We start from the raw sequence: 922,746 nt of genomic DNA, 5'->3' as shown, positions 1-922,746 counted from the left end.
GTCGAAGGGCGCGTTGAAAGATCATTCGGAGTTTATAATTCGGGTCAGTTAGTTGAGTAACACGTTACTAGTAAATGAAAACGGAGAACCAAATGGACTTTAGCATAAAAGCATTCGATACCAAGAGCACCCTCGGCACGGCCAAAAGCGGATGCATCGCGGTTGCGGTATTCGAAAACAAAAAACTGTCGCCAGCGGCAAAATCGCTGGACAGCAAGGGTGCGATTTCGGCTGCGCTGAAGTCCGGCGACATCAGCGGCAAGCCTGGCAGCACCTTGCTGCTGCGCGCAGTCGATGGCGTCGCCGCCGAACGTGTTCTGCTGGTAGGCATGGGCAGCGATGATACTGTCAGCGAAAAAAGCTTCACAACCGGCGTACAAGCCGCACTGAAGGCCTTCGGCTCGCTGGGCACTGCGGACGCCATTATCGCATTACCGCTGGCTGAAGTGAAAGAGCGCGACGTAAATTGGGCAATCCGTTGCGTGGTGCAAGCCGCCCACGACAGCGAATACCGCTGCGACTCGCAAAAAAGCAAAAAAGATCCGGCGCCAGCAGGCGTGCGCAAGATCGTCCTGGCCGCTCCCGCAACGGCAGCGACGCGCGGCGCGCTGGCGCAAGCCATCGCCATCGCCAACGGTTCCGACCTGACGCGCAACTTGGGCGACCTGCCGGCGAACATCGCCAACCCGACCTACCTGGCCAACACGGCCAAGCAGTTGGCCAAGGATTACAAGTTCGAAGTCGAAGTGCTGGACCGCAAACAGCTCGAAGCGCTGAAAATGGGCAGCTTCCTGTCCGTCACCAACGGCAGCGAACAGCCGCCGAAATTCATCGTCCTGAAGCACATGGGCGGCAAGGCCAAGGATGCGCCAGTGGTCCTGGTCGGCAAAGGCATCACCTTCGACACGGGCGGCATTTCGATCAAGGCCGGTCCTGGCATGGATGAAATGAAGTACGACATGTGCGGCGCCGCTTCGGTGCTGGGCACCTTCCGCGCCATCGGCGAAATGAACCTGAAGCTGAACGTCATCGGCGTCATCGCCGCGTGCGAAAACATGCCGTCGGGCCGCGCCACCAAGCCGGGCGACATCGTCACCTCCATGAACGGCCTGACCATCGAAGTGCTGAACACGGACGCCGAAGGCCGTCTGGTGCTGTGCGACGCGCTGACCTACGCCGAACGCTTCAAGCCGGCAGCCGTCGTCGATATCGCCACCCTGACGGGCGCTTGCGTCGTGGCCCTGGGCCACCACAACAGCGGCCTGTTTACGCGCAGCGATGCGGCGCATGACCAGCTGGCCAATGAATTGCTGGCAGCGGGCAAGCAGTCGAGCGACACGGCATGGCGCATGCCGATCGAAGAGGCGTACAACGAGCAGCTGAAGTCGAACTTCGCCGACTTGGCCAACATCGGCACGCCAGGCGGCGGTTCGGTGACGGCAGCGGCCTTCCTGGAAAACTTCACCAAGAAGTACACCTGGGCGCATCTGGACATCGCCGGCACGGCGTGGAAATCGGGCGGCGCAAAAGGCGCGACCGGCCGTCCAGTTCCACTCTTGACGACGTTCCTGATCAACCGCGTGTAAGTTGACGCCTTGCCGGCAGCGCCCTGCGCTACCGGCGTCGCGAAGCAGCCGCCATGGTCACTGACCCTGGCGGCTTTTTTTCGTGTGTATGAATCAGTAGACGACGGGATTGGGCAACGGCGATGGCGCCACCTTGGGCTGCACCACCGTTTCCGGCACGGCGGGCGGCGGCTTCACGGCGACGGGCGCGGGCGGCGGTGCCAGGCGCGCGGGGTCTTGCATGACGATGGTCAGAATCGACGGGTAGTCGAAGCCGGCGCCCGTGTTGCGGTCGACGAAATAGCCGACGCCCAGGGTCAGGATGACATTGCCCCAGACGCTGCCATTGAGCTTGGGGTCAATGTGGTCATCCGTCGCGATGGCGGGCGAACCGTGCTTGCGGCAATCGACCTTCAACGGTTCCTGGCTCTTGCGGATGGTGATGCGTCCGGGCGTGGTGACGAACCACTTGCCCACGTCGTTGCTGAGGATGCAGCCGGCGCCCGTCAGCTCGCGGTTGTCCTGGATGGTTTGCACCAGCACCATCTGCTCGGTGTTGCCCGTCAACGTGGCGCAGCCGCCCAGGCCAAACAGCAGCAGCGTCCTGGCGGCAAGGGCTGCAGACGATGGGACGCGCATGGGTAGCTCGCTTAACGGATGGGAATCGGCAGGTCGCCGGGCACGGCGACGGCGGTGACGCTGTTTTTCGGACTGCCCTCGATCAGGCGGTCGGAATACACGAGGTAGACGAGCGCATTGCGCTTGCTGTCGACCATGCGCACGACGCGCACGTGCTTGAAGAAGATCGAGGCACGCTCGGTAAACACTTCTTCCTGGCGCGGCAGCTTGCCCTTGAATTGCAGCGGCCCCACCTGGCGGCAAGCCACGGACGCATCGGCCTTGTCTTCGGCCAGGCCGACGGCACCCTTCAGCCCCCCGGTCCTGGCGCGCGACAGATAGCAGCTGACGCCGGCAACGCGCGGATCGTCATACGCTTCGACGACGATCTTGTGGTCAGGGCCGATCAGCTTGAACACCGTGTCGACCGAACCGATGGTTTCGGCATGTGCCGCGGCGCAGGCAAAGCCCAGCACCAAAGCGGCAGGCAGCAATTTACGCATGAAGAAAATCCCGGGCACGCACGCGGGCGGCCATCAGTTGATGGGAGCGAAACGCTGAACCATGACGCCTTCGACTTCGATCAGTTGAAAGAACACGTCTTTCGGCCGGGTCCAGATGGAACCATCCTCGGCGCGATAGACGATCATCGGCGTCAGATCCGCTTCCAGCGTGGCTTCGCACACCAGTTCGTAAATGCCGCCCTTGTAGTGCCGATAACGCATCGCCGTCCCCTCAAGCCGTTGAATCTTCGCTCTTGTCGTCGGCCAGCGCCTTCTGCTTCTGCTTCAGGCCCTGGATCACTTTCAGTATGCCTTCCATACCGGCCGCGCCATCGGCGCCGCTGAAGGCATCGAGCACCTCATTGAGCACCTTGTTGCGCACGGTCGCTTCATCGGAGGACATTTCCAGCGCGCGCTGGGCTTTCGCCGCCTTTTCGGCCGCGCTCACGCGCGGCTTGGCAGCCGTCTTGCCATGCGTCAGAGCGGCCTGCCAGATAACCCAGCGGCGCTGGGTCTCGAAAATCAGGTACTCATCCGGTTTGTCTTCTCTTCGCCGCACAATGTGGCCGTCACGCTGCGCCCACGCTTCAAATGCAGTTCGCATTTTCTTCCTTTGCAAATGCTACGCGCAAGTCTCACTATTAAAACTGCAACATTTCAAAATAGTACCATCTATTGATGTCGCAAAACAGTCTCATAGATACAGTACTGCAATTTATATAACAAGTCTGGCGGCGCCAGGGATGGAATTGACACTCCGTCCCCGGCACAGTGGTCATGTAATCGGAATAGCAATTACAACTAATTACAACTGCTTCCTGTTCGGTTCTTAACTGGGCTGTAACAAAGCCGTATGACACAGTTGTTACATTGTGCCATTTTAGTAGTTTTTATTGCGTTTTAGCGAGAAACTTTACACCTTTGTCGCGCTAAACAGCGAGACGCAGCCTGCCACGCCAGCCACTTATGCCAAATCAAACATAGGGGTTGATCAATGATACACAAAAACATAATATTCATGCGCCACGATTGGTTAAATACAAATACTTTATTGGCACCCCTTTTTTCCTGCTAGTAAATAAAGCCCATGCCCGGTAAGCCGGGCAGGACGCCATCGACACGCATGCGGTAAGATTCGCGCCTATCGCCACCTATTCAAGCAAGGATTTTTCCCATGAAACTCGCCACCTGGAACGTCAACTCGCTCAAAGTGCGCCTGCCGCAAGTGCTGCAATGGCTGACCGACAACCCGGTCGACATACTGTGCTTGCAAGAAACCAAGCTCACGGATGACAAGTTCCCCGTCGCCGATATCGAGGCGGCCGGCTACCAGGTGGTCTTCAGCGGCCAGAAAACCTACAACGGCGTGGCCATCCTGTCGAAGCTGCCGATCACCGACGTGGTCAAGAACAATCCCCGCTATGAAGATGCGCAGCAGCGCATCCTGGCCGCCACCATCGGCGGGGTGCGCGTCGTTTGCGCCTACGTGCCGAACGGCCAGAGCGTCGACTCGGACAAATACGAATACAAGCTGGGCTGGCTGTCCGCCCTGCACGACTGGCTGGCCGAAGAAGCGCTGCAGCACCCGCAGCTGGCCGTCGTCGGCGACTACAATATCGCGCCCGACGACCGCGACGTGCACGACCCTGTCGCCTGGGCTGGCCAGGTACTGGTCTCGGACAAGGAACGCGCCGCCCTGCAGCGTCTGTTCGACATCGGCCTGACGGACGCCTTCCGCCTGTTCGAACAGGCGGACAAATCGTTCAGCTGGTGGGATTACCGCCAGCTGGGCTTCCGCCTGAACAAGGGCCTGCGCATCGACCATATTTTGCTCTCGCCCGCCCTGGCTGGCCGCTGCAAGGCTTGCGTGATCGACCGCGTGCCCCGCAAATGGGAACAGCCGTCCGACCATGCGCCAGTCGTTGCCACTATCGACTGACCGATACGGGCATCATCGACAGGGGACCACTTGCAACTGGCAACAGCCGTCCGACCATACACCCGTCATCGCGACGATCGACTAAGCAGGAAGACGTTCCAGCAGCGATTGCGCATTGGCAGCTGGAACCGGCGCGGAAAACAGATAGCCCTGCGCATAGCGGCAGCCGTTCGCCTGCAGCAGCGCGAACTGTTCTTCCGTTTCCACCCCTTCGGCCACGGCCGACAATTGCAGGCTGTCGGCCAGCGCGATGATGGCCGCCACGATGGCGCGGTCTTCCGCGCTGTGCTCGAGGTCCTTGATGAAGGCGCGGTCGATCTTGACCTTCTTCACGGGGAAGCGCTTCAGGTAAGCGAGGCTGGAATAGCCGGTGCCGAAATCGTCGATCGACAGGCGCAGGCCCATGCCATTGATCTGCCGCAGAATCTCCAGCGTATGCTCGCCGTGCTGCATCAGCGCCGTCTCGGTGATCTCGAATTCCAGCAGCGCCGGATCGATGCCCGTTTCCCGCACCACGGCGCCAATCGCCGCCACCAGGCCCTTGTGCATGAACTGGCGCGGCGACAGGTTCACCGCCAGCGGCACGGGCTGCAAGCCCATGCGCTGCCAGGCCATGCTTTGCTCGCATGCCTGGCGCATCACCCACTCGCCCACGGGCACGATCAAGCCGTTTTCCTCCATGATGGGAATGAAGCGGTCCGGCAGCACCAGGCCGTGGCCGGGACGACGCCAGCGCAGCAGCACTTCCATGCCGTGCAGGCGGCGCGTGGCGATATCGATGATCGGCTGGTAAACCAGCTCGAACTGCCGCAGCGCCAGCGCCGTGCGCAAGCTGCTTTCCAGATCAAAATGCAGGGCCGCCGCCTGGTTCATCGTCTGCGTGAAGAACTGGTAGTTGTTGCGGCCATTGCCCTTGGCGTGATACATGGCCGCATCGGCATGGCGCATCAGGGCGTCGACATCGCCGCCATCGTCCGGATACACGCAGATGCCGATCGACGGCGTCACGTGCAGCACATGGCCGTCGAGCGGAAAGGCGGGCGTGAGCGCTTCGATGATTTTCTCGGCCACGCGCGCCGCTTCGTCGCCGCTGCGGATGCCCGGCACCAGCACGACGAATTCGTCGCCGCCCAGGCGCGCCACCGTGTCGCTGGCGCGCACGGCGCCGCACAGCCGGGCGGCCACTTCCTTGAGCAGCAAGTCGCCCGTCATGTGACCGAGCGAATCGTTGATCGTCTTGAAGCGATCGAGGTCGATGAACATCACGGCCAGCTTGCGCCCCGAGCGCTGCGAGGCCAGCATGGACCGTTCCAGCCGGTCCGACAGCAGCGCGCGGTTCGGCAAGCCCGTCAGGTTGTCATGGTAGGCCATGTGGTGCACGCGCGCCTCGGCCTGGCGCCGCTCGGCGATCTCGCCTTGCAGCAGCAGGTTGGCGCCGGCCAGTTCGGCCGTGCGTTCCTGCACGCGTAATTCCAGTTCGTCGCGCGCGCGGCGCACCGCCTCGGCCGCCTCGCGGCGCGCCGTCACGTCGTCGACCAGCCACACGGAACGGCCATGCGCATGCGCCAGGTCGAACGGCCGGCCGGACAGGCGCGCCCAGAAGCGGCTGCCATCCTTGCGCACCAGCTGGTATTCCGACATGTGGACCCTGCCCGCCTCGAAATCGCGCGCCGTCTCGCCGCGCGCCACCTTCCACGCGGCCACGTCCGGATACAGGGCCTGCACCGACAGGCCGTTGATCTCGCCCGGGCCATAGCCGAACAGCTCTTCCATCTTGCTGTTGGCGCGCAAATTGTAGCCGCCCTCTATCACCGAGATGCCCAGCACGGCGCTGTCGAGGATGGCCTGGTTTTCCAGCAGCGCGTTGCGCAGGGATTCTTCGGCGCGCTTGGCTTCCGTGCGGTCCTCGATGATCCAGATGGTGCCGGCGGCCGGGTCGTCCGGATTGACGACATAGGCGATCAGCTGCGCCCACAGAGTGCTGCCGTCGCGGCGCATCATCTCCACTTCCGTCTGGAACGGCTTGCCGATAGACAGGAAGGGAAACGCGGCCGCGCCCAGCAAATCGTACGATTGCTGCGACACGTACAGCGCGCGCCCGGGCAAGCCCAGCGCCTCGTCGCCGCTGTAGCCGAACATCGCGGCAAAGCCCAGGTTATAGCGCGTGATCTGGCGGTTCTTCGTGTACAGGATGCTGACCGAGGCATTCGTCATGATGGCCGCCACTTCCATCTGCGCCTGGCGGCTGGCCGTGATGTCTTCGAGGATCCAGATGGCGCCCTGCTCGCTGTGCGTCTGGTCGACGGCCTTGGCGCGGATGCGGCACCAGAACAGGCTGCCGTCGCGGCGGCGGAACAGCGATTCGTCCTGCTCGTAAGGCAAGCCCTGTCCCAGCAGCGGCGTGGCTTGCACGCCGAATGCCTCGTAGGCGGCGGGCGAGGGAAACAGCTCGGCGGCGGGCAGGCCGATCATCTCATCCTGCGTGTAGCCGAACATTTCGGCGAAGCGGGGATTGCAGCGCAGGATCAGGCGCGAACGCGAAAACAGGATGCCGACGGAGGCATTGTCGAGGATGGCCTGCTGCTCGAGCATCAGCTGGCGCGTCGCCTCCTCGGCCGCCTTCTGCGCGCTGCGGTCATCGAACAGCCAGATCGTGTCGCGCAGCGCGCGGTCGGACTGGTTTTCCGGATTCAGCACATAGCCGTAGGCCAGCGCCCAGAACGTGGAACCGTCGCGGCGGCGCATTTCCATCTCGCCCTGGAACGGCAGGCCGCGCCGCAGCAGGGGCGCGGCCTGCCGCACGACGCTCTCGTACGCCGCGCGCGACGGATACAGGTCGGCGACGGCCAGGCCTACGCCGCTGTCGCCATCGAAGCCGAAGCATTCGGCGAAGCGCCGGTTGTAGCGCAGCACGCCCTTGTCACGCTGGAAGCCGATGGCCAGCGGCGCGTTGTCCATCACGGCCTGCATTTCCAGCATGGCGCGGCGCAGCTGGTCTTCATCGCGCCGGTGGTCGCTGATATCTTCGATGATCCAGACCGTGCCGTCATGCGTATTGAGGGGATCGACGGCGCGCCCGTGCAAACGGCTCCAGAACAAGCTGCCGTCCTGGCGCCGCAATTCCAGCTCCGTGCGGTATGGCTTGCCCTTCGAGAGCAGCGGCGCCGCTTCCAGTCCCAGGGCGCGGCAATGCTCGGCGGAGCGGTACAGCACCGCGCCCGGCATGCCCGTCAGCTGGTGGCGCGCATAGCCGAGCATCTCGGCGGCGCGGATATTGCACTCCTCGATGAAGCCGCCCTTGGAAAAGATGATGCCGACGGCCGCGCTTTCCAGGATGGCCTGCTGCTCGAGCATGGACTTGCGCAAGGCTTGCTGGTCGCGCTGCTGCACGCGGATGTCGGCAAACACGAGGGTCGCGCCCGGCAAGCCGTCGTCCACCAGCAGCGGCCTCGACCAGACCTGCACGGCGATGGCGCCCGACACCCCTTGCAGGCTGCTGTCCCACTGCCGCTCGCGCCCGGCCGCACCGAGCGCGCCGCGCAGCATGCTCGTGCTCGATGCACGGTAGGCGTCCGTAAAACAGTCGGCCAGCAGCCGGCCCGCTATATCCGTGCCCAGCAAGGATTGCAACGCGCCATTCGCCGCCACCACCATGCCGCAGGCATCGCAGGCGCAGGCCGGCAAGGCGATCAACTGCAAGGCATCGGCGATGAAATCGGGACTGGTCGGTACGCGGTTCATGGACACCATGGGACGGTTAAGGACGAGATAAACATGTGCCTGGGCAAAAATTCTCACAAGCATCATGGTGCTGTCAGATCATAAACCAGTTTCCCGGGGTTTTTTCATATTCCTCATTGGCAATATCTGAAACGCCACAGACCACTTGCAACACGATTGTTGCAACCGCGTTGCATGGCAAGAAAATGAAACAAATCGTTTAGAATAAAGCATGCGCCGCCCTCCCCAACCTCCGCTCGATCACCGCGACAAACCCGTCATCTGGACCGTCTCCGTCTCGCGGCTGTTCGACCTGTTCCGCGACATCACGCTCGAGTACGATGACCTGGCGACGATCGAACCGATCAACCTGGGCTTCGACGACGCCGTGCGCCATATCCGCGAACGCATGGCCACCGAGCGCTGCGACGCCGTCATCGCGGCCGGCTCGAACGGCGCCTACCTGAAAGGCCGGCTGTCGGTACCCGTCATCATCGCCAAGGCCAGCGGCTACGACGTGATGCAGGCGCTGGCGCGCGCGCGGCGCATCTCGCCGCACATCGGCGTCGTCACCTACCAGGACCCGATGCCGGAACTGGCCGAATTCGCCGCCACCTTCGGCTTCCAGATCGCGCAGCGCACCTACGCCACCGAGGAAGACGCGCGCGCGCAGATCAATGAACTGAAGGCGGCCGGCGTGAAAGCCGTCGTCGGCGCGGGCCTCGTCACCGACCTGGCCGAAGAGGCCGGGCTGGCCGCCGTCTTCGTGTATTCGGCCACGGCCATCCGGCGCGCCTTCGACGATGCGCTGGAGCTGGCGCGCCTGACGCAGATCGAATCGACGCGGGGACGCCGCGCGGTGGTGGCCGACACCCTGCGCGCACGGCACGGCCTGCACGATCTGCGCGGCGAATCGGAAGCGATGGAAGCGCTGCGCCAGTCGGTGGTGCTGTATGCGCGCTCGCCGGCGACGGTGCTGATCCAGGGCGAGACGGGCAGCGGCAAGGAACTGGTGGCACAGGCGATCCACCGCGAAAGCCCGCGCAGCCTGGGCGCTAACCGGCCTTTCATCGCCATCAATTGCGGCGCCATCGCCGAGTCCTTGCTGGAATCAGAACTGTTCGGCCACGAGGACGGCGCCTTCACGGGCGCGCGCCGGGGCGGCCATGCGGGCCTGTTCGAAGCGGCCAACCACGGCACCCTGTTCCTCGACGAAATCGGCGAAATGCCGCTGGCCCTGCAAACGCGCCTGCTGCGCGTGCTGGAAGAGCGCGAAGTGGTGCGCGTGGGCGGCACGCGGCCCATCGCCATCAATGTGCGCATCATCAGCGCCACGCACTGCGACCTGGAACAGCGCATCCGCGAAGGACGCTTCCGCGCCGACCTGTTCTACCGCCTGGCCGTGCTGCGCCTGCATTTGCCCGCCTTGCGCGAACGCGCCAGCGATATTCCCGGCCTGGCCGAATGGTCGCTGAAAAATGCGCTGGCCGCGCTGGGCGCGCGTCCGCACCCCAACCTGCACGCGGAAATCCAGGCTTGCGCGCCGCTGCTGCGCCGCTACGGCTGGCCCGGCAACGTGCGCGAACTGCGCAACCTGGCCGAGCGCCTGGCCCTGTTCCTGGCCGCCGAACCGCTGCAGGCGCTCACGCCCGCCTTCGTGCTGGGCGTGGCGCCGGAACTGGCCAACGCTGCCGGCACGCCGGCGCTGCCGCCGCAGCCTGCCGCCACCGCACCGCGCCTGGAAGTCGAAAGCGCCAGCGCCGTGCTGGCGCGCTTCGGCGGGCGCCGCGACGCCGCCGCCCACTACCTCGGCATCAGCCGCACCACGCTGTGGCGCCGCCTGCGCGCCGGCTGATTTTTCAACCATTCCCTACTCACCATGGACGACTGGCCTCACCTGCTCGAATTATGGCAACGCTGCACGGGACATGGTGGCGCGAGCGGCAACCAGGGGCTGGCGCGCGACCACCGCGACATCAAGGCGCTGTACGCGCGCGGCATTTCGATGGAAGACGCCATGCAGTTCCTGTTCCAGCAACGCCCTACCCTGGAAGCCTTTCAGGCGTGGCTGGCTGGTCGCACGCGCATCCGTCCGACGCACGCCGCCAGCCCTCACCAGGACGTGCTGTCCGCCGCAGAGCTGCGCCATTTCGACGAGCACGGCTATCTGGTACTGCGCGGCGCCGTACCGCGCACGCAGTGCGCAGCTGCCCGGGCGGCCATCTGGGACTACCTGGGCGCCAGCCCCGATGATCCGGCATCGTGGTACCAGCCGCACCCGGGCAAGCGGGGCCTGATGCTGCAGTTTTCCGACCATCGGGCCCTCGAGGAAAACCGCCACAGCGCGCACATCCGCCACGCCTTCCAGCAACTGTACGGCACCGGCACCGGCATCTACGCCAGCATCGACAAGGTCAGTTTCAATCCGCCGGAAACACCGCAGCACCGCTTCCTTGGAAGCGCCCTGCACTGGGACGTCAGCCTGCAACAGCCGGTTCCCTTCAAGCTGCAAGGCATGCTGTACCTGAGCGACTGTCCCGCGCAGCACGGCGCATTCCATTGCGTGCCCGGCTTCCAGCACCGCATGGCCGACTGGCTGCGGCAAGTGCCGCCGGGCCGCCAGCCGCGCGAATGGGCGATCGACAACTTGCGGCCCGTGCCCGTCGACGGCATGGCCGGCGATTTCATCATCTGGCACCAGGCCCTGCCCCATTGCGCCACGCCCAACCGCGGCCCGGCGCCGCGCATGGTGCAGTACCTGACCTACCTTCCCGACCATTGCCAGGACCAGGATGTGTGGATATGAACCGCTCATCCCGCCCTGCCGCCGCTCATCCCGCGGCGCTGGCTGCCGGCCCCCTGCGCCGCTAGCATGGTCGTCAAGGAGGAGTACCCAATGAAACGAACACTGCAAACTTGTATCCTGCTCGCCGGCGTGCTGCTGGCGGGTGCCAGCCAGGCCGCCGCGCCTGCGGCCTTCACGGTCGACGTCACGGGCCAGGGCCGCCCGCTGATCCTGATTCCCGGCCTGGCGTCATCGGGCGAAGTCTGGCAAGGCACGGTGGCGCGCCTGTGCGGCCCGCAAGCCGCGCGCCAATGCCACGTGCTGACACTGGCCGGCTTTGCCGGCGCGGCGCCCATCGAAGGCGACCTGCTGGCGCAGGCGGAACAACAGCTGGCCGATTACATCGTGGCGAAAAAACTGGGCCAGCCGGCCATCATCGGGCATAGCCTGGGCGGCTTCCTGGCCCTGAAAATGGCCATCGACCATCCGGCGCAAACGGGCAAGCTGGTGATCGTCGACTCGCTGCCGGCGCTGGGCGCGACGCAGCTGCCATCGAGCACGCCGGAACAGCTGCAAGCCATGGCGACGCAGATGCAATCGGCCATGCGCGCGCAGGATGGCGCCACCTACGCCGCCAGCCAGCGCCGCGCCGTGACCAGCATGGCCAGCGCGCCGGCCGACGTGGAGCGCATCATCGGCTGGGGCCAGCGCTCGGACCGCGAGACGGTGATCAAGGCCATGGGCACCCTGATGGCCAGCGACCTGCGCCAGGATGTGGCGAAAGTGCGCTCGCCGACCCTGGTGCTGGGTACCTGGATCGCCTACAAGGACTTTGCGCCGCGCGCCGCCATCGAAGCGACCTTCCAGCGGCAGTATGCACAACTGCCCGGCGTGCAGATCGCGCTGGCCGACACGGCGCGCCACTTCATCATGTACGACCAGCCGGACTGGATGGTTGCGCGCATCGAACAGTTCCTGGACTAGGCGGTGAACGCACCCTTGCACCGGCCGCCGCTGCTGGCCAGGATCAACTGGTACTGGACCTTCCAGCTGGCCGGCTGGGGTGCGCTCGCCCTGTTCAACAGCGTGTATGGCGGCGCCTCGCAGCTGCGCATCGTCGTGACGATTGCCTGCTGGGGTTCGCTGGGCGGGCTGCTGCTGTCGCACCTGTGGCATGGCGTCCTGCTCCGGCGCGGCTGGGTGGCGAGCGGCATGCGCTGGACACGCGTGCTGCCATCATTATTGCTGTTGGCCGCCATCCAGACGGCCAGCGTGACGGCCGCCTTCCACGTCATGTATCTACCCGATGTGCTGCGCGGCCTGGCCTGGCTGCCCGGTGCGCTGCTGTTCTGGTTCGGGGTATTTTTGACCTGGACGGTGTTTTACTTTACCGCGCTGTCGCTGCGGCGCGCCGCCCACCTGGAAGCGGAAACCCTGCGCCTGCAGCTGCATGGGCGGGAAGCGGAACTGCGCGCCCTGCAGGCGCAAGTCAATCCGCATTTCTTCTTCAACAGCCTCAATAGCGTGCGCGCGCTGATCTTCGAAGACCGCGACGCGGCCGCGCACATGATCGACCAGCTGGCCAAGCTGATGCGCCACGCGCTGCAGTCGGGCCAGCACGCCACCGTGCCGCTGGCGGCCGAACTGGACGCGGTGCGCGCTTACCTGGCCATCGAGCAGATACGCTTCGAGGAACGCCTGCGCGTCAGCTTCGCGATCGAGATCAGCGCGCCCGCGCTGGAACACGTGCGCGTGCCGCCCATGGCCGTGCAAACGCTGGTGGAAAACGCCGTCAAATATGGCGTCGAAGCGAGCGCCGATGGCGGCGACATCCGCATTGCCGCGCAGCGCGGCACCGGCGTGGACATGCTGCGGATCGAGGTGGCCAACACGGGCGAACTGCGCGGCGCGTCCGGCTCCACCGGCATCGGCTTGCGCAATGCGCGCCAGCGCTTGCAGCTGGCCTGCGGCGAGCGCGCCAGCCTGGCCTTGCGCCAAGAGGCGGGCTGGATCTACGCCACCATCGACCTGCCGGAGCCGCCATGAATGGACCGCCGCTCAAGGTCATGCTGGTCGATGACGAGCGCCTGGCGCGCGCCGAGCTGCGCCGGCTACTGGCACCGCATGTGCAGCAAGGCGCCGTGGAGATCGTGGGCGAGGCGGCCAGCGCGGCCGATGCCGTCGCGCAGATCGGCAAGCTGCGCCCCGACCTGCTGCTGCTCGACGTGCAGATGCCGGGCGGCTCCGGCTTCGACCTGCTGGCCGCGCTCGATGAGGCGCCCGACGTCATCTTTTGCACGGCCTTCGACCAGTACGCGCTGCAGGCGTTCGAGGTGAGCGCCCTCGACTACCTGCAAAAACCCGTGCAGGCGGCGCGCCTGGCCACGGCCCTGGCGCGCGCCGGCGCGCGGGCGCAAGCCGTGCCGCCGCCCGCGCCGCGCAAGGTCTTCATCAAGGATGGGGAACGCTGCTGGTTCGTCGCGTTTGACGATATCCGCCTGCTGGAATCGGAAGGCAATTACACGCGCGTGCATTTCGGCGCACAGCGACCGCTGATGCTGCGCACCCTGAACCAGCTGGAAGAAAAGCTCGATCCGGCCCTGTTCCTGCGCGCCAACCGGCGCCAGATCGTCAACCTGGCGCAGGTGGCGCGGCTGGCGCCGAACGCCGCCGATGGCCTAGCCCTGCACCTGCAGGACGGCAGCGTGGTCGAGGTGTCGCGCCGCCGCGCGCAGCAGTTCAAGGCCGCCTGCGGCCTGTAGCGGGACTACCTGAGCGCGGGGATCGGCTGCGCCTGGAAGGCGGGGCGCGGCTGCTCCTTGAGCTTTTTCGCCAGCATGTCGAGCGCCACTTCCAGCTGGCGGTCGGCGCCATTGAAGGTGGCGTGCGGCGGGTTTTCCACCTCCACGTCCGGCACCACGCCCACGCCTTCGATCAGCCACTGGCCGTCGATGCCGAACTGGCCGTTTTCCGCCACACGCGCCATGCCGTTATCGGCCAGGCGCGTATTGTCGCTGAGCCAGACGCCGGCGCCGGCCGTACGCTTGCCCACCAGCGGCGCCAGTTTCAATGCCTTGATGCCGGCCGCGAAGGTCTCGCCATCGGAATATGTGAGCTCATCGACCAGCACCACCAGGTGGCCGCGGAAGGTGTTCTGCATGTTCGACGACGGCTGCACACCTGGCGGCGCCCAGTAAGCCCAGGCCTTGCGCAGCAGTTTTTCGATGATCCAGCTGTCGATATTGCCGCCGTTATTGCGCCGCACGTCGATGATCAAGCCTTCGCGGTTGATATTCGCGTAAAAATCGCGCGCGAACGAGGCGATGTCATTGGCGCCCATGGCGCGCAGGTGCAGGTAGCCGATGCGCCCCTGCGAGGCGGCAGCCACCTGCTCGGCGCGGCTCAATTCCCAGTCGCCATAGCGCAGCGCCGTCTGTTTCGCCATGTTGACGGGCGTGACGATGACGGCGCGCGGCGCGCCCTTGCTCCGTTTGATTTGCAGCAGCACCTGCTTGTCGGCCTGGTTCAACAGCAGATCGCTGATGTCGCGCGCGGCCAGCACGTCCTTGCCGTTGACGGCCGTGATCACGTCGCCCGCCTTCACATCGACTTCGGGGCGCGACAGCGGTGCGCGCGCCGACGGCAATTCCGCTTCGCTGCGGTAGACATGCTCGACCCGGTAGCCCTCGCTGGTGCGCGCCAGCACGGCGCCCAGGCCCGCCGGCGTGCCTTCCTGCTCCGTGCGGCGCAATTCGCCGGGACGGATCTGCGAATGCAGGGCGCCCACTTCGGCCACCATCATGCCCAGCACGTCATTGAGTTCGGCGCGGTCCGTGACCCGCTCGACCAGCGGCGCATATTTGTCGCGCGCCGCCTTCCAGTTCACGCCCCGCATCTTCGCGTCGTACAGGAAGTCGCGGTGCAGGCGCCAGGCATCGTTGAACATCTGCTTCCATTCCAGGCGCGGATTCGACACAAACGTCCAGTCGTCGACCTTGACCTTGGATTTCGACAGGTCGGTCGGCAGCTTGGCGCCCGCCTCGATCACCAGCATCTCGCCCGGGCCGGTGGCTGCCGCCGTCCTGTAGTACAAATGCTTTTTATCTTGCGCCAGGTCGAATTCGCGCACATTGGCCACAAGCAGTTCCGGCTTGGAGCCGGTATTGCCAATCGCTAAGGTCTTCAGGCTGGACTTGTTCTCGCCGCTGTCGCGCTCGAGGAAATACAGGCGTTTGTCGTCGGCGGCCAGCGCGCTGTAGTTGCCCGCCGCCAGCGGCACTTCATACAAACGCTCGGCCAGGCCCTGGCTGACGATGGCCGGCAAGGCGGCCGGCGCCTTTTTCACGGCCGACTTGCCGCCGGCCTTTTCCAATGCCTTTTCCGCCGCCTGTTCGGCCACCTTTTCATCGTCCGTCTCGGGCGGCTTGACGCCAGGACGGCTCAGCTCATCGTCGGGCTGGAACGGGAAACGGTTGCCCGGCTGCAGCGCCAGCGCATACACGCCGACGCGCTTGTCGAACACGGGACCCATGTTGCGGTCGCCCCACGGCGAGCCATTGGCCAGCTGGAAATTGCGCGCCGACAGGAAGTACAACCACTTGCCGTCGGGCGAAAACACGGGCGAACCGGACGTGTAGCGGTCGCTGGTGACGAACTGCAGCTGTTTCGATGCGAGGTTATACAGGCCGATCTGCTCGCGCTGCTCGTTGCTGGCCACGCGCACGATGGCCAGGTTGCGGCTGTCGGGCGACCATTGCACTTCGTCGTGCTTGTCCACGCCCGCCTTGCCCGCGTCGTCGATCAACTGGTTGCCCCTGGTCGCCAGGTCCAGCAGCCAGAAACGGCCCTTTTTATCCGTGTGGGCCAGCCAGCGCCCGTCCGGCGACGGATACAGTTTCCAGCGGTGGTTATTGCCCTGCGTCGTCAGCTGCTCGCCCTTGCCCGAGCCATCGGCGGCGTATTTCCAGATTTCATTTTCTCCGCTCGTGTCGACGATGGCGAAGACGGATTTCTCGTCGCTGGAAAAGACGGCGTCGCGCGCCCTTGCCCCGTCGGGAATGGCGATGTCGACTCGGCGCAGGCTGCCCGTGCCGGCGATGCTGACCTTGCCGCGCGCCGTGAGGATGATGCGCTCATCCTTGCCCGATAGCTGCACGTTGGAGAGGGTGTCGAGCGGCGAACGGATCTGGCGTGCGCGCTGCTGGTCGAAGTCGGACACGAGGCTGATCGGCAATGGCGGCGAGTCCGTCCCTGCCACCAGGTCCAGCACGTGCAAATCAGCGCTCAATTGATACACGATCTTGCCATCGCCAAGCTGGGCATTGCGCACGTCCCACTGCGTATGGGTCGTCAAGGCGCGGCGGTCGGAGCCGTCGGGCAGCATGCTCCACAGATTGTCGCTGCCGCCCTCGTCGCTGATGTAATAGACGCGGCCCTGCCACCACATGGGGCGCTTGTTGTTGCCAGCCAACACGGCAGGCTCCGTATGCATGCGCACGGCCTCGCCCTTGCCATCGAGGTCAAAGCGCCACAGGGTGGCATGCGCGCCGCCCCGGTAGTTGCGCACATTGTCGTTGGTCATGGCCAGGCCAAAGCGTGTGAAGTACAGCGTCTTGCCAGAGTCGTCGAGCACGGCGTCGTTGGCGTCGGCCACGGGAAATACGCGCCGCGTCTGTTTCACGGGATCGATGGCGGCGACGATGCGGCGCGAGGCGGGGCCGTCCGTATTTTGCGTGCTGACCAGCACCTCGCCCTGCGCCGTCCAGCCCAGCACCAGCACGCCGCCATTGTCATACGAAATGCGGCGCGGCAAGCCGCCCGCCAGCGGCATCACATACGCTTCCTGCGCCCCTTCGTAAGCGGCGGAAAACGCCAGCCACTGGCCGTCGCGCGAAATCGCCGCGTTCGTTTCATAGCCGGGATGCGTCGTCAGGCGCTGCGCCGCGCCGCCGCGCAGATTGCTTTTCCACAAATCGCCTTCGGCCGTGAAGACGACGGTGTCGCCGCGCACGGCGGGAAAACGGAAATAGCTGCCGGCAGGCGCGGCGGCAGCGTCAGCCAGCAGGCCGGCGGACAACAGGAGCAAGGCAAGAGTGCGGGAAATTTTCATGTGGGCATCCAGATAGCGGTCAGGGCGATGAGGCGGCATGGACATCATGTCGATACCGGATAGCAATTCTGGCATAACTATGGCCAAAGAAAACCTTCTTTATTGCCCACAAAAACGTAAAAAAACCCGCGCCACTTGCGTGGGCGGGTTTCTGGATCGCACTTGGCGAAGGAGCCGATTACTCCACTTCCACCGTTTCCGGCGCAGCCGTCGGCGCCGCGTCTGGCGGTTCCGGGAATTCCAGCAAGACCTGGTCCTTGTCGTCGAGGTCGACCGTGACACGTCCACCGGTGACCAGGCGGCCGAACAACAGCTCGTCGGCCAGGGCCTTGCGGATCATGTCCTGGATCAAGCGCGCCATCGGCCGCGCGCCCATCAGCGGATCGAAACCTTTCTTGCCGAGGAAAGCACGCAGCTTCTCGGTAAACACGGCTTCGACCTTTTTCTCGTGCAACTGCTCTTCCAGCTGCATGAGGAACTTGTCGACCACGCGCAGGATGATTTCCTGGTCCAGCGCACGGAAACTGATGGTCGCGTCGATACGGTTGCGGAACTCCGGCGTAAACATGCGCTTGATGTCGGCCATCTCGTCGCCAGCCTGCTTCGAATTCGTGAAACCGATCGACGTCTTTTGCAAGCTTTCCGCGCCCGCATTGGTCGTCATGATGATGATCACATTGCGGAAGTCGGCTTTGCGGCCGTTGTTGTCCGTCAAGGTACCGTGATCCATCACTTGCAGCAGGATATTGAAAATGTCCGGATGGGCTTTTTCAATTTCATCGAGCAGCAAGACTGCATGCGGCTTCTTGGTGATCGCTTCCGTCAGCAGGCCGCCCTGGTCGAAACCAACGTAGCCCGGCGGCGCGCCGATCAAACGGCTGACGGCGTGGCGTTCCATGTATTCCGACATGTCGAAACGGATCAGCTCGATTCCGAGGATAAACGCCAATTGCTTGGCCACCTCGGTCTTGCCGACGCCGGTCGGACCGGAGAACAGGAAGGAGCCGATCGGCTTGTCCGTCTTGCCCAGGCCTGCACGGGCCATCTTGATGGCCGAAGCCAGCGCATCGATGGCGGGATCTTGCCCGAACACGACATTGCGCAAGTCGCGGTCAATCGTCTGCAGCTTGCTGCGGTCGTCCTGGTTGACCGTTTGCGGCGGAATGCGCGCGATCTTGGCGATGATGTCCTCGATCTCGGCCTTGCCGATGGTTTTCTTTTGCTTCGACTTCGGCAAGATGCGCTGCGCCGCGCCCGCTTCATCGATGACGTCGATCGCCTTGTCGGGCAGATGGCGGTCGTTGATGAAGCGCGCCGCCAGTTCAGCCGCCGTCGACAGGGCCGAGGCCGAGTATTTCACGCCATGGTGCTCTTCGAAGCGCGATTTGAGGCCGCGCAAGATTTGCACGGTTTGCTCGACGGTCGGCTCGTTGACGTCCACTTTCTGGAAGCGGCGGGAGAGCGCATGGTCTTTCTCGAACACGCCGCGGAATTCCGTGTACGTGGTCGCGCCGATGCACTTCAGTTGGCCATTCGCCAGCGCCGGTTTCAGCAGGTTGGACGCGTCCAGGGTGCCGCCCGACGCCGAGCCCGCACCGATGATGGTGTGGATCTCGTCGATGAACAGGATGCCGTTCGGATTGTCCTTCAATTGTTTCAGCACGGCTTTCAGGCGCTGTTCGAAGTCACCGCGGTATTTGGTACCGGCCAGCAAGGCGCCCATGTCCAGTGAATACACGACGGCATTCTGCAGGATTTCCGGCACGTCGCTTTGCGTGATGCGGTAGGCCAGGCCTTCGGCGATGGCCGTCTTGCCCACGCCCGCCTCGCCGACGAGCAGCGGATTGTTCTTGCGGCGGCGGCACAGGATCTGGATCACGCGGTCGACTTCTTCCTCGCGGCCGATCAGCGGGTCGATCTTGCCTTCGGCAGCGGCCTTGTTCAGGTTTTGCGTGAACTGGTCGAGCGGGCTTTCCTTCGGCTGGCCATCGACAGGCGCTTCTTCCACGCCTTCGGACGCTTTCGCGCTTTCCGTCGACTGGTCCTTGCGCACGCCGTGCGAGATGAAATTGACCACGTCCAGACGCGTCACGCCCTGCTGGTGCAGGTAGTAAACAGCATGCGAATCCTTTTCGCCGAAGATGGCCACGAGCACATTGGCGCCCGTAACTTCCTTCTTGCCGTTCGAGGCGGACTGGACGTGCATGATGGCGCGCTGAATCACGCGCTGGAAACCAAGCGTCGGCTGGGTGTCGACTTCGCCCGTGCCAGGCACGGTCGGCGTGTTATCGCCGATGAAATTGGTGAGGGTCTTGCGCAGGTCTTCTATATTGACCGCGCAGGCACGCAACACCTCGGCAGCGGAGGGATTGTCCAGCAGTGCCAGCAGTAAATGCTCAACCGTGATGAATTCGTGCCGTGCCTGCCGAGCTTCGACAAACGCCATGTGCAAACTTACTTCTAATTCCTGCGCAATCATACTTCCTCCATCACGCACTGCAGGGGATGCCCCGCCTTGCGCGCATGCGTTAAAACGAACTCCACTTTGGTACACGCTATATCTTTAGAGAACACGCCGCACACTCCTTTGCCGTAGCGATGAACACTGAGCATGATTTGCGTCGCCGTTTCACGGTCCTTGTTGAAATACTCCTGAATGATGGCCACCACGAATTCCATCGGGGTGTAGTCGTCATTGAGCAAGGCCACCTGGTAGAGCGGTGGCGGCTTCAGCACTTGCCGCTCCAGCAGGGTTTCTGTGTCGTGCTTGGTTGCCATACGCTTATTCTAATGCTTTCACAGTGGTTGTCATGCGCAATATCTACGCCTTTCCAATTGTTTTCAATCTTACGCGTTTTCTTAATAGTGCGCAGATGGCGACCTTGCCGTCAAAATCAAGAGTTGCTTTTTTGGTTGTCGTGAAGAATTTGGCAATATCGATGGAAAAGCGCTTGACTTCATTATTTATTCCGCCAACAATGCTGTATCGACTGTTGCAGTAATGTACAGCTTGATAAGAAGTGAGACGTCGAGGAGGGGGCAAGAAGCTTCTTGCTTTTATGGCTCGTGTGATTTGTTTTAATTTTGAAAGTTCTTTTTATGGCAACAGGTACAGTTAAGTGGTTCAATGATTCCAAAGGTTTTGGCTTCATCACTCCAGATGATGGCGGCGAAGATTTGTTTGCTCATTTCTCCGCAATCAACATGAACGGTTTCAAGACCCTCAAAGAAGGTCAAAAAGTTCAATTCGAAGTCACGCAAGGCCCTAAAGGCAAGCAAGCTTCCAACATCCAAGCAGCCTAAGCATCGCCGGCCCTCAGATGTGAAAAACCCCGTTTTCGAACGGGGTTTTTTTTCGTCCGCAGGGCGCACGGCGCCCTGCCCCTCTATTACATGTGCTCGATCATCACCTCGCCGAAACCGGAGCACGACACTTGCGTGGCGCCTTCCATCAGGCGGGCGAAATCATAGGTGACGCGCTTCGAGGCGATCGATTTTTGCATCGAGGAAATGACCAGATCGGCCGCTTCCAGCCAGCCCATGTGGCGCAGCATCATTTCCGCCGACAAGATCAAGGAACCGGGGTTGACGTAGTCCTTGCCCGCGTACTTGGGCGCCGTGCCGTGCGTCGCCTCGAACATGGCGACGGAGTCGGACAGGTTGGCGCCTGGCGCGATGCCGATGCCGCCCACTTGCGCCGCCAGCGCATCGGAAATGTAATCGCCGTTCAAATTCAGGGTGGCGATGACGCTGTATTCGGCCGGACGCAGCAGAATCTGTTGCAGGAACGCGTCAGCGATGGAATCCTTGACGATGATGTCGCGGCCCGTCTTCGGATTCTTGAACTTGCACCATGGACCGCCATCGATCAGTTCGGCGCCAAATTCCTTTTGCGCCAGCGCATATGCCCAGTCGCGGAAGCCGCCTTCCGTATACTTCATGATATTACCTTTGTGCACGATCGTCACGGATGGCTTGTCATTGTCGATCGCGTACTGGATGGCCTTGCGCACGAGGCGCTCCGTGCCTTCGATGGACACGGGCTTGATGCCCAGGCCCGACGTGGCCGGGAAGCGGATCTTCGTCACGCCCATTTCATTGACGAGGAAATCCATCAATTTCTTGGCTTCGGGCGAGCCTTGCTGGTATTCGATGCCGGCATAGATATCTTCCGAGTTTTCGCGGAAAATCACCATGTCCGTCTTTTCCGGCTCTTTCACGGGCGACGGCACGCCCGTGAAGTAGCGCACGGGGCGCAGGCAGACGTACAGGTCGAGCTGCTGGCGCAGGGCCACGTTCAGCGAACGGATGCCGCCGCCGACAGGCGTCGTCAGCGGGCCCTTGATGGACACCACGTAATCTTTGAGTACTTCCAGTGTTTCTTCCGGCAGCCACACATCGGGGCCGTACACATTCGTCGATTTTTCGCCTGCGTAGATTTCCATCCAGATGATCTTGCGCGCGCCGCCGTAGGCCTTGGCCACGGCAGCGTCGATCACCTTGATCATGACCGGGCTGATATCGATGCCCGTGCCATCGCCTTCAATGAAGGGAACGATGGGATTATCTGGTACATTCAGCGAAAAATCGGCGTTGACGGTGATTTTTTGGCCGTCAGCAGGTACAGTGATATGTTGATACATCGTGATCTCCGAAGTGGGACACACCGCTGGCGGGCAACACAGGCCGGCGACGCGCTCTGCGGTTGCAGAGTTTACAAAAACAAGTCCGAACAGGGCGGCAACAACGCACTTTAGCAGGGAAAGAACACCCGGGCCATCCGCATCGCCAAAGAAGCGCATCGCCATAGTCTTCTATAAGACATAAGACTAACGTTTCACATTATGCACCAGTATCTTACAGGGCGCCACGCTTTTGCGGCGCCGACCAGCAGCCACCATCGTTTGCATCCATTTATCCAGCATGCCACTCATTCTCTTCAATAAACCATTCCAAGTCCTGTGCCAGTTTTCGCCGCAGGACGGCCGCACCACCCTGGCCGACCATCTCACCATCCCCGGCATCTATCCGGCCGGCCGGCTCGACGCCGACAGCGAAGGCTTGCTGCTGCTGACGGACGACGGCCGCCTGCAGCATGAAATCAGCCACCCGGACCGCAAGGAAGCAAAAACCTATCTGGTACAAGTTGACGGCGTGCCCGATGCGGCCAGCCTGGCGCGCCTGCAAGCGCCGCTGGACCTGGGCGACTTCATCACCAAGCCGTGCAAGGCCGTGCGCATCGCCGAACCGGACTGGCTGTGGCCCCGCAATCCACCGATACGCGCGCGCGCCGACAAGCCAACCTCGTGGCTGGCGATCACCTTGAAAGAAGGAAAAAACCGCCAAGTGCGGCGCATGACGGCGGCCGTCGGCCTGCCCACCCTGCGCCTGGTGCGCAGCGCCATCGGCCCGTTCTCGCTGGCCAGCCATCCATTGATGCCCGGCGAATGGTGCGAAGTGCCAGCCGAAAACATTGGCAAGGCCTAAGCAGCACAAGAAAGAGCGGCGACGGTAGCGAATTTCCCAATAAACACTATTTATTTTTAGATAATGCATTAAAATCATCCGACCTCAACATGACGGAAAAGGAAAGATGATGAAAAAAGTAATACTGACCCTGGCCACTTCCCTGCTTGCCGGCGCCGCACTGGCCCAGTCGGGCGCCCAGGTGCACGCATCCGCCGCGACCGATGCCGTCAAGCCGCCACCCGCATCGGCAGCCAGCCACGCCTCGGCCGCCACCGACGCCAGCAAGCCCGTGCCGCCGGCGTCCGCCTCCGTCAACGCATCGGCCGCAACCGATGCGCCGCGCCTGATTCCCCAGGCGCGCAAGACGAAGCAGCCGGCCGCTGAAGCAGGCAAGCCCGTGAAATAAGCGCAGTCCCGGGCTGACGACGGCGAGCATGTTGCTGTAACCCCACGCTTTCGATGCGGCCGGGCAGCATGCTTGACCAGCCGGCCGCCAGCGTGGCTTAATCGCCGCTTCGCAGCCACCGTCCCGCCCCATGAAAAATTCCCTTTGCCGTCTCAGCCTGTCCATCGCCCTGCTGTCTTGCGCCAGCATGGCCCAGGCGCAAACCAGGAGCTTGCAACTGTCGGCCGGCATGCATTTGATCCAGGCGGAAGTGGCCGCCACGGAAGAGCAGCGCGAACAGGGCTTGATGTACCGCGAAAAGATGCCGGCCAATGCAGGCATGCTGTTTGTCTTTGGCAACCCATCCACGCAATGCATGTGGATGAAAAACACGCCGCTGCCCCTGTCGGTGGCCTTTATCGATGCCAGCGGCAAGATCGTCAACATCGAAGACATGCAGCCGCATACGCTCGACAGCCATTGCTCCACGAAGACCGTGCCCGTGCGCTATGCGCTGGAAATGCATCTGGGCTGGTTCAAGCAAAAGAACATTAAACCGGGCATGAGCATCGGCAACTTGCCGGCGGCGCGCTAGGCCATGGCGGCGGGCCGCTAGCGAATGCGGCCTTAAAAATCAGAATAAAAACGCGAAAAAACCCGCCAGAACGAATCTGCGGGTTTTTGCTTTTCAACCAGTGCCAGCGTACCGGCACAGGCAAGGCCACCGTGGTGGCTTGCCTGCTGGCGAATATTAAGCGGACAGTGCTTTCAAAGCAGCTGCCAGACGGCTCTTATGGCGAGCTGCCTTGTTTTTGTGGATGATCTTCTTGTCAGCGATACGGTCGATGGTCGACACGGATGCTTGGAAGATTGCAGCAGCAGCTGCCTTGTCGCCGCCCTGGATCGCTTTGCGAGCAGCTTTGATAGCCGTGCGCAAGGTCGAACGTTGGGACGAATTGTGTGCGTTTTGCTTAACTGCTTGACGAGCGCGTTTGCGCGCTTGTGCGGTATTTGCCATGGAATTTCCTAAAACAGGGTCAAAGTGCGTTTGCAAACATTAGTGTTTGCCAACCGGTGCGTTCTGTGCGTCTGCCGAACCATGTGTGCCAAACCAGTGCCTGTCAAACATTAGTGTCTGCGTAACAGAATTCTGTACAGCCTTCGATTATAGCGATATTTTCAAGCGGGGGCAAATCAAAAAACCGTGTGTCACGCCAAAAACACGTGAAAATGGGGCTGGCAAGGGCGAATCGGCGGCAATTGTTACCATATTTTAACCGTTTAACGGTACCGCGCCCGGCTATAATCTGGCCCCATGAACTTGCTTAAAACCCTCGCCGCCATCTCCAGCATGACCATGCTGTCCCGTGTAACCGGATTATTGCGCGAAAGCCTGTTCGCGCGCGCCTTTGGCGCCGGCGCCTACACGGACGCATTCATTGTTGCCTTCCGCATCCCCAACCTGTTGCGCCGCTTGTTTGCCGAGGGGGCGTTCTCGCAAGCCTTCGTGCCGATCTTGTCTGAATACAAGAACCAGCACGGCCAGGAAGCGAGCAAGCAGCTGGCCGACCACGTGGCCACCACGCTCGTCTGGGCCACTCTGCTCGTGTCCGCCATCGGCATCATCGGCGCGCCCTGGTTCGTGTATGTGATCGCCACGGGCCTGACCAAGGATGCGGGCGCTTTTGACGCGGCCGTGTGGATGACGCGCTTGATGTTCCCTTATATTACTTGCATGTCCTTCGTGGCCCTGGCTGGCGGCATCTTGAATACCTGGCGCGAATTCAAGATTCCCGCATTCACGCCGGTGCTGCTGAACCTGTCGTTCATCGCCGCCTCGCTGTTCCTCGCGCCCTATTTGAAGCAGCCGATCTACGCCATGGCCATTGCCGTGTTCGCCGGCGGCCTGCTGCAGGTGGCGATCCAGATTCCCGCGCTGATCAAGATCGGCATGCTGCCGCGCCTGTCGATCAATCCCGCCATCGGCCTGTCCGACGGCGGCGTGCGCCGCGTGCTGAAGAAGATGGGACCGGCCGTGTTCGCCGTCTCGGCGGCGCAGATCAGCCTGATGATCAATACGAGCATCGCGTCGCGCCTGGCCGAGGGCAGCATTTCCTGGCTGTCGTATGCGGACCGCCTGATGGAGTTCCCCACCGCCATGCTGGGCGTGGCCCTGGGTACCATCTTGCTGCCCAGCCTGTCGAAGGCGAACGTGGATGGCGACAAGACGGAATACTCGGCCCTGCTGGACTGGGGCTTGCGCCTGACCTTTTTGCTGGCCCTGCCCGCCGCCGTCGGCATGGCGACCCTGGCCACGCCGCTGATCGCCACCCTCTTCCACTACGGCAAGTTCACGGCCGAATCCGTGATCATGTCGACACAGCCGCTCGTGGCCTACAGCCTGGGCCTGATCGGCATCATCCTCGTCAAGACCCTGGCGCCCGCGTTCTATGCGCGCCAGGACATCCGTACGCCCGTGAAGATCGCCATCGGCGTGCTGATCGCCACGCAGCTGATGAATCTGCTGTTCGTGCCCTACATCGCCGTGGCCGGCCTGGCCCTGTCGATCGGCCTGGGCGCCTGCCTGAACGCCAGCTTCCTGTACTGGGGCTTGCGCAGGCGCGGCATCTACCAGCCGAAACCGGGCTGGGCCAAGTTCTTCCTGCGCCTGCTGCCGGCACTCATCGTGATGGGTGGCGTGGCGTATGCGGGCGCCGTGCGCATCGACTGGATCGCCATGCAAGCCCATCCGCTGCTGCGGGCCGGCGCGCTGGCCCTGGTGGTGGCCCTGTGCGGCGTGGCGTACTTTGCCACCTTATTTGCCGTAGGCTTCCGCTTCCGCGATTTCAAGCGCCACGCGTGATTGCGCAGGACGCTGTTGCCGGCGTCTTGCATCAAGCAGCTGATCCAGACGAAAAAAAACCCGCCGAAGCGGGTTTTTTTCATTGCAGCGTAAGCTTAAGCAGCTTTCTTGGCGCGGCGGCGGGCCACAGCACCAACCAGCGCCAGGCCGCCCAGCAGCATGCCATAGGTTTCTGGTTCTGGTACTGGCAGGGCCGAAACCGTGCCTACGTACTGAACATTTTTCACCAGGGTCAGGCCCGTGACTTGCACCGTGTAGGTGCCTGCAGCCAATTGACCTGCCCAGCTCAGATTCTGGATGCCGCTAGCCGTGCTCTTGGTCAGGTCGCCATAGCCGACCAGAGTAGCAGCAAAATCCTTGATCGCGCCGTTAGCAACGGAGAACGTTTGCAATGCACCGAACGAGGTCGACGATGGGGCCAGCAACTGGAAAGTCCACGAATCATTGATATCCGAATTGATGGCGAACTTGGTCGTGAAAGCCGACAGGGTATCGGAACCGGTTGGATCCAGGATGCCCAGGTCATAGGTTGCTGCCGATGCGCTGAACGATGCTGCTGCCATGATACCTGCAGCGATAAATTTCAATTTCATAGTTTATCCCTTAAAAAGTAATTTATGGCTGCAATGCGCAGGCCACCAATAGTTTTAGTACCGGAAGTACTGAACAGAATGGTAGCATAATCACATCAAATTACTTATAAATATTTTATCGAAGTTTCATCTTAGATAAGTATTTTCGAAATGAACTATTTGCCGCTATCTATTAATTTCCACACAAGAATAGTTACCGGCGCATACATTTATTTTTGTTACGTTTTGAGGTAAAAACGCCTACTCGGCAGTGTTTTCATCTGAATTTTGCGGTTCAGGCTGCTCAATTGGCGCTGATGGCGATTGTTCTTGCGGTGGAGTAACAGGGCGAGAAAACAACGGTGGCACCGGCAAGGCAGGCGCGATGCCCGCCTCATCACTCGCCGGCACGGCTGCCGGTCCCGCGGACGGCATGGAAGACACCCGGGCATCGACCATGAAGCGCCATTCCGAGAAATGCGCCTTGCCTTCGAAGCCAGCGAACCGGGCCTCGAAATTGCCGACCTTTAATGGCGCCGCCTGCGACAGGCTGTGCACGCCAATGATGCCGTTGCTGCCGGGCTGGTACAGCAAGCCCCACTCGGCGCGGCCCGTGATGGGGTCGACAAACAGCTTGCGCAGATGCCGACGCAACTGGGGCGTACGGGGATCGCGCAGCAAGGCGGCAAGGCTGGGCGGCTGTTGCGGCTGGCCCGGCGGCGTGGCGGTCGCATAGCTGTAGAGGGCATCCGAAAACTGCGCGCCAATGTCGAGCAATTCCTGCTCGGCCGTCTGACGCTGCAGCAAGGAACCCATCTTCAGCCCGGCCGCCCCTACCAAGCCCAGGATGGCCACCAGAATGATCAGGCCCAGATACGTAAAACCGCGCTGGCGGCGCGCAGAACGGTGCATGGCCGCTACCAGTCGGCAAACGGCGTGCCGCTGCGGTCCTTGCCGGGCGCGCCGCTTTTCACGTCATACACCTGGCCCGGCGTATCGTCGGGCGGCGGTACGATGAGCCAGCTGCTGTCGCTCTCCGTGATGGGATCGATGGGCATGGCGCGCAGGTATTTCTTTTCCACCAGTTGCTCCAGCGAATCGGGATAGCGCCCCGTATCGCCGTGGAACTGGTCGATGGTCGTGCGCAGATTGCGCAAATTGTCCGCCAGCACGGTTTCCTTTGCCTTGTCGAGGCTGGGAAAGTAGCGGGGCACGGCCAGGGTCAGCAGCAACGCCACGATGCCGAGCACCACCAGCAATTCGATCAGGGTAAAGCCGCGCGTGCGGACTCGGGGGTTTTCAGCGGCCATGGTTCACCATAGACGGTAAGGCACGTTGTTCAAGCCGGTCTTGCCGGACGTGGAGTACACATCGTAGACATCGTCGCCCTCGCGCGGTTCGGCCGCCTCGCTGGCGTAGCTGCGCTTACCCCACGTTTGCGCATCACTGAGGCCAGCATCCCCATTGAACGGGTCGCGCGGCACGCGGCGCAAAAAGAACATCTTGCTGCGCTTCGGGTTGCGCTGGTCCGCCACGCCCTCGACCAGCAGTTCCAGGCTTTTCGGATAACCGCTGGCGTCTGTCGCGCGCACAATGCGACCTTCGTCGCCAGCCCGTTTATACGCATCGATCCCCTGGCGGATCTCGCGCAGCGCGCGCCGCAATTCCTGCTCCTGGCGCCGCTGCACCGTCACCTGCGTAACGGGAATGACCAGGGTGGCCAGCACGCCCAGGATGGCCAGGGTCACCAGCAGTTCGATCAGGGTAAAGCCTCCCTGCCCCCTCTGCGCATGCGCCAGTCTCATTTGGCAGGCGGTGGCGGTGGGCTCACCGGTACCGGCTGGCTCGACGACAGCGGTAAGGGCGCCGCCTGCAGCGGTACGGGCTGGCCCGACGATATCGGCAAGGGAGAGGCGGCCGGCTCGGGCGACGGCGCCACTTCCGGCGCCGGCACCGTCTGCGGCAGCGGCGCTGGCAAAGCGCCCGGCGTCATCATCGGCTGCGCCGGCGCCGGCTGCATGCCGACGGCCGACGGGCCGGAACGCACGATCACCGTGCCCGGCATCTGCGTGGGCGCCTTGGCCGCCATGTCGGGACGGCGGCGGAAGCTGCCTTCCGTGCCGGCCGAGAATTCCGACTCCTTCGCTTCCGGACGCTGCACCGTGCGCACCAGGTGCGGCGTGATCGACAGCACGATTTCCGTCTTCTGGCTGTCGTCCTTGCTGCTGCCGAACAGCCGCCCCAGCACGGGGATGTCGCCCAGACCCGGCACCTTGTTGCCCGAGCTGCGCTCTTCATTGTTGATCAGGCCCGCCAGCACCTGGTTTTCGCCATCCTTCAGCTGCAGCATGGTCGACGCCTGGCGCGTGCCGATCTGGTACAGGGTCGAGCCGCTGCGGGTGGTGGTGGCCGCGCCCAGGTTGCTCACCTCGAGCGAGATGCGGATGCCCACCTCGTTGTTCAAATAGATGGTCGGCTCGGCGTTTACCGTCAGGCCCACGTCCAGGTAGCTGATCGACTCGGAAGCGAAGCCGCCCGTGCCCGGCGAAATCGTGGTGGTCACCACGGGCACCCTGTCGCCGATGACGAACTTCGCCTTTTCCCTGTTGCGCACGCGGATGCGTGGGTTGGCCAGGATATTCGCGTCGCCGTCCGTCTTGTTGGCGTTGGCCGTCACGGACAGGTCGCTCACGCCGATGGTGCGCTGGTTCAGCTTGTTCAGGTCGCTGATGGTCAGGCCGATTCCGCCCGAGGTGGAAAGCGGCGTCAGGGTCAGGCTCGATGGCCAGGCCACGCCCAGTTCCATCAGGCGGCTGCGCTTGACTTCGAGGATTTCCAGTTCCAGCACCACTTCCGCCTCGGGCACGTCCTGCAGCGCGATCAGGCGCTCGGCCAGGCGGATCGCCTCGGGCGTATCGCGCACGATGACGAGGTTGAGCTTTTCATCAGCCACCACGTCGCGCGTCTTCAAAATGGTCTTGAGCGTGTTGGCCACCTGCTTGGCGTCCGCATTCGCCAAGAAGAAGGTCTTCACCAGCACTTCCTGGTACTCCTTTAATTTCGCCGCCACGTTCGGATAGATCAGGATCGTGTTCGCATCCATCACCTGCTGCTCCAGCTGGTTCGTCACCAGCAGGAAGTAGACGGCCGATTCCACCGTGCTGTTTTTCAGGAAGATCGAGGTTTTCGCGTCCGCCTTGACGTCCTTGTCGAAGACGAAATTGAGGCCAGAACGGCGCGCGATCAGCTCGAACACCTGTTTTAACGGCGCGTCGCGAAACTCGATCGTGATCGGCTGCTTGTACGACTTGGCCAAGCCCGACTCGACCACGGGCGGCGCCGTTTTGTCGTCGACCTCGCGCAGCAGCGTGCGCGCGCCCGCATGGTTCGGCTGCTCGGTCAGGATGGCGTTCAGGCGCTGGCGCGCGGGGTCGTAGCGCTTGGCCTCGATATCCTTCTGCGCTTCGGCCAGCAGCTTGCCCTGGCGCTGCTCGCGTTCGAGCGCGCGCAAGCCGCTGTTGGCCCGCTCGTTCTGCGCATCGATTTCCAGCACGCTCATGAAGGAGGCGCGCGCCAGCTCGCCCTGCCCCGCCTGCGCCTGGCGCTCGGCCTGCTGCAAGCGGCTGCCGGTCGCCCGTTCGCGCGCCTGCAGATAGGCGCTGCGGTATTGCGCGTTGCCGGGGTCTTGCTGCAACGCTTCCTGCAGCTTTTGCAGGCCGGCCGGCACCTGGTCTTGCGCGATCAGCTCGCGCCCGTCGCGGTAGGCTTGCTGCCCCGCGCAGCCGGACAGCAACAAGAGCAGCAGCGCCGATGAAAAGGAACGAGACATCACTCGGAAACTCCAATGTTGAGCTGCTGAACCTGGTTCAACGGCAGATAAGTGAGCGTCATGACGGGCGGCGCGATCGTCACGACCTTGTAGGCGCCATCGATGACGGTATTGGCGCGCACGATATACGTCTTGTCGGCGCGCGACAGAAACACTTCCCAGGCGCCGTCGGCGGCCGCCTTGCCCAGGTAGACGAAGGGCAGCGGCGGCGCCATTGGGGGCGGTGGCGGCGGCGCGGCCGTCACCGCCATTTTCGGCGGCGGCGGATTCCAGTTCTGGCTCTGGAAGACAGCGCCGGCGCCGCCAAAGGTATCGCCATCCTCGCCCGCCACTTCGCTGCGCGGCAGCAGGGCCAGGATGGCCGGCTGCGCAGCTGGCGCCTTGGCCGCCGCATGGCGCGCGGGCGCGACGGCCCGCTCCACCGCCTCGGCCACGTCGGCCACGGGCTGACGCTCGCCGAACAGCAGCAAGGCGCCCGCGCCCAGCACGCCGGCCAGCATGAGACTATGGCGCGGGGTCATGGCGCCACTCCCGCATCGCCCGGTGTATCGGTCAGATAAAACGTCAGGCGCAAGCGCGCTTCGAGATCCGTATCGGCGATCTGCTCGCGGCGAAAACTCAGTTCGTCGAGCGAGGCGAAAGGGACGGCGCGCAGCGCTTGCAGCGCGAACTGCGACACGGCCGCATAACTGCCCTTCAGCGGCAAGGTCACCTGGTAGGTGGCGACACGGCTGGCCTTGTCGTAGCCGCTCTTGTATTCGCCCTGCGCCAGCAGCAAGCCGTTTTTCGCGGCCAGGTCGAACAGCTGCTTGACTTGCTGCTCGGCATGGCGCTGCTGTCCCAGCGCGGCATAAAAGCGCGCCAGGTTTTCGCTGGCTGTCGCCGGCGGCGCGGCGGCCACCACGGCCAGCGCTGGCTGCGGCAAGGGCCGCGCTTCCAGCTGCACCGCCACGGCGCGCTGCTGCCAGGCCCAGACCCAGGCTGCCACGCCCAGCGCGAGCAAAGCCACTGCCAGGCAGGCGGGCGCGCCCAGCCGGCGCAGCAGCAGTTGCGCGCGCAGGCGCAAGCTATTGATGTCGATGGCCATCATGGCGTGCCCCAGCGCGCTTCGAGCTGGAAGCGCAACGGTTTGTTCGGATCGAGCGCGTTGATTTCATGGCGCAGCAGCTGCACGCGCGTGCCGAACAACTCCTGCTGCTTCAGTTGCGCCACATACGCCACCATGGCATCGCTGCTGGTCGTTTCCGCCGTGATCTTCAGCACGCGCTTGCGCGCGTCCGGCTCCAGCGCCAGCAGCGCGACTGCCGGTGGCGTGGCGCTGGCCAGCGCATCCTGCAAGTCGCGCCACGGCAGGTTCAATTGCAGGATGGCCGCATTCACGGCCGCCGCCTGCGCGGGCGCGATCGGCGTGAACACCACCGGCGCCGGTCCCTGCGTGGCGGCCAGCACGCGCTGCTGCGCGCGCTGCAACTGTCCTTCACGCAGTTGCTGGCGCTGCAGCGCGGCGCTGCCGCTGTACGCCGCCGTGACGGCCAGCGCCACACCCAGCGCGCCGACGCACCACGCCCACACGGGCACGCGGTGCAGGCTGCGGCGCCAGTTTGGCGGCGCGAAATCGATATCGAGGCGCGTCATGCCACGCCTCCGCTATGCGCCAGCCGGGCGGCCGGCGACAAGCCGTTTTCGCCATCCGGCGTGGAAAAAACCTGGCAGCGGAACTCTTTCGCCGGCGTCAGCCAGCCCGCTGGCGGCGCGCCGCACAGCTGCAGCAGTGCCGGTGCGCATACGCCTTGCAGCAGCGCCTCGCGCGCCAAGGTCTGCACCAGCCAGTCCCTGCCAGCGCCAGGCGGCACGGGCAGCGCGCGCACGGCGCGCAAACGCCCTTCGTGCCGCACGCCCAGGGTCAGGGCGCTCTCCTGCAATTGGCCAAACCAAGCGCCCGGTTTCAAGGCGCCGTGCCAGCGGTTCCAGTGGCGCGCGAATTGCGGCGTAATGAAAATCAGGGCCAGCTTGCGTGCTTCGGCCACGCGCGTCAGCTGCGCCAGCAAGGCACGGGGCACGGCGCAAAAGAACGGCGCGCGCGCATCCCAGGCGCTGCTGCCGTGCCACAGGCCCGGTGCATCGCCATACAGCGATTGGAAGCGCAGCGCGGCGGCCGCCTCGATGTCGGCCAGGCGCGCGGCGCCCTGCGGCATGTCCACTTGCCACAGGCGCGCCAGTCCATCGTCGAGCACCACGGACAAGGGCCAGCCCGCGTATTGCCCCGCTGGCAGAATCTGTTCCAGCGCCTGGCCCAGGGCGGAAAAGTTGCCATGCAACGCGTCGTCCGGCGCATACGCGGCTTCGCCCAGCGAGGTCCATGCGGGCGGGCGCCAGCGGCTGCTGCGCCACAGGCTCACCTTGCCCGCCGCCACGCCCAGGCGCAATCCTTGTCCAAGACCTCTACGCATGCAGGGTGACCCTCTTGATTTCCGTGATGGTGGTGGCGCCCCGCTTGACCAGTTCCAGCGCCGCCAGGCGCAGGCTGCGCGTGCCGTTCGCATACGCGGCCGCCTTGATCTGGCGGATCGGTTTTTTATCGACGATCAATTCGCGGATTTCATCGGTCAGCACGAGGATTTCGGCGATAGAACGCCGCCCCTTGTAGCCCGTGCCGCGGCAGTCGCCGCAGCCCTTGCCCTGCTTGAATTGATAGTCGGCCGCGTCGGCGCGCGCCAGGCCCACGCTGGCCAGCTCGGCATCGTCGGGCGTGTACTCGGTGGCGCAATGGGGGCAGTTGGTGCGGATCAGACGCTGCGCCCAGATGCCGTTCAGGGCCGAGACGAACGCATACGGATCGATGCCCATGTGGGTAAAACGGCCGAACACGTCGAACACATTATTCGCGTGCACGGTGGTGAGCACCAGGTGGCCCGTGAGCGCCGACTGCACGGCGATTTCCGCCGTCTCGCGGTCGCGGATCTCGCCCACCATGATCTTGTCGGGGTCGTGGCGCAGGATCGAACGCAAGCCCTTGGCAAAGGTCAGCCCCTTCTTTTCATTGACGGGGATTTGCAAAATGCCGGGCAGCTGGTATTCGACGGGATCTTCGATGGTGATGATCTTTTCGCGCCCGTTATGGATTTCCGTCAGCGCCGCATACAGGGTCGTCGTCTTGCCCGAGCCGGTCGGTCCCGTCACGAGCAGCATGCCGTAGGCTTCCTGCGCCAGCGCGCGCAGGGCGACCAGCGATGGCGAGTCAAAGCCCAGCGCTTCGAGCGTCAGCGCGCCATACGCCTCGATCATGGCGCGCTTGTCGAGGATACGGATGACGGCGTCCTCGCCATGGATGCTGGGCATGATGGAGACGCGCAAATCGATTTCGCGCCCGCCCGACTCGACACGGAAGCTGCCGTCCTGCGGCACGCGGCGCTCGGCGATATCGAGTTCGGCCAGCACTTTCAGGCGCGAGATGATGTGCTCGGCCACTTCGATGCCGTTGACGGACGTGGCGTGATCGAGCACGCCGTCGACCCTGTACTTGACGGCCAGGCCGCCCGCCGTGCTTTCCAGATGGATGTCCGAGGCGCCCGCCTTCAGCGCGTCATACAGGGTCGAGTTGACCAGCTTGACGGCAGGGCTGGCCGCTTCCGAGACGCTGGCAAACGACAGCACGGCGGCCGTCTTGCCATCGCGCCGCGCGTCACTGGCGGCGCCGGGCAGCAGGCTGTCGACGGCGCGCGCCGATTCTTCCTGTTTCGACAAGTAGGCGCCGATGTCGGCCTGCAGCGCCAGACGCACGTCCAAGACGCCCTGCCCGGCGCGCGCACTCAGCCAGGTTTGCAGGTCGAGGTCGAACGGGTCGGCGATCACGCCCACCAGTTGGCCGCCGGCGGCGCGCAGCAGCACGCTGTGACGCGCCAGCGCCTGCGACAGGGGCAGCACATCGAAGGCGGGAGACAAGGCCAGCATGTCGGCCGTTTCCAGCACGTCCAGGCCGAACGGGCGCGCCAGTTCGCGCACCACGGCGCGCGCCTCGATGCCGCTCAGCTCCTGCAATTCCTCGACCAGGCTGCGCTTCGATTGCCGGCTCAGGATGCGCGCGCGCTGCAGCAGCGCGGGGTCGATGGCGGCGGGAACGGAAGAAATCTGGTTCATGAAATATCGCCAGCAAGGTCAAAGATGGGCATGTACAGCAGGATCACGATGGCGCCCACGACGAGGCCGATGGCAGCCATCAGCAAGGGTTCGAAGGTGCGCGTAAAACGGTCGATCCAGCGGCTGATTTCACCGTCATAAAAGGCGGCCGACTGCGTCAGCATGGGGCCCATGTCGCCCGTGCGCTCGCCCACGCGCAGCATGCGCAGGGAAATCGGTGTCGTCAATTGATGCTGCTCAAACGCCGACGACAGCGGCTGGCCCGCCTCGATGGCGCCGCGCGCGCCCTGCAACGATGCCTGCATGCCCGGCGAGACCATCGCCTGCACGGTGGCAATCGCCTGCACGATGGTGATGCCGCCCTCGGCCAGCATGCCCAGGGTCAGGTACAGGCGCGACAGTTCATAGATGCGCACGCGCTCGCCGATGCCGGGCAGTTTCGCCAGCAGGCGCGCCACGCCGCCGTTGCGCAGCACGCGCCGCACGGCAGTGAACACGATGCTGCCGACGAGTGCCAACCCCAGCAACAGCAGCACGCCATGCTGCGTGACGAACTGGCCCCAGCTGAGCATCACTTGCGACATCCATGGCAGGTTGCGTCCCGCGCCCTGGTAGACCTCGGCGAAACGAGGCACCACATAGCTGATCAGGAAGGCGCTGACGCCGCCGCCCACGGCCAGCAGGATGGCGGGATAGATGGCGGCGCTGACGATTTTGGACCGCACCGCATCGATGCGCTGCTGGTAGTCGATGTAGCGCGACAGCGCGCGCGGCAAGTCGCTCGTGCCCTCGGCCGCCTTGACGATGCCGATATACAAGGGGGGAAACAGTTCAGATTGCTCGCCCAGCACGGCGGAAAAGCGCTTGCCTTCGCGCAAGCCTTCGAGCAGACGCGTGAGCACGCTGCGCGTGGCCGGCGAGGCCTCCTTTTCCAGCAAGGCTTCCAGCGCTTCGACGATGCCCAGGCCCGCTTGCAGCAGCGCCAGCAATTCCTGGCTGAACAGCAGCAGGGGCAAGGCCCGCGCGCGCTGGCGCCCGGCCGCACTGAACGGCGTGGCCCGCACGGGGCGGATGGCGCTGACAAACAGGCCGCGCGCTTCGGCCTGGCGGCGCGCGTCGGCTTCGTCGCGGCCGTCGATCACGCACGTCTGCAAGGTAGTTACGGCCTGGTCCGTGGAAAGCGCGCGTACTTCGAACTGCATGATGGCTTGTCCGTAGGAAAAAGAATGGCGCTGGCGCTATTGCGAGCTGATGTCGGCGTTCTCGCCGCTGCCGCCCGGCTGGCCATCCTTGCCCATCGAGACGATGTCATATTCGCCCTTGCTGCCTGGCGCGCGGTATTGATAGGCATGGCCCCACGGGTCGAGCGGCACGGCCTTTTTCAGGTAGGGACCATTCCAGCGCGTGCCGGCGGCGGGCGGCGCCACCAGCAGCGCGGCCAGGCCTTCTTCCGTGGTGGGATAGCGCCCCACGTCGAGGCGGTAGGTGTCGAGCGATTTTTCAAACGCCTCGATCTGCGCCTTGGCCACCGTCACTTCGGATTTGCCCAGCTGGGCGAAATACTTGGGGCCGACATACGCCGCCAGCAAGCCGATGATCACGATGACGACCAGCAATTCGAGCAAGGTAAAGCCGCGCGCATGGCGCGTTGCCGCAAGGTTCTGCCTGTGTGCTGCATGCATCCGGTAACTCCTTATTGCCTACCTTCAATACATTGCGTCGCTGCGCGCGGCGGATGGCCATGCACGGGCGACACGCGCTTGCCTGATGCTTATCAGCCTACCATGCCGGTTATGGTTAATACAATCTTTTCTTTGCTCTGTGAACAACAAATTCCTGCGGAAACCATCCAGTGTGCGCGAAACCGCCACGGCGCCGCGCGCGCTTGCCTGGCTGCTTGATGATTCAACTATTTTCAATGCAGAAACTATCTACTCCTGGTTACCAAATCATAGTAAGTGATGAATTTTATTCATTCATTATTTGTAACTTTCAAATTAAATTTGCAAGAATATCAAACAATGAAATTGCCTCTTTTGCTATAGTAAAAGTCAATTTTCTACGTATTGGTCTTATCCGTCCACGCAGAAAAGAGCATCCCAGACGCAAAACATATTGCATCCTACATAATCACCAAGGGAAAATTCATGACTCGTATTGTGCATTCGAAGGCAACTGCCGCAGCAAGTCCTTTCTCGGCCAAGCAGTGGACCGGCGCCGCCATCCTGGCCCTGTCCGCCGCCTGGGCTCCCGCCGCCATCGCGGACGTGATCAACTTTGACAATGTCGACAGCCAGTTCGTCGGCCATGGCGACTCCCTGGAATTCGGCAAATTCCTGCTGACGGGCGCCTCGAATGCCGCCGGTGCCAGTTATGGCGACCTGGTCGGCGCCGTATTCGACGGCACGGATCCGGCCGCCTGCGGCATGGCGTGCCCGACCAACAATACGAGCAATTACTATGCATCCCTCAACGACGGCATCGTCTACCTCGATCCGCTGACGACGGGCGGCAGCGTCAGCCTGCAGGGCTTCGACGCCAGCTTCATCGGCTACGCCCAGGGCGTCACCTATCCGGCCGTAGCGGGTCTGTTGCGCGTGCAAGGCTTCTACGCCAACGGTTCTTCCATCTATGAAACCTATCAGCTAGGCGGCCCCATCGGCGGCAACTTCCAGTTCCAGCGCTACAACACCAGCGCCAACTTCGGCAGCCAGCAATTCGCCTCGCTGGCCTTCTTCGGATTCACTTGCAACACGGCCGGCAATTGCAACGCCTTCACGAGCAACAAGGGCCAGTTTGCACTCGACAATATCGTCGCCTCGGTACCGGAGCCATCGACCTACGCGATGCTGCTGCTGGGCCTGGCCGGTGTCGGATTCGCTGCGCGCCGCCGCAAGCAAGCCTGATCTCCCCTTTCGATTCCCGCCACCGTCACCAGGAAACCCTACATGACATTCCGTCCCGCCTTGCGTCCCATTTCGCTCGCCGTGCTGAGCCTGTTTGCCAGCCTCAGCTTCCAGGCCCACGCCGACGACCTGCGCCGCCCTTACATCGTGCAACTGACCGACAAACCGATCGCTTCCTACACCGGCTCGGTGGAAGGCCTGGGCGCCACCCAGCCTGCCGCCGGCGGCCGCCTCGACCTGGCCAGCACGCAAGTGCAGCTGTACGGCGACTACCTTGAACAGAAACAGGCCCGGGTACAAGCGCTCATCGCCGCCGCGCCCGTGCAATACCAGTACAAGATCGTCCTCAACGGTTTTTCCGCCCTGCTGACCGACGCCGAAGTGCGCCAGCTGCAAGCGAGCGGCGAAGTGGCCAGCATCGCCCCCGACGAACCGCGCGCCCTGCAAACGAACTACACGCCCACTTTCCTGGGCCTGGACCAGCCGGGCGGCCTGTGGAGCCAGCTGGGCGGCAAGCAGCATGCGGGCGAAGACATCATCATCGGCATCGTCGATGGCGGCGTGTGGCCGGAAAACCTGTCGTATGCGGACAAGGTCGACGCCAACGGCGCCCCGACCTTCGACCCGAACGCCACCCTGGCCTACGGCGCGCCGCCGGCCGCCTGGAAAGGCAGCTGCCAGGCAGGCGAAGGCTTTACGTCCGACCACTGCAATAACAAATTGCTGGGCGCGCAATATTTCAACGCCGTGCGCCTGACCGAGACGGACAAGATCCAGCACTGGAGCGAATTCACCTCGCCGCGCGATTCCATCGGCGACCCGAATGGCGAAGGCGGCCACGGCACGCACACCTCGTCCACCGCGGGCGGCAATGCGGGCGTGCCCGTGACCGTGAACGGCTCGCCGCTGGGCGCCATTTCCGGCGTGGCGCCGCGCGCCCGCCTGTCCGTCTACAAGGTATGCTGGTCGTACAACCTGGCCACCCAGCCGACCGGTGCGAAGAACGGCTGCTACGGCGGCGACAGCGTGGCGGCGATTGAAAAAGCCGTGCAGGATGGCGTCCACGTGATCAACTACTCGATCAGCGGCGGCGGCACCGTCAACGACCCGGTCGAGCAAGCTTTCCTGCACGCGTCGAATGCGGGCGTCTTCGTTGCCGCTTCGGCCGGCAATGCGGGACCGGCGAACACGGTGGCGCACGTCAGCCCATGGATCACCACCGTGGCCGCCTCGACGCACAACCGCGCCAACCAGGCCAAGGTGACCTTGAGCAACGGCGCCAGCTACACGGGCGCCTCGCTCAACTACAACCCGCTGCCGGCCACCACCCTGATCCGCGCGCAAGACGCGGGCTTGCCCGGCGCCGATGCACAAAAACTGGCCCTGTGCTACCGCGCCGGAGACAACGGCGGCGTGGCCCTGCTGGACCCGGCCAAGGTCGCCGGCAAGGTCGTCAGCTGCCTGCGCGGCACCACGGCGCGTACCGACAAGGGCGTCGCCGTGCTCGAAGCGGGCGGCGCCGGCATGGTGCTGGTCGACACGGGCGTGGGCCTGGTGTCCGACCCGCACGTGCTGCCGGCCGTGCACGTGAGCGCCGCCGATGGCGCGCTGATCAACGCCCAGGCGCAAACGGGCGCGGCCACGGCCGCCATCTCGCGCTTCGTCACCAACGGCAACGGCCCCGCCGCCCCCGTGGTGGCCGACTTCTCGTCGCGCGGCCCGAACCTGTACGACGCCAACCTGCTCAAGCCGGACGTCACCGCGCCCGGCGTGGACATCCTGGCCGGCGGCACGCCTGCCCTGTCGCGCGCCCAGCGCGACGCCGTGCAGGATGGCAGCCTGGCACCGGCGCAAGCCTACATCTTCCTGCAAGGCACCTCGATGGCCAGCCCGCACGTGGCCGGCCTGGCCGCCCTGCTGCGCCAGCAGCATCCGGACTGGAGCCCGGCCGCCATCAAGTCGGCCCTGATGACGACCGGCAGCGCCACCTTGCCCGACATCCAGGCAGGCGACGCGCGCGGCATCCTGCCATGGGGCCAGGGCGCCGGCCACGTGACGCCGAACAAGGCAACCGATCCCGGCCTCGTGTATGACGCCAGCCTGGCCGACTACAAGAAATACATGTGCGGCGTCGGCATGACGGCCGAATGCGCGGGCGGCACCCTGGCCGGCTACAATCTGAACATGCCGTCCATCACCATCGGTAACGTGCTGGGCACGCAAACGGTGACGCGCCGCGTCACCAACGTGGGCAGCAGCAGCGCCACCTACACGGCCAGCGCCTCGCTCAGCGGTTACAGCGTGACGGTGGCGCCTGCCACCCTGGCACTGGCGCCCGGCGAAACCAAGTCCTTCACCGTGACCTTGGCGCGCACGACGGCGCCGGACAATGCCTGGCAGTATGGCGCCCTCGTGTGGAGCGATGGCGTGCACACGGTGCGCAGCCCCGTCACGGCCCGCTCGGGCCGCGCGGTGCAGTCGCCCGCATTGCTGCAAGCCGACAAGGTCAGCGGCCTGCGTTCGCTGACCCTGTCCACCGGCTTTGCCGGCAAGGTCGGCGCGGCGACGGGCGGCCTGAAGGAAGTGGCGCGCAGCGAGCAAACCATCAACCAGGCCGCGCCGGGCAGCGTGGAAACGCTGGCGCAGATGGCCGACGCGTGCAAGGCGGGCGGCAGCGGCGTGCGCGCGGTCAATGTCAGCATTCCCGCCAGCACCGTCGTGGCGCGCTTCGAAATCTTCGACCGCGACACCACGGAAGGCGCGGGCAACGACCTCGACATGCTGCTGCTCAACAGCGCCGGCGCGACCGTCGCCACCTCGGCCACGGCCGGCTCGAACGAAGCCATCACTGTGACCACCCCGGCGGCAGGCAGCTACAAGGTCTGCGTGATCGGCTATGAACTGGCAAATGGCGTCTCGACCGGCTTCGGCCTGTCGTCGGCCGTCGTCACGACAGCCGACAAGGGCGGCAACCTGAAAGCCACCCTGCCTACCAAGGTATATGTGGGCGGCAGCGCCACGGCTGGCGTCAGCTGGTCGGGACTGGAAACGGGCAAGCGCTACCTGGGCGGCGTAGTCTTCCTTGATGGCAACAGCGCGGCAGCGTCCACCACCGTACTGTCGGTGGAGACCAACAACCCGTTGCCGCTGGCCGTCCCCAGCCAGCGCAACGTGAGGGCGGACGCCAAGCTGTAACGGTATCGCTCCAGGCAGTAACACAACGCGCCCTGCGGGGCGCGTTTTTTATGCGCGACGCGCGTACAATCGGCGCATGTCCACCTTTCGCCTCTGCATTGCCATCCTGGCCGGCATGGCCAGCATCCATGCCCTGCCTGTCGCGGCGCAGGCCGCTGCGGCGCGGCAGTCCTATCTGGTGCAATTGCGCGCCCCGCCGCTGGCCTCGCAAGCGGACGGCGTGCATGGGCTAGATACCCACAGCGATGCGGCGCGGCGCTACACGGCCCAGCTGGAAGCGCAGCAGCGCGCCGTGCTGGCGCTGGTGCCAGATGCCCCCGTGCAATACCGCTACACGACGGCCTTCAACGGCTTTGCCGCCATGCTGACACCGGCCGAAGTGACGCGCCTGCAAGCGAGCCCGGACGTGGCGCGGGTATCGCCCGGCAGCATCGAACACACGCAAGACGGCGGTAATGAAAAGAGTCGGGCCCGGCCGCGGGACCAGCGCTAGTGGCTGAGCAAGCGCAGCGCGATGCCGCGCGACACGGCTTGCATGCGGTTGCTTACTCCCAATAATTTATAGATGCGCTGCAAATGGCTTTTCACGGTGGTGCCGCTGATGCCGAGAATTTGCCCCACTTCGTCATTGCTTTTCCCCTCGCGCACCCAATGCAGCACTTCCAGCTCGCGCGCACTGGCCGCGCGCGCGGCAGCCGGGCCCGTCACGGATGCACGCTGGCTACCTGGCAGCGCCAGCCAGTGCACGTGCAGATAGGGCAGCAGCAACTCCAGCGCATACGCCTGGCGCGCCGCGTCCGCCGGCTTCACGGCGTACAAGGCAAAAAAGCTGCCGCCGGCGTCGCCCACGCTGCCATGCACCAGCACGCCGTCGATGACGCCCGCCCTATGGCCACCCGCGCGCCAGGCCAGCGCAAGGTGCGCCAGCTGGGCCTGGCGCTCGCGCAGCTGCGCGTGATCTGGCGCGGCGCTGTGCCAGGCTTCGCTGCGCAGCACGGCCCCGCCCACATCCAGTTGCGCGCACATCAATATATCGTGCGGCAACAGCGTTTGCAGCGGCCCCTGGCTCCACAGAAAGAAATCGCCGGGCACGGCGATGCCATGCGCGCCAAGGATGGCGTGCAGCAGGTATTCCTGCTCCCGCCCCGTCAGCAGCATCATGCGCACACGGCCGCATCGGCGGTATCAAACGCCAGATAGCGGTAGCCGCTGCCCCGCACGGTTTCGATGCGGTGGCCGCAACCGCCCGGCTGCAAGGCGTGACGCAAGCGTCCCACGTGGGCGTCGACCGTGCGCTCGTCGAGATAGGCGGCATGGCCCCACACCTGATCCAGCAGTTGCGCGCGGCTATGCACCCTGCCCGGATGGTCCATGAGGAAATGCAGCAGTTTGAATTCCACGCGGCCAAGGTGGATGGGCACCTTACCCGCCGTCACGCGCAGGGTGTGCGGGTCGAGCCGCAAGGCGGCAGCCCCGGCCGTGCCTGCGCCTGTGCGCAAGGCCGATGGCGCGCGCCGGCGCAGCAGCGCATGCACACGGGCCAGCATTTCACGGGGACCGAAAGGCTTGCACAGATAATCGTCGGCGCCGCTTTCCAGCGCCAGCACCTTGTCCTGTTCGCTGTCGCGCGTGCTGATCATGATGATGGGCAAGTCGCACAGCACGCCATCCTGGCGCACCTGGCGCAGCAGCGCGATGCCGGACGCATCGGGCAGTTCCCATTCCAGCAACAGCACGTCGGGCGGATCGCCCGCCATCAGCGCCAGCGCGCCGCGCGCATCCAGGGCGCAGCTGACCCGGTAGCCGGCACCCGCGAGGTTATGCGCCAGCAGCGCCTGCATGGCAGGCGCAGGGTCCAGCACCAGGATATGGCCAGGCATCGATGCATCTCCCGAAAAAAGTTGGCAGCAGTCATGAAAATACTAGACTGCCCGACAAGTTTTTTACTATGCATCAAGCGTAAAACGGTGACTAATACAATTTAGTTTCCTGATTTATAGCTATTGCGAATAAATAGACGAAAAAAAACACAGCGGCCCGCAGGCGCGCTGTGTTTAGTCTGGGAAGATTAGGCGCGTGCGACAGGCTGGCGGCGGCGCAGGGCAAAACCGATCAGCGCCAGGCCGCCCGTCAGCATCATCCATTCCGACGCTTCCGGCACGGCCGAGATCGACGCGATGCTCGCATACGTGCTGCCGGCGATGCTGGCGGGCAAGCCACCAGTCATCGGCGTCAGCTCGAACTGCACCAGGTTGCCATTGACGTTGCCCAGGTAAGCCATGCCTGTGGTGTCGAGCAAGCCCACGCCAAACGTCGTGCCCGCGTTGCCGGCCGTGTTCAGGAAGTCGCCGCCAAAGACGATATTGAAACCGAACTTGCCGCCCAAGGTCACGTTGTGGAACCAGTCGTTGTAGGCGCCGCTATTGCCGAAGGTCAAGGTGCCGGGCAAGCTGCCGCTGACATTGCCTTCCATCGATTCCAGTGCGCCAAAGGCGCCCGAGAAATTGCTGAGCACGGCGCTGGCGCCCGGTGCCGGGCTGTTACCGGCGATAAAGGCGAAGTCGAGGAAACCGGCACCCGAGAACTGGCTCGTGTCGATTTCCACGTGGTAGCCGAGCGGACCCGCCAACGCCAGGCTGGAGCTGGCGGCCAGCACGGCAGCCAGGACGGCGCGGCGCAGGGTGAGGTTGAATGTCGTTGTCAACATGATGGTGTCCTTAGAAGTTGCCGGCGAAAATGCTGGCCGAGTAATTGATCGTCACTTTCGACGGATTGGTGAAACTGACGGCAAACGAAGCCGTCGCGCCCGGCGCCAGGCTGGCCGCGTTGACGGTGACGTAGGCGGCGCCCGCATGGCTGCCCGTGGCATTGGCCAGGCTGACGCCGGCAGGCAAGCCGCCGAACACCACCTGGAACGGGCCGTTCAAAACGCTCGTGCCCGTGTTGGTGAACGAGAACGTGCCCGTGTATTTTTGCGTCGCGCGGTTGTAGGCCAGGCCCGAGCTCGCTTGCGCCACGCCGGCCGTGATGTCGCGGTAGGCGGGCTGCAAGTCCATGCTGACGACGACGGGATCATGGTCCGAAGCGCGGTACGGCAAGGCGTTGTACAGGTCTTGCGGCTTGGCCGAGTCGATGTTGTAGTCGATCACTTCCGGCTCATCCGCATTCAGATGCCATTCGGCCACGCCGGCCACTTGCGGGCTCAGCGAGGCGCTGGCCAGCGCATGGTCGAGGTAGCCGCTCTGGCCGCCGAATACGTACGAATACGGCATGCCGGACGGCCGCACGAAACGCTCGAGTTCATTGACGAAGCCGGCACCCGTGATGACCTGGATCGGGTCTTCCGCGCCATAGGAATTGAGGTCGCCGATGACCAGCACGTCCGCGTCGCCGGCAGCGGCCGCCACCTGCGGTACGAAGCTGCCGATCAGGCGCTGGGCTTGCTGCACGCGGGTGGCGTTCCAGCAGCTCTGGCTATCGTTCTGGTCCGCGTCCAGCCCGCTCGAAGGGCAGCTGCCCTTCGACTTCAGGTGGTTGACGATCAACGAGAATTTCTCGCCATTGCCGGCACGGAAAGTTTGCGCCATCGGTGGACGGTTGTTGATGGCGTTGGCGTCCGACAAGGCACCGCCCACCAGGCCCAGCTTGGCGGGCTTGTAGATCATGGCCACGCGGATGGCGTCCGTGCCCGTGGCGGCCGGCTTCGGCACCACGGCATACGTGACGCCGCCGATGGCCGCGTTCAGTTGCTCGACCAGGTAGGTGACGGCCGTCTCGCCATTGTTCTGGATTTCCATCAAGCCGACCACGTCCGCATCGATGGCTTTCAGCTCGGCGACGATCTTGTCGCGCTGGCGTACGAACTCGGCCAGATTGTCGGCGCCGCGGCAATTGCTCTTCGTGGTCGAGGTGCCCACGGTGCAGCCTTGCCCCGTCTGCCCAAAGATATTGTTGCCATTCGTAAAGGTCGTAAAGAAATTCAGCACGTTGGCGCTGGCCACCTTGACGTTGCCGGACGGCAGTTCCGGGCTGCCCGTGCGCGGGTTGTCGCGCGAGAATTGCGGCGTCTGTGTCGGCTGTAATTTGTAGGCGGCGCCGCCACCGCCGATGGCGCCAAAGTCCACCACGCCCGTCAGGTCGGCCACCGTGTCGCCGCTGCGCACGGTGTTGTCCTGGCCGATATATGGTATCGTTGGCGGCGCCACGAAAATGCCGTCATCGAGCACGATCAGATTGTTCGCATTGGCGGCGATCAAGGCTTGCGCCTCGGCGGAGCCGGCCGGGTAGCGATTGGTCGGCACTTCGCGCCGTCCCGCCGACAGGCTCAATTCGCCGCGCGCGCCCAGATAGGCGTTTTGCGACACGGTCAACGGTTGCGTGAAGCGCACCAGCATGCCTTCCACGGCAGCCAGATTGTCGTTCGGCAAGCTCACATTCGCCGGCACGACGCTGTGGCCCGCGCTTTGCGTGAGGATGGCCGTCACGTCCTTGAATTCCGTATAGGAATTTTTCGCGCCCGATGGCGTGTATTCGACCACCGTGCCCGTCACGCGCACCAGTTCGCCCGGCTGCACGGTGGTAGCCGTCGCGCCCGTGTACACGAAGATGCCGTCCGACGTCGACGGGTCGCCATCGCCGGCCGCATCCTGGATGAAGAAGCCGGTGCCCACTTTCAAGGTCACCACGCCTTCGGTCGTCTGCACGGAATTGGCGTAGGGGCTGCTGGCGCCGCTGCCCTGGATTTGCGGGATCGTGTGGCTGATGGCGGCCAGGCCTTGCACGGCCACGTCGACCTTGCACGACGCCGTCTGCTGCTGGTCGTTGCTGAAATTCACGATGACCGGGTAATTTCCCACCGGCACGCCAGCGGCCACCAGCAGGTTCACGCTGGCGCTCTCGCCCGCCACGCCGGCCGCGCTGAAATTGGCCAGGCTGATGCCGGCCACGGCGGGCGAGCTCAGGGTGGCCGCATTCACGACGCCATCGACGTCGGACGCGCGCAGCACGGCGCTGCCGCCATTGCCCACAGCCAAGGCCAGATTAGCCGGGCAGCTGGTAATAATCTGATGCACGACGGGACCGCCGCACACATTCAGCGGCGAAGCCGTATTGCGCGGCGTCACGCTGCCGGTGGCGAAGTCCGCGCTATTGTCGTCCGTGTCGCCGCAGCCGCCATTCGCGCGCGCAATCGACAGGGTATTCGATGGTGCGGGCGCCACGGCGCCTTCAAAACCGTTGGCCGTGCCGAAACCGACCAGGTCGACGATGGCGGCGCCCGTGGGGCTGGCGCCCGTCTGGGCTGTCTTGCTATTGCTCAGCAACACCTTGCCCGCCGTGCCGGACATGGCCAGGCTGCCCGTGGCGTCCGGCGTGGGCAAGTCCTGCGTGCCGCCCGCGCCCTTGGCTTGCTGGACCAGCAAATACTGGCCTGGTTGCAAATCGATAGCCGGCAAGGCCGTCACGGACCAGCTCGTGCCAGCGGCGGACGCGTATTGCACGCTCCAGTTGCCCAGGTTCACGGGGCTGGCGCCGCGGTTGAAAACTTCGATGAAATCATTGCGGTACAGCGCCCCCGTATTGCCGCCACCGCCATACACCTGGCTGATGACGATATCGGAAGCGGCCAGGGCTGGCACGGACAGGCTGGCCAGCACGGCGGCCATGACGGTCAGGCGCAGCGGCGTGCGCAAGGGGGAAAACGAGGTGTGCATGAGGATCCCGGTCGGTAAATAAATGACGCCGGCCCCACATGATCGGCCGGCGCGCCACAATTAACAAAAGTATTTCAGACTTGTTATTTGCATATTAAAGGCCTGGGATGACGACTTGATGACATTTGATTAAGCCGAATGGAGTAAAAGTCCAGCCGCCCATCCTTCATCCAAGTAGCTAGGCAACAACATTTGACCGTCAGACTTCAGCAAGCACAGCAAATTGCTCAAAAATATGATATATTTCTATTAAATAAGTTTTATTCCTTGCAAGTTTATAAAGCTTGCCCAGTCAGTAGCAACACGCCAGTAAATAGATATGCAAAGGGCCCAGTCCACGCCCTGCGCCACGCACAATCGATGCGCTATTTGAATGTACTGCTAATTTTATTGCGTCGAGATCATGGAGCGCGCAGCGCCCTGTCGGCATGAAAACCCTAGCGAGATCAAATCATGAAAAAATTCACCCCCGTCGTCCACCTATCCCTGCTGACAATTGCCGCCACCCTGGCATTGAGCGCAGGTTACGCGACAGCGCAAACAGCGGCACCAGCCGCTGCGGACAATAAACGCTGCGAAGCAAACAATGCCGGCACCAACGGCAACGCCAGCGAGGCAGACATGAACAGCACATATAGCGCGTGCCGTTTGGCAAATGGTGCCATTGGCATGGGTTGGCGCACCAACGACGGCAAAGGATCCACGCCCGAATTCGGTGGCGAAGAATCTTCGCAAGTATTGCGCAAGCCGCATTTCGACAGTCGCGGCCATGATCTGAGCCAGTTCGATACGGACGCCAGTACGCGCGCCAAGGGTTTGGGAAGAGGCATCAAGCAAGATGGTTTTGACTATAGTTCGGGTACACGCGATTTTGTTGCGCAGGAAAGACTGGAACCGTTTAGCGGCAGCGAAGGCTACCGTGGTGTGGGACGGGCGATGCCGGAACAGTATGCGTCTCTGCTGACGTCCTCCGACACACCCACTCCCGCGGCAGCCGGCGGCGGTGGCGGTGGCGTTGGCTCCGGTGGTGCTGGCGGCGGCATCGAAGGCCGCGGTGTTACTCCCAACACCATATTGCCGCCGGTACTGGCCGTTCCTGAGCCGGAAACGTATGCCATGCTGCTGGCCGGCCTGGGGCTGGTGGCCTTCATGGGACGCCGAAAACGCACGGCTAAAACCTAATCAAAAAGGCTCGCAAGAGCCTTTTTTTTATTTATCTGGCAGCAACGCAAGCGAGCGCTGTTAACGTCGGAATGCCCTGTAGGGGGCCGCCAGTGGATCGCCGATGAACAATCCTTGTGCCGGCCACGCCACACTTCCCCAGTACGCTTCCAACGCCGTCATACCCGTCAGGTAGCGCCGCAACAAGACTGTCGAATTCGGGAATTTCTGCCAATAGTTACACGGTTCACTGACGGTACCGTAGCTAGCTGTCGCGCCCGCCTCCAGCCAGCGCTGGCTGCTCATTTGCGCCGTCCCCTGCAGATCGCCACCGAACGAAGTCAGGTGATCCGCCAGGGCGCCTGGCAGAAAGCGCAAGGTATCGAGCTTGGCGACCTTGGCCATGCCGGTCTGGTAGACCATGATGTCCTGTGCACCGTCGAGCACATCAGCCTTCAGATTCTTGACCGTCAGCTTGCGCTGGCGAACGATCCCGGCAGGCGGGAAAAAAGCGGCACGACTGTTGCGCGCATTTTCGCTGGTGGTCAGATAATACGCGCTGGCGGCGGGCACGGAAAAACCGCTGACCGTCCCGCGATCCACCACAGCCTTGGCCTCTTCCACAAAATCGATGGGCAGCAACATGGACAGGCGCATGCCCATCTGCGTAAATGGCTGCGGCACATTGCTGTTGAAATACGTGCTGGGCTTGCCGGCGTCACACGTCTTGGCGCATTGCCCCGCATCGTAGCCCAGGGTATAGGCGGAAGTGATGGAATTGCATTCGACCGCGTAAGGCGCGCTCCACACCATCAGCACGGCCTGGATATGGGGCTTCAATTGCGCGTCAATGCGCTCCTTCAATTGCGCGAACTGATCCATGCTGAGCTTGCGCGGGCGATTCGGGATATTCACGTGCACAACGTTCGCAGGCGGGATGCCATGCGCCTGGCGGTAATATTCACCCACCACGATACTGTTTGGTTCGGCATCATTGATCACGACTGCCAATTGCAGCGCATTCAATCCTGGCGGCATGGATGGTGCATCGGCATGGGCGATGCCGGCAGCCAGCGCCAGCGAAAGGAAGAGAGATTTATGCAAGGTCAATATCGCCGTTGAAGAAGATCGAAGCCGCCATGTGGCGGCCGCCAGCTATGCCCGATGATTATAGCGCCCAGCAATCGACAGGCGAAAAAAATGGAGGCCGCAGCCTCCATTTCATCAATGCAACAGACGCGCTCAGGCTTGCAGCTTGCGGCGGCGCGCCGCGAAGCCGACCAGGCCCAGGCCGGCCAGCAGCATGCCGTAGGTTTCCGGTTCCGGCACCGGCGTTACCGCCAGGTTGCCGCTATAGCTGCCACCAGCGGACGAGGCCACATAGCCGTCGATCTGCAGGAAGTAATTGCCGGTCGCCAGCGGCGTGCCGCCCGATACCAAACTCCAGGCCTGGTCCTGCGCCGTATAGTTGATCAGATCGAGCGTACCCTGAAACAGTACGCCGCCGGCATTGCGCAGGCTGAAGCCGGTCAAGGTCAGGCCGGAATTGGCGCTGGGCTTGAGCGAGGTTGCCAGTGCGCTCAGGTCATTGAAACCCGTTACGCTAAAGGTATATTTGTCGCTGAAAAAGTTATTTTGCGCGCCAGCCAACTGGCCTGCCGCCAGCGAGAAAGAACCCAGCAACTCAGCGCTCGAGTAATCGAGCAAGTCTTGCGTCAGATCTACCGGTGCATGGCTGATATCGACCGGAGCGGCGTGGGCCGCCAGGCTGCTGCCGGCAAACATGGCTGCCACGAACAGGGATTGAAGAAATTTTTTCATACTTTTCACCAAGAGTGCTGCGGCCAGCTCAGGCTGGCCGCGGGATAAAATGCGAATGGAGGGGCAAACGGACGCCGTTCGCCGTGCTCAGCCGGCGTTCTGGCGACGGCGCGCCATGAAGCCCAGCAGACCCAGGCCAGCGAGCAGCATGGCATACGTGCCAGGCTCAGGCACGGCCGACACCAGGCTGCCGTTGGCACTGAAAGCGGCGCCCGTGTTCGACACGACATTGCCGCTGACTTTCAGGTAGTAGGAACCGGCTGCCAGATTCGCGTACGACAAGGTCCACTTGTCGTCGATGCCGCTCAGCAGTTGATCGCCTCCCAGCAATTGCGCATTGTTGACGCTGCTGTACAAGCCAAAACCCGTCAGGTTCAGGCCATTCAAGGCGCTGCTGCTGCGCGACGTCAAGACCAGGCTCAGATCGCTGGCGTGCGCCAAGTCAAACGTAAACAAATCATTGAAGAAATTGTTTTTCTGATTATTCTTGAACTTGTCGCTGAACGTCAATGAACCACCCGTGGACAGCTTCACGGCACCTGGCAGCGAACTGATGTCCACCGGCGCGGCAAAAGCTGCCTGCGAGAATACAGCTGAACCGGCAAACGCCAGCGTTGCGAGCACCGAGCAAATATTTTTCTTCATGCGATTCCACCAACGTAACTGCGGGTAGCGTTGCACCCGCATGTATTTATCTAATCAAACCAGGCAGAATCATAGCATAAAGCAATGTTTTATGTTAACTATTGTTTAATGAAAAGTTACTTTATAGCATCATTCTTAAAGACAATAGTTTCACGGTGCAGATATCTTAAAAACCGCGCATCAGGCGCGCTGGTAGACATCCTCCAGCCGCACGATGTCGTCTTCGCCCAGATAGCTGCCCGATTGCACTTCGATCAGGTGCAGCGGTAATTTACCCGGGTTTTCCAGCCGGTGCGTCATACCGATGGGAATGTACGTCGATTCGTTTTCCGTCAGCAAAGTCACCTTCTCGCCGCAGGTGACGCTGGCCGTGCCGCTGACGACCACCCAGTGCTCGGCGCGGTGATGGTGCATCTGCAAGGACAGCTTGCCGCCCGGATTGACCGTGATGCGCTTGACCTGGAAGCGCTCGCCGATATCGATGCCTTCATAGCTGCCCCATGGGCGGTACACCTTGCGGTGCTGCACGTGTTCGCTGCGCCCCGCCTGCTTCAAGTGATCGACCACCTGTTTCACGCGCTGCACCTGGTCCTTGTGTGCCACCAGGATGGCGTCGTCCGTTTCCACCACGATCAAGTCCTGCACGCCCAGCACGGCCACCATGCGGCGCTCGGCGCGCACCAGGCAATTGCTCACGCCGTCGAGATACACGTCGCCGCGCACCACGTTGCCGTTGGCATCACCGTGCTGCACTTCCCACAGGGCCGACCAGGAACCGACATCGCTCCAGCCGATGGCGGCCGGCAGCACCACCGCATGCGCCGTATACTCCATGACGGCATAGTCGATCGAATCGGACGGGCAGGCGGCGAAGGCCTTCTCTTCCAGGCGGCAGAAATCGAGGTCGCGGTAGCCGTCGCGCACAGCTGCCTCACAGGCGGCCAGCATGGCGGGCTGAAATTGCCCCAGTTCGCCCAGATAACGTTCGGCGCGGAACATGAACATGCCGCTGTTCCAGAAATAATTGCCGACAGCCAGGAACGACTGCGCCGTGGCCAGGTCCGGCTTTTCCACGAAACGCTCGACCTTGCAACCGATGGCGCCAGGGCTCACGGGCGTGCCGCTGCGGATATAGCCATAGCCCGTCTCCGGCGCCGTCGGCACGATGCCGAAGGTGGCCAGCGCGCCGTCGGCCGCCAGCAGCGCCGCCTCGGCGATGGACTGGTGAAACGCGGCCACGTCAGTGATGACATGGTCGGCAGGCAAGACCAGCATCAGCGCCTGCGGGTCGATGGCCAGCAGGTATTGCGCGGCCACGGCCACGGCCGGCGCCGTGTTGCGCCCTACCGGTTCGAGCAAGATACCCAGCGGCGGCAAGCCGATCTCGCGCAGCTGCTCGGCCACCATGAAGCGGTGCTCATTGCCGCACACCACCAGCGGAGGCATGACTTCAAACTCGGCCAGCGCGCTGTCGCCGGCACGGCGGTTCGACAGGCTGCTCACACGCAGCGCCGTTTCCTGCAACATGGTCTTGTCCGTTACCAGCGGCAACAGTTGCTTGGGCAGCACGGCGCGCGACAGCGGCCACAAACGGGTGCCCGAACCGCCGGACAGGATGACTGGGTAAATTTTCATGGTTTCATTTCAAAAGCAGTTTATTGAGGAGCATGCACGCTCGACACTATAATCGTTCAGGCGATCAGCATGCCACCCAGCACGCCGCGCGCGGCGCTTTTGTCCGGCGCTATCAGCCGCCATCCTTGCTCAAGGTCACGGGAACGGCGGGCGCGGCGGCGGGAAACAGGCGCGCATACGCGGCCAGCAGCTTGGGCGCTTCATATTCCCACTCCAGCTCGTTGATCACGCGATGGCGGCCAAACGCGCCCATCTGCTCGCGGCGGGTCGGGTCGTCGAGCAATTCGACGATCTTGCGCGCCATGTCGATAGGGTCGTTCTTCAAGGCATACAGCGACGCCTGCTGCGCCGACACCTTGCCTTCGACCAGGTCGAATTGCACGATCGGCTTGCCCAATGCCATGTATTCCATGATCTTGTTCATGGTCGACTTGTCGTTCATGTCGTTGGCCACGTCCGGGTTCACGCATACGTCGGACGTATTGAGCATTTCCAGCAATTGCTGGTCCGGCACGCGTCCCGTGAACGTCACGTAGTCGGCGATGCCCATGTCCTGCGCCATCTGCTTCATCTGTTCCAGCGACGTGCCGCCGCCGACCAGGCCGAAGTGCACATCCTCGCGCTTCAAGGTCTGCACGATGTATTGCGCCGCCTGCAGCAGCAGATCGATGCCTTCCTGCGCCCCCATCACACCGACATAGCCGACCAGATAGGTGCGGCCCTTCTTGAGCTCCGGCACGGGCGGCAGCACGCGCAAGCGGTCCAGCTTGGGTCCGCTGCGCACCACGTAGACATCCTCGGGCTTCATGCCGCCCCGCTCGATGGCGATCTTCTTGTACGACTCGTTGGTGGCGATCGACACGTCGGCGCTCTGGAACGACCAGCGCTCGAACAGCACCATCAGTTTATAAAAGAAATCGCGCCGGCCGAACTTGGCTTCGTACAGCTCCGGATTGATGTCGTGGTGGTCGAACAGGAAACGCTTGCCCATCGTCAACTTGAAGAAGCCGCCGATGAGGAACAGCAGGTCGGGCGGATTGCAGGCGTGGATGACGTCGAAGCCGCGCGCGAAGTGCACTTTCCACGCCAGGCGGAAAGTGTGGAACAGCGCCAGCGAATATTCGACCAGGTACCCCTTCGCCCCTTCCGCTTCCAGCGGCAGGTTGTAGCGGTAGATATGGATGCCGTCGATGGCTTCGTAGCGCGACTCGTAGCCCTTGCCCGTCGGGCAGATGATCGACACTTCGTAGCCATTCGCATGCAGGGTGGTCGCTTCCTGCCACACGCGCCGGTCGAATGGCGACGGCAGGTTTTCCACCAGGATCAGCACACGGCGCGGCTGCCCTGCCACGTGATTACCAGCAGATGCCGTCATATTGTTCTCCACTTTGATCCTTGCTGATGCGCACCAGGTCGACGATGTGCTGGTGCGGCTTGAGGCTGCCAGGCACGGTCTTGAACTCGGCCGCGCCATTGCCGATGACGATGGTGTCGGCAAAATCGAGCACGTCCTGCATATTCGTCACCATCAGCTTGGAAATGTGCGGGATGTGGTTGAGGATGTAATCCTGGTTGGCGCCCGTCAAGGCGGCCAGGTTGACGTTCTTGTCGTACAGCTTCAGCTCGTAGCCCTTGCCCAGCAAGTATTCGATGACGTCGACCAGCGGCGACTCGCGCAAGTCGTCCGTGCCGGCCTTGAACGAAAAGCCCAGGATGCCCACCTTGCGCGCGCCCTTGTCGACGATCATCTTGATGCCTTTTTCCACTTGCCGCTGGTTCGACGGCAGGATGGAATTGAGCAGAGGCAAATCGAGGTCCAGGCTGCGCGCCTTGTAGGTCAGCGCGCGCACGTCTTTCGGCAGGCAGGAGCCGCCGAAGGCGAAGCCCGGCTTCATGTAGTACGGCGACAGGTTCAGCTTGGTGTCCTGGCAGAAGATTTCCATCACCTTGTGGCCATCGATGCCGACGGCCTTGCAGATGTTGCCGATTTCATTGGCGAACGCCACCTTGACGGCATGCCAGGTATTGTCCGTGTACTTGACCATCTCGGCCGTTTCCACGTCCGTGCGCACCAGCGGCGCATCCATCTTTTCATACAGCTGCACCAGCAGCGCGCCAGCCTTTTCATCGGACTCGCCAATCACCGTCTTCGGCGGATTGTAGTAATCGTAGACAGCCGTGCCTTCGCGCAAGAATTCCGGGTTGTTGCACACGCCGAAATCGACGCCGGCCACCTTGCCCGAGGCCGCTTCCAGGGTAGGAATGACGAGCGAACGCATGGAGCCTGGCAGCATGGTCGAGCGCGCCACGACGACGTGGAAACTGTCTTTTTCGCGGATAGCGGCGCCGATCTCCTGGCACACCTTGCGCACGTGGCTCAGGTCCAGGTTGCCATTGAGCTGCGAAGGCGTACCCACGCAGATGAGCGACATGTCCGAGCTGAAGACGGCGTCGCGCACGTCGAACGTGGCGCGCAAGTGGCCGCTTTTCACGGTGGCGGCGATCATCTCGCCGATGTCTTTTTCGATGATGGGCGTGGTGCCCTGGTTAATCAGCTCCACCTTGGTCCTGTTCGGATCGACGCCGATCACTTCATGCCCATCCGTTGCCAGGCAACCGGCAGAGACCGCACCCACGTAGCCGAGGCCAAAAATACTGATTTTCAAAATATGCTCCCTTAATAATTAGCCGGCGAATCAGCCGGCGACGCCTGCGGCATCAGCTCGATGTGCGTCACGATTTCAGTTGTTCCCTGCACCCTCATGCGCCAGGCGGCACTGGCAATCGGTGATTTCTCGTCGAAGCGGCGCGATATCCAGCCGCCAGGCGGTGTATCGCTACCGCGCAATACGTCCAGCGTTCCATGCGAACAGCGCATGCGCAATCCGGACCGCAATCCCTGTACCCGCAATTGCCCCTCGTCAACGGTCACCACGCAGTGGTCGCCGAACTGCCAATGCACGGAAATATCATGTACATTTGTACATTGTAATATGTCTTTTACAACAATGCATTTATTATTAAAGTTGAACTCGATACGACGCCGGTGCAGCACGGGATCGGCCAGGCGGCCGTAGCCATCGTGTTCGCCCTCGAAAACTTGCACTTCGGAATCCGTTTCATGAGCAATCATGCGCGCATTGGCTTTTTTCAGCCACATGAAATTGCCGCCGATTTCAGACTGGTCCAGGCCGTCGACGGCTACCGTGTTATGCGCGGGTGTGCTGCGGAAGTAATCGCGCCATTTTTTTTGCGTGTGATAGGCGTAGGTGCCTGGATCGGTGAGCAACTCTTCCCCGCTCACGGAGAGGGTAAATGCCAGCGCATCGGCATGCCCATGCGCGGCAATGGACAGATAGCCGAGCGGTGCGCAATCGGCCACCAGGCGCACCTCATCGGGCGTGCCGAAATGGCTGCCAAGCAGGAAATAGCCGCCTTCGGGAAACGCCATGACGGGCGCTTCGGCCCCGCTGGCGTCGAGCGCCTGCCATTGTCGCAAACCCGCCACACCGAACAGCCAGCGGTTCTTGTCGTCAAAATGGCCGGCCTTGCGTTTGAAGTCGGCGCGGCCAAACAACACGGCACAGCTGGCCAGCAGCGAACGGTAGCGATGCCAGCCATCGTCGTGCGCCAGGCGCACCATCTGCGCATCGTCGGCATCGCCCGTCATCGGCACGTTGCCGTCCACGTCCATCAACGCGGCGATGAAATCGGCCAGGCGCTCCAGGCGCTGCAAGTACGCCGCGGAAAAGCCCGCGCCGTTGGCCTGCCCGATCCTCTGGCACAGCAGCATCATGTCCATCACTTCGTGCTGATAATAGACGGCTTGCTCGCGGTTCACGCCATCGGGCGTATTTTGCTTGAGCGCTTCCTCTTCCAGCCCCTTGCGCGCCAGCGCCTGCCATTTCGCACTTTCCGGCCAGCAAGGCCATACGCTACTGGCCACAAACAAACCCATGTATTCGCCGAACAGATGGTTGTTCGCCGACGAGTGGCGCGAAAAATAACCGGCGATGAAGTGCGCATGCTGGTAGATCGCCGCAAGCCACTGTTGCAGGAAACGCTGGCCCGCCTCGCCCTGGAACAGCGGCGACGCCAGGCCGCCCAGCAATTCCCAGGCGCAGGCCCAGTTCAGCAGGCGCAGCGCCAGCTCAAGCGAACTGGTCCAGTGCACGCCCATGGGATACGGGCATTGCTCGAACCACGACTGCAGCAAGCTACGCGCGCCATCGGCATAGCGCGGCTCGCCCGTCACTTTCCATGCCTGCGCCAGCGCCACCAGTTCCAGGTGCCGGTTCGGTTCCCACAAGTATTTGATATCGCCGACCACTTTTTCGTTGCGGTAATCGATCTGCTTGCCCAGGGTCAGCGGCGCCACCGTACCCGTCTTCGGGTCGCGGTTCCATTGCGGTGGGAAACCCAGTGCCGCGCCACGCAGGGCAAACACATTCCAGCGGCCCGCCAGCACGGCATCGGCCGCGGCGCGCAAGGCGGCGCTATCGATATCGCGGCCATCGCCAGCCAGGAATGGCAGGCCCATACGTTTCAATTGCGGTGCCGGCACGCTGCGCAGCAAGCCGATGCCAAACTTGCTGGCCTTCTTTTGCAGCAATTGCTGCACGCGCCAGGCAATTTCGGGGGCGCCCATCAATTTCAAACGGTTGATTTTCCATGCTAACGATGTCATACGGCATTCAACCCCAAGTCGGTATACATTTGTTCCAGGCGCGGCAAGACCGCCGCCGTGGAAAACTGACGTTCCACCTTGCTGCGTCCCGCAGCGCCCATTCTTTGCGCCAGCGCATCGTCTTCCAGCAAGCGTGCGATCCGCTCGGCAAGTCCCTTGACGTCGCCGGGCGCGAGCAGGTATCCCTCCACCCCATCTTGTATTGCCTCGGGAATGCCGCCGATCGCCGTGGCAATCACGGGCACGCCGCAGGCCATCGCCTCCAAAATGCTCATCGGCAAGCCTTCAAAATACGAAGGCAAGACGTAGATGCGGCAACTATTGAGCAGGCGCGTCTTTTGCTCGCCCTGTACCCAGCCCAGCAAGTCGACGTGCGGCGCCACCCCCAGCGCATCGGCCTGTTGCTGCACGGCACTACGATCGCCATCGCCGCCTAAGGCCAGGTGCAGCGATGGACAACGCTGAGTCAATTCGGCGCATGCCTGCAGCAGGTCATCTACCCCCTTGGCCTGGCCTAGTTTACCCAGGAACAACACGCTTCCCGCTTGCCGCGCAGACCATGGCGCGGCAATGGGCGGCAAGGACACGGGATTGAACATGATCTCGACATGCGGATTGCGGCTCATGCCGCGCACCCAGGCCTGCCAGCCGCTCGACAATACCAGCACGCGCGACGCATGATTGAAAATGTAGCGGATATAGGCGCGCCGCAAGGGACCGCACTGCCGCTCGTAAAAAGCGGCAAAGCCGCCGCCATGCAAGTGCACAATGCTGGGCACGCGGCACAGGAAGGCCAGCAGGAAAAATCCCGACTTGCGCCAGAAGCTCGCGTGCGAGGCGACATGCACGTGGATCAGGCCCACCTGTCCGCTCAGCAGCATACCCAGGAAGCGCGCATAGGCCCAGAGCATGATGCGCAGTTTGGCCATGGGTCCGCCATCGCAATGCGTGGCCAGGTAATGCACACGATAGCGCTCGAACAGGCCGGCGCCCTCGTACACGCGCGCCACGGCGGCAATGCCGCCCATGGTGCTCAGGCTGGTGCCGACCATCAGAATTTTTTTCATGTCGAATCCGGTAATTTTGTCATTTTCCGCCAGCCGGCGGGGCGCTAGCCATTTGCCCGGGCACTCGTCTCATTGACCACCCAACGGAATTTCCCCGCCGCCGTATTGGGCAAGTCCACCTTCAGTACCACATCCACGCTGACGCCGGAATCGACCATGGTATGGATATTGTCGAGCAGCTTGCGCTTGTCGCTGTCGGAAAAGGCGGGGCCGGGCAGCAGGCGCACTTCCCAGCGCGCAGCACCCACTTGCGCCACTTGCGACTTGAGGATGTTGTCGACGCCCTTGAAGGCAAACGTCAGGACCGATGGGCTGATCACCGCACCGCCGCTGCCGGTGATGCTGTCCTCAAATTTGCCGGTAACGGGCTCGATCATGGGAAAGGGCCTGCCGCAATCGCAGCGGCCGGGCTTCCAGCGGGTCCGGTCGCTGAGCCGGTAACGCAGCAGCGGCATGGCCAGATTATGATAAGTCGTTCCCACCACGAAGCCTTCTCCGTCCGTTGCCTCGCCATGCTCGTCCAGGATTTCAACATGCGAATAATCACTGTTCAAATGCATGTTTCCATGTTCGCATTCGGTAGCGAACGCCACGCGCTCCGCCATGCCATACATATCCATGATGGTGGCGCCCAGGCGCTCGACGATCAATGCACGCTGATGCGGATACAGCGGTTCCGATGCCGTAAAGACATACGGAATGGATAGCCGGCGTCCTCGCCGCTGCAAGAAGCCGGCCAGCGTGTAGGCAGTCGATGGATAGGCTTGCAACATGGCAGGCGCCGCCTGTTCCAGGCGATCGATGATCGCATCGGCATGCGCCTCGGTCAGGTGCCGCGACGACAGCAACAACTGGCGGTTATAGCGGTTCCAGAACCAGAATGGCGGACTGGTCTGGTTGATGCCGGCCACCATGTCGCCACGCAGGGTGGCGCGCGTCACCTGGGGCGTGTAGCCGGACCAGCTCCAGTGGCGCTGGATGAAGGCATTTTCCATCAGCACCGACTGCATGCTGCGAAAAATCGTCAGCGGCGTGCCGGTCGTGCCACTGGTCTGGCCAGCCGCCTGCCACGGCCGTTTGCGGCCCAGATGCGGGTACAGCGCGGCGCGGTGCGCCAGCAGGGTCGCCTTCTCGATCACGGGAAAATGCTCGCGCAATACCTGTGCCGCCTGGGCTGGCGTAAAACCGGTCGGCATGGCCGCGTAATGCGGCAGCGTTCGTATGGCGTGCCGCATGCTCGCATGCAGGCGCAGCTGGGAATAGTGCGACAGCTCGTCGACGCTCATGCGCTCATGTACAGCGAGGCGGTCCATGGCACGCCGCAACAAAAAATTATCGCGCAACATGGCTCGCATGCCGAAGCGCAGTTCGTTCTTGATTGAAGACATAGTCACAATGGCTCCCGCAACGGGGTATCCGATAGGAGTGGAATGGAAGGCATCAGCTCAGCAGGAAACGATGTATTTCTTCACCTGGACTGCCGACCTTGGCCAGGCGGGATTCAGCTTGCATGATCGCATCGCTCAATGCTTTCCGGAATGTGGCGTCCTCGACGGCACGCTCGAGGGTCGCGCGCATGGCCTCGACATCGTCATGCGGGACGAAGCCCGGATAATCGCTGCCCAGATAAGCCTCGATCGCCTCATGGCGCGTCGCCACCAGCGGTTTGCGGTTGCGTAACACCCGCAACAGCACGCTTTGCCCGCAGGCCTCGCCCTGGCTTTTCAAGGGCATGGCAACCACGCGGCTGGCGGCAAGCAGGCTCTCGAACTGCGCCTCCGGCAAATCGAGGTGCAGGGTCATGCGCGACTGCGCCGGCACGGAGACATGATTGCGTTCCGCAGCCACCACCACCAGCGGGGCGCTGACGCCCGCCATGGCCTGCAACAGCAAGTCATAGTCGCGGTTGGAATAACCGCCGGCGAACACATAGTCGCCCTCGACCGCTGCCGCAGCGCCGCCAAAACCATAGAGTTCCTGCCGCCACAGGTGAAAATACACGTCTTGCGGCGCCATGCCGACGGCCTGGATCAAATTATCCCCCTCCCCTTTCGAGAAGGCGATAAAGCCCATTCCGGGGAAGCGCAGTGCGCGCCAGAGCAGGTTGAGACCACGGCGCGCCCGCACCGAATGGACGAAACACGCCATCACCAGCAGTTTGCGCGGGCGCTTCACCAGGCCGCAGCGTATCATCGCCAGGATGGGTAGCGCCTGCCAACCGATCAGCAGCACGATATCATCGCTGCCCCACAGCTTGCGCACGCCCCACAGCTTGGGCGACACCATGGCTGCCAGGATCGACAGTTTTCCGCGAAACGACGAGCCACGGCCACGTTCCGGCCCCATGTTACTGACGTGGGCCCCCTGCTGCTGCAGATAGGCGACAACGTCCTGGTAGCCGCCAGCTTGAGAAAGGATTATTTGAATCATCAGAAAACATTTTCAAAAAAACATTATCACATAGCATAGCGACATCGCCTAGCATTTTGCTGCAGTGCACAGAATTGTTACAATATTATGGCTTTTGAGCAACGCCTTCTTTGTACACGGCGGCGAGGCGGCTGGCCAGAACCCGGTAGCTGCGCTGTTCGTCAATAAAGGCCGGGCCAGCGGCCGCAAGCAGACGGGCGGCAGGCAGGTCGGCAAAAATGACGCCGATCTGCTCCGCCATCGCCTCGGCGGTGCTGGCCGCCAGGTAGCCGGCACCGCTGGCGCGCAACACATTTTCCTGATCCGGACTGTCATTGCCCACGCAAGGCATGCCCAGCGCAAGGTACTCGAGCAGCTTGGTTGGCGAACTGTAATCGAACAGCGCGCCGCGCGGCACATAGGAAAGCGCCACGTCGGCGCCACGCAGCAGGGCCAGCGCCTGCAGCGACGGCAGCCAGCCCGTCACATGAATGGCATCGGCAATACCAAGGCGCGCCGCGTAAGCCATCAAGGCGGGCACATCGGATGCCGTCGGCGAATCGCCGATGAATAGCAAGCGTGCCGATGGCTGGCGGCGGCGCAGAAGCAGCAGCGCATCGAGCAGCACAGTCAGCTCGCGCGAACTGTCCAGCGTGCCGAGATAAGCGAGCACGGGAACGTCTTCCCAGCCGGCCAGGCGGCGTGGCGCCAATGCATCCGCATGCAGCATTTCCATGTCGACACCCATCGGTACGGCCGTGATCTTATCTATAGCAATACCTCGTTCCACCATCAATTGCTTCATCGCTTCACTTTGCACAAAAACATGGTCTGCCCATTTCAGCACAAATTTGTACAGCAGAAAGCGTTCAACCAGCCCCTTCAGCAACACGATGTAGTAGCGCTTGCCCCTGCCAGCGGCAATTGAGGATCGGGCACGCGCGATGCGTCCTTCACTCATCAGAAATGATACCCAATATGCAAACCGGATACCCTTGCAACGGGCCATAAGCATCGTCAGCAGACCGATGGAGACCATATCTCGCACCTGGATCAAGTCACACTGCTTTTTACTGGTCGCCAATACACGGCCGAGGCACAGCTTGAAAAATGCCCACTCCCGGCGCAAGCGACCGGAATATTCGGCGGGGCGCACCTGTGTCATATAAGCACCTTCCACCAGCTCCCCCTTGCCAGCCCGCCCAACAATGTCACATATCACGCCATGAAGCGGCAGGTATTTACCGAAAAGGGTGGCCACATCGACACGGAAGGTTGGCAAGGGTTCAGGTACAAGTTGTAATAATCGAAATACTTTGTGTGATTTCAAGGCAAACATCCCATATAAGCCCGTCAATGAAAGACGCTGAAGAAAGATCGATGGCAGCTACGCGGCCATCGATCTCAAAGAACAGGCATATCATACCCGCGCCAAGGTAAATAATTAACAAAAAAGTTAGTTTCATTGACAAAAAAATCTCGCCTCTTCCCCACTTTCGCTTGCATTACCATTCCTCATTCGCACATAAAAAAAAACCTGCCGCAGCAGGTTTTTTTACAACGAATAAAGGATCTTTGGCCTATAACCGGGACTTCTTAGTTCGTAATCATGATCGTCTGTCCTCCAACCACCAACTGCTTGCCAGTGGCCGTGGTGGTTAAAGTAGTCTTCGGACGCTTGCAGCCGACATCGAGCAAAACAATGAATTCGCCAGTCTGCGCAACACCCGTTTTCACAAAGGCACCATGATCTTCGATTTTACCTGGGGCTGGCGGTGGCCCCGAGCGTGGCTGGTAGCTATTGGCCTCGCCGCCCAATGAAGTAATGCACAGGGTACGATCAACTTTGGTAATCTTCACGGCGGTTGCACTCTCCTTGGCGATCGGTCCGCCCGCATGCAGATTCCATTCGAAGGACAACGCTGTTGGCGCGGATAGCTTGTCCACCACCACCACCGCGTCTTGTCCACGCAAATACCATACCTTGCGCACCGCCGAAGTCAACGCTCCACCATAAGCTGGTGTCGCATCACCGGCTGCATAATCCAACGTCGGGGTCGTCGAAAATGCCGTGATCTTGCCATTTCGGCTCAGGTTATTGACGTTATCGTTGATTAGCTGGCCTACGCCATTATTGAACGTAATGGCATTATGCGATTTGGTCTGGCGATACCAAGACATGACCAGCGGCGAATAATAAAAGTCCTCATATCCGGACTCAATCAGCAGACGGCGCCCGCCACTATCGATCACCAGCGAGTTCTGATCGCCATGGCCATGATTATAGGAACCATAGGGACTGGATTTGAAGTACACGGACGTACGAGCACGGTCCGCCAGATTACTATGCATGGCTACCCAACCGATAGTTGGATACAGGGCAGCATTGGGTGGCGGCACAGGCGCCTCAGTCACTGTTTCAACAGGCAGAGGATAAGGCGCCTGAAACAAAGTCAGATCGGCCTCTTCGCCAACGATATTCTTGACATACCAGGCAGCCTGAGGTGTCTTGAAGCGCGATGCAAAACCCTTCAATACAAAATTATAGATATCACCCTCATGCTGATCGCCAAATACCTGTCCTGGCGCACCTGGCGGCAGGAAATGCATCAGATAACGCGCAAAACCATTACTCCACGGCTTGGTGAAAATATTCACTCCAGTCGCTTCAGCCATCGGCTGCCATAACTGCAGGGCATACTCAGTATTAAACATTGCGTAGGAGGTACCATTGGCATAGCCGCCCTCGGGACCACTCCAGGCATACACCGCGTTGACATAGGAACGGAAAGAGAAATCAAACCAGGTAGTTGCAGCAGGGATATCACCCATCGTGAGCGTGGAAATCACTGCCAGATAGCCGAGCGCTATCACGCCATGAGCATCGAAGGGGGTTTGATCTAATCTGTAATTATTTTTGATCAGATCAGCATACATGGGAGTGACCCGCGCAGTAATGGCCGCCATCCAGAGTGCTTTACGCTGCGGATCCTTGTTCAGCTCGACCGATAGCAAGTCCGCGGACTTAGCCAATGTCAACATGATGCTGCGTGTCGCCATATCATGATTGACATAACTGGTCATGCCCGCAGGATCAAGTACTGCCAACTGATCACCACGTGTCAGTGCTTCCTGCAGATACTTGTTTTCACCTGTCAGTTGATACAACAGTGCCGCACCCAACATTTGGTTGGTTGCGCTACCTATGGCTTGAGAAACCTGAGTGACATACGCCGTGCGCGCCGCGGATGGCGTGCTTGTCGTCACTGGCCAAAGTGAATCCGATGGCGCGGCCAGCGCACGGGTGCCACCCGGCATGAGACTGTTGACCTGTGCCGTAAGCCGAGTCAGGGCAGCCCCGCGCGCTGTGCGCATGGCCGGCGTCCATGCACTCAACGGCAGGAAATCTGCGCGCTGCTGGCGAGGGCGAGGATGCGCCAGCACTTTGCTCCTGATTAACTCGTTGTCAGGTACTTCGAACGTTTGTGAAGTGCTATCAATCGAAAAGGTGCGTGGCGTCGACCAATCGGTATTGGTACTGGGACGCACGCGCCAGCTGTACTGGCCGGCACCAAATGCCGTCGTCGGCAGGTAAAAGGTACGCTTGGTCGTGTAAGTGGCAAACACGACACCACTCTTTTGAACTTCAACAACATAGGACGGGGGCGCAGTTGTACCCGGATATTGTGCCCACGCAAACGCAGGCGGGTTTTGCGCCTGTATCTGCCGATCGACAGGCGCAGGCCGGACAATGAACACCTCTTTCGACTCGGCCCAATCAGCCTGGCTGGATCCAGCCATCACACTCAGCGCCAGCCCAAGGCCAACCGAAAAAAATAACTTATGATTAACCATTATTGGCTCCTACAAAAAACAATCGGATGCTACAGGAAGCGATATCGCCGCATCGGGCCTGTCAGGCTGCCGCATAAAATACAAACCGCATAATCTTCATGCATTAGCATCTAAGCGCTATTTCACCTGCTTCTTAATCGCCCAACTATACACCGGATATAAGATTATGGCGTTGTCCGAAGCCAACAATAGTCATAACAAGGGATAAAATAAAAAACTTCAGCACAACAATTGCAACAAACAAAACATTATAAGAAAATTTTATTTCTGATGAAATATTTCAAGATAAATTAAATGCGGCGAATGGAAAATGATAACTTAATGAAAATGTTTACATATTTCACCACATATTCCACAGCGACTAACCACATACTCTGAGAGCATAAAATATGAAAAGAGCACATATCCAATCTTAGGCAACGCGCGGGGTTATCAGTTTTGCAAACACAAACCGTCTCACCGCAGCCGTGTGCCGCTCGGTTAGGGCCCATAGGAGAATCGATGCACCATTAATGGCTAACAGATACAGCGTGAAACGCAGCACCGTATCGTAGCGAATAGGCTGTGGCAACGCCAGCTGAGGATCGAAACTCATGAGGCAAAAAGTCAATGGCAGGTGTAGTGCATACAAAGAAAAGCTGTAGCCGGAAAAAAAATCGGATATTCTTTTCAGATAATTTGCAGGAATATCCTTTGATATCATAACAAGGAAAACCGTAAAAAAACCAAGCGCGAAATCATAACCAAGGGCGTCTGGGTAAATACGTTTAAAAACAATAAACATAAAAAATGCGACAACAAGAAAAAAAGCCGCGAGGTAACGCCGCCGTATATTTTCGTAAAAACAATAAGCAGCCGCCCCCATCATCCAAATTACAAACATCATAAAATAGGTCAACGGCCTCCCCTCATCATTTGGTTTTGCCGAATAAATAAAAAGAAAACCGATAAAAAGAGTCAAAAGCACGCATAAAACTTTTATATTTCTCTTGAAAACAAATATACCGAAGACCGCCGGCAATAAGAGGTAATACCAGAATTCATTGGAAATACTCCATAGCGAAAGATTCGTCCCATACTGAAAACCGATAATCATTTGCATGAAGAATGCATTTAGTACAAATGTCTTGATAGAATCCGGTTCCAAGCTGCTCCACCACTCAGGAAAAAATGGAGTGCGGCTGGCCAGCAAAGCTTCTCCTCCACCGTAGCTGAAGGCCAGTCCATCGAGCAAGGCTGTCATTAATAAGGCGGGAAGGATCACTATCCACAATCGGGTCAATCTATCGATGAAATACTTGAACGAATCGAAGCGTTGTGATCGCATTGCCTCGATGACTGGCCCGCCAATCAGGAAACCACTCATGACAAAAAACATGATGACCGCTTTGTGGGCTCCGGAACTGCACAGGCCCACCAGCCATGCAAGCGCACCACCTGTGCCTTCCGCGTGGTCAAAGAAGAGGTAATTGGCATGCCCGATAACAACAGCTTGGGCAGCCAACGCACGCATTACGTTGAGCCAAATTGACGTATTCGAAGGAATTCTCTGCATAGACTAGCTCGACTAACGAAGGTTAAAAAAATTCGCCTCTCAAGCTGCAGGCATTCCGAGCCTTGCAAGCAGGGACATCGGCAACGATACGTTGGCCATCAGGGCGGCACGCCACCCACTATCGGCCAACTGCTTTGTCCAAGACGGGTCAAACGCGATTCAATTGGTAGCGGGCGTCGGCCGTACTTTTGCGGTAAGCGCCTCAGACACTTGATTTGGCATGACGGGATACCCGGCGAAAATATGCTGCTACTGCATTGACGTGTCGCATACCCGGCTGCTCGATGAGTTTAAATGTCATGAAGCAAATACATATCAGTAACGGAGTCAACAACAAGATGACCGACCAATGCAACAAGGGAGAAAATGTCATGGCATGTTCGCGACCGATTACAAAATGAAACGTCACGAACAGCAACAAACCATGCAGCAAGTAAATGCTATATGCGAATTCACCGAAAGTGCGTGATACTGCAGTATGCAGCGTGCCAAATATGCTGGTCCCGCCCGCAATCATGGCAAAGGCGATGGATAGAAGCAATAATGATCCAATTTCATGCGCGGAAGCAAAGGCCAGGCAAGCGGTTCCGATACATACAACGGTGAGAATGCTTGCAAGCCGGCTTGCACAAAATCGGCAAAAGGTAGGTAAAAGAACTAACACGGCAGCAATCATTCCCGCCAAGAATGCCAAAAAGTGATGTACAGGGGCCTGCCTTATTATCGCAGCTGCCAGCACAGTCAAAAATACCAAGATACTTGCTAGCAAATACGGCCACGGCGGCATGATGCGCAGGGGTAAGGCCAATAATGGTAACAGAAGATAAAACAGCCATTCGTATGGCAGCGACCATGTGACGCCGGCCATAATATGAGTGGTATTTTTAATACCGTTCAGGTCTGGCGCCTCCAGCGCGGTAAACATCAACCATTGTGCGGCATGCTTCAATAACGTGGGCAATGTTTCCTGCATGCGAAAACCAGAAAGACAAGCGACCGTTATAAACAAGAGCACCATGGCAAACAGATACAGCGGTGTCAGGCGCAAAATCCGGGAAATATACAGTTTCCCCCAGTCTACTCCCCGACCACGTGCAGCGAGTAGTTTTGCATAAAACAAGAAACCAGTAATCATGAAAAACATGGCAACGCTGGCATGTCCAAAATTTGTATAGAGCGGTGATGGCGGTACGTTCCATGCACCGTAGCGCACATAAAAGTACCATATGCAAGCATGGTGCAGGAAGACAAAAAATGCCAGGTAACCACGCAAGCCATCGATCGCTCCATAGCGTCCGGCAAGTGGTGGTGCCCCCCATTTTTTAACAATGAGAGCACAACAAAATAATGCCAGCAGCAGACTCGCCACGGCAGGCAAAAAACTTACAACGTCCATTATTACTTTCAGAACAAATATAGAAATATGGCCTAGTGTCGTTAAGCTGTATGAGTAATACTGTTTACGTGGTCAAATGGCTTAAAGGAAATATCCCAACGACGCTGCAGCGCCATGCGTTTGACTATCTTGAAGATCAGCCGTTTAACGCGGCTGTCCACCCACGATGCTTTCAAACCATAGTGATGGATGCCAATAGTCTGAGCGGTAATATCGCTGTACATCAACTGCATGGCGTTCTGCGAATTACTGCGATCATATGGATTAAACGGATAAAAAGTAACTGGATCCAATTGCGTGCTATTCCCGCCGAGATCAAGCTCCACCGCTTTTTTCAGCACCACCGGTGATGTGGCAAAGAGCCGCTGTTTTATCAATTCACCCAAAATCAGTTCACGGGCAGTCATCATCACAGGATTGCCGGCTTCGCATGCGAGAAACCCGGTACCATAACCCGCCCCCACGTCCTTGCAGGTTTCGCGGGCCATCAGGCATCCATGCAAGTTCAGCACAAGATCGAGTGAAGTAATCAACTCCAGATCCGTATCGAGGTAGATACCACCATATTTGGACAATACGTCAAAACGTACCCAATCGGCAACGAAAGCCCATTTTTTTTGAATGATGGCCTCTCGACAATAATCATTGTCGATATTGGCATTGTCCTCATTCCATAATTTCAACTCATATTCTGGACAATATTTTTTCCATGACTCAACACAGCGACGGTGCAGTACACTCATCTCACCACGGCCAAACCAACAGTAATGTATAACTTTAGGAATCATTGATTTCTCAGAGCAATTTTTCGTAGCAAGATAATTTTGATTGCAGCGACGAATGTGACGTGAATCAGAAAGGAAAGTACCGCACCAAACAGGCCAAAATACATCGTCAATATTGACAACTCCAACAAATATAGAAGATTTGTGCCTACTGAGATAATCGTCGATTGGCGCAGCTTTCCCAACGCCCAGTAAAACGAATGCGTTGTCACGAAAGTGCCAGCCATCACAGCCGTCAAGAGAACCACTGCGAACTCCAGCACATAATCTTGCAGTACAGGAAAGACCAATGGCATCCAGATAAATTTACTCAAATAACAGATGGCACCAGCAGAAGCAGTTACCACAAACAGCATCTTCATCGTCTTGATCCACAATTCGAACGCCCCCTTCAGATCGCCTGCATTGGCACTGGCAGCAAACTCGGGAATCGATGTCGAATAAAATGGCGCCGTGGCCATATTGACCAGCGAATAGATACGCTTCAAGATACTGAAAACGCCCAGGTTGTAACCCGGCAGTGTCAATCCAATGATGATACGGTCGAGTTGCGCCACAGGTAAATCACAGATCGCCTGCAAGGTACCCCATTTCCCCGCCTCGATCAGGCGTGCCGGGCGCAAATCAGTGCAGGGCAAGGCACCGTCAATGCCGCTACGATTGCGAAAAATCAGCACAAACAACACCACACACCGAATGACCTCCGGTAGTGTATAGGCCAGCACCATACTCGACAGCGTGGGCTGATACCGGGACACTACGACCAATACAAGTAGCTTGAGTAAATTGGCCAGGAAACCCGCATACATCAACACCTTGTATTGATTGACCAACCGGAAGTATGCGGTATGGGTACCAATGACGGGAAAAACCGCAGCCAGGGATAGTAACAATAAATTTACAGTGGAAAACTCTTTCAATTGGGGCAAGGAAAACAGAGTCAGCCCCGCCACCACCAGTATTACAGCAGCCATCGCGAGCATTTCATAGCGTAGGCTTCTTACAACGGCAACACGCAAGGTGGCGGCATCAATTTTATGCCCCGGCATGGCTACCAGCATGCCTTGCCAGTACTGAAATCCGCAGACGGTAAATACCGCCAGAGCGATCGATTGCACAAGTACCAAATGACCATATGACTCCACGCCCACAATGGCAAGCATGACAGGAATGGTAATAACGCTCACTCCGGCTCCAGCTACATTCAGCAAGAACATCATGGAGCTATTTTTGACCAGGTTATTAAATACCTTGCTCGATACAGTCATGCCAGAACGCCATGCGGGGTGTGGCCCGGGGTGCGCTGGGGAGGCAGCTTCGCCGAATCAGCTGCAGGCTTGCCATACCGAGAAAATTGAACGATACAGCCTAGCGAAAAATAGCACAGCAACTGTATGGAGGGTTCATCAATCATGGTCCGATTGTAGATCAGCGTACTGACAAGCAATATCAGGGTCACAGTACTGGCATCAGCCATCGCCAGGCGCTCGGGACCGGCTTGGCTGTGCGCCACATACCGTGCGCCTTGCCGTATCCCCAATATGAAAATGGAAAGATAGACCAAAGTTCCCAGTATGCCCACATCCCAAAGCAAGCTCGCCAGTCCAGTTGCGCCAATTTGCAAATTACGATAACGTGCCGCGACATAGCCACGCCCAACGTTCTGACTCGTTGAGCTTGCGCTGGGGCCATAACCAATCAAGCGTTCCTGAATAGTCGGAACCGGATCCTGATACCACAGCGCCAATGACGCGCCGCGACTAATTTCCCCTGTAACATAATTGATGCCATTGGGATCCACCACATAGCCACCGACACTGTTGACCTTTTCTTCCATGGTGTCGGTTTTCGTATGGCTCCCCCAGTACAAGGCGTGATAAGCCATGAAGATGCCAGAGCTAATACTGCACATCAACGCCACGAACATAACGAAAACCAGGATATTTTTCAAAACCTTACGCCGCACCACCCAGAACACGCCAAGGGGCAACCAAATAAAGACCGCCTTCACTTCGCCCAGCAGAATAATAGCCAGGCCAATGATGAACATGCCAACCACATGCGAAACCGGAGTGATGCCTTGTACCCACCGCGCTAGCACGTAGAGCATCGCCACAACTGTAAACAGCACCAGTACTGGGCTCATGTTGCCACCGAAAGAACCCACTACGCTATCCCAGCCCATGGACGCTATATTAAAAAAATGCTGGTACAGAGCCAATGGCAACTGTGCCACCGCAATCACCACGATCCCTCCCCACAGTACAAGCAAACGCCGATCAGACCATTGAAACCAGTACATGGCAAAAAGAACGCCAAACATGGGCAAACAAAAGCGTAGGACGGAAATTAACTGAACGGTGGACGCATGGCCCATAAAAATACTAAACGCATAGAACGCCAGATAAATCCAGGCTGCGGCAACAATACGCGTGGCGCCGGCAAAACTGTCACCGAACTGATCCTTGACCAAATGATTGGCCAGTGTTTTTTCCAGAATCGTCCGGGCGAAGAAGAGCGCAGCCAAGCCACTGGCCATCCAGGTCGCCAGACGCAGATTGAAAAAATATTGTGCCGTGCCAGAGACAAAGAACACAACTATAAACAATAGCGGCAATAGTTTTTTAGTATCGACAAACAGCAGGATCGGTATAAAAATTAGCAAGCCAGCCAACATGATAGTTAGCTGAATCGCTCCCAAGGCGATGACCATTCCAAGCAAAAGCGCCGTCGCTAATCCAGCCAGGGCCAACAGGACAGCAGTAAAGACAGGCATGCCCTGCCTGGCCTTGCGACGCTGGGACTGCGCATTCCGCGCATTACCTGTCCTCAACCCCAGTTTATGGATAGAAAAACTCATATGTGTTCCATACACAGCGCGTACGCTGGACTCAATAATGTGAACCGTTAGAAGTACTGTCTGCTGTAGCGACTAGCTATGCCAGCCAATCGCGTACAGCGTCTATGCCAGGATTACCTTAGTGCGAGGTACCAGAAAAATGGCCGCGCAAGTCGGGGGGCATGGATTGCAACAATTGATCTATAAATGATTGCTGCAGTTGATAGCCTTGTTCGATATCCTCGCCGATACTCGACACGCGCATCAATGTCGCATCAGGAATCATGCCCTGCAATGCGTAAGCGAGTTTGACTTTTTTGACTTCCCACGAATTGGGCACGGCCTTGTCGCCAACGACAACCCAATATGTAATAGGTTCGACGCGGGAATTAAGCGTTGCCACTGTACGCGACGTCGCAATACCTCCTGCGACCGTCGGCAAGACGACTTGACTGGTTTGGCCGACTGCAAAGCCCTGGCCGCCATAACAACCTTCTGGAAAATGTACGGACAAATTATCGCGCTGGTCGGTGCCATAAGCAATCGACAACATGATGCGATTACCTTGCCGATTAACATAAGTGCGCGACAACGTTTCAGCGTAGATTTTATTAAGTTCAGCCACGGTGGTGGGATTGACCACTGCCGCGACCTGACTTGCATCTTCCTGCCAATCGCCAAACTTCGTTGGAATCGCCGTGCCGAGAATGATTTTTGGACGGGTATCGGACAGACGCAATGTTGGCGTGACCGCCTTGGTGCACAAGGCAGCGATCAGCATCAGGCCACCCATGGTAAGACCAATTATCGAACGCTTCTTCATAATGCCACCTTTCGGGCGTTCCACTGCCGCGCTATCCATTGCAGTAAAGAATCAAGGCTCAATATCAGCACCAAGGCGCTCACAAACAGCACCATGCCCGCGAAACCATGCAGGAAACCCTGCCCTGCCGCATCGCCAAAATAATAAGTGATCAACGTCAATGCTATGACGCGCATGACATTGGCCGTAAAGGAAATAGGGATAATCAGGATCGCCAGACCGATATTGCGGATAGCCGAGGTATGGCGCACGAGGTTCAAGTAAAACAACCCCAAGGCTTCGAGCGTGAGCAAGGTTTGTAGTCCAGCGCAAGCATCGGCGACCAACAGCTGATACTGGCCAATTTGCAGGATCACACCTGTACGTGCTATCGGATAGCCGGCCCAAAACAGGATATGCTCGCACACATACGACACGGCCATCTTCATTGGCAACGTCAAGGTACTGACGACCGAGCTTGGCAACGGAATCATGAACAGCATGAAGAAGAATGGGAACCAAGCGGCGCGTAGCGCGCCCACTCCCAGCTTGAGCACCAGGATGGATGCCGTGAGCATGACGAATGAGCCAATCTCGAAGGCAAGAATCTGCTGCGAGCGACCGGCGATATAAATCAGCAGCGCGGCGATAAAAAGCAGCCAGCCGGCTACAGGTGCACGGTCATGCTCGGCAGCAGCCAATATCTGCTCGCGTTGGCGCCAGATGAGCCAAACCGACAGTACCAGGATAATGGGACCATGCGCCTGCTCTTCGGTCATCCAGATACCAGTAAACAAGGTATAAAATGATGGGATATACAGCGCCGCAAAACCAATAACAATAGGCAACCATTCCAGCAACTGGTCGCGCCGCGGCAAGGCAGATGCCAGGTTCAGCCGAGTGCTGGTATTCATCAGAAATCGACCAGTACCGAGCCGATCACCTGTGCACCGCTGTGCAGCATCTGCTCGGTCATGGCGTTGATGTCGCCGACAGGCGTGTGATTTTTGCGTGCCACCAGCAGGACGCCGCCCGTCCGGGCGGCAAGCGCCAGAGCGTCGGAGCCCAGCGAAAATGCCGCCGAGTCATACAGCACCACGTCATATGACGACTCAAGTTCCGTGCGCAAGGAAGAAAACGCTGGACGGCTCAACAGTTCCTGGGGATTCGGCGGCAAGGTGCCGGCGCCCAGCACGGACAGGTCGACGAACGATTCAATGCGCGTAATCACATCGCGCTCGGCACGTCCAGCCAGGATATCCGACAAGCCCTGGCGTCCCGCAAGGCCAAAGATCTCGTGCTGGCTCGGGTTGCGCAGATTCGCGTCGACCAGCAAAGTCTGTTCGCCCAATTGGGAAAACACCACGGCCAGGTTGGCCGCGAACAGGCTGGTGCCGTCACCATCGTTGACGCCAACCACCACCAGCGATTTGCGGCCCAACGCCATCCAGCGCAGCATCAGCTGGCTGCGGATGGCGCGCAGCGTTTCCACTTGCGGGCTGAACGGCTGATAAGCAGCGATCAGCTTGTCGGAATACTTGCCCTCCCCCTGTTGCAGATAGGGATAGTCGAACTGGCGCGCGAGGACTTGCTGGATATCCGCCTCCGTCACCAGACCGAGGCGCTGGGCAGCTTCGCCAAAACGGATGCCCAATTCCTTTTGCATGCGCAGAACACGTTCGGCACTTTCCGGCGTGATCTTACCTGATGCGAGCAAAAGCCCACCGATGCTGGAATCGGCTGTCCGCGGCGCCGCGGCTACTAGCGGTTGCAATGCTGGATTCATATTATTTCCAATACTTAATTAAGACGCAAGCTGCGAGGCAACAACGATTTGAAGCGGTTCAAGCGCGGGCGCGTCGGCGCGCTCCAGTCGATAGAGCCGAGTACAGGCAATTGCAACAAATCGCTCAAATCGGTTTCTGAACGTACGCGACGGTCCAGCATCTCGGCCAGCAAGGAAAACCCCACGCCCAGCAAGCCGCCCAGGAACAAGGCCAACAGCGTGTTCAACATCACTTTCGGGCCGGCCGGCCTGATCGGCGCCACGGCAGGATTGAGCAGGGAGATATCCGATTGCTCCGATTGCCCCTCAATACGGGTTTGCGAGAAGCGTTGCGAGGCGATATCGAAGGCGCGCTGCGCGCTTTCCACATCTTTTTGCAAGACGCCCATTTCGTCGCGGGTACGGTTCAATTCCAGAACCTTGTCCTTTTGCGCCGCCAGCGCCGCACGCACGGCACCTTCGCGCTGTTGCAGGATCCCGGCATTCTTGCTGACCGAATTGGACGTCACGCGCGTGCCATCCGCCAGTTCCCGGCGCATGCGCTCGACTTCGGCGTTCAGGCTTTCATATTGGGGATGATTGCGCCCCAAGCGCTGCGCCATCTCGGCCAGCTTCGATTCGGCCGTTGCCAAACTCAGCTTCAGATTCTGCACCAACGGGTTCGACGCCACGTCCGGCGAATCGGAACCGGCATTGCCCTCGGCCATGCGCTGACGCGAGGATGCTTCCATCGCCTGGCCTTGTGCAGCCACGAGCTGTGCCGACAGGTCATTCAAGCGGTTCGATTCGACGTCAAGACGGTTATCGACGCTGACGATGCCATGTTCCTGCTGGTACTTCGATAAGCGGCTTTGCGCCACTTCGAGACTGTCGCGCAGCAGCTTCGTTTGCTCATTGAAATACACAGCCACCTTTTTCAAGGGATCGACTTTCAGCTGAATGCTGGTTTTCTGGTATTCATCGGCAAATGCATTCGCAATAACGGCGACAAACTGCGGATCGTTACCCTTGAAACTGATATCGACCACGCTGCTTTCGCGCGACGGCACGATTTCGAGCTTCGCCAGCAGCAGATCCGCCAGCCAATCGCGCACGGTACCTTTACCTTGCGTGGCTTCATTAAACTGGGCAACGACCGCAGGATTTTCCGCCAGACGCAGATTATCCACTACCTTCAGCGCCACATTCTTGCTGCTGATAATATCGATTTGTGTCGCCATATAACCTGGTAACAACTGCATCGGCAATGCCAGACCCGTGACGGGATCGACGCCCTTGTAGTTGATCAGCAGGGATGCCGTGCCTTTATACGTCTTGGGCAACAACAGGCTCACCACCATCGTCGCCCCGACTGTGATAAGCAAAGTGAATAGTAAAATCCGTTTGCGGGCAAGCAAGACGAGTAGAAACTGGTGGAAATTCATGGTCAACTCTCATATTAATAAACAAAGCCAGCCTGGCCATAGCGCCGGCACCACTCAACTTAGAACCAGCTTTCTTTGACATACACCACGTCATCGATTTGGATGATGTCGTCATGCTTGGCGTCGAGTATTTGCATGACACCTGCCGCATCACGGCGCTTGATGCGTACGCCACGTTCGGTACCGCGCTGCGTCAAACCACCACCAACGGACAGAGCCTGCAAGACCGTCATCGAACGTTCCAGGCGAAATGCCCCGGGACGCTGTACTTCGCCGTAAATGTAGAAACGCGGTGCGCGTTCGACGTACAGCACATCGTTGCCGGTCAGGTCGAAGTCGCGGGCCAGATCGGCACTGCGCATCATGTCGACGATATCAATGGTTTCCTTGGTGGTTGTGCCGCCGCGCTTGCGGATCAGGCTAACGACATCACCTCCATCCGTGTTCTGGCCGCCAGCCATGGCGAGGATATCGAGCAGGCTGCGCTTGCCTTCAATCGGATAACGGCCCGGGCGATTTACTTGCCCCAGCACGGAAACTTGCTGACTTTGCAAGGCAGTGACAATGATATTGACCTGCGCCTTGCGCAGGAAACCACCGCTCTCCAGTGCCTGCCCCAGTTTCTTTTCTGCAGCGGCAACGGACAAGCCCCCTACAGCGACACTGCCAACGAGCGGGAAGGTAATGCTGCCGGCCTCGCTGACACGCGTCTCCAAACCCAGGTCAGGACTGCCATACACGGAAATTTTCAATACATCGCCAGCGCCGAGCAACACTTCGGCGGCCCCTGCCACACCAACACTGCAAGCCATCAGTACGGCGGCTGCCCACATCGCAAGTCGTTTCATGATTTGCTCTATCCTTTTAAAAACTTCTATTAATCCGAAAGATCCCTGCCCGCTCTTATTTCAGGCCTGCCACGCCGCGCGCATTCACGTCGCTACTGTCGGCCGCTGGTGCCGTTGGCGCCGCCACCGCTGGCGCCGAAGCGGCAACAGCGGCTGAGGCGGACGCCGCAGCCGGCTTGTCCGTCTTGTTCAGATACTCGATCTTGGCGCTGGCGCGCAAACGCTTCAACTCGGCGTCCGCTGCTTCCTTGTTCTTCTTATTGAAAAGGAACTGCTCGATCTGTGGCGCCGCTTGCGCCAGCGTCACCGGGTTATCCTTGATGTCGGCCAGGGAAATCAGCAGGGTGCGATCACCTTCGCGGATAATGAACAACTGGCCTTTTGGCATCCCGGCCAGTTTGCTGCTCAATTCAGGAGCGAGATCAGCACTGGTGCGAGACAGTTGCGTACGGGCATATTTGACCTTGTTGGCATCTAGCCATACCGCAACCTCTTCCAGCGTTTTCGCCGCATCCATCGCTTTTTTCAAGTCGTCGTTCATGTCGGCCGAGGCAATAATCAGTTCACGCATGTCGAACTGCTTGCGCTGGGTAAAGTACTGTGGATTCTTGTTAAAGTAATCTTCCACTTCCGCCGGCGAGGGCTTGTTGATGGTGCCTATACGTTTTTGCATATAGGCTTGGGCAACGATCAACGCCTTGGCCCGCTCAACGGCTTGCACGACCTTCGGATCGCGGTCGACCTTGTCCTTGATCGCCTCGTTCTGCAATAATTGGCGGTCGATCAACGATTCCAGCAATTGCTTGCTTGCCGCTTCCTGCTGTACCGCAGGAACATTGGCACGCTGCAATTCTTCATTCAATTGCAGCACTGTGATTTCCTCGCCGTTGACGCTCGCCAATGCCTGACCGGCCTTTTTTTCCTTACCTCCGCAAGCGGACAATCCGGCAGCAGCAAAAAGGACCAGCACCGCGCACAACAATCGGGTGTTGGCAGCCGGTTTGGGCATGGTCAAACGATAGTTGCGAAAATGATTCAAGATTACTCCTTCGGATTGATTATTTAAAATGCAATTTACTGCAACGCAGCGCGATGGTAAAAAAGATATTTTTTACCAAAATGACACAAGCCACCAGCGACTAGCAAGCCATGCAAACAATTATTAATATTGTAAATATGATACACAAGATGCAAGCCAAAATGGAAACAATTTGCTTAAAAATCTATTAAGAAGCTTTTAATACAACTATTTCCATTGTCGACTAGAAAATAAGTTGCACTAAGAAAATGTTCTTCAATGTGGATCGTTTAAGAGCGATAGCGCCTTGGCCTTCGTAATATATCTTGGTGACAAGCGGCTGAGCTTACGGCCGCTAACAGTGTATGACGGCGAGGATGAGGCCGATTAAAGAGCCCAACAGGTCGCAAACAACGTCCGCTGAGCAACAGTGATGGGGCAGGTTGCCCGCCAATGGGTAGCCATAGCTGCCAGGAGCATGCATCGCCAGCGCACTCTGCCGTGTACGGTTTGCGTATCACCGAGCTTCCTTCCACCTGGGTTATACCTGACTGCGCCCAACGCTACCTATTACACATATTTTATCGCGTATTGATTGAGCGCAAACTAAATTGCAGATCATTTTCCCTCCGCCTGTCGCTCAATGCGCATTGTCACGCTTCAGCACGACTTTCACCGTTCGCATGATGATCCACAAATCGAGCCACAGCGACCAGTTACGCAGGTAATCGAGGTCAAAATGGATGCGTGCTTCCATTTTGTCCAGGGTCTCCGTCTCGCCGCGCAAACCGTTGACCTGGGCCCAGCCCGTAATGCCGGGCTTGACCTTGTGGCGCAGCATGTAGCCCTTGATTAACTTGCGGTACTGCTCGTTGTGCGCCACGGCATGCGGACGGGGCCCGACAATACTCATGCGTCCCTGCAAAACATTAATGAACTGTGGCAATTCATCGAGCGAGCTACGGCGCAGAAAAGCGCCAATGCGCGTCACACGCTGATCATTCTTGGTTGCCTGCACCACCTTGTCGCCGTCTTCGCTGACCGTCATCGAGCGGAATTTATAGACGATAATTTCTTCGCCATACAGGCCATAGCGCCGTTGACGGAAAATCACCGGCCCCTTCGACGTTACCTTGACGGCGATGGCGATGAGCAGCATTACTGGCAGCAGCATGATCTGGATCAACAAGCCCAACACAATGTCGCTGCCCCGCTTGACCATGCTGTTAAAACCGGTAAACGGCGACTCGCGGATGGCGATTACCGGCATGCCGCCCACATTGTCGAAGCGCGCCTGCATCAAATCGAAGATATAAATATCCGGCAAGAAATACACGGATGCCGTCGTATCCTGCAGTTCATCGAGCATCTTGCGGATGCGCGGCTGGGCTGAAATAGGCTGGCTGATGAATATCATCTTGATATTGTGTTCGCGCACATAGGCAGCGATATCGGCCATCCTGCCCAGCATGGGCTCGCGCATCGTCTCGGGCCAGCGGTCATCGGTGCGGTCGTCAAAAAAACCGCGCACGCTCATGAACAGGTTCGGATTACGCTCGACGGTAGCGGCAAACTTCAGGCTGGCGTCATTGGCGCCGATGATGACGACGGAGCGCACTTCGCTGTCGCGCCCGGGATCGGCCACCATGCGCCGCGCGGCCAGATGGCTGAGCAGCAATATGAACGGCGTCAACAGGAACCAGGCCAGTACCAGCTCGCGGTCAAAATGAAACGCCAGTCCTGTCGCCGAGCCCAGGAATACCAGGATCAGGGCCGTGATGCCCCAGCTGACAAAAATATCGCGGGCATAGGCCAGCATGCGACCGCTGCGCCAGGTACGATAGGGATCGACATACTGGAATACGGATGATGAAATAAAGAATGCAAGGATCATCAATACCAGCGAGTAACCGGTAAATGGCGAACCTGACAAGGCGGCCAGCAGATACAGCGTGCCCATGATGATCAATGGGTCGAGTATGCGCTGGAAAAACGAAATCAAGGGTATATCATTAACCGTCATGATGCTCTTCAGAACTGGGCACTGGCATTGAAGGAAATGCCGTTGGCGTGATAACTGCTGGTATTGATGAGCGGAGCGCCTCTGCGTGCATCGCGGAAGGCGTTGACGCCCAGCTGGATATTCGGCCGTGGCGCATAAGTCAGGCCCACGGTCGCGGTCCGTGTCGTATCGCTGACATCGATAGGCAAGGACAGGCCGCTTGCGGCGGAAAAATCGCGCTTCTCGCGCCGCACCTGGGCATCCATCCTGACCTTCGCGGAAATGTCCCAGGCCGCCGCCAGGCTGGCGCCGTTATTCAAGCTGCTGGTAATCAATGAATTTTCCACAGCGGCAAACTCATGCCACAAGCTGCCAGTAAACCGCACTTTTCCAAGCGGCGCCCAATACACGATCACGCGTCCATTGGCGCCACTGGAATCGCGCCCGCTGAACAGCTGGTTCTTGCGCTTCACCCAGCCGCCGAGCAACTGCACTTGCGTAATGCCGCTGAAGCGCCAATAGATATTGGCCTTGACCTCATCCTGTTCATACCCTTGCTCCACCCCAAAGGCTGCCAGGCTGGCCCGGTTTGGATATGTGCCTTTGAGATGGCGCAACTGGACCCCGATGCGGCTCTCGCTGGCCGGCAGGTAATCAAGGCCGAGCTCGTACGCATCTTCCTGGCGCTCCGAAATTTTCTGCGCGATGGAATCGTAGGTATATTTATCACGCGAAAAACCGCCGCGCACGCGCCAGCTGGGATGGAAGCGCCAGCCGCCATTGACATATTCACGGCGTATCGTGCGCAGGTTACGCTCCGTGCTTTGCAAGTCGCTGAACGGCGTCAAGGTCTGCGAATAACTGCCGCCGACATGGCCTTCGAGATGGTTGGCGATATGCCATTCCAGATCGGCGAGATAATCTTTGCCCGTATAGTCGAGCTGATCAAAGTGATCGAAATAGACGCGCGACCACTTTACCTGGCCCGTCAACAGTTGCCGCCCGATCGGCCGCCTAACCAGAAATCCCGCTTGCACCTGGCGCGAAGTATCGGAACGCGTACCGTCGAAACCGGCAGCACTGTCGTCCAGCCGGAACAAGTTATTATCATATGAATAAGTTGTCGCAATGAAGGGGGAAATCGTGTCGCTGATCGCCGCCCACGCCGGTACGCTGCAGGTCGCGCCGCCAAGCAGCATCAGCGAGGTGGGCAAGATGCGCACCATGGCCAGGGCCAATCGGTTGCGTTGCATTCTGGGTTGCCCGGCAGACGCTGGGCTATGAGGCAAGGAATTCAACATGGGTATTGTCTTTGAAAGAGCAAACAGTTAGTTGGTAATATTACCAGTAAGTCCAGTGTCCACCGGAAACAATCCAGAGGCCCAGCACGCCATTCGTCACGCCATGGGCGAGGATGGGCGACCATAGCGATTGGCTGCGCATGTACAGCAAGCTATAGGCGGCGCCCGCAACGATACCGGCCAGCCACAAATTGTGTTCGAAGCCAAACAGTACCACGGTGATAACAAAGGCCTTCGCACTCGCCAGGCGCGGGTTGAACCGCAGAAAGTCAGGGGCATCGATCCAGCGCAACAGGAAGGAGCGCCAGAACAGCTCTTCCATCACGGGCACCACGAGCGCCGCGCCGGCGATGCGCAGCACCACCAGCGTCCACTCGATGCGGCCGTCATCGCGGGGATCGAAGCCGTCGGCGCTGCCGATCGTCATCCAGCCTGCGTCCAGGTTGATCCACAGCAGAAAAACAACAATGCCGGTCGCCAGCGCCACGGCGAGCGCGCGCGCACCCAATGGCACCCAGGCCAGTTCCGTATAGCTGCGGCGCCAGTACAACAGCATACCCAGCACGACGCCGATCTTGACGGCATACAGCCAGCGCAAATCGTGCGCGGCATAGCCCGCCCGGCCCAGCATGTCGGCGATAAAGATAAAGGAGAGGTAGGCCAGGAACGGCGCTACGCGGGGCAAGGCGGCGCGGTCAAACATGCTGATGCGCACCGGAGGTGGAACCACGCGCCGGACGCAGTGGTCCGGAGCACGTGTTTTTGATAACAAACATGCATCCTCCGATGTAAAAAATATAATTATATAATTATATCAAGCGGAACCGTTGCCGTGGCAAGTAATCCTAACTTAAATTACAACAGAGGATGCAAGAAACTAATCAGGCATTGCTGCGCGCCTCGATCTGCTCCCACTTTTCCAACGCTTCCAGCAGCTCACCTTCGATCTCGGCCACGCGCGCGTTCAGGCGCTTGCCTTCGGCCGGCGTCTTCTTGTAGAAGTCCGGATGCGACAGTTCGGCGGCCAGCACCGATTGCTCGTCTTCCAGCTTGGCGATCAGTTTCGGCAACTCTTCCAGCTCGCGCTGTTCCTTGTAGCTGAGCTTTTTCTGCTTGGCGGCCGGCGCGGCGGCTTCGACCTTCACGGCCGGCTTGCTGGCGGGCGCCGTGGCGATCGGCAAGGTGCGCACGCGCTCCCAATCCGTGTAGCCACCGACGAATTCGCGCCATTTGCCCTCGCCTTCGGCGACGATCACTTGCGTGACAACGTTGTCGAGGAAGGTACGGTCATGGCTGACGAGGAAGACGGTGCCGGTGTATTCTTCCAGCAACTCTTCCAGCAATTCCAGGGTATCGATATCCAAGTCATTGGTCGGCTCATCGAGCACCAGCACGTTGGCCGGCTTGGCGAACAGACGGGCCAGCAGCAAGCGGTTGCGCTCGCCACCAGACAGCGACTTGACGGGCGAGCGGGCACGTTCCGGCGCGAACAGGAAGTCGTTCAGATACGTCATCACGTGGCGGCGCTGGCCATTGATCTCGACCCAGTCGCTGCCTGGCGCGATGGTTTCCATCAGGTTCGCCTCTTCGTTCAGCTGCGTGCGCATCTGGTCGAAATACGCGACCTGCAGCTTGGTACCCAGGCGGATGGTGCCCGTGTCCGACTCTTCCTGGCCCAGGATCATCTTCAGCAAGGTGGTCTTGCCGGCGCCGTTGGCGCCGATCAGGCCGACCTTGTCGCCACGCAGGATGGTGGCGCTGAAATCCTTGACGATGACCTTGTCGCCATAGATCTTCGAGACGTTTTCCAGGTCCGCCACGATCTTGCCCGAGCGTTCGCCGGCCGATACGTCCAGTTTCACTTGCCCCTGCTGTTCGCGGCGCGCATTGCGCGTCAGGCGCAGCGCTTCCAGGCGGCGCACGCGGCCTTCGTCGCGCACGCGGCGGGCCTTGACGCCCTTGCGTATCCACACTTCTTCCTGCGCCAGGAACTTGTCGAACTTGGCGTTTTCCACTTCCTCGATTTCCAGCTGCTCCGCCTTGCGAGTCTGGTAAGCCGTGAAGTTGCCCGGATACGACAGCAAACGGCCGCGGTCGAGTTCGATGATGCGCGTGGCGACGTTGTCGAGGAAGGAGCGGTCATGGGTAATGAACAGCACGCTGCCCTTGAAGTCGCGCAACAAGCCTTCCAGCCACAGGATGGAGCTGAAGTCCAGATGGTTGGTCGGTTCATCGAGCAGCAGCACGTCGGGCGCCGACACCAGCGCACGCGCCAGGGCCACGCGCTTTTGCATCCCGCCGGACAGGGTTTTCATCAGCATGTCGCCCGTCAGGTTCAAACGGTCGAGCACAGTTTCCACCTTGTTCGGCAAGCTCCACGCATCGGCCGCATCGAGTTTGACCTGGATGTCGTGCATGCGTTCCATCAGTTCGTCGTCATTGCCCTGGCCAAACTGACCGGTCAGCGCATCGTACTCCTTCAGCCATGCCTGCGATTCGCCCATGCCGGAAGCGACGGCGTCGAACACGGACATCTCCGGGTCGAATTGCGGTTCCTGCTCCACATACGCGATCTTGATGCCTTGCTGCATCACCAACAAACCGTCATCGAGCTTGAACTTGCCCGAAATAACCTTCAACAGCGACGATTTACCCGTGCCGTTGCGGCCGATCAAGCCGACCCGTTCCGAGGTTTCCAGTGAAAATTCCGCGTGATCGAGCAGCGCGACGTGACCGAACGCAAGTTGCGCCGATGAAAGAGAAATGACAGCCATAATGAGTAAGAGTGCTCGGGCGCCGTCTCGCGCACACCGCGTGGTGTGCAAAACAGCCGCCGATTGGATGAATGAAGCACGCATTGTACCGATAACTGGGACTTCAATCGCCATCGATCAGTAAATTGCTACCCGTATGGACCCGGGCCGCCGACGCGCGCTGCGTGGAATGTGGTGTCGCCAGCAGGAATCGAACCTGCATTTAAGTCTTAGGAGGACCTTGTACTATCCATTGTACGATGGCGACACGCGAAGCGGGATTATACAGGCTCGCGCGTTCCATGAACAACCTGGCAAACGCGACATGAAATCTGCGCTACTGCCCCGCTCAGCTGGCCGCAGTCGCCTTGCGCCGACGCAGCAGCGCCAGCAGCCCCACGCCCGCCAGCAGCATTCCATAGGTGGCAGGTTCAGGCACAGCACTGATCGTGAATATCTGAATCGCACCAAAGGTCACGTCGTTAGCTTGCCAGGTAGAGCCATCGAGCAAACTGATACCTGTCGATGGCTGCCCGCGAAAGTTATAGGTATATAGGAAAGAGCCGCCGCCGTGCGTCAGATCCGGCGGCACATACAGGTCGTGGCCATAGCCGAAGGTCGGGCCATAATTGATATTGTTATAGGTTTGATCCTTGCCGATTTCATCGCCGTTGAAATACTGCTTCAATTGCGGCAGCATCAAGCCTGACGTCAGGTTGAACAGGAATCCCGTCCGCGCACTGTCCGCCATCGTCACATGCATACCGTCCGTGGAACTCCAGCTTTGCGGATTGTAGCCGCCCACCAGCCAGGTCTGCCCCGCTGCATTGCTTGCTTCCATGACGGAAAAAGTACGGCCCTTACCGTCGGACGCCTTGTGAAAATCAAGCGACGTATCGCCTGCCGACTTGGTATAGATCGCATCGAGCTTCAAGTGCCCTTCGCCCAGCCAGGTTTCCAGCTGTCCCTGATAGGTAGGAGACAGCAGCGAAGGCCCAGAGGCGGCCTGCGCACTCAAGCAGAAACCCGCGCCAGCCACTGCCAGCAGGAAGGCACTTGCCGTTCTGAATTTGTTTTGCATCTGCTACCTCGACTGTCAGTATTTGGAACCGGTGTATTTTCCGGTTGCTAAATATAACATAACAGATAATGTTTTTATATTCCTTATTTTATCGCAAAAAGTGCAATATTAACAAAAAAAATTCAACCAGGCAACACCGCCGTCACCTCGATCTCAACTCTCGCTCTGTCCTCGATCAGTCCCGCCACCTGCACGGCAGTCATGGCCGGAAAATGCTTGCCGATGATTTCCCTGTAGGCAACGCCAATTTGTGGATATGCCGCCACATATTCCTTCTTGTCCAGTACATACCAGTTCATGCGCACGATGTGTTCGGGCAAGGCGCCCGCCTCGGCCAGCACGGCGACGATATTTTGCAAGGCCTGGCGCACCTGCCCCGCAAAATCGTCCGTGTGGAATTGCCCCTGCGCATCCCAGCCTATCATGCCGCTGACGTACACCGTGCGCCCGCTGGCGGCGATGCCGTTCGCATAGCCGCGCGGTCTGGCCCAGCCCGCTGGTTGTAACACTTGCATATTGTTTTCCTCGTTGTTCATGCGCTTCAGGCTGCTCATGCGTTTCCCGCCTCGCGCAGCAGTTCGCGCGCAATAATCAATTGCTGTACTTCGCTGGCGCCCTCGTAGATGCGCAAAGCGCGAATTTCGCGGTACAGGCGCTCGACCGGATGCCCGGTGACGACGCCCATGCCGCCAAACAGTTGCACGGCCGCATCGATCACCTGCTGCGCCGTTTCCGTGGCCGTCAGCTTGGCCATCGCCGCTTCCTTCGTCACCTTGCGGCCCTGGTCGCGCTGCCAGGCGGCGCGGTAGGTGAGCAAGGCGGCAGAGTCGATGCCGGTGGCCATCTGCGCCAGTTTTGCCTGCGTCAGCTGGAAGTCCGCCAGGGTCTGGCCGAACATCTGGCGCGACGTCGCGTGGCGCAGCGCTTCGTCAAACGCGCGCCGCGCAAAGCCCAGGGCGGCGGCGGCCACCGATGTGCGGAACACGTCGAGTGTCGCCATCGCCACCTTGAAGCCCTGCCCCGCTTCGCCCAGGCGCTGCGACGCGGGCACGCGGCAATTGGCAAAGCGCAGGCGCGCCAGCGGATGCGGCGCGATCACGGCGATGCGTTCGGCGATTTCCAGGCCGGGATTGTCGGCGTCGACGATGAAGGCGCTGATGCCGCGCGCGCCGGGCGCCTCGCCCGTGCGGGCAAACACCACGTAAAAGTCGGCGATACCGCCGTTCGAGATCCACGTCTTTTCGCCGTCGAGCACGTAGTCGTCGCCGTCGCGGCGCGCCGCGCACGCCATGGCCGCCACGTCGGACCCGGCCTGCGGCTCGGACAGGGCAAAGGCGGCGATGCGCTTGCCGCTGGCTACGTCCGGCAAATAGCGCGCCTTGTTGTCCAAGCTGCCGAACAGGCCGATGGCGCCCGAACCGAGTCCCTGCATGGCAAAGGCGAAATCGGCCAGGCCATCGTGGCGCGCCAGGGTTTCGCGGATCAGGCAAATGGCACGCGTATCGATCTTGCCATCGGCGCTTGTGGCATGCGCGAGCCAGCCTCCCTGCCCCAGTTGCGCCACCAGCGCGCGGCAGGCCGCATCGACGTCGGCATCATGGGCGTCGTCCAGGTGCTGCGTCGCCCAGGCATCGAGCTCGCGTTCAAGTTCGGCATGATGCGCTTCGAAAAATGGCCAGTCCAGATAGCTCATGTCACGCATGTCAGTTACCCTCGAATTGTGGTTTTTCCTTCGCCACGAAAGCGTGATAGGCGCGGTGGAAATCGTTGGTGGCCATGCAAATGGCCTGCGCCTGCGCTTCCGCCTCGATCGCTTCATCGACGCCCATGTTCCACTCCTGCTGCAGCATTTTTTTCGTCATGCCGTGCGCGAACGTGGGGCCGCTGGCCAGGCCGGCGGCGAACAGCTGCGCCGCCTCCGCCAATTCTTCCGGTTCGACGAGGCGGTTGAGCCAGCCCCAGCGCTCGGCCTCGGCGCCGGCCAGGGAACGTCCCGTGTACAGCAGCTCGGCGGCGCGGCCCTGGCCAATCACGCGCGGCAGCAAGGCACAGGCGCCCATGTCGCACCCGGCCAGGCCCACGCGGGTAAACAAAAATGCCGTCTTGCTGCGCGCCGTGCCGATGCGGATATCGGAAGCCAGCGCCAGCATGGCGCCGGCGCCCGCGCATATGCCGTCGATGGCGGCGATGATGGGCTGCGGGCAGGCGCGCATGGCCTTTACCACGTCGCCCGTCATGCGGGTAAACGCCAGCAGGCCGGGCATGTCGAGTTTTGTCAGCGGGCCGATGATGTCGTGCACGTCGCCGCCCGAACAGAAATTGTCGCCACTGCCCGTGATCACGACGGCCTTGACGTCGTCCGCATGGGCCAGCGCGCGGAACAGCTCGCGCAATTCCGCATACGAGTCAAAAGTGAGCGGATTCTTGCGCTCAGGGCGGTGCAGGGTCAGTGTGGCAACGCCTGCGTCGACGGCAAACAGAAAATGCCGCGCCGCGTAATGGGCCAGGCTGGCACGGTTGCCTGGCAGGTCTTGCGGCTGGCCGGGGAGGTGGCGCATGGTCAGTCCTTTATCGAGGTGTCATTCAGTTGCTGCTTCATGTGCGACAGCAGGTCGATCAACTGGGTTTTGTCGTCGGGCGTCACGCCGTGCAGCAGTTCGGCGATCCAGCCTTCGTGCACGCGCGCCATCTCGTCGAAGGCGCGCCGGCCCGCTGGCGTCAGCTTGACGCTGTACGAACGGCGGTCCTTCGGATCGACCACGCGCACCACGAGTTTTTCCTGCTCCAGCTGGTCGGTGATGCCCGTGATATTGCCGCCCGTGACCATCATGCGCTTGGACAGTTCGCCCATGCGCAAACCATCGGGAAAGCGCTCGAGCTGCGCCATCAAGTCGAAGCGGGGCAAGGTGATGCCGAAGGTGGCGCGCAAGCGCGTGCGCACCTCATTTTCAATCTTCACCGTGCACGAGAGCATGCGCAGCCACAATTTCAGCGACTGGTGATGGTCCTGCGTCAGCCGGCTGGCCAGGTCCAGCACGGGTTCGTCGTGCAGATTTTCGGGTTCTTTATCCATGGTCTTCATTCATTTACATGACTTCGCCGCCGGCGACGGCGATCGATTGTCCATTCATGGCGGACGACGCGGGCAGGCAGAGCCACGCCACCGCATCGGCCACTTCCTGCGGCTGCACCAGCCGCTGCTGCGGATTGGACGCCGCCAGTTCCGCACGCGCCGCGTCTTCGCCACGCCCCGTCTTGCGCACGATGTTTTGCACGGCCTGCACCACCATGTCCGTTTCCGTGTAGCCGGGACAGACGGCGTTGACGGTGACGCCGCGCGGCGCCACTTCCAGCGCCAGCGCGCGCGTCAGGCCGATCACGCCATGCTTGGCCGCGACATAGGCGCTGACATAGCGATACCCCTTCAAGCCCGCCGTCGACGCCACGTTGACGATGCGCCCCCAGCCCGCTTCCAGCATGGCCGGCATGGCCGCCTGGCAGCAGTGGTACACACCCGTCAGGTTCACGGCCAGCATCTGCTGCCAGATGGCGGCATCCGTCTTGCCGAAAGGCGCCGCATGCGCCTGGCCCGCGTTATTGACCAGAATATCGACGCGGCCGAAATGCGCGGCCGCCTGCGCAAACCCTGCCTGCACGGACGCTTCCACGGCCACGTCGAGCACGCAGATGGCCACCCTGCCCGCGTGGCCCGCCTCTTCCAGCTGCATGCGCGCGCGCGCCAGCCGCGCGCCATCGCGCCCGGCCAGGGTAACCCTGGCGCCCGCGTCCAGCAAGGCGCCCGCGCAAGCGAGGCCGATGCCGCTGCCGGCGCCCGTCACCAGCGCATGTTTGTCGGCCAATGCGCCATCAAGTTGTTCCTTGCTCATGTCATCCTTCCAGCAGCCGCGCGGCCACCTGTTGCGGGGTCAGGCCCGTATTGGCGGCGGCCAGCTGGCGTTCGCGCTGCAGATTGCGTTCCAGCTGCTGCTGGCCCGGACGGTACTGTTTCGGCCACGCGGCACCGGTGCCGCTGTGGCCGATGCGCGCCGTTTCCGTCAAGGTCCAGGCGGGGTTGGCAAGGTGCGGCCGGCCCACGGCGCACAGGTCGGCGCGCCCGGCGGCGATGATGCTGTTGGCGTGGTCGGCTTCGAAGATCGAGCCGACGGCCATGCTGGCGATGCCCGCCTCGTTGCGCACGCGGTCGGCGAACGGCGCCTGGAACATGCGTCCGTACACGGGCTGTTCGAGTTTGCTGACCTGGCCCGAGGAACAGTCGATCAGGTCGGCGCCGGCCTGCTTGAACAGGCGCGCGATGACGACTGCATCGTCGGGCGTGATGCCGCCTTCGACCCAGTCGTGGGCCGAGATGCGCACGCTCATCGGCTTGTCCTGCGGCCAGGCCGCGCGCATGGCGCGGAATACGCGCAGCGGATAGCGGCAGCGGTTTTCCAGGCTGCCGCCATATTCGTCCGTGCGGCGATTGGTCAGCGGCGAGATAAAACTCGACAGCAGGTAGCCGTGCGCGCAATGCAGTTCCAGCCAGTCGAAACCGGCGACGGCCGCCGCCAACGTGGCGCGCACGAAGTCCTGTTCGATGCGCGCCAGGTCGCTTTCCGTGGCCGCGCGCGCCACCTGCGACACACCGGCCAGGTATTGCTGTTCCGAGGCCGAGATCAAGGGCCAGTTGCCCTCGCTGAGCGGCAGGTCGATGCCGTCCCACATGGGCCGCGTCGAGCCTTTCGCGCCCGCGTGGCCCAGCTGCAGGGCGATCTTCGCATCGCTGTTCGCATGCACGAAATCGACGATGCGGCGCCAGGCCTGCGTGTGCGCTTCGCTGTACATGCCGGGACAGGCTGGCGTGATGCGCGCATCGGCCGACACGCATGTCATCTCGGCAAACACGAGTCCCGCGCCGCCCGTGGCGCGCGCACCCAGGTGCATCAAATGGTAGTCGCCCGCCACGCCATCGACGGCGCTGTACTGCGCCATCGGCGAGACGGCGATGCGGTTTTTCAGCAGCACGCCGCGCAGCCGGAACGGCGTGAGCATGGGCGGCAATGGCTCTTGCGACAGCGTCACGCCAGCCTGCTCGCCCGCGCGCCGCGCCAGCCACTGTTCATAATCGGCCACATACGCAGGGTCGCGCAGACGCAGGTTTTCATGCGAAATGCGCTGGCTGCGCGTGAGCATGGAATAGGCGAACTGCGGCGCTTCCATGGCGCTGTAACGCTCGACGTTTTCAAACCACTCCATGGAATTGCGCGCCGCGCTCTGGATTTTCAGCACTTCGATGGCGCGCAGCTGCTGGTAGGCGGCTAGCGCAGTGTCGCTATCCCCATGCTGGCCGAAGCAGCGCGCCAGCTCGATCGCGTCTTCCAGCGCCAGCTTGGTGCCGGAGCCGATCGAATAATGGGCCGTGTGGGCAGCGTCGCCCATCAGCACGACGGGTACGCCATCCTGCCGGTGCACCCATTGCCGGCAGACGATGCGCGGGAAGGTGATCCACTGCGCCGAGCCGCGCAAGTGCGGCGAATTGCTCAGCAAACCGTGGCCGTCGAGTTCCTCGGCAAACAGGGCTTCGCAAAAGGCGATGCCTGCTTCCTGGCTCATGCTGTCCAAGCCCGCGGCGCGCCACACGTGTTCGGGCGTCTCGACGATGAAGGTGGAAGTGTCGCCATCGTATTGATAGATATGCGCCTGGAACCAGCCGTGCGGCGTCTGGCGGAAGGCAAACGTGAACGCCTCGAATTTCTTGCGCGTGCCCAGCCAGATAAAGCGGCAATGGCGCTGGTCGATCTCGGGCTGGTAGCTGGCCGCATAGCGCGTGCGGATGCGGCTGTTCAAGCCATCGCTGGCGATCACCAGGTCGGCGCCGTACTGCTTCGCGATGGCCTGATCGTCCTGCACTTCCGTCTCGAACACCAGCTGTACGCCAAGCTCCTCGCAGCGCGCCTGCAGGATGTTGAGCAGGCGCTTGCGGCCGATGCCGCAAAAGCCATGGCCGCCCGAGCGCACGGTCTCGCCCTTGAAGTGGATTTCGATATCGTCCCAGTGGTTGAACGCCTGCAGGATGGCGCGCGCCGTCGGCTCGTCCGCGTTGGCCAGGTTGCCCAGGGTCTGGTCGGAAAACACGACGCCCCAGCCAAACGTGTCATACGGGCGGTTGCGTTCGATGACAGTGATGCGGTGATCCGGGTTCTGCTTTTTCATGAGCAGGCTGAAATACAGGCCGGCGGGGCCGCCGCCGATGCAGACAATATTCATGGGGTGTCCGTGCGAAGTTTGAAGCGCTGCAGCTTGCCCGTTTCCGTGCGCGGCAGCGAAGGCAGGAAGCGGATGGCGCGCGGATATTTATACGGGGCGATCTGCTGGCGCACGAAGTCCTGCAGTTCGGCAGCCAGCGCCTCGCTGGCCTGGCTGCCGTCTTTCAGCACCACGTGCGCCTCGACGATCTGGCCACGCTCGGCATCGGCGCGCCCGACCACGCCGCATTCGGCCACGGCCGGGTGGCGCAGCAGCGCCTCTTCCACTTCCGGGCCGGCGATGTTGTAGCCGGCCGAGACGATCATGTCGTCGCTGCGCGAGCGGTAATAAAAATAGCCGTCGGCATCCATCTCGAAGGTGTCGCCCGTCAGGTTCCAGCCATTCTGCACGTAATCGCGCTGGCGCGGGTCGGACAGGTAGCGGCAACCGGTAGGGCCTTTTACGGCCAGGCGGCCCGTCACGCCGGGCGGCTGCGGCACGCCCGCATCGTCGACGATGCACGCTTGGTAGCCGGGAATGGCCTTGCCGATGGCGCCGCGGCGGATGCCCTCGCCCGTGGCGGAAATGAAGATGTGCAGCATCTCGGTGGCGCCGATGCCGTCCGTCATGGCCAGCCCGGTGGCCGCCTGCCAGGCGTCGCGCGTGGCCAGCGGCAGCGCTTCGCCGGCCGACACGGACAAGCGCAGGCTGCGCAAGTCGTGCTGCGCGGCCAGGGGCGCCATCTGACGGTAAAAGGTGGGCGCCGTGAAGCAGATCGTGGCTTGATAGGCGCCGATGGCGCGCAGCAGGCCGTCGGGCGTGAGTTTTTCCAGCAGCACGGTGGCCGCGCCAAAGCGCAGGGGGAACAGCAGCAAGCCACCGAGGCCGAAGGTGAACGCCAGCGGCGGCGTGCCGATGAAGATATCGTCGGCGCGCACCTGCAGCATGGAGCGGGGAAAACAGTCGCAGATGGCCAGCAGGTCGCGGTGTATGTGCATGGTGCCTTTGGGGACGCCCGTAGTGCCCGAGGTAAAGCTGATCAGACAGACGTCGTCAGCCGCCGTGTCGCATGCGGAAAATGGCGCAGCGTGGGCCGCCATGCGCCGCTCCAGTTCCGCGTCGGCGGCGCCAAAGCACAGCATGGGCGGCAAGCCGGGCACGCCATCGAGTTCCGCGCGCAAGCTCTGCGCGCACAGCACGGCATTCACTTCAGCTTTGGCCAGGATGGTGGACAGTTCGCGTGTGCGCAGCAGCGGCATGGTGGGCACGGCGATGCAGCCGGCTTTCAGCACGGCGAGCAGGCAGGCGGCCATCATGGGCGTATTCGCGCCGCGCAGCAGCACGCGGTTGCCGGGGATCAGGCATAAATCGCTGCGCAGCACGTGGGCGATGCGGTCGACTTGCCGCGCCAGCTCGGCGTAGCTCCAGCGCTGGCCGTCGGCAAGGATGGCGGTACGCTCGCCGCCGTTGACCACGGCCGCATCGAGCAGCGCGGCGACGCAATTGAGGCGCGCCGGATACTGGAGCTCGGGCAAATCAAGGCACAGCTGCGGCCAGAGTGCGCGCGGCGGCAAATGCGTGCGCGCAAAGTCGTCCTGGGGAGATGCTGTGGTAGGCGAAGGGTCGCTGCTCATGCTCATCCTGGCGGGTAGCGGGCGCGTGCACAAGGCCCGGAAGCAGATACTTTAAACCTAAAGTATTTTTCCGGCAAGCGAAAAACAGCAGATTCAGTCGTCTCTGTCCTGTTGCTGCAGCAAACGCGCCTGCTGTGCCACGCTGCGCGCCAGCGCGGCCAGGGCCGTTTGCATCTGGCCGCCGTCAAGCACCGCCGATTGCAGCAGCGCGCTCATGCCCGCTTCCGCGCCATGCAGCCCGAGGGTGCGGCAACCGAGGTGCAGCCGTTCCAGCTGCTGGCGCGCCTGGGCCGGTTCGCCGCGTGCCAGCAAGGCGTCGACCTGTTCGCTGGCGGCGCCGATCTGTCCCTGAAAGCCCGTCAAGTAGGCCAGCAGGCGTTCGCCGTCGATGCCCAGCCGCTGCAAGGTATCGCGCGGCGCCTCGGCCGGCAAGGCGGAAACGTCGAAGCAGGCGTCGATATGCTGGCGCACCTGCTCCGGCTGGAAGGGTTTCACGATGTAGCCGGCGGCGCCGGCCTGCACGGCGTCGCGCACCGTGTCCTGGTCATTGGCCGACGAGACGAGCACCAGCGGCATGGCGTCGAGCGCGCTGTCGGAGCGGATTTTCTGCAGCAGCTCCATGCCGGACAGGCGCGGCATGCGCAAGTCGCAAAAGCACAGCGAGGGACGCAAGCCGCCTTCGAGCTGCTCCCACGCCGCCGCGCCATCTTCGGCTTCCACGATATCGTGCACGCCGCAGCTGTCGATCAAATGCATCAATACCATGCGCGACACGACATCATCGTCAACCACCAGTACTTTCATTGCTTTCTCCATTGGCGGCAGCGTCAAGGTGCCTGGCCGTATTCTACCCAGTTTCGCCGCGCGCCCGAAGGCCGGCATTGCCTATTTTACATTTCTTGACCCGAAACGGCTATTTGCGCCAACAGTGCGCGCAATTGCGGCAAATGCAGGGCCACCTGCGTCCAGCGCCCGCCATCCGCCGCCTCTTCCATTTCCGTGCACAGCATGTGCAGCTGCGTTTCATCGAGATAGGCGGCGCTGCCCTTCAAGCCGTGCAGCAGGCGCCCGGCGTTATCGCGGTCCTGCGCCGCCAGGGCGGCGTCGAGTTCGCGCAAACGCCCTTCCAGGTCGGCGACGAAGGCGACGCGGATACGCCGTTGCAGCTCGCCGCTGCGGACCGACTGGGAAGGCGCCGGAACAGGAACTGCCGGCGCGATGCCGAACAGGGCATCGAGTTCGGCCTGCCCCCGCGCGGCGCCGCGCGGCGCGTTCGACGGCATGCGCGGCAGCATGAAACCGCGCTGCAGCTGGCGCTCGATGGCGCGCGCCAGCAAGCCATGCAGCGCCGCCTCGTCCACCGGCTTGCTGAGGAAATCATCCATGCCGACGCCAAGATAGCGGCTGCGGTCTTCTTCACTGGCGTTCGCCGTCAGGGCCACGATCATCAGCTCCTGGTCGCGCACGGGCTGGTCCGGCCAGCCGCCCACGCGGATCAACCGCGTCGCCGTGGCGCCGTCCATCTCCGGCATGCGCCCGTCCATCAGGATCAGGTCATAGCGCGTATGCACGCAGGCCGCCACCGCCAGCACGCCGTTGGCGACCACGTCGACCCGGTGTCCCAGTTCCTCGAGCATCACGCGGATGATGATCTGGTTGGTGGGGAAGTCTTCCGCGCACAGCACGCGCAGCTGGTGGCTGTGCGGCGCCAGCGCCACCTGCGGCACCAGCGGCGGCGCCACGCCATCGGCCAGGGGCAAGGTGAAGGCAAACGTGCTGCCCTGCCCCGGCGTGCTGGCCACCTCGATCTCGCCATCCATCAGTTCGACCAGCTGGCGGCAGATGGCCAGGCCCAGGCCCGTGCCGCCGTAGCGCCGCGTGGTGCTGGCGTCGGCCTGCTCGAACTTCTGGAACAGGCGCGCCATCGCATCGGCATCGATGCCGATGCCGCTGTCGCTGACGGTAAAGCGGATCAGGTTGACACGGCGCCCGCCCCTGCCGCTGGCCACGCCGGCCCGCTCGACGCAGACGCTGACGCCGCCGCGCTGGGTGAACTTGAAGGCGTTGCCGACCAGGTTGACCAGCACCTGGCGCAAGCGGGTCGGGTCGCCCACGACGAAGGGCGGCAGGTCGGGCGCGAAATCGATGGAGAAACCGATGCTGCGCGCGGCCGCCTGCTCTTCGAACAGGGTCACCACCGTCTCGATCGCCGCGCCGAGCGCGAAGTCGATGTTTTCGATACTCAGCTTGCCCGCCTCGATCTTCGAGAAATCGAGCAAGTCGTTGATGATCACCAGCAGCGACTGGGCATTGGCCTGGCCGCGCAGGATCTGTTCGCGCGTGGCGTCGTGCAGCTGCTCGTCGCGCAGGGCAAAGCCCAGCATGCCGATCACGCCGGCCAGCGGCGTGCGCATCTCGTGGCTCATGTTGGCCAAAAATTCCGATTTCTGGCGCGTCGCATCCTCGGCCTTACGCTTTGCCTGGCGCAGGCTTTCCTCGTTTTTCGTCAGGCTGCTGTTCACCTGCGCCAGCTTTTCCGACTGGGCCAACACTTCGATTTCCTTGCTCTGCAACTCGGCCGTGCGTTCGCCGACCAGTTTTTCCAGCTCGTTCTGCTGGCGCCGCAGCGTGCGCACGCGCTGGCGGTAGGCGCCATACACGGCGCCCAGCAGCAGCGCCGCCATCAGGGTGCGGAACCACCAGGTTTTCCAGAACGGCGGCAAAATCGTGATGGCCAGGGTGGCGCCGCTCTCGTTCCACACGCCGTCCTTGTTGGCCGCCTTGACGCGAAACACATAGTTGCCCGCATCGAGGTTGGTGTAGGTGGCAAAGCGCCGGCCCGCATCGGTCATGACCCAGTCCTGGTCGAAGCCTTCGAGCCGGTAGGCGAACATATTGCGCTGGGGCGCGGCGAAATGCAGGGCCGCGAATTCCAGCGAAAAGACGCTTTCGCGGCTGGTCAGCACCAGCTCGCGCGTATGGTCGATGGCCGTCTTGAGCACATGCGCGAACTCGCCGCGGCCAATGCCCACCGGCTTGTTGAAGATCTGCAGTTCCGTGACGGCCACCAGCGGCGGCACGCGGTTGTCGTGGATATCCTGCGGCATGAACGCCGTCATGCCGTTGAAGCCGCCGAAATACATGGTGCCGTCCGACGCGCGCAGGGCCGCGCCATCGAAGTACGAGCCTTCCACCGTGCCGTCGGCGCTGTCGTAGTTGCGAAACAGGCCGCTGCGCATGTCGAGCCGCGTGATGCCGCTATTCGTGCTCAGCCACAGCTGCTCGTTGTCGTCGCCGAGGATGCTGGCGACGGCATCGTCGGCCATGCCATCCTTGCGCAGGAAACGGCGGAAACGGATCTCGCCCTTGGCGTCGATGTCCATGCGGTTCAGGCCATTGGCCGTGCCCACCCACAGCACGCCGCGCTTGTCCTCGTGCAGGAAATGCACTTCGTCGTGGCTCAGGCTCTGCGGGTTTTGCGGGTCGTGGCGGAAATGGCGGAAGCGGCCGCTGGCGCGGTCCAGCAAGTCCAGGCCGTGGAAGGAACCTATCCACAGCCGCCCCTTGCCGTCTTCCAGCACGGGCCGCACCATGTTGTCGGACAGGCTGTTCGGGTCGGCCGGGTCGTGGCGGTACGTGGTAAAACGCTTGCTGGCCGGGTCGAAGCGGTGCACGCCGCCCCGCGTCGAGACCCACAGCATGCCGCTGCGGTCGCTGACGATATTGCGGATAGTGTCGCTGTTCGGGTCGCCGGCGGCAAAGCGCATGGTGAAGAAACGCCCCAAGGCGGGATCAAAGCGGTGCAAGCCCGTCGAGCCGCCCACCCACAGCACGCCGTCCGGCGCCTTGTACAGGGTCGTGACCTGCTCGTCGCGCGACATGCCGGGTGCGCTGCGCAGGTCGAACAGGCGTGAGCTGCCGTCGCGCGTGTCGTACAGTTTCAGGCCGCCCTTGGTGGCCAGCCACAGCTTGCCGTTGCCCGCGTCGGCCACGGCGCGCACTTTCTTGTCCGCCAGCGCGCCCACGTCGCCGGGCGCGCGCGCCATGCGCGAAAAGCCGCCGCTGCCCAGGTCGACCCGGCTCACGCCGTTGTACCAGGAGCCGACCCAGAAGGTGCCGGCGCGGTCGCGGTACAACGACGACAGCTGGTTGTCGGCCACGCTGAACTTGTCGCCCGTCTGGTGGCGGTATTGCAGGAAGGTGTCGCTTTCGGGCAGCCAGCGGAACAGGCCATCGGCATTGCTGCCCAGCCAGACGGTGGCGTCGACATCCTGGTACAGGCTGGCCACGCGGATGGCGGAGAAGCCATGTTTCTCGCCCAAGCGCACTCTCGATTGCGGCGACTGGCCGGCCGCGCCCAGGCGCCAGCGCTCGGCACCGGCCATGGTGCCGATCCACAGGTTCTGCTGGCGGTCGATCAGCAGCGACTGGATCACGTTGTACTTCGAGCCGGGCGTCGCATCGACGGCGAAATGCTCGAAGCGCTCGCTGCCCGGCGCCAGCATGTCCAGGCCCGTCACCGTGCCTATCCACAGGCGCTGCTGCGCATCCAGCGCCAGCGCCTTGATTTCATTGTCGCCCAGGCTGTGCGGGTTGCCCTCTTCATGGTGCCAGGTGCGGAAGCGGCCCGTGGCGGGGTCGAAATGCTGCAAGCCGTCCGAGGTGGCGATCCAGAAGCCGCGCGCGCCATCGTCGAGAATGGCGTGGATATGCCGGTTGCCGTTGCCGCGCTTGCTCTTTTCGGCCGGGCCGTAATGGATGAAGGTCTGGCTGGCGGCGTCGAAGCGGTCCAGGCCATTGTCCGTGCCCACCCACAGCTGGCCCTGGCTATCGACGTGCAGCTCGCCGACCCAGTTATCGGCCAAGCTGGTCTTGTCGCCCTCGATATTCTTGTAGACGACCATGCGGTAGCCGTCGTAGCGGCTCAAGCCGGACTGGCTGCCGAACCACATATAGCCTTGCCGGTCCTGGGCGATGGCCAGCACCGATTCCTGCGCCAGGCCCTGGTCGACGCTGAGCTGGTCGAAACGCAGGGTGGGCGCAGGCGCCGCCACGGCCCATCCGCCCGCCATCAAAATTAACAGTAAGGCAACATCGCAAACACGTCGAAATACCCGCACAATCGTCCTGTCAAAAAAAACGCGAAAAACCCGCACGCCGCTCCAAGGGCCGTCTCAAGAACCAAAAAACGCCAGTACATCGTCCTTGCGGGCTTGCGTATCGCGCTGTCCAAGACGGATCAGCTCGTTAGTATACGTCGATTCGAACAATAAATACGATGCCAGCGCCGCGCCGCGCGCTTCGGCCGCGCCGATGCCCGACAACATGGTGCGGATGGGACGCGGCAAACTGCCGATATGCCGGCTGGCAATGGCGTCGAGCCGTTCGGACGGCGCGATGACCAGCAATTCCACCGGCCGCAAGGCCGTCTTGCCCAGCAATTCAGGCGGCAGCATCGAGAGGGTCAGGTTGATGCGGTTCAGGCGCTCGATGTCGACGGCCAGACCGTCGAGGAAGATCGACGAGAGCGCGTGGCCGGCGATCTGCGCCAGGCTCGGGTAGCGCGCCGCTTCGGACGCGGCGGGCGCCGGTTCCGTCATGCGCCCCGCGCCCACCACCAACACCTTGTTCGCGCCCAGGTGAATCGCCGGCGAGATCGGCGCCAACTGGCGCATGGAACCGTCACCGCAGTATTCGCGCTGGCCGCCCACGTACAGGGGCACGGCAGGGAAGATGAAGGGGATGGCGGCCGATGCCAGCAAATGCTCCACGCCGATCTGGTCCGGCAGGGCCAGGCGCTGCGTGCGCACCCACGGCGCGATATCCTCGGCCGTCTGGTAAAACGTCATGTGGCGGCTGCCCGAATACGAGGACGCAGTCACGGCCAGCGCATGCAGCAAGCCGTCGGCCAGTGCCGCGTCCAGGCGCGGCAAGTCGAGCATGCGGTGCAGCAAGCTGACCAGCGGAGTATTGTCGAGCAGGGAACTGGGCGGCGACGCATGCCACTGGCGCAGCAGCCAGCCGAACGACAGCAGGGACAGCCAGCGCGCGCCCGAGCGGATCACACCCAGCGAATCGGCGCGGTACACTTGCTCGACTTCGATGTGCTGCCACACGTCGAGCAGCTTTTGCACGCCTTCGCCGAAGTTATCGGCGCGGCAGGCCAGCGCCGTGGCGTTGATGGCACCGGCCGAAGTGCCGCAGATGATGTCGAACGGGTTGCGCGCCGGCGCCCAGCCCGCTTCCCACAGTATCGCCGAAATCGCCTGCAGCACGCCCACCTGGTAGGCGGCACGGGCGCCTCCTCCCGTGAGTATCAAGCCTGTTTTATTTTGCATTCCCATGCCGGCAGATTAGCAGGGTCTGGATGCTTTGTGGAAAAGATTAGGGGGTGATTAATCTCCGCGAACCATCCCTTCTCTTCTCGGATCTGCCCCCCCAAACCAGAAATCCTTGCCATGCGCATTCAGGCGCATGATGCCCTGCAAGCCCGAGTTCTGCTCGATCACGCGCACCTCGTGGCCCATCGCCTGCAGCGCCTCGACTTGCGCTGCCGGCGCACGGCCCTTTTCCAGTTCCGTCGGGCCGTTGCGGCTGCCGAAGTTCGGCAGACTGATCGCCTGCTGCACGTTCAAGCCCCAGTCCATGGTGCCGACCAGCACCTTGGCCACATAATTGATGATGGACGAGCCGCCGGGCGAACCCGTGGCCAGCACCAGCTTGTGCGTGCCCTTCTCGAACACGAGGGTGGGCGACATGGCGCTGCGCGGCCGCTTGCCCGCTTCGACCCGGTTGGCGATCGGGCCGTCCGCATCGCGCGAATCGAACGAGAAATCCGTCAGCTGGTTATTGAGCAAAAAGCCGTCGACCATCTGGCGCGAACCGAACGCGTCTTCCACGCTGGTGGTCATCGACAGGCCGCCGCCAAAAGCGTCGACGGCCACCAGGTGCGAGGTCGACGGGCGCTGCAAGGCGTTGTCCATGCCCCACGCCACCTGCATGCCGGGCGGCGTGCCAGGTTTGGCCTTGCCCATGGATTTTTCACCGATCAGCGCGGCGCGCTGGGCAAGGTAGGTTTTATCGAGCATCGAGGCGACGCCATTGCCCGGCAGCGGCACGAAGTCCGTGTCGGCCACGTAGCGGTTGCGGTCCGCGTAGGCCAGGCGCCCCGCTTCCGAGAACAGGTGGATCGCTTGCGCATCGAGCACGCCGTCGACGGGTGCATACGGCCGGATGTCTTTGACCTCCAGGATGCCCAACATCTGCGCGATGGCGATGCCGCCCGACGATGGCGGCGGCATGCCGCACACGGTCCAGGCCTTGTAATCGCTGCAGACGGGCTCGCGCACCTTGGCCTTGTAGCCGGCGATGTCGGTCGCCGTAAGCTTGCCCGGGTTGGTCGGGTGAGACGCCACCTTGGCGGCGATGTCGCGCGCGATGCGGCCGTTGTAAAAAGCGTCGGCGCCGCCGCGGGCGATCTCGCGCAGGGTGCGCGCCAGTTCGGGATTCTTCAGCACGTGGCCGACGGGCCATGCCTTGCCCTCATTATCATAGAAATACGCGGCGGCGACAGGGTCGCGCTTCAAGGCCTGGTCCCAGTTCAGCAAGCCGTTGAGGCGCTGGCTGACGGGAAAGCCGCCGTGCGCCAGCTTGATGGCGGGGCCGAACAGGGTCGCCCACGGCAGCTTGCCATGTTCCTTGTGCGCCAGTTCCAGCATGCGCAGCACGCCCGGCGCGCCCACGGAACGTCCGCCCACCACGCCCGTGGCGCGCGAGACGGGGCTGCCGTCCGGATTCTGGAACAGGTGTTCATCGGCGGCGGCCGGCGCCGTTTCGCGCCCGTCGAACGCCTGCACGCCCTTGGCCGTGGAGTACAGCAAAAAGGCGCCGCCGCCGATGCCCGACGATTGCGGTTCGACCAGGGTCAGTACCAGCTGCGTGGCGATGGCCGCGTCGATGGCGCTGCCGCCCTTTTTCAGCATCTGGTAGCCCGCATCGGCAGCCAGCGGATTGGCGGCGGCGACCATGAATTTCTGCGCCGCCCAACCCGATTTTTCCGCATACGCGGTGGCGACTTCCGGCGCCTTTTGCGGCACCTCGGCAAATACGGGACTGGCAGCGAGTGCTCCCAGCAAGGTCAGGCTCAGCGCCAGCGGCTTCAATGTGATCATGCTTACTCCGGTAAAGATACCCGGGTATGCTACCTCAAATGCCGGCCACGGCGCTGCACCCTCGACGAGGGCTTACTTCGGCTGCATGCGGATCGCACCGTCGAGACGAATCGTTTCGCCATTGAGCATGACGTTTTCCACGATGGCTTTCACCAGTTGCGCGTATTCGCCGGGCTTGCCCAGGCGCGATGGGAACGGCACCATCTTGCCCAGCGCATCCTGCACTTCGGCCGGCATGCCCAGCAGCATCGGCGTTTCGAAAATGCCGGGCGCCACCGTCATCACGCGGATGCCGTTGCGCGACAAATCACGCGCCATCGGCAGGGTCAGTCCCACCACGGCCGCCTTCGACGAGGCGTAGGCTGCCTGGCCGATCTGGCCATCGTAGGCCGCCACGGACGCCGTGTTGATGATGATGCCGCGCTCGCCTTCAGCGGTGGCATCCTGCTTGGCCATGGCGTCGGCCGCCAGGCGGCACATATTGAAGGTGCCCACCAGGTTGATGTTGACGACTTTCTGGAACAGGGCCAGCGGGTGCGGGCCATCCTTGCCCACGGTTTTCACGGCCGGCGCCACACCAGCGCAGTTGACGAGGCCACGCAAGGTACCGAGTTTGGTAGCGGCCGCCACCACGGCCAGGCCGTCTTCTTCCGACGTCACGTCGCACTGCACAAACACGCCATCGAGTTCCGCGGCCAGCGCCTGGCCCGCTTCCGTCTGCACGTCGGCCAGCACGACCTTGCCGCCGGCCGCCGTCAGCATGCGCGCCGTGGCCGCGCCCAGGCCCGATGCGCCGCCCGTGATGATGAATACATTGTCTTGAATCTGCATGAAATCTCCTGAGTGATAAGGGCCGTGTTCCCGGCGCCTGATGGTTACATGGTGCCATAGTTACGTTTACGTAAACGTAATGTCGGCGACAATTGTAGCCATTTTTGAGCGCACCGCGCGAAAACTTGCAGGACCAGCCTATGGCAGGACTAAAAACACTGGATGAACGCCCCATTGCGGTGGCAGATGCGCCCGTTGGCATCGAGCGTGGCGTTGCCCGCGCCGTTGTAGCGCGCGCCGGCCGCATCGCGGCAACCGCCCGTGTCGCAGGCGCCGATCGGCTGCGGCGCACGGGGCATGGGCACGGCCGGGCTGGGCGGCAGGGGCGCCATGGGCACGACGGGAGGCGCGGGCTGCGCCGGCATGCGGCCGATCACTTGCGGCACGGAACGGCGCGGCTGCACGGGCGGCGCCGGGCGGCAAGGTTCGACGGCCAGCTTGCCGCTGTCGCGCGGATCGAGCTGGCACACGGGCAAATCATCGGAAACGGCCTGCTCCTGGGCGCCTGCATGGCCGCCAACGAGCAGCAGGGCGCAGGCCAGCGCCGGTATGGTTTTGATCATCGTCTTCATGCCACCTCCCCATGCATCGATCATACCGCTTTCATTATTGGCACACGCGGCGCCAGATGCCATGCATATGCTGCAACGGTGTTTTATTTCCTTTCATCACTTTCCTTCTTGCCAGGATAGCATTACAATAAGAACGATTCTTATTCTCATTAGCAGAATGGGAGCGCAGTTTATTGCATTTTCAATCATTCATACCCGAGCCACCCGGAAGGCAGCCAGGAAAAAACAACATCCGGAAAGTTCACCATGACCAAGCGCAGTCCCGCCTTCACATCCTTCGCAGTCCCCGCCGCCACTCCCGCCCGTCCCCGCCATTGCGCCACCCTGCTCCTGCCCTGCCTGCTGTCTTTGGCCGTCAGCAGCGCCTGGGCCGAAGGCAATGTGGCCGCCGACCCGACCATGAACACCGTGGTCGTTACCGCGTCGGGCACGGCCATCGACATCAAGGATGCGCCGGCCAGCATCAGCGTCATCACGCGCGAGGAAATCGAGCGCCAGCCCGTGTACGACCTCAATACCCTGCTGCGCCGCATCCCCGGCGTGACGGGCGGCACCAGCCCCGTGGGCGAAGAATCGAAGATCAAGCTGCGCGGCCTGCCCGACAAATACACCCTGATCCTCGTCGACGGCAAGCGCGTGGGCAGCTCGGCCGACACGGCTTACCGCCCGGACCTGGGCCGCCAAGACTTGAACTGGATCTCGCCCGACATGATCGAGCGCATCGAAGTGGTGCGCGGCCCCATGTCCTCGCTGTACGGCTCGGACGCCATGGGCGGCGTGATCAACATCATCACGCGCAAGGTGCCGGGCAAGTGGAACGGTTCGGCCACGGCCAACTACACGCAGCCGCAGGACAGCGGCCGCGGCACGGCGCACCAGCTGGGCGTGAACCTGGCAGGTCCCCTGTCGGACACGGTCGGCATGCGCCTGGGCGTGGGCCAGACGCGCCAGAATCCCGATGAAAAAGCCATCGGCAAATCGGGCGGCATCGGCGGCGAACGCAACCAGACTGTCACGGGCCAGCTGAGCTGGGCGCTGGACAAGAAGCAGAACGTGACGCTGGACGCCAGCTACGGCAAGCAGCAATCGACGGATTCGACCACGCTCGACGCGGACGGCTACCCGCTGTTCGGCGCCTGGGGCGCCAGCAAGCTGATACGCAAGAGCGCCAGCATCGGCTATGAAGGCCGCTGGGACTTCGGCAAGGCCATGGTCAACCTGTACCACAACGATTTCGACAACGAAGTCGTCGGCACGGTGGCGAAATCCAAGGACAGCACCCTCGACGCCAGCCTGGAAAAACGCGTCGGCTGGGGCGGCATCGAGCAGATGCTGGTGATGGGCGGCCAGTGGAAGCACCAGGAACTGACGAACACGGACACCATCGGCACCATCCCTACCGACTACCTGGGCAACCCCGTCAGCGGCGCCACCCTGTCCGGCACCACGTCGGCCCTGTTTGCGGAAGACCAGCTGTTCCTGCGCGACAACCTGACGGCCACGGCCGGCCTGCGCCTCGACCACCACAGCAAGTTCGGCAACCATTACAGCCCGCGCCTGTACCTGGTGTACCACCCTGCCCCCGCCTGGACCATCAAGGGCGGCGTGTCGCAAGGCTTCCGCGCCCCGAGCCTGAAGGAAAACTCGCCGGCGGCGGCCACGCAGTCGGGCGGACGCGGTTGCGGCAGCCTCAAACCCCTGGGCTACATCACGGGCGGCTGCTACATGGCCGGCAATGCGGACTTGAAGCCGGAAACGAGCACGGCCGGCGAGATCGGCGTGGCGTGGGAACAGAATGGCTGGGACGTGGGCGTGACCTACTTCCACACGGATTTCAAGAACAAGATCGACTACGCGCCGCTGGGCTTTTACCAGAAGCAGTGGTGGACCAAGATGACGAATATCCAGAAAGCGCGCACCAGCGGCGTGGAAGCGACGGCCACCATCCCGCTGACGAAAAACCTGAACTGGCGTAACAACGTGACCTACATGGCGGAAGCGAAAAACCTGACGACGGGCGCCAACCTGCTGTCGACGCCGAAGCTGTCGTGGTACTCGGCCTTGGGCTGGCAAGTCAACGACCAGCTGTTCGGCGAAGTGTCGGCTCAGTACACGGGCAAGGAACTCGATGCGGGCCAGGCGGCCAACAAGGCTTACACCATCGTTGACACGGTCGTGTCGTACAAGGTCACGCCACAATGGACCGTGCGCGGCGGCGTGGAAAACCTGTTCAAGAAGGGCCCGCTGGCCGATGGACTGGTCGATTATTATGTGCCGGGACGGCGCATGTTCGTCGGTTTGACGTCGCGCTTCTAATAGCGGGGCGGCGGCGTATTTGGCGGCGGCGTGGCGGCATTGGCCGGCACGCTGCTCAGCATCTGCCCGGCCACGGGCACCTTGTGGCCGCTCGCATACATGCATTGCTGGTAGGCGTAATCGTAGCGGCGCTGCATGCCATACACCGAACTGTCGGCCGCGTCCGTGCCCGCCAGCGCGCCAAAGACCAGCCCTGTACCGGCACCCACGCCGGCGCCATGGCCGCCATCGATGGCGGCGCCGGCCACCGCACCGAGCACCGTGCCCAGGGCCGCACTGCGCACGCCGCTGTCGGCCGCGGCCTGCTGCGCCGAACCGCCGCCCAGCTGCGCCTGCGCATACCCGCGGCAGTGGGCGTCATCTCCCTGGAATTGCGCGAAACTTTTGCCCGTGCCGGGCAACACCATGGCCGACGGCCCTTGCGGCATCACCGTGCATGCCGCCAGCACAAGGGGCGCCAGCACGCCCCCACACACTGCGCCTGTTTTCCCGTTCATGTCGCACCTCGCTTTCAGCGCACACTGCCCGGCGCCACGGCGCGCCACGGCAATGTACAACTTGTCACGTAGGGATAATAGCCTTGCGGCTGACGGCAGTAGTACCACATCGGCGCCGTCGGCACCCCGCCCTGCTCGACATACACGGGCGGCGCGACGGGCAGCGGCTGTACCACCACCGTGCGTCCGTACGGATGGCGGTACCACGGGTCGCCGTACCACCCCGGCCCGTAGCCCCAGCTAGAACCCAGCCACACGCCGACATGCGAGCGGCCACGGAAATGGCCGTGTCCGTGATGACCATGATGGCCGTGGAAGCCGTGTCCACCGTGCCGGCCATGCCTGCCCGGATCGGCCCAGGCGCTGCCGGCCAGCGCCAGCCCCACCGCCACGGCCAGCCCCCGCATCAGCCAGCGCCGTTTGTCTGCCTTGTCCATGATGCCTCCTGCCTTCTGCTGCCTGAAGTGACTCCCTCATTATTGGCAGACGGCCGGCGCAGGCAAGGCGCTGTAACATTTGCTCACTTTTGATACGCGCAAGATATGGAAATCAGGAAATTTTGACATGCCCGACGTAAAAACAGCCCCTGGGAACGGGGCTGTTTGACGTGGGATTTATTGCGCCGGCAAGCTTTGCACGGGTGTGGCCGGCGCCAGGATGGGCGGCACGGGCGCGTGTATCGGTGCCGGCGCCTTGACCGCCAGCCAGCCCGTGGCCGGCAGCAGCGGCACCAGCAGCAGGGCCACGATATTGATGATCTTGATCAGGGGGTTTACCGCCGGACCGGCCGTGTCCTTGTACGGGTCGCCCACCGTGTCGCCCGTGACGGCCGCCTTGTGCGCATCGGAACCCTTGCCGCCGAAATGGCCATCCTCGATGTATTTCTTCGCATTGTCCCAAGCGCCGCCGCCCGTGGTCATGGAAATGGCCACGAACAGGCCCGTGACGATGGTCCCCATCAAGAGGCCGCCCAGCGCCGCTGGCCCCAGCAGCATGCCCACGACGATGGGCACCACCACGGGCAGCAAGGAGGGCACGATCATTTCGCGGATGGCCGACGCCGTCAGCATGTCGACGGCCTTGTCGTATTCGGGCCGCGCCGTGCCTTCCATGATGCCCTTGATGTCGCGGAACTGCCGGCGCACCTCGACCACCACGGCGCCGGCCGCACGGCCCACGGCTTCCATCGCCATGGCGCCGAACAAATACGGTATCAGCCCGCCGATGAACAGGCCGACGATGACCATGGGGTTCGACAGATCAAACGTGATGTGCTGGCCCACGGATTCGAGCGCATGCGTGTAGTCGGCGAACAGCACCAGCGCGGCCAGGCCGGCCGAGCCGATGGCATAGCCCTTGGTGACGGCCTTGGTCGTGTTGCCGACGGCGTCCAGGGGGTCGGTAATGGCGCGCACGGAGTCGGGCAGGCCCGACATTTCCGCGATGCCGCCCGCGTTGTCCGTGATGGGACCATACGCGTCGAGCGCGACGATGATGCCGGCCATCGACAGCATCGACGTGGCGGCAATGGCGATGCCGTACAGGCCCGCCAGTTGATACGAGACGAGGATGGCGACGCAGACGGCCAGCACCGGATACGCGGTGGACTTCATCGACACGCCCAGGCCGGCGATGATGTTGGTGCCGTGGCCCGTCGTCGACGCTTCGGCGATGTGGCGCACGGGCTTGAAATCCGTGCCCGTGTAGTATTCGGTGATGTACACCATCAGGCCCGTGAGGACGATGCCGACGACGGTGGCGCCCAGCATCTTGTAGCGCATGGCGTCGTCGGGCCACAGCAGCCACGTCACCACGGCGAAGCCGGCCAGGGACAGGCCGGCCGCCCACCACAAGCCCGTGTACAGGGCCGACATGATCTTCGCACCCGGCTTGGTCTTGACCATCGAGCAGCCGACGATGGAAGCGAGGATGGACACGGCACCCAGCAGCAGCGGGTAGATGATGGCCGTGCCGCTCGCTTCTGCCATCAGCAGTGCGCCCAGCAGCATGGTGGCGATCAGGGTCACGACATAGGTTTCGAACAGGTCGGCCGCCATGCCGGCGCAGTCGCCCACGTTGTCGCCCACGTTGTCGGCGATGACGGCCGGGTTGCGCGGATCGTCTTCGGGTATGCCCGCCTCCACCTTGCCCACCAGGTCCGCACCCACGTCGGCGCCCTTGGTGAAGATGCCGCCGCCCAGCCGCGCGAAGATGGAAATGAGCGAAGCGCCGAAGGCCAGGCCGATCAGCGGCTTGATCAAATCATGCTGGGTCAGGCCCGGCGCGCCCGTCGTCACCAGCAGCCAGTAGAACAGGGTCACGCCCAGCAGGCCCAGTCCGACGACCAGCATGCCCGTGATCGCCCCGCCCTTGAAAGCCACGTTCAGCGCCTGGTTGATGCCCAGGGTGGCCGCCTGCGCCGTGCGCACATTGGCCCGCACGGAGACATTCATGCCGATGAAGCCGCAGGCGCCTGACAGCACGGCGCCGATCAGGAAGCCCAGCGCCGTGTGCAGGCCAAGCAGCAGATAGATGGCGATCAGGAGCACCACGCCGACGATGGCGATGGTGCGGTACTGGCGCGCCAGGTAGGCGGCCGCGCCCTGCTGGATGGCCAGCGCGATTTCCTGCATGCGCGCGTTGCCGGGATCCTGCCTCAGGATCCAGCTGCGCGACACCAAACCATAAATGACTGCGACCACGCCGCAGGCTACCGCAAACCACAAACTGGCTGCCATATCGTCCCCTTCTGTTTTTATCCGACGTCATTGCCAACAGCTGCAGACCGCACCGGGTAGGCACGCGCAGCCAGGAAAACACGACCTGCAAAAAAACTGAACCACGAAAACGATACGGCGCCCGCCTGAAGCGCGGGCACAAAAAAAGCGGACACTCAGGTCCGCTTTTCAAACACTGCTTATTCCGCCAGGGCGGCAAATGCGCTGTCGCGGATTTGCTCGACCGGACCGACGCCGGCGATGCGGCGGTATTTCGGCGCGCCTGGCAGGCCGGACTTGGCCCAGTCATTGTAGTAGTTGAGCAAAACCTTGGTCTGGTTGTGGTACACGTCCAGGCGCTTCTTGACGGTTTCCGCCTTGTCGTCGTCGCGCTGGATCAGCGGCTCGCCCGTGATGTCGTCGACGCCGTCGACTTTTGGCGGATTGAATTTGACGTGGTACACGCGGCCCGAACCCGGGTGGCTGCGGCGGCCGTCCATGCGCTCGATGATCGAAGCGTCAGGCACGTCGATTTCCAGCACATAGTCCACATTGATGCCGGCATCTTTCATGGCGTCCGCTTGCGCGATGGTGCGCGGGAAGCCGTCGAACAGATAGCCATTGGCGCAATCGGCTTCCTGCAGGCGGTTCTTAACCAGGCCGATCATGATGTCGTCCGACACGAGGCCGCCCGCATCCATGACTTTTTTCGCTGCCAGGCCCAGTTCCGTGCCTTCCTTGATCGCCGCGCGCAGCATGTCGCCCGTGGAGATTTGTGGAATATTGTATTTTTCTTTGATGAAGTTAGCTTGGGTGCCCTTGCCGGCACCGGGTGCTCCTAAAAGTATCAGACGCATTGAAAAGTTCCTAAAAAACAGATTTTGGATGGTGGTATGTGTAATTATTTTTAGATGATGTTGCTATGGCTATCTTTCCCTACGAAACTTACCACAAAAAATCCCCGGAACGCCAGTTTGCTGTCGAATTGCTATGCCCTGATTGATCAAAGCCAGCAATTAGCGAAGCAGACGTTTCAAAATGTGGTTTTTGCTGCAGGCGCACAAAATTATATTTGCACGCCTGCCGTTTTGCGGGTAACGCGCTTACTGGGCGCGATAGTGGGCTTGCACCCTGGCAAGATCTTCCGGTGTGTCGACACCGGCGGCCGGGGCCGAGTCCGTGACATGCACGGCGATGGCAACACCGTGCCACAGCACGCGCAACTGCTCGAGCGCCTCGATCGCTTCCAGCGGCGACGCGGACAATTGCGGATACTCTTGCAGGAATGCATTGCTGTAGGCATACAGGCCGATATGGCGCAGCGGCACATAGCCGGTCGGCAGGCTGTCTTTCGACTGCGCGAAGCCGTCGCGGTGCCACGGAATCGTCGAGCGCGAGAAATACAAGGCGCGGCCATTCTTGTCCAGCACGACCTTGACCACGTTCGGGTTGAACGCATCGGCCACATCGTGCAGCGGATGGGCGCACGTGGCCATGGGGACGGCGGCGCTGATCTGCGCCGCGCAGGCGGCCAGCAAGGCCGGATCGATCAACGGTTCGTCGCCCTGCAGGTTGACGACGACGGCATCGAGCGGCAGCTCGAGCGTGCGCGCCACTTCGGCGATGCGGTCCGTGCCCGACGGATGGTCGCTGCGCGTCATGCACACTTCCACGCCATGCGCGGCGCAGGCGGCGCGGATGGATTCGTGGTCGGTGGCGACGATGACGCGCGCGGCGCCCGACAGGGCTGCCTGCTCGGCCACGCGCACCACCATGGGTTTGCCGCCCAGGTCAGCCAGCGGCTTGCCCGGCAGGCGCGTCGAGGCCAGGCGGGCCGGGATGATGACGATGAACGCCATCGTTATTCCACTGCGTCTTGCAGGGTGCGCGCTTCGTCCGCCCACATGATGGGAATGCCATCGCGGATCGGATAGGCGAGGCGGTCGGCGCGGCAAATCAGTTCCTGCGCCTTCTTATCGTGTTCAAGCGGACCCTTGCAAACAGGGCAGACCAGGATATCAAGCAGTCGAGCGTCCACGACATTTCTCCACAATTTGTTGGGCCAGCGCGCTATCGATGCGCGCACTGACGGGGACGACCCACAGTCTCGGGTCATCTTTGAGATATTCAATTTGCGCACATTTTACTGCATCCTTCTCGGTGATCAAGATCACATCCGTGTCGAGTGTCGCAAATGGCTGGTCGAGGAAGTCGTGATGGTCGGGCAAGGGCAGTTCCGTGAAATCCAATCCGGCGCCGCGCAGCATGGCAAAGAAGCGCTGCGGGTTGCCGATGCCGGCCGCCGCCACGATGCGCTGGCCGCTGGCCGCCAGGGTTGCAAGCGCCACGCTTTCACTGCGGTTCACCATGCGTTCGGCCACGCCGCCGGCCAGCAGCATCTGCACCACCAGCCCGCCCTGCGGCGCGACCTTGTCCACCAGTGCCGGCGCCAGCTCGGGCGCATTGATCACCGTCACGTCGCGCCGGCGGCGCGGCGATTCACGCAAAGGCCCCGCCGGCAGCAGCCAGCCATTGCCCGCGCCGCGGCCGTCGAACAGCACGATTTCCACGTCACGCCGCAAGGCGTAATGCTGCAAGCCGTCGTCCGTCACCAGCACGTCGACGTCCGGGTGCGCGGCCAGCAGCGCCCTGCCCGCTTGCGCGCGGTCGCGTCCCACCATCACGGGGCAGCCACCGCGCTGGAAGATCAGCAGCGGCTCGTCGCCCACCTGCTGCGGCGTGGAAGCAGCGGTGACGGCGCGCGGCGAACGGTCGGCGCTGCCATGACCACGCGAAATGACGCCAGGGCGCATGCCCGCGTCGCGCAAGGCTTGCACCAGCCAGATCGTCAGCGGCGTCTTGCCCGTGCCACCGATAAAAATGTTGCCGACGACGACGACGGGCACGGGCAGTCGCGCGGATGTCAGGATATTTGCCCGGTACAGGCCTCGCCGCACGGCGCTCAGGGCGCCGAACAGCAGGGAGACGGGCCACAGCGCGCACGCCAGCGGGCCGCGCGTCAGCCAGGCGCGGGTCAGTGTGGTTTCAAGCTTGGCGGGGGAGGATGTGGGCATGGGGGGAGGAGTAAAGGGCTGGGGTCTGACCCGGCGGGTCAGACCCCAATTTTGTTGCCGGTAACGGTCAAAGCTTACTTGCCCCCAGCTTGCGCCGCGAACGTCAGCTTTTCATAGCCGGCCAGGCGGGCCGCTTCCATGACGTGGATGACCATCTGGTGCATGGCGAACTGGTCGGCGTTGACCACGACCACGGGCGTCTGCGCCGGGACCTTGCCGCCATTGGCTGCCTTTGCCGCGTTCTGCAGGGCGTCGGCCAGGCCGGCCACGTCGCGGAACGAGACGGGCTCGCGGTTGACCGTGTAGTTGCCCTTGGCGTCGATGGTGACGTCGATCTGCTGCGGCTTCTCTTTCGCCTGCTCGGCGTCGGCCGTCGGCAAGGTGATCTGCAGCTCCGTAAACTTGCTGTAGGTGGTGCTGACCATGAGGAAGATCAGGATCACCAGCAGCACGTCAATGAACGGGATCAGGTTGATTTCGGGGTCTTCACGCCCCTTGCCTTTGCGGAAATTCATTTGCGGCCACTGTGGACGATGTCGACGAACTTGACGGCTTGCTGCTCCATGTCAATGACGAAGCTGTCGACGAGGGCGCGGAAGTGGCGGTAGAAGACGAGGGTCGGCATGGCGATGGCCAGGCCGAAACCCGTGTTATACAGGGCCACCGAGATACCGTGCGCCAATTGTGCGGGATTCGAGCCGCTGGCGTTTTGCGAACCGAAGATTTCAATCATGCCCACCACCGTGCCGAACAGGCCCATCAGCGGCGCCAGGGTGGCGATCGTGCCCAGAGTCGTCAGGAAACGTTCCAGCGTGTGGGCCACGCCGCTGCCCGCCTCTTCGATCGATTCCTTCATCACCTCGCGCGGCGCGTCGACATTGCGCAAGGCGGCGGCCAGCACCACGCCCAGCGGCGAATTGCTTTCCAGCTTGGCCACCGTGTCCGGCGTGATTTTGCCGCTGCGATACACCTGCACCACTTCATCGAACAGCTTGCGAGGCAGTATCTTGGCGCGGCGCAAATACAGCAGGCGCTCGATGATCAGGGCCAGGGCAACGATGGAAGCGATCAACAACAGCCAGATGGGCCAGCCAGCGGCTTGAAATATAGCGAGCAAAAGAAACTCCTGGTAAAGGGAAGGCGATGAATCGCCCGAACAGCCTGTATTGTACCGAGCGCCGAAGACCGATTGTACGTGCGCGCAGGAATGGCGCAATGTAGCGCGTTGCCGCGCCGGCGGCAAGTGGCGCCTGCATGGTACCTGTCCCCAGCGCGCTGGCGGGAGCCCAGTTTTGCACACTTTGTGTGGATAAGATTGTGAGCAAGCATGAAGTACAGCATGCAAGTCATTGATTTACATGGGAATTATCGTGCTGCGCAAAATACAGGCATAGCAGCTTATCGACAGTAGTCAATGTCAATAAGTTAATGTTTAAAGAGTTCTGCACATTTACTGTGGACAAGATTGTGCGCAAAGCCGAGGAATTTAATCAAGTCATTGATTTTAAAGGAAATTAAATCAATGCGTAAAAAAGTGGCAGCAAGCGCGCAATCGGCGCCAGACAGGCCCTCAAAGTTCTGCACACAATCTGTGGACAAGATTGTGCGCAAGCGTACGGATACGCGCCAAGTACATTGATTTATATCGTTTTTATTGCCATGCATAAAAATGTGGCATTGGCTGAAAAGCGTGTTTTTCACGGCCCGATTCCACTTCAAAACAGCAGTTTTCCACCGCCAGCGCAGTTCCACACATAAAGTGTGGATAAGATTGTGAGCAAGCCGATTGACTCCATGCAAGAGCATTGATTTTAAAGGGATTTTTTTCTCTGCTGAAAAATAAGGCAGCAATTCAACATGCTCACACGGTGGAAAACCCGGATAAACCACGAAACGGTTTATGCAGTTTTGCACACATTCTGTGGATAAGATTGTGAGCAAGGCGTACGGTGCGATGCTACACCCTTGATTTATATGGCTATTTTTATGCTGCGCAAAATTAAGGCAAGCCATGCCATAGGCCTTCCCGTGGATAAATCCGGTGCCGCGCCAGAGTTCTGCACATTTTTTGTGGATAAGATTGTGCGCAAGGCCATGCATGGCATACTAAGCGCTTGATTCATAGGCACTTTATTTCCGTGCGCAAAAATGTAGCAAGGCACTTTTATCGCTCGGACAAGGCCAGCCCAGCCATGTTTGTCCAAGGCAAAAAGTTCCGCACACTTTCTGTGGATAACTTTGTGCGTAAGTGGCAGGGGCTACACTGATGTGCTTGATATTAAAGGATTTTTTCCCTGTGCACGCAAATCAGGCATACGGGAATTCGTCATGAAATCAATTACTTAGAAATAGAACTTGTTGTTTTGCGCGATATATGACATAAGCATGACCTCGCCGATAATATGTGGACAGTTCCCTTCCCGCTCCCAGCTTTATGATGACCGACAACCCGACTGACAGCGGTTTTGCCGCCCCGCCCGTGCTGACCGTCAGCGCCCTGAACCAGGCCGTCGCGCGCCTGCTCGAGCGCTCGTTCCCCCTGACCTGGATCGCCGGCGAGATTTCCAACTTCACGCGCGCCGCTTCCGGCCACTGGTACTTCACCTTGAAGGACGATGGCGCCCAGGTCCGTGCCGTGATGTTCCGCGGCCGCGCCCAGTACGCGGGCTTCACGCCGCGCGAAGGCGACAAGGTCGAAGTGCGCGCCCTCGTCACCCTGTATGGCGCGCGCGGCGATTACCAGATCAATGTGGAAGCCATCCGCCGCGCCGGCGTGGGCGCCCTGTACGAAGCGTTCCAGCGCCTGAAGGAAAAGCTGGCAGCGCAAGGCCTGTTCGACCAGGAACGCAAGCGCGCCATCCCCATGTTCGCGCGCAGCATCGGCATCGTCACCAGCCCGCAGGCGGCCGCCCTGCGCGACGTGCTGATCGCGCTCAAGCGCCGCGCGCCGCACGTCAACATCATTCTGTACCCGACGCCCGTGCAGGGACAGCAGGCGCCGGAAAAGATCGCGCACGCCATCCGCACGGCATCGACAAGGGCCGAGTGCGACGTGCTGCTCGTGTGCCGTGGCGGCGGCAGCATCGAGGATTTATGGTCGTTCAACGATGAAGCCGTGGCCCATGCGATTGCCGATTGCTCCATGCCCGTGATCAGCGGCGTGGGACACGAGACGGATTTCACCATCGCCGACTTCGCGGCCGACCTGCGCGCGGCCACGCCGACGGCGGCGGCCGAACTGGCGGCCACGCCGCGCGCCGACTGGATGGCATCCCTGCGCGCCGACGCGACGGACCTGCGCCGCGCCATGCGCCGCAGCCTCGATGACGCGGCGCAAACCTTGGACCGCCACAGCCGCCGCCTGCTCAACCCGAAGGCGCAGCTGCAGCAGCAGCGATTGCAGCTGCTGGCCCTGTCGACGGCCATGACGCATGCGGCGCGCGCGCCCGTGAACCAGTCGCGGTACGCGCTCGAACGCCTGCGCTCGCGCTGGGCCAACCTGCGGCCCGACGTCACGGCATCGCGCACGCGGCTGGTGGAAGCCCAGCGGCGCAGCGGCGCGGCCATGGCGCAGCAGCTGGGCCAGCGGCGCCACCGCCTCGACGGCCTGGCGGCGCAGCTGGAACTGCTCAATCCCCAGCGCACCCTGGAGCGCGGCTACGCGATACTGCGCGATGAAAAAGGGAATATCGTGCGCTCGCCGGCGCAGCTGCAGGCGCGCCAGAACGTCAACGTGCGCCTGGCCGAAGGCAGCGCGCAGGTCGGCATCGCCAGCGTGCAAGCCAGCCTGGAATAAGCGTTGGAATAAAAAAGGCCGGGGAAGAACCCCGGCCCAACACCTTCCCTACTGAGTGGACTGCTACCGCAACTGCTCTTTCACACTACCTGACTTAGAACTTCATCGACACGCGCGCGCCAAACGTGCGCGGCGCGTTGTAGAAGGCGCCGTAGATCTGCTGCGTCGGCTGGCATGGCATGCCCACGTCCGTGCAGATTTCATTGACGTCCAGCTTGACCGCCTTGTCCGTGGCGTTCTGCACGAACGCTTCCACCGTGTAGGCCTTGTTGGCCGGCTGGAAGCGCAGGCTCAGGTCCAGGGTCGTGTAGGCTTCCTGGCGCTTGACGCCGGCATGGCCCGGCACGTCGCCGTTGAACGCCCCCGCCCCCACGTACGACATGGTTTCATAGTGCACCGAAGCGCGCGGCGTGATCTGGCCGCCGGCGACATTGAAATCATGCTCGTACTGGACGGTCGTGGAAAACTTCGGCGCATGCTTCATGGTGCTGCCGCCCACGTTCACCAGTGGCGCCGTCGAACCGCAGGACTGGCCATTCGCGCGCGCCGCATCGACGTCGCAGGACATGAAGTCGTCATACACGGCTTTGAGCCAGGTGGCGTTGCCCGTCAGGCGGTCGACCTTCGTTGGCCGCCACACCCACTCCGCTTCCAGGCCCTTGACGGTGGCGCCGGCCGCGTTGAAGTTGGCCAGCACGCTGTTGACCACCTGCGACTCGAGCTTGTCCTTGTACTTCATCAGGAAGGCGTCGAGGTTCAGGGTCAGTTCGCGGTTCAGCAAGTCCGACTTGAAGCCGATTTCATAGCTGGTCAGCTTTTCCGGCTTGGTGGTGGCGCCGCCGTCGCCGATGGCCGGCGAATGGAAGCCCGTCGTCACGGAACCGAACAGCAGAATGTCCGGGCGCAGCTTGTACTCGATGCGGCCCAGCCAGGTGGCCTGGCCGTATTTCAGGTCGGCCGTATTGTCGCCTGGCGTATTGCCGCAGGTGGCGGCCGTGATGGCGCCGCCCGGGCCGATATTGTGCGTGTTGGCCAGGCCCGTGCCCGGCGTGACGAGTTGGCGCAGCTGGTCGGCAGTGAGGACCGTGGTGCCCAGCGGGGTATTGGCCGGCCAGTTCGGGCATGCCCAGTTCTTGCCGCCGATGTCGAATTTATGGTCTTTCGTGTAGCGCGCGCCGGCCGTCAGCTTGATCTGGTCCGTCACTTGCTGGCTGACCTGGCCGAACACGGCTTTCGATTTGAGCTGGCGGTCGCCCTGGATGAAGGACATCGACGAGGCGTACTGGCCCACGGTCGGCTGCACGAAGATCACGGCGCCATTGGCGATATCCTGCTGCACGGCAGCCTGCGAAATCTGGCTGCGGTCGATATCGAAGCGCACCTTGTTCTTTTCATTGAACAGGAACAGGCCGGCCACCCACTGGAACGGCGCGTCGTCGTCCGAGCGCGCCTGCAGCTCGTGCGAATAGCTGTCGAACTGCGCCCAGTCCGTGCGGTTTTCCGACTTGAAGCCGGGGAACAGGCCCGCATCGGAGTCGTTGCTGTTCTGGCGCTTGTAGCGGCTCCAGCTGCCCAGGTACGTGAAGTCCAGCGCGTCCGTCGGCTTGTAATTGAGCTTGCCCTTGTAGGTCAGAATCGACTGGTCCAGGGTGCCCGGCGTGTCGATCAGGGCCGAACGCAGCTTCTCGCCCCGTTTCGGTTCAGCCGCCAGGTAGACGTTGCCGGCGCCCTGGTCGAGGAAGTAGTCGGCGATGAAGGTACCGCGCAGCTGCGGCGTGAACTTCCACAGCAGCGAGGCGCGCACGCCCATCTGGTCGCCGGCGCCATACTTGGCCGTGCCCGGCATGACGTTCGAGCCGCGGCGGAAGTCCACCGTGCCGTCGTGGCTATCCTTGATGGCGGCGATGCGCAGCGCCACGTCGTCGGAAAACGGGATATTGATCATGCCCTGCGTCTGCAGATGGCGCTTGTCGCCCACCGTGATGCCGGCCGAACCCATGAACTTGGCCGTGCTAGGCGCGGCCGACACGAGGTTGACGGCGCCGGCCGTGGAATTGCGGCCGTTCAGCGTGCCCTGCGGTCCGCGCGCCACCTCGACGTGCGACAGGTCGTACATCAGCGCCGTGGCGCCCTGGGGACGCGGCGAATACACGCCATCGACATAAAAGGCGACGGCCGGGTCACCCAGCTCCGTGTGGTTGGCCGAACCGACGCCGCGCATGTAGACGTGCACGCCGCCCGAGTCGCCATGCTGCTCGACGACGAGGCTCGGCACCATGGTGGCCAGCGAGGCCAGATCCTTGACCTGGTTGTTTTGCAGGGTGTCCTGGTTGAAGGCGGTGACGGCCAGCGGCGTCTCCTGCACGAAGGTATTGCGGCGCGTGGCCGTGACGACGATGCGGTCCATCTGTTCGGCTGCCGGCTTTGCCGCGTCGGTGGCTGCAGCCTCCTGGGCCATGGCGGCGCCGCTGCCCAGCAAGATGAACTGGGCGAAGGTCGCATGCGCCAGGCTGAGGGCGATGGTATTGCGTTTGAGCTGTTGCATTGTTGTTGTCTCCTGTACCGCTGGTTGATTGATGATCACATAGCTCTTTGGCTATTGCTGCACATTTTTTGGGTGTCAATCTGAAGTCATGTCGCCTCCGTGCGGGGTCAATGGGTAGCCACGGCGCGCCCGGCCGTGTCGAATAGAAAGGCATGGCCCTCTTCCGGCGCAAAGCCGATGGCGCTGCCCTGCGCCAGACTGTGGCGCGCCTCGCCATGCAGCTTGATGGCCACCGCGTGCGAACTGCCGTCGAGCGTCGCGTGGATGATCTGCGCATCGCCCAGCTGCTCGATCAGGGTCACCGTGGCGCCGTAGCCTTCGTGGCGCGGCACCAGGCGCAGGTGTTCGGGGCGTATGCCAACCAGCATGCCCGCCTCGCAGCCAAGCTGGCTGGCCAGCGCGGGGACGGCGGCGCACGGCAAGAAATTCATGCGCAGCGCGCCGATGAAGCCGGCCACGAACTGGCTGGCCGGCTGGCGGTACAGGTCCAGCGGCGCACCCACCTGCTCCAGGTGGCCGCCGTGGAAGACGGCGACCCGGTCACCGAGAGTCATGGCTTCGACCTGGTCGTGCGTCACGTAGATCATGGTGGTACCCAGTTCCTGGTGCAGCTTGGCCAGTTCGATGCGCGTCTGCACGCGCAAGGACGCGTCGAGGTTGGACAGCGGCTCGTCAAACAAGAACACCTTGGGCTGGCGCACGATGGAGCGGCCGATGGCCACGCGCTGGCGCTCACCGCCCGACAAGGCCTTGGGCTTGCGGTCGAGCAGGTGCGTGATCTGCAAGATCTCGGCCACCTTGCCGACGGCCGCGCGCACTTCCGCTTCCGGCTTGCCCGCCAGTTTCAAGGCAAAGCCCATGTTGTCGCGCGCCGTCATGTGCGGGTACAGCGCATAGCTCTGAAAGACCATGGCGATGCCCCGCTCGGCCGGCGCCACGTCGTTGGCCAGCAGGTCGCCGATGCGCAGCTGGCCCGCGCTGATGTCTTCCAGTCCCGCGATCATGCGCAGCAGGGTCGACTTGCCGCAGCCGGATGGCCCGACAAAGACCATGAATTCGCCGTCGTGGATATCGAGGTCCAGGCCCTTGACGATTTCCGGGCCGTCGCCATAGGTCTTGCGGATGCCGCGCAGGGAAATGGCGGCCATGTCAGTGCTCCTCGGCCAGCACGGCGGCGTGGGACGCGCGCTGCGCGGCGATGAAATCGCGGTACCACAGGGCGCTGTCCTTGAAGCTGCGCTGCTGCGTGGCGTAATCGACGTAGACCATGCCGAAGCGCTTGGCGTAACCCGAGTTCCACTCGAAGTTGTCCATCAGGCTCCAGTAGAAATAGCCGCGCACGTCGATGCCCTGCGCGATCACGGCGCGCAAGGCGTCCAGGTGCAGCTGCACGTACTCGATGCGCGGCGCGTCGTGGATCTTGCCGTCGACGGGCTTGTCGGCCACGGCCATGCCGTTTTCCGTGATGTAGACGGGCGGCAGCCGGTATTCGCGGTGCAGGCCGACGAGCAGTTCCGTCAAGCCCTGCGGATAGGTTTCCCAGCCCATGTCGTTGACACCGAGCTTGCATTCGGGCTTGCGCGGCGGCGTCTCGGCGCTCATGAAAGCGCGCGTGTAATAGTTCACGCCAAGGAAATCGATGGGTTGCTTGATATCTATGAAATCGTTTTCAAAGATGGATAAAGCAGAAGCGTCGATGTGTTTCAGGGCCAGCGCCGGGTAACGGCCCTTGAAGATGGCGTCCATATACCACTGCACCGAGCGCGCATATTCGAGTTCGGCCAGCTCGCGGTCCTGGGCGCTGTCGGTGGCCGGCGTGGCCGTCCATTGATTGAGCACGATGCCCAGTTTCGCGGGCGGATTGACGGCGCGCATCGCCTGCATGGCCAGGCCGTGCGACAGCAGCAGATGGTGCGACACTTGCACGGCGGCGGCCGGGTCGGCCATGCCGGGGGCGAACTGGCCCGTGCCGTGGCCCAGCACGGCCGTGCACCACGGTTCGTTATGGGTGGCGATGCTGGCGACCTTGTGGCCGAAGCGGCGCGCCACTTCGGCCGCATAGGCGGCAAAGTGGTAGCAGGTGGCGCGATTGAGCCAGCCGCCCTCGTCCTGCAAGGCTTGCGGCAAGTCCCAGTGGTACAGGGTCAGGTGCGCGTCAAGCCCCTTGGCGGCCAGGGCGTCGAGCAGGCGCCCATAGAAATCGAAGCCGGCCTCGTTCCAGGCGCCGGAACCCGTGGGCTGCACGCGCGACCAGGACATGGAAAAGCGGTAGGCGTTCACGCCCAGGCTGGCGATCAGCTCCACGTCCTCCGCGTAGCGGTGATAGTGGTCGCAGGCCACGTCGCCATTGCTGCCGTCGATGATCTTGCCATCCGTGTGGCTGAAGGTATCCCAGATGGATGGGCCGCGGCCGTCGATGGCGGCGGCGCCCTCGATCTGGTAGGCGCTGGTGGCCACGCCCCAGGTGAAGGTGGCGGGAAAGTTGGTGTCAATATCGTCGTTATGCATGGTGGTCATGTCAGTGTGAGTGGATGAAAAAAAGTGCTAGCCTTTGACGGCGCCCTGGGTCAGTCCTTCAATTAAACGCTTCGAGGCGACAAAAAACATCAGCAGCAGCGGCAGCACGGCGATGGCGGCGCCCGTCATCAGCGCGCCCCACTCCGTGTTGTTCGGCGCCTGCATGCTGCGCAGGGCCAGCGGGATCGTGTAGTTCTCGACCGAGCGCATGACGACCAGCGGCGTGATGAAGTTGTTCCACGAGTTGATGAAGGTGATCAGGCCCAGGGTGCCCATGGCGGGACCGATCAGCGGCAGCACGACTCTCCAGTAGATGGCGAATTCGCCGCAGCCGTCGATGCGCGCCGCCTCGATCAGATCCTTCGGAATCGCCGTGCCGATGTACTGGCGCATGAGGAAAATCCCCAATGCGCCGGCCGCGCCAGGCACGTACAGGGCGCGCGGCTGGTCCAGCCATCCGAGGAAATCCATCAGCATGAACGTGGGAATCATGTTCATGAACGAGGGGATGATCATCGACGCCATCACCAGGGTGAACAGGGGCCGCTTGAAGCGGAACTCGTACATGGCGAACGCATAGCCGCCCAGCGAGCAAAAGAACAAGGTCAGCGCCGTCGTCATCAGGGCCACGTACAGGCTGATGCCGATATTGCGCCAGAACGGCAGGCGCTCCTGCAGCAATTCCAGGTTGTTGAGCAGGGCCGTGCCGAACCAGCGCGGCGGCGGCAGGCTGTAAATCTCGGCGCTCGTGTGCGTGGCGAAGACGAACATGAAGTAGAACGGCGCGACCATGATCAGGGCGCCGATGGCCACCATGGCGTAGGCCGTCCAGCGGGTGGTTTTCATCGGACCTCCTTGCGCTCATTGCGCTCATTGCGTTCGTTGCGGCTGAAAATGCGGTTGTTGACCCAGGTGGTGCTGGCGATGATCAGGAACAGCAGCCAGGAAATGGCCGACGCCGTGCCGAAGTCGCCCGAGGAAAACGCCGTCTTGTAGACGAAGATGGCCGTCGTCATCACGGACTGGCTTACGCCGCTCGATTCGGCCACCAGCACGAACGGTTCCTCGAACAGCTGCAGGTTGCCCATGATGGTGAGTGTGACGGCCAGGTAGATCATGGGGCGCAGCTGCGGCAAGGTGATGTACCAGAATTGCTGGCGTTTCGACGCGCCGTCGATGGTGGCCGCTTCATACAAATCCTTGGGGATCACCTGCAGCGCGGACAGATACAGCACCAGGTTCCAGCCCAGGTAGCGCCAGAAAATCACGAAGGCGACGGCCGGCTTGATGAACAGCGAGCTGCCCAGCCAGTCGATCGATTCCGCCGGAAACAGGCCGCCGACGAGCGGCAGGCTGGCGCACCATTGGATCAGCACATTGATCTGGCCATAGTCGCGCGAGAACAGGGTATTGAAGACCATGGCGATGGCCACGCTGGACGTGATGAACGGTAAAAAGTAAATGCCGATCACCAGGTTGCGCGAGCGCTTGAAGCTGTTGTGGATGAACGCTGCCAGTGGAATGGCGACCAGGTGCTGCGGCACGCCCGAGGCCAGCGCCAGCCAGACGGTATTGCCCAGCGAGCGCAGAAACCACGGGTCGCTCAAGGCATACTTGTAGTTGTCCAGGCCCACCCACTGCATGGCTTCCACGCCGCTGGCCGCTTCCCACTGGTTGAACGACAGATAGATGGAAAACAGCAGCGGGAACAGGCTGAAGACGGCGAACAGGATGAAGAAGGGACTGATGAAAATATATGGCGCCCACTTCTTCATGTTGAAGCGTTTCCTGGCGGGCCGCGCTGCAGCTGCAGCGGGCGCGCCATCGGTACAAGGCATGGAAGTAGTCATGCTGCTCCTAGCGCCGCGCGCGGTGGGTGATCAGGGCCTTGGCGTCGGCCAGGGCCGTCTTGATATCCTTGTTTTGCGCCAGCACGCTTTCCAGTTCCATGTTGACGATGTCGCGCGCCACGGCGTCGAATTTGTCGACGCGGATGACGGGGATTTTCGCCGCCGTGTCGCGCGCCAGCAGGCGCGTCTTCTGGCCGCCGAAATACGGCTGCGGCTCGTCCATCATCGGGTCCGCATACGCGGCCTTGAGGGCCGGGAAGGCGCCGATCTCTTTGAGCGAGTGCAGCTGGATATCCTTGTTGACGGTCATGAACTTGATGAATTCCCAGGCCTGGGTTTTATTCGCCGCCTTTTTCGGAATGCCATAGAACGAGCCGCCGTACGACGCCAGCGCGCCGGCCGGCAGGTTCGCCGCGCGCCACTGGCCCTTGGAATCGGGCGCCAGCCACTTGGCCAGGTGGCCGCTCAACCACGAACCCATCATCTGGCTGGCCACCTTGTCGCGCTTGAAGCCTTCGGCCCACTCGCCCGTCCAGGCCACGGTGCGCGCATCGATGCCGGCGACCCGCGCCGCCTTGGCCAGTTCGAACGCCTTGACGAAGCGGGGCGAGTCGACCAGCACCTGGCCCTTGTCGCCAAAATAGATGCCTTCGCCATCTTTCAAATTGGCGCGGATATAGATATCGGCCAGGTCGCTGGCGCCGGCCAGCAGATAGGTGCCGGTGGCGGCCTTGAGCTTCTTGCCGGCGGCGATATATGACTCCCACGATTGCGTCAGATCGGTTTCCTTGATGCCCGCCTTGTCCATCAAGTCCTTGCGGTAGAACAGCGTGCCCGGTCCCAGGTCGGCCGGCATGGCGCCCAGGGTGCCGCGCGAACTGGTTGCCTGCACGAACGTGAACGGCACGAACTGGGCGCGGTACTGCCCTGCCCCGTATGGCGGCTGCAGCAAATCTTCCATGCCCTTCGATTCGGCGAAGCTGCCGACGTAGCGGAAGTCGATGGCCATCACGTCAGGCAGGCGCGCGCCGGCCGCCAGCGCCGTCGTCATCGAGTTATGGTGGTCGTCGATCTGCAGGCTGACCAGCTTGACCTTCACTTGCGGATACAGCTTTTCCCACAGGGGCAAGGCCGTTTTCACGGCGCGGTCCAGGTCGGGGAACGAGGCGACGGTAATCGTGGCCGGGGCCAGCGCCGGCAGGGCGACGGCCGGCGGAACGGCTGCGGGCGCGGCGGCCACACCGGCGGCCAGAGTCAGCGCCGCCAGAGGGGCGGCGCCAAGGATGCTTGACTTCATTATTTCATCTCCGTTTATTGAGCGTCTTCTATCTTGAAAACGTTTTCACAACATGTGTCCATTTAACACCGCAAAGAAAATCAAGTCAATCGAAAAAGTTGTCATTTTTATTGAGGGCAGCGTGGCGAGATGCATGCCATGACGCGTGTTCTCCTATGAAAAGACACAAAAATCCGCCATTTTGAGATGCTGTTGTTTTTCGTGAAAACGTTTTCAAGGGTAGGTCGGGTTAGCGCGCAAGCGCGTAACCCGACAACACCGTTGGCGGCAAAGGCATGGTTCCTGCGCATTGTTGGCTACGCTGTGTCGGCTTACGCCCTGCGGGCTAACCCGACCTACCCCGAGCGACGGTCCCCTGTGGGCATTTATGGTAATCTTTCGATGAAAAGGTTTTCAGAGCACTGAGAACCAGCCATCTTGATATCCAGGAATCACCTTGAACGATAGCGCCCACGCTGCTCCCCCTTCCACCCTGCTCGACGTGGCCCGCCAGGCCGGCGTGTCGCCCAGCACCGTTTCGCGCATCCTCAATGGCACGGCCAGGGTCTCCGACGACAAGCGCGACGCCGTGCTGGCGGCCATTGCGCACATGAAATTCGCGCCGAACCAGATGGCGCAAGGTCTGAAGAAGGGCCGCTCGATGACCATCGGCATCGTGGTGCAAGATATTTCCAGCCCCTTCTTCGACGAAAGCCTGCGCGGCGTGGACGACGGCTTGAAGGACACGGGCTACGCGTCCGTCATCGTCAGCGGGCACTGGAATGCGCAGGAAGAGGCGGACCGCATCCGCTTGCTGCTGGCGCGGAAGGTCGACGGGATCATCCTGCTGTCGGGGCGCATCTCGGACGAGAGCGTGCTCGATTTCTCGCAGCAGCGGCCCATCGTCTCGACGGGCCGCCTGCTGGCCACGAAAAGCGCCATCGGCTTCAAGCTCGACAACGAATACGGCGCCTACCTGGCCGTGCGCCACCTGGTGGAACTGGGCCACCGCCGCATCGCCTTCGTGGCCGGCCCCGCCAACAACACGGATGCGGCCGAGCGCCTGACGGGCTACCAGCGCGCGCTGCGCGAAGCGGACATCGCCATCGACCCGAAGCTGATGGTGGAAGGCGATTTCCACGAGGCAAGCGGGATGCTGGCCATGAACCATTTGTTCGATACGCAGCAGCAATTCAGCGCCGTCTTCGCCGCCAACGACCTGTCCGCCTACGGCGTGCGCCTGTGCCTGTACCGCAAGGGCATCCGCGTGCCCGACGATATCTCGCTCGTCGGTTTCGATGACTTGCCCGGCTCGTCCTACACGACACCGCCGCTGACGACCATCCACCAGCCCCTGTACGACATCGGCCGCATCGCCACGGAAGCGCTGCTGGGACTGATCAATGGCGAGGCCGTGCAGGCGGCCATTCCACCGTTGGAACTGATCGTTCGCGAGACCACCCGGCGCATCCGTTGAGGCTTGCGGCTGGGAACTTTTCCGCCCGATTCAGGCTGAACGAGAATCACTACGCGACCGGCACCAGCAACGCGTGCCGGAATCTGCAGCAATGGCGCATCCGCTTTACAATAGTGGCTCGTTCAGCAAGAATGCCTGCTTCAAGCAAGCTTGGCTCAACCCTCCGGCCACAGGCTGGAAGACTCCGAACACTCACCATAAAGGGACATCACATGGAACATACTCTGCCACCACTGCCATATGAAATGGACGCTCTGGCGCCGCATATTTCGAAAGAAACCCTGGAATACCACTATGCCAAGCATCACCAGGCGTATGTCACCAACTTGAACAACCTGATCAAGGGTACCGAGTTCGAGAACATGTCGCTGGAAGAAATCATCAAGAAATCGTCGGGCGGCATCTTCAACAATGCAGCCCAGGTATGGAACCACACCTTCTACTGGAACGGCATGAAGCCGGCCGGCGGCGGCGCGCCTGCGGGTGCCGTAGCTGACGCGATCAACGCCAAATGGTCGTCGTTCGACAAGTTCAAGGAAGAATTCACCAAGTCGTGCGTGGGCAACTTCGGTTCGGGCTGGACCTGGCTGGTGCAAAAAGCCGACGGTTCCGTCGACATCGTCAATACGTCGAACGCCGGCTGCCCGCTGACCACCGGCGACAAGCCGCTGCTGACCTGCGACGTCTGGGAACATGCCTACTACATCGACTACCGCAACCTGCGCGCCAAGTACGTGGAAACGTTCTGGGGCCTGGTCAACTGGGACTTCGTTGCCAAGAACTTCGCGTAAGCGCGGAACCTTGTCAACGTAGGGCGAAAAGAAGCCTGCGCCATCCCGCGCAGGCTTTTTTTTGCCTGCTGAAAGGCACGGCGCTGCGCTACAATCACTGCCCCGCCACCGCTATCTCCCTCTGCCACGATGTCCGCTCGCCTGCTGCGCCGCCTGTTGATCCTGCCCCTGCTGGCGTGCCACCTGCACGCGTGCGCGGCCGCCCCATCGCCCCTGCTGTCCGACTACACGCACAATGCCTGGGGCGCCCTGCAAGGCGCGCCCGTCGATGTGCTGAAATTCGCCCAGGGCAAGGATGGCTGGCTGTGGATCGCCACGGCCACCGGCTTGTACCGCTACGACGGCGTGCGCTTCGACAGGGTCGACAGCGTGTACGGCCACCGCCTGCCGTCGAGCAATGTGCTGGGCCTGGCCACGCCGGCAGACGGCGCCGTGTGGGTCGGCTACCGCCTCGGCGGCGTCAGCGTCTTTCGCAAGGATGGCACACGCACCTACCGCGAGGCGGACGGCTTGCCGCCGGGTGCCGTGTTCCATATCGAGGTAGCGCCCGACGGCGCCATCTGGGTCGGCACGCGCGATGGCGCGGCGCGCCTGGCGCCGGGCGCCGACCGTTTCGTTGCGCAGGCAGCCAACGTGGGCCTGCCCGACAAGCGCGTCTACCAGATCCTGTTCGCCCGCGACGGCACGCAGTGGATGGGCACCATGCATGGCGCCTATTTCCGCAGGCCGGGCGAGACGCGCTTTTCCCATGCCTGGCCGCGCACCATCCTCACCGGCATGGATGAAGCGCCAGATGGCGCCATCTGGGCCGTCGATGCGCAAAGCAATTACTACCGCGTGCGCACCAGCGCGCCGCGCGGCGGTGCGCCCATCCGGCCCGACGCCAGCGGCAACAGCATCCGCTTCGACAGCGCCGGCACCATGTGGCTGATGCAGCCCGATGGCATCGAACGCAAGTTCGACCCTTCCGGCCCCAGCCTGCCGGCCCAGCGCCTGACGCGCCAGAACGGCATCAGCGGCCCGCTGCCGCAGACCTCGTTCCAGGACCGCGAAGGCAATCTGTGGTTCGGCACCTCGACGGGCCTGGACCGGCTGCGGCCGAACCGCCTGAAGACCTTGGCCGTGGCCGTGCCCTTCGACCATCCCGGCATGCTGCCGGGGCCCGACGGCGATGTGTGGATCGGCGACTACGTCAGCGACGTGCGCAGCTTTACGGCCGACGGCATGAAAAAAGTGATCCTGAAAGGGGCGCTGGCGGCCAGCCACTGGGCGCCCGACGGCACGCTGTGGCTGGGCAACGAGCAGGAACTCCACCATCGCGCGCGCAACGGCGCCATGACGCGCGTGGCGACGCCCGTGCAGGGACTCGATCCGCAAGCGCTGCAGCAAGACCGCTCGGGCGCCCTGTGGGCCTCGTTTTCCGGCGGCGGCCTGTTTCGCCGGAGCGAAGGAAAATGGATCGCCAACGGCGGCCTCTCGGGCTTGCCGACGGTGCTGACGACGGCCATGGCGATGGATGGCGCCGGCACCGTCTGGCTGGGCCATGCCGACAATACCATCAGCCTGGTGGCCGACGGCCAGCGCGCGGGCGCCGTCAAACGGCTCGGCGCGCCCGAGGGCCTGCAAATGGGCACCGTGCTGCAGCTGTACCGCGATGGCGACGCGATGTGGGCCGGCGGCGAAAACGGCGTGGCCCTGTACCGCGCCGGCCGCTTCCACACCTTGCGCGGCGCGCGCGGCACGGTGTTTCGCGGCGTGTCGGGCATCGTGCGCCTGCCGGACGGCGACCTGTGGCTGCATGGCGCGGACGGCATAGCCCATATCGGCGCCGCCAGCCTGGCCGCGTGGATGCGCGACGGCAGCGCCGTCGCCTCCGAACGCTTCGACGCGCTCGACGGCTTGCAGGGCCATGCCTCGCAGCTGCGCCCCGTGCCGTCGCTGATCCATGCGCCCGATGGCAAGCTGTGGTTTTCCACCTCGGCCACCATCGGCATGCTCGACCCGCTGCATATCCGCCGCAACGCCCTGGCGCCGCCCGTGCAGATCCACAGCCTGCTGGCCAATGGCGTGCGTTACACGCTGGACGATGGCAAGCCGCAGCACCTGCCGCAAGGCAGCAAGACCCTGCAGATCGGCTTCACGGCCCTGAGCCTGTCGATGCCGGAACGCGTGCGCCTGCGCTACAAACTGACGGGCGTGGACGCCGGCTGGCAAGAAGCGGTCGGACGCCGCGAAGCCTACTATACCAACCTCGCGCCCGGCAGCTACCGCTTCGAGGTCACGGCCGCCAACGAAGACGGCGTGTGGAACACGCAAGGGACAGGGCTAGCCATCGTCATCGCGCCCGCCTTCGTGCAAACGCCGTGGTTCATCGTGCTGCTGGCGCTGGGCGCCGCGCTGCTGCTGTATGGCGGCTACGTGCTGCGCATCCGCCACCTGACGCGCGACATGCAGGAGCGGCTGCAGGAACGCTTGCAGGAACGCCTGGCCGAACGTTCGCGCATCGCCCGTTCGCTGCACGACACCCTGCTGCAAAGCGTGCAGGGCCTGATCCTGTCATTCCACGCGCATGCGGACATGCTGCCCAAGGGCACGCGCGAACGGGCGCGCCTCGACGGCACCCTCAACCTGGCCGACCAGCTGCTGATCGAAGGCCGCGACCAGATCATGGACTTGCGCGCCTCGGCCGAACCGGACGAACTGCGCCTGGCGCTGCAGCAATTCGGCAAGGGCCTGGCCGAGCACCGCGCGCACGCGTTCACCGTGCATGTGAGCGGCACCTGCCGGCGCCTGCAGCCGCGCGTGCATGACGAGATCTATGCGATCGCGCGCGAAGCGCTGTTCAACGCCTCACGCTATGCCGAAGCGGCCAACATCGTGCTGGAACTCGACTATGCGGAGCAGGCATTCACCCTGCGCGTGCGCGACGACGGCTGCGGCCTCGATGACGCCGTGGCGCAAACGGGCCAGCGGCCCGGCCACTGGGGCCTGGTCGGCATGCGCGAGCGCGCCGCCGGCATCGCGGCCAGCCTGCGCATCGACAGCCGGCCAGGCGCCGGCACGCAGATCGAAGTAAGCGTGCCGGGCCGCCTCGCTTACTGAGGGCGCGCTGGCCGCCGGGCTTGTTCTATGTGAACCGCGATCGCGCCACACCGTGAACTGCATCTGCGCCAGCGCAAACGGGAGCGGGTGGCAAGCACCCATACTGGCCGCTCCGATGTCTTACCCGTTTGTGCCATGAGCAAACTCATCGATATTTCCCTGGACCGGTGGGACGCCAGCGGCAGCACCGCGCAGCAGGCGGCGGCGCAGCAGGCACTCGAAGATGGGCAGGTGCTGCTGCTGCCCGCGCTGGGCTTTCCCCTGCGGCAGGAAGAGCATGCGCTGCTGAACGGCGCCATGGGTAGCGCCAGCAGCGCCAAGAACATCAGCTGGGAGCCGGTGCGCGGCGTGCGCGGCCATGGCGACGCCTACGATGCGACCCTGCTGGCCGCGCTGATGCAGCGCTATGCGCGGCACACGCAGCGCCTGCTGGCCGGCTTGCTGCCTGGCTATTGCCTCCATCTGCAGCAAGGCAAAGGCAGCTTTCGTCCCGTGGAAATCGCCGGCCGCGTAACTTCCTGGCGCAAGGACGATACGCGCCTGCACGTCGACAGCTTTCCCTCCTCGCCCACGCAGGGCCGGCGCATCCTGCGCGTGTTCACCAACATCCATCCGCGCGACGCACCCCGCGTGTGGAAACTGGGCGCGCCATTCGAGCAGGTCGCGCAGCATTTCCTGCCTGTCGCGAAACGTCCGCAACCGGTGCTGGCGGCCCTGCTGCAATGGCTGCGCGTCACCAAGTCGCGGCGCACGGCCTACGATCACTACATGCTGCAGCTGCACGACGCCATGAAGGCCGACCTCGGCTACCAGGCGCAGGTGGAACAGCACACGCATGCGTTTGCGCCGGGCCAGACGTGGATCGTCTTCAGCGACGCCGTATCGCACGCGGCCCTGCGGGGACAGCATGCGCTGGAGCAAACCTGGCTGCTGCCCGTGCGCGCCATGGCCGCTCCGCACAAGTCGCCGCTGGCCATCCTCGAGCGCCAGTTGCAACGTCCGCTGGCCTAGCCGGGGCTCAGGCCGGCAAGCGGACCGCCTTGAAGCGCCGCCAGGCCTTGTGCATACGGCCATCGCTGCCTTGCGCCTGCGCGCGCGCCGCCAGATAGCCGCGCACGAAGGCAGCATGCAGCCGCAACCGGTCCTGGGCCGACTGGTCAGTCTGGCCGGTCTGGCCAGCCGGAACTTCGGGCAATTCCTGCAGCAGCCGGTCGGCCACCTGCACGTCGTTGAGCCAGCCCAGTTCATCCTGCAAGGCCGACAGCCGCCCCACATACGGATGCACGGCCCGACCCGCAAACAGCGAGGCAAAAAATTCCGTCGCATAGCGCGTCTTCTTGGCCGCGATGCGCACCCGGTGGCGCTGCTGCGGCGTCGCATGCAGCAGGCGCTTGCCGCGCTGCATCAGGCGGCGCTGGTCCTTGCGCAGGGTGGCACGGGCAAATGGCGAAACGCGCGCATCCAGGCGCCGCAATTGGCGCGCGGAACAGCTATCGCGCCAGGCGCGCGCCTGCAGCCAGCGCTGCAATCCCAGCATGCAGGCCGTGTAGCGCGCCGAGATGACGGCCTGGGCAGCCAGTTCGTGCTTGATGCGCGCCTGCGCGTGCGCCGCCTCCGCCAGCGCCGCCGCATCCGTGGCCGCCTCGCCATCGAGCTGCGCCAGGGTATTGCCCGCCAACACATCCCAGTCGCGCGCCTCGCCCAGCGCGCCGCCCAGCCACTCGAGTTCGCCCTTCAAGGCGTCCGGCAGCACCAGCAGCGACTTGAACATGCCCAGCGCCGAGCGCAGACGGCGCAGGCCCACGCGCATCTGGTGCACGCTTTCCACGTCCTCGCCTCCCGCCACGCCACCCTGGTTGCCGCTCACCTGCTCGAGGCAATTGCCGCAGATAGCGATGAAGGCTTGCTGCACCGTCATGCCGTCATCGAGCCGCAAAGGCTGCGCCTTGACGGCTTGCAAGGGATGCGATGCGGCCAGCCGGTAACCGCGCTCCGCCTTGCTCATGTGGCCCAGCTGCAGCGGCACGTCTTGCAGCAGGGCCAGCGCCACGTCGAACAGGCTGGACGCCTGGCCCTGCTTCAATTCCAGTTCGATCTCGCTGACGGGCACGCTGCGCGCGGCACCATCGGCGCCATCCGCGCCGCTTTCAATGACACCCTGGTCCAGCACGCATTCGATCTCGTCGCCCTGCGGCGTGCGCAACTGCCATACGGTGCGCTCCATGCGCGTGGTAAACACGGGCCGCAAGGCGTCGCGGATGGCGTCCTGGCGCAGCAGCGCGCGGATGGGCTGCTTGCGGCCGATGACCGAGTCGAGCGCGGCCAGGTCCGGTTGCGGCCCCGGCACCTCGCCCTCCCATTCGTGGCGGCTGTGCAAGCCGCCGCTGACCGTGCCGCCCGCCTTCAGGGTTTGCACCCAGCGGCCGTCCACCTGGCGCACGCGCAAGCCGGCCTGGTGGCGGCACAGCTGCAGATCGGGTGTGTCGACATAGATATCGTGCATCCGCAGCAGTTGCGGCTCACCTTGCGTGGATTGCGCCAGCAGCGGGTGCGCGCGCAAACGCGATACATCTTGCTGTGCCAGCAACAATTTCAATTCAATTTCCATGACCACTCCTTGCGAGACTCCTGATCGCCCATTGTAAGGCGCGTCCGGCCACGCGTACGGCGCACGCACACGGACCTTGATTTTGCGCGAAAATAAGCGCTTCATTCAACCAGGAGATGCCATGACCTACCACGCCGCCGAGAACCGCTACGACAGCATGCAATACCGCATCTGCGGGCGCAGCGGGCTGAAACTGCCGCTGCTGTCCCTGGGACTGTGGCATAACTTTGGCGACAGCAACAATCTGGCTTCGCAGCGCGACATGCTGCGCACGGCGTTCGACCTGGGCATCACGCATTTCGACCTGGCCAATAACTACGGCCCGCCGTATGGCAGCGCGGAAAGCAATTTCGGCAAGCTGCTGCGCGACGATTTTCTGCCCTATCGCGATGAGCTGATCATTTCCACCAAGGCGGGCTGGGACATGTGGCCGGGCCCGTACGGCCAGGGCGGCGGTTCGCGCAAATACGTGCTGGCCAGCCTGGACCAGAGCTTGCGGCGCCTGGGTCTCGATTACGTCGACATCTTTTACTCGCACCGTTACGACGCCGACACGCCGCTGGAAGAAACCATGGGCGCGCTGGCCACCGCCGTGCAGCAGGGCAAGGCGCTGTACGTGGGCCTGTCGTCGTATTCGCCGCAAAAGACGGCCGAGGCGGCCGCCCTGCTGAAGGAATGGAAAGTGCCGTGTCTGATCCACCAGCCTGCCTACAACATGCTCAACCGCTGGATCGAGGAAGACGGCTTGCTCGACACCCTGCAGCAGGAAGGCATGGGCTGCATCACGTTCACGGCCCTGGCGCAGGGGCTGCTCAGCGACAAGTACCTCGATGGCGTGCCGCAGGATGCGCGCGTCAACCGGCCCGGCGGCGGCTCGCTGATGCAACAGCATCTGAGCGCGGACAACCTGGCCCGCGTGCGCGCCCTGAACCAGATCGCCGCGCAGCGTGGGCAAACCCTCGCGCAGATGGCGCTGGCCTGGGTGCTGCGCGATCCCCGCGTCACTTCGACCCTGATCGGCGCGAGCAGCAGCGCGCAAATCCGCGAAAACGTAGCCGCGCTGCAGCAACTGTCGTTCACGGCCGACGAACTGGCCGCCATCGACGTGCAAGCGCGCGAAGGCCATATCAATCTGTGGGAAGGTCCGTCGCGAGCCACCTGAGGACCGTCCTGCGCTTGTGGAGGCGGCAGCGGGCAGGTAGACTGCCGCCGCCCCCAACTTCCGCGACAAGATTCCATGCACGCCATCCCCGCCATCACCTTTTGCCTGCTGCTATCCTGCGCAGCCAACGCCCGCGCGGCCAACTATTGCGACTCGCCGCAATGGTCGATCGTGCACAACAAGAGCTACGACGAGGTGATGGAGATCGCCACGAAGCGCGACAAGATCCGCGACGCCGAATGCAGTTTTACCGATGTGATCCTGAGAATCCAGAACGAGGAGGCGGGCATCGGGCGCTATCCGGGCATCCTGCTCATCGCCGACCAGCAGGATGAAAACTTCGTCGTCACCAGCCGCGTCGGCGCCTACACCATCTTCAGCTACCGCTACAACGACAAGCGCCTGCTGCAGTTTGCGATGAAAGATCACAGCTGGGCGGAAGGGGAAGCGTTCCAGGCCGGCGCCTACAAGATCACGGGCGTGAAGGAATTCAAGACCATCACGGGCTTCCCCACCACCTTGCTGGTGGTACAGACATTCCAGTTTTACGGGCCCAAATAGGGCGGCAGCAACGCGCCCAGTTCCTGCGCCACTTGCCGGCGCCGTTCCGGCGTGGCGAAGACGCCCACCGCCACGTGCCGGGTAGCATCATACATATCGTTGATGTGTATCAATTGGCGCGGCCCTTGCGGCATGGCGATGCGCGTGCGCCACGGCGCAAAGTGGTGGCGCCGGCAATGCCCGCCGCTGACCTGTTCGATGATCAGCTCGCCATCGCGCAGGGCGATGTGTTCATAGTCGCGCGCGTGGCGCAGGTAATGCAGCAGGGCGGTGGCCACCAAGCCCAGTTCAACGAACGAAAAGACGGGAATGTACCAGAGGCCGCGCAGCGCAAAGGCGGCGGCAATGACGAGGGAAAACAGGCATAGCAAGCCATAGGCGCGCAGCAACTGGCGCGCCGTCAAGGCACTGTGGCGCGCCAGCAGCCATTGCGGCTGCTCGCGCGAGTGATCGCGTGGCATGGCGCCTCCCGCACTATCGCTCCATCACCGCAGCGGCCCTCGCCGCCGCCAGGTTCAGCCAGCTTGCGCCAGGGTCAGGCGCCCATGCGCACCAGCGCATGGCCCACGTGCTGCCACCAGTGATCGCGCGACTTGACCTGTTTCAGGCAAGACGTGTCGATTTCCGTGGGAAACACGTGATCCTGGCAAGCCTTCGTTTCCAGGGCATAGCGCTGGTTTTCCGCCGCCGCCAGGGCCACGATCAGCCAGAACGCCAGCGCCAGCAAGACCACCAGCAAACTCCAGGCCAGGTGGTTGGTATTACTTTTTTCGCCAAAAAACTCGCGTGGCCGCGTCTCGCGGTACATCGACATCAAGTCTTTTTCTTTCTCTTGCGACATCTGCGTTTGCATCCTCTGACATCCTATCCTGTGCCGGCCGGCTGGCCATGGCGGCGCGCACGCCGCCTTGCCGCCATTTTACGCTGATGGCGCCACAGCGGCGGCAATTTGCGGCCGGCCACTGGCATCAGGAGCGCGGCGCTGGCGCCTGGGGAGCGCCGGGTTCGCCATCGCCGTCCTCTGCAGGCCGCACGGGCGCCATGCTTTCCACGTGGTCGACGTCGATATCGCCGCCGTCAGGCGCCGTATTGCGCGGCTCCACGCCGGCCCGCTCGCCCGTGCCCGCGGCATCGCTGTCGTTATCGAGCTCTTCCGGGTCCTGGCCCGGTACGCCCTGCATGTCGCTGCCGCTGTCGGAACTGTCGCTGGGGCCCAGCGCCCCCTTGCCATGGCCGCTGCCCAGGACGCGGTCGGGGATGACGGGCAAATTGTCCGGATCGAGTGAACTGCTGCTCATGGCGGCCTCCGTTAACAAAAAAACCAGCTTACTCCCCTGGCCCGGCCAGTGGCGCACGCCTGCACGGCCTTTCCCCCAAGGAATGCGGCGGCGCACAACTATTTTCATAAATTACTTCACAAATGTACTATTCATTGCTATAGTTAATTCAAGTAAGCATCTTCTCACCCAGAAACTGCTTCATCGTCGGCATGGCGCCCACCAGCGCCATGCCGCCGAACCGACCGGTACGTGGCGATCCGGCCCATCCACCCAGCCATCAAGCACATTTTGGAGTCTTATCATGCAAGCCAAATCCCTTATCGCAGCATTGTTTGCCGTCACCACCGCCACCTCGGCTTTCGCCCAAAGCGCCGCGCCTGCCACCACGGGCCAGCAATTGTCGCGCGAACAAGTCACGGCCGAATACGTCCGTGCCCGCAACGCCGGCGAAATCGCCACCAGCGAAGTCGACTACCCGAAAACACCGGCCACCGCCGCCAGCCAGGTGACGCGCGAGCAAGTCATGGCCGAGTTCTACGCCGCCCGCAAGGCTGGCCTGATCCCGCAAACGGAAGCGGACTTTGACGTCGCGCAAACGGCAAAACACGTCGTGCAATAAGAAACCAGCCAGCCGGTTTCAGTCAGTAACAACTCAGTTGCGGCGCAGCACCCGGGCCACTCCCGGCGCTCACCGCGGCGAGCTGTCAGCAGTACCCCAACACCTTCTTCCGGAGTTCCTGCATGTCCCTGCACCGCCGTTTGCTTGCCGCCAGCCTGATCCTTGCCTTGAGCGCGTGCGCCGACATGGGCCATATCGCGCCGCAATCGGCCATGCTCGACGCCAACAAGCTGCAGGCGAACCAGGCCATGGATGCCGCCGCCAGCGCAGCGATCGCCTGGCCGCGCACGCAATGGTGGCAAGACTTGCACGACCCCCAATTGAACCGTTTGATGGAGCAGGCCCTGGCCGACAGCCCCACCCTGCGCGGCGCCCAGGCGCGCGTGCGCCAGGCCGAGGCGCTGGCCGGTGCCGCCGAGGACAAGACCCGTCCGCAGGCCGACGCGGCCGTCTCCATCAACCGCGAACTGTATTCGCAGCACGGCAGCACGCCGGCGCCGCTGGCCGGCAATTACGCGTGGCGCAACCAGGCCACCGTCACGGCTTCGTACGACCTGGACCTGTGGGGCCGCAACCGTGCCGCCCTGTCCGCCGCCTTGGGCGACGTGCAGATGGCGTCGGCCGAATCGCAGATGGCCCGCCTGGCACTGGAAACGGCGCTGGTGCGCACCTACATCCAGCTGTCGTACGAATTCCAGCTGCAGGACGTGATCGAACGCAGCCTGGCGCAACGCGCCCGCATCCTCGACATCACGCGCCAGCGCAAGGCGGCCGGTATCGGTACCGACATCGACGTGGCGCAGATCGAAACCACCTTGCCGGCCGGACGCCGCCAGTTGGAACAGTCTGCCGAATCGCTGGCCCTGCTGCGCAACCAGCTGGCGGCCCTGGCGGGCAAGGGCCCGGCAGCCGGTGCGGCGCTCACGCGTCCCGTGCTGCGCCTGGACCAGCCGCTGGCCATTCCCGCCGCCCTGCCCGCCGACCTGATCGGCCGCCGGCCCGACATCGCCGCCCAGCGCTGGCGGGTCGAAGCGGCGGCGCAGCGCATCGACGCGGCCAAGGCCGAGTTCTACCCGAACGTGAACCTGGTGGCGTTTGCCGGCTTCCAGGCCTTCGGCTTCAGCCATTTTCTTGACGCCAATTCGCAGGTGCGCGGCGCCTCGCCCGCGCTGAGCCTGCCCATCTTTGCCGGCGCCCGTCTGCGCGCCCAGCTGGGCAGCCAGACAGCCGTGTACGACGGCGCCGTCGAGCAGTACAACGCCACCGTCATCAACGCCATGTCGGACGTGGCCAACGCCGTCACCAAGGCGCAGTCGCTGGCCAAGCAACACGAGCTGACCGTGCAGGCGCTGGCCACGGCGCGGCGCGCGCGCGACTTGGCGGAAAAGGCGTACAAGGCGGGCATGAGCGACGCCATCGCCATGCTCAACACGCAAGTGGCGCTGCTGGCGGAAGAACAGCAGCAGGCGCAAAATGGGGCGCGCGAGCTCGATCTGTACGTTTCCTTGATGAATGCACTGGGAGGCGGCATATAAGCTTGCAATCCTGGCATTGCCCTAGCTCAACAAGATACAATCGGAACTTTATTCACACATGAAGGAATATGACATGACCGCTTTTGACGCCACCGCCAAGCGGCTGCAAAACATCCGCACGCGCATGCCAGGCTTCCCCATGGAACTGATGCGCCTGTTGCGCATGACGTACCACATTCAAAAAGGCATGAAGGACCTGACCAACGCCGCGCTGAAAAAGCACGACCTGGTCGATGCCAGCTACATGGTGCTGGCCGTGCTGTACGGCACGGACGACGAAACCTCGAACGCCTGCACCCTGGGCATGGCCTGCCATGAAAAGCCGGCCAACCTGACGCGCGTGTGCAACGACCTGGAAACGCGCGGCCTGATCCACCGCGGCACGCGCCCCGGCGACCGCCGCTCCGTGATGATCTCGCTGACCGACAAGGGCCGCGCGCTGATCGAAACGGCGCTGCCCGACGTGTACCAGGAAACCTCGGCCCTGTACGAAGGGTTCACGGAAGAAGAGCTGCAAGTGCTCGACAAGCTGTACATGCGCCAGCTGCGCAATTTGAACAATCTCAACAACCAGAACTGATAGCCTATCGATGACGCCAGCCACAGCAACAACACCTATAGACGGCCCCCTGCCCCGGGCGGCCCGCTGGCTGGCGCTGGCGCTGCAGGACTGGCGCGCGACGGAAGGCGAACGCTGGATCTACGTCGGCAAGACCCTGATCGCCGCGTTCTGCGCGCTGTGGCTGGCTTACCGCCTGGGCCTCGATTCGCCGAGCACGGCGATGACCACCACCATCATCCTGGCCCTGCCCAGCAGCGGCATGGTGCTGGAAAAAAGCTTTTACCGCCTGTGCGGCACCCTGCTCGGCTGCACAGCCGCACTGACCCTGATCGGCCTGTTCCCGCAGCAGCCCGTGCTGCTGTTCGCCGGCCTGGCCCTGTGGGTGGGCCTGTGCACGAGCGGCTCGGCCCTGCACCGCAACGCCCAGTCATATGTGTACGTGCTGGCCGGCTACACGGCCTGCATGATCGTGCTGCCCGCCATCGAGCAGCCGATGCAGGTCTTCTCGCTGGCCGTCACGCGCGTGGCTGAAGTGAGCCTGGGCATCATCTGCTCGGCAGCCGTCTCCAGCGTGCTGCTGCCGCGCCACCAGGGCACGCAGGTGATGCGCACGGTGCAGGCGCGCTACGGCAAATTCCTCACCTTTTGCCAGGACGTGCTGCAGCAAAAACTCACGCCGGCGCAAGTGGAACTGACGCATCTGCAATTTGCCGCTGACGTGGCGGCACTGGAACTGGGCCGCTCGGCCGCCCTGTTCGAAGTGACGAGCAAGGTCAGTCACGTGCGTGCGCAAAACCGCAAGCTGCACGCCTTCAACGCCACCTTCATGACGGCGCTGACGACTTTCTATACCTTCCACCGCCTGTTCGACCGCCTGCAGCGCGATGGCGAGACGCAGGTCATGCAGGCCTGCGCGCCCCTGTACGCCATCGTCGCCGAAGCGCTGCAAGCGACGCCTTCGCAAGACTCGCTCGACACCATGCAGCGGCATCTGCAAACGGCGCTGGGCCAGGCGCGCGCGGACATCGATGGCGCGGCCATCGCGCATGCGCAGCGCATCGATTTCGACACCGTGTGCGAATTGCTCGAGCGCTTCGCGCGCGACATGAGCCGCTTTCACGAAGTGTATTTCAGCCTCGTGCACGACACGCCGCTGGACGTGAGCACGCCGCAGGCATATGCGCCGAAGACGCCGCCCGCACTGGTGCTTGCCAGCGGCGCGCGCGCCGGCATCAGCCTGGCCCTGCTGGCGCTGGGCGCCTACTTCCTCGCCTGGCCCTACGCCAGCACGGCGATGCTGATGGCGGCCGTGTTCTGCGCGCTGGCCTCGTCCTCGCCGCGCCCGATCATGATGATCCGCCAGGTGCTGGCGGGCTTTTTGATCGCCATGCCGCTGTCGCTCGTCTGCGTGTATTTCGTGCTGGTGCACGGCGACGGCTTCCCCATGCTGGTGCTCAGTTTTGCGCCGTTTCTCGCCGTCGGCCTGTACCTGATGACGAATCCGGCCAAGCTGGGCGTGGGCCTGGGCGTGTCGACCTTCATCACGCAGATGGCGCCGACGAATGTGATGCATGTCGATGGCGCGGCTTTCCTTAACACGGGCATGGCCCTGATCGTGGGACTGATGCTGGCCGCCCTCGTGTTTGCCGTGCTGCTGCCCGAGCACACGATGGGCCACAAGGACCACATCGGCCGTGCCCTGTGGCGCGAAGCGCTGCATGCGTGCACGGCGCCCGCGCGCCGTGTCAAACACCGTTTCGACAACCGCGTGCGCGACCTGCTCAGCCAGCTCAATGCGGCGGCCGGCCCGGCGCCGGGCGAAGCCACGCGCGCCGTCGTGCGCCAGGCATTGACCCTGCTGGAAATCGGCCACTCCGTGATCGAACTGCGCGAACTGATCGCCACCGCCCGGCCGGGCGCCACGCGCCACGCGCTGCAGCAGTGCGTGGACCACATCGCCGGCTGGCTGCGCACGCGCAGCGATACGGCACTGCAGGCGGCGCTGGCGGCCACCCTGCAGGCGGGCGCCGTGGTGCGCACGGCCCAGACGGAAGCCGATGCCACCGGCGAGCGCAGCGCGCGCCTGCAGACGGCGCTGGCCGACCTGCACTCGATCTATACCTCATTGCTCGACCACATGGCGCCTGGCGCCGGAGACCACCATGCCGCGTGAATTCGCCCTGTTCGGAATTCTGATTCCTACCCTGCTGCCCCTGTTCCTCCTCAGCATAGCCCTGCAAACCCTGCTCGACCGCGTGCTGGGCTGGCTGGGCGTGTACCGCATGGTGTGGCACCCGTCGCTGGCGCGGCTGTGCATCTTCATCGCCATCTTCGGCGCGCTGGCGCTATCGCTTTACAAATAAAAAAACTGTTCAACCCGATCAAGGAAAGGCTGCCGACATGGTAAGCAAACTGACCCGCTATGCAATCACCGTGCTGCTATTGGCAGCCGCCCTGTGGATAGGCAAGGCCGTCTGGGACCGCTACATGGAGTCGCCGTGGACGCGCGACGGCCGCATCAAGGCCGACATCGTCAACATCAGCGCCGACGTGGCCGGCACCGTCACGGACGTGCTGGTGCGCGATAACCAGGTCGTGCAAAAAGGCGACGTGCTGTTCGTCGTCGACAAGGAACGCTATGCGAGCGCGCTGGCGCAGGCCGACGCCGTGCTGGCCGCGCAAAAAACGGAACAGGGCCGCCGTGGCAAGGAAGCGCAGCGCCGCGCAGGCCTTGACGCCAGCATCATCTCGACGGAAAGCCGCGAAAGCGCGGCGTTCGCCGCCACCTCGGCCACCTCCCAAGTGCAGGCCGCCATGGCCGCCCGCGCGCTGGCGCAATTGAACCTGGAGCGCACCACCGTGCGTGCGCCCGTCAGCGGCTACGTGACGAATCTGAACGTGCACAAGGGCGATTTCGCCGCCGTCGGCGCGGCCAAGCTGGCCGTCATCGACAGCGCCTCGTACTACGTCGTCGGCTACTTCGAAGAGACCAAGCTGGGCATGCTGGCGCAGGACGACAAGGCGGAAATGAATCTGATGAGCGGCGGCACCCTGCACGGCCACATCGAGAGCATCGCGCGCGGCATCACCGACCGCGACGCCGCCACGGGCCGCGAACTGCTGGCCGACGTCAACCCCACGTTCAACTGGGTGCGCCTGGCGCAGCGCGTGCCCGTGCGCATCCACATCGACGAGCAGCCGAAAGGACAACTGCTGGTGGCCGGCACCACGTGCACCGTGGTGATCACGCCCCACTCTGCACCGGCGCCGAAACCAGCGGCCGCGCACCCGGCATGATACGCGGCGGCGCCGGACGCCTGGCGGAAATCGCCCTGTTCCTCGACGCCGCGGCGCTGGGCAGCTTTTCCGCGGCCGGCCGCAAGCACGGCCTGTCGCCGGCCGCCGCCAGCGCCGCCATCGCGCGCCTGGAAGCGGCGCTGGGCGCCACCCTGTTCGAACGCACCACGCGCCAGCTGCGCCTGACGGAAGAAGGCCTGCACTATCGCCGCTACAGCGAACAGGCGCTGGACTTGCTGGCGCAGGCGGAAGACGGCTTGCATGCGGGCGGCGGCGCCGTGCGCGGCGTGGTGCGCATTTCGGCACCGTCCGACATCGGCCGCCAGCTGCTGCTGCCCATGCTTGACCGCTTTGCCGCGCTGCACCCGCAGGTGCGCCATGCGCTGACCCTGACGGACGCCACGGCCAACCTGGTGCAGGACGACGTCGACCTGGCCATCCGCTACGGCGAGCTGCCCGACAGCGACATGGTGGCGCGCCTGCTGCACCCGGGCCGCCGCGTCGTGTGCGTGGCGCCAACGCTGGCCGCCAGGGTCGGCGTGCCGGCCGCGCCGCGCGACCTGGCATCGCTGCCGACCCTCGTGCTCAAGGCCGGCGACGGCGCGCCGCAGGAATGGCGCTACCGCGAAAACGGCAAGCGCCACAGCCTGCGCCTGCAGGGGGACTGGCACAGCAACGACGGCGAAATCATCCGCCGCTGGGCCGTGGCCGGCCATGGCTATGCCTACAAATCCCTGCTCGACATCGGCGACGACCTGCGCGCGGGGCACTTGCAAACGGTGCTCGACGATTACTTTGCCGACAGCGTCCCCCTGAACCTGCTGTACCGGCGCAGCCGCTTCCAGCCGCCACGCGTCACCCTGCTGGCCGAGTTCCTGCTGCGGCAGTTCGCCGACCTGCAGGCGCACGGTTAGCGGGCCGCCATCACGGCGCCAGCACGCCCAGCTGGCGCAGCAGGGTCAGATTGTCTTCCAGGTGCCAGTTGTCGCTGATGCGTCCCTGCGCATTCACGCGATACAGATCGAACGCATGGAAATCGATGGCTTGGCCCTGCCCCTGCAAGGGGCCCTGCGGCGTGGGGAAGACGCCCGTGAAGCGGCCCGTGAAATGCAGGCGCAAGGTGACCCGGTCGCCCGCCACCAGCATCTGCTCGATGGCGACCTTCAAATCCGGCACCGCCGCATGGAATACCTGCGACGCCTGCAGCGGACCGGCCAAGCCCTGCGGCCGGCCGGCGGGCAAGGTACGGTCGGTGAAATCGTCAGCCAGCGCCAGCCGCGCCAGGGCCGGATCGCCGCTTTGCCAGAACGCGGCATAGCGGCGCGCGGCCAGCGCCACGGTGGCATCGGCTTTCGCGCCGGACAGGTGGGCCGGCATGGGCAAATCCATGGCGGCATGGGCTGGCGCGGCGGCCAGCAGCGACAGGGCCAGGAGGGCGGGGGCAAAAGCGGGCATAGTAGTTCCAAATGAGTTGATCGGCGTGCACATGGCACACCGCCATTCTGGACTCGCTTGCCGTACTTGATAATTGGCCCCGCACTTGAAGCAATTACTTGCAGGATTTGAAAATCAGCGCCCGCCCGCCGCGTCGAGGATGCTGCCCGTCACATAGCTGGCGCCCGGCCCCAGCAGGTACAAAATGGCGTCGGCGATTTCTTCAGGCTGGCCACCCCGCTGCATCGGCACGCCGGGCGCCAGGCGCGCCACCCGTCCCGGTTCACCGCCCGAAGCGTGGATCTCCGTATAGATGATGCCGGGCCGCACGCCATTGACGCGGATGCCCTCGGCCGCCACTTCCTTCGCCAGGCCCAGGGTCAGGGTATCGACGGCGCCTTTCGAAGCCGCGTAATCGATGTATTCGTCCGGAGAGCCGAGGCGGGCCGCCGCCGACGACACATTCACGATGCGCCCGCCCTGCCCGCCATGGGCCGTCGACATGCGCCGCACGGCCTGCTGGCAGCACAGGAAATAACTGATCACGTTGGTGCGCAGCACGCGTTCGAGACGCTGCGCGGACATGTCGACGAGCCGGCATTTCTGCTCCAGCACGCCCACATTGTTGACCAGCGCCGTGAGCGTCCCCAGGCGCTCGTCGACTTCCGCAAACAGGCGCGCCACGTCCGCTTCATCGCTGGCATCGGCCTGCACGGCGATGGCCTCGCCCCCGTCGGCCACGATGCGCGCGCACAGTGCCTCGGCCGCCTGCGCGTCGCGCACATAGTTGATGCACACGGCATAGCCCTGGCGCGCCGCCAGCAGCGCCGTCGCCGCACCGATGCCGCGGCTGCTGCCGGTAATCAAGATCACTTCCTTCATCGTCCCTCCTGAATAGTTGTGGCTTCATCATACGCGGACGAAAAAAAACCCGCGCGCGGCGGGTTTTTCGTACTGACACATTCAATTCCGGAAATGCGTCATGGCGTACGTCAGATGCTGCCACCAGTGTTCGCGCGACTGCACGGACGCCAGGCATTTCGCATCGACCTCGTTCTTGAACGCGGGGTCCACGCATGCCTTGCTGGCCAGCGCATTGCGCTGGTTTTCCACGTTGACGATGGCAATCGCCAGCCACGCCACGAGGGCGAGGGCCAGTACGCACAGGGTCCAGGGCAGCTGTTTCATGACGTCTCCGCTTACTTCTTCGCAGGCGCCGGTGCGCGCTCTTTCAGCACGCGCGCCACCAGTTCATCCATCACGCGCAGGGTCGCGGCCTGGGTTTGCGGTTCGGACTGGCCCGGGCGCGACAGCTGCGCCGGCGACGTCACGAAGCGGCCATCGATGACGATGGTCGGCGCGCTCTCGATCTTGCTGGCGGTGATCAGCTGCTCGTTGCGTTTCAGCTTGGTCTGCACGCCGAACGAGTTGAACATGTCCAGGTATTTCGCCTTGTCGATGCCGTTCTTGACCAGCAGGTCGAGGATGGCGTCATCGCGATTCAGGCGATTGCGCTCGACGTGGATGGCGCGGAAGATCTTGTCGTGGAACTGGTCCAGCTGGCCCATCGCTTCCAGCGTGGCATAGGCGTGCGCCTGCGGGTCTTTCGGGCCGGTGGCGGCCAGGTGGACGCGGCGGAAGGCGATCTTGTCGCCCTGCTTCTTGACCCAGTCGTGCATCAGCGGATCGAGCACGTAGCAGTGCGGGCACGAATACATGAAGTACTCGACCACTTCCACCTTCTTGCCCGTGTCCGTGCGCACTGGCGTCGTGAGCGTGGTAAAGCCGGTATCGGCCGCCATGGCGCCGCCGGTGGCCGCCACCAGGGTGACGGCGGCAAGCAGGGGACGCAAGAAACGCAGAAAACGCATATAAATCCTTCTTCATAAGTGGTCGTGAACGGGGCGAGATTACCACTTTTTGCGCCGGACGATGTCGCCCGGCCGGAAAAAAAGCGCTTTTATCCGCTCCGTTTGCGCCCGCTTAAGCCGCATTTAAGCCCCGCCGCGCCCCTGCCTCAAAAATGGTAGCGCGCCGACACGCGCAACTGGCGCGCGTCATTGAGGTAAATGCTCGAGCGGCAGCCCGGCGCATCGCCGTAATGGCGGCGGTTGGCCAGGTTGCTGCCGGCCAGTTCCAGCTCCCAGGCGCCCAGCTTGCGCACATAGCGTCCGTCCACGGTGGCAAACGCGGGTACTTGCGCCAGGCAGCTGCTGGCGAAATCGGGACCATAGCGCAGGGCGCGCAGCCATTGCACGCCCACATCGGCACTGGCGCCCGCCTGCCCCGTCCAGTACAGGCGCAGGCTGGCCAGGGTCTTGGGCACGAGAGCGATGTCCGGGCCATCGTAGGCGTAATCGTCATAGCGCGCATGCACTTGCCGCAGTTGCCCGTCGAGGCGCCAGTCGCGCGCCAGCGCCATGCTGGCCTCGATGGCGACACCGTCGCGGCGCGAGGGATCGAGGTTGCCCGCAAAGCCCAGCTGGCCCAGGTTCTGGTCGAAGACGATCTGGTTGCTCAGGCGCTCGCTGAACACGCGCACGGAAGCGCTGCGCGCCGCGTCGCCAAAGGTGGCGCCCACTTCCATGTCGCGCCGCAGCTGTCCCGCCAGCGGGCGGTAGCCGGCGCGGGTATAGCCATCGTCGTCGATGCGGTAGCTGCGCGCGGCCTTCGCATACACGCTCAGTTGCGGGCGCAGCTGCAGGCTGCCCTGCACGTCCCAGGCATTCTGGTTTTCCCAGTCGCTGCCGCCGGCGGGCATGTCGGCCGGATCGAGCTGGAACTGTTCATGCCGCAGCCCCAGCAACAGGCGCGGCGCATACGCACCGCTGAAGGCCAGCTCTTCGCGCAGCAGCAGCGCGCGCGAATACTGGCGGCGCTGCGCATCGCCCGCGCGGCCCGAGCGCCGCTGCCACTGCATCAGGTCCAGGCCCACTTCCGTATCCGTGCCCACGCCGCCCACCTTGCCGTAATGGCGCAGGCGTGGCGCCAGTTGCCGGCGGCGGCTGCTGTACGTCGATTCGCTGCTGCCGTCCTCGCCCGCATAGTGGGCCGTGGCGCGTTTTTCCCGCTGCGACAGTTCCACGCCCAGTTCGAAACTGCCCACATAGCGCTGCACGAAGGCGCTGGCGCGCCGCACTTCATAGCGGTACAGGTCTTCCGGGCGGGCCGCCAGCAAGGCCAGGAACGGCGCCTCGGGCGCGGGATAGCGGGTGTCCTGGTTCAGCTGGTCGGCGCTGAAACCGAAGCGGCCCTGACGCAGCTTCCATTCCGCGCCGCCGTTGAAGCCGCGCTGGTGAAACACGCTGCCGTCGCGGTAATTGCCGTTGCGCAGTCCGTCGATGGCCACGTCGAGCACCATGCCGCCCTGGTCGCGCGACAAGGCGCCGCGCACGCTGTGCTGGCCGCCCTGCGCCAGTTCGGCGGACAAGTCGCCATGCGTGACGCCGGCCGCGCCGCCATCCGCGCCTTCCTGCGCGCACGCAGGCATGGCCAGGGCGCACAACAGCAAGGTGCGCGTGGCGATGGTCAGGGCGGAAGGGGCAGGCATCATGGCGGAAAGCTGGGTGCGCTACCGGGGCGCGCACGCACGGTAGTTAGGAGGATGGCAAAAGCGAATCATTATACGCACGGCGCGCGGCGCCGCAACAGCCGGCAAAGCTGCCAGCACAATTCATTGCTTATTTGTAATTTTTACAGGTATATTAAGGAACGCCCGGCGATCCTGGGCGCAGCCGACTGCATTTGAAGATCATCAATCAGAAGTCACTGTGGGAGTCACGCATGGAAAGTCGTAGCACACCGCGCCGCCGCATTTCCTTCATCCCGGGCAAGCTCAAGGCCCTTTCCATCGCCGCCCTGCTGCTGGCCGGCCTGGCCCTGCAAGCCGACCTGTTCGCCCAGCCGGATCAGGGCAAGCCCGCCAGCGCGCCCCTGCCGCTGGCACCATCGGCCGACGGCATCGCCCTCGCTTCGCCGCATGCGTCGGCCGTCACCACGCCCAGCGCCAGCAACGCCTGGGGCGGTGCGCGCACGGGCGCGCAAGCGACCCTGTCGGACCGCGTGGTCGACTACCAGATCGAAGCGACGCTCGATCCCGTCAAGCACACGATCGATGGCCGGCAGAAACTGCGCTGGCGCAACCGCAGCGCGCAAGCCGTCAGCAGCGTCTACCTGCACCTGTACCTGAACGCCTTCGAAGGCGAGCATTCGACTTTCTTCACCGAGAAGCGCAAGCTCGATACGGGTTTCCGCTCGGGCGTCGATACGCGCGACGGCGAGTGGGGCTACATCGAACTGCGCAGCATGACGCAGAACGGCGCCAGGGCGCCCTGGCATTTCGTCCAGCCCGACAACGGCCCGGCCACCGACCGCACGGTGGTGCGCGTCGACTTGCCGCAGGCCGTCGCGCCGGGCGCCGAGACGACGCTCGACATCGGCTTCTTCGACCAGCTGCCGCGCGTCATCGCGCGCACCGGCTATTTCGGCAGCTTCCACCTGGTGGGCCAGTGGTTTCCCAAGATCGCCGTGCTGGAACTGCCCGGCGAACGGGGCGCCACGGCGCCGCGCTGGAACGCGCATGAATTCCACCTGAACTCGGAGTTCTACGCCGACTTCGGCCACTACGACGTGAAGCTGACCGTGCCCAAGGAATACACGGTGGGCGCCACGGGCGAGCTGCAGGGCGCGCCGCAGGAAAAGAACGGCATGCTCACGCATCACTACGTGCAGGGCGACGTGCACGATTTCGCCTGGACGGCCGACAAGCGCAGCGCGCCGCCGCTGCTGGACAGCTGGAACGGCCCTGGCAGCCCGCCCGTGGCCATCAAGGTGCTGTACCCGCCCGAGTACGCGTCGAACGCGGCGCCCGCGCTGCAGGCTGCCAAGGATACACTCACGTATTTTTCGCGCACCCTGGGCCCGTATCCGTACAAGACCCTGACGGTAGTGATTCCGCCGTTTAACGCGGCCGAAGCGGGCGGCATGGAATACCCGACCTTCTTCACGGCCTCGGGCTACGCCGGCCTGCAGCCGAAGACGGCGGCCGAATTTGGCCTCGATTTCGTCACCATCCATGAATTCGGCCATGGCTATTTCTACGGCATCCTGGCCTCGAACGAGTTCGAGGAACCGATCCTCGACGAAGGCTTGAACGAGTACTGGGACCAGCGCATGCTGCGCGCACGCAATCAGGATATCCACGCCACCACGCCCCTGCTCAAGCGCCTGGGTTTCGCTCCCGCCTTCAAGGTCTTCGAATTCGAGCGCACGGCCGCACCGCGCCAGGACGCGGCCGACCCGCTGGGCCAGAACGCGTGGGACCGCCTGCAGGGCGTGGGCCCCGTGTACAGCCGCACGGCCACCACCCTGCGCGACCTCGAAGCGCGCATCGGCGGCGAGGCCATGGAACGGGGTTTCAAGGCCTACTATGAACAGTGGAAATTCCGCCATCCGAGCGTGGCCGACTTGCGCGAAGCGCTGGCCGAAGCGACGGGCCAGCGGCGCATCGTGGAACAGGTCTTCGCGCAGCAAGTGTATGCCAGCGCGAATATCGACGACCGCATCGGCAGCTTCACCAGCGACGAGCAGACGCCGCTGGCCGGCCTGGCGCTGGTGAACGGCAAGCGCGTGGAACATACGCCCGAGGCGCTGGAACAAGAAGAGGACAAGGTGCGCGAGGCGTGGGACAAGGCGCACCCGGACGCCAAACCCGGCACGGGTCCCTATCCGTATCTGACCAGCGTGGTGCTGCGCCGCCGCGGCGCGCCCGTGCCGCAGGTGCTGCTGGTGAAGTTCGCCGACGGCACGTCCGAACGCGTGGTGTGGGACAACGACCAGCTGTGGCAGCGCTACACCTGGAGCAAGCCCGTGAAGGCCGTCTCGGCCGAACTGGACCCCGACCGCGTGCACTACCTCGACGTCAACAAGCTCGATGACAGCCGCACCCTGAAAGCCGACAAGTCCGCCGCGCGGCGCTGGAGCATCGACCTCACCGCCGCCTTCCAATACCTCTTTTCCCTGATCGCCACCGTATGAGCGCCATTTCCACGACACGGGCCAGCGGCCTGGCCCTGACCACGCGCGCCAGCCGCGCCGCCCTGCAATGGCGCTTGCTGCTGCTGTGGGCCGGCCTGCTGCTGATCCCCGCCATCGTTGCCGTCATCCCCCTCTGGCGCACCTTGAGCGCCAGCCTCGATCAGGCCGTGCATGCGGCGGCCCTGGCGCAGCAGCTCGACCTGATGACCCTGGCGGACCTGGCCGCCAACGCCAGCCGCAATGGCGCCGCCATCAGCCAGGCCGCCATCGCCGGCATCGTCCTGACCCTGCTGCTGTCGCCGCTGCTGAGCGGCCTGGTGGTGACAGCCGCGCGCGCGCCGGCCCCATTGGGTTTCGGCCCCCTGCTGACGGGCGCCTTCAGCGCATACGGCCGCATGCTGCGCATGCTGTTATGGAGCATCGTGCCGCTGGGCCTGGCGCTGGCGATCGGCGCCGGCGCGCTGAAACTGGCCGACAAGCACGCGGCGACAGCCATCCTGGAAGCGGACGCCGACCTGGCCCGTCACCTGGCCTTGCTGTTCGCGGGCGTGCTGTTCCTGCTGGCCTGCGCCACGCTCGATGCGGGCCGCGCGGCGCTGGCCGTCGACCGGCGCCGTACGTCGGCCGTCAAGGCGTGGTGGCGCGGCCTGGGCATGCTGCGCCGGCGTCCGCTGGCCAGCCTGGCCATCTACCTCGCCATCACCGTGCTGGGACTGGCCCTGTATGCGCTGCTGGGCGTGGCGCGCCTGAACCTGGCCGGCCCGGGTCCGCTGGCCATCGTGGCCGGCTTGCTGGCAACGCAGCTGGCGGCGCTGGTGCTGGCGTGGATGCGCAGTGCGCGCCTGTTCGCGCTGATCGGCGTCAAGCGCTCGCTCGCGTAATCAAGCTCCCAGGCGCCCTTCATCGGCGAGGAAGTCGATGAAGGTGCGCACTTTCGAGGACAGGTAGCGGCGGCTCGTGTAGACGGCATACACCTTGCCGCCCGCCAGCTGGTAAGCGTCGAAAAGGCGCACCAGCCGCCCCGCCGCCAGGTCCGCATCCGTCTGCCACGATGGCAGCAGCGCGATGCCCATGCCGTCGAGCGCGGCCGCGTGCAGCAGGCTTTCGTTATTGCATTGCAGGACGGGCGAGAACTTCACCGTCTCGCGTCCCTGCGGGCCGTCGAACGTCAATTCGTTGCCGTTCGATAGCAGCGAATAACTGATCATCGCGTGCTGCGCCAGGTCTTGCGGCAGCTGCGGCTGGCCGGCGCGCGCCAGATAGGCGGGCGCGGCCACCAGGTGAAAGGCGATGCTGCCGATGGGCCGCGCAATCAGGGCCGGCGACGGCGCCTGGCTCACGCGCAGGGCCAGGTCGAAGCCCTCTTCCACCAGGTTGACCACTCGCCCGCTCAAGTCGATGTCGAACGTCACTTCCGGAAAGCGCTCGCGGTAGGCCACCAGGGTGCGCGTAAAGATGGCGTTGGCGAACCAGACGGGGGCGCTCAGGCGCAGCATGCCGCGCGGCACCACCGTCGTGCGGCCCACCGTCGCTTCCACCTCGTCGAGGTTGTCGAGCATGTCGCGGCACTGTTCAAAATACACCTTGCCGATTTCCGTCAGGCTCAGGTGGCGGCTGCTGCGGTTCAGCAGGCGCGCGCCCAGGTGGCGCTCCAGATGCATCACGTGCTTGCTGACCATGGCCGGTGACAGATCGAGGCGCTCGCTGGCGCGCACGAAACTGTCCAGTTCCACCACGGCGCGAAACACGCGCATGCTGCGCAAGGTATCCATGACTGCCCGATCATCAACAAAATGGAAATGATATATCAATAATGGCGATCTTGATCAACTGGCTGGCCATGACTATCATCGATAGCATCAGCCATTCCACTGCGGAGCCGCCATGCAAGAACACACCTTCCCCACCTACTTCCTGTCACATGGCGGCGGCCCGTGGCCGTTCATGAAAGACCAGTTCGGCGGCCGCTACGACGTGCTCGAAGCGTCGTTGCAGGATATCCCGCGCCAGATCGGCGCGCGTCCGAAAGCCGTGCTGGTCGTCACGGCGCACTGGGAAGGACCGCAATTTCTCGTCTCGGCCAGCCCCCGGCCGGGCATGATCTACGACTATTCGGGCTTTCCGCCGCACACCTATCAAATCCAGTACCCGGCACCGGGCGCGCCGGAATTGGCGGCGCAGGTAAAACAGTTGCTGGACGCGGCCGGCCATCCGGCGCGCCTCGACCATGAGCGCGGTTTCGACCATGGCACCTTCAGCGCCCTGTTTCCCATCTACCCGCAGGCGGACGTGCCGCTGGTGCAGCTGTCGCTGAAACACGGCTACGACCCGCTCACCCACATCGAGGTGGGCCGCGCGCTGGCCAGCCTGCGCCGCCAGGGCGTGCTGATACTGGGCAGCGGCCTGTCCTACCATAACCTGCGCCAGTTCGGCCAGGCGGGCGCCGTCGCCTCGCACCAGTTCGACGCCTGGCTGCGCCAGACGATGGCCTTGCCGCCGGAACAGAGATTGGCGCAGCTGCTGGCCTGGGACCAGGCGCCGGGCGCACGCCAGGCCCATCCGCAGGAAGACCATCTGCTGCCGCTGATGGTGGCGCTCGGCGCGGCCGAGCAGGAAGCGGCGCACGTGGCGTATCACGAGGAGGATTTTTTTGGGGCGCTGGCGGTGACGAGTTTCCGGTTTGGAGCGACTGGCGGAAATTAGCAACGAGCCGGGGTCAGACGGGGACGCCGAGTCCCTCGACACCGCTAACGGCTGGTTCAGCGCCAACGTCACCGGGGGTCTGAGCCCAGAATTTAAAAAAGCCGCTAACAAGCGTCTTTTAGTTCATTACGTACCGCGCTTGCCGCGCGCCGCATTCTTCGCCTTCTCGGCAGCGATCTCGGCCGCCTTGGCCGCTTTTTCCGCCATCTCGGCCGCGTGCTGGGCCATCAGGGCAGCGCGCGTGTCCGGCGTTTCCAGCGAGATGCGTCCCAGGATGCCGCTGCGGTAGTCGAGCAGCAAGGTGTGCGACGCTTTCTCGAAATCGTAGTCGCCGCCCTTGATGCGGAAGCCGCGCTTGGCGGCGATGCCTTCGACCACGCCGATGGCGTCGACTTCACCGATCTTGGTGCCGTAGCGGGTTGCCAGCAAGTCCGGGTAGCGCTTGAGCAATTCCTCAGCCAGGAACACGGCCACTTCCTCTTCGATCAGCGCGTTCGAGCCGATGGCGTGGCTGGCGGCCAGCATCAGGCCATCGCTGGGGATGGCGATCTTCGGCCACAGCATGCCAGGCGTGTCGACGAGGATGGTGTTCTTGTCCAGATACAGCTTTTGCTGCATTTTCGTCACGGCCGGCTCGTCGCCCACCTTGGCCACGCGCTTTTTCAGCAGCGCGTTCATCAGGGTCGACTTGCCCACGTTGGGGATGCCCATGATCATGATGCGCAGCGGCTTCGTCGGCACGCCGCGGTGCGGCGCCAGCGACTTGGCCAAGTCCGGAATGCGCGCCACGTCGCCCGGCTTCTTGGTCGTCATCGCATACGCGGTCACGCCTTCCTGCGCATTGAAATACGCCACCCAGGCGGCGGTCGCGGCAGGGTCGGCCAGGTCGGTCTTGTTGAGGATTTTCAGGCAAGGGCGCTGGCGGAACAGGCGCAGCTCGTCCACCATGGGATTGCAGCTGGCTGCCGGCAGGCGCGCGTCCACCACTTCAATCACCAGATCGGTGTTTTCCATGGTTTCGGCCGCTTTCTTGCGGGCCGCGTTCATGTGTCCTGGGTACCATTGTATCGCCATGCTCTTGCCTTCAAAATCGTTCAGTCAATCCGCTATTTTACGTGGTTGCCGCCACGACGTCCCATTTTCCGCCGCCAGCGCCAGCCGTGCGACGCGAACGAGACAATTGGTGATAATTTAGCAGTTACTCGAATGATAAGATTCGCAGTCCGTCCAGCCTGGACGGTTTCCCCATTGCACGCTCAACCTGGCACGCATTCCATGCATCTTCCCCGCTTTTGCCTCCTTGCCTCCCTTTCCACTTGCCTGCTGCCCGCCATGGCCCAGGAACAAGCAGCGGCGCCAGGCGACCCGGTGAACCAGGAAATGCAGCAGATTGTCGATGTGCAAGGCACGCGCGATCCCGACCTGCGTCCCTACCGCACCATGCTCAAGGGACTCGACGCGTATGCCGACCACCAGCGCCTGGCGCCGGGCGCGCCGCTGCGCTTCATGCTGATCCCCGCCACGCCGAAGGCCAGGCTCGATGGCGTGACCCTGCACTTGTCGGCCGACAATCTGTCGATCCCCGTGCCGCTGGCGGCGGACGGCGGTTTCATCCTGACGCGCGACAAGACCGCCTACGATGCGAATGCCGACCTGGTCAGCAACAAGAAGCGCGCCACCCTGCGCTGGCGCGCCGACATCCACACGCCGGGCCTGCCCCACAACGTGCGCCGCCTGGGCGACTTGCGCCTGGAATGCGAAATCCGCTGGGCCGTCGAGCAGGATGACTTGCCGTTTGTGCGGCGCAACCTGTTCCGCCTGGCGGGCGGACCGTGCCACTCGTCGCTGATCCACGTGCCGTATCCCGTGTTCCGCAAGCTGCTTGCCGTGCAGGCCCGCTCGGGCGAGCGCACGCTGGACGTCCGCATCACGGAAGACCGCCAGCGCTACGTGCCGCCGCTGCACGACGTGAGCTGGGACGACAATACCCTGCTGACCCTCACGTATGCCGATGACGGCAACATGGCGCAAGCCGCCCCTGCGGGAGCACTGCGCCAGTGATACGCGCGCTGGAAGCCAGGTCAAATATTTCCACATGGATTATTTTATTTACTGAGAGTAATAAAAAAGTGTGCTCTAATATCGCCTCTTAAATGAAAAGCAATAATTTTCCAGGCTGGCTCCCGCCAGATGCAGGGAGATAGGCGATGGGGAATGGCTCGATATGATGATGGAACACACTGGCAAGGCGCCCGAGCGCGTGCCGCGCAATGACTGGAAGAAGGAATGCCGGCAGTTGCAGCAGCAAGTGGCGCAGCTGGAAGAGCGCCTGAAACGCCAGAGCGCCGACAGCTATGGCTTGCAAATGCTGTATGACCAACTGGTCAATGAAATCAAGCACCACCGCGACATGTTGCAACTCGACAGTTTTGATGCGGATAAATCATCGCTCGTCTACACGCAAGCCTGGCACCGCTTCATGGCCGGCGATGCGCTCGACTACCAGACGCACCGCCACACGAATTCCAGCAGCCGCCCCACCTTGCTGTAGCGCGCAGGGCCCTTACAGTTCCGCCAGCGCCTTCACGTGCGCCGCCACGCTGCGGCCCAGCGACGACAGGTTGTAGCCCCCTTCGAGGCAGCTGACGATACGGCCTTTGCCATACTGGCTGGCCACTGCCATCATCTGCTGCGTCATCCACGTATAGTCGGCCTCCACCAGGCCCATGCCGCCCACGTCGTCTTCGCGGTGGGCGTCGAAACCGGCGGAAATGAAAATCATCTGCGGCTGCTGCCGGTGCAGCGCCGGCAGCCAGTGGTCGAGCACCAGCTGGCGCACGGCGTCGCCCTTCGAGCGGGCCGGCACGGGCACGTTGACGCGCGTGTCCGTATACGATTCCACATCGCTGTACGGATAGAACGGGTGCTGGAAAAAGCTCACCATCAGGATGCGCGGATCGTGCGCAACGGACTCGGCCGTGCCATTGCCATGATGCACGTCGAAGTCGACGATGGCGACCCGTTCAAGCCCGCGCACGTCGAGCGCATGCTTGGCGGCAATGGCGACATTATTGAACAGGCAAAAACCCATCGGTTCGCTGGGCCGCGCATGGTGGCCGGGCGGGCGGATCGCGCAGAAGGCGTTGCTGATCTCGCCATCGATGACGGCGTCCGTGGCCGCCACGGCCGAGCCGGCGGCGGCCAGCGCCGCCTCGTAACTGTGCGCGTTGAGCAGGGTGTCGCCGTCGAGCGGATAGTAGTCGCCCTCCTGCGGCACATTGTCGCGCACGAGGCCGATGGCCGTGGCGCTGTGGTTGCGCTCGATATCGGACAATTGCGCGCGCACGCCATCGCGATGCTCGACCAGGTCGCTGATGTGCGCGAGTATCAACTGGTCATTGATGGCCTGCAAGCGGGCCGGCGATTCAGGGTGCCAGTCGCCCATTTCATGGCGCTGGCAATCGGGATGGGTATAAATGGCTGTGCTCATGCGCTGTACTGGTTACCTCTGTCTCTGTCCATTCTCCGGGAACACTGCATGGCATTCCTGTTCGCCCTGCGCGTTCTCGCATAAAATCACTGGCCGGTCTGTGCCGCTACCGCACTAATCTACCACGTGCACGGCACGGGCGGGCGGCACGGCTTGACCTGGCCAAAGCGATTGTAAATTAAATAATCCGTCTTACTGTGATAGAAATAGCATGTTTTCGAAAATACACCAGGCCGCACAGCAGATCGGCGAAGTTCTCGTCGGCAAACACTTGCAGATCCGCCAGACCCTCGCCTGCGTGCTGGCCGGCGGCCACCTGCTGATCGAAGACGTGCCCGGCGTGGGCAAGACGACTTTGGCCCACGCGCTGGCCATCTCGCTGGGCCTGCAATGGAAGCGCCAGCAATTCACGAGCGACCTGCTGCCCGCCGACGTGGCCGGCATGAGCGTGTATGACCGGGGCAGCGGCAGCTTCGTGTTTCATCCCGGCCCCCTGTTCACGCAAGTGCTGCTGGCCGACGAGATCAACCGCGCCACGCCGAAGACGCAATCGGGCTTGCTCGAAGCGATGGAAGAGCGGCAAGTGACGCTCGATGGCGTCACGCACGCGCTGCCGCAGCCGTTTTTCGTCATCGCCACGCAAAACTGCGCGCACCAGCTGGGCACTTTCCCCTTGCCCGAATCGCAGCTCGACCGTTTTCTCATGTGCGTGACCCTCGGCTACCCCGATGCGGCCGCGGAACGGGCGCTGCTGCTGGGCGCCGACCGCCGCGCCATGCTGCACACCTTGCCTGCCGTCATGAACGCGGAAGAATTGCTGCAGGCGCAAGCGGGCCTGCGCGCCATCCACGCCTCGGCCACCGTCGTCGACTATGTGCTGGCCCTCGTGCATGCCACGCGCGCGCCCGGTGTGTTTGCCGATGGCCTGAGCCCGCGCGCCGCGCTGGCCCTGCTGCAGGCGGCGCGCGCCTGGGCCGCCCTGGAAGGCCGCGACCATGTCACGCCCGACGACGTGCAAGCCGTGCTGCTGCCCGTCTGCGCCCACCGCCTGCATGCCGCGCAAGGGTCCGTCGATAGCCGCAGCCTGCTGCAGCACATGCTGTTGAGTATCCCCGTCTGAGCGGCATGCGCTGGCGCACTATCCAATGGCTGCCGGCGCGCCCCTGGCTGGGCGCGGAGCGCGTGCACATCCGTCCCTCGGGCGCGGGCCTGGCGTTTGCCGCGCTACTGCTGGCGCTGTGGATCGCCGCCGTCAATTACCGCCTGGGCCTGGGCTATGCGCTCACGTATTTCTCGGCCTCCTGCGCCATCGCCGACATGCTGTTTGCCAGCCGCAATTTGGCGGGCCTGGCCCTGGCCGCCACGCCGGGCAGCCCCGTGTTCGCGGGCAGCCAGGCCACGTTCACCTTGCGCCTGATCAACCGCAGCGCGCGCCCGCGCCATGCCATCCACGTGGCCATCCGCGATTCGGCGGCAGCGCCCAGCCTGGCCGACATCGCCGCCCACGGGGAAACGGCCGTCAACATCGTCGTGGCCGCGCAGCAACGGGGATGGCTGATTGCCCCGCCCGTGCGCCTGTCCGGCAGTTTTCCGCTCGGTCTGTTCCTTGCCTGGTGCCACTGGCAGCCAGAGGCGCGCGTGCTCGTGTATCCGCAGCCCGAACACAATGCGCCGCCACTGCCCTTGCCTGCCGGCACGGTACAGCAAGTACAGAGGCCAAGCTCGCCAGATTCGCCAGACTTGCCCGATGGCGCCCTGGAACTGGCCGGCGTGCGCGCCTACCAGCCCGGCGACCCCTTGCACCGCCTGGCCTGGCGCCAGATCGCCCGCCATGATGGCGAGCATGTATTCAGCAAGCAATTCCAGCCTGCCGCCGACTCTCCCGCAGGCGCAGCCCATGGCAGCATCATGCTCGAGCACGCTTCCCTGCACGCGCTGGCGCCGGAAGCGCGTTTGTCGCGCCTGGCCGCCTGGGTGCTGCAGGCGGAACGCACGGGCCTGTCATATGGCTTACGCCTGGGCCCGCTGACTGTCGCGCCGGCCCTGGGCGCCAGCCACCGCGACGCCTGCCTGCGCGCGCTGGCCCTGCACGGTTCGCCAGACGGTTCGCCGCACGATTGGCGGCACGATTTTCCGCCAGCGCAGGCGACGCCATGAAAGCCTGGCTGAGCAACTTGCCGCGCGACAAGGCCGACATCGTGCTGCTGTTGCTGTCCGCCGCCATGGTGCTGGCGCCGCACGCGCTGCACCTGCCTCCGTGGCTGTCGGCCGCCGCCGCAGCCCTCCTGCTGTGGCGCGCCGTCATCACCGTGCGGGGCAAGCGCCAGCCGGGGCTGGCCCTGCTCGCGCCGATGGCCTTGCTCGGTATCGCCGGCGTCTACGCCAGCTATGGCACCGTGCTGGGACGCGATCCCGGCGTGGCCATGCTGGCCTTGCTGCTGGCCTTGAAATCGCTGGAAATGCATGGCCGGCGCGACATCTTCGTTTTCGTTTTCCTCAGTTTTTTCCTCCTGCTGGCAAATTTCTTCCATGCGCAAGGCATCCTCAGCGCCGCCTGGATGCTGGCCACCGTCATCGTCTTGCTGGCCGCCCTGCTGTCAGCCCAGTACGGCGCCGTGCAGCCCCGCCTGGCGCAACGGTTAAATTTACTGGGACGCATGCTGGCGCTGGCCATCCCCCTGTCGGCCCTGATGTTTTTTGCCCTGCCGCGCGTGGACGGCCCCCTGTGGGGTACGGCACCGGAAGGCGCGCAGGCGCGCACGGGCTTGTCCGACAGCATGCAGCCGGGCGCCATCGCCTCGCTGGCCCTGTCAAGCGAACCCGTCTTCACGGCCCGATTTTCCACACCGCTCCCGCCGCAAGACCAGCTGTATTGGCGCGGCGTAGTGCTGGGCGACTTCGACGGCGCCACCTGGACGCGCCGGGGCGCAAAGGGCCGCGCGCCTGCCAGCGACAGCCGGATAGATATCGCGCTGGAAGGCCAGCCCAGCCACTACGAAGTCACCCTGCAAGCAAGCGGCCAGCGGCGCATCTTCGCGCTCGACGTGCCGCGCAGCATCGAACGCTTGCCCGGCAATCCGTACGTCGTGTCGTCCGCGCTGGAAGTGCTGACCATACAGCCTATTACTTCGACCGTGCGTTACCGCGTCAGTTCCCAGCCCCGCTACCGGCTGCAGGCAAACCTGTCGCCAGAACAGCAGCGGCCATGGCTGGCCTTGCCCGCTGGCAGCAACCCGCGCAGCGTGGCCTGGGCCCGCGCATTGCGCGGCAGCGGCACGCAAACGCTGGCGCCCGCCGGCGCGATCGCCGCCGTGCTCGGGCACTTCCGCCGCGCACCGTTCCGCTACACCCTGCAGCCGCCGCTGCTGGGCAAGCAGGGCGTCGACGACTTCCTGTTTGGCACGCAGGCGGGCTTTTGCGAACATTACGCGGGCAGCTTTGTCGTGCTGATGCGCGCCATGGGCATACCCGCGCGCGTCGTCACCGGTTACCAGGGCGGCGTGCGCAACGGTACGGGCAACAGCTTGACGGTGCGCCAGTCCGACGCCCATGCGTGGAGCGAAGTGTGGCTGGCGGGCCGGGGCTGGGTGCGCGTCGACCCGACAAGCGCCGTCGCGCCCCTGCGCACGCAGCGCAACCTCGACGCCGCCCTGCCGCCGGCCCCGTCGCCGCTGACGGCGTGGCGCGCCTTGGCCGGCCTCGATGGCGGCGCGCAAGGGGCGGTTGCCGCGTGGCGCCAGCAATGGCAGCAGGCCGAGCACGCCTGGAGCAGCTGGGTGCTCGACACCACGCCGCAGCGCCAGCGCGCCATGCTCGAGGGCTTGAAAAACGTGCCGGCGAAAAAGCTGGCACTCGCGTGCGCCGTGCTGGCCCTGCTGTCCGCCGTGGCGGGCGCACTGGTCTGGTGGCGGCACGCGCGGCAAGGCGATCCGCTTGACGCCCTGTATGCGCAGTTTTGCCATTTACAGGCGCGGCGCGGGTACAGCCGTGCGCCGCACGAAGGCCCGCACGGTTATGCTGCGCGGTTGGCCGCGGGCAAGGCCACACAAGAGGCACACGCCGCCATCGCACAGTTTCTGGCAATCTATGCCGCGATGAAGTATGGTAATGCCAGCCCAGACGAACAACTCCGCGCGCGGCGCCACTTGCGCCGCCTGTTAACCCAATGCCGATGAGACGCTCCTTGTTACCGATCAAATACCCCGCCCTGTCCCTGCTCCTCTCCCTTCCCCTGTGCCTGGCCACCGCGCACGCTGGCGAAAACAGCAATATTTCCGCTGCCGACCGCGCCCGTGCCGTGCGCGCGGCCAAGGCGCCGCCCGCCAAGGCAGCAGCCAAAAAGGCACCGGCGAAATTCGACTTCGAAGGCGAATTTGTCGACTATGCCAACTGGAAGGAAGTACGCTCCTTTCTCGACGACATGTCCGCCAAACACGGCTTTGACCGCGCCGAACTCGATACCCTGATCGGCAAGGTCCGCTATGTCGAGTCGACCGTGCAACTGATGAAGCCCGCGCCGCCCGGCAAGCCGAAGAACTGGCAAGCGTACAGCTCCCGCTTCATCGAACCGGTGCGCATCAATGCGGGCGTGAAATTCTGGGAAGAGAACGCGGAAGCGCTGGCGCGCGCCGAACGCGAATATGGCGTGCCGGCCGAGATCATCGTCGGCATCATCGGCGTGGAAACTGTATATGGACGCAACACGGGCCGTTTCCGCGTGCTCGACGCACTGACGACCCTCGCGTTTTCCTATCCGGAAAGCCCGACCCGCGCCGCGCGCATGGAATTTTTCAAGGGAGAGCTGGAAAACGCGCTGCTGTACGCGCGCAAGGATGGCATCGATCCCCTGACCCTGCTCGGCTCGTATGCGGGCGCCATCGGCCTGCCACAATTCATGCCTAGCAGCATCATGAAATATGCGGTGGATTTCGATGGCGATAGCCACATCGACCTGCGTAATTCCACATCCGACGCCATCGGCAGCGTCGCGCACTTCCTCGTCGAGCACGGCTGGCGTCGCGATGATCCGGCCATCAGCACCTATCCCGTCACCGTCTCGGCCAGCCGCGCGTGGGAAAAGTTCATCGGCCAGGGCTTGCAGGCGAAGTACCGGCTGGGGGAATTGCAGGAAGCCGGCGTGAGTGCCGCCCCGACCACGCCCCAGAACATGCTGTTCGGCCTGATCGACTTGCAAAATGGTTCCGAAGCAACTGAGTATCACTTGGCAACCAATAACTTCTTTGCTATAACTCAGTACAACAGAAGTTATTTTTATGCCATGTCAGTGATCGACTTGGGCAAAGCCATCAGTCAAGTGCGCGCACGCTAACCGAAAGTCAGTGTAAAGTTATAATATTACTTGTAAGAAAGCGTAAGGGATATTGAATCGACCAGCAAACAGGTCTATGGTAGGCCCGATAACATGTGCCAGCCTCGCTCGCCAGCCTTTGTGCGGCACGGAATGCAGTAATGGTTTTATACTTAACTTTTGTCAAAGTACAATTTTTGTTCTATCATAGAGCATAATAAAGAATAAATAGGTGTTGCAGCTAGACAACACCGGTTCTGTACCAAGCAAGATTATTGGGCTTTCCCGCCTGAAATTGAATCCTGTTGTACAATTGTGTATATATCATGAAAAACTGTATCCCGGATCGTACCGTGTGTGAATTCGTTCCTTTTAGTAAAGAATGAACATGAACGCAGCAAGAGCGAGCTCCGAGTGTTTTTTACTTTGCAGTGCAACTACAGAAGGAACAATAACATCATGACAAACCAAGTCGGCATTGATATGAACAGCGATTCGGACTCCGACGATCTGCTTCAGTACAACCCAAACAGACTGCTCGATACCCTGATCGAAAACCTGCGCCTGAAAAACGACGCAGCCTTGTCCCGCGCGCTGGAAGTGGCGCCACCGGTCATCAGTAAAATCCGCCACCACCGCCTGCCGGTCGGCGCATCGCTGCTGATCCGCATGCACGAAGTCAGCGACCTGAGCATCCGCGACCTGCGTTACCTGATGGGTGACCGTCGTAACAAATTCCGTATCAGCGACAAGCAATTCAAGCCAAAAGAAGGCGAAACGCCACAAGGCTGATCCTGCCAGTTTTGCAGGTTTTCCCTCCCCGCCATGGGGAGGGGGTATTTCCAGCAGTTCTCAGGCCGTTCTGGCCGACATTATTTTCCCGTCTTACCTTATTTCCCAAGCTGTATTGACGCCCGACAAAACCGTAGCGAGCGGCAGTGATTTGTGGCTAAGAAGCGCAACCGTACTTTAGTACGGTGAGCATCGCAGGCCGCAAAGCGCACCGCGCAGTAGGTTTGGTTGGGCGTCCTGCATCAAGCAGGAAACACGCCGGTCGAGAGATAGCGGTCGCCGCGGTCGCACACGACAAACACGATGGTCGCATTTTCCACCGTCTGTGAAATGCGCAGCGCGATTTCGCACGCGCCGGCTGCAGAGATGCCGCAGAACAAGCCCTCTTCCGCCGCCAGGCTGCGCGCCATGCGCTCGGCCACGCCCTGGCTCACGTATTCCACCTGGTCCACGCGCGACTTGTCGTAGATTTTCGGCAAGTACGCTTCCGGCCACTTGCGGATGCCGGGAATCTGCGAACCTTCCTCAGGCTGGGCGCCGATGATCTGGATGGCGGGATTCTGTTCCTTCAAATAGCGCGACACGCCCATGATGGTGCCCGTCGTGCCCATGGCGCTGACGAAGTGCGTGACGCGCCCTTCCGTATCGCGCCAGATTTCCGGGCCCGTGCTTTCATAGTGGGCGCGCGAATTGTCTTCGTTGGCGAACTGGTCGAGGATCACGCCGCGGCCATCCTTCTGCATCTGTTCGGCCAGGTCGCGCGCATATTCCATGCCGCCCGTCTTCGGCGTCAATAAAATGTCGGCGCCGTAGGCGGCCATGCTCTGGCGACGCTCCACGCTCAGGTTATCGGGCATCAGGAGCAGCATCTTGTAGCCGCGCAAGGCGGCGGCCATGGCCAGCGCAATGCCCGTATTGCCGCTGGTCGCCTCGATCAGGGTGTCGCCGGGCTTGATGACGCCGCGCTCTTCAGCGCGCTTGAGCATGGACATCGCCGCGCGGTCCTTCACGGAGCCAGCCGGATTATTGCCCTCCAGCTTGCCCAGGATGACGTTGTTGCGCGCAAGCGCATCGGCACCCGGCAAGCGCGTCAGCTGCACCAGCGGGGTATTGCCTATCGTATCTTCAAGTGTCTTGTAAGCCATCGTGTCTGTTTGAGTAGATTCAACAAAGACCCATTCTAATATGAGATGCTGGACGGCGTATCGCTGATCGGCGGCAGCCGCCGGGCCCGTTTGTGCGTCCGGCTGCGCCGCCACTGGCCGCATGGCGCCTGCCGCGCTGCCATTTCCGGGCGTGCGCAAGGGGTATTGCGGCAAGCGCGCACCGCATGCGCTAGACTCGTCACTATTAGTTATTTTTGTTATTTGCTTATTCAGCCTCCGAACGGACTCGCCATGGCCAGCAGCACACCCGAATTCATTCCCGAAACGACGCAGGACGATCCCGTCCAGTTCGCCACGCTCGACTTGCATGGCCGCAGCCATCAGATCTCGCCCGTCTTCACTGGACCCGAACTGCAGCGCTTGCAGCGTTATGGCACGCGCCATCATTTTGCCGATGGCGAGACGCTGTTCGAGGCCGGCAGCAGCAGCTTCGGCATGCTGGTGATACTGTCCGGACGGGTCAGCATCAAGCGCCACGAAGTGCTGGGACAGGCGTCCGTGCTGCGCGAAGTGGGCGTCGGCCACTTCATTGCCGAGGTGGCGCAATTGTCGGGCCGCCCCACCCTCGTCAACGGCAGCGCCGTCGGCGCCGTGGAATTGCTCGACATCAGTTCGGAATCCCTGCGCGCATTGATCGTGGCCGAGGCGGAAATGGGCGAACGCATCGTGCGCGCCCTGATCCTGCGCCGCGTGGCGCTGATCGAATCGAATTCAGGCGGTCCCGTGCTGGTGGGACCGCGCGGCAATGGCAATCTGTTCCACCTGCAAAGTTTTCTGTCGAGCAATGGGCACCCGCACACGGTGCTCGATCCAGCCACGGATGCGGCCGCCGCCGCGCTGGCCGAGCGCTACCAGCCCACGCCGCAGGAATGGCCGCTGGTCGTCTGCCCTGACGGCAAGATCATGAAAAATCCCGGCAATGCGGAACTGGGACGCTGCCTGGGCATGCTGCCCGATTTGTCCGGCGACAAGATCTTCGACGTGCTGGTGGTCGGCGCCGGACCCGCCGGCCTGGCCACGGCCGTGTATGCGGCGTCCGAAGGGCTATCGGTCCTGGCGCTCGAGCAACGCGCGTACGGCGGCCAGGCAGGCGCCAGCGCGCGCATTGAAAATTACCTGGGTTTTCCCACCGGCATCTCCGGCCGCGCGCTGGCGGGACGCGCCTATGTGCAGGCGCAAAAGTTCGGCGTCGAGATCGCCACGCCGGCCAGCGCCACCAACCTGCTGTGCGACACGTGGCCCCTGCGCGTCAATCTGTGCGACGGCACGCAGGTACGCGCCCGCACGGTCGTGCTGTCGTGCGGCGCACGCTATCGCCGCCCCTCGCTGGCCAACCTGAAAACGTATGAAGGACGGGGCGTGTATTACTGGGCCTCGCCCATCGAAGCCAAGCTGTGCAGGCAGGAAGAGATCATCCTCGTCGGCGGCGGCAATTCGGCCGGCCAGGCGGCCGTGTTTCTATCCGGCCACGCCGCCAAGGTCCACATGGTGATCCGCGGCGAAGGCCTGGCGGCCAGCATGTCGAGCTACCTGATCGAGCGCATCGCCGCCACGCCCAACATCACCTTGCACACGCACACGGAAATCATCGCCCTCGAAGGCGACGACGATGGCTTGACGGAGGTGCGCTGGCGCAACAACCGCACGGGCGAGGAAGCCGATTGCGCCGTGCGCCGCGTGTTTCTTTTCGTCGGCGCCGACCCGAACACGGACTGGCTGCACGACTGCGCCGTGGCCGTCGACGAACAGGGCTTTATCCGCACGGGCTTCGATGTCACGCGCGCCGAATGCCGCGCCCACGGCCACGCAATCTATCCGCCAGACTTGCCCGACCGGGCCGCGCTGGAAACGAGCGTACCGGGCGTGTTTGCCATCGGCGACGTGCGGGCCGGCTCCACCAAGCGCGTGGCCGCCGCCGTCGGCGAAGGCGCTGCCGTCGTTTCCCAGATTCACGGCTTTCTTGCGCGCCTGCCCGTCAACAGCGCCTAACGCAAGGGCATGGGATACGTGGCCACGCTGACATTGCCGTCGCGGTCGATGGCCTGGACGCCAAAGAAATAGTTGTCTTTCGACAGCTTGACCCTGGCTTCGGTGACATTGCCCACGTCCTGTGCGCCCTGCCACTGGTCCGCCGTCGTGGCGCGCCAGACGATGCGGTAACCGGCCAGGTCCGGTTCCGTATTCGGCTGCCAGACCAGCGAGGTGGCGTTTTCCAGCTGGGCCGTGCGCACCTGCACGCCGGCGGGCGCGGCCGGCGCCAGGGCCAGCGACGCGAGCGCCGCCGCATTTACGCGCGCCACTTTCGCCACGTAGTCATAGTCAACGAATTGCGGCAAGTCGCCGTACTGCACGCCGTTTTCCACGCGTACATCCTGGTGCTGATGGGCAAAATCTTCGTGCGGTTCCGTGAAACGCAGCGCCGCGTACCCTTGCGCGAGGAAAGGCATATGGTCGCCGCCGCGCAGGTAGCGGTCGGCGCGCTGGATGACGTTGACCGTAAAGCCGGGCACATAGCGCTCGCCCACCTGTTTCACATGGCGCGCCAGCTGGCGCGAAATCGAATCGTTTTCGCCGCCCGTCGCCACCAGGGCGCGCACGCCGTCGCTCATCTCCTTCACGGCCGGGATGCCTTCGGCAAACAGGCGCACCTGGCCGCCATCGACCGTGCCGTCTTCCGCGCGCGAACTGCCGATGATGTCGTTATTGAGCATGCCGGCGATGTTGAGATTTTTCAATTTTGCCTGCTGCGCCCAATGGCCGGAACCCAATAGTCCCTGTTCCTCGGCCGCCACGGCCATGAAGACGATGGTGGCGTCGAACTGGTAGCGCGCCATCGCACAAGCCATCTCGATCACGGCCGCCGTACCGGACGCGTCGTCGTTGGCGCCAGGCGCGTCGCCCTGCGCATCCATCACGTCGGTGGCGCGCGAGTCGTAATGGCCGCTGACGACATAGATGCGCCCGGCCGACTGCGGCTGGCTGCCCGGCAAGGTCGCCACCACGTTGACGATGTCCGTCGGCCGCGCAATGCGTTTCGATATGGGTGCGATATGGCTGTCGAACGCCACCTGCAACCGACCGCCCGCCTGCGCGCCGCAGCGCTCCAGCTCGGCCTTGATCCAGCGCCGGGCCGCGCCGATGCCGCGCGTGTCGGACACGGTATCGGACATCGTATGCCGCGTCTGGAAGCCCACGAGCCTGCGCACATGCGCCTCGATGCGCTGCGGCGAAATGTCGGCCACCACCTGCCTGATCTGCTGCTGCGCCGGTTCGGCGCCCGGCGCCGCCGCCGCGCCCGCCGACAGCATTGCTGCCGTCATTGCCGTCAAAATCCGTCCCATGCGTGCATCCCCCGGTGATTGATTGAGCTGGCCATTCTCGCATTTTTGACGACGGGCAAGGATGTTCCTGGACGAAAATCGTGCGTTATAGAAACTGCTACAATCGGCCACTGCCCCGCTCACGAAAGACACCGCATGCGCCTGACCACCCTTCACTCCGCACGCCGCAGCCTGCGCGCGGTCCGCTGACGGTGCGCCGCATGCTCGTCAAATTGCTGCTGCTGGCCACCTTGTTTGCCGTGCTCAGCATCGCCGCCCTGTACAGCTACGGGCGCTTCGCCGAACGCTCGCTGGGGGCGCCGGGCACGGCCTTGCCCGTGGCGATCGATGCCACCCTGCTCGACCGCGTGCTGGCACCGCAGCTGGCGCAACGCCCGGACCACAGCGGCACGGCCCTGATCGACGACAATCTGGAAGCGTTCGCCCTGCGCGCCCTGAGCGCGCGCGAAGCGGGCCGCAGTCTCGACCTGCAATACTACATCTGGCATAACGACGTGACGGGACGCCTGCTGGTGCGCGAACTGCTGCGCGCGGCCGACCGCGGCGTGCGCGTGCGCGTCCTGCTCGACGATATCAACGCACGGGGCCAGGACGCGGCCATCCTCGCGCTCGACAGCCATCCGCTGATCGATGTGCGCATCTTCAATCCGGGCCGCAACCGCGACGGTATCTGGATGCGTGCCGTGGAAATGGCCTTGCGCGCCGTCAGCCTGAACCGGCGCATGCACAACAAGGCCTGGATCGTCGACGGCAGGGTCGCCCTCGTCGGCGGGCGCAATATCGGCGACGAATACTTCGATGCCGCCGAACAAGTCAATTTCCAGGATGCCGACTTGCTGCTGGTGGGGCCCGCCGTGCGGCAGACGAGCGACATCTTCGACCGCTTCTGGAACAGCCGCGCCGTCATCCCCATCGGTGCCTTGCACGAAGGCAAGGATGCGGGTGCGGCTGAACTGCAGGCTGTGCGCGCCCGCCTCGACGCGCTCACGGGCGAACTGGGCGCCTCGCCCTACCTGCGCCAGCTGACCGATGCGGGCCAGCTGCAGGCCCACCTCGATGGCCGGGTGCGCCTGCACTGGAGTACCCAAGTGCAAGTATTGTCGGATCCGCCGGAAAAAGCCGCGCCCATAGCCAGTTTGCAGCGCAGCGAGCACTGGCTCATGCACAGCTTGCTACCCCTGCTGACGAACGCGCGCGAGGAAGCGCTGCTGACCTCACCCTATTTTGTGCCCGGCGCGGAGCTGACGCAGACCCTGGCCGGCAAGGTCGCCGCCGGCGTCAAGGTCCAGGTGCTGACCAACTCGCTGGCCGCCACCGACGTGGCCCTCGTCCATGCGGGTTATGCGCGCTACCGCCAGATGCTGCTGGGCGGCGGCGTCGACCTGTTTGAATTGAAGACCCAGCACCGCAAGCGCATCAGCCTGATGGGCTCGAGCCGCGCCAGCCTGCATACCAAGGCCGTGGTGGTGGACGGTCAGCGGGGCTTCGTCGGCTCCTTCAACCTCGACCCGCGCTCGGCCCAGCTGAACACGGAAATGGGCGTGCTGTTCGACGACGCCGCGCTGGCGACCGACATGCGCACGCTGTTCCTGCACTCGACGGCGAGCGACACCAGCTACCGATTGTTCCTCGACAACGGCGCCCTGCGCTGGTCCGACGCTACCGAAGAGCCCGCCAAGGTGTGGACGCAGGACCCGGAAACGGGCTTCTGGCGCCGCACGCTGGTGTCGGTGATGCGCTGGCTGCCGATCGAGTCGCAGCTGTAGCCGCATAAAAAAAACCCCGCGCGGCCGGTACCACGCGGGGTTTTCTTCTCGTGCTGCGCGGCACCACCACGCAGCACGCCTTACAGCAACACGTTTATTTTTTCTCGGCTTCGGCCTTCTTCGCATCGGCCGCAGCCAGCTTGGCTTCCTTCTTCGCAGCCGCTTCCGCAGCCTTGGCTTCTTTTTTCGCTGCAGTAGCCGCCTTCTTCGCAGCAGCCGCTTCCTTCTTCGTTTCGGCCGCCGTTTTCACGGGGGCGGCATCGGCGGCGGCTGGCGCGGTAGCGGCGGCAGGGACGACCTTGGCAGCGGCGGCTTCTTTCTTGGCGGCAGCAGCGGCGGCCTTGGCTTCTTTCTTCGCGGCAGCAGCTTCTTTCTTCGTTTCAGCGGCTGTCTTGGCTGGCGCCGCAGCGGTGTCGGTCGCAGCAGCTGGCTTCGCTGCGGCTTCTTTCGCTGCAACTTCCTTCACAGCAGCTTCCTTTTTAGCTGCGGCAGCTTTCGGCGCCGGAGCGGGCGCCGCTGGCGCGCCGGACATGGACTGGCCATTTACTTGCAAGCCCGCTTCCGACAGTTTCACGGAACTTTTCGGGCCGATGCCCTTCACGCGGGTTTCGAAATCGGCCCAATCCTTGAAGGCGCCGCCCTTGGCACGTTCATCGATGATGGCTTTCGACGTGACGGGGCCGATGCCCTTGACGCTGTCGAGTGCCGCCTGGTCCGCCTTGTTGACATCGACCTGGGCAAAGGCAAAGCCCATCGTCGCAATCAAGGTGGCGATGGCCAGCAGTATTTTTTTGAACATGGGTATCTCTCCGTGGTGTGGTTTCAAGTTGACTCGAACGCAAGGGAAGAGCAGCGCCTTAACGGCTTTAACGGCTGTGGCGTGATACGGTTGACAAGACTGGACAGCGGAAGGAGGGGAAAACCTGCGCCAGATCAAACGGACTGGCGCAGGTGATACAGCATAGTTACTGCGGGAACAGCTCGTCGCGGGTGACGGTGGCCGTACCCAGCTTGCCGACGACGATGCCGCCAGCCCGGTTGGCCGTGCGCACGCCCTCGCCCAGGCCCATGCCGGCGCCCAGCATGGCCGCCATGGTGGCGATCACCGTGTCGCCGGCGCCCGAGACGTCGAACACTTCGCGCGCATCGGTGGGCATGTGCAGCACCTCATCGGCCGTGTACAAGCTCATGCCTTCTTCGGAACGGGTCAGCAGCAAGGCGTCCAGGCCCAGCTGCGCGCGCATCTGCTGCGCGCGTTCCGTCAATTGCTCTTCCGTGCTCCAGTTGCCGATCACGCGGCGCAGTTCCGATTTATTCGGAGTGAGTACTGACGCCCCCGTATAGCGGCTGAAATCATCGCCTTTCGGGTCGACCATGACGATCTTGCCAGCCGCACGGGCCGCCTTGATCATCTCGGCCACGTTCACCAGGCTGCCCTTGGCGTAGTCCGACAGGATCACCACATCGTAGTGCGGCAACAGGGCATTGAACTGCTTGAGCTTGTCGCGCAGCACCGTATCGCTGGGCGCATCCTCGAAATCGATGCGCAGCATCTGCTGCTGGCGGCCGATCACGCGCAGCTTGATGATGGTGGAAATGGCCGCATCGCGCTGCAGATAGCTGTGGATGCCGCCGCCCTCGAGCAGGCGTTCGACCTGGCTGCCGGCCTCGTCGTCGCCGACGACGCCCAGCAAGCTCGTCTTCGCTCCCAGCGCGGCCGCGTTGCGCGCCACGTTGGCAGCACCGCCCAGGCGCTCTTCGCGCTTCTCGATGCGCACGATGGGCACGGGCGCTTCCGGCGAAATACGGCTGACGTCGCCGAACCAGTAGCGGTCCAGCATCACATCGCCCACCACCAGCAGGCGTACCTGGGCCAACGCGGCCGGCGCCGTCAAGGCGACCACCTCTTGGGCGCTCATGCGCGCGTCAGGATCGAGCGACCGATCCCGTGGTATTCGATGCCATTCTCGGCCATGACGGCCGGCTCGAACAGGTTGCGTCCGTCAAAGATCACGGCCTGCTTCAGGCGCGCCTTGACCTGCTCGAAGTCAGGGCTGCGGAAGGCTTTCCATTCGGTCACGATGACCAGCGCATCGGCGTCCTGCAGCGCATCCTTCGAACTGTCGGCAAAACGCACCTTGGCCAATTGCTCCGGCGTCAAGTCCAGTTGCAGCACGCGGCGCGCCTCGGCCATGGCGACGGGGTCGTACACAGCCACGGTGGCGCCGCGCGCCAGCAAGTCGGCCAGCAGCACGCGGGCCGACGCTTCGCGCATGTCATCCGTATTCGGCTTGAAGGCCAATCCCCACACGGCGAAATGCCGGCCCGTCAGATCTTCGCCGAAGCGAGTGACCACTTTGCGTCCCAGCACCTGCTTCTGCTGGTCGTTGACGGCTTCGACGGCGCGCAGGATCAGCAATTCCTGGCCGTGGCCGCGCGCCGTGCGTTCGAGCGCCTGCACGTCTTTCGGGAAGCATGAACCGCCATAGCCGCAACCGGCGTACAGGAAGCTGTAGCCGATGCGCGGGTCGGAGCCGATGCCGTGGCGCACGGCTTCGATGTCGACGCCCACCTTGTCGGCCAGGTTCGCCAGTTCATTCATGAACGAGATGCGCGTGGCCAGCATGGCGTTGGCCGCATACTTCGTGAATTCGGCCGAGCGCACGTCCATCCAGTAAGTGCGTTCGTGGTTGCGGTTGAACGGCGCGTACAGGCTTTTCAGCAGTTCGCGCGCGCGCTCGCCTTCCGGCGTGGCGTCAACGCCGATGACGATGCGGTCGGGGCGCATGAAGTCTTCGACGGCCGCGCCTTCCTTGAGGAATTCCGGGTTCGACGCGACCGAGAACGTGGCGGCCACGCCGCGCGCATCGAGTTCGCCCTGGATGGCGGCGCGTACTTTTTCGGCCGTACCGACGGGCACGGTGGACTTGTCGACGATGACCTTGAAGTCCGTCATGTACTTGCCGATGCCGCGCGCGGCGGCCAGCACGTATTGCAGGTCGGCCGAGCCGTCTTCGTCGGGCGGCGTGCCGACGGCGATGAATTGCATCACGCCGTGCGCGGCCGCCGCTTCAATGTCGGTGGAAAAGGTCATGCGCCCGGCGGCGCGGTTGCGCGCCACGACTTCTTCCAGGCCCGGTTCATGGATGGGAATGCCGCCGCTGTTGAGCAAGGCGACCTTCTGTGCGTCCAGGTCGAGGCAAAAGACGTCGTTGCCCAGCTCCGCCAGGCAGGCGCCGGTCACGAGGCCAACATAGCCGGTGCCGATAATAGTGATTTTCATGGATGTACCGTATGGATAAAAAGCAGGTCTTACATAGAAGTACACGCCACATTGCTCAGGGCAAGGTGACGTGTACGAATCAGTTCATGACATTGAGTTCTTCTGTGCGGCGTGGTGGGTAAGTCTCCCACTTGTTGCAGCCAGGGCAGTGCCAGTAGAACTGGCGCGCCTTGAAACCGCAGTGGCTGCACTGGTAGCGGGCCAGCTTCTGCGTGTAGCCGTGCACGAGGTTTTTCACCATCGACAGCTCGGACCAGATCGCGGCCGGCGCATCCATCATGCGCGCTTCCAGCAGTTTATCGAGGCCCAGCAGGGTCGGCGTGCGGCGCAGCTCGGCGCTGACCAGCTGCTTCGCCGCTTCCACGCCGTCGAGCTCGATGACGGCCTTGAAGACGACTTCGATCAGGTCGATCGACGACGCCTCTTCCAGGTAGGAACGCAGCAGGTTGACGCCTTCCTGTGGACGGCCCAGCTTGGTATAGCCATCCATCAGGCGCTGCGCCACCAGGGCCACGTGCGGCACACTTTGCTGCTCCACGCGGCGCCAGGTGGTCAGCGCGCCTTCCACGTCGCCGCGCGCCAGCAGCACGTCGCCCGTCAGGATGGTGGCGCGCACGCTCTTGCGGTCCGTCTGCAGGGCTTTTTCCAGCAGCGGCATGGCGTCGTCCGGCTTCATGTGCACGAGGGCGTCATGCGCCAGTTCGCAATAGAACTGGGCGATTTCCTTCTGGCGCGCACCGGCGCCCGATTCCTGCAAGCCCACAGCCGCTTCGATGGCACGTGGCCATTCCTTTTCGCGCTGGTAGATTTCCAGCAGCGCGCGGCGCGCCTGGGCCGCATATTGCGTGTCGATCAGGCTGTTGAAGGTTTCTTCGGCACGGTCCAGCAAGCCCGCCTTCAGGTAATCCATGCCCAGCTCGTAGGCGGCGTGGCCCTGCTGTTCCAGCGGCAGGTCCGGGCGCGCCAGCAAGTTCTGGTGTACGCGAATTGCGCGCTCCGTTTCGCCGCGGCGGCGGAACAGATTGCCCAGCGCAAAGTGCATATCGGCCGATTCCGGATCCAGCTTGACGACTTCGATGAAGGCGTCGATGGCCTTGTCATGCTGCTCGTTGAGAAGGAAATTCAAGCCCTTGAAATAATTGCGCGGCAGGCTGCGCGATTCGGACACCAGTTGATGAATGTCCACGCGCGCGGCGATCCAGCCCAGCGCGAAAAACATCGGGATACCCAATAGCCACCAGAGTTCAAAATCCATGCGATTGTTTTTATTCGAGTAAGAGAGATAGGAGCGACGGCGGCGCTTACTGCGCGCTCACGCTGTCCGGTTGCGGCTGGACATTGCTGGCCACGCCAACGGTCTGCAGCGCGGCAATGGTGGTTTTTTGCTTGGTCGCTTCGCGGCGGTGACGGAACACGGTCGGCGTCAGGGCCAGTACGCCCAGGCTCGCGCCAGCGACAAAAAAGCCCAGCAGCATCAGGACCAGGGGGCCGCGAATTTCATAATTGAGGAAAACATGCAGGTCGACAACCTGCGCATTCTTCAGCGCAAAACTGAAGAACAGGACGAAAAGAACACAGCCAACGATGGTGGAGATGATTTTCATCGATAGGTCCAGAGTGAACAAAAAAATACCAGTGCGACATGGCAAATGGCAAATGGCGCAAACGTAGAGTGCTGATCAAACCGTAGCGAGCGGCAGTGATTTGTGGCCGAGAAGCGCAACCGTACTGAAGTACGGTGAGCATCGCCGGCCGCAAAGCGCGCCGCGCAGTAGGTTTAAGCAGTGCTCTACAGCATATTAACAAAAAAAAGCGGCATCCAAGGACGCCGCTCTTTATTTTCCGCCTTCCAGCAGACGATTAATCCTCGATAATCGGTTGCCCGACCATCGCGTCCACGCGCTCGCGCAACTGTTTGCCCGGCTTGAAGTGGGGTACCCGTTTTTCGGGAACCATCACCTTGTCGCCGGATTTCGGGTTGCGGCCGATACGCGGGGGCCTGCTGTTCAGGGCAAAACTGCCAAAACCGCGGATCTCGATACGCTGACCGGTCGCCAGGGCGTTGGTCATCGCATCGAGAATGGTCTTGACGGCATACTCCGCATCTTTCGCCACCAGCTGAGAATAACGCTCAGCGAGGCGGTTGATCAGCTCGGACTTTGTCATCTGCCAGTATCCGCGAAGTCTTAGTTCTTGTTATCGAACTTAGCTTTCAACAAGGCGCCCAGGCTGGTGGTGCCCGAAGCTGCGTTGTTGTCGGTAGCTGCCATCTTCTGCATGGCTTCCTGGGTTTCAACGTTGTCTTTCGCTTTGATCGACAGTTGGATACCACGGGCTTTGCGGTCGATGTTCAGCACCATTGCTTCAACGGTGTCGCCGACTTTCAGGTGCGTACCAGCATCTTCAACGCGGTCGCGCGAGATTTCGGAAGCGCGCAGGTAGCCTTCAACTTCTTCGGACAGTTGGATCACGGCGCCTTTAGGCTCAACCGATTTAACGGTACCGGTTACCAGCGAGCCTTTGTCGTTCATGGCTGCGAAGTTGTTGAATGGGTCACCTTCCAGTTGCTTGACGCCCAGGGAAACGCGCTCGCGCTCAACGTCGATGGCCAGAACGATGGCTTCCAGTTCGTCACCTTTCTTGAAGCGACGCACGGCTTCTTCGCCGGTTTCGGTCCAGGACAGGTCGGACAAATGCACCAGACCGTCGATGTTGCCGGCCAGGCCGATGAACACGCCGAAGTCGGTGATCGATTTGATCGCGCCGCGGACTTTATCGCCCTTCTTGTGGGTTACGCCAAAGTCATCCCAAGGGTTGGCTTTGCACTGTTTCATACCCAGCGAGATACGACGACGCTCTTCGTCGATTTCCAGAACCATCACTTCTACTTCGTCGCCCAGTTGGACAACTTTGTTAGGAGCAACGTTTTTGTTCGTCCAGTCCATTTCGGAAACGTGTACCAGACCTTCGATACCCTGTTCCACTTCAACGAACGCGCCGTAGTCGGTCAGGTTCGTTACTTTACCGAACAGACGGGTGCTTTGTGGGTAACGACGGGACAGACCGGTCCAAGGATCGTCGCCCAGTTGTTTCACGCCCAGCGAAACACGGTTTTTCTCTTGATCGTATTTCAGGACTTTGGCGGTGATTTCCTGGCCAACCGTCAGTACTTCCGACGGGTGACGTACACGGCGCCATGCCAGGTCGGTGATGTGCAGCAGGCCATCGATACCGCCCAGATCCACGAACGCGCCGTAGTCGGTGATATTTTTGACGACGCCGGTCACGACCGTGCCTTCTTTCAGCGTTTCCATCAGTTTCTGACGCTCTTCGCCCATCGAAGCTTCGATGACGGCGCGGCGGGACAGAACCACGTTGTTACGCTTGCGATCCAGCTTGATCACTTTGAATTCGAGGGTTTTGCCTTCGAATGGGGTGGTGTCTTTGACAGGACGGGTATCAACCAGCGAGCCCGGCAGGAATGCGCGGATGCCGTTGGTCAACACGGTCAGACCGCCTTTGACTTTACCATTGACGGTACCGACGACGATTTCGCCCGATTCCATCGCTTTTTCCAGAGCCAGCCACGAAGCCAGACGCTTGGCTTTATCGCGCGACAGGATGGTATCGCCGAAACCATTTTCCAGCGATTCGATCGCCACGGAAACGAAGTCACCAACTTTGACTTCCAGTTCGCCGTGGTCGTTCTTGAATTCTTCGACAGGGATGAATGCTTCGGATTTGAGGCCAGCGTTCACGATCACGAAATTGTGGTCGAGGCGCACGACTTCAGCGGAAATAACTTCGCCGGAGCGCATATCTTGACGCGACAACGATTCCTCGAAGAGCGCAGCAAAACTTTCCATACCGGTAGATTCGTTAGTTGTAACAGTAGACATAGGGTTCACACAGGTTATCCAGCAGAGATCGCACGATGCGACTTAAACTGGGTTAGGTTTTTGACACACCCGGACAGGCCAGGAGCCGTCAACGGGCACCACATAGCACAACAACACGCTATTTTGCTGCGGCGGCATACCATTTCAACACGGTTTCAACGGCAACATCTGCCGTCATTTCCGACGTATCGAGAACATGCGCCCCTTCCGCAGGGACCAGCGGCGCAATCGCACGGTGAGTATCACGTTCGTCCCGCGCCTGCAAATCCATCAGAAGGTCTTCCATATTAGCAGAAAAACCCTTGTCTATCAATTGCTTGTAGCGCCGTTGCGCGCGCGCCTCGACGCTGGCCGTCAGGAACACCTTCAATTGGGCGTGCGGGAAGATCACCGTGCCCATGTCGCGCCCGTCGGCCACCAGGCCCGGCGTCTTGCGAAAGCCCAGCTGCAAGCTGACCAGCGCCTGGCGTACGGTTGGCAACACGGCAATCTTCGACGCCGTATTGCCCACTTCTTCGGCACGGATCTGCTCGGTGACGTTTTCCTGCGCCAGCAGGATCTCGCCATTAGCAAAGTGGCAAGGCAAGTGTTCGGCCAGCTTAGCCAGCGCGTGCTCGTCGCGCAAGTCCGTGCCGCGGCGCAGCGCGCTCAAGGCCGTCAGGCGGTACAGCGCGCCCGAGTCCAGGTAATGAAAGCCCAGCTTGTCGGCCACGCGGTGCGCCACCGTGCCCTTGCCGGAAGCGGTGGGGCCGTCGATGGCGATGACTGGGATGTGGGAGGTCGGCATTATTTTGTCACTTTAAAAAAACTAAACCCAAAAACAAGAGCTGGGGTCAGTCCTGGCGGATCGGAATGCCTTCCATTGGAAGGCATTCCCCCTGCGGGTCTGACCCCAAATTTGCCTTCGGTTAAATAAGACTGTCTTTGGCAATCCCCGCAAACGCGGCGAAATACTCGGGGAAGGTCTTGGCCACGCATTTCGGGTCGTTGATGCGCATCTCGTTGCCGCGACGCGCGGCGCCGTCCAGCGAGGCCAGCGAGAAGCACATGGCCATACGGTGGTCGTCATACGTGTCGATGGTGGCGGCGGCGATTTCGGCCGGCGGCGTCACGCGCAGGTAGTCGGCGCCCTCTTCCACTTCGGCCCCGAGTTTGCGCAATTCCGTGGCCATGGCGGCCAGGCGGTCCGTTTCCTTCACGCGCCAGCTGGCGATGTTACGCAAGGTCGAGGTGCCGTCCGCGTACAGGGCCGCCACGGCGATCGTCATGGCCGCGTCGGGAATGTGGTTGAAGTCCATGTCGACGGCTTTCAGCACGCCGTTTGAACGGGCTTCGATCCAATTCTCGCCCATGGTGATGGTCGCGCCCATCTGCTGCAAGGCTTCGACGAAGCGCACGTCGCCCTGGATGCTGTCGCGTCCAACGCCTTCCACGCGCACGGGACCGCCGCCGATGGCGCCGGCCGCCAGGAAGTACGAAGCCGACGACGCGTCGCCTTCCACGTGGATCGTGCCCGGGCTTTGATATTGCTGGCCCGGCTGCACGGTGAACGACTGCCAGCCGTCATGCTCAACCGTCACGCCGAAACGGCGCATCAGATTCAGGGTGATCTCGATGTACGGCTTCGAGATCAGCTCGCCCGTGACGTCGATGGTGACCGCATGGTCGCGCGCCATCAGCGGCGCCACCATCAGGAGGGCCGTCAAGAACTGGCTCGATACGTTGCCGCGCACGGCGATGCGCTGCGCGTGGATGTGGCCGCGGCGGATGCGCAGCGGCGGGAAGCCCTGCTCGCCCGTGTATTCGATCTGCGTGCCGACGGCGTTCAGCGCATCGACCAGGTCGCCGATCGGGCGCTCGTGCATGCGCGACACGCCATGCAGCGTGTAATCGCCGCCGATCACGGCCAGGGCCGCCGTCAGCGGACGGATCGCCGTGCCGGCGTTGCCCATGAACAGGTCCGCCTCGTGGTGCGGGAACACGCCGCCGCAGCCTTCCACGTGGTGCACCTGGTGGGCCGTGGCCGGGTCGCCCGTCAATTCATCCTGCGTCCATTTCACGCCCAGCGACGTCAAGGCCGTCAGCATGACGAAGGTGTCGTCGGAGGCGAGCAAGTCGATGATCTTCGTCGTGCCCTTGGCCAGCGCGGCCAGCAGCAGCACGCGGTTGGAAATGCTTTTCGAGCCGGGCAGGCGCACCGTGCCTTCGGCGTGCATCACCGGTTTCAAATCGATATGGTGGGGGTAGTGCTTGGTCTGGGTCATGCTGGAATCCTTGAGTATTTATCGTGTGGGCGCGGCCGGCACTTCCGCCGTTTCAATCGCCTCGATCCATTGCTGCCGCGCGTGCTGGGCGTTCGCATACACGCCCTCGATGGCGGCGCCGTCGTTCGCGGCCAGGTGGGCGCGCAAGGTCGTCAACTGCGCCAGGTAGGCGTCCAGTTCGTGCAGCAGCGCCGGCTGGTTGGCCAGGCTGATGTCGCGCCACATTTCCGGCGATGAGCCGGCGATGCGCGTAAAGTCGCGAAAGCCGCTGGCCGCGTATTGGAACAGCAGGCCCGCGTGCGGTTTGTTGGCGATGTCGTCGACCAGCGCAAAGGCCAGCAGATGCGGCAGATGGCTGACGGCGGCAAACACCTTGTCATGTTCTTCGGGGCTCAAGGTGTGCAGGATGGCGCCGCAGGCGCGCCATGCCGCCGCCACCCGTTCCACGTCGTCCGCGGCGTTTTCCGCCAGCGGCGTGAGCACCACCTTCTTGCCTTGATAAAGGTCGATGATGGCGGCATCGGGACCATTCGTCTCGCGCCCCGCGATCGGGTGGCCGGGCACGAATTGCCCCACCTTGCCACCGAGCGCCGCGCGCGCGGCCGCCACCACGTCGCTCTTCGTGCTGCCCGCATCGGTCACGATGGTGCCCGGCTGCAGATGCGGCGCGATGGACGCCAAAATAGCGCCCGTCTGCGCCACGGGCGCGGCCAGCAGCACCAGGTCGGCGCCATGCAAGGCTTGCGCCATGTCGCCGCCGATGGCGTCGATGATGCCCAGTTCGAGCGCGCGCGCCATCGACGCCGGCGAGCGGCCCATGCCGACCACGGTTTGAACCGCGCCCGCGTGTTTCAGGGCGCGCGCGAACGAGCCCCCGATCAGGCCTACGCCAAAGATCACTACCTTGTTCAGTGCAGGCGTCGTCATATCGTCAGGCCAGCGCTTTCGTCAGCGCGGCGATGAAGATGGCGTTTTCCTGCGGCAGGCCGATGGAAATGCGCAGCCATTGCGGCAAGCCGTAGCTGCCGACGGGACGCACGATCACGCCTTGCTTGAGCAGCGCCAGGTTCACGCGCGCGCCCGCCTCATCATCGTCACCCACCTTGACCAGCACGAAATTGCCGTGTGACGGCACGTATTCCAGGCCCAGTTGCGCAAACGCTTCCGTGAACTGCTGGTAGCCGGCCGCGTTGTTGCGCGCGCTTTGCTCGAGGAAGGCCTTGTCGTTCAAGGCGGCAATCGCGGCGGCCTGCGCCAGCGAATTGACGTTGAACGGCTGGCGGATGCGGTTCATCAGGTCCGTCAGCACGGGCTGGGCGATGGCAAAGCCGATGCGCAGGCCGGCCAGGCCGTAGGCCTTCGACAGGGTGCGCGACACCACCAGGTTCGGATACTGGCGCACCCACGCCGTCGACTCGTACTGGTCGTCGGCCGACAGGAATTCGTTGTAGGCTTCGTCCAGCACGACGACGACATGCGCCGGCACTTTTTGCAGGAACGCTTCCAGCTGCGCGGCCGTCAGGAAGGTGCCGGTCGGGTTGTTCGGGTTGGCGATGAAGACCAGGCGCGTATCATCGGCAATCGCCGCCGCCATCGCGTCCAGGTCATGGCCGTAGGCTTGCGCCGGCACGACGATGTGACGCGCGCCCAGGCCTTGCGTGGCCAGCGCGTACACGGCGAACGAATACTGCGAGTAGACGACGGATTGGCCATGCTGCACGAACGCGTGCGCGGCGATTTCCAGGATGTCGTTGCTGCCATTGCCCAGGGTGATCCAGTCTGCCGGCACGTCGTAGCGCTTGGACAGCACGGCTTTCAAGTCGAAGCCGTTGGCGTCCGGATAGCGGCCCAGGTCATCAATGGCGGCGATCATCGCCTGCTTCGCCGATTCCGGCATGCCGTATGGGTTTTCATTCGATGCCAGCTTGACGATGGCTGCCTCGTCGAGGCCGAATTCGCGCGCAACTTCCGCGATCGGCTTGCCGCTCTGGTAAGGGGCGATGGCGCGGACGTATTCTGGACCGATATTTTTAGACATGGTGTTCTTTAAAAGTTGGTGAATGAATGGCAGTCAATGGAGATGGTTTGTTGGGTTACGCTGCGCTAACCCAAGCTACAGCTTACCGTATGTCGGGTAGGTCGGATTAGCGCAGCGTAATCCGACACCACCACAGGCATCAATCGAAGTCACAGACTGACCGGATACGACCCCAGCACCTTGAAAAACGCCGCATTGCTCTGCAGCTCGGCCAGCGCCTGCGCCACGGCGGCATCGTGCACGTGCCCCTCCACGTCGACATAGAAATAATACTCCCAGCTGCCCATGCGCGCCGGGCGCGACTCGAAGCGCGTCATCGACACGCCGTGCTTGGCCAATGGCGCCAGCAATTGGTACACGGCGCCCGCCTTGTTCGGCACGGCCAATACCAGCGAGGTCTGGTCCTTGCCCGACGGCGCCGTCTGCAAGGTGCCCACGACGGCAAAGCGCGTGCGGTTGTGCGGGTCGTCCTGGATATGGCCCTTGACCACGCCCAGCTTGTACTGCGCACCGGCCAGTTCGCTGGCAATCGCGGCCACCGTGCCATCTTCGCCGGCCATGCGGGCCGCCTCGGCGTTCGAGGCCACGGCGTGGCGCGCCACGTGCGGATAATTCTGGTTCAGCCACACCTGGCATTGGGCCAGCGCCTGAGAATGGGCGCAGATGGACGTGACGCCCTCCATGTTGCCGCTCTTCGTCATCAGGCTGTGGTGCACGGCAATGGCCACCTCGCCGCTGATGATGAGGCTAGTCTGCAGCATCATGTCCAGCGTGCGGTTGACGGCGCCTTCCGAGGAATTCTCGATCGGCACGACGCCGAAGTCCGCCGTGCCCGCTTCGGCGGAACGGAATACTTCATCGATGGACGCGCACGGCAAGCCTTCGACGGCGCTGCCGAACTGCTGATACACGGCCTGTTCGCTGAAGGTGCCGGCCGGGCCCAGATACGCCACGGTGACCCTCTTTTCCAGCGAGCGGCACGACGACATGATTTCGCGGAAGATGGTCTGCACTTCGCGGTCGCCCATGGGGCCGGGATTGCGCTCGGCCACGCCGCGCAGCACCTGCGCTTCGCGCTCGGGACGGAACACGGGCGCCTGCGTTTCGGCCTTCACGTGGCCCACCTGCTGGGCGATTTGCGCGCGGCGGTTCAGCAGTTCGAGGATTTGCGCGTCGATCGCATCGATCTGTTCGCGCAGCGGTTTCAATTTATCGGTCATGGTGGTTTGTTTCGTCAGCTGTACTTCAATCATGGCCGCACGGCCTGCGCCGGCGGCGGGCCGGCGCGCTTGCTCATGAGAATGCCGGACAAAATGATCAGGGCTAGGCGCGTTGCCGCTGGCAGTACGAATGTACGACAAGGCAATGCAACAACGCCTTGGACTTTTTGGCAGGCATTCTAGCGTCCGGCAAACTCGTTCAAATAATTGACCAAGGCTTGCACGCCCTCGATCGGCATCGCGTTATAGATCGATGCACGCATGCCGCCGACGGACTTGTGGCCCTTCAGTTGCAGCAGGCCGCGCTGCTTGGCGCCGGCCAGGAATGCGTCGTTCAGACTTTCATCGCGCAGATAGAACGGGATGGTCATGCGCGAGCGGTATGCGGGCTCGACCCGGTTCTGGTAGAAGTCGTCCGCATCGAGCGCTGCGTACAGCAGAGCCGCTTTCTCAATATTACGCTGTTCCATGGCCGCAACGCCACCCTGGCGTTTGAGCCACTGGAAAACCAGGCCGGCGATATAGATGCCGTAGGTGGGCGGCGTGTTGTACATCGACTCATGTTCGGCCACGATGGTCCAGTCGAATGCCGACGGGCAGATCGGCAGCGCCTTGCCCAGCAAGTCTTCGCGCACGATGACGAGGGTCAGGCCGGCCGGGCCGATATTTTTCTGCGCGCCGCCGAAAATGACGCCATATTGCGACACGTCGATCACGCGCGACAGGATGTGCGAGGACATGTCGGCCACGATGGTGGTCCCTGCCGGCACGTTCGGCGCCTGCTGGAATTCCACGCCGTCGATGGTTTCATTGGTGCAGATGTGCAGGTAGGCGGCGCCTGGCGTCAGCTTCCATTCGGAGACGGGCGGCACGCCCGCGAAATGGGCGGCCTTGGACGACGCGGCCACGTTGACGTTGGCGTACTTGGCCGCTTCCTGGATCGACTTGCCCGACCACGAACCCGTATGCACGAAGTCGACGGTGGCCGGCTGCTGCGCGGCCAGGCCCGCCAGGTTCATCGGGATGATGGCGTTTTCGCCCAGGCCACCGCCCTGCAGGAACAGGATCTTGTAGTTATCGGGCACGGCCAGCAGTTCGCGCAGATCGGCCACGGCCTGCTTGTAGATGGAGATGAATTCGGGACCACGGTGGCTCATTTCCATCACCGACATGCCACTGCCATGCCAGTCCTGCATTTCAAAGGCAGCTTGCGCCAGCACTTCCTTGGGCAGGACGGCGGGGCCGGCTGAAAAATTGTAGATATGGGTCACGATACGATCCTTGGCAAAAATGAAAATCTTATTGGGGCGACTGCGTGGCCGCCCGCATGACCTGGTCAAGCACGGCATTCACGCGGGGGATCAGCACGCGCTGGCTGATGGCCATCGATTCGGCGGACAGTTGCGGCATGGTCGCCAGCATCTTGCGGCCCAGCGGCGTCTTGTAGAAGGCCGTCAGCTGCTCGACTTCCTGCACCGTGTAAAAGCGCGCGTACAGGGGCACCATTTCGTCGCCCAGCTCGTCGATCAGGGTCGGGTCGGCCAGTACCTGCGTCAAGGTGGCGATGGCCAGGGGGATTTCTTCCTCGGCGCTGGCCAGCGCGCGCGCCTTGCGCTGCTCGTCCAGTTTCGGGTTGCTGTTGATTTGCTGCTGCGCCGACTGGCGGATCATGGCGGGCACCGATTGCAGCATCTGGTCGAAGATGCTGCGCGTCAGTTGCGGGAACTGCATCGCGTCGAGCATGCGCCGCACGGCCACTTTCATGGCGGGGCTGGGCGCCGCTTGGCGCACGGGCGTGGCTTGCGTGCTCTGGGCCAGGGCCGGCAGGGTCGCGAGGAAGGCCAGCGAAAACGCGGCGAAGAAGGTGGCGACGATTTTTCTCATGGCATGCGGGGTCTTGAATGACTGGTAAAAGGGTGGCGGCCGGAAGACCTGTCGGCTTACGCCCGACGGGCTAAGCCGACCTACGCAATTCTGCTGGCGGCATAAGCACGCGCCAATAGCAATTGGGGCTCCCGAAAGAGCCCCAATCATCTTACTCCGGCTGGGCCGGATCGACAGGATCGGCCGGTTCAGCCGCTGCCGGCGCAGGCGCGGTATCCGCCTCCGTCGTCAGCTCGACTTCGTCGATATCCGTTTCCACCACGCGCTGCAGGCCGGACAGCTTGGTGCCGTCTTCCACGGCGATCAGGGTCACGCCCTGCGTCGCGCGGCCCATCTCGCGGATTTCCGACACGCGGGTGCGGATCAATACGCCACCGGTGGTGATCAGCATGATTTCATCGCTGGTATCGACCAGGGTCGCGGCAACCACTTTACCGTTGCGCTCACTGGTCTGGATGGCGATCATGCCTTTCGTGCCACGGCCATGGCGCGTGTACTCGGTGATCGGCGTACGCTTGCCGTAACCGTTTTCCGTGGCCGTCAGCACCGACTGCTGCTCGTTCTCGGCCACCAGCAGGGCGATCACGTGCTGGCCTTCTTCCAGGTTCATGCCGCGCACGCCGCGCGCCGTACGGCCCATCGGACGCACGTCGTTTTCGTCGAAGCGCACTGCCTTGCCCGAATCGGAGAACAGCATCACGTCGTGCTGGCCGTCGGTCAGCGCCGCGCCGATCAGGAAGTCGCCGTCGTCCAGGTCGACCGCGATGATGCCGGCCTTGCGTGGATTGCTGAAGTCCTTCAGCGGCGTCTTCTTGACGGTGCCCAGGCTGGTCGACATGAACACATAATGGTCTTCCGGGAACGTGCGGTTCTCGCCCGACAGCGGCAGGATCACGGTGATCTTTTCGTTGTCCTGCAGCGGGAACATGTTGACGATCGGCTTGCCGCGCGAATTGCGCGAGCCTTGCGGCACTTCCCACACCTTCAGCCAGTACATGCGGCCACGATCCGAGAAGCACAGGATGTAGTCGTGCGTATTGGCGATGAACAGCTGGTCGATCCAGTCTTCCTCTTTCGTCGCCATCGCCTGCTTGCCGCGGCCACCGCGCTTCTGCGCGCGGTATTCGGTGATCGGCTGGGCCTTCATGTAACCGGTGTGCGACAGGGTCACGACCATGTCCTGCGGCGTGATCAGGTCTTCCGTTTCCAGGTCGGTCGCGTTCAACTCGATCTGCGAGCGGCGCACGTCCTTGTTGCCTGCGCCGTATTCGTTCTTCGCCGCCGTCATTTCATCGGTGATGATGACGGTGACGCGTTCCGGCTTGGCCAGGATGTCGAGCAAGTCGGCGATATGTTCCATCACGTCCTTGTACTCGTTGACGATCTTGTCCTGTTCCAGGCCGGTCAGGCGCTGCAGGCGCATCTGCAGAATTTCCTGCGCCTGGTCGTCCGACAGCTTGTACAGGCCATCCGTCTGCATGCCGTAGTGCTTCGGCAGGTTTTCCGGACGGTAGGCGTCCACGCCGCCCGGCGTCGTGCCGTCGCCCGTGCGGGCCAGCATTTCGCGCACGACGGACGAATCCCAGGCCTTGGCCATCAGCTCGACCTTGGCGATCGGCGGCGTCGGCGCGGCCTTGATGATGGCGATGAAGTCATCGATGTTGGCCAGCGCGACCGCCAGGCCTTCGAGCACGTGGCCGCGTTCGCGCGCCTTGCGCAGTTCGAACACGGTACGGCGCGTGACCACTTCGCGGCGGTGCGACAGGAAGCATTGCAGCATCTGCTTGAGGTTCAGCAGCTTCGGCTGGCCATCGACCAGAGCCACCATGTTCATGCCGAAGGTGTCTTGCAACTGGGTCTGCTTGTACAGGTTGTTCAGCACCACTTCCGGTACTTCGCCCCGTTTCAGCTCGATCACCACGCGCATGCCCGACTTGTCGGATTCGTCGCGGATGTCGGAAATGCCGTCGAGCTTCTTGTCGCGCACGTTTTCAGCGATACGTTCCAGCAAGGATTTCTTGTTGACCTGGAATGGCAGCTCGTCGACGATGATGGCGATGCGGCCGCCATCCTTGCCGTATTCTTCAAAGTGGGTCTTGGCGCGCATGACGACGCGGCCACGGCCCGTCCGGTAGCCGTCGCGCACGCCGGACACGCCATAGATGATGCCGGCCGTCGGGAAGTCCGGCGCCGGGATCAGCTCGATCAATTCATCGATCGTGCACTCGGGATTGCGCAGCACGTGCAGCGCACCGTCGATGACTTCGGTGATGTTATGTGGCGGAATGTTCGTCGCCATGCCGACCGCGATACCGGACGAGCCATTGATCAGCAGGTTCGGGATACGCGTCGGCAAGACCGTCGGTTCCTTTTCCTTGCCATCGTAGTTCGGCTGGAAGTCGACGGTATCCTTGTCGATATCGGCCAGCAGCTCGCTGGCGATCTTGTCCAGGCGGCACTCGGTGTAACGCATTGCCGCGGCGCCGTCGCCGTCGACGGAACCGAAGTTGCCCTGGCCATCGACGAGCATGTAGCGCAGCGAAAAATCTTGCGCCATGCGCACCAGTGTGTCGTAGATCGAGGCATCGCCGTGGGGATGGTATTTACCCATGGTTTCGCCGACCACGCGGGCGCACTTGACGTAAGGGCGGTTCCACACGTTATTCATTTCATGCATCGCGAACAAGACGCGGCGGTGCACTGGCTTCAAGCCATCGCGCGCATCGGGCAAGGCGCGACCGACGATCACGCTCATGGCGTAATCGAGGTAGCTCTTGCGCATCTCTTCTTCGAGGGAAATAGGAATTGTTTCTTTTGCGAATTGATCCATTGGCGGTTCGACTGATCTCAGGCTGTGGTTAACTTATCTGTTACGCAATGTATGACGCAATACTGCATATCCTGGGTGGCTGTCGTCGTGGACGCCGCGCCGCGCGCTGCTGGCGTGGCCCGGCTTCCATGTCGCAGAGTGCCTGAACAAATCGGCGGGCTGGCGGCGCGGCCAGTACGCGTACCGCAAGGGTACGTGCTGGCCATGCAGTGCCGCCGTGGGCATTTGCTCGACACTCTTAACAGTCAAGCGCACGATTTTAGCATGCGCGCCCAGCTACCTGTACAAATTGGCCATACCGGCAAGATTGGCAGTTTGCATCGGAGCCGTGCATGTTGCCCTGTCGATAATGCACAATGGCAATGTCAGTTCAAGACACCTGCCCTTAAAAGAGGCAAAAAAAGCGATCAATTGTTACAGATGCGTTACAAATGGGCATTTTCGTTGCGCAAAAACAACGCACGGTCTAAAATCGGGCAAGCTTTGATTTAACCACGGTCGTGTGCCCCTGATGCGTGTGGCAAAATGACTGGGAAGTTAATTGCTAGTTTCGCAATCTGAAACGAGCGCATATGGTCTACATGATAAAATCTTGGCACGTAGCACCAGTAGCGCAGTGTTGTTCTGCGGATATCACCCCCCGAAAGGAAAAAAGAATGAATAAATTTGTAACGCTGTTTTTCGCTGCATCCGCAGTGATTGCTGGCTCGGCTTCGGCCCAAACCCCAACCTCCCCACCATTCGCGCCAGTTACCACTGACATCAAAGCACCAAGCCCAAAAAGCGCTTATGTGCAAGATGCTCGCGGCGTAATCGTGCGTGACCCATTCGGCCTGTGCTGGCGTACCGGCTACTGGACACCTGCTGACGCAGTGCCAGGTTGCGACGTACCACTGTGCGTAGAGCCAGAAACCCTGCAAGACGGCAAATGCGTGGCTCCTCCAGCACCAGTCGTACCTGCTCCAGCACCAGCACCAGTCGTGCCAGTGCCAGTCGTAGTTGCTCCTACCTCGGAAAAAGTCAGCTTCGCTGCTGATGCATTCTTCGATTTCGACAAAGCTACGCTGAAGCCAGAAGGCAAGTCCAAGCTGGACGAGCTGGCTGCACAACTGGGTGGCATCAACCTGGAAGTCATCATCGCTGTGGGTCACACCGACTCCGTCGGCACCGATGCTTACAACCAAAAACTGTCGGTACGTCGTGCTGATGCTGTCAAAGCCTACCTGGTCAACAAAGGCGTTGAAAGCAACCGCGTGTACACCGAAGGCAAAGGCGAAAAACAACCTGTTGCTGATAACAAAACTGCCGAAGGCCGTGCGAAAAACCGTCGCGTGGAAATCGAAGTTGTTGGTACCCGCAACAAGTAATTGCTGAACCCCTGGACTTGCCGCAAGTCATCGCGCAAGTCAAGAACAGCATGAAAAACCCCGCTACGGCGGGGTTTTTTTTCGTCCGTGGCTGCCCAATTGTAAAATTGCCGCTATTATTCGACCTATGAACGCCGACCCTCTCGAAATCCAAAAATTCAGTGAGCTGGCCCACCGCTGGTGGGACCCCACTTCCGAGTTTCGTCCCCTGCACGAAATTAACCCCCTGCGCCTGGAATGGATCAACGCGAAAGTGCCGCTGGCCGGCAAGCGCGTGATCGACATCGGCTGCGGCGGCGGCATCCTGGCCGAATCGATGGCCCGCAAGGGCGCCGACGTGACGGGTATCGACCTGTCCGACAAGGCCTTGAAAGTCGCCGACCTGCACAGCCTGGAATCGGGTGCCAAGGTACGCTACAAGCTGATCGCCGCCGAAGCCATGGCCGAGGAAGAGGCGGGCCAGTACGACGTCGTGACGTGCATGGAAATGCTCGAGCACGTGCCGGACCCCGCCGCCATCGTCAAGGCTTGCGCCGCGCTGGTCAAACCGGGCGGCCACGTGTTCCTGTCGACCCTGAACCGCAACCCGAAAGCGTATCTGTTCGCCATCCTGGGCGCCGAATACCTGCTGCGTCTGTTGCCGAAAGGCACGCACGACTATGACAAATTCATCACCCCGGCCGAGCTGTCGCAATACCTGCGCAGCGCCGGCCTGGACGTCAACAGCATGCGCGGCATGGGCTACAATCCGCTGACCAAGATTTACTCACTTAATAGCGATACGAGCGTCAATTACCTGGTGGCCTGCACCCGGCCGCTGTAACCATCACGCACAATACAAGGCGGCTGCGGCCGCCATTTTTCATTCCCACTTGACACACTTTGCCCGCCATGATCACTGACCATCTGCCAGCCCCGCGCGCCATCCTGTTCGACCTCGACGGCACCCTGGCCGACACCGCGCCCGACCTGGCGGCGGCCATCAACCTGCTGCGCGCGCGCGCCGGCCTGGCGCCGACCCCGTATGAAGTGCTGCGCCCCACGGCCTCGGCCGGCGCGCGCGGCATGATAGGCGCGTCGTATGGGATAGCTCCTGGCGAAAGCGGCTACGAAGCCCTGAAAGACGGCTTCCTGAACAATTACGAAGCGGCCCTGGCCGTGGAAAGCCGTTTATTTGACGGCATCCCCGCCATGCTGGAAGGCCTGCAAGCTCTGGGCCTGGCCTGGGGCGTGGTCACCAACAAGGCCGCCCGCTTCACCGACCCGCTGGTCGGCCAGATCGGCCTGGGCGCCGCCGGCTGCGTGATATCGGGCGACACCATGCCCCACCCGAAACCGCACCCCGCCCCCCTGCTGGAAGCGGCCCGCCGCCTGAACCTGGCGCCGGAAAACTGCTGGTACGTGGGCGACGACCTGCGCGACATCCAGGCCGGCCGCGCCGCCGGCATGCGCACGGTCGCATGCGCCTGGGGCTACTGCGGCGCCGTCGAGCCGCAGCACTGGAACGCCGACCATTTGCTCGATACGCCACTGGCCTTGCTGGAGCTGGTGACTGGCGTGGTGAAGGCGGCGCAGGAGCGGCAGTTGGCGGCCTGAGGAGCAGCACTTTCCGCAGTGGAAAGCTGGGGTCTGACCCGGCGGGTCAGCCCCCTTACGTCTATGGCGCGAATGCACCATGCAAGAGTGGGCAGATTGCGCTACACAGAAGCTTCTGTGGGGACGACCTGGTTTCGACGTGGGTTGCAAAGCAACGCAGGGAATACCGAGGACGGGCTACCTCGCAAATACACCCAGAAAAAACTTAACTGCAAACGATAACTAGTACGCACTGGCAGCTTGATCGCTGTTAGCTCTAGAACACCTCGTCCCTGGGGTGGGCCGTCAAAAGCTCCAGAGTCACCACAGGGCTCGTCTGATGCTGGGTTATTTGGTGTCCGACTAAATAATAGGTAACTCGCTTGCCCATAACCTGCACATCCGTACTGGCTGAGTCAAATTAAATGATCGTGCCAAGTATGTGGAACTGTCTGTAGAGTGCTTGCGGACGCGGGGGTTGTGCGGGACTTCGGCGGGCACAGCCCGGCGCCGCACAACCGGCTTGTGCCTGCCAGCACAAGCCCCTCCAATTCGTCTGGCTCAAGCGATTCAAAGCTGCCTCGCTCCTTACCGCGAATGCATCATGCAAGAGTGGGCAGATTGCGCTACAATGAAGGTTCTGTGGGGACGACCTGGTTTCGACGTGGGTTGCAAAGCAGCGCAGGGCATACCGAGGGCGGGCTACCTCGTAAATACAACCTGAAAAAACTTAACTGCAAACGATAACTCGTACGCACTGGCAGCTTAATCGCTGTTAGCTCTAGAACACCTCGTCCCTGGGGTGGGCCGTCAAAAGCTCTAGAGTCATTTACAGGGACTCGTCGTATGCTGGGTTACTTAGCGTCCGACTAAATAATAGGTAACTCGCTTGCCCATAACGTGCACATCCGTGCTGGCTGAGTTAAATTAAATGATAGTGCTAAGTATGTAGAACTGTCTGTAGAGTGCTTGCGGACGCGGGTTCGATTCCCGCCGTCTCCACCACTGAATAAATAAAAAGGGCTTCCCCGTTTTGGCGGGGAGGCCCTTTTTATTTATTCCATGCATGCAGAGCGCGGGCGTCGCGTCCGCGTCCGGTACGGACGCGGGGGTTTTGCGGGGCCTTCGGCGAGCGCAGCTCGGCGCCGCAAAACCGGGTTGCGCTTGCAAGCGCAACCCTCTCCGATTATCTGACTAGCTTTTGCGTCGCAGGCGGCTTTTCCTAACGACAACATCAGTCGCTCAGGTCGTGTACCAATGGCGGATCGGACTTCTCGTTCCGCTGTTCACCGCACGACTCTGCCCACAAAGTCCCAACGAAATGATGCAATTTACAATATCATTGCATCTCCATTTCTGACCAAACCGAAAGAATATGATTAATATCCGTAAAGCTGAAATCGCAGACGTGCGCGCTCTACAGGAAATCGGCTGCCAGACCTACCGTGAGCATTTTTCGGATATTTGGTCCGCTACCGGAATATCGGATTTCCTGGACCAGGATTTTTCTCCCAGCACACTTGAGAATTCGCTGACTTCATTGAACCAAGTCTGGCTTGTCGCTTCCGATGAAAGCGGAAAAGTCGTCGGTTTCGCCAAGGTCAACTTGTCGAAGCCGGCGCCTATCAGCGGCGAAGTGGGCCTGGAGCTGCAGAAGATATACTTCCTCAAATCCGAGGCTGGACGCGGTTATGGAAAGCAGCTCTTGAGCTACATTCATGATCTGGCGATGGAGCGCAGGGAGAGATTGATATGGTTAGATGTGCTCAAAACCAACTTAAATGCTCGCCGCTTCTACGCGAAACAGGGTTTTCAAGAACGTGGTGAAATTCCATTTCAAACGGACAAGGTTTCCATTGGAATGGTGGTCATGGTATGCCAGCTTCCAATGGCGTGACGCCTCAGCTCGCGTTCACTGCGTACCGGTATGAGCATCAACAAACCCGCGCACAGGAAAAAGAGAAGTATCGGCGACCGGGATCAGTTTCGCCATTTGCACAAGACCTCAACCTTGTACCAACATCCTCACACGTGCGCCGAGGCTAAATTAAACATTCGAACACGGCCTCGCCACTCAAAAATCACTCCTGCGACATGAGTTGCTGAATAGCCCTCCGATACTTCTCCCCCCTCTCCAAATCCTTCTGCGTCGGCCTATCTATCCTCGACAAATCGCTATTCTCAGCCAGATCAGCCAGCTTGACGGCCCTGCCCACCGGGTTCAAGGCTGCGCGGGCGATGAACGCCTCATACGACTCGCCTTCGACCTTGGTCACGGCGCGCACGCCGTCGATGACTTCCTGGGAAAATCCTTCGCGCGCCAGGTCGTCGAAGGTGACGTTGCCGTCGCTGTCTTCCACCACGTCGTGCAGCACGGCGACTATCTGCTGGGCGCCGAGGGCGACGCGCAGCATGACGCGCAAGGGGTGGAGGATGTACGGCGCGCCGCCCTTGTCCGTCTGGCCGGCATGGGTGGCGGCGGCGATTTCAATCGCGCGCTCGAGGGTGCCGCGTCTTGCGTTTTCAGTCATCTTCACTCCACGTTGATTGACGTTTCCGTTGCGCGCCAGCCGCGGCGCTGCAAATGGCAAACGCTGGTGCACAGCAAGGCTGGCAGCAGTAAATTAAGAACCGGGACGAGCATCAGCAAGCACAACAGCAGTCCCAGGGCGAAAATCGCCGGACGCTGTGCGCGGCGCAACGCCGCTTGCTGTTCCGCGCCGAGCACCTCTTCGGCCGCCGCGCCGTAGACCATCTGGACGTTCCAGGCCAGCAAGTACGAGATCAGCACGCACATGGCCCACACGGGAATCAGGAGGGAAAGCAGCAGCAACAGACGACGCCGCCAGGCGGGGCGTGCGGCGGATGTATCCAGGCCGGCCGGCGGCGCCCACGCGACATAGCGCCGCGCCACCACCGCCTTGGCGCGCTCCAGCAGCAGCCAGCGCAGCGGCAGGCGCGCCGTACCGATGGCGCCGACGATGAAGACCATGACATAGAAAAAAGCAGCCAGCGCCAGCAATGCCAGAGCGATCTGGCCGATCGACAGCATGGCCTTGGCGGCGCTGCCCAGGCCGCCGGCAATATTGCCCATCTGCGACACGGTGGCAGGCCCGTTGGCCAGCGCCCCGACGCCATCCATCACGCCCAGGCCCAGCAAGCCGGTGACGGACACCAGCGCCAGCATGGCGCTCAGCTCGACAAAAAAACGGCCGAAGTAGCTATACAGTCCCAGCCACAGCGCCACGACCGCCATGCACCACAGCGCGGAACGCCACCACAGCCCCGCATGACGCGCATCGCGCAGTCCCAGGCCGATGCACGTGAAGGCTTCCCGCCAGGCCAGCAGCCAGGTTTGCAATGTTTGTGTCACGCTCTAGCGTACTCCGCAATGAGATGGCGGATACGTCGATCCGGATGTTGCCGATTGTACATGGACAAGGCTGGCGCACGCGCCGCACAGGACGCAGCGCAAAGCCGCACCCGCCCATCCATCTTCAAAAATGGCTATCGAAACGCAAAGGCAGTCGCGGCCTGTTCGGCGGCAATTTCGCTAGAAGATTCATAACGGACCTGATTTCTCCCCAATGCCTTGGCCTTGTACAGTGCAGTGTCAGCCAGTTCAACCAGTTCGACCGCCTGGTTTTCAAGGTGCTTCGGCATAAATGCCGCCACGCCGACGCTGGCCGTCACCACGCCGAGGGCATTGCCGCTATGCTCGATTCCCAGCGATTGCACGGCCTGGCGGACGCCTTCCGCCACCGCCAATGCGCCCGGCAACTCCGTACCGGGCAATAGAACGACCATTTCCTCGCCACCGTAGCGCGCCGCAAGGTCGCCCGGCCTGCGCATGCTGTAGCCGACCACTTTGCCGATTTTTCTCAGGCACTCGTCGCCAGCCACATGGCCATAGATATCGTTGTATTGCTTGAAGAAATCGACGTCGATCAACACCAGCCCAAGTGAGCTGTCTTCACGCTGCGCACGGCTGAACTCGGCAAGCAGCGACTGGTCGAAGTGGCGCCGGTTCGCCAGCCCCGTCAATCCATCTTGGCTGGCAAGGCGGGCCAGGGTTTCATTGATCATTTCCAGTTCATTGCGCGCCTCGACCAGTCCCGCCTCGCTCTTGACCCGCAATTCGATCTGCCGCACCACGCGGTATCCGATGAAGGCAATCAGCAGTACCAGCACGCCGCCCACCGCGTTTTGCATCACCGTATCGAGCCGCCACGCAGCGAGCACTTCATCCTGCGACAGCGCGGCGGAGACCACCAGCGGGTATTCCTCGACTCTTCGATAGCTATTGATACGCGTCACGCCATCGACTCGCGACTGGACCACGGCCGTGCCAACGGGACTTTTGGGCAGGTAATCATGAAATATCGGGAACTTTGAAATATCGCGCCCCAGCAAACCCTCATCGAACGGCCTTCGCAATAAAAGAATACCTTTTCCATTCGCAATGAAAATAGCGCCTTTTTTTCCTATCGAAAAGCGTTCATAAAACAGCCGGAAATAATTCATGTCGATGGTCGCCAGCGCCACGCCGCCGAAACTTCCGTCAGGCAAATTGATCCGCCGCGATACCGTGACTATCCAGTGTCCCGTCGATTTGCTGCGCACGGGAGGTCCGACATACGGCCCCCGATCAGCATGCGTTCGATGATATTTGAAATAATCTCGGTCGGAATTATTCAGATTGCTCAACAGCGTTTTCTGAGAATTCACAAGCCAGCTGCCATCGCTGGCATAGATGAAGATGCCGTGCAACTGGGGCAACTCGGCTACACGGTTGACCAGCAATTTGTGGATACGGGCCAGTTCAAGACCGGCAACACCGTCTGTTTCTACCCTCTCCACCAGTCCGACCAGCACCGTATCGGCTTCCTTGATGGTGTCATAGGCATGCTGGGCAACAGATTGCGCCAGATTGGTACTTTCACGGGACGCTTCAAGCAGTTGCCCTTCCCGCGCGCGCAAGGTCGTCCATAACTGGATCGCCAGCAGTGACAGACACACAAGCACGACAAATGAGATAGCCAGCGGCAGCAGGGAAAAGCCACGGAAGCCTGCTCCCAGCAATCGTGGCGGCAAGCTGCGTGACCTGGCCATGGCGGCACTCCCGGATTTATATCCGGCAAAGTGTGCACCAAATAGGCGGCAACATACTCACACATCGTCACAAACACGATATAAAAAAGTTACCACCATGGCGTTGATGAATCCGGTTCGTGTTCGCCATAGTTTGCGACACCGCAATTCCGGATGGAAAGAAATACGAAACAATGCCAACTCCCCCACCGTTGCGCGTAGCGGAGTTGACCATGCTTGAAGTTCAGCCCAGGGATAAGCGCGGCTTTTTTATATTGCCGCAAGCTCCGGAAGATGCCGGGTATTACGTCTATGGCAATCTGCAGCGGATGCCAAATTCCGGCCATATGGCCCAATATGCGCACCCCAGCTTGCTATCCCTGATCTTTTACATCGAACGTGAATGGCAGGCAATTGATGATAGAAAATTTGGTATCGGGAATATCAGCATTGCCGAAGGATTAGCGTACGACAAGCATGTCAGCCACAGAAAAGGCATTGAAATGGATCTACGCCCCGTGCGGAAGGACAAACTGCAAGGCCAGTCCGCACGCGTGTCGCGCTTTGATAGCGTGTATGACCGGAGCGCCACTATCAAATTGATACAGCTGTTTCTGCGGCACCCAATGGTCACCAAGGTCTTCTTTAACGATGAAGAGATACAAAAGACGATCGGTGGCGGGCGCGTGCGGTCTCTGAAAGGACACGACGACCATCTTCATATTGAAATCAGGGAGCATGGATGACTACTCGACTTGCATGCTGCGCCATAGCGCTCGCTCTATTCTCAACGGCACACGCGGCCGACAAACAGCGGGCGTGGACTGGCGAACCAAGGCCCTTGCGTGGTGACTATCAGATCTACGGCGGAACGCTGTCCGAAATGCTGCCACCCACGCGAAACGACCGGAAAGTGGCAATCATGGTCAAAGGGGAATTGGCACGGGAACTGTTTGCTCAGCTCGGCCCCGATATAAAACAGGAACAGGCGTGCAGTTCCTCGGCTGACTACCGTGAGCGGCGCAGGGGAGATATTGCCTGCGTTCATACAAAAGAGGCGGGATACGAATGCTATTTCGGACTCGACCTGCGCACGGGAAAAGGGACGTATGGCGCAATCTGCTAGCCTGGGCGCTGCCTGGCACAGCTACAACCAGGGCCCTCCTCCTTGTACCGGCGCACATCCAGCCGAATTCTTCCGCCTGAGCGACTCTACCTGCATATGACACCCAGAGCAGAACCCAATCCCCCATCCCTCAGCTCAACAGCGTACACTGGCTCCTCTTCCATCAACGCATTGGTCCACCGTGAAACTATCGCGCTTTATTACCGGCCATCTGGAGCCGATCCTGGAAGAGTGGGAACTCTTCGCCAGGTCGCTGCCCATTCCGGGGGCCGCCATCTCGAAAGCGGAATTGCGCGATCATGCCAAGCAGATGCTGCAAACCATCGTGCGCGACATGGACGTCATCGAGAACGCGGCGCAGCGAAAGAAGAAATCGACCACGGGCGTATCGGAAATAACGGGCAAGGAAACGGCCGCCGCCACGCACGGCTCGCTGCGCCAGCAGATCGGCTTCACGCTGCCGCAGTTGACGGCGGAATTTCGCGCGATGCGGGCCAGCGTGCTGCGCCTGTGGATGGCACAGGTGCAGGTAACGTCGAAAACGGCAACGGACGACATCTTGCGCTTCAATGAAGCGATAGACCAGGCGCTGCAGGAATCGGCCATACGCTATTCGCAGCAGAGCGACCGCACCCGCAATACCTTTCTCGCCATCCTCAGCCACGATCTGCGCAGTCCGCTCAGCACGATGACGATGGCCGGTGCGCTGCTGAGCAGGCCGAGCGCGACCTCCGCTTCCACGGTGCAGATCGGTGCACGGGTTGCCCGCAGCGCGGCCACCATGACAACCATGGTGAACGATCTGCTGGAATTTGCCAGGACGCAGCTGGGGGGACACATGCCCATTTCACCCACCTTGGGCGACCTGGGGGAAATCTGCAAGACATCCGTCGAGGATGCCTCGGCTGCTCACCCGCAATGCAAGTTTGAACTGAGTACCACGGGCGAGATGATCGGCGACTTCGATGCGGCCCGATTGGCCCAGCTGTTTTCCAATTTGCTCAACAATGCCGCGCAGTACCGCACCGACGACCAGCCGGTGACCATCACGGCTTGCGGCGATGCCGATACGGCCGTGGTGCAAGTGAAGAATTTCGGCCGCCAGATCCCGGAATCGTCGCTGAAGAGCATTTTCGATCCCCTGGTCCAGCTGGCCATTTCTGACGATCACAAGGCGCCCAATGCCACCAGTATCGGCCTGGGCCTGTTTATCGCGCGTGAAATCGCCAGCGCGCACGGCGGCACCATCGGCGCCGAGTCCAGCCTGGAAAGCGGCACGATATTTACCGTGCGCCTGCCCAGGGTATCGCTGAGCGGCGGGGGAAACGGCGGCTAAGGACTATCCCGGCAGATATTTGCATCCCCTGCCGGGACGGGCTCGCCCTACCTGCGGCTGAGCGGCACATATTCCCCCGGCAAGCTGGCCGCTTCCAGCGCATCGGCAAAGGCCAGCAGGAATTTCGCCGGGCCATGCTCGGAAACGAGCAAGGAGGCGCCCTTGTGGCGCAGCAGTTTCAGCACTTCCTGCTGGTGCGCCTGGTATTCGCTGGAGTGGCCGTAAAACGTTTGATACATTTCCAGCGTTTCCATGGCCTTGGCGGCCAGGATGAATTCGGGTTTGTCCATGATGTCTCCTCGTTGTCACTACTGCCAAAACCACGAAAAAAAAACGGCAAGACGTGTAGCCGGAATCGGTCACACTGCCTTGCGGCAACCACATCTGTATTTCCATCATACGCCTCAACCCGGCTATTGCGCAGTCCTGTCGCGCATCTTTTTCCATTCCGCCCGTCCGGCGTCAATTGCCGCTCGTTCACCTTACAGATACTGCGCGCGCATGGCATCATGTGCGGTGCCCATCGACAACCGACACCCATGACCACCCATTTATCGCTGCACTGCTATCTGCAAGACGCGCCGTCCGAACGCCCGCAACGCTGTTCCGACGTGACCATCGAGGCCGACCCGGCCACCCTGCGCGCCATCGCCCACTTCCTGCTGGCCAGCGCGGACACCTTTGATCAGGCGCAGGAACGCGCCGGCATGCATGCCCACCTGCAAGACGAATGGGACGGCTGGCAGGACGACTTCCCCGACCTCGTCGTCGTGGCCGCCTAGCAAGGCGCCCCGGCTGGCGCGCGTCGGGTAACATACGCCACCTTTGCCATACAGAGAACACCGATGCACCATACCCGATACGCCCTGCCGTCGCTGCGCACGGCCGTGCTGGCCGCCGCGCTGGCCAGCCTGTCCGCCTGCGCCAGCCAGCCCGCGCACGAGGCGCTGTTCCTCGCCACCACGCTCACGCCCGCGCATTCCTTTACCAAGGGCATCGAAGGCCCGGCCGTGGATGCGGATGGCAATATCTATGCCGTCAACTTTGCGCGCCAGCAAACCATCGGCAAGGTCAGCCCCGGCGGCACTGGCGAGGTGTACCTGACCCTGCCCGGCACCAGCATCGCCAACGGCATACGCTTCGGCAGCCGGGGTCAGATGTACTTGGCCGACTACATGGAACACACGATCTACCTAGTCGACCCGGCCACGCGCGCGCTCACCATCCACGCGCGCGAGCCGCGCATGACGCAGCCGAACGACATCGCCATCACGGCCGACGACGTGCTGTATGCGAGCGACCCGAACTGGAAGGAAAACACGGGCCGCGTGTGGCGCATCGCGCAGGACGGCACGGTGACCCTGGCGCTCGACACCATGGGCACGGCCAACGGCATCGAGGTGACCCCCGACGGCAAGATCTTGTATGTGAATGAAAGCGTGCAGCGCAATATCTGGATGTACGACATCGCCGCGGACGGCAGCCTGAGCGGCAAGCGATTGCTGATCAAGTTCGACGATTTCGGCATGGACGGCATGCGCGTGGACGTCGACGGCAACCTGTACGTGACGCGCTACGGCAAGGGCACGGTGGTGAAATTGTCGCCACAGGGACGCATCCTGCGCGAAATCAGCGTACCCGGCGCCAAGCCCAGCAACATCACCTTCGGCGGCCCCGATGGCCGTACGGCCTACGTGACGGAAGTCGTGCAGGGACGGCTGCTGCAATTCCGCGTCGACCGCCCGGGGCTGGAGTGGCAGCAGGCGCAAGAACGGCGCAAGCCCGAATAGCATGTGAAGATGTCGGCTTACGCGCTTGCGCGCTAAGCCGGCCTACGCACTACCACAACGGCCCGGTAGGTCGGCTTAGCCGGAACGGCGTAAGCCGACAACATGGTTGGCCACAACTAGGTCAGCGGGGAATGACGCGCTCCGCCTTCAGCTTGTCGAACAGATTGAAGAAGGCATCCTGCGTATCCTGGTAATCGAGGAACCCCGCCTTGCGGCTCTTGCCCATGTCCGTCATCACTTCCATCGGCCGCCCCAGGTCGGCATCCGTATGCCACCAGGAGGCGAGGCGGCTGACATCAGCCTCCACCAGGCCGTGCTGCTCGGCGATGGCGCGCCACTGCTTGGGGGCGTCCTGCATGCGGTCGGCCAGCGGCGCCATCGCCTCGGGCAGATCGGCCGCCTCGACGCCGAAATAAGCGGCCAGGCGCGGCCACAGCCACTTCCAGCGGAACACGTCGCCATTGACGATATTGAAGTCTTCGTTGCGCGCGGCGGGACTGTCGGCCGCCCACGCCAGGTGGCGTGCGATCTGCCCCGCGTCCGTCATGTCGGACAAGCCGTGCCATTGCGCGGGCGAACCGGGAAAGACGAAGGGCTGGCCGCCGGCCTTGCACAGATTCGCATACACGGCCAGGGTCAGGCCCATGTTCATGGCATTGCCCAGCGCGTAGCCGATGATGGTGTGCGGGCGGTGCACGCTCCACGTAAAACCATACCGCGCGGCCGCGTCGAACAGCCGGTCTTCCTGCTCATAGTAAAAATTCTCGACCGCTTGCCGGCCCTGCTCTTCGCGGAACGGCGTGACGGGCACGCTGCCCTTGCCATAGGCGTCGAACGGTCCCAGGTAGTGCTTGAGGCCAGTGACCAGCGCCGCATGGCGCAAGTGGCCGGTGGGCCCCAGCGCGGCCAGCACATTGGCCACCATGGCGCCATTGACGCGGATGTTTTCCTGCTCGTTGGCCTGGCGCGCCCAGGCCGTGAAAAAGACGTGGCTGGCGTCCAGGCCCGCCAGGGCGGCGCTGACCGCCGCGCCATCCGTGGCATCGAGCGGCAGGAATGCGCAACCGGCGGGAACCGGCGTGCGGCCACGCGAGACGCCCGTCACCTGCCAGCCCTGCGCCAGCAAGTGCGTGGCCAGATTGCTGCCGATAACGCCGCTGGCGCCGATAATCAATGCGTGCTTGTTCATGCGTACTCCCATGCCTGTGTAAAAAGCCATGATATAGCGGACAGAAATTCTTATCCGCGATAGTATTTCACCTTATTCGTGAAAAATATTCTGCAATCATGTCCGAACATTTGAAAGGCATCGCGCCTTTTCTTGCCACCGCCGATGCCGGCAGTTTCACCAGGGCGGCCGTACGGCTACACCTGAGCAGCTCGGCCGTGAGCAAGAGCGTGGCACGCCTGGAAGCCCGCCTGGGCGTGATCCTGTTCGAGCGCAGCACGCGGCGTTTGCAGTTGAGCAGCGCGGGGCATGCCTATTACGCCACCTGCAAGCGCGTGCTGCAGGAACTGGTCGAGGCGGAAAACGTGCTGGCCGAGCAGGATGGGGAACTGGCGGGCAAGGTGCGCATCGGCGTGCCCGCGTCATATGGCCGCATGCGCGTGATGCCAGCGCTGATTGATCTGTGCGAAAAATATCCGCAGCTGCAGCCGTCCATCAGCTTCAGCGACCGCTTTGCCGACCTGTTCGAAGAGCGCATCGATATCGCCGTGCGCATCGGCGCGCCGGGCAGCTGGCCGCCAACGCTGGGGCAGATGCCCTTGGGCGAAGAGCGCCTGATCTTTTGCGCGGCGCCCGCCTATCTGGCGCGGCGCGGCACGCCGCTCGCCATTGCGGATCTCGATGGCCACGATTGCATCGCCTACGGCCGCGGCGACGGCACGGCGGCGCCGTGGCTGTTTGCCGGCGAGGACGGGGTGGAACGGCGGACGGTCAGTCCGCGCCTGACGGTGGGGGACGCCGAGGCGCAAACGGCCGCCGTGCTGGCGGGCCTGGGCATCGCGCAGCAGGCGACCTGGCTCGTGCACGAGCACCTGGCCAGCGGCGCCATCGTCGAAGTACTGCCGGCCTGCGCCACGCCAGGCTTGCCGCTGTCCCTCGCGTGGCCGCTGGCGCGCCAGCTGACCACCAAGACCGGCACGCTGCTCAATGAATTGAAGCAGCGCCTGACGATCAGCTGATACGCAATATGGAACTCAATACAAAACGTTCTTCGCTTCCGGCAGGTCGACATTGGCCTTGGTGACAATCACCACGCCCGTGTTGACGAACGGTGCGACCTTCTTGCCTTCGATCAGGCTGACGAGGGTTTTCACGCCCAGCGCGCCCATCGAGTACGAACCCTGCACGGCGGTCGCATACAGGGTGCCGTCCTTGACGAAGTTTTTCAGGTCTTCATTGCCGTCGAAGCCCACGGCGATCACCTTGCCGGCCTTGCCCGCCTGCGCGATGGCGCGGCCCATGCCCACGGCCGTCGGCTCATTGGCGCCGAAGATGCCCTTCAAGTCCGGATTCGAGGCCAGCACGTCGGTCGTCTGGTTCAGCGCCGTGGCCATCTGCGACTGCGAGTAATACGTGCCGACGATCTGCAGCTGCGAATTCTTTTCGATATAGCGCTTGAAGCCGCCCACCCTGCCCGTCTCGGAACCGGCGCCCGCCACGTACGACATCACGGCGATCTTGCCCGTCTTGCCGACCTGCGAAATAAGAGCCTTGGCGCTTTGCTCGCCGGCCGCTTCATTGTCGGTCGACAGGAAGGACTGGTAATAGCGCTTGCCGCTGTCGGCCACCAGCGAATCGATCAGCACGACGGGAATCTTCGCTTCCCACGCCTTCTTCAGGGCCGGCACCAGCGCGTCCGGATCCGACGCGGCTAGCACGATGCCGGCCACCTTGCGCGTGACGGCGTTTTCCACCATGCTGACCTGGTCGGCGATCGCCGATTCCGAGGCCGGTCCCTGGAAGGTCAGGCTGTAGCCCTTGGCGTCTGCCGCGCTGGCCGTGGCGCCCTTCTTGACGTTCTGCCAGTAGTTGGAATTGGTTGTCTTGACGATCACGGCGATCTCGCCCGGGGCGGCGAAGGCGGCGCTGGAGCTCAGGGCAAATGCTGCGGTCAACAGACCCAGCGACATGGCTTTGATGGTTTTCATTGTCGTCCTCATTTAATAATTATAGATTTGGTGGATTGACTTCATGTGTGCTGCTTGCTGCTTCAGGCGCGGTTGCGCTTCTGATCGATCCAGACGGTCAGCAAGATGACCAGTCCGATAATGATTTGCTGGATAAAGCTCGATACCCCGTTCATGTTCAAGCCGTTGCGCAGGATGCCGATGACGAAGGAACCGATGACGGTGCCGGAAATGGTGCCGATGCCGCCGATTAGCGAGGCGCCACCGATCACGGCGCTGGCGATCGCATCGAGTTCGTACATCACGCCCTCGTTCGGCTGCGCCGTCACCAGGCGCGACATCAGCACGCACCCCGTCAGGCCCGACAAGGCGCCGGACAGGGTGTACACGAGCAGGGTCACGCGGCCCACCTTCACGCCCGACAGGCGCGCCGCTTCCGCATTCGAGCCGACGGCATAGATATGCCGGCCAAAGGTGGTGCGGCTGAGCATGATGGAGACGGCCACGGCGATCACCACCATCAGCACCACCGGATACGGAATGCCGGGAAAGACGACTTCGGGAAAGGTGCCGCCCGTGTCGCGCTCGATGCGCCACAGCACGCCGTTACCGAGTTCGCCGAACGACTCGCCCAGGCCGGAAATGGCGCGCGCACCCGTCACCTGCAGCGCCAGGCCGCGTGCGATCAGCATCATGCCCAGGGTGGCGATAAAAGGAGGCAGCTTCAGTTGCGTGATGCAAAAGCCGTTGACGGCGCCGCACATGGCGCCCACCACGACACCGCCCAGCATGGCGACCGGTACGGGCACGCCGCTCTTGACCAGCAGCGCGGCGGCCACGCCGGCCAGCGCCAGCACGGAGCCGGAACTCAAGTCGATGCCGCCCGTGATGATGACGCAGGTGGCGGCAATGCCCAGGTAGGCGATCGACGTCACTTGCAAGGCCACGCTCATGCCATTGCTGACGGAGAAAAAGGCGTTGCTGGTCAGCGAAAACACGAGCAGCAACAGCGACAGGCTGCCCAGCGCGGCGAATTTTTGGATCAGTTCTTTGTTCATTTTCTTGTGGCTTTCTGATGTTAATGCATTGCTGCCTGGCGGCCCGATGCGAGCTGCATGATCTCTTCCTGCGACGACTCGCGCGTATTGACGATGCCGCTGATGCGTCCTTCATGGAACACGGCCACCCGGTCCGTCATGCCCATGATCTCGGGCAGCTCGGACGTGATCAGCACCACGCCGATGCCTTCCGACGCCAGCTTGTCGAGCAGCTGGTAGATGGCGAACTTGGCGCCCACGTCGATGCCGCGCGTGGGTTCGTCGAAGAAGATGATTTTCGATTCGCGGTACAGCCATTTGCTGATGACGATCTTTTGCTGGTTGCCGCCCGACAGATTGCGCGCGATCTGTTTCGACGTCGGCGTCTTGATGCCCAGCGCCGCGATGTACTGCTTGGCCACCGCCTCTTCTTTCGCAAAGTCGATGAAGCCGAAGCGGTTCGCCAGCCCCGACACATTCGTCAAGGTCAGGTTGGCCGCCACCGACATGCGGATCGCCAGGCCATGGCTCTTGCGGTCTTCCGACAGGTAGGCGATGCCGTGGCCGATGGCGTCGATGGGACTGTCGATAGTGACCGCCACGTCACCCAGGTGGATGGCGCCGCTGGTGAGCGGATCGGCGCCGAAGATGGCGCGCGCCACTTCCGTGCGCCCTGCTCCCATCAGGCCGGAAAAGCCGAGAATCTCGCCGCGCCGCAAGTCAAAACTCAGCGGACCGAAGACATCCTTGCGGTGCAAATCGGTCACGCGCAGCAGCACTTCAGCCGTCGGCGTCGAGACGCGGTCGGGAAATTTTTCATCGAGGGTGCGGCCCACCATCTTCGCCACGATGGCGTCCAGGGTGGTGGTGGCAAAATCGTCGGTGCAGACGAATTTGCCGTCGCGCAGCACCGTCACCCTGTCGATGATGTGCTGCATCTCTTCGAGCCGGTGCGAGATGTAGACCACGCTCACGCCGTTGCGCTTGAGTTCGTTGATGATGTCGAACAGCTGGCCCGTCTCGCTTTCCGTCAGCGACGACGTGGGTTCGTCCATGATCAGCACTTCCGTATTGAGCGACAGCGCCTTGGCGATTTCCACCATCTGCTGCTGCGCACAGGACAGGTTTTTCACCAGCTGGCGCGGGTCGATGCGCAGCTTCAACCGGTCCAGCAGCGCCTGTGCATCGGCACGCATCTTCTTGCGGTCGATGAAGATGCCGCGCACCGGTTCACGCGCGAGAAAAATATTCTCGGCCACGCTCAGGTGCGGGATCAGGTTCAGTTCCTGGTGGATGATGGCGATGCCGGCCGCCTCCGCATCCACGCTGCAGGAAAAACTGCACACCTTGCCCTTGTAGACCAGTTCTCCCTCGTCGGCCTGGTACACGCCGCTCATCACCTTCATCAGGGTGGACTTGCCGGCGCCGTTTTCGCCGCACAGCGCGTGGGCTTCGCCCTTGCGCAGGCTGAAACTGACGTTGTCCAGCGCCAGCACGCCGGGAAAGCGCTTGCTGACCTTGTTCAGGGCCAGTATCTCTTCGGATTGATTCATGGTGTGTCTCCTCCACTCCACTGCCATAGGCCGGCGCGCCGATGTCTGAGCATCTTGGCGGCACGCCGGTCTGCTACTCGTTTAACTGTCGATCAGTTCCGGATTCCACGCATGCACGGTCTGTCGCTGTTCGCCGAGGCCGCTGATCCCCAGGCGCATGGTGTCGCCCGGCTTCAGATACACGGCCGACGGTTTCTGCCCCATGCCCACGCCCGGCGGCGTGCCGGTGCTGATGATGTCGCCCGGGTACAAGGTCATGAAGCGGCTGATGTAGCTGACCAGATTGGCCACGCCGAAGACCATCGTTCTGGTATTGCCGTCCTGGACGCGCTTGCCGTTCACTTCCAGCCACAGGCCCAGGTTTTGCGGGTCCGCCACTTCGTCGCTTGTGACCAGCCAGGGACCGATCGGGCCGAAGGTATCGCAGCCCTTGCCCTTGTCCCACTGGCCGCCGCGTTCGAGCTGGTACTCGCGTTCGGACAAATCGTTGACCACGCAGTAGCCGGCCACGTGCGACAGCGCATCGGCTTCGCTCACATAGCGCGCGGTGGTGCCGATCACCACGCCCAACTCCACTTCCCAGTCGCTTTTCTTCGAGTCCTGCGGCATCACCACGGCATCGTTGGCGCCGATGATGGCGCTGGTGGCTTTCATGAACAGCACCGGTTCAGCCGGCACGGCCATGCCCGATTCGGCCGCATGGTCGGCATAGTTCAGCCCCACGCACAAAAACTTGCCCACGCCCTTCCACGGCGGCGCGATGCGGCCAGGATTCGCCACTACCGGCAGGCTGGCGATATCGAGGGCGGCCAAAGTCGCCAGGCCATCCTTGCCCAGAGTCGCGCCCGTGATATCGGACAGCACGCCGGACAAATCGCGCACGACGCCGTCGGCATCGATCAGTGCAGGTTTTTCAGCGCCCTTGGCGCCATATCGCATCAGTTTCATGTGTGTCTCTCGTCGTTGTAATTAATTGGACCAACCACCATCGATGACATGAGTCATACCGGTGGTAAAAGCGGATTCGTCGGAAGCCAGGTAGACGGCCAGCGCGGCGATTTCCTCTGCCCTGCCCACTCTGCCCATCGGCTGGCGGGCGACAAACGCCGCCTGCACTTCATCGATGCTCACGCCCGTCGCTGCCGCCTGTGCGGCAATGCGTTCCTTCAGCGACGGCGACTCGATGGTGCCGGGACAGATCGCATTGCAGCGGATGCCGCGCGTGACGAAGTCCGCCGCTACCGACTTGGTCATACCCACCACGGCCGCCTTCGAGGTACCGTAGATAAAGCGGTTCGGCGCGCCCTTCACGCTCGACGCCACGGACGACATATTGACGATGGAGCCGGCGCCCCTGGCCAGCATGCCGGGCAGCACGGCGCGCATCAGCCGGTACATGGAGCGCGCGTTGATGTCGAAGGAACGGTCCCACGCCGCATCGTCGCAGTCGAGGATGGTGCCGCCGTCGACGAAGCCGGCGCAGTTGAACAGGATATCGACGGGGCCGATCTCGTCGGCCAGCGCGGTGATCGCCGCGCCATCGGTCACGTCGAGCCGGCGGATGGCGCAGCCCGTCGCTTCCTTCAACGCGTCGAGCTGGGCCTGGTTGATATCGGTGGCGATCACGGTGGCGCCTTCGCGCACGAACGCTTCGGCCGTGGCGCGGCCGATGCCCTGGCCGGCGGCGGTGAGCAGGGCGATTTTGCCTTGTAGTCTGGCGGTCATGTTGTCTCCTTTTATTTTTTAACCCAACACCTTAACGGCTGGGGTCAGACCCGGCGGGTCTGACCCCGGATTTTTGCTAACTGACGTGGAATACCTGCTCCATCATCGCCCAGTGCTCGCCCTCGGCACGCGAAGCCAGCGGCTCCTGGCACGGGGCGCAAAAGGTCCACCAGCGTTGCGTTTCCGGGTCGGCGGCAATGGCCGCCATGTCGGCCTCAAAATCCTCGCCGTGGTATTCCCAGTAAGCGAACAGCAGGTTTTCCGGCTCGCGCAGGAAGATCGAATAATTGCCGACATGCGCGGCAGCCAGTCTGGCCAGCACCTGCGGCCAGACTGCGGCGTGCAGGGTTTTGTATTCAGCGATGCGCTCCGGCGCGATGCCGATGACCATGCCCATTCTTTGCATTGCGACTCCTTTTTGCTGGCTTACGCCAACCTACCAATACCGTTGACGATGACCGTAGGTCGGCTTAGCCGGAACGGCGTAAGCCGACACGCCAGCCACCTCATTCAAAACCATAAAACCGGCACGCATTGCGTCCGAAAATATCGTTCCTGTCCTCTTGTCCCTGGTGCGCCAGCAGCGCCTCGCTGGCGGCCAGCCACGCCGCATAGCCGCCGGCCAGATCCACCACGGGCCAATCGCTGCCCCAGATCACGCGCCGGGAGCCGAACACGTCCAGCACATGTGCGGCATAGGGGCGCAGGTCGTCCACATTCCAGCCGGGCCGCGCTTCCGTCACCAGCCCGGACAGTTTGCAGTGCACGTTCGGCAGCGCGGCCAGCAGCGCCATGTCTTCACGCCAGGTGCCGAAGCCGGCATCGGCGATCGGCGGCTTGGCCGCATGGTCGATCACGATGGCCAGCTGCGGATAAGCGCGGGCGCAATGCAGCAGCGCGGGCAAGTGGCGCGGCAGCACCAGCGCGTCCAGCCGCAAGCCGTGTTCCACCATGGCGGCCAGGGCCGGCGCCAGCGCGGGATTGGCAATCCAGGCATCGTCATCGATATCCTGCAGCATGGGGCGCAAGCCTTTGAGCTTCGGTTGCGACGCCAGGTGGGCGATATTGGCCGGCGCGTCAGGTGCCAGCAAATCGGTCCAGCCCACGACGGCGCGAATGAAGCTGGTCTTTGCCGCCAGCGCCAGCAAGTAATCGGTATCGGCAGCCGTCGGCAGCGACTGCACCAGCACCGTGCCGGCGATGCCGTGCGCGGCCAGCAGCGGCGCCAGGTCGGCCGGCGCAAAATCGCGGTGGATGGCGGCCAGCGATGGCGGCGGCCAGCTGCCGGCACGCGCGGCCAGCTGCCAGAAGTGCTGGTGGGCGTCGATGCGCATCATGCGGCCACTCCCGCAGGCAGCGGCGCGCGCGCATCGATCAAGTCCGCGTCCCGCAGCGCCAGCCACAGGGCGTCGGGCAGCGGCGTGGCGAACCAGTCCAGGTTTTGCCGCAGCTGCGCCAGGTCCTGGCCGCCCGGGATGCAGGAAGCGACGGCCGGATGGGCAAGCGGAAACTGCAGTGCCGCAGCCTGCAGCGGCACACCGAATTCACGGCAGACGGCGTCCAGGCGCGCCACGCGCTTGAGTATCGCGGCCGGCGCATCGGCGTAGTTGAACTTGCCGTTCCCGGCCAGCACGCCCGAGTTGAACGGGCCGCCGATCACGATGGCGTTGCCGCGTTCCACGCACAGGTCCAGCAACGGCGACAGCGAAGCTTGTTCCAGCAGGGTATAGCGGCCGGCCAGCAAGGTGCAATCGAGGTCGAATTCCGCCATCGCGCGCAGCACGATCTCGCATTCGTTCACGCCCAGGCCCACGGCTTTCACCTGGCCGCTGGCGCGCAGTTCATCGAGGGCGCGAAAACCGCCACCGGCCGTCAGTTGGCGCCAGTAGTGCTGATCGTGTTCGCCATGCGTGGCCTTGCCGATATCGTGCACGAACAGAATGTCGATGCGGTCCAGCCCCAATCTTTGCAGGCTGTCCTCGTGCGAACGCAGCACGCCGTCATACGTATAGTCGTAATGGGGGCGGAACGGCAGCGGCGCGGCAAAGCCGTCGTCGCCGGGACGCACGGAAGCGTCGGGCCGCATCAGCCGTCCCACCTTGGTGCTGATCACAAATTTATGGCGGGGCCGCTCGCGCAGCGCCGCACCGAGACGGCGCTCGGACTGGGTATAGCCATAGAACGGCGCCGTGTCGAAGAAGCGCACGCCGGCATCCCAGGCGCCATCCAAGGTGACGCGCGCCTGCGCGTCGCTGACGGGCTGGTACAAGCCGCCTATCGGCGCGCAGCCCATGCCGATGCAGGGCAGCGACAGGCCCCCGCGCGGCAAAGTATGCAATTGTGTGACATCCATGAATCCGGTCCTCAAGCGGCGCGCAATGGGAAGCAGCCTGGCCCCACCGCGTCGAATTGTTTATAGGTCAGCACGAATTCCTGATGGCCCAGGTCTTCCGAGCGGCTCAGTTCTCCGTTGGCCACGTTCAGGACGGCGGCGACGATCTCCGCGCCCACTTCTTCCAGGGTGGCTTCGCCCGTGAGGATCTTGCCGGCATTGATATCCATGTCGTCGGCCAGGCGCTCGAAGGTTTGCGGATTGGCGCACACCTTGATGACGGGCGAGATCGCCGAACCGACGACGGAACCGCGGCCCGTGGTAAACAAGGTGATGTGGGCGCCGCAGGAAATGAGTTCGACGATTTCCGCGTTGTCCGACACATTCGGGAAACCGAAGCGCGGCTCGCCGTCCGGCACCACGTCGAGCAGGTACAGGCCACCTCCGGCCGGCTGGTCGCCCGGCTTCAAAATGCCGACGATGGGCGAGGAACCGCTCTTGGCGTAGGCGCCCAGCGACTTTTCTTCCTGCGTGGTCAGGCCGCCATCGGCGTTCCCCGGCGAGAAACTGCCATGGCCCATGATGGTGTAGTAGCGGGCGGCCTTGGCCACGGTTTCGACGATGGCATTGCCCAGGTCCGGACTGACGGCGCGCCGCTGCATGTGGTATTCGCAGCCCACCAGTTCGCCCGTCTCTTCGAAGATGCAGGGGCTGCCGGCCGCGATCAGGGTGTCGAACGCGACGCCGACGGCCGGGTTGGCGCTGATGCCGCTGGTGCTGTCGGAGCCGCCGCAGATGGTGGCGACGACCAGTTCATCGATCCCCATCGGCACACGCTCCTGCCGCGCCAGGTGTTCCAGCGCCCAGCTGATCCACTCGACGCCGCTGCTCACGCTGGGACGGGTGCCGCTGTTTTCCTGGATCGTGATCGTGTGCACGGGGCGGTCGCTGTCGGCCACGGCGCTGGAGAGGCCGTACTTGTTGAAGCCTTCGCAGCCCAGGGAGACCAGCAGCACGGCGCCCACGTTCGGGTGCGTCAGCAAACGGCGCATCACCTGGTCCGCGTATTCATTGGGGAAGCAGCCCGTAAAGCCGATCAGGTGCACGGGCTGGCCGGGAAAGGCATTGACCATCAGGCGCGCCACATGGTGCGCGCATTCGACCATATAGGCCACGACCACGATATTACGGATGCCCTTGCGGCCATCGGCGCGCAGGTAGCCCGACAGGGCGGGTGTCGTTACGGGAGCGTTCATGCTTGGTCGTCCTTGTCCAGGAAATGATGGCCGTCCTGGCCCAGGGTAAACGTGGGGATGTAATCGCTTGCCAGATTGTGCGTGTGGATATGCTCGCCGATGGCGACGGGGGCCGTGATGCTGCCGATCAGGGCGCCGTAACGCAGCACCTTGTCGCCCACGGCCAGCGCGCGGCGCGCCACCTTGTGGCCGATGTGGATGTTTTGCGCCAGGGTGACGGGCACGCCGTCGATGGCGACGACGTCGCCGCAGGCCAAGGCTGTCCTGGCGATCAGGCAGTTATCCTCGGGCGACATCAGCAGCAGGCTGCTAGGCTGGGAAGCGAGGCTCATGGCGCACCCTCCCCGGCAAAGACGGCTAGGCGGCCGGCTGGCCCAGTTTTTCCCGCGTGCCGATCGACGACAGCATGGTGCTGCGCGAGGAATCGAGGTGCGAACGCATGCACTCGAGCGCCTTCGGTATGTCGTGCTCCGCCAGCGCGTGCAGGATCGCCAGGTGCTCCTGCACCGCGTATTTGTTGCGGCCCTTTTCCTCGCCCTTGTCCCACTGGTAGTGATAGTGAAACACGAACGAGACGATATCGTAGAAGCCCTGCGCGAAGCGGTTGTTCAACAGGCCGATCAGGAAGGTGTGGAACTCGCGGTCCAGCGCCGGAAACGCGTTGTGGCGCGTGTCGATCCTGGCCGCCAGCTTCTCGTGCTGCTTGATCAGCCGCGCCAGTTCCGCATACGCCGGATCGCCATGCGGCAGGTGCGCAAACTGCTCCACGGCCGCCATCTCGAACATGCGCCGCATGTCCGCCAGTTCGGTGGCGAACGAGCGGTCGAACGCGCACAGGCGCCAGCCGCCGCGCGGTTTCTTTTCGATCAGGCCGAAGCGCGAGAAACCGATCAGGAATTCGCGCACGCTGACGGTACTGGCACCCGCCTCGCGCGCCAGCTCCGCTTCCGAGAATTCCGCGCCGGGCGGCATGTCGCGCTGGTACACGCGTTCCATCAGCACTTGCTGGATGCGCTCGGCCCCCGACTGCAATTCGGAGATATCGAAGTAGTCGCCCGGTATGGGTTTGCGCAGCAGGCGCCGGTCCGCAGGACTGGCGATCAGGCGCCGCGTCGACAGATACGCGATCGCGCTGCGGATGGCCGTGCGGCTGCCCTGGCAGATCGTGGTCAGGAACTGCTCCGTCGGCAGCATCTCGCCCACTGCGACATTCTCGGCGAGAAATTGCAACAGCAGATTGGTACTGCGCTTGAAGACGGTGGCGGGTTTGGACATGGATGAATGAACGCGCTATGCCAGCGAAAGGGAAAGTGGATGAGTGGGCCATTTTAGTCGATATCGGATTGGATCGGCATGCTAAAAAAGAAACAACTGCGGTGACGGGGGCCTTCATGGCTGCGCTCCCGGCGCCAGCATGGCGCGCAGGCGAGGCTGCGCCAGGGCGGGACACAGCTGCCGCGCCAGCGCCGCCACGGGCGCCATGCGCCGCTCGATCTTGCCGGCGTGGTGCTGGGCGATGTCGGCCAGGCGGTGCGCGAGGAAGGGATTGCCGAAGCGTTCCCTGACCTGCGCCACATACGCCAGCGCCGCGTCGCCGTGCCGCGCGCCCATGGCGGCAAACACGGGCAGCACTTCCTCGTGCCACAGGGCTTCCAGCGCGGCGCGCATGGCGCCATCGTCCATCGCCTCGCGCACCGTCATGCCGGCCGGGCTGCCCCGTTCCATCCACAGCTGCGCCAGATACGTGTGACCGAGGTTGAGCAGGAACAGCTTGCGCTGCTCATACTCGCGCAGGCTGTCCGTCACCACCAGCTGCGGGTGGCGGCACGGCAGCAGCATGCCTTCCTGCGCCTCGATGGCCCACAGCGCATACGGTTCGGCCACCGCGCCTATCGGTTCAATCGGTTCGGAAACGATGCGGTCGACGAGGGAATTGATCCACAGGCAGCCCGTTTGCAGATACCCGATGAACGCGGCATCGCAGCGCCACTGCCGCGCCAATGTCACGATCACCTGGCGCAGTACATGACCGTTGTCGGCCACCAGTTCGCACGGAAAAATCGAGATGGGCGTGGCGCCGGCCAGGAAGCGGTGGTGCAGCAGCACCAGCAGCTTGGCGGGAAAGCTGGCGGGAACGGTCGCGCCATCGAGCATGCCGGCGTGGTCGCCTTCATCGAGCTGGTAGCCCGTATCGCCCGTATTCGAGATGATCACGCGTGCGGCCACGGCTGCATCGCGCACCTGCCGCCAGTCGCTGCCCGCCTGCCACGCCTGCGTGACGGCGTCGGCGCGGCGCTCTTCATCGACTTGCGCGCCGTCCTGCCAGCCACGGATGCGTACCGGGTAGCCGCCGGCCTGGCGAAACGCCACCACCCGCGCCGCGCCCTGCGCGCTGCCGGTCGTTTGCACGATGGTGATATGGCCCAGCGCCTCGCCTGCCTTGGCCGCTTCGCTGACGAACAGGTCGGCGTGCGCCTGCAGGAAGCGGCTGGTGCCAAATTGCAGTATGGGGTTGAGATCGCTCATCTCAGACCTCGACGATGGCCTTGATGACACCGGCCTCGGGCTGCATCCAGCGATCGAGCACGCCCGTAAATTCATCGAGCGTGGTGCGGTGGGTATTGAGCAGCGCGGTGGGGACTTTGCCCGCCTTCATGGCCGCCACTACTTCCTCGAAATCGTCGACGGTGGCGTTGCGGCTGCCCAGCAGGGTCGTTTCACGCTTGTGGAATTCCGGGTCGGAAAAGGACAGGCGGTCGCGCACGATGGATACCAGCACATAGGAGCCGCCATGGGCGACAAAGTCCAGGCCCCGCTCCATGGCGGCGATATTGCCGGTGGCGTCAAACACCACGTCGAAGAATTCGCCACCGGTGGCATCGGACAGCTGCTCCTTGTCGCCGTCGCCCAGCTGCACCGTGCGGGTGATACCGAGCGCGTCGCGGCAGAACTGCAAACGGTCGGCGCGGCCGTCGAGCACCGTGACGTCGGCGCCTTTCAAGGACGCGAACAGCATCACGGCCATGCCGATCGGGCCGGCGCCCACCACCAGCACGCGCTTGCCGGCATCGACCGCGCCGCGCTTGACGGCGTGCGCGCCGATGGCGAGAAATTCGATCATGGCCGCGTCGTCGAGCGAGATGCCTTCCGTCTTGAAGACGAAGCGCTCGGGCAGCGCCAGGTATTCGGTCATGCCGCCGTCGCGGTGCACGCCCAGCACTTCGATGCGGGTGCAGCAGTTGGTCTTGCCCTGGCGGCAGGCCACGCAAGTACCGCATGACAGGTAGGGCATCACGTAGACCTGGTCGCCCACGGCCAGGCGCGAGCCGGCTGGCACGCTGTCGATATGGCCGGACAATTCATGGCCCATCACGCGCGGATAGCTGAGGAAAGGCTGGGTACCGCGGAAGATATGCATGTCGGTGCCGCAGATGCCGACGCGGCGTATGCGCAGCAGCACTTCACCCTCGCCGGGCACGGGCACGGGGCGCTGTTCCATGCGCAAACTGCCGGGGGTATCGCAAACGATACTTTTCATCATGGTCGTCTCTCTCGCCGCCCGGATCTTGCCGGTGGCATATTATATTTAACGTACAAACCAACTGTGAAAAAAATCCGTCTGTGCGGATTGTCTTTCCAGCCCTGCCAATGGCGCGCCTTGCTGCGCCGCACAACGATTACTCCGTCATGCCGCCTGGCCCGAACCTGTTTGTTTTGCTGTAGCTGTCGTTCGGTTTTATAAATATACCGTACAAAAAAATGAAGGTCAACGGATTCTTTTACGGGTTTTTTCGAGGCCTCTGCTACATTCCTGCTTGACCCTGACGTTACGTCAGGCGCCATCGTGATTGGCACGCACTGAAGACAAGGAGAAGACGATGCTGTTGAAAATCGGTGAACTGGCCAGGCTCACGGGCCTGACCATCCGCACCCTGCACCACTACGACAGCATCGGCCTGCTCTCGCCTTCGGCGCGCACGCAAGCTGGCTACCGCCTGTACCAGCACGGCGACATGGACCGGCTGCACCGGATCATGGCGCTGCGCAAGTTCGGGATGTCGCTGGCCGATATCGCCAACGCCCTCGCCGGCCCGGAGCTGCCGCTCTCCTCCATCGTGGCGCGGCAAATCGCCATGCTGGAGCGCCAGATCGCACAGGCTTCCACCTTGCGTGAACGCCTGCGCACCCTGCAAACGCAACTGACGCAGGGGCAGGCGCCGGAACTGGCCGAGTGGCTCACCACTATGGAGTTGATGACCATGTACGACAAATACTTTAGTCACGAAGAACTGCAACAACTGCCGCTGCTGTCCGATGCGGCCGTGGAACAGGAATGGAAAGCACTGGTAATGAAGGTGCGCGCCGTCAAGGACGCGGGCGCAGGTCCCGGCGATGCGCCAGCGCAGGCGCTGGCCACGGAATGGATGGTCAAACTGGTGCGCGACACGGGTGCCCACCCGGGCCTGTTCGCGCGCCTGAACAACATGCATGCGCAGGAGCCATCGATGCAGGCGACGACCAGCATCGACGCGGACCTGATGCAGTTCATCCTCGCCGCCTTCAATGCCTCGCGCATGGCGCTGTACAAACCCTTCCTCGACGAGCACGAATACGCGCATCTGCTGGCCAACTACGGCAAGCGTTCGGGCGAGTGGCCAGCCCTGATCGCCGCCGTGCGCGCCGCCATCGATGCCCGCACGCCGCCCACCGATCCGGCCGTGCTGCAGCTGGCTCGCCAGTGGCTGGAACTGTTCCGCTCCTACGCGGGCACGGACCCGGCCACGCAGCTGAAGTTCCGCCAGGCGCACCAGCAGGAACCGCGCTTGATGGAAGGCAGCTTCGTCGACGCGGCCATGTTGCAATACCTGGGCGCGGCGATGGCTGTCGTGGCGCAGGAGCGCCCCGGCGCATAGGTTCAGGTGTGGCATCTCGTGGGCGCGGCCATGTAGAATCGGCCTTCGCCCACGAGAGGATTAACCGATGCGCCGCTTTCTGTTTGCTTGCCTGACCCTGCCCGCCCTGAATGCCGCCATGGCCGCCGAGCCGCCCGTGCAAGGGGTGTGGCAGGGCACCGTGGGCAAGGCCAATATCGTCGCCTGCTTCAACCAGCCCAGCACCACGCAAGGCGCGGACCGCAGCGGCAGCTATTACTACACGCGCTACAAGACGCCGATCATGCTGGCCAAACCGAACGGCAAGACGCTGTGGCAGGAACTCGATGCCAAGGGCAATACGACTGGCACGTGGTCGCTGAACGCGCCGCAAGGCGGAAAACTCACCGGCACCTGGACGGACCCGAAAAGCGGCAAGACCCTGCCCCTGGCCTTGACCCTGCTGGAAGCGGCGGGCGACCGCGAACACCCGTCCTGCGCCAGCGATGCCTACAACCTGGCGCTGGAAGATTTTCCCGGCACCAAGGTGAGCAAACCCGTCACCTTCGAAGGCAAGCAATACCGCAACCTGCAAGTGGGCGACACCATCACCGTGGAACTGATGGCGCCTGGCGACGGCGTGGCGAAAATCAATGCGCAGCTGCGCGCCATACTGGCGAAGAACAAGAAGGACCTGGAAGATTTCTATGCCACGCGCCGCGAATACCTGGGCCGCAACGGTTTCACGACGGAAGACGAAGTGTATGCAGATCCCACCTATTGGTCGCCGCGCTGGGTAACGGTGAAGTTCTACCGCTGGGCGGCGGGCTATGGCGCCAGCGGCATCTCCATCAAGTTCCGCACCTGGGACGTGAAAACGGGCCAGGAAACGGACGTGTGGAACTGGTTTGGCGCCAGCGCCAGCGATGGCGACGACAAGGCCGAATTGCCGGACCGCCTGCGCCAGGCCCTGTTCAAGGACGTGAAGATCGATGCCGAATGCAAGGGCACGGATTATGACGGCCGCGGCCGCTTCCACCTGTCATTGAAACCGGAAGGCGTATCGTTCTGGCAAGACCCGAACGGCAGCGGCTGCGAAAACGACTTTTTACTGCCCTACAGCAAGGTCGGCCCCTTCCTCACCGTCAAGGGCCGCGCCGCGCTCAGCGACTTGCTGCCGAAGAACTAGCCAGCACCAATCATCGCGGCTACCATCTCCGCCGTGGCGGCCGCCAGGGTCCAGCCCAGGTGACCGTGGCCCGTGTTGTAGTACACGCCCGGCGCCTTGCCCGGCCCCACTTTCGGCAGCATGTCGGGCAGCATGGGACGCAAGCCGGCCCAGGGCACGACCTTGCGGGTATTGATGCCGGGAAAACACTGCTCCACCCACTGCAGCAGCGGGCGGATGCGGTCGGCGCGGATGTCGTGGTTGACGCCGTTGAATTCCGCCGTGCCCGCCACCCTGAGCCGGTCTTCGCCGAGGCGACTGCTGACCAGCTTGGTCGCGTCGTCGAGCAGGCTGACGGACGGCGCGGCCGCGCGGCTGGCGGCGTCATCCAATTGCACGGTAATCGAATAGCCTTTCACGGGATACACGTTCACATGGTCACCCAGGCTGGCCGCCATGGCACGGCTGGCCGTGCCCGCACAGATGACGACGGCATCGAACAAGGTGCTGTCCTCGCCTATGCTGACGCGCACCCCGCCGTGCTCGCGCGCCAGCGCCGTGACTTCCTCGCCATAGCGGCAGACCACGCCCAGGCGCACGCAGGCGTCGGCCAGGCCGCTCGTGAACTTGTGGATGTCACCCGTGGAGTCGCTGTCCGTGTAGTAGCCGCCGTAGAAGTCACCCTGCAAGGCCGGTTCGATGACGCACATTTCCTGCGGCGTGACGGCGCGCCGCTGCAAGCCGCCCTGCGCCAGCAGGCGTGATACGCCGGCCGCCCGCTCGAAGCCGGCCTTGTCACGGTAGACGTGCAGGATGCCGGCGCGGCGGTGATCGAAATCAATCTTCTCTGCTTGCGCCCACGCAAACAGATGTTCGCGCGCGGCGATCGCCATGCGGGCCGTGGCGATGGTGTTGCGCTCGTAGGCCGGCATGGCGGCGAGAAACTCCGCAAACCAGCTCAGCTTGTGCCAGCTGGGCCAGGGATGCAGCAGCAAGGGCGCATCGCGCCGCGCCATCCATTTCAGGGCATTCAGTATCGTTGCCTTGTGGTTCCACACTTCCGCGTGCGAGGCCGACAATTGCCCGCCGTTCGCATACGACGTTTCCATGGCAGCGTAACGGTGGCGTTCGATCAGGGTCACGTCTACGCCCCGCCTGGCCAGCGCATACGCCGTCGTCACGCCCGTGATCCCTGCGCCCAGCACGGCCACGCGCTTCATGCCTCAGGTTCCATTTTCTGCTCCACCTTGTGCACGACCGTGTCGCCCGCCTGCAACACGCGGCCGTCCGGCGCCAGCACGTCCATCCTGCGCACGGGCGCGTGCGTATCACGTTGCAGCAAGGTTGAATGCGCCTCGCCTGCTTCAAACAATTGCGCCTCGCTCCACTGGCGCAAACCGACGACGACGGGAAACAGCGCCAGCCCCTTTTGCGTCAGCACGTATTCCTGGTAGGCCGTGCCGTCCGAGGCGGGCGCGACCGTAAAGATGCCCTCTTCCACCAGGGTGTGCAGGCGGTCGGCCAGGATGTTCTTCGCCACGCCCAGGCTTTTCTGGAACTCTCCAAAGCGGCGCATGCCGTCGAAGGCGTCACGCACGATCAGCAGCGACCAGCGCTCGCCGATCACGTCGAGCGCGCGCGCCACGGGACAGGGGTCGGTTTTCAGGCTCTTGCGCTTGGCCACGGGCATTCTCCAGGATTGAGTGGTTGCATTTTAAAACTTCTCGGCGTAGACTCCAACTGGTTTTAATTTGAAACCACATACAAGGCCATGCGCGATACGAACTCCCCCATCACGACAACACTTCCTCCCACCCTCGTCTGGCTGTTTGCCACGGCGGCCGGCCTCAGCGTGGCCAATGTGTATTACGCCCAGCCCTTGCTCGCCACGCTGGCGCACGAATTCGGCATGACGGAGGCGGCCAGCGGCATGGTCATCACGGCCACGCAGATCGGTTGCGCGCTGGCCCTGCTGCTGCTCGTGCCCTTGGGCGACATGCTGAACCGGCGCCGGCTGACCCTTTTCCAGCTGGGCATGCTGGCCATCACCCTGGTGGCGCTGGGCTGCGCCCGGTCCACGGCAGCCTTGCTGGGCGGCATGCTGATGGTGGGCTTGCTGGGCACGGCCATGACGCAGGGTTTGATCGCCTACGCGGCCAGCGCGGCGGCCAGCCATGAACGGGGAAGAGTCGTCGGCATGGCGCAGGGCGGCGTGGTGATCGGCTTGCTGCTGGCGCGCACCCTGTCCGGTGTCGTGGCCGATGTGGCCGACTGGCGCGCCGTGTATTTTGTTTCCGCCGCCATCGCTTGCGCCCTGTTGCTGCTGCTGTGGCGCATGCTGCCGCCGGCCAAGTCGCAAGGTCAGAAGCTCGCGTATGGCGCCCTGCTCGCCTCGATGCTGGACATGCTGCTGCACAACAAGGTGTTGCGCGTGCGCGGCATGCTGGCCCTGCTGATGTTTGCCGTCTTCAATATTTTCTGGAGCGCCCTGGTGCTGCCCCTGACGGCGCAAGGCTATAGCCATGCGGCCATCGGCGCGTTTGGCCTGGTCGGCGTGATCGGTGCGCTGGGCGCGGCGCGCGCGGGCGCAATGGCGGACAAGGGCCGCGCGCAATGGACGACGGGCGCCGCCCTGCTGCTGTTGCTGGCCGCGTGGCTGCCGCTGGGCTTTGCCGGTGCGGCCCTGTGGCCGTTAATCGTCGGCATCATCGCGCTGGACCTGGCGGGCCAGGCCATCCACGTGACGAACCAGAGCCTGATTTTCAAGCAGGACAGCGACGCGCACAGCCGCCTGGTGGCGTGCTACATGCTGTTTTATGCGGTGGGAAGCGGACTCGGTGCGATTGCCGCCACCAGCGTGTATGCGCTGGCGGGCTGGCATGGGGTATGCGCGCTGGGCGCGGCGGTCAGCTTGCTCGCCCTGCTGTTCTGGCGGCTGACCTTGCCTGCTGAAAAAGCTGAGTGATCAACGCTTAATTCAGCATGGCCGCGGCGGAACCATGGCGGTAGGTTTTCAAGGCATCGGGCTGGATCTGGATCAGCGAACCGCTGACTTTAATCAGGTGCAAGTCCGTCAGCTGGTGCAGCACGCGCGACAGGGTGGCGGGCGCCAGGTTCAGGAACGATGCCAATAAACTCTTCTTCAGGTCCAGCTTGACTTCGTTCGAACGCTGCTGGTCCGAGGCCTGCAGCAAATACTCGACCACGCGCTGGGTGGCGTTCTGCACGGAGCAGCGCTCCACGTTGCGGATGAAACCCATCAGGTGGTGCGACAGGCTGTTCATCATCTGGCGCGCGATGCGGGGCGACTGGTCCAGCAGGCGCAGCAGCGCGTGCGGCGGGATGCGCAGCAGCAGGCAGTGCTCGAGCGCTTCGGCGCAGAACGGGTACGGTTCATCGAGGAAAATCATGGCTTCGCCGAAGCTCTGGCCTGGACGGATCAGTTCCAGAACCTTGTCGGTCCCTTCCATGGAAAACACGCTCAGCTTGACGAGGCCGAAGACCACCACGTAGGCGCCTTCCGCCACTTCGCCCTTGCGGAACAGCACTTTGCCTTTTTCCACTTCGACACGCACGACATCCTGGCGCAATTGTTCTAATTGCGAAGGGGAAATATGGCGGAACAGAGCCTGGCTCGACAGCAAGCCATCGACGTTGACCTTATGCATGACACTCTCTTATTAGATTAGCGAATGACTAAGAGTGTAATGCGCAGGCACGGTCAAGGCCATACGTCAAAGGAACTAGGGTTGTCTAGGCCGGAACGCCATGCAGATCAAACAATCGCGGATTCCTTGCCCACTATTTGCGCTTTGTTTGATCTCTATTTGCTTAACTCGCGCTCGACGGCGTAGACGGCGATCTGCACGCGGCTGCTGAGCTTAAGCTTTTTGAGGATGTTTTGCACGTGGATTTTCACCGTGCTTTCAGCCACGTCGAGCTGGCGCGCGATTTCCTTGTTGCTCAGTCCTTGTGCCAGGCAGGCCATGGCTTCGCGTTCGCGCGGCGTCAATTTGTCATAGTCTTCCTGGGGCGCATTCTGCCCCGCGCGGAACTGCGACACGAGCTTGGCCGTCATGGCGTCGGCGATCACGGATTCGCCGGCGGCGGCGCGGCAAATGGCCTGGCCCAGCTGCTCGGCTTCGATATTTTTCAGCAAGTAGCCGCGCGCGCCCGCGCGCAGGGCCGCGCCGAGGTCGGCTGCGTTTTCCGACACGGTCAGCATCAGCACCACCATTTGCGGCAGGTCCTGCAAGATCAGCTGCAGCGCCTCGACGCCAGTCACCCCGGGCATGTTCAAGTCCATCAGCACCACGTCGGGCTGCAGTTCGGCCGCCAGGCGCACGCCGTCCAGCCCGTTCGAAGCCTCGCCCACCACCTGGAATTGAGGATTGCGCTGCAGCAGCAGCTTGACGCCGCTGCGCAGCAAGGTGTGGTCATCGACCAGCAGGATTTTGATTGGTGCGTTCACGTGTTTGTTGCCTGATAAAGATGATTCATTTGTTACGCGGCCTGGCGCCGGGCTGCCGGCAAGGCCAGCGAGATCGTCGTGCCGCCGCCGGGCGTGCTGTCGATGGCAAATTGCGCACCGAGCCGCTCGGCTCTTTCCTGCATGATACGCAAGCCGATCTGCAATTCCGTTTTCTTGTCGCGCAGGTTGGCGGCGAAGCCTTCGCCATCGTCGCGCACCTGCAGCGCAAAATCGCGCCCGTTGTCCACGCGCAGCGCCACGTTGCTCGCTTGCGCGTGCTTGCGGATATTCGACAGCGCTTCCTGCACGATGAACAGGATCTGCAACTGCTGCTCGGGCGCCAGCGGCGCGCCATTGCCGCTCATCTCCAAGGTGCCGATCACGCCCGTCTGCAGCTCGAACTTGGCCAGCACTTCCGACAGCTTGCTTTCGAGGTCGCTGCCATGCCAGCGCGTGCGGAAATTGACCAGCAATTCGCGCACGTCCTGGTAGCTTTGCTCGACGCCCATGCGCATCAGCGGCAGCACTTCGGCCGCTTCGTCGAGCTGGCCCCGGCGCACGGAATCGTCGAGCATCTGCACTTGCAGGCTGATGAAGTTCAGGCTTTGCGCGATGCTGTCATGCAAGCCTTCGGCCAGCAGGCTGCGTTCGCGCGCCACGGCAAATTCCTTTTCGCGCGCGATCAGGCGCTGGTTTTCAATGGCGATGCCCAGGCTCTGGCCCAGGGTTTCCAGCCAGCCCTGCTGCTGCGCCTGCACGGATTGCGGCTGCGCAAAGTGCAGCGAAAAGCTGCCGACCACCTGCTCGCGTGCAAGGATGGGAAAGACGGCGATGGCAATGAAACCTTCTTCCTGGCAACGGTAGCGCTGCAAGGCTTCGACCTGGCGGAAATCGCGGATCTGGATCACGCCCTGCGCCACGGCCGCGCCGCACAGGCAATCGTTGTTGCGGATGCAGTGCTCCTCTTCCACCATGGCCTCGGAAATGCCCTCGTGCACGATGATGTGCACGGTGTCCTGCTGCGGATCGAGGATGCGCACGGTGCCGCCCTCGGCCTGCGCGAACTCCATTACGTGACGTAAAAAGCCACGGCACAGCGCATCGATGGCGTGCTGTCCCGCCAGCAAGGTGGAAATCTCGTGCAGGGTGGCCAGCTGGCGTTCCTGCGCGGCGCTCAGGCCCGATGCGGCTTGCGCCAGGCGGCGCTGGCGCCAGCGCGAGGCTGGAAGTTGTTTGCGGGAAGGTTGACTGCGCGGCGCATGCATGAAGAACTCGAATCTGAAAAGTGGTGCGCCCGGCAAGCGCTGCGGCCTGCCGGACAAATAAAGGTTACAAATGAATCTCGGTACCGAGCAGCTTGACGAACTGCGCCAGCCAGGCCGGATGCGCGGGCCAGGCGGGCGCCGTGACGAACTGGCCATCCGTGACGGCGTCCGTGACGGCGATGTCGGCATACGTGCCGCCTGCCAGTTTCACTTCCGGCGCACAGGCGGGATAGGCGGAAATGCGCTTGCCACGGATGACATCGGCGGCGGCCAGCAATTGCGCGCCATGGCAAACGGCCGCAACAGGCTTGCCCGCCTCGGCGAAATGGCGCACGGCGGCGATGACTTTCTCGTTCAGGCGCAGGTATTCCGGTGCACGGCCGCCGGCGATCATCACGGCGTCATAGTCGGCAGGGTCGATCTCGTCGAAGCTGGCGTTCAGGGTGAACAGATGGCCCGGCTTTTCCGTGTAGGTCTGGTCGCCCTCGAAATCGTGGATGGCCGTCTTGATCGTCTCGCCGCTTTTCTTGCCGGGGCAGACGGCATGCACGGTATGACCGAGCATCAGCAGGGCCTGGAACGGCACCATCGTTTCATAATCTTCTGCAAAATCGCCGGTCAAAAACAGAATTTTTTTCGCTGCCATTTGGTTCTCCTATGAAAGATTGATCCCGCAAGACGTATCTTAGCGCGACTTGGCAGCCATACTGGATATTTATCAAACTTTTGCGCCTTGATCGAGGATTTTACAGGCTGAGGCGGAATTATTTGCAGCCTCGCCGGTCAAATCAGGCATACCTCGTTGAAAGGCAAGGCCATGGACAGCAGCAGTACATTGATACGTATCTTCGACCATTTAGCCGATGCCGAGCGCGCCCGCAACCGGTTGCTGGCCGAAGGTTTCCCTTCTCACGCCGTGCAGCTGGACGCGGGCGACGACGAGGCTGGCCCCGTGCAGGGCAATTTCACGGTCGGCAATTGCGACACCCTCACCAGCCGGCTGGAACGGGCGATCAATGCCCTGTTCGGCGGCGACAACCATATGTACCGGCGCAACTACGGCAAGACGGCGTTCCGCGGAATGGTCCGCCTGGTGGTGGCCACGCGCCACGCCGAGGAGCAGCAGCGCGCGCACGCCATCCTACAGGCGTGTGGCGGCAGCGATATCGAACAGCGTACGGCCCGCTGCGGCCAGGACAGGCACGACGCGATGGCGGCCCTGTCCCACTAGCCGGCGCGCGCAGCAAGGAGAACAAGCATGGACGTCACATGGGTGGTAGTGGCCGACAGTAGCCGGGCGCGGCTGTTTGCGCTGGGACAGCAAAACCAGCTGGGCGAGCTGCAAGATTTTGTCAATCCGGCGGCCCGCGAAAACGAGAACGCCTTGAACAGCGACGCCAGCGGACGCTTCGGCAGCGGCATGCGCGCGGGGACCCAGGCGGGCACGCAGGCGCACACGACCGAGCCACAGGTGACGCCAGTCGAGCATGCGAACGCACAGTTTGCAAGGCATATCGCGCAAGTGCTGCAACAGGGCTTGCAGCAACAGCGCTACAACAAGCTGTGCCTGGTCGCCGCACCGAAGTTCCTGGGGCAGTTGCGTCTAAGCCTCGATGCCCAGGTGGAAAAACGGCTCAGCCATGCCCTGGCCAGGGATGTCGCCAGCATGAACGTGCCCCAACTGGAAGCCTATTTGCAGCAAGCGCTGGACAGGAGCGGCGGCGACAGCTGAACGGCAGTGGCCTCATCGCCATCCGCAAGCGGGCACAATCTGTGGCAAGATCTGCGTTCTTTCTTTCAAAACCGGAACTTGCCATGATTTTTGAAATTGCCCACATCCAGATCAAATCGGCCACGCACGCAGCCTTCGAAGCGGCCGTGACGAAAGCCGTCCCCCTGTTCCAGCGCGCACGCGGCTGCGAGTCGATGCGCCTCGAGCGCTCGATCGAAAATAGCGATGCCTACCGCCTGGTGGTGGGCTGGACAACCCTGGAAGACCATACCGTGCATTTCCGCGGCAGCGACGACTTCCAGGCATGGCGCGGCCTGGTCGGTGAATTTTTCGCCGCCCCGCCGCAGGTCGAGCACATGGATACGGTGGTCACAGGCTTCTAGACCGGCACCTACACTGCGGGGTGGTGAAAGACCTGTCGCAGGTAGGCGAGGAAGGTCTCATCCTTGCACAGGGTCTTGCCCGGCGAATCCGACAGTTTCGCCACGGACTGGCCATTGCAGCGCACCAGTTTCATGACGATGTTGAGCGGCGTCAAGCCGACATCGTTGGTGAGATTGGTGCCGATGCCAAAGCCCGTCATGATGCGGTCGGCGAAGTGCTGGTACAGGGCAAACGCCTTGTCCAGGTCCAGGCCGTCGGAAAACACGAGGCGCTTGGTATTGGCGTCGATGCGCAGGGCCGCGTAGTGGGCCAGCGCCTTCTCGCCCCACTCGACGGGATCGCCCGAATCGTGGCGCAAACCATCGAACAGCTTGGCGAAATACAGGTCGAAGTCAGCCAAAAAGGCATCCATGCCCACCACGTCCGTCAGGGCAATACCCAGGTCGCCCCGGTATTCCTGCACCCAGTCTTCCAGTGCCGCCTTTTGAAAGTCGCGCAGACGTACGCCAAACGACTGGAATGATTGCATGTATTCATGCGCCATGGTGCCGATTGGCACGATGCCGAGCTTTTTCGCCAGGTAGACATTCGACGTGCCCTTGAAGTACTCGGGCACCTCGCGCGCCAGACGCTGCACCACTTCGTCGTGCCAGGCGCCGGAAAAACGCCGGCGCACGCCGAAGTCGGAAAATTCAAACGGGTGCTTGCGCCGCGGCAGTTTACCGAATTCCTTGACGGCTTCCACTTTCAAGCCCAGGCGGTGGCGCCCTTCGCGCATGGCCGCATCGAGGTCGAAGCGGCGGAAATACAGTTCGTTGATGATGTACAGCACGAAAATCTCGAAGCCCATCACATGCACCTGCGGCCCGGCCGCGTGCACGAGCAAGGTGTCGCCGTCCGTGCTCACGTCGATGAACTTGCGCTGGAAGCGGAACACCGTCAGGAAGTCAACGAAGTCGCTCTTCATGAAGCGCAGGGTGCGCAGATAAGCCAGCTCGTCGTCGGCAAACGACATCGAGCACAGGTGGTCGAGCTGTTCTTCCAGCTCGCCCTTCAGTTCGGCCAGGGGAAAGGCGGTGGCGTTGCGGCAGACAAATTCGTATTCGGTATGGGTATTCGGATGACCGTGCAGCAATGCTTGCCACATTGTAAATTTATACAGATCGGTTTCCAGCAAACTGCGCACTATCGGGGTCATGTGTGTTTTCTCCAACTTCCTGAAGCCAGAATAGTACGCCACCGCAAGCATTTCAGCAGGGTTCGCTTGCAGGAAAGCATTAATTGCTTGCGTTTGCCAACAACTCGGGCAAAACGTCGGTGGATGTCGCCAGCCGCACGCCACGCTCGTGCATGGCTGCAAGGAAGTCGCGCTGCTGTGCTTCAAAGCCCGTAACGGGGCTCATGCAGTCCGTCAGCAGCACCAGCCGCGACAGGGCCGTCTTGCCTTGCTGCGCTTCCAGGTAGTCGGCGATGTGCTCGGTGCTGGCTTTCACGCAGTGGCTGCCCGCTTCGCCGGTGACATAAATCTGCTGTGCCGGCAGCAAGGTGGCGAGGAAATCCAGGTTGAGCTGGGTGGCCGCATCCTGCGCATCGGGCACTTCCGCCATGACGGCCGAGTAATGCTCGGTCCACGGATTGGAACCCTTGCTCAGCTTGGCTACCACTTGCAGGTGATCCACTTCCCACGCGTTGTAGGCGGCGCGCACGGCCGCGTGGATATTCTGGCCCCAGCTGCCGATCTCGCAGTGCACGGGCCACACCATCAGCTGATAGCGCCCCGCTTGCTGCAAGGCATCGAGGTAAGCCAGCGCACGCGGCAAGGCATCGCTGGCGGCGGGCAGGAACAAGCGGTCGCGCACCTGCTGCGCCGTGATCTGCGTGAACGGCGGCACCGCGCCGCCATCACCCGTGCGCCAGAAGGCGGGGTGGGCAATATCGTAGCGGTGGTGGGCGTCGAGCGTCACGCTGATCTGCGTCAGGCCATTGCCCCCTTCACGGATCAGCTGCGCGACGCGCAGCATGTCGGCGTGGGCGCCGGGCACGGCCAGGGCCGGTGCGGCGCCGGCAGGCAGCCATTCGGCGGGCAGGTCGCAAAAATCGTTTTGCGGGTCGATCACAAGCAGGTGCAGCTGGCGTTTCATGGCGGTCCTCGTGCGTGGCGGGAACTTGCATGATAATGGCAACATCGCCATCACGCCAATCCCGGGCCCCCCATGCACCTTCCACATCGCAATAACTTGCGTCCAAACAAATTACTCAACAGCAAATGGACAGCGGTGACACCCGTCAACAAAGAAAAACATTTTCTCGTCATCAAGGTATGCGCCGCAGCCACGCCGGATGAACCCGTCACGCACGTGGAACTGGAAGCCGTGCATTCGGGCAGAGTGCAGATCCTGCCCTGGCGCGCGCTGCAGGATGCGGCGCAGTGGCATCAGGGGTGGAAAACGTAACGGCGCTGGCGCCGCTCGACCAGCTGCAATGCCACCTCGGCCGCTTCGCTGACGGCTTCGGCTTCCGTCGCAAACGGATGGTCGGCCAGCACGCGGTGCTTTTTGACGATATTGTTCCTGTGCATGGGATTGCTCGATGGGGTGTACAGGGACACATAGGCGCCCCACAGTTTGCAACCGCGTAAGGGTTCCGCCGTGTAATTTATTTCATACGTATCAACGTACTTTATCGGCACGATGTTTGCTCCAAAAATGACATCCCCGGGTAGCCTGTCTCAACGGCCCTACCCGGCGTAGGGTTGGAATACATGCAATCGCGCTTGCTCAGGATACTGACTTACTTATCTGCTTTTTATTACGCGGCACAGGGAAAAACTTGAACGCCTGCCTGATCTGCAGGCATGGCGGCACGCCCACTGAAAGTATAGACGATGCGAAAAAATTATGAGAAGGCAACTCTGTACTGAACGCCGCTGGCGCCTGCCCTATTTCGCCGCCTCGGCCGCGGGATGCATGGACCAGACGACGCTGAGGATTTTCCATTGACCATCGCGCTTGACCATCTGCCACGCTTCGACGCCATAGTTGGACAATTTGTCGCCGACGAGGAATTCGTAGTCGAAGTTGACCCACGCGACATGGCGGTCCTGGGTGATCTTGACGTTGTAGAATTTTTCTTCCGTGCGCAGGGGTTCGCGCTTGATGTAGTTGGCGAAACCGACGTAGCCGGCCGCCGCGACGCCGTCGAAGTGGACGTCCGTCGTGTCGCGCATTTTCTTGATGAAGCCGTCATCGGCCGGCGAGGCGAACAGGATGTTCGTGTGCAGCATCAGCGACGACAGCAGCTTGACATCCTTGGCGATCAGCGCCGCCTGGAAGTCGGCGACGACTTTTTCAATGGCGCGGATATCCTCGGGCGTGGAGGCGTGGCGGCCCACGTGGGACGGCGCGGGAGGCGCGGTCTGTGCCAGCGCAATACCTGCTGAAAACAAAGAACATCCGAACAATACTGCACTGGCCAACTTGTGGTGCATGAGGGACTTTCATGGCGAACGGCTCGCCGGCCTGGCACGGGGCGTGCCGCCGGCAAGCTTATGCCAAGCATGCCAGCTTGGCAATCCCTCAAAAGGCGTATATCAGGCAGCCAGGGCTTCGATCGACGCGCGGCCCTTGGCAATCGCGCTGGTGACGGCATCGTCGCCCATGGCCACGCCTTCGGCTTGCACGAACTCGATGTCCGTGATGCCGATGAAGCCCAGCGCCGTGCGCAGATAGGTGCTCAGGTAGTCATACGCGGCGCCCGGGCCTTCGCTGTAGACGCCGCCGCTGGCCGTGAAAATCACGGCTTTCTTGCCCGTGGCCAGGCCGACGGGGCCATTGGCCGTGTACTGGAAGGTTCGGCCCGCGCGCGCCACGTGGTCGATCCACGCCTTCAGGGTCGAGGGCACGGAAAAGTTGTACATGGGCGCGGCCAGCACCAGCACGTCGGCGGCCAGCAATTCATCGACCAGGGTATCGGACAATTGCACGGCCGCGACCGCCTGCGCGCTGCGCTGCTCGGCCGGCGTGAAGAACGCGCCCATCACCTCTTCCGTCAGGTGCGGCACCGGTTGCGCGGCCAGGTCGCGCACGACGATGGTGTCGCCTTGCGCGGCCAGTTTGGCGACGAATTCGCCCGACAGTTGACGCGACAGGGAACCGCTGTTGCGCACGCTGCTATTGATGTGTAGTACGTTTGCCATGATGCACTCCTTCAAGATCGATAGATGGGGGTGCGGCGTTTGCTGCACTTGCACACATCATAGTTCGGGTCTACTATCGATGAAACCGTGTAAAAATCAATGGTTAGCATCGAATTTTTAGATATGGAGTTGTCATGAGAGAACCGGGCCAGCCTTCGCTCGACCAGTTGCGCGTCTTCGTCGCCGTCATCGACGCGGGCGGTTTCGCCCACGCGGCGCGCCAGCTGCACCGCACGCAATCGGTGATCAGCTACACCATCGCCAACCTGGAAGAACAGCTGAACGTGGTGCTGCTCGACCGTGGCAAGCGCAAGCCCACCCTGACGGACGCGGGCAAGGCCCTGCTCGCCGACGCGCGCGCCGTGGCCCTGAAGGTCGATGGCATGCGCGCACGGGCCAAGGCGCTGGCCGGCGGGCTCGAGGCGGAAGTGTCGGTGGTGGTCGACGTGATGTTTCCCACCTGCGTGCTGGTGCGCGTGCTCGAAGCGTTCCAAGCGCAGTTCCCCACCGTCGCCCTGCGCCTGCGCATCGAAGCGATGGGCGCCGTGGCGCAGCTGGTGATGGATGGCAGCTGCCACATCGGTCTCGGTGGCTGGATGACGGCCACGGCCAGCGTCTTCGAGCGTATGGCCGTCGGCCATGTGCGCCTGATTCCCGTGGCCGCACCCAGCCACGCACTGGCGCAGCTGGCCGGGCCGATTGCCTCGAGCGTGGCGCGCGAACACGTGCAACTGGTGCTCAGCGACCGCAGCGTGCTGACGGAGGGCCAGGATTTCGGCGTGCTGGGATTGCGCAACTGGCGCTTGGGCGACCTCGGCTCCAAGCACGCGCTGCTGCGCGCGGGCCTGGGCTGGGGCAACATGCCCGAAGCAATGGTGCGCGAGGACCTGGCCGAAGGCCGTTTGGTGCACCTGCCGCTGGCCGTCGACAATGGCGAGAATTACCCAATTTATTTGATCCAGCGCGCCGACACGCCGCCGGGGCAGGCGGGCAAGTGGCTGACGGAGCGGTTTGCGGAGCAGTTGCCGTTGCTGGTGCAGGGGTTTTAGATGCGCGCGGGGACAGGTATCATGCCTCAGCAAACCCCAAACAAGTGCTGGGGTCAGTCCCTGCGGAATCGCAACCCGTCCCATTGGGACTGGTTGCCCCGACGGGTCTGACCCCGAATTCAGATACAACCTTGAAGAGACTCACCATGGCCGGCATCGACGACTTCGTCAACAAACAAAAACCTGGCGCGCGTTTCGTCATCACGGCGCAGATGCTGCGCATGACGCCGCAGCAGTTCGATTCGCTGGCGCAGGAGTGGATGGAAGACGGCGGTCCCGGCTTCGACGTGGCCGGCATACCGCACCGCGTGGTCGTCGATGGGCAGTTTTATATTGGCAGGATCACCGTGCAGCGGCACGGCGCCCCTGCCTGAGGACTACTCGACGCCCAGCACGTGCAGGCGCCGGCGCAGGCGCGCCACTTCTTCCGACAGGTCGACCACCAGCGCTGCCAGTTCGGCGTTCGCGTCGAACACGGATTCGATTTCATGCAGGCGGCGCGCACGCACCAGGTCCAGGCTCGTGAAGCGCCAGGCCGTCAGTTGTCCCGCCGGCGGACCGTCCTGCAGCAGCACGCCCGTCCGCACGTGCTGCACCACCCAGTCCGGCTCCACGGCGCAGGCACGCGCCAGTTCTTCCAGGCTCAGGGCACGGTCTTCCAGCAATTCGCCAATTACCTTGTTTGTCATGATTTAGCCTCCCAGCTTCTGGCGTGGATTGAAAGCCATCTCGCGCGCCATGGTTGCATACAGTTCGCGCGCCTTGTCGTCGTTCGCCGGCGGCAGCACCACTTCCAGCAGCAGATACAGGTCGCCCGGCTGGGTGGCGGGAATGCCGCGCCCCTTCAGGCGCAGCTTGCGCCCCGTCTGCGAATTGGGCGGCACGGTGACGGTCACCGTGCCCGATGGCGTGGGCACGTCGATGTCGCCGCCCAGCGCCGCTTCCCATGGCGTGACGGGCACCGTCTCGAAGACGTCGCGCCCTTCCACCTTGTAGCGCGCATCGGGTCGGAAGCGGATTTCCAGGTATAAATCGCCGGCGGGCGCGCCGCCGCTGCCGGGATTGCCCTGTCCCTTCATGCGCAGCTGCTGGCCTTCCGTGACGCCTTTCGGTATCGTCACTTCCAGGGTGCGCTCGCGCGTCACCACGTGGCCTTGCGCATCCGCTTCGGGCACGCGCATGACGATGTGGCGCTTGGCGCCCTGGTAGCTGTCCTGCAGGTCGATGGTGATGGCGGCGTGGCTGTCCTCGCCCTGCATCTGGAAGGTGCTGTTGGCGCGGCGCCGTCCGCCCACGTGGGCAAACAGGTCGGCAAAGAAATCGCTGTCGTCAGCGCCCGACGATTCGTAGCCGGCACCCCAGTCCGGCGGTGGGCGGAAGGGCTGGCCTTGCGCGCCCTGGTTGCGGCCCAGTTCATCGTAGGCGGCGCGCTTTTCCGCGTCGCCCAGCACGCCATAAGCCTCGTTCAGGGCCTTGGTGCGCTTGTCGGCGTCCGGCTCCTTGCTGACATCGGGATGGTATTTGCGCACCAGCTTGCGGTACGCTTTCTTGATATCGGCCTCGGACGCCGTCTTCTCGACGCCAAGTTCCTTGTAGTAGTCCTTGTATTCCACCGTGCCTGCTCCCCATGGTTGAAGTGCCTATGGGAAGAGTACACGAATTGGTCAAAGGACAGCGTGCGCACAATACAGCGCCGCCCGGCGGCGGGATCAGCGCACGCGGCGCACCGAAGAAATGCGGCGGTCGAGGCCACCGTGCAGGCGGCCGTAGCTGCCTGGTCCCATCACCACGCAGCGGCCGCGGAAGTTGGCGTCGACGCAGAATTCCCAGCGGCCGTAATTGACGACGACCGATTCGGCGCGGTCATTGAAACCATAGCGGCTCAAGTCGTGCACTTCGCGGTCCAGGCGCACGGGGCGGCCGCGCATGCCGGCGTCGGGGAACAGCAGCACGGCGCCATTCGCGTCGGGACGGTGGCCGCCGCCGTGGCCCGGATAACCGGGATAGGGGCGCTCCGGCTCAGGACGCGGGGGGCGCGGCGGATACGGTCGGTGGTCGCCGCCGCCATGGTCCGGGCGGCCCACTTCGCGCACGGAGGAAACGGCGTCGTTCATGCCAGGCATGCTGCCGTAGCGGCCAGGTCCGAAAGTACGGCAGTTGCCCCGGTAATTGGCGTCCTTGCACACTTCCCAGGTGCCCGAGCGCACGATGATGCTCGAGGCCTTGTCGTTAAAGCCCATGCGCGACAGGTCGCCCGTGTCGTAACGCAGGGTCACGGGACGGCCGCGGAAACCGGCGTCCTCGAACAGGGTGATTTCGCCCGCGGATGCGGCAAGGGGGGCGAGCAAGGTGGCGGCGCACAACAGCGCGGGCCGGAAAGATAAAACCATGACAACTCCAATACTGATGACATTTTCGCCAGTGTAGACCAGGCGGCAGGCGGCGAGTGTAACAAAGGGCAAGCAAATGTCAGCGCACGGCAGCGAATGTAAAAACCGCCTGGCGGGATGAACCCGGCAGGCGGCGTGTCAACGCGGCGCAGGAAGGAATCAGCGTACGCGGCGCAGCGAGGAAATCTGGTTTTCCATGGCGTTCAGGCGGCCGTATTCGCCCGGCCCGATCACTTCGCAGCGGCCATGGAAGTTCGAGTCGCTGCACACTTCCCACTGGCCATCGTTGACGACGATGGACGAGGCGCGGTCGTTGAAGTTGTAGCGCACCAGGTCTTCCGCATTGCGGTCCAGCGCCAGCGGTTCGCCGCGCATGCCCGCTTCGGGGAACAGTAGCACGGCGCCGCGCTGCTGGTACTGCGGCTGCTGGTATTGCGGATACTGCGGCTGATCGTATTGCGGCCGCTGGTACTGGTTATCGTACTGCTGCTGGCGGCGCGCTTCGCGCTCGTCGACCATGCGCGCCGACGAGACGCGCCCATCGAGGCCGCGTCCCAGCTCGTCGTGGCGGCCAGGGCCGAAGATGCGGCATACGCCGTTGTAGTTCGAATCGCTGCACAGCTGCCAGTAGCCGTTATAGACGACGATGCTGCTGGTGCGGTCGTTGAAACCGATATTGACGAAATCGTCCGTGTCGCGGTTCAGGCGCGCCGAGCCGCCATTCTGGCCTGCGCCCGAATACACTTCCAGGGTGCCGCCACGGCCATAGCCGCCGCCATGGCCACGGTCCGGATCGCGTCCGGGACGTCCCGGATTGTAGCCATCGCCGCGCCCCGACTCGCGCACCGAACTGATGGCGTCGTTCATGCCCGGCATCGAGCGGTATTCGCCCGGCCCCAGGGTGCGGCAATTGCCGCGGAAACCGGCATCGGTACACACGTCCCAGGTACCCGAGCGCACCAGGATGCTCGACGCCTTGTCGTTGAAACCCATGCGCGACAAATCGTCCGTCGTCTCGCGCAGGTTCACCGCGCGGCCACGCAGATCAACGTCTTCGAACAAGGTGATATCGCCCGCATGGGCGGCCGCATGGGCCCCCAGCGAGAGCAGCAAGGTGGCCGCACATGCCAGCGTGTGTTTGAAAGGGCCCGTCATGATTAACTCCATTCTTCATTCTTTGGTGATGATTTGCCTGGCAAAACGCCAGGATGCCATTGTAACAAGTGCCAGCCCGCGGGGGAGGTCCGGTCGCGCGTTCAGTACAGGCGGCGCAGCGAGGAAATGCGCTTGTCGAGCGCCGTGTCCAGCACTTCATACTTGCCCGGCCCCATGCGCTCGCAGGTGCCGTTGAACTGCGAGTTCGTGCAGACTTCCCAGGTGCCTTCGTTGATGGCGATGGATTCGGCCTGGTCGTTGAAGTTCAGGAGCACCAGGTCACTGACGTCGCGGTTCACCTGCAGCCCCCGCCCCTTGAGGAACGCGCGGCCATACAGCACCACCAGGCCCTCGTCATTTTGCGGACGGTTCTCCTCGCGCGGATCGACCAGGCGCGCCGATGACACGCGCCCATTCAGGCTGCCCAGGTCATCGTGGCTGCCAGGCCCGAATACGCGGCAGCTGCCATGGTAGTTGGAATCGCTGCACAGCTGCCAGTAGCCGTACTCGACGCGCGCGCTGCTGGCGCGGTCGTTGAAGCCGATGTCGACCAGGTCGTCGCGGTCCGCATTCACGCCGGCCGACGCGCCGCGCTGGCCGCCGCCGGCGTACAGCTCCAGCGCCGCGCGGCGTCCACCGCTACCGCTGCCCTGCCCGCCGCCGATTTCGCGCACGGATGAAATTTTATCGTTCATGCCCGGCATCGAGCGGTAGTCGCCCCTTTCCAGGGTCTTGCAATCTCCCTTGAAATCGCCATGCGTGCACACTTCCCAGCTGCCCGATTCAACCTGGATGCTCGAGACGGTGTCATTGAAATTGACGCGCGACAGGTCGTCCGTCGTATCGCGCAAGACCACGACCCTTCCCTTGAAATTGTCATCGGTGTACAGGCGGATCTCGCCGGCCTGCGCCGCGAGATGGACAAACAGCGAACTGGCACACAGCAGAGCAAAGGCGAACGGGCGATTCATGAGAAGGTCTCCGGTGGCGGCAAAGGCAAGTGATCGACATGACAACTGATGTCAGTGTAGCCATCCGTAGAAAAAACGGTGTAACAAAGTATGGGAAAAGCACAATAAATTGTTACCAAAAGCAATAACCGGCCCTGCACGAACCGGTTATTGCAATTTGAGGGACTAGCTGCGCCGCATCAGCGCACTTCGCGCACCGACGAGATGCGGTTGCTCATGCGTTCCAGGCTCGCGTACTCGCCCGGTTCCAAGGTACGGCAGCGGCCACGGAAGCCCACGTCCTCGCACACTTCCCAGTAGCCGGAGCGCACGCGCACGCTTTGCACCGTGTCGTTGAAGTCGCGCTCGCGCAAGTCGGCTGAAGCGTTGCGCACGCTCAAGCTGCGGCCGGCGAAATCGTCGCGCGTATAGAAGGTCAGTTCGCCGCCCAGCGAGCGCCCTGGCAAATGGCCGTGCTCGCGCTCGCGTTCCCAGCGGCCGTCCCGGTCTCGCCCACGGTCACGACCGCGGCCCGGATGCCCATCCCAGCCGCCGCGCACTTCGCGCAGCGATGTGATCTTGTTGGCGCGGTCGTCGAGCGACGGATACTCGCCCGCCTCGAGCAGGAAACAGGCGCCGCGGAAATCGGCTTCCTCGCACGCTTCCCAGCGGCCCGAGCGCACGCGGATGCTTTGCGTCGTGTCGTTGAAACGGACGTCTTCCAGGTCGGCGACGGCATCGCGCACGGTCTGCGAGCGGCCGTGATAGTCGTCGCGCGAATACAGGGTCAGTTCGCCGGCGCCGGCCAGTTCGGCCGTCATGGCGGCGCCCAGCAACAGGGCGCAGTTCAGGGTGTGTCTCAGCATGGTCTTGCTCCATAGTCAGGGTACTGCGGTTGACTATTTGGTCATTTTGCCAAATAGAGCGCGCAGTCTATCCGCGACTGGCCCACTTAGCTGTAACAAATGATTACCGTGCCCAAACGCCCTGGGCGCCACGGCGGACAAGCACGGCGAATGCCGGTAGAATCTTGTGTTTAGTCAAGCTTTCCGCCCATGCCACACACTACCTCGTTCACCCTGCCCGCCATCCGCACTGAAGTCTCGTCGCTGTGGAAGCTGGCCTGGCCCATCCTGATCGGCCAGCTGGCCACCGTCGGCATGGGCGCGGCCGACGTGGCGATGACGGGCCACACGAACCCCGAGGAACTGGCGGCCGTGTCGCTGGGTGCGGCCATCTGGTCCATCGTGCTCGTCACCGTGAGCGGCATCATGATGGCGATCAATACCCTGGTGGCGCATGAAATCGGCGCCGCGCGCCACGACCGGGTGCCGCACATCGTGCGCCAGTCGCTGTGGAAGGCGCTGCTCGTGGGCCTGGTCGCCTGTCTGCTGACGAACATGGCGGCGCTCGTGTTCGACCATCTGATGCTGGAACCGGCCGTGGCAGCCAAGGCCAAGCTGTTCGTGCACATCATCAGCTGCGCGCTGCCGCCGTTCGCCGCCTACCGCGCGCTGTACGGCTACAGCACCAGCATCAACCAGACCAAGCCCGTGATGGTGATCGCGCTGGCCGCGCTGGCGCTGAACATTTTCGTCAACTACCTGCTGATCTACGGCCACTGGGGCATGCCGAAGCTCGGCGGCGTGGGCTGCGCCGTGGCCACCACCTGCTGCGTGTGGATGATGTTGCTGGCCATGCTGGCCTGGATTAGGATCGCGCCCGCCTACCGCGCCACGTATCCATTCACGCACTGGGAATGGCCGCAGCTGTCGTCCATCGGCCCCATGCTGCGCCTGGGCCTGCCCATCGGCGTCACCTACTTTGCCGAAGTGAGCGCCTTTGGCGTCATCAGCCTGCTGGTGGCGCGCTTCGGCGTGATCCAGGTGTCGGCGCACCAGATTGCCCTGAATTTCTCGTCCGTCGTCTTCATGGTGCCGCTCACGTTCGGCATCGCGCTCGTCACGCGCGTGGGCCATGCCGTGGGCGAAGCCAATTTGCGCAAGGCCCGTTTCATTTCGTGGGTGGGCGTGGCCATGTCGCTGACGGCCGCCATCGTCTCGGCCGCCGTCATCACCCTCTTCCGCCACCAGATCGCGCAAGCCTACACGTCCGACCCGCAAGTGCAGGCGCTGTGCGCGCAGCTGCTGCTGTTCGCCGCCCTGTTCCAGCTATCCGACGCGACGCAGGTGGCCACGTCCTGCGCCATCCGCGGCTACAAGGTGACGCGCCAGCCGATGCTGATCCAGCTGCTGGCCTTCTGGGGCTTCTCGCTGCCGATCGGCTATGTACTGGGCCTCGCGCCGGCTGGCTTCATCTGGTCGCCGGCCGAACCGATGGCCGCCGCCGGTTTCTGGATCGGCCTCGTCACGGGCTTGACGGTGGCCGCCGTGCTGCTGACCTGGTATCTGAACCGGCTGTCGCTGCAGCGCCTGCGCGCGGTGCCATAACTTTCAAGGAATTCGCCATGCCGCAGCCGCGCCCCTTCAGGCAAGTCGATGTGTTCAGCAAGGTGCCGTTCATGGGCAATCCACTGGCCGTGGTGCTCGACGCCGATGGCCTCGATACCGCGCAGATGCAGGCGATCGCGCGCTGGACGGGCCTGTCCGAAACCACCTTCGTGCTGGCGCCGCACGATCCGGCAGCCGACTACCGCGTGCGGATTTTTTCGCCCGAGATGGAATTCCCGTTCGCCGGCCACCCGACCCTGGGCACGGCGCACGCCCTGCTCGACTCGGGCATGCAGCCGAAAGGCGCGCGCATCGTGCAGGAATGCGGCGTCGGCCTCGTGCAGATCGAGCGGCAGGCGGGCGGCGTGCTGGCGTTCCAGGCGCCGCCGTGCACGGCGCGCGCGCTCAAACCCACTCTGCTGCCGCTGCTGCAAACCGCGCTGGGCGGCACGCCGGCCGCTGCCGGCACCGTCGTCGACATGGGCATCCGCTGGCTGTGCGTACCGCTGGCAAGCGCCGCCGCCTGCCTGGCCGTGCGCGCCGATATCGCATCGCTGACGGCCTTGCTGGCCGCAGCCGGAGCGGACGGCCTGGCGCTGTACGGCCCGCACGCTGCGGGCGGGCCGGCCGATTACGAAGTGCGCGCGCTGCTCAGCGAACATGGCGCGCTGGTGGAAGACCCCGTCACGGGCAGTGCCAACGCCTGCATCGCGCACCTGCTGGCCGGTGGCGACTACTGCGTCCGCCAGGGCACCTGCCTGCAGCGCGACGGCCGCGTGTCCGTCAGCTTCCGCGATGGTCAAGCCTGGATAGGCGGCGCCTGCCTGAGCGTCGTCACGGGGTCGATATTGGCCTGAACCGGGCAAAGCGCCATCGAATGGATGGTGCCTGGATATTTTTCACGAAGGAAATACGGCCAGCACGCCCATATTCCGTGGCCGGGGCTATCGCATAAAGAGGCACGCTCTGGTATCGTCTTACGCTTAGGCAACGCTCAAGTTCGCCTATGCATGCAGTGCCCTTCATTCTTCCAACTACCGAGACATCCATGCGTTTTATTCTTTGTTTTCTGGCCGCGATGGCCAGCGTTCCCGCATCGGCTGAAAAGCTGACCCTGGAACGCATCCACGCCGATCCGGCGCTGGCCGGCCCCGGCGTGCGCAACCTGAAGGTGTCGCCCGATGGCGAGCGAGTCACATTCCTGCGCGGCCGCGCCGACAACCAGTTCCAGCTCGACCTGTGGGAATTCAAGCTGAAGGACAAGAGCACGCACCGCCTCGTCGACTCGAAGGCGCTGGTGCCGAATGAAACGATTTCGCCCGAAGAGCAGGCGCGCCGCGAACGCGAGCGCACGGCCAGCCTGAACGGCATTCTCAGCTACAGCTGGTCGCCCGACGGCAAGCAACTGCTGGTGCCGCTGGCCGGCAATCTGTACCTGGTCGACGCGGCCCATCCGGACAAGGCGCGCCTGGTCGCCAAGGGCAATGTGCTCGACCCGAAAATCTCGCCGAAAGGCCGCTACGTCTCGTTCGTGCGCGACCAGAACATCTATGTGATCGACCTGAAGTCGGGCCAGGAACGCCAGCTGACGACCAATGGCAAGGGCACGATACGCAACGGCGAAGCCGAATTCGTGGCGCAGGAAGAAATGGGCCAGCGCACCGGCTACTACTGGGCCCCGGACGATTCCGCCATCGCCTACAAACGCTACGACGAAGCACCGGTTCCTGTCGTGCGCCGCTTTGAAATCTTCGCCGACCGCACGGACGTCGTCGAGCAGCGCTACCCTGCCGCCGGCGACCCGAACGTACTGGTGCAGCTGCTGATCGTCTCGCCGGAAACGGGCGTGCAGCGCCAGGTGGAGCTGGGCACGAACCCGGACATCTACCTGGTGCGCGCCGACTGGAGCGCGGACAGCAAATCGCTCGTGTACCAGCGCCAGTCGCGCGACCAGAAGATCCTCGACCTGGTCGCCGTCGACGCAGCCACGCTGGCGCAGCGCACCCTGCTGACGGAAACGTCGACAACCTGGGTCAGCATCCATGACGACCTGCGCTTCCTGTCGAACGGCACCTTCCTGTGGTCGTCCGAGCGCACGGGCCGCAATCACCTGTATTTGTACGACATGAGCGGCAAGCTGCTGCACCCGGTCACGTCCGGCGCATGGGGCATCGACAGCGTGCTGGCCGTGAACCAGAAGACCGGCAAGGTATTCGTCGCGTCGAACCGCGACGCCGTGATCGACAAGCAGACCTACGCGCTGGCGCTCGACGGCAGCACGGCCGACAAGCCGCAGCGCGTGACGAAAGCCGATGGCTGGCACGACACGACGTTCTCGCGCAATGGCGAAGTCTTCGTCGATACGTATTCGGACCCCGCCACGCCGCCGCAGGTGAGCATCCGCCGCCCGGACGGCGCCATGGTGGGCTGGCTGGAAGAAAACGCGCTGAACGCGAGCCACCCGTACGCCAAATACAAGGCGGACCACCTGCCGACGGAATATGGCACCCTGAAGGCCAACGATGGCCAGACGCTGTATTACTCCATCGTCAAGCCGTCGAACTTCGACGCAAGCAAGCGCTACCCCGTCTACCTGTCGACGTATGGCGGCCCGCACTCGCAGCACGTGGCGCGCCGCTGGGGCAACAACTTCGACCAGTACATGGCGCAGCAGGGCTTTGTCGTCTTCCGCCTCGATAACCGCGGTTCGTCGCGCCGCGAGCGCGCGTTCACGGACGCCATCTACCACAACCTGGGCGCGGCCGAAGTGGCCGACCAACTGGTGGGCATCGACTGGCTGGGCAAGCAAAGCTTCGTCGATGCCAAACGCATCGGCGTATTCGGCTGGAGCTATGGCGGCTTCATGACCCTGCGCCTTCTGTCGGCAGCGTCCGACAAGATCGCCATGGGCGTCTCGGTAGCGCCCGTGACCGACTGGTCGCTGTACGACACCCACTACACGGAGCAATTCCTCGGCATGCCGAAGGAAAACGTCGATGGCTACAAGGCCAGCACCGTGTTCGCCCACCTCGACGGCCTGAAGTCGCCGCTGCTGCTGGTGCACGGCATGGCCGACGACAACGTCTTGTTCAGCAACAGCACGCGTTTGATCGACGCGCTCGTGAACCGCGGCGTGCAGTTCGACCTGATGACGTATCCGGGCGCCAAGCACGGCATCTCGTCGCGCGCGGGCCAGCGCCACGTGTACAAGAAAATCGAGATGTTCTTCAAGCAGAACCTGGGCGTAGCGAAGTAAAGCGCACCCGCAAATGAAAACCGCCGCCTGTCTCGCGACAGGCGGCGGTTTTTTTTATGCGTGCGTCAGATTACGGCTTGCGCGTGACGGTTTCGACCGCATCCTTGACGTCGCCAACCTTCTTCTGCACTTTGCCTTCGACCTGGTTTGCCAGGCCCTTGGCTTGCTGTTCTTCGCTGCCGACGACCTTGCCAGCGGCTTCCTGGATTTTACCGCCGACTTCCTTCAGTTTACCTTCGACTTGATCTTTGTTCATGATGGATCCTCACTGTAGTTGGTACATCTGTTGTCCTGCCCCGAAGGGCCGGTACTGCGGCTCACACGCCGTTGCAAACTGCTTGCTGCGTGTCGATGTGTCCATACTACGCTTGAGGTTGCAAAAACTATGTACGGTCCCTAACACATGCCAAAAATCAGCTAATCGCGCGAAATCAGCCCGCTTTGCGCCATACCGTCGCCAGCCAAGGCTGCTGCTCGCGCGGCAAGCCGGGCGGGCGGTAGTACTGCTCGACCAGGCTGAATCCGGCCGCCTGCACATACGCGGCCCATGTCGCTTCGTCGTGGTAGCTGCCGTAGCGCGCGCCGTTCCAGCCTTCCTGGTTCTGCCCGCGCGGATTCGAGCTGAACAGCACGCCGCCCGGTTTCAGGCACGTGTACAAGGCGCGCAGCACGCCGGGCAGAACGGCGCTGGGCACGTGGAACAGCACGGCATTCGCGAACACGCCGTCGAAGTGCGCGGCAGGCAAGTCGAGGTCGACGAAATCCTGCTGCCATACGGTGCAGCCGCTGTAGGCGCGCGCCATCTCGACGAAGCGGGCGCTGCCATCGACACCGGTGGCGTGGTGGCCCATGGCCGTGAACGCTTTCAGATCGCGGCCCGGGCCGCAGCCGAGGTCGAGAATCTCCACAGGCGCCGGACGGCCGATGGCGTTCAGCAGCGCACTGATATTCTGGCTGACGTCGTGGTCGCGCGTGCCTTCGAAAAACTGCTCGGCGCTGGCGTCGTAATGGGCCAGGGTGCGTTCGGTGATGGCGTGGATGGGGTCTTGCTGATCTTGCGGTGGGGTCGGCTTCATGGCGGTCCTGTCGATATGTTCCGCCATTTTACGGTGCCGGCGCGCTGTGCGCCGGCACCGTCACCATTTGCTACCAGACGCGCACGCGCTGCTCGGGCGCCAGGTACAGCTGCTGCCCCGGCTTGACGTCGAAGGCCGGGTACCAGGCGTCGAGGTTGCGCACGGTGGCGGCGCGGTATTGCGCCGGCGCGTGGCCATCCGTGAGGATTTGCTGGCGCGCCGCCGCTTCGCGCGCCTTGCTGCGCCAGCTGACGCCGTAGCCGGTGAAGAAGTCGCGGTCCGCGCCCGGCTGCGCTGGCTTGCCCTGCTGCGACAGGGTGAACGCGTCATGCGCGGCCGCCACGCCGGCCAGGTCGGCCAGGTTTTCGCTCAGGGTCAGCTGGCCATTCACGGCCAGGTCGGGGAACGGTTTGTAGGCCGCGAACTGCGCCACCAATTGCTTCGAGGCCGACTGGAAATGCGCCAGGTCGGCTGGCGTCCACCAGTCGCGCAGCTTGCCCTGGGCATCGAACTGGGCGCCCTGGTCGTCAAAACTGTGGCTGATCTCGTGGCCGATGGTGGCGCCGATGCCGCCATAGTTGGCCGCGTCGGACGCTGCCGGATCGAAGAATGGCGGCTGCAGGATGGCGGCCGGGAAGTTCAGCGCATTTTGCAGCGGCAGGTTGACGGCGTTGACCAGCTGCGCCGGCATGGCCCAGGCCTTTCGGTCGGGCGACTGGCCCAGCTTGGCCAGTTCCTGCCGGTAATGGAACTGTTCCGCCCGCTGCACATTGCCCAGCGCATCGCCGCGCACGACGCGCAAGCCCGCATAATTTTCCCAGCGCTCCGGATAGCCGACGCCCACGTACAGGGTCTTGAGTTTTTCCTGCGCCTGCGCCTTGGTGGCCGGCGCCATCCAGTCGAGCTTGTCGATGCGGCGCGAGAAGGCGGCGACGATATTCGTCACCATGTCCTGCACGCGGGCTTTCGATTCAGGCGGAAAATAGCGTTCCACGTAGAGCTTGCCGACGGCGTCGCTGAGGGCCGCGTTCGTCGCGGCCAGCGCGCGCTTGCTGCGCAGCGACTGCTGCGGCGTGCCGCTCAGGGCGCTGCCATAGAAAGCAAAGCGCTGGTCGGCGGCCGCCTTCGGCAAGGTCGTGCTGAAATGGTTGATCGTGTGGAAAGCCAGGAAATCCTTCCACGTGGCCAGCGGCACGCTACCCACCAGGGCCGCGCTGCCCGTCATGGCCGTCGGATGCCAGACGATGAAATCCGCCTGCTTGCCCAGGCCGGCCGCCTGGAAGAAGGCTTTCCAGTCCAAGCCGGGCGCCTTGCTGGCGAAGTCGGCGGCACGCCACGGATTATTGCCCTTGGCGACATCGGCCGAATCCTCGCGGCTGGCGTGACTGGCGGCAATTTGCTGCTCGAGCGCAAACACGCGCGCGGCGCGGGCCGGCGCATCGCTGTAGCCGGCCTGCTTGAGCATGGCGGCGATATGCGCCTGGTAGCCCGCGCGCAAGCCCTGCATGCGGGCGCTGTCGCTCAGGTAGAACGCGCGGTCGGGCAAGCCCAGTCCGCCCTGCAGCAGATAGGCCACATTGCGCGTGGTATCGTTCAAATCTTGCGCCACCCACAGGCCGAACAGGTTTTCCGTATAAAAATTGGTGGAATTGAGCGGGTCGACATCGGCGCGCAGGCTTTCGCCCAGCGCGCGGGCCAGTCCTGCCTGGTCGCGTATGCCATCGATCTTCTTCAGCAGCGGCTTGATCGGCGCCCAGCCCTTCGCTTCGATAGCCGCTTCGTCGATCCAGGAACGGTAAAAATCGCTGACCTGGCGCGCCGAGGCATCGGCCTGTGGCGCCGCCGCCAAGCCTTCGACGAGGCCGATGATGCGCTCGTTGGTGGCGTTGGCGAGGATGGCGAACGAGCCCCAGCTGCTGCGGTCGGCGGGAATCTCCGTGTTGCGCAGCCAGTCGCCATTCACGTAATCGTAGAAGTCGTCGCCGGGCAAGACCGCCGTGGGCGCCGCCACCGTGGCGGCGGGACTGGCGGCCACCTCCTGGCCATGCGCGTGGACGGCGCCCCCGGCCAGCGCGATGCCGGACAGGGCAAGCGCCATGGCGCGCTTGCGCCAGGGACCGGGGAAAGAGGAAGCGGCAGCAGTGGCAACGCGCATGGTGATCCTTTCAGGCAAAGTAACGACAGTAGTGTGCAAAATCATAACGCGTTTTGAGGCGCCGCAACATACTCCCCTGCCACCACGACGCCAGCAGGCAATGCGGCTTGGCGGGCGATGTCGGCAGCAGCCAAGCAATCATCTAAATTATTTTCACTTTTTTTTCAAAAATACCCTCAAGTTCCCCTTGGACCTGCCGTTAATCTGGACAAGCGGTAATCCATTCACTAGTTACGGGTGTGCTCATGACCTCCAACGACGTTCTTTCGATGTATGAAAATATTGCAGGAATGACCAATAAAATGGTCGTGGCCGCACGTTCGAGCGACTGGGATGGCCTGGATACCCTGGAAAACCAGTGTGCCAGCGCCGCCAGCGCGACCATGACAGGCAAGGTGCCCGCCCTGGCCGGCGCCTCGCGTCTGCGCAAGATCGACTTGCTCAAGCAAATCCTGGCCAACGACCGCGAAATCCGCGCCATCACGGAACCATGGATGACGCAACTGCCGAACGCCATGCAGGGTTCGCGCGCACGCATGTAAAGCTTGCCGCGCCAGAAACGACAAAAGCACCCGCGGGTGCTTTTTTTACGTCTGCCGCCATGCCAGCGAGCGCGCCATCTGCGGCGCCCGGAAAACAAGGAGGGGGAATTTGGAAGGCGAGCCCCAGGTATCTCCTGGCGTCGCCTCGCTGCCGGTTGCATCCGGCGTTCGCGAGCACATCGTCGGCATCGCGAACCGCTTCCAGACCCAGGCGTTTATGCAACGCTACACCTGTTTGCCGCGCCACACTATCGTTGGTGACTGCGCCAGGCTGGGGCTGTTTTGTCGTAGAGCAAGTCCACTGAATTAATCATATCACCATCTTTAAGAAATAGGCAACGCGATTGGCCAGCGTTTCCATGTATTTTTTCAATATCTTTTTTTATATCAAATTTCGGCGCCGCCTTGCCATGTCTTTAACGCGAGAACGGCTCCGGTTCCGGCTCGGCCGCCACACCTTCTTCCACGGCTTCCGTCAGCACGGGCACATCCTTCTTCTTGCGGCTAAACGGCTTGCGCAGCAAGACCCAGTACTTCGACGGCGCGCGCGACCCCGCCTCCTGCCTGCGCTTGCGCACGACATACACGATGACGGCCGTCAACAACAGAAAGAGCAAGGTGCCGATACCGAGCCACAACAGACCGTTGCCGCCCGCCTTCTTGTCCTTGTCCGCGGCGGGCGCCGCGTGCAGTGGCTTGGGCTTGGCATGGGGCGCCTGCGCTTCGACGGGCGCGGCGGCTGGCACAGCGGTGGTGGCGGGCAGCGCCAGCGCCTTTTGCAAGTCGCCGATCTTGCCTTCCAATTCGCCGAGCTTTGCATTGAGGGCCGTGTTTTTCTCATCCAGCGCCACGCACGCTTGCGCCTGCTCCATATCGGCTTGGGGCGCGCAAGCGGCCACGGGCGCCGTGGCGCGGCGCGGCGGTGCCGGGCGCTGCTGCACCGTAGCCGCCGGCGTGGGCGCGGCGGGCGGCGGCACGAACACGCGCGCCGGACGCACGAGGCCCTCGGCGCGCGCGCGGGCCGCCAGCGCGGCGGCGTCGGGCGACGGCGCCAAGGGAGCAGGACGTGGTAACGGCAACGGCGCTGGCACGGGCGCCGGAACGGCAGGCCGGACTGGCGCACTGACGGGGGCGGCGGCGGGCGGCGCCGGCGTCAGCCACAAGGTGCCCAGGCGCACGACGGCGCCGCTACCATTACCCAGCAATAAATACAGATGCACGTGGCCCGCCTGGATCGCTTGCCGCGTACTCACGCGCACATAGTGGCGCCCACCGCGTTCCAGCGGGCTGATCGTCAATGTCTGCAGGGCCGGGTCCATGCCGATGCCGCCACCGCGGTACACATCGGGCGAAGCCAGGCGCACGGCCACGCCGCTGGCTTCCTCGGGTGCCAGGGCCGTCAGTTCGATCTCGGCCAGCAGGGGCTGGCCCACATGCGACAGCACGGCCATCTCGCCCAGTTCGGCCGCGCCCACCACAGGCGGCAAGGCCAGGCTGGCGGCGGCGCACGCGATCAAAGACCAACGGGGAAAGATGCTGCTCTGCATGGACTGATCGCTTTGATAACAGGATAGATAATCGGGACTCGCCTGCCTTTAACGGCAGGAAATCGCAAAAATATAGATGGGCCAAGGCAAAAATGATGCAATACGGCATCATCCTGTGCATTTTTGACGCCTGGAGTACACTCGATCCACCTCTATCGATGAAAGGGATGTCATGAGTAGCAGAATCGAACGCGACAGTTTCGGCCCGATCGACGTACCCGCCGACCGGCTGTGGGGAGCGCAAACGCAGCGCTCGCTCGAGCACTTCCATATCTCCACGGAAAAGATGCCGCCCGAACTGATCGCCGCCCTGGCCACCGTCAAACGCGCGGCCGCCCACGTCAACCTGGACCTGGGATTATTGGATGGCAAGAAAGCCGTTGCCATCACGCAGGCGGCCGACGAAGTACTGGCCGGCAAGCACGACGCGGAATTCCCGCTGGCCGTCTGGCAGACGGGCTCTGGCACGCAAAGCAATATGAACATGAACGAAGTGCTGGCCAACCGCGGCTCCGAGCTGATCGGCGGCTTGCGCGGCGCCGAGCGCCTGCTGCATCCGAACGACGACGTCAACCTGGGCCAGTCCTCGAACGACATCTTTCCGACCGCCATCCACGTGGCGGCCGCCCTTGCCGTCGCCAACACGGTCTTGCCACCGCTGCGCCAGTTGCGCGCCACCCTGGATGCGAAAGCGACGGAATTTGCCGACATCGTCAAGATCGGCCGCACCCATTTGCAGGATGCGACGCCACTGACCCTGGGCCAGGAGTTTTCCGGCTACGTGGCGCAACTGGATTTTGCCGAACACATCATCACGGCATCGTTGCCGCCGCTGCTGCAACTGGCCGCCGGCGGCACGGCCGTGGGCACGGGCTTGAATGCCCACGTGGAATTTGCCGGCCGCATCGCGCAAGAACTGGCGCGCCTGACGGGCCAGCCGTTCGAAACGGCCAGCAACAAGTTTGCCGCGCTGGCCGCCCACGACGCCCTCGTCGCCGCCCATGGCGCGCTGAAAACCCTGGCCACGGCCCTGATGAAGATCGCCAACGACGTGCGCTGGATGGCGTCCGGCCCCCGCTCCGGCCTCGGCGAAATCACGATCCCCGAAAACGAGCCGGGCAGCTCCATCATGCCGGGCAAGGTCAATCCTACCCAGTGCGAAGCGCTGACCATGCTGTGCTGCCAGGTGTTCGGCAACGACGTGGCCATCACGGTAGGCGGTGCCTCGGGCAATTTCGAGCTGAACGTCTTCAAGCCCTTGATTGCACACAACTTCCTGCAAAGCGCGCGCCTGCTGGGCGACGGCATGCGCAGCTTCGACGAGCATTGCGCGCACGGCATCGCGCCGAACCGCGAGCGCATCGCCGAACTGATGGAGCGTTCCTTGATGCTGGTCACGGCGCTGGCGCCGCATATCGGCTACGACAAGGCGGCGCAAATCGCCAAGCAGGCCCAGCACGAAGGCACGACCCTGAAGGAAGCGGCGCTGGCCTTGGGCTTTGTTACGGAGGAACAATTCAGTGCGTGGATCGTGCCCCTGGAGATGACGCGGCCCAACAAAAGCTGACTTCCACCCTGCATTGCTGGCGGCTTCAGGTAAACTACGAGTTAGTTGAGGTCGTCATCAAGTGTTGAAAACACATCATTGCAATAAGGGATACAATGCAAAAAGTAAGCTTTGATTTAACATCCGAATTCGTCGAGCTGAACCAGCTATTGAAGCTGGTCGGCTTGTGCGATAGTGGTGGCGCAGGCAAGGTCATGGTCGATAGCGGCGTGGTGAAGGTCGATGGCAAGAAGGAATTGCGCAAGACCGCCAAGATCCGCGCCGGCCAGGTCGTCAGCGTGGGCGATATCCGTATCACGGTCGTCGCTCCAGTCTGACCCCGGCATGGGGCGCGAAAGCGGCCCCATGCGTCCAGCCAGCACCCCGCCAGCCGGCTGCCTGCATCAAGCTGCAAACACGTCGTTATTGCCAGATAAAATATCGATTGCAGAAGGGGAGCGCCATGGACCATCCCGAACAAGGTACGCGCAGCCAGGAACGCCTGATCGGCGACTTGCGCCAGGTCATAGAAAACGCGGAAGAATTGCTGCGTAACACAGACAAATACACGAGCAGCCTGTACCAGAGCGCGCGCGCCAGATTGGAACTGGCCCTTGTCGCCGCCACGGCCGAGCTGGCCCGCTTTGAAGAAGAGCAAGTGACGCGCATGATGGACGCCACCCTGGCGGCGAATGCCCTGTACCGCGATCAGACGGGCGAAGCGCGCCTTCTGCGGGCTTTCGAATAAACCGTTACGCCGTCAACACCGCATGCGCCAGCCACTGGCGCAAGTGTGCGGCCAGGTCGAATGCCGGGTCCAGCGCGAATGCCGCATCGAGCGCGGCGCCAAACGTTTGACCTTGCCGTAAAGCCAGCAAGGCCGCATGCGCGGCCGCATCGAGTATCAGCACCTGCGCCTTCCAGCGTGTCCGGCAAACCAGCGCGTAGCTGGCCACCTGCATCTCTTGCGGAAACATCCCCTGCCCGTCTCCCTCCTGATGCGCCCACCACAGGGCCGCCACTTGCCAGTTCGATGCCAGCAAGGCGCAAGCGGGATGCAAGGTAAAACAGCGCGCTTCCAGTTGATCGGGATGCAGGGCGGCCAGCGCATCGGGCGCCAGGCCCTGCGCATCGGCCGCGTAATGGGCCAGGTGCACGGCCCATTCCAGGCGCGCCATGTCCGGCAGGTAGGGCAAGTCGGCCACAGGTGGAAAACTGGTCAGAAAATCGGCGAAACGCTCGCCAAACTGATTCAAATCAGCGCTATCGGATGGCATCTGCCGGCCATACGCGCACGCCAGGCCGCCAAAGAATGCCTCGCCCACCAGCGCCAGCACGACGGGATAGGCGTGGCCCAGGGTGCGGCGCCAGGTGGCGCTCAAGTTGCCGCGGTACAGTGAATAACGGTGCGGTACCGATTCTCCCGCGAACGATGGCAGGGTTGCCGCAGTATCGAGCAAGGCCATGGCAAACGCTTGCTGGCTAGCCGCCAGCGCGTCAGGCGACACGGGCGGCGGGGACGGCGGGGACGGCAGCGCCGCTCCCTGCCATGGTGGCTGCGGCGCATGGCGCGCCAGCATGGACTGCGCCTTGTCCGCTTCTCCCAGCAAGACATCGAGGGCGGGCAAATCCGTATCCCATTCGACGAGGGTGGGAATGGCACCAAAGCGCAGCAAGGCGGCCGCATACAAATCCCAGACGGGATCGGCGATGGCGGCACCGTGGTGGTCGATCACGGCATGCGGCGTCAGCAAGTGGCCGCCCAGGTGCAGCTCGCCCACGCTGCCCGGCGCGATGGATTGCATGGCTGCCAAGGCGTCTTCGCCGTGGTTGCACTGGTTCACATACAGATTATTGATATCGAGCAGCAGCCCGCAGCCGCTGCGGCGCGCCAGCTCCGCCAGGAATTGCGCCTCGCTCATGCCATCGTCGGCAAAACGCAGGTAAGTGGAGACATTCTCCAGCAAGATCGGCCTTTTCAGCACATCCTGCACCCGCCCCACTCTGGCGCACAGCAAATCGAGGGCGGCGCCATTCAAGGCCAGCGGCAACAGATCGTTGAGTTGCCGCTGCGCCACGGCGCCCCAGCACAGGTGTTCCGACACGAGGGCCGGCTCGATGCGCTCGACCACGGCGCGCACGCGCTGCAGGTGCGCCTCGGAAAAGCCGTGCGCGGAGCCCAGGCCCAGGCCCACGCCATGCAAGCTGATCGGGTAATCCTCGCGCAGGGTCTGCAGCACGTACCAGTCCCAGCCCGATGGCTGCAGATAATTCTCAGTATGCACTTCCAGCCAGCCCACCCTGGGCCGGCGCGCCAGAAAATCGCGGTAATGCGCGGCGCGCAGGCCGACGCCGGCAAGCGCCTGGATGAGCGGCGGCATGGACAGGCCGCGGCCGCTTAGGGTTGCGTGGCCGGTTTGGCAGCTTTGCCGGCCTTGATGGGCTTGACGGAGCCTCCCGCCTGTTCGCACGTGCCCTTGGCAACATAGGTCCATTCCGTGGGCAGATTGTCCGCCTCAGCCTGGCCTGCGCAGGAATGCGCGCCATCGGACGAGGCGCAATCGTTCTGCCCCGCCTTGGCCACGCCATAGCATTTTTCCTTGTCGCCGGGAGCGGGCCCATCGTGCGCAGCCGCGTTGATGGTGGCGCCGGCACAGATGCCCGCGAGGGCGGCGGCGATGAGAGCTTGACGTTTATTCATGGAAATCCTCTTGCTGGGTCAAAGTAATCGATAAGTAATTATTCAGTCACGGTACGCCCCTGCTGCACGATGGGCAACGCGAGGTGATGGACGTCATTCTACTGAATCGGCCGTGCCATGGCGAACCATGTTCAATCAGTCAAGCTGGCAGCGGTGGGAAAGAAGGCGGAAGGAAGACAGACAAAAACGCCCACTCGCCACCGTCGATGACGGTGGTGTGGGCGTAGATAGCGCGAGCGCCAGGCTGGCGCCGCGGGACTGCGCTCAGGCAGTCGTGTTGATACGGTTGCCGAGGTGAGCCGGCAGACTCGGCGCCGACTGTACCGGTGGCAGCGCTGCCAGCAAGGCAGTGGCAGTCGAGCTTTGGATATCCTGGGCTTTTTTCAGGACAGTCAAGCCAACGGCTTGCCGCGTGCCTGTCTCCGCCATCGTGGTTGACAGTTGAGCAATGCTTCCGACGTCCATACGTTTCTCCAATGAGGTTCTACCCTTGTTAACGGATGCCGCCGGCAAACCTTTAGCTTATTTTTCCAGCTTATTTTCCAACTGCAGCAGCAACCAGGCCAGCACGTGCTCGCGCGCATTCAAGTCCAGCCATTGCACGCCCTCGCGCAGGTCGGCCGGCGCCGGACTGTCGGAGGCGACGGCGATCACATGCGGGTCATGCGGATACAGAGGCGCCTGCCCCACTTCCGGACGGAACACTTCCAGCTTGGGGATGGGATCCGTCTTGAAACCCTCGACCAGGGTCAGGTCTGCCGGCCCCATGCGGGCCAATTGCTGCGCCAGGCTCGGCTCGGGCGCGCCGCGCAGCTCATGCACGATGGCAAAACGGTACGGCGACGCCACCAGCACTTCCGCCGCCCCCGCCATGCGCAGGCGGGCACTGTCCTTTTGCGGCGGTTCCAGCGCCAGGTCATGGTGGCTGTGCTTGACCAGGTTGACGCGCAAGCCGCGCGCCGCCAGTTCCTTCACCACAAATTCCAGCAGGGTCGTCTTGCCGCTACCGGAACGGCCGATCACACCGAGTACCGGGTGGGCGGGCATCGCATCGTGCATGGTCACTCCTTGTTTGAGAAGGAGTGATTATACGCAGCCCCACGGGCGCGACCGCCGGCGCAGGCACCGCGCATTGCCCAAGTCACCACCCAGGTCAAGCGGCTCCGGGTTTTCCGCCATTCCCGGCACTGGCGGGCGCCGGTGTGCCGCCCTGCCGCCGGCGCCTGCCCGCCGGCTTCGGCACTGTCGCGCCTGCCGTTTTGCCCGCCGTTTTACTCGCCGTTTTACTATTTCCCGCCTGCGCATTCCTGGCCGTGCGCGCCAATTGCCGGTGGGCGGCGATCGCGCCCGCCTCGGCATCGGACAGGAACGGTACGGCGGCAGCGGCCGCCACTTCGCCGTCAGGCTGGCAAGCGGGCGCCAGCGGCGTAAAGTCCTGCGCCCGCACATCCGCCTCCCATGCGGCGCGCTGCGCCAGCACAGCAGCGGGCACGGCAGGCGCCGCGCGCGCTTGTGCCAGGGTCAGCACGGCGCCCAGGCCGCTGGCGGCCGCCACGCGCGCGCCCATCTGGGGCAAGGCGCCATCGGCGGCGCGGCAAAAGCGCTGCAGGATGGTTTTGATGATCGACGTGTGGTCGACCACCTCGTGGCTGACGCTGCCCGGCGCGATCAGCGGCGACACCAGCAGCATGGGCACGCGCACGCCGTACTGGCGAAACGCGGGATCGTCATCGATGGCGGGACCAGGCGGCACATGATCGAAAAAGCCGCCGTGCTCGTCATAGCTGAGGATCAGCAAGGTGCGCGCCCAAGCCGGCCCCCGCGACAGGGCCTGGTAGACCTGCGCCACCAGCGCCTGGCCGGCGCGGATATCGGCCGGCGGGTGGTCGTCATTCTCAAAAAAATGCGGATCGATCCAGCTGACCGAGGGCAAGGCGCCCGCCAGCGCATCGCCGATGAAACCATAGCGGCGCGCGCTGGAACCAAACGGCTCGTACAGCTCGGACGAACGGTAATGGTCGTCCGTCAGCGCCAGGCTCCAGGGTTTCCAGGCGGAATAAAATTTCCAGCTGACCTGGGCGCGGTCCAGGTGGCGCACGAAGGATTTGTTCGTGTACAGGGGTACGCGCTTGCTGTCGCGGCTGCCGGCCGCCTTGCCGCTGATCGCATACAGGCGGTTGGGCCAGGTGGCGCCCGGAACGGAGCTGTAGCAGCGGTCGCAGACGCAGAACTGCTGCGCCAGGAAATCGTACATGGGCAAGTCGGATGCATTGTAATAGCCCATCACCAGGTCGATGTCGGGATCGCCCGGATGCGTTTGCGCATAGTCGTCGACAAAGCCGCCATTATTGTTCTGCAATTGCTGCGCCACCGACATGCCCGTATGCGACGGGTCTTGCTGCGGGCCAAACGCCGTGCGCCGCAAATGGTGCACGGGGTAGCTCACGCCCGCATGCACGTTGGCATGACTGGCCTGCAAGCCGTCGATGTCGGTGCGCCCGCCTTCCAGGCTCAGGTAGCCGAGCATGTGATCGAACGATCGGTTTTCCATCATCAGCACGACGATATGGTCGATGCGCGCCAGGTTTCCCAAGCCATGCGCATCAAAAGCACCCTCACCCGCTGCGGCAGCAATCATCGGAACTCCCCGGCCGCGCACACGGTCGCAGCGACCCTGGTTCGACCAGGCCAGGCCAGTATGGTTCAGCTACTGTTACCCGGCCTTGATGCACAACAATTCAATACGGCACACGGTAGCGGTAGCCCTTGAAACTGAAGATAGCCGCCTTCGGCTGCAATTTTTCCAGCACCAGGCCCGGCGCCAGTTCCTCGCCTTCGTGGCGCAGAACCTTGTCGATCAGCAGCAGACGGTCGGCCGGATTCTTCGAATAGATATAGCCGCCGATGGCGACGGGGGGAATTTGCCGCTGTATCGGCTCGGGCAAGTCGCGCATGCCGGGTACGGTCTCTTCGGCCGCGGCCGCCGGCGCAGGTACGGGCACGGCCGGCGCCGGAACGGGGACTGGCGGCTCTTGCTTCGGTTCCGCCACGGGCCTGGCATGCTGCACTGGCGCGGCGACGGCCGCCGGCGGCACGGGCACGGGCACAGCCACAGGCACAGGGACTGCGGGCGGGACTGCTGCCGGCACCGGCGCTGGCACGGCCTGGGCCAGCACGGCAGGCGCGGCCGCAGGCGCCGTGGCCGCTGCCTGCCAAGGCTGCCACAGCAGCAGTGCGGCGGCCACGGCCACCGCCACGCCGCCCAGCGCCAGCCAGACGGGCGCGCGGCTCGCCGCGCCCGATGCTGCGCCATCGTGCAGCTGCACTTGCGGTGCGTGGATCGACGGCAACTCGCCCAGCTGGCGCTCGGCTTGCGATTTTTTCAGTGCTTCAAGTATGTAGGACATCTTATTTCCCCGCCACCATCGCCGTCGCAGCGGGCGCTGCCACGGCAGGAGCTGCGCTGCTCAGGCGCGGCTCCGCGTTGTCACCGAGCTGCATCAGGCGTATATACGTTTTCGGGCCCGCCAGGCCATCGGCCCGCAGGTTCTGGCTTAGCTGGAATGCGCGCAACTGGCTTTGCATCTCGGCATCGAGCGGCAGATTGGCGGCCGGCGCCGGCAAGCCCCGCTGTTGTGCCAGGCGCTGCGCCAGCCAGTCCACGTCGGCGCCGCGCGCGCCCAGCGGCACTTCGTCGCGCCAGCCGCGCGGAGCGCGCCAGAAGGTCGTGAAACTGCCATCGCTGCGCTGCGCCAGCTGGGCCAGCGGCAGGCTTTGCTGCTTGCCATCGAGCATCAAGGTAGCGCTCCCGTCCTGCACGCGCGTGAGCAGCGCCAGCTGTTCCGCACCATCCGCATCGCGCAAGGCCAGCATGGCGGGACGGTCCAGCACGCGCAGCTCGGCGATACCGCCCCGGCTGTGCAGGCAGCGCAGGCCGGCGCGGGCGCCCGCCTGGCAGGCATCGCCGGCCTGCAACTGCTCGCCCCACAGGGCGGCCAGCTGGCGCAGCACGGCGTTGCGGTCCGGCACCTTGGCGGGCGCGGGCGTGGATGCGGCGGCAGCCGCCACGGCGGAGGCGGCCGGCACAACGGCGGCCACGGCAGGCGCAACAGGCACGGCGGGCGGACGCGGCATGAAATGCCAGGCCAGCGCGGCCGTGACGACGGCGCCGGCCAGCACGCCGCCCGCCACGTGCGGCCAGCGCAGGCCCCGTCCGGCAGCCGGCTTGCCCTCTTCCGCAAACACTTCTTCAGCGGCACGGCGCAATATCTGGCGCGTCACTTGCGGCTGGTTTTCCACGTAAGCACCCAGCAGCGCGCGGTCGCACAGCAGGTTGATGCGGCGCGGCACGCCGTGGCTCATGGCGTGAATGTGCGCCATCAGCCGCGGCGCGAACGGCGTCTGCGCCGTGCAGCCGGCCACGGCCAGCCGGTGGCGGATGTAGCTGGCCGTCTCGTCCGCCGTCAGAGAACCGAGGTGGTAGCGGGCGATCACGCGCTGCGCCAGCTGTTCGAGTTCCGGCCGGGCCAGCATGGCGCGCAATTCCGGCTGGCCGATGAGGATGATCTGCAGCAACTTGCGCTCGCTCGTCTCCAGGTTCGTCAGCAAACGCAACTGTTCCAGCACGGCGGCGGACAGGTTTTGCGCTTCGTCGATGATCAGCACATTGTTCTTGCCCTGCGCATGGCTGGCCAGCAAGTGCGCATTGATGGCGTCGACATAGCCTTTCACGCTGGCCACGCCGGGCGCCAGGGCGATGCGGAATTCCTCGCAGATCGACAGCAGCAATTCCTCGACGGACAGTTTCGGATTGAAGATATACGCGAGCTGGCAGTTTTCCGGAATCTGCTCCATGAAGCAGCGGCACACGGTGGTCTTGCCGGCGCCGATTTCTCCCGTCAGCAGCACGAAGCCGCCGCCGCTGCCCACGCCATACAGCAGGTGCGCCAGCGCTTCGCGGTGGCGTTCGCTCATGAACAGGTAGCGCGGATCGGGGGCGATCGAAAACGGCGATTGCTTGAGCTGGAAATAATGCGTGTACATGGAGACCCTGCGGATGAAACGATCAAAATGCGCAGCGGCAAGCCGATACCCTCATCGGGTGCGGGCGGGCGGCAACGGCTTGTATTTGGCGCAATAGACTTTCGCCTTGCTGCGGAAGTAGACGATTTTACTGCCAGGCACGGAACCACGGACAGGAAAGGCGGAATTATCGAGTTTATTGAAGCGCAGGCCCGAGACGCCGCGGATGGCCGGCTCCAGCTTTTCCGGTGTCGAGTCCGCCACCACGCCCATGAAGACGAGGGGACTCGTGTCGTCGCTGACGATCACGTCGGTAATCGGCGCGCCCCACAAGGTGGCGTCCGTGCGGAACCAGTAGGCGCCCCCTTCATGCTTGTAGGCGGGGCCGAAGGCCGTCAGCAGATACGCATAGAAGGCCTTGTTGTCGATCTGGTCGATGCACAGCACGGCATTGCCCACCACTTGCCCGAACGTGGACGGCGGCGGCTTTTGCTGCGCCAGCACGCCGGACACGGGCACGCCGCAGGCCAGCAGGGCGAACGCCGCCAGCAAGGCCGGCGCACGCCACGGGCGCATCGATGAACGGCGCACGCGCATGGTCAGCGCTTGCGCTCTTCTTTCTTGACCTTCTTGGCTTCCTTCTTTTCCTTCATGGTCTTGGCCGGTTCCTTCTTGGCTTCTTTCTTGCTGTCCTGTGCCTTGCTCATCATCTACTCCATGCCTGGGCGGAAATGCCTGAGCCATTATGACACTCCCCCATGAAAATGCCACGTCATTTCCCCCATGCAATAGATCCCGCCCGGCAAGCACGGGCAGCGCATGCGCTTATTTGCAAAAAGACGTTTGCATTTTTATTTTATTATGTTTTAATACACGAACTTTATAAATAGATATCATTCCGGTGCGGCGTGACCAGCACGGAAACAAGCATACAAACTGGGGACAGGACATGGCCGGCATACGGCACGACCATGTGTAATCGATTTACAGCCCTCGGCGGAAACAGACAATATGATGAGAACAATGATCTTGCTGGGCGCGGCCTTGACGCTCTGGGCCGCTGGCAACACGCAGGCGGCAGGCACGCCGCCGGTTCAGATGGCCGCCTACCAGGCGACACCCCCCACCCTGGCCACGCGCCTGGCCAGCTTCCATTCGCCGGACGCCAGCCTGCGCGTCCCCGCTTCGCATGAACCGGGAACGCATTCGCTGCTGCTGGTCACCATCGTGCTGCTGAGCCTGCGCATGCGCGCCAGCAGCACCACCAGCAGCGAAAAATTCAGCACCTGACGTGAAAACGGCCGCGCAAGGCGGCCGTTCCAGTCACGCGTCAGCGCACGATCAGTGCAGGCACAGACGGCGGCGCGTCTTTTCGATCAGCGCCGCATCGTAGGGATACAGGTTCTCGATAAAGAACAATTCCGTTTCCGCTTCATCTTCCAGGCACATTTCGATCATGACCGGGCCATCGCTTTCGCGGCCCAGGAAATCCTTCGGCCAGCGGTTCTTGCGGTGCGTGCGCATCATTTCCATGCCCAGCGCAGCCAGCGGCGCCGACACGCCAGCGGCCAGCGCCTCTTGCTGCCAGTCGTCCCAGTACTCGCTCTTTGCTGCCTTGTCGTTCATCATGCTCTTCCAACTCAGGTGTAAAAGGCGGACTTTACTCTTCATGACGTCCCTTGCCAAGCATGCATACAAGCAATACCGCTCGCCCAACAACAGACCAGTTGCAAAAAATTGGCATTAAACAAGGCCAATTTCAATACCATTCGGCATCCACAAAAAATCCTTTATTAACAAATACTTGCGATCAATCCCTCGGGCATGGCGCGACGCCGCGCAACGCAATTATTAATACCACTTAAATACCTGTTGACAAGCCCTCGGGGCGACAATATAGTGCCTTCAGCTTTTTCGCCGCCCGACAAATAAAAGAACCGAGACAGGCGCACTCAACCAAACGCGGGACTGCACAACATGATCGAATACATAATCGGCGTCGACGGCGGGGGAAGCGGTACCCGCGTACGCCTGGCGCGCCTCGACGGCCAGGAGCTGGCACAGGGACAAAGCGGCCCCTCCGGCCTGGGACTGGGCATCGAACGGGCCTGGACCTCCGTGGCGCATGCCGTCACCGTGGCCTTCCGCACGGCCGGCCTGGAACAGCCGTCATTGCAGCGCATGGCCATCGGCCTGGGCCTGGCCGGCGTGCACAACAAGCAGTGGGCCGCCAGCTTCGTCGAACACAATCCCGGCTACGCCTTGGTGGCGCTGGAATCGGATGCCCTGACCACCCTGCTGGGCGCGCATGCGGGCCAGCCGGGCGCCATCGTTGCCATCGGCACCGGCAGCGTGGGCGAAGTGCTGCACGCGGACGGCAGCCGCCACGAAGTGGGCGGCTGGGGCTTCCCCTCCGGCGACGAGGCGGGCGGCGCCTGGATCGGCATGCGCGCCATCAACCACGCGCAGCAAGTGGTCGACGGGCGCGTGCCCGGCAGCGCCTTCGCCACGGCCGTCATCGACGCCTGCGGCGGCCAGCGCGACGCCATGCAAGTGTGGCTGGCCGCCGCCAGCCAGACCAATTTCGCGCAACTGGCACGGCTGGTGCTTGAACACGCGGTCAGCAATGCCGTGGCGCACACCATCCTGGTCGATGCGGGCCGGCAGATCGCGCTGATCGCCAGGGCGCTCGACCCGGCCGGCGCCTTGCCCGTGGCCCTGTGCGGCGGCCTGGCGGCGCCCTTGTCCGGCTACCTGCCGGCGGAACTGTTGAAACTGGTCGTGCCGGCACAGGGCGACTCGGCCGCAGGCGGTCTGCGCCTGATACGCAAGCACTTGCAGGAGCAATGACCATGCTGGCCAAACTGTCCACCTTCAAACCCAATCCGGCCAGCGACACGCCGCTCTACATGCAACTGGCGAACATGCTGTCGGACGGCATCGCCAGCGGCGACTGGCGCGCCAACCAGGCCTTGCCTTCCGAGCGCGTGCTGTCGGACATCCTGGAAATCTCGCGCGTCACGGCGCGCAAGGCCATCGACATGCTGTGCGACCGGGGCATGCTGACGCGCAAGCGCGGCTCGGGCACCTACATCACGCCCAAGCTGGAACAGCCGCTGTCGCGCCTGACGAGCTTTTCGGAAGAATTGCGCCAGCGGGGCTTTACGGCCGGCTCGCGCTGGCTACAGCGCGACATCGGCTCGGCCGCGCCGCTGGAACTGCTGTCGCTGGGACTGTCGCCGCACATGCCGGTGGCGCGCTTGCGCCGCCTGCGCACGGCCGATGAAGTGGTGATGGCGATCGAAACGACCACCATCCCAGCCCTGTACATGCCGGACCCGCAGCAGGTGACCGATTCGCTGTACGGCTACCTGGAGTCGCGCGGCACCATCCCGATGCGCGCGCTGCAGCATATCCGCGCCGTCAACGCTACGGCGGAACAGGCCAAGCTGGCCAATATCAAGACGGGTGAAGCCATGCTGCACATCACCCGTGTCAGTTATCTCGACAACGGCGCAGCGGTGGAACTGACCCACTCGTATTGCCGCAGTGATTATTATGAATTCGTAGCGGAGTCGCGCAGATGAGCAGCACTATCAAAGGCAATATCCTTACCCCCGGTGGCTGGATCCACGGCGCCATCGCCTTCGGCGAGCGCGTCGACAGCATAACCGGTGATTCCCGCCACCCGTCGGGCAACAGCGACGACTATATTCTGCCCGGCTTTATCGACCTGCACGTGCATGGCGGCGCCGGCAAGGACATCATGGAAGGCGGCGAAGCCGTCTACACCATCGCGGCCATCCACGCGCGCCACGGCACCACCAGCCTGCTGGCCACCACCATGACGGCGCCGCCGGAAGACATCGACATGGCCTTGACGGCCATCGGCATCGCCGCCAACCACCGCCGCCCGAACACGGCGCGCGTGCTGGGCGCCCACCTGGAAGGCCCATACATCAATTCCGGCAAGCTCGGGGCGCAGCCCAACTTCGCGCGCGCCGCCACCCTGGCTGAAATCGAACGCCTGCAAACCTTGGCCAAGCTGCGCGTCATCACCGTGGCGCCGGAAATCGCCGGCCACCTGGACCTGGTGCGCGCCCTGGCCGACGCCGGCGTGCGCGTGCAGATCGGCCACACGCTCGGTTCGTACGAAGACGGCGTGGCCGCGCTGGAACACGGCGCCATGGGCTTCACGCATCTGTTCAACGCCATGAGCGGCCTGCACCACCGCGAGCCGGGCATGGTCGGCGCCGCCCTCGCGCACGCCGAATACGCGGAACTGATTCCCGACCTGCTGCACGTGCATCCGGGCGCCATCAAGGTGGCCCTGCGCGCCATCCCGCGCCTGTACTGCGTCACCGATTCGACCGCCGCCACCGGCATGCCGGACGGCGAATACATGCTGGGCCGCCACGCCGTGCAGAAATGCATGGGCGGCGTGCGCCTGCCCGACGGCACACTGGCGGGCAGCACCCTGACCCTGGACCAGGCGCTGCGCAACCTGGTGGGACTGGGACTGGACCTGGCCGACGCGTCCAAGCGCGTGTCGACCAACGCCGCCGATTACCTGGGCCTGGAAGAACGCGGCCGGCTGGCCCCCGGTACTTACGCCGATCTGGTGGTACTCGATCGCGATCTCAAACTCAAAGCTGTGTATATAGAAGGAGAAATCTGTGACCTCAATGATGCTTAAAGAAGCCATTTCCGCCGCCGAATGCGTCGCCCTGCAACTGGCCAGCGACACGGAACGCTACGCGGAACTGGGCCGCAAATTGAGGAGCACCTCGTTCTCGACCGCGCTGACCATCGCGCGCGGCAGCTCGGACCACGCCTGCAACTACGTCGCCTACCTGATCATGGCGCGCCTGGGCCGCGTCGTGGCCTCGCTGCCGATGTCGCTGGTCACCCTGAACAAGTCGCCGCTGGTGACGCGCGACACCTTGGCCATCTCGATCTCGCAATCGGGCCAGAGCCCTGACGTGGTCGAACCGATCCGCTACTTCCGCGACGGCGGCGCCACCACCGTGGCCCTCGTCAACGACATCGATTCGCCGCTGGCACACGCCGCCGAATGGGCCATGCCCCTGCGCGCCGGCAAGGAACAAAGCGTCGCCGCCACCAAGAGCTTTATTACCAGCCTGGTCGCCGGTGCGCGCATGGTGGCACAGTGGCAGAACGATCCCGAGCTGCTGGGCGGCCTGGAAGCGCTGCCCGAGGCGCTGCTCGAAGCGACCCGCGTCGACTGGTCACCGGCGATCGACGTGCTGGCCCCGGCCCGCAACATCATGGTCGTCGGACGCGGCATCAGCTTCCCCGTGGCGCTGGAGTCGGCCCTGAAATTCAAGGAAACCTCGGCCCTGCAGGCGGAAGCGTTCAGCGGCGCCGAAATCAAGCACGGCCCGATGGCCCTGATCGAAGACGGCTACCCGCTGCTGATTTTCGCCACGCGCGGCCCTACCCAGGCCGGCCTGCTGCAGCTGGCCAGCGAAATGCGCGGCCGCGGCGCCAAGGTCTTGCTGGCGGCGCCCGCCGACGTGGCCGAGCGCGACCTGACCCTGCCCGTGGCGGCCACGCCGGACCTCGACCCGATCGTCGCCATCCAGTCCTTCTACGTGATGGCGGCAAAACTGTCGGCCGCGCGCGGCATGGATCCGGATGCGCCGCGTCACTTGAGCAAGGTCACCAAGACCAACTAGGCACTACCCGGCAGCTACGCCCCCGGCACGGGGCGCGGCTGCCATCAGAAGCACCCGAATATAAGCGACGGCAAGGGCATGTACCCGCGCCGCGGACTCATGGACATTGGAGCGCCACGCTCCAGGATAAAAATGACGATCAAGAGACTGTTGGCGGTTGTTGCCTGCGCGGGCCTGCTCGCGCCGCAGGCATGGGCTGCCGAGAAAATCGAATTCTGGACCTTCAGCATGAAGCCCAAGTTCACGCCGTATTTCAATGCGGTGGTGGCGCGCTATGAGGCGCAGAATCCCGGCGTCAAGATCGAATGGGTCGACTTCCCGTGGGACATCATCCAGACCAAGCTGGTCACGCGCATCGTGGCCGGCACGCCGCCCGCGCTGGTCAGCCTGAACGTGCCCTGGGCCGACGAATTTGCGCGCGACGGCTTGCTCACACCCGTCGATGGCCTGATCGGGGAAGCGCGCGCCAGCTACATTCCCAGCGCCCTGGACGACTTGCGCTTCAAGGGCCGCACCTATGGTTTTCCCATGTACAGCAATGTCGCGGTGATCGCCTTCAATACCGCCATCTTCAAGCAGGCGGGCCTCACGCGCGGCCCCGCCAGCCTCGATGAACAGCTGGCGTACGCGCGCCAGATCGCGCAACGCACGGGCAAGGCCGGCATCGCCCCCGCCCTGTCCAAGATCGACGGCCTGTTCATGCAGCAGGGCCTGGCCGTCATCACCGACAACCGCGCCGTCTTCAATTCGCCGCAGCACGTGGCGCTGGTGCAGAAACTGGCCGATACCTACAAGGTCGGTGGCTTATTGAAGGAAAGCTTGTTCGCCGAAGACAATTTCCCGGCCGTGATCGACGCCTACAAGGGCGGCCGCCTGGGCATGCTGCTGGCGCCGCCGACGGCCATGCAGCGCATCCGCGGCGACGCGAAAGACATCTACACCATCACCGACGTGGCTCCCGCGCCGCTGGGCCCCACCGGCATCGCCGACGGCGGCTGGCTCGTGCACTTCGCCATTCCGAAAGGCGTGCCGGCACGCCAGCTGCCGTCGGTCGGCAAGTTCGCGCGCTTCCTGACGAACGACGAGAACCAGCTGGCCTTCGCGCGCCAGGCCAGCGTCTTTCCCACCACAGTGAAAGCGGCGGCCGATCCGTTCTTCCTCGCCACGCCAGCAAACGCGGGCGCGGCTGAAAAAGCGGTGGCCGCCGGCGCCCTGTCGATGGGCCATTCGCGCACCCTGTACGTGGCCGGCATCGACGACTACGACGAGTTGCGCCGCTCGCTCGTGAAAGCCGTCGAAGCCGGGGTCACGGGCAAGCAGGATGTGAAGCAGGCGCTGGACCAGGCCGTCGCCATCTGGAACCGCAAGCTGGCCACCCTGCCGCGCCACTAAGGACACCATGAAACTCGCCCACCGCCACACCGTGCAAGCCTGGCTGTTCCTGACTCCCGCCCTGCTGCTGCTGGCCGCCTTTTCCTTCTGGCCCGTCGGCTACGGCTCCGTGCTGGCGTTTACCGACTACAGCCTGATACGCGAGACGCGCTTCGTCGGCCTGGATAATTTCCGCTACATCTTCAACAACGAGATGTTCGTCTCGGGCCTGAAAAATTCGCTGATGTTCTTGCTGATGGTGCCCTTCGTGCAGGTGGGCGCCATCGTGCTGGCCGTGCTGGTGAACAACCGCCTGCCCGGCATCCGTTTGTTCCGCGCCGCCTTCTACGTGCCCGTGGTGACCACCGTTTCCGTGGTCGGCATCATGTGGGGCTTCATGTTCCATGAACAGGGCGCGCTCAACTACGTGATGATGACCTTGAAGCTCGTGAACGCGCCCGTGGGCTGGCTGACGAACGACAGCCTGGCCCTGTTTGCCGTGATGTTCGTCACCCTGTGGCGCGGCCTGGGCTGGTATATGGTGATGTATCTGGCGGCCCTGCAATCGATACCGTCGGACATGCAGGAAGCGGCCATGCTCGATGGCGCCAACCGCTGGCAGCGCTTCTGGAAGATCACCGTGCCGATGCTGCGCCCCACCATCATGCTGTGCTCCATCCTGTCCGTGCTGGCGGCCCTGAAGGCGTACCAGGAAGTCGACGTGCTGACCCAGGGCGGCCCGATGAATTCCACCTTCACGGCGCTGTACTACGCGTATGACCAGGGCCTCAAACACTTGAAACTGCCGCGCGCGCTGGCGGCCAGCTTCGTCGTCTCGCTGTTCTGCATAGCCATCGCCCTGCTGTGCCTGCGCTATCTGAAACCGAAGCACCGCTAACCGGGAATGACCATGACAAACCGCTCCCGCCCCCTGAAAACCCGCCTGCAGCTCATTGGCCAATACACGGGCCACTATGCCGTGCTATGCGCCATCGCCGTCGTCTGCGTCTTCCCGTTCTGGTGGACCCTGGTGACGGCCATTTCCACGGAAGGCAATATCTTCGCCTTCCCGCCCACCTTCTGGCCGAAGGCGCCGTCCTTCGACAACTTCATCGAGGTGTTCAAGGCGATCCCGATCTGGTCGTTCTTCAGGAACTCCGTGCTGATCGCCGTATTCACCGTGTTCTGGAAACTGCTGCTGTGTTCATTGGCCGCGTATCCGCTGGCGCGCCTGAAATTCCGCGGCCGCAAACTCGTGTTCGGCCTGATCCTGGCTACCCTGGTGCTGCCGTCCGAGGTCAACTTCCTCGTCAACTTCATCACCATCACGCAAATGAGCCTGGTCGATACCTACACGGGCGTGATCCTGCCCAACGTGGTGACGGCCGTGGCCATCTTGCTGCTCAAGCAGGCGTTCGAGGAAGTGCCGCAAGACCTGATCGACGCGGCGCGTGTCGACGGCGCGTCCGAGTGGGTCATCTTCAGCCGCATCATGCTGCCCCTGATCACGCCCTGGCTGGCCACCGTCGGCATCCTGACGGCCGTCGAATCGTGGAATGAATACATCTGGCCATCCATCGTCATGAGCAAGCCCGATGAATTTCCCCTGTCGGTGGGCGTGCTGTACTTGCGCGGCACCTTCGGCAGTAGCACGCGCGTGATCGCGGCCGGCACCCTGATCACCATCGTGCCGACCCTGCTCGCCTTCCTGTTTACCCAACGCTTCTTCATGCGCGGCATGGACGGCGCAGTCAAATGAAAACGTCTCTCGATAAGGAAGCCTCCATGCACGACCAGCGCATCAGCATCAGCAAAAAAGCTCGCAGCCCGATTTCCTGGGTGCCCACCCTGTACTTCGCCCAGGGCTTGCCGTTCTACGCCGTGGCCCTGGTGGCCGGCCTGATGTTCAAGAGCATGGGCGTGCCGAACGACCAGATCGCCCGCTGGACGGGCCTGATCGGCTTTGCCTGGGTCTTCAAGTCGCTGTGGAGCCCCTTCCTGGAGCTGACGTCGAGCAAGAAGACCATGGTGGTGCTGTTCCAGTTCCTTGGCGGCCTGAGCCTGGGCCTGATCGCGCTGGCCCTGCAAACGCCGCTGTGGTTCGCCGCCTGCATCGCCGTGCTGTTCGTCGCCGCGCTGGCCTCGTCCACGCACGACATCGTCTGCGATGGCCTGTATATCGCCAGCCTGTCGGACAAGCAGCAGGCCGCCTATGCGGGCTGGCAAGGCGCCTTTTTCAATGCCGGCAAATTCATCTCGCTGGGCGGCCTGGTGATCCTGGCCGGCTACCTCGAGAAAAAAATCGGCGTCAAGCCCGCCTGGTCGGTGATCTTCCTGATCATCGGCGCCATGATGCTGTCGCTGGCCGCCTATCACCTGTGGGCGCTGCCGCAGGTGCGCAACGCGGCCGTGGCCGACAAGAGCGTGGCGGGCATCAGCCGCACCCTGTGGGACGTGCTGGTGGACTTCCTGAAAAAGCCCGGCATCTGGGGCATGATCGCCTTCATCATCCTGTTCCGCGCGGGCGAGGCGCAAGTGCAGACCATCGGCCCGCTGTTCTTGCGCGAAGCGCGCGAGCTTGGAGGGCTGGGCCTGTCGACGACGGAAGTGGGCGCCGTGTACGGCACGGCCGGCACCGTCGCTTTCCTGCTGGGCAGCATCGGCGGCGGCTACTTCACGTCGTGGCTGGGCCTCAAGCGCGCCATGTTCTTCCTGATTCTCGCCATGAACTTGCCGAACCTGGTGTTCTACTACCTGAGCCACAGCATGCCGACCGACTTGACCCTGATCACGGCCGCGCTCAGCGTGGAGATGTTCGGCTATGGCTTCGGCTTCGTCGGCCTGATCCTGTTCATGATGCAGGTGGTCTCCGTGGGCAAGTACCAGACGGCCCACTATGCGTTCGCCACCGGCGTGATGCAGCTGGGTTCCGTGCTGTTCAAGATGATCAGTGGCGACATCCAGACGGCGCTCGGCTACAAGACTTTCTTCCTGTGGGTGCTGGTGTCGGCCGTGCCCGTATTGATCCTGTCGCGCTTCATGCGCATCGGCCCGAAGGATACCTCCGACCCATCTGACGCCGGCGCCACGTCCGCGCCGGCCAGCGCAAGCTAGGATAGAAGCACTTCATGGCACATATCGCATTGAAAAATATCGTCAAGCTGTACGACGACAAGCACCCGGTCATCCACGGCATCGACCTCGATATCCGCGACGGCGAATTCGTCGTCTTCGTGGGACCGTCCGGCTGCGGCAAATCGACGCTGCTGCGCATGATCGCGGGGCTGGAAGACATCACGGATGGCGAGCTGCATATCGGCGGCCGGCTGGCCAACGACATCGCCCCGGCCGAGCGGGGCCTGGCCATGGTCTTCCAGAGCTACGCCCTGTACCCGCACATGACGGTGTACGAGAACATGGCCTTCGCCCTCTCCCTGGCCGGGCATAAAAAGGCCGAGGTGCGCGCCGCCGTCGAGCGCGCGGCCGAGATCCTGCAGATCACGCCGCTGTTGAAACGCAAGCCGAAAGACCTGTCGGGCGGCCAGCGCCAGCGCGTGGCCATCGGCCGCGCCATCGTGCGCAAACCCAAGGTTTTTCTCTTCGACGAACCGCTGTCGAACCTCGATGCATCGTTGCGCGTGCAGATGCGCGTGGAAATCTCGCGCCTGCACCAGGAACTGAAGACAACCATGATCTACGTCACGCACGACCAGGTCGAGGCCATGACCCTGGGCGAGCGCATCGTCGTCTTCAACGGCGGGCGCATCGAGCAGGTGGGCAGTCCGCACGAGCTGTATAACAATCCCGGCAACCTGTTCGTGGCCGGCTTCCTCGGCGCGCCGAAGATGAACTTCATCGCTTGCGAGGCCGTCGCCTGCGGCCCCGGTTCCGTGGCCGTGCGCCTGCCCGGCGGCGCCGTCATCGACGTCGAAGCACTGGGCGATGGCGTGGCGCCGGGTGACCAGCTGACCCTGGGCGTGCGCGCCGAGCATGTCAGCCTGCAGCACGGTGCCAATACGGACAACAACGTCGTCGACGCGGCCGTCAGCCATGCCGAATACCTGGGCGACGTGGCCATCGTTTACGCCAGCATGCCGGGCGCAAACGAGATGCTGGCGGTCAAGCTGCCGGCCGAGGATGGCTTGCGCCACGCGGGCGACGCCATGCGCCTGCATCTGCCGCCGCAGCGCTGCCTGCTGTTCGATGCCAGAGGGCAAGCCCTGGCGCGCACGTTTGCCGCACCCGCTCAGCCGTTTATGTGACAATAGCCGCTTTGTATCATGCCGCTTCTGTTTGACTTATGCAGGCAGACTGGCAGAATGTGTTTTTTTCGAGCTTCCTTGCCCCTCTGGCAATGCCACTGCACGATGTTGCGGCTGCCAGCGCCGGTGCGTATTTTTGTTATTGATTGAAGGATTGACCATGTCCCAATTCCGTCTTGCACGCCTTAGCCTGCTCCTGGCCGCCATCGGCCTCAATGTCCTGCCATCCCTGTCGCACGCGCAGGATGCCAAGCCAGCCGCCGCCGCTGCTGCCGCTCCGGCCGATTCGGTACGTCCTGAAGTGTTCAAGCTGCTCGATCCGGTTGCCGTGAAGGCATCGATGGATGCGAAAAACTACGCCGACGTGCAAAGCCGCATCGACCAGGCTGCCGCCATCCCGGCCCTGACGCCGTATGAAACGTTCGTGCTGAACCGCCTGCGCGTGGCGCTGGCCTCGACCACCAACAATGCGCCGATGGCCATGACGGCACTGGAAGCGGTCATCGAATCGGGCAAGCTGGACAAGAAAGCCCAGGGCGACTTCATCCAGGCACTGGCCAACTACCACTACAATGCCAAAGATTACCCGAACGCCATCAAGTGGTTCACCCGTTACCAAACGGAAACGGGCGACGCGACCACCATGCGCCCGTACATCATCCGCGCCTACTACTTCAGCAATGATTTCGCGCGCGCGAAACAGGAACTGATGGCCGACCTGACGGCCAAGCAGCAAGCGGGCAAGACGCCGACCATCGAAGAACTGCAATTGCTGGCCAACACGGGTTCGAAAAGCAAGGATCCAGCCACCTACCTGGTCGCCATGGAAAACCTGGTGCGCTACTACCCGTCCGATGACTACTGGAGCGATCTGCTGAGCCGCACGCAAGGCAAGGCCGGCTATTCCGACCGCTTCGCGCTCGACGTGCTGCGCCTGCAATTCAAGGCCGTGGGCACCATGCCGCCGCAAGATTACAGCGACATGGCTGAAATCGCCTTGCAGAACGCCTTCCCGACGGAAGCGAAAAAAGTCCTCGACGCGGGCTTTGCCAAAGGCGTGCTGGGCACGGGCGCGAATGCCGCCAAACACAAGAAACTGCGCGACCAGGCCAACAAGGCTGCCGCCGATGATGCGAAAAGCATCGCCAGCGGCGAAGCGTCGGCCATGAAGAGCAAGGATGGCACGGGCTTGATCAACCTCGGTTACGCCTTCGTCACGATGGACCAGTTCGACAAAGGTATCGACCTGATCGAGAAAGGCATCGCCAAGGGCGGCCTGAAGCGTCCAGAAGACGCCAAGCTGCGCCTCGGTTATTCCTACGCCATGGCTGGCAAGAAAGATGACGCCATCAAGGTACTGGAAACGGTCAAGGGCGGTGACGGCGTGGGAGATCTGGCCCGCTACTGGATCCTGTGGCTGAACCGTCCTGCCACGGCAGCGGCGGCACCGGCAGCAGCGGCACAGTAATTCCCGCTCCCGCCAGCAAGCGCAAGGCAGTTCCCGGTTCACGCCGGGGCTGCTTTTTTTTCGACCTTTTTCATTCTTCCATGCCGCCAGCCGCTGCCACCGCCGCCGAACGATTGACCAGCCTGGATGCCTTCCGCGGCTGCGTGATCGTCATCATGATCTGGGTCAACTACCTGGCCGGCATGCCCGGCATTGCCTGGTGGCTCGAACATGCGGGTCCCCGCGCCGACGGCATCACCATGCCCGACCTGGTCTTTCCCGGCTTTCTGTTCATGGTCGGCATGGCCATACCGCTGGCCTTGCAGCGCCATTGCGGCCACGTCACGCCAGCCTTGCTGGGACGCCTGCTATGGCGCTCCGCCAGCCTGATGCTGGCCGGCGTCGTGCTGGCGAACGCCTACCGCTATGATGCGCAGGCGGCGCCGCTGCCGCACGCCATGTACTTCCTGCTGTTTTATGTGGCGATGATACTGCTGTGGCGCCAGGGCGCGGGCAAGCTGGAGCTGGCCGCCGGCGGCGTGCTGATGCTGTTCCTGCTGGCGACGTTTCGCGGCGAACTGAACGCGGAATTTTCCAGCACCTGGCTGCAACCGTCGTGGTGGGGCATCCTCGGCATGATAGGCTGGTCCTATTTGCTGTGCAGCCTGCTGTACCTGGCGTGCCGGGGTAGCGGCACGGCACTGATGGGCGTATTTTCCCTGCTGCTCGTGCTGTACATGGGCGGCATGGCGGGCAGCCTCGATTTCCTGCCGGCAGGCATCAACTCCTTCGTCAACGTGCCGCAAGTGCTCGGTTCGACGGCGGCCAACGTACTGGCCGGCACCCTGGTGGGCCAGCTGTTCCTTCGCGGCGCCGCCTTGAGCCATGGGCAGCGCATCCGTTTCATGGCGTGGTTCGCGCTGGGCCTGTTCGCCGCCGGCATGCTGCTGCGGCCGTATCACCACATCAACAAGATCGCGGCGACGGAATCCTACACGCTCGTGTGCAGCGCCCTCATCCTGGCCCTGTTCCTCGTGTTTTATGTCGTCATCGACGTTTGGCGCTGGCGCGCCTGGGCCGTGGTGCTCTTGCCCGCCGGCACCAATGCCCTGTTCGCCTACATCGTGCCCGACCTGTGGCAGCAACTGGCGGTCGTGCTGCACTTGCCGCCCGTCTGGTGGCCGTATCTGGCAACGGGCGGCGCGGCCGGCCTGTGGAATGCGGCCGCCGTCACCGCCCTGATGCTGCTGTTGACGGCCATGGCAACGCGCTACGGCCTGAAATTGAAATTCTAGACCTTGATGTAGATCTTGCGCTTGTCCATGAAATAGGCGATCAGCCAGCACAGCAGCATGAAGCTGACGGCAAACAGCAAGGACCCCACGCGCGCCGGCGCCCAGCCCGTAAACCAGTGCTGATACAGCCACTGGTACAGGTTGCCGCCACCGGTGCGCACGGTAAACGCGATGATCACCAGCACTTCCGACACCAGGTAGATGAACAGCGTGTTCTTGCCGAAGACTTCAAAAAAGTAGGTCCAGCCCGTGATCTTGCGCACGTCGATGACGAACATCAGCAGCGCCAGCAGCAGCAAGTCCAGGCCGATACCGAGCATCACGTAAGAGCTGGTCCACAGCTTCTTGTTGATCGGGAACACCTCATTCCAGCACAGGGCCACGGCCACGCAGATGACGCCGGCCACCACCAGCCGATACAGCGCCGCACGCAGCTGCGCCGGCGCCGTCCGGCGCAGGAAACTGCCCGCCAGGTAGCCGGCAATCACATTGACAATCGATGGCAAGGTGCCGAGGATGCCTTCCGGATCGAAGGCGATGCCTTCTCCGTGGTACAGATGGCTGTCGCCCAGCAAGATCAGGTCGAGCTTGGCCGGCGCGTTGCCGTGCAAGCTGTAGTCGCCCCACGTCGCGAGGATGGCCCAGTAGCCGAGCAAGGCGCAGGCGCTGAAGACGAGCGCGCCCCGCGTCTTCCAGCAATGGAGGACCAGGGCGGCGGCCAGGTAGCACACGGCGATGCGCTGCAGCACCCCGGGAATGCGCGTGTGCGACAGCGGCGACCAGGCGAACTGGCCCGCATCGTCGATCTTGAAGAAGGGAAACCAGTACAACAAAAAGCCCAGCAAAAAGATCAGCGCACTGCGCTTGCACAGCTTGGCCAGCACGGCGCCATGCCCGAGGTGTTCATATTTCCCCAGCGCAAAGGCCAGCGCATTGCCGACGACAAACAGAAAGCTGGGAAAGACGAGGTCCGTGAGCGTAAAGCCATGCCATTCGGCATGCAGAAACGGCGCATACACGCTGCCCCAGTCGCCAGGGGTATTGACGACGATCATCAGGGCGACGGTCAGGCCGCGCAGAACGTCGAGGGCGAGGTAGCGTTGGGAAGCAATAGTCATGGTCAAACAGTTCCAAAAGATAAAAACCGGCTCCCCGTTTGTGGCGGAAAGCCGGTAAAAAAACCTACAGTTTGGCGCGCAGGCCAAAGTAAAACTGACGGCCATTCGAGTAAAGGGCCGTCGGCTGGTCCTGGTTGGCGCCGTAATACTTGAGTACCGGATTATTCAGGTTCAGCACGTCGAACGTTAACGAGTAGCGCTCGTCGATCTTGTAGTTGATCGACGCGGCCAAGTTGCCCACGCCATGCACATACTGGGGCGAGCTGCTGAACAGGCCGGCCAGAAAGCTGGAGCGGTAGGTGTAGGCCAGGCGCGCGCTCAGGCGCTCATCCTCGTAATAGCCTTCGAGGTTGTAGGTGCCGCGCGAGCTGCCCACGACGGCGGCCCCATCGTCCGCCTTGCCATTCGTATAGGTGTAATTGCCCACCACGCCGAAACCGCCCCACAAGCCCTGCTGGTAACTGAGTTCCACGCCCTTGTTCTTGGCGCCGATATTCGTCGGCGACTGGATCACATAGGTGTTGAATTTCTTGAAGGTATTATTGTAGTAGCTCACGGGCGCCGTACCAAACGTCACGTACGATTTCATGTCCATATAGAAGGCGCCCACCGACAGCATGGCCTTTGGCGCGAAATACCATTCCAGGGTGGCGTCGTAGTTGGTCGAGCGTATCGGTTTCAAGTCCGGATTGCCGCCCGTTCCCGTCAACAACTGGTCATTGAGGTTGACGGCGCCCACCAGTGCGCTGTAGTCGGCACGCGCCATGGTTTTCGCCACAGCCGCGCGGGCCACCAGGTCCTTGCTCAAGTCAAACTTGATATTCGCGCTCGGCAGTACATCCGTGTAGCTGTGCTTGACGACGGTGGGCGTGTAGGTACCGAAAATATTTTCCTGGCCGATCGGATTTTCGCCGCCTGGCACGTTCGTCACCGTCGTCTGCTGCGTGCGCACGACGCGCACGCCCACATTGCCGCGCCACTTGTTGCCTGCCAGGTTGGCCATGATGTAGGCCGCGCTATCTTTTTCCTTCACGTCCAGCTCGGCCGGCCAGTTGCGCGAATTCGGCCCGCCCGAATTGTCGTACTTGTTGGCCCACGCCACCAGATCGGCTGGGTCGAGCTGCCAGTATCGGCCCTGCGCGCTGCTACCCAGGCCCTTGCCGTAATCGCCGGGATAGGTGCCGCCATTCCACTTCGGCAAGGGCGCATTCGTCGTGCCGTCGCACACGGCACAGCTGCGGTTTTCCGGCCAGGACACATTGCGGTGGTGTTCCGCGTAGCGCGCGCCGAATTTCAACGACTCCAGCACGCCATAATCCATGCTCAGCTCGCCATCGGCCTGGCCATATTTTTCCGTGTCCAGGGTTTCCACATGCGAACCCCAGGCCGATGCCGTGACCGCGTTGGAGAATTTGGAAATGTCGATGCCAGGAAAATTCAGCCTGGCCGGCGACAGGCCGTTCAGCTGGTACGACACGCCCACGCCCGTCAAGCCCGCCTCATAGCCAAGGTCGACGGGCGTCTCGCCAATGCCGCGCGTGTAGCCGAGGCTGCCCGTGATGCGCAGGCGCTCGCTGGCGCGGTAGCTGCCGTTGAAGTCGATGTAGGCCGTCGACGAGTTCGAGCCGGGACGGTAGATCTGGTCAACCAGGGCCGGATACAGCTGGCCGTTATAGGGCGTGCTAGCGTTAGCCAAAGGAAATTGCGACGCGGGAAAGTCGGCCGCCACCAAGGTATTGTTCTTGACCGTAAACGCGCTGGGAATCACGCCCACGTGCTTGCCGTCATTGTCGACGGCATTCAGGTTGGCGCCCGGCTGGTTATAAAAGCTGCGGTTGTAATTGGCCGCATCCAGCTTGGAATAGAAGCCGTTGACGTCCAGCAACAGATCGGAAGTCGGCTTGAATTGCAGGTCGACGCTGCCGCCCTGTCGCTTGCGCACTTGTTCGAACAGGGCCGAATTGATGCCCAGCGGCGCCAGCACGCCGGCCAGTTCCGGATATTTCTGCGCGGCCGGGCTGTTGGCGTCGATGGCGCCATAGCCGAAGAATTCCTGGCCATCGCGGCGCTCGTGGCGTTTTTCGGAAAACACCTGGAACAGCACGCCCATGGTCTTCGCTTCGTTCTTCCAGTTGAACAGGGCATTCATTTGCGGATCCGTCTTGTCCGGCAAGTCCGCATAGATGGCCTGCACGGCCAGCTCGGCCGTAAATGGCTGCTTGAAGCTGAGCGGCTTGCGCGTCTCGATATTGATGGAGCCGGCCACGCCCCCTTCCACCAGGTCCGCCTGCGCGCTCTTTTGCACGGTGACCCGGCTGACGATTTCCGACGGCAGCAAGGCAAAGCTGACGCTGCGCCCCACAGTGCCCACCTGGTCCGTGACGAACCAGTCGCCCGTGCCCACGGCATGGCCGTTGATCAGGGTTTGCGTCAGGCTGGGGCTGGTACCGCGGATGCTGACCCGGTCATTTTCCGAGAAGCCGCCCTCGCCGCCAGCCGACGATGAAATATTTACGCCCGGCACGCGCTGCACGGCGTCGGCCACGTTCTTGTCGGGCAACTTGCCGATGTCTTCCGCGCTGACGACATCGATCACGGAATCGCTGTTGCGCTTCTGGCTCAGCGACTGCTCCAGCGAAGCGCGGATGCCGGTGACGACGACTTCCTGCATGGCCGGAGCGGCGGACGGGGCCTGCTGCGCCTGGGCCGCCATGCTCATGGACAGCAAGGCGGCAGCGGCGGCGATGGGGTGCAATACGGGGTGCAAACGACTGTTCATAGACTCCTCGTTATAGATGCCCGGCACGGTGGCGGGACGGTTTTATATGAGTACAGACGGCAGGCGCCCTGCCAGTGGGCGTCGAAAAAAAAGGCAAGCTCCCGAAACAGGAACTTGCCTTGAAAAGACCGAGGAAGACCGGGCCTGAAGCGGAGGAATCAGGCCTGATCGTCTTGCTTACAGCTTGGCGCGCAGGCCCAGATAGAAGGTACGGCCGTTGCTATAGAAAGCGCGTGGCTGATCCTTGTTTTCCGCGTACATCTTGATGGTCGTGTTCGTCAAGTTAAGCGCATCGAACGTGATCGTGAAGTGTTCGTTGATCTTGTAGTTGAGCGAACCGGCCAGGCCGCCCGCGCCGGCAACGTGCTGGCTGGCGCCACGGTCCACGCCCGCCTTGTAAGCGGAACGGTAGTTGTAGGCCAGGCGTGCGCTGAGGGCGTTGGCTTCATAGAAGGCCGTCAGGTTGTACGTGCTGCGCGATGCATTGACCAGTTCATCACCATTGTCCAGCTTGCCGTCGGCATAGGTGTAGTTGGCCAGGATGCCGAAGTCGCCGAACAGCGGTTGCTGGTAGCTGAATTCCGCGCCCTTGTTCTTGCCGCTGGTATTGAATGGCGACGTGATCTGGTACACAGTGTTGGTACCACGCTTGCTATTGTAATAAGAGGCATTTACGGTACCATTCGACACCACCGACTTCAGGTCCATGTAGAACAGGCCCACCGAGAAAGCCGACCTCGGTGCGAAATACCATTCGGCGCTGACTTCGGCGTTATTCGATTTGACAGGATCAAGCTGGACGTTACCACCGGTACCGCTCAAGGCATCGTCATTCAGCGAAACCGAGCCACCAAGCGCGCTGTAGTCGGGACGGGCAATGGTGCGGGCAATGGCAGCGCGGACGACGACGTCGTTGCGCACATCAAACTTGATATTGGCGCTAGGCAGGTAATCGTTGTAGGTGCGCTCAAACAGATTCTGCGAGTATGGCTCCCAATCGGAACCAGTGATCGGGCCACCCTTCTTGTTAACCAGACTGGACTGCTTGGTTTGCACCGCGCGCAAACCAAAGTTACCGCTCCAGTTGTCACCAGTCAAATTGGCCATGGCATAGATGGCCGAGGTTTTTTCCTGCAGCTTGAATTCATCTGTCCAGTTATGACGTTTCACACGATCGAGATTGCGATTTCCAGGAATCGCCCCCCAGGCACCCAGCGCTGCCCCGTCATACTTGAAGTAATTCGACGACAAATTGCCACCCAGGTTCTTGGCGAAGTCGCTCGGGTATTGGGTGCCATTCCAGACAGGGCCCGGATTGGAGAAACCCAGAGGACCCGGTTTGGATTCAAGCGGATGCTCGGCATCGCGCTTGTGATCGGTCAAACGCGCACCGAACTTGACGGAGTCCCAGATGCCCGAGGACAGGCGCAGTTCCGCGTCGAGCTGGGCATATTTTTCCTGGTCGACGGAACGCGACTCGCCGCCGCCGGCCCATGCCGTCGAACCTGGCTTGGTGGTGGTGCCGCCCGGATAGGAAACGCTGGCAGGGCTCAAGCCGTTCAACTGGTACACCATGCCGCCATCGACGTTGTTCTGGTAATACACATCGTCACGGTCATAGCCGACGCCGTGGGTCTTGCCCAGTTTACCGGTCAGTGTCAGGTCCTTGGTGGCGCGGTACTTGAAGTTGAAATCGAGGTAGTACGATTCGCCGCCAGCGTCAGGACGGTAGATATTGTCGACTTCGCCCGCGTTCGTGGCAAAAGTGGCGCCTGTCATAGTGCCATTTTTGATCGTATAGTTGGTCGGTATCTGACCGTTCGGCACACCGTCTTTCGTGCTGTTGATCGAGTTGGCAGGCGCGGCCAACCAGTTGGTGTTTTGATGCGGCGCCTTCAGTTGCGAATAGAAGCCGTTCACATCCAGAGTCAAGTCCTTGCTGGGCTTGAATTCGATGTCGAACGCGCCGCCTTCGCGGGTTTTCTTTTGCTCGAACAGGGTAGCACCGATAAAGGTCGGCACTTTCACGCCGGCCAGTTCAGGACGGGCCTGGGCCGCGACACTGTTCGCCGCAATCGGCGTGTAGCCAAGAATTTCCTGGCCGTCGCGGCGCACGGTCGATTTTTGTGAGAAGCCCTGCACCATGATGCCCAGGGTATTCGTGTCGTTCTTCCAGTTCACCAGGCCGGAGAACTGCGGATCGGTCTTGCCGGCCAGGTCGTTGTGGAAAGCCTGGATCGAACCTTCCGCCGTGATCTGGTTCTTGAATTCCAGCGGACGGCGGGTGATCACGTCGATCACGCCCGAGACGCCGCCTTCAGGCAGGTCGGCGGTGGCGCTCTTGTGCACGACAACCGAGCTCACCAGTTCCGAAGGCAGCAAGGAAAAGCTGCTGCTGCGGCCAACGTTGCCGCCGAACTGGTTCAGCACAAACCAGTCGCCCGTGCTGATGGCGTGGCCGTTGAACAAGGTTTGCTGGAAGCTGGGGCTGGTGCCGCGCAGGCTGACGCGGTCGTTTTCGCCGAAGCCGCCTTCGCCACCGGCGGACGATTGGGTATTCACACCTGGCAGGCGCTGGATCGCGTCAGCCACGTTACGGTCTGGCATCTTGCCGATATCTTCAGCGGTGACCACTTCCACCACGGAATCCGCATTACGTTTTTGCTTCAGCGATTTTTCCAGCGAGGCACGCACGCCGGTCACCGTCACAACGGTGGCCACGTCTTCGGCGGGCGCTTCCTGCGCCTGCGCCGAAAAGGACAGACCGGCGACCATCACGGCAACGGCCGCAGCGATCGGCGTACGGCTACGCGAGCCCGATTTCACGACGGCAGCTGCAGGTGTCAAATTGCGTTTCATGTACTCCCCCTTGATTTAGGCCCCAGGATTGGAACCTTTTCATTTTTAACGTAGGTCTTCTTTCCAGCCCGCCTACTCTCGCGGCATGCTGCAGACCCTTCGGCACAACCACTTACAAAACCAATTCAACGCCAATATACTACTATCCAATACCAGAACACTACCAGTTGCAACTTTTTTTTTATAACGTTGTTTGAATCACACAGACCACTTCACCGAAATCAATTTGTAGCCCGTATGGGTGGGTTAAATACCAGCGGAGCCACGCATAAATTGCCGGCCTGATAATTGAAATTGGTTTTACAACGGTCTTTTTTGGTATTATCCAGCGACACAAAACAGATACAGAGCGCGTCTGCAACGCGCCGTAACGGAGACCCTCAGCGTATGACAACCCTGGCTCACATCATGCAAGGCTTGGGGCAGACGAGTAGCCTGCCCCTGTACCAGCAACTGCAGCGCGCGCTGCGCGAAGCGATCGACAAGCGCATCCTCGGCCCCGACGAAGCCCTGCCGGCCGAGCGCCAGCTGGCCAGCGACCTGGCCGTTTCGCGCATCACCGTGCGCAAGGCCATCGATGGCCTCGTCAACGAGGGCTTGCTGGTGCGCCGTCCCGGCTCGGGCAATTTCATCAATACGCGCATCGAGAAAAACTTCGCCAAGCTGACCTCGTTTTCCGAAGACATGCGGGCGCGCGGACGCACGCCGCGCAGCGTGTGGCTCAAGCGCGCAGAGGGCACCGTGACGCCGGAAGAGGCCTTGCGCCTGCGGCTGTCGCCGGGCGCGCCCGTGTACCGTTTCCACCGCATCCGCTATGCGGACGAGGTGCCGATGTGCCTCGAATACGCGACCATCGTCGCCAGTTGCCTGCCGGCGCTCGACGCCGTCGACGTATCGATGTACGACGCGCTGGAACAGGCGGGCAACCGGCCCGTGCGCGCCTTGCAGCGGCTGAGCGCGCTTTTATTGACGGGGGAGCAGGCCAGCCTGCTGCAGGCGGAGGAAGGCGACGCGGGCTTGTCGGTGGAAAGGCTGGGCTTTTTGCGCGATGGCCGCGCCGTGGAATTTTGCCGCTCCTACTTCCGCGGCGATATGTATGACTTCGTGGCTGAATTAAGTACCAATTAATACCAGCCGCGCCATTTCAGCAATACCAGATAACACCACTTATTGCGGTGCAATATATATGCCGGCATTGCATTTCAATATGCACGGCAATGGTGCAATCATCGGCGGCGATTATGTAGCATCCTGCGCGGAATATAAAAGAAGGCTGCGCAATGCGGTTTTGCGCATTGCAGCAAAACGTGGCGTTAACCGTCAGACGGCCGACGCGGCGCGGCGGCCCACGCACAGCAAAATCACACCCAGCGCCACGCACAGCCAGCCGAACAGCGGCCCCAGCCACCCGGCCCAGGTGGCAATGGGCGGGTGCGCCGGCAGCGGCGCCAGCAAGGTACTGCCCGGCATGACGCTGCTGGCGCGCTCCGCCAGCACGCGGCCATACGCATCGCTGACCGTCAGCACACCCTCGCGTGCCGCGCGCAGCACCGCATAACCGTTTTCCACGCCGCGCACGACCGTCATGCGCGCCCCCATCCAGGCGTCGAGCTGGAAATCCCAGGCCGGCACCAGCATCGTTTGCGCCCCGGCCGCGCCATACGCGTGCCCCAGGGGCGCGAAATGCATGTCCTTGCAGATGGCCAAGCCCATGGCCTGGCCCGCCACCGGCTGCACGGCAAACGCGCTGCCGGCAAGAAACTCGCGCTCGGGCGGCGCCAGATGATGTTTTTGATAGCTGACGGGCGCGGCGCCATCGGGCGCGAACAACCAGGCCAGGTTGCGCCGGCCGGCAGCGTCCTGCACGCCGACACCCACGGTAATCCACGCGCCCGTGCTGCGCGCCAGCGCCTGGAAACGCTGCCGCACGGCGTCCGCCTGCTCAGGGGCCAGCACCGCTATCTTTTCCGGCAACAGCACCAGCCTGGCGCCCTGCCCGGCCAACTGTTCGACGTGGCGCGCGTACTGGTCCCAGATGTCTTGCGCGCGCGGCGGCGGCGTGGCAGGGCCGATAAAGTCATCGATGGCCACCAGCCCCGCCAGCGGTCCGCCAGATACCGGGATACCCTGCACGCGCCAGGTGCCAGCGGCGAACGCGGCCGCCAGCAGCAGCACGGCCGCACCCGCCGCTGGCGCATACGCGCGGCCTCCCGCCAGCAGCAAGGCCAGCGCGGAGGGCGCCAGGCACAGCAAAAACAGCAGGCCAGGCACGCCCGCCAGGGCTGCCACCTGCAGCACGGCAATATTATCCGCCTGCGAATACGCAAGGCTGCCCCAGTTACCGTCCGGCAGCCAGGCCGCCATCAAGGTATCGATGGCGACCCACAGCACGGGATACGCCAGCACCGTCCAGCTTGCCCGGTAGCGCAGCACGAGGCGCCGCGTGGCCAGCACCACCAGCAGCCACAGCAGCGCCTTGACGGTGATCGCGGCCAGCACGGCCGGCAAGGGCATGAGCAGGCGGAAATAAGTAAAGTTCGATGACAAGCCCAGCATGGCGGCCAGCAACGTCATCCAGGCCGCATCGCGGCGCGACGAACGCAGGGCCAGCCACAGCACGGGCAGCGGCGCGCACCAGGCCAGCGGGCCCAGCGGCTGCGGCCCCAGCACCCAGTACAAAGGCAGGCCGGCCGCCAGCGCGGCGGCAATTTGCAACAGGCGCTGGCGCAGCGCGGTACTGCCAGCAAACAAGGCTGGCGCAGACAAGGTATTGAACATGCTCATGCTTTCAAGGGGAGCCAGATTTCCACGCCGCCAACACCGCTGGCGGGATCGAAATGCCGGTCGTAGCGTTCGAAGTCGGGCGCGTCGGCCACTTCCAGGCCCGACTGGGGCAGCCACTCGTTCCACACCGTGCGCCAGGTGGCGCGGATGGTGGAAATATGCCCGCGGTGATGAAACACGGCATAGCGCTGCGGGGCGATGCGCAACCGCATCCAGTTCTCAGGCGCCTGGGAAAAGTCGCTGACCGGCATGGCGCACAGGTAATCGAAATTGCCCGCGTCGTCATTGTTGCAGCACACGCCATACACCAGCTGGCCGGGCGCCACATGGGGCAGGAAGCGCTGCCACAGGGCGGGGATGCCGGCAGCCGTCTCTGCGCGATAACGTTCGACCAGACCGGCCACCAGCAAGGCGGGTCCCTGCTCGAAACGGGGCGCTTCCAGGGGAACGCCTGGCGCCACATCCATTTTGATGGCGTCCACCAGCGCGAGGTTGGCGACGTGGCGCTGGGCCCGCACTTTTTCCGGCGTGACATGGAACTGGTCGCGAAAGGCCCGCGTAAATGCTTCATGGGAACTATAGCCTGCTTCCAGGGCGACGGCGAGGATGTCTTGCGCACCCAGGGCCAGTGCGTGCGCCGCCTCGCTGAGCCGGCGCGCCCGCACATAGCGCATCACGGAGTGGCCGGTGGCCAGGCCAAACGCACGCGTCAGGTGGTACGGCGAGGCGCCGCCCACGCGGGCGATGTCACCGAGCGAGAGATTCTGCGCATAATGCGATTCGATATACCAGAGTGCCTTGGCAAGATAGTGCATGGACGCTTCCCGTTGAACGAGCAGCGACTGTAGCATTTTCAAGTAACGAGGATTTGATTGGAATTGCGCAATGCGGACTTATTTGCGCGTGCGCTTTTCATGTACGAGCTGGCCGCTGCTGATGCGCGCCAGCTCGGCCATCTCTTCGGCCAGGAAGGCCAGCAGGTCGTCGATGCTGACGACACCCGAGAGCGCGCCCAGGCTGTTGACCACAGGCAGGCGGCGGATGCCGTTGATGCGCATGCGCTCGATGATGTCGTAGACGTCTTCGTCTTCGCTGGCCGTGAGCAGCTGTGCGCTCATGATGTCACCCACCAGCAGGCTGGCGGGGTCGAGGCCCAGGGCGATGACGGAAATGACGATGTCGCGGTCGGTGAGGATGCCGATGGGCACGCGTTCGCCGTTTGGCTGTTCGGCCACGATCAGGTCGCCCACATGGTGCTGGCGCATCAGCAGCGCCGCGTCCTGGACGCTGGTGTCACGTTGGCAATGGATGGTGTGCAAGGTACAGATGTCGCCGATACGCATGTCGCCACTCCGTTTGAGGCAGAGTGTCCACGCTACGCCACCCCGCCGTGGCGGGTTTGAGGCACATCAATTGAAACGACTTATTTTTCTTCGGGGGGCGGCAGGAAGCAGGCTTCGACGATTTGCAGGTCGTTATCCTTGGCAAATTCGCGCACGAAGTGAAACGCCATCGGCTCGATCTCGCGCAGCTTGGTGTTGACCACCACCGACTTGACGCCATTGACGACGGTCGGGCGCACGTAGGGCGAATACTGGAGGTGCGCATTGCGCCCGCCGCCTTCGGGATTGAAACAGGACATCACTCCACAAAGGCGCTCGGCCCAATCGCTGGGTCGGAATTGCTTGCCATTGCTGGTGAGACCAAGGATGAAGAACTCGTCTGAGAGTTCCCCTGTTTTTTGAGATAACTCGGCCATGTGGCTTGTCGGGACTGGATTGCGTGAATGGCCCCGGCGGGTAGGCCGGGCTGGTAATTCAACTACGTTTGCTGCGGTAAGCCAGTATTATATCTTATAGAAGACTTGGGTTCTACCTCGATCTGCCCTGACGATGCAAACAGGGGCCGGCACGCATCACGCGCCAGCCCCTATTTTAACCTTGTTCCACGCGCAAGGCGCATGGATGGCGCGTGTGCGCCCGCGTCAGCCGAGGAAAACGGCGCCCGACATCAGCAACAGCAGCAGCATCCACAGCAGCAAGGCGCGCCAGACGAGGCCCACCGTGCTCTGCAAGGCGCGTGCACCCGGCTCTTCGCCTGGCAGGATATCGCTTTCGCTGTCGCTGTCATCGACGGCCATATCCGGCGTGACGAGCACGCGGGCCGCCGTTTCCGCTGGCGTGCCCAGGCGTACGCCCATGGCGCCGCCGCCGGCCGTCAGGATGATGCCGATGGCCTCGTCCTGCCAGCGCTGGGCGAAATTGCGCCAGGCATAGATGGCATCCTCGAAGTTGCCGACCACGGCAAACGCCACGGCCGTCAGGCGCACGGGGATCCAGTCGATCCAGTAAAAGGCGCGCGCGGCGAACTGGCCGAACGCTTCATTGCGCATGTGCTCGGGTTCGTTCCAGGCGCGCGCCAAATATTCGGCCACGCGGTACATCACGGCGCAGGCAGGGCCCAGCGGCATGAGGAACCAGAAGAACACGCCAAACACGTTGCGGTGCGTGGTGACCAGGGCTTTTTCCACGGCGATGCGGGCGATTTCGCTCGCTTCCATGCCCACCGTGTCGAGCTTGGTCCATTCGGCCAGCAAGGTGCGCGCGGTCGCCTCGTCGCCGGCGCTCAGGGCCAGTTGGATGGACGTAAAGTAATGGCTGTAGTGACGGAAGCCCAGGGTCAGGTAGATGATGAGGACGTTCCAGGCAAAGGCCAGCAGGGTCAGCTGATAATGCTGCAACAGCCAGTAAATACCTGCCGTGGGCACCATCAGCACGCCGATCATGAGGAACCAGCCCATGCGGCCGTGGTTGGCATGGCCGGCATTGAACCAGGTCTCCATGCGCATTGCCAGGCTCTTGATTTCGGCGTAGATCGGATTGTCCGCGCGCAAAGGTTTGAGCTGCTCGATCAGCAATGCGCAAAGTATGGAGAGAAATGTCATCAAACGTCCTTTTTGTCTTTTTCAGCAATACCGCAATGCCCGCTACGATAGCGCAGTGCAGTGCTGGAATCAAACTTATTACGTGCGGGACGCCATTTTACGCGCGCAAGAGGTGAAACAGATTGCGCAGCATGCCAGCGGTGGCGCCCCATATGTAGAAGCGCTCGTACGGCATGGCGTAGAACGAGCGCCGTCCGCCCGGCAACTCCACCGACAGGCGCTGATGGTTGAGGCCATCCATGAGGAAAGCCAGCGGCACTTCGAAGATTTCCGCCACTTCCGACGGGTCGGCGCGCAGCTCGAACGGCGGCGTCACCAGCCCCACCACGGGCGTGACCTGGTAGCCGGTGCCCGTCAGGTAATCTGGCAAACAGCCCAGCACTTCGATGTGCTCGCGCGCCAGGCCCACTTCTTCTTCCGTTTCGCGCAGGGCCGTGGCGATGGGCGACGCATCGAACGCTTCGCTGCGCCCGCCGGGAAAGCTGACCTGCCCTGCATGGCTGCTCAGGTGGTCCGTGCGCATGGTCAGCAAGATGGTCAAGCCTTGCGGGCGTTGCACGAGGGGAATGAGAACGGCGGCGCGCACGGGCACGGCGCGGGCGGAAAGGAAATCCTGGGTAATCTCGGGCTGCCAGTCGGGCTGTTCGGCCAGGCGCTGGCGCAGCCAGTCCGGCGTCAGGCGCACGGCGTCCAGCGCCGCCTCGCCGGCGATCGAATCGATGGCAAGTTGTTTGGGATCAAATGCGATGGTGGCCATTGCCCCTCCCTCATGATTAAAAGCACCTGGCAAAACCGTCGCGAGCGGAAGGAAGAGGTAGCCGAGACGCGCAACCGTGCTCTAGCACAGTGAGCATCGCAGGCTGCCTATACCGACGCGCAGCAGGTTTGGCGAGGTGTCACCATAAAAAAAAGGGCACCCTGAGGCACCCTTTTCCCAACGCAGACGCTGATATTACGCGCTTGCTTTCGCCACAACGCGGCGATTTGGCAATTTTTCTTTGATACGCGCCGATTTACCCGAACGCTCACGCAGATAGTACAGCTTGGCGCGGCGAACATCACCACGGCGTTTCACTTCGATCGAAGCGATCAGCGGCGAGTACAGTTGGAACGTACGCTCAACGCCTTCGCCGGACGAGATCTTGCGAACGATGAAGTTCGAGTTCAGGCCACGGTTACGACGGGAGATAACGACGCCTTCGTAAGCCTGGGCGCGCTTGCGCGTACCTTCGACTACGTTGACGCTGACGATAACGGTATCGCCTGGTGCGAATTCAGGAATGGTTTTACCCAGACGAGCAATTTCTTCCTGCTCTAATTGTTGAATCAAGTCCATTTTTAACACTCCGAAAACCATCATGCCGGCGCACTGTGGATAGCAAGTATCCGCCCGGTAGAGGATGGGTAACACAATATGGGCAACATGCCCGGCACTACTGGCCACCCTGCCGGCCGTCCGGAGACGGCTTACAGGCTGGCCAAGAATTTTTCGTCGGTCTTGCTGAGCAAGCCGGCGGCGCGCGCACTGACCAAGAGGTCAGGCCGCTTTGTCGCGGTCGCTTCCAGCATGCGCTGGCGGCGCCACTTGACGATCTCGGCATGATTGCCACCCATCAAGACGGGCGGCACGACCATGCCTTCATATGTTTCCGGCCGCGTGTAGTGCGGCGAATCGAGCAAGCCATTGACGAAGCTGTCCTCGATGGCCGATGCCTCGGTGTTCAAGACACCCGGCAACAAACGGATCACCGCATCCATCAGCGCCATGGCAGGCAATTCACCGCCCGACAGGACGAAGTCGCCGACGCTGATTTCCTCGTCGACGCAACGGTCCAGCAAACGCTGGTCCACGGCTTCATAGCGGCCACACAGGATCACCAAACCAGGTTCGGCTTTCAGCTGCGTGACGCGCTCGTGCGTCAACGGACGGCCTTGCGGCGACATGAACACCACGCGGGGCGCCACCAGTCCCAATGCGGTCTGGCGCTGCTTCGCGGCATTGATTGTCGCTTCGAGGGGACGGGCCATCATCACCATGCCGGGGCCGCCGCCATAAGGGCGGTCATCCACGGTACGGTGATTGTCGGTCGTGAAATCACGGGGATTCCACAGCGACAAGCCACATTTCCCCTGCTCGAAGGCGCGCCGGGTCACACCCGACTGCGTCAGCGCGGCAAACATTTCCGGGAACAGGGTCACGACATCAAATTGCATCGTTCACCATCCTGCAAAGTTTGCCCGGCGCATTGTTAAGCGCAGGCGGTTTAATAATCGAGGCCCCAGTCGACCGTGATCTTGCTGGCAGCCTTGTCAACGTTAATGACAAACTGGCCAACAAACGGGATCAGGCGCTCAGGCGCCTTTTCAACGGTCTCATCAGCAGTAGCGACGGGCGTAACGCGCAAGATCGACTGCGGACCATTGCTCATCATGTCGTGCACTGTGCCGAGGCACTCGCCTTGCAAATTCTCGACTGTCAGTCCGATCAGATCGGACCAATAAAATTCATCGGCCGTCAGCGTCGGGAAATGGCTACGCGGAATTTGCACAGAGACGCCTTTCAGCGCTTCTGCGGCATCCCGCCCGACCACACCCACCAGCTGGGCCACGACGTCGCCGCCGTGTAACTTCGCTTGCCTGACTTGAACATCATGCAAGGTCGGTTTATCAAACCACCAGGTTTTGACGCTTAATAATGCATCCGCGTCGTCGGAGAAAGGAGTGATCCTGACTCCGCCAGCAATGCCATAGGCACCGGAGACATAGCCTACCTGTACCAGGTCATCGGGGACTTTCACCCCGGATGCAGTCTTGACCGTCAAACCAGTGATCTAATTAAGCTGCTGCTTTGTTGTTGCTAGCTACCAGGCGAGCAACGGTTGGCGACAATTGTGCGCCAACGCCTTGCCAGTAGGCCAGACGGTCTGCGGTGATACGCAGTGGAACTTCGCCACCTTGCGCCATCGGGTTGTAAAAACCGATACGCTCAATGAAGCGACCATCGCGGCGATTGCGCGAATCAGTAGCGACGATGTTGAAGAACGGGCGCTTCTTGGCGCCTCCACGAGCTAAACGAATAACGACCATAATATTTCCAAAAAGTGTGCTGAGGCGGAAAAAGCCGCAAATTATAGCGCGCTTTACCGCCAGGCAGCAAGCGTTATGATGACGGGCGTGTAATTTGGGCTAATCAAACATTATGACCAGTCATGGCCGAAGACGCAATAGGCGCGTGCGTCTATCGTGCCGCCGATGCCACGTCCAGGCGGTGACGGCATCGCCTGAACACGGCACGAAAGTGCTATCGTTGCGGCAGGGAATGACCGATACTGACAATCTTTACCGATGAGCAACTCTGGAGTCCCATGACCACCGCTACCATTTTGCAACAGTCGCACAAGAACAAGGCATTTACCAGCCTGCTGGCCTTTTTGCTGGGCTGCCTGGGCGCCCACCGCTTCTACCTGCACGGCGCCAAAGACCGCTGGGGCTGGCTACACCTGGCCGCCCTGCCCGCCTCCCTGCTGCTGCGCCAGCTATTTCCCGACGCGGACTGGTTTTACCAGATATTGCCGCTGACCTTGTCCGCGCTGGGCGGCTTCCTGGAAGCGCTGGTGCTGGGCCTGATGCCGGACGACAAATGGGATGCGCGCTATAACGCCGCCTCGGGCCGCGCGTCGGACACGGGCTGGCCCCTGGCCGTCGTGCTGGTCGCTACCTTGATGCTAGGCGCGGGCGTGCTGATCGCCACCATGGCGCGCCTGTTCGACTTGCTGTACACAGGCGGCGCCTACGGTTAATTTCCATGCGGCAACCACCGCCATCAAGGCGCGCCGCGCGCACATGTAAGTGTTGGTAAGCAATCATGATTTTCCTCTATACTGCATTCACAATGCCGACATTACTGGTTCATTTAACACCCCCTAGGAGAAGATCATGATTCGTCGCCCACTCATCCTCGCAGTTGCCGTCACGGCCCTGTTCAGCACCTCCGCCTTCGCGCAAAACCTGTCGCCGAAGGCGCAATACGCGTACGACACGAAGCAAGCCAGCACCCGCTACGCGGACGACAAGAAATTGTGCGCAGAAGAAACCAGCTCGAAAGCCCGCATGCAATGCCTGCGCGACGCCAAGGGCGAATACGACCAGGCCATCATCAACGCCAAGGCCGCGCAAAAGGCTGGCAACTCGTATGCTGGCCAGAACAGCAAGCCTGCCCAGCAGATCTGCGCCGAGTGCGGCAAGGTGCTGGCAGTCAACGTCACTGAAAAAGCCGGCGAAGGCGGCGCCCTGGGCATGATCGGCGGCGGCGTGGCCGGCGCCCTGCTGGGCCGCCAGGTCGGCGGCGGACGCGGCAAGGACCTGGCCACCCTGGCCGGCGCCGCTGGCGGCGCGTATGCCGGCAAGCAAGTCGAAGGCCACATGAAGAACGCCAAGACATGGACCGTCACCGTGCAATACGAAACGGGCGCCAAGGCTGACTTCGCGTTTGATCAGGATCCTGGGCTGGCTGCTGGCGACCTGGTGCGCAATTCGGGTAATGGCATTGCCAGAAGGTAAGCTGAACCCAAGAGCAAGGACTGGGGTCGGCCCCTGAGGGTCCGACCCCGGCACTTACGTTTGGGGTTAAAAAAAGCGCTGGAGAGTGATCTCCAGCGCTTTTTGCATTCAGCCGGCAGTTACCGGCAAGGATGCAACTTAAAACTGCTCTTCCGACAGCGCCATCACGCCGGCGCTGCCGTCGATGATGGTGGCGCGCAGTCCTGGCGCTTGCGACAGGATGTGGTCGGCAAAGAAGCGCGCCGTGGCGATTTTTGCCTTGTAGAACGCCGCGTCGCCGCTGCCCTCGCCCAGCTTTTGCTGCGCCACCACGGCCGCGCGCGCCATCTGCCAGCCGCCCAGCACGATCCCGGCCAGTTTCAGGTACGGCACGCTGCCCGCAAACACGGCTTTGATGTCCGTCTTCATGTTCGCCACCACATACTCGACCACGGCTTCCAGCGCGGCACTGCCTTCGGCCAGGTGACGCTGCATGGCCTGGAAGTCGGCACCCGTCAGCTCGCCCAACTGGGCTTCCGTGGCGCGCACCTGGGCGATGATGGCTTTCGCCACGGCGCCGCCGTCGCGCACCGTCTTGCGGCCCACGAGGTCGTTCGCCTGGATGGCCGTCGTGCCTTCGTAGATGGTGAGAATCTTGGCGTCGCGGTAATGCTGGGCCGCGCCCGTTTCTTCAATAAAACCCATGCCGCCATGCACTTGCACGCCGTCGCGCGTGACGTCCTGCGACATTTCCGTGGCCCAGCCCTTGATGACAGGGACTAGGTATTCATACGTCGCCAGGCTTTCCGCGCGCACGTCCGCATCGGGATGGTGGTGCGCCACGTCGCTGATGGCCGCGCCCACGTAGGCCAGCGCGCGCGCCGCCTCCGTTTGCGAGCGCATCGACATCAGCATGCGGCGCACGTCCGGGTGGTGGATGATGGACACGGGACCAGGCGAACCGGCCAGGTCGCGCGACTGCACGCGGTCCTTGGCGAACGCCACGGCCTGCTGGTAGGCGCGCTCGGCCAGGCCGATGCCTTGCAAGCCGACGCCGAAGCGGGCCGCGTTCATCATGATGAACATGTATTCGAGGCCGCGGTTTTCCTCGCCCACGAGGGTGCCGATGGCGCCACCGTGGTCGCCGAATTGCAGCACGGCCGTCGGGCTGGCCTTGATGCCCAGCTTGTGCTCGATCGAGACGCAGTGCGCGTCGTTGCGCGCGCCCAGGCTGCCGTCCGCGTTGACGAGGAATTTCGGCACGATGAACAGCGAGATGCCTTTCACGCCAGCGGGCGCGTCCGGCGTGCGGGCCAGCACCAGGTGGACGATGTTTTCCGCCATGTCGTGTTCGCCGTACGTGATGAAAATCTTCGTGCCGAATACTTTATAGGTGCCGTCTTCCTGCGGCACGGCGCGCGTGCGCACGGCGGCCAGGTCGGAGCCGGCCTGCGGCTCCGTCAGATTCATGGTGCCCGTCCACTTGCCGGACACCAGGTTTTCCAGGTAGACAGCTTTCTGTTCGTCACTGCCGGCCGTCAGCAGCGCTTCGATGGCGCCGTCCGACAGCAGGGCGACGAGGGCGAACGAAATGCTGGCCGAGTTGAGCATTTCGATGCACGGCGTAGCCAGGAGCTTGGGCAAGCCCTGGCCGCCGAACTCCGTCGGATGCTGCACGCCCTGCCAGCCCGCTTCGCCATAGGCCTTGAACGCTTCCTTGAAGCCTTTCGAGGTCGTCACTTGCCCGTCGTGCCAGAAGCTCGGCTCCTTGTCGCTGGGGCCGTTCAAGGGGGCCACCACGCCGCCGCAGAACTTGGCGTTCTCTTCCAGCACGGCTTCGGCCGTATCGGGCGTGGCGTCTTCGCAACCCGGCAAGGTGTGGATTTCGGCCAGGCCGGCCAGTTCGTTCATCACGAACAACATGTCTTTCAGCGGGGCTTGATAGCTCATCTTCTTTTCTCCAAGAAAAAAGCCACGCGCGGCTCGCCGTGTGGGGCGGGCCGGCGTGGCTTTGTCAGTAACAAAACCGGAAGGGGTGTGACTTAACCCAGTTCTTTGACCAGTTGCGGCACGATCTCGAACAGATCGCCCACGATGCCGTAGTCGGCCACGGCAAAGATCGGCGCTTCCGGATCCTTGTTGATGGCGACGATGGTTTTCGAGTCTTTCATGCCGGCCAGATGCTGGATCGCGCCCGAGATGCCGACGGCGATGTACAGCGATGGCGCGACGATCTTGCCCGTCTGGCCCACTTGCCAGTCGTTCGGCACGAAGCCGGCGTCGACGGCGGCGCGCGAAGCACCCATGGCGGCGCCCAGCTTGTCGGCCAGCGGCTCCAGGATGTGGAAGTTCTCGGCCGAACCCATGCCACGGCCGCCCGACACGATGATTTTCGCGGCGGTCAGTTCAGGACGGTCGGACTTGGCCAGTTCGCGGCCCACGAAAGCCGATTTGCCGGCATCGGCAACGGCGGCGACGGTTTCCGTGGCAGCCGAACCGCCGGTGGCGGCAGCGGCGTCGAAACCGGTCGTGCGCACGGTGATGACCTTGATCTTGTCACCAGATTGCACGGTAGCAATCGCGTTACCGGCGTAGATCGGGCGCTCGAAGGTGTCAGGGGAATCGACCTTGGTGATTTCCGAGATTTGCGCCACGTCCAGCTTGGCGGCCACGCGCGGCAGGATGTTCTTGCCGTAGGCGGTGGCTGGCGCCAGGATGTGGCTGTAGTTGCCGGCGATGGCCAGCACTTGCTCGGCCACGTTTTCGGCCAGGCCGTCGGCAAAGTACGGCGCGTCGGCCACGATGACTTTCGTCACGCCGGCGATTTGCGCGGCGGCAGCGGCAGCGGCCGATGCGTTCGAACCTGCGACCAGTACGTGCACGTCGCCGCCGCACTGGGCAGCCGCGGTCACGGTGTGGTGGGTGCTGCCCTTTAAGGTAGCGTTGTCGTGTTCAGCAATAACTAATGCGACCATGATTATTCCTAATAGTTAGCAAGTGCCGGGGTCAGACCCGCCGGGTCTGACCCCAGATTTTATGTTTTGGCGGCAAACCGCTCAGATAACCTTGGCTTCGGTACGCAGCTTGGCGACCAGGGTAGCGACGTCCGGGACCTTGATGCCGGCCGAGCGCTTGGCTGGCTCGACAACTTTCAGGGTCTTCAGGCGTGGCGCAACGTCGACGCCCAGGTCTTCCGGCTTGACGGTCTCGAGCGGCTTTTTCTTTGCCTTCATGATGTTCGGCAAGGTCACATAGCGTGGCTCGTTCAAACGCAGGTCGGTGGTGATGATCGCTGGCAAGGTCAATGCCAGGGTTTCCAGGCCGCCGTCGACTTCGCGGGTGACGGTGACTTTGCCGTCTTCCAGCACGACTTTCGAGGCGAACGTGGCTTGCGGCCAACCCAGCAGGGCTGCCAGCATCTGGCCGGTCTGGTTGCTGTCGTCATCGATCGCTTGCTTGCCCAGGATGATCAGTTGCGGCTGTTCTTTCTCGGCCAGGGACTTCACCAGCTTGGCCACGGCCAGCGGTTCCAGTTCGGTCGTCGTTTCCACCAGGATGCCGCGGTCGGCGCCAATGGCCATGGCCGTGCGCAGGGTTTCCTGGCACTGCGTCACGCCGCAGGAGATGGCGACCACTTCAGTGACCTTGCCGGCTTCTTTCAGGCGCATCGCTTCTTCCAGCGCGATCTCATCGAAAGGGTTCATCGACATTTTGACGTTGGCGGTATCGACGCCAGTGCCGTCACTCTTGACGCGGACTTTGACGTTATAGTCGACCACGCGTTTGACGGGTACCAAGACTTTCATAGCTATGCCTTTGGGAAATTATAAAAATGACGGATCAAGTGCTGATTGTGCGTTCGATTATAAGAGAAATTTGAATCTTGAACCGAATTTAAGCACGATCGTGCGATTTTTTGTTAGAGCAATCCATCTAAACTGTCCAGCTTCGGGGATTTCAAGGGTATCCGCCGCTACGCTGCAGGGCAGCAAAAGGGCTGGCTCGGGAAGGAAAACCAGGCCGCGCCACGGCGGCCCCGGCTGGCAGAATTATTTGCGTTGCATCAGGAAGACGAATTCGGTACCCGTCTGCACATGCGACAGCAGGGCATTGCCCGTTTGCTTGGCGAAAGCCTGGAAGTCGCGCACGGAACCGGGATCGGTTGCCATGATGCGCAGCACTTCCCCGCTCTGCAGCTCTGACAAAGCCTTTTTCGCCTTCAGAATCGGCAACGGGCAATTCAAGCCCCGCGCGTCGAGTTCTTTGTGAAATTCCATAATCTCGGTATCAAGTAGTGTGTCGCTCATCATCAATATCCCACCATTGTTTTGTTGTACTGATTTTCGACATACTACTCTAAATCAGGGGCATTGACGCGCTGCACCAAAATAGTTCATCGGCTGTTGTGGTGTCACAACGAGATTCCACACGGCAAAACGGCCCGCAAACACCGTCTGCGGGCCGTTTTCAAGAGGCTGTGGGGCGAAAACCCCGCATGCCTGCTAGCTTACGCTTTATTTTGCGCGCTCGCCGACCCAGGCCGGCACGCCAGCCAGGGCGTTCGCCAGACCGCTCGGATCGGTACCGCCAGCCTGCGCCATATCGGGGCGTCCGCCGCCTTTTCCGCCCACTTGCTGTGCAACGAAGTTCACCAGCTCGCCCGCTTTGACCTTGGAAGTCGCGTCCGCCGTCACGCCGGCGATCAGGCTGACCTTGCCGTCCGCCACGCTGGCCAGCACGATGGCGGCCGTTTTCAGCTTGTCCTTCAGCTTGTCCATGGTTTCGCGCAAGCGGGCCACGTCGGCGCCGTCCAGCACGGCCGCCAGCACCTTGATGCCGTTGACGTCGACGGCTTGCGTGACCAGTTCATCGCCCTGGCCCGAGGCCAGTTTCGATTTCAGCGCGGCCAGTTCCTTCTCCAGCGCTTTCACGTGGTCCTGCACCTGGCCGATGCGGGCAGTCAGTTCTTCCGGCTGCGCCTTCAGGGCGTTGGCCGCTTCGACCAAGCGGCGGTTGATGGTTTGCACCAGCGCCAGCGCGCCCTCGCCCGTCACAGCTTCCACGCGGCGGATACCGGCGGCAACGCCGCTTTCGCCGATGATCTTGAACAGGCCGATGTCGCCCGTGCGCTGCACGTGGACGCCGCCGCACAGCTCTTTCGAGCTGCCGATGTCGAGCACGCGCACTTCATCGCCGTATTTCTCGCCGAACAGGGCCATCGCACCATGCTTGACGGCATCGTCAAACGACATCAAGTGGGCTTGCGTGGCGCGGTTTTCCAGGATCTCTTTATTGACGATGGTTTCCACAGCGGCGATCTGCTCGGCCGTCATCGGCGCATTGTGGCTGAAGTCGAAACGGGTCTTGTCCGGGTCAACCAGCGAACCCTTTTGCGCCACGTGGCTGCCCAGCACTTCGCGCAAGGCCTTGTGCATCAAGTGCGTGGCCGAGTGGTTGCGGATCGTGCGTGCGCGCTTGGCCGTATCGACTTGCGCCGAGACGGCGTCGCCCACTTTCAGCACGCCCGATTCGAGCACGCCGTGGTGGCCGAACACGTCCGCCTGGATTTTCAGGGTATCGCTGACGGCAAAGCTGCCGGCGCCCGAGGCGATCACGCCCTGGTCGCCCACCTGGCCGCCCGATTCCGCGTAGAACGGCGTCGTGTCGAGCACGACGATGCCTTCCTGGCCAGCTTTCAGTTCAGCTACCTGCGTACCGGCCGCGTACAGCGCGACGACCTTGCCGCTGAACGTCAATTGATCGTAGCCGACGAATTTATTTTTCTCGCCCGTGTACTCGACCTTGCTGTCCTTGTGCGTCTTGCCGCCCTTGCGCGACAGTTCCTGGCTTTCCTTCAGGGCCGCGTCGTAGCCGGCCTGGTCGAACGTGATATTGCGTTCGCGGCAGATGTCCGCCGTCAAGTCCGGCGGGAAGCCGTAGGTTTCGTACAAGGTAAAAGCGGTGGCGCCGTCGATGCCCGTGGCATCCTTGGCCAACTGCGCTTCCAGCACTTTCATGCCCGTTTCCAGGGTTTCGCCGAAACGCTCTTCCTCGGCTTTGAGCATATTGGCGACGTTGTCTTTCGCTTCTTCCAGCTCGGGATAGGCGCCGCCCATCTCGATGGCGAGATCGGCCACCAGCTTGTAGAAGAACGGTTTCGTCTGGCCCAGCTTGTGGCCATGGCGCAAGGCGCGGCGGATGATGCGGCGCAGAACATACGCGCGGCCTTCGCTGCCCGGGATGATGCCGTCGACGATCATGAAGGCGGCGGCGCGGATGTGGTCGGCGATCACGCGCAGCGACTTGTTTTCCAGGTCCGTGGCGCCCGTTTCGCGCGCGGCGGCGCGGATCAGATGCTGGAACAGATCGATTTCATAGTTCGAATGCACGTGCTGCAGCACAGCGGCCAGGCGCTCCATGCCCATGCCCGTGTCGACGCAAGGCTTCGGCAGCTTGTGCATGACGCCCGCTTCGTCGCGGTTGAACTGCATGAACACGAGGTTCCAGATTTCAATGAAGCGGTCGCCGTCTTCGTCAGGCGAACCCGGTGGGCCGCCAAGAATGTCGGCGCCGTGGTCGTAGAAGATCTCCGTGCACGGACCGCATGGGCCCGTGTCTGCCATCTGCCAGAAATTGTCCGATGCGTAACGCGAACCCTTGTTGTCGCCGATGCGGATGATGCGCTCGACAGGCACGCCGATTTCTTTCGCCCAGATATCGTAGGCTTCGTCATCTTCGATGTACACGGTGACGGTCAGCTTGTCAGCCGGCAAGCCATAGACTTTGGTCAGCAGTTCCCACGCGTACTGGATTGCATCGCGCTTGAAATAGTCGCCGAAGCTGAAGTTGCCCAGCATTTCAAAGAAAGTATGGTGGCGCGCCGTGTAGCCGACGTTTTCCAGATCGTTGTGCTTGCCGCCGGCGCGCACGCAGCGCTGCACCGAGGTGGCGCGCGTGTAGGGACGGCTGTCCGTGCCTGTAAACACATCCTTGAATTGCACCATGCCGCTGTTCGTCAACAGCAAGGTCGGATCGTTGCCTGGCACCAGGGAGCTGGAACGGACGATGGAATGGCCCTTGGACTCGAAAAATTTGAGGAACTTGTCGCGGATTTCAGTTGATTTCATGTTTTTTTGGCAAAGAGTGGCGGCAGCTTTAAAGGGAAGATTATACGTGATCTAGGTACGGGAATTGGCGCCGGGCAGCCAGCATTGTTGCAAGCCTGCCCACGCATGCCGCCCCGCCCGCTCAGGCCGGGTCGTGGTGGCTGGCGCAGGCGTGTGGCGCGGGCTTGGCCTTGGCGGCCGCGGCCCCCGTGACGCCCGCGGCGGCGTTGCAGTCGGCGCAGCGGCCGTACAGGGTTAGTTCGTGGCGCTCGACGACAAAGCCTTGCGGCGCCATGCGCTTCAAGTCGCCCGGGCAATCATGTACGTCGAACACGCGCTGGCACGTGGTGCACTGGAAATGGTGGTGGTGGTGATTGGCCGCCGTGTTCGACTCGTAGCGCGGGTTTTCACCGGGCAAGGTCACCACATGCACCTTTTCTTCCAGCACCAGGGACTTCAAGTTGCGGTAAACGGTGGCGATGCCCAGCTGCGTCACTTGCAAGCTGGCCTGTTCGAGGATTTCCTGCGCCGACAAGGGGCGCTGGGCCGACTCGATGGCGGCTTGAATTGCGGTTTTTTGACGTGTTGTGCGTTCCATAGCCGACAGAATACACCATCCGCCTGTATCTACCGCCCGGAAAAACTGTCACACAGTAATGATAATGGGTTATCATTATCAACTTAGGGCAGGCATTTACCTGTCACGCGCTGCCCCAACCCTGCCAATACCGATAGCGAATAAGGAACTTTTGCCCATGTCCGTCCGTCCTCACCAACCCACTCCCCTCGCGCTGGCCATCATGCTGGCCTTTGCCGCTCCCGCCAGCGCACTGGCGCAGCAGGCGACAACCTTGCCCGCTGTGACCGTCTCGGCCAGCGCGCTGGCCCTGGGCAGCGACGACATGAGCACGCCCGTCACCGTACTCGAAGGCGACGCACTGGTGCTGGCAAGGGCGGCGACCCTCGGCGAAACCCTGGCCGGCCAACCCGGTATCACGTCCAGCCATTTCGGCGCCGGCGCCAGCCGTCCCATCATCCGCGGCATGGATGGCCCGCGCGTCAAGGTGCTGTCCGATGGCGCCGAAGTGCAGGATGCGTCGACCATCAGCCCCGACCATGCTGTCGCGGCCGAACCGATGCTGTCGGAACAGATTGAAGTCTTGCGCGGCCCATCCGCGCTGGCCTACGGCGGCGGTGCCGTCGGCGGTGTCGTCAATGTGATCGACAAGAAAATCCCCACGCGCGTGCCCGCAAAAGGTTTTGAAGGCAGCGCGGAAGTGCGCGCCAACTCGGCCGCGCGCGAAAAGGCGGGCGCCTTTGAAGTGACTGGCGGCTCCGGCAACATCGCCTTCCACGCGGAAGGCGTCAAGCGCGACGCAAAAGAATACAAGGTCGGCAGCGGCTGGGAAGGCGGTTCGAAAGTGGCCGGCAGCTACAACAAGACGGACACGGGCAGCGTGGGCGTGTCGTGGGTGGGCGAGCGCGGCTTCCTGGGCCTGGCCTTCACCAGCCAGCACGCGGAATACGGCTTGCCCGGCCACAACCACGAATTCGAAAGCTGCCACCCGCACGGCACGCACCTGCATTGCGGCGGCCACGAAGGCCACGATCACGGTGATGAAGAGGAACATGACCACGACCACGAAGATGGTGCCGTTCCCTACGTGAAACTGAAGAGCGAACGCTGGGATGTGCGCGGCGAATTGCGCGATCCCGTACCGGGCTTCGCCAAGCTGCGCCTGCGCGCCGCGTTCACCGATTACAAGCACGATGAAATCGAGGGCACGGAAATCGCCACCACCTTCAAGAACAAGGGCCACGATGCGCGCCTGGAAATGGAACACCATCCCGTCTTCGGCTGGCGCGGCGTGGTCGGCCTGCAAACGTCGAAGCGCGATTTCTCCGCCCTGGGCGAAGAAGCGTACGTGGCGCCGACAGTCACGAAGAAACACGCGGCTTTCCTGGTCGAGGAATACAAGCTCGACCAATGGCGCTTCGAAGCGGGCTTGCGCCACGAATGGCAAGACATCACGGTCGATAGCGCCACCTTGCGAGACCGCAGCGCCAAGGGCACCTCGGTCTCGCTGGGCGCCGTGTGGAAATTCGCACCCCAGTATTCGCTCGGTTCGACCATTTCTCGCACGCACCGTTTGCCCAGTGCCGAGGAACTGTATGCGCACGGCGTGCACATGGCCACGGCCACGTATGAGCTGGGCAATGAAAACCTGGGCAAGGAAACGTCAAACAATATCGACTTGACCTTGCGCAAATATGCGGGCGCCACAACGTTCTCGGCCAGCGCCTACCGCAACAAGGTCGATAATTACATCTTCGGCTCCACCCTGGACAACCACGAAGGCTTCCAGCTGATCCAGTACGCCCAGCGCGACGCTACCTTTACGGGCGTGGAAGGCCAGATCCGCCAGCAACTGAACCCCATGTTCGGCGCCAGCGTGTTCGGCGACTACGTGCGGGCCAAGCTGGCCGACGGCGGCGGCAACTTGCCGCGCATCCCGGCCCAGCGTTTCGGCGTGAAGTTCGACGCCAACTGGCAAGCATGGAGCGGCGTGGCCGAGTTCTACCGCGTGGGCAAGCAGGATAAAGTGGCCGCGTTCGAAACGGCAACACCGGGCTACAACATGCTCAACCTCTCCGCCAACTACGACACGCGCATCGGCACGACGCCGGCCCAGTTCTACATCAAGGCGAACAACCTGACGAATGAACTGGCGTACAGCCATACTTCGTTCATCAAGAATGCGGCGCCGTTGATGGGACGTAACTTGACGGTCGGCATGCGTGTAACGTTCTAAGCTGTTTGAAACGTAGGTCGGCTTAGCGCGCAAGCGGGTAAGCCGACAACACCAGCGGCGCCAACAATGTTGTCGGATTACGGCGCTGCGCGCCTAATCCGACCTACGCCATGGATGGAATAATATCTATCCTGTCCGTACAAAACCCATCCACGCCCCAGGCCAGCAATTCGCTGGCCCGCTCGGGTGTGTTGACGGTGTAGCAGAACAGCCCGTATCCCGCCTCCTTGACCTCTCGCGCCAGTTCCGGCGTCAGTTGCTGGTGGTCGCAATGGATGGCCACCACGTCCAGTTCCTTTGCTTTTTTCGCCCAATCAGAAGGTATCTGTTCGACCAGCCAGCCGCGCGCCAGTTCCGGCGCCGCCTGGCGCGCCTCCTGCAAGGCTTCGATGCTGAACGACGACAGCAGCGGCAGCAATTCGCCAGCGGCGATTTCCTGTGCAAAGTGGTCGCGCGTGGCGCGCGCCACCACCGTCCCTGTCTGCGCGTCGAAGCCGGGCGCCGGTTTGATTTCGATATTCATCCAGATGCGCTGCGCCTTGCAATACGCCACCACGGCGTCAAAAGTAGGCACGCCTTCGCCCGCGAATGCGGGGCCGAACCAGGCACCCGCCTCCATCGTCCCCAGCTGCGCGGCCGTGTAGTCATTGATACGGCCGCTGCCGGCCACGGTGCGGCCCAGTTCGGGATCGTGCACGACGACGGGTACGCCATCGGACGCCAGCATGACGTCGAATTCCACGGCACGGTAGCCGTAGGCCAGGCCGCAGCGCAGGGCGGCCAGGGTGTTTTCAGGCGCCAGGATGCCGCCGCCGCGGTGCGCGAGGGTGCGTGGATAGGGCCACATGGGATTCCTTTAAGCAATTCTATGGAGGCAAGACAGTCTTGCCATACTATCGCGTGCCAATGCTGAAAAGTAAAGCGGCCGCCGTTTGACGGCCCGCCGCAGCGATTGGCGCCCCGCCAGCCCCGTTTCGTCGCAGCCCGGTTGCGCGCTGGCCTGCGCTGGCACACAATGCCCCATCGCTACCAGCAGACACTTCCATGAAATCCGACGTCCCTTTCGCCGAAGCCCCCGCCAGGCGCCGCTTCCCCTACTACCGCATGCTGCTCGACGCGCGCTACGCGGTGGTGCTGAACGTGATCTGCGCGCTGGTCATTACGTTCATGCTCAATCCAGGCAGCCATTTTGGACAAAACCTGGTCGCCTCGATGTGCATCGGCACGATCGCCTTCCTGCTGATCGACGGCATGCGCCTGACATTATGGGGTGCAGGCCAGCGGCCCAGATTCCTGCCCTTCATGCTCATCATCCTGCTGTCCGTGCCCGTTGCGCAAATGCTGGGTTTGCTCCTGTTCGGCTGGCTGACGGGTGTGGACGTGGGCGGCTTCGAAAACCTGCTGCCCACGCAAATGATGGGCACACTCGTATTCACCCTGCTGGCCACGGGCGGCGCCGTGCTGTTTTTCTCCAGCCGAGAAAAGATTGCCCGCCTGCAAATGGCGGCTGCCGAGGAAAAAGCCCGCGCCGAATCCGTGGCGCGCCAGGCCATGCAGGCGCAACTACAATTGCTACAGGCGCAGATCGAACCGCACATGCTGTTCAACACCTTGGCCAACCTGCAGGGCCTGATCAGCTTTGACCCCGACCGCGCCCAGTTGCTGCTCGACCAGCTGATCCAGTACTTGCGCGCCACCCTCTCTTCCTCGCGCGCCGAGTCCACCACCCTGGAACAGGAGTTTTCCCTGATGCAAGCCTACCTGGGCCTGATGTCGATACGCATGGGCGCGCGCCTGCGCTTTACGCTGGACTTGCCCGCAGCCTTGCGCCAAATCAAGGTGCCGCCCATGCTGTTGCAGCCGCTGGTGGAAAACGCCATCCAGCATGGCCTGGAACCAAAGATCGAAGGCGGCCACATCCACGTGCAGGCGTCCACGGATGGCGGCGTGCTGCTGCTCACCGTCAGCGACGATGGCCTGGGCCTCGACCATCCGGGCCAGACCAAAGGCACGCAGCTGGGCGTGGCGAATATCCGCGAACGCCTGCGCGGCATGCATGGCGATACCGCCAGCCTGTCACTGGACGCCGACACGCCGGCAGGCGTCATCGCCCGCCTTCAATTACCGATTCACTCCACCACCGCGAGCCCCACGCCATGACCAGCCCCACCCCGCGCGCCCTGATCGCCGAAGACGAACCCATACTCGCCGCCGCCCTCGCACACGCCTTGCAGCGGCTGTGGCCGGAACTCGATATTGTTGCCACCTGCCCCAACGGCGTGGAAGCCTTGCGGCAAGGCCTGGCGCTGCAGCCAGACATCCTCTTTCTCGACATCAAAATGCCAGGCAAGACGGGCCTGGAAGCGGCCGAAGAACTGGCAGAGCAATGGCCGGACGGCATCGCGTTCCCCCACATCGTGTTTGTGACCGCCTACGATGAATATGCGCTGGCCGCCTTCGAGCATGCGGCCGCCGACTACGTCTTAAAACCCGTCAACGATGCGCGCCTGGGCAAGACGGTGGAACGCTTGCAGCAGCGCTTGCGCGACAGCGGCGTTGGCAAAGGTGTTGGCAACGGCAGCGGCAACGCTGCAGTAACAGCAACAGCAGCAGCCTCAGCGCCAGCGACGACCGCCACGGCAACGCGGGCAGCCCAGTCCGCCAGCGACGACAACATGGCCCGCCTGCTGAGCCAGTTGCAAGCCATGCTGCCGCCCGCGCCGCGCCTGCAGATGATACGGGCGGCCGTCGGCAACAGCGTGCGCATGATCGCCTTGGCCGACATCGTGTATTTTGAAGCGCTGGACAAATACATCAATGTCGTGTGCCAGGACAGCGAAGCGCTGATACGCACGAGCCTGAAGGAGCTGCTGCCCCAGCTGGACCCGCAACAATTCTGGCAAATCCACCGGGGCACCATCGTCAACGCCAGCGCCATCGCCACGGCCGTGCGTGACGAAGCCGGCAAGCTGTCGCTGACCCTGCGCCAGCACCCCGCGCAACTGCGCGTCAGCCCTTTATATGCGCATCTGTTCCGCCAGATGTAAGACAAGACAAGACGCGCAAGAGCCAATGCCTAGTGCATCTGGTGCTTCAAGTCAGACAACTCATCGTGCACCTTGAGCACGGCGCTCTTCATTTCCGGCGTCACGCTGGTCGCCGTGCCGCACGCCCGCTTGGCGCGGTCGCCCAGCGATTCCATCTGATCGACTGCTTGCCGGATGCGCGCATCGTCTTGCGTGTCGATGGCTTGCCGCACGGCGCTCTTTTGCTGGTCCAGCTGGTTGATACAATCCTTCAAGTCCATCGGCATGCCCTGCTGCTGGCCGCACAGCTGGGCCGCCTGGCCGATCGCGTGTTCGATGGCGCCAAAGCGCCGTGCCACTTCCTTTACCTGCATCATGATGTGTCCTCCTACAGTGTAGGGAGTTGGATCGTCAAGCCGGCACAGGGTTCCCCGCTGGCCGCGACAAGGTCGAAATTTCCATGCGGCACTTTTTTGTAAGCGCTTGTGACATTTTAGATAATTATCAAATCCTTCAGATACATTGGCGTACCTGAACCATCACGCCACCCATGACCTCGTTGCCGTCCCTGCCCCGCCGCGCTCCAGGCCTGCTGCTGATCGTCCTGCTGCACCTGGGCTTCGCGTATATCGTCTTGCAGTCGCGGCCCCACGCCGTCACGGACGAGAACCTGCCGCAGGGCCCGGCCATCACTTGGCTGCGCTACACCGCCCCGGCGCCGCCCAAGCCCGTACCCGCACCGTTGCCCGGCCCAAAACCAGCGGCAGCAAGAGTGCCGCGCCTGCCAATGCCAGTTCCCGTCAGCCGCCCCCTGCCCGCTCCCGCCATCGAGCAGCCGCCAACGCCAGTAACGCCGGAAGCGATCACGCTCGTCCCGCCACCGAGCGCGGCCGATATCCTGGCGCAAGCCAAGCGCGACGTGGGCAAGATCGACAAGGATTTACGCAAAGAATTCCCGCAACGGGGTGGGGAGAAATTCGACGACACGGGCTACAAGCGCATGCAGCAGGGCTTTGCCGAAGCCTACGCGGCCGTGCCGCCGAAATGGTACGAGGCGTCAAAGATCGAGGAAATCGGTGCCAATGAGGCCAGGGGCAGCCGCACGTATAAAATCACCAGCGCGCTGGGCAGCTTGTGCGTGACCACGCGCGCGGGCAAGCAGGGGGAAACGATGATCGGCATGTGCCCCAAATAGTCGGACTCAGCCCACCGCTTCGCGCGCGCCCAGCGGCTGCAGATGGCGCAGGCGCAAGGCGATCAGCACGCCGCCGCCCAGGCACAGGCCCAGCATGATGACCACGCCCGTCCAGCCGTCGAAGCCCCACATCATGCCCGAGGCGGAACCGATCAGGCTCGAACCCAGGTAATAGAACAGCAGGTAGAAGGCTGAAGCCAGCGCCTGCGGCGCGCGGGCGCGGCGGCTGACCCAGCTGCTGGCGATCGAGTGCGAGGCAAAGAAGCCGAAGGTGGCCAGCGCCATGCCGATGACGATCAGCGGCAGCGAGTCGAACAGCGTCAATAAAATGCCGGACAGCATCAGCAACAGCATGATCCACAGCACCCCCCGGCGCCCCAGGCGGTCCACCAGGCGCCCCGCCCAGACGGAGCTGAAGATGCCGATCAGATACAAAAACGCCAGCAAGCCAACCGTGCTCTGGCGCAAGCCGAATGGCGCGGCCAGCAGGCGGTAGCCGATGTAGTTATACAGGCTGACGAAACAGCCCATCAGCACGAAGGCGAGGCAAAACAGCCACGGCAAGCCCCGGTCGGAAAAATGCTGGCGAATGGCGTGCGGCAAGGCGTTCCAGCCTTTTGTACTGGGCACGAAATTTTTCGATGCGGGCAGGCTGCGCCAGAATTCCGCCGCCGCCAACACGCCGGCCACGCCCAGCACGCCCAGAGCCCAGCGCCACGACAGGAAATCGCTGAGCATGGACGCCACCAGCCGTCCCGACATGCCGCCAAACGCGCTGCCGGCAATATACAGCCCCATCGACAGGCCCAGGGATGGGCCCTCGATTTCCTCGCCCAGGTAAGCCATGGCCACGGCCGGCATGCCGCCCAGGGCCACGCCCAGCGCGGCGCGAATCGCCAGCAGCTGCGCATAATCCTGCGCGAAGGCGGACAAAATCGTGAGTATCGCGGCGGAAAACATCGACGCCACCATCAGCGGTTTGCGGCCGACACGGTCCGACACGGCGCTCAGCAGCACCAGCGAGATGGCCAGCAAGCCGCTCGACACGGAGAGCGACCAGCTGCTTTGCGCCGGCGTCAGATGGAACTGGTGCGACAGCAAGGGGAACAGGGGCTGGATGCAGTACAGCAAGCTGAAGGTGGAAAAGCCGCCAAAGAACAGGGCGCGGTTGCTGCGCTTGAATTCGATGGAACCCTTGGCGATGGCCGTGCGGGGAGCGGGAGGGGAAACTGGAATGGCGGATGAGGCAGCGGGGGCAAAAGCAAGCGATGAATCAGACATGGCCGTGTTTCAAAGAGGAGCGAGTCTTCATCTTAGGATTGCCAACTCATATCGTCCAATATATATTCAAGGCCCAACTCATACTTTAAAACGATTACTGGACAAATATGGAACTGCGCCACCTCCGTTACTTTGTCGCCGTCGCCGAGGAATTGCACTTCACGCGCGCGGCCGAGCGCCTGCACATCGGCCAGCCGCCGCTGAGCCAACAAATCCAGGCGCTGGAAGCGGAATTGGGCGCGCAGTTGTTCGAGCGCAACAAGCGCTCCGTGCGGCTGACGGAAGCAGGCCGCCTTTTTCTCGACGATGCGCGGCGCATCCTGGCCCTGTCGGAGCAGGCGGCCGTGACGGCGCGCCGGGCCCAGCGGGGCGAAGCGGGCGAATTGCGCATCGGCTTTACCTTTTCCACGCCGTTCACGCCGTATTTCGCCACCGTCATCAACCGCTACCGCCAGCAATTTCCGCACGTCACCTTGACCCTGCATGAAATGGCGACCTTGCATCAGCTCGAAGCGATCAGTGGCCGCACAATGGACCTAGGGTTTGTGCGCCCGCCGGAAACGACATATCCATCCGATATCAAGCTGACGCAACTGCGCCAGGACCCGCTGTTCCTCGTGCTACCTGTCGCCCATGCGCTGGCGGCCAAGGACGCCATCGCCATTGCCGACATGGCGGGCGAAGGTTTTGTCATGTATCCCAAGGATGCGGGCACGGGGATTTATCCGCAGATCTTCCGCCTGTGCAAGGCGGTCGGCTTCGTGCCCCAGGTGGCGCAGGAAGCGGGCGAGGCGTCGACCATCATCGGCCTGGTGGCGGCCGGCTGCGGCATTTCCGTACTGCCCGCCTCATTCGACCGCATCCGCATGGATGGCGTGTGCTACCGCCCCATCGCCGACCCGCAGGCGACGACCAGCCTGTTACTGGCGCAAAGAGAAGAAGAGACGTCGCCGCTGGTGGCGGCGTTCGTCAAACTGGCCGAGGAAGCGGCCATGGAAGAGAAAGAATAGGCCGATGAGGCCGGCGTAGGTCGGCGTAGGTCGGATTAGGTCGGATTAGGTCGGCGTAGGTCGGATTAGGTCGGCGTAGGTCGGATTAGGCCGCAGGCCGTAATCCGACAATCGCATGCGTCAAGTCGCAGGTCGGATTAGCCCGTAGGGCGTAATCCGACACCAGCGGTCACGAATAATCGGCGTCCAGTTCCGAACCCGCATAATTTTCCAGGTCCTCGAACAGGCTCTTCATGCTGGCCCGCGTGAGGATTTTATGCACGACGGTGCAGCTGCGGCGGTACGACTCTATACGGTCGAGCAACACGGGATGGTGCTGGACAGGCACCTTGGCCACCAGGGCGGCCCAGCCCTCCTCGAAATCGGGCTTGTTCTTGCGCACGGAACGCACGAAGCGTTCAAACTCCTTCTGCCCCGTGCGCGCGATGATGCGCCCGCCGCCTTCGATGGCGAAGATAATGGCCAGGGCGATGACGCCCTCGGCATTCAAGTCGCTGTCGCTGACGGGACCGTTGTCATGGTGGCGGCGCAGCCAGCTTGCCAGGCGCACGACGGCTTGCACTTCCTTGCGCTGTTGCAACTGCACTGCATACTTTTCATAGCCGGCCCAGTTCTGGTTCGGGTCAGCCTGGCAAATATCGATGAACAGCTCGCGCAGGCGCCGCTGCAGGTAGACAGGGTCCTGGTCGTATTCGCCGACGAGGGCGTCTTCGGGCAACTGCGACAACTCCTTGATCAAGCGAAAGCCCACCTGGAACGCGTGCTCGGCGCCGTGCTCGACGAGGAAATCGAGCGCGGCCTGGTCGCCTTCATGCGTGACGGCCTGTTCCAGGCCCAAGGACACGCCGCCCACCGTCAGGTACAGCGCTTTCTGGATGCCGTCGGCCGTGCGTTCATTCGTAAACTTCTCGGCCACCATGGCCGTGATGCCCGTCAATTCGTCGGCCAGGTTCAGGGCCGCTTCCTCGCGCGGGTCGCCCGGCAACAGTTTGATGGCGCGCACGAGGCGCGGAAGATTCTCTACAACAATTGCTGGCAGCATTAGACGTTCCCTGCTTTCATTACGAGAAAATACCCGTGCCCAGGCTGCGGCGCGTGCTGGAACGCGGCGCGCTGCGCGTGCTCGGCACTTGCTTGCGCAAGCGGTACAGCAATTCCTTGGTGCTCCGCTGCAACATGGTCGGCTCTTCGTCCGGGTCGTCCGAGTATTCCGCGTCGGCCAGGTCGGCGCTGTGGCGGAAGTCGGGGAACAGTTCGAACAGCGAGCGGTCCCAGCCGTCTTCATTCGCTTGCGCCAGTTCGATGGCCAGCGGCACGACGTCGTTGTCGGACGAGGTCACGCCCGTCACGTACGGTCCCTTGATGACGATCTCGCCGGCCACTTCGAGGATTTCCTTCGGTGCCATCGAGAACAGGATGGCGAACGCCGTGGCGCCCCAGTCGGTGGCGGACGCTTCGAGCAGCAGCTCGCGGCGGCGCTCGGCGTCGTCGGTGGAAAACACCACGCCGTGGATGTGCGCGAACAGGGCTTCGGCGATGCGTTCCGGATCGTCCTCGATCTGGTCGTCGCTCCACGTGGCGGCGATGAAGGCCAGGCTGTCGGCCCACGCCTTCGGCGGCACCAGCAAGGTTGCCAGCGACATCTTGCCGCCGTCAAAGCCGGCCAGGTGCAGGGCCGTTACCTGCGGCGGGATCGCGCTCAGCACTTCCACCACGGCCAGGTCGCCATACTGGTCGGCCGCGTCGGCAAACGCCTGCTCGGCGTGGCCCAGCGAACCGGACAGCACCAATTCCGTGACCTGTTTCGTCAGCGCGGGAAGATTGCTCTTTTGTTCCGTGTTATCGGCCATGGTCATCTCCATCCTGGTCAAACATCTGGGCGAAATCGTCGGTGGCTTCGTCTTCGTCGTGATCGTCGTCGCCGTCGTCATTGGCGGCCAGCTGGTCGAGCGACTGGTCGTCGTCGTCCCACAGGCGCGGATTCTTGTGCAGGAAAGCCGTGATGATGGCCTGGCGCGCCAGGTCGGGGAAGCTCTCTTCGATGGCGGCGTACATCTTCGCCGCTTCCGGCGCGGCGCAGGCGGCCATGGAAAACACGCGGGCCGAGTCGCCGAACTCGTAGTCTTCGCTTTCGGCCAGCAAGCCTTTCGGGTCGCTGAAGGTGATGTGGTCGACCAGCGCGAAGGCCAGCATGTTCACGTCTTCAATGCCGCCGCCGCTCGCGTATTCACCGACCAATGCATCGACCATGCTCTTGTAGTTCTTGCGGTTCGGCGGGTCGCCGAGGATGCCTTCGATCTGGCCTTCCAGCTCGCGCGACTGGTACGCGAATTCAGGGTGTACTCTTCTCATGCTGTGCTTTCCAATGTAATGCGCGGCGCTGATAAAAGCGCCGTTGTTGTTGTTTTCAAGTAATTCGGGCCGGCTGAAGCGGGCCGCAGCGGCTTAGTCGGCAGGTAATACTGTGCCATGTAAACGAAACACGCCGCACCACAAGGCATACGCTTCCGCTTCCGGGTCGATGATGATGCGGTGGTTCACGCTCTGGTCGTATTCGGCGCGCTTGGCCGGGTCGGCCAGGATTTCATAGGCCTTGGTGACGCTCTTGAAGCGCGCCTCGGCGCCGGGGGCCTGGTTGCGGTCGGGGTGGAAGCGCATGGCCAGCGAACGGTAAACCTTCTTGATTTCATCGTCGCTGGCATTGGGCGCGACACCGAGGACGTTATATAAATTTTCCATAAAAGGCTCCGGGGTCACGTTTTTCTACTAATTAAAGGCGAATTATCCTATAGAACGGCGTCGGCGTCGCTTGTATGCCGGGAAATGGGGGTAAATACGTGCTTATAAAGCGCTTGCGGTACGGTAAAATGCTTTTTACTGTCACTCTTCCGCATTGATCAATGAGCAACGATAAACCGAATACCGCCGCGCCAGCGCTGGCGCCCAATTTCTTGCGTAACATCATCGAAGCCGACCTGGCTGCCGGCGCCCACGTGCGTCCCGGCCTGCCCCAGGTGATCACGCGTTTCCCGCCCGAGCCGAACGGCTACCTGCACGTGGGCCACGCCAAGTCGATCTGCGTCAACTTCGGCCTGGCGCGCGATTACGCCGGCCAGTGCAACCTGCGCTTCGACGACACCAATCCGGCCAAGGAAGAGCAGGAATACGTCGACACCATCATGGACAGCGTGAAATGGCTGGGCTTTGACTGGGAGCCGAAGCAGGCCGATGGCCAGAGCCACCTGCACTACGCGAGCGACTATTTCGACCAGCTGTACGCGATGGCCGAGTACCTGATCACGGCCGGCTTTGCCTACGTCGACAGCCAGAGCGCCGAAGACATGGCCGCCAACCGCGGCAATTTCGGCCAGGCCGGCAAGAATTCGCCGTTCCGCGACCGTCCGCGCGACGAATCGCTGGCCCTGTTCCGCGCCATGAAGGCGGGCGAATTCAAGGATGGCGAGCACATCCTGCGCGCGAAGATGAGCGAAGATGCCATGAGTTCGCCGAACATGAACTTGCGCGACCCGGCCATCTACCGCATCCGCCATGCGCACCACCACCGCACGGGCGACGCCTGGTGCATCTATCCGATGTACGACTACACGCACCCGATCTCGGACGCGCTGGAAAACATCACGCATTCGATCTGCACCCTGGAATTCCAGGATCACCGCCCGTTCTACGACTGGCTGCTGGAAACCCTGTCGGCCGGCGGCTTCTTCGCCAAGCCCGTGCCGCACCAGTACGAATTCTCGCGCCTGAACCTGACCTACATCGTCACCAGCAAGCGCAAGCTGCGCCAGCTGGTGGAAGAAAACATCGTCGATGGCTGGGACGACCCGCGCATGCCGACCCTCGTGGGCATGCGCCGCCGCGGCTACACGCCGGAAGCCATCCAGCTGATGTGCGAACGCACGGGCGTGACGAAATCGGACGGCTGGATCGATTACAGCGTGCTCGAAGGCTGTTTGCGCGAAGACCTGGACCCGAAGGCGCCGCGCTCGGTAGCCGTGCTGCGTCCGTTGAAACTGATCATCGACAATTTCCCCGAAGGCGAAAGCGTGGAATGCACGGCGCCCGTGCATCCGCACTTCCCCGAGCGCGGCTTGCGCACCTTCCCCATCTCGCGCGAGTTGTGGATCGAGGAAGACGACTTCATGGAAGTGCCGAACAAGGGCTATTTCCGTTTGTATCCGCCGATCGACGACAAGCCGGGCAGCCGCGTGCGCCTGCGCTACGGCTACGTGATCGAGTGCACGGGCTACGACAAGGATGACAACGGCAAAGTCATCGCCGTGCATTGCACCTACTTCCCGGACAGCAAGTCGGGCACGGAAGGCAGCGCCAATTACAAGGTCAAGGGCAATATGCACTGGGTCAGCGCGCCGACGGCGATTCCCGCCGAAGTACGCCTGTACGACCGCCTGTTTACGGACGCGCAGCCGGACGCGGGCGGCAAGGACTTCAAGCTGGCCTTGAACCCGCTGGCCAAGGAAGTGGTGCAAGCGTGGCTGGAGCCGGGCGCGGAACTGGCCCAGCCGGAAGAACGCTTCCAGTTCGAGCGCCACGGTTATTTTGCGGCCGACCGCGTCGACAGCCAGCCTGGCAAGCCCGTCTTCAACCGCATCGTCACGCTGAAAGACAGCTGGCAGCCCGCCAAATAAAGGCTGACGGCACACGAAAAAAACCGCTGCGGCGGTTTTTTTCGTTTCAGCGAGAAATATTGCCTGTTGACTATAATAACGATAATTTTGTATATTAGGCAGCTATTGAGCAATTTGCAATTTTAATAGCGCTTGTACAACGCAGCCTAGCCTCCGCCGCCCAGGCGGCACCCGATTCCTCTTCCTGATGCGGATGGCGATGTCTTCTACTGCCGGCGAACACCCCTTATCTGCTGAAAAAAGGCCGCAGTGGCTGCTCGGCTTCGTGATGTCGACGATGGTGGGCCTGCTGTTCTATATGGCCGCCTCGCTGTCGATCGAAAACGATGCCAGCGAGCTATTCAACAATCTGGCCCGCAATACCCAGAAAAACATCGAATCGCGCGTCAAGTCGTATGCCAACCTGCTGCGCGGCACGGCCAGCCTGTTCCACGCCAACGAACACGTGAGCCGTGAGCAATTTCATCGCTACGTGGCGAACATCGCCCTGCAACAGAACTACCCGGGGGTGATGAACCTCAATTACAGCCAGGAACTGGACGAGACGCAGCGCGCCGCCGTCGAAGCGGCCATGCAGCGCGACTATCCGCCCGGGCGCGACGGCTATCCGGCGTTTGCCATCCATCCGCCCACCCCGCGCGCGCACTATTCCGTGCTGGTGTATATCGAACCGATTGCCAGCGCCCCTGAAAAATATGGCTATGACATCGCCTCGCGCCCCCTGATCGCCGAAATGCTGGCGCAGTCGCGCGATTCCGGCCACATCAGCAATTCCGGCGTGCCCGTGCCGATGCAAGGCCGCCCCCAATTGACGGGCATGGCCATGCGCCTGCCCGTGTACCGTTTTGGCATGCCGGTCGATACGGTGGGGCAGCGGCGCGCGGCGTACCAGGGTTCCGTCGGCATCGGCTACGACCTGGTGACGATGATGCGCAGCGCGCTGGCGGACATGCCGGTACGCAACGTCCGTCTGACCCTGTTCGATATCGGCCCGCAGGCGCGCGCACCGCTAGACTTACCGCACGACATGCGCCCCATCTTCGACAGCACGACGGCGGGCATGCATGCGCCATGGTGGCTGCCCGGCAATTCCGGCCGCTACCTGAGCAGCACGATGCTGATCGAACATAATAGCCGCGTGTGGCAAGCACTGTTCAGCGTGCGCAAGAGCGACCTGTATACGCGCTTCGACGTCTTTTTACCCTGGCTGGCCCTGCTGATAGGCTTTGCCAGCACCATGTTGCTGTACATGCTGTTCCACACCCTGGCGTCGTCGCGCCGGCGCGCCATCCAGATGGCGAACGGCATGACGGAGGAATTGCGCGCCAGCCAGATCCGTCTGCAGCTGTCGCATCAGAAACTGCGCCGCCTGGCGGCCCACGCCGACCAGATCAAGGAAGAAGAGCGCAAGCGCATCGCGCGCGAAATCCATGACGACCTGGGACAGAACCTGCTGGTGCTGCGCATCGACGCCGACATGCTGGCCTCGCGCACGCATCGCCGCCACCCGCGCCTGAATGCCCGCGCCCGCTCGACCCTGGAACAGATCGACGCCACCATCAAGAGCGTGCGGCAGATCATCAACGACTTGCGCCCTACCGTACTGGACCTGGGCGTGAATGCGGCCGTCGAATGGCAGGTGGCGCAATTTCGCCAGCGCACGGGCATCGTCTGCGAAGTGAGCGAAAGCCATGACGACATTTGCCTCAGCGACCAGTGCGCGACGGCCCTGTTCCGCATCCTGCAAGAGTCGCTCAGCAACATTTCCCAGCATGCCCATGCCAGCCGCGTGCAAGTCAAGCTGGAAAAGTGCCGCGATACGGTGTCGATGAGCATCAGCGACAACGGCGTGGGCGCGGCCATCGACGGGCGCAACAAGCTGGGCTCGTTTGGCCTCGTAGGCATTGAGGAGCGCATTAAGTTGCTAGGCGGCACTTTTTACATCGAAAGCAGTCCCGGCGCCGGCATGAGCGTGCACGTCAGCGTACCACTGGGCGCGGACGCCACCGCGTTTCCCTACCAGGAAGAAAGCCGGGCCAGCAACTGACAGGCGCGCGCCCGCATGAAGCAAGCTCAGCTTGCATATTTCGTAATTAGATGCAATATTGATGTGGAACAACTCAGCGCCCGCCCGCCATGGGCCAGGCATTCCTCGACTACTTGCCAGGAGTACGCACCCGCCGCTTTCCCTTGTTTCACCGTATTTCCCACAACGCTCTTTACAAAAGGACATTCATGGATACGAACGACAGTTTCAAGGCAATTGCCGATTTGAATTTGGACGCGATCAAGGTCAAGCTGATGCACCGCGAGTCAGGCGAAGGATGGAGCCTGGAAAAGGCAAATGCGGTGGAATTCGAATACCGCCGCTTCCTGATCCTGATGAAACAGTTTCCGGAAGAAGAAACGGCGCCACTGATGGACGTCGATACCTTCTGGCACTACCACATTCTCGACACCCTGAAATATGCGGCCGACTGCGAACAGGTGTTTGGTTACTTCCTCCATCACTTCCCCTACATCGGCCTGCGCGGCGAAGACGACGAAGCGGCGCACCATCGCGTGGGCGAGCGCATGAAGCAGCTGTATGAGCAAACGTTCGGAGAAGATTATATTCGCGCGGAGACGGCGTATTCGGGTCGCGCCGTACAGGCGGCGTATTCGGGACGGGCTGTCCAAACAGCATTTTCCAGTGCGGCGGTACAGGCAACGGCCTACTCGGGCCGGGCTGTGCAAACGGCGTTTTCCAGTGCGGCGGTGCAGGCGACGGCGTATTCGGGCCGCGCGACCGGGGCTGCCAGCACCGCATTTTCCAGCGCGCCCGCCTCTCTGGCCGCAGCGGTGGTCAAATCGTCTTCGACTGGCCTGGAAATGGGGCGCTTCTATGTCGATCGTCCGGTATTGAACCGCGATCCGCAATAGAAAAGCGGAAAACAGATGTGGCTGCCGCACGCGGCAAGCCTGACTTACCCAGACGGCACCTCTCAGTTTGCCGTCTGTCAGGCGCTCTTAGGCAGCCATCAACTCGCGCAGTTCACGAATGCTGAAATCGCTGATTTCATGCATGCGGATGAGGATCGTGGCGCCGATCGGCAAGGTGTTGTGACGAATCTTGCTGATAACAGGTGGCGCCACTTCCAGAGCTCGCGACAAGGCGGCATCGTTTTTCAGTTGCAGCTTGTCGATGATCGCATCGAGGACGCGATTCGGGTTGTAGGTAGGCAAAGAGGTAATTTGTTTGAGAGACATGATCAAAAATCCGTACTTGTTGTATTAGAGCAAGAAAAAACAGAATGTCTCTTCTGCACTAATTCATGGTAAACACACTAAAAAGCGCCATCACTTATGCGGCTTTTACGCCACAAACAATATAATACACGCTATTGTTGATTTTTGCGTAACTTAAAGCAAAATTGTGATAATTGAAGAGAATTGACGCACTTGGAATGTGCTAGAGGATAACTCAAATCGGAAAAATTTGCTGCACGTCATCAATTTTTACGATGAGCAACACCGCTATGCATGAGCCAGGCTATGGCCATGAGGGTGCCCAGGCGGGCCATTTCTGCGGATAAATGCCAGCCTTGCGCGGCCACGCCGGCCGGGGTGGCAAGCGGGCAAGTGCATGGGAAATCGTCCGCGCGGCACCAGGCCAGTTGCCGGCGAATTTCATCGGGCGGTGGTGGGGGTTGCAGCGCATGTTCGCGGCGCCGCATATAGGCGCGCACCTGCTCCTTGCTGGGGTGACTCGTAGCTCGCATGGCTCGCTCCTGCTGACGGGAAACAGCGTCGCACTGTGTGGAGCCCGCCACAAGAGCCCAGACGCGTGACGACATTGCTCACCATATCGCCAGCGCGCCATGACGCGTTTGCGCTGCATCAAATGGCACGGCCCCGGTGTTGCGCCGGAGCCCGCACTGCCCCAGGGCCTGCTTCCGTCTTATTTCTTTTGCTGGCGCACGCGCTGTTGCTGTTTTTCCTGCGTTTGCTGGCGGTTCTGCTTGCGCTCGAACAGGGCGACCGCATCTTTCTTGGCTTGCTCGACGGTACGCATCTCTTCATGCGCATCGTGCGGGACGAAAAATTCGGCGTCCTGCGCCGCCACGACCAGTTTGATGGCGGCTTCGTCGTCGAGGTCGTACAGTTCCGTCAGGACGGTGGTGACCTCGTCCAGGTATTCTTCGTAAGTGAGGGTGCTCATGCTGTATTCCTTAAGTGAGTGGCGCCGCGCGGGAACGGCGCGCTGCGCGCCGGCCCAGCAAAGTGCGCAGATAACCGGCCATTTTACCCGATGCCGGCACCATCGGCGGACAACGCCCGCAAGGCATCGGCCACGCGCGCGTAGCGCAGGCGCACGCCCAGCTCGCGCTTGATGCGCGTATTGTGCAAGCGGCGCGATTCGGACATGAACGACAGCAACATCGGCGTGACCACTTGCCGCAGCTCGGCGCGGGGCAGGCGCGGCGGGCGCGGCAGGCCAAACGTGTCGGCCACGGCATCGAAATACTCGGCCATTTTAAGTTCGCTGTCATCGCTGGCGTGATACACGCGTCCCGACTTGCCCCGCCACAAGGCCCGCTCGATGATGCGCGCCAGGTCGTCGGCATGGATATGGTTGGTGTACACATCGTCATCCGCAGCCAGGGCCGGCGTGCCTTCGCGCAAGCGCTTCAAAGGCAGGCGGTCGTCCGCATAGATGCCGGGCACGCGCAGGATGGCCACCGTGGCGCCGCGGCGCGCCCCCCAGCCGCGCAAGACCTGTTCGGCGTCCACGCGCCGCTTCGCGCGCGCATTCGCCGGCGCCGTCGTGCGCGTTTCATCGACCCAGGCGCCAGCGCAATCGCCATACACGCCGCTGGTGCTCACATACACCATGCGTGCATGCTCGGGTAAAATGGCGGCCAGATTGCGCGTGCGCCGGTCCAGCAAGCCCGACGACATGGGCGGTGCCAGGTGCACGATCATCGTCGCCAGTCCCGCCAGCCGTTTCAGGCTGGCGCGGTCGTCGAGGTTGGCCACGATGGGCACGGCGCCGGCTTCCCGCAACTGCGCGCAGCGCGCCGGCTGGCTGGTGACGGCAAAGACGCGAAAGCGCGCGCGCAGCAGGGGCAGCAAGCGCATGCCGACGTCGCCGCAGCCGAGGATCAGCAGGCGCGGCAAGCCTGACGGCTTGCGCAAAGAGTGCATTAACATATTTTTCATCTCAAGGATTGTATGACTTTTCAAATTACTGTTCAGCCCAGCGGCCACCAATTCAGCTGTGAAGCGGACGAAACCGTCCTGTCGGCGGCGATACGCGCCGGCGTCGGCCTGCCATACAGCTGCAAGAGTGGCGCCTGCAGCTCCTGCAAGGGCAAGATCGTGTCCGGCAATGTACAGCATAAGCCATATCAGCCCCGCTCCCTGACGGAAGATGAAGCGGCAGCCGGCTACTCGCTGCTGTGCTGCGCCGTGCCCCAGGGCGACCTCGTGGTGCAGGCGCGCGAAGTGGCGGGCAGCAGCGATTACCCGATCAAGAAAATGCCGTCGCGCGTGACCACCATCGAAAAAGTCGCGCCCGACGTCGTCGTGCTGACCCTGCAGTTGCCAGCCAGCGAGCGCCTCAACTACCGCGCCGGACAGTATATCGAAATCATGTTGCGCGACAACAAGCGCCGCAGCTACAGCATGGCCAGCGCGCCCGTCGAAGGCGGTCCCGTGAGCCTGCACATCCGCCACATGCCGGGCGGCCTGTTCACGGACCAGGTATTTGGCACCATGAAGGAGCGCGATATCCTGCGCTTCGAAGGCCCGATGGGCACCTTCTTCCTGCGCGAAGATTCCGACAAGCCCGTCGTGCTGCTGGCCTCGGGCACGGGCTTTGCCCCGCTGAAAGCCATCGTCGAGCACATGATCGACGAGCAATCCCCGCGTCCGATCACCCTGTACTGGGGCGGTCGCCGTCCGCACGACCTGTACATGGACGCGCTGTGCCGCCAGTGGGCCACCGACTTGCCGCAGTTCACCTATGTGCCCGTCGTATCGGACGCCCTGCCGGAAGACGCGTGGGAAGGCCGCACGGGCTTCGTGCACCAGGCCGTTATCGCGGACTTGCCCGACATGTCCCCGTATCAGGTGTATGCCTGCGGCGCGCCGATCGTCGTCGAGTCGGCCAACCGCGATTTCGTGCAACTGTGCCAGTTGCCAGCCGACGAGTTCTACGCGGACGCCTTCACCACGGAAGCCGACCTGGCCAAGTAAGCGTCACCGTCCAGACAGCGGGGCGCGGCTGGTGCGGCGCCCGCTGCCACCACCGCTCTACCCCGCTGCTTCCTGGAAATTTCATGTCTCTCGCCTCTGCCGGCAACGGCTTCAGCATCCTGCGTCACCGCAACTTCGCCTTCTATCTTTCCGCCCGCGTGCTGGGCACGGTGGCCGTGCAGATGCAAAGCGTGGCCATCGGCTGGCAGGTGTACCAGATCACGGGCAGCCTGTTCGACCTGGGCTTGATCGGCCTGGCGCAATTCGCCCCCTTCCTCGTATTGATTTTGCCGGCAGGCCATGTGGCCGACCGCTATAACCGCCGCAACATCATCGCCTGGTGCCTGGCGGCGCAGCTCGCTTGCGCGCTGGCCCTGCTGGCGTTCACGCTGAGCGGACTTTCCATCGTCTGGCCCGTGTTTGCCGTGCTGGTGCTGTTCGGCAGCGCGCGCGCCTTCATGATGCCGGCCACGCAAGCCGTGCTGGTGAACATGGTGCCCACGCAACACTTCAGCCGCGCCGTCGCGCTCAGCTCGTCGAGCTCGCACGTGGCCATCATCCTGGGGCCCACCCTGGGCGGCTTGCTGTATTACTTCGGCCCCAAGGTCGTGTATTTGATCTCGTCCGCGCTGCTGGTCGTGTCCGTCCTGCTGATGCGCGCCACCACGCCCGCGCCGCAGGTGGTCAAGCGCGAACCCGTCAGCTGGCATACCCTGCTCGAAGGCTTGCGTTTCGTCTGGTCGAAACCCATCGTGCTGGGCGCCATTTCACTCGACCTGTTTGCCGTGCTGTTCGGCGGCGCCACGGCCCTGCTGCCGGCGCTCGCGCACGACGTGCTGCATATCGGCCCCAGCGGCCTGGGCCTGCTGCGCACGGCGCCCGGCGCCGGCGCGGCCCTGTGCTCGATCGCGCTGGCCATCTTTCCCATCACGCGCCGCGTGGGCGCGTGGATGTTCGGCGGCGTGGCCGTCTTCGGCCTGGGCACGCTGGTGCTGGGCAGCACCAGCTATTTCCCGCTGGCGCTGGCGGCGCTGTTCCTGATGGGTGCCGGCGACATGGTCAGCGTCTACATCCGCCACCTGCTGGTGCAGTTCGAGACGCCCGACGAAATCCGCGGCCGGGTCAGCGCCGTGAACGCCGTCTTCATCGGCGCCTCGAACGAGCTGGGCGAATTCGAGTCGGGCCTCACAGCCGGCTGGTTCGGCCTCGTGCGCGCCGTGCTCTTCGGCGGCGCCGCCACCCTGGCCGTGACGGGCATCTGGGCCGTGCTGTTCCCCGTGCTGTCGCGCATGGATCGCTTCCCCCACCACGAGAAGGAAGCGGCCGCCAGGACGGCCACCACGGCGGCAACTTAAGCGCTAAGATGCGCTATCCCAACAGATGCATCCTGGCACCATGAAAATCACGCTTCCGTTCCGCAGCTTCATCCGCAGCCGCCCCCACCTGAGCCTGGCCACGGCCATCGGCGTGGCAGCCGGCCTGCTGCTGCCCGCATCGTGGCAACAGATGACGCGGTTGCTGACGGCGTGGAACGTGGCCGTCTGGTTCTACCTGGCGACGATGGCCTGGATGATGATGCGCGCCAACCACCACCGTGTGAAAATGATGGCGGCGCGCCAGGACGAGCGGGCGGCAACAGTCTTGTCGGCCCTGTCCGTCGCATCCGTGATGAGCCTGGTGGCCATCGTCTCGCAGCTGTCTTCAATGAAAGACCTGGCGCCGGACGAGCGCGCACTGCACTACGGCTTGACGATCCTCACCCTGGTCGGCTCCTGGTTCCTCGTCGGCACCCTGTTCTGCTTCCACTACGCCCACCTGTATTACCAGGCCGATCCCGCACTGCGCCCCCTGAAGTTTCCCGACGGCGAGCAAAACCCCGACTACTGGGATTTTCTGTATTTCGCCTTCACCATCGCCGTGGCCGTGCAGACGTCGGACGTTTCCGTGCAGACGCGCATGATGCGGCAAATCGTGCTGGGGCAATCCGTGCTGAGCTTTTTCTTCAACCTGGTCGTGCTGGGGCTGTCAATCAATATCGCCGCCGGTCTGATCAATGGTTGAAATAATTTCGTAGTGGAAACTTGACCTGGCTGAAGGGTTAAGCTCATCTTAATCGTGCGCACCCTCTTGAAATACTGGAAAGAGGAGTAAGATAAGTTCCATGCACAGAGGTCATGTGCATGGGGCAGCAACCAGGCCGCAGCACGCCTGAGATGGGTTTTTTTTGAATTGACAGGAGTAAGCATATGCAAATCAATATTCATACCGACAGCACCATCGCCAACACCGCTGGACTGAACGAACATGTGCAATCCGTACTTGAAAGCGCACTGAACCGCTTCCGCGACAACCTGACCCGCATCGAAGTCCACATCAGCGACACGAATGGCCCGAAAGGCGGCGCCGACGATATCCGCTGCGTCATGGAAGCACGCGTTGCTGGCTATCAACCGATTGCCGTGACCGAACAGAACGCCACCGTGCATCAATCCGTTGCCGGCGCCACCGACAAACTGAAACGCGCCATCGATAGCGCCCTGGGCCGCCTGCAAGACAGCAAGCGCCACGCCACCGGCAAGAATGCCGTGATCGATACGGCCGAAGCGGAAGAAACCGCCGAGTAATTCCCCACCTGCAGGATTTCCAGAGACTGAGGCAGCCGTTCAAGGCTGCCTTTGCACATCTGGACCCGCCTTCCTGCGCAACAATATCCATAGCAGAACAGCAAGCATTCCGGCGTATTAACACCGCAATGAAATAATTGTCGTATTTCTCACAGTAAGTGACATCAAGCAAGCCTTTGGCGTTACAGCCAAGGCCGCTTTACGCTATCATGAAGCTACCGGCCCTCTGCTCGCGCGCGCCGGCTTTTTGAAAGTGTGATTGTGGAACAGATCGGCAACTTCGGCGCTTCAGGCTGCAACATCGGCGATTTACAGCTATTTCGCGATGGGGCGGATAGCCAGACGGCCGCCATGCTGGCGCCCTGCCCCGTCATGCGCCTCGAAGCGGGCGAAGCCATTGCCGACACACAGGGTACTTGCCTGTACATCGTCCTGCGCGGTTCGCTGGCCGTGGCCGCCGACATCCACACGGGCATGGATGACGGCACCGTCAGCAAGGTCTTGCCCGGCGAAAGCGTGGGCGAACAATCGGTGCTCGATGAAGCGAGCAACCTGGCCGCTATTTCCGCCTTGGAAGAAACCGACTTGCTGGTGATCGACGCGGCTGTCGTCTGGGAATTGATCGAGCAATCGAACGGCCTGGCGCGCAACCTGCTGCGGCTGCTGTCTTTCCGCATCCGCGCCGCCAACGCCTTGCTGCGCCGCCGGCAGAAACTGGGCGAGTTCTACCGCCAGCTGTCGATGGTCGACAGCCTGACGGGCCTGTACAACCGCGCCTGGCTGACGGATTTACTGCCGAACATGATCGTCACGGCCCACGCCAGCGGCTCGCCGCTGTCGCTGGTGATGATAGACCTCGACCATTTCAAGCGCTTCAACGACACGCACGGCCACCAGGCGGGCGACCAGGCGCTGCGCATCGCCGCGCAAGTGCTGGGCGCGGCCCTGCGGCCCACGGATTTCGCCGTGCGCTACGGTGGCGAGGAAATGATGGTGATCTTGCCCGATACCAATGAACACGTGGCCCTGCGGGTCGCCGAACGCCTGTGCGAACGCATGCAGCAAGCCGTCATCTTCGCCGACATGCGCAGCGCGCTGCCGCACATTACGGGCTCGTTTGGCGTGTCCAGCCTGGCGGCCGAACAGGACGACCATGCGCTGATCGCGACGGCCGACGCGGCGCTCTACCGCGCGAAGGCAGGCGGACGCAACCGGGTCATGCTATAGCTCAGGCAGCCTTGCTGTCGGCCGGCTTGGTCGCATCCGGCTTCACAGCGTCATCCTTCTTGCTGCTGTGCGCGGCGATGAAATCCGCATAGCCCTTCTGCACCAGTTCATACGTCTTGTCGATATTGCCGGCGATATCACCACCCAGCACTTTCAAGCCTTCCAGGATATCGCGCGCTTCCTTGAAGCCTTTTTCCATGCCGCCGCTGATGGTATCCATGAATTTTGTCAGAGCCGCATCGTCATCCAGGTCGGGATTCTGTTTCTTGAAGGCGTCAAAAAACCCGGTCGACAGCGATACAATGCGGCTCGCCGTCGCTTCGGCGCTATTATCCTGCGACGCCGCGTTCTGGATCGCATCGTCGCCGTACTGGCCCTTCAGCGCTTCATTGATGTTGGTGATGGCCGTCTTGTACAGCAGCGCCAGCGGCTCGTTCTCGGAACCGATCGACACGTTCAGCGACGCCTGCATGATGGAGGCGTTCAATTGCAGCTTCGTGCGGTCGTTGACGCTCATTTCAGCGTTGATGCCGTCCTTTTGCTGGACTTTCTCGTCCTTGCCGGCAACGCCCGTACTGACGGAAGTCACGGAAGGGTTGGAATTGCCGCCTGCGGCGATGGGAATTGACACGATAGACCTCCTTGAACGGGCAATGTATGCCACCATGCGGGAAACGCGATGATGACCATCCTCTCGTGTAGTATCGGCAGGTTTTCAGAAAACTGTAGCAGCGGCGCGTTTACGGCCCGGATAACCAATCAAGCAACCAAGTAATGACCATCAATGACTAACCAGACCTTTCTTTGGCACGACTACGAAACCTTTGGCGCCCAGCCGCGCCGCGACCGCCCGGCCCAGTTTGCCGCCATCCGCACGGATGCCGAACTCAACGAGATCGGCGAGCCGATCATGCTGTATTGCCAGCCAGCCAATGATTTCCTGCCAGACCCGCAATCGTGCCTGATCACGGGCATCACGCCGCAGCAGTGTCTGCAGCTGGGCGTGCCCGAACACCAGTTCGCCGCCACCATCGAAGCGGCCTTTTCGGAGCCGGGCACCATCGGCGTGGGCTACAACACCATCCGTTTCGACGATGAAGTCACGCGTTTCCTGTTCTGGCGCAACCTGATCGACCCGTACGCGCGCGAATGGAAGAACCATTGCGGCCGCTGGGACATCCTCGACGTCGTGCGCATGACGCACGCGCTGCGCCCGGAAGGCATTCAATGGCCCAAGCGCGACGATGGCCAGACCAGTTTTAAATTGGAACACTTGAGCAAGGCCAACGGCCTGGCCCACGAAGCGGCGCACGATGCGTTGTCGGACGTGCGCGCCACCATCGCCCTGGCGCGCCTGATCAAGCAGAAACAGCCGAAACTGTTCGAATTCTGCCTGGCGCTGCACAAGAAGGACCGGGTCGCCAGCGAAATGGGCATGCACTTGGCCGCCGGCGAGCGCCAGCCTTTCCTGCACGTGTCGGGCATGTTCCCCGCCGAACGGGGCTGCGTGGGCGTCGTCTGGCCGCTGGCCACGCACCCGAGCAACAAGAACGAGATCCTCGTCTGGGATTGCGCTTACGACCCGCGTGAACTGTTCCAGCTGGACGCCGACACCATCCGCACGCGGCTGTTCACGCGCAAGGACGCCATGCCCGAAGGCATGACGCGCCTGCCCGTGAAAAGCGTGCATCTGAACAAGTCGCCCATGCTGGTCGGCAACCTGAAAACCTTGTCGCCGGCCATGGCCGCGCAATGGGGCATCGACGTGGATGCCGCGAAGGTCAACGCGCAATTCGCCGCGACGGCGCCGAACATGGATGCCATCTGGGCCGAAGTATTCCAGCGCCCTGGCGCGAACGTGGCGCTGGACGTGGATGAGGATCTGTATAACGGTTTCGTCAGCAACGACGACCGCCGCCTGCTCGAATCCTTGCGCCGCGAAACGCCGGCCAAGCTGGCCACGGCCCGCCCCTCGTTTGCCGACGAACGCCTGCAGGAATTGCTGTTCCGCTACCGCGCCCGCAATTTCCCGCAAACCCTGAGCGAAGCGGAAAGCCTGCGCTGGGAACAGCACCGCGCCGCCCGCCTGTTCGACGGCGACGGCGGCGCCCGCACCATCGAAATGCTGTTTACGGAAATCGACGTGCTGTCGGAATCGGTGGATGAGCGGGGCGAGGAAATTCTGGGAGAACTCTACGATTACGCGGAGATGGTGGCGCCCATGCGCGACTGAAAGAGGGCGCGAGCCGGGTAGGTCGGATTAGCGGGCAGAAGGCCCGCGTAATCCGACAACATTGTTGACGTTACCGGTGTTGTCGGGTTACGGCCGCTGGCCTAACCCGACCTACATTTTTGATGGATGGTGCTTAAACCGAACGATGTTGATTGATCGCATCGCGCGTTTCAATGGCCACGCGGCGGGCCGCGTCGGCAAAATCTTCGCCCGCTTGCGGCGTGGCGTAGATGATGGCGCGCGACGAGCTGATCATCATGCCCATGCCGTTCGCCGTCTGGCCCGCGCCGACGGTGGCGGCGATGTCGCCGCCCTGGGCGCCGATGCCGGGCACCAGCAGCGGCATATCGCCGACGATGGCGCGCACTTGCGCCAGTTCTTCAGGGAAAGTGGCGCCGACGACGAGCGCGCACTGGCCATTCTTGTTCCATTTGTCGGCCACCAGGCGCGCCACGCGCTGGTACAGCGGTTCGCCGTCCGTATTCAGAAATTGCAGGTCCGAGCCGCCCGGGTTCGAAGTGCGGCACAGGATGATCACGCCGCGGTCTTTCCACGCCAGGTAGGGGTCTAGCGAATCTTCGCCCATGTAGGGATTCACGGTGACGGCGTCGGCGCCGTAGCGCTCGAACGCTTCGCGCGCGTATTGCGTGGCTGTCGCGCCGATGTCGCCCCGTTTCGCGTCGAGGATCAGCGGGATGTGCGGGTAGTTCTCGCGCACGTAGCGGCAGATGTCTTCCAGCTGCTTTTCCGCGCCCAGCGCGGCAAAATACGCGATCTGCGGCTTGAAGGCGCAGGCCAGGTCGGCCGTGGCGTCGATGATGCGCGTGCAAAAGGTGGTGATTCCATCAGGCAAGTCGCGCAGGTCGGCCGGCAGTTTCGCCAGGTCCGGGTCCAGGCCTACGCACAGCAGGGAATTATTGGCCGTCCACGCGGCGGATAATTTATTGATGAAATTCACGGCACACCTTCTCTATATTCAGTTGCAAACCCCGTATTGTAACGCGGCATGGACCCGGGAAGGCAGGCAGGGGCGGCGGCCAGCGCTTATTAAACCGACATTGCGGGCTGTTTCAGGTATATTTGCCTCACCTCCTTTACTCTGCACGGAACCCATCATGCAAATCACCAATCAATTCACAAAATGGCTGCGCCTGGCGCTGAGCGTCACCGTCCTGGCCGGCATCCTGACGGGCTGCGGCTACAACGACTTCCAGAGCAAGGACGAAGCCACCAAGGCCGCTTGGGGCGAAGTGGTCAACCAGTACCAGCGCCGCGCCGACCTGATCCCCAACCTGGTCAACACCGTCAAGGGCTATGCCACGCACGAACGCGAAACCCTGGAAGCGGTGACCAAGGCGCGCGCCGCCGCCACCAGCTTCCAGATCACGCCCGAAGTGCTGAACGACCCGGCCGCGTTCGAAAAATTCCAGCAAGTACAAGGGCAGCTGTCGTCGGCCCTGTCGCGCCTGATGGTGGTGTCCGAAAAATACCCTGACCTGAAGGCCGATACGAGCTTCCGCGATTTGCAGTCGCAGCTGGAAGGCACGGAAAACCGCATCACCGTGGCGCGCCAGCGCTACATCGTTGCCGTGCAGGATTACAACGTGCATGCGCGCAGCTTCCCGAACAACCTGACGGCCATGGTCTTCGGCTACAAGGTCAAGCCATCGTTCACGGTGGAAAACGAAAAAGCCATCTCGACCGCACCGACCGTCAACTTTGGCAAATAAGATGAAAGCCTGGTCTTATCTGGCGGCGCTGGCGACGGCGCTGCTGCTGTGCACCAGCCTGTCCGCCAGCGCGCAGGGTCTTGTGCCCGTGCCGCCGCTGGCGGCGCGCGTGACGGACAACGCCGGCATGCTCGACGCCAAGCAGAAAGCGGCGCTGGAAGGCGTGCTGGCCGATTACGAAGCCAAGACGGGCAGCCAGATCGCCGTGCTGCTGGTCAAGAGCACGGAACCGGAAGCCATCGAGCAGTACAGCATCCGCGTGACGGATGCCTGGAAGCTGGGCCGCAAGGGCGTCGATGACGGCGTGCTGCTGATGGTGGCGAAGGACAATCCATCGTCGCTGCGCCGCCTGCGCATCGAGGCGGGCCGCGGCGTGCAGGGCGTGCTGACGGATGCGCAATCGAAACGCATCCTGCAAGACGTGATCGCCCCGCATTTCAAGCAAAACGACTATTACGGCGGCCTGGTCGCCGGCGTGGGGTCGATTGCCACTCTGCTGAACCAGGAGCAATTCCCCGCCCCGGCCCAGCAGAAGGCGCCGGCCACGGTGGACGCGGGCGGCATGACCTTCTGGCTGCCGCTGCTGTTCTTCGGCTTTCTCGTCATGCTGACCCTGTTCCGTTCGCGCGGCGGGCCTAACCGCCTGCAGCGCGGCAGCAACTGGTCCAGCGGCGCCACCGGCGTCGTGCTGGGCAGCATCCTCAGCCAGGCGCTGAACAACCGGAGCGGTGGTGGCGGCTTCGGCGGCGGAGGTGGTTTTGGCGGTGGCGGCGGTGGTTTCGGCGGCGGCGGCGGCGGATTTGACGGCGGCGGCGCCTCGGGAGATTGGTAATGGCGAAACAACTGACATTCGGCCAACGCTGTGGACGCGCCTTGAAACATTTGCGGGGCACGCCCGCGACGGCGCGCCAGGCGTTTCCGGAACGCACCCTGAAAGCCATCGAGACGGCCATCGCCGACGGTGAAACGATGCACCGGGCCGAAGTGCGCCTGATCGTCGAAGCGGCCCTGACGCCAGGCATGGCCTATCAGGGCGTGAGCAACCGCGAGCGGGCGCGCGAACTGTTCGCCCAGTATGGTGTGTGGGATACGGAAGACAACGTTGGCGTGCTCATCTACATCAACCTGGCCGAGCACCAGGTCGATATCGTTGCCGACCGCAACGTGGGCCGCCGCATCACGCCGGAACAGTGGCAAGCCGTATGCCGCACGATGACCAAGGGTTTCAAGGATGGCAATTACCACGACAGCACGCTCGATGCCTTGCAGCAGTTGAATACTTTGCTGCAAAGCCACTTCCCCGCTGACGGTACGCGCGGCAACCAATTGCCGAACGAACCCATTCTCCTCTGATTCCTGCCCAGGGATTAAAATCTGCCCATTGCCGCGCAAGCCCGTGGCCTGGGCAGCGCCCCTATTATTCGCCGAGGAGCACACATGAAACTGATCAATAAAACCGCCATCGTCACGGGCGCCACGCAAGGCATCGGCCTGGCTTGCGCCACCCGCCTGATCGCCGAAGGGGCGCAAGTGATGCTGGTCGACATCAAGGAAGAAGGCGCGCAGGCGGCCGCGGCCCTCGGCCCGCAGGCGCGCTTCTTTTGCGCCGACGTCAGCCAGAAGGCGGACGTCGATGCCATGCTGAAGGAAACGCTGGCCCAGTTCGGCCACATCGATATCCTCGTCAACAATGCGGGCGTCACGCACGCGGCCGATTTCCTCGACGTGTGCGAAGACGATTTCGACCGGGTCATGCGCATCAACCTGAAATCGATGTTCCTGTGCGGCCAGGCCGTGGCGCGCGAGATGGTCAAGCGCAACAGCGGCTGCATCATCAATATGTCCAGCGTGAATGCGGAACTGGCGATCCCGAACCAGGTGCCATACGTGGTGTCGAAAGGCGCCATCAACCAGCTGACCAAGGTCATGGCCCTGAACCTGGCCCCGCACGGCGTGCGCGTGAACGGCATCGGGCCAGGCACCATCCTAACGGAACTGGCCAAGCAGGCGGTGCTGTCGAGCCCGGAGGCGCGCCACACGATATTGTCGCGCACGCCGCTGGGCCGCTGCGGCGAACCGGAAGAAGTGGCGGGCATCGCAGCCTTCCTGGCCAGCGACGACGCCACCTACATGACGGGCCAGACCATCTATGTCGATGGCGGGCGCATGGCGCTCAACTACACGGTAGCCGTGAAAGAATGAGGGCAAGACGAGGCAGTTATATCAAAAAACGATAATGGTTATCTGAAAAGACCATTAGACACATATCGTGCGACGCAGCATAATGCACCTGTCTCCACTATTCTCCTCCAAGAAAATAGTTTTAAGCCCGCTTTCACCAGCGGGCTTTTTTTTTCGCTATCAGTGCTGAAACATGGCCATTCTTGCCATGACGCACAATCTTCCCGGTCATTCTGCCTGCCGCAAAAAAATGTTGCGGCGTGTCATCAGGCCGTCATTTTCGCCCCCTATACTTGCTTCATCTGCTGTACAGGCAACCGATATGCCTGACTACAGACAGGTGTGCCGCGATGGCACACCACTCCCTTTTCATGACCATGGCGAGCGCCGGCAAGGCGCGCGACATGGTGAGCAACTCTCAACTCTTGACCCATTTCATTTGGGTTTTAGGCCCGCGCCCCCGCGGGCCTTTTTTTTGCCCGCACGGCAAGCTCTTGCGCAAAAACACGGTGGCCCGCCATGCACATGATATTGTGACTGCCTTTCCAACCGTCCTCACGCATCATGCCCGCACCCTTGCCCGAACTCTGTTTTTCCGACCGCTATGAACGCTTGCGCTACCGCACCGCGCTGCTGCTGTATGCCCTGGTGATCCTGATCGGCGACATCCCCGGCGTGCGCGCGGACGTGGGCCAATATGCGTCGGGCGGCGTGCTGCATTCCGTCGGCTATGGCGTGCTGGCACTGATCCTGTTCAGCGGCACGGCAGGCGGCATGGCGCGCCGGGCGCTGCTGTCGGTGCTGATGGTGGCGGCCATGGGCGCGCTGGACGAATTCATCCAGAGTTTCCTGCCTTACCGCCGTGGCGCCGTCAGCGACTGGGTGGTCGATATCACGGCCGCCGTGGCCGTGGTGCTGCCGCTCTACTTTTGCTGGCCCGGCATGGCCGCCGCCGCGCTGAAGAAACAGCAGGGCTGATCACGGCGCGGTGTCATCGCCGGCACCGAGCGCCAGCGGCAACTGGCCCTGGCCCGCTGCCGCCCTGCCGGCGATGCGGCGCAGCACCGTGCGCATCTCGCGCCGGCTGGCTGCTCCCGCCGCACGCGCCGCATCGCGCTGCATCTCCATCAACTGTTCCGACCGTGACAGCCTCGTCAAGGCATGCAGGGCCTGGGTCAGCGCATAGCGGGCGCGCGCACCGTTCGCTGCGCCCGGGGCGCCGTACACGGCAATCACCAACTCATTGATCAGCTTGACGCTATGGAAATCGGCAGACATTTATTCTCCTGAAATAAGCAACGGGGAACAAGGGAATGCGCGAACGCCGTGCCCGCCCTGCGCAAGAATGTCTTTTATACCAAGCTCGACAATTGAAGCACTTGATGTACCTCAATGTGAAATAACAAGTACCGAACATCTCAGTCCTCCTGCGCTCTTACTAGCAGCAGTTGCGGCCATGCCTGGCATGCGCCATTGACGCTGACCTCCGCCACACCCTGGAAACAGGGTTAACACTTTGTCAGACCAAGAGGAGAACAAGATGAGAGTAAAAAAAACCATGGCGCTGGCTGGCCTGCTGTGTACGCTGGCCGCCTGCAGTTCGGATCCGAATCGCACCAGCATGAGCAGCACGAACGGCCGCAGCGGTGAAAGCTACAGCAATACGGCCGGGACGGGCAGCACATCGGTTGGCAACAGCGCCGGCACCAGCACCGGGACCGGGACCGGGACCGGCAGCACCATGAGCGACACCAGCACGGGCAACAGTGGCACCGCAGGCACCGGCAGCGCCGACGCGCGCACCTCCACGGCCAACAACGCCATGAACATGGACGGCAGCCAATCGGGTGTGAGCATCGCCTCCGCCACGGTGCAATCGATCGAGCCGGTGCCGCGCGGCATGGATCAGGGGAGCAGCGACATGCAATCGGGCAGTTCCGGCACGGCGGGCACCACCTCGGGCAACATGCAATACCGGGTCACCCTGCGCCTGGACGACGGCAGTACGCGGGCCATCATGCAAAACTCCCAGCCCGGCTACCAGATCGGCGATAGGGTCAAGGTGGTCAACGGCTTGCTGCAGCGCTATTGACGCGCTATTGACGTTATGGGGGATCAGCACAGGGATCAGCGCGGCATGCACTGATACACCTGGCCACTGGCGTTCGGGGGACTGAACGCCAGTGGCCAGCCGCGCCGCCAATGCCCAGGCAACCGACAAGAGGCAAGGCAGGATTCCATCTGCTTTGCCTCTTGCCTCTTGCCTCTTGTCTCTTGCCGGTTGCCCCTGGTGACTGTTGTGCCTATTGCTAGTCCCTCCTCCTCATCGTCTCCCTCATGTCCGTCGTGCTCATCGTGTCTACCTCGCGCCGGGAGCGCCGTTCCCGTGCTCCCGGCGCAAGCGCCTACTCCACCATGCCTATCTTGCGCTGGCTTGCCGCCAGCCCTGTGATCAGTTCCGCCGCTTTTTTCCCGGCCAGGAAGGCGTGGTCGGAATTGTAGTATTCCCACTCACTGTAGCGTCCGGCCAGCACGATGTCCTGCGTGGACAGCCATGCTTTCACCAGCGCCACGTTGGCGGCCCGCGCGTGGTCGTACACCACATAGGCGTAGGGCATGTCCACCTGGTTGGCGGCCAGCAGGCGGTCGTCGTCGCGCAGCAAGCCCACCGCGATGCAATCGGCCACGCAGCGGTCAATCAGGGCCTGTCCATCGAGCGGCAGCGGTTTCCAGGGCGAATAACTGATCTCGCACGTGAGGCCGAAACCGCCCGGCGCATTGCAGTGGGGGCTGGCATTCCCTTGCAGGAAGATACGGTGGAATATCGTCTCTTCCGGATAGTAAATCCAGTGTTTCTCGCTGATGTTTTCGCGTGCCACGCCCAAGTTGACGCAGCGTACGGAAATATGTCGCAAGGCGCGCGCCGCCGCCTGTACCTGCGGCGGCGCCTGCTCGCCGATCAGCCGCACCAGCTGCGGCAAGGGCATGGTGCTCAGCAAATGCTGGTAACGGAAGCGGCGGCCGTCGCCCAGCACGACCACATGCTGGCGCGGCAAGACCTGCACCACATCGGCATTGAGTTCCAGCTTGCCTTGCAGGTGCGGCAGGAAACCCGACATCAAGGCCTGGAAGCCGCCGCGCAAGGGATAGCCGAAGCGCGCATTCGGGCCCATCGGCCTGGCCACCGGTTCCAGCGCACCCTCGATGATTTCTTCCAGGTTCGGCAAGGGCACCCGCCCGCCCAGCCACGACGTTTCCATCTCGGCCAGGGGCACGGTCCACAATTTCTTGTTGTAGGGAATGGCGAAATGGCGGGCGATGCCACTGCCCCATACCTGATGGATGAATTGCTCGAAATTGGGCGCGCTCTGGGCTTGGGCTTGGGGTGGTGCCGCCACGGCATCGTGCACCTGCTCCAGCCCCGTGCCGCCGTCGGCGCAGCAGTCTTCCACGGCGCAGGCCGCTGCCGGTGCCTGGCCCGAGGCGGCCGGAACCTTGCCGTAGCGCGCCTCGATGGCGCCGACGATGCATTCCTTGATGACGGCCGGCGACAAGCCGTACAACGCTCCCTGGAATGGATAGCGCGTGTAGACCTGCTTGCTGTAGACCCAGGCTTCGCGGTTTTGCCAGTGCAAGTTGGCGCCCAACAAGGTGCGGTACATGTCGAGCACATAGTCATCGTTGGAAAACATGATGTGGCCCGCGTGATCGAAGGTAAAACCCCGGTCCTGGATGGAGCGGCACCAGCCGCCCACGGCGGCATTTTTATCCAGCAGCAAGGTATCGGCGCCCAGGTGATAGGCGGCGCTCAGTCCCGTCGGGCCGGCGCCGATGATGGCGCAGGCCACGGCTTGCGGCGCACCGGGGGGATGCAGCAGATTGACATCGGCGCCGGCGCCCGGTGTGGCGGCCTGCGCCGTGCTGGCGGCGGGCACCTGCTGGCGTGCGCCCTGCCCCGGCGGCGTCGTGTCGAGCAAGGTGCGCATCTGCTCCACCGTGGCATCCCAGGAGGTAGCCTCGGCGATGGCGCGCATGCTGGCGGCCATCGCCGCGCGCTGTTCCGGCGTCGCGGCCAGCGCCGCCTCGCAGGCGGCAACAAAGGCTTCCGGCGTATCGGCAATGGCCACGATGTCGCCATACGGCACGGCCACATCGGTGATCGACGTGCTGACGATGGGCAGCTGCGCCGCCATGTATTCGAGCACCTTGGTCGGACTGATGAAGCGGGTCGCTTCATTTCTGGCGAAGGGCAGCAGGCACACGTCCCAGCCGGCCAGGAAATGCGGCAGCGCCTGGTAAGCCTGCTGGCCCAGGTAATGGATATTCTGCCGCTGCGGCAGGCTGGCCGGGTCGATCTTGAGGATGGGGCCGACCAGCACGATTTGCCACTCGGGATGGGCGTCGGCCAGCGCCGCCACCAGGGCCGGCTCGAAACGCTCGTCGATCACGCCGTAATAGCCAAGCCTGGGCCTCCCGATCTCCGCTTGCGCGGGATGGCCATTGTGACGGTCCAGCGCCTGTTCGAAGTGCACGGTATCGACGCTGCTGGCGAAGCAATGGACGTTGGCGTGGCGCGTGCGCTTCGCCTCGAACAGGCTGGGGCCGCCCGCGAACACGAGGTCGGCGCGCGCCAGCAAGGCCGTTTCGCGCTGCAGCAGTTGCCGAGGCGCATTCTTGAATGCGGCCAGTTCATCCATGCAGTCATACACGACCAGATCCGCGTGCAGGGCCGGCAGCAGCGGCAGCGCCATCGGCGTATAGAACCACACGATGGGATCGTCGGCAGGCGTGATCTGGCTCAGCAGGGGCTGCAGCACGGCCAGCTGGTCGTCGTGAAAGCCGGGCGCCTGCACGGCCGTGCGGGGCTGGCACACGGTCACGTTCGGTGCCGGCGTGGACAGTTCCAAGGTGCCGAGCCCATCGTGCCAGACAGGTTCCTCGACGAAGACCACGCGGTAGAACTGCGCCAGCCGCGACAGCAGCTGCTGCGGACGCTGATACACGAAATTCCAGCGCAAATGGGAAAAAACGATGATGGTTCGCATGCCAGTTCCTTTCTGCCCCGCCAGGGCAAACGTTGAACAAAGTTGTCCGGTCAGGCGCTGTGCCTGCCGTAGTGCCGCCGCGTAAGGGGGCACGAGGATGCGCCGCAGCCGCTCCCCCCCCTCGCCTTCCAGGCCGACATCCCACAGGCCGCTGTGGTGCCAGTGGCTGGCATCATCCCAGTCGGGCCGGTCGATGATGGGATAGATGCAGATGCCGCGCAGCGCGGCGCCATGCTGGACGGCCAGCGCCGCCTCGGCGGCCACGTCGCGTATCCACGCACCGCGCCCGCTGCCCACGTGGCTCGTTTCGGCCAGCAGCAGCGGCCGCTGGTAGCGGGCCTGCACTTCCAGTAGCAGCTGGTGCAAGGGCATGCGGCGCGGTTCGCCCAGGTGCCACCACAGGCGCAAATTGCTGCCGCTTTCCCACTGGTTGCTGTGGTAATAGTTCAGGCCGATCAAGTCCAGATAGCGCGGTGCGCCGCCCAGTTCCGGCGCTTGCCGGCCGTACAGCATGTCCCACGCCTCGAACTGCGAGGCACGCCAGGCGGCCGCCTGTGCAATCCAGTCCGTGCGTCCGGGCGGCGCGGTCACGTGGATCAGGGGATCGCATTGCAGGAAGCGCGCCTGCGGGCTGACGGCGCGGATGGCGTCGCAACCGGCCACGGTAGCGCGCACCAGCTGCCGCTTGCCTTCGTGGCCAGCATCGGGCCGGTACATATTCAGGCACTGGAACATGTGCACCGACAAGCCCCAACTGGTAAATGAGATTTCATTGATGGGCGAATACACGGGCGCGCGACCCGCATATGGCGCGAGGAACTGCGCCGCCGCCCGGCAATAGCGGGCAAAGCGCGGCACGAAGTCGGGCGAGAACAGGTCGAGTTCGGACGGCCAGCCGTAGTGGCAGAAGGTCCAGTTGATTTGCAGTCCCAGCTCCTGCGCCACGGCGGCGCGCTCCTCGATGCCGGAAAAATCGAACTGGCCATCGCGCTCGGCCAGGCGCCAGCCTATGCTTTCGCGCACGCTGCGGATGCCGAACTGGCGCAGCAGCAAATAGTCTTCGCGCACCCTGTCCAGGTGGCCCGTGACGCGGTTCATGTCCAGCGCCTGGCCGCCATGGGTGACGTGGTCGGCGCCCTCGTAGCCCGCCTGCCAGTAAGTCAGGAACGGCGCTGCCGCGCCATCGGTATCGGCCATGCCTGCTCCTCTTGATGTGATGAACCAGATGAAACGTGCCGGGCCCGGCTTGCGTTCAATTGAGCCGGATATTGCGGGTGGCCGCGCTGAGCAGCTCCAGCGCGGCCTTCGGCGTTCGGTCCGCCGTCAGCAGACCATTGGTTTCCTGGAACGTGTCGGCAAACTGCGTGTAGCAAAAACCGCTGAACATCTGCGCCGTGTTGACGACGTTCATCAGGCGCCGGTAGATATCAAGGAAGGCCGCCTCGTTGCCCACGCGCGCATAGCCCCAGGTTTCCGTCGATTCGCTCTGTTCCCTGTCAAAGGCGATGCCGCCAAATTCCGTGAGGACGATAGGCTGGCCCCGGTGCGGGAAGCCGTCGAGCGTGAGGATGCGTCCGCCCGGGCGGCGCTGGTCGAACAAGGTGGTGCGGGCCGAATCGCTGATCGCATAGCGCGCCTGCAGCCGTTCCGGATCGCAGTCGTAATCGTGGATGCCGAGGATGTCCGTGGCCGACGCCTCCCAGCCATCGTTGCCGATCACGGGCCGCGTGGGGTCGAGCGTGCGCGTCAGGTGATACAGCGCCTCGACGGCGTTGCGGTGGGCCTGGATGGCCGTCAGGTTGGGCACGCCCCACGATTCATTGAACGGCACCCAGACGAGGATGCACGGATGGCTGTAGTCGCGCTCGATCACGTCCGTCCATTCGCGCACCATGCGCGTGATGGCCTTGCTGGAGAAGCGGTACGTCGATGGCATTTCTTCCCACACCAGCAAGCCCAGGCGATCGGCCCAGTACAGGTAGCGCGGGTCCTCGATCTTCTGGTGCTTGCGCACGCCGTTGAAACCCAGGGCCTTGGCCAGCTCCACGTCGCGCCGCAGGGCGTCGTCGGAAGGCGCGGCCAGCAGGGTGTCGGGCCAGTAGCCCTGGTCGAGCACGAGGCGCAGCGGATACGGCCGGCCATTGAGCATGAAGCGGTCGCGGTTGATGGCCACCGAGCGCAGCGCCGTGTACGACTTGACCGTATCGAGCAGCTCGTCACCATGCCACAAGGTCACTTCGGCATCGAGCAGGATGGGCCGTTCCGGACTCCACAGCAGTTCGTTGCGCGAATCGTCGATGCCGGGATCGGACAAAGCGATCTTGCGGCTCGCTTCGTTTTCGATCAGCTTGTATTGGTCGTCGGCCAGCAGGTTGTCGCCATGCCAGATGCGCACGGCCACCGTGAGGTCATCCTGCAAGTCGCCCGTGGCGAAGACGTCACAGCCGATCTCGTAGCCCTCGAACACGGGCGTCCAGCGCAGCTTGCCGATATAGGTGGCCGCCACGCGCTCGATCCAGACGCTTTGCCAGATGCCCGTGGTGCGCGGATACCAGATGGAATGGGGTAGCAGCTGCCAGTCCTGCTTGCCGCGCGGCTTGGCCAGGTCGTGCGGATCGTCCTCGACGCGCACCGTCAGCACTTGCGGCCCGTCGGACAGCAGCGCATGGCTGATGTTGGCGACAAACGGCGTATGGCCACCCTCGTGGTCGGCCACCACGTGCCCGTTCAGCCATACCTTGGCATGGTAGTCGACGGCGCCGAAATGCAGCAGCACGCACGGGCCGCCCGGCTGCAGCAAAAATTCGCGCTGATACCAGCAAACGCGGTGAAAACCACGGTCGCCCACGCCGCTGGCCTGCGATTCCGGCGGAAACGGCACGATGATGTCGTGCGTCCAGTCGATGCCGCCATCGGGCAGCCGGTAGCGCCGCTCATTGTCGAAGGTGAAACGCCAGGCGCCGTTCAACGATTGCCAGTTTTCACGCACCATCTGCGGGCGGGGATACGCGAAGCCGCCCTCGCCAGGCAGGGCTGTCCCGGCCTGGGCATCATTCGTATCGGGTGGGGAGAGATGGTCATTGAGCATGCCTGTTGGAGGCATGCGGCACTGAGCAAGTTCCAAAGAAAGAGGCTTGCTTTGTCACGCATGAGCAAGATCAAGCCACGCTCAATTCAGGGGAACCACCATGCGTGCGCTGTGTCCTTCGGCGTTAAAGCGCTGTACCACCGTGCGCCCCGTACTGGCCGCGCACTGCTTGCGGCACAGGGCCACGCAGGCGCCGCCAAAACCGGCCCCCGTCAGGCGCGCGCCATACACGGCGGACTGCGCCGACAGCAGCGCCACCAAGGTATCGAGCACCGGCAGCGACACCTCGTAGTCGTCGCGCAGGCTGGCGTGCGACAGCGTCATCAACTGGCCGAACAGCACGGGACCATGCTGGCCGCACGCTTGCAGCACGCGCAGGTTTTCGCTGACCACGTGGCGCGCGCGGCGGCGATACGGCTCAGGCAAGCCTTCCACCACGGACGGCTCGCGCACGTCGCGCAACGCCGCCACGCCCAGCAGGCGCGCCGCCTGTTCGCACTCGGCGCGCCGCACGTTGTACGCGCTGCCTGCCAGGGTGCGCGGCACGCCGCTGTCGATGACCAGCACCTCGCTGTCGTGCGGCAGCGCCAGCAGTTCATGGCGCAGGGTGCGCGCATCAAGCAGCAGCATATGGCGCTCGTCGGCCAGGCTGGACGCCATCTGGTCCATCACGCCGCAATTGACTTGCGCGTAGCGGATTTCCGCCTGCTGCCCCATCAGCGCCAGCGACACGTCGTCAATCTGCAGCCCCAGCAGCTGGCGCAGCGCGCGCAGCATGGCGATTTCCAGCGCCGCGCTGCTCGACAGGCCGGCGCCCGGCGGCACGTCCGAATCGATATGGCCGCGCACGGCCGGTACGGCCACGCCGCGCTCCTCGAGCAGACGGATGCAGCCTTCCAGGTAGCGGCCGAAACCGGGCGGCGCGGCGCACTGGCGCTCGAAACGCACGAGTTCGTCAAGGGTCGCCGAATAGAACTGATGGTGGCCGTCGGCGGCAAGCGCCAGCATCACGCGCGTGCGTTGCGGCGTGGCGCACGGCAGCATGTAGCCATCGTTGTAGTCCGTATGCTCGCCCAGCAGGTTGACCCTCCCGGGCGCCGAGGCCGCCACCACGGGGACGGCGCCGAAATACGCGTCGGGGGTGATCATGGCAACTCCAGGGTCAGCGGACGCAGCCGTCCCTCCACCGAGGTGACTGGCCAGTCCGGGTCGCAAGTCAGGTTGTGCAGGCGCCCGCCGCTGAGCAGGAAAGTGTCTTCCACCATGCTGCCGGGCAAACTGGGATGGAAAGCCAGGGCCATGCCGTCCTTCAGGGTGATTTCCGTGTGCGCGCCTGCGGTCACCTCGGGCGCGCGGTAGCCGGCGATGCCGCCCTGCCGGAATTCCTGCACCGTATCGGGCTGGCCCGCATACGCATAGGCGCTGTCGAGCGCGTGATATACCATGCTCAGCGCATGCCCCGCCACGCAGGCGTCGAGCGCCACCGCTTCCAGCGCCAGGATGGCCGCGTCCGCTTCACCGATGCCGTCGCGCGCGGGACGGAAGCGGCGCTGGCGGCTCAGGCTGGCGCACAGGCCGTAAGCTTGCGCGCACAGCGCCAGCACGGCCCGCTCGCCCAGCGGCGACGCGGCCGGTGGCGCGCGCCGGTAGCGCTCGAAGCGCTCGGCACCCGCCGCCAGCACGTACACGGCGTGCAGGCCGCGCGACCACAGGGCACGGGCGCAGGCGCCGGCCAGGTCCTGCTCGCTCCAGTCGGGACGCGCGGCGCGCAGCGCTTCGCTGGCGGCCGCGGCGGCCAGGCGCCCCACTTCGCGGTAGCGCGCCTGTTCCGGCGCCAGCAGGGGCAGGCGCTCCTCGCGCAGGGCAACGGGCAGACAGCGTTCTTGCAGGCCGGGCCGGTCGCACAGCACGGGCCGCCCTTCCGCCGCATGCTGCACGAAATGCTCGCGCAATTCGGCCAGCCGCGGCTGCATCCACGGCGTCACTTGCCAGGTCCAGCTGCCGCGCACTTCTTCCTGACGCAGCCGCTGCGCCTCGGCCGCATCCGTCAGGATGTAGGCCGCATCGCGCGTGACGAGCACCTCGGCACAGCCACACTCGGCTGAGTGGCCGGCGCTGCCCGACGCCCCCGCCGTGGCCCAGGCGAACCAGTCCACGCCGCGCAAGCGCACCGCGCCAGCCCTTTCCTGTTCCAGCCAGCCGCGCATCTGCGCCAGCTTATGTGCAATTTCCAATTCCACATTCCAGTTCATGCGATTTCCTCTGACATTTCCCATGTCACGCACACTTGCTGCAGCTGCCGCGCCGACTCCTCGGGCAAAGCATCCATGGCGTACATGCCGGCGGCCAGCTCCGTGCCGGCCAGGTATTTGAGCCGTTCGCGCGTGCGGTACGGCGGATAAAACTGTGCGTGCAGCTGCGTTTCCGGATGCGCGCGGCCGTCTGTCGGCGCCTGGTACCAGGCCATCAGGTAAGGCATTTCGCGTTGCCACAGGCCGTCGTATTTCAGCAGGACGGTTTTCAGGGCGCGCGCCAGATCCTCGCGCTGCGCCGCCGACAGGGCCGCAAAGCTGTCCGTCTGCCGCCGCGGCATCAGCCACGCTTCATACGGGTAGCGGGCACAGGCGGGAACAAAAGCGACGGCCTCCGGCCCCAGGTACAGCAATCGCGTGCCGCCATCGGCTTCGCGCCGCGCCATATCCACCAGCAAGGCCTGGCCATGCTCGGCGAAATACGCGTGCTCCTGCTCCAGCATGCGCGCCGGCACCGGAGGAACAAAGGGATAGGCGTAGATCTGGCCATGCGGATGGTGCAGCGTCACGCCCACTTCCGCGCCACGGTTTTCGAACGGCAGCACATAAGCGATGCCGGGCCGCTTGGCGAGTTCTTGCGTGCGCGCGGTCCACGCTTGCAGCAGCAAGACGATGTGACTGACGGGCAAGGTGCCCAGCGAGGCGCCGGCATCCTGGGCGAACACCACCACTTCGCACTGGCCGGCGGCCGGCGCCGTGGCCACCGTCAGGTCGGGCGGGTCATGGGCGTCCAGCGCCAGGGTGGGAAAGCGGTTGTCGAAGACGGCGATATCGTAGTCGCCGGCCGGCAATTCCGTCGGATGGGCGGGATCGCGCGTGGGCGCCAGCGGGTTGTACTCTGGCGGAGGGAGGAAGGTGCGGCCCTGGCGATAGGCCGCGTACGCGACCCACTCGCCGCGCAAAGGATGCCAGCGCAAGTGCGGATTGGCTTCCTGCGGCAAGGGGAAAGGGCTCGGTGCAACGCCAGCGACGACGATGGGACGCCTACTGTAAAGGGTCAGCTGGCGCCCGTCGGGCTTGACGAGTTGCTCGCAATACATGATGTTTCACAATCTTAAGGCACGAATTCTTAAGACTGGGGCTGGCAAGGAAAGTTCCAGAGTTTGCGGCAACTCCGCCAGTTCAAGCAGCACCGATCCCGACCGGCACGAGTTTTTTACCGATCAGTACGCAAATTCCCGATTCGCATTATCATGTGCACAGCCTGTCATCCCTGCCGCTTTCAAGGCCGACCCTATTGTCGTCAGGGGATAGACAAATCGTCCATTGTGATTTTCCACCACGTCCCGATATCGCTACCATGATTCCATTTTCCATACTCGACCTGGCCCCCATCGCCGAAGGCAGCGACGCCAGCCAGTCGTTCAAGAACACGCTCGACCTGGCGCAGCACGGCGAACGCTGGGGCTACAACCGCTACTGGCTGGCCGAACACCACGGCATGCCCGGCATCGCCAGCGCCGCCACGGCCGTCGTCATCGCCCATGTGGCGGCCGGCACGACAACCATCCGTGTGGGTGCCGGCGGCGTGATGCTGCCGAACCACTCGCCGCTCGTCATCGCGGAACAGTTCGGTACCCTGGAAGCGCTGCATCCGGGACGCATCGACCTGGGCCTGGGCCGCGCGCCCGGCTCCGACCAGACGACGGCGCGCGCGCTGCGCCGCGACTTGCAGTCCGACGCGGAACAATTCCCGCAGGACGTGCTGGAATTGATCGACTATATGTCCGACGAGCCACGCCAGCGCGTGCTGGCCGTACCCGGCAAGGGCGCGAAAGTGCCCGTGTGGATACTGGGCTCGAGCCTGTTCGGCGCCCAACTGGCCGCCCACCTGGGCTTGCCGTATGCATTCGCCTCGCACTTCGCGCCGCAGATGATGATGCAAGCCGTGGCCTATTACCGCGAGCATTTCAAGCCGTCCAAGCAATTGGCGAAACCGTACGTGATGCTGGGCTTTAACGTGTTTGCCGCCGATACGGATGCCGAGGCGCACTTGCGCGCCACGTCGATGCAGCAGGCCTTCGTCAACCTGCGCACGGGCCGCCCGTCGCGTCTGCAGCCGCCCGTGCCCGGCTACCTCGAGCAATTGGGCCCGCAGGAACGCGCCATGCTCGACTCCGTCCTGTCCTGCACGGCCATCGGCGCGCCGGACACCGTGAAGGCGAAAATGGCCACCTTCATCGCCGAAACGGGCGCCGACGAGCTGATGATCACTTCGCAGATCTTCGAGCACCAGCACCGGCTGCGCTCGTATGAAATCACGGCGCAGGTGCATGCGGAGCTGGCAAGCGCGCAGTAAGTTTTAACTCTCCCTCGGTATATATCCCCATATACCCTTTCCCCGGCCGTCGGCAACGATCGCCGGGATTTTTTTGCCTGCCCGGCAAGAAATGCGCAGCCCCGCTATCATGCTTATCCAAAAGCATCACTCGAAGAAAGTTGTAACCGCATGAAATCCGCACCCTCTACCGTCGATGCCAGCGCCCTGCTGACGTCGACCCGCATCCTGCTGTTCGCCCTGTCCGCCGGCGTGCTCGTCGCCAGCCTCTACTATGTGCAGCCGCTCACGTCCATGCTGGCCGCCTCGTTTGGCGTCAGCGTGCCGCAAGCCGGTTATCTGGTCACGGCCACGCAAATCGGCTATGTGCTGGGCATCGTCTTCCTGGTCCCCCTCAGTGACGTGCTGAACCGCCGCCAGTTGCTGACGTGGATGCTGATCGCCAAGATAGCCGCCCTGCTGCTGGCCGCCACCAGCCAGAACATCATCGTCTTTGCCATCGCCAGCGTCTTGATGGGGATCACGTCCAGCGCCTTGATGGTAGTGACGGCCATGGTGGCCTCGTACGCGCCCGATCACAGCCGGGGACGCATGGTGGGCACCGTCATGACGGGCTTGTTGCTGGGTATCTTGCTGGCGCGCACCGTCTCCGGCACGGTGTCGCAGATCAGCGGCGGCTGGCGCACCGTCTACGTGCTGGCCGCCATCGTCGTCGCGGCCCTGCTCGTCATGCTGCGCCGCATCCTGCCAAACGAGGCGCCACGCGGCAAGCTGCAATACGGAAAATTACTGGCTTCCCTGGCCGACATCATCCGCCAGGAACCGTTGCTGCGCCAGCGCGCCCTGTTCTCGGGCCTGGGCCTGGGTACCTTCAGCGTGTTCTGGACGGGCCTGACCTTTTTGCTCAGCGGCGCACCGTACCACTATTCGGAAATGCAGATCGGCCTGTTCGGCCTGGCGGGCGCCACGGGCGCCTTTGCCGCCAACACGGCGGGCCGCATGGCCGACTGCGGCTACGCGCGCCAGGCCACGTGGCTGCTGGCCGTCGCCTCGATCGCAGGCTGGGCCCTGATCGGCTTTGGCGCCCACTCGCTCGTGCTATTACTGATCGGTATCGTGCTGCTGGACATGGGTGTGATGGGCCTGCAAGTCACGCACCAGTCCATCATCTATAAACTGGCGCCGCATGCGCGCGCAAGGGTGACCACCGTGTTCATCGCGGGCGGCTTCATCGGCGCATCGGCAGGCTCGGCCCTGGCCAGCGCCAGCTTTGCCGCCGGCGGCTGGCCCGCCCTGTGCATGGTAGGCGGCGCCATGCCGCTGCTGATGCTGATCGTGTGGAGCAAGTACCGGCATACGCAGCGGCGGCTGGAGCGGCTGGCCTGACCTGGCGTGAACTAAGCGGCGGCCGCGAAGACGGCGCTGTCGGCCGCAGCCAGGCGCAGCAATTCATCGACCGTGACCCTGACCTTGGGGGGCATATGCCAGGTTTTCTGCCACAGCACGTGGATGGGCATGGCGGCACCGGCAATGTCGGGCAAGACGGGCAGCAAGGCGCCGCTACGCAAGGCCTCGCCTGCCAGCCAGGTCGGCAGCTGCGCCAGGCCGCTGCCGCTCACGCAAGCCTGCAGCAAGGCATCGCCATCGGCCAGTTCATGCCGGGCATGGATTTCCTGCAGCGCGGTTTCTCCCAGTTCATTTCTTAACAGCCATGCCGGCCGGTTGCCGCGGCGCCAGCCGGCCAGGCAAGCATGGCTGGCCAGATCGGCGCGCGTCAAGGGCGTGCCGCGCCGCTGCAGGTAGGCGGGCGAGGCGCAGATCACCAGATGCTGCTCGCCCAGGCGGCGGGCCACCAGGTCCGCATGATCGCCCAAGGTACCGATGCGCACGGCGATATCGATGCCTTCGCCCACCATGTCCACCGCCCTGTCGCGCAAGGAAATGGACAGGTCCAGCCGGGGATGGCGCTCGCCCAGCGCCAGCAGGGCTGGTAGGATGTGGCGCCGGCCAAAGGTGGTCGGCAAGTCGATGCGCAGGCGTCCGACAGGCTGCTGGTGGCCGGTGGCAAGGTAGGCTTCGGACTGTTCCAGCTCTTCCAGCACGCGCCGGCAACTGCCCAGGTATGCTTCCCCTTCCGTCGTCAGGTCGATGCGGCGCGTCGTGCGATGCAGCAACTGCACGCCCAGGCGCGCTTCCAGCCGCGAAATACTCTTGCCGACCGCCGAGCCGGTCACACCCAGCACCTGCGCGGCCGCCGTAAAACTGCCGCCGTCGACGGCCGCGACAAACTCGCGGATGCCTGCAAAACGATCTTCCATGTCATCGCCATTTCAAAAGTGTTCAATGCAATCGTGCCCAGTATAGCCAATTCTGGAATTAAAGGATGCAGTGCCCATCCTTTTACCCCCTAACTATCGCCAAAGGATGCAATTACACTGTCTTCATCGTTGCACGGCCTGGCACTTGCCCGGCATGGTTCGCTGGAGAAGAACATGAAAGCATGGCTGTTACAGGATTTCGGCTTGAACAATTTGCAGATGGCAGAGGTGCCGACGCCCGTGCCGCAGGCGGGCGAGCTGCTGGTAAAAGTGGGCGCCGTCTCGCTCAACTTCCGCGACAAGGCCATTGTCGACGGCATCTACGAGCCGCACATGGTGCCCAAGCCCCTGATTCCCGTGTCCGACGCCGCCGGCGTGGTGGTGGCCGTGGGCGCCGGCGTGAGCCGTTTCAAGGTGGGCGAGCGCGTCAATTCTCACCTGTATTCGCGCTGGATCGACGGCCCGCCAGGCCCCAACGAGCCCGACTATTGCTTCGGTTCGCCCTTGCCAGGTGGTCTGGCCGAATTCATGATCATCCATGAAGACAGCGCCGTCCGGGCACCGGACATGATGAGCGACGCCGAGGCCGCCACCCTGCCCATCGCCGCCCTCACGGCCTGGTATGCGCTGATGGATGTGGGCAACTTGCAACCGGGCCAGACAGTGCTGGTGCAAGGCACGGGCGGCGTATCGATCTTTGCCGCGCAGATCGCCCTGGCGCATGGCGCGCGCGTGATCGCCACGTCCAGCAGCGATGCCAACCTGGCCAGGATCAAGGCGCTGGGCGTGACAGACGGCATCAACTACCGGACGTATCCGCAGTGGGAACAGAAGGTGCTGGAGTTGACGGATGGCAAAGGCGTCGACATCACCATCGACGTGGCCGGCGGCGATGGCCTGAACCAGTCCGTTGCCGCCACCAAGGCGGCCGGCGTGATCGCACAGGTGGGTTTCCTGACGGGACAGACCACGGCGTTGAAACTGATGCCACTGATCTTCCGCCAGGCGACGATACGCGGCATCGCCGTGGCGCCGCGCACTTCGTTCGACCGCATGAATCCGTTCCTGGACAAGCACAACATCAAGCCCGTGATCGAGCATGTGTATGCGTTCGAAGAAGCCGTACAAGCCTATGAACACCTGTCGCGCGGTGCCTTTGGCAAGGTCGTCATCCAGGTCGCCAACTAAGCGGCGACCTGGCTTACTTCGCTTATTTGGCGCTGGCCTGTTCGCGCGCCTTGCCGAACGCATCGCCCGCCTTCCAGGCCGGCATCTTCACCGCGTTGGCCACGGCTTGCCCCAGGTTCAAGGTAAATTGCGCCTGCTGCGTCATGCCCGACAGATCCCAGCTGGCGTCGTACTCATCGGTGACTTGATGGTAGCGGGGGCCATAGGCGGCCGCCTTGGCTTTCGATGCGGCCACGTCCTTGATGTACTCGCGTCCGCCATTGATGGAAAACGCGGGCACACCCGCCTTGGCAAAGCTGAAATGGTCGCTGCGGAAATAGCCGCCGGCCAGGTCGGGACGCGCTTGCGCGATGTGCATGCCCATGGATTTCGCCACCGTGGCGGCCATGGCCCCCAGCTCCGTGCGCTCGCTGCCTTGCGCACCGATGTCGTGCGTGGCGCCAACAAAGTTCAGGCTGTCCAGATTCAGCGCGGCCGCCGTCTTGTTCAAGGGCCATAGCGGGTCGGCCGCATACGCGGCGCTGCCCAGCAAGCCCTGCTCCTCGGCCGCTACCCACAGGAAAATCTGCGTGCGCTTCGCAGGTTTTTTCACAGCTTCCTGCGCCATGGCCAGCAAGCCGGCCGTGCCCGAGGCATTGTCGACGGCGCCGTTGTAGATCGTATCTCCCGCTTTTTCGTCATCCTTACCCTGCTTGCCCAGGTGATCCCAGTGGCCGCTGTAGATGACGGCTTCATCCTTCAATGCCGGATCCGTACCCGGCACCATGCCGGCGATGTTGAATTGCTCCACCTTGCGCACGATGGACTTCATTTCGCCCGACAGCTTGGCATTCAAGGCGACGGCCTTGAAGTCCTTGCTTTCCGCCTGCGCGCGCAAGGCGTCCAGGTCCTGGCCGCCGGCCGCAAACAGGCGGCGCGCCGCGTCTTCCGCGATCCAGCCCTGCAACGGCGTGCCGGCCGTGCGGTTCGCCAATTGAAAACGCTCGCTGCCGCTCCAGCTATTCTGCACCACGCTCCAGTCGTACGATGCCGACGGTTTCGTGTGGATCAGCAAGACGCCAGCCGCGCCCTGGCGCCTGGCTTCCTCGAATTTGTAGGTCCAGCGGCCGTAATACGTGAGCGCCTTGCCGGCAAAGCGGTTCGGATCAAGAGCAGTCGGTTGCGGGTCGTTGACCATCATGACGACGATCTTGTTTTTGACATCGACACCCTTGAAATCGTTCCAGCCCTCTTCCGGCGCCGTGATGCCGTAGCCGACAAATACCAGTGGCGCGTCGAACGTGTGCGCGGCAACGGAGTCGCCCGTGGCCCAGACCCAGTCCGGACCGAAGGCCAGCGGCACGGCCTTGCCATCCGCCACCGCCTGCAGGCTGCTATCTTGCGGCAAGGACTTCACGCCGGCGATCTGCACGCTCTGGCGGTAGCTGTTGCCGCGCACGGGTTTCAAGCCGGCCATCTGCGCCTGGGTTTCCAGGTACGCCACCGTCAGGTCGGCGCCGCGCTGGCCCGTGCCCCGGCCTTCCAGTAAATCGTTGGACAGGAAGGCCAGGTGGGCGCGCAAGGGCGCTTCCTGCACCACGGGCAAACCGGTCGCGGCGTGGGCGGAAAACGCCAGCGCGGTCAAGGTCAGGGAAGAAAACAGCTTCTGCATAAGATCCTTTGGGTAAGAGGAGGAAAGCGGTCCGGCGGATAGCCGAGCCGGCGATTGTATGTCATGGGGAAAGGCGCATCAAAATGCGGACGAAAAAAATCCCCGCGGCAAGGGCGGGGATGTTTCAGGAAGAACGCTCAGACCAGCAGGGCCGCCGCCAGGGATTCGATCTCTTCCGCCGATTCCTCGAGGATGGTGTGCAGGGTGCTGCCGCCGATGCCGAAGTCGATCTTCGCCGCTGCCTGGCGCCGCGCGGCACTTTCCGGCGGGTGCAAAGGCGAGCCGACGGGCGACAGATCGTTGGCCAGCACCAGGGTCGCGCCCAAGGTACGGGGCGGGAACGTGCTGCCGCCGTGCCACATGCCTTCCACGGCTTGCAAGACCAGGTCCGGCACTTGCAGCTGGCGCAGCACGCCGCGGCCGATCAGCTTTTCGCCGTATTCGATCCAGTCTTCGGTATTGTCGTCCAGCAAACCCGGATATTCCTCGGCGCGCGACAGCAGATAAAAGCCGCCCACTTCGTGCACGATGGCGGCGAACATGGCCGTTTCCACATCCACGTGCGTGACTTTACGGGCGATCACCTGGCTCAGCGCGGCCACATGGGCCGTGTGTTCCCACAGCCGGGCCGCCTTGGCGCGCAATTGCGGGTCCGTGATCTGGCTGCCCAGCTGGCGCACGATGACGGACGCCACCATCGATTTCAGGGTGGCAAAGCCCAGGCGCGAGACGGCCGCGCGCACATTGGCGATTTCATTGCCGGAACGGTTGTAGGCGGCCGAATTGGCCAATGCCACGACCCGGGCCGACAGCAGCGGCTCGGCCATGACCATGCGGGCGGCCGCTTCGATATGGCAATCGGGGTCGTCCAGCGCTTCCTGCAGCTTCAAGGTGGCCTTGACGTTGGCGGGGAACGTCAGCTCACCCTTGCTCGCTTGCAACGCGATAATCTTGAATACTTCCAGTCTGTCCATGGGTCAATCTCCGGTACGGGCCTGTTCAGGCGCTGCTGTGTTGGACGGGCCGGGAATGCGCTCCCCGGCCCGGCTCCCGTTTCCGGCAATATTACAGCAAGTTTATACTCAAACCTATTACTTTCCGGAAACTTTCCCGGCCACGCCTTCGACAAAATAATCCATCTTCGTCAGCGCCGCATCGTCCAGCACGCCTTTGTCCAGGCGCACCTTGCCATCGTTATCCTTGATCGGCGCGCTGAACGGATTGAGCTTGCCAGCTACCAACTCTTTCTCACGCGCCAATACAAACTGTTTCACGTCGGTCGGCACGGCGGCGTTAATGCCTTCCAGCTTGACCATGCCATCCTTGATGCCGCCCCAGGTGCTGCTGGACTTCCACGTACCGTCGAGTACGGCTTGCGCCTGCTTCGTATAGTAATCGCCCCAATGGTGGGTGACGGCGGCCAGTTGCGCTTTCGGTCCGTATTTTTTCATGTCCGAGTGGTAGGCGATCGCATACTTGCCTTTCTCTTCGGCCGCCTGTACCACGGCGGTCGAGTCCGTGTGATGGGTGACCACGTCGGCGCCCTGGCCGATCAGGGTGATGGCCGCGTCGCGCTCCTTGCCCGGGTCGAACCAGCTATTGACCCACACCACTTTCACTTCCGCCTTCGGGTCGACACTGCGCATGCCGCGCGTAAAAGCGTTAACTCCCTGCAACACTTCCGGGATGGGGAATGCCGCCACATAACCGGCGACGTGGGTCTTGCTCATCTTTCCCGCCAACACGCCGGCCAGGTAGCGGCCCTCGTAGAAACGGGCATTCGTGTTGGCCACATTGACGGCCGTCTTGTAGCCCGTCAAATGAATGAACTTCACATTAGGAAATTGTTTCGCCACTTTCAAGGTGGGATTCATGTAGCCGAACGAGGTCGTAATGACCAGCTTGCTGCCCGTCTGCGCCAGGTCGCGGATCACCCGTTCCGCATCGGCGCTCTCCGGCACGTTTTCCACGTACTTGGTGGTGATCTTGCCGCCCAGCGCCTTTTCCATTTCCTTGCGGGCCTGATCGTGCTGGGTGGTCCAGCCCGCGTCGCCAATGGGGCTGATATACACGAAGCCCACATTCAGCGGAGCGGCAGCGGGCGCGGCGGCCATGGCGGGCATGGAGGACATCAGCGCAGCACCGCAAACGGCGGCGCACAACAGTTTCTTGGACATGGTTTTCCTTGTGGTCAGTGATTAATTTCCGGGATTGAAATTTTTCCCCAGCGAAGCGGGCATGTTGAGCTTGATGTAATTGGCGTTGCTGGAAATGAGCACGAGCACGACGATGGCCGCCACGTAGGGCAGCATCGACAGCAATTGCGACGCAATCGGTACGCCCAGCGCCTGCGCGTGGAACGTCAATATCGTGATGCCGCCGAACAAATAGGCGCCGCCCACCACGCGCGCCGGGCGCCAGGTGGCAAAGGTCGTCAGTGCCAGCGCGATCCAGCCCCGCCCCGCCACCATGCCCTCGACCCACAGCGGCGTGTAGACGAGCGACAGGAAGGCGCCGGCCAGGCCGCAGCAGGCGCCGCCGAACAGCACGGCCGCCAGGCGGATGCGGCGCACGGGATAGCCGAGCGCATGCGCGGACGCGGGCGACTCGCCCACGGCGCGCAGCACCAATCCTGCCCGCGTGCGGTACAAAAACCAGGCGATGGCCAGGCACAGCAGCAAGGACAGATACACCATTGGATGCTGGCGGAACAGGGCCGGGCCCAGCACGGGAATGTCTTCCAATACAGGGATGCCGAAGCGGCCGTTCTGCAAGCTGTTGCCCACGTACTTCAAGCCGATATACGTGGACGCGCCCGCGCCAAACAGCGACAAAGCCAGACCCGTCGCATACTGGTTCGTGCCCAGCCACACGGTCAGCCAGGCAAAGAAGCCGGACAGCACCATGCTGGCGCCCGCTCCTGCCAGGAAGCCCAGGGTGGGGCTGCCCGTGTTGACGGCCACGGCAAAGCCCGTGATGGCCGAGACCAGCATCATGCCTTCCGCGCCCAGGTTCACCACGCCCGCTTTTTCATTCACCAATAAACCGAGCGCGGCCAGCATCAGCGGCGTGCCCGCATTGATGCTGGCGGCGATCAACGGCGCGATGGTCAGCAGCAGGTTATCCATGTTTTCTCCAGCGCAGTTTGTATTGGATCAGCACGTCGCAAGCGAGCAAGGCGAACAGCAAGATGCCCTGGAACACGCCCGTGATGGCGCTGGGCAGACCAAGGCGCGACTGCGCCAGTTCGCCGCCGATATAAAACAGGGCCATGACGAAGCTGGAAAAAATCACGCCCACGGGATGCAAGCGGCCCACGAAGGCGACGATGATGGCGGCAAAGCCGTAGCCGGGCGAGACGGTGGGCGTCAACTGCCCCATCGGTCCCAGCACTTCGCAGGCGCCCGCCAGGCCCGACAGGGCGCCGCAAATCAGCAAGGAAGACCACAAGGTCTTGCGCGAAGAAAATCCCGCATAGCGCGCGGCGGCCGGCGCCATGCCGCCCACGCGCAGGCGGAAGCCGGCAATGCTGCGGGATAAATACAGCCAGCCGCCCAGCGAGGCCAGCAAGGCGAAGACGATACCTACGTGCAAGCGTGTGTCGCTGATCACCATCGGCAGCAGCAAGCCGTCCGACAGCAGTTTCGACTGGGGAAAATTGAAACCTTCCGGGTCGCGCAGCACGCCATACACAAGATAGCTGAGCAGCAATTGCGCGATGTAGACCAGCATCAGCGAGACGAGGATTTCGCTGGCGTTGTAGCGGTCGCGCAGCCACGCCACCAATCCCGCCCACGCCATGCCGCCCGCCATGCCGGCCACCAGGGACACGCCGATGATGGCCGCGCCGCCGACGCCATCGTCGAGGTACAGCGCTGCCGCGCCGCCGCAGATGGCGCCCAGGGTCAACTGCCCTTCGGCGCCGATGTTGTAGATGTTGGCGCGAAAGCAGATGGCCAGGCCGACGGCGATCAAGAGCAAAGGCGCCACCTTGAGACCCAGCTCGGACCAGCCGTGCGCGTCGCGCAAGGGTTCGACAAAGAAGACGGCCAGTCCCGCCAGCGGATCGTGTCCCAGCGCAATAAACAGCAACGCGCCGCACAGCACGGTGAGCAAGACGGCCAGCACCGGCGACAGCCACGACATCAGCCGCGATGGCGCGGGCCGAGCTTCCAGGCGCAAGGCAAACTTAGCCATGGGCTGCCTCCTGCGGCCACAACCCGCTCATCCATTGCCCCACCTGGGCCACGCTCGCGTCACCCACGTCGAGCGACGGCGAGATTTTTCCCTTCGCCATCACCAGCAAGCGGTCGCTGATGTCGAACAATTCATCGAGCTCCTCCGATACGACCAGCAGCGCGCAACCGGCGTCGCGCAGCGCCAGCAATTCGGCGCGGATTTGCGCGGCCGCGCCCACGTCCACGCCCCAGGTCGGCTGCGCCACGACCAGCACCGTGGGTTCGCGCATGACTTCGCGTCCGACTATATATTTCTGCAAGTTGCCGCCCGACAGGCTGCGCGCCAGCGCTTGCGGCCCGCCTGCCTTGACCTGGAAACGGGCGATGATGGCGGCCGCCCGCTGCGCGATAACCTTGTGGCGCACGAAGCCGTGGCGGATGGTGGCCGGTGTCTGCAGGCTCAACAAAACGTTGTCCGCCAGCCCCATATCGGGCACGGCGCCGCGTCCCAGCCTTTCCTCGGGCACAAAGCCGAAACCGAGGGCGCGTCGGCGTCCCGGCGGCAAGCGTCCCGCTGGCGTGCCATTCAGCACGATACTGTCGGCGGCCGCGCGCATGTCCTCGCCCGACAGGGCCGCCAGCAATTCCTGCTGGCCATTGCCGGACACGCCCGCGATGCCGACGATCTCGCCCGCGCGCACGTCGAAATTGATGTCCGTCAACTGTGTGGCAAACGGGTGGCTCTTCGGCAGATCCAGGCCCTTGACGCTCAGCATGGCCGCGCCGGGCGTGCGCGCCACGCGCGTGACGGCGGGCGGCTCGGCGCCGATCATCATGCGCGACAGGCTGGCCGCCGACTCCTGCGACGGATCGCACACGCCCGCGTTCTTGCCGGCGCGCACCACCGTGCAGGTATGGCACAGGGCGCGGATCTCGTCGAGCTTGTGGCTGATGTAGAGGATGCTGCAGCCTTCGGCCGCCAACTGGCGCAAGGTGGTAAACAGTTTTTCCACGGCGCCCGGCGTCAATACGGACGTCGGCTCGTCGAGGATCAACAGTTGCGGCTTGGCCAGCAAGGCGCGCACGATTTCCACGCGTTGGCATTCGCCGACGGACAAGGTGTGGACATGGCGCTGCGGCTCCAGGTCCAGGCCGTACTGGCGCGCCGTGTCTTCGATGCGCTGCGCCAGCTCCGCCATATTGGTGCCGGCTGGCAAACCGAGGGCGATGTTTTCCGTCACGGTCAAGGTGTCGAACAGGGAAAAGTGCTGGAACACCATGGCGATGCCCAGCGCCCGCGCGGCTGACGGGTTGGCGATCTCGACTTCGCTGCCATTCCACAGGATGCGGCCGCCATCGGGCTGCACGGCGCCGTAGATGATTTTCATCAGGGTCGATTTGCCGGCACCGTTTTCGCCGAGCACGGCATGGATCTGTCCGGGCGCGACGGTCAAATGGATGCCGTCATTGGCCACCACGGCCGGATAGCGCTTGCTGATATCGAGGAGTTCCAGGCGTGCCGTCATTGTTTTTTTCGTGCCTCGCTGCGTGGTATGCGGGATGTCGATCGGTGGAACAAATCAACACTCTGTCTCTATCGTATCGGCATCCGCGGCGCTTGGGGGGCGGGCACGGCGGCGCGCATTTCTATTTCCGCAAAAAAACAACACCTGTATACAATTTTGAAAAAAATTATCAGCTTTGCAGCGGCTGCCTTGCCCCGCAAGGGCGGGAAGGTGCGATGATTATATGCAGGAACTGATAGTAAGTATGCAGACAAGACATATCGCCCAGCGCGGCGCTTCTCGCATCATGGATTGAACGGTGCGCAATTTTCCTCATCGCAGCGCTTCGTGCGCACTACGCACCCTGCTATCCCCCGTTCCCGTTTTCTCACATCATCAGGAGCCGAAAGTGCCAAAAACCATACCGTGTCTGTTGCTCTGCCTCACTACCACTCTCGGCGTGGGCGCAACCGCCCAGGCTGCCGAATGGAGCGATACCGCGCTGAGCTGGCGCGCCGGCAATGACTACCGCGAGCCGTTCAATCCGGACGACATCAAGAAAAACATCTTCGCCATCACGCACGCCAGCGGCTACAAATACGGCAGCAATTTCGTCAACCTCGATTTCCTCATGTCCGACAGCAGGGACCCTGGCGCGCTCGGTAAAACATCCGGCGCGCAGGAAGCGTATCTGGTCTACCGCAACACCATCGACATCGGCAAGGTGCGCGGCAGCGACATCAAGTTCGGCCCCGTGCGCGGCGTCGGCGTTACCCTGGGCTTCGACGTCAACACCAAGAACGACGTCGGCTACAACTCGCGCAAGCGCATGCTGGTGGCCGGCCCCACCCTGATGTGGGACGTGCCCGGCTTCTTCAACACCAGCCTGCTGTTGCTGCGCGAAAGCAACGCCCCCAGCGGCGCCTTCCCGCCCATCTCACAAGTGACGGGCCGCTACACGTATAAAACGCACGCCATGCTGACGGGCGCCTGGGGCATCCCCCTGTCGCCGCTGTTCTCGTTCGAAGGCTTCTTTAACCTCATCGATTCGAAAGGCAACGATGAAGTGGGCCGCAAGACGGCAGTGGAAACGAACATCGACATGCAGGTGATGTTCGACGTGGGCGCGGCCCTGGGCAGCGCCAAGAACACCTTCCGCGTGGGCCTGGAATACCAGTACTGGAAGAACAAGTTCGGCAACTCGCCCGCCACCACGGGCAACGTGGGACAGACGGCGAAGACGCCGATGATACGCGCGGAGTATCATTTCTAATTGCAGCAATCAATACCCACGAACGTAGCGAATACCGGCATGGAAACTTTGTGCTGGAGAGACTACGTTCGTGGACAGCCACTACAGTATGACAAAGGCAAACGGAGCTGATTGCACACGCCCGTGCGCTTTCCGCATTTGACACGTCTGATTCCCTCCACGATACTTGACGCTTGCTCCACTCCGGTTAACAAGCGCCGTCGCCGCTTTGCCAGCACGCATGAACAGTCTTCTCTCCTCCTCCCCCTACATCGGCCGCTTCGCCCCCTCCCCCTCCGGTCCCCTGCACATGGGCTCGCTCGTTGCCGCCATGGCCAGTTATCTTGATGCGAAGGTGCATCGCGGCACGTGGCTGTTGCGTATCGAGGACCTGGACTATGACCGCAATGTCGAGGGCGCCGACGCCGGCATTCTGGCCAGCCTGCAGCGCTGCGGCATGCATTGGGATGGCGAGGCGACGTGGCAGAGCCGGCGGCTGCCGCTGTACGAGGCGGCGCTCAAGCAGTTGCAGGACGATGGGCTCGTGTATGCGTGCGGCTGTTCGCGCAAGGAGATCCAGGATTCGAACTTGCAGGCGGGAACGCCGAAGAATGGGGCCGCCGTGTATCCGGGCACGTGCCGTCACGGTTTGGCGCCGGGCAAGGCGGCGCGGGCCTTGCGGCTGCGGGTGCCGCAGGGGGCGGATGCGATGTACGCTTTTGCCGACCGCTGGGCGGGCCCGCAGCGGCAGGACCTGGCCAGCGAGGTGGGCGACTTTATCGTGCTGCGCGGCGACGGTTACTGGGCGTATCAACTGGCCGTGGTCGTCGACGATGGCGCGCAGGGTATCACGCAGGTGGTGCGCGGTGCGGACTTGCTCGATTCCACGCCGCGCCAGCTGTATCTGCAGGATGTGCTGGGCTTGCCCCATCCCGGCTTCCTGCACGTGCCTGTCGTCACGAACGACAGCGGCGAAAAGCTGTCCAAGCAGACGGGTGCCCTCGCCTTCGATACAGGAACACAAGCCGAACTACTGACGTCGGCGCTGCTGCCGGCCGCCCGCTTCCTCGGCCTCGACGTGCGTGCCGACAAGGTGGAAGATTTCTGGCGGCAAGCCATTCCCACCTGGGCGCAACGGCTGGCGCGCCTTCCCGAGCGCACTTAAAAAAACCCGCCACGGCGCGAACCGGGCGGGTAGCAATGCAGGCGCCAGCCGCTAGGGCCGGCGCCTGGTATCAGGCAATTAGAAGTTGCCTTTGAACTGTACGCCAAACTGACGTGGCTCATTGATGAAGCCCGTACGGTTGTTGAAGTCGATGGCGCCCGTGATGCGCTGGGTGTCGGTGATGTTGCGGCCAAAAACGGCCATTTCATACTTGCCAGCATCCCAGGTGTAGCCCACGCGCAAGCCGCCTTCGACCATTGCCTTGCCGGTGAACTCGGTCGCTTCATACAGGAAGAAGTTGATCTTGCTGCGGTAAGCCCAGTCCGTGAAGACGAAGAATTCGCCGTTTTCCATCGGGATCGAATAACGGCCCGTGGCAGTGATCGTCCACTTCGGCGCTTGCGGCAATGGATTGCCGTCGATGATTGCACGGTTGCCGGTGGTCAGCGAATCGGTCACGGTACAACGCGTTTGGGCGCAGGTAGCGATCGACAGGCTTGGATCCTTGATTTCCGTGAAGTTGTAGCTGCCGCCCAGGGACATCTTCAGGCTCGGCGTGACAAAACCTTCCAGTTCCAATTCCGCGCCACGGCCGTTCGTCTTAGCTGCATTGATCAAACGCGTCACGTTCGAGGTGCCGCCCACGACCGTCAATTGCTGGTTCTTCACCTGATAGTTGTACAGGCTGAAGGCCACGCGGGCGCGGCGCTCGAACAGGTCGGCCTTGATACCGGCTTCGAACGAGGTGATCGTTTCCGCATCGGCCACGGTGACAGGCACGCTGGTGCTGGCCGGGGCGATACTTGGCGCGCGGAAACCAGTGGCGACACGGCCGTAGAAGTTCACGTCCTTGTTGTATTTATAGGTACCGCTCAAGTCCCAGTTGACCTTGGCTTTGCTGACATCGGCGCTGGTCGGGCTGACCTGCACGATGTTGGTCGCTTCCACCGTGTTGAAATCCTTCTTGTCCTTGGTGTAGCGCAAACCGGCGCGCAGCATGAAGTCATCGTTGACGGCGTAGTTGACGGAACCAAACGTTGCCCAGGCCGAGTTCTTCTGGCGGCTGGCCAGATGCGTGGTCAGCACATGCGTGTTGGTATCGAAGTTGTCGGTGAAACCGTTGGCATCTTCATTGAAGTAGTACACGCCAGCCTGCCAGTTGAGCGGACCGGCATTTTTCGATTCGGCGCGGAATTCTTGCGAGTATTGCTTCACGCTGGTAATGCCGCCGGCCGTTTCAACCTGGAAAGGAATGAAGTTGGGGCTGGTCGGGCCAAGTCCGTTCGGCGTGCCGCCATCGATGTCGCCATGCGACACGTAATTGCCGACCTGTTCAAAGCCGGTGACCGAGTACAGTTTAATACCATCCAGGTCCCAGCTCAGGCGGGCGCTGGCGCCGTTGGTGCGCAGGCGCTGGAAATTCGGCGCATTCGTGAACGACTTGTTCGGATCAAAGCCGTCGACGATATCGTTCGTGCCCTGCTTGATCATGTTGGCGTAGAAGATGCGCGCGCTGCCCGTGGTGCTGCGCTGGTGCACATTGAACAGGGCGTTGAACATGGTGTTCGGCGCGTACAGCAGTTGCACGCGTTCGGCGTGTTCGTCGTAGCCGTCCAGTGCGTTTTTCTGGCCCGTAAACGTGTTGTCGACGTAGTCGTCGCGGTGCTGGCGCAGGGTCGAGAAGCGCAGCGCCCATTCTTTGCTCAGTGGCACGTTGACGGCGCCATCGAAGTTGGTCGTGTTGTGCGTGGCGGCGGAGACATTGTAATAGCCTTCAACCTTGTCCAGGTTCGGCTTGACGGATTCGAACTTGACCACGCCGGCAGGCGTATTGCGGCCGAACAAGGTACCTTGCGGGCCGCGCAATACTTCCACGCCAGCCACGTCGAAAATCGGATAGCCCTTGAGGATAGGATTTTCTTGCACGACATCGTCGTAAATCAGGGAAACAGGTTGCGATGCAAAGATGTTGAAATCGGTGTTGCCGTAGCCGCGGATGTAGAAGCGGGGGAAGGTACGGCCGTTCGACGATTCCACGTTCAGGCTCGGCACTTTGCCGGCCAGCACGCGGATATCCTGACCGCTGGAGACCAGCACGTCGAGCTTCTCGTCGCGCAGCAGCGAGACAGAGACGGGTACGTCGCGGATATTTTCCTTGCGGCGCTGCGCCGTCACGGTCACGGTTTCCAGCTGGCTGGCGGCAGGCGCCGTCTCAGCAGCGACTTCATCTGCATAAGCCGAGCCGATAGGCAGGGCAGCGGACAGTGCCAGCATGGCGGCGCTTTTGGCGCACAACCGCTTGTGCATCTTGGACATCTTGATCATGTTGTTTCCCAGAAGTTTAAAAAAAGAATTGCGAAACCTGTCTCCGGCTTATGTACGGCGCTGGATGATCGTGTGCACCATCACGGTGCAGCAGCGCGAGCGAATGTCTCTCCGCTCCTGGCGTCACTGGCTCTGCCCTGGCTGTCGTGCTGGCTGACAGCGGTAGCGGCCGCATCTCCAGGATGTCTGATGAACACCAACTTTTGAGTAAGGCGCCAATTTAATTCAAGCGCCTTATGCGCTGCAAGAATATTGTTATGTAAAATATTCATTCATCAACATAAAGGGCCCACTAGTGGTTATTCAGCCACAATAACGCCCTTGCCTTGCTATTTGCCCTGATGACTTGCCCTATGGCATGCCTTTTTCGCCAGGCCAGACGAAAGCGGAATTGGCATCCTGCAAGACAGCCCCGACGGTAAAAATAGTTGTAATATCGCCAGACTTGCGCTGCCATGCCGCCCCATTCCAGTGCGGCGGCGGCCCCCTGCACCATCGTTGATCGCCGCCATGCCAGAACCCAGCCTGCCCAGCAATGCCGTCCCGTCCTCCACCGTCGCCGCCCAGGCGGCGCATTTACTGCTAAGCGCCCATTGCGACATCGTCTGGAGCACGAAAACCTTCGGCCAGTTCGATGCCGACCAGCCCACCTGGCGCGCCTTCACGGGCCAGACCGAGGCCGAACTGCTGGGCCGCGGCTGGGTCAATGCCCTGCATCCGGATGACCGCAACTTGCCTTACGTCGTGCCCTCGCACCTGACCAGCGTGTTCGAAGCGGAATACCGGCTGCGCCACGTCAGCGGCGCCTACCGCAATATGCTCGTGCGCATGCTGCCGGTGCTGGCTCCCGATGGCAGCATCGTTGAATGGCTCGGTTCGCATTGCGACGTGACGCAGCAACGGCAGACGGAACAGCGGCTGCGCCTGGCCATGCAGGGCGGCCGCATGGGTACGTGGGAGATCGACCTGGGCAGCGGCAGCATGGCCGGCTCCGACGCCTTCAAGGCCAATCTGGGCCTGCCGCCTGACAGCCACATCGATTACGCGCAGCTGACGGGCGCCATGCTCGACGGCGACCTGCAGCACTGGCAAACGGTGGTGCACGCGGCCATCGCCAGCGCCGGCGATTTTGAAGTCGACCTGCGCGTGCGCTGGCCCGATGGCTCGCTGCACTGGGCACACATGCGCGGCACCTGCGCCAGCGACGGTGCCGGCAACGTGATCGGCCTGTCCGGTATCTCGCTCGACCTGACGGCCAGCAAGCAAAACGAGGAAACCCTGCGCCTGACCCTGGCGGCCGGCGAAGTGGCCACCTGGAACTGGGACATCGTTGCCGACCGGGTCACAGCCGACAGCAATATGGCCCGTTTGTTCCCCGTCAATGCCGATGCGGCCACGGCGGCGCCGCTGGCGCGCTACATGGACATCATCCATCCCGATGACCGAGAACAAGTCAGCGCGCAGATTACCGAGGCGCTGCAGGCGCACACGCCGTTCGAGGCCAGTTATCGCGTCGGCGCCGGCGATGGCCAGTACCGCTCGGTCATCGCGCGGGGCCGCGCGGAATACGCGCCCGATGGCACGCCCCTGCAATTGCCCGGCGTCCTGCTCGACATCACGCGCCAAAAGCAGGTGGAAGATGCGCTGCGCCGCAGCGAGGAACGCTACCGCACCCTGATCGAGCTGATGGACCAGGCCTTTTGCGTCATCGAAATGCTGTACGACGAACAGGGCCGCCCCGTGGATTTCCGCTACCTCGAAGGCAATCCCTCCTTCGTCAAGCAATCGGGACTGGAAAACGCCATCGGCAAGACCATCCGCAGCTTCGTGCCCGACCACGACCAGCACTGGTTCGACCTGTACGACCAGGTCGTCAAGACCGGCGAACCCGTGCGCTATGAAAACGAAGCCGTGGCCATGGAGCGCTGGTTCGAAGTCTTCGCCGCGCGCCTGGGCGGCCCCGGCAGCCGCCTGCTGACGGTGCTGTTCAGCGACATCAGCGAGCGCAAGCGCTCGGAGCAGCAATTGCGCCAGCTGGCCGACAACCTGTCCGAAATGGACCGGCGCAAGACGGAATTCCTGGCCACCCTGGCGCACGAACTGCGCAACCCGCTCGCACCCATCCGCAATGGCTTGCAGATCATGCGCCTGGCCGCCGACAAGCCCGCCACCGTGGCGCGCGTGCGCGACGTGATGGAGCGGCAAGTCAATCAGATGGTGCATCTGGTCAATGATTTACTCGACGTGGCCCGCATCACGCGGGGGCAGATCGAACTCAAGCTCGAACGCACGGACTTGAAAACCATCGTCGCCAGCGCCGTGGAAACGAGCATGCCGCTGATCGAAGCGGGCCGTCATCAGTTGCGTGTAGAACTCGACGAACAGGCGCTGCCGCTCGAGGCCGACCCCACGCGCCTGGCGCAAGTGCTGGGCAATTTGCTCAACAATGCCGCCAAATACACGCCGGCCGGCGGCCACATCGCCTTGCGCGCGCGGCGCGACGGCAACGCGGCGCTGATCGAGGTGGAAGACAGCGGCGTGGGCATACCCGCTGAATCGATTACGACCGTGTTTGACATGTTCACGCAAGTGGGGCAAAACATGGGAAGGGCTCAGGGCGGCCTGGGCATCGGCCTGTCGCTCGTGCGTCGCCTGGCCGAGTTGCATGGCGGCAGCGCCGCGGTGACCAGTCCCGGCGCCGGCCTGGGCAGTACCTTCAGCGTACGCTTGCCGCTGCTGGCGGCGGCGCCAGCAACACCCGCATCACCCGCCGCGTCCGCCGCGTCCGCCATTGCCGCCAGCGGCCCGCAATTCCGCGTGCTGGTGGTCGACGACAATGTCGACGCGGCCGTTACCCTCGCCGCCGTGCTCGACATGATGGGCCATGCCACGCAAGTGGCCCATGATGGCGCGCAAGCCCTGGCCGTGGCGCCGCAGTTTTTACCGGACGTCATCTTCCTCGACATCGGCTTGCCCGGCATGAACGGCTACGAAGTGGCGCGCGCGCTGCGCCGGATACCGGCCGGCACCAACGTCGTGCTCGTTGCATTGACGGGCTGGGGCGCAGAAAACGACCGCAGCCAATCGAGCGCGGCCGGCTTCGACCACCATCTGACCAAACCGGCCAACCTGCTCGCCATCGGCGAACTGCTGGCCACCCTTTCCACTCCAAAAACACTGACAGACCATGACTGAATCCCTGAACCACGCCCGCCGTAACCTCCTGCTGGCCGGCGGCGCTACCCTGCTGTGCCCGGCACCGCTGCTGTTTGCCGCGCCCGCCACCAGCATCGCCACCGCCCAGACGCAACTGGCCGCGCTGGAACAAGCCGCAGGCGGACGCCTTGGCGTTGCCGCCTGGCGCCAGGGCAGCGAGCTGCGCGTTGCCTATCGCGCCGACGAACGCTTTCCCTTGGCCAGCACCTTCAAGGCCATGCTGGCGGGTGCCGTGCTGGCCCGCAGCGTCAGCCAGCCGGGCTTGCTGGATCAGCACGTGCGTTACGAGAAAAAAGAACTGGTCACCTATTCGCCCATCACGGAAAAGCACCTGGCCGACGGCATGAACGTGGCCGATCTGTGCGCCGCCACCTTGCAGTACAGCGACAATAGCGCGGCCAATTTCTTGATGACATTATTAGGCGGGCCGCAAGCCGTGACGGCGTTTGCGCGCAGCATCGGCAATACGGTGTTCCAGCTGGAACGCTGGGAAACGGAATTGAATAGCGCCATCCCTGGCGAAGTGCGCGACACGGCCAGCCCCGCGTCGATGGCGCACAGCTTGCAGCAATTATTGTTGGGAAATAGCTTGCCGGCACCGCAGCGCCAGCAACTGGACACCTGGATGCGCGGCAACACGACGGGCGACAAGCGCATCCGCGCCGGCGTGCCTGCCGGCTGGCAAGTGGCCGATAAAACCGGCTCGGGCGCGTATGGCAGCGTCAACGACATTGGCGTGGCCTACCCGGCCAGCGGCGCGCCGCTGATTATTGCCGTGTACTACACGCGCGAACAGAAAAAAGCGGACACGAATCAGGACATCATCACGGCCGCCACGCGCATCGTGACGGCCGCGCTGGTGTAATTACTTCGGCAGTGCTGCCATGAAACCCGCATACGTGGACCAGGCGGGGTCGGCCGCGCTGCGGATTTCGATCGGGAACTTTGGAAGCGGCGCCAGCGCCGTGTTCAGACGATTGAAAAACTCTTCGCCCGACTGCGTGTAATAAATCCATTCACGCAAGTTTTCGCCCGTGGACACCAGCGCCAAGGTGGCGAAGCCGTCTTCTTCCACCACGGGCGCCAGCGCCGCTTCCAGTTCCTCCATGTGCTCGCGCTCGTTCGGCGCGGGCATGCCCGTTTCGTCCTCGTAACGCCAGGCAATGATGATGCGGTCCGGCTGCGACGACAGGTCCCAGTCGTCATGGAAAGTATCGACATAGCGGTAGATGATGGCCATCTCGTCGCTATGCGTGACGATGGTGCCCCAGCTGCGGGCGGAAGTGGAATTTTCGTTCATGGTTGCAACAGTCAAAAAATAAATCAAGGGTGCGCAGCTTACAGCACTGGCGGGCAAGTCACATTCCATGCGTCATACTGGGCACCGCTCTTGCGCAGCCAGACGCGGGCGTAGCTGTCGCGGTCGCTCTTGAACACGAGCGCATAACGCTCTTCCGCACGCGGTGCGGCCGCGCCCACATCGACGGCCGCCAGCGCAAACTTCAGCGCCCGCAACGGGGCGCAGGCCGTATTGCCAGCCATCAGCAAGCGCGCCCGTTCCAGCAGCGACTTTTGATACAGCAACACACCTTCCAGTTCCCCATCAGGGACACGCTGCAGCATGCGCACGGGTTCAGCCACCGCGCGGCAGGTGCCACGGTCGAGCCAGGCGTAATACTCCATCCCCGCCTCCTGCCAGCGCGCCTGCTTGCCCTCGCCGTGCAGCACGAACTTGGTGCGCTGCGTCCGGCACAGCGCGCCATGGCCGCGATACGGCGACGTTTCCACGCTGCCCACCACTTCGCTGCCGCGTCCGCCCACCACGGGCACGCTCTCGAACACGGTGCGCGCAGCGGGCTCGCCCGGATATTGCTGCGCATAAAATTCCAGCAAGGAGGCGCGCTGCTGCGCATCCACCGCAACCGCCTCGGCGGCACCGGCAGAGAGGCACATGGCTGACACGACACACAGCGCCAAGGGGCGCACGAAATAAGCTGGCATGTATCCTGGCATGGCATTCCTTCAATCGACGTTCAGGGGCGGGTATCGCCCAAGCGCAGATTATATAGTTAGCAGGAAATACCGGGAGAAGCGCGCGTCAGGACGTGTGCAAGCTGACGTCCTCGGGCGCGACGGGGCACAGCGCACGTTCCAGTATAAAAATGGGGCGCAATCGCTGCGCCCCACTATCCAAGCTGCCAGTTCCTCACGCCATCAGCGCTGGTAATTCTTGAAGAAATTCCAGCTGATCACGGTGGCGTCCGGGCCCAGTTCATCGCTGAAGGGCCATCCGGGAGGGCCGCCGCTCCACGCGTGGTTCATGCCTTCGACCGTGTATTTTTGCGCGATGACGGCGCCGTTGCGCAGGTACGTGTCGATGGAGTAGCTGCGGCCGTACGGCACGGTCTGGCGCACGATGCTGTCGGCACGGTAGCGCACGCTGTCATTATCGAGGCCATCGTCGCCATAGTCGCTGGTCTGCAGGAATTGTTCGATGGTTTGCTCGCCGTTGACGGGGTTGACGACGATGTCGGACGTGCCGTGGAACACCATCGTCGGCATCAGGCGGCGCGGCGAGCCGGAGCAGCGCCACGCATCCTTGCCCCGCACCTTCGGGTCGAACGAGCTGCCGTTGAACAGCGAGTCGGCAGCCGTGACCAGGCCGATGGCGCCCTTGTACATGCCGCCCGAATGCACCATCACGGCGGCGAACACGTCCGAGTAACAGGCGGCCATGATGGACGCCATGGCGCCGCCAGCCGAGATACCCGTCACGTACACGCGGCTATCCTGCACCGCATAGTTGTTCTTGACCTTGTTCAAGATGCCCATCAGCACGGCCGGCTCGCCCGTGCCCCGCTCCTGGTTCAGCGGCAACATGAAATTCCAGCAGCGCATGGGGTTGGCCGTGGCGTTCTGGCGCGGATAGACGACGATGAAATTTTCGCTGTCAGCCAGCTGGTTATAGCGGCTGACGGCGGCCATGCTGTTGGGCTCGGAACCGCAGCCGTGCAGCATCAGCACCACGGGCAGCGGCGTGTTGGCGTTGTAATTGCTCGGTAGCCAGACCTGGTATTCACGCGTGCCCCACAGGCTCGCGTACAGGCCGAAATCCCACTGCCCGGCGGCAGCCGGCAGCGCGGCCAGCAAGCCGCAGGCGGCGATGAGTGCAGATAAGAAGTGACGCAGTTGGTGATGCAGATGTGCCATGCCAGTCTCCTGATTGTTATTAAGGACGAAAACAGCGACAACTAACCAGCCTGGCGCTAACCAGGCTGGCACTTCAACAACCTTTTAGAACTTGTAGCCGGCCTTGGCGATGATCTGGCGCGGCGGGCCGTAGAAACCGTCGAGGATGAACACGGCCGGAATGTTGTAGCCATCCGTGCGGTAGCGTTTATTGCCCAGGTTGCTGCCATGCAGACTGAAGGTCCAGTTCTTCGGCGCTTCCCACACGACGCCAGCCGTCCAGATGCTGTAGCCGCCTTGCGCCAGGGTTTCGCTCAAGTCCGTGGTCGGGTAGACCTTGCTGCGGTAGCCATAGCCGACCATGCTGCGCAAGGCGCCGCCGAAGATGTCGCGGTCCGTGCGCGTCAGGTTCAAACCCACTTGCCGGGCTGGCGTATTGCTGAACTTTTGCGTATCCGCAATGTTCTTGCCACCGCTCATGAACTCGTCATAGCCAGCGCTCAGCAGGGCGAGGAAGCCGTTGACTTCCCACTGGCGGTTGGGCCGCCACGAAAATTCGAACTCGGCCCCTTTCACGGTTGCCTTGCCGGCGTTCGTGAAGTCGCCATAGAAGCCCGGCACGCCGCCCGGCTGCACATAGCTGGTGAACACCGACAACTGGATATCCTTGTAGCGGTTGTAGAACAGGGCCACGTTGGCGTCAAACGTGTCGTCCGGCGCCGCGTACTTCATGCCCACTTCCAGCGCGTCGAGTTTTTCATCCTTGTACGGCCGCGCGGAATCGGGCACCACCAGGTTGTTGGCGCGCACGTTGTAGCCGCCCGACTTGAAACCGCGTGACAGGTTGCTGTAGAAATTCGTCGTCTTCGACGCTTCGTAGCGCACGGACAGTTTCGGCGAGGTATTGCTGACCGACAAGGACTTGTCGAAGTCGGCCGCCGTCTGGATGGGCCGCGTAAAGCCCACGTCGGCAAAAGCGCGGTTCAGCACGATGGCGCGCTTCTCCTCGCGCGTATGGCGCAAGCCCGCATTGATGCTCCACACCTTGCCCAGCGGCCAGGTCCAGTCCGTGTACAGCGCCGTGCTGTCCGTCTCTACCGTGCTGACGGCGGCCGTGAACTGGCGTCCCAGGAAGTTGTTGTAGATGCCGCCGCCGGCCGTGCCTTCGAAGCGGTACAGGCCGATCACGCCGGCGCCGTAGTCGCCGCTGTACGAGGCCTGCAATTCCAGGCTCTTCTGTTCATCGCGCGAGTCGCCGAACACGTCGGCGATGGGCAGCGGCAAGCCGTCGAAGTCGATGGTTTGCTCGGAGGTGCTGCGCCGCTTGGCGCCGATCACTTTGACGGACCAGTCGTTCGACAAGGTGTAGTTGGCCACCAGCGAGCCGCCCCGGTTATGCGTGAAATTGTTGCCCGGCATGCCGCTCTGGATGTCATACGCATCCGTGCTGGCCGGCCGCTTGAGCGGATCGAAAGCGCTCACGCCCATGCGCTGGAAACCGCGCACGCCCGATTTGTCGTCCGTGGCGTCCAGGCTCAGCACGACGGTGAGAGGGATGTCCTGCGGAAAATAGCCGACGGACAGGCGCGCGGCCGTGCTGTCCTGGTCGCTGACCTGTTCGCCATTGAAGGTGTTGCGGCCGAAACCGTCACGGTCCAGCTTGGCGGCCGCCAGGCGCGCGCGCCAGGTGCCGCTCTCGTTGGCCAGATTGAAGGCGGCCTTGAAGTTGCGCTGGTTGTAGTTGCCGATACCCACTTCCGCCGATGCGCCGTTTTCCTTCGCCAGCGGACGCGAGATATATTTGATGGCGCCGCCGATGGTGTTCTTGCCGTACAGGGTGCCTTGCGGACCGCGCAGCACTTCGATGCGCTGCACGTCGAACACGTCGAGCAGCGCGCCTTGCGGACGGGCCATGTAGACGTCGTCAAAATAAATGCCCACGCCCGGGTCCACGCCCCAAACGGGGTCGGCCTGGCCCACGCCGCGAATGAAGGCCGTCAATGTCGTATTCGTGCCGCGCGACGCGTACACGGTCAGGTTCGGCACGCGCTCCTGCAAGTCGGCCAGGTTCTGGATATTCGCCCGTTCCAGGGCCTTGGCGGAAAACGCCGTGACGGCCAGCGGCACGTCCTGCAGGCGCTCTTCGCGGCGGCGGGCAGAGACCGTCACAGTTTCCATGCGTTCTTTCGCCTCGCTGGCTTCCTGGGCGGTGGTGGCAGTAGCCGGGATGGCTTCCTGCGCCTGGGCCTGGGTGGCAAACGCGCCGGCAACGGCGAGGGCGGCGGGCATCAATTTCAAAGCAAGTTTCATAGCGTCTCCAATGTCAGGCTTGCCTGCCACCAGGGAAGACGGCCGGATGCCAGGATCGCAAGACGTAACGGTACCGGCGCGCGCAATGCGAGCACCTGCCCTGCGATGACTGTTTCCCGGCCCTCGGCCCGTGCGGCGAGTGGCCTGTTTATTTTGAATTTATGGTAAGGAAGGACTGCAACAAGGTATTCACACGCTGCGCCTGGTCCAGGGGCGTGGCGTGGCGCGAGTTCGCGATGATCTCGATCTCGCACTGCTGAAACTGTGCGGCAAAGGCCCGCTTGCTGGCGACGGGCGTGTAATCCTGGTCGGCCGCCATGATGAAAACGGGCATGGCCAGGGCCTGGAAGTGAGGATCGATATCCCAGTGAAAAATGGCGTCCAGCGCGGCCAGGTAGGCGCGCTTGTCCATGCCCGCCATCTGCGTGGCGAAGCGCTCGACGAGGGCCTTCTGGGCAGGATCGGGAAACAGCTTCTTGCCGATGATCTTGCCCATGGTTTTCAGGCCAAACGTGGCGATCACCGTGCGGCGCAGCCAGTAGGCAAACAGCAGCGCGGCAGGTTTTCTGCCTTGGAACGGTTGAGAATTGATCAGGCACAAACTGGCCACCCTGCCCGGCGCACGGTTGGCCATTTCCAGGCCCACCATGCCACCCAGGGAAAAGCCGACGATGTGCGCGCGCGGCACGTCGAGCTGGTCCATCAGGTTGAAAAGGTCGTTGGCGAAGTCGCCGATCTGCCAGTCGCCATTGGGCGCGGGACTGGCGCCATGGCCGCGCAGGTCGGGCACGATCAGACGAAAGGTACCGCCAAGGGCATCGATTTGCGGGCGCCAGTCTTCGGCGCAGGAACCGAGGCCGTGCAGCAAGAAAACGGGCTCTGACTGCGCGGCTTCGCCCTGCCCCGTCTCAGTTCCGAGACCCAGGTCGAGGTAATGCAATGGAACATCGGATGTCGTGTGACGCCGCATTCTGTCTCCTTGCTGTTGAACATGCTTTGTGTTCAGGTGCAGGAATATGTTTTCCCGCTGTTGGAAAACATAATACGGAATCCGAATTCCGATTTCAAGTTAAATCGCTAAATAGTTCAAGTCAGGTAATTTAAAGCAACACGCACCAGTTCATCCTCGAGCGCCGCGCCTGACAAAAAGGACAGCGAGCCCGTTAGGGTGTGCTGGTTCAGGATGCCCAGCAGCACGGGCGGCACCACCATCATCGCCTGTGTCGGGTTCGGGTGGCGGATGCTGGACGACTTGCTGGCCAGCACGGCCACCGTGCGTTGCGAGATCAAATGATTGATCTGATGCACCCTGTCGCGAAATTGCGCATCCTGCGACGCGCGCGTGATCAAGGCGCGCAAGACGCCGCTGCGCCCACCATTCACGGCCACGAACATGGCCACCATGGCGCGGATGAACTCTTCCAGGCTGCGCCCTTCCCACTGGCGCAGCTCCGTCAGCGTCTCGACCTTTTCCACCATGTCGGAAAAAAAGCGCTGCAGCAACAAACGGCTCAAGGTGTCCTTGTCGCCCAATAAACGGTAAAACGTGCCCACCGAGGTTTCCGCCAGCTTGGCCAGGTCGGCCACGCCGATTTCATCGAAACGGTTTTCCGCCAGTAACTGTTCACCGACCTGCAGCAGGCGCTCGAACGCCTGTTTGCTGCGCGCCTGGGTGGGCTCAGGGGGAACGATCATCTGCGGGAAGGGCATCGGAAAGGAAGGCATGCGGCGTCGGCGTCTCTCGATAGTGGAACCGTGGTTCCGTTATGGGTGCGCGTATTGTAACGCGGGAGACGGCCGATGGGTGCGTTCAAATGTGCTACCTGCCCTGCCACTCCATGTAGACGTCGGCGCGCTGGTAATGGGCGTCGCCGGCCGGTCGCGCCACGTGGGTAAAACCGCTGCTTTCATACAGGCGGATGGCGGGCGCCAGCTTGCTGTTCGACTCCAGGAACAGCAGTTGCGCGCCGCTGGCCTCGAAGGCGTCAAAAGCCCGTTCGATCAGCCGGCGCGCGATGCCCAAACCCTGGCATTCGGGCGTGACGGCCATCTTCGACAGCTCGATGCTGCCATCGCCGGCGCGGATCAGGGCGCACGTGCCGACGATCTTGCCGTCCAGGCGCGCGAGGAAAATCTGCCCGCCAGCGTCGAGAATAGAACTTTGCGGATCGGACAGCACCTTGTCATCGAGTGCCTCGACATAGAAATAGCGTTCCAGCCAGGCGATATTCAGGCGCTTGAAATCGGGCGCATAATCGGGGGCGTAATCGATGATTTCCACGGCGGCCCGCTCGCGCTGGCGCCGGCAAGCGGCGATGGTCTCGCCGAAACCTTGCGCCTGCAAGCGTGCTTCGGCCCGGTCCAGGCTGGCCATCAGCTGCGGCGTGCCCTGTTCGAACACGGCATCGACGGCCGCGCGCACATCGTCCCACAGCGGCGCCATGTCGCGCAACAAGGCTAGCCCGGCGTCGGACAGCGCCAGCAGGCGGCGGCGCTCGTCCTTGGCGTCCGGCATCTCCGCCACCACGCCGGCATCGAGCAGCTTGCGTCCCAGCTGCACCACCACCGGATGCGTCTGCCCGATCTGCGCGGCCAGGGCCGTGATCGACGTGGGGCCGTTGTCGCGCAACAGCAATAACAAGGGGAAACAGCGTGACGTCAGTTCGACGCCGGCGGCCAGATAACTGGTATCGACACCGGCATACAATTGATCGGAAAGACGGCGCAGGCGGCTGGCCAGCATCAGCGAGCCATAAGTTTGCAGGGAGGAGGACATGTTGAGCAGATATATGTAAGTAGTTACGTATACGGTAACGCAAACCTGTCTTGCAGGTCAAGCGCTGGCTTAGTCCTCTTCCAGCGCCGCTTGCAGTCTGGCCTGGAATACCGCCTCGGCCAGTTCGCCCAGTCCCGGCCACACCTGCGTCAGCCAGCGCCTGCCCTCCTCACTCACCGCCACATACGGCGCGTCACGCGTGGCGCAGGCCAGGCCGATTGCGATGACTTGCCCCGCATCGTCCAGGCCGCCAGCGACCATGGCGTCGATGGGCATGGCGATCAGCTCGGCAGTCAAATGCGGACGCAGCAGGCAGGCGGGTGCGATGATGGCGAACGACGCTTCCACATAGCTCCAGCAATTGGTGGGCCAGTGGGCGGCTTTCACGTTTTCCACGAAGGCAGCATCACTGAGCGTTTCCGGATGGGCTTGCGCCTGTTCATAAAAGGCGGCCAAGGCAACGAGTTGGGGCGGAGAAGTCCAGGTGGGCATCAATCTTGATCCAGGCAAAGCCGCTCCATGCCGGCGGCAAAGGCGGACTGTAGCATGTTCAAGCGGCACGCTGAAACGCGGCTGGGCCGGGCATACTGCCGGCATCGCTCTCGCCCCTTTACCTGAGAAAATCCATGTCGGACTACGCCATCACCATCGCCTGCTTTGCACAGATGCCGCGCTCCCTGACGATGCTGTTAACTAAAAGCCAAGAACGCGCCCAGGCACTGGGTTTCGATGCGCAAAACCTGCTCGACGCGCGCCTGGCGCCCGACATGCACACCCTGGCGCGGCAGGTGGAATTCACGCGTACCCAGGCGCAGGAAGCCGCGTGCCGGCTGACGCGGCAAGCGCTGCCCCTGCTCGCCACGCCCGCCAACCTGCGGCAAGCCAGGGCACTGTTTCCGGCGAAAAGCCTAAAAGCGCTCGTCGCGCAGCGCCGGCATCACCAGTTCGCGCACAAACGAGGCATTCGACAGACTCAGCAGCATGCGCACAACGGCGACGACGTCATGCACGGGAATCAGCTCGCCTTCACCCCGCGCGGCAGCGTCCGCCAGCGGCACGGCCAAGCCATCATAGGTATTCAAATAGCCCAGCTGCAACGCCGTCACGGCCAGTCCCTGTTCGCGGAAACCTTCGCGCAAGGCGTCGGCGATGCCGTTCAGCGCGAATTTAGACGCGCTGAACGTCACTTCCGGGCGGCCGCTCTGGCGCAGGCCTGACGTGGAGCCCGTGAGTATCAGCTGCGGCTTGCCGCTGGTCAGCAAGCGGGGCACCAGACGCTTGAGCAGCAATATCGTCGCCGTGATGTTGGTATTGACCATGTCGACGATGGCGTCGTCCGCATCGCCGAGAAAAGCGTAGTCATCGCTGAAGGCCTTTTCTTCCCACACTCCGAGGTTGTAGATCACGGCATCGAGCGCGGCAGGCGCTTCGCGCGCGATGCGTTCGACGGCCTCGGCGGGTGCCGCCAGGTCCGCTGCGATCCATTGCAGCTGCGTGCCCTGGCCGGCAGGCAAGTCGGCGGGTTGCTGGCGCGATACGCCGATGACGGCATGTCCGTCCGCGAGCAAACCGTCCACCAGCGCGCGTCCCAAGCCCCGGCTGGCGCCCACGATCATGATGTGCATACTGTGTCCTTTCCAATGAAGTCAACGCCGATGATAGCGGCGTTGTATTAAGCACAGCTGAGGCTGCTCCCCCTACGCGCCGCATTTACTCACGCGACGGAAATGCGTATGCTAGCTCTGGCAATCTCCGATAACACACAAGAACGAGACACATGCCTACTTCCAACACCGCCGCAATCAACGCCGCTAGCCGTCCCCTCACCCAACAAGACTACAAAACCCTGTCGCTGGCCGCCTTGGGTGGCGCGCTGGAATTCTACGACTTCATCATCTTCGTCTTCTTTGCCAACGCCATCGGCCAGCTGTTCTTCCCGCCGGAAATGCCGGAATGGCTGCGCTTGCTGCAAACCTTCGGCATCTTTGCCGCCGGCTACGTCGTGCGTCCGCTGGGCGGCATCGTCATGGCCCACTTCGGCGACTTGCTGGGCCGCAAGCGCATGTTCACCCTGTCCATCCTGATGATGGCCGTGCCGACATTGCTGATCGGCCTGCTGCCAACGTATGCCACCATCGGCCTGGCCGCCCCGCTGCTGCTGCTCTTGATGCGCATCTTCCAGGGCGCAGCCGTGGGCGGCGAAGTGCCGGGCGCGTGGGTGTTTGTGTCCGAACACGTGCCGAGCCGTTTCACGGGCTTTGCCTGCGGCGTGCTGACGGCGGGCCTGACGGTCGGCATCCTGCTCGGTTCGCTGGTGGCGACGGGCTTGAACACCGTCTACACGCCGGCAGAAATCACCGAGGGCGCCTGGCGCTATCCATTCCTGCTGGGCGGCATCTTCGGCTTTGGCGCCATGTATCTGCGCCGCTGGCTGCATGAAACGCCCGTCTTTGCGGAAATGCAGCAACGCAAGGCGCTGGCCACGGAAATGCCCTTGAAATCCGTGCTGCGCAGCCACCGCGGCGCCGTCGTCGTCTCGATGCTGCTGACGTGGATGCTGTCGGCCGGCATCGTCGTCGTCATCCTGATGACGCCTGCCCTGCTGCAAAAGATCCACCACATCGCGCCGCGCACCACCTTGGTCGCCAATACCGTGGCAACACTGTGCCTGGCCTTCGGCTGCATCATCGCCGGCATGCTGGCCGACCGCCTGGGCGGCAAGCGCGTGATCTTCGTCGGTTCCGTGCTGCTGGCCATTTCCACATATATCTTCTACACCACCGTCGGCAGCCGCCCCGACCTACTGCTGCCCCTGTACGCAATGACGGGCCTGTTCGTCGGCGTCGTCGGCGCCGTGCCCTATGTGCTGGTGCAGGCGTTCCCGGCCCAGGTGCGCTTCTCCGGGCTGTCGTTCTCTTACAATTTGTCGTACGCGATTTTTGGCGGCCTGACGCCCGTGGTCGTGACCCTGATGCTGAAGAACAACGTGCTGGGCCCCGCCTATTATGTGATCGGCGTGTGCGTGGTGGGCATGCTGACGGCGCTGTTCATCAAGGATCAGCGGCAGACCGTGGGACGCTAGACCCGCTACCCTCCGCCAATCACTCCGGCACTATTCCCCAGGCAGGCGCCAAGTGCGCCTGCCATCCATTCCAGGCTACCGACATGCATGCCCACCATCCCGCACTGATCATCATCGACATGCAACAAGGCATGGCCAGCCCTGCTGCCGGAAGCCGCAACAATCCCGCTGCGGAACACCAGATTGCCGCCCTGCTGCAAGCCTGGCGCGCGGCAGACGCCACCGTCGTGCACGTGCGCCACATTTCCAGAACGCCAGGCTCTCCCTTCTGGCCGGGCCAACCCGGCGTGGAATTTCAGGCAGCGCTGGCGCCTTTGCCGGAGGAGCATGTCGTGGAGAAAAATGTGCCCGATGCCTTCATCCACTCGGGACTGGAACGCTGGCTGCGCGTACGCAGCATCAGCAAGCTTGTCATCGTGGGCGTCAGCACCAACAATTCCGTGGAGTCGAGCGCGCGCACGGCGGGCAATCTGGGCTTTGCCACGCAAGTTGTCGCCGATGCGTGTTTTGCATTTGCGCAAGTCGATTATGCGGGCACGCCGAGAACGGCGGACGAGGTGCATGCGATGGCGCTGGTCAATTTGCATGGTGAGTATGCGCAAGTGGTGACAGCTGCGGACGTGATCGATGCGCTGTCCCGCCCCTGACCTGCGCTGGCGCACCATCTTGTCCGCCAGGCTGTTGCCGGCACACGACATTCACGCTGGAACAGCCTTCCCCGCAAGGCCTCCCGCCCATTCCCTGCAGACATGCACAAGCTTGCGCCACCTTCGGGTGGCTTTTTTTCGTCCCGATTTGTCGCGCTGCACCAAATTCTGAAAAGACGTTTCACATCGCGGAATTTTCGACAGCAGACTCAGCCAGCAATGCTCTCACTTTTTGAAAATTCATTTCATATCATGAAAATATATAATTAAGTCGTTGAAAAACAAGGATTAAATTTAAGTTATATGTCTTATATAAGACTTGAACATCGACACGGATAAGCCTACTATTTAGTCATGCAGTTCGCATCGACAAAGCGGCGCACTCGACGATTTTCTCAAACTTAGTTTTTCTTTAGGAGATACACATGTCCCAATATCAAGACGACATCAAGGCTGTTGCCGGTTTGAAAGACCAACAAGGCAGCGCCTGGAACGCCATCAATCCCGAGTCCGCCGCCCGCATGCGCGCCCAGAACAAATTCAAGACCGGCCTGGACATCGCCAGGCACACGGCGAAGATCATGCGCAACGACATGGCCGCCTACGATGCCGACCCATCCAAATACACCCAGTCGCTGGGCTGCTGGCATGGTTTCATCGGTCAACAGAAGATGATCTCGATCAAGAAGCACTTCAACAGCACCGACCGCCGCTACCTCTATCTGTCCGGCTGGATGGTCGCTGCCCTGCGCTCCGAGTTCGGCCCGCTGCCAGACCAGTCGATGCATGAAAAAACCGCCGTCACCAGCTTGATCCGCGAGCTGTACACCTTCCTGCGCCAGGCCGATGCCCGCGAACTGGGCGGCCTGTTCCGCCAGCTGGACGCTGCCCAAGGTGCTGACAAGCAAGCCATCCAGGCCAAGATCGACGGCCACGTGACCCACGTCGTGCCCATCATCGCCGACATCGACGCCGGTTTCGGCAATGCCGAGGCGACCTATTTGCTGGCCAAACAGTTCATCGAAGCGGGCGCCTGCTGCATCCAGATCGAGAACCAGGTGTCCGACGAAAAACAATGCGGCCACCAGGACGGCAAAGTCACGGTGCCACATGAAGACTTCCTGGCCAAGATCCGCGCCATCCGCTACGCCTTCCTGGAACTGGGCGTGGACGACGGCATCATCGTCGCCCGTACCGACTCGCTGGGCGCCGGCCTGACCAAGCAGATCGCCGTCACCAATGAACCAGGCGACCTGGGCGACCAGTACAATTCCTTCCTCGACTGCGAAGAAGTGTCGGCCGACGCGCTGGGCAATGGCGACGTCATCATCAAGCGCGAAGGCAAGCTGCTGCGTCCTAAACGCCTGCCAAGCAACCTGTTCCAGTTCCGCGCCGGTTCCGGCGAAGAGCGTTGCGTGCTCGACTGCATCACCTCCTTGCAAAACGGCGCCGACCTGCTGTGGATCGAAACGGAAAAACCGCATATCGCGCAAATCGGCGGCATGGTCAGCGAAATCCGCAAGGTCATCCCGAACGCCAAGCTGGTGTACAACAACAGCCCGTCGTTCAACTGGACCCTGAACTTCCGCCAGCAGGTCTACGATGCGATGAAAGCGGCAGGCAAGGACGTGTCCGCTTACGAACGCGCCCAGCTGATGAGCGTGGAATACGACCAGACGGAACTGGCGCTGGCCGCCGACGAGAAGATCCGCACCTTCCAGGCCGACTCGGCCCGCGAAGCCGGCATCTTCCACCACCTGATCACCCTGCCGACCTACCACACGGCAGCCTTGTCGACGGACAACCTGGCCAAGGAATACTTCGGCGACCAAGGCATGCTGGGCTACGTGGCCGGCGTGCAGCGCAAGGAAATCCGCCAGGGCATCGCCTGCGTGAAACATCAAAACATGTCCGGCTCGGACATCGGCGACGATCACAAGGATTACTTCAGCGGCGAAGCGGCGCTGAAGGCGGCTGGCAAAGACAACACGATGAACCAGTTCTGAGCTTTTGGCTTAGTTGTAAAGTGAAAAACCCGCTTCGGCGGGTTTTTTTTCGTTAACCGAACGGCAATCCCGCTTGCTGATGGATGTTAATGCTTGATAGGCATACCGCGAATCGATAGCGCCGATGCTAACGGCAATCGATATCGATATCGTTCTATCCGGCCGTACTGCCATTCCTGTCATTAAATTCGTAAAAATTAATTAATACTGCCGTTCATCCAGCTCGACAGTGTTATTTCACCGCTGCATTGCAGCCCCTTCCTGCATTTCCTCTATTTGCCGATGGCAAAGCCTTAAAAAATTCTCGATCATTTATTTCTCCGCAAGGTCTGGTCTGGCGCAGCCGAAGATACGGTGGAGCGCGGGATTGCCTGCCGGCCCAGAAGGAATTTATTGGGACGCTATGGCCGGCTGGAAGCGGGTGTCCCTTATCCAGTGCCCACCTCCCTGCTGCCGGGTTTATGCAGGCGGCTGGCTGAAAATTGGTCGCACCGGAAAGTATCGAGGATTTTCCCCGAAACTTTATGTGAAATATCGGCTTGACCGCCCTTGATAGGGCCTCATCCTTCAAGATATGATGACAAAAAAAATTGATTTTGGGAAATATACACAATACACCGACATTTCGCTCCCGCACTTAAAAAGCTAAAGCGAAATATTTTGCAACCGAGCGAGAGTCGCTCAATAAGAAACACTCAATACAAAGGATTTTCAAGCATGGCAAATGATTTGGACGAAGTAACTGGCCCGATAAATGAGCAGGGGCGCGACATCAACGTCATCAGCAAGCAGATTTCCGTCCAAGTCGGCACCGGGTCGCTCATATTTGAAATCGCCCTGTGGACCGTCCTTCCGCTGATTGGAGGCTTGGCGCTGCTGACCGGTGCGTTGCCGCAAACGTACAGCTTGGCACTCCTGGTGCTGGGGGCACTGCCAGGCCTGGTCTTCCTGTTCATGAAGATCTCCGCCCTGGCGTATCTGCGCAAGCTGCAGCAGAAAATCCAGGCCGATGCTTCACAGATCGACAATTACCTGGAACAGCGCGTCGTCGTCCTGAACAACGTGGTTGGCCTGGTCGCAAAAGCGATCGACCTCGACAAGGACGTGATGAAGTCGGTAGCGGCTTACCGGAGTGGACAAAACCCCGATGCCGAACGCAATCAGGCATCCCAGAAAATCGACGGGATTTTTTCCCGCATCAGCCTGGCGTGCGAAGCCTATCCCGATCTGAAGGCACAAGCCGTCATCGCCGATGCCATGCGCCAGAACAGTTATCTGCAAAAGGAAGTGACCGCCGCGCGCACGCTGTATAACGATACCGTCGGCATGTGGAACCAGGACGTCTTTGCCTGGCCGACCAAGCAGATCGTCGCGGCGCGACAAGGTTATACCACGCGCATTCCTTTCACTGCCTCCGCCGAAACCAAGGCTGCCGCCCGGAGCGTCTTCTTTTGATCAACGACGTCCATGAACCATTGGAGCAGTATTCTTTCCACTTCAAAAATGCTCACGCCAGCAATACGTCGGACTTTTTCGAAGACCTCGTGCGCCAATCCGGCGTGGACGAGAACGCCAACATCACGACGGTGCAGGAACTACGCGTGCTCGAAAAGCAGGCCGCTGGCGCCGGTTCCAGCAACAAATGGTGGCGTATCCTGCGCGGCGCCAGCATCGTGGCCGCGTTACTGGCGGCACTCTATATCTACGCCTATCACGCATGGCCATGGCTCATGGTCCCGGCGATTGCGCTTGCCGCTGCGATTCATACGCTCAACCGCATCATCAACGATTCCGACGCGCAGTTAAAGCGGCTGCAGGATGCCTGCGACGAAAAGCGTGCCGTGGCCTGGGGCCAGATGGTGCCGCTGAACCACCTGTACGACTGGGATATCGTGGCGAAGCTGATGCAACAAACAGTGCCTCGCATCGCATTCGACCCGTATTTCAGCAACGGCCGCATGGAAGAGCTGCGCAACAGCTTTGGCTGGTATGGCAATCTTGGTGAGAACCACTCGATCGAGTTCTCGCACAGCGGCGTACTGAACGGCAACCCGTTCATTCTTGCACGCACCTTGTCACACTCGATGGGCAGCAAGACATACCATGGCTCGCTGGCTATCAGCTGGACGGAACAGTACCGCAATTCGCAAGGCAAATCGGAAACCAGAACCCGCCACGAAACTCTGCGGGCATCGATCGAGCGTCCCATGCCCGAGTACGAAAACCAGACGTTTATCGTTTACGGCAACGAAGCGGCGCCGGATCTCGTGTTCAGCCGCCACCCGTCAAAACTCTCCCGCCTGGAGGACGGCTTCCTCGACAAATGGCGGAAGAATCGCGCCATCAAGAAGCTGGAAGAAAAGTCCCGCGATGTCGACGAGGGGCATACTTTTACGGTGATGGCCAACCGCGAATTCGACGCCTTGTTCGATGCCACGGACCGCAACCATGAAGTCCAGTTCCGGCTGTTGTTCACGCCATTGGCGCAACAGGAAATGCTCAAGCTGCTCAAGGATAGTCAAACAGGTTTTGGCGACACCTTCGTATTCGAAAAAACCCGCATGATCAACGTCCTGGAATCGGGACACATGCGTGCTACCGATATCAGCGGCGCCCCGGAGAAATTTCTTGCCTACGAACTCGCCCAGGCGCGCATGTTTTTCAACGCCTATCACAACGATTTCTTCAAGTCATTCTACTTCGGGATCGCCCCGCTGCTTGCCATCCCCTTGTACCAACAGCATCGACCGCACTCGGACATCTATAAAGACACGTATTCGCACAAACCCTGTTTCTGGGAGCATGAAGCGATTGCCAATTACCACGGCGAGGCAATGTTCAGGCATCCCGAGTGCGTCACGCGAAGTATCCTGAAGACATCCATGCAACAGGAGGCCGACGGATCGCAGAAAGTGCAGGTAACGGCGAGCGGCTTCCGCAGCATCGCGCGAACCCACTACGTCTCGGTGAGAGGCGGAGATGGCCGCTCCCATCAAGTTCCAGTGCATTGGGACGAGTACTTCGAGGTCGAGAATAGCGCCAACATGCTGGTAAAGGAAACGGCTTCGCCAGGCAACACTGCTGCGGATGAAGTCGCGTTGCCGCCGGCGTTTTCACAGCGTGGCATCGATGCCGGGAAGACCGTGCTTCGCCGCTCGATTGTTTCGGCGGTTTTGGCTGGTTAGGGCAGCTTCGCGGATTACAGTGGCAGAAGTTGGACGCTTTAGTATGAAATCATAAAGCTGTGTGCCGGCATAGACGCGGGATAAGGTCCACCATTTGGACACGAACTGTTGCGCTAGGCGCCGTAAAAGCATGCTCATTCATAAAGCTGATTAGAACCACGAACGCGCGCCACAGGCGCGCGGGGCTGCCGCGCAGCGGTAGCAGTTGGTCGATTCGGAAAGGGCCGGTAGGCCTGATCCTTCGAATCTCCCGCGTAGAGCGCGCAAGGTGAAGCAGAGAATTCGCAGAGCATCGCCCTGCGCCAGCGGAACGAAGTGCTTCTCTCCACGTACAGATGAAAAAAAAGCTACCCGAGGGTAGCTTTATGTTTTTCGAGAGGGGGATTCCAATCATGCCTGAAAACGCGCATGGATAGCTAAATTTGACGGATGCTAGATTAAAGAATACCCCCAACGATGCCCTTACCGAAAAGTTGCCTACCTGCACCATGGATTAATGCAACAAAAAATATCCATTCGAGCTAAGGATTGAAAATCCTTGTGTCGGTGGTTCGATTCCGCTCCGGGCCACCAAGAATATGCCTCACGAAACGCCAACCATCACCGGTTGGCGTTTTTGTTTGTAGAGTAGAAAGTCCTTGCGTCCGGTCTATTTCCGACCAGCGTCCCACCACATTCCCCTCCGCGAAACCGCCAGAATCATCCAATCGTCCGGAGTATCCAGCGCCTCGTCATCGTGCTGCCCACAAATGACCGAGATGCCCATGCATCCATTTGTTCTGCGTTGACCAATTTGACAATCCCCTCAGGTGTAAAACCACACCATTCCCCCGCGCCGCCACGTCCCAAGTGTCCAGCTTGGCCTTTAGCAGCTGTCCAGTTTCAGCGGAATACGCACACAGACGCAGGCCATCCGAACGTTTGGTGGCTGCAAAAGTTTGGTGGCTGCAAAAGTATATTCTCTGCTCCGGATGTTGATGCAATACAATTGTATTTCCAGGTAGAACGGCATCGCGGGCGGTAGCGCAAACGAAAAGCCTACGCTCAACAACACAGGTGCCGCATGCTTCACGAATCGAACGAACTCCGACTGGGTCTTCCCGCCTTCAAGGTCGTTGATGACAGCATTGAGGTCGTATTCGATTTCTGCGCGACCGCGCCGTCTTCTGGGCGATCAGCATCCGACGACATTCTCGCTGGCTTGAACCACGTTCAACGTGAGATGCAGTCCACACAAGATCGGATCGATGAGCTGGACCAGCAGATTGACCGCCTGACCAACCATGCAGACCACATTGATAACTGGGTGGCCGTTGGAAGCGGCTTGCTGGCGGGACTGATAGATGTGTTTTGGGTAGGCGAATTCAGCTTCGAGCGTGGCAAAGCCTGGAGTAATCATGCGGTTAACGACTTCGTCATGAAGAGTGCCAAGGCGCAAGGCTACAAAGGCGAACGCCTGGATGGCGCCATCGAATTCTTGGAAAAGAAGTTTCCGCTCCCAACCGACAACATCTGGAAAAACCAAAACGCAAAAATCTCGGCCAGAAGCCATCACCTTGATGACTTGGCGCACCATCCGACGCCAATCGGCCTGTTCTTTTCTATCCTGACACAGTTTACCAAGACAGGATATTTCCAAAATAGTGAGGGCACCTTCCTGCCCATCGACATTGATGAAAATGGGTTGAAACTGATCGGCTCTGACATTCCCTCGAAGATCTTTTGCGGCACAGTCAACTGGTTTTTTCACCTTGTCAGCGATATGTCTGGCAGCAACAAGACGGCCGGCGCAGGCATGGGCATCCCCGGACCTATCGTGTCTTTGCTCAAGGAGCTCTCAACCATTCCAAGCTTGGACAAGACGGGCCTGCCAAAAAAACTCAAGGAGATTTTTGTAAACGAGCGATTCGATCTGCGCGCTGAATTGGCTGTCTTGCACGAAGTAAAACGCCAGGCAGTGCCTGTGTTGATCAACGAAGTGCTGGTACGTGCCTTTTATTTCATTAGCCGCCTGGTGACGGAGGTAAAAGCCAAAAAATCGTTCCAGGACATCGAATGGAAAAAGACGCTGCCTTGGAAAAATCGCACCATCGCGCGGATGCTCACTATCGCCACCGGTACCTTTACGGCCGTGGACCTTGCTGATGCGGCCATTCGCGCCGCACTGAAATCTGGCGGCAACTGGGGACAATTTGGCGCACAGCTGCTACTGCGCGTGAACTTCGTGGGGATTGGCCGCTTTACGGTCGCGGTGTACTCCGACGTATCGATGGGCGCACAAAGGAGCCGGGCACGTGATGAGCGCATCGCGGTGCTGAGCCAGCAACTGCACTGGGCCAATGCCAAGGTCGCCTATCTGCAGGCCGACATGTGGCAAACCGCTACGCACACCGAAACCTGCCTGCGGGAGGCCGAACAAATCATGTCCCAGTCCATGGACATCTTTGCACGTGCATGGAAAGAGAATCGCTCGTCCCTGCAGCGGATCGGGACGATGCGAACCGGCATTGAAGCCAACAACCCTGGACTTATTGACGACATTCACCAGCTCCTTAAATGGGGCTAATTAATATGACTGCTTATCCGGAAATACAGCGCGACGACAACAGGCTGCCTGAACTCATTCAGGCCCAGATCGGGAAACTCAATGAACTGGATGAGGGAGTGAAAAAAGCGCTCGCCGATGCGGAACTCGCCGAAACCAGTGCGAAAAAAGCACGCGAGCAATCAGCAGACCGAGGTTTTTTTACCGACAAGAAAAAAGCCGCCATTGAGGGGCTTCAGCAGGCGGGTATTGCACTGGCTGACGCAGTCACATCGGGCACCAAGGCTCAGAAGCTGTCTTTTGAAATGCAAAAACGGCTTGCCGATGTCACCAAATATCTCTTTACCTTGGGGGTAAGCAACATCGCCGCCAACCGCACCGTGGTGCGGGAACTGGAAATGCGCCTGCGCAGCGCTTCTGAGGAGGAGTTGTCCGAGCTGGCACGCACTGAAGTACTATCCGTCATCAAGCAATTGAAGGAGCAGGAGGATTTGCTCCGAAAGCAAGATCAGATGGGGAGAACGCTCGGCGGGCACGATACCAAAATCAGCCTCTTGCTGGATCAGACCGATGATCTAGGGCAGGCTGTCAAAGAGCAGGTAGACCTTTACCATACTCTTGCCGAAACGGTCGGCACATTACAGCAAGAATCCGAGCGGCAGCAAGCAGATCTGTCGAGCCTTCAGAAACAGTCCCTTGCACAGCAGCTCGAACTCGAAGCGCTCGGCAAAGGGCTGGTTCAGGCGGACTCTCGGACTCTAGCAGAAACCCAGGAATTGAAGCTACGGCTCCAGGATCAGCATGCCCAACAAACCACCTTTGCCAACTTGCTGAAATACTTGGAACAGTCTTCGCAATCGCGGCAGCAAGAAATCAAGGCCCTTCAGCAGCACATCTCGGCACAGCAAGAGGAGCTGGAACAGCTTAGAACCGCATCTACTCAAGCTGGTTCGCAGGCTGAGCAATCAATCGCCAGCCTGCGCTCACGCCTCAATATGCGCACCGCTCTACTGGCCATATGGGTGATGGCAATTCCTGTCGCAATCTACTTTCTGCGCTAGCGGCGTCTTGGCGCAGGGGGATCAACGATTTTGGTGCAACAACAAGTCCCGGCTTGAAAATCCTTGTGTCGGTGGTTCGATTCCGCCCTAGGCCTCAGGGACAAATCGCCGAAACAGTGAGCTTTTGGCCAAAAGCCGGGGCATCTGTTCAGACACGGTCCGGAATCGAACCGTTCTCCGGCTTACCCCTGACAAGTTCGTAGTTTGGCGCGAAGAACGCGCCGTAGAGTATGCGCACTTTCTACAGACTAGCTGCAATAGGATGATGGCGGACCATGCCGTATGCAAGTGCATTTCCATCCCGCACAATTGCATACGTCTCCTCCCATTCCGGCCATATAGCACTGGCCGCTGGCATCAAGAGCCGGACACACGTTGTAGTACGTATTCTTGCAATGGATCTTTGCTAATACGGCGCAGTCCCGGCCTATAGTCGTCAAAGATCCGAAAAATTGATGAAGGTACTATCGCCTTCAAACATTTGGTAATATCGACGCCCGACAATCGGGTACCATTGCTGAATATTAACGATGGAGGACCGATGAGATTACTTTCATTCAGAGTACGGAACTATCGCTCGATCAATGATAGCGGTGAAATTTCCGCTGCTCGCATAACTGCCCTATTAGGCCGAAACGAAAGTGGAAAATCGAACCTCCTACGGGCATTGCACAGCCTTAACCCCATTGAAGGATTCCGGGCTCTGAATCCCATAAAAGACTTTCCACGGCACAGGCGCCTAGAGGAATGCATAGACAACACACCAGTGTTGTCTACCACTTGGGAACTAAACGATGACGATAAATACGCTTTACTGGAGTTGCTTCCACGTGCCACCTCAGTGGCACAGCTAACCATCGGACGAACCTACGGTGGTATAAGAACAGTAGGATTCCCAGAATTAAAGAGCATACCTTTCGATGAAGCCGACATCAAGAACAAGGTCAAGAAAGTGGCGGCAGCAGTTCGAGCTGTAGCCCAAAAACAAGAGGATCCCACCACGCTGGATACCGCAGCCGATGTCTTTGAAACTGCAACCTCTATCACAAAAACGCGCGAGACTTGGGCGACCGTAGCTGAACCTGCGTTCAAATCTCTACGAACGACCCTGGCTGGCGCTGATGCTGAATTAACCGATAAACAGGAAGAGCTGCTCTCAGAAATCGAAGAACTGGCCGAAAACATTACGGGAGACAAAGACGCTCAGCAGAAAGCTCGAAGCTGGGCGGTTACCACTATTCCAAAATTTATCTATATCGACGAGTATCCGGATCTTGCGGGCCACCAGGACATTGCGGCCTACATACAACGGAAGTCGCAGAGTCAATTAAATGACTCGGACAAAAACTTTGAGAAGCTATGTAAAGTCGCAGGACTTGATCCAGAAGGGCTTCAGACACTACTTGGGCAGAATGATCACGAGACTCGCAATCAACTCGTCAATCGTGCCAGTGCTGTAGTGACGGCTGAAATTAAACGCCTATGGAAGGATCGCGCCCTCAAGATTCGATTCAACCTCGATGCCCACCATCTGGATACAATCATCTCTGATCCAACGAGCACTTATGACGTTGAAATTAACCTCAACGAAAGAAGTCGTGGCTTCCAATGGTTTTTTGCGTTCTACATAGCATTTTCTGCAGATACTGATGGAGGCCACGCGGAGAACGCGGTGATCCTACTCGATGAACCAGGCCTATATTTACATGCAAAGTCCCAATCCGACCTGCTACGCCACTTTGATGTTGACTTCTCCAATCAGATTCTCTATTCCACGCACTCGCCATTCATGGTGCCAACACATGCGCTCGATTCGGTGCGTACCGTTAATATTGCAGAAGGCGCTGGCACCACCGTCACAAATGACCCAACGGGCGATGCCAAGACACTTTTCCCACTTCAAGCTGCGCTTGGTTACGATCTTGCTCAGAGCCTTTTTATTGGCCCCAACAATCTGATTGTAGAGGGGGTCACAGACTTCTGGATTATGAGCGCAGTCAGCGCCTACATGATTGAAACGAATAGGACATCGCTTAATCCAACACTTACAATGACGCCAGCTGGAGGAGCTCAGAAGGTCTCATACATGGTCGCGCTGCTGACATCCGAGTCACTAAATGTTTTGGTTCTACTCGACACCGAGCGAGACTCCAAAGCTACCAAGGCTGAGTTGCTGAAGTCGAGGCTCATTCGCGAGCAAAACGTCGTCTTCGTGTCAGAAGCATTTACTCCAACTCCAAATGAGGCCGATATTGAGGATCTTCTAGACCCAGCAATCTACGAATCCTTAGTGACAGAGAGCTACAGCGCTGAGTTGAAGGGCAGGACTTTAAGTCTCAACGCGAACATCCCACGGATTGCGAGGCGAATTGAAACAGGATTAAGCGATCTAGGCATCGCATTTCACAAAACCAGACCAACGCGCTTATTTCTTAAGAAGATGGCCTCAGAGCCGGAGAAAATATTGTCGGATCAAAGTCTAATCCAATTCGAGACGTTATTTGAATTAATAAATAGCAGATTGGACAAGCAGGTATCGCGGGGAAATAAGCCTTTCGAGGTATAAGTAGGCCACGTCGAACGATCCAGCCAGAATGCTGCCTCTTTCATGAGTGAATATTCCGTATTCCGGAGAACGTGGTCAGTCGTCATGGTCTCGTGCCCACTTACTCCGGAAGATACTCACGATTGATTATTCCCCCTTCTTCTGGTACACGTAAAGCAAAATTCTACAAGATTGTTATATATGACTTCTGAGCAGCGCCATGTTGGAAGTTCTAGATAGAAAAGGCCGACAGCAACAACCTTCATATCTGCAATGAAAAATTATTAGGATTATCAAGATGGATAACGATGCACTAAAAAAAATTCTCAATAGCGATAATCACCATGAAGTGGCATTGAAAAAAATTCTTAATCGAAACCGGAAGTGGCGTTGCCTCTATCCCTGTTGCGCTGATAAAAGCATTTTCTCGCACGCGATCTCCAAGTCGATTTCGCTAGCACCTCTTGTCGAAAAAGGGCACCTGCAGACAATTGTTTCACGTAGAGAAAATGACATCAAGACATTGCAGTTCGGCAGTATTGGTGTCAACGACGCTACGGCCTTCAATGGCTTTTGCGAAACACACGACTCATTGTTCTCGATTCTAGATATCGAGGAAATTTCTAACGCGAGAAGCCTACTACTGCAAGCATACAGGTCAGTCATATCGGTTTGTTCCACCGAATCCAGGATCGCGGAACTGAAACATGCAAGTCTAAACGAAATGGATATCACAAGCATTATCGAAGCCCATGTCGAAGAATATCCTTGGCTGCAAGAAGAGCAAGGTAAGACTTTTTTTATGACCGAATACGCGAAAGTGGTGGAATCCGTGAGTCGACGCGCGAATCAGGTGATGCAGCTGCCAGAACAACTACTAGCAAAGCTGGAAATCATCGACGAAGTACCGTTGGATGGTTTCAGCGTTGTTTCCACAGAACAGCTTAGCCACCATATTGTCTTCCGACGCTTGGGCTTCAGGATTCCGGCAGCCTTGAACACTGTTCTCTCCATCGTCGAAGGTGGTGACATGGCCCTTGATTTCTTTTTCACTGTCATTCCATATGAGCAGTCCACATTGGTTATGGGCATCGCTCCGAAAGAGAGCAAACAGTGGCTACTGGATAGATTAATGCAGGGCTTCTCCTCCGATATTGCAGCCCTCAACCTTGTAGAGTCAATCATGTCATGTAGTAATGACTGGTACATGACTCCGTCGGTGTTGGTTGAGATGCCCACCGAAAAACGCGATGTATTCCTTCACGATTCTACATTCATTAATGAACAGCGGTTCTACGAAGACTACGATATGACCTTGTTCGACAGTTTGCGTAGGTCGATTGCGCAACAATACCCGGAACAAAAAGCAGAATTGAAACTAGACAAAATTGGCATGATCCCCCAACGGGAAAGCTACGATATACGTCAAAAAAGAATGATGGACGCACTGGTCTCGCAGACGGCAAAATTGCGTGACCTTTAACCGCATAATGGCTCTTATCACCCACAAATCATAATGGCAACGTCGGCCAAGACATTATTTGAACGATTTTAAGCTACCAACTGACTATCGATAATGGTGGCTTTTAGCTAGTTGGCCACTACCAATCGAATTCAGCAACCAGTTTCATTGCGTCGAGCCTAGGGTTAAAAATCCTTGTGCCGATGGTTCGATTCCGCCCAGGGCCACCAAGAATATCCCCATAGCCCCCCCCCTTTTTTTGACGTTGGCGTTTCATGATCAGGCGTCCCCGTGCGGCATCACCACTTGCGGCTGTCGACATACACATCCAACCGCATTTTTCCTTGGGGAATATTTTTAAACCTCATTCCCTTGTCCTCGATGGGGAAACCTAGTTGATCTTCCAACGATAGATGAAACCCCAGCTTCGTTGCGATCGTTCGCAGCCAGGCGGGGTTCTTGTCCATCTTCGCGACGCGATACGCTTCATGCAAATAATTTTGATAGCGATCGGTCAGCTGGAATGTCTGAAGCGAGTTTTGAGCGGCTACGTTACCTGAAGGGGTATCGATGAGAATTTCATACTCATCAAGAGGTAACCGAAGCGCCTTTAGCAACGGTGACCATGGCTTCCCCTCCCTAGGCCGCAGTTTGAACGTCAGCACAGCTGTATCAGCCAAAGGAAACAAGTGCGCGTTCGTCAGAACGCGCACTTCGTGCTTCATGGCCGGGCCGTTGCAATCTCCGCAGCTTGGCACTAGGTTGCCGAGCGACAGCGCAAGAAACGGATAGTCCGCTTTTGTAATGAAGTGATCCAGTTGTGGCCGATAGCCCTTGTTATCGGCGTCCTTTTTTTTCGTATCGGTAGGGACGAGATGGCAATAAGGACAAACCCTATACGGGCTGCTCGCACATAATTCGTAAGCTCTCCAGCCTATCCTGGCATCCCTGAACATGTCGTAATTGAAGACTTTGTTCAAGATGAGTTCCGCCGTCGTTCGCTCCACTGATCCGGGCGGAAACTGGGAATCGTAATCGCGGGCACTTGCGATATAGCTTCGTGTCGAAGCGCATACGATCTCGATTTCATGTTTGCGGATGAATGCGTACACCTGAGCGAGAAGAGGCGTAGGCGGGCCAACCCGGTAAAGTTTTTTCCAGGCGGCCTCCATCTTTGCACGAACGTATTGCTCATGCTTAACAGAGGCCGCGTGCCATACGTCATGGATATCGATGATCATTCGCCCTCCATCGATGACAGGATGGCTCTGCGCAGCCCTTCGTCCCCAATTTCGTCAATTAATGCATAGTCGCTCGGCTCGAGCTTCCCTTCGACAAAATTCTTACGTAGCTCCTTGATTTTGCGCGCGGCAAACTCGCCAATAGAAGCCGTACCAAAGGTGTCGAGTACAAGCGCATCAAGAGAGCTGCCAAAGGTCTTGAACTCATGATGGCGATCCTGCCCCAGGAGCTGCACCATCGGAGACGGAAAGTCACCTGAAATAATGGGTGAGTGCGTTGCTAGCAAGACCTGAAGAGAATCGTAGCGGAGATCACGTTTGATACGCTCCAGGAATGCATTCAAATGGAGTACATACTGTCGCTGCCAATCCATGTGAAGATATGCGTCCCCTTCGTCGATCAACACTAGTACGGATGTCAAGCCGCGCTTCCGCAGTCGCTCGAGTCCCAGTTCCAGCCTCGTGAATTGCTCTACAAGCGACAATAATCCGGAGCTCAGGTTTTCCCATCCTATTTCAAACGCTCCGACACTTGAGCCAAGCCGGCGCGGCGCCCCCTCGTAGTCCAGCTCCATTTCGTATCCAATCTGTTCTCTGCTGGCGATCGGATTGAGGCCTTTCGAAAGGGAAGCTCTATAAAAACTCGCTGTCGTCGAAACGAGTTTTCTGAAACCTTCAAGCTTCTGAAATGCCTGGGAGCTATCCTGGTCCCGGATTGGATTGAAAGTTGCTATCCCGATAAATTCCAGGAAAGCGCGGATCGCGTGAGGTCGCTGTTTCAAGGTCTTCGCCGAATGCTCAAGGGTAGCCAGTAGCACCACAGGCTCGTGCTCTGAGTTTTCCAGAAGGTGGAGAATCCACGATTCGATGGAATTGGCAAAAGAGCCAAGATCAGCCGTGTAGCTGATATCGCCCAACGACAACGTTTGACCTTTTACCAGCTCCAGACGGCGAGCGTCCATCACTGGATCAATCAGCTGACAGTCGGGCTCAAGCATCCTCGGAACGATCAGCCGTTGAAACACGTCATTTCGGTACGACATCCGCGCCATAAGACGTGCTTCGACTTCAAGCCTCTCAGTAACGAATCGATACTGCCGATATGAGCGGGAGCGAGACAAGTGACCGCCAAACCCGGACGCGTCAAAAAAGTGCCGGTGTGGCGAGATCGCGCGCCGATAGGGTAGCGGCGTGTAATAGACCACCCCTTGACCGGGTGGCGGATTCCTTGTGTCGTCCCCTGTCGGTTGGCCATGCTGATCCCAGCCTCGCCAATGGCCCTGGCCACCAATCTGGGTGCCTGCAGTAAGTGCCTCAGCGACGTTGATCAGCAATCGTGTCTTACCCGAGCCGTTTGCGCCAATCAAGACAGCAATAGAGTCGACACTGAAATAGCGGGGAAACTTCTGATTTGCGAGTTTGGCACGATGGCCATCGATATGAACGTATTCGATCACCTTTTCCCCTCTGGTTTTAATAGATTCCCGCCACTGTAACCGAGAGTTCCCCGGCTCAACAAGTCCTCTACGGCTTTCCGAAAGACTGCTATCCTTCATACACTAGGATCGCCGCAGGTCATACTTATGCACCAGCTCGTGAACGCACGTGCTCAACACACCACCCGCCTCAATCACCTCCGAAAATACCGTGGCATCGCTCGCATTGCTGCGGCGACGGTTGGAAGCCGCTCTTTGTCGGCTGCGCGACGCGTTTCAGCATCGTTACCTTGTGCCCCGTCTGGCCTCCGACCAGCTTGCCCTGGCAAGTTACCAGGGCCGCATGCTGTTCGCGCCCTCGGCCGCCGGGCCTCGCAGAGCAGGATACCGTTGAGTGCCGCAGGCGCGAATAAGGGATGTGAAGTTAGCTAACCGCAGGTTAGCTAACTTCACCTATCCTGCCCCGCTTCGCACAGCGACTAAACCACAAAAATCGTCGGACACAACTTCGACCAAACCATTTTTTTACAGGTACGAAAGCAAATTTAGCAGGAATGTATGCCGAAACTAGCACGGTAGTTCCGCCCTGTGCAGCGACTGAAACCCTTTAATCACCGGGTAATACCTCGGTCGAACCATTTTTTTGCAGGTACGAGAGCAGATTTAGCAGGAATGTATGCCGAAAGTAGCACGGTTGATCAGCGGCAATAGGCAGCGTCCAAGTGGGAACATTTGACATACATCTGTGCTGCCCTTGATCAATGTCAGCAACAAATTTTCATAGTCTGCTGTACGAGTACTACACGGCAATAGCGCGCTTCTCCTCTGATGGCTGCGCCTTTCCGCGTGGACAGAAAGAGCTCCCCCTGGAGGCGGTCAAAACGATTGCTGGCAGGTATTGACGGCGTGAGATGCCAGCAGTCGTATGCACTTGTGGCGGCGATACACCAACAGGATCAATGAAATCGGGGCCGCGCCAATGCATCTATGGCATGAGGAATTCGCTGTCGATTGCCCAATTTTTAGCTGCTAAAGCTTCCACGAACCCGCTCCTGTGTCCAGCCTTGATCTCACACAAAGTGCGCGGCAGGCTTGATCCAAGTGGCATGGCAGGCCGATTCTTGTTGCACCAGCGATTACGGCATTCGATACTGGACCCATGTTTTCGGAATAATGATTGCGAGCGGGTCTCGACGAAGGACGAATCGGTGGCAGGGCAAGGCCTGCCACATATGCCATTCGCCCCGGTGCTGCCGCTGGCATTTTTGGTTCACGAAGGGGGACGCCATGAAAGCAGCGACAGCCGAATACCTGAAAGAGCGCCGCGTTGAACCTCGCATGGGCGAAGAGCGCTTCATCCGCCTGGGCGAAGTGCTGGCGACCTGCGGCAAGTCGCGCAGCAGCGTTTATGCGGGCATCAAGGAAGGCACCTTCCCTCCCCCTGTCAAGCTTCAAGGACGCTCCTCTGCATGGCTCAGGAGCGAGGTGCTATGTTGGATGCAAGCGTGTATCGAGGCCAGCAGGCCTGCAAACACAGCATCCTCAATAATCGACACTTCATCAAGCGCCAAGCCATTCGCTAACAAAGGGACCAGAACCGAATGAAGCCGGGAAAGTACCGGGATACCTGCGGCATAGATAGACTCACCTCCGCCGCTGCGCCACCCTGGCATCCCTCATGGCCTCGATCAAATCATCTTCATCAATGCCCAATCCAAGGCAGCCAAAGATGATGTCGGCACAGTAGTCGTACAGCAAATCAATCACCTCTGTGCCGCGCTCCTTCTGGATTTCCTCCAGCATGATCTGCATGTCGCTTCGCACGCCTTCGTCGGCCACGACGCGGCTCAGCGCCGGGAATACAAGGCCGTGCAACCGCTCCAGCGCTTGCCTTCCAACCTGGCTTACGCAGCGCTCCACCTTTCTATCGTCCATGGCAACTGGAAGCAGGCAATGCCGCCTGACGGGCTTCGGTGGACGCATGTGGGCCGCGTCGAACTCTGTACGCGGGTCCAGCCCATCATGCAGCATCTGGCGGGCGACTGCGCGGCGGCATCGAGCAAGCGTTGGCGATACTTCCGGGTAGTGGCCGAATGTCAGGGCATTTTCCTTGCCGTCCTTCTGGCGAAATTTCATGCGCCAGACCTTCGAGCCAGTCGGCATGACTTCAACATACAGGCCGTAGCCGTCGAATAACCTGAATGGTTTGTCCCCAGGCTCTGCCTGTAACAGCTGCTGCTCTGTCAGAGGTTCAATTCGTCTTGGCATGACTGTCTCCTTAACGATGCGGCGCTGGCCACACCAGTTCCAGCGATCCATGATGGCCTGGCTGCGGCGTATCACCGCGTTCCACGGCTTCCAGATAGTCGGCCCACTCCTGCATCATCTTGCGGCGCTCCGACAGGAACTGGGCGCGGTCGTAGGCGCTGGCCACCTTGTCCTTGGGCGCGTGCGCCAGTTGGCGGTCCACCACTTCATGGCGGTAGCCCAGGCGCTCCTTGATGGTGCTCATGGCCAGCGCCCGGAAGCCGTGGCCCGTCATGCGGCCCTTGTAGCCCATGCGGGCCAGCGCCACCAGCAACGTGTTGTTGCTCAGCGGCTTGTCGTGGTCGCGCTGGTTTGGAAACAGATACGTGCTGCGGCCCGTGATGGTGTGCAGCTGGTGCAACAAGGCCAGCGCTTGGCGCGAAAGGCAGACGTGGTGATTGGTCATGTCGGGATTGACGGTCAGCTTGCCACGCTTCATGCGCTGCCAGGGAATGATCCACTCTCCCTTCTCCAGATCGACTTCGCTCCATGGCGTCTCTATCAGTTCGCTGGTGCGCACGAAGACCAGCAGCATCAGGCGCAGCGCGATGCGCGTCGGCTCGAACATGCGCGCCTCGTTGCGCGCCAGCGTGTCCAGGAAGGCGGGCAATTCATCGGCATCGATGGCGGCGAAGTGCGAAACGCGCTTGGTCTTCAGGACGTCCTTCATGTCCACCACCAGGTTGCGGTCAGCCAGACCGCACTGGATGGCGTAGCTGAATATCTGCGAGCAGACGGCCTTCAGGCGATGTGCGATCTCGGTGGCGCCGCGCGCCTCGATCTTGCGCAGCGTGGCAATCAGTTCGCGGTGCCGGATTTCCGTGATCGGCCTGTCGCCGATGCTTGGAAAAATATCGGCTTCCAGGCGCTGCAGCATGTTCTTGGCAGTGCGCTCGCTCCATGTTGGCACCTTATTCGCGTACCACTCGCGGGCGATTTTCTCGAAGGAATTGGATGCTTTTTCGGCGGCGAGCCGCCTGGCGTCGTCGCGGTACTTGCCGGGGTCGATTCCCTGCAACTGCAAGCGGCGCGCTTCCGTGCGCTTTTCACGCGCCACCATGATCGAAATTTCCGGATAAGGCCCGAAGGTCAGCGTATTCTCCTTGCCGTTCGATTGACGGAATTTCATGCGCCAGATCCGCGAACCGCTGGGCATCACTTCAACGTACAGGCCGCCGCCATCGAACAGCTTGTATGACTTTTGCCTGGGCTTGGCATTTTTAACCTGGAACTCGGTCAGGGGAGGGATAATCTTGGCCATGGCTGGTCTCCTCAGCATATGCGTCAGAAATCACTTTAGACCGGTGAATGAGGGCTTGGTTGCCAGACTTGGGGTAAGCTGATCTGTATCTAGCTCCGATTTTTGCTGGCTGCAGCTGGACAGTGCTGGACGCCAGAATACAAAAAAACCGCTTTAGCACGGGCTAAAACGGTTTTTTGTGGACGTTCTTGGACTTCCTTGAACTGGCCAATTTGTATCTTTGGCGGAGAGAGGGGGATTCGAACCCCCGATAGGCTATGAACCTATACACGCTTTCCAGGCGTGCGACTTCAACCACTCATCCACCTCTCCTGCAGGCAATGTGTCTTACTTACATTGCGTACTATTTCTCGCTTGTCGCGAAGCCGCAGATTATAGCAAAGAATCTACGGACTGCCAAAGTTATTTACCGTGGGGTAAAAGTTGCGCTTCTACAGTAACCTAGTAAAGGCTGGGGTCGGACCCTCAGGGTCCGACCCCGGATGTTGGTTTGGATTTTGGCTATCCAAGCAACATCAGGACGCTTCCTTCAGCTGATCCAGAATCGCCGGATTCTCCAGGGTCGACACATCCTGCGTAATCGTCTCGCCCTTGGCCAGCACGCGCAGCAGGCGGCGCATGATTTTGCCGGAGCGGGTTTTGGGCAGGTTGTCGCCGAAACGGATTTCCTTCGGTTTCGCGATCGGGCCAATTTCCTTGCCGACCCAGTTGCGCAGCTCCAGGGCCAGCTTCTTGGCTTCCTCGCCGGTCGGGCGCGCTTGCTTGAGCACCACGAAGGCGCAGATCGATTCGCCTGTCGTGTCGTCCGGACGGCCCACCACGGCGGCCTCGGCCACCAGCGGGTTGGCGACCAGGGCCGATTCGATTTCCATCGTGCCCATGCGGTGGCCCGACACGTTCAGGACGTCATCGATGCGGCCCGTGATCGTGAAGTAGCCCGTGTCCTTGTTGCGGATGGCGCCGTCGCCTGCCAGGTACATCTTGCCGCCCAGCTCTTCCGGGAAATAGCTGGACTTGAAACGCTCGGGATTGTTCCAGATCGTGCGGATCATTGATGGCCATGGGCGTTTCACCACCAGAATGCCGCCCTGGCCGTTCGGCACATCCTGGCCAGCTTCGTCGACGATGGCGGCCATAATGCCCGGCAATGGCAGGGTGCAGGAACCGGGCACCATCGGCGTCGCGCCAGGCAGCGGGGTGATCATGTGGCCGCCCGTTTCCGTTTGCCAGAATGTATCGACGATCGGGCATTTCTCGCCGCCGATGTTTTTGTAGTACCACATCCACGCTTCCGGATTGATTGGCTCGCCGACCGTGCCCAGCAGGCGCAAGCTCGTCAGGTCGTAGTTGCTTGGATGGACTTTCGGATCCACGTCGGCCGCCTTGATCAGCGAACGGATGGCCGTGGGGGCTGTGTAGAAAATGCTGACGTTGTGCTTCTTGATGGTTTCCCAGAAACGGCCCGCGTTCGGGTAGGTCGGGATGCCTTCGAACACCACTTGCGTGGCGCCCACGGCCATCGGGCCATACGCGATGTAGCTGTGGCCCGTCACCCAGCCGATGTCAGCCGTGCACCAGAACACGTCGTCCGGCTTGATGTCGAAGCTCCACTTCATCGTCAGCGCGGCCCACAGCAGGTAGCCGCCGCTCGAGTGCTGCACGCCCTTCGGCGTGCCCGTCGAACCGGAGGTGTAGAGAATAAACAGTGGATGCTCGGCATCGACCCATTCCGGTTCGCATTGCGCGCTCTGGCCTTCGACCAGCTCGTGCAGCCACGTGTCGCGGCCGGCTACCATCGGCAGGTCGCTGCCGGTGCGTTTATACACGATAACGTTTTTCACGGACTCGCAGCCGCCCAGCGCCAGTGCTTCATCGACGATGGATTTCAATGGCAGCTTTTTGCCGCCGCGCAATTGCTCGTCGCCTGTGATGACGGCCACGGCACCCGCGTCGATGATGCGTTCCTGCAAGGACTTGGCCGAGAAGCCGCCGAAGACGACGGAGTGGGTGGCGCCGATGCGCGCGCACGCTTGCATGGCGGCCACGCCTTCGACGGACATCGACATATAGATGATGACGCGGTCGCCCTTGGCGATACCCTTGGATTTCAGGCCGTTGGCGAACTTGCAGACTTTTTCGTGCAGTTCTTTATAGCTTGCTTTGGTGACGGTGCCGTCATCCGCTTCGAAGATGATGGCCGTCTTGTCGCCCAGGCCATTTTCGATGTTGCGGTCCAGGCAGTTGTACGACACGTTCAGCTGGCCGTCTTCGAACCATTTGTAGAATGGGGCGTTGTCTTCGTTCAGGGTGCGGGTGAACGGCTTTTTCCAGCTCAGGTTTTCGCGCGCCAGTTTGGCCCAGAAGCCTTCGTAGTCGTGTTCGGCCTCGGCCACCATGGCGCGGTAAGCGTCCATGCCGGAAATCGTTGCCTGTGCGGCAAATGCTGCCGACGGGTCAAATACGCGTGACTCTTCTGGTCCCTGCTGCTGTGTGCCCTGCCCTTGGTTCTCTGTAGCGCTCATGCTTGTCTCCAGTGTAGTAATTGTTTGCTAACACGATAGGCCCCATGTCTTACGGACGCCTTACATGTCGCGTTTATGCAGCGTTTACCCCTATCAAGGCTAACCATAAGCGCCTTCAGCAATAGGAGTCAAGGGGACGCCGTACAGTATTTTCGCTGGGAAAATGCATGGCGCACCGAAGGTTCAATACCACTTTGTGTTTCATCAAACCTAATAATCAGGAGCAAGGCCATGCGCAGTAATCAACAGCAAGTGTAAAATGTCGGGCATGCCAAAAATTGGTATTTACTCCCCCAGGAAACCCCACATGATCGACCACCTACCACCGACTACCAAGCATACCAAGCTGCATCCGCTGTCCGCCTTCATCTTCATGTCGCGCTGGCTGCAGTTGCCGCTGTACCTGGGCCTGATCCTCGCACAATGCGTGTATGTATTTCATTTCTGGGTGGAATTGTCCGACCTGATCGGCGCCGTGTTCGGCAATGATGCGGCCTTGCAGCACGTTATCAGCGCCGTGACCGTGCCTGGCGTGCCGCCTCCCGTGAAGCTGAACGAAGCGACCATCATGCTGGTGGTATTAGGCCTGATCGACGTGGTGATGATTTCGAACCTGCTGATCATGGTCATTATCGGCGGCTACGAAACCTTCGTTTCGCGCATGCACCTCGATGACCACCCAGACCAGCCGGAATGGTTGTCGCACGTAAATGCTTCCGTGCTAAAGACGAAATTGGCGATGGCCATCATCGGCATCTCGTCCATCCACCTGCTGAAGACCTTCATCAACGCCACCGCGTACGCCAAGGAACCGAATGTGGTCATCGCGCAAACGGTGATCCACATGGTCTTCATTTTGTCCGCCATGGCGATTGCCTACACCGACCGCATCATGACGGTCACCCAGAATCAAGCCAGGGCGCCCCACTAAGTTCCGGCGCTCCTATACTGATTAGCAAACAGCATCAAAGTCCTACCCTTCTTATCCACCGCGAGAACACCATGACTGTCATAAAGCAAGAAGACCTGATCGAATCCATCGCCGCAGCGTTGCAGTACATTAGCTACTACCACCCTGCTGATTACATCGAGCACCTGGCGCGCGCCTACGCGGCCGAGCAAAGCCCGGCGGCAAAAGATGCGATCGCGCAAATCCTGACCAACTCGCGCATGTGCGCGGAAGGCAAGCGTCCTATCTGCCAGGACACGGGTATCGTCAACGTCTTCCTGAAAATCGGCATGGGCGTGCGCTTCGAAGGCTTCTCCGGCACCGTCACCGACGCCGTCAACGAAGGCGTGCGCCGTGCGTACAACTTCGACGACAACAAGCTGCGCGCTTCCATCGTGGCCGACCCGCATTTCGACCGCAAGAACACCAAGGACAACACGCCAGCCGTCGTGCACATGGAACTGGTCGAAGGCAATACCGTCGACGTGAAAGTGGCTGCCAAGGGCGGCGGCTCGGAAAACAAGTCGAAGATGATCATGATGAACCCGTCCGACTCGCTGGTCGACTGGGTCATGAAGACCGTGCCGACCATGGGCGCCGGCTGGTGCCCGCCAGGCATGCTGGGCATCGGCATCGGCGGCACGGCCGAAAAAGCCATGCTGATGGCAAAAGAAGTGTTGATGGAAGACATCGACATGTTTGAGCTGAAACAACGCGGCCCACAGAACAAGCTGGAAGAACTGCGTATCGAGCTGTGCGACAAGATCAACTCGCTGGGCATCGGCGCGCAGGGCCTGGGCGGCTTGACGACCGTGCTCGACGTGAAAATCATGATGCACCCGACGCACGCCGCGTCGAAGCCCGTCGCCATGATCCCGAACTGCGCCGCCACGCGCCACGGCCACTTCGTGCTGGACGGCTCGGGTCCTGCCTACATGACGCCGCCATCGCTGTCGTCGTGGCCGGAAGTGCACTGGACGCCGGACACGGAAAAGTCCAAGCGCGTCGACCTGAACACCCTGACGAAAGAAGAAGTCGCTTCGTGGACGCCGGGCCAGACCTTGCTGCTGAACGGCAAGATGCTGACGGGCCGCGACGCCGCGCACAAGCGCATCCAGGACATGCTGGCCAAGGGCGAAGAATTGCCGGTCGACTTCAAGAACCGCGTGATCTACTACGTCGGCCCGGTCGACCCGGTACGCGACGAAGCCGTCGGCCCGGCCGGTCCGACGACCGCCACGCGCATGGACAAATTCACCGACATGATGCTGGAAAAAACGGGCCTGATCGCCATGATCGGCAAGGCCGAGCGTGGCCCCATCGCCATCGAATCGATCCAGAAGCACCAGTCGGCCTATCTGATGGCCGTGGGCGGCGCCGCCTACCTGGTGTCGAAAGCCATCAAGCACGCCAAGGTGCTGGGCTTTGCCGACATGGGCATGGAAGCGATCTACGAATTCGACGTGGTCGACATGCCGGTCACGGTGGCCGTGGACGCGAAAGGCACTTCGGTACACAACACGGGGCCGAAGGAATGGCAGGCGAAGATCGAGCAACTCAATAGCGTGAGCAAGATTCCCGTGACGGTTGTTTAAACAAGCTCTACCATTAACGCCGCGCGGCAATCAGCGCGGCGTTTTTTTTATCTACTCCGGTTTCCCATGACTTCTATTGCAAGCAATGCCCACCCTGACGCGCCCATCGGCATTTTTGACTCCGGCGTGGGCGGCCTGTCGGTGCTGCGCCATATCCGCGCGCAGCTGCCGCAGGAAGACCTGATTTACTTTGCCGATTCCGGCCATGCGCCGTATGGCGACAAGACGGAACAGCAAGTGATCGGCCGTTCACTGGCAGTGGCCGGCTATCTGCTGCAGCAAGGCGCGAAAGCACTGGTCGTCGCCTGCAACACGGCCACGATCGCCGCCATCAAGGCGCTGCGCGCGCGCTACCCGGACCTGCCCATCGTCGGCGTCGAGCCAGGCCTGAAACCGGCGGCCGCCATCAGCCGCAACGGCAAGATCGGCGTGCTGGCCACCGAGCGCACCTTGCGCGGCGACAAGCTGCTGGCCTTGCGCGAACAGGTGAGCAGCGCCACCGGCGCCACGTTCATCTTGCAGCCCTGCGTTGGCCTGGTCGAACGCATCGAACAGTCCGCAATGGGCAGCGACCCGCTCGACGCCACCAGCGCCATGCTCGACCGCTATATCGCGCCCCTGTTGGCACAAGGCGTCGATACCTTGGTGCTCGGCTGTACCCACTACCCCTTCGTGCAGGACGCCATCGCACGTACGGTACGCGCACATACGCAAGAACAGATTACCCTGGTCGACACCGGGGAAGCCGTGGCGCGCCAGCTGGCCCGCCTGCTCGACGCTGCCAGCCTGCGCCGCAGCGGCAACGACGCGCCACAGCTGCAGGGCTACACGACGGCCAAGGTCGAAGCCCTGGCGCAAGCCTTCGCCGGTTTGCTGGACTTGCACCCACCGGTCGAACACCTGTCCGTATGAGGGAAAACAGGCGTTTTCATGCAATCTTTCGATTCTTTAAAAAAGACTGCATTTAGATTTGCCACTTTGCCGAGTTCTTTGTATAATTCGGCACCTGTTCAGCAAAACAGCTAAACAGGTAAGTAAGACAGTGGTGGCTGTAGCTCAGTTGGTAGAGTCCAGGATTGTGATTCCTGTTGTCGTGGGTTCGAGCCCCATCAGCCACCCCACAGAATAAAGAAGAGCCCGGTTTCCGAACCGGGCTTTTTCTATTCCGGCGCCCGTTTTATCTCTCCTCAGATACCGGCCCCGGTATCGCTTCCTGCAAAAAATTCATTAGTGCAAATTTGACCATCGCCCTACTCTGGGGTGCGGCCTGGACCGCCCCATAAAAACAGTACGGAGACAACGATGAAGCAAATCCTGGCAGCACTGTGCCTGATGTTCTGCGCCCATGCGCAAGCGATCAACCTGACGGGCGTGCCCAACGCGCACGATCCCGGCACTCTCACGCGCGACGGCGACACGTATTTCAATTTCACGACGGGCGACGGCATCTGGTATTCCACCTCGACGGACCTGCTGAAATGGTCAGCCGGCCCCGCGCCCGTGTTCAGCACGCCGCCTGCCTGGATCGCCAACAAAATCCCCAATTTCAGCGGCTCATACTGGGCGCCCGACGTGATCCACATGAACGGCTACTATTATCTGTATTACTCGGTCTCCACCTTCGGCACGTCCGTGTCGGCCATCGGCGTGGCCCGTTCCGCCTCGCTGAAAAACCCGAGCTGGACGGACCTGGGCATCGTCGTGCAATCGTATGGGGGCGGCGCGGAAATCAATGCCATCGACCCGGCCCTGTTCCGCGATTATGACGGCAAGGTTTACATGTCGTATGGCTCGTTTTTCGGCGGCATCGGCGTGACGGAAATCAACCAGACCACGGGCAAGACGAGCGGCAACGTGACGACCATCCTCGGTGGCGGCGGCAAGGATATCGAAGCGCCTTACATCACGCGCGACGGCGAGTACTACTATCTGTTCGTCAACCGCGGCAAATGCTGCCAGGGCGCCGCCAGTACGTATTACGTGGAAGTGCAGCGCGCCAGCAGCGTGACAGGGCCGTACAGCGGCACGCGCACGGTGCTGCCCAACCTCGACGGCAAGTACAAGGGCCCGGGCCATATCGGCGTACTCAAGCAGGATGGCTGCAACTACACCTCGATCCACTACTACGACGTCAACGACAATGGCGCGGCCAAGCTCGATATTTTAAAGATGACGTATGACAGCGGCTGGCCCAGCCTGACGCGCAATTTCTCCATCGCCAGCTGCGGCGGCATCTCGGATGGACCCACGGTGCTGCGCTCGCGCCTGAGCGGCAAGGCGCTGGCTGTGGCGGGCGCCGGCACGGCGAATGGCGCGCTAGTGCAGCAGCAAACGTATACGGGGGCAAAACACCAGCAATGGTATGTGGTGGGACACGGCGATGGCTACTACAGCCTGATCAATGCGAACAGCCTGCTGGGTCTGGACGACTACAACAACTCGACCACGGCCGGCACGAATATCGCGCAATGGAACTACTGGGGCGGACTGGGCCAGCAATGGCGCTTCGCCAGCCCCGCTGCCGGCTACCAGACGATCAGCAACCGCTACAGCAACCTGACCCTGGACGTCTTAAATCTGAGCACGGCGGAAAACGCGCAGATCATCCAGTGGAATCTGACCAATGCGAACAATCAGCAGTGGTCGCTGAGCCGGCCGTAGGTCAGCGAACTACCCCGCCAGCACCGACTGCACCGTCGTCGCCAGGTCTTCCAGGCGCACGGGTTTGACGAGGAAGTGGCGGAAGCCCACGGCCAGCGCGTCATCCATGTACATGGGCAGGCTGTGGCCGGTGACGGCGATCAGGACGGCGTTGGCCGTCTCGGGATTGTGGTGCAGGCGGCGGCCGATTTCGATGCCGCTGATGCCGGGCATTTCGATGTCGAGGTAGACGGCGTCGGGCACGCACAGCTTGACTTGCTCGACGGCCATCTGCCAGTTGCGCACCACCACGGCGTGGTGGCCCAGCGCTTCGAGCAGCATGGCCAGCGATTCGCCCACTTCCTGGTTGTCGTCGACCACCAGCAGATTCAATTTGCGCGCAGCACTTGCCGGCTGGTCGCCCTGGCGGCGTTCCACAGAGGAAATGCCTGGTGTCGTTTCAGTTGTCTGGCTCATTGTACGTTCACGTCTGACGGCTGCAAAAGCGGGAGTATACAAGAAGCGCCCGCAATGCCGCCGCACCCGAGCAATGGTGCCAAACGGCAATCCAAACCACCCACCGTACCGCGCCAGCAACACTTCCCCATCACCCAGGCAGGCATATAGCCGCTACGCAACATTCGCAATTGACGGATAAAATGAGAATCATTATCATTCTTATCCCCTTGCGCCGGATGTCCACGCCACGATGTTGTCGCGCCGCCCGATTGCCGCGCAAACATTGTCATTACGGAGATCCATGCATGGCTGCCACACCTTTCACACTGCCCTTTTCGCTGCGCCCGTGCGCGCTGGCCATCGCCCTCGCTTGCCTGAACGCGCCCATCGCCGCGCAGGCACAGCAAGCCAATACGGCCGATAATGCCGGCCCCATCCTGGAATCGATTCAGGTCAGCAGCAACCTGCTGGGCACCAGCATGGCCGCCAGCACGAAAAATTTCGCGGGCGCCCGCACCGTGGTGCAAAAGGACGACATCGAGAACTCGGGTGCGACCAGCCTCAGCGACGTAATGCGCCGCATTCCCGGCGTGCAGATCAGCGACAACTCGGGCAGCGCCGGCAGCGCCATCTCGCTCAATATCGGCGTACGCGGCCTGGCCGGGCGCTATTCGCCACGCAGCACGGTCTTGCTGGACGGCATCCCGATGTCGGTGGCGCCATATGGCCAGCCGCAACTGTCGTTCGCGCCCGTCAGCCTGGCCAATGTCGAGACGGTCGACGTGGTGCGCGGCGGCGGCGCCGTGCGCTTCGGCCCGCAAAACGTGGGCGGCATCATCAACTTCAAGACGCGCCGTGTGCCCACCACGCCAGGCATCACGGGCGACGCCACCGTGCGCTACAACTCGTACAGCGAAGTGGGCCACAACACGCAGGCCAGCGTCTTTGCCGGCACCCAGCTCGACAGCGGCCTGGGCCTGGCCGTGCTGTATTCGGGTATCCGGGGCAGCGACTGGCGCGTGGGCAGCGATGAGAAGGTCAACGACTTCGCCCTCAAATTCCGCTACGACCTGAGCCCGACGGCCGAGGTGTACGGCAAACTGTCCTACTACGACGTGACGTCGCGCACGCCGGGCGGTTTGAGCGCCGCGCAGTACAAGGCCGACCCGTTCCAGAACACGCGACCGACCGACTTCTGGAGCGGCGAGCGCAAAGCCTTCGACATCGGCTACCTGAATGCCATGTCAAACACACAGGAATTCGAGGTGCGCGCCTATTACAACAAGAGCTCACGCGAAAGCACCCTGATCAATGCGAACCGCACCGGCCTGGGCCGCCAGCCGCGCAACTATGAAACGACGGCCATCGAGCCGCGCTACACGCAGCGTTTCACGACCGGCAAGGTATCGCAGGACGTCACCGTCGGCTACCGCTACCTGGCCGAGCGGGCCGATGAAAGTATCTACAACGTCGTCATCGCCACCGGCGTGCAACAAAAGCCGACGCGCTTCGCCGACAACTCGACCGATGCGCAAGCCGTGTATATCGACGACAAGATCGCCATCGACGCGTGGCGCATCACGCCGGGCGTGCGCTACGAGCACATCAAGACGGAACGCTTCAACCACTTGCCGACTGACCAGAAGATCGATCTGCTCAATAACAAGGCCCTGCCCTCGCTGAACGTGGCCTACTTGCTCAACAACAACGTGACCCTGTTCGGCAACTACAACAGCTCGTTTGGCGCCGTGCAAAATACGCAGCTCAATGCGCAGTCAAGCAAGAACCCCCTGCAGCCGGAACTGGCGAAAACGGCCGAGCTGGGCGCGCGCTGGAAGAGCGGCCAGTTGTCGGCTGAAGCGACCTTGTTCAACATCAAGTTCGACAACCAGATCCAATCCATCGGCAGCGGCGAGAACGTCGTCTTCTACAACGTGGGCGCCACGCACCACCGGGGCCTGGAATCGGCCATCGACTACCACTTCGACAAATCCGGCCCGCTGGCCGGCTTGAACGCCTACGCCACCTACACCTACACCAAGGCGACTTTGCAGGATGGCGTGAACGCGGGCAACGACGTGCCCTTCTATTCGCGCACCACGGACACCATCGGCGCCCACTATCAACTGGGCGCCTGGGGCTTCGACCTGTCGAGCAGCCACCAGAGCCGCCAGTTCGCCGACGAAGCCAACACCATGGCGGAAAATGCGGCAGGCAGCCTGGGCGTGATTCCCGGCTTCCGTACCTGGAACACGCAAGTGAAATGGAAAGTACCGGGGCAGAATGGCCTGGAGCTGGTTGCCGGTGTCAACAACCTCGCCAACAAGCGCTACTTCACGCGCACCTCGGACGGCAACCTGGGCAAACTGGTGGGTGCACCGCGCATGGTTTACCTGCAAGGCCGCCTGGCGTTCTGATGCCCGTGCGCAGCTGAGCCCGTCGAAGCGCAGCGGACGTACAAATGCCGCCCGGCCACATGGCCCGGCGGCATTTTTCATGAAAAAAATAGGTGCATTACATCAAGGAATGTTGCCCAAAAGAATTAAACTAGCGCTACAATAGCAGGGTATCAAGCAATGCCAAGCATCGCTCCGCCAGGGCCCCTACCCCGCCCTGATCATCAGCACGCATTTATTGAACAGGAAGGCTGGCACCACCGGGCCCGATTGCGCTCCCGGCACGGCCACCGCACACGCACCATGTCTGCAGAAAAAACCATTACCGAAACGAGTTCCTACGGCAAGGAAACGCCCGTGGGACGTCCCGACATCGATGGCCGCGCCGGCATTTTCGTGCCCACGGCAGAATTCGACATCAGCAACAACACCACCATCCGCAAGGGCGCGGGCATTGTCGGCTTCGGCAACCTCGATGGCACCCTGACCGTGTATTTCGAAGCGAACCGCTTCGACGAAAGCAATCTGCACAAGTGGGAACACAAGGCGCGCAAGGCATATGACCGCATGGTCATGGGCGCGCCCACGGTGTCGAAGGCGAAAATCGATGCGCGCATGCTGGAACAGGTGGGCATCATCGATGGCATGGGCATCAATCTCAAGCACCCGGAACGCCTGACGCACTGGCTGACGATTTCGAACGTGCCGGACACGGCGCCGGAAGAGCCGGTCCTGCGCTGGAAAAACCGCTAGACGCCCGGAAAGCGAGGCGGGGCGCCAGGCGCGAGGTGTTGTCCTACATCGTGGCGGACATTCATCCGATGCCCAAAGGCATCAACTCATCCTATGATGAAAGCCTGACAACACACCTCATTCCACTCAGGAGTACGACATGTCCCGCCTCATCCCGATCAGCTTTGGCGCCTTGCAAATAGGTCTGGCAGCGGCGGCGATGTACATCCTGTGCTCGGCGGACGTGCTGCACCAGACGGCCGTGTATTTCCACTAATAAAATGAAATAGCCGGGCAAGCAATGCTTGTCCGGCTTTGTCCTGCCTACCGCAATAGACTAGCGGCGGCCATGGTAGCGGCCATGCCCGCCCCAGCCGCCGCGGTGTCCACCGTAGCGCCCAAAGCCAAACATGAAGTCCAGCCCGATCGTCACGGGCGGATTGTAATAATACGGTTGCGGTGCGTACACGGGCGCCGGCACATACACGGGCTGCTGAACGTAGACAGGCTGTTGCTGCACATACACGGGCTCATTCGTATATTCCACGCGCGGCGCGCTCATCACGCGGCCCGACTGCACCGGCTCGGACGAGACCGTATGCCATTCATAGGGATTGTAGGCCCCCTGCGGCGCGCGCGAACCGTAATACGCAGGACCGGGGGGCGCCACGGCGCAGCCACCCAAGGCGGCCAGCGAAATTACTGCCAACAGGGTTTTCATCGCAATTCTCCTAATGTGTACTACTTAATTAAGCACTATAAGAAATTACGCGGAGCTTTGCTGCGCTTTTACCGATTGTTACACCCCGACGCACGCCGCAACATGAAATGTGGCAATCGCGCCACAAGCGGCCTACACCGCATGTTTCCTCAAATAAATGGAATCGCGCACGTGTCGATGGCCTTGCCGGCCGCATCGTAGCGCTGCACGCACACCTGGTAGCGCACGCCATAGTCGAGCTCGACCTGCTCGACCTTGCCATACTTCAATTTCCAGCTGGGTTGCACCTGTTGCCGGCCTTCCAGCGCGGCCACGTCCTGGGGAATCGCCATCGCCGTTTGCGTCTCGCCCTGGCGCGCATCCTGGCGCCGCGCCACGTCGATCGATACATTCACGGCCAGGTCGACGCCGCCGTCCGCATAGCTGAGCGTGGGCGCGCCGCGCTGCGCCCGCATCACGCCCCAGGCGCAAGGCTTGCCGCCGGCCTCGCATTGCTTCAGCTGCGCCAGCGGGAAATACTCAGGGGCAATCTTGCCATTCTTGATGGGCCAGCTCGTGCGCACGCCGTCGCGCTTGCCCGTCAGGGGATTGTCCCAGCTCAGGCTATTGACGACGGCCACGGTCTGCCCCGGCTGCAAGCCCACGGGCGTGCCCAGCGAGGCGCAGGCGGAAAGCAGCAAACCGGTGGCGGCCAGGGAGGAAAGTGTCAGGATGCGCTGCATGATAGGCCTCTTGTGGTGGGAGATCCCGAAGATATGTTTCGAGGGTAACAGAATCGGCGGCAACAGTGCCGTTGGCTGACGCACATAACAGTACGGGCGGCACCCTTGCAGGCGCCGCCCGTAGCGGATACGGCCATGCCGGGAGCCTGGCTCCCGGCGATACGTGGATCAGTCCAGCTTCCAGGCGTAATCGACCTTGGTCCAGGTTTGCGCTGCGGCGCCATCCTTGGTGCCCGGCTTGAACTTGCATGCGGACAGGGCCTTGATGGCGGCCTTGTCCAGGTTCTTGAAGCCGCTGCTCTTCTCGACTTTCGAATCGGCAACGCTACCATCGGCATTGACCAGGAAGGACATCGACACGGTGCCCTGCTCTTCGTTCATCAGCGAGGCTTTCGGATAGTCGGCCTTGCAGTTCTTGGCATCGAACGACGCCGGCACCTCGGCCGCGAAGGCGGCGGAAGAAACGGACACCAGCAAGGCTGCTGCAACACTCATCAAACGCTTATTCTCAAACATGTGCTTCCCCATGATTATTATCAAATACGGTAGTTACCATTTCCTGTGCGCTGTTGGCCGCGCTTAAAACTCTTCCCACTCGTCATTGCTGCCCGCGCCTGCCGCCTTGCGTGGCGCTGGAGCCACGGGAGCGGCCGCTTCCGTCTTGCGCGTCAGCGACTTCACCGGGCGCAATGCCGGTGCCGGCTTGCGCACGGCCACCGGTGCCGCAGCGACCGCTACCGGTGCCGGCACATACGCCGCCGGTTTCTCTTCGCCTTCGACCAGTTTGAAGATGCTGACCACGTGGGCCAGTTCGGCCGCCTGGTCCTGCAAGCTTTGCGCCGCGGCGGCGGCCTGCTCCACCAGGGCCGCATTTTGCTGCGTCATGCCATCCATCTCGATAATCGACAGATTGACCTGTTCGATGCCAGCGCTTTGTTCCTGGCTGGCACTGGCGATCTCGCTCATGATGTCGGTCACGCGGCGCACGCTGTCGACCACTTCACCCATCGTTACGCCAGCCTGGCCGACCAGACGCGTACCGCGTTCCGTCTTCTCGGCCGAATCGTCGATGAGGATCTTGATTTCCTTCGCGGCGCCGGCGGAACGCTGGGCCAGGTTGCGCACTTCCGACGCCACCACGGCAAAACCGCGGCCTTGCTCGCCGGCACGTGCCGCTTCCACGGCAGCGTTCAGCGCCAGGATGTTGGTCTGGAAGGCGATGCCATCGATCACGCCAATGATGTCGACAATCTTCTTCGCCGACTCGTTGATCGAGCTCATGGTGTCAACCACTTGCGACACCACGGAGCCGCCCTTGATGGCGACATCCGAAGCGGTGGCGGCCAGCTTGTTGGCTTCGCGCGCATTGTCCGCATTCTGTTTCACGGTCGAGGTCAACTCTTCCATGGCCGAGGCCGTTTTTTCCAGCGCGCTGGCTTGCATTTCCGTGCGCGACGACAGGTCGATATTGCCGTCGGCAATTTCACGCGAGGCCGTGCCGATGGTTTCCGTACCGACGCGCACCTGGCCGACGATGCCCACCAGGCTGTTGCGCATTTCCTTCATTTCCGCCAGCAGGCTGGACGTATCGGAAGGCTGCGTGTGGATGCCGATCGACAAGTCGCCATTGGCGATGCTGCCGGCGATCGATGCCGTGTAGTCCGGCTCGCCGCCCAGCTGTTTCAGCAAGCCGCGGGTAATCACCAGTGCCGCCGCCACGCCCATCGCCACGGCCAGTACGCCGAGGATGATCATGAACAGGCGCGCGCTGTCGAAGGCCTTGCGGGCATCCGATTGCATCTGCTCGTTGAGCTTGTCTTCCAGCACGGCCAGTTGTTCCAGCGCTTCCATCCATTTTTTCTGTACCGGACGGATTTCCTTGATCATCACGCGCGTGGCGCCTTCCGCATCGTTGGCCATCCACAGCGCGGAGGCCTTGGCGATGGCCGGCATGGCGGCCGCTTCGTATTCCTTGATCGAGGTCAGCAGCGCTTTTTCTTCAGGAGTCGACTCGACGGCGAATTTCTCTTCGAGCTTCTTCTGCGTTTCCTGATAGGTGCTCGTCTGCGTCTTGATACGCGCCATTTCCGGCTCCATATCGCCCGCGTCGGTCATCAGGGTCAGGATGCGCAGCGAGGTGATGCGGTCGCTGACGTTGCCACGCATGTCGATCACGAGGCGGGTGACGACGTTGTTGACATTGATCACGTGATCGAGACGCTCCTGGATTTGCGCCATGCGCGCGATGCCGAGGACGGTCACGGCCACCAGCAGAACCAGTACCAGGGCGAAACCCAGGCCCAGGCGGGTACCAACCTTCATTTTTGCTAAATTCATTTCGGCTCTTCGTAAATGAAACTATTGATAAGGATTTTTGCCCGGCACGACAAGACGAAGGCTGCGCAACACCGGTGTCCGCCCTTACCCATTGGTATGCTGGCGGTATCCGGCCGCACGCAGCCCGGGGTACTTCCTGGTCTTTCAGCAGCCCTGGAAATGCCAGTGACTGCGAATGCAAACTTGCTCCGCACGCTGAATTTTTGACACCGTTGATGTGAGATCAACATCAAACATTCATATGAGAAATATTTGTCTATAATCAATTATAGGTGTAAATTTTGCCTCAAAGCAAGCAATATGTACCCGAATAAATGGCTGATTAACTTTCTTCGGGGAAATGGCAACAACGCCGTTTCTTGCCTCTTAGAAATGCCCCACGACAGTGCGGGCATGCGCCGAAACAGCGCATTTACAACACATGGCGTAGCCATATTGCATCGTTTTGGGAGAGGTACTCAGAGGAAGGGGAAGTGCGGACAATACCAGTGCGCAGCGGCACCGGTATAGACAAGTTGGCTCAGCTGTCCCAGCTGCAATGCATCACATAGGTGTGGCACTCTGTGCCGAAGACAAAGACGCTCCAGATGGCGCCCAATTGACCGGCCAGGTTGCGCTGGCCAGACGATACCAGTTGATACCAGTGCGGCTCGCTGCCCAGCAGTTCGGCCAGTTCGCGCTCGAAACCGTCATATAAACGTGCGTCGAGCGGCTGGCGGTCCGCCTCGCTCGTCGGATGGAGGCGCTCGAGCAGCCACTGGCGCGGCGTGCACAAGACGCCGCTGCACACGACCGTTTCGAGCGGCTGCAGGCGCAAGCCATCGGGTGTCACATCCAGTGCGCGGCACAGGGCATCGAACGATGCTTGCGGCGCGGCGGGCCCCAGATACGTGCAGAGCAAGTCGCTGCCGTCATCCTTGAGCGCGCTGACGGCTTGCAGGTAGCCGTCGATGTGCCGCGCATGGCCTTGGAAATCGTCCATTAGGCAGGCAAGGACAAACGCGCCGCCGCTTCCAGCAGCAAACGCGGGTCGCCCGAGGCCAGCTTCTTGGAATCGGACAGCGTCTGACGGAAGCCGCGCGCACCAGGCAAGTTTTGCATCAGGCCCAGCATGTGGCGCGTGACGCTGTTCAGCTTCAATCTCCCCGCTTCTTTTTCCAGCTGCGCGCTGATATACGGAATCATCGCTTCGAGCACTTGTTCGCGCGTTTTGACAGGCGCATCGTCGCCGTAATAGCGCTGGTCGAACTGCGCCATCACGTACGGATTGTGATACGCCTCGCGGCCCAGCATCACGCCGTCCAGGTGCTGCAGGTGCAGGTCAATTTCATCGAGCGTCTTGATGCCGCCATTGATGATGAATTCGAACTGGGGGAAGTCGCGCTTCAGGCGGTAGGCATAATCGTATTTCAGGGGCGGCACTTCGCGGTTTTCCTTCGGGCTCAGGCCTTTCAGGATGGCATTGCGCGCATGCACGATAAACGTCTTGCAGCCGGCGTCGGCCACGGTGCCGACGAAGTCGCGCACGAAGTCGTACGACTCGCTGTCATCGATGCCGATGCGGTGTTTGACCGTGACGTCGATGTCGACCACGTCGCGCATGGCTTTCACGCAGTCGGCCACCAGTTGCGGCTCGGCCATCAGGCAGGCGCCAAACGCGCCCTTTTGCACGCGCTCGGACGGGCAGCCGCAGTTCAGGTTAACCTCGTCGTAGCCCCACTGCTCGCCCAGCTTGGCGCTCGTGGCCAGGTCCTTCGGATCGCTGCCGCCCAGCTGCAGCGCGACCGGATGTTCCTCCTCATTGAAGCGCAAATGGCGCTCCACGTCGCCGTAGACCAGCGCGCCCGTCGTCACCATCTCGGTGTAGAGCCAGGTATGGCGCGTGATTTCGCGGTGGAACTTGCGGCAATGGCGGTCGGTCCAGTCCATCATCGGGGCGACGGACAGGCGGCGGGAAGGCAAAGAAGTGGAAGTCATGGTGTCTACAAAAAAACAGGAGCTGCAAATGACAAACCCGCTGCGCGCCTCACCGGTGAAGGAAAGGCGGAGCAACGGGCTTGAGCGCGGCATGGCCCGCAGGCCATGCTCTACAACAGATTACGAATCACGCGACGCTTTTTTACGCTCGTGCTCTTTCAGGAAGCGCTTGCGCAGACGGATCGATTTAGGCGTGATTTCCACCAGTTCGTCGTCCTCGATGAATTCGACTGCGTATTCCAGCGACATCTGGATTGGCGGTACCAGGCGCACCGCTTCGTCGGTACCCGACGAACGCACGTTGGTCAGCTGCTTGCCCTTGATCGGGTTGACGACCAGGTCGTTGTCGCGCGAGTGGATACCGATGACCATGCCTTCGTACACTGGGTCATTGTGCGACACGAACATGCGGCCGCGGTCTTGCAGTTTCCAGATAGCGTAGGCAACAGCAGCGCCGTCATCTTGCGAGATCAGCACGCCGTTACGACGGCCGGCCATTTCGCCACGGGTGTTGTCGACTGGCGCGTATTCATGGAATACGTGGCTCATCAGGCCGGTGCCGCGGGTCAGGGTCATGAATTCGCCCTGGAAGCCGATCAGGCCACGCGCCGGGATCAGGTACTCGAGACGCACGCGGCCCTTGCCATCCGATTCCATGTTTTGCAGGTCGCCACGACGACGGCCCAGTTCTTCCATGACGCCGCCCTGGTTGACTTCTTCAACGTCAACGGACAGGTTTTCAAACGGCTCGTGGCGCACGCCATCGACCATTTTGAAGACCACGCGTGGACGCGATACGGCCAGCTCGAAGCCTTCGCGACGCATGTTTTCGATCAGGATCGTCAGGTGCAGCTCGCCGCGGCCCGATACTTCGAAGATCGTGTCGTCATCGGTTGGTGCCACGCGCAGAGCAACGTTGGCTTTCAATTCTTTTTCCAGACGGTCACGCAGTTGACGCGAGGTAACGAACTTGCCTTCGCGGCCAGCCAGTGGCGAGTTGTTGACCATGAAGTTCATGGTCAGGGTCGGCTCGTCGACGGTCAGCATCGGCAGCGCTTCAGGCGTGTCCAGTGCGCACAGGGTCGAACCGATGCCGATTTCGTCAATACCGTTGATCAGGCAGATGTCGCCGGCGACGGCTTCGTCAACCAGCACACGCTCCAGGCCCTTGAAGTTCAGCACCTGGTTGATGCGGCCTTTGATCGGGGTCGCGCCTGGGCCATTGATGACCAGCACGTCCTGGCCGACTTTGACGGTACCGCGGTTGACGCGGCCAATGCCGATCTTGCCGACATACGACGAGTAGTCCAGCGAGGTGATCTGCATTTGCAGCGGGCCTTCAGGATTGTCGTCGCGTACTGGAACGTGTTCCAGGATGGCGTCGAACATCGGCTTCATGTCGCCGCCGCGCACGTCTTCGGTCAGACCGGCATAGCCGTTCAGGCCCGAAGCGTAAATGATAGGGAAATCCAGTTGTTCGTCGGTAGCGCCCAGCTTGTCGAACAGTTCGAACGTCTGGTTGATGGCCCAGTCCGGACGTGCGCCTGGACGGTCGATCTTGTTGACGATAACGATAGGCTTCAGACCCAGTGCCAGCGCTTTACGCGTGACGAAACGGGTTTGCGGCATCGGGCCTTCCTGTGCATCGATCAGCAGCAGAACCGAGTCCACCATCGACAGAACACGTTCCACTTCGCCGCCGAAGTCGGCGTGGCCTGGGGTGTCGACGATGTTGATGTGGGTGCCTTCGTACTCAACGGCGCAGTTCTTCGACAGAATCGTAATGCCGCGCTCCTTTTCCAGGTCGTTCGAGTCCATGACTCGGGTGTCGACCGCTTGGTTTTCACGGAAGGTGCCGGACTGGCGCAGCAGCTGATCCACCAGCGTGGTTTTGCCGTGGTCAACGTGGGCGATAATGGCGATATTACGAATTGCGCGTTTTGTATTTGACATGGTCGTAGTAGTTACTGAAAAACTGCGGAGTGCGTACAAGGTGTACGAGATACCCGAATGCTAATCTATTTCCGGAACCGCGTAGTATAGCATGTTGCGTTGCAACGCTATCTAAAAATGCTGGCGGCTCTTGCAGTCGGGGACGATTTGTTTAAAAAAGCGACACTGGTTCAAGAGTGTCGCTGGGTAATGTGACGTTGCCGTGACTTATTGGTGCGCCGTGGCAATGAGACGTTCCGGCGCCAGGATGCTGTATTCCTGCAACTGGCCCGTGCCCAGCAGCTTGCTGTCGTGATACACGCGCACCCTGCCCGGCTCGGCTGGCACGACGACGTCTTCTTTGCCCAGCGCGATGCGCTGGCCATGCAGGAAGCGCTTGGCCAATTCTTCCGTCAGCTGGACGGCCGGGAAACTCGACAGCAAGGCATCGACGGGAGCCAGCAAGCTCAGCGGCGCGGCATGCGCCGTCAACTCATCCAGGGTAACGACGCCGTCAAGCGTCAGGTTGCCCACCTGCGTGCGGCGCAAGGCGTTCAGATGGCCGCCGCAACCGAGGGCATGGCCGATGTCTTCGCCCAGCACGCGGATATACGTGCCCTTGCTGCACATCACGGACAATTTCAGGAACGGGGCTTCATAGCCGAGGAACTCGAGCTTGTGGATGGTCACCGGGCGCGCTTCGCGCTCCAGGGTGATGCCTGCCCTTGCATACTCATATAGGGGCTTGCCGTCCCGTTTCAAGGCCGAGTACATGGGCGGCGTCTGCAGGATAGGCCCGCGGAACTGCGCCAGCACGGCTTCGATCTGCTCTTCGGTGACGTTGACGTCGCGCGTTTCCAGCACGTCGCCTTCCGTATCGCCCGTATCCGTCGTCTGCCCCAGGTGCACCAGGGTTTCGTAGGTTTTGTCGGCTTCCAGCAAGTCCTGCGAGAACTTGGTCGCTTCGCCAAAGCACAGCGGCAGCAAGCCCGTGGCGAACGGATCCAGCGTGCCCGTATGGCCCGCCTTTTTCGCGTTCAAGACGCGCTTGGCCTTGATCAGGGCGTCATTGCTGGACCAGCCGACAGGCTTATCCAACAGCAAGACGCCATCGACCAGGTCGCGCACCCGCTTGATGCCGGGCGGTTTCTTCGGACCCGCCACTGTTATTGCTCGTCCGCTTCTGGTTTGGCATCCGGCTCGGCGTCGGCCGCGCGCGTGGCGTTGGCCTTGTCGATCAGCAGCGACATTTCCATGCCGCGCGAGGTCGAGCTGTCGTGCACGAAATGCAGCATCGGCAGGGTGTGGATGTGCAGGCGCTTGCCCAGCAGGCCGCGGATGAAGCCAGACGCAGCCATCAAGCCTTCGGTGGTGTTCTTGATGGCTTCCTTGCTGTCTTTCAACATCGTGAAAAACACCTTGGCGTGCGCGTAATCGGGCGTGATCTGCACTTCGGTGATGGTGATCATCGTGCCGACGCGCGGATCCTTCAATTCGTAGGCGACGATTTCAGCCAGATCGCGCTGGATCTGGTCGGCCACGCGCAAGCCGCGCGCTGGCATGGTTTTGCTATGTTTAGCCATGATTTTATGCTGTCCTAAGTGCCGCAGGGCGCATGGGTCAAACGGTTGCCCGTTGACCAATGCGCCCCACGTGTTTGCGCGGACATCACTATGTCCGCGCCATTGCTTCTGTGATTACAGGGTACGAGCGATTTCCTGGACTTCGAACACTTCCAGCGTGTCGCCAACCTGAATGTCGTTGTAGTTCTTCAGCGACAGGCCGCACTCCAGACCGGCGCGCACTTCTTTCGCATCGTCCTTGAAGCGTTTCAGGGAGTCGATCTCGCCGCTCCACACCACGATGTTGTTGCGCAACAGGCGGACGGAAGAAGCACGCTTGACCACGCCATCGGTGACCAGGCAACCGGCAATCGCGCCCACTTTCGAGACCAGGATAACCTGGCGGATCTCGACCTGGCCGATAACGGTTTCGCGTTTCTCTGGTGCCAACATGCCCGACAACGCCGACTTGATCTCGTCGATCGCATCGTAAATGATGTTGTAGTAGCGAATGTCCACGCCATTCGACTCGGCCAGCTTGCGTGCCTGGGCATCAGCACGGGCGTTAAAGCCGATGATGACCGCTTTCGAGGCGACTGCCAGGTTGACGTCCGATTCCGTGATGCCGCCGACGGCCGCGTGAACCACTTGTACGCGCACTTCGGAGGTCGACAGTTTCTGCAGCGAACCGACCAGCGCTTCTTGCGAACCTTGCACGTCGGTTTTGATGATCAATGGCAAGTTTTTCACTTCGCCTTCGGCCATCTGGTCGAACATGTTTTCCAGTTTCGCAGCTTGCTGTTTCGCCAGTTTCACGTCGCGGAACTTACCTTGACGGAACAGACCGATTTCACGCGCTTTGCGCTCGTCAGCCATGACGACGACTTCTTCACCGGCAACCGGCACTTCCGTCAGACCCTGGATTTCGACCGGAATCGAAGGACCGGCTTCAGCGATCGACTTGCCGTTCTCGTCCAGCATGGCGCGAACACGGCCATACGAAGAGCCAGCCAGAATCACGTCGCCGCGCTTCAGTGTACCGGACTGCACCAGGATCGTCGCGACAGGACCACGGCCCTTGTCCAGACGCGCCTCGACGACCAGGCCGCGCGCAGGCGCATCGACCGGTGCCGTCAGTTCCAGCACTTCGGCTTGCAACAGCACTTGTTCCAGCAGGTCGTCGATACCTTGACCCGTTTTCGCCGACACCGGCACGAATGGCGATTCGCCACCGTATTCTTCCGGCACGACTTGTTCTGCGACCAGTTCCTGCGTCACGCGGTCAACGTTGCCACCCGGCTTGTCGACCTTGTTGATCGCCACCACCAGCGGTACGCCGGCTGCTTTCGCATGGGCAATCGCTTCTTTCGTTTGCGGCATCACGCCATCGTCGGCGGCAACCACCAGAATGACGATGTCGGTTGCCTTGGCGCCACGGGCACGCATCGCGGTAAACGCTTCGTGGCCCGGGGTGTCGAGGAAGGTGATCATGCCGCGTGGCGTATCGACGTGGTAGGCGCCGATATGCTGCGTAATGCCACCGGCTTCGCCGGAGGCAACCTTGGCGCGACGGATGTAATCGAGCAACGAGGTCTTGCCGTGGTCGACGTGACCCATGACGGTGACCACCGGTGCGCGTGGCTTGGTTTCGAAGTGCGCGTGTTCGCCCACATCGGCCAGCAGCGCTTCCGGATCGTCCAGTTCGGCGGCGAACGCCTTGTGGCCCATTTCTTCCACCAGAATCATGGCGGTTTCCTGGTCCAGCACCTGGTTGATCGTGCACATCTGGCCCAATTTCATCAAATGCTTGATGACTTCGGATGCCTTGACGGACATCTTGTGTGCCAGTTCGGCCACGGTGATCGTTTCCGGTACGTGCACGTCCTTGACGACGGCTTCCGTAGGAGCCTGGAAGTTCGATTCACGGTCGTCATGGTGCGTCGGGCGACGGCCCTTCGCGCCACCGCGCCAGCTGTCACGACCGCCTGGGCCGCTATTGCCGCGTGGTTTCGGACCACCGGTGGTGCCGCGTTTTTTCGCGTCATCGGACCAGGTGGACGACACATTGGCCGACTTGATCGATTTTTTGTCTGCAACAGCAGGCTTCTTGTCGCCCGGCTTGTCGCCAGGTTTCTTGTCAGCAGGCTTGTGCAGGGTGCCTTCCGGCGCCTTCGGCTTGACGGGAACCGGTACGGGTTCCGGTGCCTTGATGGCGCGGCGTGGCGCGTTCATCATGGCCTTGATCTGGGCAACTTCGTCGGCAACGGCCTTGCGTGCACGCTCGGTGGCTTCCGCTTTGTCAGCGGCTTCCTTGGCGGCGACAGCAGCGGCAGCCGCTTTCTTCTTCGCTTCTTCAGCGGCAGCAGCTTTCTTCGCTTCGGCGGCGGCGTCGTCAACGACAGGCGCAGCGGCGCTGGCGGCAGGCGCGGCAGCAGCCTTGGCGGCCGCTTTCTTCGCTTCTGCTTCAGCTTCTTTCTTCGCAGCCAATTCAGCCTGTTGCGTGGCTTTCGCCTGGGCTTCTTTTTCCGCGTCGAGCTTCGCCAGACGTTCTTGCTTTTCGCGCAGATCGGCTTCCTGGCGGGCGATCAGTTCAGCCTGTTTACGGGCTTCTTCTTCACGGCGCGCCACGTCGGCGGGATCGATCACCGGTGCGGCAGGCGCGACCGGTTCTGCCGCGACCGGCGCAGCTTCGTCACGCTGGACGAAAGTGCGTTTCTTGCGCACTTCCACCTGGATGGTGCGCGATTTGCCGGTGGCGTCAGCTTGCTTGATTTCAGTCGTTTCCTTGCGGGTCACGGTGATTTTTTTCTTTTCTGTGTCAGCCGCTGCGCCGTGTGTGCGGCGCAGATGATCCAAAAGCTTGTCCTTATCATCTTTCGACAATGGATCTGACGTCGAACTTTTCTCGACGCCGGCAGAACGCAGCTGCGTCAGCAGCAAATCTGCAGGCATCTTCAGTTCGGTGGCAAATTGGGCTACGTTGTTACTCGCCATTCAGTCCTCTTTTCTATGTGTCGCGGAGATGATAAAGATACTCAAATTAAGCCTTTGCGGATTCGGCCAGACTCCATGCCTTGGCTTGCAACGCCTTGGCACGATCGTCGTATTTCGAGTCAACCAACTTCATCTCATCGTCGGTCACATCTTTAAATTCACTTGTAATCAGTTCACGCGCACGGTCCGCAGACAAGGCCAGGATTGCGCCAAATTCGTCGTATGCCAGTGCTGCAAATGCTTCAACGGTCTTGATACCAGCCAGACCCAGCTTGCCGGCGGTAATGCGGTCCATGCCTTCCAGACCCACCAACGCCTCGTCCATGCCTTCCAGACCCTCTTCCGAAGCAATCGCTTCGGTCACGAGCGCATCACGCGCACGGGTACGGAGTTCATTGACGGTATCTTCGTCAAACGATTCGATTTCCAGCATTTCGGAAATTGGCACGTAAGCGATTTCTTCCAGACTGGCGAAACCTTCTTCCACCAGAATATCGGCCACTTCCTGGTCGACATCGAGCTTTTCCATGAACAGGATGCGCACGGCAGCCGTTTCCTGGGCAGCTTTGTCAGCCGATTCTTCGGCCGTCATGATGTTGATCTTCCAGCCGGTCAGGTCCGAGGCCAGGCGCACGTTCTGGCCGGAACGGCCGATCGCGATTGCCAGGTTTTCTTCGTCCACGACGACATCCATCGCGTGTTTTTCTTCATCGACCATGATCGACGACACGTTCGCCGGCGCCAGGGCGCCGATGACGAACTGCGCCGGATCTTCCGACCACAGCACGATGTCGACACGTTCGCCACCGAGTTCGCCGGTCACGGCCTGCACGCGCGAACCGCGCATGCCGACGCAAGTACCGATCGGATCGATGCGCTTGTCGGCCGTGTAGACGGCGATCTTGGCGCGGACGCCGGCATCGCGGGCTGCGGATTTGATCTCCAGCATGCCTTGCTCGATTTCCGGCACTTCCAATTCGAACAGCTTCATGATGAATTCCGGCGCGGTGCGCGACAGAATTACTTGCGGGCCGCGCATGTTGCGGTCGATACGCAAGATGAAGGCACGCACACGGTCGCCGATACGCAGATTCTCTTTCGGGATCATCTGGTCGCGTGGCAGACGCGCTTCGATCTTGCCCGATTCGACGATGGCGTCGCCGCGTTCCATGCGCTTGATGGTGCCGGTGACGAGCGAATCGCCGCGTTCCAGGAAGTCGACCAGGATCTGTTCGCGTTCGGCGTCACGTACGCGCTGCAGGACAACCTGTTTGGTATCCTGGGCGAAACGGCGGCCGAATTCGACGGATTCGATCGGTTCTTCGATATGGTCATCGACTTCGATATCGGCGATCTGTTCTTTTGCCTCGAAATGCAGGATCTCTTGATCCGGCAATTGCAGGCCCGCTTCATCGGGCACGACGTGCCAGCGGCGGAACGATTCGAATTCGCCCGTTTCGCGGTCGATCGAAACGCGGATGTCTACCTCACCCTCATACCGTTTCTTCGTGGCTTGCGCCAACGCGAATTCGAGGGCGCCGAAGACGACATCTTTATCGACGTTTTTTTCGCGCGCCAGCGCGTCAACCAATAATAAAACTTCGCGGCTCATGCTTTGCGTCCCTTAAAAACCACCTGCGGCACCAAGCGTGCCTTATCCACATCGGCGAGCGTAAACTCCAACATCGCCGGACCATCCTTACCTTCAAATTCCAACGACAATTTATCGCCCACGGGTTCTTGCAGAATCCCCTGGAACGATTTCCGGTTGTTCGTACCCGGCATCGCCACAGTCAGCTTGACGATGATTTCCTGGCCTGCGAAACGGACAAAGTCTTCCAGCTTGCGCACCGGACGATCGAGACCCGGGGAAGAAATCTCGAGACGCTCGTAAGGAACGTTCTCTACCGTCAACACATGCGATAACTGGTGACTCACCGTGGCACAGTCTTCGACCGTGATCGGACCTTTTTCAGCGGCATCGGCGGCGCTGAAATCAATAAAGACGCGCAGCAGCCCGCGCTCGGCACGTTCGACATCAACGAGCTCATAGCCCAGACCTGTAACTGTCTTTTCAATTAATCCCAACTGCTGCAAAAAATTCTCCAGAAATAAGGCCCGTTTTCGGCATAACAGCGCCGCAATGAGCGCCGACACCATGCAAAAACACGCATTCAAGTCATATATGGCGCCTTGCTGGCGCCATTACAAACGGTTCAACAAAAAAAAAATGGGCATCTGCCCATCTTCTTGTATTTCCCCAACCAGATGAAAGCACTCCCCACCAAACAACCCTGCGGAGAACTTTTATTAGGCTGCAGATTATAACCTCTTATTAACTTCGCCGCAATGCCGCACACGAGGAGCGGCCCGGCTTACAACAGTTACAAGAGCGCGCACCCGCGGCAGATCGGCGGGCGCGCAAGAAGAAACTCTTCCCGATTAACCTTTGCTGCGGCGGCGCGGCATGCCATCCATGCCGCCACGATCCATGCCGCCACGCGGCTGGCCACCGGAGCGCGCTTGCCCACCGGCACCACCACCCGTATTGCGGCGCGGACCCGTGTTGGCGAAGCCGAATGCCGTTTGCAGCGGATCGGGCTGACGCGGACCGCGCTGCGGTGCGCGGCCTTCGCCGCCACCGGCCGGACGGCCTTGACCCTGGCCTGCCGCACGCGGCGGACGGCCCTGGCCTTGCGGCGCGCCTTCGAACGAGGCCGACGAACGCGGCTGGCCGCCCTGGAACGGGCCTTGCGGCTGGCCACGGCCAGGACCACGGGCTTCGCCTGGACGACCGGCGCCGCCTGGACGACCCTGGCCTTGCGGACGGGCAAACTGGCCTTGCGGCTGACCACGGCGCGGCGCGACCGGGAATGGATCGGCGTTGCGGTTGCTTACATCGATGCGGTTGCCATTCGGCTCGTCATCGCGGCTCGCCTTGCGCGCTTCGCGGCCCTTGGCGGCGCCAGCGGCACGGGGATCGCCCGATGCCGGCATTTTCTTTTCGATGCCGTAGGCGGTCAGCAGGTCGCGCACGGTGTTTTCATCCATCTCTTCCCAGCGGCCGCGTTTCAGGCCGCTCGGCAGGGTCATGGCGCCGTAGCGGGTACGGATCAGGCGCGACACGGTCAGGCCGATCGCTTCGAACATGCGGCGCACTTCGCGGTTACGGCCTTCGCCGATCACCACGCGGTACCACTTGTTGATGCCTTCGCCGCCGCCATCGGCGATCTTCGAGAACTGCGCCAGGCCGTCTTCCAGCTCGACGCCGGCCAGCAGTTTCTGGCGCATGCCCTCTTCCAGCTCGCCCAGGGTACGTACGGCGTACTCGCGGTCGATGCCGTAGCGCGGGTGCATCAGACGGTTGGCCAGGTCACCGGAGGTGGTAAACAGCAGCAAGCCTTCCGTGTTGAAGTCGAGGCGGCCAACGGCCAGCCACTTGCCCGCTTTCATGGTCGGCAGGCGGTCGAACACGGATGGACGGCCGTCCGGGTCGTTGTGGCTGACGATTTCGCCGGCCGGCTTGTGGTAGACCAACACACGCGGCGGCTTCTTGCTGACGCGGCGCTGGATCAACTTGCCGTTGATGCGCACGTGGTCGCTCGGCAGGATGCGCTGGCCGATGTGGGCCGGCTCGCCATTGACGGACACGCGGCCCGAAATGATCAAGTCTTCCATGTCGCGGCGCGAACCGAGACCGGCTTCGGCCAGCACCTTGTGCAGCTTCGGCGCGTCGTCGTCGGACGTCAGGTCGCGGCGCACGGCCACTTTCTGTACGCGACCCGTGCCGCCTTCTTCGCTGTCGAACGCGTCGGAGGTAACGAACGAGAAGACCGCGTCAGCATCGCTGAGCTTGCCTGGCGCAGCCTGGCGGCCCTTGCCCTTTTTACGGCTCTTGCCGGCATTCTTGCCGGCACCCGGCACGTCGTTGCGCGGACCGCGCGGCAGGCGCGGGCCGGACACGAGGTTGCCTTCGGCATCGAACACGTCGGCGACAGGGGCGGCGACTTGCTCGGCGACAGGTGCTGCTGCAACGGCGTCGGCTGCCTGCGGCGCTTCGGCGCGCGGCGGCTGGCGCAGTGCGCGTTCCGCCTGCACGCCACGCATCTGGCGCGGACCACGGGTCGGGCGTGCTTCGGCCTGCTTGTCAGCAACGGCTTCGGGCGCCGTTTCAGCGACGGCGGCAGCGGCCTTGGCGGCGGCGCGGGCGCGCGGCGGACGCGGCGCAGGGGCGGCGACTGCTTCGGCAGCCGCTTCGGCGGCGTCGGCCACAGCCTTCAGGGCTGGCTTGGCGCGGGTTTTCTTGGCGGCTGGCACAGCTTCGGTTTCAGCGGCGGCGACGACGGAGGATTCAGCAACTGAGTCGGCGGCCACGTCGGCTTTCGTGCGGCGCTTCGGCTTGGCAGCGGCGGTGTCGCCTGCAGCAACGGCAGCGGCCGTATCGGCTTCGATCTGGGCCTTGGTGCGGCGCTTGGGCTTGGCAACGATAGCTTCGTCGCTGGCGGTAACTGTCTCGGGTGTGTTCGGATTATTCATTCTTCGTTTCTTGGCTGTGCTGACCTGGCGCAGCGTCAACCGTTAGTTCTGGCGCAGGGTCGTGAGTGTAGGCTTCGTCCGTGGGCGAAGCATCGGGGCCGGCATCAAGGCTTGCTGTCACATCTACATCTGTCACAGCCGTATTGCTACCTGCACCAAGCTGGGGGACAAGCTCATTGCTTGCCTTGTCAAAATTTTCCTGCAGGGCCGCTTCCAGGGCTTCGAGCCCATTGCCCTGCATCTCGCTGATTTGCTGCAAAGGCGGCAGCTGGGACAGCGATTGCAAACCCAGGTCATCCAAAAATTGCTTGGTGGTGGCCAGCAAGGCCGGCCGTCCCACCACGTCGCGGTAGCCGATGGCATCGACCCAGCCACGGTCTTCCAGCATCTTGATCGTCTGCGAATTGACGGCAACGCCGCGAATTTCCTCGATATCGCCGCGCGTCACCGGTTGGCGGTAGGCGATGATGGCCAGGGTTTCCAGGGTCGCCCGCGAATACTTGGGCGGCCGCTCGGGCGTCAAACGGTCGAGATACATCTTCATTTCCGGGCGGCTTTGAAAGCGCCAGCCCGAGGCCAGACTGACGATCTCGATGCCGCGCCCTTCCCACTCATCGCGCAACTCTTCCAGCAACTGCTTGATCGTGTCGGCACCAACGCCGACACCGCGCACGCGACCATTCTCGTCCGCATCGACGAACAGCTTCTTCAAGCTGTGGATCGTCAGCGATTCACGAGCGCACAGCAACGCGGTTTCGAGGACTTTTTTAGCCTCAATTGTATTCATAGCAATTCTGTGCGGATGTGTGTTGCAATTCGTATGCAGAGAAAGAAATCAAAAACGTTCATTTCAACGTAACAGATGGCAGACATCGATGATGACGCCGTGCTGGGTTACTAGTTGAGGCTGTTTTTCCGACGCCTTGGCCGATGCGCGCAAAGCGGGACTAAAGCGGATGCAGTGAAAGTCCTGCCATTCATGGTGCTGGCCTTAAATAACCAGCAATGAAACGAACTCCGGAGCAGCTGCTTTTCCCGTGGCGGCGAACCAGCCAGACAGGAGAGCGACAGTCGTCGTTTCATCCAACGATGCCAATTGTACCTGATAAAAAGCGGAAAAGCGCAAAACCGGGCAAAACACGCGTTTTACCCGGCACTGGCGCGACATATCGGCCCCTACTCGCACATCACTGGGAGGCGAGTTTCTCCGAGAGAATGGCCGATGCGCCCAGGAACGCTGGGTACTGCGCCGTGATGACGAAGGTCGGCACTTGCGAGACGTAATTGGCGAAGCGGCCCTTGCGCTCGAAGCGGGCGCGGAAACCGGAGCGGTCGAAACGCGCGCCCAGGCGTGGCACGATGCCGCCGCCGATATAGATGCCGCCCAGTGCGCCCAAGGTGACGGCGACGTTGCCCGCCACCGTGCCGAGCATGCAGCAGAACGCTTCGATGACATCGTCGCACAACTGGGATTCGCCGGCCAGCGCGCGGCGCGTGATTTCCGCCGCCGGCAAGTCTTCGGCCGGCACGCCCGCGCGGTCGGCCAGGGCGCGGTAGATCAGTTCCAGGCCATCGCCGGAAATCAGGCGTTCGGCCGAGACGTGCTCGTATTCGCGCCAGGCGAATTGCAGGATGCTCACTTCCACTTCATTGAACGGCGCAAAGCTGACGTGGCCGCCTTCGCTTTGCAGGGCGATCCAGCCGCCGTGCGATGGAATCAGACCCGACACGCCCAGGCCCGTGCCGGCGCCGATCAGGCCGATGGCCGTGTTCGGACGGGCCGTGCCCGCGCCCACCTGGTGCTTTTGCTCGCTCGACAGTTGCGGCAAGGAGCGCGCCAGCGCCGTGAAATCGTTGACCACGTCCAAAGTCGTGAAACCGCACTCTTCGCGCATGGCGCGGATCGAGAACGACCAGTGGTGGTTCGTCATGCTGAGGAAATCGCCGTCGACCGGGTTGGCGATGGCGATCACGGCATGGCGCACGGCTTGCCCGCCGGCGGCAGCGATGTGCGGCAAGGCCAGATAGGCTTGCAGGGCGGCGGACAGGCTAGGGTAATCGGCACAGGGCAATACTTCCACCAGGGTGATGTGGCCAGCGGCCACTTCCAGGGCGAAACGGGCATTGGTGCCGCCCACGTCGGCCAGCAGGCGCGGTCCATCGGCGAAGGCGGAAGTCGGCAGTACGGGAGAAGACGAAGCGCTCATGATTTTAAATGATGAAGTGGGACGCATGGGACGCCAAGCTTAAAGGATGAATGCGCCCGGAGGCAAGCAAAGTTTGTAGTTTAAGTACATCAAAACAAGCCTTTATTGGTAGTTCCACTCCAAATGCAACAGGCAACGCCAAAATTGCTTAGAAACAATGATTTATAGTAAGTGCTTGCACTCATCAGGCGCGCGAAAAGCATGCTGCACAGCAGCAGGAGCCGCCTTGAAAACACAGTATGCCGGAGTTTGCGCAAAGCCGCTTTGTACGCGGTGGCGCGGGTGCGGCGCCGCTGTCCTGACGCTGCCGCAAAGCGGTTTTCGTATTATTACTACCGGTTTCTGACTGCCCGCCTGGCGAGCAGGAAGCAGTGCGATCAGGACGGCAAGCCTTCGCCCAGCAGGCTGGCGGGCGCCGGCTGGTCCGAGCGGTAGGCGGCATTCCAGGCGTCCAGGCCGCCATGCAGGGGCTTGGCGCGGTGAAAGCCGTGCTGGTGCAGCAGCTTGGCCACTTGCGCTGCCGTCACGTCGTTGGGACAGCTGCAATACACGATGATGTGGCGGTCCTTGTCCATGGCGATCATGGCAGGTACCGGCTCCTTGCCATTGAAGAACAAGGCGCCCGGCACCGCCGGTTCCAGCGCCTGGGCCGTGGCACTGCGCGCGTCGACCATCAGCGGCTCTTCGCCCTGCTCTATGAGTTCGAGCAATTCATCGATGCCGATGCGCTCGATCTGCAAGGCCTGGCGGAAACGCCGGCGTTCGAGGAATTTGTACAGCAGGAACAAGCCCAGCAAGGTGGCCAGCATCAGCAGAGCCGTGCTGCCCATGGTGCTGAGCAAGTCGAGCACCTGTTGCACGCTGGCATGGAAGATCACGCCGACGACGATGCCCGTGCCGCTCCACAGCAAGGCGCCCAGGCCCGCGTACAGGAAGAACAGGCCCGGCGGCGTACCCAGCGCGCCCGACATCGGTGCGGCGACGGTATTGAAGCCCGGCACGAACTTGGAGACGATCAGGGCTTTCGGGCCCCAGCGCTTGAATTTGTCTTCCGTCTGGCTGACGCAGTAATCGGGCGACAGGGAGATACGGCACAGCAGCCGCAGGATGCGCTTGCCGAAATGGCGGCCCGCGCGGAACCACGTGAAGTCACTGATCAGACAGGCACTCAACGCGGCGGCCAGCACCAGCGCCCCATTCATGTCGCCATCGACAGCCAGCGCCCCCGCCACCACGAGGATGGGAAAAGCGGGAATCGGCAGGCCGAGCTGCTCCACCAGCACGATGCCAAAGACGATCAGGACACCGTAATGTTCGAGCAGGTAAATGAGGTTGGGCATGGTCGCTATCTTACCGTAAAAGCGTGTTTAGATTTGCACGCCCTTCGGTATGGCGCTCAATAAGGTACGCGTGTACGGATGCACGGGATTGCGGTACAGTTCATCCGAATCGGCCAGTTCCACCACTTGCCCCTTGTGCATCACCATCACCTGGTCGGCGATGTATTTCACCACCGATAAATCGTGTGAAATGAAGATATAGGACAGGCCGAACTCATCCTGTAAGTCCTGCAACAGATTGAGCACCTGCGCCTGCACCGACACGTCCAGCGCCGACACGGATTCGTCGCAGACGAGGATTTCCGGCTGCATGGTCAGGCAGCGGGCAATGGCGATGCGCTGGCGTTGACCACCCGAGAACTCGTGCGGATAGCGGTGGAAGGCCTGTTCCGGCAAGCCGACCTTATCGAGCAGCCAGTAGGCCTTGGCGATGCGCTCCTTGTCATCGGCGCCGATGCTGTGGATGCGCATCGGTTCGAGCAATATCTGTCCGACGGTAAACCTGGGATTCAAGGACGCATACGGATTCTGGAAGATGATCTGGATGCGGCGTTTATACGGCAAATACTCCTTGTTCGGCATGGCAATCAGGTCCTTGCCGTGGAACATGGCCGTGCCGCCCGTTGCCTGGTGCAGGCGCAGCAGGGTCAGGCCCACCGTCGTCTTGCCGGAGCCGGATTCGCCCACCACGCCCAGGGTCTTGCCGCGCGGCAAAGTGAACGACACATCCTTGACGGCCTGGAACTCGCGTTTGCCGAACAGGCCTTCGCGCGTATAAAAACTTTTGCTCAGGTTATTTACCACCAGCACGGGCTCGTCACCGGGCGTGTAGCCGCGCGTGCGCTGCTTCACCTCGACACCGGGGCCGGCCTTGCCTTCCATGTAATCGGCAATCACGGGCAGGCGCCACGGGCGCTCATCGAGCGAGGGGCGGCAATGCAGCAGGGCCTTGGTATAACTGTCTTGCGGCGCTTCGAATACCTGGCGCACCTCGCCCGTTTCGCGCACTTCGCCATGGCGCATGACGATCACCTGGTCGGCGATCTCCCCCACCAGGCCCAGGTCGTGGGTAATGAACAGCACGGACATCTGATGTTTCTTTTGCAGCGCCGCGATCAAGTCCATGATCTGCTTCTGGATCGTCACGTCCAGCGCCGTCGTCGGTTCGTCCGCGATCAAGAGTTTCGGTTCGCAAGCGATCGCCATGGCGATCATCACGCGCTGCTGCTGGCCACCCGACATCTGGCTCGGGTAGGCGTCGATCTTGGTGGCCGGGTCGGGAATGCCTACTTCCTCCAGCAGCGCCAGCGTACGCGCCCGCGCCTGCTTGCGGTTCATGCCCATATGCTGACGCAGCACTTCGGCGATCTGGAAACCGACGGTGAACACAGGGTTCAGCGACGACATCGGCTCCTGGAAGATCATCGAAATATCCTTGCCGCACATGGTGCGCCGCTCGGCGATCGACAGGTCCAGCAAATTGCGCCCGCCAAAATGGATGCTCGAGGCGGGGTCGATGATGGTGTTATCGGGCGGCAGCAGGCCCATCACGGCCAGCGAACTGACGGACTTGCCGCTGCCCGATTCGCCCACCAGCGCGACAGTGCTGTTGCGCGGCACGTTGAACGAAATGCCCTTGACGGCTTCGAACGTGGTCTTCTTGTCCAGGCGGAAGGTGACGCGCAGGTCGCGCACTTCCAACAGGTTATTCTGGTCCATGAGCAACTCCTATTTCACTTTGGGGTCGAGCGCATCGCGCAAGGCATCGGTAAACAGCGAGAACGCCGTCACCAGCACGGCCATCGCCGTGGCGGCGGCTGTCAGCTGCCACCATTTGCCCAGGATCAGTTCATTTTGTGCCTCGTTAAGCATGCTGCCCCACGAGACGGTACCCACCGGTACGCCAAAGCCGAGGAAGCTCAGAATCACTTCCGCCTTGATGAAGCCCACCACGAGGATGGACATTTGCACCAGCGCCACGTGACTCACGTTGGGGAAGATGTGGGAAAACATCTTGCGCCAGTGCGAGGCGCCGATCGCGTCGGCCGCCATCACGTATTCGCGCGCCTTGTGCTTGATGTATTCGGCGCGGATCAAGCGGTACGGCCCTGTCCAGCCAGTCAGCCCCAGGATCAGCACGATGGTCAGCACTCCCTTTTGCTGCAGCACGGCCGCCACCGTCAAGATCATCAGGATGGATGGAATCGACGTAAAGATGCTGTAGAACCAGTTGAAGAAATCATCGACGATGCCGCCGAAGTAGCCGGACACGGCGCCAAACAAGGTGCCCAGCACGACGGCCAGCAAGGCTGCCACCAGGCCCACGACGATCGATGTTTCACCGCCCTTGATGGTTTTCTGAATGATGTCATGGCCCCACTTGTCGGCGCCGAACGGCAGTGTCGCCGCCTTGTGCGTGACGAGCTTTTTCGCCTTGCCCATGCCGGCGCGCAAGGCCGTCAAGTCGTCGGCCAGCGGGTCGGTAACGCCGTACATCTCCACTCCAGCCGAAGGATTGCTACCCATCTGGGCGCGCAGTTCGGCAATGTCGTCGGCCAGCGGATCGAGCACGTTGACGGGGGTGGGCGCGCTGCGCTCATCGGCCAGGGGAATGGCGCCATCGGCGGCCACGTCCTTGTCGGCGCCGACAAACGTGGGCGGCGCATAGCTGACGGCCACTTCGTCTTCCCAGTTCGAGGCGACCAGTCCGCTGGCGGACGCCAGCACCAGCAGGAAAAAGGCGCCGACCACGGCCAGCGATACCATTGCAATCTTGTCGCCGCGCAAACGGCGCCACGCCAGGGCCCACAGGCCGGGCGATGTATGAGGTTTCGACATCGTCTCTTTCTACTTCAGTTGTACGCGAGGATCGACCGCCTGGTACAGCAGGTCGGTGAGCAGGTTGAAGAGCATGGTGGCGGCGGCAACATACACGGTGATCGCCTTGATCACCGGAAAGTCGCTGCGCTCGACGGCCAGGATCACTTCACGCCCGATGCCGGGGATGCCGAAGAAGCGCTCGAGCAGGAAAGCGCCGATCAGCAGGGCCGGCAAGTTCGACATCACATAGGTAATGATGGGAATGGCGGCGTTGCGCAGCACGTGCACCCACATGATGCGGCCTTCCTTGAGGCCCTTGGCGCGCGCCGTGCGCACGTAATCCTGGTTCGCCTCGTCCAGCACGAAGGTGCGGAACAGGCGCAGGGTCGGCGCGATCGAGACGGCCAGGCCGATCAAGATCGGCAAGGTCGAATAGCGCAGCAGGTTTTCCCAGAAGCTGTCGCCCCAGCCCTGCACGGGGAACAGGCCCAGTTTATAAGCAAAGCCATACTGGAAGACGATGATGTAGACGAGAATGGAAATCGACATGCCCACCGTGCAGGCGATCATGACGGCGCGGTCCGTCAGCGAGCCGCGCACGAAAGCGATGGCCAGCGCCAGCGCCACGCCAAAAAACGTTTCCAGCACGGTCAGCGGGATCAGGACCATCATCGACGGGCCCAGGCGCGAGGTGATGATGTGCGACACGGATTCGCCCGTGGCCCAGCTCTGGCCGAAATCGAACGTGACGATCTGCTTGATGAAGATCCATAGCTGCACGTAATACGGCTGGTCGACGCCGAGCTGGCGGCGGATGTTGGCGATGCTTTCCGCACTCGACATCTTGCCGGCCAGGATGTAGGCGGGGTCGCCGCCCACCCAGTTAAACAGGATAAACACCAGCAGGACGACGCCCAGCATGGTGGGCAGCATCTGCCACAGGCGGCGCAGGATATAAGCAAACATAATGATTCCTTGTCGTTATAAGCTGCGCTTATTTTTTAGCCGAGTCGGCAGCTGGCGCCACCGGCGCCCCCGTGCTGTCGATATCCATGTACGCCCATTCCTGGAACATGATCGGGTGCTTCTTGTAGCCGAGCACCGACTTTTGCGCCAGCATGTTGCGGTAGCGCGCATAGCCGATCAGGGCGCCCGCATTCACTTCCAGGCGGCGCGCCATCTTGTGGAACAGCTCGTCGCGCTCGGGGCTGGCCGGCATGGCCTGGCTGGCCGCGTACCACTTGTCGTATTCGGGATCCTGGTAGCAGCCATTATTGTTCTGGTGCGTGTTCGGGCCATAGAACAGCTGCATGAAGTTGTCGCCGTCCGGATAGTCGGCCAGCCATGGCGCCGTGCGCGTCTGCATCTTGCACTGCTTTTCCGTCTTTAAAATGTCGGAAAAGATCATGCGGTCGTTTTCCATGCGGATGCCCAGCGAGTTGTAGGTCTTGCGCCACATTTCCGCCTGCAGCACGCCGTTCGCTTCGTTGCGCGAAGCGTAGCGGATCAGCAGCGGCTTGCCGTCCGGCAAAGAACGCCAGCCATCGGCACCCTTCTTGTAGCCGAATTTGTCGAGCAACTTGTTTGCCAGCACGGGATCGTATTGCAGCAGGGATTTGTAGTGAGGATCGTAGCCGACGACGCCGGGCGGGATCGGATAGTCGAGGCGCTTGGCCTGGCCATTCCAGATGATGCGGATTTCTTCGTCAATATTGTGTGCCATGGCAATGGCACGGCGCAGGGCGATCTTTTCCTTGCTGAAGCCACCCAGGGTCGGGTCTTCCATATTCCAGTAGTAATAGCTGATTTCCGGGTCCAGCAGGCGCGACAATTGCACGCCCTTCTCCGCCAGCTCGGGACGCAGCTTGCCGTTGAGCAGCGCTTTCGGCGCCAGCGGGCCATCGAGCCAGAACACGTCCGTGCCGCCGCTCTGGAACGACAGCCAGCGCGACTGGTCTTCGATCATGACGGAAATTTCAATGCGGTCGATGGCGGGAATGCGCTTGCCCTGCATCTGGCGCACGATGCGCTGGTCGTCCGGGTCGTCGCCAGCCAGGAAATTCCACGTTTCCGGCAAGTGCTGCGGGTTGCGGTTCAACACGATGCGGTTGCCGCGCGTCCATTCGCCCAAGGTGTAGTAGCCGGTACCGACGGGATTCGAACCCACTTCGCCCTTCACGTCGCCGTATTTCTCCACCACTTCGCGCGCCACGGCGGACGTGGGCACGTAGGCGAGGATCATGGGGAAATTGAAATCGGTCTTGGTGAGGGTCACGCGCAGGGTGTACGGGTCGAGGATTTCCAGGCCGGCCACCTTCTTGCTGTAGTCGAGCTTGTTCGACTTGGCCGCATCCTTGGCCAGGTCGTCCAGTCCCACTACCTTGCCTTCGAACAGCCAGCTGTGCGGCGAGGCCAGGCGCGGGTCGAACAGGCGCTTCCACGAATACACGTAGTCGGCCATCGTCAGTTCGCGGCGCTTGCCGCCGAACGCCGGGTCCGGCGTGTAATACATGCCTTTTTTCAGGCGGATGGTGTAGGTCTTGCCGTCGGCGGACACTTCCGGCATGGCAGCCGCGGCACCGGGCACCACCTTGACGGGGCGCGCCAGGTAATCATAGGTGTACAGGGTGTCGAAGACGGCCTGCGTGATGTGGTTCGAATACAGGTCGCGCGCGGTAGCGGGATCGAAACCCGTCTCGGCGGCCGGCAAGATATAGCGCAAGGTTTTCACCGGCGCGGCTGCGGCAGCAGGGGCGGCATCGGCGGCAATGGCCGCCAGCGGCAGGGTGGCCAGGCAGGCGAGCAGCGCCACGCGCCGCATCCATGGTGACTTCATGTAATACCCTTCATCTCGATTATCTGTCGCACCGTATTGGTGCGCTTGTACTGGCTTCCCCCTGGGATACAGGATTCCACCGCCAAAACCAGTCCATCCTCGCAAGATCTATGCCTTGTTCATGGCCAGCCGCGTCTACATACGGGCGAGCCGGAAAAAGGCGTAACGATAACGCATATTCTGTTCGCCGGGCGAAAAGCCGCAGCGCTGGCGTGACGCGCAGCCACGGCCGCCAGCCTCACGGGGAGAATCTTCCGCAGCGCAGCATAGACAGGCGGCGTCCATGGAAAATCGGCCTGGCAGCACCCCTTATGGCCGTCAATGACAGCTGTTTTTATGGCAGTACGGAAAATACGCATCGCACTGCAACATTAAAATAATTGCAATTATTAAAACGCATCAACATGATAAAAAACACTGTTGTTTCCATGCTGAAAGCAGATGTGTGCGCGTTGACAAGGTTTCTCGGCAAGTGGTCTTATCAATCACGACGGCTCACACGATATGCCGTTTGATCCATGGCGATTGCCGACGCAGCAATCTTTATCACCCTGGCAAAGCTGTGCCGCACAAGGGCCGGCCGAGCACACTTTCGGAGTTCTGAGAATGATGATGGAAACAGTGATGTCCCGCTCCGTACGCCTGATTTTTTCGGGTAGCGTAGCAGCGCTCAGCCTGGGCATGATGGCGGCGCCGGCAATGGCGCAAGACGCCAATGTACAACGTGTGGAAATTACAGGCTCGAGCATCAAACGGGCCACGGCCGAGACCGCATCGCCGGTCCAGGTCATCAGCCGCGACGACTTGATGAAATCGGGCAAGGCCACCGTCGCCGAATACCTGCAAACGCTGACCGCCGATGGCGCCGGCTCCCTGCCGACGGGCTTCGGCAACGGCTTTGCCGCCGGTTCCACGGCCATCTCGCTGCGCGGCCTGGGCGCCACCTCGACCCTGGTCTTGCTCAACGGCCGCCGCATGGCGCCGTTCGCGCGCGCCGATGACGGCCAGAAGAGCTTTACCGACCTGTCCACCGTGCCGATGCAGATCGTCGAACGCATTGAAATCCTCAAGGACGGCGCCTCGTCGACCTATGGCGCGGACGCCATCGCCGGCGTCGTCAACATCATCCTGCGCAAGGACTTCGAAGGCCTGACCCTGAAAGGCGACACGGGCATCTCGGGCGACAGCGACGCCAAACAGCACCGCGCCTCGCTGACCTTCGGCAAGGGCAACCTCGATACGGATAAATTCAATGTCGTCGTCAATGCCGAATACAGCAAATCGGACATGCTGATGAACAGCGACCGCGCCGGCCGCAAATGGATAGGCAAGGCCGACCTGCGCCCGTATGGCTATGCGATCAACACTCAGTTCGCCGGCGGCTATATCAATGGCAACAACGATGCGAATGCGGCACCGACAGGCCTGATCCGCGACCCCGTCACCAACAACTATGTGTCCCTGCCCGGCTGCTCAAGCTTGTCCGTGTCATCACCGCAAGATCCGAAGGGCGGCTGTTTGTGGCACCACGACCAGTTCCGCGCGATGCAGCCGAAGATCGAATCGATCAACCTGTACACGCGCGGCACCTGGCAAGTCAATGCCGACACCCAGGTGTATGCGGAAGCGGGCTACTCGAAGCGCGATACGGCGTTCGCCATGATACCGCCGTCGGTCACGCCCACCGTCGCCTTCCCGCCGAACGCCGGCAACAAGGCGGGCGTCATCAACTACGCCACCGGCACCGGCACCAGCATCGTGCTGGCCGCCAACCACCCGCAAAATCCGTATGGCGTGCCGGTGCGCGTGCGCTACCAGGCCTTCGACGTAGGCGCCAGCACGCGCACGGCCAACAACGAGTTCAACCGCATCGTGCTCGGCATCAAGGGCAATGCCATGGGCTGGGACTACGATGCCGGCTACACGCATTCGGAATCGAAACTGCACCTCGATTACAGCAACATGCTGAACATGGCCGTCGTCAGGGATGCGCTGGGCAATCCGAACAGCCAATATTTCCCGTACTACATCGGCGCGCAAGCGGGCAAGAATCCCGCATCGCTGTACGCGGCCATGGTGACGAACGCCACCTCCGATTCCACGACCAAGCTCGACATCATCGACTTCAAGGCCACGCGCGAACTGATGCAGTTGCCCGGTGGCGCCATGGGCCTGGCGATCGGCGCGGAACACCGCCGCGACAAGCTCGACAATCCATCGCTGACGGGCACGGAAGACGGTTCCATCAACGCCAGCTACGTGGCCGCCAAGGGCGACAGCAAGGTCTCGGCCGTGTTCCTCGAAGTGCTGGCGCCCGTCATCAAGACGGTGGAACTGTCGGGCGCCTTGCGTTACGACAAATACGACCGTTTCTCGTCGACCACACCGAAACTGGGCGCCAAGTGGACGCCGCTGAAAACCTTCGCCGTGCGCGGCACGTATTCGGAAGGCTTCCGCGCACCGGGCCCGGCCGAAAGCAACGCCGATTCGCAATCGACGGGCACCTCGACCGTGAGCGATCCCGTGCGCTGCCCGGGCGGCACCCGCCTGCCGGGCGCCAATGCCAGCGACTGCGAACTGCAAGTGGCGGCCGTCAAGGTCGGCGACCCCAGCCTCAAGCCGGAAAAATCCAAGGGCTACACCCTGGGCCTCGTGTGGGATCCGTTCAACGATACCAGCCTGTCGCTCGATGCCTGGAAGATCAAGCGTGAAAACGAGATCAACCCGCTGCCGTACAATGAAGCGGCCGCCCTGCCGACGGCCATCCGAGCCGACAACAACCTGACCATCAATGGCGTCGTTACGCCGAACACGGGCACCTTGCTGATCACCAAGGCGCCGTACCGCAACTCCAGCTTCACGGAGATCAAGGGTATCGACCTGGACGTCAAGCAGCGCGTGCGCCTGGGCGACTACGGCCGCGCCACGTTCGGCCTGACCTGGACCCATATCGCCTCGTGGGTGCGGGCCGAGTCGTCCACCGTGCGCTACCAGTTCGCCGGCACGCATGGCAATTGCGACACGTCCAACTGCGCCGGCACGCCGAAGGACAAGATCAATCTGACCGGCTCGTGGGACCTGGGCAACTGGAACGTCAGCGGCGTGCTGAACTACCGTTCGGACATGAAGAACATTCTGTTTGAAGGCAAGCCGTGCGCTTCCAAGCTGGCCGACGGCACCGCGGCGCCGAACGGTTGCAAGCTCGCCTCGTTCACCACGCTCGACCTGTCGAGCCGCTGGAACGTCAACAAACAGCTGCAATTGTTTGCCTCGATCAACAACGTGACCGACAAGATCGCGCCGCTCGACCCGCTGACCTACGGCGGCATGAGCTACAACCCGATGGATGCCAGCGGCGCCATCGGCCGCTACTTCAAACTGGGCGCCAGCTACAAGTTCTTCTAAGCCGACATCCGTATCCTGACGCAAGGCGGTGAGCAATCACCGCTTTTTTTTCGCCCGGACTGTGGCGCCAGGTCGCTCATCCGCACAGCTCTTGTGCCAGCACAAACCTTAGCTGCTGCGCGCCTGTAAAACTCCCTTGCAGGCCACTTGGCCAAACCCACGCCACAGGAGTGTCAGATGACGCAAACCCGTAGTCCCTCCCCCACCTTGCGCCTGCTGTGCGCAGCCTTGCTCGGCGCGTATGGCCATGCGGCCATGGCGCAGGACACCGGCACCGCCGGCGAGCCCGCCGCCATGCAGAGAGTCGAAGTCACCGGTTCCTCCATCAAGCGCCTCGTCTCGGAAACGGCGACGCCCTTGTCCATCTTCAAGGCCGAAGATTTCGCCAAGCAGGGCTTGACGACGGCGCAGGAAGTGCTGAGCAAGATACCCTCGAACGCGTCGAGCATGGGCAGCGGCAATGCCGTCGGCGGCAATACCAGCGGCTTGCCCACGGGCGGTCAGGCCAGCGCCGACTTGCGCGGCCTGGGCGGCGACAAGACCCTGGTCCTGCTCAACGGCCGGCGCATCGCCAACCATCCGTATGACGGCGCCAGCGTCGACCTGAACATCATCCCGATCGCCGCCCTGGAGCGTGTCGAAGTGCTGCGCGACGGCGCCTCGGCCATCTACGGTACGGACGCCATCGGCGGCGTCATCAACTTCATCACGAAGCGCTCGGTGAATGTCACGAATATCACCGCCGAGGTCGTCTCGCCCGAACACAAGGGTGGCGGCGAGCACCGCGTCAACCTGTCGACGGGTTTCGGCAAGCTCGACACGGACGGCTACAATATTTTCGGCGTGCTCGACTACCACAAGCAAAAAGTGCTGACGTCGCAGGACCGTGACTTTTCCAAGACCGGCATCATCCCCTCGCGCGGGCTGTCCATTACCAGCGGCACGACTTTCCCCGGCAACTACTTCGATGCGGCGGCCAATGGCGGCGACGGCTTGGCCGGCAATCCCTACGCGGCCAGCGGTTGCCTGCCGCCCTTGTCGGTGGCAGCCGCCAACGGCACCTGCCGCCAGGATTACACGCGCCAGATCGACAACCTGCCCGCACAGGAACAGCTGGCATTCTTCGGCAAGGGCGCCTTCAAGCTCGGTGGCGGCCATTTGGCCACGGTGGAATACCTGCATTCGGAAAACAAGGTGAAGGCACGCACGGCGCCGCCGCCGCAAACGGGCTTGATCCTGCCCAGCACCAGTCCATACTATCCGGGCAATGCGGGCGGCGTGCCGGCCCAGCCGGGCCTGTCGGGCCAGCCACTGAGCGTCAACTGGCGCCCCGTGGAAGCAGGCCAGCGGCAGATCGATTCGGATGGCAAGGCGGACCGCCTGGTGCTGGCGCTCGAAGGCCAGCTGTCCGGCTGGGACTACAAGACGGGCCTGAGCCACGCGATCAGCAAGTCGTCGGAAAAGTTCACGGGCGGCTATGTGCAGGATGCGGGCTTTGCCGCCGGCGTGTTGAACGGCATCCTGAACCCGTTCGGCGTGCAGGACGCGGCCGGCAAGGCTTACCTGGACAGCACCGCCCTGCGCGGCGAGGTGCAGAACGCCAAGGTCACCACCACGGGCTTCGACATCAAGGGCAGCCGCGAACTGATGCAGCTGGCCGGCGGTCCGCTGGCCATCGCTTTGGGTGGCGAAGTACGGCACGAAAAGGCCGACTTCAATGTCAACCGCGATATCGCCGGCCAGGCCGCCAGTTCCGGCTTGTCCGGCTCGCTGTCGAAGAGCGGCTCGCGCACGATCCAGGCCGTCTTCGGCGAAGTCAACCTGCCCTTGATCAAGGACCTGGAAGTGCAGCTGGCCGCCCGCTTCGACCACTACAGCGACGTGGGCAGCACCACCAATCCGAAGCTGGCCCTGCGCTACCAGGCCAGCAGCGCGCTGGTGCTGCGCGGCTCGGCCAGCACGGGTTTCCGCGCGCCCACCTTGTTTGAAAAGAATGCGCCGCCATCGAAGAACGACACCAACGATACCTACGACGACCCCATCCTGTGCCCGGGCGGCGTGCCGCAGCCCGGCGCCAATCCCCTGCGCGATTGCGACTTGCAGCAATTCAAGCTGCAAGGCGGTAATGAAAACCTGAAACCGGAAAAATCCACCACCTTCGCCGTCGGCCTCGTGCTCGAACCGATCAAGGAAGTCACGCTCGCCATCGATTACTGGAACATCCATTTGAAGGACAAGATTTCGTCCTTGCCCGAGCAATCGATCTTCGGCAACTACGAAAAATACAAGGCTTTGTTCTTGCGCAATCCCAATGGTTCGCCCTACGCCATCCTGGACTTGAACGACAACCTCGGCGAAGTGAAAACGGACGGTATCGACGTCAGCCTGAATGCGCGCCTGGCCCGAGGCGCGTATGGCGATGTCAGCGTGTCGGTCGATGGCACGTGGACCCACAAGTATGACTACCAGAACGAGCGCGGCGGCGAATTCATTGCCAACGTGGGCCGCTATGCGGACAACAATCCCGTGTTCCGCTGGAAACATACGGCAGCGCTGAACTGGCGCCTGGGCAACTGGGGCGCCACCGTGTCGCAATCGTTCAAGTCCGGCTACACGGACCAGAATCTGGTCGAGCCGCCATACCGCCACGATGTGCCGTCATACAGCCTGCTCAACGTGTCGGGCAGTTACGTGTGGAAAGGCTTGTTACTGACGGCCGGCGTGAAAAACCTGCTGGACAGGGAACCGCCATTCTCGAACCAGGGCACCCTGTTCCAGAAAGGCTATGACCCGCGCTATACGGACCCGATCGGGCGCGCCTACTACTTGCGCGGCAGCTATACGTTTTGAGGGAGTGACGGAAGAAAGACAGACCAGACAGCGCTGGCCAGCGTGTGCCAGCCATGCCAAAGACGGCGCCATCAGCGATGATGTGCGCCGTTTTATTTTACGCATCTGAGCAGGGCTGACAAGGGTCCGCGATACTTTATTGCTGAAGGATTACAAAAAAAACAGGGAAATGTTGCATTTCGTCCAAAAAGTCCGCACGAAATTGACAATCTGAATCGTGAATGTTTTGATGAGGGCCCTGAAAATTTACAGAATTTTCATTGGTGGATTTGTAAAAAGGCAAATAAATTGTTAGTAAGCAACAAGTTATTTCAAAATAATTGCCGCCTTTATCACAATAACAAGGAATTTCAGATGATGATAGAAAATGTAATATCGCGGTCGCTGCGCCTGATGTTTGCAGGCGGCATGGCCCTAAGCATGCACGCCGCGTATGCACAAGAAACAACAGATGGCACCATGCAACGCGTGGAAGTCACCGGTTCGAGCATCAAGCGCATCGCTTCCGAAGCGTCGCTGCCGGTGCAGTCGTTCAACCAGAAAGACATCAAGAAAACCGGCGTCACCACGGTGACCGATTTCATCCAGCAAATTCCTGCGATGCAGGGCTTCTCCGTGGCCGCCGATTCGGTTGGCGGCGGCGGCGGCGGCGTCACCACGGCTTCGATCCACGATATCGGCGCAGCCTACACGCTGGTGCTGCTGAACGGCCGCCGTATTGCGCCATCCAATTCCGGCACCACCATCGACCTGAACTCGATCCCCCTGTCGGCCATCGAGCGCGTGGAAGTGCTGACGGACGGCGCCTCGGCACTGTATGGCGCCGACGCCATCGCCGGCGTGGTCAACTTCATCCTGAAAAAAGGCGCGTCGCCGCTGGAAATCAATGCCAAGTACTCGCGTCCTGAAGAAAAAGGCGGCGCCAGCAACTCGATTTCCATCAGCAAGGGTTTCGGCGACATCGACGAAGATGGCTACAGCATCTTCGTGTCGGCCAGCCATGACGAACAAAAATCGCTGAAAGCATCGCAGCGCAGCTTCGCGAAAAGCGGCATCATCAATTTCAACGATCCGAAGAACGGCAAGGCACTGCAATTCATCAACGGTTCCTCGCGCTCGGCGCCTGGCAACGCCGCTGTCGATTACAACCGCACCGATCCGGTGACGGGCGCTGTAGTCATCAATCCGGAGACCAACAAGCCCTTCGTCGACAGCGTCAACCTGAACCCGTACGCACTGGCCCATGGCGGCAAATGCGCCGCCAGCAACATGGATTTCTATGGCAACGGCAATTGCTATTTCGATTCGCCATCGACCATCGAAATCAATCCCGAATCGAAGCGCGACGCCATCTTCAGCTCGGGTACCGTCAAACTGGGCAAAACCGGCTTCCAGGGTTTCTATGACCTTGCGTACACGGAAGCGCGCGTCGTCGCCAGCATTGCGCCGTACCCGGCCGACTTCTCCGTCGATGTCGGCTCGCCGCTGTTCAACAAATATCTGGCGCCGAACCTGACGCCAGCGCAACTGGCCAACGCCACGGGCGCCGTCGCCAACTACCGCCTGTCGGAAATGGGTAACCGCGTCTACGATTACGGCACCAAGGCCACCCACATCGTCGCCGGCATCGATGGCAATGCATTCGGCTGGGACATCAACTCCGCCGTAACGTACTCGAAAAACAAGCAGACGCAAGAATACGTCAGCGGTTTCCCGCTGGCGGACAAATTCGACGCGCAAGTAGCCGCCGGCAATATCGACCCGTTCGCCTACCCGGTCGGTTCCATGCCGGACGCCATGCGCCAGGCACTGCTGGGCACAGGCTTCAGCGGCACCTACAACACGCAAACCGTGGAAATGAAGGGCATCGACGGCCGCGCTTCGCGTCCTGTGTTCTCGCTGCCAGGCGGCACGGCCATGCTGGGCGTGGGCGCCGACTACCGCAACACCTCGTACAAGGTGCAGCAGGCGAATGTTGCCAAACAGGCGCAGATCCTGTTTGACAATGCACAAGTCGACAGTGAATACGCACGCGACAATGCCGGCGCCTACGCCGAGCTGATGATGCCAATCTCGAAAAAACTGGAAATGACCGGCTCGCTGCGTTACGACCAGATCGGATCCATCGACGACAAGCTGACGGGCAAGACGGTAGGCAAGAAAGAAAACGCCACCACCTGGAAAGTCAGCGGCAAGTATTCCGCCACCAAGAGCCTGATGTTCCGCGCCGCTGCCGGCACCGGCTTCCGCGCCGCCAGCATGCAGGAAATCGCCGGCCCACTGGAAGACTGGGGCGTCACGGGCGGTAACTATCAATGCCCATTGACGGCGGCGACCGGCATGGGCGGCCATCCGCTGGCCAGCTACTGCAGCGGCGTGGGACGCCAGCAATTCGAAGCCTTCCAGGGCGGCAACCCGGACCTGAAGCCGGAAACGTCGAAGCAATGGAGCATCGGTACCGTGTTCGAACCAATCGACAGCCTGTCGATGTCGTTCGACCTGTGGAACGTGGAAATCCGCGACCAGGTGACCGCCGTGTCCGAAGGCCTGATCTTCAACGATCCTGCCAAGTACGCCAATCTGTTCACCACCAAGCACATCAGCTCGACGGGCAAGGACGTGCTGGCCATCAAGCTGCTGCCGATTAACATCGGCAAGGTGGAAAACCGCGGTATCGACTACGACTTCACCCACAAGATGAAGCTGCTGGACGGCCGCCTGACGAGCCGCCTGATGGGTACCTACCTGCTGCGTTCGCGCTACACGACGCCGGGCACCGATGATCAATGGGAAACCAGCCTGAATCGCTACGGTTCGAACGACAAGGTCAGCTTCCGCAACATCATCCGTGCCACCACCACGTATGAGACGGCCAAGTTCACGCATACGCTGAGCGCCAGCTACCGCAATGGCTACACGGACAAGGAACAGACGGCGAAAGACTGCGCCGTGATCGTGGCCGGCAGCCCTGGCGAATGCTATGGCATCCAGCTGGAAGTGCCGAGCTATACCACCTTCGACTTCCAGACAGCCTACCGTCCGATGAAGAACGTGGAAATCACGGGCGGCATCCTGAACCTGTTCGACCGCAATCCGCCGTTCACCCTGCGTAACACGGGTTCGCATCAAGTGGGCTACAACCCATCGTACTCGAGCGCCCTGGGCCGCCAGTTCTACCTGAGCGGTTCCTACAAGTTCTAAGCTGACGGCATCTGCTCTCGGCTGAAAACTGAAAAGCCCGGAAAGCTTAGCTTTCCGGGCTTTTTTTCATGCTGCGCGCCACGTCACTTTATTCCGCGTCGCCCTTCAGGCGGCGCTGCTTGACGGCTGCCGCCAGGTTTTCCAGCACGGCCACGCTGGCGCTCCAGTCGATGCAACCGTCCGTGACGGACTGGCCGTAGATCAATTCCTTGCCCGGGATCAAATCCTGGCGCCCCGCCACCAAGTGCGATTCCACCATCACGCCGACGATGCGGTCGTCGCCGCCCGCCACCTGGCTGGCAATGTCGGCGCACACGGGAATCTGGTTTTCCGGTTTTTTCGAGCTGTTCGCATGCGAGGCGTCGATCATCAGGCGCGCCGCCAGGCCTTGCGCCGCAATCGCCTTGCAAGCGTCGTCCACGCTGGCCGCGTCATAGTTCGGCGTTTTGCCGCCGCGCAGGATGATGTGGCAATCCTCGTTGCCGTTGGTCGAGACGATGGCCGAGTGGCCGCCCTTCGTGACGGAAAGGAAATGGTGCGGCTGCGAGGCGGCCTTGATGGCTTCCACGGCGATTTTCACATTGCCGTCCGTGCCATTCTTGAATCCGACGGGACAGGATAATCCCGACGCCAGCTCGCGGTGCACCTGCGATTCCGTCGTGCGCGCGCCGATGGCGCCCCAGCTGATCAGGTCGGCGATATATTGCGGACTGATCACGTCGAGGAACTCGGTACCGGCCGGCAAGCCCAGCTCATTGATATCGCGCAACAGTTCGCGCGCCATGCGCAAGCCGTCGTTGATGCGGAAGCTGTTATCCATGTACGGATCGTTGATCAGGCCCTTCCAGCCCACCGTGGTGCGCGGCTTCTCGAAGTAGACGCGCATGACGATTTCCAGTTCGCCCGCAAAACGCGCACGCTCCTTCACCAGCAGGCGCGCATATTCCATCGCCGCCTTGGTGTCGTGGATGGAGCAAGGCCCGATCACCACCATCAGGCGGTCGTCCTGGCCGTGCAGGATACGGTGCAGGGCAATGCGGGCGCTGGCGGCTGTCTGTTCGGCTTGCTCCGAGCAGGCGAATTCGCGGATCAGGTGGGACGGCGGGGTCAATTCCTTCATTTCGCGAATTCGCAAATCATCGGTGCGGGGCATCATTTTCTCCAAAATTTAAGGATGGGTAAAACATCTGGGTAAAAAAAAACCGCCATCAGTGGCGGTTTTTTAGAATTTGCTGGGATCTCGTTTTGCTGCTACGTGAACCGACCGCTACTCCACCGCCTTTGGGTTGGAATTGCTAAAGTAAAAATAAGCGGTAAAAAAGTGGCGAGCGAACATGCGAGTCATCCGTAAGTGATGAACGACTATAAACCTAAATTGCAAGGGTTGGCAAGCATATTTGTCGGCAAAGCCGCATGCCGCTGCCGTTTTACACTGCAAAGTACGTTAAAAAGCATAAAAAGTTGCGCGCTGCCCATACCCGTCCGCAGGCCACTACCGCTGTGTCCGTCGTGGCAACCACGCCACGCCAGCCATTCTATCGACGACAAGCGGGGCACTCCTTGATCCAGATCTAATCCCGGCATCGGCTCACGGACAAAACTCAAGGACGCATCAACGACCTTTGACTGCCTGACCTTTCCGGAGAACCGCATGATCCCTACCCTATCCTTACCATCCGCTGCCTTTTCACCACCCAGACTGGGCCTGGCACTGGCCAGTGCGTTGCTGAGTCTCCCCGTCCTGGCGCAGGATGCTGCCCCGATTGCCCGCGTGGAAATCACCGGTTCGAACATCCGCCGCGCGCAGGCGGAAACGGCGTCGGCCGTGCAAACGCTGAACGCGGCCGACATTGAAAAATCGGGCAAGTCCAGCGTGGCCGAACTGCTGCAGACCCTAGCCGTCGACAACCAGGGCTCGGTGCCCACCACCTTCGGCAACGGCTTTGCCGCCGGCGCTTCCGGCGTATCGCTGCGAGGCCTGGGTACGGCCTCGACCCTGGTGCTGCTGAACGGGCGCCGCGTCGCGCCGTATGGCCTGGCCGACGATGGCCAGAAGGTATTCGCCGACCTGAACATTATTCCCCTGGAAGCGGTGGAACGGGTGGAAATCCTCAAGGATGGCGCCTCGGCCATCTACGGTTCGGACGCGATTGCCGGCGTTGTCAACGTGATCCTGCGGCGCGACTACCAGGGCACGGCCATCAAGGGCAATTACGGCAAGACGAAGGAGTGGGACGGGCGCGATGCGCGCGCCGCCATCACGCACGGCTTCGGCGACATCGACAGCGACCGCTACAACGTGCTGCTGAACCTCGAGTACAGCGAAAAGGCCGCCATCTGGAACCGCGACCGGGCCGGACGGGGCGCCGTCGGCCGCAGCGACTTGCGCGACCTGGGTTTCAGCGCGCAGGAGTCGCTCAGCGGTGCGGGCGCCATCACCACCAACAACGCGGCCGGCAGTGCCGTCAACGGCAATGTGCGCAATCCCGACACGCTCGACTACTACAACCGCGGCAACCTGTCCGGCGCGGGTTTTACACGCACCTTCCCCGGCGCCGCCTGCGGCAACTTCACCACGCATCCGCAAGGCGACCCGGGCGGCGGCTGCCTGACCGATGCCGCGCAGCAGTACGGGCAGATCCAGCCCAAGCAAAAGAACATCAATTTCTTCGGCCGCGCCGCCTGGCAACTGACGCCAGCACTGCAGACGTATGCGGAACTGAACGTGTATCACAGCGAATCAAACTCGGCCACCACGCCATCGACGGTCAGCGGCTCGGTCGGCTACCCGGGCGGGCCCGTCAGCAATGCGGGCGTGTCGCTCGGCGCAGCCCACCCGGACAATCCATATTTCGGCACGGCGGCGCGGCTGCGCTACCTGGCGGCCGACGTGGGACCGCGCCTGTCGGAAGTCAATTCGACCTTCACGCGCTTTGTGGCCGGCATCAAGGGCACGGTGGCGGGCTGGGATATCGACAGCGCCTTGCTGTACTCGCAGAACAAGGTGTCGAACGACTTGAACGGCTACCTGCAGCGCGACGTCGCCTTCGCCCTGCTCAACCCGACCGCCACGAACGTGGCGGCGGCCAGCCTGAACCCCGCCTATGCGGCCCTGCCGGCCGGCAGCCTGTGGCGCATCGCGGAAAACGCGGGCCTCAATTCGCCCGAGCTGTACGCGGCCCTGTCGCCGCGCATCTCGAACGATGCCAAGACGCATATCGCGCAGATCGACTTCAAGGCCAGCCGCGAGGTGGCAAAGCTGGACGGCGGCGGCCTGGGCGTGGCCGTGGGTGCGGAATTCCGCCATGAATCGACGGAACTCAAGCCCACCACGGGCACGGAACGGGGCAATATCATCGGCCTCGGCTATTCCGCCTACAAGGGCAGCCGCAACGCCTCGGCCATCTACGCCGAAGTGCTGGCGCCCGTGCTGAAAACCGTCGAGCTGTCAGGCGCCCTGCGCGCCGACCATTTCACCGACGTGGGCAATTCCTACACGCCGAAAGTGGGCGTGAAATGGACGCCCATGCGCGAACTGGCCCTGCGCGGCACCTTCGCCAAGGGCTTCCGCGCCCCCAGCGCGGCGGAAAACGGCGTCGGCGGCCTGGCCGCGTTCTCCACCGCCAGCGATCCGCTGCGCTGCGCGCTGGGCGTGGAAGTGGCGTGCGATCCCGCGCCGATCGCCGTCATCACCTCGCCCAATCCGAACCTGTCGCCGGAGCGTTCGCGCAGCTTTTCCGTCGGCGCCGTGTGGGACCCGCTGCCGCGCAGCAGCATTTCCGTGGATCTGTGGCAAATCCGCCGCAAGAATGAAATCAACCAGGAGCAAACGGATGCGGCCATTGCCGCCGGCAACGTAGCGCGCGACCCATCGACGGCCACCGGCATTGCCGGCGATCCGGGCGCCATTACGGCCGTGCTGGCCAACTATGTGAATTCGGCGCAAACGACGGTGCGCGGCATCGATATCGACGCCCGCCAGCGCTTCAACCTGGGCGGCGACTATGGCAACCTGACCTTCGACCTGAAATGGACGCATCTGTACAAATGGCTGCGCACGGAACGCGATGGCACGCAGCGCGATTTTGCCGGCACGCATGGCAATTGCGATGTGTCCAACTGCATGGGTACGCCGGACGACCGCATCAACCTGGGCGCCACCTGGGAACGCCAGAACTGGCGGGTCACGGCCAACGTCAACTACCGTGCGCCGCTCGACAACATACTGTTCAAGAATGACCCGGACGGTTGCGCCACGCATTTCGCCGACGGCACGGACGCGCCGCGCGGCTGCCGCATCGCCTCGTTCACCACGGTGGACCTGACGGCCCGCTGGCTGGCCACGCCCAAGCTGGAAGTGTTTGCGACGATACAAAACCTGTTCGACAAGATCGCCCCGCTCGACCCGCTGACGTATGGCGCCACGGGCTACAACCCGCTCGACTACGCGGGCGCGGCAGGACGGTTCATCAGTGCGGGGGTGAAGTATAAATTCTGAAAAATAGCGGTGGTGTCGGGTTGCGCCCTTCGGGCTAACCCGACCTACACGATCAGCATGCCAGAAATGTAGGTAGGATGATTAGCGCGGCGCAGTCGCGCGTAATCCGACACCGTTGTTGGCCGCGCAGTGCCCGAAAAGATCAGGCAGTCCCGCCAACCGTGATGCCATCGAGGCGCAAGGTCGGCTGCCCCACGCCCACGGGCACGCTCTGCCCTTCCTTGCCGCACACGCCCACGCCCGAATCGAGGCGCATGTCGTTGCCGATCATGGAGACACGGTTGAGCACGTCCGGACCGTTGCCGATCAGGGTCGCGCCCTTCACCGGGTAGCTGAGCTTGCCGTTTTCGATCATGTACGCTTCGCTGGCCGAGAAGACGAACTTGCCGTTCGTGATGTCGACCTGGCCGCCGCCGAAGTTGACGGCATACAAGCCGTTCTTGACGGAAGCGAGGATCTCGCCCGGGTCCTTGTCGCCGCCCAGCATGTACGTATTTGTCATGCGCGGCATGGGCAGGTGGGCGAACGATTCGCGGCGCGCATTGCCCGTCACGGGCATCTTCATCAGGCGCGCGTTCATCGTATCCTGGATGTAACCCTTGAGGATGCCGTCCTCGATCAGGGTCGTGCACTGCGTCGGGTTGCCCTCGTCGTCGATGTTCAGGGAACCGCGCCGGCCAGCCAGGGTGCCGTCATCGACCACGGTGACGCCCTTGGCAGCCACGCGCTCGCCGATGCGGCCCGAAAACGCGGACGAACCCTTGCGGTTGAAATCGCCTTCCAGACCATGGCCGATCGCTTCGTGCAGCAGGATGCCGGGCCAGCCCGGTCCCAGCACGATGGTCATGGGACCGGCTGGCGCGGGGCGCGCTTCCAGGTTCACCAACGCCGAATTGACGGCGTCCGTCGCGTATTGTTCCAGCACGGCATCGCTGAAATAGTCATAGCTGAAGCGCCCACCACCACCGGCCGAGCCCGTTTCGCGACGGCCATTCTGTTCCGCGATCACGGTCAGCGACACGCGCACCAGCGGGCGGATGTCGGCCGCCAGCACACCGTCGCTGCGCAGCACCAGCACCACGTCGTATTCGCCAGCCAGGCCCGCCATCACTTGCACCACGCGGGGATCTTTCGCGCGCGCCATCTTTTCCACGCGCTCGAGCAGTTGCACCTTGGCCGTGGCATCGAGCGAGGCCAGTGGATCGTTGGGCAGGTACAAGGAACGCCCGCCTTGCGGCTGCATCTGGCCCGCGATCTTGATTTTGCCGGCGCCCGCGCGCGCAATCGTGCGCGTGGCCGCCGCCGCTTCCAGCAGGGCCCGCTCGGAAATGTCGTCGGAATACGCAAACGCCGTCTTGTCGCCGGACACGGCGCGCACGCCCACGCCCTGGTCGATGGAAAAGCTGCCCGTCTTGACGATGCCCTCTTCCAGGCTCCAGCCTTCGCTCTTGGTCGACTGGAAATACAGGTCGGCATAGTCGACCTTGTGCGTAAACATCGTGCCCAGGGCTTTGAGCAGCTTGTCTTCGTCCAGGCCAAACGGCGTGAGCAGGATATCGCGTGCCACGGCCAGGCTGGACAGATTGGGTTCAAATGGGATCATGGCTTTTTCTCACAATTCAATTTACATGGTGCGGTGCGTGAGGGCCGGCAGCGACTCGCGCACGCCGGCCAGGAACACCAGGTCGATCTCGCCGCTGACCACGCCCTCGCCCTCAGGCAGCACGGCGATCACTTCGCCCCACGGGTCGATCAGCATGCTGTGGCCCCAGGTGCGCCGGCCGTTCGGATGCAGGCCGCCCTGCGCCGAGGCCAGCACATAGCACTGGTTTTCGATGGCGCGCGCGCGCAGCAGCACTTCCCAATGGGCGCTGCCCGTCGTATGGGTAAACGCGGCCGGCACGACGATCAGCGCGCAATCGCCCATGGCGCGGTACAGTTCGGGGAAGCGCAGGTCGTAGCAGATGGACAGGCCGACGCGGCCGAACGGCGTCTCGATAGCGCGCACCTGCGCACCGGGCACGATGGTGCGCGATTCATTGTACGACTCGATGCCGCGCGTAAAACCGAACAGGTGGATCTTGTCATAGCGGCCGGCCGGTTCGCCTTGCGGATCGTACACGAGCGTCGTATTCAAGACCTTGCCCTCCTGGCCCGAGATCAGGGGCAAGGTGCCGCCGATCAGCCAGATGCCGTGCTGGCGCGCCATCTGCGCCATGCCATCCTGGATGGGGCCACTGCCGGGCTGTTCCGCATGGGCCAGCTTGTCCGTTTCCTGCTTGCCCATGATGGCCCAGTATTCAGGCAGCACCACCAGTTGCGCGCCACCGGCGGCGGCCTGCGCCACCAGGCGCCGCGCCGTGGCCAGGTTGTCTTCCACGGAAGGCGAGGAAATCATTTGTACTGCTGCGACTGTATGCATCATTGCCACCTCTTATCCATTCGAACGCCTCGCCTATTTCGCCACGGCCTCCACCGCCGCAGCGGCAGGCACAGCGACAGGTTCCAATTTACCACCATCGAGTTTGGTCACGACGGGCGATTTCCACGGGCCGGCGATCTGCATATGGTAAGTGAGCGCCTTCATCACGGGCGCACGCAGGAACAGCTGCGCCAGGAAACTGCCCAGGCCGATGACGGGATTGACGGCCAGCGCATATACGAGCGGCCCCGTGCCCAGGTTAAATTCGGGGATCACCACCACGTGCAGATTCGTCGTTTCATTGGCGATATCGGCCGTGCCATCCATCAGCACGGTGGCCGCCACGCCATGCATCTTGAGGTTGTTCGTCGTCACCACGCCGCGCTTGATGCTGGCGTTGGCCGTGATGCCGTCGAAAGCCAGGCCTTCGGAAAACACGTCGTGGAAATCGAGTTTCAGCAAGCGGGGCAAGGCTTGCAGGCTGAGCACGCCCAACAGCTTGGCCGCGCCCGGGTCCTGCTTGAGGAACTGGCCCGATTCCACGTTCATCTCGATCTGCCCCGACAAGGTGGGAATATCGAGCGAATATGGCAAGCCGTTCCAGGCGATGTCGCCGCTCAGGCGGCCCTTGCCGCGGCGCACCGTGTCGGCAAAGCCGAAGCGGTCAAGCAGCTTGCCCGCGTCGACGATGTCGAGGCCGAAACGCAGGCTGGTCGTGCTCTGCCCATCCTTGATGACCCATTTGCCACTGCCGCTCAGCGCGCCATCGGGGTTCGACAGTTGCAGCTTGCCCACGCGCCACTCGCGTCCGCCCGCCGCCATGGTGTTATAGGCCTGCAACTCCAACCGGCCGATCTTCTTGTTGAACAGCTCGAATTGCTCGGCGACGATATCGAGCGAAGGAATCGACTGGGCGCCGCTTTTTCCTTCCAGTAAATTTTTCACATCGTTGGCGGCCGACTCCGGAATGATCAGCGAGGACAGGCGCGCCGTCATCTTGCCCAGGCCGGATGGCGTTTCCAGCCACGTCACATAGCCCGACACCTGTTTCGCATCAATATTGGCTTGCCACACATCCTTCTGATGCGTGGCACCTACCACCACGTTTTCCAGCTTGCGCTCGCCCAGCATCAGTTCGCTGGCGCGGGCCGCCATCATGTCCGGCACCACGTATTGCGCGATATCGGGCGCATCGTCGGCGCCGCCGCTGTCGGCGGACGCCGTCGCGCTGCCGGCGATCTCGCTGCCGGCGGCGATCCAGCTGTCCACGTCCAGGGTTTTCATGTTGACGTTGAGCATCATGCCGCTCTCCGGTTCCGGCGCCGGCACGTTCACGCCGATACCGCCGCGCAGCAGGCGCCAGGCATCCTTGCCCTGCTTCTGGCGCTGGTAGCGGGCAGCGATGCCGGAGCCCAGCGCGATGCGGATATCGTCCGTGCGCAAACCGGCGCCATTGGCCGCATTGCCCGTCAGGGTGAATTTCACGGGCAGGCTGTCGCCGGCCGGCTTTTTCAGGGGAGCGGGAAAATCCAGGCCCAGGCCCGTCAGCGGCGACTCGACATTGACCACCACCTGGTGGTCGCGCGCCGTGATCAAGCCGCTGTAACGGGCGCCGCCATTCAAATGTTTCGCCAGGCGCTGCAGCACAGGCGCCGGATAGGTCTTGCGCAAGCCGTCGATGGTCATGTTGCCGGCAATTTTCACCTGGATGGAGCTGTCCGGCTGCGTGCCGCCCGAGATGGCCAGCGGCCCGCCCAGCAGGCTGCCATTCAAACCATTCAGGTTGACGCCTTTTTCGTTGAACTCGATCTTGCCCTGCGTGCCCAGCACGGGCGGCATGTCGTGGAACAGCACCACATCGTTGCCCGCCAGCTGCAAGCTGCCTTGCACGGTCGACTCGAGCATGCGCTCGATCGGCAAGTGCAATTTGAGGGCCAACTTGGCGTTGCCCGTCGCCGCCGTTTCATCCGTGAAATGCTCGATCCAGCCCAGCACGGGGCTGGCCGTCACGTACTTGAGAAATTCCTGCATCGGGCCGGCCGCATTGCCGTCGATATCGAGCAAGGTGTCGAACACGGTCAGGTCGGGGATCACGGCTTTGACATTCGTCAATGCCACGCCGCCCGTGGTGGCCGTGTCGCCGCGAATTTCCATGCGCGCGCGCTCGAACACAAAACTGCCCTTGATCTTTTCCGCCTGCGGCCACAGGGGCGCCTTGCCCGCCAGCGGACCGCTTTCCGCAAATTCGCCGGGCGCATAATTCAAGGTGCCGTTCTCGATCTTGCCGGCGATACGGAAGTCGCCACGGTTGCGCTGGGCAGGCGTGTCGGCCTTGAACGGGAAATGTTCGAGTTCGCCGCGCAGGCGCAGGCTGACATCGCGCGCCACGCCGCTTTCCAGCGCGCCCGTCAGCCAGTGGCGCAGGTGCTCGGGCGTTTGCAGCGGCAGATAGCGGCCGATGGTGTTGATCTGGAAATTATCGATCGTGCCCGTCAAGTCGACCTGGCCCAGGTTCTTGCCATCGAGAGGCAAACGCTGCGAACCATGCAGGGCGACTCGCATGCCTTCTTGATTAAAATCAAGCCTGTCCAGGTCGACTTGTAGCATATTGTCTGCTTGGAAAGCCCAGCGCGCCTCCATTTCGAACTGTTCGAATGGCAAGGCCGGCTCACTCAAATAGGAGGCCAGTTGCAATACCAATCCTCGTGCATCGATATCGACCTTGCCGCCCTTGTCGCTGGCGTCGATACTGCCAGTCAAATGTTCGAAACCGGGGATAGCCGGTGCGGCTGCCTGCGCGGGGCCGGTCGCCGTCTTCGCCACGGCCAGGCGCACCGGCTGCGCGTTCAGGCCCAGATCGATGAACTTGCCGCGCAAACGGTAGCTGACCGGTGTCGCCATTTCGCCTTCCCATTGCGCGGCAAAATCCTGCAAACGCCCGCGCGGCGCCAGGGCGTCGAGACGCTGGCGCTGCTGTTCGCCCAGCGGCAGCTTGTCGGCCAATGCGGCCAGGGTTTGCAAATCGAGCGATTTGGCCGTGATTTCCGTGCGCGCCGGCTTGCGCTTGGTGGCAGCAATGAAACGCTCGGACAAAGTCGTAGGCGGCAGGCTGAGGCCGTCTCGGGTTTCCACCGCGAAATTCGTCAACTCCACCTGGTGCCCATTCGCGCCAAACGTCGGTTTGCCGTCGGGTGTCTGCGCCGACAGCTCTTCTTTTGCCGAAATGCGTCCGCTGACCGACAGCAGATCGAGCGGCGCGATATGCTCGCCCAACTGCGCCGTCACATCCGTCAACCCCACGTCCGCCGTGAAACCGGCCAGGCGCGCGTGATCCAGGCTCAGCCAGGCGCGCAGGGCGCCCTTGCCCTGGCTCAGTTCGAACGGGTAATCGAGGTAGCGGCGCCAGGCGGCCAGGTCGGCGTTTTTCAGGTCGGCGTACAGCTCGCCCTTCCACATCGACACATCGGAGATGCGCGTGCTGAAAGGCGGATGCGTGAAGTGAGCGCGCACATCGATGGGCGCGGCCAGACTGGCGGGTGGCGTGGCCTGCAAGCCCAGCCGGTGGCTGCGCCAGCGGTTGCGCAGCAGCAGATTGACCTGGGATAAGGCCAGCTCGGGTGTCCCACGCGCCTCGTCCGTCCAGCGCACCTTGCCATCGCGAATGATGATGTCATGTTGCGACAGCAGCCAGTCGGCGCCCTTGCCATCGCTGCCTTGCGTACTGTCGATCAACACCCCGGCCACGTACAGCTTGCCATCCTTGCTGCGCCGCACGTCCAGGTCCGGCCGCGTGATTTCCAGGGTAGTAAAGCGCACTGAACCCAGCACGCTCCACCACGACACGGTGGCCGATATGCTCGGCAAGCTCAGCGCCTGGCGGCCCGCCTGGTCACGCAGGGTCACGTCGCCGAGGAAGAGATTGGGGCGAACGCCATGCCAGGAGGCATAAATACGCGCAATGCTGACAGGGTTGCCCAGCGCACGGCTGGCCGCCCGCTCGATATCGCCTTTGTAATAATCGATATTCGGCAGAATCGCGTAGCGCAGGAATAAAAACAGCACGGCGAAGGCGAAATACGCGAGCAGCACCAATTTGATGGTAAAACCCAACACATGGTGGGTGGCCAGGTTGGCCATGCGATAGGCGGCACGCAGCCGCTGCCAGCGCAGAGCCAATGGCACATGTTCTGTCACGCTTGCTTCTGGCGGTTTTTGCATCAATAAGCTAATAAACTGGCCCGGCGTCAAATAATGGCAAAAATCGTCTGCATTCGTGGTGCGCGCCTGCATCCTTGCGCTTGCGTCTGAGCAAAGCCTCCCTTACCATCGTCCGGAAGAGCACGCAATGCCGGCCGTGAGGCCAGCGGCATAATTTTACCGCATCCCCCGCCGTTCGCAGCCAAGTTAAACAAGAACATGCACGCCGCATCCACGAGACACTTACCGATACCATGAGCACACAGCCTTTGATTTCCGCCTCCCGTTTCTACCAGCGCTGGCTGGACGCCGCCCCCGAGCGCGCCGCGCAGGTAGCCCAACTGGTGCGCGCGCCGCTGGACGGGCTCGATTTTGCCGCCGAGCTGGCCGCCCAGGCGAACACCGCCACCCCGCCGCTGCCGCCCGAGCGGGCCATGCGCCGCCTGCGCAACCTGCTCGTTTGCGGCCTGATCGCACGCGATCTGGAAGGCCAGGCCGACTTGAATGAAGTCGTCACGGCCATGACGGGCTTTGCCGATTTCGCCATCCGCACGCACGTGGACGCCATCATGGCCGAGATGGTGGCCCTGCACGGCATGCCTGTCGGCGAGGAATCGGGCGAGGAACAGGCCTTGATGGTGCTGGCGATGGGCAAGCAGGGCGGCGGCGAGCTCAATGTCTCGTCCGATATCGACCTGATCTTTGTCTATCCGGAAGATGGCGACACGCAAGTCACCGTACCGGGCCAGCGCAGCCTGTCCAACCACGAGTTTTTCATTCGCATGGGCAAGAAACTGATCGCCGCCCTGGCTGAAATTACGCAAGACGGTTTTACTTTCCGCGTAGATATGGCACTGCGTCCGAACGGGAACTCGGGCCCGCTGGCCGCCAGCCTGGGCATGGTGGAGCAATACCTGATCGTGCAGGGCCGCGAATGGGAGCGCTATGCCTGGGTCAAGGCGCGCGTCGTGACGGGCAAGCCGGAAGATATCGCGTCACTTGACGCCATCGTGCGCCCGTTCGTCTTCCGCCGCTACCTCGATTTCGGCGTCATTGATGCCATCCGCACCATGCACGGCCAGATCCGCGCCGAGGTCAACCGCCAGGAGCGGCTGCATCCGGACCGCAGCAACAACGTCAAGCTGGGCCGCGGTGGCATCCGTGAAATCGAATTCCTGGCCCAGGTATTCCAATTGATACGGGGCGGGCGCGACGCCGAGCTGCGCGAGCGTTCCACGCGCGCCACCCTGCGCACGGTCGCGGACAAGGGCTTATTGGAGCCGGCCATCGTGGAACAGCTGCTCGGTTCCTACACCTTCCTGCGCAATCTCGAACACCGGCTGCAGTATCTTGACGATGCGCAAACCCATACCCTGCCCGCCAACGACGCCGACCGCCTGACCGTGGCGCAGATGATGGGCTTGCCCGACACCGCCACCTTGCTGGCCCAGCTGGAAGCGCACCGCGTGTTTGTTGCCGGCCAGTTCGACGAGATGTTCAGCGACAAGAGCAGCGGCACGCCGCCGGCCGACACGGGCATCGACCCGCAGACGTCGAACGACTGCGCCGCCTCGGACCAGCAGGAAGCCATCGAAGCGCGCTTCGCCGCTCTCGGCTTCCATGAGCCGGCCGCCTGCGCGCGCCGCCTGCTGGCCACGTGGCAGGCGCCCCGTTTGCAATCGTTGCCCGAGGCAAGCCGCACGCGCCTCGTAGCCCTCGTCAATTCCGCCCTGCCCCTGATCACCGATTGCTCCGTGTCCAACGGCAATGCCAGCCAGCTGGCCACCCTGGGCCGTCTGCTCGATTTCCTGGAAGCCATCGCGCGCCGTTCGGCCTATCTGTCGCTGCTGACGGAATACCCGCATACGCTCGAGCGCGTCGTACGCATGGTGTGCGCCAGCGGCTGGGCCGCCACCTTCCTCACGCAGCACCCGATCCTGCTCGATGAACTGTTAGACGAACGCATCCGCAACACGGTGCCCGACCCGGCCGCCCTGGCGCTCGACCTGCAGCGCCAGCTCGACGATGCGCCCGGCGACACGGAGCGGCAGATGGATATCCTGCGCGAAATGCACCACGCGCAGCTGTTCCAGTGCCTTGCGCAAGACCTGGCGGGCGACCTCAGCGTGGAAAAGCTGGCCGACTACCTGTCGCAGCTGGCCGACATCATCGTCGCCGCCACCGTGCAAGCCGTCTGGCAAACGTTACCGACGCGCCACCGCGAGGTGCCGAAATTCGCCGTCATCGCGTACGGCAAGCTGGGCGGCAAGGAACTCGGTTATGTCTCGGACCTCGACGTCATTTTCCTGTTCGACGACGACGACCAGGAAGCGCCCGGCCTGTACGCCAAGCTGGCGCAGCGCTTCATTACCTGGATGACTTCGCACACGTCGGCCGGCATCCTGTTCGACATCGACATCGCCCTGCGCCCCGACGGCGCCTCGGGCATGCTGGTTTCCAGCGTGCAGGCCTTCGAGCGCTACCAGGGCAGCGCGGCCTGGGTGTGGGAGCACCAGGCGCTCACGCGCGCGCGCTTCTGCGCGGGCGACGCCACCATCGGCAAGCATTTCGAACGCATCCGCGACACGATTTTGCGCAAGGAGCGCCCGGAAAACGGCCCGCTCAAGGGCGAAGTGGTAGCCATGCGCAAGAAGATGCTCGACGCGCATCCGCCCCGCCCCGGCAGCTTCGATTTGAAACAGGATCCGGGCGGCATGATCGACATTGAATTCATGGTGCAATACCTGGTGCTCCAGCATGCGGCGCAGTATCCGCAGTTGACGGCCAACTCGGGCAATATCGCCCTGCTGCGCCTGTGTGGCGAACTGGGCCTGATCGACGCCCAGCTGGCCGCCCAGGTCGCCGACGCCTACCGCGCGCTGCGCAAGCTCCAGCACCAGCTGCGCCTGCAAGGGCAAGACCTGGCCCGCGTGGAACCAGAACGGGTGCGCGTGCATGCGGACAACGTGATGCGCCTGTGGCAAGCCATCTTCGGCGCCACCGCCTGAGGCTGGCCCGGGCATGCCGCTCCATTACCTGTCGCGCCTGAGCGGATCGGCGCGCGATACGCAAGCCAATCTGCAGCTGGGCTGCGTGCTGGCGCTGGTGGCCGGCGCCGTGAACGCGGGCGGCTTTCTTGCCATCGGCGGCTATACCTCGCACATGACGGGCATCGTCTCCGGCATGGCGGACGACCTGGCGCTGGGCAATATCACGGTGGCCCTGGCCGCGCTGGGCGCGTGGCTGGCCTTTGTCAGCGGCGCGGCTGTCACGGCCATCATGGTGAACTGGGGCAAGCGGCGGCGCCTGCACAGCCAGTTTGCCGCCAGCCTGCTGCTGGAAGCGGCATTACTGCTGCTGTTCGGCTTGACGGGCAATTACCTGGCCACCATGCCCGACGTGCTGGGCCCCGTCACCATCTTGCTGCTGTGCTTTGTCATGGGTTTACAGAACGCCATCATCACCAAGATTTCTGGCGCCGTCATCCGCACCACGCACGTGACGGGCCTGTCCACCGACATCGGCATCGAACTGGGCAAGATGGCGTATTACAACCGGCGCCACCTGCCGGACCGGATGGTCAAGGTCAACCGCGGCAAGCTCAGAACGCACAGCCTGCTGATCGCCTGCTTCTTCATCGGCGGCGTCAGCGGCGCCCTGGCCTTCAAGCACATCGGCTTTCCCGCCGCCACCATCCTGCTCGCCGGCGTGCTGACCCTGCTGTCGGGCGTACCCGTGCTGCGCGACTTGCGCCTTCTATGGCGCTTCTACCGCCGTCGCCTGCACACGCAACGTTAATAAAAATATTTTTCTTTAAAGCAATAACAGTCTGATTTTAATGCTAATATTTTTCTGCGCTTGGCGAGCCCATCATGCCTGCCCTGGCGGCCTTTGAGTTGACACCCTACCGTTGTCCAATTGTGAAAGCGAGAAAAATGATTTCCATTAAAAAATCCCTGTTTGTCTTTGCCGCTGCTGTCGGCATCGCCGCCTCATTCTCCAGCGCGGCCGCCGTGCGCGCATGGATTCCATCGGAAAACTGCGATTACATCCTCAACATGTGCTATCAGGGTGTCGAGGTAGCGTGCGAACAGTGGCGCAGCCAGTGCGAACCCAAAGAATAAGCGGAACAAGCGCAGGCGACAGACGAAAAAAAACGCCCAGTTCAAACTGGGCGTTTTTTCTTATGCGGTCAAAAAATTACTTCGCCGACATCAGTGCAACGGTGGTGTCGAGCATGCGGTTCGAGAAACCCCACTCGTTGTCGTACCACGACGATACTTTCACCAAACGGCCCGACACTTTGGTCAGGGTCGAATCGAAGTTCGACGAAGCCGGGTTGTGGTTGAAGTCGATCGAGACCAGCGGTTCGGTCTGGTACGTCAGGATGCCTTCCAGGGCGCCTTCCGAAGCGGACTTCATCAGCGCGTTGACTTCTTCCACGGTGGTGTCGCGCTTGGCAATGAACGACAGGTCGACCAGCGAAACGTTGATGGTCGGCACGCGGATGGCGAAGCCGTCCAGCTTGCCATTCAGCTCAGGCAGCACCAGGCCCACGGCGGCAGCGGCGCCCGTCTTGGTCGGGATCATGCTCATGGTGGCCGAACGGGCGCGGCGCAGGTCTTCATGCATCACGTCGGACAGCACCTGGTCGTTGGTGTAGGCGTGCACGGTGGTCATCAGGCCCGTTTCGATGCCGATGGCGTCGTTCAGCGGCTTGACCAGCGGTGCCAGGCAGTTGGTGGTGCACGAAGCGTTCGAGATGACGGTGTCGGTCGATTTCAGTACCGAGTGGTTCACGCCGAACACGACGGTCGCATCGACGTCCTTGCCGCCGGGTGCCGAAATGATAACTTTTTTCGCGCCGCCCTTCAAGTGAGCCGAAGCTTTCTCTTTGGTGGTGAAGAAGCCCGTGCACTCCAGCACGACGTCCACGCCCAGCTCGCCCCATGGGATTTCAGCAGGATTGCGCTGTGCGAATACGCGGATCGGATCGCCATTGACGATCATGTTGTCGCCTTCGACGGTGACCGTGCCCGGGAACTTGCCGTGCGCGGTGTCGTAGCGGGTCAGGTGGGCGTTCGATTTGGCATCGCCCAGGTCGTTGATGGCAACGATCTGGATATCCTGTTTCTTGCCGCCTTCGTAGAAAGCGCGCAACACATTACGGCCGATGCGGCCGTAGCCATTGATTGCAACTTTGATCGTCATACTCTGCTCCTGATTAAAAAAAAGGTATCAGCACAGCACCCCGGCCAGCAATGGCAAGGGTCTGCTCAAAATCAATATTAGCCAGCGATAACGGCTTTCACCTTGGCGACGACGTTCTCGACCGTGAAGCCGAAGTGCTTGAACAGCACGCCGGCAGGCGCCGATTCGCCAAACGTGTCGATACCGACCACGGCGCCTTCCAGGCCCACGTATTTGTACCAGAAGCTGGTCACGCCCGCTTCGATGGCCACGCGCGGCACGCCTTTCGTCAGCACGCTGGCCTTGTAGGCGGCGTCCTGGCGGTCGTACACGTCGGTCGACGGCATCGACACCACGCGTACGGCGATGCCTTCGGCAGCCAGCGCGCTGGCGGCGGCGACGGCCAGTTCCACTTCGGAACCGGTGGCGATCAGGATCGCCTTGGCGTCGGCCACGTCGTTCAGCACATAGCCACCGCGGTAGATGTTCTCGATCTGTTCGGCGCTACGTTCTTGATATGGCAGGTTCTGGCGCGAGAAGATCAGGGTCGACGGGCCATCCTTGCGGCGCACGGCGGCGCCCCAGGCAGCAGCTGACTCGACGGTGTCGCATGGACGCCAGTTGTCCAGGTTCGGGATCAAGCGCATCGACGAGACGTGCTCGACCGATTGGTGCGTCGGGCCGTCTTCGCCCAGGCCGATCGAATCGTGGGTGAACACGAAGATCGAACGCAGCTTCATCAGGGCGGCCATGCGCAGGGCATTGCGGCTGTAGTCGGAGAACGTCAGGAACGTGGCGCCGAACGGGATGTAGCCGCCGTGCAAGGTGATGCCGTTCATGATGGCGCTCATGCCGAATTCGCGCACGCCGTAGTTGATGTGGTTGCCAGGCTGGCCCGAACGCACGGCCACGCACTCTTTCCAGTTGGTCAGGTTCGAACCGGTCAGGTCGGCCGAGCCGCCGAGGAATTCCGGCAGGGACGAAGCCAGCGCCTGGATGGCGTTCTGGCTGGCCTTGCGGGTGGCGATGTTTTCTTTCTTTTCCACGCAGGAAGCGATGGCAGCCGACAGGGCCGTTTCAAATGCCTGTGGCAACTCGCCTTGCATGCGGCGGGTCAGTTCAGCGGCTTGCTGCGGGAATTCGCGGCTGTAGGCGGCAAAGCGCTCGTTCCAGTCCGCTTCCAGCAGGGCGCCCTGTTCCTTGGCATCCCAGGCCGCGTACACGTCGGCCGGCATCTCGAACGGAGCGGCATCCCAGCCGATGTATTCGCGCACGGCGGCGATTTCCTTGTCGCCCAGCGCGGCGCCGTGGACCTTGTCGCCGCCTTGCAGGTTCGGCGAACCCTTGCCGATGATGGTCTTGCAGCAAATCAGGGTTGGCTTCGATGCGGTCTTGGCGGCGGCGATGGCGGCAGCCACGGCGGCAACATCGTGGCCGTCGACGGCGCGGATGACGTTCCAGCCATACGCTTCGAAGCGCGCCGGGGTGTCGTCCGTGAACCAGCCTTCCACTTTGCCGTCGATGGAAATGCCGTTGTCGTCGTACAGGGCGATCAGCTTGTTCAGACCCAGGGTGCCGGCCAGCGCGCACACTTCGTGCGAAATGCCTTCCATCAGGCAACCATCGCCGACGAAGGCGTAGGTGTAGTGGTTGACGATGTCGTGGCCGGGCTTGTTGAATTCAGCAGCCAGCAATTGTTCCGACAGCGCCATGCCGACGGCGTTGGCAATGCCCTGGCCCAGCGGGCCGGTGGTCGTTTCCACGCCTGGCGTGATATCGACTTCCGGGTGGCCCGGAGTTTTCGAATGCATCTGGCGGAAGGCCTTGATGTCATCCATCGACAGCTCGTAGCCCGTCAGGTGCAGCAGCGCGTAGTGCAGCATGGAGCCGTGACCGTTCGACAACAGGAAACGGTCGCGGTTCTGCCATTTCGGGTTCGCGGGATTGTGGCGATAGTGACCACTCCACAGGGCAACTGCGATCTCGGCCATGCCCATCGGCATGCCTGGATGGCCGGAGTTGGCCTTTTGTACAGCGTCCATTGCCAGTGCGCGGATCGCATTGGCCATTTTGGTAGTCGGGAGCGTAGTTGTCATGATGGTGTGGGTCAGTCGCGAGTTTGGGATTCGTTTGCAACAGCACGGACAAGAAAGAACCCAGGCCGGCTGCTTTATGTAGTCAACTATTTTACCAGACTGGGGGGCCGCAAATTAGAATTGCGGCGTACTGGCCAGCCAAATGGCTATACTTTGACGTCTTTCCACCCCACATATACCCCCGTTGAGGATTTGCATGCCGCGTTTTTTCTGCCCCCAGCCGCTCGTCGCCGGCACCACCGTTTCCCTGCCGGAGGCTGTCGCCCACCATATCCAGGTCGTGCGCCTGGCGCAGGGCGACGTCATCACCCTGTTCAATGGCGAAGGCGGCGAAGTGCAGGCGAGCCTGGTGGCGGTCGCCAAGCGCAGCGTAACGGCGCAAATCCAGGCGCACGTGGCGCGCGAGGCGGAACTGCCTTACGCCGTGACCCTGGCGCAGGCGCTGCCGGAAGCGTCGAAAATGGACTGGATCATCGAAAAAGCCATCGAACTGGGCGCGGCCGGCATCGTGCCGCTGTCGGCGCAGCGCTGCGTGGTACGCCTGTCCGCCGAGCGGGCCGAGAAAAAACTCGCGCATTGGCAAGCGATCATCGTATCCGCATCGGAACAATGCGGACGCAACCGGCTGGCACAGCTGGCGCCATTGCAAGACTTCAATAGCTGGAGCAGCCAGCAAGATTTACATAAACGCATCATCCTGACGCCGCGCGCGCAGCAATCGCTGGCCGACTGGGCGCGTCACCAGCCGCCGCAGGCGATCACCGTGATGGTGGGGCCGGAAGGGGGATTTTCGGAAGCGGAAGAAAAGGCGGCCCTGGCCGCCGGCGCCATCGGCTTGACTATGGGGCCGCGCATCCTGCGCACGGAAACGGCGGGACTGACGGCGCTGGCGATGCTGAGTGCCTTGTGGGGCGGCATGTAAAACTGTGCCACCCAAGAAAACGCCCCGCAAGCTTTGCAGCTTGCGGGGCGCCAGAAACTTCTAGACTTGCCTGTACATCCCAGTCTACGCCAGCTGACCAAGGTCAGCCGGCGAAGGCGGAGTCACATCAGAACTTGTGGCTGTACTGAGCCGACAAGCGCACGGTGCGCGGGCTCGAATACGCATTGACCATGCCAGCGGTTGGGCTGACTGCAGTACCGGCGGCGCTGGTGTTGTAAGCCTCGTCGATCGATTGCGCCACTTGACGGTTGGTTGCGTTCAGCACGTCGACTTTCAGTACGATGCCCTTGATTTGCTCTGGCTTGTAGATGAAGTTCAAGTCCAGGCGCATTTCCGTTGGCAGCGTACCGTAAGCGCCGCGGCCGTTCGGGCCGGTTGGGCACAGGAAGAAGATCGAGCCGTATTGCGACAAGCCCAAGCCCTGTTGATCCATGGACGCTGGGATATTGCAAGTACGCGACATTGGACGGCCCGTTGCCACCAGCAAGTTGCCACCGACGCCGAACTGGCTCGTGAACTCATAGTAGCCGTAGGTTTTCAACTGATGCGTACGGTTGTTCGGCAACAAGCCGCTGCCGTTGACCATCGTTTCAGGGAAGTCCCAGCCCGAGCTGAAGCCCACGTCGGCCTGGCCGTTATCCGACTTGGTCTGGCCTTCCTGATTGCCTTCGCTGCGCGACCACGTGTAGTTCATCTTGCCGTACCAGCCATTGCGCATCGGATGTTCGAGCATGAATTCCAGCGCCGTGTAGGTACGCTTGGCTTTTTCCGGGAAGCCTGCATCGGCAGCCGAAATCGTCACCGCGCGCTGTGCACCGTTTGGTCCCACTGGGATCATGAAGGTGTTGTCTTTGCCTGGATTGAACAGGGCGCCGTTCCAGCCATGATCGTCGAAGTACTCTTTTTCAGCGCCCGTCAGCTTGGCCGAGATGGCACGTGGATCCGAGTAGTCATCGATCGTGTTTTTCAGCTTACGGTAGGTAAACTTGATACCGCCGTTGAAATCAGGCGTCAGGGCCTTCTCGAAGCCCAGGTTGATCTCGTCCTGGAAGTGAGCCTTCAAGTTGGTCGCAGCCAATTCATTGGCGCGTTTTTCCTGGCCAAATTCATTGTTAGCCGACACGACATTGCTGATCGGGTTCAAGCCCAGCGGTGCGCCGGTGGTTGGGTTGACGCCGGTGTAGGTGTAGAAGCGGTCGGTGTTCAGCGAAGCGCCGGCAAAACGTACGGCCATGTTGGCAGGCAATTGCATGAAATAGCGGCCAGCCGTACCGAAGACTTTCAGGGAACCGTCGCCGTACACATTCCAGGCCGCATTCAAGCGCGGTGCCAGCATGTTTTTCTGTTCCACGAAGGTTTCGCCGATACCGTTCATGTTCTTGAACGACTCATTGCGCAAGCCCAGTGTCACGACCAGGTTTTCAGTGGCTTGATAGCGGTCCTCGATGTACTGCGCCGATTGCTCGACGGTCGGAGTGGAGCCGCCGCGCTGCAGATTTTCACGCACGTAGTAACCTTGGGTACCATAACCGCCGCCAGCTGCCGGCGACATATTGTGGCCAGACAATACCGTGTTCGGATTGGTCTTCAGGTACGTCCAGGTACCGCCGCCAGCCGCTTCCGTGCCGTTCAGGGCATTGATCTTGTTGTGATCCAGACCGCCGCGTATCGTATGCTGCTTGGCCAGTTTGTATTCCAGATCCAGGCGATAGCCGCGGTTGGTATCTTGCGCACCATCACGCAACAGGGCCGAGCTGAAACCTTGCACCTGGCTAGGCTGGTAATTCACGCCTGGCACCTGGTTATCCGGGGAGGCAACGACAGGACGCAAGCCTGGAATGTAGCCAAACGGATTTTGCTCGCGTTGCGTCTTGGCCTGGCCGATCAGGGCTTGCACGGTCAGATCATCGGTCACATAGCTGGTCAGCTTGAGGATGTCGATGTTGGAGCCCTGGGCTGCCGCCAGCGCAGCGCCGGTGGCGTTCAGGAACAGCACACCTGCCGAATAGTTCTTGAATTTGGCGCCGCCGTTCTGCACATAGCCGCGCTTCTTGGTGTCATAGTTGAAGCCGTAGTATTGATCGTTAACATTCGACTCGTCCGAAATATGCGTGTATTCGAGGCGGTTGTTGTCGGTGATATTCCAGTCGATCTTGGCGATATAGCGCGGCACCTCGGATTTTTGCACCAGCCAGCCGGTCTGGTTGTTCACGGTGCTGGTCGATGCCAGGCGTGCCGTTTCGCGGTCCATTTTGGTAAATTCGCCACCCAGATAGATGAACAGCTTGTCCTTGATCAGCGGGCCGCTGACGTAGGCGTTGTAGACCTTCTCGGTCAGCTTGTCGCCTTCGCGGTAGTTGTAGATCTTGCCATCCGTCTTGGGATTGGCGCCCGTGTTCGGGAACATGATGTTCTTGGCTTTGCCGCGCAGCGAATCAGGCGCGTAGGTAAAGCCGGCACCGAATTCCCAGTTATTGGTACCGCTCTTGGTGGTGATATTGACCACGCCACCCGTCGAACGTCCAAACTCGGCGCCGTAGCCGCCGGTGATGATTTGCGCTTCAGCAATCGAGCCGAAAGGCAGGGAAGAGTAGCCAACCTGGTACAGGCTGTTGGTGACGGGGAAACCGTTGATATACGCCGCATTTTCCGATGCGCTGGAGCCGCCGAAGCTGGCGGCGTTGTTGCCGTAGCGCGAGTCGGCGCGCGTGGTGCCGCCTGCCAATTGCACAATGTTGGCAACCGTAGGCGCCAGTGGCAGAGTAGCCAGCTCGCGCGAATTGAAGGAGGAACCGGAGTTGGAGCTGGTGACATCGATCGCGCGGCGGCGGCTCGTCACGTTCACGGTTTGCACTTGCTGCAGCGCTACTTCGCTTTCCTGGCCGATGCGCACTTCCACGTCCTGCGTGCTGACGACGGAAGAACCTTTCAGCAGCGTTACCTTGTAGTTACCGACTGGCAGGGAGGTGATGCGGAAAGTACCGCTTGCATCGGGCGAAATGGTCCGCTTGAAACCATTGTCGGAACCGACGATCTGCACCGACGCGCTGGCATCCGGCGCAATCTTGCCGATGATGTTGCCCGTGGCATTCGACTGTGCCATTACCGCTGGAACAATCGCAACGCTCAATACCGATGCGCTGAAAGCGATCGTTAATGCACGTGCTATTACAGTTTTTCTCAACATGTCATTCCCTATTTATTTATGAGCGCAGTATTACTGCTTTGGTAAAGGAGTTTATCACTCACACTTATGCGTTTTTGAACGCTTTTTACTCTCATCACCTTGCAATCCCGTCACACAAGGCATCCTCTCGGTCCACTTTGCATAGGCAAAGAAAACAGAATGACACATCGGAACATATTGAAACGGACTGGTCAATAAAATTAGGAAAACTGTTCTGTTGGCGCAACACTTCAATTTATCCAGGAAACAGGCACGCGGAAACGCATCCAGGCTGAATGAAAACATTCGCGGACGATAATCAAACTTGCTTGGAATGCCTGCAAACAGTGGCTTTGCACCAATGGAATCAGAATACTGCAGGAAGAGTTGTTTCTAAAAAGATGGATATAAAGAGCCCGCAAAATAAATGACGCACAAGACGAAATTATTTTACGGAACGAGGCCGAATATATTGCAGATCCATCCCGCAATAAATCAATCAGATTTTTTCAGAATAGTTCTGTATAAAAAGAAATTCCTCGTCATCATCTTAAAATAAAAATCCCGCACTCCATTGAGGAAGTGGCAGCGGCAAGAGACAACGCTGCTCATTTCCTTAAATGCGTGCGAAACAAAGATACGGAATTGCACCTGCGAGTAACAAAACACTATCAAATCACACGCAATGGCAAGGCGTCAACAAAATCAAGCGGCCACAACAAAAAAGCAACACAAATTTACGCGAAAAATAAGGTCCGGATTTGTGTGCCCCAACAAGGAGCGGCGGATGCACCAGCAGCGCACTGGTTTGCACCAGTTTGTGGCATCCAGGAAACACCTCCAGATTCCCTCACGGCACGGTGGCGAGCATGCGCGCAGACGGCATGCCTGCCTTTTTCGCCCCCAAAAAGGTCCGGGGAAACGAGGCAGCGAGCATTGTGGAGGTAAAATAGCGGCCGGATGCCCTCACGCGTCACCACACACTCTCCGCTAGATACGGAGCCCGGCAATTTTTAAAAATACACATCATGTTGCGACTCAACGAAGTAAAACTCCCCCTCGAACACGACGAAGCGGCACTGCCCGCCGCCATCCTGGCGCGCCTCGGCATTGCCGCCGATGAGCTGCTCGGCTTTACCGTCTTCAAGCGCAGCTATGACGCACGCAAGCGCAGTGCCGTGGTGTTGATTTACTCGCTGCACGTGGATGTCAAGAATGAAGCGGCCGTGCTGGCGCGCCTGGGCCACGATATCCATCTGATGCCCGCGCCCGACACCGACTATAAATTCGTCGCCGGCGGCGAACAGCTGGCCGGCCATACCAATGAACCGCGCCCCATCGTCATCGGCACGGGCCCGTGCGGCCTGTTCGTGGCGCTGATCCTGGCGCAGATGGGCTTGCGCCCCCTCATCCTGGAACGGGGCAAGCAGGTGCGCGAACGCACGGTCGACACCTTCGGCTTCTGGCGCAAGCGCGAGCTGAACCCGGAATCGAACGTGCAATTCGGCGAAGGCGGCGCCGGCACCTTCTCGGACGGCAAGCTGTACAGCCAGATCAAGGATCCCAAGCACTACGGCCGCAAGGTACTGACGGAATTCGTCAAGGCCGGCGCGCCTGAAGAAATCATGTATGTGAGCAAGCCACACATCGGTACCTTCCGCCTGGTCAAGATGGTGGAAGAAATGCGCGCCAATATCGAACAGCTGGGCGGCGAATACCGCTTCAGCAGCAAAGTGGTCGATCTCGACATCGAGCCAGGCAGCGATGGCGGCCAGGTGCGCGGCGTGGTGCTGGACAATGGCGAAACCATCGCCAGCAACCACGTCGTGCTGGCCATCGGCCACAGCGCGCGCGACACCTTCGAGATGCTGCACCGCCGCGGCGTGTACATCGAAGCGAAACCGTTCTCGATCGGCTTCCGCGTGGAACACCCGCAATCGCTGATCGACAGCTGCCGCTTCGGCCCCAGCGCCGGCCACCCGATTCTGGGTGCGGCCGACTACAAGCTCGTGCACCACGCCAGCAATGGCCGCTCCGTGTACAGCTTCTGCATGTGCCCGGGCGGCACGGTGGTGGCAGCAGCATCCGAACCAGGCCGCCTGGTGACGAACGGCATGAGCCAGTACTCGCGCAACGAGCGCAACGCCAACAGCGCCATCGTCGTCGGCATCACGCCGGCCGACTACCCGGGCGACCCGCTGGCCGGCATCGCCCTGCAGCGCGAACTGGAAGAGCGCGCGTTTGCCTTGGGCGGCGGCAACTACGATGCGCCAGGACAATTGGTCGGCGACTTCGTGGCCGGCCGCGCCTCGACGGAATTTGGCAGCGTGGTGCCGTCGTACAAACCGGCCGTGCACCTGACGGACCTGGCGCCATCCTTGCCCGAATACGCGATCACGGCCCTGCGCGAAGCATTTCCGGCGTTCAACAAGCAAATCAAGGGCTACTACAAGGCCGATGCCGTGCTGACGGGCGTGGAAACGCGTACCTCGTCGCCGATCCGCATCAAGCGCCGCGACGATGACCTGCAAAGCCTGAACACGCGGGGACTGTTCCCCGCCGGCGAAGGCGCCGGCTATGCGGGCGGCATCCTGTCGGCGGCCGTCGACGGCATCAAGGTGGCCGAGGCGGTGGCCCTGTCGATGGCGGCGGGCCGCTAGGCCCTGCCCTCCCCGCGCTGCGGCGGGACGAAAAAAAACCGGCACTCAGTGCCGGTTTTTTGTTGCCTGCGTACCTTGCTTAAAACTTGTACGAAGCATTCAGGTAGCCCGTACGGCCGCGCGGATCGTAGTAGCGGTCGTCATAGCCGAATTGCTGGCCGCGGTTCGCGCCGGCCGTCGATGGCACGAATGGCGGGCTCTTGTCGGTCAGGTTCAGCAGGCCGGCGGTCAGGACCCAGCTCTTGCTTGGGGTCCATACCGTTTGCCAGTCGAGGGTCGAATAGAAACCCACCTGCATGCGGATCTTTTCCTGGCCCGTCACGGCGCCCGACGCGTCCAGCACGTCGACCGACGTTTCCTGGTCCTTGTAGCCGGACAGGAAGTTGACGGTCAGCGAGTTGGACCAATTGCCCGTTTTCAGGGTGTTCGTCCACTGGCCGCGTGTGCGGAACGTCACCGAGCCCAGATCGGCGAAGTTGCCCAGCGCCGAATAATACCTGCCATTGCGTTCCAGCTGCACGTCCTCGCGCAGCATCTGCGTCGCGTTCAGCTGCGACGTGAACAGGCCGATGCCGGAGCGGTAACGGGCGCTGACATCGATATCGACACCGGTGGCAAACGACTTGCCCAAGTTCTGGTTGTCAGCCAGGAAGGCCAGGTAGGTAGTCCCCGTGCCCACGTCCTTGTTGACGCCCCAGGATTTCGGGAAGTTGGCCGGATTGGCAAATACCAGCTGTTCGGTCAGTTGGCCGAAGGAATCGCGGATCTGCACATGCCACAGGTCGGCGCCCAGGGTGATGGCGCTGATCGGCTCGTAACGGAAGCCGATGGTTGCCTGTTTCGATTTCTCAGGCTGCAATTCGCGGTTGCCGCCGGCCAGCTGGTCGTACTGGCGGTTGCCTGGCTGGCATTGCGCATTGAGACGCGTGGCGATTGCCTGCAAGGCTGGCGAGCACGTGTACTTGTCGCTAGTGACGCCGTAGCCGCGCTGCAAGGCGTTGACTTGTGGCACTGTCGGCGCATGGAAACCATTGCCGACCGAACCGCGAATCAGCAAGGTAGGTGCCGGCGTCCACTTGAAGCTGGCCTTGGCCGTGGTTGCACCACCAAAGTCCGAGAATTCATCGAAACGCAAGGCGGCGCCCAATTCCAGCTCTTTCAGCACAGGCGCGATGACTTCGCCAAAAATGCCCTTCGACGTACGGCTGGCGCTGTACGGCTGGCTGCTGGCCGCGTCGCCGAAACGCTGGTCGCATTCCAGCCCCGTCGTGCCGCCGCACAAGGTGCCCTTCACGGGATCGGCCAGGATGCCTTGCGCAAACGGACTTGGCTTGGCGGAGAATTCCTCGCGGTTGATGTTCACGCCCATGCCCAGCATCATTGCGCCGCCAGGCAGTCGGCGCAGTTCCGTCGAGCCATTCAGGTTAATCGTCTGCAGGCGCGAAGTGCCGCCGTCCCAGTAACCGGAGTACGCGGCCGACTTGATCGCTTCCTGTGCCGCAGGGGACTGCTTGCCCGGGCCGACGAAGGGATCGAGCAAGCCGCTCGACGTGAGGTTATTGACGGCAATGGCGCCAGGATAACCGGAAATACTGCCTTTTACGCGGCTTTCGGAGAAGTTATAGGCTGCGTTATAGTCCCAGCCGGCCAGAATGCCGCGCGTGCCGACCACCACACTGGCAAAATCTGCCGTATCTTTCGAGGTACGCTGGCCCATGTCGAACAAGCGGTAGAACGCCGTGCTATCGCCGGTGATACCCGCTGGCACCAAATACTTGTCATGCAGCGGCGTGCCCGCATCGACGGCGATCGCGCCAGGTACGGGAGCGATACGCGAAGTCTGTTTGGTGCGTGACAGCAATACGTCCGCATACACTTCCTGGCCGGCGAGCTTGAAGGTGCCCGACGCCATGAAGTTGTCGCGTTTGCGTTCCGGATAGATTTCCAGGTCCTTGGTAAAGTCATAGCCGCAATAGTCATCGACCAGGCCGCTGCCATCGTTATACGGTTCGATCACGCGGAACGTCTTTTCCGGGCAGGAACCGTTGGCCTTCTGGTAAGGGCTGATCAGCTGGCCATTGTCATCGGTGGCATTGGCAGGAATCGGGCTGGCCGAAAACTGCTGCTTCTGATAGCGCTTGCCATTGGCCGAGAATTGCACCTTGCCCGTGTTGGCGAACTTGCGGTCGACGGAAGCGAGCTTGTCGCGCTCATCGTGGCCAAAGGTCAGCACCACGTTGTAGCCATCTTCGTCCAGATTGCCAAAGCCCTTGGTGGCGCTGAGGCGTTTTTCACGCGCACCGTTTTTGGGTGCGGAATAGCCGATGGTCACATCACCGATCGTCGTATCGTGCTTGGTAATGAAGTTGACCACGCCGGCGATGGCATCGGCACCGTACAGGGCGGAGGCACCATCGGTCAGCAGTTCCACGCGTTCAATTGCCGAGATAGGGATCGAGTTCAAGTCGAAGCCAGCGGCGAAACCCGTCAGCGTCTGGCCGCCGAACTGGGCCAGGCGTTTACCGTTCAGCAAGACGAGCGTACGCGTCTCACCCACGTTATGCACGGAAATACCGGAAAAACCGAAGGTGCTGCCGCCAACCGAGGAGCTTTCACTGGTGGCGCCCTGGGCGGAAGAGAGTTTCTTGACCAGATCGGTGACCGAGGTGGCGCCCGATGTGCGGATGGCTTCAGCGGTCAGGACGGTGACCGGCAAAGCGCCTTCGGCGGCGATCCGTTTGATCGACGAGCCGGTGACTTCAACGCGCTGGATTTGCGCATCGGCGCCCTGCGCATCTTGTGCAATCGCGGACTGCGAAACAACTGACATGGCGGCAACTACACCACCGGCGCAGACGATGCGAACTGCACGAGAGATGACGGTTTCTTTAAGCATGGTGAACCCTTTTTTCATTTGTACGGTTATATATGACTCCGGATTTGCTACCCGGATTGCACTCGTTCATCTAAAGGAAACGTCTCGCACGGCACCTGATCAGGCACCGTGAAGTTCGCTGGCACACTTGTACAGAAATGGCACTAGGAGACTAAAAGTCAACTAGACAACTACATAGAATCACGGCAAGAATATGAGTGTCAACAGAACTCAGCATGCGTATGGCGTACATACAACATGTGAAAAACGGAGGCGGCTTGGGATAGGACGGCCCCTCCCCGCTAGACGGGAGGCCGCGCGGTGTCAGTTGGCCAGCGGCAGCCTGATTTGTATATGACAGCCGGGAGTGCAGTCGATGGCGCACACCTGGCCGCCCAGTTGCTGCACGATGGTGTAGACGATGTGCATGCCCAGGCCGGAGCCGCCCTGGCCACGCTTGGTGGTGAAAAACGGTTCAAACATGTGTTCGCGCACGGCCGGCGCCAGGCCGATGCCGTCGTCGGAAAAGTCCAGCAGCAGCCAGCGCGCATCGGCGCCATCGCCGTCCGCCTCGATGCGCGCGCGGATCGTGATGCGGCCCGGGCCGCCCTGCGGATAGCCGTGGCGCGCGCTGTTCATTAAGAGGTTCGAAAGGATTTGCGACAGCTTGCCGGCCGCCAGGCGCACCTGGCAATCGGGAGCGATATCGAGTTCCACGCCCAGCGCAGCCTTGCGCAGTTCCGGGCTGTGCGCCGACACCAGGCCGTGCACATAATCGTGCAGCGCCAGGTCGGCCACGTATTCGCTGACCTGGTCCACGGCCAGCTGCTTGAAATTGCCGATCAGGTCGGCCGCACGCGCCAGGTTGCGTTCGATCAGGGCGGCCGCGCCTTTCAGGGATTCGGCAATGTCGATCAGTTCAGCGCGGCTGACCTTGGCGCCGCCCAGCAGTTGCACCAGCTGGTCGGCATAGCTGCCCATGCTCGACGCCGCCGTCAGCGCCACGCCGATCGGCGTGTTGACTTCATGCGAGACACCGGCCACGAGCGAACCGAGGGCCGCCATCTGTTCCTGCTCGATCAGGTTCGCCTGCGCCGCCACCAGCGACTCGGTGCGCACACGCACGATTTCTTCCAGCTGCTGGGTGCGCTCCTGGTGCTGCAGCTCGGCCGCGCCGCGCGCCGAGAAGATCGACAGCAGCAGCAAGGCCAGCAAGCGCTTGTTTTCATCGATGGGACGCGTGTCGATGGCCGACAGGATGCCCAGGGTCTTGCCATCGGTATCGATCAGCGGCATGCCGACATAGCTTTCCGCATGCATGTCGACCAGGAGGGTATCAAGTGGAAAGCGACGCTGGATATCACTGCCGTGAAAACACATGCTCTGGCAGGTCACGTCCTGGCAAGGCGTGTGCTGCAGGCTGTATTCGATATTCGGCTGGTAGTCGCCGCCGCCCCACAGGGCCAGGGTGCGGATGCCTTCGCTGCCATCGTCCATGCGCACCAGCCGACCGGCGATCACATAGTGCACGTCGAGCGCTTCGGCCAGGTCCTTGACGAGGATACGCAGGAAATCGTCGCCACGGGCGTGCGCCGTCGACGCGGTGATCGAGCGCAGGGCCGCCTCCGCCAGGGTGCGCCGCTGCTCGGGATCGAACAGGGGTTCTTGCGAATTCACATCAAACAACGGAATACTCATGAATGCTCCTGCGCAGCACGGAAAGCGCAGGCAAAGCTGCCGGCGCGGCGATCCTCAGCAAAGGCCCGGGTCAACGGACTTGCCGCGATTGTACCCCTGGCTATTGTTTAATAATACAGATACACAGGAATTTTTTATAACCAGCCGGAACGCTTGAACAAGTAATACATATAACCGCAGACACAGCTCATCACTGCCACGGCGGCCGGATAACCATAATGCCAGTCCAGTTCCGGCATGAACTTGAAATTCATGCCCCAGATACCGGCAAACGCGGTAAATACGGCGAAGATGGCGGCCCAGGCCGCCAACTGCTTGTTCACTTCGCTCTCATCGATGGCGACCATCGACAGATTCACCTGGATCGCCGTGCTGATGGTGTCGCGGATGGTGTCGAGCGTGCCGTTGATGCGCGCCAGATGGTCGTGCACGTCGCGGAAATACTCCTGGGTATCGTGGCACAGCGGCGGCACCCTTCCGCCGTGCAGCTTGCCCACCGCTTCCATCAGGGGCGCGACCACGTGGCGCAAGACCATGACCTTGCGTTTCAATTGATACAGCCGTTCGATATTGTCGCGCTCGGTGCCACGGTCGAAGATGCGATCCTCGATCAATTCCAGTTCCGATTCGAGCGCGTCGAGCACGGGAAAGTACCGGTCGACGACGGCGTCCATCAACGCGTACAGCACGAAGGCCGAACCCTGGCGCAGCAGATGCGGCTCGCGCTCGGCGCGCGCACGCACGCCGAGGAAACCTTGCGAGCTGTTGCTGCGCGACGAGAGCACATAATTGGCGCCGACAAAAATGTCGACTTCGCCCAGCACCAGTTCGTTCTCGACCATTTCCACGGTTTTCACGACGGCGAACAGGGAGTCGCCATATTCCTCGATCTTCGGACGCTGGTGGCCCCGCTGCGCGTCTTCCACGGCCAGTTCGTGCAGGCAAAACTCGTGCTGCATCTGTTTCAGCTCGTCCGGCGTGGCGTCGAGCAGGGCGACCCAGACGAAACAATCGGGGCGCTCGACGTAATCGCTGATATCGTCGATCGGCAAGTCGGCCAGTTTTTTGCCATCCTGGTAGGCCACGCAGTTAATCAGCATACAGTTTCCACAATAAAGTTAAAACCGGACGAAACAGTCCGGCAGGCGCTAGCTTACCTTATCGCCTGCTGTGGGTGTTGTGGCGTGCGAGGAACGCCAGGAGGGGAAGCGGACGGGGCGGAGCCCCGTCCAGACGGCAATCAGTCGTCCTTGGCGCCGTCGATGCCCAGTTCGGAGATCTTGCGGGTGATGGTGTTGCGGCCGATGCCCAGGCGCACGGCAGCGTCGTTCTTGCGCCCGTGCGTATGCTTGAGCGCCGTCTTGATCAGGGCCGACTCGAACTGGCGCCCCAGCACGGCCATGACTTCCTGTTGCCCCGCGCCCAGCATGCCGGCCGCCTGCAATTCCAGCAAGCCGATCCAGCCCGGCGGCGCGCCGTTGGCGGGCGCGACGGCTTCAAAGACCTGGCCGCCGTGCGGGTGGGCAACGGCTGCTGGCGCAGCTTCGCCCGCCGCCGCAGTGGCCGCGCCATCGCCCTGCCCCTGCGTCAATTCCAGCGGCAAATCCTTGATTTCCACCGTCTGGCCCGGCGCCATGACGGTGATCCAGTTGCACAGATTTTCCAGCTGGCGCACATTGCCGGGCAAATCGAGGCTGCTCAAGAACTGCATCGTCGGTTCGCTCATGCGTTTGGCTTCGACGCCCAGCTGGCGTGCGCTTTGCACCAGAAAGTGGCGCACCAGGATGGGGATATCCTCGCGCCGCTCCCTCAAACTGGGCAGGCGCAAACGGATCACGTTCAGGCGGTGATACAAGTCTTCGCGGAACAGGCCGTCGCGCACGCGCTGCTCGAGGTTCTGGTGCGTGGCCGTAATGACGCGCACGTTCGCCTTCATCGGCTGATGGCCGCCGACGCGATAGAAATGGCCGTCGGACAACACGCGCAGCAAACGCGTCTGCAGGTCGAACGGCATGTCGCCGATTTCATCGAGGAACAAGGTGCCGTTCTCGGCCTGCTCGAAGCGGCCCCGGCGCGTCGTCTGCGCGCCCGTAAAGGCGCCGCGTTCGTGGCCGAACAGTTCGGATTCGAGCAAATCCTTCGGTATCGCCGCCGTGTTGAGGGCAATGAACGGCTGCGCCGCGCGCGGGCTGTGCTTGTGCAGCGCGCGCGCCACAAGCTCCTTGCCGGAACCGGATTCGCCCGTGATCAGCACCGTCACGTTCGATTGCGACAACCGGCCGATGGCGCGGAAGACTTCCTGCATGGCCGGCGCCTGGCCGAGGATTTCCGGGGTTTCGGACGGGCCCGATTCAACGCTCGTTTCGCGCAGGCTCTCTTCCAGCGCGCGCCGGATCAGCTCGACAGCCTTGTCGATATCGAAGGGCTTGGCCAGGTATTCGAAGGCGCCGCCCTGGAAGGCCGCGACGGCCGAATCGAGGTCGGAAAAGGCCGTGATGATGATGACCGGCAAGCCGGGAAAGCGCGACTTGACCGTCTGCAGCAATTCCAGGCCGGACGCGCCCGGCATGCGGATATCGGACACGAGCACTTGCGGCGTGTCAAATTCCAGCGCGGCGATGGCGTCGCGCGCATTGGCAAAACTCTTGGTGGCGAGATTTTCCCGCGCCAGGGCTTTTTCCAGCACCCAGCGGATTGATTCGTCGTCGTCAACTATCCAGATTGGCTTCATTAGTGTGTGCGTCCCGCAATGGATTTCATGGGTGGGATACCTCCTCGCTTATGGCAAGGGTAGAACGATCCTGAAATCGGTGTATCCAGGCCGGCTTTCGCACTCGATCACGCCCAGGTGCTGTTGCACGAAGGTTTGCGCCAAGGTCAGCCCCAGCCCGCTGCCGCCTTCCCTGCCCGACACCAGCGGGTAGAAAATCCGGTCGCGGATCTGGGGTGCGATGCCCGGTCCATTGTCAATGATATGCAAGTCTAATGCCAGGTTGTAGCGGACCTTGGCCAGGGTCACTTGGCGCGCCACGCGCGTCTTGAAAATGAGCTCCGCATCGCCCGCCTCGATACGTTCTGCCAGCGCTTGCGCCGCGTTGTGCGCGATGTTGAGCACGGTCTGTATCAGCTGCTCCTTGTCGCCGCGAAACTCGGGAATCGAAGCATCGTAATCGCGCGAAATGGTCAGGCCGCTGGGGAACTCGGCCAGGATCAGGCTGCGTACCCGCTCGCACACTTCGTGGATATTCACGTCGCCGACGATATGCGGGCGGCGGTGCGGCGCCAGCAAACGGTCGACCAGGGTTTGCAGGCGGTCCGCTTCCTTGATGATGACTTGCGTGTACTCGCGCAGCTCGCTCAGGTGCAGGGCCGGCAATTCCAGCTCCAGCAGCTGGGCCGCGCCGCGGATGCCGCCCAGCGGGTTCTTGATTTCATGCGCCAGGTTGCGGATCAGCTCCTTGTTGACCTGGCTCTGGTCGAGGATGCGCTCCTCGCGGTCGAGTTTGAGCTGCTGCACGTTTTCGCGCAGCTCGATCAGCACGCCGTCGCGCGGCGCGTCGAGCGCGCTGATGATGCTGTGCACGCGCAGCGGCTCGCGCCCCAGGCGCTCCAGAGTCAGGTCCTGGCGCAAGTCGGAAAATTTATGCTCGAGCGCCTGCGCGCAAATGCCGGCCAGCTCGTCGGGATTCAAGAACAGCGCCGTCAGCTTTTGCCGCGACAAGGCCTTCAATGAACTTTCCAGCAGGTTTTCCGCCGCCGCGTTGGCATAGCTGATGCGGCCATCGCCGTCGAGCAGGATCACGGCCGAGGCCAGCAAATCAAGGCCGGCCAGATGGGCCGGGCGGCTGGAATGGTTGTCTAGTGTCATGTGCTTTACCGAATATTCGCGATCTCGCGTTTCAGGGCCTCGACGTTCTGCTGTGTCCGGCTAATGTTGTCCTTCAACTGCGCCACTCGTTCCTGGTATTTCGCGTAATTGCGCTCATTGCCCTGGCGCTCGGGCTGGCCGCCGTTGAACTCCAGGCGCTGCGCCGCCAGCTTCTGCTCTTCGCTGCGCAATTCGTCCTGCAGGATCTGGCGCCGGTCCAGGTCGCGCGCGCGCTGCTCGGCGCCATCGACTTTGGGAAACGCGCCTGCGGCAGGTGCTGCCGTGGCCGCCGCCTGCGTGGCGGGCCGGGACGGCGCGCCGGCCAGCGGCGCCGTCTTGCGTGGCGGCTCCGTCATGGCGCCCGGCAAATCGAGCAGCTGGCAATGCGTGCCAGCCCGCTTGTCCGTGTACGTCTTGTGTCCTTGTGCATCGGCGCACACATACAGCTGCCCGTGCGCCTGTGCCGCCGCGCCCAGCAATCCTGCCATCAGCACCATTCTGTAATGCTTGGTCAATCTCTACTCCTGTCGGCGCGTGCCGCATCGTTCCTGGGCCGACTATACAACAACGCACTGTGGCGCCATAACAAAAAACGCGGGCAAGACCATCGCCTCACCCGCGTTTTTTTATTCACTACCGGCACATTGCCGGCGTGGCGCCATTACAGCGAGTAGTACATGTCGAACTCGGCAGGATGCGTGGTCATGCGCATGCGCTGTACGTCCTGCATTTTCAGTTCCAGGTAAGCATCGATCATCGAATCGCTGAATACGCCACCACGGGTCAGGAACTCGCGGTCCTTGTCCAGTGCGTCCAGGGCTTCTTCCAGCGAAGCGCACACGGTCGGGATCAGTGCGTCTTCTTCCGGCGGCAGATGGTACAGATCTTTCGAGGCGGCTTCGCCCGGATGGATCTTGTTGGCAACGCCGTCCAGGCCAGCCATCAGCAGTGCGGCGAAGCACAGGTACGGGTTCGCCAGTGGATCCGGGAAGCGCGCTTCGACGCGGCGGCCTTTTGGATTGGCCACGTGCGGGATACGGATCGAGGCGGAACGGTTTTTCGCCGAGTACGCCAGTTTCACTGGAGCTTCGTAGCCTGGTACCAGACGCTTGTACGAGTTGGTGCCCGGGTTGGTGATCGCGTTCAGTGCCTTGGCGTGCTTGATGATGCCGCCGATGTAGTACAGGGCGAAATCGGACAGGCCAGCATAGCCGTCGCCAGCGAACAGGTTTTTGCCATCTTTCCATACGGATTGATGCACGTGCATGCCCGAACCGTTGTCGCCAACGATAGGTTTCGGCATGAAGGTGGCGGTCTTGCCATAGCTGTGCGCCACGTTCCACACCACGTATTTCAGGTTTTGCGTCCAGTCGGCGCGCTCGACCAGGGTCGAGAACTTGGTGCCGATTTCATTCTGGCCGGCGCCGGCCACTTCGTGATGATGTACCTCAACCGGGATGCCCAGCGATTCCAGAATCAGGCACATTTCCGAACGCATGTCCTGGAAGCTGTCCACTGGTGGCACGGGGAAATAGCCGCCCTTGACGGTAGGACGGTGGCCGCTGTTGCCGCCTTCGATGTCCTTGCCGGTCGACCACGAACCTTCGTCCGAACCGATCTTGACGAAGCAGCCCGACATGTCGATCTTCCAGCGCACGCTGTCGAAGATGAAGAATTCTGGTTCAGGGCCGAAGTAGGCGGTGTCGCCCATGCCCGACGATTTCAGGTAGGCTTCGGCGCGTTTCGCGATCGAGCGCGGGTCGCGGTCGTAGCCCTTGCCGTCCGACGGTTCGATCACGTCGCACTGCATGAACAGGGTCGTTTCTTCCATGAACGGGTCGATATTGGCCGTGTTTGGATCCGGCAGCAAGATCATGTCGGACGCTTCAATGCCTTTCCAGCCTGCGATCGAAGAACCGTCAAAGGCGTGGCCCGACTCGAATTTGTCCATGTCGAAGTGCGACACGGGAACCGTCACGTGCTGCTCTTTACCACGGGTATCAGCAAAGCGGAAATCAACGAATTTGACTTCGTTTTCTTCTACCATCTTCAAGACTTCTGCGGCTGTCATTGCCATGCGTATCTCCTAAATGAATGTGGGGTGAGCCGACCTTAGTGCGTCTGGGCTGATGAAGCGAAGCAAACATTGCGTGCCACCAAAACTCATAAGGATCATAGCAGATTCCATGCCAGCTTCTAGTGGGATGTCGCCGCCAAGGTCAAAACCCGGCCATCCCAGTGAAAGTTTTCCTGCCCGCGATTTTCATGCTGGGTTTGCGTCAAATCAAGAATGCACTATGCAAGTGCAAAAAACGAATAACGCACCATTATTGTGCATTTTGCGCCAATTCCTGAAAATTGCCTTGTTATGGTGCATGCGCCATGCACCGTGATTTCCCGTTTGCGGGGCGCCGACGGCGCACTATAATCGACCACACCTGCCCACTTTCATTGAGGACGCCATGACCACCGCCGCCGACATCCTGACCACCGCCCGCAGCCGGGCCAATGAAGGTACGCCGTATGCCGGCGCCGTCACGCCGCAGGAAGCGTATGACTTGCTGCAGGGCGATCCCGCCGTCAAGCTCATCGATGTGCGCACGAATGCCGAGCGCGACTGGGTGGGGCGGGTCGACATCGCCGATACCCAGCATGGTGCGGTGCAGTGGGCCACCTACCCCGGTGGCGTGCCGAATCCCGATTTCCTCGCGCAACTGGCCGCCCAGGCCGGCAAGGACGAGGTGCTGCTGTTCCTGTGCCGCTCCGGCGTGCGTTCGCGCCATGCCGCCAAGCTGGCGACCGAGCACGGCTACCTGCACTGCTTCGACATCCTCGAAGGCTTCGAGGGCGACAAGGATGCCGACGGCCACCGCAAGCAGATCGGCGGCTGGTGCAAGGCGGGGTTGCCTTGGCTGGGTGCCTGACTATCTGAACAGTGTTTGATCTGGCGGGCCACCCTGCGGCCCGCTATCGGCTACAACCATCCATGCGCGCCCGATTTTTTCAAGAGCGGCGCAAATTCTCCTTGCGAATGTGTACCTTATATAGTACACCGTAGAGGTGCGTCATGGATGCTTCCGGCTTGCGCCAAATGACCCTGCTGTTCTATGCGAATGGCAATGGCGGCGAACCCGTGCGAGACTGGCTCAAGTCCTTGCCCATCGAAGAGCGCCATGTGATCGGACAAGACTTGATGCATGCGCAGTGGCGCTGGCCCGTGGGCATGCCCCTGTGCCGCCATTTGGGGCAAGGATTGTCGGAAGTACGCAGCAGCCTGCCCGGCAACCCCGGCAACCGTTTCGCCCGCGTACTGATCTGCCATCATGGCGACTGCCTGGTGGCGCTGCACGGCTTTCTCAAGAAAACCCGCGCCACGCCCGATGACGACCTGGCGCTGGCCCGCAAACGCTACAAGGAACTGACATGAACGCCACCGCTCCCCACCTCGGCAGCAGTCTCGACGACTTCCTCAAGGAAGAAGGCATTTTCGAGCAAACGCAAAACCGTGCCATCAAGGAAGTGATCGCCTGGCAACTGACGCAGGCGATGCAGGAACAAGCGATGTCGAAGACGCGCATGGCGGCCCTGCTGCAGACGAGCCGCTCGCAGCTCGACCGCCTGCTCGACCCCAGCAGCGACGTAACCCTGTCGACCCTGGAGCGAGCCGCCGCGCTGGTTGGACGCAAGCTGTCGATCACCCTCATTTAGTACGCCTATCAAAACCTACTACGCGTCGTAATTTGCGGTCTGCGATGCTCACTGTACCTTCGTACAGCTGCGCTTCTCAACCACAACTTCCTTCCGCTCGCTACGGTTTTGTTAGGCGTTGTTAAGCGAGTTAATCGCTCAGGCCGGCTCGCCCACCTCAGCGGCAGGGTGCTCGCCCATCAGGGACAGAATGCGCTTGCGCACGAAATTGATGTGGCTGCGCAAGCCATACAGGCCATCGGCAAACGACAGGGGAATCGAGATCTGGTTGACCATTTCCTCGATCTGATCGAGCCGCTTCAATTGCGCCGCATACACTTGCGCGCGCTGCTCTGGCGGCACGTCCTCCAGCGCCTGCTCGACCGTGCGCAACTGGCCATACCAGCGGTACACGCGCGAGCGGATGCGCCATACATACAGCGGCGGCACGACGCGCGACAGGGGCAGGATCAAGGCACCGAGCGCCACCACCAGCACCCACATACGGTCAAAGAAATTGGCCAGCCAGAAACTCATATAGCGCTGCAGCACTGGCGCGCCATCCTTGTAAAATTTCAGCGCTTCCGGTGCCACGGGAATTTCCGTGTAGCGCGCGGACGGGAACTGCCCCTGCTGCTGGAACCAGCCCGTGCCGCCATGGATACGGGCCGCCGCCTGCACGAACAGGTCAACGAGGGCCGGATGCAAGTCTTCGCGCGCGACTAAGGTGGCCGTCGGCGCGATCAGATGATAATCCTGCGCAGGAATGTTCTGCCCCAGGTCGACTATGCCGCGCGGCAAGACGACATGCGTGAGGAAAGGCAAACGCCGCGTGTACGCCTCCGCTTGTGAAAAATCAAACAGCTTGATGCCCGGCGTTTGCAGCAGCATCTGGATCAGCGGCGCTTCCGGCGCCGAACTGAACACGAGGCCATCGATGCGCCCTTCCAGCAGCTCCACGGTGGCAGGCGTGTTTTGCAAGTCGCTCACCGTCAGCTCGTTCGCCTCCACGCCATTAACGGACAGCAATTGCCGGAACAGGCCGGGCACGCCCGTGCCTTCCGGTCCCAGGTTGATCTTCATGCCCTTCAATTGCGCCAGCTCCGTCACCGCCTTGTCTTCGCGCATAAAGAGCCAGACAGGTTCCGTAAACAGGCTGCCCAGGGAAATCAGGCCGTGGCGCTCGGCATCCTCGTGCTCCGTCGAGCCGCTTTGCACGAAGGCGATATCGGTCTTGCCGCTATTTAAGCGCTGCAGATTGTCCTGCGAACCCAGCGACGGCTGCAAGGTCACCTTGATGCCGTGCTTGGCCAGGGTGGCCACATATTTTTTGCCGAACTCTTCATAGGCGCTGTTGTCTTGCCCCGTCGACAGGCTTACCTGGCGCGGTGGCGCCGGGTCGACCAGCCAGTAAGCGAGCGCGCAAAACGCGCCGACCAGCAGCAAGGTGGGACCGGCGGTGGCGAGGAAATCGCGCACGGAAAAGCGGCTGAACGCGAGGATTTTGGACATGTGGTGGCGCATAGGTTTCATGGGTGGCTACGATGCCAAGAAAACCTCAACTATGCAAGGCACTTTCACATGCGCGGCGTGGCCAAATCCGCTACAGTGCAAGATCGACCACCTGCCCTCTGGAGCCCCGCATGCTGAAAATTCTTGGAAAAGCCGCCTCGATCAATGTCCGCAAGGTCCTGTGGACATGCGATGAACTCGACTTGCCGTACGAACGCGAAGACTGGGGCAGCGGCTTTCGCGGCACGGACGACCCGGCTTTCCTGGCCTTGAACCCGAACGCCATGGTGCCCGTGCTGCTCGATGGCGACCTGGTGCTGTGGGAATCGAACACGATATGCCGCTACCTGTGCGCCCAGGCGGGCCGCGACGACTTGCTGCCAAGCACGCCCCGCGCCCGCGCGGAAGTGGAAAAATGGATGGATTGGCAAATGGGCGATTTGAACAACAGCTGGCGCTACGCCTTCATGTCGCTGGTGCGCCAGAGCCCGGCACACCAGGATGCGGCGCAGCTGGCGGCCGGCATTGCCGGCTGGAACAAGATGATGGGCGTGCTGGAACAGCAGCTGCAGCGCACGGGCGCCTTCGTCTGCGGCGAAACGTTCACCTTGGCCGATATCGTGCTGGGCTTGTCCGTCAAGCGCTGGCTGATGGCACCGCTGCAGCGTCCCGACTATCCTGCCATCGCCGCCTACCACGCACGCCTGGCGGACAAGACGGCCGTGTTTGCCGGCTAAAAAAAACGCCGGCGTGAACGCCGGCGTTTTGCTGCAACTGCCTGCCAGCGGCTAATTCGTGCACTGCTTGGCCACGCCTTCGGCCGGAGCAGGCGCTTCGATCAGCGGCATCAGGCTTGGCGCAAGCGACACCAGCAATTGCACGGGCAAGGCGCTCGTGAAATCGTAGTTCTTCGATTCCGGTCCCCGCACATACGCCGTCATGCTGCCGTAGAAGCGCTCGCCGATATTGAACACGAACGTGGCGGAACGATTCACGTAGCGAGATTCGATCAGGCGGCCGCCAGCGCCATACACGTCGAAGCGCTGGTCGCCCGTACCCGTCTTGCCGCCCATGGGGATCGGCACGCCGTCAGCGCCGACAAACGCCGTCTTCGCCCGTTTCGCCGTGCCGTCCGACACCACTTCGCGGATGGCCTTGGCGACGGCGCGTGCCACGTCCGGTGACAACACTTGCTCCGCTTCCACCTTGCTGCCCCGCTTGACCATCGTGTCGTACGGCGTGTTGGCGGCGAAATGCATGGAATCGATGCGCACGCTCGGTTTGCGCACACCGTCGTTGATGATGATGCCCATCAGCTCGGCCAGCGCGGCGGGACGGTCGGCCGACGCGCCCAGGGTCGTCGCATACGACGGCACGAGCGAATCGAACGGATAGCCCATCTTCTTCCACTGGCGGTGGATTTCCAGGAAACCTTCCACTTCCAGCAAGTTGGCGATGCGGCGGTCCTGCGCATGCTTGCGGTGCGTATTGAACAGCCATTTATACACTTCCTGGCGTTCCTTCTCGCTGGCCGCCACCATCTGCGACAGTGTCGAGCCTTCGTGCTGGCGCAGGTACGCCACCATCCACAGTTCCAGCGGATGCACATTGGCCAGGTAGCCGCGGTCGGCCAGCGACCAGTTTTCCATCGCGTACTGCTGGTACATCTTGGCCACGCGCTCGGGCGGCACTTCGTTTTGCGACGTCAGGTTGGCGTTGAGGAAATCGCCGAATTCCGCCACGGTCCCCTTCGGATTGACGGTGCGGAAGATATTGGCCAGGCGCACGGGTGTCGGGCGGATACTGGCCAGCAGGATCTTTTCCTGCTCGTCAACGCTCTTGCCGCGGTACTTCTGGTAGAAGCGGTGCAGGAATTCGCGCCCTTCCTTGTCGGCAAAACGGCTCAGGTACTGGGCCCGGCGCGGATCGTCCGCGTCCGCCAGCAGCGAGGCCGAGGAGTCGGGGCGCGAAAACATGTAGTAGCGGGCCACGTCGCGCATCAGGCGCACGAATACCAGGTTGGTCGACTGGCGCAGCGCCTGCTGCACCGTCATGATGCGGCTGTCGTCGAGCTTGGAGAAGTTGCCGAAGTGGTGCAAACCGCCGCCCGTGAAGAAGCCTTCGCCCGGGTTGCCCGAATATTTGCGCTCCATGGCGGCCGCCAGCATGGCGGGCAGGTTGCGCGCCTCACCGAGCGCCAACGGTTTCAGATAGGCAATCGCCCACTGCGACAGCATGTCCTTCGGATCGACGGCGATCTTGCCCAGCTCGGCGGCGCCCATGCCGCTGTAGCGCTGGTGCAGCTGGTCGATGATGTCCATATACGTGACCAGGGTGCGCAGCTTGGCCGTGGAACCGAGGTCCAGCTTGGCGCCCTCGTTGATGTCGAGCGGCTGGTCGTAGTTATCGGTCTGCACGCGCAGCAAGTTGGCCTGGTCGCCCTTTTGCAGCAAGGTAAAGCTGTAGACCACATTGGCCGGGTCGCCATTGCCCAGCATGCCCTTGCCCGTCAGGCCGGCCGCCTTCGCCACTTCCGGGTCGCGCAGCTCGCGCAAGACCTTGGTGACGGCGTTTTGCGCCTGCGCGTCGAGCGTGCTGACCACTTTCAGGTCGAGGCGGTCGAGGTTGTACAGGCGCGGATCACCGAGCATGCTGGCCAGATGGTTGCGCACGGCATTCGAGGCCTTGCGCGTGACAAACGAGGTCGACGCTTCCGATTGCACGCCCGAGGCCGTCGACGGACGCAGCTTTTCGGCGATGGCCGCATCGCGCAGCTGCGGCGAAATCACGCCCGCTTGCGCCAGCAGACGCAGATGGCTGTTGGTCAATTCTTCCAGGTCGGCACCGCCAGCCACCAAGTAATGCGAAGGACGGCGCTGCGCGATCAGCAAACTCAGCGCCTGCTTGTAGGCCAGCGCGCTGCCCGGCTGGTCCATCTTACCTTTGAGCAAAGTTTTCACTTCGGCAAATGGACGGCCATACCAGACCCACATGCCGTCGCCGATGCCGTTGACTTCGCCAAAACCGCTCTTTGCCGACAGCGGCACGGTGTTCAGGTAATTGACGACGATCTTGCGCCGCGCTTCCATGGTGTTTTCGCCATCCTGGTACGAGCGCAGGCTGGCCGAAATCATCTGCAGCAGCTTGTCCTGCATGGAACTGGTGCGGCCATCTTCCGAATGCCGGTATTTTTCAATCTGCGTGGCCAGGGTGCTGCCGCCGCCACTGCGGTGGCCGCCGAACAGGTTCAGCGCCTTGTCGAGGACAGCCTTGCTCAGGCGGTCCCATTCCACAGCCGGATTGCGCTCGGGTGTGCCCGGGTCGAGCAACTCGCGGTTTTCGATGAAGAGCAGGCTTTGCACGAGCGCGGGTGGCGCTTCGGCAAAGCCGTCAAACATGCGCTCGGGATAGCTGGCCGCGAACAGAGGCGCGGCGCGGCAATCGAGGATGGTCAGTCCGGCGCGGTTTTTCTCGTGATACGTGGCAAAGATGCCCCGGTCGACCAGTTGCACCATCTTCGGCGACATGCGCGCCTGCGCCGTGACGGCATAGTCGCGGGCGTTGAGCTTGGTGATGAAGTCCGGCAGGCTGGCATAGCCGAGCCGCTCGTCGTAGGGCCCGTGCTGCGGATAGCGGATGGCGCCCGCCGGTGCGGGGCCAGGCTCGACCTTGAACGCCAGCTGGCGGTCCAGGCGCGTGAAGAATTCCGCCTGCAGGGCCGAGGTGCGCACTTCGCGCATGACGAACCACGCCACGCCGGCGATCAGCGCCAGCACGATGATGGCAAAGATGGGCCAGATGCGCGAACGGCGCTTCTTCGGAGGACTTGCCGGCGGCGGCGCCTCGGCGCCCGTGTCGGGGAGTGGATCAGAAGGGGGCCGCTCTTGCGCGGCCAGATTGACGCCTGTGTCTTTCATGGGATGCTGGGGTAAGGTTGGGTTTGGACGGCGCGGGAAATGCGGTAGCGATACCGCTCCGCGCGGGATAAGACGAGGGCCAGCCAGGGCCGGTCACAACAAAGCTTGCTTAACATGATGTCCATACCGGTGAATCAAAAAAACACGCTACTGCACAGGCAGGCGACCCCGCGTTTGACACGCAAGGCCCCTGTTCACCATTCCACCACATCGGCATGAAAACGACTGACGAGCGCACACAAAAATCTTGCTTCATTGAAGATTTTCGCAAAAAAACAACGTCTTGGAATGTACGCTTGCGTACATAGATGCAAAGCGGGCTGAGCGCCAGCGAAAAAGCCGCCGGCGCCGGGCTGGCCGCATCTCAGATGGTGGTGTATTCCGCCCGCAAGGTATCGAGCGCGGCGCACATCTGCGCAAAGGCGGCGGCGGCCTGCGCGGGCTCACCCTTGACGCCCAGTTCGATATGCCGGCGCGTCTGCGCATCGCCCACGCTGGGCAGGCTGAACACCTTGATCAGCGGGAACTCCGCTTCCAGGCGCACCATCAGCGGCGTGAGCAGCGATTCGGCCGTTTCGTACACGAGCAAGGCATGTTCCGCGTGCGGCACCTGGTTGAACAGGTGCGCATAATGCGTGTCGAGCACCCATTCGATCATGGGCCAGGACATGACGGGAAAGCCGGGCACGAAATAATGCTCGCGCACGGCAAAGCCCGCAATCTTGTTGTACGGATTCGGAATCAGCTCGGCGCCTTCGACAAATTCCGCCATTTTCAGGCGGTGCAGGTTTTCCGGCGAGTTCAAATCGGCTGGCACGCCCGCCTCTTCACCCATTTCCGTGATCCGTTGCTGGATATTGAGCTTGCCCTGCGGATGCAGCACCAGCGGCAAACCCAGCGCATCGGCCGCCGCCTGGCGCGTATGGTCGTCCGGCGTGGCGCCGATGCCGCCAAAGCTGAAGACGATGTCGCCGCTGGCAAAGCTGCGTTTGAGCAAGGCGACCAGGCGGGCTGGCTCGTCGCCCACGTATTCCGCCCAGCTCAGCTGCAAGCCCCGCGCCTTGAGCATGCTTACTACTTTCGGGAAATGCTGGTCCGTGCGCTTGCCCGACAGGATTTCGTCGCCAATGATGATCAATCCGATAGCCATGAAGCTTCCTCGTAGAATTCGATAATAATACTCAAGCGTCCGCCGGCGCCACGTCGGTCATGCCGCGTACGCCCCGCAAACGCGACAGTGCTTCCAGGCAGTAATACTGGAACCACAGACCCGTAAAGATAAAGATCAGCACATACAGCCAGATGGCGAACGCCGCCAGGAAGGGGAAGAACACCACCGACATCACGCCACCCATCCACAGCATGCCGGGCACGGCGCCAGCCACGCCCGATACCATGCCGATGGCCAGCAGGGGCCAGCGCTGCGTGCGCATGATAGCGTGGCGCTCTTTCGCGCTGGCGTAATCGGCCATGGCGTCATATGCCATCACGCGATACGTCAGCCAGCCCCACAGCACGGCTTGCCCCACCAGGGCGGCCGGCGGAAACGCGTACAGGGGCAGCATGATCACCCAGGCGATGATGAACAGCAAGAACGTGGCCAGCGAAGTGGCAACGCTGCCGAGCAGGCTGCCGCCATGCTTCTTGTCCAGTTGCGGAAAGTGCCGCCCGCCCACATGGCGGCCGATGGCCGGCATGGCGAACAGGCCCATGAAGATCAGCGCCGTCAAGATCATCAGCGGCAGCAGCATGAACATGGCGATCAGCGGCACGATCACGGCTTTCAGCATGCCCAGGCCGAAGGTGGACAGCACCTGCCCGCTGGTGCGGAAGAAATCGTATTGCGTAAACAGCGCATGCAGGCTGTCGATCAGCGGCTGCAAGCCCACATACAGCAGTCCTCCCCACAGCACCAGCGAGAGGATGAACGGCGCCACGCTCAGCAGCAATATCCTGCCGTGCAATTGCGACAGCAAGGCGCGGCCATACGAATTCAACACATTACGCATCAACGGCGTCCTTTTCGTTTGATTCTTGCAAATTCCACCATACGGCGCAGGCCCAGCCATTGCTGCTGCCAGAAGCCGCGGCCATAGTCGCGTCCCGGCCGGCCCATGCCCTTGCTGTCGATGCGGGCCAGCTGGTCGCGCACGCCCGTGCGCGCATAGCCGGCCGAGAAATTCGCGGTGCCCAGCAGCATATCCCAAATTGGCAAGACCACGCCGAAGTTGCAGCCGCCCATGCTGCCCTTGCCTTTCGACTCATGCCCCACGCCGATCGCATGGTGTGTACGGTGGAAACGGGGCGAGATCAACAGCCGCTCGCCGATGCGGCCGAAGTGTATCCTCACATTCGCGTGCTGCAAGCTTTGCAGAATGCGCGAAACCGACACCAGCAGCACGTACTGGCCCGGCGGCACGCCGATGCCGAGCGCCACCAGCGCCATCACCACGTCGCGCAGAAAGTCATCGAGCAAGTGGTTGCGGTCATCGCTCCACAAGTTCATGTTTTGCTGGCTGTGATGCAGGCTGTGCAAGCCCCACCACCAGCCGAAATGGTGCGAAGCCCGGTGATAACAATAGTCGACGAAGTCCAGTATCACAAAATAAATGATAAAACTGAGCAAGGGACTGATGCCGGGCAACAGCGATTCCAAGTTGAATGGATGAATATCATCGAAACGCAAGGCGCCCGCCAGCGCATCCATCAGCGGATCGAGCGTGAAGAAGACGACGACAGAAAACAGGCCGATCCGGTGCAGCACGGTGTAGATGAAATCGTTCCAGCGGGCGCGCGGGTCGGTGATCTTTTGCGCGGGAATCAGGGCTTCGAGCGGGCGCAGCACGAGAAACAGCAGCACCAGTTCGCACAGGCCGATCAGCAGCCACTCCGTGCCTTCGAACGCTTCTTCCGTGAATTCGCCAAAGCCCAGGTGATAGACGAGGGGATTGACCACCGTCTGGAACAGCCAGCCTTGCGCCACGCCAAAGGCGTCGACCACCGCGTCGATCACCGAGGTGACGAAGCCGAGGATATCGGCGGCGATCATGGCTGGCCCTTCTTCTGCGCATAGGCAGGATGCTCGCGCAGGGTGGCAAAGCAGAAACCCTTGTCTTGCAGGCCGGAAATCAAAGCATCGAGGTTGGCCGGTGCCCACGCATCCTTGCGCGACCAGATGCCCATGTGCGAAATGAAGATGTCGCCGCTGCGCAAGTTCGCCAGCGCTTTCTTCAGCAGCATGGCGTTCGGATACTTGTCGCTGGGCAGCTCATCGCCGGAATACCCCGCCGGCGCCCAGCCCGCGTGCTGGTAGCCGCAAGCGCTGCCGGCCGCCAGGGTGCGCGGCGAGGTGTAGCCGCCCGGCGCGCGCCAAAATGGGTCGAGCTTGTGGCCGGTCAGTTCCTGGAAGCGCGTATCGACACGGCGCAATTCCTCGCAGAACTGCTTATCGCTAAACGACGCCAGTTTGCCGCCGTCCTTGCCGAACTGGGGCTTGACCTGGATCAAGCCGTTGGCCAGATCCTTCTTCCAGTACACATGGTCAAACGTATGCGTACCGAACGCATGGCCTTCGGCGACCCGGGCTTTCCAGTACGGCGCCCACGAGGCATCGAGCGAATAGTCGCCGCGCGTGGTCTTTTCGTTGGCCAGGAAAAACGTGGCTTTGATATGACGCTTGTTGAGCACGTCAGCGATCAGTTGCGCTTGCGACTGGCTGCCTGTGTCGAAGGTCATGTAGATCGTGCCCTTGCAGGCGGCCGGCGCTGAAGATGCGGCTGGCGCCGGTGCTGCTGGTGCAGGTGTGGCGGCATGCGCGGGGGACAGCATGGCGCTGGCGCACAGCAGCATGGCGGACACGCGGCCCGCAGGAATCAGGTGTTTCATCATCACACCCACCATCACATGCGCGGCGAGTGGGTGGCGAAATACACGCCATGGGGCGAGCGGCCCACCGGTATGGTCTTGATGACCTTGCGCGTGGTCAGGTCGATCACGGCCACTTTCTTGATCCAGCGCAGGGTCACCCACATGGTCTTGCCATCGGGCGTGATTTCCATGCAGTCCGGGCCGCCCGGCACATTGATGGTGCCCACGTTTTCCAGGGTTTGCTGGTCGATGATGTTGATGGTGTTCGATACGCGGTTCGAGACGAACGTCATGCGGTTGTCACCGAGCGCGCGGAAATTATGCGTGCCGGCGCCCGCCTTGATGCGCTTGACGGTCTTTTGCGTGCGCCAGTCGATCACTTCCACGTAATCGCTGCCCATGATGCCGACCAGCAAATGCTTGCCATCGGGCGTCATCGTGATGCCAGCTGGCGCGGGGCCGACAGGCATGGTCCATTTGACGGTTTGCGTGGCCAGGTCGATGGCGCTGACCTGGTTGCTGCCCTGCTGCGTGATGAAGGCCATGGTGCTGTCGGCCGTGAACGCCATGTGGCTGGGCAGCTTCGGCAGCGGGATGCGCTTGGCCAGGGTCAGGTTCTTGCCGTCGTAGCGGTACAGGTCGATGCGGTCCAGGCGCAGCGAATTCGAAATGAACCATTTCTGGTCTGGCGAAAAGCCGATTTGGTAAGGATCGAGGATGTTGCTGATGCGGCGCTGGATCTGGCCCGAGACAGGATCGAGGAAAATCAGCTCGTTGCCGACGGAACTGGCGACGATCAGCGACTTACCGTCCGGCGTCTCCATCAAATGGTGCGGTTCCTTGCCGACGGCAAAGGTAGACAGGGGAGCATAGGTTTTCTGGTCCAGCAGTTGCACCGTAGCATCACGGGAATTGAGCACCACCACCACTTCGGCTTGCGCCGTCGATATTGCGGAAACCAGGCACAGCGAGGAAAAAACAAGGCGGCGTAGACTGCGGAACATGGAAGAAATCACTGTTAAATACAAAACATGCATTTTACGTGGAACACTGTATTTATTGTGTGAAATCCCCCCTTAAATACAACCGGCAGCCACACATCGGCGTAATTTCCGGTTTTCGCTTGCGCCGGGCCTGGAATGGCGCTTTGCAACTCATTGCTCTACAATCTGAAGCTTTCATCGCCTACACAAGGATTATCATGACCACCACCACTACCGCTTCCGGCCTGCAATACATCGATACCGTCGTTGGCGAAGGCGCTGAAGCGCAAGCCGGCAACAATGTTGTCGTGCATTACACGGGCTGGCTGCAAAACGACGACGGCAGCGCCGGTTCGAAATTTGACTCGAGCAAGGACCGCAACGATCCATTCGAATTCCCGCTGGGCGCCGGCCGCGTCATTCAGGGTTGGGACGAAGGCGTGCAAGGCATGAAAGTGGGCGGCAAGCGCCAGCTGATCATCCCTGCGGCACTGGGCTATGGCGCACGCGGCGCCGGCGGCGTGATTCCACCGAACGCCACCCTGATTTTCGACGTAGAACTGCTGGGCGTATAAGAAGCTGAAGGCTGCGTTCCAACGACCGCGCCAGGCGCCGCCCCTGATCACTCAGCGGCGGCGTTTTTGTTTTGAGGGTGTCCTCTAATGCACGGCGCGCTTTTTTCACTATGATGTCAGGCACTGCAGCACGCACGGTGGCCACTCCGCCGGGCCTGCCGCACTTTTCCAGCGATTCCATCAGCACACAGGAGCCATCATGAGTTTACAAGAGCAATTCGAACAAGCGCAGCTCGATTCCAAGACCCTGTCCGAGCGTCCGGACAATATGACCTTGTTGAAAATCTACGCCTTGTTCAAGCAAGCGTCGAGCGGCGACGCCACGGGCGAGCGTCCTGGCATGACCGACTTCGTCAACCGTGCCAAGTTCGACGCCTGGGCGGCCCTGGCCGGCACCTCGAAGGAAGATGCGCAGCAACAATACATCGATCTGATCGAAGACTTGAAGGACTGATCGTCCCTCCCTGCCCCGGCGCCCGCCGGGGCAGTATAATTTCTGCATGACACCATCACCGAATTCCCTGGTTTCCTTGGCCCATGCCGCCGACCTGCCCCGCTTGTTCGATGTCTGGCACCTGTCCGTACGCGCCACCCACGATTTCCTTGCCGATAGCGATATCGCCTTCCTGATGCCTTTCGTCCGCGACGAGCTGGCCAGGGTGACGGCCGAACGCCTGCTGCACGTGCTGCGCGCCGATGACGGCGTCGCCTATGCCTTCCTGTGCGTCGAGCACGCCAAGATCGAGATGCTGTTCGTACATCCCGACCAGCGCGGCAGCGGCGCCGGCCGCGCGCTCGTGCGGCACGCCATCGCGGCCCTGGGCGCCACGGCTGTCGATGTCAACGAACACAACACGCAAGCGCATGGCTTTTACCTCCACCAGGGCTTTATCGGGGAAAGCCGCTCCGAACGCGACCCGTTCGGCAAGCCTTTCCCCATTTTGCACCTGAAACTGGCCGAAAACGGCTAAAAACTCACCAAAAACCACCAAAACAGGCCGTTAACGCAAAAGTGGCTACCAAAATGGTAGCCACTTTTTCATGTTGAAACGGCGCTAGAACTTACTTTTTCGCCGCTGCCAGCGCTTGCGCGATCCAGCCGTCAAACTTTTGCTGGTGGAACTTGATCCAGCCAGCCGTATGGCGCGCGATATCGGCTTGCGTGTTTTCGCCACGGCGCATGCGTTCGTTCTGCGCATTGATGTCGGCCACGGGCAATTGCATCACTTCGAACAGCTTGGCCGCGGCCGGGTTTTTCTCGGCCCAGGCCTTGTTGGACACGATGCGCGCCGTGTTGACGGCAAAGCCGTAGTCGCTGCCATTGTCCAGACGCGTGTTTACTTTCTCCGGATTGGCCGAGAATGGCACTTTCAGCCAGACCACGTCCTTGCCCGGGACCAGCACGCCGCTGACCCAGTACGGCGTCCACGTGTAGTACAAAATCGGTTCGCCACGCTTGTAGCGGCCCATGGTGTCGGCGATCAGGGCCGCATAGCTGCCCTGCACGTGCGTCACCGTCTCGCGCAATTTGTACGCATCCATGTGATTCTCGATCAGCGCTTCGCAGCCCCAGCCGGGGTTGCAGCCCGTCAAGTCGGCCTTGCCGTCTCCGTCGTGATCGAACAGCTTAGCCAGGTTCGGGTCGCGCAACTGGTCGATATTCGTGATGTTGTACTTCTCGGCAGTCGCCTTGTCGATCAGATAACCTTGCGCGGCAGGGCCGGCGTATTGGCCCGTGCGCAACAGCTTGGCGTCGCCGCCCGCATTGTTATAGAAATCCTTGTGCATCGGGTCCCAGTGCACGGCCATGAAGGTGGCGTCGCCGTTGGCAATGGCGATATGCGCGGTCGGATACTCCACTTCCTTGATCGGCTGCACTTCGTAGCCAAGCTTTTCCAGCGCCTTGTCGACCAGCATGGTCTGGAAGGTTTCTTCCGCGATCGAGCTTTGCAGCGCCTGCACCTTGATGCCCTTGCCGGGCAGCGCATCGGCGGGCGCGGCCGGCGTCTGCGCCATGGCCAGGCTCGTGGTCAGGGCCATGGCGGCGATCGCCAGGGCGGAAAACAGCTGGAACTTGCGTTGCGATTTTTGCGTCTCTTTAAAATGTGCGATTTGATGCATGTAAATCCTTTCTTATTGTGCGTCGGCCAGCGTAGCTTGCTGTGCAACATTATTTTTCTCCGTGTTGCCGCGCACCAGGCGCAGCACGAAACCGGCAGGACCCGTCTGGTACCAGTGGCGCACGCCACGGCGTGGCTGGCCCATCGCTTGCGTCAAGCGGTCCAGGGTAATGGCCAGCAGCACGATACCGAGGCCACCGACGGTTGCCAGTCCCATGTCCAGGCGGCCGATGCCGCGCAATACCATCTGGCCCAGGCCACCGACGGCGATCATCGAGGCGATCACGACCATCGACAGCGACAGCATCAGCGACTGGTTGATACCGGCCATGATCGATGGCATGGCCAGCGGAAACTGCACGCGCGTCAGCAACTGCCACGGCGAGGCGCCATAGGCGCGGGCCGCTTCGATCAGGTCGGGACGCACCTGGCGGATGCCGAGGTTGGTCAGACGCACGAGCGGCGGCAGGGCAAAGATGATTGTCACGATCACGCCTGGCGCATTACCGATACCAAACAGCATCACCACCGGCACTAGGTAGACGAAGGCGGGCGTCGTCTGCATGGCGTCCAGCAAAGGGCGCAGGATATTCTGCGCGCGGTCGCTGCTGGCCAGGAAAATACCGAGCGGCAAACCGATGGCCAGACAGAAGGCCAAGGAGGTGAGCACCAGCGACAAGGTCGTCATGGCTTCCGGCCAGATGCCCAGCATCGATACGACCAGCAGCGCCAGCACGGTGCCGATGGCCAAGGTGCGGCTGGTAAATTGCCAAGCCAGCAAGCCGATGATGGCGATGACCGTCAGCGACGGGGCCGCCAGGAGCACGCCTTCCACGCCGGACAGCACGCTGTCGATCGGCGCGCGCACGGCCTGGAAGAAAGGACGGAAATGGGCGACAACCCAGCCCAGGCCCTGGTTGATCCAGCTTTCCAGCGGCAGCGAGCCGTCGAAAATCTGCGTCAGGTGAAAACCGGAGGCCGCGTGTTCCGGCTGTACGGCCGGTCCGGCCGCATCCAGCCAGGACGTGTCGCCCGGCGGCGTCAGCGCCCAGGGATTGATTTGCGCGGCCGGCTGTTCAACAACAGCTTCTACTGTGGAAACGGTGCTTGGATTCATGCTTGTCCTTTCTGTTGTTGCTCGGCAATGGCTGGCGTATCGCGGTCGAGGAACTTCAGCAAGGTCGTCTTGCTGATGGCGCCGCGGAAACTGCCGTCATCGGCCACCACTGGGACGGCGTAAGGCAGTTGCGCCACCTGGCCGAACAGGCCGGCGACTGGCTCGTCTGCATTGATGGTCTGCACGTCAGGCAGATAGGCATGCGCCAGGCCCAGCGGGCCCACATGGCCGTCGAGCGCACTGCGCAGCGAATCGGCCGACACGACGCCGAGGAACTTGCGCTGCGGATTGACGACGTAGGCAAACGCGCGATCCTGCTCTTCCAGCATCGACAGCGCGGCGCGCGAGCCGCGGCTCGGCGACTCGGACACGACGATCTGGCTCTTGCGGGCAATATCGCTGGCCTTAAACACGGCCGCAGCATCGACGCCGCGCACGAAGTTGCGCACGTAATCGTTGGCCGGTTTGCGCAGGATTTCTTCCGGCGTGCCCACTTGCACCACGTGGCCGTCTTTCATGATGGCAACGCGGTCGCCGATGCGCATGGCTTCATCGAGGTCATGCGAAATGAAGACGATGGTGCGGCGCTTGATTTGCTGCAAACGCAGCAGTTCCGATTGCATTTCCGTACGGATGATCGGATCGAGCGCGGAAAACGCTTCATCCATCAGCAGGATCGACGGATCGCAAGCCAGCGCACGGGCCAGGCCCACGCGCTGCTGCATGCCGCCCGACAATTCGTCGGGATAGCTGGCGCCGTAGCCGTCCAGGCCCACTTGTTCCAGCGCTTGCTGGGCCAGCGCATGACGCTCAGGCTTGGGCATGCCGGCCAGCTCCATGCCGAAGGCAGTGTTGTCGAGCACGGTAATTTGCGGCAGCAGCGCGAACGACTGGAACACCATGCTGATGTCCTTGCGGCGCAGGGCACGCAGCTGGGCATCCGGCAAGGTGTTGATGTCGTTGCCGTCGATCAGGATGCGGCCGGCCGTCGGCTCGATCAGGCGGTTCAGCATGCGCACCAGGGTCGACTTGCCCGAACCGGACAGGCCCATGATGACGAAGATCTCGCCCGCTTCAATGGTAAAGGTGGCGTCGAAAACGCCGATGGTGCAATCGGTCTTGGCCAGGATGTCCTGCTTGCTGGCGCCTTGATGAACGAGTTCAAGTGCTTCTTCTGGCTTGTCGCCGAACACTTTGAACACATGGTCGATAATGATTTGTTTTGCCACGATGTGGTTCTCCCTCGATTTGACGAATGGAATGAAACCCAGCAAGCCTGCTAGCTTGCGGCGGGAATCAACAAACCCTGTTGCGTCGGCTACGCCACGGCGCAAAAAGCGCACGGGAGCGACAGGAAACAGGGGGTGACACGCGTGTGACCAGCGGATGGCCAAGGCCGGTGCCGGGGTGCCGTGTGCGTGCTAAAAGAGGCTGTGGTTCAGGACTTTTAACAACGCTAGCGCCATGCAAATACATGGCACCAAATGTATTTGACCGAAAAAAAATCGACCAAGCTACTTTTAACTGGATGCGGGTGTAAAACCCGAAGAATTATTCACCACTGAGCGAGTGGAGAGTACTGCGAAGCAGAAGGTGAAACGCGGTGTAGCTGTTGTAAATATGACTCAAGTATAACGCAAAAAGCCGCCAAAGTCCAATGGCTTTCCAAATAGAAATGTGCTAGCAATGTTCGCTAGCGTACAGTCAGACGTAAAAAAGGCGAAAAGCGACGTGTTTTCGTCGTCTTTTCGCCTTCCGCCGCAGCGCCATTTTTACCACCAAACGAGGCGCGGGACAAGCGGGGCAAACGCCATCAAGCTGGCTCGGTAAACACCTTGCGCATCTTCTCGGCAATCTTGCCTTCGATAGTGGAAGCAAAGGCGCTGAGCATGAAGCCCAGCTTGATTTGCAATTGCGCCTGCTCTTTTTCCAGGGTCAGCGAACCATCGACGCCGCTGCGCTCGAAGCGCAGCACATCGCCATCCCAGGCGCACGCCAAATCATATTCCTGGGCCAGCTTGTCGGCCACTTGCTGCGCCGCTTCGCGCGCCTTTGCTGCCGTCAGCTTATGTTGCTGAACTATATTTATATCCGCCATCAAACGATCCTTTTATTATAAAAACGGGTGCCATACGGCCAGCATCATACCAGCCGCCATGCGGCGGGCGCGGCCGAAGCTGGCGCCGGATGGCTAAAAAAGCCCGTCCTTCCCGCGCATCGCTTGCGCCGTATCAAACCGGATACGCCGAAGCGGGACGACTATTCCAGTTCCAGCTGCGCGTGTCTTGGAGAGCTACCATGGACCAGAAAGTCATCGTGCCGGTCGAAGCCGTACTGACCAAATGCGTGTCCCTGCCCGTCGGCTATGTCCCCACCCCCTCGGCGCCGTACCGCCAGCACCGCAAGAATGCGCAACTGACCCTGCAGCCGGGGCCGCCCCGCCTGACCGAGGCGACGGTGCGCAACGCGGCCGCCGTGCCCGTCGGTTCGCGCGTGCTGATCTGGAAGCAAGACCCGTCCGTCAGCGAACTGGGCACGCGCAAGACCTTCCTGCCCGGCCTGATCCTGCAAGGCCCGCGCGACGCGCGCGTCACGTTCGGCGAACCGGGCATCGCGCAGGTCAGTCCGAATGCCTTCGGCGACTTCATCGTTTCGCCCAACACCGACCAGTTCGACGCCGTGCACACGTTTGCCATCGTGCGCATGACATTGACCATGTACCAGCGCGCGCTGGCCAGCAACGACACGGCGCCGCCCCTGCCCTGGCAATGGAACAGCGCCAGCAACACGGCACCGCTGCGCGTGTTCCCGCACGGCTTGCCCAATGTCATGAATGCCTATTACAGCCGCAGCGACAAGGCGCTCAAGTTCGGCGATTTCATCCCCAGCGGCGCCACCGAGCGCGTCTACACCTGCCGCTCGCTCGACATCGTCTCGCATGAAACAGGGCACGCCGTGCTCGATGGCCTCAAGCCCAACTGGCTGCTCAGCAACAACCCGCCGCAGACGGGCGGCTTGCACGAATCGTTCGGTGACCTGACGGCCATCTTCCTGGCCCTGTCGCAGCTGGACCAGGTGGAAGCGGTCATCGCGCAAACGAAATCCGACCTGCACGATAAAACGTTTCTGGCTGACCTGGCCGAGCAGTTCGGCCTGGCCCTGGGCCGGCCGAACGGCTTGCGCAATGCCGACAACGACATCAAGTTGTCGGAGGCAGGCACGGAAGTGCACGCCATCTCGCAAGTGTTTACGGGCGCCATCTACGACATCCTGGCCGACATCTTTGCCCACGAACGCCAGCCACAGCTGGAAGACGACGCGGCCGTGCTGCACCGCTGCGGCGACTACCTGCGCAGCCTCGTCCTGCGCGCCCTCGTGGCATCGCCCGACCAGGCCGCCACCTATGCCGACGTGGCCGGCCACATGCTGACGATCGCCGAGACCGATGGCAACAGCGCCTACCTGGACTTCATCCGCAACAGCTTTACCGTGCGCGAAGTGCTCAAGGCCAATGCCATGACGGAGGATGGGCAAATGACATTTGCCCCCGCTGTCGTCGACGAAGACAACGCCGTGCAAGACAGGCGCGCCTGCTGCGGTACCATGAACCATGCGGAATACAGCGAGTCGGATCAATTGCTCGAAGCGGAGCGCGAAGCGCTGGCCGCCTGGTGCCGCAGTTACGGCCCCAAATAGACAGCACTGCAGCGCACCAGCGCGCCCTATCCAGGCCTGCCGGAACAGCGGCAGGCCGTGGCGCGTCCCACCACCACCCCAACAGCAAGGAGCAGCATGAAAATTTCAGCCCGCAGCAGCGGCGGCTTTGCCGGCCTGAGTGAACAGTACGAGATCGATACGCAAGCCCATCCGGCTGGCCCCGGGCTGGAAGCGGCACTGGCCAGCAGCGGCTTTTTCACGCACGCGCAGGCGGCGGGCGAACAGGTGGGCGCCGATATTCCCCACTGGCAGATCACCGTCGACGCGCCCAACGCGCGGCGCACCATCACGTTTGCCGAGGATGGCAGTGCTGAAAATGCACGTTGGCAGCAATTGCTGACGCAAATACGCGCCAGCGCCTGATAGTTTCGGCACGATTTGGCACTTATTTTTACCGATCTTGATTTGGGTAAAACAAAAACACCACACGGCAAGCCAGCGCGCCGCCCGCCCCGCACCCTGCCGCATCGGGCGACTGTCGCTTTCTTGCCGCGTTCTTCATCGCAACGTCCCGGATAGTCGCTGAATTGCCCGCTCTGTGCGGCAACGCCACTGCCAAAAAATGAATTTGCTTATATGTATTGTATATAAGCGGGATTTGTGAGAAATAGCGAATTGCCTTAAAATACAATGCTTTGCTTTAGTACGCGCCGCCGAGGTTCCTGCAGGCGCTACAGCACCTCCCCCAAATTGATAGGACTGTTATGACCCACGTTGTCACCGAATCCTGCATCGCCTGTCGCTATACCGACTGCGTCGATGTCTGCCCGGTAGATTGTTTCCGGGAAGGCCCAAACTTCCTGGCAATCGATCCGGACGAATGTATTGACTGCGCCGTCTGCGTGGCAGAGTGCCCGGTGAACGCGATTTTCGCGGAAGAAGACGTGCCGGGCGACCAGCAAGCCTTCATCAAGATCAACGTCGATCTGGCGCGTAACTGGCCTTCGATCACCAAGACGAAGGCTGCCTTGCCGGAAGCCGAGCAATACAAGGACGTCAAGGACAAGCTCGACATGCTGGTGCGCTAAGCGCACGGCAGCTACGGCGGCGATTCTTGCGGGGGAGGCTCTTCCCCGCAGGGGCGTAGCGGCAAAAAACAGACAAAAAGCAGCGGAAACGCTGCTTTTTTTGCTTTTAAAGCATGGTTGCAGGTCTATCCATGCAAGTGTGGCGCGCTGTCACAACTATGCGCAAACTGTGGATCTATGCGCGGTAAAGCACATTTTGTCCTCAACAAATATCGTAAAATTGGATTATGATATTTGAGCCGATATTGGCGCTTGGAATCAAACAAGGACTCTATATGCTTTACCAACTGCACGAACTGCAACGCTCTTTCCTCACTCCGGTGATGCAATGGGCAGACATGTCCTCCAAGTTATTTACCAACCCGGTTTCTCCACTGGCCCACACCCCGTTTTCGCAACGCATCGCAGCCGGCTACGAGCTGATGTACCGCCTTGGCAAAGACTACGAAAAACCGCAATTCGACATCCAATCCGTTCTCGTCCAAGGCGAGAGCGTCGACATCCGCGAACACGTTGTCGTGACAAAACCGTTTTGCCGTCTGATTCACTTCAAAAAAGAAACCACTGGCTTGCAACAGCCCAAAGTTTTGCTGGTTGCCCCCCTGTCCGGTCACCACTCGACCCTGCTGCGCGACACCGTGCGCGGCTTGCTGGCCGAGCACGATGTCTACATCACCGACTGGACGGACGCGCGCATGGTACCGCTGACGGAAGGCCCGTTCCACCTGGACGACTACATTTATTATGTGCAGGAATTCATCCGTCTGCTGGCGCCTGACTTGCACGTGATTTCCGTCTGTCAACCGACCGTGCCCGTGCTGGCCGCCATCTCGCTGATGGCGACGGCAAAAGATCCGCACATGCCGAAAACCATGACGATGATGGGCGGCCCGATCGATCCGCGCCGCTCGCCTACGCAAGTGAACAACCTGGCGACGGAAAAGAAATTCTCGTGGTTTGAAAACACCGTGATCTACGCGGTGCCGCCGAACTATCCGGGCTTTGGCCGCAAGGTCTATCCGGGCTTCCTGCAGCACGCCGGCTTCATCGCCATGAACCCGGGCCGCCATGCGCAAAGCCACCGCGAGTTCTACATGCACCTGGTGACGGGCGACGACGAGCCGGCGGAAGGCCACCGCCAGTTCTACAACGAGTACAACGCCGTGCTGGACATGCCGGCCGAGTACTACCTGGAAACGATTAAAACCGTATTCCAGGAATTCAGCCTGCCGATGGGTACGTGGAAAGTGGGCGGCCAGCTGGTGCGTCCGCAAGACATCACGAACGTGGCGCTGTTCACGGTAGAAGGCGAACTGGACGATATCTCCGGCGCCGGCCAGACGCAGGCGGCGCATGACTTGTGTTCCGGCATCCCTGCCGAGATGCAGCAAGACTTCGTGGCGCCGAAATGCGGCCACTACGGCATCTTCTCGGGCCGCCGCTGGCGCGAAATCATTTGCCCGAAAATCGGTGAATTCATTCAGAAACACGGCTGATACACGGCATCTCCATCAAAACGCCACGCCAGTTCACACTGGCGTGGCGTTTTCTTTTATGCACGTGAAACAGTGGCGCCACACGTCAGTGGGAAGTCAGGGGGAGGATGGGGCCGTAGCCAGGCTCTGGTCGAGCCGTTTCCAGTAATCGCGTTCGAGGCGGGCCGTGTCAACATCGCGCGCCGCCTCGTTGAAGCGCTTTTGCCACAGCGCGCCCTGGGCATCGCGCTGAAAGCACACGTGCACGGGGCGCTCCTTGAAGACGGACTCGATGATGCCGATGCGTTCCCGTTCAGCCTTGCTGAAATTGCGCCCCATCAGCAAATGCTGCAGGACATGGCGCTCGATGACGATCACGCGGTAGCGCTTGATCAACAGTTTTTTCAGATTCGTCGCGTCGTTCAAGCCCTCTTCCGTCTTCAGCTCGCCGCGCGCCACCATGCCATCGAACTGTTCTCCATTCGCATAGCCGGCCACGGTGCCGATGCGCAGCTTGCCCAGATCGGCCAGGGTGGCGCCGGGCGCGCCATCTTCCTTCAAATAGGCCAGCACGCCCTGCGTATTGCCAACCGGCACAGAAAAGTGGCAGAGCTTTTCCCGTTCCGGCGTGCGCCAGACGGCCAGCAGCCCGGCGTAGCGGGGGCTGGCCAGGCCGAACTGCATGGCGCGCTTCCAGGGGAAATATTCATATTTGACTGCATAGCCGAGGCGCTCGAAGACGGCGCTGACCATGGCGCCCGACATGCCGTCGGCAGGCAGGCTGCGGGTAATGAAGGGCGGCCAGTCTTCCGCCGCGAAGCGGACGATGCGCGAGCTGGCAGCGCCCGGCGCCGCCATGGGCGAGGCCGCCTGCCCGTACGCAAGGGCAAGTGTAGAGTGCATGAGCAAACAGAAGGGCAAACCAACTGTCCGGAGGAAACGCATGTTTGGCTCCTATGGCCTGGCGCGCATTGCAATGCAGGCGCGGCAACAGGACTGGCGGTCGGCTTTTGATAACTAACTTGATAAAATCATGCTCCCACAAAAAAAAGAAATTGCAAAGTTGTTTATTTGCACTTTGACATTCCCATTGGAAATAAAATACGATTGCGGCGCGCCTGCAACAGCCCGCCTTGGCGCACCTTATCCCCTCTTGCAAAACAGGTTTTTACTTGTGCGCGCCCCAGATGGCCGATAATGGCGTTTTACCGTATCGAAGATGACCGTGCCGCACCCTGCCCCTCCCTCACTTGCCGACCAGATCGAAGACTTGCTACCGCAAACGCAATGCACCAAATGCGGCTACAACGGCTGCCGCCCATATGCGGAAGCGATAGCCGCCGGCAGCGCCGACATCAACCAGTGCCCGCCGGGCGGCGTGCAAGGCATCGCGCGCCTGGCAGGCTTGCTGGGCAAAAAAGTCATCCCGCTCAATCCCGTCAACGGCCTCGAACGTCCGCGATCTGTCGCCTATATCGACGAATCGCTGTGTATCGGCTGTACCCTGTGCATCCAGGCCTGTCCCGTGGACGCCATCGTCGGCGCCGCCAAGCAGATGCATACGGTGGTCACCAGCCTGTGCACGGGCTGCGACCTGTGCGTGGCGCCCTGCCCCGTCGACTGCATCGTCATGTACCCGGTCAGCGGCGACGCCACGGGCTGGGATGCCTGGAGCCAGGCAGAGGCCGACGACGCGCGCGCGCGCCACGATTTCCGCACACAGCGCCTGCGCCGCGAAGCCGAGGCCAACGACGCGCGCCTGGCCGCCAAGGCCGTCGCCAAGATGCAGGAAGTGACACTGGAAGTGCCCGTCACGCCAGATGAACAGGCAGAAAAGGAGCGCAAACGCGCCATCATCGCCGCCGCCATGGAGCGCGCGCGCGCCAAGGCCGCTGCCGCCAGCACGGATACCGCCCCGCCAGCCCCCAACACGCCGAAAAAAGACGCATGAACGCCGCCAAACGCCTGGAAATCTTTACGCGCTTCCGCGCCGCCAATCCATCCCCGAAAACGGAGCTCGAATACACGACGCCGTTCGAGCTGCTGATCGCCGTGCTGCTGTCGGCGCAAGCAACGGACGTGTCCGTCAACAAGGCGACCCGTTTGCTGTATCCGGTCGCCAATACGCCGGCCAAGATACTGGCGCTGGGCGTCGACGAGCTGGCCAGCTACATCCGCACCATCGGCCTGTTCCGCACCAAGGCGAAGAACGTCATCGCCACCTGCCAGATCCTGCTCGAGCAGCACGGCGGCGAAGTGCCGCGCGACCGCACCTCGCTGGAAGCCTTGCCCGGCGTGGGCCGCAAGACGGCCAATGTGGTCATGAACACGGCGTTTGGCGAACCGACGATGGCCGTCGACACGCACATCTTCCGCGTCTCGAACCGCACCGGCATCGCGCCGGGCAAGAATGTCGATATCGTCGAGCAAAAGTTATTGAAGTTTGTACCGAAAGAATTTCTGCACGACGCCCACCATTGGCTCATCCTGCACGGCCGCTACACATGCACGGCGCGCAAGCCGCAATGCTGGAACTGCATGATCGCCGACCTGTGCGACTACAAGGACAAGTCGCCGATGCCGGCCGTGGTGTAGTCAAAAAAAACGGCCCGAATGGGCCGCTGTCGTTGCGTCGTAGGTCGGATTAGCGCGCAGCGCGTAATCCGACAGGACGCGGCAACAATGTTGTCGGATTACGCTACGCTAATCCGACCTACAGCAAGACCATATTGTCGCGGTGAATCAGCTCATGGCCTTCCATGTAGCCGAGTATCGCCTCGATCTCGGTGGACGGCTTGCGCATGATGCGGCGCGCTTCGCCGCTCGTGTAGTTCGACAGGCCGCGCGCCACGGGCACGCCGTCCGCGTCGACGCAGGTGATGACGGCGCCGCGGCCGAACTCGCCGTTCACGCCCGTCACGCCGATCGGCAACAATGATTTGCCTTCCTGACGCAGCTTTTGCACGGCGCCCGCGTCCAGCACGACGGCGCCAGCCGTATGCAGATGATCGGCCATCCACTGCTTGCGCGCCGTCAATTGCCCCGTTTGCGCCCGCAGCTCCGTGCCGATCGCTTCGCCCTGAGCCAGGCGGCTGAGCACGTCGCTGTCGCGGCCCCAAGCGATGATCGTGTGCGCGCCGGACTTGGCGGCACGCTTGGCGGCGAGGATTTTCGTCAGCATGCCGCCACGCCCCAGGCTGCTGCCGGCGCCGCCGGCCATCGCTTCCAGGGCCGGGTCGCCGGCGATGCCTTGCGTGATCAGGTAGGCGTTCGGGTCCTTGCGCGGGTCCGCCGAGAACAAGCCGTGCTGGTCGGTCAGGATGACGAGCGCATCGGCTTCGATCAGGTTGGCGACCAGAGCGCCCAGGGTGTCGTTGTCGCCGAACTTGATTTCATCGGTGACGACGGTGTCGTTTTCATTGATGATCGGCACCACGCCCAGGCGCAGCAAGGTCGTCAGGGTGGAGCGGGCATTGAGGTAGCGTTCGCGGTCGGCCAGGTCGGCGTGCGTAAGCAGCACTTGCGCCGTGCCGAGGCTGTGGGCGCGGAAGCTGCTTTCATAGATTTGCGCCAGGCCCATCTGGCCGACGGCGGCGCACGCCTGCAATTCGTGGATATCGGTGGGGCGCTGCTCGAAACCGAGGCGCAGCATGCCTTCGGCGATCGCGCCGGAGCTCACGAGCACGACTTCCTTGCCCAGGGCGCGCAAGCCGGAAATCTGCGCGGCCCAGCGCGCGATGGCGGCATGGTCGAGCCCGCGGCCATCGTTGGTGACCAGCGAGGAGCCGACTTTGATGATGATGCGGGTAGCTTTTTGAATCACGGAATCCATGGGGCGGCGCTCTTCACTTAATAGACGTCAGCGCGCAGGACGCAGCAGCAGCAAGGCCAGCCCCGCCGTCAGCTCCATTGCGCACATGAACAACACAAAACCCTGGGGCAAGCCGAAGCTGATGGCCGCGAACAGACGGCCGGCGGGCTGCGCCAGGACCAACATTGCAGTGATATCGCCGAGGACAGGCGGTTCGCCCTGCCGTGCCGCGAACAGCGCCAGGAGTGCGGTAGCGCCCCAGACACCGACATGAGTAGCGTAGAACTGGCTGTAGCCATTGACGCCATTGAGGAAGATGCCCATGCCGGCCGCCATTGCATCGGCGAACAGCAGACAGGCGACCGCGCTCAGCCCGTAAGCATACGCGATCAGATGCAATACACGGCGCTGCCACGCTTGCTTGCGCGCGGACGCGGCAGCGGCCATCTGTACCGACATCAGGGTAAAGCCTTAGTCGAGGATCTTGAAACGCGGATCATCCGGGTCGATCGACGAGATACCGCGTGCTTCTTCGGTCATCTGCGTCTCTTCGGCACGGCTTTCGCTGTGTTTCTTCTCTTCCAGATGCTGGTAAATCGCATTCACCAGTTCCGGGCAACCCTGATGGTTCAGCGCGGAGATCTCGAAGACGGGACCTTTCCAGGCGAAACGCTTGAGGAAGTCCTTGACGATCTTCTTGCGCTCTTCTTCCGGCACCATGTCGAGCTTGTTCAACACCAGCCAGCGCGGCTTGTCGACCAGCGACTCGTCGTACTTCTTCAATTCCTTGACCAGCGCCTTGGCTTCCTTGACAGGATCGACGTTGGTTTCAAACGGCGCCAGGTCGACGATGTGCAACAGCAAACCCGTGCGCTGCAAGTGGCGCAGGAATTGATGGCCCAGGCCCGCGCCTTCGGAAGCGCCTTCGATCAAGCCGGGAATATCGGCGATCACAAAGCTCTTCTCGTGCGACACGCGCACCACGCCCAGGTTCGGGTGCAGAGTGGTAAATGGGTAATCGGCAATTTTCGGACGCGCGTTCGAGACGGCCGAAATGAAGGTCGACTTGCCGGCGTTCGGCATGCCCAGCAGGCCAACGTCAGCCAGCACTTTCAATTCCAGGCGCAGTTCGCGGCGTTCGCCTTCCTTGCCCTCGCCTTTTTGGCGTGGTGCGCGGTTGGTCGAGGACTTGAAGTGGATATTGCCCCAGCCGCCTTCGCCGCCCTTGGCCAGCATTTCGGTCTGGCCGTGCTCGGTCAGGTCAGCCAGGATTTCGCCGCTCGCGTTGTCGATGATCAAGGTGCCGACCGGCATGCGCAGGTGGATGTCATCGGCGCCCTTGCCATAGCAATCTGCGCCACGGCCAGGCTCGCCATTGCGAGCCTTGTGCATTTTGGAGAAGCGGAAATCGACGAGCGTGTTGATATTGCGGTCGGCGACTGCCCAAATGGTGCCGCCCTTGCCGCCATCGCCGCCATCGGGACCGCCGAAAGGCCGGAATTTTTCACGGCAGAAAGAGGCGCAGCCGTTGCCGCCATCGCCCGCGATGACTTCGATTTTTGCTTCGTCGATAAACTTCATAATTTTGCCGCCATAAAACTAAAAAGGCTCTACCTTGGGCAGAGCCTTTCGATTGAAGGCTTGCGCCTTACATCATGCGATCATTGCGGAGCGAACTGGCGCTCCGCGATGAATTACGCTGGTACTGCTGCGTTAGGTACAACGGTCACGAATTGCTTCGAGCCAGCACCTTTGACAACGAACTTCACTTTGCCCGCGATCAGCGCGAACAACGTGTGGTCCTTGCCCATGCCTACGCCTTCGCCGGCGCGCACTGGGGTGCCGCGTTGACGAATGATGATGCCGCCAGCATTGATAGCTTGGCCGCCGTAGACTTTAACGCCCAGACGTTTTGATTCTGAATCACGGCCGTTTCGCGTTGTGCCGCCGCCTTTTTTATGTGCCATTTAAGACTCCTTGATAGCTGATTAATTCAAACAGCGGCGATTAGCCGTTGATCGAAACGATTTGGATTTCGGTAAAATTCTGGCGATGGCCTTGATGCTTTTGGTAGTGCTTACGACGACGCATCTTGAAAATTTTGACCTTATCATGGCGACCATGCGCCACAACCGTAACCAGTACCGTTGCACCTTCGACCAATGGAGCACCAAACTTGATGCTGTCGCCCGCGCCTACTGCGAGAACTTGATCGATGGTGATTTCGGAACCAATGTCTGCCGGTATCTGTTCTACTTTAAGTTTTTCGCCAGCGACAACTTTGTATTGTTTGCCACCGGTTTTTATGACCGCGTACATGATTTGAAACCTCATCAAATGTTGAAAGAATTTGTCCCATTGCCGTGCAAAGCAAGCCGTACACAACAGGGGGAACCAGCGATTATACACGGACTGAGAAATTGCGTCAAAAACTATTCACAAAGGCCGATGATCGTGGTATGTCGACAACCCGGCCGTCATGTCAGGCTTGCGCCAGGCGGACAGCAAAACGCGCGCCAGTGCCAACAAGATCAATCAATTGCCCTACAGTCATAGGCAAACGTCACGCACGCGCAAGCCTTGTCGTATAATCGCGGCACCCACAATCTAATGCAGGTTCGCCTTGTCTGACGCTAACAAACACGTTAACCAAAACACCATCGTGCAAACGATTGCCGCCGATATGGATGCAGTCAATACGGTGATCCGCCAAAAGTTGCACTCCGATGTGATTCTGATCAACCAGATCGCTGAATACATCATCAGCGCAGGCGGCAAACGCATCCGTCCCGTGCTGATTTTGCTGGTGGCCAATGCCCACGCCTATCGCGGCACGGCGCACCATGAACTGGCCGCCGTGGTCGAATTCATCCACACCGCCACCCTGCTGCACGACGACGTCGTCGACGAATCGTCGATGCGCCGCGGACGCCAGACGGCCAATGCCCTGTTCGGCAATGCCGCGTCGGTGCTGGTGGGCGACTTCCTGCACTCGCGCTCGTTCCAGCTGATGGTGTCGCTCAATAATATGCGCGTCATGCAAATCCTCTCAGACGCCACCAACGTGATCGCCGAAGGCGAAGTGCTGCAATTGCTGAACATGCACGATCCGGACGTGACGCAAGAAAGCTATTTGAACGTCATCCGCTCGAAGACAGCCAAGCTGTTCGAAGCGTCGGCGCAACTGGGCGCCCTGATCGCCGGCGCCAGCGAAGACGATATCGAAGCGGCTGCCGAATACGGCCGCTCGCTGGGCACGGCTTTCCAGCTGATCGACGACGTGCTCGACTATGCAGGCGACGCCGCCGAAATCGGCAAGAACGTGGGCGACGACTTGCGCGAAGGCAAACCAACGATGCCGCTGATCTGGCTGATGGAAAACGGTACGCCTGAACAGCGCGAACTGGTGCGCAGCTGCATCGAGCAAGGCGACGAACAGCATTTCGATACCGTCTTGACGGCCATCACCAGCAGTGGCGCCCTCGACTACACGCGCAAGCAGGCGGAAATCGCCGGCCAGCGCGCCGCCGACGCCATCGCCGGCTGGCCGGACAGCGTCTACAAGCAATCGATGCTGCAACTGTGCTCGTTTGCCGTGGACCGCAATCACTGATCGAGTTTTATTATATGCAATACAAAACGGCGCCACTGGCGCCGTTTTTTTTACTTCACCGGCTTGCCATCGGCGCCGACCACGGCCTGGCCATCTTCCTTGGCAAATGCGCCTTGCTGCGCCAGCGGCAGGATTTCCAGCACTTTTTCCGACGGCCGGCACAGGCGCACACCCAGTTCCGTGACGACGATGGGACGGTTGATCAAAATAGGATGGGCTTGCATGGCGTCCAGCAGGGCAGCATCGCTCAGCTCGGGATTGGCCAGGCCCAGCTCGTCGTACAGGGCGCCCTTGTCGCGCATGACGGCGCGCACGGACAGGCCCGCGCGCTTGATCAGGTCGACCAGCTCCTCGCGCGTCGGCGGATGCTTGACGTAATCGATGATGACGGGCTCGACGCCCGTGTTGCGGATCAGGGCCAGGGTATTGCGCGACGTGCCGCACGCCGTGTTGTGATAAATCGTGATCGTCATGTCGTGATGTCCTTCAGTTAGTGGGTTCGTTGACGCAGCAAGGCGCGCCAGCGCAGCAGTTCTCGGTCAAAAAGGCCAGCAAGCCGTTCATGCCCGCATAGTTGGCGGCGTAGATGATGGAGCGGCCCGCCTTGCTCGCCGTCACCAGATTGGCATGCGCCAGTTCTTTCAGGTGAAACGACAGCGACGATGGCGCGATCGCCAGCGCTTCGGCGATTTTCGTCGCGGCCATGCCTTCCGGCCCCGCTTGCACCAGCAGGCGGAACACGGCCAGCCGCGATTCCTGCGCCAGCGCGGCCAGGGCCGCGATGGCGGCCGTGCTCGTCAGTGGCTCGGCTTGAGCCGCGATTGAGTTTTCATTTTCCATATTTCAATAATAGTCGAATTATTGAATCATTTCAAGCGAGGTGTCTTACGTAACCCAGCGCACCGACTGTTATGGCCTATCGGTCTACCTTGATGAAAAAATCACTGCGATTGGCAACCTCATGACACGCTCAACCCCGCTCAAAATCCTCGGCTGGAGCTTGGCCGCCCTGCTCGCCCTGATCACCATCGTCGTCATCTTCGTGCTGACCTTCGACTGGAACCGCGCCCGCCCCTACATCAACGAAAAGGTGTCGGAAAGCACGGGCCGCAACTTCGTCATCGGCGGCGATTTGCAGGTGAAATGGCAGCAGGGGCTGAAGACGGAGCCGGGCTGGCGCCGCTACGTGCCGCGGCCCGTCATCAGCGCGCAGGACGTGCGCATGAGCAACCCGGACTGGGCGACGGCCGGCCCGCAACTGGCCAGCGCGAAACGTATCGACGTGGCCATCCATCCCTTGCCCCTGTTGCAGCATCGCGTGGTGCTGACGGACCTGGCGTTCCAGGCGCCCAACATTGCCCTGCAGCGGCGCGCCGATGGCAGCAACAGCTGGACCTTGAAAGACAACGGTCCTTCGGCATGGGACGTGGAAATCCAGCGCATGGCCTTCGGTGACGGCGTCATCCGCTATCTGGACGAAGGCATCGCCCTCGACGTGCACGCCAAGGTCAGCTCGACGGCGCCCGACGCCACGCCCGGCGATGCGCCAGGCAGCGCGCCCGTGCAGAAATACGGCATCGCCTTCACCCTGGGCGGCAGCTACCGCAAGGCGCCCGTGACGGGCGGCGGCAAGGCGGGCGCCGTGCTGTCATTGACCGACAACCACACCGTGTATCCCGTGCAGGCGCATGCCGTGCTGGGCAAGAACAAGGCCAGCATCGATGGCACGCTGACGGACCCGCGCTCGCTGTCCGGCATCGATTTGCAGCTGAGCCTCGCTGGCGCCAGCATGGCGGACCTGTACCCGCTGACGGGCGTGCTGCTGCCGGAAACGCCGGACTACGCGACCAAGGGTCGCCTGCTGGGCAAGAAGGACGGTGCCAGCTGGAACTGGACCTACCAGAATTTCAAGGGCACGGTAGGCGAGAGCGACCTGGCCGGCACCCTGCAATATCTGCCACGCCAGCCGCGGCCCCTGCTGCGCGGCGAAGTGACCTCGCAGCAGCTGCGCCTGGAAGACCTGGGCCCCACCATCGGCGCCGACAGCAATGCGCGCAAACAGGCGCGCGGCAAGGCGCCCGTGCAGCCCGGCAATAAAGCGTTACCCGTGGAACAGTTCAACACGGCCAAATGGGATGCGCTCGATGCCGACGTGAAGTTCACGGGCAAGAAACTGGTACGCACGCACGATATCCCGCTCAACGATATCGTCGCCAACATCCGCATGAAAGACAAGGTGCTGAGTTTGACGCCGCTCAATTTCGGCATGGCCGGCGGCAATATCACCTCGAACATCACGCTCGACGGCCGTCAAAAGACCATCGCCGCGCAAGCCAAGGTGGCGGCGCGCCACCTCAAGATACGCGAACTGTTTCCCAAGCTGCAATCGATGCAAGCGAGTTTCGGTGAAGTGTATGGCGATGCGGCGCTGACGGGCCACGGCAATTCCGTCTCGGCCATGCTGGCCAGCGCGAATGGCGAGCTGGCAGCCACCGTCAGCGAAGGCTCCGTCAGCCAGTTCATGCTGGAACTGGCTGGCCTGAACCTGGCCAACGCCGTCTTCGTGAAAATCTTTGGCGACAAGCAAGTCCACCTGAACTGCCTGGCCAGCGACTTCGCCGTCACGAATGGCCAGGCGGACGTGCGCCGCTTCGTGCTCGATACGGACACGGCCGTCGTCAATGTCACGGGCAACGTCAACCTGGCCACCGAAACCCTGGACCTCGACGTGCGCCCCCGTACCAAGGGCGCTCGCATCATCACCCTGCGCACGCCGCTGTACGCGAAAGGCACGTTTAAGAACCCGGACGTGGGCCCGCAAAAAGGTCCGCTGGCATTGAAAGCCGGCGCCGCCGTGGCCCTGGCCACAGCCGTCACGCCGCTGGCCGCCCTGCTGCCGCTGGTCAACGTCGACAAAGCCCCCGACACGGACTGCGCCGCCGTCATGGCCCAAGCGAACGCCACCCGCAAGGCCCCGACTTCGCCCGCGACGAATGCGCCAGCGAAAAAAGTGAGCGAAGCGGAAATCAAGAAGGCCCAGCAGGAAAAGAAATAAGCAGGCTTGCAGCAAACAGCCTTGATACAGCCGCTTGAAACCCGCCCCGCCATCTGCTGTAATAAAGAAAAGCGGGGTGTGGCTCAGCCTGGTAGAGCGCTGCGTTCGGGACGCAGAGGCCGGAGGTTCGAATCCTCTCACCCCGACCAGCCTTTCCCTCACTGCGCCAGCTTGAACTGCTTGCACCTTGACCTGCGCGTTGGCGGGTTGCCGAGAAGTATGTTATTAATTTCACTATTAATATCTTAACCACTTCTCGCGCAAGGGCCTGACCGATGTCTTTCCTGATAGTTCTGGCCGCACTGGCCTTCCTCATGCTGGCCGCCTACCGCGGCTACAGCGTGATCCTGTTTGCGCCCGTCGCTGCGCTCGGTGCCGTGCTGCTGACCGATCCGTCGGCCGTGCCGGCCGTCTTCAGCGGCATCTTCATGGAAAAGATGGTGGGCTTTATCAAGCTGTATTTTCCCGTCTTTTTGCTCGGCGCCGTGTTCGGCAAGCTGATCGAGCTGTCCGGCTTTTCCCAGTCCATCGTCGTGGCGGCCATCCGCTATATCGGCAGTGCGCGCGCGAATGCCGTGATCGTTGCCGTGTGCGCAGCCTTGACGTATGGCGGCGTGTCGCTGTTCGTCGTGGTGTTTGCCGTGTATCCGTTTGCGGCCGAGCTGTACCGTCAGAGCAATATTCCCAAGCGGCTGATGCCGGGCGCCATTGCCCTGGGCGCGTTTTCCTTCACCATGGATACGTTACCGGGCACGCCGCAGATCCAGAACATCATCCCCACCACTTTCTTCAACACCACCGGCTGGGCCGCACCGTGGCTGGGCACCATCGGCGCCGTGCTGACGGTGATCATGGGACTGGCTTTTCTCGAATGGCGCCGCCGTTCCGTCATGGCGACGGGCGAAGGTTATGGGGCCGAGGCCGACAAGGCCACGGCCGGCGTGGGCGACCTGCCCCATCCGCTGCTGTCGGTGGCGCCTTTGGTGCTCGTCGGCGTGGCCAACTTTGCGCTGACCAAACTGATTCCCCAATGGTACGGCGCCAGTTACGTGCTCACCGCCGAGGCCCTGCCGGGCTTGCATGCGCCCGTGTCGACGTCGATCGGCGCCGTGACGGGCATCTGGGCCGTGGAAGGTGCCTTGCTGCTGGGAATTTTGCTCGTCTGCGTGACGGCCTTCGGGCGCATCCGCGCCGCGTTTGCCGAAGGCACCAAGGCGGCCGTGGGCGGCGCCTTGCTGGCGGCCATGAATACGGCGTCCGAGTATGGTTTCGGCGGCGTCATCGCCGCGCTGCCCGGCTTTCTTGCCGTCAGCAACACCTTGCGCAGCGTGCCCGATCCGCTCGTCAACGCGGCCGTGTCCGTGACGACCCTGGCCGGCATCACTGGCTCGGCCTCGGGCGGCATGAGCATCGCGCTGGCCGCCATGTCGGACAGCTTTATCCAGGCCGCACAGCAGGCGCATATTCCGCTGGAAGTCATGCACCGCGTCGTGGCCATGGCCAGCGGCGGCATGGATACCCTGCCGCACAATGGCGCCGTGATCACCCTGCTGGCCGTCACGGGCCTCACGCACCGCCAGTCCTACCGCGACATTTTCGGCATCACCGTCATCAAGACGGTGGCCGTGTTCCTCGTCATTGCCATCTATTACATGACGGGACTGGTCTGAGGGTTGGGGCAAGCTACAGCCGCGACGACGATGCCGGCTTTGCCAACGCTTGCGCCGGCTTGAACACATGGCTGATACCCATGGTCAGCAACGGACCAGCCAGCGCCAGGTAGGAACTATCCACGCCGTACGGATTGCCCGCCAGGAACCAGCCAATCGTGGCGATCACCGAGACGATCACGCCGACAAAGGCGCCGCGCGGTGTGCCGAATTTCGGCGCATAGAAGGCCATCAGCACCAGCACGGCCAGGGTCGCGCGCAGGGCCTTGCCCAGGAAGGCGATCATCAGCAGCTTTTCCGCATACAGCGCCAGCACCAGCGGCAGCAATCCCGCCACGACGATGGCGATGCGCAGGAACATCAGCGATTTCGCGTCGTTCTTCGCCTTGTTGTACCAGGGATCATAAAAATCCTTCATGGCCAGGGTGGCCGATGCCAGGGTGGTGGCGGAAATGCCGCCAAACAGGGCACCGGCCAGGCCCACGATCATGATGCTGGCGGAAAACGCCGGCATGTGGGCGATCATGGTCGGGAACGCGTCGATCGACTTCATGCCCGGATACAGCACGGCGCTGCACATGCCGATCAGGGCCGCCATCAGGCCGAACGGAATCATCAGCGACGACACGTAATAGCAGGCGCGCTTGGCCACGGCCGGGTTGTCCGTGCTGACCAGCGCCTGGATCACGTATTGCGTGGCGAAGATGGAACCGATGCCGCCGATCATCCAGGCGATGATCTGGCCCCAGCCGATCTCGACCCAGTTGAACATCTTGGCCGGCAACTGCGCCTGCAGCGCGCCAATGCCGCCCGTTGCTTCCAGCGCATACGCCAGTGCCAGGATCACGCCCAGGTATTTGACGATGGAGTGGGCGAAATTCGTGTACACGACCGAGCGCATGCCGCCCAGGCTGACATAGATCACGGTGATGGCGCCGACCAGCAAGATGGCCACCGTTTTGTTGATGTGCAACACGGCCGCCAGCACGGCACCGCCGCTCGCGTACAGGGCCACGGCAACGATGCTCAGCGCGACGATGGTGAGGATGGACGCCGCATAGCGCACGGGCTCACCATACGTTTGCGCGAGGATGCCGGAAATCGTCGACTGCCCGCTTTCCTTGTATTTTTTCACCAGCACGATGGCCAGCAGGAAAAAGCCCAGCGACAGCGCCACCAGATTCCAGGCGGCGGAAATGCCCAGTTCATAGCCCTTCTGGGCCGTGCCGATGCTGACGGAACTGCCGATGAATTCCGACAGCAGCAAGGCGCCGATCAGGAAGGCGGGATAATTGCGCCCGCCCGCCGTCATGCCCTCGGCGCTGTTGGCATGCTTGCGCACGCTATAGGTAATGTAGGACATGAGGGCGAAATAGCCCACCGTGACCGCAGCGATAATGATCAATCTGTTTTCCATCCGTCTACTCCAAGTCTGCTTTTCTTATTATTATTTTTCAAGAAAGCTTCCCCTGCCGCATGCCGGACCAGCCGGCGGCGGTGCTCAGGAGAAAGCCGCATTCCCGCCATACCGATACGGTACAGCAAGCCTCACACTAAAAAAGTCCGCAACTGCGCCGTAAACATGTCCGCCGCCTCGATGTTCGAGATGTGCGAGGCGGGCAGGCTTGCCAGACGGGCGCCCGCGATCTGCTGCTGCAGCCAGCGCCCGTCGTCGATGGTGGTCACGGGATCGTGCTCGCCCGCGATGATCAAGGTCGGCACGGCGATCGTGCCGACGGCGTCGTGCAAGTCCGTCTGGGCCAGCATCTCGCAGCAGGCCGCGTAACCGCCCGCATCCTGACTGCGCAAAATGCCGGCCAGGCGCGCCACCGTGTCCGCTTCGCGCGCGATAAACTGCGGCGTGAACCAGCGCGTGGCGGCGCTCTCGGCCACCGCGGCCATGCCATCGCGGCGTACTTGCTCCGCACGCAGCTGCCATGGCGCGGCGCCGCCGATGCGCGCCGCCGTATTCGCCAGCACAAGCTTCGTCAAACGCCGCGGCTGGTGTATGCCCAGCCACTGGCCCGTCAAGCCGCCCATGGAAATGCCGCAGAAGGCGGCGCGTTCGATATCGAGGTGGTCGAGCAACGCCACCACGTCCAGTCCCAGCCGGTCGATGCCGAACGGCGCATCGCCGCTGGCCGACCGGCCATGGCCGCGCGTATCGTAGCGCACGACAAAATAGTCGCCGGCCAGCGCGGCCGCTTGCGCATCCCACATGGACAGGTCCGTGCCGAGGGAATTCGACAGGACCAGGCAAGGCTTGCCGCGCTTGCCATCCGTGCGGTAATGCAAGCGAATACCGTCCACCTCGCACGTCTGCCCGACAGTGTCATTGCCTATCTGCGTCATGGCATGTCTCCTCAGGAATCGTCGTCACGCACCGACGAGGGATGGCGGCACAGCGGCATCACGTCGATCTGCATATAGGGAAATAGCGGGAGCGAAGTGAGCAAATTATGCAGCTCGTCCACGCTGTCCACGTCGAAGACGCTGACGTTCGCGTACTGGCCGGCGATGCGCCACAGGTGGCGCCACTTGCCCTCGTGCTGCAGGCGTTGCGCCAGTTCCTTTTCCGTTTGCTTCAGCTGCGCCGCCTGCTCGGCGGGCATACTCAAGGGCAGGTTCACGTTCATGCGTACATGGAATAACATGGTTTCTCCTTATTGACGCTGCATGGAGCGCAGCTTGTCCATATCGATCTCGACGCCCAGGCCCGGCCCTGTCGGCACCTGCAGCATGAAGTCGCGGTAGACGAGCGGCTCGCGCAAGACTTCCTGCGTCAGCAGCAAAGGCCCGAACAGTTCCGTGCCCCAGGCCAGTTCCGCAAACGTGGAACACACGTGGGCCGTGGCGGCCGTGCCGACGCCGCCTTCGAGCATGGTCCCGCCGTACAGGCCCACGCCCGCCAGGCGCGCCACGGTGGCCACTTCCAGCGCGGGCAGCAAGCCGCCCGACTGGGTGATTTTTACGGCATACACGTCGGCCGCATCGGCCTGCGCCAGCGCCAGCGCATCGGCAGGACCGTGCAGGGCTTCATCGGCCATGATGGCCACGTCGAAGCGCTGCTTCAGGCGCGCCAGCGCGGCGCGGTTGCCCGCCTTGACGGGCTGCTCGATCAGGTCGACGCCGCCCGCTTCCAGTGCGGCGATGCCGCGCACGGCGTCCGTCTCGCTCCAGGCCTGGTTGACGTCGACGCGCACGCTGGCCCGTTCGCCCAGCGCCCGCTTGATCTCCAGCACGTGGGCCACGTCATCCATCACGTCGCGCAAGCCGATCTTCAGCTTGAAGATGCGGTGGCGGCGCAGTTCCAGCATTTTTTCCCCTTCGGCGATATCGCGCGCCGTGTCGCCGCTGGCCAGCACCCAAGCCACGGGCAGCGCATCGCGCACGCGGCCGCCCAGCAGTTCCGACAGCGGCACGCCCAGGCGGCGCGCCTGGGCGTCCAGCAGGGCCGTCTCAATCGCGCACTTGGCGAAGCGGTTGCCCTGGATGACCTTGCGCACCCTGGCCATGGCTTTGGCCACCTCGCTCGCTTCCATGCCGACCAGCAGCGGCGCGATATAGGTATCGATATTCGTCTTGATGCTTTCCGGGCTTTCGCCGCCGTAGCCCAGGCCGCCGATGGTGGTCGCTTCGCCCCAGCCCGTGATGCCGTCGGCGCAGCGCAGCCGCACCAGCACCAGGGTTTGCGTATTCATGGTGGCGACCGACATGCGGTGCGGGCGGATGGTAGGCACATCGACCAGGTAGGTCTCGATATTTTGAATCATATTTATTCCGTATAATTCTGTGGAGTGGTGACACGATATTCCCCGAATCTCCCCACGTCCAACACCGAGTTGGTATCAAACCTATACCTGAAAGGTATGAAGATGGAATTACGGCACTTGCGATACTTCGTTGCGGTCGCAGAGGAAAGGAACTTCACGCGGGCCGCCGCGCGCCTGCATATCGCGCAGCCGCCGCTGAGCCGGCAGATGCAGCAGCTGGAAGAAACCTTGGGCGTGGCGCTGATCGAAAAAGGGTCGCGGCCCTTGCGGCTGACGGAAGCGGGCGAGTTTTTCCTCGCCCATGCACGCCCCCTGCTCGACCAGGTGCGCGACCTGCAGGCGATGACGCAGCGCGTGGGCAAGCTGGAACGCACGCTGTCGATCGGCTTCGTCGCCTCGACCCTGTATGGAGAATTGCCCGACATCGTGCACCGCTTTTGCGAGCGCCATCCCGAGGTCGACGTGACCCTGCATGAAATGACGACGGTGCAGCAGTTGAAGGCCCTGAAGGAAGGCCGCATCGACGTGGGTTTCGGGCGTTTGAAAAGCGAAGACCCCAGCATCCGCCGCATTCTGCTGCGCGAGGAGCGGCTGGTGGTGGCCCTGCCGCCCGGCCACCGCTTGGCCAAGGGAGAAGGCGGATTGCGCCTGACGGACCTGACCCACGAAACCCTGCTCGTGTATCCGAAAGCGCCCCGCCCCAGCTTTGCCGACCAGGTGCTGGCCATGTTCAGCGAAGGCAATGTCACGCCCGGCCCCGTGACGGAAGTGCGCGAGCTGCAGATTTCCATGGGACTGGTGGCGGCCGGCCAGGGCATTTCCATCGTGCCGGAAAGCGTGCAAGCCATGCATCACCGGAACGTCGTGTACCGCAAGCTGGACGACAAGCATGCGTTCTCGCCCATCTTATTCAGCATGCGGCATAGGGACCGCTCGCCCGAGTTGGAAAACATCCTCGCCGCCGTGTACTCGATTTACGATGAACACGGCATCGCGCACGTCAAGGAAAGCCTGTAGCTATGACTACGCGACGTCGGCCAGCAATTCCGGGCGCAGCGCGCGGATGCGCAGTTCCGTGAAATAGCCGCCCGCCTCGTTGTAGCGCAGGTAGTGGCGGCCGCAGTTCAGGCAGCGTGCCACCTGGCTCAGGTTCGCGGGATAGTAGCGCGGGGCGATGGGCGCATCGATGCTGTCGTAGCGCGTGCCGTGCGGGTGGTACTCGGCAAACGTCGGTTCCTCGTACGGGTCTTCGCGCAGGGTGCCGATTTCTTCAAAGCGGTCCAGCTCCAGCGAGGTAGGCAGGCGCTGCCAGGCGTCGAGCGGGACGGCGCAGCAGCTGCATTTTTTTGTCACCAGCGCCGACGCGGCGGCCAGTGCGGACAAGGCGGGAAAGTCGATGAATACCATGTTCAGCCGTTACAAGGGGGCGGCCCATGGCAACGAGCCTGGCCGCACCCCTTATTCTAGCGCAGTCGCATCCTGCCGATACGCGCACCGCATTTCGCCAGGACCAGCTCGAGCAACAGCAGCATGCCGCCGGAAACGAGCAGCAGCGGCATCAGCGCACACATGGCGGCCGCCGCCAGCCAGGCCAGCATGGAAGGCGACGTCCAGGCGCCCGGCAGCAGCTTGGGCAAGCCCAGCGAGCCTGGCAAGCGCCGCTTGAAAAACATCACCCAGCCCGACACCAGCGAGAACAGCACGCTGGCGCCAAAGACCAGCAGCAAGGCCTGGTTCCACCAGCCGAATTCGCCGCGGTGAAATGGAATGCCGATGGCGGTGGCCTTGCCGAACGCCGTCTGCGCCTCCCAGCCCGCATAGTACAAAGGCTTGCCGCTGTAGGCATCGAATTGCAGGTCGAAGCGCAAGGTGGGCTGGCTGCGGTCGGCCATCGTGGCGCGCCACACATCGTCCTGGCTGGCCGGCGCCGTCAATTGCACGGCGATGGCGGGCGCATGGCTGCGCGCCACCTTCCACGCATCCTGCCAGTCGAGCGGAGCACCCGCCTCGGTCGAATGCAAGCCGCGCGGCGCGGGCGGCGGCGCCTGGCCGCTGACGTCGCGCAGCGCGCGGATGCGCCCGCCTGCCTGCTGGCTCCACGTCAGCCCGGTCGTCAGGATCACGAAGCTGACAATACCGAGCGCCACGCCGAGAAACGCATGCCACTGGCGCCAGCCATTGCGGCCCCGCGCGCCTCGCTTCGGCAAGCCTGATTGCGCGCTGCGCGGCCACCAGAGCACCACGCCCGTCACCAGCATCACCATCAGCCAGCTGGCGGCCAGCTCGATCATCCAGCGCCAGCCATCGTTTTGCAGCAAACGCGAATGCAGCTTTTTTGCCCAGTTGCCGAAACGCTCGCTGCTGGCCAGGCTGCCCAGCACGCGCGCATCATAGGGGTTCACATACATGACGATGGCTTGCGCAGGCAGGCCGAACTTCGGCCTGGCCTTCACCGGCATCCCATGTCCAGCATGTTCATCGTGCGCGCCGCCGGGCGGCGCGAACGCCACCTGCACCGCATCGTCCTGCTGAAACGGCGGCACCACGTGCTGCACCGTCCAGCCACGCGGCGCGGCCCGTTCGGCGGCCGCCACGGCGGCGTCCAGCGGCAGCATGGACGCTTGCGGCGCCACATGATCGAGGTGCTGGTACAGCCTTGCCTCGATCTGCGGCGTGAACACGTACAGGATGCCCGTCAGGGTGGCCACCAGCGCGAAGGGCGAGGCGATCAGCGCGGCCCAGAAGTGGATGCGCCAGTACAGGCTTTTGCGGCGCGCGATGAGAAAGGTGAAATCGTCCATGGCCGTCCTCACAGTGCGCTATAGGTATAGGACAGGCCCAGCATCACGCTGCGCGGCGCACCGGGCGTGTACTGGTTCTGCGTATTGGCCGCGTAGCTGCCCGTGCCCGCGTAACTGCTGCTAGCCGAATCGGCGTAGCGCTTGTCCATCAGATTGCGCACCTGCGCCCACGCTTCCAGCCCGCGCGCGATCTGGTAACTGGCGCGCATATTCAGCAGCGCATGGCCCTTGTACTCCACCGTGTTGGCATTGTTCATCCAGTAGCGGCCCTGGTGCACGGCTTCGAGCGCGATACGCGCGCCCGCCACGGGCTTGTAGCCGACCTCGAACGAGGTGATGTCACGCGGCGCCTGCGGCATGGCGCGGCCGCTGTAATCGAGGGTGGAGGACACCTGGTAGCGCAGGTAGCGGTGGCGCGCGATGGCCGTGGCGAAGCGCGCGTCGAACGGGCCGCTGTCGTAGTTCAGGCCCAGCTCCAGCCCTTCGCTGCGCGTGCGCCCCGCATTGCGGTTTTCGCTATTCCCCGGTGACACGGTATAGCTGACGATGGTGTCGCGCCCGTCGAGCCGGTACAGGGCCGTATCGAGTTTCAAACGCCCCTGCAAAAAAGCCCAGCGCAAGCCCAGCTCATAGTTGTTGTAGACGGACGGCTGCAAGTTGGCGATGCCCGTCTTGCCATACAGCTGGCTCACTTCGGGCGGCGTGAAGCCCTGGCTGACGTTTGCATATGCGCTGCCCGCATGGCCGATGGCGTAGGTGGCGCCCAGCTTCGGGCTCACATGCGAAAAGCTGCGCGACTCGTCGGGCGCGCCGTAATTGACGCTGCCGCCGGGCGCCAGCTGGTTGTGGTAATCGTAGCGGATGGCGTCCGAGCGCCCGCCCAGCACCACGCGCGTGCCAGGCAGCGGAGAGAACTCCCATTGCGCGAAGACGGCCGTGTTGAGGATGTCCGTCTGGTAGTCGCGCACGCCCTGCGGATTGCTGGCATTGGCCAGCGAGTAGCGCAGGTAGCGGCCCGTGGCCGCATCGCGCACGATGGACAGGTTATCGCTGACAAAGGGATTGTCGCTCTTGTCCACATACACGCCGGCGATCAGGCGTGAACGCAGCCAGGCGAATTCCTGCTGGTGCTTCACGTCCAGCCCCAGTGAATCGACGTGGTTGTTGTTGATGACGCCCTTGCACAGCATGCCGACGCAACTGCCTATGGAATACGCGGGAAGCTGCCCATGGTCGTTCTTGCGCGTAAACACGGTGATGGTGCTCGTGCCATTGGCCGTCGTCTGCCCTTCCCACGCCAGATTCATGCGCGTGGTCCTGTCCTTGCGGTAGGTGAACGTATTCAGGCTTTTGCCGGGATTGCGGCGGTAGTCGTTCTCGAACAGGCTGCCCGTCATGGCCGCATCGAGATCCGTGTGGACGATGGTGGCGCGCAGCTGCGACGTGGGGCTGAGCGCATAGTCGGCGCGCAGCGAGAACGAATCCTTGTCGCCATAGCTGTACTCTTGCCAGTTGTCGCGCGAGCGGCGCGAACTGTAATGGGAAAAGCGCAGTCCCAGCGGGCCCCAGGTATCGCTGGCGGCCGTGTCGTAGCGCGTGTAGCCGCCCACGTTATCGCGCCGCACGCCCACGCTTGCCGTCGGTGTCGCGCTGGCGCCGGCCGTGAGGAAATTGACGGCGCCGCCGACGGCATTGCTGCCGTACAGCGAGGAAGCGGCGCCCTTCACCACCTCCACGCCGCTGGCTCCCGCCATGTTCATCTCGTTGAGAGAATTGTGGTTGAAGACGCCCAGCGGACGGATGGGAATGCCGTCTTCCAGGTACTGGTAGACGGCATTGGTGCCGATGGGCTGGCGGATGCTCATGCTGTGCTGTTCGTTGCCCAGGTCATTCCAGTACACGCCGGCGATGCGATTGAGGATATCGCCCATGGTCTTGGGCTTATCGCGTTCCAGCGTTTTGGCATTGATGACGCCGATCGCTTGCGGCGTTTCGGACAGCCACGATAGCGCGCGCGAGCCGGAAACGACGACGGTGTCGATGGCGTGATCAGTTTGGTCAGGTTGCTGCGCCTGCGCGCACGGGTAAGCCACGGTGATGGCCGCGGCCAGCACCAGTAATTTCTTGTTCATGTGATTCTCGTCTAAGTGTGCGGATGCGGCGCGTCACACGCCAAGGTGGACGGCGCCAGCATTGAAAATGCAAAAACTCAGGCGAGAGCGGGCGGCGCGCGCGATTGCGCGGTGGACCAGATGAACAGCGGTGCGGGTGACTGGTAGTACAGGGATGGGAAAATGGCCGTGCCGCTGGCCACAAGCAGCGGCAGCACGGGGCTGGTCGGCGGCAGGCCGACGGAGCCCGCATGCGTGGAACAGAAGGCGCAATGCTCCATCTGCATGACCTTGTCGCCTGACTTTTCATCGGCGGCGCCGTCACCGGCCTGCACAAGCTGGACAAAACGGATGCCGGCCACCGAGCAGATTTCCGCCCAGCCGGAGCCGGATTCCTGCTTGGCGTTGGCGACGGCCTGGGAAATCGATGGCGCGAGCGCCGCCAGCAGGATCGCGAAACAGGCGATCCAGGCGGCGAAGCGGCGCGTGAACAAGGTCATTCCCATGGCCGCATTTTACCAGCGGCCGCCGGGACTGGGTAGCGGAAAGCGGCTCAGGCGGCCGGGCAGGCGGCGTTTCCGCTGTCAAAAGCGCGCACGACACTTGCCGTATCGGCGGCGATGCGGTTCACGGCGCGGCGGTGACCGAGCACCAGTTCATCGTAGCCGGCGCCCACTTTTTCATTGGCGACCGTGCGGCAGGTGACCACCTTGTTGCTGGCCAGCTGGCGCACGCTCCACACAGCGTCGATCAACGCATACTGCCCCATCACGGACTCGAAACGCTGCACATTGGTGCTGATGCGGTACACGGGCAGCTTGTCCGGGTATGGCGTGCGGAACACGTCGATGGCGCCCAGGTCGTTCGTCACGGCCGTCGACAGGGCCTGGCCGATCTCGCCTGCCAGCGGCCCCGCCCAGCGCTGCTGCTCCAGCAATTCGATGCGGCCCGACGGCGCCGTCACAACAAACTGGTTGCGGCTCACCTGCTGCGGCACGCTGACGGCCAGCACCTCGACATAGTATTTGACGGGCTTGGCCGGCTGCGCGTCGGCGCCGCCGCTGAGCGTATAGAAATGCTCGGGCTGGGGCGTGGAGCAGGCGCCCAGCAGGCTGGCCGCCAGCAGCGCGGAAAAAATCGGTTTCATCATTTTTTTTCATCTCCTTTTTTACCGCGGATCAGGGACTCGGGATGACGTTCCAGGTAATCCGACAGCGCGTTCAGCGATTGCAGGGTTTGCGTCAGCTGCTGCAAGGCCTGGCGCACGTCCGACTGCAGCGGCGAATCCTTTTGCAGCACCTGTTCGGCCGAACCAAAAGTCTGTTTCGCCGCCGTCAGGGTGTCGCGCATTTCCGGCACCACCTGGCCATCGAGCTGCTTGAACAGGGTATTGGCCTGCTTGATGGTGGCGTTCAGGTTATTGCCGATCTCCGCGTACGGCACCTGATCGAGCTTGCGGGCGATGCTGGCGATCTGCGTCTGCAGTTCATCGAGGGTATTCGGCACGGTCGGCACTTCCAGCGGGTATTTGTTCGGATCGAGCGCCACCTTCGGCGCTTTCGGGAAGAAGTCGAGCGCGATGTACAGCTGGCTGGTCAGCAGGTTGCCCGTGCGTAGCTGGGCGCGCAAGCCCCGGCTGACCATGCGTTCGAGCAGCTGGTGGCCGGCCGAGCCTTCCTCATCGTCGACGGCGGCCTTGAAGCGCATGCCCAGGCGGGCCGGGTACAGGTTGACGGTGACGGGCATGCGGAAGTTCTTCTTCACGGGGTCGAATTCGATGCCCACCGAACGCACCTCGCCCAGCACGATGCCGCGGAAGTCCACCGTGGCGCCAGGCTGCAAGCCGCGCAGGGACTGGTCGAAATAGAACACGGTGGTGATCGCCTCGCCATCGGGCTCGCGCATGGCGCTGGCCTCGTCGGCCGCCAGGCGGTAGTTGGTGCCGGCCGGCGCCGGTTCGACGGGTTTGCGGCCGTTTTCCGCCTCGAAGGCGATGCCGCCCACCAGCATGGCGGCCAGCGATTGCGTATTCAGTTTGAAACCGTTCGAATCGAGGCGCACGTCGACGCCGCTGGCATGCCACCAGCGCGCATCCTTGCCGACAAACTGGTCGTACGGCGCATTGACGAAAACCGACATGGTGATGCCGTTGCCATCCTTGTCCAGCGCGAAGCTGACCACCTTGCCCACGCGCAGGCGATGGAAGAACAGGGGCGAGCCCACGTCGACGGAGCCGAGGCTGTCCGCATGCAAGGTGTACAGCTTGCCCTTCTGGTCTCCCGCCACGGCGGGCGGGCTCTCCATGCCGATGAAGTTCTCCTTTTTGGCTTCCGACTTGCCCGTGTCGACGCCGATGTAGGCGCCCGACAGCAAGGTGCCCAGGCCCGTCACGCCGCTGGCGCCGATCTGCGGACGCACCACCCAGAAACGCGAATCGGCGGTGGCGAAGCGGCGCGCTTCCTTGCTCATGTCGATCGTCACCAGCACCTTGCTCAAGTCGTCGCCCAGGGTGATGGCGCGCACCTGGCCGATATCGACATCCTTGTACTTGACCTTGGTCTTGCCCGGCTCCAGGCCTTCGGCGCTCTTGAAGCTGACCGTCACCGTGGGTCCCTGGTCGAGGATGGACTTGGCGGCCAGGCCGGCGCCGATCAGCGCGGCCAGCAGCGGAATGAGCCACACCAGCGACGGTAGCCAGCGGCTGGCCGGGTCCACATCGGGTTCGGGCAGAGGCCGCGCGCCGGTTTCGGCAAGGTCGCCCGTTTCTTTGTCAGCCATGCTGTTCTCCAATCACTGTATTGTTTCCGGTATTTGCCGCACTGCTGCGTTTTTCATCCTCTGCCGCCTTGTCGTCGACGGGGTCCCAGATCAAGCGCGGGTCGAACTGCATCGCCGCCAGCATGGTCAGCACCACCACGGCGCCAAAGGCCAGCGCGCCGGGTCCGGCCGTGATCACGGCCAGCGACTTGAAGCGCACCAGCGCCACCGTCAGGGTGACGACAAAGATGTCGAGCATGGACCAGCGGCCGATGAATTCGACCATGCGGTACAAAATGGTGCGCTGGCGCGGCCGCCAGCGCGAACGCCGCTGCGCCGTGAACGCCAGCAGCGCCAGCACGCCCAGTTTCAGCATCGGCACGACCACGCTGGCGATGAAAATGATGATGGCCAGGCCCTTCGAGCCGCTGGTCCAGAACAGCACCACGCCGCTCATGATGGTGTCGTCCTGCGCGCCGAACAGCGATTGCGTCACCATCACGGGCAGCAGGTTGGCGGGAATGTAGAGGATCATGGCGGCGATCAGCAAGGCCCAGGTGCGGTTGATGCTGTCCGGTTTGCGCACGTGCAGGGCCGTGCCGCAGCGCACGCACGCCAGGTGCCTGCCCTTGCCCAGAGGCGGCGCCACCAGGCCGCAGGCATGGCAGGGCAGCACCTTCTCGTCCGGCGCGAAAGCCTTGTAGCGGATGCCGGGCAGCGCCTGGCGGGTCAGGTCGTCGCCCAGGTTCCACAGGGCCTTGGGGTCGAACGAGACGACGATGGCCAGCATCAGGGTCAGCGCGCCAAACGCGAACAGCCCCGGTTGCGGCAGCACCGTGGCCAGGCTGGTCATCTTGACGACGGTGATCAGGATGCCGATCATCAGCACCTCCGTCATGCCCCATTCGCGCGCAGTCTGCACGGCGCGCAGCACGCGGTTAAAGCCCGGCACCTTGACGCCGCAGCGCAAGCCCAGCGCCACATACAGCAGGGAACCGAGTTCGATGGCGGGAAAGAGGATGGTAAACAGGAAGACCATCGTCGCCACGATGTGCATCTGCTCGTACCACAGCACGCGGATGGAACCGAGCAAGGTGGCGCTGGAGGTCAGACCATTGACGTCGAGTTCGACGATGGGGAAAAACTGGGCGATCAGGAAGACGAAGGCGGCGCCCAGGGTCAGCGCCACTACCTTGGTCAATTCGGCCGATGCGCCGCGCGCGTGGGCGCCCCGGTACAGCACCGAGCGGCAACGGATGCAGCGCGCCTTTTCGCGGGGACGCAGCGGACGTTTGCGGTACAACACGCCGCAGTCATGACAGCTAATCAGGTCGTATCGGTGCACAGTATGAAGTTTGCCGGCGCCCGAAGCGCGACTTTCCCATGTTAATGCCAGCCATCATGACAGAGTTGGCATTTTCCTGCACTACGGCACTATTCTTTTTCACTCCCCCGCAACAGCGCCTCCACGGCGCGGCCGATTTGCAGCACTTGACCGTCCGCGCCGGCCAGGCCGCAAATGCCCAGCCCCACGGGCAGCTCGCCTTCCGCATGGCATGGCAAGGACAGCGCGCAGCCGTCGAGGAAGTTGATCACGCTGGCGTTGCGCAGTACCAGGCCATTCGTGGTAAAGAAGGTGGCATCATCCGATTCCAATGGCGCGACCTGCGGCGCGACGATGGCTACGCTGGGCATCAGCCAGGCGTCGTATGGCGCCAGGCGCTGCTCCGCGATGGCGATCAGGCGCGCACGCGCATCGAGTAAATCGATGTAGTCCGCTGCACCCTGCTGCTGGCCGCGGCGGATGCGCGCCGCCACGCGCTGGTCGTACTGCGCGCCCTTCTCTTCCAGCAGCTCCCTGTGCCAGTGCCAGGCTTCCGCCGCCACCAGCCCGCCGCCGCCATTGATACCCGGCAGTTCCAGCAATTCGGGGAAATCGAACTGCTCCACCAGGGCGCCCGCTTGCCGCAGTTGGTCCAGCGCCGCATCGAAAGCCTGCTGCACCTGCGGCTCCACGTGCGTGCCGACGTAGTCAAGGGTAAAACCGAAGCGCAAGCCTTTCAATGCCGGCGCCTGCGCGCCGATGTCATGGCCCGACAGCGCCGCATACAGAATGGCGCAGCAGTCCACGCTGTGGGCGATGGGGCCGGCCGAATCGAGGGAACGCGACAAGGGCACCGTACCGGCCAGCGGCACGGAAGCGGCCGTCGGCTTGAAGCCCGTCAAGCCGCAAAAGGCGGACGGGATGCGGATCGAGCCGCCCGTGTCTGTGCCCAGCGCGCCGGCCGCCATGTCCAGCGCCACCGTCACGGCGCCGCCCGAGGTGGAGCCGCCCGCCACGCGCTCGCCGTCCAGCGGATTGCGCGGCGTGCCGTAATGGGGATTCAGGCCCAGGCCGGAAAACGCGAATTCGCTCATGTTGGTGCGGCCCAGCAGGACGGCGCCGGCCGCGCGCAGGCGCGCCACGGCGCCCGCGTCTGCCTCGGCAGGCGGTGCATCGGCCAGCGCCAGCGAGGCGGCGCTGCTGGTTTGCCCCCTGACGTCGAACAGGTCCTTGATCGAGATGGGCACGCCGGCCAGCGGCGAGGCAACGATGCCGGCGGCGCGCGCCGCATCGCTGGCCCGCGCTTCCATCAGCGCCTGTTCGCCATCGAGGCTGACATAGGCATGGCCGCCCTGCGCCCGGTGCGCCTCGGCGCGCGCCAGCATCTGCTCTGTCAGCGCCACGCTGGTGATGCGGCCGGCGGCCAGGTCGGCCGCCAGTTCTCGGATGGTCTTGGTCATTGTTCTATCCTTCCACGGGCAGGGTTTGTACGGCATAGCGGTGCTGCAGGCGGCGCTGCAAGGCTGGATCATACAGCTCCAGCGCGAACGCGTCGCCATGGCCCATCTCGCCGATGATCGGCTGCGTGCCGCAAAACATGGCGCTGCCCACGGGCAGGCTGGCCTGCCCCGTGTAGCGCTGAATCAGTTCTTCCGGCGACAGCATGCGCGTCACGGGGCCATCCTGGTACAGGGCCGGCACGCCGGCCCGTTCGCGCCAGGAGCGCATCTGCAGCTGGTCCCAGTGGCCGGCCACGTCGGCATAGCGCCACAAGGTGTCGCCCACGGGCTTGCCGCACATCTGCTTCGACACCGTCACGCCATAGCTTTCCACCTTGCGGTCCGTATGATCGGAACCGATTCCCACCAGCAGGCCGTATTCCGTGGAAAACAGCACGAATTCCGCTTCGCCGGACGAATCGCTGCCCGGCACTTCGATGGCCGCGTCGCTCGATAGCAATGCCGCCGAAACCCTGTAAAACGTGGGCACGCTTTTCGGGCGCGCCACGCCGATGGCTTCCAGTTCGGCGATATGGTGTTCCACCATCGCCATGTCGCGGCCCGTCCAGCCGGCAATGATCAGGCGGTCGATATCGAAGGTGACGGGGCCGTGGCCGGCCAGTTGAAAACGCAATGTCGTCATGATGTTATTCTTCAAGAGGGCCGCGGCCCGTTTCGCGCGCCGCAAAGACGGCGGCGCCGGTGATCAGCAAGGCCGCCGCCACGTACAGCGAGACGGCCACGGTGCTGTTATATGAGCGGTACAGGCTGGCGATGACGAGCGGGGCGAAGCCGCCGCCGATGACGCCGGCCAGGGTGTAGGCCAGCGAGGAACCCGCATAGCGCACCTTGGTGGGGAACTGCTCGATGACGAAGGCCGCCTGCGGGCCGTACATGATGGCGTGGATGACCAGGCCCACGACGACGGCCGTGACGATGGCGGCCGGGCTGGCCGTGTCTAACAAGGTGAAGAAGGCAAACGCCCACACGAGGCCCAGGATGGCACCCAGCGCATACACGGGGCGGCGGCCAATCTTGTCCGACACCGCGCCAAACACGGGCACCGCCAGCGCATTGCACGCCGTGCCGACCATGATGGCCGTCAGCGCCAGGGTCGACGACAAGTGCAGCACCGTCGTCACATACGTCAGGGTGAACACCACCACCAGCGCATACAGCACGTCCGAGCCGATACGTACGCCGCCGGCGATCAGCAGACGGCGCCAGTACACGCGCAACACGTCGCCGATCGGCGCTTCCGCCTTCGCATCCTGCTGGTCGAGTTCCTTGAACAGCGGGGTTTCCTCGATGCCGCTGCGTATCCACATGCCGAACGCCACCAGCAGGAGACTGGCGATGAACGGCATGCGCCAGCCCCAGTCCATGAATGCTTCATGCGGCAGCAGGTACGTGATCAAGCCGATGCAGCCGGTCGCCAGCAAGGTGCCGAACGATGGCCCCACCTGCGTCCACGAGGCGTTGCGTCCCCGCTTGTCCGGCGCGCCGTGTTCGACGGAGATCAGCACGGCGCCCGCCCATTCGCCACCGAGCGCAATGCCTTGCACGAAACGCAGTGCCACCAGCAGGATGGGGCTCCAGATGCCGGCCGTCGCGTACGTCGGCAAGAGGCCCATCAGGCCCGTCGTCACGCCCATCAGCATCAGGGTCACCACCAGCACCCAGCGGCGCCCCAGCTTGTCGCCCAGATGGCCGAAGATCACGCCGCCGATGGGGCGCGAGATATAGCCGACCGCATACGTGGAAAAGGCCAGGATGGTGCCCGTCAGCGGGTCGAACGAGGGAAAGAACAGGTGATTGAAGATCAGCGCGGCCATGGTGTTGTAGACGGTGAAGTCATACCATTCCAGGGTCGTGCCGACCATGCTGGCCGTGGCCAGGCGGCCCGTCTTGGCCGTCGTGGCCTTCTCGCCCGGTGCCTGGGCTGCCGGATGCGCAGCGTTCGTATATGTGCTCATAGCCTACCTCTCTCGTCAGTTTTATTGCAGGCCCGGCGCAGGATGCTTTGCCCTGCGCCGTGGCCCGTGTCTCGTGTTATCGGTGCCGGCAAGATGCGCGCGGCCGTGTCAGGCAGCGCGCAGGTCCGCCTCGCGCAGTTGCCAGGACAACTGCAGGATGGCCGCCTGTTCCGCATCGAGTCCCAGCGCCGCGCTGGCGGCATTGGCGGCTGCCATGGCGGCGCTTTCGGACGACGCGTCGATCAGGAAAATCGGGTCGAGCACGCGGCCCTCCGTCCGTTCCGCCGGCAGAGGGCCGGACAGATTCGCGTCCGGTGTCAGCAGACGCGTGGCGATGACGCCGTCGATCTGCAGCAGCTTCGTTCCCAGCGCGGTCATGGCGTCCACGGCTTGCGCGTCCTGGCCGATGGCGGGCGCGCCCAGGCGCAGCACGGCCAGCCAGGCGCCCGTGCCCATGCCCGTTTCCGCCTCGATGGCACATACACGGCGCATCGGGTCGACCATACGCTGCAAGTTCGTCAGCGACCATGGCGTCTGCTGGCCGAAAGCCTTGAAGTAGTCGGGCGTCTGGAAGGCGCCCAGCGACACGGTGCGGTACAGGCCCAGATATTTGCGCGGGCCGCGCACGCTCTGGTAGCGCGTGCCGCTGACGAAGCCGGGAATGCGCACGCGCTCTTCCACGTGTTCGCGATCGTACCAGCGGTTGAAATCGCGTTCGTGTTCGGGGTCGGCGCTGGTCCAGACAAACAGCATGCCTGGCAAGGTGGGGGACGTCGTCATGATGGTTCCGTTCTGCGTTATGGGTGGTGTGCCAACCCAGAATAGGTGGCACGCCATCACTTGGCAAACGGGTTATTCTGAACGCGACTGATAAGTTTTTCTTGTGGGTGGGGCCAACAATGTTGTCGGATTACGCGCCGGGGCGCTAATCCGACCTACGCCACCGCGTCAAGCTCCGTACTCCTCCGCAAGCCCCACACTGAATCGGGCCGCCTCCTCGCACGCCAGCATGGCCACCAGCTGGATCGCTTCCGTAGTGATGTCTTCGCTGTAACTGATGACGATGCGCTGCGGCGCCAGGCTGCTGGTGCAGGGAATCAGGGCGATGTGGCCCTGTTCGATTTCCTCGCGCAGGGGCGCCAGCGGCAGCACGGCGATACCGAAGCCCGCTTTGACCAGGCGCACGATGGCGGAGATCGAGCTGACGCAATGGACCCGTCCCAGCTGCACGCCCTCGTCCTGGCACAGCGCCTTTAAAGCGGAATGCGGCTGCGAGCCCCGGTTCATGGTGATGATCGGATGCTGCGCCAGTTGCGCCACCGTATATGGCTTGCCCGTGTCGGGCCAGTCGGCGGCCCTGCCGGCCCAGCCCATGGCGATGGCGCCGCTGCCCGTGCTGCGGATATGGTCGCCCGTCAGCATGTCCGTCTGCAGCGCGATATCGAGCTCGCCCTGCTGCAGCTGTTCGTGCAGGCGGCGCGTCGATTCCGACGTCAGCTGAATCTCGATACCCGGATAGCGCTCCTGCACGCGCTGCAGGAACGGGATCAGCCACGTATGCACGATGGTTTCGATGACGCCGATGCGCACCTCGCCCGTGATCAGCGCAGGCGAGGAATTGGCCGCATACATGTCGCGGCACAGTTCCAGCATGCGTTCGGCGTACACGAGCAGATTGCGCCCGGCAAAAGTCAGGCGGATTTCACGCGCGTCGCGGTCGAACAAACGCGTGCCGAAATCCTGCTCCAGCGACGCGATGCGGTTCGAGATGGCCGCCTGCGTGATGTGCAGCTTGTCGGCCGCCGTGCGAAAGCTGCCCAGCCGCGCAGCCCAGACAAACGCTTCGAGAAAACGGGTATTCAATGGGGGCTCTTCTTCACAGGTTGAGTGTCCGCCCCATTGTAAGCCAAAGCACCCGCCCTATTTCTCGCCCAGGAAGTCGAGCAGGGTCAGGGCCACGATCTTGCTCGCCTTGCGCAAATCGTCGAGCGCCAGGCGCTCGTCGGCCTTCTTCGCGTTCGACTCTGGCACCGTGCGCGGGCCGGCGCCATACAGCACGGCAGGAATGCCACGCTCGCCATACAGACGCGCATCCGCATACAGGGGCGTGCCGAGGGCGGGAATGGTCTCGCCCAGAATCGCTTGCGCGTTTTTCTGCAGGCTGCCGACCAGCTGTTCGGAACCGGGCAAGGGCCGCAGCGCGTGCGACAGCAGCAGGCGACGGATCTCGAGGCGGATGCCAGGCTCGCCGCGCACGGCGTCCTCGATCAGCGCGCGCACCTGCGCCTCCACCGCCACCGGGTCTTCTTCGGGAATCATGCGGCGGTCCATCTTCATGACGACCTTGCCTGGCACCACATTGGTGTTCGTGCCGCCGTCGATGCGGCCCACCAGCATGGTGGGCGAGTCGATGCCGGCGACTTTCGATTTGATCTTTTTCAGCTCCGGCAGCTGGCCATAGATGGCATTGAGGATCTTGTTGGCCGCCTGCAGCGCGTCGTGCCCCGTCTCCGGCATCGAGCCGTGGCCCGACTTGCCGTGCACGGTGATTTCCAGCTGCAGGCAGGCGTTGTGCGCCGTGACGATGCCGTAGCTGAAACCGGCGGCGATGACGAAATCGGGTTTCGTCAGCTGCTGTTCCAGCAGCCAGCCCGGCCCCAGCAAGCCGCCGAATTCCTCGTCGTACGTGAAGTGCAGTTCCAGCTGGCCCTTCAAGGGAATGCCCAGGGCTTCGAGCGCGCGCGCGGCAAACACATAGGTGGCGAAATCGCCTTTCGACACGGCCGTCGCGCGGCCATACATATAGCCGCCGTCGATCTGCCCGCCGTACGGCGGATACGTCCAGTTGTCGCCGGGCGGCACCACGTCGCCATGCGCATTCAGGGCCACGGTCGGCCCGCCCGCCGCATATGGCCGGCGCACGATCAGGTTGGTGATGCTTTGCATGCCATATGCCTCGACCTGGTCCTTTGGGACGGCATGCTTTTCAGCGTTCCAGCCATACGCCTGCAGCAGCTGCGCCACCAGGTCCGCATGGGGCCCGTTATTGCCGGGCGGCGTATCCGTCGGCTGCTGCACCACCTTCTGTAAAAATGCGACTTCCTCGTCGAAGTGTTCGTCGATCCAGGCCGTGATTTTTTCTGCGTGCGTAGTCATTTTGCTCCTTGCATGGTCTGTTGCAGCCAGGCGCCAAGCTCGCTGCGCTCGGCCTCCGTCATATTGGTCAGGTTCCCGATCGGCATGGCTTTCAGCTCGATGGCCTGCTTGTAGATTTGCGCCGCGTGCTGGCGTATTTCCATTTCATTATCGAACATCATGCCGGCCGGCGCCGTGGCGAAGCCGGGCTGCGTGGGCTGGGCCGAATGACAGGTGGCACAGCGCTGGGCGATGATGGCATGCACGGCCTTGAACTGCGCGGACGGGTCCACTGCGGCCACGGCAGCTACCGGCGCTGGCGCCTTCGGTGCGATGGCCACGGCAACGGCCAGCAACAGGGCAACGCCGAGAGCCGGATAACGCCACTCGACACGTCCCTTGTGGCGCAGGTTGAAGAAGTGGCGAATGAAGACGCCGGCCGCCATGATCAGCGCCAGCACCAGCCACGCGTGGTCGTTCCGGTAGGTCATCGCGTAGTGGTTGCTGATCATGATGAACAGCACGGGCAACGTGAAATAATTGTTATGCACGCTGCGCTGCTTGGCCTTCAAGCCATGCTTCGGGTCGGGCAGCTTGCCGGCGGCCATGGCCTCGACCATCTTGCGTTGGCCGGGAATGATCAGCATCAGCACATTGGCCACCATGATGGTGCCGATCATGGCGCCCACGTGGATGTAGGCGGCACGCCCGCTGAGCAAATGCGTGAGCACGTAGGCGGCGCCGACGATCAGCGCGAACACCGTCACGCCGAACCACAGTTCATGTTTGGCCAGCGGGGAACGGCACAGCAAATCGTACACGGTCCAGCCGATGACGAGGGTGGCGATGCCGATGCCGACAGCCTGGCCGCTGGAGATGTCCGCCACGGCCTTGTCGATCATCATGGCCTGGGCATTGAAATAATAGGCAATCGTCAGCAGCGCAAAGCCGGACAGCCACGTGGAATACGCTTCCCACTTGAACCAGTGCAGCTCCTTCGGCAGTTCGGCCGGCGCCACCAGGTATTTTTGCGGGTTGTAGAAGCCGCCGCCATGCACGGCCCACAATTCTCCCGACACGCCCTTCTTCGCCAGCTCGGAGCCGGGCGCGGGTGGGCGGATCGAGTTATCGAGCCAGACGAAATAAAAGGAAGCACCGATCCAGGCGATGCCCGTGATGACGTGCAGCCAGCGGACGATCAGGTTCAGCCACTCAAGGCCGTACGGGATCAGGTAGGCAAATACTTCCATAAATTTCCTCTAGTCAGACCGAACCAATATTCGTGCCAATCTACACAAGATAAACGGATTTACCGCCCATCACATGAAAAATATCGTATATTTGACATATTCAAATCGATATACAACAGAGCCACCGCCACATGTCCAGCCTGCCGCAACACCTCGACCTGCATTTGATCCGCATCCTCTACCTGCTGCTGGTGGAAAAGAATGTCTCGCGCGTGGCATTGAAGCTCAATCAGCCGCAGCCCTCGATTTCCGCCTCCCTGCGCAAGCTGCGCGAATTGACGGGCGACCCGCTGCTCGTGCGCGGCGCGCGCGGCATGGTGCCGACCCAGCATGGCGAAAGCCTGCTCAATCCGGCCAAGCGCATCCTCGACCAGACGGAAAGCCTGTTCGTCAAGAAGACGCCGTTCGTGGCGCAGGAAGAGGCGCGCACCTTCCACATCGCCGCGCCCGACTACCTGGACAGCCAGTTCCTGCCCAACGTGGTGGCCCTGCTGCGCCGCGGTTCGCCGAAAAGCCGCGTCGTGCTGCATAGCCTGGGGCCCGGCATCGACCATATCCGCCAACTGTCCGATGGTGGCCTGGACCTGGTGATCGCCAACTGGGACGAGCCGCCCGCGCACCTGCATATCTCGAAGCTGTTCGAGGACCCCATCATCTGCGCCATGCATGCGGAAAACGCCTATGCGCGGCGCACGGCCAGCGACGCCATGACCCTCGACGATTATCTGAGCCTGCCCCACGTGGCGCCGTCGCAGATGATGCCCGGCTACCACGGCGTGATCGATTCCTTCCTCGAACGGCAAAACCTGCAGCGCAACGTCGTGGTGGAGTCGGCGTACTTCGGCCTGATTCCCTACATGCTGACGCAGACGGACCTGGTACTGACCACGGGCCGGCAATTCATGCGCTTCTATGAAAAGACCCTGCCGCTGAAAACGTACACCGTGCCCCTGAAATTTCCGCCGATGCGCTTTTACCAGCTGTGGCACCAGCGCGTGCACCAGGCGCCCGAGCACAAATGGCTGCGCGACCAGGTCAGCGCGGCCGCCAAGGCGCTGGTGCAGCGATAGCCGCTATCAGCGCGCGCATATAATGGACGCAGAACGGGGCGCTATCATCACTGCTTGCATGATCGGAAAACCATGACCACCCTTTCAGACCTGAACGCCGGCAGCCAGGCCGATTTTATCGCGCACCTGCACGGCATCTACGAACATTCGCCCTGGATCGCCCAGCGCGCGGCCACCGCCCGGCCGTTTGCCAGCCTGACGGCACTCAAGACGGAACTGCAGCGCGTGCTGGCGCAAGCCTCGCCCGAAGAGCAACTGGGGCTGATCCGCGCCCACCCTGAGCTGGCCGGCAAGGCCGCCATTGCCGGACAACTGACGGCGGAATCGACGCGAGAGCAGGCCAAGTCCGGCCTGAACCTGTGCAGCGCCGACGAATTTTCCACCCTGCAGCGCCTGAACAGCGACTACAACGCCAAGTTCGGCTTTCCCTTCATCCTGGCCGTCAAGGGCCCGACGGGCGAAGGCTTGACGCGCCAGGACATCATCGCCACGTTTGCGCGCCGCCTGAAGAACCGCCACGCCGATGAACTGGCCGAGTCGCTGCGGCAGATCAAGCGCATCGCCGAGCTGCGCCTGAACGAGCTGTTCGACGTGCGCCTGGACTTCGGCCCGGCCATCATGCAGCAGGCCGAAACCCTGGCCGGCTGGAGCGACAGCGATTACAACCTGACCTGCGCCTACCTGACGCCGGCGCACCAGAAAACGGCCGCGCAGCTGGCCGACTGGATGCGGGACGCGGGCATGCAGGTGCACATCGACGCCGTCGGCAATGTGGTCGGCCGCTATCTGTCCGACACGCCCGATGCAAAAACCCTGATGACAGGATCGCACTACGACACGGTGCGCAATGGCGGCAAGTACGACGGCCGGCTGGGCATCGTGCTGCCGATTGCCGTCGTGCGCCACCTGCACGAACGGGGCGAAAAGCTGCCGTTTCACTTCGAGGTCGTCGGCTTCGCCGAAGAAGAAGGCGTACGCTTCAAGAGCACGTTTTTGGGCAGCACGGCCGTCACGGGCAAGTTCGACGTGTCGCTGCTGGAGCAGTTAGACGCGGACGGCGTGAGCATGCGCGACGCGCTGGCCGCCGCCGGCCACGAGGCGGGCGCCATCGGCGCCATCGCGCGCGATCCCGCCAGCTTGCTCGGCTATGTGGAAGTGCATATCGAGCAGGGTCCCGTGCTGCTCGAGCGCGACCTGCCCCTGGGGATTGTCACGGCGATTGCCGGCAGCTCGCGCTACCTGGTCAATCTTGGCGGCGTGGCCAGCCACGCGGGCACCACGCCCATGACCATGCGCAAGGACGCGGCCAGTGCTGCCGCCGAAATCATCCTGCTGGTGGAACAGCGCTGCAGCCAGGGGGAAGCGCTGGTGGGCACCGTGGGCCAGCTGCACGTGCCCAACGGCTCCGTCAACGTGATCGCCGGCGCCTGCACCCTGTCGCTCGATATCCGCGCAGCCGTTGATGCCGTGCGCCAGGCGGCCGTCGACGACATTCTCGATGGCATCGCCGCCATCTGCGCGCGGCGCCAGATCGACTACCAGCTGGAACTGCTGCTGTCGGCGCGTGCGGCACCGTGCGCACCGTGGCTGATGGCGCAGCTGGCGCAAGCCGTGGAATCGGTCGGCATCGAACCGTATGCGCTGCTGTCGGGCGCCGGCCACGACGCCATGGCCATGGCCGCCATCACCGACGTGGCCATGCTGTTTACCCGCTGCGGCAATGGCGGCATCAGCCACAACCCGCTGGAAACCATGACGGCCGACGACGCCGACATCGCGGCGCGCGCGCTGCTGGCGTTTTTGCGCGGCTTCCAGAAGACACGCATGTAACAGGAAAGAAAATGATGGAAAGGCCGGGCAGCACGTCCGGATGTTGCGTGGAAGACAATCAAACCGGGTGCATGCCGGCATTATGGTGTATGTTGTGCAGTAACAACGAAATTCTGCGGTGCCTGCCTCGATCCACGCAGAAGTTTGTAGCAAGCTGAAGTCAGGTCCGCTACAAACCACCACATTATGCTATTTTTCACAAACTGAAGCGTGCTATGGCTCGCAGTGAAAGGACATTCGTATATATGGAACCTGATTTTCAGAGAGCTGCCCGCTATTTACAGCAGATGGTGGCTGATGGTCACCAACCACATAAGCTTCCGTACAGCCCAGTTCAGTACTTGTACTCAATGTATCGATCAAAATTCCAATCGCGCTACGTGCTACCAGCTGTGAATCACCAATTGTCTCAATACCCTGGAAATATTGGACTGATGCTTCCGGCATACTAGAAGCAATGGGCTCATGGCTGGATAACGAAAGCATGTACAAAAAAGCCCTGTCTTGCTGCCGTATCAAATCCACTCCAAAATTAATCATATCTTCATCACAGATACCAAGGAATGGTCCTGGACAGGTTTTCAGCTTGCTCATTTCAGGTTGGAAATATGCATGGTCGATACCCAAGCTTTTCCAGACGGTATCGCGGGCATAAAACATTTTTTGATAACCATGTACTCCGAAAACCTCATACCCTTTATTTTTCATGTAGGCCGGAGCACAACCATCAGCCATTGCTGAAAAATTAGTACTTGCATCAAACTGAATATATTCAGAGCATAACTCACGAATCTCTCCCTGCATGGTCGAGCCGTGATAATCAGTGAATCCTGTCTTCAGCACTTTCACGCCGCGGCTCTTCAGCTTCTTTTCGACCGCCACCAACGATCCATGGCTTTCCCCCCACGACTCCACTAGCATCAAAACCATTTTTGCAGGCATTGAACTTTCACCTTTCACATGATTCAAAAAGGTCGGTTCGCTGGTTTTCCCTAAAGAATTTTCTTTTTTTGAAAAACCATCACTGATCAGCGTTTTAATGGCAAAAGGTGACGGCGTGATAATTTTATTGCGAATCTCACTTGCGCCAACATCCAGCACCAGCAGCACCCCCTTGAATAATATAAGGGAAAAACCAATAAAAAAAGCAACACGCCTGAATTCCAATGAAGTTTTCCGATAAACATCTGAATACAGGAAAAAAAACATTAGTAAAAAAAACAAGGAACAGGTTAACAATATCGGCACCGGGGAATTTCCCAAAACAGCAAACAAGTAAAACTCATACGAACTGGGTCGAATATTCCAACTTGACAATATGGAAACCAAAAAAACAAAAATCCATACAAATTTTATTAAAAACGAAACCCATCTCTTGAAACTTTTTTCCAGATAAGGAAAAAACAGTGGCTCGACGCAGATATAGATACTGCCAAATGCAAAGCTCCATATTAAGCTAGGCAATAGCATCCATAAAAAACAGCGCACATATATGATTTTTTCAGAATAAGTTGAAAAAATCGGTTTTTCTTGCAATGTGAAAATTGAACTCATAGATAGGCAATACTAAAAATGGCATTTTGTCAGCGCACAAAGACACCCGAAGGCCATGACATCTGCCTAACGGTTTAATTATTTTTTTGCACATATTGTAACACGCTTGTCACAAATCTTCTTTACCATACCCGGAACAGAAAACGACGTACAGCTGGAATAAAAAAACATCGTATTTAAAATGGCAATTTTGCATCACTTCTTGACATTATGAACTGCAAGTCAAGTTAAGGAATAATTGATATTAAAAGCTGGCGGAAATTGTATTTCCGGATAAGTGAGAGGTTGCCGCAATCAAGGTCGTTGCCATATATACGCCCGCACCGATTGGTGTCGCGACGGTGTGCTCACTTGCAAAAACAGAAAAAGTGACAGAAGACGCAGGGTGCGCCACGCTCGACGCGGTGCGGTAGACGAAAACCGAATGTCCGCCAGATGCCAGGAAGTCAGGCTGGCGGGCCATTGGTGACCGCCGCCATGACTTCATCATGTTGAAGAAACAAAATAAACGGCACGCCTGACGATTTTTTCTACACCGCCACGGCCCGCTCCAGCATCGCGTGCAGCAGCACGTTGCAGCCCGCTTCCAGGTGCTCGGGCTTGGCGTCTTCGATTTCATTGTGGCTGATGCCGTCCTTGCACGGTACAAAGATCATGCCGGCCGGAGCCAGCCGGGCCGCGTAGATGGCGTCGTGGCCGGCGCCGGAGACCACGTCCATCACGGAGTAGCCGAGTTTTTCAGTGGCGTTGCGCACGGCGCCCACGCAGTCGGGGTGGAACGGGCATGGCGGGTAGTAGGACACTCTTTCCAGTGAAATGCCCAGACCCGTCCTGTCGCGCGTAGCATCGATGAAGGCCGTGATCTCGCCATGCATGGTGTTGAGCAGTTCGTCGTTCACGTTGCGCAGGTCGATGCTGAATTTCACCTCGCCGGGGATCACGTTGCGGCTGTTCGGGAAGACCTGCACCATGCCCACGGTGCCGCGCCCATACGGCGGGTAGCGGTTGGCAATCGCCACCACTTCCTGCATGATGGTGGTGGCCACCTGCAGCGCATCCTTGCGCAGTCCCATGGGCGTGGGGCCCGCATGCGCTTCCATGCCCGTCACCACACAGTCGTACCACGACAGGCCCATCACGGCAGGCACGACGCCGATGACTTTATCGGCATCTTCCAGCACGGGGCCCTGCTCGATATGCGTTTCAAAGTAGGCGCCGATCGGATGGTCGCCCGGCACCTGCTCGCCCTTGTATCCGATGCGCGCCAGTTCCTCCCCCACGGTTTTGCCTTCCGTGTCTTTCGCTGCATACGCCGTTTCGAGCGAAAAGGCGCCGCAAAATACGCCGGAACCCATCATCACGGGCACGAAGCGCGAGCCTTCCTCGTTGGTCCAGAAGGCCACTTCGATGGGCGCCTGCGTCTTGATCTTCAGATCGTTCAGGGTGCGCACCACCTCCAGTCCCGCCAGCACGCCGTAATTGCCATCGAACTTGCCGCCAGTCGGTTGCGTGTCGATATGGCTGCCCGTCATCACGGGCGGCAAGGTGTTATCTACGCCGTCACGGCGCATGAAGACATTACCGATCTGGTCAATCGTGATGCTCATGCCCGCTTCGCGCCCCCAGCCCACCACGAGGTCGCGTCCCTGCTTGTCCAGGTCCGTCAGGGCCAGGCGCTTGACGCCGCCCTTCGCTGTCGCGCCGATCTGCGCCAGCTCCATCAGGGCCGCCCACAATCGTTCGCCATTGATACGCAATGCATCCATCGTCAACTCCTTATGCGGCCGTGGCGGAAAAGGCAGGACGCTCGATATAGCGCCCCGCCCCTTCGACGGCCATCAATTCACCCTGGTGAAACACCACCTTGCCGGCGGCAATCGTGGTGCTGGGGATGCCGCGCACGGTGCGCCCTTCGAAGACGTTGAAGCCTCCCTTGGCGAACTGCGTGGCGGCGGAAATGGTGCGCGTGCCCTGCGGGTCCCACAGCACGATGTCGGCGTCGCTGCCTGCGGCGATGACACCCTTGCGCGGATACATATTGAAAATCTGTGCCGCATTGTTGGAACTGACCTTGACGAATTCGGAAGGCGTGAGCATGCCGGAATTGACGCCAGCGTCCCACACGACGGCCATGCGTTCCTCGACGCCGCCGCAGCCGTTCGGGATGCGCGTGAAGTCGTCCTTGCCGGCCGCCTTCTGCTCGGCGCAGAAGGTACAGTGGTCGGTGGCCGTCGTGTGCAGGTTGCCGCTTTGCAGACCATGCCACAGGGCCGATTGATGGTGCTTGCCGCGGAATGGCGGGCTCATGACGTGGCCGGCCACGTAATCGAAATCATCGCTCTGGTAGACGCTGTCGTCGATCACCAAGTGGCCCGCCAGCGCCTCGCCATACACGCGCTGGCCGTTGGCACGCGCCCGTGTGATGGCGTCGAGCGACTCGGCGCACGAGACATGCACGATGTACACGGGGGTATTGAGGACGTTGGCAATGGCGATGGCGCGGTTGGCCGCCTCCGCTTCCACGGCCGGTGGGCGCGACAGCGGATGCGCCTGCGGTCCGGTGATCCCCTTTTTCAGCAACGCTTGCTGCAACTGAAAAACCAGCTCGCCGTTTTCCGCATGCACGGTGGGCAGCGCCCCCAGTTCCAGCGAACGGGTAAAGCTTTTCACGAGGGTTTCATCGTCGGCCATGATGGCGTTTTTATAGGCCATGAAATGCTTGAAGCTGTTCACGCCATGCTCGCGCACGAGGGTGCCCATCTCTGCATGTACCTGCTCGCTCCACCATGTGATCGCCACGTGGAAGGTGTAGTCGCCGGCCGCCTTGGCCGACCACTCGCGCCATTGGTGATAGGCCTCGATCAAGGATTGCTTCGGCGCGGGAATGACGAAGTCCATGATGGTGGTGGTGCCGCCTGCCAGCCCCGCCGCCGTGCCCGTGAAAAAATCGTCGGACGTTACGGTGCCCATGAAGGGCAAGTTCATGTGCGTGTGCGTGTCGATCCCGCCCGGCATCACGTACAGGCCGCCCGCGTCGATCACGGTAGCCCCTGCCGGTACCGCCAGGTTCTCGCCGACGGCGGCGATGATGTCACCCTCGATCAGCACATCGGCGCGAAACGCGCGGTCGGCGTTGACGACGGTACCGCCACGTATCAGTGTAGTCATCTTGTCTCCTTCAGTGATTACGACTGCGGCGCCTGCTGCACGTGCGCCACGGCCTTGCCCTTCATCATGACGCCGTACACGACGGCGGCGATGGCCACGCCCACGAACCAGGCGTAGGTGTAAATGGTTTTGAAGCCTTCGGCCACGTCGGGAAACGCCGTGGGAAAGGCCGCGTTCAAAAAGCCCGGGATGTTCGGCAGCACGGCGATGACAAAGGCGATCAGCGCCGCCATGTTCCAGCCATTGCCATATGAGTAGACGCCGTCGTCGCGGTACAGCTGCTTCACATCAAGCTGCGTCTTGCGCACAAAATAATAGTCGACGATGAGGATGCCGGCGATGGGTCCCAGCAGGGCCGAGTAGCCGATCAGCCACGTGAAGATATAGCCCTGCGTCGACTCGAGCACCTTCCACGGCATCATGACGATGGCGATGAAGGCCGTGATGTAGCCGCCCATCTTGTACGAAATCTGCTTCGGCGCCAGCGAGGAAAAATCGTACGCCGGGCCCACCAGATTGGCCGCCAGGTTGACGCTGACCGTATCGATCAGGAGAATGATCAGGGCGATCAGCACGGCGGCGCCCGTCATGCGGCTGGCCAGGTCGACAGGGTCCCAGATGGCCTTGCCGTACATTACAACGGAACCCGCCGTGACGATGACGGCCAGCATGGCCAGGAGACCCATGGGCACGGGCAAGCCGATCGACTGGCCGATCACCTGGTCGCGCTGCGTCTTGGCGAAGCGTGTGAAGTCGGGGATGTTCAATGCCAAGGTGGCCCAGAAGCCCACCATGGCCGTCAGCGATGGCCAGAAGACGCTCCAGAACTGGCCCGCCTTTTTGCCGCCGGGGATGAACTGCGATGGCTGGTCCAGCAGGCTGGCCACGCCGCCGGCCTTGCTGTGCACCCAGTACAGCAGCACGAAGCAGATGAGGATTTTCAGCGGCGCCGTGTAGGTTTCCAGCTTGCGGATCGATTCCATGCCATGCAGGATGTAATAGAACTGGATGGCCCAGAAAGCCAAAAAGCACAGCAACTGGCTGCCGTTGATGCCCAGGCCCGCGATCTTCTCGCCGCCCAGTTCATGGCCCACCAGCACGCCCATCAGGGTGTAGATCATCTGCCCCCCGAACCAGGTCTGGATGCCGTACCAGCCGCAGGCGACGATGGCGCGCATCAGGGCCGGCAAGCGCGCGCCCATGGTGCCGAACGAGGCGCGCGCCAGCACGGCATACGGGATGCCGTACTTGGTGCCAGCATGGCCGATCAGCAGCATGGGCAGGAGCACGATGGCGTTGGCGAGAAATACCGTGAGCACGGCCTGGTAACCGGACATGCCGCTGTCGATCAAACTGGCCGACAGGGTGTAGGCGGGAATGCACATCACCATGCCGACCCACAGCGCGGCAAAGTGATACCAGCGCCAGGTGCGCTGCGCCGCCGTGGTGGGCGCCAGGTCTTCATTCCAGAGTTGCGTGTTGCCTGAATAGTCGTGGTTCACAGGTATGCTCCATCGGTTGGGAGGGGATCGGTTTTATAGAAACGGCGCGACCTTTAAGTCAATCTAGCTTACCGCAAAGGCCGGCCGCTGTTTACAAATAAAACGCACGCAATAACCGTGCCCTATGCCGACTCCGCCAATGCCCGAGGGTTGCGCGGATCCTGCGTCCAGTTCATGTATGGCTTGCCTGTCGTCTGCGGCACCATCGTGATGCAGCCCTGCACCGGACAGGTGATTTCGCACAGGTTGCAGCCCACGCATTCATCCTTGATCACCTCATAGGTGCGCGTGCCGGCGGCGTCGATCAGCTGCGCAATCGACTGGTGCGACGTGTCTTCGCAAGCCACGTAGCACTTGCCGCATTTGATGCAGTCGTCCTGGTTGATCTGCGCGATGACCTGGTAATTCATGTCCAGGTATTTCCAGTCCGTCGTGTTGGCCACGGCCTTGCCGGAAAAGTCGCTGATGCGTTCATAACCCTTTTCATCCATCCAGCGCGACAGGCCATCCTTCATCTCTTCGACGATGCGGAAACCATGCAGCATGGCGGCCGTGCACACCTGCACGCAGCCGGCGCCCAGGGCGATGAATTCGGCCGCGTCGCGCCAGTTGCCGATGCCGCCGATACCGGAAATGGGCAAGCCGCGCGTCTGCGGATCGCGGGCGATTTCCGCCACCATGTTCAGCGCGATCGGTTTGACCGCAGAGCCGCAATAGCCACCGTGCGTGCTGGCGCCACCCACGATGGGCAGGGCCACCATGCGGTCCAGGTCCAGCGAGGTAATCGAGTTGATGGTGTTGATCAGCGAGACGGCATCCGCGCCGCCCGCCTTGGCCGCGCGCGCCGGCATGCGCACGTCCGTGATATTGGGCGTGAGCTTGACGATGACGGGCAAACGGCTGTGCTTTTTGCACCAGGCGGTGACCATCTGCACGTACTCGGGCACCTGGCCCACGGCCGCGCCCATGCCGCGCTCCGGCATGCCGTGTGGGCAGCCGAAATTGAGTTCGATGCCGTCCGCCCCCGTCGCCTCGACCTTGGGCAGGATGTCGGCCCAGTAGTGTTCTTCGCAAGGCAGCATCAGCGAGACGATCATGGCACGGTCGGGCCAGTCCTTCTTCACCTGCGTGATTTCGCGCAGGTTGATCTCCAGCGAGCGGTCGGTGATCAGCTCGATATTGTTGAAGCCGACCACTTCGCGGTTCTTGCCGTACAGGGCGGAATAACGCGACGAGACGTTGACGGCGGCCGGGTCTTCGCCCAGGGTTTTCCACACGACGCCGCCCCACCCTGCTTCGAACGCGCGCACCACGTTGTAGGCCTTGTCGGTCGGCGGTGCGGACGCCAGCCAGAAGGGATTCGGCGCCTTGATGCCGCAAAATTCGATGCTGAGATCAGCCATTATGCAGCCTCCACTTTATTGAACAAATCGGAATGGATGGCCAGTGCGGCCAGCTTGCCATGCTGGACGGCTTGCACCGTCAAGTCCTGCCCCGGCGCCACGCAATCGCCGCCCGCATAGATCCCCGGCAGCACCGTGCGAAAGCCCCCATCGACGGCGATCTTGTCGCCTTCACGTTTCAGCAGCGACGCCATCGGGTCATGCAGCACTTCCGTGTCGAGGCTCTGGCCGATGGCCTTGAAGATGGCGTCGGCCGCCACGTCGAACGTTTCCCCCGTTCCCGCCAGACGCGTGCCCTGCATGACCGTTTTTTCGAAACGCATGCCGGCCACCTTACCGCCAGCGTCGAGCAGCACTTGCTGCGGCTGGGCCCACGTCAGCATGCGCACCTGGTTCGCCTTGGCGATTTCCTGTTCATGGTGGGTGGCCGTCATGGCGTCGAAACCGCGCCGGTAGACGAGCGTGACTTCCTCGGCGCCCAAGCGCTGGATCTGCACGGCCATGTCGATGGCCGTATTGCCGGCGCCGATCACAATCGCGCGCTTCGGCACGGGCAGCGCGGCCAAGTCGTCCGCCTGGCGCAGCGCGGCGATGTAATCGACGGCGGCCAGCAAGCCCGGCGCATCCTCTCCCGTCAAGCCCAGCTTGCGGCTGGCGCCCAGGCCCAGTCCCAGGAAGACGGCGTCGTACTGCGCGTGCAAGTCGCGCAGCTGCACGTTCTCGCCCAGCGCCTGGCGACATCGAATCTCGATGCCGCCGATGTCCAGCAGGAAGTCGATTTCCTTTTGCGCGAAATCGTCCGTCAGCTTGTACTTGGCGATGCCGTATTCATTGAGGCCACCTGCCTTGTCTTCCTTTTCAAAGATCACCACGTCGTGGCCCAGCATGGCCAGGCGGTGCGCACACGACAGGCCGGCAGGGCCCGCGCCGACAATGGCAACGGTCTTGCCCGTGGCGGCCGCCCGCTTGAAAGGGTGCTGTGCAAAATGCATGTGGTCGACGGCGTAGCGCTGCAAGAGGCCGATCTTGACGGGCTGGCCTTCCGCGTCGTGGTTGCGCACGCAGACGTCTTCGCAGAGGATTTCCGTCGGACAGACCCTGGCGCAGCTGCCGCCCAGGATGTTCTGTTTCAGGATGCCGGCGGCGGCGCCGTTGATGTTCTTGTCGTGGATATTGCGGATGAAGCTGGCCACGTCGATTTCCGACGGACAGATGCGGCTGCACGGCGCGTCGTAGCAATACAGGCAGCGGGCGCTTTCGATGGCGGCCTGGCGCGCCGTGAGCGGCGGCGCCAGGTCCGTGAAATGGCCCGCCAGTTCCTCGTTGGGCAGGGCGGGATGGGGCAAATAGTTCAAAGACTCGATCATCGCGTATTCCTCTTGTTATGTGCGGCCGGCTTGTGATTTGAAACCCTTACTTCATCTGGGGAAAAGCAAATTCCACACCAGCGCTTGCCGTGTTCGGCCAGCGCTGCATCACGGCCTTGTGGCGCGTGTAGAAACGCACGCCTTCGGGACCATAGGCGTGGTGGTCGCCGAACATGCTGCGCTTCCAGCCGCCAAAACTGTTGAAGGCCATCGGCACGGGCAAGGGGATGTTGACGCCCACCATGCCGACCTGGATCTGGCGCACGAATTCGCGCGCCACGCCGCCATCGCGCGTATAGATGGCCACGCCGTTGCCATACTCGTTGGCGTTGATCAGTTCCACCGCGTGCACCACGTCAGGACAGCGCAGCACGCACAGCACGGGGCCGAAAATTTCTTCCTTGTAGATGCTCATGTCGCGCGTCACGTGGTCAAATAAAGTGCCGCCGACAAAGAAGCCATTCTCGCGGCCCGGCACCACATGGTTGCGGCCATCAACGACCAGAGTCGCACCCTGCTCCACACCCGAGGCGATGAGTTTTTCGATGCGCTGCTTGGCGGCCAGGGACACGACCGGTCCCATTTCCGCACCATCTTCCATGCCGTCGCGCACTTTCAGTGCGGCCGTGCGCGTTGCCAGTGCATCGATCAATTTGTCGCCCGCGTCGCCCACGGCCACCACGACGGAGATGGCCATGCAGCGCTCGCCCGCCGAACCGTAGGCCGCACCGATCAGCGCATCGACCGTCATGTCCATGTCCGCGTCGGGCATCACCACCATGTGATTCTTCGCGCCGCCCAAGGCTTGTACGCGCTTGCCGCTGGCACTGCCGCGCGCATAGATGTATTCGGCGATTGGCGTGGAGCCGACAAAGCTGATCGCCTGCACGACAGGATGATCAAGCAGGGCGTCGACCGTCACTTTATCTCCCTGTACCACGTTGAAGACGCCATCGGGCAAGCCCGCCTCTTTCAGCAGTTTCGCGTGCAGCAGGGACGCCGACGGATCGCGCTCCGACGGTTTCAAGACGAAGGTATTGCCGCAGGCGATAGCGACGGGGAACATCCACATCGGCACCATCACGGGGAAGTTGAATGGCGTGATGCCGGCCACCACGCCGAGTGCCTGGCGCATGGACCAGGCGTCGATGCCGCGCGAAATCTGGTCCGTGAATTCGCCTTTCAGCAGTTGCGGAATACCGACGGCAAACTCCACCATCTCGATGCCGCGCGCCACCTCGCCCTGCGCATCGGCAAAGGTCTTGCCATGCTCGCGCGTGAGCATGGCGGCAAATTCGTCCGTATGCTGCTGGCACAGCTGCAGATAGCGGAACAGGACACGCGCACGCGTCAATGGCGGCGTGGCCGACCACGAGGGAAAGGCGGCGGCCGCCGCCTGCACTGCCGCGCCGACGTCTTCCACGGTGCCCAGCGCTACCCTGGCCACGGGTTCGCCCAGGGCGGGGTTGTAGACGTCGCCATAGCGGCCACTTTGGGTGTCGACTTTGGCGCCGTTGATGTAGTGGGTAATCGTGTCGAGATCGTTCATGGTGTTCCTTTTTAACCCCAAGGGCAGAGGCTGGGGTCAGACCCTCAATGCCGCTAACGCAAAAGTCGACGCTAATGGATGAGGGGGTCTGACCCCGGGTTTTGTTTGAGTTTGCAGTTCAATCGAGATTTTTGAGTACCGTCGCCAGCTTGCCAAACAACTCGTCGACATGCTGTTTTTCCAGCACCAGCGGCGGCGACAGGGCGATGATGTCGCCCGTCGTGCGTATCAGCACGCCGTCGGCGAAGGCCTGCTTGAATGCGTTGAAGGCGCGCGTGCCGGGTTTGCCGGCGATGGGATCGAGTTCGATGCCGGCGATCAGGCCGATGCTGCGCAAGTCGATCACGTGCGGCAAGCCTTTCAGGGAATGCACGGCGTCGCTCCAATACGCCTGCATCGCTTTAGCGTGACCGAGGATGTCCTGTTCCTCGAACACTTGCAGGGTCGCCAGCGAGGCCGCGCAGGCCAGCGGGTGGCCGGAATACGTGTAGCCGTGGAATAGTTCGATGCCGGCTGGCGCATCCATGAAGGCGTCGTGGATATACTTTTTGCTGAACACGGCGCCCATCGGCACCATGCCGTTGGTCAGGCCCTTGGCCGTCGTCATCAGGTCCGGCTCGACGTCGAAATAATCAGCCGCGAACGGCGTCGTCATGCGGCCGAAGCCCGTGATCACTTCATCGAAAATCAAGAGGATGCCGTGCTTGGTGCACAGTTCGCGCAAGCGTTTCAGATAGCCTTTCGGCGGGATCAGCACGCCCGTGGAGCCGGCCACCGGTTCGACGATGACGGCGGCGATCGTCGAGGCGTCATGCAGGGCGACGATGCGTTCCAGTTCATCGGCCAGGTGGGTGCCGTATTCGGGCTCGCCCACCGTGTAGGCATTCTTGTCCAGGTTATGCGTGTGCGGCAGGTGGTCTACGCCGGGCAGCAAGGGGCCGAAGGTCTTGCGGTTGCCGCCGATGCCGCCCACGGAAATGCCGCCGAAGCCCACGCCGTGATAACCGCGTTCGCGGCCGATCAATCGGGTGCGTGCACCCTCGCCGCGCGCCCTGTGGTAGGCCAGCGCGATCTTCAAGGCCGTGTCGACGGCCTCGGAACCGGAGTTGGTGTAGAAGACGTGGCCAAATTTATGCCCCGTGTAATCCATCAGTTTTTCCGCCAGCTCGAAGGCGGCCGGATGGCCCATCTGGAAGGTGGGCGCGAAGTCCAGCTGGCCCACCATCTCGCGGATGGCGCCGACGATTTTCGGCTGCGCATGGCCGCAAGGCACGCACCACAGGCCGGCCGTACCATCGAGGATGGCGTTGCCATCGACGTCCTTGTAGTACATGCCTTCAGCCGACACGAGCAAGCGCGGGTTGGCCTTGAAATCACGGTTATTCGTAAACGGCATCCAGAATGCCGACATCGATTCCGGCCTTGTTTCGTTCATGACCTTCTCCTTGGGATGGGCTGGCGCGGGGCCAGGATCGTTTTTGACGATGCGTAAAATAATTTACCAGTTGGCAAAAAGCTGATGTAATAATAGACAGGCCATCCCCAATGGCACAGATACACAAACGGCAAAGTATCCCAACCGTACAGGTCGGAAAACCACTACAGTTTTGTGTTAAGTAATCTCCGGGAAATTATTGTGAATTTATGACAAACAGAACCGGATGCTATGCAAGGCGCCTGTTGCGACGCAGTGTAAGCACTGCTAGCAGCAGGCAACGCTGCAGAACGCCGGTTATGGAAGTCAGAAATCACAAGAATTTATTGGGGGTTACTTGAGCAGAAAGGAGCCACCGTGAAGCACAGCGACAGCACAGACGATGCCCCCGAGCAATCTACCGGCTGGCCCGTGCTGGACATCGACCGCCAGAAAAAGGGCGGCCTGGTCGAGCAGATCGTCATCGCCATCAGCGTCATGGTGGGCAGCCGCGCCCTGCGCATCGGCACGCGCATGCCGTCCGTGCGCCAGTTCGCCCGCTGCAATGGCGTGTCGACGTTTACCGTCGTCGAATCGTACGACCGCCTGGTCAACCTCGGCCTGCTGTCGTCGCGCCGCGGTTCCGGCTATTTCGTCGCGCGCCACGATATCGCCGCCTCGCCGCAGGCGGCCGTACACGCTAGCCCCACCGCCATCGACGCCCTCACGCCCGATCTGTATTCGGGCGTGTCCGACGCCCTGCCCGTGGGTGCGGGCTGGCTGCCGCCCGAAATGTATGGCGAGGCGACCGTGCTCGATGCCGTGCGCCAGGCCATGCGTATTCCCGCCAGCCGGCTGCGCGGCTATGGCCACCCGCTGGGCTTTCCTTCGCTGCGCCAGCACCTGGCCAGCAGCCTGTCGGAAGAGCTGTTCCAGGTGGAGCCCGACCAGGTCTTGTTGACGCATGGCGCCACGCATGCCTTCGATCTGATCCTGCGCAGCCTGACCAAGCCGGGCGATACGGTGCTGGTGGAAGACCCCGGCTACAGCAATCTGCAGTCGCTGATCCGCCACCACGGCTGCATCCCCGTGGGCATCGCGCGCGGCGAGGCGGGTCTCGACCTCGATGCGCTGGCCAGCGAAGCCGCGCGCACGCAGCCCAAGCTGATGTTCGTCAACACGGTGCTGCAAAATCCGCTGGGCACCTCGCTCAGCCAGGCGCAGACGCACCGCCTGCTGGCCTTGGCCGAGCAATTCGATTTCTGGCTGGTGGAAGACGATATCTACCGCGAACTGGCGGCGCGCGGCGAAGCGTCGCTGGCGGCCATGGACGGCTTGCGCCGCGTGATCCGCGTGGGCAGTTTTTCCAAGACCCTGTCGCCCGTGCTGCGCGTGGGGTCGATTTGCGCCTCGCCGTCGCTGGTGGCGGAACTGGTGCGCGTGAAGATGCTGGCGGGGTTGACGACGTCGGAAATCAACGAGCGTGCCGTCTACCACGCCATCTCCGCGCGGCCCTACAAGCGCATGGTGGAACGGCTGGTGGCGCAGCTCGATGCGGCCCGCGAGCGCAGCATCGACTGCCTGGCACAGGCGGGCATGGCGCCCATGGCGCGTCCGCGCGGCGGCATGTTCGTCAGCGCCGGCTGGCCCGACGTGCAGACGCCGGAATGGAATGGCAAGGTCATCGCCGACATGGCCTTGAAGGCGGGCATCCTGCTGTCGCCGAACGAATTTTTCATGCTGCGCGCGCCCGAGACGGTGTGGTTCCGCTTCAACGTGGCCTACACCGATACCCCCGTGCTGCAGGCATTCCTGCAATCGATACGCCCACGCTAAAGAAACCGCCATGGCCAGCGACAAATCCCCTGCCCTTCTCGTGAAAAATGCCGGCGGCCGGCGCCTGCAAAACCGCGACCGCCTGGAAGCGGACATCCTCGAGCAAGCCGTGCGCGTGTTCGCGGAAAGCGGCTATGAAGGTGCATCGATCGCCACCATCGCCGAGCGGGCCGGCCTGTCGAAGCAGAACCTCATGTATTACTTCCCGTCCAAGCAGCTGCTGTACCAGCGCGTGCTCGACGACGTGCTCGACGACTGGCTGGCGCGCATGGACATGCTGGCCAATGCACACGATGAACCGCGCGACGTGCTGCGCGCGTATATCGGCGCCAAGCTGCGTTTTTCACGTGAACAGCCATGGGCTTCGCGCGTGTATGCGCTGGAAGTGATCAATGGCGCCCCGCTGTACGGCGCGCAGATACGCGACCGGGTCGTGCCCCTGCTGCGCAAGGATATCGCCGTCTTTGAAGCGTGGATCGCGGCCGGCAGGATCGCGCCCGTCAACGCCACGCACCTGATGTTCGCCATCTGGGCCATGACGCAATCGTATGCGGATTTTTCGGCGCAGATGGCCCTGGTGCTGGAACGCAGGCAGCTCACGCGCAAGGATTACGAGGATGCGGAAATCCTGATCGCGCACATGGTGCTGGCGGCCGTGTCCATGCCGCCGGCAGGCGAAAAAAAACCGCCTTGAAAGGCGGTTTCCCGAACAGCGCGAACGTTACGCTGCCGTCTTGCTCTTGCGGCGGCGCGCCATGAAGCCAACCAGGCCCAGGCCTGCCAGCAGCATCGCATAGGTTTCCGGTTCCGGCACGGCCGAGACATAACCGGCCACGTTGGTGGCGTTGAAAGAATGGCTGGCGTTGACCTGGATGTTCGAAGCCCAGTTACCCACGACCACGTCGCCGTTGATCTGGCCGTTACCACCGGCCATGGTCGCCAGCGGCGCCAGGACGCTGCCGTACAAGCCCACGCCGTTCAAGGTGATCGTCTGCGCTTCATAGAAGTTGTACAGCACATTGTATTTGCTGAAATCGCCGTAGCCGCCGGACAGGTTCACGTTCGTGCCGCTGATATTGAGGATCAGGGTGTCGTTCGTGTGCAGATTGCTGAACTTGAAGTTGTTCACCCCGCCCAGGGCTGCGGAAGTCAGGTCGAACACTTGCACGCCGCCCGTGCCGCCCTTCAGGGTCATGCCACCGTAGGCCACGGAGCTGCTGCCCGTGGATGCCACGTTCGCCAGCGAGGCCGAGGTATTTTTCAGCTGGGCCGAGGTCGATGCAAACGATACGGGCGACGCCATCGTCTTGGTCGCCGTGTTCAGGCCCACGCTGCTCGTCGTCGTGCTGCCGCCCACAAAGTAATTGCCGTTCTTGATAGAACCGGAGCTGTAGTTCAGGTTGCCGCCAACGACCAGCGCATAGCCGGTATTACCGTGCGTGACGTAGGCGTCCTTGTTCTTGTCATTGACGGAATAGTTCGATGCCGTCAAATTACCGGCCACCAGCACGCCGCCTTCGACATCGCTGCCGGACGCGCTGAAGTTGCTCAGGGAATATAAATTGGCGCCACCGATGCCCAAATCGACAACACCGGCTTGCGCGGCGCTGGCGGCAAACACGGTCGACAGAACGAGTACGAATGATGATTTAGGCATGATTGACATTTTATTTCCAAAAAGAAAATTAACTTGACGCCAGAATATCATATCCATTGACTTTGATATGTCGCAAACCAACAACTTTTGTAACAATAATGCAAACACAGTTGCACAATGAGAATCATTCTCCTATCGCTGCCCGGAGAACGCGTTAGCCGTCCCGATGACGCTTTGAACAGACGGGCAAACAGCCGCCTGTTCTGCACTTTCAATATTGCTTAGAAGCGCAGCCAACTTGGTGATACGATCGCGGCAGCGCCAGACCAGGCCGGCCCACAGAGTACGAAATCATAAGGATGAAGCACGCATGAAACGATTGTCCCTAGGCGCACTGATGCTGGCATATGCCTGCGGCGCGCACGCCGATGTGTTTAACATGATCGACAACCAGCCGCTCAGCGAAACCTGGCTCAACGCGGGCTTTTACTCATATCACTTTCAGCGCGACAAGAACCTGAACGACAGCAATCCGGGCCTGGGCGCCGAATACCGCTTTTCCACGGTCGCGTCGGTCACAGCTGGCCGCTTCTACAATAGCGACCGCGCCTACTCGAATTACCTGGGCGTGTACTACCAGCCGATCAAGGTGGGCCCGCTGCGCATCGGCGCCGTCGTTGGCGGCTTCAGCGGTTATCCGAAGATGCGCGATGGCGGCTGGTTCCCGGCCCTCGTCCCCACCATCAGCTATGAATACCAGCGCGTGGGCGTGAATATCGCCATCGTGCCGTCCTACAAGGACCGCCTGTATGGCGCGCTCAGTTTCCAGCTGAAACTCAAGGTGTTCGACTAACCGCTTGTCCCGTTTTGTCGCCGTTCGCTCCGCCATTCCTGCCATTCGTCGCATACGCGATGCTCGGCAGCAAGGTTTTGCCTATAGTGGATTCATTGCCAGCATGCATACGGCAGCGGCACCCACACGACAGGAGAACGGCATGAAAGACATCAATTCGGCACCGGGCAGCACTTCCTTCAGCGCTTTCTGGAACGAGCTGTGCGCTTACACGCGCCAGGGCATGGCAGCCTTGCGCGCCATGCCCTGGCCCATGTTGCTGGTATGCTGTCTGGGCCTGGCGTTCCTGATCACCATCTTGCCGCTGGCCATCATGCTGTTTGCCCTCGTCATGCTGCTGAAATGGGCAAGCAACGGCGACGATGCCGGCGCAGACGAAAAAGTGCCTGGCTCGCAGCAGTCGCCGCAATAAAAATTTGTGTCGTGGCAAGAGTGCAATGATGGTTCTATGGCACTATGGATGGGCGCAGCACTGACGGGCGTCAAGCCCATCCCGATGGATGGGTTTGATGTGGAACGCCATGCAGGATCCATGATCGAAGCTACTCCCCCACAGCCATAGGAGTTTTCTGATGACCACGACAGCAAAAGCGACAGCAGCGACGACCATTCCCTGCCTGCGCTACCGCGACGCGCCCGCCGCCATCGAATGGCTGTGCAAGGCGCTCGGCTTTGAAAAACAATTGATCGTGCCTGACGGCAACGGTGGCGTCGCCCATGCGCAACTGAGCTTTGGCAATGGCATGGTCATGGTGGCACCGGCCATCGACAGCGACTATGGCCGCCTGATGAAACTGCCCGGCGACATCGGCGGCGCCAACACGCAAAGCTGCTACCTGGTCGTCAGCGATGCCGACGCCGTCTACCGCAGCGCGCGCGAAGCGGGCGCCGAGATCATGCTCGACATCAAGGATGAAGATTACGGTGGACGGGGCTTTACCTGCCGCGACCCGGAAGGCCATATCTGGAGCCTGGGTACCTACGATCCATGGTAAAACGGAGAACAATGATTATCAGCACCCTCACCGCCGCCAGCCTTGCGCTGATCGGCGGTTTCCTGTCCGCTCCCGTCCTCGTCGACGAACATCTCAACCGCGTCCATCCCCCGTCCGGCAAGGCGCCATCGGCAGCCACTGTAACCCTGCACCAGAGCCTGTGGATCGCCGATCTGCACGCCGACAGCCTGCTGTGGCAACGCAATCTGAACCGCGACAGCCAGCGCGGGCATGTCGACTTCCCCCGCCTGCAGCGCGCCAACGTGGCGCTGCAAGCGTTTTCCGTCGTCACCAAGACGCCGCGCAAGATGAATATCGAACGCAATGGCAGCGACACGGACAACATCACGGCGCTCGTGGTGGCGCAAGGCTTGCCGCCCGCCACCTGGAACAGCCTGCTGGCGCGCGCCACCTACCAGGCCGGAGAGCTGCGCCAGCAAGCGGCCAAGAGCGATGGCAAGGTCCGGGTCATCGGCAGCCGCGCCCAGCTGCGCAGCTTCATCGCCGCGCGCGAAAAAGACCCCGCCCTGCTGGCCGGCTGGCTGACGCTGGAAGGCGCGCATGCGCTGGAAGGCAAGCTGGATAATCTGGACACCCTGTACCGGGCCGGCTACCGCATGGCCGCGCCCACGCATTTCTTCGATACGGAACTGTCCGGCTCCCAGCATGGTTTGAAGAAAGACGGCCTGACGCCGCTGGGCAAGCAATGGCTGCGCGCCATGGAGCAGCGCAAGATGATCGTCGACCTGGCGCACGCCTCGCCGGCCACCATCGACGACGTGTTGACGATGGCGAAACGCCCCGTGATGGTGTCGCACACGGGCGTGCGCGGCACTTGCGCCAACGGCCGCAACCTCAGCGACGCACAGTTGAAACGCATCGCCGCCCAGGGTGGCCTGGTGGGTATCGGCTTCTGGAATACGGCCGTCTGCGGCAAGGACGTGGCGTCCATCGCGCGCGCCATCAAGTACACGGTCAAACTGATCGGCGCCGAACACGTGGCCTATGGCTCGGACTTCGACGGCGCCGTCACCACGGCCATCGATGCGGCCGGCTTGCCGCGCTTGACGCAGGCGCTGCTCGACGCTGGCCTGTCGGAAGCGCAGATCCGCCGCATCGCCGGTGAAAACGTGCGCGACTTCTTGCTGAAAAACCTGCCGGACGATGACACCTAGGCCAGTGCGCTGATCAAGTCCTCGCTCGCCACCTGGCGCGGCCGGATGCGTATCAGCTTGCGGTACAGCGGCGGCATCGACTCGCACAGCGCCAGCAGCGCGTCCTCCCCCATGGCCGGGCGCACGTACTGGAATTGCGCGGGATTATTCTCCGGCAGCGCCCCTTCCATGGTGGAGCCGTAGGCGCCCAGGGTCATGAAACTGGCGGCGCCGTCGTCCGGGCCGATGGCCAGCACAAAGGTGCCGTGCTTGGGGTGGCCCAAGTAGCTTTTGATGTCTTCCTGCAACGCAGGATCGGCGCTTGCCATCAACTCGAAGCGCAGCTGCGCGTACTGGCGCGTGCATTCCATGAACGGCGTGCGGATGACCGACTGGTTCAACTTGCCCGGCATGCACAGCAGCAGGTTGCCGAAGGAGTCGAGCAAGGCGGCAGCGTCGCCCTGTCCGCCATCGTGCACGTCCTGCTCCATGGCCGCCTGCAGAAATGGCGCCAGACCCGCATCGGGCGCATGCGGCTCGCAGCGGTAAGTCAGGGCGTCAGGATAGCGGCGGCGCAAGGCGCGCACCACGGCATGCTCGGACGGCAAGGTGGCCGGATCGCGCAGATGCACGTCGTCGCCCGCGTTCAGCAGCCGCATCACCTGCGCCGATGTCGACTCGAACACGAGCGAGCACAGTGCCTGCGTCGCCTCGTGGATGCTCTTGCCGATGAAAAAAGATTTGGGCGCGGCGCCGGACGGCGCGCGTGCGTATTCGGTGGCGCCGCGCACGGCCGGATAGCAAAAGCTGCGTCCCGCCTGCGCCTGCAGCGGCGCCGGCAAGGCCGTGAACATGGCGCTGCCATCGTAATTGATGCCCGCCTTGACGTCCGGCGCGGCTACCACCACGTTGAAACCGGCCGCCAGAATCGCCCCCGTACACATGCAGCACGGGTCGAGCGAGGTGACGATGGTCAGTTCCCCCGGCGGCGGCAAGGTCACGCCCTTGGCCCGCTCGGCGAAATACCAATCGACCAGCTGGCGCTCGCCATGCGCCGTGGGGTCAAATACCAGCCCCTGGCGCACGACGTTGTTGTGCATCGATTGCAGCACGTTGCCGGCGCCGTCGAGCAGCACGCCACCCACGCCGAACGTGCCCTGCGTCTTCGCTGCCATGGCTTCGGCCGCGGCAATCGCCACGGCGGCCTGGATGTCTATCGTCTTGTTCAAGCGGATCCTGTTACTTCATGTCCAGGTCGGAATTGCCGAAGCCGTGCGGCAGCAGCCAGCCGGCCGTCACTTCCATGACATCGTTTTTCAGGTTCGTCAGGATCACCGGCAAGTCGGCGCCGCCCATCTCGAAGATCACCTGGCGGCAGGCGCCGCATGGCGAGATCGGTTCGGCCGTATCGCCCGTGACGGCCAGCTTGGCGAAGTCGCCCGGCTTGCAGCCATGCGCGATGGCGCTGAAAAACGCCGTGCGCTCGGCGCAGTTGCACAGGCCATAGGCGGCGTTTTCCACATTACAGCCACGGAAGACGCGGCCATCCTTGCACAGCAGCGCCGCGCCCACTTTAAAGCGCGAGTATGGCGCGTAGGCCAGTTCACGGCCGGCATTGGCTTCGGCGATCAGTTCTTGGTTGTTCATTTTTTCTGTCATACCTTTGAAATCATTCAGGCCGGGGTCAGACCCTCAACACCACCAACGCATAGCTCAGCACCATCGCAGACGGGGGTCTGACCCCAGATTTACTTTACGGACGAATGGTACGGTAAATCACGGGATTGCCCGTCAACGCCACTGCGCTGATGGCATACGCTTCCTGGATTTCCCTGACGGCTTGCTGCGCCGCCGCTGCCGTGCGCGCGTGCACCATGGCCAGCGGCTGGCCCACGGACACTGGCTCGCCCAGGCCCACGAGGTCCGTCAGGCCGACGGCGAAATCGATGCTGTCCGTCGGACGGCGGCGGCCACCACCGAGGGCCACGACGGCCAGGCCGATGGCGCGGCAATCGCGCACGTTGGCAAAGCCGGCCGACAGCGCCGGTGCCGGCACGATGAACGGCGCCTGTTCCAGGTGCTTGTCCGGATGTTCGACCAGATCGGCCGGGCCGCCCAAGGCCGACACCATGCGCGCGAAGCGCTCGGCCGCTTCACCCGAATCGAGAGCCGCCATCAATTTCACACGTGCTTCTTCTTCGGTGGCGGCCAGGCCGCCCAGCACCAGCATCTCGGCGCACAGCGCCAGGGTCACTTCATGCAGGCGCGCGGGACGCGAACGGCCCGTCAGGTAATCCATGGCGCCGCGCACTTCCAGCGCATTGCCCGCGTACGGCGCCAGCGACTCGTTCATGTCCGTCAGAATGGCCGACGTCTGCATGCCCGCGCCATTGCCGACGGCGACAATGCTTTCGGCCAGCTCCACCGACTTGTCGTAGGTCGGCATGAAGGCGCCCGAACCCACTTTCACGTCCATCACCAGCGCGTCCAGCCCGGCCGAGAGTTTCTTCGACAGGATGGAGCCAGTGATCATGGCCACCGATTCCACCGTGGCGGTGACGTCGCGGATGCTGTAGAAGCGTTTGTCGGCCGGCGCCAGCTGCGCCGTCTGGCCGATGATGGCCACGCCGGTATCCTGCACCACCTTGCGGAACAGTGCATTGTCCGGCACCGTGCAATAGCCTGGAATGGCGTCGAACTTGTCGAGCGTGCCGCCCGTGTGGCCCAGGCCGCGGCCCGAGATCATCGGCACGTAGCCGCCGCATGCGGCAACCATGGGGCCCAGCAGCAGCGAGACCACATCGCCCACGCCGCCCGTCGAATGCTTGTCGACGATGGGGCCAGGCAGGTTCAGCGAGCGCCAGTCCAGCACCTGGCCGGAATCGCGCATGGCCAGGGTGAACGCCACGCGCTCGTCCATGTTCATGTCGTTGAAATAGACAGCCATGCCCAGCGCCGCGATCTGCCCTTCGCTGACGCTGCCGTCAGTGATGCCACGCACGAAAAACTGGATTTCCTCGGCGCTCAATACGCCCTTGTCGCGCTTCTTGCGAATGATTTCCTGAGTTAGAAACATGATAGCTCCCGATGTCCTATTCAAATGCTGATGTCGATCCAGCGGCCTTGTCGGATTACGCCCTGCGGGCTAAGCCGACCTACACGCCTTGCTGGCGAAAGCAACTTGGGGCCGGCGCCCCGGCGCATCGCTGCGCGGAAGAACCGGCCCCACTATCCTGCTTTACAAACTTAGACGCCGTAAGGAATCCACACGTTTTTCACCTGCGACGCATGCGCCAGCACGGCACGGCCGCCGCTTTGCGCGGCGCTGTACCAGTCGCGGCCCTTGGCGCCGCCGACCCAGGTGCGCTTCAGGGTGCCGGCCGACAGGCGCTCGACTTCAGCGCAACCGTCAGCGGATCCGTCATGGCGCCAGACGGCGTCGATGTCGGCGTGCGTGGCCAGGGTGCGCGCCAGTTCATCGGCGTTGCCGCTGATGATGTTGACGACCCCGCCCGGCAAGTCGGACGTGTCGAAGACCTGGTACAGGTCCAGCGCGGAGAGCGGATGCGCTTCCGACGGCACCACCACCACGCGGTTGCCCAGCGCGATGGCTGGCGCCACGAGCGAGATGAAGCCGAGCAAAGGCGCTTCGTTCGGGCAGACGATGCCGATCACGCCGACCGCTTCGTTCAGCGCCACGGTGATGCCCTTGGTTGGCGGCTGGTGCGCCAGGCCGTCGTACTTGTCGGCCCAGGCGGCGTAGTAGAACAGGCGTTCGATCGAGGCCTGCACTTCCTTCTCGGGATTTTTACTGCCCGTCATGGCGGCGATGCGGGCGGCGAATTCGTCGGCGCGCGCAGCCAGGTTTTCGGCGATGTAGTACAGCACTTGCGCGCGGTTGTGCGCCGTGGCGCTGGTCCAGCCGGACGCTTTATGGGCCGCTTCGACGGCGTTGCGGATATCCTTGCGGCTGCCCACGCCCACTTCAGCCAGCAGGGCGCCGTTTGCGCCGAATACGGGCGTGCTGTAGGCGCTGTCGGGGCGTGCCTGCTTGCCGCCGATGTACATCTTGGCCGTGCGGTCGATGGCGAACGGATCGGCTGCCGCCGGCTTTACATTGCCCTTCGCTTTCGCTTCCACCACCGGCAGGGCCGGACGCGCATCTTCGGCCAGGGCCGTCATGTATTCCAGCATGCCTTCGCGGCCGCCTTCACGGCCGAAGCCCGATTCGCGGTAGCCGCCGAAGCCGCACGCCGCGTCGAACTGGTTGGCGCTGTTGATCCACACCACGCCAGCCTTGATGGCGGGAGCGATATCGAGGGCCAGGCTGATCGACTCCGTCCACACGCTGGCGGCCAGGCCGTACACCGTGTTGTTCGCCAGCTGCACCGCTTCGGGCGGCGTGCGGAAGCTCATGGCCACCAGCACGGGGCCGAAGATTTCAGCCTGCGCCACGGCGGCCGAGGTCGACGCGCCCGTGATCAGGGTCGGCGGGAACCACGAACCGTCAGCCGGCAGTTCGCACGCCGGTTGCCACACGTCGCAGCCTTCGGCGCGGGCCGAATCGACCAGCGCGGCGATGCGCTGGCGCTGCACGGGGTCGACCAGCGCGCCCACGTCCATCGATTTGTCCAGCGGCGAGCCGAGGCGCAGGTTTTCCATGCGGGCGCGTACCTTGTTCAGGAAGCGTTCCTGGACCGATTCCTGCACCAGCAGGCGCGAACCGGCGCAGCACACTTGGCCCTGGTTGAACCAGATCGAATCGACCAGGCCTTCCACGGCGCCATCGAGGTCCGCGTCTTCGAAGACGATGAATGGCGACTTGCCACCCAGCTCCAGCGACAGCTTCTTGCCGCTGCCGGCCGTCGCTTCACGGATCAAACGGCCCACTTCGGTCGAACCCGTAAACGCGATCTTGTCGACGCCAGGATGGTTGACGATGGCCGAGCCCACGCGGCCGTCGCCGGTGACGATGTTGACGACGCCAGCCGGCACGCCTGCCTGCACGCACAATTCGGCGAACAGCATGGCCGTCAGCGACGTGAATTCCGCCGGCTTGAAGACGACCGTGTTACCGGCCGCCAGGGCCGGAGCGATTTTCCACGACAACATCAGCAGGGGGAAATTCCACGGCACGATCTGGCCCACCACACCTACGGCGCGGTAGTCGGCGAATTCTTCCGACTGCAGCTGCGCCCAGCCGGCGTGATGGTAGAAATGGCGCGCGGCCAGCGGCAGGTCGATATCGCGCGTTTCGCGTATGGTCTTGCCGTTGTCCAGGGTTTCCAGCACGGCGAACAGGCGCGAGTGCTTTTGCAGCAAACGGGCCAGCGCGTACATGACTTTCGCGCGGCCGTGACCGCCCATGCCCTGCCAGACGGGCAGCGCGCGGCGTGCCGCGTCGACGGCCCGTTCGACGTCCGCGTCGGTCGCTTGCGTCAGTTCGGCCAGCTGCGTGCCGTCGGCAGGATTGGTCGAGGCGAACAGTTCCGCCGGCGCGCTCCAGGCATTGTCGATGAACAAACCGAATGTGCGCTGGTGGCCATCGAGCCACGCCTGCGCTTCTTTTTGACTTTCGGGAGCAGGGCCGTAGTCCATAGTATTGAGAATCTCGTTAATTGTTGGCATGACGATTGTTCTTTAAGGTTGTGCGTGACGATGATTGGCCGAGTAGCTGCCAGTGACGTAGTGCTCGAGCTGGCGCTCGATGTCGGTCAGCAGGCTGGAAGCGCCGATGCGGAACAGGTGCGGCTGCAGCCATTCGTTGCCCAGCTCTTCCTTCATCAGGGTCAGGTATTGCAGCGCGCTCTTGGCCGAGCTGACGCCGCCGGCCGGCTTGAAGCCCACCTGGAAGCCCGTCTGCTCGTGGTATTCGCGGATCGTGCGCACCATCGTCAGGGCCACGGGAATGGTGGCGTTCACGCCCTCTTTACCGGTGGAAGTCTTGATGAAATCGGCACCGGCCATCATGCAGACCCACGAGGCCTTGGCCACGTTTTCCATGGTCAGCAAGTCGCCCGTGGCGAGAATCGCCTTCACGTGCGCTTCGCCGCACGCCTTGCGGTAAGCGAGCATTTCGTCGTACAGCACTTGCCAGTTGCCGTTCAGGACGTGCTGGCGTGTGATGACGATATCGATCTCGGATGCGCCCGCGGCGACCGACAGCTCGATCTCGCGCAGCTTCGTTTCCATGCTTGTCAGGCCGGCCGGGAAACCCGTCGATACGGCGGCGATGGGCAAGCGGCCCTGGATGACTTTCACGGCCGGCTGGATCATCTCGTGGTACACGCACACGGCGCCGGTGCTCAAGTCAGTCAGGCCCAGTGCCTCCATCAGGTCGGCGCGCAGCGGGCGCATGGCCTTCATGCACAGGCGTTCGACTCTGCCCGGCGTATCGTCGCCGCCCAGGGTGGTCAGGTCGATCATCTGGATGGCTTTCACCAGCCAGGCGGCCTGGTATTCCTTTTTCACGGTACGGCGGTTTGCCAGGCTGGCCGCGCGGCGGTCTGTCGCGGCGCGGTTGACGCGGATCTGATTGATCCAGCCCAGGTCGAGGCCAACGGCCTCGTTACGCTTGAATTCGGGATGCATGAGTGTCATAACAAGCTGGTTCCATTAGCAAGTGGTGGTACGCCAAGGTGTTTGGCGAGGGTTTGGCCAATATCGGAGAAGGTCTCGGAAATGCCCAGTGCGCGCGGGGCGACGCCGGGGCCGAAGAAGATCATCGGTATGTGTTCGCGGGTGTGGTCGGAGCCGTGCCAGGTAGGGTCGCAGCCATGGTCGGCGGTGATCACGACCAGGTCGCCTTCCTTGAGCTTGGCCATGAATTCCGGCAGGCGCGCATCCATTTCGCGCAGCGCGTCGGCATAGCCCTCGACGTTGCGGCGGTGGCCGAACGCCTGGTCGAAATCGACGAAGTTCACGAAGGTGAGCGACTTGTCCTGCACCTCATCGGCCGTCTTCAACAGCGCTTCGAACAGCGCCATGTTGTCGACGCCCTTGACGACTCTGGAGATGCCCTGGGTAGCGAAAATGTCGCTGATCTTGCCCAGGCCGACGACTTCGCCGCCCGCATTCTTGACGTGGTCGAGCAGCGTCGGCGCGGGTGGCGCGACGGCGTAGTCGTGGCGGTTGGAGGTGCGCGTGTAGTTGCCATTGCTGCCCGTGAACGGACGGGCGATGACGCGGCCGATGTTGTACGGCTCGACCAGTTTGAAGGCCATTTCGCACACTTCGTACAGGCGCTCGAGGCCGAACGATTCTTCGTGCGCGGCGATCTGCATCACCGAGTCGCCCGACGTATAGATAATCAGCTTGCCGGTGGCGACGTGCTCGTCGCCATGCTTGTTGATGATGTCCGTGCCCGAGGCATGGCAGTCGCCGAGGAAGCCCGGCACGCCGGACAGGGCTTTGAGCTTGTCGGTCAGGTCGGCCGGGAACGATGGCGTGGTGCGGGGAAAATATCCCCAGTCGAATTCGACGGGCACGCCGGCGATTTCCCAGTGGCCGCTCTGCGTGTCCTTGCCGGTGGAGCGCTCGCGCGCCGCGCCGTAGGCGCCGGTGAAACCGTCGCGCCGGTCGAAGCCCGTGGCCCATTCGCCGCTGGCCAGGTGCGCCGCGGCGCCCAGTCCCAGGCGTTCCATGTTCGGGAGTTTCAAGGTCTTGCCGCTTTTGGCGACAGTGCTGGCAATGTGGCCAAAGGTATTGGCACCTGCGTCGCCATACTTGGCGGCGTCTGGCGTCGCGCCAAGGCCGAAGGAATCAAGCAGGAGGATAAATGCGCGTGACATGATAAGGCTCGCTTTATGGAGTGATGCGAAGATGATGCAAACAGTGTAGGCCGGATTTTCCCGGCCTGCCGCGCGGCAGCGCCGGTGGCCGGCGCGCCGCTACTGCGTAAAAAAGTGCTTAGGCTTGCGGTTTGGTGGCCACGGTGGCCAGGAAAGCCAGGATCAGCTTGACCAGGTCTTTCGCGCCGATGGCCGCGTATTTCAGGGTCTGTTCGTGCGACAGGGCGAATGGCGACATGCCTTCGGCCAGGTTGGTAATCACCGATACGCCCACCACTTTCAGGTCGCAATGACGGGCCGACACCACTTCCGGCACCACGGACATGCCGACCGTGTCGGCGCCCAGGCGGGCCATCATGCGGATTTCGGCGGCCGTCTCGAAGTTCGGGCCAGGGTAGGCGACGAACACGCCTTCGTGCAGGGTGATGCCGTTCGAAGCGGCCGTGTCCTTGACCAGATTGCGCAGGTCCGCATCGTAGGCGTTGGCCATGCTGAAGAAGCGCGGGCCGAAGCGGTCGTCGTTCGGGCCGACCATCGGCGTGCCTGGCAACAGGTTGATGTGGTCGCTGATGGCCACCAGGCTGCCGGCGTCCACTTCAGGGCGCAGGGAACCGGCCGCGTTGGTGACGAACAGCATTTCACAGCCCAGCAGTTTCAGGGTGCGGATGGCGCTCGTCATCACGCCCATGCCATAGCCTTCGTAGAAGTGGCCACGGCCCTTCATGCAGACGACGGCGACGCCCGACAGGGTGCCGATCACCAGTTCGCCGGCATGGCCGTGCACGGTGCTGATCGGGAAGCCCGGCAATTCGTCAAAGCTGATGCTGACGGCGTCCGTCATCTGCTCGGCCAACACACCCAGGCCGGAGCCGAGGATCATCGCCACGCGCGGCTTGAAATTTTCAGGAGCGCGGGCACGGATGATTTCGGCGGCGTGGAAAGGGGTGTTGTTCGACATGGTTATCCTCTGATTGACTATTGATGATGGGTTGCTGCATGCGCGACGGTATAGGCAAAATATCGCGCCCAGGTATCGGGTATGTATGGTGTTACTGGGGTATATCGAAATGCGTATTGCCACTATTTGCCGCCACTATGCATCAAACGGAATATGTATGGCAAATACCATTTTTCTTGCCCATTTATACAATTCAAATATAAATGGCCGACATTATAGTCGAGGCTAGCCCCAGCCTGCCATCCCTGGAAAATGCATGCATACAAGCTCCATACGAAGGTTTTTCATGCACGCTTGACACGAGCTTGACACCGATCGGACAAATGTTTACAGTTTCAGACAAATGTTTAAACCCCAGCGAAAACCCTGTGACCGATACCAATAAAAAAGACCAGTTGTACACGCTGATCCGCAACAACCCCTTCATCTCGCAGCAAGACCTGGCGAGCGAACTGGGCTTGTCGCGCTCGGCCGTCGCCGGCCACATCGCCGGATTGATCCGCGAGCGCCGCCTGCTGGGACGCGCCTATGTGCTGCCCGACAGCCGTCCCGTGCTGTGCATCGGCGCCGCCAACCTCGACCGCAAGATGCGCACCTTGGCGACCCTGCAGATGGGCACCTCGAATCCCGTGCGTTCGGAAGAAGTGTTTGGCGGCGTGGGCCGCAACATCGCGGAAAACCTGGCCCGCTTGTCGATCCCCGTCGCCCTGCTGACGGCGCTGGGCGACGATGCGGCCGGCCACGCCCTGCAGACGCACGCGGAAGACGCGGGCATCGACATGCGCGGCAGCTTGCATCTAAGCAATACCAGCAGCGGCACCTACACGGCCGTGCTCGACGAACATGGCGAAATGCTGCTGGCGATGGCCAACATGCAACTGTACGAACAGCTGACCCCCGCCTTTTTGCATAGCCGCCAGCCGCAGCGCGCCGCCGCCGCCCTCACCGTTTGCGACCTGAACCTGGGCCACGACAGCGTGCAGGCACTGCTGGCCGATGCCCGCCAGGACGCGGCCCATGCGACGCCGCTCGTCATCGTCGCCGTCTCGCAGCCGAAGATGGCGCACTTGCCGCAAGACCTGTCGGGCTTGCATTTGCTGATACTCAACCGTGGTGAACTGGAAACGCGCGTGGCGCGGGCCTTGCCCACAGCAACCGAGCTGCGCGCCGCCTGCCGCGAAGTGCAGCGCCAGGGCGCGCGCCAGGTGATCGTCACCTGCGGCAGCGAAGGCGTGTATTTCACGGATGGCGACAGCCTGGACGCGCCTATCGTCCACCTGGCCGCGCGCGAAGTGGACGCCGTCGACGTGACGGGCGCCGGCGACGCGTTTTCCGCCGCCGTCTGCTGGTCGCTGTACCACGACAGCAACGATTTGAAACTGGCATGCCGGCGCGGCCTGAAGCTGGCCGCCATGACCCTGGAATCGGCGGCCACCGTCTCGCCCCAGATTTCCGCTGGCGCACTCGACAACATTGACGACGCCGACCTGGCGCCGCCTCCCCCTACCCTCTTTCAACAGGACTGACATGACCCAATTACAGAATTTCCTCTTGTTCTCGCAAGAAGTGCTCGACGCGCGCGCCGCCGGCAAGGCCATCGTGGCGCTGGAATCGACCATCATTTCGCACGGCATGCCGTATCCGCAAAACGTAGAAATGGCGCGCGAAGTGGAACAGATCATCCGTGACGGCGGCGCCGTGCCGGCCACCATCGCCATCATCGGCGGCAAGATCTGCGTGGGCCTGTCCCCCGAACAGCTGGAATTGCTGGGCACCTCGCCCGACGCCATGAAGGTCAGCCGCCGCGACTTGCCGTTCGTCCTGTCGCAAGGCAAGCTGGGCGCCACCACCGTGGCAGCCACCATGATCTGCGCGGAACTGGCAGGAATTTCCGTGTTCGTCACTGGCGGCATCGGCGGCGTGCACCGCGGCGCGGAAACGAGCTTCGATATTTCCGCCGACTTGCAGGAACTGGCGCAAACGTCGGTGGCCGTCGTCTGCGCGGGCGTCAAATCCATCCTCGACATCGGCCTGACCCTGGAATACCTGGAAACGCACGGCGTGCCCGTCATCAGCGTGGGCCAGGAAGGTTTTCCTGCCTTCTTCACGCGCGAAAGCGGCTTCAAAGCCGATTTCCGCCTCGATACGGCCGCCGAACAAGCCGCGTTCATCGGCACCAAGTGGCAGCTGGGCTTGAAAGGCGGCGTGGTCGTCAGCAACCCCGTGCCGGCCGCGCAAGCGATGCCCAAGGAAGAGATCGATGCCATCACCGCGCAAGCGCTGCAGGAAGCGGACGCGGGCGGTGTGAAAGGCAAGCAGGTCACGCCTTTCCTGCTCTCGCGCATCAAGCAGCTGACGGATGGCCGCAGCCTGGCGACGAATATCGCCCTCGTCAAGCACAATGCGCAAGTCGGCACGGCACTGGCCATTGCCATGCAGGCGGTCGTGGCACGATAATAGGACTGCTGTAAAGAAAGCGCGCGCACCTTCACGGGTCTGCGCGCCGTTCCATCGCCTAGCAACACGCAACGCAAGGAAAGCATGTCCATCGATCTGAAACAGTTAAAGTATTTTCTTGCCGTTGCCGAGGAGAAAAGCTTCAGCCGCGCCGCCGAGCGCCTGCATATCTCGCAGCCGCCCCTGAGCCAGCAGATCATGAAACTGGAAAGCGAACTGGGCGTACGCCTGTTTGCGCGCACCACGCGCACCTTCGAGCTGACCGTGGCGGGCAAGGCGCTGATGAACGAAGCAGCAGACCTGCTGGCCAAGATGCGCATGACCATCGACACCATCCGCCAGATCGACCGCGGCGAAGTGGGCCGCTTGCGCGTGGGTATCGTCGGCTCGGCCATGTGGGGCCCTATCCCCAGCTTGCTGGAAGAATTCCAGACCAAATTTCCCCGCGTCACCTGGACCATCCATGAATTCGGTCCCACGGTGCAATACGAAGCCTTGCGCGCCAAGCAGATCGACGTGGGCTTCTGGCGCGAACCCAAGCTCAACGACGACGACTTGCGTCACGATAATCTGCGCCAGGAACTGTGCTTCCGCGAAAACGTCTGCGTGGCCGTCAATGAACACCATCCGCTGGCGAAAAACACGTCCATCGAACTGATCGACATCGCCGAAGAGCCGATGCTGACCCTGAACCTCGACAAATCCGCGTTTCCCCGCTACCTGGTGCAATGCTGCATCAACGCCGGTTTCGAACCCGTGATTTTCCAGGAAGCGAGCGAACCGCAAACCCTGCTGGCCATGGTGGGCGCGGGCCTGGGCGTGACCCTGGTGCCGGAAACGACAAGCCGCATCGGCTGGCCCGGCGTCGTGTTTCTGCCGATCAAGACGAATCCGCCCTCAGCGAATCTGTACATCAGCTACACGACACTCGACGACGCTCCCGTCGTGCGGGCCTTCCTGAATATCCTGAATCCCCCGGCTGCCTGAGAACGCGAACAAAACCTACTGCGCGTCGCGATTTGCGGCCTCCGATGCTCACTGTGCATTCGCACAGCTCCGCTTCTCGACCACAACTCACTGCCGCTCGCTACGGTTTTGTTATGCGTTCTTAAAACCTATTTATACGCAGTGCATATAAATACATAAACAAAAACGTATTTGTCATACATATCTGGCATGATGCATAGTGATTCGGACGCCCATCGCGGCGCCGGTCTCGTGCTTGCCCTGCCCGTCATCTGACGGCGCATCCCAGCCCGCTCCGGCAGCCCCATTCGATGTTGTACCTATAAAAGAGACGGGGCGCGACTGTTGCATGAGCATCACACTGACGACATGAAAGCAGACGAGGTCAGCAATGATCTTGTGCAATACAGTGCAATGTTGATAAGGAATTATCACCTCGTGCATCAAAAACAGGCTAAATCGGCCCCAAATTATATGTTTCACCTATAAAAAATATACAATATCGATCTTCCAGGAGCCAATTCATGAAACTTACACAATTTAGTTTGACGATCGCAGCCGTATTTCTGACTGCTCAAGCGTCCGCGGCTACCCCAAAACTGGGTGTCGTGTATGACGCGGGCGGCAAGTTCGACAAGTCGTTCAACCAATCCGCTTTCGAAGGCGCATCGCGCTTCAAAAAAGACACGGGCATTTCCTTCATCGAAGTGCAGGCATCGAGCGATACGCAAGCCGAGCAAGTCATGCGTGGCCTGGCCCGCAAGAAACTCGACATGATCGCCGCCATCGGCTTTGCGCAAACGCAAGCCGTGCAAAAGGTCGCCAAGGAATTTCCGAACGTAAAATTCGTGCTGATCGATGGCCAGGCCGCCGGCAGCAACGTCAATTCCGTTGTCTTCAAGGAAGAAGAAGGCTCCTACCTGGTGGGCGTGGCGGCGGCCATGGCCAGCAAGAGCAAGAAAGTCGGCTTCATCGGCGGCATCGATATTCCCCTGATCCGCAACTTCGCCTGCGGCTACGCGCAAGGCGCGAAGGCCGTCAATCCGAAGATGGAAATCACGCAAAACATGGTCGGCACCACGTCCGGCGCCTGGAATGACCCGGCCAAGGGCGGCGAACTGGCCCGCTCGCAATTCGAGCGCGGCGTCGATGTCGTCTTCGCCGTCGCTGGCGGCAGCGGCATGGGCACCCTGCAAATGGCCAAGGAAAAAGGCAAGCTGGCCATCGGCGTCGATTCGAACCAGAATCATCTATATCCCGGCAGCATCCTGACCTCGATGGTCAAGCGCGTCGACAACACGGTCTACGACAGCTTCATGCAAGTCAAGAACGGCACCTGGAAGGGCGGCGTCAGCTATAAAGGCTTGAAAGAAGGCGGCGTGGATTGGGCGCTCGACGCAAACAACCGCAAGCTGATTACGCCGGAAATCGAAAAGCGCGTGTTGGGTGCGCGTAAGGACATTATCGATGGCAAGATCAAAGTGATCGATTACCGCGTCGGCAGCAGCTGCCCGGTTTAATTTTTCTCCGTATCTTTTAGCGCGCCGCCGGGGCCAGTCTCCGCGCGGCGCGTTTCCATGAAACTATCCAGTTATGAACCTATGCAGCCAGCAGTAGAATTTCGCAGCATTTCCAAGCATTTTGGACATGTGAAGGCGAACGCCGACGTCAGCTTCTCCATCGCCAAGGGCAGTATCCATGGCCTGGTGGGGGAAAATGGCGCCGGCAAATCGACCTTGATGAGCATCCTGTACGGGTATTACCGTGCCGACGGCGGGGAAATCCTGCTAGACGGGAAAGTACAGCCTATCCGCAACAGCCAGGAAGCGATCAACCTCGGCATCGGCATGGTGCACCAGCACTTCATGCTGGTCGAGAACTTCACCGTCCTCGACAATATCATGCTGGGCACGGAAGGCGGTTTTCGCCTGGCCAGCCACCGCACGGAAGCGGAAGCGAAATTGCGCGAGATCTGCGCGCGCTACCGCCTCGACGTCGACCCGCTGGCGAAGATCGAAGACTTGTCCGTTGGCGCGCAGCAGCGCGTGGAAATCCTCAAGCAGATTTACCGCAGCGCCAATATCCTGATCCTCGACGAGCCGACGGCTGTGCTGACGGCCCAGGAAACGGCGTCGCTGTTTGAAATCCTGCGCCTGTTCAAGGAGCAGGGCAAGACCATCATCCTGATCACGCACAAGCTGCAAGAGATCCTGGAAATCACCGACAACGTCACCGTCATGCGCGGCGGCACGGTGGTGGGCGCCGTGGCGACCGCCGGCACCTCGAAAGAGGAACTGGCCAACATGATGGTGGGCCGCCCCATCCAGAGCCACTTGCCCCGTGCACCGTACAATCCGGGCGCCACGGTGCTGGAAGTGGACGGTCTGCAACTGGCCGACGATCAGCAAGTCAAATTGCTGGCCGACATAGGCTTCAACTTGCGCGCCGGCGAAATCGTCGCCATCGCGGGGGTCTCTGGCAATGGCCAGAGCGAGTTGCTGGAAATTCTGTCCGGCATGCGTTTGCCGACGTCGGGCAAGCTGCGTTTTCTCGACAAGGACTTGCCGTTTGCCAAGCGCCACGATGCCGACGGCTTGCCGCTGGCCTTCCGCGACCTGGGCATCGCCCACATTCCGGAAGACCGCTTGCGCGACGGCGTGGTAAAGAATTTCTCCGTCATGCAAAACACCATCCTCGGTTACCAGGACCACCTGAAAAACCGCTGGGGCCTGTTCAACTTCAAGGCCATCGGCGCGCGCTGCGCGGAACTGCTGAAGACTTTCGATGTACGTCCGGCCAATCCGGACCTGCGCATCGGCTTGCTGTCGGGCGGCAACCAGCAAAAGGTGGTGATCGCGCGCGAAGTGCTGGCCAAGCCGAAACTGATGCTGGTGGGCCAGCCCACGCGCGGCGTCGACATCGGTACCATCGAAAGCATCCATACGCAATTGCTGGCCCTGCGCGACGCAGGCGTGGCGATCCTGCTGGTGTCCGTCGAACTGGAAGAAGTGCGGGCGCTGGCCGACCGCATCCTCGTCATGTGCGGCGGACGCATCACCGGCGAACTGAAAATTGAAGAATTCGATACCACCCGCATCGGTCTGTTGATGGGGGGAATGCATAAATCATGAATAACGACTTGCCACGCTGGGCGACAGCCTTTGTCATGCCCATGTTAAACCTGCTGTCGGCCTTGCTGGTCGCAGCCCTGGTGATTTATATGCTGGGCGAAGACCCGGCCGAATCGCTGTCCATCCTCGTCCACAGCGCCATCCTCAATCCGGAAGGCTTGAGCTACACCCTGTTCTACGCCAGCACCTTCATTTTCACGGGCCTGTCCGTGTCCGTGGCAATGCAGGCCGGCCTGTTCAATATCGGTTCCGAAGGCCAGATGTATATCGGCGGCCTGGGCTTGACGGTGGCCATGCTGGCCTTCGACCAGACCCTGCCCGCCTGGCTCTTGATACCGGCCGCCATGATCGGTGCGGCCCTGTTCGGCGCATTATGGGGCTTCCTGCCCGGTTACCTGCAAGCCAAGCGCGGCAGCCACATCGTGGTGACCACCATCATGTTCAACTTCATCGCAGCCAGCCTGATGAACTTCATTATCGTGAAGTATCTGATTCCGCCAGGCGAGCAGAACACGGCCAGCCGCGTGTTTGCGGAAAGTGGCGAAATGCCGCGCCTCTCCACCTGGTTCCCGTCGCTGGGCGACACGCCGCTGAACATCAGTTTCCTGCTAGCAATCGCCGCGCTGGTCATCTACGGCGTGATGGTCTGGCGCTCGTCGTGGGGCTTCAAGCTGCGCGCCACGGGCCTGAACAAGCATGCGGCCCACTATGCGGGTGTGTCGATCAGCAAGATGATCATCATCGTCATGCTGATCTCGGGCGCGCTGGCGGGCTTGGGTTCCGTCAATTCCATCATGGGTTCGACGCATTATCTGTCGCTGAACTTCGTCGGCGGCGCCGGTTTCATCGGCATCGCCATCGCCCTGATGGGCCGCCAGCATCCAGTCGGCATCTTCCTGTCGGCCGTGCTGTTCGGCGCGCTGATCCAGGGTGGCTTCGACCTGTCGCTGGAAAAACCGAATATCCCGACGGAAACCTTCATTTTCATCCAGGGCTTGATCATTCTGTTCTGCGGCGCCATGGAAAACTTCTACGCACCGGCCATTTCCGCCCTGCTCAAGCGCACCAAAGGCTAACACCATGACACTCGACGACTTTCAATTCGCCAGCATCCTGGTATCGACCGTGCGCAATGCGCCCGTCCTGATCTTTGCCGCCATGGCCGGCCTGTTTGCCGAACGCAGCGGCATGATCGACATCGGCCTGGAAGGCAAGATCCTGGCCAGCGCCTTCGCTTCCGCCGCCGTGGCCTACACGACGCAAAACCCGTATTACGGCATGGCTGCCGGCATGCTCGTCTGCGTCGCCCTGGCCCTGCTGCAGGCCTACGTCAGCATCACGCAAAAGGGCAACCAGCTGGTGGCCGGCATGGCGATCAACATCGCCATGAGCGGACTGACGTTCGTGCTGGCGCAGTTCTTCTTCCAGCAAGGCGGCCGCACGCCCGACCTCGGTTCGGCGCGTCTGTTCGACGTCGTCTTGCCGGGCACGCAATACGTAGAGCACATCCCGTTCATCGGCTGGGTCTACGCCCATTTGATCGGCGGCCATTCCATCCTCGTCTACGTGGCGTTCCTGCTGATCCCGCTTGTGCACTGGCTGCTGTACCACACGCGCTTCGGCCTGCGCCTGCGCGCCTGCGGCGAAAACCCGCATGCTGCCGACTCGGCCGGCGTGAGCGTGGAAGCGACGCGCTACCTGGCCATGCTGGTGGCCGGCATCCTGTGCTCGTTCTCGGGTGCGTATCTTGCCATCGTGCAAAGCGGCTTCTTCCTGCGCGACATGTCGGCCGGCGCCGGCTATCTGGCCCTGACGGCCATGGTGTTCGGCAACTGGCGTCCCGTCTACACCTTCCTCGGCTGCCTGATGTTCGGCTTCTTCGCCGCCATCCAGATCCAGATCGAAGGCGTGGACTTGCCGGTCGTTGGCCGCATCCCGGGCTCCTTGATCCAGATGGTGCCGTACGTCGTCACCGTGATCGTGCTGGCGGGCTTGATGGCGAAATCCATCGCACCAAAAGCAATTGGTATCCCGTTCGTGAAATCGCGCTAAGTTTCAGCCTGCGTCAACGAAAAGCGAAGCCTGCGGGCTTCGCTTTTTTTATGCCTGGGTAATCTCGTCCAGCGAGAAAAACACGGCCAGTCCAAGGCTGCGTGCCACCGCCACCATCTGGTCGGCGCCCTGGGACGCCCCGCCAATGCGCAGCACGGCATCGCAATGGCTCAATAAGCGCGTCGCATGCGCGTGGAACAGCTGCTCATACACGGCGTCACCCACCCGGCTTGAGCCGGCCAGCGCCAGCATGGGCAAGGCCAGCCATTCACCGAGCACGGGCATGTGGCCCTTGGCATACAGGGGCAGGCAGACGGCTTCCATGGCCGCCACATTCGCCGCCATCAGGGCGGGATCGTCGCCCGTGCCGGAGCGATACGGGCCTGCAACGAGGATCTGCATGCCTTTTTTGACCGGCATCAGTTGTAGCTGCGCATGCTGCAGCAGCATGATGGTCTTGCCGTCGCAAATGCGGCCATCTGCCACCATCCGCATCGCTTGCGCCAAGGGCAGTTCCAGCACTTCGATATCCTCGCCTTCGTGCGCCAGGCCGCCGCCATCACCGATGCGGCTGGCGGGATCGTATTCGGCGACAAAGAAATGCAGGCGCTCCGTCACGGAGCCGGGACTCATGAAGGCCTGGAATATCTTGTGCACCTGCCCCACCCGGTAACCGGTTTCCTCTTCCACCTCGGCGCGGATGCGCTGCTCCGCGCTAGCCTCCTCCAGCAAGCCGGCCGCTGATTCGATCAGGAAACCATCGTGGCCTTCGCGGTAGGTGGGAAAGCGGAACTGGCGGATCAGGATCACCGTGCGCTTGACTTTGTTGTAAAGCAGGATGGTGGCCCCGTCGCCGCGGTCATAGGTTTCCCGCGTCTGCGTCTGCCACTGGCCATCGTGGCGCAGATAGTCGAACGTGGTCTTTTGCAGCAGATACCAGTCGTGCGACAGGGTTTGCACGCCTTGGATGCGGACCCGTTGCTGCTTGCTATTTTCTTCGCGCATAGTGTCTCCTTGTGCTTGCACGGATCGACTTTATCATGCAAACTCGTGCAATATCAAGAAAATACAAGAAAAACCATGCTCACACATCAACGCAAACAATACCTGCTGGACTTGCTCCAGCGCGAAGGTCAGATCGTCGCCAAGGCCGTCAGCGATAGCCTGGGCTTGTCGGAAGACACAATACGGCGTGACCTGCGCGAGCTGGCGAAAGAAGGGCTATTGGAGCGCGTGCACGGCGGCGCCCTGCCCTTGCTGCCAAGTTCGCCCGCGCTGGCGCCGTTTGCGGCCCGCGAACAGATTTCACCGGAAGCCAAGCCCGCCATCGGCCGCGCGGCGGGCGCCATGATACAAACGGGACAAGTGGTATTTCTCGATGGCGGCACGACCGCCGTGCAACTGGCGCGCCAGCTGCCACGCGACTTGCGCGCCACCATCGTCACGCACAGTCCCTCGGTTGCCGTCGAACTGGTGAATCATCCATCGATTGAGGTGCTGATGCTGGGCGGGCGCCTGTACAAGCACTCGATCGTGGGCGTCGGCGCGGCCACCGTGGAAGCCATCGGCCGCATCCGCGCCGACCTGTATTTCATGGGCGTGTCCAGCCTGCATCCGCAAGCGGGTATCACCACCGGGGATTATGAAGAAGCGTGCGTGAAGCGTGCCCTGAGCGACGCGTCTGCCCGCACCGTCGTGCTGGCCTCGCCGGAAAAGTTCAATACGACTTCGCCGTTTCAAATTGCACCCTTGAGTCAGGTCAACGATATCATCGTGCACCGCGACGTGGCAGACGCCCTGGTCGCGCCCTACCGCGAGATGGGAATCGCCATCACCCTGGCATGAAAAAAGCGGCCCGCAGGCCGCTTTCGAATGACGTCTTTACTGCGGCCAGATCGCCTGCAGCACGGCCGCCAGGTGATAGCCGCTCTCGATCAGCTGCTGCTTGGCCAGCGCCGAGCTGGGCACGGGATAATTGTCCGGCACCGTCAAGCGCCAGACGTTGTAGACCTCGCCCTTGCGGCTGGTCTGCTGCGTGGCCGGGCCAGCCACCACATCCGTGAAAGCAATCTTCGACGCCGCCAGCGAGGCATCGGCCCATTGATACGGCCAGGTGGCGGGATCGCCGGTGTTGCTGCTCACTTGTGGCGCGCTGGCAATCACGGTGCGCGCGAACTGCTGCGGCGTGCGCGTGCTCAGGCGGCGCATGGCGTAATCGACCACGGTCGTGTCCCAGTAGGAATGCAAGGGCTTGGTGGGCGACTTCGGATAGCTGCTTGCCGGCTTGGCCGCGCCATCGTCGGCCGGCAGCGGCGCGGGAATCACGGCGTCCGACAGCGCCGTCATCTTCGCATCGTCGAGCAGCAAGTCATTGCCCCCACGCGCATTGAAAACGGTGACGTCATCGATCTGCGCCTGCGTGGCGGGCGCGAAAAACTGGCCATCCTTGCCAACAAAAGCATTACCCACATGCAAAGGCTGGTGGATATCGCCCACCAGATGCGTGATCAGGATCAGGGCTTCGCGCTGGCTGAAGCCGTGCGGATTGCTGGCCGCATCATCCTTGCCTTGCAATACCAGGATCGCCTGCTTGAGCGTCTGCACGATATCGTCGTCGGCCGTGCCCACGCCATGGTCGTGGTAGTGCGCGTTCTGGAACGGCACGTTCGTGTAATGGTATTCGCCATGCTTGGGATTGGCCGCTACATAGGTCAGCATTTCCGGCGATTGCGGACCGCAATACGTGCCTTTCACGCAATCGGGCCAGTTGGCGATCTTTTCCAGGCTTTCGCCAGGCAACAGCAACTTGGCCACTTGCGCCTGGGCAGCGCTACCCTTGAGCAATTGATCGGCGATGGCGCCCACGGCGCGGTGGCCGTCGTTGCCCCAGGCCAGCACATTACCGGAAGCAAAAGCGGCGCCCAGCGCCAGCACACTCAACAGTTTTTGCATGTTCACCATTACTCCTTGCCTTGCGGCGTGGCCTTGGCCGGCTTCGGATACTGCTTGTTGATGTCGATCGGCTGCGCATACGCCGAGCTCCACGTCTGCTCATGCAGCGCGGCGATGCGTTGCGCCATGGCGTCGTTGCGCAACACCACTTCCAGGTTGCGCGACAAGTCGAAATAGCCGCCCGCCCAGTTGCTCGTGCCGACCCAGGCCAGCTTGCCGTCGATGGTCATGGTCTTGCTGTGGATCACGCGTGCGAACGGGATGAAACCGATCGAGGCCGCAGGAATCGTCACGATGCGGATGTCCACGTTCGGCACCAGGGCCAGACTTTTCAGGTAGGCGATGGCCGGCGCTTCCGTATTCCAGCTTGACACCATCAGCTTGATCTTCACGCCGCGCTGCGCGGCCGCGCGCACGGCGTTGTCGATCACGGCGTAGTACGGCCGCGTGCGGTTCGGGCCGTAGGACAGCGGTGCGTAATCGAGCAGCTGGATGCGCACTTCGCTTTGCGCTTGCGCCAGCAAGGCGGGCAAGCCCGTTTCCGAGTCGCCCACGCCAGCCGGGTTGTAGGCGTTCGGGCTGGCCAGCAGGAAAGCGTTTTGTGCGTAGTTGGCGGGCACCACCTTGCTGTTGAGCACCGTGGCGCGGCTGCCTTGCGACGTCAATGCCTGGGCTTGCCAATCCTGTTCGAAGATGGCCTGCACCTGGCTCACCATGGCGGGCTCCGTGATTCTCAAGCCCGTTTCATGGATGTGCTCGAATGAGCGCCAGTCGAAATTCTGACTGCCGATGTACGCCACCTGGCCATCGACGGCCAGGTATTTCGCGTGCACGATGCCGTTGCCCGTGATTTTATCGAAGTCGATCAGGCGCAAGTCCAGGTTCGGAATCGCCTTGATCTGGGCGATGGTGGCCGCTTCCGACAAGCCCACGCCCTTCTGGTCCAGCAGGAAGCGGATTTTTATACCGCGCTGACCGGCGGCCGTCAGGCTGGCCAACACCTTTTCAAAGGCCGTGCCCGGTTTGCTGACGGCGTAGAACTGGGCGATGACGATCTCTTTTTTTGCCGAATCGAACAATTCGGTCCACACGGCGACGGGCTCGCGCAGGTCGGGATTCGTCAACGTGGTTTCTACGGGCGACGTGTGCACGAGCTCAAAGCCGGGAATGGTGAAGTCCGCGTGGGCCGTGCCCGCGAACAGACTGGAAATAACGACAGAAACAAATAAACGACGCATGGTTTTTCCTGGTAAAGATTATTTGACGCGCACGATGCGGCCGGCCGCCGTGGCACTGCCAGCGGGCTTGCCGGCGCGCGCGCGGGCGGTCAGGTAATTGCTGAAGGCGTCGATGTCGCGCACGCCCGTGTCCAGCCGGCGCGTGCCGGCCGCCAGCACAGTGAAGCGGTCGCCGCCGCCGGCAAGGAAACTGTTGGCGGCGACACGGTATTGTTGATTGTCCTCAAGAGGAATGCCATTGAGCATGATGCTGCCCGGCAGCACACGCTGGCCTTGCGGCTGCGTGCTGTCCCAGCGGTAGCTAAAACCTTCGGATACTTGCAGCAGATTGCCCTCGCCTGCCTCTTCGCCCGGCCATTGCTGCTCGAGCAAGGTGCGGATTTGCGCGCCGGACAGGCTGACGACGATCAAGGTATTGCCGAACGGGACCACAGCCTGGTTCTGACCCACGTTCGTCATCAGATCGGCGCCCGCTTCCAGGTCCTTGCGGATGCCACCGTTGTTCATCAGGCCGATTTGCGCACCGGCAGCGCGTGCGCCGAACAGGGTGCTGTCGGCCACCAGGTCGCCCAGCGGGGAAGCGCCGCCGCCCTTGGTGCTGCGGCCCACGTTCGGTACGGCGATGGCGGCCACGGGACGCGACAACTCGGCCGCACTGCGCTGCTTGACCGATGCCAGGTAGGCTGCCACGGCCGGGTCCGGCTCATACATGCCTGGCAGCATGACGACGTTTTGCGCGCTGGCATCGATCAGTGCATTTTTGACGGGATCGACCTTGAGCTTGATGCGCGTGAGCATATGCCCGCCCATCTGCGCCTGCGTCACCAGCCGGCCATCGACACGGCACAGATAGCCCTGGTGCGAATGACCGCTGATGACCAGCTGGATCGCCGGGTCGAGGCGTTTCACCACGTCGACCACTTCGCCCTTCAGGTGGCTGCAATCGGGCTGGTCGACGGCTTCGCTCGTCTCGCCGCCCTGGTGCAGCAGCACGACGAACACGCCCACGCCCTGCGCACGCAGCTGCGGCAAGGTGGCGTTGATCGCGCCTGCTTCATCGCCGAACTGCAGGCCGGCAATGCCGGCGGCCGTTACCACGGACGGCGTATCTTTCAGCACGGCGCCGATCAAGCCCACCTTGACGCCATGCGCCTCTTCGATGCGGTAGGCCGGCAGCAGGGACTTGCCCGTTTGCGTGTCGATCACATTCGCCGCCATATAGGTGTAGCTGGCGCCCTTGAAGTCGGGCGTGAACTTGCAGGCCTTGTCGGCGCGCGACGACTCGCAGCCGCCGCGCTGCTGGCGCAGCAATTCCGCCTTGCCCTGGTCAAATTCGTGGTTACCGACGGAACTGGCCTTCATGCCCAGCATGTTCATGGCGACGATGCTCGGTTCGTCCGCCCACAGCGCCGACATGGCGGGGCTGGCGCCGACCAGGTCGCCATTGCCGACGAAAATCAGCTGCGCATCTTCTCGCCGCCACGCCGTCAGGGCGCCGGACAAGGTATCGATGCCGCCGGCCTGCACCGTCTTGCGCTCAGTATCGACGGCACTCGTATAGGTGAATTTGCTGCGGTCGAGATTGCCGTGAAAATCGTTCAGGGCGACCAGGTTGATATCGACGGACTTCGCGGAAGGCGCGGTAGGTGCGGCACAGGCGGCCAGCAGCAAGGTCAGGGCCGCTGCGGCGGCGAGTGGTGTCAGATGATGTTTCATGGTCCCCACATGGTTATCAGTATTCAAAAAGACTATCTCATCCGGGGGGACGCCGTGCGCCGCAAGCCCATCAGAGTATGACAAGAAAGCACAACATAAAACGAAAAAACGGCCGGTGTCGCCACCAGCCGTTTGCAACTTCAGTCAGACGCCGAGATTAGAACTCGTACTTGACCGTAGCCTGGATCGCCCATTGGGATTCACCCTTTTGTTGACGCACGGTGTAGTCCTCTACCTTGTCACGCACTTGGTAGATATAACGGCCTTGAGCATCGAGGCCGGCAAAATCAACAAAGCTGCGGGTTTGACCACCAGCCGAGCGGAAAGCCATTTCATTGATACGGCCCCACTTGCGGTTGATCATGTTGCCCACGTTGAAGAAGTCCATCGTGAACACGCCTTTGTTGCCTTTGAAGAAGCCTGGGACTTCCTGGCTGACACGCATGTCGAAGCTGTTGGTCCAAGGCGAGAAGCTGTCGTTACGCTTCACCACGCCGCCTTTCGAACTGCGCAGGTCGCCATTGGCATTGACCAAGGACCAGAAACGGTCTTCGTTAGCGTGGTTGGTTGCCGTATCGCCACGGAATACCACTTCGCCCGAACCTGGTTTCGATGGGATGTACATCAAGTCGTTGCCGCTGACGCCGTCACCGTTCAAGTCATTGCTGTAGGTCCAGCTGTATGGCTTACCCTTGCGACCTTCATAGAACAGGCCGAAGCTGGTTTTGTAGTTGTCGAAGAAGCGCTTCTGGAAGTTCAACACAGCATTGAAGCGGTCTTTCACCAGGTAGCCGGAATTGGCGGCGACGTTTTCATTCGGATTGAAAATCGAACGGGCGTTGAAGTTCGACGTCGATACCGACGAGGTCAGCGGCGACACTTCCGTTGCATCTGTATAGGTGTAGGCAACCGACCAGCCAAAGCCTTTGGTCATCGGCTGGCTGACCGACAGGGTCACCAGATTGCCTGCACCTTTATCCGTTTTCTGCGCAACCATGACGTTGTTGAACGCAGGGTTCTTGAGTGCCTTGGCGAAGGAACCCGAGCAACCCGCATTGGTCGACGACAAGCCACCGGTTGAAGTCCAGCAATTCGTATTGTAGGCAGTATTCGAGTAATACAGCTCACGGCCATCGGTACCGGTACGCGTCGCTGCACCCAGGTTCAGATGCTCGTAGTAAATGGCATCCTTGTTTTGCGTACGCAGATATTCCGCGCCGAAAACCAGACCCATCCATGGCAGCTCATGTTCGAACGCCAGGTTGCCCTTCCAGATCGATGGCTGGCGCAGGTTAGGCGACAGGAAGTCGACGTTGGCTGCAGGTGCGGCATCAGCGAAGTTCGTCGGCTGAGCGTTCGGATCAGGATTGAACAAGCCACCTACCGATGGGCAAGCCTTGAAGCCACTGGTGCCGCAACCAACGATACGGGTTGCCACGCCAGGATTAGCGAACGGGTTCGACATCCATACCGTGGCCGCCGCGCCCTGGAACAGGCCGAAACCACCGCGCAATTGGGTTGGACGGGCACTGTCGAACTTGTAGTTGAAGCCCACGCGTGGCTGCCACAGTGTCTGTCCATCGATGGTTTGCGTATTGTTCAGACCAAAACCACCGCTTTGTACCTTGCCGGTCTGCGGGTTGCCAGCAACCATAGGTGCCGCCGCGGCAGCGTTATACAGCGGGCGGTCGCTGATGGCGGCCTTGTCGACACGCACGCCATACTGCACGGTCAACTGTTTGTTGACGGTCCATACGTCTTGGGCGAAGAAGCCATAGTTTTTCAGGCTGAAATCAGCAATGGCGTTTTCCAAGGAACCGCCTGCCAATGGTACTTGCACCTGGTAAGAGCTCGGGCGTCCGGTACGGAAATTTTCCAGTACGGCTTGTTCCTGAAGAGCGGCTGAACTGTTGCAATTGAAAGTAGTGCTGCCGTCCGCGTTTGGTTTGACAAACGAGTATCCGACATTATTGATACAGCCGAAGGTGTAGTTGCCATTGATGTTCTGCAGGAACGCATTGTAGACATCGTTCTTGCTGAAGTCGCCGCCGAACTTGACTTCATGATCGCCCAGGGCCCAGTTCGCGCCCAGGTAGGCATCCTTGGTCTTGGTGCGCAAGACGTTAAACTGATACGACTGATCGGTACCGAAGTTCAGGAAACGGTCGTTGGTCGACACGCCTGCAGGCGATCCCGCCGGCAAGGCACCCGTAAACTTGAGCGACATGGTTGGCAGGGTGGAATTGTTCTTCGGCAGACTTTCATAGTCGCGCGACGATACTTTGAATTCCGTCGAGAAATTTGGCGTCCAGTCGGCAAACCACTGGCCGACGATGGTTTCGATCGACTTTTCCTGCGAACGCCAAGCCGAGTTCAAGGCGATACCGCTTGACGTTACGCCGGTAAACATCGGCTCGGACTGATCGGTTTTGGAATAGCGAACCATCGCGCGATGGTTGTCGTTGATGTTCCAGTCCAGTTTCAGCAAGACATCATCAACCGTCAACTTCGTACCGGCAGGCACGGTGGTGGTGCCGACTGGCAAGTTGTACTTTTCTTTGGCAATCGTCTGTAAACCCGCAATAGCGGATTCGGTAACGCCGACGTTCGTCATCGAGCTGCCCAGCGGACCAAAGTTTGGTGCCGTGCGGGTACTTTCCAGCTTTTCTTTGTTTGCAAAGAAGAACAGCTTGTCTTGGATCAGCGGGCCGCCAACGGAAATGCCCTTGGTCGTTTCGCGGAATGGTGCTGGTGCGTAATAGCTGTCTTTGACGTTGTCGTAACGGTCACCCGCCATACTGTCATTACGGAACACGTAATAGACACTGCCCTTGACATCATTGGTACCGGACTTGGTCACGGCGTTGATGTTGGCGCCCGTGTAGCCTTTTTGCGTCACGTCGTAGTTGGCGACGTTCACTTGCACGGACTGGATCGCATCGATCGAGATCGGCTGCTTGGCCGTCGGGCTGCCGTTCGATTCCAGGCCGAAGGTGTCGTTCACGGCCACGCCATCGATGGTCATCGAGTTATAGCGCGAGTTTTGACCGGCAACGGACAATTCGCCGCGCTCTTTGTCCGTTTGCGAAACACGCGGATCGGAACGGGCGTAATCTTGCAGATTGCGCTGGATCGACGCTTGCATGGCCAGCTCATTGGCACCAATGTTGGTGCCGGCGCCCATATTGCTGCGGTTAAAGATCTGTGCGCGTGCGCCCGTGCCCGTGACGTTCACGGTTTGCATCTGTGCGCCCAGGGTGGCGTCCACATTGGCCGTTTCAGCCAATTGCACGTACACGCCTTCGCGTTTTTCCACTTCACCATTCTTGGTGATGGTGATGGTGTATGGACCGCCGGCACGCAGGCCGCGCGCGACGTAACGGCCTTCCGCATCGGTCGTTACATTGCTGACGGAACCCGACTCGGTGTGCACAATGGTAACGGTGGCACCAGCTGCCGGCTTGCCGTCAGTGGCCGAGATACGGCCGCCAATGGAAGACGTAGTGTTCTGTGCGAACGATGGTGCCGCCGCCAGTGCAATAGACAGGCTTAACGCGATTTGCGTCAGCCGAAGTCGCTTGTGATTGATCATCTTTAACCCCAGAAAAGACTATTATTTTTTGAAAATCCTGGATTGCCCCACCGTCCGGCTGCGCCGCACAGCAACACAAACACAACATTTCCTCTTTACGATGCTGCAACTGTTACGCCGGCGGGACTGGCTGCGGTCCTGACAAGACCATCACAAAACGCCGCTCCACACATCACAACTATTCATATCCAGACAATAACGGCGGAAAAAACCACATCCGATCCGTACGACCCAGGGCGCTAGCACCTGTGTCATTCATCCCACATGCTTACCCGGCTAACATGGCAAGCCGCGAGTGTAATTGTTAAATATTTCAAGACTGTGACACGGCGGCAAAATACAGAAGAATGTCGTCATTTAGCTGTGCGACTGTTTGTTTCACTCTGCATCTCACCTTTATTTACTGCAAATACCCATCTTCATACGATATCGCCCAGATGAATTGTGACTTTTTAATATCATCTTCATCTCACTATGCATCATCAAAAAATGGATGACAAATACGATTTTTTTTATATATTTATATATTTAAAATATAAATAGCATGGGGTAACTAGCTGGATTGATATCGTGCTGACAGCGTCCGGGCTTATGGCGCGTGATTATAAATGAGCAATATGTACTTGAAATTGATTCATCCATGAAATCAGATAAAGTCGTGTATCTACTGTTAATTGTGTCGCATGGCCGCCACAAAATTAACAAAATAACAGCGCGACATTTAAGATGAGGAATAAAAAATGGCCGGAAGATCCGGCCATTTGAGAGTATCAGTTCTGAACGTCGCGCAACTTACGGTTTTCCACCCTTGCCTGCCTTGTCGGCTGCGGCAATTTGCGCTTCAAAACGGGTGAAACGGGCATCGAGCGCTTTCAGCAAACGCTGCTTGTCCGCTTCCGCCAGGAAGGAATAGCGCAGGCTGTTGTACGACAGCTTTTTGATTTCCGCATAATCGGTCTTGTACTGGCTGGCAAACAGCACGTATTCATTCGACAAGGTATTGCGCGAGACGCCCGCATCATCGGTCGAGATCACGAACGGCACGCCATATTTGCGGTACAGAGTGATCGGATGGGCCTGGCCCTTGATACCGAGTATGTAATCATTGCTGGTCAGATTCACTTCCACGGGGATGCCCCGCTCGCGCATCTTCTGCATGGTTGCCAGCGCATTGTTTTCGTACGCGATATCCATGCCGTGGCCGATACGGTCGGCGCCCGCCACATCGACGGCTTCGGCGATATGGAAGGCCATGCCTTCCGGCGGCACCATGCCCAGCGCCAACTCGCCGGCATGCAGGGCGATCTTGACGTTCGGATACTTTGCCTTGAGGAACTTGAACATTTCCATGTGCAGGCTGTAGTCGCGCATGGATACGTTCACGCTTTCCTGGCCCACGATGTTCACGCCGACCAGCAGCGGATTCAGGCTCGCTGCCTTGAACGCGGCCACCATCGAGGAAAACACTTGCGATGGCGACAGGAAGCGCAGCACATATGCCTGGTAACGCATGGTGAAGTTCGCATCGTCGATGCCGGTGCTGCTGGCGTTGACGTTGTCATTGTAGGCGGTGATGCTTTTCTGGAAGCCAGTATCCTGCTCCAGATTCTGCGTCCACTTGGCCAGCACGGCTTGCAACGCTGCCGGCTGCAAGCCCGGCGCCAGCACCTGCTGGTCGAACTGCGCGTTTTGCACGAATGGCGACAGCTCGAAAATCGTCTCGATGTAGCTGAGGTTTTCCGCGATGGCGCGCTGCTTCAGGGTTTTCAGGCCATCGGCCGTGTTGCTCGATGCCACGGGACCGAAGTAGCCGAAGGTATCAAAAAAGGTGCGGTCCGGCGGCGTCTGGATGGCGCCGTGGTTATAGAAATCCTTGGTCGACCAGCGCTGCAGCAATTCCGCATACAGGCCCGCGTCGGCAAATACTTCCGTGGACGACAGGCAGCCACGCTGCGCGGCCGGCTTGGCGCGCTCGGCTGCCACGACGTCCTTGTTGCTTTCGATGCGATAGGTCGTCTTGTTGACGCAATAGTTTTCCTTGTCGACCCAGTCAAGGAATTGCTCGGCGTAAATGGCGCCCGAGTAATGATGATGCAGATCACCGCCCTTGGGCATCATGGAAAAGAACAGGCTCAGCTCGGCTGTCTTCGGCTGGGTGCCCGAGACCAGGGCGGCAAAATGACGCGCGGTGGCCGCTTCGTTGGAAGACGGGGCGGCCTGCGCCGTTCCGGTCAATGCCAGCGCGGCGCCAAGCGCCAGGCCAGTGAGTTTCTTGTGCATTCGCGTTCTCGCTCAGGATAATTCGTGTTGAACAACGGGTAGGTCAGCCCTGCCCCCGCACATGCACGCATTGCCCGCCCGAATAGGTGGCGGCCACGGCACGGTCATCGCCCAGCAGCGCAAAGGCAAACAGCAATTCCTCCAGGCTTTGACAGCCGGCCGTGCGGCGCTCGAGCAGCGGCGTCGATTGCTTGTCGAGCACGATGAAGTCCGCTTCCGTGCCAGCCGTGAAATTGCCCAGGGTGCCTTCCAGTTGCATGGCGCGCGCCGCGCCCAGGGTCGCCAGGTAAAACATGCGCAAGGCGGGCAGATAGCTGCCTTTCAAGCGTGCTACTTTATAGGCTTCGTTCATTGTTTGCAACATCGAGAACGAGGTGCCGCCGCCCACATCGGTGGCCAGCGACAGCAGCACTTTCGCCGCATCGGCCCGCTCGAAATCGAACAGGCCGCTACCGAGGAACAGGTTGGACGTAGGACAAATGGCGGCGGCCGAGGACGTTTCCGCCATGCGCGCGCGGTCGCGCTCGTCGAGCCAGATGCAATGGCCGAACATGGCGCGCGGGCGCAGCATGCCGTACTGGTCATACACGTCGAGGTAGCTGCGCGCCTGCGGGTGCAGTGCGCGCACCCAGCGGCATTCATCTTCGTTTTCCGACACGTGCGTCTGCAGATACGTATCCGGATAGGCGCGCGCCAGCTCGCCCGCCAGATGCATCTGTTCATTCGTCGAGGTCGGCACGAAACGCGGCGTGATCGCGTACAGCGAACGGCCTTGCTTGTGCCAGCGCCGGATCAGCTCTTCGCTTTCGCGCGCGCCTGACTCGGCCGTATCGCGCAGGAACTCGGGGCAATTGCGGTCCATCATGACCTTGCCCGCCACCATGCGCAAGCCGCGCGCCTCGCTGGCGCCAAAGAAGGCATCGACCGATTGCGGATGCACGCTGCCATATACCATCGCCGTGGTGGTGCCGCAGCGCAGCAGTTCGTCGAGGAAAAATTCGGCCACGTTGCGCGCATGCTCGGGATTCTCAAACGCGCGCTCGGTGGGAAAAGTGTACGTTTCCAGCCATGGCAGCAAGCCCGGCGCGGGCGAGGCGATCATTTCCGTCTGCGGGAAGTGCAGGTGGGTATCAATGAAACCGGGCACGATCAGCTTGCCGCGGTAATCGACGATCTGCGTGCCGTGCGGCAAGGTCGCCTGCAGTTGCGCGTAATCGCCGGCTGCCACGACCTTGCCATCGGCCACGATCAGCAAGCCATCCGCATGCCAGGCATGCGCCTCCTCGCTGAAGGCGGGATCGGCGTGGAAGTGCAGCAAGCTGGCTCGGTAAGCTTGCAATGTGGCAGGAACAATCGGCATGACTTCTTTCTATAACGGGTGAATGGCGGCGCGTGCTGGGCGCCGCAGTGGCGCGCTGGCAGAGGCCAGCCGCAGCGGTGCGGCCAGGGCGGCAGCGGCCGCCTCTTCCCACACCATCAGTAATTGACAGGCAACGGAGGCGGCGATCACGGCCGGCGCCTTGTTGCGGATGCCAGGCATGCCGATCGGACACACCATGGCGGCGATGCGCTCGTCCGGCACGCCGCGCGCCTGCAGGCGGTGTTCGAATTGCTTGCGTTTCGTGTGCGAACCAATCAGCCCGAACCAGCCCGCATCCTCGCGCTCCATGATGGCTTGCGTCAAGCGTTGATCGAGCGCATGGCTATGCGTCATGACGAGAAAACTGCCGCCGGGCGGCGCCATGGCGACAAATTCCTCGGGCGTATCGGTGGCGGCGATGCGGACATTATCAGGTATCTGCGCGGGAAACATGTCTTCGCGCTCATCGACCCAGGTGATATTGCAGGGCAAGTGGGCCAGCGCGCGCACGATGGCGGCACCCACGTGGCCGGCGCCAAACAAGGTCAGGTGGGCGCGCGGCGCCAGGCAGGGGTCAACCAGCCAGCGCCGCCCCTTGCCATCCTGAGCGACATGGGTACTGCGTTCGCGCGAAAACGTGTCGGGTGCCTGTTCGCCAGTGCCAGCGATCAAGCTACCAGCAGCATCGAACAAGGCCGAGGCGGGTTCACCGTCGAGCGCCGTCAAACGCCAGCTGTCTTGCTGGCGGCGTTCGCGTAAGGCGGCCAGCAACGCATGCAGGCTGGCATTGACATACTCGAAAGCCAGGTGGACGACACCACCGCAGCATTGCCCGAGACTGGGGCCCAGCGCGAAACGATCGAGCCGCGCATGGGTGTTCCCCGTGGCCAGCATGGTCTTGGCGATTTCCACGGCGCGCAATTCCAGATGGCCGCCACCGATGGTATCGACTTGGCCATCGAGACTGACGCGCATCTTCGCGCCCGCCTCGCGCGGTCCGGAACCTTCCACCAAAGCGACCGTCACCAGCACGGATGCCTGCGTGTCGTCGTCCATCGCTGTCAGCCAGTCGCTCATCTTCTGCTCCTATGCGCTGACATGCGCCGCTTGCACGGCCATCACCGCCTTGAGGATTTCCTCGCTGGTGGCAGGGGCATTCAACGGTGGCTGCACGGCGTGATGGCCCACGCTGGAAATGGCGTCGCGGATGGCAAAAAAGACGGAAAACGGCAGCAGCAGCGGCGGCTCGCCCACGGCTTTGGAACGGTGGATGCTGTCCTCCACGTTGCGGTTCTGGAACAGCTGGACGCGAAAATCTTCGGGGCAATCGGAAATGCCGGGAATCTTGTACGTCGACGGCGCGTGCGTCATCAGCTTGCCCGCCGCATTCCACCACAGCTGCTCCGTCGTCAGCCAGCCCATGCCCTGGATAAACGCGCCTTCCACCTGACCCAGATCAATCGCGGGGTTGAGCGACTGCCCCGCATCGTACAAGGCATCGGCACGCAGCAGCTTCCATTCGCCCGTCAGGGTATCGACCACCACTTCGGCCACGGCCGCGCCATACGCGTAATATGAAAACGGATGGCCCGTCATCGTCTTCGCATCCCATGACAGACCGGGCGTGGCATAAAAACCGTCCGACCACAGTTGCACGCGGGCCAGGTAAGCCTTCTGCACCAGCTCGGCAAACGCAACGACGTGACCATTCACGTGGATATGGTTGTCGAAGAAACGAACAGCGTCCGTCTCGCCACCGTACAGTTTGACCGCGTAATCGGCCAGGCGTTCACGGATCTGGCGCGCCGCATCCTGCGCCGCCTTGCCGTTCAGGTCGGCACCGGTGGAGGCCGCCGTGGCCGAGGTGTTAGCTACCTTGCTGGTATCGGTGGCCGTGGCCCGTACCTTGTCCAAGTCCAGGCCCAGTTCGTGCGCCACCACTTGCATGACCTTGGTATTGATGCCCTGCCCCATTTCCGTGCCGCCATGGTTGACCAGTACGGAGCCATCCACGTACACGTGCACGAGAGCACCAGCCTGGTTCAGATGCGTGACGTTGAAGGCGATGCCGAATTTCAGCGGTGTGAATGCCAGCCCCTTCTTCAAGATGGGGCTGGCCTCGTTGAACGCATCGATGGCCAGGCGGCGCGCGCGGTAATCGCTGCTCTCTTCCAGTTCCGCAACGAGTTCATGAATGACGTTGTCGACGATTTTCTGCCCATACGGCGTGACGTTGCGTCCTTCTACATCGTTGCGGCCATAGAAATTGAGCAGGCGGATATCGAGCGCATCGCGTTGCAGATGGCGGGCGATTTCATCGATGACGTACTCGATGGCAATGGCGCCCTGCGGCCCGCCAAAGCCCCGGAAAGCCGTGTTCGACTGCGTATTCGTCTTGCCGCAGGCGGCGCGGATGTCCACGTCGGACAGGTAATAGGTATTGTCGAAGTGGCAGACGGCGCGCGTGGCGACGGGGCCGGACAAGTCGGCCGAGTATCCGGCGCGCGTGGTCATGTCGACCTTGGCGGCAAGGATGCGGCCATCGTCGTCGTAGCCTACTTCGTACTCATAGTAGAAACAGTGGCGCTTGCCCGTCACCAGCATATCGTCGTCGCGGTCGGCGCGCAATTTGACGGGACGCTTCAATTTCGCCGCAGCAATCGATGCGGCCGCCGCCCACAGGGCCGACTGCGATTCCTTGCCGCCAAAACCGCCGCCCATGCGCCGGCATTCGACGGTGATGTTGTGCGAATGCACGCCCAGCGCATGCGCGACCACGTGCTGCATCTCGCTCGGATGCTGGGTCGAACACAGCACCAGCATGCCTTGCGCTTCCTTCGGGATGGCGTAGGAAATCTGTCCTTCCAGATAAAACTGTTCCTGCCCGCCCACATACAGCTGGCCCTTGACCACGTGCGGCGCGCCCTCGAACGCGGCTTGGTAGTTGCCGCGCGTCAGCTGCATCGGTGGCAGCACATACGATTGCGCGGCCTTGGCCGCTTGCGGCGTCATGATCGCGGGCAATTCCTCATACGACACTTGCGCCAGGCGGGTCGCGCGGCGCGCATGGTCATGCGTATCGGCCACCACGATGAAGATGGGCTGGCCCACGTATTGCACCAGCTCCGCAGCCAGGATGGGATCGTCATGGATGATGGGACCGCAGTCATTGGTGCCGGGAATGTCGTGTGCCGTGTAGACGGCGACAACACCCGTAGCGGCGCGCACTGCCGACAAATCCATGGCCGTGATGTGTGCATGGGGCTTTTGCGACAGGCCCAGCGCCGCGTGCAAGGTGCCTTGCAGCTCGGCGATATCGTCCGTGTACGTGGCTTGCCCCAGCACATGCAATTGCGCCGATTCATGTGGGCTGGGTTTGCCCACGGCGGCCCAGGCGGCCGCTTGCAATTCGGGCGTGGCAGGATGGTTCATGCTGGTCCTTTCAGGCGCGGCAAGCATAGGCGTTGACGGCAATGCGCAGCAAAGGCGCACCGGGGCGTGTTTCCAGCCAGAAGCGGCGCAGCAGGTTTTGCGCCGTCGTCATGCGGTAAGTATTCGACGCGCGCATGTCGGACAGCGGCGCGTAATCGTCGGCCAGCAGGCGCATGGCGATGAGCAAGTTCTCTTCCGTCCAAGCCTGTCCGCGCAAAAACGCTTCCGTTTGCGCGGCCCGCTGCGGCGTGGCCGCCATGCCGCCAAAGGCGACGCGTGCGCCAACAATGCGCTCGCCATCGAGCTCAAAGGCAAACGCGGCGCACACGGCCGAGATATCCTGGTCGAAACGCTTGGCCAATTTATACGTGCGGAAATGCACGTCGGCACGGGGCAAGGGCACGCGCACGGCTTCGACGAATTCGCCTGGCTGCATATCTTTCTTTTGGTAACCGAGATAAAAATCTTCCAGCGGCATGCAGCGCTGGCCGGCAGGACCGCGCAGCACGATTTCGCTGCCCAGCGCAATCAGCCACGGCATCGAGTCGCCGATCGGCGAACCATTGGCCACATTGCCGCCCAAGGTACCGGCGTTGCGGATCGGCAAGGAAGCAAAGCGCTGCCACAGTTCAGACAGCTCATCGGGATAATGTTCGCACAGCGCCGCATAGGCATCGTTGAGGCTGGCGCCGGCGCCGATGTGCAGCTTGCCATCGTCCACGGAGATGCTTTTCAGCGCCGCGACGTTGCCGAGATAAATGATGTCGCCCAGGTCGCGCAATTGCTTGGTCACCCACAGGCCAATATCGGTGGAGCCGGCCAGCAGGCAGGCCTGCGGCTTTGCCGCACGCAGCGCCACCAGTTCCTCAAGGGTGCGCGGCGCGTGGAAGTGCTGGCCGCCGTGTTCATACGTAGTCAGGCTGCCGCGCTGCAGTGCCTGCAATTGCACGCGCAACGCATCGCGATCGAATGCCACATGTGGCAATTCACCCATGCGTCTGGCTGCATCGATGATGGGCCGGTAGCCCGTGCAGCGGCACAGATTGCCCGACAGGGTGTCGTCGATTTCGCAGCGCGTGGGCGTCTCGCCATTCTTCTCCAGATACATGCCCCACAAGGACATGACAAAACCGGGCGTGCAAAAACCGCACTGGGAACCGTGGCACTCGACCATTGCCTGCTGCACCGGGTGCAGGCCACCGTCGGGCTGCTGCAAGTCCTCCACGGAAAACAGGGCCTTGCCATCGAGAGTGGGCGTGAGCTGGATGCAGGCATTGACGGCTTTCATCTCGACCTGGCCGTCCACCAGGCTGCCGATGACCACCGTGCAGGCGCCGCAATCACCCTCGGCGCAGCCTTCCTTGGTGCCCGTGCAATGCAAATCCTCGCGCAGGTGCTGCAACACAGTCTGCGTAGGGGCGGCGTTGCGTACTTCCTGTACGGCACCACGATAGTAAAAGCGGATAGGTTCTGACATGCTGGCCTCGGTATAGTCCCAGTATAGGAGATTAACACCGGCATATGGGACAACTATATGCAAAGACTGATTTTACTTATCATCCTATCTCAATAGAACTTATGCCTGGAACGGATGCGTCGCATGCCAGTGTTCGGCAATATCGATGCGACGCGTGATCCACACTTGCTCATGACCCTGTACATAGTCGAGGAAGCGCGCCAGTGCGGCCGCGCGGCCAGGCCGCCCCACCAGACGGCAATGCAGGCCTACCGACAACATCTTCGGTTGATTCAAGCCGTTCGGATCGCCTTCCGCATACAGCACATCAAAGGCATCTTTCAGATAGTCGAAAAATTGCGTGCCCGAATTAAAGCCCTGCATGGCGGCAAAGCGCATGTCGTTCGTGTCCAGGGTGTAGGGCACGATCAGTTGCGGCTGTACGGCCGGCATGCCAGCGGCATCCGTGTATGCCACCTTGTCCCAGAATGGCAGGTCGTCGCCATAATAATCGGCGTCGTAGCGGAAACCACCATGCTCGACCACCAGTTTGCGCGTATTCGGGGAATCGCGCCCCGTGTACCAGCCTTGCGGGGCGGAACCCGTCAATTCGCGGATGATTTGCACGGCTTCACGCATGTGTTCGCGTTCCGTTGCTTCATCCATGTTTTGATAGGAAATCCAGCGCAAACCGTGGCAGGCAATCTCGTGACCCAGTTGCTGGAAGGCTGCCACCGCCTCCGGATTGCGTTTCAAGGCCATCGAAACGCCAAACACCGTCAGCGGCAGGCGCCGCTCCTCGAACATGCGCAGCAAGCGCCATAATCCGGCGCGCGAACCGTATTCGTAAATCGACTCCATGCTCAGGTGGCGCGCAGGAAAAGCGGCCGCACCGATCATTTCCGATAAAAACGTTTCCGATGCAGGATCGCCATGCAGCACGCTGTTTTCCGCCCCTTCCTCGTAATTGAGGACGAATTGCAGGGCGATACGGGCCTTGCCCGGCCATTGCGGATGGGGTGGCGTGCGGCCATAGCCGATCAAGTCGCGTGGATAATGTTCGTAATTGTTCATGCGGAGGCACGCCTATAGGAGGACAATGTTGGCTATATGCCCAATCATATAGCCCGGCGCAGCCACCGGTATATGATTTGCACGATAAGCACATTCACTCACCCTATATACAGGATAGCAAATGGGAAAACTCAGCACGCATGTACTCGATATCGCCCACGGCAAACCGGGAGCCGGCGTCAAGGTCGCCCTGTTTTCAGTCGCGCCGGAAGGAAAAGTGTTATTGAAGATGGATATGACCAATAGCGACGGCCGCTGCAGTTCACCCTTGCTGGAAGGCGACAGCATGAAAGCGGGCCAGTATGAACTGGTGTTCAACGCAGGCGACTATTTCGCCGCCCAGGGAGTGGAATTGCCCTCGCCGCGCTTCATCGACCTGGTCACCCTGTCCTTCGGCATCGCGCATACAGATGAGAACTATCACGTGCCGCTGGTGGTGTCGCCCTGGTCGTATTCCACTTACCGCGGTAGCTGATGCCACGAGGCCAACAATGTTGTCGGATTACGCTACGCTAATCCGACCTACCCGCCATCCAACGGGCGTAGGTCGGCTTAGCGCCCAGCGCGTAAGCCGACAACACCTGCGGCGTATCAAACCACGAGACGAAAAAAAACCCGACCATTGCTGATCGGGTTTTTCTCTACTGCGAATAACAAGCCTGACGATAACCTACTTTCACACTGGTTGCAGCACTATCATCGGCGCAAAGTTGTTTCACGGTCCTGTTCGGGATGGGAAGGGGTGGGACCAACTTGCTATGGTCATCAGGCATAACTTGTACTGGCATTTGTCTCCTGTGGGACGACAAAGCCTGAATCTGGAAGAAGCAAAGATTGGGGTAATGACTGGTAGTATCAACAAACGCACAACGTTGTACCGTCTTATCCTCTGCACCTGCTAAGGTTATAGGGACAAGCCGTACGGGCAATTAGTACTGGTTAGCTTAATGCATTACTGCACTTCCACACCCAGCCTATCAACGTCCTGGTCTCGAACGACCCTTCAAAGAGCTCAAGGCTCTGGGAAATCTCATCTCAAGGCAAGTTTCCCGCTTAGATGCTTTCAGCGGTTATCTCTTCCGAACTTAGCTACCCGGCAATGCCACTGGCGTGACAACCGGTACACCAGAGGTTCGTCCACTCCGGTCCTCTCGTACTAGGAGCAGCCCCCTTCAAATTTCCAACGCCCACGGCAGATAGGGACCAAACTGTCTCACGACGTTTTAAACCCAGCTCACGTACCACTTTAAATGGCGAACAGCCATACCCTTGGGACCGGCTACAGCCCCAGGATGTGATGAGCCGACATCGAGGTGCCAAACTCCCCCGTCGATATGAACTCTTGGGAGGAATCAGCCTGTTATCCCCAGAGTACCTTTTATCCGTTGAGCGATGGCCCTTCCATACAGAACCACCGGATCACTATGTCCTACTTTCGTACCTGCTCGACTTGTCAGTCTCGCAGTTAAGCACGCTTATGCCATTGCACTATCAACACGATGTCCGACCGTATCTAGCGTACCTTCGAACTCCTCCGTTACACTTTAGGAGGAGACCGCCCCAGTCAAACTGCCTACCATGCACTGTCCCCGATCCGGATAACGGACCAAGGTTAGAACCTCAAACAAACCAGGGTGGTATTTCAAGGTTGGCTCCACGAGAACTAGCGTCCCCGCTTCAAAGCCTCCCACCTATCCTACACAGATTGGTTCAAAGTCCAATGCAAAGCTACAGTAAAGGTTCATGGGGTCTTTCCGTCTAGCCGCGGGTAGATTGCATCATCACAAACATTTCAACTTCGCTGAGTCTCGGGAGGAGACAGTGTGGCCATCGTTACGCCATTCGTGCAGGTCGGAACTTACCCGACAAGGAATTTCGCTACCTTAGGACCGTTATAGTTACGGCCGCCGTTTACTGGGACTTCAATCAAGAGCTTGCACCCCATCATTTAATCTTCCAGCACCGGGCAGGCGTCACACCCTATACGTCCACTTTCGTGTTTGCAGAGTGCTGTGTTTTTATTAAACAGTCGCAGCCACCAGTTTATTGCAACCCTTTCACCCTCATGGAGTAAACCAATCAAGCTACCGGGGCGTACCTTTTCCCGAAGTTACGGTACCAATTTGCCGAGTTCCTTCTCCCGAGTTCTCTCAAGCGCCTTAGAATACTCATCTCGCCCACCTGTGTCGGTTTGCGGTACGGTCTCGTATGACTGAAGCTTAGAGGCTTTTCTTGGAACCACTTCCGATTGCTTCGTGCACAAGTGCACTCGTCCCACTCCCTTGAATTCCGCACCCGGATTTGCCTAAGTGCCTTCTATGAAGCAGAAACTGACTATTCCAACAGTCAGACAACCTTCCGCGATCCGTCCCCCCATCGCATCATACGACGGTGCAGGAATATTAACCTGCTTCCCATCAGCTACGCATCTCTGCCTCGCCTTAGGGGCCGACTCACCCTGCTCCGATGAACGTTGAACAGGAAACCTTGGGCTTACGGCGTGGAGGCTTTTCACCCCCATTATCGCTACTCATGTCAGCATTCGCACTTCTGATACCTCCAGCATCCTTTACAAGACACCTTCGCAGGCTTACAGAACGCTCTCCTACCATATATATCTGTGATAAATCACAGAACAATATCCGCAGCTTCGGTGACTGGCTTAGCCCCGTTACATCTTCCGCGCAGGACGACTCGATCAGTGAGCTATTACGCTTTCTTTAAATGATGGCTGCTTCTAAGCCAACATCCTGACTGTTTTAGCCTTCCCACTTCGTTTTCCACTTAGCCAATCTTTGGGACCTTAGCTGGCGGTCTGGGTTGTTTCCCTCTTGACGCCGGACGTTAGCACCCGACGTCTGTCTCCCAAGCTCGCACTCATCGGTATTCGGAGTTTGCAATGGTTTGGTAAGTCGCAATGACCCCCTAGCCATAACAGTGCTCTACCCCCGATGGTGATACTTGAGGCACTACCTAAATAGTTTTCGGAGAGAACCAGCTATTTCCAAGTTTGTTTAGCCTTTCACCCCTACCCACAGCTCATCCCCTAATTTTTCAACATTAGTGGGTTCGGACCTCCAGGGCGTGTTACCGCACCTTCATCCTGGCCATGAGTAGATCACTTGGTTTCGGGTCTACACCCAGCGACTGATCGCCCTATTCGGACTCGATTTCTCTACGGCTTCCCTATTCGGTTAACCTTGCCACTGAATGTAAGTCGCTGACCCATTATACAAAAGGTACGCAGTCACGGAACAAGTCCGCTCCTACTGTTTGTATGCACACGGTTTCAGGATCTATTTCACTCCCCTTCCGGGGTTCTTTTCGCCTTTCCCTCACGGTACTGGTTCACTATCGGTCGATTACGAGTATTTAGCCTTGGAGGATGGTCCCCCCATATTCAGACAGGATGTCACGTGTCCCGCCCTACTTGTCGTACGCTTAGTATCACCGGTCCGATTTCACATACGGGGCTATCACCCGCTATGGCTCCTATTTCCAGAGGATTCTGTTATCGGTCCGACTATCACGTACAGGCTCTTCCCATTTCGCTCGCCGCTACTTTGGGAATCTCGGTTGATTTCTTTTCCTGCAGCTACTTAGATGTTTCAGTTCGCCGCGTTCGCCTTGCATACCTATGTATTCAGTATGCAATACCCTAAAAGGGTGGGTTGCCCCATTCGGAAATCTGCGGATCAAAGTGTGTTTGCTCACTCCCCGCAGCTTATCGCAAGCTACTACGTCCTTCATCGCCTGTAATCGCCAAGGCATCCACCATGTGCACTTATTCGCTTGTCCCTATAACGTTAGCCTCTGAAGACCGAAGTCATCAAAGAGCGCTACAGGAATAAGAAAGTACAACGTTGTTGCTTGTTTGTTGATACATACAATCATTACCCATCGATTTACCTTTTACGGCAAACCGATCAATAAATAATCTTTACTTCTTCCAGATTGTTAAAGAACGAAACAGCTTTGATCGCTAAAAGACCAAATCTAAACCCACAGGCTTACATTTGCACTTTCGAGTAAAACTTTGGTGGAGGATGACGGGATCGAACCGACGACCCCCTGCTTGCAAAGCAGGTGCTCTCCCAGCTGAGCTAATCCCCCGGGAATTTTTACTGGTAGGGCTGGTTGGACTCGAACCAACGACCCCCGCGTTATCAACACGGTGCTCTAACCAGCTGAGCTACAGCCCCAACGCGGTGCTACTACGACTACTGTTTCTTCTTAATTAAACAGCCGATAAGTGTGAACATTTGATGCGTGAATCATTACTGATTCGTGCAAACTCTAGAAAGGAGGTGATCCAGCCGCACCTTCCGATACGGCTACCTTGTTACGACTTCACCCCAGTCACGAATCCTACCGTGGTAAGCGCCCTCCTTACGGTTAAGCTACCTACTTCTGGTAAAACCCGCTCCCATGGTGTGACGGGCGGTGTGTACAAGACCCGGGAACGTATTCACCGCGACATGCTGATCCGCGATTACTAGCGATTCCAACTTCATGCAGTCGAGTTGCAGACTACAATCCGGACTACGATACACTTTCTGCGATTAGCTCCCCCTCGCGGGTTGGCGGCGCTCTGTATGTACCATTGTATGACGTGTGAAGCCCTACCCATAAGGGCCATGAGGACTTGACGTCATCCCCACCTTCCTCCGGTTTGTCACCGGCAGTCTCATTAGAGTGCCCTTTCGTAGCAACTAATGACAAGGGTTGCGCTCGTTGCGGGACTTAACCCAACATCTCACGACACGAGCTGACGACAGCCATGCAGCACCTGTGTACTGGTTCTCTTTCGAGCACTCCCCAATCTCTCGGGGATTCCAGCCATGTCAAGGGTAGGTAAGGTTTTTCGCGTTGCATCGAATTAATCCACATCATCCACCGCTTGTGCGGGTCCCCGTCAATTCCTTTGAGTTTTAATCTTGCGACCGTACTCCCCAGGCGGTCTACTTCACGCGTTAGCTGCGTTACCAAGTCAATTAAGACCCGACAACTAGTAGACATCGTTTAGGGCGTGGACTACCAGGGTATCTAATCCTGTTTGCTCCCCACGCTTTCGTGCATGAGCGTCAATCTTGACCCAGGGGGCTGCCTTCGCCATCGGTGTTCCTCCACATATCTACGCATTTCACTGCTACACGTGGAATTCTACCCCCCTCTGCCAGATTCTAGCCTTGCAGTCTCCAATGCAATTCCCAGGTTGAGCCCGGGGATTTCACATCAGACTTACAAAACCGCCTGCGCACGCTTTACGCCCAGTAATTCCGATTAACGCTTGCACCCTACGTATTACCGCGGCTGCTGGCACGTAGTTAGCCGGTGCTTATTCTTCAGGTACCGTCATTAGCAAGAGATATTAGCTCTCACCGTTTCTTCCCTGACAAAAGAGCTTTACAACCCGAAGGCCTTCTTCACTCACGCGGCATTGCTGGATCAGGCTTTCGCCCATTGTCCAAAATTCCCCACTGCTGCCTCCCGTAGGAGTCTGGACCGTGTCTCAGTTCCAGTGTGGCTGGTCGTCCTCTCAGACCAGCTACTGATCGATGCCTTGGTAGGCTTTTACCCTACCAACTAGCTAATCAGATATCGGCCGCTCCACGAGCATGAGGTCTTGCGATCCCCCACTTTCATCCTTAGATCGTATGCGGTATTAGCGTAACTTTCGCTACGTTATCCCCCACTCCAGGGTACGTTCCGATATATTACTCACCCGTTCGCCACTCGCCACCAGAGCAAGCTCCGTGCTGCCGTTCGACTTGCATGTGTAAGGCATGCCGCCAGCGTTCAATCTGAGCCAGGATCAAACTCTTCAGTTTAATCTCTGTTACTTTGCCATTTTATTGGCACCGTCTTGCGACGGGTCGCTCACTCAAAAAACTGACAGGCTACTTCCGAAGAAGTATCCTATTTCATTATTTCTTGTGAACATTTGATATTTTAAGTTTGACAGCGATCCGAAGATCGCTGCTGCACTTACATCAAATGCCCACACTTATCGACTGTTAATTGTTAAAGAACTGTATTCGGTACTGCTTTCGCGCTATCGACAAAGCGTTGTGTTTGTCAGCTGCGAAGAAGGAAGAGTATAAAGCATTTCGCTACGTCCGTCAACTCCTTCTTTTTCTCTACTTTACTCAGCATTTGCATGCGTCGTTCAGCGAGGGGGCGAATTATAGCCCTGCCCCGCGCGCGCTGCAAGGGCTATTTTTTCCGTCCTGCGAAACGGCCCTGGCACCGCACTTGCTTATATAGATATGCGCACCGTCCACTGATGAGAGCAACTCTGGGCCTGGCAGCAACACTGGGGATAGCCCGGTTCGCTTTGCTTTGCTCCCATCTGTGACAGGTGCTACATTATGGAACACTCTCGATATTCAAAAGAGCGCCCAGTACAGGGCCCAACGGAGGCAACGAGATCATGTATCAACCGTCAGCTACTTACCGTAGCGCACCGTTTTCGTCCATCGCGGACGCGAACATCACACCGGCAGGACAGGACAACGTTCCCGTCATCATTGAAACGTCCCATCAGCGCTCAGTCGCCTTTGGCCTGTCTCCCACGGCCACGCCCGACTTTACGCCGGCGGGAAAATCCGACCTGTCCTTGCTGATCGAGCAAAACCGCTTGCTGCACACGCACGCGCTGCCCGCCATGGAAACCCTGTACCAGCAAATCGTCAACACCCACAATATGGTGATCTTGACGGATGCCAACGGCGTCATCGTGCACTCGCTGGGCGACGATGATTTTCTGGAAAAAGCCAACCGGGTCGCTTTGCAACCGGGCGTGGCATGGTCGGAACAAAGCCGCGGCACGAATGCCATCGGCACGGCCATCACGGAAAAAGTACCGACTTTGGTCCATGCGGACCAGCATTACCTGGCCGCCAATCATTTCCTCACGTGTTCCGCAGCGCCGATCACCGACCACAGGGGCAATGTCATCGGCGTGCTCGATGTCTCCAGCGACCAGCGCAGTTTCCACAAGCATACGATGGCTCTCGTGCGCATGTCGGCGCTGATGATCGAAAATCAGTTGTTTTCCGCCACCTTCGAAGACGCCATCACCGTGCACTTCCACGCGCGTCCTGAATTCATCGGGACCTTGATGGAAGGCATCGCCTCATTCACGCCGGGCGGCCGGTTCTTATCGGCCAACAAGAATGGCTTGTTCCAGCTGGGCCTGTCATTTGCCGCGCTGCAATCGCACACGTTCAGCTCCCTGTTCGGCTTGCCCGTGTCTGCCCTGTACGACCATTACCGCACGGCCTCGCCCGGTTTGCTGAACCTGTGCATGCACAGCGGCGTGCGCGTGTATGGGCGCGCGCAGTTGCGGTTAGCCAATAGTGCCTTCCAGCATGGCTTTGCTGCCAGCACCGACCATAGCGATATCAACGCCGCCCCGGCGCAGGTCCCCGCGCCGGCCAGCCATGCGGCCAACGCGGCACGCCGCCTGTCCGGCTTGCGCTACCTGCGCACGGGCGATCCGCAACTGGAACTGGTGATCGAAAAGGTCAACAAGGTATTGGGACGCGATATCCCCATCCTCGTCATGGGCGAAACGGGTACGGGCAAGGAATTGCTGGCACAAGCCATCCACAACGATTCGCCACGGGCCATGGGGCCGTTTATCGCCGTCAACTGCGCGTCGATCCCGGAAACCCTGATCGAGTCCGAACTGTTCGGCTATGAGGACGGGGCGTTTACAGGTGCGCGCAAGAAGGGCGCCATCGGCAAGATATTGCAAGCCAATGGCGGCACCCTGTTCCTCGATGAAATCGGCGACATGCCGTTTGGCTTGCAGGCGCGCCTGCTGCGCGTGTTGCAGGAACGTATGGTCACCCCGTTGGGCAGCAGCAAATCGATCACCGTCAATGTGGAACTCATTTGCGCCACGAATCACAACTTGCGCGAACGCATGGCCAAGGGGCTATTCCGCGAAGACTTGTATTACCGCCTGAATGGCCTGGTGGTCAAACTGCCGCCGCTGCGCGAACGCACGGACCTCGATACGGTCGTGAAAAAAATCCTCGCGACGGAAGCCCCCGATACGCGCTACACGGTGGCGCCGGACATCCTGCGCATGTTCCACCAGCATAAATGGCCGGGCAACTTCCGGCAGCTGACCAATCTGTTGCGCACAGCCATCGTCATGGCAGGCGACGAACACGAAATCTGTCTGCGCCACATGCCCGACGATTTCCTCGATGATATTGAAATGACGCAAGCGACTGCCGCCAGCGCCAGCACGGACCGGATGATCGCCGCCGGCGCCAACCTGGAAGAGATGGAGCAAAGCGTCATTCTCAAGTCGCTCGATGCCCACGGCGGCAACGTCTCGGCCACGGCGCGGGCCCTGGGCGTGTCGCGCAACACAATCTATCGCAAGGTGCCGCATCTGAAATAGCCTAGAGTAGCCGGGAAAAGCCGGGCGACATCTGGCGCCGGCCCTGCTTGTCGATGGTCATCAAGTCGACACCTTCCATCCGTACGGCCATCGCATGCGCACGCGCCGCGCCCGTCACCATGAAGGTTGTCGACAAGCCATCGGCCAGCAAGCCCGTGGGCGCCAGCACCGTCACGCTGGCCAGTTCACGCGGCGAATCGCCCTTCGAAGGGTCGAAGATGTGGTGATGCACGAAGTCCGGCGTGAACGTACATTCGTAATCGCCGGACGTGGCCACGCTGCGCCCTTCCACTTTCAAGGTGGCCGCGAGGATTTCTGCGTCGCGCGGGTCTTGGATGCCCAAGGTCCATGGCCGGCGCACGGAGCGCTGCCCGCGCGCAACGAATTCGCCCGTGTCCAGCAACGCGTGCCGTATGCCGCGCGCCTGCACGGCAGCCAGCGCCATGTCCGCAGCGTAACCTTGCGCCAGGCCATTCAAGGTCAGCGCCATGCCGGGCTGCAGGAAACGCACTTCGCGTTTGTCCCACGCCAATTGCCGCCAGCCGATCCGCGCCTGCGCTTTGCGCCGTAGTGCTTCCGCAGGCAAGCCGGCCTGGTCTGCCGCCGCGTGAAACAGCTGCCATAAAGGTTGCACGGTGATATCAAATGCCCCATCGCTCCATTGCGACAAGACTTGCGCCTGCGCCAGCACCGCCAGCAAATGGGCGTCCGGCCGGGCCAGGCGGCCGTCACGGTTCAGCTGGAAGACTTGGCTGGCGGGACTGTAAATGCTCATCAGGCGGTCGATATTCCTGGCTGCGTGCAAGGCGTCTTCAATAGCCAGCTCGGCCTGGCGCTGATCGTGGTGCAACACGGTGACGGCGATCGTCGTGCCAAACGCCAGCGCTGCGCCTTGATAAGATCGCACGCCGGATGCCGTGGCCGTGCCGCGCGCCATGCTGCCCGGCAAAGACAAGCCCGCCATGCCGGCCACGCTGCCTATCGCTGCGGATATAAAGGTTCTACGCTGCATTGCTGCTCTCCTCTGCCGTGGCCCGGACAATGGGTATCGTGCGGGCACGCTTGATTTCCAGCATCAAGGGCGCGCATTTTTCATCGCTAGCGTAAATCACCACGCAATCCATGCACTGGAAACACTCGCCATAATCGACTTTCCCGCTCGGCGCGATGGCGTGATGCTCGCACCGGTGGCGGCAAGTCTGGCACGGCGTGCCACACTCCTTGCGACGGGGAATCCAATTGAACAAGCGAAACCGTCCCAGCAGCGCCAGCGCCGCACCGAATGGGCACAGGTAGCGGCAAAAGAATTTATAGGAAACACTGCTGAGCAGCAGCAAGCCCACGGCATATGCAACGAAGGGCCAAGCCCGCACGAAGTTCAGGGTGATGGCCGTCTTGAACGGTTCCAGCTCGACCAGCTTGTCCGTGATCTGGCTGGAAAACAGGCTGCTGAAAAGGATGGCCAACAGCAAGCCATACTTGATCCATTTCAGGCGCCCGTCGAGGCGCGGCTTGATCTTCCACTGAGGCAAGCGCAGCCACTGGCCCAGCTTGCCCGTGAATTCCTGCAGCGCTCCAAACGGACACAGCCAGCCACAAAACGTGCCCCGTCCCCAGACAAGCAGGCTGAGCAGCACGAACGTCCACAGGATCACCGTCATCGGATCGAACAGGAAAAAGCCCAGGCTGCGCCCCGCCAGCAGCGCTTGGATGACGCCCGTGATATTGACGATCGACAACTGGCCCTGCGCGTAATAGCCGATGAAGCCAATGGTAAACAACAGGAACAGACGGCGGAACCATGCAAATTGGCGGCCATCGCGCACCAGCCGTTTCTGCCACGCCAAGGCGCCGGCCAGCAGCGCCAGCCCGGTCACCAATAGCAGCAACTCGGCCTTGCGTCCCTGCCACGTGCCACGCCACGTGGCATCGTCGCCTTGCGGCGCCGTATAGAACTCTGCCGGCAAGCGGTAGCTGACATCCACGTTGCGCGCGATGCGCTCCGGATACACGATGCCCTTGCTGCGCGTGATCGGCAGCGTGAACGCCAGCGGACTGGCCGCATCGAGTCCCGCCTGGCTGATGATGCGCAATGCGGCGATATTTTCCGTCGGCAAGGAAGCCGTATCGGACAAGCTCAAGTCCAGGTCCAGGTCGCGCATGTCGATGGGCAAGCCATCCTGCTTCAGCAACAGCCGGTCGGGCACGGTGCCGCGCACAAAATCGTCGCCCAGCACGCTGTAGCGCCCGCGCGACATGATGAGGATGGCGTGGTCGCCCTCGTCAAACCGGTTGCGCAATTTGTTCCAGCTGCGTTCCGTCAACAGATTGCGTCCCACCGTGGGAACGGAAACATACGCCAAGTATAGGTCGATGAACACGCCTTCCGGCTCGCGCTGGGCTTCCACATCGAGTCCCGCGCCGGGACTGCCCGCAAACAAGGCTTCCACGTCCTTGTTGCTCAAGCGCACATGCTGGATCAAGCCCTGTTCGAGCATCTGCGCCACGCTGAGTTTCTCGAATACCTCCATGCGGATGCGGGCAATCTGGTCGGGGTCACGACCTTGCGCAAAACCGAGTTTTTTGCGCGACACTTTCAAGGCCGAGGCCAGCACGCTCTGGTTGATGATGCGCACGGAAGCCGTGGCCTTCGATACGCCATCGATATCGGCGTGGGTCGCATCCGGCGCGCGCTTGGTTCGCGCATCGATGGCGATATTCTGTTTCAGCGACAAGCCCTGGTACTGTTTGACGAACTGAAACAAGGGCGCTTCGCCCAAGCCGTCGAGAAACACGGGTTCGTGCTGCGACAGTACGGCGACATCGAGAAAACTGCCCTTCGGATCGATGGCGATCAGCAGATTGACGGGCACGCCGGAAAAGCCGGGAATGGGCGCCAAGTCCAGCGATTCAAAAACGTAGCCGACCAGCTCTGTCGCCGTGGCGTTTTGGCGGAACAGGGGCCAGACGGGCAAATCGATCTCCTTGTCGCCCACGACGATGGGCGCAGGAAAACGCCGCGCCAGCTCGGCCTTGGTGAGCACACCGGCCCACGCCTGTCCGAGGATAAACAGGAATAGCCAGCAAGCTATGAACAAGCGCATTATCCGCATGCATGGTGCTCCGTGCGGCGCCCTGTCGCAAGGCGCCGCGTTGTTGAGTTAGAAGAAAATAATGCCGCCCAGGGACACGCCATTCATCTTCGCTTCGCCGCCGGCAAAACCTTTCGAGCGCGTCTGGCCCAGCTCGCCTACCAGGGTGATCGCGCTGTTGAGCGAGTAATACGCGCCCAGGGTCAGGTTGGCGTTCGACTTCAAGCCGCCCGTGCCGGCCGTGTTGTCGTCGTTCTTGCTGATGCCGTAGGACAAACCCAGCTTCAGCTTGTCCGTCGTTTTATACGTGCCTTGCAGCAGCCAGTTCTTCGATTTGGTATCGCCCTGGTCCGCATCGGACAAGATACCGAGCCCCTTGCCGCCCTGGAAGTTGACCAGTACGCTAGCCGGGCCCATCTGGTACGAGCCACCCACTTCCACGCCGCGCATGGTCAGGTCATCGACTCCTGGCGTTTTCGAGGTGAATTTTTGCGACTTCACGCCGAGCCACGCCTTCAACCCTTCCTGCGCATACGTCAGCTGCGCCTGCACTTGCGGACTCGACTTCGAAGAATAGGTCGAGCCTGCCACGATGGGCGTATCGGAGACCGGACTGACCAGCGCCACATCGACGCCAACGCCACCCGACTTCGGCGAGCTGTACATGATCTGGCCATAGTTGCCCAGATAGGTATAGCCGGCGCCGATATGGCCCAGGGTCACGCGGCCACGCTGCGTCGCCTGCACGGGTGCGCCCGAACCCAGCAAGGTCATGTCGGACAAAATCGCGTTCGCGCCGAAGATGCCATAGTCGCGGCCCAGCTTGAAGGTGCCCATCTGCTCATTGCCAAACGTGAAGAAGGCTTGGCGCACGTCGACCACGCTGTTCTGGCTGATGGCGCTGTCCGTGGCCGTCGAGTTGTAGATGCCGATCAAGGCTTTCACGTCGTACTCGCCCAGCCTCGAGCTCGCCGAGGTGATCAAGCCGTTGGGCAGCAAGCCGTTGCCGATGGTGGTTCGGTCCTTCTCTCCGCCGCAACCGAGCGCCTGGCCGCCCAGCGCCAGCCCGCCCACCGCATCGCCCGAACACGACACTTGCGTGTAGTAGGCGTTGACGATGCCGCCCACCGACACGGTCCAGTCGCCAGCCTTGATATCGACGGCTTGCGCCTGTCCCACCGCTGCGATTGTCATGACACCGAGGCTCCCCAGCTTGATCCATGTGTTCATTTCTTCTCCTCTTTCTTCTCTGTTTTTAGTGTGCACACCAGTGATTGATGTACCTCAAGCTTTGGCAATAAGCGTGCCCAGCAAGCCTCAGAGGGAGAAAGAAAAAAAGCGTATTGAACGTGTGCAGCGGCGGATCAATCGCCACTGACAGTGTTCATTTTTTGACCGCAAGTATGCGTATCTGTCATCCAGGTAAACAAAAAACTGACGGCCTGGGCCGTCAGCAAAAAGAAAGCACCCGGCAGACAGGGAGACACCCATCCGTGTGGCCCGGGTGCTTCACCCCGTTACTTCGATGCCAGCTTGAAGACCCACACGGAACCGCCCTGTTCCAGGAAGTTGACCTTCTTCGCCACTTCGCCGCCCCACAGCGGCACCGCGCCACCCCAGCCTGATACGACGGCCACATATTGCGTGTCGCCATCCTGCCACGTGACGGGCGGCGCCACGACGCCGGAGCCCGTCTGGAATTTCCACAGTTCCTTGCCCGTCTTCGCATCGACGGCTTTCAGGAAACCTTCCGGCGTGCCGTAGAACACCAGGTTACCGGCCGTGCTCATCACGCCACCCCACAGCGGCGCGTTATTCTTGATTTCCCAGACGATCTTGCCAGTCTTCGGATCGACGGCGCGCATGGCGCCGATATAGTCATCAAACAAGGGCTTGATGGTGAAGCCCGCGCCGAGGAAAGCGCCGCCCTTCTTGTAGCTGATCGGCTCGTTCCAGATATCCATGCCCCATTCGTTCGCCGGCACATAGAACAGCTTGGTTTGCGGCGAGTAGGCCATCGGCATCTGGTTTTTGGCGCCGAGGAAAGCAGGCGCGGCAAACACGGTCGTGCCCTTCTTGCCTTCCTCTCCCTTGGTCGGGTCGCCGGGGCGGCCGGCGGCGATGAAGTTGGGCCGGCCCGTCTTCAGGTCGATGCTGCTGGCCCATGTGATTTTCTTCACAAACGGGAAGGCGTTCTGCAACTTGCCCGTATTGGCGTCGATCACATAGAAGAAACCGTTGCGGTCGGCCTTGCCGCCGTAGCGCTTGCCATCCATATCGAAAGTGACGAATTCGTTGGCGCCGTCGAAATCCCAGGCGTCGTTCGGCGTGTTTTGATACGCCCACTTGATCTGGCCCGTTTTCACGTCCAGCGCCACGGTAGACGACGAGTACAGATTGTCGCCGGGACGCAAGTGGCTGTTCCATGGCGCCGGGTTGCCCGTGCCAAAGTAGGCAAGCTTGGTTTGCGGATCATAGGTACCACCCATCCACGTCGAGGCGCCGCCCGTTTTCCACAGGTCGCCGGGCCACGTTTTGTTCGCGGTGCCGGACACGCCATTGTCGATCGCCTTGCCATCCTTGTCGTAGCGGTGGCCCATGTGGCCCTCTACCGTCGGACGGCTCCACACGAGGTCGCCCGTCATCGGGTTGCGCGCTTCGACCCGCCCCACGATGCCGAATTCGCCACCCGACACGCCCGTCAGCAGCAAGCCTTCGGCGATCAGCGGCGCGGCCGTCATCGAGTAGCCAGCCGCATAATCGTCGACCTTTTCTTTCCAGACGATCTTGCCCGTATTCTGGTCCAGCGCCACCAGATAGGCGTCGAGCGTGCCGAAAATCACCAGGTTGCCGTACAGGGCCGCACCACGGTTGACCACGTCGCAGCAGGGCATGATGCCGTCTGGCAAGCGATGCTCGTACTTCCACAGCTTGGCGCCCGTTTTCAAGTCGACGGCAAAGATGCGCGAATACGATGCAGTAACGAACATCTTGCCGTTGTGAATCAGCGGCTGCGATTCCTGGCCACGCTGTTTTTCGCCGCCAAACGAGAACGACCAGGCCGGCACCAGCTTGGCCACGGTCTTGTCATTGATCTGCGTTAACGGCGAATAGCGCTGGCCCTGCGTGCCCATGCCGAACGACAGGACGCTGGCTGGATTCTTCGCCGTGCTGTCGAGCATGGCATTGGTGACATTGCCCACGTCAGCCGCCTGGGCCAGCGATGCCAAACCCAAACCGACGAGTATCCCCATGATTTTTTTCTGCACAATCATCTCCCTCTGTTTTATTAGTATGTGTGTGTATCAAGTCTTGCGGTGCTCATGCGGCTGGGCATGCAGCAAGGCGCACTCTTCATCGGTGAACAGGCGCGAACGCGTCAAGAAGCGCTTGCCCGTGCCGTTGTCGAGTGAAAACATGCCGCCATTGCCATCGACCACATCGATAATCAACTGGGTATGCTCCCAGTACTCGAATTGCTCGAGTCCCATGTAGAACGGTGTACCATTCAAATTGCCGAGATAGATGTCGGTGTCGCTGACATCGAACTCGCCCAGCGCGTAGCACATGGGCGCGCTGCCGTCGCAGCAGCCGCCCGACTGGAAAAACATCAGCGGGCCGTGACGCTGGCGCAACTTGTCCATCATTTCCAGTGCCGCATCGGTGGCGACCACCCGGGCAATTGCTGCACTCATGGCATCCCTTTCTGCGCGCCGCGCCTGGACGACAGGCGCGGCGCGTGTACCGGTTTAGAAGAAGCCCAGCGCTTTCGGGCTATAGCTCACCAGCAAGTTCTTCGTTTGCTGGTAGTGATCGAGCATCATCTTGTGGTTTTCGCGGCCGATACCCGATTGCTTGTAGCCGCCGAACGCGGCGTGAGCTGGATACAGGTGGTAGCAATTGGTCCACACGCGGCCCGCCTGGATGGCGCGTCCCATACGGAAGGCGCGCGAACCGTCGCGCGTCCACAAGCCGGCACCCAGGCCGTACAAGGTATCGTTGGCAATCGCCAGCGCGTCGGCCTCATCCTTGAAAGTGGTCACGGACACGACCGGTCCAAAGATTTCTTCCTGGAAGATGCGCATCTTGTTGTTGCCCTTGAACACGGTCGGACGCACGTAGTAACCGCCTTCCAAGTCGCCCGCCTGCGTGTTGCGCTCGCCGCCGGCCAGCACTTCGGCGCCTTCCTGGCGGCCGATGTCGAGGTAGGACAAGATTTTTTCCAGCTGCTCCTGAGACGCCTGCGCGCCGATCATGGTGGACGAATCGAGCGGATTGCCCTGCTTGATGGCGGCCACGCGCTTCAGGGCGCGTTCGATGAATTTTTCGTAGATCGATTCCTGGATCAGCACGCGCGATGGGCAGGTGCACACCTCGCCCTGGTTCAGCGCGAACATGGCAAAACCTTCCAAGCACTTGTCGAAATAATCATCGTCCGCATCCATCACGTCTTCAAAGAAGATGTTCGGCGACTTGCCGCCCAGCTCCAGGGTGACGGGAATCAGGTTTTGCGCGGCGTAGCCCATGATCAAGCGGCCCGTGCCTGTTTCGCCCGTGAAGGCGATCTTGGCGATGCGCTTGCTCGACGCCAGCGGCTTGCCCGCTTCCAGGCCGAAACCATTGATGATGTTCAGCACGCCCGGCGGCAGCAAATCGCCGATCAGCTCGATCAACACCATGATGGACGCCGGCGTCTGCTCGGCCGGTTTGAGCACGACGCAATTGCCGGCGGCCAGGGCTGGCGCCAGTTTCCACACAGCCATCAGAATCGGGAAATTCCATGGGATGATCTGGCCCACGACGCCGAGCGGCTCGTGGTAGTGGTAGGCATAGGTTTCCGCATCGATTTGCGCGACGGAACCTTCTTGCGCGCGGATGCAACCGGCGAAATAACGGAAATGGTCGATGGCCAGCGGAATGTCGGCATTCATCGTTTCGCGGATCGGCTTGCCGTTATCGATGGTTTCCGCCGTGGCGATCAGGCTCAGGTTCTGTTCGATGCGGTCGGCGATGCGGTTCAGGATATTGGCGCGCTCCGCAGGCGAAGTCTTGCCCCAGGCATCCTTGGCGGCATGGGCCGCGTCCAAGGCCAGCTCGACATCTTCCGCCGTGGAACGGGCGATTTCGCAAAATGGCAAGCCCGTGATCGGTGTGATGTTAGGAAAGTATTCACCTTTTACCGGGGCAACGAATTTGCCGCCGATGTAATTGTCATAGCGTTGTTTGAAGGGATTGGCTACGCCCAGTTTGCTGATGTCTGCGAGATTCATGTCGTCCTCTATCGGGTTAATTAGAATGGAATTGCTGTAATTAAAATCAAACGTCCTGGTACAGATGGGGTGAGTACACGGAGTCTTCCGCAAATGCCGTGCCAGCTCGGCATCCCACTACAAACTTAGCCGCTTTTACCCTTGTTACAAGGGCGTAGCGTCAATACCGGTGTGCTTTTCAGCGCATGCCCGGGCTTGCGCCGCTGCACAATGGAACAGGTGTACCAGACTGGAACACCTGTTCCTGTGCCATTAGCGAATCACCACGCCCCATGGCAATTCACCTACAGCAATATCGGCCACCTTGCGCGCGCTGGCCGTGTCGATGACGGAAACGCTGTTCGAGCGGCCATTGGCCACATACAGCTTGGCGCCATCGGGCGTGATGGCCATGTTCCATGGGCGCTTGCCAACGGGAATGGTGGCCGTCACCTCGTTGCTGGCCGTGTCGATCACCATCACCGTGCCATCGATACCGTTCGAGACATACACCTGCTTGCCGCTGGGATGGACCACGATGCCGTTTGCATTCTTGCCAGCGGGAATGGTGGCAACCGCCTTGCGCGCGGCCATGTCGATCACGTAGACGGCATTGACCAGTTCGCACGCCACGTAGGCGCGGCCCGAGTCCGGACTGAAACCGATGCCGCGCGGACGCAGCCCAACGGCGACGGACGCCACCTGGCGGCGCTGCGCCACATCGATGACATCGACTTGTTCGGCCTCTTCCGCGCTGACCAGCAGCCAGCGCCCATCGGGGCTGAAGACGGCATGTTCCGGGTTGCGTCCCTGTACCTTGATATCGGCGAGCAAGGTACCGGAATGGCCATCGAGCAAGGCCACGCTATTGTTTTCCTCGACGGCCACGGCCACGTGACTACCATCTTGCGAGGCGCTAACGCCTTCGGGCGACTTACCCAGCGCCACAGTGCGCACGGGGGTGCCGCCAGCGTTATCGATCAGCAGCAAGGCGCTGCTGGCGGCGTCCGTGACAAACAATTGCCGCCCGGTGGGGTCGGCGGCGATGCCGCGCGGACGCTTGCCGGCTGCAATCTGGCGCACGACCTGGTCGGTCGCCGTGTCGATCACGCTCAAGGTGCCCGATTTTTCATTGGGAACATAGGCAAATGGAGCAGCCTGGAGGGTACTGCTGGCGAGCGCAGGCAGCAGCCAGCACACTTGGCGCAAGCGCGAGAAGAAGTTGGGCATAATCACCTTTCGATGGCAAAACACAGAAAAAGCGCGCGGCATCGGCGCATCTGAACATTGCTGTATGCAAACGCCGTGCCACTGACACGCGTATAATTTCAGCCCACCAATGGAGACATGGCAGGCATATTGCTTGATACACAGATGCAGACCTGCGCCGCGCACGCGACCAAGCAGGCTTTTATTCACATTGGAGAATCCGCATGCAGCACCGTTTCCGCCTGAACACCATCGCCAGCTTGTTTGTCGCCGGCAGCGCTACCCTCGCCCCCCACGTCTTTGCCGCCGAGGCAGCTGCCCCGGCCAACGGGCAACTGATGGATACGGTGGTCGTCAGCGGCAGCCGCATCGCCCATCCCAGCCAGGAAGTGCCGGCCTCGATCGACGTCGTCGACAGCGCCCGCATCCAAGATGGCCAAATCCGCGTCAACGCGTCAGAAGCGCTGGCCGCCGTGCCGGGCCTGGTCGTGCAAAACCGCCAGAACTATGCGCAAGACTTGCAGATCTCGTCGCGCGGCTTCGGCGCACGCTCGGCCTTTGGCGTGCGCGGCGTCAAACTGATCAGCGATGGCATTCCTGCCAGCATGCCCGACGGCCAAGGCCAGGCCGCCACCTTCAACCTCGATACGGCCGAGCGCATCGAAGTGCTGCGCGGACCGTTTTCTGCCATCTACGGCAACCACTCGGGCGGCGTGATCCAGCTGTTTTCCAAGGATGGGCAAAATCCCCCGTCCGTCGAATTAAATGTGGTGGGCGGCAGCTACGGCACCAACAAAGTGGACTTGACGGCACAAGGCCAGGCAGGCGGCATCGGCTACGTGCTCGACGGCTCGCGCTTCCGCACGGACGGTTTCCGCGATCACAGCTCCGCCACGCGCGAACAGGCGTTCGGCAAGATCACCGTCAAGCCCAATGCGGACAGCAAGCTGACCATCGTTGCCAACAGCCTGCACCAAGGCAACACGCAAGATCCGCTGGGTGCCACCTGGGCCACGTTTGCCCGCGACCCGCGCGCTGGCGAAACCGATGCGAGCGACACGCAAAACCCGAAGCGCACCCTGGCCGAGCGCTACAACACGCGCAAGAGCATCGACCACCAGCAAATCGGCGCCACCTATGAACAGTCGTTCGGCGACGACCGCCTGCATGTGATGGTGTATGGCGGCAACCGCGACGTGATCCAGTACCAGGCTTTTACCAAAGGCTTCCAGGCGCCGCCTAGCCATTCGGGCGGCGTGGTTGACTTCCAGCGTGAGTTCTACGGCATCGATACCAACTGGCTACATGTGAACCAGTTGGCAGGCGGCAAGCTGAGCACCACCATCGGCATCGATTACGGCCGCTCCAGCGATGACCGCACCGGCTATGAAAATTACATCGGCAACACGTTTGGCGTGAAAGGCAAGCTGCGCCGCGACGAGCAGAATGTCGTCTCCAGCCTCGATCCCTATATCCAGACGGAATGGCAAAGCGGCCCATGGCTGCTGAGCGCAGGTGTGCGCTACAGCAAGATGAAAGTGGCGGTCGACGACCACTATCTCAGCAATGGGAACGACAGCGGCAGCCTCGAATTCAGCCACACGACACCGGTGCTGGGTCTGCTGTATAAACTGACGCCGAGCGTCAACGTGTACGCCAGCGCCGCGCGCGGTTTTGAGGCGCCTACCTTGAATGAACTGTTTTACTCGGGCACGGGCGGCGGCTTCAATTACCAGCTAAAACCGGCCACCAGCACCAACCTGGAAGCAGGCATCAAGGCGAGAATCGCCAACAACACCCACGTAAACGCGGCCGTGTTCCAGATCAAGACCAACGACGAATTGGTGGTCGACAAGTCCAGCGGCGGGCGCACCAGCTATCGCAATGCAGGTAAAACCTTGCGCCAAGGTATGGAAGTGTCGCTGGACTCAAACTTGCCATATGGTTTCACGGCAAAAGTAGCACTGACCAGCCTGCACGCCGTGTATGACCAGGCGTTTGGCAGCGTGCGCGAAGGCAGCCGTTTGCCTGGCGTGCCCAGCGCCAACCTGTTCGCGGAATTGGCGTGGAAAGATAAGCTCGACCGCTTTTGCGCGGCGCTGGAAAGCGTGGCCAGCAACCAGGTCTACGCGGAAGACAGCAACATCGAAAAACCGGCGCCCGGCTACACGGTGTTCAATGCGCGCTTCAACGCCAAACAAAACGTGGGGAACTGGCGCTTCAAGGAATTTGCCCGCCTGAACAATCTTTTCGACAAGACCTACGTGGGCTCCGTCATCGTCGGCGACAGCAACAAACGCTACTATGAAGCGGCGCCAGGACGCAATTGGCTGCTGGGTGTCAGCGCCCAATATAGTTTCTAAAACTAAAAAGCCCGCGCCTCTTCCGATGCGCGGGCTTTTAAACCAGAGCAAGCTACTTCAGGGCCGCGCCTCCTTCACGCCATACTTCTCAAAGATCGTTTTCAGTTCGCCGCTGGCCGCCATCTCGTTCATGGCTGCCTGCAGCAACTTGGCCACGTCGAGCTGTTGCTTGCTGACGGCCAGGCCCACGGCCCAGCCGGCACGCGGCAAGCGGGCGAACGCCACTTCGCTCAAGGGGAAAGCGGGGTCGCTTTTCAGCACCGATTCGATTTCCGAACGGTTGGCCAGCACGGCGTCGAGCTTGCCCGCCTGCAATTGCTGCAAGGCTTCGGCGGCCGTATCGAAGATGCGCACGTCGTCGCGGTACTTGCCATTGTCTTCGCCCAGCATCAGCATGGCCGCGATCGACACCTTTTCCACGCCGATGCGCTTGCCTGCCAGCGAAGCGACGCCATCAAACTGAGGCACCGCTTGCGCGCTGCGCACCAGGCGCACGGTTTCCACGTAATACGGCGCGAAGATCTCGACCTTGTCGTTGTCAGCCATCAACTTCTTGTCGACCGGCACATGCAGCATCACGTCGGCGGGGCCATAACCGAGATAATGCCCCTTCCACACCATATTGCGCAAATCGTCGTTCAGATTTTCGCCGGCGGGAAATGGCAGCAAACTCAGTTTCAGCCCCAACTTTTTCGCCAGCGCTTCGGCGATGTCGATATCGATCCCTACACCCTTGTCGGAAAACGGCGCGAACTCGTTATATACAGCCACTTTCAGGCTGCCCGACTGCTGCACTTTCTGCCAGTCGGCATGCGCCGGCGCGGCTGCGCACAGCGCCAGGCAAGCGAGCGAGATCATCGCGCGCATGCCCCGGAGTTGAAATGAACGCATGGGACTCCTTCGTGATCGGTTCGACTTAATTGGATTCGCGGCGGGTTTCCAGATAGGTCTTGATGGCCCACATGGCTTCCTGGTTGAACACGCCTTCGAACGGCGGCATGTACACGGCGCCATTGCGCACTTTACCGTGACGGATGGTGGTCAGGTAGTAATTGTCCGTCTCCTTGTAGCAAGCCTGTTTCTTTGTCTCATTCTTGATACCGAAGCAATCGCGGTCCAGCTGGCGCAAGTCCGGCGCGATACCGCCCGAAATGGCTTCGATGCCGTGGCAGCGGGCGCAATTCTGGTTGTAGGCCGAGGTGCCGACCGTCAGAGCCAGCTTGTTGCCGCGATACGGGTTTTGTTCGAGCCACTTGTCGCCCACTTTGGGCAAGCCTGTGGTGTCGACGCCTTGCGGCGTGACGTTGCCATGCGCATAGGCATGCGGCAAGGTCAGCAGGGAAGTGAGGGCGACGGCGCCGGCGGCCGCCATGCCGAGCAGGGTACGAATCGAATAGGTCATGCTGGTCTCCTTGGTTTTTTAGTGAATATCCAAGAAGAGCAAATGCCATGCCATGCCTATATGCCCCGCATCCGGCCGCCCATGTATCAATTTGGAACAGCTGCAACACGTATTTGTGTCACCGCGCGCGTCAGCCGACAGCGCCCAACAAACTATCAGACGTAAAAAAACCCCAACCGGATCACCGGAAGGGGTTTTTTCGAATAACAAGCCTGACGATAACCTACTTTCACACTGGTTGCAGCACTATCATCGGCGCAAAGTTGTTTCACGGTCCTGTTCGGGATGGGAAGGGGTGGGACCAACTTGCTATGGTCATCAGGCATAACTTGTACTGGCGTTTGTCCTCGATGGAGCGACAAAGCCTGAATCTGGAAGAAGCAAAGATTGGGGTAATGACTGGTAGTATCAACACACACGCAACGTTGTACCGTCTTATCCTCTGTACCTGCTAAGGTTATAGGGACAAGCCGTACGGGCAATTAGTACTGGTTAGCTTAATGCATTACTGCACTTCCACACCCAGCCTATCAACGTCCTGGTCTCGAACGACCCTTCAAAGAGCTCAAGGCTCTGGGAAATCTCATCTCAAGGCAAGTTTCCCGCTTAGATGCTTTCAGCGGTTATCTCTTCCGAACTTAGCTACCCGGCAATGCCACTGGCGTGACAACCGGTACACCAGAGGTTCGTCCACTCCGGTCCTCTCGTACTAGGAGCAGCCCCCTTCAAATTTCCAACGCCCACGGCAGATAGGGACCAAACTGTCTCACGACGTTTTAAACCCAGCTCACGTACCACTTTAAATGGCGAACAGCCATACCCTTGGGACCGGCTACAGCCCCAGGATGTGATGAGCCGACATCGAGGTGCCAAACTCCCCCGTCGATATGAACTCTTGGGAGGAATCAGCCTGTTATCCCCAGAGTACCTTTTATCCGTTGAGCGATGGCCCTTCCATACAGAACCACCGGATCACTATGTCCTACTTTCGTACCTGCTCGACTTGTCAGTCTCGCAGTTAAGCACGCTTATGCCATTGCACTATCAACACGATGTCCGACCGTATCTAGCGTACCTTCGAACTCCTCCGTTACACTTTAGGAGGAGACCGCCCCAGTCAAACTGCCTACCATGCACTGTCCCCGATCCGGATAACGGACCAAGGTTAGAACCTCAAACAAACCAGGGTGGTATTTCAAGGTTGGCTCCACGAGAACTAGCGTCCCCGCTTCAAAGCCTCCCACCTATCCTACACAGATTGGTTCAAAGTCCAATGCAAAGCTACAGTAAAGGTTCATGGGGTCTTTCCGTCTAGCCGCGGGTAGATTGCATCATCACAAACATTTCAACTTCGCTGAGTCTCGGGAGGAGACAGTGTGGCCATCGTTACGCCATTCGTGCAGGTCGGAACTTACCCGACAAGGAATTTCGCTACCTTAGGACCGTTATAGTTACGGCCGCCGTTTACTGGGACTTCAATCAAGAGCTTGCACCCCATCATTTAATCTTCCAGCACCGGGCAGGCGTCACACCCTATACGTCCACTTTCGTGTTTGCAGAGTGCTGTGTTTTTATTAAACAGTCGCAGCCACCAGTTTATTGCAACCCTTTCACCCTCATGGAGTAAACCAATCAAGCTACCGGGGCGTACCTTTTCCCGAAGTTACGGTACCAATTTGCCGAGTTCCTTCTCCCGAGTTCTCTCAAGCGCCTTAGAATACTCATCTCGCCCACCTGTGTCGGTTTGCGGTACGGTCTCGTATGACTGAAGCTTAGAGGCTTTTCTTGGAACCACTTCCGATTGCTTCGTGAACAAGTTCACTCGTCCCATCCCCTTGAATTCCGTACCCGGATTTGCCTAAGTACCTTCTATGAGACAGAAACTGACTATTCCAACAGTCAGACAACCTTCCGCGATCCGTCCCCCCATCGCATCATACGACGGTGCAGGAATATTAACCTGCTTCCCATCAGCTACGCATCTCTGCCTCGCCTTAGGGGCCGACTCACCCTGCTCCGATGAACGTTGAACAGGAAACCTTGGGCTTACGGCGTGGAGGCTTTTCACCCCCATTATCGCTACTCATGTCAGCATTCGCACTTCTGATACCTCCAGCATCCTTTACAAGACACCTTCGCAGGCTTACAGAACGCTCTCCTACCATATCTATTGCTAGATATCCGCAGCTTCGGTGACTGGCTTAGCCCCGTTACATCTTCCGCGCAGGACGACTCGATCAGTGAGCTATTACGCTTTCTTTAAATGATGGCTGCTTCTAAGCCAACATCCTGACTGTTTTAGCCTTCCCACTTCGTTTTCCACTTAGCCAATCTTTGGGACCTTAGCTGGCGGTCTGGGTTGTTTCCCTCTTGACGCCGGACGTTAGCACCCGACGTCTGTCTCCCAAGCTCGCACTCATCGGTATTCGGAGTTTGCAATGGTTTGGTAAGTCGCAATGACCCCCTAGCCATAACAGTGCTCTACCCCCGATGGTGATACTTGAGGCACTACCTAAATAGTTTTCGGAGAGAACCAGCTATTTCCAAGTTTGTTTAGCCTTTCACCCCTACCCACAGCTCATCCCCTAATTTTTCAACATTAGTGGGTTCGGACCTCCAGGGCGTGTTACCGCACCTTCATCCTGGCCATGAGTAGATCACTTGGTTTCGGGTCTACACCCAGCGACTGATCGCCCTATTCGGACTCGATTTCTCTACGGCTTCCCTATTCGGTTAACCTTGCCACTGAATGTAAGTCGCTGACCCATTATACAAAAGGTACGCAGTCACGGAACAAGTCCGCTCCTACTGTTTGTATGCACACGGTTTCAGGATCTATTTCACTCCCCTTCCGGGGTTCTTTTCGCCTTTCCCTCACGGTACTGGTTCACTATCGGTCGATTACGAGTATTTAGCCTTGGAGGATGGTCCCCCCATATTCAGACAGGATGTCACGTGTCCCGCCCTACTTGTCGTACGCTTAGTATCACCGGTCCGATTTCACATACGGGGCTATCACCCGCTATGGCTCCTATTTCCAGAGGATTCTGTTATCGGTCCGACTATCACGTACAGGCTCTTCCCATTTCGCTCGCCGCTACTTTGGGAATCTCGGTTGATTTCTTTTCCTGCAGCTACTTAGATGTTTCAGTTCGCCGCGTTCGCCTTGCATACCTATGTATTCAGTATGCAATACCCTAAAAGGGTGGGTTGCCCCATTCGGAAATCTGCGGATCAAAGTGTGTTTGCTCACTCCCCGCAGCTTATCGCAAGCTACTACGTCCTTCATCGCCTGTAATCGCCAAGGCATCCACCATGTGCACTTATTCGCTTGTCCCTATAACGTTAGCCTCTGAAGACCGAAGTCATCAAAGAGCGCTACAGGAATAAGAAAGTACAACGTTGTTGCTTGTTTGTTGATACATACAATCATTACCCATCAAGTCGCCTCATGCATTGCTGCACGCATAGACTTGATCAATAAATAATCTTTACTTCTTCCAGATTGTTAAAGAACGAAACAGCTTTGATCGCTAAAAGATCAAACCTAAACCACAGTCTTGTTGACCGGCTTACGTTTGCACTTTCGAGTAAAACTTTGGTGGAGGATGACGGGATCGAACCGACGACCCCCTGCTTGCAAAGCAGGTGCTCTCCCAGCTGAGCTAATCCCCCGGGAATTTGTACTGGTAGGGCTGGTTGGACTCGAACCAACGACCCCCGCGTTATCAACACGGTGCTCTAACCAGCTGAGCTACAGCCCCAACGCGGAACTACTACGACTACTGTTTCTTCTTCATTTAACAGCCGATAAGTGTGAACATTTGATGCGTGAATCATTTACATGATTCGTGCAAACTCTAGAAAGGAGGTGATCCAGCCGCACCTTCCGATACGGCTACCTTGTTACGACTTCACCCCAGTCACGAATCCTACCGTGGTAAGCGCCCTCCTTGCGGTTAAGCTACCTACTTCTGGTAAAACCCGCTCCCATGGTGTGACGGGCGGTGTGTACAAGACCCGGGAACGTATTCACCGCGACATGCTGATCCGCGATTACTAGCGATTCCAACTTCATGCAGTCGAGTTGCAGACTACAATCCGGACTACGATACACTTTCTGCGATTAGCTCCCCCTCGCGGGTTGGCGGCGCTCTGTATGTACCATTGTATGACGTGTGAAGCCCTACCCATAAGGGCCATGAGGACTTGACGTCATCCCCACCTTCCTCCGGTTTGTCACCGGCAGTCTCATTAGAGTGCCCTTTCGTAGCAACTAATGACAAGGGTTGCGCTCGTTGCGGGACTTAACCCAACATCTCACGACACGAGCTGACGACAGCCATGCAGCACCTGTGTACTGGTTCTCTTTCGAGCACTCCCCAATCTCTCGGGGATTCCAGCCATGTCAAGGGTAGGTAAGGTTTTTCGCGTTGCATCGAATTAATCCACATCATCCACCGCTTGTGCGGGTCCCCGTCAATTCCTTTGAGTTTTAATCTTGCGACCGTACTCCCCAGGCGGTCTACTTCACGCGTTAGCTGCGTTACCAAGTCAATTAAGACCCGACAACTAGTAGACATCGTTTAGGGCGTGGACTACCAGGGTATCTAATCCTGTTTGCTCCCCACGCTTTCGTGCATGAGCGTCAATCTTGACCCAGGGGGCTGCCTTCGCCATCGGTGTTCCTCCACATATCTACGCATTTCACTGCTACACGTGGAATTCTACCCCCCTCTGCCAGATTCTAGCCTTGCAGTCTCCAATGCAATTCCCAGGTTGAGCCCGGGGATTTCACATCAGACTTACAAAACCGCCTGCGCACGCTTTACGCCCAGTAATTCCGATTAACGCTTGCACCCTACGTATTACCGCGGCTGCTGGCACGTAGTTAGCCGGTGCTTATTCTTCAGGTACCGTCATTAGCAAGAGATATTAGCTCTCACCGTTTCTTCCCTGACAAAAGAGCTTTACAACCCGAAGGCCTTCTTCACTCACGCGGCATTGCTGGATCAGGCTTTCGCCCATTGTCCAAAATTCCCCACTGCTGCCTCCCGTAGGAGTCTGGACCGTGTCTCAGTTCCAGTGTGGCTGGTCGTCCTCTCAGACCAGCTACTGATCGATGCCTTGGTAGGCTTTTACCCTACCAACTAGCTAATCAGATATCGGCCGCTCCACGAGCATGAGGTCTTGCGATCCCCCACTTTCATCCTTAGATCGTATGCGGTATTAGCGTAACTTTCGCTACGTTATCCCCCACTCTAGGGTACGTTCCGATATATTACTCACCCGTTCGCCACTCGCCACCAGAGCAAGCTCCGTGCTGCCGTTCGACTTGCATGTGTAAGGCATGCCGCCAGCGTTCAATCTGAGCCAGGATCAAACTCTTCAGTTTAATCTCTGTTACTTTGCCGTTTTACCGGCACCATCATTGCTGACGGGTCGCTCACTCAAAAAACTGACAGGCTACTTCCGAAGAAGTATCCTATTTCATTATTTCTTGTGAACATTTGATATTTTAAGTTTTACAGCGATCCGAAGATCGCTGCTGCACTTACATCAAATGCCCACACTTATCGACTGTTAATTGTTAAAGAACTGTATTCGGTACTGCTTTCGCGCCATCGACAAAGCGTTGTGTTTGTCAGCTGCGAAGAAGGAAGAGTATGAAGCGTTTGCAGCATTTCGTCAACCTTCTTTTTTCACTCTGCTTTACTCGGCATTTGCATGCGTCGTTCAGCGAGGGGGCGAATTATAGCCCTGCCCCGCACACCTCGCAAGCGCTAATTTGCAGTTGGGCAAATATTGCTGTGTGATATCGTAGTGCCAACCATACCCTGCCTCATCCATATAGATTCCCATGCCTATCCCACACATTACCTCTACCGCCAATCCCACCCTGGTCAGCGCCCTCGAACACGCCATCAATAGCAAGACCAAGCCGCTGGGCAGTCTCGGCATGCTGGAAACCCTGGCCCGCCAGATCGGCCTGATCCAGCAAAGCACGCAACTGGCATTGCGCCAACCCGCCATCATCGTTTTCGCGGCCGACCATGGCGTCGTGGCCGAAGGCATTTCCGCCTACCCGCAAAGCGTGACGTGGCAAATGGTGGAGAACTTCCTCGGCAACGGCGCCGCCATCAACGTCTTCGCCCGCCAGAGCGATTGCGCCCTCTATATAGTAGACGCCGGCGTGAACCATGACTTTGGCCCACGCGACGGCTTGCTCGACCGCAAGCAAGGCCCAGGCACCCGCAACTTTGCCAAAGAGCCCGCCATGAGCGAGGAGCAATGCCTGGCCGCCATGCAGGCGGGAATGGACCTGGTCGCCACACTGGATGGCAATGTGCTGGGCTTTGGCGAAATGGGTATCGGCAACACCACGGCCGCCGCCGCACTGATGCACAAGCTGACGCGAACACCGGTCGCCGACTGCGTGGGCGCCGGCACCGGCCTGTCGAAGGAAGGGATACTGCACAAACAGCAGGTGATCGAAGTGGCCGTCGCCCATCATGCGGCAGTCAACGCGCCACTCGACGTGCTTGCTACCTTTGGTGGCTTCGAAATCGCCATGATGGCCGGCGCCATGCTCAAGGCGGCCGAACGGCGCATGATTCTGCTGATCGACGGCTTCATCGTCAGCAGCGCCCTGCTGGTGGCGGCCCGTCTGCAACCGGCCATCCTCGATTACTGCGTGTTTTCGCACTGCTCCGATGAAAACGGCCATCGCCAGTTGCTGGCCAGCCTGGGAGCGCGTCCGCTGCTGCAGCTCGATTTGCGCCTCGGTGAAGGCACGGGTTCGGCGCTGGCCTTGCCGCTGCTGCACGCGGCCGTCAACTTCATGCGCGAGATGGCGACGTTTGCCTCGGCCCAGGTCAGCGAAAAGTCCACGCCAGACTAAGACCATGGCCAATCCCGTTTCCGCCGCCATCCATCAATGCCGATTATTCTTCATCGCGCTGCAGTTCTTCACGCGCCTGCCCATCCCTCGCTGGGTGGGTTTCGAGCCAGCATGGCTGCAGCACGCTTCGCGCTACTTTCCATTGGTGGGCGTCGTGGTGGCCACCATCAGTGGCGCCGTGTATCTGCTGGCAAGCTGGCTCCTGCCTTCGGCGGTGGCCGTGCTGCTGGCCGTCGCCGCCGGCATTTACCTGACGGGCGCTTTCCATGAAGACGGCTTTGCCGACATGTGCGACGGTTTCGGCGGCGGCCTGACGCGCGAACGGGTGCTGGAAATCATGAAGGATTCGCGCATCGGCGCGTATGGCGCGATCGGCATCCTGTGCCTGCTGGCCATCAAATGCGCGGCGCTCGCATCGCTGCCGCCTGCCACGGTGGTGGCAACCTTACTCATCGCCCATCCACTCTCGCGCCTGGCCGCCGTCTCGCTGATCTGGGCCATGGACTATGCGCGCGATGAAGGCAAGGCCAAGCCGATGGCGCAGGAGATGACTACGGGAGAATTCATCATCGCCGCCGTCTGTGGTCTGCTACCCGCCATCGCCTGCGGCCTGCTGGGAATATTCTACTGGGCCACGCTGGTCTTTGCCATCGTGGCGGCGGCAGCTGCCGCATTCTGGCTGGGCCGCAAATGCCAGCGCCGCCTGCAAGGCTATACGGGCGACTGCCTGGGCGCCGTGCAGCAGGTGGCGGAAGTAGCGATTTACCTGGCAATCCTTTCCAGCTTCCAGCCTCCATTGCGCTTCTACTGAACAAGCATGCGCCTGATCCTCGTTCGCCACCCCACGCCGCAAGTGACCAGCGGCACCTGCTATGGCCGCAGCGACGTGGCGGTGGCGCCGCATGAAATGGCCACGGTGCACGCCCATTTGCAAGCAACGCTGCCAGCCGGTGTGCCGCTCTACGCGAGTCCACTGCGCCGCTGCGCCGGCCTGGCGTCAGCATTGGCGCAAGACTTACCCTCCAGCGCCCTGCACCTTGATGCGCGGCTGGTCGAAATGGATTTTGGCGCATGGGAAATGCAGCCCTGGCACGCGATTGCGCGCGCGGACATCGATGCCTGGGCGGCCGACCTTGCCTGGTACCGGCCCGGCGGCGGCGAGAACGTGCTGGCGATGGCTGCCCGCGTCGATGCGTTTTTAGGCGATCTGTTGCGCGAACAACACGAAACGGCCATCATCATCTGCCATGCGGGCACCATCCGCCTGCTGTCGGCATTGCAAGCCCGGCTGCCATTGGAAGAAACGGCCCTGCTGGCCGCCCGTTCCGCCCATAAAATCGCCTACGGTGCGACGGTCGTCGTCGATTTCTGATATCGAAGCGCCCAGCCAGCCATTTCAGTCCACGCCCACTGCACGTATAATGGCGGGGTTTTGGTGCCCGCGTTCATGTCCATGAGCGCAGTTAAACGGGAAACACGATGCCGCGCTCGCGGCGAACGTGTGCTGCCCCCGCAACGGTAAGCAAGTGTCGCCCCTCCCAACAGGACGCGGGCGACAAGCTATCTCTGACAACCACTGTGCTTGCAATCATCGAGCATGGGAAGGTGGGATAGCCGCACTTGCCAGCCCGGATACCGGCCAGGACAGGTGGAAGTGTGCGAACGGGGATGTTCGCGATCCGAATGGCCCATGGCCATCTTCGATCGTCATCTTCAGTTCCCACTTCTGTTCAATCTGGCCTACGGGGACGTCGGCTGGTTGCATATTACTTACTGAAAACTATCATGACCCATGCTGTTTCCCGCCACGCGGCGCTCACGTCGCTCGCGCTAGCCATTGCCGCGCCTGCCGCCTTCGCCCAAGCCACGCCAGACACCTTCGATCCCGTCGTCGTCACCGCCAGCCGCTACCCGCAACACCTGAGCGAAGTATTGAGCGATACGCAGACCATCAGCTCGGACGACATCGCGCGCTCGGGCGCCAGCTCGATTGTCGACCTGCTGCAAAAACAACGCGGCATCGAAGTGGCGCGCAACGGCGGCGCAGGCACCGCGGCCAGCGTCTTCATTCGCGGCGCGAACAGCAACCAGAATATCGTGCTGGTTGACGGCGTGCGCATTGGTTCGTCCACCCTGGGTACGGCCAACTGGAGCGCCCTGCCCCTTTCCAGCATCGACCACATTGAAATCGTCTACGGCCCACTGAGCACCATGTACGGTGCGGACGCCATCGGCGGCGTGATCCAGATCTTCACGAAGAAAGGCGACGGCGCCACGCGCGTCTCTGCTTTCGCCGGTTACGGCAGCAACAACACGCGCCAGGTCGAAGCCCAGGTGGCAGGTTCCACCGGCGGTCCGAACAGCTTCAGCTATGCGCTGGCGGCTGGCAAGGAAAAATCGGATGGCTTCTCGGCTTCGAAGATCGGTGCATCGCCTGAGTACACCTACAATCCGGACAAAGACGGCTACGACAAGGAAAGCTTCAGCGGCCAGTTCGGCTACCAGATGGCCAAGGGCCATGAAGTCGGCCTGGTCCTGTTGAACAGCAAGCTGAAAGCCCAGTACGACGCCGGTCCTGGCTACGATGCGCGCAGCAACCAGAAACTGGAAAACATTTCGGTCTTCACGAAGAACGAATTCCTGCCCAACTGGACCAGCGAACTGCGTTATGCGGAAGCACGCGACAAGTCGGGCGACGACAGCAGCGCCGGCTCGTGGGGCAAGAGCCAGATCGACACCAAGCAGTCCGATATCACCTGGCAGAACGACATCCGCATCGGGCGCGACAACCTGCAGCTGCTGGCCAGCTACCGCGATGAAGACGTCACGTCGAGCAGCACGCCGGAAGTCACGGGCGCACGCCATACCAAGTCCTTCGCAGCGGCGTACAACATGGTGCGCGGCGCGCATCTGTTCAACATCAGCGGCCGCAGTGACGACAGTTCCGCATTCGGCACGCACAACACGGGCAGCGTCGCCTACGGCTACCGCATCACCAACGCATTGCGCGCCAGCGCCAGCTACGGCACCAGCTTCCGCGCACCGACCTTCAATGAACTGTACTACCCGGGCTATGGCCTGGCGACGAACAAACCGGAACAGGGCCGCAACGTCGAAGTGGGTCTGCGTTACGACGACGGCGTGTCGAAACTGAGCGCCAGCTACTACCACAACAAGGTCACCGACCTGCTGGTCAATACCTCGCCTTGTCCCGATCCGCTGTTCACCGGCTACGGCTGCGCCTACAACGTCAACAAGGCGCTGCTGGAAGGCCTGACGATCGCGGGTGCACGCAAGTTCGGCGCGTTCAACGTCAGCGGCAATATCGACCTGCAAGATCCACGCGATGAAACCAAGGACAAGCAACTGGTACGCCGCGCCAAGAAACACGCCAACTTCGCCGTCGACTACACGCTGGGCGCGCTGACCTCGGGCGCCGAATGGCAGCTGTCGGGCAAGCGTTTCGACGATGCCGCCAACAAGAACGTCCTGGGCGGCTATGGCCTGGTCAATCTGTACGCCACCTACCAGTTCGCCCGCGACTGGTCGGTGCTGGCACGCTGGAACAATATCGCCAACAAGGACTACGAACTGGCCCGCTTCTACGCGACACCAGGCTCGAAAGTCTTCGTCGGTGTGCGCTACGGCATGAAATAAGCACGTAGTAATGATGTAAGCTGCGGGCGATGGCATTGTTGTCATCGCCCGCAGATGCAGTTCTGCAGTCCCCGTTTTTAAGGCAGTACATGCACCCATTTTTCCGCAATATGCGCCACCGCGCCACCGTGATCCTCACGGTGCTGATCGTGTGCGCGATTGCCAGCCTGATTTTCTCCGGCATGATCGGTTCGATCGCCATTCCGCTCGCCGACCTGCCTTCCGCCCTGTTCCATGTCGTACAGGGCAAGACCGACACCCTCGCCGCCACCCTGCTCGACCTGCGCCTGGGCCGCGCGCTGACCGCCTTTGTCACCGGCGCGGCGCTGTCGCTGGCGGGTCTGATGATGCAGGCTCTCCTGCGCAACCCTCTGGCCGACCCGTATGTGCTGGGCATTTCCGCCGGCGCTTCCGTCGGTGCGCTGGCCGCGCTGCTGTTCATGTGCGCGCTGTGGGTGGTCGATGCGGCGGCCTTTGCCGGCGCCGTCGGCGTCTCCATGCTGCTGTACTTCTTTGCCCGGCGCGACCTGCGCGGCGGCACGGCGGCCGAAGGCGGCGCCTCGCTCTTGCTGCTGACGGGCGTGATCCTCGCCTCGGCCTGCATGGCTATCGTCACCCTGATGCTGTCCATCGCCCCGGAAAGCCGCTTGCGCAGCATGGTGTTCTGGATGATCGGCGACCTGTCCGGCGCACCTGCGCGGCTGATGCCCTGGCTGGTCCTGGCCGGCGCCCTCGTCTTCGCCTTGCGCTGCGCGCGCTCGCTGAACGTCATGGCGCTGCACGCGGAAGCGGCCAGCACCCTGGGCGTGCGCGTGGGCGCGCTGCGCAAAGGACTGTTCTTCTGTTCCGGCCTGCTTACGGCCAGCGCCGTCACCAGCGCCGGCAGCGTGGGCTTCGTCGGTCTGATCGTGCCGCATGCGCTGCGCTTTGCCTGCGGCCCCGACCACCGCCTGCTGATCCCCGCCGCCGCGCTGGCTGGCGGCACCTTCCTCGTACTGGCCGATACCTTGGCGCGCACCGTGCTGGCACCATTGCAGCTGCCCGTCGGCGTGGTGACAGCCATGATCGGTGCGCCCGTCTTCCTGTACCAATTGCACCGCTTGCGCAGGGGATGAAACAAGCATGATACGCACCTACCAACTCGGCCTGAAAGCGGGCACGCGCTCCCTCGTGGAAAACCTCATCTGGCAAATCAAGGATGGCGAATGCTGGAGCGTGATCGGCCGCAACGGCGCTGGCAAAAGCACCTTGCTGCGCACCCTGGCCGGATTGCGCGAACCGGATGCCGGCCACGTGACGATACAGGGCCGCGCCCTGATTGACTGGCCATTGGAAGAGCTGGCGCGGGAACGGGCTTTCCTGGCGCAGGCGCGCCACGACGCGTTCTCGTACCGCGTCATTGAAACGGTGCTGTCGGCGCGCCACCCGTATCACGACAATCACTATTGGGAAGGCAGCGACGACCAGCGCATCGCCCTGGCGGCGCTGGCCTCGATGGAAGTGGAGCACCTGGCCGAGCGCGACGTGCGCAGCCTGTCCGGCGGCGAACGCCAGCGCGTGGCGATCGCCGCCATGCTGGCGCAAGATACGCCCTTGCTGCTGCTCGATGAACCAGCCAACGCGCTGGACCTGGCGCACCAGGTCAGCGTCATGGGCCTGCTGGCCAGACTGTGCCGCGAACAGAACAAAACCGTGGTCATGGTGGGGCATGACCTGAACCTGGCGCACAGCGTCTCGACCCATGCGCTGCTGCTGATGGGCGATGGCGGCTGGCTGGCAGGTCCCGTGGCCGACGTGATGCAGGCGTCCATCCTGGGCGACTACCTGGGCCACCCGATCGAGATCATCGAGCACGGCAAACGCAAGATATTCATACCAAAAGAGGACTGACATGAGCGAAAACAAAACCATCGATGCGGACACCGCCGCCATCAACGAGCGCCACCGCGTGCGCATGGAACGCAAGAAGGCCATCATCGACGCGGCCATCGCCAAGGCCGACAAGGAAATCGGCATCATCATCGTCAACACGGGCAATGGCAAGGGCAAGAGTTCGAGCGGCTTCGGCATGGCCATCCGCGCCATGGGCCACGGCATGAAAGTGGGCGTGGTGCAGTTCATCAAGGGCGCCATGTCGACGGGCGAAGAAAAATTCCTGCGCCGCTTCCCCGACGAAATCAGTTTTCATGCGATGGGCGAAGGCTATACATGGGAAACGCAGAACCGCGAGCGCGACATCGAAAAGGCTGAACTGGCATGGGAACAGGCGAAGACCTTCCTGGCCGACCCAAGCTATGGCCTGGTGCTGTTCGACGAACTCAATATCGCCCTCAAGTACAACTACCTCGACGTGCACAAGGTCATCGCCGACCTGCTGGAACGCCCGGCCATGCAGCACGTGGTCATCACGGGCCGCGGCGCGCCGGACGAACTGATCGCGATCGCCGACACGGTCACCGAAATGGCCGTCGTCAAGCATGCGTATGCGGCCGGCATCGGCGCACAAATCGGCACCGAGTGGTAACAGCGCCATGACGCGCACCCTGGTCTTCGGCGGCGCCCGTTCCGGCAAGAGCGCCCATGCGGAAAAGCTGGCCCGCGAGTCCGGCAGGGAAGTACTCTACATCGCCACCGCGCAGGCGGGCGATGGTGAAATGGCAACGCGCATCGCGCATCACCGTGCGCAGCGCCCGGCCGGGTGGGCCACCCTGGAAGAACCGCTGCGCCTGGGCGACGCCATCCTGCGGGAAGCACGGCCCGGCCGCCTGCTGCTGGTCGACTGCCTGACCCTGTGGCTGACGAACCTGATGTTTTCCACTGGCGAGACGTACCCGGACGTGGGCGACATCGCCCTGCCAGAACTATTCCACAGCGAGCGCGCCCACCTGCTGTACGCGCTGGCGGAAATTGGCGAGACCGATTGCGACCTCGTTCTCGTTTCGAACGAAGTGGGCATGGGCATCGTGCCCTACGGCGCCATCTCGCGCTGCTTCACCGATGAAGCGGGCCGCTTGAACCAGGCCGTGGCGGCCGTGTGCGACAAGGCTGTCTTTGTCGCCGCCGGCCTGCCGCTGTACCTGAAAGGCGGCCCATGCTGAGCGGCCTGTCGCTACCCATGCTGGCCGCCTTGATGACGGCCGGCGTGCTGCTCGACATGCTGCTGGGAGAAACGCGCCGCTGGCATCCGCTGGTCGGATTTGGGCGCATCGCCAACGTACTGGAACGCCTGCTGAATCGGGGCCGCGGGCGTTTGCTGCGCGGCGCGCTGGCGTGGTCGCTGGCCGTGCTGCCGATCAGCTATGCGGCCTACTGGCTGTGCGGCCTGGCCGGTGCGGCGCTCCACGTCTTCCTGCTCTATCTATGTCTGGGCCTGCGCAGCCTGCGCGACCACAATCAACCGATCGCCGATGCCCTGGCCATCGATGACCTGGACAACGCGCGCCTGCTGACGGCGCGTATCGTCAGCCGCGACACGGCCAACGCCGACGCGGCCAGCCTGGCCAAGGCCAGCACAGAATCCCTGCTGGAAAACGGCAACGACGCCGTCTTCGGCACTCTGTTCTGGTTTGCCGTGGCGGGCGGCCCCGGCGCCGTACTATTCAGGCTGGCCAATACGCTCGACGCCATGTGGGGCTATCGAAACGAGCGCTACGACTGGTTCGGCTGCTGCGCCGCGCGCATCGACGATGTTCTGAACTATCTTCCGGCGCGCCTGACGGCCCTATCTTACGTTTTACTGGGTAAAACCATGGCCGACAAACAGCGCGCCTGGCACTGCTGGCGTAGCCAGGCCCCCAACTGGGGCAGCCCGAACGCAGGCCCCGTGATGGCCAGCGGCGCCGGCGCTCTGGGCCTGGCCTTGGGCGGCGACGCCATCTATGACGGTAAACTGGAACGCCGCCCGCCGCTGGGTGCCGGCCGCCCGGCCGAAGCACGCGATATCGACCGCGCCTGGCGCCTGGTGGCGGAAACGGCCATCCTGTGGCTGATCTGGATGGCGCTGCTGGCGGGCCTGTTCTACCTGAAGGGGAAATACCTTGCTTGAACATGGCGGCAACCTGCGCGACGCCGCGCGCGAATATGGCAGACCGCTGGCCGACTGGATCGACCTGTCGACCGGCATCAACCCGCACTGGTATGCAGCGCCGGCACCCGACGCCAATGCCTGGCACCGGCTGCCGGAGTCCGATCCTGCGCTGGCCGCAGCCGCCTGCAGCTACTATGACGCGCCAGCCATGCTGCCCGTGGCGGGCACGCAGGCCGCCATCCAGGCCCTGCCCCGGCTGCGCGCGCCGTCGCGCGTGGTGGTGGCCGCGCCCTCGTATGCGGAACACGCACACCACTGGGGCCAGCAAGGCCACCAATTGCGCCAAGTGCCGTATGCGCAACTGGCCGATGCGGTGGACAGCTGCGACGTGCTGGTCGTCTGCAATCCGAACAATCCCACGGGCGAACGCATTGCCCCCGCACTGCTGCTGGCATGGGCCACCCGGCTGGCCGCGCGCGGCGGCTGGCTGGTGGTCGATGAAGCGTTTGGCGACACGGAAGCCCACGCCAGTCTCGGTCCGCACTCGGGCCAGCCGGGCCTGATCGTGCTGCGCTCCATCGGCAAATTCTTTGGCCTGGCGGGACTGCGCCTGGGCTTTGTCGCCGCCCATCCCGCGCTGCTGGGACAGCTGGCCGACATGCTGGGCCCGTGGGCCGTCAGCGGCCCGGCGCAGCAGGTGGCACTGGCGGCGCTTACCGATACGCACTGGCAAAACGCGATGCGCGAACGCCTGCGCGGCGAAGGCGACCGCTTGCATCAGCTGTTGGCCACGCACGGCATCGCCAGCAGCGGCACGGCGCTGTTTCAGTGGTGGCCCGAAGATCGCGCCGAAGCGTTCTGGCGCCACATGGCGGAATCGGGCATCTGGGTGCGCCTGTTCCGCCACGCCGCCCACGGCATCCGCCTGGGCCTGCCCCTCGATGAACACGCCTGGCTGCGCCTGCAGCAGGCCCTCACCGCATGGAAGCACACATGAAAATCCTGAACATATCGCTGCTGCTGGCCGGACTGGTCTCGCTGCAAACGCATGCCGCCATCACCGTGCGCGACGACGACGGCAATACCGTCACCGTGGAAAAACCGGCACAGCGCATCCTGGCGCTGGCCCCGCATGTGACGGAACTGCTGTTCGCAGCCGGTGGCGGCGAGAAGATCGCCGGTGTCGTCAGCTATAGCGACTACCCGGAAGCGGCCAAGAAGATTCCGCAGGTGGGCGATAACCGCCAGTACGACATGGAACGCATCATCGCCATGAAGCCGGACCTGATCGTCGTCTGGATGCATGGCAGCGCCGAGCGCCAGATCGCCATGCTGCGCCAGTTGAAGGTGCCGATCTATCACAGCGAACCGCGCAAGCTGGCCGATATCCCAGACAGCATGGAGCGCCTGGGGCAGCTGATGGGCACGGAAAAGACCGCCAAGCCGGCCGCCGCCCAGCTGCGCGCCAAACTGGCCAGCTTGACGGCGCAATATGCGCAGCGCCCGCCCGTGCGCGTGTTTTACCAGGTGTGGGATAAGCCCTTGTACACCTTGAGCGGCGCGAGCATCATCAGCGATTCGATGCGTGTATGCGGCGGCCAGAATGTGTTCGCCGCGATGAAGGTGGTGGCGCCCGTCGTCACGCCGGAAGGCGTGTTGCAGGAAGACCCGGAAGTCATCTTCGGCACCAGCGAAAAAAGCGATCCGCGCAGCGAAGGCGGTCTGGCCATGTGGCGCGCCTTCCCGTCGATGACGGCCGTGCGCAAAAATAATCTGTTCCGCCTGAATGGCGACCTGCTGAACCGCGCCGGCCCGCGCATGATCGAAGGCACGGCCGCCATGTGCGAACAGCTGGAAATGGCCCGCCAGCGCCGCACCAAGGCTGCTCAATGAGTCACTACCAGCGCATCGCCTGTTTGTCGACGGAAGCCGTGGAGACGCTGTACGCGCTGGGCGCCGAAGACGTCATCGCGGGCATCTCCGGCTTTACCGTGCGGCCTCCCCGCGCGCGCGAGGAAAAGACCAAGATCAGCGGCTTTTCGTCCACGAACCTGGAACGCATCCTGGCAGTGAAACCGGATCTCGTGATCGGTTTTTGCGACATGCAGGCCGATATCTGCCGCGACCTCGTCAAGGCCGGCATCGAAGTGCACCAGTTCAACCAGCGCACGGTGGAGGGCATCCTGCGCATGATCGCCGTGCTGGCCGCGCTGGTGCGGCGCGAGGCGGCGGGCAATGCATTGATCGCCAGCCTGCGCGCGGACATCGCCACTGCCCGGGCCCGCGCCGCCGCCTGGACGCGCAAGCCCGTGATTTACTTTGAAGAGTGGAACGATCCCCTGATGAGCGGCATCGGCTGGGCGGCGGAACTGATCGGGATCGCCGGCGGCACGGACGCCTTCCCGGAATTGTCCGCGCATCCCGGCGCGAAAGAACGCATCATCGCCGATCCTTTGACGGTAGTCGCACGCGCGCCCGACATCATCCTCGCCAGCTGGTGCGGCAAGAAATTCCAGCCAGCACAACTGGCGGCACGCCCGGGCTGGGAGGCGATTCCCGCCGTACGCAATGACATGCTGTTCGAGATCAAGTCGCCGGACATTCTGTCGCCTGGCCCGGCGGCGATTACCGAAGGGCTGCGCCAGATCAGCGACATCATCGCGCAGTGGCAGGAGCAGCAGGCATGAAGAGTCCCTTCCCCGCCCTGATGGTGCAAGGCACCACGTCCGACGCGGGCAAGAGCACCGTCGTCGCAGCCCTGTGCCGCTTGTTGAAACGCCGTGGCGTGACGGTAGCGCCGTTCAAGCCGCAAAACATGGCCTTGAATAGCGCCGTGACAAGCGACGGCGGCGAGATCGGCCGCGCGCAAGCCTTGCAGGCGCTGGCTTGCGGTATCGCGCCGCACACGGATATGAATCCGGTGCTGTTGAAGCCTTCATCGAACACGGGCGCGCAAGTGATCATCCACGGCAAGGTGCGCGCCGAGATGGATGCCCGCGACTACCAGCAATACAAGACCATCGCCATGGGCGCCGTGCTGGAGTCGTACGCGCGCTTGCGCCAGCAGTACGACGCCGTCGTCGTCGAAGGCGCGGGCAGCCCCGCCGAAGTCAACCTGCGCGCGCGCGACATCGCCAACATGGGCTTTGCCGAAGCCGTCGACTGCCCCGTGATTCTGGTGGCCGACATCGACCGGGGCGGCGTCTTCGCGCACATCATCGGCACTCTGGCGTGCTTGTCCGACAGCGAACTGGCACGCATCCTCGGCTTCGTCATCAACCGCTTCCGCGGCGACATCTCGCTGCTGCAACCGGGCATCGAGTGGCTCGAGCAGCAGACGGGCAAACCCGTGCTGGCCGTGCTGCCCTATCTGCAAGGCCTGTTCCTCGACGCGGAAGACGCCGTCGAAGCGATGCAAGCCGAACGCGGCGCCTTCAAGGTAGTGGTGCCGCAACTGCCGCGCATCAGCAACCACACGGACTTCGACGCGCTGCGCGCCCACCCCGATATCGACCTGCAATTCATCCAGCAGGGGCAACCGATTCCAGCGGCCGACCTGGTGATCCTTCCTGGCAGTAAAAACACGCGCGGCGACCTGGCCTGGCTGCAACAGCAAGGCTGGCCCGCCTACCTGGCAAAACACCTGCGCTATGGCGGCAAAGTGCTCGGTATTTGCGGCGGCTTCCAGATGCTGGGGCAAAGCGTGCGCGATCCGCTGGGCGTGGAAGGCGCGCCGGGAGAGTCAAAGGCACTGGGACTGCTCGACATGGTGACGGAGCTGACAAGCGACAAGCGGCTGGAACAGGTGAGCGGCCACTGCGCGTTTGACGGCGCGGCCGATGCGCGCGTGGCAGGCTATGAAATCCACATGGGCGTCTCGCATGGCGCGGCGCTGGCGCAGCCAGCCTTTGTCATCGATGGACGCCCGGAAGGCGCCGTGTCGGGCGACGGGCAAATCCTCGGCAGCTATTTGCACGGCATGTTCGACACACCCGCCGCGTGTTCGGCGCTGCTGCGCTGGGCCGGGCTGGACTCCGGCCACACGGTGGATACCGCCGCCCTGCGCGAGGCCAGCCTGGATCGCATCGCCGACGCGGCGATGCCATTGATGGATGCGCTGGAACGGTTGCCACGCTGATAGTGGTGTCGGGTTACGCCGTACCGGCTAACCCGACCTACTCACTGGATCACCTCAAACGCTAGCGACTAATTTTTCAGGCACGTGCCCATATACGAGCGGTCGGTCGAGAATTCGACCGCCATGCTCGACGACACCGGCATGAACATCGAATAATCCGCCGGTACGTCGGCCGGGTCCTTGAACACGGCGATGCCATCGAAATCGACGGCTTGCGCGCCCAGGCCCAGCTTGTTGATGGTGATGGTTTCCGCATGCGTCTTGCCGGCGGTGTTGTTGGTGATGGTGGCGGTGCTGCTGGCCACGACGATCTTCGCGCTGATGCCCGGCGCCGCGCAGGCGTAGCTGCCGGCGATTTCCGTGCCGATCTTTTGCTGTTTGGCGGCCACGATGGTGCCCACGCGCAGCACGTTCTGCTGGTTGCGGCTGTAGCGGTCGATGAACAGCGCCAGCCCCCGGTCCCCGGCGTGCACGTGGACGATGCCGAAGTCCTGGTCACCCTGGCGGGCAATGATCAGACCACGCGCCGCGTCACGGACCAAAGTCAGGCTGGCGTTTTCCGCTTCCAGCTGTGGCGATACCGCGGAGCACGCGCCTTGCGCATTGAACACGCCGCCATTGCACAGTTGCGCGCTGCCATCGGCCACCACCTTGAGGCTGCCTTTCGGATTGAAACGGTCGCCGCCGTTCGAAGCATTGCGCATGGCGCCCAGAAATATATAGTTGCCGGCCAGCTTGGCCACGTCCGTGACGGCATAGCCGCTGCCGCTGACGTTGGAATGCATGTTGCCCAGTTTCACGGTCCCCGTCAGCAGGCGCGTGCGCGCATCGACGGTGACGCTGAAATCCGTTCCCGTGTAAGTGGTGAGATGGCCGGTGGTGGTGGCGCTGAACGTGCCGCTGCGGTCGCTCAAGCCGAACTGCGTCGACAGCACGCGGATGGCGTAGGTTTTCTTCGCGCTGTCGAACGTGATGCGCCACGTGTCGCCGATATCGGCGGCCACGTCATACACCGTCTCGTCCCCATTGGCGCCGGCGATGACGGCCAGGCCAGCCTCCTTGGCCACGGCGGCTGACGCCACGGCCACGCTGTCGGCGGAAACGACGGGCGGCGTCACCACGACGGGCGGCGTGACCGGTGCTGCCGGCGTGCCGCCATCGCTGCCGCCACCGCATGCGGACAGGGCTGCGCCGAGGACAAGGAAGGTAAGTGCATTTTTCATGTGGTGTGACTTTCGGGGAAATAGAGGGGAGCTGCCGGAAAACACATGCTAGCCGTGCCCGCAATCTATTGCCATGGAACAAATGTTCCATGGACGATGTCCCCCGCACGGTGGCAATATGAAAGGCGTGGGCGGCACGCCTGCGCCATTTATGTGACAATTCGTCGTACTGTCGGCTCCGTTTTTCCTCCTCAGGCTCGCATCCATGACCAGTTCCCCGATTAAAAGCTACCTTCCCTGGGTGGTCGCCACCGCCCTGTTCATGGAGCAACTCGACTCCACCATCGTCAACACCGCCATCCCCGCCATGGCCGCCAGCCTGAACGTGACGCCGCTGAGCCTGAAGGCCGTCGTCACCAGCTACATCCTGAGCCTGGCCGTGTGCATTCCCATCAGCGGCTGGATGGCCGACCGCTTCGGCACGCGGCGCGTGTTTTCCGCCGCCGTTGCCATCTTTACCATCGCCTCCATCCTGTGCGGCCTGTCCGTGAACGCCCCCATGCTGGTGGCCGCGCGCCTGCTGCAAGGGGTGGGCGCGGCCATGATGATGCCGGTGGGCAGGCTCACCATCATCCGCACCTTTCCCAAGTCGCAATTGCTGGCGGCCATGAATTTCGTCATCATCCCCGCCCTGATCGGCCCCTTGCTGGGCCCCACGGTGGGCGGGCTGATCGTGCACTGGCTGTCGTGGCGCGAGATTTTCTTCGTCAACGTGCCCGTCGGCCTGGTGGCCTTGTACCTGGCGCACCGCTACATGCCCGATTATTACGGCGACAAGCCTCGTCCGCTGGACCTGATCGGCCTGGTGCTGTTCGGCACGGGTATCGCGCTGCTGTCGTGGCTGCTGGAAATCTTCGGCGAACACCGCATCGACGGCACCTCGTTTGCCGTGCTGCTGTTCATTTCCATCAGCCTGCTGGCCGCGTATGCCTGGCATTCGAGCGAAGTGCTGCACCCGCTGCTGCGCCTGACCTTGTTCAAGATCCGCACCTTCCGCGTCTCCGTGGTGGGCGGCTTCGTCACGCGCCTGGGCGTGGGCGGCCTGCCCTTCCTGTTGCCGCTGCTGTACCAGCTGGGCCTGGGCTTGCCCGCCTGGCAGTCGGGCTTGCTGATGATGCCGTCGGCGGCCGCCGCCATGGGCATGAAATTCATTTCCGCGCGCGTGCTGGCCCGCTTCGGCTACCGCCAGGTGCTGATCGTCAACACCGTGCTGATCGGCGTCACCATCGCCATGTTTTCCCAGGTAAGCGTGGGCACGCCCCTGTACGTGATCGTCGCCATCAGCCTGTGCATGGGCTTTTTCAATTCGCTGCAGTTTTCCAGCATGAACACCATCGCGTATGCCGACGTCGACAAGGCTGACTCCAGCATGGCCAGCACCATCGCCAGCTCGATGCAGCAATTGTCGATGAGCTTTGGCCTCGCCTTCGGTTCGCTGATCACGGGCTGGTACCTGGGCGACATGCCGCAGTCGGACCGCGCCATGCTCAGCACGGCGCTGCACCACGCCTTCCTGACCCTGGCCGCCCTGACGGTGCTGTCCTCGCTAACGTTCTGGACCTTGCGCCGCGACGATGGCGAAAGCATCAGCAAGGGCACGGACAGCGACGAGGAAGATGCGGCCGACGTGAAGGCCCAGGCCGTTGTGCAGACGGAAGTGCAAACCAAGAAAGGCTGAGCCACATCAAGCTTGCCGCCAGCGCCGCTGGCGCTTTGGCCCGGCGCTGCTACTGTGACGGCAGGAGGTGCACATGGCGGCCGAGCGGCGCTTTGCGTGGAAAGGCACGGATCGCCATGGCAAGGCGGTCGATGGCATCTTGCGCGCGACCGACACCACCACGGCCAAGGCCGCGCTCAGACGCCAGGGCATCCTTGCCAGCAAGGTAAAAGCCCCGCGCGCCGCGCCCGGCAAGGCCATCACACACAAGGATATCGCCCTGTTCACGCGCCAGCTGTCGACCATGATGGCGGCCGGCGTGCCGCTGCTGCACGCCTTCGACATCGCCGGCAAGGGCCATGCCAAACCGGCCGTCACGGAGCTGATGCGCGACTTGCGCCACGACATCGAAGCGGGCAGCAGCCTGCAGCAGGCCTTCCGCCAGTTCCCCCTGCTGTTTGACGAGCTGTATTGCAACCTGCTGGCGGCGGGCGAACAGGCCGGCATCGTGCAGGACTTGCTGGCGCGCCTGGCCACCCACCAGGAAAAGGCCATCGCCCTGCGGCGGCAAGTGCGCGGCGCGCTGATGTATCCGCTGGTCATCGTGCTTGTCGCCATCGTCGTCACGGCCATCATCATGAGCGTGGTCGTGCCCGCCTTCCGCCAGGTCTTCGACAGCTTCGGCGCGCCCTTGCCGCTGCCCACCCTCGTCGTCATGGGCGTGTCCGCCTTCCTCGTCCATTACTGGCTGGCCTTGCTGGCGGCGCTCGTGTTCGCTTGCGTGCTGCTGCACCTGGCCTGGCGCCGCTGGCCCGCCTTGCGGCGCAACACACAACTGCGGGCGCTGCGCCTGCCCGTGTTCGGCCCGCTTCTGCGCAAGGCGGCGATCGCCCGCTGGACACGCACCCTGGCCGCCATGTTCGCCGCCGGCGTGCCGCTGCTCGACTCGCTCGGCCTGGTGGGCGCCGCCTCCGGCCACGCGCTGTACCAGGAAGCGACAACGCGCATCGAGCGTGAAATCCGCGCCGGCGGCAGCCTGGCCCTGGCCATGGAGCACAGCGGCGTGTTTCCCCCGCTGCTCACGCAACTGGCCCTGATCGGCGAGGAATCGGGCGCCCTCGACGCCATGCTGTCGCGCGCGGCCGATATCATCGAAGCCGATATCGACGCCACGGTGGCTACCCTTTCCACGCTGCTGGAACCGGCGCTCATGGTCGTGCTGGGCGTGCTGGTCGGCTCCCTCGTGATCGCCCTGTATTTGCCGATTTTCAAGCTGGGCGCCGTGATTTAAAGGTGAAGCCACGCAAAACGTCCCCATGCACCGGCAGATGTTTTACACTGCGGCAGTGCCAGGCAATGTTTGCGCGGCAACATCATCACCTCAGACCACTCCACCATGCTGCAAGATACCCTGCTGTTCGCCGCGCCCGGCAACCTGCCCGTCGCCCTCGTCGCCGCCCTGTTCGGCCTGATCGTCGGCAGCTTCCTCAACGTGGTGATCCACCGCGTGCCGAAAATGATGCAGCGCGACTCCGATAATTACGTGGCGGAAGAAAGCGGCTTGCCCTTGCCGCACACGGACCGCTACAACCTGATGCTGCCGCATTCGAACTGCACCGCTTGCGGCCACCGCATCACGGCCATGGAAAACATCCCCGTCCTCAGTTACCTGCTGCTGCGCGGCAAGTGCAGCGCCTGCAAGGCGCCGATTTCCGTGCGCTACCCGCTCGTCGAGCTGCTGACGGGCGCGCTGTCGGCCCTGTTGATCTGGCACTTCGGCAGCGGCTGGACGGGCCTGGCCACGCTTGTGTTCGCGTATTTGCTGATCGCCATGACCTTCATCGATGCCGATACGCAAATGCTGCCGGACGACCTCACCTTCCCCCTGCTGTGGGCAGGACTGCTGGTCAATATCAACGGTACTTTCGTGCCCCTGCAAGAGGCCGTCATCGGCGCGGCCGCCGGCTACCTGGCCCTGTGGGCCGTGTACTGGGCCTTCAAGCTGGCGACAGGCAAGGAGGGAATGGGCTATGGTGACTTCAAATTGCTGGCTGCGCTCGGTGCGTGGCTGGGCTGGACCATGCTGCCGACGATCATCCTGCTGTCGTCGCTGGTGGGTGCCGTGGTCGGCATCGGCCTGATCGTGTTTGCCAAGCGCGGGCGCGACAAGCCGATTCCGTTCGGCCCCTACCTGGCGGCGGCGGGCCTGATCGCGCTGCTGTACGGCGCACCCCTGTCGCGGCTCACGCTAGGCCTGACCGGCTGACCAGCGCATCACTGCGCCCCTATGGATAAATACATGCAACGACACAACGTCCCTTATTTCAACGTCGGACTCACTGGCGGCATCGGTTGCGGCAAGAGCACGGTGGCCGACATGTTCGCCGCGCGCGGCGCCTCCATCGTCGACACCGACCAGATCGCCCATAGCCTGACGGCGCCCAATGGCGCGGCCATGCCGGCGCTGGTGGCGGAATTTGGCGCCGACTACGCCGATGCGCGTGGCGCCCTCGACCGCAGCAAAATGCGCAACCTCGTGTTTTCCGACGCTGTGGCCAAGGCGAAACTGGAAGCCATCCTGCACCCGCGCATCCGCCAGGCCACCCTGGCGGCGGCCGAAGCAGCGACGGGCAGCTACGTGATCTTTGCCGTGCCCCTGCTGGTCGAGTCCGGCGGCTGGGTGGAGCGGGTCAACCGGGTACTGGTCATCGATTGCCAAGAAAGCCTGCAAGTGTCGCGCGTGATGGCGCGCAATGGCTTATCGGAAGAACAAGTCAAAGCCATCATGGCCACGCAGGCCACGCGCGCCATGCGCCTGGCGGCGGCGGACGATGTGATCGACAACAACGGCGATTTGGCGTCCCTGGCACCGCAGATTGCCCAGTTGCACGATTTATATCTGGCATTTTCAAAAAGAATGGCTGGAATGGCCCCGCAACGTTTGTAATTTGTCGACGCTTGGTTCAAAATCACGGGATTGTTTGCAGGTCCTTACTTAAGGGAATTATTTTGATTGTCTACGAATACCCTTTCAACGAACGCATACGTACCTTGTTGCGGCTGGAAGACCTGTACGACAAATTCAAGTTCTTCATCCAGCAAGAGCATGCAATGCAGCACCATGTTGCCTTGGCAACCATTTTCGATATGCTCGAAGTGGCGGGCCGCGCCGACCTGAAGTCCGACCTGCTGCAGGAACTCGAGCGCCAGCGCCAAAGCCTGCTCGGTTACCGCAGCAATCCGAATGTGGAGCCGGAAACCCTCGATGCCATCCTCGGTGAACTCGACAGTGTCAGCGGCGCCCTTGTGGCGGCGCAAGGCAAGACAGGCCAGAATATCCGCGACAATGAATGGCTGATGAGCATCCGCGGCCGCACCATCATCCCGGGCGGCGCCTGCGAATTCGACTTGCCGTCGTATTTTGCCTGGCAAAAACGCAGCTCCGAACAGCGCCTGACCGACATTCACGCGTGGTTCGCCCCGCTGGCGCCGCTGTTCGATGCGCTGGCCCTCGTCTTGCGCCTGCTGCGCGATTCCGGCGGACCCGTTAAACTGATCGCCAATGGCGGCAGCTACCAGCAAATGCTGCAAGGCAAGGTGTACCAGATGCTGCGCCTGAGCCTCGATGAAAACAGCGGCGCCATCCCGGAAATTTCCGCCAACAAATACATGCTGTGGGTACGCTTCACGACCCAAGGCGGCGACTTGAAACCCAAGCCGCTGGAAGAAGATGTCCCGTTCGAGCTCACGCTCTGTAATTTTTAACTGTTACTTATTTGCCCCATCATGACCGTCGTTAACTGCCCTACCTGTGCCGCCAAAGTCGAATGGACTGAAGCCAACAAATTCCGCCCCTTCTGCTCGGAACGCTGCAAGCAGATCGACCTGGGTGCCTGGGCCGAAGAGAAATACACGATCCCCGCCGCCGACCCGTTTGAAGATCCCCTTGCGGATGAAGACAACAAGCCACAGTAAGCCGCAATGAGCCTCAACTAAACGGATTTTCCAGGCGCAGCCCCTGCGCCACGAAACTGTCGAGCCTGCCACTGACCACCGTCAAGCCATAGGCGATGCCCATCGCCGCGATCTGCCCATCGACGCCATGTGCGTGGCCGCGGCCATGCAGACGCGCGCATACGAGCGCACAATCGAGGTCGAATTCCAGCAGCCGCGGCGCATATTCCGCCAGCACGGCTTCCAGCCAGCCTTCCAGCGCCAGTGCTTCCAGCGCCGCTTCGCGCCGCCAGCAGCACTGTATGCCTGCACGCAATTGGGCGATCACCTGCACCGGCACATAACGCGCCTCGGGCGCCACCCGCTCGAAAAAATCGGCCACTCCCGCCGGCGCGGCGCTGCCCTTGCGCACCGCAACGATCACATCCGCATCGACCAGATAGGCTGGCACAGGCATGGCGGGTCAAGAGCGGCGCTCGAAATCCGCATCGAAGCCCACGTCGGGCATGCTGCGCAAAATATCGTCGAGCGGACGCTTCGGCAGCGGCCGCAAGGCGCTGCGCAAGATGTCGCGGTGCTCGTCCTCGATGCTGCGCCCATGCGCGCGGGCACGCTTGTGCAAGGCGGCAATCAGCAATTCATCGGTATCGGTAAAGGTCAGTGTCAGCGGCATGCGAAACTCCCGGTGCTTGATGAAAGCACTGTAGCGCAAAGCGCCGACTATACAAGGAGAGTCACAGGAAAGCTTGCGCCAGCACGCAGCATGCTGCTGCCCGCTGGCACAAGTAAGGATTAAGCAGGTGCCAGCGATTCCCGGCGTACCTCATTTAACCATTCCAGCAGGGGAATGGTGGCCGGCAGCAAGGGTTCCACGCCGACCGTGCCCTGCCAGGCGAACGCCTGTCCTTCCAGGCTTTGCGGCTCGCCCCGCCATTCGCGGCTGATATAGAAATGCAGGCGCACATGGGCGTGCGGATACACATATTCGACGCCGCACCAGGCTTCGGCACTGTCGATATGCAAGCCCAGTTCCTCGACAAACTCACGTTTCAAGGCATCAAAAATGGCTTCGCCAGGCTCGACTTTACCGCCAGGAAATTCCCAATAGCCGTCATACGGCTTGCCGGCCGGACGCTGGCCCAGCAGCACGTCGCCATTCGGCTTCATCAGGATGCCGACGGCGACGTCGACCGGTTTGATTTTCACTTCGCTCATTGCGGCAACTTTCCCGCAGGAAGTTTCCCCGCATAATCGCGCGCAAATTGCCACGCCACCCGGCCCGACCGGGAACCGCGCTGCAAGGCCCAGCGCAAGGCGTCGCCGCGCGCTGCCGCGATCTGCTCCGGCGTGCAGCCGAACGAGGCGAGCCAGTGCGCCGCGATATCGAGGTAATCATCCTGCTTGAACGGATAGAACGACAGCCACAGGCCGAAGCGTTCGGACAGCGAGATTTTCTCTTCCACCGTCTCGCCCGGATGCAGATCGCCATCGTCGTCCGTCTTGTAGCTCGTGTTGTCGGACATCCGTTCCGGCATCAGGTGACGGCGGTTCGAGGTGGCGTATATCAGCACATTGTCCGATTGCGCGGCGATGCTGCCGTCGAGCGCCACTTTCAGCGCCTTGTAGCCGCTTTCGCCCTCTTCGAACGACAGGTCGTCGCAAAAGATGATAAAGCGCTCGGGGCGCGCCGCCACCAGGTCGACAATGTCGGGCAAGTCGACCAGGTCCGCCTTGTCGACTTCGATCAGGCGCAGGCCTTGGTCGGCGAACTGGTTCAAACAAGCCTTGATCAGCGACGACTTGCCCGTGCCGCGCGCGCCCGTCAGCAGCACGTTGTTGGCCGGACGCTTAGCGACGAACTGGCGCGTGTTCTGCTCGATCTGCGCTTTTTGCGTGCCGATATTGTGCAAGTCGTCCAACGCGATGTTCGACACGTGGACCACGGCCTGCAAATAAGGCAGCGCGCCCTGGCGCCGGCGCCAGCGGAAAGCAAAGCTGTTCCAGTCGGTTGCCGGCAAGGCCGGCGGCAAGATCGACTCGAGGCGCGCCAGTACCCGCTCGGCACGGATCAGGAATTGATCGAGGCCGGTCATGAGCGGTAGTCGGCGTTGATCGACACGTAGTCATGCGACAGGTCGCACGTCCACAGGGTGGCCGTGGCATCGCCGCGCGCCAGCTTGACGCGGATGGTGATTTCGCTTTGCTGCATCACGCGCTGGCCATCCTGTTCCTGATAGTCAGGGTTGCGGCCGCCATTCTTGGCCACCCATACATCGTCCAGGTACAGGTTCAGCTGGCCCACGTCCAGATCGTCCACACCCGCATAGCCGATGGCGGCCAGGATGCGGCCCAGGTTCGGGTCGGACGCGAAGAAGGCCGTTTTCACCAGCGGCGAATGGGCGATGGAATAGGCGATCTTGCGGCACTCTTCCACGTTGCGGCCGTCTTCCACGGTCACGGTCATGAACTTGGTCGCGCCTTCGCCATCGCGCACAATGGCTTGTGCCAGAAAGGTCGACAGCTCGGTGACGGCGGCGGCCAGTGCCGCATAGTGCGGCGAGTCGATGGAATCGATGACCAGGCTGCCGGCGCCCGTGGCGACCAGCATGAACGAGTCATTGGTGGACGTGTCGCCGTCGATGGTGATGCAGTTGAACGATTTATCGGCCGCCTGTTTCACCAGCTGGTCCAGCACCGGTTGCGCCACGGTGGCGTCGAACGCGAGGAAACCGAGCATGGTGGCCATGTTCGGCTTGATCATGCCGGCGCCCTTGCTGATGCCCGTCAGGGTCACCGCGTGGCCACCGATGGTGACCGTGCGCGAACCGGCTTTCGGCTGCGTGTCGGTGGTCATGATGGCTTCGGCGGCCGAGAACCAGTTGTCCGAGGTCAGCGCGGCCACGGCTTGCGGCAAGCCGGCGACGAGGCGCTGCACGGGCAAGGGTTCCAGGATCACGCCGGTGGAAAACGGCAAAATCTGCTGCGGCGTGCAGCCCAGCAGCTCGGCCAGCGCGGCGCAGCTGGCCTGCGCGTCGGCCAGGCCCGATTCGCCCGTGCCCGCATTCGCGTTGCCCGTGTTGACCAGCAGCGCGCGGATCGGCGCGGCGCCGGCCGTCACTGCGGCCAGGTTGGCTTTCGAAATTTGCACGGGCGCGGCGCAGAAGCGGTTCAGGGTGAACACGCCGGCCACGGTGGCCGTCGGCGCCAGTTTCAATACCAGCAAATCCTTGCGGTTGGGTTTCTTGATGCCGGCTTCGGCAACACCGATTTCAATGCCGGCGACGGCTTTCAAGTCGGCGGCGACGGGCTTGGGAGAATTGACGGCCATGGTGAGTTCTTCTGCGAGGGAAAATGGAAGCGCTATTGTAGCGCCTTCGCGGCGCTGGTGAACATGCGTGCCCACACATGCGCGCCCGCAAATTGAAAAGGCATAAAAAAACGGAGACCGCGGTCTCCGTTTTTTGTTCAGGCTGTCAAACCGCCTTATGCCAGCTTGCCGTGGCAAGCTTTGTATTTTTTACCGCTGCCGCAAGGGCATGGGTCGTTACGGCCCACTTTGACGCCCATGCTCACGCTCATGTCGTCGACGTTGTCCATGTTGCCGCCGGCCGCAGGTGCCAGCAGTTCTTCCGGCGCCGCATTCGGGTCGAATTCGGCGTGCTGGTAGTGCACGTTTTCCACGTGCGACTGCTGCATCGCCTGTTCGGCCGCATCGACTTCTTCGCGCGACTGGATACGTACCGTCATCACGTGTTTCGTGACGTCGTTCTTGATCATGTCGAGCATCTGGCCAAACAGTTCAAACGCTTCGCGCTTGTATTCCTGTTTCGGGTTCTTCTGCGCATAGCCGCGCAGGTGAATACCCTGGCGCAGGTGATCGAGTGCCGCCAGGTGTTCGCGCCAGTGGCTGTCCACGCTTTGCAGCATGACATTGCGCTCGAAGCCGCCAAACGATTCCTTGCCGACGATGTCGATCTTCGACTGGTACACGGCATCGGCCGCAGCCAGCACTTTTTCCAGGATCTCGTCGTCCGTCAGGGTCGAATCGGCTTCCAGCAATTGCTGCAGCGGCAAGTCGAGTTGCCATTCGCTGGCCAGGGTGTTTTCCAGGCCCTTGATATCCCACTGCTCTTCCACCGATTCGTGCGGCACGTACTCGTGTACCAGGTCGGTAAACACGCCGTGGCGCAACGAGCCGATCATCTCGGAAATATCGGTCGTTTCCAGCAGCTCGTTGCGCTGCTGGTAGATGACTTTACGCTGGTCGTTGGCGACGTCATCGTATTCCAGCAATTGCTTGCGGATGTCGAAGTTGCGCGCTTCGACCTTGCGCTGGGCCGATTCGATCGAACGCGAGACGATGCCTGCCTCGATCGGTTCGCCTTCCGGCATTTTCAAACGGTCCATCACGGCGCGCACGCGGTCGCCGGCGAAGATGCGCAGCAGCGCGTCGTCGAGCGACAAATAGAAGCGCGACGAACCGGGATCGCCCTGGCGGCCGGCACGGCCACGCAGCTGATTGTCGACGCGGCGCGATTCGTGGCGTTCGGTGCCGATGATGTGCAAGCCGCCCGCATTGACCACGTGGTCGTGCAGGGATTGCCATTCGTCGCGCAAGGTCTGCGACTGCGCTGCCTTGTCGGCGTCGCTCAGTTCAGCATTGGCTTCGATGAATTTGATCTGGTTCTCGACGTTACCGCCCAACACGATGTCCGTACCGCGACCGGCCATGTTGGTGGCGATGGTGATGGCTTTCGGACGGCCTGCCTGGGCGATGATTTCCGCTTCGCGCGCATGCTGCTTCGCGTTCAGCACGTTGTGCGGCAAACCGGCCTTGGTCAGGATGCCCGACAGCAGTTCCGAGTTTTCGATCGAGGTCGTACCGACCAGCACGGGCTGGCCGCGCTCGTAGCAGTCGCGGATGTCGTTCAACATCGCGTTGTATTTTTCCGCCGACGATTTGTAGACCTGATCCTGGCGGTCCTTGCGCTGCAGCGGACGGTTTTGCGGGATCACGACCGTTTCCAGGCCGTAGATTTCCTGGAATTCGTACGCTTCGGTATCGGCCGTACCGGTCATGCCGGCCAGCTTGGCGTACATGCGGAAGTAGTTCTGGAAGGTGATCGAGGCCAGGGTCTGGTTCTCGTTCTGGATCTTGACGCCTTCTTTCGCTTCGACGGCCTGGTGCAAGCCATCGGACCAGCGGCGGCCCGTCATCAGACGGCCCGTGAATTCATCGACGATCACCACTTCATTGTTCTGCACCACATAGTGCTGATCCTTGAAGTACAGCGCATGCGCGCGCAGGGCCGCATACAGGTGGTGCACGAGGGTGATGTTGGCCGAATCGTACAGCGACGCGCCTTCCGGCAGCAGGCCCATTTCCATCAGGATGCCTTCGGCCTTTTCGTGGCCCGCTTCCGTCAGCAGCACCTGGTGCGCTTTTTCATCCTTGGTGTAGTCGCCCGGTACTTCAACCTTGCCCTTGCCGTCCGGCGTTTCTTCGCCGATCTGCAGGGTCAGGCGCGCAGGCACTTCATTGATCTTGTGATACAGGTCCGTATGGTTCTCGGCCTGGCCCGAAATGATCAGCGGCGTACGCGCCTCATCGATCAGGATCGAGTCGACTTCATCGACGATGCCGAAGTTCAGGCTGCGCTGCACGCGTTCGCGCGCTTCGTAGACCATATTGTCGCGCAAGAAGTCGAAACCGAATTCATTGTTGGTGCCATACGTGATGTCGGAGTTGTACGCCTGCTGCTTGGCGCTGTGCTCCATCTGCGACATGTTCACGCCAGTCGACAGGCCCAGCCATGCATACAGGCGGCCCATGGTCTCGGCATCGCGCTGCGCCAGGTAATCATTGACGGTGACGATATGCACGCCCTTGCCCGACAGGGCATTCAGGTAGGCTGGCAAGGTTGCCATCAGGGTCTTGCCCTCGCCCGTGCCCATCTCCGCGATCTTACCGAAATGCAAGACCATGCCGCCGATCATCTGCACATCGAAATGGCGCATGCGCAGGACGCGCTTGCTGGCCTCGCGGCAGACGGCAAATGCTTCCGGCAACAAGGCATCGAGCGATTCGCCAGCGGCGATACGTTCCTTGAAGGCAGGCGTCTTCGCTTGCAGCTCGGCATCCGACAGCTTTTCGATGGCCGGCTCGAGCGCATTGATCTCGCGTACCGTTTTTTGGTATTGCTTGAGCAGCCGCTGGTTGCGGCTACCGAAAATCTGGGTCAGTAATGACATGCTTGAATTCTTGAAAAAACGCCGTTAAAAAAAGCTCGGTAGGGAACAACGAGGTAGGTATCGCGTCACCGCACGGAGTTCGACTATGGCAAAAGACGATGATTTTATCATGCGTTCCCGACATGGTTGGGGTAATGCGCCATATAACAATAGCTTAATGACAAACAAATGGCAGAAATTGCGGACATTTTCCATACTGTAAGGCAATACGGCCAGCCCGCCTGCGCCGCACCCGCGGCAGCACTCGTCATGCGCGGGCGAGTGTGCTATGTTTCGGCCATGCGAACTCCCACTTATTCTCCGGCGCCGCGCCGCGGCTACGGCTTTGCCCGTTCAGGCCCGGCCGTCACGGGCGCAACCGATTTTCTGCGCGGCAACGCGACGATGGCCTCATTGATGCCCACCGTCACGCGCCTGGCCGCCTTGCAAAAAGATTGCGCCAAGGCCTTGCCGGCCATGTTCGAACACTGCGACATCCTGCAATTCGAGGGCGGCCAACTGGTGCTGGCCACACCGAACGCGGCGCTGGCGGCCAAGCTCAAGCAGCAATTGCCGAAGTTGCAAGGGGAACTGGAAAGAAAGGGCTGGCAGATTTCAGGCATCAAGCTGAAAGTGCAAGTCATCAAGAGCATCGCGCCCATCGTGCATACGCGGGCGCTGGTCTTGCCGGAAAAAGCCATGTCGGCCCTGGAAGAGCTGAGCACGGCCCTGCCCGCGTCGAAGCAGAACGAGCAATTGATCGCGGCGCTGCGCAACATGGTGCGCCACCACCGGGAACCGCGGGACTGAGAATAACGGCGCTAAATTAACGCATATCGCGTAGGTCGGATTAGGCCCTTCGGGCCATAATCCGACAACACCACGATCAGTGCCAACATGGTTGTCGGATTACGCGGGGCGTCGCCCCGCTAATCCGACCTACGTCAGCGACCACTCGCGCTCCATCTGGCGCAGGTAGGATTGCGGCGCCGCCTCGTTCGTGTCGAACGAGACGATTTCATACGCATCGGGCTGCTCCAGCAGCGCCAGCAGCAGCTGGTTGTTCAGCGCGTGGCCCGACTTGTGCGCCGTGTAGTAGGCGAGCAAGGGGTGGCCCACCAGGTACAGGTCGCCGATGGCGTCGAGGATCTTGTGGCGCACGAACTCGTCTTCATAGCGCAAGCCGTCCGCGTTGAGGATGCGGTACTCGTCCATGACGATGGCGTTTTCCAGCGAACCGCCACGCGCCAGGCCCATGCCGCGCAAGCTTTCCACGTCCTGCATGAAGCCGAAGGTGCGCGCGCGCGCCACGTCGTGCACATACGACACGTCGCCAAAATCGACGGAGGCGCGCTGCATCGTGCCATCGACGGCCGGATGGTTGAATTCGATGAAGAAATCGAGCTTGAAGCCGTCATACGGCGACAGTCGCGCCCATTTCTCCGCGTCACCCTTGCCATGGCGAACTTCCACGGGCTTGATGACCTTGATGAATTTCTTCGCCGCCTGCTGCTCTTCCACGCCCGCTTGCTGCAGCAGGTAGACGAAGGACGAGGCGGAACCATCCATGATGGGAATTTCTTCCGCATTCACGTCGATATACATATTGTCGATCCCCAGGCCCGCCGCCGCCGACATCAGATGTTCCACGGTGGACACCCTGGCGCCATCCTTGATCAGCACGGAAGCCATGCGCGTGTCGCCCACGGCCATGGCGCTGGCGGGAAACTCGACGATGGGGTCGAGGTCGATGCGGCGAAACACGATGCCCGTGTCGATCGCGGCAGGACGCAGGATCAGCTCGACCTTGGTGCCGGAATGCAAACCGACACCGATGGTGCGGACCTGTTGTTTGATGGTGCGTTGTTTTAACATGGCACGATTATATCCAGTTGCGGCGTGGAATGCTGACCGGCAAAGAAATGCTAGGGATGCTCACTTTCCACATGCACGGCCTCGCGCCGCACCAGGTAGATGCCGCTGGCGATAATGATCGCCGCGCCAAGCAAGGTATAGCGATCCGGCAGCGCCTGCCACAGCAGCCAGTCTATCGCCACGCCCCAGGCCAGCGCCGTGTACTCGAACGGCGCCACGATTGACGCCTTGCCGGTGCTGAAGGCCTTGGTGATCGCCAACTGCCCGAAGAAGCCTGACAGCGCCAGCACCATCAAGATCGAGCCGTGTTCGGCACGCACAGGCACCCAGATATTCCACGCCAGCGTTACTGCGCCAATCGACATCAGCGTCAGCAGCCAGAACATCATCGCCTCGGTGCTGTCGGTGCGCGCCAGCACGCGCGCGCTGATGGCCGACACGGCGTAGCAGGCAGCTGCCACCAGAATCGCCAGCCCGCCCAGCGACAGGAAGCCGGTGCCTTCGGGGCGCAGCACCACCAGCACGCCCAGCAGGCCGACGCCAATCGCCACCCACTGCCCGCGGCCCACGTGCTCCTTCAGCACCCACACCGACAGCGCCGTGATCAAAGCCGGCGCGATGAAGAAGATCGAATATGCCTCGGCCAGCGACAGCGACTTCAGCCCGAAGGCAAAGGTGGTCAGCATGGCGATGCCGAGTGCGGCGCGCAACAGGTGCATTGGCCAGCGTATGCGGAAGATGCCCTTGAACGCACCGCGGTACAGCATGTAGCCGCACAGCAGTGGCAACGAACTGAGCGAGCGCATCGCCGTGACCTGCGTGGCGGGATAATGGGCAGACAGCAGCTTCATGGCGGTATCCATGCACGAGAACATGGCGACCGCAATCAGCATCGCATAGATGCTGTGCAGATTTTCTTGACGAGAAGACAGGGAAAGCTCCTTGACGACCGGTCCGGGACGGACCACTGGGAACGTCATTATGGCGACGTCCGGAGCCAGCACAGCGGAGGCGCTGCCGGGATTGATTATAGCAAGCCGGCCAGCTCATCAGGGGCGACGACGAAAACAGTGCCTGGATCAAGTACTGCCGCAATCGCGGCGGCGCTGCCTGAAATGCTTGATCCACGTCATCGTTTTTTTAAAAGATGCATGTAAAATGCTTGTTTATAATTTTGCAACGATGGAGAACGAGAGATGGACAGCAAGAAGATAGATACCACCAACGACACGCCGTCGAGCCGCCGCGGCTTTCTCGGCAAGAGCGCCGCACTGGGCCTGGCAGGCGTCACGTTGGGCCTGGCCGGCTGCAAGGAGGAAGCTGCCGCCGGTGGCAAGAGCGCTGCCGCACCGGCCGCACATCACGGCACCGAGATCGCGCCAGGCCAGCTGGACGACTACTATGCTTTCATCAGTTCCGGCCATTCGGGCGAAGCGCGGGTGCTCGGCCTGCCTTCCGGACGCACGCTCAAGCGCATCCCGGTGTTCAACGTCGATTGCATGGTCGGCTGGGGTATTACCAATGAATCGAAAGCCATCATCGGCACCAAGCCCGACGGCACGCTGAAATACATCACCGGCGACACCCACCACGTCCACGGCAGCTACAAGAACGGCACGTATGACGGCCGCTGGCTGTTCATCAACGACAAGCTGCATTCACGCGTGGCGCGCATCCGCATGGACACCATGGAATGCGACAAGATCACCGAACTGCCGAATGTGGCCGGCTTCCACGGCCTGTTCCCTGACAAGCGCGATCCGGTCGACCAGAAGATTGACTACACCACCCGCGTGTTCTGCGGCGCCGAATTCCATATCCCGCTGCCGAACGACGGCCGCGACCTGGACAATCCGGACAAGTGGGGTGCGTTGTTCAGCTGCGTCAGCGCAGAGACCATGGAAGTGATGTGGCAGGTGCGCGTTGACGGCAATATGGATCTGTGCGCCACCTCGTACGACGGCAAGCTGGCCGCCTGCAACCAGTACAACGTGGAAAACGCCGCCGACCTGAACGGCATGATGGCGGCCGAGCGCGATGCCTGCGTGTTCCTGCATATCGAACGCGTCGAGGCCTTGGTCAAGGCAGGCAAGTTCACCACCATCGGCAGTTCCAAGGTCCCCGTGGTCGATGGCCGCAAGGCTGCCAACGCAGATCCGAAAAGCGCGATCTCGCTGTACGTCCCGGTCAGCAAGAACCCGCATGGCGTCAACGCCAGCCCGGACGGAAAATACTTCGTCTGCTCCGGCAAGCTGTCGCCGACCGCCACCGTGATTGAATTGAGCAAGGTGCTGCAGTGGTTCGACGGTAACGTCAAGGATCCGCGCGACACCGTGGTGGCCGAACCGGAAATCGGCCTCGGCCCGCTGCACACCGCCTTCGACGGCAGGGGCAACGCCTATACCTCGCTGTTCCTCGACAGCCAAGCCGTCAAATGGAATGTGGATGCAGCCATTGCCCAGTTCAAGGGCGACAAAAACGCCAAGGTCATCATCGAGAAGCTGGACGTGCACTACCAGCCGGGCCATAACTACTCATCGATGGGTGAAACCAGGGAAGCTGACGGCAAATACCTCAACTCCGGCAACAAGTTCTCCAAGGACCGCTTCCTGCCAGTCGGCCCGCTGCATCCTGAAACCGAACAGTTGGTGGACATCAGCGGCGCCAGCATGAAGCTGATAGCCGATCACACTGCCTACCCGGAACCGCACGATGGCATTATCGTGCGCCGCGACGTGGTCAAGACGCGCCAGATCCACACCATGACCGACTTCCCGAATGCCGTCACGCCGGAAAACGCCGGCATCGAGCGCAAGGGCAACAAGGTGCATGTGCGTCTGATGTCGCAAGCGCCGGCGTTCAGCATGCCGGTCATCAAGGTCAAAAAAGGCGATGAAGTCACGCTCACCCTGACCAACTACGACAAGGTCGAAGATTTAACCCACGGTTGCGCCATCCCGACCTACAACATCAACTTTATCGTCAATCCGCAGGAAACCAAGTCGGTCACTTTCAAGGCCGATCACGCCGGTGCGTTCTGGTTGTATTGCACGCACTTCTGCCACGCCCTGCATCTGGAAATGCGTAGCCGTTTCCTGGTTGAAGCCTGAGTTGTCCCGCAAGTCCATGCCGGCTGATGCGTCAGCCGGCATGGCATATTCTCATGACGACTACTTTAAAAACCTTGTTCAATTCGCTGGCGTCGTGCTTGATGTTACTGGCTATGCTGGCACCGCCCATCGCCGCCGCCAACATCTACGACGCTGAACTTTCCTCCGAACTGTTGCACGGCGCCGACCTGTGCGCGCATGCCGCCTGCCGCGACGTGATGCCGCAAGCGCAGCGCTTCTCGCAGCGCATGGGTTCTCCACGCTATGTGCAAGCGCTGGACACCGGCGGCAAGCTCGTTGGCTACGTTTTCCTGTCAACCGACGTGGTGGACATTCCCGCCTATTCCGGCAAGCCGGTCATTACACTGATCGGCATGGACACCGCAGGCATCATTACCGGCGTGCGCGTGATCAAGCATTCCGAACCGATCCTGCTGGCCGGCATACCGGAATCGGCGCTGCTCAAGTTCATCGGACAATATGTCGGCCTGCGCGGTGACGCCAGGCTGGAAATTGGCCGTGGCGGCGATGGCAGCGTGGGATTGGACGCGATCAGCGGCGCCACCGTGACGGCCATCGCCGAGAACCAGGTAATTTCCCGCAGCGCCTATGAGATCGGCCGCCAGGTCGGCATCTTCACTGCGGCGGCGCGGCCGCCAGCCCGCTTCACGCCGCTCGACGAGCGCCTCAACTGGGGCAAGCTGGCCGACGAGGGCTCGGTCGGCCGCCTGACGATCACCGCGCGCGAAGTCGGCGCCGACAGCGCACGCGGCGACTACATCGATCTCTACTTCGGCTACCTCAACACGCCGACGCTGGGCAACAGCCTGCTGGGCGAGGACAACTACCAGCGCCTGATGCGCGACCTCAAGCCGGACGAGCATGCGATCTTCGTCATCGCCAGCGGCCAGACCTCGTTCAAGGGCTCGGGCTTTGTGCGCGGCGGCATCTACGACCGCATCCAGGTGCGGCAAGATCCTGAAACCTACACCTTCCGCGATACCGACTATCTCAATCTGTATCACCTGCAGCCCGGCGATGTGCCCCAATACCGCGAATCGGGCATCTTCATCGTCCGCTCGAAACACTTCAATCCGGCGTGGCCTTGGACGCTGACGCTGCTGGTCAATCAGTTGGACGCCAAGGGCGCCAAGACCTTCACCCACTACGACCAGACATACTGGCTGCCGGCCCGCTATCTGGAAGGCGGCCATCCGAAAGTGGTGACGGCGCGCCCGGCGTGGCAAAACATCTGGCTGGACCGGATTGCGCAAATCGGCTTCTTCGTCGCCACCCTGTTGTTTACCGCCATCTGGTACGCACGACGCGACCGGCTGGTGCGTGCATCGACGCGCAAGCACAAGCCTTTGATCAGCTGGCCGCGGCTGGTGCTGTGGATCATCAGCGCCGGCTTCATCGGTTTCTACCTGAAGGCGCAGCCCAGCATCACGCAGATCATGACCTGGCTCCATTCGCTGATCCATCAATGGCGCTGGGAGCTGTTCCTGTCCGATCCCTTCATCTTCCTGTTCTGGTGGTTCATCATCATCACGGTGCTGATCTGGGGACGCGGCCTGTTCTGCGGCTGGTTATGTCCATTCGGCTCGCTGCAGCACCTGATGCTGAAACTCGGTTCCGCCATCGGCCTGAAACGCTGGCAGAAACTGCTGCCAAAACCACTGCACGACAAGCTGCGCTGGCTGAAGTACGTCATCTTCTTCGGCCTGATCGGCGTATCCCTGTTCTCAATGGAGACGGCCGAACATCTGGCCGAAATCGAACCCTTCAAGACCACTTTCCTGGTCGGCGTATGGAACCGCAGCTGGCCATTCTGGCTCTTTATCGGCGCCATTCTGGGCCTGTCGCTGTTCAGCGAGCGCCCCTACTGCAAATACCTGTGCCCGATGGGCGCGGGCCTGGCGCTGCCCGGCAAGTTCCGTCTGTTCGGTCTGAAGCGCAAGGCAGAATGCACCAGCTGCCACGCCTGCGCCGCCGGTTGCGGCTCGCACGCCATCGACAGCCAAGGCAAAATCGATCAGATGGAATGCATGCTGTGCCTGGACTGCATGGTGATGTACTACGACGATCACGCCTGTCCACCCCTGGTGAAAGAGCGCAAGCGGCGAGCTGCCAAGGGCGAAGCGCTGACGCGTATCGGCGCCGACGGCTACTTCCTTACGCTCGACAGCTTGCGCTCAACGCTGCCGTCGCAAGGCAAGGAAGACGCATGAGGCTGGCGCCTTCCACCCTGCTGGCGCTGATGCGCGCGCTGGTGCTGGCAGTCATATTGGCCGGCTATGGGCCTGGCCTGGCCGCCGCCGTGCTGGAAGTGGCGCCGGGCACGTCGATCAATGCGGCCATCGCCAGTGCGCAGAAAGGCGACACACTGCTGATCGCACCCGGCAGGTATAACGAACACGTGCTGGTCGACAAGGCGCTGACGCTGCAAGGGCGCAGCCATCCCACCATCAGCGGCCGAGGGCACGGCGACACCATCCGCATCACCGCCCCCGACGTCACCCTGATCGGCCTGGTCGTGATCGACAGCGGCGCGGACCTCACTGCGCAGAACGCCGGCATTTATATCGTACCTGGCGCGCATCGCGTACAGATCAACAACTGTCGACTGGTCGCCAACCTGTTCGGCATCTGGCTGCAAGGCGTTGACGATGCGCGCTTGCTGAACAACACCATCACCGGCCGGCGCGACCTGCAGTCGGCGCAGCGCGGCAATGGCATCCAGGTGTACGACACGCGCGGAGCGCGCGTCACCGGCAACGAAATCAGCGGCACGCGCGACGGCATCTATGTCGACGTCTCGCGCGACGCGCAATTTCGCCACAACCGCATCCATCATGTCCGCTACGGCACGCACTACATGAACACCCACCACAGTACCTGGGAAGACAACGAGGTATATCTGAGCCGGGCCGGGCTGGCGCTGATGGAGGTGCGCAGCCTGACCGTGCGCCGCAATATCGCGTGGGGCAATACCGATCACGGCATCATGCTGCGCACCATCCAGGACTCGCTGATCGAAGACAACGTGGTGGCCGGCAACGACCGTGGTTTTTTCATCTATGACGCCGAGTACAACACGCTGCGCCACAACCTGATCATCAATAACCGCACCGGCGTGCACCTGTCGGCCGGCTCGTCGAACAACCAAGTCGATGGCAACGACTTCATCGGCAACCAGGAGCAGGTGCGCTTTGTTGCCGCGCGCGATGTCGAATGGGGCAAACAGGAAGGCAACTACTGGAGCAATTACAACGGCTGGGACCAGAACGGCGACGGCCAGGGTGACGTGGCGTATGAAGCGAACGACCTGGTTGACCGTCTGAACTGGCAATACCCGCTGCTCAAGCTGCTCGGCGCCAGCCCCGCGCTGCAGACGCTGCGCTTTGCCGCGCGTCAGTTTCCGCTGCTGCGCGCGCCAAGCGTAGTCGACCGCCATCCGCGCATGCGCCCGCTCTCACAGAATTGGAAGAAATGGAATGACATCGCTCCCCGCATCGAATACAACTGAAGCCGCCGTCAGCCTGCGCGGCATCCGGCATCGCTACGGCGCGCTCACAGTGCTGCAGGACGTCAGCTTTGACATCGCCCATGGCGCCATGTTCGGCCTGATCGGCCACAATGGCGCCGGCAAGAGCACGCTATTCAAGCTGATGCTCGGTCTGATCACACCCTGCGCCGGCACGCTGCACGTACTGGGCCAGAACGCGGCCGAACCTGCCTTTCGCCAGACGCGCCGGCGCGTCGGCTATCTGCCGGAAAGTTTTCTCACCTACGATAACCTGAGTGGCCAGGAAGTACTGTACTTTTTTGCGGACTTGAAGCACATTGCGCGCGCTGCTTGCGCACCGTTGCTCGACCTGGTGGGCCTGACGCATGCCGCCGCGCGGCCGGTACAGGGGTACTCCAAGGGCATGCGCCAGCGGCTCGGCCTGGCGCAGGCTCTGCTGGGCGAGCCGGACCTGATCTTCCTCGATGAGCCGACCAACGGATTGGACCCGCAAGGCATCGCCGACTTTTACGCCATCTTGCGCACCGCGCAGGACCGCGGCGCCACCATCGTCATCACCTCACACATCCTGGCAGAGATCGAGCACAGGGTCGACCAGCTGCTCATCATGCAGAGCGGCACGGTGGCCGCGCAAGGCACGCTGAGGCAGCTGCGGACGGGTACCCATGCGCCCCGGATGCTGACCATTACCGCCACGATTGCGCCTGCGCTGCAGGCGGGCGTGCGCGCGGCGCTGGCCGCGTTGCCGCTGGAGCTGGCGCTGGAGGTGCATGGCGAACAGCTGCACGTGCGCTGCGCCAGGGCCGACAAGATGGCGGTGCTGCGCCAGCTGGCCGCTTGCGCCGACGACATCGCGATTCAGGAATCGACATTGGAACAAGTATTTCTCGGCTACGGAGGCACCCATGCGCGCACGCATTGAATGGCGCCAGGTCGGCGTGCTGGCCGCAAAAGAATGGCGTGAGCGGCTGCGCAACCGCTGGGTGCTGGCCGTGGCGCTGGTGTTTGCCTTCTTCGCGCTGGCCATCGCCTACTTCGGCGCAGCCCAGCAGGGACAGGTTGGTTTCCACGGCATCGACGCCACTATCGCCAGCCTGTCCAGCCTGGTGATCTATCTGGTGCCGCTGATCGCCTTGATACTCGGCTATGACGCAATTGTCGGCGAGCGTGAGCGCGGCGCGCTGGAACTGCTGCTGTCGATGCCGGTGACGCCGCTGGAAGTGCTGCTCGGTAAATATCTCGGCCTGGCGGCGGCGCTCACCAGCGCCACCGCGATCGGCTTTGGCGCCGGCCTGCTGCCGCTGTTCTCGCAACTGACTGTGGCCGAGGGCTGGCGCTACGCCCAATTCGTCGCCAGCGCCGTGCTGATGGGACTGGCCTTCCTCAGCATTGCCATGCTGGTATCGGTCAGCACCCGCGACCGCGTCCGCGCCAGCGGCATTGCACTGGCGCTGTGGTTCCTGTTCGTGCTGGTGTTCGACCTGCTGCTGATGGGGGTGATGGTGCTCAGCCAGGGCCAGCTCGGTAGCGGCCTGTTCGCCGCCATGCTGATGCTGAACCCGGCCGACGTATTTCGCCTGCTGAACGTGTTCAGCTCGGACCAGGCGCAAGCCATGTATGGCCTGGCCACCGTGATGCCGCAAGGCTGGACCCACCCGGCGCTGCTGTCGGGCGTGATGATAGCCTGGATTTTTTTACCGTTTTCTATCGCACTCAGGAGATTTTCATGACTATTTTCCACCTGCGCAGGAGCGCGCTGGCCGCACTGGCCACCCTTGCGCTGGCCGCCTGCACGTACAGCGCCACCAACCTGCCAGCCATTGATCCGTCCGACGAAGCCGCATGTGCGCTGGACGGCATGCTGCTGCGCGACTTCCCTGGGCCGAAAGCGCAGGTTCGCTTCGCCGACGGCAAGACCAGCTACTTCTGTGACGTAAAAGAACTGCTCGGTGAAATGCTGGCGCCGGAACAGCGTCGCGCCACCAGCGCCTTCTACGTGCAGGACATGGGCAGCGCCAACTGGCAACAGCCGCACGGCCACTGGATCGGGGCACACGACGCGCTCTATGTATTAGGCAGCAAGGCGCAGGGCTCGATGGGCCCGGCCATCGCCTCGTTCAGCCGGCAGGTGGACGCGGAAGCGTTTGTTCGCAAGGAAGGCGGCCGCGTGCTGCGCTTCAAGCAGATCACGCCGGCCCTGCTGAACGAAGCCAGCGGCGCCATGCCGACGCACGCCATGGCGCATTGAAACACCACCGCCTGGGCCGGCATTGCCGTTCGGCGGAAAACGCCGGTCCGTTTTTACCCCGGCATTTGCCGACTTACTTTTGAAAAGAGACAGACCATGAAGAAACTACTTGCACTGGCAGCAATGCTGGCAGCCATCACCTCTGCCACCAGCGCCGCCGCCGCGCCGGACGCCGCCAAGGTTGAGAAAACCTACTCCACCACCTGCCTGGCCTGCCACGGCAGCGGCATCATGGGCGCGCCCAAGGTTGGCGACAAGGCGGGATGGAAACCGCGTATCGCCAAAGGCAAGCCGGCGCTGTACCTGAGCGCCATCAACGGCGTGAAAATGATGCCGCCACGCGGCGGCAATCCAGGCCTGAAGGATGATGAAGTGAAAGCACTGGTCGACTACATGGTCGCCAAGAGCAATTAAGACTGCTGGCCGCCGCCTGCGCGCGGCGGCCACACCCGGAGACATTCCATGTTTACCCGCACGCTGCTGGCGCTACTGCTGTTCCTGACTGCTTGTTCCGGCGAGGAACGCCTCTACAAAACCCGGGGCCACGTGTTCGGCACCACGGTCGACATCACCATCTACGGTGGTTCGCAGCAGCGCGCCGATCTGCTTGGCGCCGAGGTATTGAGAGAATTCGATCGCCTGCACCGTAAATTCCACGCGTGGGAGCCAAGCATGCTCACCGCCCTCAACGACAGCATCGCCAAAGGCGAGCCAATGCGCGCCGACGCTGAAATGGTCGGCCTGCTAAAATCGGCCGAGAAGCTGTCAGTGCGTTCCGGCCTGCTGTTCAACCCCACCATTGGGCATCTGATCAGGCTGTGGGGCTTCCAGAAAAACGACATCGGCGCGCAGGGACCGCCGGCCGCCGAGATCAAGCGCTGGGTCGACGCGCGGCCATCGCTGTCCGACCTGCGCTACAACGGCAACATCATCAGCAGCGTCAACCCTGCCGTCATGATCGACCTCGGCGGCTACGCCAAAGGTTACGCGCTCGACCGCGCCGCCGCGCTGCTGCGCGAAGCGCACGTCAAGGCGGCGCTGGTCAACATCGGTGGCAACGTCATCGCCATAGGCCAGCCCGGTGAACGACCGTGGCAGGTCGGCATCCGTGATCCGCGTGGCGCCGGGACAGTTGCGCAGATCGCTTTGCGCGACAACGAAGCGATCGGCACCAGCGGTGACTATGAACGCTACTTCATGAAGGACGGCAAGCGCCGCCCGCACATCATCGACCCGCGCAGCGGCTACCCGATCGATCTGGTCGCTTCGGTCACCATCATCGCCAGCGGCGGCCGCGCCCCTGGCCTGCGCTCGGACGGCCACTCCAAACCGCTGTTCATCACCGGCCCCCGAGACTGGCAAGCGCTGGCGGAAAAACTCGACCTGAAAGAAGTGCTGATGGTTGACGCCCAGCGCAATGTCCACATGACAGCAGCCATGCAAGCGCGCATTGCAGGTGCAGAGCGGCACGAGCACGCCGGGACCTGGCAAGCACGCGAGTGACGTCTACGACACAGGCAACAGCATCACCAGCTTCAGTTCATGCTGGCGCGCCAGGTGCAAGGTCACCTGATTGAAACTGAGCGCACCCTGCAGCGGATGCTGGAAGCTGCGCAAGCCGCCATCGCGCCCCAGTACTTGCTGCGCACTCCACCACAGCCGGAATTCCAGGCTGGCGCCGGCCAGTTCCGCGATCAGGCCGGCCAGCGGCGCCTGGTCCGCCTGCCGGCCGATATCGGCGCGGAACTCCGCCACCAGCCGCTGTGCCCGCTCGGGCCAGCCGACGACCAGGTCGCGCGCTCCAGGCTCCAGGAACATGAAGCGCAACTGGTTCGGTGCGCCGTCCCCGGCCTGCAGCCAGCCCGCAAACAAGGTGGACGCCGCGCCGTTCCACGCCACGGCGTTCCATGCGCGGTCGAGGATGTAGGCGGGCGCGTCAATGGCGGACACGATGGCGGCCAGTTCGGCTCTGGCAGGCCCACCGCCCTCGCCTGTCGCGTGGCTGGGGTCATGCTTGTCGGCCACCTCGAACAGATAGGCGCGCTCGGCCGCGCTCAGCTGCAGCACCTGCGCCAGGCGGGCCAGCATCTTGGCCGACGCCGACACGGGCCGCCCCTGCTCCAGCCACGTCAGCCACGTGGGACTGACGTCGCACAGCTGCGCCAACTCTTCGCGCCGCAAGCCCGGCGTGCGCCGCCGCCCGCCGCCGGGCAAGCCAGCCATGACGGGGGTGACGGCTTCGCGCCTGGCGCGGATGAATTCAGCAAGTTTGTTCGACATGAGATGGAAGCATGGTAGTGAATATACCAGTATAAGTTATGGTCTTGTTACAGGATAATTTTATCCCTATTCTGCAGGAACTCACCCATCACCAGGAGAAAACCATGCAGCAGCACGATGTCGTTACCGAACAGTTTGGCAAGACGGCCAACGCCTACCTGAGCAGCGCCGTCCACGCGCAAGGCGCCGACCTGGTGCTGATGCAGGAATGCGCGCGCCGCCACGGCAAGCCCGTCGTCCTGGACCTGGGCTGCGGCGCCGGCCACGCCAGCTTTGCCGTCGCCCCCGTGGCGCAATCGGTGGTCGCCTACGACCTGGCGCAGCCCATGCTCGACGTCGTCGACCACGCGAAGGTGCAGCGCGGCTTGCACAACATCAGCACGCAACAGGGCGACGTGGCGCGCCTGCCGTTTGCCGACGCCAGCTTCGACATGGTCGTCACGCGCTTTTCCGCGCACCACTGGAACGACGTGGCTGCGGCCCTCGCGGAAGCGTGGCGCGTGCTGCGTCCGAACGGCACCTTGCTGGTGGTCGACATCGTCGCGCCCAAGACAGCCCTGTACGACAGCACCTTGCAGGCGGTGGAAATGCTGCGCGATGCTTCCCACGTGCGCGACTACCGCACCTGCGAATGGGGCGCCAAATTCAACAACGCGGGATTCACGCACAGCTTGCGCAGCGTGTGGAAACTGACGATGCAGTTCGACGAATGGGTGGCGCGCATGCGCACACCAAGCGAAAGAGTGGCAGCCATCCGCAACCTGTTCGATGGCGCGCCCGAGGAAGCGCGCCAGTATTTCGCGCTGCAGGACGATTATTCCTTCGATATCGACGCGGCCATGTTCGAGGCGACAAAACCGGTGGTGCAATAAAAAAACGGCGCCAACATGGCGCCGTTTTTTTACATCGTAGGTCGGATTAGCGCGTAGCGCGTAATCCGACAACACCACGAAGGCGTCAACAATATTGTCGGATTACGGCGCTTTGCGCCTAATCCAACCTACGCCACGATTATTTCAGCTGGCCCAGCAGCGTCTCGGCATTCGACACTTCAAACTTGCCGCCTTGCTCGACGTTCAATTGCGTCACGACGCCATTGTCGACCAGCATCGAGTAGCGCTGCGAGCGCGTGCCCATGCCGTGCTTGGAGAAATCGGCGTCCAGGCCCAGTGCCTTGCTGTAAGCGGCATTGCCGTCAGCCATCATGCGCACGACGCCGGTGGCTTTCTGGTCGCGGCCCCAAGCGCCCATCACGAACGCATCGTTGACGGAGATGCACCAGATTTCATCGACGCCCTTGGCTTTCAGGTCGGCAGCGTGCTGCACGTAGCCTGGCACGTGCTGTGCGGAGCAGGTCGGGGTGTAGGCGCCTGGCAGGCCGAAGATGGCGATCTTCTTGCCCTTGACCAGGTCTTGCACGTTGAACGTGTTCGGGCCCAATGCGCAACCTTCGGTTTCGCTTTCGATGAATTCGGCCAGGGTGCCTTCTGGCAGGGTGTCGCCGATCTTGATGGTCATGTTGACTCCTTGTGTACTGTCGGTTGAGGGTTCTGCCGGCATGATGCCGACACTGCGCGATAGTATGCCTGACTTGCCGTATTTGTGCAGAAAATGGCCGGAAAGGCAAAGTCAAAAGTCAAAAGCCGGAAAAAAAACGGCGGCCCTCAGGCCGCCGTCATCTTTACTGACATCAGATCACCTTAATCCGCTTGCTTGCGCAGGAAAGCAGGAATGTCGTACGTCTCCATGCCATTCTTTTCCATCGCGCGCACTTGCTCGGAAGCCGATTCGCGGCGCCATACTGCAGGCGCCTTCATGCCGTCGAAACCGGCGGCCGGCGTGGCCACGCCCACCGTCGTCGTCGCCGCTTGCGCGCTACCCATGGCAGCCGACGGGGTCAGCGGGCTGTTGTGGGTACCGGTGCGCAGCACTTGCTGCGGTACCAGCTGGATGTTTTTCTTCGCGCGGCCCAGGCCCGTGGCCACCACGGTCACGCGGATGTCGTCGCCCATGGCGTCGTCGTAGGCGATACCTTGCGCGATCGACGCGTCCGGCGCGGCAAACGCGCGCACGGCAGCCATGACTTCCTTGATCTCTTTACCTTTCAAGCCACGGCTGGCCGTGACGTTGACCAGCACGCCGCGCGCGCCGGACAGATCGATGCCATCGAGCAGCGGCGAAGCGACAGCCTGTTCGGCGGCGATGCGCGCGCGGTCGACGCCGGAAGCCGTCGCCGTACCCATCATGGCCTTGCCCTGCTCGCCCATGATGGTTTTCACGTCGTTGAAGTCGACGTTGATATGGCCAGGCACGTTGATGATCTCGGCAATGCCGGCCACCGCGTTGTTGAGCACATCATCGGCGTGCTGCATCCATTCCAGCATGCTTTCGTCTTCGTAGATCTCTTCCAGTTTTTCATTGAGGATGATGATCAGCGAATCGACGTGCAGGGACAGCTGCTCCAGGCCTTCGTCGGCAATGTCCATGCACTTCTGGCCTTCGTACGAGAATGGCTTGGAGACCACGGCCACCGTCAGCGCGCCCAATTCCTTGGCCACTTCGGCCACTATGGGGGCGGCGCCCGTACCGGTGCCGCCGCCCATGCCGGCGGCGATGAAGACCATGTGCGCGCCGCGCAGCGAATCGGCGATGCGCGTGCGCGACTCTTCGGCCAGCTGGCGGCCGACGGCAGGCTTCATGCCTGCGCCCAGACCGGTATCGCCGATCTGGATGATGTTGTGGGCCTTCGATGTCGACAGGGCCTGTGCGTCGGTGTTGGCGGCAATGAATTCCACGCCCGACATGCCTTTGTTGATCATGTGTTGGACTGCATTGCCACCCGCACCGCCGACGCCGACGACCTTGATGACGGTACCTAAAGCTGTGTTATCGACCATATCGAACTCCATGATGTGCTCCTATCAGATGCGGTTTCCAAGCGCCAGGCCTCATATTGGTAGGAGAACTGGAGATTGAAAACTGCGGTTAAATATAAAATTAAGTTATGTGTGTGTACCTGCGATGCTGCCAAAAAACCTGTACTGCCGGGCGTAAATCATGCCCTTAAAAATTCCCTAAAAACCATTCCTTCATGCGCTGCCAGACTGCCTTCACCGAGCCGTCCTGACGCGTCACGATGTGGCCGCGCAGGTATTGCTTCTTCGCCTCAAGCAGCAGGCCCAATACCGTGGCATAGCGCGGACTGCGCACCACGTCGGCCAGCTGGCCCCGATACTCGGGCGTGCCAAGGCGCGCCGGTTTCAGGAAAATGTCTTCCGCCATTTCCACCATGCCGGGCATGATGGACGTGCCGCCCGTGAGCACGATGCCCGACGACAGCACGCCTTCGTAACCGGATTCGCGCACCACCTGGTGCACCATGGCGAACAGCTCCTCGACGCGCGGCTCGATCACTGCCGCCAGCGCCTGGCGCGACAGGTTGCGCGGGCCGCGGTCGCCCAGGCCAGGCACCTCCAGCGATTCGCCGGGGTCGGCCAGGACCTGCTTGGCCACGCCATAGCGGATCTTGATTTCTTCCGCTTCCGCGGTCGGGGTACGCAAGGCCATGGCGATGTCGTTGGTGATCTGGTCGCCGGCGATGGGAATGACTGCCGTATGGCGGATCGCGCCATCGGAGAATACCGCCACATCAGTCGTGCCGCCGCCGATGTCGATCAGCACCACGCCCAGTTCCTTCTCGTCGGGCGTGAGCACGGCATCGGCGGACGCCATCGGCTGCAGAATCAGGTCCGACACTTCCAGGCCGCAGCGGCGCACGCACTTGACGATGTTCTGCACCGCCGACACGGCGCCGGTGACGATATGCACCTTCACCTCCAGGCGGATGCCGCTCATGCCGATAGGCTCGCGCACATCTTCCTGGCTGTCGACGATGAACTCTTGCGGCACCGTGTGCAGCAATTGCTGATCGGTCGGAATGTTAACCGCTTTTGCCGTCTCGATGACGCGCGCCACGTCGGTCGCCGTCACTTCCTTGTCCTTGATGGCCACCATGCCGCTGGAATTGAAGCTGCGGATATGGCTGCCCGCAATGCCCGCGTACACATTGCGGATCTTGCAGTCGGCCATCAGCTCGGCCTCTTCCAGCGCGCGCTGGATGGACTCCACCGTGGCCTCGATATTGACCACCACGCCCTTTTTCAGGCCCTTCGATTCGTGCTGGCCCAGCCCGATCACTTCGTGGCGCCCGTCGGACATCACTTCGGCTACCACCGCCACCACTTTCGAGGTGCCGATGTCGAGGCCGACGATCAGGTTTTTCGCGTCTTTTGTCATTTCTTTCGCCTAGTTTTTTGGGCTATTAATTAATTGGGTATTCGGTTAAGCCGGTTTTTTAATCGGACTGCTGTTTTTCTTCTTGATCACTGGCTTGCCATCCTTGCCTTCGGCCGGTATCACCAGGCCGGCGGAACTGAGCGCCAGGCCATTCTGGTAGCGCATATCGATCGTGTCGATATTTTCCAGCCGGCTCGCCAGCTGCGGGTAGATGCCCACCAGCCGGTCGACCCGCGCCTTCAGGGTCGTATGATTCTGCTCGCGTCCCAGCGCCACGCTCATGCCGTTATTCAGTTTCACGGTCCACGCATAGCGGCTCGACAGCGACAGGGTTTCCGGCACCATCTTCAGCGGCGCAAACCACTTTGCCAGCTGCACGTAGGTGGCCAATACTTCTTTTTCGCTGCCATCGGGACCGGCAAACGCAGGCAATTCATGGTCGTCTTCGGCTTCGGCCACGTTCGCCGTAAACACGTCGCCCTTGACCGACAGCAGGCGTCCATCCTCGCCCCAGGTGCCCAGCGCTTCGTGTTCTTCCAGCGCCACGATCAGCTGGTTCGGCCACTCGCGCCGCACGCTGGCACGGCGTACCCAGGGCACCAATTCGAACACGCCGCGCACGCTATCGAGGTTGGTCGTGAAAAAATTGCCCTTGATGCGGCCCAAAGTGCCGCTGCGCAGGGTCAGGTAATTCACGTGGCGCAGGCCCTTGTCGTCCGCGCTTTCCACCTTGATCGTGCGCAGGTCGAACATGGGACGCTGCGACACCCACCAGACGCCGGCGGCCACGCACACGACCAGAACCGCGGCCAGCAAGCCGTTGGCAGTCGTATTGAGGCTTTTAGCGTCATGCCACATATCAGTGCTGTCCCTTGTGCATTTTCAGACGCGCGCCAGCGACGATTTCCAGGCACAGGTCTTCATAGCTGATGCCCACCGCGCGCGCCGCCATCGGCACGAGCGAGTGCCCCGTCATGCCGGGCGAGGTATTGACTTCCAGCAGGAACAGCTTGCTGTCGGCCGCGCGCATCAGCACGTCCACCCGTCCCCAGCCTTCGCAACCAAGGGCGCGGTAGGCTGCCACGGCGATGCGTTCCATCTCCGCCACGATTGCCGGGTCCAGCTGCGGCGGGCAAAAATACTGCGTGTCGTCCGTGAAGTACTTGTTCTGGTAATCGTAATTGCCTTGCGGCGCGACGATCTCGATCGGCGGCAGCGCGCGCGCCGTGGCGCCCTTGCCCAGGATCGCGACGGTGAACTCGCGGCCCTTGACGAATTCCTCGGCCAGCACGGAATCATCGAGGCCGGCGGCGATATCGTAGGCAGCCTGGAAGGCCGATGCCTCGTTGACCGTGGTGATGCCGATGCTCGAACCTTCATGCGGCGGCTTGACGATCAGCGGCAAGCCCAGTTCCGCGGCGACCTTGGCCAGGTCGGAGCTGTCATCGAGCACTGCGTACTTCGGCGTAGGCAGTTGATGCATCAGCCAGATCATCTTGGTGTAAATCTTGTCCATGCCCACCGCGCAAGCCATCACGCCGCTGCCCGTGTAGGGAATGCCCAGCTGTTCCAGCGCGCCCTGCAGGCTGCCGTCTTCGCCGAAGCGGCCGTGCAGCGCGATGAAGACGCGGTCGAATTTTTCAGCGGCCAGTTCGGCCAGGCTGCGTTCGCCCGTGTCGAACGCATGCGCGTCCACGCCGCGGCTTGTCAACGCGGCCAGCACGCCCGTGCCGGACATCAGCGACACTTCGCGCTCGGCCGAGCTGCCGCCGAACAGGACGCCAACCTTGCCCAATTGTTTTACATCGATAGCTGAAGCTTGGTTCACATCAGGCCTTTACAGTGTTGGATGGATACGTAGTCAGTTGTTGCGGGATGCCGCTGATGGAGCCCGCGCCCATGGTCAGCACGACGTCGCCGTCGCGCGCCACGCTCATGATGGTGTCGGCCATGTCCTTCATGGACTCGACGAAAATCGGTTCGATCTTGCCGCGCGCGCGCAGCGCATGCGCCAGGGCGCGGCCGTCGGCGGCGACGATGGGCGCTTCGCCCGCCGCATACACCTCCGACAAGAGCAGCACGTCGGGCGCGCCCAGCACCTTGACGAAATCCTCGAACAGGTCGCGCGTGCGGCTGTAGCGGTGCGGCTGGAACGCCAGCACGAGGCGGCGGCCAGGATAGGCGGCGCGCGCGGCGGCCAGGGTCACTTCCGTTTCCACCGGATGGTGGCCGAAATCGTCGACCAGCGCGAAGCTGCCGCCGTTCGGCAGCGCCACGTCGCCATAGCGCGTGAAGCGGCGGCCCACGCCGGAGAACTCGGCCAGGCCTTGCTGCGTGGCGCTGTCGGCGATGCCGATTTCACGCGCGATGGCGATCGCCGAACAGGCATTCTGCACATTGTGCATGCCAGGCTGGTTCAGTACCACGTCCAGGTCCGGATAGCCTTCCTGCAGCACGGTAAAGTGCATTTCCAGGCCCACGGCGCGTGCGTTGATGGCGCGCACTTGCGCGTCTTCCGCGAAACCGTAGGTGGTGACGGGCTTGGTGACGGACGGGATGATGGCGCGCACGTGCGGATCGTCGATGCACAGCATGGCGCGGCCATAGAAAGGCAAGCGGTGCGTGAATTGCACGAAGGCCTGCTTGAGCTTTTCGAAATCGTGCTCGTAGGTGTCCATGTGATCGGCGTCGATATTCGTGATCACTTCGATCATCGGCGTCAGGTTCAGGAACGAGGCGTCCGATTCATCGGCTTCGGCCACCAGGTAGTCGCCCGAGCCCAGCTTGGCATTCGCGCCGGCGCTGGTCAGGCGGCCGCCGATCACAAAAGTAGGATCGAGACCGCCCTGCGCCAGCACAGAAGCGACCAGGCTGGTCGTCGTCGTCTTGCCGTGGGTGCCGGCAATCGCAATGCCGCGTTTCAAACGCATCAACTCGCCCAGCATCACTGCGCGCGGCACCAGCGGGATCTTGCGCGCACGCGCGGCCGCCACTTCCGGATTGTCTTGCGGGACGGCGCCCGACGTGACCACCGCATCGGCGTCGCCAATGTTCTCGGCCGCGTGGCCGAGCATGACGGTCGCGCCCAGGCTCGCCAGGCGCTGCGTCGCCGCATTGCTGCCCAGGTCGGAGCCCGACACCTTGTAGCCGAGGTTGACCAGCACTTCGGCGATGCCGCTCATGCCGCTGCCGCCAATGCCGACAAAGTGGATATTGTTTACTTTATGCTTCACAGAGCTAACCTCATGCCAGTTTTTCCAATACGTGTGCGATCGCCTCATTGGCGTCGCGCTTGCCTGCTGCCAGTGCCGCTTGCGCCATGTGCTGGCAGGTATCCCGCGTCAAGGACGCCAGCAATGTGCTCAGCGACGCCGCACTCATTTCCGTTTGCGGCAGATGAATCGCCGCGCCTTGTTTTGCCATCCATTGCGCGTTGTCGCGCTGGTGGCTGGTGGTCGACGCCACCAGCGGCACGAGCACGCTGGCCACGCCGGCCGCCGTCAATTCCGACAGGGTGATGGCGCCTGCGCGGCAAATCACCAGGTCGGCCTCGGTATATGCCTTGGCCATGTCGTCGATGAAGTCGACCACATTGGCTTGCACGCCCGCCTGCGCATACGCGGCATGCAGGGCGTCGATATTCTTCTTGCCCGACTGGTGCGTCACCAGCGGGCGTTCGCCCTCCGGCATCAGCGCCAGCGCGGCGGGCAGATTGTCGTTCAGCGCTTTCGCGCCCAGGCTGCCGCCCACCACGAGGATGCGCAGCGGTCCGCTGCGGCCCGCGAAGCGAAGCGCCGGCGGCGCCATCGCGAGGATCTCGGCGCGCACGGGATTGCCCGTCACGACGGCCTTGCCGGCGGCGCTGCCGAAATCGGCAGGGAAACCAAAGCACACCTGCTGCGCCAGCGGCACCAGGGTCTTGTTCGACAGCAGCAGCGCCGCGTCGGCATTGACCAGCACCAGCGGCACGCCCTTGAGGCGCGCCATCAGGCCGCCCGGCACGGTGACGTAGCCGCCCATGCCCATCACCACGTCCGGCTTGCGGCGCGCGATGAAGCGGCGGATGGCAAAGAAGCTGGCCAGCATCTTGAAGCCGCCCTTGACCGTGTGCGCCAGGCCCTTGCCGCGCATGCCCGAGAACGCAATGGCGTCCATGGGAATGCCGCTTTTCGGCACCAGGTCCTGCTCCATGCCGTGGGTCGTGCCCAGCCAGCTCACTTCCCAGCCGCGCGCGCGCATCGTCTGCGCAATCGCCAGGCCCGGGAAGATATGGCCGCCGGTGCCGGCCGCCATGATCATCAGTCTTTTCGTCGTTTTCAAGTTTGTCACGTTGTTCATAACCGGCCTCCGCGCATGAGGATCCGGTTTTCGTAATCGATGCGCAGCAAAATCGCCAGGCCGATACAGTTAATCAGTACGCCCGTGCCGCCATAACTCATCAGGGGCAAGGTCAGGCCCTTGGTCGGCAGCAGGCCCAGGTTCACGCCCATGTTGATGAAGGTCTGCACGCCGATCCAGATGGCGATGCCCTTCGCCGTCAGGCCCGCAAAGGTCTGGTCGATGGCGATCGCCTGGCGGCCGATGTCGAACGCGCGCTTGATAATCCAGTAGAACATGCCGATCACGATCAGCACGCCAACCAGGCCCAGTTCCTCGCCGATCACGGCCAGCAAGAAGTCCGTATGCGCTTCGGGCAGGTAATGCAGTTTTTCCACGCTGCCGCCCAGGCCCACGCCAAACAGTTCGCCGCGCCCGAAGGCGATCAAGGAATGCGTCAGCTGGTAAGCCTTGTTCAGCGCATTGTCTTCCTGCCACGGATCGAGATACGCAAAAAACCGCTCGCGGCGGAATTTCGACAAGGCGATGATGGTGACGAAGATCGCCGTCAGCATGGCGCCGATGCCGCCGAACCAGATGGCGTTGACGCCGCCCAGAAACAAAATACCCATGGCGATGCAGACGATCACGCCGAAGGCGCCCAGGTCGGGCTCCATCAGCAGCAGCAAGCCGACGAAGCTCACGGCCAGCGCCATCGGCATGAAGCCCTTGGTCAGCTTGTGCATATATTCCTGCTTGCGCACCGTGTAGTCGGCCGCATACAGCACCATCACCACCTTCATCAGCTCGGACGGCTGCGGCCGCAGGCCCGGCAGGTTCAGCCAGCGGCGACCGCCGTTGACCGACACGCCCAGGCCCGGTATCAGCACCATTACCAGCAGCACCAGGGTGCCGATGAACAGCCACGGCGCGATCTTTTGCCAGGTGGCGACGGGGATGCGGAACACCAGCGCGCCAACGATGATCGAAATACCGATGAACAGCGCCTGGCGCACGACAAAGTAATTGTTCGTATAGGCGGCAAACTTGCGCGCGTCCGACAGCGAGATCGACGCCGAATACACCATCACCATGCCCAGCAACATGAGCAGCAGGACCACCCACACCAGCGGCTTGTCGTAGTCCATCATCTTCGACTGCCGCGCGCGGCTATCCAGCGGCTTGGCAGCCGAGCCGGAACCAAAGCTGAAGGGCAGTTGGAAGGCCATCAGATATCCTGTCCGTTTTCCAGGGCGATGTCGCGCACGGCGTCGACAAACACCTGCGCGCGGTGCGCATAGTTCTTGAACATGTCCAGGCTGGCGCACGCGGGCGACAGCAGCACGGCATCGCCGGCCAGCGCCAGGCTGCTGGCGCGCTTGACGGCTTCCGGCAAGGTGGCGCAGTCGACGATGTCCACGCCGGCCGGCTCGAGGGCCGCGCGCAGCGCAGGCGCATCGCGCCCGATCAGCACCACGGCGCGCACGTAGCGCGACACGGGTTCGGCCAGCGGCGAGAAATCCTGTCCCTTGCCGTCGCCGCCGGCGATCAGCACCAGACGCTGTTCCGCGCCGCCAAACGCCTTGCCCAGGCCGAACAGGGCCGCCACCGTCGCGCCCACGTTCGTGCCCTTGCTGTCGTCGTAGTATTCGACTTCATTGACGGCCGTGATCAGCTCCACGCGGTGCGGCTCGCCCTGGTATTCGCGCAAGCCGTGCAGCAGCGGCGCGAATGGCAAGCCGATGGCGCGGCACAGGGCCAGCGCCGCCAGCGCATTCGACGCATTGTGCTGGCCGCGGATTTTCAGCGCGTCGGCCGGCATCAGTTTTTTCGCCATCGTCGGCACCGGTTCCGGTGCCGGATCGTTCTTCTTGCGCTTTTTCTCGATCACTTCTTCGCTGGGCACGGCTTGCGCCAGCCAGAAGATGCCGCGTTCATTGACGAGGCCAAAGCTGTCCACGTCCACCGGTTCGCCCGTGCCGAAGGTGATCGTCTCGGCCAGCGGATCGGCCATGTGCATGACGGCCGCATCGTCGCGGTTCAATATACGCACGGTCTGCTCGCCGAAGATGCGCGCCTTGTCGGCTGCGTAGGTGGCCATGTCGCCATGCCAGTCCAGGTGGTCCTGCGACAGGTTCAAGACCGTGGCCGCATCGGCCTGCAGGCTGAACGTCGTGTGCAGCTGGAAGCTGGACAATTCCAGGATCCAGGCTTGCGGCAAGCTGCTGGCGACGGGTTCCGCCGCTTCTTCTCCTTCAGCCACAGGCTGCGGCGCCGGTTCGGCGTCAAGCACTTCGCGCAGCACGTCGAGCGCGGCCGGGCTGATATTGCCGGCCACGCGCGTGGCCAGGCCCGCGCGCTCGCACAGCAGGCCCACCAGGCTGGTCACCGTCGTCTTGCCGTTGGTGCCCGTGATGGCGATGACTTTCGGCGCATAGCCGCGTTCCGCCTTCAAGGCGGCCAGCGCCTGTGCGAACAGTTCGATCTCGCCCCACACGGGGATATTTTTTTCAGCAGCGGCCGGCGCGATGTGCGCCAGTTCGCGGCCCGGCGCCAGGCCAGGGCTGACGGCGACGAAATCGACGCCATCGAGCAGGTCGGCCGTGAAGGCGCCGGCGATGAACTGCGCCTGCGGCACGGCGGCCTGCAGCACGGCCAGGCGCTCAGGGGTTTCCCTTGTATCTGCCACGCGGACTAAAGCACCGCTGCGGGCCAGCCACAGGGCCATGGCCAGCCCCGATTCGCCGAGGCCCAGTACCAGTGCGGTTTTAGCGTCGTACATCATCAGCGCAGCTTCAAGGTGGTCAGGCCGAGCAGCACCAGCATCATGGTGATGATCCAGAAACGCACGACAACCTGCGTCTCCTTCCAGCCTTTTTGTTCAAAATGGTGATGCAATGGCGCCATCAGGAAGACGCGGCGGCCGGCGCCATAGCGCTTCTTCGTGTACTTGAACCAGACGACCTGGATGATCACGGACAGCGTTTCGACGACGAAGATGCCGCCCATGATGAACAGGACGATTTCCTGGCGCACGATGACGGCGATGGTGCCCAGTGCGCCGCCCAGAGCCAGCGCGCCCACGTCGCCCATGAACACTTTCGCGGGGTGCGTGTTATACCAGAGGAAGGCCAGGCCGGAACCGGCCAGCGCGCCGCAGAAGATCACCAGTTCGCCGGCGCCCGGGATGTGCGGGATGAACAGGTAGCGCGCATACGTGGCGTTACCCGTCAGGTAGGCGAACAGGCCCAGGGCCGTGCCGACCATTACAGTCGGCATGATGGCCAGGCCATCGAGACCATCGGTAAAATTGACGGCGTTGCTGGTGCCGACGATGACGCAATAGGTCAGCGCGATGAAGCCCCACACGCCCAGCGGATAGCTGATGGTCTTGAAGAACGGGACGATCAGGTCGGCCTTCGGCGGCAGGTCCATGGCGAAGCCCGACTGCACCCAGGCGTAGATCAGATTCCACACGTGGCCCGCGTCAGGCTCCGACACGGAGACGGAAAACGCCAGGTAAAACGCGGCGACGATGCCGATCAGCGACTGCCAGAAGTATTTTTCGCGCGAGCGCATGCCTTCCGGATCCTGGTGCACCACCTTGCGGTAGTCGTCGGCCCAGCCGACGGCGCCAAAGCCCAGGGTGACGATCAAGACCGGCCAGATGAAGCGGTTCGACAGGTCGGCCCACAGCAGGGTGGAAATGCCGATGGCGATGAGAATCAGTACACCGCCCATGGTGGGCGTGCCGTGTTTTTTCAGATGCGTTTGCGGGCCGTCCGTACGCACGGCCTGGCCGACCTTCATGCGCGTGAGCATGCGGATCACGGCGGGACCGGCGCACAGGCCGATCAAAATCGCCGTCAAGGTGGCGAAGACGGCGCGGAACGTGATGAAGTTAAAGACCCGCAGTGGGCCAATGTCGTCCTGGAAATAATGAGCGAGCCAGAGCAGCATGATTAGTGAGCTTCCTTGTTATTGTTGTTTGAACCAATCAAATGCTGCACGGCCCGTTCCATCTTCATGAAACGGGAGCCCTTGATTAATACTGTTGCATCCGAACGGCCGGACAAATGCGCATCGAGCGCCGCCAGCAAACCGTCGAACTGTTCGAAATATTCCACGACCGTGCCCGATTCCTGGCTCGCGGCAGCTTGCGCCGGATTGACCAGATGGCGCGCCAGGCCGCCCGTCGCCAGCACGTGTTCGATGCCTTTGGCGGCGGCGTAGGCGCCGATCTCTTCGTGGAACTGCTGCCCCTGCGTGCCGACCTCGCCCATCTCGCCCAGCACCAGGATGCGCGGTGCCGCGGCCTGCGCCAGCACATCGATGGCCGCGCGCGCCGAATCCGGATTGGCGTTATACGTGTCGTCGATGATGGTGGCGCCATTGGCGGCACGTTTTTTCTGCAGACGGCCATTCACGGGAGAAAACGCCTCCAGGCCCTGCTTGATATGTTCGATGGCGATGCCGGCGCCGACGGCGCATGCCACGGCGGCCAGCGCATTGCGCACATTATGTTCACCGGCCGCCTGCAAGCCGACAAAGAACTGGCGCAGACTGCCGTCCTGCGCGCGCACGCTGACGAACAGGTCGCTGCCAAAATCCTCGGCGGCGCGGTGCGTGCAGCTGACGTCGGCGTCTTTCGACAGGCCGAAGGTGATGACGGCACGCGCGCCGGCCAGCTCGCGCCACACGGGCGTGAATTCGTCGCCATGCGGGAAGACGGCCACGCCGTCGTCTGACAGGGCCGCCAGCGCGGCGCCGTTCTCGCGCGCCACGGCTTCCACCGTATGCATGAATTCCTGATGTTCGCGCTGCGCGTTGTTGACCATCGCCAGGGTCGGCGCGGCAATCGCGGCCAGGCGGGCGATCTCGCCCGGATGGTTCATGCCCATCTCGATGACGGCCGCCTTGTGTTCTTCATTCAGACGGAACAGGGTCAGTGGCACGCCGATCTCGTTATTCAGGTTGCCGCGCGTAGCCAGGCGCGCTTCTTCGCCAAAGGCCGCGGCCAGGATGGACGAAATCATCTCCTTGACGGTGGTCTTGCCATTGCTGCCAGTGACGCCGATGACAGGTACATTGAAGCGGCGGCGCCAATGGTTGGCGATGCGACCCAGCGCGACCAGGGTATCGGCCACCACGATGGCCGGCACCTTGCCGCTGTCCCAGCCATCAGGCAGGCGCTCGACCACCACGGCGGCAACGCCGCGCGCGGCCACCTGATCGAGAAAGTCGTGCGCGTCGAAACTCTCGCCGCGCAGGGCGACGAACAGCGAGCCGGCAGGGGCGCTGCGGCTGTCGGTGGACACGCCGTCAAAAACGGCGTCGCCCGTCAGCTGCGCACCTTGCAGCGATGGCATCAGTTCCGTCAGGCTTGCGTGCATCAGGCGATCCATCAGTTCGTCCTCATCATCGTCAGGCGCGCGGACAGGGCCAGCTGCGCATGGTCGGCGTCGGAGAACGGCAGTTTCTTGCCCTTGATTTCCTGGTACGGCTCATGGCCCTTGCCCGCCAACAGGATCACGTCCGGCTTGGCCGCGTGCTTGATGGCCGACAGGATCGCGGCGGCGCGGTCTTCGATGGCTTGCGGCTGCGGGCCGTCTGCGCGCATGCCGGCGACGATCTGCGCGATGATGGCGTGCGGATCTTCACTACGCGGATTGTCGCTGGTGACGAGCACGTGATCGGCCAGCTGCGCGATGGCCCCCATCTGCGGACGCTTGCCCGGATCGCGGTCGCCGCCGCAGCCGAACACGCACCACAGCTGGCCGCCACGCTCCTGCGCCACCTGGCGCAAGGCAGCCAGGGTTTTTTCCAGCGCGTCCGGCGTATGCGCGTAATCGATGACGACCATCGGCGCTTCCTGGCCGCCCACCTGCTGCATGCGACCCGGGGCCGGCTGCAGCGATTCGATGCCGTCGATGGCCGCGCGCAGGCCGGTGCCGTGCGCCAGCAAGGCGCCCAGCACTGCCAGCGCGTTGCTGATATTGAAGTGGCCCACCAGCTGCGTCTTGACCAGCGCTACACCCAGCGGGCATTCCAGATGGAAGTCGGTACCGGCATTGCGGCTGCGGAACTGGCTGGCGCGCAGCATCAGCACACCCGGCAAGTCGGGCAAGGCTGCCGCATCCTGCAAGGTGTAGCCGATGACGGGATATTCGCCGGACAGCTTGCCATCCACGTGACGCACGAGGCGCAGGCCCATGGGGTCGTCCAGGTTGATGACGGCCGTTTTCAGGCCGGGCCAGTCGAACAGTTTGACTTTGGCCGCCTCGTAAGCCGCCATGTCGCCATGGTAGTCGAGGTGGTCGCGCGTCAGATTGGTAAACATGGCGACATCGAAATGCATGCCGGCCGCGCGGTCCTGGTCCAGGCCGATCGACGACACTTCGATGGCAACGGCCTTGGCGCCTGCGTCGCGCATCGCGGCCAGTTTGCGCGCCAGCAGCACGGCGTCCGGCGTCGTGTAGCCGGTGACGTCGAATTCGATGGCGCCGCGCGGCTTGCACAGGCCGACGCCCAACGTCCCGATGACGGACGATGTTTCACCCAGGCGCGCCAGCGCTTGCGCCAGCCACAGCGCGCACGAGGTCTTGCCATTCGTGCCCGTCACGCCGGCGCTGAACATGGCGCTGTCGGGCATGCCGTAAAAAGCATGCGCCACGGGGCCGGCCAGGCGTTTCAGGTCGCTGACCAGCAGGTGCGGCACTTCGCTCCATGCGGCGTTCCATTCCACGGCGTCATGCACGATGGCGGCGGCGCCCTGCTCGATGGCGGCGGCGATGAAATCGGTGGCGCCCGCATAGGCGAAAAACACGTCGCCGCGCTGCACGCGGCGCGAATCGGACGTCAGCTGCCCGGACGGGGCAGCCGTTTTGATCCACAAACTGATGTCTTGTATGGTCATGAGTGACTTCACATGGCCTCCGGGCCGGCATTGGCCGGGACCACGATTTCGGTAACGGAGGAATCGGGCGGTACGTTCATCGCGCGCAGCGCGTTGGTCGCAATCGCCGCGAAAGCGGGAGCGGCAACCTGGCCGCCATAGTGGGCGGGGCCGGTCGGTTCATCGATCATCACGGCAATGATGAAGCGCGGCGCCGACATCGGCACCATGCCCACGAAAGAGCCGATGTATTTGCGCGGCATCGCATAGCGGCCGTTTTCCACTTTATAGGCGGTACCCGTCTTGCCGCCGACTCTGTAGCCGGCAACCTGGGCGCGCTTGGCCGAGCCGTGCGCGCCGGAGACCACGAGTTCGAGCATGGCGCGCATTTCGGCGGCCGTCTTCGGCTTGATCACCTGCTGGCCCACGGGCAGTTCATTGACCTTCTGGAACGACAGGGGAATGGTGTCGCCATCGCGCGCGAACATCATGTAAGAGCGCGCCAGTTGGATCAGCGAGACGGAAATGCCGTTACCGTAGCTCATGGTGGCCTGTTCCACCGGGCGCCACGATTTGTATGGACGCACACGGCCGGCCACGGCACCGGGGAAGCCCCATTTCGGCTGCTGGCCGAAGCCCACCTTGGTAAACATTTCCCACATTTCCTGCGACGGCATGCCCAGCGCGATTTTCGAGGTACCGATGTTCGACGACATCTCGATGATTTCCGAGACATTGATCACGCCGTGCGGCTTGGTGTCGGTGATCGTGCGGTCGGCGATGGTGTAGCGGCCCGGGCCCGTGTCGATCAGGGTGCCCGGCTTGACCCGGCCCGTGTCGAGCGCCAGCGAGACCGTGATCGGCTTCAGGGTCGAACCTGGCTCGAAGGTATCGGTCATGACGCGATTGCGCAGCTGCTGGCCCGTGAGCTTGCGGCGGTCGTTCGGGTCGTAGCTCGGGTAATTGGCCAGGGCCAGCACTTCTCCCGTATGCACGTCGAGCACCACGGCGCCGCCGGCCTTGGCATTGAATTTCTCCACCGCTTCCTTCAACTGCGTGAAGGCGATGTACTGGATCTTGCTGTCGACGGACAGGGTCAGGTCCTTGCCGTCATGCGGTTCGTGGATGAAACCGATGTCTTCGACGATGTGGCCCAGGCGGTCCTTGATCACGCGGCGGCTGCCGGTGGTGCCGACGAGGGTTTTCTGCTGCGCCAGTTCCATGCTTTCCTGGCCCACGTCTTCCACGTTGGTAAAGCCGACCACGTGGGTCATCACTTCGCCCTGCGGATAGAAGCGCTTGTATTCCTTGCGCTCGTCGATGCCGTCGATGCCCAGCTTGGAGATCTTGTCGGCCACGTCCATCTCGACCTGGCGTTTCAGGTAAACGAAGCTGCGGTCCGAATCGAGCTTCTTGCGCAATTCGTTGACGTTCATTTCCAGCAGGCCGGCCAGCGCATTGATTTTTTCGGGCGACGCCTGCAGCACGTCGTCGGGAATGGCCCAGATGGCTTTCACGGGGACGGACGAAGCGAGCACCTGGCCATTGCGGTCGGTGATCTTGCCGCGCGTGGCCGGCAATTCGAGCGTGCGCTCATAGCGCGCCTTGCCCTGCTTTTGCAGGAACTGCGTCGACACGCCCTGCAGCCACAGCGCGCGCGCGCCCAGGCCGGCGAAAGCGAAGAACAGCAGGAACAGCACGACGCGCGAACGCCAGACAGGCAGACGCACCGCCAGTACGGGGTTCTTCGAGAATGGCACGCCTTTCGATGCCGCCACCCGGCCGTTGCTATTACCGCCCAACTTCATTATTCGCCCTCCGTCAGGTATTGCGTACGCGCCGCCGTCAGCGGCGTCATGCTCAGGTCGCGCCGCGCGATCGATTCGATGCGTTCATGCTTGCCCAAAGTGGACTGGTCCAGCTGCAGTTGCGCCCAGTCGATGTCGAGCTGGCGCGACAGCGCTTGCGCGCGTTCCAGGTCGATCAGCAGGTGGCGCGACTGATACTGCGCGTTCACCAGCGACAGGCCGCAGCACACCAGCAGGGCCGACAGCACGACACACAGCTTGCCAGTCATCGGGCGCCGCCATTTGCAGGGGAGGCCAGCGGCAAACGCTGCGCCACGCGCATCACGGCCGAACGCGAGCGCGGATTGCCCTCGATCTCGGCGTCGGACGGCTTCATCTTCGAAATCAGCTTCATTTCCGGCTGCGGCAAGTCGACCGCGCGGATCGGCAGGCGGCGGTCAGGCTGCTCCACGTTCGCCTTCGAGGCGAAGAAGCGCTTGACCATGCGGTCTTCCAGCGAGTGAAAGCTGATCACGGCCATGCGCGCGCCGGGCGCCAGGCAGGCATACGCCTGGTTCAGGCCGATCTCGAGATCCTCGAGCTCTTTGTTAATGAAAATGCGTATGGCCTGAAAGGTGCGGGTAGCGGGGTCCTTACCCTTCTCGCGGGTCTTGACGGCGCCTGCCACGATGCCGGCAAGCTGTCGTGTGCTTGAAATTGGCTGGACTGCCCGGCCAGCAACAATCGCCTTTGCAATCTGAAAAGCAAACCGTTCTTCCCCATAATCGCGTATCACTTTCTCTAAATTCTGCTCGGTTTCCACCGCCAGCCATTCGGCCGCGGAGATGCCGCGCGTGGTATCCATGCGCATGTCCAGCGGTCCGTCGTTGCGGAAGCTGAAACCGCGCGCCGCGTCGTCAACCTGCGGCGACGAGATGCCCAGGTCGAGCAAAATGCCGTCCACCTGCCGCACGCCGCGTTCGGCCAGGCTGGCCGTCATGGTGGCAAAGCTGTCATGGACGATCTGGAAACGGGGGTCGGCGATCTGCTCGGCCGTGGCAATCGCTTGCAAATCCTTGTCGAAACCGATCAGGCGCGCGTCATCGGCCAGGCGCGACAAAATCAAGCGGCTATGGCCGCCGCGGCCAAACGTGCCATCGACGTAAACGCCGTGCGCGCGGTCGCCCGTCAGGTCGAGGGCATCGACCGCTTCATCGAGCAGCACCGTGCGATGCTGAAATTCCGGCACCGTGAGTTGTGTCATTACGGAGCCTTAGAAAGAAAAATTGGAAAGTACATCGGGGGTGCCGGCATCGATCGCCTGCTGTTCTTTGTCGGCCAATTTGGCGGCATCCCATATTTCAAAGTGGCTGCCCATGCCGATCATCATCACTTCGCGCGCCAGCCCGACGGCGTTGCGCAATTCGGGCGAGATCAGCACACGGCCGGCCGAGTCCAGCTCGACGTCGACGGCGTTGCCGAGGAAGATGCGCTGCCAGGCGCGCGCCGACATGGGCCAGGCGGCGATTTGCTGGCGGTGGCTTTCCCACACGGGACGGGGGAAAAACAGCAGGCAGCCATCGGGGTGTTTGGTCAGGGTCAAACGGCCTTCGCATTGAATCGCCAGCGCGTCACGGTGCTTGGCAGGGATAGACATCCTGCCTTTGGCATCGAGATTGATTGCGGACGCGCCTTGAAACACGGAAGACCTTTTTTGAGCTTGGGTTGCGATGCTTGCGCATCACGATAAAAAGGGAAAATTTCCCACAAAAACACACTTTTTCACACAGTTGCCCACTTTAGAGGAAGCAAAGATAGTGGTCAAGCGGTTTCCGATTGGCAAAACAGGAATTTTATTAATGAAATTAAGGACTTAGCGCATATCGTTGAAGGAGTCTCAAATAAAAATATATCGATAAATTAGATACTTATGAAAGATAGTGAATGTGCTACCTCATCTGCACACATGTGTTTTCCTACCGTAAACATCGAAAAAAACGAAATCAAATAATTGAATTTTTTACAGTTAGTTGACACATGACAATAATTTCCTTATCCAGGCACAACAGCAATCCAGCGCAGTGAAAGACTTGGTTTAAAGCAAAAAATAATCGTCCACGGCGCGTACCGGCCCTGTTTTCAGGGGCTGGCCTGACGCGGGAAAACTATTTTTGCAATGCAGCAATTAATTAGAACCAAGAAACTTTAACCAATTGTTCACTTTAGTTGTATATACAACTTTATCTTCCCCGCACTATTTTTAGAAACAAAAAAAGCCCCGTTGCGGGGGCTTTTTGGTTGGCGCGCAGCAGGCAAAGCTGCTGCGTCCGAGATGCCCCCTGGCAGACCAGGGAGCAGGAATTCAAGTGAAGCAGGCCGATAGGCCGGATTTTGTTACGGCGCCTTCCCTTGCAGGTCGGCGCTATGACAGTCATTCCTCTAGGCGCCAGATTACTCGGGCGCTCAAGCTTTCTACCCGCACGCTCCGCGAGCAGCATCATCGCGTGCCTATTTGAAATTGCACCAGGTGGAGGTTACCGCGTTTCACCGTAACTTAATACGCTCGTCTCTGTGGCCCTATTCCTCGCCTTATACCTTGCGGCTTTCAGCGGACGGCCGTTAACCGTCACCCCGCTCTATGGAGTCCGGACCTTCCTCCCGCCAGCGCATTACTGCGCCGGCCAGCGACTGTCTGGCCTGCTTCACCCGCCATTGTACCGCGCCGCAGCATGTTTCTGCAAAAGCGCGCCGCACCGGCCGGGGGATTGTGTAATTCGGTGTCGCCATTTCAAAAGCCGGGCCAAATCGGCTCACATAGAATGAGGCAAGCTGCTTGCATGCAGGCGCATGCGTACCGCTTGCCCCATTTCTTTGCCACCCACTAGAATATAAAGAGCCGAACATGACGCAACAATCCCGTACCGGCGGCCAGATCCTGGTCGATGCCCTGCAGATCCACGGTGTCGACACCGCTTTTGGCGTGCCTGGCGAAAGCTACCTGGACGTGCTCGACGCCCTGCACGACTCGGGCATCCGCTTCATCATCAACCGCCAGGAAGGCGGCGCCGCCTTCATGGCCGAAGCCTACGGCAAGCTGACGGGCAAGCCGGGCATCTGCTTCGTCACGCGCGGACCGGGCGCCACCAATGCCTCGATCGGCGTGCACACGGCTTACCAGGATTCCACGCCGATGATCCTGTTCATCGGCCAGGTGGGCAACGATTTCGTCGACCGCGAAGCGTTCCAGGAAATCGACTACCGCCGCATGTATGGCCAGATGGCCAAGTGGGTGGCGCAGATCGACCGCGCCGAACGCATCCCCGAATACCTGGCGCGCGCCTTCCAGGTGGCCACCAGCGGGCGTCCCGGTCCCGTCGTGCTGGCCCTGCCGGAAGACATGCTGATCTCGCTGGCCACCGTGGCCGACACGCGCGCCTACCAGCCGGTGCAAGCGGCGCCGTCCGGCGCCCAATTGCAGCAGTTGCGCGGCATGCTGGCCACCGCGAAGCAGCCGCTGGTCTTGCTGGGCGGCACCACCTGGACGCCGCAAGCGTGCGCCGACCTGCAGCAGTTCGCGGAAAACAATCAGCTGCCCGTCGCCTGCGCCTTCCGCTTCCAGGACTTGCTCGACAATGCGCACCCGAACTACATCGGCGACGTCGGCATCGGCATCAACCCGAAACTGGCCGCGCGCGTGAAAAATGCCGACCTGGTGATCGCCATCGGCCCGCGCCTGGGCGAGATGACGACGGGCGGCTACACCCTGTTCGATTCGCCCGTGCCGCGCCAGCGCCTCGTGCACATCCATACGGATGCCGAGGAACTGGGCAGCGTCTACCAGGCTGAGCTGATGATCAACAGCGGCATGCCGCAAGTGTGCGCCATGCTGGCCGCCATGGCCCCCGTCGATGCTTCCGCATGGAAACATACGCCGGCCGAAGCCAAGGCCGAGCTGGCCGCCTACCAGGAACAGCCGCCCATCTTCCAGGATGGCCAGGCGCCGCTGGACCTGTGGCAAGTGACGCAGGAGATCATGGCGCAAGTGCCGCCCGACACCATCCTGACGAATGGCGCCGGCAACTACGCTTCGTGGGCCCACCGTTTCTACCGCTACGGCGGCATGCGCACCCAGCTGGCGCCAACCAACGGCGCCATGGGCTACGGTGTGCCGTCAGGCGTGGCGGCCAAGATCGTCCATCCCGAGCGCACCGTGATCACGTTTGCCGGCGACGGCGAATACATGATGAATGGCCAGGAACTGGCCACGGCCGTGCAATACCAGGCGGGCGTGGTCATCATCGTCTTCAATAACCAGATGTTCGGCACCATCCGCATGCACCAGGAGCGCGACTACCCGGGCCGCGTGTCGGGCACGACCCTGCACAACCCGGATTTCGCGGCACTGGCGCAAGCGTACGGCGCGCATGGCGAAGTGGTGAATACGACGGAAGAGTTCGCCCCGGCCCTGCAACGGGCGCTGGCGCACGCCAAGGCGCACAACTTGCCGGCCCTGATCGAGCTGCGCTACGACGGCAACCTGATCACGCCGAACGCGACCCTGGCCACCATCCGCGCCACGGCGGAAAAGGCGCAGGCGGCCAAATAAGCTCCTTGCAACGCTGCAAATAACAAAGGCCCGGTCGATACCGGGCCTTTTTCTTTTTGACAGCGGCAATCGCTCAGGCTGCGGGCACAGTCGCGCTTTCCTCGGCAGGCACTGGTTCGACCGGCGCTTGCGGCATCGGCGGGCATGGCGTGCAGTTTTTCAGGGGACGGCCGAAATCGCGCACGCGGCTCAGTTTCATCGGCATGCGCACGTTGCCGCCGCAGTAATCGCCTTCCAGGGTCAGGGTCTGGCCATCCTTGGAAAACTTGCCGACGATGGTGCGCTCCTCGCTGTCGGCGCCGGCGATGGTGAAGTCGAAAACGCCCGTGGCGGCGTCCAGGTTGACGTCGTTGGCCACGATGGGCCAGCTCAGCGCGCCGGCCGTGAATTCATAGATGACGGAATCGGCCTCGGCAAAGCGGTGCAAGGTGACGCGCTGGCCGCCGATTTCGCCGCTATCCTTTTGCAGGCACAGGTCGGAGTAGACGGCCACGCCGTAGCGCTCCAGTCCGGCCGGCTTCTTGCCCTTGACGGCAGCGGCAGCGGCGCCCGTGGCGCCAGCCAGCAGCAGCGCGGCCAGCATGGCAGCCAGGCGCGGCGATGTGTATGAATACATGGCATTCCTTTACTTGAGTAACGGCGCCATTATAACTGGCGCCGCCAATGCAAAAACGCGCCGCCAGGACTAGCCTGGAGACGCGTTTCCTTGCTTATCAGCATCCCCGAAGGGATGCTGGCAGCGGAACTAAGCTTCGCTTGCGCGAATATTAGAACGAGTGACGAACGCCAACGTTGAAGGCTTTGTCGCCCGTACCAACATTGCTGTTGTTACCAACGGTGTAGCCAGCGTTGTTTTTGTTCGAGATTTTAGCGTACGAAGCGTAGGTGCTGGTGCGCTTCGACAGAGCGTACGAGTAGCCCAGCGAGAACTGGTTAGCATCGGCGTTTGCGCTGTTTTTGTCGTTCACGTGGATGATCGAAGCCATCACGGTGCCTGCTGGACCAACTGGTACCGTTGCGCCGATCAGAGCGGTGGTGCTGTCGGTGCTGAAGCCAGCCGAAGTGTAGTCAAACGCGTTAACGTTGCCGTTGTTGCGGATGGCGCTGTTTTGGCCTTTGTTCACGCCGTATGCGACGTAAGCTTTAGCAACTGCGAAGTCGTAGTTAGCTGCAGCCAACCAGTTACGGCCGCTACCGGTTTCGGTCAGCGCGGTGTCGTTGCTGGTGTTGTTGTAAGCGATACGAGCGTTCAGAGGACCGTTCGAGTAGCCAGCCGACGCGCCGATTTTGCGGCCGATTTTGTTCGACTCAGCGTTTTCGCCGAAGGTGTAAGCCACGTCAGCGTCAAAGCCGTTGAAGTTTGGCGAGGTGTACAGCACGGTGTTGCTGGTGCGGGTGTTCGCTGGGAACAAGTTTTTAGCGGAACCAGCGTAGCCAGCTGCGAATGGATCAGCAACTTTCGACAGGGTGTTGTACCAAGGGGTGTATTGACGACCCAGGGTCAAGGTACCGGTCGTTTTGCTGCTCAGACCAACGTAAGCTTGACGATTGAACAAGGTACCAGCAACGTCTTGTTGACCGTTGTCAACGCCGAAGCCCGATTCCAGAACGAACAGTGCCGACAGGCCGCTGCCCAGATCTTCGGTGCCTTTGAAGCCGATACGGGAAGCCGAAGCAATGCCGCTGTCCAGTTTGTTAACGTTGCCGTTAACACCGCCGCGCTCGCTGACGAAACCAGCGTCAACGGTACCGTAGATGACAACGCTCGATTGAGCTTGGGCTACGCCAGTGGCTGCTGCCAGAACTGCCAGGGTGATCAGAGTTTTTTTCATTGCGATTTCCTTTAATTTTTGAAGCAAAAAGTAATACAGCCTATGCATCTCGAGCTGCGCTCTAGCAGAGCGCTTTTTATGAGTGAGGGCAAGGTCTCCACCTGCCACATTGCTGTTCCGGTCAGGGGAACATTCATATCGGTATCGGCACGCTATTGCACCGATAAGCTTGAAGGCTGCATAACGACCGTCATTCGTGCGCCGGTTCGGTGCTCAAACGGCACCGGAAGCGGCACTATAACGACCGTTTCACATTCCATCAAGTTCCAACATGTTACTTCCGGTACCAGGCCGAGGGCTTTTTCAGGCATCCCGACCATCGCCAACCGTACTACGCGACAGAGCCAGTGCCCCTTGCCAACCAATGCATTGGCCTGATTGACCATTCCATCATAGCGCATGCCTTGTCGACACCCGTTGTATTAGTGCAACAGTATCAGGCGAGTGATTAAAACGTCAACATGCTTTACCCGTCATTTGCCCTCCAAGATTTACGCGACAAAGCGCGCAATTTGTCAGGCGATAATGGATAAACGGGACGAAGCATACACGGCATCGCCAATGTTTGCTGCCGAACGCACAAAAATGGGAAATAAAGCGCCCGTTTTTGGTGCGTTGCCGCATTATTCAGGGGCGTAGGCGCCATTTTCGACGTCGGCGCGCGCGTCGGAAAAATAGCCAGAGTAGCAACGGAATTACTGACTTTCCGGTAATTTAAATTGCTCACATAGAAATGTTTTCCGTGTTTTCCGGACTACGCTTCAGTTATCCGATTGGAACGGATGAGGACGACTCTTGCTTGCAAATTGCGCATCACTTGAAACAATTTCTTACAATGTTGCCTTCTCAATATTTTGATATATTTGTGTCTAAAAAACGACACTTTGACCGAAATCAAGTTTTCGCCTGACCCATTCCGCACAATTTACTTTTTCTTTTTTGCATTTTTTGCTTAAAAGCATCAAGAAACCACCTTAGCGCTGGCTTGCCCGCCGCAGCATGCGCATGAAACCGCCCAGCAACGGCAGTTTTTCATACAATTCTTCCGCCGCATCCCAATAATCGCGATGCACGACCACCCGTCCCTGCGTATCGAAACGCACATGGGTTGCGCCACGAATGCACTGTTCGCCAGATACCAGTCGTTTCATGCGGAAGCGAAACTCCCACGTCAGGAACGCTTGCTGCCCCTGCCCCACGCTTTCCAGCACGACAAACCGGGGCGCATCGACTTGCACGAACATGTGCTCGAAGATGGCCAGGATGGCGGCATGCCCCACCACCTCGTTGAACGGGTCCTTGAAATGGGCGTTCGGCGCATACACGGCGCCCAGCTGGGCCAGGCTTTCCAGGCTCAGGTGCTCGTAAAACCCCACCAGGCGCGCCAGCGCCGCTTCCACGCCTTCCGTCGTGTCCAGCATACTTGTGCTCATACGCCCGTCACCTTGCGGATCAGCCAGAAATAGGCGCGGTACGGCAACAGCCGCGCCAGGCGCATGGTATTGGTAAAGCGTTTGGGAAAGTGGATGTGGAACTGGCCCCGCTCGATGCCGTCGAGCATGGCGGCGGCCGCGTCCTGCGCCGTCATCAGAGCTGGCATCGTGAAATCGTTGTCCGCCGTCAAAGGCGTGGCGACAAAACCGGGGTTGATTTGATACACATCAATTCCGCGTGCATGCAGATCCAGATACAGCGACTCCGTCAGGTTGATCAGCGCCGCCTTGCTGGCGCCGTACGCGAGGGCTTTCGGCAAACCGCCATAACCGGCCACCGAGGCGACGATGCCGATGCCGCCGCTACCTTGGCGCAATAGCCACGGCAAGGCCTGGTCCAGGCAATTGAAGACGCCGCCCACATTCAGCGCCAGCAAGCCCTGGGCCGCCTCAAGGTCGAAGCTATCGGCGCGCATGGCCTGATAGCCGCCAGCGACCACCAGTATCAGGTCGATATGCGTCCATTGCTGCTGCAATTGCGCGCAGACGGCCCGCAGCTGCGCGTGCTGCGTGATATCGAGCGGCAATGCCTGCGCCAGCGGCTGCCCCTCGCACAGTCGCTCGAGGCTGGCGCGGTGACGTGCCGACAAGGCTACGCTCGCGCCCTGCTCCAGCAGCAAGGTCGCGCACGCGGCGCCGATGCCGCTGGAAGCGCCGATGATCCACACATGCTTGCCGGCCCAGCTGGTGATCTTGCGGTTCATGGGACCGCCTGCGGACGCTTGCTGAACGACAAGGTGACGGCGCCCAGGCTGAAACCGAACTTGCTCATGGCGGCGCGGTTCAGCATGACCTTGTCATCCATCAGGAACATCCAGTCCTCGAAGTCGACGTGGTAGACCGTGCCATCGACGGGCAGCGCCAGCACGTATTGCCAGCGCAGCGCATTGCCGGCCACTTCGCCGACGGCTTCCCCGATCACGTCGGGCGCCGTGCCGATGAAGCGCCCGGGCGCCGTCTTGCGCAAGGTCCACACGCGCCGTTGTTTGCTGCCGTCGGAATACGTGAAATCCTCGTCCAGGGTGCCAATCTCGCCCGTCCAGCTGGCCCGCATCACGACGGTGAAGCGCTTGACCACCTTGCCGGCGCGGTCCTGGAAGATGCCGTGGGCGTCCAGCGTGCCGTTGAAGTACTGCTGCAAGTCCAGCTTGGGTGTTTCCTGCGCGTAGGTGGCAGGCGTGGGCGGCGTGGAACAGGCGGCCAGCGCCAGCAGCAAGGCGGCTGCCGTCATGCCGCGCCGGCAACATTTCATCAGATACATGGTCGATACTCCCCGGTTTCACTATATATATGTTGTAGAGGCGCGCGCCACAGCAGCAGCGCGGCCAGCAGTTTCAGGGCGCAGGGCAGCAAGGCATAGGCGGCGGACAGGGCCGGCAAGCCGCCGCCGCTGTTGCCAGGCACATAGCCGAGCCAGGCCAGCAGGGGCAAGGCGATGCCGGCCGCCAGCGCCAGGCTCATCTGTACGCCCCAGTTCCACCAGCCGAAATACGCGGCTTCGTGCCGCCCGGCATGGCCAGCCGCGCCGATCAGTCCTGCCAACAGGGCCGGAGGCAAGGCCAGGTCGGCGCCCAGCGCCAGGCCCGACAGCAGGCAGATCGTGGCAAAACCCCAGGCGGCGCCCGCGCCCAGGCCATACGCCCAGACAAACACGCAAGCTGCCAGCAGCATGGCGCCGCCCCAGGCGCGCGCCTCGCCAAAGCGCCGCGCCAGGGCTACCCACGCGGGCATCGAGGCTGCCGCCGCGCAAAAGTAGACGATCAAAAACGGTCCGGCGTAATGGCCGAGGCGCAAGTAGTCGGTGGCAAAGAACAGGAACAGAGTGGCGGGGATGGCGGCCGCCACGCCATTGACGAGCAAAACGGCAAACAGCCAGCGAAACGCGCGCTGGCGAAACGGCAGCTTCCAGCCATTGCCGGAAACCGCTTCTGCGGCACTGCGCAAGGCGGGACGCGGCGCGCGCGCCAGCAGCAGCGCGCCCGCCGCCAGCAGGCAGACGGCAAAGGCCAGCGACAAGCCGTCATAGCCGAACACGGAAGTGAGGCCCGCCGCCAGGATCACACCGAACAAGCCGCAGCCTTCGCGCACGGCCGTCACCCGCGCCCGCTGCGCGCGCAGCTGGCTCAGGGCCGCACCCCAGCTCTGGTGCGCGATGCCGGCAAGGCCATACGCGGTGTAGACGAGCAGCAAGGCAGCCAGGAACCAGGCCAGGGTCGCCGTTTCCCGCATGGCCGGTGGATGGAACAGGGCGCCAAAGCCCAGCAGCAGCAAGGGCAAGGAGGCGCCGACATATACAGCATAGCTGCGCCCGCCACGCGCCATCCAGGCACCGAGGGCCGGATCGATGAAGGCGGCGGCGATGCGGGCCGCCAGCAGCACGGCGCCGATCTGCGCCAGATCCAGGCTGCTGCGCTGCGCATAAAACGGCGCTACATATATATAGATGGGCAGCGCCAGCATGGCCAGCGGCAAGCCGAACAGGCCATAACTGAACAAGGCTTGCAAGCTCAAGGCGCCGCCCACGGCATTCATGGCAGCGGCGCCGCACTCTGCAGCAAGGCCGCGCGCAGCTTCGGCGCCGTCGTCGATGGCGACAGCCAGATGGCAAAGAACGCACGCGCGAAGTCGCCATCCGTCACGTCCGCCAGTACCTTGCCGTCGAGGTAAAAGCGTACGCCGGGCGCGATGCCGGCCCGGTAGACGCCCGCGATGCGCTGGTCTTCCTTAACGTCAGGAAAGATGCGCTGCATGGTGGACAGCCAGGCCAGGCGCTGCGCTTCCGTGCCCACGCCCAACTTTTGCATCTGTTCATGACTGGCTTCGGCGATCTTCTTGCCGTCGAGCGCGCGTGCGTAGCGCAGTTCCAGCACAAACGGCGCCGTTTCGGACGCCGCGCCCTGGTAGCCTTGCGGGCCCACCCACAGTTGCGCCCGATAAATACGCATGCCGAACCACGTGTATTCGCCCTCGCCCGCCAGCCGGGCTTCGGGCACGTCGGCAGCGATAAAGGCCGGCGGCGCGGCCGCGGCACCCAACACGGTCAATGACAGCACAATAGTGGCAAGCAGGCGGCGCATGGTCAGTCCTTGATCAGGGTAAATTGCATCACATCCGTGTTGTGCGCCTGGAAGGCGGCCTCGCAATACGCGAGGTAAAACTCCCAGGTCAGCAGGAAACGGCCATCGAAACCCTGCTTTTCCAGCGCCGTGCGCTGGACCAGGAAGCTGGCGCGCCACTGGCGCAAGGTTTCCGCGTAATCGAGGCCGAAGCTGAAGGCGTCTTCCACGCGCAAACCCTGCGCCTCGGCGGCGCGGCGAAACTCGGCCGGCGACGGCAGCATGCCGCCCGGGAAAATGTACTGTTGAATAAAATCCGTGCTCTTGCTGTAGCGCTCGAACAAGTCGTCGGCAATGACGATGGTCTGGATGCAGGCGCGTCCGCCCTGCTTCAGGTTGCGCGCCACGCACTCGAAATAGCCGGGCCAGTAGCTTTGCCCCACGGCTTCGAACATCTCGATCGAGGCGATGGCGTCGTACTGGCCGGCGCTGTCGCGGTAGTCGCACAGTTGCAAATCAGCCTGCTGCGCCAGCCCCGCGTCCTGCAGGCGCTGGCGCGCATAGGCAAGTTGCTCCGTAGATAGAGTCAAACCCGTCACGTGGGCGCCGTAGCTGCGCGCCGCCGTTTCCGCAAAGCCGCCCCAGCCGCAGCCGATTTCCAGCACCTTGGCGCCCGGCTGCAGCTGCAGCTGGTCGGCGATGCGCCGGTATTTCGCACCTTGCGCCTGCTCCAGGCTGGCGCCTTCGCTGAACAGCGCGCTCGAATACGTCATCGACGGATCCAGCCACAACTGATAAAAGGCGTTGCCGATGTCGTAATGGGCGTGGATATTCTTCTTGCTGCCGGCCCGCGAATTGCGGTTGAGCAAGTGCCGCAGCTTGTAGACGAGGTTGCCCCACCAGTTGCCATAGATCAGCGATTCGATCTGCGCGCGGTTGCGTATCATCAGCTCGATCAGGCCCGGCAAATTGTCCGTGCGCCAGTCGCCGGCGATAAACGTTTCCGCAAAGCCGATATCGCCCGAGCGCAGCACGGCCGAGCACAAACGCCAATTGTGCAAGTCCAGGGTGACGGGGTGGCTGCCGTCGCCATACAGCAAGATACTGCCGTCAGGCGTGCGCAGGCGCAGGGCGCCATGCTGCAGTTTTTCCAGCAAGCGCAAGATCACGCGCCCGGAGGCGGGCACGTCCAGGTGCGTGTGATCGGCCGTGTGGTCGGGACGGACGCAGGCGCGCGCCTGCAGGCCGGTCGGCAGGAAATCGGAGCTCATCGGGACACCTTTTCTTGTGGTGGAAGGGGTTTGCTGAAAAACGGCACGCGGCGCAGCCACAGGCGCAAGGCTTGCCAATGAATGCGCGCCATCACGCCTAACGTCATCAACGGATAGCGCAGCAGGGCCCAGGCGATGGCGCCATCGCGCAGCGGCTGCGCCGTGCCGGACAAGCTCGTCTGCAGCAGCGGGCCGTCGAGGTCGTCATAGTCGACCCGGGCCAGGTGGCGCTCGCCGCCCTGTTCGCTGTTACGCAGGAAATGGAAACGATAATTTCCCTCCACCTTGCAAAACGGCGAGACGTGGAAAATTTTATTGGCGCGCAGCTCGCTGCCATACGCGATGGCGCCGCCCTGCTCGAGCAGGTACAGATGGCGCTCGCCAAAGGTATTGCGCACATCGCAGACCACGGCGCGCAGCGCGCCATCCGGGCGGTGGCAAAACCAGAAGCTGACGGGATTGAAGACATAACCGAACATGCGCGGCATGGTTTGCAGCCAGATTTCACCACCCGCATCCGCCACGCCATGTTCACGCAGCAAGCCGTCGATCCAGTCCAGCAGCGGCGTCGCGCCATCGCCGTGGTCGCTGTCGCGGAAGGACAGCACATTGGCGCCGTTGCGCGACATCAGCCGGGCAGGAAAATCGCGCGCCCCCATGCTGCGCAAAGGCAGGCGCAGATAAAACATGCCGTAAGCAAAAGCATGTGCGCGTGGGCGCAGCCGCGCATGGCGCACCTGTCCCAGGCACAGCTGGGGCTGCGGTGCCACGGGCGGCGATGGATCACGCGGCATGGCCGAGCTCCGCCGCCGCCATGCCATTGAGTATTTGCGCCACGGCCAGGCCCGACTTCAAGCCGTCCTCGTGGAAACCATAACCCGTCCAGGCGCCCGCGAACCACGTATGCTGCGCGCCCTGGAAACCGGCCAGGCGCGCCTGGGCGGCAATGGCCGCGCCATCGAACACGGGGTGGGCATACGAAAATTCGTCGATGATGCTCGCCGGAGCGGGCTCGTCGAGCGGGTTAAGCGACACGATAACGGGCGTGGTAAAGGGCAAGGGTTGCAGCTGGTTCAGCAAATAATGCACGCACACTTGCGGCGCATCGCCTTGCGCGGCCGGCCTGCCCTGGTAATTCCAGGCCGACCATGCCTTGCGGCGCTGCGGCAGGCAGGACGCATCCGTATGCAGCACAGCTCGATTCGGCTGGTAACGCACGGCTTCGAGCACGGAGCGCTCATCGTCGCGGATATCTCCCAGCAGGGCCAGCGACTGGTCGCTGTGGCAAGCGAGCACGACATGATCGACATGCTCGACGCCGGCGGCCGTATGCAGCTCGACCATGCGCGCGCCACCGTGCGGCTGGCGGCGCACGGCCAGCACGGGGCAAGCGAGGCGCTGCTGCGGGATGCCGGCCAGCAGTTTTTCCACGTACACGCGCGATCCGCCCCGCACCGTGCGCCATTGCGGACGGTCACTCACTTGCAGCAAGCCATGGTTGTGGCAGAAACGGATGAACGTGGCCAAGGGAAAAGCCAGCATCTGGCGCGCCGGGCACGACCAGATGCATGCGGCCATCGGCAGCAGATACCAGTGGCGGAACTCGTCGCCATAGTTGTGCAGGTCAAGGTATTCGCCCAGCGACATGGCCGGCGCCGGCACGCTGGCCGTGGCCAGGGCGCTGGCCTGGCGGTTGAAGCGCACAATGTCGCGCAGCATGCGCAAAAAGGCGGGGCGCAGCAGGTTGCTGCGCTGGGTAAACACGGTATCGAGATTGGCGCCCGCCCATTCCAGCACGCGCGCATCGGATGCCGTGCCCAGCGGCATTTTGACGGAAAACGACATGTCGCTGTCGGCCGCCTCGACACCGAGTTCGTCAAACAGCTGCACCAGGTTCGGGTAGGTGGCGTGGTTAAACACGAGAAAACCCGTGTCGACGCCATGCGTGACGCCATCGAGCGTGACGTCCACCGTATGGCTGTGGCCGCCAAAATAGTCGCCCGCCTCGTACAAGGTGACGTCCTGGCCCGCTTGCGCCAGGCGATAGGCACACGACAATCCTGCGATTCCTGCTCCGACGACGGCAATTTTCATGAGTGCACCTGTGTTAAGTTTGTCCTGGACAAATAAGCCTCATGGATAATCGATGAAATATTGATTTATGTCAATGAGCGCTCTCAGCCGTTCAGAAACTTATACGTCGGCAATTTTCAATCGGATTCAGCTATTTGGTCCGGGGCGGCGGAAGGCGTAAAATGCACTCCACGTTCTTTTGGCATGCGAGCAAGCCCCCTGGTATGGATACTGACCTGCAACCTACTTCCGCCTTCAGCATCAGCGATGTCGAGCGCGATACCGGGCTGGCCAAGGAAACCTTGCGTGTGTGGGAGCGCCGCTACGCCTTTCCCCAGCCCCAGCGCGATGCTTTTGGCGAACGCAGCTATCCGGCCGAGCAAGTGCAGAAGCTGCGCATGGTTAAGCGCCTGCTGGACCTCGGATTTCGTCCGGGAAAAATCATGCAACACAGCACCGTGCAACTGCAGCAGCTGGCCAGCGCCGGCAGTGCGGCGCCGTCAACGCCCGCACCCCAGCTCGAACACTACCTGTCGCTGTGCCGTGGCCACCAGATGGCGGAACTGGGCGACGCCCTGCGCCAGGCGCTGGCCGTGCTGGGCTTGAAAGCGTTCACCATCGACGTCATCGCCCCCCTCACGGGCATGGTGGGCGAAGCGTGGGCTTGCGGCGACCTGGCCGTATATGAAGAGCATCTGTATAGCGAAACCTTGCAAACGGTGATGCGCCACGCCATCTTTTCCCTGCCGCAAGCAAGCAGCCCGTCCACGCGCACGCCGCGCATCGTCCTCAGCACCTTGCCGCAGGAGCGTCATGGCCTGGGGCTGCTGATGGCCGAGGCGCTGTGCGCGGCGGCCGGCGCCCATTGCATGTCGCTGGGCGTGGAAACGCCGCTGACGGACATCGTCGCGGCCGCCCGCGCGCAGCGGGCCGACATCGTCGCGCTGTCGTTTTCCAGCGCCAGCAAGCAACGGCAGACGCGCGACAGCCTGCAGCAGCTGCATGCAAGCTTGCCGCCAGAGATGGAATTGTGGGCCGGCGGACGTAGTCCCGTGCTGTACAAGCAGCCGCCACCGTTTTTGCATGTGCTGGACTTGCGGCAAGTCGACGAAAGCATCGCCGACTGGCGCCGCCGCCATCAGGCGCTCGCCCTGCAAACCCACTGAACCGGCTGGAAAGCGCGGCAACTGCGGCGATCTCCGTGGATAGCCGCGCAATGTTGCCAATCGAACAGTAAAGCATGAAGGGCCGGGCGCGCTCTGGTAGAATAGCCGGATCAACAGTGTCCGGCGCCGCCGGGCCTTAGGTCAGCACCCGCCACCACACATCCATGTTTAGTTTCTTCAAGAAAAAACCCATCGCTCCCGAGGCTGCGCCAGCCGAGCCTCTCGTCCTTCCCGCCGCCACGCCGCCTGCCGCGCCAGCAGCAGCCCCGTCCGCTGAACCGCTGAGCGGCGCGCCGGCCGAGCTCGTGCCCGTGATCGTGGCCGCCGAACCCGAGAAAAAATCGTGGATGACGCGCCTGAAGGCCGGCTTGTCGAAAACCTCGAACACCTTGTCCGTGCTGTTCGTCGGCGCGAAGATCGACGACGCCCTGTACGAAGAGCTGGAAGCGGCCCTGCTGATGTCCGACGCGGGCATCGACGCCACGGAATTCCTGCTCACGGAATTGAAGAAAAAGGTCAAGGAAGACAAGCTGCTCGATGCCGCCGCCGTCAAGGCCGCGCTGAAAGTGCTGCTGATCGACCTGCTCTCGCCACTGGAAAAGCGCTTCGAGCTGGGCCGCCACAAGCCGCTCGTGATGATGATTTCCGGCGTGAATGGCGCCGGCAAGACCACCACCATCGGCAAGCTCGCCAAGCACATGCAGTCGAACAACCAGTCCGTGCTGCTGGCTGCGGGCGACACCTTCCGCGCCGCCGCGCGCGAACAGCTGATGGTCTGGGGCGAGCGCAACAACGTTACCGTGATTTCGCAGGAATCGGGCGACCCGGCCGCCGTGGCCTACGACTCCGTGCAATCGGCGAAAGCGCGCGGCATCGACGTGGTGATGGTCGACACGGCGGGCCGCTTGCCCACGCAGTTGCACCTGATGGAAGAATTGAAGAAAATCAAGCGCGTGATCGGCAAGGGCATGGATGGCGCGCCGCATGAAACCCTGCTCGTCATCGACGGCAACACAGGCCAGAACGCCCTCACGCAAGTGAAGGCGTTCGACGATGCCCTGCAGTTAAGCGGCCTGGTGATCACCAAGCTGGACGGCACCGCCAAGGGCGGCGTGCTGGCGGCGATAGCCCGCGTGCGTCCCGTGCCCGTGTACTTCATCGGCATCGGTGAGAAAATTGAAGACTTGCAGCCGTTCGTGGCTGCCGAATTTGTCGAAGCGCTGCTCGGATAAGCCTACCTACATGATTGAATTTCAGCACGTCTCCAAGCAATACTCCCCCGATGCCGTGGCGCTCAGCGACATTTCGCTCAGTATTGCCAAGGGCGAGCTGGTGTTTCTGGCCGGCCCGTCCGGCGCCGGCAAATCCACCTTGCTGAAAATGATCGCCGCCATGGAACGCCCCACGTCGGGCAAGCTGATCGTCAATGGCCAGGACATGGCAAAGATCAAGCCGGCCGGCGTGCCCTTCCTGCGCCGCAACATGGGCCTGATCTTCCAGCAGCAAAAGTTATTGAACGACCGCTCCATCCTGGCCAACGTCATGCTGCCGCTGCTCGTCGTGGGCGCCCACAAGGCGGCCGCCGAGCAGCGCGCGCGCGCCGCGCTCGACAAGGTGGGATTGCTGGACCGCGCCATGGCGCGGCCGCTGTCGCTGTCGGGCGGCGAGCAGCAGCGCGTGTCGATCGCGCGCGCCATCGTCAACCGGCCGCAGATCATCCTGGCCGACGAACCGACGGCCAACCTGGACCGCGCCAGCGCCAACAAGGTGCTCGACGCCCTGAAAGCCTTCCACTCGGTGGGCGTGACCTGCCTCATTTCCAGCCATGACGAACAGATGCTCGACGCCGCCGCCCGCGTGATCCACCTGAAAAACGGCCAGCTGGTGGCCATCGACAAGGCCACGCAAGCGCCCGTCTTCGCGCCGCCCGATCCCGATTTTGCACCGTCCCCCGGCTTGGACGACGCGCAGGGAGAACAGCCATGAGAGGCTGGTTCCGTCAACACCGCTTCGCGCTGGGCTCGGCGCTGATTCATTTACGCAAGTCGCCAGGCGGCTTTCTGTTGAACGTCGTCGTCGTCGCCATTGCCCTGTCGCTGCCGTTCGCCGGCTTGACCATGCTCGACAATGTGCGCCCGATGTCGGAACAGATGTCGGTCGATCCGGAAATCAGCGTCTTCCTGAAGATCGACACGCCGCGCGAACAAGCCGTGGCCCTGGCCAGTTCCATGCGCAAGATCGTGGGCGAGCAAAAGGCAAAGATCGTCTTCATCCCGCGCGAACAGGCGCTCGACACCCTGAAAAACAAGAATGGCCTGGCCGATGTACTGAGCACCTTGGGCGACAATCCCTTGCCCGACAGCTATGTGCTGAAACTCGACGCCTTCAGCAGCGCCAGCGAAGCGCAGGACGTCGATGCGGTGGCGGAACAGCTGCGCCACTTGCCCGGCGTGGAATCGGCGCAAGTCGATTCGGCCTGGGTCAAGCGCCTGGCGGCCCTGCTGGGCGTGCTGCGCCTGGTGCTGCTGCTGCTGGCCATCACCCTGGGCGTGGCCGTGATCGCCGTGGTCTTCAATACCATCCGCCTGCAAGTGATGCAGCAGCGCGATGAAATCAGCATCTCGAAACTGATCGGCGCGACGGACACCTTCATCCATCGCCCCTTCTATTACACGGGTGCTCTGCTGGGCCTGTGCGCCGGCGCGCTGGCCCTGGGCGCCGTGGCGCTGGCCTTGCAACCGCTCAATACCGCGATTGCCGAATTTGCCCGCCTGTATGCGTCCGAATTCCAGCTGGTGCCGCTGGCGCCGCTGCCGATGGCGGGCCTGCTGGCCGTCAGCGCCGGCCTGGGCCTGATCGGCGCCTTCCTCTGCGTACAGCGCCACCTGGCGCGCCTGAACTGACCATCCCTTCCATGGCGGCGCCTTCGGTGCCGCCATGCGTCTCCCATACTGCTGTTATCTTGATATTAAGCAAGTATTCTTAAGGCTCGCTTCAGCCAGAGGCCGTAGACTAGCTACGTGGTCAAATCGCTGTTCAGAGATATATATCAAGCATTAATCCGCCATAGTATTTAGGCTATCAGGACGATTAAATGTGCTGATTGGCACTCTCACGCAGAGAGTGCTAATATAGGGACATACCAAAGGCAGAAGCGCCATGGACGCCAGATGAAGATGGTGCCGCGCTCTGCAAAGTGCAAGACCGAATACGCAAAAACGAACAGACAACAGGACCACGTCGCGTGACGTGGCCAACTGGAACAAAGCAAGACTACGAGGGAGAAAACATGACTATGATGTCCGCAACGTCCGCATTGGTTCCGACCAAAAGTAATGCGCTGGGCCTCGGTTTCACTGGCAATCTGGGCAATATCGACGCCTATATTTCGGCCGTGAACCGCCTGCCCATGTTGACCCACGACGAAGAAATTTCGCTGGCGAAACGCCTGCGCGAAAAAAATGACCTGGCCGCCGCGCAAGAGCTGGTGCTGTCGCACCTGCGCCTGGTGGTCTCGATTGCCCGCGGCTATCTGGGCTATGGCTTGCCGCATGCCGACCTGATTCAGGAAGGCAACATCGGCTTGATGAAAGCCGTGAAACGTTTCGATCCGGACCAAGGCGTGCGCCTGGTGTCGTACGCCATGCATTGGGTGAAAGCCGAGATGCATGAGTACATCCTGAAAAACTGGCGCCTGGTCAAGGTCGCGACGACGAAGGCACAGCGCAAGCTGTTCTTCAACCTGCGCAGCCACAAGACGGGCCTGGACGCGATGACGCCGAAGCAGATCGATGCGCTGGCCAAGCTGCTCGACGTGAAGCGCGAAGAAGTGATCGAGATGGAAACGCGCTTGAGCGGCCGCGACATTGCACTGGAATCGCCGACCGACGATGAAGACGACAAGTTTTCGCCGATCGCCTACCTGTCGTCGGAGCAAAGCGAGCCGACCAAGGTGCTGGAAGCGGAACAAGTGACGCGTTTGCAATCGGAAGGCCTGGAAACGGCCTTGAGCAAGCTGGACGCCCGCTCGCGCCGTATCATCGAAGCGCGCTGGCTGGCCAACGACGACGGCTCGGGTGCCACCCTGCACGCGCTGGCAGAAGAGTTCGGCGTATCGGCCGAACGCATCCGCCAGATCGAAGTGGCGGCGCTGAAAAAAATGAAGGGCGCCTTGGCCGCCTGGGTGTAATCGCAAGCAATGCCGCAATGCAAAAGGCGCCGCAAGGCGCCTTTTAGTTTTACAAGTTGATGTTTATCAACAGATAAACATGGCAGCCCATTAAGCTGCGGCCAAGCCCTTGACGAGGATTTCGGCGACCAATTCATTCAGATCCGCGCCGCGCTCCTTGGCCAGGGTCTGCAATTGCAAGACCAGATCGCTGTTCAGCTTGACGGCGAATGGCACCAGACCCAGGGCCTGGTCGCGCTTGCGCTGCTCGCGGCGGTCGACGACCACCGCTTCCTTACCGAATGCACCGGCGCCGGGAACATTCATCTTTCCCATCAGTTTCTTGGCATCGCTTTTGGCCAGGTCGGTTTTTTTCATGGTTGTTTCCTGATTTTCAAAACAGCCATTTTACGCAGTAATCGGCGCGCCGCGTGGCTGGCGCGTGAATTCATCGGCAGCACGTCAATAGTGCGCCAGAAAAATATCATTTTGTTACTATCATTTTATCCCACGCGTGCACAGGCACGCCCGGGACGCTCTACCTGAAAGGAAAAACATGCATTCTCTGACCCGCTCTTGCCGCACCATGCTGCTTCCCCTGTTCTTCGCCTGCCTGGCCGTACTGGCCGGCTGCGGCGCGGCCGGCAGCGCTGGCGACGCGGAAAACACGCCGCGCAGCGTCACCCACGTGCTGTCGCCGGGCGAACAGGTCGCCATCACGGCCACCGATACCCTGAAACTCGAGCGCGTCAACGACAGCCGCTGCCGCAAAGGCGCTGTGTGCGTATGGAAAGGCTACGTCAGCTACAGTTTCAGCTTGCTCAACAGCGCGGGCGCCACGGACATCGTCCTGTCCGATTCCATGCCCGGCGCTTCCAGTTCCATCACCGTCAACCACCTGACGTTTACCTTGCTCGACGTCGACCCGGCCACGCCGCCCGCACTTAACACAGCCGAGCCCACCTACCGGGTCAAGGTCAAGATCACGCAGGGCGCCCTGCCCCGCTAAGCGCTAGGCATCGTGGCGCTGGCGGCTGTCGGTCGGCGCCTGTTGCCGCTCCAGCATGCCGTAATCGCGCACGACGGCGGCGATGCGCAGCCGGTAATCGTCAAATACGCCCTGCCGGCCAGCCGCTTGCGCCGCGCGATGCGCTTCCAGCTGCCGCCACTGCGCCAACGCCGCCTCGTCGCGAAAGAATGACAGCGATAGCAATTTGCCTGGATCGCTGAGGCTGCTGAAGCGCTCGATGGAAATGAAACCATCGACTTCATCAAGCAAGGGCCGCAGCGCAGCGGCCAGGTCCAGATACTGCTGGCGCCCTTCGGCGCTAGGCCACACTTCAAAAATCACGGCAATCATGCTATTTCTCCCATGCTGAAAACAGGGATGCGGGCATTCAGCGACGGCAGGTATGACCATGTCAGCGGCAAGTCTTCCAGCCTGTCGGCCCACGCTTGCAAACAAGCTGCGGCGATGGCGTGCGCGATGGACTGGCCCGGACAGACGTGGCGGCCATGGCCAAAGCCCGACTCCGCATGGCCGGCGCTGGCCAGCACGACGACGATCATCTGCCCCGCAGGCACGCGCACGCCATCGCATTCCACAACGTCCACCGTGTAGCGGCGCGTGTTATGGATCGAGGGATCATGCCGGCTGACTTCGCGCAGCATGGCCGGCCAGCGCTCAGGCGACGCGCGCAGTTGCGCCAGCAACTCCGGCTGCGCGTGCAAGGCAACGATGGCATTGCCCAGCAAGCCGGCCGTGGCGTCGCACGTCTGCGACAGCAAGCCCACGAGGTTGGCCAGCAGGCCGCTCCCCATGGCATCGGTCTCTGTCGCGATACTGGCCAGCAGGCTGCCCGGCCTCGCGTTGCCCTCGCGCAGCAAGTGGCCCAAACCTTGCAGCAGGGAATCGGCAGCCTCCTGCGCGCCAGCCAGTTGTTCACCATTGCTCAGCGGCGACAGGCAAGCAACAAAATCGCGCGTCCAGGCGGCCAGCGCCGGCCATTGCGCTGGCGCAAAGCCCAGCAAGTGGGCCATGACGAACAGCGGCAGTTGAAAAATCGCCTCGTTCAGCTGGGCGGCGCTGGCGGGAACGCGGTCACCAGCGAGATGTGCGACCTGCCGCTGCAGCCGCGCCAGGTCCACCTGGGCCAAGGCGCGCGCCAGCACCTGTTTCGGCACGGCATGCCGCTCGCCATCGTTCATGCGCACCAGTTCGGCAAAAATCGCACCGCACGGCGTGCCTGCCAGATTCTGCGGCACGCCCAAGCCCGGCGGGCGCACGCGGCAAGCGGGATGCTCGAGCACGGCCTGCACGCCGGCCGCGCCCGTCGCCAGCCAGCAATCGAGTGCCGCATCGAAACGCAGCGGCGGGCCGTCCGCCAGGCGGCGATAGTAGTCATACGGCGCCGCATGGGTGACGGCGGAAAAAGGGTCGGCGGGATCGGCGAGATGCATGCGCATTCCATTGCAGTGAGGTGGGGACACGAGTATGCTGGTCCTTCCACCACAACACTTCGCCAGCGAACGAATCATGGATGACAAACTTCCCTCGGCCGACATGGGCCTGGCGCAACTGGCCGGCGCCATCGCCGAACCGGCCCGCGCGCGCATGCTGTGCAGCCTGCTCGATGGCCATGCGCGCACGGCCACGGAATTGTCGACGCTGGCCGAAGTGGGCGCCTCGACGGCCAGCGCCCATCTGACCCGCTTGCGCGACGATGGCTTGCTGTCAATGGTGGCGCAGGGCAAGCACCGCTATTACCGCCTGGCCAGCGCGGAAGTGGGCCAAGCCCTCGAAGCGCTGCTGGTGGTGGCCGGCGTGCCGGCAACGCCGTTTACCCCTTCGACACCGGACCGCTTGCGCCATGCGCGCACCTGCTACGACCACATGGCCGGCACCGTCGCCGTCGCCCTGCACGACCAGTTGCACGCGCAGGGCTGGCTGCTGGACGACGGCGGAGAATATCGTCTGTCGGAAGCGGGCGCGGCCGGCATGGCGGCCCTGGGCATCGACGTGCAGCAATTGCTCCAGCAGCGCCGCCGCTTCGCCTGCGCCTGCCTGGACTGGAGCGAACGGCGTGCCCACCTGGGCGGCGCGCTGGGAGCCGCCCTGCTGCAACTGGCCCTGCGCCAGCGCTGGGCCGAGCGCGAACTCGACAGCCGCGCCCTGCGCATCACGCCGGCCGGCGAGCGGCGCCTGCTGGCCGCCTTCGGCGCTTGCTGAGGGACAGACGATGATCACATTCCAGGGCCTGGCCAAACAGTACGGCAGCTTCGAAGCCGTCAAGCCGCTGACCTTGCAAGTGGGCAAAGGAGAAGTCTTCGGCTTCCTGGGCCCGAACGGGGCGGGCAAGACCACCACCATCCGCATGCTGATGGGCATCCTCGTGCCCAGCAGCGGGCGCGTGCTGGTTGACGGTCTCGACTGCCACCGCGACGGCGCCGCCGTCAAGCGCAAGGTCGGCTATTTGCCCGACAATCCCATCTTTTACGACTATTTGCGGGGCCGTGAAATCCTGCAATTCGTGGCCGAAATGCATGGTTTTTCACGCATGGAAGCGGCCGCCCGCGCCGCGCGTCTGCTGGCGGAATTCGGCCTCGATGAAGCGAGCGAGGATTTCGCCGTCAATTACTCGCTGGGCATGAAAAAGAAACTGGGCCTGGCTTGTGCGCTGATACACGATCCGGCCGTGCTGATCCTCGACGAACCGATCAACGGCCTCGACCCGCGTGCTTCGCGCGACGTGCAGGAACGCTTGCTGCGCATCGCCGCGGCCGGCACCACCATCTTCGTTTCCACGCATTTGCTCGATATGGCGCAAAAACTGTGCAGCCGCGTTGCCATCATCCACCGGGGCGCCCTGGTCGCCACGGGCAGCCTGGACGATATCCGCCGGCAGCTGTCCAGCGACGGCAGCCTGGAAGACCTCTTTTTACAGCTCACCGACGAAACGGCCACCGCGTGATGCCCGCACCACCAGGCGCCTGGCGCGCCGTCTGGCTGCTGACCCGCTTGCGCCTGCAGCTCCTGCTCAACGTCAGCGGCCGGGGCTTGGCGTTCAATCGGGGGGGCAAGAGCCGGCCCGCCACGCCAGGCAAGAAACGGGGACGCTGGCTGCTGGGCGCGCTGCTGCTCTTGCCCATGCTGTTTTCCTCCGGCAATATCGCCCGCCACAACCTGCTGAACATGCATTGCCTGCTCGACCAAGTGGCCGTTTGCCAGGCCAAGGGCAGCATGAACGCGGGCGAGCGCGTGCTGGCGCCCGTCATCGCCCACTTGATCGAGCAACCCTTCAGTACGGCGCTGGCGGGCGCCCTGACCCTGCAATTGGCCCTGCTGTGGCTGGTCAGCGTTCTGCTGCCGCTGGGCATGGGAGAACTGTCGAAGCCGGACTGGTACCTGGAATGGCTGGTCACCCTGCCCGTCGAGAAAAGCAATTTGCTATGGGCGCGCGTGCTCGAACGCACGCTGGTCAACCCGCTCGGCCTGCTGGTGCTGTGGCCGTGCACCACCATGATCGCCTGGTATTCGGGCCAGGGCTGGTTTTCGCCGCTGTCGGGTCTCCTTGCCTGCCTGCTCCTGCTGGCCCTGGCGGCCATGCTGCGTACCCTGGTCGACACGGGCTTGCGCCTGTCGCTCAGCCCCGCGCAGCTGGGCAACCTGCAGGCGCTGCTGTCGGTTGCCGGCCTGTTTCCCATGTATATGGGCATGTCGTTCGGCATGGGCACGGGCGGCTTTGCCCACGCGTGGGCGGCGGCCATGCCCGCCTGGAGCGCCTGGACGCCACCGGGCCTGCTGGTGAGTTTGCTCAATGCCAAGGGTGCGGCGGCAGCGCTGCCGGCCGCCCTGCTGCTGGCGCAATGCCTGTGCCTGATGCTGCTGGGCATGGCGCTGCTGCGCCGCCAGCTGCGCCACGGCGTGGTGGGCGCCGGCCAGCGCGAAGCCAGCCGCAAGCCGTTCCCGGCGGCACCGCCCACAGGCAAGTGGCACGCCAGCATCGGTACGGTGATCCAGCGCCGCGAACTGACCTTGCTGCTGCGCGACCGCAATTTTCTCGTGCAAACCCTGCTGCTGCCCTTGCTGATCCTCGGCGGTCAGGCCGTATTCTCGGGTCAGGCGCGCGACCTGCACGAATTGCTGTCCAGCCCCGCCTTGCTGGCCTCCACCGGCTTTTTCCTCGGCACGTATGTGCTGATGATGTCGGCCTTCCAGACCCTCAACAAGGAAGGCGGCGCGCTGTGGCTGCTGTACACGTTTCCCGTTTCCGTCGAACAGGCACTGCGGCAAAAGGCACAGCTGTGGGCCGCGCTGGCCCTGCTGTATCCATTGATACTGTTCGGCGCGGCGCTGGCATGGCAAGACGCCTGGCGCTGGGAAATGGCGGGTTTGATGCTGCTGGCGCTGGCCGGCATCCCCCTGTATTCGCTGATCGCCGTGGCGCTGGGCGTGTTTGCCAGCGATCCTCTGGCGACCGAGGCGACGTCAAAAATACGGCCTGCCTGCACGTATCTGTACCTGCTGCTGACCGGCCTGTACATCACCGCGCTGGCGGCCGGCAGCCTGGCGCAGCAGCTGGCCTTCGTCGTGCTGACGGCGGCACTGGCTGTGGCCCTGTGGCAAAAAGCGCGCGATGAAATACCCTACCTGCTCGATCCGGCCGCCTCGCCGCCAGCCAGAGTTTCCGCGTCGGACGGCCTGATCGCCGCCATGCTGTTCTTCACCCTGCAAACCCTGGCCTTGCTCCTGCTTAAGGGCAAGGTGGCCGAGCCGCTGGCGCAAGTGGCCATCGCCTTCGGCGGCGCCGGCGCGCTCACGTACGCGCTGGTGCGCCTGGTCTACTGGCGCAGCAGGACGGCCGGCGTGCCGCGCATCGCACAGGGCCGCCAGCCGTGGCGCTGGGGAGTCGCCGGCGCCTGTGCCGCGGCGCTGTTCGGCATCGGCTACGCGGCCCTGTTGCCGCCAGCATCGTCACCATTGATGCATATCAATGGCAACGGGCTGTGGCTGCTGGCCCTGGGCGTGCTGGCCGCGCCCCTGTGCGAGGAATTCATCTTCCGTGGTTTGCTGCAGGGCGGCTTGCGCCGCTCGCTGCCGGCCTGGCAGGCGATCACTGTCGCCGCCGCCCTGTTTGCCATCGTGCATCCACCGGCCGCCATGCTGCCCGCCTTCGCGCTGGGCCTGTGCGCGGGCATCGCATACGAGCGCAGCGGCTCGCTGCTGGCGCCCATGCTGGTGCATGCAGGCTACAACGCCGCCCTCCTCGCGTACCAGTTGCAAGGATAGATACAGGCACAGACAAGTTTGCTAGAATCGCACACGATTTCCGTCCGTATCCCAACCAATGACTACGCACAGATCACGCATGAATCCACGCCTGTTTGCACCATGTATCCTCGTTGCGCTGCTGAGCGGCTGCACGGTACTCGCCCTGCGCCCCAACAGCGGCGTCGAAAACCGCACGTTCACCGTGCAGGAAACCCCGCGCCTGCGCATCGACGCGCCCAAGGCGCGCATCCAGAACCCCATGCCCAACGACCACTTCATCGGCATCGCCCTGTCCGGCGGAGGCAGCCGCGCGGCCAATTTCTCGGCCGCCTCGCTGGAGCAACTGGAACAGTTCGGCCTCGTCAGCGGTGCCTCGGCCATCTCCGGCGTGTCGGGCGGCGCCATCGCGGGCGGCTACTATGCGCTGCATGGCAAGCAGACGGACTGGCCCTTGCTGCGCAGCAAGCTGAAAACGGATTTCTTCGGCCAGACCATTCTGAAACCGGCCAACCTGACGACGATGTTGTTGACGAACAAGACGCGTACCTCGTTCCTGTCCGACGTGTTTGACGATGTGCTGTACGACAAGAAAACCTACGAGGACTTGCCGCACGACGGTCCCATCTTCCTGGCCAACGCGACGGACGCCACCGATGGCGGCAAGCGCGTGGTGTTTTCCTATGAGTATTTTTACGGCACCCTGCATTCGCCGATCCAGGATATCCGCCTGGCCACGGCCGTGGCCACCTCGGCCGCCTTTCCCGGCGTGTTCGATTCCGTCACCTTCGAGCGTTTCCGCCCGAAAAACACCTTCGTGCCGGAGCTCGGTTCCGAGTCGCGCGAATCGCCGTCGTACGTGCACCTGTTCGATGGCGGCGCGGCCGACAACCTGGGCGTGGAAACCCTGTGGGACGTGGCCTTGACGCAGCTGTACGGCAACGACATGGCCGTCGTGCCGCCGCGTTTGAACAGCAAGCCCTTCATCCTCATTTCCATCGATGCCAACGCGCCCAATTCCAGCGCCGTATTCGAAAAGATGTCGGACGAGCGCCAGCCGCTGGACCGCATCTTCAACAAGAATATCTACGATGCCGTCGACGCCCTGTTTTCGCGCCAGCGCAAGGAAAACCTCGTCAAGATGGGCTTTGGGCAAGCGCGCTTCGATACCATCACGCATGAAAATTTTGGCGACCTGAGCCAGAAATTCGTCAAGGGCAAGCGGACCTCGGCCTTTGCCATCCCCGTACTGTGCCGTCCCCACTTGGGCCAGTACCGCTGCGAAGTCGACGCGGCCGATCCGCTGCCGGGCCAGATCCGCACGCGGCTCGAAGGCTTTGCCTGGCATATTTCCATCGACCAGATCGCCTCGCTGGCGCTGCGCCTGGCCAGCGGCGATGCGCAAGTCGATGGTGCCCGCAAGGAAGAGCGCGCCGCCCTCGTCAAGCTGCAACGCCTGGCCACGCAGACGAAAACCCATCTGAAGCTGACGGGCCCGGAAAATTGCAGCCCGGAAGTGCTGCAATCGGCGCTGTACAGCGCGGCGCGCGTGCTGATCCTCGACGACGAGGAATCGCGCTTCGCCCTGTGCGACTACATGCTGGCGGGCCAGCTGATCAATGACGACACCGTCTGCAAGCAGCGCTATGTGCACGCCGTGCCCCGTTTTGCCATCGAAAGCGAAGATTTGCAGTACCGCAACTTGAGTTCGGACGGCAATTCCGTGAACGTGCCGATACGCTGCAAGAAGTGAGCGGGCACGAAAAAGCCCGCACGATCGCTCGTGCGGGCTTTAGCGCAAGGATTCCAAGCGCCCGGTTGATTTAGATCAACCGACTACGCCTGCGCATGTAGCTGCGGCTTAACGCACCTTCCAGTTCCTGCTCCGATTTATGCTGGTTCACCGTGTACAGGGCCCACAGGGCCGCCGGCACCCAGCCGATCACAGTGCACTGCAAGATCAAGGCGGCGGCACCGGCCAGCGGGCGCCCCAGCATGAAAAACGTGAGACACGGAAGTAGCAAGGCTATCAGCAATCGCATCACGACATACTCTCCTTCAAAATAGAGCAGCGGACAAGGGCCGGTATCCGGTCCGTCCCCCGCCCGCTGCGTACTGCTCCTTATAGATGCACGGCTATCTGCGGCATCAGGTCGTCAAACGTGCGACCGTTGCCGTTTTCGCCGATGGCGTGCATCTTCCATTCGCCGTTATGGCGGTACAGCTTGGCCATGATCTGTGCCGTGTGGGTACCTTGCACAGACAGGTTGAAACGCGCGACTTCCTGGTTATTGCTGGCATTCAAGATGCGGCAATAGGCGTTTTCCACCTGCGAGAAATTCTGGCCAGTAAAGCTGTTGACGGTGAAAACGAGGCTTTTCACGTGTGCCGGCACTTTCGACAGATCGACATTGATCTGTTCGTCGTCGCCATCGCCCGCGCCCGTACGGTTGTCGCCCGTGTGGACAATGCTGCCGTCCTTGCTTTTCAGCTGGCGGAACCAGACGATGTCGGACGTGCTCTTGTTTTCATCGAACATGACGCACGACGCGTCCAGGTCGACGGCTTCCGTCTTCGAACCGAAACCGAGGAAACCCTTGGTCTTGGCCGCATCCCAGCCCAGGCCCATGGTGATACGGGTCAGGGTGGTACCAGCTTCTTTGTCCAGAGAAATCTTCTGGCCTTTGCTCAAATTGACAGACATACGCATAGCTCCTGTTTGCTTGGTTACATCAAATATTAGTTACGCCGGCTTGCTTTGGGTCCAGGCGAGGAAGGCCGCGCGGTTGCGCGAGCACACGAGGATTTTTCCCGTGCCTGAAAACTTCAATACCATGCCCTCGCCGCTGGTCTGGCTATTGATCAAATTGCCCAGAAAGCCGCCGCTGCTGCCGGTCGTCATGGAAATTTCGTATTGCAGGCGGTTATCCCAGCACACGACGTGCGAGTTATCGATCACCACGTCTTTGCCAGGCGTCACTTCCAGTATCGACATCGCGCCAAAACCGGACACCGCCAACTGGCCGCTGCCTGCCGTCTCGGTAATGAAAAAACCACCGCTCTGGGCAAACAGCGCATTGCCAAGGCTCTGCGTGCGCACCTTCAATTCCACGCCAGAACTGGCCGCCACGAAGGCGCCGTCGCTGATCATGTATTGCTGGGCGCCAACCTCGAGCACCCGCATCGCGCCAGGCAGAGTCGGCGACAACAGACAGTCGCCGTCGCCCCGCATGGCTTCGATATGCTGCTGAAAGAACGATTCCCCGTTGGCAAAGGTGCGCATCAGCGCGGCGCCTATGCCGCCAGTCATCTTGCCTTTCAGCTCAAGATTGGTTTCCATCATCACCATCGCATTGGATTCGCAATAAATCTTCTCACCCTTGGCAAGCGACACATGCAGGAACGGGTCGACGTCCCCGGTAATATTGAAAACTGGCATACCTGTTCCTTCCTCAACTCAGTAATGATGGGGGCGGTCCACACTGCGGACCGCCTTGAGTGCTTACAACTTAAACACCGACACCAAAGGAGGCAGCCAGTGGGCCCAGACCGCCCTTATATCCCTGGCCGATGGCCTTGAATTTCCAATCGGCGCCATTGCGGTAGATTTCGCCGAAGACCATCGCCGTTTCGGCCGAGCCGTCTTCCGACAGGTCGAAGCGGGCGATTTCCGTGTTGCCGTTGGCATTCACGCAACGCACGTACGCCTTCGATACCATACCAAAGTTTTGCTTGCGCGCTTCGGCATCGTGAATCGTGACGCAGACGGCGATCTTGTCGATCTCGGCTGGCACTGTGGCCAGGTCGACCATGACGGTTTCATCATCGCCATCGCCAGCGCCCGTGGTGTTGTCGCCCGAGTGGGTGACGGAACCGTCGCTCGATTTCAGGTTGTTGTAGAAAATCATGTCGACGTCGGCGCGTACCTTGCCGTCCGCCTTCAACAGGAATACGGAACCGTCGATGTCGAACGCGGCGCCATCGGTGGCGCGGGCATCCCAGCCCAGGCCGATGATCATCTTCGAGATGCCAGGAGCTTCTTTGCTCAGGTTGACGTTGCCGCCTTTTTGCAGACTGATTGCCATGATGTATTTCTCCTATGTGAAATAAAAGTCCAGCGAATAATTAACTTGCAAAACACCTGGCGCCCTCCACCGGCCCGACTCCCCAGGCCGGCGGCGGCGCTTGCTGCATCACGCTGGCAAACGGGTGTGGCGTTTGCCGCGTATCTCTTACGCCTTGGCTGCTGCTTCCAGCTCAGGCTGTTTATCTTCCGTGCCTTCCAGCAAGGCCATGCGTCGCTTGTAACGGATCGACGACCACAGCGAGGCGAGAATGAAGGCCACGCCGATCAGACCCGTGAAGATCTCGGGAATGTGGAACTTCATGCTGACCAACATGATCACGGCCAGGATACCGATCGCATAGTGCGCGCCGTGCTCCAGATAAACAAACTCGTCGAGCGTACCCTTGCGCACCAGGAACACCGTCATCGAACGCACGAACATCGCGCCGATAGCCAGGCCCAGCATGATGATCACGACATCCTTGGTGATGGCAAACGCGCCGATCACGCCGTCAAAGCTGAACGAAGCGTCGAGCACTTCCAGATACAGGAAGCCGCCAATACCGCCGCGCTTGACGATGTCGCCCATGTTGCCGTCGCCGTTATCGCCTTCCAGCAAGCCGCTGATCACGTCGACACCCACGTAGGTCAGGATACCCCACAGGCCGGCCGTCAGGACCACCAGTTTCTGGCCTTCTTCGATCATCGACAGGCTGGCCATCAGGGTGCCCAGCGCGATCATCACGGAAATCGATGATACCTTGCCCAGCGCGCCCAGTTTTTCTTCAATACGGCCCAACCAGTGCGTTTCTTTTTCATCGTCCAGCAGGAAGTTCAGGAACACCAGCAGCAGGAAGATGCCGCCGAAGGCCGCCACTTCCGCATGGTGATTCGTCAGGTGCATCGAGTACTGTTCAGGATTGCTCAGTGCCAGATTCCAGACTTCCATCAAGCCCAGGTCCGCCGCTTGCGCCACGATGACCAGCGGGAACAGCAAACGCATGCCGAAGACGGCGATGATGATGCCGACGCCCAGAAATAGGCCCTGCCAGAACTTGTCCCAGTTCTTCAGCACCGAAGCATTGACCACCGCGTTGTCGAACGACAGCGAGACTTCCATCACGCCCAGGATCACCGCGATACCGAGCGCCGCCAGCATCGTCTGCACGCCACCGTGCGTGTAACCCCACCAGGCGGAAATGCCCAGGCAGATAAATGTCACTAGAAATGACACTCTGAAATGTTTCATCGATAGTTCCCTTTATCCAAATTCAATGGAACGTAGTATAGGGACGTGCGACACATTTAAAAATAGAAGATAATGGAAGTATTACTTCGTAAAAACAGAAGATAGAGGGTGTAGCGATGAAAACCACGGGCTTCAATTACCGCCATTTGTACTTCTTTTGGGTGGTCGCCAAGGAAGGCGGCGTGACGCGCGCGGCTGAACGGCTGGGACTGGCCGTGCAAACCATCAGCACGCAGCTGGCCCTGCTGGAAAAAGAATTGGGCAAATCCCTGCTGCAGCCGCAGGGACGGCGTTTGGTGCCGACGGAAGCGGGCCGCCTGGCGCTCGGCTATGCGGACCAGATTTTTTTGCTGGGCGAGCAGATGCAGGACGCGCTGGCCGATGCGGACGCGGAAAAGATGCGCCTGACGGTGGGCATTTCCGATTCCCTGCCGAAACTGATGGCGTATCGCATGCTCGACGCCACGCGCAGCCTGGACCAGCCCATCAAACTCGTGTGCCTGGAAGATGAATTCGAATCTCTGCTGGCCGACTTGGCCCTGCACAAGCTGGATCTGGTGCTGACGGACCGTGCCGTGCCGGCCGGCGCCAGCCTGCGCGTGTCCAGCCACCTGTGGGGCGAGAGCGCCATGAAGCTGTTCGGCATCCCCGCGCTGGCGGAACAGTACCGCGACAATTTCCCGCACAGCCTGCACGGTGCGCCATTCCTGCTGCCCGCGCGCAACAACGCCTTGCGCGGGCGCATCGACGAATGGATGGTGCAGCAAGGCGTGCGCCCGGACGTGGTCGGCGAATTCGAGGACAACGCCATGCTCAACGCGTTTGGCCGCAAGGGCCTGGGCCTGTTCTTCGCGTCCGCCAGCCTGGCGGCCGATATCGAGGAACAATTCGGCGCCGTGCTGGTCGGCGACGCCTCATCCCTGCGCGAACAGTTTTACGTCATCTCGAACGAGCGCAAGATCATGCACCCGGCGCTCGACGTGATCCTGGCGGCCATCCAGGGGACGACAAAGATTCACAAGGAAAGCTGATAAATCCATTCGAAAATAACGTTTGAATAATCAATCAAAAGCGATTGTAATAAAGCCTGAGACAAACACGCGCCCAGCCCTCGCCGGCAGGGCGCGATCACCATAAAAAACAGGAGCGGCACCATGTCCACGGCAGGCAAGACGATCGATATTCCCGATCTCATCAATAACAACAAGATCGGCTCCTTCCAGATCGGCATGCTGATCCTGTGCGGGCTGTGCGTCATCATGGATGGCTTCGACGTGCAGGCGATGGGCTATGTGGCCCCGGCCATCATTGCCGACTGGCACGTGAGCAAAGCCAACCTGGGCCCCGTGTTTGGCGCGGGCTTGCTGGGCATGCTGGTCGGCTCGCTCGTCTTCAGCATCACGGCCGACAAATTCGGCCGCCGTCCCGTGCTGATCGGCTCGACCATCTTCTTTTCGCTCTGCATGCTGGTCACGCCGCTGGCAACGACCATCGAGCAATTGCAGCTGATCCGTTTCATCACGGGACTGGGCCTGGGCGCCGTGATGCCGAACGCCATGGCCCTGGCTGGCGAATACAGCCCCCTGCGCAAGAAAGTCACGCTGATGATGCTGGTCTCGTGCGGCTTTACCCTGGGCGCCGTGCTCGGTGGCTTGCTGTCCGCCGCGCTGATTCCCGCCTTCGGCTGGCAATCCGTGTTTTACGTGGGCGGCGTGGTGCCGCTGGTCATCGGCGTGCTGATGTTCTTCCTGCTGCCGGAATCGATGCAATTCCTCGTGCTCAAGAAACGCAAGCTGGACAAGGTCGCCAAGTGGCTCAAACGCATCGACCCGACGGTCACCATCACGGCCGACACGCAATACGTCGTGCATGAGAAGGAACACAAGGGCGCGCCCGTGCTGCAATTGTTTACAGGCGGCCGCGCCAAGATGACGATACTGCTGTGGGTCATCAACTTCATGAATTTGCTGAACTTGTATTTCCTGTCAAACTGGCTGCCGACCATCGCCAAGGAAGCGGGCCTGTCGACGGCCAACGCCGTGCTAGCCGGCACGGCCCTGCAAGTGGGCGGCACCATCGGCACCCTCGTCATGGGCCAGCTGATCGACCGCTCGAGCTTCCGCCGCATCCTGCTGCCGTGCTTCCTGGTCGCCGCCGTGGCCATTGCCCTGATCGGCCGTCCGGACGTGTCGCTGGCCTTCCTGTTCATCACGATTTTCATCGCCGGCTTTTGCGTGGTGGGCGGCCAGCCTGCCGTCAACGCCCTGGCGGCCAGCTACTATCCGACCACCCTGCGCTCGACGGGCATCGGCTGGAGCCTGGGCATCGGGCGCATCGGCTCCATCATCGGCCCCGTGCTTGGCGGCGAGCTGATCCGCCTGAACTGGCCCAACAGCACGATTTTCCTCGTCGTCGCCATCCCGGCCATCGTCTCGGCCGTCATGGTCTTTGCCATGCGCGGCGGGCCGCAAGCGGCCCCCGCCAAGGTAGCGGCCTGAGGCCGGCGCATTGGCTAGTTGAACCGTACGCCGTCATAAAGTTGCATGTTTTATACTCAAATGCTCATCCATTTCAGTGAACCGACATGACCAATCTTGCCAATGACGGCGCCGCAAGCAGCCTTCTGGAAACAGCCTGGACCCAGCGCGAAGAAACGCTCTACAGAGCCCTGTTCGGGGACCTGGGACCGGGCATCTATCCGCTCGACCTGTCGCTGTTCGAACAGATGTTCAACTGCACCCAAGTCGATCCGCGCTGGCTGCATATCGGCGTGTTCGAATGCCCGCCGACACCCGAGCGGCCGCACTGGGTCTATGTGTCGTCGGGCCTGTCCAATCCATGGGACGACGAACCCGATGCGGACGAAGAGTGGACGGGACTGGGCCGCGAACTGCTGCTGGAATGCCCGCAGCAGTCGCCATGGGCGCTGGCGCTGGTGCGCAGGTTCGCCGCGTATCAGATGCTGCTGGCGGCTGGCCGCTTCGGTGACCAGGAACCGCTGGACGCCTGGGACCGCATGTCCGTTGGCGGCCCCATCGATGGCCAGCAGTCCGCGCTGAGCGCCATCATCATGGTGCCCAGCGAACATTACCCCGAAGAATATGCACTGGTCTCGGGAAAATTTGCCTTCCTGCAGATTATCGGCCTCAGCGCTGCCGAGCTGGCGCATGGCCGCACGCACGACTTCGAGGACTTGTTGCAGACGCTGGGCGACCAGGGCGCCGCGCCGCTGGTCGACGCCGCACGCCGCAGCATCGTGTAAAACCGCAGGGCCGATTCGCCGGAAATTAGGATACTGCGCCCTTCGTCGTTTAAGATGACGTTTTACCAGCCCATCTTCAGCGCCCCCATGCACAATGTCTTGCTAGTCCTGCTCGCCCTCTTCCTGGTCGCGCTGAACGGTTTTTTTGTTGCCGCCGAGTTTGGCATCGTCACATTGCGGCGCACGCGCATCCGCGCCATCGCCAAGACGCAGGGACTGCGGGGCCGCATCCTGGCCAAGGTGCATGGCCAGCTGGACGCCTATCTGTCCGCCTGCCAGCTGGGTATCACCCTGGCGTCGCTGGGCCTGGGCTGGGTCGGCGAACCGGCGTTCGCCGGCTTGCTCGAGCCGCTGTTCGGCGCCATCGGCGTCACGTCGCAAGAGCTGATCCATGGCGTCTCCTTCGTCGTCGCCTTCAGCGTGATTTCCTTCCTGCACATCGTCGTGGGCGAACTGGCGCCTAAATCAATGGCCATCCGCAACCCGGAAGCCGTCGGCCTGTGGAGCGCGATTCCTCTGTACGGCTTTTACTGGACCATGTATCCGGCCATCTACCTGCTCAACGCCAGCGCCAACTGGGTGCTGCGCCTGGCGGGCCTGTCCGGCAAGGGCGGCCACGATGCCCATTACTCGTCCGAAGAACTGAAACTGATCCTGCGCACCAGCCAGCCCGGCGAAAAGTTTACGCGCGACGAGCGCAACATCCTGGCGCAGTCGCTCGATTTCGAACAGATGACGGTGTCGGACCTGATGCGCCCGATCAATGAAGTGATCGCCCTGCACGCGTCGAATACCCTGGAAGAAAACCTCGACACGGTGCTGCGTAACCGCTTCAGCCGCTACCCGTATTTCGACACGAATGAAGACGACGTGCTCGGTGTCGTGCACCTCAAGGATCTGTTCTTTGCCCAGCAGGCGGGCAAGCCGATCACCTCGCTCACGCCGTTCCTGCGTCCCGTGGACATCATTTCCGCCCGCACGCCGGCACTGGAACTGTTCCGCCGCTTTCGCGACGGCGCGCCCCACTTCGCCCTGATCGGCGAAAAGGGCAAGCGCCCGCTGGGCTTCATCACCCTGGATAACTTGCTCGGCGCCATGGTCGGCGAAATCCGCGATGAATTCCGCCGCAATGAAAACGACTGGCTCAAGCAGAGCGACGGCACCCTGATCGGCAAGGCCAGCCTGCCCATCTTCTCGCTCGAACGCATCCTCGGCATCGATATCGAAAACGAGGAACTGGGGCTGGACGACGTGGAATCGGTGGGCGGCTTGATCATGGTCAAGCTCGGTGACATTCCGAAGCAGGGCCAGCGCATCACCTTTGTCGACTTCGACATCGTCGTCAAGAAGATGAACGGGCCCCGCATCGTGCTCATTAAAGTGATCCCGAAGCAGGAGCGCGATCTGGATGCGGATTTAAGAGATTAACTACTTCTTGCTCGTCAGGGTATCTTTGCCCTGCGGCACGGTGGTCTCGCCTACCGTCCATGTTTGCAGCAAGCTGTACAGCACGGCCAGCAGGGTCGGCCCGATAAAGATGCCGACGAAGCCGAAGGCCAGCACGCCGCCCAGCACACCGAGCAGCACAAGCAAAAACGGCAGGCTGCTGCCGCGGCTGATCAGCATGGGTTTCACCACGTTATCCACGCCGCTGATCAGCAAGCCTCCCCACACCAGCATGAAGATGCCCCAGCCCGTCTGGCCGTCATTGAACAGCCAGATGGCCGCGCCGCCCCAGATCAAGGGCGGTCCCACGGGGATCAGCGAAAAGATAAAGGTGGCCACGCCCAAGAGGGCCACGGCCGGCACGCCGGCGATCAGAAAACCCACCACGGCCACCAGCGCTTGCGCCAGCGCCGTGCCCAGCAAGCCGTACATGACACCGCGCACGGTGCGGCTGATGGTCAGGCCCACGCCCGGCGCGCTGTCGCCGATGATGCGGCCGGCGCCCGTCATCAGGGCGCGGCTCAGCTGCTGGCCGTCGCGGTAGAGGAAGAAGCTGACGAACACGGCCAGGCTGGTCTGTGCCAGGCCCGTACCCAGCAGGATGCCGCCGGAAGCGAGGAAATGGCGCGCCGGTTCCAGCATCGTCTTGCCTAAATTGAGTAATTCCTCGCGGTCGGCGAGCAGGCGGTCCACGTAGCCGGCGATGGTTTCGCCCACCACGGGAATGCTGGCCAGCCAGGCCGGTGGATGCAGGCTGCCCGTTTCCAGTGCCGCGCGCAGCTGTTCATAGATGCGCGACACATTGTCGGCCAGGTTGTAGGTAACGAGGGCCAGCGGCAGCACGATGACGAGCAGCAGCGACAGGGTCATGATGGCGGCCGCCCAGTTGCGCCGGCCTTTCAGGCGTTCGAGCAGCAGCAGGTACAAAGGCCAGCTGGAAATGCCCACGCAGGCGGCAAACAGCATGGCGGCCAGGAAGGGCCGCAAGACGAAAAAGCAGCCGATCAACAGGAAGATGATGGCTGCCAGGCGGGCGTGGGGCTCGAAACGTTTGTCCATGTACTGCATGTCCTGAAGATGGCGCCTAGCGGCGCGACCGGATCAGGATAGCAGAAGTTTAAGATCGTGCGCGATGGCGGCCGGCTTTTCGCCGTGGCGCACGAACAGGCGGATCTTGCCGTCGCGGTCGAAGACATAGGTACCGGCCGTGTGGTCGACCGTGTAGCTGCTGTCCGTCTCGCCCTCGACCTTGGCGTAATACACCTTGAATTCCTTGGCCACCTTGGCCGTCGCGGCCGCGTCGCCATACAGGCCGACGAAACGCTTGTCGAAGGCCGGCACATATTCGGCCAGCAAGGTTTGCGTGTCGCGCTCGGGGTCGACGGTGACGAACAGCACTTGCACTTTGTCCGCCTGCGGGCCCATTTCCCGCATCACCTGGGCCATGTCGGCCATGGTGGTGGGGCACACGTCCGGGCATTGCGTATAGCCGAAGAACACCAGCACCAGCTTGCCCTTGTAGTCGGCCAGGGTGCGCGGGTGGCCCGTGTGGTCCGTCAGCGCAAACTCGCGCGCGTAGCCGAGGCCCGTCACGTCCGTGTTCTTGAAGGCCAGCTTGGTCGCCGCAGGCTTGCCGCAGCCGGCCAGGACGGCGACCAGCGCGGCCGCCAACAACAGGGTCAGGGTTTTTTTCATGTGCCGATAGGAATGTAGTGGTCGACCAGCAAGGCCGCGAACAGCAAGGCCAGGTAGATGATGGAAAACGTAAACGCCTTGCGCGCGATCAAGTCCGTGTAATGGCGGTACATCTTCCACGCGTAATACAGGAAGCCGGCGTTGAGCACCACGGCCGAAGCCAGGTAGATCAGGCCGCTCATGCGCACGGCGTACGGCAGCAAGGTGGTGGCGGCCAGCGCGATCGAATACAGCCAGACGTGAAATTGCGTGAACTTCAAGCCGTGCGTGACGGGCAGCATGGGCAGGCCCGAGCGCGCGTAATCGTCGCGGCGGTACATGGCCAGGGCCCAGAAATGCGGCGGCGTCCACACAAAAATGATCAGGACCAGCAGCCAGGCCTGCATCGGCACGTCGTTGGCGACGGCCGCCCAGCCCAGTGCGGGCGGCATGGCGCCGGACAGGCCGCCGATGACGATGTTCTGTGGCGTGGCGGGTTTGAGCACCATGGTGTAGATCAAGGCATAGCCGACAAAGGTGACAAAGGTCAGCCACATGGTCAGCGGATTGACGAGGTGATACAGAATCGCCATGCCCAGGCCGCCGATCACCAGCGCGAATACCACCGTCTGTTTCACCGTGATGTCGCCCATGGCCATCGGACGGCGCGCCGTGCGGGCCATGCGCGCATCGATCTCGCGCTCGGCCAGGCAATTGACGGCAAACGCGGCGCCGGCCAGCAGCCAGATACCGATGGTGCCGAACACCACCGCGCGCCAGTCAGGCAACTCCTCGCTGGCCAGGAACATGCCGATGACGGCGCAAAACACGGCCAGTTGCGTCACGCGGGGCTTGGTCAGCGCCCAATATTGGGCGATGCGGGGGGATGGTTTACGGCTGATGGTCTGAGTAGTCATTTATGCGATACGGGAAGGACTGGCTGGTGCCGAGGGCACTGGCGCGGAGGCGGAAGCAGATTTCCGCGCTACATCGAGTTGGAATTTAGCCTTGTAGTTTAACATGGTCAGCAATAACACGAGCAGCGCCGCCCCGCCGTTATGCAGGACGGCAATCGACAATGGCCAGCTCAGGTAAATCGTCGCCAGGCCCGTGGCCGCCTGCAGAACCAGCACCAGCGCCACCCAGCGGGCCGTGCTGCGCAAGGACGGCAGTTTCCACGCGCGAAACACCGTATAGCCGATGCCAGCCAGCACGATGAAGGCGAAATTGCGGTGCACCCAGTGGATGGCCGTCAGCGCGGAAAACGGTAAATAATGGCCGGCGGCCGTCTTGCCCAGTTCGCGCCACAGATGGAAACCATGCTCGAAATCCATTTCCGGAATGACCTTGCCGCCGCACAAGGGGAAATCCGTGCAGGCCAGGGTGGCGTAGTTGGTGCTCACCCAGCCGCCCAGTGCGATCTGCACGGTCAACAGCACCAGCGAAAAGATAGCCAGCGCGCGCACAGGGCGCAGCACGGCAGCGTCCGCATCGGCGCGCAGCAGGGGTTGGACGGCATGGTCCTGGCGCCCGCCCAGCCATGTCAGCATGGCCAGCAAGCCCATGCCCAGCAGCAAGTGGATGGTGACGATCACGGGCTGCAGTTTCAAGGTCACGGTCCAGGCCCCGAACGCGCCCTGCAGGCAGACGAACAAAAACAGCGCCGTGGGCAGCGCGGGCGCAAATTCCTCGCGTTTGCTTTTCTTCCACTGGCGCCACGCCTGCACCATCATCGCCACGATCAAGACGCCTATGGCCATGGCCAGGTAGCGGTGCGTCATTTCGATCCACGCTTTCACCACCGTCACGGGGCCCGTCGGCATCAGCGTTTCCGCCGCCACGATGTGCTCGTGCGCGAGGAAAGGATTGGCCGAGCCATAGCAGCCGGGCCAGTCCGGGCAACCGAGGCCGGAATCGGACAGGCGCGTAAAGCCGCCAAACATGATCAGGTCGACCGTCAAAAAGACGGCGATCCACACGAGCTTGCGGTATTTATTGGCGTCCGCGGACACCCAGACCATGGTCAGCGGCAGCAGCGCCACCAGCAGACCCGTCAAGCCCAGCTGGGCCAGCGCGGAGAGATGCATCGTCGGCATGCAGACCCCTCAACCGATCGCCGAAGCTTTGAGCAGCTTGGCGATGTCTTTCTTGATCTTGTTCGGGTCCGCGTCTTTCGGGAAGCGCATCATCAGATTGCCCAGCGGATCGATCAGGTAGAAATGGTCGCTGGTCTTGCCGCCCGGCTCCACGGGCAGCCATGCTTTCAAGGCGTCGCTATTGACGCGCAGCATGCTGGTGCCGTCGAATTCGCGCATCACGAGCGTGTCGAGTGGCTGGGCATCCGTCACCAGCCAGACCCGTTCCAGGCGTTCGCGTTCCTTGCCCTGCATGAGGCGCAGCTGTTGCATGTCAAACAATTGCTTCTTGCATGCTTCCTGGCAATCGGACGGCCCTGTCTGCAGCAGCACCCACTTGCCCTTGAATTGCGCCAGCGGCGACGCCTTGCCGTCCAGTTCCGTCACCTGCAGTTGCACCTCGGGTATCGGGTACAAACGCGGGTCGATCAGGGCGCCATAGTTGTTGCGGCCCGTGGGCTTGATGATGTAATACGTGAAATACGAGGCAATGATGGGAAACGCGCACACGGCCACGACGGCCAGCAGTTTCCAGCGTCCCGTATTTTGTGCCTGTTTATTGCTGCTGTCTTGCGTTGCTTCAGGGTTGTTTGTTTGCACGTCGAAATCCTGTAAAGACAAAAAATAGAAAAGCCATCAGTGCCAGTGCGTACCACTGGAATGCATAGCCGCGGTGCTTGTCGGCGCCCAGGTCCGGCGCCGGCCAGTCGCGCACGGGAAGCTGGCTGGACGCTGGCGCCGCTGCTGGGTCGACTGTTTGTTCGAGAATGAATGGCTGCAAGGCCAGGCCACTGGCCTGGGCCAGCTGGCCGATATCGGCATTTTGCACGATGGCGTGCGGCGCCAGGGCCGGCGCCGTACCCAGCTCCATCACATGGCCCGCGTTCAGGCGCGCGATGCCGGAAATCGTCACCGTGCCGGCCGGTGTCGAGTAGTCGGGAATGCGCGTACGCTCGGCATTGTTGCGCGGCAGCCAGCCTTGCGCCACGAGAACGTGCATGGCTGAACCGTCGATCCGGAATGGCGTGAGCACGTGAAAACCGGCCTGGCCCTTGTAGGGGCGGTTGTCCAGGTACACCGTCCAGGCGGGCACGAAATGGCCCGTGACGGTGATCCTGCGATATTCGATCGCTTGCGCGTCGCTCGGCAACATGGGGGCGGCCGTCAATGCCAGGGGCGCGGCCTGGTTGCCCGCCTCGAGCCTGGCAGCGCGCGCGACTTTCTCGTCGCCACGGCGCTGCTGCCATTGCGCCAGCGACACGCCCAGGGCCACCAGTAGCAGCATTACAACAAATGGAATCCATCTAAAATGGAAGCGGATACGCATTACAATGAAACCTCCTCAAGCCTGGCGTTACCATCCATGAAAATCCTCGTTGCCATCGCCTTCATCCTGATCCTGGGCAGCCTGGGCTCGGCCCTGTTCTTCCTCATGCGCGACAAGGGCAAGAGCAACCGCACCGTGCAGGCGCTGGCCCTGCGCGTGGGCTTGTCGATCACTCTGTTCCTGCTGATCCTGCTGGCGCACAAGCTCGGCTACATCCAGCCGACGGGCATACATTAAATGCTGGGGTCAGACCCGGCGGGACTGAGCCCGGTGCTAACGACGTTGCTTGGTTAGCAAAATTCTTAAACTAAGAAAAAAGCCGTACCCAGGATGTCCCGGTACGGCTTTTTTTCTGGTGCCGGCGCACGCATCAACGACGCGTGCCCTGCCCCGCCATTATAACCAATACACGACCACGTACAGGCCCAGCCAGACGACGTCGACAAAGTGCCAGTACCAGGCGGCGCCTTCGAAGCCGAAGTGGTGTTCCGGCGTGAAATGGCCTTTCAGCACGCGGTACAGGATGACGGACAGCATGATGGCGCCCAGGGTCACGTGGAAGCCGTGGAAACCCGTCAGCATGAAGAAGGTGGCGCCGTAGATGCCGGACGTCAATTTCAAGTTCAGTTCGCTGTAGGCGTGCATGTATTCGTAGACCTGGAAGCCCATGAAGATGGCGCCCAGCAAGATCGTGGCGAACAGGAACAGGGCCGTCATGCCCCGGTGGCCGGCGCGCAGCGCGTGGTGCGAAATGGTCAATGTGACGCCCGACAGCAGCAGCAAGGCCGTATTGATGGTCGGAATCCAGAACGGCGTCATGGTGGTGAATTCCTGCACCGTGCCGGCCGGGCCCGTATTGCCCCATTGAGCGGCGAAATCGGGCCAGATCACCTTGTGGTCGAGGTCGGCCAGCCATGGCATCGAGATGCTGCGCGCATAGAACAGGGCGCCAAAGAAGGCGGCGAAGAACATGACTTCGGAAAAGATGAACCAGCTCATGCTCCAGCGGAACGAGTGGTCGATGCGCTCGCTGTACAGGCCCTGCTCCGATTCGCTGATGGCGTCGCCGAACCAGAAATACAGCACCAGCAGGATGCCGGCCAGGCCCAGGTAATTGACGTACGGCCCCCAGGAGACGTCGTTGACCCAGGCCGAGGCGCCGATCATGGTCAGCAGCAGGCTGGCGCCGCCCAGCATGGGCCAGCGCGACGGGCCGGGTACGAAATAATAAGGTACGGCGGCGTGGTTGGAACTCATCATCATCTCCTCAAAAACTTATAGGGTGGTTTTTTATAATTTATAAAACGACGAATTTAACAATTGAAATCAGGATGCCGATCAGGCAAGCCACCACCAGGAAGCCGGCGATGACAATGTGCACGGGATTGAGCTTGGCCGAATCCGTGTCGAAATCGCTCTTGCGGCGCAGTCCCGTGAACGACCACACGACGGCGCGCAGCGAATACAGGAACGACGCTTTTTCAGGCTGCTTGGATTCGCCCATGCCACTCTCCTATTGGACGGCCGGCGTCTGAGCCTGGCTCAGACCGGCAATCTCGAAAAACGTGTACGACAGCGTGATGGTCTTGACCTCTTTCGGCAGGGCCGGATCGAGGAAGAACACCACCGGCATCTGCCGCGCTTCCTTGGCCTTCAAGGTCTGCTGCTTGAAGCAGAAGCACTCGACCTTCTTGAAATGCGGCGTGGCGCTCTGCGGCGCGTAGCTGGGGATCGCTTGCGCGTTGACGACGCGGTTTTGCGTGTTGACCACTTCATACATGACGGTCACCAGTTCGCCCGGATGCACCTGCATGCTCGACACGGTCGGGCGGAAGCGCCATGGCCCCTGCGCATTGCCGTCGAACTCGACGGTGATGCTGCGCGTCGTGTCGACCTGCGTATTGTTGTCGTAAGCCACCGTGCCATCTTTTTGCGTCAGCACGTTGATGCCCATCACTTCGCAAATCTGCTTGTAGACGGGAATCAGGGCATAGCCGAAGCCGAACATCAGCACGGCAATGACGAGCAGCTTGCCCAGCATCTTGCGGTTCAGGCCGCGTGTTTCCTGTTGATGGGGCGTCGTCACGTCAGAGCCACATGCGCTTGACGAACACGGACAGGAAGAAGAAGGCCGCCAGGCCCCCCAGTATCAGTCCGGTACGCAGGTTGTTCGGTTTTTTACGCTCAGTTTTCACTTCGGTCATGACAGGCACTTTATTCAAGACGGGCCGCGCAACACGCCGGCCCGGGATACCTTATTTCACGGTCGGCGGCGTTTCAAACGTGTGGAAAGGCGCCGGGCTCGGCACGGTCCACTCCAGGCCTTCCGCGCCTTCCCATGGTTTCGCTGGCGCAGCCTTGCCGCCGCGGATGGTCGGCAAGACCACGAAGAACAGGAAGTACACCTGCATCAGGCCAAAACCGAAGCCGCCGATCGAAGCGATCATGTTGAAGTCCGTGAACTGCGCCGGATAGTCGGCGTAGCGGCGCGGCATGCCGGCCAGGCCCAGGAAGTGCATCGGGAAGAAGGTCACGTTGAACGTGATCAGGGACAGCCAGAAGTGGATCTTGCCGCGCGTCTCGTTGTACATATGGCCCGTCCATTTCGGCGACCAGTAGTAGAAACCGGCGAACAGGGCAAACAGCGAACCGGCCACCAGCACGTAGTGGAAATGCGCCACCACATAATAGGTATCCTGCAACTGGATGTCGATCGGCGTGACGGCCAGGATCAGGCCCGTGAAGCCGCCCATGGTAAACACGAAGATGAAGCCGACCGAGAACAGCATCGGCGTCTCGAACGTCATGGAACCCTTCCACATCGTGGCGATCCAGTTGAACACTTTCACGCCCGTCGGCACGGCGATCAGCATGGTCGCGTACATGAAGAACAGCTGGCTCGTCACCGGCATGCCGGTGGTAAACATGTGATGCGCCCAGACGATGAAGGACAGAATCGCGATGGAAGCGGTAGCGTAGACCATCGAGGCGTAGCCGAACAGCGGTTTGCGGGCAAACGCGGGCAGGATCTGCGAGACGATGCCGAAGGCCGGCAGAATCATGATGTAGACCTCGGGGTGGCCGAAGAACCAGAAGATGTGCTGGTACATGACGGGGTCGCCGCCGCCTGCCGCGTTAAAGAACGAGGTGCCGAAATGGCGGTCCGTCAGCGTCATGGTGATGGCGCCGGCCAGCACGGGCATCACGGCGATCAGCAGATACGCGGTAATGAGCCAGGTCCAGCAGAACATCGGCATTTTCATCAGGGTCATGCCCGGTGCGCGCATGTTCAGGATGGTGACGATGATGTTGATCGAACCCATGATGGACGAGGCGCCCATCAGGTGCATGGCGAAAATGGCCATGTCCATGCCAGGGCCCATCTGCGTCGACAGCGGCGCATACAGGGTCCAGCCGGCAGCCGTGGCGCCGCCCGGCACGAGGAAGGACGTGGCCAGCAGCAGCGCGGCCGGCGGCAGCAGCCAGAACGAGAAGTTGTTCATGCGGGCAAACGCCATGTCGGACGCGCCCACTTGCAGCGGGATCATCCAGTTGGCGTAGCCGACGAAGGCCGGCATGATGGCGCCAAACACCATCACCAGGCCGTGCATGGTGGTCAGTTGATTAAAAAATTCAGGGTGGAAAAATTGCAGGCCTGGGTGAAACAGTTCAGTACGGATCATCAGGGCCAGCACGCCGCCCGACAGCAGCATGATGAACGAGAACCACAGGTACAGGGTACCGATATCCTTGTGGTTGGTGGCAAACAGCCAGCGGCGGTAGCCGGTGGGGTGGTCGTGGGCATGGTCGTGATCGTGACCGGCGTGGTCCAAGGTGCTAGTGCTCGTGCTAGTACTCATATGCGGCTCCTAATTACTTGCGTGCAGCCACGATTTCGGCTGGTTGAACGATGTTCTCTGCGGCCTTGTTCGACCAGGAATTGCGCGTGTAAGTGATCACTGCGGCAATTTCCGTATCGGACAGCTGTTTCCAGGCTGGCATTTCAGCGGGATACTTGCCGCTCTTTTGCCCGTTCAGCAAGACGTGGATCTGATCCGCTTTCGGACCGTTCACCACCGCCGAGCCGTCCAGCGGCGCGAACGCACCGGGCACGCCCTTGCCTGTCGCCTGGTGGCAGACCACGCAGTTGGCCGCATATACTTTCTCGCCCTTGACTTTCAATTCGTCGATGGTCCACACCTTGCTTGGATCATCAGCCAATGCCGCCATTTCCTTTTGTTTTACATCAACCCAAGCCTTGTAGTCATCGGCTGATACGACCTTGACGACGATGGGCATGAACGCGTGCTCCTTGCCGCACAGCTCGGCGCAATTGCCGCGGAAGGTACCGATATGGTCGGACTTGAACCAGGTGTCGCGCACGAAACCGGGAATCGCATCCTGCTTGACGCCAAAGGCGGGCACGGACCAGGCGTGGATGACGTCGTTGGCCGTCAGCACCACGCGGATTTTCTTGTTGACCGGCACGACGACTTCGTTATCGACTTCGATCAGGTAGTTTTCACCGCGTTTTTCCGTCGGCGGCGCGCCTGGCGCTCCCACTTGCGAGCGCGGCGTGGCCAGGTTGGAAAGGAAGGAGATGCCTTCGCCCTCGCCTTTCAGGTAGTCATAGCCCCATTTCCACTGCATGCCAGTGGCCTTGATGGTGATGTCGGCGTTCGACGTATCCTTCATGCCGACGACGGTGCGCGTGGCAGGCAGGGCCATGCCGATGACGATCAGGAAAGGCACGACGGTCCAGGCGATCTCGACGGTGGTGCTTTCGTGGAAAGTGGCCGGTTTGTGGCCCAGGGACTTGCGGTGCTTGAAGATGGAATAAAACATGACGCCGAACACGGCCACGAAGATCACCAGGCAGATGATCATCATCAGGGTGTGCAAATCGTAGATTTCATGGGCGATCTGTGTCGCCGGCGGTTGCAGATTCATTTCGAACGGCACGGGACCGCCGGTGCCGGGATAGGTGCCGGCAGCCGGTGCCGCCGTGGCCCATCGCCCGATGCCAAACGCTGTCAAAGACAGCCCGAGCAGCAACGATTGAAGTCGCTTTGCATGTGTCATGTTTTCCCCAACCACCCAAAAAATAATGATATTTTAAACGGCTGCGGACTTCTCCGTACTGGACCGCTGCCGCTCCTCCATGAAAGCAACACGGCCAGAATGCGGCCATGTGCGTCAAGCACCAGCGAATTCCATGCTGGCTGCCGCAGCAAAAACGGCGGCGCGCAACCATGCTGGAACCCTGTTTTTCTTCCCCACATCGAAATGGCCTCGTGTGGAAGATGGTTACTATACTAATGCAGTAACTTCGAATTCGTCTCGCTTTGTTTTTTTTATTTTGTATGCAGCCCTTGTTTTTTCTACTTAACAAGCTGACAAACAATCAACGATTATAATCAAGTAAACTTGAATCCATCAAGCAATAATCGGCTTTGTGCGCGCCCTTCTCCCGGCCGCCGCGCGCTTTGCAACGCTTGCTGCAACATTAACGCGCGGATGCCGACCAAGTGTCGGTTTCTTTGCGCTTTTATTTGGGTTTGCGCGGCAAGTCAAATCGAATGATGGCTTCCCCGTTGCGCGTCACGCGCGGCGCGGGACGGAAGGCGTGGCCATAGATCACCTCGAAACTCAGGCCCAGCTTGCCATCGGGACGGCGCGTTTTTTCCAGCGCGGCCAGCATGCGCTGCCAGGCCGCCTTGCCCATCAGGCCGCGGCGGCGCGTGGTCAGCGGGTTGCCGCCAAAGGCGCGCACGTCCGCCAGCAGTTTTTCCGCCGTGTCGTAGGTCACCGTGATGATCTCCATATCCAGCACGGGCGTGGAAAAACCCGTCTCGACCAGCATGTCGCCAAAGTCGTGCATGTCGACAAAGGGCAAGGCATGCGGATACAAGTCCGCCTCGGCAAAGGCGTCGCGCACTTCGCGGAAGGTGTCCGGACCGAAACAGGAAAACATCAGCAAACCATCGAGGCGCAGCGCGCGCCGCCATTCGGCAAACACGCGGTCGGGCTGGGCATGCCAGTGCAGCGCCAGGTTGGACCACACGAGGTCGATGCTGCCTTGCGCCAGCGGCAAGTCGCCGAGGTCGCCGCACAATAAATCCACGCCCGCCTTGGCCGGCAAGAGTTTGCTGAGGAACTGGTTCAGGCTGGCCAGTTTCGACGCGGGCGCGCGCGCCGCCTGCATCATCGCTTGCGCTGCATCGAGACCGATAATCTGCGCGGCGGGATAATCCTTTTGCAGCTGCGCCAAGTCCGCGCCAGGGCCGCAGCCGGCGTCAAGCACCCGGTGCGGCGTGATTTTCACCAGCTCCAGGCGCTCGTGCATGCGTGCCGACACTTCGCGGCGCAGGAAGTCCGATGGCGCGACGCGCGCCGGACGGGAAAAGAAATCGCGTACTTGCACCGCATCGATGGGCGCACTCATTTTGGGCGGACTGGTGGGAACTGGCATGTTGAATCGGGTGAGGTGAGATAATGTCGGCAGTGTACATGGAACGACGCCATCGCGATGCGAACCGCCAGCCGGCACCGCCTTGATGCCGCGTGGCAGGCGCTGCGCCAGTGGCTGGGCGCCACGGTGTTGCCGGCCCAGTGCGCGCTGTGCGGCATCGGCTGCCCGCAAATGCTGTGCCCGCCCTGCCGCGCGCAGTACCTGGGACAAGGACGCGGGCAACTGCGCCACCGCTGCCGCCAGTGCGCCAATCCGCTCGACGATGTGGCGCTGCTGTGCGGGCGCTGTTTGCGCCAGCGGCCCGCGTACGACGCCGCGATCACGGCGTTTGATTATGCGGCGCCCGTCGACCAGTTGCTGCTGCAGCTGAAATTCGGCGCGCGCCTGGCGCTGGCGCCCCTGTTGGCAGAACTGCTGCACGTTGCCATTCAGCAACAACCAGAGTGGGAAGCGCCGCAGTTGCTGTGCCCCGTGCCTCTGGGCCCGGCCCGGCTGGCCGAGCGGGGTTTTAACCAGGCGCTGGAAATTGCCCGTCCGCTGGCGCGCCTGCTGGACGTAGCTTTACAGCCCCGCCTGGCGCTGCGGGTACGCGAAACCAGGGCGCAAAGCGGCGTGGCGCCGCAGGAACGGCAAGCCAACCTGGCGCACGCGTTCGCCATCGCGCCCGAACACGCACCGCTATTGCAAGGGTGTCATGTCGGCATCGTCGACGACGTGATGAGCAGCGGCCATACCGTCAACGCCCTGGCCGCCGCCTGCAAGAGCGAAGGCGCGGCCAGGGTCAGCATATTGGTGGTGGCGCGCACGCCGCCACGCTAGCATCACTTATATAAGGAGAGCATTTTGTTTCACGTTGTTTTGGTAGAACCTGAAATCCCGCCCAATACGGGTAACGTCATCCGCTTGTGCGCGAACACGGGCGCGCAGCTGCACCTGGTCGAACCGCTGGGCTTTCCGCTCGACGATGCCAAGATGAAGCGCGCCGGCCTCGATTACCACGATTACGCCAACATGAAGGTGCACAAGAATTGGGACGCGTTCCTGGCCGACACCCAACCCGACCCATCCCGCATGTTCGCCATGACGACGCGCGGCTCGCGCCCGTTCGGCGACGTGGCCTTCCTGCCGGGCGACGTGTTCGTGTTCGGTTCGGAAACGAAAGGCCTGGACCCGGCCCTGCGCGACGGTTTTCCAGCGGAGCAACGCATCCGCCTGCCGATGCGCCCGGACAACCGCAGTTTGAATTTATCGAATACGGTGGCCGTCGTCGTGTATGAAGCGTGGCGCCAGCATGGCTACCAGGGCGGCGCGTAGGTCGGATTAGGCCCAAGGGGCCGTAATCCGACAACATTGTTGGCGTTAGTGGTGTTGTCGGATTACGCGGGGCTTTACCCCGCTAATCCGACCTACCCATTTGCATACGGCGATCAGCGCAGCGCCAGCTGCGCGTCAACGCGCGTATCCACATCCAGCATCACCAGCTGCGTACGCAAGTCGCGCGTGGCGGCCAGCTTGCCGTTCACGTACAGATTCGTCTTGACGCCATACACGCCTTGCGATACGCCTTCTGGAAAGGTCAGCTGGAACGAGTTTTCAAAGCGCCCGCCCGACTTGTTGTTGCTGGCCAGGGCTTTCGAGCCGGACTTGAACGGCTGGCCTTGCGGGTCGAGCACCACCAGCTCTTCGCGCACGTCGTTGATGCTTTGCGCGCTGCCATTGACCAGCTCCACCACCGAATTGACCTTGAACGGCTGGCCGCGCTTGACGGTCGAGGCGCTCAGCTGCGGCGTGTACGACACCACTTGCGGCTCGCGCGGCAGCGCGCCGCGCGTGCGGATATAGTCGCGGTCCGCCTGCGCCGCCGTCTTGGTCTGGCGCGAATTGACATTGATGGCCAGGCAACCGGCCGCCGCCAGGCCGCCGCCGATGGCAGCCCCCTTCAGCGCGCCATTCTTGCCGCCCGCCAGCGCGCCCAGCAATGCCCCTACGGCCGCGCCGGCAGCAGCCGACGTGCCCACGCTGCACGGGTCTTCATCCGTGGCCGCCTGGCTTCCACCTTGCGGATAGGAACCGTCCTGGCGCACGCCGTTCGGGTTCATCGGCGCTGTGGCGCAGCCGGCCAGCATGGCCGCGATGGTCAGCGCAGCGGCCGCGCGCAAGGTGGTGTGGTTCAGCATGGTGACTCCCCAGATAGCTAATTGATCGTTGTTTCCGTCTGCAACACTTGCCGTTCGCGCTCGCGGATGCGGCGCGACAGATTGTCGATGCGCGCATTGCCCGGATCGACGCGGCGCGCGCTTTCCAGATACGTCTTGGCCGCATCGAACTTACCTTCCAGCAAAGAACGCTCGGCATCACGCAGGAACGATTGCGCCATTTCGTTGCGCATGGCCGCGCCGCTATCGACGGGCGACGTTTCCAGCGGGCGGCGTTCGGCCACCGCTGAACGTTCGACCGCGCGCGCGGGCGCCGGTTCCTGCTGTGCCGACGTCGGCACGGGCGCCGGGACCGCAACCGGAGCTGCAACGGGCGCCGGCGCCGCAGCCGCCGACAGCGCCTGCACGTCAGCCTTCAACTGCGGCAATTCCACCGCTTCGCGGTCGATCGCTTCCAGTCTGGCGATGCCATTGCGTGCCGCCACCGCATCCTTGCCGTCGAGCGCCTGACGCACGCCCACCAGCACGGACGCGGCTGCCGCTTGCTGGCGCGCCAGCTGCTTGCGCAAGGAATCCACGCTGGCAGCGCCCGCGCAATCGATGTCGAGCGCGGCGATGCCCTTGGCGGCGCTTTGCAATTGATGGCCATCGATCGCGCGCTCGATGGCGCGCACACTGCGCTGGCAACCGCTGGATGCGGCACCGGCCTTGCCGATGGCCGCCTGCAAATCGTCAGCCTTGGCGCTGGACTTGCCCGTACACACATTCTTCGCCGTCGCCAGCTTCTGGCGGGCGCCGTCCAGGCTGCCATTCGCTACCAACTTGAGGCCGCTATCGATGGCGTCATTGCAGGCCGATTCATTCTTGCCGCCCGGCTTGCCATTCATGTAGACGATGACGGCCGCCAGCACGGCGATGCCGCCCAGCCAGCGCAGCCACTTGCGCGGCGGTGGCGACACGGGTGGCACCGATGGCGGCACGGGCGCGGGCTTGGGCACGGCTTGCGTCTGGGCCGGCTTCGGCGGCGCTGGCGGTGGAACGACAGCCGGTTTCGGTGGCGCTTTCGGTGCGGGCGCAGGCGCCACCGGCACAGGCGGTGGCTTGGGCGCTACTGGCGGAGGCACAGGCAGCGGCGGCGGCACGGCCGCGGCTGGCTTGGCCGCGCCCGCCACCGCATGACCGCAGTACGGGCAATGGCTGACAACGGTCCACAGACCCGTCTTGCATTTGTTACAGATATCCAAAACTAATCCTTCATTCCAACGTCATTCCAGCGTTCACAGTGGCGGCGGCATCAACGGTGGCGGCGCGCTGAGGAACAAGGGCGACAGTTCGGGGAACTGGGCCAGGTCGGCCCAGGCCGGCAAGCCCGCGCGCCACACCTTGGTGGTGCCTGGTGCGACCTGTCCCGCCTGCACGTATTGCACGATCTGCTGGGCCGTGAACGGTCCCTGCTGCTGGCCATTAATACCCAGGAAATACTGGTATTCCACCAGCGGCGGCGGCATGCCACCCAGCGGTGGCGGCGCCATGCCGAACACGGCTGCCGCCGGAGCAGCGGCCGCGCCGGCCGGGCGCAGCAATTGTTCGAGGCGCCCCGCTTCCAGCATTTCCGCCTTGATCGCATATTTCAAACGTGGCTGACCGTCCGCTTCCGGCTCGCGCACTTCCCAGTCGTAGGCATCGCTGTCGGAGTCGCCGATGACGTTCGCCCACTCCTTCAGGCGGCCCAGCAGGGTTTGCACCGTGCGGTCGAGCTCATCGCTGGCCATGCCCTTGCGGCGCGCCGATTCGCGCAGGCGCGCGCCCACTTCGGCGGAAATGGCGCTGCCAAAACCGACGTAGGGCAGTTGCGAACCATCGGCCTGCGCCACCAGCTTGGGCGCATACACGGTGCGTTCATAGTATTTTGCCAGCGCCGCCATGGCGGCAGTCTGCACGGCGTCAAGCGCCGTCAATTTTTCTTCGATGCGCAGGGCGATATTTTTCTCGTACGAAGCAGGCATGCCGTTCTGGCGGATGGCCCGCTCGTTGCCGATGCGGCGCAAGTCGCCCGGCTCGACGGCAAACTGGTACTGGCCCGGCGGCACGACGCGGCCCGTGTGGCGCGTCAGCACGCCCAGCATGATCGCTTGCAGGAATTCGCCGAAGTCTTCCGCCAGGCGCTTCATCTCATCCGTGTTCGGTGCGATCGGGTGCGTGAATTGCGTCGGATCGATGTGCGTGTGGGTCGGCGCCTTGTCGTTGTCGCCTTCCTTGCGGTAACTGGTGCGCCAGCCTTCCAGGCCCCGCAGCACCGTCATCGGCACGCCGGCCAGTTCGCAATAGCAGACGGCGCGCCCGCGGATGCCCGTCTCGACGATTTCCAGCTGGCTCACCGTGATGCCCACCTGGGTCGGCACGCACGATTCGAGCTCGGCGCCGAATTTCGCCTTGAAGGCGGCCGCGTTGGCCACGCCGATCACGCACTTGAACTGGTCTGACACGACCGTGAAGTCGCCCGCCATATTGGCGTCGATCCACGGCATCGAACAGGCCAGCAGCTTGCGGAAGCGGTCCAGGCGTTCGGACACATCCATCTGTTCCAGCGCCTCGAACAGGGGGTCGGGCGTGCTTGTCGCGCCTTCCACCAGGCTCGTCGTGGCGATCATGTTCTCGGCCATGCGCGTGACTTTGGCCAGGATCAAGCCCCGTTGCGCCGGTTCGCCCAGCATGGGGAACAGCGCTTTCGAGCCGCCCATGTCCTTGAACGCTTCATCGGCCCACTGGCGCAAGGTGGCCGCCGATGGCAGCGCGATGTCATTTTCTGTGACGGGAATGACGATCAGGGTTGCGTGTTCCTTGTCCAGGTCCTTCTGCAAAATCGTATTCGCCGTTTTGAGTTCCGCCAGCATGGCCAGCACGCCTTCGCGGCCCGTTTGCAGCTCGCCCACCAGGCCATTCCACTGCGCGCGGCCTTGCGCATCGACGCCGACCCGGTTGCCCAGCCAGCGCGACAGTTCGCCCAGCAGGATGACGGACTCGTCCGCCGCCTTGGCGCGCAGATGGAATTTCAGGGCATTCGCCATTTCCGTGCGCAAATGGTCCATCACCACGCCGGCCTGCTTTTCACCGTTGCTGAGGAAACCGAAGGTGCTGCGCGTCTGTTCCAGATTGTTCAGCAGGCGTTCGTATTCGCGCGAGCGCACGGCTTCCTTGATTTCGCGGTAGCGCTCGGCATTGTTACCGATCTGCGCCGTCAGTCCGCTGCCCGGCGCCTCGATGCGATCCTTGATCTGTTCCACCAAGGACAGCACGTATTCGAGGCCGCCGAATTCCTTGTTGTCCAGGTAGCCATACAGCTGGTCGCGCACGACTTTCTTGACGTCGTCGAGCACTTCGCGGCGGCGCTTGCTGATGCGGTCTTCCGTCGTGTCGGCCGTGGAATCCTGGTCGCGCACGGCGTCGCGTTCCAGGTGCTTCATGGCATCGCGCACTTGCGCCGGCCATTCGCTGCGGTCAAAGCCCGTGCGGATATCGTTGATGCGCGTGTTGACCCGGTTTTCCACGCCGGCCAGCAAGTGGCCGTGGCGGTCTTCCAGCAATTCGTCGACGACGCGGAAATCGATGAAGTCGCCGCTCGAGCGCTTCAGTTCGATGCTCTTGTCGGAAAACTCGGGGAAATCGCTGAACGGCGTGCCCTTCAGGAACATATTGGCAGCGAGGAAGTTATCGCGCTGCGTATCCGTGGCCCGGTTGGCGCCCGCATCCGTGCCGCCCACGCCAAAGAACGCTTGCAGCATGGCGCCGGCCCAGCGGTGGGCCCGCTCGTCGCGCGCCGCTTCCTGGCGCGTATCGAGCACGGCCATGCCGAACGAGGAAAAGCGCTTGGAGAAATACAGGCGCATGTCGCCGAAGCGGTCTTGCGGCACGGGCGCGTTGTACAGCGAGTTCTTGTGCTGCGCCTGGTTGACGGCGATCGAACGCTTGGCGCGTGCGAAGTCGGCCGAGGCGAAATCCTCGAACAGCGAATCGGCCACCATGTGGTAGACGTCGCTGACATCCTTGGTGTGCTGCTGCGCCAGGTTGCCCGAGTCGATCAGGTAGACCTCGCTGTACGGCTCGCGTGTCAGTTCCGGACGGTCATACGCATCCCAGCGGCCCACGTAGCCCTTGTTGCCCATCATGGCAGATTCCAGCTCCATCAGCGCCGCATAGCCATTGGCCTCGACCCGGTCCTTGTTGGCCTTGGTGTAGCCGGTCGGCAAGAACAGCATCAGCTCGACGTCGGCCGCGCCCACTTCGCTGCGCGCCAGCCAGCGCGCCAGCAAGCCCATGTCGAGGAAGGAACCGGAACCCGTGCCGCCCGCCACGGAACCGACGATGACGATGCGGAAACGGTTCGTTTCCATGCGCAAGCCCAGCTCGGCCAGCTGGCGCTCGTGCGACAGGCCCGCCTTCAGCGCTTTCAACTTCAAGCGGATCTTGTCGCGGATCTTCGCGTACTTGTCGAAGAAATACAGGCGCGACACGGCGCGGATCTGGCCGGCGCCGCTGCTCATGTCGAAACGCAATTCGCGGATGCGCTGCGGCGTCAGCGGCAGCCACTCCTTGATGTGCGGATATTTTTCCAGGGAATCTTCATCACGGCTGTACTTGTCCATGTCGAACGATTCGACCACCTTGTCATCATCCGTGAACTTCACCTGGTCGAACTGCAAGTCCTTCGCCTGCGACTCGCCGCTTTCGATCACGGCGCCATTGTCGAGGTCGAAATGGATGAATTGCGCGATGGGAAAGTCGGCCAATCCTTCGATGCGCGTGCGGTTGCCCGCGCCGCCCCACAGGGTGTTGAGGATGCGCCGGCGCACGCGCATCAGCACCTGCATGCCCGTGCCGCCGATACCGATGAACAGGGTCGGGCGCAGTTCGATGATCTTGTCCTGCTTGCGCTCGCTGGCGCCGCCGGTGATGGTTTGGTTCAGGTTCTCTGCCATGTGATTCCTTGGATAAAACGTGTTACGGCGTGCTTAGCGGCGGCTGGAAGTAAAGGTCAACAGTAACGCAACCAGGCCCACCAGCACCAGCGGCCCCATGAACAGTGGCGCGAGGAATTTATGCGCGTTCACGGCCGCCAGCACGACGCCGGTCGCCAGGCTGGCCAGGAAGATGAACAGCCACCAGCCCGAGGCATTGGCCTTGTTCGGCGGCACGCGCTTGGCCACGAGGCCATTCGCATAGGCATTCTTGGCAAAGAAAAAGGCGATGAACAGCAGCAACAGCACGACGCCGCCGATCAAGGTATCGCGCGACGAGGTATCGGTCGTGCTGACGGGATCGAGCGCGGGCGCTGGCTCGGTGGTGGACGTGGTGGCCGTGGTGGCGGCTGCGCCGGCAGCCGGTGCGTCGGCGGCAGGCGGCGCGGACGCCGGAACTGGCAAAGTAAAACCTGCGTTGTCTTTGGGAGTGTCTTGCGCCATGGTATGCCTCAGGTGGATTTGACTAGTTTAAAAAGGAATCTGTGTTCAGGCCAGGCTCAGGGTGTGGCCCTCGGCCACGCGCACGACGGCCGGCTTGCCCAGGCCACGTTTGAGTTCGCCGATATCTCGGCCGTCATCATCGCGGATCTGCACGCTCTTGAACGGTTTCAACAGCACTTGCCGCTGCACGCCATCGGCCATCAGCTTGTAGCGCGTGGCGCGCGTGCCGACCAGGCCCAGCGCCAGCAAGCCCAGCACCAGCGCGAGGACGCCGCCCAGTATCACCAGCACGGGCAGCAGCGGATACTGTATGCGCACCAGCAGCGGTATCGTTGCCTGCGAGGCGCGCACGCTGTCGGGCGGCGTAAACATATCCGAGATCGGGTCGCCGGGGAACAGTTCCTGCAAATCCTTGCCAAAGCTGGACGCCAGCGCCAGCCGCTGTTCCGACAGGCCCACTTGCGCCTGCATGGGCAGCATCACCTGCTTGCCCATGGCGGCGATCGCCTGCGCCGACCATGGCGACGGGATCTGCGCCATCGGCAGCGCAAACTGTACCTGCACGGACTGGCTGGCGCCCGGCTGCAGCTGACGGATTTGATCCGGCGCAACGTGCAGCGGCGCGTTCTGGCCGGCCAGGCTCGCGTGCACCTTGGCGCTATCGATCACGTACGGGAAAAACATGTTTTGCAGCGACGCCTGCAGCACCACTTGCGGCAGCAGCTTCGCCGCATCGACGTCGAGCACGATGGTGCGCCCGTCACGGCCCAGGCTGGCGTGCACATTGGCGCTGTTCTTGACGGACTGGGGCACGATGCGCACGGCATCCTGGTCCACCGGTTTCAAGCGCGCGGGCGGGCGCGTCAGCACTTGCGACAAGCGCCCTTCGGCCAGGATGCGGTTCAACGCCTCGGACGCGGGCTGGCCATACGCGAGCGCATACACCATCAAGCCCTTGGCGCTGTACAGCTTGCCCTGCACGGGCATGCGCAGGGGAAACACCACCGTCTTGGTGATCGACGGTTCCAGGTGCAGCAGCCGGTAAAAGTCGCGGTTGCGCTCGGCCGTCTGGCTGTCGTTGTTCGGGCTGTTCTTGTTGTTCGTAAAAATCCACACGATGCCGGAGGCGGACTGGAACGGTCCCGTGATGGTCTTCGTGACGGCTTCCTGGAAATCCGTGTCGGCCAGCGCGCCACCGGCGCTCTTGCGCGCCAGACCGAGATTGGCCAGCTGACCCGCCACGCCGGCGCCGCCCTGCCCTTGCCCGATCAGTGCGGGCGACACATTGCTGCCGCTGCTCTGGCTGAAGGCCAGCGTATAAACTTTATCGGACGGGTTCGTGGCGGCCTGCGCCACAGCGCCCACGAGGGCTTTCAGCTGCGACTGTTCATCCGTGTAGAACGGCTCCATCCAGCCCGAGTTTTGCACGAGAAACGCTTGCTGGATGCCGGCCGCCTGCACGCTGGCGGTGGCGAAAAAGGCGGCGCAGGCCGCAATCAGGACGCGCGCTTTCATGCCTGCAAGGCCCAGCCATCGATGCGCGACAGCAAGGGGTGATACGCCCACAGCATGCCTTCATGGACAAACAGGCGCACACGCCACGGCTCGCTGACGGCGAACGTGTGAAACACGGTTTCGCGCAACTCGTCGTCCTGCACCAGCTGGGCCGCCAGGCGCTCGTTCGAGCGCAGCACGCTCGACAGGCCGGCACTGGTGGCAAACTTGACGCCAAAGACGCTGTTGCCAACGCTCGATTCCAGCAGCGGCATGACGGCCTGGTTCTTGCCGCCATCGTCGCCGTGCTCCGGTTCTTCCCACGGCGCCGTTTTCAGCTTGGCGGCGAAGCGGTAATTGAAGCTGCCCGAACACAGGCGCGGCGCCAGCGCGTCGGCCCGTTCGGCCTGCGCGCCCAGTTTCACGTAGACATAGGTGCCGCGGCTGCGCTCGAAGCACAGCTGCCACAGGCCGCCGTCGCGCGACACGTAGGGGCTGCCGAATTCGAAATGCGGCACCAGCCCGTCGGGCCACGGGGTGAACGAGGCGGCCACGTTGCCGTCCGGCTGCAACTGCAAGCGCAGCTGGCCGTTGGCGCACGGCCACACGGCCATGCGGTTGTAGGCGACGGGCGCGCTGACGGTACCCAGGTCGAGCATGCCGTCGAGCAGCACGTCGCTGCCCGGCTTTTGCGCGGCGTCAAGGTTGACGAAGCGGATGCGGCCATCGTCGTCGCGCAGCGGTGCCCACAGCCGGTTCTGGAACCAGACGGGGCTGGCGATGCACGGCGCGCCGCCCACGTGCTCGACCACGTAGGTCAGCGATGGCACGTCGGGGCGGATGCAGGCGAGGCCATGACTGGTCGGCAAGACCAGCACGCTATTGAATTCCGGCACCAGCTCGGCGCGCCAAGCGCCGTGGGCCAGGTCCGATTCGGCCAGCAGGCTGCCATAGTCGGGGTCCAGCGCCAGCCAGCGTTTCGAGGCGGGCAGCCACGCGTGCAGGACGGCCTTGCGCGGGTCGAGCGCCAGCAGCGCGGGCGCGCTGGTGCCGAACTGGGCGGAAAAGAATTCGTATTCGCCGGGCGGCGGCATGGGCAGCGATGCATCGGCCTGCGCATGCTCTTCGCGGACGCGCTGGTCGGCCAGTTTCAGGGGCACGCTGGCCTGGCGCAAGCCGGCCGGGCCAGCCGGCGGCACGTCGCTGACGGGGTATGCGCCATAGGGCGGCACCCACGGCGGGGTAATTGAGGTGTCGGGCGGCACTTGCAAGGCCGCGCCAGAAACGGGGTCGAACGAGAATTCGGGCGGAAACTGGCGCACGGGCGCGTCGGCGGCCGCAGGCAGGCGCCGCGCCAGCATCAGCTTGCCGATATCGGCATGGCTCACCAAGGGCGAGACGTTCTGGCCGTCCGCGCTGCGCTGCATGCTCCACGCGCCCTCGTCATCGACGTACCAGGCGCCGGAGGGCAGTGGCCAATCCCCATAAGTTTTATGATCCATTTATTTTCTATGACAAGCAATGCATATCAGACGGTGTAACGTGCTGGGGCGGTCGAAACGAAGTCGCAGCCCTGGCGGTTCTCATAGTAACGTCTTTTTATCTGTATGGAAACATTGACGAGCTTCCTCAGCCCTGCTGCGTCCGCACTTTCGTCAACAGCTTGGTCGTCGAGCGGTCGTGCTCGAAATCGATGGCCACGGCCTGGCCGCCATACGCGAGCACGGCCTTGCCTTCCGGAATGGCCGCCATGTCGTAGTCGCCGCCCTTGGCATAGATTTCCGGTTCGATGTCCTGCACCACTTCCAGGGCGCTGTCTTCCGAGAATGGCACGACCAGGCTCACCGCTTCCAGCGCGGCCAGCACGGCCATGCGGTCTTCGCAGTTGTTCAGGGGACGGTCGTCGCCTTTGCCCAGACGTTTCACTGAAGCATCAGTATTCACGGCAACGATCAGCGAAGCGCCCAGCGCGCGCGCCTGCGCCAGATAGGTCACGTGGCCGCGGTGCAAAATGTCGAACACGCCGTTCGTCACCACCACCGGTTTCGGCAGGGCCGCGGCGCGGGCGCGCAGTTCGTCACGGCCGCACAGTTTGTTTTCAAAGTCAGGCATGGATATCTCTTGTTGGGTTAATTATGGTCACGCTCAGGCGTGGCTATCGCTTTGGATGCCGCCGGCAGCGCGGCGCCAGGCATCGATCAAGGCCAGAATCGCCGGGTCCAGGTCCTCTTCGGCAATGCGATCTTGCCGGTGGTAAATCATCAGCGCATACACGCCGGCCAGACGGCTGACGGGCGGCGACAGCGCATATTCATTGCCGCACGCCGGTTGCCTGGCGCGCCAGTAATTGATCGCCGCTTCCAGCGCCTGCATCCGCAGTTCCATCGCCCTCTCCCTCCGCCGCCCGGTCCCGCATTATAGGGGGCGATCCGCTACAATACGCCATCGGCGCCACAGTTTCACGTTTGCGCCACCTTTCATTCATTGCAAGTAAGTACTTCCTGTGTTTCAATCAACCTATGACACTGACTGAACTGAAATATATCGTTGCAGTCGCGCGAGCGAAGCACTTCGGCCATGCCGCCGAAGCTTGCTTCGTTGCCCAGCCCACCCTGTCAGTGGCCATCAAAAAACTCGAAGACGAATTGGGCGTGGTCCTGTTCGAACGGGGCGGTGCGGAAATCTCCGTCACGCCGCTGGGCGCGCAGATCATCGCGCAAGCCGAACGCGTGCTGGAACAGACGGCCGCCATCAAGGAACTCGCCAAGCAAAACAAGGATCCACTGGCCGGCCCCCTGCGCCTGGGCGTGATCTACACGATCGGCCCCTACCTGCTGCCGCCCCTGGTCAAGGCCATGATAGACCAGGTACCGCAGATGCCTTTGATCTTGCAGGAAAACTTCACGGTTCGCTTGCTCGAATTGCTGCGCCAGGGCGAACTGGACGTGGCCATCATGGCCCTGCCCCTGCCCGACCACGGCATGGCGATGCAGGAACTGTATGACGAGCCCTTCGTCGTCGCCATGCCGCGCCAGCATCCGTGGACGGCGCGTGACAAAATCGCCGCGCAGGATTTGAAATCGGAAACCATGCTACTGCTGGGCAATGGCCACTGCTTCCGCGACCAGGTGCTGGAAGTGTGCCCCGAAATGGCGCGTTTTTCCTCGCCCGGCAACGGCATCCAGCGCACGTTCGAAGGTTCTTCACTGGAAACCATCCGCCACATGGTGGCCAGCGGCATCGGCCTGACGGTCTTGCCGCGCGCCTCCGTCGCCAATATGCACGCCACCGACGGCATGCTCGAATACCGGCCGTTCGCGGAACCCGTGCCATCGCGCCGGGTGGTGATGCTGTGGCGCAAGAGTTTTACGCGCAAGGCCGCCATCGACGCCCTGTGCGCGGCCATCGCCAGCTGCAACTTGCCTGGCATTACTCCCTTGTGCGAAGACGACGAATAGTACATTTACATACTATTTGCGATAATCGACCTTTCTCTTCAACAAGATCGAGTCTTCCATGAACAAGCTGGCGCTGTATTTCCGCCTGATACGGCTGGACAAGCCTATCGGTACCGTATTGCTGCTGTGGCCTACCCTGTGCGCGCTGTGGCTGGCGCAGCAGGGCGTGCCGGACTGGCGGCTGCTGCTCATCTTTACTCTCGGCACTTTCCTGATGCGTTCGGCAGGCTGCGCCATCAACGACTACGCCGACCAGGATATCGACAAATTCGTCAAGCGCACGGCGGAGCGCCCCATCACCAGCGGACGCATCAGCGGCAAGGAAGCGCTGGCCGTGGCCGGCGTGCTGACCGTGCTGGCCTTTTGCCTGATCCTGCCCTTGAATGCGCTGACCAAGCAACTGTCCGTGGCCGCCGTCATCATCGCCGGCACCTATCCCTACTTCAAGCGCTTCTTTGCCATTCCGCAAGCGTATCTCGGTATCGCCTTCGGTTTCGGCATTCCCATGGGCTTTGCCGCCATCACGGATTCCGTGCCCGTCGTCGCCTGGCTGCTGCTGCTCGGTAATGTTTTCTGGGCCGTGGCCTACGATACGGAATACGCGATGGTCGACCGCGACGACGATTTAAAAATCGGCATCAAGACGTCGGCCGTCACCTTCGGCCGCTACGACGTGGCCATGGTCATGTTTTGCTATGCCGTTTTCCTGCTGCTGTGGCTGGGCTGCGGCTGGTACCTGGGCTTGCGTTATTGGTTCGTCGGGGGCCTGGTAGTTGCGGCCGGCTGCGCCGCTTACCACTACACCCTGATCCGCGCACGCGAGCGTATGCCGTGTTTTGCGGCATTCCGGCATAATAACTGGCTAGGAGCAGCGGTGTTTGCGGGCGTGGTACTGGACTTTGCTTTCCGTTAAGCAATACCCCTTGCGCCGCGGTAGCCCTTGAGGCGGCGCAAGACAAGCCTGGCCGCAGCTGCCTACACTGGTATTTCACTGTGCAGTTTCACTTCCATGAGGTAATACATGAGCTCGATACATACCGGAAAATCCAGCAGCGACAGCATCCTCGCCGACGCCGACAAGGCCCGCGACAAACTGGTCGGCGACCTGAAAACCGTCATCAATGAAGCGGAAGGCTGGCTCGACGGCGCAAAGGATCAGACGGGCGAGAATGTCAAAGCCGTCAAGGACAAGTTCATCGCCACCCTGGAAACGGCCAAGAAAGACTTGATCAAGCTGGAAGAAGACTTGCTCGAACGGACCAAGAAGGCGGCCAAGGCCACCGACGAGTACGTGCAGGACAATCCGTGGAAAGCCGTGGGCGCGGGCGCCGTCGTGGGCGTGCTGTTCGGCCTGCTGCTTTCCTCGTCACGCCGCTAGTTAGTATCGACGCAGCACCGACGGCATAAGCCGTCTCCTGACGCGAAAGGCAGCATATGGCTATCATGCACCATGTCGCCCAAGTCGCAGCGACCCTCGCCGCCATCGTCCAGACCCGTCTGGCCCTGGCGGCAGTGGAAATGGAAGAAGAGTCGCTGCGCTTCCTGTCCTATCTGGCCCTGGCCATGCTGGCACTGCTGTGCCTGTTCGTCGGCCTGGTATTGATCGTGTTCCTCGTCATCGTGCTGTTCTGGGACACGCACCGCATCGCCGCCATCGCCATCACGGCCGCCGTCTTCATCGTTGCCGCCATCGCCACCCTGCTGGGCGTGCGCGCCAGTTTCCGCAGCAAGCCGAAACTGCTGTCCTTCACACTTTCCGAACTGAACAAAGACCTGGACGAGCTGCAACTGCTGGCACGCCGGGGATCGGAGCGGCCATGACCACGCATCCCACCAAGTTGTCGCACGTCCACACGGCCGCCAGCCTGGCGCAGCGGCGCGATGCGCTGCTGGCCGAATGTGCGCTGCAGCGCCTGGCCCTCGGCGTGCAGACGCGGCAATTGCTGGAACCTTTGACGGGCGGAAATCTGCGCCACACCCTGGCCACGCGCTTCAAAATTCCCCTGATGATAGGCGGCGCCGTGCTGGGCCTGCTGCTCGTGCGGCCGCGCCGTTTCCTGCCGCTGCTGCGGGCCAGCGGCGCGCTGCTCAAGCACGCGACCACCGCCATGCCCGTCGTGCTGGCGCTGGCGCAGCGTTTCAGCAAGAAAGAAACACCGGAATAAAATATTTTTTTCCTGGCTGCATCCAAATAGCAAACCCCTGCGTAGTAATGGTATCAACCAGCCGGTTGAGCCAACTACCAGGAGTTTGCCATGCTTGCCACCATCGCCCCACGCCATACCGCCCCTTCCCTCACCGTGCTGTGCGCCGCCCTGCTGATGGCCGCCTGCGCCCCCATGAGCGCGCGCTATTCGCAGGAACAATTGCCGAACGCCGTGAAAGTGCCCGATGGCCACCAGGTGGCCATGCAGACGGTGGGCGTGGGCAAGATCGCCTACGAATGCAAGGCCAAGAAAGACATGACGGGCCATGAATGGGTCTTCGTGGGACCGGACGCGGCTCTGAACGACCGCGGTGGCATGCAGGTCGGCACGTATGTCGGTCCTCCTGCCACCTGGGCCAACCTCGATGGCTCGAAAGTGACGGCGACGCAAGTGGCCGTGGCGCCGGCCGGCGCGGGCAACATCCCGTATCAACTGGTAAAAGCCAACCCGGCCACGGGCAGCGGCGCCATGCAGGGCGTCAGCTACATCCAGCGCGTGGCCACCAGCGGCGGCGTGGCGCCAAGCAGCCCTTGCGGCATGGAGTCCATCGGCGCCAAGCAATGGGTGCCCTACCAGGCCGATTATATCTTCTGGAAAGCCGTATAAATACCTGGCGTTGACGGTTGGCAAGCTGGTTTCTGGCCTATACTCGGCCTTGAAAACTTGCTAACCGTTAAACCTTGACGATTGCCCCAACCTTGCCAGCCCACGCCGCCCCTTACGATTACGATGCCGCCCTGCGCGCCTGCGCCAGGGGCGAGCAGCAGGCATTGCATGGCCTGTACCAGCAGGAAAGCCGCTACCTGCTGGGCGTGGCCCTGCGCATCGTGCGCCAGCGGGCCTTGGCCGAAGACGTGCTGCACGACGCCTTCCTGAATATCTGGCGCCGCGCCGGCAGTTTCGACGCCACGCGCGGCAGCGGCAAGGGCTGGATCTATGTGGTGGTGCGGCACCAGGCGCTGGACGTGGCGCGTGCCCGCGCCCATGAACTGTCAGCCGACGAGGATACCGTGGAAACCCTGCTGCACGAACGCCAAAGCCATGATACGGGCGAGGCCTATGCCGACCAGGCGGACCTGGGCAAGCTGCACGATTGCCTCGGCCACCTGGACGAACCCAAACGCAATAGCATCCTGTACGCCTACGTCGATGGCTGTTCCCATAGCGAAATCGCGCAGCGCCTGCAAGCGCCGCTGGGGACCGTCAAGGCCTGGGTCAAGCGGGGTCTGGCCGCCTTGCGGGAGTGCATGCAATGATCAACAGCGACGAGGAATTGCACAGGCTGGCCAGCGAATACGTGCTGGGAACATTGGCGCTGGCCGAACGGGCGGCAGTGGAACAGCGTTTGCCGCGCGACGCCGCCCTGCGCGACGCCGTCGATGCCTGGGAACAGCGTCTGCTGCCCTTGACCACGCTGGCGCCGCCCGAAACGCCTTCGACCCAGTTGTGGCCGCGCATCAGCGCCAGCCTGTTCACGCCGAAAGCCGTGCGGCAAGCGGGCGGCTGGCAAGTGTGGTGGAATAGCCTGGCCTTCTGGAGACTGCTGGCCGGTGGCGGCCTGGCGGCCACGGCCGCGCTGGCCGTGCTGGTCAGCGCGCAGCTACAAGCGCCCAGCGGCCCCGGCTATCTGGTGGTGCTGGTGGCGCCGCAGGATAAATCGCCGGGCTGGATCGTGCAGGCGGGCGGACGGGGCGGCAAGAACCGCGACCTGAGCCTGATCCCGCTGGGCCCGACTGCCGTGCCGCAGCAAAAAGCCCTGCAATTCTGGACCAAGGGCAAGGACTGGGGCGCGCCCGTCTCGCTGGGCCTGGTCAAGCCGGGGCAAAGCCTTAAGTTGACCCTGGACAAACTGCCGCCGCTGCAGCCCGATCAACTGTTTGAAATCACGCTGGAGCCGCAAACGGGCTCGCCGACAGGCAGGCCGACAGGGCCGATCCTGTATATCGGCCGCGCCGTCAAGGTGATGTAGCGTTTATTTGCCCAGCTCGTCCCCCATCTCGCGCCCGCGCTGCGCGGCCGCCTTGATGCCCTTGACGATGGCCGCTTTCACACCGCTCTCTTCCATGCTGGTCAGGGCCGCATACGTCGTGCCGCCTTTCGACGTGACCCTCTCGCGCAGCAAGGACACGGGTTCGCTGGAGTTCGCCGCCAGCTGCGCCGCCCCCGTAAACGTGGCAATCGCCAGCTGCGTGCCCTGCTCGGGCGTGAGACCCAGCTCGGCCGCCGCCTGCTGCATCGCTTCGATAAAGTAAAACACGTAGGCGGGACCGCTGCCGGACACGGCCGTGACGGGGTCGATCTTCGCTTCATCATCGAGCCAGACCGTCTGGCCGACGGCGCGCAGGATGGCGTCCGCCGTCTTTTTTTGTTCTTCGCTGACGCCGCCGCTGGCCACCATGCCCGTGATGCCCATGCCGATCAGGGCAGGCGTGTTCGGCATGCAACGCACGATGGCCCGGTAATCGCCGAGCCAGCGCGACAGGTCTTGCGCGCGGATGCCGGCCGCGATCGACAGGATCAATGGCGCACGCTCCCCGTCGAGGAAGGGCAGCAATTGCGCCGCTACTTCGCGCATGCTTTGCGGTTTCACGGCCAGCACGATCACGTCCACGCAGCGCAGCGCGTCACCGGCGGCAGTGGCCGTCGTGACGCCGAATTGCACCTGCAGCTTTTCCAGCGCCGGCGCGTGCGGGTCGATCACGTGGATGTTGCCGCCCAGGGTCAATTTACCCGCCAGGCCGGCGATCAGGGCCGCGGCCATGTTGCCGCCGCCTACAAAGGCGATATTCAATTCTGTCGTCATGCTTGTTCTCTCTTCATCAGGAATAGTTGCGGGAACCAAAGATGGCACTGCCCACGCGCACGATGGTGGCGCCCTCAAGCACGGCGGCGCGCAAGTCGGCCGACATGCCCATCGACAAGGTGTCGAGCGCCAGCCCTTGAGCCTTCAATTGTTCGTACAGCGCGCGCAGTTGCGCAAAGGCAGCGCGCTGAAGCTTGAGCTCCGTTTCGGGCTCGGGGATGGCCATCAGGCCGCGCAAACGCAAACGGGGCAATTGCGCCACGGCATGCGCCAGCGCCGGCAGTTCGGCCGGCGTCACGCCGCTCTTGCTCGCCTCGCCGCTGATATTGACTTGCAGGCAGATATTCAAGTCCGGCAAGCCGGCCGGGCGCTGCTCGGACAGGCGCGCGGCGATCTTTTCCCGTTCCACCGTATGCACCCAGTCGAAGTGCTCGGCGATGGGGCGCGTCTTGTTGCTCTGGATGGGACCGATGAAATGCCATGCGGGCGCGTGCTGCGGCGCGGCCGCCTTCACAAAGGCAATCTTGTCGAGCGCTTCCTGCAGATAGTTTTCGCCGAACGCCGCCTGGCCCGCGCGCATGGCGTCCAGCACGGCGTCCGCGCCGAAGGTTTTCGAGACGGCCAGCAGGGTCACGTCGCCAGGGGCGCGCTGCGCGTCAGCGGCGGCCTGCGCAATACTCTCGCGCACGGCTTGCAAGTTCTGTTCGATTGTGGACATAATCATTTTCTAGTGTATAGGGGCGGCGGCACAGTGCGCCAGCCCATCAATGCAGGCACAGGGATTATAAATGGACATCTCCGAACTACTCGCTTTCTCCGTCAGCAACAAGGCTTCCGACTTGCACCTGTCTTCCGGCCTGCCGCCGATGATACGGGTCAACGGCGACGTGCGCCGCCTGAACGTGCCCCCGCTCGAGCACAAGGAAGTGCACAGCATGATCTACGACATCATGAACGACAGCCAGCGCAAGGCGTATGAAGAAGCGCTGGAATGCGATTTCTCGTTCGAGATTCCCGGCCTGGCCCGCTTCCGCGTCAACGCCTACAACCAGGAAAGGGGCGCCTCGGCCGTGCTGCGCACGATTCCGTCAAAGGTGCTGACACTGGAAGACCTGAACGCGCCGCGCATCTTCGGCGAACTGGCCATGCGCCCACGCGGCCTCGTGTTGGTGACGGGGCCGACCGGTTCCGGCAAGTCGACCACCCTGGCGGCGATGGTGAACCACGTCAACGAACGCCTGAACCACCATATTTTGACCATCGAAGACCCGATCGAATTCGTGCATGAACCGAAGAAATGCCTGATCAACCAGCGCGAAGTGGGTTCGCACACGCATTCGTTCAGCAACGCGCTGCGCTCGGCCCTGCGCGAAGACCCGGACGTGATTTTAGTGGGCGAATTGCGCGACCTGGAAACCATCCGTCTGGCGCTGACGGCGGCCGAAACGGGCCACCTCGTGTTCGGCACCCTGCACACCTCGTCGGCGGCGAAATCGATCGACCGCATCATCGACGTCTTCCCCGCCGAGGAAAAGGAAATGGTGCGCGCCATGCTGTCCGAATCCCTGCAAGCCGTCATTTCGCAAAACCTGCTGAAAACCAGGGATGGCGCGGGCCGCGTGGCCGCGCATGAAATCATGCTGGCCACGCCGGCCGTGCGCAACCTGATCCGCGAAGCGAAAGTGGCGCAAATGTATTCAGCCATCCAGACAGGCAGCAACGTGGGTATGCAGACGCTGGACCAGTGCCTGTCCGACCTGGTGCGACGCGGCACGATCTCGGCCGAGACGGCCCGCTCGGCCGCCAAGGCCCCTGAAAACTTCCCCGGATAAGCCATGCAGACGACGCACGAACACTATGGCGCCATGCACGCGCTGCTGGCGCAGATGCGCGCACGGGGCGGCTCGGACCTGTTCATCACGGCCGGCTTTCCTGCCGCCATCAAGCTCGACGGCAAACTGACGCCGCTGGCGGGCGGCGCGCTCGACGCGCAACAGGCGGCCGGCTACGTGCGCGCCGTCATGAACGAACGCCAGGCGGCCGAGTTCGCAGCCAGCCGCGAAGCCAATTTCGCCATCAGCCCGGACGGACTCGGGCGTTTCCGCGTGTCCGCCTTCGTGCAGATGGGCCAGGCAGGCATGGTCTTGCGCTTGATCAATACCGCCATCCCCACGCTCGATGGACTGGGTTTACCGGCCATCCTGCAAGACATCGTCATGAGCAAGCGGGGCCTCGTCATCATGGTGGGCGCCACGGGCTGCGGCAAGTCGACCACCCTGGCCGCCATGGTGGGACACCGCAACGCGCACAGCCATGGCCACATCATCACCATCGAAGACCCCGTGGAATTCATCCATCCGCACGGCAACTGCATCGTCACCCAGCGCGAGGTGGGCGTCGATACGGACGACTGGGCCACGGCCCTGAAAAACACCCTGCGCCAGGCGCCCGACGTGATCCAGATCGGAGAGATCCGCGACCGCGACACGATGGACCACGCCATCGCGTTTGCCGAGACGGGCCATTTGTGCCTGGCCACCCTGCATGCGAACAACGCCAACCAGGCGCTGGACCGCATCATCAATTTCTTCCCCGAAGAGCGGCGCCAGCAGCTGCTGATGGACCTGTCGCTGAATTTGAAAGGCATGATTTCGCAGCGCCTGATTCCCAACAAGGAAGGCGGCGGGCGCAAGGCGGCGCTGGAAATCCTGCTCAATTCGCCGCTGATGAGCGACCTGATCTTCAAGGGCCAGGTGCACGAGATCAAGGAATTGATGAAAAAATCGCGCGAGCACGGCATGCAGACGTTCGACCAGGCCCTGTTCGACCTGCACGAAGCGGGCGCCATCAGCTATGAAGACGCGCTACGCAATGCGGACTCCGTCAACGACCTGCGCCTGACGATCAAACTCAAGGGCGCAACGGCGCCGGAACCCGCCCCGCAAACGGGCGCCACCAAACTGGGACTCCTCTGACATGACCAGCATCCACGATTTCCAGGCCGAGGCGCTGGACGGCACGCCGGTCGACCTGGCGCAATACAAAGGCAAGGTTTTACTAGTCGTCAACACGGCCAGCGCCTGCGGTTTCACGCCGCAATACCAGGGGCTCGAAGCGCTGTACCGCGAATTCCACGCGCAGGGGCTGGTCGTGCTCGGTTTTCCCTGCAATCAATTCCGCCAGCAGGAACCGGGATCGAATGCGGAAATCGGCGCCTTTTGCGAGAAAAACTTCGGCGTCACCTTTCCCCTGTTTGCCAAGGTCGACGTGAATGGCCCGCATACGCATCCCGTATTTGCGCAATTAAAGCAGGCCGCGCCCGGCATATTGGGCACGCAATCGATCAAATGGAATTTCACCAAGTTTTTGGTGCGCAAGGATGGCAGCGTATTTCGCCGTTACGCGACGGCCAGCAAACCGGCCAGCCTGGCGGACGACATTCGGCAATTGCTACAGGAATAGCGATTTGGTGGTTTGTTTAAAAACAATAATTGCTGAAATCAATCAATCCGCACTTATTTCATGCTTGATATCAATATTGTGTTTCCAATAGCAAATTTCGGTGATAATGTTTGCATAATTATTCGCAGATATCGATCAAAAAACGATGCCAGTCTTTGGGAAAATATTATCTTCATGGATGCGGATGGGAATTTATTCCCGCCTCTTTCTTCCTATTTTCTTCCTGATACTCGCCGTTTCCGCCGTTCGCTATCACGCCCTGCTCGGCACGGAAACGGCGCTGGCCAATGCGCGCTACCAGAGCGATGCGCGGCAACTCGACCTGTTCCTCGCCAATAGCGTGCTGCCGCTGGCCGTGCACGCGGACAGTCACGCGATGCACGACAGCGTGCGCCAGGTGCTGCGCAGCGCCCTGCCGCTGAACCGCAGCCTCGTTTCCGCGCGCTGGGACACGGCTGGCGGACATGTCGAGGTGCTGGCCGACAGCAAGCTGGCCGGCACGCTGGCCACGGTGCCGGCGTGGTTCGCGCGCCTGGCCGGCATCACGGCCATCCGCAGCCGCCTGACGGTGGCGCTGCCGGACGGCGGCGACGGCATCCTCGACCTGCACTACACGCCCGGTCTGCCCCTGGCGCAGGTGTGGCTCAGGGTGCGCGAGCAGGCCGTCCTCAGCAGCATCAATATCGTGCTCGTCTTCGTGCTGCTGGGCTTGATCCTGGGCACCCACCGCAAGCTGCTGGCGCGCTTCGTGCAAGCGACCGACCGCTTCCGCGACGGCAACTTCGCCGTGCGCCTGGTGGCCGGCGCCACGCCCGAAGCGCAAGCCGTGTCGCAGTCGTTCAACGGCATGGCCGGCGATATCGAAGCACTGCTGACCACGCTGAAAACCAGCCAGCGCCAGCTGGGCGAGCAATTGAACGAAACCGTGCACATGCAGCAGGCGCTGCAAAAGCTGTCCTGGCAAAACTACAATGATGTGCTGACGGGTTTGCCCAACCGTGCCGCGCTGGCCGCCCGCTTCGAACAGGAACTGTTCCTCGCGCGCGAACGCCAGCGTCTGCTGGCCGTCTGCCTGTTCGACCTCGACCACTTCCAGGCCATCAACGACCGCTACGGCGCCGAGGCCGGCGATGAAATCCTCAAGCAGGTGGCCGGCCGCCTGCACGGCTTTACGGGCCAGGTCCACTACGCGGCGCGCCTGGGCGGCGATGAATTCGTCCTGCTGCTGTGCGGCCAGGCCAGCATCGCCAGCATCGAACAGAACGTCACGCAGCTGATGGCGGAACTGTGCCGCCCCTATCAGTGCGACCAGCAGGCGCTGCACATGACGGCCAGCGCCGGCATCGCCGTCTACGCGGGCAAGGACTTGAATACGGAAAGCCTGCTGCGCCACGCCGACCACGCCGTCTACCAGGCCAAGCTGACGGGGCGCAACCAGTACCACTTCTTCGACACCAATCTCGATGAAGAAGTGCGCACCCACCACAACCAGCGCACGGAAGTGCGCCATGCCCTGATCAATGGCGAACTGCGGCTGTACTACCAGCCCAAGGTGAACATGCGCGCCGGCACCGTGGTGGGCATGGAAGCGCTGCTGCGCTGGCAGCATCCGCGCCGCGGCGTGCTGGCGCCCGCGCAATTCCTGCCGCTGGTGGAACAGACGGATTTGATCATCGACATCGGCGAATGGGTGCTGCGCCAGGCCCTGTGGCAGATGCAGCGCTGGGTGGCCAGTGGCAAGCACTGGGTGGTCAGCGTGAATATCGCGGCACGCCACTTCCAGCAACCGGATTTTGTCTCGCGCCTGGAAACCATCCTCGGCGAATTTCCCGGCGTGCGCGCCAGCATGCTGGAACTGGAAATCCTCGAATCGTCGGCCCTGCACGACATCGAAGACGTGCGCCGCATCATCCGCGCCTGCCAGGCGCTGGGCATCACGTTCGCGCTCGACGATTTCGGCACCGGCTACTCGTCGATGTCATACCTGAAACGCCTGCCGGCGAATATCGTCAAGATCGACCAGAGCTTCGTGCGCAATATGCTCAACGACCGCGACGACCTGCACCTGGTGCGCGCCGTCATCGGCCTGGCCCGCTCCTTCAGCCTGACGGTGATCGCCGAAGGCGTGGAAAGCGTCGAACATGGCGCGCGTTTGATCCAGCTGGGCTGCGACCTGGCGCAAGGCTACGGCATCGCCCGCCCCATGCCGGCCGACGCCGTGCTGGAGTGGGCCGCCAACTTCGTGCCGGCGCCGCAATGGCGCATCGCGCAGTACAGCGAAGTGCCTATATAGGCGCCAAGGCCGAGTCGATCAGCTCGATCCAGTGCCGCACGGGCGTCTCCGTACCCGACTGCAGGTGGCTCAGGCAGCCGATATTGGCCGACACGATCATCTCCGGCTCGCATGCCTCCAGGTTCGCCACCTTGTTGTCGCGCAGCTGCTGCGACAGGGCCGGCTGCAAAATCGAATACGTGCCCGCCGAACCGCAGCACAAATGGCTGTCCGCGCACAGGCGCACGTCGACGCCGACGGCGCGCAAGACCTGCTCCACCTTGCCGCGCACCTGCTGGCCGTGCTGCAGGGTACACGGCGGGTGATACGCCACCCGTTTTCCGATGCGCCCTTTCAGCAGCGCCGCCAGTTCCGCTTCAAACGCCGGCATGATCTCGGACAGATCACGCGTCAGCGCCGCGATGCGCCGCGCCTTGTCCGCATACTGCGCATCGTGGGCCAGCAAATGGCCATATTCCTTGACCGTGGCGCCGCAGCCGGATGCCGTCATGACGATGGCTTCCACACTGTCCACGCTGTCTACGTAAGGCCACCAGGCGTCGATATTGCGGCGCATGTCGTCCAGCGCCGCTTCCTGGTCATTCAGGTGATGGCGCAAGGCGCCGCAGCAGCCGGCCTTCGGCGCGACGATCAATTGCACGCCCAAGGCATCGAGCACGCGCGCCGTGGCCGCGTTGATGTTCGGCGACATGGCCGGCTGCACGCAGCCATCGAGCAGCAGCATGCTGCGCGCATGCTGGCGCGTGGGCCATGCCCCCGCTTGCGCGCCCGGACGCAATTTATCCTGCAAGCCTTTCGAGAGCAGCGGCCGCAGCGCCTGCCCCGCCTTGTACACGGGCGTAAACAGCCAGCGGCGCGGCAAGGCTTCCTTCAGCGCGAAGCGCAGCGCGCGTTCGCGCAAGGGGCGCTGCACGCGCTGCTCGACGACGTTGCGGCCGATGTCGACCAGGCGCCCGTACTGCACGCCCGAGGGACAGGTCGACTCGCAGTTACGGCAGGTCAGGCAGCGGTCCAGGTGCGTCTGCGTCTTGGCCGTGACGGGCGCGCCTTCGAGCACTTGCTTGATCAAATAGATGCGTCCGCGCGGGCCATCGAGTTCGTCGCCCAGCAGCTGGTAGGTGGGACAGGTGGCCGTGCAAAAGCCGCAATGCACGCAGGCGCGCAAAATGGCTTCGGCTTCGTCGCCTGCCGGCGTATTCTTGATGAAATCGGCGAGATTGGTTTGCATGCGCGCTCAATACATTCTGTGCGGGTTGAAGATGCCGGCCGGGTCGAAAGCCTGCCGCAGACGCTGGTGGATGGTGGCCACGGCCGGCGCCAGCGGGTGAAACACGCCCACGGCCTTGTCGCCGCCACGGAACAGGGTCGCATGGCCGCCGGCGGCCGCCACGGCCTGGCGAATCTGCACGCTGCTGGCCGCATCGGCGTCGCCATCGAGCTTGAGCCAGCGCTGCGCCCCGCCCCACTCGATCAGCTGGCGCCCTTTCAGGATCACGGCGCTGGCGTGCGGCGGCAGCGACAAGCGCCACAGGCTGCCCGCGCCAGCAAAGAAATCGTGCGTTTGCTCGCGCACGGACAGCCAGAAGGCGGATGCTTCTTCTGCTGCCAGCACTTCGCCTTTCAATGATTGCAGGGCCGCCGACACGGCCGCCTCGGCGCCGGACAGGCGCACCGTCAACACGCCATCGTGCCAGCAGCTGGCCGATATCGGCAGCGGCTTGCCCGCCCACTCATTGAGCATGCGCAAGGCGGCGATTTCCGCGCAGGCCACGCGTAACGTCGCTTCGCGCAGCGGCAAGGGCAGCACCTTCAGCGACACTTCCAGGATCAGGCCCAGGGTCCCCAGGGCCCCCGCCAGCAGGCGCGAGACATCGTAGCCGGCCACGTTCTTCATGACTTGTCCGCCGAAGGCCAGGCGTTCGCCATGGCCATCCATCAGCACGGCGCCCAGCACGAAATCGCGCACGGCGCCCGCGCTGGCCCGGCGCGGGCCGGACAAGGCGCTGGCGACGACGCCGCCCACCGTGGCGCCGGGGCCGAAGTGCGGCGGTTCGAACGCCAGCATCTGGTTGCGCGCGGCCAGCGCCGCCTCGATCTCGGCCAGCGGCGTACCGCAGCGGGCCGTGATCACCAGCTCCGTCGGTTCATAGTCGATGATGCCCGCATATGCGCGCGTGTCGAGCACCTCGCCTTCGAGCTGCTGTCCATACCAGTCCTTCGTGCCGCCGCCGCGCAGGCGCAAGGGCTTGCCCGCCGCGCTGGCCGCCAGTATCTGCTGCCTGAATTGTTCCGCTATCGCTTGCAAAGGGGTCTCCGGAAAATTAAAAACGGGGCAGGTTGGCGAACGGCAGGCGCCCTGCCGTCACATGCATCTTGCCGAATTCGGCGCAGCGGTTCAAGGTGGGAATCGCCTTGTCCGGGTTCAGCAAGGTGTGGGGATCGAAGGCACGCTTGACGGCAAAGAAGGCATCGAGTTCGGCGCGCGTAAACTGCACGCACATGGAATTGATCTTTTCCATGCCCACGCCATGTTCGCCCGTGATGGTGCCGCCGACGGCCACGCACAGGGCCAGGATATCGGCGCCAAACGTTTCGGCGCGCTCGAATTCGCCGGGCATGTTGGCGTCGAACAGGATCAATGGGTGCAGATTGCCGTCGCCCGCGTGGAACACGTTCGCGCAGCGCAAGCCATGCGTCGTTTCCATGGCGGCGATACCCGTCAGCACTTCCGCCAGTTTTTTGCGCGGGATGGTGCCGTCCATGCAATAGTAATCGGGCGAGATGCGACCGGCGGCGGGAAAGGCGTTCTTGCGGCCGGACCAGAATTTCATGCGCTCCGCTTCCGACTGCGAAACGGCGATGGCACTGGCGCCCGCCCCTTCCAGCACGGCCGTCATGCGCGCGATTTCCTCTTCCACTTCCTCGTGCGTGCCATCCGCCTCGCACAGCAAAATGGCGGCCGCGTCGATGTCGTAGCCGGCCTTGACGAACGGCTCGACCATGCGCGACGACGTCTGGTCCATCATTTCCAGCCCGGCCGGAATGATGCCGGCGGCGATCACGTTGGCCACGGCATTGCCGCCCGTGACGACGTCGCCGAACGACGCCATGATGACACGCGCCGTGGCCGGCTTCGGTATCAGTTTCACGGTCACTTCCGTGACGATGCCCAGCATGCCTTCGGAGCCGATGAAGACGGCCAGCAGGTCGAGACCGGGAGAGTCCAGGCATTCGCCACCCAGCTCCAGCACATCGCCATCGATGGTGACGACGCGCACGCGCAGCACGTTATGCACGGTCAAGCCGTATTTGAGGCAATGCACGCCGCCCGAGTTTTCCGCCACGTTGCCGCCGATGCTGCAGGCGATCTGCGACGAGGGATCGGGCGCGTAATACAAGGCATATTGCGCGGCCGCTTCGGAGATGGCCAGGTTGCGCACGCCCGGCTGCACCACGGCCGTGCGCGCGTAGGCATCGAGGCGCACGATGCGGTTCAGACGCGCCGTCGACAGCACCACGCCATCGGCGATCGGCAAGGCGCCGCCCGACAAGCCCGTACCGGCGCCGCGCGGCACGATCGGCACGCCAAGTTCGCGGCAGACGCCGAGGATGGCGATAACCTGCTCTTCCGTATCCGGCAAGGTGACCACCATCGGCAACTGGCGGTAGGCGGCCAGGCCATCGCATTCATACGGGCGCGTGTCTTCCGCGTCGGACAGCACGCAGCGGGCCGGCAGCACGGCCAGCAGGGCCGCGACGACGGCTTGCTGGCGCGCGGCGGTCAATCCGGATTCAGGAGCGGCATTGAGCATAAGATGGGGACAAATGGACATGGGCGTGCAACGATTGTAAGCACAAAAGTGGCGCGCACCGCATTTTTTGTCCGATTTGCCCGCAAATCCGCAGCCAGGCGGCGCGCAGTGTCGTATGCTGCCCCCATTCTTCTTTACAGGATCAGCATCATGGGCAACCGACTTTCGAAAATCGCCACGCGCACGGGCGACAATGGCAGCACCGGCCTGGGCGACGGCAGCCGCACCAGCAAGGACAGCGCCCGCATCCACGCCATGGGCGACGTGGACGAACTGAACTCCAATATCGGCTTGCTGCTGTGCGAAGCCATGCCCGACGCCTTGCGCGACGAGCTGGTGGCCATCCAGCACGACCTGTTCGACCTGGGCGGAGAAATCTGCATCCCCGGCTACCAGCTGATCAAGGAAGAACACGTGCTGCGCCTCGATGACCTGCTGGCGAAATACAATGCGGACTTGCCGGCCCTTTCCGAATTCATCCTGCCGGCCGGCTCGCGCGCCGCCTCGCTCGCGCATGTGTGCCGCACCGTGTGCCGCCGCGCCGAACGCAGCATCGTCGCGCTGGCCAATGCGGAAACCATCCACGAGCATCCGCGCCAGTACGTGAACCGCCTGTCCGACCTGCTGTTCGTGCTGTCGCGCGTACTGAACCGCTTTGCCGGCGGCAGCGACGTGCTGTGGCGGCATGACCGCGCCAGATGACGCGGCCATGCACGTGTTGCTTATTCCGGCATCTCGGGATAGATGCCATTACGGCAGTTTTCAACGCAGAAATTGTAGTTGTCGCGGCAGGAAGCGTCACCCCGGCCTTCGTCGAGACAAATTCCCCTTAATTGGGCGCACTGGAAACCACAGCTTGGAGTGCTGTTTGCCGCCTTGTTGAACGACAGGCTGGCACCTGCAACAAAAAGAAAAAAAGCGATTTTTTTAAACATGCTGTTCCTTAGTGAGCGACGTGAAGTAAACACGCAACATGTCACAGTTTCATGTTGCGCCCAAAGACAAGGGATAGAATCGGCTAGCGCCTTTCTTCAGCACCGGCCAGAATAGTTATTGGATTTTCCTAGCCGCAGGCCTGAAGACACACTTTATTGGCGCGGACGCATGAAGGAACACTGAACTCCATGACACAGGCATCGAGCGCCATATAACACTCGGATTGGCATTCCGAAATGTCAGCGGTACTGCTGGCCATCGCATACGAGGCGCTGACGCCCATGGCAAACAAAAAGAAACCGAGCTTTTTGAACATAAGTACTCCTTGGTGGAAATGAGGCACTGCAGGACGGATGAGGTGATTCGGCCGGCCCGGCCACGATACGGGCAGGCCGGCAACCATCATGGACGGCACATTTACGGCAGGTATGGATCGCAGCGGTCGTAGCACATCTGATGAATCTTGGTGCAGGCACCAGGCGCGGTCGGATGGTCCGTCATGCACTGGTCCAGCCTGTCATCGCATTGCGAATAGCATTCCGGCTCGCCGCCGCCGGCGATCGCATACGAGGCGCTGACGCCCATGGCAAACAAAAAGAAACCCAGTTTTTTGAACATAAGCACTCCTGTTGAATTGACAGACGATCACTGACATCCATGGCGCGCCGTCTCTTACGCGCCATCCACACTGCGTCAGCGCGTTCCTAGCGCAGGCACTGGTGCAGGCATTCCTTGTACTGCTGCATGCAAGCTGGCTGGTCGAACTCCACGCAATCGAGCATGTTGCGTTCGCAGACAAAGGTGCAATCGGGGCTGCCGGCGTGCACACTGAAGGACAGGGCCGTGCCGGCAGCAAACAGGAAAGCGGCAATCTTTTTGAACATGGTCAGCCTTTCAAGTTAACAAGTGGGAACGTCAGATTTTCTTCAGCGCCGCTTCCAGCGCGCCTGCATTGAAGCCCTGGATCTTGCGGTTGCCGATCAACACCACCGGTACGCCGCCGCCACCCAGTGCTTCATGGGCTTTTCTTGCTTCCGGGGATTTCTCGATATCGAGATCGACGAATTCGATCTTGTTTTCCTTGAAGTAGGCGCGCGTCTTGGCGCAATAGCCGCACCAATCCGTGCCGTACAGCACCACTTTCGTCTGGGCATTCGGGAAATACGCGGCGTAATTGCCCTCGGTGTAATTCGACTTGAGCAAGCCGGGCAACAAGGACAGGCCATAACCGCTGCCCAGGCCAGCGGCCAGGATCAAGCCATACATGGCGATGGTTTTAATTTTCTTTTGCATCATAAGTTTCTTAGAGGCGTAGAGGATCGATGGGCGGCCAGCGCAGCAGGCGATGACCGGCCGCCTCGCAATGCAAAAAACGGATATCAGGCGCCGATTTGGCAGACTTTCAGGCAGGCTTTGTAACTGCCGATGCAAAATGGGGATCTGTCACCATTCATCATCGTGCATTCCCGCAGCTCCTCCTCGCAACTGGAGCAGCCGATATCGGAAGCGATGGCGTAGGAAGCGCTCAGTCCCAGGGTAAAAATAAATGCTGCAATCTTTTTCATTTACTACTCTCCATGTTAGCGATTGCGCCAGGTAAACCTGGCAATCGCGTCAGACCAGTCGTAAAAAAATCCATATGAATTTCATTTTTGCTTGCTACGAAAACGAATATAGACCGCACTTATTTTAGAGTCAACGTTTCCTTTCGATAAATTTCCAGTTTGAAAAATATATCTGAGAAGCCCATGAAATGTGGAATTTGGAGAGATTGGCAAGCGCCAAACGTCTATACAATATTGGCGCCGCAAGCAGGAAAAGGCCGGTTGCGGGCGCAACCGGCCGAGCGGCTACGCTTCAGTGCGAAGATGCCACCGCGCTATCGACGGCCTGCACATGCTCGCGCAGCAAGCCGCGCAACAACTGCACCTGCGCCACCGCATCGGCTTGCAGGGCAGTCAAGCCCTCGGCCGCGCACGGGCCGGGCGCGCTGGCATCGGCTGCACCACGCAGCAGCGCATCGATTTCCCCGCTGACGGCGGCAATCCACCGTTGCAATTCGGGCGGCGCCGGCTCGGCTTGGGGACTCAAACTGATGCGCGCCGTACTGCCCGCCACGCGGCGCAGCAGCGGCAAGGTGCGCAGCGCCGCCAGGCCCACGCCGCTGCTACGGTCCAGGCGGCGCTCGATGCGCAAGCGCTGCAGCACTTGCTCCGCGTTATTGCTGGCCAGCCCCGCCTCACGGCGCAGGCGCGCAATCGCACTATCCCAGCGTCCGCCCGCCGCCAGCACGGCCAGCAGGTATTTCAGGTTGGCCGACACGGCTTTCGCCAGGCGCTGGTCGAGATCGTCCGCCTCGCGGTCCGGCCACAGGAAAAACGTGGCCAGCAGAGCCAGCACGCAACCGAGCACGTTGTTGCCCAGGCGGCTCATCGCATACACCATCTCGCTGGCCGGCGCCGCATAGTCGGCCACCAGCACGAAGGCGGGCGTCATGAACAGCACGTGCAGACTGTAGCTGACACGGCGCAAGGCCATGGTGGCGACAATCAGGGGAAACACCACCAGCGAGATGCCCAGCGGCGTGTAAATGACGAGGCCGATCAGCACGGCCAGCACGGCGCCCAGCACGCTGCCAGCGACCCGCTCAATGCCGCGCGGCCAGGTGGTCGATACGGATGGCTGCAAGATCAATAAGGTCGCCATCGTGGCCCAGTAGCCGAACGGAATCTGCAAGGCTTCGACCAAGAGGAAGCCGGCCGTCGTCGCCAGCGACACGCGCGCCGCATGGCGCCAGCTCAACGATTGCGGCGTGGCGTTGACCTTCGCCGTTTGCCATGCCTGCCCCAGCGCCAGGAAAGCCGCCTCGCGCCACGGCAGCTGCGTCGCGCGCGGCAAGCCCAGTTCCATGAAGTCCACGTTCAGTCGCAGCGGCAGCAAGGCGCCCAGCGCCGCTTCCAGGCGCCGTCCGCAGCCCGCCAGGCGGCGCTGCAATGCCAGGGGCGGCGTTTCCGGCTGGCGCTGTACGGCCTGTCCCAGGCGGCGCAGCAGCACGGCCATCACTTCCAGGCTGCGCCGCGCGCGCGGATCCTGGCGCAGGCGCTGCTGCTCGCGCTCGCACGTATGCGTGACGGCGATCAGATAGGCGAAGATGCGCTCGGCGTCGCTGAGCGCCAGCAGCAAGTTGTCGTACAGGGCGCTGCGTCCCGCGCGGGCGGGCGGCACGGCGGCCAACGCCACGCGCGCCGCTTCCAGCGCGGCGCGCGCCTGCGAACGGTAGCTGGCGCCATGCGCGGTCGCGTCCGGCAGCGCCGGGCCCTGCTCCAGGAAGCGCGCATTGTCGCGCGCGATGCCGGCCAGGCGCGAATACGCGGCGCGGATGGCGCGCCTGGCCGGGCTGAACGGATGGATACGCCAGACCGTAAAACTGAGCACGGTGGCAAACAGGCAGCCGAACATGTACAAGCCCAGGAAAGGCGCCGTCTGCGTCATCGATTCCAACGGATGCGTGACCATCACCACGCAGGCCGTGGCCGCCAGGATGGCCACTTGCGCCGTGGCCGCGCCCCAGATGCGCGCCAGCGCGCCGGCCCAGGAAAACAGCAGGACGGCGATGGCCGCCACCACCACGCCATGGCCGGCCGCCAGCGCCGTCAGGCCGCCAGCGACCGTCGACAGCAAGCCGAAGCCCACCATCGAGACGAAGCGCATGCGCCGCGTGCCGGCCGCGTCCGCAAGGCAGGTCCAGAAGGCGCCGATGGCGGCCCAGGAAAAATCGGGATGGTCGAACAGCAGGCCCAGCAGCAGCATGGCGCTCGAGGCGCACGCGGCCCGCAAGCCCTCGGACAGATTCGTTTCGTCGATGGCCAGGCTGACCATCCACAGGGGGCGGCGCTGCGCCAGCTTGTCGGTATAGGCGTGCATGCCCGTCAGCCAGCGGCCAGCCAGTGCGCGCGAACGGCGGTGAAGTTTCCTGAAATGCAAGTTGGACTTTGAAAGGGTATCAAAGCGTCATCGTAGCATTCCCCAGCGAAAAATGTTGCAGTGCAGCGTAAATTCCTGTCGACAAAAAAAAGGGCTCTGTCATCGGCAAGCAGGGGAAATGCCGGAATCTTCCCTTGTCTGTGCTGTCTGACTCTGTATATTCACCCTGCAGGAGCAGATCATGCGGTCAGCCGAATGGATCACCTTGATTGCGCAGTTTGCTCGTTTGAACCAACGCCAGCGGCAGGCAGGCATTACCCTGCTGCGTGGCAACGCGCCACACGACGCGACCGTCGCGCTGCTGGAAAGTGTGGCCCAGCCGCGATTGGCCTGTCCCGCCTGTCACTCGGCACACCTGCACCGGCACGGCCATGCGCACGGCTTGCAGCGCTACCGCTGCGTTCCCTGCGGCCGCACCTTCAATGCGCTCACCGGCACGCCGCTGGCGCGCCTGCGCCACAAGGCGCTGTGGCTCGATTATGCCGATTGCCTGCTCGACTCATCTTCGGTGCGCCAGGCTGCCAGCCAATTGGGTGTGCACCGCAATACCACCTTTCGCTGGCGTCACCGGTTTTTATCGCTGGCAAAGACCGACCGGCCGCATGGCCTGCACGGCATCGCCGAGGCCGACGAGTTATATCTGCTGGAATCGGAAAAGGGATCCAGAAACATGACGCGTCCGCCACGCCGCCGTGGCGGCCATGCCCGCCAGCGCGGCATATCGAATGAACAGGTGTGCATCCTGGTGGCGCGCGACCGCACGGGCCAGACCCTCGATTTCGTCACGGGCAAAGGGGCGCTGACGAAGGCGCAGTTACACCATTGTTTGCTACCCATGATCGACAAGGATGTCTTGCTGGTCACCGATGGCCATGCCGCCTATCGGGCTTTTGCTCGGGAAGCGGGCATCAGCCACCAGGCCGTCAACTTGCGCGCAGGCATCCGCGTACAGGGCGCCGCCCACGTGCAGAACGTCAATGCTTATCACAGCCGTTTGCGGCAATGGCTAGGTCCGTTTCACGGCGTGGCGACGCGCTACCTGCCAAATTATCTGGGGTGGCGCTGGATACTCGACGCCGGGCGCATCCGTTCACCGGAAACGTTATTGAGAGCAACGCTGGGCGCGTTCCCACATCTGACGGTGACATAGCCAAAAAAAGCGGCACCGCAGTGCCGCTTTTCCTGTCGACAGATAAATTTAGCTGACGACAGCCAGGCGCGGCTGCGTGGCACCAAAACGCTGCTCGATCGAGGCGGCGATACCGGTGGCGTCCAGGCCCACGCTTTTCAGCAGTTGCACGGGATCGCCATGGTCGATGAAGGTGTCGGGCAAGCCCAGCATCAGGATCGGCTTGACGATCCCCTCTGCCGCCAGCGCTTCGGCCACGGCAGAACCGGCGCCGCCCATGATGCAGCCCTCTTCCACCGTCACCAGGTAATCGTGTTCCGCGGCCAGCTGTTTCACCAGCGCCACGTCGAGCGGCTTGACGAAGCGCATGTTGGCGACCGTCGCGTCGAGCTTGTCGCCTGCCGCCACGCTCGGCGCCACCATCGAGCCAAAGGCCAGGATGGCAATGCGCTTGCCTTGGCGCTTGAGCTCGCCCTTGCCGATTTCAATGCTGGTCAGTTCCGGCACGATGGCCACGCCGGCACCGGCGCCGCGCGGATAGCGGATCGCTGCCGGGCCCGGATAATGGTAGCCCGTCGTCAGCATTTGCCGGCATTCGTTTTCGTCGGACGCGGCCATGACGACCATGTTCGGGATGCAGCGCAAGAACGCCATGTCATAGTTGCCCGCGTGCGTGGCGCCATCGGCGCCCACCAGGCCGGCGCGGTCCAGCGCGAACGTCACGTCCAGGTTTTGCAGCGCCACGTCGTGGATCAGCTGGTCGTAGGCGCGCTGCAGGAAAGTCGAATAGATGGCCACGACGGGTTTCAAGCCTTCGCAAGCCAGACCGGCGCCGAAGGTCACGGAATGCTGCTCCGCGATGCCGACGTCGAAATAACGGTTGGGGAATTGCTGTTCAAATTTCACCATGCCCGAGCCTTCGCGCATGGCCGGCGTGATGCCCACCAGGCGCTTGTCGTGGGCCGCCATGTCGCACAGCCAGTTACCGAACACTTCCGTGTACGTCATCTTGCCCGGCGCCGTGGCCGGCTTGATGCCTTCCGCCGGATTGAACTTCGGCGTGCCGTGGTACAAAATCGGCTCCGCCTCGGCCAGCTTGTAGCCCTGGCCCTTCTTGGTGACCACGTGCAGGAATTGCGGGCCCTTCAATTGCTTGATGTTTTGCAAGGTCGGGATCAGCGAATCGAGGTCGTGGCCATCGATGGGGCCGATGTAATTGAAACCGAATTCCTCGAACATGGTGGCGGGCACGACCATGCCCTTGGCGTGCTCCTCAAAGCGCTTCGCCAGTTCCAGCACGGGGCCGGGCAACACCGATTTGCCGACATTTTTCGCCGCCGCGTAGAACTGGCCCGACATCAGTCGCGCCAGGTGGCGGTTCAGCGCGCCCACGGGCGGCGAGATCGACATATCGTTGTCGTTCAAAATCACCAGCAGGTTGACGTCTTCCTGCACGCCCGCATTGTTCATCGCCTCGAACGCCATGCCGGCCGTCATCGAACCGTCGCCGATCACGGCGATCGCGTGCAGCGGGTCGCCCTTGATCTTGGCCGCCTGCGCCATGCCCAGCGCGGCCGAGATCGACGTCGACGAGTGCGCCGTGCCGAAGGTATCGTATTCGCTTTCGTCGCGCTTCGGGAAGCCGGAAATACCGTCTTTCTGGCGCAAGGTATGCATGCGCTCGCGGCGGCCCGTCAGTATCTTGTGCGAATAGGTCTGGTGGCCCACGTCCCAGACGATGCGGTCATGCGGCGTGTTGAACACGTAATGCAGCGCGACGGTCAGCTCGACCGTGCCCAGGTTGGACGACAGGTGGCCGCCCGTCTTGGAGACGGAGTCGAGCAGGAAGCTGCGCAGTTCCTGGGCCAGCGGCACCAGTTGCGAGCGGGCCAGCTTGCGCACTTGCGCTGGTTCATTGATGGTTTCTAACAGTTTCATTTATGCCTTCCGCTGCACGACCAGGTCCGCCAGCTCGCGCAGACGGCGTGCCTTGTCCCCGAATGGCGCCAGCGCCGCATGGGCGTCGCACCGCAATTGTTCTGCCAGGGCTCTCGATGGTTCCAGCCCCAGTATCGATACGTAAGTCGGCTTGTTGGCAGCCGCATCCTTGCCTGCCGTCTTTCCCAGGGTGGCCGAGTCGGCCGTGGCGTCGAGCACATCGTCGACCACCTGGAACGCCAGCCCGACGGCGCGCGCATAGGCGTTCAGCGCCGTCATCTCGTCTGGCGTCAAATCCTTGCCGGCCAGCGCGCCGAGGATCACGGCCGCACGCAGCAAGGCGCCTGTTTTCAACTGATGCATCTGTTCCAGCTGCGGCAAGGTCAAGGCCAGGCCGACGCTGTCGAGATCGATCGCCTGGCCGCCGCACATGCCTGCCGAACCCGAGGCGTGCGCCAGCAGCTTGAGCATGGCCATCTGCCGCGCCGGAGGAATGGCCGCGCCGTCGGCCAGCAGCATGAAGGCCTGCGATTGCAGCGCGTCGCCGACCAGCAGTGCCGTTGCTTCATCGTAGGCGATGTGCACGGTGGGCTTGCCACGGCGCAAGGCATCGTCATCCATGCATGGCATATCGTCATGCACGAGCGAATACACGTGAATCATTTCCAGCGCGCAAGCTGCGCGCGCGAGGGTATCTTGATCGGCATCAAACAATTCACCCGCCGCCATCACCAGCAGCGGGCGCACGCGCTTGCCGCCGCCCAAGAGCGCATAGCGCATGGCCGCATGCAGCTTGTGCGGCACGACATCTGCCGCCGGCAGGAACTGGTCGAGTCTCTTTTCCACGGCGGACTGGGTCGATTGCATCCAGTCGCCGAAGGTGACGCCGTCTTGTTGCACGCTGGCCATCATTGGGCGGCCTCGCCGGCATCCACGAACGGTTTCAACATGTCGCCTTCCAATACTTTCACCTGCGCTTCAACGCTGTCGAGCTGGGTAGCGCAATACTTGACCAGTTCCGAGCCGCGCTGATACGCCGCGACCGATGCTTCCAGCGGCAACTGGCCCGCTTCCATTTGCGTTACCAGCTGCGCCAGTTCCGCCATCGCCTCTTCAAACGAGGCCGGCGCTGCGGCAGCGGCAGTTAATTTCTTCGACATAAACTCAGATCTCTTCGTGGCACGAGGGGCTTGTAGGGAGACGCCGGGGATTCCCGGCCAGCATAGAAGCGTTATTTTAGAACAAACCACACTATTAAGTGAAAACTAAAGCGCAATCGGCGCGCTCAAAGTCAATAGCGTTGCCAGCTTGTCAGTGGATTTTAGCGCAATCGTCCCTATCTACCGGAAATTGCGCGCCAAATGACAATGTTTCTCATTAATAGACTATTTACCGGGGGGGTTTGGCAATGCCGAGGCCGATACGCGCTATAATCGCCGGTTCTGTCCGAAATACCGTTTCAACAAATTTGAATTCAGGTCTTTGCGGATTCTTTCTCTCTGTAGCGGTTGTCCAGGCAAGGGCTTGGGGCACTGCTGACCGTTGTACATTTATGGGGGGTTGGGATGTCCGATCTGGCTACTCACGCCAAGCTGGCGCGCTCAAACGCGCAACTTCCGGTCCACGTCTATTTTGACGAAACGCTGTTGCAGCGTGAAATGCAGCAATTGTTCCAAGCCGGCCCGCGCTATGTCGGGCACGAGCTGATGGTGCCGGAAACCGGCGATTTTGCGACCCTGGCGTCTGAGAACGAAGGGCGCATGCTCGTGCGCAACGCCAACGGCATCGAAGTGCTGTCCAACGTATGCCGCCACCGGCAGGCGCTGATGTTCAACGGCCGCGGCAACGCGAACCATATCGTCTGCCCGCTGCACCGCTGGACCTACGACCTCAAGGGTGAACTGATCGGCGCGCCGCATTTCCCCGAGACGCCGTGCCTGAACCTGTCGAAAACGCCGCTGCAAAGCTGGAATGGTTTGCTGTTCGAACAGAATGGCTACAACGTGATGGAAAAATTGAAAGATTTGTCCGTCTCGAAAGACCTCGATTTTTCCGGCTACATGTTCGACCACGTGGAAATCCACGAGTGCGACTACAACTGGAAGACTTTCATCGAAGTCTACCTCGAGGATTATCACGTCGAACCGTTCCACCCGGGCCTGGGCAGCTTCGTCAGCTGCGACGACCTGCGCTGGGAGTTCGGCAAGGATTACAGCGTGCAAACGGTAGGCGTGCACCGCGGCTTGCAGCAGGCCGGTTCGCCCGCCTACAAGAAATGGCAGGAGCAGGTGCTGCAATTCCGTGGCGGCGAAGCACCGCCGTATGGCGCCATCTGGCTGACCCTGTATCCGAACATCATGGTCGAATGGTATCCACACGTGCTGGTCGTCTCGACCCTGTGGCCCGATGGTCCGCAAAAGACGCGCAACGTGGTGGAGTTCTATTATCCGGAAGAAATCGTGCTCTTCGAGCGCGACTTCGTCGAAGCGGAACGGGCTGCCTACATGGAAACCTGCGTCGAGGACGATGAAATCGCCCTGCGCATGGATGCGGGCCGCAAGGCCCTGATGGCGCGCGGTGTCAGCGAAGTGGGCCCTTACCAGTCGCCCATGGAAGATGGCATGCAGCATTTCCACGAGTGGTACCGCAATAATATCGAACTATAATTCCCTCCAGGGCCGCATTGCGCGGCCTTTTCTTTTTCATCGTCAGGATTTCTCATGCAATCGCTTTGGATGCTATTTGCCAGTTTCATGTTCGCCATCATGGGCGTGTGCGTCAAGCTGGCGTCGGATATGTATTCGACGTCCGAAATCGTCATGTACCGCGGCATCATCGGCATGATCGTCATGAGCTGCACCATTCTGTACCAGGGCGGCAGTTTTAAAACCACGATGCCGGGCCAGCATCTGTGGCGCGGTGTGGTGGGCGTGATCGCCCTGTGGCTGTGGTTTTACGCGATCGCCATCCTGCCGCTGGCCACGGCCATGACCTTGAATTACATGGCGCCCATCTGGATCGCCGTGATCCTGCTGGCCGGCGGCTTCTGGAAAGGCATGAAACAGGTCGAGTGGCCGCTCGTGGCGGCCATCGCCATGAGCTTTGTCGGCGTGACCCTGCTGCTGCAGCCTGTGTTCGAAACGGACCAGCTGGCCGGCGCCATTACGGCCTTGATTTCCGGCATGCTGTCTGCCCTCGCCTATTTGCAGGTGCGCAAGCTGGGCTTGCTGGGCGAACCCGAATACCGGGTCGTATTTTATTTCTCGGTCGTCAATTTCCTCGCCGGCGTGATCGGCCACGTGGCCAGTGCCGGCGGCGGCCCCGTCGTCTGGCATGCGCACACGAGCGCCTACGGCATCGGCTTGCTGGCCGCCATCGGCCTGTGCGCCACCATGGCGCAGATGGCCATGACGCGCGCCTATCGCCTGGGCAAGACCCTCGTGGTGGCAAATCTGCAATACACGGGCATCGTCTTTTCCAGCTTCTGGGGCGTGGTGATCTTCGGCGACTTGTTCGACTGGCACGGCTGGACCGGCATCGGCATCATTCTCGCTTCCGGCATCGCAGCAACCTATTACAATACCCGCAACACGGCCCGTGGCGCGGCGATCGCGCGAACGGATCCGATTGCCAGCGAAGTGTAAAGGAGCGTTTCCGATGTACACCACCTTGATCCAGGCCAGCGAACTGGCCAGCCACCTAAACGACAGCAACTGGGTGATTCTCGATTGCCGCCACGACTTGCTTAACCCCAATGCTGGCAGCGACGCGTTTGCCGCCGGACACATCCAGAACGCGCAGTTCGCCGATATCGATACGGCTCTGTCCGGCCCCAAGACGGCGCGCGGCGCGGACTTTACGGGACGTCATCCTTTGCCCGACCGCAACGTCCTGCTGGCCACCTTGCGCGGCTGGGGCATCAATGACGACACGCAAGTGGTCGCCTATGACGGCCAGGGCGGCATGTTCGCCGCCCGTTTATGGTGGCTGCTGCGCTGGCTCGGCCATCCGGCCGTCGCCGTGCTCGACGGTGGCCTGGCCGCCTGGCAGGCGCAAGGCTTGCCCCTGGTCACGCCGGTAGCACCCCACCCTGTCGGTAACCTGACGGAAAAAACCAGCCTGACGCGCACGGTCAGCGTGCAAGACGTCATCGCCAACCTGGAAACCCAAGCGTTGACCGTCATCGACGCGCGCGCGCCCGACCGCTATCGCGGCGAAAACGAAACCATCGACCCCGTGGGCGGCCACATCCCCGGCGCGAAAAACCGTTTCTTCAAAGATAATTTACAAGCGGACGGCCGTTTCAAGAGCGCGGACGAACTGCAGCGCGACTTCAGCGCATTGATCGCCTCGCCGCAAACCGCCATCCTGCAATGCGGCTCCGGCGTGACGGCTTGCCACAACCTGCTGGCCATGGAAGTGGCCGGTCTGCCTGGCGCGGCCCTGTATCCGGGCTCGTGGAGCGAATGGTGCGCCGATCCGGCGCGGCCTGTGGCGACGGGCACTGAATAAAAAAATGGCGGACCAACTGGTCCGCCACCTTTTACCAGTGGATAACTACGACGTTATCCCCAGCACTTGACTCAAGCGTTCCAGTTCCGCCAGCCACGCCTGCTGGCTGGCCGGCTTCTGGTGGCGCGGCTTGCGGGCCAGGTCCTCCGCCAGCAATTGCTCCAGTTCGCACAAGCGTTCCAGCTGCACGTCGACATCCGCCAGTACCGCAAATGCATGCTCCACGCGCGGCACGGGCGTCAACGCCTGCCAATCTTCCACACTGAGCCGTGCATACGCGCTGGCCGCATCGGGCCACTCTTCCAGCTGGCCATCGGCCACCACCCAAAAACGGTTGCAGGCCGTCTCGATCAGGTCGCGGTCGTGCGATACCAATAAACAGCCACCCGCAAAGCCGCGCAGCGCTTGCCCCAGTTCCGCCTTGCCCTGCATATCCAGGTGATTGCTGGGCTCGTCCAGCAGCAGCAGATGATAGCTGGCCAGCGACAACCCCAGGAACAACAGCCGCGCCCGCTCGCCGCCGCTCAGGGTGGCAACCGTCTGGCCATGGCGCGTATAGGGGAAGCCTGCCGAGATCAAGGCCTGCTTGCGCGCCACCTGGCTGCGCGCGGCCTCGTTCTGCACGGCAAACGGGTACAGGGCGTCGGACAGGTCGGCGTCATCGGACAGCTGCTTGAGCGACTGGTCGTAGTAACCGATGTTGGCGGCGTGGTGGTAGCGCAGGTCACTGCGCTCCTCCTGCGCCTGTATCGCTTGCCAGCACAGCCGTAGCAAGGACGACTTGCCGCTGCCGTTGGCGCCCAGCAAGGCGATGCGGTCGCCCGATTTCAGCCACAGCTGGCCGACGTGGAACAGCAGCGGCGAGGCGGGCACGGCGCGCACGTCCAGGCCATCGAGCGCCAGCAACTGGTCGGCCGCCAGCGCCTTGCCGCGCAGGCTCAAACGCCAGGGCGCGCCTTCGCTGACGAACGACTGTTCATCCTGCAGCTTGTCGATGCGCCGCTGCATGCTTTTGGCCTTGCGCGCCATGCCGACGTTATCGTAGACCTTGCCCCACAGGGCCAGGCGGGTGCTGCTGACGGCCAGGCGGTCGATTTCCTTCTGTTCGGCCGCATGCCTGGCGGCAGCGGCCATGTCCGCTTCGGCCAGCGCCGCCAGCGCGGGGCCGCACGGCAGGTCGAAATCGTACAGGCGGCTATCGCGCAAGATCCAGCTGCGCGTGGCCACGTTGTCGAGCAGGCGCTGGTCGTGCGAGACGAGGATGAACGCGCCGCGCCAGGCCAGCAGGAATTGCTCGAGCCACAGCAGCGACGGCAAGTCCAGATGATTGCTCGGTTCGTCGAGCAGCAGCACGTTCGGTTCCTGCAGCAGGGCGCGCCCCAGCAGCAACCGCGTGTGCTGGCCGCCGGACAGCGAGTGCACGGGCACTTGCGCCGTCTCGGCGTCAAAACCGAGTTCGGCCAGCAGGCTGTCGACCCGCCAATGCAGCTCGGGCTGGTCCAGCACGGGCGCCAGCAAGGCGTCGTACAGGCTCAGGCTGGCAAGTTCGGCTGGCAAATGCTGCTCCACGTGCTGCAAGCGGCAGGCCCGGGCGTAATGAATGGTGCCGGACGTCGCTTCCCGCGTGCCGCTGAGCAAGCCCAGCAAGGTGGACTTACCGCAGCCATTGTGGCCGATCAGGCCGATGCGGTCGCCCTGGCGCAAGGTAAAGGCGATTTCATTGAACAGGAAACCGTCGTGGGTATCCAGCTGTAAAGCTTGTGTCGAGATAAGGGTAGTCATGGCTCTTGTCTTTGTTCGGGATGCAAGCATCCGCGTTAACAGGAGCGCTAACGACAACGGAGTACCAGGAAAGGACTCGTGGAGGAGGGTAACTTTGCTCTGGCCAGGTTATCGCAGCGCGATAGAACGTGGGCAAGAGCTGGCAAATGTGCTTAAAGAACGCGCATCCCATAGGGCGAGCATAAAAATTTCCATATTTTCCTCCTTTCTGTACAAGTTAGTCAGAAAGGCAATACTACACCCACACAGTCAGTACATCAACCGCCGTGGCGCTTGTGCGTCAGGAACAGCACGATGCACACGCCCAGCGCGATCAGGAGCACTTGCGGAATGGTTTCGCGCAAGGTGGCGCGGCGCTGCATCTGCGGCATCAGGTCGGACAAGGCGATATAGATGAAGCCGGACGAGGCGAACACGAGCACGTAAGGAATCAGATTGCTGGCGCGGTCCAGGGTGAAATAGCCGAGCAGGCCGCCCGCCACCGCCATCAGGCTGCACAGCAGGTTGAAGATGTAGGCGCGCAGGCGCGAGAAACCGGCATTGAGCAGCACGATGAAATCGCCGATTTCCTGCGGAATTTCATGCGCGATGATGGCCAGGCCCGTTACCAGGCCCAGCTTCGGGTCGGCCAGGAAGGCGGCCGCGATCAGGATGCCGTCCGTAAAATTGTGCATGCCGTCGCCGACGAGGATCATCCAGCCGGCCTTGCCCGCCTCGTGCTTGTCGTGGCCGTGCGCATGGTGGTGGCCATCGCCTTCGTGGTGGTGCGAATGGCGCAGGATGGCGAATTTTTCCAGCATGAAGAAGGCCAGCAAGCCCGCCAGCAGGGTAGCGAACAGGGTGCGCGGATCCGCCTGCGATTCGAACGCTTCGGGCAAGGCGTGTAGCAAGGACGTCGACAACATGATGCCGACGGACAAGCTGACCATGCGCTCGACCACTTTGGACAGGAATGCAAACGAAAAGATCGCCGCCGCGGTAATGCTCAACACGCCCGCGATCGTGGTCGCGAGCAAAATGGATATAAGGACGGGATCGATGATTTTCTTACCTCAAAATGGCGCCGGGTCACTGGCGCCCGCGATGCTGGCGTCTGGCCTGATGAATGCGTTGTTATCTATTGTTTAATTTTTTGCGCGTTTGGCGGCAGCGTCGCGCGATGAAGATGCAATTGTACTGCATTGGCGCGCAGCGGGCATTTTACAGCCCGGTGCGCCTTTCGCGCCAACTTCTGGGAAATGCGGTGTTTTTCTGTTGCGGCATCACGCCACGCCGTGCTGCTTGAACCAGGCAAGGCAGCGCGCATAGCCGTCTTTCGCATCGGCCGCCACGTAGCTGGGACGGTAATCGGCATTGAAGGCGTGGCCCGCATCGGGGTACACGACAAACTCCGATTTGTTGCCGCCCTTGGCCAGCGCCTCCTTCATCTTCGCGATCGATTCCTGGCTGATGCCCGTATCCTTGCCGCCATACAAGCCCAGCACGGGGACCTTCAAGGTGGCGGCGATATCGATGGGGTTGCTTGGCTGCAATGGATTGGGCTCGCCCACGAGGCGGCCATACCAGGCCACGCCCGCCTTGACGGCCGGATTGTGCGCCGCGTACAGCCACGTGATGCGCCCGCCCCAGCAGAAACCCGTGATGCCCAGGCGACTCGTGTCGCCGCCATTCTGTTTCGCCCACGCCACCACCGCATCAAGGTCCGCCATCACTTGCGCGTCCGGCGTCTTGGCGATGATGCCTTTCATCAACTCCGGGATGCTGCCCACTTTGGTCGGGTCGCCCTGGCGCACGAACAGATCGGGTGCCAGCGCCAGGTAGCCCTGCTTGGCGAAACGGCGCGCCATGTCGGCGATATGTTCATGCACGCCAAAAATTTCCGAAATGACCAGTACCACGGGCAAGCCCGTCTTGCCTTCCGGCTGGGCCGCATACACGGGCACGGCCTGGCCGTCGACCATCACCGACATGCTGCCCGTGACGAGTCCGGCGGAATCCGTCTTGATGACGTTTTGCGCCGCCACGGGCAGCACGGCCACGGCAAAGCCCGTGCCCAGCGCCACCTTCAGGAAACCACGCCGGCCATCCGGCCCGGACAAGCTGCTCTGGCCCAGCAAACTTTCACAATCGGTGATCATGTCGCTCATGCGTTTCTCCTGAAAGGTGTGTTGACAAAAAATGTCGGCTTACGCGCTGCGCGCTAAGCCGACCTACGGTCATTGCTGCTATGTCACATTGTTAATGCGCTTCGTCCCAATTTTTACCGACGCCCACTTCCGCCGTCAGCGGCACCTTCAGCGCGGCCACGCTGGCCATCAGTTCCGGCAGCTTGCGCTTGACCAGTTCCAGTTCCGCATCCGGCACTTCCAGCACCAGTTCATCGTGCACCTGCATGATCATCTTCGTCTGCAAGTTGTCCGTTTCCAGCCAGCCTTGCACGGCGATCATGGCCAGCTTGATCAGGTCGGCGGCCGTGCCCTGCATCGGCGCGTTGATCGCCGCCCGTTCGGCGCCCTGGCGGCGCGGGCCGTTTGGCGAATTGATTTCCGGCAACCACAAACGGCGGCCGAACACGGTTTCCACGTAGCCGCGCGCCTTCGCTTGCTGGCGCGTGTCTTCCATGTACTGTTTCACGCCAGAAAAACGCGCGAAGTAGCGGTCGATATAGCTTTGCGCGGCCGTACGGTCCACGCCCAGGTTACCGGCCAGGCCGAATGCGCTCATGCCGTAGATCAGGCCGAAGTTGATGACCTTGGCGTAGCGACGCTGTTCGCTCTGCACTTCCGCGGCTGGCACACCAAAGATTTCGGCGGCCGTGGCGCGGTGAATGTCGATGCCGTCGGCAAACGCGCGCAGCATGGCTTCGTCGCCAGAGATATGCGCCATGATGCGCAATTCGATCTGCGAATAGTCGGCCGAGACGATGTGGCTGCCGGGCGGCGCAATGAAGGCTTCGCGGATGCGGCGGCCTTCCGCGCTACGGATGGGAATATTCTGCAAGTTCGGGTCGTTCGACGCCAATCGCCCCGTCACGGCCACGGCTTGCGCATAGTTCGTGTGCACGCGGCCCGTCGTGACGTTGATCATCTTCGGCAATTTGTCCGTGTAGGTCGACTTCAGCTTGGCCATGCCGCGGTATTCGAGCAGCACTTTGGGCAATGGATAATCCTCGGCCAGCTTTTGCAGCACTTCTTCATCCGTCGATGGCGCGCCAGTCGGGGTTTTCTTGACCACCGGCAGTTTCAGTTTCTCGAAGAAGATTTCACCGATCTGCTTGGGCGAACCGAGATTGAATGGCTGCTCGGCCAGTTCATACGCCTTTTTTTCCAGTTCCAGGATTTTCACGGCCAGCTCGGCCGACTGGATGTTGAGCAACTCATCATCGATCAGCACGCCGTTGCGCTCGATCTTTTGCAAGACCACGGCCGTCGGCATCTCGATCTTTTCATAGATGAAGGTCAGCTTGTCGTCGCCCGCCACATTGCCCCACATGGCATTGTGCAAACGCAAGGTGACGTCGGCATCTTCGGCCGCGTATTTCGCCGCCTGCTCCACTTCCACCTGGTTGAAGGTAATCTGCTTGGCGCCCTTGCCGCACACGTCCTCGAACGGGATCGTCGTGTAGTTCAGGTGGCGCAGGGCCAGGCTGTCCATGTCGTGCTTCTTGTGCGATTCGAACACATACGATTCGAGCAAAGTATCGTGAGCGATGCCGCGCAGGGTCACGCCGTGGTTGGCGAAGATGTGGCTGTCGTATTTCAGGTTCTGGCCCAGCTTGGGCTTGTTGGCATCTTCCAGCCACGGGCGCAGTTTCGCCAGCACGTGCTCGCGCGTCAACTGTTCCGGCGCGCCCGCGTAATCGTGGGCCAGCGGGATGTAGCAGGCGGCATGTTCGGCAACGGAGAGGGAAATGCCGACCATCTGCGCCGTCATCGGTTCCAGCGACGTAGTTTCCGTGTCGACAGCCGTCAAGGGCGCCGCATCGATCAGCGCGATCCATTTATCGAGCTGCTCATCCGTCAGCACGGTTTCATACACGGCCTCGACTGCTGGCGCGGCATCGGCGAACATGTCGCCCGTCGTATTCGCGATGGTGGCACCGGCAACTGTCGGTGCGCCAACGGGAGACATCGGCGGCGCCGCCGCGCCCAGTTCGCGCAGCAGGGCCTTGAAGCCGTAGCGGTTAAAGAAGGCCAGCAGCGCTTCCTTGTCTTCGTGTTTCGCCACCAGCGAATCGGCGATCGTTGTCATGTGCCCGGACAAATCGCAATCGGTCTTGACGGTGATCAAGGCGCGCGCTTGCGGCAGCCATGGCAGGGCCGTGCGCAGGTTTTCGCCCACAGCGCCGCCCACACTGGCCGCGTTTTCCATCACGCCTTCCAGGCTGTCGTACAAGGTCAGCCATTTGACGGCCGTCTTCGGGCCGCACTTCGAGACGCCAGGCACGTTGTCGACCGTATCGCCGATCAGCGACAGATAATCGATGATGCGGTTCGGCGGCACGCCGAACTTGACCAGCACGGCCGCTTCGTCGAGCTTTTCATTGCTCATGGTATTGATCAGGGTCACCTGGCTGTTGACCAGCTGCGCCAGGTCCTTGTCGCCCGTCGACACCACCACGTTCATGCCGGCGGCGGCGGCCTGCACGGCCAAAGTCCCAATCACGTCGTCCGCTTCCACGCCGTCGACCATCAAAATCGGCCAGCCCATGGCGCGCACGGCTTCGTGGATCGGTTCGATCTGCAAGCGCAGGTCGTCCGGCATCGAAGCGCGTGTGGCCTTGTACTCTGGATACATGTCGTCGCGGAAAGTTTTCCCTTTGGCATCGAACACGCAGGCGATGTAGGCGGCCGGATAGTCGGCGCGCAAACGACGCAGCATGTTGACCATGCCGTGCATGGCGCCCGTGGGATAGCCGTCCGGGCTGCGCAAGTCGGGCAGCGCATGGAAGGCACGATAAAGGTAACTGGAACCGTCGACTAACAGCAGGGTGTTTTGCATAATGCCAATAAAATAAGGTGAGCCGCGCCAGCCGGGAAGAAACAGCGGCGGACGGGCGGAATATCGCACAATTATCGCAGAGTTTAGGGCCGCGCCACCGGCCGCAACTCTTGCCGTTCCTGGCGTTTTCAGCAAGCTGGCGGCCCCGTGCGTGCGGGCGGGCTGCCGTTGCCAGCCATTTCGGCACATTTAAACAGCATTGCCTACCAGTTTGTTACAATGCCTTATAGATAAATTGACGGCATTACACACTGCACGCGCTGCAGTCCCACACATGGAAGCGAACCCATCATGATGCGTACATCGACACTCTGGACATTCCTCGCCCTGCCCCTGCTGGCATGTTCGGCCATTGCCAGCGCCCAGACGCCGGCCAAACCGAGCGACGCGCCGCCACAGCTCGAACGTATCGAGGAAATGGGCGAAGCACCGATCACCGTGGCGCCAGCGGCGGCCAAGCAGCAAATCACCGAAAAACGCGAAGCGGGCGTGACGTCCGAAGTCAAAGTCACGAGCGGCGGCAGCACCTATTACATGAAGCCGGCCGCCGGTGGCGACCAGGCCAACGGCAACGCCTTGCGCGGCCCGCAATGGAAAGTGCTGGAATTTGACCTGGGCAAGAAGAAACAGAAACAACGCGATGAAGAGGCAGCGGACGCGCCAGCACCACCCGCACCAGCGAAGTAAGCAGCCACTCTCTTCTGCCCTGCCCCGGCCATCTGCGGGGCAGCCGGCTTTTTTTGACCTTTTAGACCATTCCCCTCTTTCCCATGGCAGTTTTTACCGCGCTACACCTGGACGATATCGGCCAGTGGATCACGCAGTTTCCACTCGGCAAACCTCTGGCGCTCAAGGGCATCGCGTCCGGCATCGAAAACAGCAATTTTTTCCTGAGCACGGAGCGCGGCGAGTACGTGCTGACGATCTTTGAAAACCTCAGCTTCGAGCAATTGCCGTTCTATCTGCAACTGATGCGCCATTTGGCGGACCGGGGCGTACTGGTGCCGGCGCCGATCGCCAATGCCGATGGCGAACTGGTGACGGCCCTGCAAGGCAAGCCGGCCGCCATCGTCAGCAAACTCGACGGCAGCTCGCAGATGGCGCCGCAAGCCGTGCATTGCGCGGCCGTGGGCGCCATGCTGGCGAAGATGCATCTGGCGGCGCAGGATTTCCCCCTGCAGCAGCCGAATTTGCGGGGCCTGGACTGGTGGAACGCCACCACGCCCTTGGTCTTGCACCACCTCGACGACGCCAAAGCGCACTTGCTGCGCGCGGAAATCCATTTCCAGGACGCCTTTGCTGCCTGCGATACCTATAAAGCCATCCCGCGCGGCCCCGTGCATGCCGACTTGTTCCGCAACAACGTCATGTTTGACGGCGAGCAACTGACAGGCTTTTTCGACTTTTACTTTGCCGGCTGCGACACGTGGCTGTTCGACGTGGCCGTCACCGTCAACGACTGGTGCGTGGACCTGGCGACTGGCGTGCTCGACACGGCAAGAGTGCGCGCCCTGCTCGACGCCTACCAGGCCGTGCGCCCGTTTACGCATGAAGAACAAACGGCATGGCAACCGATGCTGCGCGCCGCCGCGCTGCGCTTCTGGCTGTCGCGCCTGTACGATTATTACCAGCCGCGCGAAGCGGAAATGCTGACCCCGCACGATCCTACGCATTTCGAACGCATTCTGCGCGAACGTATTGCCACACCTGCTCCGGAACTGTTTTAAAAATGGAAAAATTACCTGCAAGTACAGGTTGGCAATGGGTGAAACAAGGCTTCGGCCTGTTTCGCAAGCAACCTGGCGGCATGTCGATGTTGTTTCTCGGCTATATGTTCTGCATGCTGGCCGTCAGCATCGTGCCCGTGCTCGGCCAATTGCTGCCCGTCATCCTCGTGCCCGTGTTTTCCGTCGCCTTCGTGCAAGGCTGCCTGAATATCGACCAGGGCAAGCGCGTCCTGCCGAGCCTCTTGATCTCGGGCTTCCGCAAGCCCGCTTTTCCTTCCCTGTTCGGCCTGGGCGTGCTGTACATCCTGATGGCCATCGTCGCCATCGGCGCCTCGACCCTCGTGGACGATGGTTTGCTGTGGAAACTGGTCACCGGACAACTGACGGAAGAAGCGGCACGCGCCGCCATCCCCGAATCGCGCCTGGGCCTCGGCATCCTGCTGGCCATCGCGATGTACGTGCCTGCCGCCATGGCCTTCTGCTTTGCCGCACCGCTGATCTACTGGCAACGCATCAGCCTGGGCAAGGCGCTGTTCTTCAGCTTTTTCGCCGTCTGGCGTTCGCTGTCGGCCTTCATCGTCTTCGCCGCCACCTGGTTCGCCATCAGCATCGTCACCAGCCAGTTGCTGGCCGTCATCTTTGGCCGCACGCAGCTGATGATGCAACTGATGATGCCGCTGTCGATGATCTTGACTATCATCATGCATTGCTCGTTCTACGCCGCCTACCGCCAGATCTTCGGCCTGCCCGTCGATGAGAGCAAGCCGGTGTCGTTGGACAAGACCGGCGAGTGATCGCCAGACACCGGTCGGCCGCGTAATCCGACGCTGCGAGGCCAACAATGGTGTCGGATTACGCTTCGCTAATCCGACCTACGCGACCGGCCAGAGTATGTTCCTGGTAGGTCGGATTAGCGGGGCCGAAGGCCACGCGTAATCCGACAACATTGTTAGCGCCCGCGTTGGTGACGGATGACCTTCACAGCCGTTCCAATTTGGCAATCCCCAAATCCAGCACCTTCATGCCGTGCTGTCCGAAATTGATTTGCGCGCGCGCATTGCCGCCGCCACCTTCGATATTGACGATAACGCCTTCGCCGAACTTGGCGTGCGCCACCGATTCACCGATGCGCCAGCCGCCGCCTGTGGCTTTTTGCGCGATCTTTTGCGCAATCGCATTGTCCGAACCGAGGCTGACCACACGCGGCGCCTCGTCCCAGGCCGACTTGCGGTTGCCGAACCAGTTGGCTTGCACCTTCGGCGACAGCCATTTCAGCGATTCTTCCGGCAATTCGTCGAAGAAGCGCGATTTCATGTTGTAGCGCGTCTGGCCGTGCAGCATGCGCGTCTGCGAAAAGCTCATGTACAGCCGCTTGCGCGCGCGCGTGATGGCCACGTACATCAGCCGGCGTTCCTCTTCCACGCCATTGTCTTCTTTCGAGCTGCTTTCGTGCGGGAACAGGCCCTCTTCCAGGCCCGTGATGAACACGTTGTCGAATTCCAGGCCCTTGGCCGAGTGCACCGTCATCATCTGCAGCGCATCCTGGCCCGCCTGGGCCTGGTTATCGCCCGCTTCCAGCGACGCGTGCGACAGGAAGGCGGACAGCGGCGACATCACGGCCGGCAGCGGCGCGTCCGCATCTAAAATTTCGATGCCATCCTGGTTCACGACGGGCGCGCCCGACTGCGCCTGGGCGGCAGGGCCCAGGTGGGCCGGTGCGCCCTGGCCGAAACCCTCTTCGGAAATGAACTGGCTGGCCGCGCTGACCATCTGCTCCAGATTCTCGATGCGGTCGGCGCCTTCTTTTTCGTTCTGGTAATGCTGGAGCAAAGTACTCGCTTCCAGCACCACTCTGACCATTTCCGGCAGAGATAACTGCTGCGTTTCGAAACGCACGCCTTCGATCAGCTTGACGAAGCCGGCCAGCACGCTGCCCGCCTTGCCCGCCACATACGGCACGGAGGCGTACAGCGAAATACCGTACTGTTCCGAGGCGGCCTGCAATTGCTCGATCGAGCGCATGCCGATGCCGCGCGTAGGGAAATTGACCACGCGCAAGAAGGCCGAATCGTTGTGCGGATTGTCCATCAACTGCAAATAGGCAATCGCGTGCTTGACCTCGGCGCGCTGGAAGTAGCGCTGACCGCCATACACGTGATACGGAATCGCGGCCGAAAACAGCGCGTGTTCGATCACGCGCGACTGCGCGTTCGAGCGGTACAAGATCGCGATTTCGCTGCGCGAAGCGCCATCGGCGATCAGGCTTTTCGCCTCCTCGATGATCCACTGCGCTTCCTGCAAGTCGGAACTGGCTTCATACACGCGCACCTGCTCGCCATGGCCCGCGTCCGTGCGCAGATTCTTGCCCAGGCGCTTGCTGTTGTTCGCGATCAGCACGTTGGCGCTGTCGAGGATGTGGCCGTGCGAGCGGTAATTCTGCTCGAGCTTGATCAAGTTCTTGACCTGGAACTCGTGCTCGAAGGCGCTCATATTGCCCACGTTGGCGCCGCGGAACGCGTAGATGCTCTGGTCATCGTCGCCGACGGCAAACAGGGCGCCGCCATCGCGGCTGCCGTGGCCGGCCAGCAATTTGAGCCAGTTGTATTGCAAGTTGTTCGTATCCTGGAACTCGTCCACCAGAATATGGCGGAAACGGGCCTGGTAATGTTCACGCAGCGGTTGATTGCGGCTCAGCAATTCGTACGTGCGCAGCAGCAATTCCGCAAAATCGACGACGCCTTCGCGCTGGCACTGGTCGTCGTACAACTGGTACAGCTCGACCATCTTGCGCTCGTGCGCGTCATACGCTTCCACGTCCGTGGCGCGCAAGCCCTGGTCCTTGGCGTTGTTGATGAAATACATCACCGTCTTCGGCGGGAATTTTTCATCATCGATGTTGTTTGCCTTCAACAAGCGCTTGATCACCGACAATTGATCCTGCGAGTCGAGGATCTGGAACGTTTGCGGCAAGGCCGCGTCGCGGTAGTGCGTGCGCAGCAAGCGGTTGCACAGACCGTGGAAGGTGCCGATCCACATGCCGCGCGTGTTGATCGGCAGCATGGCCGACAGGCGCGTGAGCATTTCCTTGGCGGCTTTATTGGTAAACGTCACGGCCAGGATGCCGGGCGGCGATACCTGCTGGGTCTGGATCAGCCACGCGATGCGGGTGGTCAGCACGCGGGTCTTGCCTGAACCGGCGCCTGCCAGGATCAGCGCATGCTGCGCCGGCAAGGTGACGGCAGCCAATTGTTCGGGATTGAGGTTGTGAAGAAGATTTTGCATCCCATGATTATACCGGCATGGCTAAAAATACTGTGCATTTGTCCAGCGGTCGCGGCATTTTACCCACGCGCGCTACAATCGCCATCTCGACACCGCAGCCTGTATACCATGACACCACCCACCCACCTCGACGGCGCCCGCGTACTGGCCTGGGCCTGGTCCGACCAGCCCTTCGGCCATGTCACCAACGAGCATGGTGGCGCCCCCACCGCCATCCACGGCCTGGCCGTGTGCCGCTACGCAGACGAAGCGCGCGTCTACCGTTTCAGCTGCGATGCGCAGTGGGAAACGGTGCAGGATGACGTGTATGCCAGCGAGAATGAGGCCAGAGAGCAGTTGCCGGCGCAATACCGCGCCGTGGCCGCCACCTGGCATAGAGGCTAGCGCACCAGCTTCGCCTTGCCTTCGCTGAGCGCCTGGGCGATCACCTGGCGCGTGGTCTTGTCGGCGATCTTGACGACTTTTTCCTGCTGGCGGCCCAGGTCGCCCATTTGCTTGCCCAGCGCTTCCATCGGCTTGCTGCGCTGCTCCATCTGGCGCGACATCTGCTCCGCTTTCTCGGCCTCGCGCTCGTGCACGTCGGCGATGCGGTCGTTGATCTCTTCCATCTCTTCCTGCGCATCTTCCATCTGCTGCTGCAGGCGTTCCACGTCGCGCTCGGCCGCGCGGCGCGCCGTGTCGCTCGTCGCCAGCGCCTGGCGGCGCGAGGCGTCACCGAGCTTGCGGCCCAGCTCCTGCTGCTGGCGGCCCAGCGCGCGCAGCTGTTCCGACTCGCGCGCACTGCCTTTTTCCAGGCTGCGGGCGCCCATCTTGCGGCCCATTTCACCCATGGCCTTGCCATGCGCGCCCATTTGATCGCCGAGCGCGCTCATCTCCTTGCCGAGCTGTTTCGAAGGCTGCCAGGCCGTGCGCACCTTGCCCAGCAAGGCCGCATCCTGCAGCACATAGGCCTGCCCCTGGTCGCGGAACCACAGGAACGGCCCCTTGATCGAGCGCTTGAGCTTTTCCACCTGCTGCGAGTGAATATCGCTGTCGACGACGATGACGCCCTCGCTATCCGTGGCGCTATCAACGAGCGCATAGCTTTCGCCCTTGTCGATCGAACGGCTGACCTGCACGCTGGGCGCGGCAGGCGGGGCCGGTGGCGCGGGCGGCTGCGGCGGCTGCACGGCCAGCGCACTGCCGCCAAGCAGGATACCGGCCAGGCTGAGGATCAAACGGTAGGAAGTGGACATGGCTGCCTCGTCGCAAAAGTAGTGGAGCATTGACTTTAGCGGCGGATGGAGCACGGCTCCAGCGCGGTGCGACAGGCTGCAAAAAGACCGGTCTGGATGGCAGACACGGACGATGGATGGAACGCCGGGCAAAAAAAAACGGAGGCCGCAGCCTCCGCAAAAACGCCGTGGTACGGCGTAATGTATTAGTACAGCACGACGGAGCGGATCGATTCACCGCTCTTCATCAGGTCGAAGCCCTGGTTGATGTCGTCGAGCTTCAGGCGATGCGTGATCAAATCGTCGATATTGAGCTTGCCTTCCATATACCAGTCGACGATCTTCGGCACGTCCGTGCGTCCCCGTGCGCCGCCGAAGGCCGAACCTTTCCACACGCGCCCCGTCACCAGCTGGAATGGACGGGTGGAAATTTCTTGGCCGGCTGCGGCCACGCCGATGATGATGGACTGGCCCCAGCCCTTGTGGCAGCACTCGAGCGACTGGCGCATGGTGGTGGTGTTGCCGATGCACTCAAACGAATAGTCGGCGCCGCCGTCCGTCAGCTGCACGATGGTGTCGACGACGTTTTCCACCTCGTTGGCGTTGACGAAATGCGTCATACCGAACTTGCGCGCGATGGCCTGACGGGCCGGGTTGATGTCCACGCCGATGATCTTGTCGGCGCCGACCATCTTGGCCGCCTGGATCACGTTCAAGCCGATGCCGCCCAGGCCGAACACGACGACATTCGCGCCCGCCTCGACCTTGGCCGTAAACAGCACGGCGCCCACGCCGGTGGTCACGCCGCAACCGATGTAGCAGACCTTGTCGAACGGCGCATCTTCGCGGATCTTCGCCAGGGCGATTTCCGGCACGACGATGTAATTCGAGAACGTGGACGTGCCCATGTAATGGAAAATGGGTTTACCGTCGATGGAAAAGCGCGACGTCGCGTCGGGCATGAGGCCGCGGCCCTGGGTCGAGCGGATCGACTGGCACAAGTTGGTTTTTTGCGACAGGCAGAATTTGCACTGGCGGCATTCCGGCGTGTACAGAGGAATGACGTGGTCATCCTTTTTCAGGCTTTTCACGCCCGGACCCACGTCGACGACGATGCCGGCGCCTTCATGTCCCAGGATGGACGGGAAGATGCCTTCCGGATCGGCGCCCGACAAGGTGTAGTAATCGGTATGGCAAATACCGGTGGCCTTGATCTCGACGAGTACCTCGCCCTCGCGCGGGCCGGCCAGGTCGACTTCTTCGATGGTCAAAGGCGCGCCCGCCTTCCATGCAATCGCTGCTTTGGTTTTCATGTGTGTCCTGTGGTGTGTGCTGTGTATGGTTGAACCGGGCGCGCCAGCGCGCCGTATCGCCACATCATAGCAAAGCAGGCGCCAGAAAAATGCTTACTTGGTTTTCGCGCGGTTCAAAAACGCGCCGTGCAAGCCGTTCAGGGTTTCCTCGGCCAGCAGCAGCTGGCTGGCGATTTCATTGATCTTGCGGCGGCTGGAACGGGCATGGTCGCGCAGCACTTCGAAGGCCGTGTTGCGGTCCGTCTGGAACTTGCCCATCAGCAAACCCACGGCCAAACTCGTTTCGCGGCCGGCGGCCAGCGCCGCGTTCAGGTTCAGCTCGGTGCGGCGCAGCTGGCGGATTTCGTCCGCGCGCGCCAGGCCCGCTTCGAACGCGGGCATCAAGCGGCCTTCGTCGACGGGTTTCACCACATAGCCGACGGCGCCGTAGGCCGCCGCCTGCTTGCCCGACTCGCTGTCGCCGCTGCCGGACAGGAACATGAACGGCACGGCCGTCTCGCCATGCAGGCGCTTGGCCAGTTCCAGGCCGGACATGCCCGGCATGTGGATGTCGAGCAAGGCCAGGTCCGGCTCGCGCTGGGCGATCAGCTGCAGCGCCACTTCGGCCGAATGGGCCAGGGCTGTTTCGTAGCCGGCATGGCGCAGGACTTCGCCGAGGAATTCCAACAGGAGCTGGTCATCGTCAACGATCAGGATAAGGCGTTTCGCGGCGGCTGGCTGACTCATGGGTGGGGGACCTCGGTAATGAATGATGCTCTTATTATATGCCGATTATTCTCCCAATCCAGCCTTGCACGCCACTGTTCATTCCACAAACAAATGATTGAATTGCTGCACTGCAATATCCACATCTTCCGCCTGATAGACGCTAGTGATGGCCGCCACCATGTCGGCACCGCGCGCGGCCAGCGGCGCGGCGTTCTCCGGCGTCATGCCGCCGATCACCACGCAAGGCAAGGCGATCTCGCGTTTCGCCTGCAGCACGATGTCGAGCGGTGTCGTGACCGGATACTTTTTCACCAGCGATGGATAAAAGCCGCCGAAGGCCACATAGCTGGCGCCGCCCGCCTCCGCCGTTCGTGCCAATGCCATGTCGCCATAGCAGGAAGCGCCGACGATCTTGTCCTTGCCCAGGCGCGTGCGCACCTGTGCCACGGACGCATCCGTGCCGCCCACGTGCACGCCGTCCGCGTCGAGCTCTTCGCACAGCTCGATGAAGTCGTTGATGATGAAAGGCACGCCATACTTGCGGGCCAGGTCCAGCAAGGCGCCCGCCTGCTCCCGCCGCTGATCCGCTTCCGCGCTCTTGTGGCGGTATTGCAGCAAGGCCACGCCTTCCTGCAAGGCTTGCTCGCTCACGTCGAGCAGGCGGTCGGTGTCGTCCCAGTTCGGGGTGACCAGATACAGTCCACGCATGATATTTTCCTTATTGAATGAATCGTTGCGGCATCAGCTGGCCTGGCGCAATCGCATACGCGCCAGCCAGGGCCGCATGGCAATAGCGTTGCGCGCCATCGAGCGCCTCTTGCATCGGCATACCTTGCGCCAGGTGAGCCGCGATGGCGGACGCCAAAGTGCAGCCGCTGCCGTGAAATTCGCCGGGCAAGCGCGGCCAGCGCCACGCGTGCTCCCTGCCATCGGCGTCAAACCAGCGGTTGACGATCACCTCGCCTTCGCCATGGCCGCCCGTCACCAGCACGTTCCGGCAGCCTTGCGCAAGTAAATTGTCTGCGCCACCGAGGGCCAGCGCTTCCGGCCCGTTCGGTACGATGACGGTCGTCACCGGCAGCAAGGGCACCAGCGCCAGCACGGCATCGCCCCGGCTGAGCACGTCGCCATGGCCGCTGGCCAGCACGGGGTCGAGCACGACAGGCAAGCTTGGGCGAATCAGCCGCAATTGCGCGATCAGTTGCGCGATGACGGCCGCATTCGCGGCGCTGCCGGGAATGCCGATCTTCACGGCATCGATGCTGATCTTGTCGATCAGCGCCTGCGCCTGGCGGCGCAGCAATTCCGGCGCCACCGGCTCGACGCCAAAGACCCTGTCGTTGTCCTGCACCGTCAAGGCCGTGATGACGGGCAAGGCATGCGCGCCCTGCGCCGCAATGGCCACGATATCGGCGGCGATGCCGGCGCCGCCCGACGGATCAAGACCGGAAAACACGAGCACAGTGTGGCGCATCGGCATCGTCACGCCAGGCGGCCCGCCATCGGCGACGATGGCGACGCGGCAAATTTACGGGGCATGCGTCCCGCCAGAAACGCTTCGCGTCCGGCCCGCACGGCCAGCTTCATCGCGTGCGCCATGCGCACGGGGTCGCGCGCTCCGGCAATGGCCGTATTCATCAGCACGCCATCGCAGCCGAGTTCCATGGCAATGGCCGCATCCGACGCCGTACCCACGCCGGCATCGACGAGCACGGGCACTTTCGCCTGGTCGATGATCAGCGACAAATTCCACGGATTCAAAATGCCCATGCCCGAGCCGATCAGGGACGCGAGCGGCATGACGGCCACGCAGCCGATATCTTCCAGAATCTTCGCCTGGATCGGGTCGTCGCTGCAGTAGACCATCACGTCAAAGCCATCCTTGACCAGCGCCTCGGCCGCGATCAAGGTTTCCGGCATGTGCGGGAACAGGGTCTTCTCGTCACCGAGCACTTCGAGTTTCACCAGATTGCGTCCGCCCAGAAGCTCGCGCGCCAGTTGCAGGGTGTAGACAGCGTCCTTGGCGTTGTAGCAGCCGGCCGTGTTCGGCAAAATCGTGTACTGGTCGGGCGGCACGAAGTCGAGCAGACTGGGCGCGTTCGGGTCCTGCCCGATATTCACGCGCCGGATCGCCACCGTGATGATCTGCGCCTCGGCCGCATCCGTCGCTTCGCGCGTCTGCGGTAAATCCTTGTACTTGCCGCTACCGACCAGCAAGCGCGATTGATACTGTTTTCCTGCAATGGTCAGCAGGTCGTTGTTATTACTGTTCATTGCTTTTTCCTTAGTTCAGCCGCCGCCGATGGCGCGTACTATTTCAACCTGGTCTTGTACCTGCAAGACCTGCCCCTGCCACGCCTTGCGCGGCACGACATTGCGGTTGACGGCCAGCGCCAGCGCCTGGTTTTCCAGCGACAGGGTGGCGATCAATTGGTCCAGGGTTTGCCCCGGCGGCACCTGGTACGGTGCGCCGTTGAGCGTGATGTTGATGAATGCAGGCATCACGCTCTCCCTCAGACCTTGCGGTACAGCTCGGCGCCGTTCTTGATGAATTCGATGGCCTTGATTTCCATGCCCTGCTTGAGCGCCTTGTCTTCCGCGATGCCCATGCCGGCCGCGTATTCGCGCACTTCCTGCGTGATCTTCATCGAGCAGAAATGCGGGCCGCACATGGAGCAGAAATGGGCCACCTTGGCCGAATCCTTGGGCAAAGTTTCATCGTGGAATTCGCGCGCCTTGTCCGGGTCCAGGCCGATGTTGAACTGGTCATCCCAGCGGAATTCAAAGCGGGCTTTCGACAGCGCGTTGTCGCGGATTTGCGCACCCGGATGGCCCTTGGCCAGGTCGGCCGCGTGCGCCGCAATCTTGTAGGTAATGATGCCGTCCTTGACGTCCGCCTTGTTGGGCAGGCCCAGGTGTTCCTTCGGCGTCACGTAGCACAACATGGCCGTGCCATACCAGCCGATCATGGCAGCGCCAATGCCGGACGTGATGTGGTCGTAGCCGGGCGCGATATCGGTCGTCAATGGCCCCAAGGTATAGAACGGCGCTTCGCCGCACTGTTCCAACTGCAAGTCCATGTTTTCTTTAATGAGCTGCATCGGTACGTGGCCAGGCCCCTCGATCATCACTTGCACATCGTGCTTCCAGGCGACTTGCGTCAGCTCACCCAGGGTTTTCAGTTCGCCCAGCTGCGCCTCGTCGTTGGCATCGTAGATGGAGCCGGGACGCAAGCCGTCGCCCAGCGAGAACGACACGTCGTACGCTTTCATGATTTCGCAAATCTCTTCGAAATGCGTGTACAGGAATGATTCCTGGTGGTGTGCCAGACACCATTTCGCCATGATGGAGCCGCCGCGCGACACGATGCCCGTCAGGCGCTTGGCTGTCATCGGCACATAGCGCAGCAGCACGCCCGCGTGGATGGTGAAGTAATCGACGCCCTGCTCGGCCTGCTCGATCAGGGTGTCGCGGAAAATTTCCCAAGTTAAATCTTCGGCCTTGCCATTGACCTTTTCCAGTGCCTGGTAGATGGGCACGGTGCCGATCGGCACGGGGCTGTTGCGCACGATCCATTCGCGCGTCTCGTGGATGTGCTTGCCGGTCGACAGATCCATCACGTTATCGCCGCCCCAGCGGATGGCCCAGGTCATCTTTTCCACTTCCTCGCCGATCGACGAAGTGACGGCCGAGTTGCCAATATTCGCGTTGATTTTCACGAGGAAATTGCGGCCGATAATCATCGGCTCGACTTCCGGATGGTTGATGTTGGCGGGGATGATGGCGCGGCCGCGGGCAATTTCCTCGCGCACGAATTCCGGCGTGATCTCGGCCGGGATGCTGGCGCCAAACGACTGGCCCGGATGCTGGCGGCCCATCAGGTCGGCCAGGCGCTCGCCCATGGGACCGGACGCTTTCAGCTCACGCAAATATTCCTGGCGGCGCATGTTTTCGCGGATGGCCACGAATTCCATTTCCGGCGTGATGATGCCCTGGCGCGCGTAATGCATCTGCGTCACGTTCTTGCCGGCGATGGCGCGGCGCGGCTTGCGGTGCAGGTTGAAACGCAGCTCGGCCAGCTTCGGGTCCGCCAGGCGGGCGATGCCGTAGTCGGAGGTCGGGCCCGGCAATTCTTCCGTATCGGCACGTTCGACGATCCACGGCAGGCGCGGCGTATCGAGGCCCGAGCGGATGTCGATCTGCACGTCCGGGTCCGTGTACGGGCCGGAGGTGTCATAGACGTAGATCGGCGGATTCTTTTCGCCGCCGAACGACGCTTCCGTGTCGGACTGGCTGATCTCGCGCATGGGCACGCGGATGTCGGGGCGGCTGCCTTCAACATAGATCTTGCGCGAATTGGGCAGCGGCGCGATGGCGGCTTCGTCGACCGTGGCGGTGGCGGAGAGGAATTTCGGGTTGGCGTTCATTTTGGCTCCTTGGCTAGACTATTTTTAAGCCTGGAGCCAGCTAAGGAGGTTCGGAATCACGCACGCGGAAAGGCGGGGTGCGTTCATCCTAAAGCTTCCCTTCGCTGGCATTATCCAGATCAGGTTCGGAGGGTATTTCTCACCCGCGCTTGCACCGTGTTTCCACAGCGAAAGGCAGGACCCCTAGCGTTTGCCGCCTTGCGGCAGCGAGCCAATTATACGCGGTTCACGCCGCGCGGCCAGATGATTTCTTGCAGGTGTCGTCTTTGTACATCGCTCTACTTCTTCTTGCCCCAGCGCCAACTGGTCGGTTCGCCCTTCAGCTGGCAGATGAAAATGAGCACGGCAACGATGGCTACTTCATAGACGATGTAGCCGACCAGCATGGTTTGCGGCGGAAACAGAAAGGCGCCGCAGGCGAACAGCGCCAGCGCGGCCAGGAACACCAGCCAGCCCTGCCACGTGATGGGCAAGCCCCAGCCCCAGCCATAGGTCTTGGCGGGGAACCAGTATTGCGGCGTTGATTTGTCAGTCATGATTTTTCCTGGTCAGTATCGATAGCACCCAGTATAAATCAGGCAATGCGATGGCGCTCCGTGACATCGAGGCCGATGCCGCGGTAGCCGATGAAGCGGCTGCCATTGTCGAACATCGGTTCGCCGCTCACCTGCAGGTACTGCGTGCTGCCGTCGAGGTTGGCGCGGCTGTAGATGAAATCGAGGAACGGTTCGCGCGCGGCGATTTTTGCGTCGAGCAATGCACGCTCGGTGGCATTCCAGCGCTGCGGCTCTTGCTCGCTGCCGATGCCCAGCATTTCAGCCACGGGGCCGGAAAAGCGCGTCAGGTTGCCCTGCGCATCCTGTTCCCAGTACCAGTCGGATGACAGTTCCGTGAAACGCTGGAAGCGCGCTTCGCTTTCGCGCAGCTCCGCCGTGCGTTCTTCCACCATCTGCTCGAGCGACTTGTTGTATTCGGCCAGCTTCTGGTACAGCAGGCGCACTTCCAGCATGTTGTGGATGCGCGTTTTCACTTCCACCAGGTCGAACGGTTTGCTGACGAAGTCCTTGGCGCCCGCCTGCAGCGCGCGCAGTTTGTGGCCGGGCTGGGCCGTGATCACCAGCACGGGCAGATAGCTGCCCGCCTCGATGTCGCGCAAGCCTTCCATGACTTCGAAGCCATCCATTTCCGGCATCTGCAAGTCGAGCAGGATCAGGTCGTAGCGGTGCTGCTGGTGCAGCGCGCGCACGGCTTGCGGGTCCATGGTGGACGTGATGCGCGTATAGCCGGCATTGCGCAGCACCTGTTCCAGCAGCATGACGTTCGCCTCCTGGTCATCGACGATGAGGATGCTGGCGTTCAGGATCTCGGTGGCTTGAAGCATGGCGGTATTCCTAAAAATAAATGCTGAATTAGCGTATTGCGTGAATGTCGTCGGCCAGGCCGTGCGCGGCCGCATGGTGCAGGGCCACGTCGAGCGCATCCATGAATTCGACGACCTTGATCGGCTTGGTCAGGTAGCGGAAGAAGCCCGCTTCCAGGCCCTTCTCGATGTCGCGCGGCACGGCGTTGGCCGACAGGGCCATCACGGGAATATGGCTCGTGAGCGGGTCGTCATGCAGGATATGCAGGGCGCCAAAGCCGCTGATGCCGGGCAAGTTGATGTCCATCAGGATGACGTCCGGCTGATACGTGCGCGCCAGGTCGATGCCCAGGTGCGCATCGATGGCCGTGAGCAGTTTCAAATCGCTGCGGCGGGCGATCAATTGCTCCACCAGCGCCAGGTTGGCGGGATTGTCTTCCACGTACAGCAAGGTGCGCTGGCTTTCCTGCGGCTCCTGCACCTGCGGCAGCGCGTCGCCATCGCCCAGCACCAGGGCCGGCGCACTGCTGGCGGCCAGCTCGAACCAGAACGTGGTGCCCACGCCGACCGTGCTGTCGACGCCGATAGTGCCGCCCATCAATTCGACCAATTGCTTGGTGACGACGAGGCCGATACCCGTGCCCTCTTCCGTGCTGTTTTCCTGGCCCAGGCGGTTGAAGGGCTGGAACAGCTGGGCCACCTGGCCCGCATCGAGACCGGCGCCACTGTCGCGCACGCTCACGCGCACACGCTCGCCGTGGCGGCTGCATTCGACGGTGACGGCGCCGCCGCCCTGGTTGTACTTGATGGCGTTCGATAGCAGGTTGACCATCACCTGTTTCACGCGTGTGCGGTCCGCATGCACATAAAATGCCTGGCCGCAGCGGGGGAAATGCATGCGGATGCCGCGCTTTTCCGCCTGCGGCGCGATCATCGCCTGGCAATCCTGCAGCACGTCGAGCAGCGACATCGCTTCCTGCGACAAGGTGACCTTGCCCGATTCGATCATGGCCAGGTCGAGGATTTCATTGATCAGGCGCAGCAGATACCAGCCACCCTTGAGGATTTGTTCGATCGAGCGCTGCTGCGGCACGGTGGGCGGCGGCACGTCGGAGGCCATCAGCTGCGCAAAGCCCAGCACGGCGTTCAGCGGCGTGCGCAATTCGTGGCTCATGCTCGACAGGAATTCGGACTTGGCGCGGTTGGCCTTTTCCGCCACCTGGCGCGCCTTCTTCAACTCCGCATTGTTGGTCTCGACCAGCGAGCGTGTGTACGCCTGCTGCTCCTGCAGGCGTTGGTCCAGCAAGGCTTGCTCCGCCTCGACCTGCTTGCGAGCCGTGTTGTCCGTCCCGATCAGCAAGTAACCGATGACCTTGCTTTGCGCATCGCGCAAGGCCGTCACGGAAACGATGGCGGGAAAGCGGCTGCCATCCTTGCGGATGTAGGTCAGTTCATAGATGTCTTCGATGCCGCGCGTGGCCTTGAACACGAGCGCTTCCACGCCGGGCGTGATGACAGTATCGAGTTCGGCACTGAGGGCGGCGGCACGCGCGACGATTTCCTGCGCGTCAGAAATACCGGCCGGCGTCAGCTTGTCGACCACGTCGCTCGCCGCATAGCCGAGCATGCGTTCTGCGCCCACATTGAAAATCTGGATCACGCCCTGCGCATCGGTGGCGATGCACGAGAAATTGGCGCTGTTGAAAATCGCATCCTGCAAGGCGCCCGCCTTGAGCAACTGGCGCGGCAGGCTGGCGGCCAGGGTGCGCCGGTACAGCGCCACGAGCAGCATCAGCAGCAAGAAGACCAGCGCGTCGATGACGCATGCCGTCTCGAACGGCGCGCGCCAGGCCAGCAGGCCGATGGCCAGCAACACGATGGCGCTGAATGAAAACGCCAGCGCCATGGGCCAGCGCGACGGTGCGCGCGGGGGAATGTTTTCAACAGATTGCATGGGGTAGCCCGGGCTGTGACAACGATAAAAGAGAGAATGCGGTGTTCAGTGCGTCTGGCGCTGGCGCACGTCCGACAACAGGCGCGTGAATTCTTTCTTCACCACGCCATAGCATTCGCACACATGGCCTTCGAGACCGGCGCGGTCCAGCACGGAAATATGGCCACGTCGGTAGCTGATGAAGCCCCGCGTCTGCAAACGCCCGGCCGCTTCCGTCACGCCTTCGCGGCGCACGCCCAGCATGTTGGCAATCAACTCCTGTGTCATCGTCAACTCGCGGTTCGGCAGGCGGTCCATGGTCAGCAGCAGCCAGCGGCACAGCTGCTGTTCCACCGTATGGTGGCGGTTGCACACGGCCGTCTGCGACATTTGCGTGATCAGCGCTTGCGTATAGCGCAGCAGCAAGCGCATGACGGGACCGGCGCGGTCGAATTCCTCCATCAGCAAATGCGCCTTCAGCCGGTAGCCGACGCCGCCCGTCTGCACGACGGCGCGGCTCGGCGTCGAATTGCCGCCCATGAACAGCGACACGCCCACGACACCCTCATTGCCGACGCCGGCAATTTCCGACGAGCCGCCGTTTTCCAGCAGGTAGTGAATGGAAACGATGGCCGTGGTGGGGAAATACACATGCTGCAGCTTGTCGCCCGAATCGTAGATCACGTCACCGAGCAGCATCGGCACTTGCTCCAGGTGAGGGGCCAGGCGCGCGAAATCAGCGTCGAGCATGGCGGCGAGCAAATGGTTTTGATTCGGGTTGTGCAGCTGGGCATGCGGACTCGACATGGGCAGGTTTCCTGTTTTCCAGTCGTCAGCTAGGGGATAGTTGAAAGGCGTCCGAACGAGGGGCGCCATGTGGTGCAGCGTAACACAGCGCTGGCACAGTGACCCGACTATATTTCTTGTCGGCATTGCCGTCCGTTCGGTAGCGAACGGACGGCATTTCGCCGTGCACCCTACAGTCAGTCACTGCCCGGCCTGCCTGATCATGGATCGGCACCGGCGCTGCCACGGGACCACCATGCAATCATTCTTCAAACGCATCTCCATTTCCGTTTCCACCTCGGCCCTGCTCACGCTGGCGTTCGGACTGTGCCTGACGGCCCTGTGCTACGCCTCGGCGCGCCAGATCGAGGCGGAGAGCGCCCGGTTGCTGCTGCAGTACCACGCCAGCGGCCACACCTTGGGCGCCGCCCTGCTGCCGGCCAAAGGCATGGGCCTGGACGCCAGCCATCGCGGTTCGCTGTACGTGCTGCTCGGTGGAATGCTGTCGAGCCTGCTGGCGGCCGCATACGTGTATCAGCTGGTCTCGCGCAATTCCGTGATTGCCCGCATCACGGGCGAACGCACGGCGGCGCTGCAGTTCGCCAATTTGCGCCTGTCCGAAGACATCGCCGCGCGCATGCACAATGAAAAGTCGCTACGGCTGCGCGAACGCATCATCGAAGTGTCGGCCAACGCCATCATCCTGTGCAGCGCCGACGCGCCCGGCTACCTGATCGAGTACGTCAACCCCGCCTTCGAACGCATCACCGGCTATGCGGCCGGCGAAGTCATCGGCCAGCGCCTGGAAGACTTGCAGGGGCCGGAACAAGGGCGGCAAGACATGCACGCCATTACGGCGGCCCTGCGCGAACAGCGCGAAGGCAAGGCTATCGTGCGCAATTTCCGCAAGGATGGCAGCTGCTACTGGAGCGAGCTGTTCGTCGCGCCCGTGCGCGACGATGGCGATGGCCCCGTCAGCCACTTTGTCGTGGCGCAATACGACATCAGCAGCGTCATGCGTTTCGAACAGGAACTGGAATTCCAGGCCAGGCACGATATCCTGACGGGCCTGGCCAACCGTGCCCTGCTGCGCGAACGGCTGGAACAGGCGATGGCCGTGACACGGCGCAGCGGCCAGCCCCTGTGGGTGGTCTTCATCGACCTCGACCGCTTTAAATTCGTCAACGATACCCTGGGCCACGACGCGGGCGACCTGGTGCTGAAAAACGTGGCCGAGCGCCTGCGCGACGCCACGCGCGAAGTCGACACGGTGGCGCGCCTGGGCGGCGACGAATTCGTGCTGCTGCTGCCCCAGCATGGTAATGGCGAACCGGGCGCCGCCATCCTGCAGCGCATCCAGGATGCCGTGGCGCAGCCGCTGCAACTGGGCGAATATGAATTTTTTCTCAGCTGCTGCATGGGCGTGGCCGTGTATCCCGACGATGGCCAAAATGCCGACACCCTGATCAAGCATGCCGACATCGCCATGTACCGCGCCAAGGAACAGGGACGCGGCCACTGGCAGTTCTATGCCTCGAGCATGAATGCGGGCACCCTGGAGCGGCTGGAACTGGAGAGCGAGTTGCGCCACGCCCTGGAACGGGGGCAGTTCCACCTCGAATACCAGCCCCAGCTGGACCTGGCCAGCGGCGCCGTGGTCGGCATGGAAGCGCTGCTGCGCTGGCAACATCCGCAGCTGGGGCGTGTTCCCCCTGCCAGCTTCATCGGACTGGCTGAGGAAATGGGCTTGATCACCCCCATCGGCGACTGGGTGCTGCGCACGGCATGCGCCCAGGCGCGCGCGTGGCAACTGGCCGGCCATGGCCCGCTGCGCCTGGCCGTCAACCTGTCGGCGCGGCAATTCAAGCAAAAGAATTTGCTGCACGCGGTGGCGCAGGTGCTGGCGGACACGGGACTCGCCGCGGCCCACCTCGAATTGGAATTGACGGAAAGCATGGTCATGCATGACGTGGAGCAAGCCACGACCATCATGGCCAAGCTGAAGGCGCTGGGCGTGCAACTGTCGATCGACGACTTCGGCACCGGCTATTCCAGCCTGGCCTACCTGCGCCATTTCCCCATCGACGTGCTGAAAATCGACAAAACCTTCGTCAGCGACATCACGCACAGCATGGACGACGCGGCCATCGTGCGCGCCATCATTTCGCTGGCGCACAGCCTGCGCCTGAAAGTCATCGCGGAAGGCGTGGAAACGGAACAGCAGCTGGCCTTCCTGCGCCGGCACGGCTGCGACCAGATGCAGGGCTACCTGTTCAGCCGCCCGCTGGCCGCCGCCGCCTTCGAGACACTGCTGCTCGAAGGCAGCATGCTGCCCGCTTAGCGCAAAGGTTTAAAACGCGTGGCGCAGGCCGACGTTGAAGGCGCGGTTGCCCGTGCCCACTTCCGTGGCATTGCCTACCATGTAGGCGGCGTCGTTGCGGTTGCGGATATGCGCATAAGCAACATACACCTTGCTGCGCTTGGACAAGGCATACGTGGCGCCGATGGCCAGCTGCCGCGCATCGCGATTGGCCGCGTCGCGGTCATCCTTGTGCACGTACGAAGCCAGCAAGGTCGTCGCGCCGAGCGGCACGGATACGCCGACGATGGCGTCGCGGCTGTCCGTCGACTGGGCCGGCGCCTGCGCCGCGCCATACGGGTTTTCCCCGAAGAACATGGTGCTGCCGTCGCCCGTGTTGCGGCCATAACCGGCAAACGCCGTGGCCACGCCGAAGTTGTAGTTACCGGCCAAAATCGTGTTGTTCACGTCGGCCTTGCCCGGCTCGCCGGCACGGCTCTGGCGCGCCAGGCGCAAGGTCAAGGGACCGTTGACATAGCCGAGGGCCAGGCCCAGCGAGCGCTGGTCGGCCGCCACACCCGTGTGTTCGCCAAAGCCGTACATGACGGTGGCCGTCACGCCGCGCATTTCAGGCGAGGTGTAGCGCACGGTATTGTCGATGCGCGTGGCCGAATAGCCGGCCAGGTTGGTTGCCGCGCCGGCAAAGCCGCCTTCGAACGGGTCGGCCACGTCGGTCAGCGCCTGGCTTTGCAGGTTGTACTGGCGCCCCACGGTCAGCATGCCCAGCGGGCTGTCGATGCCGACGAAAGCCTGGCGGCCGAACAATTGCCCCGCCTGGTCGGAGCGGCCCGTGTCGCTCAGGACACCCGCCTCCAGCGTGAACACAGCTTGCAAGCCATTACCCAGGGACTCGGTGCCGCGCAAGCCCAGGCGCGAGCCAGCCGATATGCCGCTGGTGAGCTTGCTGACGCCGCCTTCCTGCACCAGGCCGGCGTCCATCAATCCATACATGGTGACTGAAGACGGATCAACTGACGACTGGGCGTGGGCGGCAGGCAAGGCGCCCAGGGTGGCGATGGTCGAAACGAGGCCGACGGTGATCGAGATTTTTTTCATGCGGGTTTCCTTGTATAAGCGAAACCAGGAAAGCGCGCGGCCATGGCGCGGCCACAGGCGCCAAGGCGCGCTGGGGAGTGCCGTATCGAAAGACGACGGACCAGGCAGCAAGATTCCTGGCTAAGCTGTGGCGGCAGCGGCGTGCAATGAGCCGCGTTGATTCCGCCGTGAATGGTGCACCGCTGGCGGTGCGCGTGGCTCAGGCGCCCGGCCCGAAGGGGACGCGCTGAAAGTGGCTGGCATCGCAGATGCGCTGGCCGTGAGACGCGGACGAGTGTTGGATATGAAACGTTGATACAACCGCGTCTGCTGGCGCCGTCCGCAAGGATGGGGCAGGAGGCGCCGAGGCCGGCATTATAGCATCGGCAGCACCTCTACCCCCCGTTCTGTTGCAGGAAAACGACTCGCCAGGCCGCCAAAACACGGCGTTGTCGCCGGGCAAGATGACGCATACCGACCAGGCAAATGCTATTGCAGCAACGGTGCGGCTGCCGCAGGCTTGCGCGCCGCGGCGGCCGCCTTCAGCAAGCTCAGCACCGCTTTATTTTCCGGCGTCGATTCCCGGTCCCGCGCCATCTTCAACACGGGGAACTCGCCGCCCAGCGGATCGGCGCCCAGGCTCAGCAACAGCTTGACCATCGCCGCGTCGCCATTTTCGACGGCCGCCAGCAAGGGCGGCAGATAACCGCCGGTGACGATGGGCGCGCCCATCGCGGCCAGGCGGGCGACCCAGTCGTGCCGCTGGCTGCGCACCGCATGCCACAGCAGCGTCTCCTTTTCCAGACGCCGCGAATCGAGCGCCGCCTGCTGTCCCTTGTAAGAAACTTCGGCGGCGGGTCCGACTTGCTGCCATGGCATGCCGGGCACCACCAGTTGGCGCAGCACGTCCTCGGACGCCGGCTGGTAGTTGTACATGGCGCGCATCGCAGCGTCGAGCCAGCGGTCATTTCCCTTCGCGTCATGCCGGGGCACGCGCTGCTTGAGCCAGTCCAGCGCGCCGGCGTTGCCCGCTTCGGCGGCATAGGCGTACAGCGACTTTTCCTGCTCATCAGTATTTGGCGTGGTGCCGGTGGCCAGCATTTTATCGAGCACTTCGGTGCCGCGCGTCAGGCGCAGCAAGGGCCCCCATAGCAAAGAATCGGCCAGCGGCCGTTCCGCTGGCTGCGCAGCCCCGCCTTTCTTGGCCTTTTTCTCTGCCAGGTACTGGTCTACCAGCAAATAGGGCCGGCCCGCGCCTGCGTCGAGCATGGCGATCATGCTGGCCGTACGTTCTTTCGCGTCGATCAATTCCGGCAAGATGCCCGCATCCTCCTGCTGCAAGGCGTATTCCAGCGGCGCCTGCGTGTGGTTTTCGCCGCCGTATTGCCGCACATCGGCGCCATGCGCCAGCAACAGGCGCACCATTGCGGCATTGCCGTACAGGGCAGCCAGATGCAGCGGTGCGGCGTGGTAAAGCGTATCGCCTTCGCCGAGCGGCACGCCGCGTTGCAACAGCAGCGTCATCATGCGCAGCTTGGCGGGCAACAGCGCGGCGTACTGCTCACGCAGCGCCTGGCGGCGCGCCTGCAGCGGCGCCTGCGCCAGTCGCTGCTGATCGTCGTCCTGCCGGGTTTGCGCATTCAGCCATGCCGCTTCGGCTTTGTACATGCTCGATGGAGGCGAAATCAAATAGTTCAGCAAGGGACTCCTGTCGAGCGCATAGGCGCCCGGCTCGGCGACGCCGGCCAGCAGCTTGCCAAAGGCAGCTTCGTCGCCCTCTTTGGCAGCCTTGAACAGCGCCGTCACCTCTGGCGTCGGCGGCAGCTTGTTGCGTGCCTCGCGCACATAATTGATCAAGCGTTCCATGCCATGCACCGAGACCTGCGGCAACGGCATGCCCACTTTCCATGCCCGCGCCAGCTGCTGCGCCTCGGCCTGTTGCGCCGCATTCAGTTTCTTTGTCCAGCGGGCCACGGCGTCGCCGGCGTCCGCCGCGCCGCCCGCCGCCGCCAACTGGCTCAGCATGGAAGCGAGCACATAGTCCTGCGGCACGCCCGCCTCCTCGCCATACAGCACGGCCAGCTGCAGCTGGGCCTTGGCAATGCCGCTTTCGGCGGCCTTGCGCAGCCAGCGGGCAGCCTGCTTTTCATCCAGGCCGCCCGTGCCTTTCCAGCACAGCAAACCCAGCTGGTAAGCGGCTTCCATGTCGCCACCCTCGGCGGCGCGGCGGTACCAATCCTGCGGCGAACGCTGTCCCGTCTGCGACGCCGCCGGCAGGGGCGCGCCGCGCTGCCAAAGGCCGGCCAGGCGCACGGCCTCGTCGACCTGGTCCGGCGACATCCTGTCACGGCGCGCCGGCAGGGACTTCTCCATCGCGGCCGCACCGCTCCACTCCTTGTCTTGCAGCGCCAGCAGGTTAAGTGCATACGACAGCACCCTGTCGACCGGCCCGCCTTCGCCCCGCTCATACATTTGTGCCAGGTCCTGCAGCGGCTTGCCCTCACCCTGCGCGGCCATGACGCCCAACCAGGGCCGCGCGCGCGATGGATTGAGCATGCGGCCCGGCGCGTATGCATACATGAAAACCAGCGCCTCCTGCGCGGCGCGATCGCCGCCCTTGGCCGCCAGCAGATACCAGCGCTCCGCTTCGGCCTCGCTGCGCTCCACGTCCCGGCATCCTTTCTCGCCCATGTAGATATCGGCGAGGACCTTTTGCGCCTCGACATTGCCACCTTGCGCCGGTCCGCGCAATTGCGCAACGGCCTTGCTGCAGCGCCCATCCTGCAGAGCCGCCATCCCCTCCGGAACGCCGGCGCACGCGCCACCGGCAGCCCATCCGGCGCCGAGCACGGCCAATTGCCACAATTTTTTCATGATTGCCTAAGCTTTCAAATAATGTTGCAAAGATGATAGCTTAGAAAAAATACAATGAAGCAATATTGCGCAATCGTGCGCGGCTTTTCGGGCCATCCAGGCCCGCTATTTGCTGCGCATGCTTTATGCACCCCTTATAATGGTTCCTTTTGCCAATCACACGCCAAATCATGGAATTAGCCAAGTCTTTCGAGCCCGCCGACATTGAACAATTCTGGCGCACCGAGTGGGAACAGCGCGGTTACTTCACCGCCACCCTCGATGCCGGAAAACCTTCCTTCAGCATCCAGTTGCCGCCGCCGAACGTCACCGGCACCCTGCACATGGGCCATGCGTTCAACCAGACCATCATGGATGGCCTGACACGCTACCACCGCATGCTGGGCCACAACACAGCCTGGATTCCCGGCACCGACCACGCGGGCATTGCCACGCAAATCGTCGTGCAGCGCCAGCTGGACGCGCAAAAGATTTCGCGCCATGACCTGGGCCGCGAGAAATTCGTGGAAAAAGTGTGGGAATGGAAAGAAAAATCCGGTTCCATCATCACCGGCCAGATGCGCCGCCTGGGCGCTTCGGCCGACTGGCAGCGCGAATACTTCACGATGGACGAGCCGCGCTCGAAAGTCGTCACCGACGTCTTCGTGCGTCTGTTCGAGCAAGGCCTGATCTACCGCGGCAAGCGCCTGGTCAACTGGGATCCCGTGCTGGGCACGGCGGTGTCCGACCTCGAAGTGGTGTCCGAGGAAGAAGACGGCTCCATGTGGTACATCAAGTACCCGCTGGCCGATGGCAGCGGCTTCCTGACGGTGGCCACCACCCGTCCTGAAACCATGCTGGGCGACGTGGCCGTGGCCGTCGATCCGACGGACGAGCGCTACCTACCGCTGGTGGGCAAGATGCTCAAACTGCCGTTGACGGACCGCGAAATCCCCATCATCGCCGACGAATACGTCGACAAGGAATTCGGCACGGGCTGTGTCAAGATCACCCCGGCGCACGACATGAACGATTACGCCGTGGGCCAGCGTCACAAACTGGCGCAGATCGTCATTTTGACGCTGGACGCGAAGATCACCGAGGACGCGCCGGAAGCCTACCGCGGCATGGACCGCTTTGCCGCGCGCAAGCAGATCGTCGCCGACCTCGACGCGCAAGGCTTGCTCGAGCAAGTCAAGCCGCACAAGCTGATGGTGCCGCGCGGCGACCGCACGGGCGTTGTCATCGAGCCGATGCTGACGGACCAGTGGTTCGTCGCCATGAGCAAGCCGGCCCCGGAAGGCACCTTCTTCCCGGGCAAATCGATCGCCGAAACGGCGCTCGATAAAGTAGCCAATGGCGAAATCAAGTTCGTGCCGGAAAACTGGAGCACCACCTACAACCAGTGGCTCAACAACATCCAGGACTGGTGCATCTCGCGCCAGCTGTGGTGGGGCCATCAAATCCCGGCCTGGTACGACGACAAGGGCAATATTTTTGTCGCCAAGACGGAAGCGGAAGCCATCGCCAAGGCGCAGGCCGCCGGCAGCACCGGTCCTTTGAAGCGTGACGACGACGTGCTCGACACGTGGTTCTCGTCGGCCCTGGTACCGTTCTCGACCATGGGTTGGCCGGAAGAAACGCCGGACGTGAAGGCCTTCCTGCCATCGTCCGTGCTGGTCACCGGTTTCGACATCATCTTCTTCTGGGTCGCGCGCATGGTCATGATGACGGCGCACTTCACGGGCAAGGTACCGTTTGAAACCGTCTACGTGCACGGCCTGGTGCGCGATTCGACGGGGCAGAAAATGTCGAAGTCGAAAGGCAACACGCTGGACCCGATCGACCTGATCGACGGCATCGACCTGGAAGGATTGATCGTCAAGCGCACCACTGGTCTGATGAACCCGCGCGACGCGGAAAAGATCACCAAGGCCACGCGCAAGGAATTCCCGGAAGGCATTTCGGCCTACGGCACGGATGCCGTGCGCTTCACCATGGCCAGCTATGCCTCGCTGGGCCGCAACATCAATTTCGACCTGGGCCGCTGCGAAGGCTACCGCAACTTCTGCAACAAGATGTGGAACGCCACCCGTTTCGTCATGATGAATACGGAAGGCAAGGACTGCACGCCGAACGACGCCGACCTGTCGCAAGCGGACAAGTGGATCATCTCGCTGCTGCAAAAGGCGGAGCTGGACGTGGCTAAGGGCTTTGAAGACTTCCGCTTCGACAATATCGCCGCTACCATCTACAAATTCGTCTGGGACGAGTATTGCGACTGGTACCTGGAAGTGGCCAAGGTGCAAGTGCAACAGGGCACGGAAGGCCAGCAGCGGGCCACCCGCCACACCCTGCTGCGCGTGCTGGAAGTGGTGCTGCGCCTGGCCCATCCGATCATCCCATTCGTCACGGAAGCCCTGTGGCAGACGGTGGCGCCATTGGCGGGCAAAACGCTCAAGGCGGAGGGTGATTCGATCATGATGCAGCCGTATCCGATCGCCAACACCGACAAGATCGATGAAGCGGCCGAAGCGTGGATGCAGCAGCTGAAAGCCTTGACGGACGCGACACGCAACCTGCGCGGCGAAATGCAGATCTCACCTTCCGTGCGCGTGCCGCTGATCGTCGAAGCGGGCAATGCCAGCGAGAAAGAAGCGCTGGCGTCGTACGCACCGTACATCCAGTCGCTGGGCAAGCTGGCCGACGTGCAGATCGTCGATGCGCTGCCGGACTCGCCAGCGGCCGTCGCCATCGTCGGCACCACCAAGCTGATGCTGAAAGTGGAAATCGACGTGGCTGCCGAACGCGAGCGCCTGGGCAAGGAAATCGCCCGTATCGAAGCGGAAATTGCCAAAGTCAACAGCAAATTGGGCAATGAAAGCTTTGTCGCGCGTGCCCCTGCCGCGATCGTCGCGCAAGAAAACGAGCGCTTGCTCAGTTTTTCGGCGACAATTGAAAAACTGCGCGAACAGTTTGCTAAACTAGCCAGCGCATAAGGCAAGTTTGGAAGGATTGCGCGGCGTCATTCGTGACGCCGCGCAGCACTGCTGGTCTTGCCTTGGTATATAACTGTTCGTGACACGATCAAAAAACCAATGGAGACTAGCGATGCATAAAGTATTCAAAGCAAGCGTACTGGTGGCCGCCCTGGCCATCGCCGGCAGCGCCACCGCGCGCGACGGCAACTTTACCCCCGTCGGCACATGGAAAACCATCGACGACGCCAGCGGCAAGCCGAAATCCCTCATCGTCATCACGGAAAGCAACGGCGTCTTGCAAGGCAAGATCGACAAGCTGTTCCGCGGCCCGGACGAAGACCAGAATCCCAAGTGCGACAAGTGCACAGGCGCCAAGAAAGACCAGCCCATCGTCGGCATGGTGATCCTGTCCGGCCTGAAATATGACGGCAAGGAATGGACTGGCGGCGAAATCACGGACCCGGCCAATGGCAAGACCTACAAGAGCAAGGCGGAATTGACGGAAGGGGGCACCAAGCTGCAAGTGCGCGGCTATGTCGGCGTGCCGATGTTTGGCCGCTCGCAGACGTGGGTGCGCGAAGAGTAAGCTCCCCCCTGCCCTGATGAAGCCGGCCTTGGCGCCGGCTTTTTTGCGTCTGTTTTCCGCACACGGCCGTTGTTTTACAGGCCGAATCGCGTTTTTTTGAACCAATCTCCGAACGCCAGGCGCCTATGCGCGCCACCGAACATACTTGAAGTTTCCTAAATGAAATAGTGCATGCCTGTGACGCCATCGCCCTGTAGCGACAGGCGGCATGGCTCTGCCGGATGACCTCATCCGCGGATGACCGGCAATGACTGCCATGCACAAAGGAACACTATGAATCTCTTCAAGCGATATCTGAACCCGCTGATCGTCTCGGCAGGCCTGCTGGCCATGACCGCCCTGGCCGGCTGCGGCGGCGGCGACCAGGGACGCGATCCTATCCTCGGCTTGCCGGCTGCCACCCTGTCCAGCCTGGCCGTCACGCCAGCCACGGCCACGGTCGCTATCGGTGCGGGCCAGCAATTCACGGCCATCGCCACGTATAGCGACGGCTCCTCGCAAGATGTCAGCGCCAAGTCGGCCTGGACGTCGGCCACGCCAGCCAGCGCGACAGTCAATGCCGCCACAGGCTTGAGCACCGGCATCGCTGCCGGCAGCAGCAGCATCAGCGCCGCATTTAGCGGCAAGAGCGCAGCGGCCCAGTTGACCGTCTCGCCCGCCACTTTGACGGCAATTGCCATCACGCCGCTCGCGCCATCGATCGCCATCGCAGCAACGCAGCAATTCACGGTGACGGGCAGCTTCAGCGACGGCGCCACGCACGACGTCACGGCCGTGTCGGCATTTGCCTCGGCCAGTCCCGCCACGGCCAGCATCGCCGCTGGCGGCCTGGCGCTGGGCAAGGTTGCCGGCACGACGCAGATTACGGCCACCACGGGCGCGCTCACGGCCAGCACCGTGCTGACCGTCACGCCAGCGACCTTGTTGTCGATCGCCGTCACGCCGCAAAACCCCATCATCCCCGTCGCCGCGACGCGCCAGTTGGCCGTCCTTGCCACGTATTCGGATGGCAGCAGCGCTGACGTCACCTCCGGTAGCAGCTTCGTGTCCGCCACGCCAGCCTCGGCCACCGTCGCCAGCGGTGGCCTCGTCACCGGCGTTGCCTTTGGTACCAGCGTCATGAACGCCAGCTTCAACGGCAAGACGGCCAGCACCACCGTCACCGTGCCTGCCATTACCCTGGTCAGCATCGCCGTCACGCCGGCCACCGCCAGCATCGTTGTCGGTGCCACGCAGCAATTCATTGCCACCGCAACGTACTCGGACAGCTCGAACGCCATCATCACCAACAGCGCCGCCTGGACGTCGGGCACCGTTGCCAATGCCAGCGTGCTGAACACGGGCGTCGCCACCGGCATCGCCGCCGGCACCAGCAGCATCACGGCCACGGCCGGCGGCCAGTCGGGCAGCGCGCTGCTGACCGTCACTGCCGTTGCCATCCCGCCCGTCCTCAATCCGATCATCCTGGGCCGCGCCGCATCGTTCGGCGTGCTGGCCGGCACCTCGATCACGAACAATTCGGGCGGCACGACCCTGATCACGGGCGATGTGGGTTCGCCGTCGCAAACGGTCGATCCGACCCAGGCGGCAGGTTTTACCAACTACAAGTCGGGCGCCATCCTGGACGGCGCCATGACGGATTTGCAAGCGGCGATCACGGACGGCAACAGCCGCAGCTGCGACGTCAGCTTTGCCGGCGGCATAGACCTCGGCGGCCAGACCTTCGGCCCCGGCGTGTATTGCTATGCGGGCGCCATCAGCATCACGGGTACCTTGACCCTGAACGGTCCCGGCGTGTACATCTTCCGCACGGCGCTGACCTTGAATTCGACCGTCAACTCGGTGGTTGCCCTGAACAATGGCGCCACGGCCGACAACGTCAGCTGGCTGCCCGTCGGCCCGACCACCCTGGCCGCGAACAGCGTCTTCAAGGGCAATATCCTGGGCCAGTCGGCCGCCATCACGGTGGGCGACAACACGACCCTGCTCAATGGCCGCGTGCTGACGGCCGCCGCCGTTACCCTGCGCAACAACCAGATCACCAAATAACCGGGACATGACCATGACTATCGCACACACACTGGGCGCCCTGAGCGTCATGACCGGCGCCTTGCTGGCGGCACAATCGGCGCAGGCGCAGGACAACACCTTCATCAACCCGGACTGGGCCAACAGCGCCTGGTACATTGGCGCGGGCGTGGGCCAGTCGCGCGCCACCATCGACGAGCCGCGCCTGCGCGCCAGCCTGGCCGCCAACGGCGAAAGCGTCACCGGCTTCAGCAAGGACCAGCGCGACACCGGCTATAAACTGTTTGTCGGCCGCCAGCTGAACCAGTATGTCGCCGTGGAAGCCGGTTACTTTGACCTGGGCAAGTTCGATTTCAAGTCGACCACCAGCGGCAACGGCGTACTGAACGGGCAAGCGGCCTTCCGCGGCGTGAACCTGGACTTGCTGGGCCAGCTGCCGCTGTCGCAGCGCCTGTCCTTGCTGGGCCGCGTCGGCATGCACTACACCAAGACCAACACGGAATTCAGCGGCAACCGCCTGCTGGGTTCGACCAATACCCATGCCAGCGAGCGCAAGCTCAATGCCAAGCTGGGTCTGGGCCTGGAATACAAGTTCAGCGAAGCGCTGGCCCTGCGCGGCGAAGTCGAGCGTTATCGCTTGAACGACGCCGTCGGCAACCGTGGCGATGCGGACCTGTATTCCGTCAGCCTCGTGTATAAACTCGGCCGCCCGGCCAGCGCCACGCCCGCCTACCAGCCGGCGCCAGAAGTCGCCCCGGCCGTCGCGATGCCGGCCCCTGTCATCGTGGCCGCACCGGCGCCAGCGCCCGTGTCGGAAAAAGTGTCGTTTGCCTCGGAAGCGTTGTTTGATTTCGATCAATCGGCGCTCAAGCCGCAAGGCAAGGCCGCGCTGGACCAGCTGCTGGGCCAATTGACGGGCATGGATCTGGAAGTGATCGTCACGGTCGGCCATACGGATGCCGTCGGCCCTGACGCCTACAACCAGAAACTGTCGCAACGCCGCGCCGAAGCCGTCAAGGCCTATCTGGTGGCGCAAGGCGTGGAAACGAACCGTGTCTACACGGAAGGCAAGGGAGAAACGCAGCCGGTGGCCGACAACACAAGTGCCGCCGGGCGCGCCAAGAACCGCCGTGTGACGGTGGAAGTGGTGGGCACGCGCAAAGTTGCACGCTAAGTTACATGCACGTAAAAAACCGGCTTGCGCCGGTTTTTTTTCGTCCGCGAATTACTGCGCCGGGGCCGGCTTGCGGTGATGCTTGCTCAAATGCCGGTCCAGGCTATTGGCGAACTGTTGCCGGTCGGACTGGCTGAAGGCGGCCGGGCCGCCCGTGTCCACGCCGCCACTGCGCAATTCTTCCATGAAGGCGCGCATCGTCAGTTGCTGGGCGATATTATCCTTCGTGTAGAACTCGCCGCGCGGGTTCAGCGCGAAACCGCCCTTGGTCAGGACGTCGGCCGCCAGCGGGATGTCGCCCGTGATGACGAGGTCGCCGGGATTCAACAAACGCACGATTTCCTGGTCGGCCACGTCGGCGCCGGACGGCACTTGCACGGTGCGGATGAAACGCGAGGGCGGCACGCGCAAGCCCTGGTTGGCGACCAGGATGAGCGGCAGCTCCAGGCGGTCGGCCACGCGGTACAAAATTTCCTTGATGACGACGGGACAGGCGTCGGCGTCGATCCAGATTTGCATACCCGGCATACCTTCCTGCGCCATCACAGTTCCCACGCTTCGCCGCCCGGGCCCATGCGCGGCGCGCTGACGCCGAAGTGCAGGTAGGCAGCCGGCGTGGCGACACGGCCACGGGGCGTGCGCTGCAGGAAACCTTGCTGTATCAGATACGGTTCCAGCACGTCTTCGATGGTATCGGCCGCTTCGCCGATGGCCGCCGCCAGGTTGCCAATGCCGACGGGGCCGCCGCCGAATTTGAACAGCACGGCTTCGAGCAGCTTGCGGTCCATCACGTCGAAACCGGCGGAATCGACGTCAAGCATGGCCAGCGCGCGGTCGGCCACCACCTTGGTGATCTCGCCATTGCTTTTGACTTCCGCGAAATCACGCACGCGGCGCAGCAAGCGGTTGGCGATACGGGGCGTGCCGCGGGCGCGCTGGGCGATTTCATGCGCGCCTTCCGGGTCGATCGGGGCTTTCAGCAAGGCCGCGCTGCGCGTGACGATCTTCGTCAGTTCGCCCGTGTTGTAGAACTCGAGGCGCGCGACGATGCCGAAGCGGTCGCGCAGCGGATTGGTCAGCATGCCGGCGCGCGTCGTGGCGCCGACCAAGGTAAACGGTTGCAGATCGAGTTTCACGGACCGGGCGGCCGGGCCTTCGCCGATCATGATATCGATCTGATAATCCTCGAGCGCCGGATATAAAATTTCCTCAACGACCGGCGACAACCGGTGGATTTCATCGATGAACAGGACGTCGTTCGCTTCCAGGTTCGTCAAAATCGCCGCCAGGTCGCCCGGACGCTCGAGCACGGGGCCCGAGGTCTGGCGCAAATTGACGCCCATTTCGCGCGCGATGATGTGCGCCAGGGTGGTCTTGCCCAGGCCCGGCGGGCCGAACAGCAAGGTGTGGTCGAGCGCTTCCTTGCGCTGGCGCGCGGCCGTGATGAAAATCTCGAGCTGGTCGCGGATCTTTTCCTGCCCGACATACTCGTCGAGCTGCTTGGGACGCAAGGCCCGTTCGATCGCCTCTTCGTTGTGCGAGATGGGCGCCGCGTCGATGATGCGCTGTTCCGTGAAGCTGTCGGTCTGGATGCTCATGCCCTATCAGCCTTTCGACAGCGCTTTCAGCGCCAGTTTGATGCCGTCCGATACGCCGGTACCTGCCGGCACGTTCTTCACGGCGGCCAGCGCTTCCTTGTCCGAATAGCCGAGCGCGACCAGGGCATTCAAAATGTCCGATTGCGCGTCGGGCGCCGCATGCGCGCCGCCGGCGCCGATATCGGCACCCAGCTTGCCCTTCAATTCCAGCAACAGGCGCTCGGCCGTCTTCTTGCCGATGCCCGGCACTTTCACCAGGCGGCCGGAATCCTGCAGGGTAATCGCCTGCGCCAGATCGGCAATCGTCATGCCCGAGAGAATCGACAGCGCCATGCGCGCGCCCACGCCCGTGATCTTGATCAACTGGCGGAACACGGCGCGCTCGGCCGCATTGCCGAAGCCAAACAGCAGGTGCGCGTCTTCGCGGATGGCCTGGTGCGTGAACAGCACGACTTTTTCGCCCACGTGGGGCAAGTTGTAAAAGGTGCTCATCGGTACGTCGACTTCATAGCCGACGCCCTGGCAATCGACCAGCAATTGTGGCGGATTCTTTTCAAGCAAAATACCGGAGAGACGGCCTATCATCGCGTGTTCCTAATGTTGTGTATCGTTGTTTCTATTGATATGAGGGCCATGCGCCTACCCTACTAAACGGCCGCGCTTCATACGCAAGCCCTGTAGCTGGGGCGCCAGCGCGCCGATCATGGCCAGTGCATCGATACTGTTGGCGTGGCAAATGGCCACGCCCAGCGCGTCGGCCGCATCCGTGCCGGGCAAGCCGGGCAAGGACAGCAGCCGCGAGACCATTTCCTGCACCTGCTCCTTGGCCGCCTTGCCGTGGCCCGTGACAGCCTGTTTCACTTGTAGCGCCGTGTATTCGGCCACCGACAGGTCGGCATGCACGAGCGCGCAAATGGCCGCGCCGCGCGCCTGGCCCAGCAGCAAGGTCGATTGGGGATTGACGTTGACAAACACTTTTTCGATGGCCGCGCAATCGGGCTGGTAGGTGCCGACGATTTCGCTCACGCCCCGCAGGATGACCTTCAGGCGCGGCGGCAATTCCCCTTCGGAACCCGTCTTGACGGTCCCCGACGCGATATAGCGCAGCTTGTTGCCGTGTTTTTCAATGACCCCAAAGCCGGTCGTGCGCAGGCCAGGATCGATGCCAAGAATAATCATCGCCAGATTCTATAATGAATACGGCAGGCACCGGTGAATAACCGGTGCCTGCCGCTGAGTACTTTATCGAGTAGCTGTAGGTCGGATTAGCGGTACGCGTAATCCGACATGCGTTGCCAACTGCGCTTGTCGGATTACGCGCGGCCTTCGGCCCCGCTAATCCGACCTACTCTCTCTATCGATATCAATGACGGAAGTGACGCGTGCCCGTGTACAGCATGACCACGCCGCGCTCGTCCGCCGCATCGATCACTTCCTGGTCGCGCATCGAGCCGCCCGGGTGGATGACGCAGGTCGCGCCCGCGTCGACGACGACGTCGAGGCCGTCGCGGAACGGGAAGAAGGCGTCCGACGCCACGACGGAGCCCGTCAGCGACAGGCCCGCGTTTTGCGCCTTGATGGAAGCGATGCGGGCCGAATCGATACGGCTCATCTGGCCAGCGCCCACGCCCAGGGTCATGTTATTGCCGCAGAAGACGATGGCGTTCGACTTGACGAATTTCGCCACTTTCCAGGCGAACATCAGGTCGGCCAGTTGCTGCGGCGTTGGCTGCAGCTTGCTGACCACGCGCAAGTCGCCGATACCGACGTTTTTAGCGTCAGGCGATTGCACCAGCAGACCGCCACCGACGCGCTTGAAGTCCATGGCGTGCACGCCGCTGCCCAGCGGGATTTCCAGCATGCGCACGTTTTGCTTGCTCGACAGAATCTGTTTCGCTTCGGCGGAGAACGACGGGGCGATCAGCACTTCGACGAACAGCTTGGCGATTTCGCCGGCGGTGGCGCCGTCGAGTTCCGTGTTGAAGGCGATGATGCCGCCGAATGCCGAGGTCGGGTCCGTCTGCAGGGCGCGCGCATACGCTTCCGCCGCATTCTTGCCCAGGGCCACGCCGCATGGGTTCGCGTGCTTGACGATGACGCACGCGGCGCTTTGCTCGAAGCCGCCCATGCTCTTCACGCATTCCCAGGCCGCATCGGCATCGGCGATGTTGTTGTACGACAATTCCTTGCCTTGCAACTGGCGATAGTTGGCCAGCGCGCCGTCGGTGGTGACGAGGTCGCGGTAGAAAGCGGCGCTCTGGTGCGGGTTTTCACCGTAGCGCATGTCTTGCACTTTTTCAAAGGCAACGTTCAGGATTTGCGGATAGGCGCCGCGCTCGGCGTGCACTTTCGTCGGGCCCAGGCTCGTCAGGTAGTTGGTGATGGCGCCATCGTATTGCGCCGTGTGCGCAAAGACTTTTTTCGCCAGCATGAACTTGGTGTCGTAGCTGACGTCGCCTGCCTTGCCATCGGCCGCACGCATTTCCGCCAGCACCACGTCATAGTCGGTCGGGTCGCAGATGACGACCACGTCCTTGTGGTTCTTGGCCGCCGAACGCAGCATGGTGGGGCCGCCGATATCGATGTTTTCGATCGCGTCTTCCAGCGTGCAATCGGCCTTGGCGACCGTGCCTTGGAACGGGTACAGGTTGACCACCACCATGTCGATGGTCGGCATGTCGTGCTCGACCAGTTTCGACATGTGTTCAGGGAAATCACGGCGCGCCAGGATACCGCCGTGCACTTTTGGGTGCAGGGTTTTCACGCGGCCATCGAGCATCTCCGGGAAACCCGTGTAATCGGCCACTTCCGTGACAGGAACACCGTTGTCTGCCAGCAATTTGGCGGTGCCGCCCGTGGACAGGAGGTTGACGCCGAGGGCGGACAGGGCGCGGGCGAATTCGAGAACGCCGGTCTTGTCGGAAACGGAGAGGAGAGCTTGTTTGATCATGGCTGTGGCTAGGTGGTTAAGTGTTCTTGGCGAATGGCGCAGTTCAGTCTTCAGGCGAAGGCTGCTGCGGCGGATTCAAATCTTGGCGTCACTTGCATGCCGGCATTACAGCAAACCGTGCTCCTGCAATTTCTTGCGCAGGGTATTGCGGTTGATGCCCAGCATCTGCGCGGCGTGCGACTGGTTGCCATCGGCGCGTGTCATCACGACTTCCAGGATGGGCTTTTCCACGGTCAGCACGACCATGTCGTAGATATTCGATGCTTGCTGTTCGCCCAGGTCATTGAAGTAATCTTCTAGACTTTTCTGTACGACTTCCTGAATGCTTTCTTTGCTCATTTGTATGCTTCAACCGGCTGAACACCTGGCCATCCGGCGCCGCGTCGCTCATGCGGTCCGCGTGCTGCCCTCTTGCCTTGATGTTGTAATTAATATTGCATGACGCTCTGTATAGGCGCTCGCCCTTGTACTTCTTATCACTCGTACTGATCACTATTGCTTATAACTTATGCCACTACCTTGCTATCTGCTCATGCTGCCGTGGCCGCTTCTATCAGGCCACTTTCACTGGATTCGGAGAGGCGGTATTGTAACCGTTCGCCAAATTTCCATTGCGACTCAAAAAATTGATCGACGGCCAGCAATTGCGCATCCGTCGATTCCAGCAAGTTCATTTGCTGGCGGAACGCTTCGCCGCCTTCCAGATCCTTGACGTACCAGCCGATGTGCTTGCGCGCCGTGCGCACGCCGAGAAATTCACCGTAAAACGCGTAATGGGCGCGCAAATGCTCGTCCATCAGGGTGCGCACTTCATCCACGTACGGCGCCGGCAGCAAGGTGCCGGTGCGCAGGAAATGGTCGATCTCGCGACAAATCCACGGCCGGCCCTGCGCCGCGCGGCCGATCATGACGGCATCGGCGCCCGTTTGATCGAGCACAAAGCGGGCCTTTTCCGGACTGGTAATGTCGCCATTGGCCACCACGGGGATGCCCACTGATGCTTTCACGGCGGCAATGGTTTCATACTCGGCATCGCCCTTGTAGCCATCGGCACGCGTGCGGCCGTGCAAGGTCAGCATCTGGATGCCGGCTTGCTCGGCGATGCGGGCGATCGTCAGGGCATTCTTGTTGGAACGGTTCCAGCCCGTGCGAAATTTCAGGGTGACAGGCACGTCGACGGCATTGACGACGGCGTGCAAAATCTTTTCGACCAGGCTTTCATCTTGCAACAGAGCCGAACCGCACCAGCTGTTGCACACCTTTTTCACGGGGCAACCCATGTTGATGTCGATGATCTGTGCGCCCCGATCCACATTGAACTTGGCGCAGTCGGCCAGGTCTTGCGGATCGGCGCCGGCGATCTGCACGGCTTTCGGCTCCATTTCACCTTCGTGGTCCGTACGGCGCGCGCTTTTTTCCGTCGCCCACAGGCGCGGATTCGACGCCGCCATCTCCGACACGGCGTAGCCGGCACCCAACTGCTTGCACAACTGGCGGAAAGGCCGATCCGTCACGCCCGCCATGGGAGCGACGAAAACGTTATTGCGCAGAATGTGAGGGCCGATTTGCACTGAGGAACCTGGAATGGACGGAGGAACCTGCTATTTTAACCGATTCCCTGCCTATTTAATAAGCACTATTTTTTTAGCTCAGTGCGTCAGAGTGGCGATGAGGCCGCTTAGCCCAGCTCGTCCATCGCGGGTGCGCTCAGGTGCTCGATATTTCCCCAGTGCACTAAATGCAGCTTGCCGTCGGCGTAAGAAAACCGGTTGACGCTGGCATTTTTGACCTGGAAGTCGCGCGGACTGTCGAGCGTCATGCCGACCGCCTCGCGGTAAGCGCACTCGAGTACGCCGCCGTGGGCCACGATGGCGATCGTCTGGCCGTCATATTGCTGGGCCCAGCGGGCGATGGCGCCATTCGCGCGCGCATAGAACTGGCGGAAACTTTCGGCCTGGCGCTCGCCAGACGGCATCACGGCGTCGATCTGGCGCGATTGCCATTGCGCATACTCGTGCGGATAGCGCGCGGCGATGTCCGCATACAACAAGCCTTCGAAAGCGCCATAGCAGCGCTCGCGCAGCAAGGGGTCAGTCTGCACTGGCAGCTTGTTCACGTCGGCCACGGCTTGCGCCGTCTGCTGCGCGCGCTGCAGGTCGCTGGCAATGATGGCGGCCAGCGGTTCGTCCGCCAGCGCCTGTCCCAGCGCGGCCGCTTGCGCCAGGCCCGCCTCGTTCAAGGCGATGTCGATATGGCCCTGCAGGCGGCGGCCCGCATTCCAGGCCGTCTCGCCATGGCGTATCAATAAAATCGTGGTGCTCATGCGTTATTTCTTCAGAGTAAGTGCCAACTCGGGATTGAGCGAATAGGCGACGACGAGCTGGGCTTCGTCGAGGATGTGGCCGTACAGGGCGGCATGGGCTTGCTGCCCCGTGAAACGCTCGGGCAAAGCCAGCTGCGGCACGTCGAGCGCATACAGGCGGAAAAGATAGTGGTGGATGCGCTCGTCATTCCACGGCGGGCACGGACCATCATAGCCGTAATAATCGCCGGCCATGGCGGCATCGCCTGCAAACCAGCCCGTGTAGTCGTTGATGCCTTGGCGCAGCCCAGGAGCGGCCGCCTTGCCACGGGGAGTTATGCCGCTGGAAAATTCTCCGGCGGCAATAACCCGTATGGCCGGTGGCAAGTCGAGCAAGCTCCAGTGATAAAAGTCGCCGCGCAGCGCCGTCAGCGACAGGGCCTGGTCATCGCGGTTGGCCAGGCTGGCGTCTTGCGGCGCATCGGGGTCGATGCAGAACAGGGCCAGCGACTCGGTGCCGTTGGGCACATCGTCCCAGGCCAGATGGGGATTGCGGTTGCCGGCGAGGCGCACGCGACTGGCCCGATCAATCTCGGCAAAAGCATAGTCGGCCGGCATCAGGCCGCCATCACGAAACGTCTCGCTCCACAATTTCATCGCTTGCTCCTCTTTATAGTTATTGTTTGACGCTTATTTGGCGTTCACCTGCAGCCAGAATGTGACGGGGCCGTCATTGGTGAGCGACACTTGCATGTCGGCACCGAACTGCCCCGTTTGTACGGTCGCATGGCGGCTGCGCGCCTGGTCCACGAAATGCGTGAACAGGCGCAAGCCGTCCTGCGGCGCGGCGGCCGGCGTAAACGACGGGCGCGTGCCGGACTTGGTATCGGCCGCCAGCGTAAACTGCGGCACCAGCAGCAAGCCGCCGGCCACGTCCGTCACGCTGCGGTTCATCTTGCCCGCCTCGTCGGCAAACACGCGGTAGCCGAGCAGTTTGGTCAGCAAGGCGTCCGCTTCCTTCTCCGTATCGCCCCGCTCGGCGCACACGAGCACCATCAGTCCGGCGTCGATGGCGCCGATGGTGGCGCCATCGACATCCACCTTGGCCTGCGTGACTCTTTGCAGCAGCGCGATCATGCCGTCAAGGTGACGCGAGCAAAGCTGCGCTTGCCAACTTGCAACACGAACTGACCGGCTTCCACTTGCAAGCCCTTGTCGCTGATGACGGTGCCGTCGATGCGCACGCCGCCCTGGTCGATCTTGCGCATGGCTTCCGACGTGGATGGGCACAGACCGGCTTGCTTGAGCAATTGCGGGATGCCCAGCGGTGCGCCAGCCAGGCTCACTTCCGGGATATCGTCGGGAATGCCGCCCTTCGAGCGGTTGACGAAGTCGGCCAGCGCATCTTCGGCCGCCTGTTGCGAATGGAAGCGGGCGACGATTTCTTGCGCCAGCGCAACCTTGGCATCGCGCGGATTGCGGCCTTCCTCGACTTCGCGCTTCAGCTGGGCCAGTTCGGCGATCGAGCGCCACGACAGCAGCTCGTAGTAGCGCCACATCATGACGTCGGAAATGCTCATCAGCTTGGCGAACATGGTGTTGCCCGGTTCCGTGATGCCGATGTAGTTATTCTTCGACTTGGACATTTTTTCCACGCCGTCCAAACCTTCCAGCAGCGGCATGGTCAAAATACACTGCTGCTCCTGTCCGTACTGCTTTTGCAGTTCACGGCCCACCAGCAGGTTGAACTTCTGGTCCGTGCCGCCCAGTTCCAGGTCCGATTTCAGGGCCACCGAGTCGTAGCCTTGCATCAGCGGGTACAGGAATTCATGGACGGAAATAGGAATGCCGCCCTGGAAGCGCTTGGTGAAATCGTCGCGCTCGATCATGCGCGCCACCGTGTAGTGGGAAGCGAGTTGGATGATGCCGCGCGCGCCCAGCGGATCGCACCATTCGGAGTTATAGCGAATTTCCGTCTTGCTGGCGTCCAGCACTAAAGATGCTTGCGCGAAATACGTCATCGCGTTAATCTCGATCTGTTCCTTGGTCAATGGCGGGCGCGTGACGTTGCGGCCAGAAGGGTCGCCGATCATGGACGTGAAGTCGCCAATAAGGAAAATGACTTGATGGCCGAGGTTTTGCAGCTGGCGCATCTTGTTCAGGACGACAGTGTGACCCAGATGCAAGTCAGGTGCGGTCGGGTCCAGGCCCAGTTTGATGCGCAGCGGAACACCGGTTTTCTCGGAGCGTGCTAATTTTTGCGCAAATTCGCTTTCGATCAATAGTTCGTCGACGCCACGCTTGGTAATCGCGAGGGCTTCTTGTACTCTGTCAGACAGCGGAAGCGCGGTCTGAGCGGCGTTAGCCTTTGTAGGCGATGCGGTGGTGTTGATTTCCATAAAATTTGACTGTAGATCTCAAAATGGTAGTAGGTTTGCGGAGTTTGTTATAATGCTCGATCCCATCAATCTTGCCGTATGAAAACGAATCAAAATAACAATAACAAAGAGCGCTAGCTCAGGTCACGTTCAAGGGCAAATTTTAACTGATTGCATGAACCCTATACATAAAATCACAGGCTCACGCTTGTACACACAGCTGACGACGACCCGCAAGGCGCGCATTATTGGCGCGTCCGCGGTGCTGCTCGCCGTGGCCGCCTTCGGCGCGGTCGCTGTGTCGCCCATGGCGCCCGACGCATCGGACTTGCCGGTCACGTCCATCGCCCAAAACCTGGAAATGCCTGATCTCGCCTCGCAAATTTCCGCGATGGAACAGGTAGACCAGAATTTCACCCACGAAGAAAAAGTCCGCGCTGGCGATACCCTCGCCACTCTGCTGACCCGTCTCGGCGTGGATGATCAGGCGGCCGCCAATTTCATTAAAACCGACAAGATCGCGCGCGGCGTGATGTTGCTGAAATCGGGCAAGCGCGTGCAAGCGCAAACGACCGAAAACGGCGACCTCAACTGGATGCGCGCCACCCTTGTCGACGGCACGGACAAATCGGTCAAGAACATCCTGATCACCCGCAAGGGCGACAAGTTCGTGGCCACGGAAGTGGCAGCCCAGCTGGAACGCCGCGTTGAAATGCACGCGCGCAAGATTACTTCCACCTTGTTCGCCGCCACCGACTCCAGCCTGGACGGCACCCGCCTGCCAGACTCGATTTCCGCACAAATCGTGGAAATGTTCTCCACCAATATCGACTTCCGCTCCGACCTGAAACGCGGCGACTCGTTCAATGTTGTCTACGAGACATTCTGGCAAGATGGCGAATTTGTCCGAGCGGGCCGCATCCTGGCCGGTGAATTCACCAACCGCGGCACGACTTACCAGTCCGTTTGGTTCGAAGACCCAGCCAGCAAACAAGGCGGCGGTTACTACAGCTTCGACGGCAAGTCCCTCAAAAAAGCCTTCCTGAAATCCCCCCTCGAATTCTCCCGCATCTCATCCGGCTTCTCCATGCGCGTGCACCCGATTTCCGGCAACTGGAAAGCGCACAAGGGCATCGATTTCGCCGCAGCAACGGGTACGCCTATCCGCGCCTCGGGCGATGGCGTGGTCGATTCCGTCGGCAGCCAAAATGGCTATGGCAATGTTGTTGTCCTGAAACACTGGGCCAACTACAGCACCGCCTACGCCCACATGAGCCGCTTCGCTTCGGGTCTGAAAAAAGGTCAAAAAGTCAGCCAGGGCGATGTGATCGGCTACGTCGGCACCACCGGCTGGTCCACGGGCGCGCATTTGCACTATGAATTCCGCGTCGGCGGCGTGGCACAAGATCCAAGCAAGCTGAACGTACAAGCCCAGGCGCCATTGACGGCCGCCGAGCTGAGCCGCTTCCGCATGGTATCGGCCGACATGATGCACCGCTTCACCCTGCTGCGTCCGAACGACACGGCACTGGCTTCGCGCTAAGTACCACTGCCTTCGGGCAACATATAAAGGCACCGCCCATGCAGATGGCCGGTGCCTTTATTTTTTGAACAGGAAAATGCGGCACAATGCACCCCATCACTTACGCACTCAAGGAATACCCATGCTGTATATCGGTCTGATGTCTGGCACCAGCCTGGACGGCGTTGACGGCGCGCTGGTCGACTTTTCCGATGATGGCGGCACACGCAGCCTCGGCGATGCCTACATTCCCTTCCCCGCCAGCCTGCGCGACGATCTGATGGCGCTACAAAGTGCCGGCCAGAATGAAATCGAACGCGAAGCGCTGGCGGCAAACCAGCTCGTGCGCCATTACGTCGACTGCGTCGCCCAGCTCCTGAGCAACGCGGGCATCGGCCCGGATGCCGTCACCGCCATCGGCGCGCATGGCCAGACTATCCGCCACCGCCCCGAGCTGGGCTTTACGCGCCAGCTGAACAACCCCGCCTTGCTGGCCGAACTGACGGGCATCGACGTCATCGCCGACTTGCGCAGCCGCGACGTGGCGGCCGGCGGCCAGGGCGCGCCCCTGGTGCCCGCTTTTCACCAGGCCGTTTTCAATCTGCCCGGCCACACGCGCGTGCTGGCCAATATCGGCGGCATCAGCAATATCAGCGTGCTGCACGCGGACGGCACCGTGACAGGCTACGACACGGGCCCCGGCAATGCACTGATGGATGGCTGGGCCCTGCGGCACCTGGGCCAGCCCTACGACGCCAACGGCGCCTGGGCAGCGACAGGCCAGGTCATCCCCACCCTGCTGGCAGACTTGCTCAATGAACCGTATTTTGACTTGCCGGCGCCGAAAAGCACGGGGCGCGACCTGTTCCATGCCGGCTGGTTGCAGGACAAGCTGAGCAACTACCCGCAAGCCAATCCTGCCGACGTGCAGGCGACCCTGACACAGCTGACGGCCGCCAGCCTGGCGCATGCCATCCTACGCGACGGGGCACAGGCGGAAACGGTATACGTGTGTGGCGGTGGCGCGCAGAACGCCAGCCTGATGGCGGCGCTGGCCCGTGCATTGCCGGGCATGGCGGTGGAATCGACAGAAGCGCTGGGCGTGGCGCCCAGTCAGGTCGAGGCGCTGGCCTTTGCGTGGCTGGCCTGGCGCTTTACGCAGCGCAAGCCGGGCAATCTGCCGGCCGTGACGGGGGCGCAGGGGCTGAGGGTACTGGGCGCCTTATATCCGAGCTAAGCCAGCGCAGAAACACAAATAGCGGATCGATGATCCGCTATTTTTACATTCCGATAAAACTACTTTATACCGAGAACGATGAACCGCAACCGCAGGTAGAAGTAGCGGTAGGATTCTTGATCACGAACTGTGCGCCTTCCAGGTCATCCTTGTAGTCGATTTCCGCGCCGACCAAGTACTGGTAGCTCATGGAATCGATCAACAGCTGGACGCCGTTCTTGACCATGGTGGTGTCATCTTCGTTGACGATTTCGTCGAAGGTGAAGCCATACTGGAAACCGGAGCAGCCGCCGCCCTGCACGAAGACGCGCAATTTCAGGTCGGGATTGCCTTCTTCTTCGATCAGCTGCGCGACTTTTTCAGCGGCGCTATCGGTAAAGATAATAGGGGAAGGGATCACATCTTGCATTTCAGCGACGGCATTCATATCAGGCACTCCTACTAGAAAACATTAAGTCATTATAGACTGTTGGCGCAAGTCGCGCTGCGGCCGCCGCTGATGCGGCTGGACGGTGTTGTTCCTGCTCACATTTCCGACACGGCCAGGTGCAGCACGGGGTCGGCGCTGTCGTGCCGACTGAGCTTGCCTTGCACCAATGCACCGCTGTGCATTTCCAGCACCTTGTAATAGACCTCTCCTACAATGCGGGCTTTTGGCTGGATTTCAAGCATTTCGGACACATACACGGGGCCATTGATCTCGCCGCTGACGACCAGGCTCGAGCAGCGCACTTCGCCATCGATGCGGCCCGCTTCGCCCAGCACTATATATGTGGGCTCGCCCGGCTCGCCCGTGACGTTGCCGCGCACATGGCCATCGATGCGCAAGCCGCCGCAAAACAGCAGGTCGCCCTCGATCCGCGTGGAAGCGCCGATCAAGGTGTCGATGGGATTTTTCGCGTTGCGCTCGAACATGAACGTCATCCTGTCGGGGTAGGTGGCAGTCCAATTTATCACAGGTCCGGCAAAAAGGCGCCGGACCCGCGCAAGCACCGTCGCGTATCGTTACGGCATCACGGCGATGTGTTGCAAACCGGCCGTTTCTTTCAAGCCAAACATCAAGTTCATGCACTGCACGGCCTGGCCCGACGCGCCCTTGACCAGATTGTCCTGCACCACCAGCACGATGACGGTGTTGCCGCCTTCGGGACGGTGCAAGGCCAGGCGCAGCATGTTCGAGCCACGCGTGGAGCGGGTTTCCGGGTGCGAGCCGAATGGCATCACGTCGACGAACGGCTCATCCTTGTATTGCTCTTCGAACAAAGATTGCAATTCGTCATTGCTGACATCCTTGTTCAGCTGCGCGTACAGGGTCGAATGCATGCCGCGGATCATCGGCACCAGGTGCGGCGTGAAGGTCAGCGCCACTTTCTCGTCCGTGAAACGCTGCAGTTGCGCCGTCGTTTCCGGCAGGTGGCGGTGGCCGGCCACGCCGTAGGCCTTGAAACTGTCGCTGCTTTCCGAGAACAGGATGCCGATCTCCGCCTTGCGGCCGGCGCCGGACACGCCCGACTTGCAGTCGGCGATCAAGCCGCCCGCGTTGACCAGGCCAGCTTTCAACAGCGGGTAAAAGCCCAGCTGCATAGTGGTCGGGTAGCAACCTGGGTTGGCGATCAGCTTGGCTTGCTTGATGTCTTCGCGGTTCAGTTCCGGCAAGCCGTACACGGCCTGTTCGATCAACTCGGGGGCCGTGTGGGGAATCTTGTACCACTGCTCGAACTTGGCCTGGTCTTTCAGGCGGAAGTCGGCGGCCAGGTCGATGACTTTCACGCCGGCGGCCAGCAGGGCTGGTGCTTGCGCCATGGCAACGCCATGCGGGGTCGCAAAGAAGACCACGTCGCACTGCTCCAGGTTCGCCTTGTCCGGCGAGGAAAACGCCAGTTTGACATGGCCGCGCAGGGAAGGATACATGTCAGCAACGGGCAAGCCATCTTCCTTGCGCGAGGTAATCGCCGTCAACTCGACATCTGGATGGGTAGCGAGCAAGCGCAGCAATTCCACGCCCGTGTATCCAGTGCCGCCGACGATGCCAACTTTGATCATGTTCTTTCCTTGTGTATAGATTGCATAAAGATGAGGGGAAACGCTACCCCTGCGGGTTTTCCGCGTATTTTACAGCGCAACGCCGAGTCACGCTGAAATGCAAAAAAGCCGCGGGACCGAAGTCCAGCGGCTTTTCGACCAGCACCCCGGAAGGTGCTGTAGCGTAGAAATTAACGCTTCGAGAATTGCTTTGCGCGACGTGCTTTGCGCAGACCAACTTTTTTACGCTCGACTTCACGTGCATCGCGGGTAACGAAGCCGGCTTTTGCCAGTTCCGGTTTCAACGCTGCATCGTAGTCGATCAGAGCGCGGGTGATGCCGTGACGAACTGCACCAGCCTGGCCCGACTCACCGCCGCCATGGACGTTGACTTTGATGTCGAAACGCTCGACATTGCCGGTCAGTTCCAGTGGTTGACGGATGACCATCAGACCCGTTTCGCGCGAAAAGTATTCGTTTGCTGGTTTGCCGTTAACAACGATCAAGCCTGTGCCAACTTTGATAAAAACCCGAGCCACTGCACTTTTGCGACGGCCGGTTCCATAATTGTAATTACCGATCATGTCAGTTCCTTAGAGAACAAGTGCTTTAGGTTGCTGAGCAGCGTGCGGATGGGAACCTTCCGCGTACACTTTCAGCTTCTTGATCATTGCGTAGCCGAGTGGGCCTTTAGGCAGCATGCCTTTGACCGCTTTCTCAAGCGCGCGACCTGGAAAACGCTGTTGCATTTTCTGGAAGTTGGTTTCGTAGATGCCGCCTGGATAGCCAGAGTGACGGTAGTAAATTTTCTCAGTAGCTTTGGTACCGGTCACACGCAGTTTGCCTGCGTTGATGACGACGATAAAGTCGCCGGTATCGACGTGAGGAGTAAATTCTGGTTTGTGTTTGCCGCGCAGTCGGAGTGCCACTTCGCTGGCAACACGTCCGAGGACTTTGTCCGTCGCGTCAACCACGAACCAATCGCGCTGGACTTCATGTCCTTTAGCGGAAAATGTTTTCATGTTGACTTCCTAATAGATTACACGCTCAAATGGTGGTTCCGCCGATGCTGCCGTGCGGACTCTGCCTTATTTACTTTTCCTGAGCGAACGGAAAGCCGACAAGTATAAGCGGCTTTGCCTTGCCGCGTCAAGCTGCAATCGAGGCCGGCTGCGGCCCGGCGGGCGGCACATGGATGGGCATTCCTCTATTACAATACAAAACGCTTACAATTTTCGGAGAGTACGATGGAATGCAAAGTCAGCTGGAATGGCCCGTCGGGCATGAGTTTTCGGGCAGAAACGGGTTCCGGCCACCTGGTGACCATGGATGGCGCGCCCGATGGCGGCGGCCACAACCTGGCGCCACGCCCCATGGAAATGGTCTTGCTGGGCACGGGCGGCTGCACCGCCTATGACGTGGTGCTGATCCTGAAACGGGGCCGCGAAGCCGTCAGTGGCTGCGAGGTGACCCTGAAGGCCGACCGCGCCGACACCGATCCGAAAGTATTCACCAAGATCCACTTCCACTTCACGGTGCGGGGCAAGGCCCTGAAACCGACGGCCGTGGAGCGGGCCGTGGCCTTGTCGCATGACAAATATTGCTCGGCGTCGATCATGCTGGCCAAGACGGCCGAGATTACGCATTCCTTCGAAATCATCGAGGAATGATGTAGGTCGGATTAGCGGGGCAAGCCCCGCGTAATCCGACGACACTACCGGCGCCAACAATGTTGTCGGATTACGGCCTGCGGCCTAATCCGACCTACCCGATCTACGCAGAAGTATCAGATGTAATACGCTGTTTTTGTCATCACTTTGCCCATCAACCCCATCAGCGCCTTCACGGGCGCCGGGGTGTCGATGGCGCCCAGTCGCTGGGCGGCGGCGCCGTGTTCCACTTCGTCGATGGCCATTTGCTTGACGATGGCGCGCGACTTGGCGTCCTGCGGCGGTAATTCCTGCAAGTGGCTAGCCAAATGCGCTTCCACCTGGCGTTCCGTTTCCACTACAAAACCCAGGCTGCGGCCGTCGCCCATGCGCGCGGCAATGGTACCCAGCGCAAACGAACCCGCGTACCACAGGGGATTGAGCAGACTCAGACGCGAGCCCAGCTCCGTCAGGCGCTGGGCCGTCCAGGCCAAGTGGTCTTCCTCTTCGCGTCCCGCTTCGTCGAACTGGGCGCGGATGGCCGGGCTGTGCGCATAGCGCGCCTGCGAGTTGTACAGGGCTTGCGCGCACACTTCGCCCACATGGTTGACGCGCATCAAGCCGGCGCTGTGGCGCTGTTCGGCCGGGCTCAGCTCCGCATCGGGCGCATGTGCGGCTGGCGTGGGGCGCGAGGCCGAGGCCACGCCCGCCATGACGCGCAGGGCCTTGTCGGCGCCAACAATCAAACGATCCAGGGGGTGAAAATGGCGGTTTGCGGTCATCGTGGCTATTCATGTCAGGGAAAACATGAATTATAGGACGATAGCGACCAGCCGTCCCCACGCCGCGCGCAGGGGGATCGGGGCTTTATTGACTTGTGCGCGCTTTTTCCTGCTCGATCCAGTCCACCACGGGGCCGACGGCGTCCAGGCCGGACAGGCTTTTCGCCACGCCCAGGTTCAGTGAAATCAGGAAAGAAATACTGTCGACGGGAATGTCCGGGCAGTGCTGGGCAAACGCGGCGCGAAAACGCTCCGATTGCAGCACGCGCAAGACTTTTTCGCCGCTCATGAATTGCAGCACGCTGGCGATGCTGTGCCCGCCACCTATGGAGTGGTAGATAAAACGGTTGTACTGCGCGTCGATCTGCTTGAAATCGAGCGTTTCCTCCGTCATCAGGCCGGCCAGGTAGTACAGCCCCAGGCTGACGCGGAAGAAACCGATGGCTTCGGCACTGGTCATGCCGGCGCGGGCCACGGCCAGTACCTTGTCCTGCATTGCCTGATCGATCGTTTGCATTGCGCTCTCCCGCGCCATCCGCGGCGCCCACCGGGCCAGCTTGCATGAAGATGCTGTTTTTTTCAATAGACCAAACGATATTTCCACCTTGCAAGTTACATTTTTTGCATGCTACTCTCGTTCTTCACCATTGAATGGATGAAGCACATGATAGAGGTCAAGCACCTGGCAAAACGTTTCCGCATGCCGCCCCACAAGGGCAAGGGCGTGCACGTCAGCGATCCGCGCGAACATGAGGGCTGGTTCCACGCCGTGCGCGACGTCAGTTTCAGCTGCGCTCCGGGCGAAGTGCTGGGCCTGCTCGGCCCGAATGGCGCTGGCAAGACGACCACCCTGCGCCTGCTATCGACGGCCTTGCAGGCGGACGCGGGCAGCGCCCTCGTCAACGGCGTCGATGTCTTGCAGCAACCGCTGGTGGCGCGCCAGAGCATCGGCTTCCTGTCCGGTTCAACAGGCTTGTACGGCCGCCTGACGGCGCGCGAAAACGTCGAGTACTTTGGCCGCCTGCATGGCATGCCGGCCGACAAGCTGAAACGCCGCTGCGACGAGCTGTTTGCCCTGCTGCAAATGGAAGAGTACGGCGGCAAGCGGGCCGATCAGCTGTCAACGGGCATGAAACAGAAATGCGCGATCGCCCGCACCGTCGTGCACGAGCCGCAGGTGGTGATCCTTGACGAGCCGACGACGGGCCTCGACGTAATGTCGGCCAAGATCCTGCTCGACTTCATCGCCAGCTACAAGGCGCTGCGCGTGCCGCTGATCTTTTCCACGCACCACCTGCACGAGGTGGAAAAGCTGTGCGACCGCGTCTGCATCATCAACCGCGGCACCACCGCCTTCAATGGCACGGTCAACGAACTGCGCCACCTGGGCGGCAGCGCGGACTTGTACGACGCCTTTGTCAGCGTCATCAACCAGGGAGCCTGAGCCATGTGGACCATTTATCTGAAAGAGTTGCTGGAACTCACGCGCGACCGCAAGACGCTGATCTTCACCATCCTCATCCCCATCTTTGCCATGCCGCTGATCTTTGGCGGCTTCGCTTATGTTTCCAGCAATATGTTCAAGAACGCGAAAACGGCGGAAATGCGCTACGCGCTGTTCGGCAAGGACCATTCACCGGGCTTGAGCGCGCGTTTTGCGCAGCAGCACAACCTGCGCGAAGTGCCGCTGGCCAGCGAGGGCGACATCCGCCGCGCCATCGGCGACGACAGCATCAAGTTCGCCGTCGTCATTCCGCCGCAATTTGAAGAGACGCTGAAGCAACAGCAGCAAGCCAAGGTCACTCTGCACTACAACAGCGCCAGCACGGTCGACGTGACCCAGCAGCGGGTGCGCGAGATCGTCGAGGCCTACAACGCCAGCCTGCGCGAAAGCGCGCTGTCGGCCCTGAACCTGAGCCCGGCCCAGCTGGCCTTTGCCCTGCACCCCATCGTGCTCGACAAGCAATCGACGGCCAATGAGCGCGAGCAGATGGGCGCCATCGTTGGCGGCATGCTGCCGTATCTGCTGCTGATGGTGTGCCTGACGGCGGCCATGTATCCGGCCATCGACCTGGGCGCGGGCGAAAAGGAACGGGGCACCCTGGCAACCCTGCTGCTGGCGCCCGTGCCGCGCAGCGCCATCGTGGTGGCCAAATTCCTCGTGCTGTTTACCGTCGGCATGACCTCGGCCGTGCTGATGGTGGGCAGCATGGGCGCCCTGCTGGCCATCTTCGGCAGTTCGCTCGAAGGCAACATGGCCGTCATGGTGCGCAGCATCGGCTTGCCCGACCTGGCCATGGTGACCCTGATGCTGGTGCCGACGGCCGCCATTTTTGCCTCGCTGCTGCTGTCGATCTCGATCTACGCGAAAAGCTACAAGGAAGCGGCCGGCATGATCACGCCGCTGATGCTGTTCGTCATCCTGCCCACGGTGGCGGCCATGCTGCCCGGCGTCGAGCTGAACTGGATGTGGGCCATGGTGCCGCTGACGAATGTGTCGCTGGCCATGAAGGAACTGGTCAAGGGCACCATGGATTACCGCATGTTCGGCGTGATCCTGGCCTCGACGACGGTGATCGCTGGCGCGCTGCTGGCCCTGTGCCGCTGGTGGTTTAATCGCGAATCCGTACTCTTCCGCAACTAGACAATCCCACAAGGGGTGAAGCGGGGCGCCATCCGCCCCGCCCGGCTGCACTCTGGGCACGCGAAAATGCCGTGTATCGCATGCAACTGCCCAGTACGTCTTAAATTCAATACAATGCCAGCATAGAGTAGCCCTGTCGCACCGGGCAGCAACGCATGAGTTAGGAGTTGTATGGAATTGCAGATCCGCAAATTGTCGAAGACCTACGCGAATGGCGTGGTGGCGCTGGACAATGTTTCGCTGACGATACCGCCAGGCATGTTCGGCTTGCTGGGCCCGAACGGCGCCGGCAAGTCGACCCTGATGCGCACCCTGGCCACCTTGCAGGAATGCGATTCCGGCTCGATCTTCTTCGGCGACTACGACGTGCTCGACGACAAGGACGAGATCCGCCGCATGCTCGGCTACCTGCCGCAAGACTTCGGCCTGTACCCGAAAGTGACGGCCTACGAGCTGCTCGACCACTTCGCCATGTTAAAAGGCTTGTCGCAGCGGGCGCGCCGGCGCGAAGTCGTCGACGGGCTGTTGCAGCAAACCAATCTGTTCGACGTGCGCCACCAGCGCCTGGGCGGCTTTTCCGGCGGCATGCGCCAGCGCTTCGGCATCGCGCAAGCCCTGCTGGGCGACCCGAAGCTGATCATCGTCGACGAGCCGACGGCCGGCCTCGACCCGCAGGAGCGTGTGCGCTTTCACAACTTGCTGTCCGACATCGGTGAAGACAAGACGGTGATCCTGTCGACCCACATCGTGTCCGACGTGGCCGACCTGTGCGCCAACATGGCCATCATCAACAAGGGCCATTTGCTGCTGTGCGGCAAGACCCAGGAACTGATCGACGAAGTCAGCTGCAAGATCTGGGCGCGCTTTGTCGACAAGAAAGAGCTGGCCAGCTTCCAGCAGCGCCACGCCGTCATTTCCACGCGTTTGCTGTCGGGCCGTACCCTGATCCACGTCTACAGCGACGACGACCCGGGCGACGGCTTCGAGGAAGCCATCGGCGACCTCGAAGACCTGTATTTCGCCACCATTGCCGGGCGCCACCGCGTCGCCCAGCAGTGCGACTGAGGGGACGGCCATGTTTGCCATTGCCCGCTTTGAAGCGCGACAGCGGCTCAAGCTGCTGTCCACCTGGGTGTATTTCGCCATGTTCCTGGCGCTGGCCATGCTGTGGATGGCGGCCGCCGGCGGCGTCTTCAAGGAAGCGAGCATCAGTTTCGGCGGCAAGTTCCTGATCAACGCGCCGCGCTCGCTGGCGTTCACGTGCAGCCTGCTCGGCTGTTTCGGCGCCGTGGTGGTGGCCGCCATGATGGGCCGCTCGGTGCAGCAGGATTTCGAATACGGCATGCAGCATTTCTTCTTCAGCGCGCCGATCAAGAAATACCAGTACGTATTCGGCCGCTTCCTCGGCGCCTATCTGGTGCTGGCCGTGGTGTTTTCCAGCATCGTCATCGGTGCCTGGCTGGGCGCCTGGCTGCCCGGCATCGACCCGGAACGGCTGGGGCCGCAACGGGCGCTCGCCTACCTGATGCCGTATGTATTTACCCTGCTGCCGAACCTGTTCATCTTCGGCGCCATCTTCTTCGTCATCGCGGCACTCACGCGGCGCATGCTGCCGGTGTACATCAGCTCGGTGGTGATGCTGATCGGCTACCTGGTGGCGCCGTCGCTGGCGCGCGACCTCGACTACAAGACCCTGGCCGCACTGATCGACCCCTTCGGCACGACGGCGCTGATACGCCTGACGGAATACTGGCCGAACGCGGAGCGCAACACGCGCCTGGTGACCCTGGAAGGCGTGTACCTGCTGAACCGCGCCATCTGGTCGGGCTTCGCCCTCGTGGCCTTGCTGCTCGGCTACTGGCGCTTCCAGTTCCACGCGACAACGGACGCGGGCGCCGCCAGGCGCCGCAGCGAGGGCGAGGCGCCGCAGCGCCTGTCGAACGCCTCGCTGTCCACGCAGGAAACGCCCGACTTCGCGCAACGCAACCTGGCCGCCCTGCTTCTCAAGATGAGCTGGCTGAACCTGCGCGAAACCATCAAGAATATCTATTTTGTCGTCATCGTGCTGGCCGGCGTGCTGACCATGTACGCGGGCGCGCTGGACATGGGTTCCATGTACGGCACGAATACCTATCCCGTGACGGAAAAGGTGCTGGACATGGTCAGCGCCTCGTTCGCCCTGTTCATGCTGATCATTACCACCTTCTACGCGGGCGAGCTGGTGTGGCGTGAACGGGAAGCGGGCACGTATCTGATGCTCGACGCCCTGCCCATGCCGAACTGGCTGCCCCTGCTGTCGAAGCTGTTGGCGCTGGTCGGCCTGCAAGCCTTGCTGAGCCTGGTCATCATGCTGTGCGGCATGTCAATCCAGGTCTTCAAAGGCTATTACCGCCTCGACCCCGGCCTGTACCTGGAATCGCTGTTCCTGTCGCACCTGCCCTACTATGCGCTGGTGGCCGTGCTGGCCATCTTCGTGCAGGTGCTGATCAATCAGAAATACCTCGCGTATTTCGCCATGATTCTGTACCACATCGCCAGCATCAGTTTTTCTTCGCTGGGCCTGGGCGACCCGCTGCTGCTGTACGGCAGCACGCCGGAAGTCGTGTATTCGGCCATGAACGGCGCCGGCCACTTTGTGTTGCGCGAGCGCTGGTACCTGCTGTACTGGAGCGGCGCGGCCGTCATGCTGACGGTGCTGTCGCTGCTGTTCTGGCCCCGCGGCGCACAGGACAGCTGGCGCATCCGCCTGCGCCTGGCGCGCCACGGCCTCACGCATGGCGTGCTGGCCAGCTTTGCCGGCGGCGCCCTGATCTTCGTCTTCGCCGGCGGCGTGCTGTTCTATGTTTTCCACGTGGCCAACGATTACCAGTCCGAGTTTTCCCGCGATGCGGACCGCGCCAGCATCGAGCGCCAGTACCGCAAGTTTGCCGCCACGCCGCAGCCGAGAATCACCGACGTGAAACTCGACGTGGCCATCTACCCGGCACAGCGCAGCCTCATCGTCACGGGCCGCTATTTGCTGCAAAACAAGACCAGCCTGCCGATCAGCCACATTTTTGTGCAGCAAGACCCGACCGCCACCATGCGCCTGCGTTTTGACGCGCGCGTGCATCCCGGCCTCGACGACGGCAAGCTGGGCTTCTACAGCTACCGCCTGGCCGCGCCGCTGGCGCCGGGCGCCACCCTGGGCCTCGATTTCGACATCCGCTATGCGCCGCGCGGCATCTTCGGCCTGGGCCAGGACACGCCCGTGGTCGCCAACGGCACCTTCTTCACGAACGCCGTGCTGCCGCACATCGGCTACCAGCCGCAGCAGGAATTGACGGACCCGCGCGACCGCAAGAAACACGGCTTACCGGCGCGCGAACGAGCCTTGCCGCGCGACGATGCGAAGGGCTTGGCCGACAATTACGTCAGCAACGATGCCGACCGCATCAACTTTGACGCCACCGTCAGCACCGTCGACGGCCAGACGGCCATCGCGCCGGGCATGCTGGATAACGACTGGATCGCCAAGGGCCGCCATTACTTCCACTACACGATGGACCAGCCCATCCTGAATTTCTACGCGTTCCAGTCGGCCCGCTACGCCGTCAAGCATGAGCGCTGGCAAGACGTGGCCATCGACGTGTATTACCACCCGGGACATGAATACAACCTCGATCGTTTCGTGCGCGGCAGCAAGGAAGCGCTCGAGTACTACACGAAGAACTTTGGCCCCTACCAGCACAAGATCCTGCGCATCGTCGAGTTCCCCCGCTACGCCACGTTCGCGCAATCGTTCCCGAACACGATTCCGTACTCGGAAGGCCTCGGTTTCATCGCCAAGGTGGACGACAAGAACCCGAAAGACATCGACTATCCGTTCTACGTCACGGCGCATGAAGTGGCGCACCAGTGGTGGGCGCATCAATTGGTGGGTGGCAACACGCGCGGCGCCACCGTGCTCAGCGAAACCCTGGCCGAATACTCGGCGCTGATGGTGATGAAGAAAACCGCAGGGCCGGCCAAGATGCGCCGCTTCCTGCGCTATGACCTGAATCAATACCTGATGGGGCGCAGCGAAGAGCGCAAGAAAGAATTGCCGCTGGCCGAGAATGAAAACCAGGCCTACATCCACTACCACAAGGGCAGCCTGGCCATGTACTTGCTGCAAGATATCATCGGTGAAGACAAGGTCAACGGCGTGCTGCGCGACCTGCTCAAGACCTATGGCCAGAAAGGCCCGCCGTATGCGAGCGTGACGGCGCTGATTGCCGGCTTGCGCCAGGTCACGCCGCCCGAGCAGGCTTATCTGATCGACGACCTGTTCGAGAAAATCGTGCTGTTCGACAACCGCGCCCTGTCAGCCACGGCCACCAAGCGCGGCGATGGCAAGTACGCCGTCACCATCAAGGTGCAGGCGGGCAAATTGACGGCTGGCGAACAGGGAGAGGAACACGACGCGCCGCTGCACGACTGGATCGAGATCGGCGTCGACGATGCGAATGGCCATCCGCTGCTGCGCGAGCGCCTGCGCATGACGGCCCGTCAGGCGAGCTACACCGTCATCGTCGGCAGCCGGCCCGGCAAGGCGGGCATCGATCCCGACAACAAGCTGATCGACCGCAAGCCGGACGACAATATGGTCACCGTCGAGCTCGAAGAGCCGTGACGAACAATGGCCGCCCGTGCGTTCAGGGCGGCCACTTCGGTATCACTGGGGAGTCAGGCTGGGGCGGAGCGCGTCACCAGGCTCAGGCTGATGCCCATTTCCGTCAGGTGCTGCATGTCGGCCAGCGACAGGTCGAGCGGCGCGTCGACCGTGTCGTCGCCGTTCAACTCCAGTTGCAGCTCGGCCACGATGCGCGGCATCGTGAACGTGACGCCGCGCGAACGGCATTCGGCCAGGTAGCTGCGTATGCGCGAGGGCAACACTTGCGATTTGGGCGCCTGCGCGATCAGCACTTCAAAGCCGGAATCGAGATGCACGCGATTCGCGCCCTTCGCCTCGCCCTTGCGCCATTGCCGTTCCGGATCGGTGGGCAAGACTTCGAGGATGGATTTGAGCGTGGGGTCGTCCCCATGCACCGACAGCTTCGCGATATTCATATTGCAAGACTTTCTAGTCAGATCAGACCGACAAGTCTACGCATGGACGGCAAGTATGTCCATACGGCAATATTTAGTATCCGTCTCTAATTTGTGCTGCATCAACAACAGGCGGAACAAGCTTGTTCCGCCTGCCACACGCTTACAACGCCACGCCGCGCGCCTGCAAGGCGGCCCGCACGCCGGCGCCGTAGGCGGCATCGGCCCGGTCGAAGTGACCGAGTTGACGCTGCAAGGTTTCCGGCCGCACCAGACTCAAGGGAGCAGCCAGGTTGTCGAACAGGTTTTGCTTCGCCTGCGCGGACATCAGGCGGAACAGATTGCCGGCTTGCGTGTAATCATCTTCCACGCCGCGGCCATCGTAGCGCGCCGCGCCGCCGTCGAGCGCCAGCGCCCCCTCGCCATGGCCCAGCCCTTGCGGCGCGCTGCCTGCCGCCGCCACGTTCGCGTAATTCTGCGCCGCACCGCCATTGTGGATCGCCATGCCGCCGTCGCGCTGCTGGTTGTGGAAGAGGCAGCGGGCCGCGTTCACGGGCAGATGCTGGTGGTTCGTGCCGACCCGGTACAGCTGGGCGTCGTGGTAGGCGAACAGCCTGCCTTGTAGCATCTTGTCCGGCGAGTAGCCCATGCCGGGCACGGCGTTGGCCGGCGAAAAGGCCGCTTGCTCGACTTCCGCGTGGTAATTGTCCGGGTTACGGTTCAGCTCGAAAATACCGACCGGCAGCAGCGGGAAGTCCGCGTGCGGCCATACTTTCGTCAGGTCGAACGGGTTCCAGCCCGTGCGCTGCTCCCATGCATCGAGTTGCTCCTGCGTCGCCACCTGCAGCTTGACTTCCCACTGTGGAAAATCGCCGCGTGCGATGGCGCCGAACAGGTCGCGCTGCGCGTAGTCGGGGTCAGCACCGGCCAGGCGGCCCGCTTCCGCGGCAGGCAGATTCTTGATGCCCTGGCGCGTCTTGAAGTGCCATTTCACGTACACGCGCTGGCCGTCGGCATTGATCAGGCTATACGTGTGACTGCCGAAGCCATCCATGTGGCGGTAGCCGTCCGGCGTGCCCCGGTCCGAAAACAGCATGGTGACTTGGTGCAGGCTTTCCGGCGCGTGGCTCCAGAAGTCGAACATCATTTCGGCCGATTTCAGATTGCTTTGCGGATCGCGCTTTTGTGTGTGGACGAAATCGGGGAACTTGATCGGGTCCTTGATGAAGAACATCGGCGTGTTGTTGCCAACCAAATCCCAGTTACCTTCTTCCGTGTAGAAACGTACGGCGAAACCGCGCGGGTCGCGTTCCGTGTCGGCACTGCCGCGTTCGCCGCCGACCGTGGAAAAGCGCGCGAAGGTGGCCGTCTGCTTGCCTACTTCGGCAAACAATTTGGCCTTGGTGTAGCGCGAGATGTCGTGCGTGACGGTAAAGGTGCCGTAGGCGCCCGAACCTTTCGCGTGCACGACGCGCTCGGGAATGCGCTCGCGGTTGAAATGCTGGAGTTTTTCGATCAGGTGGAAGTCTTGCAGCAGCAGCGGGCCGCGGGGGCCGGCGCTGATGGAATTCTGGTTGTCGGCGACGGGGATGCCCGATGCGGTACTGAATGGCGGCTGTTGGCTCATGGCTGCTTTTCCTTCGTTGTTGACTAATGGAAGCAGTGTAACGAGGTCAACAACAAAGGAAAAGCTAATTGATTTTATCGAATCGATAGCTATTTACAATGCACACCCTTGTGCATCGCACACGCCGCCCAGTTGCGCCTGCAATTTCTCCGGTTGGCCCAGGAAGCCGCCGATATCGATCACGGACAGCTTGCCGCTGCCATCGTCGAGCACGAAGGTAGGAAAACCCTGGCCGCCCACCTGCGCCAGCAAGGCGCGGCTGGCGTCGATGTGCCGCTGCGTGGCGGCGCCCGCCTGCCGCGCATACTCGGCCTGGAATGCCGCCCCGTCCATGCCCAGCTCTTGCGCCAAGGTCACCAGCACGGGGACGTCGGCGATGCGCAAGCCGTCCACGTAATGGGCGCGCTGCACGCGCTGCAGCATGTCCAGGCCCTTGCCGGCCAGGACTTCAGCCGCCAGGATGGCCGTGATCGGCGGTTCGGAATCCATCATGGCCGTCGTGTCGTTCAGCAAGCCGTTGATATAAGCGTCGCCGAAGGGCTGGCCAGACATTTGCTCGATGCGCCGGTCATGCGGCAGCACATAGCCACGCCATTCGGGCGTGATCTGGCGGCGATTGCTGCCCGTCATCATGCCGCCGCCGTGGAACGCCACCGTCAGGCCAGGCACGGCGCGCGCCGCCTCGACCAGCGGCGCGGCGCCGTAGCACCAGCCGCACAGCGGGTCGAAAATGTAGTGCAGTGTGGGCATGAGAGCCTCCTTGTTGCCGCTTACCATTTCATTTCGCCTTTGGCTACCTTCGCGCTGGTTTCTAAAGCGCCATCGAGGCCCAGCTTCGGATAGCGCATTTTCATCGCTTCGATCAGGGCGGCCGAATTGGCGGCCTTGGCCGTTTCCTCTTCAAACGTCACCAGGTAGTCGCGCGTAAAACCGATGCTGTCCGGCGTCAGGGGCGAACCGACCTTGAAGTGGCCCGGCACGACGGTGACGGGTTTCAGGGCGGCGATGCCGTCGAGGGTCTTGAGCCAGTCCTGTCGCGATTGCGCGCTTTGCGTATCGGCCGTCCACACGTGCAAGTTACCAAACAGCACTACGCCGCCGACGACGGCCTTGATCGATGGAATCCACACATAGGTGCGCGCTGGCGTCGGGCCGGCGATGTCCAGCGACTGGCCTTCCAGGGCGATGCGCTTGCCTTTCAATGCTTCCGGAATGACGATGCTTTTCGGCGCATTGTCTTTCAGGATCGGGCCCCAGTAGGCGACCTTGGCGTCAGCCTTGCGGCGGATCTCGGCGACCGTTTCCGGCGTGGCAACGATTTTCGCCTGCGGGAACGCGGCCTTGATCACGTCGAGGCCAAAGTAGAAATCGGGATCGCTGTGGCTGATGTACACGGTCGTCAGTTTCTTGCCGCTGGCGCGGATCTTCTCCACCAGCTTTTGCGCTTCGGCGCGCGAGAATTGCGCATCGATCAGCACGGCGTCATGCTTGCCCGCGACCAATACGGAAGCGACGGGGAAGATGGCCTCTTCGCCCGGGTTGAATACTTCCAGGGTCAGGGGTGCGCTGGCGGCGGCCGAGGCGGCGCCGGCGGCAAACACGGTGGAAACAAGAACGCTGCTGATGGTTTTGGAGAACATGATCTGCCTTCACAAGATGATTGGGATGACTGCATCTTACGTTGCTTGATTCGGTAGAAAAACCCGTTAAAGCGCAATAGTTTGTTGCTCAATTCGGATGAATTGACAACTGCCGCGCCAAGGCGTGCAGCCACTTCCCCGCCAGCGCGCCATCCCACACGAGCAGGATTTGTTCGCTGCAATCGACGCTGCCAGCCAGTTCGACCTGCAGCAAATCGTGTGCACGCACGGCGAAGTCGGGCAGGTAGGCCAGCGCCCGGCCGGACTGCACATAGCCCAACAGCAACTGCACATCGTCGCTCCAGTAGCGGATGGTGCGCCCGGCCACGCCGCGCCAGCCATCGGCATGGCGGCCACGCTCCTCGCCGCACAGCAAAGAGTGCGTCGGGCTGGCGAAGGCGTGCGGCAAGACGTCCCGCATGCCGCAGCGCACGGAGGCGCAGGCTGCCGGCACGCCGCGCGCCAGCACATGGCCGCGCCCGGCCGCCAGCAGCATGCGCATGCTGCCCAGCGCCGTGCTGTGCCAGGTGGCGGGCCAGTCGGCGCCGCGCTGGGCGATGGCGTCTTGCGTTACCAGTGCCGCATGGCAATCGCCACGCGCCAGGGCCGCCAGCGCCGCATCCTCGAAAGCCGGTTGCAAACGCACGCTGGCCTGCGGATAGGCGTCCAACGCCGCCGCCAAGGTATCCGCGTGGCGCCACAGCAGCAGGGCGGGGCCGGCGATGCGGCCATCGATGGCGCCCCGCTCGCCCATCACGTCCAGGCGCGCCTGTTCGGCCAGCGCCAGCAAGGTGCGCGCACGCTCGAGCAGCAAACGGCCGCTGTCGTTGAGCAGCAATTGCTTGCCGCTCCGGTCAAACAGGGGCGCGCCCATGTTCCCCTCCAGGCGACGCAAGGCTTTCGACACGGCCGATGGCGTCAGGTTCAATTCCAGCGCCGCCGCGCCCAGGGTTGGCTGGCGCGCGGCGCTGCAAAACACGCGCAGGTCGGCAAGGCTCATGTTCATGATGATTTCCAAACAGGACACAAAAAGTGAAAAATGGTTGCTGTACTGTCCATGATACCGCCCCTATCATCGTTGCATTCCAACTCATCGATGAAACCCATGCTGCGCACCCTCTTCCTTTCTCTGTTCCTGCTCGCCTCCAGCCTCGCCCACGCCGCGCCCCTGACCTGGGGCCTGCACGGCATGGTGCTGTTTGGCGGCAAGCAAGGGCTGTATGCCTCGCACCTGCCGATGTTCCATGCGCCGCACGATTACCAGGCGGTGCTGCAAGTGCGGCTGGCCGATCCCGTCCTCGATGCGCGGCTGCGCCAGCAGCTCGATGGCCATACGGCGCTATGGACCCTCGAACCGGAACACTTCGAGCTGGCGCGCTTGCTGCCGGCCGCGCCGCTGCCGCTGCGCCAGTTCCAGGCGACGGTGGTGCGCGGACACTTCGAGAAGGATGGAAAAGCCGAACCCGGCTATGGCGCTGCCGCCATCATCGTCGAGCGCGTCCTGCTGATGCGCCAGCTGTCGCCGGCCCCCGCCACGCACGCCAGCGCGCGCTACCTGCAGGTGGGCGACGGCACGCAGCGCTTCCTCGTCAAGCGTATCGACAGCCGCCCCGATTTCGAGCATATCGTCGCCTGGACCAGCCCCCAGGATGCGCCGCACGACGACGTCGTCGTGGCGAAAACCGGCGTGCAGGAAACTCCTGCCGCCAGCTTGCAAGCTGCCTTGCGCGCACAACCGGGTAAAACGGCCCGCTTGCGCGGCACGGTGTACTTTTCCACCGAGGACGTGCGCTAAAACAACACGCCGGGCGGACACGCATTCACGTGTCAAATGTGTCACAGCGTCATGATGGCGTCACATTGGATTGTTATCTTGCTAGCTCTTTCAAACCTAGCCGGATGAACCACATGACACGCAGAAAAATTTCCGTCGCTGGCTGCAGCGTCGCCATCACCCTGATGCTGGCCGCCTGCGGCAGCGATGCAAAAAAAGAAGAGGTAGTGGCTGAAGCCCCGCCGAAAAACGTCATCTTCTTCCTCGGCGATGGCATGGGCCTGACCACCATGACGGCCGCGCGCATCTATTCCGTGGGCGAAGAAGGTTCGCTGACCATGGACACCCTGCCGGAAACGGCCTTCGTCAAGACGTTCTCGAACGACGCGCAAGTGACCGACAGCGCACCATCGATGGCCGCCTACATGACCGGCGTAAAGATGAACAATGAAGTCATCTCGATGTCGGCCAACACGGTCGCCATCGATCCGGGCACGGATGCGAACGGCAACAAGCTGGTCAACAAATGCGGCACCGGCAACGGCACGCCCGCCACCACATTGCTGGAACTGGCCAAGGCCAAGGGCTTTGCCGCCGGCGTCGTCAGCACGGCGCGCGTGACGCACGCCACGCCGGCCGCGACCTATTCGCACATCTGCCACCGCGATCTGGAAAACGATATCGCCGCGGCCCTGGTGCCGGGTGGCACGGGCTACAACAGCGCGCTGGGCACGGCTGGCCTGGACGTCGTCCTCGGCGGCGGCGCGCAATTCTTCAAGCCGTTCAAGGATGGCGGCAAGCGCTCCGACGGGCGCGACCTGCTGGCCGAACTGAAAGCGAAAAGCTACACCGTCGCCAACACCGCCACCGACTTCAAGGCCGTCGATGCGGCCAAGACGGAGCGCCTGTTCGGCGTGTTCACGTCCAGCCACATGAGCTACGACCTGGACCGCGATGCGGCCAAGGAACCTAGCCTGGCGGACATGACCACCAAGGCCATGGACGTGCTGGCCAAGAACAAGAAGGGTTATTTCCTGATGGTCGAAGGCGGCCGCATCGACCATGCGCTGCACGAAACGACGGCCAAGAAAGCGCTGCAAGACACCGTCGCGTTCGACAACGCCATCAAGGCGGCCATCGACAAAGCCAAGCTCACCGATCCGACCCTGGCCAATACCCTGATCGTCGTCACGGCCGACCATGACCACACCCTGGTCCTGAACGGCTACGCCAAGCGCACGGGTAAGACGGCTGCCGGCAACCCTGGCGTGCTGGGCGTGGTGAAGAACTATGTGACCGGCGCGGTCGAGAAAGACCTCGATGGCGCACCGTATTCGATCATCGGCTTCGGCAATGGCGAAAACCGCACCCAGTCGAGCCGCGCCGCCATGGCCAGCCTCGATGAAACCGTCACCAGCGCCAACACCTACCACCAGGAAGCGGTCATCCGCACGGCGGCCGGCAATGAAACCCACGGCGGCACCGACGTCTTCCTGGGCGCCATCGGCAAAGGTTCGGAAACCTTCCTGGGCACCATCGACAACACCAAAGTATTCGGCCTGGTCAAGACGGCCGGCGGTCTGTAATCCTCAAGACATCAACATTGGACAAGCACATGAAACTTGTATTTAAACTCTCCTTGCTGACCACGCTCGTGGCCGCCAGCGTTGCCAGCGCCTACGCCGCCGACGCCAAGAACGTCATCTTCTTCCTCGGCGACGGCATGGGCCCGTCCGTCGTGACGGCGTCGCGCATCTACAAATACGGCGAAGACGGCAGCCTGACGATGGACACGCTGGAGCGCACGGCGCGCATCAAGACGTTCTCGAACGATGCGCAAACGACGGACAGCGCGCCATCGATGGCTGCCTACATGACCGGCGTCAAGATGAACAATGAAGTCATCTCGATGGCGCAGGACACGATCGCCAAGGAACCGGGCCGCGACGCCAATGGCAACCTGGGCGTGGACAATTGCCCGGCCGGCGGCAAGAGCGTGCCGACCATTCTGGAACTGGCGAAAGCCAAGGGCAAGGCCGTGGGCGCCATCACCACCACGGAACTGACGCACGCCACACCGGCGACGACGTTCTCGCACATCTGCAACCGCAATGCGCAATACGCGATCGCCGCGCAAGCGACGCCAGGCGGCGCGGGCTACAACGCGGCCCTGGGCGATGGCGTCGACGTGCTGATGGGTGGCGGCCGCAACCACTTCACCCCTTGGTCGACCAGCAACAAATACGGCCGCGTCGACGGCCGCAACCTGTTGACGGAATTTGCCGCCAAGGGCTACACCGTGGCCGCGACGAAAGCGGAAATGGCGGCGGCGCCAAGCGGCAAGAAATTCATCGGCCTGTACAGCACCCGCAGCCACCTGGAATATGAACTGGACCGCACGGCCACGCCACCGCTGGGTGAAGGCGCGACCCAGCCTAGTCTGTCGGAAATGACCCTCAAGGCCATCGACTTGCTGTCGAAAAACGCGAACGGCTACTTCCTGATGGTCGAAGGCGGCCGCATCGATCACGCCTTGCATGGCATCAACGCCAAGCGCGCGCTGACGGACACCATCGCCTTCGACGACGCCATCAAGGCCGCCATCGCCAAGATCAAGGAAACCGATCCGACCCTGGCCAATACCCTGATCGTCGTCACGGCCGACCATGACCACACCCTGGCCTTCAACGGCTATGGCAAGCGCGGCAACAATATCCTCGACATCAATCGCGGCTACAAGGATAACCAGCCGAGCAAGGATGCCGATGGCAATACCTACACCACCCTGGTGTTCGGCAACGGCCCGAACCGCCCTGCCCTGCGCAGCAACGTCGACAGCGCCACGGCCCTGAAAGACAACTACCTGCAAGAAACGGGTGTGCGCCTGGCCAGCGAAACCCACGGCGGCGGCGACGTCAAGCTGCTGGCCACGGGCGCCGGCGCGAAGACCTTCAAGGGCACCCTGGACAACACCAAGGTGTTTGACTTGCTGAAGGCGGCGTTCGGTTTCTGATCCACATCAACACGGTAACCCCACCGGGGCGGATGGCGTAGGCCCTCCGCCCCTCTGCACGTAAAGGCAACACCATGAAATCGTCCCTGATCGCCATCCTCCTCGCCGCCGGCTTTGCCGCCAGCGCGCAAGCCGCTCCTCCTTCCGCTCCTGCCGACCTGGACCTGGGCATCACCTATTACAGCCGCGTCCTGACGCCGGAAGGCGTGACGCGCGAGAGCCGCTACGAAGAAAAGATGCTGCGCCGCCCCGGCCACGTGTGGGTCGAGCGCGTGCTGGCGCCGTCGACGGACGCGCATGCGGGCCACAACCACGGCGAGAACAAGAAAGTAGCACTGAAGGCCACGCAGCATGAGCACAAGCACTTCAATCCCGTGCTGATCCCCCGCCACGTGATGCTGGAAAAGAACACCGTGCGCGTGGAATACATTGATGCGCATGACAAGATCGTCGTTTCCATCCCGAAAGCCGACTACGAAAACGTCAATTTCGACGGCTCCTGGGAAAACAGTTTTTATCTGCTGGACCCGAAACTGGTGGCCGCCATGCCGCTGTCGAAACAGGCGTCGAACGTGACGGGCGCGCGCTGGCGCGAAGTGGAAAAGAATGGCGTGTTCCAGCGCATTCTGTGGGATGAGCAAAAGCAGATTCCGCTGATCATCGAAAGCGGCGACCGCGCGAATACCTTCTACCGCCGGGTCGACGTCAAGCTGCAGCCAACCGTCAGCAAGGCGCAGCCATGGGCGAATTTGCAGAACTATGCGCAGCGCGAGTATTCCGACTACCTCGACTAAGCGTCAGACGAACGCCAAGAAAATCGGGACGTAAAAAAAGCCAGGGAATTCCCTGGCTTTTGTCTGGCTGGCGTCCGATTACTCAGCCACTGCCGCTTTCTTCGCCGGCGCCTTCTTGGCGGCCGGCTTTTTCACGGCCGCAGCTTTCTTCGCTGGCGCTTTTTTCACGGCTGCCGCTTTCTTGACGGCCGTTTTCTTCGCTGGCGCCGCGCCTTCTTCGCCTTCGACCTCGGCGGCTGCCGCCTTGGTCTTGGCGCCCGGCTTGGCCTTGCGCTCTTCAAACTCGAAGCTCACCTTGCCATCCTTGCCGCGCACGAGGAAGGCCTTGAACGGGCGGCGCGTGCGCTGGGATACGAACCCAGGCAACAGGTCCGTCTTGCCATCGTTGAGCAGTTTTGCCATTTGTTCCGGCAAGATTTCCTGCTGCAAGATGATGCGGCCGCTGCGGAAGTCGCACGTCTTCGGCTTGGCCACGCTGTGTTCGCACACATAGGCCAGGCCCATTTCGTACACACCGGCGTTGCACTTGGGGCACGGTCCCACGGGCGTCTGGCCCGTGAAATCGACGCCTTCGCCGTCTTCGCTCTCGTCGTTCTGGCCGAAATCAAATTCCAGCTTGAAATTCTTGATCTCTTCATCGCGCACAATGCGCAGGATGGCGGCGAACGGACGGCCCATCTTCGAACGGAAGCCTTGCAGCGGGCCGATGGTGCGGTCCTTCAGCAATTGCTCCACTTCGGCGATTTCAAACTGGCGCGAGCCCGGCGTCTTGCTCATCGAAAATTCGCACTTGGTACAGGCGAAACGGCGGTAGTTTTCCTTCACCACGCCGCCGCAATTCGGGCATGGCGTTTCCAGCGTCGCGTAGTCGCCGGGGATCGTGTCGTTGTCGTATTCCTTGGCGCGCTTGACGATGATTTGCGTCATCTGCGCGATTTCGCGCATGAACTCTTCACGCGAAATCTTGCCTTTTTCCATCTGCGACAGCTTGTATTCCCACTCGCCCGTCAGCTCCGGCGCCGTCAATTCATTGACGCCCAGGCCTTTCAACAAGGTCATCAGCTGCGACGCCTTGGCCGTTGGAATCAGTTCGCGGCCTTCGCGGATCAGATAGCGTTCCGTCAGCAAGCCCTCGATGGTGGCCGCGCGCGTCGCTGGCGTGCCCAGGCCCTTGCCAGCCATCGCGTCGCGCAGCTCGTCGTCGTCGATCAGCTTGCCGGCGCCTTCCATGGCCGACAGCAACGTCGCCTCCGTGAAGCGCGCGGGCGGTTTCGTCACCAGGCCGTTGGCGCTGACGCTTTCCGTCTGCACTTTCTCGCCCTTGGCGACGGGCACCAGGTTGCCGTTGCCATTGCTTTCCTTGTCGGCGTCCGTCGATGCTTCCTTGCCGTAGATGGCCAGCCAGCCCGGATTGGTCATGACCTTGCCTTCAGTCTTGAACTGATGGCCGGACACTTCCGTGTAGCGCGTGGTGACCTGGAATTCCGCAGGCGGGAAGAACACGGCCATGAAGCGGCGCGTGACGAGGTCGTACAATTTTTGTTCCGGCTCGGACAGATTCTTTGGCGCGATCGTCGTCGGGATGATCGCGAAGTGATCCGAGATCTTGGTGTTGTCGAAGATGCGCTTGTTCGGCTTGACCCAGCCCTTGTCGATGATCTGCTTGGCGAACTGGTGGTAGTTGCTGTTTTCCTTGACCGTTTCCAGCGCCTGCAGCACGGTCGGCATGTAGTCTTCCGGCAGGTGGCGCGAATCGGTACGCGGATACGTGAGCACCTTGTGCTTTTCGTACAGCGCCTGGGCCAGGCCCAGGGTATTTTTAGCGGAGAAACCGAAACGCGAGTTCGCTTCGCGCTGCAAACTGGTCAGGTCGAACAGGCCAGGCGCCATCGAGGTGGTCGGTTTCGATTCTTCCGTGACGATGCCTTGGCGGCCGCGGCAGGCGGTGGCGATCGAATCGGCAGCCGTCTTGCTCCACAGGCGCTCGGCGCGCTTCTCGGGGTCGTTCTCGTCCTTCTTGAACTTCGTGTCGAGCCAGCGGCCTTCATAGATACCGGCCGCGCAGACGAATTCGGCGCGCACTTCCCAGAAGTCGCGCGGTACGAATTTTTTGATCTTGTCTTCGCGTTCGACGACGATGGACAGGGTCGGCGTTTGCACGCGGCCCACGGTCGTCAGGTAGAAGCCGCCTTCTTTCGAATTGAATGCCGTCATGGCGCGCGTGCCATTGATGCCGATCAGCCAATCGGCTTCCGAACGGCAGCGGGCAGCATCGGCCAGCGGCAGCATTTCTTCGTCGCTGCGCAGGTGCGAGAAACCGTCGCGGATGGCGCCCGGCGTCATCGACTGCAGCCACAGGCGCTTGACCGGTTGCTTGGCTTTCGCGTTTTGCGCGATCAGGCGGAAAATCAGCTCGCCTTCGCGCCCCGCATCGCATGCGTTGATGAGGGTGGTGACGTCTTTTCGTTTGATCAGCTTGTTTAATACTTTGAGGCGCGCTTCCGTCTTGGCGATCGGGTTCAGCGCGAAATACGGTGGAATCATCGGCAAGTGCGCGAAACTCCATTTGCCGCGCTTCACGTCGAATTCTTCCGGTACGGCGATCTCCAGCAAGTGGCCGACCGCCGACGACAGGACGTATTCATCCGATTCAAAGTACTCATCGTGCTTGGTAAAGCCGCCAAGCGTCTTCGCGATATCGTTCGCGACAGAAGGCTTCTCGGCGATGATGAGGGTTTTTGTCATATTTTTTAGTCTCGAAAAATGCTCTAGGATAGTTTCAGCATGCGCATCATACAGTGCATTGCCAGGCGCCGACGCTTTTGTCTGCGCAAGGCACAGTGACTTGTGGTCTTGTCAAGCGGCCAATGATAAGCGCCTATTGAAGAATTCGGCAAGTTATCTGCAAGCAAGAATGCGCAGGCGCAAACACATGGGCCTGGCGTGTGCGGTGCCGCAGCACATAGTAAAGGGGATGGCGCGGCGGCGGCGCCAGGGTCGGACAGGCAGCGAAGAATATGGGTATATATTAGTGCAGCAAGCGCGGCGGGAGGTCTTCATCGTCGACGAACAGGTCGTCGAACATCAGCGCATCCGGTTCCTTGCCCTGGCTCCACAGCAGCATCAGCACGATGACTTTCAGCTTGCCCAGCGACACGGGAGCCTCGTCGAGCGCCAGCGCCCGTTCGATGACGATTTCGCGTTGCAGCGGCGAAAGCACCTTGGCGCTTTCGAGGAACTGGATGAAACCGATGGCGGCCGTGCCCAGCACGTCGCTTTCCTGCTGCACATAGAAGCGCGTGCCCGTGGAACTGGCCGTCAGGATTTGTTCGACGCCGGCCATGGCGTTCAAGTCCGTCAGCCACACGAGCGCTTCGGAAATCTCCACGTCGTCGAAACCGACGGCCGACAGTTTGCGCGCCAGAACTGCCGGCTCGGGGCAGGCATCGGGGCGATAGTAAGTCTCGTAGAGGTACACCAGGATATCGAACATGGCTCTACTCTAGCAGCTAAGCTCGCTAAGACACAAGGGTGCGCACAGACAAAGCGCGCCCGTGCGGCAAGGCCGCCACACAAGTGACAAGCTGTCATTTGCAGCGTTGAAACAGTCCTCCCGGCAAGCGTTCGACCCGGCCCGCCAGCTCCAGCGCCAGCAATTCGCCCATCAGCGCGCCCATGGCCAGGCCGCTGCGCGCGGCCAGGGTATCGGCATCGACGGGATCGTGGCCCAGCGCGGCCAGCAGCGGCGTCTCGTCTTCCACCGCCGCCGGCACGCCGGGGGCGCTACCCAGCCACTGCAGCTCTTGCAGCACGTCGTCGGCAGACTCGACCAGCTTGGCGCCCTGCTTGATCAGCGCATGGCAGCCCTTGGCCAGCGTGGCGTGGATGGAACCGGGCAAGGCATACACGTCGCGGCCCTGCTCGCCGGCCAGGCGCGCCGTGATCAATGAACCCGACTGGGCCGCCGCCTCGATCACCAGCACGCCGCGCGCCAGACCGCTGATCAGGCGGTTGCGGCGCGGAAAGTTACCGGGCATGGCCGGCAAGCCCAGCGCGTACTCGCTGACGATGCAGCCTTGTTCGGCGATTCTTTGCGCCAGATCCAGGTTGCGGCGTGGATACACCAGATCGGCGCCCGTGCCGATCACGGCGAGGGTGGCGCCAGCGCCGCGCAAGCCGCCCTCGTGCGCGTGCGTGTCGATGCCCAGCGCCAGCCCGGAAATGATGGTCAGACCTGCCGCACTGAGGGCTTGCGCGAAGGCGGCCGCATTCTGCATGCCTTGCGCGCTGGCATTGCGGCTGCCGATGATGGCCACGCCGGGACGCGACAGCAGTTCCGCCCGTCCCCGCACATATAACAAGAGCGGCGGATCGGCGATTTCCAGCAGCAGCGGCGGATACGCGGCATCGGCCAGGGTCAGCACGGCATTGCCGGGCCGCTCCAGCCACTGCAGGGTGAGCGCGAGCTGGCTGTTGGCCACCGGCTTGGACGGCTGCACGATGGCGCGCGCCACGCTGGCCGGCACCACCTCGCGCAAGGCCTCGAATGGCGTGGCAAAGATTTGCGGCGGCAGGCCGAAGCGGGCCAGCAGGGCGCGCGCCGCCACCGGCCCCACGCCGGGCAGGTGCTGCAGGCGCAGCCAGCCCGCCAGTTCCGTGGCCGTGTCTGCCGTCGTTGCAATTGCATGCATGACAACCTCGCTGTGTACTGTGCCATCCCATGCTAGCGCCATGGCACGGACGCGATACCGACGCGCGCAACAATGCGTGCAATGGCGCTGCAAAACGGCCCGCCGCCCACAGGGCCATGGGTGTCTGTGATAAAATTTCCCTTTGCAGCAAACGAATAGCGCACTGGCAAACGCATCTGCCGCGCCGTTGCGCCACACGCGCCCAACCGTAGCGTACTCAAAAATAAAATAGCCCTGCCATCGTTCGCATGGCCCAGGCATGAATAATCCGGCGCACCGGCGCCCACCTTAACCAGTCGAATCCGTATGTCCATATTAAATATCCTGCGTTACCCCGATCCTCGCCTGCACACGATCGCCAAGCCCGTCACCGAATTTGACGCGCGCCTGCAAACCCTGATCGACGACATGGCCGAAACCATGTACGACGCCCCTGGCGTCGGCCTGGCCGCGTCGCAAGTGGACGAGCATATCCAGATGATGGTGATCGACACCACCGAAGAAAAAAACCAGCTGCAAGTCTTCATCAACCCGGAAATCACCTGGGCCAGCGAAGAAAAGCAGGTCTACGACGAAGGCTGTCTGTCCGTGCCTGGCGTCTACGATGGCGTCGAGCGCCCGGCCCGCATCAAGGTGCGCGCCATGGACCGCCACGGCAAGCAGTACGAACTGGAAGCCGATGGCTTGCTGGCCGTCTGCATCCAGCATGAGATGGATCACTTGCTGGGCAAGGTATTCGTCGAATACCTGTCGCCGCTCAAGCGCAACCGCATCAAGACCAAGATGATCAAGGAAATCCGTGGTCTCGAGCGCGAAGCGAGTCTGCGCGCACAGAACCGCCGCTTTTAAGCAGACTTCGAGCCACAGCTGATAGACTAAGCAGCAACAGTAGTCGTTACACCACGCCAGCCTGGCGCCTTCGGCGCGGGCCTGCGCACCTCACGTCAAGGAACCATATGAAAGTGATCTTCGCAGGCACGCCTGAATTCGCCGCCACGGCCCTGAAAGACTTGCATGAAGCGGGCTTCGAGATTCCGCTGGTGCTGACCCAGCCTGACCGCCCTGCCGGACGCGGCATGCAACTGCACGCCTCGGCCGTCAAGCAATATGCCCAGCAGCACGGCATCGAGGTGCTGCAACCGTTGTCCTTGCGCATGGACAGCAAGGACCCGCAGCGCGCCGCCGAAGCGAAAGCGGCCCACGAGCGCCTGCTGGCGACGGACTACGACGTGATGGTGGTGGCGGCCTACGGCTTGATCTTGCCGCGCAGCACCCTCGACATCAAACCCTGCATCAATATCCACGGTTCCCTGCTGCCGCGCTGGCGCGGTGCCGCACCGATCCACCGCGCCATCGAAGCGGGCGACGATGAAACGGGCGTGACCATCATGCAGATGGAAGAAGGCCTCGATACGGGCCCCATGCTGGCCATCGAGCGCACGCCCATCGAGGCGGGCGACTCCACTGCCACCTTGCACGACAAGCTGGCCACCCTGGGCGGCAAGATGATCGTCGAAACCCTGCGCAAGATGCAGCAGCAGCCGCTCGAAGCCGTGCCGCAGCCGGAAGCGGGCGTCACCTATGCGGCGAAAATCGCCAAGGAAGAAGCGGCGCTCGACTTCAGCCTGCCGGCGCTGGAACTGGGCCTGAAAATCCGCGCCTTCAATCCGTTTCCCGGCGCCTGCGGCCAGGTCGACGGCGTCACCATCAAGATCTGGGCCGCCGAGGTAATCGAAGCGGACAGCAAGGAAGCGCCTGGCCAGGTGCTGGCGGCCGACGCCCAGCACGGCATCGTCGTGGCTTGCGGCAATGGCTCGCTGCGCCTGACGGAACTGCAAAAGCCGGGCGGCAAGCGCCTGCCTGCGGCCGAGTTCATCAAGGGCTTCCCCCTCGAAGGCAAGCGCTTCGTTTAAACCGGCACGCGCCCATGGACCAGCTGACCGCCCTGCGCGCCCTGCGCCGCGTCGTGGAACTGGGCAGCTTCACGGCCGCCGGCGCCGCGCTGGGCATTTCCCACTCCATCGTCTCGCGCCAGGTGCGCCAGCTGGAAAGCCAGCTGGGCGCCCAGTTACTCAACCGCACCACGCGCCGCTTCGCCCTGACGGCCGCTGGCCAGGAATACTACCTGGCCAGCCGCGATATCCTCGACGCCCTTGACGCGGCCGACCGCGCCGTCGCCATGCACCAGGCGCAACCGTCCGGCAGCTTGCGCATCAATGCGCCGATGGCTTTCGGCACCCTGGAACTGGCTGCCTGGCTGCCCGATTTCAGCCGCCAATATCCGCACATCCACATCGATCTCGTCTGCAATGACCGCATCGTCGACCTGATCGACGATGGCTTCGACGTGGCGCTGCGCCTGGCGCGCGGCTTGCCCGACTCCACCCTGGTGGCGCGCCAGCTGGCCAGCAGCCGCACGGTGGCCGTCGCCTCGCCCGCCTACCTGGCCCGCCATGGCCATCCGGCCACGCCGCAAGACCTGGTCCAGCACAATTGCCTGATGTACACCTCTGGCGAGAAGCCGGCGGAGTGGTCGTTCACCGATGGTGACGGCGCCGCCCACAAGGTGGCCGTACGCGGCAGCCTGCAAGCCAATACGAGCGTGGCCCTGCGTGAAGCGGCCGTGGGCGGCATGGGGATTGCCGCCGCGGCCGGCTTCATCGTGCGCGATGCGCTGCGCAGCGGCCAGCTGGTGGAAGTCTTGCCCGGCTACACCTTGCGTCCACGCACCTTGTACGCGCTGTATCCGCACAGCAGACAGTTGTCGCCGAAGGTCAGGGCCTTCATCGATTTCGCCGTGCAACACTATCAAAATCGCCGCTGGGATTGATCAGGCCTGCTGCTGCAGCGCCTTGCGCACGGCGCGGAACTGCTGCGTCAAGCCGCCGTAGCCCCAGGCCGCCTGGCGCGCATCGTGCACATGGATGTAGCTGACGTCGTGCAAGGCGCCGAGATACTCGTGCATGGCGGCAAACACGGCGGCGATATACGCGGCCTTTTCCGCCGCCGTATTCGTTTCATCGCTGATCAGGATATCGAGGAAAAAGCTGGCCTTGCCTTGCGCTTGCAACGAGGGCCCGCCGACAAACCAGTGCGCTGCGTCAAGATGGCTGATCGCCACCGACGTCAGCTCGGGCGCCTTGTGCAACAGTTGCGCCGTCAATTGACTCAGGGTGGCGGCGATGGCGGCCGACTGGCCCGCCTTGGGTGGCGTGGATAAACGCAGGTTCAGGATGGGCATGGGATGCTCCGCAAGTGGATGAAGCCCCATTCTAGGCAGGCGGGAGATAAAACGGCAGCCCCCGCCAGGCACAGGATCTGTGCAGTTTATGCACCAATGCCTGCGCGCATAAAAAAAGGGCTTGCCGCGGCAAGCCCTTGTTGCATCGACCGCCCTTGCTTAGCGGCGCTGCACCTTCATCAGGCGTGCGCCCACGGACGACGACAGGCTGACCTCGAAGCGGCCACCGGCCGGCAAGGCGCTGACGTCGACGCTGGCTTTGCCACCGGTCAAGTCACTGGCGACCACCGTCTTGCGGCCATCGGCGGCGACGTGCAGCACGGCGGCGTACGGTTCCGCCTCGGCATTCCAGACCAGCGCCAGCTTGCCGCCGCTTTGTACCGCATCGAACGTGGCATCGTTGGCGGCGACCTTGCTGCGGCGCGCCGGGCGCTCCAACTTGGCCAAAGCCTTGCCATTTGCCAGCACTTGCACGTCGCTGATGTCGCCCGGGTTGGCGAAGCTGACGCGGAAATGGCTCATGGCGTTGCCGCCATGGTCGGCCACGGAGACGGCATCGAAGGGCAAGTCGATAGTCTGTCCCAACGCCGTCAGCACGCGCAAGGTATAAGCATGGCCGCTGCCGCTGGCCGCTGCGCCGATGCGCACCGACGAGGCAACGGCGGGACGCAGCCCCACGCCAGATGGCGTGATACGGCCGGAAATCGTCAGATAGCCATTCTCGGCCACGGACATGCTGGCGGCCACCACATTGCTGCCAGTAACCTGCGTGCTGCGCTTCTCCAGGAATTGCTGTACGCGCACATAGCTGTAGTCGGAGAACCAGGCGCCGCTGCAATAGCTCATCACGTCTTTCATCGGCGTGCTGCCATAGACTGCTTTGCTCAACTGGCCAATGCTGCCCGCATAGCTGCTGTTGTACAGCGGTTGCGGACCCAGATCGCCATTCGCATACGGGTAGTCGGCAGCGGCGCCGGACGGACCGCCACAGGCAACGTGCTGCAACGAGTGGTTGTGACCCAGCTCATGCACCAGCGTAGTCAGCCATTCAGGCCATTGATTGCCGAATGGATCGACGGAGGCAATGCTGTTGAACCTGGCGTCCAGGCCGATGGCCGACGTGAAGTCGTTGCCGCTGCTGCGCTGGTTGATGTAGGCCAGGCCGGCGGCGCGCGTGGAGGACATTTTCGGCACGAAACCATAATAATAGGCGCCGCGGTCTTCCAGTGCGCGCTGGTTTTCCAGCTTGCCCAGGGTATCGCTCCACCAGCTGTCGGCCGTGCTGCTGCCAGGCATGCTCAGCGCCGCGCGCGTGGTGATGCTGATATTTTCCGCCGCATACGGATACACGCGCAGCAGCGCGGCACGGATCACCTCGGCGTCAGGCAGTTGCGCCACGCCATCATCGGTGCTCAACGGTACCAGCACCAGACGGATCCTGGCCAGGCTGGCCACCACGGGCGCCGCTTCCTGACTCACTTGCACGCCGTCATTGCCCACGGCCGTCACGCGCACGCGCACGCCAGGCAGAACCCAGCCGGACGGCAGGATGGCGCTGAAATTGCCGTTGAAACTGTAATCGCTTTTCGACGTCGGCAAGACCGACGGGCCGCTCATGGTGATGCTGCCCAGGTTGCTGCCATTGGCAGCCGTAGCATTCAAGGTCACGGCCGGGCTGGCCTGGCCTGTTTGCGTGGCCAGCACGGACACGCGCACGGCGGCCGGCTTGCCGCGCGTCAGGCGCAAGGCTGCATCGCTGGCATTCAAATTCAGTACCTGCGCGAAATCAATGCTGCCCAAGGTAAAGGCCGACACCGTGCCCGCATTCACGGCGATGCGCGAAGCGGCCGACAGCATCACGCTGCCCGTTGCCGACGCTGGCGCGGACAGCACCAGCTGGCTGGCACTGGCGCTGACGATGGCGGCTGGCGTACTGCCCACCGTGGCCGAACTGACCTGGTCGAGATTGCTGCCCTGCAGCGTCACCGACAAGGTCGCGCCGTTGACGGCCGACGCGATCGACGTCACTGCCACGTTTGCCAAGACTGTATACGTGTCGCTGCTGGCCACATCGTTGTAGGGACCGCGCACCGTCAGCGCACCTGTCGCCGCGCCCGCAGGCACCACCACCGTCACGCTGCCGGCCGTCTGGCTTTGCGGCGTTGCCGCCGCGCCATTGCCGAACTGCACCGCCGTCACGGCGCCCATGCCGCCGCCCGCGATCGTCACGCTGGAACCGACGCCGCCCGTTGCCGGTGCGACACTGCTCACGCTCAGCGGCAGGTACACGTTCACGTTATAGCTGGTGGTCGCCGTGCCGCTGGCGCTGACCAGGCTCAAGGCGCCCGTAACGGGCACGCCCGGCATGGCCAGGGTTACGCTGCTGTCGCTGCTGGCGCTGGCGGCAACGTTCACGCCGCCCACCTGAAAAGCCGTCACGCGGCTCAGATTCGTGCCCGTCACCACCAAGCTGCCACCCACGGCGACATTCGCCGCCGAGACGGCCGTCACGGCAGGAACCAGCACTGGCGTACCCGAGGTGGTCGCCACCACCGTGTCACCACCGCCACCGCCGCCTCCGCCGCAAGCGGACAGGCCCAGCACGACAAACAATGCTACAAGCAGATGGTTTTTCATGGCTGGCAACCATGTTGGTGCAGCGCGATGCCGGGGAGGACACGGGAGAAATGTGACATATTGGTGACTTTTGGTGAGAATGTAATTTCGAAGAACCCATATTATGGGTTAATTCGATTCCCAAGGACAACTATTAATGCTTTTGATTCAATTGGTTTTGATAATAGTTAAAGTATCGACTTGGAAAGATTTATTCTAAGAATTATTCGCTTCACTCTGTCTTGTCTTAAATCAAAATTATTTTCCTTTGCAGCTATTGCCATTCAATTCATTAAAAAGATTCTAACAGTGCGCAAATAATGTGGAAATTTTTCCACAGGCTAGACGCCGTGCCTTCCTGCCAAGTTTGGCGGAAGAATTAACGTTTTGAGTAAGATTTTCAGAAATGTAATTTTCAGAAGCAGGCGCGGCGCAAGCCGATGTGTTGCAATGTGTTGCAACCTGGCCTGCTGTGGGGCGAACAGCCGCTTTTGCTTAAAACCAAAGCAGCCTGATGCCGTATAATTTTAGACCCGGTGAAATCAGGCGATTGCCACCTTCTGCCAGCCCTACCCGGCCGGCACACTCCGTCAGCTGATCCTGCTGACCCGCAACCGCCTCATACAGTCTTGTCGCCGCGCCGCCGCCCGTTTGCCTATTGAAAGCATGAAATGAACGATACCGTGATCCCCGCCATGTCCCCGACCGAAGCCACCTTGCGCGCCATCCTGGCGCAGCGGATCATGATCCTCGACGGCGCCATGGGCACGATCATCCAGCAATACAAGCTCGACGAAGAAGCGTACCGTGGCGGTCCCGCCGGCCGCTTCATCGATTTCGCCGCGCCGGCCGACAGTGGCGCGCGCGAACTGTTCGTCAAGGGCAACAATGAGCTGCTGACCCTGACGCAGCCGCACATCATCCAGGAAATCCACGAGCGCTACCTGGCGGCCGGCGCCGACCTGATCGAAACGAATACCTTCGGCGCCACGACGATCGCGCAAGACGATTACCACATGGCCCACCTGGCCTATGAAATGAACGTGCAGGCGGCCAAGCTGGCGCGCGCCGCCTGCGACAAATATTCCACGCCGGACAAGCCGCGCTTCGTCGCCGGCGCCCTGGGGCCCACGCCAAAGACGGCGTCGATCTCGCCCGACGTGAACGACCCGGCTGCGCGCAACGTCACCTTCGATCAATTGGTGGCCGCCTACCTGCAACAGACGCAGGGGCTGGTCGAAGGCGGCGCCGACGTGCTGCTGGTGGAAACCATTTTCGACACCTTGAACTGCAAGGCGGCCCTGTTCGCCATCGACCTGTTCTACGAGAAAAACCCGACTGTCGTGCGCCTGCCCCTGATGATTTCCGGCACCGTCACGGACGCGTCGGGCCGCATTTTGTCAGGCCAGACCGTGCCCGCCTTCTGGAATTCCGTGCGCCACGCGAAACCGCTGACCATCGGCCTGAACTGCGCACTGGGCGCCGCCCTGATGCGTCCATACGCGGAAGAGCTGGCCAAGATCGCCGACACCTTCGTGTGCATCTACCCGAACGCGGGCTTGCCCAACCCCATGAGCGACACGGGCTTCGACGAGTTGCCAGCCGACACGTCCGCCCTGCTGCGCGAATTTGCCGACGCGGGCTTCTTGAACATGGCAGGCGGCTGCTGCGGCACCACGCCCGAGCACATCGCCGCCATCGGCCAATTGCTGTCGAAAAATACGCCGCGCACCGTGCCGGCCCCATCGCACGACTTGCGCCTTGCCGGCCTGGAACCGTTCGTCGTCAATGACGCGTCGCTGTTCGTCAACGTGGGCGAGCGCACCAACGTCACGGGCTCGAAAGCGTTCGCGCGCATGATTCTCAACGAGCAATACGACGAGGCGCTGTCCGTGGCGCGCCAGCAAGTGGAAAACGGCGCGCAAGTGATCGACATCAACATGGACGAAGCGATGCTCGATTCGCTGGCCGCCATGACGCGCTTTTTGAACCTGATCGCCTCGGAACCCGACATTTCGCGCGTGCCCATCATGGTCGACTCGTCGAAATGGTCGGTCATCGAAGCGGGCCTCAAATGCGTGCAGGGCAAGGCCATCGTCAACTCGATTTCCATGAAGGAAGGCGAAGAGGAATTCCTGCGCCAGGCGAAACTGTGCCGCCGCTACGGCGCGGCCGTCATCGTCATGGCTTTCGATGAAAAGGGGCAAGCCGACACCTTCGAGCGCAAGATCGAAATCTGCGCGCGCGCCTACCACCTGCTGATCGATGCGCTGGACTTCCCGCCTGAAGACATCATTTTCGATCCAAATATCTTTGCCGTCGCCACCGGTATCGAAGAGCACAACAACTACGCCGTCGACTTCATCAACGCCACGCGCTGGATCAAGGAAAACTTGCCGTACGCGAAGATCTCGGGCGGCGTGTCAAACGTGTCGTTCAGTTTCCGCGGCAACGATCCAGCCCGCGAAGCCATCCATACCGTTTTCCTGTACCACGCCATCAAGGCGGGCATGACCATGGGCATCGTCAACGCCGGCATGGTGGGCGTGTACGACAACCTCGACCCGGAACTGCGCGAGCGCGTGGAAGACGTGGTGCTGAACCGCCGCGAAGACTCAACTGAACGCATGATCGAATTTGCCGGCACCCTGAAGGCGGGCGGCAAGGCCGAAGCACAAACCCTGGCCTGGCGCGAAGGCACGGTGCAGGCGCGCCTGTCGCACGCGCTGGTGCACGGCATCACGCAATTCATCGTGGAAGACACGGAAGAAGCGCGCCAGGAACTGCTGCACAATGGCGGGCGCCCCATCCACGTGATCGAAGGCCCCTTGATGGCCGGCATGGACGTGGTCGGCGACCTGTTTGGCCAAGGCAAGATGTTCCTGCCGCAAGTGGTGAAATCGGCGCGCGTGATGAAACAGGCCGTGGCCCACTTGATTCCGTTCATCGAGGAAGAAAAGCTGCTGGAAGAAAAACGCACGGGCATCGTCGCCAAGCCGAAAGGCAAGATCATCATGGCGACCGTCAAAGGCGATGTGCATGACATCGGCAAGAACATCGTCACCGTCGTTCTGCAGTGCAATAACTTCGAAGTGGTGAACATGGGCGTAATGGTGCCGTGCTCGGAAATCCTCGCCCGTGCCAAGGTGGAAAACGCGGACATCATCGGTCTGTCGGGCCTGATCACGCCGTCGCTGGAAGAAATGGCGTACGTCGCCAAGGAAATGCAGCGCGACGAACATTTCCGCATGCTCAAGATTCCCTTGCTGATCGGCGGCGCCACCACCAGCCGCGCCCACACGGCCGTGAAAATCGCGCACAACTACGAAGGCCCCGTGATCTACGTGCCGGACGCCTCGCGTTCCGTGTCCGTGGCGCAGTCGCTCTTGACGCCGGAGCAGCGCGACAAATACGTGGAAGACATCGAACTCGACTACGCACGCATCCGCGAGCAGCACGCAAACAAGAAGGCCCTGCCCATCCTGCCGCTGGCGCAAGCGCGCGCCAACCGCATGGTCGTGCCGTTCGACGGCGCCTGCACGCCCGTGAAACCGAAGTTCATCGGCCGGCGCGTGTTTAAAAATGTCGACCTGGCCACCCTGGCCAACTACATCGACTGGGGCCCGTTCTTCCAGACCTGGGACCTGGCCGGCCCCTTCCCCGCCATTTTGACGGACGAAGTGGTGGGCGACGCGGCCACCAAGGTGTACGCGGAAGGCCAGGCCTTGCTGAAAAAACTCATCGACGGGCGCTGGCTGACGGCCAACGGCGTCGTGTCCTTGCTGCCGGCGAACAGCGTCAATGACGACGATATTGAGGTGTACACGGACGATACGCGCAGTACCGTGGCATTTACTTACTACGGCATGCGCCAGCAAGGCGTCAAACCCGTGGTCGACGGCGTGCAGCGTCCAAACCAGTGCCTGGCCGACTTCATTGCGCCGAAAGCATCGGGCGTGAAGGATTACATCGGCATGTTCGCCGTCACGTCCGGCCTGGGCATTGAAAAGTACGAAAAGCGCTTCGAGGATGCGCACGACGATTACTCGTCCATCATGCTCAAATCGCTGGCGGACCGCCTGGCCGAGGCCTTTGCCGAATACCTGCACGAGCGTGTGCGCAAGGATTTGTGGGGCTATGTGCCGGACGAGCACCTGGGCAACGACGACATGATCGCCGAGAAATATGTGGGCATCCGCCCGGCGCCCGGCTACCCGGCCTGCCCCGAGCACACGGTCAAGAAACAGATGTTCGAGGTCATGCAGGCCGAGGAAATCGGCATGCAGCTGACGGAATCGTATGCGATGTTCCCCGGCGCGGCCGTGTCCGGCTTCTATTTTGCCCACCCGGAGTCGAAATACTTCGTCGTCGGCAAGATCGGCATGGACCAGGTGGAAGACATGGCCAAACGCCGTGGCGCCAATATCGAGGACGTGGAACGCTGGCTGGCGCCCAATCTGTCATAATTTAAGCACAAGGCGCGCGGAACTTTCTGCGCGCCGCAGCGCACTAACGCAGTATGCCGGCCGGCATGCTGCATGCCCGCTCCGGCCCGTTCCCTGACTGGCTAAGGAGGATATATGGCAACCAACTTCAAACTGAAACGCTGGCAGGACCAAGTGATCCTGTTGCTGGGCTTATGGCTGGTCGTCTCGCCCTGGGCCTTTTCCTATCCCGAAGGCTCGCCGCAAATGATCAACGCCCTAGTCTCGGGCCTGGTGATCGCCGTGCTGGCCGCCTTCGACCTGTACAAGACCTATTTCTGGGCCGTCGTCGTCAACCTGCTTGTCGGCGTGTGGGTCGCCGCCTCGCCGTGGATCCTGCGGCTGGCCGATCAGCCCGTCGTCATGTGGAACGAGCTGCTCGTCGGTATCGCCGTCGTCGTGCTGGCCCTGTGGGAACTGCGCACCGACCCCGAGCTGCACAAGCACTGGCCCGGGGCGGCAGCGTAGCGGCGTAAAAAAGCCCTGCTACGGCGGCGCCGTGCAGGGCTTTTGAGAACGCGCCAACAATGTTGTCGGATTACGGCCCTTTGGGCCTAATCCGACCTACAGTGCGTAGCGGACGACGTTGTCGCTCCATTCGTAGGCGGCCATTTCCAGCTCCACCAGGTCGTCCGGCGACATGGCCAGGTCGCGCAGGGTTGGCACGATCTCGCCTTCCATGTCTTCGATGCGCTCGATGCATTCAGCCAGGCGCAGCAGGTCGCCGTAGAATCCCTCGCGCGACAGCAGCGCTTCAGCCACTTCGTCGATCACTTCGATCTGGCTGAGGATTTCCGACATCGGCACGCCGAACAGGGTATCCATCAGTGACATGATGCCGACCGTAAAGGCGATATCGGCCGAGTGGGCGTGGTTGGGGCGCAGTTTATGCGCGAGCAATTCGAGCAAACGGCCGCGCGTGGTGGCCAGCATCAGCAGCGGCGTCATGCTATGGCCGCGCTTGCTTGGCTCCGCGTACAGCATGATTTGCAGCCAGCGCTGCAATTGGCGGCGGCCCAGTACGGTGACGGCCTGGCTCAGCGAATCGATGCGCTGGCGCGCGCCCACGGCCGGCGTATTGACCAGGCGCAGCAGGTTCAGGGCCAGCGACACGTCGCGCTTGATGGCGCGCTCGATATCCATATTGTCGGCGTCCGACGTCACCAGGGTCATCAGTTCCATGACGGCCAGTTGCGACGGCGACAACTTCTTGCCCGTCATGATGGCGGGCTTGGCAAAGTAATAACCTTGGAAGTAATCGAAGCCCAGGTCCAGGCCCGACTTGAATTCTTCGCGCGTCTCGACCTTTTCCGCCACCAGTTTCTTGTTTTCCCGCTTGAAACGGGGCGCCAGCGCCGCCAGCACTTTCGGGTCGACCGTGCTCATGTCCATCTTGACGTACTGCACCAGCGGCAACAGTTCCTGCACTTGCGCCGTATCGGAGACGACGTTTTCCAGCGCGAAGGTGAAGCCATGGCCCACCAGTTCGCTGATGCGCGCGCGCACTTCCGGCGTGACGGGCATCGATTCGACGATTTCCAGCACGACTTTTTCACGCGGCAGGAAGACGAAGATGTCGCTCATGATCACGTCGGCATCGACGTTGACGAAACCGAGCGCGTCGCCGATGACCTTTTCCATGCCCAGTTGGGAAGCGTGGGCGATGACGGACGCCGTGGCGGACAGGTCGCTGGTAATGTTGGCGGGGCCGACCGGAGCGTTGCGGAATAGCAACTCATAGCCGAACAGGGCCTGGTTGCGGTCGAGGATAGGTTGTCGACCCAGATAGAACTCGCGCACGCGCAAGGGTTTCGGGGTGATGTCGTTGCTGGAAATATCGATCATTAACTCTTCATCAATCACGTCGAGTGACACCGGCCGCGCCGCGCCCGCATCAAGGTTCACTATTGACAATACTTTAGCTGAATTCCGCCCGCGCTGTGGGTATTTTGGCAGCAATCCAGCGTATTGTCGTCAACAAATTAGGCCACTGGCGTGTCTTGCACCATCCCGTCGACAAATAATTTCAATTCGCCGGGCACAAACGCCGTCCATTGTTCATTCGTCGTCAGCGGCTGGGTAACGATCACGGCCACTCTGTCCTGGGGCGTCGTCACCTGGGAAAAGTCCACGCTCAGGTCTTCATCGGAGAGTTTAGCAGTTGGAAACGGATGTTGTCGCACCAGATAGTGCAAGCTGGTCGAGCAATGGGCAAACAGCGCCTCGCCGCTCGACAGCATCATGTTGAACGTGCCGTGGGCCGCGATGCTGGGCAACAAGTCCGCCAGCGCCGCATGCAGCTGCGGCAAAGCCGGCGGGGCGTCGCCAAAGCGCGCGTGCAATTCCTGCAGCAGGTAGCAGAAAGCCCGTTCGCTGTCGGTGCAGCCGACGGGACGGTAACTGCCCGTCAGCACGGGGTTGAAATCCTTCAAATCGCCATTGTGGGCAAAGACCCAGTAGCGGCCCCACAGTTCGCGCACGAAGGGGTGGCAGTTTTCCAGCGCCACCTGGCCTTGCGTGGCCTTGCGGATATGCGCGATGACATTGCGCGACTTGATCGGGTAGCGTTTGATCAGTTCGGCCACGGGCGAGGCGATGGCCGCCTGATGGTCGACAAAATGGCGCACGCCGGCGCCCTCGAAAAAGGCGATGCCCCAGCCATCATGGTGGGTATCGGTATGGCCGCCGCGCATGGCGAAGCCGGTAAAACTAAAGACAATGTCCGTGGGGACATTGCAATTCATTCCGAGAAGTTGGCACATGGTCTGTTTGCAGCTGGATAACACGGCCACCATACCACGCCGTCTGGCGGATTGGTATGGCGGCGATGGCCATCACATCAGTGCAACAGGACGGGCTGGCTCATGAGGGAATCGTAGCTGCCCAAGAATTCATCGATCTCTTCCATGCTCGGTTCGCTGGCGATCAATTCCGTGACGTCGCGGCGGAAGTTTTGCGCAAGGATACCGGCGATAAACGTTTCCCGCTTGCCCCCCTTGTCGACGATTTCATAGCCGCCAAAGCGCAGGGCTTCCAGGTCGCCATCGACGCCGAATTCCACGACGCTATATTGTTCGCTGTTATAGATCAGGTTCATTTTGCATCCTTCGCTCAAGCAAGAGAAACTCTTGCGGTTTCAGGACAGAGGTGGGGTTCCCACGCCGCCATTTCAAGCGGCAATGCCACCCTGCGGGCTACAGAGTTGTAACGAGATGCAAACTGCAACTGCGGTAAGACGATCAGGAAGCTACGTTGAAGAAACAATCAAGTCTGCTTCCAGCGCCAGCAGGACATCGTAGGGACTGGCGGTCAGCCAGGTGCGCAGCTGTTCGATATGCGAGGCGTCGGCCAGGCTGATGAACAGGCGCGCGGGTGGATGGCGCAGCAGACGATTTAATGTTACACGCAATACGAGATTGCCGCTGCAGCACAGGCAACCGGGCGCGATGCGCAACAGTTGCAATGGAAACGATGAGGAAGGGGAGATTTCTTCGGCCAGGTCGGCCAGGATGGCGTTGCCATCGGCGAGACCCTCGAGGATCACGGCGGTCGCGTGGCCAGGCTGCAAGGCTTGCGCGATGGCCGCCTCGCGCTCGGCGGCGCGACCACCGCTGACCAGGGTCAGCGGCGTCGGACGCCGTACGGCTGACGTCACAGGCCTTTCTTGGCCAGCTTGCCCGGTTCGACGCCCAGCTGTTTCAGCTTGCGGTACAAATGGGTGCGTTCCAGGCCCGTTTTTTCCGCCACGCGGGTCATGCTGCCGCCTTCGCGGCCCAGGTGGTGTTCGAAATACATGCGCTCGAACGCGTCGCGCGCCTCGCGCAGCGGCAAGTCGAACGACAGGTTGTAGCCATGGCCTTCGGCCACCGCCGGTACGGCGATGCCTGGGCGCACCATCAGCTGTTGCGGCGCGCTGCCGCCAAAGCTGGGCACGGGATGGCTGCTTTCCTCGGCCACCACGGGCGCCACGGGACGCGGCGCCACGCTCGGCGCGCGCACGGTTTCCTGGGCCCGCGTCAAGCCTTGCTGGACCGCCTTCAGCAGTTTTTGCAGGGCAATCGGTTTTTCCAGGAAGTTCATGGCGCCGATGCGCGTCGCCTCGACCGCCGTATCGATGGTGGCGTGGCCCGACATCATGATCACCGGCATGGTCAGCAAGCCATCGCGCTGCCACTCCTTGAGCAAGGTGACGCCATCGGTGTCGGGCATCCAGATATCCAGCAATACCAGATCCGGCGCACCGGCGGCACGCGCTTCGCGCGCCTGCTGCGCATTTTCGGCCAGCTGGATAGCATGTCCTTCGTCGCCCAAAATTTCCGAGAGCAACTCACGGATACCCATTTCATCATCCACTACGAGTATGTTTGCCATTCGTGTCTTGCCTTCCTCATTTCGCCGGCCGTCGCGCACAAGATGCACGCGGCGGACAACTATGATTTTATTAGTGTTTTAAATACTAAACCAGACCCTCACGCCAGGAATTCCTGGGCAGGAGCGTCGGGAGCTAACTTTAACAGCAAAATGACCACCGAAGCGCCATTGCCGTCGACCCGGTTCTCGATATCGATGCGTCCGCCGTGTTCATCGATAATTTTCTTTACCATCGCCAGGCCCAATCCCGTGCCGCGGGCCTTCGAGGTCACATACGGCTCGAACGCGCGCGCCAGGATTTTGGGTGCAAAACCAGGACCATTGTCCGTGATGGCCAGCCGCACGGCGATATTCACGCCGCCGTCCGCACTGCGATAATGAATTGCTTCCGTCCTCACGTCAATCCGCGGATGCGGCGAGTCCGGCGGCAGGTCGGCCATGGCGTCCTGCGCGTTCTGCAGCAGGTTGTGAATCACCTGACGCAACTGGGTCGGATCGCCCATCACCATCGGCAGATTCGGCGCCAGCAGCGGGTGGATGATGTCGCCATCGTCGCCGCGCAGGTACAGGTTCAGTATCTCTTCGATCAGCTCGTTCAAGCGCAGCGGCGTGAGCACGGCCGGCGGCGTGCGCGCATAGTCGCGGAAGTCGTCGACCATGCGCTTCATCGCATCGACCTGCTTGACGATGGTGGTGGTGGCGCGGCTGAGCAGGTCCGCATCGGGTTGCTCCAGCTTGCCTTCGAGTTTCATCTGCAGGCGCTCGGCCGACAGCTGGATCGGCGTGAGCGGATTCTTGATTTCATGCGCGAGGCGGCGTGCCACCTCGCCCCAGGCGATCGAGCGCTGTGCGGAAATGACGTCGGAAATATCATCGAACACGACGATGTAGCCGCTGCCGGACTCCAGCGGCAGGCGCGAACCGCGCGCCAGCAGGGTGATGTCATGCTCGTCGGCACTGCTGCCCAGGCGGCGCGGAATCTCGATCTGCCGCTGCCAGTGCAGGCGCTGCTGGTTGCGGCCCGACGCCGATTGCGCGCTTTGCGCCGTGAAGGCGCTGATGATGGCGCCGCCAAATTCTTCCATTCCAGCAATATGCGCCAGCGGCTGGCCCACCATGCTCGTGCCCGAATGCTGGAGGATGCGCTCGACCGATTCATTGCAGGTCACCAGCTTGAAGTCGCCGTCGAGCACCATCACGCCGGCCGACATGTTCGCCAGCACCGATTCCAGGTGGGCCTTGGCGTTTTGCAGCGCGGCGCGGTTGCTTTCAACGGCCGTGCGCGCATCGAGCAACTGGCGCGTCATGATGTTGAACGACTGCGTCAGGGTACCCAGTTCATCCTTGGTGGCGACGATGGGGCGCGGCGACAGGTCGCCTTCGGCCACGGCGCGCGTGCCTTCGGCCAGCAGCAGCAGGGGCTGGGCCAGGTTGCCCGCGATCAGGAAAGCGCTGCCGATGGCGCCAAAGATGGCCAGCAGCAAGGTCAAAGTGAGGATTTCCATGTACATCTTGCGCAGACCCACGCGCGCGACGAAACGTTCCTTGTATTCGCTGTAGGCGGCGCGCAGCACTTCGCCATTCGTCGCCAGCTTGGGCGGCACCGCCTGCAGCAGTTGCAGGTAGCGGGGCGACACGGACGGCCCCGGCACGGCCACCAGCACGCGCAGGCGCAGGCTGGCCGCCGTTTCCAGCGACGCCGGCAGGCCCGAGCGGAAACCGCCGCCGCCCGACTCCGTGCCATCGTCGTGCAATTCCAAGCCCCCTTCGGCCGAGGCATAGCCGGCCGGCGAGGCCGCCTGCACCAGCATGGCCGGCGTCGGCAAGTCGGCCGCGCTGTGCGGCCCCGCGCTGGCCAGCAGCACGCCGTCGCCGCTGACGAGCATGGCGTTTTGCATGCCCTCCTCGCGCAACAGGCTGGTCAGCACGGCCGGGCCGGCCACCGGGTCGGCACCCATTTCTTCGACCGCCTTGTGGCCCCGGTGATCGAGCTCGACCAGGGCCGCATCGAGGCCGGCACGGCCCAGCTCAATCCCCGATTCCAGCGCCGCTTCGATCTTGACGTTGAACCAGGATTCGATGGAGTGGGAGACGAATTGCACGGAGACAAGGAAAATCACGAGGCCCGGCAGGATGCCGACGGCGGCGAACAGCATCACCAGGCGCGTCATCAGCTTGGAGCCGAACTTGCCGCTCTTGTAGCGCGCGTACAGGCGGGCCAGGGAAATACCCACCAGCGCCAGCAGGGAGACGGCCACGGCCGCGTTCAGGCCCAGCAGCCAGGTGTAGTAACGGTCGAAAAAGCCGGAATTATCGGAAGCCGACGCCAGCAGGAACAGCAGGATACTGACAATGCCGCCGCCCACCACCAGCAGATAGCGCAATGCTTGACTCACTACTCCGCCGTATACAAAAAGGTTTTTTTATTCGAAGCCAGGCGCCAGTCGCTGTTATTGAAGGCATTGACCTGTATCGGCTTGGGCAGGTAGTCGCGGTCCATGCCCATGCGCAAGGTGACGTTATACGTCTGCCCCACTTTCAGTTCGCCGCGCCGCGCCACCAGCCAGCGGCTGGGACGGCGGATCAGGAACAGCGCATCGTCGAGCGTGGCAAAGCTTTGCTGCAAGCCGCCGCCCGACACGTGGTACTGGCGCGTGAGCACGTTGTACGACAGCCGGCTGGTCTGGCGCGCCACGATGGCCTTTTCATCGAACCAGTACCAGCGGGGCCGGGTCAGTTCGATTTCCGTCGTGAAAAACAGCGGCACGCCATGCTGCACGGCATCATCGAGGTCATGATTGAGCTCGAAGGAATATGTGGCGGCCAGCTTGTAGCCCTCTTCGCTAGACTCGATGTAGGCACGGGTGATCTCGACCATATCGGCGGCATGCGCGCGTGGCATGGTACATGCCAGCATCAGCAGCAGGGCCAGGAGTCGGAAGAGTCGTGTTGTCACAAGTGTGCCGGTGTAGTCCGTAGAATAAGGTTCGACGAATCGCTCAAGCCGCATTTTTTTGGAATAGCGCATAGAACAAACCGTCGTGGTCCTGCTCCGCGCTGCCGGTCGGCAACAGCTGGCCAGGCGCTGTCAATCGGGTCGCATTATTGCGCACCGCAAATGCCGCCGCCTGTGCCTCGGACTCCTGCGGCCACAATGAACATGTCACGAACAGCAATTTACCATCGGGGCGCAGCATCTGCCACAGGTTGTCCAGAATTTTGGATGAAAGTGTTGCAAGTTGGAACGCGTCACCCTTGCGGCGCAACCAGCGGATATCGGGATGGCGGCGCACGATGCCCGAGGCCGTGCACGGCACGTCGGCCAGGATGCGGTCGTACTGCTGGCCGTCCCACCACGCGCTCGATTGCGCATCCTGCGCCTTCAGGGTGGCGTCCAGGCCCAGGCGCTCGAGGTTTTCCGCGATGCGCGGCAGGCGCTTGGCGTCCGCGTCGATGGCGGTCACGTGCACGTCGGCCAGTTCCAGGATGTGGCAGGTCTTGCCGCCCGGCGCCGCGCAGGCATCGAGCACGCGCATGCCGTCATGCAAGTCCAGCAGCGGTGCGGCCAGTTGCGCGCCGGCATCCTGCACGGAAACGACGCCCTGCTCGAAGCCGGGGATCAGGGCCACGCCGATCGGTTTGTCCAGGCGCACGGCGAACGGTCCCACCTGGCGCGCGGCGATGCCCGCTTCCTGCAGCACGGCCAGATACGCTTCCACCGTGCTCTTGCGGCGATTCACGCGCAAGGTCAATGGCGGCACGGCATTGCCGGCCGTCAAAATGGCTTGCCAGTCGCGCGGATAGGCCAGGCGCAGCGAGTCAATCCACCACTGCGGATAATTCCATTGCGCCAACGGTTGCTGCAGGGCCGCTTCCAGCAAGGATTTTCGCTCGCGCAAGAAACGGCGCAAGACAGCGTTGACCATGCCCTTGGCATGCGCCAGGTCAGGGTGCGACGTGGCGACGGTGACGGCCTGGTCGACCACCGTGAATTCCTCATACGGCTGCTCGCCCGGCTCGGCCGACATCAAGGACAGCGCGCAGCACAGCAAGGCGGCCAGCATCGGCGGCTCGGGCGCCTTCGACGTCATCAGGCCGACCAGGGTTTCGCTGCGCCCCAGCTGGCGCATGGTACGGTAGGAAATATCCTGGATGGCGCCGCGCGCCTGCGGGCTGGCGTTCGATTGCGTAAACACCTTGGCCAGCGCCTGCGGCAGGGCCGTGCCCGTGCGCACTTGCGCTACGGCATTGGCCGCGCCCAGCAGGCAAAACGCCAGCGAGTCGGCGCGCAAATCGGGCTGGAAGCCTGGCTGCAAGACCGGTTTCAGGTCGGGATGGTAGCTGGGACGCAATTTCGGTACGGCAGGAGCCTGGCCTGGCGCCGGCTTGGTTTTCAATTTCAGCGTGGGGCGCTTGTTCATAGTTATCCGGTGTGGCTGCGCGCGGCGGGCTGCATGGAGGCAAAGTCGCGGCCGCGCGTCATCAATAAAGGGTCGATTGTAGCGTTTGTGGCGCCCTCTGGCCCAAGCGATTGCAGCGATACCTGTAAATTGCGGCAAAAAACTGCATATATACAAGCAGAATGCACCATGCTGATGTTTTCGCGCACCAACATGGGCATGCTGTCCTGATAATATCGTGAAACGCGCCAGCACGGGAACACTGCCGGCTGGCGTATTGTTCCCGGCAGCAAACCAGTATAATTAACGCAGTCTGGGCGGCTTGTGTACTTGCCGTCCGTTTTGCTTTTTGATTCATTCTATTCATTCTTAACGCGGTTCCACCGCCATCCTGCTCATGCTCGCCCAACAGAAACAAGAAATCATCGCCCTGTTCCAGGCCGCCCTCGCTCCCGTCCTGGCCGGCACTACGCTCGAGCCTACCGTGGTGCTCGAGCGACCACGCGATGCATCGCATGGCGACGTCGCCTGCAATATCGCCATGCAACTGGCCAAGCAGCTGAAACAGAATCCCCGCGAACTGGCGCAAACCATCGTGACGGCCGTGCTGGCCAACCCGGCCGGCAAGGGCCTGGTCGAGGCAGTGGAAATCGCCGGTCCCGGCTTCATCAACGTGCGCGTGTCAAACGCCGCCAAGCAGGCCGTCGTGAAAACCATCCTGGGCGAAGCCGACAGCTATGGCCGCAGCACGGCAGGCGCCGGCAAGCAAGTCATCCTGGAATTCGTCTCGGCCAACCCGACCGGTCCGCTGCACGTGGGCCACGGTCGCCAGGCGGCCCTGGGCGACGCCCTGTCCTCGCTGTTCGACGCGCAAGGCTACAAAGTGACGCGCGAGTTCTACTATAACGACGCGGGCGTGCAGATCCAGACCCTGGCCAACTCCGTGCAGGCACGCGCGCGCGGCTTAAAGCCCGGCGACGCCGAATGGCCCGAGTCCGCCTACAACGGCGACTACATCGCCGACATCGCCAACGACTTCAAGGCCGGCAAGACCGTCTCGGCCAGCGATGGCCAGCCTGCCACGGCCAATGGCAACGTGGAAGACATCGACTCGATCCGCCCGTTTGCCGTCACCTACCTGCGCAACGAACAGGACATCGACTTGCAGGCGTTCGGCGTGAAGTTCGACAATTACTACCTGGAATCGTCGCTGTACGCGGACGGCAAGGTCAATAACGCCGTGGAAACCTTGATCAAGGCCGGCCACACCTACGAGCAGGATGGCGCGCTGTGGCTGCGCACCACCGACTTCGGCGACGACAAAGACCGCGTGATGCGCAAGACGGACGGCACCTACACGTATTTCGTGCCGGACGTCGCGTACCACCTGGTGAAATGGCAGCGCGGCTTCGTGCAGGCCATCAATATCCAGGGCAGCGACCACCACGGCACCATCGCCCGCGTACGCGCCGGCCTGCAGGCCGTCGACATGGGCATCCCGCAAGGCTACCCCGACTACGTGCTGCACAAGATGGTCACCGTCATGAAAGACGGCGAAGAAGTCAAGATTTCGAAGCGCGCCGGCTCCTACGTGACCGTGCGCGACCTGATCGAATGGTCGGGCGGCGGCGACATCGCCAAGGGCCGCGACGCCGTGCGCTTCTTCCTGATCTCGCGCAAGGCCGACACGGAATTCGTCTTCGACGTCGACGTGGCGCTGAAAACCACCGATGAAAACCCCGTCTATTACGTGCAGTACGCGCATGCGCGCATCTGCCGCATCCTGGAAAACTGGGGCGGCGATGAAAGCGCGGTCGCCAACGTCGACCTTTCCCCACTGACGGCGCCGACCGAAGCGACCCTGCTGGCGACCCTGGCCGCCTATCCGGAAATGCTGGCGCGCGCGCAAGCGGAACTGGGACCGCATCAAGTCGCCTTCTACCTGCGCGACCTGGCCGCCAACCTGCACAGCTTCTACTTCGCCGAAAAAGTGCTGGTCGAGGACGAAGCCGTCAAGATGGCCCGCCTGGCTCTCGTCATCGCCGCGCGCCAGGTACTGCGCAACGGCCTGGCACTGATCGGCGTGTCCGCGCCAAACAAAATGTAATCGCGAAGGTCAAACAGTCAATGAATCATGTTTCCCGCTTCTCTTCGTCCCGGCGCCAGCAGGGCAATACCCTGGTCGGCATCATCATCGGCCTGGTCATCGGCCTGGGCATCGCCGTCGTGGTCGCCCTGGTGATCACCAAGGGCGCCTCGCCGTTCACCGACAAGTCGGGCAAGGCCGGCAAATCGGCCGAACCGACGGCCGGCCAGATCGCCGACCCGAACAAGCCGATGTACGGCAACAAGGAAGCGGCCAAGGAAGCGGCGCGCGACTTCTCCAAGGAGCCACGCGAGATCGTCACGCCGACGCAGCCGGCAGCACCGGCGCCAGCTCCCGCGCAGCAGCCGAAGGCGCCGCCGCCGGACGCGCTGCAGGAATTGATCGGTACATTGAAAGACAAGCCGGCGCCGAAAACACCGGCGGCAGCGCCAGCACCGCAAGCGAAGGCCGACGTGAAAGAGGCGAAGGCCGATGCAGCCAGCGACAAATGGATTTATTATCTGCAGGCCGGCGCCTTCCACGACATGTCGGACGCCGAAAGCACGCGCGGCAAACTGGCGCTGCTCGGCTTCGAAGCGGCCATCAGCGACCGCAGCACCGACGCCGGCGTGCTGCACCGCGTGCGCATCGGGCCGTTCAACCAGCTCGAAGCGATGAACCGCGCGCGCACCAAACTGTCTGAAAACGGCATCGATGTTGCCGTCGTCCGCAACCAAAAATAAGGAACCAGCATGCGTTTTCTGAAGAACATCCTGATCGCCGCCGCACTGTGCACCGCCGCCATGGGCGCATCGGCCTCGCCGGCCGACCCGAAGAACGGCGTCGAATACGAAACCCTGCCCACGCCGCAGGCGACGGAATCGGGCAAGAAAATCGAAGTGACGGAATTCTTCGCCTATTACTGCCCGCATTGCAACGTGCTCGAGCCGCAACTGGCGGCCTGGGTCAAGAAACAGGGCGACAACATCGTCTTCAAGCGCGTGCACGTGTCGCGCGATGAGAGCGTGGCGCCGCAGCAGCGGCTGTTCTTCACCCTGCAAGCCATGGGCCTGGTCGACAAGCTGCACACCAGCGTCTTCCACGCCATGCATGTGGAACGCAACCGCCTGAACACCGACGATGCCGTCTTCGATTTCGTCGCCAAGCAGGGCGTGGACCGCCAGAAATTCATCGACACCTACCGTTCGATGGGCATTTCGGCCCGCGTGCGCCGTGCGGATGCCATGATGCAGGGCTATAACGTGACGTTCTGGCCCATGATCGCCATCGACGGCCGCTACATCACGTCGCCTTCGCAAGCCGATCAGGGCAGCAAGTCGGCCAAGAACGAAGAGCAGTTGAACGCCCAGGCGCTCACCGTGATGGACGTGCTGGTCGCGAAAGCCAAAGCGGAAAAGAAATAAGCATGGCCACTTCCCTGGCGCGCCCGGGCATCGCCTGATGCATCGCGTTTTCATCACGGGCGCGTCGAGTGGATTGGGCGCCGCCCTGGCGCTGCGGTACGCGCGCCAGGGCGCCCATTTGGGCTTGCTGGCCCGCCGCGGCGACACCCTGCAGCAACTGATCGCGTCCCTGCCCCACCCTGAACGCCACCGCGCCTACGCCGTCGATGTCTGCGACCACGCCGCCCTGAAAAGCGCGGCAGATGACTTCATCGCCCATGCCGGCGGCATCGACGTCGTTATCGCCAGCGCCGGCGTATCCTACGGCACCCTGAGCGAGCACGCGGAAGACCTCGACGCCTTCGCCCGCCTCATGGCCATCAACGTCACGGCCACCGTCGCCACCTTCGCGCCCTTCATCGCCGCCATGAAAAACCAGGGCAGCGGACGCCTGGTGGGTATCGGCAGCGTGGCCGGTATCCGCGGCCTGCCCGGCGCCGAAGCCTACAGCGCCTCGAAGGCGGCCGTCATCAGCTACTGCGAATCACTGCGCCTGGAATTGAAACCGGCCGGCATCAAGGTCGTCACCATCACGCCCGGCTACATCGACACGCCGATGACGCGCCACAACGCCTACCACATGCCCTTTTTGATGCCGGCCGAAAAATTCGCCGCACGCGCCGCGCGTGCTATCGCCGACGGCGACAGCTACCGCGTGATCCCGTGGCAGATGGGCGTCGTCGCCAAGCTGCTGCGCGCGCTGCCCAATGCCGTCTACGACCGGGCCTTCGCGAATGCGCCGCACAAGGCGCGCAACTGACCCTATCACCATGACGAAGCACTCAGACTTGAACAGCGCGGCCATCGCCGCCCATTGCGCCACGGGCGCCGCCCACGTATGCATAGAGGTGGTCGACGAAACGGGATCGACCAACGCCGATCTGCTGGCGCGCTGCGCCACCCTGGCCGGCCCGACCCTGCGCATCGCCGGCCAGCAAACTGCCGGACGGGGGCGCGCCGGACGGCCGTGGGTGTCGCAGGCGGACGCCAGCCTGATGTTCTCGCTGGCCTGGCACTTCAAGGGACCACTGCATCAGCTGGTGGGATTGCCGCTGGCCGTCGGCGTGGCGCTGGCCGAAACCATGTCCTCGCTGGGCGTGCCGGTGCAGCTGAAGTGGCCGAACGACCTGCTCAAGGATGGCCATAAACTGGCCGGCATCCTCGTCGAAACGCAGCAGGCGCCCGACGGCGGCGTGTGGGCCGTCATCGGCTGCGGCATCAATCTGCTGATGCCCGATGCGCTGGAACGGCAGATCGGCCGCAGCGTCTCGGCCGTGCCCTGGCTGGCGCAGATGGAACGCAATACCCTGGTGGCCGCGCTCTTGAGCCGCCTGGCCGGCGTGCTGGCCGAATTCGACGACACGGGCTTTGCGCCGTTTACGGAGCGCTGGAACCTGCTGCACGCCTGGCAGGGCCAGCACGTGAAAATCCTCGACAACGGCCAGCTGCTGCAGCAAGGCGTGGCGGCCGGCGTGGATCACCTGGGCCGCCTGCTGCTGCGCACCGATGGCGGCCTGCAGGAAGTCATGTCCGGCGACGTGTCCTTGCGCCTGCTGGGGGAGTAAGCACATGCTGCTGCTGATCGACGCCGGCAATACGCGCATCAAATGGGCACTCGTGGCGGCCGACAGTGCCGCCGGCGACTGGCTGGCCAGCGGCGCCGTCGCGCATGCGCAGATCGACACCCTGGCTGCGCAATGGGCGCAACTGGCCATCCATGAGGCGCTGCTGTCGAACGTGGCCGGCGCCGTCATCGGCACGCGCCTGCGCGCCATGCTGCCCGTCGTTGCCCGCGACTTTGTCTCGCTGCCACAGCTGGCGGGCCTCACGAACGGCTACCGCGCGCCGTCGCAGCTGGGGTGCGACCGCTTTGCCGCCGCCATCGGCGCGCAAGCGCTGGCGCCTGGCCAGGCCGTCATCGTCGCCAATTGCGGCACCGCCACCACCATTGACGCCGTCACGGCCGACGGCGTTTTCCTCGGCGGGATGATCTTGCCGGGACTGGGACTGATGGCCAGTTCGCTGGCGCGCAACACGGCGCAGCTGCCGCAAATCGCCAGCGACGCCATGCTGCCGGCCGGCTTTGCCGACAACACGGACGACGCCATCCTCTCCGGCTGCCTGGCGGCCCAGGCGGGCGCCATCGAACGGGCCGTGCGCATGCACGGCGCCAGCGCCTGCCTGCTGTCGGGCGGCGCCGCGCCGCACATCGCACCGGCCCTGGCGCTGGCGGTGCCGCTGCACCTGGTCGACAATATCGTCATGATCGGCCTGCAGGCGGCCGCGCGCGCCGGGGCCGCGGGAACACAAGGAAACCACGTATGCTGAAATTCGTCTTCTGGCTGCTGGCCGGCGTCAACCTGCTGGTGCTGGCCATCGGCCAGGGTTATCTGGGCAGTTTTCGCGCCGAGACGCGCGAACCGGCGCGCCTGAAAAACCAGCTACAGGCGAGCAAGCTCACCTTGCTGACGCAGGAGCAGGCCACGGCGCCTGCCGCACCGCCGGCCACCGACGGCGCGGCACCGGCAGCGGCCGCACCAGCGGCGCCGCCATCGTATGCGTGCACGGAAGTGGGCAATTTCCTGCTGGCCGATGGCCGCCGCTTCGAAGCGCAAGTGGCGACGCTGGACCTGGGCGACCGCCAGTCGCGCCGCAACGTGGCCGGCCAGGACATTTCCAGCTACATGGTGTACATCCCGCCGCAGGGCAGCAAGGAAGGCGCCGACCGCAAGGCCGGCGAATTGAAACAGCTGGGCGTGACGAACTACTTCATCATGAATGAAAGCAGCCCGCTGCGCTGGGGCATTTCACTGGGCGTGTTCAAGTCGGAAACGAGCGCGCAAAGCCAGCTGGCAATGCTCAACAAACAGGGCGTGCACAGCGCCCGCGTCGCGCCGCGCTACAGCGCCAGCAAGCAATTCGCTTACCAGTTCCGCGACCTCGACGCGGCCACGCGCGCGCGGCTGGAGAAAATCAAGGCGCAGTTCCCGGAGCAGGAACTGCGCTCCTGTAAATGACTGCTGACAATCGCGTCGGATTACGGCGCCTTGCGCCTAATCCGACCTACGTTCATCTCTCAATGACGATCGGTTTGACACCCGCCGACGCCGGCAGGCTGGCCGCCGCGCGCGCCGCATCGGTGCGGCTCGTAAACGGTCCGCCGTACAGGCGGAACAACGGGCCGGCCGGCACCACATCGAGATTGCCCAGCGTTTGCGCATACGGCGCCAGTTGCGCGCGGCCCGCTTCCGCATTGTCCGCACGCGAATAGGCGCCCAGCTGCAGGTAGAAGCCGGTGGCCAGCGCCGCTGGCGCGGGCGCGGCCACGGTGGCATCGACCGCTGACAGCGCGGTGATTTCAGGCTGCACCACGGCGCCCATTTCCGGTTCGCTGTCGGCCGGCGTATCGATCGACCTGGCCACCACCGACGGCACCGGCTTCGGCGCCGCGCGAGCGGCCAGGATGGCGTCGATATCGGCCGGCAGCAGGCGTTCGACGACCACCTGGTGGCTGCCCTTGCCAAGGAAGCCCAGTTTCAGCGCCGCCGTATAGGACACGTCGATGACGCGCGTGGCGTGGAACGGGCCGCGGTCGTTGATGCGCACAATCACCTGCTGGCCGCTGTCGATGCTCGTCACGCGCGCATACGATGGAATCGGCAAGGTCGGGTGGGCCGCCGTCATCTTGTACATATCGTAGATTTCGCCCGACGAGGTGCGCTGGCCATGGAACTTCTTGCCATACCAGGTGCCCGTGCCCTTCTGCTTGAACGGTTCGTTGTCGGTGATCGGCGTGTAGGTCTTGCCGAAGACGACATACGGGCGGTTCGAGCGCGTCGAATACGGCTCGTTGCGCACTTCCGCGTCGGGTACGTCGCGCAGGTTGGCCGGCGGATTGTCGCCGGGACCGTCATCCTTGTAGTAGCCGCCGCGCCCGGAGCCGGCCGCCGGCAATACCGGCAAGGTGGGATCCTGGCGCACGGGCACCTTGACCTTGCCGCCGGACGGCAGCGGCACGTTATTCGATGCGGACTTTTGCGGCGTGGTGCCGCAGGCGGCCAGGGTCAGCAAGACCGCCAGGCTCAATCCGCGCATGGCGAAGGTGTCGAAAGGCGCCCGCATCAGGTCTGCACCAGCTTGCGGTGGCGCTGAATACTCATCAGGATACCGGTTGCCACGCCCAGGGTCAGCAGCGCGGTGCCGCCATAGCTGAGGAATGGGAGGGGGACGCCGACCACCGGCACGATGCCGCTGACCATGCCCATGTTGACAAAGGCATACGTAAAGAAAATCATAGTTATCGCTCCTGCCAGCAGGCGAGTGAAAAAACTGGGGGCGTTGGCGGCGATCATCATCCCCCGTCCCACCAGCAGCAAATACATCAGCATCAGGATCAAGTTACCGACCAGGCCGAATTCTTCGGAATATACGGCAAAAATAAAATCGGTCGTGCGCTCCGGAACGAATTCCAGGTGGGCCTGCGTGCCGTGCGTCCAACCCTTGCCCGTCATGCCGCCGGAACCGATGGCGATGATGGACTGGATGATATGGAAACCCTTGCCCAGCGGGTCCTTGGTCGGGTCGATCAGCATCATCACGCGGTCGCGCTGGTAATCATGCAGGTGCGACCAGGCGATCGGTAGGCAGGACACAAAGGTGATCAGCAAGCCGGCCAGCACCTTCCACGACAGGCCGGCCAGGAAGATGACGGTAAAGCCGGCCGCCACCACCAGCAGCGCCGTGCCCAGGTCGGGCTGGCGCGCGATCAGGTAGACGGGCACCAGCAGCAGCACGGCCGCCATCAGGAACGACTTCCAGCGCAGGGCGCCCGCATTATGCTGGAAGAACCAGGCCAGCATCAGCGGCGTGGCGATCTTCAGGAATTCGGACGGCTGGATGTCGATCACGCCGATATGCAGCCAGCGCCGCGCACCGAGCTTGATGGTGCCGAACAGCGCCACGGCTACCAGCAGGATCACCGATACCGTGTACACGGGCACGGCGATGCGCATCATCATCTGCGGCGTGACATTGGCCGCCACCCACATGACGAAAAAGCACAGCAGGATGTTGCGCAGGTGATCCTCGATCTTGCCGGGAATGCCGATGCTGGCCGAATACAGGGTCAGCAAGCTGGTACTGAGCAGCATCAGGATGATGATCATCAGCGGCGGATCGAACACCGCCAGGTAGGGTTTGGCGCGCCGCCACAGCGAGCGCCTCTCGTTAATGGGCATGTGCTTCCTTATTGCCTGGCAGGTGCCGGGGCGGCCTGCTCGTCCGTGATTTCTTCCAGGGTGCGCACTTCGTCGACATCTTCCTTGGGCACCTTGGTGGTGTCCCTTTCCTTGTCGCTCGGACGCTTGCCCAGCAGGTAGTAGTCGAGCGCCTTGCGCGCGATCGGTGCGGCCACGCCGGCGCCGAAGCCCGCGTTTTCCACCACGATGGCGATCGCGATACGCGGCTTGTCGGCCGGCGCGAAGGCCGTAAACAGGGCGTTGTCGCGCAGGCGCTCGGCCAGCAGCTTGGCATTGTACTTCTCGTTTTTCTTGATGCCCACCACCTGTGCCGTACCCGTCTTGCCGCCCACCGTGTACTGCACGCCGGTGAAGATGCGCGCGGCCGTGCCGCCCTGCTCGCTCGTCACGCCCACCATGGCGCGCTTGATGGTGTCGATGTTTTCCTGCTTGAGCGGAATGCGGTAGCTTTCCTTGGGCACGGTCAATGTACGCGCGCGCGTGGCCGCGTCTTCGATGATCTTCACCAGATGCGGCTTCATCACCACGCCGTTGTTGGCCAGGTTGGCCGTCGCGTGGGCGATCTGCAGCGGCGTGTAGGAATTGTAGCCGGAACCATTACTCACCGAAATCGTGTCGCCACCCACCCATTTTTTCTGCTGCGGCGTCTTGAAGCGGTTGCGCTTCCATTCCGTCGACGGCAGCACGCCCGTCTTCTCGTTATTCAGGTCGATGCCCGTCAGCTGGCCGAAGCCGAACGGCTTCATGAAGTCGTGAATGGCGTCGATGCCCATGTCGCGGCCCAGCTGATAATAATAGGTGTTGCACGAGACGACGATGGATTTGTGCATGTCGACCGTGCCATGGCCGCCGACTTTATCGTCGCGGAACATATGCCCGCCCAGCATGAAGAAACCGGGATCGGAGATCGACTGGCTCGGCGTGCGCTTACCCAGTTCCAGCGCGGCCAGCGCCATGAAAGGCTTGAAAGTCGAGCCGGGTGCGTAGGTGCCCGACAGGGGACGGTTGACCATCGGCCGGTCCAGCGAGGTATTGAGTTCGTTCCAGCTTTGCTGGTCGATGCCGTCGACGAACAGGTTGGGGTCGTAGCCAGGCTTGGACACGTAGGCGAGGATGTCGCCCGTGGCCGGGTCGATGGCCACGGCCGCGCCGCGCCATTCGCCGAACGCTTCTTCGACCACTTTTTGCAGCTCGATGTCGATCGACAGGATCAGGTTGTTGCCGGGCGTGGCCGCCGTGCGCGACAAGGTGCGCATGGCGCGCCCGCCTGCCGACACTTCCACTTCTTCGTAGCCGGTGGTGCCATGCAGCTGCTTTTCGTAGCTTTTTTCCAGGCCTTCCTTGCCGATATGGTCGGTGCCGTTGTAGTTGGCCGCGTCCTCGCCCTCTTCCAGCCCCTTGGCTTCATTGCGGTTGATGCGACCGATGAAGCCCACCACGTGCGAGGCCACCTCGCCCATCGGATACTGGCGGAACAATCGCGCTTGCACCTCGACGCCGGGGAAGCGGAAACGCTGCGCCGTGAAGCGCGCCACTTCCTCGTCCGTCAAACGCGTGCGCAGCGGCACGCTGACGAAGTTCTTCGATTCTTCCAGCAGCTTCTTGAAGCGGCGGCGGTCCTTGATGTCGATCTGCACCAGGGTCGACAGCTCGTCGATCACGGAGTCGAGGCTGGCGCTCAATTTCGATGGCGTGATTTCCAGCGTATAGGCCGAGTAGTTGCGCGCCAGGACCACGCCGTTGCGGTCGAGGATCAGGCCGCGCGTGGGCACGATGGGCACCACGGCGATGCGGTTGTCTTCAGCCTTGGTCGCATAGTCCTCGTGCTTGATCACCTGCAGCCAGATGAAGCGCGCCAGCAGCAGCGAAAAGCAGACGAAGACGAGCGCGCCCAGGATGGTCAGGCGCATGCGGAAAAAATGCAGTTCGCGCTCGGTGTTCTTGAGTTCAGTCATGGCAGGCGCTCGTCAGATCGGCCGGTTATGGTCGCGGTCCACGGCGCGGCGCTGCGGTGCCAGCAAGATCCACGTGACGATGGGCCACAGGGCGACGGCGACGAAGCTCTCGATGAAATTGAGCCAGCCGGGGAAGCGGCCCGAGACGATCAAACGCGTCAGCAATTGCAGTGCCTGCGTCAGCAGCAGCAGCGGCAGCACGTGCAGCGCCTGCGTCATGATGGGGAACCACAGCACGCGGCGGTGCATCATGATGGCGAAATACGACAGCAAGGTGTAGGCCAGCGCGTTCTCGCCCAGCAGGGTCGAGTCGTGCACGTCCATCATCAGGCCCATGAAGAAGGCCACGCCGATGCCGACCTTGCGCGGCTGGTGGATGCCCCAGAAGACCAGCACCAGCGCGACGAAATCGGGTACTCCGACGAACTGCCCCCATGGCAGCAGGTTCAGCAGAAAAGCGCACAGCAGGGAAAAGCCGATGAACAGGGGGCTGACCGGCAGCAGGATGTAATGCGGGCGGTTCATCGTGTCGCTTCCTTCGGTGGCACGGCGGCAGGTGCGGGCGCGGGCGTCGCAGGTTTTGCGGGCGCGGGCGCGGCCGCGTTGGCGGCAGGCGGCTTGGCGGCAGGCGCTGCAGCTGCCGCAGCCTCCTTGGCAGGGTCCTTGATCGGCGCCATCTTGCCGGCGATCTTGCGGCCCGTCTTGATATCTTCGGCGGGCGGACGCGGCGGAATCTCGGGCGACGTCATCAGGATGAGCAGCTGGGTGTTGCGTTCGATGCCGGCCAGCGGCTGGCACACGACGCGGCCGAACGGGCCATGCGCATTGCGCTCGACCAGGGTCACGCGCGCCACGGCCAGGCCAGCCGGGTACAGGCCGTCGAGGCCCGAGGTAATGACGATGTCGCCGATCTGGATGTCGGCGCTGGGGGCCGTGAAGCGCAATTCCATAGTGCCGGACTTGCCGCGGCCGATGGCCACGCTGCGCACGCCATTGCGCAGCAGCTGCACGGGAATGGCCTGCTCTTCATCCGTCAGCAAGGTCACTTCGGAGGTGAAGGGGAACACGCGCGTGACCTGTCCCACCACACCGAGATTGTCGATCACGGGGCGGCCCAGTTCCACGCCATGCTGGATACCGCGATCGAGCACGATCTTGCGCGTGGCCGAATCGCGCGTGTCGTACAGCACTTCGGCCATCATGGTCTTGACGGGGACGCGCTCGCGCGCTTCCATCAGCTTGCGCAAATGGTTGTTTTCAACGATGTTGAGCTGCGCCTGCTGCAGGATCTGCGCCGAGGCGATCTGTTCGTGCTTCAGGTCGCGCACCTGTTTTTCCAGGGCGGACAGCGAAGAAAAGTAATTGCCGACGCCAAGCGCCACGTCGCGCGGCACCAGGGCCGCCATCTGCACCGGGTACAGCACGGTGCCGACTGCCTGGCGCACGGCCGTCAGCGCGTGCATGCGCGAATCGACCAGCAGCAGGGCGATAGAAATGCCGGCGAACACCATCATCTTGACGCGGGCAGAGGCGCCTTGTTTGAAAAGTGGCGGAGGACTGTATTCCATGACTTCCAATGATCAGGCCAGGCGCAGTGCGCCAACGTGCAGGCCCCGGTCAAACGCCGGCGCCAAAACCAAAAAAAGGCCGGATTGGTTTCCGGCCCTTCTGTCAGATTATTCGTAGGAGAAGATCGAGCCGAGCTTGTCCATACGTTCCAGTGCCATCCCGGAACCGCGCACCACGCAGGTGAGCGGGTCCTCGGCCACCAGCACCGGCAGGCCGGTTTCCTCCATCAGCAGGCGGTCCAGGTCGCGCAGCAGTGCGCCGCCGCCCGTCAGCATCATGCCTTTTTCGGCAATGTCGGCGCCCAGTTCCGGCGGCGTCTGTTCCAGCGCGTTTTTCACGGCCGAGACGATGTTGTTCAGCGGGTCAGTCAGCGCTTCGAGGATCTCGTTGCTGGAGATGGTGAACGAGCGCGGGATGCCTTCGGACAGGTTGCGGCCCTTGACTTCCATTTCCTTCACTTCCGAACCAGGGAAAGCCGAACCGATGGCTTTCTTGATGGCTTCGGCCGTCTGTTCGCCAATCAGCATGCCGTAGTTGCGGCGGATGTAGTTGACGATGGCTTCATCGAACTTGTCGCCGCCCACGCGCACGGAACCCTTGTAGACCATGCCGCCCAGCGAGATGATGCCCACTTCCGTGGTGCCGCCGCCGATGTCGACCACCATCGAGCCGGTCGCTTCGGACACGGGCAAGCCCGCGCCGATGGCCGCGGCCATCGGTTCTTCGATCAGGTACACCTGCGAGGCGCCGGCGCCTAGCGCCGATTCGCGGATCGCGCGGCGTTCGACCTGGGTCGAACCGCAAGGAACGCAAATGATGATGCGCGGCGATGGACGGAAGAATTTCGAGTCGTGCACCATGCGGATGAATTGCTTGAGCATTTGCTCGGTCACGGTGAAGTCGGCGATCACGCCATCTTTCATCGGACGAATCGCTTCGATATTGCCCGGCACCTTGCCCAGCATCTGCTTGGCTTCCTTGCCGACTGCCTGAATGGTCTTCTTGCCATTCGGACCGCCTTCCTGGCGGATGGCGACGACGGATGGCTCGTCCAGGACGATACCGAGGCCGCGTACATAAATAAGGGTGTTGGCCGTGCCCAAGTCAATGGCCAGATCGGTGGAGATATACCTGCGTAAAAAACCAAACATGAGTGTCCTGTAGCGCATCGAGCTGCGCAAAAGCTGTTTATGGGGAGTTTCAAAGCGGGCGCTTTCAGGCACCCTGAAAATCCGTGGAGGCGATTTTTTCGGGTTTCGCTTGGCGCTTGCGCAATCTTTTCTATGCTGCGGCAGCGGTCCATCAGCGCCGGCAACGCATTAACCCGCCATTCTACCTTATAATTTGAATGCGATTTGCTCAAAAACCATGGAAAAGTGCGACTCTTGCAGCCGCGAGTTACGCGGCATTCCTCGATTTTTGTGAGCAAAATAGCAGTAAATACCCGCGTTTTATCAAAACGCCAACTTAATACTAATGCGCGGCACTCCGCGCCATTCGCCATGTCCCTGACACTCTCCGACGTAAAACGCATCGCCCACCTGGCCCAACTTGAAATGGCCGACGACCAGGCCGTCACGTCTTTGGCCCAATTGAACAAGATTTTTGCACTGGCAGAACAAATGCAAGCCGTCAATACCGATGGCGTGGCGCCCCTGAGCCACCCGCTGGCCGCCCACATGGACAATATCGCCCTGCGCCTGCGCGAAGACCTGGCCACGGAACAGAACCGCCGCGACGCCTACCAGGCCGTGGCGCCGAAGGTACAGGATGGCCTGTATCTCGTCCCCAAGGTCATCGAGTAACTGCGCCGCTCCATGCTGTTGCCTTCCCGTCGAATATCAAAATAGAAACGCCATGCATACAAAATCCATCAAACAGCTGTCCACGCTTTTGCAGAACAAGGAAATTTCCGCCGTTGCGCTGGCGACGCATTTCCTCGACCGCATCGAAGCGGACAACTCGAACGCCTTTTTGCACGTCGACCGTGCCCTGACCCTGGCGCAAGCGGCCGAAGCGGACGCGCGCATCGCCGCCGGCACGGCCACGCCATTGACGGGCGTGCCGATCGCGCACAAGGACTTGTTCGTCACCAAAGGCTGGCGCACGACGGCCGGCTCGAAAATGCTGGCCAACTACGCCAGCCCGTTTGACGCCACCGTGGTGGAAAAATTCCAGGCGGCCGGCATGGTCACCTTGGGCAAGGTCAATTGCGATGAATTCGCCATGGGCTCCGGCAATGAGAACTCCGCCTTCGGCGCCGTACAGAATCCGTGGGACAAGCACGCCGTGCCGGGCGGCTCGTCGGGCGGCTCGGCCGCCGCCGTGGCGGCCGGCCTGACGCCGGCGGCCACCGGCACCGACACGGGCGGCTCGATTCGCCAGCCTGCCGCTTTTTGCGGCATCAGCGGCATCAAGCCGACGTATGGCCGCGTCTCGCGCTTCGGCATGATCGCCTTTGCCTCGTCGCTGGACCAGGGCGGCCCGATGGCCCGCTCGGCCGAAGACTGCGCCCTGCTCTTGAGTGCCATGGCCGGCTTCGACGAGCGCGATTCGACCAGCCTGTCGCCGGAACAAGGCGGCGTGGCGGAAGATTTTTCGCGCGACCTCGATCAACCCCTCACGGGCTTGCGCATCGGCGTGCCGCGCGAATACTTCGGCGAAGGACTGGCCAAGGACGTGGAAGCGGCCGTGCGCGGCGCGCTGGCGCAGTATGAAAAGCTGGGCGCCACCCTGGTCGACATCTCGCTGCCGAATACGGCCTTGTCGATTCCCGCCTACTACATGATCGCCCCGGCTGAGGCGTCGTCGAACCTGTCGCGCTACGATGGTGTGCGCTACGGCCACCGCGCCACCGAGTACAAGGACTTGCAGGACATGTACAAGAAGTCGCGCGCCCAGGGCTTCGGCCCGGAAGTGCAGCGCCGCATCATGGTCGGCACCTATGTGCTGTGCCACGGCTATTACGACGCCTACTACCTGAAAGCGCAAAAGATCCGCCGCCTGATCGCGCAGGATTTCGACGCCGTCCTGAATGGCCCGAACGCCGTCTGCGACGTCATCATGGGACCGGTCGCGCCGACCGTCGCCTGGGACCTGGGCGACAAGACGGACGACCCGGTGGCGAACTACCTGGCCGACATCTACACCTTGTCGACCAGCTTGGCCGGCCTGCCCGGCATGTCGATCCCTTGCGGCTTCGGCGAAGGCGAGAAAAACAGCAAGCGCCCCGTCGGCCTGCAAATCATCGGCAATTATTTTGGCGAAGCCAGGCTGCTGAACGTCGCCCACCAGTTCCAGCAAGTGACGGACTGGCATACGCGCAGCCCTGCCGGTATTTAATAAGAACAGACGCGCCGCCCAGGTGGCGCCACCAAAAAATAAGCGAGAACACTATGCAATGGGAAGTCGTCATCGGTCTTGAGAACCACGTGCAACTCACGACCGAATCCAAAATTTTCAGCGGTTCGCCAATCAAGTACGGCGCCGACGCCAACACACAAGCGAGCCCCGTCGACCTGGCGCTGCCAGGCGTACTGCCCGTGATGAACAAGCAGGCCGTCGACCGCGCGATCCGCTTCGGCCTGGCCGTGGGCGCCACCGTCGCGCCGCACTCGGTCTTCGCGCGCAAAAACTATTTTTACCCTGATTCACCCAAGGGCTACCAGATCAGCCAGTTCGAAGACCCCGTCGTCATCGGCGGCGCCCTGACCTTCGGCTATGAAAAGGATGGCGAATTCGTCACCAAGACGGTCAACCTGACGCGCGCTCATCTGGAAGAAGACGCCGGCAAGTCGCTGCATGAAGACTACGCGGGCATGAGCGGCATCGACTTGAACCGCGCCGGCACGCCGCTGCTGGAAATCGTGTCGGAACCGGAAATCCGCAGCGCCGCCGAAGCCGTGGCCTACGCCAAGGCCCTGCACTCGCTGGTCATGTGGCTGGGCGTTTGCGACGGCAACATGCAGGAAGGCTCGTTCCGCTGCGACGTCAACGTCTCCGTGCGCCCTGTCGGCCAGAAGGAATTCGGCACCCGCTGCGAAATCAAGAACCTGAACTCCTTCCGCTTCATCGAAGAAGCCGTGCACGTGGAAGTGCGCCGCCAGATTGAGCTGATCGAAGACGGCGGCAAGGTCGTGCAAGCGACGCGCCTGTACGATCCGGACCGCAAGGAAACGCGCGAAATGCGCAGCAAGGAAGACGCGCAGGATTACCGCTACTTCCCGGACCCTGACTTGCCGCCGCTGGTCATCTCGCAAGCGTGGATCGACACCGTCAAGGCCTCGATGCCGGAACTGCCGGCCGCCATGCGCGCCCGTTTCATCAGCGAATACGCGCTGCCTGAATATGATGCGCTGGTGCTGACGCAATCGAAAGCCATGGCCACCTATTTCGTCGCCGTGGTCGACAAGGCCGGCAAGGAAAACGCCAAGGCCGCCGCCAACTGGCTGATGGGCGACGTCTCGTCGACCCTGAACCGCGAAGGCGTGGACCTGGACGACGCACCCGTCTCCGCCGCGCAGCTGGCCGCCATGCTCAAGCGCATCGCCGACGGCACGATCTCGAACAAGGCGGCGAAAGAAGTCTTCGCCGGCATGTGGGAAGCGAAGTCCAGCGACGAGAACCTGGTCGACACCATCATCGACGCCAAGGGCCTGAAGCAGATCTCGGACTCGGGCGCCCTGGAAGCCATCGTCGATGAAGTGCTGGCGGCGAATGCCAAGTCGGTGGAGCAGTACCGCGCCGGCAAAGAAGCGGCCATCAACGCGCTGATCGGCCAGGCCATGAAAGCCTCCAAAGGCAAGGCCAACCCGGCCCAGCTGACGGAACTGCTGAAGGCCAAGCTGGCGGGCTAATTCATCTTCCCCCAAAAAAAAGACGCCGCGGCGTCTTTTTTTTTCGCCTGCACACATGGCGTATAAACAGCCTTGTCTAGACTTTTCCTCCGCGCTGAAAGGCGTTTGAAGGCCTATTAAAATTAAAGTATACATTTTTGTCTACACGGTTTAATCTAGCCATATTGAATTTCAGGCAAGAGGAAAACCGCATGGCCAAGACGCACGACATCCCGAAACCGACGGCAGCCGAACTCGATCTGCTGCAGGCGCTGTGGCCGCTGGGCGCCGCCACGGCCAAGCAGGTGCACGAGGCGATGGCGCTGGCCAAGCCGGCCATCACGTATGGCACCGTGCTGCGCCTGATGCAGATCATGCACGGCAAGGGCTTGCTGATCCGCGACGAAAGCCAGCGCTCGCACGTATATGCGCCGGCGCAGGCGCAGGACAGCCTGCAGACGAATCTGCTCAAGGAATTGATGCAGAAGGCCTTTGCCGGTTCGGCCAAGGCGCTGGTGCTGGCGGCGCTGCGCACGGGCGTGTCGCGTGCCGAACGCGAGGAAATCGAAAAAATGCTCAAGGACGATCAGTCATGAGCGGCTTCGTGCCAGCACTGGGCTGGACCCTGCTGCACTTCCTGTGGCAAGCCTTGCTGATCGGCTGCGCCACGGCGCTGGCGTGGACAGCCCTGCGCAATGCGCGTCCTGAGGCGCGCTACGCCGTCGGTTGCGGCGCCCTGCTGGCATGCCTGGCATGGCCGGCGGCGGGCCTGTATCTGCGCCTGGCCGGTGGCGACGCCACGGGCTCCCTGTACTCCAGCGCCTTGCTGCCGGCCGCCCTGCTGGCACCCGACAGCCTGCCCGACCTGGACCTGCTGCTGCGCGCCGTCGTTGGCGTTTGGGCCCTGTGCGCCGCCGTGCTGGCCGTGCGCATGGCGCTGGGCATGCTGTGGATAGAGCGCAGCGCAAGGAACACGGGCGCCACGCATGGACCACTGCAGACCAGGCTGTCGCGCATGGCGCACGATGCGGGCGTGACGCGGCCCGTGCGGCTGCGCGTGCTCGACAACATCGCCAGCCCGCTCACGGCCGGCATCTGGCGCCCCATGGTGCTGGTGCCCGCCGCGCTGTTGACCGGCATGCCGCCGCACCTGCTCGACGCGCTGCTGGCGCACGAACTGGCGCACATCCGGCGCCACGATTATCTGATCAACCTGCTGCAAAACGCCATCGAGGCGCTGCTGTTCTTCCACCCTGCCGTCTGGTGGATTTCACGCGGCGTGCGCCTCGAGCGCGAACACATTGCAGATGATTTCGCAGCAAGACAACTGGGCGAACCGCGGCGTCTGGCTCTTGCACTTTCGGAACTGGAACGCCTCCAGTTCTCAACCCACCACCTGGCCCAGGCGGCCAACGGAGGAGATCTCATGTCACGTATCAAACGATTGCTGCGCCCCGCACCACACACCCTGAACTGGAAGGCGGCCGTGCCGCTGCTGGCCCTGGCCGGCGCCTGCCTCGGCATCTACGGCCAGGCCGTCGCCGCCGACAGCGCGCCCGTGCTCGAGCGCCGCCCCATCGTCGACTTTGGCGTCTGCGGCAAACCGGTCTGGCCAGCCTCATCGCGGCAGGCGAAGGAAGAGGGCACGGTCAACATGTCCTTCGACGTGGATGCCGCCGGCAAGGTAACGGGTTCGAGCGTCGTCAAAAGCAGCGGCCACCCGGCCCTCGACGAGGCGGCGCGCACCGGCATCGCCAAGTGCACGTTCAAGCCGGCCCTCGCCGGCGGCAAGCCTGTCAGCGCCAGCGTCAAGGTGCAATACGTCTGGCGCCTGAAGTAATGTCCGGGCGGCGGCAGCGCAGCAACATCGCAACAGCGCTGCCGCCGCCCGCTTGCGGGTATGATCATGGATTCTTCCACGCACCTGTGAACACGCCATGAACAAGATCAAAACCGGCCTCGTCGGCTACGGCTTTGCCGGCTCCACCTTCCACGCTCCCGTCCTGTCCACCATCGATGCCCTGGAACTGACTGCCGTCGCCTCGAGCAAGCCGGAACTCGTGCACAAGGATTGGCCGCACGCCACCGTGTATGCGGAACCCGCGCAGCTGTTTGCCGATCCATCCATCGAACTGGTCGTCATCGCCGCGCCCAACGAAGCGCATTTCAGCCTGGCGCAAGCGGCCCTGCAGGCCGGCAAGCACGTGGTGGTCGACAAGCCGTTCACCATTTCCAGTGCCGAGGCGCAGAGCCTGATCGCGCTGGCGAAAGAACGCAAGCTGGTGCTCAGCGTGTACCACAACCGCCGTTGGGATGGCGACTTCCTGACCCTGAAAGCACTGCTGGCGCAGGGCACCCTGGGCCGCATCGCCAGCGTCGAATCGCACTTCGACCGTTTCCGCCCCGAGATCCGCCAGCGCTGGCGCGAGTCCGCCGCGCCGGGCGGCGGCTTGCTGTACGACCTGGGCCCGCACATGCTGGACCAGGCCATGCAGCTGTTCGGCCAGCCGGAAAAGCTGTACGCCGATATCGTCCTGCAGCGCGATGGCGCGCAAGCCGTCGACTACATGCACATCGTTTTGTACTACGACCGGCTGCGCGTGGTGCTGCAAGCGGGCTGCCTGGTGAAGGCGCCAACGGCGCGCTTCGCCGTGCATGGCGACAAGGGCAGTTTCGTGAAGTTTGGCCTCGACCCGCAGGAAGACGCCCTGAAGGCGGGCGGCAGGCCGGGCCAGCCTGGCTGGGGCATGGATCCCGTGCGCGGCGCGCTGCATCTGGGCACGCAGCCGGACGGACATTGTGAACACCTGGAGATGCAGGCGGGCCGCTACCAGGACTTTTACCAGGGCATGGCCGACGCCATCCGCCACGGCGCAGCGGCGCCCGTGGCAGCCGAAGATGCGGCGGCGACGATACGCCTGATCGAACTGGCGCTGCAAAGCGCCGCCGAAGGGCGCGTGCTCAAGGTCAGTTGATCTCGGGTTCAGTTGATGACAAAGGCCAGCACCACGGCGCCCAGCGCCAGCAGGGCCAGGCCGCAGATGAACAGCAGCTCGCCCCACCATTCGTAGCGCGAGCGCGACTGGCCGGGGCGCAGCGACATGAACGACAGCACGGCGCTGACGAGAAAGACGATGGCGTCGACAGCAAGCAGCTTGTCGATGGCCACGCGCACCTCGCCGCGCGGCGCCAGGTGCCCGATCGACAGCACCGTCATGCAGACGCCGACCATGGTCGCCGACGTGGGCAGGATATGCGCCGACAAACCCCGCGCCGACAAGCCCTGTTCAGGCGCCTTGCCGTCGCCAGGCATCAGGATTTACCTTGATTCGTTCCGGCCGGCCAGATCAGTTCTACCCGCGCGGAACTGCCAGCCTTGATTTGCAGCTTGCGTTCCAGCGTCTTGCCGGCCAGGGTGACGCGCAGGCTGTAGCTGCCCGGGGCCAGTTTCGCCAGCAGGAACGGTCCGCTGGCCGTCGTTTCCAGCACCGGCGCGCCCTTGGCGTCGCGTATTTCCAGCTTCACGTCGGAGGCAAATTCCGCCTTGCCCGCCGCCTGCACGGAAAACACGAGACTCAAGGGCCAATGCCGGCTGGCGCTCTTGATGGCCGTCGACTCGTCGAGGCCGATGCCGCCGCTCAGGTATTCCACCGCCCCGCTCTTCTGCACGGGCGGCAGCGCGCTGTCGGTTTGGGCCTGCGCCGCACTTCCCAGCAACAGCCCGGCGGCCAGCATTGCCGCCGCCAAGCCCAGGGTACCGCGTCTGCGTCTGTTTGATGCCATCTCACTCTCCTCATGTCGGTTGAATCAAGATAGGAAGCGCAGCTTAGGACAGCCTTAGAACAGCGTTAGCGCCGGCGCATGGCCTCGGCGATCTTCTGGTCCGTCTTGTACTGGCTCAGCGCGTACACGGCCCAGATCGTCGCTGGCAGCCAGCCGATCAGGGTGATTTGCAGGATCAGGCAAATGATGCCGGCGATCGGGCGGCCGATCGTGAAAAAGGTCAGCCACGGGAGTAACAGGGCAATCAGCAAGCGCATCGTTCGTTCCTTGAGTATTCCCCTGTGCCGCGGGGACCGGGCCGGCATGCGCCGGCGGTAAATTCAGTCTAGCCGATTATAACGATACTGGCGTCTCACGCCGGCACGGGTGCCAGCAGTTTTTCCATCCAGGCCAGGATGGCGGCGAAGATGACATCGCGGTTCACTTCATTGAAGTTCTCGTGATAATTGGCCGGATAGTAGTGATAGTCGAGCAAGCCATCGGGCACGCTGCGCAGCAGGCTTTCCGTGGCGCGGCTGTCGGCCAGCTTGTCGTCGCCCGCCACCACGGCGAACAGGGGGAAGCGCCAGTCCGACAAGCCGCCCGCCAGTTCCTTTTGCGCCGACGTCAAGGCATGGGCAAAGCGCACCGATGCGGCACTGGCACGGATGCCGTCGCGCTCATCCTGGAAATGGCGCGCGGTGATGGTTTGATCGTGCGTGAGCAGCATGGTCAGGTTCCCCAGCGGCACCTTCATCGTGGGGAAGCGCCGCGCCAGCCAGCCCGACAGCATCTGCAGCACCTTCGGCACGGGTATCGCATTCACGTAATACGGCGATGAAATCACAAACCCCTTGATGGCCGCATCGCCCGCGAAGCGCCGCAACCCCAGGTGCGTGGCGATCAGGCCGCCCATCGAGTGGCCCATGACGAATACGGGCATGCCCGGATACGTCTGTTTGACCCAGGCGAGGAACAGCTCCGCGTCGTCGAGGAAGGCGTCAAACGAGGGAATGTCCACCTTGCGCTGGCCATCATGGCCCACCATGTCGAAGCTGACGGTGGCGATACCGTGCTGGCGGAAGTAGAGCGCCGGTGTGACGTAGTCACCTGCGTGCGCCATGCCGCCGTGGATCGCCAGGATCACGGCACGTGGATGCTCGGGCTGCCAGATGTGGATCGGCCGCTCGACCTGGTCGCTGCACAGCAGGCTGGCCATCTTGTCTTCTGAAAAACGCATCGCTGCTCCTGTCATGCCCTGTCACGCCTTCAGATGATCGATCAACTGGCGCGCATACAGGGGTAATTCACTGAACTGGCGCACGCAGATCGTGAGATTGCGTACCGACCAGGGATCGGATAATTCCAGGCAGCGCAGCGCCATCGTCTGCTGGCAGCGGCTGGCCGCCGCCAGCGGCACCACGCTGATGCCCACGCCGCTGGCCACCATACGGCAGACGGCATCGAAGCTGCGCAGGCGCACGCGCACCTTCAATGGGCGCCCCAGGCGCGCCGCATGCATGCCCAGGTATTGCTGCATCGCGCTGTCGTCGGCCAGACCGATGAAATCGTGATCGAGCACGCTGGCAAAGTCGACCACGCCATCCTGGCCCAGCGCGCGGTGGTGCACGCCGTCGGCCGCCGCGATGACCACCAGCCGGTCGGGGCGGAACAAAAACGTCTGCAAGCCGCGCATGTCGACCGAGTCGGACACGATGCCCATGTCGGCCAGCCCTTCCGAGACGGCCTTGACGATATCGTAACTGAGGCGCTCTTCCAGGTCGATGGTCAGGTTCGGATGGCGGTCGAGAAAAGCGCCCAGCGCCTCGGGCAAAAATTCGCTGAGCGCGGCCGTATTGCACAACAGGCGCAACTGCCCTTTCAAGCCGCGCGCAAATTCGCCAAGTTCGCCGCGCATTTTCTCCATTTGCAGCAGCACCAGGCGCGCGTGATGGAGCAAGGTCTGGCCCACGGGTGTCGGCTCCACACCGCGCCGCCCGCGCAGCAGCAAGGGCATGCCCAGCATCTCTTCCATGCCGCGCACGCGCGCACTGCTCGACGCCAATGCCAGGTGGCTGCGCGCGGCGCCCGCCGTCAGGCTGCCCGCCTCCACCACGTTGACAAACAGCTGCAAATCGACGAGATCAAAGCGCATGGCGGCTCTCCTTTTCGCCATCTTACCAGCCTTCGTATTTGACTAAGGCTGACTCAAAATAATCCGCCTTGGCGAAAGTGTCTGGCAAGCGCAGAATCCACGCAGTTCACTGTGGATAAAAAAGATGGAGACCTCATTCCTGCTGGCCGTCGGCGCCAGCTTCCTCGCCGCTGGCTTCGTCAAGGGCGTAGTCGGATTGGGCTTGCCGACGGTGGCCATGGGCACGCTCAGCCTTGTCATGCCGCCCGTGCAGGCGGCCGCCCTGCTGATCGTGCCATCGATGGTGACGAATGTCTGGCAGCTGGCGGCCGGCCCCGGCCTGCGCGCCCTGCTGCACCGTTTGTGGCCCATGCTGGCCGCCGTCATGGCCGGCACTCTGGCGGGCGGCGCGTTGCTGCCGCAAGACAGCGGCGCCTGGGCCGTCGTCGCGCTGGGCGTGGCGCTGATGCTGTATGCGCTGGCGGGATTGTTATCGCCGCAGTTGCGCGTGCCGGCGCGGCACGAAGCGTGGCTGGGGCCCGTGGCGGGCGCCGTGACGGGACTGGTGACGGCCGCCACGGGCGTCTTCGTCATCCCCGCCGTGCCGTATCTGCAGGGACTGGGGCTGGCGCGCGATGCGCTGGTGCAGGCCCTGGGCCTGGCGTTTACGGCATCGACCGTGGCGCTGGCGGCCAGCCTGGCCCTGCACGGCGACTTCAGCCTCGGTGCGGCCGGCGCTTCCGCGTATGCGCTGCTGCCCGCGCTGGCCGGCATGCTGGCCGGTCAATGGCTACGCGGACGCATCGCGCAGCAGGTATTCAAGCGGTGCTTTTTTGCGGGGCTGTTCGCCCTGGGCTTGCATGCGGCGGTCAAACCATGGATGGCGTGATGCAGATCGACTGGCAAGGAGACAGCGCGCTGTGCGCGTGGATCGACGGCCAGCAGGTGGCCATGCTCGACATCAGCCGACACGCCGATGAAGTGACGGTGAACATGCTGTTCGTGAAACCGCCATTCCGCCGGCGCGGCATCGGCGGCGCACTGTTGCGGCGGCTGTTGCAATGCCACCCGCAAGCTGCCACTGCCTGCAGCGACCCGCGGCTGCGGGCGCTGCTGGAGAGAACTACTTAAATACCATACCGATTGCGGTATGCGGAGACGGCTTCTTTATATTTCAGCAGTTCCGGATCAGCGCCCGCGCCATTCAGGTAGCCGAACAGATCGTCCAGGTTGCCGATCGAGATGACGGGAATGCCATACTGTTTCGACACTTCCTGCACGGCCGAACTTGGCGACAGCTGGCCGTCCGGGCCGGAACGCTCCATGCGGTCCAGGGCGATCAGCACGGCGCATGGTTCGGCGCCGGCGGCACGTATCATGTCCACCGATTCGCGCACCGAAGTGCCCGCCGAGATCACATCGTCAATGATGACGACTTTGCCATGCAGCTTGGCGCCGACGATGGTGCCGCCTTCGCCATGGTCCTTGGCTTCCTTGCGGTTGAAGGCGAACGAGGTGTTGCGGCCCTTGCCGGCCAGTGCCACGGCGGTGGCCGACGCCAGCGTGATGCCCTTGTAGGCGGGGCCGAACAGCATGTCGAATTCCACGCCCGAGTCGAGCAGGGTCTGCGCGTAGAACTGCGCCAGCTCGGCCAGGGTGGCGCCGTCATGGAACAGGCCCGCATTGAAGAAGTACGGCGACTGACGTCCGGCCTTGGTCGTGAACTCGCCAAACCGCAAGACTCCCTTGGATACTGAAAACGCGATAAACTGCTGGCGTAAATTATTCACATTAGCCTCATTTTTTAAAAGTGCCTGTATTTTAATCCGCGCGCACCGGCGAGACAATCGCCATGCCGCGCCCGCCGGCCCCGTACAACGCCCTTTTCACTCTCGACCTATGCCAAAAATTATTTCCGCCAATCTGAACGGTATCCGTTCCGCCGCCAAAAAAGGCTTTTTCAACTGGATGGGCACGCAGACGGCCGATTTCATCTGCGTGCAGGAATTGAAGGCGCAGCTGCCCGACATGACGCCGGAATTCCTCAACCCGCACGGCTACCATGGCCATTTCCACTATGCCGAGAAAAAAGGCTATTCGGGCACGGGCGTGTATAGCAAGGTCGAACCGGACGCCGTGCATATCGGTTTCGGCAGCCCTGAATTCGATGCCGAAGGCCGCTACGTGCGCTGCGATTTTGGCAACCTCTCCGTCATTTCCGTGTACTGCCCGTCCGGTTCGTCCGGCCCCGAACGCCAGGAAGCCAAGTTCCGCTTCATGGAACTGTTCCTGCCGCATTTACTCGAATTGAAGGCGCTGGGACGCGAAGTGGTCATCTGCGGCGACTGGAACATCGCCCACCATGAAATCGACTTGAAGAACTGGAAGGGCAACAAGAAGAATTCCGGTTTCCTGCCAGAGGAACGCGCATGGCTGACGCGCGTCTTCGACGAAGTGGGCTTTGTCGACGTGCACCGCGGCCTGGACAAGCGCGAAGACCAGTACACGTGGTGGAGCAACCGCGGACAAGCCTACGCGAAAAACGTGGGCTGGCGCATCGACTACCACGTCGCCACCCCCGGCATCGCGGCCCAGGCGCATACGGTCAGCGTCTACAAGGATGAGCGTTTTTCCGACCACGCGCCGTTGATCATCGATTACACGATCAAGGGCTGATCTTTGACACGTCGCGGGTGGTGTCGGCTTACGCGCTGCGCGCTAAGCCGACCTACCCTAATCTTAATCTGCCGTAGGTCGGATTAGGTCCGCAGGGCCGTAATCCGACAACATCGTTGGCGCGTCATTGGCAATGTCGGCTTACGCGCTTCGCGCTAACCCGACCTACGTTGCTCCGACATCGCCACCCGGGCACAAACAGCCGCAGGTCGGATCAGGTGGGGTCGCCGAGGGCCGCAGGGCCGTAATCCGACAACATTGTTGGCGTCGCCAGTGGTGGCGTCGGATTACCCGAGCATGCGCCGGCTTTCGAAATGGCGCATCTCGCCCGTTAGCGGGTCCGTGAAATCGATGGCCCGCGCCAGCAGTTGCAAGGGCTGCGACATGTCGTCTTCCTTGCACGGCAGGGCCACGGGATAAAACGCATCGTTGACGATGGGGATGCCCAGCGCGGCCAGGTGCACGCGCAGCTGGTGCTTGCGGCCCGTGTGCGGCTGCAGCCGGTACAGGGCCACACCGCCGCGCTCTTCGATCATCTCGATGATGGTTTCCGAATTCGGCTCGCCCGCTTCCTCGCGCATGAGGAAAAACTGCGCGCCCTCGACCATGCGGCTGCGGTAGGTAAATGGAAAATCGCGCCCCGCCAGCACAGGCGCCAGCGCCTCATACGTCTTGCGCACTTCGCGGCGCTGGAACAGCGACTGATAAGCGCCGCGGCTGGCTACCTGGCGCGAAAAAATCACCACGCCGGCCGTCTCGCGGTCCAGGCGGTGGATCGGCGTCAGCTCGGCGCAGTCCAGCTTTTTCTTCAGGCGCGTCAGCAAGGTCTCCTGCACGAAGCGCCCGGCCGGCGTCATGGGCAGGAAGTGCGGCTTGTCGACCACCACCAGGTGTTCGTCCTGGAACAGGATCTCTTCGTGGAAGGGGATCGGCGTTTCGCGTTCCAGCTCGCGGTAGTAAAAAATGCGCATGCCACGCTTGTACGCGCTGCCGGGGCCCAGCACGGCGCCGTCACCATCGACCACTTCGCCGCGCGCCATGCGGTCCAGCCATTGCGCGGCGCTGATCTGCGGATAGCGCTCGAGCAGGAAGGACAGCATGTCCGGCCACTGCCCTTCGGGCAGCCACAGATAGCTGGGCGCCACGCCGTCGCGCATGGGCAAGGGGGCGGCGGCGTGACGGGCCGGCATCCTAGCGCTGCGCGATGGCGTTGCTGCGGTAAGGCGGCAAAGCGTCGACGCTGACGCCCTTGCTGCGCGCGTACAGCGGCAGCACTTGCGCCATGTGGCTGTTCATCTGCGAGATCCGGTCCTTGCCCGACGGGTGCGTCGAGAGGAATTCCGGCGGCGCGCCCTTGCTCACGGCGGCCATCTTCTGCCACAGGATGACGCCGGCGCGCGGGTCGAAGCCGGCGCGCGCGGCCAGGTCCATGCCGATCAGGTCTGCCTCGCGCTCGTCGTCGCGCGAAAACTTCAGCATCACGCCCTGCGCCGCCATATTCGTGGCGGTACTGGTGATGCTCGGATCGACGCCGAGCCAGGCCGACAGGCCGGCGCCGGCCAGCTTGGCGCCGACGGCGGCCAGATTGCCCTTGCCGGCCTGCGCCTGCGAGTGTTCGCGCAAGGCGTGCGAAATTTCATGGCCCATGACGATGGCCACTTCGTCGTCGGTCAGATTCAGCTTGGTGATGATGCCGCTGTAAAAAGCGATCTGCCCGCCCGGCATGCAAAAGGCATTGACCTGGTCGGAATTGAGCAGGTTGACCTGCCAGTTCCAGTTGGCCGACGCCTCGTTCCAGCGCGTGGCGAACGGGATGATGCGCTGGGCGATGGCACGCAGGCGTTTCACTTGGGGATCGCTGTCGGGCACCAGCGCATTTTTTTCCTTCGCCTCGTTGACCAGCTGCGTATATTGCTGCTTCGATTGTTCATTGAAGTCGGCGCCGCCGGCAAAGATGCGCGAAGTCGACAGGGGGCGTACCTTGATGCCATCCTGGACCGTCGCCTGCTGGGCGTGGGCGGACAGGGACGACAGCGCGGTGGCCGCGCACAGGCTGGCCAGGACGGCGTAACGTTTAAGGGATATTGGTGCCATTGGCAGACCTCCATGGAGCGATTTTAGGCAGCATCATCATGGCCGGGAAGGCCAGGAAGAAGCACACGATGAAAAATGAGAACCAGCCCAGCTCGGCGACCAGAAAGCCCACCGAGGCATTGATCAGGGTGCGCGGCACGGCGCTGAGGCTGGAAAACAAGGCATATTGCGTGGCAGTGTAGCGCGGGTCCGTGCTGCGCGACAGGAACGCGACAAAGGCGGCCGCACCCAGGCCCAGGCTGGCAAAGGCTTCAAAACCGATCACGGCGCTGAGCAGCATGGTGTTCGGCCCCACCTGCGCCAGCCAGGCGAATCCCAGAATGGCGACCGCCTGCAGCGCGCCAAACACCCACAGGCCCCGGTTGATGCCCAGCTTGAGCATCCATATGCCGCCCACCACGCCACCGGCCAGGCTGGCCCAGAAACCCGTGGTGTTGGCGGCCAGGCCGATCTGCGTCATGGAAAAACCCAGGTCCAGATAGAACTTCGTCGCCAGCGCCGTGGCCATGCTGTCGCCGATTTTGTAGAGTAGTACGAAGGCAAGGATCCACATTGCGTTACGCCAACCATCGCGCGCGATGAATTCCTGGAACGGCAGAATGATCGCTTCGCGCATGGTCTTCGGCGGCGAGCCGTACACGGTGGGTTCCTTGATCAGCAGGGTGCAGACAAACCCCGGCAGCATGAAGGTGGCCGTGATCCAGAAGACGGGTTGCCACGGCATGCGGTCGGCCAGGATCAACGACAGCGCGCCCGGCACCATGCCCGCCACTTTATACGCGTTGACGATGACGGCGGCGCCCAGGCCCTGCTCGTTGTCGGCAAGGATTTCGCGCCGGTAGGCGTCGATGACGATGTCCTGGCTGGCCGACAGAAAGGCTACGCCGCCGGCAGCCGCCGCGATCAGGCCGATCTGCGTGAGCGGGTCCAGCATGCCCATGCCGCCGATGGCAAAGAACAGCGCCACTTGCGTCAGCGCCATCCAGCCGCGCCGCCGTCCCAGTCCCAGGATGCGGTAGCGGTCCATCAGGGGCGCCCACAGGAATTTCCAGATATACGGGAACTGCACCAGCGCAAACAGCCCCAGCGCCTTGACGTTCAAGCCCGACTTGGCCAGCCATGCCTGCAGCAGGTACAGCAGGATGAACAGGGGCAGGCCGGAACTGAAGCCCAGCACCAGCACGGCCAGCATGCGGCCGTTGGCATAGGAACGCCAGCCAGGCGCCGGGCTTTTGCTCATCAATGCACCGCTTTTTTACGCAGGCGGAAGACGGCCAGGTCGCCGCGCAGGTTCGGCAGCACGGAGACCATCTTGCCTTCGGCCAGGGCCACGCATTCGATCACTTCCAGGCCGCATTCCTCGGCCAGTTCGCGGAAGTCGTTGATGGTGGCGCAGCGCACGTTCGGCGTGTCGTACCACTGGTACGGCAGCGATTTCGACACGGGCATGCGGCCCTTGAGCAGCGCCACGCGGTGCGGCCAGTAGGCGAAGTTGGGGAAGGACACGATGGCTTCGGCACCCACGCGCACGATGTCGCGCAGCAGCGGCTCGACCTGCTTCATCATCTGCAGCGACGACAGGCACAGCACCGTGTCGAAGCTGTTGTCGCCAAAAATCGACAAACCCTTTTCCATGTCCTGCTGAATCACGTTCACGCCACGGTGGGTGCTGGCCAGCACCTTGTCGTCGGCGATCTCGATGCCGTAACCGCTGCATTCCTTGTCACTTTGCAGATACTGCAGCATCACGCCTTCGCCGCAACCCACGTCCAGCACGTGCGCGTTGTTCGGCACCCAGTGGGCGATGAAGGCCAGGTCGGGGCGCAGCGCGCTCAATTCGTCAAAAGTCATACGGTCTCCTTCGCGCCCTGGCGGACGGCTGTGTTCTGTACTGCGGCGGGCGTACCCGCCCCGATGTCGTTCCATACCTGGCCATAATAGGCGCGCACCATGTTCATGTAGCGCGCGTCTTCCAGCAGGAAGGCGTCGTGGCCGTGCGGCGCGTCGATCTCCGCATACGTGACCTGGCGGCGGTTGCATACGAGCGCTTCGACGATTTCGCGGCTGCGCTCGGGCGAAAAACGCCAGTCGGTGGAAAACGAGGCGAGGAAGAACTTGGCCTTCGTGCCCGACAGGGCCTTGGCCAGGTCGCCGCCATGCGCGCGCGCCGGGTCGAAATAATCGAGCGCCTTGGTGATCAATAAATACGTGTTGGCGTCGAAGTATTCGGAAAACTTGTCGCCCTGGTAGCGCAGATACGATTCGATCTCGAAGTCGATGCCGAAGCCGAACTTGTAGTCGCCCGTCTGCGCCGCATCGCGCAGCTTGCGGCCGAATTTTTCCGCCATGTCGTCATTCGACAGATACGTGATATGGCCCACCATGCGCGCCACGCGCAAGCCGTTCTTCGGCACCACGCCGTGCGCATAGAAGTCGCCGCCATGGTAATCGGGATCCGACAAGATGGCCTGGCGCGCCACGTCATTGAAGGCGATGTTTTGCGCCGACAGCTTGGCCGTCGAGGCGATCACCACGCAATGGCGCAGGCGCTCGGGGAACATGATGCTCCACGCCAGCGCCTGCATGCCGCCCAGGGATCCCCCCATCACGGCGGCGAACTCGGTGATGCCCAGTTCATCGGCCAGCCGCGCTTGCGCGCTGACCCAGTCTTCCACTGTGACGACGGGGAAAGCGGCGCCATACGGTTTGCCGGTGGCGGGATTGGTGTGCATGGGGCCCGTCGAGCCGAAGCAGGAGCCGAGGTTGTTGACGCCGATGACGAAGAATTTGTCCGTGTCGAGCGGCTTGCCGGGGCCGACCATATTGTCCCACCAGCCCGTGCTCTTCGCTTGGTCCGCGTAGACGCCGGCCACGTGGTGCGAGGCGTTCAGGGCGTGGCAGACCAGCACCGCGTTCGATTTGTCGGCGTTCAGGGTGCCGTAGGTTTCATACATCAACATATAGTCCCGCAGCGATGCTCCGCTTTGCAGCTGCAGGGGTTGCGCAAAATACATGGTTTGCGGCGAAACGATTCCAATGGATGACATGTGTGTCGGTTTATAAAAGGGGGGCGGCCCCACGGGCCATGGTCGATGCAGCACCGCGATGATAGGTGCTGCAACTTTAGCATCAGGACACCTCTTGCCGCGCGCGACGTGTCCTGATGCTGATAGGTGACAGTTTACATGAGCTGCAGCTGCTGGACGGCTTCCGCGATCACATTTGGTTCCATGGAACGCATAATTTTGCGCATTTGTGGCGCAATCAGGCCCAGGTCGCTGTTGAGGATCTCTTGCTTGACCGCCAACAGCTGGGCCGGATGCATGGAAAACTCGCGCAGCCCCATGCCCAGCAACAGGCGCGTGAGCTTCACGTCGCCCGCCATTTCGCCGCAGACGGCCACGTCGATACCCGCCTTGTGGCCGGCGGCGATCGTCATGGAGATCAGTTGCAGCACGGCCGGGTGCAGCGGATTGTACAAATGCGCCACTTCGTAGTCGACCCGGTCGATGGCCAAAGTGTACTGGATCAGATCATTCGTGCCGATCGACAGGAAATCCATGCGCTTGACGAACATGGGCAAGGCCAGCGCGGCGGCGGGAATCTCGATCATGGCGCCCACTTCGACTTCGTCGTCGAACTTGACGCCCTCCTCGCGCAGGCTGGCCTTCGCTTGCGCGATCATGGCCAGCGACTGGTCGATCTCGAACGCATGCGCGAGCATCGGGATCAGAATGCGCACCTTGCCGAAGGCGGAGGCGCGCAAAATGGCGCGCAGCTGCGTCAGGAACAATTGCGGCTCGGCCAGGCAGTAACGGATAGCGCGCAGGCCCAGCGCGGGATTGAGGGCAGTATGGTCGGCCTGGTCGAGCGGCTTGTCGGCGCCGATGTCGAGCGTGCGGATGGTCACCACGCGGCCCTTCATCGACTGCACCGTGTTGCGGTAGGCCTCGAACTGCTCGTCCTCGGTGGGAATCTTGTGGGCGCGGCCCATGAACAGGAATTCGGAGCGGAACAGGCCCACGCCGCTGGCGCCCGACTCCAGCGCAAACGGGCAATCCTCGGGCAATTCGATATTCGCCAGCAGGGTGACGGGCGTGCCGCATTTGGTCACAGCCGGCGTCTTTTTCAGCTTGCCCAGCTTCTTGCGCGCGCGCTGCATGGCCACCTGGCGCTCGCGGTACTGTTCCAGCACCAGCGCGCTGGGGTTGGCGATGACCACGCCGGCATCGCCGTCGATGATCAGCCAGTCATCCTGGTCGATCAGCATCGATGCCTGCGACATGCCGACGGCGGCGGGAATATCGAGGCTGCGCGCGACGATGGCTGTGTGCGAGTTCTGCCCGCCCACATCGGTAATGAAACCGATGAAGGAGCGGTCGCGGAACTGCAGCATGTCGGCCGGCGAGATGTCATGGGCGACAACGATCATCTGCGCCATCAATTCGTCTTCGGCCGCGGCCTTGGGCAGCAGCTGCTCCGTGCCCAGCAAGACTTTCAAGACGCGTTCGGCCACCTGCTGGATATCGGCCTTGCGTTCGCGCAGGTACGGGTCTTCGATTTCGTCGAACTGCGCCGACAATTCATCGATCTGCGTCAGCAGCGCCCATTCGGCGTTGTAATGGCGCTTGCGGATGATGTCGAGCGGCGCTTCGGAAATCATCGGGTCGGACAAGATGAGCGCATGCACGTCGATGAAGGCGCCCAGCTCCGTGGGCGCATCCTTGGGCAGCTCGTTCCACAGGGTTTGCAGTTCCTTGTGGACGGTGGCGATGGCGCTTTGCAGGCGCTGCACTTCGGCTTCGATCTGTTCCTGGGCGACCAGGTAATGTTTGACGTCAAGGGCGGCCGGCGCCAGCAGATGCGCGCGGCCAATGGCGATGCCGCGGGAAACCGGGATGCCGTGGAGCGTGAAAGATGCCATGGGTTGACCTGTCGGAATGCGGCTGCGGCTGCGTTCGGCGGGCATTACTCGCCTTCGCCAAACCTGTCATTAATCAGGGCGGTCAACGCATCGACACATGCCTGCTCATCATCGCCCTCTGCTTCCAGGGTCACTTTCGCGCCCTTGCCGGCGGCCAGCATCATCACGCCCATGATGGACTTGGCGTTGATGCGGCGCGCGTTGCGGGTCAGCCAGACGTCGCTCTTGAACTTGGCGGCGAGCTGGGTAAATTTGGCGGAGGCGCGTGCGTGCAGTCCCAGCTTGTTGATGATTTCGAGTTCTCTTTGAATCATTTTTGTATGGTCTCTATCCCTGAATGCACTGCATTGTTGCCAGCCCTGCTATAAAACCCGCCGCCTTCAGGGCGGCGGCCATGTCACTCTCTACTCGCCCACGCGAATACGGTTATCGACGCGCACGGCGCCGCTTTGCGCACCGGCCAGCGCCATCTCCACCACCACGTCGAGCGTGTCGCGGCGATACGTGATGGCACGCAGCAGCATCGGCAGGCTGATGCCGGCGATGACTTCCACCCTGCCCGCATCGGCCAGCTTGTTGCAGCAGTTCGACGGCGTGCCGCCCTTCACGTCGGTAATCACCAGTACGCCGGAACCGTCGTCGAGGCGGCAGATGGCTTCCGACGCCAGTTTCTGCACTTCCATCAGGTCCTGGTCGGCGACGACGTCGATGGCTTCAAACCGTTCCGTTGGCCCCCGAAACACATGCGCGCAGGCGGCGATGAACGCCTGTCCCAGCGGTGCATGTGTCATGAGCAAAATCCCTACCATAGTCATTTCACCTTCTAGCGCTGCCGCGCTTGCGCAACGCCATGCTCGACGGCGTCGACAAACATGGCCGCCACGTCAAAACCCGTCTGCTGCATGATTTCCTGGAAGCAAGTCGGGCTGGTGACATTGACTTCCGTCAGATAGTCGCCGATCACGTCCAATCCTACCAGCATCAGGCCGCGCGCGGCCAGGATCGGGCCCAGCTTTTCTGCGATTTCCAGGTCGCGCGCCGTCAATGGCTGCGCCACGCCCGTGCCGCCGGCGGCCAGGTTGCCCCGTACTTCGCCCGCCTGCGGGATGCGCGCCAGCGAAAACGGCACCGGCTTGCCGCCGATGACGAGGATGCGCTTGTCGCCCTTGACGATGTCGGCGATGAAACGCTGCGCCATGATGGTCTGCGCGCCGTTGTCCGTCAGCGTCTCGATGATGGCGCCCAAATTCAGGCCATCGGCCTTGACGCGGAAGATGCCCGTGCCGCCCATGCCGTCGAGCGGCTTGAAGATGACATCCTGGTGCTTGGCGTGGAAGGCGCGCAGGCGCGCTTCGTCCGACGTCACCAGGGTCGGCGACGTGAATTCGGAAAACTGCGCAATGGCCAGCTTTTCATTGTTGTCGCGGATGGCGGACGGCTTGTTGAAGACGCAAGCGCCCTGCTTTTCCGCCAGTTCCAGCAGATATGTGCCGTACACGTATTCCATGTCGAACGGCGGGTCCTTGCGCTCGATGATGGCGTCCAAGGTAGACAGGCGCACTTCTTCGGTAGAAACGACCTTGTACCAGTCGTGCTCGTCGCCGGTCAGCTCGATGTGTTTGACCCGTGCCGTGACGATGCCCTCTTCCAGCGCCATATCCTTCTGTTCGAAGGCATACACGGCATGGCCGCGTTTGGCCGCCTCGCGCATCATGGCGAAAGTGGAGTCTTTGTAAGTCTTGAAGCCTGCCAGCGGGTCGGCAAGGAATGCAATTTTCATGGTGCGTCCAATCGGGGAGCCTGGATAAGGAATGCTTGATTCTAGCCGAGATCGCCAGGCGCGGTAGTCGCCGCGCCCGGCAAGTCTCGTTAACGGATCAATACACCTCGGGATTCGGGTCCGTGCGCTCCATTTCCAGCGACGCGGCCAGCAAGGCCAGGCGCGCCACCACGCCGTACACATAGAAGCGGTTCGGCGCGGCCGTGCCCGGCTTGGCCTTCAAGTCCGGCACGGCATGCTGCTGGGCAAACGCCAGCGGCACGTACTGCGAGCCGGGCGCGTTCAGGTTCTGGTCCACGCCTTTTTCAGCATGCACGCGGTAGAAGCCGCCCACCACGTAACGGTCGATCATGTAGACGACGGGCTCGGCCACGGCATCCTTGATGCTTTCAAACGTGGGCACGCCTTCCTGGATGATCACGTCGGTCACCAGCTGGCCATCCTTGACGATGGACATTTTTTCGCGCTGCTTGCGCGACAGGTCGCGCACTTCGCTGGCGTCGCGCACCGTCATGATGCCCGTGCCATACGTGCCCGCATCGGGCTTGACGATGACGAACGGCTTTTCCTTGATGCCGTATTCCTTGTATTTCTTGCGGATCTTGGCCAGCAGCACGTCGACGCTGGCGGCCAGCGCATCTTCGCCCTCGCCTTCCTGGAAATTCACATCGCTGCACTTGGCGTGGAAGGGGTTGAGCATCCACGGGTCGACATCGATCATCTTGCCGAATTTTTTCACCACTTCATCGTAGGCCGTGTAGTGGTTGCTCTTGCGGCGCAAGGCCCAGCCCGCGTGCAAGGGCGGCAACAGGCTTTGCTCATGAATATTTTGCAAGATATCGGGGATACCGTCCGACAAGTCGTTATTCAGCAGAATCGTGCAAGGGTCGAAATCCTTCAAGCCCAGGCGGCGGCCATTGTTCAGGCGCACGAGGGGCTCGATGACGAGCATGTTGCCATCTGGCAACGCCAACGGTGTCGGCTGGGTAATCTCGGGCGACCAGGAGCCGAAGCGCACGTGCAGCCCCGTCTGGCGGAAGATCTGCATCAATCGCGCCACGTTTTGCAGATACTGCGGCGTGGTGTTGTGTAATTCCGGCACGATCAGCAGGTTGCGGGCGTCCGGGCAATACTTGTCGATGGCGGCCATGGCCGCTTGCACGGACAGGGGCAGCATTTCCGTGGCCAGGTTATGAAAACCGCCAGGGAACAGATTGGTATCGACGGGCGCCAGCTTGTAGCCGGCGTTACGCAAGTCTACCGAGCAATAGAAGGGCGGCGTGTGCTCTTGCCACTCCATGCGAAACCAGCGCTCAATGGCCGGCGTCGCGGCCAGAATCTTTTTTTCGAGGTCGAGCAGCGGTCCGGTCAGGGCCGTGACGAGATGGGGAACCATAGTTACATCCTTAAATTATGTGCAGTATTCAAAAAAGCACACAGAACTGCCGACTATATTACCGTGTAAGTACCCCAAATCGGGGCAAAAGCCTTGTTTTAAAGACCTTTTACATTCCCACAACGAAAAAAAGGCACCTCAATGAGGCGCCTTTTCCACCGGACATGCCGCGCCGGGACGCTGGCATGCCAGATAGTGATTATTTAGCCATGATACGCTTGCTCGCCGTGGCTGGTGATATCGAGGCCTTCGCGCTCTTCTTCTTCCGGTACGCGCAGGCCGATGACGATGTCGACCAGTTTATAGGCGATGACGGAAATGATGGCAGACCAGAGGATGGTGGTGCCGACCGCTTGCGCTTGCACCCACACTTGGTGGCCGATCGAGTACGGATCCGCCGACATCTTGTTGGTGACATAGTCGAAGATGCCCTGGCCGCCCAATTGTGGTGCAGCAAACACGCCCGTCAGCAAGGCACCGAGGATACCGCCCACGCCATGCACGCCGAACACGTCGAGCGAATCGTCGGCGCCGATCAGGCGTTTCAAGCCATTCACGCCCCACAGGCAGACGACACCGGCCAGCAAGCCGATGACCAGGCCGCCCATCGGGCCGACAAAGCCGGCCGCAGGGGTGATCGCCACCAGGCCGGCCACTGCGCCGGACGCGCCACCGAGCATCGATGGCTTGCCTTTGCTGATCCACTCGCCAAATACCCACGACAGGGTAGCGGCGGCAGTGGCCAACAGCGTATTGACGAAGGCCAGCGCAGCCACGTCGCCCGCTTCCAGCGAGGAACCGGCATTGAAACCGAACCAGCCCACCCACAGCAGCGACGCACCGATCATGGTCATCGTCAGCGAGTGCGGCGCCATCGATTCGCGGCCGTAGCCGACGCGCTTGCCGATCATGATCGCGCCCACCAGGCCGGCAACGGCGGCGTTGATGTGCACCACGGTGCCGCCGGCGAAGTCCAGCGCGCCTTTTTGCCAGATCCAGCCAGCCTTCAGGGCTTCGCTGGCCGAAGTGGCGGCGTTGGTGATCAGGTCAGGACCGGTCCAGAACCACACCATGTGGGCCGCTGGCAGGTAGGCGAACGTGAACCACAGCACGACGAAGGCCAGCACGGCGGAAAACTTGGCGCGCTCGGCAAAGGCGCCGACGATCAGCGCGCAGGTGATGGCGGCAAACGTGCCCTGGAAGGCGACAAAGACGAACTCGGGAATGACGACGCCCTTGCTGAAGGTGGCGGCGGCGGCAAACGTGCCCTTGGCCGGATCCCAGATACCGTTCAGGAACAGGCGGTCGAAGCCACCGAAGAAGGCGGTTTTTTCCGTGAAGGCGATCGAGTAGCCGTAGATACACCACAGCACGATGACCAGCGCGAACACCATGAACACTTGCATCAGCACCGACAGCATGTTCTTCGAGCGCACCAGGCCGCCGTAGAACAGGGCCAGGCCGGGGATGGTCATCAGGATCACCAGCAGGGTGCTGATCATCATGAAGCTGGTATCGCCCTTGTTGGCAACGGGCGCGGCGGCTGGCGCGGCGGCGGCCGGGGCCGGAGCGGCGGCCGGAGCTGCTGCGTCAGGCACCGGCGTGACGGCGGGAGCGGCGACGGCCGAAGTCGTGGCCGCCTCCGTCTTGGCGGGGGCATCGGCAAAGCTCGGCGCGGCGACGCCAAACGCACACAGACAGGCAAACCCAGCTAGCAATTTTGTTATATTTTTACGCATCAATATTCCCCTTAGAGCGCTTCGTTGCCGGTTTCACCGGTACGGATGCGGATGACTTGTTCCAGGTTGTAGACGAAAATCTTGCCATCGCCGATTTTACCGGTACGCGCGGCACCTTCGATCGCTTCGATGGCCTGGTCGACAATGGCGTCATCGACGGCCGCTTCGATTTTGGTTTTTGGCAAGAAGTCGACGACATACTCGGCTCCACGGTAGAGTTCCGTGTGACCTTTCTGGCGGCCGAAACCTTTGACTTCGGTAACGGTAATGCCTTGCACATTGATAGCCGACAAGGCTTCGCGTACTTCGTCCAGTTTGAACGGTTTAATGATTGCAGTAATCATTTTCATGGCAGTCTCGCTTAAAAGGTTTTGGATACGGTCAGCACGAGACCGGATTTCGCCAGATTCTTGCCATTCGGTGCCAGCGACGTGATGTTGGCTTTGACATAGGCCAGGGCGACTGTTGCCATGCCAAAATCCTTGGTGACGCCCAGTTTGTAATCGGTGTAGCTGAGGGAATCGTTGTGCTCGACTTTCTGGCGGCCCACATGCAGGTTCAGCAGATAGCCTTCGTGCACATCGATATTCGCGCCCACGTCGAGGTAGCCGCTGTTCTTGCTGTCGGCCACGCCGAACAGATTGGTGGTCGAGTGCGAGTACTTGATGTAGGCCGGGCCATAGCCGAGCTGGCCATACAGCTCGAAGGTGTTGGCATTGGTGCTCAGCCCATTCGAGGGATAGAAGTAGTACAGGCCGCCTACGTCATAGGTAAAATCCTTGCTGATCTCGCCCCGTTTGCCGCCGTAGATGTCCCATTCCAGGTTGGTATCGCCGCCGCCGTCCTTGATCCATTTGATGCTCGACAGCCAGGTGCCGACGTACAAACCCGTCGGGTTGTGGGTATAGTCGGCACCGCCGCTGATGGCCGGTTTCAAGCGGCTTTGCGAGATGCCGCGGTAACGGTAGTCGCTGGTCAGCGCCACGTTGTAGCTCACCACGTTATCAGGTACGGCTTCGGCTGCAGCAGGCGCCGCCACTGCATCCTGGGCCATGGCGCTACCGCACAAGGCGGCCATGGCCAGCGTCAACGCTGCAGCTAAAGTCATGTTCTTGGACAGATTCTTCATGGCGATTCCCTTTTATTGAACTTTTAAAGCGGTTGAGGTTTAAAATCTTGGCTGGAGATCACAAAGCGTTCATACCTTCTTTAGCAGAATACGTGCCAGCTCTCTTGCCACCTTGACAGGTGCGTTTCCGGCCATACATACCCTGCAAGCCTCTGGGCATGCGGGTACGGGCTGCTGAAGCATTGTGAATTTGCCCAGTTTCGCACCAGATTAACGCCGCTGTGCACCGCAATGGTGCGATGCACAGGCCGCACCATAAAAGGACTGACCATGGACATGAATACCTTCTTTAACGACTTGCAAGGCAAGATCCATCAAGCCATCGAAAACTCGCCTGCCAAGGATATCGAGAAAAACGTGAAATCGATGATGACCCAGGGCTTCGCCCGCCTCGACCTCGTCACGCGCGAGGAATTCGATATCCAGGCGCAAGTGCTGGCCAAGACCCGCGCCAAGCTGGACGCACTGGAACTGCGCCTGATCGAGCTGGAAACGCGCCTGAACGACACCAAGGCGTAAAGTGCGGCCAGCAAGGCTCCGTTATTGACGGCCTTGCTGGCATAGCTCAAGCTTGACGGCGTTTCACGCGCTAGACTGATCCTGCCCGCGCCCGCGCCACAGGGGAGTCTGATGAGTCTGGCCGTCCTGAAAAGCCGCGCCCTGGCCGGCATGGAAGCGCCCGAGGTAAGTGTTGAAGTCCACCTTGCCAATGGCTTGCCTTCGTTTACGATTGTCGGCCTGCCGGATACGGAAGTGAAGGAATCGCGCGACCGCGTCCGTGCCGCGCTGCAAAACTGCGGCTTTGAAATGCCGGCGCGGCGCATCACGGCCAATCTGGCGCCGGCGGACTTGCCCAAGGAATCGGGGCGCTTCGACCTGCCCATCGCGCTGGGCATCCTGGCCGCGTCCGGCCAGTTGCCGGGCGACCAATTACACCACTACGAATTCGCGGGCGAACTGTCGCTGTCGGGCCAGTTGCGCCCTATCCGCGGCGCGCTGGCAATGACCTTTGCCATGCAGCGCAGCCAGCCGGGCGCGCCACGCGCCTTCATCCTGCCGCAGGCGAACGCAGACGAAGCGGCTCTCGTCAGCGATGCCTGCATCTATCCTGCCCACAGCCTGCTCGAGGTCTGCGCGCATTTTGCCGCGCACGCCAGCCGGACCGTCCTGCAACGCCACCAGCCCATGCTGGCCGTACCCGATTTTGCGTATCCGGACTTTGCCGACGTGCAAGGACAGCAGCAGGCGCGCCGCGCACTGGAAGTGGCGGCCGCGGGTGGCCATAACGTCCTGATGGTGGGGCCGCCGGGCGCGGGCAAGACCATGCTGGCCAGCCGCTTCCCCGGCGTGCTGCCGCCCATGAGCGACGAAGAGGCGCTGGAATCGGCCGCCGTGCATTCGCTGGGCGGCCTCTTCAAGGTGGAACACTGGAAACGGCGCCCCTACCGTGCCCCGCACCAGACGGCATCCGGCGTGGCCCTGGTGGGCGGCGGCAACGTGCCGCGCCCGGGAGAAATCTCGCTGGCCCACTGCGGCGTGCTGTTTCTCGATGAAATCGCCGAATTCCAGCGCCGGGTGCTCGATGTGCTGCGCCAGCCCATGGAATCGGGCGTGATCAGCATTTCACGCGCGGCCCGCCAGGCCGAGTTTCCTGCTCGCTTCCAGTTGATCGCCGCCATGAATCCCTGCCCCTGCGGTTATCTGGGCCATGCTTCGGGACGCTGCCGCTGCACGCCGGACGCCGTGCTCCGTTATCACAGCCGCCTGTCCGGTCCGCTACTCGACCGTATCGACCTGCAGGTTGAAGTGGCCGCCATGCCGCCGGCGGCGCTGGGGCGGCACGCAGGCGCCGGCGAAAGCACGCAAGCCATCGCCACGCGGGTCGCGGCAGCCTTTGCCCTGCAGCTGGCACGCCAGGGCAAAGCGAACCAGCGCCTGAGCAGCACGGAAATCGAACAACATTGTCGCCTGGAAACGCATGGTGAACAGCTGCTGCATGGCGCCATGGCGCGACTGCACTGGTCGGCGCGCACCTATCACCGGGTATTGCGCGTGGCGCGCAGTATCGCGGACCTGGCGGACAGCCCCGGCATCACGCAGGCGCATGTCGCCGAAGCGATCCAGTACCGGCGCGTGCTGCGTGAAATATAAGGCAGCCAGCGAACGCCACGCGTGCACGATTGCGCGTGATGGGCGGCGCTGCTACCATCTGCTGATGAAAAAACCATCAATTGCCCTCTTTCTGGCTACGCTCGCGGCCGCCAGCGTCCTGTCCGCCTGCAGCCCGAAGTTCGACTGGCGCGACTATCGCAGCCCCGACGCCCAGTTCACGGCCTTGTTTCCAGGCAAGCCCGCCGTGCTGACGCGGGAGGTCGATCTCGATGGCAAGAAAGTCAGCCTGACCATGACGGCCAGCGAAGTCGATGGCAATACCTTCGCCATCGGCAGCGCCGTGCTCGACAGCGCAGAACAGGCGCAAGCAGCCCTGCCCGCCATGCAGACGGCCCTGCTGAAAAACATCAACGGCACCGTGCGCAGCGAAAAATCCGCCTCGGCGGCCAGCAGCACGGCTGCCGGAACGCAGCAGCGCAGTTCGCTCAGCATTGAGGCCAAAGGCACGCAGCAAGGCAAGCCTGTCTTGCTGGTCGGCCGTTTTGTGGCGCAGGATAAGCGCATCTTCCAGATCATCATTCTCGGTGAAGAAAGCAAGCTGTCGCGTGACACCATCGACACCTTCATGGACTCGGTGAAACTGGATTAAGACTTAACGATCGCTTAAACCGGTGTTTTCACGATAAGCGAGCTCTTGTAAATACGTGCGTTGTCCAACAGATGGCCCTATCCGGCTTGCAAATATGCAATCCGGGACAAACGGACGGCCTGTGCGACATTTCAAGTCGTGATATTGTTTCGACACTAACAACAAGTTTCAGAAAGCGCTTATGTTGATCTCATTCAAATCCAAATCTTCCCCTGAAGTGCTGATGTATCAAGAACATGCCCAGCGTATCCTCGACATTCTGCACAAGAACCCCACGCGTGGCGTCATCACGCCAGCCGAAGCGGGCGATGCCCTGGCCCTGCTGGAAAAAGAAGTCGCGGAAAGCAAATTGCATCCGGAAAATGACATCGAACACGACGCGCATACGCCAGAAACCCTGGAAGATGGCGAAACGGGTGCCCATGCGCGCGCGCAAAAAGTGCATTTCTCGCAGCGCGCCTATCCCCTGATGGAAATGCTGCGCTCGGCCAAGGCGGAAAATGAAAGCATCACCTGGGGCATCTGATCCGATGAATGCTGCAAACGAAAAAAACCCCGCACCTAGCGGGGTTTTTTATATAACAAGCCTGACGATAACCTACTTTCACACTGGTTGCAGCACTATCATCGGCGCAAAGTTGTTTCACGGTCCTGTTCGGGATGGGAAGGGGTGGTACCAACTTGCTATGGTCATCAGGCATAACTTTTTCAACAACCTGCTCCCAGCGGGGCAGCAAGTCGTCTGATCTGAGGAGGCGAATTATACCCCAGGTCGGCTTGACGCACAAGCGCGTAGCAGGCAATCACCACGCGAATGTCAACAATGTTGTCGGATTACGCTACGCTAATCCGACCTACCCGCCATCCAATAAACGTAGGTCGGCTTAGCGCTGCGCGCGTCAGCCGACAGCGCCCAACAAAAACCACCAGACGTAAAAAAACCCCAACCGGATCACCGGAAGGGGTTTTTTCGAATAACAAGCCTGACGATAACCTACTTTCACACTGGTTGCAGCACTATCATCGGCGCAAAGTTGTTTCACGGTCCTGTTCGGGATGGGAAGGGGTGGGACCAACTTGCTATGGTCATCAGGCATAACTTGTACTGGCATTTGTCCTCGATGGAGCGACAAAGCCTGAATCTGGAAGAAGCAAAGATTGGGGTAATGAATGTCGTATCAACACACACGCAACGTTGTACCGTCTTATCCTCTGCACCTGCTAAGGTTATAGGGACAAGCCGTACGGGCAATTAGTACTGGTTAGCTTAATGCATTACTGCACTTCCACACCCAGCCTATCAACGTCCTGGTCTCGAACGACCCTTCAAAGAGCTCAAGGCTCTGGGAAATCTCATCTCAAGGCAAGTTTCCCGCTTAGATGCTTTCAGCGGTTATCTCTTCCGAACTTAGCTACCCGGCAATGCCACTGGCGTGACAACCGGTACACCAGAGGTTCGTCCACTCCGGTCCTCTCGTACTAGGAGCAGCCCCCTTCAAATTTCCAACGCCCACGGCAGATAGGGACCAAACTGTCTCACGACGTTTTAAACCCAGCTCACGTACCACTTTAAATGGCGAACAGCCATACCCTTGGGACCGGCTACAGCCCCAGGATGTGATGAGCCGACATCGAGGTGCCAAACTCCCCCGTCGATATGAACTCTTGGGAGGAATCAGCCTGTTATCCCCAGAGTACCTTTTATCCGTTGAGCGATGGCCCTTCCATACAGAACCACCGGATCACTATGTCCTACTTTCGTACCTGCTCGACTTGTCAGTCTCGCAGTTAAGCACGCTTATGCCATTGCACTATCAACACGATGTCCGACCGTATCTAGCGTACCTTCGAACTCCTCCGTTACACTTTAGGAGGAGACCGCCCCAGTCAAACTGCCTACCATGCACTGTCCCCGATCCGGATAACGGACCAAGGTTAGAACCTCAAACAAACCAGGGTGGTATTTCAAGGTTGGCTCCACGAGAACTAGCGTCCCCGCTTCAAAGCCTCCCACCTATCCTACACAGATTGGTTCAAAGTCCAATGCAAAGCTACAGTAAAGGTTCATGGGGTCTTTCCGTCTAGCCGCGGGTAGATTGCATCATCACAAACATTTCAACTTCGCTGAGTCTCGGGAGGAGACAGTGTGGCCATCGTTACGCCATTCGTGCAGGTCGGAACTTACCCGACAAGGAATTTCGCTACCTTAGGACCGTTATAGTTACGGCCGCCGTTTACTGGGACTTCAATCAAGAGCTTGCACCCCATCATTTAATCTTCCAGCACCGGGCAGGCGTCACACCCTATACGTCCACTTTCGTGTTTGCAGAGTGCTGTGTTTTTATTAAACAGTCGCAGCCACCAGTTTATTGCAACCCTTTCACCCTCATGGAGTAAACCAATCAAGCTACCGGGGCGTACCTTTTCCCGAAGTTACGGTACCAATTTGCCGAGTTCCTTCTCCCGAGTTCTCTCAAGCGCCTTAGAATACTCATCTCGCCCACCTGTGTCGGTTTGCGGTACGGTCTCGTATGACTGAAGCTTAGAGGCTTTTCTTGGAACCACTTCCGATTGCTTCGTGAGCAAGCTCACTCGTCCCATCCCCTTGAATCCTGCGCCCGGATTTGCCTAAGCGCCTTCTATGAGACAGAAACTGACTATTCCAACAGTCAGACAACCTTCCGCGATCCGTCCCCCCATCGCATCATACGACGGTGCAGGAATATTAACCTGCTTCCCATCAGCTACGCATCTCTGCCTCGCCTTAGGGGCCGACTCACCCTGCTCCGATGAACGTTGAACAGGAAACCTTGGGCTTACGGCGTGGAGGCTTTTCACCCCCATTATCGCTACTCATGTCAGCATTCGCACTTCTGATACCTCCAGCATCCTTTACAAGACACCTTCGCAGGCTTACAGAACGCTCTCCTACCATATCCAATAAAGGATATCCGCAGCTTCGGTGACTGGCTTAGCCCCGTTACATCTTCCGCGCAGGACGACTCGATCAGTGAGCTATTACGCTTTCTTTAAATGATGGCTGCTTCTAAGCCAACATCCTGACTGTTTTAGCCTTCCCACTTCGTTTTCCACTTAGCCAATCTTTGGGACCTTAGCTGGCGGTCTGGGTTGTTTCCCTCTTGACGCCGGACGTTAGCACCCGACGTCTGTCTCCCAAGCTCGCACTCATCGGTATTCGGAGTTTGCAATGGTTTGGTAAGTCGCAATGACCCCCTAGCCATAACAGTGCTCTACCCCCGATGGTGATACTTGAGGCACTACCTAAATAGTTTTCGGAGAGAACCAGCTATTTCCAAGTTTGTTTAGCCTTTCACCCCTACCCACAGCTCATCCCCTAATTTTTCAACATTAGTGGGTTCGGACCTCCAGGGCGTGTTACCGCACCTTCATCCTGGCCATGAGTAGATCACTTGGTTTCGGGTCTACACCCAGCGACTGATCGCCCTATTCGGACTCGATTTCTCTACGGCTTCCCTATTCGGTTAACCTTGCCACTGAATGTAAGTCGCTGACCCATTATACAAAAGGTACGCAGTCACGGAACAAGTCCGCTCCTACTGTTTGTATGCACACGGTTTCAGGATCTATTTCACTCCCCTTCCGGGGTTCTTTTCGCCTTTCCCTCACGGTACTGGTTCACTATCGGTCGATTACGAGTATTTAGCCTTGGAGGATGGTCCCCCCATATTCAGACAGGATGTCACGTGTCCCGCCCTACTTGTCGTACGCTTAGTATCACCGGTCCGATTTCACATACGGGGCTATCACCCGCTATGGCTCCTATTTCCAGAGGATTCTGTTATCGGTCCGACTATCACGTACAGGCTCTTCCCATTTCGCTCGCCGCTACTTTGGGAATCTCGGTTGATTTCTTTTCCTGCAGCTACTTAGATGTTTCAGTTCGCCGCGTTCGCCTTGCATACCTATGTATTCAGTATGCAATACCCTAAAAGGGTGGGTTGCCCCATTCGGAAATCTGCGGATCAAAGTGTGTTTGCTCACTCCCCGCAGCTTATCGCAAGCTACTACGTCCTTCATCGCCTGTAATCGCCAAGGCATCCACCATGTGCACTTATTCGCTTGTCCCTATAACGTTAGCCTCTGAAGACCGAAGTCATCAAAGAGCGCTACAGGGATAAGAAAGTACAACGTTGTTGCTTGTTTGTTGATACATACAATCATTACCCATCGATTCGCTTTTTACGGCAAACCGATCAATAAATAATCTTTACTTCTTCCAGATTGTTAAAGAACATACAGCACTTGGTCTCGAAAAGACCAAACCTAAATTCAATCACCGTTGTGATCAACTTACGTTTGAACTTTTGGTGGAGGATGACGGGATCGAACCGACGACCCCCTGCTTGCAAAGCAGGTGCTCTCCCAGCTGAGCTAATCCCCCTGAGATTTACTACAGAAACTGGTAGGGCTGGTTGGACTCGAACCAACGACCCCCGCGTTATCAACACGGTGCTCTAACCAGCTGAGCTACAGCCCCAAATGCTGTTCTTTATATTAACAGCCGATAAGTGTGAACATTTGATGCGTGAATCATTTCTGATTCGTGCAAACTCTAGAAAGGAGGTGATCCAGCCGCACCTTCCGATACGGCTACCTTGTTACGACTTCACCCCAGTCACGAATCCTACCGTGGTAAGCGCCCTCCTTACGGTTAAGCTACCTACTTCTGGTAAAACCCGCTCCCATGGTGTGACGGGCGGTGTGTACAAGACCCGGGAACGTATTCACCGCGACATGCTGATCCGCGATTACTAGCGATTCCAACTTCATGCAGTCGAGTTGCAGACTACAATCCGGACTACGATACACTTTCTGCGATTAGCTCCCCCTCGCGGGTTGGCGGCGCTCTGTATGTACCATTGTATGACGTGTGAAGCCCTACCCATAAGGGCCATGAGGACTTGACGTCATCCCCACCTTCCTCCGGTTTGTCACCGGCAGTCTCATTAGAGTGCCCTTTCGTAGCAACTAATGACAAGGGTTGCGCTCGTTGCGGGACTTAACCCAACATCTCACGACACGAGCTGACGACAGCCATGCAGCACCTGTGTACTGGTTCTCTTTCGAGCACTCCCCAATCTCTCGGGGATTCCAGCCATGTCAAGGGTAGGTAAGGTTTTTCGCGTTGCATCGAATTAATCCACATCATCCACCGCTTGTGCGGGTCCCCGTCAATTCCTTTGAGTTTTAATCTTGCGACCGTACTCCCCAGGCGGTCTACTTCACGCGTTAGCTGCGTTACCAAGTCAATTAAGACCCGACAACTAGTAGACATCGTTTAGGGCGTGGACTACCAGGGTATCTAATCCTGTTTGCTCCCCACGCTTTCGTGCATGAGCGTCAATCTTGACCCAGGGGGCTGCCTTCGCCATCGGTGTTCCTCCACATATCTACGCATTTCACTGCTACACGTGGAATTCTACCCCCCTCTGCCAGATTCTAGCCTTGCAGTCTCCAATGCAATTCCCAGGTTGAGCCCGGGGATTTCACATCAGACTTACAAAACCGCCTGCGCACGCTTTACGCCCAGTAATTCCGATTAACGCTTGCACCCTACGTATTACCGCGGCTGCTGGCACGTAGTTAGCCGGTGCTTATTCTTCAGGTACCGTCATTAGCAAGAGATATTAGCTCTCACCGTTTCTTCCCTGACAAAAGAGCTTTACAACCCGAAGGCCTTCTTCACTCACGCGGCATTGCTGGATCAGGCTTTCGCCCATTGTCCAAAATTCCCCACTGCTGCCTCCCGTAGGAGTCTGGACCGTGTCTCAGTTCCAGTGTGGCTGGTCGTCCTCTCAGACCAGCTACTGATCGATGCCTTGGTAGGCTTTTACCCTACCAACTAGCTAATCAGATATCGGCCGCTCCACGAGCATGAGGTCTTGCGATCCCCCACTTTCATCCTTAGATCGTATGCGGTATTAGCGTAACTTTCGCTACGTTATCCCCCACTCTAGGGTACGTTCCGATATATTACTCACCCGTTCGCCACTCGCCACCAGAGCAAGCTCCGTGCTGCCGTTCGACTTGCATGTGTAAGGCATGCCGCCAGCGTTCAATCTGAGCCAGGATCAAACTCTTCAGTTTAATCTCTGTTACTTTGCCGTTTTACCGGCATGGTCGAACTATTTAACTAGTTCAAACCCCTCGCATTGCGAGGTGTTTGCTCACTCAAAAAACTGACAGGCTACTTCCGAAGAAGTATCCTATTTCATTATTTCTTGTGAACATTTGATATTTTAAGTATTACGACAATCCGAAGATCATCGCTGCACTTACATCAAATGCCCACACTTATCGACTGTTAATTGTTAAAGAACTGTATTCGGTTACTGCTTTCGCGCTACCGACAAAGCGTTGTGTTTGTCAGCTGCGAAGAAGGAAGAGTATGAAGCGTTTGCAGCATTTCGTCAACCTTCTTTTTCTACTACCCAGCCCCGGAAGGCAGTCCCTTTTGTGCCGCAAACTAGTGCGTCTCATCGGGGAGGCGAATCATATCAAAGACCGTCGAAGTTTGGCAAGCGCTTTTCCAGGAAAGCGTACATGCCTTCTTTTTGCGCCGGCGTACCGAAGGCGGCCTGGAACAAACGGCGCTCGTAGGCGACACCATCGGTCAAGGTGGTTTCAAAAGCGCGGTTGACGCAATCCTTGATCATCATGGCAACCGAAGTCGGCATGGCGGCGATGGTCTTGGCGGCGGCCAGGGTTTCTTCCAGCAATTTATCTGCCGGCACCACGCGCGACACGAGGCCGATGCGTTCCGCCTCGGCGGCATCGATGGTGCGCGCCGTCAGCAGCAGGTCCATGGCCTTGGCCTTGCCGATGGCGCGCGGCAAACGCTGCGTACCGCCCGCGCCCGGCGTGACGCCAACCTTGATTTCTGGCTGGCCAAACTTGGCGCTGTCGGCGGCGATCAGGAAATCGCACATCATGGCCAGTTCGCAGCCGCCACCGAGCGCATAGCCGGCCACGGCGCCCACCACCGGTTTGCGCACGCGCAAGATATGCTCCCAGTTACGGCTGATGTAGCCCTGGGTATAGGTATCCGGGTAGGTGTAATCGGCCATGGCCGCGATGTCGGCGCCGGCGGCAAATGCTTTTTCGCTGCCCGTGAGCACGATGCAGCCGATACTCTCGTCGGCATCGAACTTCAGCAAGGCGTCGCCCAGCTCATTCATCATGTTCTCGTTCAAGGCGTTCAGGGCCTTGGGGCGGTTCAGGCGGATGACCGCCACTTTGTCCTGGATATCGATGATCAGGTCTTCGTATTGCATGGTGTCTCCTCTCGATGAACGGTGCAACGATTGTAGCGGCTAACGGCAGCGGCGCGGCAGGTGCGCTGCTATTATTGTGAGCCCGATCTTTTTTATCGAGCAGCATATTTTCTCTTCCCTCTTCCAGTATTGCGCCCACTATCTGCGTGGCGACGGCAGCGCCGCCAGCGTCAATTTCCGCCGCCTATGGTTCAGCAATGGCCTCAATTGCTTCGGCGCCCAGATTACCTCGCTGGCCCTGCCCCTGTGCGCGGTGCTCTTGCTACATGCGACACCGGAACAGATGGGCGTGCTGGTTGCGCTGCAGGCGCTGCCGTTCGCCCTCTTCGGCTTGCCCGTCGGCGTGCTGCTGGACCGGCGCAGCAAGCACCCGATCATGCTGTTCAGCGAAAGCATGTCGGGCCTGGCCCTGGCCAGCGTGGCCGTGGCTTACTGGTGCGGCGTGCTGTCGATGCCATGGTTATATATAGTGGGCTTCATCATCGGCACGGGCTTCGTCGTCGGTGGTGGCGCCGAACAGGTGTTTCTGACTTTCCTCGTGGGCCGCGATGGCTTGATCGATGCGCAGTCGAAATTTGCCGCCACCGAATCAGCTTCGCGCCTGATCGGTCCCGGCCTGGCCGGCGTGCTCGTGCAAGTGTTGTCGGCGCCCGTCGCCATCCTGTGCACGGCGTGCGGCTATCTGGTTTCCGTTTTCAATCTGCGCGCCATGAGCGTGCGCGATCCGCGTCCTGCTCCATCCGACAAACACGCCTTGCGCGACATCGCCGACGGCTTGCTGTTCGTCTGGCGCGAACCGCTGCTGCGCGCGCTGGCCTGGGGCGCCGGCATCTGGCACTTCCTGTTTTACGCCAGCATGGCCTTGACGGTGCTGTTTGCCACGCGCGACCTGGGCATGAGCCCTGGCGTGCTGGGCATGACGCAGATGCTCGGCGGCGCCGGCGTCCTGCTCAGCGCCTTCATCGTCAAGCCCTTGACGAAGCGCTATGGCGCCGGCCGCACCATCCTGATCGGCCTGGCATCGACCTCGCTCTGTTTTGCGCTAACGCCCACGATACCCGCCGCGCTGTTCGGCAGCGCGGCCGCCAGCGCCGTGGCGTATGCCATCTTGATGTTCTTTTTCGATTGCGGCGTGATGCTGTTCTTTATTCCCTACCTGGGCTTGCGCCAAAAAGTCACACCCGACCTCATGCTGGGCCGCATGACGTCGACCATGCGTTTCCTGACGGTAGCGACGGCGCCGCTGGGTGCGCTGGCCGCCGGCTGGATAGCGGAACATTTTGGCGTGCGCAATGGCCTGGCCTGCATCGCGGCCGGCAGCATCGTGTTGACGGTGGCCATGGTGTGGTGCACGCCGCTGCGTAGCGTGCGCACCTGAAGCGGTGAACGGGAATACACTGGCAAAAGATTGCTTTGGCGACACTATTCACGCCAAAGCCCGTGAGGTTTGATTTACATCAAGGTTTTAATTGATGTAAATCCATAAGCTGTCTTACATCACTTGAGGAGCACGCTATGTTTAACACCATCTTATTTCCCACCGACGGCTCGCCGCTGTCCGACAAAGCCGCCGAGACCGCCCTCGCCTTCGCCCAATTGAACAAGGCCAAGCTGGTCGCCATCAGCGTGGTGCAGCCGTTTCCGTTCTCGCCGATGGCGGACGGCGGCATCGTGCTCGACGCCAGCCTGTATGAACAGCAGATGCAGGAAGCGTCGCAACGCGCCATCGACAAGATCGGCGAAGCTGCGCGCGCCGCCGGCGTACCTTTCGAAGGCGTGGTCGCCGTGTCGCCGAGCCCGCACGATGAAATCGTCAATGCGGCGCAAACCTACCATTGCGACATCATCCTGATGGCTTCGCACGGCCGCAAGGGTTTGAACAAGCTGTTCGTGGGCAGCGAAACGCAAAAAGTGCTGGCGCATACCCACCTGCCAGTGATGGTCTTGCGCTAAGCCACACCACGAACTGCCCGGCGACGCTTTCCCTAGCGCGCCGGCGCCTGCTTCGGCAACAACACCCACACGGCGCCGCTCTGCTTCATGCGGCCCGCATTCTCGGCAGCTTCCGCGCCAAAGCCAAAGAAATAATCGACACGGATCGGCCCGCGAATGGCGCCGCCCGTATCCTGCGCCATCACCAGCCGCTGCATGGGAATCTCGCTATTGGCTTGCGTGGTGGACAGGAACACGGGTGCGCCCAGCGGCAAAAAGCGCGAATCAATGGCCACCGAGCGCTGCGGCGTCAATGGCACGCCCAGCGCGCCCTTCGGCCCCACTTTCGGGTCGGGCAAGCGCTCTTCCTTGAAGAACACATAGCTGGGATTGGCGTTGAATAATTCATCCTTGCGCGTAGGATGGCCGGCGATCCACGCCTTGATGCCCTGCGCGGACGCCTGGCTCAAGGTCAGCTCGCCCTTGTCGACCAGGTAGCGGCCGATCGATTTGTACGGATGGCCATTCTGGTCCGCGTAGGCCACGCGCACGGTTTCCTGCGTATCGGTCAGCTGCACGCGGCCGGAGCCCTGCACCTGCAGGAAGAAGGCCTCGACTTCATCATCCACCCACAGCAATTCCTTGCCCGTGACGGACGTGGCGCGCTCGATGTCGGCGCGGGTCGCATACGGGATCACCTTCTTGCCGACCAGCTTGCCCCGCAAGCGCATATTCTTCAGTTCCGGATACACGCCGGACAAATCCACCGAGACGAGGTCGTCGGGCACCTTGTACAGCGGTGTCTGGTATGGGCCGCCCCGCTTGCGCGCCCCGTGCAGCAGCGGTTCGTAGTAGCCGGTCACCAAGCCGGTACTGGCGCCATCGGCGGTGATGACTTGATTCGGCACAAAGAAGGTCTCGAAGAACAGGCGGATGGCCTTGTCGCTGTCGGCATTCACCTGGCGCGCGATCGTGCACGATTCCTTCCAGTCCGGGCGTTTGACCAGCACGCCGCACGATGCCATGAAAGCGGGCCAGGCGGCGCGCATGTCGTCGCGGGCCCAGCCAGGCAAGGCGGAAAATTTGGCGGGCACGAAGGTGGGCGCCGCCACATCCGCGGCGTCCTTGGCGTCGGCCGGCTTGGCCGGAACCGGCCTGACGACGGTCGGGGCGATGGGCGGCGCCTTGCCGCTGGCAGCGGGTGGCGCGGGCGGCGTGGTACAGGCGGACAGCGCAAGCGCGACGGCGCCGATTGAAACGGGTAGACTACCGCGTGTCAACAGACGGCGGGTAAATACTAAGCTGCGGGTAAATAACATAGGGGTGCGTATGTGGATCTTGATGATAGAGGCGCTGGTGGCGTTCTTCTTGCTGGCATTTATAGTCTGGTGGACCATGTATTCGGGTAAAAAACCCGTCCCACCGGCGCGCAAGCAGCTCGGCGAAGAACAGGACAGCACCGAAAAACTGAAGTAAGGGGCGCAAGCCCCCGGCGTTGCGTCAATGCAGGGTGCGTGGCACCGACAGCACGAACTCGGGAATCGGCGCTTCAAACTGATGGCCATCTTCGGCCACGCAGAAATACTCGCCGTGCATCGAACCTTGCGGCGTGCCCAGCATGGTGCCACTCGTGTATTCGAACTGTTCGCCCGGCTGCAGCAGCGGCTGGTGGCCGACGGCGCCCAGGCCACGCACCTCTTCCACCTTGTTGTTCGCATCCGTGATGACCCAGTGGCGCGAAATCAGTTGCGCGCCAGCCGTGCCCGTGTTGACGACGCGGATCGTGTAGCTGAACACGTGCCGCCCCTGGTCCGGTGCCGATTGCTCGGGCAGGTATTGCGTCTTGACCGTTACCGTAAATTCATAAGTCGCCATCGTCATTCCTATTCAGACATTGCAGTCATTATGGCGGCGCGTGTGCCGCATTGGCCACGGCGTGCCGCGTATTCTGTGTTTCATCGTGCTTCAATAAGGCATGGTAGCGGCGTCAAGCGTAAAATAGCGCATCTTCGCATTTTCTATCCTTTGGCTACTCCACCATGACTACATTCCGTATCGCTCCCAGCATCCTGTCCGCCGACTTTGCCCGCCTGGGCGAGGAAGTGCGCAACGTCGTTACCGCCGGCGCCGACATCATCCACTTCGACGTGATGGATAACCATTATGTGCCGAACCTGACCATCGGCCCGCTGGTGTGCGAAGCGATCCGCCCGCACGTGCAAGTGCCCATCGACGTGCACCTGATGGTCAAGCCTGTCGATCGCATTATCCCGGATTTCGCCAAGGCTGGCGCGAACATCATCACCTTTCACCCGGAAGCGTCGGATCACGTCGACCGCTCCTTGCAACTGATCCGCGACAATGGCTGCAAATCGGGCCTGGTATTCAACCCCGGCACGCCGCTGCACTACCTGGAACACGTGATGGACAAGATCGACATCATCCTGATCATGTCCGTCAATCCAGGCTTCGGCGGCCAGTCCTTCATTCCGCAAGCGTTGAAAAAAATCGCCGAAGCGCGCCGCATGATCGACGAATCGGGCCGTGACATCATGCTGGAAGTCGATGGCGGCATCAAGATCGACAACATCGCCGCTGCCGCCGCTGCCGGCGCCGACACCTTCGTCGCCGGCTCGGCCATCTTCGGCAAGCCCGACTACAAAGCCGTCATCGACGCCATGCGCGCCGAGCTGGCAGCCGTCAAGGGCGCCTGATGCAAGCGGGCACGGTGAAAGACCATGTACTGGCCGGCGTGCGCGCCGCCATCATCGACCTCGATGGCACGATGCTCGACACCGTGCCCGATTTTCATGTCGCCATCAACGGCATGCGCGCCGAGCTGGACCTGGCGCCCATCAGCGCCGACGCCATCAAGCTGATGGTCGGCAAGGGCTCGGAAAACCTGATCCGCACCGTGCTGGCGCTCGACTTCGATGCGGCCGGCGTGGAACAGCGTTTCGAGCAGGCGATGGACGGCTACCAGCGCCACTACCTGGCCATCAACGGCCAGTTCAGCACCCTGTACCCGGACGTGGAAGCGGGGCTGGCGGCGATGAAGGCGGCGGGCCTGCGCCTGGCCTGCGTCACCAACAAGCCGATCGCCTTCGCCCTGCCCCTGCTGAAACTGAAAAACCTCCACCAGTATTTCGAGATCGTCTACGGCGGCGATTCGCTGCCGAGGAAGAAACCGGACCCGCTGCCGCTGCTGCAAGTGTGCGCGGACTTCGACCTGGCGCCATCAAAAGTGGTGGCCATCGGCGACTCCTCGAACGACGCGCAAGCGGCCAGGGCTGCGGCTTGTCCCGTACTGACGGTACCGTATGGCTACAATCACGGACACTCTATACACGATACCGATTCCGATGGTATAGTAAAGACACTGCTCGAAGCAGCCCGTTTTATTAGCATGCAAAACTAACCGGCATACTGACCAAACCCACCACCATATCGTGAACACGTTTCTCATCAAAAAACACAATGTCACCCAAACCGGCTCGATTGAGGCCTGGCTTTGGCGACGCTGGCAATCCTGGCAGGCTTAAGGGCCGAGCCGTTACGATTGCTGCCGGTTGCACCCGTATAGTTTGCGCATATTGCGCCTGTTGCGTGCCCCGGCAAGTTTTTTGATAACCCACCGCAGGGTTTGTGCACCATGCACACGCATACCCTGACGGCATGGAGAGAAACATGACCGAACTCGAATTCAAATCGCTGTCCCAGCAAGGCTACAACCGCATCCCCCTGATCGCCGAAGCGTTCGCCGACCTGGAAACCCCGCTCACCCTGTACCTGAAACTGGCACAGTCCCAACAAGGCGGCAAGAACACCTTCCTGCTCGAATCCGTCGTCGGCGGCGAACGCTTCGGCCGCTATTCCTTCATCGGCTTGCCCGCCACGACCGTGTTGCGCAGCCATGGCAAGCGCACCGAGATCGTCAAGAACGGCGTCGTGATCGAAGAGCACGAAGGCAATCCACTCGACTTCATCGAACAGTACCAGTCGCGCTTCAAGGTGGCCCTGCGCCCCGGCATGCCGCGCTTCTGCGGCGGCCTGGCCGGCTACTTCGGCTACGACACCGTGCGCCACATCGAGAAAAAACTGGCCGGCGGCGCGCCGAAAGATGACTTGAAGCTGCCCGACATCCAGCTGATGGTGACGGAAGAACTGGCCGTCATCGACAACCTGTCCGGCAAGCTCTACCTGATCGTCTACGCCGATACGACGCAGCCCGAATCGTTTTCGAAAGCGCAGCAGCGCCTGAAGGATTTGCGCATGATGCTGCGTCGCGGTGTCGATGCGCCCGTCACCAGCGCTTCCGTGCGCACGGAAACCATCCGCGACTTTTCCAAGGAAGACTACCTGAAGGCCGTCGCCAAGGCGCATGAATACGTGATGGCGGGCGACCTGATGCAGGTGCAGATCGGCCAGCGCATCCGTAAACCCTATGTCGATTCGCCGCTGACTTTGTACCGCGCCTTGCGTTCGCTCAACCCTTCGCCGTATATGTACTTCTATAATTTCGGCGACATGCAGATCATCGGCGCCTCGCCCGAGATCCTGGTGCGCAACGAGAAGACGGCGGACGGCGGCAAGAAAGTCACCTTGCGTCCCATCGCCGGCACCCGTCCGCGCGGCGCCACACCCGAGCGCGACGCCGAACTCTCGGCCGAGCTGCTGGCCGACCCGAAAGAGATCGCAGAGCACGTGATGCTGATCGACCTGGCGCGCAACGATATCGGCCGCATCGCCGAGACAGGCAGCGTGCAAGTGACCGACCGCATGGTCATCGAAAAATACTCGCACGTGCAGCACATCGTCTCGAACGTGGAAGGCACCCTCAAGGAGGGCCTGTCGAACCTGGACGTGCTGCGCGCGACCTTCCCCGCCGGCACCCTGACGGGCGCGCCGAAAGTGCGCGCCATGGAAGTGATCGACGAACTGGAAATCACCAAGCGCGGCATCTACGGCGGCGCCTGCGGCTACCTGTCGTTTGGCGGCGAAATGGATGTGGCCATCGCCATCCGCACGGGCGTGGTCAAGGACGGCATGCTGTACGTGCAGGCCGCGGCCGGCATCGTGGCCGACTCCATCCCCGAAATGGAATGGCAGGAAACGGAAAACAAGGCGCGCGCCGTGCTGCGCGCCGCAGAACAAGTGCAAGATGGCCTGGATGGAGGGTTTTAAGATGCTGCTCATGATCGACAACTACGACTCCTTCACCTACAACATCGTGCAGTATTTTGGCGAACTGGGCGAAGACGTGCGGGTCTACCGCAACGATGAAATCACGATCGAACAGATCGAGGCGCTGAACCCGGACCGCATCTGCATCTCGCCCGGCCCGAAAGCGCCGGCGCAGGCTGGCATTTCGGTGGCAGTGCTCAAGCACTTTGCCGGCAAGAAACCGATACTGGGCGTGTGCCTGGGCCACCAGGCCATCGGCGAAGCGTTTGGCGGTAAAGTCATCCGCGCCAAGCAAGTCATGCATGGCAAGACTTCCCTCATCGCGCATACAGGCGTGGGTGTCTTCAAGGACATCCCCAGCCCCTTCACAGTGATCCGCTACCACTCTTTGGCGATCGAACGCGCCTCGCTGCCTTCCTGCCTGGAAGTGACGGCGTGGACGGACGACGGCGAAATCATGGGCGTGCGCCACCGGGAATACGATATCGAGGGCGTGCAGTTCCACCCCGAATCGATCCTCTCGGAGCACGGCCACGCCCTGCTGAAGAATTTCCTCGAGCGCTGATCCCATGCGCACGCCACGGCGTGCCATCAGTGTCCTCCTGCGCCATCATTGAAGAAGGAAGCATCATGCCGATCACCCCACAAGAAGCCCTGCTGCGCTGCATCGAACACCGCGAGATCTTTCACGACGAAATGCTGTACCTGTTCCGCCAGATCATGTCCGGCGAAATGTCGCCCACCATGATCGCGGCCCTCACCATGGGCCTGCGCGTGAAAAAGGAAACCATCGGCGAAATCGCCGCCGCCGCGCAAGTGATGCGCGAGTTTTCCACCAAGGTGCCCATGGCCGACACCACCAACCTGCTCGACATCGTCGGCACGGGCGGCGACGGCGCGCACACTTTCAACATTTCCACCGCCTCGATGTTCGTGGCGGCCGCCGCCGGCGCGCGCGTGGCCAAGCATGGCGGGCGCAGCGTGTCGTCCTCGTCCGGCAGCGCCGACGTGCTCGATTCCTTGGGCGTCAACATCAACCTGCAGCCCGAGCAGATCGCCCAGTCGATCGCGCAAACGGGCATCGGCTTCATGTACGCGCCGAACCACCATGCGGCCATGAAGCATGCGGCGCCCGTGCGCAAGGAGCTGGGGGTGCGCACGATTTTCAATATCCTCGGGCCGCTGACCAACCCGGCCGGCGCGCCGAACATCTTGATGGGCGTGTTCCACGCCGACCTGGTCGGCATCCAGGTGCGCGTGCTGCAGCGCCTGGGAGCGCAGCATGCGATCGTCGTGTATGGCCGCGACAATATGGATGAAGTGTCGCTCGGCGCCTCTACCCTCGTGGGCGAGCTGGTCAACGGCGAAATCCGCGAATATGAAATCCATCCGGAAGACTTCGGCATGTCGATGATCGCCAGCCGCAACCTGAAAGTGGCCGATTCCACCGAATCGAAAGCGAAGATGATGGAAGCGCTGCGCGGCGAGCCTGGAGCTGCCGCCGACATCGTCGCCCTGAACGCGGGCACGGCGCTGTATGCAGCCGGCGTGGCCAGCTCGATCGAAGACGGCCTGGCGCGCGCGCGCACCGCCGTCAGCTCGGGCGCCGCGCTGGCGAAACTCGACCAATTCGTGCAGGTGACGCAGCAGCTGGGCACCCCGGCGCAAGCGTAAGTCCTCCGTCCTCCTTTATAGAATAGCGACCATCATGTCCGACATACTCGATAAAATCCTGGCCGTAAAAGCCGATGAAGTGGCCAAGGCCAAAGTCCGCCGCAGCCTGGCCAGCCTGCGCGGCGATGTGGAAAGCGACAGCGAACTGCGCGCCGGCCTGCGCGGCTTTGAAGCAAGCCTGCGCCAGCACATCGCCGCCGGCAAGCCCGGCATCATCGCCGAAGTGAAAAAGGCGTCGCCGTCGAAAGGCGTGATACGCGCCGACTTCCGCCCTGCCGACATCGCCGCCAGCTATGCCCAGCATGGTGCGGCCTGCCTGTCCGTGCTGACGGACGAGCAGTTCTTCCAGGGCTCCGTGGAGTATCTGCAGCAGGCGCGCGCCGCCTGCGCCATTCCCGTGCTGCGCAAGGATTTCATGGTCGACATGTACCAGATCTATGAAGCGCGGGCCATGGGCGCCGACTGCATCCTGCTGATCGTCGCGGCACTCGACCATGGCTTGATGGCGGAGATGGAAGCGTGCGCCCACGAACTGGGCATGGGCGTGCTGATCGAAAGCCACGACGGCGAAGAACTGACGGCGGCCCTCAAGCTCAAGAGCGCGCTGATCGGCATCAACAACCGCAACCTGCGCACGTTCGAGACGTCGCTGGAAACGACACTCGGCCTGCTGCCGCGCATCCCGCAAGACAAATTGATCATCACGGAATCGGGCATCCACAGCACGGCCGACGTGCAACGCATGCGCGATGCGCACATCCACAGTTTCCTCGTGGGTGAAGCGTTCATGCGCGCGCCAGACCCCGGCGTGGAACTGGAACGCCTGTTCAGTTAAACCATGGTAGGCTGGCAGCCATGAGACACGCGATCACCGTCCTTGCCGCCGCCAGCCTGCTGGCAGCCTGCCAAAGTACGTCGCCGCCAGCGGCGAACATGCCCACGTCCACGCCCTCTCGCACGCCGGCCGCGATACAGCTGGCCGCCAGCATCGACGCCTACAAATCGCTGGTGGCGCAGCAGATCATGGCGGCCAACGCTGAATACACGTTCATCGGGCGCCTGCCGCCCATGCTGCCGGCCATCGTCGTGCTCGACCTGAGCGTTGGCCCTGACGGCGAACTGAAAAACGTACACGTGCACCGTTCGCGCAACAGCGAAGCATCGGCCGCCGCGCTGGCCGCCGTGCGGCGTGTGCAAACCGCGTTTCCACCGGCCGAACACCTGATGCGCCGCCACGCCCGGACCTTCGATTTTTCCGAAACCTTCCTGTTCAACGACCAGTACCGCTTCCAGCTGCGGACATTGTCCGGCCCTCAGTAAGCGCGCAAGCATCGAGTTCGATGCGGTCGCGTCCCCGCTCCTTGGCCAGGTACAGGGCCGCATCGGCGCGCGACAGCAGCTGTTCCAGCCCTTCCACCACCGATGCCTGGCAAGCGACGCCGATGCTGACCGTACACGGTGGCAGCCCCGCATGACTGGGCTCGTGCAGCAAGGCGCGGATGCGTTCGGCCACGCCCAGCGCATTATGCGCCGGCATGTCCGGCATCAGCACGACGAACTCCTCGCCGCCGAAACGCGCCACGCAATCCGATTCGCGCAAGGCGCTGCCGATAACGGCGGCCACGTGCGCCAGCACCTGGTCGCCCACCGCGTGACCGTAGCGGTCATTGATCAATTTGAAGTAATCGAGGTCAATGCTGAGCAGTGTCAGCGGCAAACGGCGGCGGCGCAGATTGCCTGTCTCGCGCGCATAGGCGTCGCCAAAGCCGCGCCGGTTCAGCACCTGCGTCAGCGGATCGTGGGTCGAGCGGCGTTCCAGTATCTGCTGCAGGCGGCGCGTGGCCACCGTCATGAAGCCCACCGTCAGCAGCAGCGCCATGAAATTGGCGACCGCCAGATAGATGCCGGCCGGCGTGCCGGCCACCATCAGGTTCACGCTGGCGCCGCCATGCAGCAAGGCCGACACGCCGCGCGCCAGTACCACGACAGCTTGCATCAGCATCAGCGCGCCAAAGAAAAAACTGGAAAAGTGGCGCTCGCCATGGCGCCACACCAGCTGCACCTGGCGCGCATAAAACAGGAAGACCAGCAGGGAAAAGACCGCCACACGCACCGAGAAATCGGGGCGCGCCAGCAGCCACCAGCTATTGCCGGCGATGGCCAGGGCAAGTATCAGCAGATAGGCGCGGCGGCTGGGCGCCAGGCCGAAGAATTTCTCCGTGCCCAGCATCGACAGGCCGATGCCGGCCACCAGCGCCGCATTGGCAGCGATCATGGACAATGCCGGCGGCAGCACCTCGCGGGTGCCGAACAGCAGGGACGCGCACACCAGCAACAGCAGACCGGCCGCCCAATGCCCGAGACCCTGCACCTCGCGCCGGAAGCTGCGATACACCGAAAACATGACGATGCTCATCGCCCCGCACATCAGGGTCGTCATCAGCATGATGGTTCGGGGATCGAGGGTTTGCACGTTGGGCGCGATCTAAAAGAAGCAGTTCGGCAATTTTAGTTTAGTTAAAGAAAAATTAGTTCATTTGCAGTAAATATGATGGCAAGAGGCCAAGGCGGCCGGCGGATACGCTGCATTGAGAAATTGCAGCCTGAAATAGAAAACCGGCCAGTGACGGCCGGTTTTCTGTCTTACCGCATGACGAACAGCTTATACAGCGCTAGGGCGCTTCGGTCCCGTGGCTTTCTTTGGCGCCGGCAGCAGGGCCAGGCTGACGCCCGGCACGCGGTCGCCCTGCAGCACGGCCGCGAACGTCATCAGCTCGTCGCGGCGGAAGGCGTGAACCGCCACCGTGGCGCCGACGGCGTAGCGGCCCAAGAGGGTGTCCAGGTTGGTGCCCGTCACGCGCAAGCCATCGACGGCCACCAGCACGTCGCCCGCCGACAGGCCGGCTGCATGGGCAGCCCCGCCCTGATGCACCTGCGCCAGTTTGGCATCGTTGCCGTCGCGGCCCAGGTTGACGTCCAGGCTGGCTTTTTCCGCCTTGCGCGCGTCGCTGTATTTCACGCCGAATGGTGCCAGCAGGCGCGCCAGCGGCACGTCGTCCGTACCGCGGATGTAGCGCTCGAAGAACGGCTTCATGCGCGTGCCGGAAACTTCATCGAACAGGGCTTCGACTTCGGCCGGCGTCACGCCGCGCGCTTTACCCTTGTAGAAATCGCGGCCATAGCGCTGCCACAGCGCCTGCATCACGTCGTCCAGCGACTTTTCGCCATTTGTCTTGCTGCGGATCGTCAGGTCGAAGGCCAGCGCGATCAGCGAACCCTTGGTGTAGTAGCTGACGATGGCGTTCGGCGCGTTTTCATCCTGGCGGTAGTACTTGCCCCAAGCGTCGAAGCTGGAATCGGCCACGCTTTGCTTGGTGCGGCCGCTGCCGCGCAAGACGCTGTTGACGGTTTTCCCGAGCAGCTTGAAATAGGCCGCTTCATCGATCAGGCCCGCGCGCACCAGCATCAGGTCATCGTAATAGCTGGTGAAGCCTTCGAACAGCCACAGCAGCGGCGAATAGCTTTCCGCCTGCAGGTTGTACGGCGCAAAGGCGGCCGGCTTGATACGCTTGACGTTCCAGGTGTGGAAGTACTCGTGGCTGCACAGGCCCAGGAATTTCAGGTAGCCATCGCCGATCTCGGTGCTATTCGACGCTGTCGTCGGCAGGTCGGCGCGCGCGCAGATCAGCGCCGTCGAGGCGCGGTGTTCGAGCCCGCCGTAACCGTCGCCGACGGCCATGGTCATGAACACATAGCGGTCCATCGGCGCTTTTTTGGTTTTCGGCTCGAAGAAGGCGATCTGCGTTTCGCAGATGGCTTTCAGGTCGCGGCACAGACGGTCCAGGTCCAGGTTCGGCACCTTGCCCGTGACGACGATATCGTGCGGCACGCCATGCGCGGTAAAGGTGGCCAGCGCGAAGTCGCCCATCTCCACCGGGTGGTCGATCAGCTCATCGTAGTTGGCGGCCTGATAGCTGCCGAAGCCATAGCGCTTCGCCTTGAGTTCCGGCAGGGTGGTGGCCACTTTCCAGGTCTTGCAGGCCGCATCCTTCGGCTGCACGATGTGCACTTCATGGGCATCGGATTCCTGGCCCAGCACGCGCAGGAACACGCTGGTGCCGTTGAAGAAGCCGTGATTCTGGTCCAGGTGGGCGGCGCGCACGGACAGATCCCATGCATACACGTCGTATTCGACCGTCAGCGGGCCCTTGCACGGCGCGGCTTGCCACGAGTGCTTGTCCAGTTTGGTCAGCGCCACGGCCTTGCCCTCGGACTCGGCGCGGATGCTGACGATATTGCGCGAAAATTCGCGGATCATGTAGCTGCCCGGGATCCAGGCCGGCAGGGACAGGACCTGGCCGATGGCGGCCGGCGACTTGACGGTCAACGTCACCTTGAACATATGGCCGGCCAGGTCCGCTGCGGCGATGCTGTAGATGATGCCGGCGGCCGGTGTGGTTTTCACTGCGGCTTTGCTTGTGGCTTTGCCGGAGGCTTTTGCGGTGATTTTTTTAATCGGTGCTTTCTTCATTTTTTCCTCGTGTCTGGCATGGATGTTCTACAATCGCCCGGGCGCGCCATGCACCGGCGACAAATCGTCAGGTATATCAATATCGCGCAAGATACCGCCGTCGTCCACTGTCACTTCGCACACGGCATGGCTGTTGACGATGCTGCGCGCGCCCTGGTCGCCATCGAGCGCCAGCAGCAGCGGCAAGTGATAGGCGCCAAACGCGACAGGATTGCCGCGCCGTCCCTCGAACACGGGCACGGCGATGTGCGCGCCATCGCCAATGGCTTGCGACAAGGCGGCGATTGTAGCCGCTTCCACGAAAGGCATGTCGCCCAGGGCGATCAGCCAGCCCGGCGCGCCGCGCACGTAATCGATGGCGCAGGTGAGCGAGGCGGCCATGCCCGTGTCGGCGTCATGGCAGACGCGCACTTCGCAACCGAGCGCGCCGAGCACGCGCGCCACCTGCGTATCGTCTGCGCGCACCACGGCAAGCACGCGCGGCAAGGCCGCCAGCATGGCTTTTGCTGCCGCCACCACCACGGGCAATCCCGCATGCGGGCCTTCGGCCAGCGGCTGCAATAATTTGTTCTGTACGCCGGAAGGGTCGAACCTGCGTCCCCTTCCGGCTGCCAGCAAGATGCCGGCCGTACTCAAAAAACCGCTGCCGTCATGCGGCCGCCAGGTCGAACGGCAGCTTGCGCAGGCGCTTGCCCGTCAAGGCGAACAGCGCATTGGCAAAGGCAGGCGCCAATGGCGGCACGCCCGGCTCACCCATGCCCGTCGGCGCGTCGCCCGACGGCACCAGGTGCACCTCGATCACCGGCATGTCTTGCATGCGCGGCACCGGGTAGTCGCCGAAGTTCTGCTGCTCCACCACGCCATCCTTGAGCGTGATGGCCGCGCCGGGGATGGTCATGCCCAACGCCATCAGCGCGGCGCCCTGCACTTGCGCCTCGATCGTCAAGGGGTTGACGGCCAGGTTGCAATGCACGCCCGCCCATACCTGGTGCAGCTTGGGCGCGCCTTCGACCACCGACGCCGTCACCACGTAGGCGACGACGGAATTGAACGACTCGTGCATGGCCACGCCCCATGCCTGCCCTTTCGGCAGCTTCTTCTTGCCATAGCCGGACTTGGCCACGGCCAGGTCCAGCGCGGCGACGTGGCGCGTGTGCTTGGCGTCGATCAACTGCTTGCGGTAGGCAACGGGGTCCATCTTCGCCACGTGCGCCGCCTCGTCGATCAGGGTTTCCATGACAAAGGCCGTATGCGTCGAGCCGACGGAGCGCCACCACAGCACGGGCACGTTCGCCTTGGCCGTGTGCACCGACAGCTTCATCGGCAAGGTGTAAGGCTCGCCCATGCCTTCGACCATGGTGCCGTCGACGCCATTTTTCACCATGAAGGCTTCGAACGGCGTGCCGGCCATGATGGACTGGCCCACGATGGTGTGGTCCCAGGCGAGGATCTTGCCCTTGGCGTCAAGGCCGATCTGCGCGCGGTGCACGTGCGACGGCCGGTAGTAGCCGCCCTTGATGTCGTCCTCGCGGCTCCACATCAGCTTTAACGGACCGCTCTTGCCCGCCGCCCGGTATGCCTTGGCGACGTTGACGGCTTCGACCACATAGTCGGACGAGGGCACGGCGCGCCGGCCGAAGCCGCCGCCCGCCATCATCGTGTGCAAGGTCACCTGCTCCGGTTTCAGGCCGGAAGTCGCGGCAATCGCCGCCTGGTCGCCCGTCTGGAATTGCGAACCGACCCACATCGTGCATTTGTCCGCTTGCAGATCGACGACGCAGTTGAGCGGCTCCATCGGCGCGTGCGCCAGGTAGGGGAATTCGTACACGGCTTCGATCTTTTTCGGCGCCTTGGCCAGCTTGCCCATGTCGGCAGGCCTGGCGATGGTGCCCGGCGTTTTCGCCAGCGCCTTGAAGGCGGCCAGCTGCCTGTCGCTGCTGACCTTTTCCACCGCGCTCGTATCCCATTCGATCGCCAGCGCGTCGCGCCCCTGCTTGGCAGGCCAGTAACCGTCGGCGATGACGGCCACGCCGCTGCCGCCACGGTCCGTCTTCACTTCCAGCACCTCGAGCACGCCCTTGATGGCTTTCGCCTTGCTGGCGTCAAATTTCGCCACCTTGGCGCCAAACACGGGCGGGCGCGCCACCATGGCCACTTTCGCGCCTGGCGGCTTGAAGTCGATGCCGAACTGCTGCTTGCCCGTCGACTTGGCGGACGCGTCGAGGCGTTTCACGGGTTTGCCGATGATGGAAAATTCGCGCGGGTCTTTCAGCTTCACGGTGGTGGGCACGGGTTGGCGCATGGCCGCGTCGGCAAACTCGCCATACGTCGACTTTTGTCCGCCGGGGCCATACAGCACGCCTTTCGCGGCGCGTACCTGGTCGGGTTTGACTTTCCACTGCGCGGCAGCGGCGCCCACCAGCATGGCGCGCGCCTTGGCGCCGATTTCGCGGTACTGCGTAAACGAGTGGGCGATGCTGCCCGAGCCGCCCGTCATCTGCATGCCGTAAGCGGCATCCTTGTACTGCTCGCCGGCGGGCGCCAGCGCGCCGTGCACCAGGCTCCAGTCGGCGTCGAGTTCCTCGGCGATCAGCATGGGCAAGCTCGTTTGCACGCCCTGGCCAAATTCCAGCCGGTTCACCTGCACCGTCACCGTGTTATCGGGAGCGATGTGCAAAAAGGCGTTCGGCGCATACACGGGCTTGGCGGGTGCGGCATCGGCCGCCTGCGCCAGCTTGCCTGCGCCGGGCAGGAAAAAGCCCAGCATCAAGCCGCCGCCGGCCACAGCGCCGGCTTTCATGAAACCGCGCCGCGACACGCCATCGGCCGCGCCAACCACAGCCACCGGCGCCGATGCCAACGCCGCGCCCAGGGTCACCCCGCCATGCTGCAATGCTTCCTGATTCAACCATTCGATACGCATGCCGTTCTCCTCAGGCCAGGGTCTTGGCCGCGTCCTTGATGGCCGCGCGGATCCGTTGATAGGTACCGCAGCGGCAGATATTGCCGCTCATGGCGCCATCGATGTCGGCATCGCTGGGCGCCTTGTTGGTGCGCAGCAGCGCCGTCGCGCTCATCACCTGGCCGCTCTGACAGTAGCCGCATTGCGGCACGTCGTGGCGTACCCATGCCGCCTGGACAGCCTTGCCCACCTGGTCGTTTTCCATCGCTTCGATGGTGGTGATCTTTTGCGCGCCCACCGAGGAAATCGGCGTGATGCACGAGCGGATCGGCTGGCCATCGAGGTGCACCGTGCAGGCGCCGCACAGGGCAGCGCCGCAACCGAACTTGGTGCCCGTCATGTTCAGGTTATCGCGCAAGGCCCACAGGATGGGCGTGGAAGGATCGGCGTCGACTTGCGTGTCGCGTCCGTTGATATTCAAGGTAATCATCTGCTGCTTCCCCTTTTTTGGATTGTTATGGCGTCTACGAACAACACTTGATGATACGACAGCGGAAAAAAACGCAAAAAAAAGCGCGCCTTGCGAGGGCGCGCCGTCCAGCCTTCCTGGCGACAGCCCGGATTACTTAATGGTCGAGAATTTCTGTTCCAGCGTTTTCGCATCGACCGCGCCCGGAATGCGGCTGCCGTCGGCGAAGAAGATGGCTGGCGTGCCCGAGACGCGCAGCTGCTGGCCCAGGGCCAGGATTTTTTCATGCGGGTTGGCGCAATTGGCGGCCACCGTGGCTGGCGCCTTGCCGTTCAACATCCAGTCATCCCAGGCCTTGTTGCGGTCCGGCGCGCACCACACATTGCGCGACTTGACGATCGAATCGGGCGACAGGATGTTGTACATGAAGGTGTAGACGGTGACGTTGTCGATTTCCTTCAAAGCGTTCTGGCGGAAGCGCTTGCAATAGCCGCAGTTCGGATCTTCGAACACGGCGATCACGCGCTTGCCATTGCCCTTGACGGTTTTCATGGCCGAATCGAGCGGCAGGTCGGAGAACTTGATGCGGTTGACTTCGTCCAGGCGCACCTTGGTGAGATCCTGCGACGTCTTGGCGTCGAAGACGTGGCCGACGAACAGGTATTGCGCGCTCTTGTCCGTGTACAGGATGTCGCCACCTGTGCGCACTTCGTACAGGCCGCCGTACGGCGTTTCCTTGACCGAATCGACCTTGGCGCCTTCGCCCAGGCGCGGCTCGATCAGCTTTTTGATGTTCGCTTCCGTCGGCGTTTCGGCGCCAGCGCACGACATCATCAGGCCCGAGGCCATCAGCAAGGCGATTTTGCTCATGCTTCTGTTCATTGTTATCACTATCACTTCTCCACTTGAAACGCCCGGCGAAACTGGCAGGGGGCCCGGCGCCATTATCTCTTTAATAAAACGAGCGCCGCAGACCAGCTGCGGCGACCTTGAATTTTCACTGCTGCCATTATCCGGCGATATCTTAAGATACGCTGATATTTACTGATGTCCCAATGCGTGCGAAATCATTTTCCGCTTCAGCGCAGGTAATTTATCCAGCAAGTTTAATCCCAAATTGCGAACCACGCGCAACGGTTCCAGATCGGCGCCAAATAATCGCGCCAGGCCATCGGTGGCCAGCTGCATCAGCAGCACGTCTTCCTTGCGCGCGCGCGCATAGCGGGCCAGCACGCGTTCGTCGCCGATGCCGCGGTGCGCTTCGCGTTCGCCGATCGTCTTGACCAGCTGCGCCACATCGGCAAAGCCCAGGTTCATGCCGTGGCCAGCCATCGGATGGACCACGTGGGCGGCGTCACCCACCAGGGCCACGCGCGGCGCCACCATGGCGTGCGGGCGCATCAGGGTCAATGGGAAGGCACGTACCAGCTCCGGCTGCAGCGGCGTGAGTTTACCCAGCTTGTCCTGGCAGTATGCGGACAAGCGCGCGGCCAGGGCATCGGCCGGTTCGGCCATCAAGGTATCGGCCAGCGCATCGGGCGCCGACCAGACGAGAGAAACGCGGTCGCCCGGCAGCGGCAGCAGCGCGACGATGCCTTCGCTGCCCGTAAACCACTGGTGCGCCGCGCCATGGTGCGGCTTTTCGCAGGCGAAGTTGCTGACCACGCCGCGCTGGCCATACGAGCGGTAATCGAGACCGATGTCGCACTGGCCCCGCACCCACGACTGGGCGCCGTCCGCGCCCACCACCAGCGCGCAGGTGATGGTGTCGCCGCCATCGAGGTGCACGATGGCCGAGTCGTTCGTCCATTCCAGACGGCTGGCGCGGCCCTGAAGCACGCTGACGTTCGGCGCGAATTTCAGGGCAGCGTCCAGCGCCTGGCCCAGGTTGCGGTCTTCGATGATCCACGCCAGGCTGCCCACATGGGCGCCGTAGGCGTCGAAACCGAGTCCGCCCGCCTGCGCGCCGTCGCCGTTGACCAGCATGGCGTCGACGGGCGCCACCCTGTCGGCCTCTAAAGCGCCCCACACCTTCAGCGAAGACAGCAAGTCGTGCGCCGTGTGATTGAGCGCATACACCCGCACGTCCCAGCTGGCTTCGACCGGCTTGGCGGCCGAAGCGGAGGCCGGCGGGCTCGCCGGAGATAACAGGGTGACGCTTTGTCCTGCCTGGGCAAACGCCAGCGCCGTGGTTTTCGCGATGGCGCCGTTGCCGACGATGCAAACGTCGCTGTGGCTGTGCATGAAGCGCCGCATGGTAGGGGGAGTGGGACTGTTCATGCGGCCATTATAGCGTTTGCCCCACCTGTTTCAGATAGTCCGGAAGTACAGAACGCGTGCCTCAGATCAAGCGGCGCCATGAAAGACGGGCAACACGTGGTCCGCGATCTCCTGCATCGTCTCGGCCAGCGGGCGGCGGTTCTGCCGCAGCTGCAAGCTGATGTGCCGCACGCCGGCCGCGCGCATGGCGTGCAGCTCGGCGATCAGGCCATCGCGTCCCATGCGCCCGCCGAAGCGGAAGCGCTGCAGCGGCAAGCTCGGATCTTCATCCAGATCCAGGTGGATGAAGCTGACATATGGCTTGTCGTCGCCGGCCACGGCGCGCCATTGCGCCGCGCGCCGCGCATGGTCTTCCGGCGTGCCCGGATAGGCGAGCCAGCCATCCATTTGCGCGCCGATCCAGGCGGGCGACTGCTGCGCCAGCCCCGCCACCAGCAGCGGCAAGGGTGCGGCCGGTTTCGGCAGCAATCGGATGCCGGGCGGCAGGTGCGTCTCGCCCCAGTCGCACAGCATGGCGACCTGCTCGCGGAAGGCGGCGCCGCGCTGCTCGAAATCGCGGCCGAACACGGGATACTCGACGGGCCGGTCGCCGCTGGCCACGCCCAGCAGCAAACGCCCGCCGCTCAACTGGTCGACGCTGGCCGCCGCTTTTAACGTCAGCACCGGCTCGCGCAGCGGCAGCACCACGGCGGCCGTGCCCAGCAAGATATTCTCCGTGATGCCGGCCAGGTAGCCGAGGTACGTAAACACCTCGAAGACCTGGGCCGCGTCGCCGAACGACGGGTCGTACAGGGGTACGTCGCGCAGCCACAAGGCCCGGAAACCCAGGCGGTCGGCCAGCTTCGCCAGCGCAGCATGCTGTTTCAGGTCAGGTTCGCCCGGCACGCGGCCGGACGCCGCATTCGCCTGCCGCCCCATGGACGACCAGTCATTATCGAGCGGCAGTTCCAGGCCGATACTGAAACCGCCCTGCCCCAGCTTCATCATGGCGCCCATCTCAATCCCACTGCGGCGCCAGGCCGTCCGGGTTGGCCAGGCGCTCGCCCCGCTCCAGGGTCGCCATCTGCGCCATCTCGTCCGGCGACAGGGTGATGCGCTGGAAATGCAGGTTCGCTTCCAAGTTGGCGCGTTTGGTCGACGACGGAATCACGGCAAAGCCCTGCTGCAGCGACCAGCTCAGGGCCACTTGCGCCGGCGTCACGCCGTGCTTTGCGGCGATGGCCGCGATCACGGGGTCCGCCATCACCTTGCCATACGCGAGCGGCATGTAGGCCGTGATGTGGATGCCCTGGCTGCGCGCGAAATCGATGACCTTGCGGTTTTGCAGGAACGGGTGGATCTCGACCTGCTGCGTGGCGATTTCCGATGCGCCCACCGTATCGATGGCTTGCCGCAGCTGCGCATTCGTGAAATTCGATACGCCGATGGCCTTGGTCAATCCCTGCGCCTTCGCCTGCGCCAGCGCTTCCATGTACTCGGCCACGGGAATCGCGTTGTTCGGCGACGGCCAGTGGATCAGGGTCAGGTCCAGTTGTTCCAGCCGCAGCTTGCGCAGGCTGTCCTTCAGGCTCGGAATCAGCTTGTCGCGCTGCAGATTGTCGATCCATATCTTGGTCGTGACGAACAGCGCGTCGCGCGGGACGGCGCTGGCGGCGATCGCCTGGCCCACTTCGGCTTCATTGGCGTAGATTTGCGCCGTATCGATATGGCGGTAGCCGATGTCGAGACCCGCGGTGACGGAATCGATGACGACCTGGCCCTGCAGGCGGAAGGTGCCCAGGCCGATTTCAGGGATGGCGGTGTGATTGGTGGTGGTATTCATGCGGCAGTCCTCTCAAATACATGTCGATGACGACACTATGCGCCCTTCCTTTGTTGAGAAAAATACCGTTTATATCAAATCATATTTGATCCACAGGCAAGTAAAATGATGCCCATGCAGGAAATCCAGGAAAAGTCGTCGCCGGCTCTTGCATTCCCGTTTTGGTCTGCTATAATTCGCCACCTTGGCCTGGTAGCTCAGTCGGTAGAGCAGAGGATTGAAAATCCTTGTGTCGGTGGTTCGATTCCGCCCCGGGCCACCAAGAATTCAGCAGCACCTATCAAAAACGCCACCTTCGGGTGGCGTTTTTGTTTGTGGCGCCGTCACATTCCCTCCCAGCTCATCATCCGGCACCATTGCACAAGACGCCGGCATCCCTGACACAGGATTTTCCCCACGGGAACATGTTAAGATTAATTAAAGATTAACGCCCGTATCAAGGAACATGACCGTGAAACAATGTTTATTACTGGCTGTTGCCAGTGCCCTTGCCAGTACCGGGATGGCGCAGCCTGCGCAAGTTGCAGAACAGGTGACAACGTCGTCAAGCGCCACGCAGCAGGAACCTCAGCGCGCAATCCCACTCAGGCCATGGGAAAAAAGGCTGGCAGCGTCGACGTTTTCCATGCAGATGCTGGCAAGCGGCCGCATTGATCCCGACTACCCTGGCTTGCCGCTTGGCCTCGCCGTGACCGCCATACAAAAATTCTTGGCCGACAAAAAAGGCGAATTCGAATCGACGGCTGATTATCAGCGTAGAAAGACCGCTGCCCTGGATGAAAAAATCATCGGCAACTCAAGCTTGAATGACTGGTTTGCCTTGGTGACCCCGGTCAAGAATAACGAACAATCCTCAAATGCCATCAGCTACGAATTCAATGCGAATACAGGAAAAGTAAAGCTCTTTGTCTTGCCTTACTCTTTTGAGCTCAATGGTATCGGCGCTCCTGACTACGACCTCAACAAACTGCGATACAAGGGCCTGGATCAATTTCAATTGAGTTCCAAACTGAAATCAAAAGGTCCGTACAAGGGGCCTGGCAGCTATCGCGCAAAATACCCCATCGAAGAAACCGACACGGCAAGGCTGGGCATTGCAGTCAATCGCATCCCGTTCCTGGATTTTCAGCGTGACAATTTTCAATCTAACAAGAAACCAGTAGTCCAGTTGACGATGGAAAATGCCGTCGCGGAAAAAGAGCTACCCGTCTTGAAGGCGCTGCTCGTGATGAAAGTGGCGGCGCCTTACCTGGTCTATGATTTCTACCGGTCCGAGTTTACTCCGGACAGAACGGACATGAAAACAATACAAAGCATTTACCTTGCCGGCAATATGGCTGGCATTATTTTTTACTCCGGCATCACTGGCGATATCCTGGGGCGATTACCTGCGGGATTTGGCCTGCCTGTCGCACCGAATTAATGCAAAAAAAAGCCAACCCGAAGGTTGGCGTTCTCAACACGCAAGGCGGCCGCCTGCGGCCAGCCACACATCGTTCTCACCACATCAAATCATCAGGAATCTGGAACGCCGCGTACGGATCATCCTCATCGACTTCCGTGCTGGCCTGCTTGACGCGCACGACGATGGCGGGGTCGCGTTCGGCGATCTTGTCGGCGATGATGCGCGGCACCAGTTCCACGGCGCCGCCCAGGCAGACGATCACCAGACGGCCCGCCACCAGATGGGCTTGCACGGCAGCCGTCACGTAGATGCGCTCGATCTTGTTGTTGAACGTGAAGTTATACGGCACGTCGCCGTTGTTGCCCTTGCTCTGGCGGTTCTTTTGCACCATTTGCGCGATCTGCGCCACGATGGCTTTCTGGTTGGCGGCCGCGTCGCGCTGGGCATTCAGTTCGCGCGCGCGTTCCGCGTTCTTGCGCTGCGTCTCGAGCGCGGCCAGGCGCACTTCGTCGACGCTTTGCGTGCCGCTCTTGCGCTCGTCCTTTTTTTGCTTGCTCTTGTCCTGGTTGGCCAGCTTGACCTTCTTCTTGTCGACCAGGCCGGCCTTTAAAAACTGCTCTTGCAACGAGACCATAACTACTCCGTATTGAGGGTGCGCCGGCCAAGGCAGTGGCATCGGCCGGTGGAAAGTCGCTAGCATAGCAAAAAACAGGGGCACTGCCGCCGCAACATGGCTGCCCGGGCCAGCCAGCGGGCGCCTTGTGCCTGTCAGTAACAAAAAGACACACTCGAGTGGAAATTTTGTTGATAAATGTCATATAGTTAGTTACGTTCTGCATACCGGCATTGCCTGCCGCTTGCATGTCCCCTTCCACCGCCTGCGCCTAAAGGATTTACCATGAAACAATTCATCGCCCTCTGCATCGCCGCCGCGTTTGCCAGCACCGCCTTTGCCGCCGCACCGGAAGCGGCGCCCGTCGCCAAGACGGCCCAACAGTCAAAAATGACCACCTGCAATGCGGATGCCGCCGGCAAGAAAGGCGATGAGCGCAAGGCCTTCATGAAGGAATGCCTGAGCGCCAAGCCGGCGCCGGCCATGACGCAGCAAAACAAGATGAAAGCGTGCAATGTCGACGCCAAGGACATGAAAGGCGACGCCCGCAAAGCCTTCATGAAGGAATGCCTGAGCGCGCCGAAGAAATAAGCGCCTCGCCTGCCTGTCCCCGCAACGCCAGCATCATGCTGGCGTTTTTTATTGCGCTGCGTAATCCTGCATCAGCCGGTCGAGGAAAACAAACAGCTGGCCGTTCATGGCTTGCCAGTCGTGGGCGCGCAAGGTCGCTGGCTGCTGCACGTAGCGGTGCGATTCCAGCGTGGCCAGTTCTGCTTCCGACGCGGCGATCAGCAGCTCGACCACCTCCGGCGTGAACTCCATATGGCACTGGAAGCCGTACACCAGATTGCCGTATTCGACGATCTGACGGGGGCAGCCTTCGCTAGAGGCGATGACCTTCGCGTTGCCGGTCAGGCCCGGCATGTCGCTGTGCCAATGCCCCGTTTCCAGGACGTCGCCAAAATGGGCGAACTTGTCGTTCGCCTTTCCGTCTGCCGTCAGCATGATGGGGAACTTGCCGATCTCCTTTTCAGGGCTGTGCGCGTGCCGTGCTCCCAGGGCCGCGCCGATCAGCTGCGCGCCCAGGCAAACGCCGACGACGGCCTTGCCCGCCGCGGCACAGGCGGCAATCAAGGCCTGTTCGGCTGCGGCGTCGAAATGCGGGCATTCCTCGCGCGTCGTCGACGGCGACTGCGGCCCGCCCATGACGACCAGCAGGTCGATGTCCGCGATGGAACCGGGCAGCGGCTCATGGGCATGGACGCGGGAATACGTGGCCTCGTGGCCGCGTTCACGCACCCATGTTTCATAGGCCCCCGGCGCCTCGAATGCTTCATGCACGACGAAATGGACTTTCATGATGTTCCCTTCTGTAGCGAGTAACTGAAACTATGACCGGCCCAGCACCTGGGCCAGCACCGCGGCGAACGCCTGCGCGCCCGCGTCATCGATGGTCGACACGGTGATCCGCAATCCCTGCGCCGGCGCCTGCACGCCGAAGGCTTCGCCGCCGCGCACCAGCCAGCCATGCCGGGCCAGCGCCAGCACGGCCGCCTGGCTGCTGTCCGGCAGCGGCAGCCACAGGTTCAGCCCATCGGCGGGACTGGCGCAGACCAGGCCTTGCGCCGCCAGCGCCGCCGCCACCATGTCGCGTCGGCGCGCATAGTCGGCGCGGGCCAGGACCACCTGCGCGGACACGTCGGACGACGACAGGCAGGCGCTCACGGCATCCTGCAAAAGATGGCTGACCCAGTTCGTGCCGGGCGCCAGTCGCAAGCGCAAACGCTGGGCCGTCTGCCCGTCGCTGGCGACAACGGCCAGGCGCAGGTCGGGGCCGAAGATCTTCGATACCGATCGGACCAGCGCCCAGCGCCGGGAAGCAGGGGGTATCACGTCCTGGTAGCCGGCCGTGGACAACAGCGAGAAATGGTCGTCGACGATGACCAGCACGTGCGGATAGGCGGCCAGCACGGCGCGCAGCTGATCCGCGCGCGCCGCGCTCAGGCTGCAGCCGGTGGGATTGTGCGCGCGCGGCGTCACGATGACGGCTTGCGCGCCTTGCGCCAGCGCCCGTTCCAGCGCCCCGGGCTGCATCCCCTCGGCATCGACGGCCACGCCAACGGCGTGCAGTCCGGCGATGCGCAAGGTGTTGATGCTGCTGACGAAACAAGGGTCTTCCACGGCCACCTTGTCGCCCGCGGCCAGGTGCGCCCCCAGGAGGCGCTCGACCGCATCGACCGCCCCATTCGTCACGGTGATGTCGTGGCCTCCGGGACAATCGCCGGCCAGCCAGCGACGCGCCAGCACTTCCAGTTCCGAATCGACGATGGCTTCGCCATACAGGCGCGGACGGTATGGCTTGCGCGCCAGGGCCGCGCCGACATCGGGCAGCCAGGCCAGATTCGGATTGCCGCCGCCCAGGTCGGCCAGCGGCGAGCCGGGCAGCAAGCCTTCCTGCTCGCCGGGATCGCGCTGCGCGCGGATGGCCGTGCCCAGACGCCCTTGCGTGACCGCGATCCCGGCCGTCACCAGGCGCTGGTAAGCCAGCGACACGGTATTGCGGTTGACGCCCAGGGTCGCGGCCAGCTCGCGCACGGTCGGCAGCTCCTGGCCCGGCAGCAACTCGCCCGCCTGCGTCAGCGCGCGGATGCTGTCGAACAGTTCCGCGGCGGTTTTCCCGGCAATCTTCACGATAGTCTCAGACATGATATATTTTGGCATAGGACAATAATACACCACTCCCGCGACTGCTGCCGCTAAAGGCGAACACAAGGCTGACACATGAACACAGACACTCCCCTGCTCACCCCCACCATGCATGAGCGGCATGGGCGCTGGCCGCAAGCCGTGTCGATGGACGACTTCCGCCGCAACCTGGCAGAAGTCCACGCGCGCATGGCCGCCGCCTGCCAGCGGGTCGGACGCGATCCGGCCGGCGTGCGCCTGCTGCCGGTCAGCAAGACCAAGCCCGAGGCGAGCCTGCGCCTGGCCTACGCCGCCGGTTGCCGCATGCTCGGAGAAAACAAGCCGCAGGAGGCGGGCCGCAAATGGGAAGCGATGGCGGACCTGGCCAACCTGCAATGGTCGGTGATCGGCCATTTGCAGACCAACAAGGCCAAGCTGGTGGCGCGCTTTGCCAGCGAATTCCAGGCGCTCGACAGCCTGCGCGTGGCCGAGGCGCTGGAACGTCGCCTGCAAGCGGAAGGGCGCGGGCTCGATGTGTTCGTGCAAGTAAACACCTCGGGAGAAGCCAGCAAGTACGGCTTGCCGCCGGACGAGGTGGCCGCTTTCCTGCACCAGCTGTCCGCCTTCCCGGCGCTGCGCGTGCGCGGGCTCATGACCTTGGCGCTGTTGTCGGCGGAAGCCGTGCGCGTGCGCCGCTGCTTCGTGCTGCTGCGCGAATTGCGCGACCGGTTGCGCCAGGGCGCCCCCGATGGCGTCAGCCTCGACGAGCTGTCGATGGGCATGTCCGGCGATTATGAAATCGCCATTGAGGAAGGCGCCACCGTCGTGCGCGTCGGCCAGGCCATCTTCGGCGCGCGCGATACGCCAGATAGCCACTACTGGCCCACGGCGCAAACGGACTAGGCGGCCCTATGCGCCTTGTGGTCGCGCCGTCAATCATGCCGAATGATCAAGATGACATGCTGAAAGATACCGCGTAATATTTTTACCATACTGCTCAGCTCGGCAGCAGAGCTCCCTGAGGAAAGGACGGCAGCGTGGCCGCGTCAAACGATCTCGCGCACTGGCGCGGACAGATTTTTACGCGCCTGCTGCAGGCGGTACTGCTGCTGGGCATCGCCACTGCCATCCCCAGCGCCCTGCTGGCTGCGCGCGAAGCTATCTGGTCCATAGTAGCCCTCGACTTGCTGGCCATCGGCTGGATCGGCCTCATCTGGCATCTGCGCGCCATGCCCTACCGCTGGCGCGTGTGGCAATTCCTCATCGTCGCCTATCTGGTGGGCGTGGGCCTGCTGATGAAAATCGGCCCCGTCAGCCAGATCTACATGATGCTCATGCCCGTGCTGGCGGCCCTGCTGCTGGGCATGCGGCCAGCCTTGTCGACCCTGGCGCTGACGTCGCTGACCATCTTTCTGCTCGGCCTGCATCCCGACGTGGAACTGCAATTGCGCGGCGTACCCGATTCGCCCGTGCTGCGCGCGCTGATCGTGGCCCTGAACTTCCTGTTCATCGCCGCCGTACTGACCCTGTCCTGCGCCTTCCTGCTGCGCCACCTGGAACGCAGCAGCCAGGCCCTGTCGCAGCTGAACGCCGACCTGCGCTTGACGGCCACGGCGCTGGCCCGCCTGAACGACATGGTGATGATCGCCGAAGTGGCCGATACCGCGTTAGGCGCGGGTACGGTGCCCGCCACGCGCATCATCTTCGTCAACGACGCCTTCGAGCGCAGCAGCGGCTATGCGCGCGCCGAAGTGCTGGGCCGCAGCCTGCTGTTCCAGCAAGGCCCCGCCACCGATGCGGACGAACTGGCGCGCGTCGCCGCCGCCATGGCCCGCGCCCAGCCAGCCAGGGCGGAATTACTGAATTACAACAAGGCCGGCAAGGCGTACTGGGTCGAGGCGGAACTGGTGCCATTTACGGATGCGGATGGCAAGCAGACGCACTGGGTGGCCGTCGAGCGCGAAATCGACGAGCGCAAGAAATCGGAAGCGGACATCCACCGCCTGGCCTTCTACGATGTGCTGACGGGCCTGCCCAACCGGCGCCTGCTGATGGACCGCATCGGCCACTTGCTGGCCGCCGCGCCGCGCAACCAGTCCATCAGCGCGCTGATGTTCATCGACCTCGACCACTTCAAGCACATCAACGACGCGCGCGGCCACGCCACCGGCGACGCGCTGCTGCGCCTGGCGGGCGAACGGCTGGCGCAGCTGATGCGCAAGGCCGACACAGTGGCGCGCATCGGCGGCGATGAATTCGTCGTGCTGCTGGCGCACCTGGCCGATGACCTGGACAGCGCCGCGCGCGCCGCGGCCCAGGTAGCCGAGAAAATCCGTGCCGCCATCGCGCGCGACTTCGAGATCGGCGCGCAGTCCTATCATTGCAGCGCCAGCATCGGCGTGACCCTGCTGCCGAAAATGGAGCAGCAGGCGCACGACCTGCTGCGCGAAGCGGACATCGCCATGTACCGCGCCAAGGCCGAAGGGCGCAACGGCATCGCCTTCTTTGAAGCGGCCATGCAGGCGGGCGTGGAGCGCCGGCTGACCCTGGAACGGGCGCTGGCGCGCGCCCTCGATGACCATGTGTTATGCATGCACGTGCAGCCGCAGGTCGACCGTCACGGCCGGGTCACGGGCGCCGAATTGCTGATGCGCTGGCCGCAGGCGGACGGCACGTACATCGCGCCGGATATCTTCATTCCCATCGCCGAGGAATCGGGGCTGATCGTCAAGCTGGGCCACTGGGCGCTGCGCGAAGCATGCCGCGCCGCCAGGGTGCTGGCGCAGGCGGGATCGCCCGTCGCCCTGTCCGTGAACGTCAGCCCGGCCCAGTTTCGCCAGCCCGATTTCGCTTCCCGCGTGCAGGCGGCGCTTGCCGAACACGGCACGCCGGCCGGCGCCCTGATCCTGGAATTGACGGAGGGTTTGCTGATCGACCAGCGCGACGCCTCGTTGGCGCGCATGCGCGAACTGGCGGACCTGGGCATCCGCTTTTCCATCGACGATTTCGGCACCGGCTATTCCAGCCTCGCCTACCTGACCTCGATGCCGCTGTATGAACTCAAAATCGACAAGCGCTTCATCGACGACACGCCGCACGATGCGCGCGACACGGCCATCGTGCAAGCGATCCTGGCCATGGCGCGCCATCTGGGCTTGCGCGTCGTGGCCGAAGGCGTGGAAACGCAGGAGCAGGCAGACTTCCTCATCGCCCACGATTGCGACGGCTTGCAGGGCTTCCTGTATGCGCGGCCGATGCCGCTCGCCGACTTTCTCGCCTGGCTGGCCCGGCACCAGGCTTAGCTTTCCGACATTTCCTGCACGCAACTCCTCCGCTAGAATACCGGCCTCATAGCCTGTACCTTCATCATCCCCTTTGATTAAAGTGATCCCCGATGCGTCTGGTTCTTCCCCTGCTGCCGCTCCTGCTGCTCTCTTTGCTGCCCGCCGCGCATGCGGCCCCTTCCTCCACCGCCACCGCGCCCACGCCGATCACCTTGGACCAGGCCATGGCCGATCCCGACTGGATTGGCACACCCGTCGAAGCGGCATGGTGGGGCTGGAATGGCCAGCTCTACTACAAGCAAAAACGCCTCGGCTCGCCTCTGCGCGACACCTATCAATTACCAGGCGCGAACGCCAAGCTCAATAGCGGCAAGAAGGTCGACGATGCGCAGCTGGCCAACCTCGATGGCCAGCAGATGGTCGTCAACCGGGCCGGCACGCGCGCCATCCTGCTGCGCAACGGCGACTTGTTCGAGCGCGACCTGAAAAACGGCGCCCTGACGCAAATCACGCGCGGTGTGACGGCCATCAGCGACCCGCAATATTCCAGCGACGGCGGCGCCGTGCAATACCGCAGCGGCACCGACTGGTTCAGCTGGAACCGTCTTGATCGCCTGAGCGCCCCCGTGGCCCTGCTGCGCGCGGCCAAGGACCCGGACGCCAAGCCGGAAGCGGACGCCCTGCGCGAACTGCAGCTGCGCCTGATCGTCAACCTGGCGCGCCAGAAGGAAGACCGCGACGCGAACCGCGAACGCCGCCATGAAGAGCGCCGCCTCGATGCCACGCGCGCGCCGGAACCGATCTACCTGGGCGAGAAAGTGACGATTTCCGGCAGCGCCCTGTCGCCGGACGGCCGCTGGCTGCTGTTCGTCACGCAGGACAAGGCCGCCGAAAAGGGCAAGCTGGGTAAACTGGCCCGCTATGTCACGGAAACGGGCTATCCGGAAGCGGACGACGAACGCGCGCGCGTGGGCCGCAACATGCCGATCGCGCAAAGCCTGAAACTGGCCGACCTGCGCACGGGCCAGGTGCGCGAGATCGCCTTTGACAACCTGCCCGGCATCGCCACCGATCCGTTGGCCTCCCTGCGCGCGGAACAGAAGCTGCCGCCGTTGAAAGGCAACCGTGCCGTGCGCATCGACGCCCAGCGCGACGGCATCGCCTGGACCGATGACGGCAGCAAGGCCGCCGTGCGTATCCGTGCCATCGACAACAAGGACGGCTGGCTCGCCAACGTCGACCTGGCCAACGGCGCCCTCGTACCCGTGCACCGCATCAGCGATACGGCCTGGGTCAACCGCCGCGCCGAGGAATTCGGCTGGCTGCCCGACAACGCCACCCTGTGGTATCTGTCCGAGGAAAGCGGCTACGCCCACCTGTACACGAAACAGGGCGCGGCTCCGGCGCGCGCACTGACCAGCGGCCAGTGGGAAGTGAGCGCCGTCGAATGGAGCCGCGACGGCAAGAATGCCTATTTCATGTGCAACCGGCAAGCGCCAGGCACGTATGAAGTGTGCGCCAGCACGGCCAAGGATGGCGGCGCGCGCGAAGTCACCAGTTTGAAAGGCGTGGAAAACTTCGGCCTGTCGCCCGACAACGGCAAGCTGCTGCTGCGCTATTCCACCAGCTATATGCCGGCCCAGCTGGCCACCGTTTCTGTCTCTGGCGGCAAGGCGAACATCCTCACGGATACACGCAGCGACGCCTTCAAGGCGCGCAACTGGGTCATGCCGGAACTGGTGCAAGTGCCGTCCACGCATGGCGCGGCGCCCATCTGGGCCAAGCTGTACCGGCCAAAGCAGCTGGAAGCGGGCAAGCGCTACCCGATCGTCATGTTCGCGCACGGCGCCGGCTACCTGCAGAATGTGACCGAGCGCTATCCCGTGTACTTCCGCGAACAGATGTTCCACAACCTGCTGGTCGAGCAAGGCTACATCGTGCTCGACGTCGACTACCGCGCCTCGCTCGGCTACGGCAGCGCCTGGCGCACGGCCATCTACCGCCAGATGGGCCACCCGGAACTGGAAGATTTTGTCGATGGCGCCAACTGGCTGGCAGCCCAGCACCAGGGCGACATCAAGAACGTGGGCATCTATGGCGGCAGCTATGGCGGCTTCATGAGCCTGATGGCCCTGATGCGCGCGCCGGACATCTTCAAATCGGGCGCCGCCCTGCGCCCAGTGACGGACTGGACGACCTACAACCACGAGTACACGGCGAATATCCTGAACACGCCGGACATCGATCCGCAAGCGTACAAGATTTCGTCGCCGATCGAGTACGCGGACAAGCTGACGGGCAACCTGCTGATCGCCCACGGCATGATCGACGACAACGTGTTTTACCAGGACTCCGTGCGCCTGTCGCAGCGCCTGATCGAGTTGAAAAAGGATAACTGGGAAATGGCCAGCTACCCGATGGAGCGCCACGGTTTCGTGCAGCCGGAAGCATGGTATGACGAGTACCGCCGCATCTATCAATTGTTCCAGCGTACGTTGAAGTAAGCGATATCAGAATGTCGGATTACGCGACGTGCCGCCGCTAATCCGACCTACGCCGAGAGAGTAGGTCGGATTAGCCCGCAAGGGCGTAATCCGACACCACACTCACTCAGTCAAACGGCACCGGCCGCGGCGTCGTGTCGCTTGATGGCGGCAAGATCGGCAGCACCATGTGCGGCTGCTTGCCCGTCAGGGTTTTCAGGAAGGCCACCAGCTTGGCGTTTTCGTCGGGCGTAAACGTGCGGCCCAGCTGCAAGCGGCCCATCACGTCGACGGCCTGCGTCAGGGTCGCCGCTTCGCCATCGTGGAAGTACGGATACGTCAGCTCCACGTTGCGCAAGGTCGGCACCTTGAAGTTGAAGCGGTCCGCATCCTTGCCCGTCACGGCCGAGCGCCCTTCTGCCGTCATCGCCGTTTTATACGGTTCCACCACGCCCATCTTCTGGAAGGTATTGCCGCCCACGGCGGGGCCGTTATGGCAGGCGATGCAGCCGCTCGATTTGAACAGCTGGTAGCCGGCCAGCTCGTCTTTCGTCAGCGCGCTTTTCTTGCCCGACAGCCATTGATCGAAGCGGGAACCGGGCGTCACCAGCACTTCCTCGAAGGCGGCGATGGCGCGCGTGACTTGTTCGATGGTCAGCTTGTCCTGGCCAAACACTTGCCGGAATTCCGCGCGGTAGGCGGGAATCGAGGCCAGCACGTCGATGGCCAGCTCGTGCGTAAAAGCCATCTCACCGGGATTGGCGATGGGGCCGCCCGCCTGCTCCTGCAAATCCTTGGCGCGGCCATCCCAGAATTGCGCCACGTTCATGCTGGCATTGAGCACGGTGGGCGAATTGATGGGCCCGCGCTGCCAGTTGTGGCCGATCGAGGTCTTGATATTGTCCGTGCCGCCCATGCTCAGGTTATGGCAGCTGTTGCAGGAAATAAATCCCGAGCGCGACAGGCGCGGGTCGAAAAACAGTTTCTTGCCCAGCTCGACCATGGCTGGATTGGCCACCTTGGCGGCAGTAATCGGCTGGATCGGCTCCTTGCTGGCGGCGTGCAACGCGCCACTGAGAGCGAGGCTGGCGATGAAGAGAAAGGGGGACATGGTGCTGCGCATAGTCTAACTCCTGGAAACATTCCCGAATCGGCGGCGCGCGCCGGCGCGGGAATGCAGCGCGCCGGCCCGGTCGCCACCCGTACATCGCTGATTGGATGTTGATTTATATTAACTTTGACGGGTTGACAATGGAAATGACCGGGATCAAGGTTCTGGCCAAGTGCGAATCGCGCTTGCCATTTACGCAAGCGTGGCACATGATGAAGGCATGAAAACGCCTACCTACTCCGCCCTGTTGCGCGCCACGTGCGCCAGCTTCCTGCTGCTGGCCGCCAGCGCCTGCGGCAGCGCCCCCACGCAAGATGATGCGCCGCCCGCCCCCGGCAATGCCGGCTTGCTGGCGCAAATCCAGGCGGAAGTGGGCACCGCCGCCTGCGATTCCACCCAGCAATGTCAGACCATCGCCATCGGCGCCAAGGCTTGCGGCGGCCCCGAGCGCTACCTGGCCTGGTCCAGCAAAAACAATGACGGCAAGAAGCTCAAGGCCCTGGCCCTGGCGCAAGCCGAGGCCAGCCGCAAGCAGCAGCAAGCGGACGGCATGATGTCGACCTGCTCCATCGTCACGGACCCGGGCGCCACCTGCGAAGCGGGACGCTGCGTGCTGCAAAAGAGCGCCATGGGCGGCAACGCCGCCATGTAATCGAATGTGCCGGCAACACGTCAGGATTGCAATTGCAGGGTCTTGACGATCTTGCTCTCCACCCTCTCGCCCGCGCCCGAGGTGGTGTTCTTGCTCTCCTTGCGCAGCAACAATAAATGGTCGCCGCTGACGCCATACTGGCGCGTCTCGTCCGACTTTTGCGTAAAGCTGACGACGACAAAGGCGCGCCCGCTCACGTCAAAGTGGAAATGGCTGGCCAGCGGCGTGCCGTCCGCGGCGATCCACACCTCGATGCCGCCTTCGAACTTCTTCACATACTTGCGGTCTTTCTCAGGCACCTTGTCGAGCGACAAAGTAAAGCTGAGCAGACGCGCCGGCTTGCCCTTGTAGCTATCCATCTTCTCGCCGCTGAACACGGCTTCCTCGATCTCGCGCGACAAGACGTCCGCGGCCGACACCATGGAACGCAACTCCGTCGCCTTCATTTCTCCCAGCGCAAAGCCGATCGGCGTCTTGACCTTCGGATCCTTTACCCTGGCGCGCTGCTCGGCTTCCACTTTCGCCAGCAGGTCCTTGCCGTAAAGCACTTGCAAGCCCGCCGGTCCACCCTCGACAGTGACGGTCGCTTGGCCGCTATCCTCTTCCGCCGCCTTGCCCTCGCCCTCACGGCGCCAGCTTTTCGATTCGACCTGCGCCTTGATCGGCATCTGACCCTGCAATCGGGCCAGCGCCGCAGTCAGATCGGCCAGCCCGTCGGCCCGCGCCGCGCCGCAAAACAAACTGAACAAGCCCGCCACCGCCAGGCCCTGCACTCCAATACGTCGCTGCATCGCCACATCCCTTCGGGTCATACAAGGATGCCAAAACACCATGTTTTGGCCATCTGTTGCATTTGAACACAGCTAGCTCTGGTCAGGTAGAAAGTCTTTCTGCTATAATTCGCCGCCTTGGCCTGGTAGCTCAGTCGGTAGAGCAGAGGATTGAAAATCCTTGTGTCGGTGGTTCGATTCCGCCCCGGGCCACCAAGAATTCAGCAGTACATAGCAAAAAGCCAACCTTCGGGTTGGCTTTTTTGTTTTCCTTTGCACAAAACCTCCCCTGCCCCACCGCTGTGTACGCAAACGAACGGACTGCAGCAGCCCAAGAGCCCATGCTGCAGGCAGACCACACACCCTTCCCGCCGCCAGCGCCCTGCGCGACACGGCGCAACGGCCACCTGGCCAGTTCTCCCCGCTACACCGCCATGCGAAACTCGCGCCCGACGCCGTCGAGCCGTTCCGTACATTACGGCACACTGCCAAAGGATGCATCATGAAAACTACCCTGATATTGCTCGCGCTCGCCTCTACCCTTGCCCTGACGGCTTGCCAGCGCGAAGCACCACCCGCACCCACCGTCATACAAGTCGTTCCCGGCCCTGCCGGCGCGCCTGGTCCTGCCGGCGCGACGGGTGCCACGGGCGCTGAAGCCCCTGCCGGCGCGACCGGTGCCACCGGCGCCACGGGACAGACCGGCGACAGCGGTGCCGCCGGATATGACGGCGCCAAGGGCGCCACTGGAGCACAAGGCAACGATGGTGCCAAGGGCGACGACGGCGCCAAAGGCAAGACGGGCGACACGGTGATTGTCGTTCCACAACGCTAATACGCTTTACGCCTGACACCACAACGCCAACCCC

The 922,746-nt window shown here is 62.0% G+C and carries 804 protein-coding genes, 12 tRNA genes, 10 rRNA genes, 3 other RNA genes, 2 pseudogenes and 2 riboswitches (1 of these 833 cut by a window edge); of the genes and pseudogenes, 306 read left to right on the top strand and 525 right to left on the bottom strand.

All coding sequences use genetic code 11. The features are described 5' to 3' along the window. Window positions 1-25: the beginning of an LPS export ABC transporter permease LptF gene (lptF, locus tag OPV09_RS08765; RefSeq protein WP_338681279.1), read on the bottom strand. Its footprint begins 1,121 nt before the window's first position; the window shows 25 of its 1,146 coding nt (coding positions 1-25); it begins with the start codon at window positions 23-25; its stop codon lies beyond the left edge, outside the window. 67 nt (window positions 26-92) lie between these two features. Between lptF and OPV09_RS08760 the strand changes: the two genes are divergently transcribed. Next, window positions 93-1,586: a leucyl aminopeptidase gene (locus OPV09_RS08760; RefSeq protein ID WP_338681278.1), complete on the top strand. Its 1,494-nt coding sequence runs from the start codon at window positions 93-95 to the stop codon at window positions 1,584-1,586. 93 nt (window positions 1,587-1,679) lie between these two features. Here the strand turns inward: OPV09_RS08760 and OPV09_RS08755 are convergent, their stop codons facing one another. Genes OPV09_RS08755 through OPV09_RS08740 form a run of 4 tightly spaced genes read right to left on the bottom strand, consistent with a single transcriptional unit; the run spans window position 1,680 to window position 3,290 of the window. Beyond that, window positions 1,680-2,204, bottom strand: a complete 525-nt coding sequence (locus OPV09_RS08755; RefSeq protein ID WP_338681277.1) for a hypothetical protein — start codon at window positions 2,202-2,204, stop codon at window positions 1,680-1,682. 11 nt (window positions 2,205-2,215) lie between these two features. Beyond that, window positions 2,216-2,686, bottom strand: coding sequence for a CreA family protein (locus OPV09_RS08750; protein ID WP_338681275.1), 471 nt, complete (start codon window positions 2,684-2,686; stop codon window positions 2,216-2,218). Window positions 2,687-2,719: 33 nt separating this feature from the next. Beyond that, window positions 2,720-2,908 (bottom strand): DUF1653 domain-containing protein, encoded by a 189-nt coding sequence (locus OPV09_RS08745; RefSeq protein WP_034751545.1) that lies wholly within the window; start codon window positions 2,906-2,908, stop codon window positions 2,720-2,722. A gap of 10 nt (window positions 2,909-2,918) precedes the next feature. Next, on the bottom strand, window positions 2,919-3,290 hold the full coding sequence (locus OPV09_RS08740; protein ID WP_034751548.1) for a hypothetical protein: 372 nt from the start codon (window positions 3,288-3,290) through the stop codon (window positions 2,919-2,921). A 570-nt stretch (window positions 3,291-3,860) separates the two neighbouring features. On the opposite strand from OPV09_RS08740, the gene xth reads away from it, so the two are divergent. Next, entirely contained in the window at window positions 3,861-4,625 is a 765-nt protein-coding gene (xth, locus tag OPV09_RS08735; RefSeq protein WP_338681273.1) for an exodeoxyribonuclease III, read from the top strand. Between the two features lie 81 nt (window positions 4,626-4,706). On the opposite strand, the gene OPV09_RS08730 is transcribed toward xth, so the two are convergent. Next, on the bottom strand, window positions 4,707-8,366 hold the full coding sequence (locus OPV09_RS08730; RefSeq protein ID WP_338681272.1) for a bifunctional diguanylate cyclase/phosphodiesterase: 3,660 nt from the start codon (window positions 8,364-8,366) through the stop codon (window positions 4,707-4,709). A 211-nt stretch (window positions 8,367-8,577) separates the two neighbouring features. Here OPV09_RS08730 and prpR point away from each other — a divergent pair, with 211 nt between their 5' ends. From prpR to OPV09_RS08705, 5 genes are all read left to right on the top strand, one after another. Further along, window positions 8,578-10,200, top strand: coding sequence for a propionate catabolism operon regulatory protein PrpR (gene prpR / locus OPV09_RS08725; RefSeq protein ID WP_319992557.1), 1,623 nt, complete (start codon window positions 8,578-8,580; stop codon window positions 10,198-10,200). Window positions 10,201-10,224: 24 nt separating this feature from the next. Further along, on the top strand, window positions 10,225-11,151 hold the full coding sequence (locus OPV09_RS08720; protein WP_319992556.1) for a phytanoyl-CoA dioxygenase family protein: 927 nt from the start codon (window positions 10,225-10,227) through the stop codon (window positions 11,149-11,151). A 90-nt stretch (window positions 11,152-11,241) separates the two neighbouring features. Continuing rightward, window positions 11,242-12,114 carry an alpha/beta hydrolase gene (locus OPV09_RS08715; RefSeq protein WP_338681268.1) on the top strand — a complete coding sequence of 291 codons (873 nt, stop codon included), beginning with the start codon at window positions 11,242-11,244 and terminating at the stop codon, window positions 12,112-12,114. 3 nt (window positions 12,115-12,117) lie between these two features. Next, window positions 12,118-13,176 carry a sensor histidine kinase gene (locus tag OPV09_RS08710; protein WP_338681266.1) on the top strand — a complete coding sequence of 353 codons (1,059 nt, stop codon included), beginning with the start codon at window positions 12,118-12,120 and terminating at the stop codon, window positions 13,174-13,176. Then, entirely contained in the window at window positions 13,173-13,892 is a 720-nt protein-coding gene (locus tag OPV09_RS08705; RefSeq protein WP_338681264.1) for a LytTR family DNA-binding domain-containing protein, read from the top strand. Before OPV09_RS08710 ends, OPV09_RS08705 begins: the two co-directional genes overlap by 4 nt. 5 nt (window positions 13,893-13,897) lie before the next feature. Here OPV09_RS08705 and OPV09_RS08700 read toward each other — a convergent pair whose 3' ends face one another. The 3 genes from OPV09_RS08700 to clpS form a co-directional block, all read right to left on the bottom strand. Next, a complete protein-coding gene (locus OPV09_RS08700; RefSeq protein WP_338681262.1) occupies window positions 13,898-17,239 on the bottom strand; it encodes a S41 family peptidase in 3,342 nt (1,113 codons plus the stop codon). A gap of 178 nt (window positions 17,240-17,417) precedes the next feature. Then, window positions 17,418-19,718: an ATP-dependent Clp protease ATP-binding subunit ClpA gene (gene clpA, locus OPV09_RS08695; RefSeq protein ID WP_034751575.1), complete on the bottom strand. Its 2,301-nt coding sequence runs from the start codon at window positions 19,716-19,718 to the stop codon at window positions 17,418-17,420. Then, the gene (gene clpS / locus OPV09_RS08690; protein ID WP_034751577.1) at window positions 19,715-20,017 is read right to left on the bottom strand and encodes an ATP-dependent Clp protease adapter ClpS; all 303 of its coding nucleotides are present in this window, start codon (window positions 20,015-20,017) and stop codon (window positions 19,715-19,717) included. The genes clpA and clpS overlap by 4 nt, the downstream gene beginning before the upstream one ends. A gap of 321 nt (window positions 20,018-20,338) precedes the next feature. Between clpS and cspE the strand changes: the two genes are divergently transcribed. Then, entirely contained in the window at window positions 20,339-20,542 is a 204-nt protein-coding gene (gene cspE, locus OPV09_RS08685; RefSeq protein WP_010395943.1) for a transcription antiterminator/RNA stability regulator CspE, read from the top strand. Between the two features lie 86 nt (window positions 20,543-20,628). Here cspE and icd read toward each other — a convergent pair whose 3' ends face one another. Continuing rightward, complete coding sequence (gene icd, locus OPV09_RS08680; RefSeq protein WP_219329157.1) at window positions 20,629-21,882, bottom strand: NADP-dependent isocitrate dehydrogenase; 1,254 nt, start codon at window positions 21,880-21,882, stop codon at window positions 20,629-20,631. A gap of 280 nt (window positions 21,883-22,162) precedes the next feature. On the opposite strand from icd, the gene OPV09_RS08675 reads away from it, so the two are divergent. The 3 genes from OPV09_RS08675 (at window position 22,163) to OPV09_RS08665 (ending at window position 23,688) form a co-directional block, all read left to right on the top strand. Then, a complete protein-coding gene (locus tag OPV09_RS08675; protein ID WP_046682580.1) occupies window positions 22,163-22,726 on the top strand; it encodes a pseudouridine synthase in 564 nt (187 codons plus the stop codon). Window positions 22,727-22,835: 109 nt separating this feature from the next. Continuing rightward, window positions 22,836-23,114, top strand: a complete 279-nt coding sequence (locus OPV09_RS08670) for a hypothetical protein (protein ID WP_072454503.1) — start codon at window positions 22,836-22,838, stop codon at window positions 23,112-23,114. Between the two features lie 130 nt (window positions 23,115-23,244). Beyond that, window positions 23,245-23,688 carry a DUF192 domain-containing protein gene (locus OPV09_RS08665; protein WP_034751589.1) on the top strand — a complete coding sequence of 148 codons (444 nt, stop codon included), beginning with the start codon at window positions 23,245-23,247 and terminating at the stop codon, window positions 23,686-23,688. Between the two features lie 156 nt (window positions 23,689-23,844). On the opposite strand, the gene rpsT is transcribed toward OPV09_RS08665, so the two are convergent. Continuing rightward, a complete protein-coding gene (gene rpsT, locus OPV09_RS08660) occupies window positions 23,845-24,111 on the bottom strand; it encodes a 30S ribosomal protein S20 (RefSeq protein WP_010395935.1) in 267 nt (88 codons plus the stop codon). 297 nt (window positions 24,112-24,408) lie between these two features. Between rpsT and murJ the strand changes: the two genes are divergently transcribed. After that, window positions 24,409-25,956: a murein biosynthesis integral membrane protein MurJ gene (gene murJ, locus OPV09_RS08655; protein ID WP_034751592.1), complete on the top strand. Its 1,548-nt coding sequence runs from the start codon at window positions 24,409-24,411 to the stop codon at window positions 25,954-25,956. Between the two features lie 95 nt (window positions 25,957-26,051). Here murJ and OPV09_RS08650 read toward each other — a convergent pair whose 3' ends face one another. The 12 genes from OPV09_RS08650 to gspG all read right to left on the bottom strand — a co-directional run bounded on the left by OPV09_RS08650 (window position 26,052) and on the right by gspG (window position 36,176). Next, on the bottom strand, window positions 26,052-26,549 hold the full coding sequence (locus OPV09_RS08650; protein ID WP_072454501.1) for an FxDxF family PEP-CTERM protein: 498 nt from the start codon (window positions 26,547-26,549) through the stop codon (window positions 26,052-26,054). A 240-nt stretch (window positions 26,550-26,789) separates the two neighbouring features. Further along, entirely contained in the window at window positions 26,790-27,440 is a 651-nt protein-coding gene (locus OPV09_RS08645) for a type II secretion system protein (protein ID WP_338681254.1), read from the bottom strand. A gap of 5 nt (window positions 27,441-27,445) precedes the next feature. Next, on the bottom strand, window positions 27,446-27,838 hold the full coding sequence (locus OPV09_RS08640; RefSeq protein WP_338681253.1) for a type II secretion system protein: 393 nt from the start codon (window positions 27,836-27,838) through the stop codon (window positions 27,446-27,448). 3 nt (window positions 27,839-27,841) lie between these two features. Next, complete coding sequence (locus tag OPV09_RS08635) at window positions 27,842-28,333, bottom strand: type II secretion system protein (RefSeq protein ID WP_034751600.1); 492 nt, start codon at window positions 28,331-28,333, stop codon at window positions 27,842-27,844. Further along, on the bottom strand, window positions 28,330-30,357 hold the full coding sequence (locus tag OPV09_RS08630) for a secretin N-terminal domain-containing protein (RefSeq protein ID WP_338681250.1): 2,028 nt from the start codon (window positions 30,355-30,357) through the stop codon (window positions 28,330-28,332). The genes OPV09_RS08635 and OPV09_RS08630 overlap by 4 nt, the downstream gene beginning before the upstream one ends. Further along, on the bottom strand, window positions 30,357-30,878 hold the full coding sequence (locus OPV09_RS08625) for a hypothetical protein (RefSeq protein ID WP_338681248.1): 522 nt from the start codon (window positions 30,876-30,878) through the stop codon (window positions 30,357-30,359). The genes OPV09_RS08630 and OPV09_RS08625 overlap by 1 nt, the downstream gene beginning before the upstream one ends. Beyond that, entirely contained in the window at window positions 30,875-31,447 is a 573-nt protein-coding gene (locus OPV09_RS08620; protein ID WP_338681245.1) for a hypothetical protein, read from the bottom strand. The genes OPV09_RS08625 and OPV09_RS08620 overlap by 4 nt, the downstream gene beginning before the upstream one ends. Beyond that, a complete protein-coding gene (locus OPV09_RS08615) occupies window positions 31,444-31,992 on the bottom strand; it encodes a hypothetical protein (RefSeq protein WP_338681243.1) in 549 nt (182 codons plus the stop codon). The genes OPV09_RS08620 and OPV09_RS08615 overlap by 4 nt, the downstream gene beginning before the upstream one ends. Next, a complete protein-coding gene (locus OPV09_RS08610) occupies window positions 31,989-32,807 on the bottom strand; it encodes a hypothetical protein (RefSeq protein WP_338681241.1) in 819 nt (272 codons plus the stop codon). Before OPV09_RS08610 ends, OPV09_RS08615 begins: the two co-directional genes overlap by 4 nt. Continuing rightward, window positions 32,800-34,494: a GspE/PulE family protein gene (locus tag OPV09_RS08605; protein ID WP_338681239.1), complete on the bottom strand. Its 1,695-nt coding sequence runs from the start codon at window positions 34,492-34,494 to the stop codon at window positions 32,800-32,802. The genes OPV09_RS08610 and OPV09_RS08605 overlap by 8 nt, the downstream gene beginning before the upstream one ends. Then, window positions 34,491-35,696, bottom strand: coding sequence for a type II secretion system F family protein (locus tag OPV09_RS08600; RefSeq protein WP_338681238.1), 1,206 nt, complete (start codon window positions 35,694-35,696; stop codon window positions 34,491-34,493). Before OPV09_RS08600 ends, OPV09_RS08605 begins: the two co-directional genes overlap by 4 nt. A gap of 36 nt (window positions 35,697-35,732) precedes the next feature. Continuing rightward, the gene (gspG, locus tag OPV09_RS08595; RefSeq protein ID WP_034751618.1) at window positions 35,733-36,176 is read right to left on the bottom strand and encodes a type II secretion system major pseudopilin GspG; all 444 of its coding nucleotides are present in this window, start codon (window positions 36,174-36,176) and stop codon (window positions 35,733-35,735) included. Window positions 36,177-36,641: 465 nt separating this feature from the next. Between gspG and OPV09_RS08590 the strand changes: the two genes are divergently transcribed. The 3 genes from OPV09_RS08590 to OPV09_RS08580 all read left to right on the top strand — a co-directional run bounded on the left by OPV09_RS08590 (window position 36,642) and on the right by OPV09_RS08580 (window position 41,088). After that, a complete protein-coding gene (locus tag OPV09_RS08590) occupies window positions 36,642-37,400 on the top strand; it encodes an NF038120 family PEP-CTERM protein (protein ID WP_338681237.1) in 759 nt (252 codons plus the stop codon). Window positions 37,401-37,442: 42 nt separating this feature from the next. Continuing rightward, window positions 37,443-40,595 carry a S8 family serine peptidase gene (locus OPV09_RS08585; protein WP_338681235.1) on the top strand — a complete coding sequence of 1,051 codons (3,153 nt, stop codon included), beginning with the start codon at window positions 37,443-37,445 and terminating at the stop codon, window positions 40,593-40,595. A gap of 76 nt (window positions 40,596-40,671) precedes the next feature. After that, entirely contained in the window at window positions 40,672-41,088 is a 417-nt protein-coding gene (locus tag OPV09_RS08580) for a protease inhibitor I9 family protein (RefSeq protein ID WP_338681233.1), read from the top strand. Here OPV09_RS08580 and OPV09_RS08575 read toward each other — a convergent pair. From OPV09_RS08575 to OPV09_RS08560, 4 genes are all read right to left on the bottom strand, one after another. Next, window positions 41,085-41,756 (bottom strand): LuxR C-terminal-related transcriptional regulator, encoded by a 672-nt coding sequence (locus OPV09_RS08575; RefSeq protein ID WP_338681231.1) that lies wholly within the window; start codon window positions 41,754-41,756, stop codon window positions 41,085-41,087. The two genes, OPV09_RS08580 and OPV09_RS08575, sit on opposite strands and share 4 nt — an antisense overlap. Beyond that, entirely contained in the window at window positions 41,753-42,475 is a 723-nt protein-coding gene (locus OPV09_RS08570; RefSeq protein WP_338681229.1) for a winged helix-turn-helix domain-containing protein, read from the bottom strand. Before OPV09_RS08570 ends, OPV09_RS08575 begins: the two co-directional genes overlap by 4 nt. 188 nt (window positions 42,476-42,663) lie before the next feature. Next, the gene (locus OPV09_RS08565; RefSeq protein WP_338681228.1) at window positions 42,664-43,302 is read right to left on the bottom strand and encodes an NF038129 family PEP-CTERM protein; all 639 of its coding nucleotides are present in this window, start codon (window positions 43,300-43,302) and stop codon (window positions 42,664-42,666) included. Window positions 43,303-43,312: 10 nt separating this feature from the next. Further along, the gene (locus tag OPV09_RS08560) at window positions 43,313-46,306 is read right to left on the bottom strand and encodes an ExeM/NucH family extracellular endonuclease (RefSeq protein WP_338681227.1); all 2,994 of its coding nucleotides are present in this window, start codon (window positions 46,304-46,306) and stop codon (window positions 43,313-43,315) included. 453 nt (window positions 46,307-46,759) lie between these two features. Here OPV09_RS08560 and OPV09_RS08555 point away from each other — a divergent pair, with 453 nt between their 5' ends. Next, the gene (locus tag OPV09_RS08555; RefSeq protein WP_034751634.1) at window positions 46,760-47,488 is read left to right on the top strand and encodes a PEP-CTERM sorting domain-containing protein; all 729 of its coding nucleotides are present in this window, start codon (window positions 46,760-46,762) and stop codon (window positions 47,486-47,488) included. 60 nt (window positions 47,489-47,548) lie between these two features. Here the strand turns inward: OPV09_RS08555 and OPV09_RS08550 are convergent, their stop codons facing one another. The 42 genes from OPV09_RS08550 to OPV09_RS08345 all read right to left on the bottom strand — a co-directional run bounded on the left by OPV09_RS08550 (window position 47,549) and on the right by OPV09_RS08345 (window position 100,627). Beyond that, entirely contained in the window at window positions 47,549-48,577 is a 1,029-nt protein-coding gene (locus tag OPV09_RS08550; protein WP_425324031.1) for a TIGR03790 family protein, read from the bottom strand. Window positions 48,578-48,709: 132 nt separating this feature from the next. Then, the gene (locus OPV09_RS08545) at window positions 48,710-49,288 is read right to left on the bottom strand and encodes an FxDxF family PEP-CTERM protein (RefSeq protein ID WP_338681225.1); all 579 of its coding nucleotides are present in this window, start codon (window positions 49,286-49,288) and stop codon (window positions 48,710-48,712) included. Between the two features lie 87 nt (window positions 49,289-49,375). Next, window positions 49,376-49,933 carry an FxDxF family PEP-CTERM protein gene (locus OPV09_RS08540; protein ID WP_338681223.1) on the bottom strand — a complete coding sequence of 186 codons (558 nt, stop codon included), beginning with the start codon at window positions 49,931-49,933 and terminating at the stop codon, window positions 49,376-49,378. A gap of 180 nt (window positions 49,934-50,113) precedes the next feature. Further along, the gene (locus OPV09_RS08535; protein WP_338681221.1) at window positions 50,114-51,568 is read right to left on the bottom strand and encodes a mannose-1-phosphate guanylyltransferase/mannose-6-phosphate isomerase; all 1,455 of its coding nucleotides are present in this window, start codon (window positions 51,566-51,568) and stop codon (window positions 50,114-50,116) included. A 112-nt stretch (window positions 51,569-51,680) separates the two neighbouring features. Then, entirely contained in the window at window positions 51,681-52,943 is a 1,263-nt protein-coding gene (locus OPV09_RS08530) for a glycosyltransferase family 4 protein (protein ID WP_051991202.1), read from the bottom strand. After that, window positions 52,924-54,234, bottom strand: coding sequence for a nucleotide sugar dehydrogenase (locus OPV09_RS08525; RefSeq protein ID WP_034751648.1), 1,311 nt, complete (start codon window positions 54,232-54,234; stop codon window positions 52,924-52,926). The genes OPV09_RS08530 and OPV09_RS08525 overlap by 20 nt, the downstream gene beginning before the upstream one ends. Before the next feature lie 11 nt (window positions 54,235-54,245). Beyond that, window positions 54,246-56,255: an alginate lyase family protein gene (locus tag OPV09_RS08520; RefSeq protein WP_338681218.1), complete on the bottom strand. Its 2,010-nt coding sequence runs from the start codon at window positions 56,253-56,255 to the stop codon at window positions 54,246-54,248. Beyond that, window positions 56,252-57,322 (bottom strand): glycosyltransferase family 4 protein, encoded by a 1,071-nt coding sequence (locus OPV09_RS08515; protein WP_338681217.1) that lies wholly within the window; start codon window positions 57,320-57,322, stop codon window positions 56,252-56,254. The genes OPV09_RS08520 and OPV09_RS08515 overlap by 4 nt, the downstream gene beginning before the upstream one ends. A 44-nt stretch (window positions 57,323-57,366) precedes the next feature. Next, on the bottom strand, window positions 57,367-58,716 hold the full coding sequence (locus OPV09_RS08510) for a phenylacetate--CoA ligase family protein (RefSeq protein ID WP_139248376.1): 1,350 nt from the start codon (window positions 58,714-58,716) through the stop codon (window positions 57,367-57,369). Window positions 58,717-58,762: 46 nt separating this feature from the next. Then, complete coding sequence (locus OPV09_RS08505) at window positions 58,763-59,752, bottom strand: hypothetical protein (RefSeq protein ID WP_338681216.1); 990 nt, start codon at window positions 59,750-59,752, stop codon at window positions 58,763-58,765. A gap of 85 nt (window positions 59,753-59,837) precedes the next feature. Next, window positions 59,838-61,061 carry a glycosyltransferase gene (locus OPV09_RS08500; RefSeq protein ID WP_161781483.1) on the bottom strand — a complete coding sequence of 408 codons (1,224 nt, stop codon included), beginning with the start codon at window positions 61,059-61,061 and terminating at the stop codon, window positions 59,838-59,840. A 266-nt stretch (window positions 61,062-61,327) separates the two neighbouring features. Continuing rightward, a complete protein-coding gene (locus OPV09_RS08495) occupies window positions 61,328-63,586 on the bottom strand; it encodes a DUF4962 domain-containing protein (protein WP_072454476.1) in 2,259 nt (752 codons plus the stop codon). A 412-nt stretch (window positions 63,587-63,998) separates the two neighbouring features. Further along, window positions 63,999-65,141, bottom strand: coding sequence for an acyltransferase family protein (locus tag OPV09_RS08490; RefSeq protein WP_081368173.1), 1,143 nt, complete (start codon window positions 65,139-65,141; stop codon window positions 63,999-64,001). A 202-nt stretch (window positions 65,142-65,343) separates the two neighbouring features. Continuing rightward, the gene (locus OPV09_RS08485; protein WP_034751666.1) at window positions 65,344-66,537 is read right to left on the bottom strand and encodes an acyltransferase family protein; all 1,194 of its coding nucleotides are present in this window, start codon (window positions 66,535-66,537) and stop codon (window positions 65,344-65,346) included. Between the two features lie 41 nt (window positions 66,538-66,578). Then, complete coding sequence (locus OPV09_RS08480; RefSeq protein ID WP_072454473.1) at window positions 66,579-67,325, bottom strand: glycosyltransferase family 32 protein; 747 nt, start codon at window positions 67,323-67,325, stop codon at window positions 66,579-66,581. Next, a complete protein-coding gene (locus tag OPV09_RS08475; protein WP_338681213.1) occupies window positions 67,322-68,590 on the bottom strand; it encodes a hypothetical protein in 1,269 nt (422 codons plus the stop codon). Before OPV09_RS08475 ends, OPV09_RS08480 begins: the two co-directional genes overlap by 4 nt. After that, entirely contained in the window at window positions 68,587-70,182 is a 1,596-nt protein-coding gene (locus tag OPV09_RS08470) for a hypothetical protein (protein ID WP_338681212.1), read from the bottom strand. Before OPV09_RS08470 ends, OPV09_RS08475 begins: the two co-directional genes overlap by 4 nt. Window positions 70,183-70,300: 118 nt before the next feature. Continuing rightward, window positions 70,301-70,984, bottom strand: a complete 684-nt coding sequence (gene epsI / locus OPV09_RS08465) for an exosortase-associated protein EpsI, B-type (protein WP_034751674.1) — start codon at window positions 70,982-70,984, stop codon at window positions 70,301-70,303. Continuing rightward, window positions 70,981-71,877 carry an exosortase B gene (gene xrtB, locus OPV09_RS08460; RefSeq protein WP_034751676.1) on the bottom strand — a complete coding sequence of 299 codons (897 nt, stop codon included), beginning with the start codon at window positions 71,875-71,877 and terminating at the stop codon, window positions 70,981-70,983. Before xrtB ends, epsI begins: the two co-directional genes overlap by 4 nt. Beyond that, entirely contained in the window at window positions 71,877-72,749 is an 873-nt protein-coding gene (epsG, locus tag OPV09_RS08455; RefSeq protein ID WP_338681209.1) for a chain length determinant protein tyrosine kinase EpsG, read from the bottom strand. The genes xrtB and epsG overlap by 1 nt, the downstream gene beginning before the upstream one ends. Before the next feature lie 14 nt (window positions 72,750-72,763). Further along, complete coding sequence (gene epsF, locus OPV09_RS08450; RefSeq protein ID WP_034751682.1) at window positions 72,764-74,173, bottom strand: chain length determinant protein EpsF; 1,410 nt, start codon at window positions 74,171-74,173, stop codon at window positions 72,764-72,766. 59 nt (window positions 74,174-74,232) lie between these two features. Beyond that, window positions 74,233-75,021 (bottom strand): polysaccharide export protein EpsE, encoded by a 789-nt coding sequence (gene epsE, locus OPV09_RS08445; protein WP_034751685.1) that lies wholly within the window; start codon window positions 75,019-75,021, stop codon window positions 74,233-74,235. Window positions 75,022-75,076: 55 nt separating this feature from the next. Next, window positions 75,077-76,060: an EpsD family peptidyl-prolyl cis-trans isomerase gene (locus tag OPV09_RS08440; RefSeq protein WP_419177876.1), complete on the bottom strand. Its 984-nt coding sequence runs from the start codon at window positions 76,058-76,060 to the stop codon at window positions 75,077-75,079. A 619-nt stretch (window positions 76,061-76,679) separates the two neighbouring features. Next, a complete protein-coding gene (locus OPV09_RS08435; protein WP_034751688.1) occupies window positions 76,680-78,062 on the bottom strand; it encodes an undecaprenyl-phosphate glucose phosphotransferase in 1,383 nt (460 codons plus the stop codon). Between the two features lie 8 nt (window positions 78,063-78,070). Continuing rightward, entirely contained in the window at window positions 78,071-79,294 is a 1,224-nt protein-coding gene (gene epsL / locus OPV09_RS08430) for an XrtB/PEP-CTERM-associated polysaccharide biosynthesis outer membrane protein EpsL (RefSeq protein WP_235194220.1), read from the bottom strand. A gap of 88 nt (window positions 79,295-79,382) precedes the next feature. After that, entirely contained in the window at window positions 79,383-80,045 is a 663-nt protein-coding gene (locus tag OPV09_RS08425) for a CAAX prenyl protease-related protein (protein WP_034751828.1), read from the bottom strand. Between the two features lie 178 nt (window positions 80,046-80,223). Beyond that, window positions 80,224-82,116, bottom strand: a complete 1,893-nt coding sequence (locus OPV09_RS08420; protein ID WP_034751693.1) for an ATP-binding cassette domain-containing protein — start codon at window positions 82,114-82,116, stop codon at window positions 80,224-80,226. Window positions 82,117-82,288: 172 nt separating this feature from the next. Continuing rightward, window positions 82,289-82,363 (bottom strand) — tRNA-Arg (locus tag OPV09_RS08415). 81 nt (window positions 82,364-82,444) lie between these two features. Further along, entirely contained in the window at window positions 82,445-83,176 is a 732-nt protein-coding gene (locus tag OPV09_RS08410; RefSeq protein ID WP_338681205.1) for a PEP_CTERM-anchored TLD domain-containing protein, read from the bottom strand. A 122-nt stretch (window positions 83,177-83,298) separates the two neighbouring features. After that, on the bottom strand, window positions 83,299-83,691 hold the full coding sequence (locus OPV09_RS08405; protein ID WP_070303994.1) for a RidA family protein: 393 nt from the start codon (window positions 83,689-83,691) through the stop codon (window positions 83,299-83,301). A gap of 35 nt (window positions 83,692-83,726) precedes the next feature. Continuing rightward, window positions 83,727-84,878, bottom strand: coding sequence for an acyl-CoA dehydrogenase family protein (locus tag OPV09_RS08400; protein WP_338681204.1), 1,152 nt, complete (start codon window positions 84,876-84,878; stop codon window positions 83,727-83,729). Window position 84,879: 1 nt separating this feature from the next. Then, a complete protein-coding gene (locus OPV09_RS08395) occupies window positions 84,880-85,734 on the bottom strand; it encodes an enoyl-CoA hydratase family protein (RefSeq protein ID WP_072454469.1) in 855 nt (284 codons plus the stop codon). Between the two features lie 2 nt (window positions 85,735-85,736). Next, window positions 85,737-86,249 carry a MarR family winged helix-turn-helix transcriptional regulator gene (locus OPV09_RS08390; RefSeq protein WP_034751704.1) on the bottom strand — a complete coding sequence of 171 codons (513 nt, stop codon included), beginning with the start codon at window positions 86,247-86,249 and terminating at the stop codon, window positions 85,737-85,739. 13 nt (window positions 86,250-86,262) lie between these two features. Beyond that, window positions 86,263-87,063, bottom strand: a complete 801-nt coding sequence (locus tag OPV09_RS08385) for an SDR family NAD(P)-dependent oxidoreductase (protein WP_338681203.1) — start codon at window positions 87,061-87,063, stop codon at window positions 86,263-86,265. A 1-nt stretch (window position 87,064) separates the two neighbouring features. Further along, the gene (locus OPV09_RS08380; RefSeq protein ID WP_338681201.1) at window positions 87,065-89,440 is read right to left on the bottom strand and encodes a bifunctional salicylyl-CoA 5-hydroxylase/oxidoreductase; all 2,376 of its coding nucleotides are present in this window, start codon (window positions 89,438-89,440) and stop codon (window positions 87,065-87,067) included. Beyond that, window positions 89,437-91,053 (bottom strand): AMP-binding protein, encoded by a 1,617-nt coding sequence (locus OPV09_RS08375; protein WP_338681200.1) that lies wholly within the window; start codon window positions 91,051-91,053, stop codon window positions 89,437-89,439. The genes OPV09_RS08380 and OPV09_RS08375 overlap by 4 nt, the downstream gene beginning before the upstream one ends. 93 nt (window positions 91,054-91,146) lie before the next feature. Then, a complete protein-coding gene (locus tag OPV09_RS08370; RefSeq protein ID WP_219329202.1) occupies window positions 91,147-91,857 on the bottom strand; it encodes a response regulator in 711 nt (236 codons plus the stop codon). A gap of 86 nt (window positions 91,858-91,943) precedes the next feature. Then, window positions 91,944-96,125, bottom strand: a complete 4,182-nt coding sequence (locus OPV09_RS08365) for a hybrid sensor histidine kinase/response regulator (protein ID WP_338681198.1) — start codon at window positions 96,123-96,125, stop codon at window positions 91,944-91,946. 102 nt (window positions 96,126-96,227) lie between these two features. Continuing rightward, entirely contained in the window at window positions 96,228-97,397 is a 1,170-nt protein-coding gene (locus tag OPV09_RS08360; RefSeq protein ID WP_034751717.1) for a patatin-like phospholipase family protein, read from the bottom strand. 51 nt (window positions 97,398-97,448) lie between these two features. Beyond that, window positions 97,449-99,224 carry a gamma-glutamyltransferase gene (ggt, locus tag OPV09_RS08355; RefSeq protein ID WP_338681197.1) on the bottom strand — a complete coding sequence of 592 codons (1,776 nt, stop codon included), beginning with the start codon at window positions 99,222-99,224 and terminating at the stop codon, window positions 97,449-97,451. Between the two features lie 72 nt (window positions 99,225-99,296). Further along, window positions 99,297-100,055 (bottom strand): 3-hydroxyacyl-CoA dehydrogenase, encoded by a 759-nt coding sequence (locus OPV09_RS08350; protein ID WP_034751723.1) that lies wholly within the window; start codon window positions 100,053-100,055, stop codon window positions 99,297-99,299. A 149-nt stretch (window positions 100,056-100,204) separates the two neighbouring features. Further along, entirely contained in the window at window positions 100,205-100,627 is a 423-nt protein-coding gene (locus OPV09_RS08345; RefSeq protein ID WP_219329205.1) for a hypothetical protein, read from the bottom strand. Window positions 100,628-100,873: 246 nt separating this feature from the next. Here OPV09_RS08345 and OPV09_RS08340 point away from each other — a divergent pair, with 246 nt between their 5' ends. Then, window positions 100,874-102,943, top strand: a complete 2,070-nt coding sequence (locus OPV09_RS08340) for a TonB-dependent receptor domain-containing protein (RefSeq protein ID WP_338681196.1) — start codon at window positions 100,874-100,876, stop codon at window positions 102,941-102,943. On the opposite strand, the gene OPV09_RS08335 is transcribed toward OPV09_RS08340, so the two are convergent. From OPV09_RS08335 to OPV09_RS08290, 10 genes are all read right to left on the bottom strand, one after another. Further along, on the bottom strand, window positions 102,940-103,440 hold the full coding sequence (locus OPV09_RS08335; RefSeq protein WP_338681195.1) for a YMGG-like glycine zipper-containing protein: 501 nt from the start codon (window positions 103,438-103,440) through the stop codon (window positions 102,940-102,942). The genes OPV09_RS08340 and OPV09_RS08335 overlap by 4 nt on opposite strands. Before the next feature lie 14 nt (window positions 103,441-103,454). Further along, window positions 103,455-103,877, bottom strand: a complete 423-nt coding sequence (locus tag OPV09_RS08330; protein ID WP_083292778.1) for a hypothetical protein — start codon at window positions 103,875-103,877, stop codon at window positions 103,455-103,457. A gap of 177 nt (window positions 103,878-104,054) precedes the next feature. Continuing rightward, window positions 104,055-106,178, bottom strand: coding sequence for a sodium-translocating pyrophosphatase (locus tag OPV09_RS08325; protein ID WP_338681192.1), 2,124 nt, complete (start codon window positions 106,176-106,178; stop codon window positions 104,055-104,057). A 179-nt stretch (window positions 106,179-106,357) separates the two neighbouring features. Further along, window positions 106,358-107,014 carry an adenylate kinase gene (gene adk, locus OPV09_RS08320; protein ID WP_034751729.1) on the bottom strand — a complete coding sequence of 219 codons (657 nt, stop codon included), beginning with the start codon at window positions 107,012-107,014 and terminating at the stop codon, window positions 106,358-106,360. 246 nt (window positions 107,015-107,260) lie between these two features. Next, on the bottom strand, window positions 107,261-108,016 hold the full coding sequence (gene kdsB, locus OPV09_RS08315; RefSeq protein ID WP_338681190.1) for a 3-deoxy-manno-octulosonate cytidylyltransferase: 756 nt from the start codon (window positions 108,014-108,016) through the stop codon (window positions 107,261-107,263). A 2-nt stretch (window positions 108,017-108,018) separates the two neighbouring features. Continuing rightward, complete coding sequence (locus OPV09_RS08310; protein ID WP_010395789.1) at window positions 108,019-108,195, bottom strand: Trm112 family protein; 177 nt, start codon at window positions 108,193-108,195, stop codon at window positions 108,019-108,021. Continuing rightward, entirely contained in the window at window positions 108,176-109,231 is a 1,056-nt protein-coding gene (gene lpxK, locus OPV09_RS08305; RefSeq protein WP_338681188.1) for a tetraacyldisaccharide 4'-kinase, read from the bottom strand. The genes OPV09_RS08310 and lpxK overlap by 20 nt, the downstream gene beginning before the upstream one ends. 74 nt (window positions 109,232-109,305) lie before the next feature. Continuing rightward, window positions 109,306-109,746 carry an ExbD/TolR family protein gene (locus tag OPV09_RS08300; RefSeq protein ID WP_046682637.1) on the bottom strand — a complete coding sequence of 147 codons (441 nt, stop codon included), beginning with the start codon at window positions 109,744-109,746 and terminating at the stop codon, window positions 109,306-109,308. After that, window positions 109,743-110,348 (bottom strand): MotA/TolQ/ExbB proton channel family protein, encoded by a 606-nt coding sequence (locus OPV09_RS08295; protein ID WP_034751738.1) that lies wholly within the window; start codon window positions 110,346-110,348, stop codon window positions 109,743-109,745. Before OPV09_RS08295 ends, OPV09_RS08300 begins: the two co-directional genes overlap by 4 nt. Before the next feature lie 308 nt (window positions 110,349-110,656). Then, window positions 110,657-111,331, bottom strand: coding sequence for a hypothetical protein (locus tag OPV09_RS08290; RefSeq protein ID WP_338681185.1), 675 nt, complete (start codon window positions 111,329-111,331; stop codon window positions 110,657-110,659). Window positions 111,332-111,665: 334 nt separating this feature from the next. Between OPV09_RS08290 and xseA the strand changes: the two genes are divergently transcribed. Then, the gene (gene xseA / locus OPV09_RS08285; protein ID WP_338681184.1) at window positions 111,666-113,027 is read left to right on the top strand and encodes an exodeoxyribonuclease VII large subunit; all 1,362 of its coding nucleotides are present in this window, start codon (window positions 111,666-111,668) and stop codon (window positions 113,025-113,027) included. Between the two features lie 94 nt (window positions 113,028-113,121). Here the strand turns inward: xseA and OPV09_RS08280 are convergent, their stop codons facing one another. The 6 genes from OPV09_RS08280 to OPV09_RS08255 all read right to left on the bottom strand — a co-directional run bounded on the left by OPV09_RS08280 (window position 113,122) and on the right by OPV09_RS08255 (window position 121,236). Further along, complete coding sequence (locus OPV09_RS08280; RefSeq protein WP_319992511.1) at window positions 113,122-115,572, bottom strand: TonB-dependent receptor; 2,451 nt, start codon at window positions 115,570-115,572, stop codon at window positions 113,122-113,124. Between the two features lie 107 nt (window positions 115,573-115,679). Further along, window positions 115,680-116,720 (bottom strand): sn-glycerol-3-phosphate ABC transporter ATP-binding protein UgpC, encoded by a 1,041-nt coding sequence (locus OPV09_RS08275; RefSeq protein ID WP_338681182.1) that lies wholly within the window; start codon window positions 116,718-116,720, stop codon window positions 115,680-115,682. Between the two features lies 1 nt (window position 116,721). After that, complete coding sequence (locus OPV09_RS08270) at window positions 116,722-118,089, bottom strand: GH1 family beta-glucosidase (protein WP_338681181.1); 1,368 nt, start codon at window positions 118,087-118,089, stop codon at window positions 116,722-116,724. A 27-nt stretch (window positions 118,090-118,116) separates the two neighbouring features. Next, window positions 118,117-118,935 carry a carbohydrate ABC transporter permease gene (locus tag OPV09_RS08265; RefSeq protein WP_034751746.1) on the bottom strand — a complete coding sequence of 273 codons (819 nt, stop codon included), beginning with the start codon at window positions 118,933-118,935 and terminating at the stop codon, window positions 118,117-118,119. Then, window positions 118,932-119,939, bottom strand: coding sequence for a sugar ABC transporter permease (locus OPV09_RS08260; RefSeq protein ID WP_338681180.1), 1,008 nt, complete (start codon window positions 119,937-119,939; stop codon window positions 118,932-118,934). Before OPV09_RS08260 ends, OPV09_RS08265 begins: the two co-directional genes overlap by 4 nt. A 7-nt stretch (window positions 119,940-119,946) precedes the next feature. Beyond that, window positions 119,947-121,236, bottom strand: coding sequence for an extracellular solute-binding protein (locus tag OPV09_RS08255; protein ID WP_331777412.1), 1,290 nt, complete (start codon window positions 121,234-121,236; stop codon window positions 119,947-119,949). A gap of 436 nt (window positions 121,237-121,672) precedes the next feature. On the opposite strand from OPV09_RS08255, the gene OPV09_RS08250 reads away from it, so the two are divergent. The 4 genes from OPV09_RS08250 (at window position 121,673) to OPV09_RS08235 (ending at window position 127,596) form a co-directional block, all read left to right on the top strand. Then, window positions 121,673-122,692, top strand: coding sequence for a LacI family DNA-binding transcriptional regulator (locus OPV09_RS08250; protein ID WP_034751748.1), 1,020 nt, complete (start codon window positions 121,673-121,675; stop codon window positions 122,690-122,692). Window positions 122,693-122,904: 212 nt separating this feature from the next. Continuing rightward, complete coding sequence (locus OPV09_RS08245) at window positions 122,905-123,483, top strand: superoxide dismutase (RefSeq protein WP_338681179.1); 579 nt, start codon at window positions 122,905-122,907, stop codon at window positions 123,481-123,483. A gap of 129 nt (window positions 123,484-123,612) precedes the next feature. Beyond that, the gene (locus tag OPV09_RS08240) at window positions 123,613-126,585 is read left to right on the top strand and encodes a sensor histidine kinase (RefSeq protein ID WP_338681178.1); all 2,973 of its coding nucleotides are present in this window, start codon (window positions 123,613-123,615) and stop codon (window positions 126,583-126,585) included. 135 nt (window positions 126,586-126,720) lie between these two features. Then, a complete protein-coding gene (locus tag OPV09_RS08235) occupies window positions 126,721-127,596 on the top strand; it encodes a Kdo hydroxylase family protein (protein WP_338681177.1) in 876 nt (291 codons plus the stop codon). Between the two features lie 7 nt (window positions 127,597-127,603). On the opposite strand, the gene OPV09_RS08230 is transcribed toward OPV09_RS08235, so the two are convergent. After that, a complete protein-coding gene (locus OPV09_RS08230) occupies window positions 127,604-129,193 on the bottom strand; it encodes a CYTH and CHAD domain-containing protein (protein WP_338681176.1) in 1,590 nt (529 codons plus the stop codon). 121 nt (window positions 129,194-129,314) lie between these two features. Here OPV09_RS08230 and mgrA point away from each other — a divergent pair, with 121 nt between their 5' ends. Further along, entirely contained in the window at window positions 129,315-130,355 is a 1,041-nt protein-coding gene (gene mgrA / locus OPV09_RS08225; protein WP_338681175.1) for an L-glyceraldehyde 3-phosphate reductase, read from the top strand. A gap of 75 nt (window positions 130,356-130,430) precedes the next feature. After that, the gene (locus tag OPV09_RS08220; protein ID WP_338681174.1) at window positions 130,431-130,916 is read left to right on the top strand and encodes a hypothetical protein; all 486 of its coding nucleotides are present in this window, start codon (window positions 130,431-130,433) and stop codon (window positions 130,914-130,916) included. Here the strand turns inward: OPV09_RS08220 and OPV09_RS08215 are convergent. From OPV09_RS08215 to OPV09_RS08205, 3 genes are all read right to left on the bottom strand, one after another. After that, complete coding sequence (locus OPV09_RS08215) at window positions 130,901-131,377, bottom strand: DUF2244 domain-containing protein (RefSeq protein WP_070303940.1); 477 nt, start codon at window positions 131,375-131,377, stop codon at window positions 130,901-130,903. The two genes, OPV09_RS08220 and OPV09_RS08215, sit on opposite strands and share 16 nt — an antisense overlap. A 74-nt stretch (window positions 131,378-131,451) precedes the next feature. After that, window positions 131,452-131,757: a hypothetical protein gene (locus OPV09_RS08210; protein WP_338681173.1), complete on the bottom strand. Its 306-nt coding sequence runs from the start codon at window positions 131,755-131,757 to the stop codon at window positions 131,452-131,454. A 127-nt stretch (window positions 131,758-131,884) separates the two neighbouring features. Next, window positions 131,885-132,214 carry a hypothetical protein gene (locus OPV09_RS08205; protein ID WP_034751759.1) on the bottom strand — a complete coding sequence of 110 codons (330 nt, stop codon included), beginning with the start codon at window positions 132,212-132,214 and terminating at the stop codon, window positions 131,885-131,887. A 283-nt stretch (window positions 132,215-132,497) separates the two neighbouring features. On the opposite strand from OPV09_RS08205, the gene OPV09_RS08200 reads away from it, so the two are divergent. The 7 genes from OPV09_RS08200 (at window position 132,498) to OPV09_RS08170 (ending at window position 139,123) form a co-directional block, all read left to right on the top strand. Further along, entirely contained in the window at window positions 132,498-132,815 is a 318-nt protein-coding gene (locus OPV09_RS08200; protein WP_070303942.1) for a DUF4148 domain-containing protein, read from the top strand. A 122-nt stretch (window positions 132,816-132,937) separates the two neighbouring features. Beyond that, window positions 132,938-134,350 carry an efflux transporter outer membrane subunit gene (locus OPV09_RS08195; protein WP_319992501.1) on the top strand — a complete coding sequence of 471 codons (1,413 nt, stop codon included), beginning with the start codon at window positions 132,938-132,940 and terminating at the stop codon, window positions 134,348-134,350. Between the two features lie 73 nt (window positions 134,351-134,423). Then, window positions 134,424-134,930 carry a MarR family winged helix-turn-helix transcriptional regulator gene (locus tag OPV09_RS08190; RefSeq protein WP_034751839.1) on the top strand — a complete coding sequence of 169 codons (507 nt, stop codon included), beginning with the start codon at window positions 134,424-134,426 and terminating at the stop codon, window positions 134,928-134,930. A 10-nt stretch (window positions 134,931-134,940) separates the two neighbouring features. After that, the gene (locus OPV09_RS08185) at window positions 134,941-137,085 is read left to right on the top strand and encodes an FUSC family protein (protein ID WP_051991219.1); all 2,145 of its coding nucleotides are present in this window, start codon (window positions 134,941-134,943) and stop codon (window positions 137,083-137,085) included. Then, complete coding sequence (locus OPV09_RS08180) at window positions 137,075-137,275, top strand: DUF1656 domain-containing protein (protein WP_034751763.1); 201 nt, start codon at window positions 137,075-137,077, stop codon at window positions 137,273-137,275. Before OPV09_RS08185 ends, OPV09_RS08180 begins: the two co-directional genes overlap by 11 nt. Window positions 137,276-137,312: 37 nt before the next feature. Continuing rightward, window positions 137,313-138,209, top strand: coding sequence for an efflux RND transporter periplasmic adaptor subunit (locus OPV09_RS08175; protein WP_338681169.1), 897 nt, complete (start codon window positions 137,313-137,315; stop codon window positions 138,207-138,209). Continuing rightward, window positions 138,206-139,123: a LysR substrate-binding domain-containing protein gene (locus OPV09_RS08170; RefSeq protein WP_338681168.1), complete on the top strand. Its 918-nt coding sequence runs from the start codon at window positions 138,206-138,208 to the stop codon at window positions 139,121-139,123. The genes OPV09_RS08175 and OPV09_RS08170 overlap by 4 nt, the downstream gene beginning before the upstream one ends. A gap of 10 nt (window positions 139,124-139,133) precedes the next feature. Here OPV09_RS08170 and OPV09_RS08165 read toward each other — a convergent pair whose 3' ends face one another. From OPV09_RS08165 to OPV09_RS08145, 5 genes are all read right to left on the bottom strand, one after another. Continuing rightward, window positions 139,134-139,664: an ester cyclase gene (locus OPV09_RS08165; protein ID WP_070303947.1), complete on the bottom strand. Its 531-nt coding sequence runs from the start codon at window positions 139,662-139,664 to the stop codon at window positions 139,134-139,136. Window positions 139,665-139,778: 114 nt separating this feature from the next. Continuing rightward, complete coding sequence (locus OPV09_RS08160; protein WP_070303948.1) at window positions 139,779-140,525, bottom strand: SDR family oxidoreductase; 747 nt, start codon at window positions 140,523-140,525, stop codon at window positions 139,779-139,781. A gap of 81 nt (window positions 140,526-140,606) precedes the next feature. Continuing rightward, window positions 140,607-140,831: a hypothetical protein gene (locus OPV09_RS08155; protein WP_070303949.1), complete on the bottom strand. Its 225-nt coding sequence runs from the start codon at window positions 140,829-140,831 to the stop codon at window positions 140,607-140,609. 11 nt (window positions 140,832-140,842) lie between these two features. Next, a complete protein-coding gene (locus OPV09_RS08150; RefSeq protein ID WP_034751770.1) occupies window positions 140,843-141,514 on the bottom strand; it encodes a thiol:disulfide interchange protein DsbA/DsbL in 672 nt (223 codons plus the stop codon). Between the two features lie 146 nt (window positions 141,515-141,660). Beyond that, a complete protein-coding gene (locus tag OPV09_RS08145) occupies window positions 141,661-143,196 on the bottom strand; it encodes a TonB-dependent receptor (RefSeq protein ID WP_338681163.1) in 1,536 nt (511 codons plus the stop codon). 230 nt (window positions 143,197-143,426) lie between these two features. Between OPV09_RS08145 and OPV09_RS08140 the strand changes: the two genes are divergently transcribed. Together OPV09_RS08140 and OPV09_RS08135 are read left to right on the top strand one after the other, a co-directional pair. Further along, window positions 143,427-145,679 carry a M1 family metallopeptidase gene (locus OPV09_RS08140; protein ID WP_338681162.1) on the top strand — a complete coding sequence of 751 codons (2,253 nt, stop codon included), beginning with the start codon at window positions 143,427-143,429 and terminating at the stop codon, window positions 145,677-145,679. Then, a complete protein-coding gene (locus OPV09_RS08135) occupies window positions 145,676-146,560 on the top strand; it encodes a hypothetical protein (protein ID WP_338681161.1) in 885 nt (294 codons plus the stop codon). The genes OPV09_RS08140 and OPV09_RS08135 overlap by 4 nt, the downstream gene beginning before the upstream one ends. On the opposite strand, the gene OPV09_RS08130 is transcribed toward OPV09_RS08135, so the two are convergent. Further along, window positions 146,561-147,451, bottom strand: a complete 891-nt coding sequence (locus tag OPV09_RS08130) for a LysR family transcriptional regulator (protein WP_072454439.1) — start codon at window positions 147,449-147,451, stop codon at window positions 146,561-146,563. Window positions 147,452-147,563: 112 nt separating this feature from the next. On the opposite strand from OPV09_RS08130, the gene OPV09_RS08125 reads away from it, so the two are divergent. Then, window positions 147,564-148,382 carry a class III extradiol ring-cleavage dioxygenase gene (locus OPV09_RS08125; RefSeq protein WP_338681159.1) on the top strand — a complete coding sequence of 273 codons (819 nt, stop codon included), beginning with the start codon at window positions 147,564-147,566 and terminating at the stop codon, window positions 148,380-148,382. A 126-nt stretch (window positions 148,383-148,508) separates the two neighbouring features. Here OPV09_RS08125 and ylqF read toward each other — a convergent pair whose 3' ends face one another. Then, window positions 148,509-149,456, bottom strand: a complete 948-nt coding sequence (gene ylqF, locus OPV09_RS08120) for a ribosome biogenesis GTPase YlqF (RefSeq protein WP_071650173.1) — start codon at window positions 149,454-149,456, stop codon at window positions 148,509-148,511. A 201-nt stretch (window positions 149,457-149,657) separates the two neighbouring features. Between ylqF and OPV09_RS08115 the strand changes: the two genes are divergently transcribed. Together OPV09_RS08115 and OPV09_RS08110 are read left to right on the top strand one after the other, a co-directional pair. Continuing rightward, window positions 149,658-150,443: a hypothetical protein gene (locus tag OPV09_RS08115; protein WP_331777430.1), complete on the top strand. Its 786-nt coding sequence runs from the start codon at window positions 149,658-149,660 to the stop codon at window positions 150,441-150,443. A 166-nt stretch (window positions 150,444-150,609) separates the two neighbouring features. Then, a complete protein-coding gene (locus tag OPV09_RS08110) occupies window positions 150,610-150,933 on the top strand; it encodes a hypothetical protein (RefSeq protein ID WP_152546450.1) in 324 nt (107 codons plus the stop codon). 12 nt (window positions 150,934-150,945) lie between these two features. On the opposite strand, the gene OPV09_RS08105 is transcribed toward OPV09_RS08110, so the two are convergent. After that, window positions 150,946-151,872, bottom strand: a complete 927-nt coding sequence (locus OPV09_RS08105; protein ID WP_034751778.1) for a histone deacetylase family protein — start codon at window positions 151,870-151,872, stop codon at window positions 150,946-150,948. Window positions 151,873-152,083: 211 nt separating this feature from the next. On the opposite strand from OPV09_RS08105, the gene OPV09_RS08100 reads away from it, so the two are divergent. From OPV09_RS08100 to OPV09_RS08080, 5 genes are all read left to right on the top strand, one after another. Further along, window positions 152,084-152,992, top strand: coding sequence for an AAA family ATPase (locus OPV09_RS08100; protein WP_338681154.1), 909 nt, complete (start codon window positions 152,084-152,086; stop codon window positions 152,990-152,992). 5 nt (window positions 152,993-152,997) lie between these two features. Further along, window positions 152,998-154,029, top strand: coding sequence for a DUF58 domain-containing protein (locus OPV09_RS08095; RefSeq protein WP_338681151.1), 1,032 nt, complete (start codon window positions 152,998-153,000; stop codon window positions 154,027-154,029). Beyond that, a complete protein-coding gene (locus OPV09_RS08090) occupies window positions 154,026-156,047 on the top strand; it encodes a DUF3488 and transglutaminase-like domain-containing protein (protein WP_338681149.1) in 2,022 nt (673 codons plus the stop codon). Before OPV09_RS08095 ends, OPV09_RS08090 begins: the two co-directional genes overlap by 4 nt. Beyond that, window positions 156,038-157,201 carry a lytic murein transglycosylase B gene (gene mltB, locus OPV09_RS08085; RefSeq protein ID WP_425324030.1) on the top strand — a complete coding sequence of 388 codons (1,164 nt, stop codon included), beginning with the start codon at window positions 156,038-156,040 and terminating at the stop codon, window positions 157,199-157,201. The genes OPV09_RS08090 and mltB overlap by 10 nt, the downstream gene beginning before the upstream one ends. Window positions 157,202-157,639: 438 nt before the next feature. Beyond that, window positions 157,640-157,972, top strand: coding sequence for a hypothetical protein (locus tag OPV09_RS08080; RefSeq protein ID WP_034751784.1), 333 nt, complete (start codon window positions 157,640-157,642; stop codon window positions 157,970-157,972). 242 nt (window positions 157,973-158,214) lie between these two features. Here OPV09_RS08080 and cysM read toward each other — a convergent pair whose 3' ends face one another. Next, a complete protein-coding gene (gene cysM / locus OPV09_RS08075) occupies window positions 158,215-159,117 on the bottom strand; it encodes a cysteine synthase CysM (RefSeq protein WP_034751785.1) in 903 nt (300 codons plus the stop codon). A gap of 252 nt (window positions 159,118-159,369) precedes the next feature. On the opposite strand from cysM, the gene OPV09_RS08070 reads away from it, so the two are divergent. Further along, window positions 159,370-161,127: an FAD-dependent oxidoreductase gene (locus OPV09_RS08070; protein ID WP_338681144.1), complete on the top strand. Its 1,758-nt coding sequence runs from the start codon at window positions 159,370-159,372 to the stop codon at window positions 161,125-161,127. On the opposite strand, the gene OPV09_RS08065 is transcribed toward OPV09_RS08070, so the two are convergent. Continuing rightward, entirely contained in the window at window positions 161,124-162,458 is a 1,335-nt protein-coding gene (locus OPV09_RS08065) for a M28 family metallopeptidase (RefSeq protein ID WP_338681142.1), read from the bottom strand. The two genes, OPV09_RS08070 and OPV09_RS08065, sit on opposite strands and share 4 nt — an antisense overlap. A 221-nt stretch (window positions 162,459-162,679) precedes the next feature. Between OPV09_RS08065 and OPV09_RS08060 the strand changes: the two genes are divergently transcribed. After that, window positions 162,680-164,245 (top strand): phospholipase D family protein, encoded by a 1,566-nt coding sequence (locus OPV09_RS08060; RefSeq protein ID WP_338681140.1) that lies wholly within the window; start codon window positions 162,680-162,682, stop codon window positions 164,243-164,245. A gap of 94 nt (window positions 164,246-164,339) precedes the next feature. Here OPV09_RS08060 and OPV09_RS08055 read toward each other — a convergent pair whose 3' ends face one another. From OPV09_RS08055 to gyrA, 15 genes are all read right to left on the bottom strand, one after another. Further along, the gene (locus OPV09_RS08055; protein ID WP_070303965.1) at window positions 164,340-165,044 is read right to left on the bottom strand and encodes a ComEA family DNA-binding protein; all 705 of its coding nucleotides are present in this window, start codon (window positions 165,042-165,044) and stop codon (window positions 164,340-164,342) included. 166 nt (window positions 165,045-165,210) lie between these two features. After that, entirely contained in the window at window positions 165,211-166,164 is a 954-nt protein-coding gene (rfaE1, locus tag OPV09_RS08050) for a D-glycero-beta-D-manno-heptose-7-phosphate kinase (RefSeq protein ID WP_338681139.1), read from the bottom strand. Continuing rightward, a complete protein-coding gene (locus tag OPV09_RS08045; protein WP_072454428.1) occupies window positions 166,161-167,528 on the bottom strand; it encodes a UDP-glucose dehydrogenase family protein in 1,368 nt (455 codons plus the stop codon). The genes rfaE1 and OPV09_RS08045 overlap by 4 nt, the downstream gene beginning before the upstream one ends. A gap of 79 nt (window positions 167,529-167,607) precedes the next feature. Continuing rightward, the gene (lapB, locus tag OPV09_RS08040) at window positions 167,608-168,783 is read right to left on the bottom strand and encodes a lipopolysaccharide assembly protein LapB (protein ID WP_034751794.1); all 1,176 of its coding nucleotides are present in this window, start codon (window positions 168,781-168,783) and stop codon (window positions 167,608-167,610) included. A 46-nt stretch (window positions 168,784-168,829) separates the two neighbouring features. Continuing rightward, window positions 168,830-169,132 carry a LapA family protein gene (locus tag OPV09_RS08035; RefSeq protein ID WP_034751796.1) on the bottom strand — a complete coding sequence of 101 codons (303 nt, stop codon included), beginning with the start codon at window positions 169,130-169,132 and terminating at the stop codon, window positions 168,830-168,832. A gap of 256 nt (window positions 169,133-169,388) precedes the next feature. Then, window positions 169,389-169,694 carry an integration host factor subunit beta gene (locus tag OPV09_RS08030; protein ID WP_008446215.1) on the bottom strand — a complete coding sequence of 102 codons (306 nt, stop codon included), beginning with the start codon at window positions 169,692-169,694 and terminating at the stop codon, window positions 169,389-169,391. 20 nt (window positions 169,695-169,714) lie between these two features. Beyond that, window positions 169,715-171,427, bottom strand: coding sequence for a 30S ribosomal protein S1 (rpsA, locus tag OPV09_RS08025; protein WP_071650172.1), 1,713 nt, complete (start codon window positions 171,425-171,427; stop codon window positions 169,715-169,717). 118 nt (window positions 171,428-171,545) lie between these two features. Next, complete coding sequence (gene cmk / locus OPV09_RS08020; protein WP_046682679.1) at window positions 171,546-172,214, bottom strand: (d)CMP kinase; 669 nt, start codon at window positions 172,212-172,214, stop codon at window positions 171,546-171,548. 121 nt (window positions 172,215-172,335) lie between these two features. After that, on the bottom strand, window positions 172,336-173,691 hold the full coding sequence (aroA, locus tag OPV09_RS08015) for a 3-phosphoshikimate 1-carboxyvinyltransferase (protein WP_338681115.1): 1,356 nt from the start codon (window positions 173,689-173,691) through the stop codon (window positions 172,336-172,338). Window positions 173,692-173,709: 18 nt separating this feature from the next. Continuing rightward, window positions 173,710-174,618 (bottom strand): prephenate dehydrogenase, encoded by a 909-nt coding sequence (locus tag OPV09_RS08010; RefSeq protein ID WP_338681113.1) that lies wholly within the window; start codon window positions 174,616-174,618, stop codon window positions 173,710-173,712. A 4-nt stretch (window positions 174,619-174,622) separates the two neighbouring features. After that, window positions 174,623-175,729 (bottom strand): histidinol-phosphate transaminase, encoded by a 1,107-nt coding sequence (hisC, locus tag OPV09_RS08005; protein ID WP_034751805.1) that lies wholly within the window; start codon window positions 175,727-175,729, stop codon window positions 174,623-174,625. Window positions 175,730-175,878: 149 nt separating this feature from the next. Continuing rightward, window positions 175,879-176,949, bottom strand: coding sequence for a prephenate dehydratase (gene pheA, locus OPV09_RS08000; protein ID WP_034751850.1), 1,071 nt, complete (start codon window positions 176,947-176,949; stop codon window positions 175,879-175,881). A 179-nt stretch (window positions 176,950-177,128) separates the two neighbouring features. Further along, the gene (gene serC / locus OPV09_RS07995; RefSeq protein WP_338681112.1) at window positions 177,129-178,220 is read right to left on the bottom strand and encodes a 3-phosphoserine/phosphohydroxythreonine transaminase; all 1,092 of its coding nucleotides are present in this window, start codon (window positions 178,218-178,220) and stop codon (window positions 177,129-177,131) included. A 28-nt stretch (window positions 178,221-178,248) separates the two neighbouring features. Next, on the bottom strand, window positions 178,249-178,833 hold the full coding sequence (locus tag OPV09_RS07990) for a DUF2059 domain-containing protein (RefSeq protein ID WP_034751808.1): 585 nt from the start codon (window positions 178,831-178,833) through the stop codon (window positions 178,249-178,251). Window positions 178,834-178,984: 151 nt separating this feature from the next. Continuing rightward, complete coding sequence (gene gyrA, locus OPV09_RS07985) at window positions 178,985-181,663, bottom strand: DNA gyrase subunit A (protein ID WP_034751809.1); 2,679 nt, start codon at window positions 181,661-181,663, stop codon at window positions 178,985-178,987. Window positions 181,664-181,801: 138 nt separating this feature from the next. Here gyrA and OPV09_RS07980 point away from each other — a divergent pair, with 138 nt between their 5' ends. From OPV09_RS07980 to OPV09_RS07950, 7 genes are all read left to right on the top strand, one after another. Further along, window positions 181,802-182,155, top strand: a complete 354-nt coding sequence (locus tag OPV09_RS07980; protein ID WP_139248369.1) for a hypothetical protein — start codon at window positions 181,802-181,804, stop codon at window positions 182,153-182,155. Window positions 182,156-182,319: 164 nt separating this feature from the next. Next, a complete protein-coding gene (ompA, locus tag OPV09_RS07975; RefSeq protein WP_034751810.1) occupies window positions 182,320-183,030 on the top strand; it encodes an outer membrane protein OmpA in 711 nt (236 codons plus the stop codon). 127 nt (window positions 183,031-183,157) lie between these two features. Then, window positions 183,158-183,853 carry a bifunctional 2-polyprenyl-6-hydroxyphenol methylase/3-demethylubiquinol 3-O-methyltransferase UbiG gene (gene ubiG / locus OPV09_RS07970; protein ID WP_338681108.1) on the top strand — a complete coding sequence of 232 codons (696 nt, stop codon included), beginning with the start codon at window positions 183,158-183,160 and terminating at the stop codon, window positions 183,851-183,853. Window positions 183,854-183,921: 68 nt separating this feature from the next. Further along, a complete protein-coding gene (locus tag OPV09_RS07965) occupies window positions 183,922-184,626 on the top strand; it encodes an HAD-IA family hydrolase (protein ID WP_338681107.1) in 705 nt (234 codons plus the stop codon). Between the two features lie 127 nt (window positions 184,627-184,753). Continuing rightward, window positions 184,754-185,080, top strand: a transfer-messenger RNA (tmRNA) gene (gene ssrA, locus OPV09_RS07960). A gap of 169 nt (window positions 185,081-185,249) precedes the next feature. Further along, window positions 185,250-185,610: a transfer-messenger RNA gene (ssrA, locus tag OPV09_RS07955) on the top strand. Window positions 185,611-185,980: 370 nt separating this feature from the next. Then, entirely contained in the window at window positions 185,981-186,502 is a 522-nt protein-coding gene (locus OPV09_RS07950) for a GNAT family N-acetyltransferase (RefSeq protein WP_072454422.1), read from the top strand. Between the two features lie 184 nt (window positions 186,503-186,686). Here OPV09_RS07950 and OPV09_RS07945 read toward each other — a convergent pair whose 3' ends face one another. The 3 genes from OPV09_RS07945 to OPV09_RS07935 all read right to left on the bottom strand — a co-directional run bounded on the left by OPV09_RS07945 (window position 186,687) and on the right by OPV09_RS07935 (window position 189,717). Then, a complete protein-coding gene (locus tag OPV09_RS07945) occupies window positions 186,687-187,136 on the bottom strand; it encodes a GTP pyrophosphokinase (protein WP_338681106.1) in 450 nt (149 codons plus the stop codon). A gap of 2 nt (window positions 187,137-187,138) precedes the next feature. Further along, window positions 187,139-187,978: a hypothetical protein gene (locus OPV09_RS07940; RefSeq protein WP_338681105.1), complete on the bottom strand. Its 840-nt coding sequence runs from the start codon at window positions 187,976-187,978 to the stop codon at window positions 187,139-187,141. A 134-nt stretch (window positions 187,979-188,112) separates the two neighbouring features. Beyond that, window positions 188,113-189,717 carry a sensor domain-containing diguanylate cyclase gene (locus OPV09_RS07935; protein WP_072454419.1) on the bottom strand — a complete coding sequence of 535 codons (1,605 nt, stop codon included), beginning with the start codon at window positions 189,715-189,717 and terminating at the stop codon, window positions 188,113-188,115. A 212-nt stretch (window positions 189,718-189,929) separates the two neighbouring features. On the opposite strand from OPV09_RS07935, the gene OPV09_RS07930 reads away from it, so the two are divergent. Beyond that, complete coding sequence (locus tag OPV09_RS07930; protein WP_175560501.1) at window positions 189,930-190,442, top strand: penicillin-insensitive murein endopeptidase; 513 nt, start codon at window positions 189,930-189,932, stop codon at window positions 190,440-190,442. Between the two features lie 561 nt (window positions 190,443-191,003). Next, window positions 191,004-192,158, top strand: coding sequence for a sensor histidine kinase (locus OPV09_RS07925; protein ID WP_072454416.1), 1,155 nt, complete (start codon window positions 191,004-191,006; stop codon window positions 192,156-192,158). A 47-nt stretch (window positions 192,159-192,205) separates the two neighbouring features. On the opposite strand, the gene OPV09_RS07920 is transcribed toward OPV09_RS07925, so the two are convergent. Beyond that, window positions 192,206-192,448, bottom strand: coding sequence for a hypothetical protein (locus tag OPV09_RS07920; RefSeq protein ID WP_070303981.1), 243 nt, complete (start codon window positions 192,446-192,448; stop codon window positions 192,206-192,208). 249 nt (window positions 192,449-192,697) lie between these two features. On the opposite strand from OPV09_RS07920, the gene OPV09_RS07915 reads away from it, so the two are divergent. Continuing rightward, window positions 192,698-192,940 (top strand): Imm32 family immunity protein, encoded by a 243-nt coding sequence (locus OPV09_RS07915; protein WP_338681098.1) that lies wholly within the window; start codon window positions 192,698-192,700, stop codon window positions 192,938-192,940. Between the two features lie 63 nt (window positions 192,941-193,003). Next, window positions 193,004-193,948: an SMP-30/gluconolactonase/LRE family protein gene (locus OPV09_RS07910; protein WP_338681096.1), complete on the top strand. Its 945-nt coding sequence runs from the start codon at window positions 193,004-193,006 to the stop codon at window positions 193,946-193,948. A gap of 121 nt (window positions 193,949-194,069) precedes the next feature. On the opposite strand, the gene OPV09_RS07905 is transcribed toward OPV09_RS07910, so the two are convergent. Beyond that, entirely contained in the window at window positions 194,070-195,137 is a 1,068-nt protein-coding gene (locus OPV09_RS07905; RefSeq protein WP_338681095.1) for an SDR family oxidoreductase, read from the bottom strand. A 98-nt stretch (window positions 195,138-195,235) separates the two neighbouring features. On the opposite strand from OPV09_RS07905, the gene OPV09_RS07900 reads away from it, so the two are divergent. After that, window positions 195,236-196,135: a LysR substrate-binding domain-containing protein gene (locus OPV09_RS07900; protein WP_338681094.1), complete on the top strand. Its 900-nt coding sequence runs from the start codon at window positions 195,236-195,238 to the stop codon at window positions 196,133-196,135. 15 nt (window positions 196,136-196,150) lie between these two features. On the opposite strand, the gene OPV09_RS07895 is transcribed toward OPV09_RS07900, so the two are convergent. The 13 genes from OPV09_RS07895 to OPV09_RS07835 form a co-directional block, all read right to left on the bottom strand. Then, window positions 196,151-197,086 (bottom strand): ABC transporter substrate-binding protein, encoded by a 936-nt coding sequence (locus tag OPV09_RS07895; protein ID WP_034760291.1) that lies wholly within the window; start codon window positions 197,084-197,086, stop codon window positions 196,151-196,153. An 80-nt stretch (window positions 197,087-197,166) separates the two neighbouring features. After that, window positions 197,167-198,141, bottom strand: a complete 975-nt coding sequence (locus OPV09_RS07890; RefSeq protein WP_034759656.1) for an ABC transporter permease — start codon at window positions 198,139-198,141, stop codon at window positions 197,167-197,169. Window positions 198,142-198,161: 20 nt separating this feature from the next. After that, the gene (locus OPV09_RS07885; RefSeq protein ID WP_338681092.1) at window positions 198,162-199,673 is read right to left on the bottom strand and encodes a sugar ABC transporter ATP-binding protein; all 1,512 of its coding nucleotides are present in this window, start codon (window positions 199,671-199,673) and stop codon (window positions 198,162-198,164) included. A gap of 81 nt (window positions 199,674-199,754) precedes the next feature. Beyond that, the gene (locus OPV09_RS07880) at window positions 199,755-200,621 is read right to left on the bottom strand and encodes a fumarylacetoacetate hydrolase family protein (protein ID WP_338681090.1); all 867 of its coding nucleotides are present in this window, start codon (window positions 200,619-200,621) and stop codon (window positions 199,755-199,757) included. Window positions 200,622-200,642: 21 nt separating this feature from the next. Further along, entirely contained in the window at window positions 200,643-201,398 is a 756-nt protein-coding gene (locus OPV09_RS07875; protein WP_034759659.1) for an SDR family oxidoreductase, read from the bottom strand. 76 nt (window positions 201,399-201,474) lie between these two features. Next, window positions 201,475-201,804, bottom strand: a complete 330-nt coding sequence (locus tag OPV09_RS07870) for an L-rhamnose mutarotase (RefSeq protein ID WP_338681087.1) — start codon at window positions 201,802-201,804, stop codon at window positions 201,475-201,477. Between the two features lie 100 nt (window positions 201,805-201,904). Next, window positions 201,905-202,735: an amidohydrolase family protein gene (locus OPV09_RS07865; protein WP_338681085.1), complete on the bottom strand. Its 831-nt coding sequence runs from the start codon at window positions 202,733-202,735 to the stop codon at window positions 201,905-201,907. Then, on the bottom strand, window positions 202,732-203,751 hold the full coding sequence (locus OPV09_RS07860; RefSeq protein ID WP_338681083.1) for an aldo/keto reductase: 1,020 nt from the start codon (window positions 203,749-203,751) through the stop codon (window positions 202,732-202,734). Before OPV09_RS07860 ends, OPV09_RS07865 begins: the two co-directional genes overlap by 4 nt. 11 nt (window positions 203,752-203,762) lie before the next feature. Then, window positions 203,763-204,986 (bottom strand): UxaA family hydrolase, encoded by a 1,224-nt coding sequence (locus OPV09_RS07855; protein ID WP_338681081.1) that lies wholly within the window; start codon window positions 204,984-204,986, stop codon window positions 203,763-203,765. Then, entirely contained in the window at window positions 204,983-205,318 is a 336-nt protein-coding gene (locus OPV09_RS07850) for a UxaA family hydrolase (RefSeq protein WP_070303651.1), read from the bottom strand. Before OPV09_RS07850 ends, OPV09_RS07855 begins: the two co-directional genes overlap by 4 nt. Before the next feature lie 25 nt (window positions 205,319-205,343). Further along, window positions 205,344-206,261 (bottom strand): GntR family transcriptional regulator, encoded by a 918-nt coding sequence (locus tag OPV09_RS07845; RefSeq protein ID WP_338681078.1) that lies wholly within the window; start codon window positions 206,259-206,261, stop codon window positions 205,344-205,346. A 114-nt stretch (window positions 206,262-206,375) separates the two neighbouring features. Then, window positions 206,376-207,512 carry a mannitol dehydrogenase family protein gene (locus OPV09_RS07840; protein WP_338681077.1) on the bottom strand — a complete coding sequence of 379 codons (1,137 nt, stop codon included), beginning with the start codon at window positions 207,510-207,512 and terminating at the stop codon, window positions 206,376-206,378. 1 nt (window position 207,513) lies between these two features. Beyond that, a complete protein-coding gene (locus tag OPV09_RS07835) occupies window positions 207,514-208,524 on the bottom strand; it encodes a zinc-binding alcohol dehydrogenase family protein (protein WP_070303697.1) in 1,011 nt (336 codons plus the stop codon). 340 nt (window positions 208,525-208,864) lie between these two features. Here OPV09_RS07835 and OPV09_RS07830 point away from each other — a divergent pair, with 340 nt between their 5' ends. Next, complete coding sequence (locus OPV09_RS07830) at window positions 208,865-209,899, top strand: MerR family transcriptional regulator (protein ID WP_338681076.1); 1,035 nt, start codon at window positions 208,865-208,867, stop codon at window positions 209,897-209,899. Between the two features lie 67 nt (window positions 209,900-209,966). Beyond that, entirely contained in the window at window positions 209,967-211,046 is a 1,080-nt protein-coding gene (locus tag OPV09_RS07825; RefSeq protein ID WP_338681074.1) for a hypothetical protein, read from the top strand. On the opposite strand, the gene OPV09_RS07820 is transcribed toward OPV09_RS07825, so the two are convergent. Together OPV09_RS07820 and OPV09_RS07815 are read right to left on the bottom strand one after the other, a co-directional pair. Beyond that, window positions 211,043-212,245 (bottom strand): D-amino acid dehydrogenase, encoded by a 1,203-nt coding sequence (locus OPV09_RS07820; RefSeq protein ID WP_338681072.1) that lies wholly within the window; start codon window positions 212,243-212,245, stop codon window positions 211,043-211,045. The two genes, OPV09_RS07825 and OPV09_RS07820, sit on opposite strands and share 4 nt — an antisense overlap. Then, window positions 212,242-212,709: a helix-turn-helix domain-containing protein gene (locus OPV09_RS07815; protein ID WP_319992461.1), complete on the bottom strand. Its 468-nt coding sequence runs from the start codon at window positions 212,707-212,709 to the stop codon at window positions 212,242-212,244. The genes OPV09_RS07820 and OPV09_RS07815 overlap by 4 nt, the downstream gene beginning before the upstream one ends. An 87-nt stretch (window positions 212,710-212,796) precedes the next feature. Between OPV09_RS07815 and OPV09_RS07810 the strand changes: the two genes are divergently transcribed. Continuing rightward, window positions 212,797-213,990: an MFS transporter gene (locus OPV09_RS07810; RefSeq protein WP_072454402.1), complete on the top strand. Its 1,194-nt coding sequence runs from the start codon at window positions 212,797-212,799 to the stop codon at window positions 213,988-213,990. Window positions 213,991-213,997: 7 nt separating this feature from the next. On the opposite strand, the gene OPV09_RS07805 is transcribed toward OPV09_RS07810, so the two are convergent. The 4 genes from OPV09_RS07805 to OPV09_RS07790 form a co-directional block, all read right to left on the bottom strand. Next, entirely contained in the window at window positions 213,998-214,693 is a 696-nt protein-coding gene (locus tag OPV09_RS07805) for a Crp/Fnr family transcriptional regulator (protein ID WP_070221800.1), read from the bottom strand. A 155-nt stretch (window positions 214,694-214,848) separates the two neighbouring features. Continuing rightward, window positions 214,849-215,496 (bottom strand): response regulator, encoded by a 648-nt coding sequence (locus OPV09_RS07800; RefSeq protein WP_034759680.1) that lies wholly within the window; start codon window positions 215,494-215,496, stop codon window positions 214,849-214,851. 32 nt (window positions 215,497-215,528) lie between these two features. Further along, a complete protein-coding gene (locus OPV09_RS07795; protein WP_338681066.1) occupies window positions 215,529-216,761 on the bottom strand; it encodes a GAF domain-containing sensor histidine kinase in 1,233 nt (410 codons plus the stop codon). A gap of 64 nt (window positions 216,762-216,825) precedes the next feature. Next, window positions 216,826-217,407 (bottom strand): DJ-1/PfpI family protein, encoded by a 582-nt coding sequence (locus tag OPV09_RS07790; RefSeq protein ID WP_058051378.1) that lies wholly within the window; start codon window positions 217,405-217,407, stop codon window positions 216,826-216,828. A gap of 171 nt (window positions 217,408-217,578) precedes the next feature. Between OPV09_RS07790 and OPV09_RS07785 the strand changes: the two genes are divergently transcribed. From OPV09_RS07785 to OPV09_RS07775, 3 genes are all read left to right on the top strand, one after another. Further along, on the top strand, window positions 217,579-217,992 hold the full coding sequence (locus OPV09_RS07785) for a hypothetical protein (protein ID WP_338681064.1): 414 nt from the start codon (window positions 217,579-217,581) through the stop codon (window positions 217,990-217,992). A gap of 27 nt (window positions 217,993-218,019) precedes the next feature. Then, window positions 218,020-218,493, top strand: coding sequence for a host attachment protein (locus OPV09_RS07780; RefSeq protein ID WP_072454400.1), 474 nt, complete (start codon window positions 218,020-218,022; stop codon window positions 218,491-218,493). A gap of 83 nt (window positions 218,494-218,576) precedes the next feature. After that, complete coding sequence (locus OPV09_RS07775) at window positions 218,577-218,876, top strand: antibiotic biosynthesis monooxygenase family protein (RefSeq protein ID WP_034759700.1); 300 nt, start codon at window positions 218,577-218,579, stop codon at window positions 218,874-218,876. Window positions 218,877-218,884: 8 nt separating this feature from the next. On the opposite strand, the gene pncB is transcribed toward OPV09_RS07775, so the two are convergent. Continuing rightward, complete coding sequence (gene pncB / locus OPV09_RS07770) at window positions 218,885-220,075, bottom strand: nicotinate phosphoribosyltransferase (RefSeq protein WP_070303660.1); 1,191 nt, start codon at window positions 220,073-220,075, stop codon at window positions 218,885-218,887. Between the two features lie 79 nt (window positions 220,076-220,154). Next, window positions 220,155-221,018: a cysteine hydrolase gene (locus OPV09_RS07765; RefSeq protein ID WP_338681061.1), complete on the bottom strand. Its 864-nt coding sequence runs from the start codon at window positions 221,016-221,018 to the stop codon at window positions 220,155-220,157. 72 nt (window positions 221,019-221,090) lie between these two features. Between OPV09_RS07765 and OPV09_RS07760 the strand changes: the two genes are divergently transcribed. Beyond that, window positions 221,091-221,330, top strand: coding sequence for a TIGR02450 family Trp-rich protein (locus OPV09_RS07760; protein WP_034759713.1), 240 nt, complete (start codon window positions 221,091-221,093; stop codon window positions 221,328-221,330). On the opposite strand, the gene OPV09_RS07755 is transcribed toward OPV09_RS07760, so the two are convergent. From OPV09_RS07755 to OPV09_RS07745, 3 genes are all read right to left on the bottom strand, one after another. Further along, window positions 221,312-221,455 (bottom strand): hypothetical protein, encoded by a 144-nt coding sequence (locus OPV09_RS07755; protein ID WP_217916871.1) that lies wholly within the window; start codon window positions 221,453-221,455, stop codon window positions 221,312-221,314. The two genes, OPV09_RS07760 and OPV09_RS07755, sit on opposite strands and share 19 nt — an antisense overlap. Before the next feature lie 360 nt (window positions 221,456-221,815). Next, entirely contained in the window at window positions 221,816-222,322 is a 507-nt protein-coding gene (locus OPV09_RS07750; protein WP_338681058.1) for a hypothetical protein, read from the bottom strand. 144 nt (window positions 222,323-222,466) lie between these two features. Then, complete coding sequence (locus tag OPV09_RS07745) at window positions 222,467-223,072, bottom strand: FMN-dependent NADH-azoreductase (protein ID WP_338681056.1); 606 nt, start codon at window positions 223,070-223,072, stop codon at window positions 222,467-222,469. A gap of 134 nt (window positions 223,073-223,206) precedes the next feature. Here OPV09_RS07745 and OPV09_RS07740 point away from each other — a divergent pair, with 134 nt between their 5' ends. Both OPV09_RS07740 and OPV09_RS07735 read left to right on the top strand, forming a co-directional pair. Beyond that, on the top strand, window positions 223,207-224,121 hold the full coding sequence (locus OPV09_RS07740) for a LysR family transcriptional regulator (protein WP_219329268.1): 915 nt from the start codon (window positions 223,207-223,209) through the stop codon (window positions 224,119-224,121). Between the two features lie 146 nt (window positions 224,122-224,267). Then, entirely contained in the window at window positions 224,268-224,495 is a 228-nt protein-coding gene (locus OPV09_RS07735) for a hypothetical protein (RefSeq protein ID WP_338682243.1), read from the top strand. Window positions 224,496-224,498: 3 nt separating this feature from the next. Here the strand turns inward: OPV09_RS07735 and OPV09_RS07730 are convergent, their stop codons facing one another. From OPV09_RS07730 to OPV09_RS07705, 6 genes are all read right to left on the bottom strand, one after another. After that, window positions 224,499-224,810, bottom strand: coding sequence for a MerR family transcriptional regulator (locus tag OPV09_RS07730; protein WP_070303663.1), 312 nt, complete (start codon window positions 224,808-224,810; stop codon window positions 224,499-224,501). Between the two features lie 3 nt (window positions 224,811-224,813). After that, complete coding sequence (locus OPV09_RS07725; RefSeq protein ID WP_338681055.1) at window positions 224,814-225,734, bottom strand: DnaJ C-terminal domain-containing protein; 921 nt, start codon at window positions 225,732-225,734, stop codon at window positions 224,814-224,816. A gap of 96 nt (window positions 225,735-225,830) precedes the next feature. Next, the gene (locus OPV09_RS07720) at window positions 225,831-226,511 is read right to left on the bottom strand and encodes a beta/gamma crystallin-related protein (RefSeq protein ID WP_338681054.1); all 681 of its coding nucleotides are present in this window, start codon (window positions 226,509-226,511) and stop codon (window positions 225,831-225,833) included. A 159-nt stretch (window positions 226,512-226,670) separates the two neighbouring features. Continuing rightward, window positions 226,671-227,666 carry a beta/gamma crystallin-related protein gene (locus OPV09_RS07715; protein WP_338681053.1) on the bottom strand — a complete coding sequence of 332 codons (996 nt, stop codon included), beginning with the start codon at window positions 227,664-227,666 and terminating at the stop codon, window positions 226,671-226,673. Window positions 227,667-227,767: 101 nt separating this feature from the next. Beyond that, window positions 227,768-228,637 carry a beta/gamma crystallin-related protein gene (locus OPV09_RS07710; protein WP_338681052.1) on the bottom strand — a complete coding sequence of 290 codons (870 nt, stop codon included), beginning with the start codon at window positions 228,635-228,637 and terminating at the stop codon, window positions 227,768-227,770. A 179-nt stretch (window positions 228,638-228,816) separates the two neighbouring features. Further along, the gene (locus tag OPV09_RS07705; protein ID WP_219329271.1) at window positions 228,817-229,482 is read right to left on the bottom strand and encodes a beta/gamma crystallin family protein; all 666 of its coding nucleotides are present in this window, start codon (window positions 229,480-229,482) and stop codon (window positions 228,817-228,819) included. A gap of 189 nt (window positions 229,483-229,671) precedes the next feature. Here OPV09_RS07705 and OPV09_RS07700 point away from each other — a divergent pair, with 189 nt between their 5' ends. From OPV09_RS07700 to OPV09_RS07690, 3 genes are all read left to right on the top strand, one after another. After that, complete coding sequence (locus tag OPV09_RS07700) at window positions 229,672-231,066, top strand: MATE family efflux transporter (RefSeq protein WP_219329272.1); 1,395 nt, start codon at window positions 229,672-229,674, stop codon at window positions 231,064-231,066. A 17-nt stretch (window positions 231,067-231,083) separates the two neighbouring features. Next, a complete protein-coding gene (locus tag OPV09_RS07695) occupies window positions 231,084-231,923 on the top strand; it encodes a PhzF family phenazine biosynthesis protein (protein ID WP_338681049.1) in 840 nt (279 codons plus the stop codon). Between the two features lie 191 nt (window positions 231,924-232,114). After that, on the top strand, window positions 232,115-234,322 hold the full coding sequence (locus OPV09_RS07690; protein WP_338681048.1) for a S9 family peptidase: 2,208 nt from the start codon (window positions 232,115-232,117) through the stop codon (window positions 234,320-234,322). A 70-nt stretch (window positions 234,323-234,392) separates the two neighbouring features. Here OPV09_RS07690 and OPV09_RS07685 read toward each other — a convergent pair whose 3' ends face one another. The 3 genes from OPV09_RS07685 to OPV09_RS07675 form a co-directional block, all read right to left on the bottom strand. Beyond that, window positions 234,393-234,578: a CsbD family protein gene (locus OPV09_RS07685; protein ID WP_034759763.1), complete on the bottom strand. Its 186-nt coding sequence runs from the start codon at window positions 234,576-234,578 to the stop codon at window positions 234,393-234,395. A 175-nt stretch (window positions 234,579-234,753) separates the two neighbouring features. Continuing rightward, on the bottom strand, window positions 234,754-235,398 hold the full coding sequence (locus OPV09_RS07680; protein WP_034760316.1) for a class I SAM-dependent methyltransferase: 645 nt from the start codon (window positions 235,396-235,398) through the stop codon (window positions 234,754-234,756). 70 nt (window positions 235,399-235,468) lie between these two features. After that, window positions 235,469-237,553, bottom strand: a complete 2,085-nt coding sequence (locus tag OPV09_RS07675) for a M13 family metallopeptidase (RefSeq protein WP_338681047.1) — start codon at window positions 237,551-237,553, stop codon at window positions 235,469-235,471. Window positions 237,554-237,843: 290 nt separating this feature from the next. Between OPV09_RS07675 and OPV09_RS07670 the strand changes: the two genes are divergently transcribed. Further along, the gene (locus OPV09_RS07670) at window positions 237,844-238,095 is read left to right on the top strand and encodes a flagellar protein FliT (RefSeq protein WP_307788907.1); all 252 of its coding nucleotides are present in this window, start codon (window positions 237,844-237,846) and stop codon (window positions 238,093-238,095) included. Window positions 238,096-238,511: 416 nt separating this feature from the next. Here OPV09_RS07670 and OPV09_RS07665 read toward each other — a convergent pair whose 3' ends face one another. After that, window positions 238,512-239,642 (bottom strand): hypothetical protein, encoded by a 1,131-nt coding sequence (locus OPV09_RS07665; RefSeq protein WP_338681044.1) that lies wholly within the window; start codon window positions 239,640-239,642, stop codon window positions 238,512-238,514. Window positions 239,643-239,814: 172 nt separating this feature from the next. Between OPV09_RS07665 and fumC the strand changes: the two genes are divergently transcribed. The 3 genes from fumC to OPV09_RS07650 all read left to right on the top strand — a co-directional run bounded on the left by fumC (window position 239,815) and on the right by OPV09_RS07650 (window position 241,936). Then, window positions 239,815-241,209, top strand: coding sequence for a class II fumarate hydratase (fumC, locus tag OPV09_RS07660; protein ID WP_058051170.1), 1,395 nt, complete (start codon window positions 239,815-239,817; stop codon window positions 241,207-241,209). Between the two features lie 95 nt (window positions 241,210-241,304). Then, on the top strand, window positions 241,305-241,526 hold the full coding sequence (locus tag OPV09_RS07655; RefSeq protein ID WP_035825476.1) for an RNA-binding S4 domain-containing protein: 222 nt from the start codon (window positions 241,305-241,307) through the stop codon (window positions 241,524-241,526). 125 nt (window positions 241,527-241,651) lie between these two features. Beyond that, window positions 241,652-241,936: a hypothetical protein gene (locus tag OPV09_RS07650; RefSeq protein WP_034759786.1), complete on the top strand. Its 285-nt coding sequence runs from the start codon at window positions 241,652-241,654 to the stop codon at window positions 241,934-241,936. A 4-nt stretch (window positions 241,937-241,940) separates the two neighbouring features. Here the strand turns inward: OPV09_RS07650 and OPV09_RS07645 are convergent, their stop codons facing one another. The 8 genes from OPV09_RS07645 to OPV09_RS07610 form a co-directional block, all read right to left on the bottom strand. Next, on the bottom strand, window positions 241,941-243,569 hold the full coding sequence (locus tag OPV09_RS07645) for a DUF692 family multinuclear iron-containing protein (protein WP_338681039.1): 1,629 nt from the start codon (window positions 243,567-243,569) through the stop codon (window positions 241,941-241,943). A 17-nt stretch (window positions 243,570-243,586) separates the two neighbouring features. Next, window positions 243,587-243,889 (bottom strand): DUF2282 domain-containing protein, encoded by a 303-nt coding sequence (locus OPV09_RS07640; protein WP_070303676.1) that lies wholly within the window; start codon window positions 243,887-243,889, stop codon window positions 243,587-243,589. A 264-nt stretch (window positions 243,890-244,153) separates the two neighbouring features. Further along, window positions 244,154-244,354, bottom strand: a complete 201-nt coding sequence (locus OPV09_RS07635) for a YjfB family protein (RefSeq protein ID WP_034781856.1) — start codon at window positions 244,352-244,354, stop codon at window positions 244,154-244,156. A gap of 57 nt (window positions 244,355-244,411) precedes the next feature. Then, window positions 244,412-244,948 carry a molybdopterin-guanine dinucleotide biosynthesis protein B gene (gene mobB / locus OPV09_RS07630; protein WP_058051167.1) on the bottom strand — a complete coding sequence of 179 codons (537 nt, stop codon included), beginning with the start codon at window positions 244,946-244,948 and terminating at the stop codon, window positions 244,412-244,414. 94 nt (window positions 244,949-245,042) lie between these two features. Further along, the gene (locus OPV09_RS07625; protein WP_338681035.1) at window positions 245,043-246,527 is read right to left on the bottom strand and encodes an alkaline phosphatase family protein; all 1,485 of its coding nucleotides are present in this window, start codon (window positions 246,525-246,527) and stop codon (window positions 245,043-245,045) included. Window positions 246,528-246,627: 100 nt separating this feature from the next. Continuing rightward, a complete protein-coding gene (locus OPV09_RS07620) occupies window positions 246,628-247,296 on the bottom strand; it encodes a general secretion pathway protein GspB (protein WP_072454381.1) in 669 nt (222 codons plus the stop codon). Between the two features lies 1 nt (window position 247,297). Next, window positions 247,298-248,932, bottom strand: a complete 1,635-nt coding sequence (locus tag OPV09_RS07615; protein ID WP_070303679.1) for an ExeA family protein — start codon at window positions 248,930-248,932, stop codon at window positions 247,298-247,300. Between the two features lie 51 nt (window positions 248,933-248,983). After that, window positions 248,984-249,508 (bottom strand): hypothetical protein, encoded by a 525-nt coding sequence (locus tag OPV09_RS07610; RefSeq protein WP_070303680.1) that lies wholly within the window; start codon window positions 249,506-249,508, stop codon window positions 248,984-248,986. Window positions 249,509-249,922: 414 nt separating this feature from the next. Between OPV09_RS07610 and OPV09_RS07605 the strand changes: the two genes are divergently transcribed. After that, the gene (locus tag OPV09_RS07605) at window positions 249,923-250,201 is read left to right on the top strand and encodes a hypothetical protein (RefSeq protein ID WP_139248364.1); all 279 of its coding nucleotides are present in this window, start codon (window positions 249,923-249,925) and stop codon (window positions 250,199-250,201) included. Between the two features lie 51 nt (window positions 250,202-250,252). On the opposite strand, the gene OPV09_RS07600 is transcribed toward OPV09_RS07605, so the two are convergent. Next, a complete protein-coding gene (locus OPV09_RS07600; protein ID WP_034759823.1) occupies window positions 250,253-250,540 on the bottom strand; it encodes a hypothetical protein in 288 nt (95 codons plus the stop codon). A gap of 348 nt (window positions 250,541-250,888) precedes the next feature. On the opposite strand from OPV09_RS07600, the gene OPV09_RS07595 reads away from it, so the two are divergent. The 11 genes from OPV09_RS07595 (at window position 250,889) to OPV09_RS07545 (ending at window position 262,985) form a co-directional block, all read left to right on the top strand. Further along, window positions 250,889-251,761, top strand: a complete 873-nt coding sequence (locus tag OPV09_RS07595) for a BadF/BadG/BcrA/BcrD ATPase family protein (protein ID WP_338681031.1) — start codon at window positions 250,889-250,891, stop codon at window positions 251,759-251,761. A gap of 2 nt (window positions 251,762-251,763) precedes the next feature. After that, entirely contained in the window at window positions 251,764-252,498 is a 735-nt protein-coding gene (locus tag OPV09_RS07590; protein WP_046685618.1) for a GntR family transcriptional regulator, read from the top strand. After that, on the top strand, window positions 252,495-253,607 hold the full coding sequence (nagA, locus tag OPV09_RS07585; RefSeq protein WP_070303682.1) for an N-acetylglucosamine-6-phosphate deacetylase: 1,113 nt from the start codon (window positions 252,495-252,497) through the stop codon (window positions 253,605-253,607). The genes OPV09_RS07590 and nagA overlap by 4 nt, the downstream gene beginning before the upstream one ends. Next, window positions 253,597-254,610 (top strand): SIS domain-containing protein, encoded by a 1,014-nt coding sequence (locus OPV09_RS07580; protein WP_046685311.1) that lies wholly within the window; start codon window positions 253,597-253,599, stop codon window positions 254,608-254,610. Before nagA ends, OPV09_RS07580 begins: the two co-directional genes overlap by 11 nt. A 132-nt stretch (window positions 254,611-254,742) precedes the next feature. Continuing rightward, window positions 254,743-256,002, top strand: a complete 1,260-nt coding sequence (locus OPV09_RS07575; RefSeq protein WP_338681030.1) for an ABC transporter substrate-binding protein — start codon at window positions 254,743-254,745, stop codon at window positions 256,000-256,002. A gap of 7 nt (window positions 256,003-256,009) precedes the next feature. Next, on the top strand, window positions 256,010-256,879 hold the full coding sequence (locus OPV09_RS07570; protein WP_319992434.1) for a sugar ABC transporter permease: 870 nt from the start codon (window positions 256,010-256,012) through the stop codon (window positions 256,877-256,879). 12 nt (window positions 256,880-256,891) lie between these two features. Further along, the gene (locus tag OPV09_RS07565; protein ID WP_338681029.1) at window positions 256,892-257,740 is read left to right on the top strand and encodes a carbohydrate ABC transporter permease; all 849 of its coding nucleotides are present in this window, start codon (window positions 256,892-256,894) and stop codon (window positions 257,738-257,740) included. A gap of 26 nt (window positions 257,741-257,766) precedes the next feature. Further along, a complete protein-coding gene (locus OPV09_RS07560) occupies window positions 257,767-259,095 on the top strand; it encodes an MFS transporter (protein ID WP_319992432.1) in 1,329 nt (442 codons plus the stop codon). A 14-nt stretch (window positions 259,096-259,109) separates the two neighbouring features. Then, window positions 259,110-260,243 (top strand): sn-glycerol-3-phosphate ABC transporter ATP-binding protein UgpC, encoded by a 1,134-nt coding sequence (locus OPV09_RS07555; protein ID WP_338681027.1) that lies wholly within the window; start codon window positions 259,110-259,112, stop codon window positions 260,241-260,243. A gap of 160 nt (window positions 260,244-260,403) precedes the next feature. Next, on the top strand, window positions 260,404-261,711 hold the full coding sequence (locus OPV09_RS07550) for a tetratricopeptide repeat protein (protein WP_070303687.1): 1,308 nt from the start codon (window positions 260,404-260,406) through the stop codon (window positions 261,709-261,711). Window positions 261,712-261,791: 80 nt separating this feature from the next. Beyond that, window positions 261,792-262,985: a DUF5009 domain-containing protein gene (locus tag OPV09_RS07545; protein WP_338681025.1), complete on the top strand. Its 1,194-nt coding sequence runs from the start codon at window positions 261,792-261,794 to the stop codon at window positions 262,983-262,985. On the opposite strand, the gene OPV09_RS07540 is transcribed toward OPV09_RS07545, so the two are convergent. The 3 genes from OPV09_RS07540 to OPV09_RS07530 all read right to left on the bottom strand — a co-directional run bounded on the left by OPV09_RS07540 (window position 262,982) and on the right by OPV09_RS07530 (window position 269,741). Further along, window positions 262,982-264,103: an acyltransferase family protein gene (locus OPV09_RS07540; RefSeq protein ID WP_338681023.1), complete on the bottom strand. Its 1,122-nt coding sequence runs from the start codon at window positions 264,101-264,103 to the stop codon at window positions 262,982-262,984. The genes OPV09_RS07545 and OPV09_RS07540 overlap by 4 nt on opposite strands. A gap of 64 nt (window positions 264,104-264,167) precedes the next feature. Continuing rightward, window positions 264,168-266,882: a TonB-dependent receptor gene (locus OPV09_RS07535; RefSeq protein WP_338681021.1), complete on the bottom strand. Its 2,715-nt coding sequence runs from the start codon at window positions 266,880-266,882 to the stop codon at window positions 264,168-264,170. 177 nt (window positions 266,883-267,059) lie between these two features. After that, a complete protein-coding gene (locus OPV09_RS07530) occupies window positions 267,060-269,741 on the bottom strand; it encodes a TonB-dependent receptor (protein WP_072454370.1) in 2,682 nt (893 codons plus the stop codon). Window positions 269,742-270,128: 387 nt separating this feature from the next. On the opposite strand from OPV09_RS07530, the gene OPV09_RS07525 reads away from it, so the two are divergent. Then, the gene (locus OPV09_RS07525; protein WP_034759852.1) at window positions 270,129-270,869 is read left to right on the top strand and encodes a GntR family transcriptional regulator; all 741 of its coding nucleotides are present in this window, start codon (window positions 270,129-270,131) and stop codon (window positions 270,867-270,869) included. Between the two features lie 192 nt (window positions 270,870-271,061). On the opposite strand, the gene OPV09_RS07520 is transcribed toward OPV09_RS07525, so the two are convergent. The 10 genes from OPV09_RS07520 to rpsP form a co-directional block, all read right to left on the bottom strand. Continuing rightward, entirely contained in the window at window positions 271,062-272,525 is a 1,464-nt protein-coding gene (locus OPV09_RS07520) for a carbon-nitrogen hydrolase family protein (protein ID WP_081368160.1), read from the bottom strand. After that, the gene (locus OPV09_RS07515) at window positions 272,522-273,340 is read right to left on the bottom strand and encodes an AraC family transcriptional regulator (RefSeq protein WP_338681017.1); all 819 of its coding nucleotides are present in this window, start codon (window positions 273,338-273,340) and stop codon (window positions 272,522-272,524) included. Before OPV09_RS07515 ends, OPV09_RS07520 begins: the two co-directional genes overlap by 4 nt. Before the next feature lie 78 nt (window positions 273,341-273,418). After that, window positions 273,419-273,868 carry a CBS domain-containing protein gene (locus OPV09_RS07510; RefSeq protein ID WP_070303693.1) on the bottom strand — a complete coding sequence of 150 codons (450 nt, stop codon included), beginning with the start codon at window positions 273,866-273,868 and terminating at the stop codon, window positions 273,419-273,421. Window positions 273,869-273,948: 80 nt separating this feature from the next. Beyond that, window positions 273,949-274,284 carry a DUF3579 domain-containing protein gene (locus tag OPV09_RS07505; RefSeq protein WP_029496213.1) on the bottom strand — a complete coding sequence of 112 codons (336 nt, stop codon included), beginning with the start codon at window positions 274,282-274,284 and terminating at the stop codon, window positions 273,949-273,951. Window positions 274,285-274,509: 225 nt separating this feature from the next. Further along, on the bottom strand, window positions 274,510-275,469 hold the full coding sequence (locus OPV09_RS07500; RefSeq protein WP_338681015.1) for a CobD/CbiB family protein: 960 nt from the start codon (window positions 275,467-275,469) through the stop codon (window positions 274,510-274,512). 97 nt (window positions 275,470-275,566) lie between these two features. Continuing rightward, a complete protein-coding gene (locus OPV09_RS07495; protein ID WP_034759862.1) occupies window positions 275,567-276,226 on the bottom strand; it encodes a CoA pyrophosphatase in 660 nt (219 codons plus the stop codon). 195 nt (window positions 276,227-276,421) lie between these two features. Then, window positions 276,422-276,805 carry a 50S ribosomal protein L19 gene (rplS, locus tag OPV09_RS07490; protein ID WP_010395528.1) on the bottom strand — a complete coding sequence of 128 codons (384 nt, stop codon included), beginning with the start codon at window positions 276,803-276,805 and terminating at the stop codon, window positions 276,422-276,424. A gap of 131 nt (window positions 276,806-276,936) precedes the next feature. Next, on the bottom strand, window positions 276,937-277,683 hold the full coding sequence (gene trmD, locus OPV09_RS07485) for a tRNA (guanosine(37)-N1)-methyltransferase TrmD (RefSeq protein ID WP_072454367.1): 747 nt from the start codon (window positions 277,681-277,683) through the stop codon (window positions 276,937-276,939). A gap of 50 nt (window positions 277,684-277,733) precedes the next feature. After that, on the bottom strand, window positions 277,734-278,291 hold the full coding sequence (gene rimM / locus OPV09_RS07480) for a ribosome maturation factor RimM (protein WP_034759867.1): 558 nt from the start codon (window positions 278,289-278,291) through the stop codon (window positions 277,734-277,736). A gap of 13 nt (window positions 278,292-278,304) precedes the next feature. After that, complete coding sequence (gene rpsP, locus OPV09_RS07475) at window positions 278,305-278,556, bottom strand: 30S ribosomal protein S16 (RefSeq protein ID WP_010395524.1); 252 nt, start codon at window positions 278,554-278,556, stop codon at window positions 278,305-278,307. Between the two features lie 278 nt (window positions 278,557-278,834). On the opposite strand from rpsP, the gene OPV09_RS07470 reads away from it, so the two are divergent. Beyond that, on the top strand, window positions 278,835-279,269 hold the full coding sequence (locus tag OPV09_RS07470) for an NINE protein (protein WP_070303694.1): 435 nt from the start codon (window positions 278,835-278,837) through the stop codon (window positions 279,267-279,269). Window positions 279,270-279,405: 136 nt separating this feature from the next. After that, window positions 279,406-280,029, top strand: a complete 624-nt coding sequence (locus tag OPV09_RS07465; RefSeq protein WP_070303695.1) for a glycine zipper 2TM domain-containing protein — start codon at window positions 279,406-279,408, stop codon at window positions 280,027-280,029. A gap of 138 nt (window positions 280,030-280,167) precedes the next feature. Here OPV09_RS07465 and OPV09_RS07460 read toward each other — a convergent pair whose 3' ends face one another. The 6 genes from OPV09_RS07460 to OPV09_RS07435 form a co-directional block, all read right to left on the bottom strand. After that, complete coding sequence (locus OPV09_RS07460; protein WP_072454366.1) at window positions 280,168-281,958, bottom strand: acyl-CoA dehydrogenase; 1,791 nt, start codon at window positions 281,956-281,958, stop codon at window positions 280,168-280,170. A gap of 92 nt (window positions 281,959-282,050) precedes the next feature. Then, a complete protein-coding gene (locus OPV09_RS07455; protein WP_034759881.1) occupies window positions 282,051-282,983 on the bottom strand; it encodes an electron transfer flavoprotein subunit alpha/FixB family protein in 933 nt (310 codons plus the stop codon). An 81-nt stretch (window positions 282,984-283,064) separates the two neighbouring features. Then, window positions 283,065-283,814 (bottom strand): electron transfer flavoprotein subunit beta/FixA family protein, encoded by a 750-nt coding sequence (locus OPV09_RS07450; RefSeq protein ID WP_034759884.1) that lies wholly within the window; start codon window positions 283,812-283,814, stop codon window positions 283,065-283,067. A gap of 243 nt (window positions 283,815-284,057) precedes the next feature. Continuing rightward, a complete protein-coding gene (locus OPV09_RS07445; protein WP_010395510.1) occupies window positions 284,058-284,285 on the bottom strand; it encodes a sulfurtransferase TusA family protein in 228 nt (75 codons plus the stop codon). 237 nt (window positions 284,286-284,522) lie between these two features. After that, the gene (alaS, locus tag OPV09_RS07440; RefSeq protein ID WP_338681012.1) at window positions 284,523-287,135 is read right to left on the bottom strand and encodes an alanine--tRNA ligase; all 2,613 of its coding nucleotides are present in this window, start codon (window positions 287,133-287,135) and stop codon (window positions 284,523-284,525) included. 121 nt (window positions 287,136-287,256) lie between these two features. Further along, the gene (locus OPV09_RS07435) at window positions 287,257-287,712 is read right to left on the bottom strand and encodes a Fur family transcriptional regulator (protein WP_034759891.1); all 456 of its coding nucleotides are present in this window, start codon (window positions 287,710-287,712) and stop codon (window positions 287,257-287,259) included. 157 nt (window positions 287,713-287,869) lie between these two features. On the opposite strand from OPV09_RS07435, the gene OPV09_RS07430 reads away from it, so the two are divergent. Further along, window positions 287,870-289,927, top strand: a complete 2,058-nt coding sequence (locus OPV09_RS07430) for a TonB-dependent receptor domain-containing protein (protein ID WP_338681011.1) — start codon at window positions 287,870-287,872, stop codon at window positions 289,925-289,927. Between the two features lie 103 nt (window positions 289,928-290,030). On the opposite strand, the gene ugpQ is transcribed toward OPV09_RS07430, so the two are convergent. Then, window positions 290,031-290,774, bottom strand: coding sequence for a glycerophosphodiester phosphodiesterase (gene ugpQ / locus OPV09_RS07425; RefSeq protein ID WP_338681009.1), 744 nt, complete (start codon window positions 290,772-290,774; stop codon window positions 290,031-290,033). 197 nt (window positions 290,775-290,971) lie between these two features. Here ugpQ and OPV09_RS07420 point away from each other — a divergent pair, with 197 nt between their 5' ends. Continuing rightward, on the top strand, window positions 290,972-292,087 hold the full coding sequence (locus OPV09_RS07420) for a sensor histidine kinase (protein WP_338681008.1): 1,116 nt from the start codon (window positions 290,972-290,974) through the stop codon (window positions 292,085-292,087). Continuing rightward, a complete protein-coding gene (locus tag OPV09_RS07415) occupies window positions 292,084-292,974 on the top strand; it encodes a LytTR family DNA-binding domain-containing protein (RefSeq protein WP_338681006.1) in 891 nt (296 codons plus the stop codon). The genes OPV09_RS07420 and OPV09_RS07415 overlap by 4 nt, the downstream gene beginning before the upstream one ends. Window positions 292,975-293,003: 29 nt before the next feature. Here the strand turns inward: OPV09_RS07415 and OPV09_RS07410 are convergent, their stop codons facing one another. Further along, a complete protein-coding gene (locus tag OPV09_RS07410) occupies window positions 293,004-293,330 on the bottom strand; it encodes a hypothetical protein (protein WP_034759909.1) in 327 nt (108 codons plus the stop codon). A gap of 173 nt (window positions 293,331-293,503) precedes the next feature. Between OPV09_RS07410 and OPV09_RS07405 the strand changes: the two genes are divergently transcribed. Beyond that, window positions 293,504-294,148, top strand: coding sequence for a hypothetical protein (locus OPV09_RS07405; RefSeq protein WP_338681005.1), 645 nt, complete (start codon window positions 293,504-293,506; stop codon window positions 294,146-294,148). Between the two features lie 6 nt (window positions 294,149-294,154). Here OPV09_RS07405 and OPV09_RS07400 read toward each other — a convergent pair whose 3' ends face one another. Then, the gene (locus OPV09_RS07400) at window positions 294,155-295,429 is read right to left on the bottom strand and encodes an MFS transporter (protein WP_338681004.1); all 1,275 of its coding nucleotides are present in this window, start codon (window positions 295,427-295,429) and stop codon (window positions 294,155-294,157) included. Between the two features lie 107 nt (window positions 295,430-295,536). Between OPV09_RS07400 and OPV09_RS07395 the strand changes: the two genes are divergently transcribed. Beyond that, the gene (locus OPV09_RS07395; protein WP_338681003.1) at window positions 295,537-296,439 is read left to right on the top strand and encodes a LysR substrate-binding domain-containing protein; all 903 of its coding nucleotides are present in this window, start codon (window positions 295,537-295,539) and stop codon (window positions 296,437-296,439) included. Between the two features lie 169 nt (window positions 296,440-296,608). Here the strand turns inward: OPV09_RS07395 and OPV09_RS07390 are convergent, their stop codons facing one another. The 4 genes from OPV09_RS07390 to OPV09_RS07375 form a co-directional block, all read right to left on the bottom strand. Continuing rightward, entirely contained in the window at window positions 296,609-297,481 is an 873-nt protein-coding gene (locus OPV09_RS07390) for a hypothetical protein (protein WP_338681002.1), read from the bottom strand. Between the two features lie 19 nt (window positions 297,482-297,500). Next, window positions 297,501-298,289, bottom strand: coding sequence for a hypothetical protein (locus OPV09_RS07385; protein WP_046685338.1), 789 nt, complete (start codon window positions 298,287-298,289; stop codon window positions 297,501-297,503). After that, window positions 298,279-298,791 carry a hypothetical protein gene (locus OPV09_RS07380; RefSeq protein WP_100875866.1) on the bottom strand — a complete coding sequence of 171 codons (513 nt, stop codon included), beginning with the start codon at window positions 298,789-298,791 and terminating at the stop codon, window positions 298,279-298,281. Before OPV09_RS07380 ends, OPV09_RS07385 begins: the two co-directional genes overlap by 11 nt. Before the next feature lie 93 nt (window positions 298,792-298,884). After that, entirely contained in the window at window positions 298,885-299,178 is a 294-nt protein-coding gene (locus tag OPV09_RS07375) for a DnaJ domain-containing protein (protein WP_010395442.1), read from the bottom strand. A gap of 161 nt (window positions 299,179-299,339) precedes the next feature. On the opposite strand from OPV09_RS07375, the gene OPV09_RS07370 reads away from it, so the two are divergent. From OPV09_RS07370 to OPV09_RS07360, 3 genes are all read left to right on the top strand, one after another. Beyond that, complete coding sequence (locus OPV09_RS07370) at window positions 299,340-301,106, top strand: glutamine--tRNA ligase/YqeY domain fusion protein (protein ID WP_338680999.1); 1,767 nt, start codon at window positions 299,340-299,342, stop codon at window positions 301,104-301,106. 199 nt (window positions 301,107-301,305) lie between these two features. After that, on the top strand, window positions 301,306-303,153 hold the full coding sequence (locus OPV09_RS07365; RefSeq protein WP_338680998.1) for a CHASE domain-containing protein: 1,848 nt from the start codon (window positions 301,306-301,308) through the stop codon (window positions 303,151-303,153). Between the two features lie 188 nt (window positions 303,154-303,341). Continuing rightward, window positions 303,342-304,028 (top strand): hypothetical protein, encoded by a 687-nt coding sequence (locus tag OPV09_RS07360; RefSeq protein ID WP_338680996.1) that lies wholly within the window; start codon window positions 303,342-303,344, stop codon window positions 304,026-304,028. A gap of 87 nt (window positions 304,029-304,115) precedes the next feature. On the opposite strand, the gene OPV09_RS07355 is transcribed toward OPV09_RS07360, so the two are convergent. The 4 genes from OPV09_RS07355 to OPV09_RS07340 all read right to left on the bottom strand — a co-directional run bounded on the left by OPV09_RS07355 (window position 304,116) and on the right by OPV09_RS07340 (window position 306,308). Further along, complete coding sequence (locus OPV09_RS07355; protein ID WP_029496207.1) at window positions 304,116-304,355, bottom strand: hypothetical protein; 240 nt, start codon at window positions 304,353-304,355, stop codon at window positions 304,116-304,118. A gap of 242 nt (window positions 304,356-304,597) precedes the next feature. Further along, on the bottom strand, window positions 304,598-304,867 hold the full coding sequence (locus OPV09_RS07350) for a hypothetical protein (RefSeq protein WP_338680993.1): 270 nt from the start codon (window positions 304,865-304,867) through the stop codon (window positions 304,598-304,600). A gap of 179 nt (window positions 304,868-305,046) precedes the next feature. Beyond that, a complete protein-coding gene (locus OPV09_RS07345; RefSeq protein ID WP_338680992.1) occupies window positions 305,047-305,307 on the bottom strand; it encodes a hypothetical protein in 261 nt (86 codons plus the stop codon). An 83-nt stretch (window positions 305,308-305,390) separates the two neighbouring features. Beyond that, window positions 305,391-306,308: an SDR family oxidoreductase gene (locus OPV09_RS07340; RefSeq protein WP_338680991.1), complete on the bottom strand. Its 918-nt coding sequence runs from the start codon at window positions 306,306-306,308 to the stop codon at window positions 305,391-305,393. A 12-nt stretch (window positions 306,309-306,320) separates the two neighbouring features. Here OPV09_RS07340 and OPV09_RS07335 point away from each other — a divergent pair, with 12 nt between their 5' ends. The 5 genes from OPV09_RS07335 (at window position 306,321) to OPV09_RS07315 (ending at window position 311,197) form a co-directional block, all read left to right on the top strand. Further along, window positions 306,321-307,346 (top strand): CDP-6-deoxy-delta-3,4-glucoseen reductase, encoded by a 1,026-nt coding sequence (locus tag OPV09_RS07335; protein ID WP_338680990.1) that lies wholly within the window; start codon window positions 306,321-306,323, stop codon window positions 307,344-307,346. Between the two features lie 83 nt (window positions 307,347-307,429). Beyond that, window positions 307,430-308,701, top strand: a complete 1,272-nt coding sequence (locus tag OPV09_RS07330; protein WP_034759952.1) for an MFS transporter — start codon at window positions 307,430-307,432, stop codon at window positions 308,699-308,701. A 40-nt stretch (window positions 308,702-308,741) separates the two neighbouring features. Beyond that, window positions 308,742-309,407 (top strand): DUF1345 domain-containing protein, encoded by a 666-nt coding sequence (locus OPV09_RS07325; RefSeq protein WP_219329545.1) that lies wholly within the window; start codon window positions 308,742-308,744, stop codon window positions 309,405-309,407. 185 nt (window positions 309,408-309,592) lie between these two features. Further along, window positions 309,593-309,970, top strand: coding sequence for an HPF/RaiA family ribosome-associated protein (locus OPV09_RS07320; RefSeq protein WP_034781728.1), 378 nt, complete (start codon window positions 309,593-309,595; stop codon window positions 309,968-309,970). Between the two features lie 261 nt (window positions 309,971-310,231). Continuing rightward, on the top strand, window positions 310,232-311,197 hold the full coding sequence (locus tag OPV09_RS07315) for a GGDEF domain-containing protein (RefSeq protein WP_034760367.1): 966 nt from the start codon (window positions 310,232-310,234) through the stop codon (window positions 311,195-311,197). Window position 311,198: 1 nt separating this feature from the next. On the opposite strand, the gene OPV09_RS07310 is transcribed toward OPV09_RS07315, so the two are convergent. After that, a complete protein-coding gene (locus OPV09_RS07310) occupies window positions 311,199-311,828 on the bottom strand; it encodes a DUF5610 domain-containing protein (RefSeq protein ID WP_338680989.1) in 630 nt (209 codons plus the stop codon). A 153-nt stretch (window positions 311,829-311,981) separates the two neighbouring features. On the opposite strand from OPV09_RS07310, the gene sbcB reads away from it, so the two are divergent. After that, window positions 311,982-313,430, top strand: a complete 1,449-nt coding sequence (gene sbcB, locus OPV09_RS07305; protein ID WP_338680988.1) for an exodeoxyribonuclease I — start codon at window positions 311,982-311,984, stop codon at window positions 313,428-313,430. 133 nt (window positions 313,431-313,563) lie between these two features. On the opposite strand, the gene pyrF is transcribed toward sbcB, so the two are convergent. Next, the gene (pyrF, locus tag OPV09_RS07300; RefSeq protein ID WP_338680987.1) at window positions 313,564-314,388 is read right to left on the bottom strand and encodes an orotidine-5'-phosphate decarboxylase; all 825 of its coding nucleotides are present in this window, start codon (window positions 314,386-314,388) and stop codon (window positions 313,564-313,566) included. Between the two features lie 157 nt (window positions 314,389-314,545). Here pyrF and OPV09_RS07295 point away from each other — a divergent pair, with 157 nt between their 5' ends. From OPV09_RS07295 to OPV09_RS07275, 5 genes are all read left to right on the top strand, one after another. Then, entirely contained in the window at window positions 314,546-315,160 is a 615-nt protein-coding gene (locus tag OPV09_RS07295; RefSeq protein ID WP_034759964.1) for a LemA family protein, read from the top strand. A gap of 1 nt (window position 315,161) precedes the next feature. Beyond that, window positions 315,162-315,992: a TPM domain-containing protein gene (locus OPV09_RS07290; protein WP_072454350.1), complete on the top strand. Its 831-nt coding sequence runs from the start codon at window positions 315,162-315,164 to the stop codon at window positions 315,990-315,992. Beyond that, a complete protein-coding gene (locus OPV09_RS07285) occupies window positions 315,992-316,513 on the top strand; it encodes a TPM domain-containing protein (RefSeq protein WP_072454349.1) in 522 nt (173 codons plus the stop codon). Before OPV09_RS07290 ends, OPV09_RS07285 begins: the two co-directional genes overlap by 1 nt. Before the next feature lie 84 nt (window positions 316,514-316,597). Next, window positions 316,598-317,362 carry an SDR family NAD(P)-dependent oxidoreductase gene (locus tag OPV09_RS07280; RefSeq protein ID WP_099379484.1) on the top strand — a complete coding sequence of 255 codons (765 nt, stop codon included), beginning with the start codon at window positions 316,598-316,600 and terminating at the stop codon, window positions 317,360-317,362. A 543-nt stretch (window positions 317,363-317,905) separates the two neighbouring features. Further along, window positions 317,906-318,319, top strand: coding sequence for a VanZ family protein (locus OPV09_RS07275; protein ID WP_072454347.1), 414 nt, complete (start codon window positions 317,906-317,908; stop codon window positions 318,317-318,319). On the opposite strand, the gene OPV09_RS07270 is transcribed toward OPV09_RS07275, so the two are convergent. Then, window positions 318,320-318,619: a hypothetical protein gene (locus OPV09_RS07270; protein WP_219329540.1), complete on the bottom strand. Its 300-nt coding sequence runs from the start codon at window positions 318,617-318,619 to the stop codon at window positions 318,320-318,322. A 262-nt stretch (window positions 318,620-318,881) separates the two neighbouring features. Here OPV09_RS07270 and OPV09_RS07265 point away from each other — a divergent pair, with 262 nt between their 5' ends. Continuing rightward, complete coding sequence (locus OPV09_RS07265) at window positions 318,882-319,433, top strand: hypothetical protein (protein WP_338680986.1); 552 nt, start codon at window positions 318,882-318,884, stop codon at window positions 319,431-319,433. A 313-nt stretch (window positions 319,434-319,746) separates the two neighbouring features. Here the strand turns inward: OPV09_RS07265 and OPV09_RS07260 are convergent, their stop codons facing one another. The 5 genes from OPV09_RS07260 to galT all read right to left on the bottom strand — a co-directional run bounded on the left by OPV09_RS07260 (window position 319,747) and on the right by galT (window position 328,826). Next, complete coding sequence (locus OPV09_RS07260; RefSeq protein WP_338680985.1) at window positions 319,747-323,583, bottom strand: NAD(P)-binding protein; 3,837 nt, start codon at window positions 323,581-323,583, stop codon at window positions 319,747-319,749. 55 nt (window positions 323,584-323,638) lie between these two features. Then, entirely contained in the window at window positions 323,639-325,378 is a 1,740-nt protein-coding gene (locus tag OPV09_RS07255; RefSeq protein ID WP_034760397.1) for a glycoside hydrolase family 2 protein, read from the bottom strand. Between the two features lie 177 nt (window positions 325,379-325,555). After that, a complete protein-coding gene (gene galK / locus OPV09_RS07250) occupies window positions 325,556-326,623 on the bottom strand; it encodes a galactokinase (protein ID WP_319992402.1) in 1,068 nt (355 codons plus the stop codon). Then, complete coding sequence (locus OPV09_RS07245; RefSeq protein ID WP_331777513.1) at window positions 326,620-327,726, bottom strand: peptidase M24; 1,107 nt, start codon at window positions 327,724-327,726, stop codon at window positions 326,620-326,622. The genes galK and OPV09_RS07245 overlap by 4 nt, the downstream gene beginning before the upstream one ends. After that, window positions 327,723-328,826 carry a galactose-1-phosphate uridylyltransferase gene (gene galT / locus OPV09_RS07240; protein ID WP_338680983.1) on the bottom strand — a complete coding sequence of 368 codons (1,104 nt, stop codon included), beginning with the start codon at window positions 328,824-328,826 and terminating at the stop codon, window positions 327,723-327,725. Before galT ends, OPV09_RS07245 begins: the two co-directional genes overlap by 4 nt. A gap of 260 nt (window positions 328,827-329,086) precedes the next feature. On the opposite strand from galT, the gene OPV09_RS07235 reads away from it, so the two are divergent. Then, window positions 329,087-330,085, top strand: coding sequence for an LLM class flavin-dependent oxidoreductase (locus OPV09_RS07235; protein WP_058050642.1), 999 nt, complete (start codon window positions 329,087-329,089; stop codon window positions 330,083-330,085). A gap of 150 nt (window positions 330,086-330,235) precedes the next feature. Further along, on the top strand, window positions 330,236-331,450 hold the full coding sequence (locus OPV09_RS07230) for an MFS transporter (protein ID WP_338680982.1): 1,215 nt from the start codon (window positions 330,236-330,238) through the stop codon (window positions 331,448-331,450). Window positions 331,451-331,461: 11 nt separating this feature from the next. Here the strand turns inward: OPV09_RS07230 and OPV09_RS07225 are convergent, their stop codons facing one another. Beyond that, window positions 331,462-332,382 (bottom strand): LysR substrate-binding domain-containing protein, encoded by a 921-nt coding sequence (locus tag OPV09_RS07225; RefSeq protein WP_338680981.1) that lies wholly within the window; start codon window positions 332,380-332,382, stop codon window positions 331,462-331,464. 174 nt (window positions 332,383-332,556) lie between these two features. On the opposite strand from OPV09_RS07225, the gene OPV09_RS07220 reads away from it, so the two are divergent. Then, on the top strand, window positions 332,557-333,570 hold the full coding sequence (locus OPV09_RS07220) for an NAD(P)-dependent alcohol dehydrogenase (protein WP_338680980.1): 1,014 nt from the start codon (window positions 332,557-332,559) through the stop codon (window positions 333,568-333,570). A gap of 22 nt (window positions 333,571-333,592) precedes the next feature. Here OPV09_RS07220 and OPV09_RS07215 read toward each other — a convergent pair whose 3' ends face one another. The 6 genes from OPV09_RS07215 to OPV09_RS07190 form a co-directional block, all read right to left on the bottom strand. Further along, entirely contained in the window at window positions 333,593-335,221 is a 1,629-nt protein-coding gene (locus OPV09_RS07215) for a M28 family peptidase (protein WP_338680979.1), read from the bottom strand. 137 nt (window positions 335,222-335,358) lie between these two features. Beyond that, entirely contained in the window at window positions 335,359-336,195 is an 837-nt protein-coding gene (locus OPV09_RS07210; RefSeq protein WP_034760008.1) for an HDOD domain-containing protein, read from the bottom strand. Between the two features lie 117 nt (window positions 336,196-336,312). Next, window positions 336,313-337,398 (bottom strand): BMP family ABC transporter substrate-binding protein, encoded by a 1,086-nt coding sequence (locus tag OPV09_RS07205; RefSeq protein ID WP_070303294.1) that lies wholly within the window; start codon window positions 337,396-337,398, stop codon window positions 336,313-336,315. A 21-nt stretch (window positions 337,399-337,419) separates the two neighbouring features. Further along, window positions 337,420-338,349, bottom strand: a complete 930-nt coding sequence (locus OPV09_RS07200; protein ID WP_338680978.1) for an ABC transporter permease — start codon at window positions 338,347-338,349, stop codon at window positions 337,420-337,422. Beyond that, window positions 338,342-339,418, bottom strand: coding sequence for an ABC transporter permease (locus tag OPV09_RS07195; protein ID WP_070303296.1), 1,077 nt, complete (start codon window positions 339,416-339,418; stop codon window positions 338,342-338,344). The genes OPV09_RS07200 and OPV09_RS07195 overlap by 8 nt, the downstream gene beginning before the upstream one ends. Continuing rightward, window positions 339,411-340,925, bottom strand: coding sequence for an ABC transporter ATP-binding protein (locus OPV09_RS07190; RefSeq protein WP_338680977.1), 1,515 nt, complete (start codon window positions 340,923-340,925; stop codon window positions 339,411-339,413). Before OPV09_RS07190 ends, OPV09_RS07195 begins: the two co-directional genes overlap by 8 nt. Before the next feature lie 439 nt (window positions 340,926-341,364). Here OPV09_RS07190 and OPV09_RS07185 point away from each other — a divergent pair, with 439 nt between their 5' ends. Both OPV09_RS07185 and gluQRS read left to right on the top strand, forming a co-directional pair. Beyond that, window positions 341,365-342,177, top strand: coding sequence for an outer envelope protein (locus OPV09_RS07185; RefSeq protein WP_338682242.1), 813 nt, complete (start codon window positions 341,365-341,367; stop codon window positions 342,175-342,177). A gap of 166 nt (window positions 342,178-342,343) precedes the next feature. Then, window positions 342,344-343,321 (top strand): tRNA glutamyl-Q(34) synthetase GluQRS, encoded by a 978-nt coding sequence (gluQRS, locus tag OPV09_RS07180; RefSeq protein WP_425324029.1) that lies wholly within the window; start codon window positions 342,344-342,346, stop codon window positions 343,319-343,321. A gap of 78 nt (window positions 343,322-343,399) precedes the next feature. On the opposite strand, the gene OPV09_RS07175 is transcribed toward gluQRS, so the two are convergent. After that, window positions 343,400-345,646: a TonB-dependent receptor gene (locus tag OPV09_RS07175; RefSeq protein ID WP_338680975.1), complete on the bottom strand. Its 2,247-nt coding sequence runs from the start codon at window positions 345,644-345,646 to the stop codon at window positions 343,400-343,402. A gap of 510 nt (window positions 345,647-346,156) precedes the next feature. Here OPV09_RS07175 and OPV09_RS07170 point away from each other — a divergent pair. Both OPV09_RS07170 and bla read left to right on the top strand, forming a co-directional pair. After that, window positions 346,157-348,841 (top strand): hybrid sensor histidine kinase/response regulator, encoded by a 2,685-nt coding sequence (locus tag OPV09_RS07170; protein ID WP_338680974.1) that lies wholly within the window; start codon window positions 346,157-346,159, stop codon window positions 348,839-348,841. Beyond that, window positions 348,834-349,727: a class A beta-lactamase gene (bla, locus tag OPV09_RS07165; RefSeq protein ID WP_338680973.1), complete on the top strand. Its 894-nt coding sequence runs from the start codon at window positions 348,834-348,836 to the stop codon at window positions 349,725-349,727. Before OPV09_RS07170 ends, bla begins: the two co-directional genes overlap by 8 nt. Here bla and OPV09_RS07160 read toward each other — a convergent pair whose 3' ends face one another. The 8 genes from OPV09_RS07160 to OPV09_RS07125 form a co-directional block, all read right to left on the bottom strand. Beyond that, window positions 349,728-350,162, bottom strand: a complete 435-nt coding sequence (locus OPV09_RS07160) for a DUF695 domain-containing protein (RefSeq protein WP_338680972.1) — start codon at window positions 350,160-350,162, stop codon at window positions 349,728-349,730. Window positions 350,163-350,200: 38 nt separating this feature from the next. Further along, the gene (locus OPV09_RS07155) at window positions 350,201-350,863 is read right to left on the bottom strand and encodes a hypothetical protein (protein WP_338680971.1); all 663 of its coding nucleotides are present in this window, start codon (window positions 350,861-350,863) and stop codon (window positions 350,201-350,203) included. Window positions 350,864-351,076: 213 nt separating this feature from the next. After that, the gene (locus OPV09_RS07150) at window positions 351,077-352,072 is read right to left on the bottom strand and encodes an extracellular catalytic domain type 1 short-chain-length polyhydroxyalkanoate depolymerase (RefSeq protein WP_338680970.1); all 996 of its coding nucleotides are present in this window, start codon (window positions 352,070-352,072) and stop codon (window positions 351,077-351,079) included. An 84-nt stretch (window positions 352,073-352,156) separates the two neighbouring features. Further along, on the bottom strand, window positions 352,157-354,361 hold the full coding sequence (locus OPV09_RS07145; protein ID WP_338680969.1) for a TonB-dependent receptor: 2,205 nt from the start codon (window positions 354,359-354,361) through the stop codon (window positions 352,157-352,159). Between the two features lie 148 nt (window positions 354,362-354,509). After that, window positions 354,510-355,331: an alpha/beta fold hydrolase gene (locus tag OPV09_RS07140; protein ID WP_219329527.1), complete on the bottom strand. Its 822-nt coding sequence runs from the start codon at window positions 355,329-355,331 to the stop codon at window positions 354,510-354,512. Between the two features lie 116 nt (window positions 355,332-355,447). After that, the gene (locus OPV09_RS07135) at window positions 355,448-356,086 is read right to left on the bottom strand and encodes a TetR/AcrR family transcriptional regulator (protein ID WP_035825265.1); all 639 of its coding nucleotides are present in this window, start codon (window positions 356,084-356,086) and stop codon (window positions 355,448-355,450) included. A 94-nt stretch (window positions 356,087-356,180) separates the two neighbouring features. Next, complete coding sequence (locus OPV09_RS07130; protein WP_338680968.1) at window positions 356,181-357,137, bottom strand: bifunctional helix-turn-helix transcriptional regulator/GNAT family N-acetyltransferase; 957 nt, start codon at window positions 357,135-357,137, stop codon at window positions 356,181-356,183. Window positions 357,138-357,206: 69 nt separating this feature from the next. Further along, window positions 357,207-357,629 carry a hypothetical protein gene (locus tag OPV09_RS07125; protein WP_338680967.1) on the bottom strand — a complete coding sequence of 141 codons (423 nt, stop codon included), beginning with the start codon at window positions 357,627-357,629 and terminating at the stop codon, window positions 357,207-357,209. A gap of 134 nt (window positions 357,630-357,763) precedes the next feature. Here OPV09_RS07125 and OPV09_RS28405 point away from each other — a divergent pair. Beyond that, a pseudogene (locus OPV09_RS28405) lies at window positions 357,764-357,973 on the top strand (DUF1993 family protein); the annotation flags it as partial. A gap of 72 nt (window positions 357,974-358,045) precedes the next feature. On the opposite strand, the gene OPV09_RS07115 reads toward OPV09_RS28405, so the two are convergent. Continuing rightward, window positions 358,046-358,762 carry an SDR family oxidoreductase gene (locus OPV09_RS07115; protein WP_314608019.1) on the bottom strand — a complete coding sequence of 239 codons (717 nt, stop codon included), beginning with the start codon at window positions 358,760-358,762 and terminating at the stop codon, window positions 358,046-358,048. 152 nt (window positions 358,763-358,914) lie between these two features. Between OPV09_RS07115 and OPV09_RS07110 the strand changes: the two genes are divergently transcribed. From OPV09_RS07110 to OPV09_RS07070, 9 genes are all read left to right on the top strand, one after another. After that, window positions 358,915-360,219 carry an MFS transporter gene (locus tag OPV09_RS07110; protein ID WP_338680966.1) on the top strand — a complete coding sequence of 435 codons (1,305 nt, stop codon included), beginning with the start codon at window positions 358,915-358,917 and terminating at the stop codon, window positions 360,217-360,219. An 83-nt stretch (window positions 360,220-360,302) separates the two neighbouring features. Next, entirely contained in the window at window positions 360,303-360,866 is a 564-nt protein-coding gene (locus OPV09_RS07105) for a cysteine hydrolase family protein (RefSeq protein ID WP_338680965.1), read from the top strand. Window positions 360,867-361,291: 425 nt separating this feature from the next. Next, window positions 361,292-362,872, top strand: coding sequence for an isocitrate lyase (locus OPV09_RS07100; protein WP_338680964.1), 1,581 nt, complete (start codon window positions 361,292-361,294; stop codon window positions 362,870-362,872). A 717-nt stretch (window positions 362,873-363,589) separates the two neighbouring features. Beyond that, window positions 363,590-364,327 carry a LemA family protein gene (locus OPV09_RS07095; RefSeq protein ID WP_046685382.1) on the top strand — a complete coding sequence of 246 codons (738 nt, stop codon included), beginning with the start codon at window positions 363,590-363,592 and terminating at the stop codon, window positions 364,325-364,327. Continuing rightward, window positions 364,324-366,057, top strand: coding sequence for an MAG1210 family protein (locus OPV09_RS07090; RefSeq protein ID WP_338680963.1), 1,734 nt, complete (start codon window positions 364,324-364,326; stop codon window positions 366,055-366,057). The genes OPV09_RS07095 and OPV09_RS07090 overlap by 4 nt, the downstream gene beginning before the upstream one ends. A gap of 1,063 nt (window positions 366,058-367,120) precedes the next feature. Then, on the top strand, window positions 367,121-368,623 hold the full coding sequence (locus OPV09_RS07085) for a hypothetical protein (protein WP_338680962.1): 1,503 nt from the start codon (window positions 367,121-367,123) through the stop codon (window positions 368,621-368,623). Window positions 368,624-368,628: 5 nt separating this feature from the next. Then, entirely contained in the window at window positions 368,629-369,663 is a 1,035-nt protein-coding gene (locus OPV09_RS07080) for a hypothetical protein (RefSeq protein ID WP_338680961.1), read from the top strand. Between the two features lie 541 nt (window positions 369,664-370,204). Next, entirely contained in the window at window positions 370,205-372,229 is a 2,025-nt protein-coding gene (locus tag OPV09_RS07075; RefSeq protein ID WP_425324028.1) for an AAA family ATPase, read from the top strand. 277 nt (window positions 372,230-372,506) lie between these two features. Beyond that, the gene (locus OPV09_RS07070; RefSeq protein WP_338680959.1) at window positions 372,507-373,691 is read left to right on the top strand and encodes a hypothetical protein; all 1,185 of its coding nucleotides are present in this window, start codon (window positions 372,507-372,509) and stop codon (window positions 373,689-373,691) included. 278 nt (window positions 373,692-373,969) lie between these two features. Here the strand turns inward: OPV09_RS07070 and OPV09_RS07065 are convergent, their stop codons facing one another. Beyond that, window positions 373,970-374,911, bottom strand: a complete 942-nt coding sequence (locus tag OPV09_RS07065) for a hypothetical protein (RefSeq protein ID WP_338680958.1) — start codon at window positions 374,909-374,911, stop codon at window positions 373,970-373,972. Beyond that, a complete protein-coding gene (locus OPV09_RS07060) occupies window positions 374,908-376,368 on the bottom strand; it encodes a hypothetical protein (RefSeq protein ID WP_338680957.1) in 1,461 nt (486 codons plus the stop codon). The genes OPV09_RS07065 and OPV09_RS07060 overlap by 4 nt, the downstream gene beginning before the upstream one ends. Before the next feature lie 1,266 nt (window positions 376,369-377,634). Here OPV09_RS07060 and OPV09_RS07055 point away from each other — a divergent pair. After that, entirely contained in the window at window positions 377,635-377,952 is a 318-nt protein-coding gene (locus OPV09_RS07055) for an AlpA family transcriptional regulator (protein ID WP_338680956.1), read from the top strand. Between the two features lie 39 nt (window positions 377,953-377,991). Here OPV09_RS07055 and OPV09_RS07050 read toward each other — a convergent pair whose 3' ends face one another. From OPV09_RS07050 to acs, 4 genes are all read right to left on the bottom strand, one after another. Then, window positions 377,992-378,615 (bottom strand): Arm DNA-binding domain-containing protein, encoded by a 624-nt coding sequence (locus tag OPV09_RS07050; protein ID WP_338680955.1) that lies wholly within the window; start codon window positions 378,613-378,615, stop codon window positions 377,992-377,994. 10 nt (window positions 378,616-378,625) lie between these two features. After that, window positions 378,626-379,915: a tyrosine-type recombinase/integrase gene (locus OPV09_RS07045; protein WP_338680954.1), complete on the bottom strand. Its 1,290-nt coding sequence runs from the start codon at window positions 379,913-379,915 to the stop codon at window positions 378,626-378,628. A gap of 221 nt (window positions 379,916-380,136) precedes the next feature. Then, window positions 380,137-380,227, bottom strand: a tRNA-Ser gene (locus tag OPV09_RS07040). A 203-nt stretch (window positions 380,228-380,430) separates the two neighbouring features. Then, on the bottom strand, window positions 380,431-382,437 hold the full coding sequence (gene acs / locus OPV09_RS07035; RefSeq protein ID WP_338680953.1) for an acetate--CoA ligase: 2,007 nt from the start codon (window positions 382,435-382,437) through the stop codon (window positions 380,431-380,433). 307 nt (window positions 382,438-382,744) lie between these two features. On the opposite strand from acs, the gene OPV09_RS07030 reads away from it, so the two are divergent. The 5 genes from OPV09_RS07030 (at window position 382,745) to OPV09_RS07010 (ending at window position 387,642) form a co-directional block, all read left to right on the top strand. After that, window positions 382,745-383,368 (top strand): YqhA family protein, encoded by a 624-nt coding sequence (locus tag OPV09_RS07030; protein WP_046685387.1) that lies wholly within the window; start codon window positions 382,745-382,747, stop codon window positions 383,366-383,368. Between the two features lie 71 nt (window positions 383,369-383,439). Next, window positions 383,440-384,981, top strand: coding sequence for a fumarate hydratase (locus OPV09_RS07025; RefSeq protein ID WP_338680952.1), 1,542 nt, complete (start codon window positions 383,440-383,442; stop codon window positions 384,979-384,981). 66 nt (window positions 384,982-385,047) lie between these two features. Then, window positions 385,048-385,893, top strand: a complete 846-nt coding sequence (murI, locus tag OPV09_RS07020) for a glutamate racemase (RefSeq protein ID WP_338680951.1) — start codon at window positions 385,048-385,050, stop codon at window positions 385,891-385,893. Between the two features lie 133 nt (window positions 385,894-386,026). Then, window positions 386,027-386,102, top strand: a tRNA-His gene (locus OPV09_RS07015). A gap of 181 nt (window positions 386,103-386,283) precedes the next feature. Next, window positions 386,284-387,642 (top strand): family 43 glycosylhydrolase, encoded by a 1,359-nt coding sequence (locus tag OPV09_RS07010; protein WP_034760103.1) that lies wholly within the window; start codon window positions 386,284-386,286, stop codon window positions 387,640-387,642. Between the two features lie 9 nt (window positions 387,643-387,651). On the opposite strand, the gene OPV09_RS07005 is transcribed toward OPV09_RS07010, so the two are convergent. Continuing rightward, window positions 387,652-388,098 (bottom strand): response regulator, encoded by a 447-nt coding sequence (locus OPV09_RS07005; RefSeq protein WP_081368151.1) that lies wholly within the window; start codon window positions 388,096-388,098, stop codon window positions 387,652-387,654. Between the two features lie 287 nt (window positions 388,099-388,385). Here OPV09_RS07005 and OPV09_RS07000 point away from each other — a divergent pair, with 287 nt between their 5' ends. Further along, window positions 388,386-390,497 carry a TonB-dependent siderophore receptor gene (locus OPV09_RS07000; protein ID WP_338680950.1) on the top strand — a complete coding sequence of 704 codons (2,112 nt, stop codon included), beginning with the start codon at window positions 388,386-388,388 and terminating at the stop codon, window positions 390,495-390,497. Between the two features lie 282 nt (window positions 390,498-390,779). Continuing rightward, window positions 390,780-391,229, top strand: a complete 450-nt coding sequence (locus OPV09_RS06995; RefSeq protein ID WP_128140430.1) for a hypothetical protein — start codon at window positions 390,780-390,782, stop codon at window positions 391,227-391,229. Window positions 391,230-391,545: 316 nt separating this feature from the next. Here OPV09_RS06995 and OPV09_RS06990 read toward each other — a convergent pair whose 3' ends face one another. From OPV09_RS06990 to OPV09_RS06895, 20 genes are all read right to left on the bottom strand, one after another. Next, window positions 391,546-391,929, bottom strand: a complete 384-nt coding sequence (locus OPV09_RS06990; RefSeq protein WP_034782540.1) for a hypothetical protein — start codon at window positions 391,927-391,929, stop codon at window positions 391,546-391,548. 149 nt (window positions 391,930-392,078) lie between these two features. Beyond that, entirely contained in the window at window positions 392,079-392,651 is a 573-nt protein-coding gene (locus OPV09_RS06985) for a hypothetical protein (protein WP_338680949.1), read from the bottom strand. A 168-nt stretch (window positions 392,652-392,819) separates the two neighbouring features. Then, entirely contained in the window at window positions 392,820-393,167 is a 348-nt protein-coding gene (locus OPV09_RS06980) for an energy transducer TonB (RefSeq protein WP_034760455.1), read from the bottom strand. Window positions 393,168-393,230: 63 nt separating this feature from the next. After that, complete coding sequence (locus tag OPV09_RS06975; RefSeq protein WP_219329575.1) at window positions 393,231-394,973, bottom strand: methyl-accepting chemotaxis protein; 1,743 nt, start codon at window positions 394,971-394,973, stop codon at window positions 393,231-393,233. 535 nt (window positions 394,974-395,508) lie between these two features. Next, window positions 395,509-395,970, bottom strand: a complete 462-nt coding sequence (locus OPV09_RS06970; protein ID WP_338680948.1) for a hypothetical protein — start codon at window positions 395,968-395,970, stop codon at window positions 395,509-395,511. Continuing rightward, complete coding sequence (gene dusA / locus OPV09_RS06965; RefSeq protein WP_338680947.1) at window positions 395,970-396,965, bottom strand: tRNA dihydrouridine(20/20a) synthase DusA; 996 nt, start codon at window positions 396,963-396,965, stop codon at window positions 395,970-395,972. The genes OPV09_RS06970 and dusA overlap by 1 nt, the downstream gene beginning before the upstream one ends. A 120-nt stretch (window positions 396,966-397,085) precedes the next feature. Then, window positions 397,086-398,918: a translational GTPase TypA gene (gene typA / locus OPV09_RS06960; RefSeq protein ID WP_034760139.1), complete on the bottom strand. Its 1,833-nt coding sequence runs from the start codon at window positions 398,916-398,918 to the stop codon at window positions 397,086-397,088. Between the two features lie 207 nt (window positions 398,919-399,125). Then, window positions 399,126-400,061: a tRNA pseudouridine(55) synthase TruB gene (truB, locus tag OPV09_RS06955; protein WP_338680946.1), complete on the bottom strand. Its 936-nt coding sequence runs from the start codon at window positions 400,059-400,061 to the stop codon at window positions 399,126-399,128. 2 nt (window positions 400,062-400,063) lie between these two features. Next, the gene (gene rbfA / locus OPV09_RS06950) at window positions 400,064-400,480 is read right to left on the bottom strand and encodes a 30S ribosome-binding factor RbfA (RefSeq protein ID WP_034760142.1); all 417 of its coding nucleotides are present in this window, start codon (window positions 400,478-400,480) and stop codon (window positions 400,064-400,066) included. Window positions 400,481-400,594: 114 nt separating this feature from the next. After that, on the bottom strand, window positions 400,595-403,453 hold the full coding sequence (gene infB / locus OPV09_RS06945; protein ID WP_034760145.1) for a translation initiation factor IF-2: 2,859 nt from the start codon (window positions 403,451-403,453) through the stop codon (window positions 400,595-400,597). 46 nt (window positions 403,454-403,499) lie between these two features. After that, complete coding sequence (nusA, locus tag OPV09_RS06940) at window positions 403,500-405,065, bottom strand: transcription termination factor NusA (RefSeq protein WP_034760148.1); 1,566 nt, start codon at window positions 405,063-405,065, stop codon at window positions 403,500-403,502. Further along, entirely contained in the window at window positions 405,062-405,550 is a 489-nt protein-coding gene (rimP, locus tag OPV09_RS06935; protein WP_034760462.1) for a ribosome maturation factor RimP, read from the bottom strand. The genes nusA and rimP overlap by 4 nt, the downstream gene beginning before the upstream one ends. A gap of 345 nt (window positions 405,551-405,895) precedes the next feature. Continuing rightward, entirely contained in the window at window positions 405,896-407,989 is a 2,094-nt protein-coding gene (gene rluB / locus OPV09_RS06930) for a 23S rRNA pseudouridine(2605) synthase RluB (protein WP_338680945.1), read from the bottom strand. Next, a complete protein-coding gene (gene scpB, locus OPV09_RS06925) occupies window positions 407,982-408,776 on the bottom strand; it encodes an SMC-Scp complex subunit ScpB (RefSeq protein ID WP_034760153.1) in 795 nt (264 codons plus the stop codon). Before scpB ends, rluB begins: the two co-directional genes overlap by 8 nt. 400 nt (window positions 408,777-409,176) lie before the next feature. Next, window positions 409,177-410,196 carry a glucokinase gene (locus OPV09_RS06920; protein WP_338680944.1) on the bottom strand — a complete coding sequence of 340 codons (1,020 nt, stop codon included), beginning with the start codon at window positions 410,194-410,196 and terminating at the stop codon, window positions 409,177-409,179. A gap of 377 nt (window positions 410,197-410,573) precedes the next feature. Then, window positions 410,574-411,536, bottom strand: a complete 963-nt coding sequence (locus OPV09_RS06915) for a VTT domain-containing protein (RefSeq protein ID WP_034760160.1) — start codon at window positions 411,534-411,536, stop codon at window positions 410,574-410,576. A 27-nt stretch (window positions 411,537-411,563) separates the two neighbouring features. Then, window positions 411,564-413,255: an ABC transporter ATP-binding protein gene (locus tag OPV09_RS06910; protein ID WP_331777550.1), complete on the bottom strand. Its 1,692-nt coding sequence runs from the start codon at window positions 413,253-413,255 to the stop codon at window positions 411,564-411,566. 9 nt (window positions 413,256-413,264) lie between these two features. Next, a complete protein-coding gene (locus tag OPV09_RS06905; RefSeq protein WP_230515668.1) occupies window positions 413,265-414,374 on the bottom strand; it encodes an ABC transporter permease in 1,110 nt (369 codons plus the stop codon). A 9-nt stretch (window positions 414,375-414,383) separates the two neighbouring features. Continuing rightward, window positions 414,384-415,322 carry an ABC transporter permease gene (locus OPV09_RS06900; RefSeq protein WP_034760169.1) on the bottom strand — a complete coding sequence of 313 codons (939 nt, stop codon included), beginning with the start codon at window positions 415,320-415,322 and terminating at the stop codon, window positions 414,384-414,386. A 28-nt stretch (window positions 415,323-415,350) separates the two neighbouring features. Continuing rightward, the gene (locus tag OPV09_RS06895) at window positions 415,351-417,192 is read right to left on the bottom strand and encodes an ABC transporter substrate-binding protein (RefSeq protein ID WP_072454296.1); all 1,842 of its coding nucleotides are present in this window, start codon (window positions 417,190-417,192) and stop codon (window positions 415,351-415,353) included. A 624-nt stretch (window positions 417,193-417,816) separates the two neighbouring features. Between OPV09_RS06895 and OPV09_RS06890 the strand changes: the two genes are divergently transcribed. The 3 genes from OPV09_RS06890 to OPV09_RS06880 all read left to right on the top strand — a co-directional run bounded on the left by OPV09_RS06890 (window position 417,817) and on the right by OPV09_RS06880 (window position 426,648). Next, entirely contained in the window at window positions 417,817-420,597 is a 2,781-nt protein-coding gene (locus OPV09_RS06890; protein WP_081368149.1) for a TonB-dependent receptor, read from the top strand. Window positions 420,598-420,774: 177 nt separating this feature from the next. Continuing rightward, window positions 420,775-423,447 (top strand): TonB-dependent receptor, encoded by a 2,673-nt coding sequence (locus tag OPV09_RS06885; protein WP_081368148.1) that lies wholly within the window; start codon window positions 420,775-420,777, stop codon window positions 423,445-423,447. A 459-nt stretch (window positions 423,448-423,906) separates the two neighbouring features. Next, window positions 423,907-426,648 (top strand): TonB-dependent receptor, encoded by a 2,742-nt coding sequence (locus OPV09_RS06880; protein WP_175560494.1) that lies wholly within the window; start codon window positions 423,907-423,909, stop codon window positions 426,646-426,648. Between the two features lie 88 nt (window positions 426,649-426,736). Here OPV09_RS06880 and aroG read toward each other — a convergent pair whose 3' ends face one another. Then, entirely contained in the window at window positions 426,737-427,801 is a 1,065-nt protein-coding gene (aroG, locus tag OPV09_RS06875; protein ID WP_034760477.1) for a 3-deoxy-7-phosphoheptulonate synthase AroG, read from the bottom strand. Window positions 427,802-428,371: 570 nt separating this feature from the next. On the opposite strand from aroG, the gene OPV09_RS06870 reads away from it, so the two are divergent. Next, the gene (locus tag OPV09_RS06870) at window positions 428,372-431,146 is read left to right on the top strand and encodes a TonB-dependent receptor (protein ID WP_338680943.1); all 2,775 of its coding nucleotides are present in this window, start codon (window positions 428,372-428,374) and stop codon (window positions 431,144-431,146) included. Window positions 431,147-431,288: 142 nt separating this feature from the next. Here OPV09_RS06870 and tldD read toward each other — a convergent pair whose 3' ends face one another. From tldD to OPV09_RS06855, 3 genes are read right to left on the bottom strand one after another with little or no spacing between them, the layout of a single operon-like run. Next, complete coding sequence (tldD, locus tag OPV09_RS06865) at window positions 431,289-432,749, bottom strand: metalloprotease TldD (RefSeq protein WP_058050878.1); 1,461 nt, start codon at window positions 432,747-432,749, stop codon at window positions 431,289-431,291. A 21-nt stretch (window positions 432,750-432,770) separates the two neighbouring features. Further along, window positions 432,771-433,571, bottom strand: a complete 801-nt coding sequence (locus tag OPV09_RS06860; RefSeq protein WP_034760185.1) for a carbon-nitrogen hydrolase family protein — start codon at window positions 433,569-433,571, stop codon at window positions 432,771-432,773. Window positions 433,572-433,601: 30 nt separating this feature from the next. Next, window positions 433,602-437,762 (bottom strand): YhdP family protein, encoded by a 4,161-nt coding sequence (locus tag OPV09_RS06855; RefSeq protein ID WP_338680942.1) that lies wholly within the window; start codon window positions 437,760-437,762, stop codon window positions 433,602-433,604. Between the two features lie 257 nt (window positions 437,763-438,019). On the opposite strand from OPV09_RS06855, the gene glnE reads away from it, so the two are divergent. The 3 genes from glnE (at window position 438,020) to OPV09_RS06840 (ending at window position 441,889) form a co-directional block, all read left to right on the top strand. Continuing rightward, entirely contained in the window at window positions 438,020-440,773 is a 2,754-nt protein-coding gene (gene glnE, locus OPV09_RS06850) for a bifunctional [glutamate--ammonia ligase]-adenylyl-L-tyrosine phosphorylase/[glutamate--ammonia-ligase] adenylyltransferase (protein WP_425324027.1), read from the top strand. A 13-nt stretch (window positions 440,774-440,786) separates the two neighbouring features. Next, complete coding sequence (locus OPV09_RS06845) at window positions 440,787-441,563, top strand: YoaK family protein (protein WP_034760193.1); 777 nt, start codon at window positions 440,787-440,789, stop codon at window positions 441,561-441,563. 74 nt (window positions 441,564-441,637) lie between these two features. After that, a complete protein-coding gene (locus OPV09_RS06840; RefSeq protein WP_338680941.1) occupies window positions 441,638-441,889 on the top strand; it encodes a hypothetical protein in 252 nt (83 codons plus the stop codon). A gap of 76 nt (window positions 441,890-441,965) precedes the next feature. Here OPV09_RS06840 and gap read toward each other — a convergent pair whose 3' ends face one another. Then, window positions 441,966-442,976: a type I glyceraldehyde-3-phosphate dehydrogenase gene (gene gap, locus OPV09_RS06835; protein WP_046685413.1), complete on the bottom strand. Its 1,011-nt coding sequence runs from the start codon at window positions 442,974-442,976 to the stop codon at window positions 441,966-441,968. A gap of 77 nt (window positions 442,977-443,053) precedes the next feature. Next, on the bottom strand, window positions 443,054-445,051 hold the full coding sequence (gene tkt / locus OPV09_RS06830; protein ID WP_070303341.1) for a transketolase: 1,998 nt from the start codon (window positions 445,049-445,051) through the stop codon (window positions 443,054-443,056). Window positions 445,052-445,247: 196 nt separating this feature from the next. Here tkt and OPV09_RS06825 point away from each other — a divergent pair, with 196 nt between their 5' ends. Beyond that, the gene (locus OPV09_RS06825; RefSeq protein WP_072454288.1) at window positions 445,248-445,973 is read left to right on the top strand and encodes a 16S rRNA (uracil(1498)-N(3))-methyltransferase; all 726 of its coding nucleotides are present in this window, start codon (window positions 445,248-445,250) and stop codon (window positions 445,971-445,973) included. 127 nt (window positions 445,974-446,100) lie between these two features. Here OPV09_RS06825 and OPV09_RS06820 read toward each other — a convergent pair whose 3' ends face one another. Continuing rightward, on the bottom strand, window positions 446,101-449,097 hold the full coding sequence (locus tag OPV09_RS06820) for a TonB-dependent receptor (protein WP_175560493.1): 2,997 nt from the start codon (window positions 449,095-449,097) through the stop codon (window positions 446,101-446,103). Window positions 449,098-450,188: 1,091 nt separating this feature from the next. On the opposite strand from OPV09_RS06820, the gene OPV09_RS06815 reads away from it, so the two are divergent. Then, a complete protein-coding gene (locus OPV09_RS06815) occupies window positions 450,189-451,820 on the top strand; it encodes an NAD(P)/FAD-dependent oxidoreductase (protein WP_338680940.1) in 1,632 nt (543 codons plus the stop codon). Window positions 451,821-451,899: 79 nt separating this feature from the next. Here the strand turns inward: OPV09_RS06815 and OPV09_RS06810 are convergent, their stop codons facing one another. The 7 genes from OPV09_RS06810 to glnA form a co-directional block, all read right to left on the bottom strand. After that, window positions 451,900-454,650, bottom strand: a complete 2,751-nt coding sequence (locus tag OPV09_RS06810) for a TonB-dependent receptor plug domain-containing protein (RefSeq protein ID WP_338680939.1) — start codon at window positions 454,648-454,650, stop codon at window positions 451,900-451,902. 369 nt (window positions 454,651-455,019) lie between these two features. Continuing rightward, window positions 455,020-456,393 carry a GAF domain-containing sensor histidine kinase gene (locus tag OPV09_RS06805; protein WP_034760214.1) on the bottom strand — a complete coding sequence of 458 codons (1,374 nt, stop codon included), beginning with the start codon at window positions 456,391-456,393 and terminating at the stop codon, window positions 455,020-455,022. A gap of 134 nt (window positions 456,394-456,527) precedes the next feature. Next, entirely contained in the window at window positions 456,528-457,493 is a 966-nt protein-coding gene (corA, locus tag OPV09_RS06800; RefSeq protein ID WP_034760218.1) for a magnesium/cobalt transporter CorA, read from the bottom strand. A gap of 140 nt (window positions 457,494-457,633) precedes the next feature. Further along, a complete protein-coding gene (ntrC, locus tag OPV09_RS06795; RefSeq protein WP_338680938.1) occupies window positions 457,634-459,124 on the bottom strand; it encodes a nitrogen regulation protein NR(I) in 1,491 nt (496 codons plus the stop codon). A gap of 48 nt (window positions 459,125-459,172) precedes the next feature. Next, entirely contained in the window at window positions 459,173-460,261 is a 1,089-nt protein-coding gene (glnL, locus tag OPV09_RS06790) for a nitrogen regulation protein NR(II) (RefSeq protein ID WP_034760227.1), read from the bottom strand. A gap of 5 nt (window positions 460,262-460,266) precedes the next feature. Further along, the gene (locus tag OPV09_RS06785) at window positions 460,267-460,749 is read right to left on the bottom strand and encodes a DUF4124 domain-containing protein (RefSeq protein ID WP_338682241.1); all 483 of its coding nucleotides are present in this window, start codon (window positions 460,747-460,749) and stop codon (window positions 460,267-460,269) included. 173 nt (window positions 460,750-460,922) lie between these two features. Next, entirely contained in the window at window positions 460,923-462,338 is a 1,416-nt protein-coding gene (gene glnA, locus OPV09_RS06780; RefSeq protein ID WP_029496182.1) for a type I glutamate--ammonia ligase, read from the bottom strand. 385 nt (window positions 462,339-462,723) lie between these two features. On the opposite strand from glnA, the gene OPV09_RS06775 reads away from it, so the two are divergent. From OPV09_RS06775 to OPV09_RS06765, 3 genes are all read left to right on the top strand, one after another. Then, the gene (locus OPV09_RS06775) at window positions 462,724-463,185 is read left to right on the top strand and encodes a rhodanese-like domain-containing protein (RefSeq protein ID WP_070303347.1); all 462 of its coding nucleotides are present in this window, start codon (window positions 462,724-462,726) and stop codon (window positions 463,183-463,185) included. Between the two features lie 143 nt (window positions 463,186-463,328). Then, complete coding sequence (locus tag OPV09_RS06770) at window positions 463,329-463,688, top strand: type II toxin-antitoxin system RelE/ParE family toxin (protein ID WP_338680937.1); 360 nt, start codon at window positions 463,329-463,331, stop codon at window positions 463,686-463,688. Then, window positions 463,685-463,969 (top strand): XRE family transcriptional regulator, encoded by a 285-nt coding sequence (locus OPV09_RS06765; protein ID WP_070303349.1) that lies wholly within the window; start codon window positions 463,685-463,687, stop codon window positions 463,967-463,969. Before OPV09_RS06770 ends, OPV09_RS06765 begins: the two co-directional genes overlap by 4 nt. 138 nt (window positions 463,970-464,107) lie before the next feature. Here OPV09_RS06765 and OPV09_RS06760 read toward each other — a convergent pair whose 3' ends face one another. Further along, a complete protein-coding gene (locus OPV09_RS06760) occupies window positions 464,108-465,460 on the bottom strand; it encodes a TAXI family TRAP transporter solute-binding subunit (RefSeq protein ID WP_070303449.1) in 1,353 nt (450 codons plus the stop codon). A gap of 131 nt (window positions 465,461-465,591) precedes the next feature. Here OPV09_RS06760 and OPV09_RS06755 point away from each other — a divergent pair, with 131 nt between their 5' ends. Then, window positions 465,592-466,197 (top strand): glutathione S-transferase, encoded by a 606-nt coding sequence (locus OPV09_RS06755; protein ID WP_338680936.1) that lies wholly within the window; start codon window positions 465,592-465,594, stop codon window positions 466,195-466,197. Window positions 466,198-466,248: 51 nt separating this feature from the next. Here the strand turns inward: OPV09_RS06755 and OPV09_RS06750 are convergent, their stop codons facing one another. From OPV09_RS06750 to OPV09_RS06725, 6 genes are all read right to left on the bottom strand, one after another. After that, complete coding sequence (locus OPV09_RS06750; protein WP_338680935.1) at window positions 466,249-469,377, bottom strand: transglycosylase domain-containing protein; 3,129 nt, start codon at window positions 469,375-469,377, stop codon at window positions 466,249-466,251. A gap of 364 nt (window positions 469,378-469,741) precedes the next feature. Beyond that, window positions 469,742-470,527, bottom strand: a complete 786-nt coding sequence (locus OPV09_RS06745) for a competence/damage-inducible protein A (protein WP_338680934.1) — start codon at window positions 470,525-470,527, stop codon at window positions 469,742-469,744. A gap of 31 nt (window positions 470,528-470,558) precedes the next feature. Continuing rightward, window positions 470,559-471,386: an EI24 domain-containing protein gene (locus OPV09_RS06740; protein WP_338680933.1), complete on the bottom strand. Its 828-nt coding sequence runs from the start codon at window positions 471,384-471,386 to the stop codon at window positions 470,559-470,561. Beyond that, window positions 471,386-472,426 (bottom strand): sterol desaturase family protein, encoded by a 1,041-nt coding sequence (locus OPV09_RS06735; protein WP_425324026.1) that lies wholly within the window; start codon window positions 472,424-472,426, stop codon window positions 471,386-471,388. The genes OPV09_RS06740 and OPV09_RS06735 overlap by 1 nt, the downstream gene beginning before the upstream one ends. Beyond that, window positions 472,423-473,265, bottom strand: a complete 843-nt coding sequence (locus OPV09_RS06730) for a polysaccharide deacetylase family protein (protein ID WP_425324025.1) — start codon at window positions 473,263-473,265, stop codon at window positions 472,423-472,425. Before OPV09_RS06730 ends, OPV09_RS06735 begins: the two co-directional genes overlap by 4 nt. A gap of 11 nt (window positions 473,266-473,276) precedes the next feature. Further along, on the bottom strand, window positions 473,277-474,248 hold the full coding sequence (locus tag OPV09_RS06725) for a beta-propeller fold lactonase family protein (protein WP_034760259.1): 972 nt from the start codon (window positions 474,246-474,248) through the stop codon (window positions 473,277-473,279). A gap of 197 nt (window positions 474,249-474,445) precedes the next feature. Between OPV09_RS06725 and OPV09_RS06720 the strand changes: the two genes are divergently transcribed. The 3 genes from OPV09_RS06720 to OPV09_RS06710 all read left to right on the top strand — a co-directional run bounded on the left by OPV09_RS06720 (window position 474,446) and on the right by OPV09_RS06710 (window position 475,773). Further along, entirely contained in the window at window positions 474,446-474,802 is a 357-nt protein-coding gene (locus OPV09_RS06720; protein ID WP_034760263.1) for an FKBP-type peptidyl-prolyl cis-trans isomerase, read from the top strand. 199 nt (window positions 474,803-475,001) lie between these two features. After that, the gene (locus tag OPV09_RS06715) at window positions 475,002-475,256 is read left to right on the top strand and encodes an acyl-CoA-binding protein (RefSeq protein ID WP_034760268.1); all 255 of its coding nucleotides are present in this window, start codon (window positions 475,002-475,004) and stop codon (window positions 475,254-475,256) included. Window positions 475,257-475,302: 46 nt separating this feature from the next. After that, entirely contained in the window at window positions 475,303-475,773 is a 471-nt protein-coding gene (locus tag OPV09_RS06710; RefSeq protein WP_338680932.1) for a GNAT family N-acetyltransferase, read from the top strand. A gap of 91 nt (window positions 475,774-475,864) precedes the next feature. Here the strand turns inward: OPV09_RS06710 and proX are convergent, their stop codons facing one another. The 4 genes from proX to OPV09_RS06690 form a co-directional block, all read right to left on the bottom strand. After that, window positions 475,865-476,923, bottom strand: coding sequence for a glycine betaine/L-proline ABC transporter substrate-binding protein ProX (gene proX / locus OPV09_RS06705; RefSeq protein WP_070303354.1), 1,059 nt, complete (start codon window positions 476,921-476,923; stop codon window positions 475,865-475,867). A 12-nt stretch (window positions 476,924-476,935) separates the two neighbouring features. Further along, window positions 476,936-478,039: a glycine betaine/L-proline ABC transporter permease ProW gene (proW, locus tag OPV09_RS06700; protein ID WP_338680931.1), complete on the bottom strand. Its 1,104-nt coding sequence runs from the start codon at window positions 478,037-478,039 to the stop codon at window positions 476,936-476,938. Then, window positions 478,036-479,268, bottom strand: coding sequence for a glycine betaine/L-proline ABC transporter ATP-binding protein ProV (gene proV / locus OPV09_RS06695; protein ID WP_034760513.1), 1,233 nt, complete (start codon window positions 479,266-479,268; stop codon window positions 478,036-478,038). The genes proW and proV overlap by 4 nt, the downstream gene beginning before the upstream one ends. 584 nt (window positions 479,269-479,852) lie before the next feature. Then, window positions 479,853-480,137: a polyhydroxyalkanoic acid system family protein gene (locus tag OPV09_RS06690; RefSeq protein ID WP_034760280.1), complete on the bottom strand. Its 285-nt coding sequence runs from the start codon at window positions 480,135-480,137 to the stop codon at window positions 479,853-479,855. A gap of 200 nt (window positions 480,138-480,337) precedes the next feature. Between OPV09_RS06690 and OPV09_RS06685 the strand changes: the two genes are divergently transcribed. The 4 genes from OPV09_RS06685 (at window position 480,338) to OPV09_RS06670 (ending at window position 484,280) form a co-directional block, all read left to right on the top strand. After that, window positions 480,338-481,735, top strand: a complete 1,398-nt coding sequence (locus OPV09_RS06685; protein WP_034760283.1) for a hypothetical protein — start codon at window positions 480,338-480,340, stop codon at window positions 481,733-481,735. A 96-nt stretch (window positions 481,736-481,831) separates the two neighbouring features. Next, window positions 481,832-482,119, top strand: coding sequence for a protealysin inhibitor emfourin (locus OPV09_RS06680; protein ID WP_034754675.1), 288 nt, complete (start codon window positions 481,832-481,834; stop codon window positions 482,117-482,119). Window positions 482,120-482,460: 341 nt separating this feature from the next. Then, window positions 482,461-482,784, top strand: coding sequence for a ferredoxin FdxA (gene fdxA / locus OPV09_RS06675; protein WP_010395176.1), 324 nt, complete (start codon window positions 482,461-482,463; stop codon window positions 482,782-482,784). Between the two features lie 275 nt (window positions 482,785-483,059). After that, window positions 483,060-484,280 (top strand): polyhydroxyalkanoate depolymerase, encoded by a 1,221-nt coding sequence (locus OPV09_RS06670; protein ID WP_072454276.1) that lies wholly within the window; start codon window positions 483,060-483,062, stop codon window positions 484,278-484,280. A gap of 96 nt (window positions 484,281-484,376) precedes the next feature. On the opposite strand, the gene OPV09_RS06665 is transcribed toward OPV09_RS06670, so the two are convergent. Further along, a complete protein-coding gene (locus OPV09_RS06665; RefSeq protein ID WP_338680930.1) occupies window positions 484,377-485,162 on the bottom strand; it encodes a substrate-binding periplasmic protein in 786 nt (261 codons plus the stop codon). Between the two features lie 316 nt (window positions 485,163-485,478). On the opposite strand from OPV09_RS06665, the gene rsxB reads away from it, so the two are divergent. Continuing rightward, window positions 485,479-486,210 (top strand): electron transport complex subunit RsxB, encoded by a 732-nt coding sequence (rsxB, locus tag OPV09_RS06660; protein WP_072454274.1) that lies wholly within the window; start codon window positions 485,479-485,481, stop codon window positions 486,208-486,210. Continuing rightward, a complete protein-coding gene (gene nth, locus OPV09_RS06655; protein ID WP_072454273.1) occupies window positions 486,207-486,854 on the top strand; it encodes an endonuclease III in 648 nt (215 codons plus the stop codon). The genes rsxB and nth overlap by 4 nt, the downstream gene beginning before the upstream one ends. 118 nt (window positions 486,855-486,972) lie before the next feature. Here nth and proB read toward each other — a convergent pair whose 3' ends face one another. The 5 genes from proB to rplU form a co-directional block, all read right to left on the bottom strand. Further along, entirely contained in the window at window positions 486,973-488,091 is a 1,119-nt protein-coding gene (proB, locus tag OPV09_RS06650) for a glutamate 5-kinase (RefSeq protein ID WP_046685445.1), read from the bottom strand. 27 nt (window positions 488,092-488,118) lie between these two features. After that, window positions 488,119-488,529, bottom strand: a complete 411-nt coding sequence (locus OPV09_RS06645; protein WP_338680929.1) for a hypothetical protein — start codon at window positions 488,527-488,529, stop codon at window positions 488,119-488,121. Between the two features lie 12 nt (window positions 488,530-488,541). Continuing rightward, window positions 488,542-489,651 carry a GTPase ObgE gene (gene obgE / locus OPV09_RS06640; RefSeq protein ID WP_034754647.1) on the bottom strand — a complete coding sequence of 370 codons (1,110 nt, stop codon included), beginning with the start codon at window positions 489,649-489,651 and terminating at the stop codon, window positions 488,542-488,544. A 113-nt stretch (window positions 489,652-489,764) separates the two neighbouring features. Then, window positions 489,765-490,037 carry a 50S ribosomal protein L27 gene (rpmA, locus tag OPV09_RS06635; protein ID WP_010395157.1) on the bottom strand — a complete coding sequence of 91 codons (273 nt, stop codon included), beginning with the start codon at window positions 490,035-490,037 and terminating at the stop codon, window positions 489,765-489,767. A 40-nt stretch (window positions 490,038-490,077) separates the two neighbouring features. Further along, window positions 490,078-490,389, bottom strand: a complete 312-nt coding sequence (rplU, locus tag OPV09_RS06630) for a 50S ribosomal protein L21 (RefSeq protein WP_034754730.1) — start codon at window positions 490,387-490,389, stop codon at window positions 490,078-490,080. 304 nt (window positions 490,390-490,693) lie between these two features. On the opposite strand from rplU, the gene ispB reads away from it, so the two are divergent. Next, window positions 490,694-491,683, top strand: a complete 990-nt coding sequence (gene ispB / locus OPV09_RS06625; protein WP_034754644.1) for an octaprenyl diphosphate synthase — start codon at window positions 490,694-490,696, stop codon at window positions 491,681-491,683. A gap of 50 nt (window positions 491,684-491,733) precedes the next feature. Here ispB and arsC read toward each other — a convergent pair whose 3' ends face one another. Next, window positions 491,734-492,156, bottom strand: coding sequence for an arsenate reductase (glutaredoxin) (gene arsC, locus OPV09_RS06620; RefSeq protein ID WP_338680928.1), 423 nt, complete (start codon window positions 492,154-492,156; stop codon window positions 491,734-491,736). A gap of 13 nt (window positions 492,157-492,169) precedes the next feature. Then, entirely contained in the window at window positions 492,170-492,523 is a 354-nt protein-coding gene (locus tag OPV09_RS06615) for a metalloregulator ArsR/SmtB family transcription factor (protein WP_319992349.1), read from the bottom strand. A gap of 121 nt (window positions 492,524-492,644) precedes the next feature. Here OPV09_RS06615 and OPV09_RS06610 point away from each other — a divergent pair, with 121 nt between their 5' ends. The 3 genes from OPV09_RS06610 to OPV09_RS06600 all read left to right on the top strand — a co-directional run bounded on the left by OPV09_RS06610 (window position 492,645) and on the right by OPV09_RS06600 (window position 496,408). Beyond that, window positions 492,645-494,738 (top strand): AsmA family protein, encoded by a 2,094-nt coding sequence (locus tag OPV09_RS06610; RefSeq protein ID WP_338680927.1) that lies wholly within the window; start codon window positions 492,645-492,647, stop codon window positions 494,736-494,738. Window positions 494,739-494,810: 72 nt separating this feature from the next. Further along, window positions 494,811-494,887, top strand: a tRNA-Pro gene (locus tag OPV09_RS06605). Window positions 494,888-495,013: 126 nt separating this feature from the next. Beyond that, complete coding sequence (locus OPV09_RS06600; protein WP_338680926.1) at window positions 495,014-496,408, top strand: GntP family permease; 1,395 nt, start codon at window positions 495,014-495,016, stop codon at window positions 496,406-496,408. A gap of 13 nt (window positions 496,409-496,421) precedes the next feature. On the opposite strand, the gene OPV09_RS06595 is transcribed toward OPV09_RS06600, so the two are convergent. The 4 genes from OPV09_RS06595 to OPV09_RS06580 all read right to left on the bottom strand — a co-directional run bounded on the left by OPV09_RS06595 (window position 496,422) and on the right by OPV09_RS06580 (window position 500,181). Continuing rightward, window positions 496,422-497,813 carry a sodium:solute symporter family protein gene (locus tag OPV09_RS06595; RefSeq protein WP_338680925.1) on the bottom strand — a complete coding sequence of 464 codons (1,392 nt, stop codon included), beginning with the start codon at window positions 497,811-497,813 and terminating at the stop codon, window positions 496,422-496,424. A gap of 143 nt (window positions 497,814-497,956) precedes the next feature. Next, complete coding sequence (pcaD, locus tag OPV09_RS06590) at window positions 497,957-498,760, bottom strand: 3-oxoadipate enol-lactonase (protein ID WP_338680924.1); 804 nt, start codon at window positions 498,758-498,760, stop codon at window positions 497,957-497,959. An 11-nt stretch (window positions 498,761-498,771) separates the two neighbouring features. Next, window positions 498,772-499,062 carry a muconolactone Delta-isomerase gene (gene catC / locus OPV09_RS06585; RefSeq protein ID WP_070303391.1) on the bottom strand — a complete coding sequence of 97 codons (291 nt, stop codon included), beginning with the start codon at window positions 499,060-499,062 and terminating at the stop codon, window positions 498,772-498,774. Window positions 499,063-499,071: 9 nt separating this feature from the next. Then, the gene (locus OPV09_RS06580) at window positions 499,072-500,181 is read right to left on the bottom strand and encodes a muconate/chloromuconate family cycloisomerase (protein WP_338680923.1); all 1,110 of its coding nucleotides are present in this window, start codon (window positions 500,179-500,181) and stop codon (window positions 499,072-499,074) included. A gap of 102 nt (window positions 500,182-500,283) precedes the next feature. Between OPV09_RS06580 and OPV09_RS06575 the strand changes: the two genes are divergently transcribed. Further along, the gene (locus OPV09_RS06575) at window positions 500,284-501,198 is read left to right on the top strand and encodes a LysR family transcriptional regulator (RefSeq protein ID WP_034754711.1); all 915 of its coding nucleotides are present in this window, start codon (window positions 500,284-500,286) and stop codon (window positions 501,196-501,198) included. Between the two features lie 6 nt (window positions 501,199-501,204). Here OPV09_RS06575 and OPV09_RS06570 read toward each other — a convergent pair whose 3' ends face one another. From OPV09_RS06570 to OPV09_RS06505, 14 genes are all read right to left on the bottom strand, one after another. Beyond that, window positions 501,205-501,588, bottom strand: a complete 384-nt coding sequence (locus OPV09_RS06570) for a hypothetical protein (protein WP_034754613.1) — start codon at window positions 501,586-501,588, stop codon at window positions 501,205-501,207. 56 nt (window positions 501,589-501,644) lie between these two features. After that, on the bottom strand, window positions 501,645-502,982 hold the full coding sequence (locus OPV09_RS06565) for a PepSY-associated TM helix domain-containing protein (protein WP_338680922.1): 1,338 nt from the start codon (window positions 502,980-502,982) through the stop codon (window positions 501,645-501,647). An 8-nt stretch (window positions 502,983-502,990) separates the two neighbouring features. Beyond that, the gene (locus tag OPV09_RS06560; protein ID WP_338680921.1) at window positions 502,991-505,114 is read right to left on the bottom strand and encodes a TonB-dependent receptor; all 2,124 of its coding nucleotides are present in this window, start codon (window positions 505,112-505,114) and stop codon (window positions 502,991-502,993) included. A gap of 77 nt (window positions 505,115-505,191) precedes the next feature. Continuing rightward, on the bottom strand, window positions 505,192-505,599 hold the full coding sequence (locus OPV09_RS06555) for a DUF2946 domain-containing protein (protein WP_319992338.1): 408 nt from the start codon (window positions 505,597-505,599) through the stop codon (window positions 505,192-505,194). Window positions 505,600-505,646: 47 nt separating this feature from the next. After that, on the bottom strand, window positions 505,647-506,243 hold the full coding sequence (locus tag OPV09_RS06550; protein WP_051991539.1) for a PqiC family protein: 597 nt from the start codon (window positions 506,241-506,243) through the stop codon (window positions 505,647-505,649). Next, window positions 506,240-507,871, bottom strand: a complete 1,632-nt coding sequence (locus OPV09_RS06545; RefSeq protein ID WP_072454258.1) for an intermembrane transport protein PqiB — start codon at window positions 507,869-507,871, stop codon at window positions 506,240-506,242. Before OPV09_RS06545 ends, OPV09_RS06550 begins: the two co-directional genes overlap by 4 nt. Next, on the bottom strand, window positions 507,864-509,156 hold the full coding sequence (locus OPV09_RS06540) for a paraquat-inducible protein A (RefSeq protein ID WP_425324024.1): 1,293 nt from the start codon (window positions 509,154-509,156) through the stop codon (window positions 507,864-507,866). Before OPV09_RS06540 ends, OPV09_RS06545 begins: the two co-directional genes overlap by 8 nt. A gap of 128 nt (window positions 509,157-509,284) precedes the next feature. Next, window positions 509,285-510,634 (bottom strand): amidase, encoded by a 1,350-nt coding sequence (locus OPV09_RS06535; RefSeq protein WP_338680919.1) that lies wholly within the window; start codon window positions 510,632-510,634, stop codon window positions 509,285-509,287. Between the two features lie 4 nt (window positions 510,635-510,638). Next, a complete protein-coding gene (locus tag OPV09_RS06530; protein ID WP_338680918.1) occupies window positions 510,639-511,316 on the bottom strand; it encodes a DUF2848 domain-containing protein in 678 nt (225 codons plus the stop codon). 4 nt (window positions 511,317-511,320) lie between these two features. Next, window positions 511,321-512,649, bottom strand: coding sequence for an MFS transporter (locus tag OPV09_RS06525; protein WP_338680917.1), 1,329 nt, complete (start codon window positions 512,647-512,649; stop codon window positions 511,321-511,323). Window positions 512,650-512,757: 108 nt separating this feature from the next. Continuing rightward, window positions 512,758-513,429: a hypothetical protein gene (locus tag OPV09_RS06520; protein ID WP_338680916.1), complete on the bottom strand. Its 672-nt coding sequence runs from the start codon at window positions 513,427-513,429 to the stop codon at window positions 512,758-512,760. A 168-nt stretch (window positions 513,430-513,597) separates the two neighbouring features. Beyond that, complete coding sequence (locus OPV09_RS06515) at window positions 513,598-514,512, bottom strand: LysR family transcriptional regulator (RefSeq protein WP_219330066.1); 915 nt, start codon at window positions 514,510-514,512, stop codon at window positions 513,598-513,600. 57 nt (window positions 514,513-514,569) lie between these two features. Next, the gene (locus tag OPV09_RS06510) at window positions 514,570-515,805 is read right to left on the bottom strand and encodes a M20/M25/M40 family metallo-hydrolase (RefSeq protein WP_338680915.1); all 1,236 of its coding nucleotides are present in this window, start codon (window positions 515,803-515,805) and stop codon (window positions 514,570-514,572) included. After that, window positions 515,802-517,034 carry a urate hydroxylase PuuD gene (locus OPV09_RS06505; protein WP_338680914.1) on the bottom strand — a complete coding sequence of 411 codons (1,233 nt, stop codon included), beginning with the start codon at window positions 517,032-517,034 and terminating at the stop codon, window positions 515,802-515,804. The genes OPV09_RS06510 and OPV09_RS06505 overlap by 4 nt, the downstream gene beginning before the upstream one ends. 131 nt (window positions 517,035-517,165) lie before the next feature. Between OPV09_RS06505 and OPV09_RS06500 the strand changes: the two genes are divergently transcribed. Both OPV09_RS06500 and OPV09_RS06495 read left to right on the top strand, forming a co-directional pair. Further along, window positions 517,166-518,104, top strand: coding sequence for a LysR family transcriptional regulator (locus OPV09_RS06500; RefSeq protein WP_034754583.1), 939 nt, complete (start codon window positions 517,166-517,168; stop codon window positions 518,102-518,104). A 72-nt stretch (window positions 518,105-518,176) separates the two neighbouring features. Next, the gene (locus OPV09_RS06495; protein WP_338680913.1) at window positions 518,177-519,934 is read left to right on the top strand and encodes an allantoate amidohydrolase; all 1,758 of its coding nucleotides are present in this window, start codon (window positions 518,177-518,179) and stop codon (window positions 519,932-519,934) included. Window positions 519,935-520,147: 213 nt separating this feature from the next. Here OPV09_RS06495 and OPV09_RS06490 read toward each other — a convergent pair whose 3' ends face one another. The 8 genes from OPV09_RS06490 to OPV09_RS06455 form a co-directional block, all read right to left on the bottom strand. Continuing rightward, a complete protein-coding gene (locus OPV09_RS06490; protein WP_175560491.1) occupies window positions 520,148-521,209 on the bottom strand; it encodes a sulfatase-like hydrolase/transferase in 1,062 nt (353 codons plus the stop codon). A gap of 809 nt (window positions 521,210-522,018) precedes the next feature. Next, complete coding sequence (locus OPV09_RS06485) at window positions 522,019-523,254, bottom strand: Zn-dependent hydrolase (protein WP_219330070.1); 1,236 nt, start codon at window positions 523,252-523,254, stop codon at window positions 522,019-522,021. Window positions 523,255-523,264: 10 nt separating this feature from the next. Beyond that, on the bottom strand, window positions 523,265-524,656 hold the full coding sequence (gene hydA / locus OPV09_RS06480) for a dihydropyrimidinase (RefSeq protein WP_338680912.1): 1,392 nt from the start codon (window positions 524,654-524,656) through the stop codon (window positions 523,265-523,267). A 17-nt stretch (window positions 524,657-524,673) separates the two neighbouring features. Then, window positions 524,674-526,158: an NCS1 family nucleobase:cation symporter-1 gene (locus OPV09_RS06475; RefSeq protein WP_072454245.1), complete on the bottom strand. Its 1,485-nt coding sequence runs from the start codon at window positions 526,156-526,158 to the stop codon at window positions 524,674-524,676. Between the two features lie 122 nt (window positions 526,159-526,280). After that, complete coding sequence (preA, locus tag OPV09_RS06470) at window positions 526,281-527,561, bottom strand: NAD-dependent dihydropyrimidine dehydrogenase subunit PreA (RefSeq protein ID WP_070303410.1); 1,281 nt, start codon at window positions 527,559-527,561, stop codon at window positions 526,281-526,283. Further along, entirely contained in the window at window positions 527,561-528,928 is a 1,368-nt protein-coding gene (locus OPV09_RS06465; protein WP_338680911.1) for an NAD(P)-dependent oxidoreductase, read from the bottom strand. Before OPV09_RS06465 ends, preA begins: the two co-directional genes overlap by 1 nt. Before the next feature lie 46 nt (window positions 528,929-528,974). After that, complete coding sequence (locus tag OPV09_RS06460) at window positions 528,975-530,477, bottom strand: CoA-acylating methylmalonate-semialdehyde dehydrogenase (RefSeq protein WP_338680910.1); 1,503 nt, start codon at window positions 530,475-530,477, stop codon at window positions 528,975-528,977. A gap of 118 nt (window positions 530,478-530,595) precedes the next feature. Next, window positions 530,596-531,912 carry an aspartate aminotransferase family protein gene (locus OPV09_RS06455; protein ID WP_176390514.1) on the bottom strand — a complete coding sequence of 439 codons (1,317 nt, stop codon included), beginning with the start codon at window positions 531,910-531,912 and terminating at the stop codon, window positions 530,596-530,598. A 357-nt stretch (window positions 531,913-532,269) separates the two neighbouring features. Between OPV09_RS06455 and OPV09_RS06450 the strand changes: the two genes are divergently transcribed. After that, on the top strand, window positions 532,270-533,727 hold the full coding sequence (locus OPV09_RS06450; RefSeq protein WP_338680909.1) for a PLP-dependent aminotransferase family protein: 1,458 nt from the start codon (window positions 532,270-532,272) through the stop codon (window positions 533,725-533,727). A 10-nt stretch (window positions 533,728-533,737) separates the two neighbouring features. Further along, a complete protein-coding gene (locus OPV09_RS06445; protein WP_319992320.1) occupies window positions 533,738-534,421 on the top strand; it encodes a TetR/AcrR family transcriptional regulator in 684 nt (227 codons plus the stop codon). A gap of 27 nt (window positions 534,422-534,448) precedes the next feature. On the opposite strand, the gene OPV09_RS06440 is transcribed toward OPV09_RS06445, so the two are convergent. After that, entirely contained in the window at window positions 534,449-535,384 is a 936-nt protein-coding gene (locus tag OPV09_RS06440; RefSeq protein ID WP_338680908.1) for an FxDxF family PEP-CTERM protein, read from the bottom strand. A 310-nt stretch (window positions 535,385-535,694) separates the two neighbouring features. Here OPV09_RS06440 and OPV09_RS06435 point away from each other — a divergent pair, with 310 nt between their 5' ends. The 4 genes from OPV09_RS06435 to OPV09_RS06420 all read left to right on the top strand — a co-directional run bounded on the left by OPV09_RS06435 (window position 535,695) and on the right by OPV09_RS06420 (window position 538,347). Beyond that, window positions 535,695-536,177 carry a hypothetical protein gene (locus tag OPV09_RS06435; RefSeq protein WP_139090112.1) on the top strand — a complete coding sequence of 161 codons (483 nt, stop codon included), beginning with the start codon at window positions 535,695-535,697 and terminating at the stop codon, window positions 536,175-536,177. 142 nt (window positions 536,178-536,319) lie between these two features. Then, the gene (locus OPV09_RS06430) at window positions 536,320-536,589 is read left to right on the top strand and encodes a hypothetical protein (protein ID WP_034754563.1); all 270 of its coding nucleotides are present in this window, start codon (window positions 536,320-536,322) and stop codon (window positions 536,587-536,589) included. Between the two features lie 160 nt (window positions 536,590-536,749). After that, on the top strand, window positions 536,750-537,172 hold the full coding sequence (locus tag OPV09_RS06425) for a VOC family protein (RefSeq protein ID WP_338680907.1): 423 nt from the start codon (window positions 536,750-536,752) through the stop codon (window positions 537,170-537,172). Window positions 537,173-537,183: 11 nt separating this feature from the next. Continuing rightward, window positions 537,184-538,347, top strand: coding sequence for a dipeptidase (locus tag OPV09_RS06420; protein ID WP_338680906.1), 1,164 nt, complete (start codon window positions 537,184-537,186; stop codon window positions 538,345-538,347). Here the strand turns inward: OPV09_RS06420 and OPV09_RS06415 are convergent. From OPV09_RS06415 to xapA, 7 genes are all read right to left on the bottom strand, one after another. Then, window positions 538,344-539,561 carry a nucleoside deaminase gene (locus OPV09_RS06415; protein ID WP_338682238.1) on the bottom strand — a complete coding sequence of 406 codons (1,218 nt, stop codon included), beginning with the start codon at window positions 539,559-539,561 and terminating at the stop codon, window positions 538,344-538,346. The genes OPV09_RS06420 and OPV09_RS06415 overlap by 4 nt on opposite strands. A 4-nt stretch (window positions 539,562-539,565) precedes the next feature. Continuing rightward, window positions 539,566-539,973, bottom strand: coding sequence for a cytidine deaminase (locus tag OPV09_RS06410; RefSeq protein ID WP_034754695.1), 408 nt, complete (start codon window positions 539,971-539,973; stop codon window positions 539,566-539,568). A 106-nt stretch (window positions 539,974-540,079) separates the two neighbouring features. Next, window positions 540,080-541,402 carry a thymidine phosphorylase gene (deoA, locus tag OPV09_RS06405; RefSeq protein ID WP_338680905.1) on the bottom strand — a complete coding sequence of 441 codons (1,323 nt, stop codon included), beginning with the start codon at window positions 541,400-541,402 and terminating at the stop codon, window positions 540,080-540,082. Between the two features lie 170 nt (window positions 541,403-541,572). Continuing rightward, complete coding sequence (locus OPV09_RS06400; protein ID WP_425324023.1) at window positions 541,573-543,954, bottom strand: aldehyde dehydrogenase family protein; 2,382 nt, start codon at window positions 543,952-543,954, stop codon at window positions 541,573-541,575. 12 nt (window positions 543,955-543,966) lie between these two features. Then, a complete protein-coding gene (deoC, locus tag OPV09_RS06395; protein WP_034754550.1) occupies window positions 543,967-544,926 on the bottom strand; it encodes a deoxyribose-phosphate aldolase in 960 nt (319 codons plus the stop codon). After that, window positions 544,923-546,116 (bottom strand): phosphopentomutase, encoded by a 1,194-nt coding sequence (locus OPV09_RS06390; protein ID WP_058050229.1) that lies wholly within the window; start codon window positions 546,114-546,116, stop codon window positions 544,923-544,925. Before OPV09_RS06390 ends, deoC begins: the two co-directional genes overlap by 4 nt. 118 nt (window positions 546,117-546,234) lie before the next feature. After that, entirely contained in the window at window positions 546,235-547,074 is an 840-nt protein-coding gene (xapA, locus tag OPV09_RS06385) for a xanthosine phosphorylase (protein ID WP_128140502.1), read from the bottom strand. A 368-nt stretch (window positions 547,075-547,442) separates the two neighbouring features. On the opposite strand from xapA, the gene OPV09_RS06380 reads away from it, so the two are divergent. From OPV09_RS06380 to OPV09_RS06350, 7 genes are all read left to right on the top strand, one after another. Next, window positions 547,443-548,600 (top strand): carbohydrate kinase, encoded by a 1,158-nt coding sequence (locus OPV09_RS06380; RefSeq protein ID WP_338680904.1) that lies wholly within the window; start codon window positions 547,443-547,445, stop codon window positions 548,598-548,600. 1 nt (window position 548,601) lies between these two features. Next, window positions 548,602-549,531: a pseudouridine-5'-phosphate glycosidase gene (locus tag OPV09_RS06375; RefSeq protein ID WP_092715816.1), complete on the top strand. Its 930-nt coding sequence runs from the start codon at window positions 548,602-548,604 to the stop codon at window positions 549,529-549,531. Between the two features lie 84 nt (window positions 549,532-549,615). After that, the gene (locus tag OPV09_RS06370) at window positions 549,616-550,518 is read left to right on the top strand and encodes a LysR family transcriptional regulator (RefSeq protein ID WP_034754538.1); all 903 of its coding nucleotides are present in this window, start codon (window positions 549,616-549,618) and stop codon (window positions 550,516-550,518) included. A gap of 503 nt (window positions 550,519-551,021) precedes the next feature. Then, on the top strand, window positions 551,022-552,017 hold the full coding sequence (locus OPV09_RS06365) for a BMP family lipoprotein (RefSeq protein ID WP_034754523.1): 996 nt from the start codon (window positions 551,022-551,024) through the stop codon (window positions 552,015-552,017). Between the two features lie 81 nt (window positions 552,018-552,098). Next, the gene (locus OPV09_RS06360) at window positions 552,099-553,628 is read left to right on the top strand and encodes an ABC transporter ATP-binding protein (protein WP_034754520.1); all 1,530 of its coding nucleotides are present in this window, start codon (window positions 552,099-552,101) and stop codon (window positions 553,626-553,628) included. Then, window positions 553,625-554,704: an ABC transporter permease gene (locus OPV09_RS06355; RefSeq protein WP_046685488.1), complete on the top strand. Its 1,080-nt coding sequence runs from the start codon at window positions 553,625-553,627 to the stop codon at window positions 554,702-554,704. Before OPV09_RS06360 ends, OPV09_RS06355 begins: the two co-directional genes overlap by 4 nt. Window positions 554,705-554,708: 4 nt before the next feature. Next, window positions 554,709-555,680, top strand: a complete 972-nt coding sequence (locus OPV09_RS06350; RefSeq protein ID WP_034754516.1) for an ABC transporter permease — start codon at window positions 554,709-554,711, stop codon at window positions 555,678-555,680. A 420-nt stretch (window positions 555,681-556,100) separates the two neighbouring features. On the opposite strand, the pseudogene OPV09_RS06345 reads toward OPV09_RS06350, so the two are convergent. Then, window positions 556,101-556,685 (bottom strand): annotated as a pseudogene (locus OPV09_RS06345) (NUDIX domain-containing protein); the annotation flags it as partial. Between the two features lie 75 nt (window positions 556,686-556,760). Here OPV09_RS06345 and OPV09_RS06340 point away from each other — a divergent pair. Next, complete coding sequence (locus OPV09_RS06340; RefSeq protein ID WP_319992310.1) at window positions 556,761-557,525, top strand: DeoR/GlpR family DNA-binding transcription regulator; 765 nt, start codon at window positions 556,761-556,763, stop codon at window positions 557,523-557,525. A 36-nt stretch (window positions 557,526-557,561) separates the two neighbouring features. Here the strand turns inward: OPV09_RS06340 and OPV09_RS06335 are convergent, their stop codons facing one another. From OPV09_RS06335 to puuE, 10 genes are all read right to left on the bottom strand, one after another. Beyond that, window positions 557,562-558,632, bottom strand: coding sequence for a S1/P1 nuclease (locus OPV09_RS06335; protein ID WP_338680903.1), 1,071 nt, complete (start codon window positions 558,630-558,632; stop codon window positions 557,562-557,564). 8 nt (window positions 558,633-558,640) lie between these two features. Then, a complete protein-coding gene (locus tag OPV09_RS06330) occupies window positions 558,641-559,870 on the bottom strand; it encodes a phospholipase D-like domain-containing protein (RefSeq protein ID WP_338680902.1) in 1,230 nt (409 codons plus the stop codon). 18 nt (window positions 559,871-559,888) lie between these two features. After that, window positions 559,889-561,586 (bottom strand): bifunctional metallophosphatase/5'-nucleotidase, encoded by a 1,698-nt coding sequence (locus OPV09_RS06325; RefSeq protein ID WP_338680901.1) that lies wholly within the window; start codon window positions 561,584-561,586, stop codon window positions 559,889-559,891. Window positions 561,587-561,743: 157 nt separating this feature from the next. Further along, window positions 561,744-565,178 carry a TonB-dependent receptor gene (locus OPV09_RS06320; RefSeq protein ID WP_070303432.1) on the bottom strand — a complete coding sequence of 1,145 codons (3,435 nt, stop codon included), beginning with the start codon at window positions 565,176-565,178 and terminating at the stop codon, window positions 561,744-561,746. A gap of 792 nt (window positions 565,179-565,970) precedes the next feature. Further along, entirely contained in the window at window positions 565,971-567,458 is a 1,488-nt protein-coding gene (locus OPV09_RS06315; RefSeq protein WP_338680900.1) for an adenosine deaminase, read from the bottom strand. Window positions 567,459-567,501: 43 nt separating this feature from the next. Then, window positions 567,502-568,818 (bottom strand): guanine deaminase, encoded by a 1,317-nt coding sequence (guaD, locus tag OPV09_RS06310; protein ID WP_338680899.1) that lies wholly within the window; start codon window positions 568,816-568,818, stop codon window positions 567,502-567,504. A gap of 9 nt (window positions 568,819-568,827) precedes the next feature. Beyond that, window positions 568,828-569,895: a xanthine dehydrogenase accessory protein XdhC gene (gene xdhC, locus OPV09_RS06305; protein ID WP_338680898.1), complete on the bottom strand. Its 1,068-nt coding sequence runs from the start codon at window positions 569,893-569,895 to the stop codon at window positions 568,828-568,830. 9 nt (window positions 569,896-569,904) lie between these two features. Continuing rightward, complete coding sequence (xdhB, locus tag OPV09_RS06300) at window positions 569,905-572,250, bottom strand: xanthine dehydrogenase molybdopterin binding subunit (RefSeq protein WP_338680897.1); 2,346 nt, start codon at window positions 572,248-572,250, stop codon at window positions 569,905-569,907. A gap of 10 nt (window positions 572,251-572,260) precedes the next feature. After that, window positions 572,261-573,727 (bottom strand): xanthine dehydrogenase small subunit, encoded by a 1,467-nt coding sequence (gene xdhA, locus OPV09_RS06295; protein WP_338680896.1) that lies wholly within the window; start codon window positions 573,725-573,727, stop codon window positions 572,261-572,263. A gap of 99 nt (window positions 573,728-573,826) precedes the next feature. Next, window positions 573,827-574,780 carry an allantoinase PuuE gene (puuE, locus tag OPV09_RS06290; protein ID WP_338680895.1) on the bottom strand — a complete coding sequence of 318 codons (954 nt, stop codon included), beginning with the start codon at window positions 574,778-574,780 and terminating at the stop codon, window positions 573,827-573,829. 121 nt (window positions 574,781-574,901) lie between these two features. Between puuE and uraH the strand changes: the two genes are divergently transcribed. Further along, window positions 574,902-575,255 carry a hydroxyisourate hydrolase gene (gene uraH / locus OPV09_RS06285; protein ID WP_072454221.1) on the top strand — a complete coding sequence of 118 codons (354 nt, stop codon included), beginning with the start codon at window positions 574,902-574,904 and terminating at the stop codon, window positions 575,253-575,255. A 182-nt stretch (window positions 575,256-575,437) separates the two neighbouring features. Here uraH and rrf (OPV09_RS06280) read toward each other — a convergent pair. From rrf (OPV09_RS06280) to OPV09_RS06260, 5 genes are all read right to left on the bottom strand, one after another. Next, window positions 575,438-575,550, bottom strand: a 5S ribosomal RNA gene (gene rrf, locus OPV09_RS06280). A gap of 138 nt (window positions 575,551-575,688) precedes the next feature. Further along, window positions 575,689-578,578 (bottom strand): 23S ribosomal RNA (locus OPV09_RS06275). Window positions 578,579-578,817: 239 nt separating this feature from the next. Further along, window positions 578,818-578,893 (bottom strand) — tRNA-Ala (locus tag OPV09_RS06270). Window positions 578,894-578,905: 12 nt separating this feature from the next. Next, window positions 578,906-578,982: transfer RNA gene (locus OPV09_RS06265), tRNA-Ile, on the bottom strand. 98 nt (window positions 578,983-579,080) lie between these two features. Next, window positions 579,081-580,611, bottom strand: a 16S ribosomal RNA gene (locus OPV09_RS06260). Together the 16S, 23S and 5S rRNA genes with 2 tRNA genes alongside form the textbook arrangement of a ribosomal RNA operon. A gap of 602 nt (window positions 580,612-581,213) precedes the next feature. On the opposite strand from OPV09_RS06260, the gene OPV09_RS06255 reads away from it, so the two are divergent. Continuing rightward, window positions 581,214-583,202, top strand: a complete 1,989-nt coding sequence (locus OPV09_RS06255; protein WP_254671468.1) for a sigma-54-dependent Fis family transcriptional regulator — start codon at window positions 581,214-581,216, stop codon at window positions 583,200-583,202. 1 nt (window position 583,203) lies between these two features. On the opposite strand, the gene OPV09_RS06250 is transcribed toward OPV09_RS06255, so the two are convergent. The 7 genes from OPV09_RS06250 to OPV09_RS06220 form a co-directional block, all read right to left on the bottom strand. After that, the gene (locus OPV09_RS06250) at window positions 583,204-584,214 is read right to left on the bottom strand and encodes an FAD:protein FMN transferase (protein ID WP_338680894.1); all 1,011 of its coding nucleotides are present in this window, start codon (window positions 584,212-584,214) and stop codon (window positions 583,204-583,206) included. Beyond that, window positions 584,204-586,306: a 4Fe-4S binding protein gene (locus OPV09_RS06245; protein WP_338680893.1), complete on the bottom strand. Its 2,103-nt coding sequence runs from the start codon at window positions 586,304-586,306 to the stop codon at window positions 584,204-584,206. Before OPV09_RS06245 ends, OPV09_RS06250 begins: the two co-directional genes overlap by 11 nt. 57 nt (window positions 586,307-586,363) lie before the next feature. Next, a complete protein-coding gene (locus OPV09_RS06240; protein ID WP_070301567.1) occupies window positions 586,364-587,524 on the bottom strand; it encodes a porin in 1,161 nt (386 codons plus the stop codon). A 287-nt stretch (window positions 587,525-587,811) separates the two neighbouring features. Further along, window positions 587,812-589,548 (bottom strand): PQQ-dependent methanol/ethanol family dehydrogenase, encoded by a 1,737-nt coding sequence (locus OPV09_RS06235; protein WP_083292534.1) that lies wholly within the window; start codon window positions 589,546-589,548, stop codon window positions 587,812-587,814. A gap of 51 nt (window positions 589,549-589,599) precedes the next feature. Further along, complete coding sequence (locus tag OPV09_RS06230) at window positions 589,600-589,989, bottom strand: DUF779 domain-containing protein (protein WP_034756816.1); 390 nt, start codon at window positions 589,987-589,989, stop codon at window positions 589,600-589,602. A 54-nt stretch (window positions 589,990-590,043) separates the two neighbouring features. Continuing rightward, complete coding sequence (gene adh, locus OPV09_RS06225; protein ID WP_070301569.1) at window positions 590,044-591,564, bottom strand: aldehyde dehydrogenase; 1,521 nt, start codon at window positions 591,562-591,564, stop codon at window positions 590,044-590,046. Between the two features lie 252 nt (window positions 591,565-591,816). Then, window positions 591,817-592,773: a beta-propeller fold lactonase family protein gene (locus tag OPV09_RS06220; RefSeq protein ID WP_338680892.1), complete on the bottom strand. Its 957-nt coding sequence runs from the start codon at window positions 592,771-592,773 to the stop codon at window positions 591,817-591,819. 203 nt (window positions 592,774-592,976) lie between these two features. Between OPV09_RS06220 and OPV09_RS06215 the strand changes: the two genes are divergently transcribed. Then, window positions 592,977-595,115 carry a TonB-dependent receptor gene (locus OPV09_RS06215; RefSeq protein WP_338680891.1) on the top strand — a complete coding sequence of 713 codons (2,139 nt, stop codon included), beginning with the start codon at window positions 592,977-592,979 and terminating at the stop codon, window positions 595,113-595,115. A gap of 57 nt (window positions 595,116-595,172) precedes the next feature. On the opposite strand, the gene OPV09_RS06210 is transcribed toward OPV09_RS06215, so the two are convergent. From OPV09_RS06210 to OPV09_RS06180, 7 genes are all read right to left on the bottom strand, one after another. Continuing rightward, complete coding sequence (locus tag OPV09_RS06210; protein ID WP_338680890.1) at window positions 595,173-596,006, bottom strand: transporter substrate-binding domain-containing protein; 834 nt, start codon at window positions 596,004-596,006, stop codon at window positions 595,173-595,175. A gap of 25 nt (window positions 596,007-596,031) precedes the next feature. Next, window positions 596,032-596,517: a cytochrome c-550 PedF gene (gene pedF, locus OPV09_RS06205; RefSeq protein ID WP_034756828.1), complete on the bottom strand. Its 486-nt coding sequence runs from the start codon at window positions 596,515-596,517 to the stop codon at window positions 596,032-596,034. Window positions 596,518-596,727: 210 nt separating this feature from the next. Next, window positions 596,728-596,840 (bottom strand): 5S ribosomal RNA (gene rrf / locus OPV09_RS06200). A gap of 138 nt (window positions 596,841-596,978) precedes the next feature. Beyond that, window positions 596,979-599,854: ribosomal RNA gene (locus OPV09_RS06195) — 23S ribosomal RNA — on the bottom strand. Between the two features lie 262 nt (window positions 599,855-600,116). After that, a tRNA-Ala gene (locus OPV09_RS06190) sits at window positions 600,117-600,192 on the bottom strand. A 12-nt stretch (window positions 600,193-600,204) separates the two neighbouring features. Then, a tRNA-Ile gene (locus OPV09_RS06185) sits at window positions 600,205-600,281 on the bottom strand. A 100-nt stretch (window positions 600,282-600,381) separates the two neighbouring features. Next, window positions 600,382-601,912 (bottom strand): 16S ribosomal RNA (locus OPV09_RS06180). Window positions 601,913-602,377: 465 nt separating this feature from the next. Between OPV09_RS06180 and cobT the strand changes: the two genes are divergently transcribed. From cobT to OPV09_RS06115, 13 genes are all read left to right on the top strand, one after another. Continuing rightward, complete coding sequence (gene cobT / locus OPV09_RS06175) at window positions 602,378-603,418, top strand: nicotinate-nucleotide--dimethylbenzimidazole phosphoribosyltransferase (RefSeq protein WP_338680889.1); 1,041 nt, start codon at window positions 602,378-602,380, stop codon at window positions 603,416-603,418. 4 nt (window positions 603,419-603,422) lie between these two features. Beyond that, a complete protein-coding gene (locus OPV09_RS06170; protein ID WP_338680888.1) occupies window positions 603,423-604,229 on the top strand; it encodes an adenosylcobinamide-GDP ribazoletransferase in 807 nt (268 codons plus the stop codon). Window positions 604,230-604,235: 6 nt separating this feature from the next. Then, window positions 604,236-604,790, top strand: a complete 555-nt coding sequence (locus tag OPV09_RS06165; RefSeq protein ID WP_072456972.1) for a histidine phosphatase family protein — start codon at window positions 604,236-604,238, stop codon at window positions 604,788-604,790. A 44-nt stretch (window positions 604,791-604,834) separates the two neighbouring features. Next, window positions 604,835-605,076, top strand: a riboswitch (cobalamin riboswitch). Between the two features lie 127 nt (window positions 605,077-605,203). Then, a complete protein-coding gene (locus OPV09_RS06160; protein ID WP_338680887.1) occupies window positions 605,204-607,075 on the top strand; it encodes a TonB-dependent receptor domain-containing protein in 1,872 nt (623 codons plus the stop codon). 89 nt (window positions 607,076-607,164) lie between these two features. After that, window positions 607,165-608,190 (top strand): iron ABC transporter permease, encoded by a 1,026-nt coding sequence (locus OPV09_RS06155; RefSeq protein WP_338680886.1) that lies wholly within the window; start codon window positions 607,165-607,167, stop codon window positions 608,188-608,190. Between the two features lie 7 nt (window positions 608,191-608,197). Continuing rightward, a complete protein-coding gene (locus OPV09_RS06150) occupies window positions 608,198-608,965 on the top strand; it encodes an ABC transporter ATP-binding protein (protein WP_072456966.1) in 768 nt (255 codons plus the stop codon). 1 nt (window position 608,966) lies between these two features. After that, a complete protein-coding gene (cobO, locus tag OPV09_RS06145; protein WP_072456964.1) occupies window positions 608,967-609,599 on the top strand; it encodes a cob(I)yrinic acid a,c-diamide adenosyltransferase in 633 nt (210 codons plus the stop codon). A 7-nt stretch (window positions 609,600-609,606) separates the two neighbouring features. Continuing rightward, a complete protein-coding gene (cobU, locus tag OPV09_RS06140) occupies window positions 609,607-610,173 on the top strand; it encodes a bifunctional adenosylcobinamide kinase/adenosylcobinamide-phosphate guanylyltransferase (protein ID WP_338680885.1) in 567 nt (188 codons plus the stop codon). Beyond that, complete coding sequence (cbiB, locus tag OPV09_RS06135; protein WP_338680884.1) at window positions 610,167-611,120, top strand: adenosylcobinamide-phosphate synthase CbiB; 954 nt, start codon at window positions 610,167-610,169, stop codon at window positions 611,118-611,120. The genes cobU and cbiB overlap by 7 nt, the downstream gene beginning before the upstream one ends. Then, window positions 611,113-612,099 (top strand): threonine-phosphate decarboxylase CobD, encoded by a 987-nt coding sequence (gene cobD / locus OPV09_RS06130; RefSeq protein ID WP_338680883.1) that lies wholly within the window; start codon window positions 611,113-611,115, stop codon window positions 612,097-612,099. The genes cbiB and cobD overlap by 8 nt, the downstream gene beginning before the upstream one ends. Continuing rightward, window positions 612,096-612,995, top strand: coding sequence for a cobalamin-binding protein (locus OPV09_RS06125; protein WP_034748791.1), 900 nt, complete (start codon window positions 612,096-612,098; stop codon window positions 612,993-612,995). Before cobD ends, OPV09_RS06125 begins: the two co-directional genes overlap by 4 nt. Continuing rightward, window positions 612,992-613,789 carry an ABC transporter substrate-binding protein gene (locus tag OPV09_RS06120; RefSeq protein ID WP_338680882.1) on the top strand — a complete coding sequence of 266 codons (798 nt, stop codon included), beginning with the start codon at window positions 612,992-612,994 and terminating at the stop codon, window positions 613,787-613,789. The genes OPV09_RS06125 and OPV09_RS06120 overlap by 4 nt, the downstream gene beginning before the upstream one ends. Beyond that, a complete protein-coding gene (locus tag OPV09_RS06115; RefSeq protein ID WP_338680881.1) occupies window positions 613,786-615,240 on the top strand; it encodes a cobyric acid synthase in 1,455 nt (484 codons plus the stop codon). The genes OPV09_RS06120 and OPV09_RS06115 overlap by 4 nt, the downstream gene beginning before the upstream one ends. 68 nt (window positions 615,241-615,308) lie before the next feature. Here the strand turns inward: OPV09_RS06115 and OPV09_RS06110 are convergent, their stop codons facing one another. After that, the gene (locus OPV09_RS06110) at window positions 615,309-616,463 is read right to left on the bottom strand and encodes a hypothetical protein (RefSeq protein WP_338680880.1); all 1,155 of its coding nucleotides are present in this window, start codon (window positions 616,461-616,463) and stop codon (window positions 615,309-615,311) included. A gap of 205 nt (window positions 616,464-616,668) precedes the next feature. Between OPV09_RS06110 and OPV09_RS06105 the strand changes: the two genes are divergently transcribed. From OPV09_RS06105 to yacG, 6 genes are all read left to right on the top strand, one after another. After that, the gene (locus OPV09_RS06105) at window positions 616,669-618,141 is read left to right on the top strand and encodes a DHA2 family efflux MFS transporter permease subunit (RefSeq protein ID WP_257620598.1); all 1,473 of its coding nucleotides are present in this window, start codon (window positions 616,669-616,671) and stop codon (window positions 618,139-618,141) included. A gap of 73 nt (window positions 618,142-618,214) precedes the next feature. Further along, the gene (locus tag OPV09_RS06100; RefSeq protein WP_338680879.1) at window positions 618,215-619,411 is read left to right on the top strand and encodes a type II secretion system F family protein; all 1,197 of its coding nucleotides are present in this window, start codon (window positions 618,215-618,217) and stop codon (window positions 619,409-619,411) included. 105 nt (window positions 619,412-619,516) lie between these two features. Then, on the top strand, window positions 619,517-620,386 hold the full coding sequence (locus OPV09_RS06095; protein WP_338682236.1) for an A24 family peptidase: 870 nt from the start codon (window positions 619,517-619,519) through the stop codon (window positions 620,384-620,386). Between the two features lie 33 nt (window positions 620,387-620,419). Continuing rightward, window positions 620,420-621,067, top strand: coding sequence for a dephospho-CoA kinase (gene coaE / locus OPV09_RS06090; protein ID WP_319993350.1), 648 nt, complete (start codon window positions 620,420-620,422; stop codon window positions 621,065-621,067). Window positions 621,068-621,129: 62 nt separating this feature from the next. Further along, complete coding sequence (zapD, locus tag OPV09_RS06085; RefSeq protein ID WP_034748811.1) at window positions 621,130-621,885, top strand: cell division protein ZapD; 756 nt, start codon at window positions 621,130-621,132, stop codon at window positions 621,883-621,885. An 18-nt stretch (window positions 621,886-621,903) separates the two neighbouring features. Then, entirely contained in the window at window positions 621,904-622,095 is a 192-nt protein-coding gene (gene yacG, locus OPV09_RS06080) for a DNA gyrase inhibitor YacG (protein ID WP_034748814.1), read from the top strand. 13 nt (window positions 622,096-622,108) lie between these two features. Here the strand turns inward: yacG and OPV09_RS06075 are convergent, their stop codons facing one another. The 6 genes from OPV09_RS06075 to secA form a co-directional block, all read right to left on the bottom strand. Next, window positions 622,109-622,531 (bottom strand): VapC toxin family PIN domain ribonuclease, encoded by a 423-nt coding sequence (locus tag OPV09_RS06075; protein WP_338680878.1) that lies wholly within the window; start codon window positions 622,529-622,531, stop codon window positions 622,109-622,111. A 6-nt stretch (window positions 622,532-622,537) separates the two neighbouring features. Then, the gene (locus OPV09_RS06070; protein WP_319993352.1) at window positions 622,538-622,747 is read right to left on the bottom strand and encodes a FitA-like ribbon-helix-helix domain-containing protein; all 210 of its coding nucleotides are present in this window, start codon (window positions 622,745-622,747) and stop codon (window positions 622,538-622,540) included. Window positions 622,748-622,866: 119 nt separating this feature from the next. After that, window positions 622,867-623,289 (bottom strand): NUDIX domain-containing protein, encoded by a 423-nt coding sequence (locus OPV09_RS06065; protein ID WP_070305645.1) that lies wholly within the window; start codon window positions 623,287-623,289, stop codon window positions 622,867-622,869. Beyond that, entirely contained in the window at window positions 623,286-624,167 is an 882-nt protein-coding gene (locus OPV09_RS06060) for an ATP-binding protein (RefSeq protein WP_338680877.1), read from the bottom strand. The genes OPV09_RS06065 and OPV09_RS06060 overlap by 4 nt, the downstream gene beginning before the upstream one ends. Beyond that, the gene (argJ, locus tag OPV09_RS06055; RefSeq protein WP_034748831.1) at window positions 624,164-625,402 is read right to left on the bottom strand and encodes a bifunctional glutamate N-acetyltransferase/amino-acid acetyltransferase ArgJ; all 1,239 of its coding nucleotides are present in this window, start codon (window positions 625,400-625,402) and stop codon (window positions 624,164-624,166) included. Before argJ ends, OPV09_RS06060 begins: the two co-directional genes overlap by 4 nt. A gap of 155 nt (window positions 625,403-625,557) precedes the next feature. Continuing rightward, window positions 625,558-628,326, bottom strand: a complete 2,769-nt coding sequence (gene secA, locus OPV09_RS06050; protein WP_338680876.1) for a preprotein translocase subunit SecA — start codon at window positions 628,324-628,326, stop codon at window positions 625,558-625,560. A gap of 279 nt (window positions 628,327-628,605) precedes the next feature. Between secA and OPV09_RS06045 the strand changes: the two genes are divergently transcribed. Continuing rightward, the gene (locus OPV09_RS06045) at window positions 628,606-629,115 is read left to right on the top strand and encodes a DciA family protein (protein WP_338680875.1); all 510 of its coding nucleotides are present in this window, start codon (window positions 628,606-628,608) and stop codon (window positions 629,113-629,115) included. Between the two features lie 129 nt (window positions 629,116-629,244). Here the strand turns inward: OPV09_RS06045 and lpxC are convergent, their stop codons facing one another. Beyond that, entirely contained in the window at window positions 629,245-630,180 is a 936-nt protein-coding gene (lpxC, locus tag OPV09_RS06040) for a UDP-3-O-acyl-N-acetylglucosamine deacetylase (protein ID WP_072456936.1), read from the bottom strand. A gap of 50 nt (window positions 630,181-630,230) precedes the next feature. Beyond that, window positions 630,231-631,073 carry a DMT family transporter gene (locus tag OPV09_RS06035; protein ID WP_034748837.1) on the bottom strand — a complete coding sequence of 281 codons (843 nt, stop codon included), beginning with the start codon at window positions 631,071-631,073 and terminating at the stop codon, window positions 630,231-630,233. Between the two features lie 303 nt (window positions 631,074-631,376). On the opposite strand from OPV09_RS06035, the gene nosZ reads away from it, so the two are divergent. The 8 genes from nosZ (at window position 631,377) to OPV09_RS05995 (ending at window position 640,570) form a co-directional block, all read left to right on the top strand. After that, complete coding sequence (nosZ, locus tag OPV09_RS06030; protein ID WP_034748840.1) at window positions 631,377-633,290, top strand: TAT-dependent nitrous-oxide reductase; 1,914 nt, start codon at window positions 631,377-631,379, stop codon at window positions 633,288-633,290. A gap of 53 nt (window positions 633,291-633,343) precedes the next feature. After that, window positions 633,344-635,521, top strand: coding sequence for a NosR/NirI family protein (locus tag OPV09_RS06025; RefSeq protein ID WP_257620597.1), 2,178 nt, complete (start codon window positions 633,344-633,346; stop codon window positions 635,519-635,521). Window positions 635,522-635,550: 29 nt separating this feature from the next. Next, on the top strand, window positions 635,551-636,819 hold the full coding sequence (locus tag OPV09_RS06020; RefSeq protein WP_072457004.1) for a nitrous oxide reductase family maturation protein NosD: 1,269 nt from the start codon (window positions 635,551-635,553) through the stop codon (window positions 636,817-636,819). Further along, a complete protein-coding gene (locus tag OPV09_RS06015) occupies window positions 636,788-637,741 on the top strand; it encodes an ABC transporter ATP-binding protein (RefSeq protein ID WP_338680874.1) in 954 nt (317 codons plus the stop codon). Before OPV09_RS06020 ends, OPV09_RS06015 begins: the two co-directional genes overlap by 32 nt. Continuing rightward, window positions 637,725-638,549, top strand: coding sequence for an ABC transporter permease (locus tag OPV09_RS06010; protein ID WP_338680873.1), 825 nt, complete (start codon window positions 637,725-637,727; stop codon window positions 638,547-638,549). Before OPV09_RS06015 ends, OPV09_RS06010 begins: the two co-directional genes overlap by 17 nt. Continuing rightward, window positions 638,546-639,067 (top strand): nitrous oxide reductase accessory protein NosL, encoded by a 522-nt coding sequence (locus OPV09_RS06005; protein ID WP_338680872.1) that lies wholly within the window; start codon window positions 638,546-638,548, stop codon window positions 639,065-639,067. The genes OPV09_RS06010 and OPV09_RS06005 overlap by 4 nt, the downstream gene beginning before the upstream one ends. Before the next feature lie 96 nt (window positions 639,068-639,163). Next, on the top strand, window positions 639,164-639,481 hold the full coding sequence (locus OPV09_RS06000; RefSeq protein ID WP_034748852.1) for a c-type cytochrome: 318 nt from the start codon (window positions 639,164-639,166) through the stop codon (window positions 639,479-639,481). A 48-nt stretch (window positions 639,482-639,529) separates the two neighbouring features. Then, complete coding sequence (locus OPV09_RS05995; protein ID WP_338680871.1) at window positions 639,530-640,570, top strand: FAD:protein FMN transferase; 1,041 nt, start codon at window positions 639,530-639,532, stop codon at window positions 640,568-640,570. Window positions 640,571-640,573: 3 nt separating this feature from the next. Here OPV09_RS05995 and OPV09_RS05990 read toward each other — a convergent pair whose 3' ends face one another. Next, on the bottom strand, window positions 640,574-641,347 hold the full coding sequence (locus OPV09_RS05990) for a helix-turn-helix transcriptional regulator (protein ID WP_338680870.1): 774 nt from the start codon (window positions 641,345-641,347) through the stop codon (window positions 640,574-640,576). Window positions 641,348-641,451: 104 nt separating this feature from the next. Between OPV09_RS05990 and OPV09_RS05985 the strand changes: the two genes are divergently transcribed. Continuing rightward, a complete protein-coding gene (locus tag OPV09_RS05985; RefSeq protein WP_338680869.1) occupies window positions 641,452-642,219 on the top strand; it encodes a class I SAM-dependent methyltransferase in 768 nt (255 codons plus the stop codon). 139 nt (window positions 642,220-642,358) lie between these two features. Here OPV09_RS05985 and OPV09_RS05980 read toward each other — a convergent pair whose 3' ends face one another. The 17 genes from OPV09_RS05980 to rnpB all read right to left on the bottom strand — a co-directional run bounded on the left by OPV09_RS05980 (window position 642,359) and on the right by rnpB (window position 661,346). Beyond that, window positions 642,359-642,865, bottom strand: a complete 507-nt coding sequence (locus OPV09_RS05980) for a peroxiredoxin (RefSeq protein WP_070305663.1) — start codon at window positions 642,863-642,865, stop codon at window positions 642,359-642,361. 182 nt (window positions 642,866-643,047) lie between these two features. Further along, a complete protein-coding gene (gene ftsZ / locus OPV09_RS05975; RefSeq protein WP_034748865.1) occupies window positions 643,048-644,256 on the bottom strand; it encodes a cell division protein FtsZ in 1,209 nt (402 codons plus the stop codon). Between the two features lie 154 nt (window positions 644,257-644,410). Then, a complete protein-coding gene (ftsA, locus tag OPV09_RS05970) occupies window positions 644,411-645,643 on the bottom strand; it encodes a cell division protein FtsA (protein WP_010394955.1) in 1,233 nt (410 codons plus the stop codon). A gap of 45 nt (window positions 645,644-645,688) precedes the next feature. Then, entirely contained in the window at window positions 645,689-646,501 is an 813-nt protein-coding gene (locus OPV09_RS05965) for a cell division protein FtsQ/DivIB (protein WP_338680868.1), read from the bottom strand. Window position 646,502: 1 nt separating this feature from the next. Next, window positions 646,503-647,471: a D-alanine--D-alanine ligase gene (locus OPV09_RS05960; protein ID WP_051990971.1), complete on the bottom strand. Its 969-nt coding sequence runs from the start codon at window positions 647,469-647,471 to the stop codon at window positions 646,503-646,505. Between the two features lies 1 nt (window position 647,472). Beyond that, on the bottom strand, window positions 647,473-648,876 hold the full coding sequence (murC, locus tag OPV09_RS05955; RefSeq protein ID WP_034748872.1) for a UDP-N-acetylmuramate--L-alanine ligase: 1,404 nt from the start codon (window positions 648,874-648,876) through the stop codon (window positions 647,473-647,475). A gap of 10 nt (window positions 648,877-648,886) precedes the next feature. Further along, window positions 648,887-649,981 carry an undecaprenyldiphospho-muramoylpentapeptide beta-N-acetylglucosaminyltransferase gene (gene murG, locus OPV09_RS05950; RefSeq protein WP_083293042.1) on the bottom strand — a complete coding sequence of 365 codons (1,095 nt, stop codon included), beginning with the start codon at window positions 649,979-649,981 and terminating at the stop codon, window positions 648,887-648,889. Next, window positions 649,978-651,189, bottom strand: a complete 1,212-nt coding sequence (gene ftsW / locus OPV09_RS05945) for a putative lipid II flippase FtsW (RefSeq protein ID WP_034748882.1) — start codon at window positions 651,187-651,189, stop codon at window positions 649,978-649,980. The genes murG and ftsW overlap by 4 nt, the downstream gene beginning before the upstream one ends. Then, on the bottom strand, window positions 651,189-652,745 hold the full coding sequence (gene murD, locus OPV09_RS05940; RefSeq protein WP_338680867.1) for a UDP-N-acetylmuramoyl-L-alanine--D-glutamate ligase: 1,557 nt from the start codon (window positions 652,743-652,745) through the stop codon (window positions 651,189-651,191). The genes ftsW and murD overlap by 1 nt, the downstream gene beginning before the upstream one ends. Next, window positions 652,745-653,920 carry a phospho-N-acetylmuramoyl-pentapeptide-transferase gene (gene mraY, locus OPV09_RS05935; protein ID WP_034748886.1) on the bottom strand — a complete coding sequence of 392 codons (1,176 nt, stop codon included), beginning with the start codon at window positions 653,918-653,920 and terminating at the stop codon, window positions 652,745-652,747. The genes murD and mraY overlap by 1 nt, the downstream gene beginning before the upstream one ends. Window positions 653,921-653,922: 2 nt before the next feature. Beyond that, window positions 653,923-655,353 carry a UDP-N-acetylmuramoyl-tripeptide--D-alanyl-D-alanine ligase gene (locus OPV09_RS05930; RefSeq protein WP_338682235.1) on the bottom strand — a complete coding sequence of 477 codons (1,431 nt, stop codon included), beginning with the start codon at window positions 655,351-655,353 and terminating at the stop codon, window positions 653,923-653,925. A gap of 11 nt (window positions 655,354-655,364) precedes the next feature. Then, window positions 655,365-656,876 (bottom strand): UDP-N-acetylmuramoyl-L-alanyl-D-glutamate--2,6-diaminopimelate ligase, encoded by a 1,512-nt coding sequence (locus OPV09_RS05925; protein ID WP_338680866.1) that lies wholly within the window; start codon window positions 656,874-656,876, stop codon window positions 655,365-655,367. Window positions 656,877-656,884: 8 nt separating this feature from the next. Then, window positions 656,885-658,663: a peptidoglycan D,D-transpeptidase FtsI family protein gene (locus OPV09_RS05920; protein WP_034748891.1), complete on the bottom strand. Its 1,779-nt coding sequence runs from the start codon at window positions 658,661-658,663 to the stop codon at window positions 656,885-656,887. After that, a complete protein-coding gene (gene ftsL / locus OPV09_RS05915) occupies window positions 658,663-658,932 on the bottom strand; it encodes a cell division protein FtsL (RefSeq protein WP_034748894.1) in 270 nt (89 codons plus the stop codon). Before ftsL ends, OPV09_RS05920 begins: the two co-directional genes overlap by 1 nt. After that, window positions 658,929-659,906, bottom strand: a complete 978-nt coding sequence (gene rsmH / locus OPV09_RS05910) for a 16S rRNA (cytosine(1402)-N(4))-methyltransferase RsmH (protein ID WP_338680865.1) — start codon at window positions 659,904-659,906, stop codon at window positions 658,929-658,931. The genes ftsL and rsmH overlap by 4 nt, the downstream gene beginning before the upstream one ends. Window positions 659,907-659,915: 9 nt before the next feature. After that, window positions 659,916-660,344, bottom strand: a complete 429-nt coding sequence (gene mraZ / locus OPV09_RS05905; RefSeq protein WP_034748899.1) for a division/cell wall cluster transcriptional repressor MraZ — start codon at window positions 660,342-660,344, stop codon at window positions 659,916-659,918. 662 nt (window positions 660,345-661,006) lie between these two features. After that, an RNA gene (gene rnpB / locus OPV09_RS05900) (RNase P RNA component class A) lies at window positions 661,007-661,346 on the bottom strand. Between the two features lie 198 nt (window positions 661,347-661,544). Here rnpB and OPV09_RS05895 point away from each other — a divergent pair. Next, window positions 661,545-663,248: a thiamine pyrophosphate-binding protein gene (locus OPV09_RS05895; protein ID WP_338680864.1), complete on the top strand. Its 1,704-nt coding sequence runs from the start codon at window positions 661,545-661,547 to the stop codon at window positions 663,246-663,248. A 73-nt stretch (window positions 663,249-663,321) separates the two neighbouring features. Here the strand turns inward: OPV09_RS05895 and OPV09_RS05890 are convergent, their stop codons facing one another. The 10 genes from OPV09_RS05890 to OPV09_RS05845 form a co-directional block, all read right to left on the bottom strand. Next, window positions 663,322-663,864 (bottom strand): hypothetical protein, encoded by a 543-nt coding sequence (locus OPV09_RS05890; protein WP_338680863.1) that lies wholly within the window; start codon window positions 663,862-663,864, stop codon window positions 663,322-663,324. A gap of 151 nt (window positions 663,865-664,015) precedes the next feature. Continuing rightward, window positions 664,016-665,080, bottom strand: coding sequence for a porin (locus OPV09_RS05885; RefSeq protein ID WP_034748905.1), 1,065 nt, complete (start codon window positions 665,078-665,080; stop codon window positions 664,016-664,018). A gap of 974 nt (window positions 665,081-666,054) precedes the next feature. After that, window positions 666,055-666,513, bottom strand: a complete 459-nt coding sequence (locus tag OPV09_RS05880) for a nuclear transport factor 2 family protein (protein ID WP_338680862.1) — start codon at window positions 666,511-666,513, stop codon at window positions 666,055-666,057. After that, window positions 666,510-667,277, bottom strand: coding sequence for an SDR family NAD(P)-dependent oxidoreductase (locus OPV09_RS05875; RefSeq protein ID WP_034748911.1), 768 nt, complete (start codon window positions 667,275-667,277; stop codon window positions 666,510-666,512). The genes OPV09_RS05880 and OPV09_RS05875 overlap by 4 nt, the downstream gene beginning before the upstream one ends. Then, on the bottom strand, window positions 667,274-667,834 hold the full coding sequence (locus OPV09_RS05870) for a DUF3833 domain-containing protein (RefSeq protein WP_319993364.1): 561 nt from the start codon (window positions 667,832-667,834) through the stop codon (window positions 667,274-667,276). Before OPV09_RS05870 ends, OPV09_RS05875 begins: the two co-directional genes overlap by 4 nt. After that, the gene (locus OPV09_RS05865) at window positions 667,825-669,105 is read right to left on the bottom strand and encodes an MFS transporter (RefSeq protein ID WP_331778600.1); all 1,281 of its coding nucleotides are present in this window, start codon (window positions 669,103-669,105) and stop codon (window positions 667,825-667,827) included. Before OPV09_RS05865 ends, OPV09_RS05870 begins: the two co-directional genes overlap by 10 nt. Further along, the gene (locus OPV09_RS05860; protein ID WP_128141344.1) at window positions 669,102-669,650 is read right to left on the bottom strand and encodes a chalcone isomerase family protein; all 549 of its coding nucleotides are present in this window, start codon (window positions 669,648-669,650) and stop codon (window positions 669,102-669,104) included. Before OPV09_RS05860 ends, OPV09_RS05865 begins: the two co-directional genes overlap by 4 nt. Before the next feature lie 2 nt (window positions 669,651-669,652). Further along, on the bottom strand, window positions 669,653-670,900 hold the full coding sequence (locus OPV09_RS05855; protein WP_331778601.1) for a cyclopropane-fatty-acyl-phospholipid synthase family protein: 1,248 nt from the start codon (window positions 670,898-670,900) through the stop codon (window positions 669,653-669,655). After that, entirely contained in the window at window positions 670,897-671,694 is a 798-nt protein-coding gene (locus OPV09_RS05850) for a DUF1365 domain-containing protein (protein ID WP_331778602.1), read from the bottom strand. Before OPV09_RS05850 ends, OPV09_RS05855 begins: the two co-directional genes overlap by 4 nt. Further along, window positions 671,684-672,994 carry an NAD(P)/FAD-dependent oxidoreductase gene (locus OPV09_RS05845; protein WP_070305684.1) on the bottom strand — a complete coding sequence of 437 codons (1,311 nt, stop codon included), beginning with the start codon at window positions 672,992-672,994 and terminating at the stop codon, window positions 671,684-671,686. The genes OPV09_RS05850 and OPV09_RS05845 overlap by 11 nt, the downstream gene beginning before the upstream one ends. A 203-nt stretch (window positions 672,995-673,197) precedes the next feature. On the opposite strand from OPV09_RS05845, the gene OPV09_RS05840 reads away from it, so the two are divergent. From OPV09_RS05840 to rpoH, 5 genes are all read left to right on the top strand, one after another. Continuing rightward, a complete protein-coding gene (locus OPV09_RS05840; protein ID WP_034748932.1) occupies window positions 673,198-674,139 on the top strand; it encodes a MerR family transcriptional regulator in 942 nt (313 codons plus the stop codon). 164 nt (window positions 674,140-674,303) lie between these two features. Next, window positions 674,304-675,371: a signal recognition particle-docking protein FtsY gene (gene ftsY / locus OPV09_RS05835; protein WP_072456899.1), complete on the top strand. Its 1,068-nt coding sequence runs from the start codon at window positions 674,304-674,306 to the stop codon at window positions 675,369-675,371. A 10-nt stretch (window positions 675,372-675,381) separates the two neighbouring features. Then, on the top strand, window positions 675,382-676,125 hold the full coding sequence (locus OPV09_RS05830; protein ID WP_338680861.1) for a cell division ATP-binding protein FtsE: 744 nt from the start codon (window positions 675,382-675,384) through the stop codon (window positions 676,123-676,125). Further along, complete coding sequence (gene ftsX / locus OPV09_RS05825) at window positions 676,122-677,042, top strand: permease-like cell division protein FtsX (RefSeq protein WP_070305692.1); 921 nt, start codon at window positions 676,122-676,124, stop codon at window positions 677,040-677,042. Before OPV09_RS05830 ends, ftsX begins: the two co-directional genes overlap by 4 nt. A gap of 392 nt (window positions 677,043-677,434) precedes the next feature. Continuing rightward, window positions 677,435-678,328: an RNA polymerase sigma factor RpoH gene (gene rpoH, locus OPV09_RS05820; RefSeq protein WP_034748938.1), complete on the top strand. Its 894-nt coding sequence runs from the start codon at window positions 677,435-677,437 to the stop codon at window positions 678,326-678,328. 90 nt (window positions 678,329-678,418) lie between these two features. On the opposite strand, the gene OPV09_RS05815 is transcribed toward rpoH, so the two are convergent. After that, a complete protein-coding gene (locus OPV09_RS05815; RefSeq protein WP_338680860.1) occupies window positions 678,419-678,685 on the bottom strand; it encodes a hypothetical protein in 267 nt (88 codons plus the stop codon). Window positions 678,686-678,863: 178 nt separating this feature from the next. Here OPV09_RS05815 and OPV09_RS05810 point away from each other — a divergent pair, with 178 nt between their 5' ends. Next, window positions 678,864-679,316, top strand: coding sequence for a hypothetical protein (locus OPV09_RS05810; RefSeq protein ID WP_338680859.1), 453 nt, complete (start codon window positions 678,864-678,866; stop codon window positions 679,314-679,316). 3 nt (window positions 679,317-679,319) lie between these two features. On the opposite strand, the gene OPV09_RS05805 is transcribed toward OPV09_RS05810, so the two are convergent. Continuing rightward, complete coding sequence (locus OPV09_RS05805) at window positions 679,320-679,667, bottom strand: antibiotic biosynthesis monooxygenase (protein WP_319993370.1); 348 nt, start codon at window positions 679,665-679,667, stop codon at window positions 679,320-679,322. Next, the gene (locus tag OPV09_RS05800; protein WP_338680858.1) at window positions 679,664-680,767 is read right to left on the bottom strand and encodes a cytochrome P450; all 1,104 of its coding nucleotides are present in this window, start codon (window positions 680,765-680,767) and stop codon (window positions 679,664-679,666) included. Before OPV09_RS05800 ends, OPV09_RS05805 begins: the two co-directional genes overlap by 4 nt. Before the next feature lie 76 nt (window positions 680,768-680,843). Between OPV09_RS05800 and OPV09_RS05795 the strand changes: the two genes are divergently transcribed. The 4 genes from OPV09_RS05795 to OPV09_RS05780 all read left to right on the top strand — a co-directional run bounded on the left by OPV09_RS05795 (window position 680,844) and on the right by OPV09_RS05780 (window position 686,328). Next, a complete protein-coding gene (locus tag OPV09_RS05795; RefSeq protein WP_338680857.1) occupies window positions 680,844-681,536 on the top strand; it encodes a helix-turn-helix transcriptional regulator in 693 nt (230 codons plus the stop codon). 10 nt (window positions 681,537-681,546) lie between these two features. Next, window positions 681,547-682,278 carry an ABC transporter ATP-binding protein gene (locus OPV09_RS05790; RefSeq protein ID WP_338680856.1) on the top strand — a complete coding sequence of 244 codons (732 nt, stop codon included), beginning with the start codon at window positions 681,547-681,549 and terminating at the stop codon, window positions 682,276-682,278. Then, window positions 682,278-684,596, top strand: a complete 2,319-nt coding sequence (locus OPV09_RS05785) for a type II CAAX endopeptidase family protein (RefSeq protein ID WP_338680855.1) — start codon at window positions 682,278-682,280, stop codon at window positions 684,594-684,596. Before OPV09_RS05790 ends, OPV09_RS05785 begins: the two co-directional genes overlap by 1 nt. Window positions 684,597-684,675: 79 nt before the next feature. After that, window positions 684,676-686,328: a patatin-like phospholipase family protein gene (locus OPV09_RS05780; protein WP_034748955.1), complete on the top strand. Its 1,653-nt coding sequence runs from the start codon at window positions 684,676-684,678 to the stop codon at window positions 686,326-686,328. Between the two features lie 70 nt (window positions 686,329-686,398). On the opposite strand, the gene OPV09_RS05775 is transcribed toward OPV09_RS05780, so the two are convergent. The 5 genes from OPV09_RS05775 to OPV09_RS05755 all read right to left on the bottom strand — a co-directional run bounded on the left by OPV09_RS05775 (window position 686,399) and on the right by OPV09_RS05755 (window position 689,890). Continuing rightward, entirely contained in the window at window positions 686,399-686,617 is a 219-nt protein-coding gene (locus OPV09_RS05775; protein WP_034748958.1) for a hypothetical protein, read from the bottom strand. A gap of 80 nt (window positions 686,618-686,697) precedes the next feature. Further along, window positions 686,698-687,279: a TerD family protein gene (locus OPV09_RS05770; protein WP_034748960.1), complete on the bottom strand. Its 582-nt coding sequence runs from the start codon at window positions 687,277-687,279 to the stop codon at window positions 686,698-686,700. A 39-nt stretch (window positions 687,280-687,318) separates the two neighbouring features. Beyond that, window positions 687,319-688,014 (bottom strand): TIGR00266 family protein, encoded by a 696-nt coding sequence (locus OPV09_RS05765; RefSeq protein ID WP_338680854.1) that lies wholly within the window; start codon window positions 688,012-688,014, stop codon window positions 687,319-687,321. Window positions 688,015-688,084: 70 nt separating this feature from the next. After that, a complete protein-coding gene (locus OPV09_RS05760) occupies window positions 688,085-688,660 on the bottom strand; it encodes a TerD family protein (RefSeq protein ID WP_034748966.1) in 576 nt (191 codons plus the stop codon). Between the two features lie 147 nt (window positions 688,661-688,807). Continuing rightward, the gene (locus OPV09_RS05755; RefSeq protein ID WP_034748969.1) at window positions 688,808-689,890 is read right to left on the bottom strand and encodes a DUF475 domain-containing protein; all 1,083 of its coding nucleotides are present in this window, start codon (window positions 689,888-689,890) and stop codon (window positions 688,808-688,810) included. 116 nt (window positions 689,891-690,006) lie between these two features. Between OPV09_RS05755 and nhaR the strand changes: the two genes are divergently transcribed. The 4 genes from nhaR to OPV09_RS05735 all read left to right on the top strand — a co-directional run bounded on the left by nhaR (window position 690,007) and on the right by OPV09_RS05735 (window position 694,580). Next, a complete protein-coding gene (nhaR, locus tag OPV09_RS05750) occupies window positions 690,007-690,921 on the top strand; it encodes a transcriptional activator NhaR (RefSeq protein WP_319993375.1) in 915 nt (304 codons plus the stop codon). A gap of 123 nt (window positions 690,922-691,044) precedes the next feature. After that, complete coding sequence (locus OPV09_RS05745; protein ID WP_034748975.1) at window positions 691,045-692,388, top strand: MFS transporter; 1,344 nt, start codon at window positions 691,045-691,047, stop codon at window positions 692,386-692,388. Window positions 692,389-692,474: 86 nt separating this feature from the next. After that, window positions 692,475-693,152: a suppressor of fused domain protein gene (locus OPV09_RS05740; protein WP_338680853.1), complete on the top strand. Its 678-nt coding sequence runs from the start codon at window positions 692,475-692,477 to the stop codon at window positions 693,150-693,152. 87 nt (window positions 693,153-693,239) lie between these two features. Further along, the gene (locus OPV09_RS05735) at window positions 693,240-694,580 is read left to right on the top strand and encodes a hemolysin family protein (protein ID WP_034749482.1); all 1,341 of its coding nucleotides are present in this window, start codon (window positions 693,240-693,242) and stop codon (window positions 694,578-694,580) included. Here OPV09_RS05735 and OPV09_RS05730 read toward each other — a convergent pair whose 3' ends face one another. The 6 genes from OPV09_RS05730 to OPV09_RS05705 are packed head-to-tail and all read right to left on the bottom strand — an operon-like array spanning window position 694,581 to window position 699,692. After that, window positions 694,581-695,657, bottom strand: a complete 1,077-nt coding sequence (locus OPV09_RS05730; RefSeq protein WP_034748981.1) for an AI-2E family transporter — start codon at window positions 695,655-695,657, stop codon at window positions 694,581-694,583. Window positions 695,658-695,699: 42 nt separating this feature from the next. After that, window positions 695,700-696,293, bottom strand: a complete 594-nt coding sequence (locus OPV09_RS05725) for an SCO family protein (protein ID WP_338680852.1) — start codon at window positions 696,291-696,293, stop codon at window positions 695,700-695,702. Next, a complete protein-coding gene (gene cyoE / locus OPV09_RS05720) occupies window positions 696,290-697,189 on the bottom strand; it encodes a heme o synthase (RefSeq protein ID WP_128141325.1) in 900 nt (299 codons plus the stop codon). The genes OPV09_RS05725 and cyoE overlap by 4 nt, the downstream gene beginning before the upstream one ends. Continuing rightward, window positions 697,190-698,359 (bottom strand): COX15/CtaA family protein, encoded by a 1,170-nt coding sequence (locus OPV09_RS05715; RefSeq protein WP_338682234.1) that lies wholly within the window; start codon window positions 698,357-698,359, stop codon window positions 697,190-697,192. A gap of 18 nt (window positions 698,360-698,377) precedes the next feature. Next, entirely contained in the window at window positions 698,378-699,007 is a 630-nt protein-coding gene (locus tag OPV09_RS05710; RefSeq protein WP_338680851.1) for a cytochrome C oxidase subunit I, read from the bottom strand. After that, entirely contained in the window at window positions 698,988-699,692 is a 705-nt protein-coding gene (locus OPV09_RS05705) for an SURF1 family protein (RefSeq protein WP_374106889.1), read from the bottom strand. Before OPV09_RS05705 ends, OPV09_RS05710 begins: the two co-directional genes overlap by 20 nt. A 78-nt stretch (window positions 699,693-699,770) precedes the next feature. On the opposite strand from OPV09_RS05705, the gene OPV09_RS05700 reads away from it, so the two are divergent. Next, window positions 699,771-699,971, top strand: coding sequence for a twin transmembrane helix small protein (locus OPV09_RS05700; protein ID WP_034748996.1), 201 nt, complete (start codon window positions 699,771-699,773; stop codon window positions 699,969-699,971). 159 nt (window positions 699,972-700,130) lie between these two features. Here the strand turns inward: OPV09_RS05700 and OPV09_RS05695 are convergent, their stop codons facing one another. Genes OPV09_RS05695 through coxB form a run of 6 tightly spaced genes read right to left on the bottom strand, consistent with a single transcriptional unit; the run spans window position 700,131 to window position 704,816 of the window. Next, entirely contained in the window at window positions 700,131-700,991 is an 861-nt protein-coding gene (locus OPV09_RS05695; RefSeq protein WP_070305721.1) for a cytochrome c oxidase subunit 3, read from the bottom strand. A 40-nt stretch (window positions 700,992-701,031) separates the two neighbouring features. Beyond that, on the bottom strand, window positions 701,032-701,238 hold the full coding sequence (locus OPV09_RS05690; protein WP_034749002.1) for a DUF2970 domain-containing protein: 207 nt from the start codon (window positions 701,236-701,238) through the stop codon (window positions 701,032-701,034). A 9-nt stretch (window positions 701,239-701,247) separates the two neighbouring features. Continuing rightward, a complete protein-coding gene (locus tag OPV09_RS05685) occupies window positions 701,248-701,820 on the bottom strand; it encodes a cytochrome c oxidase assembly protein (protein WP_083293044.1) in 573 nt (190 codons plus the stop codon). Between the two features lies 1 nt (window position 701,821). Next, window positions 701,822-701,938: a cytochrome oxidase small assembly protein gene (locus OPV09_RS05680; RefSeq protein WP_217494662.1), complete on the bottom strand. Its 117-nt coding sequence runs from the start codon at window positions 701,936-701,938 to the stop codon at window positions 701,822-701,824. 51 nt (window positions 701,939-701,989) lie between these two features. Continuing rightward, window positions 701,990-703,594, bottom strand: coding sequence for a cytochrome c oxidase subunit I (ctaD, locus tag OPV09_RS05675; RefSeq protein WP_219330106.1), 1,605 nt, complete (start codon window positions 703,592-703,594; stop codon window positions 701,990-701,992). Between the two features lie 13 nt (window positions 703,595-703,607). Continuing rightward, window positions 703,608-704,816: a cytochrome c oxidase subunit II gene (coxB, locus tag OPV09_RS05670; RefSeq protein ID WP_072456862.1), complete on the bottom strand. Its 1,209-nt coding sequence runs from the start codon at window positions 704,814-704,816 to the stop codon at window positions 703,608-703,610. A gap of 79 nt (window positions 704,817-704,895) precedes the next feature. Between coxB and OPV09_RS05665 the strand changes: the two genes are divergently transcribed. Further along, on the top strand, window positions 704,896-705,123 hold the full coding sequence (locus tag OPV09_RS05665) for a hypothetical protein (protein ID WP_128141319.1): 228 nt from the start codon (window positions 704,896-704,898) through the stop codon (window positions 705,121-705,123). A gap of 159 nt (window positions 705,124-705,282) precedes the next feature. On the opposite strand, the gene OPV09_RS05660 is transcribed toward OPV09_RS05665, so the two are convergent. Then, a complete protein-coding gene (locus tag OPV09_RS05660) occupies window positions 705,283-706,206 on the bottom strand; it encodes a methyltransferase domain-containing protein (protein WP_034749015.1) in 924 nt (307 codons plus the stop codon). Between the two features lie 57 nt (window positions 706,207-706,263). Here OPV09_RS05660 and OPV09_RS05655 point away from each other — a divergent pair, with 57 nt between their 5' ends. Continuing rightward, window positions 706,264-707,025: a ComF family protein gene (locus OPV09_RS05655; protein WP_338680849.1), complete on the top strand. Its 762-nt coding sequence runs from the start codon at window positions 706,264-706,266 to the stop codon at window positions 707,023-707,025. A 24-nt stretch (window positions 707,026-707,049) separates the two neighbouring features. Continuing rightward, complete coding sequence (trmL, locus tag OPV09_RS05650; protein WP_092716941.1) at window positions 707,050-707,520, top strand: tRNA (uridine(34)/cytosine(34)/5-carboxymethylaminomethyluridine(34)-2'-O)-methyltransferase TrmL; 471 nt, start codon at window positions 707,050-707,052, stop codon at window positions 707,518-707,520. A 113-nt stretch (window positions 707,521-707,633) separates the two neighbouring features. On the opposite strand, the gene OPV09_RS05645 is transcribed toward trmL, so the two are convergent. The 8 genes from OPV09_RS05645 to OPV09_RS05610 form a co-directional block, all read right to left on the bottom strand. After that, window positions 707,634-708,383 carry a hypothetical protein gene (locus tag OPV09_RS05645; protein ID WP_338680845.1) on the bottom strand — a complete coding sequence of 250 codons (750 nt, stop codon included), beginning with the start codon at window positions 708,381-708,383 and terminating at the stop codon, window positions 707,634-707,636. Window positions 708,384-708,400: 17 nt separating this feature from the next. Next, window positions 708,401-709,606, bottom strand: a complete 1,206-nt coding sequence (locus OPV09_RS05640; protein ID WP_338680843.1) for a hypothetical protein — start codon at window positions 709,604-709,606, stop codon at window positions 708,401-708,403. A 33-nt stretch (window positions 709,607-709,639) separates the two neighbouring features. Then, window positions 709,640-713,338 carry a tubulin-like doman-containing protein gene (locus tag OPV09_RS05635; protein WP_338680841.1) on the bottom strand — a complete coding sequence of 1,233 codons (3,699 nt, stop codon included), beginning with the start codon at window positions 713,336-713,338 and terminating at the stop codon, window positions 709,640-709,642. Between the two features lie 33 nt (window positions 713,339-713,371). Then, window positions 713,372-713,821, bottom strand: coding sequence for a hypothetical protein (locus tag OPV09_RS05630; RefSeq protein ID WP_331778623.1), 450 nt, complete (start codon window positions 713,819-713,821; stop codon window positions 713,372-713,374). Window positions 713,822-713,866: 45 nt separating this feature from the next. Then, window positions 713,867-715,336 (bottom strand): hypothetical protein, encoded by a 1,470-nt coding sequence (locus OPV09_RS05625; RefSeq protein WP_338680838.1) that lies wholly within the window; start codon window positions 715,334-715,336, stop codon window positions 713,867-713,869. Further along, entirely contained in the window at window positions 715,333-716,817 is a 1,485-nt protein-coding gene (locus OPV09_RS05620) for a hypothetical protein (RefSeq protein ID WP_338680836.1), read from the bottom strand. The genes OPV09_RS05625 and OPV09_RS05620 overlap by 4 nt, the downstream gene beginning before the upstream one ends. Window positions 716,818-716,944: 127 nt before the next feature. Then, window positions 716,945-717,427: a D-glycero-beta-D-manno-heptose 1-phosphate adenylyltransferase gene (rfaE2, locus tag OPV09_RS05615; RefSeq protein WP_035824719.1), complete on the bottom strand. Its 483-nt coding sequence runs from the start codon at window positions 717,425-717,427 to the stop codon at window positions 716,945-716,947. Between the two features lie 33 nt (window positions 717,428-717,460). Next, window positions 717,461-717,700, bottom strand: coding sequence for a DUF3717 domain-containing protein (locus tag OPV09_RS05610; protein WP_338680831.1), 240 nt, complete (start codon window positions 717,698-717,700; stop codon window positions 717,461-717,463). 134 nt (window positions 717,701-717,834) lie between these two features. On the opposite strand from OPV09_RS05610, the gene OPV09_RS05605 reads away from it, so the two are divergent. The 8 genes from OPV09_RS05605 (at window position 717,835) to OPV09_RS05570 (ending at window position 722,949) form a co-directional block, all read left to right on the top strand. Continuing rightward, window positions 717,835-718,773: a hydrogen peroxide-inducible genes activator gene (locus OPV09_RS05605; protein ID WP_338680830.1), complete on the top strand. Its 939-nt coding sequence runs from the start codon at window positions 717,835-717,837 to the stop codon at window positions 718,771-718,773. Window positions 718,774-718,831: 58 nt separating this feature from the next. Next, window positions 718,832-719,686 (top strand): 4-hydroxybenzoate octaprenyltransferase, encoded by an 855-nt coding sequence (ubiA, locus tag OPV09_RS05600; RefSeq protein WP_338680829.1) that lies wholly within the window; start codon window positions 718,832-718,834, stop codon window positions 719,684-719,686. 108 nt (window positions 719,687-719,794) lie between these two features. Then, window positions 719,795-720,151, top strand: coding sequence for a glycine zipper domain-containing protein (locus tag OPV09_RS05595; RefSeq protein WP_046683402.1), 357 nt, complete (start codon window positions 719,795-719,797; stop codon window positions 720,149-720,151). Between the two features lie 65 nt (window positions 720,152-720,216). Further along, window positions 720,217-720,594 carry a phage holin family protein gene (locus OPV09_RS05590; protein WP_081368364.1) on the top strand — a complete coding sequence of 126 codons (378 nt, stop codon included), beginning with the start codon at window positions 720,217-720,219 and terminating at the stop codon, window positions 720,592-720,594. Further along, a complete protein-coding gene (locus OPV09_RS05585) occupies window positions 720,591-720,938 on the top strand; it encodes a hypothetical protein (protein WP_070305746.1) in 348 nt (115 codons plus the stop codon). Before OPV09_RS05590 ends, OPV09_RS05585 begins: the two co-directional genes overlap by 4 nt. Window positions 720,939-721,028: 90 nt before the next feature. Then, window positions 721,029-721,586, top strand: a complete 558-nt coding sequence (locus tag OPV09_RS05580) for a DUF3455 domain-containing protein (RefSeq protein ID WP_070305748.1) — start codon at window positions 721,029-721,031, stop codon at window positions 721,584-721,586. 80 nt (window positions 721,587-721,666) lie between these two features. Next, entirely contained in the window at window positions 721,667-722,236 is a 570-nt protein-coding gene (locus tag OPV09_RS05575) for a sigma-70 family RNA polymerase sigma factor (protein ID WP_374106884.1), read from the top strand. Further along, the gene (locus OPV09_RS05570; protein WP_338680828.1) at window positions 722,233-722,949 is read left to right on the top strand and encodes an anti-sigma factor; all 717 of its coding nucleotides are present in this window, start codon (window positions 722,233-722,235) and stop codon (window positions 722,947-722,949) included. Before OPV09_RS05575 ends, OPV09_RS05570 begins: the two co-directional genes overlap by 4 nt. Before the next feature lie 3 nt (window positions 722,950-722,952). On the opposite strand, the gene proC is transcribed toward OPV09_RS05570, so the two are convergent. Beyond that, a complete protein-coding gene (gene proC, locus OPV09_RS05565; RefSeq protein WP_338680827.1) occupies window positions 722,953-723,783 on the bottom strand; it encodes a pyrroline-5-carboxylate reductase in 831 nt (276 codons plus the stop codon). A gap of 16 nt (window positions 723,784-723,799) precedes the next feature. Beyond that, window positions 723,800-724,501 (bottom strand): YggS family pyridoxal phosphate-dependent enzyme, encoded by a 702-nt coding sequence (locus tag OPV09_RS05560; RefSeq protein WP_338680826.1) that lies wholly within the window; start codon window positions 724,499-724,501, stop codon window positions 723,800-723,802. Between the two features lie 70 nt (window positions 724,502-724,571). Between OPV09_RS05560 and OPV09_RS05555 the strand changes: the two genes are divergently transcribed. The 4 genes from OPV09_RS05555 (at window position 724,572) to OPV09_RS05540 (ending at window position 729,538) form a co-directional block, all read left to right on the top strand. Continuing rightward, the gene (locus tag OPV09_RS05555; protein ID WP_034749074.1) at window positions 724,572-725,615 is read left to right on the top strand and encodes a type IV pilus twitching motility protein PilT; all 1,044 of its coding nucleotides are present in this window, start codon (window positions 724,572-724,574) and stop codon (window positions 725,613-725,615) included. A 3-nt stretch (window positions 725,616-725,618) separates the two neighbouring features. After that, complete coding sequence (locus OPV09_RS05550; RefSeq protein ID WP_338680825.1) at window positions 725,619-726,758, top strand: PilT/PilU family type 4a pilus ATPase; 1,140 nt, start codon at window positions 725,619-725,621, stop codon at window positions 726,756-726,758. A gap of 1 nt (window position 726,759) precedes the next feature. Beyond that, window positions 726,760-727,245 carry a glutathione peroxidase gene (locus OPV09_RS05545; protein WP_219329983.1) on the top strand — a complete coding sequence of 162 codons (486 nt, stop codon included), beginning with the start codon at window positions 726,760-726,762 and terminating at the stop codon, window positions 727,243-727,245. A 184-nt stretch (window positions 727,246-727,429) separates the two neighbouring features. Then, window positions 727,430-729,538 (top strand): putative bifunctional diguanylate cyclase/phosphodiesterase, encoded by a 2,109-nt coding sequence (locus tag OPV09_RS05540; RefSeq protein ID WP_338680824.1) that lies wholly within the window; start codon window positions 727,430-727,432, stop codon window positions 729,536-729,538. Here OPV09_RS05540 and glcF read toward each other — a convergent pair. From glcF to OPV09_RS05525, 3 genes are read right to left on the bottom strand one after another with little or no spacing between them, the layout of a single operon-like run. Beyond that, window positions 729,531-730,766: a glycolate oxidase subunit GlcF gene (glcF, locus tag OPV09_RS05535; protein ID WP_338680823.1), complete on the bottom strand. Its 1,236-nt coding sequence runs from the start codon at window positions 730,764-730,766 to the stop codon at window positions 729,531-729,533. The two genes, OPV09_RS05540 and glcF, sit on opposite strands and share 8 nt — an antisense overlap. 6 nt (window positions 730,767-730,772) lie before the next feature. Then, window positions 730,773-731,843, bottom strand: a complete 1,071-nt coding sequence (gene glcE, locus OPV09_RS05530; RefSeq protein ID WP_072456816.1) for a glycolate oxidase subunit GlcE — start codon at window positions 731,841-731,843, stop codon at window positions 730,773-730,775. 16 nt (window positions 731,844-731,859) lie between these two features. After that, window positions 731,860-733,350, bottom strand: a complete 1,491-nt coding sequence (locus OPV09_RS05525; RefSeq protein ID WP_072456813.1) for an FAD-linked oxidase C-terminal domain-containing protein — start codon at window positions 733,348-733,350, stop codon at window positions 731,860-731,862. Window positions 733,351-733,500: 150 nt separating this feature from the next. Here OPV09_RS05525 and OPV09_RS05520 point away from each other — a divergent pair, with 150 nt between their 5' ends. After that, window positions 733,501-734,052, top strand: a complete 552-nt coding sequence (locus OPV09_RS05520; RefSeq protein WP_034749092.1) for a cob(I)yrinic acid a,c-diamide adenosyltransferase — start codon at window positions 733,501-733,503, stop codon at window positions 734,050-734,052. A gap of 20 nt (window positions 734,053-734,072) precedes the next feature. On the opposite strand, the gene OPV09_RS05515 is transcribed toward OPV09_RS05520, so the two are convergent. From OPV09_RS05515 to OPV09_RS05485, 7 genes are all read right to left on the bottom strand, one after another. Then, the gene (locus OPV09_RS05515) at window positions 734,073-734,285 is read right to left on the bottom strand and encodes a hypothetical protein (protein WP_139143510.1); all 213 of its coding nucleotides are present in this window, start codon (window positions 734,283-734,285) and stop codon (window positions 734,073-734,075) included. Between the two features lie 128 nt (window positions 734,286-734,413). Next, a complete protein-coding gene (locus OPV09_RS05510) occupies window positions 734,414-734,602 on the bottom strand; it encodes a hypothetical protein (RefSeq protein ID WP_034749095.1) in 189 nt (62 codons plus the stop codon). A gap of 101 nt (window positions 734,603-734,703) precedes the next feature. Beyond that, window positions 734,704-734,904: a hypothetical protein gene (locus OPV09_RS05505; protein WP_034749098.1), complete on the bottom strand. Its 201-nt coding sequence runs from the start codon at window positions 734,902-734,904 to the stop codon at window positions 734,704-734,706. 86 nt (window positions 734,905-734,990) lie between these two features. Beyond that, window positions 734,991-735,170 (bottom strand): hypothetical protein, encoded by a 180-nt coding sequence (locus tag OPV09_RS05500; RefSeq protein ID WP_338680821.1) that lies wholly within the window; start codon window positions 735,168-735,170, stop codon window positions 734,991-734,993. A gap of 31 nt (window positions 735,171-735,201) precedes the next feature. Next, complete coding sequence (locus OPV09_RS05495) at window positions 735,202-735,582, bottom strand: glutaredoxin family protein (RefSeq protein ID WP_034749103.1); 381 nt, start codon at window positions 735,580-735,582, stop codon at window positions 735,202-735,204. An 83-nt stretch (window positions 735,583-735,665) separates the two neighbouring features. Then, the gene (locus tag OPV09_RS05490; protein ID WP_034749106.1) at window positions 735,666-735,851 is read right to left on the bottom strand and encodes a hypothetical protein; all 186 of its coding nucleotides are present in this window, start codon (window positions 735,849-735,851) and stop codon (window positions 735,666-735,668) included. A gap of 292 nt (window positions 735,852-736,143) precedes the next feature. Continuing rightward, a complete protein-coding gene (locus OPV09_RS05485) occupies window positions 736,144-738,210 on the bottom strand; it encodes an FUSC family protein (RefSeq protein WP_338680820.1) in 2,067 nt (688 codons plus the stop codon). A 241-nt stretch (window positions 738,211-738,451) separates the two neighbouring features. On the opposite strand from OPV09_RS05485, the gene OPV09_RS05480 reads away from it, so the two are divergent. After that, the gene (locus OPV09_RS05480) at window positions 738,452-739,420 is read left to right on the top strand and encodes an IS1595 family transposase (RefSeq protein ID WP_338680819.1); all 969 of its coding nucleotides are present in this window, start codon (window positions 738,452-738,454) and stop codon (window positions 739,418-739,420) included. A 48-nt stretch (window positions 739,421-739,468) separates the two neighbouring features. Here OPV09_RS05480 and dxs read toward each other — a convergent pair whose 3' ends face one another. From dxs to OPV09_RS05465, 3 genes are read right to left on the bottom strand one after another with little or no spacing between them, the layout of a single operon-like run. Continuing rightward, window positions 739,469-741,337, bottom strand: a complete 1,869-nt coding sequence (gene dxs, locus OPV09_RS05475) for a 1-deoxy-D-xylulose-5-phosphate synthase (protein ID WP_338680818.1) — start codon at window positions 741,335-741,337, stop codon at window positions 739,469-739,471. Further along, a complete protein-coding gene (locus OPV09_RS05470) occupies window positions 741,338-742,204 on the bottom strand; it encodes a polyprenyl synthetase family protein (protein WP_338682232.1) in 867 nt (288 codons plus the stop codon). A 41-nt stretch (window positions 742,205-742,245) separates the two neighbouring features. Beyond that, window positions 742,246-742,497, bottom strand: a complete 252-nt coding sequence (locus OPV09_RS05465) for an exodeoxyribonuclease VII small subunit (RefSeq protein ID WP_046683420.1) — start codon at window positions 742,495-742,497, stop codon at window positions 742,246-742,248. Between the two features lie 405 nt (window positions 742,498-742,902). On the opposite strand from OPV09_RS05465, the gene OPV09_RS05460 reads away from it, so the two are divergent. The 3 genes from OPV09_RS05460 to OPV09_RS05450 are packed head-to-tail and all read left to right on the top strand — an operon-like array spanning window position 742,903 to window position 745,849. After that, the gene (locus OPV09_RS05460; RefSeq protein ID WP_034749123.1) at window positions 742,903-744,003 is read left to right on the top strand and encodes an aromatic ring-hydroxylating oxygenase subunit alpha; all 1,101 of its coding nucleotides are present in this window, start codon (window positions 742,903-742,905) and stop codon (window positions 744,001-744,003) included. 54 nt (window positions 744,004-744,057) lie between these two features. Then, on the top strand, window positions 744,058-744,981 hold the full coding sequence (locus OPV09_RS05455; protein ID WP_139091716.1) for a DMT family transporter: 924 nt from the start codon (window positions 744,058-744,060) through the stop codon (window positions 744,979-744,981). 13 nt (window positions 744,982-744,994) lie between these two features. Further along, window positions 744,995-745,849 (top strand): sulfurtransferase, encoded by an 855-nt coding sequence (locus tag OPV09_RS05450; RefSeq protein WP_338680815.1) that lies wholly within the window; start codon window positions 744,995-744,997, stop codon window positions 745,847-745,849. Between the two features lie 45 nt (window positions 745,850-745,894). Here the strand turns inward: OPV09_RS05450 and OPV09_RS05445 are convergent, their stop codons facing one another. The 4 genes from OPV09_RS05445 to polA all read right to left on the bottom strand — a co-directional run bounded on the left by OPV09_RS05445 (window position 745,895) and on the right by polA (window position 752,632). Beyond that, a complete protein-coding gene (locus tag OPV09_RS05445) occupies window positions 745,895-747,631 on the bottom strand; it encodes an ABC-F family ATP-binding cassette domain-containing protein (RefSeq protein ID WP_338680812.1) in 1,737 nt (578 codons plus the stop codon). A gap of 257 nt (window positions 747,632-747,888) precedes the next feature. Further along, window positions 747,889-748,647: a ZIP family metal transporter gene (locus OPV09_RS05440; RefSeq protein WP_046683425.1), complete on the bottom strand. Its 759-nt coding sequence runs from the start codon at window positions 748,645-748,647 to the stop codon at window positions 747,889-747,891. Window positions 748,648-748,893: 246 nt separating this feature from the next. Continuing rightward, window positions 748,894-749,778 (bottom strand): dienelactone hydrolase family protein, encoded by an 885-nt coding sequence (locus OPV09_RS05435; protein WP_219329995.1) that lies wholly within the window; start codon window positions 749,776-749,778, stop codon window positions 748,894-748,896. 91 nt (window positions 749,779-749,869) lie between these two features. Beyond that, complete coding sequence (polA, locus tag OPV09_RS05430) at window positions 749,870-752,632, bottom strand: DNA polymerase I (RefSeq protein WP_338680811.1); 2,763 nt, start codon at window positions 752,630-752,632, stop codon at window positions 749,870-749,872. A gap of 291 nt (window positions 752,633-752,923) precedes the next feature. On the opposite strand from polA, the gene OPV09_RS05425 reads away from it, so the two are divergent. The 3 genes from OPV09_RS05425 to OPV09_RS05415 all read left to right on the top strand — a co-directional run bounded on the left by OPV09_RS05425 (window position 752,924) and on the right by OPV09_RS05415 (window position 755,153). After that, entirely contained in the window at window positions 752,924-753,319 is a 396-nt protein-coding gene (locus OPV09_RS05425) for a hypothetical protein (RefSeq protein WP_034749142.1), read from the top strand. A gap of 83 nt (window positions 753,320-753,402) precedes the next feature. Then, window positions 753,403-754,359: a homoserine kinase gene (locus OPV09_RS05420; RefSeq protein WP_338680809.1), complete on the top strand. Its 957-nt coding sequence runs from the start codon at window positions 753,403-753,405 to the stop codon at window positions 754,357-754,359. A 2-nt stretch (window positions 754,360-754,361) separates the two neighbouring features. Further along, window positions 754,362-755,153 carry a BPSS1780 family membrane protein gene (locus OPV09_RS05415; RefSeq protein ID WP_338680807.1) on the top strand — a complete coding sequence of 264 codons (792 nt, stop codon included), beginning with the start codon at window positions 754,362-754,364 and terminating at the stop codon, window positions 755,151-755,153. A gap of 184 nt (window positions 755,154-755,337) precedes the next feature. Here the strand turns inward: OPV09_RS05415 and OPV09_RS05410 are convergent, their stop codons facing one another. Next, the gene (locus OPV09_RS05410) at window positions 755,338-757,641 is read right to left on the bottom strand and encodes a UvrD-helicase domain-containing protein (protein ID WP_070305791.1); all 2,304 of its coding nucleotides are present in this window, start codon (window positions 757,639-757,641) and stop codon (window positions 755,338-755,340) included. Between the two features lie 108 nt (window positions 757,642-757,749). Between OPV09_RS05410 and OPV09_RS05405 the strand changes: the two genes are divergently transcribed. Then, entirely contained in the window at window positions 757,750-758,025 is a 276-nt protein-coding gene (locus OPV09_RS05405) for a hypothetical protein (protein ID WP_338680804.1), read from the top strand. Here the strand turns inward: OPV09_RS05405 and OPV09_RS05400 are convergent. From OPV09_RS05400 to OPV09_RS05345, 12 genes are all read right to left on the bottom strand, one after another. Continuing rightward, on the bottom strand, window positions 758,022-758,876 hold the full coding sequence (locus OPV09_RS05400; protein WP_338680802.1) for a hypothetical protein: 855 nt from the start codon (window positions 758,874-758,876) through the stop codon (window positions 758,022-758,024). The genes OPV09_RS05405 and OPV09_RS05400 overlap by 4 nt on opposite strands. Window positions 758,877-759,061: 185 nt before the next feature. Then, window positions 759,062-760,168 carry an S-(hydroxymethyl)glutathione dehydrogenase/class III alcohol dehydrogenase gene (locus OPV09_RS05395; RefSeq protein WP_034749160.1) on the bottom strand — a complete coding sequence of 369 codons (1,107 nt, stop codon included), beginning with the start codon at window positions 760,166-760,168 and terminating at the stop codon, window positions 759,062-759,064. Between the two features lie 93 nt (window positions 760,169-760,261). Next, on the bottom strand, window positions 760,262-760,894 hold the full coding sequence (locus OPV09_RS05390; protein ID WP_034749164.1) for an ANTAR domain-containing response regulator: 633 nt from the start codon (window positions 760,892-760,894) through the stop codon (window positions 760,262-760,264). Window positions 760,895-760,972: 78 nt separating this feature from the next. Next, on the bottom strand, window positions 760,973-761,584 hold the full coding sequence (gene thiE / locus OPV09_RS05385; protein ID WP_338680797.1) for a thiamine phosphate synthase: 612 nt from the start codon (window positions 761,582-761,584) through the stop codon (window positions 760,973-760,975). Between the two features lie 10 nt (window positions 761,585-761,594). Beyond that, on the bottom strand, window positions 761,595-762,350 hold the full coding sequence (locus tag OPV09_RS05380; RefSeq protein WP_338680796.1) for a hydroxymethylpyrimidine/phosphomethylpyrimidine kinase: 756 nt from the start codon (window positions 762,348-762,350) through the stop codon (window positions 761,595-761,597). 8 nt (window positions 762,351-762,358) lie between these two features. Continuing rightward, the gene (locus OPV09_RS05375) at window positions 762,359-763,150 is read right to left on the bottom strand and encodes a thiazole synthase (protein ID WP_034749171.1); all 792 of its coding nucleotides are present in this window, start codon (window positions 763,148-763,150) and stop codon (window positions 762,359-762,361) included. Window positions 763,151-763,165: 15 nt separating this feature from the next. Next, the gene (gene thiS / locus OPV09_RS05370) at window positions 763,166-763,378 is read right to left on the bottom strand and encodes a sulfur carrier protein ThiS (protein ID WP_072456778.1); all 213 of its coding nucleotides are present in this window, start codon (window positions 763,376-763,378) and stop codon (window positions 763,166-763,168) included. Window positions 763,379-763,389: 11 nt separating this feature from the next. After that, entirely contained in the window at window positions 763,390-765,303 is a 1,914-nt protein-coding gene (thiC, locus tag OPV09_RS05365) for a phosphomethylpyrimidine synthase ThiC (RefSeq protein ID WP_219330002.1), read from the bottom strand. 79 nt (window positions 765,304-765,382) lie between these two features. Further along, window positions 765,383-765,498: riboswitch (TPP riboswitch) on the bottom strand. 83 nt (window positions 765,499-765,581) lie between these two features. Then, window positions 765,582-765,839: a hypothetical protein gene (locus OPV09_RS05360; protein WP_034749180.1), complete on the bottom strand. Its 258-nt coding sequence runs from the start codon at window positions 765,837-765,839 to the stop codon at window positions 765,582-765,584. Between the two features lie 38 nt (window positions 765,840-765,877). Next, on the bottom strand, window positions 765,878-766,684 hold the full coding sequence (locus OPV09_RS05355) for a response regulator (protein WP_034749183.1): 807 nt from the start codon (window positions 766,682-766,684) through the stop codon (window positions 765,878-765,880). 28 nt (window positions 766,685-766,712) lie between these two features. After that, window positions 766,713-768,617 (bottom strand): hybrid sensor histidine kinase/response regulator, encoded by a 1,905-nt coding sequence (locus OPV09_RS05350; RefSeq protein WP_254798660.1) that lies wholly within the window; start codon window positions 768,615-768,617, stop codon window positions 766,713-766,715. Between the two features lie 45 nt (window positions 768,618-768,662). Next, window positions 768,663-769,403, bottom strand: coding sequence for a Crp/Fnr family transcriptional regulator (locus OPV09_RS05345; RefSeq protein ID WP_338680792.1), 741 nt, complete (start codon window positions 769,401-769,403; stop codon window positions 768,663-768,665). Between the two features lie 235 nt (window positions 769,404-769,638). Between OPV09_RS05345 and OPV09_RS05340 the strand changes: the two genes are divergently transcribed. Then, complete coding sequence (locus OPV09_RS05340) at window positions 769,639-771,723, top strand: putative bifunctional diguanylate cyclase/phosphodiesterase (protein WP_338680791.1); 2,085 nt, start codon at window positions 769,639-769,641, stop codon at window positions 771,721-771,723. Between the two features lie 9 nt (window positions 771,724-771,732). On the opposite strand, the gene OPV09_RS05335 is transcribed toward OPV09_RS05340, so the two are convergent. Together OPV09_RS05335 and OPV09_RS05330 are read right to left on the bottom strand one after the other, a co-directional pair. Then, the gene (locus tag OPV09_RS05335; RefSeq protein ID WP_338680790.1) at window positions 771,733-772,797 is read right to left on the bottom strand and encodes a porin; all 1,065 of its coding nucleotides are present in this window, start codon (window positions 772,795-772,797) and stop codon (window positions 771,733-771,735) included. A gap of 468 nt (window positions 772,798-773,265) precedes the next feature. Then, entirely contained in the window at window positions 773,266-775,650 is a 2,385-nt protein-coding gene (locus OPV09_RS05330) for an ankyrin repeat domain-containing protein (protein ID WP_338680789.1), read from the bottom strand. Between the two features lie 170 nt (window positions 775,651-775,820). On the opposite strand from OPV09_RS05330, the gene OPV09_RS05325 reads away from it, so the two are divergent. The 4 genes from OPV09_RS05325 to OPV09_RS05310 all read left to right on the top strand — a co-directional run bounded on the left by OPV09_RS05325 (window position 775,821) and on the right by OPV09_RS05310 (window position 782,398). Further along, window positions 775,821-778,628, top strand: coding sequence for a valine--tRNA ligase (locus tag OPV09_RS05325; RefSeq protein ID WP_338680788.1), 2,808 nt, complete (start codon window positions 775,821-775,823; stop codon window positions 778,626-778,628). Between the two features lie 112 nt (window positions 778,629-778,740). Beyond that, a complete protein-coding gene (locus OPV09_RS05320; protein ID WP_034749198.1) occupies window positions 778,741-779,196 on the top strand; it encodes a DUF2147 domain-containing protein in 456 nt (151 codons plus the stop codon). Window positions 779,197-779,469: 273 nt separating this feature from the next. Next, a complete protein-coding gene (locus tag OPV09_RS05315; protein ID WP_338680786.1) occupies window positions 779,470-781,245 on the top strand; it encodes an ice-binding family protein in 1,776 nt (591 codons plus the stop codon). 13 nt (window positions 781,246-781,258) lie between these two features. Then, window positions 781,259-782,398: an OmpA family protein gene (locus tag OPV09_RS05310; protein WP_034749526.1), complete on the top strand. Its 1,140-nt coding sequence runs from the start codon at window positions 781,259-781,261 to the stop codon at window positions 782,396-782,398. A gap of 51 nt (window positions 782,399-782,449) precedes the next feature. Here OPV09_RS05310 and OPV09_RS05305 read toward each other — a convergent pair whose 3' ends face one another. The 11 genes from OPV09_RS05305 to tyrS all read right to left on the bottom strand — a co-directional run bounded on the left by OPV09_RS05305 (window position 782,450) and on the right by tyrS (window position 791,647). Further along, a complete protein-coding gene (locus OPV09_RS05305; protein ID WP_034749529.1) occupies window positions 782,450-782,917 on the bottom strand; it encodes a YaiI/YqxD family protein in 468 nt (155 codons plus the stop codon). A 23-nt stretch (window positions 782,918-782,940) separates the two neighbouring features. Then, on the bottom strand, window positions 782,941-783,996 hold the full coding sequence (gene ruvB, locus OPV09_RS05300) for a Holliday junction branch migration DNA helicase RuvB (RefSeq protein WP_034749202.1): 1,056 nt from the start codon (window positions 783,994-783,996) through the stop codon (window positions 782,941-782,943). Window positions 783,997-784,002: 6 nt separating this feature from the next. Then, window positions 784,003-784,581: a Holliday junction branch migration protein RuvA gene (ruvA, locus tag OPV09_RS05295; RefSeq protein ID WP_034749203.1), complete on the bottom strand. Its 579-nt coding sequence runs from the start codon at window positions 784,579-784,581 to the stop codon at window positions 784,003-784,005. A 54-nt stretch (window positions 784,582-784,635) separates the two neighbouring features. Then, on the bottom strand, window positions 784,636-785,175 hold the full coding sequence (gene ruvC / locus OPV09_RS05290) for a crossover junction endodeoxyribonuclease RuvC (RefSeq protein ID WP_034749205.1): 540 nt from the start codon (window positions 785,173-785,175) through the stop codon (window positions 784,636-784,638). 184 nt (window positions 785,176-785,359) lie between these two features. Continuing rightward, window positions 785,360-786,946, bottom strand: a complete 1,587-nt coding sequence (purH, locus tag OPV09_RS05285) for a bifunctional phosphoribosylaminoimidazolecarboxamide formyltransferase/IMP cyclohydrolase (protein WP_139091735.1) — start codon at window positions 786,944-786,946, stop codon at window positions 785,360-785,362. Between the two features lie 105 nt (window positions 786,947-787,051). Next, window positions 787,052-787,285: a helix-turn-helix domain-containing protein gene (locus OPV09_RS05280; protein ID WP_008445162.1), complete on the bottom strand. Its 234-nt coding sequence runs from the start codon at window positions 787,283-787,285 to the stop codon at window positions 787,052-787,054. Between the two features lie 191 nt (window positions 787,286-787,476). After that, window positions 787,477-788,517, bottom strand: coding sequence for a tRNA dihydrouridine synthase DusB (gene dusB, locus OPV09_RS05275; protein WP_072456748.1), 1,041 nt, complete (start codon window positions 788,515-788,517; stop codon window positions 787,477-787,479). Window positions 788,518-788,624: 107 nt separating this feature from the next. Next, entirely contained in the window at window positions 788,625-789,269 is a 645-nt protein-coding gene (locus tag OPV09_RS05270; protein WP_338680774.1) for a histidine phosphatase family protein, read from the bottom strand. Between the two features lie 3 nt (window positions 789,270-789,272). Then, window positions 789,273-789,905, bottom strand: a complete 633-nt coding sequence (locus tag OPV09_RS05265) for a YbhB/YbcL family Raf kinase inhibitor-like protein (protein WP_338680773.1) — start codon at window positions 789,903-789,905, stop codon at window positions 789,273-789,275. Window positions 789,906-789,938: 33 nt separating this feature from the next. Beyond that, window positions 789,939-790,385, bottom strand: a complete 447-nt coding sequence (dtd, locus tag OPV09_RS05260; protein WP_338680772.1) for a D-aminoacyl-tRNA deacylase — start codon at window positions 790,383-790,385, stop codon at window positions 789,939-789,941. Then, a complete protein-coding gene (gene tyrS, locus OPV09_RS05255) occupies window positions 790,382-791,647 on the bottom strand; it encodes a tyrosine--tRNA ligase (protein WP_034749219.1) in 1,266 nt (421 codons plus the stop codon). Before tyrS ends, dtd begins: the two co-directional genes overlap by 4 nt. A gap of 154 nt (window positions 791,648-791,801) precedes the next feature. On the opposite strand from tyrS, the gene OPV09_RS05250 reads away from it, so the two are divergent. Next, window positions 791,802-793,169 (top strand): M23 family metallopeptidase, encoded by a 1,368-nt coding sequence (locus OPV09_RS05250; RefSeq protein ID WP_034749221.1) that lies wholly within the window; start codon window positions 791,802-791,804, stop codon window positions 793,167-793,169. Between the two features lie 121 nt (window positions 793,170-793,290). After that, on the top strand, window positions 793,291-794,385 hold the full coding sequence (locus tag OPV09_RS05245; RefSeq protein WP_338680771.1) for an anhydro-N-acetylmuramic acid kinase: 1,095 nt from the start codon (window positions 793,291-793,293) through the stop codon (window positions 794,383-794,385). Window positions 794,386-794,449: 64 nt separating this feature from the next. On the opposite strand, the gene erpA is transcribed toward OPV09_RS05245, so the two are convergent. The 5 genes from erpA to rplM all read right to left on the bottom strand — a co-directional run bounded on the left by erpA (window position 794,450) and on the right by rplM (window position 797,429). Then, window positions 794,450-794,812, bottom strand: coding sequence for an iron-sulfur cluster insertion protein ErpA (gene erpA, locus OPV09_RS05240; protein WP_029496047.1), 363 nt, complete (start codon window positions 794,810-794,812; stop codon window positions 794,450-794,452). Window positions 794,813-794,910: 98 nt separating this feature from the next. Continuing rightward, a complete protein-coding gene (locus tag OPV09_RS05235; protein WP_034749532.1) occupies window positions 794,911-795,300 on the bottom strand; it encodes a bactofilin family protein in 390 nt (129 codons plus the stop codon). A gap of 90 nt (window positions 795,301-795,390) precedes the next feature. Next, on the bottom strand, window positions 795,391-796,428 hold the full coding sequence (argC, locus tag OPV09_RS05230) for an N-acetyl-gamma-glutamyl-phosphate reductase (protein WP_338680770.1): 1,038 nt from the start codon (window positions 796,426-796,428) through the stop codon (window positions 795,391-795,393). 170 nt (window positions 796,429-796,598) lie between these two features. Next, a complete protein-coding gene (gene rpsI / locus OPV09_RS05225; protein ID WP_010393285.1) occupies window positions 796,599-796,991 on the bottom strand; it encodes a 30S ribosomal protein S9 in 393 nt (130 codons plus the stop codon). A gap of 9 nt (window positions 796,992-797,000) precedes the next feature. Then, window positions 797,001-797,429, bottom strand: coding sequence for a 50S ribosomal protein L13 (rplM, locus tag OPV09_RS05220; RefSeq protein ID WP_010393282.1), 429 nt, complete (start codon window positions 797,427-797,429; stop codon window positions 797,001-797,003). A gap of 225 nt (window positions 797,430-797,654) precedes the next feature. On the opposite strand from rplM, the gene OPV09_RS05215 reads away from it, so the two are divergent. Further along, window positions 797,655-798,077 (top strand): OsmC family protein, encoded by a 423-nt coding sequence (locus OPV09_RS05215; RefSeq protein WP_034749235.1) that lies wholly within the window; start codon window positions 797,655-797,657, stop codon window positions 798,075-798,077. A 116-nt stretch (window positions 798,078-798,193) separates the two neighbouring features. Here OPV09_RS05215 and coq7 read toward each other — a convergent pair whose 3' ends face one another. Next, complete coding sequence (gene coq7 / locus OPV09_RS05210; protein WP_034749238.1) at window positions 798,194-798,838, bottom strand: 2-polyprenyl-3-methyl-6-methoxy-1,4-benzoquinone monooxygenase; 645 nt, start codon at window positions 798,836-798,838, stop codon at window positions 798,194-798,196. An 85-nt stretch (window positions 798,839-798,923) separates the two neighbouring features. Beyond that, on the bottom strand, window positions 798,924-799,355 hold the full coding sequence (locus tag OPV09_RS05205; RefSeq protein WP_338680765.1) for a hypothetical protein: 432 nt from the start codon (window positions 799,353-799,355) through the stop codon (window positions 798,924-798,926). A 147-nt stretch (window positions 799,356-799,502) separates the two neighbouring features. On the opposite strand from OPV09_RS05205, the gene OPV09_RS05200 reads away from it, so the two are divergent. From OPV09_RS05200 to OPV09_RS05185, 4 genes are all read left to right on the top strand, one after another. Continuing rightward, entirely contained in the window at window positions 799,503-800,282 is a 780-nt protein-coding gene (locus OPV09_RS05200; protein ID WP_331778662.1) for an ATP-binding cassette domain-containing protein, read from the top strand. Window positions 800,283-800,285: 3 nt separating this feature from the next. Next, window positions 800,286-801,482: an ABC transporter permease gene (locus tag OPV09_RS05195; protein WP_338680764.1), complete on the top strand. Its 1,197-nt coding sequence runs from the start codon at window positions 800,286-800,288 to the stop codon at window positions 801,480-801,482. Window positions 801,483-801,653: 171 nt separating this feature from the next. Next, on the top strand, window positions 801,654-802,547 hold the full coding sequence (locus OPV09_RS05190; protein ID WP_034749256.1) for an ABC transporter ATP-binding protein: 894 nt from the start codon (window positions 801,654-801,656) through the stop codon (window positions 802,545-802,547). Between the two features lie 10 nt (window positions 802,548-802,557). Next, window positions 802,558-806,136, top strand: a complete 3,579-nt coding sequence (locus OPV09_RS05185) for an ABC transporter permease/M1 family aminopeptidase (RefSeq protein ID WP_338680763.1) — start codon at window positions 802,558-802,560, stop codon at window positions 806,134-806,136. Between the two features lie 53 nt (window positions 806,137-806,189). Here the strand turns inward: OPV09_RS05185 and OPV09_RS05180 are convergent, their stop codons facing one another. The 5 genes from OPV09_RS05180 to OPV09_RS05160 form a co-directional block, all read right to left on the bottom strand. Then, a complete protein-coding gene (locus tag OPV09_RS05180; protein WP_338680762.1) occupies window positions 806,190-806,573 on the bottom strand; it encodes a hypothetical protein in 384 nt (127 codons plus the stop codon). A 142-nt stretch (window positions 806,574-806,715) separates the two neighbouring features. Further along, window positions 806,716-808,179: a catalase gene (locus OPV09_RS05175; RefSeq protein WP_338680760.1), complete on the bottom strand. Its 1,464-nt coding sequence runs from the start codon at window positions 808,177-808,179 to the stop codon at window positions 806,716-806,718. A gap of 93 nt (window positions 808,180-808,272) precedes the next feature. After that, window positions 808,273-808,929, bottom strand: a complete 657-nt coding sequence (locus tag OPV09_RS05170) for a DsbA family protein (RefSeq protein WP_034749270.1) — start codon at window positions 808,927-808,929, stop codon at window positions 808,273-808,275. 20 nt (window positions 808,930-808,949) lie between these two features. Then, window positions 808,950-809,819, bottom strand: a complete 870-nt coding sequence (locus tag OPV09_RS05165) for an MBL fold metallo-hydrolase (protein ID WP_070301622.1) — start codon at window positions 809,817-809,819, stop codon at window positions 808,950-808,952. An 88-nt stretch (window positions 809,820-809,907) separates the two neighbouring features. Continuing rightward, window positions 809,908-810,825, bottom strand: a complete 918-nt coding sequence (locus tag OPV09_RS05160) for a LysR family transcriptional regulator (protein ID WP_338680758.1) — start codon at window positions 810,823-810,825, stop codon at window positions 809,908-809,910. Window positions 810,826-810,924: 99 nt separating this feature from the next. Between OPV09_RS05160 and OPV09_RS05155 the strand changes: the two genes are divergently transcribed. From OPV09_RS05155 to OPV09_RS05140, 4 genes are all read left to right on the top strand, one after another. After that, window positions 810,925-811,614, top strand: a complete 690-nt coding sequence (locus tag OPV09_RS05155) for a hypothetical protein (protein WP_338680757.1) — start codon at window positions 810,925-810,927, stop codon at window positions 811,612-811,614. A gap of 113 nt (window positions 811,615-811,727) precedes the next feature. Continuing rightward, complete coding sequence (locus tag OPV09_RS05150) at window positions 811,728-813,179, top strand: alkaline phosphatase (protein WP_425324022.1); 1,452 nt, start codon at window positions 811,728-811,730, stop codon at window positions 813,177-813,179. Between the two features lie 29 nt (window positions 813,180-813,208). After that, a complete protein-coding gene (locus OPV09_RS05145; protein ID WP_338680755.1) occupies window positions 813,209-814,606 on the top strand; it encodes an alkaline phosphatase in 1,398 nt (465 codons plus the stop codon). Between the two features lie 74 nt (window positions 814,607-814,680). After that, the gene (locus tag OPV09_RS05140) at window positions 814,681-815,400 is read left to right on the top strand and encodes a hypothetical protein (RefSeq protein WP_338680754.1); all 720 of its coding nucleotides are present in this window, start codon (window positions 814,681-814,683) and stop codon (window positions 815,398-815,400) included. A 78-nt stretch (window positions 815,401-815,478) separates the two neighbouring features. Here the strand turns inward: OPV09_RS05140 and OPV09_RS05135 are convergent, their stop codons facing one another. The 3 genes from OPV09_RS05135 to dprA form a co-directional block, all read right to left on the bottom strand. After that, the gene (locus OPV09_RS05135; protein WP_338680753.1) at window positions 815,479-818,145 is read right to left on the bottom strand and encodes a DNA topoisomerase III; all 2,667 of its coding nucleotides are present in this window, start codon (window positions 818,143-818,145) and stop codon (window positions 815,479-815,481) included. Window positions 818,146-818,428: 283 nt separating this feature from the next. Next, window positions 818,429-818,893: a DUF494 family protein gene (locus OPV09_RS05130; protein WP_046683463.1), complete on the bottom strand. Its 465-nt coding sequence runs from the start codon at window positions 818,891-818,893 to the stop codon at window positions 818,429-818,431. 94 nt (window positions 818,894-818,987) lie between these two features. Beyond that, on the bottom strand, window positions 818,988-820,091 hold the full coding sequence (gene dprA / locus OPV09_RS05125; protein WP_319993434.1) for a DNA-processing protein DprA: 1,104 nt from the start codon (window positions 820,089-820,091) through the stop codon (window positions 818,988-818,990). Window positions 820,092-820,397: 306 nt separating this feature from the next. Between dprA and def the strand changes: the two genes are divergently transcribed. The 3 genes from def to OPV09_RS05110 all read left to right on the top strand — a co-directional run bounded on the left by def (window position 820,398) and on the right by OPV09_RS05110 (window position 822,921). Then, entirely contained in the window at window positions 820,398-820,940 is a 543-nt protein-coding gene (def, locus tag OPV09_RS05120; protein ID WP_219330023.1) for a peptide deformylase, read from the top strand. A 107-nt stretch (window positions 820,941-821,047) separates the two neighbouring features. Then, on the top strand, window positions 821,048-822,004 hold the full coding sequence (gene fmt, locus OPV09_RS05115; RefSeq protein ID WP_058050246.1) for a methionyl-tRNA formyltransferase: 957 nt from the start codon (window positions 821,048-821,050) through the stop codon (window positions 822,002-822,004). 14 nt (window positions 822,005-822,018) lie between these two features. After that, the gene (locus tag OPV09_RS05110) at window positions 822,019-822,921 is read left to right on the top strand and encodes a LysR family transcriptional regulator (protein ID WP_072456701.1); all 903 of its coding nucleotides are present in this window, start codon (window positions 822,019-822,021) and stop codon (window positions 822,919-822,921) included. Here OPV09_RS05110 and OPV09_RS05105 read toward each other — a convergent pair whose 3' ends face one another. Next, window positions 822,922-823,332 carry a 4-oxalocrotonate tautomerase family protein gene (locus OPV09_RS05105; protein WP_338680752.1) on the bottom strand — a complete coding sequence of 137 codons (411 nt, stop codon included), beginning with the start codon at window positions 823,330-823,332 and terminating at the stop codon, window positions 822,922-822,924. Between the two features lie 159 nt (window positions 823,333-823,491). Further along, window positions 823,492-825,969: an IPT/TIG domain-containing protein gene (locus OPV09_RS05100; protein ID WP_219330026.1), complete on the bottom strand. Its 2,478-nt coding sequence runs from the start codon at window positions 825,967-825,969 to the stop codon at window positions 823,492-823,494. A 650-nt stretch (window positions 825,970-826,619) separates the two neighbouring features. Here OPV09_RS05100 and metH point away from each other — a divergent pair. Further along, on the top strand, window positions 826,620-830,414 hold the full coding sequence (gene metH, locus OPV09_RS05095) for a methionine synthase (RefSeq protein WP_338680751.1): 3,795 nt from the start codon (window positions 826,620-826,622) through the stop codon (window positions 830,412-830,414). 114 nt (window positions 830,415-830,528) lie between these two features. Continuing rightward, window positions 830,529-830,900, top strand: coding sequence for an SPW repeat protein (locus OPV09_RS05090; RefSeq protein WP_051990989.1), 372 nt, complete (start codon window positions 830,529-830,531; stop codon window positions 830,898-830,900). A gap of 96 nt (window positions 830,901-830,996) precedes the next feature. Here OPV09_RS05090 and OPV09_RS05085 read toward each other — a convergent pair whose 3' ends face one another. The 8 genes from OPV09_RS05085 to rsmB all read right to left on the bottom strand — a co-directional run bounded on the left by OPV09_RS05085 (window position 830,997) and on the right by rsmB (window position 839,224). Further along, window positions 830,997-832,277 carry an EAL and HDOD domain-containing protein gene (locus tag OPV09_RS05085; RefSeq protein WP_034749309.1) on the bottom strand — a complete coding sequence of 427 codons (1,281 nt, stop codon included), beginning with the start codon at window positions 832,275-832,277 and terminating at the stop codon, window positions 830,997-830,999. A 137-nt stretch (window positions 832,278-832,414) separates the two neighbouring features. Beyond that, a complete protein-coding gene (locus OPV09_RS05080) occupies window positions 832,415-833,194 on the bottom strand; it encodes a class II glutamine amidotransferase (RefSeq protein ID WP_080698502.1) in 780 nt (259 codons plus the stop codon). A gap of 77 nt (window positions 833,195-833,271) precedes the next feature. Beyond that, on the bottom strand, window positions 833,272-833,529 hold the full coding sequence (locus OPV09_RS05075; RefSeq protein WP_034749313.1) for a BTH_I0359 family protein: 258 nt from the start codon (window positions 833,527-833,529) through the stop codon (window positions 833,272-833,274). 150 nt (window positions 833,530-833,679) lie between these two features. Next, window positions 833,680-834,087 carry a GTPase gene (locus tag OPV09_RS05070; RefSeq protein WP_034749315.1) on the bottom strand — a complete coding sequence of 136 codons (408 nt, stop codon included), beginning with the start codon at window positions 834,085-834,087 and terminating at the stop codon, window positions 833,680-833,682. Beyond that, entirely contained in the window at window positions 834,084-834,803 is a 720-nt protein-coding gene (locus OPV09_RS05065) for a response regulator (protein WP_034749318.1), read from the bottom strand. The genes OPV09_RS05070 and OPV09_RS05065 overlap by 4 nt, the downstream gene beginning before the upstream one ends. 98 nt (window positions 834,804-834,901) lie before the next feature. Further along, a complete protein-coding gene (locus OPV09_RS05060; protein WP_070301613.1) occupies window positions 834,902-837,199 on the bottom strand; it encodes a sensor histidine kinase in 2,298 nt (765 codons plus the stop codon). Beyond that, entirely contained in the window at window positions 837,199-837,705 is a 507-nt protein-coding gene (locus OPV09_RS05055; RefSeq protein WP_235194189.1) for a DUF4390 domain-containing protein, read from the bottom strand. The genes OPV09_RS05060 and OPV09_RS05055 overlap by 1 nt, the downstream gene beginning before the upstream one ends. 97 nt (window positions 837,706-837,802) lie before the next feature. After that, the gene (rsmB, locus tag OPV09_RS05050; RefSeq protein WP_072456686.1) at window positions 837,803-839,224 is read right to left on the bottom strand and encodes a 16S rRNA (cytosine(967)-C(5))-methyltransferase RsmB; all 1,422 of its coding nucleotides are present in this window, start codon (window positions 839,222-839,224) and stop codon (window positions 837,803-837,805) included. A 376-nt stretch (window positions 839,225-839,600) separates the two neighbouring features. Here rsmB and argS point away from each other — a divergent pair, with 376 nt between their 5' ends. From argS to OPV09_RS05015, 7 genes are read left to right on the top strand one after another with little or no spacing between them, the layout of a single operon-like run. After that, window positions 839,601-841,310: an arginine--tRNA ligase gene (gene argS / locus OPV09_RS05045; protein ID WP_338680750.1), complete on the top strand. Its 1,710-nt coding sequence runs from the start codon at window positions 839,601-839,603 to the stop codon at window positions 841,308-841,310. Between the two features lie 20 nt (window positions 841,311-841,330). Continuing rightward, the gene (locus OPV09_RS05040) at window positions 841,331-842,032 is read left to right on the top strand and encodes an SPOR domain-containing protein (RefSeq protein ID WP_338680749.1); all 702 of its coding nucleotides are present in this window, start codon (window positions 841,331-841,333) and stop codon (window positions 842,030-842,032) included. A gap of 9 nt (window positions 842,033-842,041) precedes the next feature. Beyond that, window positions 842,042-842,713, top strand: coding sequence for a thiol:disulfide interchange protein DsbA/DsbL (locus OPV09_RS05035; RefSeq protein WP_034749335.1), 672 nt, complete (start codon window positions 842,042-842,044; stop codon window positions 842,711-842,713). Window positions 842,714-842,750: 37 nt separating this feature from the next. Beyond that, window positions 842,751-843,512: an SDR family oxidoreductase gene (locus OPV09_RS05030; RefSeq protein WP_338680748.1), complete on the top strand. Its 762-nt coding sequence runs from the start codon at window positions 842,751-842,753 to the stop codon at window positions 843,510-843,512. Window positions 843,513-843,522: 10 nt separating this feature from the next. Then, entirely contained in the window at window positions 843,523-844,317 is a 795-nt protein-coding gene (locus tag OPV09_RS05025) for a biotin--[acetyl-CoA-carboxylase] ligase (RefSeq protein ID WP_338680747.1), read from the top strand. Window positions 844,318-844,321: 4 nt separating this feature from the next. Continuing rightward, the gene (locus OPV09_RS05020; protein ID WP_338680746.1) at window positions 844,322-845,080 is read left to right on the top strand and encodes a type III pantothenate kinase; all 759 of its coding nucleotides are present in this window, start codon (window positions 844,322-844,324) and stop codon (window positions 845,078-845,080) included. Then, window positions 845,074-845,769, top strand: coding sequence for an SPOR domain-containing protein (locus OPV09_RS05015; RefSeq protein WP_338680745.1), 696 nt, complete (start codon window positions 845,074-845,076; stop codon window positions 845,767-845,769). Before OPV09_RS05020 ends, OPV09_RS05015 begins: the two co-directional genes overlap by 7 nt. Window positions 845,770-845,821: 52 nt before the next feature. On the opposite strand, the gene OPV09_RS05010 is transcribed toward OPV09_RS05015, so the two are convergent. The 6 genes from OPV09_RS05010 to OPV09_RS04985 all read right to left on the bottom strand — a co-directional run bounded on the left by OPV09_RS05010 (window position 845,822) and on the right by OPV09_RS04985 (window position 852,685). Continuing rightward, the gene (locus tag OPV09_RS05010) at window positions 845,822-846,874 is read right to left on the bottom strand and encodes a septal ring lytic transglycosylase RlpA family protein (protein ID WP_070301636.1); all 1,053 of its coding nucleotides are present in this window, start codon (window positions 846,872-846,874) and stop codon (window positions 845,822-845,824) included. Then, on the bottom strand, window positions 846,874-847,989 hold the full coding sequence (rodA, locus tag OPV09_RS05005) for a rod shape-determining protein RodA (RefSeq protein ID WP_034749348.1): 1,116 nt from the start codon (window positions 847,987-847,989) through the stop codon (window positions 846,874-846,876). The genes OPV09_RS05010 and rodA overlap by 1 nt, the downstream gene beginning before the upstream one ends. Before the next feature lie 8 nt (window positions 847,990-847,997). Continuing rightward, complete coding sequence (gene mrdA / locus OPV09_RS05000) at window positions 847,998-849,965, bottom strand: penicillin-binding protein 2 (RefSeq protein ID WP_034749351.1); 1,968 nt, start codon at window positions 849,963-849,965, stop codon at window positions 847,998-848,000. 12 nt (window positions 849,966-849,977) lie between these two features. Further along, the gene (mreD, locus tag OPV09_RS04995) at window positions 849,978-850,490 is read right to left on the bottom strand and encodes a rod shape-determining protein MreD (protein WP_034749354.1); all 513 of its coding nucleotides are present in this window, start codon (window positions 850,488-850,490) and stop codon (window positions 849,978-849,980) included. Next, entirely contained in the window at window positions 850,487-851,533 is a 1,047-nt protein-coding gene (mreC, locus tag OPV09_RS04990) for a rod shape-determining protein MreC (RefSeq protein ID WP_034749357.1), read from the bottom strand. The genes mreD and mreC overlap by 4 nt, the downstream gene beginning before the upstream one ends. A 108-nt stretch (window positions 851,534-851,641) precedes the next feature. Next, entirely contained in the window at window positions 851,642-852,685 is a 1,044-nt protein-coding gene (locus tag OPV09_RS04985) for a rod shape-determining protein (RefSeq protein ID WP_010393186.1), read from the bottom strand. 351 nt (window positions 852,686-853,036) lie between these two features. Here OPV09_RS04985 and gatC point away from each other — a divergent pair, with 351 nt between their 5' ends. From gatC to OPV09_RS04955, 6 genes are all read left to right on the top strand, one after another. After that, on the top strand, window positions 853,037-853,339 hold the full coding sequence (gene gatC / locus OPV09_RS04980) for an Asp-tRNA(Asn)/Glu-tRNA(Gln) amidotransferase subunit GatC (RefSeq protein ID WP_034749369.1): 303 nt from the start codon (window positions 853,037-853,039) through the stop codon (window positions 853,337-853,339). Between the two features lie 52 nt (window positions 853,340-853,391). After that, window positions 853,392-854,876: an Asp-tRNA(Asn)/Glu-tRNA(Gln) amidotransferase subunit GatA gene (gene gatA, locus OPV09_RS04975; RefSeq protein WP_338680744.1), complete on the top strand. Its 1,485-nt coding sequence runs from the start codon at window positions 853,392-853,394 to the stop codon at window positions 854,874-854,876. A 38-nt stretch (window positions 854,877-854,914) separates the two neighbouring features. Further along, window positions 854,915-856,390 (top strand): Asp-tRNA(Asn)/Glu-tRNA(Gln) amidotransferase subunit GatB, encoded by a 1,476-nt coding sequence (gene gatB, locus OPV09_RS04970; protein ID WP_338682230.1) that lies wholly within the window; start codon window positions 854,915-854,917, stop codon window positions 856,388-856,390. A gap of 191 nt (window positions 856,391-856,581) precedes the next feature. Then, entirely contained in the window at window positions 856,582-856,965 is a 384-nt protein-coding gene (locus tag OPV09_RS04965; protein WP_046683490.1) for a BlaI/MecI/CopY family transcriptional regulator, read from the top strand. After that, complete coding sequence (locus OPV09_RS04960; protein ID WP_338680743.1) at window positions 856,962-858,209, top strand: M56 family metallopeptidase; 1,248 nt, start codon at window positions 856,962-856,964, stop codon at window positions 858,207-858,209. Before OPV09_RS04965 ends, OPV09_RS04960 begins: the two co-directional genes overlap by 4 nt. Window positions 858,210-858,306: 97 nt before the next feature. Beyond that, on the top strand, window positions 858,307-859,344 hold the full coding sequence (locus OPV09_RS04955) for an oxidoreductase (RefSeq protein ID WP_338680742.1): 1,038 nt from the start codon (window positions 858,307-858,309) through the stop codon (window positions 859,342-859,344). A gap of 8 nt (window positions 859,345-859,352) precedes the next feature. On the opposite strand, the gene OPV09_RS04950 is transcribed toward OPV09_RS04955, so the two are convergent. The 5 genes from OPV09_RS04950 to OPV09_RS04930 all read right to left on the bottom strand — a co-directional run bounded on the left by OPV09_RS04950 (window position 859,353) and on the right by OPV09_RS04930 (window position 862,286). Beyond that, the gene (locus tag OPV09_RS04950; RefSeq protein WP_338680741.1) at window positions 859,353-859,682 is read right to left on the bottom strand and encodes a hypothetical protein; all 330 of its coding nucleotides are present in this window, start codon (window positions 859,680-859,682) and stop codon (window positions 859,353-859,355) included. After that, window positions 859,682-860,152 (bottom strand): carboxypeptidase regulatory-like domain-containing protein, encoded by a 471-nt coding sequence (locus OPV09_RS04945; RefSeq protein WP_338680740.1) that lies wholly within the window; start codon window positions 860,150-860,152, stop codon window positions 859,682-859,684. Before OPV09_RS04945 ends, OPV09_RS04950 begins: the two co-directional genes overlap by 1 nt. 65 nt (window positions 860,153-860,217) lie before the next feature. Next, on the bottom strand, window positions 860,218-860,409 hold the full coding sequence (locus OPV09_RS04940) for a YqaE/Pmp3 family membrane protein (RefSeq protein WP_034749384.1): 192 nt from the start codon (window positions 860,407-860,409) through the stop codon (window positions 860,218-860,220). A gap of 95 nt (window positions 860,410-860,504) precedes the next feature. Then, entirely contained in the window at window positions 860,505-861,371 is an 867-nt protein-coding gene (locus OPV09_RS04935; protein WP_331778682.1) for an alpha/beta fold hydrolase, read from the bottom strand. Between the two features lie 21 nt (window positions 861,372-861,392). Beyond that, window positions 861,393-862,286, bottom strand: coding sequence for a LysR substrate-binding domain-containing protein (locus tag OPV09_RS04930; RefSeq protein ID WP_034749390.1), 894 nt, complete (start codon window positions 862,284-862,286; stop codon window positions 861,393-861,395). 124 nt (window positions 862,287-862,410) lie between these two features. Between OPV09_RS04930 and OPV09_RS04925 the strand changes: the two genes are divergently transcribed. Together OPV09_RS04925 and OPV09_RS04920 are read left to right on the top strand one after the other, a co-directional pair. Continuing rightward, window positions 862,411-863,154 carry a sulfite exporter TauE/SafE family protein gene (locus OPV09_RS04925; protein ID WP_338680739.1) on the top strand — a complete coding sequence of 248 codons (744 nt, stop codon included), beginning with the start codon at window positions 862,411-862,413 and terminating at the stop codon, window positions 863,152-863,154. Further along, window positions 863,154-863,396, top strand: coding sequence for a GNAT family N-acetyltransferase (locus tag OPV09_RS04920; RefSeq protein ID WP_157808878.1), 243 nt, complete (start codon window positions 863,154-863,156; stop codon window positions 863,394-863,396). Before OPV09_RS04925 ends, OPV09_RS04920 begins: the two co-directional genes overlap by 1 nt. On the opposite strand, the gene pyrE is transcribed toward OPV09_RS04920, so the two are convergent. Then, complete coding sequence (gene pyrE, locus OPV09_RS04915; RefSeq protein ID WP_010393161.1) at window positions 863,393-864,055, bottom strand: orotate phosphoribosyltransferase; 663 nt, start codon at window positions 864,053-864,055, stop codon at window positions 863,393-863,395. The two genes, OPV09_RS04920 and pyrE, sit on opposite strands and share 4 nt — an antisense overlap. 109 nt (window positions 864,056-864,164) lie before the next feature. Here pyrE and OPV09_RS04910 point away from each other — a divergent pair, with 109 nt between their 5' ends. Continuing rightward, complete coding sequence (locus tag OPV09_RS04910; protein ID WP_034749399.1) at window positions 864,165-864,941, top strand: exodeoxyribonuclease III; 777 nt, start codon at window positions 864,165-864,167, stop codon at window positions 864,939-864,941. A 287-nt stretch (window positions 864,942-865,228) separates the two neighbouring features. Here the strand turns inward: OPV09_RS04910 and OPV09_RS04905 are convergent, their stop codons facing one another. The 13 genes from OPV09_RS04905 to OPV09_RS04845 all read right to left on the bottom strand — a co-directional run bounded on the left by OPV09_RS04905 (window position 865,229) and on the right by OPV09_RS04845 (window position 878,003). Further along, a complete protein-coding gene (locus OPV09_RS04905) occupies window positions 865,229-866,131 on the bottom strand; it encodes a pseudouridine synthase (protein WP_338680738.1) in 903 nt (300 codons plus the stop codon). A 1-nt stretch (window position 866,132) separates the two neighbouring features. Further along, entirely contained in the window at window positions 866,133-867,035 is a 903-nt protein-coding gene (locus OPV09_RS04900; protein ID WP_034749404.1) for a M48 family metallopeptidase, read from the bottom strand. After that, window positions 867,016-868,275 carry an AmpG family muropeptide MFS transporter gene (locus OPV09_RS04895; protein ID WP_338680737.1) on the bottom strand — a complete coding sequence of 420 codons (1,260 nt, stop codon included), beginning with the start codon at window positions 868,273-868,275 and terminating at the stop codon, window positions 867,016-867,018. Before OPV09_RS04895 ends, OPV09_RS04900 begins: the two co-directional genes overlap by 20 nt. Further along, window positions 868,275-868,886, bottom strand: a complete 612-nt coding sequence (gene metW / locus OPV09_RS04890; RefSeq protein ID WP_338680736.1) for a methionine biosynthesis protein MetW — start codon at window positions 868,884-868,886, stop codon at window positions 868,275-868,277. Before metW ends, OPV09_RS04895 begins: the two co-directional genes overlap by 1 nt. Continuing rightward, window positions 868,883-870,082, bottom strand: a complete 1,200-nt coding sequence (gene metX / locus OPV09_RS04885; protein WP_338680734.1) for a homoserine O-succinyltransferase MetX — start codon at window positions 870,080-870,082, stop codon at window positions 868,883-868,885. Before metX ends, metW begins: the two co-directional genes overlap by 4 nt. Before the next feature lie 134 nt (window positions 870,083-870,216). After that, complete coding sequence (gene ptsP, locus OPV09_RS04880) at window positions 870,217-871,959, bottom strand: phosphoenolpyruvate--protein phosphotransferase (protein ID WP_034749571.1); 1,743 nt, start codon at window positions 871,957-871,959, stop codon at window positions 870,217-870,219. Window positions 871,960-872,003: 44 nt separating this feature from the next. Continuing rightward, the gene (locus OPV09_RS04875) at window positions 872,004-872,273 is read right to left on the bottom strand and encodes an HPr family phosphocarrier protein (protein WP_034749416.1); all 270 of its coding nucleotides are present in this window, start codon (window positions 872,271-872,273) and stop codon (window positions 872,004-872,006) included. 90 nt (window positions 872,274-872,363) lie between these two features. Continuing rightward, the gene (locus OPV09_RS04870) at window positions 872,364-872,768 is read right to left on the bottom strand and encodes a PTS sugar transporter subunit IIA (protein ID WP_070301592.1); all 405 of its coding nucleotides are present in this window, start codon (window positions 872,766-872,768) and stop codon (window positions 872,364-872,366) included. A 14-nt stretch (window positions 872,769-872,782) separates the two neighbouring features. Next, window positions 872,783-873,739 (bottom strand): glutathione synthase, encoded by a 957-nt coding sequence (gene gshB / locus OPV09_RS04865; protein WP_338680730.1) that lies wholly within the window; start codon window positions 873,737-873,739, stop codon window positions 872,783-872,785. A 97-nt stretch (window positions 873,740-873,836) separates the two neighbouring features. Continuing rightward, a complete protein-coding gene (gene gshA, locus OPV09_RS04860; RefSeq protein ID WP_034749425.1) occupies window positions 873,837-875,135 on the bottom strand; it encodes a glutamate--cysteine ligase in 1,299 nt (432 codons plus the stop codon). Between the two features lie 203 nt (window positions 875,136-875,338). Further along, window positions 875,339-876,874 carry an ammonium transporter gene (locus OPV09_RS04855; RefSeq protein ID WP_034749427.1) on the bottom strand — a complete coding sequence of 512 codons (1,536 nt, stop codon included), beginning with the start codon at window positions 876,872-876,874 and terminating at the stop codon, window positions 875,339-875,341. 11 nt (window positions 876,875-876,885) lie between these two features. After that, a complete protein-coding gene (locus tag OPV09_RS04850; protein WP_010393464.1) occupies window positions 876,886-877,224 on the bottom strand; it encodes a P-II family nitrogen regulator in 339 nt (112 codons plus the stop codon). An 11-nt stretch (window positions 877,225-877,235) separates the two neighbouring features. Beyond that, on the bottom strand, window positions 877,236-878,003 hold the full coding sequence (locus OPV09_RS04845; protein WP_034749431.1) for a TorF family putative porin: 768 nt from the start codon (window positions 878,001-878,003) through the stop codon (window positions 877,236-877,238). Between the two features lie 270 nt (window positions 878,004-878,273). Between OPV09_RS04845 and OPV09_RS04840 the strand changes: the two genes are divergently transcribed. From OPV09_RS04840 to OPV09_RS04825, 4 genes are all read left to right on the top strand, one after another. Continuing rightward, on the top strand, window positions 878,274-878,522 hold the full coding sequence (locus OPV09_RS04840) for an accessory factor UbiK family protein (protein WP_034749434.1): 249 nt from the start codon (window positions 878,274-878,276) through the stop codon (window positions 878,520-878,522). Between the two features lie 111 nt (window positions 878,523-878,633). Continuing rightward, complete coding sequence (locus OPV09_RS04835; protein WP_319993454.1) at window positions 878,634-880,154, top strand: YifB family Mg chelatase-like AAA ATPase; 1,521 nt, start codon at window positions 878,634-878,636, stop codon at window positions 880,152-880,154. A 64-nt stretch (window positions 880,155-880,218) separates the two neighbouring features. Beyond that, on the top strand, window positions 880,219-880,764 hold the full coding sequence (locus tag OPV09_RS04830) for a hypothetical protein (RefSeq protein ID WP_219330374.1): 546 nt from the start codon (window positions 880,219-880,221) through the stop codon (window positions 880,762-880,764). A 181-nt stretch (window positions 880,765-880,945) separates the two neighbouring features. After that, complete coding sequence (locus OPV09_RS04825; protein ID WP_034749443.1) at window positions 880,946-881,290, top strand: DUF1840 domain-containing protein; 345 nt, start codon at window positions 880,946-880,948, stop codon at window positions 881,288-881,290. Window positions 881,291-881,349: 59 nt separating this feature from the next. Here the strand turns inward: OPV09_RS04825 and rrf (OPV09_RS04820) are convergent. From rrf (OPV09_RS04820) to OPV09_RS04790, 7 genes are all read right to left on the bottom strand, one after another. Further along, window positions 881,350-881,462: ribosomal RNA gene (rrf, locus tag OPV09_RS04820) — 5S ribosomal RNA — on the bottom strand. Between the two features lie 283 nt (window positions 881,463-881,745). Beyond that, window positions 881,746-881,858 (bottom strand): 5S ribosomal RNA (gene rrf / locus OPV09_RS04815). A 137-nt stretch (window positions 881,859-881,995) separates the two neighbouring features. Next, window positions 881,996-884,871 (bottom strand): 23S ribosomal RNA (locus OPV09_RS04810). Window positions 884,872-885,111: 240 nt separating this feature from the next. Beyond that, window positions 885,112-885,187: transfer RNA gene (locus OPV09_RS04805), tRNA-Ala, on the bottom strand. A 19-nt stretch (window positions 885,188-885,206) separates the two neighbouring features. After that, window positions 885,207-885,283 (bottom strand) — tRNA-Ile (locus OPV09_RS04800). A gap of 79 nt (window positions 885,284-885,362) precedes the next feature. Next, window positions 885,363-886,893: ribosomal RNA gene (locus OPV09_RS04795) — 16S ribosomal RNA — on the bottom strand. Between the two features lie 410 nt (window positions 886,894-887,303). Continuing rightward, window positions 887,304-888,080: an enoyl-CoA hydratase gene (locus tag OPV09_RS04790; protein ID WP_338680722.1), complete on the bottom strand. Its 777-nt coding sequence runs from the start codon at window positions 888,078-888,080 to the stop codon at window positions 887,304-887,306. 76 nt (window positions 888,081-888,156) lie between these two features. On the opposite strand from OPV09_RS04790, the gene OPV09_RS04785 reads away from it, so the two are divergent. Both OPV09_RS04785 and OPV09_RS04780 read left to right on the top strand, forming a co-directional pair. Beyond that, window positions 888,157-889,458 carry an MFS transporter gene (locus OPV09_RS04785; protein WP_338680721.1) on the top strand — a complete coding sequence of 434 codons (1,302 nt, stop codon included), beginning with the start codon at window positions 888,157-888,159 and terminating at the stop codon, window positions 889,456-889,458. A gap of 137 nt (window positions 889,459-889,595) precedes the next feature. Next, window positions 889,596-890,033, top strand: a complete 438-nt coding sequence (locus OPV09_RS04780; protein WP_034753546.1) for a universal stress protein — start codon at window positions 889,596-889,598, stop codon at window positions 890,031-890,033. A 32-nt stretch (window positions 890,034-890,065) separates the two neighbouring features. Here OPV09_RS04780 and OPV09_RS04775 read toward each other — a convergent pair whose 3' ends face one another. Then, window positions 890,066-891,292 carry a murein transglycosylase A gene (locus OPV09_RS04775; protein WP_338680720.1) on the bottom strand — a complete coding sequence of 409 codons (1,227 nt, stop codon included), beginning with the start codon at window positions 891,290-891,292 and terminating at the stop codon, window positions 890,066-890,068. Window positions 891,293-891,341: 49 nt separating this feature from the next. Between OPV09_RS04775 and OPV09_RS04770 the strand changes: the two genes are divergently transcribed. Next, window positions 891,342-891,488 carry a hypothetical protein gene (locus OPV09_RS04770; RefSeq protein ID WP_175444617.1) on the top strand — a complete coding sequence of 49 codons (147 nt, stop codon included), beginning with the start codon at window positions 891,342-891,344 and terminating at the stop codon, window positions 891,486-891,488. A 24-nt stretch (window positions 891,489-891,512) separates the two neighbouring features. Here the strand turns inward: OPV09_RS04770 and apaG are convergent, their stop codons facing one another. Further along, window positions 891,513-891,887, bottom strand: a complete 375-nt coding sequence (apaG, locus tag OPV09_RS04765) for a Co2+/Mg2+ efflux protein ApaG (RefSeq protein ID WP_034753698.1) — start codon at window positions 891,885-891,887, stop codon at window positions 891,513-891,515. Window positions 891,888-892,051: 164 nt separating this feature from the next. Between apaG and rpe the strand changes: the two genes are divergently transcribed. The 7 genes from rpe (at window position 892,052) to OPV09_RS04730 (ending at window position 898,190) form a co-directional block, all read left to right on the top strand. Further along, window positions 892,052-892,726, top strand: coding sequence for a ribulose-phosphate 3-epimerase (rpe, locus tag OPV09_RS04760; RefSeq protein WP_034753544.1), 675 nt, complete (start codon window positions 892,052-892,054; stop codon window positions 892,724-892,726). Further along, window positions 892,726-893,430, top strand: a complete 705-nt coding sequence (locus OPV09_RS04755; RefSeq protein WP_338680718.1) for a phosphoglycolate phosphatase — start codon at window positions 892,726-892,728, stop codon at window positions 893,428-893,430. The genes rpe and OPV09_RS04755 overlap by 1 nt, the downstream gene beginning before the upstream one ends. 269 nt (window positions 893,431-893,699) lie before the next feature. Beyond that, a complete protein-coding gene (gene trpE, locus OPV09_RS04750) occupies window positions 893,700-895,196 on the top strand; it encodes an anthranilate synthase component I (RefSeq protein ID WP_338680716.1) in 1,497 nt (498 codons plus the stop codon). Window position 895,197: 1 nt separating this feature from the next. After that, on the top strand, window positions 895,198-895,761 hold the full coding sequence (locus OPV09_RS04745) for an aminodeoxychorismate/anthranilate synthase component II (protein WP_034753541.1): 564 nt from the start codon (window positions 895,198-895,200) through the stop codon (window positions 895,759-895,761). Between the two features lie 65 nt (window positions 895,762-895,826). Next, a complete protein-coding gene (gene trpD / locus OPV09_RS04740; protein WP_034753540.1) occupies window positions 895,827-896,870 on the top strand; it encodes an anthranilate phosphoribosyltransferase in 1,044 nt (347 codons plus the stop codon). A 34-nt stretch (window positions 896,871-896,904) separates the two neighbouring features. Then, on the top strand, window positions 896,905-897,705 hold the full coding sequence (gene trpC, locus OPV09_RS04735) for an indole-3-glycerol phosphate synthase TrpC (protein ID WP_338680713.1): 801 nt from the start codon (window positions 896,905-896,907) through the stop codon (window positions 897,703-897,705). Between the two features lie 20 nt (window positions 897,706-897,725). Beyond that, window positions 897,726-898,190, top strand: coding sequence for an energy transducer TonB (locus tag OPV09_RS04730; protein WP_338680712.1), 465 nt, complete (start codon window positions 897,726-897,728; stop codon window positions 898,188-898,190). Here the strand turns inward: OPV09_RS04730 and OPV09_RS04725 are convergent. The 9 genes from OPV09_RS04725 to dkgB all read right to left on the bottom strand — a co-directional run bounded on the left by OPV09_RS04725 (window position 898,141) and on the right by dkgB (window position 908,874). Further along, complete coding sequence (locus tag OPV09_RS04725) at window positions 898,141-899,343, bottom strand: GGDEF domain-containing protein (protein WP_331778571.1); 1,203 nt, start codon at window positions 899,341-899,343, stop codon at window positions 898,141-898,143. The two genes, OPV09_RS04730 and OPV09_RS04725, sit on opposite strands and share 50 nt — an antisense overlap. A 189-nt stretch (window positions 899,344-899,532) precedes the next feature. Beyond that, window positions 899,533-901,401 (bottom strand): M61 family metallopeptidase, encoded by a 1,869-nt coding sequence (locus OPV09_RS04720; RefSeq protein ID WP_338680711.1) that lies wholly within the window; start codon window positions 901,399-901,401, stop codon window positions 899,533-899,535. Window positions 901,402-901,428: 27 nt separating this feature from the next. After that, complete coding sequence (locus OPV09_RS04715; RefSeq protein ID WP_338680710.1) at window positions 901,429-902,037, bottom strand: nucleotidyltransferase family protein; 609 nt, start codon at window positions 902,035-902,037, stop codon at window positions 901,429-901,431. Between the two features lie 13 nt (window positions 902,038-902,050). Continuing rightward, entirely contained in the window at window positions 902,051-904,324 is a 2,274-nt protein-coding gene (locus OPV09_RS04710) for a xanthine dehydrogenase family protein molybdopterin-binding subunit (protein WP_338680709.1), read from the bottom strand. A 10-nt stretch (window positions 904,325-904,334) separates the two neighbouring features. Next, a complete protein-coding gene (locus tag OPV09_RS04705) occupies window positions 904,335-904,793 on the bottom strand; it encodes a (2Fe-2S)-binding protein (protein ID WP_034753534.1) in 459 nt (152 codons plus the stop codon). 132 nt (window positions 904,794-904,925) lie between these two features. Next, window positions 904,926-905,642, bottom strand: coding sequence for a DsbC family protein (locus OPV09_RS04700; RefSeq protein ID WP_235194254.1), 717 nt, complete (start codon window positions 905,640-905,642; stop codon window positions 904,926-904,928). 171 nt (window positions 905,643-905,813) lie between these two features. Beyond that, window positions 905,814-907,052 carry an FAD-dependent monooxygenase gene (locus OPV09_RS04695; protein WP_338680706.1) on the bottom strand — a complete coding sequence of 413 codons (1,239 nt, stop codon included), beginning with the start codon at window positions 907,050-907,052 and terminating at the stop codon, window positions 905,814-905,816. A 66-nt stretch (window positions 907,053-907,118) separates the two neighbouring features. Next, complete coding sequence (locus OPV09_RS04690; RefSeq protein ID WP_338680705.1) at window positions 907,119-908,048, bottom strand: TIGR03571 family LLM class oxidoreductase; 930 nt, start codon at window positions 908,046-908,048, stop codon at window positions 907,119-907,121. Between the two features lies 1 nt (window position 908,049). After that, complete coding sequence (gene dkgB, locus OPV09_RS04685; protein WP_338680704.1) at window positions 908,050-908,874, bottom strand: 2,5-didehydrogluconate reductase DkgB; 825 nt, start codon at window positions 908,872-908,874, stop codon at window positions 908,050-908,052. A gap of 186 nt (window positions 908,875-909,060) precedes the next feature. Here dkgB and OPV09_RS04680 point away from each other — a divergent pair. Next, window positions 909,061-909,136, top strand: a tRNA-Phe gene (locus OPV09_RS04680). Between the two features lie 183 nt (window positions 909,137-909,319). After that, on the top strand, window positions 909,320-910,297 hold the full coding sequence (locus tag OPV09_RS04675; protein WP_338680703.1) for a hypothetical protein: 978 nt from the start codon (window positions 909,320-909,322) through the stop codon (window positions 910,295-910,297). Window positions 910,298-910,373: 76 nt separating this feature from the next. On the opposite strand, the gene OPV09_RS04670 is transcribed toward OPV09_RS04675, so the two are convergent. Beyond that, complete coding sequence (locus OPV09_RS04670; protein ID WP_034753528.1) at window positions 910,374-910,913, bottom strand: DUF2058 domain-containing protein; 540 nt, start codon at window positions 910,911-910,913, stop codon at window positions 910,374-910,376. Between the two features lie 264 nt (window positions 910,914-911,177). On the opposite strand from OPV09_RS04670, the gene OPV09_RS04665 reads away from it, so the two are divergent. Continuing rightward, on the top strand, window positions 911,178-911,483 hold the full coding sequence (locus OPV09_RS04665; RefSeq protein ID WP_034753527.1) for a PsiF family protein: 306 nt from the start codon (window positions 911,178-911,180) through the stop codon (window positions 911,481-911,483). 48 nt (window positions 911,484-911,531) lie between these two features. Here OPV09_RS04665 and OPV09_RS04660 read toward each other — a convergent pair whose 3' ends face one another. Both OPV09_RS04660 and ptsJ read right to left on the bottom strand, forming a co-directional pair. Next, window positions 911,532-912,251: a glutamine amidotransferase-related protein gene (locus OPV09_RS04660; protein WP_338680700.1), complete on the bottom strand. Its 720-nt coding sequence runs from the start codon at window positions 912,249-912,251 to the stop codon at window positions 911,532-911,534. A 30-nt stretch (window positions 912,252-912,281) separates the two neighbouring features. Further along, window positions 912,282-913,583 (bottom strand): transcriptional regulator PtsJ, encoded by a 1,302-nt coding sequence (ptsJ, locus tag OPV09_RS04655; RefSeq protein WP_338682229.1) that lies wholly within the window; start codon window positions 913,581-913,583, stop codon window positions 912,282-912,284. A 90-nt stretch (window positions 913,584-913,673) separates the two neighbouring features. Here ptsJ and OPV09_RS04650 point away from each other — a divergent pair, with 90 nt between their 5' ends. The 3 genes from OPV09_RS04650 (at window position 913,674) to OPV09_RS04640 (ending at window position 919,365) form a co-directional block, all read left to right on the top strand. Further along, a complete protein-coding gene (locus OPV09_RS04650) occupies window positions 913,674-914,480 on the top strand; it encodes a YggS family pyridoxal phosphate-dependent enzyme (protein ID WP_338680699.1) in 807 nt (268 codons plus the stop codon). Between the two features lie 134 nt (window positions 914,481-914,614). Further along, window positions 914,615-916,879, top strand: coding sequence for a putative bifunctional diguanylate cyclase/phosphodiesterase (locus tag OPV09_RS04645; protein ID WP_338680697.1), 2,265 nt, complete (start codon window positions 914,615-914,617; stop codon window positions 916,877-916,879). Between the two features lie 92 nt (window positions 916,880-916,971). Beyond that, window positions 916,972-919,365: a S9 family peptidase gene (locus OPV09_RS04640; RefSeq protein WP_338680696.1), complete on the top strand. Its 2,394-nt coding sequence runs from the start codon at window positions 916,972-916,974 to the stop codon at window positions 919,363-919,365. A gap of 106 nt (window positions 919,366-919,471) precedes the next feature. Here the strand turns inward: OPV09_RS04640 and OPV09_RS04635 are convergent, their stop codons facing one another. Continuing rightward, window positions 919,472-920,455 (bottom strand): cytochrome-c peroxidase, encoded by a 984-nt coding sequence (locus tag OPV09_RS04635; RefSeq protein ID WP_338680694.1) that lies wholly within the window; start codon window positions 920,453-920,455, stop codon window positions 919,472-919,474. Between the two features lie 220 nt (window positions 920,456-920,675). Here OPV09_RS04635 and OPV09_RS04630 point away from each other — a divergent pair, with 220 nt between their 5' ends. Continuing rightward, on the top strand, window positions 920,676-921,107 hold the full coding sequence (locus tag OPV09_RS04630) for a hypothetical protein (protein WP_338680693.1): 432 nt from the start codon (window positions 920,676-920,678) through the stop codon (window positions 921,105-921,107). A gap of 20 nt (window positions 921,108-921,127) precedes the next feature. Here OPV09_RS04630 and OPV09_RS04625 read toward each other — a convergent pair whose 3' ends face one another. Continuing rightward, entirely contained in the window at window positions 921,128-921,898 is a 771-nt protein-coding gene (locus OPV09_RS04625) for a hypothetical protein (protein ID WP_338680692.1), read from the bottom strand. 119 nt (window positions 921,899-922,017) lie between these two features. Between OPV09_RS04625 and OPV09_RS04620 the strand changes: the two genes are divergently transcribed. Both OPV09_RS04620 and OPV09_RS04615 read left to right on the top strand, forming a co-directional pair. Beyond that, window positions 922,018-922,093, top strand: a tRNA-Phe gene (locus tag OPV09_RS04620). A gap of 286 nt (window positions 922,094-922,379) precedes the next feature. Then, on the top strand, window positions 922,380-922,712 hold the full coding sequence (locus tag OPV09_RS04615; protein WP_338680691.1) for a collagen-like protein: 333 nt from the start codon (window positions 922,380-922,382) through the stop codon (window positions 922,710-922,712). Window positions 922,713-922,746: the final 34 nt, after the last annotated feature.

Source organism: Janthinobacterium sp. TB1-E2, assembly GCF_036885605.1.
Taxonomy (GTDB): domain Bacteria; phylum Pseudomonadota; class Gammaproteobacteria; order Burkholderiales; family Burkholderiaceae_D; genus Janthinobacterium; species Janthinobacterium aestuarii.
This window is presented reverse-complemented; position numbering and strand designations above follow the sequence as displayed.

Bases quoted from the DNA above. Each gene is read 5' to 3' on its own strand.
- OPV09_RS07075 (WP_425324028.1), top strand. From the start codon at position 370,205: ATGAGATTACTTTCATTCAGAGTACGGAACTATCGCTCGATCAATGAT.
- OPV09_RS07735 (WP_338682243.1), top strand. From the start codon at position 224,268: ATGGCCGGCATCGACGACTTCGTCAACAAACAAAAACCTGGCGCGCGT.
- OPV09_RS05250 (WP_034749221.1), top strand. From the start codon at position 791,802: ATGAACCCTATACATAAAATCACAGGCTCACGCTTGTACACACAGCTG.
- OPV09_RS07275 (WP_072454347.1), top strand. From the start codon at position 317,906: ATGCCCGCACCCTTGCCCGAACTCTGTTTTTCCGACCGCTATGAACGC.
- OPV09_RS07565 (WP_338681029.1), top strand. From the start codon at position 256,892: ATGACAAACCGCTCCCGCCCCCTGAAAACCCGCCTGCAGCTCATTGGC.
- ggt (WP_338681197.1), bottom strand. From the start codon at position 99,224: ATGATCACATTGAAGCCGCTGGCGCTGAGCCTGACCTTGCTGGGAGCA.
- preA (WP_070303410.1), bottom strand. From the start codon at position 527,561: ATGGCTGATCTCAGCATCGAATTTTGCGGCATCAAGGCGCCGAATCCC.
- OPV09_RS07590 (WP_046685618.1), top strand. From the start codon at position 251,764: ATGCTGGCCAAACTGTCCACCTTCAAACCCAATCCGGCCAGCGACACG.
- OPV09_RS05605 (WP_338680830.1), top strand. From the start codon at position 717,835: ATGACACTGACTGAACTGAAATATATCGTTGCAGTCGCGCGAGCGAAG.
- ubiG (WP_338681108.1), top strand. From the start codon at position 183,158: ATGAACGCCGACCCTCTCGAAATCCAAAAATTCAGTGAGCTGGCCCAC.
- OPV09_RS08750 (WP_338681275.1), bottom strand. From the start codon at position 2,686: ATGCGTAAATTGCTGCCTGCCGCTTTGGTGCTGGGCTTTGCCTGCGCC.
- OPV09_RS05515 (WP_139143510.1), bottom strand. From the start codon at position 734,285: ATGTTTAAAAAAATCGCTTTTTTTCTTTTTGTTGCAGGTGCCAGCCTG.
- pedF (WP_034756828.1), bottom strand. From the start codon at position 596,517: ATGACCTATTCGATTCGTACCCTGCTCGGCATGGCGGCCGCCGGCGCC.
- lpxC (WP_072456936.1), bottom strand. From the start codon at position 630,180: ATGTTAAAACAACGCACCATCAAACAACAGGTCCGCACCATCGGTGTC.
- ruvB (WP_034749202.1), bottom strand. From the start codon at position 783,996: ATGAGCATCCAGACCGACAGCTTCACGGAACAGCGCATCATCGACGCG.
- OPV09_RS06355 (WP_046685488.1), top strand. From the start codon at position 553,625: ATGAATAACGACTTGCCACGCTGGGCGACAGCCTTTGTCATGCCCATG.
- OPV09_RS06210 (WP_338680890.1), bottom strand. From the start codon at position 596,006: ATGCGTTCATTTCAACTCCGGGGCATGCGCGCGATGATCTCGCTCGCT.
- OPV09_RS08535 (WP_338681221.1), bottom strand. From the start codon at position 51,568: ATGAAAATTTACCCAGTCATCCTGTCCGGCGGTTCGGGCACCCGTTTG.
- OPV09_RS06075 (WP_338680878.1), bottom strand. From the start codon at position 622,531: ATGCCTGTGCCAGCCTATCTGGTCGATGCGGATGTGATCGTTGCGGTG.
- OPV09_RS06365 (WP_034754523.1), top strand. From the start codon at position 551,022: ATGAAACTTACACAATTTAGTTTGACGATCGCAGCCGTATTTCTGACT.
- OPV09_RS07290 (WP_072454350.1), top strand. From the start codon at position 315,162: ATGAAAGCCTGGTCTTATCTGGCGGCGCTGGCGACGGCGCTGCTGCTG.
- OPV09_RS05540 (WP_338680824.1), top strand. From the start codon at position 727,430: ATGGGAATTTATTCCCGCCTCTTTCTTCCTATTTTCTTCCTGATACTC.
- OPV09_RS06570 (WP_034754613.1), bottom strand. From the start codon at position 501,588: ATGGTATTCATCGACTTTCCCGCCTTGTCCGCACTGGCCGCCGCGTCG.
- ctaD (WP_219330106.1), bottom strand. From the start codon at position 703,594: ATGAGTACTAGCACGAGCACTAGCACCTTGGACCACGCCGGTCACGAT.
- OPV09_RS06715 (WP_034760268.1), top strand. From the start codon at position 475,002: ATGAGTTTACAAGAGCAATTCGAACAAGCGCAGCTCGATTCCAAGACC.
- OPV09_RS06970 (WP_338680948.1), bottom strand. From the start codon at position 395,970: ATGGACGATTTCCAAGGCCATGCGCGGCACATCGACGGCTACCTGCAA.
- OPV09_RS06545 (WP_072454258.1), bottom strand. From the start codon at position 507,871: ATGGCTGACAAAGAAACGGGCGACCTTGCCGAAACCGGCGCGCGGCCT.
- gshA (WP_034749425.1), bottom strand. From the start codon at position 875,135: ATGGTTCCCCATCTCGTCACGGCCCTGACCGGACCGCTGCTCGACCTC.
- OPV09_RS06985 (WP_338680949.1), bottom strand. From the start codon at position 392,651: ATGCAGCGCATCCTGACACTTTCCTCCCTGGCCGCCACCGGTTTGCTG.
- OPV09_RS07385 (WP_046685338.1), bottom strand. From the start codon at position 298,289: ATGGCCGATAACACGGAACAAAAGAGCAATCTTCCCGCGCTGACGAAA.
- OPV09_RS07560 (WP_319992432.1), top strand. From the start codon at position 257,767: ATGCACGACCAGCGCATCAGCATCAGCAAAAAAGCTCGCAGCCCGATT.
- OPV09_RS07210 (WP_034760008.1), bottom strand. From the start codon at position 336,195: ATGGACAGACTGGAAGTATTCAAGATTATCGCGTTGCAAGCGAGCAAG.
- OPV09_RS08060 (WP_338681140.1), top strand. From the start codon at position 162,680: ATGCTCGTCAAATTGCTGCTGCTGGCCACCTTGTTTGCCGTGCTCAGC.
- purH (WP_139091735.1), bottom strand. From the start codon at position 786,946: ATGATCAAACAAGCTCTCCTCTCCGTTTCCGACAAGACCGGCGTTCTC.
- trpC (WP_338680713.1), top strand. From the start codon at position 896,905: ATGTCCGACATACTCGATAAAATCCTGGCCGTAAAAGCCGATGAAGTG.
- mreC (WP_034749357.1), bottom strand. From the start codon at position 851,533: ATGGAATACAGTCCTCCGCCACTTTTCAAACAAGGCGCCTCTGCCCGC.
- OPV09_RS05350 (WP_254798660.1), bottom strand. From the start codon at position 768,617: ATGCAATCTGTTGAAAACATTCCCCCGCGCGCACCGTCGCGCTGGCCC.
- OPV09_RS05550 (WP_338680825.1), top strand. From the start codon at position 725,619: ATGCAGACGACGCACGAACACTATGGCGCCATGCACGCGCTGCTGGCG.
- tkt (WP_070303341.1), bottom strand. From the start codon at position 445,051: ATGACAACTACGCTCCCGACTACCAAAATGGCCAATGCGATCCGCGCA.
- gatA (WP_338680744.1), top strand. From the start codon at position 853,392: ATGCATACAAAATCCATCAAACAGCTGTCCACGCTTTTGCAGAACAAG.
- mrdA (WP_034749351.1), bottom strand. From the start codon at position 849,965: ATGACTGAACTCAAGAACACCGAGCGCGAACTGCATTTTTTCCGCATG.
- OPV09_RS06375 (WP_092715816.1), top strand. From the start codon at position 548,602: ATGACCCAATTACAGAATTTCCTCTTGTTCTCGCAAGAAGTGCTCGAC.
- OPV09_RS07070 (WP_338680959.1), top strand. From the start codon at position 372,507: ATGGATAACGATGCACTAAAAAAAATTCTCAATAGCGATAATCACCAT.
- ompA (WP_034751810.1), top strand. From the start codon at position 182,320: ATGAATAAATTTGTAACGCTGTTTTTCGCTGCATCCGCAGTGATTGCT.
- OPV09_RS06325 (WP_338680901.1), bottom strand. From the start codon at position 561,586: ATGAAACATCATCTGACACCACTCGCCGCCGCAGCGGCCCTGACCTTG.
- OPV09_RS04675 (WP_338680703.1), top strand. From the start codon at position 909,320: ATGACCGTGAAACAATGTTTATTACTGGCTGTTGCCAGTGCCCTTGCC.
- OPV09_RS05390 (WP_034749164.1), bottom strand. From the start codon at position 760,894: ATGAGTCAGCCAGCCGCCGCGAAACGCCTTATCCTGATCGTTGACGAT.
- OPV09_RS06890 (WP_081368149.1), top strand. From the start codon at position 417,817: ATGTCCCGCTCCGTACGCCTGATTTTTTCGGGTAGCGTAGCAGCGCTC.
- OPV09_RS07710 (WP_338681052.1), bottom strand. From the start codon at position 228,637: ATGAATCGCCCGTTCGCCTTTGCTCTGCTGTGTGCCAGTTCGCTGTTT.
- OPV09_RS07785 (WP_338681064.1), top strand. From the start codon at position 217,579: ATGGACAGCAGCAGTACATTGATACGTATCTTCGACCATTTAGCCGAT.
- OPV09_RS05335 (WP_338680790.1), bottom strand. From the start codon at position 772,797: ATGAAAAAAATCTCGATCACCGTCGGCCTCGTTTCGACCATCGCCACC.
- argC (WP_338680770.1), bottom strand. From the start codon at position 796,428: ATGATCAAAGTTGGCATCGTCGGCGGCACTGGATACACGGGCGTGGAA.
- OPV09_RS05405 (WP_338680804.1), top strand. From the start codon at position 757,750: ATGACACCACCCACCCACCTCGACGGCGCCCGCGTACTGGCCTGGGCC.
- OPV09_RS04955 (WP_338680742.1), top strand. From the start codon at position 858,307: ATGAACAAGATCAAAACCGGCCTCGTCGGCTACGGCTTTGCCGGCTCC.
- OPV09_RS08190 (WP_034751839.1), top strand. From the start codon at position 134,424: ATGACCGCTTTTGACGCCACCGCCAAGCGGCTGCAAAACATCCGCACG.
- secA (WP_338680876.1), bottom strand. From the start codon at position 628,326: ATGTCATTACTGACCCAGATTTTCGGTAGCCGCAACCAGCGGCTGCTC.
- mreD (WP_034749354.1), bottom strand. From the start codon at position 850,490: ATGAACCGCCCGCATTACATCCTGCTGCCGGTCAGCCCCCTGTTCATC.
- OPV09_RS08730 (WP_338681272.1), bottom strand. From the start codon at position 8,366: ATGAACCGCGTACCGACCAGTCCCGATTTCATCGCCGATGCCTTGCAG.
- OPV09_RS08580 (WP_338681233.1), top strand. From the start codon at position 40,672: ATGTCCACCTTTCGCCTCTGCATTGCCATCCTGGCCGGCATGGCCAGC.
- OPV09_RS08240 (WP_338681178.1), top strand. From the start codon at position 123,613: ATGTCCGCTCGCCTGCTGCGCCGCCTGTTGATCCTGCCCCTGCTGGCG.
- lapB (WP_034751794.1), bottom strand. From the start codon at position 168,783: ATGGATTTTGAACTCTGGTGGCTATTGGGTATCCCGATGTTTTTCGCG.
- OPV09_RS06065 (WP_070305645.1), bottom strand. From the start codon at position 623,289: ATGAGCGAAGTGAAAATCAAACCGGTCGACGTCGCCGTCGGCATCCTG.
- OPV09_RS06035 (WP_034748837.1), bottom strand. From the start codon at position 631,073: ATGCTGATTGCGGTCGCCATGTTCTCGTGCATGGATACCGCCATGAAG.
- OPV09_RS07510 (WP_070303693.1), bottom strand. From the start codon at position 273,868: ATGCGTATCGGCGACATCTGTACCTTGCACACCATCCATTGCCAACGT.
- OPV09_RS06170 (WP_338680888.1), top strand. From the start codon at position 603,423: ATGGCCAATCCCGTTTCCGCCGCCATCCATCAATGCCGATTATTCTTC.
- OPV09_RS05725 (WP_338680852.1), bottom strand. From the start codon at position 696,293: ATGAAAAAAACCCTGACCCTGTTGTTGGCGGCCGCGCTGGTCGCCGTC.
- OPV09_RS06860 (WP_034760185.1), bottom strand. From the start codon at position 433,571: ATGATGCATACAGTCGCAGCAGTACAAATGATTTCCTCGCCTTCCGTG.
- OPV09_RS06610 (WP_338680927.1), top strand. From the start codon at position 492,645: ATGACACGCTCAACCCCGCTCAAAATCCTCGGCTGGAGCTTGGCCGCC.
- OPV09_RS05025 (WP_338680747.1), top strand. From the start codon at position 843,523: ATGACGAAGCACTCAGACTTGAACAGCGCGGCCATCGCCGCCCATTGC.
- OPV09_RS07285 (WP_072454349.1), top strand. From the start codon at position 315,992: ATGGCGAAACAACTGACATTCGGCCAACGCTGTGGACGCGCCTTGAAA.
- OPV09_RS05245 (WP_338680771.1), top strand. From the start codon at position 793,291: ATGCTGTATATCGGTCTGATGTCTGGCACCAGCCTGGACGGCGTTGAC.
- hisC (WP_034751805.1), bottom strand. From the start codon at position 175,729: ATGTCTAAAAATATCGGTCCAGAATACGTCCGCGCCATCGCCCCTTAC.
- OPV09_RS05560 (WP_338680826.1), bottom strand. From the start codon at position 724,501: ATGTCCACAATCGAACAGAACTTGCAAGCCGTGCGCGAGAGTATTGCG.
- OPV09_RS06745 (WP_338680934.1), bottom strand. From the start codon at position 470,527: ATGGCTATCGGATTGATCATCATTGGCGACGAAATCCTGTCGGGCAAG.
- OPV09_RS05020 (WP_338680746.1), top strand. From the start codon at position 844,322: ATGCTGCTGCTGATCGACGCCGGCAATACGCGCATCAAATGGGCACTC.
- OPV09_RS07670 (WP_307788907.1), top strand. From the start codon at position 237,844: ATGACCAATAAAATGGTCGTGGCCGCACGTTCGAGCGACTGGGATGGC.
- OPV09_RS06725 (WP_034760259.1), bottom strand. From the start codon at position 474,248: ATGTTCCGCAGTCTACGCCGCCTTGTTTTTTCCTCGCTGTGCCTGGTT.
- aroA (WP_338681115.1), bottom strand. From the start codon at position 173,691: ATGACCCAGACCAAGCACTACCCCCACCATATCGATTTGAAACCGGTG.
- OPV09_RS06430 (WP_034754563.1), top strand. From the start codon at position 536,320: ATGAAAGACATCAATTCGGCACCGGGCAGCACTTCCTTCAGCGCTTTC.
- OPV09_RS06440 (WP_338680908.1), bottom strand. From the start codon at position 535,384: ATGCCTAAATCATCATTCGTACTCGTTCTGTCGACCGTGTTTGCCGCC.
- OPV09_RS04930 (WP_034749390.1), bottom strand. From the start codon at position 862,286: ATGCGCTTTGATCTCGTCGATTTGCAGCTGTTTGTCAACGTGGTGGAG.
- OPV09_RS07840 (WP_338681077.1), bottom strand. From the start codon at position 207,512: ATGAGCGATCTCAACCCCATACTGCAATTTGGCACCAGCCGCTTCCTG.
- OPV09_RS07915 (WP_338681098.1), top strand. From the start codon at position 192,698: ATGACCACCCATTTATCGCTGCACTGCTATCTGCAAGACGCGCCGTCC.
- polA (WP_338680811.1), bottom strand. From the start codon at position 752,632: ATGCAAAACACCCTGCTGTTAGTCGACGGTTCCAGTTACCTTTATCGT.
- OPV09_RS08165 (WP_070303947.1), bottom strand. From the start codon at position 139,664: ATGCCCGCTTTTGCCCCCGCCCTCCTGGCCCTGTCGCTGCTGGCCGCC.
- OPV09_RS08010 (WP_338681113.1), bottom strand. From the start codon at position 174,618: ATGACGACGCCTGCACTGAACAAGGTAGTGATCTTTGGCGTAGGCCTG.
- OPV09_RS08080 (WP_034751784.1), top strand. From the start codon at position 157,640: ATGACAAACCAAGTCGGCATTGATATGAACAGCGATTCGGACTCCGAC.
- OPV09_RS08435 (WP_034751688.1), bottom strand. From the start codon at position 78,062: ATGACGGTTAATGATATACCCTTGATTTCGTTTTTCCAGCGCATACTC.
- OPV09_RS05280 (WP_008445162.1), bottom strand. From the start codon at position 787,285: ATGAGCAAAGAAAGCATTCAGGAAGTCGTACAGAAAAGTCTAGAAGAT.
- OPV09_RS06445 (WP_319992320.1), top strand. From the start codon at position 533,738: ATGGCCAGCGACAAATCCCCTGCCCTTCTCGTGAAAAATGCCGGCGGC.
- ubiA (WP_338680829.1), top strand. From the start codon at position 718,832: ATGAACAAGCTGGCGCTGTATTTCCGCCTGATACGGCTGGACAAGCCT.
- OPV09_RS06420 (WP_338680906.1), top strand. From the start codon at position 537,184: ATGATTATCAGCACCCTCACCGCCGCCAGCCTTGCGCTGATCGGCGGT.
- OPV09_RS04770 (WP_175444617.1), top strand. From the start codon at position 891,342: ATGTGGATCTTGATGATAGAGGCGCTGGTGGCGTTCTTCTTGCTGGCA.
- OPV09_RS05770 (WP_034748960.1), bottom strand. From the start codon at position 687,279: ATGTCTGTCAATTTGAGCAAAGGCCAGAAGATTTCTCTGGACAAAGAA.
- OPV09_RS07830 (WP_338681076.1), top strand. From the start codon at position 208,865: ATGCTGTTGAAAATCGGTGAACTGGCCAGGCTCACGGGCCTGACCATC.
- OPV09_RS07010 (WP_034760103.1), top strand. From the start codon at position 386,284: ATGAAGCAAATCCTGGCAGCACTGTGCCTGATGTTCTGCGCCCATGCG.
- rpoH (WP_034748938.1), top strand. From the start codon at position 677,435: ATGATGTCCGCAACGTCCGCATTGGTTCCGACCAAAAGTAATGCGCTG.
- puuE (WP_338680895.1), bottom strand. From the start codon at position 574,780: ATGAACAATTACGAACATTATCCACGCGACTTGATCGGCTATGGCCGC.
- cobU (WP_338680885.1), top strand. From the start codon at position 609,607: ATGACGCGCACCCTGGTCTTCGGCGGCGCCCGTTCCGGCAAGAGCGCC.
- OPV09_RS08045 (WP_072454428.1), bottom strand. From the start codon at position 167,528: ATGAAAATCACTATTATCGGCACCGGCTATGTTGGCCTCGTGACCGGC.
- acs (WP_338680953.1), bottom strand. From the start codon at position 382,437: ATGAGCGCTACAGAGAACCAAGGGCAGGGCACACAGCAGCAGGGACCA.
- OPV09_RS07045 (WP_338680954.1), bottom strand. From the start codon at position 379,915: ATGGCCAAGATTATCCCTCCCCTGACCGAGTTCCAGGTTAAAAATGCC.
- OPV09_RS05235 (WP_034749532.1), bottom strand. From the start codon at position 795,300: ATGTTCGAGCGCAACGCGAAAAATCCCATCGACACCTTGATCGGCGCT.
- OPV09_RS05610 (WP_338680831.1), bottom strand. From the start codon at position 717,700: ATGGAACTGCGGATGCAGGCGCTGGAAGCGGCGATCAATTACTGGCGC.
- cysM (WP_034751785.1), bottom strand. From the start codon at position 159,117: ATGGCTTACAAGACACTTGAAGATACGATAGGCAATACCCCGCTGGTG.
- OPV09_RS06370 (WP_034754538.1), top strand. From the start codon at position 549,616: ATGTCCATCGATCTGAAACAGTTAAAGTATTTTCTTGCCGTTGCCGAG.
- OPV09_RS08540 (WP_338681223.1), bottom strand. From the start codon at position 49,933: ATGAAGAAAAATATTTGCTCGGTGCTCGCAACGCTGGCGTTTGCCGGT.
- OPV09_RS06010 (WP_338680873.1), top strand. From the start codon at position 637,725: ATGCGCGCACGCATTGAATGGCGCCAGGTCGGCGTGCTGGCCGCAAAA.
- OPV09_RS07620 (WP_072454381.1), bottom strand. From the start codon at position 247,296: ATGTCCTACATACTTGAAGCACTGAAAAAATCGCAAGCCGAGCGCCAG.
- OPV09_RS05495 (WP_034749103.1), bottom strand. From the start codon at position 735,582: ATGATGCAAAAGAAAATTAAAACCATCGCCATGTATGGCTTGATCCTG.
- OPV09_RS08545 (WP_338681225.1), bottom strand. From the start codon at position 49,288: ATGAAAAAATTTCTTCAATCCCTGTTCGTGGCAGCCATGTTTGCCGGC.
- OPV09_RS07640 (WP_070303676.1), bottom strand. From the start codon at position 243,889: ATGAATAAACGTCAAGCTCTCATCGCCGCCGCCCTCGCGGGCATCTGT.
- OPV09_RS08030 (WP_008446215.1), bottom strand. From the start codon at position 169,694: ATGACAAAGTCCGAGCTGATCAACCGCCTCGCTGAGCGTTATTCTCAG.
- OPV09_RS08300 (WP_046682637.1), bottom strand. From the start codon at position 109,746: ATGAATTTCCGCAAAGGCAAGGGGCGTGAAGACCCCGAAATCAACCTG.
- OPV09_RS07835 (WP_070303697.1), bottom strand. From the start codon at position 208,524: ATGAAAAGTATCGTTTGCGATACCCCCGGCAGTTTGCGCATGGAACAG.
- ntrC (WP_338680938.1), bottom strand. From the start codon at position 459,124: ATGAAGCCAATCTGGATAGTTGACGACGACGAATCAATCCGCTGGGTG.
- OPV09_RS04665 (WP_034753527.1), top strand. From the start codon at position 911,178: ATGAAACAATTCATCGCCCTCTGCATCGCCGCCGCGTTTGCCAGCACC.
- OPV09_RS08215 (WP_070303940.1), bottom strand. From the start codon at position 131,377: ATGCCACGCGATCACTCGCGCGAGCAGCCGCAATGGCTGCTGGCGCGC.
- OPV09_RS06110 (WP_338680880.1), bottom strand. From the start codon at position 616,463: ATGAAAAATGCACTTACCTTCCTTGTCCTCGGCGCAGCCCTGTCCGCA.
- OPV09_RS05875 (WP_034748911.1), bottom strand. From the start codon at position 667,277: ATGAACCGCAAGATCACCAGCTGGGCCGGCAAGCATGTGTGGATCATC.
- OPV09_RS05795 (WP_338680857.1), top strand. From the start codon at position 680,844: ATGGATGACAAACTTCCCTCGGCCGACATGGGCCTGGCGCAACTGGCC.
- OPV09_RS05735 (WP_034749482.1), top strand. From the start codon at position 693,240: ATGCACAATGTCTTGCTAGTCCTGCTCGCCCTCTTCCTGGTCGCGCTG.
- OPV09_RS05930 (WP_338682235.1), bottom strand. From the start codon at position 655,353: ATGCACGCAAGCCTGACGGAACTGATGCCATCGCTGCAAGGTGCGCAG.
- proC (WP_338680827.1), bottom strand. From the start codon at position 723,783: ATGACGACAGAATTGAATATCGCCTTTGTAGGCGGCGGCAACATGGCC.
- OPV09_RS05925 (WP_338680866.1), bottom strand. From the start codon at position 656,876: ATGACCATACAAGACATCAGTTTGTGGATCAAAACGGCTGCCCCGTCC.
- OPV09_RS07690 (WP_338681048.1), top strand. From the start codon at position 232,115: ATGCGTTTTATTCTTTGTTTTCTGGCCGCGATGGCCAGCGTTCCCGCA.
- OPV09_RS07255 (WP_034760397.1), bottom strand. From the start codon at position 325,378: ATGGTGCGTGAAAACTGGCAATCGTTGAACGGCGCCTGGCGTTTCACC.
- OPV09_RS05110 (WP_072456701.1), top strand. From the start codon at position 822,019: ATGGACCAGCTGACCGCCCTGCGCGCCCTGCGCCGCGTCGTGGAACTG.
- OPV09_RS06060 (WP_338680877.1), bottom strand. From the start codon at position 624,167: ATGACCGGCCTCGATCAATTCCTGATCCGTGCCGAGCGGGTACTGGCG.
- OPV09_RS07575 (WP_338681030.1), top strand. From the start codon at position 254,743: ATGACGATCAAGAGACTGTTGGCGGTTGTTGCCTGCGCGGGCCTGCTC.
- trpD (WP_034753540.1), top strand. From the start codon at position 895,827: ATGCCGATCACCCCACAAGAAGCCCTGCTGCGCTGCATCGAACACCGC.
- OPV09_RS05590 (WP_081368364.1), top strand. From the start codon at position 720,217: ATGCACCATGTCGCCCAAGTCGCAGCGACCCTCGCCGCCATCGTCCAG.
- OPV09_RS07795 (WP_338681066.1), bottom strand. From the start codon at position 216,761: ATGCATGCGCCGCGCAGTCAACCTTCCCGCAAACAACTTCCAGCCTCG.
- OPV09_RS05445 (WP_338680812.1), bottom strand. From the start codon at position 747,631: ATGACTACCCTTATCTCGACACAAGCTTTACAGCTGGATACCCACGAC.
- OPV09_RS05080 (WP_080698502.1), bottom strand. From the start codon at position 833,194: ATGTGCCAACTTCTCGGAATGAATTGCAATGTCCCCACGGACATTGTC.
- OPV09_RS05965 (WP_338680868.1), bottom strand. From the start codon at position 646,501: ATGTGGCATGACGCTAAAAGCCTCAATACGACTGCCAACGGCTTGCTG.
- OPV09_RS07825 (WP_338681074.1), top strand. From the start codon at position 209,967: ATGCGCCGCTTTCTGTTTGCTTGCCTGACCCTGCCCGCCCTGAATGCC.
- OPV09_RS04925 (WP_338680739.1), top strand. From the start codon at position 862,411: ATGGAGACCTCATTCCTGCTGGCCGTCGGCGCCAGCTTCCTCGCCGCT.
- OPV09_RS05455 (WP_139091716.1), top strand. From the start codon at position 744,058: ATGCAATCGCTTTGGATGCTATTTGCCAGTTTCATGTTCGCCATCATG.
- OPV09_RS07860 (WP_338681083.1), bottom strand. From the start codon at position 203,751: ATGGATGTCACACAATTGCATACTTTGCCGCGCGGGGGCCTGTCGCTG.
- OPV09_RS08380 (WP_338681201.1), bottom strand. From the start codon at position 89,440: ATGAATATTGTCTGCATCGGCGGCGGCCCCGCCGGCCTGTATTTCAGC.
- OPV09_RS05855 (WP_331778601.1), bottom strand. From the start codon at position 670,900: ATGAGCTCCGATTTCCTGCCGACCGGCCTGCAGGCGCGCGCCTGCGTC.
- OPV09_RS05595 (WP_046683402.1), top strand. From the start codon at position 719,795: ATGAGCTCGATACATACCGGAAAATCCAGCAGCGACAGCATCCTCGCC.
- OPV09_RS07685 (WP_034759763.1), bottom strand. From the start codon at position 234,578: ATGAACAAAGATCAAGTCGAAGGTAAACTGAAGGAAGTCGGCGGTAAA.
- OPV09_RS08410 (WP_338681205.1), bottom strand. From the start codon at position 83,176: ATGCAAAACAAATTCAGAACGGCAAGTGCCTTCCTGCTGGCAGTGGCT.
- OPV09_RS06740 (WP_338680933.1), bottom strand. From the start codon at position 471,386: ATGCGTAATGTGTTGAATTCGTATGGCCGCGCCTTGCTGTCGCAATTG.
- OPV09_RS06510 (WP_338680915.1), bottom strand. From the start codon at position 515,805: ATGACTACGCACGCAGAAAAAATCACGGCCTGGATCGACGAACACTTC.
- coaE (WP_319993350.1), top strand. From the start codon at position 620,420: ATGCAACGACACAACGTCCCTTATTTCAACGTCGGACTCACTGGCGGC.
- cmk (WP_046682679.1), bottom strand. From the start codon at position 172,214: ATGCCGACCTCCCACATCCCAGTCATCGCCATCGACGGCCCCACCGCT.
- OPV09_RS06535 (WP_338680919.1), bottom strand. From the start codon at position 510,634: ATGACCAAGACCATCCGAGAACTGGCGGCCGACCTGGCCGCCGGCCGC.
- OPV09_RS05160 (WP_338680758.1), bottom strand. From the start codon at position 810,825: ATGAACATGAGCCTTGCCGACCTGCGCGTGTTTTGCAGCGCCGCGCGC.
- guaD (WP_338680899.1), bottom strand. From the start codon at position 568,818: ATGCCGATTGTTCCTGCCACATTGCAAGCTTACCGAGCCAGCTTGCTG.
- OPV09_RS05435 (WP_219329995.1), bottom strand. From the start codon at position 749,778: ATGAGCGACATGATCACCGATTGTGAAAGTTTGCTGGGCCAGAGCAGC.
- OPV09_RS06980 (WP_034760455.1), bottom strand. From the start codon at position 393,167: ATGTTTGAGAATAAGCGTTTGATGAGTGTTGCAGCAGCCTTGCTGGTG.
- OPV09_RS06350 (WP_034754516.1), top strand. From the start codon at position 554,709: ATGACACTCGACGACTTTCAATTCGCCAGCATCCTGGTATCGACCGTG.
- galT (WP_338680983.1), bottom strand. From the start codon at position 328,826: ATGTATTGCGAGCAACTCGTCAAGCCCGACGGGCGCCAGCTGACCCTT.
- OPV09_RS07095 (WP_046685382.1), top strand. From the start codon at position 363,590: ATGGCAAATGATTTGGACGAAGTAACTGGCCCGATAAATGAGCAGGGG.
- OPV09_RS04710 (WP_338680709.1), bottom strand. From the start codon at position 904,324: ATGCGTATCGAATGGTTGAATCAGGAAGCATTGCAGCATGGCGGGGTG.
- OPV09_RS07195 (WP_070303296.1), bottom strand. From the start codon at position 339,418: ATGGCTAAGTTTGCCTTGCGCCTGGAAGCTCGGCCCGCGCCATCGCGG.
- OPV09_RS05355 (WP_034749183.1), bottom strand. From the start codon at position 766,684: ATGCTTCAAGCCACCGAGATCCTGAACGCCAGCATCCTCATCGTCGAT.
- OPV09_RS04835 (WP_319993454.1), top strand. From the start codon at position 878,634: ATGAGTCTGGCCGTCCTGAAAAGCCGCGCCCTGGCCGGCATGGAAGCG.
- OPV09_RS05480 (WP_338680819.1), top strand. From the start codon at position 738,452: ATGCGGTCAGCCGAATGGATCACCTTGATTGCGCAGTTTGCTCGTTTG.
- OPV09_RS07910 (WP_338681096.1), top strand. From the start codon at position 193,004: ATGCACCATACCCGATACGCCCTGCCGTCGCTGCGCACGGCCGTGCTG.
- OPV09_RS06555 (WP_319992338.1), bottom strand. From the start codon at position 505,599: ATGGGAATGACCTTGTTCACGCGCCGCTTCGCCGCCTGGATCGCCTGT.
- OPV09_RS05165 (WP_070301622.1), bottom strand. From the start codon at position 809,819: ATGTTCTCCAAAACCATCAGCAGCGTTCTTGTTTCCACCGTGTTTGCC.
- OPV09_RS08515 (WP_338681217.1), bottom strand. From the start codon at position 57,322: ATGAAAAAAATTCTGATGGTCGGCACCAGCCTGAGCACCATGGGCGGC.
- OPV09_RS05470 (WP_338682232.1), bottom strand. From the start codon at position 742,204: ATGCAATCGACCCAGTCCGCCGTGGAAAAGAGACTCGACCAGTTCCTG.
- OPV09_RS05760 (WP_034748966.1), bottom strand. From the start codon at position 688,660: ATGGCAATCAGTCTGCAAAAAGGCGGCAACGTCAACCTGAGCAAAGAA.
- OPV09_RS08135 (WP_338681161.1), top strand. From the start codon at position 145,676: ATGAGCGCCATTTCCACGACACGGGCCAGCGGCCTGGCCCTGACCACG.
- gyrA (WP_034751809.1), bottom strand. From the start codon at position 181,663: ATGGATCAATTCGCAAAAGAAACAATTCCTATTTCCCTCGAAGAAGAG.
- OPV09_RS08590 (WP_338681237.1), top strand. From the start codon at position 36,642: ATGACTCGTATTGTGCATTCGAAGGCAACTGCCGCAGCAAGTCCTTTC.
- OPV09_RS08475 (WP_338681213.1), bottom strand. From the start codon at position 68,590: ATGACTGTATCGAGCAAGGTATTTAATAACCTGGTCAAAAATAGCTCC.
- ruvA (WP_034749203.1), bottom strand. From the start codon at position 784,581: ATGATAGGCCGTCTCTCCGGTATTTTGCTTGAAAAGAATCCGCCACAA.
- OPV09_RS05700 (WP_034748996.1), top strand. From the start codon at position 699,771: ATGAAAATCCTCGTTGCCATCGCCTTCATCCTGATCCTGGGCAGCCTG.
- OPV09_RS08745 (WP_034751545.1), bottom strand. From the start codon at position 2,908: ATGCGTTATCGGCACTACAAGGGCGGCATTTACGAACTGGTGTGCGAA.
- OPV09_RS05425 (WP_034749142.1), top strand. From the start codon at position 752,924: ATGATGCGTACATCGACACTCTGGACATTCCTCGCCCTGCCCCTGCTG.
- OPV09_RS06905 (WP_230515668.1), bottom strand. From the start codon at position 414,374: ATGTCGAAACCTCATACATCGCCCGGCCTGTGGGCCCTGGCGTGGCGC.
- OPV09_RS07805 (WP_070221800.1), bottom strand. From the start codon at position 214,693: ATGCATAAGGTCAACGTCGATGGCTTGCTGTCGAGCCAGGCTCTGTTC.
- OPV09_RS05410 (WP_070305791.1), bottom strand. From the start codon at position 757,641: ATGCAAAATCTTCTTCACAACCTCAATCCCGAACAATTGGCTGCCGTC.
- murI (WP_338680951.1), top strand. From the start codon at position 385,048: ATGACTTCTATTGCAAGCAATGCCCACCCTGACGCGCCCATCGGCATT.
- OPV09_RS05555 (WP_034749074.1), top strand. From the start codon at position 724,572: ATGGACATCTCCGAACTACTCGCTTTCTCCGTCAGCAACAAGGCTTCC.
- OPV09_RS04830 (WP_219330374.1), top strand. From the start codon at position 880,219: ATGAAAAAACCATCAATTGCCCTCTTTCTGGCTACGCTCGCGGCCGCC.
- OPV09_RS07850 (WP_070303651.1), bottom strand. From the start codon at position 205,318: ATGAGCCTCGCTTCCCAGCCTAGCAGCCTGCTGCTGATGTCGCCCGAG.
- OPV09_RS08570 (WP_338681229.1), bottom strand. From the start codon at position 42,475: ATGCCTGGCCATATCCTGGTGCTGGACCCTGCGCCTGCCATGCAGGCG.
- OPV09_RS07920 (WP_070303981.1), bottom strand. From the start codon at position 192,448: ATGGACAAACCCGAATTCATCCTGGCCGCCAAGGCCATGGAAACGCTG.
- OPV09_RS06710 (WP_338680932.1), top strand. From the start codon at position 475,303: ATGACACCATCACCGAATTCCCTGGTTTCCTTGGCCCATGCCGCCGAC.
- OPV09_RS08405 (WP_070303994.1), bottom strand. From the start codon at position 83,691: ATGCAAGTGTTACAACCAGCGGGCTGGGCCAGACCGCGCGGCTATGCG.
- OPV09_RS04895 (WP_338680737.1), bottom strand. From the start codon at position 868,275: ATGAGCAAAAGCCCGGCGCCTGGCTGGCGTTCCTATGCCAACGGCCGC.
- OPV09_RS08220 (WP_338681174.1), top strand. From the start codon at position 130,431: ATGCACGCCATCCCCGCCATCACCTTTTGCCTGCTGCTATCCTGCGCA.
- OPV09_RS04745 (WP_034753541.1), top strand. From the start codon at position 895,198: ATGCTGCTCATGATCGACAACTACGACTCCTTCACCTACAACATCGTG.
- OPV09_RS05920 (WP_034748891.1), bottom strand. From the start codon at position 658,663: ATGAAGTTGGGCGGTAATAGCAACGGCCGGGTGGCGGCATCGAAAGGC.
- OPV09_RS06920 (WP_338680944.1), bottom strand. From the start codon at position 410,196: ATGAGCGCTTCGTCTTCTCCCGTACTGCCGACTTCCGCCTTCGCCGAT.
- OPV09_RS07350 (WP_338680993.1), bottom strand. From the start codon at position 304,867: ATGCGAGCTACGAGTCACCCCAGCAAGGAGCAGGTGCGCGCCTATATG.
- OPV09_RS06520 (WP_338680916.1), bottom strand. From the start codon at position 513,429: ATGACGACGTCCCCCACCTTGCCAGGCATGCTGTTTGTCTGGACCAGC.
- OPV09_RS07205 (WP_070303294.1), bottom strand. From the start codon at position 337,398: ATGTCCAAGAAACTGTTGTGCGCCGCCGTTTGCGGTGCTGCGCTGATG.
- OPV09_RS07845 (WP_338681078.1), bottom strand. From the start codon at position 206,261: ATGTCCAAACCCGCCACCGTCTTCAAGCGCAGTACCAATCTGCTGTTG.
- glcF (WP_338680823.1), bottom strand. From the start codon at position 730,766: ATGCAAACCAATCTCGCCGATTTCATCAAGAATACGCCGGCAGGCGAC.
- OPV09_RS05155 (WP_338680757.1), top strand. From the start codon at position 810,925: ATGCTGCGCACCCTCTTCCTTTCTCTGTTCCTGCTCGCCTCCAGCCTC.
- OPV09_RS08645 (WP_338681254.1), bottom strand. From the start codon at position 27,440: ATGCACCGTTCTGCGCGCCGCCAGCGCGGTTTTACGTATCTGGGCCTG.
- OPV09_RS05870 (WP_319993364.1), bottom strand. From the start codon at position 667,834: ATGTATCTGATGAAATGTTGCCGGCGCGGCATGACGGCAGCCGCCTTG.
- OPV09_RS05055 (WP_235194189.1), bottom strand. From the start codon at position 837,705: ATGCCACGCGCGCATGCCGCCGATATGGTCGAGATCACCCGTGCCTAC.
- OPV09_RS05745 (WP_034748975.1), top strand. From the start codon at position 691,045: ATGTCCACGGCAGGCAAGACGATCGATATTCCCGATCTCATCAATAAC.
- OPV09_RS07605 (WP_139248364.1), top strand. From the start codon at position 249,923: ATGATGAGAACAATGATCTTGCTGGGCGCGGCCTTGACGCTCTGGGCC.
- OPV09_RS05215 (WP_034749235.1), top strand. From the start codon at position 797,655: ATGGAATGCAAAGTCAGCTGGAATGGCCCGTCGGGCATGAGTTTTCGG.
- OPV09_RS05995 (WP_338680871.1), top strand. From the start codon at position 639,530: ATGTTTACCCGCACGCTGCTGGCGCTACTGCTGTTCCTGACTGCTTGT.
- ftsW (WP_034748882.1), bottom strand. From the start codon at position 651,189: ATGGCCTTCCAACTGCCCTTCAGCTTTGGTTCCGGCTCGGCTGCCAAG.
- OPV09_RS05580 (WP_070305748.1), top strand. From the start codon at position 721,029: ATGCTTGCCACCATCGCCCCACGCCATACCGCCCCTTCCCTCACCGTG.
- OPV09_RS07990 (WP_034751808.1), bottom strand. From the start codon at position 178,833: ATGAGAAAAATCGTCGCCACCTTCTTCGCCGCGTTTTCGCTGGCCTTC.
- OPV09_RS06025 (WP_257620597.1), top strand. From the start codon at position 633,344: ATGACGACTACTTTAAAAACCTTGTTCAATTCGCTGGCGTCGTGCTTG.
- argS (WP_338680750.1), top strand. From the start codon at position 839,601: ATGCTCGCCCAACAGAAACAAGAAATCATCGCCCTGTTCCAGGCCGCC.
- OPV09_RS07495 (WP_034759862.1), bottom strand. From the start codon at position 276,226: ATGGCCACCATCGCATTTGATCCCAAACAACTTGCCATCGATTCGATC.
- OPV09_RS08625 (WP_338681248.1), bottom strand. From the start codon at position 30,878: ATGACCCCGCGCCATAGTCTCATGCTGGCCGGCGTGCTGGGCGCGGGC.
- OPV09_RS07135 (WP_035825265.1), bottom strand. From the start codon at position 356,086: ATGCCTTCCTTTCCGATGCCCTTCCCGCAGATGATCGTTCCCCCTGAG.
- OPV09_RS06580 (WP_338680923.1), bottom strand. From the start codon at position 500,181: ATGATTCAAAATATCGAGACCTACCTGGTCGATGTGCCTACCATCCGC.
- OPV09_RS07155 (WP_338680971.1), bottom strand. From the start codon at position 350,863: ATGCCAGCTTATTTCGTGCGCCCCTTGGCGCTGTGTGTCGTGTCAGCC.
- rpsT (WP_010395935.1), bottom strand. From the start codon at position 24,111: ATGGCAAATACCGCACAAGCGCGCAAACGCGCTCGTCAAGCAGTTAAG.
- OPV09_RS06125 (WP_034748791.1), top strand. From the start codon at position 612,096: ATGAAAATCCTGAACATATCGCTGCTGCTGGCCGGACTGGTCTCGCTG.
- OPV09_RS05500 (WP_338680821.1), bottom strand. From the start codon at position 735,170: ATGTTCAAAAAGATTGCCGCTTTCCTGTTTGCTGCCGGCACGGCCCTG.
- OPV09_RS07900 (WP_338681094.1), top strand. From the start codon at position 195,236: ATGTCCGAACATTTGAAAGGCATCGCGCCTTTTCTTGCCACCGCCGAT.
- epsE (WP_034751685.1), bottom strand. From the start codon at position 75,021: ATGAAACGACTTGCGATGTGGGCAGCCGCCGTACTGATGGCTTGCAGT.
- OPV09_RS05895 (WP_338680864.1), top strand. From the start codon at position 661,545: ATGACGCAACAATCCCGTACCGGCGGCCAGATCCTGGTCGATGCCCTG.
- OPV09_RS06565 (WP_338680922.1), bottom strand. From the start codon at position 502,982: ATGGACGATTTCACCTTTCTCATCGCGCGCCGCAAAAGCCTGTACTGG.
- alaS (WP_338681012.1), bottom strand. From the start codon at position 287,135: ATGAAATCAACTGAAATCCGCGACAAGTTCCTCAAATTTTTCGAGTCC.
- OPV09_RS08585 (WP_338681235.1), top strand. From the start codon at position 37,443: ATGACATTCCGTCCCGCCTTGCGTCCCATTTCGCTCGCCGTGCTGAGC.
- OPV09_RS08145 (WP_338681163.1), bottom strand. From the start codon at position 143,196: ATGATGCCTGCCCCTTCCGCCCTGACCATCGCCACGCGCACCTTGCTG.
- OPV09_RS07615 (WP_070303679.1), bottom strand. From the start codon at position 248,932: ATGTACACGCATTATTTCCAGCTCAAGCAATCGCCGTTTTCGATCGCC.
- dkgB (WP_338680704.1), bottom strand. From the start codon at position 908,874: ATGAATACCACCACCAATCACACCGCCATCCCTGAAATCGGCCTGGGC.
- OPV09_RS07665 (WP_338681044.1), bottom strand. From the start codon at position 239,642: ATGCAGAGCAGCATCTTTCCCCGTTGGTCTTTGATCGCGTGCGCCGCC.
- OPV09_RS07875 (WP_034759659.1), bottom strand. From the start codon at position 201,398: ATGACCGCCAGACTACAAGGCAAAATCGCCCTGCTCACCGCCGCCGGC.
- OPV09_RS05840 (WP_034748932.1), top strand. From the start codon at position 673,198: ATGGATACTGACCTGCAACCTACTTCCGCCTTCAGCATCAGCGATGTC.
- OPV09_RS07595 (WP_338681031.1), top strand. From the start codon at position 250,889: ATGATCGAATACATAATCGGCGTCGACGGCGGGGGAAGCGGTACCCGC.
- OPV09_RS07755 (WP_217916871.1), bottom strand. From the start codon at position 221,455: ATGCACAGGAACAATATCGTCAAAAAGCACCGCGTGCTGGCCGACCAT.
- OPV09_RS07855 (WP_338681081.1), bottom strand. From the start codon at position 204,986: ATGAACGCTCCCGTAACGACACCCGCCCTGTCGGGCTACCTGCGCGCC.
- OPV09_RS07885 (WP_338681092.1), bottom strand. From the start codon at position 199,673: ATGAATCAATCCGAAGAGATACTGGCCCTGAACAAGGTCAGCAAGCGC.
- OPV09_RS07405 (WP_338681005.1), top strand. From the start codon at position 293,504: ATGACCTCGTTGCCGTCCCTGCCCCGCCGCGCTCCAGGCCTGCTGCTG.
- OPV09_RS07540 (WP_338681023.1), bottom strand. From the start codon at position 264,103: ATGACTATTGCTTCCCAACGCTACCTCGCCCTCGACGTTCTGCGCGGC.
- OPV09_RS04940 (WP_034749384.1), bottom strand. From the start codon at position 860,409: ATGCGCTTGCTGATTGCCCTGTTACTCCCGTGGCTGACCTTTTTCACG.
- cbiB (WP_338680884.1), top strand. From the start codon at position 610,167: ATGCTGAGCGGCCTGTCGCTACCCATGCTGGCCGCCTTGATGACGGCC.
- OPV09_RS06805 (WP_034760214.1), bottom strand. From the start codon at position 456,393: ATGAGTATTCCGTTGTTTGATGTGAATTCGCAAGAACCCCTGTTCGAT.
- OPV09_RS05780 (WP_034748955.1), top strand. From the start codon at position 684,676: ATGAATCCACGCCTGTTTGCACCATGTATCCTCGTTGCGCTGCTGAGC.
- OPV09_RS05775 (WP_034748958.1), bottom strand. From the start codon at position 686,617: ATGCGATTGCTGATAGCCTTGCTACTTCCGTGTCTCACGTTTTTCATG.
- proW (WP_338680931.1), bottom strand. From the start codon at position 478,039: ATGAATCCAAGCACCGTTTCCACAGTAGAAGCTGTTGTTGAACAGCCG.
- xdhC (WP_338680898.1), bottom strand. From the start codon at position 569,895: ATGAGCGACTGGCTGACAGCGATGGACGACGACACGCAGGCATCCGTG.
- gap (WP_046685413.1), bottom strand. From the start codon at position 442,976: ATGACGATCAAAGTTGCAATCAATGGCTACGGCCGCATCGGCCGTAAT.
- OPV09_RS06735 (WP_425324026.1), bottom strand. From the start codon at position 472,426: ATGATCGCCGCCGATATCCTCGGCTTCGTCACCTCGGTGATCGACGCG.
- OPV09_RS06525 (WP_338680917.1), bottom strand. From the start codon at position 512,649: ATGAGCACATATACGAACGCTGCGCATCCGGCAGCCCAGGCACCGGGC.
- arsC (WP_338680928.1), bottom strand. From the start codon at position 492,156: ATGACGATCACGATTTATCACAACACGGCGTGCGGCACGTCGCGCAAT.
- rplS (WP_010395528.1), bottom strand. From the start codon at position 276,805: ATGGACTTGATTCAACAATTAGAGCAGGAAGAAATTGCTCGTCTGGGT.
- nosZ (WP_034748840.1), top strand. From the start codon at position 631,377: ATGGACAGCAAGAAGATAGATACCACCAACGACACGCCGTCGAGCCGC.
- OPV09_RS07455 (WP_034759881.1), bottom strand. From the start codon at position 282,983: ATGGTCGCATTAGTTATTGCTGAACACGACAACGCTACCTTAAAGGGC.
- OPV09_RS06115 (WP_338680881.1), top strand. From the start codon at position 613,786: ATGAAGAGTCCCTTCCCCGCCCTGATGGTGCAAGGCACCACGTCCGAC.
- OPV09_RS07050 (WP_338680955.1), bottom strand. From the start codon at position 378,615: ATGCCAAGACGAATTGAACCTCTGACAGAGCAGCAGCTGTTACAGGCA.
- OPV09_RS06165 (WP_072456972.1), top strand. From the start codon at position 604,236: ATGCGCCTGATCCTCGTTCGCCACCCCACGCCGCAAGTGACCAGCGGC.
- OPV09_RS05310 (WP_034749526.1), top strand. From the start codon at position 781,259: ATGACTATCGCACACACACTGGGCGCCCTGAGCGTCATGACCGGCGCC.
- OPV09_RS07600 (WP_034759823.1), bottom strand. From the start codon at position 250,540: ATGATGAACGACAAGGCAGCAAAGAGCGAGTACTGGGACGACTGGCAG.
- catC (WP_070303391.1), bottom strand. From the start codon at position 499,062: ATGTTATTCCATGTACGCATGAACGTGAACCTGCCCTTGAGTATGCCC.
- OPV09_RS06665 (WP_338680930.1), bottom strand. From the start codon at position 485,162: ATGCACTCTACACTTGCCCTTGCGTACGGGCAGGCGGCCTCGCCCATG.
- OPV09_RS08205 (WP_034751759.1), bottom strand. From the start codon at position 132,214: ATGAGCAGCAGTTCACTCGATCCGGACAATTTGCCCGTCATCCCCGAC.
- OPV09_RS08275 (WP_338681182.1), bottom strand. From the start codon at position 116,720: ATGGCCGCCATTTCCCTGCGCGGCATCCGCAAGACCTATGGCGACGGC.
- rfaE1 (WP_338681139.1), bottom strand. From the start codon at position 166,164: ATGAGCGCCCAAGAGGTGGTCGCCTTGACGGCGCCGGCCGCGTTGGCC.
- OPV09_RS07740 (WP_219329268.1), top strand. From the start codon at position 223,207: ATGAGAGAACCGGGCCAGCCTTCGCTCGACCAGTTGCGCGTCTTCGTC.
- OPV09_RS06995 (WP_128140430.1), top strand. From the start codon at position 390,780: ATGTCTGCAGAAAAAACCATTACCGAAACGAGTTCCTACGGCAAGGAA.
- typA (WP_034760139.1), bottom strand. From the start codon at position 398,918: ATGTCAAATACAAAACGCGCAATTCGTAATATCGCCATTATCGCCCAC.
- ylqF (WP_071650173.1), bottom strand. From the start codon at position 149,456: ATGGCGATACAATGGTACCCAGGACACATGAACGCGGCCCGCAAGAAA.
- OPV09_RS05890 (WP_338680863.1), bottom strand. From the start codon at position 663,864: ATGTATTCATACACATCGCCGCGCCTGGCTGCCATGCTGGCCGCGCTG.
- OPV09_RS05755 (WP_034748969.1), bottom strand. From the start codon at position 689,890: ATGAAACATTTCAGAGTGTCATTTCTAGTGACATTTATCTGCCTGGGC.
- cspE (WP_010395943.1), top strand. From the start codon at position 20,339: ATGGCAACAGGTACAGTTAAGTGGTTCAATGATTCCAAAGGTTTTGGC.
- OPV09_RS05325 (WP_338680788.1), top strand. From the start codon at position 775,821: ATGGAATTAGCCAAGTCTTTCGAGCCCGCCGACATTGAACAATTCTGG.
- OPV09_RS06100 (WP_338680879.1), top strand. From the start codon at position 618,215: ATGGCGGCCGAGCGGCGCTTTGCGTGGAAAGGCACGGATCGCCATGGC.
- OPV09_RS08530 (WP_051991202.1), bottom strand. From the start codon at position 52,943: ATGACGGCATCTGCTGGTAATCACGTGGCAGGGCAGCCGCGCCGTGTG.
- OPV09_RS05740 (WP_338680853.1), top strand. From the start codon at position 692,475: ATGACCAATCTTGCCAATGACGGCGCCGCAAGCAGCCTTCTGGAAACA.
- corA (WP_034760218.1), bottom strand. From the start codon at position 457,493: ATGCTGATTAACTGCGTGGCCTACCAGGATGGCAAAAAACTGGCCGAC.
- OPV09_RS07295 (WP_034759964.1), top strand. From the start codon at position 314,546: ATGCAAATCACCAATCAATTCACAAAATGGCTGCGCCTGGCGCTGAGC.
- OPV09_RS06320 (WP_070303432.1), bottom strand. From the start codon at position 565,178: ATGATCAATCACAAGCGACTTCGGCTGACGCAAATCGCGTTAAGCCTG.
- OPV09_RS07260 (WP_338680985.1), bottom strand. From the start codon at position 323,583: ATGGCCGATACCGATGGCGCGGCAGCGCCGTTCCTGACTTACTGGCAG.
- proX (WP_070303354.1), bottom strand. From the start codon at position 476,923: ATGCATCAAATCGCACATTTTAAAGAGACGCAAAAATCGCAACGCAAG.
- OPV09_RS05980 (WP_070305663.1), bottom strand. From the start codon at position 642,865: ATGACCATCAAGATCGGCGACACCCTGCCAGAAGGCACCCTGGCCGAA.
- OPV09_RS05695 (WP_070305721.1), bottom strand. From the start codon at position 700,991: ATGAGTTCCAACCACGCCGCCGTACCTTATTATTTCGTACCCGGCCCG.
- OPV09_RS07930 (WP_175560501.1), top strand. From the start codon at position 189,930: ATGCTTGAAGTTCAGCCCAGGGATAAGCGCGGCTTTTTTATATTGCCG.
- OPV09_RS05200 (WP_331778662.1), top strand. From the start codon at position 799,503: ATGATAGAGGTCAAGCACCTGGCAAAACGTTTCCGCATGCCGCCCCAC.
- OPV09_RS07150 (WP_338680970.1), bottom strand. From the start codon at position 352,072: ATGGCACATCTGCATCACCAACTGCGTCACTTCTTATCTGCACTCATC.
- OPV09_RS05680 (WP_217494662.1), bottom strand. From the start codon at position 701,938: ATGACCGAAGTGAAAACTGAGCGTAAAAAACCGAACAACCTGCGTACC.
- metX (WP_338680734.1), bottom strand. From the start codon at position 870,082: ATGTCATCCATTGGAATCGTTTCGCCGCAAACCATGTATTTTGCGCAA.
- OPV09_RS07220 (WP_338680980.1), top strand. From the start codon at position 332,557: ATGAAAGCATGGCTGTTACAGGATTTCGGCTTGAACAATTTGCAGATG.
- OPV09_RS07515 (WP_338681017.1), bottom strand. From the start codon at position 273,340: ATGCACTATCTTGCCAAGGCACTCTGGTATATCGAATCGCATTATGCG.
- adh (WP_070301569.1), bottom strand. From the start codon at position 591,564: ATGAATCTCGCAGACATCAGCAAACTGGGCGTAGCCAATCCCTTCAAA.
- rsxB (WP_072454274.1), top strand. From the start codon at position 485,479: ATGACCGTGCCGCACCCTGCCCCTCCCTCACTTGCCGACCAGATCGAA.
- OPV09_RS07520 (WP_081368160.1), bottom strand. From the start codon at position 272,525: ATGAGCATGTTCAATACCTTGTCTGCGCCAGCCTTGTTTGCTGGCAGT.
- OPV09_RS06670 (WP_072454276.1), top strand. From the start codon at position 483,060: ATGCTTTACCAACTGCACGAACTGCAACGCTCTTTCCTCACTCCGGTG.
- OPV09_RS07525 (WP_034759852.1), top strand. From the start codon at position 270,129: ATGACAACCCTGGCTCACATCATGCAAGGCTTGGGGCAGACGAGTAGC.
- OPV09_RS07130 (WP_338680968.1), bottom strand. From the start codon at position 357,137: ATGTCCTCCTCCCTGCAAACTTATGGCTCGCTGATGCTGGCCAGCCGC.
- OPV09_RS07760 (WP_034759713.1), top strand. From the start codon at position 221,091: ATGCACCTTCCACATCGCAATAACTTGCGTCCAAACAAATTACTCAAC.
- OPV09_RS05130 (WP_046683463.1), bottom strand. From the start codon at position 818,893: ATGTTCGATATCCTGGTGTACCTCTACGAGACTTACTATCGCCCCGAT.
- ugpQ (WP_338681009.1), bottom strand. From the start codon at position 290,774: ATGTGGCCCTATCCACGCACCCTCGCGCACCGCGGCGGCGGCATCCTG.
- OPV09_RS08755 (WP_338681277.1), bottom strand. From the start codon at position 2,204: ATGCGCGTCCCATCGTCTGCAGCCCTTGCCGCCAGGACGCTGCTGCTG.
- OPV09_RS05270 (WP_338680774.1), bottom strand. From the start codon at position 789,269: ATGAGCACCACGATTTTATTGATACGCCATGGCGAGACGGCCTGGAAT.
- OPV09_RS07415 (WP_338681006.1), top strand. From the start codon at position 292,084: ATGACCAGCCCCACCCCGCGCGCCCTGATCGCCGAAGACGAACCCATA.
- OPV09_RS07895 (WP_034760291.1), bottom strand. From the start codon at position 197,086: ATGTCGCTGGGTCTGTTGACCGCAGCATTTGCCCTGAGCTCCAGCGCC.
- OPV09_RS08470 (WP_338681212.1), bottom strand. From the start codon at position 70,182: ATGAGTTTTTCTATCCATAAACTGGGGTTGAGGACAGGTAATGCGCGG.
- OPV09_RS05140 (WP_338680754.1), top strand. From the start codon at position 814,681: ATGAAATCGTCCCTGATCGCCATCCTCCTCGCCGCCGGCTTTGCCGCC.
- OPV09_RS06900 (WP_034760169.1), bottom strand. From the start codon at position 415,322: ATGTTTGCTTATATCCTGCGCCGCCTGTGGCAGATGCTGCCCACCATG.
- OPV09_RS07125 (WP_338680967.1), bottom strand. From the start codon at position 357,629: ATGCCCACCTGGACTTCTCCGCCCCAACTCGTTGCCTTGGCCGCCTTT.
- OPV09_RS07720 (WP_338681054.1), bottom strand. From the start codon at position 226,511: ATGGTTTTATCTTTCCGGCCCGCGCTGTTGTGCGCCGCCACCTTGCTC.
- OPV09_RS07235 (WP_058050642.1), top strand. From the start codon at position 329,087: ATGATTCCATTTTCCATACTCGACCTGGCCCCCATCGCCGAAGGCAGC.
- OPV09_RS06895 (WP_072454296.1), bottom strand. From the start codon at position 417,192: ATGAAGTCACCATGGATGCGGCGCGTGGCGCTGCTCGCCTGCCTGGCC.
- xdhA (WP_338680896.1), bottom strand. From the start codon at position 573,727: ATGTCAGAACCTATCCGCTTTTACTATCGTGGTGCCGTACAGGAAGTA.
- OPV09_RS05620 (WP_338680836.1), bottom strand. From the start codon at position 716,817: ATGGATCATAAAACTTATGGGGATTGGCCACTGCCCTCCGGCGCCTGG.
- OPV09_RS08600 (WP_338681238.1), bottom strand. From the start codon at position 35,696: ATGCAGTTCGAAGTACGCGCGCTTTCCACGGACCAGGCCGTAACTACC.
- gspG (WP_034751618.1), bottom strand. From the start codon at position 36,176: ATGCATGCAGCACACAGGCAGAACCTTGCGGCAACGCGCCATGCGCGC.
- OPV09_RS05065 (WP_034749318.1), bottom strand. From the start codon at position 834,803: ATGGCAAACATACTCGTAGTGGATGATGAAATGGGTATCCGTGAGTTG.
- OPV09_RS07005 (WP_081368151.1), bottom strand. From the start codon at position 388,098: ATGAGCCAGACAACTGAAACGACACCAGGCATTTCCTCTGTGGAACGC.
- OPV09_RS07030 (WP_046685387.1), top strand. From the start codon at position 382,745: ATGATCGACCACCTACCACCGACTACCAAGCATACCAAGCTGCATCCG.
- OPV09_RS07680 (WP_034760316.1), bottom strand. From the start codon at position 235,398: ATGAAGCCGACCCCACCGCAAGATCAGCAAGACCCCATCCACGCCATC.
- rpsA (WP_071650172.1), bottom strand. From the start codon at position 171,427: ATGTCTACTGTTACAACTAACGAATCTACCGGTATGGAAAGTTTTGCT.
- OPV09_RS08270 (WP_338681181.1), bottom strand. From the start codon at position 118,089: ATGACCACCATGCATAACGACGATATTGACACCAACTTTCCCGCCACC.
- murJ (WP_034751592.1), top strand. From the start codon at position 24,409: ATGAACTTGCTTAAAACCCTCGCCGCCATCTCCAGCATGACCATGCTG.
- OPV09_RS07245 (WP_331777513.1), bottom strand. From the start codon at position 327,726: ATGAACTGGAATGTGGAATTGGAAATTGCACATAAGCTGGCGCAGATG.
- OPV09_RS07420 (WP_338681008.1), top strand. From the start codon at position 290,972: ATGAAATCCGACGTCCCTTTCGCCGAAGCCCCCGCCAGGCGCCGCTTC.
- OPV09_RS08615 (WP_338681243.1), bottom strand. From the start codon at position 31,992: ATGACGCGCCTCGATATCGATTTCGCGCCGCCAAACTGGCGCCGCAGC.
- dxs (WP_338680818.1), bottom strand. From the start codon at position 741,337: ATGAAACTGTTAGAAACCATCAATGAACCAGCGCAAGTGCGCAAGCTG.
- trpE (WP_338680716.1), top strand. From the start codon at position 893,700: ATGACCGAACTCGAATTCAAATCGCTGTCCCAGCAAGGCTACAACCGC.
- OPV09_RS06645 (WP_338680929.1), bottom strand. From the start codon at position 488,529: ATGTCGGTACAGATGGCCGCTGCCGCGTCCGCGCGCAAGCAAGCGTGG.
- OPV09_RS06530 (WP_338680918.1), bottom strand. From the start codon at position 511,316: ATGACGACATTGCGTTTTCAACTGGCCGGCCACGGCCCCGTCACCTTC.
- rodA (WP_034749348.1), bottom strand. From the start codon at position 847,989: ATGCCCATTAACGAGAGGCGCTCGCTGTGGCGGCGCGCCAAACCCTAC.
- OPV09_RS06070 (WP_319993352.1), bottom strand. From the start codon at position 622,747: ATGCCGCTGACACTGACCTTTACCGATACCGATGAATTGCTGATTGCC.
- epsF (WP_034751682.1), bottom strand. From the start codon at position 74,173: ATGAATTTCCACCAGTTTCTACTCGTCTTGCTTGCCCGCAAACGGATT.
- OPV09_RS07870 (WP_338681087.1), bottom strand. From the start codon at position 201,804: ATGCAAAGAATGGGCATGGTCATCGGCATCGCGCCGGAGCGCATCGCT.
- rpsI (WP_010393285.1), bottom strand. From the start codon at position 796,991: ATGATCGGTAATTACAATTATGGAACCGGCCGTCGCAAAAGTGCAGTG.
- OPV09_RS06340 (WP_319992310.1), top strand. From the start codon at position 556,761: ATGCTCACACATCAACGCAAACAATACCTGCTGGACTTGCTCCAGCGC.
- OPV09_RS05085 (WP_034749309.1), bottom strand. From the start codon at position 832,277: ATGATCGATATTTCCAGCAACGACATCACCCCGAAACCCTTGCGCGTG.
- epsG (WP_338681209.1), bottom strand. From the start codon at position 72,749: ATGAATCCAGCATTGCAACCGCTAGTAGCCGCGGCGCCGCGGACAGCC.
- epsI (WP_034751674.1), bottom strand. From the start codon at position 70,984: ATGAAGAAGCGTTCGATAATTGGTCTTACCATGGGTGGCCTGATGCTG.
- OPV09_RS06095 (WP_338682236.1), top strand. From the start codon at position 619,517: ATGCTGCAAGATACCCTGCTGTTCGCCGCGCCCGGCAACCTGCCCGTC.
- OPV09_RS06885 (WP_081368148.1), top strand. From the start codon at position 420,775: ATGACGCAAACCCGTAGTCCCTCCCCCACCTTGCGCCTGCTGTGCGCA.
- OPV09_RS07555 (WP_338681027.1), top strand. From the start codon at position 259,110: ATGGCACATATCGCATTGAAAAATATCGTCAAGCTGTACGACGACAAG.
- murG (WP_083293042.1), bottom strand. From the start codon at position 649,981: ATGAACAACGTGACAAACTTGAAAACGACGAAAAGACTGATGATCATG.
- OPV09_RS07355 (WP_029496207.1), bottom strand. From the start codon at position 304,355: ATGTCTCTCAAACAAATTACCTCTTTGCCTACCTACAACCCGAATCGC.
- OPV09_RS08130 (WP_072454439.1), bottom strand. From the start codon at position 147,451: ATGGATACCTTGCGCAGCATGCGCGTGTTTCGCGCCGTGGTGGAACTG.
- OPV09_RS06460 (WP_338680910.1), bottom strand. From the start codon at position 530,477: ATGAACGATCTCGACACGATTACCCACTACATCAACGGCGCCAAAGTC.
- OPV09_RS08260 (WP_338681180.1), bottom strand. From the start codon at position 119,939: ATGACTACTTCCATGCCTTGTACCGATGGCGCGCCCGCTGCAGCTGCA.
- OPV09_RS07465 (WP_070303695.1), top strand. From the start codon at position 279,406: ATGATTCGTCGCCCACTCATCCTCGCAGTTGCCGTCACGGCCCTGTTC.
- ftsA (WP_010394955.1), bottom strand. From the start codon at position 645,643: ATGACAAAAGACGCGAAAAACCTGATCGTCGGCCTCGACATCGGCACC.
- OPV09_RS07765 (WP_338681061.1), bottom strand. From the start codon at position 221,018: ATGAAACGCCAGCTGCACCTGCTTGTGATCGACCCGCAAAACGATTTT.
- OPV09_RS06765 (WP_070303349.1), top strand. From the start codon at position 463,685: ATGAACGCCACCGCTCCCCACCTCGGCAGCAGTCTCGACGACTTCCTC.
- tyrS (WP_034749219.1), bottom strand. From the start codon at position 791,647: ATGGAAATCAACACCACCGCATCGCCTACAAAGGCTAACGCCGCTCAG.
- OPV09_RS04855 (WP_034749427.1), bottom strand. From the start codon at position 876,874: ATGCGTAAAAATATAACAAAATTGCTAGCTGGGTTTGCCTGTCTGTGT.
- OPV09_RS08610 (WP_338681241.1), bottom strand. From the start codon at position 32,807: ATGCGTAGAGGTCTTGGACAAGGATTGCGCCTGGGCGTGGCGGCGGGC.
- OPV09_RS05010 (WP_070301636.1), bottom strand. From the start codon at position 846,874: ATGCGGGCGCCTTTCGACACCTTCGCCATGCGCGGATTGAGCCTGGCG.
- OPV09_RS08095 (WP_338681151.1), top strand. From the start codon at position 152,998: ATGCGCTGGCGCACTATCCAATGGCTGCCGGCGCGCCCCTGGCTGGGC.
- pcaD (WP_338680924.1), bottom strand. From the start codon at position 498,760: ATGACGCAGATAGGCAATGACACTGTCGGGCAGACGTGCGAGGTGGAC.
- OPV09_RS04965 (WP_046683490.1), top strand. From the start codon at position 856,582: ATGGCCAAGACGCACGACATCCCGAAACCGACGGCAGCCGAACTCGAT.
- OPV09_RS06820 (WP_175560493.1), bottom strand. From the start codon at position 449,097: ATGGCACAGTCGAATGCCACGGGCAACATCATCGGCAAGATTGCGCCG.
- OPV09_RS05805 (WP_319993370.1), bottom strand. From the start codon at position 679,667: ATGATTGCCGTGATTTTTGAAGTGTGGCCTAGCGCCGAAGGGCGCCAG.
- OPV09_RS07965 (WP_338681107.1), top strand. From the start codon at position 183,922: ATGATCACTGACCATCTGCCAGCCCCGCGCGCCATCCTGTTCGACCTC.
- OPV09_RS07365 (WP_338680998.1), top strand. From the start codon at position 301,306: ATGTCTTCTACTGCCGGCGAACACCCCTTATCTGCTGAAAAAAGGCCG.
- OPV09_RS06840 (WP_338680941.1), top strand. From the start codon at position 441,638: ATGCCTGCCCTGGCGGCCTTTGAGTTGACACCCTACCGTTGTCCAATT.
- deoC (WP_034754550.1), bottom strand. From the start codon at position 544,926: ATGACACTCATGCATCCCGAATTCAAGCGTAACGAGGCCGTTGGCCTC.
- OPV09_RS08365 (WP_338681198.1), bottom strand. From the start codon at position 96,125: ATGGCGGGCGGATGGGCCGTGGCGGCGCCTGCGCCCACCCTGCGTTTC.
- OPV09_RS05730 (WP_034748981.1), bottom strand. From the start codon at position 695,657: ATGGACAAACGTTTCGAGCCCCACGCCCGCCTGGCAGCCATCATCTTC.
- OPV09_RS08385 (WP_338681203.1), bottom strand. From the start codon at position 87,063: ATGAGCAAGGAACAACTTGATGGCGCATTGGCCGACAAACATGCGCTG.
- OPV09_RS08740 (WP_034751548.1), bottom strand. From the start codon at position 3,290: ATGCGAACTGCATTTGAAGCGTGGGCGCAGCGTGACGGCCACATTGTG.
- OPV09_RS07880 (WP_338681090.1), bottom strand. From the start codon at position 200,621: ATGAAACTGATGCGATATGGCGCCAAGGGCGCTGAAAAACCTGCACTG.
- OPV09_RS06600 (WP_338680926.1), top strand. From the start codon at position 495,014: ATGTCTTTCCTGATAGTTCTGGCCGCACTGGCCTTCCTCATGCTGGCC.
- OPV09_RS08210 (WP_338681173.1), bottom strand. From the start codon at position 131,757: ATGTCGCAAGAGAAAGAAAAAGACTTGATGTCGATGTACCGCGAGACG.
- OPV09_RS06730 (WP_425324025.1), bottom strand. From the start codon at position 473,265: ATGATGAAACACCTGATTCCTGCGGGCCGCGTGTCCGCCATGCTGCTG.
- OPV09_RS05170 (WP_034749270.1), bottom strand. From the start codon at position 808,929: ATGCCCACACTGCACTACATTTTCGACCCGCTGTGCGGCTGGTGCTAC.
- glnE (WP_425324027.1), top strand. From the start codon at position 438,020: ATGAGCACACAGCCTTTGATTTCCGCCTCCCGTTTCTACCAGCGCTGG.
- kdsB (WP_338681190.1), bottom strand. From the start codon at position 108,016: ATGGCGTTCATCGTCATCATCCCGGCCCGCCTGGCCTCGACGCGCCTG.
- OPV09_RS04695 (WP_338680706.1), bottom strand. From the start codon at position 907,052: ATGAACAGTCCCACTCCCCCTACCATGCGGCGCTTCATGCACAGCCAC.
- OPV09_RS05585 (WP_070305746.1), top strand. From the start codon at position 720,591: ATGACCACGCATCCCACCAAGTTGTCGCACGTCCACACGGCCGCCAGC.
- scpB (WP_034760153.1), bottom strand. From the start codon at position 408,776: ATGAATACAATTGAGGCTAAAAAAGTCCTCGAAACCGCGTTGCTGTGC.
- OPV09_RS05375 (WP_034749171.1), bottom strand. From the start codon at position 763,150: ATGAACAGTAATAACAACGACCTGCTGACCATTGCAGGAAAACAGTAT.
- clpS (WP_034751577.1), bottom strand. From the start codon at position 20,017: ATGGCAACCAAGCACGACACAGAAACCCTGCTGGAGCGGCAAGTGCTG.
- OPV09_RS08650 (WP_072454501.1), bottom strand. From the start codon at position 26,549: ATGAAATTGAAATTTATCGCTGCAGGTATCATGGCAGCAGCATCGTTC.
- glnA (WP_029496182.1), bottom strand. From the start codon at position 462,338: ATGGCAATGACAGCCGCAGAAGTCTTGAAGATGGTAGAAGAAAACGAA.
- OPV09_RS06485 (WP_219330070.1), bottom strand. From the start codon at position 523,254: ATGGATGCATTGCGTATCAATGGCGAACGATTGTGGGCGGCCCTGATG.
- OPV09_RS08520 (WP_338681218.1), bottom strand. From the start codon at position 56,255: ATGACATCGTTAGCATGGAAAATCAACCGTTTGAAATTGATGGGCGCC.
- OPV09_RS07200 (WP_338680978.1), bottom strand. From the start codon at position 338,349: ATGGATAACCTGCTGCTGACCATCGCGCCGTTGATCGCCGCCAGCATC.
- OPV09_RS05460 (WP_034749123.1), top strand. From the start codon at position 742,903: ATGTCCGATCTGGCTACTCACGCCAAGCTGGCGCGCTCAAACGCGCAA.
- OPV09_RS05860 (WP_128141344.1), bottom strand. From the start codon at position 669,650: ATGCGCCGCCTGCTTGCCACTATTGTGCTGTCATTGACCGTGTTGGGT.
- OPV09_RS05505 (WP_034749098.1), bottom strand. From the start codon at position 734,904: ATGTTCAAAAAACTGGGTTTCTTTTTGTTTGCCATGGGCGTCAGCGCC.
- OPV09_RS06720 (WP_034760263.1), top strand. From the start codon at position 474,446: ATGACCACCACCACTACCGCTTCCGGCCTGCAATACATCGATACCGTC.
- pncB (WP_070303660.1), bottom strand. From the start codon at position 220,075: ATGACCCCGATAGTGCGCAGTTTGCTGGAAACCGATCTGTATAAATTT.
- OPV09_RS05815 (WP_338680860.1), bottom strand. From the start codon at position 678,685: ATGAAAAAAACCGACCTGGCCAAAAGCGATGCCAAGAAACTGATGGGA.
- OPV09_RS07410 (WP_034759909.1), bottom strand. From the start codon at position 293,330: ATGATGCAGGTAAAGGAAGTGGCACGGCGCTTTGGCGCCATCGAACAC.
- OPV09_RS04850 (WP_010393464.1), bottom strand. From the start codon at position 877,224: ATGAAAATGATTACTGCAATCATTAAACCGTTCAAACTGGACGAAGTA.
- mobB (WP_058051167.1), bottom strand. From the start codon at position 244,948: ATGCACGATGCGATGCCCGCCCACCCGGTACTCGGTGTGATCGGCCGT.
- OPV09_RS05180 (WP_338680762.1), bottom strand. From the start codon at position 806,573: ATGAATATCGCGAAGCTGTCGGTGCATGGGGACGACCCCACGCTCAAA.
- OPV09_RS07025 (WP_338680952.1), top strand. From the start codon at position 383,440: ATGACTGTCATAAAGCAAGAAGACCTGATCGAATCCATCGCCGCAGCG.
- cyoE (WP_128141325.1), bottom strand. From the start codon at position 697,189: ATGACTACTCAGACCATCAGCCGTAAACCATCCCCCCGCATCGCCCAA.
- OPV09_RS07105 (WP_338680965.1), top strand. From the start codon at position 360,303: ATGCATGCCCACCATCCCGCACTGATCATCATCGACATGCAACAAGGC.
- OPV09_RS07700 (WP_219329272.1), top strand. From the start codon at position 229,672: ATGCCACACACTACCTCGTTCACCCTGCCCGCCATCCGCACTGAAGTC.
- mraY (WP_034748886.1), bottom strand. From the start codon at position 653,920: ATGCTGCTCTGGCTCGCTCATTATTTCCAGGACGACATTGGCCCACTG.
- OPV09_RS06465 (WP_338680911.1), bottom strand. From the start codon at position 528,928: ATGATCGAGTCTTTGAACTATTTGCCCCATCCCGCCCTGCCCAACGAG.
- OPV09_RS08235 (WP_338681177.1), top strand. From the start codon at position 126,721: ATGAGCAAACTCATCGATATTTCCCTGGACCGGTGGGACGCCAGCGGC.
- OPV09_RS05195 (WP_338680764.1), top strand. From the start codon at position 800,286: ATGTGGACCATTTATCTGAAAGAGTTGCTGGAACTCACGCGCGACCGC.
- OPV09_RS06315 (WP_338680900.1), bottom strand. From the start codon at position 567,458: ATGCACAAGAAACTCACTGGCCTGGCGCTTGGCGCCGCGCTGGCATTG.
- OPV09_RS08700 (WP_338681262.1), bottom strand. From the start codon at position 17,239: ATGAAAATTTCCCGCACTCTTGCCTTGCTCCTGTTGTCCGCCGGCCTG.
- OPV09_RS06015 (WP_338680874.1), top strand. From the start codon at position 636,788: ATGACATCGCTCCCCGCATCGAATACAACTGAAGCCGCCGTCAGCCTG.
- OPV09_RS06120 (WP_338680882.1), top strand. From the start codon at position 612,992: ATGAGTCACTACCAGCGCATCGCCTGTTTGTCGACGGAAGCCGTGGAG.
- OPV09_RS06245 (WP_338680893.1), bottom strand. From the start codon at position 586,306: ATGCGCTTGTTCATAGCTTGCTGGCTATTCCTGTTTATCCTCGGACAG.
- OPV09_RS08345 (WP_219329205.1), bottom strand. From the start codon at position 100,627: ATGAAGACGATGATCAAAACCATACCGGCGCTGGCCTGCGCCCTGCTG.
- OPV09_RS05520 (WP_034749092.1), top strand. From the start codon at position 733,501: ATGGGCAACCGACTTTCGAAAATCGCCACGCGCACGGGCGACAATGGC.
- OPV09_RS07535 (WP_338681021.1), bottom strand. From the start codon at position 266,882: ATGAACAGTCGTTTGCACCCCGTATTGCACCCCATCGCCGCCGCTGCC.
- OPV09_RS07265 (WP_338680986.1), top strand. From the start codon at position 318,882: ATGAGAGTAAAAAAAACCATGGCGCTGGCTGGCCTGCTGTGTACGCTG.
- OPV09_RS07345 (WP_338680992.1), bottom strand. From the start codon at position 305,307: ATGAGCACCCTCACTTACGAAGAATACCTGGACGAGGTCACCACCGTC.
- OPV09_RS07935 (WP_072454419.1), bottom strand. From the start codon at position 189,717: ATGGCCAGGTCACGCAGCTTGCCGCCACGATTGCTGGGAGCAGGCTTC.
- OPV09_RS07230 (WP_338680982.1), top strand. From the start codon at position 330,236: ATGAAATCCGCACCCTCTACCGTCGATGCCAGCGCCCTGCTGACGTCG.
- OPV09_RS05135 (WP_338680753.1), bottom strand. From the start codon at position 818,145: ATGACAAAAACCCTCATCATCGCCGAGAAGCCTTCTGTCGCGAACGAT.
- OPV09_RS07635 (WP_034781856.1), bottom strand. From the start codon at position 244,354: ATGGACGTCGGAAGCATTGCTCAACTGTCAACCACGATGGCGGAGACA.
- OPV09_RS08495 (WP_072454476.1), bottom strand. From the start codon at position 63,586: ATGGTTAATCATAAGTTATTTTTTTCGGTTGGCCTTGGGCTGGCGCTG.
- OPV09_RS08200 (WP_070303942.1), top strand. From the start codon at position 132,498: ATGCAAGCCAAATCCCTTATCGCAGCATTGTTTGCCGTCACCACCGCC.
- OPV09_RS07450 (WP_034759884.1), bottom strand. From the start codon at position 283,814: ATGAAAGTCTTGGTACCCGTCAAACGCGTGGTCGACTATAACGTCAAA.
- OPV09_RS08160 (WP_070303948.1), bottom strand. From the start codon at position 140,525: ATGAAGGAAGTGATCTTGATTACCGGCAGCAGCCGCGGCATCGGTGCG.
- cobT (WP_338680889.1), top strand. From the start codon at position 602,378: ATGCCTATCCCACACATTACCTCTACCGCCAATCCCACCCTGGTCAGC.
- pheA (WP_034751850.1), bottom strand. From the start codon at position 176,949: ATGACCGATAAATTGAAACCGCTGCGCGAACAGATCGATGCGATCGAC.
- OPV09_RS05630 (WP_331778623.1), bottom strand. From the start codon at position 713,821: ATGGCGCAAGACACTCCCAAAGACAACGCAGGTTTTACTTTGCCAGTT.
- OPV09_RS05645 (WP_338680845.1), bottom strand. From the start codon at position 708,383: ATGCTGAACCACACCACCTTGCGCGCGGCCGCTGCGCTGACCATCGCG.
- apaG (WP_034753698.1), bottom strand. From the start codon at position 891,887: ATGGCGACTTATGAATTTACGGTAACGGTCAAGACGCAATACCTGCCC.
- tldD (WP_058050878.1), bottom strand. From the start codon at position 432,749: ATGATCCCATTTGAACCCAATCTGTCCAGCCTGGCCGTGGCACGCGAT.
- OPV09_RS05150 (WP_425324022.1), top strand. From the start codon at position 811,728: ATGACACGCAGAAAAATTTCCGTCGCTGGCTGCAGCGTCGCCATCACC.
- OPV09_RS08565 (WP_338681228.1), bottom strand. From the start codon at position 43,302: ATGTTGACAACGACATTCAACCTCACCCTGCGCCGCGCCGTCCTGGCT.
- OPV09_RS06335 (WP_338680903.1), bottom strand. From the start codon at position 558,632: ATGCAAAAACTGTTGAGTGTGCTGGCGCTGGGCGCCGCTTTTGCTTCC.
- infB (WP_034760145.1), bottom strand. From the start codon at position 403,453: ATGGCGAGTAACAACGTAGCCCAATTTGCCACCGAACTGAAGATGCCT.
- OPV09_RS08140 (WP_338681162.1), top strand. From the start codon at position 143,427: ATGGAAAGTCGTAGCACACCGCGCCGCCGCATTTCCTTCATCCCGGGC.
- OPV09_RS05830 (WP_338680861.1), top strand. From the start codon at position 675,382: ATGATTGAATTTCAGCACGTCTCCAAGCAATACTCCCCCGATGCCGTG.
- OPV09_RS05715 (WP_338682234.1), bottom strand. From the start codon at position 698,359: ATGCATCTCTCCGCGCTGGCCCAGCTGGGCTTGACGGGTCTGCTGGTG.
- OPV09_RS08485 (WP_034751666.1), bottom strand. From the start codon at position 66,537: ATGGACGTTGTAAGTTTTTTGCCTGCCGTGGCGAGTCTGCTGCTGGCA.
- OPV09_RS07085 (WP_338680962.1), top strand. From the start codon at position 367,121: ATGCTTCACGAATCGAACGAACTCCGACTGGGTCTTCCCGCCTTCAAG.
- rbfA (WP_034760142.1), bottom strand. From the start codon at position 400,480: ATGGCTAAACATAGCAAAACCATGCCAGCGCGCGGCTTGCGCGTGGCC.
- OPV09_RS05655 (WP_338680849.1), top strand. From the start codon at position 706,264: ATGCGAACCGCCAGCCGGCACCGCCTTGATGCCGCGTGGCAGGCGCTG.
- OPV09_RS05800 (WP_338680858.1), bottom strand. From the start codon at position 680,767: ATGCATCTCGCCGATCCCGCCGACCCTTTTTCCGCCGTCACCCATGCG.
- OPV09_RS08620 (WP_338681245.1), bottom strand. From the start codon at position 31,447: ATGATGGCCATCGACATCAATAGCTTGCGCCTGCGCGCGCAACTGCTG.
- OPV09_RS06230 (WP_034756816.1), bottom strand. From the start codon at position 589,989: ATGAGTGCAGCAATTGCCCGGGTGGTCGCCACCGATGCGGCACTGGAA.
- OPV09_RS06550 (WP_051991539.1), bottom strand. From the start codon at position 506,243: ATGATGAAACCGATTTTTTCCGCGCTGCTGGCGGCCAGCCTGCTGGGC.
- OPV09_RS07950 (WP_072454422.1), top strand. From the start codon at position 185,981: ATGATTAATATCCGTAAAGCTGAAATCGCAGACGTGCGCGCTCTACAG.
- OPV09_RS08035 (WP_034751796.1), bottom strand. From the start codon at position 169,132: ATGAAAATCATCTCCACCATCGTTGGCTGTGTTCTTTTCGTCCTGTTC.
- rluB (WP_338680945.1), bottom strand. From the start codon at position 407,989: ATGAATAATCCGAACACACCCGAGACAGTTACCGCCAGCGACGAAGCT.
- OPV09_RS06775 (WP_070303347.1), top strand. From the start codon at position 462,724: ATGACCACCGCCGCCGACATCCTGACCACCGCCCGCAGCCGGGCCAAT.
- OPV09_RS07375 (WP_010395442.1), bottom strand. From the start codon at position 299,178: ATGGAAAATTTATATAACGTCCTCGGTGTCGCGCCCAATGCCAGCGAC.
- ftsL (WP_034748894.1), bottom strand. From the start codon at position 658,932: ATGACTGGCAAGCTGTGTGTCGTGCTGTCGGCCCTGCTGGTGTGCTGC.
- OPV09_RS04650 (WP_338680699.1), top strand. From the start codon at position 913,674: ATGAACACAGACACTCCCCTGCTCACCCCCACCATGCATGAGCGGCAT.
- OPV09_RS05880 (WP_338680862.1), bottom strand. From the start codon at position 666,513: ATGAGCACAAGTATGCTGGACACGACGGAAGGCGTGGAAGCGGCGCTG.
- OPV09_RS08675 (WP_046682580.1), top strand. From the start codon at position 22,163: ATGCCACTCATTCTCTTCAATAAACCATTCCAAGTCCTGTGCCAGTTT.
- OPV09_RS07545 (WP_338681025.1), top strand. From the start codon at position 261,792: ATGCCGCCAGCCGCTGCCACCGCCGCCGAACGATTGACCAGCCTGGAT.
- rfaE2 (WP_035824719.1), bottom strand. From the start codon at position 717,427: ATGCCTGACTTTGAAAACAAACTGTGCGGCCGTGACGAACTGCGCGCC.
- OPV09_RS07865 (WP_338681085.1), bottom strand. From the start codon at position 202,735: ATGATGCGCATCGACGCCCACCAGCACTTCTGGCAGCTGGCCGCGCGT.
- OPV09_RS05035 (WP_034749335.1), top strand. From the start codon at position 842,042: ATGCGTTTTCTGAAGAACATCCTGATCGCCGCCGCACTGTGCACCGCC.
- OPV09_RS07810 (WP_072454402.1), top strand. From the start codon at position 212,797: ATGCGCGATACGAACTCCCCCATCACGACAACACTTCCTCCCACCCTC.
- OPV09_RS08490 (WP_081368173.1), bottom strand. From the start codon at position 65,141: ATGCAGAGAATTCCTTCGAATACGTCAATTTGGCTCAACGTAATGCGT.
- OPV09_RS07500 (WP_338681015.1), bottom strand. From the start codon at position 275,469: ATGACATTTCTCTCCATACTTTGCGCATTGCTGATCGAGCAGCTCAAA.
- dtd (WP_338680772.1), bottom strand. From the start codon at position 790,385: ATGATCGCGCTGCTGCAAAGAGTCACGCAGGCCAAGGTGGATGTCGAT.
- OPV09_RS08335 (WP_338681195.1), bottom strand. From the start codon at position 103,440: ATGAACGGGAAAACAGGCGCAGTGTGTGGGGGCGTGCTGGCGCCCCTT.
- OPV09_RS08575 (WP_338681231.1), bottom strand. From the start codon at position 41,756: ATGATGCTGCTGACGGGGCGGGAGCAGGAATACCTGCTGCACGCCATC.
- OPV09_RS07370 (WP_338680999.1), top strand. From the start codon at position 299,340: ATGAGCAACGATAAACCGAATACCGCCGCGCCAGCGCTGGCGCCCAAT.
- OPV09_RS06410 (WP_034754695.1), bottom strand. From the start codon at position 539,973: ATGAACAACCAAGAACTGATCGCCGAAGCCAATGCCGGCCGTGAACTG.
- OPV09_RS08360 (WP_034751717.1), bottom strand. From the start codon at position 97,397: ATGGGAATGCAAAATAAAACAGGCTTGATACTCACGGGAGGAGGCGCC.
- OPV09_RS08245 (WP_338681179.1), top strand. From the start codon at position 122,905: ATGGAACATACTCTGCCACCACTGCCATATGAAATGGACGCTCTGGCG.
- OPV09_RS06990 (WP_034782540.1), bottom strand. From the start codon at position 391,929: ATGAAAACCCTGTTGGCAGTAATTTCGCTGGCCGCCTTGGGTGGCTGC.
- OPV09_RS06160 (WP_338680887.1), top strand. From the start codon at position 605,204: ATGACCCATGCTGTTTCCCGCCACGCGGCGCTCACGTCGCTCGCGCTA.
- hydA (WP_338680912.1), bottom strand. From the start codon at position 524,656: ATGACTACACTGATACGTGGCGGTACCGTCGTCAACGCCGACCGCGCG.
- xdhB (WP_338680897.1), bottom strand. From the start codon at position 572,250: ATGAACCATCCTGCCACGCCCGAATTGCAAGCGGCCGCCTGGGCCGCC.
- OPV09_RS07335 (WP_338680990.1), top strand. From the start codon at position 306,321: ATGACTTTTCAAATTACTGTTCAGCCCAGCGGCCACCAATTCAGCTGT.
- argJ (WP_034748831.1), bottom strand. From the start codon at position 625,402: ATGGCCGTCAATTCTCCCAAGCCCGTCGCCGCCGACTTGAAAGCCGTC.
- OPV09_RS07080 (WP_338680961.1), top strand. From the start codon at position 368,629: ATGACTGCTTATCCGGAAATACAGCGCGACGACAACAGGCTGCCTGAA.
- OPV09_RS07945 (WP_338681106.1), bottom strand. From the start codon at position 187,136: ATGACTGAAAACGCAAGACGCGGCACCCTCGAGCGCGCGATTGAAATC.
- OPV09_RS08560 (WP_338681227.1), bottom strand. From the start codon at position 46,306: ATGCACACCTCGTTTTCCCCCTTGCGCACGCCGCTGCGCCTGACCGTC.
- OPV09_RS08330 (WP_083292778.1), bottom strand. From the start codon at position 103,877: ATGGACAAGGCAGACAAACGGCGCTGGCTGATGCGGGGGCTGGCCGTG.
- OPV09_RS07610 (WP_070303680.1), bottom strand. From the start codon at position 249,508: ATGCGCGTGCGCCGTTCATCGATGCGCCCGTGGCGTGCGCCGGCCTTG.
- OPV09_RS04870 (WP_070301592.1), bottom strand. From the start codon at position 872,768: ATGGTAGGGATTTTGCTCATGACACATGCACCGCTGGGACAGGCGTTC.
- rplU (WP_034754730.1), bottom strand. From the start codon at position 490,389: ATGTACGCGGTCATAAAAACCGGTGGCAAACAATACAAAGTTGTCGCT.
- OPV09_RS06240 (WP_070301567.1), bottom strand. From the start codon at position 587,524: ATGAACACATGGATCAAGCTGGGGAGCCTCGGTGTCATGACAATCGCA.
- OPV09_RS04960 (WP_338680743.1), top strand. From the start codon at position 856,962: ATGAGCGGCTTCGTGCCAGCACTGGGCTGGACCCTGCTGCACTTCCTG.
- OPV09_RS08195 (WP_319992501.1), top strand. From the start codon at position 132,938: ATGTCCCTGCACCGCCGTTTGCTTGCCGCCAGCCTGATCCTTGCCTTG.
- OPV09_RS07115 (WP_314608019.1), bottom strand. From the start codon at position 358,762: ATGCACATCATGATCGTGGGCGCCAGCCGGGGCTTGGGACGCGCGCTG.
- OPV09_RS08390 (WP_034751704.1), bottom strand. From the start codon at position 86,249: ATGGATAAAGAACCCGAAAATCTGCACGACGAACCCGTGCTGGACCTG.
- OPV09_RS08125 (WP_338681159.1), top strand. From the start codon at position 147,564: ATGCAAGAACACACCTTCCCCACCTACTTCCTGTCACATGGCGGCGGC.
- OPV09_RS08150 (WP_034751770.1), bottom strand. From the start codon at position 141,514: ATGCGTTTTCTGCGTTTCTTGCGTCCCCTGCTTGCCGCCGTCACCCTG.
- OPV09_RS08425 (WP_034751828.1), bottom strand. From the start codon at position 80,045: ATGTTTGACCGCGCCGCCTTGCCCCGCGTAGCGCCGTTCCTGGCCTAC.
- OPV09_RS04780 (WP_034753546.1), top strand. From the start codon at position 889,596: ATGTTTAACACCATCTTATTTCCCACCGACGGCTCGCCGCTGTCCGAC.
- OPV09_RS05105 (WP_338680752.1), bottom strand. From the start codon at position 823,332: ATGCCCATCCTGAACCTGCGTTTATCCACGCCACCCAAGGCGGGCCAG.
- OPV09_RS05465 (WP_046683420.1), bottom strand. From the start codon at position 742,497: ATGTCGAAGAAATTAACTGCCGCTGCCGCAGCGCCGGCCTCGTTTGAA.
- lpxK (WP_338681188.1), bottom strand. From the start codon at position 109,231: ATGCCCACATCCTCCCCCGCCAAGCTTGAAACCACACTGACCCGCGCC.
- OPV09_RS08290 (WP_338681185.1), bottom strand. From the start codon at position 111,331: ATGCATGGCCTTGCGCACAATCTTATCCACAAAAAATGTGCAGAACTC.
- OPV09_RS05380 (WP_338680796.1), bottom strand. From the start codon at position 762,350: ATGCGCCACACTGTGCTCGTGTTTTCCGGTCTTGATCCGTCGGGCGGC.
- OPV09_RS05265 (WP_338680773.1), bottom strand. From the start codon at position 789,905: ATGAAATTGTGGAGCGAGACGTTTCGTGATGGCGGCCTGATGCCGGCC.
- OPV09_RS04615 (WP_338680691.1), top strand. From the start codon at position 922,380: ATGAAAACTACCCTGATATTGCTCGCGCTCGCCTCTACCCTTGCCCTG.
- ftsY (WP_072456899.1), top strand. From the start codon at position 674,304: ATGTTTAGTTTCTTCAAGAAAAAACCCATCGCTCCCGAGGCTGCGCCA.
- OPV09_RS08635 (WP_034751600.1), bottom strand. From the start codon at position 28,333: ATGAGACTGGCGCATGCGCAGAGGGGGCAGGGAGGCTTTACCCTGATC.
- OPV09_RS05510 (WP_034749095.1), bottom strand. From the start codon at position 734,602: ATGTTCAAAAAGCTCGGTTTCTTTTTGTTTGCCATGGGCGTCAGCGCC.
- OPV09_RS07400 (WP_338681004.1), bottom strand. From the start codon at position 295,429: ATGTCTGATTCATCGCTTGCTTTTGCCCCCGCTGCCTCATCCGCCATT.
- OPV09_RS07775 (WP_034759700.1), top strand. From the start codon at position 218,577: ATGATTTTTGAAATTGCCCACATCCAGATCAAATCGGCCACGCACGCA.
- OPV09_RS07580 (WP_046685311.1), top strand. From the start codon at position 253,597: ATGATGCTTAAAGAAGCCATTTCCGCCGCCGAATGCGTCGCCCTGCAA.
- OPV09_RS05030 (WP_338680748.1), top strand. From the start codon at position 842,751: ATGCATCGCGTTTTCATCACGGGCGCGTCGAGTGGATTGGGCGCCGCC.
- aroG (WP_034760477.1), bottom strand. From the start codon at position 427,801: ATGCCCCGCACCGATGATTTGCGAATTCGCGAAATGAAGGAATTGACC.
- OPV09_RS08350 (WP_034751723.1), bottom strand. From the start codon at position 100,055: ATGCAGATTCAAGACAATGTATTCATCATCACGGGCGGCGCATCGGGC.
- OPV09_RS05545 (WP_219329983.1), top strand. From the start codon at position 726,760: ATGACCAGCATCCACGATTTCCAGGCCGAGGCGCTGGACGGCACGCCG.
- OPV09_RS07745 (WP_338681056.1), bottom strand. From the start codon at position 223,072: ATGGCAAACGTACTACACATCAATAGCAGCGTGCGCAACAGCGGTTCC.
- OPV09_RS05185 (WP_338680763.1), top strand. From the start codon at position 802,558: ATGTTTGCCATTGCCCGCTTTGAAGCGCGACAGCGGCTCAAGCTGCTG.
- icd (WP_219329157.1), bottom strand. From the start codon at position 21,882: ATGTATCAACATATCACTGTACCTGCTGACGGCCAAAAAATCACCGTC.
- OPV09_RS07215 (WP_338680979.1), bottom strand. From the start codon at position 335,221: ATGCAGAAGCTGTTTTCTTCCCTGACCTTGACCGCGCTGGCGTTTTCC.
- OPV09_RS04790 (WP_338680722.1), bottom strand. From the start codon at position 888,080: ATGCAATACGAAGACCTGATCATCGATATCCAGGACAAAGTGGCGGTC.
- OPV09_RS08375 (WP_338681200.1), bottom strand. From the start codon at position 91,053: ATGAGCAGCGACCCTTCGCCTACCACAGCATCTCCCCAGGACGACTTT.
- OPV09_RS07905 (WP_338681095.1), bottom strand. From the start codon at position 195,137: ATGAACAAGCACGCATTGATTATCGGCGCCAGCGGCGTTATCGGCAGC.
- OPV09_RS05850 (WP_331778602.1), bottom strand. From the start codon at position 671,694: ATGCCGCGTGATCCATCGCCGCCCGTGGCACCGCAGCCCCAGCTGTGC.
- OPV09_RS07645 (WP_338681039.1), bottom strand. From the start codon at position 243,569: ATGCCGCCGCTCATCCAGGCGCTTGCCGGCGTCGGCCTGCGCGCCGCG.
- OPV09_RS05190 (WP_034749256.1), top strand. From the start codon at position 801,654: ATGGAATTGCAGATCCGCAAATTGTCGAAGACCTACGCGAATGGCGTG.
- OPV09_RS05360 (WP_034749180.1), bottom strand. From the start codon at position 765,839: ATGACTGACAAATCAACGCCGCAATACTGGTTCCCCGCCAAGACCTAT.
- OPV09_RS04945 (WP_338680740.1), bottom strand. From the start codon at position 860,152: ATGGCATCAAACAGACGCAGACGCGGTACCCTGGGCTTGGCGGCGGCA.
- OPV09_RS05395 (WP_034749160.1), bottom strand. From the start codon at position 760,168: ATGAAAACCAAAGCAGCGATTGCATGGAAGGCGGGCGCGCCTTTGACC.
- OPV09_RS05525 (WP_072456813.1), bottom strand. From the start codon at position 733,350: ATGCTCAATGCCGCTCCTGAATCCGGATTGACCGCCGCGCGCCAGCAA.
- cobO (WP_072456964.1), top strand. From the start codon at position 608,967: ATGAGCGAAAACAAAACCATCGATGCGGACACCGCCGCCATCAACGAG.
- OPV09_RS07715 (WP_338681053.1), bottom strand. From the start codon at position 227,666: ATGACGGGCCCTTTCAAACACACGCTGGCATGTGCGGCCACCTTGCTG.
- fmt (WP_058050246.1), top strand. From the start codon at position 821,048: ATGAAAGTGATCTTCGCAGGCACGCCTGAATTCGCCGCCACGGCCCTG.
- OPV09_RS05635 (WP_338680841.1), bottom strand. From the start codon at position 713,338: ATGGCAGAGAACCTGAACCAAACCATCACCGGCGGCGCCAGCGAGCGC.
- mltB (WP_425324030.1), top strand. From the start codon at position 156,038: ATGCCGATGAGACGCTCCTTGTTACCGATCAAATACCCCGCCCTGTCC.
- OPV09_RS07225 (WP_338680981.1), bottom strand. From the start codon at position 332,382: ATGGAAGATCGTTTTGCAGGCATCCGCGAGTTTGTCGCGGCCGTCGAC.
- OPV09_RS07270 (WP_219329540.1), bottom strand. From the start codon at position 318,619: ATGTCTGCCGATTTCCATAGCGTCAAGCTGATCAATGAGTTGGTGATT.
- dprA (WP_319993434.1), bottom strand. From the start codon at position 820,091: ATGCATGCAATTGCAACGACGGCAGACACGGCCACGGAACTGGCGGGC.
- OPV09_RS06560 (WP_338680921.1), bottom strand. From the start codon at position 505,114: ATGAACAAGAAATTACTGGTGCTGGCCGCGGCCATCACCGTGGCTTAC.
- OPV09_RS04625 (WP_338680692.1), bottom strand. From the start codon at position 921,898: ATGCAGCGACGTATTGGAGTGCAGGGCCTGGCGGTGGCGGGCTTGTTC.
- OPV09_RS06810 (WP_338680939.1), bottom strand. From the start codon at position 454,650: ATGTCAGTTGTTTCGCAGTCCGCGATTGCACAAGATGCGCAGGGCGCC.
- OPV09_RS07675 (WP_338681047.1), bottom strand. From the start codon at position 237,553: ATGCGCGTTGCCACTGCTGCCGCTTCCTCTTTCCCCGGTCCCTGGCGC.
- OPV09_RS07280 (WP_099379484.1), top strand. From the start codon at position 316,598: ATGAAACTGATCAATAAAACCGCCATCGTCACGGGCGCCACGCAAGGC.
- OPV09_RS08340 (WP_338681196.1), top strand. From the start codon at position 100,874: ATGACCAAGCGCAGTCCCGCCTTCACATCCTTCGCAGTCCCCGCCGCC.
- OPV09_RS05790 (WP_338680856.1), top strand. From the start codon at position 681,547: ATGATCACATTCCAGGGCCTGGCCAAACAGTACGGCAGCTTCGAAGCC.
- OPV09_RS05205 (WP_338680765.1), bottom strand. From the start codon at position 799,355: ATGCAAACGATCGATCAGGCAATGCAGGACAAGGTACTGGCCGTGGCC.
- murD (WP_338680867.1), bottom strand. From the start codon at position 652,745: ATGATGTACGACGCTAAAACCGCACTGGTACTGGGCCTCGGCGAATCG.
- OPV09_RS08170 (WP_338681168.1), top strand. From the start codon at position 138,206: ATGATACGCGGCGGCGCCGGACGCCTGGCGGAAATCGCCCTGTTCCTC.
- OPV09_RS08395 (WP_072454469.1), bottom strand. From the start codon at position 85,734: ATGCGCCACCTCCCCGGCCAGCCGCAAGACCTGCCAGGCAACCGTGCC.
- OPV09_RS07340 (WP_338680991.1), bottom strand. From the start codon at position 306,308: ATGAAAAATATGTTAATGCACTCTTTGCGCAAGCCGTCAGGCTTGCCG.
- OPV09_RS05420 (WP_338680809.1), top strand. From the start codon at position 753,403: ATGGCAGTTTTTACCGCGCTACACCTGGACGATATCGGCCAGTGGATC.
- OPV09_RS06045 (WP_338680875.1), top strand. From the start codon at position 628,606: ATGCGAACTCCCACTTATTCTCCGGCGCCGCGCCGCGGCTACGGCTTT.
- prpR (WP_319992557.1), top strand. From the start codon at position 8,578: ATGCGCCGCCCTCCCCAACCTCCGCTCGATCACCGCGACAAACCCGTC.
- OPV09_RS05865 (WP_331778600.1), bottom strand. From the start codon at position 669,105: ATGAATGCCGTGGGCGGCGCCTTGAGCTTGCAAGCCTTGTTCAGTTAT.
- OPV09_RS07140 (WP_219329527.1), bottom strand. From the start codon at position 355,331: ATGCGGCGTCACACGACATCCGATGTTCCATTGCATTACCTCGACCTG.
- OPV09_RS07550 (WP_070303687.1), top strand. From the start codon at position 260,404: ATGTCCCAATTCCGTCTTGCACGCCTTAGCCTGCTCCTGGCCGCCATC.
- clpA (WP_034751575.1), bottom strand. From the start codon at position 19,718: ATGATTGCGCAGGAATTAGAAGTAAGTTTGCACATGGCGTTTGTCGAA.
- OPV09_RS08420 (WP_034751693.1), bottom strand. From the start codon at position 82,116: ATGGCTGTCATTTCTCTTTCATCGGCGCAACTTGCGTTCGGTCACGTC.
- rsmH (WP_338680865.1), bottom strand. From the start codon at position 659,906: ATGACACAACTCACGGTGCCGGAATTTCAGCATCGCACGGTGCTGCTC.
- OPV09_RS07330 (WP_034759952.1), top strand. From the start codon at position 307,430: ATGTCTCTCGCCTCTGCCGGCAACGGCTTCAGCATCCTGCGTCACCGC.
- rsmB (WP_072456686.1), bottom strand. From the start codon at position 839,224: ATGAACAAGCGCCCCACGCTGAAATTGAAAACCAAGCCGGCGCCAGGC.
- OPV09_RS06390 (WP_058050229.1), bottom strand. From the start codon at position 546,116: ATGTCACGCGCATTTATCCTCCTGCTTGATTCCTTCGGCCTTGGCGCG.
- OPV09_RS06400 (WP_425324023.1), bottom strand. From the start codon at position 543,954: ATGCCAACAATTAACGAGATTCTCAATACTATGGACTACGGCCCTGCT.
- OPV09_RS04845 (WP_034749431.1), bottom strand. From the start codon at position 878,003: ATGAAGAATCTGTCCAAGAACATGACTTTAGCTGCAGCGTTGACGCTG.
- OPV09_RS08155 (WP_070303949.1), bottom strand. From the start codon at position 140,831: ATGAAACAGCTGCCCTGGACCCTGTGCGTACTGGCCCTCGCCCTCGTG.
- OPV09_RS08665 (WP_034751589.1), top strand. From the start codon at position 23,245: ATGAAAAATTCCCTTTGCCGTCTCAGCCTGTCCATCGCCCTGCTGTCT.
- OPV09_RS05660 (WP_034749015.1), bottom strand. From the start codon at position 706,206: ATGCCAGTTCCCACCAGTCCGCCCAAAATGAGTGCGCCCATCGATGCG.
- epsL (WP_235194220.1), bottom strand. From the start codon at position 79,294: ATGCAACGCAACCGATTGGCCCTGGCCATGGTGCGCATCTTGCCCACC.
- OPV09_RS05625 (WP_338680838.1), bottom strand. From the start codon at position 715,336: ATGAAAGCGCGCGTCCTGATTGCGGCCTGCGCCGCCTTTTTCGCCACC.
- OPV09_RS06150 (WP_072456966.1), top strand. From the start codon at position 608,198: ATGATACGCACCTACCAACTCGGCCTGAAAGCGGGCACGCGCTCCCTC.
- OPV09_RS05450 (WP_338680815.1), top strand. From the start codon at position 744,995: ATGTACACCACCTTGATCCAGGCCAGCGAACTGGCCAGCCACCTAAAC.
- OPV09_RS07435 (WP_034759891.1), bottom strand. From the start codon at position 287,712: ATGGAACGCACAACACGTCAAAAAACCGCAATTCAAGCCGCCATCGAG.
- OPV09_RS06435 (WP_139090112.1), top strand. From the start codon at position 535,695: ATGAAACGATTGTCCCTAGGCGCACTGATGCTGGCATATGCCTGCGGC.
- OPV09_RS08090 (WP_338681149.1), top strand. From the start codon at position 154,026: ATGAAAGCCTGGCTGAGCAACTTGCCGCGCGACAAGGCCGACATCGTG.
- thiS (WP_072456778.1), bottom strand. From the start codon at position 763,378: ATGCCTGCATTCATCAACATCACGCTCAACGGCGCACCGTACCAGGTG.
- OPV09_RS06975 (WP_219329575.1), bottom strand. From the start codon at position 394,973: ATGAAGGTTGGTACCCGCCTGGGCCTGGGTTTCGCCCTGGTACTGGTT.
- OPV09_RS04640 (WP_338680696.1), top strand. From the start codon at position 916,972: ATGCGTCTGGTTCTTCCCCTGCTGCCGCTCCTGCTGCTCTCTTTGCTG.
- OPV09_RS06215 (WP_338680891.1), top strand. From the start codon at position 592,977: ATGCAGCACCGTTTCCGCCTGAACACCATCGCCAGCTTGTTTGTCGCC.
- OPV09_RS07055 (WP_338680956.1), top strand. From the start codon at position 377,635: ATGAAAGCAGCGACAGCCGAATACCTGAAAGAGCGCCGCGTTGAACCT.
- OPV09_RS07160 (WP_338680972.1), bottom strand. From the start codon at position 350,162: ATGAACGAAAATTCCACTTCCGCCCGCAGCTGGGGCACCATCGTCACG.
- OPV09_RS04630 (WP_338680693.1), top strand. From the start codon at position 920,676: ATGAAAACGCCTACCTACTCCGCCCTGTTGCGCGCCACGTGCGCCAGC.
- OPV09_RS08325 (WP_338681192.1), bottom strand. From the start codon at position 106,178: ATGGCAGCCAGTTTGTGGTTTGCGGTAGCCTGCGGCGTGGTCGCAGTC.
- OPV09_RS08370 (WP_219329202.1), bottom strand. From the start codon at position 91,857: ATGAAAGTACTGGTGGTTGACGATGATGTCGTGTCGCGCATGGTATTG.
- metW (WP_338680736.1), bottom strand. From the start codon at position 868,886: ATGACTTTTGACGAATTGAGCGCGCTGCGCCCCGACCTGGCCTTCATC.
- dusA (WP_338680947.1), bottom strand. From the start codon at position 396,965: ATGACTTCCACTTCTTTGCCTTCCCGCCGCCTGTCCGTCGCCCCGATG.
- xapA (WP_128140502.1), bottom strand. From the start codon at position 547,074: ATGTCGAACAACACCCCTTTCCACGCCGCCGAAATCATCCGTGCCCGC.
- OPV09_RS05490 (WP_034749106.1), bottom strand. From the start codon at position 735,851: ATGAAAAAGATTGCAGCATTTATTTTTACCCTGGGACTGAGCGCTTCC.
- rplM (WP_010393282.1), bottom strand. From the start codon at position 797,429: ATGAAAACATTTTCCGCTAAAGGACATGAAGTCCAGCGCGATTGGTTC.
- OPV09_RS05330 (WP_338680789.1), bottom strand. From the start codon at position 775,650: ATGAAAAAATTGTGGCAATTGGCCGTGCTCGGCGCCGGATGGGCTGCC.
- OPV09_RS07445 (WP_010395510.1), bottom strand. From the start codon at position 284,285: ATGGAATTTCACAAAGAACTCGACGCGCGGGGCTTGAATTGCCCGTTG.
- OPV09_RS07730 (WP_070303663.1), bottom strand. From the start codon at position 224,810: ATGACAAACAAGGTAATTGGCGAATTGCTGGAAGACCGTGCCCTGAGC.
- OPV09_RS04635 (WP_338680694.1), bottom strand. From the start codon at position 920,455: ATGTCCCCCTTTCTCTTCATCGCCAGCCTCGCTCTCAGTGGCGCGTTG.
- OPV09_RS06785 (WP_338682241.1), bottom strand. From the start codon at position 460,749: ATGGCAGGATTGCTGGGCGCGGCGGCACAGGCGCACGGGCAGCTGTAT.
- OPV09_RS05765 (WP_338680854.1), bottom strand. From the start codon at position 688,014: ATGCCAGTTTTCAATATTACCGGGGACGTCGACCCGTTCCTGCATGTG.
- OPV09_RS04905 (WP_338680738.1), bottom strand. From the start codon at position 866,131: ATGCCGGCCCGTCACGCCGCCGCCCCCTTGCCCATGCGCGACGGCGTG.
- xth (WP_338681273.1), top strand. From the start codon at position 3,861: ATGAAACTCGCCACCTGGAACGTCAACTCGCTCAAAGTGCGCCTGCCG.
- OPV09_RS07190 (WP_338680977.1), bottom strand. From the start codon at position 340,925: ATGACGGCACGCCTGGAACTCCTCGATATCAGCAAGCGCTATCCGGCC.
- OPV09_RS08480 (WP_072454473.1), bottom strand. From the start codon at position 67,325: ATGATTCCTAAAGTTATACATTACTGTTGGTTTGGCCGTGGTGAGATG.
- OPV09_RS07705 (WP_219329271.1), bottom strand. From the start codon at position 229,482: ATGCTGAGACACACCCTGAACTGCGCCCTGTTGCTGGGCGCCGCCATG.
- OPV09_RS08175 (WP_338681169.1), top strand. From the start codon at position 137,313: ATGGTAAGCAAACTGACCCGCTATGCAATCACCGTGCTGCTATTGGCA.
- proB (WP_046685445.1), bottom strand. From the start codon at position 488,091: ATGGATTCCGTGATTCAAAAAGCTACCCGCATCATCATCAAAGTCGGC.
- OPV09_RS07000 (WP_338680950.1), top strand. From the start codon at position 388,386: ATGGCTGCCACACCTTTCACACTGCCCTTTTCGCTGCGCCCGTGCGCG.
- trmD (WP_072454367.1), bottom strand. From the start codon at position 277,683: ATGCAATTTGATGTCGTGACCCTGTTCCCGGAAATGTTTGCCGCGCTG.
- OPV09_RS06330 (WP_338680902.1), bottom strand. From the start codon at position 559,870: ATGCGTCGTTTATTTGTTTCTGTCGTTATTTCCAGTCTGTTCGCGGGC.
- OPV09_RS06690 (WP_034760280.1), bottom strand. From the start codon at position 480,137: ATGGCGGATATAAATATAGTTCAGCAACATAAGCTGACGGCAGCAAAG.
- OPV09_RS04920 (WP_157808878.1), top strand. From the start codon at position 863,154: ATGCAGATCGACTGGCAAGGAGACAGCGCGCTGTGCGCGTGGATCGAC.
- OPV09_RS06250 (WP_338680894.1), bottom strand. From the start codon at position 584,214: ATGCAGCGTAGAACCTTTATATCCGCAGCGATAGGCAGCGTGGCCGGC.
- OPV09_RS05810 (WP_338680859.1), top strand. From the start codon at position 678,864: ATGCATTCTCTGACCCGCTCTTGCCGCACCATGCTGCTTCCCCTGTTC.
- ftsZ (WP_034748865.1), bottom strand. From the start codon at position 644,256: ATGGAGTTCGATATGGTCGATAACACAGCTTTAGGTACCGTCATCAAG.
- OPV09_RS08720 (WP_319992556.1), top strand. From the start codon at position 10,225: ATGGACGACTGGCCTCACCTGCTCGAATTATGGCAACGCTGCACGGGA.
- nagA (WP_070303682.1), top strand. From the start codon at position 252,495: ATGAGCAGCACTATCAAAGGCAATATCCTTACCCCCGGTGGCTGGATC.
- ftsX (WP_070305692.1), top strand. From the start codon at position 676,122: ATGAGAGGCTGGTTCCGTCAACACCGCTTCGCGCTGGGCTCGGCGCTG.
- OPV09_RS07890 (WP_034759656.1), bottom strand. From the start codon at position 198,141: ATGAACAAAGAACTGATCCAAAAATTCGCCGCGCTGGGCAGCCTGTCG.
- OPV09_RS08505 (WP_338681216.1), bottom strand. From the start codon at position 59,752: ATGATTCAAATAATCCTTTCTCAAGCTGGCGGCTACCAGGACGTTGTC.
- OPV09_RS08100 (WP_338681154.1), top strand. From the start codon at position 152,084: ATGTTTTCGAAAATACACCAGGCCGCACAGCAGATCGGCGAAGTTCTC.
- glnL (WP_034760227.1), bottom strand. From the start codon at position 460,261: ATGACACTAGACAACCATTCCAGCCGCCCGGCCCATCTGGCCGGCCTT.
- OPV09_RS08070 (WP_338681144.1), top strand. From the start codon at position 159,370: ATGGCCAGCAGCACACCCGAATTCATTCCCGAAACGACGCAGGACGAT.
- OPV09_RS04730 (WP_338680712.1), top strand. From the start codon at position 897,726: ATGAGACACGCGATCACCGTCCTTGCCGCCGCCAGCCTGCTGGCAGCC.
- OPV09_RS07460 (WP_072454366.1), bottom strand. From the start codon at position 281,958: ATGAGCTATCAAGCCCCGCTGAAAGACATGTTGTTCGTGATGAACGAA.
- rpsP (WP_010395524.1), bottom strand. From the start codon at position 278,556: ATGGTCGTTATTCGTTTAGCTCGTGGAGGCGCCAAGAAGCGCCCGTTC.
- OPV09_RS04985 (WP_010393186.1), bottom strand. From the start codon at position 852,685: ATGTTTGGTTTTTTACGCAGGTATATCTCCACCGATCTGGCCATTGAC.
- OPV09_RS08670 (WP_072454503.1), top strand. From the start codon at position 22,836: ATGAAAAAAGTAATACTGACCCTGGCCACTTCCCTGCTTGCCGGCGCC.
- OPV09_RS06220 (WP_338680892.1), bottom strand. From the start codon at position 592,773: ATGCCCAACTTCTTCTCGCGCTTGCGCCAAGTGTGCTGGCTGCTGCCT.
- OPV09_RS04660 (WP_338680700.1), bottom strand. From the start codon at position 912,251: ATGAAAGTCCATTTCGTCGTGCATGAAGCATTCGAGGCGCCGGGGGCC.
- OPV09_RS08715 (WP_338681268.1), top strand. From the start codon at position 11,242: ATGAAACGAACACTGCAAACTTGTATCCTGCTCGCCGGCGTGCTGCTG.
- OPV09_RS05340 (WP_338680791.1), top strand. From the start codon at position 769,639: ATGCAATCATTCTTCAAACGCATCTCCATTTCCGTTTCCACCTCGGCC.
- OPV09_RS07175 (WP_338680975.1), bottom strand. From the start codon at position 345,646: ATGATCAAGATGTCCAAGATGCACAAGCGGTTGTGCGCCAAAAGCGCC.
- OPV09_RS04690 (WP_338680705.1), bottom strand. From the start codon at position 908,048: ATGGGCGCCATGATGAAGCTGGGGCAGGGCGGTTTCAGTATCGGCCTG.
- nth (WP_072454273.1), top strand. From the start codon at position 486,207: ATGAACGCCGCCAAACGCCTGGAAATCTTTACGCGCTTCCGCGCCGCC.
- fumC (WP_058051170.1), top strand. From the start codon at position 239,815: ATGAGTAGCAGAATCGAACGCGACAGTTTCGGCCCGATCGACGTACCC.
- OPV09_RS07470 (WP_070303694.1), top strand. From the start codon at position 278,835: ATGACCACCGCTACCATTTTGCAACAGTCGCACAAGAACAAGGCATTT.
- OPV09_RS07360 (WP_338680996.1), top strand. From the start codon at position 303,342: ATGGATACGAACGACAGTTTCAAGGCAATTGCCGATTTGAATTTGGAC.
- OPV09_RS06425 (WP_338680907.1), top strand. From the start codon at position 536,750: ATGACCACGACAGCAAAAGCGACAGCAGCGACGACCATTCCCTGCCTG.
- OPV09_RS07505 (WP_029496213.1), bottom strand. From the start codon at position 274,284: ATGGCCGAGTTATCTCAAAAAACAGGGGAACTCTCAGACGAGTTCTTC.
- OPV09_RS04755 (WP_338680718.1), top strand. From the start codon at position 892,726: ATGCAAGCGGGCACGGTGAAAGACCATGTACTGGCCGGCGTGCGCGCC.
- OPV09_RS05305 (WP_034749529.1), bottom strand. From the start codon at position 782,917: ATGCAAATCTGGATCGACGCCGACGCCTGTCCCGTCGTCATCAAGGAA.
- OPV09_RS06500 (WP_034754583.1), top strand. From the start codon at position 517,166: ATGTCCAGCCTGCCGCAACACCTCGACCTGCATTTGATCCGCATCCTC.
- sbcB (WP_338680988.1), top strand. From the start codon at position 311,982: ATGACTAACCAGACCTTTCTTTGGCACGACTACGAAACCTTTGGCGCC.
- OPV09_RS04700 (WP_235194254.1), bottom strand. From the start codon at position 905,642: ATGAGCAAAATCGCCTTGCTGATGGCCTCGGGCCTGATGATGTCGTGC.
- OPV09_RS05990 (WP_338680870.1), bottom strand. From the start codon at position 641,347: ATGTCGAACAAACTTGCTGAATTCATCCGCGCCAGGCGCGAAGCCGTC.
- OPV09_RS05075 (WP_034749313.1), bottom strand. From the start codon at position 833,529: ATGAACCTGATCTATAACAGCGAACAATATAGCGTCGTGGAATTCGGC.
- bla (WP_338680973.1), top strand. From the start codon at position 348,834: ATGACTGAATCCCTGAACCACGCCCGCCGTAACCTCCTGCTGGCCGGC.
- OPV09_RS06915 (WP_034760160.1), bottom strand. From the start codon at position 411,536: ATGCCCAACCTCATTTACCTGCTCGAACATTACGGTGTCCTGATCGTC.
- OPV09_RS05015 (WP_338680745.1), top strand. From the start codon at position 845,074: ATGCTGAAATTCGTCTTCTGGCTGCTGGCCGGCGTCAACCTGCTGGTG.
- OPV09_RS07390 (WP_338681002.1), bottom strand. From the start codon at position 297,481: ATGCTGCCAGCAATTGTTGTAGAGAATCTTCCGCGCCTCGTGCGCGCC.
- OPV09_RS05090 (WP_051990989.1), top strand. From the start codon at position 830,529: ATGGCAACCAACTTCAAACTGAAACGCTGGCAGGACCAAGTGATCCTG.
- OPV09_RS06825 (WP_072454288.1), top strand. From the start codon at position 445,248: ATGCCGCGTTTTTTCTGCCCCCAGCCGCTCGTCGCCGGCACCACCGTT.
- OPV09_RS08185 (WP_051991219.1), top strand. From the start codon at position 134,941: ATGACGCCAGCCACAGCAACAACACCTATAGACGGCCCCCTGCCCCGG.
- OPV09_RS08265 (WP_034751746.1), bottom strand. From the start codon at position 118,935: ATGAAAACCACCCGCTGGACGGCCTACGCCATGGTGGCCATCGGCGCC.
- OPV09_RS08110 (WP_152546450.1), top strand. From the start codon at position 150,610: ATGATGGAACACACTGGCAAGGCGCCCGAGCGCGTGCCGCGCAATGAC.
- OPV09_RS05845 (WP_070305684.1), bottom strand. From the start codon at position 672,994: ATGAAAATTGCCGTCGTCGGAGCAGGAATCGCAGGATTGTCGTGTGCC.
- fdxA (WP_010395176.1), top strand. From the start codon at position 482,461: ATGACCCACGTTGTCACCGAATCCTGCATCGCCTGTCGCTATACCGAC.
- OPV09_RS08065 (WP_338681142.1), bottom strand. From the start codon at position 162,458: ATGACGGCAGCAATGCTGTCGGCGGGCGCGGCGGCGGCGCCGGGCGCC.
- OPV09_RS05100 (WP_219330026.1), bottom strand. From the start codon at position 825,969: ATGAAAAACCATCTGCTTGTAGCATTGTTTGTCGTGCTGGGCCTGTCC.
- OPV09_RS06770 (WP_338680937.1), top strand. From the start codon at position 463,329: ATGGATGCTTCCGGCTTGCGCCAAATGACCCTGCTGTTCTATGCGAAT.
- OPV09_RS06495 (WP_338680913.1), top strand. From the start codon at position 518,177: ATGACCACCCTTTCAGACCTGAACGCCGGCAGCCAGGCCGATTTTATC.
- OPV09_RS06845 (WP_034760193.1), top strand. From the start codon at position 440,787: ATGCCGCTCCATTACCTGTCGCGCCTGAGCGGATCGGCGCGCGATACG.
- deoA (WP_338680905.1), bottom strand. From the start codon at position 541,402: ATGTTTCTAACTCAGGAAATCATTCGCAAGAAGCGCGACAAGGGCGTA.
- OPV09_RS06685 (WP_034760283.1), top strand. From the start codon at position 480,338: ATGGACCAGAAAGTCATCGTGCCGGTCGAAGCCGTACTGACCAAATGC.
- OPV09_RS04705 (WP_034753534.1), bottom strand. From the start codon at position 904,793: ATGATTACCTTGAATATCAACGGACGCGACACGCAAGTCGACGCCGAT.
- OPV09_RS06680 (WP_034754675.1), top strand. From the start codon at position 481,832: ATGAAAATTTCAGCCCGCAGCAGCGGCGGCTTTGCCGGCCTGAGTGAA.
- gshB (WP_338680730.1), bottom strand. From the start codon at position 873,739: ATGAAAATTGCATTCCTTGCCGACCCGCTGGCAGGCTTCAAGACTTAC.
- nhaR (WP_319993375.1), top strand. From the start codon at position 690,007: ATGAAAACCACGGGCTTCAATTACCGCCATTTGTACTTCTTTTGGGTG.
- OPV09_RS05320 (WP_034749198.1), top strand. From the start codon at position 778,741: ATGCATAAAGTATTCAAAGCAAGCGTACTGGTGGCCGCCCTGGCCATC.
- OPV09_RS06235 (WP_083292534.1), bottom strand. From the start codon at position 589,548: ATGGGGATACTCGTCGGTTTGGGTTTGGCATCGCTGGCCCAGGCGGCT.
- OPV09_RS07780 (WP_072454400.1), top strand. From the start codon at position 218,020: ATGGACGTCACATGGGTGGTAGTGGCCGACAGTAGCCGGGCGCGGCTG.
- OPV09_RS05145 (WP_338680755.1), top strand. From the start codon at position 813,209: ATGAAACTTGTATTTAAACTCTCCTTGCTGACCACGCTCGTGGCCGCC.
- OPV09_RS07430 (WP_338681011.1), top strand. From the start codon at position 287,870: ATGTCCGTCCGTCCTCACCAACCCACTCCCCTCGCGCTGGCCATCATG.
- galK (WP_319992402.1), bottom strand. From the start codon at position 326,623: ATGATCACCCCCGACGCGTATTTCGGCGCCGTCCCCGTGGTGGCGGCC.
- OPV09_RS05040 (WP_338680749.1), top strand. From the start codon at position 841,331: ATGAATCATGTTTCCCGCTTCTCTTCGTCCCGGCGCCAGCAGGGCAAT.
- OPV09_RS05415 (WP_338680807.1), top strand. From the start codon at position 754,362: ATGGAAAAATTACCTGCAAGTACAGGTTGGCAATGGGTGAAACAAGGC.
- OPV09_RS04900 (WP_034749404.1), bottom strand. From the start codon at position 867,035: ATGGCACCAATATCCCTTAAACGTTACGCCGTCCTGGCCAGCCTGTGC.
- OPV09_RS07170 (WP_338680974.1), top strand. From the start codon at position 346,157: ATGCCAGAACCCAGCCTGCCCAGCAATGCCGTCCCGTCCTCCACCGTC.
- adk (WP_034751729.1), bottom strand. From the start codon at position 107,014: ATGCGTCTGATACTTTTAGGAGCACCCGGTGCCGGCAAGGGCACCCAA.
- OPV09_RS06255 (WP_254671468.1), top strand. From the start codon at position 581,214: ATGTATCAACCGTCAGCTACTTACCGTAGCGCACCGTTTTCGTCCATC.
- OPV09_RS07650 (WP_034759786.1), top strand. From the start codon at position 241,652: ATGGACCATCCCGAACAAGGTACGCGCAGCCAGGAACGCCTGATCGGC.
- OPV09_RS06615 (WP_319992349.1), bottom strand. From the start codon at position 492,523: ATGGAAAATGAAAACTCAATCGCGGCTCAAGCCGAGCCACTGACGAGC.
- OPV09_RS05665 (WP_128141319.1), top strand. From the start codon at position 704,896: ATGAAAGCAACACGGCCAGAATGCGGCCATGTGCGTCAAGCACCAGCG.
- nusA (WP_034760148.1), bottom strand. From the start codon at position 405,065: ATGAGCCGCGAAGTTTTATTATTGGTTGACGCGCTGGCGCGCGAAAAA.
- OPV09_RS05690 (WP_034749002.1), bottom strand. From the start codon at position 701,238: ATGGGCGAATCCAAGCAGCCTGAAAAAGCGTCGTTCCTGTATTCGCTG.
- OPV09_RS08630 (WP_338681250.1), bottom strand. From the start codon at position 30,357: ATGTCTCGTTCCTTTTCATCGGCGCTGCTGCTCTTGTTGCTGTCCGGC.
- OPV09_RS08115 (WP_331777430.1), top strand. From the start codon at position 149,658: ATGCATCTTCCCCGCTTTTGCCTCCTTGCCTCCCTTTCCACTTGCCTG.
- OPV09_RS07625 (WP_338681035.1), bottom strand. From the start codon at position 246,527: ATGATTGCTGCCGCAGCGGGTGAGGGTGCTTTTGATGCGCATGGCTTG.
- OPV09_RS04875 (WP_034749416.1), bottom strand. From the start codon at position 872,273: ATGATTCAAAGAGAACTCGAAATCATCAACAAGCTGGGACTGCACGCA.
- def (WP_219330023.1), top strand. From the start codon at position 820,398: ATGTCCATATTAAATATCCTGCGTTACCCCGATCCTCGCCTGCACACG.
- OPV09_RS06750 (WP_338680935.1), bottom strand. From the start codon at position 469,377: ATGAAAGACACAGGCGTCAATCTGGCCGCGCAAGAGCGGCCCCCTTCT.
- OPV09_RS07395 (WP_338681003.1), top strand. From the start codon at position 295,537: ATGGAACTGCGCCACCTCCGTTACTTTGTCGCCGTCGCCGAGGAATTG.
- erpA (WP_029496047.1), bottom strand. From the start codon at position 794,812: ATGAATGCCGTCGCTGAAATGCAAGATGTGATCCCTTCCCCTATTATC.
- OPV09_RS06360 (WP_034754520.1), top strand. From the start codon at position 552,099: ATGCAGCCAGCAGTAGAATTTCGCAGCATTTCCAAGCATTTTGGACAT.
- uraH (WP_072454221.1), top strand. From the start codon at position 574,902: ATGGGAAAACTCAGCACGCATGTACTCGATATCGCCCACGGCAAACCG.
- OPV09_RS06760 (WP_070303449.1), bottom strand. From the start codon at position 465,460: ATGTCCAAAATCCTCGCGTTCAGCCGCTTTTCCGTGCGCGATTTCCTC.
- OPV09_RS08255 (WP_331777412.1), bottom strand. From the start codon at position 121,236: ATGAAGTCAAGCATCCTTGGCGCCGCCCCTCTGGCGGCGCTGACTCTG.
- OPV09_RS07100 (WP_338680964.1), top strand. From the start codon at position 361,292: ATGTCCCAATATCAAGACGACATCAAGGCTGTTGCCGGTTTGAAAGAC.
- OPV09_RS05885 (WP_034748905.1), bottom strand. From the start codon at position 665,080: ATGAAAAAAACTCTGATCACCCTGGCAGTTCTGGCAGCAGCCACTGGC.
- OPV09_RS04825 (WP_034749443.1), top strand. From the start codon at position 880,946: ATGTTGATCTCATTCAAATCCAAATCTTCCCCTGAAGTGCTGATGTAT.
- rpmA (WP_010395157.1), bottom strand. From the start codon at position 490,037: ATGGCACATAAAAAAGGCGGCGGCACAACGCGAAACGGCCGTGATTCA.
- OPV09_RS08280 (WP_319992511.1), bottom strand. From the start codon at position 115,572: ATGCAACAGCTCAAACGCAATACCATCGCCCTCAGCCTGGCGCATGCG.
- obgE (WP_034754647.1), bottom strand. From the start codon at position 489,651: ATGAAGTTTATCGACGAAGCAAAAATCGAAGTCATCGCGGGCGATGGC.
- OPV09_RS08760 (WP_338681278.1), top strand. From the start codon at position 93: ATGGACTTTAGCATAAAAGCATTCGATACCAAGAGCACCCTCGGCACG.
- OPV09_RS04720 (WP_338680711.1), bottom strand. From the start codon at position 901,401: ATGAAGAAAGCACCGATTAAAAAAATCACCGCAAAAGCCTCCGGCAAA.
- OPV09_RS07110 (WP_338680966.1), top strand. From the start codon at position 358,915: ATGCCTACTTCCAACACCGCCGCAATCAACGCCGCTAGCCGTCCCCTC.
- OPV09_RS04935 (WP_331778682.1), bottom strand. From the start codon at position 861,371: ATGCGTTTTTCAGAAGACAAGATGGCCAGCCTGCTGTGCAGCGACCAG.
- ruvC (WP_034749205.1), bottom strand. From the start codon at position 785,175: ATGATTATTCTTGGCATCGATCCTGGCCTGCGCACGACCGGCTTTGGG.
- OPV09_RS07695 (WP_338681049.1), top strand. From the start codon at position 231,084: ATGCCGCAGCCGCGCCCCTTCAGGCAAGTCGATGTGTTCAGCAAGGTG.
- OPV09_RS04670 (WP_034753528.1), bottom strand. From the start codon at position 910,913: ATGGTCTCGTTGCAAGAGCAGTTTTTAAAGGCCGGCCTGGTCGACAAG.
- OPV09_RS05400 (WP_338680802.1), bottom strand. From the start codon at position 758,876: ATGTCCACTTCCTACCGTTTGATCCTCAGCCTGGCCGGTATCCTGCTT.
- gatC (WP_034749369.1), top strand. From the start codon at position 853,037: ATGTCCCTGACACTCTCCGACGTAAAACGCATCGCCCACCTGGCCCAA.
- rpe (WP_034753544.1), top strand. From the start codon at position 892,052: ATGACTACATTCCGTATCGCTCCCAGCATCCTGTCCGCCGACTTTGCC.
- OPV09_RS08555 (WP_034751634.1), top strand. From the start codon at position 46,760: ATGAAAAAATTCACCCCCGTCGTCCACCTATCCCTGCTGACAATTGCC.
- coq7 (WP_034749238.1), bottom strand. From the start codon at position 798,838: ATGACCGCAAACCGCCATTTTCACCCCCTGGATCGTTTGATTGTTGGC.
- OPV09_RS05345 (WP_338680792.1), bottom strand. From the start codon at position 769,403: ATGTCGAGTCCGCATGCCCAGCTGCACAACCCGAATCAAAACCATTTG.
- OPV09_RS07325 (WP_219329545.1), top strand. From the start codon at position 308,742: ATGAAAATCACGCTTCCGTTCCGCAGCTTCATCCGCAGCCGCCCCCAC.
- OPV09_RS08705 (WP_338681264.1), top strand. From the start codon at position 13,173: ATGAATGGACCGCCGCTCAAGGTCATGCTGGTCGATGACGAGCGCCTG.
- OPV09_RS07570 (WP_319992434.1), top strand. From the start codon at position 256,010: ATGAAACTCGCCCACCGCCACACCGTGCAAGCCTGGCTGTTCCTGACT.
- OPV09_RS08230 (WP_338681176.1), bottom strand. From the start codon at position 129,193: ATGGAAATTGAATTGAAATTGTTGCTGGCACAGCAAGATGTATCGCGT.
- OPV09_RS06575 (WP_034754711.1), top strand. From the start codon at position 500,284: ATGGAATTACGGCACTTGCGATACTTCGTTGCGGTCGCAGAGGAAAGG.
- OPV09_RS06000 (WP_034748852.1), top strand. From the start codon at position 639,164: ATGAAGAAACTACTTGCACTGGCAGCAATGCTGGCAGCCATCACCTCT.
- OPV09_RS08055 (WP_070303965.1), bottom strand. From the start codon at position 165,044: ATGTTCAAAAAAATACTGCTGGCCATCGCCACCTTGATTGCGACGATG.
- OPV09_RS08180 (WP_034751763.1), top strand. From the start codon at position 137,075: ATGCCGCGTGAATTCGCCCTGTTCGGAATTCTGATTCCTACCCTGCTG.
- mgrA (WP_338681175.1), top strand. From the start codon at position 129,315: ATGACCTACCACGCCGCCGAGAACCGCTACGACAGCATGCAATACCGC.
- OPV09_RS05705 (WP_374106889.1), bottom strand. From the start codon at position 699,692: ATGCTGCTACTGGTGGCCCTGGGCGTGTCGCTGGCGCAATGGCAGCAG.
- thiC (WP_219330002.1), bottom strand. From the start codon at position 765,303: ATGAACGCCAACCCGAAATTCCTCTCCGCCACCGCCACGGTCGACGAA.
- thiE (WP_338680797.1), bottom strand. From the start codon at position 761,584: ATGCGTGGACTGTATCTGGTCACCCCGAACTGGGACGACACCGACCGC.
- OPV09_RS07065 (WP_338680958.1), bottom strand. From the start codon at position 374,911: ATGATCATCGATATCCATGACGTATGGCACGCGGCCTCTGTTAAGCAT.
- OPV09_RS05785 (WP_338680855.1), top strand. From the start codon at position 682,278: ATGCCCGCACCACCAGGCGCCTGGCGCGCCGTCTGGCTGCTGACCCGC.
- OPV09_RS04840 (WP_034749434.1), top strand. From the start codon at position 878,274: ATGGACATGAATACCTTCTTTAACGACTTGCAAGGCAAGATCCATCAA.
- OPV09_RS07380 (WP_100875866.1), bottom strand. From the start codon at position 298,791: ATGAGAAGAGTACACCCTGAATTCGCGTACCAGTCGCGCGAGCTGGAA.
- OPV09_RS06755 (WP_338680936.1), top strand. From the start codon at position 465,592: ATGCTGAAAATTCTTGGAAAAGCCGCCTCGATCAATGTCCGCAAGGTC.
- OPV09_RS07790 (WP_058051378.1), bottom strand. From the start codon at position 217,407: ATGGCAGCGAAAAAAATTCTGTTTTTGACCGGCGATTTTGCAGAAGAT.
- OPV09_RS06020 (WP_072457004.1), top strand. From the start codon at position 635,551: ATGCGCGCGCTGGTGCTGGCAGTCATATTGGCCGGCTATGGGCCTGGC.
- OPV09_RS05485 (WP_338680820.1), bottom strand. From the start codon at position 738,210: ATGCACGCCTATACCGACAAGCTGGCGCAGCGCCGCCCCCTGTGGATG.
- OPV09_RS05315 (WP_338680786.1), top strand. From the start codon at position 779,470: ATGAATCTCTTCAAGCGATATCTGAACCCGCTGATCGTCTCGGCAGGC.
- OPV09_RS07530 (WP_072454370.1), bottom strand. From the start codon at position 269,741: ATGAAACGCAATTTGACACCTGCAGCTGCCGTCGTGAAATCGGGCTCG.
- xrtB (WP_034751676.1), bottom strand. From the start codon at position 71,877: ATGAATACCAGCACTCGGCTGAACCTGGCATCTGCCTTGCCGCGGCGC.
- OPV09_RS06105 (WP_257620598.1), top strand. From the start codon at position 616,669: ATGACCAGTTCCCCGATTAAAAGCTACCTTCCCTGGGTGGTCGCCACC.
- OPV09_RS07655 (WP_035825476.1), top strand. From the start codon at position 241,305: ATGCAAAAAGTAAGCTTTGATTTAACATCCGAATTCGTCGAGCTGAAC.
- OPV09_RS05570 (WP_338680828.1), top strand. From the start codon at position 722,233: ATGATCAACAGCGACGAGGAATTGCACAGGCTGGCCAGCGAATACGTG.
- OPV09_RS07320 (WP_034781728.1), top strand. From the start codon at position 309,593: ATGCAAATCAATATTCATACCGACAGCACCATCGCCAACACCGCTGGA.
- OPV09_RS04950 (WP_338680741.1), bottom strand. From the start codon at position 859,682: ATGCCTGGCGACGGCAAGGCGCCTGAACAGGGCTTGTCGGCGCGGGGT.
- OPV09_RS06505 (WP_338680914.1), bottom strand. From the start codon at position 517,034: ATGGAAGTATTTGCCTACCTGATCCCGTACGGCCTTGAGTGGCTGAAC.
- xseA (WP_338681184.1), top strand. From the start codon at position 111,666: ATGATGACCGACAACCCGACTGACAGCGGTTTTGCCGCCCCGCCCGTG.
- OPV09_RS06005 (WP_338680872.1), top strand. From the start codon at position 638,546: ATGACTATTTTCCACCTGCGCAGGAGCGCGCTGGCCGCACTGGCCACC.
- OPV09_RS06880 (WP_175560494.1), top strand. From the start codon at position 423,907: ATGCAACGCGTGGAAGTCACCGGTTCGAGCATCAAGCGCATCGCTTCC.
- OPV09_RS06815 (WP_338680940.1), top strand. From the start codon at position 450,189: ATGTTGCGACTCAACGAAGTAAAACTCCCCCTCGAACACGACGAAGCG.
- OPV09_RS05985 (WP_338680869.1), top strand. From the start codon at position 641,452: ATGCAGCAGCACGATGTCGTTACCGAACAGTTTGGCAAGACGGCCAAC.
- ptsP (WP_034749571.1), bottom strand. From the start codon at position 871,959: ATGGCATCTTTCACGCTCCACGGCATCCCGGTTTCCCGCGGCATCGCC.
- OPV09_RS08105 (WP_034751778.1), bottom strand. From the start codon at position 151,872: ATGAGCACAGCCATTTATACCCATCCCGATTGCCAGCGCCATGAAATG.
- coxB (WP_072456862.1), bottom strand. From the start codon at position 704,816: ATGACACATGCAAAGCGACTTCAATCGTTGCTGCTCGGGCTGTCTTTG.
- OPV09_RS08400 (WP_338681204.1), bottom strand. From the start codon at position 84,878: ATGCGTGACATGAGCTATCTGGACTGGCCATTTTTCGAAGCGCATCAT.
- OPV09_RS07145 (WP_338680969.1), bottom strand. From the start codon at position 354,361: ATGAAACTTGCTTTGAAATTGATGCCCGCCGCCCTCGCCGTTGCCGGC.
- OPV09_RS06155 (WP_338680886.1), top strand. From the start codon at position 607,165: ATGCACCCATTTTTCCGCAATATGCGCCACCGCGCCACCGTGATCCTC.
- OPV09_RS08605 (WP_338681239.1), bottom strand. From the start codon at position 34,494: ATGAACCAGATTTCTTCCGTTCCCGCCGCCATCGACCCCGCGCTGCTG.
- OPV09_RS07820 (WP_338681072.1), bottom strand. From the start codon at position 212,245: ATGAAGCGCGTGGCCGTGCTGGGCGCAGGGATCACGGGCGTGACGACG.
- metH (WP_338680751.1), top strand. From the start codon at position 826,620: ATGAACGATACCGTGATCCCCGCCATGTCCCCGACCGAAGCCACCTTG.
- OPV09_RS05175 (WP_338680760.1), bottom strand. From the start codon at position 808,179: ATGAGCCAACAGCCGCCATTCAGTACCGCATCGGGCATCCCCGTCGCC.
- OPV09_RS04910 (WP_034749399.1), top strand. From the start codon at position 864,165: ATGCCAAAAATTATTTCCGCCAATCTGAACGGTATCCGTTCCGCCGCC.
- OPV09_RS06910 (WP_331777550.1), bottom strand. From the start codon at position 413,255: ATGGACCAGAATAACCTGTTGGAAGTGCGCGACCTGCGCGTCACCTTC.
- OPV09_RS06455 (WP_176390514.1), bottom strand. From the start codon at position 531,912: ATGAACGAAACAAGGCCGGAATCGATGTCGGCATTCTGGATGCCGTTT.
- OPV09_RS08640 (WP_338681253.1), bottom strand. From the start codon at position 27,838: ATGGCCGCTGAAAACCCCCGAGTCCGCACGCGCGGCTTTACCCTGATC.